The organism is Azospirillum sp. HJ39, assembly GCF_041507355.1.
Classification (GTDB): Bacteria; Pseudomonadota; Alphaproteobacteria; order Azospirillales; family Azospirillaceae; genus Azospirillum; species Azospirillum thiophilum.
The window spans coordinates 57,672-710,000 of sequence record NZ_CP167912.1 but is presented as its reverse complement, the minus strand read 5'-3'; the positions used below and the strand labels follow the sequence as shown (position 1 = coordinate 710,000).

Here is a 652,329-nt window from a genome sequence, read left to right as displayed (position 1 = left end):
TCCGGCGGCTCCTCGAACAGCCAGTGGAAATGGTCGGGTGAAAGCTGGATGGAGTCGGCACCGAAATGAGCCCGCTGGAAATTTTCCAGGGCAGCACGGTCGCCCGGCTCGTAGCGGGCGACACCTCGCTGTTTCCAGTCGATGATGCTCATGCGGCATCCCCGACGGACACCGGCTGGACCAGATGGGCATTGCGCAGGATGCGGGCGGACGTCCGGCGCTTGGCGGTGATGTCCTTGTAGACACGGAGGATCTGCGGGACCGTCAAGCCCAGGGCCTCCGCGGCTTCCTCCTCGCTGGCGCCGCGGCCATAGGCGCAGAGCGCCAAATCCAGCTTGTCGTAGGGCAGGGCGTAGTAGAACTCCTCCTGCGACTGGGGCAGGGTGTAGGTGTCGGTGCTGGGCGACTGCGCCTGGATTTCCGCCGGCAGGCCGAGATGGGCCGCCATCTGGTAGACCTGCGACTTGTAGAGATGTGCGATCGGCTTCAGGTCGGCCAGACCGTCGCCACCGCGCACGAAGAAGCCCAGCTCATATTCGAGCCGGTTCGGCGTACCGAGGACGGCGTAGTTGAGGCGGTCGGCATGGGTGTATTCGACCGTCTTGCGGATGCGCTGCTTCAGGTTGGTCGCCGCCACCACATCGAGATAGACGTCGACCGGCATGCGGCTGGTCTGACGCTCGCCGTCCGGCGATTCGACGGTCAAGGTGAAGTAGTTGACCCGGTCGGCGTCCAGCAGGTTGCCGGCCAAGCCGATCTTCTGCTTCCAGCCTGGGCCGAATTCCGGGAACAGCCGACGAATGGCGTTGTCGCGGCGCTCGTAGCAACCGAGCGCCTCCAGCGGACCGGTGATGGTCTCCATCACCGGCGTCACGCCGAGATGCTCGCAGAGCAGGGTTCCGAGGCGGGTACTTTTCGGTGAGTTTTCCTTCTCCGGCATCAGGATGCACAGCACACGTTCCGGCCCCAGGGCGCGGACGGCGAGCGTGGCGCAGACCGAGCTGTCGATGCCGCCGGACACGCCGAGCACGACGCCCTGACGGCGCAGATCATGGGCGACGATGCGCTGGATGGCGTCTTCGATCTCGCGCGCCGCGGCCGCGCAATCCAGATCGAGGGCCTTGGAGTCGAACTGGGCGAGGGGCGAGGAGAGGGCGTTCAGCATGGTCACGGTTCCCGATGGGGGTTGATGCATCGTCGGAAGAAAGTGGGGGCGGTCAGGCCGCGGTTGGCTGGGGCAGGACGATTCGGGCGTCCGGCCCGGTGCCGGACGCATGGTCCTCAAGGATGTGGATCTCGGCCCGGTCCAGCGCGGCGCGCTGGTCACGAACACGATGGGGAAGCTCGTCGTGAACGTAATGAGCCAGCATCTGCAGGGTCAGCGTGCCGACCAGGGCCATTTCCTCCCGCTCGCCGGCCATGCGGCCGTTCTGGCGGTGGGCCTTGTCGGCCAGCGCAGCCACCGCAACCGGGTCGGTCAGGCCGTAGCGGGCGAGCGCTTCCGGTGACAGCAGGTCGCGCACATAATCCGGGGCGCCATCGCCGAACAGCGCGCTGGTCATCGGCGCACGGTAGGGCCGCTTCGGACGCTGGACGATCTCCGCCGGCAGATGGCGGGCGGCCAGCCGGCGCAGGGCGAGCTTGTCGCGCAGCCCCAGCATCTTGACCCGGTCCGGCAACGCCGCGCAGAGCTCGTCCACCTCCGGGTCGAGGAAGGGGTAGCGAACCTCGATGCTGTTGGCCATGGCGACGCGGTCGCCCTGGGCGGACAGCAGATAGGGAGTCATGAAGGCGGAAATCTCCGCCCACTGGCTGCGGGCGAGGGGGGACCAGCGCGGCCAGCCGGCCGGCAGATATGCTGCGACATGCGCCTCGAAGGCGGCATCGTCGGCGGCGGCCTGCACGTCGGCAGCCAGCAACCGCTGCGACCAGGCGGTGTTCCGCCAGCGGGTGCGGTGGGCGTAGAAGGTCTCCTCCGTATCCATCATTCCGCGCTTGAAGAAGGCCTGCCACAGCGGGCTGTCCTTCTGGCCGTTGACGGCGGCGAAGGGATGGATGCGGCCCAGCAGCTTCGGCCGCCCCTTGCTGTCGGGCTGGCGAGCCCAGAAGCGGCGGACCTTGTCCTCCTTGAAGATGTCGTAGCCGGCCAGCCACTCGTCGGCGCCTTCGCCGGACAGGACGACGCGGATGCCGGTCTCGCGTACCAGGCGGGAGAGCAGGAACAGCGGGGCGGGCGCGGTGCGCAGCAGCGGCGATTCGCCATGGCGGATGACGTCGGGCAAGGCCGCCTGGATGTCTTCTGGCCCGCAGAGGATGTCGTGATGCTCGGTCCCGACATGGCCGGCGACCAGCCGCTGCTGTGCGGTCTCGTCGAAACCGGCATCGGTGAAGCGGACGCCGAAGCTGTGCATGCGGGTGGTGTCGAGCTTGCGGGCGAGGGCCGCGATGACCGAGCTGTCCAGCCCCCCGCTGATGTAGACGCCGACCGGCACGTCGGCGCGAAGCCGCAGGCGGATGGCGTCGAGGAGCTTCTCTTCGAGCCGGTCGGCCGCCTCGTCGAGCGAGAGGTTGGCGAGTGCTGGATCGGCCGCGAAATCCGGTTGCCAGTAACGGTCGACATGCAGGGCGAGCGTGGAGTCGACACGGATGGCGGTGGCCGCCGGCACGCTCTCGACGCGCTCGAAGACGCTGCCGTGCGGTGCCGTGCTCCAGTGTGTGAAGACCTGGGCGAGGCGGGCGGGGTCGAAGGCCGGTTCCACCCGGCCGCCGCCGAACAGGGCCTTGGCTTCCGACGCGAAGACCAGATGATCGCCGCGGCGCGCATAGAACAGCGGCAGGATGCCGAGCCGGTCGCGGACCAGCCACAGCTCGCGCCGTTTCGTGTCCCACAGACAGATGGCGAACTGGCCGTTCAGCCTGGCCCAAGTGGCGGGGCCGTACTCCTCGAAGGCGTGGACGATCACCTCGGTGTCGGTACGGGTGTAGAAACGGTGACCGCGTGCCTCGAGGTCACGCCGCAGCTCGACATGGTTGAAGATTTCGCCGTTGAAGCTGATCCAGAGGGTGCGATCCTCGTTGTGGATCGGCTGGAAGCCGCCGGCCAGACCGACGATGCTGAGGCGAGCATGGGCAAGCCCGATCCGGTCGTCGCGGTAGAAGCCGTAGCCGTCCGGACCGCGGTGGCCCAGCATGGCGATCATGCGCTTCAACTCGTCCAGACCTGCCGGCTCGGCATGCGATCCTGATAGAACTCCGGCGACACCACACATGAGCGTGCTCTCTGTCCTGGGGTGGGTGTTGTCGTGGTGATCGGTGCAGGAGGCGCTTTGCCCCCTCCCTAACCCTCCCCCGCTACGCGGGAGAGGGGACGGGTGTTACCGTCGGACGCGGTGGCTTCCTCCAGCAGTTCCGCCCGCCGGATCTTGCCGGAGTCGGTCTTCGGCAGGCTGTCGCGGAATTCGATGAACTTCGGCACGAGGTGGCTTTCCAGCCGGCCGCGGCAATGCTGCCGGATGGCGGCCTCGGAGAGGTCGGCGCCCTCGCGCGGAACCAGGAAGGCCTTGACAGCCAAGCCGTCGGCATCGTCCGGGACGCCGATCACGCAGGCTTCCAGCACGCCGTCCAACTCGTACAGGGCGTTCTCGACCTCCTTGGGGCTGACCTTCTCGCCGCGGCACTTGAAGACGTCGTCCTTGCGGCTCACGAAGTAGAGGTGCCCTTCGGCGTCCTGGCTGAACAGGTCGCCGGTGAACAGCAGGGTTTCGCCCTGCGGACCTCGGCGCAGGCGCCGGGCGGTGTCCTCCGGCCGGGCCCAGTAGCCGCGCATCACGTTGGCCCCACGCACAACCAGCTCGCCGACCTGACCGGGAGGCAGGCGGTTGCCGTTCTCGTCGGCGACGAAGGCCTCGGAGTTGGGAATGGCGCGGCCGACGGAAGTCGGCTTGTTATCCAGGTCGGCGGGATCGAGCGTGCTGATGCGGGTGCAGCACTCGGTCATGCCGTACATGGAATGGAAGGCGGCTTGGGGGAAGCGCTCGCGCAGCCGGCGGAGATGGGCGGCCGGCAGTGGAGCGGCGGCATTGGTGAGATAGCGCAGCGAGCCGAGATCGGCGGTCTTCGCCGCCTCCAGCCCCAGCAGGGTGGAGAAGATCGTCGGCACGCCGGGCAGGCCGGTGACACGATGCCCGACCATGCGCTTCAGGGTCTCGGCCGGGAAGGCGAAGGAGCGCTCCAGCACCAGGGTAAAACCGACACGGACGGCGGTCATCACCTGGGACAGACCATAGCCGAAAGTCAGCGGCAGCACGCACATCACCACGTCGTCGGGTGTATTGCCCAGATAGGTGGAGATCGCCCATGTGGTGTTGACATAGTTGGCGTGGGTCAGCATCACGCCCTTCGGCTGGCCGGTGGTGCCCGACGTGTACATGATCGCCGCCAGATCCTGGTCGATCAGCCGGGGATCGGCGGGAGGTCGCTGGGGAGACGACAGCGCGTCTGCATAGAGCAGGCCCGTGGCTCCGGCCGGAAGAGCGGTTCCCACCCACAGGACGGACGGAGGCCTTTCCACCGCTTCCAGCGCCGGCAGCACCTGCCGGGCCAGCGCGGCCGGGGCGATCAGCAGCCCGACATCGGCGTCGTCAAGCAGGTAGGCCAGCTTGTCGGCCTTGGTCGAGGGGTTCACGGGGACGAAAATGCCGCCGGCCTTGAGGGTGGCGAACAGGCCGGCGACATATTCGATGGAGTTTTCCAGCATCACCGCGACGCGGTGGCCGCGGCCAATTCCCGCTGACTGGAGCGCGCAGGCGATGGCATCGCTTTCGCGGTCCAGCTCGGTGAAGCTGCGGCGGGCATCGCCTGCGATCAGCGCGGTGCGCGCGGGATCGCGCAGGGCGGTTTCGGTGAGGAACTGGTGAACCAGATGGACCATGACGGTTCCCTATTTTGCCGCCGCCCGCTTCGTGACCGTGACCGTGGTGGCGGTCCGGACCGGTCAGGCGGCGTTGCGCAGTTCCTGCTTGCGGCCGACGAAGGCGGCGATCCGGTCCACCGATTCCAGGTTGTCGGCGACCATGTCATCGTCGTCGACGGCAATACCGAAGCGCTCCTCCAGGAAGGCGACGACGTGCATGATGCCGGTGCTGTCGATGACCCCGGACTCCAGCAGGGATTCGCTGTTGTCGAAGCCGGAATCCTTGCCCAGCAGGAAGTTTTCCACGATGAAGGCGCGGATTTCCGGCAGGGCGGGAGCGGTCAGGGTCGTGTCGGTCATGGTGGCGGTCCGCATGTCTCTGAAAACTCCTCGTGGGTTCGGTCGAAACGGGGTTCCGGGTGGCTTGGCTGACGGATAGGGGGCTTGTCCGGCGGCCCCCTCTCTTATGTCCCTGAGCTGTGCGGGCCTCTGTTTTCGCATCCGCGTGATAGCAATTTTATTGTGATACTTGCGCTGCTTTGCGAGGGATCAAAGGATAGAAGCAACTTGAAGTCTGTGGTTAGCCACTCTGCTTCCTGGTAATAGGGCTTGACGTCGGATTGCAGACCTTCGTCGTGGCAGGGCCTGGCGTGGTCATATGCCGGCGGACTTGGGCTTGGCCATGCTATCCGACCATTCGGGCATGGCCTGACCGGCGGCTCCGCCGCTGGTGGCGGTCTTCCGCTTGCGCAGCCATGCCGGGATGCCGGTCAACTGCACGCTGAGCCATTCCACCGTCGCGTCGTCGGAGACCGGGAAGGCTTTCAACCGCAAGGGATCGGTGCCGGCGTCGTTCCAGCCGGGATCGATGGTGCGGGCGGTGCGATAGCCGGCGCGTCGGATCTCCTCGACCTCGCGGCCGCTGAAATCGCCGTTGGGGAAGGCGAAGTGCCGGCAGGGCCGCCCGAGCGCCTCCTCCAGCTCGGTGCGGCACAGCACGATCTCGTCGGCACAGCGGCGGTCGTCGCATTGCAGGAGGATCGGGTGGGTGCGGGTGTGGGCGCCGTAGTCGGCGACGTCCGTCATCCGGGCGATCTCGTCCCAGGTCATCGCCTGCCGTTCGGCCCCGTCGCGGTCGGGATCGTTGCCGGCCTCCGCCAGCAGGCGGCGCCGTTCGGGGTCGGGAACCCGCTTCAGCCGCTCCACCCCGATGCTGTCGGCGGCGTCGGTCTTCCACCAGTAGGGGCGGGCGGTGCCGACGATCCGGCTGCAGAGATACACCGTCGGCCGCAGGTCGAATTCGCGGAACAGCGGTGCCAGCGCGGTGTTGTTCCGATGCCCGTCGTCGAAGGTGATGACCAGCGGGTAGGCCGGCAGCGCGTCCCACCGGCCGGTCTCCATCGCGGTCGCGACCGCATCCAGCGTGGTGAAGCTGTAATGCCTGGCGAACCACCGCAGATGCTCGCGCAGCACTTCCGGGGCCGGGTCGTGGTAGACGACGATGGTCACACCACGGCGCGCCTTCAGGAACCGTTGCATAGCGCCGAATCCCGACCAGCGCACCAGATTGGCGATGGCGTCCTTCATGGTGCTCCCCCTCCTTCTTGTCGATGCGTCCGGGTCGGCCTGCTTCAGCCGGCGTTACCCTTGGAGTGGCCGGCCGGTCCGGAGGCCGGCACCGGTCCGGCCGGGACCGCCGGTGTCGTGCCCAGGTTGCCGCGGGCGTTGCGGCGGTAGATCTCCAGCAGCCGCTCGCGGAACACCGCGACGTCGAACTGGCGCTCCCACCGCGCCCGTGCTCCGGCGCCCAGGTTGCGGCGCAGGTTGCGGTCGTCGATCACCCGTGCCAGCGCGTCGGCCAGGGCGGCGGTGTCGCCCGGCGGCACCAGCAACCCGGTTTCGCCGTCGGCGATGGCGTCGGGGACGCTGCCGACCGGGGTGGCGACGATGGTCAGGCCTTCCGCCATGGCTTCCAGCACCGACATCGGCAGGCCCTCGAACATCGACGGCTGCACCAGCACATGGGCGTCGCCCAACTCGCGCCGGCAGCCGGCCTGATCGAGCCAGCCGGTGAAGCGCACGCGGTCGGCGATGCCCAACTGGGCCGCGAGGCTGCGGTAGGTTTCCAGGTCGCCGTCGCCGGCGATGGTGATCCGCCAGTCGCGGTCGCGGCAGACCGGCGAGGCCAGCGCGTTCAGCAGGACGTCGATGCCCTTCAGCTTGATCAGCCGGCCGAGGAACAGCAGTCGGACGGGACCGGCGAAGCCCTCCTCGGCGTCGTCGCGCACCGGGAGGGAGGCCGGGCCGGGGACGGCGTTGTGCAGCAGGGTGGTGCGGCGGCGTGCCTCCGGCCCGAAGGCTTCCGCCACCCAGTCGCGCCAGAACTCGCCCAGCACCACGATCTCGCTGGTCATCGCCATCATGCGGCGGATCGCCCAGCGCGTGAGCGGCTTGGAGTCCTTGAAGTGTTTCGGGAAACGGCCGCCATGCAGGTGGAGGATCACCGGCACGCCGAAACTGCGGGCCATGGCGATCAGGATGCCCTTGCGCAGGACGCTGCCATATTCCGCCATGTGGATGTGAACGAGGTCGGCCTTGCCGGCGACGAAGCAGCCGGCCAGACGGGCAACCGCCCGCGCGAAATAGAGGGGCATCAGGTGGAATTTGCCGGGGCCATAGCTGTCGACAACCTCGAACCGCAAGTCCGGACAGTTCTGCCGGAAATCGGTCGTGAAGTTGTCGACCACACGGCCCATTCCACCTTTCTCCTGGGTGCCGCCGGGGGAGACGATATAAATCATGTCCGCTCCTGATCCTTTCCCGGCCCGCCGTTCCTGCTGTCCGTCCCGGCTTTTACCGTGTGACGTCCGTCCTTCGACGGCTGCGGCGGGCTTGTTTTGTCTTCGGCCTCGATCCCTTGCCGGCCTGTTGGTCAGGGTGGCAAGGGCAGTTCATGGTGATGCGGCCGGTCGGCTGCCGCCGTCTGGAAGGCGCCGCAACCGGCGGTCGGGCGGCGCACGCTTTCAAGTTTACGCCATGCCGCACCCGTACGCTGTGGAGCGACCGAACGGGTGAGCCTGCCGGGGGAATTACCCAACCTGAGCATGGTTTTCTCCATTCCGGTCATGGGGTTCATGATGGTTTTCCACCCCGATCATCGAAGGAATCATCGAACGGGTCAGCGAACGGGGCATTCGGGTGCATCAGCGGCGTTTCGAAGCTGCGGCGGCCGACTCCGCCAGCTTGTCCAACTCCCCCGACAGTTCGGTCCCGCTGCGGTCGAGCTCCTGGTAGATGGCCAGCAGCGACTTTGCATAGGCGTCGATGACGAACTGCTTGAGGAACAGGCGCCGGCCGTTCTCCGCCAGACGGCCGTACAGCACGGGGTCGCGCCCGACCTGGGCGATGGCGTCGGCGAGCGCACCGGCATCGTTGACCGGGATGATCCGCGCCGTCTCGCCGTCGGCCAGCACTTCGGGGATCGAGCCGACCGGCGTGGTGATGACCGGCAGCCGGGCCGAGAGCGCCTCGAGGATCACCATCGGCAACCCTTCATGGGTGGAGGGGAGCAGCAGCATGTCGTGCGAGCGGATGTGTGCATGCGCCTCCTCCCGGCCGATCCAGCCGAGGAAGCGGCATTCCTCCGCAACGCCCAGCCCGGCGGCCATCGCGCGGTAGCCGTCGATGTCGCCGCCGCCGCCGATGGTCACATGGAAGGGCTGGCCGCGTTCCTTCAGCAGGGCGCAGGCGCGCAGCAGGGTTCCTATTCCCTTGCGCTCCGACAGGTTGGCGAGCACCAGCAGCGACAGGACCGCACCCGGTTCCGGCGGCGTGCGGGACGCCAGATCGGCGCCGACATCGGGCACGGCATTGTACAGCACCCGGATCTTGCGGGGATCGGTACGCACCGACTGCACCAGATAGTCGCGCCAGTTGTCGCCCAGCACGACCACGCGGCCGCAGCGGTTGAACAGCCAGCGGCTGATGGCGCGTGCGAAGATCCCGCCTTCGAAATACTCGACGAAGGAGGCGCCGTGCAGATGCACCACCGTGGGGCAGCCCATCAGCCCGGCCACCGCCTGGACCGCTGCCTTGCGCAGGAAGCTGGCCCGTTCCGACACGTTGATGTGCACGACGGAGGCCCGGCGGCGGGCCAGGATCCAGGCCATCCGCGCCAGGGTTACGCCGAGGTAGAAGGGTGACAGCAGAACGCTCCCGGTGCCGCGGGTATCCAGGATTATCGATCGCGGGGCACCCGACTTTTCGAACTGGTCGACCACGTACCCTGTCATGCGGCCGATGCCGCCGCCGCCGTCCAGCGCGCCGGGCGTTGCGAAGACGATTGCGTTTTTCTGCGGCACGTTTTTTCGCGGCGAGCCCCGATTGCGAGCGGGCTTTTGGCTGTCGGTTTTGCTGTCCATAGGCGTCGGGGTCCTTTCGGCTCAGGCCGCGTCGGACGCGGAGAACAGGGCTTGCCGCAGCCGGCGGCGCAGGCCGACGGGCATCAGCGAATGCATGGTGAAGGTCGCAAGCGCCATCGGCGTGGGCTGACCGTCGCGCAGGGCGGAGTTCAGGATCCGCCAGCGGGTGCCCGCGGTGCGGGCCGCCTGCTCGCCGCCGGTCGCCTGCAGCAGAAGGCTGGCATAGGCGCGCGGCGACAGGTGGTCCCGCATCGCCTCCGCCCATTCCAGCGCGTGGTTGATGTTGTGGCAGGTCGACAGCGTGACCCGGTTGTTCTCGGTGTAATGCACGGCCATCACGTCGGGGATGTGGATCAGCGCGGTCCCGTCGACCCGGCCGCAGGTGATCAGCCATTCCCAGTCGTCGAAGCGGGATTCCGGAATGGGGTTGCGCAGCAGCAGAGCCTTGGGTGCCAGCAGCGTCGTGGTCGGGGCGAAGGTCTCGCCCTTGAACAGGCCGCGGCGGATGAACAGGTAATCGCCGATGGCATCGCCCGGGCCGGCCAGCCGGCGCGGCCAGGCGAAGGTGCCCCGGGCCGTCACCACCTGGCAGCGGCAGCTGACGATTGGAAAGCGGACGTCCGCCGGACGGGCGGCCATCTGGAGCTCGACCTTTTCCGGCATCCAATGGTCGTCGTCGTCGAGGAAGGCGATCCAGCCGCCGCGGGCGCTGCGCACGCCGATGTTGCGGGCCTCGGCGGCGCCGTGATTGGTCTCGAGTTCCATCACGGTCAGCCGGGGATCGCCGAGCGTCGCCAGATGGGCCGCGGTCGCCGGATCGGGGCCGTCGATCACCACCACGACGTCGAGGGTCCGGTAGGTCTGGTCCAGTGCGCTGCGCACCGCCCGCATCACCATGTCCGGCCGGTTGCGGGTCGGGATGACAACCGTCACCTGTTCATCGATGGCGTGTTCGCTGGCCACCTGTCCGCCGGTCGCCGGATCGTTGCTGAGTGCCGGTTCGTTTTTCGGGCTCTTTTTCGGGCTCATGGGTCTGCCTTCGGTCGAAGGAAAAATGGAAGAAGTCACGGGTGACGATCCTTCAAGGAGCCCGAATCGGGCAGGGAGGGCCTAAGAGCGGGTGGCCTGGAGCGGGCGGCTCCGGCCGGCATAGGCCGGACCGATTCCGGACGGTGCATGGCGGTGCAGGCGGGCATGTTCCGCCGCACGGTCGTTCAGCAGGCGCTGCCAGCGGCTTTGCTGGACCAGCCTGACAACGGCGACGGTGGCGATCACCCAGTTCATGGAATGCCGCTCGGCGAAGACGCTTTCCGACACCGACACCGCCAGCAGGGCGCAGCCGACGGCGAAGGACCAGGCGGCTTCGGGCCGGCCGTTGCCGTAGCGGGCGGCGAAGAAGCCCTGGAACAGCAGGCGTGCCAGCACTGCCAGCACCAGCGCCACGCCGACCAGGCCGAGGTCGAGCGTCAGTTCCAGCCAGCCGCTGTGGGCCGAGGTGATGCCCCAGTCGCGGGTGAAGCTGGCGCCGGGACCGTTGAAGCCGAACCAGTAGGCGGCGTAGCCGTAGCCCTGGAGCGGACGTTCCCACACCGAATGGACGATGTGTTCCCACAGTACGGTGCGGCCGGTCAGCGTGGGATCGCGCCCCAGCGCATAGAGCACGTCGTACCAGAAGGTGGCGCCCGCCGTGACCATGATGACCAGCAGCGCCGTCAGCAGGGCCATGGTCGGCGCGAAGTTGCGGATGCTGCCGCGCAGGAAGGTGGTGGACAGCAGCGCGACGGACACCAGGATCGAGGTGATCAGGCCGGTCCCGGACCGGCTCATCACGATCAGCAGCATCGCCAGCAGCATCAGCGGCCGGGTGACCCAGCGGCTCTGTTCCTTCTGCCAGTCGAGCCACACCAGGCACAGGATCAGCCAGACCATCATGCGGCCGGTCACGTTCTTCTGAAAGAACACGCCCTTCCATGCGCCGACATGTTGGGCGCTGTCCAGGCCGATGGCCGGCATCGCGACGATCATGAAGAAGGAGATGAACATCAGTGCAGACAGGCCGACCACGATCAGCCGCATGATCTCGGGAAACCGGAAGCGCAGGCCGAGCCAGATGCCGAACACCGTGGTGAACAGGAAGGCGATCGACCGGCGGAGCGTCACGTCGGGAAACAGCGACCACAGCGAGGTCAGGAAGGCGAAGGCGATCAGCATCGTCAGCGCCGGACTGGCGAACGGGATCTGGAAGGCGATGGCCGGCCGGAGCGCGATGGCGCCGAGCAGCAGCAGATAGACGCCGCCGTAGAACATCGTGACGCCGGAGGATTCCAGGTCGCCGGCCAGCGGGTCGCCGCCGGTCAGCATCAGCGGAAGCACCGAGCCTCCGAAGGCGACGATGCCGATGACGGCGATGCTCTTTTCCAGAAAATCCAGGATTTTCATCGGCTTTCCCTTGGGCTGCCGTAGCGCGTTCGGCTGTGCAGCACTGAAGATGCGGTTCCCTCCTCCCATCGCGTAGCCGGGCGGTGGCATTAGGCCGAAGGAGGCCGGACCCGAACGGGGTAGCCGCTTTCGCGCAGTCTGCTTCCTTTGCCGTCCGAAAAAGGGCGGAGGCGCTATGCTGCATCGAAAAAACCCCCCGCGCTGGTGGCGCGGGGGCCGGCTGGCATCGGTTCAAAAGCTGCGGCAGGCGTCCTCCGGGGTGGTTACGACCCGTCCCCCTTCAGGACCATCACCGCCGTCTTGCACAGGATGAAGAAGTCGAACAGCAGGCCGCAGTTGCGGACATAGAAGACGTCCATCGCGACGCGCTCCTGGAAGGTGGTGCGGTGACGGCCCGACACCTGCCAATAGCCGGTCAGCCCCGGGCGGACGGTGCCGATCACCGCGGCTGAGTCCCCCACCTCCGGCAGTTCCTTCGGCATGTAGGCGCGCGGACCGATCAGGCTCATGTCGCCCATCAGGATGTTCCACAGCTGCGGCAGCTCGTCGAGCGAGGTCTTGCGCAGGAAGCGGCCGAGCGGGGTGATGCGCGGGTCGACCGTCAGCTTGTGGTAGGTCATGTATTCTTCGCGGGCGACCGGGTCGTTCGCCAGCAGATGCTGCAACTGCTCCTCGGCGTCGACATGCATGGAGCGGAACTTCAGCAGGTCGAAGGTCTGCTTGCCGCCGGCCCAGCGCTTCTGGCGGAACATCACCGGGCCGGGGCTGTCCAGCCTGATGGCGACAGCGAGGCCGAGCATCAGCGGCGCCACCACGACCAGCAGGATTGCCGACAGCACGATGTCCATGGCGCGGCGGATGCGCAGATAGCCGGTCGGCGGCCGGACGCTGACACGGAGCGCAAGCGAGCCGTGCAGGTTGTGGTAGGTCGCGTCGACGGCGCTGACATTGCCCTCGCCAAGCACGCAATAGACCTGGCGGAAGGGCAGGGTGCGGACCAGGCTGGTCAGGTCGCTGCCCTGGCGCCCCATGTGGCGGCCGATGTCGGCGACAATGGCGGCGCTGGCCTGGCTGGCGACGGCGGGCGATTTGGCCAGCAGTTCCACCGGTCCCATCACCGGCAGGCCGGCGACGCGGGTCTGCCACAGGCTGTCGTCGTCGTCGACGAAGCCGACCGGACGCATGCCGAGCCAGGGCAGGCGCTGCAGCTTCTCGGCGATGGCGGCGCCCTGCGGCCCGGCGCCGACGATCATCACCGGCGTCCGCCAGTCGAGCGCGCTGGACAGCAGGCCCTGGATCAGCAGCAGGTCGGCCACATAGGTGACTGCGAAGCCCAGCAGGGCGATCGACAGCGCCTCCACGAAGAAGGAGCGGAAGCCCTCCATCACGATGAAGGGGACGGCGAGCACGGCGCAGCACAGAAATGCCGCCTGAAAAGTCCGTCTCGTCCGTTCCATGTAGTCGAAGCGTCCGAGCGTATAGATGCCGAATACCGATTTGACCAAAGGCACCAGCATCAGGCCCGTGACCAGCGACCGCTGCCAGGCGGCGGCCTCCATCGGTTCGGTCAGCGCGTCGGCGCCGAGGAAATGGTTGAGCGTCCACCCCACCAGGGCGAGAACCAGGCCGTCGGACAGCGCCAGCAGCAGCCCGGGGGCGATCGGCGGGATCGTCGCCTTTTTCACCGAGGTCAGATCGATGACCACTTCTGGGTCCAGTTTGCTCATCGCAGGTCCCGTGGTTGAAGGGAATGCCAGCCACCGCACGGCCATTCGTGCGGATGGTCGCTCGTCATCAGCGTCTCTTGTGAATCGGCCGGTCTTTACTGTGCTGCGCCGCATCCTCATGAGCGGCGCATTTGTGTAAAGATCGCTGTTTCATGATTTCGGTCAGCCGATCCGCGGTTTGTTGAGCACGAATTAGGATGAGGAGGCGCAGGCAGCAACAGTGCATACGGACGTTGATTTCGCGTCCGCGATACCACCGGAGTTTCAAAGGGTGCGGTGCCCCGAATATTAAAGGAGATACTTTCGGATGCGGACTCGGGTGAGGTAGCATTTCGGGTTAGCGGCAAGGTGGTGTCGCACCCCCGGCGGCCTGTTCCATCCCCGCGAATTGTGGGTATGGGGTGCCTGCTTCCCTGACCGACCGGTCGGGATGCGGCGACGCGAAGGGAGGCGGTCACCGATCGTACGGGGAGCATCCCGCGCCCGGTTTTACCGAAGGAGGACATGCGGCAATTCCGGACGAGGGGGTGGCGCGAAAGCCCCCTTGCGTGTTGTCGGGCGCAGGAGGCAGCGTGCGAACTCGCCGGAACGCCTAATCGGAATGTCCAGGCCCTCTGACCGGCGCCGTGATGACTAGCACCGAAGAGTGCCACGGTCGCTTCAAGGCCGAATTGACGCTTCCAGAGCCGCCGCCGAGATTTGGCCGGTTCTTCTTCCTATTGTGCACCCGCGTCCTGTGCGTCCGCGTTCCGCGGAATGCGGCGGTCGGCAAGGGGAGAAGGAGCGGGAAACGGGGGGCGAAGGAAACCGGATGGCTTTGGAAGCTGGCACCATCATCAAACATGGCTGGATGTTCATGGTGGCGAATGTGGTCAACCGCGCCGCGGGACTGCTTCTGCTGCCGCTCTATGCCAAGGTCCTGTCGCCGGCCGAGTTCGGCATCTATGCCCTGATCGGCGTGGTCGGCGACATCGTGGCGGTGATGCTGATGATCGGCATGATCAACGCCTTCACCGTCGTCTATTTCGAACATCCCGACGACCGCGGCCGCTCCCGCGTGGTCAGCACGACGATGATCGGGCTGTGGGCCGCGGCGCTGGCGCTGCTGGCGGTGGCGCTGCCGGCCGGCTGGGGCGCCAGCCATCTGCTGTTCGGCACCGCCGACCAGGGACCGATCATCGCCTTCGCCTTTGCCGGCATCGCCTTCAGCGCGGTGTTCGAACTGGCGCTCGCCTATTACCGGGTCCACAAGCGGTCGGGCACCTGCCTGCTGATCTCCGTTGGCAAGGCGGTCGGGCTGATCGGGCTCAATCTCAGTTTCCTGCTGGTGATGGATCTGGGGGTGAGCGGCATCTTCCTGGCCAACGCCATCACCTTCGTCGGGCTGGGCATCGTGCTGACCTTCGCCATCCTTGGGGCGAACGGCCTCGGCTTCTCCTTCGGCATCCTGAAGCGGGTGTCGGTGCTGGGGCTGCCCTTCATGCCGCAGACCATGCTCGACATGGGCAACCAGTTCGCCATGCGCTATCTGGTGAACCTGCTGATGGGGGTGGCCGCAGTCGGCGTGCTGTCCTTCGGCCTGCGGTTGTCGACCATGCTCTACATGTTCCTGACCGCGTCCTTCCTTCAGATCTGGTCGGTCAGCCGGATCGAGGCGCAGGACAATACGGCCGGACGCGACCAGTCGGAATTCGTCTTCTACCTGTTCGTCGTCCTGCTGTCGGCCGCGGCCCTGGGCATGGCGCTGACCGCGCCCGAGGTGCTGTGGCTGATCGCGTCCAGCGAATATGACACGGTCCTGCCCTGCATGCCGCTGCTGGTCCTGGCCTATGTGGTGCACGGGGTGCGCATGCATGCCGAGGTCGGGCTGGTCAAGACCAAGAAGGTCGGTGTACTGCCGGCGATCTCGCTGGGCGGACTGGCGGTCGGCACCCTGGTCATGGCGGTGACGCTCGGGCCGCTGGGATTGATGGGTGGCGCCATCGGCGTGCTGGCGCGCGAACTGGTGATGCTGGTGGCGACCGAACTGCTGTGCCGCCGCCTCAGCCCGGCGGAACCGCCGCTCGGCGTCGGGCGCGTGCTCGGCATCCTGGCGCCATGCGCCATCGCCTATCTGGCCGGGCTGGCCCTGTTCGGGTTCGAGGTGAACCCGACCTATGCCGCTGCCAAGGTCGGGTTGACCATGCTGTTCGCGGTGCTTGCCCTGTTCGGGCCGAGCTTCGGCAAGAGCGACCGCGCGATGCTGTTCCGCATGATCGGCCGTTTTCTGCGCCGGCCGCAAACCGCCTGACTCCATGGCCTGACGGGACTGCTCCGAACACCCCTTCCGGAAGGATCACACCGAGATGCAGGACGCTTCCCGATTCACCTTTCGCCAGACCGTCGCGGCGGATGCAATCCGCTACGGCGGTGGCTCCGGCCTGGGAGCGGTGCTGAAACTGCTGGCCGGCAACCGCATGTTCCGGACGACCTTCACCCTGCGCAGCTGCCAGGCCGCCGACCGACTGGCGGGCCCGCTGCGCCTGCCGTTGCTGGCCGCCTGCCGGCTGCTGCACCGCTGGACCCAGCATTCGGCCGCCATGGATCTTCCGTGGGAAACGCGGATCGGCCCCGGCCTGCGCATCCTGCATGGTTGGGGGCTGGTGGTGAACGCGAATGCCCGCATCGGCGCCAACGTCACCCTGTTCCACGGCGTGACGCTGGGCCAGAAGGACGATCTGCTGCCCACCGGCCGGGTGACCCATTATCCCGAGCTGGGTGACGGGGTCTGGGTCGGCCCACATGCGGTGGTGATCGGCGTCCCCATCGGCGACGAGTGCATCGTCGCCGCCTCGTCGGTCGTCACCAAGCCGATGCCCCGGCGCACGGTGGTCGCCGGCAATCCCGGCAAGGCGGTGGCCGAGGTCACCATCCCGGACATTCCCCACCCGGCTCCGGTCGGCGGCCTGGCCACCGTGCATGCTGACACGGCCTCTCCCGTCCTGGGTTGAGCCCACGACGGGAAAGGGGGCCGGCAGCATGGCCGCCGTCCCCCTTTTCTTGGATGAATCGCCCGGTCGAACGATCCGGACCGGCAGGCCGCCGAACCGTCAGGCGGCATGCGCCAGGCTGGTGTCCGTGACGTGCAGTTCGTGGTAGTTGACGCCCAGCGTGGCATAGGACAGATCCGTCGCCAAGGCGTCGTGGCTGGCAACGGTGGCCGTCGACGGATCGCCGAGGGCGGCGGTATCGTTGGCGGCGTTCACCGTGTAGGACAGCAGGTCGGCCGAGCTGAGCGAGGCCGCGGCGGCCTTGGCGGCCGAAGCGTCGACGATCGTGCCGGTGCCGGTGGCGTCGGCGATGGTCGCGGCGGTCGGGTTGGAGATCTTCAGTCCGAAGGTTTCGTTGCCTTCCGCCACGCTGTCGCTCAGCACCTTGACCGTCACGGTCTTGGCGGTCTCGCCGGCGGCGAAGGTCAGCTTGCCGCTGGTCGCGGTGTAGTCCGAACCGGCCTTGGCCGTGCCGTCAACCGTGGCATAATCCACCGTGACCGCGCTGCTGGAGGCCGCCGACAGCTTCACCGTGAAGGTGGCATTGACGGTGTTCGGGGTGGTGGAGCCGTTGTCGGTGTCGAAGACGGCGCCGCCCATGGCGGTTTTGAAGATATCGACCTTGGCCTGGTTGACGGTCTTGTAGTCGTCCATCAGCACGCCGCCGACGTCGCCCGATTCCGGCGTCCAGGCCCAGAAGGTCCAGCTCATGCCCTTGTCGCCGGCCGCGATGTCGCTCTTGCCGTCCAGGTTCCAGTCGCCGTTCAGGTACTTGGCCAGGGACTTGCCCCAGGTCTGCTCGGCCGAGCTGTTGAACAGGCCGCCCCATTCGCCCAGCAGGATCGGCGCGGTGTTGTTCTTGTACAGGTAGCCCCACATGCTGTCATACTGGGCCGGCAGATTGTTCGGGTAGTTCGGATCCTGCAGCCAGGAGAAGTTGTAGACGCTCTGGCCGTAGGCGTGCGGCGAATAGACCAGCTTGTTGGGGACGTCGAACTCGATCGGGCGGGACTGCGCGCCGGCCAGCGTGCTGCTCCATTCCGTGCCTTCGACGAACAGCAGCCAGTCTTTGTTGACCGTCTGGATGGCGTTGCCGATACGCTCGGCCGCGGACGCCCAGTCGGTGGCGGCGCTGCCGCCCCAGGTGGCGGTGACGCTCGGCTCGTTGTGCAGGTCGGCGCCGATGACGGTCTCGTTGCCGGCATAATGCTTGGCCAGCATCTTCCAGTTCTCGATCACCGTCGATTCCGGATGCTTGTCCGTGTACCACAGGCCATGCTCGTTGGTGCCGGCGCCACCGTCGTTGCGGTGGTGGTCCAGGATGACTTTCATGCCGAGCTTGCCGGCATAGTCGATGACCTTGTCATAGACCTGCAGGCGGGTGAGGCCCATCAGGTCCGGGTTCTTCGAATAGTCGATGCCGTTGGTCACCGCCGCGCTGTCGAACATCTCGTCCGACATGGTCAGGCGGATGACGTTGAAGCCAACCGACTTCATCTTTTCCAGGTGTCCCTGGTAGCTGTCGGCCCACAGGCCGGCGGGCACGTAATTGTAGCCTTCGCCGCCGAACCAGTTCACGCCGGTCAGCCGGACGGTGTTGCCGGCCTCGTCGACGATCTGGTTGCCTTCGGTGTGCAGGAAGCCCTGGATGCCGCCGGTCGACTTGGTTCCGGTCGGCTCGGTCACCGTCACGTCGCTGACCGACAGGGTCGGCTTGGTCGCAGGCGTGGTCGGGGTGGAGGTGCCGCCGGCGAACCATGACTTGTCGGCCTTTACCTCCATGGTGCCGTTCCACCAAATCCCCTGCTGGCCGGCGACAATGTCCTTGCCGTCCAGTGCACCCTTGTCGATCGTCACGATGCTGTCGGTGGGGGCGACGGCATGGCCGCCGATGGTGATCTTGTTGACGTACAGGTTGCGGTCGACGCCATTGATCACGGCGTCGTTATCGTACTGGATCTGGACCTTATGGGCGGCATCGGCGCTGACGTTGGCGTTGAAGGTGAAATCCTTCGCCGCGGTGCCCGCGGTGGCTTCGCCGATGACCTTGCCGTCGACCAGCACCTTGAAATGGGCGTTTACGCCGCCGGCCGCATTGCCATGGGCGTTCACGACGATCGGCGTGCCGCCGGTGGTCGGGGTCGTCGGGGTGGTGGGGGTGGTCGGGGTCCCGGTGGCGCCGGCGAACATGTCCTTCGACATGTTGAAGTCGAGCGAGCCGCTCCAGGACAGGATTTCGCGGCCGGACAGCGTGCCCTGGCCCTCGGCGTCGTAGGAAACCGCAGAGTTGGTGGAAGCGACGGTCTTGCCGTTCACTTCGACGGATTTGACGATGAGATCGCGGTACATGCCGGACTTGTCGGTTGCCAGCCAGTCGTTGTCGTAGACGATCTGAATTTTGTGCGCGACGTCGGGAGCCACCTTGGTGGTGAAGCTGAAACGACCCGCGCTGGTGGAATTGACCGTCGCCTGGCCGACGGCGACGCCATCGACGAGGAACTTGAAGTGCGGCCAGACTCCTCCGGCAGCCACACCCGAGGCATTGACGACGAAGGTCGTATCGACGGGGTTCGTTGCCATTGGAAGTATCCTCTTTTCCGTGTTTCGCTGGAGCCCAGACTGGCCGGAAAAGGTTAACGAGCTATTTCAAATTTTAGGGAAATGCGTCTCTAATGCCACTATCGCTTGTGAAAAGAAAGAGACACGAAAAACCCCTTTGCCGATGCTTTGCAGCAACAAAGGGGCGGGGTTCGATGCTAGTTCTTTGATTTTTCGCTATAATTTAGAAGGGGAAGGTGCGTCAGGCAGGCTTGTGAGCGACCACGAACACCTCGGGGCGGAACATGTAGAGCTGACCTACCCTTCCGAGCTTGCGATTTAGGGTTAACGGCAGCCGTCCCAAAAATGTCTCCACCGCTCGCATGTAGCCAAAATAGGCACGGCTGGCGAAATGCAGGTTCAGGCGGCGGCGCACCGCCATCGGCACGACATAGACGGCTTCGACCTTGCCGAAGCCGGCGTCCCGCAACAATGCAGCCGTCTCGCCATAGTCGTATTCGCGCAGATGCATGCAAACCGGTTCCTGCAGTCCGAACACCTCCGACAGATCCATTGGGCCGGCGTATTTGTGCGGCATGCTCAGGACATATTTGCCGCCCGGCTTCAGGATGGTCCGGACATTCTCCATATGGGTGGCGACATCGTCGGGATGCATGTGCTCGACGACGTGGGTGGAGATCACGCTGTCATAGCGCCCGGCCTGCTCGAAGCGGGCAAGGTTCACACCATCGCAGCATCGCCAGGAGATGTTGGAATCCTGTTCGATCCATCCGGCGCCGCGTTCGCGCGTCACCTCGGTGGCGACGCAGCGGTAGCCGTGGCGGGCGAGGTAGCGGAGCAACCGCGCCTTGCCCGATCCGACCTCGTAGACGTCCTGCGGTCCGCCCAGCACTGTCAGGAAATGGCGGAAGTCCAGATCGTCGTCGCGGGTATGGGCATCGTCCTCGGCCTCGTTAAGCCAGGGGCAATTGGTGTAGAGCGTGGTGTATGCCTTCTCGAAAACGTCCCAGCGTTCGTCGGGCCTGCTATCCAGCAACTCGCGGGCAAGGCGCCTTTCCAGATCCCAGTGCCTCCGCACCATATCGGCGGTCAGCGGATAGGACGGCGAAAGGTGGAATTTCCGCCGGTACCGATCGACGAGGGCGTCATCCTCCACGCGATCGACGGGCAGGCGATCCAGTGGCAACGTATCGGCTGTGTTCTGCACGATCGACCTCTCCATCAGGGGGGTGCCGGACGCATTCCGGGACTCTAGACGGGAGTCCGGGCGGAAGCGCGGGGGCGAAGGGGAAAGCGGGCGGGGCTATCGGATGGCGATGTCGCCATGAAGGGCTTACCCCGCCCGGGCCTTGCCGGTGCGGGACTTGTCGCGCAGCGTATCGACCGCTGCGGCATAGAGCGGCAGCGGCCGCGACTGAGCGTCATAGGGGGACGGGTGGGGGGACAGCGCCGGATGCTCGCGCGCGATGAAGTTCAGGTCGGAGCGCAGATGCCACCAGCACAGCTCCTCCAGCCGGGAATTGTCCAGCACGTCGGCGAGATAGCGGCGGGCCAGCAGGGCCAAGGTCCGGTCCTTCTCGGCCCGCGACCAGGAACCCGGCAGGCGCGTCTCGTCCACGTCCATCTCGGTCAGGTGGACGGTGAGGCCCAGCTTGTCGACGGCGCGCAGGAAAACGCGCATGCCGGCGCTGTCGTAGGGCTTGCCGCCGATCAGATGGCTCTGCAGCCCGATGCCATGGATCGGCACGCCGCGCTTCACCGCCCCGGTCAGCCAGTCCAGCAGATAGGCACGCTTGCGCTGCTGCCAGCCCTCGTCGATCTCGATGCCGAACTCGTTCAGCACCAGCCGGGCCTTTGGGAAGGCAGCATGGACATGGTGGAAGAAGGGGTCGAGCCATTCCGGGCCCTTCTCCGCCCCGCCGGCCGCGACCCACCACATGCCGCGGCGGAAACCGTAGCGGTCCTGCTCGCGCGGGTGGCTGTCGACGGTTTCCCAGAAGAAGACCTCGTTGGCGACGTCGATGCGGTAGAAGATGTCGCCGTAGCGCTGCCTGACCGCCTCGACCACGCCGGTGAAGCGGGGCCAGACATTCTCCGCACTCAACGTGCCCTCGGGCGAGAAATAGGCGTCCTCGTCGATGCCCAGCTCAGCCTGCCTGCCTGCCGGAAGCTTCATGTAGGGCGGCATGCCCATATGCTGCCAGATGATCGTGTGCCAGTTCGGCATGGCGCCGATGGAGCGGGCCAGCTCCACCGCCGCGTCGAAGCGGCGCCAGTCGTAATTGCCCTCGCTATGCTGGAAGACCCCCCATTTCCCGCCATTTTCCGGCGTGACGACATCGCATTCGCGCGCCATCAGCCGGTCGAGCGTCGGGTCCTCCGGCTCGATGAAATGGTCGCGCGCGGCGCCGTGGCGGATGCCCAGCGCACGGCAGGCCGCGCGCAGCGTCACCGCAGGCTCGGCCGCGTCCGGTTGGGGGGCCGCTGCTTCGGCGGGTGCCGGGCCGGTGGCGCCGCGGCAACTCGCCAGCACCGCGCCGGCGGCGACCGTCCATAGCAGCTCGCGCCGGGTCGGCCGCAAGTCGGGCAGCCAGGAGGGCAGGCGGGGCTTCGGAAGCGTGATCATAGAAAGGGGGCTCTCTTCTGGTCGCGGGTTCCGGTCGTGAAAGGTTCCGGTCGTGAGAAAGGCCCTTCCCCCCGGATGCCGGGGCGTTCCGGAGGGAAGGGGCTCGAAGTGGAAGGAGCTTGGTCCCGGCCGCTTACGGCGCAGTCCGCAGCGTGGTGTCGCCGTAGTATTTCTTGGTCGCCATGTAGCTGTTGTAGGGGCCCTGGTAGCCGCGGGAGGCCGCCTTCTTCAGGTTCACGTCGGTCATCACCGCGACGAACTTGGAGTGATCGATGGGGCCGAGGTCGGCGACCGCCTGAAGGTCGCTGGCCGTGGTGTGGCCCCAGCGGCTGACGAACAGAACCTTGGACGCGGCGCCGCAGACGATGCGCGCATCCGACACGGCGAGCGCCGGGGCGGTGTCGAACACCACGAGGTCGAAGTGCGGCGACAGGCCGGCCATCAGGTGGATCAGGCCGTCGACGTTGAAACGGTCCAGCGTCTCCGGCATCAGGCGGCCGGCGGGGATCATGGCGAAGGGCGCGTCCTCGCTGCTGTGCACGATCTCGTCCAGGGTGGCGGTGCCGGAGATCCAGTCCGACAGGCCCTTCTTGGCCGACAGGTTGAACAGGCCGTCGATGCGCGACCGGCGGAAGTCGGTGTCGACCACCACCACCCGGCGGCCGGCCTGCGCCGCGACCTGGGCGACGGCGAGGCTCATCGAGGTCTTGCCGTCCTGCGGGCGGGCCGAGGTGACGGCGATGGAGCCGACCGGACCCAGATCCGCCAGATGGTTGCGGAACAGGGCGCGCATCGATTCCGAGAACAGCGAGAAGGGATGGTTCTGGAAGATCTGGTCGAGGCGGCCGCGCGACCCGCGGGTCGAGTGGTGCGGGACGATGTGGACCGTGCCGACGCCCAGGATGCGGCGCACGGCGTCCGGGGTGCGGATGCGGCGCTGGAACAGCTCGATGCCGAAGACGATGAAGATGGCGGTGGCGAGCGAGGCGACGAAGCCGGCCAGCAGCAGCAGCAGGCGGAACGGACCCGACGGCTCATGCGGAACCTGCGGTGCCGACACCAGCTTGACCGCGGTCGGGAAGGCGCGGTTGTCCTGCTGGGCCTGCACCTCTTCCAGACGGCCGAGCAGGCTGTCCAGGAGCTGGCGCTTGGCCTGGGCCTCGGCCTCCAGCGTGCGCAGCGGCACCGCTTCCTCGGTCATGGTCTGATAGCCGGCTTCCAGCTTGGCGATCATCGACTTCAGGGCGTTTTCCTGCTCGATGGCGACGTTGGCCGCCTCGCGGACGCCGCCGATCTCGTGGCGGACCTCCTGCTGCAGCGAGGAATTCGCCTCGTTCAGGCGGGCCTGCAGTTCCTGGATGCGCGGGTGCTTCGGGCCGTACTGGCGCGACAGCTGGGCCAGCTCGGTGGAGATGGCGGCGACGGTGGCGCGCAGCTGGGCAACCACGGGCGAGGCGAGGCTGCCGCCGTTGCCGCCGCTGCGTTCCAGCGTCTGGGCCTGGGCGACGGCACGGGCGCGGGTGGCCGCGGCCTCGGCCAACCGCAGGCGGGCCTGTTCCAGCTCGGTGGTGGCCATCAGGCCGTTGGTGCCGTTCTTGACCAGGCCGGCCTTGAAGCGCACGGCGTCGACCTTGGTGTCGGCGGCGGCCACTTCCTTGCGCAGGGTGCCGATGCGGTCCTCCAGCCAGGCGACGGCGCTGGTGGACAGGTCGCGGTCCATCTGCTGGCGGGTTTCCATGTACCGGCGGACGACGGTGTCGACCACCTTCTGGGCGATCTCCGGCTCACGCGCGGTGTAGCGGACCTGGATCACCCGCGACCGGCCGACGACCCCGACCTCGAGGTTGCGGCGGACGCGGTCCAGCACGCCGTCGATGCTGTCGGCGGCGCGGGTTTCGCGCAGCTGCGTGTCCTTGGTCATGTCGTCGCCATGGGCCAGCACCGCCTGCACTACGCCTGGCAGTTCGGGGCCGAACACCGCATGGGCCTGTACCCGCGTCCAGGCGGTGGCGCGCTCGACGAAGGGCTTGGTCTCGTCGGCCTGCGGCGGCGGGTTGAATTCCAGGTTGCTGGCCAGCTTCAGGTCGGCGACGGCCTGGGACAGCACGGCGGTCGATTTCAGGATCTCGATCTCGCTGAGGATCGCACCATCCTCCGGCGTGATGGAGTTCAGCGCCTGATCCTCCGCGCGCACCACGCGGACCTGCCGGTTGTCGACCAGCAGCAGGGCTTCGGATGTGTATTTGTCCTTCATCAGCGAGACGCCGAAGGCCGACATCGCGGTCAGCGCCAGCACGATGGTGGCGATCAGCATCTTGTGCGCAGCCAGAACCCGCAGGATGAACCGAAAGTCGGGCCCCATCGCCGGAGCCGGCCCGTCGAACTCGCGCGGCGCATGGTGGCCGACCTGGGTTGGCCATGCCGGAGCCGGCAGCCCCCCATGGCTTCCAGGGCCATGGCCACCGTTGTTGATCTGGGGAAGGTTTTCCACGTCTCAAAGCTCCTTCTGGATAGGCGACCGCCGGATCGGGGACGAGGTCGGGGACGGGGCGATCCGGGTGGGACCGGGCGCTGCGGGGCCGGCCCCGCGGGTGCGGAGGGATGCGGCACGGCGTAGGCGAATGGTGCTCCAGGCGAAGCCGAAGGCACCGATGCAATAGCGGCGGAACAGGCGCCGGGGCTCCTGCGCAAGACGGAAGGCCCATTCCAGGCCGGACCGCTGGACCGCCTCCGGGGCGCGCTTGAAGCGGCCGGCCAGGAAATCGACGATGGCGCCGCCGTTGACGATCAGGACCGGATGGTCGAGCGAGCGCTTCAGCCGGGCAGCCACCTCCTCTTGCCTGGGCATGCCCATCGCGAGCAGGATCAGGTCGGGACGGGTGGCCCGGGCCTGGGCAATGTAATGCTCGACCGGGTGGAAGCCGTGCTGCAGGTCGCGGTAGCGGTGCGGCGTGGCGGCTTCCAGCACCACGCGGGCACGGTCCAGCCAGGGGGTGGCGGTGCCGTAGATCGCGACGTTGCGGGCCGGGAGCGATCGCAGCAGCAGCGGAATGAAATCGGTGCCGTTCATGTTCATGCCTGCCGGTATACCCAGCACCGGCATGACCGCCTGCAAGCCGATCCCGTCGCGCAGCAGGATGTCCGACGCACCGAAGGCGGCCAGCGCCGCGTCGGAGTCCATGCAGACGTTCAGGCCATGCGCGTTCAGGAAGGACAGCACCGTCGGACGGTCCACCGTCCCCAGCCGTTCGACCAGGGACCGGCGCTCGCCGTCGTTCGAAATGCACCGCATGCGCTCGATCAGTTCCAGGACCTCACGAGGGTTCGGCATGCGCATCTCCCGAAATGATTGATCGAATGAGGAACATCGGCAGACCCCGCGACCGATCCCGCAGCCGGTTTGGCGACCGGCCCGGCGCAGCCTTATGCGACGGACGGCGGCTAACCCGTTGGAGACGGGACGTCGAACCTGCGTGGCTCTATGTGGCCGGTCATCCCCCCTTTTCGCACGGGCGAGATCGGCGAAGCGGCGACGGATTCGAATTAGCCCGGCCTCGCTCCGGCGGGGGATTCGGCTTGCCGAATCGTACGGTTCGACCCATAAAGAAGGACCTTGGCCATAAAGAGAGATCCTGGCGCTCTATGGCTGTTGTCGGGAAAGCGTATCCGGGCCGGCCGCTCCGCACAGGCCGTCAGACCGATGTGCTTGCAATGACCAGGGCATTTCCAAGAAAAGAACAGTCATGACCGACGATACCCCCGACACCTCCCGTCCGGGCCGCACCCCCGGCACGGCCGATGAATTCGACCGCCGCGACGCCTTGCGCGCGGTGGCGGCCGTGGTTCGCGGCGACGGCATCGATGTGGATTCCGACAGCACCCCGGCGCGCTGGTCGGTGGCGGCCACCCATGTCGTCGCGATCCCCGGCACCGACCGGAAGCTGAAGCTGCGTTTCAAGGTGGCGATCGGCCCGCTGCCGGACATCGAGGCCGACCTGTGGGGCCTGCTGACCATCGAAGAGGGGTTCGGCCGGCCGCAGGCACGGGCACTCGGCAAACGGGTGAAGGGCGCCTGTCTGTCCTCCCCTGCCATCGAGAAGGCGAAGGCGCGCATCGACGCCTGGTTTGCCTCGATGGCGCAGCGGGCGGCCGGATTCGGCGAGTCCTGGCGGCCGAAGGGCTTCGCCGACGAACTGGGCCGCGTCGTCGGCTTCGGCGGACGCATTCCGCGCCTGCAGACCCTGCTGGACGCGCTGGAGGAATCCTTCTCCACCGCCGCGGCCCGCTCCGGCCTGAAGGTGCGGCGGGAGCGGCTGGAGAACGCTTCCGGCATGGGCGTCTATCTGGACAGCTTCGCCACCGCCCGCGCGATGATCCGCAAGCTGCGGCTGTTCGTCGGCCCGACCAACTCGGGCAAGACCCATGCCGCCATGGACCGGCTGGCGGAGACGGAGAGCGGCTGCTACCTGGCGCCGCTGCGCCTGCTGGCGCTGGAAGGGCAGGAGGCGCTGGAGACGCGCGGCCGGCCCTGCAGCCTCGTCACCGGCGAGGAGCGCGACGTGCGGCCGGGGGCGGCCTTCACCTCCTCCACCATCGAGATGGTGAACACCGTCAAGGTGTGGGGTGCCTGCGTCATCGACGAGATCCAGATGATCGGCGACCACGACCGCGGCTGGGCCTGGACCCAGGCGGTGGCCGGCGTGGCTGCGCCCGAGATCCTTATGACCGGCTCGGCCGACGCCATCCCCTACGTCAAGCGTCTGGCCGACGCCCTGGGCGAGGAGCTGGAGGTCGTCGAGTTCACCCGCAAGTCGCCGCTGCGCGTGCAGGAAGAGCGGGTGAAACTGTCGGAGGTGAAGTCCGGCGACGCGCTGATCGCCTTCTCGCGCAAGGACGTGATGGCGCTGCGCCACGATCTTCTGGGGCGCAACCACAATGTCGCGGTGATCTACGGCGCCCTGTCGCCGGAGGTTCGCCGGGCCGAGGCCCGCCGCTTCCGCGAGGGCACCGCCGACGTTCTGGTGGCGACCGACGCCATCGGCATGGGGTTGAACCTGCCGGTCGCCCGCGTCGTGCTGTCCACCACCCGCAAATATGACGGGCGGGAAGAGCGTGAGTTGAACCCGTCGGAGATCCGCCAGATCGGCGGCCGGGCCGGCCGCTTCGGCATGCATGAGGAAGGCCGCGTCGCCGTGCTGGAAGGCGAGAGCATCAACCCGGTGCGCCGGGCGCTGACCTCGCCGCCGGTGCCGCCGGAAGACCCGCGCTCGTGGATTTCGCCCAACCTCAGCCATGTCGAGGCGATCGCGCGGGAACTGGAGACCGACAGCCTCGCCAAGGTCCTGCGCACGGCGGGGCAGGAGTTGCTGCGCGCCAACCAGACCTTCCGCATGACCGACCTGGAGCAGCGGATCCAGGCGGCCACCGCGGTCGACCGCGCCAGGCTGCCGCTTGCCGAACGCGACATGCTGGCCCGCTGCCCGATCGACACCCGCGACCAGAACAACCTGCGCCTGCTGGGCGGCTGGGCGACCAACCAGGGCAGGGGCATTCCCAACGCCGCCCCCGACGCGGCGGAGCGGTTCCGCCATCATGTCGGGACCGACGTCGAGCTGGAGAAGGCCGAGCGCGCGGTGAAGGAGCTGACCGCTTACGCCTGGCTGGCCTACCGCTTTCCCGATGCCTATCCCGAGATGGATTTATGCCAGGAGCGCCGCGCGCACCTGAACGCGTTCATCGAGCGCACGCTTGCCGAGCGCTCGCTGGCCCGGGCCTGCCCGGTCTGCGGGGCCCGGCTCAAGGCCAACCACCGTTTCCGCGTCTGCGACAGTTGCTATGGCAGCCGTGTCGAGCACCGCCGCGACGGCCACCGCGATGGCCGCCGAGGCCCGCCGGACCGGACCGGCGGCAGCGTTCCCGCCCCTGCCCCTGCCCATGGGGGCGGCACTGCCGATGCGAACGGCAAGGCCGCCGGCCATCCCCACCAGTTCCACCATCCGGTGGGCAAGGATGGCCGGAAAGCCGGTCCCCCGAACCGGGCACGGGGGCGGAGGCCTTAGGCGGTCGCTCCGGACGGGGCACCGGCAGCGGGCGTCATGCTGCCGCGCTGCCCTCCCGGTTCGGCCAGGTGATTTCCTCGACCGTGCCGCCGTCGCCAAGGAAATAGCGGCGCAGCGGCGTCAGGTCCGCGCCCAGCTCGTAGACGAGCGGCCTGCCGGTCGGAATCTCGAACAGCGGAATGTCCCGGTCGGCAACGTCGTCCAGATGCTTGACCAGTCCCCGCAGGCTGTTGCCGTGCGCCGACACCAGCACCCTCGCGCCCAGCCGCAGGGCCGGGCTGATCGCCTCGGTCCAGAAGGGGATGACGCGGTCGGTGGTGTCCTTCAGGCTTTCGCCGCGAGGCAGGTTCGCTTTGGCGATGCCGGCGTAACGCCGGTCGGAGACGGCCGACCGCGGCTCGTCCGGTTCGATGGGTGGCGGCGGCACGTTCCAGCTGCGCCGCCATTGGAACACCTGCTCGGCGCCGTGCCGCTCCGCCGTTTCCGCCTTGTTCAGGCCCTGCAGCGCACCGTAATGGCGCTCGTTCAGCCGCCAATGCTTGTGCACCGGCAGCCACAGCCGGTCCATGTCGCGCAGGACGAGGTGCAACGTCTCGATGGCGCGGCTCAGCACCGAGGTGAACGCAACGTCGACGTCGATACCGGCATCCTTCAGCAGACCGGCCGCCTCGCGGGCTTCGGCGATGCCGCGGTCGGTCAGGCCGACATCGGTCCATCCGGTGAAGCGGTCTTCCGCATTCCAACGGCTTTGGCCGTGGCGCAGCAGGATCAGTCGATGCATGGCGTGAGCTCCAGGAGGCGGGCGCATCCGGCTTGAAACGCCGGCGCAATCCGCAGGTTCCCGCGACCGTTCGCCGCAACCGTCCGGCCGTCACAGTGGTATCGGGTAGGCAGCAGGCGGTTTCAGTCCGATTTCATGATTGCTTCCGGAGACACCAATTATGTCAGCGGCGAAATCGAGACGACATACTCGGACAATAATCGTGCGGTACGGTCACCCCATCTGAAATTGCCGGGCCAATGGGCCTACGAAATGGAGGGGAAAATGGCGGAAGTGTCCATAGGCTCGCAACATCCCTCGCAGGCGGCCGCCGGACTCCACGTGCCGCATCCGGGTCTTGCCGCCAACCCTTCCGCCAATCCTGCCGTCCTCCGGCCTCAACCCGGAGCGGGGGAGGGGGCTGCCGTGAATGGTTCGGCCCACTCCGATTATCGCACCAGCCACCTTACAACCTTGCGTACCGAGGCCACGATGCTGCATCATCATGACGTCATCTCCAGAGCCGTGTCGACCGACCGCGAGATCACTCTGGAGGCGCTTCGTGTGTTCACCTATCTGAGCCGGAGGCTCCATTTCGATCGCTCCGTTCCGGTGCTGCAGTCCGAACTGGCTGACGCGCTGGGCATGCAGCGGCCCAATGTGAACCGGGCCATCAAGCTGCTGGAAACCAAGCAGATCCTGCTGCGGGAATCCAAATTGGGGCGCGCGATCACGTTCCGGCTGAACCCGGGACTGGAGGGCAGCCGGGCCTGAGTATTTTGCCAGGGATGGAATGATCGTCGAGACCCGTGAGTTGTTCTTCACCAATTCCGCCCTGAAAAAAGCCATCGCCTGGTATCAGAAGGCCGCCAACCAGACGGACTTGCCGCTGGGTGTCGTCACCGGGGTGTTGCCCAAGCCCGATGGCGGCCTGTCCGTGCAAATCCAGCAGAGCGGCGCGTCCAGGTCTCGCGAGGTCGTTTTCACGCCCAGCAAGACGCTTGCGCTGCTGCTGCTGTTCTGCCGGCGCCAGAAGGTTCCGATTCCCCGCGATGCGGGGAAGGAATTGGAGGCCGTCGACGATGGCCTGATCCTGATCGTGCGTGGCGAGACGGCAACCTCGGCCCCGCCGCACTGACCGGTCGACCCGACCTGCGGCCGTTCTTCCCGATCGATCCCGTGCCGCCGCGCATTCCGCGCGAGCGGTCGTTTTGCCATGTCCGAAGCGTGACGTTGCGATTGCCGGTGCTTTCGCCGTTCAACGGCAGGAGCCGTTCGGGGAGGGGACGCGCCCAACCCGACGGCTATGGCGCTCATCATCATCATTCTGATTTCCCAGGACCATTTGCGCCTCCTGCCTTGAAATGTCCGCGCCGCCATTTGCTGGACTAGAAATTTCATAAAATGTGCATTGATCAATTATTTCACCAAAATGAGAATTAATATTCTCTCGCCATACTGATCAAATGGGTGGGTACTGTATGAGTATAGTCATAGTCGCCAAGGTTGATCGCGCAGTTCCTCTTGTCGTGCTATTGTCTCGATCGTAAAGCGATCTAATATTTTCTACCGGAAGCCTTCGCCAAATGGATGGGACTGCATTGCCTTCTGGCTTGGGCACTCGGATAAGGAAATGCTGCGCCAGATGCATTCGTTCGGTTTCGGCTGGACGAACTGCTGCAATCCGATCCGGTTCATCGCCAAGGATGCCATCCTGATGCCCATCAGACTTCCGTTGCCGCCTTTCTCGACGGAATCCGGCCGTCCTGGGCAGCCGGTTCGTTCAACGCCGACCTGATCAGGGCCGATGTCTTCGCTTTTTCATGCTGCCTCGCTTCACCGGCGCGCTTCCACCCTGCTTCGCACGGCCACGGCCTCCTCCCGGGTGCCGCTCACCGTTCTATGCGCGGCACTGGCTCTGCTGGGCAGCATCTCCTGGGTGGCGGTCACCATCCTCGATTATCGCGACACGCTCGAACGCTCCGAAGAGACTGTGCGGCAGGCGGTGAGCCTGCTCGACGGCCATGCCAGCGGCGTGTTGGAGCCCGGCGTCATCCTCCTGCAACAGGTCGCCGACCGCATGGATGGCCGCGGCCTGGGGGCATGGGCGGAGCGCAGCCTGGTGGAAGCGATGGCGGTGGAGCGGTTCGGCCGCATGACCGTGCTCGACGCGAACGGGATACTGCGGTTCGGTGCCTCCGTCGCGGTCGAGGGGCCGGACGGAGGCGGGCCGATGGCGCTTGCCCGCGCCCTCCCGTCAGAGGAGGAGCATGCGATCCAGGCAGCCTTCGGCCACATGGCAGGCCAACCCTCGATCCTTCTCGCTCGCCGCATCCACGATGTCGCTGGCGTTTTCGATGGTGTCGTCCTGGTCGCGGTGCCGGTGTCGTCGCTGATGCCGGCGCTGAACGCCCTTGGTGACGGGATGCAGCGGTCGGTTGGGCTGTTCCGTCCCGACGGCATGCGGCTGGTCGGGTTCGGTACCGTTGCGCTCGGCATGCTGCCGCCATTGGCGCCGGGGGCGGAGCGGCTGGAGGCGGAATGGACGGTTGACGGCCGGCCTTCCATGCTGGGGCTGAGCCGCATGATTCGCATGCCGGTCCTGTCGGCGGTGGCGATTCCGCGGGCGGTGGTCCTCGACCCCTGGCATGTCCGGCTGGAACGCGGGCTTGTGGTGATGGCGGCCGGTGTTGCTGCATTGGTCGGGCTGTCCCTGTTGGGGGTGGCCGGCCTGCGCCGGGAAACTTCGGCACGCCGCCGGCTGGCCGACGCTAACGGACAGCTTGAACAGGCGAACGCCCGGTTGGAGCAGCGGGTGGAGGAACGGACCGCCGAGCTCAGCGCCGCCAACCTGCAGCTGAGCCGTGCGCTGGCGGAGAAGGAGAGGGCCAATCAGGCGAAGGGCCGCTTCCTGTCGGCGGCAAACCATGATTTGCGCCAGCCTTTCCAGGCGTTACGACTGTTCCATCACATCCTGACGGAACGTCTGGCCGACACGCGCGACCGCGCCATCGCCGAGAAGATGGGCGAGGCGCTCGATGCCGGAGAGAAGCTTCTGCACGCCTTGCTGGAAGTGGCGACACTGGATGCGGGTGTGGTCCGCCCGCAGCTGGCCGATGTGCCGGTACCGGTCGTGTTCGACGATCTCCTGGCGGAATTCCGTGGGCCGGCAGTGGAAAAAGGCTTGCAGTTGCGTGCCATGCCCAGCCGGATTGTCGTCCGCACCGACCGGGCGTTGCTGACCCGCATGCTTGGCGATCTGGTGCGAAACGCCATCCGTTTCACCGATGCCGGCCGCGTCACCATCGGCTGCCGCCGCCGGGGGCATTCGCTGCGCATCGAGATCTGGGACACGGGGACCGGCATTCCGGCCGAACAGCTCGACAACATCTTCGAGGACTTCGTCCAGCTCGGCAACCCGGAGCGGGATCGCCGCCAAGGACTTGGCCTTGGTCTTGCCAAGGTGCGGCGCAAGGCTGCCCTGCTCGGCCATGCGGTGGAGGTGCGGTCGCATCAGGGCCGGGGGTCGGTCTTCGCCATCACCGTGCCGACGGTGGAAACCGAGCGCCCGCCTGCCCCGCCGCCGGTGCCGGCAGCCGCCTGCGTCACGACCGGCGGCCGGCTGATCCTGGTGGTGGAGGACGATCCGGTCCAGCGCGACGCCATGCGCCTGCTGCTGGAAAGTTGGGGCCACAGGGTCATTGAGGCCACCGACGGCGAAGCTGCGCTGGCGCTGGTCGGCGGTGCCGTCCGGATGGGCGATGCCGGCCCGGCGGCTCCCCGGGAGGTCCTGGTTCCCGACATGATCGTCAGCGATTTCCGCCTGCCGGGCGGACTGACCGGCGTCCAGACCGTGACGAAGGTGGGTGAACGGCTGGGCCATGCCGTGGCCGGCCTGATCCTGACCGGCGATACCGCGCCGGAGCGCATCCGCGACGCGGTGGCCACAGGCTGCCGCCTGCTGCACAAGCCGGTGACGCCGGACGATCTGCGCGATGCCATCGCCTTGACCCTGGCTGAACAGCCGGGCATACGTGCCGCAATCGATGGTGGAAAGATTTTGGAGAACCAGCAGGCCACTTGAGTTAACCGTTTTTGAAGCGTGGCGACGCCACACTGCCATCGGAAAGGGAGTTCATCGGTCCGATGGTGCAGAATCGCACGCTCAAACGTCTAGACCAGGCGCAGCTCGATCAGGCTGTCCGGCGGCACGAGATGTTCCGCAACGCCCGTGTCGGCGGTGCGCGCGCAAACCTGTCCTTCTGCGACCTTTCGGGGCTGGACCTGGCCGGCCGCGATCTGGCTCATGCCGATTTCGTCGGCTGCAGCCTGCGCGGCGCCAATCTTGCCGGCGCGCGGCTGGATTGCGCGTCATTTTTCGTCGCCGATCTTCGGCAGGCCAATTTCGACGGCGCCAGCCTGATCAAGGCCGATCTGCGCGGCGCCTGCCTGCGCGGCGCCATCCTGGTCGGTGCCAACCTGTTCGAAGCGGATCTCCGCGACGGCTCGCTGGCGGAAAAGGATCGATCCGGCCATCTGCGCATGGTGCAGATCGACGCCAATCCGGCCGAGGCCGACGGTGCCGACCTGTCGGGCGCCAACCTGACCAATGCCCGCATGTCGGGGGTCATGGCGATCCACACCGATTTCTCCGACGCGGTGATGCGCGGCTGCAAGCTGGTGCGGGCGACCATGCGCGGCGCCAATTTCACCGGTTCCAACCTCGAGGGCGCCGACCTGTCGGGTGCCGACATGCGCGGTGCCTGCCTGCGCGGCGCGGTGCTGACCGGCGCCACCATGATGCTGACCGACCTGACCGACGCCGACGTGGACGAGGCCCTGACCGACAAGCCGGTCGGCCGGGTGGTGGCGGAACTGGGACGGTCGCTCGACGATCTGCTGGCCGACCATATGGCCTGGGTCGGATCCAGCGGAGCCCAGGGCACGATGCTCGACCTGTCGGGCTTCGACCTGCGTCACGCGCCGTCGCTCGCCCATGTCTGCCTGACGATGCTGCGGGCGACGGGGGCGACGCTCTATGGCCTCGACCTGACCGGGGTGCAGCTGCAGGCCGCGGTGCTGGACAACGCCGACCTGCGCGGGGCGACGCTGAACGACGGCGATCTGCGCGGCATCGGCCTCAGGCATGCCAAGCTGAACAACGCCAACCTGCGCAACGTCAATCTGCGGCCGCTGGTGTTCGACGAGCAGCGGTCGCGTCCGGCCGACCTGTCCGGTGCGAAGCTGCGCTATGCCGATCTCAGCGGTGCCAGCCTGCGCGCCGTCAATCTCGGCAATGCCGACCTGTCCTTCGCCAACCTGCGCGGCTGCGACCTGACCAGGACCGACCTTACCGGTGCCAAGCTGTTCGGCGCCAAGGTGGAACGCCGTGCATTGACGGAAGGGGCGATCCTGGACGGTGTCGCCGGGCTGAAGCTATAAGCCCTCACATTCTAGGCCTTCGCGCGCTCGACTCTCTGGAGCAGCCGGCGCAGGTCCAGTGCGGCGCGGTCGGCGATGCGTTGCGCCTCCACAAGGACGCCGGTGAGGTCGCCGACCTCCGGCGCGATCTCTCCCGCCGCGTCGGACATCGCGTCCAGCTCAGCCGCCGCCTTGCCGATCAATCCGCTCACCACACCGGCAGGACCGGCGGCGCTGTCGAAACCAGCCATGGAAACATCCCTTCTATAAGTATGGTTTTTGCGAGTGTGTCGCATTCGGCAAGCGCGCGCAACGTCTTCAATTGCAGCGCAATGTATCTGCCGCCGAATGCCGGCTTGCATCGTCATCGCCGGTGGCGGTACACCCGGAGGGGTTGCCCGAAGCGGAAGAGGTCCAGAATGCCGGAACCGGTCCCGTCCGACCGCATGACCGAGGCGGCAGCCGCCCTGATGGTCTACCTGACCGACCGGCAGTTCGATGCGGGGAAGATCAACCGCTTCTCGACGCTGTGCGACGGGTTGCGCCGCAGCCTGGACCAGGCCACCCGGCTTGCCCTGGCCGACCTGCTGGAGCGCGAGGCGCCTGCCAACGATACAGTTCGTCTGCGTTCGGTCCTGTTCCTGCTGACGGGCGACCTCTACCATTACGAACGGATCCTGCATTATCTGATGCTGGGGGCGGACAGCGCCGATCCGGCGGTGCTGCACTACACCCACTGGTGCCTGTCACGGCAGCTGTTCCTGGGCGTCGCGACCGGCGACAAGCTGGCGAGCTTCGTGCCCTGCGACCTGTTCCGCTACTATACGGCGATGGTCCGGTCGGTGGCGCGGCGCTGGGGACTGACGCCGCCGCGTGCCACGCTGCGCGAAGGGCCTATCCGCCGCGTCGCCGTGGTGACCAACCAGTTCACCAACCAGGGTCATCAGCCGACCCGTGACTGTTTCGATTTCGCAGCCCGCATGCAGGACGAATTCGGGCTGGACGTCGCCATCATCAACTGCAACGCGTTGCCGACCCGGGTGGAGAATGTCTTCATCCCGCCGATGGTCGCGGAGGTCGCCGCCGACCTGGAGGGCGTCTTCGCGCTGAAGATGTTCGGCCGGCAGGTCAAGGTCGCCTCCTTCACCGGGCCGGCCTTCGCCCAGGACAAGCTGCGCCTGATCGTCGAGGCCATCGACGGCTACGACCCCGACATGATCGTCTCCTTCGGCGGCTCGAACATCGTCGCCGACCTGTTCGCCGATGCAGGAGCCCGGCCGGTGGTGGCGCTGCCCACGAGTTCCGGCATCACCCTGTCGCTGGCCCCCATCGTGCTGGGATTCGAGGAACGCGACCATACCCAGGCGATTTCGCCGCTCTACCGCGCACCCTTCGCCCGCCGCTTCCGTCCCTTCACCTTCGGCTACACCCTGCCGCCGTCGGACGGCGTGCGCGCCGACACCGGTTTTCCCGACGGCACCCCCCTGTTCGCGGTGGTCGGCACCCGGTTGGACGAGGAGGTGACTGGAGAGGTGCTGGGGCTGTTCGACGAGATCCTCGATCGCTGTCCTGGCGCCGGACTGGTCTTTGCCGGCGAGGTGCGGGAACTGCAGACGAGGCTGGCCCCCCTGCGCAACCATGGACGGATGCGCTGCCTTGGCCATATCCTTGACATCCGGGCGCTCTACCGCCGCTGCCACGTCTTCCTCAACCCGCCGCGCCAGGGCGGCGGTGGCGGCGTGGCCTTTGCCCTGGCGGAGGGAGTGCCCGTGGTCACCTATGGCTGGGGCGACGGTGCCAGCGTGTCCGGACCGGGCTTCCCTGTGGCAGACCGTGCCGCCTTCGTGGCGAGGGCCACCCTGCTCATGACCGATACCGAAGCGCGCGAGGCGGCCACTGCGGCGGCCCGGGCGCGCTTCGCCGAGATCGGCGATCGCCATCGCTGCGTCGAACGCCTGCTGGCCTATGGCGAAGAGGCAAGAACCCTGCACCGAGCCGGACGCAACGGGCCGTAGGCGATCGCTGAAATTAACGTTCCTTCATGTTTTGGTGGAAGACTGCAACAGTCGTCCCGTCCCTGCCGGAAATCCCATCCCTTGCCGAACAGCAATGCCCTTCGTCCGCCCCTGACCATCGCCGGCCGGCCCATCGGGCCGGGCCACCCGCCCTATCTGATCGCCGAGATGTCGGGGAACCACAATGGCGAGCTGGGTCGCGCGCTTGCGCTGGTGGAGGCGGCGAAGGCGGCAGGGGCCGACGCGGTCAAGCTGCAGACCTACACCGCCGACACCATCACCATCGCCCATGACGGTCCCGGTTTCCGGCTGGCCGGCGGGTTGTGGGACGGGCGCACCCTGCATGACCTCTACCGCGAGGCGCACACGCCGTGGGAATGGCATGCCCCGCTGTTCGGGCGGGCGCGGGAACTGGGGCTGACCATCTTTAGCTCTCCTTTCGACGAGACCGCCGTCGAACTGTTGGAAGGTCTGGACGCCCCGGCGTTCAAGATCGCCTCCTTCGAGCTGATCGATCTGCCGCTGATCCGCCGCGCCGCACGGTCCGGCAAGCCGCTGATCATGTCGACCGGCCTCGCCACCTTGGGCGAGATCGAGGAGGCTGTGGCCGCGGCCGGCGAGGTGCCGCTGGTTCTGCTGCATTGCGTCAGCGGCTATCCGACGCCGCCGGAGGACTGCAACCTTCGCACCATACCCCATCTGGCCGAGGCCTTCGGCGTCGCCGCCGGGCTGTCGGACCATAGCGAGGGCATCGCCGTGCCTGTCGCGGCGGCGGTGATGGGCGCTGCGGTGATCGAAAAGCACTTCACCCTGTCGCGCGCCGATGGCGGCGTCGACAGCGCCTTCTCCCTGGAGCCGGCTGAATTCAAGGCGATGGCCGATGCGGTGCGTACCGCCACAGCCGCCATGGGCCGGGTCGATTACGCGGTAAAGCCCAGCGAGGCCGGCGGGCGCGACTACCGCCGTTCGCTCTACGTCGTCGCCGACGTGGCGGCTGGGGAGCCGCTGACCGCCGCCAATGTCCGCTCCATCCGTCCGGGCTTCGGCATGGCGCCCAAGCATCTGCCCGACGTGCTCGGCCACCGCGCCGCCCGGCCGCTCCGCCGCGGCGAACCGCTGGGCTGGGAGATGCTCGCGCCGCGGGAGGAGCCGCATGGGTAGGCCGCGCGTCGTCGCCATCTCGCAGGCCCGCATGACCTCCACCCGCCTGCCGGGCAAGGTTCTGATGCCGGCTGCCGGCCGGCCGCTGCTGGCCCACCATCTGGAGCGTCTGGCGCGGACGCCCGGCCTGGATGCGGTGGTGCTGGCGACCACGGTGAACACCGCCGACGATCCTGTTGCCGCCTGTGCCGAAGGGCTGGGGATAGCCGTCTTCCGCGGCGACGAGGCGGATGTTCTGGGCCGCTTCGCCGGGGCCGCAGCGATGGCGGGGGCCGAACTGGTGGTCCGTGTCACCGCGGACTGTCCGCTGATCGATCCGGTGCTGGTCGGCCGGTTGATCGCCACCTTCCTCGGCGGGCAGTGCGACGATCCGCCGCTGGACCATCTGTCCATCGACAGCACACGCTATCCGCGTGGCCTGGATGCCGAGATTTTCCCGCGGCGGCTGCTGGAGGAGGCCGCGGCCAATGCCGCCGATCCAGCCGAGCGGGAGCATGTCACCCCCTATATCTACCATCGCCCGGACCGTTTCCGGCTCGGTGCGGCGCTGGCCCCCGATGCGCCGGCCGATCTGGCAGATCTGGAAGGGCTGGCGGAACAACGCTGGTGCGTGGACGAACCGGCAGACTACGAACTGGTCCGCCGGCTGCTGGAGGCGCTTCTGCCGGCCAACCCCGGATTCGGTTGGCAGGATTGTTGCAAAATTCTTCGCGACCATCCCGATTGGATGGACATCAACCGTTCGGTCCGGCAAAAGACGCTGCACTGACATACTTTTCGGTTTCCATTATGGGAGCCGAACCCGCCGATCGGGACGCCACCCCCGGATAAGGAGAAAAGCTAATGGATCGTAAGGATTTCCTGCTCGCTCTCGATGAGATGCTCGAACTGGATCCCGGCACGCTGAGCGGCGACGAGGTCCTGGAATCGCTGGATTCCTGGGATTCGCTGGCGGTCATCAGCTTCATCGCGCTGGTCGACGAGAAGACCGGGGTCGTGGTCGAGGGCGAGAAGCTGGCCAAGGCCCGGACGGTGGCCGACCTGCTGGCCCTGGCGGGTGCGCCGGTCACGGCCTGACCGGTGCCGCGTCCCGTTTCCGACGGCAGCCGCCTGCGTGCCGGTGTCGCGAGCGTGGATGGTGCGCAGGCAGCCTACCTCTCGGTCGGTGGCGGGGGCGTGCCGGTGCTGCTGCTCCATGGCTTCGCCGGCGACCGGCTGACCTGGCAATTCAACCTGTCGGCCCTGTCGGCGCGCCGCCGTTCCGTCGCCGTCGATCTGCCTGGCCACGGCGGCTCCACCCCCGATGTGGGCCGCGGTCTGGTCACCGACTTCGCCCCCTGGCTGGTCGGCTTCCTCGACGCGCTGGAATTGCCGCGGGTCCATCTGGTCGGCCATTCGATGGGCGGCTATGTCGGGCGCGAACTGGCACGGCTGGCGCCGGACCGTGTCGCCAGCCTGACATTGCTGGCCAGCGCCGGGCTGGGAACGCCCTTCGACCTGGGATTCCTGCGCCGCGCCGTGGCACCTGACGACGTGGCGGAGGCACGGGCCTGCGCCGAACGGCTGTTCGCCGGCCCGTCGCCCTTGATTCCGCGCTTTGCCGAGGTGTTGCATGCCCAGGGTGCCGACCCGGTGCGCCGGGCTGCACTGGAGCGGATCATCGAGCTGTCCTTCGCCGACCATGCCGATGGCGGGCCGCCGGTGGATTGGGGCGCCTATCCCATGCCGATCCAGGTGCTATGGGGCCGCGCCGACCGCATCATCCCCCTGCCGCCACCCGACCGGCTGCCGCCCGGTGCGCCCTTCCTGGTGTTCGACAATGCCGGGCATCTGCCGCATATCGAGGCCGCCAGCCCGGTGACCTTGGCCATCCGGTCCTTCCTGGACCGTTGCGACGACACCTTTCCAGCGAGTTGACCATCCGATGACCGACAGCATCTTCGCCCTGATCGCCGAGGAACTCGGCCGCATCGTCGCCGACAAGGGAGAGGTTTTGCCGTCCCTTGACATGGACAGCATGTTTCTGGGCGGCGACCTGCCTATCGACTCCCTCGACCTCGCCACACTGCTGGTGGTGCTCGAGCAGCGGACCGGCCAGGATCCTTTCCGTGACGGCCTCCGCCAGTTCACCACCGTCGGCGAGCTGGCGGCGCTCTACACCGTTCCGGCATGACGGGCGCACGCCCCAGCTGGATCCATCCCGCCTTCCGCCTGATCGAGGGGGAGGAGGTCTTCGGCTGGCCCGAATTGGCGGCCTTGCCGGAAGGCGACATATCGGGTGGCGGCGTGGTTCTGGCAGACCGGCCGTCGCGCGTGCTGGCCGCCCTGGCTGCCGCCGAGGCCGCCGGGCAGGGACTGCTGCTGGCGCGCGGGATGCGCGATGACCAGGATTGGCAGCCGGAGCAGGGCTTCTCGGTGACGCTCGAAAGCTCCGGCACCACCGGCAGGCCGAAGCGTCTGCGCCACGGCTTCGACCGGCTGCGCGGCCGGCTGCGCGGCCTGGAGGAGGCCGGGGCACGCTGGCTGCTGACCTATGAGCCGGGATCCTTCGCCGGGCTTCAGGTGATGCTGACCGCCGCGGCGTCCGGCGCGCTGCTGGTCGCGGTGCCCGGCGGCAGGAACGCCGGCGGCCGGCCGGAGGGGGCGGGCATCGCCGATCTGGCGCAGGCGGCGCGGCTGAATGCGGTCACCCATGTCAGCGGCACGCCCAGCTTCTGGCGCGCCTTCCTGATGGCGCTGGGCGACGCGGAATTGCCGTTGGCCGCGGTGACCCTGGGTGGGGAAGCTGCCGACCAGCCGTTGCTGGACCGGTTGGCGCGGTGTTTCCCGCGGGTGCGGCTGCGCCACATCTACGCCTCGACAGAAGCCGGAGCATTGTTCGCGGTCAATGACGGTCGTGCCGGTTTCCCGGCCGGCTGGCTGGAGACGGGGGCCGACGGCGTTGCCCTGCGCATCGCCGACGGCGTGCTGGAGGTGCGGAGCCCGCGTGCCGCTCCGGCCGCTGCCGGTTCCGACGGCTGGCTGTCCACCGGCGATCTCGTCGAATGCCGGGGCGATCGCGTGCTGTTCGCCGGCCGGCTCGACGGGCTGGCCAATGTCGGCGGGGTGAAGGTCTCGCCGGAAGCGGTGGAGCGCCGCCTGCTGGCGGTTGACGGGGTGGCCGATGCAGCGGTCATCGCCGTGCCCAGCCCGATCACCGGGCAATTGCTGACAGCCACCGTCGTGCCGGCGCCCGGCGCCGAAGAGATGGTGCTGCGCGCGGCGTTGCGTGCCGCCGTCGCCGATCTGGTCCCGGCGGCCCGACCGCGGGCGGTGACCTTCGCCGACCGCATCCCGTTGAGCGCTGCGGGCAAGAAGTGCCGGAAGGGAACCGCATGACCGACATCCCGATGCCCGATGCCCCCATGACAGGTGACGCTGCGGCCGTTGCCGGACCGAAGCGTCACGTCATCGTCACCGGTGGCAGCCGCGGGCTCGGCCTTGCCTTGGTGGAGGCGCTCCTGGCCGACGGTTATCGCGTTTCCACCTGCAGCCGCTCGTCGTCCGATGCGTTGGAGCGGTTGGCCGGTCCCGACCTGTTCTGGCATCCCTGCCGCATCGGCGAGGCGGCCGAGGTGCGCGGTTTCTTCGACGCAGCCGTGGCCTGGGGCGCCGACGCGCCGCTGTGGGGACTGGTCAACAATGCCGGCATTGCACGGGAGGGCGTGCTGGCGACCTTTCCGGAGGTCGACGCCGAAGCGGTGATCCAGACCAACCTGACGGGCGCGCTCCAGGCCGCCCGCGCCTTCCTGCGGGCCAAGCTGGTGGAGCGTGGCGGCGGTCCGAAGGGGGGCCGGATCGTCAACATCTCCTCCATCATCGGCCAGCGCGGCTATGTCGGGCTGGCCGCCTACTCGGCCTCCAAGGCCGGGCTGGACGGGTTGACCCGGGCGCTGGCACGCGAGGTCGGAAGGCGTGCGATCACCGTCAATTCGGTGGCGCCGGGCTATCTCGACACCGAGATGTCCGGCACCCTGTCGGACGGGCAGCGTGACCAGATCGTCCGCCGCACCCCGCTCGGCCGGCTCGGCACCGCAGCCGACGTGGTCCCGGTGGTCCGCTTCCTGCTGGGCGCGGGCGGTGGCTTCGTCACAGGACAGACCATCACGGTGGACGGCGGCATCACCTGCTGACGCCGTGCTTGACAGGGGAGGCGGAGCATGGTCGCCAGCCGGATCGACGGGGTGTGCGTGCGCGGCGTCGTCGGCTGCGTGCCGGAAGGGCGCGAGACGGTCGATGACCTCGCCCGCCGCTTCGGCGAGGACGCCGCCCGCAAGGTCGCCGCCGCCACCGGGATCGAGGAGCGGCGGATCGTCGCCCCCGACCAATGCACCAGCGACCTTGCGGAGGCCGCGGCACGCCGCCTGCTCGACGGGTTGGGCTGGGATCCGGCAAGCCTCGACCTGCTGGTGCTGGTGACCCAGACCCACGACCAGATTCTGCCAGGCACCGCGTCGCTGCTGCATCGGCGGCTGGGGCTGCGCAAGGGGGCGGCGGTCCTCGACATCACCCATGGCTGTTCAGGCTTCATCTACGGGCTGTGGACCGCAGCGGGGCTGCTCAAGGCAGCGGGCAGGCGGGCTCTGCTGCTGGTCGGCGACACCACGTCCAGGCTGGTCGATCCCGACGACCGGGCGGTGGCCCCGCTGTTCGGCGACGGCGCCGCCGCCATCGCACTCGAACAGGATGAGTTCGCCGCGCCAATCGCCTTCGACCTTGGCAGCGACGGCGCCGGCGCGCCCTATCTGGCGGCAGAGGGCGGGGCTATGCGCCATCCCGGCCGGCCGGCTCGGCTGTTCATGGACGGCACCCAGGTCTTCGCCTTCACCCTGCGGGAGGTGCCGGGCAGTGTGCGCGCGGCGCTGGATGCCGCAGGCTGGGCGATGGAGTCGGTCGATCATCTGGTCTTGCACCAGGCCAACGCCCAGATGATCCGCCATCTCGGCCAGAAACTGGGAGCTCCGGTCGGGCGCACGGTCGTTGCTCTGCGGGAGGTCGGCAACACCAGTTCCGCCTCCATACCTCTGGCGCTTGCCGGAGCGCTGGCTCCGTCGCTCAACACCGGCTCCCGCCGGCTGCTGCTGTCCGGCTTCGGCGTCGGCTGGTCCTGGGGCAGCGCGGCGCTCGTCGTCGGGCCGCTCGCACTGTGCGAAACGGTTGTCCTGCCCGGCAGGAAATGCCCGGCAGAAACTGCCGCCCCGGCAAGGCCTGCCTCCTGACCGGCAGTTTCTGCCGGGCAATCGGCAAAAATTGCCGGGTTCTTTTTTCCTGTGGGCATGGATTGCCAGGGAAACCCGGCAAATTTGAACTGGCCCGCTTTTTGCCTACCCCTTTGGCGGGGGAATTAGTCCCCTTCCGGGTTTCATGCGCACCGAAAATGGCGCGCGTCCGGACATCGATCCTCCAAAGGAGTGGCCATCATGGCTGGCAACGTTTCCCTGTCCTCTTCGATGCGCACGAACCTGCTGCAGCTGCAGAGCACGCAGGCGCAGATCGACAAGAAACAGAACATCCTGTCGACGGGCAACAAGATCAACACCGCCCTCGACGGCCCGACCGCCTTCTTCTCGGCCAAGGGTCTGAACCAGCGCGCCGGCGACCTGACGTCGCTGAAGGACGCGATGGGCCAGTCGATCAGCACGATCCAGGCCGCCGACAAGGGCCTGACCTCGATCGACTCCATGGTCGACCAGGCCAAGGGCCTGACCACCGCCGCCTATGCGGCGCTCGGCAACGACGCCGCCTCGATCGCCACCCGCAAGTCGCTCGCCTCTCAGTTCAACACGCTGCGCGGGCAGATCGACAAGCTCGCCGCCGACAGCGGCTACAGCGGCAAGAACCTGATCAACGGCAACGGCCTGAGCATGGACAGCACCAGCGCGTCCCGTGCCTCCGCCAATACCATTGTCGGCGTCGACAACGCCCGCGTCACCAACGTCATCTCCGCCGATACCTATTCGATCCGCATCAAGGGCGACGGCTCGGTCGAGGGCAAGACCGAGGACATCACCAAGGCGGAGCGTGCGCATGGCCTGACCGGACTGAAGCTGTCGGGCACGATGTCCTCGACGTCGGGCAGCTTCTCCAATGTCCAGATCGAGGTTCGCGGGGCGAACGGCCGTTCGCGCGACTTCATCGTCTCGGATGGCAAGGAAAGCCGTACGATCTCCTACTTCGACAACACGCAGTCGACCAGCACCAACCTGACCACGCCTGCCAAATCGGGCTCGGCGCAGGTCTCGACGGTGAACATCAGCGGGACGATCGAAGAAGGCGACATCTTCTCCATCACGGTGGAAGGCCAGACCTTCAACTACACCGCGACCAAGGGCGACGTCGCAGTCGGTCAGAACGCCGCCGTGAACATCGCGACCAACCTGCAGACGTCGATCAGCACCGCCATCAGCGGCGGCCGCCTGCAGGGCAAGGACGTCGCGACGGCCTCGATCCAGACCAACGGCACGATCACCCTGACCGGCAACACCACGGCCGGCGTCGTCCGTGACTTTACGCTGACCTCCAGCACGACCAATGCGCTGACCAAGAAGATCTCGGAGAGCTTCGCGTCGGGCACGATCGTTTCCTTCACCGTCGACCGGCAGTTGCTGGAAGCGGCGAACAACCAGGGCAACGGCATCTCGAGCATCGAGAAGAAGGTCGACCTGCAAATCCAGGTCACCAACTCCAACGGCGCCCAGGTCACCCGTGACGGTAACAACGAACAGGGCAACGCCAAGCTGGCCGGCGGCGACCAAGCCTTCGCCTTCGACAGCGGTACTGTCCATCTGAACATCGACGCGGCGACCATCAAGCAGGCGGCTTCGGCGAACTGCTCGGCGAACATCGTCACCAAGCAGATCTCCGACGCCAACTCGTCGAACGACATCACTGTCCAGTTGAACGAGACGAACACCAACGCGATCACCGTGAACGCGGTCAACCTCTCGACCAGCGGCCAGGGCCTGAAGCTCGACGAAGCGCAGAACGACTGGACGGACCGCGCCGACATCGACAAGGCGGTTGCCGGCCTCGACAACGCCAAGGCGACGATCCGTTCCGCTTCGCAGTCTCTGTCGACGAACCTGAACATCATCACGACCCGCGAGAACTTTACCAAGGAGTTCAGCGACGTGCTGACCGAAGGCGCCAGCAAGCTGACGCTGGCCGACCAGAACGAGGAAGGCGCAGGCCTGTTGATGCTGCAGACCCGTCAGCAGCTCGGCACCATCGCCCTCTCGCTGGCCAACCAGTCGCAGCAGTCGATCCTGCGCCTGTTCTAAGGCGTGGAGTTCGGATAGGGAGTTCGGGTAGGATCACATACAGCGGGCGGCGGCATCAGGCTGCCGCCCGTTTCCTTCTTGGGCCGAACCGGTCCGGCAAAGGCCGGCCGGCGATGGCGCGCAAGCCCCGGGTTCCTCACTCATGCCGCTCAAGTTCGTACTTCGTCCCAACGAGAAGGTCATCATCAACGGCGCCGTCATCGGTGCCGGCGACCGTCCGGGATCGTTCTTTCTCTACAACACCGCGAATTTCCTGCGCGGTCGCGAGGTCCTCAAGGAAGAGCAGATCGACAGCATCGAGAAGAAGCTCTATTTCGTCATCCAGCTCGTCTACATCTTCCCCGAGGATTCGACGCTGAATCTCCAGCGCTTCGCCTCGATCCTGGATGAAACGCGTGATGCGCGGCCCGACGTCGCCAAGACCCTGGACGAAATCGCCCGTCTGGTCGAAGGGCGCAACTACTATCGGGCGCTCAAGCTTTGCCGCAAGTTGTTCAAGGGCGGAACCGGTGGAGAGGCGGCCGGGGAGTCCGACGATACGGCCGATGACGTGCCGGCCAATCCATCATCCACCGACGGCGAACCTGTGACGAGCGACCGGATGCCGTGACCGCCACCGGGCTGATTGACGCAGCGCTGCCGCTCCACCGCGCCGGCCGCCTCGCCGATGCGCTGGCATTGTACCGCCGGTTGCTGGTGGATGAGCCGGCCCACGCCGATGCGTTGCACCTGTCGGCGATGGTCGCCCATCAGACGGGCCGGCCGGCGGTCGCACTCCAGGGGCTGCGCGCGGCGCTGGCGGTGCAGCCGCAATTTCCGCAGGCCTACAACAATCTCGGCAATGTGCTGGCCGATCTGGACCGTCTGGACGAGGCACTGGCAGCCTATGCGACGGCCATCGAGCAGAACGAACGCTATATCGAAGCGCACGCCAACCGCGCCACGGTGCTGCAACGGCTGGGTCTGCGGCACGAGGCGGCTGACGCCTACGCCCATGCGCTGACCATGGGCCCGGACAACCTGAACGCGCGCTTCAATTACGGCGTCCTGCAGCGGGAGATGGGCCGGATCGCTCCTGCGGCGAATGCCTTCTATGCAGTCGTGCAGGCTGACCCGTCCCATTCGACGGCATGGCGGCATCTTGCGCTTTGCCTACGCGGATTGCGCCATCCCGATGCCGAGGTCTGTCTGCGGCGTGCGCTGGCGGACGCGCCGGCCGACGATGAAGTGTCGGGCGCGCTGGGGGCCCTGCTGAACCAGGAAGCGCGCTATACAGAGGCGTGTGAGGTGCTGGCACCGGCGGTGGATGCATATCCCGACGACACGGTATTGCGTTTCAGTCTGGGCTCCGCATTGTTCGGGATGCGCCGCCTGGCCGAAGCCGTCGCGCAGTTCCGCCGCGTGCTGGACCGTGCTCCGACCCTGCAGGGCGCCTGCAACAACCTGGGAGTGGCCCTGCTCGACCTGGGCGAGGCGGATGCGGCGGCGCCGGTGCTGCGCCGTGCGGTGGCACTCAGTCCCGACGATGCCATGGTTGCCAACAACCACGGCACCGCCTTGGAAAACCGCGACGACCCAGGGCATGACCCGGCGTACGACCTGGAGCAGCCGGCGCGCTGGTACCGCCGTGCCCTGCGCTTGCGGCCAGATTATGGCAAGGCGTTGATCAATCTCGCCGGGATCCATGCGGCGAACCGGCAGGCCGACCGGGCCGTGGACCTCTATCGCCGATCGGTGGCCGCCGATCCCGGCAATGCCGAGGCCTATGCCAATATGGCCGGCCAGTGGTTGGACCGTGACGATCCGCCGGGAGCTGAACGTCTGTATCTGCGCGCTTTGGCGATCGATCCGGGCCGGCCGGTGACACTGACCGCCTATGGCCTCGCCCTGCAGCTTCAGGGCCGCATCGCCGAAGCGGAGGCGGCGCACCGCCAAGCATTGACGATCGACGGCCGCAATGCGGAGGCGGCGGGCAATCTTGGCATGCTGATCTGGCAGTACCGCCAGGACGCTGCCACGGCCGAGCCCTGGATGTCGCTCGCCCTGTCGATCAACCCGGCTCTCGGCACCGCACATCTCAACCGTGGCCTGCTGCGGCTGGCCGGTGGGGATCTGGCCGGGGGATGGGACGATTATCGCTGGAGATTCCGCGCCAAGGGCTATGTCAATCGGCGGATCGGTGCCCCGCCCTGGAACGGGGAGGAACCGGGCGGCAGGACCCTGATGGTTTGGCGGGAGCAGGGAGTGGGCGACGAGATCCTGTTCGCATCCTGTTACCGCTCTCTGATCGCACTGGCGGGACATGTGGTGGTGGAATGCGATCGGCGGCTCGTACCGCTGTTCGCGCGCTCCTTTCCCCAGGCCACGGTACGGGCACAATCCGTCGATGAGGACGGCCGCGAACTTATTCGGCCGCCCGATGTCGATGCCCATGTGCCGGCCGGCAACCTGCCGGGGCTGTTGCGCGGCCGGCTGCCGGATTTCCGCGCGGCCTCGCCCTGGCTGGTGCCGGACCCGGCGCTGGTGGAACGCTGGCGGCAGCGGCTGGCGGCGCTCGGGCCGGGGCTGCGCGTCGGCATCGGCTGGCGCAGCCAGCTGATGACGACGGAACGCCGCACCTCCTACGTGATGCTGGAGCATTGGGGGGCGGTCTTCGCCGTTCCGGGCGTCGTCTTCGTCAACCTCCAATATGGCGACTGCGCGGCCGAATTGCGGGCGGCGGAAGCGCGGTTCGGCGTGACCATCCACCGCTGGGCCGATCTCGACCTGAAGGACGATTTCGACGGAGCGGCTGCGCTGATCGTCAACCTGGATCTGGCGATCTCGCCGGCGATGTCGGCGGGCGAACTGGCGGGCGCGCTGGGCGTGCCGGTCTGGCGTTTCGGAACGCGCGACTGGACGCAGCTCGGCACCGCCGTCCGCCCCTGGTTCCCCTCCATGCGCCTGTTCCAGCCCAATCCCGGCGAGGGGCTGGAAGCGGCGCTCACTGCCATGGCGCTGGAACTGCGGCAGCTGGCGCGCCCGGCGCCGGATGTGTTGCAACGGCAATTCCCCGCGGAGCCCGTGCAGACCATGGCCGATCCCGACCGGCGGACGGCCGAAGCCGTCGCTCTCTACCGCGGTGGCGACGCGGATGCGGCTGACGCGCTGGTGCGGACAGTCATCGACGCTGCGCCGCATCATCCGGTCGCGTTGCATCTGGGTGGGGTGCTGGCCAAGCGGCGCGGCGCGTTGGAGGACGCGGTCGAACTGCTGGTCCGCGCCTCTGCCGCCGATCACCACAACGCCGCTGCCCATGCCGCTCTGTGCGAGTCCCTGCAGGGGCTGGGCCGGCTCGACGATGCCGAACGCATTTCCCGCAACTGCGTGGCGGTTCAGCCGGAAGGTGCGGGGCATTGGGTCAACCGTACCGCCCTGCTGCGCCGTCTGGGCCGGGCCAGGGCGGCACGGTCCGCGGTCCGTCATGCATTGCGCCTGCGGCCGGACCTGGCGCCGGCACACGGCCACTTGGGGGAACTGGCGGACCGGCCGGAGGATGCGGTGGCGGCCCATCGCGTCGCGACCGCCCTGGTGCCCGCCGCAGCGGACGCCCTCAGCAATCTCGGCGGCGCCCTGCACAAGATTGGGCGCTTCGGCGAGGCGGAGCGCCTGCTGGACCATGCGACCCGGTGTGATCCGAACCTTGCCACCGCATGGACCAACCGCGGCAACGCGCTGGCGGCGCTGGGCCGGGCCGCGGAGGCGGAGCTGTGCCATCGCGCGGCCATCGACCACGCGCCGTCGCTCGCTGAGGCGCACGGAAACCTCGCCCACCTGCTGCAACGGCAGAACCGCCGCACAGAGGCGTTGGCTGCGTTCGACGCGGCGCTGGAGGCCGATCCCAAATACGCGCAAGGCCATTACAACCGTTCGCTTCTGTTGCTGGAAGACGGAGCGTTGCGGGCTGGCTGGACCGGGCATGAATGGCGCTTCGGCACCCCCGAATTCCAATCCCAGCGCCGCAAATTCTCGATGCGGCCCTGGCGGGGCGAAAACATTGCCGGACGGCGCCTTCTGGTCTGGCGCGAGCAGGGGGTGGGCGACGAGATTCTGTTCGCCTCATGCTATGAAGAGGCGATGCGACGTGCCGGGCGGCTGGTGATCGAATGCGACCGCCGGCTGGTTTCGTTGTTCAGGCGCTCCTTTCCCGATGCCGACTTGCGACCGGAGAGCGCCGATCCGCGCGATGCCGATGTGCAGGTTGCGGCCGGCAGTCTGCCGCGTTTGCTGCGTGCCGATCTCAAGCGCTTTCCCGGGCGGCCGTCCTGGCTGGTTCCGGACCCGGCGCTGGTGGAGCGCTGGCGGCAGCGGCTGTCGGCGCTCGGGCCTGGGCTGCGCGTCGGCATCGGCTGGCGCAGCCAGCTGATGACTGCCGACCGCAAAGCGGCCTACGTGATGCTGGAGCATTGGGGAGCGGTCTTCGCCGTGCCGGGCGTCGTCTTCGTCAATCTCCAATATGGCGACTGCGAGGCCGAATTGCGGGCGGCGGAGGCGCGGTTCGGCGTGACCATCCACCGCTGGGCCGATCTCGACCTGAAGGACGATTTCGAGAATGCGGCGGCACTGGCCGCCAACCTGGATCTGGCGATCTCGCCGGCGATGTCGGCGGGGGAGTTGGCGGGCGCGCTGGGCGTGCCGGTCTGGCGCTTCGGGATGCGCGACTGGACGCAGCTCGGCACCGCCGTCCGCCCCTGGTTCCCCTCCATGCGCCTGTTCCAGCCCAGTCCCGGCGAGGGGCTGGAGGCCACGCTTCTCCAAATGGGAAAGGCCTTGCGAAGTGCAGCGTCGCCGAGGGATGGGCGGTCGCCCACTTCCCCCGCCGGGCCCGCCGGGGTTGGCGACACGGCCGACCCGGAACCGGATCCGGAACCGGACTTTTTGGCCGACCTCGACCGGCTGTTGGAGCGGGCGGTGCAAGCCCACCGCACCGGTAAGACAGCTGAGGCAAGCGCCTTGTACGAACGGGTGCTGCTTCGTCGTCCGCTGGATCCGGTCGCGCTCCATCTGTCCGGTCTGTTGACGCATCAGTCCGGCGAACCGGAACTGGGCGAGCCGCGCATCGCCGCCGCCGTTGCCGTGGCCCCCGATTATGCGACGGCGCATATCAGCCTGGGCAATGTCCGTCTGGCGCTCGGCCGGGAAACGCAGGCGGCGGCGAGCTTCCGGGCCGCGCTGGCGCTCCGGCCCGACGATGCGGCGGCACTGACGAATCTCGGCAACGCGCTCGATGGACTGGAGCGGAGAGAGGATGCCCTGCGAGCACACAGCCGGGCGGTCGCGGCGCTTCCGGGCCTTGCGGAGGCGCATGACAATCTGGGTACGGTCCTGGCCCGGCTCGGCCGCTGGAGCGAGGCGGAGCGGGCGCATGTCCGGGCGCTGGAACTGGCCCCGGAGCTGGTGGCCGGTTGGGTCAACCTGTCGACGGCATCGCGGCGCCTGGGGCGGCTGGATGCAGCGGAACGGGCCGGGCGGCTGGCGTTGGCGCTGGATCCGGCATTGGCCGACGGCATGGCGAACCGGGGACGGCTGCTGCGCGAGATGGGGAACGATGCGGGAGCCCGGCTGTGGTGCGTCCGGGCTCTGGCGGCGGAGCCCGGGCACCCGTCCGCAGCCTTCAACGGCGGCGTGCTGGATCTCGCCGCCGGGCGGCTGGTGTCGGGCTGGGATGGCTACGACCGCCGCTTCGACACGCGCGATCTGGCTGCGGCTGTACGCCGCCCCGGGGTGCCGGCCTGGAACGGGGAGGACCCGTCGGGCCTGCGGCTCCTGGTCTGGCCTGAGCAAGGCATCGGTGATGAACTGATGTTCGCCCAGCGCCTGCCTGAACTGATCGCCCGTGCCGGCCATGTGGTGGTGGAATGCGACCGTCGCTTCGTCCCGCTGTTCGCGCGCTCTTTTCCCCAGGCAACGGTACGACCGGCTCCGGCCTCGCCGGAGGAACCGATCCTGGCTGTGGACCGGCATGCGGCGATCGGATCGCTGTCCCGGCATCTCGGTCCGTCCTTGTCGGCCTTTGCAGCGGTCGCCCCGGCGCTGCGGGCCGATCCGGCAGCGGTGGAGCGCTGGCGGGCTCGGCTTGCCGGGCTGGGGGAGGGGCTGCGGGTCGGAATTGCCTGGCGGAGCGGCCAGCTCGACCCGGACCGCATGCCAGACTATACCCGGATCGAGGATTGGCGGCCGGTGCTGACGCTGCCCGGCCTCGTGCCGGTCAACCTGCAATATGGCGATTGTGCCGCCGAACTTGCGGCAGCCGGCCGGGCTTTCGGGCGGGCACCGCATGCGTTCGATGAACTCGACTTGCGGAACGACCTGGATGGAGCCGCGGCATTGACGGCTGCGCTGGATTTGGTGATAGCGCCCGCGACATCCACCGGCGAACTGGCGGGAGCGCTCGGCGTGCCGGTCTGGCGACTGGCGCGGACGGGGGACTGGACGGCGCTCGGTACCGCGGTGCGGCCCTGGTTTCCGTCGATGCGTCTTTTTCGGGCAGGCGCCGGACAGCGGGTGGCCGATCTGCTGCCTGCGGTAGCGGGCGAGCTTTCACGGCTGATGGAGCGGTGCTCGCCGCAGGACCGTGCACAATGAAAAAGCCGGGCGAGGCAATCCGCCTCGACCCGGCTTTCTATCCCCGTCCAGGGGGCGATGCGGTGAGTGGGGGATTAATTCATCGGGCCGTGGCGCGTCAGGCGATCGATCTCTTCCTTGACGTGCAGCTTTTCGAGCTTGAGGCGCTTCACCGCGCTCTCATCCGGCCAGGAGCGCTTTTCCTCGTCGAGGATCGCGCGGTCAAGGCGCATGTGCTTGTCTTGCAGGGACGAAAGGCGAGCTTCAGTGTGCATGAGTCGCTCTCCATAGGATCAGTCCGGGACCGCCTCAATGTGACGGGCCGGTGACAACAGTGTTCACCCATCCGAAGCGCCGAACAACCCTAATCTTGCGTTTCATGCGGTCAAACCATGCGAAAAAGTGCCTCGACCGTCCGATCGTATGACAGTGGGTCGCAGGGGTGGGGTCTTGAAATCACTTCGCGCAATACCGTGTGGAGGTCGTCAGACCCTTTGAGGCAAGGGGTTATGTCCCTTGCTTCGGTTCCGCGACAGCCTCGGCGATGACGGAAAGGGCAAGGCGCGCTTCCAAATCGGCGGGTTGGAGGACGAGGGTGCGGCGATACCAAACCGCGGCTTCGGTATGCCGGCCGAGCCGTTGGAAGATCGCGCCCAGCCGGGCGGCAACCGAGGTCCGCATCGGATCGAGCCGGGCGGAGCGGCGTAACGCGTCCAGCGCTCCCTCCGGCCGCCCTGTGGCATCGAGGGCTAGGCCCCACTGCTGCCAAACCGCGGCGCCGCCGCCGAGCCATGCCGCCCGGCCATAGGCGTCTGCCGCGTCGGCCGCGTCGCCAAGCTCCCGCGCGGCATGCCCCAGCCCTTCCAGTGCCGCGGGCAGCGCCGGGGACAGGGCCAAGGCATGGCGGAAACGGCGTGCTGCCTCGACCGGACGCCGCAGGGCGCGCAGGATTTTGGCATGGTTGACCGCCGTCTCATCATTCAGCGGCGCCATGGCGAGAGCGCGGGCCAGCAGCCCGTCGGCTTCCTCCAGCCTGCCGAGCTGGGCGACCAGCAGGCCGTAGCGGTGCAATGCCGTCGTTCCGTTGGGATCGGCGGCAAGGACGCGGCGATACAGCGCCTCCGCCTCGTCGAACCCACCGGTCTGGTGGCGTTCGAAGGCGGCGGCCAGCAGCGTGCCGGACTCGAGCGGCGCAGGCATCGGGCAGGCTCTCAGCCGGGGATCAGTCCGGTCAGGGCACGCACCGCCTGCCGGGCGGCTGCGGCCAGCCCCTCGCCGGGGGGAGGCTGGATCAGCCGCATGGTCGGGTACCAGGGACGCACGCCGGCTCCCAACTGGGTCCAGTCGCGGGTACCCAGCCGCCAGACGGGAGCGCCCAGCGCCCCAGCCAGTTCGCCGACCGCCGTCGCAGGGGCGATCACAAGGTCCAGATTGGCGATCAGTGCCGACACCCCTTCGAAATCGTCCTTCAGGTTCAGGTCGTCCCAGCGATGCAGCCGGCGCGTCGCCGTCTCCACCCGCGCCAGTTCGGCGGTGCAGTCGCCGTATTGCAGCGTGACGACGCTGACGCCGGGCAGATCGAGCAGCGGCAGCCAGTCGGCCAGCCCGGTGTAGGCCGCCGCGCGCTGGGCGGTGACGATCTGGCTGCGCCAGGCCAACCCCACCCTCAGGCCGGGCAGCGCCGCCACCCGCTCGCGCCACAGCGCGAGACGGCCGGGGTCGGGGCGCAGATAGGCTTGGCGCGGCGGGAACCGGTCCAACCGGTCGCGCATCAGGGCGGGCAGGCTGCCGGCCGCCGTCTGGAAGTCGCAGTCGGGCGGAACCACCGTTTCGCGTCCGCCGGCATCGACTGTTTCCGCCCGCACCGCCGCCCACGGGAAGGATCGCGCGAACAGACTGACCAGTCGTTTGTCGCATTCGACGGTCACCGGCCCATCCAATCCCTGCAGAGACTCAAAGCAGGACGCGAACAGAATCTCATCGCCCACCCCCTGTTCCGACCAGACCAGCAGTCGTCGACCATCCAGCGCTCCGCCGGTCCAGGCGGGCCGGTCGATGCGGCGCGCGCGTTGCAACTGCCGGGCGGAGAAGCGGCGGGCGTACCCCGTCCACCCGTCGGCGATGCGGCCGTCGGCAAGATCCATCAGCCCGATGTTCCAGGCGGCCAGCGCGAAGTCGGGATCGAGCCGCAGGGCACGGCGAAGATGGCGTCTGGTTTCCTCCTCCCGACCGGCGAGCATCGCCATGGTGGCGAGATTGTTGTGGGCGTCGGGTGTGTCCGGCTGCTGGGCCAGCGCCCGCCGGTAATGGCCGGCAGCCTCGGGGTTCCGCCCTTCCAGTTCGCAGGCATGACCGAGGTTCGTGTGGGCCGGCGGATTCTCCGGCTGGAGGGCGATGGAGCGGCGATGCAGGCGCATGGCCTCCGCCACCCGCCCGCCGGTCTGGTGCAGCAGGCCGAGATGGGTCAGCGCCTCCGGGAAGACCGGGTGCAGCGCCAATGCGCGGGCAAAGGCGCGGCTGGCCTCGGCATGATGTCCCTCCGCCTCTTCGATCAGGCCCAGATGGTTCCAGGCTTGCGGGAATTCGGGGGCCAGCCGCAGCGCTTCGCCGACCAGAACCAACGCGTCGGCGTTCCGCCCCGTCTGGTGCATGAGCAGCCCCAGCAGATGGCGCGCGTCGGCATGGCCAGGGGCGGAGCGTGCGGGATCGGCGGCGAGCACGGCGCGGTAGGAATCCTCCGCTTCGGCCAGCCTTCCGCTGCGATGCAGGGCGACGGCCAGGTTGAGCCGGGCGTCGAAATCCGGCGGCGCCTTCACCACCGGCGTGCGGGGAGCCGCCTTCGCAACGGGTGGCGTCGAGGGCAATGTCGCGGGCGACATCGCACGCAGGGCGGCGGCGATGGTCCGGATCGTCGTCTCCAGCCTCTCGCCGGGTTGGGGCTGGAACAGGCGCATGGAGGGGAACCAGGGGCGGACGGCGGTGCCGAGCTGCGTCCAGTCGCGCATCCCGAAGCGCCAGACCGGCACGCCCAGCGCGCCCGCCAACTCCCCCGCCGACATCGCCGGCGAGATCGCCAGATCCAGGTTGGCGGCCAGTGCCGCCGCATTCTCGAAATCGTCCTTCAGGTCGAGATCGGCCCAGCGGTGGATGGTCACGCCGAACCGCGCCTCCGCCGCCCGCAATTCGGCCTCGCAGTCGCCATATTGGAGATTGACGAAGACGACGCCCGGCACGGCGAAGACCGCTCCCCAATGCTCCAGCATCACGTAGGCCGCTTTGCGGTCGGCGGTCATCAGCTGGCTGCGCCAGCCGATGCCGACGCGCAGCCCCGGCCCGAGCGCCGCCAGCCGCTGCCGCCAGCGTTCCACCAGCGCCGGGTCCGGAACCAGCCAGGGCTCTTGGGATTCGAAGGCGGACAGTGTCGCGCGCAGCAGGTGGGGCAGGCTGCCGGACGGGCTCTGGAGGTCGCAGTCCGGCGGCTCGATCGTTTCCCGCGGGATTCGGCGGAAAGCGTCACCGGTGCAGCTTTCCGCCCGGACCGTGGCCTTGGGGAACGAACGACGGAACAGCGGGACCAGCCGCCGGTCGCATTCGATGGTGACCGGCCCACCGGCCCAGGCAATGACGTCGGGGTAGCAGGACGCGAACAGGATCTCGTCGCCCACCCCCTGTTCGCGCCAGACCAGCAGCCGCCGGCCGCGCAACAATTCCCCACCCCATGACGGCACTGCGATGCGGCGGTTCGGCATCACCTCTCCGGCGGCGAAGCGCCGTTCATAGCCGGTCCAGCCACGCGACAGATCGCCATGCAGCAGCGCCAGCAGGGACAGGTTGTAAGCGGCGGTGGCAAGGTCTGGCTGCTGCGCCAGCGCCTCCTCGAAGCAGCCAGCGGCCTCCTCGTAGCGTCCCTGCGCCTGCAAGGCATTGCCGAGGTTGTAGCGGGCCTCGACGAAATCAGGGTGGAGGTCCAGCGCCTGCCGGTGGCACCGCTCCGCCTGGTCGGGTCGGCCCAGCCGCTTCAGCACGCTGCCGAGATTGTTCAGCGCTGCGCTGTGGCGCGGGTTGCGCTTCACCGCCTGTCGGTAGGCGATCTCCGCGCTCTCATAGGCCCCCCTCTGCTGCAGGACGGCACCGAGATTGTAATGGGCGGTGGCGTCGTCGGGACGAAGCTCCGTCACCAGCCGGTGCTGCAGGATCGCCTCGTCCAGCCGTCCGCTCATCGCCAGCGCGTCGCCCAGATTGTTGTGCGCCTCGGCCATGCCTGGCGTCAGGCGGACGGCATGGGCGAGTGCCATGGCGGCATCGGCGTAGCTGTGGCGTGCGGTGTGGCTGTTGCCGAGATTGTACCAGGCCTTGGCATAGTCCGGCTTCAGCGCCAGCGCGCCGGCGAAGGCGCGTCCGGCCTCGTCATGGCGGCCGAGGGCCGTCAGCGCATTGCCCAGATTGTGCCGGCGTTGCGGCCCCTGCGGATCGAGGGTGGCGGCGTTGCGATGGGCCTGCACCGCATCGGCCGGACGGCCCGCTGCGGCCAGCGCACTGCCCAGATTGTCCCAATAATCGGCAACGCCCTTCGCGCGTTCCAGTGCCTTGCCGATCAACTCCACCGCCTCGCCCGCGCGGCCCGATTGCAGGGACAGCACGCCCAGCAGATGCAGCGCGTCGGCATGCCGCGGGTCGGCGGCCAGGACCCTGCGGTAGCCGCGTTCGGCCTCGGCGAGGCGTCCGGCCTGATGGTGCGCCACGGCCCGAGCCAGCGTGTTGGTATCCATCGCCACGTTTCCGCCCCGTCCTCGACTGCCCGCACCCTCAAAGGGAGTGCCATCATCGGGGGATCACGGTAAAGATGCCATCGATAATGTCGGAGATGCGGTCGCCGGGGACGTGCGGCCCGGGTTGGGGAGTGCTTGCGATGGCCGGGGCAGGCTTGTCCTTGCGAGGGGGAATGCGCGGATCGGCGCTGCCGCCGGCGGTGCGGCTCAGCCGGCAGGCCGATGCGCTTGCCGCCGCGGGCGACGCGGCGGGGGCGGAACCGCTCTATGTCCGTGCGCTGGCTGCCGACCCGACGCTCGCCGGAACCCACAACAACCACGGCAACGTCCTTCGCGCGCTCGGCCGTCTGGACGAGGCCGCCGCCGCGTATCGTGCCGCCGTCGCCCACGGACTGGACGAGGGGATGGCGCACTACAATCTCGGCTCCGTCCTGCGTCAGGCCGAACGGCGCGCGGACGCGGACGACGCTTTCCGCCAGGCCCTTGCCCTGCGCCCCGATCATGCGGAGGCATGGAACAACCGCGCCAATCTGCTGCGCGACCTCGACCGCTTCGGGGCGGCGGCCCAGGCCTACCGCCGGGCGCTCGCCCTGCGGCCGGATTGGGCCGACGCCCACGACAATCTGGGTGCCGTGCTCTATCTGCTGCACGAGCAGGGCGCGGAAGGCGAAGCGGCCGCCCTGGCCCGGCTGTGGCGGCGGGACCATCCCGGCAACCCGCTGGCCTGCCACATCGGCGCGGCCATCGCGGGCGAGCAGGCCGCCTCCCGCGCGCCCGACGAGTATGTGCGGCAGACCTTCGACCTGTTTGCGGACGAGTTCGACCGGAAGCTGGCGGAACTGGATTACCGTGCCCCGGCGCTGCTGGCCGGCCTGCTGGCGGACGAGGGGCCGGGCGCGACCCTCGACGTGCTCGATGCCGGGTGCGGCACCGGGCTTTGCGCGGCCTCGCTGCGGCCTCGCGCCCGCCGGCTGGTCGGTGTCGACCTTTCCGACGGGATGCTGGAGCATGCCCGCGCCCGCGGCCTCTATGACGAGCTGCACGCCGCGGAACTGGTCAGGTTTCTTGCCGCCCGGCCCGGTGCCTTCGATCTCGTGATGGCGGCCGACGTGTTCTGCTATTTCGGCGTTCTGGACGAAGCGTTCGCCGCGGCCCATGCTGCGTTGCGTCCCGGCGGGCGGCTGGCCTTCACGGTGGAGGAACTCTGCCTGGACGATGGCCGGCCGCATCGTGTCGCCACCCACGGTCGGTATGCCCATGCCGAAGCCTATGTGCGGGCCGCCCTGGACGCGGCGGGGCTGGAGGTGAGGCGGTGCGACCACGACCGTCTGCGCTTCGAGAGCGGCGAACCGGTGGGCGGGCTGGTGGTTCTGGCGGAACGGCCGGCCGGTTAGGGTGAGCGGCGCCGACGACGCGGACCGCTCGGTTTGGGTGAAGGCTTCCGGGCCGGCGGAGCGTCGAGCACCGCCGTTTCGTCGGTACGGCCGAGCGTGCGCAGGGCGATGGCCAGCGTATCGCGCGCGACAGGGTGGGCGGGGTCGATGCGGACGGCCTGGCGAAGGGGGGCCAGGGCGGCAATGTTGCGGTTGGTGGCCGCCAGCGCGATCCCGAGATTGAGCGCTGCCGACAGGAAGTCCGGAACCAGTGCCAGGGCATTGCGGAAGGCGATCACCGAATCCGCGCGCAGCCCCGCCGCGAACAGGATATTGCCCAGCAGGAAGGCGATGTCGGCGTCCTGAGGGGCGAGAGCCGCAGCGCGGAGCAGGTCGATCAGTGCCGGCGTCACCTGCCCGGACTCGAGCCGCAGCCTGCCGCGCCCATGCAACAGCTTCACCAGCTTTTCCCGTGCCGGTTCCAACTCCGGTTCGATCCTGAGGGCGCGTTCCAGAAGAACAGCGGCCATGTCGGCGGCGGCGGCATCGCTGCGGCCGTGTCGGGCGAACGCGTGGTCGGTCCAGGCCTCCGCAAAGTCGGGGCGCAGGGCCAGCGCATGGCGATAGCCGGCTTCCGCCTCGTCCAGCCGGCCGAGAGCGCGAAGCAGGTTGGCACGATTGGCATGGATGTCGGCTTCCACCGGTCGCAGGGCCAGCGCCTTGTCGATCAGGGTCAGGCCGAATTCGCCACGGCCGATCTGCCCGGCCAGCACCCCCAGGTAATGCAGGGCGTCGGGCTGCTCCGGTTCGGCATCGAGGATGCGGGCATACAATTCCTGCGCCTCACCGAAACGGCCGGCGAGGTGCAGGTCGAGCGCGAGCGTCAGTGCTTCGAGGATCGTGGCCATGGAGCAACGCTTTAGGACGGAGGACGCCATCGCCGCAAGCCTGTGCAGCGTCGGTTTCCGAATTTCAACATGGGTACACCGCTATGATGCAAGCCCGTTGCCGTCGGCAAGCAAGAAACGCAAACGCTAATAAGAGTAAAGAAAGCCTTTACGGGCGCGCGGGGTTGCGGTAATTTAATGTCTGATTACCACCGAATCGGGTAAGCCGGTCATGAACGTGGCAGCAGCCACATCGACGGTCTCGCGGCCGTCTTCCTTCATGACGCCCCGCGGCAGCGATGCCGTCGAGACAGGGGCCGGCGCCCGGACTCCGACCGCCGCCAGCCGTGACGGTACCGCCGATAGAGGGACCGAAGCAGCTGGATCGGAACCGCTGGTCAACCGCTTCCCGACCATCGCCTTCAGTTACGATACCGATGCCTCTCGGCTGGTAATGCTGTACCGCGACCCGGCCAACGGAAAGACCGTTTCGCAGATCCCGACCGAAGCCGCGCTGAAGCAATACAAGGACGCCCAGCAGCAGGAGAAGGAGGCTGAGCGCGCCACTCTTCTGAAGTTGACCGTGGACGGCAATGGCGGCGGCAAGAGTGGCGGCTATCCTGCGGCGGATGGCCGTGCCGGCGGCACGCTTCCCGCGACGGCCGCCGGCAAAGGCAATTGGAGTGTCGATTCCACCGGGTCGACCGGCACCCATGCCGCTTCGGTTGCATTCGCCGCTTCCGCCAGGGCGTCATCCGTGGCACCCTCTGGAGGGACCGTGAATGGTTCGGCCGGCGCATCGACCGCGCGGGTCAATATGGTGATCTGAGGACTGCGTCATGGACATCACCTCTTCGACTGCCGGTGCGGCCGTCTCCTTGAAGCAGGCGCAAGGTCAGATGGATTTCGGTGTCAAGGCGCTGAACCGGAATGCCGAGCAGCAGCAGGCGACGGTGGACGCCCTCGTCCAGTCGACTGCCGGCTCCGTCGGAGGCAACGTCACCCCGACCCGCGGGCAGAACCTGAACATCACGGTCTGAGCAGGCGGTCCGGCGTTGCTCGCACCCCTCCCTCCCAGTCCGATCGCGTAGGGTTGAAATCGATTCGACGCGAGCCTCCGATCGCCAAACATAAGGGCTAGACCTTCGAATCGAGCAGCGATGTCAGCATCTCATCCTGCGTGCGGACGACCGCGACGTTGGCGCCATAGGCACGGTTCGCAGCGATCTGGGTGACGCGTTCCGTCGCGAGATCGACGTTGGGTGCCGACACCATGCCGTCGGCATTTGCCGCGCTGTCGTCGGGGGCATATTCCTGCAGATAGGGCGGGGTGATCGGCGTGAAGGTCGCACGCGTGCCGGGGTTTGCGTCGGTCTGCGCGACCGTCAGCGGCTGGTAGGCGGTCCGTTTCCCATCCGTGGTCCTCTCCGTGGATGGAACGGCGCCGGTGGAGCGCACATTGGCGACGTTGGAGGCCGAGGCTTCGAGCCGCCGCGTCTGTGCGGTCAGGCCGCCGAGCGCAATGCCGATGCTGTCGGCCATGGAGGGCCATCCTTCGTAACGATGGGCGTGCAGAGGGCACGGTCACGCCATCCTACCACGTCGGAAGGCGTGGGTCAGCCCGGAGGCAATCGCAAGGATATCGGCTCCGGCAATTGGTCGGCCTGCCGATCCCCGCTGCATCTTTTCAGGTGTATCTTTTCAGGTGCCTGCGCCATTATCGGGCGAATGGCCGACGCTCGTTTCCCCTCTGGTGCCGGTGCCCAGAAGTTCCGGACCGATTGGGGGCCGGGGTAATGGGCTTCGGTTCCGGATGGCGCCGGCCCGGAAACAACGGACGTTGATGTTCGCGTTACGGGAGCCGCCGCCTGCATGCAAAACGCCGCCTTTGTCTTGACCGTCGCCGGCCGGACCGATGTCGGTCGCACCCGGTCCCGCAACGAGGACAACTTCCACGTCAGCGCCAGCGGTGAATTTGCGATCGTTTGCGACGGAATGGGGGGCCATGCCGGCGGCGATATCGCCAGCCGCAAGGCGGTCGAGGAGATCTCCGGCTTTCTGGAGGATTACGCGCCGACCGAACCGGTGACGGTGGTCGAGTTCGACGATGCCGAGCGTACCCAGTCCGATCCGATGGGCACGGAGCCGGCGGTACGCAGCGCCCTGTCGGTCGCGCGTTCCGCCGTTCAGAAGGCCAACCGGTCGATCCACGACCTGAACGTTGCCCGCGGCTTCGCACAGGGCCGCGGCATGGGCACGACGGTGGCCGGTGCCTGGCGTGTACCGGGTTCGGCACAACTGGTGGTCTTCCATGCCGGGGACAGCCGGGTCTACCGCCTGCGCGACGGGGAACTGCGGTCCTTGACCCGCGACCACAGCCTGTACCAGATCTGGCTGGACAATGGCGGGCGCGGAACGGCGCCGCAGCGGAACATCATCGTCCGCGCACTCGGCACCGCTGAGGAAGTGGAGCCGGAAGTCGCGGTGCATTCGCTGCTGCCCGACGATGTGCTTATGCTCTGTTCCGACGGGCTGAACGGCATGGTGCCGGACAGCGTGATCGCCCGCATCCTGCGCGAGGAGGCGGACCCCACCCGCGCGGCCGCCATGCTGGTCGATACCGCCAACGGCGCCGGGGGACAGGACAACGTCACCGTTGTGGTCGGCCGCTTCGCCGCCCGCACCTGAGGACGCAGCCAGCGCCCATCGTTGCCCAAGCCCGGCATCGCCTGGGCGCACGGGCTGGGCTCAAGATCTGGGTTCAAGGCCCCGTGGCGATGAAGCGGACGGTGGCGAGCGGTGCCGGCGCATCGTCCGGCAGGCTTGCCAGTGCCCGGGCCAGGGCTGCCAGATAGTCGGCCGCCGGCTCCTGTTCCGGCCGGGCGGTTGGGAACAGCGGCTTCGGCGTGGCGATGGTCAGCAGCATTTCGGTGCCATAGGGTGGACCGACGGTCCAGTGGCGTTCTCCCTCCGCCCTGTCGCCCAGGCGGCGCAGCGCCCCGGCTGCCAGCGCCGTGCCATGGTCGGAAGGGTTGGGCAGCAGATGGACGACACTGCCGTCGATGGTGAAATAATCGACCCGCAGGTCCACCGGCCACGCCGGGGCCCGGATTTCCAGTGCAAGCGAGTCGCCGGCGTTGAGTGCCGGCCCCTCCACCATCGTCGTCGCCAGTGGCGTCCCAAGCCTCCGGTTGGCGTCCAGCGCTGCAGCGACAGTGCCCAGCGGTGCGCAGAATTGGGCATCGGCCGTCATAAGGTCCAGGCCGTAATCCCAGCCGGCGGCATTGGCACCAACGGCGTCGCGCACCGCTCCGCCTGCCTGGTCTCCCGCCACGGTGCCGGAGACCAGCAGGCGCCCATTGACATCCTCCACGGTCAACAGCGTGCAGGCGACGGAGCGCAATGCCTGTGCCACCGCGGCGACGGGCGGGCGGCGTGGCGTCGGTACAGGGAGGGACAGTGCTGACGGGACCGCCGTCTGGTTCTCCCTGGGCATCTCCCTTTGTGGCAGCGGCGGGGAAGAGGGCGGGTACTGCTGGGCCACCACCAGGACGGCACCACCGGCCAGCGCCAAACTGCCGAGCCACATCGGCCAATGCCGGTCACGCCGGGGTTGGGCGGCTGGAGCCCCGGCGGGAGTCTTGCCCAGTTCACACACCGCGCAGCGCAGGGCAGCGGCATCCGGGAAGGCATCGGTGCCCTCGTCGCGTACTCTCGTCAGCAGCGCCGCCACGTCCGGCCGGTCGGCATGATCCGCCAGCAACCGCTCCGCCAGCCGCCTGGCCGCGTCAAGATCGTCGCAGAGGGTCGCAGAGGATGCCGTGAGGGCACCCTGCCCGAACCCGGTGACCATGGCCGCCGCGCCACAGCGGCGGATTGCTTTGATGTCCAGCGCGCCATGGACCACACCGGCGCGATGGGCGGCACCCAGGGCGTCGAGCACCCGGTCGAGCGTCGCGACGCTGTCTTCCAGGATGACCGGGCCGGCTTCCAGCCGGGTGGCAATCGTCGGTCCTTCCACGGGAGCGGTGGCGACGAAGCCGATGCCGGCATGTTCGCCGGAGGCCAGGACGGCGGGGATCGCCGGGTGCACCAGCCGGGCGGCGGCAGCAGCCATGCGTCTGAACCGCTCAAGCGCGTCGCCCTCGACCGATTGGGCGGCGCGTAGGCAGGCCAGCGGCACGGTCCACAGAATCACGGTCCGCCCGTTGGCGTCCAACGCCCGGTAAAGCCGGGCGTCGCCGTTCCGCTCGATCTCGTCGAACAGGCGGTAGCGGCCGAGCCGCCGTTCCGTGTCCGCCATCGCCGTGTTGCGCGCCATCCCCACTCCCCGGAAAGGAAGGGCTGGTATAGCCCCGGCGCGGCGGGACGGCCAAGCCCCGCTGCGCCAAGCCGCAAGATCCTGTCCGTTCGGCAGGGCCGTGCGAAAGGGCAGTGCCTGTGACCGCCTAAGGCCGCTAACCTTTCGTTAGCCATGCTGGGCGAAGCTGGGCCGTCGACCCCCGGTGCGGAGCCTGTTGCCTTGACCCAGCCCTTTCTCCTGTCTCGATCGTCCGGTCCGAACCTGTCCTGGCTGAACGGGGCGGCGCTTTACCAGATCTACCCGCTGAGCTTCCGCGACCATGGCGGCGACGGCTGGGGCGACCTGGACGGCGTGCTGGAGGGACTGGAGCACGTGGCCTCGCTTGGGGTGGACGGGGTGTGGATCAGCCCCTTCTACCCGTCGCCGCGGACCGATTTCGGCTATGACGTCGCCGACCACCGGGCGGTGGACCCGCGCATGGGCACCCTCGCCACCTTCGACCGGGTGGTTGAGCGCGCGCATGCGCTGGGGTTGAAGCTGCTTGTCGATCTCGTCTGCGGCCATACCTCCGACGCCCACCCGTGGTTCGTCGAGAGCCGGCGCTCGCGCGGCAACGACAAGGCCGACTGGTATGTCTGGGCCGACGCTAAGCCTGACGGTACCCCGCCCAACAACTGGCTGTCGGTGTTCGGCGGCGCCGCCTGGACCTGGGAGCCGCGGCGGCGCCAATATTATCTGCACCATTTCCTGTCAAGCCAGCCGGCGCTGAACCTGCACGCGCCGGCGGTGATGGATGCCTTGTGCGAGACGGCGGAGTTCTGGATGGCGCGCGGGGTCGACGGATTCCGCATCGACGCCGTCGATTTCTTCGCCCACGATCCGCAGCTGCGCTCCAACCCGGCCGCCATATGGCGCGAGCCGGAGCCGCCGCTGAAGCCCTTCGCCTTGCAGCAGCATGTCCATGACATGATGCATCCGGCCATCGGCGGCATCCTGGCCCGCCTGCGCGAGACGGTCGAGCGCTACCCCGGCCGCGTGCTGCTGGGCGAACTGTCCAGCCAGCCCGGTGCCGGACAGCGCATCGCCGCCTACTGCACGCCCCACGGGCTGCATGCCGCCTACAGCCTGTCGCTGGCCAAGCAGCCTTTCAGCGCCAAGGGATTCGCCCAGGCCCTTTCGGCGGTGCCGCGGCCGGACTCCATCTGCTGGAGCCTGTCCAACCACGATGTCGAGCGGGCGGCCAGCCGCTGGCTCCCCAAAGGGGCCGATCCGCAGGCCTTCAACGCCCTGCTGGCGATGCTGGCGGCGACGCTTCCCGGAACCGTCTGCCTCTACCAGGGGGAGGAGCTGGGCCTGCCCAATGCCGTGCTGGAGCTGCATCAACTGCGCGATCCTTTCGGCATCACCTATTGGCCGGATTTCCAGGGTCGCGACGGCAGCCGCACGCCGATGCCCTGGCGTGGCGACGATGCCAATGCCGGCTTCAGCGGCGGCGAGCCCTGGCTTCCGGTCCCCGATGCCCATGCCGGGCTTGCCGTCGACCGGCAGGAACGCACCGCCGGCAGCCCGCTGTCGGTCTGGCGCGCCGCGCTCTCCCTGCGGCGCGAATTGGCGGCGCTGCGCACCGGCACCGTAGCGGCTGTGGAGGAGCATGGCGATCTGCTGTCCTTCGAGCGTGCATCGGGCGAGGAGCGGCTGCTGGCCGTCTTCAATCTTGCCGGCCGGCCGGCCGAGTTCGCATTGCGCGGTCGCGGCCAACTCGAGGCCCTGGCGGTGCCGCGCGCGCCGGGGGCGACGGCGCCGGAAGCGACTCCCGATGGCCGGACGCTGGTGATGCCACCGCTGTCGGTCTTTCTGGGACGCTTGCGGCTGCCGGTTTGAATCATCCGGTTCCGCACCCCTTTCGAGGGTGTCTCGGCCCCCTCGAAAGGCAGGCATGCACATTTATGCGATGCGGGGCGTCTCAACGGATGCTTTGTTACGCTCTCGGCTAAGCGACTGAAATTCCCTGATTCATCGCGGGTCATGGAGATTGTCGGTTACGCACCCAATCAAGTGGAGTAGCGGGAGTGAAAAGAAGAGCGTTCCTCACCAAGGCCGGCGTCGGCGCGGTTTCGACCGTTGCCGCTTCGACCCTCGCGGCCCCGGCCATCGCCCAGTCCCAGCCGGCCATCCAATGGCGCCTGGCTTCCAGCTTCCCGAAGAGCACCGACATCCTTGTCGGCACGTCGGAGCTGATCGCCAAGCGCGTGGCCGAGGCGACCGACGGCAAGTTCCAGATCCGCGTGCATGCCGCCGGTGAGATCGTTCCCGGCCTGCAGGTTCTGGACGCGGTGCAGAACGGCACCGTCCAGTGCGGCCACACCTGCGGCTATTATTATGTCGGCAAGGATCCGACCTTCGCCTTCGACACCGCGATCCCCTTCGGCCCCAACGCCCGCCAGCAGAATGCCTGGTACCAGTATGGCGGCGGCCAGGAGGTGATGCGGGCCTTCTTCGCCAAGCACAACATCGTCCAGTTCCCGGCCGGCAACACCGGCGCCCAGATGGGTGGCTGGTATCGCAAGGAAATCAAGTCGCTGGCCGACTTCAACGGCCTGAAGATCCGCATCGCCGGCATCACCGGCCAGATCATGGCCAAGCTGGGCGCCGCCCCGACCCAGATCGCCGGCAGCGACATCTATCCGGCGCTGGAAAAGGGCACCATCGACGCGGTCGAGTTTGTCGGTCCCTATGACGACGAGAAGCTCGGCTTCGTCCAGGTTGCCAAATACTATTATTATCCGGGCTGGTGGGAAGGCGGGCCGCAGGTTTCGCTCTACATCAACGCCAAGGAGTGGGAGGCCCTGCCCAAGGCCTATCAGGCGATCCTGACCGCCGCCTGCGCCGAAGGCAACAGCGCGATGACCGCCCGCTACGACGCCGAGAACGCCAAGGCGCTGAAGCGTCTGGTCGCCAAAGGCGCTCTGCTGCGCCCCTATCCGCGCGACCTGATGGAAGCCGCCCACAAGATCGCCTTCGAGCTGTACGACGACATCGCCAAGACCAACCCGGACTTCAAGGCGGTCTATGACAGCTGGAAGCCGTTCCTGGAGGAGGTCCAGCTGTGGTTCCGCGTGGCGGAACTGCCCTACGACAACTTCACCCAGTCGGCCCGTTCGAAGTGACGGTTGCCGAAGCGGCGGTTTCGCGGTCCTGATGCGCAAAGGGGGGGGCCGGTCCGGCTGCCCCCTTTGCCGTTTCAGGCCGTCGCCGTCCTCATGCCAGATAGTTCAGCAGTGACAGCTTCTGCGTCTGGCCGGCGACGGTATAGGTGGCCTGCTGGACGTTCATCGCGCTGCTCAGCCGTGCCGCGACCTCGGTCGGATCGACCCCTTCGATCTTGGCGATGCGGTCGGTCAGGGTGGCGACGCTGTCGGTGTGGCTGGTCTTGATCGTTTCCAGCGTCGCGCTGTCGGAAGCGACCTTTGCGTGGATCGAACGCATCTGGTCGGACGCCTGTGTCAGCATCTCGCGCGCCTGGGTGCTGTATTCCGTCCATTTTCCGGGGTTGGCCGCGGCCGTCCGCACCATCTGCATCGCCTTGACCAGCGTCTGGAAGGCCTTGTCGTCGGAGCTGACGCCGTAGGTGATGTTCAGGCTGTCGTCGATGGTCACCTGCGATTTGCGGTATGCATCGGCGTTCTTGCCCTTGGTCAGATATTCGGAATCGTAGAAGGGAAGGTCGGGCGGGTCGGCATAGGGGACGTCGATCAGACTGTCCTGCTCCGGCGGCAGCGTGCCGACCGAGATGGTGTTCTGCAGCGACCCGTTCGTCACCTTCGCGGAGGTGGAGAACAACGAGCTGCGGCCAGGATGGTTGGGGTCGGCATTCGCCGTGCTGGTCAGCCCGATGCCCGGACCGTTGCCGAGCGCATCGATGGTGACCGGCGGAGCCGGATTCAGCTTGGCGAATTCCTGGCGCAGCTTGTCGGCCACCTGACCGACATCGGTGACGCCGCCGGCATAGTCGGTGTCGCTGACCGTGTAACGCACCGTATAGGTCTGGTATGGCGGCAGGTCGCGCGGCTCGGTGGGGTTTTTGATGTAGTAGTTCTGGTTGAACGGGTCGTCGGGATCGCCGACCGCGACCGTGAACTCATAGGTGTCGCCGATGTCGACGGCCGCGCCGTTCAAGGTGAAGCGGTCGATCTGCGGCAGTGCGGTCGTCGGTGCCTGGGTGGTCGACGGCGTGTCCACGCTGTTCTCAACCGTGGCCGAGTTGACGACGCGGGCCGACAGGTCGAACTTCTGGCCGGGATCGTTGCCGACCAGTGTGATGATGCCGTTGGAGGTCGACACCGTCATCGGCAGGGGCGGGGAGGCGGCGTTGATCTGGCTGGTCAGCGTCTGTGCGACGAAGGTCAGCGTCTTCGGGTCGGCCGCCTGGATCTGGTAGCCGAAGGTTTGGCCGCTGACCGACACTTCGAAGTAATCGTCGGCATTCACCACGGCGCCGTTCAGCGTGATCTTGCTGGTCTGCTTCGTCGCCATCAGGTCGGTGACCGGTTCGGTCCCATAGCGCGATCCGGCGAACAGGTAGCGGTCTCCGAAGCGCTGGTTCATCAGCGCCTGGATATCCCGCATGGCACCTTCGGCGCGGTCCTTCACCTGATCCGCCTGCGGGAAGGTGACCGAGAAGCTGCTGCTGGCGGATGCCTTAAGGCTGTCGAAGCTGAGATTCAGGATGGCGCCCTCGCCCGGACCGCCGGAGATGTTGAAATTGTAGCCCTTGCCGTCGTTCGGCGGGGTGGTTCCCAGGTTGATGGCGCGGGTGGTCTTGCCGCCCAGCCCGTCGGTCACCGTCACGTCGAAGGTGCCGTTGGAGCCTTGCTGCGACGGGACGGCAGTCACGGTGTAGTTGGCGCCGATCGTCAGTTTGGACTTCGCAGAGTCGATCGTGACCTTCATGCCGTCCGGGTTGGTGTTGGTCGGCGTGGTGACGCTGGCCGGACCGGGCTGGAACGGCATGGTGGTGCTGGAGGTCCAACTGGAGATGATCGACTCCAGCGAGGTCAGCACCTTGTCCGTGGCCGCGATCCGTGGTGCGGCGGTGTCGATGCTCTGGACGTAGTTGTCCTTCTTGGCCATCTCCGCCCGGAGGTCCAGGAGCTTCTGCACTTCCGGTCCATAGGCGTTGAGGTCGATCGACTTCTTGCCCGTGGTCAACTGTTCGGACAGTCGGTTGATGTCGTTCTGGCCCCCGGACAGGTTCCGGACAAGGCTCAGATACTTCGAGTAGCTGCTGACTCCCGTAATCGAGCTCATCGGACCACCGCCTCCAGCGCATCAAACATTGCATTGGCCACTTGCATGACCCGTGCCGAAGCCTGGTAGGAGGTCTGGAGCTGTTGCAGCTGGGCGATTTCCTCGTCGATGTTCACGCCGGTCTGCGACTGGTAGCGTTCGGTCAGGAGTTGCGCCGATGCCTGGTTGGAATCGCGGGTGGCGTTGGCCGTCTTGGCCGCCGCCATCCAGGTGCCGGTGATGGCGCTGCCCATCCCGCTGTAGGTGGTGTCGGCCATCTTCAAGCCGTCGGCGCTGAAGCTGCGACCGGGGGCATTGATCGCCGTGACCATCTCATCAATGGCGGTCTGCTTGATTTTCGCCTTGTTGTCCAACAGCTTGGGATTGATCGCAATGGTGAAGCGGTCGGTGCCGGTGAAGAACTGGGTGACCTGTTCGCCATCGGCGGCGGGGCCGGCATTGTCGTAGGCGTCGGCGAAGCTGGCCGGCTCGCCCGGCTTGGTGGCGCCGGTGAATGCCTTGGCGAGCTCGTCCAGCTGCGAGCGCAGCTTGCGGATGACCTCGGTCGTCGGGTCGCCGCTGGCGGCGGTCGGCGGCTCGGTCGTAGAGCCGTCCTTGCGCATCTGCAGCAGCGAACCCAGCTTGCCGGTGGTCAGGTGGTTGTTGATCGAAGTGACTTGATTGCCGACCTGTAGGTTGATGTTGCCGCCGTCATAGGAAAGATTTGCCGGCTGGGCATCGACCAGCGCCAGGCCCGACGGGGTGAAGATCGCCATCCGGCCGTCCGGCCGTTCCACCGTGCGGACGCCCATATAGGTGCTCAACTCGCGGATCAGTCCATCGCGCTTGTCGGCGACGGCGTTGGCGGCGGATCCCTGACCCTGCAGGGACACCATGTCGTTGTTGATCTGGTTGATCTGCTTCAGCAGGTCGTTGACGGTGCCGACCGACTTTTCCGTGTCGGTCGCGATGTCGCGGTCCAGTTGCTCGACGCCTTCTGAGACGCGGCGGATCTCGCGCGAGAAATTATCGGCCGCCTGGACCAGCTGGTATTGCGCCGTCTGGTCTTCAGGCGACGTCGACAGCGTCTTGATGGCGGCCTGGAACTTGTCGGAATAGTCGTTCAGCAGCGGCGTGCCGTTGGTCGTGCGCAGCAGATCGCCCAGCTGCTGCATGTAGGTGGCCGTCACCTGCGATCCGCCGTCCCGCGAGGTCAGATCCTGCACCTGCGCCATCAGGGCCTTGTCGACTTCCCTGCGATAGGTCGTGCTGATGACCTGACCGCTGGCGTCCACCGATTGCTGGGCGGTGTGGCGGGTGCGGTTCGGGTCGTTGGCCTGCGCGATGTTGTCCGAGACCAGCTTCACGTTGGCCTGGACGGTACGCAACCCGGCGGTGGCGCTGTTCAAGGCTGCGAAGAGGGACATGGCAGGAACCTTTCACGGATCGGGAGGAACGGGGCGGTGCCGGGATGGCGGCCGCCCCGCCAACGATCTGGAAGCAGGGAAGCGGGAAGCGGGCGGTCGGGGAACGGGTCAATGGAGCGTCAGGCGGCCGGGGCCGCGCCTAGCGCTTCAGCCCGAGCACTTCCTGGAGCATTTCGTCGGACGTGGTGACGATCTTCGCGTTGGCGGAATAGCTCCGCTGGGTGACGATCATCTTGGTGAATTCGTCGGCAATGTCGACGTTCGAGCTTTCCACGCTGTTGGCGACCACCGCACCGGCGCCGTTCGTTTCCGGATCGTTGAAGTTCGGCTTGCCGGCGTCCTCGCTCTCCAGGAAGACACCGCCCGATTCACGATGCAGGGCATTCGGGTTGTTGAAGGTGATGATCGGAACCTTCGCCACAACCTTCGAACGTCCGTTGTCGTAATTGACCAGGACGTTGCCGTTGTCGCCGAATACGACATCCTTGAACTGTCCGCGCGGCGCACCGTTCTGGACCAGCTGGGTGACGTTGATTTCCTCGCCGGCATATTGGGTAAGGCCGCCGGGCTGCTGGTACTTGCCGAGATTGAGGGTGACCTGCTGCGGTCCGAAGCCGTAATCGACCGTGAAGGTCACGGTGGCATCGGCCCCGGCCGACTGGGTGGCGGCGCTGACCGCGGTCCCGGTTCCCACCAGCGCGGTGGAGATGTTGGTCAGCGTGCCAACGGTTTCCGGTGTCTTGCCGAAGGTCAGGCCGATATGGGCAGGAGTCTGGCCGGCGACCGCGCTCTGGTCCAGGGTGAACTGTTGGGCGGTCGCATCCGTCACGTCGCCGGTCGAGCCGGCGACGCCGGTGGTCAGCACCGCCCCCGTCGCCGAGGCGCCGCCGCCGATCTGCGTCGCGAAATACTGCATGACCTTGGCGGGCGTGTTGTAGGTGTCGTAGTTGGCGTTGGTCAGCGCCAGGGAGTGGGTTACGCCGCCCACCGTCACGGAGTAGGTGTCGCCGACATCGACTGTATCGCCTCCCAGCGTGATGACGCCGGCCGCATCCTCGGTCATGGTGTTGGTGTAGGCGGGGCTGGCCGCGGTCTTGGACGTCACGGTGATGACGCCGCCCTGGGCGGTGGCCGTTACCGGCAGCGAGGTGTTGGAGTTGATCTTGTTCGCCAGGGCCGCGGTGATGTCCTCCATCGTCATTTCGTCGCCGGTGGTGCTGTAAGTCACCGCCGTGCCGTTGATGGACAGGGTGTATTGGGTGCCGATGTCGCCCGGCGTGCCGGTCAGCGTGACCGTGCGGCTCTGCCGCACGCCGGCGACACTTGCCACCGACGGCAGCGAACTCATCGAGTTCGCACCCGTCGCCGAGTTTGTGGCGGTGGCGGTGGTGGTGACGTTGGTGTTCGCGGTGTTGGACTGGATCGACAGGATGTTGCCTGCGGCCGACGCGGTGACGCTGGAGCCCAGCGTCTGGTTGATCTTGCCGGCGAGCTGGGAGACGACATCGCTCACCGTCGGATAGCTCTGATAGCTTGCCGCGGTGACCGTATAGCTGATCGGCGTGCCGTTGACGTCGATGGTGAAGCTGTCGCCGATCTCGACCTGGGTCTGCGGGAACTGGAACTTGTCGATCTCGCCGGCCGTGGCGGTCGCTGCCGTCGAGGTCTGCGAGACGATGGTATTGACGGTGTTGGTGCCCGCCGCCACTTCGGTGTTGAGCTTGAAGGCGGTGCCGGCATCGCGTGCAGTCACCCGGATCGTCTGGCCCGAGGATGTGGCGAGCACCGATGCGGCCGGCGAGGCGGAGTTGATCTGGTTGGCGAGCGCGCTGGCGAGGCCGGAATAGGTACGGATCGAACCGATGTTGGCCGCCGTGACCTTCAGGCTGTAGGAGGTGCTGTCGACCTTGACCGTATAGGTGTCGCCGATGCGCAGGTTGTCCTGGCCGTTGGTGTTGTTGCCCGAGATGGTGATGACGTTGACCTGGGCGACGGCGGTCTGGCCGGCGATGTTCTGGCCGAAGGTGACGGTCGCGGGGTTGCCGTTGAAGGTGCCGTCGACCGGCTTGGTGCTCGACCCCGGAGCGTCCAGGACCATGCGCCAGCTGCTGTCCGCCTGCTGCCGCCATTTGAAGTTGACGGTGCGCGGGTTGCCCTGGCTGTCGAAGATCTGGATGCTGCTGTCCGGAACCTTCTCGCCCGCCTTCGGGGTGGCGGGCAGGTTGGCCGACAGGTCGATCGTGCTGGTCGCCACCGGTTTGTCGATCAGGGAGTTCACCTGGATCGGCGCCACCTTGTCCTTCTGGAGGACGCCCGTCACCGGATCGACGACCCAGCCGTTCAGTGCATAGCCGGCGCTATTGACCAGATAGCGGCTCTTGTCCAGTTCGAAATCGCCCGCACGGGTGTAGTAGGCGGCCGACGCCGAGACCGTGCCCGTCTGGGTCTGCACCAGCGTGCTGGAACCCTGGGTGTTGACCTTGGAGACGCTGAAGAAGCCCTGGCCCTGGATGGCGATGTTGGTCGGGCTCTGCACCTGGGTCAGGCTGCCCTGGATGTTGTTCATGAAGACCGGTTGCGCCGTGACCCCGCCCGGCTCGTGCAGGCGCTGGCTGGACTGGAGGACCATCGTCTCGAACGCTGAATCGACGCGCTTGTAGCCGATCGTGGAGCTGTTGGCGATGTTGTCCGAGATATGTCCGAGCGCCTTCGACTGGGCATTAAGGCCGAGAACGGCGGTTGTCATCGAACCGAAGATGCTCATGGCCGGGGTCTCCGAAAGAAAGGGCAAAGGTCTTCTGCGCCCTTTCTAGCAAGCGGAGTGCCAACTTTTAGACCGCGCTCAAGCTGCTGTAATCATGGAAAAAATATAGGAAGCGCCGCGGAACGGCCCGAATTTGCCGGGGGGTGGGAAAGTTTCGCCTAGTACCGGCGGGGCGGGCGGGCAGAAAGCTCCTGCCGGAGTTGCCGATAGTTCCGCCAATCGGCTGGGCGGGCCGCCGTCAGCGTCGCGCCAGCTTGGCGGCATGGGCCTTGAGGACGGCCGCGACGGTCCCGAGCGTCGTCGTCCAGTCGCCGGGGCGTGGTTGTCGGAACAGGCGCAGCGAGGGATACCAGGGGCTGTCGGCGCGGTCGAGCAGCCAGCGCCAGTCCGGGACATGGGGCAGCAGCAGCCAGGACGGCAGCCCCATCGCCCCGGCCAGATGGACGATGGCGGTGTCGACCGTCACCAGCAGATCGATGGTGGCGAGGATGGCGGCGGTGTCGGCGAAATCACGCACCCGCTCCACCGCATCCTCCACGCCGTCGCCGGGAAGCCGGGCCAGGTCGGCACGGGCATCGCCCGTCTGCAAACCGATGAAGCGCACCCCCGGCACCGACAGGAGCGGGCGCAAGGCGGCGATGGGGATCGAGCGGTTGCGGTCGTTGCGGTGGCGCGGGTTGCCGGCCCACACCAGCCCGACCCGCAGGCCGGTGTTATCCGTCCCCTTCGATGCAACCAGCCCCTCCCGGCGGCCGGGCATGTCGCCGGGGGCGGGGGCGAGGTAGGGTACGCCGGCGGGGATGCTTGCCAGATCGGTGGCGAAGGCGCGTGGCAGGCTCATCAACGGGCAGTGGATATCGTGGGGCGGCGGTTCCGGACCGCGGACGAGCACCTGCACCGCCGGCTCCAGGCTGTGGGCGAACAGGCGGAACAGCAGCGGGTGGGTCTCTACGATCACCCGTCCGCCGTTCCTCGCGGCGACCTGGGCCACCAGCGGTGCATAGCGGACGAACTGCATGGCGTCGCCATATCCCTGGTCCATGTGCAGCAGGATGGTGGCGCCGCCCGTCGGTCGCCCGTCCCACGGCGGGGTGGCGAAGCGCTGCCAGCGATGCTCGAACCCCTCCCACCCTGCGCGCAGGTCGCCGCGCACCAGCCGTCCCACTGCACGGGCCAGATGGGCGTCGGCCAAGCCGGGGTTGCGGGCCAGTGCCGCATCGAAGCACGCCTCCGCCTCGGCGAAGCGGCGCTGGTCGCGCAGGACGGTGCCGAGATTGAGCAGGGTTTCCGCATGGCCCGGCCGCAGCCTTGCCGCCCGTTCCAGCCAGCGCCGCGCTGCCGGATAGATCGCCAGCGCGTGCAGCGTGGCGCCCATCGCATCCAGCGCATCGGCGTTCGCCGGGTCGAGCGCCAGGGCGCGCTGCAGCACCGGTTCCGCTCCCTCCGGCCGTTCCGCGGCGCGCAGGGCGGCGCCAAGATGCCCCCAGGCCGACGGTGCCGCCGGTTGGGCGTGGAGTGCGCGGCCGATCAGCGGGACTGCCCCCGCCGCATCGCCCGCCTGCGCGCGCAGCACCCCCAGCAGATGCAGGGCGTTGGGTTGAGCCGGCTCCACCGCCAGGATGCCGCGGTATGCGTCGGCCGCCGGCCCGGTGCGGCCGGCCATGTGGTGGTTGACGGCGGCGTTGAGAGCGTCCAGGAGTGTGGTCATGGCTTCCTCTCTACACCGGCGGACCGGACAGGGCGAGGCCTGAAGGGATCATCGCGGTTTCCGCAACGACAACTGGTCAGGGGCAGCAGCCGGACATGGACGACCGTCTTCCGACGCATCTCTGGGTTTCGGCCCACATCCGCGCAGCCGATGCCCAGGGGATCGCCATGACCGTGGTCCGCAAGGGCGACCCCAGCCGCGGCACGGTGATCCTGAAACTGAACCGGCTCGACCGGACCTTCACGGTGCTGGTCCAGACGCGCGAGGCCGATGGCGAGCGGCTGTTCTGGGCGCGCGGCACCGGTGCGGATCCGGTGCCGGAAACGGACGCGGACGCGTATATCGCCCGCCAGACCCGTTACGACCCCGACGTCTGGGTGGTGGAGGTGGAGGACCGCCAGGGCCGCCATTGGTTCGAGGGGCCGGTGCGCTGACATAGGCCAGGCCTCATGCGGCGGTGATCCGGGGGAAGCGCAGGGTGAAGCGGGTGCCTTCGCCGGGACGGCTCTCCGCCGCGATGGTGCCGTGCAGGCGGCCCGTCACCAGATTATAGACGATGTGCAATCCCAGCCCGCTGCCGCCGCTGCCGCGGCGGGTGGTGAAGAAGGGATCGAAGATCTTCGGCAGAACCTCCGGCGCGATGCCGTTGCCGTCGTCTGAGACCGACAGTTCCACCATGTCGCCGGCGGCGGGATGGGCCGCGATGGCGATGCGGCCCGGCTGTTCCGGATCCAGCGCATGGACGAGGGCGTTCATGATCAGGTTGGTCAGGATCTGTGACAGCGCCCCCGGATAACCGTCCAGTTCCAGTTCGGCCGGACAGTCGACGGCGATGGTCAGCGCCGGACGCGCCTTGTAGGTCGGGTGCAGGCTGCGCAGCAGTTCGTCGATATAGTCGCGCAACAGGAAGGGGCGGCGCTCGTCGCTGGACTGGTCGACGGCGACCAGTTTGAAGCTCTGCACCAGGTTGGCGGCACGGGTGCTGTTGGACAGGATCAACGCCGCCATCTCCATCCCGTCGCTGAGGAAGCGCTGGAAGTCCGATTTCTTCAGCGCATTGGCGGCGTGACGGTCCGACAGCTCCTCGATCAGCGTCTGCAATTGCGAGGCGCCGGTGATGGTGATGCCGATCGGCGTGTTCACCTCATGCGCGACCCCGGCGACGAGCTGGCCGAGCGATGCCATCTTTTCGGCCTGGATCAGGCTGGCCTGGGTCGCCTTCAGTTCGCCCAACGCGCGTTCGGCGGCGTCGCGCGACTGACGCAGGGCGTTCTCCGCCTCGACCTCGCGGGTGACGTCGACGACCACTGCCTGGATCGCATGGCCGTCCATCCAGTCGACGCGCCGGCCGGTCAGTTCTACCCACAGGCCGCCGCCGTCGGGCCGGCGGGCGCGGATGCGGCGGCGGCGCGACGCCTGCCCGACATCCAGCAGGCGGTCGTAGTTGTCGATCAACTCCTGCCGCTCTTCCACCGGTACCAGTGTGAGCAGGGAGGGCAGGGCTATCACGTCCGCCACCGTCAACCCCAGCATGGCGGCGAAGCTGTCATTCGCGTAGAGCGGGTGGAAATCGCGATGGATGACAATTCCCTGGATGGACCCTTCCACCAGATCGCGGAACCGCCGCTCGTTGTCGGCCAGCGCCCGCTGCCGCCGGTCGATCTCGTCGATGAAATAGCGGATCGAGGCGCCGATATCGGTGATCTCGTCGTCGCCATCGACCGGAACCGGAATGGGGACCGGATCTTGCCCGTTCCGGACGTCGCCGCCCGACAGGCGGGCCAGGACCGCGCGGTTCATCGCCACCAGCCGCGAGGACAGGAAGCGGCGGAAGATGAAATGGACGCCGACCGCCAGGATGACGGAGGCGGCTGCCAGCATCATCACCGTGCGCGTCCGGTCGGCGATCAGTTCGGCGAGCGCGCCGGTCCGTTCTGCCGACTGGTCGCGGATGGAATCGTAAAGCGCCCGGGTGGAGCGTTCGACCGTCTCGACCAGGACGCGCGCCTGTCCGGTCAGCGCCTGCGCACGATTGCGCGCCTGCAGCCGGTCGATCGCGCTTTCGAACAGTCCGCCCGGCGCCACCAGCAGCGAGAACAATTCCTCCTGGACGGTGGACATCATCTGGCCGGTCGGATCCGGCGCGCCGCCGGTCAAGCGGGCCAAATCCGCCAGCGTACGTTCGGCGGCGCGCGCCTCGCCCTTCAGCCTGCTGAGATGGTCGAGTTGAGTCGCACCGGCGGCGCGCGCCATCAACGCGCCGATACGCGCGGCCCACGCGCCGGTGTCGGGCAGGCTTTCCATCGATACGGCCAACCGGCTCAACCCGCGGGCGGCCTCGGCCAGACGGTCGCCATATTCGATCTGGCGGGTGATCTCGGCGTTCAGGTCGGCAACGGTGGCGGCCAGGATCAGCAGGGTGGAGCGGGTCTGTTCCAGCAGGCGGATATTGCGGTCGCGCTCGACATCGCCGGTATCGCCGTCCTTCATCAGTCCGCGCATGCGCGCGACCAGAAGCTGCATCGAATCCAGCTCCGTCACCAGACCGTCGTAGATCGAGCGGCGCTGAGGCGTCGAACCGGCGGCGGCGAGCTGCGGCAGTTGGGCCACCAGCTTCTGCAGCGAGCCGTGCAATTCCGCGCTGGTGATCACCTCGGGGAGGGTGCTGGTGGACAGGGCCGTCACCTCGGCCCTGAACAGGCGGAAGGATGACATCGACACGCCGCCGATCAGCACCACGAGCAGTGCCATCACCGACAGGCCCAGCGTGATGCGCATGGCGATGCCGAAGCGACGCGTCCGGATGGGCGGCGGCTTCTGTGCGCCAGACGGCTGCGCCGCGCATGGCAGGGCGACGGGAACGGCCGTGCGCGGCGAACTCTGCGCGATCATGGAAGCCATGCTGTCCATCACCGCTTCACGGTCATCCGGCCATCCAGCCGGGGAGCGAACTCGCCGCTGCGCGTGATCTGGTCGATCAACTGGGTGGAGATGAAATCGGTGTCGCGGTCCTCCACCAGCCGCGGGGCGCTGGCCAGCACGCCATAGCCGTCACCGCCCGACGCCAGGAAGCTGCTGGTGGCCAGCCGGTATCTGGTGGCGAGGCCGACCGGCTTTCCACCGACGGACAGGCTGCGCAGCCGCTGGCCGGGCAGGCGGGTCAGATCGATTTCGGCGCGGGCGTTGGACAGGTGGGGAAAACGCCCCTGCAACTGTTCCACCGCCGCCACGCCGCCTTCCACCGCATCCCACAGCTGTTGACCGGTAACCTCCAGCATCACTCCGACATCGTGGTATGGCAGTTCGGTGTAGATGTCGCGCCGGGTCAGCAGGGCGCCGGCCGGATACTGGCGGTCGCCGCGGATGCCGCCACCGTTGAATAGAGCCACGTCGGCATCCAGCGACGCGCGCAACGTGTCCGCCACGGCATTGGCAAAGGCGTTCTCGCCGGTGCGCAGCGATTCCTTGCGGGTGTCGAGTGCCGCGGTGAGACGTCCCACCTCCATCCGCAGCATGGTGTCGAGCCGTGCGGCATAGATCTTCGCCTGGATCTCGGTGGCGGCGTCGGGCTCCACGCTGCCGGTGTCGATCAGGCGCGGGGCCGGCGTCCAGGTCAGCCTCGCCGTGCCGTCGGGTGCCGCCGTCCGTTCCAGCTTAAGGTCCAACGCCAAAACCCAGGCCGCCTGCGGGCCGACGCCAGCGGACAGGAAACGCCCGTCATAATCGATGGCGAACGGACGGTTCCGGTCCTGGTACAGCACGATGTCGGCCGGCCGGGCGGCCAGTACGCTGCGGTGGGTGTCGCCGGCATAGCCGGTCATCGCCACCACCAGATCCACGCCGTCTGCCCGCAATTCCGCCGCCTTGGCGGTCAGAGCGGCGACGGGATCGCGGAACTCGGTCCGCTGGGCGCGGGTGGTTTCCCGTGTCAGCACCGGAGTTGCGGCCAGGACGCCGACGCGCAGCGGCCCGGCCTTCAGCACCACCGCATCCTCCAGCCCGTCCGGCGTGCGGCCGGTTGAGCGGTCGACCGCATTGGTGGTAACGATGGGAAAGCCGGCTTCGAAGGCGCGGGCGCTCAGCCGATCGTCGCCATGGTGGTATTCCCGGTTCAGCGCCGCCATCGCATCGACGCCCATGCCGTTCAGCAGGTCGATGATGTGCGCACCCTGGTCGTAGAAGGCGAGCACGGACGGCGCCAGGGTCTGGCCGCCATGCAGCACCAGGACATTCGCATGGGCTGCCCGTTCCTGCCGGATCACACCGGCCAGCCTGGCCATGCCGCCGCGCCTCCGGGTTTCCTCCAGGTCCGTGGTCCCCTGGGCGTAGAGGATGGTGAGATGGACCGGGCCATCGGCCGTAGCGGAGCCATCGGCCTGCCGGGCCCACGAAGGACCGCTCCCCGCGGCGAGGTTCAAGACAACGCCAAGCAGAAACAGGGCGATCAGGGATGACGATGTCCTGCAGGGGCGGGCGGGAGACCCGCCGGCAGCGTCGTTTCCAATACAGATGTTGTCCATAGCCCGGCGTCACCATTGCCCCCGCGCCGGATTATGCGCATTTCCGCGTCTCTATTGAAGCAAAGCCGCGTTACGGGATTGTCATATTGATGAGGCACGGCTCTGGAGAATATGCTTTAACCAGTCATATAACCCAAGAGTTCTGAGGATTCCGATCAACCGCATCCGCAACGGCGCCGGGACTGCGGCAAAACGCGGCGCCAGTCCGGCCCGCCGGGTCTTGGCCAGCGCCGTCCGGCGGGGGTAGGAGACGCGGTGCAGGGCGACCTGCCGGGCGTCGGTATCGAAGCAGGCGAAGCTCGCCCGGCTATCGGCACCGCGCGGCTCTCCCACCGTGCCGGGATTGAGCAGATAGAGGCCGTCCGGCCGCAGCACTGCGCCGCCGTCGAGCGGAATCCGATGCACTGCCCCGTCGCGCCATTCCCATAGACCGGCCCGGTGGGTATGGCCGAAGGCGCAGACTTGCGCACCCGATGGGTGGCTGCCCAGCGCCCGCAGGCTCAGTGCGCGCTTGGTATCGTCGTCCAGCCGGACCAGCTCCTGCCCCTTCTTCGGATGAAGCGCCCCATGCACGGCCACCAGTGCGCCGTCGACCGCCGCGGTCAGGGGCAGGGCGGAGAGGAAGGCGAGGCTGTCCTCGTCCAACCGGCTGCGGGTCCAGGCGACGGCGCGCGCCGCCGGACCGCTGAAGCCGGCGGTATCGATGGCACCGCTCACCGCCCGGTCGTGATTGCCGGCGATGCAAACGGCTCCGGCCTGCCGCAGCAGGGCGATGCAGGCGGCGGCATCGGTGTTGTAGCCGACGATGTCGCCCAGGCAGACGATGCGATCCACCCCCTGCGCGGCAATGGCGTCGAGCGTCGCCCGCAGCGCCTCCAGGTTGGCATGGATGTCAGAGATCAGGGCGATCCTCACGGGTGATCCCCTCAGGGCTTGGCGAGGCGTGCCGGCCGGGTGCCGCGGGGAATGCGGGACAGCAGCCGGTCCAGCTTCGGCCGGAGGAAGGGCATCGGGTCGTCCAGCGCGATCGCCTTTGCTTCGGCACGTGCGACCCAGGCGAGCCAGCGAGCCGCCGGCATGCCGGATTCCCGCGCCGCCAGCCTGTCCTTGCTGATATGGCACCAGCAGGCGCCGGGCCGCGCCCTTGCAGCGGCGGGGCGGGGACGCCCGGTCAGGTCGGCATGGACGATGGCCGGAAGATTCACCCCGGCGACGGCCCCCAGATGGTGCCACAGGTTGAAGCGCGGATTGATCTCCAGCAAATGCAGGCGGCCGCCGGGATCGCGCTTGAAGTCGAACTTGGCGACGCCGCGCAGGCCGATGCGCCCTGCGATCTCGCGCCCCGATGCGGCGACATCGGCTCCCTCGCCGTCGATGTCGGTGACGGTCAGCGCGGTGCTGTGGCCGTATTCGAGGGGATAGGTGCGGATCTTGCGGCCGGTGAACTCGCCCGCCACCGCCCCATCGACATCGATGTAGACGTGGTGGCTTTCGATCCGCGTCTCCGGACCCGGGATCAGTTCCTGCGCCAGCAGATCGATGCCGACCGGGATCAGCCGGGGCCACAGCGCCCGCAACTCTTCCGGCCCGTCCAGGCGGATCGCCTTGCCCAGCCCTTCGATCTCGTTCCAGGGCGGGCGGCGGGTCAGCGGCTTGACGATGAGGGGATAGCGCAGGTCGAGGTCCGGCGCCTCGCTGCCGGGCAGGGGGCGCAGCCGCCTCGTCCGCGGCACCGGCAGGTCGAGCCGCTCCGCAAGCTGCTGGAACCGGCCCTTGTCGACCAGGCTCTCCACCAGATCGGCATCGGCTAGTGCGAAGCGGAAGACGGCGGCCAACCGGTCCCGATGGCGCGAAACCATCAGCAACTGCGTGTCCTCCTCGACATAGAGCACCGGTTTGCCGGGCTGGGCCGCGCCGAAGCGCAGCAGGCGGTCGACCAGTGCCCCGTCATGGCCGCCCTCCCAGGGAATCCACCGATCGGTGAAACGGGAATGGGTGGTCGCGGTCCCCGCCGGTCCCACCACGGCGCAGCGAATGCCGGCAAGCCCCAACGGGCGCACCAGGTCCATGTCGCCCAGGACGCAGGCCAGAGTGCCGTGTCTCGTTCCGGTGCTCATCTCGCATGCCCTCCCCAATGTTCCCGGTCTCCGGATATCGGCCGTCAGAATCCCTTGGCGGTGGCTGTCCAGCCGCGCAGCGACCGCTTGGCCGCCTCGACCACCGGCCCGCAGGTCCGGCGCCAATGCGCCTCCATCCGGCGTCCCAGCCGGTCGGGGCCGAGCGTCAGCCAGTTCATCGGCTGTTCGGCGTTGGAGAGCAGCGGCTTGTGCCCGGCCGGCGTCGACATGAAGTCGTAACAGTCCTCGCCGCGGGCCTGTGCGTCCTCGATGGCCAGGACATGGCTCAGAAGCCCCGGCTTCAGCCGGTTGTCGTCCTCGAAGGCGAAACCGCCCTGATAGTTCAGAACCCGGTTGCGATGGACGAAATTGTAGAGATAGCCGATGGGGCGGCCGCCGGCCTCGATCCGGCACAGGCGCACCGTCCCCCGTGGGACGCCCGTTCCGATCAGCCGTTCGTGGAAGGGGCGGAAGGACGGGTTGGCGAAGGCGCCGGCTTGGCCGCGCGCCTGCCAGCCTGCCTGGTGCAGCACCTCCAGCGCGGCGAAATCCTCCAGTGCCTCTTCGACCGTGGCCGCTACCCTGTAATCCAGCCCGCCGCGGGCGCGGTAGAGCCGTTCGGCGCGGTTCACCGCGGCACGCGTGTTGCGTCCGAGCCCGCCGCGAAAGTCGCCGCCGCCGGCCCGCACCAGCGCGAAATCCACCCATTGCGCAGAATCGGCGACACGGACTTGCAACGTCTGGCCCGTTTCTGCCGCGACACGGCGCGCCGCCCGCTCGGCGGCGATGGACAGCCCGCCCAGAATCAGCTCATCGTTGGCGGACAGCCGTCCGCCCAACCAGTGCAGGGCAGCGGCGGTGACCTCGTCGGCGAAGCGACGGTCGGCGAGAATGCCGTTATATTCCATGAACAGCCTGTCAAAGCCACGGTCGCCGGTTTCATGCAGCAACCAGCGGCAGCTGCGCAGCAGGCCGAAGCGTCGGCGCAACCTTGGGCACAGGAGCGCCAGACCGACGGTTTCGCCGTCCAGCCGGGCGACCAGGAGTTGCGGTTCGACCCCCGTCGGCATCAGTGCCAGCCAAGGCCCGATCCAGGTCCAGGACAGGAAGAAGGAGGAGTCGGAACGGGATTCCAGTTCAGTCCACATCCCTGCCAGCACCGCTTCCGGCGGCAAGGGCTGCAGGGCGATCTCGATTGCCGTGCCGGCCACTGGATCGGTGGCGATGACGTCGATGGCGGCGACGTCGGAGTCGGTGCGGGGCCAGATGCTCATCGGCGCGACGCCTCCGGTGGAACTCTCTACCGGAAACAACACGCCGATATCAGGAACGGTCCCGTCTACGCCGGAGAGCCCCGAAAATCCGCGCCGCGCAAATGGATGCCGCCAAAGATCCGAGAAAAGATTTCGACGCTATACCGACACGCCGGCCCGGTGGATGGAACCGGGCCGGCACAGAGAGTGCAGTGGAGGAAAGCTCAGCGCTTGACCGTATCGGCCGACTGGCCGAACAGGATCTTCTTGCTTTCCTCGTTCACCGTGGGCGTGCGGTTGGGGTTCACCGCCTGTCCCTTCTCATAGGCGCGCACCACCGCCGGGCGGTCCTTGATCGCATCGAACCAGCGCTTCAGATTGGGGAAATCGTCCAAATTCTGCTGCTGGCGCTCATGCGGGACGACCCAGGGATAGCTCGCCATGTCGGCGATGGACAGCTCCGCCCCACCCAGGAACTCGTTGGCGGCCAGCCGCTTGTCCATCACGCCGTAGAGGCGCCCGGTTTCCTTGACGTAGCGCTCCATGGCATAGGGGATGCGCTCCGGCGCATACTGGACGAAGTGATGATTCTGTCCGGCCATCGGCCCCAGTCCGCCGACCTGCCAGAACAGCCATTCCAACACCGTCTTGCGTCCGCGCACGTCGGCGGGCAGGAATTTTCCGGTCTTTTCGGCAAGATAGACCAGGATGGCGCCGGATTCGAACACGGTGATCGGTTCGCCGCCGTCGGCGGGGGCGCGGTCGACGATCGCCGGCATGCGGTTGTTGGGCGAGAAGGCCAGGAATTCCGGCTTGAACTGGTCGCCCGCAGAGATGTTCACCGGTTCGAACCGGTAGTCCAGCCCGGCTTCCTCGAGGAAAATCGTGATCTTGTGGCCATTCGGCGTCGGCCAGAAATAAAGGTCGATCATCCCAAACCCTCCAGTGATTTTCGCGAAAGGTTAACCGCTTCGTGCCGGCTGGCAAGCCCGAACAGACGCGAGGCAGCTCTCCGGTTCCGTGGACTTGTTTTGCAAAACAGGATTGGATTTCATTTGCCTCGCTTCGTGCACGAAACGGCCGCGTGATGGGAATGGGTATGGACGATCTGTTGAAGGGAGAGCCGTCATCGGGCTTCCAAACGTTGCTCGGTTATGTCCTGAGTCGCTGGGAGGAGGGCGAGGCGGAGCTGCAACTGACCGTCGACCACCGCCACCTGAACCGTGCCGGGGTGGTCCATGGCGGGGTGCTGGCAACGCTTCTGGACACGGTTTCCGGATTTTCGGCGACATATTGTCCCGTTCCCGGCCGGGTCCGGCGGGTGGTGACGCTGTCGCTGTCCACGAGCTTCCTGGGGCAGGCGCGCACCGGTACGCTGGTCGCCACCGGCCGGCTGCGCGGCGGTGGACGCAAGATCATCGGTGTCGCGGCTGAAATCCGCCACCGGGACACCGGCGCCCTGATCGCCACGTCGGAAGGCATGTTCAAATACCGGCCGGGCAGCGAGAACCGGGAGGGAACCGAACCATGACGGGACGACTGACCGTTGCGCATCAGGGGCGCGTGATGGTGTTGACAATGGACGACGCGGCCACCAGGAACGCGCTTGGGCCGGACATGATGGCGACTGCCCGCAACGCGCTGGACCAGGCGGCGGCGGACCCGGATGTCGGTGCAGTCGTACTGACCGGGGCGGGCGGAACCTTCAGTTCCGGCGGCAATCTCGGGGCACTGCTCGGCAACGCCAAGTCCGATCCGGAGGTGATCCGGGCCAACCTGGAGCTTTTCCACGGCTGGACCCGCGCCATGCGCGCCTGCCCCAAGCCGGTGGTCGCCGCGGTCGAGGGGGCAGCCGCGGGCGCGGGTTTTTCCATTGCGCTCGGCTGCGACCTGATCGTGGCTGCCGAGGACGCAACGTTCACCTTGGCCTATGTGAAGGTCGGGCTGAATCCGGACGGCGGGGCGACGGCCTTCCTCGCCCGCGCGGCGACGCCGCAACTGGCGGCGGAGATCATGTTCGAAGGAGGCAGGATCGGTGCGGAACGGCTGGCCCAGCTTGCCATCGTCAATCGGCTGGTCGCCCCCGGTGCCGCTCTGGCCGAGGCGACGGCTTGGGCGGAGCGGCTGGCCGCCGGACCGACGCTCGCCATCGGCCGGGCCAAGCGGCTGATCGAAAGCGGGTTCGGCGCGCCCGACGCGCAGCTCGACCGCGAAGCCGCCTTTTTCGTCGAGGCGTTGCACGGCGCGGAGGCGGCGGAGGGGATCGCCGCCTTCTTCGAGAAGAGGGCGCCCGACTACCCCCGCGGTTGAGCCTGCTGTTCGACCGGCAACGACTTAGGCCGGCAACGACTTAGGCCAGCAGCGACAAGGTCGGGTCCGGCGGGGTGGGGGCCGCATCTTCCAGGAGACGGGCGATGTCCGCCGGTGTGCCCTTCATCCGTAACGGCTCGCCCCGGCCGGTCAGATACAGGTCGGTGTCACCATCGGCGGCGTCACGCAGACAGGCGACGCACAGGGGATTCACCAGAATGGAGTCTCCGGATGTATCGGTCAGTTCAACGAAAGCCATTGCTCTTTTCCTCTCTCGCGTCGGGGTAAAACAGGCTGCGATGGTGTATGTTTCCTTCCCCGACGTTCGATTGGCCGCCACAGCCGGAAGGGGGTACCCCTTCGACCTCTTGAACGGGACGGAACCGCGACAAACATGGGCGGTTCAGTCGATCGAAGCCAAGAGGCTTCGGAATCCGATCCGGGCGGGCTATAAGCCCGCACCGTGCATCAAGGGAGCATGCCGTCTTGAAGTTGCTTGTCGTCGAGGACGATCCGCTGATCGGTCCGGCTGTGAAGGCCGTTCTGGAGAATGCGGGCTACACCGTGGTCGGACCGCTGCGCGATGCCGCCAAGGCCGCGCGGGTCGGTGCCCGCGAGTGTCCCGACCTGGCGCTGGTCGACGTCAATCTCGCCGGTGGAGAGAACGGCCTCGTGCTGGCCCGGCGGCTGTGGGAGGAGAATGGCGTTCCGTCGCTGTTGATGACCGGTTTCGATCACCATGCGGCGGAAGCGCGGAGCTTCGCCATGGGCCTGCTGCGCAAACCGGTGATGCCGGACGCGCTGGTCCAGGCCATCGGCACCGCAAGCGAGATCCTGAGCGGCCTGCGCCCCTCCTTCAAGCCTGCGGCGCTGGAACTGTTCACCGGTTCGGCAGTGACCGCTGCGGTCCTGCCCAAGGCGCATACCGCCTGACCTGATGCACAGCCGCCGCAGCGTTCGGAAGCCCGCCGGTCGGCGGGCTTCGTCGTTTCCGGGCATGGACCGCGGCAGCTTTGGCAGACTGCAGTTCGGCGGTCGGGTTCACGCTTCGAATCGAGTCCGGTTTCATGCAATCCGATCCGTTCGTTTCGACGAGCGGGAAGGGGCGCAATCAATCCGCAATTCCGCTGTTGTGGTCTGGGAAAGCGGGGACGGGAGCGGATCGGCCGGTCCTCTTCCCCGTGGATCGACCAACCGAAAGCGACTCCCGGGTTCCCAGAACCACGCAGCCTTGCCGCCGCGATAGCGGCGACGGGTATGTACAGCGAAAGGAAACGCAATGAAGAGCCTGATGATCGGCGCAGCCACTGCCCTAGCCCTGCTCGCCGCGCCAGCCACTGCGGCCGACAGCAACTCCATTTCCGGCAGTCCGGCGGCCAACAGCGCCGGTTCCACCACCAATTCCAACCAGACCAATCCGCCCTGTTCGCCCACCAATGCGCTCGGCTGCGGCACCATGGGTGGCGTCGACAGCAAGAGCGGGACGGCCGGGTCCAGCGGCTCTTCCACGGGTAACGGTTCGATGACGGGCACCGGCTCCTCTGGGGCGACCAACGGCACCGGCGGCAACAGCCTGGGCAACAGCGGCTCGATGGGGAGCGGTTCCGACGGTCCGGTCGGCACGCAGCAGCCTTCGTCCCCCAGCACGGGCAGCACCGTCCGTTGATCGGTTTCGGCCGTAATGGGAAAGGGGCGTGCGAGTGATCGCGCGCCCCTTTCGATTGGCCGCGCCGCTCGTCAGCCGTCTCGAGACAGCAGGGCTATCGGGAGATCGGCGAACAGCGTGGCGAGCGATACCGCGTCTTGCCCTTCGACCTCCTTCCCGGTCAGCCGGTCGCGCCATCGGGTGCCGCGCGGCAGCGGGATGGCGGTGTTGCCCCAGTCCGGGTTTTCGCCCAGCCGGCCCACCAGCCGCGGCACCGCAACCACCACGCTGTCCTCGCCGCTGCGCCGCGCATAGGCGACGACATGGTCGGCGCGCTCACCGGTCGCCTCCAGCGGCAGATACTCGCCCGAGGCAAAGAGTTCCGGCTTTTCGGCGCGCAGGGCCAGGGCTTGCCGGGTCACGGCCAGCTTGATGGCGCCATCGGTCCAGCGTTCCAGCAGTCCGGCCACGGCGCCCCGTTCCACCACATACTCCACCTCGTCCAAGAGGGTGTGCCGCGCCTCATAATCGACCGGCGACCGGTTGTCGGGATCGACGAGGCTGAGGTTCCACAGCTCGCAGCCCTGGTAGATGTCGGGTACCCCGGGGCTGGTCAGCTTCAGCAGGGTCTGGGCCAGCCCGTTGACCATGCCGATGCGTGCCAGCGTCGCCTGGAAGGGCAGGAAGGCTTCAAGGAAGGCATTGCGGCGGGTGACGTCCAGCGCATCATGGACGAATCCAACCACGGCCGATTCGTAGGCCTCGTTGGGCGCCGCCCAGGTCGAATGCAACTTGGCCTCGCGCATCGACTTGGTCATGGCGCCGACGATGCGCTCGGCGAATGCGGTCATCGCCGACTGGTCGATCCGGTCGGGTGACGCGCCGGTCAGTTCGACCGGCCAAGCCCCGAGCAGCAGCTGGTAGAACAGATACTCGTCGTTGCGGTCCGGCGGGGCGGTGCCCTCCACGTCGCCTCGCCGTGCCCGCAGCAGGCGGCTCCAGGTCTGGACCTGCCTTTCCCAATCCTCCGGCATCTCCGACAGGGCATAGAGGCGCGCGCGGGTGTCCTCGCCGCGCTTGGTGTCGTGGGTGGTGCTGGACAGCATGTTGCCCGGCCAGTTGCGGGCGCGGTCCTGGTTGGCGCGGTGGAAGGCGGAGACGCTGACCCCGAAATGGTCGGGATGGCCGCCGACCTCGTTCAGCGCGACCAGCCGGTTGTAGCGGTAGAAGGCGGTGTCCTCCAGCCCCTTCGCCATCACCGGTCCGCTATATTGCTGGAAGCGCATGGCGAAGCGGGTGACCTGCCGGTGGCTGTAGCCGCTCTTGGGTGCAGCCACCAGATCGGTGGTCAGCAGCCGCTGCAGGAAATCATAGACCGATTCGTCCGGCCCCTGTGCGACCCGCCGTGCCTGGGAGATCGCCCAATCGATGTCGCGGCGGTCGAGATCGGTGGGCCCTGTCCCGTCGACATAGGTGCGGTAGACGGGGAAACGGGCGATCGTCTCCTTCAAGGCCTGATGCAGGATGTTGGCGGTGAAATCGGCGGTCGCTGGATTGGAGCGGGCGATGCGCGACGCCTTGCGCGACAGCACATTGAGCTCGCTCGCCATCTCGCTTTCCATGATCCGGATCTTGGATTTGCGCACCACCTCCTCGAACGGCTCGTCGCGGCCGATGAAGCCGGCATAGAGACGGGAAAAGGCCTCCTCTCCCTTGGGATCGACGAACAGGCCGCCCATGAGGTTGGCGAACTCGTAGCCGGTGGTGCCGTCGATCGGCCAGTCCTCGCGCAGGCGTTCATGACGGGCGAGGATCTTCTCCACCACCAGGTAGAAGGGGGTTCCCGCCGCCTCGGCAAGCCGCTCGCAATAGCCCTTGGGGTCGATCAGCCCGTCGATATGATCGATGCGGATGCCGTCGAGCGTGCCGTCCTTCACCATCGCCAGCACCATCCGGTGGGCGACGTCGAACAGCTCCGGCTCGTCCATGCGCAGGCCGGCCAGCTCGTTGATGTTGAAGAAGCGTCGGTAGTTGATGTCGTCGGCCGCCACCTTGAAATAAGCGACACGCCAGTTCTGGCGGCCGATCAACTCGTGCAGGTGGCCCCAGCTTTCCATTTCCCCGGAATATCCGCGAAACGCCGTCAGCCGCTGGGCAATGGCTTCGGCGACGTCGGGCCGGGCGGCGACCAGCGTCGCCAGCTCCGCCTTCTGAACGGCCGCCCGCGGGATCTGGTGGGGCCGGGCGTAGGCGAGATGGGTGAAGGCGTCGCCGATCCGTTCCAGATCCGGATGGTCGTCGCCAAGGACGATGCCGTAATCCTGGGGCCGCACCGGCAATTTGTGGCTGTCATAGGCCCAGACGGCAAAGCTGCCGGTTTCCTGATCGAAGCGCAGCTCCAGCCCGCCCGACATCAGCACCGCGCCGTACTGGTCGCCCAGGACTGGGACCAGCAGCTTGCCCTGGAGATAGCGGTAGTCGGAGTCCCATTCGATGTCGAAATACCCGGAATACGGGCTTTCCTCGCCCCACTCCAGCACATTCAACCACCATTCATTGTCCGAGCCGCCGACGCCCATGTGGTTCGGCACGAAATCCAGGATCTGGCCAAGGCTGTTGCGCTTCAACGCCCCGACCATCTCCTGGAAGGCGTTCTGGTCGCCCAGTTCCGGATTGAGGGCGTTGTGGTCGACGATGTCGTAACCGTGGGTGCTGCCCGGCCGCGCCTTCATGTAGGGCGAGGCATAGAGGTGGCTGGCGCCCAGCCGGGCTATGTAGTCGGCGATGGCGGCGGTGCGGTCGAAGCCGAACGCGCCATTCAGCTGGACCCGGTACGTCGCACGAGGGATGGGCTTGCCGGCGGCGGGGGCCATGGGTGTGTGCTCCTGCTGTGGGAAGGCGGCCAACGGGAAGATCGGGTTTGAGGGTCAGTGTCGGGAAGCCGGGCGCGCGGCGGCGAGGATCGCCGCGACCGCCGCCGGTTCCGGTGCGTCGGCCAGTTCCTCCAACGTCATCGACAGCTTGCGGCGCCAGTTGGGATACTGGTCGGTGGTGCCGGGCAGGTTGACCTGATCGCGCTCGCCGGTCAGGTCGTCCAGCTGCGCCACCGCTAACGCCGATTTCGTGCGGGCGAGGAAGGCGTGCACCCCATGGTCGAGCGTGTCGTCATAGCGGCTGTCCGGCCCGAAGCCGGCCGGCAGCGCGATGTCGGCGGCGCGCAGCGCATCGACCAGGGCGGTACGGTCGGCGGAGCGGCGGATCCGTTGCTTGTCCGCTTCGTCGGCGGCGGGATAAAGACCCCTGTCCGCCTTCAGGGCGATGTCGTCGCCTTCCCACCAGCCGCGCAGCGTTGCAAGGTCGTGGCTGCCGACGGTGGCGAGCGCCAGTTCCGGATACTCGTCCGGCCCCTTGAAGGCACCGCTCTCTGTCCATTCGAAGAAGACGACGCGGTAGCTCAGCACTCCGGCCTCGGTCATCCGCTCACGGAAACCCTCGGGCACCGTGCCCAGATCCTCCCCGACCACGAGGCAGCGCTGCCGCTGGCTTTCCAGCGCCAGGATGCCCAGCAGTTCCTCCATCGGGTAGGCGACATAGACTCCCTCTCCGGCGGGATGGCCCTCGGGGATCCAATAGACATGCTGGAGCGCCATCACATGGTCGATGCGCAATGCACCGGCATGGCGCATGTTCGCGCGGACCAGATCCATGAAGGGCTGGTAGCCGGCCTCGCGCAACGCCCGCGGGTGGAAGGGCGGCAGGCCCCAGTCCTGGCCGGCCGGGTTGAACAGGTCGGGAGGGGCGCCGACATGGGCGGCATCCACCACCGCCTGCGGCGTCATCCAGGTTTCCGCCCCGCCGGCATCGGCACCGACGGCAAGATCCCGGTAGAAGCCGATGGCCATGCCCAGTTCGGTCGCCCGTTCGGCCGCGGTGCGCAGCTGGCCGTCCGCGACCCATTGCAACCATGCGAAGTAGGCGATGCGGTCGGATTGTTCCCTGGCGAAGCGCCCGACGGCCGGTGCCTCCGCCTCGTGCAACTCGGCGGGCCATCGGTGCCAGTCAGCCTTGCCTTCCGCGGCGAAGCGTTCGCGCAGCGCCTGGAAGGTGGCGAAGCGCTCCAGCCCGATGCCGGCGGCAGTCCGGAAGGCGACGAAGGCGGCACGGCGCTCCGGACTGGCCGATTGCAGGAAGCGGGCGAACAGCAATTCCAGGATCGGCAGCTTCAACTTGGCGACCGCGGTGTAATCGACATTGGCGGCGGTGCGTGCCGCCTCCAGTGTCTGCCTGAACTCCGGTGACGCCACCCGCCGGCGCAACTCCGCATCGTCCAGGAAACCGGGTATGGCGGTAACGTCGATGTAGATCGGATTCAGGAACAGACGGCTCGCCGGGGAATAGGGGCTGGCATGTTCGGGATTGTCGAGGAACAGCGCGTGCAGCGGATTCAGCCCGATCACCGCCGCCCCGCGCGCCGTGGCGATGTCGACCAGCGTCCGCAGGTCGCCGAAATCGCCGATGCCCCAATTGCGCTCGCTGCGCAGGGTGTAGAGCTGCACCGACAGGCCCCACAGCTTGTCGCCCTTCAGCATCGCTGCCGGCAGATGGCAGCGCGCCGGCGCCAGGACGAGGCGGGTTTCGGCCACACCATGCTCGGTCTCGACCCTCAGCCTGTGATAGCCGGCCTCGGCCAGCCGGCCCAGCGGCAGCCGGCGCTCCGCATAGGTCACGTCGCCGGCGGTGATGCAACGGCAACGCGGCAGGCTGGCGAAGCCGACCACCCCGCTCTGCGTCTCCCCGGTCTCAAGCGTCAGGGTGTAGCGCAGGGTGCGGGTGCCGTGGGGGAGCGTGACCGGCACGGCCGCCGCCTCGCCGGCACGGCGCACGACCACCGGCGGCAGGACACGGGCGCTCTCGTCCCGGTCCAGCCGGTCGAGATGGCCAAGCGCCTGCGCCTCGTCCCCCGCCTCGACCCCCATGGCGGCGAGCAGAGCGCGGACGGTGTCCTCGCCAGCCGTCACCGTTTCCCCCGCGGCGTTGTCGAACGACCGCTCGATGCCCATCCGGTCGGCCAGCCGATCGAGCGCCGAGGCTTCCTCCAGCCACAGCACCACCGACCAGGGGGCGAGCGAGTCGCCGTGCAGCCCCTCGCCCTCCGTCCACAGCACGCGCCCGGACGCTTGCGGGAAGCCGGCGGCCGGCCGGCCAGCCAGATTGGCGAAGGCATGCAGCCGGCTGCCGTCGCCGAGCGTCCAGCAGACCGTCAGCCCGGTCGTGCCGACCACCGTGTGGCCTGAGGCACCGCCGGGAACGCCGTCCAGCCGCGGCACGATCTCCGCCCGGCGCAGGGACAGCGCGCGGCGATACCAGTCGAGCCAACCGGCATGCTCCGGCTGCTGCCGAGCCTCCCAGTCCAGCTTGGCGGACTCCGCCGTCGCCGTGTCCGTCGGGTCGGGGATGCGGGCGCGGGCATCGGGGTCCTGGAATTCGGGGAACTTGGCGAACTCCTCTGCCCGTCCCTTGCGCACAGCCTCCGCCAGCTCGTCGCCGAAGTCGCAGAAGAAGGGGAAGGGCTTCGCCGACGCCCATTCCTCGCCCATGAACAGCATGGGAATGCCGGGGCCGAGCAGATAGAGGATGGTGGCGGCGCGCACCGCCTCGGGCTTGGCGATCTGGGCGATGCGCTCGCCGAAGGCGCGGTTGCCGATCTGGTCGTGATTTTGGATGAAGGTCACGAAGGCGGTCGGCGGCAGATGCGCCGACGGCTCGCCGCGCAATTCGCCGTCACGGTAGGCCGACGGGTCGCCTTGGTAGGCGAAGCCCTCCGCCAGTGCGCGACCCAGCTTGGCCGGGTCATGGGCGTAATCGGCGTAATAGCCGCCATCCTCGCCGGTGGCCGCGCTGTGCAGGCAATGGTGAAGGTCGTCGTTCCACTGGGCGGTGTGCCAGCGCGGATCTCCTTCGCGCTGGCGGGCCAGGAAACGGGCCTGGTTGGCGTCGTTCTCCAGCACCAGATGGACATGGCGCCGGTTCTGGAAATGGCCGTGTACCCGCTCCGCCAATTCCTCCAGCACATGGTGGGTGCTGTCGTCGATGATGGCGTGGACGGCGTCCAGCCTCAGCCCGTCGAGGTGGTATTCCTCCAGCCAGTAGAGCGCGTTGTGGATGAAGAAGTTCCGCACCGCCGCGCTGCGCCGGTCGGCGACGTTGATCGCGGCTCCCCAGGGGGTCTTGTGGCGGTCGGTGAAGAAGGCGTCGGCGAAGGCGTGGAGATAATTCCCCTCCGGCCCGAAATGATTGTAGACGACGTCGAGGAAGACCATCAGGCCGCGCGCATGCGCCTCCTGCACCAGGGTCTTCAGATCCTCCGGCCGTCCATAGGCGCTGTCGGGGGCGAAGGGCAGGACGCCGTCATATCCCCAGTTGCGAGTTCCGGGGAAATCGGCCACCGGCATCAACTCGATCGCGGTAACACCCAATTCCACCAGATCGTCCAGCCGGTCGATGGCCGACAGGAAGGTCCCCTCCGGCGTGAAGGTGCCGACATGCAGCTCGTACAGCGCCGTCTCGTGCCAGGGCCGGCCGGTCCAGGCGGCATCGGTCCAGACATGCAGGCTGGGGTCGATCACCTCCGACGGTCCATGCACATCGTCGGGCTGGAAGCGGGAGGCCGGATCGGGGACCGTCAACCCGTCCGGCAGCACGAAGCGGTAACGGCTGCCGGCATGCGCCCTCGCGGTGGTCAGGCCGAACCAGCCGTCGCCCATCTCCTCCATCGACATCGGCTGCCCGCCATCCTCCAGCGTCAGGAGGACCGATGGCGCGGTCGGCGCCCACAGAGAGAAGCGGACCGAGCCGTCGAGCTGCACCTCGGCACCGAAGGGCATGGAATGGCTCCGTCGCCGCTCGTCCACCGGCGGAAGCCGGTCACGGTCGCGCCCGGTGATTTCCGGGCCGGCATCGGCGCGGAGAATGGCGGAGACGCCGGCCAGCGGGATCGCCACCCAGCCGGGCCGGTTGGCCAGTTCGTAACCGACCTCGTACAGCGCCTTTTCCAGGAGGAACAGCTTCAGCAATCCGGTGGCCGCCTTCGGATCCTGTGGAAAGCCGGGGCAGTCGCCGATTGCGTCGCGATAGCCGTCCAGGAAGGCGGCGGACGCCGCGCCCTCCCACCAGGCCAGCCAGGCGGTGCGGGCATCCGCCGAGGCGCCGTCGATGCCGGCCGGGACGGCGTTGCGGGCCATGGCGGCGGCATAGGCGATGGAGCGCAGCATGCCGGCGACGTCGCGCAGGATGCAGTGTTTGGCCCGCCGCTCCGCCAGCGGGCGCATCGGCTCGCCTTCGAAATCGACGATCTGGACATCGCCGCGCGACACCAGCACCTGTCCCAGGTGGTAGTCGCCATGCAGGCGCATGGCGTGGAAATCGGCATCGGCAGGGATCAGCGCATCGATCCGGGCCATCACAGTCGCTTCGCTCTCCGCCAGAGCCGAGGCCGACGAAGCGATGGCGGGATCGAGGGTCGCACCGGTGGCGCGCAGCCGTTCCAGCACCTGCTTGGCCAGGGAGCGCACACCGCCCGCCCAGTCGCGCAGCCGTTCCGACGTCACCGGTTCCGGCGTGAAGGCGTCACCGCCGCCGGGAGTGGCGAGTGCGCGGTGCAACTCCGCCGTCCGCCGGCCGAGCAGGCGCAGGAAGGCGATGCTGTCGGCATCGCCGGCCCGTTCCGCCTCGCCCTCGCCGAAACCGGCCATGCGGCCGTTCAGGTATCCGGTGACATGTCCCCAGGCGTCCTTGGCCTCCGGCACCAGTTCCTGCATCACGCACAGGGTGGTCGAGCCGGAGCTGTTGGCGCGCTCGACCCACCCCAGCAGCGCCGGGGTGTTGGTGAAGCCGGCGACTTCGGTCAGGAAGCGGCTGACCTCAAGTTCGGGATGAATGCCGGGCTCCAGCTTGCGCAGGCCCTTGAGGATGGCGACGTCGCCGATGCGGATGGAGGTGTTGGACTGCTCTGCGTTCATCCGGTGCAATGGTGCCCCGACGTCGAGCCGTCGGGCCAGCGCCCGGCACGCCCGGGTGCTGCCGGCGGTCAGGCCGGGCGACAGCGCCGTCTCACCCTCCTGGGGGTTGCCCTTGAGGATGGCGGCCAGCAGAGCCCGAACCACGCCGTCATCGGCATAGCCGTCGCGCAGGCGACCGGCGACCGGCATCGTGCCGTCGGTCCCGGCGATCACCGACGGATCCTCGCCGGTGCCGTGGTCGAGAATCAGGGGAAGCTGGTAGAGCTGCGGTTCCCGCCCGGGCGGTTCGACCCGCAGCAGGCAGAGTTGCGCCAGCGCGCCGTTCGGCAACGGCAGCGGCAGCGCGTCGACGATCCGCGCGGCGGGCCGCCCGGCGTCCTTGGCGGCGTACCAGCGGCGGGTCAGCAGATGGTCCGGCAGCAGGTCGTCCTGAAGGCGGGACAGGAACTCGCCTTCCAGTGGGGTCGGCAGGACATTGGGCTGCGGCGCATTGGTCACGGAGGCTTCTCCCCTGTTGAGCGCTGGGTGGCACGTCGCTCAAACAGCACGGAGGGAGGGAATTCCCGCACCCGCGAAGCCGCTTCCACGAACGACCGCGCCCTTCTCCCTAAGAGTTGTCAGACCGTCCGCGGGTGGTGCGGCAGATGGGCGAGGCGGCCGATCCGCTCGGCCACCTGCAGGGCCTCCACCACGTCGTCCAGCCGGCCGTCGCGCATCAGGTTGTGCGCATGGGTGTTGAGTGCGGCAACGACGGCCCGTTCATCGGACACCCCGCGCGCCGGCTGCCCGCTCGGGTCGAGCACGGTGGCGCCAAGCGCCGCCATGGCCTCGGCGGTCAGGTTCACGGCTTCCGACAGGGCCTCCTCGTCGTCGTCCGCGGCGGTCAGGATCGGTTCCAGAAGCTCCGCAAGGAGACGGGGGGTCATGGTGCTAATCCTCGGTGACATTCTCAGGCCGTCCCCATCGATGTCGATGCTGTGCGTTTGACAATACAACAGCCGGAACGAAGGAAAGGTCCGCCCGGCGCTCCGCTACCCGACCGGTCGAAAGCGGCATCCGACAGGGGAGGTCAAATAGGGACCGGGCGTAAGGCCCGCAAGCCGTCAGGGATGTCAACTCGACCGGAGAGGGAGCTATTCGATGAAATCCTCCCGGCTCAGGCCGTAGCGTTTCAGCTTGTCGTAGAAGGTCTTGCGGGGGACGTTCAGCGCCTCGACGGCGGCCTTGACGCTGCCGCGATGGCGGGCGAGTTCGGACTGGATCAGGCCTTTCTCGAACAGGTCGACCTGCTCGGACAGCGACAGCGCCGACGGGGCGGCGAGCGGTGCCGCTGCCACATCCTCCAGCCCCAGGACGAAGCGGTCGGCGGCGTTGCGCAATTCACGGACGTTGCCGGGCCAGTCCTGGCCCATCAGCCGCTGCATCTGCTCGCGGGTCGGCGTCCGGGGCTCCCGGTTGTAGCGGGTGGCCGCCTGGACGACGAAATGCTGGAACAGCAGCGGGATGTCGTCGCGCCGTTCGCGCAGCGGCGGGATGGTCAGCACCACCACGTTCAGCCGGTAATAGAGGTCGGCGCGGAAACGCCCGGCGTCGGCGGCCTGCCTCAGGTCGGCTTTCGTCGCCGCCACCACGCGCAGGTCGACCGGAACCTGATCGTTGGAGCCCAGCGGCTCCACCACCCGTTCCTGGATCACCCGCAGCAGCTTGACCTGCAGCGACAGCGGCATGCTCTCGATCTCGTCGAGGAACAAGGTACCGCCGCCGGCATGCTCGATCCGCCCGACCCGCCGCTTGCCGGCCCCGGTGAAGGCGCCGGCCTCATGACCGAACAACTCGCTCTCGAAGATCGCTTCCGGCATGGCGCCGCAGTTCAGCGCGACGAAGGGATGCTTGCGCCGGCCGCTGGCAGCGTGGAGCGCGCGGGCGACCATCTCCTTGCCGGTGCCGGTCTCGCCGAACACCAGCACGTCGGCATCGGTGTCGGCGACCGCGGCGATGGTGGCACGCAACCGCTCGATCCCGGGGGTGCGGCCGACGATGCTCTCCCCCGGACCCGCACCGCCCGCGATCTGTGCCCGCAGCCTGCGGTTCTCCATCACCAGCCGGCGCCTGTCCACCGCCCGCCGGGCGATCTCGGTCAACCGGTCGGACGGGAAGGGCTTTTCCAGGAAATCATAGGCACCATTGCGCATCGCCTCCACTGCCATCGGCACGTCGCCATGGCCGGTGATCAGGATGACCGGCAGGTCGGGATCGATCTCCCGCACCCGCGCCAACAATGCCAGCCCATCCATCTGCGGCATCCGCACGTCGGTGACGAGGCAACCCGGCCAGTCGCGGCCGAGATGGCGGAGCGCCCGTTCCGCCCCGTCGCAGGCCGTGACCTCGAAGCCAGCCAACTCCAGCGCCTGCTGCCCGGCCAGCCGCACCGCCCGCTCGTCGTCGACGAAGAGGACGTGTCCTGCATTTTCGGGAAGGGGCTGGCTCATGATGTCTGCTCCGTGGTCTTGAGCCGCAGGGTGAAGAGGGCGCCATGGCCGGGCTTCCCGTTGCGGTTGGCGGCGGTCAGGCTGCCGCCGAAGTCCTCGACGATTCCGTGGCTGATCGACAGCCCCAGCCCCAGCCCCTCGCCGGCCTCCTTGGTGGTGAAGAAGGGGACGAACAGGCGGGGCAGGGCGGCATCGGCGATGCCGGAGCCGCTGTCGGCGACGCTCAGCAGTGCCTCGCCCTCCGCCGTGACCAGCCCGATGCGCAGGCGGCGCACCGGGCTGCCGCGCATGGCATCGGCGGCGTTGCCGACCAGATTGACCAGCACCTGCTGCAGGCGCACATCCTCGCCCACCACCAGGACCGGCCGGTCGGGCAGGTCGACTTCGACCGTGATGTCCTCCCGCCGCAACTTCGATTCCAGCAGGGCCAGCGCCTGCGCCACCGCGGCATGGACCGACACCGGCCCCAGCGTGCCGGACGCCCGGCGGGCGAACCCCTTCAGCTGGCGGGTGATCGCGGCCATACGGTCGGTCAGCTCGGCGATCTCGACCAGATTGGCGCGCACCGCGTCGGTCCGCCCCCGCTCCAGCAGGACCACCGCATTGTCGGCGAAGCTGCGCATGGCGGCCAAGGGCTGGTTGATCTCATGGGCGATGCCGGCCGACATCTGGCCGAGCGCCGCCAGCTTCGCCGCCTGGGTCAATTCGTTCTCCGCCGCACGCAGGTCGGCGGTCGCCGCAGCGACGCGGCGCTCCAGCTCGGCCCGGGATTCCTCCTGCAGGGCGAGGCGTTCGACCAGTGCCACCCGGCGGAGCGCCACCGCGTAGGCCGTCAGCGCCGCCATTGCCACCAGTGCGGCGGCCAGCAGCCCGGCAACCCAGGCGCGGGCGGTCACCGGTTCCAGGCTGGTCAGGCTGTGCAGGGTCCAGTCGCCGCCGGGCATGGCGGCGGAGGTCAGCAGATAGTGCCGCTGCCCGCCCTTCTCCGCCAGCGCGATGCGGTCGGAGGCGCCGCCGAAGGCCCAGGGCAGCACGTCCAGCCCTTCGCTCGTCCCCTCCGGCACCACCGGCAGGCCGATCGGCAGGCGGCGGGGCAGGGCGTGATAGCGCCAGGCCGGCATGTTGGTGATGAACACCACCCCGTCGCGGTCGGTCACCAGCAGCTTTTCCTGCCCCGGCGCCCACGCCCGTTCCAACCGGTCGAAGCCGAGCTTCAGCACCACCGCCCCCAGTGTGCGGTTTTCCGCCACCACCCGATAGGCGGTGTAATAGCCGGGCACCAGCGAGGTGGTGCCGAGCGCGAAATGGTGCCCCTCGCCCTGGTCGATGGCCATGCGGAAATAGGGCCGGTAGGAGAAATTCTCACCCACGAAGCTGGCGGGGCTGTTCCAGTTGCTGGCCGCCACCGTCTGCCCCCGGGCATCCATGACATAGAGCGCCAGCGCCCCGAGCGCCCGGGCGATGTCCTCCAGCTTGCGGTTCAGGCTGTCCACCGCGGCCGGATTCGGGTCGGCCAGCATGGCGCGCACCTCGGCATCCTGGGCCAGAGCCAGGGGGATGGCCGCGTGCCGCTCCAACTCGGCCCGCAGGTTGGCGTCGTAGAGAGCCAGCTGCGCCGCGGCGCTCTCCCTCAGTTCATCCTGCGCCCGGGAAGTGGCCCAGCCGGCAGCGCATGCAGCCGCCACCGGCACGCCCAGCAGCAGCGCCACCAGCAGCAGCCGTCGCGGACGTTCGAGCGCCCGCGCCACCAGCAGCGCCGCAGGCGATGCCGGAGCGGCCGGAGGGATGGGGGCGGTCGAATCTGTCGCCAGGTCGTGCGGATCGCTAAGCAAAGTCGCCCTTGGTCATGCTGCATCGCAATATTGATGCCGCAGCGCTGTGAAGTGTGCGGATTTTCGCACATCGGCGGGGGCCATGTCGTGCGGATTTTCGCCCTCGCCCTTTCGGCAAATGCTTGATGTTGCTGGATTCAGCAATTGGCCCATCGCTTGCTTTCAATGGCAATCAAGTTGAGGCCGTCCGCCCAGCCGGCACGAATGCCGGCCGAAAGAACGGGCGCCTCGCCAGGAACGCCGTTCCGGGGAACGCCACCCTGGAACACCTCGAGGAGAGCACCATGAGCGCAGACGCGATCGCCGCCCGGCCGGGTACGGTGAAGAAGCCCTTCTACACCAACCTGACCTTCCAGGTTCTGACCGCCATCAGCATTGGCATCCTGCTCGGCCATTTCTATCCGGCCATCGCGGTGCAGATGAAGCCGCTGGGCGACCTGTTCATCAAGATGGTCAAGATGGTGATCGGTCCGATCGTCTTCCTGACGGTCGTCACCGGCATCTCCTCGATCGGCAACCTGAAGAAGGTCGGCAAGGTCGGCGGCAAGGCCCTGCTGTATTTCGAGGTGGTGACCACCTTTGCGCTCGGCATCGGTCTGATCGTCGTCAACCTCGTGCGCCCCGGCTCCGGCATGAACATCCAGCCCGGCCAGTTGAAAGCCGACGCGGTGCAGAAATACGCCACCTCCGCCCATGAGCACGGCTTCATCGACTTCGTCGTCGGCATCGTGCCGGACAACGTCGTCGGCGCCTTCGTCCAGGGCGACATGCTGCAGATCCTGTTCTTCGCGGTGGTGTTCGGCGTCGCGCTGTCCGCCATGGGCCAGAAGGGCAAGCTGGTCGAGGACATCTTCGACAAGATCGGCCACGCCCTGTTCGGTGTCATCGGCATCCTGATGCGCGTCGCCCCGGTCGGTGCCTTCGGCGCCATGTCCTTCACCATCGGCAAATACGGCATCTCCTCGCTGACCGCGCTGGGCCAGTTGATGGCGTCGGTCTACATCACCATGGCGATCTTCATCTTCGTCGTGCTGGGCGGCATCGCCAAGGCCTATGGTTTCAGCATCTGGAGCTTCATCCGCTACATCCGCCAGGAACTGCTGATCGTACTCGGCACCTCCTCCTCGGAGTCCGTGCTGCCGCGCATGATGGAGAAGATGCAGAAGTTCGGCTGCTCCAAGCATGTCGTCGGCCTCGTCATCCCGACCGGCTATTCCTTCAATCTGGACGGCACTTCGATCTATCTGTCGATGGCGGCGATCTTCATCGCCCAGGCCTTCAACGTCGATCTGACCATCTGGCAGCAGCTCTACATCCTGGTCATCCTGATGCTGACCTCGAAGGGGGCGGCGGCTGTCACCGGCGGCGGCTTCGTCACGCTGGCCGCCACCCTGTCGGCCACCGGCGTCCTGCCGATCGAGGGGCTTGCCCTGCTGCTGGGCGTCGACCGCTTCATGTCGGAAGCCCGAGCGCTGACCAACCTGATCGGCAACGGCGTCGCCACCGTGGTCGTCGCCAAAATGGAAGGCGAGTTCGACGAGAGCAAGGCGGTCGCCGAATACCAGCAGCACTTCAAGGAGCCGGCCCTGGCCCGGATCTGACGATCCGCCGAAAGCATGCATGGCAAGCCTGCAAGACCGGATGTGGAAATTCCAAAGATGACCCGTTCGGCCCGCCAGCCGATCCTGTAAGATACGGGGGACGGTTCGATTCGGTTCGAATCGTCCCCTTGCGATTCGGGCGGGACTGTTGGCGCAGGCACCCCGGATGGGGTATAACCCCGATCCAGGTGAAGTTGACACAAAGAATTAACCTAAATCACGTTAACCGGAGGAAGAGACCCGATGTCCGGCGATTTTGAGGCGATGGCGCTCGAGTATCACCGCAACCCGCGGCCCGGCAAGCTGGCGATCGTCGCGACCAAGCCCATGGCCAACCAGCGCGACCTCGCGCTTGCCTACTCGCCGGGCGTGGCCTACGCCTGCACCGCCATCGCCGAGGACCAGTCGAAGGCGGCGGAGCTGACCTCGCGCGCCAATCTGGTCGCCGTGGTCACCAACGGCACCGCCGTACTGGGGCTGGGCCACATCGGTCCCTACGCCGCCAAGCCGGTGATGGAGGGCAAGGCCGTCCTCTTCAAGAAATTCGCCGGCATCGACTGCTTCGACATCGAACTGAACGAGCTGGACGTCGACGCGCTGGTCGACACCATCGTCCGGCTGGAGCCGACCTTCGGCGCCATCAACCTGGAGGACATCGCCGCTCCCGCCTGCTTCGAGATCGAACGGCGCTGTCGCGAGCGGATGAAGATCCCGGTGTTCCACGACGACCAGCACGGCACCGCCATCGTGGTGGGCGCCGCGGTGCTGAACGGTCTGGCACTGGTCGGCAAGGACATCTCAAAGGTCAAGGTCGTTTCCACCGGCGGCGGGGCGGCGGGCATCGCCTGCCTCGACCTGATGCTGTCGCTCGGTGTCCGCCGCGAGAATGTCTGGCTGGTCGACCGCATCGGCGTGGTCCACAAGGGCCGCAACGAGGAGATGAACGAGTACAAGGAGGCCTATGCGCAGGAGACGGAGGCCCGGGCACTGGCCGAGGTCATCGACGGCGCCGACATCTTCCTCGGCCTGTCCGGGGCCAAGGTGCTGAAGCCGGAACTGCTGGCCCGCATGGCCGACAAGCCGCTGATCCTGGCGCTCGCCAATCCCGAGCCGGAAATCATGCCGGACCTTGCCCGCGAAGCCCGGCCGGACGCCATCATCGCCACCGGCCGTTCCGATTTCCCGAACCAGGTCAACAATGTCCTGTGCTTCCCCTTCATCTTCCGCGGCGCGCTGGACGTCGGTGCCACCACGGTGAATGAGGAGATGAAGATCGCGGCGACCCACGCCATGGCCAACCTTGCCCGCGCCGAACCGTCGGACGTGGTGGCGGCGGCCTATGTCGGCGAAACGCTGCGCTTCGGCCCCGACTACATCCTGCCCAAGCCCTTCGATCCCCGCCTGATCGTGGAGGTGTCGTCGGCCGTCGCCCGCGCCGCCATGGAATCGGGCGTCGCCACCCGGCCGATCGCCGATTTCCGTGCCTACAAGGACCAGTTGAACCAGTACGTCATCCGCTCCGGCCTGTTCATGAAGCCGGTCATCACCAAGGCCAAGACCGCGCCCAAGCGCGTCGTCTACGCCGAGGGCGAGGATCCGCGCGTCATCCGCTGCGCCCAGGTCGCGGTCGACGACGGCATCGCGCATCCGGTGCTGATCGGCCGCCGCGAGGTGATCGAGCGGGTGATTTCCGAGATGGGCCTGCGCCTCAAGATCGGCCGGGACGTCGAGGTGATCGAGATCATCCGCGATCCGCGCTATCACAATTTCACCGAGCATTACCGCAAGTTGATGGGCCGCCGCGGCGTCTCGCCCAGCCATGCCGCCAACGTGGTCCGCACCCAGCCCACCGTCTTCGGCGCCCTGATGGTCCGCCGGGGCGAGGCCGATGCGCTTGTCTGCGGCACCACCGGCCGCTTCAACGAGCATTGGGCCCATATCTGCGGCCTGATCGGCCTGCGGGAGGGGGTGAAGGTCGCCGCGACCATGAATGCGCTGATCTCGCAGAAGGGCGTCCACTTCATCACCGACACCTACGTCAACCCCGACCCGACTGCCGAGCAGGTGGCCGAGATCGCCCGGCTGGCGGCCGACGAGGTGCGGCGCTTCGGCATCGAACCGAAGGTCGCCCTGTTGTCCCACTCCAACTTCGGCAGCGCCGACACCCCGTCCGCCCGCAAGATGCGGACCGCCGTGGAACTGGCGTCGGAACAGATGCCGGATGTCGAGATCGACGGTGAAATGCATGCCGACGCGGCCCTCGCCCCGGCTATCCGCAAGGAAGTGCTGCCCGACAGCCGCCTGAAGGGAGAAGCGAACCTGCTGGTGATGCCGACGCTGGACGCCGCCAACATCGCCTTCAACATGATGAAGATCCTGGGCGAGGCGCAGAATGTCGGGCCGATCCTGCTGGGCATCCAGCGGCCGGTCCACATCGTCACCCCGTCGGTTACCACCCGCGGTCTGGTCAACATGACCGCCGTCGCCGTGGTGGATGCCCAGTTGGCCGAGCCGGTGAACGCCGCCCCGACCCCGCCGGCGGGTGTGGGGGCATAAGCCCCCACCTTCCGCTCCACCGGAATCGTGCTATCCCTACCCTGTAGCCAACAGGGACGGCACGGGCATGAAACGCAAGCAGCGCAGTTCCGGCACCGCCGCCGGCAAGTCCGCCGCCATGGCCGTGGCGCTGGTCGGGCAGGCGGTGCCGCTGCATCAGGCCGGCCGTCTGGCCGAGGCGGAGGCGCTCTACCGCCAAGCCCTCGCCGCACAAGCCGGGCAACCCGACGCTCTGCATCTGTTGGGCATGATCGCCTGCCAGACCGGCCGCTTCGCCGAGGCGGCCGGTCTGATTGGCAAGGCCGTGGCGGCAAGGCGCGACGTTCCCGATTACCATGCCAATCTCGCCTATGCCTTCCAGGCAATGGGGCGCCCGGTGGAGGCGGAGCGGGCGGCCCGCAATGCATTGCGCCTGCGAACCCCGTTCCCCGAAGCGGCCAACACGCTCGGCAACGCCCTGACTGCCCTGGGCAAGGCCGAAGAGGCCGAAACGGCCTATCGCGCCGCACTGGGTGCCCGCCCCGACTATGTGGAGGCGGAAGGGAATCTCGGCGCCGTCCTGCGCAATCTTGGCCGCGCGGCGGAGGCCGAACCGCTGCTGCGCCATGCGCTGGCCGCCAACCCCGCACTGACGGAGGCGCGTGCCGCGCTCGGTCTTGCCCTGCTGGATCTCGGGCATGCCGATGAAGGGGAGGCGACCTTGCGCGCTGCCCTGGACCGGCGCCCCGATCATGCCTCGGCCGTGCTGGCGCTGGCCGGGTCTCTGCAACGCCGCGGCGGCAACGCGATGCAGGCCTACCGCCGCTATCTGACGCTGGAGCCCTCGGATGCCGATGCATGGAATGCCTATGGCCTCTCGCTTCAGCAGTGCGACCGCATCGCCGGAGCGGTCCATGCCGTTTCCCATGCCTTGAGTCTGGCACCGGGGATGGCGGAGGCGCTGACCAATCTCGGCACGCTCCATCGCATCCAGGGCCAGCCCGTTCGGTCCGCCGCCCTGCAACGCCAGTCCCTGTCCCTGCAGCCAGGCTATGCCGCCGCCAATACCAATCTCGCGCTCGCCCTCCAGGATCTGGGTGACGAGGCTGGCGCGGAACGGGCATTCACCCGTGCGCTGGAGGCCGACCCGCTACAGGCGCTCGCCCGCTTCGACCGCGCCATCCTACGCCTGCGCCAAGGCCGGTTGGCCGAGGGGTGGGAGGATTATGCCGCCCGCTTCGACTCGAACCGGCTGTGGCCGGCGCGTCCTCTGCCGATGCCGGAATGGCAGGGCGACGATCCGGCTGGACGCCGCCTGCTGCTGTGGGCGGAACAGGGGCTGGGCGACGAACTCATGTTCGGCGGGCTGCTGACACAGGCCATTGCCCGTTTCGGCGCCGATGCCGTCATCGTCGAATGCGAACCACGGCTGGTCCCGCTATTCCGGCACTCCTTCCCCGGCGTTGCCGTGCGGGCACCGACGCGGCGGCCGACCGATGCGGACTGCCATCTGCCCTTCGGTTCGCTGCCGCGGATTTTGTGGCCGAGAGTGCCCGATCCTCCCCCGCCTGCCGGCTGGTTGAAAGCCGATCCGGAAAGGGTCGCCGTCTGGCGGGCGCGGCTGGATGGGTTGGACGGTTCTGCAGCCGGTCTGACGGTCGGCATCGCCTGGACCAGCCGGCGGGTCACCACCGAACGCCGCCGGTCCTACACCGATCTGGAACAGTGGGTGCCGTTGCTTCGCTTGACCGGCCTGCGGGTGGTCAGCCTGCAATATGACGGGCGGGAGAACGAGATCGCGGCGGTGGAGCATCGCCATGGCGTGCGCCTCCATCGCTGGGACGACCTCGACCAGACCGCCGACCTGGAGGGCACCGCCGCATTGATGGCGAACCTGGATCTGGCGGTCACCGTCGCGTCTTCCGCCGGGGAGATGGCTGCGGCGCTGGGCGTGCCGGTCTGGCGGCTCGGCCGGCGGGACTGGACCCAGCTCGGCACCGCTGTCAGGCCCTGGTTCCCGACCATGCGCTGCATCTCTCCCAACGCCGGCGATGATATTGGTGGCAGCATTCCAATGGTAATCCAGATGCTTGCAAAATTTTCCCAAGGTGCACTGTGAGCGTTGCCGACTGGTTTGCCGAAGCTCTCCGCCACCACCAGAACGGCGCGTTGGATGCTGCAGAACCGCTCTACCGGCGGATTCTGCAAGCCGAGTCCAATCACGTCGACACGCTGCATCTGCTCGGCGTTCTCACCCATCAGCGCGGCGACAATGCAGAAGCCATTGCCTTGATTGACAAAGCGGTCGAAGCGGCGCCGGGGGTGGCGGACTATCACGCCAACCGCGGCACCGTGCTGCAACGGCTCGGCCGACTGGCGGAAGCGGAAGCGGCGCTGCGGCGGGCGCTCGACCGAGACGCCGCTCATGTCGGCGCCCACTTCAATTTGGGTCTCGTGCTAGCCGGGCGGGACCGGATGGCGGAGGCCGCGGAGCATTATGCCGAAGCTGCCCGCCTATCGCCGAATCTGGCCGATGCCCACCTGAACCTCGGCGCCGCTCTGCAAGGGCTCGGCCGGGCAGAAGAAGCGCTGGCCGCCCATGGGCGGGCGGCAGACCTGTTGCCCGGCGACCCGCGCCCCTGGACCAACCGGGCGATCAGTCTGCGTCATCTCGGCCGGCTGGCGGAGGCGGCGAAGGCGCTGGGCATCGCGACGGCGCTCGGTGGCGGTGCCTCCGATCCGGCGACGTTAGCGGCTCTGGCCGCGGCACTGCATACCGCCGGCCGCCTGACCGACGCCGCGGAGCGTTATGCAGACGCCTTACGCCTTTCTCCACATGACTCCTTCTGTCTCAATGGCTTGGGACTCTGCCTTAAGAGTTTAGGACAGCTCGATGATGCCGCGACCTGCTTCGATGCGGTACTGGCGATCCAGCCCGGCCATGCCGAGGCGCTGGACAATTTCGGCAGCATCCGCAATGCCCAAGGGCGCTATGCCGAGGCGGAGTCCCTGCATCGCGAGGCGATCCGCAACCGACCGGACTTCGCCGGGGCCTGGAACAATCTCGGCAATGCGCGCCACGCCGCCGGCCGCACGACCGACGCGTGGCCGGCATGGCGGGTCGCCCTGACGCTCGATCCGGGCCTGCCGGAAACCCATACCAATTTCGGCAATGCCCTGCGCAGTGCCGAACGCTTCGCCGAGGCCGAGCGGTCGCAACGCCACGCCATCCGGCTGGCCCCGCTGGAGGCCGCTGCGCGCAACAATCTCGGCCATCTGCATCAGGGCCGCCACGATCATGCCGGGGCGGCCGAGGCCTATCGCAACGCATTGGCACTCGACCCTGCCTATGGCGAAGCCTGGAGCAATCTGGGGCTGGCGCGCCAGCGCCTGGGCGACGGTCAGGGGGCGGAGCGCTGCTACGGCCGCGCCCTGCAATTGCGCCCGGACCTGTCGCTGTCCCACTTCAACAAGGGACTGCTGCGGCTGGAGGCCGGCGACCTCGATCGGGGCTGGCCGGGATATGGCTGGCGCTTCGGATCGGGACAGGTCGGGCAGGGACGCCAGCCACGTGCCCAGGCATGGCGCGGCGAGGATCTGACCGGCCGCCGCCTGATGGTCTGGGGAGAGCAGGGGGTGGGCGACAGCATCCTGTTCTCCTCACTCTGCGCCGACATCGCCGGCCGTGCCGTCTCCACCATCCTGGAGGTCGATCCCAGGCTGGTACCGCTGTTCACCCGCTCCTTCCCGACCCTGCGGGTGCGGGCGGAGACGCTGGACGGGCAGGGCCGCGAGGCGATGGCGATCCCGGACTACGACCGCCATGTGCCGATGGGATCGCTTCCGCGCGTCCTGCGCCGCCGGCTGGCGGACTTCCCTCCGCGCCCTTCCTGGCTGGTGCCGGATCCGGCTTTGGTGGAGCGCTGGCGGGAGCGGCTGGCCAAGCTCGGACCGGGGCTGCGCGTTGGCATCGGCTGGCGGAGCCAGATGATGACGGTGGAGCGCAGCGTCGCCTACCTGCCGCTCGACACCTGGGCGCCGCTGTTCGCCCTGCCCGGCATCCAGTGGGTGGTGCTGCAATATGGTGAGGTCGAAACGGAAATCCGCGATGCCGAACAGCGCTTCGGGATCCGCCTGCATCGCTGGAACGATCTCGACCGCAAGGACGATTTCGACGGCGTCGCCGCGCTGATCGCCGGGCTGGACCTCGTGGTTTCTCCCGCCATGTCTGTGGGCGAACTGGCGGGAGCCCTGGGCACACCGGTCTGGCGCTTCGGCAGTCGCGACTGGACCCAACTCGGCTCGGCGGTGCGTCCCTGGTATCCGGCGATGCGCCTGTTCCAGCCGCGCCCCGGCGAACCGTTCGCCGCGACGCTGGCCGATATGGCCAAGGCCCTGCAAGCCCTCTCGCCACCCGTTCCCCGCACCCCGCCGGTGAAGAGGATACCTGGAACGGCACGGGGGCTGGCGGGGCAGGCGGCGGCCCTGCACCGGCAGGGACGGTTTGCGGAAGCCGCCATCAGCCATAGGGAGGTCGTCGCCGCCGATCCGGCCGATGCAACCGGCTGGACCAACGGCGGTGTCACCCTGCTTCGGCTCGGCCGGCACGCGGCGGCCATGGCGTGGCACCGGCGGGCGCTGGCTTTGCGGCCGGACCTGACCGAAGCGCTGAACAATCTCGGCGTCGTGCTGCAGGCGACGGGCGCAGCCGACGAGGCGGCGACAGCCCATCGCCATGCCGTTCGCCTGCGTCCGTCGGTCGCTGAAAGCTGGGCCAATCTGGGCGCCGCCCTGTTGGCCGCCCGGCGCTATCCGGAGGCGGAGGCCGCCTGCGCCCGTGCCATCGCCCTGGCGCCGGCACTGGCCGGGGCGCTGACCACCGCAGCCGCGGCGCTCAAGGGGCAGGGATGCTTTGCCAGGGCCGTGCTGGCGAGCCGCCGCGCACTGTGCATCGCCCCGCTGTCCGCCCGGAGCTGGTCGAACCTGGGCATGGCGCTGGCCGGGCTGGCCCGCTGGGGCGAGGCGCTGCACGCCCACCGCCGCGCGGCGGCGGTGGCTCCCGACCTGCCGGACGCCATGCTCAACCATGGCCACACGGCATTGGTGCGGGGCGAGCGCCGCTTGGCCCGCGCTTGCGCCGAACGCGCCCTGCGGCTGGCGCCGGGTCGGGCGGAGGCCCGGACGAACCGCGGGCTGCTCCGGCTGGCCGATGGGGATCTTGCAGGCGGCTGGGACGATTACGCCCATCGCTTCGCCACCGGCGACGCCGTGGGCCGACATTTTTCCATTCCGGAATGGAGGGGGGAGGATCCGGCCGGCCGCCGCATCCTTGTATGGGGAGAACAGGGATTGGGCGACGAGATCCTGTTCGGCACCGCACTGCCCGATCTGGTCCGCCGAGCCGGCAAGCTCGTGGTCGAATGCGATTCGCGACTGGTCGGCCTGTTCGCCCGTGCCCTGCCGGGCGCCGATGTGCGGGCACCGACATCTGACCCGCAGGATGCCGATGTCCATGCAGCGATGGGGAATGTCGCGGCGTGGCTGCGGTCCCGCCTGGGACAATTCGGCCTGAACCAATTAGGCCCAAGGCAATTTTCAACCGCGGCGCCGTTCCTGGCGCCCGATCCGGCCCTCGCGGCGGATTGGCGCGGGCGCCTGGCGGCGCTGGGGCCTGGTTTGAGGGTGGGGATCTGCTGGCGCAGCGGCTACGTCACCGCGGACCGGGCCGGCGCCTATACCGACATCGAACAATGGGAACCGGTCCTTGCCGTGCCGGGTGCCGTCTTCGTCACCCTGCAATATGACGGCGACGATCCGGAGCGGGCCAAGGCGTTGCGCCGTTTCGACACCGTCCTCCACCATTGGCCCGATTTGGACCGGCGGAACGATCTGGAAGGGATGGCGGCGCTGGTCGCCGGCCTCGATCTCGTCATCACCGCGCCGACGGCGGTGGGCGAACTGGCCGCCGCGCTGGGCACGCCGGTCTGGCGGCTCAGCGGAGCCGGGGATTGGTCGACGCTGGGCACGCCGGTGCGTCCCTGGTTCCCGACGATGGCGCTGCTTGGCGATCCGCGCGGCCAGGACGCCGCTCTCGCGGGGGTGGCACGACGGCTCCGCCGTCTGGCCGGGACCGGCCCGATTGCGGCATGACCGTCGATGCGGCTGCCGTCCCGCGCAATTCCGCATTGCGCTTCGCCCGCGCGCCCTTTATCGACTATGGCCGCCGGACGCCGCGCAGGGTGGATGACCCGGCGCCTGCGCCGTCGTAAGCTGACCGGCATCAGCAGGGTTTCAGGGAAAGGACGGTCGGTGCGGTCCGAGGACGCTCTTGCCAATATCGACGTCGCGGTGCTCGCCGGTGGGCTGGGCACGCGCATCCGGGGGGTTCTGGGCGACACGCCCAAGGTGCTTGCCCCGATCGCGGGCCGCGCCTTCCTGGGTCATCTGCTCGACTATCTGTCGACCTACGGCTCGCGTCGCGTGGTGTTGTGCCTCGGTCATCTGGCCGACCGGGTGACCGCCTGGCTCGCCCGCGGCGATTCCGCCGGCACCATCGACGTCGTCTGCCAGATCGAACCGCGCCCGCTCGGCACTGCCGGCGCGCTGGGCTATGTCCGCAAGGAGTTGCGCAGCAGCACGATCCTCGTGGTGAACGGCGACACCTTCCTTGATGCCGACCTGCGGGCCTTCATCGCTTCCCATCGGCTGTCCGGGGCGGAGGCATCGGTGCTGTGCGTGACGGTCGAGGATTCCTCCCGCTTCGTCCGGGTGGAGATCGGACCGGACAGCCGGATCCGCCGCTTCATCGACAAGGTCCCGGGTGCAGGCACCATCAACGCCGGGGTCTACCTGTTCTCCGCCGCCTTCCTCGACCGGTTCATCGCGGCGGGTGCGGTATCTCTGGAACGCGACGTGCTGGAAACACTGCCGCCCGGCACCCTCAACGCCCACATCGCCAAGGCCCGTTTCCTCGACATCGGCACGCCTGAAAGCCTTGCCACCGCAGCCAGCGTGATCGCCGGCCGCGAGTCCTGACGCGCAGGAACTGCACCGCAAGCCCGTTCCTGCGATTTGTCCCCCGTTCCGTACGCGGTCTGGCGCTGGACAGTCGCATGGTGCCGCGCCAAGATGCACCCCGACTCGAATCGCACGCCTCGGCCCGACCGCCGCCGCGTTTCCTTCGGACAAGCGCCATGGCCGTCATCCTCATCCGTGCCGACGCGTCGCCCACCATCGGCACCGGCCATGTCATGCGCTGCCTCGCCGTGGCTGAGGCCCTGCGCGAGCAGGGACACGAGACACTGTTCGCCGCCGTGGAATCCACCCCCGCCATCGACCGCCGGCTGTCCGCAGACGGGTTCCGCCATGTCGCCATCGCCGGTCCGGTCGGGGAGGCGGCGGATCTGGCCGCGACCCGTTCGCTGCTTCGGCGGGAACACGGCAGCGCGGTCATGATCGACGGCTACCGCTTCGGCGAGGCCTACCGTGCCGGCTTGCAGGCGGCCGGCGCCCGCGTGCTGGCCTGGGACGATCTCGGCGACGGAACGCCGCTGCACGCCGACCTCGTCGTCAATGCGGCTCCCCAGGCGTCGACCCTGCCTTATGACGCGATGGCGCCGGGCGCGCTGCTGCTGCTCGGCCCCGGCTACGCGCCGCTGCGCCGCGAGTTGCGTCTGGCGGCGCGCGAAAGGCGGCGGCCGGTTGCCGAGCGTCGGGTGCTGCTGGTGACCTTCGGCGGCTCCGACCCGCTCGGCCTCACCGGTCCGGTGCTGGAGGCACTGGCAGCCGGCCGGCCCGATAGCTGCCGGCTGGTGGCCGCCGTCGGCGGCAGCAACCCGCGCGCAGCCGAACTGGCGGAACTCGCCGTCCACCTTGACCGGCAATTCGGCGTCGACCTTTCGGTCGAAGTCGATTGCCCGCACATGGGTGCGTTGATGGCCGACAGTGGGCTGGCCGTATCGGCCGGCGGCGGCACGATGGGAGAGCTGGCGGCGCTGGCGGTGCCGACTCTGCTGGTGGTGACCGCCGACAACCAGGCGATGGCCAGCGGTGACGCTGCGGCGCTCGGCTGGTGCGCCGCTTTGGATGCACGCGGAAACAGCCCTGCGGATGCCGCAGCGATCATCGCGGCCCAAGCCCTCGCCCTCTGGGCCGATGCCCCGCGCCGCCAGCGCATGCAGGACGCCGCCGTAACGCTGCCGATGGACGGAGATGGCGCCCTGCGGATCGCCCGTGCCCTGACCGGCCCGCCCCCCAGGGTCGGCGGCACCGGCCGGCGGCGGACGGCGCTCGCCTGATCAACCTGCGGCCGTGCCCACGCTCCCCCCCCCCGCACAGGTCACGGCATCAGCTGACGACGCGCCAGCTGCCGTCTCCCTGCTGGCAGGCGGTGCCGAAGCCCTGTTGGGTGCGGCCCTGAACCACGATGGTGGTCTGGTACTCGCGGCAGTGCTGGCCCTGCGGCCCGGTGCCCTCGCGAACCGGCGTATAGCTGCCGTAATTGCCGGTGTCCGGGTTGTTCCAGCGCACGGTGCTGCCGGTGGGAGCGGCATAAGCGTTCATCGCCGCCTGATTGGCATAGGTCTGGTCGGCCCGGTCGAGCGAGGCGCCCGCCGCATTGCCAAGCGCCGCACCCAGCAGCGTGCCGACGCCGACCGCGACCAGCTTGCCGCTGCCGCCACCGAAGCGCGAACCTGCGAGGCCACCGACCACGCCGCCCAGCACCGTGCCGGCCGTCTGCTTGTTGGCGCTGACGCCACCATAGGAATCGCCATAGCCCGGCTGGGCACAGCCGGCGAGCGGGGCCGCGAGCAGGCTGGCGGACAGTGCGGCGGCGAGGATGGGGCTGGCTTTCATGGTGGCTCTCGTCCTGTTTTGGATCGTCACGAAACAATGCGTTCCTGACGCCATCAACATGGCAGACCCGCAACTTATTCCCGGCGCGTGACGCGGTGCCTCGCTTGCCCCTATGATCCGCCAAACGGTTCCAGGAAGGAATCGACGACAATCCCTTGGGAGGGAACGAACATGCTGCCCAATGCGGACAGCTATGACGGGATGGCCCGCGCCTTCGCCTGGCGCGTCCCCGACCGCTACAACATCGGCGTCGACGTTTGCGACCGTTGGGCGGAGGCCGAGCCGGACCGGCTGGCGCTGATCCATCTGCGACGCGACGGCGGGGCCGAGGAGTACCGTTTCGCCGACATCCGCGCCCTCTCCAACCGCTTCGCCAACGCGCTGAATGCCCAGGGCATGGTGCGCGGCGACCGCGTCGGCATCCTGCTGCCCCAGGCCCCGGAGACCGCGGTCAGCCATGTCGCCGTCTACAAGCTGGGCGGGGTGGCTGTGCCGCTGTTCTCGCTGTTCGGGGTGGAGGCGCTGGAATACCGACTGGCCAATTGCGGCGCCCGCGCCGTGGTGACCGACGCCGCCGGTGCTGCCAAGATCGCGCAAATCCGAGACCGTCTGCCGGAGCTGCGCGCGGTCTTCCGCATCGACGGTTCGGGTCCCGGTTGTCTCGACTGGCATGGGCTGTGCGATGCCGCTTCGGACGATTTCACCCCTGCCGACACCGGCCCGGACGACCCGGCGCTGATCATCTACACGTCAGGCACCACCGGCCAGCCGAAGGGGGCGTTGCATGCGCACCGGGTGCTGCTGGGCCATCTGCCCGGTGTCGAGATGTCGCACGACCGGTTTCCGCAGCCGGGCGACCGAATCTGGACGCCGGCCGACTGGGCGTGGATCGGCGGTCTGCTCGACGTGCTGCTGCCGGCCTGGCATCATGGGGTGACCGTCGTCTCCCACCGTTTCGAGAAGTTCGACGCCGAGGCCGCCTTTGCGCTGCTGGCCGAATTCCAGGTGCGCAATGCCTTCCTGCCGCCGACCGCGTTGAAGATGATGCGGACCGTGCCGAACCCGCGTGCGCGCCACGCCATCGCCATGCGCTCCGTCGCCAGCGGCGGCGAGACACTGGGAGCCGGACTGCTCGGCTGGGGCCGCCAGACCTTCGGGGTAACCATCAACGAGTTCTACGGCCAGACCGAATGCAACATGATCGTCTCATCGGCAGCCACGTTGATGCAGCCGAAGCCCGGCATCATGGGCCGGCCGGTTCCCGGCCATGACGTGGCGGTGATCGACGGCGACGGCAACCGGCTGCCTCCCGGCCAACTCGGCCTGATCGCCGTCCATCGGCCCGATCCGGTGATGTTCCTCGGCTATTGGAACAATCCAGATGCCACCGCGGCAAAATTCATCGGCAACTGGCTGGTCACCGGCGACCAGGGCGAATTGGACCAGGACGGCTATATCCGCTTCGTCGGGCGCGACGACGACGTCATCACCTCGGCCGGCTACCGCATCGGCCCCGGCGAGATCGAGGATTGCCTGATCGGGCATCCCGCAATCCGCATGGCGGCCGTGGTCGGCATGCCGGACCCGCTGCGCACCGAGATCGTCAAGGCCTTCGTCGTGCTGCAGGAGGATGTGGTTCCCGACGATGCCCTGGTCGCTTCGATCCAGCAGCATGTGAAGACCCGGCTGGCAGCCCATGAATATCCGCGTGCCATCGAATTCGTGGAAAGCCTGCCGATGACCACCACCGGCAAGATCATCCGCCGTGAGTTGAGGAACCGCTCGTAATATTATGATAGAAATCATTTTATTGACTGCTGCCTTCCTGGCCGGTGCAATGAATGCCGTTGCCGGCGGCGGAAGCTTCCTGACCCTGCCGGCGCTGATCTATGCCGGGGTGCCGCCGGTCGCCGCCAACGCCACCGGCACGGTCGCCCTGCTGCCGGGCTATGCCAGCGGGGTCTACGGCTATCGCCAGGATCTGACGCCGGTCGGAACCATCGGCCTGCCGCTGTTGTCGGTTGTCAGCCTTGCCGGCGGGCTGGCCGGGGCCGGGCTGCTGCTGGTCACGCCGGATTCGGTGTTCAGGGATATCGTGCCATGGCTGCTCCTTGTCGCGACCGGGCTGTTCGCCTTCGGCAACATGCTGGCGCAGCGACTGCGCCGTCTCGGCCTGCACGGCGACGGGGCGATGCTGGGCACGCTGTTCGCGGTGTCGGTCTATGGCGGCTATTTCAACGGTGGGCTCGGCATCCTGCTGCTGGCGCAGTTGAGCCTGTTCGGCATGACCGATCTGAACGCCATGAACGGGTTGAAGAACCTGTTCTCCGCCGTTCTGACTGCCATCGCGGTGGCGGCCTATGCGGCGGGCGGAGCGGTGGACTGGCCCAAGGCGCTGCTAATGACTGTCGCTGCGGTCGTCGGCGGCTATGTCGGTGCGCGACTGGGGCGGAAAATTCCCAAGCCTGTGCTCCGCATGGGCATCATCGCCGTGGGCCTGGTCATGAGCGCGGTGTTCTTCCTGAAATGATCGCGCTATAGAGGCACTTCACGCCATTGGACCCGCTGCCCCCGGACCCGTTGCCATGCTGATCGTTTCCGACCTCGACCTGTATTATGGCGATGCCCAGGCGCTCGATGGCGTCACGCTGGAGATCGCCACCGGGGCGACGACCGCCATCGTCGGCGCCAACGGGGCGGGCAAAACCTCGCTGATCCGCGCCATCGCCGGTATCCTGAAACCGGCGCGCGGCAGCATTCGCTTCAAGGACCGCGAGATCGCCGGCCTGCCCAGTCACATCGTCTGCGATCTCGGCATCGGACAGGTGGCGGAAGGGAGGCAGATCTTCCCCACCCTCAGCGTACGGGAAAATCTGGAGATGGGCGCCGTCATCCCGCGCGCGCGTGCCACGGCGAAGCAGACCTACGACCAGATGCTGGATCTGTTTCCCCGCCTGCGCGAAAGGCTGGATCAGGCGGCCGGCACGCTGTCCGGCGGCGAGCAGCAGATGCTGGCCATCGGCCGTTGCCTGATGGGCAAACCCGACCTGATCATGTTCGACGAGCCGTCGCTCGGCCTGTCGCCGGCTCTGGTGCAGGAGTTGTTCCGCATCATCCGGGCATTGGCGGCCGACGGCATGACGATCATCCTGGTCGAACAGAATGTCGCCGCCTCGCTGCGGATCGCCCGGCACGCCTATGTGCTGGAGAATGGTCGCATCGTACTGTCCGGAACAGGCGAGGCATTGCTGTCCGATCCGGCAGTGAAGCAGGCGTATCTGGGATTGTAGGAGCGGGCAGGGCATCGAAACCCTGCCCCCACGTCCCCGCCGTCAGAACAGCCCCTGCGCCTCCTGCGCATAGCCCAGCAGACGTTCCACCGATTTGGCGCGGTCGCCCGTATCGGCGAACCGCTTGCGGGCGGCTTCCGACGCCTCCGCGGACTTCGCGTCATCCATGGCCAGCATCACCGCGCGATCGAGGAAGGCCGCCTCGTCGGCCACGGTGAAGCCTGGACCGCTCACACCGGCGACGTCGCCGTGGGCGTAGGTCACCACCGGCACTCCTTCTGCGAGCGCGAAGGCGGCGCTGCCGCCGCCGCCCTGGCGCGGCGGGTTGAGGTAGGCGGTCGTCATCCGGTAAAAGCCGCGGATACCGTCCACATGACCGAGCGCATGCATCCGCGGGGCGTTTCGAGCGGCGGCAATGCGGCCCGGCAGATCCTGTACCGTCCCGGCAAAGGCGACATGAGCGTCCGGCAGCCGGTCGAGCAGCCGGTCGAGCGTCTCCAGGAAATCCGCACCGACCTCCTGGTCGAGCCGGTTTCCGACGACGGCGAAGACCGGTCCGTCGGTGGACAGGCCGAAGTCGGCGCGGCTGCGTGCCGTTCCGCCATTCGGGCCGCCATCCGGCAGGGTCCAGCCGAAGGAGAATGGGCGGAAGCGGGCCCGGTCATCCTCCGGCCAGCCGGCAGCGCCATCCTCCGGCGCATAGCCGAGCAGCAGCGTGGCAAGCGATGGCGGCAGCCCGGAGGAGGTCGGCAGGAACACCACCGGACGACTGCGCGCGAACAGGTCGGCGACGACGTTGGAGCCGCCGAATGCAACGATCACGTCTGGATCGAACCGTTCCACCGTATCGACGATGGCGGTCAGCTTCTCCTCGTCGAAGCGGGGCTGCGGGAAGGAAACCATGCGCACCTGGGCACCCTGGGCGGCCATGACCTGTTCGCCGTCATACTCTTCGGTGACGTTGTAGCTGTATTCGGGAACGAAGCCGTTCTCGCCCGCCACGGCCATGGCGTTGGGGTTGATGATCACGACCTCGCAGCCCTGCTCGTCCTGCAAACGGCGGGCATAGTCGAAGGCGTCGGCGGTCGGCTGATGTCCCTCGCCCAGCATCTGGTTGGTGATCAGCGCCACCCGTTTCACCGTGCTGCGCGGAGCCGCCCGACGCAGCCGCACGTCCAGACCGTAGCGGCGAACGGTCTCCTCCACCAACAGACGATAGAACCGACGGAATTCGCCACTGGTGAAGCCGCCGACGTCACCCGACCGCACGTCGCCATGGAACAGACGCATGGCGATGCCCCAATAGGCGTAATGCATCGACGGCACCGAGAATCGCAGCGGATCCTCCAGCGCGGCGGCGACCAGCGTGCGATAATGGGCGATGTCGCCGGTCAGCAGGAACAGCAGCGACTGGCGCCGCATCACATCGGACATGGCGTAATGCGCATCGACCTCCGCCGCTGCAGCATGCCGGATGTCGTCGTCGTAGCGGCGGATCAGGTTCGCCAGCGCACCGACATTGCCCCACCCCTCGCCTTCGTTGGTCAGCAGGGTCAGTGCGCGGGCGAAGCTCAGGGCCGCTTCGCGCTGGCGGCCGCAGGCATGCAGGGCATGCCCGAGATTGGCGTGGAACAGGGGGGAGGAATCGTCACCGGCCACGGCTTGGCCGATCCGGTCGACCGCCTCTTCCGCACGGCCGGATTGCAACGCGATGACGCCCAACAGGTGCAGGGCGTCAGGATGGCCGGGCGAGGCGTCAAGCACGTCGCGGTACAGGCGCTCCGCTTCCGCGGTGCGGCCGGCGCGATGATGTTCCGTCGCGACGGCCAACGTCTGCTCGATCTGGTCCATGATGCACGTCCTTAGCTCTCGGGGCCCTGCTCTCGGGTCGACTTGGTCTCGGGGAGGGTGGCCCTCGTTCCCCGCAGACCGTCGGCTCACGTTGTTTACCCTGTTTTAGGGGACACGCGTGCAACTTTCCGCATGCCTGGAATTACGACCATCCGGGGAGGAACCGGTTCCATCCCGACGACAGCCGCAGCGGCAGCCCTGGCGCGATGCCTTGTCGGGGGCTTCCTCGCCTTTGCCGCAGCCACGCTACCCGCGGCCGGCGCCAGCCCGGTCCTGGCGCAGCAGGCGACCGAAGGCGTGCCGGCCATCGCCATCAGTCTTGCCGACCGCCGCCTTTATCTGACAGGGCCGGACGGCGCGACGCGCAGCTTTCCGGTCGCCATCGGCCGGCCGGGCGTGCCTATCCCGATCGGCGACAGCACCATCCAGCGCAAGCGCCGCAACCCGACCTGGAGACCGACCGCGCATCAACGGCGCGTCAAGCCCTCGCTGCCACGGGCGGTGCCGCCGGGACCGAACAATCCGCTGGGTGCATACGCTCTCGATCTCGGCTGGCCGGCAATCGCCATTCACGGCACCAACGAGCCGGATTCAGTCGGCAGACAGGCCAGCGGCGGCTGCTTCCGCATGCTGCCTGCCGACATCGAGACAGTCTTCGCCGCGACCGGGGTCGGTACCCCGGTGCGGGTGGTGCGGGCCTCGCTGGCCGGCGGCACCAACGAGGCTCCGATTGTCCGACCGCCGGCACCGGTGCCGGCCACCGCCAGGACCGTTCCACCACCGCCACAGCCCATTCCCGCCGCCATCGCGCCCCCGCCTGTCCCTTTGCCGGCCATGCCACCCGTCCCCGACCCGCGCTGCGAATCGGTGACGGCGCCGCTCCGGCGGATGATCTGCGACATTCCGGCCCTCGCCCTGCTCGACGGCCGGGCCCGCGGGATGCAGGAGCGCTTCCTGGCGGGCGTTGCCGATCCTGCCGTCCGCGCGGCGGCGGCCTATGCCCTGATCCAGGACGAACGCCGCTTCCACGAGCGGATCGCCGCCCTCTGCTGGGTTCGCAGTGGGACGGAGGGCGACCCGGCGGTGGCCGCGGCGGCGCAAGCCTGCCTGAGCGCTTCCCTTGGCCACCGGCTGGACGACGTGTCGGAGCGGATCGCCGGCTTCGGAGGCGGCACACGGCTGGCAAGCCGGCCATAGACACCCGCGAAATGTCGGCCTGCGGTCATTCTGTCTTGCCTGGACCAACAGGGACTGCTAACCCGCAGAGCCTCACCGTTCGGACAATCCGCCACCCATGCCGATCGACTATTACCTGAACATCGCGGCCTCCGGGCTGCTGACCGGCCTCGTCTATGGGCTGGCGGCGCTGGGGCTATCGGTCATCTTCGGCGTGGTCCGCGTCGTCAACTTCGCCCATGGCGAGATGATGGTGGCGGGCATGTACGGCGCCGTGCTGCTGGGCGGCTGGTTCGGGCTGGATCCGCTGCTGTCGGCACCGGTCATGGCGGCTCTGCTGTTCGCCTGCGGCTGGCTGCTGCAACGCGGACTGGTGAACAAGTTCGTCGAGCGGCCGGAACACATGCAGTTCATCCTGCTGCTGGGCATCGCCACCATCCTGGTCAACGGCATGCTGATGCTGTTCGGACCGGATGCCCGCAACGTACAGGTGCCCTACAGCTTCGACACGATCGAACTCGGACCGATGCTGCTGGACGCCGTACGGCTGCGCGCCGGGGCGGCGGCCATCCTGGTGGCGGCGGCGCTGTTCGCCTTCTTCCGTTTCAGCCGGACCGGCAAGGCGATCCGAGCCTGCGCCGACAATCCGCTGGGCGCCCGGGTCGTCGGGCTCAACATCGACGGGCTCTATGCCTTGACCTTCGGCATCGGCGCCGCGGTGGTCGGCGTGGCCGGTGCCCTGATGACGCTGCTGGTCGATGCCCGTCCGCAGCTGGCGCCGGAATACACGCTGCTGAGCTTCATCATCGTCATCGTCGGCGGGTTGGGCAGCCTCCCCGGCGCGTTGCTGGGGGGCGTGCTGATCGGCATGTCCGAGGCGCTGGCCGGCTTCCTGCTGACGCCGTCCCTGAAATCCCTGTTCAGCTACGGGGTACTGATCGTGGTGCTGCTGCTGCGCCCGCAAGGGCTGTTGGGGAAACGGGCATGAACGGGCTGTCGGGAGTGACCGGGCGCGGCATGGCCCTGCTGGTGCTGGCCGCGGTGGGCCTCGCGGCGGCGCCCCTGTTCGCCGACCGCTATCTGGTTTCGGTGCTGACCACCGTTCTGTGGTTCGCCTATGTCGGGCAGGCCTGGAACGTGATGATGGGCTTTTCCGGCCTGCTGTCGCTTGGCCATGCCCTGTATGTCGGGCTGGGTGCCTATGTCAGCGCCGCACTGTTCGTGCATTACGGCATCGGCCCGTGGGCCGGCATGGTGCTGGCGATGCTGGCCGCATCGGCCGCCGGCTGTTCCATCGGTTTCCTCGGCTTCCGCTTCGGGGTGAAGGGCGTGCATTTCGCCCTGCTGACCATCGCCTTCGCCGAGGTGGCGCGCGTCGGCTTCGACCACATCACCTGGGTCGGCGGCTCCGGCGGCTTCTTCCTGCCGGTCGAAGCGGGGGTCAGCGATCCGCTGAACCTGCGCGGCTCGCCGCTGCTGTTCTATTACGTCGTGCTCGCGCTCGTGCTGGGGGCGCTCGCGTTGTCGCGGGTGCTGCTGCACAGCCGGCTGGGCTACCAGTGGTTGGCGGTGCGCGAGGAGCCGGACGCGGCGGAGGCGTCGGGCGTCGACCTGTTCCGTGCCCGCATGACCGCAGTGGCGGTGTCCTCGGCGTTGACGGCGCTGGGCGGCGTGTTCCAGGCCTTCTACTTCAATAATCTGTTCCCCGAGCAGGTCTTCTCGATGGGCCGCTCCATCGAGATCATCCTGCCGGCCATCGTCGGCGGCATCGGCACGCTGATCGGCCCGATCCTGGGCGCCTTCATCCTGACCCCGCTGGGCGAGTTGCTGACTTTCCTGATCGAGGCCGGCGGGCTTGATCTGCCTGGGCTGAAGCAACTGTTCTACGGCGTCGCGCTGGTGGTGATCGTCGTGTACCGGCCGGACGGCGTGTGGCCTTGGCTGGCCCGCCGCCTGCGTCTGGTGCGCCAGCCGGGGGAGGGCGCCTGAGATGGCCGGACTGCTCGAAGTCGACAACCTGTCCAAGCGGTTCCGCGGTCTCAAGGCGGTGTCGAGCGTCAGCTTCACCGTGCCGGAAGGACGGATCCTGGCGTTGATCGGCCCGAACGGCGCCGGCAAGACCACGACCTTCAACCTGATCGCCGGCGTTTTCCCGGCTGACGAGGGCAGCGTCACGCTGAAAGGCCGCAACCTGACCGGGCTGAAGCCCAACCAGGTCTGTGCCGCCGGCATCGGCCGCACCTTCCAGATCGTCAAGCCGTTCGGCCATCTGACGGTGGAGGAGAATGTCGTCGTCGGCGCCCTTGCCCGCGAAAGATCGGTGGAAACCGCGCGCCTCCAGGCCCGCGCCGTGCTGGAGCGGCTGGAACTGGCCGATCAGGCCAACCGTCCGGCGCGCAGCCTGACCCTGCCCGACCGCAAGCGGCTGGAGGTCGCGCGTGCGCTCGCCACCCGGCCGACCCTGCTGCTGCTGGACGAGGTTCTGGCCGGTCTCCGCCCGACCGAGGTGGACCGCATGGTCGGAGTGCTGCGCGACCTGAACCGGCGCGAGGGACTGACCATCCTGATGATCGAGCATGTCATGCGGGCAGTGATGGCGCTGTCCGACCGCGTGGTGGTGCTGGACCATGGCGAGAAGATCGCCGACGGCGCGCCGTCGGAGGTCGTCGCCGACCCCCGCGTCGTCGAATCCTACCTGGGCGCCGAAGAACAGGGCTGACGGGTTCCCGTCAGTTGCTGAGATTCGCCGGATCCTCGCGGAAGGTGACGGCGGCGACCTCGGCAGTCAGGGCGTGGCCGGGATAGCTGAAACGGCGCAGCCATTCCGTGTCGCCCGATGCGCTCCAGAAGCGCAGCATCAGGCGGCCGGGCATCCGCGGCAAATCCTCCGGCTTGGCGGAGACGCGGTGAACCGGCTTGCCGTCGACCGTCCAGACGATGCCGTCCGGCTTCCAGTCGAAACCATAGCTGTGGAAGCCCTTGGAGGCGTCGAAGCCGAGGTCGACCACCGTGTCGCGGTGTCCGACGCCGTTGGCGACATAGCTGATCTCCAGCCTGGTGGTATCCTTGCCGGCGATGCCGAGCGTGATCTCGTCCCACGGATCGCCGAAGGGCGGCCCGGTATAATGGGAAACCGAGGTCATCACCCCATCGGCCTTCACCGCCTTCAGCGACACCGCATAGTTGCCGAACCCGTAGAAGCGATGGGTGCTGTACTCGCCGCAGGAATAACGGTCCCGGCCACCGATCCCGTCGGTCACCGACAGGGCGAGGTGCCCCTTCTGGAAGGTCACGTTGGCGCGGTTCCAGGAACAATTCATATGCTCGCCGCTTTTCCAGCCGTCCGACCGCTGCCACCGCGACGAGTCGAAGCCGGACGCCGTCTCGCTGAAACTGCCGCCGACATGGCTGAACAGGCTGTCCGCAGCCGCCGGCCGGCCCGCACATGTCAATAGGGCGGCGACGCCGGCCCCGATCAGGACCGTTCCCGAAACGCCGCGTCGATCCCTTCGGCTGCGACCATGATTTTCGCTACGCATGGCCATTCCTCCCGCTGCGACCGGGCCGGCGCGCAATTTCGGTCGGCCCCCACCCCGATATCGCGTGGACAAGCCCAGGCGGCAACGGCGCGGGGGGAGTGCGCCCGCAGTCCGGCGGGCTACCCTGTCCGTGCCAACCTTTGGGATCCAGGGAGCCTCAAACGTCGGTGACGCCGCTCTTGGGAATGCGGATCTCGCGGTGGACCGACATGCTGAGCAGCAGGCCGACGCCGATCATCAGCGTCAACATCGCCGATCCGCCATAGGACACCAGCGGCAGCGGAATGCCCACGACCGGGATCACGCCCATCACCATGGCGACGTTGACGAAGACATAGAGGAAGAACTGCGCCGTCATGCCTACCGCCACCAGCCGGCCGAACTGGCTGCGGCTGCTGAGCGCTATGACCCAGCCATAGATGAACAGCAGCAGATAGAGCGCGAGCAGGGTGAGTGCGCCGACCATGCCGAATTCCTCGGCCAGTACGACGAAGATGAAGTCGGTGTGCTTTTCCGGCAGGAACATCAGCTGGCTCTGGGAGCCGGACATGAAGCCTTTGCCGAACAGCCCGCCCGAACCCAGCGCGATCTTGGATTGCAGGATGTTGTAGCCGGCACCGAGCGGGTCGGTTTCCGGATCGAGGAAGGTGTAGACGCGCTGCTTCTGGTAATCGTGCAGGAATTCCCAGGCGACGGGAATGGCGCCGAGACCGCCGCCGATCACCAGCAGGAACTTCCACACCCGCACACCGGCGGCAAAGAAGATGGCGCCGCTGCCCAGGATCAGCAGCAGCGAGGTGCCCAGGTTCGGCTGCATCAGCACGAAGGCGACGGGCGTGAAGACCAGCAGCAGCGGCGGGATCAGCAGCAGCGGCCGGCCGATCTGGTCCAGCGTCACCCCGTGGAAATAGCGGGCGAGCGCCAGAGTCAGTGCCGGCTTCATCAACTCAGACGGCTGGAGCTGGAAGAACCCCAGGTCGATCCAGCGTTGGGCGCCCATGCCGATGCGGCCCATAAGCTCCACCGCGATCAGCAGGCAGAGGACGACGAAGAAGATGACGTAGGCCGATTTCATCAGGTGCCTGATATCGACCAGAGCGATGCCCAGCATCAGGACGAAGCCGGGAATGGCGCGCACCAGCTGCGGCTGTGCCCAGGGCTTCCAATGACCGCCGGCGGCAGAGAAAAGCAGGCCGACCCCCACCGCGGTGATCGTGCAGACCAGCAAGACCAGCCCCCAGTTGATGAGCCTGAACTTGGTGCCGAGCGTCAGCTTGGAACGCTGCGGCTCCAGACCGCTGGAGCCGAGATTGGAAAGGACCACGACAATACGCCGATGTTGCCGGAAGGAACGTTGCCGGGCCGGGAGCCGGCCGGGTGGAACCGGCGCGGATAATGCGGCAAGCGGACCTACGGGTAAAGCCGGCCCTTTTATCGGTCGCTTTTTGTTACCCGGGCCAGGAGTTCGTCCGCCCCAGGTCAGGCCGTGACCGTCGCCGCCCGTGGCTCTTCCTCAGGCCGGAAGAAGCACACCTGATTTCGCCCGGCATTCTTGGCACAATAGAGCGCATCGTCGGATTGGGCGATCAAGTCGGAGAATTCGCTGTGCTCGTCGGTCATGGCGACGCCGCCGATGCTGCAGGTCACCGTCACGCCGCGCTCTGCGCCCAACGGACCCAGCTGGCGTTCGATGGCGCCGCGCAGCCGCTCGGCCAGCAGCAACCCGGCCTCCGCCCCGGTTTCCGGCAACAGCAGAGCGAACTCCTCGCCACCGATCCGGCCAATGATATCACCCTGCCGGACCTGCCCGGCGCAGCAGCCGGCGACCGCCAGGATCACCCGGTCGCCGAAGGGATGGCCGGCGCGGTCGTTGATCGACTTGAAACGGTCGATGTCCAGGATCAGAACGGTCAGGTCGTGGCTGTAACGGCGGGCGCGGCGGAACTCGATCTCGCCCAGTTCGAACAAACGGCGGCGGTTCAGGACACTGGTCAGCCCGTCGGTATGGGCCAGCTTGGTCAGCTCACGGTTGAACTCGTCGCTGGCCATCAGGACATAGTTGATGGCGCCGATGATGGTTCCCAGAAAGGACAGGACGAACACCGCCCGTTCGATACGGTCGTCGACAAGCTGTCCGACCGGCGCCTCACCCTGGACCATCCCCGCGCCCATGCGGACCAGATAGATCCCGGCGAGACCGATCGACATGATGCCGGTGACATAATGGGGAACGCCGCGATCCTCGTAGCGGGCGAGAATCTCGAAGGCGATGGCCAGCAGCACGGCGGCCGCGGCAAAGCTGGCCAACATGCGCACCCCCGACAGGTCGCTGCCGGCCAGCATGAGCAGCAGGCAGCCCAGGCCGACCGCGCTGCCGGCCGCAAGCGGCAACTGGCGCCAGACCGGCCGCTCCTGCAGAAGTCGGACACTGGTGTAGTTCAGGGTGAGGCCGGCGATGCCTACCCCGTTGGCGAGCGGAACGAACAGCTCCGGCGCATGATCGGCGCGCATCCCGACGATCAGGAAGGCAAGTCCCAACAGGAACTTGCCGTAGGCATAGGCACGCAGCGAGTCACGGATATGGCGGGGATACCGGCCCGAGGCCACGGCGATGGAGAGACCGACGGCAAAGCCGATGACGGTGATGATCTGCGCGATGAAGGTCGTGTCGATGTTCATGCGCAGAACCATCGCAATCGATTACGCCAGTATGTCTTCTGCACGCTATAGGAAGTCTTTGCCTCTGGCAAGTCGCGCCAAGCAAACTCTGAGTGTCAATTCTTTAATGTTATCAGTCGATTGTTATCACCCTTAACCGTTGGCTGTCAGTGCTTGTCCGGTGCATAGCCCTTCACGAACAGGTCCACCGCGGCGTCGACGAAGCGCTCCAATTCGGCATCACCCGGCCGCTCGCTCAGGCACAGCAGCAGCTTCATGTGCATGTTGGCCTTCAACAGGCCGAAATACTGGTGGGTGGCGAGATCGGTGTCCGTGATCGCCAATTCGCCTTTGCGCGCCGCCTCGGCCATGAACTGGCTGCCGCGGAGGAAGGTTTCCGCAGGACCGCTGTCGTAGAAGGCCTGGGCCAGTTCGGGCTGGCGCAACACCTCACCCAGCACCATGCGGTACAGGCCCAGAGCCTTCGGCGATGCGATGAAGCGGACGAATGTCCGACCGATCAACCGCAACCCGTCCGTTACCGGCAGTTGCATCGCCTCATCCCAGATATTCGTCAGGACCGAGTTCGCGCATTCGCAGGCGACCATCGCCCGGAACAGTTCTTCCTTGCTACCGAAGTGGGCGTACAGCGTCGCCTTGGAAACATTCGCCCTCTTGGCGACCGCATCCATGCTGACGGCGCTGTAGCCATGCTCCAGGAACAGGGCTCCCGCCGCCTCCATGATCTGGGCCGGCTTCGATCCTGCTTCGGGAGTGGGGGCAACAAGAGTGGTCATGCGCGCCTCGCCTGAGTCCATATCCTTGGCCCCTACCGCTTTCCGCATCGCCGGACAACCCCCCAGGCATGTGTTTTGTGAAAACTAAACCGTTCAGTTCGGTCTTGACAACAGATAGGCCGTCCGCCATTTTCCGACAAGACTAAACTGAACGGTTCAGTTCTTCCCCCTGATCACGCCGGCAAGAGCGTGTCGGCGGGACGGCAGTCTGGACCGCGCCGGATCGGGGATAGAGACGATGGCGAATGGCGTGCGGAAGATCGTTCTGTCGGGCGTTGCTCTTGCCGTACTGGCAGGCGGTGCCGTCGCCGGCGAACGGTGGTGGACGGAAGGCCGGTTCCTGGAATCGACCGACAACGCATATGTGCAGAGCGACATCACCGTCGTCAGTCCGAAGGTCTCCGCCTATGTGCGCGACGTGAAGGTCGCGGAGAACCAGCTGGTGCGGGCCGGAGACGTTCTGGCGGTGTTGGACGACCAGGACTTCCGCGCCAAGGTGGCGGAGGAGGAGGCTGCGGTCGTCGCCCAGAAGGCAGCGCTGGCGACGCTCGCCACCAAGCTGGAATTGCAGCGCACCGTGATCGACCAGGCCGCCGCCACGCTGGCGAGCGCCGAGGCCGAGCAGCGCCGCGCCCAGCAGGAATTCGATCGCAGCCGTTCGCTGGCCAACGACAGCTGGACCAGCCGGCAGAAGCTGGAGACCGCCGATGCCGACCTGCGCAAGGCAGTCGCCCAGGTCGCCAGGTCGCGCGCCGCACTGGCCGCCGAGAACGAACAGGTCAATGTCCTGAACGCCACCAGGACCGAGACGGAAGCCCATCTGGCCCAGGCCCAGGCGACGCTGCAGACGGCACGCAATGACCTGGACAACACGGTGCTGCGCGCGCCGGTCGACGGCGTGGTCGGCAACCGCGGCGTCCAGGTCGGCCAGTATGCCCGGCCCGGCGTGCAGTTGCTGTCGCTGGTGCCTCTGCCCGACGTCTATGTCGTCGCCAACTTCAAGGAAACCCAACTGGCGCGCATGCGGCCCGGCCAGCATGTCAGCATCTCCGTCGATGCCTTCCCCGACCGCAGGCTGGTCGGCACGGTAGAGAGCTTCGCGCCGGCGTCCGGCTCCAAATTCTCTCTGCTGCCGCCGGAGAACGCGACCGGCAACTTCACCAAGATCGTCCAGCGCGTCCCCGTCCGCATCGCCCTGCCGCGCGACAACGCGCTGGCCGGTCTGCTGCGCCCCGGCCTGTCGGTTGAGGCCGAGGTCGACACCCGCGGCGCCGATGCCCGGCCGCATGTGGCGGTGGGCGGCGTGTTCGGCGCGCTGAGCGACAGGCAGGCGGTGGCCGCCAAGTAACGCGGCCACGGTCCGGCGGGGGCGCCGCCCCATCTCCCCCCTTCGGGGGCGACGCTCCCGCCACAAACCAACCGACACACGCGTCATCGCCAAGAAGGCCGGCACCTCAGGGGTGAACCGGCCGCGACAGAAGGCATCGGTTCCATGGCGACACCGGCCCAGGGCATGCGCCCGCTCACCCCGCGCGACATCGCCGGCTTCTTCGCAATGGTCGTCGGCATGTTCATGGCGATCCTGGACATCCAGATCGTCTCGAGCTCGCTGTCGGAAATCCAGGCGGGCCTCGCGGCCAGCGCCGACGAAATCTCGTGGGTGCAGACCTCCTACCTGATCGCGGAGGTCGTGATGATCCCGCTGTCCGGCATCCTGTCGCGCATCATGTCGACCCGCGTGCTGTTCACCGTGGCCGCGGCCGGCTTCACCCTGACCAGCGTCGCCTGCGCCTTTGCCAGCGGCATCGAATCGATGATCATCTGGCGTGCGCTGCAGGGCTTCATCGGCGGTGCGATGATCCCGACCGTGTTCGCCACCAGTTTCATGATCTTCCCGCCGGAAAAGCGGGCGGGCGTGTCGGTGATGATGGGGCTGGTCGCCACCATGGCGCCGACCATCGGGCCGACGCTGGGCGGCTACCTGACCCAGCACATGTCCTGGCACTGGCTGTTCCTGGCCAACGTGATCCCCGGCATCCTGGTGACGTCGCTGGTCTGGTTCCTGGTCGATGTCGACCGCCCGAACCCGGAGCTGCGCAAAGGCTTCGACTTCCTCGGCCTGCTGTTGATGGCGACCTTCCTGGGCAGCCTGGAATATGTGGTGGAGGAGGGACCACGCAACGACTGGTTCGACGACGAGGCGATCCTCGCGCTGGCCGTGGTGGCGGCGATCGGCGGAATCGGCTTCTTCTGGCGGGTCCTGTCCTATCGCAATCCGATCGTGGAACTGCGGGCCTTCGCCGACCGCAATTTCGCCATCGGGTCGCTCTACAGCTTCATCCTAGGCATCGGCCTCTACGGGTCGGTCTATCTGCAGCCGCTGTTCCTGGCCCGTGTCCGCGGCTTCAACAGCCTGCAGATCGGCGAGATCATGTTCGTGACCGGCGCCTTCCAGTTCATGTCCGCCCCAATCGCCGGCGCGCTGTCGAAACGCATGGACCTGCGTGCCATGCTGGCGCTGGGACTGATCCTGTTCGGGACCGGCGTCTGGCTGAACAGCCATTTCACCGCCGAAACCGGCTTCTGGGAATTGTTCCTGCCACAGGCGATCCGCGGCCTGTCGCTGATGCTGTGCTTCATTCCCATCAACAGCGTCGCACTCGGCACCCTGCCGCCCGACAAGCTGAAGAACGCGTCGGGCCTGTACAACCTGATGCGAAACCTGGGCGGCGCCATCGGGCTGGCAGCGATCAACACGGTGCTGACCAACCGCGACGCGCTGCACATGAACCGGCTCGGCGACAACATGAACCTCGCCCGGCCCGAGGTTCAGCAGATGGTCGACTCCCTCACCCAGCGGTTCGACGGGCTGGTGGCGGACCCGACTGCCGCGGCGATGTCGCGGCTGGTCGGGCTGGTCCAGCGCGAGGCGCTGATCCTGACCTTCAACGACGCCATGCTGATGATGTCGGCGGTCTTCTTCGGCGCACTGCTATTCATGCCGCTGGTTCGGCGTCCGGGTGGCCCGGTGAAGGCCGACCACTGAGATTCACGAGCGGCATAGGTTGCCGCCCGCGGGTTGTGCTATAGCTTGCCTCATCGACCGACAGTCAGAAACCCAACGCGATCCCGATGAGCAAGCGTCAATACACCCGAGCCGAGGTCAAGGAACTGCTGGGCGCGCTGGAGCGCCAATGCCGCGAAGCTTCCAAGCTCGCGCAATTGGCGGAGCATGAGGCGAGCAAGCACAGCTTCGGTGCCTATCGCGACTTCCGCGACAAGGTGGGCGAATTCCAGGCGCTGGTCATCCTGATCGAACAGCGGCTGCGCAATCTGGTCGACGCCCGTTCCGACGACCTGCGGGACCAGTTCGAAAAGCTAGACACCGTGATGCTGGCCCTGCTGGTGCGCGCCAGCATGCGCTTTTTCTTCGTCCTGTCGGCCAACCCGATCCTGCCGATGGGCGCCCGGGAGATCTTCGTGGCGGAGTTGCGCAGCCTGCATGATGCGGCGGAAAAGCTGAAGCGCCCGACCTATGTCGGCAAGCTTGGGCCGGAGTTGGACCGCGACCTGGAAACCGCGTCGTTGATCCTGGAGGAGATCATCGACAAGGCTCCCAGCCTGCTCAATTTCCGTGGAGGCGGGGGAGGGGAGTAACGGGACTTCCGCAGCAGCGCCTGCGTCCAGTCACTCCCACCCTGCCAATCATCTCGCCCGGCCAATCACTTCGCCAGGAACTGCGCGATCGTCTCACCGGCCTTGGCGATGTTGGCGACACCGTCCAGATGCCCGAGGGTCGAGGTGATCGACTCGGTATATTCGACGGCGTTGCCCTGCTTCTCCAACCGGTCCTTCAGCGGCCGCATGTTGCGGTCGGGCGGGAAGACCAGGTCGTCGGCGGACGGGATGAGCAGAACAGGGGCCTTGATCTTCGCCAGCCCATCCTCCAGCGAGGCACCGTTGCCGGTGACGAAGGTCTGGTTGGCCTTGACCAGATAGAGGAAATGGTTGGCGTCGCTGACCGCGGCACGGCCGGCGGCGGCCTTTTCCAGCCAGGCTTCGATGGCATATTGGTTGCCCATCGCCGCACGCGGATCCTTGCCCTCCTCCGCCCATTTGCGGCCGAAGGCGGCGTCGGCCCATTTCCAGTGGCGGGCGTGCAGGGTGACCAGCTTCAGCGCCTCGGTCAGGCCGGCCTTCGGCTCCGCCTTGCCGTAATAGTCGCCGTTGTTCCAGTTGGGATCGAGCTTGATCGGAGCACCCCACAGGTTCAGCCACCCTATCAGGAAGGGGTCGGCTTCCGGCCCGCCGATGGCGGCGATGACCCGCTTGACCATGCCCGGATGGTCCGCCCCCCATTCGAAGGCCTGGAGCGAGCCCATCGAACCGCCCATCACCGCCTGCAGCGTCTTGATGCCCAGGCTGTCGACCAGCGCCTTCTGGACAGCGACGAAGTCCTGGATCGTGACGATGGGGAAGCTCATGCCATAGGGCTTGCCGGTGTCCGGATTGATGCTGGCCGGTCCGGTGGTGACGACGTTGGGATCCTTCGGCGACAGGTTCACCAGCGTATCGGAGCTGAGGATGAAGTATTTGTCGGTATCCAGCGGCTTTCCCGGACCGATGATGCTGTCCCAATAGCCGGGTGCGGCGTCCTCCGCCTTGTATTTCCCGGCGGCATGGCTGTTGCCGCTGAAGAAATGGGTGATGAGGATGGCGTTGTCCTTGGCCTCGTTCAGCTTGCCATAGCTTTCCCAGCCGATGCGGACATTCTTGATCGTCCCGCCGCCGGTGGTGGTATAGGATGGCATCTCGAAGATTTTCTTCTCGACGATGCCGTCCAGGGCCAGCGCCGGCAGGGCGCCGAACAGGCAGGCGGCCATGACGAGCCCGCCCAGGCGGCCGGACCAGGTGGAACCGCGGACAACCCCACGCATAGGCAACCCCTCCCGAATTGTTCGTTAGACACTCTATCCGGGCGCGCAGTCTACCCGCACGGCCGCATCTGTCCAGCCGCCTTCGGTGACGCTTACGGTCAGGACCCGCCGTTAACGGAGCCGCACGGCGGTGCCGTTAACCGACACCATCAGCATGCCGTTCTCCTTGCCCAGCACCTCGTAATCGACATCCACCCCGACGATGGCGTCGGCGCCGAGCGAACGCGCAGCATCCTGCATGTCGGCGAAGGCGGCCTCCCGCGCCTCGCGCAGGGCCGCCTGATAGCCGCCGGCCCGCCCGCCGACGATATCGCGCACGGACGAGAACAGGTCGCGGAAGACGTTGACGCCCATGATCGCCTCCCCGGCAACGATGCCGAGATATTGGACGACCGGGCGGCCTTCGACCGAATCGGTGCTGGTGACGATCATGGTCTTTCCTCCTGTCATGGTGCGGACGACGCACAGATGGCGCCATATGCGGCCGAGTCCAAGGCGGCACTGCAAAATCGCACGGCCGATGGGTCCATCGCACCTCCCCCCATCCCCTTGGCACCGTGTGTGACAACAGGCGGCTGCGTGGTGCTGGAACCGCTTGACGCGCTGACGACACCCCAGGCCGGCGACATGGTGGTGACGGTGGGCGAGGGGACGATCTGCGGCTACCGTTTCTTCCCCCGCGCCTGATGCCGATATCGACCGACCCGGATTGCCGCCGCCGGCCCCGTGCGGAAAGAGGCTCAGGTGCTGATGGCAGCCGAATGACATCCCCGTAACGGCCCAGCCATCGGCCCCTCCCTTCGTTCCCCCCGCGAAGGAGGGGATTTTTTGTCCTGCTCCCGGTGTCCCGGCTTTGTGCGTCGGGACACGATTGCGGTACCATCCATCCCATTCGATCGAGAGAGGAGGACGGGCCAGTGGATCCGATCCTTGCCTTCGTCAGCATCGTTGCAGCGATAGCGGTCGGTGCCGCCAGTCCGGGGCCAAGTTTCGTGCTGGTCGCCCGCACATCGATCGCCGTATCCCGCAGGGCCGGGCTGGCGACAGCGTTTGGCATGGGGATTGGCGGCGTCTGCTTCGCTTCGCTGGCGCTTCTGGGATTGCACACGCTGCTGTCGCATGTCGGATGGCTCTATGCCGCGTTGAAGCTGGCCGGCGGCGCCTATCTGCTTTATCTGGCGTTCCGCATCTGGCGCGGCGCCCCGGATGCTCTCGTGGTCGATGAGGACAGCCGAAGCGCCCCGACCGGCAGCATAGTCCAACCACTGCTGTTCGGCCTGCTGACCCAACTCAGCAATCCCAAAACGGCATTGGTCTACGGCAGCATCTTTGCTGCGCTAATGCCTGCCGATCCACCGCTCTGGCTGTTCGCCATCCTGCCGCCGGCAATCTTCCTGATCGAAGCCGGCTGGTATGCCATTGTCGCCGCAGTTTTCTCCGCCGGCCGTCCGCGTGCCGCCTACCTGCGCTCGAAGCACTGGATCGACCGCGTCGCCGCAGCCGCCATCGGGGCCTTGGGGGCACGTCTGGTCGTCGACGCGGTGCCCCCGCCCTGAGCCATCGGCATGGCCGATTCTACTTTTTCTTTCCAGCCTGCGCCCGTGCGAATGCTTCGGCAAAAGCGCTGTTGACCGGCTCGGGCGCCTTCGCCGGCTTCCCAGCCGGAGCGGCCCCGCGCCGCTCACCCTGCGGCGCGCCGCGCGGTGCCCCCTGTGGCGGTCGCGCCGGCTCCCGTTCGTCCCGGCGCTCGTCCCGCCTTGCCGGACGCGGCGCCTCCTCGCCCATCCGCATGGTGAGCGCTATGCGCTTGCGCGGGATGTCGACCTCCAGCACCTTCACCTTCACCACGTCGCCGGCCTTCACCACCGTGTGAGGGTCCTTCACGAAGCTGTTGGCAAGCTGGGAAATATGCACCAGCCCATCCTGATGGACGCCGATGTCGACGAAGGCGCCGAAGGCGGTGACGTTGGTCACCACGCCTTCAAGCATCATGTCGGGCTGGAGGTGCTTCAGTTCCTCCACGCCTTCCTTGAAGGTGGCGGTCTTGAATTCCGGACGGGGATCACGGCCCGGCTTTTCCAGCTCCTTGATGATGTCCTCGACCGTCGGTACGCCGAACCGCTCGTCGGTGAACTCCCCGGCATCCAGTCCGCGCAGGAAGCGGGCGTCGCCGATGACGCTGCCGAGGTTGCGGCCGGTGGTCTTCACGATGCGCTGCACCACCGGATAGGCCTCCGGATGCACGGCGGAGCCGTCGAGCGGGTTTTCGCCGTCGCGGATGCGCAGGAAGCCGGCGGCCTGCTCGAAGGTCTTCGGCCCCAGCCGCGCCACGTCGAGCAGCTGCCTGCGCGACCGGAAGGCGCCATTGCGGTCGCGGTGCTCGACGATGTTGCGGGCGATGGTCTCGTTCAGCCCTGACACGCGGGTCAGCAGCGGGATCGATGCGGTGTTGAGATCGACGCCGACCGCGTTCACGCAGTCCTCGACCACGGCATCCAGCGAGCGGGCCAGCTTGCCGCCGGCAAGGTCGTGCTGGTATTGGCCGACGCCGATCGATTTCGGCTCGATCTTCACCAACTCCGCCAACGGGTCCTGGAGACGGCGGGCGATGGACACCGCACCGCGCAGGCTGACGTCCAGGCCGGGGAACTCATGCGCGGCGGTTTCCGACGCCGAATACACGGACGCACCGGCCTCGCTGACCACCAGCTTGGTCAGAGACAGTTCCGGATGACGCTTCATCAGATCGGCCGCCAGCTTGTCGGTTTCGCGCGACGCGGTGCCGTTGCCGATGGAGATCAGTTCGGCCTTGTGGCGGTGGGCCAGCGCCGCCAGCACCGCGATTGAGCCGTCCCAGTCGTTGCGCGGCGGGTGCGGATAAATCGTCGTCGTCTCCACCAGCTTGCCGGTGGAATCGACCACGGCGACCTTCACGCCGGTGCGGATGCCGGGATCGAGCCCGATGGTGGTGCGCTGGCCGGCCGGGGCGGCGAGCAACAGGTCATGCAGGTTGCGGGCGAAGACCCGGATCGCCTCGTCCTCCGCCCGCTCGCGCAGGGCTCCCATCAGGTCGGTCTCGATGTGCGGGCCGATCTTCAGCTTCCAGGTCCAGCGCACCACGTCGGACAGCCATTTGTCTGCCGGCCGGCCTTGGTCGCGGATGCCGGTGTGGACGGCGATGGTGCCCTCCGCCGGATGCGGCTGCCCCTCTACCAGCGGCAGGTCGAGGCCGATGTCCAGAACGCCCTGCGCCCGGCCGCGGAACAGCGCCAGCGCGCGGTGCGACGGCAGCTTGGCCCAGCTTTCCGAGAAGTCGAAGTAATCGGAAAACTTGGCACCCTCCGCCTTCTTCTCCTCGATGACCTTGGAGGTGACGATGCCCTTGTCGGCCATGGCGGTGCGCAGGCGGCCGACCAACTCGGCATCCTCGCCGAACCGCTCGACCAGGATGTGGCGGGCGCCGTCCAGCGCCGCCTTGACGTCGGCCACCCCCTTCTCCGCATCGACGAAGGCCGCCGCCTCTGCGTCCGGCCGTTTCGTCGGATCGGCCAGCAGAGCGTCCGCCAGCGGCTCCAGCCCTGCTTCGCGGGCGATCTGGGCCTTGGTGCGGCGCTTCTGCTTGTAGGGGAGATACAGGTCCTCCAGCCGGGTCTTGGTGTCGGCCTGCTTGATCTGACGCTCCAACTCGGGCGTCAGCTTGCCCTGCTCCTGGATGGTCGACAGGATGCTGGCACGCCTGTCCTCCAACTCGCGCAGGTAGCCCAGCCGCTCCTCCAGGGTGCGAAGCTGGGTATCGTCCAGGCCTCCGGTCGCCTCCTTGCGGTAGCGCGCGATGAAGGGAACGGTCGATCCCTCGTCGAGCATGACGATGGCGGAAGCGACCTGGGACTCGCGGACCGACAGTTCGTCGGCGATGCGCTGGCTGATGGACAGCATGAGGCAGGGATCCTGCGGACTGGTGACGAGAAAGAAAGGGCATCTCTCTTAGCGCGCGGGGCAGGGCAACGCCACCCCGGCATTGGGCAGAGGCCCGGCCGATGGTCCGGGCATGGAAAGCGTGAGCGGAGCCTTTGCGGAGGAAATTCGCAAAATAGTGGTAGAAAATGTTTTCTTTCCGCCATTCATCGCGCGTTAACCATATTGGCCCTATACCTCTGCTTGCAACTTGGTTGCGTTTCCTCCCGAACCAACTTGGGGCGGCCTGCGGCAAAACCGCACGGCCGCCTTTTCTTTGGGCAGGTTGCCGCGACTGAAATCCATAAGAGAGTTACAGTTTTTCCTCTTGCCAAAGCTGGGGGCAACATCCTTACAATGCGTCGGGTTTAACCCATTCGGCCTAGACGCTTGGCAATTCCCCTCTCCTCCATATTGCTGCTTTTCTCGGCAGCGCTCCTGGCTGTTGCCGCCCGCAACCGACATTGGACAGCCAACGCCGTCTATGGCGCGACTGCGGCCGCCTGCGGACTGACCGTCCTGTGGGCGGTGACGACCCTGGCGACAGGCGCCGTCGTGCCGGCCGCACTGACCCTGCCGATCGGTCTGCCCTGGAGTGGCTCCCATCTGCGCGCCGATGCCCTGTCGGTCTTTTTCCTCCTGGTCGTGAACGGCGGTGGACTGACCGCGAGCCTGTTCGGCTGGGGCTACGAACGGGCACATCATGACAGTAGCCAGCAGGGTGACAGTCATCCACGGGGCGGTCCGGTCCTGCCGTTCTTCCCGCTGTTCCTGGCCGGCATGAGCCTGGTGCTGCTGGCAGACGACGCCTTCACCTTCCTGGTGTCTTGGGAGTTCATGTCGCTGGCGTCCTGGCTGCTGGTGCTGTCGACTCACCGCGAGGTCGCAACGCCGCCCGCCGCCCGGCTCTACCTGATCATGGCCGGCGTCGGTACCCTCTGCCTGATGCTGGCATTCGGGCTGATGGCCGGCGGACCGGGTGACATGAGCTTCGCCGCCATCCGTGCCCACGCGCCCGGCAGCGGCACGGCGGTGGCGGCGCTTCTTCTGGTCCTGCTGGGGGCCGGATCGAAGGCCGGCCTTTTCCCATTGCATGTCTGGCTGCCGCTGGCCCACCCCGCAGCGCCCAGCCACGTCTCCGCCCTGATGTCGGGGGTGATGACCAAGGTCGCGGTGTACGCCATCGTCCGCGTCGCCTTCGACCTGCTGGGACCGCCCTCCTGGTGGTGGGGTGGGGTGCTGATGGCTGCGGGTACGGTGACGGCGGTGATGGGGGTGATGATCGCCCTGATGCAGGACGACCTGAAACGGCTGCTCGCCTGCTCCACCATCGAGAATATCGGGGTGATCGTCATCGCGCTCGGGCTGGCGCTGGTGTTCAAGGCCAGCAGCACCCCGGTCATCGCGGCATTGGCGATGAGCGCCGCCCTGCTGCATGTCGTGAACCATTCCCTGTTCAAGAGCCTGCTGTTCTTCGTTGCCGGCTCGGTGCTGACCGCGACCGGCACGCGGGACCTGAACCGGCTCGGCGGGTTGATCCACCGGATGCCGGCGACGGCGGTACTGGCGCTGGTCGGCGCCGCCGCGATCTCCGCCCTGCCGCCGCTGAACGGCTTCGTCGGCGAATGGATGCTGTTCCAGGCGATCCTGAACGCCCCGGCCCTGCCGGAATGGTCTTTGAAGATCGGCATCGCCGTGGTCGGCGCCGCGGTCGCCCTGGCGGCGGCGCTGGCCGCGGCCTGCTTCGTCCGCTTCTATGGCATCGCCTTTCTCGGCCGGCCGCGTTCGGTCGAGGCCGCGGGCGCGCGGGAGGTGGGAATGGCAATGCGTCTGGCGATGCTGGTGCCGGCCATGCTGTGCATCGCCATCGGCGTGCTGCCGACCCCGCTGATCCGCCTGTTCGGCCCGGCCGTGCGCGCGATGGTGGAGGCCGGCCCCTTCGACGACCGCGCCTATCAGCCCTGGTTCTGGCTGGCCCCGACCTCGGCCGTCGGCAACTCCTACAACGGCATGGTTCTGCTGGTGGCCATCGCCGCGCTGTCAGCCCTTCTGGTGCTGGTCATCCACCGCCGGGCGTCCGACCGGGTGCGCTGGTCGGACGCCTGGGGCTGTGGCCATGAGGAACCGGACCCGGCGGCGCTGTCGCAATACAGCGCCGGCAGCTTCGGCCAGCCGATCCGCCGCGCCTTCGGCACGACGCTGCTTGCCGCCCAAGACAGCGTGTCGATGCCGGAACCCGGCGACACCCGCCCGGCCCGGCTGAGCGTGAGTTGGCGCGACCCGGCGTGGCCACTGCTGTTCACCCCGGTCGGTCGCGCGGTGGACTGGCTGGCCGACCGCTCCAATCACCTGCAGTTCCTGACCATCCGCCGCTACCTGACGCTGATGTTCGCCGCGCTGGTGGTCGTGCTGGTCCTGGTCGCGGTGGTGCGGTCATGATCGCGTCGATCCTCTACCAGATCGTCCATATGGTGCTGGTGCTGGCGCTGGCCCCGCTGCTGACAGGCTGGGTGCGGCTGGTGAAGGCACGCCTGCTCGGTCGGCGGGGGCCGTCGCCGATCCAGCCCTACCGCGACCTGCTGCGGTTGCTGCGCAAGGAGGTGGTGCTGGCACACAACGCCTCCTGGCTGTTCCGGGCGACGCCCTATGTCATGTTCACCGCAATCTGGCTGGCGGCCGGACTGGTGCCGGTCTTCACCACCCGGTTGGCACTTGCCCCGGCGGCGGACCTGATCGCGCTGATCGCGCTGCTGGGCAGCGCACGATTCTTCCTGGCGCTGGCTGGAATGGACATCGGTACCAGTTTCGGCGGCATCGGTTCCTCGCGCGAGATGATGATCGCGGCGCTCGCCGAGCCGGCGATGCTGATGATGGTCTTCTCGGTCGCGGTACTGGTCCGCAGCACTTCGCTGGCGGAGATCGCCGCCTTCATGACCTCCGGCAGCGTCGGACTGCGGGTGTCGCTGGCCATGGCGCTGATCGCGCTGGTGATGGTGGCCATCGCCGAGAACGCGCGCATCCCCATCGACAACCCCTCGACCCATCTGGAACTGACCATGGTGCACGAGGCGATGGTGCTGGAATATTCCGGCCGCCATCTGGCGCTGGTGGAGGCGGCGGCAATGCTGAAGCTGCTGCTCTACGTCGCTCTGATCGCCTGCATCTTCGTGCCCTGGGGGCTCGCGACCGGCGACCGAGGCACCGTTCTGACCGGCCTGCTGAGCTTCCTGGCCAAGCTGGCAACGGCCGGGGCCGGGCTCGCGCTGTTCGAGACGTCGGTTGCCAAGATGCGCGTCTTCCGCGTCGGCGAGTTTCTGGGCGGGGCGCTCCTGCTAAGCCTGCTGGGCGCCATCTTCCTCTATGTGTCGCGCGGCGTATGAGCGGGGATGAGCATGAACGACATCGCCTATGACGCCTCCCACCTGTTCGGCACGCTGGTGCTGATGACCAGCTTTGCGCTGCTCTACCAACGCCGGCTGTTCGCACTGCTGCATGTCTTCACCGTCCAGGCGCTGGCCCTTGCCGCCGCCGCCGCATGGCAGGCCTATGCCCATGACGAGCCGCATCTCTACCTCACCGCACTTCTGACCCTGGCCTTGAAGGCGGTCGCCATTCCGGTGGCGCTTCACCGGATCATCCAGCGCCTGAACATCCAGCGCACGGTCGAGCCGGCGCTCGGCATCGGGCTGACCATGCTGGCCGGCGTGTCGCTGGTCACCCTGTCGATCCTGCTGGTCCTGCCGGTGACGGAGGGGGCGACCGCCCTGACCCGCGAGGATCTGGCGCTGTCGCTGTCCGTGGTGCTGCTGGGCCTGCTGATGATGATTTCGCGCCGTAACGCGGTCAGTCAGGTGGTCGGCTTCATGTCGATCGAGAACGGCCTGATCCTGGCAGCGGTCGGTGTTGCCGGCATGCCGCTGGTGGTGGAGATGTCGATCGCCTTCTCGGTCATGGTCGCCTTCATCATCTTCGGCATCTTCCTGTTCCAGATCCGCGAGCGGTTCGAGACGCTCGACATGCGCCGGATCGAGAGCTTCCGGGGGGAGGCCGGCGAGTGACCCCCTTCCTTCCCGCCGTCCTGCTGATCCCACTCCTTTCCGCAGTGGCGCTCGCCTTGGTCCCGGACTGGCGGTTGGCGGCAAAGCTGAATGCCGGCGCCAGTGCCCTGACCCTGCTGGCGGCGCTGGCACTGTTCGGCGCGCCGCCGGCTGCCACCGCCCATCTGGTGCTGGACGCCTTCAACGTCGCGCTGATCGCGCTCACCGCCTTCGTCGGACTGACCACCGCGGTCTTTTCCGCCGGCTATATCGGACATGAGGTGCGGCGCGGCCTGCTGACCCCGCAGAAGCTGCGCTTCTACCACGCCATGTTCCAGGCCTTCCTGTTCACCATGCTGCTGGCGCTGTCCGCCAACAATCTGGGCGTGCTATGGGTGGCAGTGGAGGGGGCGACGCTGACCACCGTGCTGATGGTCAGCCTGTACCGCACAGCCGCCAGCATCGAGGCGGCGTGGAAGTACTTCATCCTCTGCGGCGTCGGCATCGCGCTGGCGCTGTTCGGCACCATCCTGATCTACATGGCGGCCCAGCCGGTGATGGGGCCGGGGCTGCCGGCGATGACCTGGACTGCCCTGCAGGAGACGGCGGCGCGCATCGACCCGAACCTGCTGAACCTCGCCTTCGTCTTCCTGCTGATCGGCTACGGCACCAAGGTCGGGCTGGCGCCGCTGCATGCCTGGCTGCCCGACGCCCATGCCGAGGGACCGACGCCGATCTCCGCCGTGCTGTCGGGGTTGCTGCTGAACGTGGCGCTCTATGCCGTGCTGCGCTTCAAGATGTTGCTGGCCGCCAACGGGGCGGCGATGGCGCCGGGGCCGCTGATGGTCACCATGGGGCTGGCCTCGCTGCTGCTGGCCGGGCCGATGCTCTACCGGCGGCGCGACGTGAAACGCTTTTTCGCCTACAGTTCAATCGAGCATATGGGCATCGTCACCATCGCCTTCGGGCTGGGCGGGCCGATGGCGAATTTCGCCGGCCTGCTGCACATGGCGATGCATAGCCTGACCAAATCGGCGATCTTCTTCGCCGTCGGCCATGCCGTCCAGGTGACGGGCACCCAGTCGCTGGCGGGGATCCGCGGCCTGACGGTCAGCCATCCGGCGCTTGGCTGGGGCCTGCTGGCAGGCGTGGTCGCCATCGCCGGACTGCCACCCTTCGGCGTCTTCATGAGCGAATTCCTGCTGGTCACCAGCAGCGTGGCGGCACAACCGGCGCTGGCGGCCGCATTGGTCGTCGGGATCCTGGTCGCCTTCGGCGCGCTGGTGCTGCGGGTGCAGCAGCTCTGCTTCGGCGCGCCGGTGGCAGAGCCGGCACCGCTGCACGGCACGCTGGTGCCGCTCTATGCTCATCTGGCACTGGTGTTGACGGCCGGGCTGTGGATACCGGGACCGCTGGTCGGCTGGTTCCGCTCCGTCGCCGCACTGCTGGGGTAGGGGAGGCGGGATGTACGGCGAAGATCCCCTGTTCGGCCTGCTGGGCCGCATCGGCCGTCCGGTGGAGGGACACAGGCCCTGGCCGCGCTACGTCACAGACCGCGCCGGCTGGTTGCAATTGATCGAAGCTCTGTCCGGAAACGGCTGGTCGCTGCTCGGCCTGTGGGGCGATGCCGATACTGTGCACGCCGCCCTGCGCGAGGAGCTGGCAGGCGACGTCGCGGTGGTCAGCCTGCCCTGCCCAGACCGCCGCTTCCCCAGCCTGTCGGCGGTACGGCCGGCGGCCAACCGGCTGGAGCGCGCCGCGCACGATCTGTTCGGCCTGATACCGGAGAGTGCGGCGGACGGGCGCCCCTGGCTCGACCACGGCAATTGGGGTGTGCGCCACCCGCTGGCCGCCAGTCCGGCACCGGTCCCACCAACCACAGAGGCACAGCCGCCCTACCGCTTCCTGCCGGCGGAAGGACCGGGGTTGCACCAGATCCCGGTCGGCCCGGTTCATGCCGGCATCATCGAGCCCGGCCATTTCCGTTTCACTGCCAACGGCGAAACCGTGGTACGGCTGGAGGAGCGGCTTGGCTACGTCCACAAAGGTGTCGAAGGGCTGATGCGCGGCAAGACTCCGGCGGAGGCCGCCAGGATCGTCGCCCGGCTGTCCGGCGACAGCACCGTCGCCCATGCACTGGCCTTCGCCCGCGCAGTGGAGGCGGCGCTGGGGATCGAGCCGCCACCGCGCGCGGTCTGGCTGCGCGCCCTGATGGCCGAATTGGAGCGGGTCGCCAACCATCTGGGCGATATCGGCGCCATCTGCAACGACGCCGCCTTCGCCTTCATGCTGGCGGAGATGGGGCAACTGCGCGAGATGGTGCTGCGTGCCGCCGATGCCTGCTTCGGCCACCGGCTGATGATGGACCGGGTGGTTCCCGGCGGCGTGATGCCGGACATCGCGGAGAGCGGGCGGGCCCGGTTGGGAGAGCTGACAGCGGAACTGAGACGGCGCTTCCTCCCGCTGGTGGCGATCTATGATACCAAGACCTCGCTGCTCGACCGCACGGTGACCACCGGCACCGTCTCCACCGCGCTGGCCCAGCGCTTCGGTGCCGGTGGCCATGTCGGCCGGGCATCGGGCCGCGGGCTGGACGCGCGCAAGTCGCCGGGCTATCCCCCATACACCGACCTGGAATTCGAGGTACCGGTCCTGACCGAGGGCGATGTCAATGCCCGCATCTGGATCCGCATCCGCGAGGTGGAACAGTCGCTGTCGCTGATCGATCAGATCCTGCGCCGCATGCCCGGTGTGCCGCGCGGCCCCGACGGCATCGTCCCGCCGCCGATGCTGCCGGATCTGCCGAAGCGGGCAGGGCAGGGGGCGCCGCAAGGGTCGGGGGAGGGCATGGCACTGGTCGAATCGTTCCGCGGCGAAATCATGACCTGGGTCCGTCTGGCCGACGACGGCACCATCGACCGCTGCCACCCGCGCGACCCGTCGTGGTTTCAGTGGCCGCTGCTGGAAGCGGCGATCGAGGGGAACATCGTCGCCGACTTTCCCCTGTGCAACAAATCGTTCAACGGGTCCTACTCGGGCCAGGATCTGTGACGGGGAGCTGCCGATGCTGAAGCATATCCTGCGGTCCCTGACCGGCGGTCCGGTTACGGAGGCTGCGCCCGCCTCTTCTTCCGCCCCATTCGCCGATGCGCTGGCCGATCTGGGTACCCGTGTCGGCGAACGCGCCCGCGCCCGGCTGGGCCACAGCCTGTCGATCCGGCAGGTCGATGCCGGGTCCTGCAACGGCTGCGAGCTTGAAATCCATGCGCTGAACAACCCGCTCTACGACCTGGAGCGGTTCGGCATCCGCTTCGTTGCATCGCCCCGGCATGCCGACGTGCTGCTGGTCACCGGCCCAGTGACGAAGAACATGGCCGATGCGCTCCGTCGGACCTGGGAGGCGACGCCCAACCCCAAATGGGTGGTTGCCTGCGGCGCCTGCGCCATCGACGGCGGCGTGTTCGCGGGATCCTATGCCTGCGTCGGAGCGGTCGAGACGGTGTTGCCAGTCGATCTCCGCATTCCCGGCTGCCCGCCCCGCCCGGTGGAGCTGTTGGCCGGGCTTCTGGCATTGCTGGAAACGACCGCGACCACAGCTGGAACCTGACGGAAAAAGGGCCGGGACGGACATGCCGCCCCGGCCTTACCCCGGAAGTGTCTGCCGCTGGCCGAACCGAAAGGATCAGGGAAGGCGGCTCTCAGCAAGGCGCAAGCGGCCTTCCGGGGACAAGCGGGATAGGGTTTCGACCAGCCGCGCCTCGAGTTCGGAGCGCAGCTTCGCGTCGTTGGCGTGCAGGGTGTCGAACAGGGACTTCAGCCGGACCGGATCGAAGGAATCGGCCATCAGTTCCGTTCGGAGGCGCGGGACGAACTCCTCGCGGCCGACCTGGATGCGGACGAACATCGGGCGGGCGTCGTCGATCGCCTTGCGCAGGATCTCCGCATCGGCCGGCGACAGGCGCCGGGCTGCGTCGTCGACGAACCGTTCCAGCATTCGTTCCGGCCCGGGCGGAGGCGGGGGAGGCCGGAAGGCGTGGGCGACGACGAAGCCGCCAGCCAGCATGTTGAGCGCAAGGGACCCGACCAGAAGGAACCAAGGCCAGCGGCGCCGGATCGACGGCGTCATCGCGTGTCTCCCAGATAGCTGACGATCATCACGCCCGACAGGCTGGGCGGGTTCGTCCTTTCAAAAGTGATCAGGCCCTGGCTGTAGCTGAGGAACCCGACCACCGCCATGGAAGCCAGGAAGCCGGCGAGCGGGGCCGCACGGAAGGGCGGCCGCGACAGGAACCATGGCACGAATTCGGGTACGACCCGCCGTGTCAGGCACTCGGCGATGCGGTCATAGACCCGAGCCTCGCGACGAGCGGAAACCGATGGAGACGAGGCGGCGCTCAGCACCATATCGGTGATGGCCGCGTCGGCCAGCGCGTCGCGCGCTTCCCCGCTTGTATCCAGGAGGCTCAGGGCATCGACCCGGGCGGATCGCGGCCAGTGGTCGAGGTTCGCGCCATAAGCTGCAGCGTTGCGTTTGAACTCTTTGAGCGTCATGACCGTACACCGTCCTTCTGACGGATCAGGGGTTGAAGCCGGGCACGCACCACGCGGCGTGCCCGGACCAGCAGACTTTCCATAGCCGAAACCGACACCTGCAGTATTTCCGATGCCTCAGCGCACGTCATCTCCTCATGGTAGCAGAGGCTGAGCGCCGCCCTTTGCCGTTCAGGCAGGGCGGCTATCGCGGCGTCCACCGCCGCACCGATCCGCAGGCCGTCGATCACCGTCTCGGCGCTCCAGGCCGGGTCGGCAATCTCGTCGGCCGCATCCAGAGGGGCGAAGCTGCGCCGCCGCTTGTAGTCGATGGCGCGGTTTACCACGATCCGGTACAACCAGGTTGTGAAACGGGTGCCATCGCCCCGCCAGCGGTCGGCGTTGGCCCAGATTTGAAGAAACGCGTCCTGCGCCACCTCTTCTGCATCGGCAGCGTTCCCGACCACACGTTGGGCCAAGGCGATGCTGCGGCGCAAATGACGGCGCGTTAGCGTTCCAAACGCTTTCCGATCACCAGCCGCGGCGCTCGCCATCAGTGCCTCGTCGGTCACCGCATCCTCGGTAGGCTCCACGCCGTCTTCCGCCTGCTCCCGGTTGCTGTCTTGGCATGATACGCCGTAAGTGTGGGAGTCCTGCGCGGAAGGCCGTCGTTTTTTAACCGGAGGCCTCCGCCGCGCGGACGGTGCCGGAGCCATTGTACCGATCAAACCGACACATATAATTTCCATAAGATGACTTATGTGTTTTATATATAGGCGCGGCAGATTCTACTCTGAAGTGCAACTTTCTTGTAATCCCAAGGGGGGCCGCCTGCCTCGATAGCCCCGGCACGGGAACCAAAGCCGGGTTTGAGGGTTTGATCCAAGCGCAGGCGTAGCGTACCGGGGTTCGGCGACGTGACGTCCTTAGACATAGGCCACAGAGGACCGACTACCATGCTCAAGATTCTTGGATGGGCCATTCTCATCATCTTCATTATCGGACTTCTGGTCGTCACCGGAATCCTGAAGCTGATCTTCTGACACCCGGCCTGCCCGTTTCGACCCCGCCCGGCTTGCAGGCCTCCGGCAGGGCTCAATCTGCAAGCAGGCCTCCTATAGAAGCCGGTATATGATTTTCGATCTATGATCTAAGCCTAAACAGGACAAAACTTAAGGACAGTGCAAAATTCTATCTTATGATAATGAAAGTATAGGATCTGATGAATACCCTGCGGTGCGCCACACCGCAACGCGGCGCCCGAAAGCGAGCCGGGGTTCGTCAGTGCGTATCGCAGGGAATACCATTGAAGACCATGGTGCATTCAAGAGATCCTCGTTGCATCGGGCCTTTGTGGCCCGGACCTGCCGGAACGGGGGCCGAGATGGACAAAGGACGACCGTGACGCCTACAACCGGACCGGGGCGGTGGCCCCAAATCATACCGGACACTCTTGATCTCGATGCCTGCGCGCGGGAACCCATCCATATTCCCGGCAGCATCCAGCCTCATGGCCATCTTCTGGCGGTAGAGCTGGAAAGCCTCCGCCTCGTCCATGCCAGCGCACATGCCGGCGCGGTCCTGAACCAGCCGCTTGCCGACGCCTTCGGCCAGCCGATCGACCGGTTGATCGATGCCGATTCCATGCCGTCGCTTCTCCGCAGCCTGCACGCCGCCCCGCCTGAGCCGGTGCAGATTGGCATCCTGCGTCTGCCCGGCTGCAGCGACCATCAGGCGATCGCCCACCGGTCCGGCGCCTTGGCAATCCTGGAATTGGAGCATCTCGCAAGCGCAGGCGCGGGCACACTGGAAGCCCTGTATCCACAGATGCGCGAGGCCATCCGCCATATCCAGGCATCGCATGATTTCGAGACGCTGCTAGCCCGCACGGCGGAAAAGGCGCAGGCGCTGACCGGCTTCGACCGCGCATTGGTCTATCGCTTCGACGCACAGTGGAACGGGACCGTGATCGCCGAGGCCGGCAACGGCCGCCTGCCCTCCTACCGTGGACTGCGCTTCCCGGCCTCCGATATCCCGGAGCAGGCGCGCCGGCTCTATATCCTGAACCGTCTGCGGTTGATCGCAGACGCCCGCTACCTGCCGGTGCCGATTCTGGCCGCGGATGAAGATTGCGATCCGCTCGACCTCAGTTTTTCCGTGCTGCGCAGTGTCTCGCCGGTCCATCTGGAATATATGCGCAACATGGGCACCCCGGCCTCGATGTCCATCTCCGTCATGGACGGGGAACGGTTATGGGGCCTGATCTCGTGCCACCATGCGGAGCCGCGGCAGGTTTCATTCGCAGTGCGCACCGCTTGCGACTTGCTGGCCCAGGTGATGTCCAGCCAGATGATCGCACTGGAGCGGGCGGAGGATGCCAACCACCGGATCCGGTCGAAGAGCATTCAGGCCAGGCTGCTCGCCCACATGGCGGCATCGGAACGTTTCATCGACGGGCTGGCAGATAACCGGGACGATCTGCTGGAGTTGGTGAATGCCGACGGTGCAGCCATCCTGTTCGACGGCAATTGTCGCCTGATCGGCCGCACCCCGCCTCAGCCGGTGGTTGAGGCCATCGCTGCCGAACTGGCTGGCCGAGGCATCAAGGATCTGTTCTTCAGCCATCGGCTTCCGACCGAGATGCAGGCGACTGAAGGAACCGATGCCACGGCCAGCGGCCTGTTGGCAATCTCCATCTCGCAGCTCCACCCCAGCTATCTCCTGTGGTTCCGCCCGGAATTGGTCCGGTCGATCGACTGGGCCGGCGACCCCGCCAAGGCGGCCGACGCCAGCGGCCGGCTATCGCCGCGCAGTTCCTTCGAAATTTGGAAGGAGACCGTGCGCGGCCAGTCCCTGCCCTGGCGCCATGGCGAGGTCGAAGCCGCCGGCGACTTCCGCACCGCCATCGTCAGCATTGTGCTGCGCAAGGCCGAGGAAATGGCAGCCCTGAACGAGGAGTTGCGCCGCAGTAACGGCGAGCTGGCCGCATTCTCCTATTCGGTGTCGCACGACCTGCGTGCCCCTTTCCGCCACGTCTCCAGCTATGCCGAGCTTCTGCGCTCCCGTGCTGCCGACAAGCTGGGGGAACGCGAGCGCCATTATCTGGACAGTATCATCGAAGCGGCGAGTTCGGCCGGAAGGCTGGTCGACGGCCTGCTGCATTTCTCGCAGTTGGGCCGTGCCCCGCTGGCGCAGGTCGACGTCGACATCGGCCGGTTGGTCAAGGAGGTGCGCCACTTGCTGGAACCGGAACTGCGCGACCACCGCGTGAACTGGACCCTGCATCGCCTGCCGACGGTGACCGGCGATCCGACCATGCTGCGTCTGGTTGTGCAGAATCTGCTGTCCAACGCCATCAAATACTCGCGCGACCGCAGCGTGCCGAAAATCGAGGTCGGATGCAGCACCACCTCCGATGCATACGAGATTTACGTGCGCGACAATGGCCGTGGCTTCGACATGGCCTATGCAGGCAAACTGTTCGGCGTCTTCCAGCGGTTGCACCGCGAGGAGGAGTTCGAAGGCATTGGCATCGGTCTCGCCAATGTCCGACGCATCGTCGAACGCCATGGCGGACGGGTCTGGGCCGAGAGCGAGCTCGGCCAGGGCGCAACCTTCCATTTTTCCCTGCCGCGGCCCGATGCCGCCAAATCGAGGTAGCCCAATGGCCGCGCTGAAACCGATCCTGCTGGTCGAGGACAACCCGAAGGATCTGGAGTTGACGTTGGAGGCCTTCGCCGAAGCGCAACTCGCCAACGACATCGTCGTCGCCCGCGATGGGGCGGAAGCGCTGTCCTATCTGTTCCATGAGGATGGCCAAGCGGTGTCGAAGCCGACCGATCCGAAATTTCCCGCGGTCATCATCCTCGACATCAAGCTGCCAAAGGTCGATGGGATAGAGGTACTGCACCGCATCAAGGCCAGCGACGCCACCCGTGCCATCCCCGTCGTCATGCTGACCTCCTCAAAGGAAGAACAGGATCTGATCCGCAGCTACCGGCTGGGAGTGAACGCTTTTGTGGTGAAGCCGATTGGCTTCAAGGAGTTCTTCGATGCGATCCGCGACATCGGCAGCTTCTGGGCGATCCTGAACGAGCCGCCGCCCGGCTGCCACCCCCGCAGACCGCGCGGAACCTGATGAGCAACCGGATCGATCCTTCTGCCAGCTCCGATGGCTTGGAAAGGTTGGCCATCGGGATCGGCCTGCCAATCCCCTGCCATGTTCTCCTGCTGGAGGACAATGGCATGGACGCCGATCTCGTGCGCGAGCATCTTCTGATGATCGACGGCCATGATTTCGATATCAGCCGCGTTGACACCAGACAATCCTACATCGACGCGATCACCGAAGGCGGCCCCTACGACCTGATCCTGTCGGACTTCGACCTACCGGACTTCGATGGAATGTCGGCACTGGCCATCGCACGTGACCGGCTGCCGCGGGTGCCCTTCATCTTCGTGTCCGGCATGCTGGGCGAAGAGAACGCCATCGAGGCGCTGAAGAAAGGCGCCACCGACTATGTCGTCAAGCTGCGGATGGAGCGCCTGCAAGTCGTGGTCCGCCGTGCCCTGGTGGAGGCACGCGACCGCAATGAACTTGCCGACAAGCGCAAGGCGCTGGCGGAAAGCGAGGCACGGCTGCGCTTCGCACTGGAAGCCGGGCGGCTCGGCTCGTGGGAGCTGACGTTGGCCACCGGCCGGCTGCACGTCTCGGCGATCTGCGCCGCCAACCTGGGTCTGCCCGATCCTTCGGCAATCGCGACCTACGACATGCTGCTCGACCGCGTCCATCCCGACGACCGCGAATATCAGCGTACGATGGTGCAGCAAGCGGTATCCACCGGCTCCGCTCTGGATATGGAATACCGCACGATCTGGCCGGACGGCAGCGTGCATTGGGTGCAGGTCCGCGGTCGTGGCGTGTATGACAGGGACGGCATCCCCACCGGGCTTGCCGGCGTCTCGCTCAACATCACCGCGCGCAAGAAGACGGAGGAGCGGCAGCTTCTGCTGCTCGAGGAATTGAACCATCGGGTGAAGAACACGCTCGCGATGGTACAGTCGATCGCAAAGCAAACCCTGCGCGCTACCCAGTCGGCAGAGGCATTCCCGGACGCATTCCAGTCGCGGCTGCGGGCGCTGGCCCAGGCGCACGACCTGCTGACCCGCCGCCAGTGGCAGGGTGCATCGCTGAGCGAGATCGCCGCCCTCACGCTGGAACCGCATGTCGATGCCGGCCGCGTGCGCGTCGGCGGGCCGCCGGTAACGCTGGCGACCGGCGTCGCGGTGTCGCTGCACCTCGCCTTCCATGAGTTGGCGACCAACGCCGCGAAATACGGAGCCTTGTCGGACGAGAGCGGTCGCATCGATCTGGAATGGGAAATCACGCGCGATGCAACGGCTGGCCGCAGCAATGGCGGTCACATCGGAGCGGGCATTTCCGAACCGGACCAAGGGGCGCTGATCCTGCGCTGGCGCGAAAGCGGCGGACCGCCGGTGGTGCCACCGACCCGCCGAGGATTCGGCTCCCGCCTGATCGAACGCGGCCTTGCCCATGAGTTGGAAGGCGATGTAGCTCTTGCCTTCGACCCTGCCGGCGTGCGATGCCGGCTTGTGATTCCCCTGTCGCCGCGAGTGAGCCCACAGTGACCGCCGCCAACTTGACCGACCTCACCGTCCTGATTGTCGAGGATGAGCCGCTGATCGCCATGAGTCTGGAAGACGTCCTGGTCGACCATGGGGTGATCTGCGTCGGCCCCGCCGGTTCGGTCGCCACTGCGCTGGAGATGATCGAAGACGGGGGTTTCGAGATCGCTCTACTGGACGTAAATCTGCGTGGCGAGCGGGTAGATGCGGTGGCGGACCGTCTGGCTGCCGACGGCATTCCCTTCATCTTCACCACCGGCCACGGGGCGGAGGGGCTTCCCGACGCCCACCGTGCACGTCCGGTGATCGGCAAGCCATTCCGGGACCTCGACATCACCGAAGCACTGGCCCGCCATCGCCCGTGCCGGCAATAGGCACAGACTGCAGGCTGTTGCCTGCATCGGGAAGGTTTGGGCCTTCCCGATGCAGGCAACTCCCGATTCCACAGCCCTAATCGCGGCGTCGCCTTTACTGTTTCTTTGCCTGATGGTCATGGCTCTGATGGCCAGCACCGGCCGCGGCAGCCCCCATGTGGTCTCCGTGCTCCGGCTTGCTCTCGCCGGCCGCCTGGACGGCAACCTCTACATCGACGTTGCCGGCCTTTTCAAAGCGCAGCGTCAGGGGAAAGTTGCTGCCCTTCACAAGCGGCTGCTTCAGGCCGAGCAGCATGACATGCAACCCGCCCGGCGCGAGCTTCACCGTCTCCCCCGGCGGGACGGCGATGGCGGGGACCTCCCGCATCTTCATCACACCGTTCTCGTTCAGATGGGTGTGCAGTTCCGCCTTCTCGGCAACCGGGGTGGAGGCGGCAAGAAGGCGATCCTCCGCCGTGCCGCCATTGGTCAGCGACAGATAGGCGCCGCCGTTGGGCGCCGCGGTTGCCGTGGCGCGGGCCCAGGGATGGCCGATCTCGATCGGGCCGGCACGGTATTCGTGGGCAAGGACGCCACCGGCGCCAAGCAGGGTCAGGGCGGTGGCAATACCGAGGATGCGCTTCATCGAACTCTCCTAAAGACGGGAATGGAACGCAGGCCGTCGCCGTCATGGCGGACGACACCATGGGGACCGGGACCATGCATGGGATAAGGAGGCATCGCTTGCCGTCCGGCGCGATCCGGGCTGGGATCGCGCAAAAAGTCACGCAACGCTTATGGAAGTCGGGAAATCCGGACTTTGCGGAAGCGGGGTCAGGCCGGCAACGGCGGTGCGCGGGCCTGGAGGGTGGACAGGAACCAACCAGCTGCGATCGGCCCGCCAGGCAATGGACGGGAATTCCCGCTTTCGACGATTGCAGGGCCAATGGACGTCGGCGGAGGCGGCAGCGCCAGCCCGGCGATCAGCGGACAGAGCGGACAATGGCCGGTGCCGGAGGGCATCGGCGTCGGCAAGTCGCCTGGGCCGCCGACGGCCTTATTGGCGGTCTGACCGCCCGGCCCGGCCTTATTCACATCATAGTCGGCAGGATCGACCTGGATCGTCGTCAACCCGCCAGCCGAGCAGATCAACAGCGGAATCGACTGGCCGGCACGGGCTGCGCCAGGGATCGGCGACATCCAGCCCCAGGCGATGACTTGCAGCAAAAGCGCAGCCATCCCGGCCACAAGGCCGAGCCTCCGCCCCCGCCACACTGTCCGCCGTCCGGACGCCATTGTTCTCCGTCGCCTTTGCCACACACCGGATACGCCCGGCGCGGCGCGCAAGATACCGCAGCCTGCGCAGCGGGACGAGCGGCAAATGTACCCACCGCCATCGCAAGGTCGAACCGCGGGTCAGGGGAGCAGGTCAGGCCAGCAGGCGGAAGACGGATTCCGGCCGGGACAGCAGGTTGCGACGCAACGCCTCGACTGTGGCATCGTCGCGCGCGGCGCGTGGAACCTCCACCGGCACGTCCGCCACCACCCGCCCGGGCGACGGCGCCAGCAGCAGAAGGCGGTCGGCGAGCGCAAGGGCCTCGCGCAGATTATGAGTGACCAGCAGCACGGTGGCCGGGCGCCGCTCCAGCAGTTCGGCAAGCAGGGCCCGCAGCTTCAGCGCCGTCAGCTCGTCCAGCGAGACGAAGGGTTCGTCCATCAGCAGCAAATCGGGTTGCACGACGAAGGCGCGGGCGAGCGCCACCCGCCGTGCCATCCCCAGCGACAGTTGCGTCGGAAAGCGGTCGGCGCAACCTGACAACTCCAGCGTCTCCAATATGGCATCGACGGCAGGCCCCTTGCGTTGCGGACGAGGCAGGACCAGCGTCAGATTCTGCCGCACCGTGCGCCAGGGCAGCAGCCGCGGCTCCTGGAACACATAGCCCAACCGAACCGGGGAGCCATCCAGCCGCGGCCCGACCTCAACCGACCCGTCATAGTCACGGTCCAGTCCGGCGACGATCCCAAGCGCCGTCGTCTTGCCGCAGCCGCTGGGGCCGACCAGCGCCACGACCTCTCCCGCCGCCGCGACGATGGTCAGGCCGTGCAGGACCTCGACCGCACCGAAGCGCTTGGAGCGGATTTCAAGCTTCAGCGGGCAACCGCCGCCAGCGCTGGCAGCGACGCTCGACCGGTTGGAGGATGCCGTATTCCAGAATCTGGACAACGGCCACGAACGCGACGGTGTAAGCCAGGATTCCTGCGACATCGAAGGTCTGAAAAAGGAGGTTGATCTGGAATCCAACACCGTCGCTGCGACCCAGCAGTTCGACCACCAGCACGATCTTCCAGATCAGTGCCAGTCCGGACCGCGCGGCGGCGGCGATGGTGGGGGTGAGTTGCGGCAGCAGCACATGGCGCAGCCGATCGGACGGTGACAGGCGGTAGACGCGGGCCATGTCGATCAGACCCTCGTCGATGGCGCGCGCACCGGCGCGCACCAGGACCACCGTGTTGGGAATCTTGTTGACGGCAACGGCGCCGATGGCCGCCGCCTCGGTCAGGCCGAACCAGACATAGGCCAGGACGATCACCACCAGCGCCGGAAGGTTCAGGAAGAAGACCAGCCACGGCCCGAACAGCCGGTCGATGACCATCGAGCGCCCCATCGGCAGGCCAAGTCCGATCCCGACCGACATGGCGAGCGCAAAGGCGGCGAGCACCCGCAGCAGGGTGACGCCCATATGATGGATGAGGGCGCCGCTCTCCGCCTCGCGCAGCAGCGCCTGCGCGACCAGTGCCGGTTCGGGCAGCAGGCGCCCGCCAACCGCCAACGCCGTCCCCTGCCACAGCGCCAGCAGCAGCAGGATCGACAGCAGCGGCATGAGGGCACGGCGCATCGGCTATTCCCCGCCGGTCCAGAATGTGCCGGGGGCGATGGCGGGCGCATCGCCGACCAGTTCCCGCCCGCCCAACCGGGCCAGAAGTTTGTATAGCCTCCCCGCCCCGTCCCGTTCCTCCGCCGTCCAACTGCGCGGGATACCTTCGCGGTAGCGGTCGCGCAGCGTTCGGAAGGTGGCATCGTCCTCCGCCTGCATCAGCGGCGCCAGCCTTTCCCATGCAGCGTCGGACTGGAGCAGCAGCGCCTTCGCCTTGGCGGTGGCCGTCTGAAAACCGCCGAGCGCCGCCGGGTTGGCCCGCGCCCATTCCTCGCGGAAGACATAGCCGATGGAAGGAAGCGTCACCGGCTGCCCCAGCGCCGCCAGCATGTCCGACACGGTCATCAGCACACGCATTCCTTTGGCTTCCAGTCGGGCTGCGAAAGGCCAGAAGGTCAGCACGGCATCCAGATCGCCATCGGCAATCTTGTTGTTCAGCAAAGGCGGAGCCCCGAAAAAGGCCTGCGCGTCGCGGTCCAGCGCCAGACCGTGGCGGTCGCCCGCCAGGGCCTTCAGCAGAATCCAACTCTTGTCGAGCGGGCTGCCGGCGATGCCGATCCTCCGGCCCCGCAGGTCGGCAATGCCGGCGATGCCCGATCCGGCTGGCACCACCAGGGCGCCGACCGCGGTCGAATAGGGGATGAAGGACAGAGCTTCCCCCTTCGCCCGCATCCGCGACACCCACAGCCAGTCCGAAACGATGATTTCCACCCCGCCGGCCTGCAACGCCACCTGGGTCGCGGGGGTGCCCGCCAACTCGACCAAGTGCAGATCGATCCCGCCAGCCTCGTCGAAACGGTTGGCACGAACGGTGTCGAGTTCCCAACTGACGGTGCCGAACTTCAACACCCCGGCGCGAATTACAGGCCGTTCGGCCGCCTGGATCGGGCGGGCGGCTGCGATTGAAAACAGTGCGGCGGCAGCCAGCAAGGTGCCCCGTCTCGTGCAGCCTGCAGTCCCCCTCCGCTCCGTCATGCCGCTCCCCCGGTGCCTTGTCGATCAGCCAGCTTAGGGGCTTTCAGATTGTTCGTATATTCAACGATGGGAGGAGGGGGAAGGTCATGCGGAGGTGCAGGTTCAATCGTCGTACGTTCCGGCCCCGACGATGTAGTTGCCGTCGCGCGTGACATAGGAGTGCTTGTGCTCGACCTTGTTGGACTGTCGGTTCAGCCAGACATAATCGATGACCGCGGTCGGCTTGTCCTTGGTCTCGGCGATCATCGCCTGGACGATGGGCTTGCCTTCCGCGTCCTTCAGGTCGGCGGCATCGGAACCGGCCAGCCTCGGGTTGGCACCGGAGGCGATGTAACGGCCGTTGGTATCGAAAACGAACACATAGAGTTCGCCGCGGCGGAAGCTGCCCTTGGGATCCTGGAACGCCTTGACTGCATCGTCCTGCCCCTTGGCCTTCAGATAGGCGACAGCATCGGAGACCAGCGACTTGGCCTGCTCGGGGGTGGCACGGTCGGCGGCGAACGCGGCGGAGGCCGGCAGCAGGGCCGCCAGGACGGCCACCAGGGAAGCGGTTCTGCGAATCATGGTAAGACCACCTTGTATGGAGACGATGGGAATGGGTGACCCGCTGAAGGTCGGCGGCCCGCGGGATCAGTCCTCGTGCACGGTTTCCAGCCAGGAGCGGATCGACCACAGCGCTTCCTGACCCAGTGCGTCGCCGAACTGGGGCATGTAGGTCACGCCGTTGCGGATCGAACCGTTGATGACACGCTCCTTGAACCACTCGTCGCCGGCATCGCCCTTCTCCAGATAGCGCAGGTCGGGAGCGATGCCGCCGGACACAGCGCCCAGCCCGTGGCAGCGCGCGCAATTCTGGTTGAACGCCGAGGCGCCGATCTCGATGGCCCGCGGGTTGCCACGGAACGGGTTGCTGTCGCGCCACTTGTCACCCAGCTTGTCCAGCCCGCTGGTGTCGACTGCCTGAGGAACGACGTCGCCATGGGCGAAAACGAGGCCGGGCAGTCCGACGGAGCCGATCAGACCAATGGCGGCTGCAATATGAAGAATCCGTGCATTCATGAGTAAGACGTTCCCTCTGTTTCTAACCGCCCTGCGGCGTTTGCTTCGCATGGCCGGACGTTATCAGCAGATTGGTCCACGAATAATTGGACTATGGTAGGACATATCCGGAAAACATAACAAACGACTGTTTCAATGATGGAGGTCGATGCGGAAAGGGGCAGGCCGGATCGCTCCGGCCCGCCTTGCTCCCTGCCCTCCCCGCCTGTGCGATCAGGCCTTGGGCAGCTTGAAGACCCAGAGCGAGCCGCCCTGGTTGATGTCCTTCACCAGCTTGGCGACGTCGCCGCCCCACAGCGGCACAGCGCCACCCCAGCCGGAAACAACGGCGACATACTGCTCGCCGTCCATCTTCCAAGTGACCGGGCTGCCGACCACGCCGGAACCGGTCTGGAATTTCCAGACCTCCTTGCCGGACTTGGCGTCGAAGGCCTTCAGGTAGCCCTCGGGCGTGCCGGTGAAGACCAGGTTGCCGGCTGTGGTCAGCACGCCTCCCCACAGCGGGGCCGGGTTCTTGTATTCCCAGACGATCTTGCCGGTCTTCGGATCGACAGCGCGCAAAGCGCCGATATAGTCGTCGTAAAGCGGCTTGATGGTGAAGCCAGCGCCGAGATAGGCCGCGCCCTTCTTGTAGGTGATCGCCTCGTTCCAGATGTCCATGCCCCACTCGTTGGCCGGGACATAGAACAGCTCGGTCTGTGGGTTGTAGGCCATCGGCATCCAGTTCTTGGCGCCCAGGAAGGCAGGTGCCGAGAAGACCGACTTGCCCTTGGTGTCATGCCCTTCGCCGGTGGCCGGAGCACCTGGACGGTTGTCGTCGATGTAGATCGGCCGGCCGGTCTCGATGTCGATGCCCTTGGCCCAGGTGATCTTGGTGACGAAGGGCGTGGCGTTGATCAGTTTCCCGGTGTTGCGGTCGATGACATAGAAGAAGCCGTTGCGGTCGGCCTTGCCGCCGGCCTTGATGACCTTGCCGTCCTTGTTCAGGTCGAAGGACACGAACTCGTTGACGCCGTCGAAATCCCAGCCGTCATGCGGCGTGGTCTGGTAGTGCCATTTGATCTCGCCATTGTCCGGATTGATGGCGAGCGTGGAGGAGGTGTAGAGGTTGTCGCCCGGACGCAGGTGCGAGTTCCAGGGCGCCGGGTTGCCGGTGCCGAAGAACAGCGTCTTGGTTTCCGGATCGTAGGTGCCGCCCAGCCAGGTGGCTCCGCCGCCGGTCTTGTACATGTCGCCCGGCCAGCTCGCGTTCAGCTTGCCGGTCATCGTCGAATCCTTGCCGTTCAACGTGCCGACATTGCCTTCGATGGTCGGACGCTGCCAGACCAGTTCGCCCGTCTCGGCATCGCGCGCCTCGACCATGCCGATGACGCCGAACTCGCCGCCGGAATTGCCGGTGATGATCTTGCCGTCGACGATCAGCGGCGCCGCGGTGTTGGAATAGCCTTCCTTGTAGTCCTGGAGCTTCTTGTTCCAGACGACCTTGCCGGTCTCCCGGTTCAGCGCGACCAGGCGGGCATCCAGCGTGGAGAAATAGATCTTGTCCTTGTAGATCGCCGCACCGCGGTTGACCACGTCGCAGCAGGGCATGATGCCGTCGGGCAGGCGGTGATTGTATTCCCACTTCTTGTGGCCGGTGCGAGCATCGACCGCATAAAGGCGGGAGTAGGAGCCGGTGACGTAGATGGTGCCGTCATAGACGATCGGCTGGGCCTCCTGCCCACGCTGCTTCTCGCCGCCGAAGGAGAAGGACCAGACCGGGACCAGCTTCTTGACGCTGTCGGCGTTCAGGTCGGTCAGCGGGCTGAAGCGCTGGGCTTGCGGCCCCATGCCATAGGTCAGCACCGCTTCGGTGTTGGTGGCGCTTTTCAGCAGATCCTCGCTGGACGGGCCGTCGGCGGCCAGCACGCCGGTGGCGCCGAGCGCGGTGAGCGAGGCCGCCAGGGCAAGACTTGTTACCAGACGCTTCATGATGCGGTTGCCTCCCGAGACTGATGATGACGGCGCCGCCCGGGCATGGTCCTGCCGTTGCCGCCGGACATGCGGGTCCGGCGGTTGAGGCGGGATCTGAGCGGCTTTTGAACTGTTGGCGGCCACACAAGGGCCACGGTGCTTCACGATATCGGCAGTGTAGACGGACGATCTGCCTAGTAAATTGTCGGATAGTAGCAGGCGCGGAGGACCTTCGACGGCGCTTCAGTTCACCCTGGGCAAACTGTCCTGCTCGATCCTCGGCCAGAGATGGGCGACGGAGCGACGATACTCTTCGCGCAATACGTCCAGTGCCGCAAATCGCTCGGGAATCGGCAATTCCAACGCTTCGGCCATGTCTAGACCAGACCCGGCCGCATGGCGCAGCGTACCGTCCAACCATGTCAGCCAGTCGCGGGTCTGGGCGACGCAGGACTTGTCTGGACGGATATGGCCGTGGTTGGGCACCAGCAGCCGGATGTCCAGCACGTCAACCGTATCCAGTTCCTTCAACCAATCCGACACAGTCGCATGCGGCGTGGTCGGCGTGCGGTCGCAGAAGACGACTCCGCCGGCGAACAGCACCCCCGTCGTCTCGTCGAGGATCATCAGGTCGGCGGCGGTATGTCCGCTCAGCGGGATCAGCCGCAGCCGGTGGTCGCCGAACCTCACGGTGGAGCCATAGACCGGCTCTGTCGGAATCGTCACCTCGGTCCCGCGCATCCAGTCGCCGACCAGCCGGTACATGTTGTCGGCGATGCCGTGCCCCTCCTCCTGGATGCCGGCGATGGTGCCGGGCAATGCCGCGACGGGCACGTCGGTGAACGCCTGGGACCCAAGCCAATAATCGGGATGCAGGTTGCTGACGAAAACCTTGCGGACCGGCTTGTCGGTGACCTTGCGGATCGCGGCACGCATCTCCTCGCCATAACGGCGCGAGGGGCCGGTCTGGATGACGATCACCCCGTCGGCAGTGACGATAAAGCCGGAATTCAGGATGTTGCCGCCGTTGGCGCGGGTGAAATGCTTGGTGGATCCCTCGAAGACATAGGTGTCGGGGGCGATGCGCGCCGGCTTCAGGTCGTAGGTCAGCGGTCCGGCAGCCCACGCCATACCCGAGAGCGCCCCTGCGGTGAAGACGGCGGTCAGCGCCATCCGGCGCAGCAAAGCCATGCTCATTGCCCGATACTCCGCAGCGGGTCGATCGCCTTCACGCTCATCGCCGGTCTGGCGCCGGGCGGCGGCATCGGGATGGTGGCGCGGATCTCGCCACCTTGGTTGTCGCGCCCACGCAGGACCAGCGCACTGGCGTCCGGCGGCGGACGGACGTCGAGCGAGTAGACCGGATTTTCCGACACCGGTTCCAGGCTGTCGATGCGCGCCAGTTCGGGCGAGCCTCGGGGGGTTTGCGCCTCGACCCGCAAGGTTTCGACGAAGTAGGCGGGGATGCCGTCGACGAGTCCGGTATCGTTGGGGTGGCGGATGCGCAGCCGCAGCCGCGCCACCCCATCTTCCGCCGCCGGCCACAGCCGTGCCTGCACCTCGCCGACATGGTCGGCCCAATCCTTCTGTGCATAGGACACCGGAGGCGCACTGCACCCGCCGCCCGCCGCGTCGACCAGCACGCCGGAGACATGCCAGACCCCGTCTGCGGTCCGCGCCGCGCCTCGCACGGCTGTCGCCTGCTGGATCTTGATGCGGGTCGCGATATAGGGCGCGGCGGTGCCGGGATGATAGCGCAGCACCAGCGGAAAGGGGTTGAGATCGGCGATCGCCACCATCTCCACCACCCGGCCCAGTGCCGTGGCGTCGACCGAGACCGGAACCGCCCGCGTGTCTTCCGCAGAAGCCGGGGCGACCACCTTCACCGCATCGTCGAAGACCACCGGAGCACCGGCGAAATACTGGTCGCGCAATGCATCCCACATTACCGAACCGAGCGGGTCGGACGGCGAACTTGCGGCGAAGACCGGAGAGGCGATGATAAGTGTCGCAGCCGCCAAGCCCGTCCGGCACAAGACATTTCGCATTCGTCCCCCCTCCCAAACGATGAGTTTCTCTTCACTCGACCAGCGGCGGCGGCGTGTGGGTCGCACCATAGCGGGCGAAGATCCGCGCAATGCTCCCGTCCTCGGTCAACGCCGTCACCGCGTCGCCAATGGCATAGGCGAGGTCACGGGAATTCTCCTTGGTCGCCATGCCGATGTTCCAGTTCGAGGTCATCATTCCCGGCAGCGCGACCGCGGTGACCGGGAACCGCTCCGCCCGCGCGCCCAGCGCCGCCTGCACCTGGCTCAGCGGCGCCAGCACCGCGGCAGCTTCCCCAGCGGTCAACTTCTCGATGGCGGCCTCCGGCGTCGGGCAATGGATGATGCGACCGCGCAGCCGCCCGCCCTGCATCCCCAGCAGGAAGAAATCGGGCACGCTATCGATCTCCACCGCGATCGGTTCGTCCGGCAACATCGACAGCATCGGCTGGCGCACCCGCTGTGGGTCGCGGGCCAGCGCAAAGACCTCGTGATGGTAGGGGGCGAACAGCACCGCCTCCGGATTCATCAAGCCGAACTGCTTGTCATAGGGGATGTGCATCATGACGTCGGCCAATTCCATGCCGAACAGGCTGCCGCGCCACACCGCGACGCGCAGGTCGTCGGACACCGTCTCGCCGGCGATCTGTTCGTAGATGTCGGGCCTTACCCCCAACCTCTCCGCGATGGCCGCGGCGATGTCGACGTCGATGCCCACCAGCCCGCCATCCTGACGGAAGGAAAAGGGGCGGAAATCGCGGTAGACGGCGACGCGCAGCCGCCGGCGCTCCATCACCTCGTCCAACGGGCGCGCCGCTGCCGGGCGCACGCCCGGCAGCAGCGGAACCGCAAGCCCGGCGGCAAATCCGGACAGAAGGCGGCGGCGGGTAACATGCGCCATCGGAGGTCCCGGCAATGGTGTCCTGAACGAACGGGAAGCCAGGATAGTGTTGATCAGCAAAGCAAATAATTGGACTTTCGTACAAGGCAGGAGTTGCGGGAAACCCTGAACGCCGCCCCTCCGTCCGCAAGCCTGTCCATTCTCCCATAGTCGCATTTCGGGTGCGGGGTTCGCCGGATAGGCTGATATCCGAACTGTTGGCATTCCGACGGATATGATGGCCAAGCCCCGCCTGCCCCGACCGCACCGCACCGGCCCGTTGATTGCGCTCACCATTGCCCTGCTTGCCACCGTTCCCGCGATGGCGCATGACAGCGGCGAGATTCGCATCGGCTTCCTGTCGCAGACGCCTGAACCGCCGCCCTCGGTCGCCAACCCGGACGAGCCGGCAGTGGACGATGGGCTGGCCGGCGCGGCTCTGGCCATTACCGACAACAACACGACCGGAAAATTCCTCAAGCAATCCTTCCTGCTCGATGCGGTAGAGGTCGCTCCGGACGGGGACGCCGCCGCAGCCCTACGCAAACTGGCTGGGCGCGGCGACCGCTTCGTCATCGTCGATGCACCCGGCGCGACGGTGGAGGCGCTGTCGAAGCTGCCGGAAGCCCGCAACCTACTGCTTCTGAATGCCACCGCGCCCGACGATTCGCTTCGTGGTGCCGCCTGCGCTCCCAACCTGCTGCATGTGGCACCCAGTCGGGCAATGCTGGCCGATGCGCTCGGACAATATCTGGTGAAGAAGCGCTGGTCGCGCTGGTTCCTGGTCACCGGCCACCGGCCCGAAGATGCGCTCTTTGCCGACGCCGTCCGCCGCGCCGCCAAGCGTTTCGGCGCCCAGATCGTGACGGAAAAGACCTGGACCGCCGAAAGCGACGTCAACCGCACGGCCGAGGCCGAGATTCCGGTCTTCACCCAAGCCAAAAGCTACGACGTGCTGGTCGTCGCCGACGAGGTGGGGGAGTTCGGCGACTACCTGCCCTACCGTACGGCAGACCCGCGCCCGGTGACGGGCACCCAGGGGCTCGTCCCCACCGTCTGGCACCGCACGCACGAACAATGGGGAGCGGCGCAACTCCAGTCCCGTTTCAAGGCGTCGGCAAAGCGCACGATGACTGCCCGCGATCATAATGATTGGACCGCCGTCCGCGTGGTGGGCGAGGCGGCGGCCCGCGCCCGTACCGCCGATCCCGACCGGCTGATTGCCTTCATCCAGTCGCCGGACTTCTCCATGTCCGCTTTCCGCGGCGCACCGCTCAGCCTGCGGACATGGGACGGTCAACTGCGCCAGCCGGTGCTGCTGGCCGCCGACCGTTCGCTGGTGTCGGTATCGCCGCAGGAGGGGTTCCTCCACCCGCGGACCGAATTGGACAGCCTGGGTTACGACCAACCGGAAACGCTCTGCAAGACGCGAGGAAAGACGACGCCATGATTGCTGTCCGCAAGCCCCTTCCCTTCCTGACCGCCGCAGTTCTCGCGGCCGGGCTGGCGTCGGCCGCCTCGGGCCAGACCATTTATGTGTCCAACGAGAAGGACAACACGCTGTCGGTGATCGACGGCAAGACGCTGGCGGTGACCGACACCATCAAGGTCGGCAAGCGGCCACGCGGAATCACCCTGTCCAAGGACGGTACACAGCTGTTCATCTGCGCCAGCGACGACCATGCAGTGCAGGTGCTCGACCTTGCCACCCGGAAGATCGTCCACAATCTGCCGTCGGGCGAGGATCCGGAGCAGTTCGCGTTGAGCCCGGACGGCAAGAGCCTGTTCATCGCCAATGAGGACAGCAACGTCGTCACCGTGGTCGACGTGCCCTCGCGCAAGGTTGCTTTCCAGGTCGATGTCGGGGTGGAGCCGGAGGGGATGGACGTCAGCCCCGACGGCCGCTGGGGCGTCAACACCTCCGAGACCACCAGCATGGTCCACTGGATCGACATCGAGAAGCGGCAGGTCACCGACAACACGCTGGTCGGCCCGCGCCCGCGCCACGCGGAGTTCAGCAAGGACGGCGCGCAGCTGTGGGTATCGTCGGAGATCGGCGGCACTGTCAGCGTGATCGACAGCACCACGCGCAAGGTGCAGAAAGTCATCGATTTCCACATCAAGGGTGTCGCCAAGGACCGCATCCAACCTGTGGGGGTGAAGCTGACCGACGACGGCCGCTATGCCTTCGTGGCGCTTGGCCCGGCCAACCATGTCGCCGTGGTCGATGTCAAAAATTTCGAGGTGAAAGACTATCTGCTGGTCGGCCGGCGCGTCTGGCATCTGGGGCTGACACCGGACCAGAAAACGCTCTACACCACCAACGGGATCAGCGGCGACGTGTCGGTCATCGATGTCGACAGCCTGAAGGTGACCAAGTCAATCAAGGTCGGGCGCTATCCCTGGGGCGTCGCCGTCAAGGGGTGAAGGGGGCGAAGCCATGGCGGTACCGGCACTGGAGATCGAGGGGGTGCGCCACAATTATGGCGGCGACCGCTATGCGCTGGAAGAGGTCTGCTTCCGGGTGATGCCAGGAGCCTTCACCTGCCTGCTGGGCCCCAATGGGGCTGGAAAGAGCACGCTGTTCGCACTCGCCACCGGCCTGCTGCGGCCGACCGCTGGACGCATCCGCATCCACGGCCACGACATCGCGACTGCCTCCGGCGACGCGCTGGCCTGCATGGGGGTGGTGTTCCAGCAGCCGACCCTCGACCTTGACCTGACGGTGATGCAGAATCTACACTATTTCGCTGCGCTGCACGGCATAGGCCGACGCGCGGCCGACCGCCGGATCGAGACCGAACTGACCCGCCTCTCGCTGTTCGAGCGACGGGACGTGAAGGTCCGCGCACTGAACGGCGGCCACCGCCGCCGGGCGGAGATCGCCCGCGCCCTGCTGCACCACCCCACGCTGCTGCTGCTGGACGAACCCACCGTCGGGCTCGACATCCCGGCCCGCCGCAAGTTGATCCGCCATGTCCATGACCTGTGCACCGATGACGGCATCGCAGTACTGTGGGCCACCCACCTGATCGACGAGATCGACCCGGTCACCGACCATGTCGTCGTCCTGCACCGCGGCCGGGTGCGCGCCAGCGGTCCGGTTTCCGCGGTGAATGCCGAGGCCGGCTGCGCCACGGTGGCGGAAAGCTATGACCAGCTGACTGCGGCTCGACCCACCACCGGTGTGGAGACGACGGCATGAGCGGCCGGGGGATGGGCGGTTGGTGGATCGCCTTCCAGGGGATCGTAGCGCGCGAGGTGCTGCGCTTCATCCATCAGCGCGAACGCTTCCTAGGCGCGCTGGTACGGCCACTGGTCTGGCTGCTCGTCTTTGCGGCTGGGTTCCGTGCGGCGCTGGGCATCGCCATCATCCCGCCCTATGAAACCTACATCCCCTACGAGGTCTATATCGTGCCGGGGCTGATCGGGATGATCCAGTTGTTCAACGGCATGCAGGGCTCGCTGTCGATGGTCTACGACCGCGAAATGGGCAGCATGCGCATCCTGCTGACCAGCCCGCTGCCGCGCAGCTTCCTGCTGGTGGCGCGGCTGGTGGCCGGCGTGGTGGTGTCGGTACTGCAGGTGGCGGCCTTCCTGCTGATCGTTCGACTCTACGGCATCGACCTTCCGGTCTGGGCGCCGCTGAGCGTGATGCCGGCCTTGCTGCTGAACGGGCTGATGCTGGGAGCGCTCGGCATGGTGCTGGCCTCCGCCATCCGGCAGCTGGAAAATTTCGCGGGGGTGATGAACTTCGTCGTTTTCCCACTCTTCTTCCTGTCCTCCGCCCTCTACCCGCTCTATCGCATGGAGGAGGCCGGGCCGCTGCTCTGGTGGCTGTGCAGCCTCAATCCCTTCACCCATGGAGTCGAGTTGATAAGGTTTGCCTTGTACGGCAAGGTCGAGGGACAGGCGCTTGCCGTCGTCGCCAGCGCCGCGCTGCTGTTCACAGTACTCGCAGTACACGGCTACTCCCCCACCCGCGGCATGGGATCGCGGGCTCCGTCGGCAGGGTGATGTTGGCCGACAAAGCGCTTGCGCGGCACGGATGGGACTTTTGTTTTCAAATTCCCGTAGGCTCCTCCATCCGCTTGCGCTGCTTCGCCTTGGTGACGATGGCTTCTATCGAGTCCAGCACGCGCACGGCATTGGCGAGCCGCGCGTCGGCATCGGGCGCCTCCAGCGCTACCGTCACGCGCTCATCCTGCGCGTGCAACAGACCCCTGGAACGTTTCGCCAGCGTCGCCGCACGGGCGACGGTGCGATCGCCGCGCAGGGTGGCCGCCACGCCGACAGGACCGCAGCCGAGCGACGCGATCCCGAGCGCCCGGCAGCGGCAACGTAGCGCCGCAATGGCCAGCAGTCGCTCTACCGGTTCCGGCAGCGGACCGAAGCGGTCCTCCATCTCCTCACGCAGGGCGTCCAACTCATTGGCATCACCGGTGCGGGCGATACGGCGATGGAGGCCGATGCGCAACTCCTCCTCGGGGATATAGGCGGCGGGGATGAAATGGGGCACGGCGACCGATACCTCCGGGTCCCAGCGCTCGTCGGGCCGGTGGCGGAGGATGCGGAGCGCGTCAGCCAGGATGTGCTGGTACAGTTCGGTCCCTACCGCGCGCAGATGACCGCTCTGGTCCCTGCCCAGCAGGTCGCCGGCCCCGCGCTGGTCGAGATCCAGCATGCTCAACACAAAGCCGCCCCCCAAGCTCTCGATAACCTCCAGCGAGCCAAGGCGCCGAGCCGCCCGTTCCTCCAGCGGCCGCTCGGGGTCGGTCAGCAGATAGGCGTAGCCCTGCACCGCGCCACGCCCGACCCGCCCACGCAATTGGTGCAATTGGCCCAACCCGAAAAGGTCGGGGCGGAACAGCAGCAGCGTATTGGCGCGGGGAATGTCGATGCCGGATTCGATGATCGGCGTTGCCACCAAGATGTCGCTCTTACCATCGACGAAGCCCATAACCCCATCGTCCAACGCCGCCGCCGCCATACGGCCATGCGCCACCGCGACGCGGGCGTCCGGCACCAACCCGCGAACCCACTCTTCCAATTCAGCCAGATCGGCGATGCGCGGCGTGACGCAGAAGGCCTGCCCGCCGCGCCCCAGCTCACGCACCAGCGCCGCGCGGACGGTCGCCGCATCGCGGGGCATGATAGCGGTGCGCACCGGCCGGCGCCGGGCCGGCGGCGTTTCGATAATGCTAAGGCCGCGCAAGCCCGCCAGCGCTCCCTGAAGCGTCCGCGGAATCGGCGTGGCGCTGAGCGCCAAGCTGTGGGCGCCCCTGGTCCGCCGTTTCAAGGCCTGCTTCTGCTCGGCGCCGAAACGCTGCTCCTCATCCACCACCATCAGGCCAAGCCGCTGAAACCGCAGGCGTTCGGACAGCAGTGCGTGGGTTCCGACGACGACGACGACCGACCCGTCGGCCAACCCTGCTTGCACCCGCTCCACTTCCGCCTTCGGCATGGCGCCGGTCAACGGCTCGACCCGGATGCCGAAGCCGGCGAAGCGGCGGCGAAACACCTCGAAATGCTGGCGGGCGAGAACGGTGGTCGGGGCCATGACCGCCACCTGATGCCCCGCGAAGGCCACCGCAGCTGCAGCCCGCAACGCCACCTCCGTCTTGCCGTAACCGACGTCGGCGCAGACCAGATGGTCCATCGGATGGCCGCTGCGCATGGCGTCGAGAACGGCATGGATGGCTCGGCGCTGCCCCTCCGTCGGGTCGAACCCGAAGCGGGCGCCGAAACGGCGCATGCGGTCGGCCGGCGGGTCGATCACCGGCGCGGTCTCCCGCGCACTGCGACGGGCGGCGCGCAGGATGCCCCGGGCTGTCTCGACGATCTCCGCCTCCAGCACGGCACGGCGATCCAGCCAATGGGCATTCTTCAGGCTGTCGAGCCGCGCGCCGGTATCGGCCGAACCGTGACGCCACAGTCGGTCGAAATCGGCGGTCGGTACCAGCAACCTGTCGTCATGGGCATATTCCAGCACCAGGAAATCGGCGGTCGACTCGTTCCGCTCGATGGTCTCCAGCCCGACCAGACGGCCGATGCCGTAATCGAGATGGACCACGAAGTCACCGGTCGCAAGATCCGAGAGTGCCAACAGCGTACGGGCCGGCGCCTCCCTTCCGCCTTCCTCCGCATGCCGCGGTGCCACCAGCACGGTCATCCCGTCACATACGAAGCTGTCGGCCGCATGTAGGTTCAGAACGGCACAGTCCCCTCCTTCCAACGGTGGATCGGGCCAGCGGTCGCGCATGGTCACCGGGCGCCCCAGCCCCGGCTCCAAAACAGCCGACGCCCGCTCCGCCAGCCGTTCCGCCTCACCCGAACCAGCGGCGGCGAGCAACACCGGCCTGCCTTCCCTTATCAGCGCACCGGCACGGCGCAACAGCGTGCGCTCCGTCCGCGCCGGTTCCATCGCGGGGCCGGGAGCGAAGTCCACCTGAACAATCTTGCGGGCGGCCAGCATGCCCTCCAGCGCATCCACGCCGATCAGCCGGCGCTCCAGAGCCGGAACCGGCAGGATGCAGGCATCGTCACTCCGGATGCGACGGTCGAGGGCGACATCCGCCAGATCGTCGGCCCGAGCCTCCATGCGGTCGCGGGCGCCGGCATCAAGCGCCAATATGGCCTCGGGCAGCAGATCGAGCAGAAGCGGGCAGTTGTCGAAGACATTTGGAAGCTGGAGGTCGAAACCATAAGGCCGATGCCCCTGCTCCAGCGCCTCGCGCAGACCGTCCGGCATCGCATAGCCCAGTCCGGCGAGGCTCGCCGTCAACCGATCGAGTGACTCCGGCGCGAGGAACAGATCCGTGACAGGACAAAGCGTGATGCTGTCAATGGACGCGACCGAGCGCTGGGACGCCGGATCGAACAGGCGCAACTCACGCACCACCCCATCGGCGATGTCGCAACGGACCGGGCGTTCGCCATCGCCGGGAAACACCTCGACCACTGCGCCGCGGATCGCCACCTCGCCGGGTTCGTCCACCCGCTCGTCCAGCACATAGCCGGCACGGGCGAACCAGTCGCGCCACATTGGCTCATCATAGGCCATGCCGCTGGATAGAGGAAATCGCGTGCCTCGCCAAGCTTGCGGAGGTGGCAGTCGCTGCAGGGCGAGGTCGGCCGACGCCACGATCAGCCGTCCGCGCCCAGCGTCTGCCCCCTCGGCCAGTTGCATCAGCCCTGCGGCCCGCCGGCCAAGCACGGCACGCGATGGAGCCGTGCGGTCGCCCGCCGCCGTCTCGTCGATCGGCAGCAAAACGATATGCAGATCGGGAGCAAGATCGCCGGTCAGCCGGGCCAGCCGGTGGGCATGGCCATCGCTGCGAGCCAGCAGCAGGACATCGCCCGGCCTGTTGCTGGTGCTTCCACCGACGGACCGGTGGGCGAGCGCCGCCAGCCGGACGGCCAGTTCGCCTTCGCTCCGCACGGCCAGGCTGCTCATCGCGGATCCCGGATCGGGGGACTCCGGGGACGGATCGGCGACGGGGACTCCGTCGAGCATGATGGAAAGCTCCGGTCGGTGGGACAGTGCGGCCGATGAGGCCGATGGGGTTCAACAGCGCCGGTTCCCTCCGGTTGCCTGCCCTTGAGTCTAACGGAACCTTCCTCCTCACTGCAGCATCAGCCAGCCGGCCAGAACCGCAAGGAAGGCGCCCGCTGTCGATCCCAGCACGGTCAGCAGTGGAGACATCCCGTAGCCCCCACCCTTTTCCGCCGCTCCGTCGTCCATCCCGCGCAGGGTCTGGTCCATCCGCATCAGAAACACCTCCAACCCGCCGACACGCTCGGTCAGGTCGCGCAGCGCTTCGGCCAGTGCGTCAAAGCGTTCCCCCGATGCCGTCTCGGCCCGAGTGGCGTCAGTACGCAGCGCTGCCAGGCCGTCGCCTGCATCGCGCAAAAGGCGGCCAACGGTCTGCTGGGCAGCCGCAATCTGTCGCTGGTCGCGGCGCAGCGCGTCGATCCGCTCGTCGATCCGTTGCAGATGCGGCCCTAACAGCCGGTCGAGACGCTGGTCCTCCGGATTCGGCTGGAGGAAGGTGGCGGTCTCGCCGGTGGCGGGCGCACGGACCACCGCCACCACCCGCGACGGATCGCTCCCCTCCGGAAAGATCAGTTCCGCTTCGAAGGCGTGGGCGCCATCACCGATGCCGCCACCTGCCAGATCAACCCGCATCCGGTCGGCCAGCACCCGCGCCAAGGTCTGCGGCGGCCCGCCGTCCCGCTCCAGCCGGAGTTCCACCTCCAGCCGGTCGGTCGGATGGTTGCCGTCCCAGGCCCAGCCGAAGATGCGGTCGCCCTGGACGGCATCGATATGGCCGATGATTGCGGCAGCTTGCGACGCATCGGGTGGCTCGGTTGCGGGCGAGGGCTCACGAAGCTCCACGATCGTGGCAGTGGCGGACATATACGCCGTCTCCGGTCGTTGGGGAGAGGGGGGGCGAAGTGCTCACGCCGCCTTGCGGTCCACGGTCTTGCGGATGGCGTGGCTCGGCATGCGGTGGGGTACGTAGTTCTCGTCGAGGAACTCCCGCATGTCGCGGTAACGCTGGTAGTAGGTGCGGTTGAATTTCTCGAACAGGCCCTGATCCCAATATTCCTCGAGAACGAAGGGCTTGTCGGAATAAACATTGTAGCAGGGGATCGCGAAGGTTTCCGCGAACTCCGCCGTGCGGCTGTCGTAGCTGAAATAGACCGACGGCGTGGCGTTCGACAATGCCATCAGGTTGCCGTGCAAGCGGTATCCCAGCACCAGATCCTTCGACCGCACAAGGGTCTCATAGTCCGCGACAACGTCCGAATACCACAGGCGGTTGCGGTAGAACGCATCCATCTCGTCGTCGAAGTACCACTGCTTCAGCCAGGCGCTGTCATGCAACTGACTCCATGCCTCGGCTTTCTGCTCGTCGGTGCCCCACAGCAGCTTCTTCTCCTCCACCTCGCCCTGCATCATCAGGACGGTGTCGAAGCGGCGGGAAATGTCCTTCACGAAATCGCGATGACGTTCCAGGTACTTGCGCACGTCGGGCGAGTAATGCTTGGACACCTCTCGGCGCATGGTGATGCCGACCTTGCGCACGCTGTCCAGTGCCGGCAGGTCGATGCGCAGTTTCGGGTCGCGGTTGCGGAATGCAGTCGGACAGCCGACGATGCGGGTGTTCTTGATGCCCAGGTCCCACAGCACTTCTGCGGTGTAGGTGCCGCGCACGCCCAGCGTCGTCGACTTGTCGGCAATGGTCCGCCAGATGCGTTTGCTTTCCTCGGTCAGCGTCAGCTTGCCGGTGGCCGGCGCCTGGGCGCCGACACCGAAGGCGATGACGGGGATGCGCAGCTTGGCCAGGACCTGCAAGGTTGCCGCCGGCCACTCCATCGAGTCATGGATGTAGTTGCTGCCGCGTAGGAAGACATAGTCGTATTCGGCATTGATGCGGTCGACGGCATCCTGCCGGAACTCGCGGATTTCCAGCACATCCAGCTTATCGTAGGTCAGCAGCTTCAGCGAGGAGTCGAAGACGAATGCGTCGCCGATATTGTGATAATGGCTGATGCTGCGCTGAATGTCCTGATAGCTGTACCAACGCACGCAGTCGTGATCATAGACTTCGCCCGACGGAATCATGACGAGGATGTTGGCCACGGCGATTCTCCCTAAGTGGTCTTCAGCAACAAATGGGATTGTTTCGGCACAAGACCGGTTAAAGCTCCAGACACACGATCATGGCCGCTGCGCCACCGCGCGTTCGGGGATGGACGGCGCGCTGCCGCCAGCGGCCAGCAAGGCGTCATAGAGCTCGGCGTGCTGGCGGGCGCATTCGGCACGATCGATTGGGCGGCGGATGCGCAGGCGCAGACGATCCCACAACTCCGGTGTGGTCAGCGCCTCCGTCATTCGGTCCACCAGATCTTCGACACTGCCGTTGCGGAAATGCAGACCGTCAACGCCGTGCGTCACCTTCTCCGCCATGCCGCCGATGTTGCTGGCGATGATCGGGCGGCCGTGCAGGAAGGCTTCTTGGATCACAACGGGGGAGTTCTCCCACCAGATCGACGGGATGATCATCCAGTCGACGTCCTTCATCAGCCCAGGCAGCTCGGCCGAGCGGTAGCTGCCATAGAAGCGTACCCGATTGCCGGCCTTTTCAACCGCATCGTTGAAGCGCTTCTGATAGGTCTCCGGCTGGCGTTCCAGGTTGCCGCCGAAGATCATCAGCGTGCCGTCCTCGCCCCACGCGTTTTTGGAGAGGCGGGACACAGCCTCAACCAGCAGATGGGCACCCTTGAACTCGGTGAGCTGACCGAAGAAGGCGAAGCGATTGCGCTTGCCGCCGCGGACTACCGGACGTGGCGGCGCAATACCTTCGATGGTCAGGCCGTTCTCGATCATGCGAAACTTCTCGCGCGGCAACCCCCAGTCGGCATAGCGGTCGATCAGGAAATTCGACGGACTGACATAGAAATCCGCCTGCTCCAGGAATGTCTTCAGGAACAGTTCGCGCTTGAAGAACTCGGCCTCGCCGATATGGGGGAAGCAGCCGGCACAATCGGCCGGACTGGCGCGGTAGCACAGCGCGTTGCGGCTGGTCTTCACCATCTGGCCGTGATGGTGGCAGATCGACAGATACTCGTGCAGCGTCACCACGATGGGTACGCGCGGCAACGCCTGCCGTACCGCCTGGATCGTCTCGATCCCAAGCCCGAGGAAATGGTGGAAGTTCACCACATCCGGCTGCAGGTCGCGGACATAGCGTACGAAATCCTTCTCCAACCCCGGCAGATTGCGGTTCGACAATCGGAAATGGTCGTAGTCATTGGCGTAATACAGCACTTCCCGTTCCTTCTGGCGTAGAGCCATCAAGGCGGAGCCGCGGTGTTGCGCGATGGGCGGGGCAACGCGTGCGAGATAGTGGCTTTCCCAGCCCGGGAGGTCGTGCAGACCGTTGTGCAGGTTGTAGGAAGCGACCTCACCCCCGCCCAGCGAGAAAGAGGGATGACCATGGCTGATGATCAGCGCGCGCTTGGTCTTGCTCATCGTGTGACCATTCGTTCAATCCGAAGGGGGAGTTATCGACGGAAGCTCTTGAAGCGCTTGTCCCACCTGACCTCCCCCGCTCCCAGCGGACCGACGGTCAGTTGGGGGCGGGGGAGGTCAGGTAGGGCAAGCGCTAGGCCGCAATAGACGCCTTCCAGCGCTCGGCGAAGCTCCACTGGTCGACCAGGGCGCTCATGCGCTCGAGCCGTGGGTCACTGACGGTACGCGTCTGCTCATCCACGGCCACAAGCCGCAGCTTCGGCAGCCACAGGCAAGTGCCGCCCGCCGCCCGCACCCGCAGGCACAGATCCAGCCCCTTCGGCTCCGGCCCGAGATAGCGCCCCCCGTCGGCCATCGCCCGCACCAGCAGTTCGCGCGGTAGCATGGCACAGTCGGCCGAGACGGCATCCACCGCCGACGCCTCCTGTTCCTTCAGCCAGTCACGCGGATATCCCGCAAAGCGGCGTTCATAGGTGACCACTCCGCCCGGCCTCTCCACCGCAACGATGCCGGCGAAACGGATCGAATGGTCCTCGTACAGCAAGGTCGGGCTCGCCATCACGGGCGCCAGCGCTACGGAGCCCACCGAGTTCGGCTTGCGAATAGCGCGCTCCAATGCCGACAGCCAGCCGCGCTCGGTCGGAAGCACCGACGGGGAAAGCAGCAGCACTCGATCGGCGTTGGCATGCGGCAGTGCCGCGGCGACTGCCTCGAACGGGTCGACGGCCCCCGGTGCCGCGACGAAGGCGACTGCCAGCCGGTAGAATCCAGCCGCCTGCCGCACCATGCCGGCCAGCCGCTCATGGGTGCCGGCCCCGGCCACCACCAGGATTTCCGCTTCCGCGAAGTCCGGGTCGTTGGCCATGCGGGCGAGGTTCAGATCGACATCCTCGCGCCCGTCGCAAACCGGCAGCATCACCGACACGCGCGGGCAATTCAACGCACGGCCCATCTGGTGCAGCACCGATTGCGGAGCGACTCGGTCCATCGCGGCGATTCGCAGCATCGGTCCCAGGTGCGCCTCGACGACGCGGTCGATGGCAGGACTGTCCGGATTGACTGCTCCAAGCATCCGGCGCAGCGCCTCGGCCGAAGGCTGCTGGCAGGGCAGCGGCAGGAAGGCAACACCGTCGGTCAGAGCAAGCTCCAGATGGAACTCGGCATCTCCGGCGACGCCGGCCGCCTCACGAGCAAAGGCGGTAAAGCCGTGAGCGTAGTCGCCGGGGGATAACCGGCCGACGAACAGCGGGTCGCGGGCGAAGGCGTCCGATACATCTTTGCGACCCAGCCGCGACCAGTCCTCATCCAGCCGTATCGCCATTCCGGCGCCCTTCAGCGTCACCGCCCGCACCGCCTGGGTGGGATCGAGCAGCCAGCCGCAGACGAACAGCCCGGCGCCCGGCACTCTCAATGCCATGTCCAACCCGATACGAACCGGCAGGTTAAGCTGCGAAACCGTCTCGACCCCGTTGTAGCGGGCGGCGACGGCGGCTGCCACACCGCGGCGGGCTGTATCGGGCTGCAACTGGCTCAGCATGTCGCGGGCATGGGCGGAGGCGACGCCGTCGGCCAGTACCTGCCGGTGCTCGAAGATCGCCAGATGACGCCAGCCGTCTGCAGTACGGAAATGGATGCGACGTATGCTCTCCGGCATCGCCGCCGGCCCTTCCAGAATCGCCAGCAGGCCGGCGGCATCGTCCGGCAAGTCGGGACGAAGGAATGGGGCGGCAGCGGCATCATGCAGGCTCAGGCCGGCGGCCTCGACCAACACCCGATGGCTGCCGGCCGGGAAGCCGTGCGACCAGCCCTGCACCATCAGCGCGCCGTCGCGGAAGCGGCCCAGCACCTCGGCGAAGCCATCGGGGCGCGATACGGTCTGAGCAAGTCCCAACAACAGACGCGTATGGCGGTCGGGATCCCCCTCCCCCTGCCCGGCCAGCATCGCTACGGCGATGTCCAACGCGCCGGTCAGCGCCTGCGGCTGCACCTCTCGCAATGCTGCGACCAGATGAGACGGATTGGTACGGACGTTCGACAGGCGCGGCAGCAGCATGCGCTTGCCATGGGAATCCAGAATCTCGATGCGCGATGGGCGCATGTGAGCCAATCCGGCGACCCGCATGGCGCCTAGAAACCAGCGCTCGCCCTCCTCGTCGATCCAGCAGCGGCCGTTGAAGCGGCCGTCGGCGGCACCATCAAGCAGGACCACGCCATCGGTCGGCAGCGGCAGGTCGATGGCGCCGAACAGGATCAGCGTGTCCTCATCCAGCAGGACGGCGGCGGTGATATCGGCCTTGGTACTGCGGTCCTTCATCGGGTGCGGATCCCCTGGCTGGTCGTGGTGGATGCGGATGTCAGGAGCTCGCCATAGAGGGCGAGGTGAAGCGACGCGGCTTCCTCGGTCGGGCGAACAGCGGGGATGCCGGCAGACAGCCGCTCCCACAGCCCGGGTTCGGTCATTGCTCGGGTCATGACGCGCGCAAGATCGGCCGGGTCGTTGGGGCGGACATGCAGGCCGTCGACTCCGTCACGCACCGCCTCCGCCATGCCGCCGATGCCGCTGACGATCACCGGTCGGTGATGCTGGAAGGCTTCCTGGATCACCAGAGGCGCATTCTCCCACCAGATGGACGGCATCACCACCCAGTCGGCGGCGGCCATCAGTGCCGGCATCTCCTCGCGCCGGTAGGGGCCATGGGCGGTAGCGAGGCCGCGCGCCGCCTCGAAGCCTTCCGTCACCTGCCGGCGGAATTCCGGCGCCTGATAGAGACTGCCGCCATGGACGGCCAGCGATGGCGTCAGCCCGCTGCGCGCCATGCGGGCGACGGCGTCGAGCGCGACAGTGACGCCCTTGAACGGATTCAGGTTGCCGAAATAGGCGAAGGCGTCACGTCCCATGCCCGGGCCGATGTCGCGTGCGGTGGCTGGCACAACCGTCGGGCGGCTGTTCGCCATCACCTCGATATGCTCGGGATCCAGCCCCCAGCCGACATACCGGTCGCGGAGAAAACGGCTGGGCGCCAGAAAGCGGTCGACCAGACCGAACATCGCCTTGATGTGCTTCTCGCGCAGCAGGAACTGGTCCGCCGGCCGAGCGGGGAAACAGCGGTGACAGGCATCGGGCGAGGCCTGCATGCACAGCGAATGACCTCCGCCTTCGCCCTGCGGCGGCGTCACCATCTGCCCGTCGTTGGCGCAGATCGGGTAATAATCATGAAGGGTATAGACGATCTTCGCATCCGGGCAGACGCGGCGGATCAGGAACAGCATTTCCACGCCAAGCAGCAGCGTGTGGTGGACATGCACGATGTCCGGCCGGAAGGCACACAACAGGTTCGACAAGTCGGGAACCAACCCGTGCAGATCAATCTGGCTCTGGTGGAAATGGTCGAAATGCCCCGCCCACAGCAACACTTCGTCCGCACTGCGTCCTAGCGTCTGAAAACCAGTGCCGGGACGGGGCGCGCGGTGAGTGTTATTGGTGCAGGCCAGGAACAAGCATTCCGCCCCCGCCGCCTTCAGGCCGCCGAACAGCTCGTGCGCAAAGATCTCGGTGCCGCCCGGATGCAGGCTCGGGTGGTTGTGCGCGATCAGCAGCACCCGCGGTGGACGGGCGGTCACCAGCGGACGGGCTGGAGTCCGCGCGGCGGGCCTGGACATGGTTTGGCCGGCGGGGACCAGCGGCAAGCGGCGGCGGCTCATCGTCCGATCCCCTTTTCCAGCACCAACAGATCCTGGAAATTCTCCGCCGCGCGCTGGCCGCTCCAATGACCGTACGCAATGGGGCGGGCGGGGCGTAGACCGCGGGCTGCGAAGCGGTCGATCAGGAATGCCTCGTCATAGGCGATCGCGGCGTTCGGATGCTCGAGATCGGCCAGCAACTCCACCCCCGGCCCATCGCGAAAGGCGGGTCGGGCAGTGCCCTTGGAGATGCCTGTCCGAGCCGTGGCGTCGGCCAGGAACAGGCTGAGGAAGCAACGCCCGCCCGGCTTAAGCACCCGAGCGATTTCAGCCGCATAGCGTTCGGTATCGGCGGAGCGCAGATGGGTGACGACCGAGGTCAGGATGACGAAGTCGTAGACCCCTGCCTTGAAGGGCAGCGTCGCTGTCTCTCCCTCGATCCGACCGTCGGGATTGTACAGCCCGTTGGCAATGTCGAGATGGTGGAAGCGGAATTCCGGATAGGCCGGTGTGATCGTCGCCGCACACCAGCGGATGCCATCGAGCACGATGTCGATGCCGTCGTAGGACGCTTCCAGATACTGGGTCAGCGGCATCGCCATGCGGCCGACGCCGCAGCCGATCTCAAGCACCCTGTGGTAGGGTCGCAGGCCGCCCAGCCGGACGAAATGGCGTAGGAATTCCACCCCGATAGCACGGAAATCGCCGTCGCCGATGAAATGCAGTTCGGGCGGCGGCACCGGCAGAAAGCGGTTGCGAGCGATCTGCGCACACAGCCATTCCAGCAGCGGATCGGTCTGGCGGCGCAGGACGGCAAGCTGCGGCTTCGGCAGAAGCGCGTTCATCGTGTCACCTGTACTGCTGTCTTGCCGGCCCGTTTGCGCGCCGGAGGAGGCGCCTTGTCCTGGGCGCACCAGTCGCGCGCCATCAGGTCGGCCATGCAGTCGGCCCAGCGGCGACCATGGAGCCAGCGGTTGTATTCGGAGGCGACTCCGCGGGTGTAACCCTGGTGCCGGCCGATGGAGCGGCGTTCCAGATGGTACAGTTCCACCGACGGCGCATATTGGATATCAAGCCCCTGGCCGCGGATGCGCAGGCAGAGGTCCGAATCCTCGAAATCGCCGATGACATAGTCTTCGCAGAAGCCGTCTGCCGCCGCGAAAACGGAGCGGGTGGTGAGCAAACAGGCGCCGGTGACGCCCGGTACGGACCGGGGCCGGCAAGCTGGTGCGAAATCGCGCGGCAACCCTTTGAAGTAATGATGATTATACCAAGCGCCTTGCAGATCGCGGTCGAAGTAGAGCCCAGCATGCTGGAGACTGTCGTCGTCGAACAGCAGCTTGGGCCCGACCGCGCCGACGCCCGGACGCTCCTCCAGCGCCACGACCAGTTGCGGCAGCCAACCGGCGCGGTCGGGCACCACGTCGGAATTCAGGAACAGCAGCCGGTTGCCACGCGCCACAGCGACACCGGCATTGTTGGCGGCCGAATAGCCGTAATTGGCACTCTGCACCAGCAACACCATCGGCAGGCCGTAAAGCCCGTGGAAGCCGCGCAGCAGATGCACCACCTCGTCGCGCTGTTCCGGGCTGTCGAGCACGAAGACCAGTTCAACATCGGCCATCGCCGGGTCGGTGGCAAAGCTGGATATCTGGAAGCGCAGGAACTCAAGCGTACGGTAGAGCGGAATGATCACCGAAACCGGGGGCTTTGCCTTCCGCTCGCCATAGACGACCAATTCCGGCTCGCCACGGGTGGCAAGGTGGGCCGCGTGCAGTGGGGCAACGGCCGGGAACATGACGTGCTCCAACAGGTCCGGCGTGACGAAGCGCGGCGGCAGGCTGCCCAGCACCACGGCACGGGCATCGGCATGCGCGTGCGGGCGCGGCGGCGGCACGAGGCGCAGGGCACCGCCCGACGCCAACCGCAGTTCCGCCGTCACCTGGAGCGCCTCCGCCGGCTCCGGGGAGCCCGGCAAATGCAGGATGAAGCCGCTGCGGTCGATGCCGGTGCTTCCGTACAGCGCCGCGACGTCATCACGCGGAAAGCGCTTCGCGAAACCCTCTACCCGCCGCTCGCCGCCGAAGGGAGTGCGCACCACCAGTTCGGCCGCCAGCCCATGCGGATCGTGCAGCCAGCCGGCGAGGAACAGTCCACCATCGGGCACTGGAATGGCAAGGTCGAGCGAGGCGCCGATCGGGCGCTTGGCGTCGGCCACCTGCCGGCGCGGCAGCGGTGCCAGCGCCTGCAATTCGCCGACGGCCGCCGCCGCGGAGGCGTTGCTGCGCCCCCGCTTGGCGAGACAGGCGAGCAGATAATGACGCAGTGTTGCCACCGTGCCGGGACGGCCGTTCAGTCGGTCGGTCAGGGTCGGCAGCGCGACCGGCTCGTCGGGAAAGCGTCGGCAGGCGACGCCGTTGGCGCCCAGCACCACCAGCAGGTTGCCGGGAGCGCACAGGCCTCGGTCGATCAGCAGATCGAAGGCGATTCGGCCCTTGCCTGCCGGGTCTATGCCGATGCAAGCATCGAAGGGCGCCCGCACCACTGCTCCCGGCGACAGCACCACCAGACTGCTTATGGCGCCGAACTGGCCCGACAATGCTCCGGCACACAGCAGCATGTCACCGCCTGCTATGGCTCGGATCGTCATTGCGGGCGGCTCCGCCGCGTGATCCAGCACCAGCCGGCGGCACAGTGCGGCGAAGACCGCGTCACGGCGCAGCAGCGGGGTGAAGCAGGCGAAATCGAAAAGGAAGCGCAACACCCGCAGCCGCGCCGCGCCATCCAGACTGCCCAGCAAGCCGGCGGTATCGATGTCGGCGCCGCCGGTTTCGGTCCGCAGTTCGGCAATGACCCGATTGTTGGCAATGAAATGGATTGGCGCCCGCGGGTCGCGGGGCGCCGGCAGGATCGACAGCATGCGCCGGCCGCCCCAGCCGGTGTCGATGCTCAGCGTGGTGAAGGGAGGGCGCACTGCTTCGCCATTGACGCTCGGCATGATCGGACCGATCTGTTCGGCCGCGCACCCCATCGGACTGTCCATGGACCAGGAAACCAGCAGAAAACTGCGGCCCAGCACCAGACGTTGGGCAGGAGCGATCGACACTGAATTCGGCAAAACGGCGATGACGGTCATGGATGGAATTCCCGGCAGCGTCGAAGAGTGGCGGAGTAGGACAGATCTGGGCGGAAGCGATCCGGACGGAATTCGGGCAAGGAAGGACCGGCGGCGGCTTTGAAACCACCGGTCCATCCTTATTCACGCCTTAAATCAGGACGCGTCGTTCCGTCAGTGGATGACGAAGAAGTCGTTCGGGTGGTTGTGGACTTCGTCGGCCGATACGCCCTTCAGCGTGATGCTGTCGCCATGGCCGAGGTCGATCACGGCATCACCATTGTGGTCAGTGACGCGAGCAGCCAATTCGGCGGCGTCCGCCACCTTCAAGCCGTTGATGTTGCGGGAGATCTGCAGCATGTCTTCACCCGCCTTGAAGTCCAGGACCACGTCCTGGCCGCCGCCGCCGGAGAAGATGAAGACGTCGTGGCCAGCGCCGCCGGACAGCAGGTCATCTCCCTTGCCGCCTTCAAGTCGGTCGTTGCCTTCGTCGCCGAACAGCGTGTCGTCACCGTCGCCACCGCTCAGCACGTCGTTGCCAGTACCGCCGCGCAGGATGTCATCTCCCTTGCCGCCGTCCAATACGTCGTCGTGACCACCGCCGAACAGGATGTCGTCGCCCTTCCCGCCAGTCAGGATGTCGGCACCGTCGCCCCCCGACAGCACGTCATCTCCATTGCCGCCGTCCAGCACGTCGCGGCCGGCACCGCCGATCAGAACGTCGTCACCATTCCCCCCCAGGATGATGTCGTCGCCCGAGCCGCCGTCGATGATATCGTTGCCATTACCCCCCAGCAACACATCCGCCGACGCCCCGCCATGCAGCACATCCTGTCCGTTCCCCCCGAACAGGGCATCGTGCCCATCGCCGCCGAGCAGGGTGTCGTTTCCGTTGCCCCCCAGCAACAGATCGTCGCCCTGCCCGCCGTCGAGCAGATCGGCATGATTGGTGCCGATCTTCACGTCGTCGTAGCTGCCCCCAGGAACCGTAGCCATCGTAGGTGTCTCCTTGCGATGTGATTGGATTTTTGGGCCGTCATTTGCGGCCTCGCTCGAAAGGGTGAGCTTGCCCTTTCGATGTAACCAAAACTATAGGGCGGATAGTGTGATAAAACATGGACCATGAAAAGAGAAAGTTGAGTCGAAACAAAAGATTCTCACAGAACAACGCATTGCTATTATTTTCAAAAAGACAGTTATTCTGATTTAATTCGAATTTCTGAGCAGTTTAAATTTTAAGAAATGATTGGTGTACAAACATTTCTGTCACGAATCCGCTGACATGCCTTAGACCGCAGGCCGTGGCTTTATTTGCAAAAAGAGAGTCTTGAAAGCCATCCCACCGGAAAGGACCTCGCGGCTCCTATGGCGCGGCCCCCCACTTCAAAGCCCACGCGCCGGACAATTGAAAGGGCCGGCGTGGGGGCGCCGGACCTTTCCCGGAGCCGCTGCGGAGGATGGAAGACCGCAAGGACCCCGGCCCCCACCGGCCCGAACGGGAGAGGCCGGTGGGACGGGTGATTCCGCTACTTCTCCCGGAACGCTCTCTGAAGGCCGTCAGTCAATGGCGTCAGGAAATACTCGATGGCGCGGCGGGTATGGCCGTGAATCATCACCTCCGCCGGCATGCCGGGATGCAGCTCGACTCCCGGAAGCGCCTTAAGCTCGGTGGCATCCATGCTGATCCGCGCGGCGAAATAGAAGGCGCCGGTGCGTTCATCCTCCAACTGGTCGGCGGACAACGCCACCACTTGGCCGGTGACCGGAGGAACGGCACGCTGGCGGTAACCGGTCAGCTTCACCATAGCCTTGCTACCGACCTCGACATTCTGCACATCGTGGGGCGAGACGCGGGCCTCGACTATCATGGCGTCATCCTGCGGCACGATGTCGAGAATACCTGCGCCGGCCGGAACGACGCCGCCCGGCGTGAAGAATTTCAGGCCGGTGATCCGCCCCGCCTGGGGGGCGGTGACCGCTTGACGCAGCAGCACGTCGTCAGCACTGCGCAGCCGTTCCGACAGGTCGGAAACAGTTGCCTGGGCGGTTTGGAGATCGGTCGACACCTCCGACCGCCGCGTGTTGCCAATATTGATCATCTCCAGTTCGGCGGAGGCAATGGCCTGTTCCGCCTTGGACTTGTTCGCCATCAGTTCCCCCAGCCGGCCTTGCGAATCCGCAACGTTGCGCTGGAGTTCCAGCAGACGCGGCCGGCGCTCGTATCCCTTGGCCAGCAGGCCTTGAACCACCCGCAGTTCGTCTTCGGTGTAGCGCAGCCGGTCTGCGGTGGCGACGCGCTGCGCCTCCAGCGCCACGATCTGGTCGCGCAGTTGCGAAATTTGTCGGCGCTGGATGCCCAACTGCGCCTCGTAGCTGTCGCGGCGAGACCTGAACAGGCGCTCCTCGACCGCCAGCGCCTCGGCCGCCACAGGGTTGTCATGCGCAGCCTTGACGAGATCGGCGGCGAACAGCGGGGCGGGCATGTCGGACTGCTCTGCTCGAAGGCGACCGAGCCGGGCCAGCGCCGTCCAATGCTGCCCCTGCAACTGAGCCACCACCGCCTGACTCTGCGTCGAATCCATCCGCAGCAAAACCTGTCCCGCCTGCACGAGATCGCCGTCCTTGACCAGCAAGTCGCGCAGGATGCCACCTTCGAGATGCGAGATGGTCTTGCGATGGCTTTCCACCATTACCGTCCCAGCAGCCAGAGCCGCGCTGTCCAGATCGGCGGTGCAGGCCCAGCCCAGGAAACCACCGAAACCGACCAGCACGGCCAGCGCTCCGGCCAGAGCGGTGTTGCGCAGCGATGGCTCGGCCGGCACCACATCCATCGTTGCCGTCCAGATGGCGGGGCTATCGCTCATCGCTGTTCTCCGCTGCGGACCAGTCGGGCGACACCGGCGGGCGTGCCACCAGGCTGCACCAGTTTCAGAACATCACCGCGTGTACCGAAATGCTCGACGGCGCCGTCCTTCATCACCACAAGCTTATCGGCCACCGCAACGATGGACGGGCGGTGGGCGATCATCACGACTGTCGTACCCTCAGCCTTCACCTTATGGACGGCGGCCAGCAGGGCCTGTTCGCCTTCGTGGTCTAGGTTGGAATTCGGCTCGTCCAGCACCAGCAGGCGCGGCCGGCCGAACAGGGCGCGGGCCAACGCGATGCGCTGCCGCTGCCCACCCGACAGCGAGAAGGCGCTCTCGCCCACCGACGTGTCGTAGCCGAAGGGTAGCCGGCCGATCATCTCATGCACCCCGGCCAGACGGGCGGCGCGCACGATCTCGGCCGGGTCGGCATTGGCCATGCGGGCGATGTTCTCGCCGATGGTGCCGTCCAGCAGCGCCACCGACTGCGGCACGTAGCCGACATATTTGCCGAAGCTCTCGCGCTCCCACAGGTAGGTGCTGGCGCCGTCCAGATAGATGCCGCCGGCCGTCGGCTGCCAGACGCCAACCAGAAGGCGGGCCAACGTCGACTTCCCGGCACCGGACGGACCGATGATTCCCAGCACTTCACCTGCCTCCGCCGCGAAGGACACGTTGCGCAGCACCGGGCGGTTCAGCCCCGCCGGCACATGGCTGACACGGTCGACAGCCAGTGTTCCCTGCGGTGCCGGCAGCGGCATGGTTGAGCGGGCGGACGCGCCGTTGTTCAGCAGGTCGCGGATGCGGCGATGGGCCTCCAGCGCCTTCACCCACTGTCGCCAGCCGTCCACCATCTGCTCGAACGGGTGCAGCAGCCGTCCGGTGATGAGGCCTGCCGCCATCATGCTGCCGGGCGTCACCAGATTGTCGATCACCAGGGTGGCGCCAGCCGCGATCACCCCGACCTGCAGCATCAGCCGCAGCGAACGCGAGGCCGCGGTCAGTCCGCGCGACATCGTAGCACCGCGGTCGATCATCCCGGCCGACCCGCTCTGTGCCGATTGCCAGCGCCGGGCCAATGCCGGCAGCATGCCCATCGCCTCGATGGCCTCGGCATGGCGAACGGTGCCGGCGATGTCGGCGAAGACGCGGGCCGACGCCTCGTTGGCCTGGGCCATCGGCCGTCTGGTCAACGCGTCGGTCAGCACGCCCATCACCAGCAGGATCAGGGCGGAGCCGATGGCGAGAAAGCCGTAGACAGGGTGCAGCAGAAATAGAATCGCCAGAAAGATCGGCGCCCAGGCAAGTTCCAGCGGAGCGGTCACCGCGCTGCTGGTCATGAAGCTGCGCAGGTCGTTCAGGTCACGCATGGTTTGCGCCGCATTACGCGGGCCTCCCGACAGTGCGTCGACGATGGAGGCCTCCAGGGCCGGCACGTTGAAGCGGTGCGCGATCACCGCGCTGGTCACCAGGAAGGCTCGGGCACGGATGAAGTCCAGGACGCCGTACAGCGCCAGCGCCCCGACCGCGATGATCGCGAGCATCGTCAACGTTTCCAGGCTGCGGCTGCTCATCACCCGGTCATAGACCTGCATCGTGAACAGCGGCACCACCAGCATCAGGATGTTCACGAACAGGCTGAGGATGCCGGCCAACAACAGGCCCTGTCCGATCTTCCGGTAAGCTTGGGTCAGCAGGGGCCGATCCACGGAACTCATCATCGATCCTTCCTGATGGAGGACAGGCCGCTTCGATACGGCGCGGAAAAGCGGGAAGATTGGGAAGAAACAGGAAAAGCTGCCGGCGGCGACGGGGCGCAGGACAGGAAGCCGGCCGGGGGCATGCCGGGCACGACCGTTTCACGAAGAACGGTCGCCTATGGGGACGGGTCCTGGTGCGGGGGGAGCACCGACGGACTGCGTATGCTTAAGCTTTACTCCGGAGACATTTTAGAGACGTGTGACAAGTTTCGGTCGATACCCCTTTCCAGTTTTCGAAAAAGGGGTGGCAGGGCACTGATAAGCCACTGTTTCACCGCGACAAAACTGCAATTCACCGAAGGATTTATGCCATTGGGGGCGGTTATAGAGGCCATCTGGTCAGACGCCGCGCCGATCGTGCATGCTGCGCCGCGATGAATTGCGCAGAGCACCGGGCTCCCCCCGTCCGGTCCCTGCCCCGCCCCAAAACCCCGCTCTCCTTTCCTTCCACCATGCCGGGGTCGCCCGAATTCCGGCTGCGGCCAGAAAACCGGTTCAAGGAAGCCCTTCCATGACGATTCCAAAGACCATCCTCGTCACCGGAGGCGCCGGCTATGTCGGCAGCCATTGCGTGGCAGAACTTCTCGACCGCGGCCACCGCGTCGTCGTGTTCGACAATCTGCGCCAGGGCCATGCCGCCGCCGTCCCGCCCGAGGCTGCCTTTGTCCAGGCCGACCTCGCCGACGAGGCGGCGCTTGCCCGTGTGTTCTCGCAATGGTGCTTCGACGCGGTGTTCCACTTCGCAGCCCTGTCGGTGGTCGGCGAATCGATGCGCGACCCCCATGCCTACCTGCACGGCAACAGCGTCACCTCGCTGAACCTGATCCGCGCCGCAGTGAAGGCCGGGGTGATGAAGCTGGTCTTCTCGTCGACAGCCAACCTGTTCGGATCGCCGAAGCGGATCCCCATCGACGAGGACGAGGGGGTCGATCCCGGCAGCCCCTATGGCGAATCGAAGTTCATGATCGAGCGCGCCCTGCATTGGGCGGACCGCTGCCACGGGCTGCGCTCCGCATGCCTGCGCTACTTCAACGCAGCCGGCGCACACCCCAACGGCCGGCTCGGTGAGGATCACAGCCCGGAAACTCACCTGATCCCGCTGGTGATGGACGCCGCAACCGGCAAGCGTCCACACATCGAAATCTTCGGCGACGACTACGAAACACGCGACGGCACCTGCATCCGCGATTACATCCATGTCTGCGATCTGGCCGATGCCCATCTGCGGGTGCTTGACGTGCTGGACGAGCGGTCGGTCCGCTACAATCTCGGCAATGGCACCGGCTACAGCGTTCGCGAGGTGATAGGATCGGTGGAGCGCATCACCGGCAGGACCGTGCCGGTCAAGATCGGCCCGCGCCGCGCCGGCGACCTGCCGGTGCTGATCGCCTCGTCGGAGCGCATCCGCCGCGATCTCGGCTGGCAGCCGCGCTTCCCCGATCTGGACAGCATCGTCGGCAGCGCATGGGCATGGCGCAACGCCAATCCTCAGGGCTTTCGCGGCATCGCCGCCGCCGCGGAGTGAGCATGGCCAAGAACATTTCTGCAATCGCAGCGCCGGGATCAAGGACGCGATGAGCAACCTGAACTGGGACGACGACACGCCTGAACCGGGAACTGGGGAGAAGGCTTCCGCCCAAGCGGCGGGCAAGCCCGGCGATGAGCTCGACCTCGCCGACTTCCACGGCATGGCCCGGCTGATCGAGCGCATGCACCGGCGTTACCTCGATGTCGTGCGCGTCGGCCTGTCCAAGCAGGGCGTCGAGGACATCGGCCCGGTGCAGGCGCTGATGGTCATGCTGATCGGCGGGGACGAGCTGTCGGTCCGCGACCTGATGGAGCGCGGTTATTATCTCGGTTCCAACGCGTCCTACAGCCTGAAGATCCTGGTCGATGCCGGCTACATCAACCGGGCGGCCAACCAGCGCGACCGCCGGACCGCCCGCCTGCAGCTGACCGACAAGGGCCGCGAGCTGTGGGAGGGCCTAAGGCGGATGGAGCAGGCGCAGGCCGAGGCGCTGGTGCGCAACGAGACCGAAGTGCGCGACCTGAAGGCCAGCTACCGCACGCTCCGCCGGCTCGACCGGCTGTGGGGCGACATGATCCGCTATTCGTGCCTCGATTTCGATTGACTGGATTTCGACCGATGCCGCAGCCGGATGCCGCCATGCCAAACGCTCCCACACCCGACGCCCCCCTTGCCAACTCCCTGTCGTCGAAGGACGTCGAACGGCTGCTCGCCTCGCCCACCGCGCAGACGCGGATCGAGACGATGAGCAAGCTGTTCCATGACCTGGAGGCCGGCACCCTCAGCCCGGCCGAACGGTCGCTGGCGATCGAGGTGGTCCATTGCTTCGCCGGGGATGCCCAGGTCGCGGTTCGCGAGGCGGTCGCCTGGCAGCTTCGCAACAGCCCGCTGCTGACCGGGGATCTGGCCGAACGGCTGGTCCGCGACGTCGGCCGGGTGGCCTTTCCCATCCTGCGCGACGCGGCGGGGCTGACCGACGACCTGCTGCTCGACGTGCTGTCCGATCCCGACCCCGGCAAGCATGTCGCGGTGGCCAGCCGGTCCAAGGTTTCCGCCCGCGTCTCCGGCGCGATCGCCGAGCGCGGCAACGTCGTCGCGGTGACCGCGCTCCTGCGCAACGACGGGGCCGAGGTGCCGGACAGCGCGATGAGCCGAGCGCTCGACCGTTTCGGCCGCGTCCGCATGGTCAGCGAGGCGGCGGCAACCCGCCCCGGCCTGTCGCTGGCGATGGTGGAGCGGGTGGTCGCCTTCGTCTCCGACAGCATGCGCACCACCCTGATGCAGGCGCACGGCCTGTCGCGCGAGCTGGTCGAGCGGCTGGTCGAGCGCGGGCGGGAGGCGGCGACCATGCGCCTGCTGCGCCCAGTGCTGCGCGGCGCCGAGGACATCGACGCCGTGATCCAGTGGCTGCATGCCAACCGCCGCCTGACGCCGGTGCTGCTGTTCCGCGCGCTGTGCGCCGGCGACGTGTCGCTGTTCGTCTCCGGCATGGCGCTGCGTGCCGCCATCCCGCCGGACAATGCCCGCCGGCTCGCCTGGGACGATGGCGAGCTCGGCATGGCGGCGCTGCTGAAGAAGGCCGTCGTCGCCCCCGGCCTGCTCCAGCCCTTCCAGGTCGCGGTCGGCGTCGCCAAGCGGCTGGGCTATGAGGGCGCCGAGGCGTCGCGCGAGGACTTCCAGGCCGAGGTGATCAGCGAGCTGTTCACCGCCTGCACCCCGACCAACGACTGGATGGTCGACGACCTGCTGCTGCAGCTGTTCGACCAGAAATCCGACGAGGTGATCGACCGCGCATTGGATCAGGCCGGCCTGCCCTTCTCGCCGCTGCGGACGATGCAATAGCAACTGGAGTCAGCCCTCGTCCGGCCGCTCCAGCAGGGTCATGAAGCGTTCGAGCACGAGGTTCGGCGGCACCCCCTTCTTGGTCACCGCGCTGAAACCCACCCGGTAATGGTGGGTATCGGGCAGCAGCGCCCGCATGGTGCCGCGCTCCACCCATTGGGCGGCGTAATGCACCGGCAGGAATCCGATGTAGCAGCCGGTCAGCAGCAGGAAGGCCACGCCCTCGCGGTCGGTGGCGGTCGCGGTGGCGGTCAGCGCGTGGGGCGGCTGGGCCTGGGTCGGGGCGACGGCGTCGGCCGCCTCCACCGCCTTGCGGGTGACGGTCCCGGCGGGCGCGTCGAACAGCGGATGGCCCCGGCCGCAATAGAGCCGCGACTCCTCCTCGTAGAGCGTCACCCGCTCCAGACCGGGCAGGGCGCGGCGGTCGGGCACCACGCCGACATGGAGCCGGCCGTCCAGCACGCCGCGCTCGATCTCGTTGGGCGGGATCATGCGGATGTTGACCCGCACCTCCGGCGCCTCGCGCTTCAGGCCGCGCAGGGCGTTGGTCACCCGCATGCGCGGCATGGTGACGAGGTTGTCGGTGATGCCGATGTTGAGTTCGCCGCGCAGCCGCCCATGCGCCGCGTTGATCTCGCTGCGGAAGCTCTCCAGCCCGGCCAGCAGGCGCAGCGCGGCCTCGTGGGCCAGTTGCCCTTCCTCGGTCAGCCGGAAGCCGCCCCGGCCGCGCCGGCACAGCGTCAACCCGAGCCGGCGCTCCAGGTCGGCCATATGCTGGCTGATGGCGGCGCGGCTGATGTTCAGCTCGACCTCCGCCGCGGAGAAGCCGCCGCACTCGACCACGGTCAGGAAGACACGCAGCAGGCGGATGTCGGCATCGGCGACGGCGGGCAGCGTGTGGCTTGGCTTGCTCATGTCCGGTCTCTGTCAGGTAAGCCGGCGCTTACGTGAGGTTCGCATGGTTTGGATTTAACCACAGCGACGGCCCCGGCACACTCCTGCACAGCACCCCACCCCATCAGCAGGAGACCGGCGGCATGGCCCCCCTGGACAACGAGTTCGAGCAAAGCAATCTGGGCTTCGGCACCGACCGGGCGGCCGGCGTGACCCGCGAGGAACTCGACGCCCACTGGATGCCCTTCACCGCCAACCGCGAGTTCAAGAAGAACCCGCGCATGATGATGAAGGCCGAAGGCGCCTGGTACTGGGACGCCCAAGGCCGCAAGATCTATGACAGCCTGTCCGGACTGTGGTGCAGCGGCGCCGGCCATTGCCGCAGCGAGATCGCCGAGGCGGTCGCCCGCCAGATCGCCACGCTCGACTACAGCCCGGCCTTCCAGTACGGCCACCCCGCCGCCTTCAAGCTGGCGCACAAGCTGGCCTCGATGACCCCGGCCGGGCTCGACCATGTCTTCTTCGTCAATTCCGGCTCGGAGGCCGCCGACACCTCGCTGAAGCTGGCGCGCGCCTATTGGCGGATGAAGGGGCAGCCGGCCAAGACCAAGCTGATCGGCCGGGTGAAGGGCTATCACGGCGTCAATTTCGGCGGCACCAGCCTGGGCGGCATCGTCGGCAACCGCAAGCTGTTCGGCACCGGCGTCGATGCCGACCACCTGCCCCACACCCTGCTGCCGCAGAACGCCTTTACCAAGGGCATGCCGGACGAAGGCGCCCATCTGGCCGACGCGCTGGAGGATCTCGTCGCCCTGCACGACGCCTCCAACATCGCCGCGGTGGTGGTGGAGCCGATGGCCGGATCGGCCGGCGTGCTGCCGCCGCCCAAGGGCTATCTCCAGCGCCTGCGCGAGATCTGCACCAGGCACGGCATCCTGCTGATCTTCGACGAGGTCATCACCGGCTTCGGCCGCATGGGCACCGCCTTCGGCGCCGATTACTTCGGCGTCGTGCCGGACATCATGAACGTCGCCAAGGGCCTGACCAACGGCGCCGTGCCGATGGGCGCGGTGGTGGCCAGCCACGAGATCTACCAGACCTTCATGGACAATGGCGGACCCGAATATCTGGTCGAGTTCCCGCACGGCTACACCTACTCCGCCCACCCCGTCGCCTGCGCCGCCGGCCTCGCCGCGCTGGAACTGTTCGAGCGCGAGAAGCTGGCCGACAAGGCGGCGGCGCTGATGCCGCATTTCGAGGGACTGATCCACGGGCTGAAGGGCCTGAAGAACGTCGCCGACATCCGCAACTGCGGCCTTGCCGGCGCGGTCCAGATCGCCCCCCTGCCCGGCGAGCCGGCGCGGCGCCCCTACGAAATCGCCATGAAGTGCTGGGACGCCGGCTATTACGTGCGCTACGGCGGCGACACCCTGCAGTTCGGCCCGCACTTCATCAGCGAGCGTGAGGATCTCGACCGGCTGTTCAACGTCGTCGCCGACGCCATCCAGGCGACCGCGTAAGGGCGCCATAGGCGGGGCCCCCTCCCTCCCACGGCTTCGCCGCGGGCCCCTCCCTCCCCCGCCTCTGGCGGGAGAGGGGGGATCTGCGATGCGGCAGCAGTTCCCTCTCCCGCAAAGCGGGGGAGGGTTAGGGAGGGGGCACACCCTATACACACTGCGAAATCTCCTCCCAGGAACCGTCCCATGCCCATCGTCCCGCACCTGATCGGCGGCAAGACCGACGCCCCCGCCGGCAGCCGCACCGCCGACATCGTCAACCCGGCCACCGGCGAGGTGGCCGGCCAGGTCGCGCTCGCCGGCCGCAAGACGGTCGAGGAGGCGATCACCGCCGCCGAGGCCGCCTTCCCGGGCTGGCGCACCACGCCGCCGGCCAAGCGCGCCCGCGTCATGTTCCGCTTCAAGCAGTTGCTGGAGGAGAATGCCGAGCGCATCTGCGCGCTGATCACCCAGGAGCATGGCAAGGTGCTGGACGATGCCCTCGGCGAGCTGACCCGCGGCATCGAGAATGTCGAATATGCCTGCGGCGTCCCGGAGCTGCTGAAAGGCGAGTTCTCCAAGAATGTCGGCCCGGCCATCGACAGCTGGTCGGAGTTCCAACCGCTGGGAGTCGTTGCAGGGATCACGCCCTTCAACTTCCCGGCGATGGTGCCGCTGTGGATGTATCCCATCGCCATCGCCTGCGGCAACACTTTCATTCTAAAACCGTCGGAGCGCGACCCGAGCGCCGCCCTCCTCGTCGCCCGGCTGGCCGAGCAGGCCGGGCTGCCGCCGGGCGTGCTGAACGTCGTCAACGGCGACAAGGAGGCGGTCGACACGCTGCTGACCGACCCCAGGGTGCAGGGCGTCAGCTTCGTCGGATCCACCCCGATCGCCGAATATGTCTATGCCACCGCCAGCGCCCACGGCAAACGGGTGCAGGCGCTGGGCGGGGCCAAGAACCACGCCATCGTCATGCCCGACGCCGACCTCGACAACGCGGTCAGCGCCCTGATGGGGGCGGCCTACGGCTCCTGCGGCGAGCGCTGCATGGCGATCTCCGTCGTGGTCGCTGTGGGCGACGAGGTCGCCGACCGGCTGGTGGAGAAGCTGTCCGCCGCGCTCCGCGCCCTGAAGGTCGGCGCCGGCACCTCGGCCGGCTGCGAGATGGGGCCGCTCGTCACCCGCGCCCACCATGACAAGGTCAGGGCCTATGTCGACCAGGGCGTCTCCGAAGGGGCCGAGCTGGTGGTGGACGGGCGCGGGCTGGTGGTGCCGGGCCACGAGAACGGCAACTTCCTCGGCGGCTGCCTGTTCGACCGTGTCACCCCGGACATGACCATCTACCGGGAGGAGATCTTCGGCCCGGTGCTTTGCCTCGTCCGGGTCAAGTCGATGCAGGAGGGCATGGACCTGATCGACGGCCACGAATACGGCAACGGCACCTGCCTGTTCACCCGCGACGGCGAGGCCGCCCGCTATTTCAGCGACATGATCAAGGTCGGCATGGTCGGCATCAACGTGCCGCTGCCGGTCCCGGTCGCCTATCACAGCTTCGGCGGCTGGAAGCGGTCGCTGTTCGGCGACCTGTCGGCCTACGGTCCGGACGGGGTGCGCTTCTACACCCGCCGCAAGACCATCACCCAGCGCTGGCCGACCGGGGGCCTGCGCGAAGGCGCCCAGTTCGCGTTCCCGTCGATGAAGTAGAGCCGGGTCCGGCAGCCCCTCTCCTCCGCCGGAAGAGGGGCTGCCGCGGTTCAGCCTCCCCCCGCGGTCACGCCGCGCAGGATGTCCGACATGCTGAGGATCGCCTCGGCGACCTCGATGATGCGCTTGTTCTGGTTCATCGCCGTCTTGCGGATCAGCTTGTAGGCTTCCTCCTCCGACAGGTTGCGGGTCGACATCAGCAGGCCCTTGGCGCGGTCGATCACCTTGCGCTCGTTCAGGGCCGCCTTCGCCGACTCCAGTTCCAGGCTGACGTCGCGCAGCCGCTGGGACTGCGCCTGCACCACGTCGAGGACCGAGCGCATCAGCTTCGGCGGCAGCCCGTCCGGAGCGAACAGCCCGGTTTCCTCCTGGCCCCCCGGCGGCGAGCCGGGATCGACCAGCATCATGGCGACCGGCATCGCGGCATCGGGACCATGGACGCCGGCCCGCTCCAGATCCGCCCGCTCCAGATCGGCCTGCTCAAGGTCGGCGCGGGCCTGGGCCAGCTTCGCCTCGCACAGCCGGCGCAGATCCCCGGTCATCAGGTCCTCCACCGTCTTCATCCGGTCCATACGGCGGGTGGCCTGCGCGAACCAGGCTTCCGGCGCGATGCCGGACAGCTCGCCATGGCGGGCGCCGTCGCCGAGCGCAACCGCCCGCATCCGCTCCACCTCCGTCACCGCCGGGTCGGACAGGGCGGCGCGGAAGGCGGCGGTGTGGGCCGGGTCGGCGAACTCGGAGAAGATGCGGAAGGCGCGGTTCTGCGCATCGATCAGCTGGGCGAGCCGGGCATGGTCCGCCCCGTCGAACCGCCCGCGCGAGAAGCCGGCGCCGGCCGTCGCCCGCTCCTGCCCGGCGAACTCCTTGCCCTGGACGATGTTGAACAGCGCGACCAGCGCCCGCGAGATCGCCGGATCGGCGGCGATGTCCGCCGCCTCGACCAGCACGGCCAGCAGATGGCCGATCAGGTCGGTGAAGGCCTTGACCGAATCCTGCGGCACCAGCGCCAGCGAGGCCACCTGTTCCCGCAGCGCCGGCAGCCGGTCCAGCGCCTGCAGCGCGACGGCGACCCGGCCGTAGAAGCGGGCGCCCGAACTCATCCGGTCGAGCTGCTCGTCGAGACGGTCCAGCCGGTCGCGCAGCACCGCCTCCAGCGCCAGCGCCTCGGCGGCCCGGCCGGCGCGGTCGGCGGCGAAGCGCTTGCCGCAGGATCCGAGATAGATCGAGGAGGCGCCGCGTTCGGCCTGCAGCGCGTGGATCAGGCCGCCCATGTCGCGGACCAGCGCGCCGACCGCCAGCAGCCGCTCGACGTCGCGGATGCGGCACAGCCGGGCGGCACGCAGGAAGCGCAAGGCCATGGCGCCCGTCCCGCCGTCGCCGGTCCCGCGCTCATTCTCCATATGCCCCGCCCCCGCCGTCACGCTGCCCTTCCGGCAGTCAAGCAACCGACATGCCAGCAAAGGCCCCGCCCGGCTGGGGGACACCGCGGCGGGGCAAGCCAGCGGGGACAGCGGCATCTGCTTAAAAAGCCGGCTGCCCTGCCGAAAAACCGGGCGATGCGGAGATGGACCTTTGTGCAGCGCGACATTCGCGGCCCGGCGCTGTTGTTCCGGCAGTCGCCCCAACTCCGGAGTCGTCCTGCGATGACCAAGAACCCCTTCATGAGCGCGTGGCTGTCCTGGGCCAACCGCGCCACCGGCCAGGCCACCGGCATGTGGACCGCGGCGGCCGTCGCGGCGGCCAAGCGCAACCAGTCGGCGGCGCTGAAGGCCATGATGACGCCGCCCAAGGCGGCCAGCACCGGAGGCGGTGCGAAGAGCGGCGCCAAGCCCAAGCGCAGGAGCGGTCCGGCGCGCTGACCGGCGCGGACAGTCCGCCGAACGGCGTGCAAAACGTCGCCTGCGCCGCGGGCGTGCTTGACGATGTGCGGACGGGATGGCCAAATCCTACCCCCTTCCGTTTCATGCGCAACCGTCGAGACACGTCCCATGACCTCCGTTCGCATGCCCTCCGCGCGGCCGCCGTCGCGCTGGGCGAACCTGTTCACCGACCGGCCCGTCACCTGCATCGAGGATCTGCGGCAGCTGGCGGAATGGCGCGTGCCGCGGATGTTCTACGATTACGCGGATTCCGGCTCCTACACCGAGCAGACCTACCGCGCCAACGAGTCCGACTTCGGCCGGATCAAGCTGCGCCAGCGCGTGGCGGTGGACATGACCAACCGGACCCTGGCCAGCACGATGGTCGGCCAGCCGGTCGCCATGCCGGTGGCGCTGGCGCCGACCGGGCTGACCGGGATGCAGCATGCCGACGGCGAGATCCTGGCCGCCCGCGCCGCAGCCAAGGCCGGCGTTCCCTTCACCCTGTCGACCATGAGCATCTGCTCGATCGAGGACGTGGCCGAGAATACCGACAAGCCCTTCTGGTTCCAGCTCTACGTCATGCGCGACCGCGCCTTCATCGACAAGCTGATCGACCGGGCCAAGGCGGCGGGCTGCTCGGCCCTGGTGCTGACGCTCGACCTCCAGATCCTCGGCCAGCGCCACAAGGACATCAGGAACGGCCTGTCCACCCCGCCGAAGCTGACGCCGCGCAACATCCTCGACATGGCGACCAAGCCGCGCTGGTGCCTGAACATGCTGCGCACCGAGCGCCGCACCTTCCGCAACATCGTCGGCCACGCCACCGGGGTCAGCAACCTGTCCTCGCTGTCCTCCTGGACGGCGGAGCAGTTCGACCCGGCGCTGAACTGGGACGACGTGCGCCGCATCCGCGACCGCTGGGGCGGCAAGCTGATCCTGAAGGGCATCCTCGATCCGGAAGACGCGGCGATGGCGGCGGAAACCGGCGCCGACGCGCTGATCGTCTCCAACCATGGCGGACGCCAGCTCGACGGCGCGATCTCCTCCATCGCCGCATTGCCGGCCATCGTCGAGGCGGTCGGCGACCGCATCGAGGTGCTGATGGACGGCGGCATCCGCTCCGGCCAGGACGTGGTCAAGGCGCTGGCGCTGGGGGCCAAGGGCACCTTCATCGGCCGCGCCTTCCTCTACGGGCTGGGAGCCGGCGGCGAGGCCGGCGTGTCCCAGTGCCTGGAGATCATCCGGAAGGAGATGGACGTCACCATGGCGATGTGCGGCCTGCGCGACATCAGGACCGTCACCGGCAACATCCTGGCCGGCAAGCCCGATTTCGCGGGCTGAGCGGTCCGGCGGCGGTCCGGCGGGGCGGCGGCCTGGAACGGCGTGGAACGGTTTTCCGCCGGTGTTCCATCGCCAGGGCCGGCCTTACAGGCGGCGGGAGAAGGCCGCGCCCCGGCGGCTCCCCCGCCGCGCCTCGGGCACCGGCGCGAGGTTCGGGAAGGGTTCGTCCGGGTTGAGGGTCCAGGGATAGACGCCCTTCGGCCCCGCCGCCTCCGGACAGGCGAGGATGGCGGCGATGGTCGCCGCATCGGGCGGCAGGCGTTCGCGCAGCGCCCCGGGCAGATCGTCGTCGAGTTCCGGAACCGTGACGGCGAACGGGGTGGGGCCGAACGGGTCGGCGGAGGATTCGGCTGCCGCAACCGGGGCCGGAACCGGGGCCGGGGCCGGAGAATGCGCCCGGCCGGCGCCGGCCATGGCGTCGAGGCCGGTGAACAGGCCGAGCCGCTCGGCCAGCCAGCGCACCGTCGAGGGGTCGCCGGACGCGACCAGCCGTTCGATCTGTTCGGCCACCAGGGCGCGCAGCGAGGAGAGCCGCAACTCGGCCTCCCGGCTCAGCGCCTGCCGCTCCCACCAGACACGGACGCGGAGGGGCTTGGAGCCGTAATAGGCCCGCCATAACGTGGTGCGGCTGCATCCCATGGCACGGGCGACCTGCTGGAAGGAGTTGCCGCGCGCCAGCATGCCGGCAGCCATGATCCACTGCTCTTCATGGAACTGCGAGCCGGGAACCAGCGAGCCGTCGGGCGGGACCGGCGGCTCGGCGGCCCAGCAGGGAAGGCTGTCCTGATTGAGGGTGCGGGTATCGATGGGCATGGCCGGGCTCCATGGGTTAGGATTAAAGCGGGCATAATATGGGAATATTTTCTGTTTTTGGGATTTTTTATCGATTCGTCAGGTGATCTGCGGAAGCATCCTTCCTCCATCGCCGGAACGCCCGGAAACGCCGCCGCCCCGCCCGGCGAAACCGCGATATCCCAGCTCCGCGCTCTGCCATGACAATTTTGTTAACCAGAGCTGCGCCGATTTCCGGCAGCCGCCCGTTGCCGGCGCGGCGATGGGGGACTATGTGACCGCTCCGCAGAGCTCACGCCTGTAAGGCATTGGAAATCAATACAATCCGTCATGCGGATCAATTTTTCCGGCGCCTCCGGCGATGCCGAGGGAAGAAAGGTCCGGGCCCCGGCGTCCATGGCGCAGGGGACCGGCGAATAAAGGTCTGGCCGCCCCGGTCGGGTGGCCGAATAAGGTTAGGGAAAGGGTCAGTCACCATGCTTTGCAACATCGTCACCGTGGCCTCGCTGGGCGTTCTCCTGCTGACGGGCATCGGCTTCAGCGTCACGAAGCCGCCGAAGCAGGATCGCGAACAGCGTGCGGACATGCCTCGCCGCATGCTGGACGAGAACATCATGGGGTAAGCGGTTGCGGGGGCGGGGGCCACATGCCCGCCGCCCCCATCCGCCCCCTCGCCCTCCCCGCCCCCGGCGGCGGCGCAACCGCATGCGCTTGCCGGCGGCGCTGCGGATCCCATCTGGTAGAGGAACGAGGCGCCTGTCGCGGGTGCCGAATTCGCGGAAACCAGATCCATGAAGCTCTCCGGTTCCTGTCGCTGCGGCGCGGTCCGCTTCACCCTGAATTCGCCGACGCCCGTCCCCTACATGCGCTGCTATTGCAGCATCTGCCGCAAGAGCGCCGGGGGCGGCGGCTATGCCATCAATCTGGGCGGCGACGCCGACACGCTGGAGGTCGAAGGGCGCGAGGCGGTGGCGACCTGGCGCGCGCCCATCGACGATCCCGGCCATCCCGGCCACACCCATCCCGGCCCGTCCCACCGCCATTTCTGCACGCATTGCGGCACGGCGCTGTGGGCGGAGGATCCGGCCTGGCCGGAGCTGGTCCATCCCTTCGCCTCCGCCATCGACACGCCGCTGCCGACGCCGCCGGAACGGGTGCATATCATGCTGGAATTCAAGGCGCCCTGGGTCGAGGTGCCGGACGGCCCGAACGATGTGCGGTTCACCGGCTATCCGGAGGAATCGCTGGAGGACTGGCATCGCCGCCACGGGCTGCTGGACCGCTGATGCCCGCGACGCCACCGGCCCGGCGACCGGCAGCCCGGCGGCCGGCAGCCCGAACGTCAGCCCGGCCGGCAGCCGGCGATGGCTAGGGCGTTGCGCTGGCTGGCGCTTGTCCTCCTGCTGGCGGGGGCCGGGACGGCGGCGGCGGTGTGGCGCGGGCTGGTCGAGGTGCCGGCGACATACGATCCGTGGGCGCCGCTCGACCTGCGGGCCGAGCCGGACTGGCTGACCGGCTTCAAGCTGGCGCGGCTGGAGCGCGACCCGGAGCAGTGCCGGGCCGCGCTGGGCGACACCGGCCTGCGCTTCACCGCCCTGCCGGATCGCGGGTCCGATGAAACCTGCGCGCTCCGCGGGGTGGTCCGGGTGTCGCGGTCGGAGGTCGCCTTCAGCAGCGGCTTCCTCGCCACCTGCGGGCTCGCCGCCGCCTGGACCCTGTTCGAGACGCATGCGATGCAGCCGGCGGCCGAGCGCCATTTCGCCAGCAGGGTGGCAAGGGTCGAGCATCTGGGCACCTATGCCTGCCGCAACGTCTATGGCCGCGCCGAGGGCCGGCGCAGCGAGCATGCAAGCGCCAACGCCATCGATCTGGCCGCCTTCGTGCTGGCCGACGGCACGCGGATCGGGGTTCTCGACGATTGGGCCGCGGCCGGGGCCGGCGCGAAGGCCGCCTTCCTGCGCGACCTGCGCGACGGCGCCTGCCGCTTCTTCGACGTGGTGCTGGGACCGGATTACAACGACGCCCACCGCAACCATTTCCACCTGGACATGGGAGCGTTCCGCAGCTGCCGCTGAAGGGCATGACCGAGGGAACCGCCGCGCCGCCGCCCTGTTGCCGCGCCCACGGCTTCGCCGGCACGGCCGCCGGCTCCGATCCGGCGCCCGCCGACGACGTGACGGGGCGGCAGGCCAAGGCAGCAGACCGGAGGATGAATTGACCGCTTGACGGGACAAGGCGTGCTCGTGCCATCGTCGCCCCTCGCCCGGCCGCGGTGGCCGGGTGCCGAGGAGATCCGTGCCCGATGAACGCCTTGCGGCGTCTGTCCGCCCCTTGCGCCGTCCTGGCCCTTCTCGCCGGGCTGGCGGCGGCCAAGCCCTGGCTGCATGCCCATCTGGAGCCCATCGCCGGATCGTCGCTGAGCGGCGGCTTCGACATCGCCGTCGCGGCGGCGGCCTGGCTGGCCGCGGCCTGGGGCGGGGCCCGGCTGATCGACCTGCTGGCGGCGGGCAGCGGCGAGGCGAACGGCGGAGGCGGCGGGGCGAACGGGCAGCGGCCGCCCCGCATCCCGCGGCTGCTCGCCGACCTGCTGCGCTTCTTCGTCTATGGCGTCGCGGTGCTGGCCATCCTGGCCTTCGTGCTGGAACAGCCGGTCACCGGCCTGCTGGCGACCTCCGGCGTCGCCATCGCCGTGCTTGGCTTCGCGCTGCGCAACATGATCGCCGACATCTTCGCCGGCATCGCCCTGAACATCGAGCACCCCTACCGGCTCGGCGACTGGCTGGAGCTGTCGCCCGGCGTGGCCGGCCGGGTCGACGAGATCAACTGGCGGGCCACCCGGCTGATCTCGTCGGACGGCACCGCCATCATCGTGCCGAACGGCATCGTCGCCGGCAGCCGCTTCACCAACTACAGCCGCCCGACCCCCGCCTTCCGCGCCGCGGTGCCGATCCTGCTCGACCAGGAGGTGCCGGTGGAGCGGGCCAAGCGCATCCTGCTGTCGGCCCTGCTGTGCGCCGACGGCGTGCTGCCCACCCCGCGGCCGGACGTGATCGTCGAGGGCGTGACCCCCAACGGCGTCGCCTATCTGGCGCGCTTCTGGGCCGACGACGGCGCCCGCCTGTCGCTGGTGCGCGACGCCGTGCTGACCGCGGCGCTCGCCAACCTCGCCCGCGCCGGGATCGAGCCGGCCCGCCCGAAGCAGGAGATCCACCGCCGCCGCCCCGCGCCTCCCGACGGCGACGGCCTGCGCCACGGCCTGCTGCGGCGGCTCGACCTGTTCGACGCCTTCGACGACGGCGAGGTCGAGGCGCTGGCCCGGGCGATGCGCCCGCACCACCTCCCCGCCGGGGCCGCCGCCGTCCGCCAGGGCGACGCGGGGGAATCGCTGTTCGTCATCGCCGAAGGAGTGTTCGACGTCCAGGCCGCCGCGCCCGCAAACGCCATTCCGGCCGATGCGGAGGGCGGCCAGCATCCCCGCCTTCTCCACCTCACCCGCCTGCAGCCGGGCGACCTGTTCGGCGAGATGTCGCTGCTGACCGGCCAGCCGCGCAGCGCCTCGGTGGTCGCCTGCACCGACGCCCTGGTGTTCGAGCTGGAGCGCAGCCATCTCGACCCGCTGCTGCGCCGCCGCCCGGAACTGGCCGAACGGCTGGCCGAGCTGATGGCCGAGCGCCAGAGCCGCAACAGCGCCGAACGCGACCGCCACCACGGCACCGCCCCGCCGCCGCCGGTGGAATCGCAGGCGCTGCTGGCCCGGCTGCGCGGCTTCTTCAGGCTCTGATCCGGACCGATGCTCGTCCTCATGCCCGACCCCTCGAGGGAACCCCTGCCCGCCTGAACCGTTATCCGGGCGGGGAGCATGCTGGCAGTGCCGGAATTTCACGCCGGACTTTCATGGCCGCCTGCAAAAGAGCGGCGGCGACACTCCGCGGCCGGCGCTCCCCCGGTGTTTGGCCCGTCCTGCGGGTCGAGCGCCCCTTCGTCCTAACCCAACGAGGAGGCTCGACAGCCGATGTGCGGACTGAGCGGCGAGATCAGATTCAAGGCAGGGAGCGCGGCGAGCAGCGCCGCGGTCCAGGCGATGTGCGACCGGATGGCGGCGCGCGGACCGGACGGACACGGGCTGTTCGCCCATGGGCCCGTCGCGCTCGGCCATCGCCGGCTGAAGATCATCGATCTCAGCGAAGCCTCGCAGCAGCCGATGGTGGATGCGGCGCTCGGCCTCGCCATCGTCTTCAACGGCTGCATCTACAACCACCGCGAGCTGCGCGACGAGCTTGCCGGGCTCGGCTACCGCTTCTTCTCCGACGGCGACACCGAGGTCCTGATCAAGGCCTATCACGCCTGGGGACCGGAGTTCGTCAAGCGCCTGAACGGCATGTTCGCCTTCGCCATCCATGAGCGCGACAGCGGCAGGGTCGTGCTGGGGCGCGACCGGCTCGGCATCAAGCCGCTCTACCTCGCCGACATTCCGGGCGGCCTGCGCTTCGCCTCCTCGCTGCCGGCGCTGGTGGCCTCAGGCGGGATCGACACCGACGTCGATCCGGTGGCGCTGCACCATTACATGAGCTTCCACGCCGTCGTTCCGGCGCCGCGCACCATCCTGAAGGGCGTGCGCAAGCTCCCCCCCGCCACCGTGCTGGTGGTGGAGCCGGACGGCACCCGGCGCGAAACCGCCTACTGGTCGCTGACCTTCGGCCCGCAGCCGGGCGACGAGGGGCGCGGCTTCGAGGACTGGCGCGAGCTGGTGCTGGAGACTCTGACCCGTGCCGTGCGCCGCCGGCTGGTGGCGGACGTGCCGGTCGGCGTGCTGCTGTCGGGCGGGCTGGACAGCTCGCTGATCACCGCGCTGCTGGCCGAGAATGGCCAGAGCGGGCTGAAGACCTTCTCCATCGGCTTCGAGACGGTGGGCGACGAGCGCGGCGACGAGTTCCAGTATTCCGACATCGTCGCGGAGCATTTCGGCACCGACCACCGGCGCATCTTCGTCGACAGCGCCCGCGCCCTGCCGGAGCTGCGCGACTGCGTGCGCGCCATGTCGGAACCGATGGTCAGCCACGACAACATCGGCTTCTTCCTGCTGTCGCAGGAGGTGGCGAAGCAGGTGAAGGTGGTGCAGTCCGGCCAGGGCGCCGACGAGGTGTTCGGCGGCTATCACTGGTATCCGCCGCTGCTGGAGAGCCGCGACGCGGTGGGCGACTATGCCCGCGTCTTCTTCGACCGCGACCAGGCCGGAATGGCCGAGGCGCTCGACCCGCGCTTCGTCGGCGAGGACCATTCCCGCCGCTGGCTGGAGCAGCGCTTCGCCATGCCCGGCGCCGAACGGCCCGTCGACAAGGCGCTGCGGCTCGACACCACGGTCATGCTGGTGGACGACCCGGTCAAGCGCGTCGACAACATGACGATGGCCGCCGGGCTGGAAGCGCGCGTGCCCTTCCTCGACCATGAGCTGGTCGAGCTGGCCGCCCGCATCCCGGCGGAGATGAAACTGGCCGAGGGCGGCAAATACGTGCTGAAGGAGGCGGCGCGGCGCGTCGTCCCGGAGGCGGTGATCGACCGGCCGAAGGGCTATTTCCCGGTGCCGGCGCTGAAATACCTGCGCGGCCCCTTCCTGGAACTGGTGCGCGACGTGCTGGACGCCCCGGCCGCGCGCGAACGCGGGCTGTTCCGCCGCGACTATCTCGACCGGCTGCTGGCCGATCCGGAACGCCACATCACGCCGCTGCGCGGGTCGAAGCTGTGGCAGGTGGCGCTGCTGGAACTCTGGTTCCAGGAACAGGGCTTCTGACCGCAAGCCAGTCGGCCGGACGACATTCGGCCGGACGCCGCAGGAAAACCAGAGCCCAACACCAGGGGGAATCCCATGAGCTACGCCCGCGTGAAACCGCACAGGCTGGAACGCGCCGCCAGCGCCACCCTGCGCCACACCCGGCGCTACACCGGCCGCCCTCCGACCGAGGGCGAGGGGGAAGCCGAGGCGCCGCGCGCCGACGTGACGGTCGATTGCGGCTGGGGCCGGCTGATCTTCGCCCACACCTTCGAGGACCAGGGCCGCATGATCGACACCCTGCGGCAGGAGGCGCCCGGCACCCGCGACATCGTGTTCTACCTGCAGGATCCGCATGTCGCCCTGTCCCTCGCCCCGCAGGAACTGTTCCTCGACCCCTCCCACAGCTTCCGCCTGTGGCTGAGCGACTACCGCCCGTCCCGCCGCCGGCCCAAGGGCTACAGCGTCCGCCGCCTGCGCACGCGCGAGGATGCCGAGGGCGTGCAGCGCATCTATGCCCGGCGGCGGATGGTCCCGGTCTCCTCCTCCTTCCTGGTGGCGTCGCGCAACAGCCGGGTGCTGACCCATTTCGTCGCCTGCGACGACGCCACCGGCGCGGTGATCGGCGCGGTGACGGCGGTGGACCATGCCCACGCCTTCGGCGATCCGGAGAATGGCAGCTCGCTGTGGTGCCTGGCGGTCGACCCGCAGGCCGCCTTCCCCGGCATCGGCGAGACGCTGGTCCGCACCGTCGCCGAGCATGTGCAGGCGCGCGGCCGCGCCTTCCTCGATCTGTCGGTGCTGCACGACAACGGGAACGCCATCGCGCTCTATGAGAAGCTGAATTTCCGCCGCATCCCGGTCTTCGCGCTGAAGACGAAGAACCCGATCAACGAGCGGTTGTTCACCGGCCCGCAGCCCGGCGAGGCGCTGAACCCCTACGCCACCATCATCGTCAACGAGGCGCGGCGGCGTGGCATCGGGGTGGAGGTGCTGGACGCCGAGGCCGGCTATGTCTGCCTGAGCTGGGGCGGGCGCAGCGTGGTCTGCCGGGAGTCGCTGAGCGAGCTGACCACCGCCGTCGCCATGAGCCGCTGCGACGACAAGGCGGTGACCCGCCGCGTGCTGGAGCGCGCCGGGCTGGCCGTGCCCGCCCAGATGGTTGCCGGCGATGGGGAAGGGACTGCGCGCTTCCTGGCGGAGCATGGCCGCATCGTCGTCAAGCCGGCGCGCGGCGAGCAGGGGCGCGGCATCACGGTCGACGTCCGCGACGCCGATACCATGGAGCGCGCAATCGCCGCGGCCCGCCAGCATTGCGACACGGTGCTGCTGGAGGAATTCTGCGAGGGGCAGGATCTGCGGATCGTCGTCATCGACAAGAAGGTCGTGGCCGCCGCGGTGCGCCGTCCGGCGGAAATCACCGGCGACGGCACCCACAGCGTGCGCGAGCTGATCGAGGCGCAGAGCCGCCGCCGCGCCGCCGCCACCGGCGGGGAGAGCCACATCCCGCTGGATGCCGAGACCGAGCGCTGCCTCGCCGCCGCCGGCCGGACGCTGGACGACGTGCTGCCGGCCGGCGAGCCGCTGCCGGTGCGCAAGACCGCCAACCTGCACACCGGCGGCACCATCCACGACGTGACCGACAGCCTGCATCCCGAACTGGTGGAGGTGGCGACGGTGGCCGCCCGCGCGCTCGACATCCCGGTCGTCGGGTTCGACCTGCTGGTCGAGGCGCCGGACCGGCCGGGCTACGTCTTCATCGAGGCGAACGAGCGGCCCGGCCTCGCCAACCACGAACCGCAGCCGACGGCGGAACGCTTCGTCGACCTGCTGTTCCCCCAGACGCGGGGGGTGTTCTGAGGGGGAGCTGTCGCGACGGTGCCCCCTCCCCATCCCTCCCCCGCCCTCGGCCGGCCGAAGGCCGGTCCGATCGCGGGAGAGGGGGTAGGACGCCTGGTGGCGCGACGTACCTGTCGAAGCGGCGGCAGTCCCCTCTCCCACCGCAGGTGGGGGAGGGTCAGGGAGGGGGCCGGCGCCGCCGCAGCATAGCCCCCCAGCAGGAGGAAAAACCGACCATGGCCGTGCCTTTGCCCATCGATATGGGCTATGTCACCGACGTTCTCTACCGGCTGCTGACCACGCCGAGCCCGACCGGGCACACCGGCGACGTGGTGCGGCTGTGCTGCGCCGAGCTGGAGCGGATGGGAATCCGCTACGAGCTGACCCGGCGCGGCGCCATCCGCGCCGACCTGAAGGGCGTGCGGGCCAGCCCGGACCGCGCGCTGGTCGCCCATGTCGACACGCTGGGCGCCCAGGTGAAGATGCTGAAGGACAATGGCCGGATGGAGCTGGTGCCCATCGGCCACTGGTCGTCGCGCTTCGCCGAGGGGGCGCGCTGCACCGTGCTGACCGACCGCGGCCCGTGGCGCGGCACCATCCTGCCGCTGAAGGCGTCGGGCCACACCTTCAACAAGGAGGTCGACAGCCAGCCGGTCAGCTGGCAGCAGGTGGAACTGCGCGTCGACGCCCCCTGCAGCAACCGGCGGGAGCTGGAGGAGCACGGCTTCAACATCGGCGACCTGGTCGCCATCGATCCGCAGCCGGAATTCCTGGAGAACGGCTTCATCGTCTCGCGCCACCTCGACGACAAGGCCGGCGTGGCGGTGATGCTGGGGGCGGCGAAGGCGGTGGTCGATGCCGGCGCGTCATTGCCGGTGGACTGCCACCTGCTGTTCACCATCTCCGAGGAGGTCGGGTCGGGCGCCTCGTCGATCCTGCACCAGGACGTGGCGGAGATGGTGACCATCGACAACGGCACCACCGCCCCAGGCCAGAACAGCAGCGAATACGGCGTCACCGTCGCCATGGCCGACAGCACCGGCCCGTTCGACATGGCGCTGACCCATGCGCTGCTGGCGCTGTGCAAGGCGCAGAACATCCCGCACCGGCGCGACGTCTTCCGCTATTACCGCTGCGACAGCGCGTCGGCGATCGAGGCCGGCAACGACATCCGCACCGCGCTGGTCTGCTTCGGCATCGACGCCTCGCACGGCTACGAGCGCATCCACGCCAACGCGCTGGAAAGCCTGGTGCGGCTGCTGGTGCTCTACATGCAGAGCCCGCCCAGGGATTAGCCGGCGGTCTTCCCGTTGCGCCGCACCTCCTCCAGCACCCGGCGCAGTTCGTCGGGATGGAGGGGCTTGTGCAGGAAGGCGCAGCCGCGGCGCTGGCCCTCCAGCAGGCTCTCGGGCGCGGTCTCGCCGGTCAGAACGACCGCCGGGATGTCGGCCCTGAACAGCTTGCGCACGCGGTCGATCACGTCGAAGCCCGATACCTTCCCCGGAAGGCGCAGGTCGGTCAGGATGGCGTCGGGCGGCCCCTCCAGCCCGTCGACCGCGGCGAATACCTCCCGCATGTTGGCGGCCGGGACGAAGGCGCAGCCCCAGCTCTCCAGCGTCAGCAGCAGGCCGGACAGCACCATGCTGTCGTCGTCGACCACCAGGATGCGCATGCCGTCGAGCGGAACGCCGGCAGCGCCGCCGCCGTCGGCCGGCACCGCCGGGACCGCGGCGGCGTCGGCCGCCCCCTCGCCGTCCGCCAGCCGCTCCACCGTCACCGCGAAGACCGAGCCGCGGCCGGAGCGCGACTGCACGTCGATGGGAGCGTTCAGCAGCACCGACAGCCGCCGCACGATCGCCAGCCCGAGCCCCAACCCCCGCGTCGGGTCGCGGCTGGGGTTGGTCAGCTGGTGGAACTCGTCGAAGATGACGTCCTGCTTGTCCGGCGGGATGCCGAAGCCGGTGTCCCACACCTCGATCCGCCACCGCCCGTCGCGCTTGCGCAGGCCGAGCAGGATGCCGCCGCGCTGGGTGTAGCGGATGGCGTTGGCCAGCAGGTTGCGCACGATGCGGCCAAGCAGCACCGGGTCGCTGCGGGTGAAGGCCCGGCCGGCAGCATCGGCGGGGACATGGATGCGCAGCCGCAGCCCCTTTTCCTCCGCCTGCGGCCGGAACTCCTCGGCCAGCGACTGCAGCAGCGCGTCGAGCGACACCGCCTGCAGATCCGCCTCGACCGTTCCGGCATCCAGGGTGGAGATGTCGAGCAGCGCGTTCAGCAGCCGCTCGCCGGCCGTCATCGCGTTGGCAAGCATGCCGGCGGTGCGCGTCGCCCGCGCGTTGCCGTCCACCTGGGTCGTCAGCGCGTCGAGGAACAGCCGCATCGCCTGGAAGGGCTGGCGCAGGTCGTGGCTGGCCGAGGCGAGGAAGCGCGAGCGCGCGGCGGTGGTGCGCTCCACCTCGGCCCGCATGGTCTCGGCCATCCGGGCGATGGCGTCGTCCAGCGTCGCCGTCGCCAGCACCCCGACGACCCGCCCATCGGCCAGCAGCGGCGCGGCGCGCAGCGTCACCGGCGGCTCGGTCGGCAGCCGCAGCAGCGCGACGTCCGGGCGGAGGGGTGCGGCGGCCCCCCCCTCCGTCTTCGCTTCCCCCTCGTCGACATAGAGCGGGCGCAGCGCCTCGGCCACCGCGGGCCAGCCGCCCGGCAGCAGGCCGTGCCCGCTTTCGTCGCGGGTCGCCGCACGCGGCCGGTTCAGCAGGGCGGCCAGCGCCTCGTTGCAGCGCACGGCGGCGATGTCCGGCCCGCCGATGACGAGCATGGCCGGGACCGTGCCGGCCGCGCAGACCCGGCGTGCATTGTCGAGGCACTCGCGGTGGCGCTGATCGGTCGGTGGCAGCGGGGTGGCCGAAGATCGGGGCATCGCGTCGGCGTCTCTTGGGATCGGGGTCTCGAGGATGGGCTGGAGGCTGATCGCCATGGGCACCGGATCGACCATACGGTAGGTTTCGGAATGTCCACAGACAATAAACGGACCCGCCGACTTGGGAAATCACACGATGGCTCTACTCCCTCCTATGCGGAAGGTACAGATCGCGGAAGCCGCAACAGGTGATCCTCGACGAAGTATTTACGGCGCAACAGTGCCATCAGCCGGATCTTGAGGACATCCATCGTCTGCGATTTGCCGACGAAATCATCGGCCCCGGCGTTCAGGCTGATCATCAGCTGCTCCTCGTCGTCCTGGCTGGTCAGGATGACGATCTGGAAGAACAGGCCGCGCCTGCGCCGGAAGCGGTCGAAGCGCTGGCAGAGCTGCGTGCCGCTGGTGCCGGGCATCACCAGGTCGAGGATGACGCAATCGAGCCCGCCGCCGGCCAGCGCCGCCACCGCCTCGTCGGCATTGCGGGCGGCGGTGACGCTGCACCCCTCCTGTTCCAGCTCGCCGCGCAGGAATTCGCGGTAGGTGGCGCTGTCGTCGACGATCAGGATGCGGGCGCGGCGGAAGATCTCCGGCGCCGTCGGGGGGGCGCTGCGCCGCTCGATCGTCCGCCACGCCTCGGCCACCAGCGCCTGCGGGTCGGAGGTGTCATGCTCCCCCTCGCCGCGGCCGAGCACCATGACCGACGCGTCGCTGCGCGCGCGCAACTCGGCCAGCCCGGCCGGACCGGCAAGCTCGCCCTCGACGATCAGCAGATCGTGGGGGGCGCGCGCGAGTTCGGCCAGCGCCGGCTCGACGCCCTCGACGCAGACCGCCTCCACGCCGCGCTCCTCCAGCAGCAGTTTCAGCAGAAGCCCCTGCGTCTGGGAGCCCATGAGAACGAGGGTGCGCAGTCCGTTCATGACGCCATCTTATCGTCGGAGGTCAGTTGCAGCAGCCGTGCGGCCACCCGGTCGAGAGGCAGTTCCTCCACGGCGCCGCCCAGCCGGACGGCGGTGCCCGGCATGCTGTGGATGACGGCGGTGGAGGCGTGCTCGGCGATGGTGTAGGCGCCGGTCCGGTGCATGTCCGCCAGCCCGCGCGCGCCGTCCTCCCCCATGCCGGTCAGCAGCACGCCGATGCCGGCGGCGCCGTAGCCGCGCGCCATCGATTGGAACAGCACCTCGCCCGACGGGCGCTGCCCGCACACCATCGGGGCGTCGGACAGGCGGATGGTGGCGTTCTCCACCTGCATGTGGCGGTCGCCCGGCGCCACATAGACGGTGCCGGGACGCGGGGTCGTCCCCTGCTCGCCCAGCCGGACCGGCAGCGCGGAAACGGTGCCGAGCCAGTTGGCGAAACCGGCCATGAAGGGCGCCCCCATATGCTGGACCACGAAGACCGGCAGCGGGAAACCGGCCGGCAGCTCCCTCAGGATCCGCGACAGCGCCGCCGGCCCGCCGGTGGAGGCGACGAGGCCGAGCGCGCGGAAGCGCCGGATGTTCCCCTCCGCCGTCACCGCCGCGGCCGTCGGCGGGGGCACCGGCGGCAACTCGGCAGAGGCGTTGGCCGGCCGCGCGGCGCGGGCGGTGATGCGGTGCCGGATCACCTTCACCTGGCTCATGATGACCAGCTGGGTGCAGAGATGGTGCGCCACCGTCTGGTAGTCGGCGCGCGCCATGCTGCCCGGCTTCTCCACCACCGCCAGCGCGCCGGCCTGCAGCGCCCGCATGGGGATGTCGAGGTCGCGCACGTCGGACGCCACCACCACGATCGGCAGCGGGGTCTGGCGCATGATGCGGCTGGTCACCTCGAAGCCGTCGATGCCCGGCAGGCGGATGTCGAGCGACACGACGTCCGGCGCCTCCCGCTCGATCATGCGCAGCGCCTGTTCGCCGCTCGACGCGATGCCGGCCACCTCCAGCCGCGGATCGGAGCCGATGACGTGGCTGAGAAGCTGCTGGATGACCGGGCTGTCCTCGACCACCAGCACGCGGATGCGGCGGGCCGCGCCCTGCACCCCGGCCTCGGCCCCTGCCCGCGCGGCCCCGCTCACAGCAGCCGCCGGATGCCGGCCAGAAGCTCGTTCTGGTCGAAGCGCGTCTTGACGATGTAGGCGTCGGCACCGAGCCGCAGGCCGCGCTCGCGGTCCTCGTCGCTGGCGCGCGAGGTGACCAGGATCACCGGGATCTCCTCCAGCCGCCTGTCCGCCTTGACCGCCTGCAACAGGGCGAAACCGTCCATCCGGGGCATCTCGACGTCGCTGATGATCAGGCCAACCTCCATCCCTTCGGACAGGCGCTCCAGGGCCTCGCGCCCGTCCACGCACAGCGTCACCCGATAACCATGGGCTTCGAGGATGCTCTTTTCCAGCGTGCGGGTGGTGATGCTGTCATCGACGACCAGGATATGCGCCCGGACGGGGGGCGCCTCCTCCGCGGGCCGTGCCGGCGGGGGCAGGATGCTGCCGGGCAGCGGCATCAGGCCGGAAATGTTCAGCACCAGCGCCGGACCGCCGTCGTCCATCAGCACGGTGCCGAGATAGCGGCCGGACTCGAGCCCGGTCTCGTCCGCCGCGGTCACCACCGTCTCGCGCGTGGCGACGAAGCGGTCGACCGCCAGGGCCAGCCTGCGGTCCGCCGCCCGCACCACCACCAGGGCCAGCGCCCGCTCGGCGGTCGGCACCACCGGCGCCTCCATGCCGAGCAGCGCCGCCAGCGAGGTGACGGGGATCTCCTCGTCGCCGATGCGGATCATCGGCGTGCCGACGCCGGAGAACAGCGCCTCGGCCGGGGTGGTGCGCAGCCGGACCACGTCGGCCGAGGGGATCGCCAGGATCTGGTCCTGCACGGCGACGAAGACCAGCCGCTGGCTCAGCAGGCTGAGCGGCACCTCGATGGTGACGGCGGTGCCGCCGCCCGGCCGGTCGGCGATGGTCAGGTTGCCCTGCAGCCGCTCCACCTCCCGCCGCGCGATGGCCAGCCCCATGCCGCGCCCGGCCAGCTCGGTGGTGTGGACGGCGGTCGAGAAGCCGGGGTGGAACAGGAATTCGGTCAGCCGCTCCAGCGGCACCTCCTCGGCCTCGCCGGCCCCGTCGGAGGAGCTGGGGTCGAGAAGCCCGCGTTCCTCCGCCCGGCGCCGGATCGCCGCGCGGTCGAGCCCGCGCCCGTCATCCTCGATGCGCAGCCGCAGCCGCGCCCCCTCGACCGATGCGGCGATGGTGACGCGGGCGGCCGGCCGCTTGCCCAGCGCCAGCCGCTCGGCCGGCGTCTCGATGCCGTGGCTGATGGAATTGCGGGCGATGTGCAGGATGGGATCCTTCAGCCGCTGCAGGACGGCGCGGTCGGCCTCGACCTCCAGCCCGCGGACGTCGACCTCGACCTCCTTGCCCTCGGCCCGGCTGATGTCGCGGACCATGCGGCCGAGCCCGCTCAGCTGGTTCTCGGCCGGCAGCATGCGCAGGCGGCGCATGTCCTGCTGCAAGCCGCCGCCCCAGCGCCGCATCGACCACAGGAGCCGGTCATGGCTGCGGTGCGCGCTGTCGAGCGCGCCGCCGAGCGCGCGGAAGCGCCGTTCGAACGACATCAGGGCCGGCAGCGCGCCGCGCCCGTCGGCCGCATCCGCCGGCACCCCGCGCCCGACCTGCACCCGCAGGTGCCGCCACGCCCGGTCCAGCGCCCGCCATTCCTGGCGCATCCGGCGCAGCTGCTCGCCGAGCCCGGCCTGCGCCTCCACCTCCGGCAGCAGGGCCGAGGCCGTCTCCGACAGGCGCTCCAGCCCCTGGGAGGCGATGCGGACCAGCGCCGCGCTGTCGGCGTCGACCGGCCGCTCGCGCGGCGGCACCTGGGTGCGCCCCCGCCCCCGGTTGCCCGCGGGTGCGGCGGCGGCGGACGAGGAGGCGGTCCCGCCGGACCCGCCGCCGGCCAGCCGGTCGAGATCGGCGAGCACCCCGGCCGTCTCCACCGCCTCGCCGCCCTGGAGCGACCAGGCGACCAGATCCTCGATGGCGTCGAGCGCGCGGCGCACCACGGCGGCGCTGGCGGCGTCCAGCGCCGTCCCGCCCTTCTGCACCGCGATGAAGGCGGCCTCCAGCCGGTGGGAGATCGCCTCCACCTCCGGCAGGTCGACGGCGCGCGCCGCCCCCTTCAGGCTGTGGGCGCGGCGGTGGATGTCGACGAGGTCGGGCTCCTCCCCGGTGGCCTCGGCCTCGCGGAGCGCGTTGCGGATCGCCGACAGATGGTCCTTGTGCTCGATGTCGAAGGCGGCGAGCAGGCGCTGGCGGATATCCATCAGGAGCCTCGGCTGAACATCGTCACACCCGGTAGTTCCGCACCGCCTCGACCAGGCCCTGGCCGAGATTGTTCAGGTTGGCGGCGGCGCCCTCCAGCTGGCGGGTGCCGGCGGCGGTCTGGCTGCTGGCCTCGCGGATGTTCTGCAGCGCCTGGATAACCTGCTCCAGGCCGATCTGCTGCTGGTTGGTGCCGGCGACGATCTGCTGGAAGGCCAGCACGCTCTCCTGGATGTTCTCCGCCATGGTGCGGATGGTCGACTGGGTGGCGTCGGTCTGGCGCTTGCCGGCGGCGACGCGCTTGACCGCCTCCTCCGTCAGCATGACCGAGGCGTTGATGCCGTGCTGGATCTCCGACAGGTTGGAGCGGACCTGCGCGGTCGCCTCCTTCGACTGGTCGGCGAGGCTCTTGATCTCGCCGGCGACGATGGAGAAGGTCCGGCCATGCTCGCCGGCCGCCGCCGCCTCGATGGCGGCGTTCAGCGCCAGCAGGTGGCAGCGCTCGGCGATGTCGTTCACCGTCACGATGATCTCGCCGATCGCCTGGGTGCGCTCGGACAGCATGACGATGTTCTCGGCCACCGCCTCGGCCTGCTCGCGGATGGCGTCCATCGCCTGGATGGTGTCGTCCACCGCCTTCATGCCGGAATGGCTGGAGGCCGCCACCGTCTGGGCGCCGTGGGAGACGTCCTGGGCGCGGCGGTTGATCTGCGCCCCCGATTCGGTGATCTCCGACAGGGTGGCCGTGGTCTGCTCCACCGCCGCCAGCTGCTCGGCGACGCTGGCCGACTGCTGCTGGGTGGAGGCGCGGATCTGCGCGGTGGCGGCGTGGACGCTCTCCGCGGTTTCGCGCGTCGTCCGCGCCATCGACTTCAGCCGGCCGGCCATCTCGTTCAGATGGTCGCCCAGGATGGCCAGCTCGTCCTTGCCGGATATCGCGATCTCCTGCGTCAGGTCGCCGTGGCCGACCTTGGTGACGAAGTCGATGGCGCGGCCGAGCCGCCGCGTGATCGAGCTGCCGATCATGTAGGCGACGGCGACGGCGGTCAGGAAGACGACGACCAGGGCGATGACCGACGACTGGATGGCGGAGTCGTAGATCGCCCGGATGTCGTCGCGCCCCGACGCGGTCAGATGGTCGATGGCGGTCTGGGCGGTCTCGATGCGCTGCTCCATGGCCTTGCGCAGCTCGTCGACCCTCTGGCGGCGCTGGAGCGCCTCGGCGACCTGGTTGCGCTCCAGCATCGTGTAGATGGTGCGCGCCTCGTCGCCGACCGCCATGATGGCCCGGTTCATCTCGTTGACCGCCGTGTCCAGCTCGACCCAGCCGCGGCGGCGGTTGTCGGTCACGCTGTTGAGCGAGCGTTGCGCCACCATCGCGCGCAGGCTGCCCAGATCCTGGCGCAGCTTGGCCCCGACCTCGTCATAGTGGCGGCGCAGCGGCGTCAGGATCGCCGGGATTTCCGCCGCCCGCCCCTCGGCATTGGCGATGGACACGGCGTTCAGCGCCGTCTCGCGCGTGCTGCGCAGCTCCGCCTGGAGGTTGCCGACCGTCGTCACCAAGTCGGCCGCCTCGGTGTCGTAGCTGGACACCGCCATGATCACGCCCAGCGCGTCGGAAAAGCGCGACATCTGGTACAGCGCCAGCAGCGCGGTCAGGATGCACACCACGCCGAATCCCAGGACCAGCTTGTGCGCGACTTTGATGTTCATTCTTGGACTCCAGCCCCTGACGGCTTCTGCGAGTGGATCGGACGGGTCTCAGCTCTTCACGACATCGAGCAGCGCCGCCATGTCGAGGATCGCCATGCGGTCGGCGGCGATGGCCTTGACCAGCGGCCCGGCCTCCGCCGGGGCGGCGCGCTGGGGGGCGATGCTCGCCACCCGCTCCACCGCATGCAGGCGCAGCGCCGCCGGCCGGCCGCTGCCGGTGCGCAGCACCAGGGCATAGCCGGGCTCCGCCGCGCCGCCCGCAGCGCCGCCATCCCCCGCCGGCAGGGCGCCGGGCCCGCCGCACAGCCGGTCGAGGTCGAACAGCCGCATCACCCGGCCGCCGACGGCGATCACCCCGAGCATCGCCGGCGGCGCTCCCGGCACCCGGGCCAGCCGCGGCATCGGCGCGATATGGCCGAGATGACGCAGCTCCAGCCCGTACAGCGTCGCCGCCCCGCGCGCGACCAGCATCGGGATGCCGGTGTCCTCACCGTCGAGGACGGGCGGCGGTTCGGCCAGATGTTCGGTGCGGCGGTCCAGCAGGGCGTCGGCCCAGGGGCCGCGTCCGGCGAAGGTCTCCTCCAGGATCGCCCTGCGCTGCGCCAGCCCCTCGCGCACATCCTCCCAGTCGATGGCGGACCGGCGCGGAGCCGGGCGGGGATGGGAATCGGGCCGGAAATCGGGATCGGTCTCGTCCATCAGCCCTCCTCGCCCGACAGCCAGAGCGCGAGCATGCCGCGCAGCTCCTGCACGGTCAGGCCGCCGCCTTCCGTCACCGCCTCGTCGTCGGGACGGTTCTCCAGCGCCTCCCGCGCGTTGCGGAAGTGGCGCTGCGCCGGCACCAGCCGGCCGCGGCGCCAATAGGCCAGCGCCAGATGATAGTCGGCCAGCACGAAGCGCGGGTCGAGATAGAGCGCCCGCTTGAAGGCGGCGACCGGATCGCCGACGCCCAGCTCCTCCTCCACCAGCCCGAGCTGGTAGTGGGCGCCCGGATCCAGCCGGTTGGCCTCGATGCGGGCGATGCAGCCCTCCAGCACCGTGGAGCGCTCGTTGGCGTCCGCCGCATCGGGCGGGCCGGGGACGGCGGGCGGCGCCGCGCCGGGCGCGGGGGCGGGGGCGGGGGCGGGCGGCGCCCGCCGCGCGGCGGGAGCGCGCCGCGGCTTGGCCGGGGGAGCGGGCGAGGCCGCGGCGGGCGGCAGGGTGGACAGGGCGGCCGGCGGGGCGGCGGACGGGGGCACGTACGGCGGAGGCGGGCGGTCGACCTGCTTGCGGTAGAGCGTGGCGCCGGGCACCGACACCGGGATGAACAGCTCGTTCAGCTGCGGCCCGGCCTCGGCATGGCCGACCACCAGCCAGCCGCCGTCCGCCAGCGCCCTGTGCAGGTTCCCCAGCAGCCGGTGCCGCGTCGCCTCGTCGAAATAGATCATGACGTTGCGGCACAGGACGATGTCGAAATGCCCGATGCCGTGGGGATATGAGGGGATCGCCCCGTCCACGAGGTTGAAGGGCATGAAGCTGGTCCATTGCCGGTATTTCGGCTTGACCGACCACAGCCGGTCCTGGCGGTCGAAGCAGGCCTCCAGCGTGTCCGGCGACAGGCCGCGCACCGCCCAGTCGCCGTAGGCGCCGCGGCGGGCCTGCTCCAGGAAGGCGCCGTTGATGTCGGTGCCGACGATGTGGACCTGCCAGCCCTCCAGCTGGTCGGCGAAATGCTGCTTCAGCAGGATTTCCATCGTGTAGGCCTCGGGCCCGATGGAACAGCCGGCGCTCCAGATCCGCAGCAGCCGGCTGGTCTGGTTGCGGCGGATGCATTCCGGGATGGCGACGGCGCGCAGGGCGTCGAACTGTTCGATGTAGCGGAAGAAGAAGGTTTCCCCCACCGCCAGCTCGTTGATCAGCCCCTGGTATTCGGCACCGTTCGGCCCCTCCGCCTCCAGCGCGGCGAGATATCCCGACAGAGTCGCGATGCCGCCGAACGGCAGTCGGCGGTTGATCCGCTCGGCGAAGGCGGCGTCCTTGTCGGCGTAATAGGCCAGCCCGGTGGCGTCGATCACCATCGCCTTCAGGCGCGGGAAATGCGGGTCGCGGCGGATCGCCTCGATCGCGGCGGATGCTGCGGTGACGATCACGGCGCGTGCCCTCCGCCATCTTCCCATGGGGCGAGCCGGCGTTCCGCCGCCGCGCGGAAGGCGTCGAGAATCCGCCCCTCGGCCTCGCTCAGCAGCAGGGCGGGATCCAGAAGCGTCACCGCGCCGCCGCGGCCGGTCACCCGGTCGGCGAAGGCGGCGGCGGCGCAGCCGTTGAAGGACAGGGACGGGTCGGACGGCATGCGGTCCCCCGGCTCCACCGCCACGTCGCCATGCACCCGGTCGACCAGCAGCGCGGTCGGGCGTCCCCGCCATGCGATCAGGATCAGCGGCGCATACAGCCCGCCCGGCGCCGCCCCGGCGCCGAGATCCAGCAGCGCGTCCAGGCGCAGGACCGGCACGATCTCCCCTTGATAGCGGAACACGCCTTCGACCGGCCGCGGCGCCGTCGGCAGGCGGTCCAGCCGCGGCAACGGCAGGAAGCGCCGCACGGCTTCCACCGGCAGCGCCAGCGCTTGACCGGCAACCGAGAACACGACGCAGCGGGACGGCGATGGCAGGGAAAGGGCGTGCGCGGGGTTGGGTGACATCCGTCCGTCGATGGTCTGGAATCCGAACGGGAACATGCCTGATCGAGGGCGGAATGCGAATTACGCCAAAGGTTTACGCCATACGGCCTATGCCCTGGCGTCATGCCGGCCCTTTGGCCGTCCCATGCCGGCGCAGGAACGCCTTCGCCATCCTGCCGCGGCGGGCTACCCTGCTGCTGCGATCGGGAAACCACCGGGGAGAGAAGAGACGATGCGAGGCCGCCATTTCGAGGATTTCCACATCGGCGACGTGATCCTGTCGGAAGGGGCGACCCTGACGGAGAGCCAGATCATCGATTTCGGCCTGCGGTTCGACCCGCAGCCCTTCCACATCGATGTGGCCGCCGCCGCGGACGGCCCGTTCCAGGGGCTGATCGCCAGCGGCTTCCACACGCTGTCGCTGACCTTCCGGCTGCTGCGCGACACCGGGATCGTCACCGGCACCAGCCTGGGCGGCTCCGGCATGGACGAGCTGCGCTGGCTGAAGCCGGTCCGCCCGGGCGACAGCATCCGCGTCCGGGTGGAGGTGGTGGAGACCAGGGCATCCCGCCGCGGCGACCGCGGCACGGTGCGGATGGCCTACACCACGCTGAACCAGCATGGCGAGCCGGTGATGACCTGCACCATGGCCCACATCGTGGCGACACGCACCGTTCCGGCCTGACCCGGCGAAGCTGGCCCGGGAGGGAGGCCGGCGGCGTCAGAACGGGTTGATGGTGCTGCCCAGCGTCGGCTTCTTGGCGCTGTCGAAGGCGAAGCCGGCACCGGCCAGCCACAGGAACTGATAGGTGGTCGCGGTCTGGTGCTTGGCGAGGCCGACCACCTTCGCGAGGCCCGTCGGGTACTGGATCCAGAAGACGGTCGCCGTCTTCTCGGTGCCGGGCTTGCCGGCCGAATGGTGGAACACCTCGCAGGTCTTGCCGCCGGCCTGGACCGTCAGCGCGGTGACGCCCGACCCGCCGCCCACCGAGGTTCCGTCATGGCCCTCGACGTCGTTCAGGCATTGGGCGGCATTGGCTTCGGTGCAATTGAGCACATCGACGATCCAGGAAACCATTTCCTTGCGCTTGGCCTGATATTCCTTCGAAATCACTTCGCCATGAAACAGCTTCATCATCCCCTCCGACTATAAATCGAAGGAATACTTCACAGGCAATCGGGCCGATACAAGCGCCAAGTTGCCGGCAACCGCGTCATGCCCGTACTGCGAGCGTGCGGATCGCCAGCGCCGCGGCCGAGGCGCGGTTCTCCACGCCCAGCTTGGTGAAGACCTGTTCGAGATGCTTGTTCACCGTGCGCGGGCTGATGCCCAGGATCTCGCCGATGTCGCGGTTCGGCTTGCCGTTGGCGATCCACAGCAGCACCTCCGCCTCGCGCGCGGTCAGGCCCAGCACGTCGCGCAGGATCGCCTCCTGCCGGCCGGCGGTCGGCTCGCTCAGGCGGAACAGATATTCGTCGGGACCGGCCGGGCTGAGATAGGAGAAGTCCAGCCGCCTTGCCGCGTCCCCATTCGCCCCGCCGTCCGGCACCTCCAGCGCGAAGCTCTCGGGCGCTCCGGGGGTCGCGCGGCGCAGGCGGGTCAGCCCCTCCGCCAGGGTGGCGGCGACAGCCGGGCGCGACCCGTCCGGGCCGGGCATCAGGCAGCCGAGCAGCCGTTCGGCCTGCGGCGTACACCACAGCAGCCGCCCCTCCCCGTCGGCGGCCAGCAGGAAGCGGCCGGTGGCGTCCAGCGCGGCGCGGGCGCCGTAGGCGACGCGGGCATTGGTCAGGTGGACCCGGATGCGGGCGATCAGCTGGTCGACCACGATCGGCTTGGTGACGTAATCGACGCCGCCGGCCTCCAGCCCCTTGACCACATGCTCGGTGTCGCTGAGGCCGGTCATGAAGATGACGGGAATGTGCGACAGGTGGGGGATCTGCTTCAGCCGCCGACAGGTTTCGAAGCCGTCGAGCCCCGGCATGATTGCGTCCATCAGGATCAGGTCCGGCGTGATCTGCCCGAGCAGCTCCAGCGCGCTTTCGCCGTCCACGGCGACCAGCACGGTCAGGTCGGCCTGTTCGATGGCCTCCGTCAGGAATCCCAGCGTGTCGGGGGTGTCGTCCACCACCAGGATCATGTCGCGGCGCTTCATCCCGTCACGGCCCCAACCCCATCGCGAGTCCCATCCGCATCGTCATCGCCATCCCCATCGCCGTTTCCGCCGTCCGCCGGTTCGAGCGCCGCCGCGGCCGTCTCCACCGCATGCCTGTAGCCCTTCAGGTCGAAGGCCCGCAACAGGGCGCGCAGCCGTTCGACGAAGGCCGAGGCACCGGCATCCTCCGCCTCGATCTCGCCCAGCTTGGCCTCGATCCCCCGAATGTAGCCGATCCGGCCGAGCCGGCGCAGGTCGTCGAGATGACGCAGAACCGATTCAGGCGGTTTTTCCGCAGGCTGGATGGCGGACGGCATGGCGGCGGGGACCGGGGCGGGCTCGGGGGCGGGCTCGGGGGTGGGGGCTGGGGTCGGGGCTGGGGGTGGGGGAGTGGCGGGGAGAGCGGCCGGCTCCGCCGCATGGATCCATTCCAGACCGGTCAGCGCCTGGACCCGGTCGAGCAGGGCGTGGATCTCGATCGGCTTGGCGACGAAGGCGTCGTGCGGCGCCCGGCCGTCGCCCGGTCCCTGCGCCTCGTAGGCGTTGGCCGAAACCATCAGGATGCGGATGCGGTCGCCGAACTGCCGCCGCAAGCCCTCGGCCACGTCCCAGCCGCTTTCCCCCGGCATCGAGATGTCGAGCATGGCGAGGTCGGGCTTGCATTGCGCCGCCAACTCCAGGCAGCCCGCGGCGTCCGAGGCGGTGAACAGCACGAAGCCCAGCGGCCGCAGGATGTCGGTCATCAGCGCCAGATGGTCGCGGTCGTCGTCGGCCAGCAGGATGGTGATCGGCGGCCCGGCATAGCCGGAGACCGCCCGGCGCTCCGCCAGCTCGCCCGGCCGCTGCGCCGCCTCCGACAGCAGCAGCCGCACGGTGAAGACGCTGCCCTGCCCCGGCGTGCTGCGCACCGCGATGTCGCCGCCCATGATCCGGGTCAGGACGCGGGTGATGGTCAGCCCCAGCCCGGTCCCCGCCACCGCCCGCACCGCCGCGCCGCGCCCGCGCTCGAACGGTTCGAAGACGCGGTCGAGATCCTCCGCCCGGATGCCGATGCCGGTATCGACGATCTCGAACTCGGCGACCTGGCTGCGGTAGCGGACATTCAGGGCGACATGCCCGGTCTCGGTGTATTTCACCGCGTTGGACAGCAGGTTGATCAGGATCTGGCGCAGGATCTTGCTGTCGGTGTGGACCCAGGCCGGTAGGTGCGGCACCCGGCCATAGCGGAATTCCAGCCCCTTGGCCGTGGCCTGGATGCGGAACATGTCGGCCAGCTGGTCGAGGAAGTCGATCAGCTGCACCTTGTCGCGGCTGAGCCGGCGCAGCCCCGATTCGATCTTGGAGATGTCGAGCAGCCCGTCGATCAGGTTCGACAGATGCTCGGCGCTGCGGCGGATGACGCGGACGGCGTCCTGCGGGCGCTGGGTGCTGTTGCTCTCCAGCAGCTGGGCATAGCCGGAGATCGCGTTCAGCGGCGCCCGGATCTCGTGGCTGACGCCGATGATGTAGCGGCTCTTGGCGGCGTTGGCGGCCTCCGCCACCTCCTTGGCCTTCTGCAGCGCGGCGTCGGTGCGCTCGTGCGCGGCGATCTCGTCCATCAGCATGGCGGTCTGGCGCCCGCTCTCCTCCTCCGCCTTGCGGCGGCTCTCATGGGCCAGCACCAGCAGCCAGGCGGCGACGCCGGACAGGATGAACAGGCAGACGAAGACCGCGACCAGCGCGGTGTGGATCGCCGCCCGCTCCGCCGCGTCGGCATTGGCGTACTGGAAGTCGATGACGACCAGCACCCCGCCCAGCACCAGCGAGAACAGCGTCATCACCCCGATGAAATGGCCGGTGCGGGTGTGCACCCCGGCGGCGATCCGTTTGGGGAGCACCCGTTGCAGGCTGTGGGCGATCTGGTCGGCGAAGCGGCTGTCGGTCTTGCACAGGTCGTGGCAGCGCGCCTCCAGCGTGCAGCAGAGCGAGCAGATCGGCGCGTCGTAGGCCGGGCAGAAGGCCATGTCCTGCCGCTCGAACCGGTTCTCGCAGATCGAGCAGCGCAGCTCCGCCTCGCCGGCCGGCAGCTCGGGCGAGCGGCGGGCGATGTAGTAGCGGCCCCCCGTCTTCCAGGCGATCAGCGGCGCCGCGGCGAAGGCGACCACCAGCCCGATGAAGGGCGCCAGCGCCTGTGCCACCGGCCCCAGCAGCCCGAAGAAGGCGGTGGTGGAGCACAGCACCGACAGCGCCATCGCCCCCGTCCCCACCGGGTTGATGTCGTAGAGATGGGCGCGCTTGAACTCGACCCCCGGCGGGCTGAAGCCCAGCGGCTTGTTGACGGCGAGGTCGGCGGCGACCGCCCCCAGCCACCCCACCGCGACGTTGGCGTAGAGGCCGAGGATGCTCTCGATCACGCTGAGGATGCCGATCTCCATCAGCAGCAGCGCCAGCAGCACGTTGAACACCAGCCAGACGACGCGGCCGGGGTGGCTGCGGGTCAGGCGGGAGAAGAAGTTGGACCAGGCGATCGAGCCGGCATAGGCGTTGGTGACGTTGATCTTCATCTGGCAGACCACGACGAAGATGCCGGTCAGCGCCAGCGCCGCGGCGGGCGAGCCGAACACGTCGAGGAAGGCCACGTGGTACATGATGTTGGGCTGCACCGCGTCGGCCGCCGGCAGCCCGTGGCGGATGGCGAGGAAGGCCAGCAGCGAGCCCGCCGCCAGCTTCAGGCTGCCGATCAGCACCCAGCCCGGCCCGCCGGCCAGCATCGCCGCCCACCAGCGCAGCCGGCCGATGCGGGCCTGCGAGGGCAGGAAGCGCAGATAGTCGACCTGCTCGCCGATCTGCGGCAGCAGCGACAGCAGCACCGACGCCGCCATGCCGAAGGGCAGCAGCGCCAGCCCGCCGTCCGGCGCATAGACGCCCGGCAGCGACATCCATTCCGCCAGCGTCTCGCGGTCGAGCAGGAAGAAATAGGCCAGCGGCACGCATTGCAGCAGGATCCACACCGGCTGCGTCAGCCACTGCATGCGGCTGATGACGCGGATGCCGTAGATGGCGATGGGGATCACCGCCAGCGAGCTGATGACATGGGCGACCGACGCCGGGATGCCGAGCACCATGGTCAGCCCGGCCGACATGATGCTGGCCTCGATCGAGAACAGCAGGAAGGTGAAGGAGGCGTAGACCAGCGAGGTGATGGTGGAGCCGAGATAGCCGAAGCCGGCGCCGCGGGCCAGCAGGTCGATGTCCACCCCGGCCTTGGCCGCATGGTAGGTGATCGGCAGCCCGACCAGGATGCTGAGCACGGCCACCGCCAGGATCGCCGCCATGGCGTTCTCGAAGCCGTAGGTCAGCGTCACCGCCGCCCCGATCGCCTCGCAGGCCAGGAAGGAGATGGCGCCGAGCGCGGTGTTGGCGACGCGCCACGCGCTCCAGCGCCGCGCCCGCTCCGCGGTGTAGCGGAGCGCGTAATCCTCCATCGTCTGGTCGGCGGCGAGCTGGTTGTATTGCCGGCGTTCCCGGACGATGCGTTGCCGCGCGGTCATGCCGGCCAGCCAGTCCCGATAGTGCCGCTCCCGTCCATCCCCGCTCCCTGTCTGCCGCCCGGTCTGCCGCCCAGTCGGCCACCATGCCCCGGCCGCCCGCATCGTCGGGAGTTTGCCCGCCGTTGGCAAGCCGGAAGCGGCCGGCCGGCAAAGCCGCAAGCGGCCGGTTGACAGCCCGCCGCCCCGCCTCTAGCTCTGCATGGCCCGGCTTGCCGGACATCTGCCGCGCCTCCCGGCCCGCCTCATCGTTGCGAAAGCGAAATCATGACCGTCGAGCTTGTCGTCTGTGAGACCTGCCGCCGCCCCGACGACCCGCCCGAGGCGGTGCGGCCGGGGGCCGAGCTGCTGGCGCTGATGGAACGGGCGCTGGCCGGCGCTCCCGATCTCGCGGCGCAGGTCCGGCTGCGGCCGCTGCGCTGCCTGATGAGCTGCCGCCGGCCCTGCGCCGTCGCCGTGCGCTCGGCCAGCCGGATGAGCTATGTGCTGGGCGACATGGCCGCCGACGAGGAGGCGGTGGAAACGCTGACCGACTATCTGCGCGCCTATGCCGCCACCCCGGACGGGCTCGTTCCGTTCAAGCAATGGCCGCAGGGGGTCAAGGGCCGTTTCGTCGCCCGCCTGCCGCCGCTGGAGTGACAGGGGGAAGGACAGGCGGAGGCTGGCGGTACCTAGGTCTTTCCCTCGCTTGCCAAGGATGCATTTGACAGACCAAGGTGGCGTTCCGATTATTGTTGGCAAGACCAACGAATCTCGCCCTGCGGGCGGGGAGGAGCGCCCGATGAAGGTCGACCCCGAGGTTCTGAACTGCGCAACCGGTCTGTTGCAGATGGTCCGCGAGGCGGAGCGCGCCAACGGCTGGGAGGCCGGCATGCTGATGCGCACCACCCTGCACCTGCTGGTGGTGGCCGGCGCCGACGGCCATGGCTGGAACGCGGACGACCTGACCGGAGAGGTGCGCGATCTGGTCGAGGCGGTGCGGAGGACGAACACCGGCGAGCCCGCTGCGTTCGGAGCGGCCGGCGCGGCGCGGGCAGCGCTCCATTGAGGGGAGCCGTTCGTATCCGTTCCCAGGCGCTCCCTCTACCGATGGCCCCTCAACCGATGCCCCCTCCCTAACCCTCCCCCTCTTCGAGGGAGAGGGGACTGCCGCCGCTTCGCAGAAGGCACCCTCTCCCGCTCGCGGCGGACCGAAGGTCGTCCGGGACCGGCTAACCCTCGGAAACCTCGGGGTTCAGCTGGATCAGCACCTTGTCGATGCGGCGGCCGTCCATGTCGACCACCTCGAAGCGGATGCCGTTCCAGTGGAAATGCTCGGCCGGCGACGGGATGTGGCCGAAATGGTCGAGCAGGAAGCCGGCGATGGTGTGGAAATCGCCCTCGCCCTTCAGGTTCTTGACGCCGACCAGCGCCTCGACCTCCTCCACCGGGGTCATGCCGTCGACCAGCCAGCTGCCGTCCTCGCGCTGGACGGCGCCGGCCTCGTTCTCGTGGCTGCTGTCGGGCATCTCGCCGGCGATGGCCTCCAGGATGTCGGTCATGGTGACCAACCCCTCGACGCTGCCATATTCGTCGACCACGATCGCCATGTGGACGCTGGCCTGCTTGAACAGCTCCAGCAGGCGGAAGACCGGCGTGCCGTCATGGACGACCAGCGGCTGGACCATGGCGGTCCGCAGGTCGAAGGCGATGCCCTTCAGCGACTGGTCGAGCAGCGCCTTGGCCGCGACGACGCCCTGGAGCTCGTCGACGTCGCCGCGGCAGACCGGGAAGCGGGAATAGCCGCTCTCGCGGATCTCGCGGCCGACCGTCTCCGGGCTGTCGTCGATGTCCAGCCAGATCAGGTCCGGGCGCGGGGTCATGATCGAGCGCACCGTCCGGTCGGACAGATGCATCACGCCCTCGATCATCTGGCGCTCGGCCGGCTCGAAGACGCCGCTCTGGGTGCCTTCGGCGATCAGGGTCTTGACCTCCTCCTCGGTCACCGTCTGCTCGCGCGAGGTCGGCAGCCGCAACAGCCGGAGCACCGCGTCGCTCGACACGCCGAGAACCCAGACCACCGGGGCCGACAGGCGCGACACCGTGCGCATCGGCGCGGCGACCAGCACCGCGATCCGCTCCGACGAGATCAGCGCCACGCGCTTGGGCACCAGCTCGCCGATGATCAGCGAGAAATAGGTGATGGCGGCGACCACCAGCGCGAAGGCGACGGTGTGGCCGTAGGGGGCGATCCACTCGACCTGCTCGTTCAGCACGCCGCCCAGCCGCTCCGCCAGGGTGGAGCCGCCATAGGCGCCGGCGATGATGCCGGTCAGGCTGATGCCGACCTGCACGGTCGACAGGAAGCGGCTCGGATCCTCCGTCAGCTCCAGCGCGATGCGGGCGCCGATCCCCCCCCTCTCCTCGGCCATCTGTTGCAGCCGGGCCCGGCGGGCCGACACCAGCGCCATCTCCGACATCGCGAAGAAGGCGTTGAGCAGGATCAGCAGGACGATGACCAAAAGTTCCCAGATCATGGCGGTATGCCCAAAGGGCGCTCCCTCAACCGATCAATTGTTGCGCCACCGCGACCGCAGCCTGCCCGATGCCGAGCAGGATGGCGGCGATGATGGCGATGGACAGAAGGCCGGCGACGAGGCCGGCCGACACGAAGACGCCGTCGGATTCCATCAGCCCCAGCGCGATCAGGGCGATCGCCAGGGCCGGCGGCTGGTTTCCGAACATGATGGGAAGGGCCAGGATCCCGGCCAGCAGCATCACCGCCAGCCCGAGCAGCCGCTCGGCGGCGGGGCCGCTCAGCGCCGGCAGGCGGGGGCGCAGGCGCCGCTCCAGCCGTTCGGCCCAGGGCCTGGCCCGGCGGATGACGCCGAGGAAGGCCTTGCGGTCGAGGGTGACCGCCAGCATGCGGCGCGGCAGCCAGGGCGCATGCCGCCCCAGCGCCATCTGCGCGCCGATCAGGATCATCGGCACGCCGGTCGCAGTCGACAGGCCGGGAACCGGCAGGATGTTGGGAATGGACAGGATCAGCAGCAGCGCGGCGAAGGCACGCTCGCCCAGCGTGTCCATCACCTCGCCCAGGGAGACGCGGTCCGCCGGGACGCCGCCGGCTGCGGTTCCGGCCATGGCGGCGTCGCCGCTTGCCAGGAACCCGTCCAGCAGGTCCGAAACACGGGCGTCCGAAATGCCGGAAGCAGCGGCCGATGCACCATCCGGCGATGCGCCGTCCGGGCCGCGAGCACGGAGAGGGGACGCACCGGGGGGACGGGCGTCGTACGACCTGGGGGACGACCCGGGAGGTCGGTCTTTGCTCACGGCTCTCCCCGATGCCGGAAACGGGATCGGAGCGGGCCGGGCGAAGGATGGCAGGAAACCATGGACCTTTCGCGTCGCGGCGGCATCGATCTCCCTTCTACAGCAAGGGCGGGCGAAGCGCCAGTGCGGGTTGGGGCAGGCCGGCGGGACCACCCGTCCGCCCCCTATGCCCCCCCATTCGCCGAACTCCCGTCGCCGGCGCCTATTGCTGTTTCTGCATGGCGAAGGCCAGGCGCTTCATCAGGTCGGCCTTCGACACCGGCTTCACCAGATATCCGGAGATGCCGTAGGCGATGGCACGCTTGACCACATCGGCCTCGCGGTGGCCGGTGAGCACCAGCACCGGAAGGTCGGCGAGCGGATTGCCGGTGGCGGTGCGCAGCGCGTGCAGCAGGTCGAGCCCGCCCATGCGCGGCATTTCCAGGTCGCAGATCGCCAGATCGACGTCCTCGCCGCTCTTGCGCAGGATGTCGAGCGCCTGCACGCCGTCCGCCGCCTCGAACACGACGCGGACCCTGATGTCGTGCAGCAGGCGGGAGATCAGCTTCCGGGTGAAGTCGTCATCCTCGACCAACAGCACACCCAGGTCGTGAATCGTCCGGATCCGGCGGGTGCCTCCGCCTGCCTCCACCACCATGAGTCTCTCCGTTCCGTCCGGCTTCCCCCAGCCCATCCCGGGGACACCGGAGAATACAGTTTCTTCAATGCATCATTGAGCAGTCGTTAACGGTTTTCCGTATCCGCCCCTTCGGGGTGTCGCCGATTGTGCCGGGGAGGAATGGCATTCGGCTGGACAACGCCTTATCCTGCGACTCACGCCCAACCGTCCCCCGACCAGGATCGCCAGCAACCGTGTCCCCGCCAGCCGATCCCAGCCAGCCCCCCTTCGGCACCCTGCCGGAGACGGCGATGCTCGCCGCCGTGGTCGAGGCAAGCGACGCCGGGATCGCGGTGATGGACGCGACCCGGCCGGGCCACCCCATCGTCTATTGCAACGCCGCCTTCCTGGGGATGGTGGGCTATGCGGCCGACGAGGTGATCGGCCGCAACGGCGCCTTCCTCCAGGGGCCGGAAACCGACCCCGGCACCGCGGCCGCGATCCGGGCGGCGCTGGAAGAGGCCCGGCCGCTGACGGTGGAGGTGCTGAACCACCGCAAGGACGGCAGCACCTTCTGGAATGCCCTGTCGCTGCGGCCGGTTCCGGGACCGGACGGGCAGGTCCGCTGGATCGCCGGCACCTGTGCCGACGTCACCCGCAGCCGCAAGTCGGAGCAGGAACTGCGCACCGCCGAGGACAAGCTGACCCGGCTGGCGGCGGAGACCTTCGCGCTCGCCGAGGATCTCGACCGCGCGCGGGAGGAGGCGGACGCCGCCCGCATCGCCGCGGAGAATGCCAGCAGCGCCAAGTCCCGCTTCCTGGCGATGATGAGCCACGAGCTGCGCACGCCGATGACCGCGGTGATCGGCATGGGCGACCTGCTGATGGGCACCGGGCTGAACGAGCAGCAGAGGTCCTTCGTGAAGACCCTGCGCTCGTCGGCCGGCACGCTGATGACCATCCTGAACGACGTGCTCGACTTCTCGAAGATCGAGGCGGGGCAGCTGACGCTGGAGGAGATCGACTTCTCGCTGCCCCGGCTGGTCGAGGATGTCGTGCAGCTGTTCCTGGTGCGCGCCGCGGCCAAGGGGCTGACCCTGTCCGCCTCGATCGCCGACGACACGCCGCGCCACATCCGCGGCGATCCGACACGGCTGCGGCAGGTGCTGTTCAACCTGGTGTCGAACGCCATCAAGTTCACCGACCGCGGCGCCATCGAGATCGCCGTCTGGTCGCCCGATCCGCCCGCCGCCTGGAGTCCGGAGGCTCCCGGCCCGCAGCCCATCACCCTGCGATTCGAGGTGGAGGACAGCGGCATCGGCATGACGGCGGAGCAGCGGTCCCGCCTGTTCGACGCCTTCGTCCAGGCCGACGTCTCGACCAACCGGAAATATGGCGGCACCGGGCTGGGGCTGGCGATCTGCAAACGGCTGGTCGAGGCGATGGACGGCGAGATCGCGGTGTCCAGCGCGCCCGGCCGCGGCTCGGTCTTCCGGTTCTCGATCCGGACGCGCATGGCCGAGGCGCCGCCGATCGGGGAGCTGGGCAACCGTCCCGCCTTGTCGCCGGTCCAGGACGGGGATGGGCGGAGCCCCGTCGCCCTGCGGCTGCTGCTGGCCGAGGACAACGACATCAACCGCATGCTGATCGTCGCGATGATGACCCGCCTGGGGCACCGGATCGACGCGGTGAGCGACGGGCGCGCGGCCTTGGACGCGATCCAGAGGGACGCGATCCAGAGGAAGGCGATCCAGGGGGAGGCGATCCAGGGGAACGGCTACGACGCGCTGATCCTCGACATGGAAATGCCGGTGCTGGACGGCCGTTCCACCGCCCGGGCGATCCGGCGGCTGGATGGGCCGGTCGCGCGCATCCCCATCGTCGGCCTGTCCGCCGACGCGCTGCCCGAACACCGCGACGGCCACATGGCCGCCGGGCTGGACGCCTATCTGACCAAGCCCATCGACTGGGACCAGCTGAACGCCGTTCTCGTCGAGCTGTCGACCCGTCCGAGCGAGGGGCGGACGGTGCCGGTCCCCAGCCGCCCGGAGGCGGAGGGCAACCGCTTCTCCGCCCTGCCGCTGATCGACCGGGTGAAGCAGACGGAGCTTCGGCTGGCGCTGGGCGGCGAGGCGCTGGACGGCATGCTGGAGCTGCTTCCCGAAACCGCGCTGCGCGAGCTGAACGCCATCCGCTCCGCGCTGCAGGCCGGACGCCCGCGCGAACTGAAGCAGGCCGCCCATACGCTGGCGGGACTGGCGGCCAATTTCGGCACGCCGCGCATGGCCGCCATCGCCCGCGCCATCAACGACACCCCGTCCGACACCGACAGGGTGGCCGCCCTGCTGCCCCTGCTGGAAACCACCGTCACGGTGACCAGCCGCCTGGTGCAGGACCTCGCCGGCGGGGACGGCTGACGGAAGGCCCGGCAATCAGGTGGGAAGCAGGCGGGCGCGAAGCCGGCCGGTGCAAGGCCGGCGGGCACCCCCGTCGTCCCGACGCCCCCCTGGCACGGCTTGGGCCACGGCTTGGGCCCCGGCTTTGGATTTGGACTTGGATAAGGTGACCGAAATGCAGCAGCTGGACCTGCTCAAGCGACCGAGCGGCCGGACCGCGATGCTGATGGCGTCGGGATTCACGTTCGATCTCGAACATCCCTGTGCCGACGGCATGCCGATCGCCGACGTGGCGCGGTCGCTGGCCTATCAGCCGCGATGGGCAGGCGCCACCCGCGAATTCTATTCGGTCGCCGAGCACAGCGTCATGGTTTCGCGTCTGGTCCCGCCGGCCTTCGCGCTGGACGGCCTGTGCCACGACCTCGACGAGGCGATCAGCGGGGACATCGCCTCATGCGTCAAGCTGCTGATCGGGCGGGAGCATCTGAAGAAGAAACTCGACCCGATCAAGCGGGCGCTCGCCCGGCGCTTCGGCTTCCGCCTCGACGGCGCCGAGGTCAAGCGCGCCGACCTCGTCTGCATGGCGACGGAGTTGCGCGACCTGCTGCCGCCGGCCTGGATGGATTTCGGCCACCTGCCGCCTCCCCATCCCGACAGGATCGTGCCGGTCGGTCCCGAGCGGGCATTCACCCTTTTCCTCGAACGCTACGAGGAGCTGAGGCATCTGGCCGTACCGGCCGCAGACGGCCAGCGCAAGCGCAGGGCGCCGGGCTGATCCGTCTGAATCAGTGGTCAGAAGCGGCCCTCAGGCATGGCCGCCCTGCTCGGCCCGGCGGCCGCGGCCGCGCCGGACCTCCGCCGCCCCGACTCCTTCCCCGGCCCCTGCCCCAGCGCCGGCATCCGCCGGTTCGGCGCAGCGTTCGGCCAGTTCGCGGATGGCGGCACGCACCTGCGGATCGCGGATGCTCTGGAAATAGCGCGCCAGCATCAGCGCCTCGCGCGATTGCAGGGTGTTGTCCTGCTCCTCCCTGCCCGCGGCCGGCACCTCGCCCTCCGGCACCGTCTGGCGGTTCTCCAGCCCTTCGAAGAAGACGGAGACCGGGACGCGGAAGAACTGGCCGAGCTTGAACAGCCGGCTGGAGGACACGCGGTTGAAGCCGCGCTCGTATTTCTGAAGCTGCTGGAAGGTCAGCCCCAGCGCCGAGGCGACGTCGCTCTGGCTGAGGCCGGCCAGCATGCGCAGTTCGCGCAGGCGCTGGCCGACGAACACGTCGACCTCGTTCAGGCCTTCCTTCTTCTCGCGGCCACGCCGTTTCATGGCTCTTTCCCTTCGATACTGTACTGGACCCCGATGCCCGGTCCGCCCGCCACCGCCCGGGATGCCCGGAACCCCATCGCTCCGGAAAACGCCGCCAGCGGCGCCGGTGCAGGGAAGGACGTCACCGGGACGGACGAATCGGCCGGATGCGGGTGTGGAATGCAACTCAGCTATGACCGCCATAGGTCGATGTCAACCGCCGCTCGACCGAATACCTCCTTTGGACAAGTCTTGCCTGCCCCGACTCATCCGGTGCTTCATACCGGCGTACCCGTTTCGCGCATCGCGCGCCGTCGCCCCGCCCGCGGTCGCGTTCCGCGCACCGTTGCGCTCAAGCCGGGGAAATGCTGCGTCATTGTGACCCAGGGTTGCGCGCAGACCCTGCACGGGGCTGCAATATTTGCGGGGCACTAGGCATATTTTGCCGGGCACTGGGCAAATTCTGCCGCCGATTAACCCTCTGTTCATCAAGACCACGCAGCATGCCCCAGAGTAGGCAAAGCCCGGCGCGGAACTTGCACAAACCGTCTCGCATTCGCGAAACAGGCCGTGTGGAGAGCATGCCGGACAGACTTCCGATCGGGGACCGCGCGTGAACAACCTGCTGCAGACCTTGCGCAATCTCGGACCCGCGCGCCTCGCCGCGATCGGCGGGGTCGGGCTGCTGCTGATCGGATTCTTCGTCTACCTGACCACCCGGCTGTCGACGCCGGAGATGGAGCTGCTCTACGCCGAACTCCAGCAGACGGAGGCGGCGGCCATCGCCAAGAAGCTGGAGGAGGCGAAGGTCCCCTACAGCGTCGACAAGACGGGCACCAAGATCATGGTGCCGGCCGACCAGGTCGGGCCGATGCGCATGCGCATGGCGGCGCAGGGGCTGCCGTCGGGCGGCTCGGTCGGCTACGAGCTGTTCGACAAGGGCGAGGGCTTCGGCGCCACCAGCTTCATGCAGAACATCAACCACCTGCGCGCGCTGGAAGGCGAGATGGCGCGCACGGTGCAGACGCTGAACGGCGTCCAGCAGGCCCGCGTCCATCTGGTGCTGCCCAAGCGCGAGCTGTTCGCCCGCCAGCAGAACCCGGCGACCGCCAGCGTCTTCCTGAAGCTGCGCCCCGGAGCCCAGCTGAGCCGCGAGAACATCCAGGCGATCCAGCAGCTGATCGCCGCCTCGGTGCCCAACCTCGACCCCAACCGCATCTCCATCGTCGACGACAAGGGCAAGCTGCTGGCGCGCGGCACCGGCAGCGACACGGCGGAAGCCATGATGGCTAGCGCCGAGGAGAAGAAGCAGGCCTACGAGGGCCGGCTGGCCCGCACCATCGAGGATCTGCTGGGCCGGACGCTCGGCTACGGCAAGGTGCGGGCGGAGGTGTCGGCCGACCTCGACTTCGACCGCATCACCACCCAGTCGGAAATCTTCGATCCGGAAAGCCAGGTCGTCCGCTCGACCCAGACGGTCGCCGAGTCGAACGAGAGCGCCGACCGCGACCCGCTGGCCCCGGTGACGGTGGACCAGAACCTGCCGACCTCCCAGGCCAGCAGCAGCGCCAGCCCGCTGTCCTCGAACAAGTCGAACCGCAACGAAGAGACGATCAACTACGAGATCACCAAGACCACCAAGTCGCATGTGCGCGAGAGCGGGCAGGTCCGCCGCCTGTCGGTCGCCGTGCTGGTCGACGGCACCTACCAGCTGTCCAAGGACGCCCCCCCGGCCTACCAGCCGCGCAGCGAGCAGGAGGTCGAGAGCATCAAGGCGCTGGTGCGCTCCGCCGTCGGGCTGGACGCCGTGCGCGGCGACTCGCTGGAGGTGATCAACATGCGCTTCTGGTCGCCGGAAGACGACATCCAGAAGCCGGAAGAGCTGTTCATGGGCATGACCAAGGACGACCTGTTCCGCATCGCGGAGATGGTCGTCCTGGGCATCGTCGCCGTCCTGATCATCCTGCTGGTCATCCGCCCGCTGATCTCCCGCGCCTTCGAGAAGGCCGAGATGCAGGAGGAGGACGAGATGGACCGGCTGCTGACCGACCAAGCCGGCATGCCGGCGGCGCTGGCCGCCCCCACCGGCGCGCTGGCCCAGGATCTGGCGCTGGAAGCGGCGCAGGCCGACGAGGAGCTGGAGCAGATGATCGACATCAACCGGGTCGAAGGCCGCGTCCGCGCATCCTCCCTGCGCAAGGTCGGCGAGATCGTCGACAAGCATCCGGAAGAGGCGGTCTCGATCCTGCGCAACTGGCTGTATCAGGAGAGCTGAGCGATGCCGGCCTCCGCCCCCGCCTTCACCTTTGGCCCCCATGAGGGAGCGCACCGGCCATGAGCGTGCGCAAATTCCTTTTCGACGAGTCCTTCGACGTGGACGCCGTGCCCCGCATGACCCATGTCGAGGAGGACGACCTGCTGCCGGAGGACGAGCCGCCGCAGCCGGAGGAGCCGCCGCCCCCGCCGGCGCCGACCTTCGGCGAGGAGGAGCTGGCCGCCGCCCGTGCCCGCGGCTATGACGAGGGCCTCGCCGCCGGCAAGTCGGAGGGGACGGCCGCCGGCTACGGCAAGGGCTTCACCGACGGCATGGGCGCCGGCCAGAACACCGGCTACGAACGCGGCAAGGCGGAGATCGAGGCGACGGTGAACAACCGCATCGCCGGCGCGCTGTCGCAGATCGCCGACGGGGTCGCCCGCCTGCTGGCCGAACGCGAGGCGGGCAGCGCGGCGCGCTCCGAGCAGCCGGTCCATCTGGCGCTGGCCATCGTCCGCAAGCTGATGCCCGAATGGGCGCGGCGCGGCGGCATGGTCGAGGTGGAGGGGATGGTCCGCGCCTGCCTGACCGACCTGATCGACGAGCCGCGGCTGGTCATCCGGGTGGCCGACGACACGATGGATCTGGTGCGCGAGCATCTGGACCGCACGGTCGGGTCGCGCGGCTTCGGCGCCAGGCTGATGGTGATCGGCGATCCGGCGATCGCGCCCGGCGGCTGCCGCATCGAATGGGCCGAGGGCGGCATGGAGCGCGACACCGCCCAGCTGCTGGCCGAGATCGAGCGCCGCGCCGCGCACATGCTGGAGGCTCCGGCCCCCGTCTGAGGGGACCGGAATGAAGGAGGTTCGAGACCGTCATGCCGAGCGACAATTTCTCGCTGAACGACCTGAACAGCAGCGGCGACGACTACGCCAGCCCCGGGATCGCCAAGGATCTGGAGGCGGTGTACGACATCCCGGTCCAGATCTCGGCCGTGCTGGGCAAATCGACCATGCAGGTGGCGCAGCTGCTGAAGCTGGGCCGCGGCGCCGTGGTCGAACTCGACCGCAAGGTCGGCGAGGCCATCGACATCTACGTGAACAACCGTCTGGTCGCCCGCGGCGAGGTGGTGGTGGTGGAGGACCGGCTGGGCGTGACCATGACGGAAATCATCAAGTCGGACCGGGGCTGATGGCGATCTCCTCCGACCCGGTCCCTCCCCGCGCCAAGGCGGCCGCCTCCGGCGGCGCTGCCGGCATCGCTGCCGGCAACGCCCGTCCGGCAACGGCGGGCGAGCCCGCGGCCTCGCCGGGGCGCGGCGTGCGGCTGCGCGGCGGGCTGGACGTGGCGACGCTGGTCGGGCTGGCCGCGGCGGCGGGGGTGATCCTGCTGGCGATCACCACCGGCGGCTCGGCCCGCGCCTTCCTCGACCCGCCGTCGCTGCTGATCGTGCTGGGCGGCACGCTGGCGGTCACCACCGCGTCCTTCTCGCTGGGCGACGTGGCGGTCGCCTGGAGGAGTGCGGCGGCGGTGCTGGTCCACCAGACGCTCGACCCCAAGGGCGTGGCGCGGCAGGTGCTGCTGCTGGCCGAGGCGGCGCGGCGGGCCGGGCCGGAGACCCTGCGCAACGTCCTGCCGGAACTGCGCGCCGAGCCCTTCCTGCACCGCAGCGTCACCCTGATCACCGAAGGGCTGCCGCCCGACGCCATCGAGCGGATGCTGGTCGGCGAGGTCGAGGCCACCGCCGGCGGCCACGGCAAGAGCGCCGGCGTGCTGCGCCGCGCGTCGGAGGTGGCGCCGGCCATGGGGCTGATCGGCACGCTGGTCGGGCTGGTGCAGATGCTGGGCAGCCTGAGCGACCCGTCGGCCATCGGCCCGGCGATGGCGCTCGCGCTGCTGACGACCTTCTACGGGGCCGTGCTCGGCAACGTCGTCCTCGCCCCGCTCGCCGCCAAGGTGGAGCGGGCGGCGGAGGAGGACGCGCTGGTCAAGACCCTCTACACCATCGGCGCCGTTTCCATCGCGCGCCAGGAGAATCCGCGGCGTCTGGAGATGCTCCTGAACGCCGTCCTGCCGCCTGGAAAGCGGATCCAGTATTTCGACCGGGAAGCCCCGAGAGTGGGAGCGTAAGGCTATGCGTCTGCTGATCGTTGGAACGTTGGAAGGCTACATCACCGCCGCCGGCAAGATCGCCATGAAGCGCGGGGCCAAGGTGTCGCACACCGACAGCATCGAAGGGGCGCTGAACGCGTTGCGTGCCGCCGCCGGCGCCGATCTGGTGATGATCGACGTCAAGCTGGACATCGCGACCTTCATCGACAGCCTGAAGGCGGAGCGGATCACCATCCCGGTGGTGGCCTGCGGCATCGGCACCGACGCCGCCGCCGCGGTGCGCGCCATCCGCGCCGGGGCCAAGGAGTATCTGCCGCTGCCCCCCAACGCCGAGCTGATCGCCGCGGTGCTGGAGGCGGTGGCCGAGGAGAGCCATTCCATCGTCTGCAGCGACCCGGCGATGCTGGCGACGCTGCGGCTGGCCGAGCAGGTGGCGCCGAGCGACGCCTCGGTGATGATCACCGGCGAGAGCGGGACCGGCAAGGAGCTGATGGCCCGCTTCATCCACCGCAAGAGCCGGCGGTCGGGCGAGTCCTTCGTCGCGGTGAACTGCGCCGCCATCCCGGAGAATTTGCTGGAATCGGAGCTGTTCGGCCACGAGAAGGGCGCCTTCACCGGCGCCGTCGCCCGCCGGCTCGGCAAGTTCGAGGAGGCCAACAACGGCACCCTGCTGCTGGACGAGCTGTCGGAGATGCACCCGAGGCTCCAGGCCAAGCTGCTGCGCGCCATCCAGGAGAAGGAGATCGACCGCATCGGCTCCAGCCAGCCGGTCAAGGTCAATGTCCGCCTGATCGCCACCTCCAACCGCAACCTGGAGGCGGAGGTCAGCGCCGGCAATTTCCGCGAGGATCTGTATTTCCGCCTGAACGTGTTCAGCGTGGCGATCCCGGCCTTGCGCGAGCGCCCGGCCGACATCCCGATGATCGCCGAGCATTTCCTGAAGAAATACGCGGAGGCCAACGGGCTGGGCGACAAGCGCCTGAGCGAGGACGCCATGCAGATGCTGCAGGCCCACCATTGGCGCGGCAACGTGCGCGAGCTGGAAAACACCATGCACCGCGCCGTCCTGCTGTCGCGCGGCGAGGAGGTCGGGCCGGAGGCAATCATGCTGACCAGCAAGATGCTGGCGCCGGAAGGGGGCGTCCAGGCCTCGATCCCCGCCAACTCGCCGGTCGCCAACCCGTTCGCCGGCACCGGCGGCACCGTCCCGGCGGCTCAGCCCCACCCTTCGGGCCAGCAGCCCGCCGCTCCGATGTCCATGCAGCCGCCGGGCCCGCTGCCGACCAGCTACGGCCCGCCCAAGGGCGGCAAGGCCGGGCCCTACGGCATGGCGGCCAACAGTGGCGCCGCGGCGGCGGCCAATGCCGGCACGTCCGGCGCCGGGCTGGCGGCGCTGATCGGCCGCACGGTGGCCGACGTCGAGCGCGACCTGATCCTGGAGACGCTGACCCATTGCCTGGGCAACCGCACCCACGCCGCCAACATCCTGGGCATCTCGATCCGCACGCTGCGCAACAAGCTGAAGCAGTATGGCGACGAGGGCCGCAGCGTGACCGCCCCGGGCAACGAAGAACGGGCGACCGCCTGACGGCTTCGTCCGGGACCGGGCCCCTGAGCGGCGGGAGCAGACATGGCGCTGACCGAACATAATGCAGGCGGAGGCGGGGGCGGCGGCCCCGGCAACATGGCCGCCTTCGGCGAGATGTGGGCGGTCGTCAAGGCGTCGCTGAAGCGCGGCGACGTGGCGATGGCCATCGGCATCCTGATCGTCGTGGTCGGGCTGATCATGCCGCTGCCCAGCGTCATGCTCGACATGATGCTGGGGCTGAACATCACCGTCTCCATCCTGATCCTGATGGTGGTGCTGTTCATCGAGAAGCCGCTGCAGCTGTCCTCCTACCCGACGATCCTGCTGATCACCACGCTGCTGCGCCTGTCGCTGAACATGGCCTCGACCCGCCTGATCCTGACCCAGGGGCACGAGGGCACGGCGGCGGCCGGCCATGTCATCGAGGCCTTCGCCAATCTGGTGATGGGCGGCGACTTCGTCATCGGCGTGATCATCTACGCCATCCTGACCATCGTGAATTTCAAGGTCATCACCGCCGGCTCGGGCCGCATCGCCGAAGTGGCGGCGCGCTTCACCCTCGACGCCATGCCCGGCAAGCAGATGGCGATCGACGCCGACCTGTCGGCCGGCATGATCGAGGAGAGCACCGCGCGGGCCCGGCGCAAGGAGCTGGAGGACGAAAGCGCCTTCTTCGGCTCGATGGACGGTGCGTCGAAGTTCGTGAAGGGCGACGCGGTCGCCGGCCTGATGATCATGTTCATCAACATCATCGGCGGCGTCACCATCGCGGTGCTGCGCCACGACATGCCGGTGATGCAGGCGCTCGACACCTTCACCAAGCTGACCATCGGCGACGGCCTGGTGTCGCAGATCCCGGCGCTGGTGATCTCGATCTCCGCCGGCTTCCTGGTGTCGAAGGCCGGCATGGGCGGCTCGACCGACAAGGCGGTCGTCGGCCAGCTGACCGGCCACAGCCAGGCGCTGGCCCTGTCGGCCGGCGCCATCGGCGTGCTGGCCCTGCTGCCGGGCATGCCGATCCTGACGCTGGCCCCGGTCATCGGCATCGTGGGCTTCGCCGCCTGGTACATGCCGCGCCTGCGCGCGAAGAAAGATGCCGAGGAGGCCGCCGCCGCCGAGGAGGCCGCCGCGACCGGCGGTGCCGGCGGCATGCCCGGCGGCGGCCCGGCCCCGGACGAGCCGATCTCCACCGCGCTCTCCATCGACCTGATCCGGCTGGAGCTGGGCTACGGCCTGTTGTCGCTGATCAACCAGCCGCAGGCCGGCAGCCACCGGCTGACCGACCAGATCAAGGGGCTGCGCCGCCAGATCGCCGGCGAGGTCGGCTTCGTCATGCCGGCGGTGCGCATCCAGGACAACCTGCAGCTGCCGCCCAACACCTACATCATCCGGGTGAAGGAGATCGAGGCAGGGCGCGGCGACATCCGGCCCAACATGCTGCTGGTGATGGACCCGCGCGGCGACGCCATGAGCCTGCCCGGCGAGCAGACGGTGGAGCCGACCTTCGGCCTGCCCGCCATCTGGATCGAGCCCGGCTATCGCGAGGAGGCGCTGTTCAAGGGCTACACCGTGGTCGACCCGTCGACCGTGGTGACCACCCACCTGACCGAGCTGATCAAGGACAACATGCCCGAGCTGCTGTCCTTCACCGAGACGCAGAAGCTGCTGGACGAAACCGACAAGGAACACCAGAAGCTGATCGCCGACGTGGTGCCCGGGCAGATCACTGTGGGCGGTTTGCAACGGGTGTTGCAGAATCTCCTTGCCGAACGCGTCTCGATCCGGGATCTTCCCACGATCTTGGAAGGGGTATCCGAAGCGACCAGCCAGACCCGCAGCATCACCCAGATCACCGAACATGTGCGCTCGCGCCTTGCCCGGCAGATTTGCGACGCGAACACCAACGAGATGGGTTTCATCCCGCTCGTCACCCTGTCGCCCGAATGGGAACAGGGGTTCGCCGAATCGCTGGTGGGCGACGGGGACGACCGGCAGCTGACGATGGCACCCTCCCGCCTGCAGCAGTTCATCACCTCCGTCCGCCAAACCTTCGAGCGTCATGCCATGATGGGCGAGAGCCCCGTTCTGTTGACCAGCCCGCTGATCCGGCCCTTCGTCCGCTCCATCGTCGAGCGGTTCCGGCCTGCGACCGTGGTCATGTCGCAGAACGAGATCCACCCGAAGGCGCGCATCAAGACCCTGGGGCAGATCTGATGACGCGCGCCGTCCCCCCTCCTCCGGCTGACGGAAGGCTCCGCCGATGCGGCTGAAGTCCTTCCACGCCCGGACCATGTCCGACGCCATGCGGATGGTGCGCCAGTCGCTGGGCGACGACGCCATCATCGTCGCCACGCGCGAGGAGGAAGGCGGCGGCGTGCGCGTCACGGCGGCGGTGGAAGAGGATGATCTGCCGGCGGCCCCCGCCTCCGGCGACCGGGGCGGCGGTCGCGGCGGCCGGGCCAAGGCGCCGCCGCAGCCGGTCGAGCCGGAGATCGACGTCGGCGAGGTGGTGGCCGACGCGCTGCAGCGCCATGGCGTCCCCGCCGCGCTGGCCGAACAGCTGATCGACGCGGCATCCGGCCTCGACACCGAGGATCCGCGGCTGGCGCTGGGCTCGGCGCTCGATTCCATCTTCGGCTTCAAGCCGCTGCCCGACGGCCGCAGCCAGGTGAGGCCGCTGGTGCTGGTCGGCCCGCCGGGCTCCGGCAAGACGCTGATCGCCGCCAAGCTGGCGGCCCGCGCCGTGTTCCGGAAATGCTCGGTTGGCGTCATCACCACCGACACCGTGCGGGCCGGCGGCATCGACCAGCTCGCCGCCTTCACCCGGCTGATGAAGCTGAAGCTGGCGACGGTGGAGGATCCGGACGCGCTGGCCGGTGCCTACGAGGTCCATCGCCGGACCGACCTGGTGCTGGTCGACACCGCCGGCCGCAACCCCTACGACAACCGGGACATGCAGGATCTCCGCGGCCTGCTGAGCGTCGGCGAGGTGGAGCCGGTGCTGGTGCTGCCCGCCGGGCTCGACGCGCTGGAGGCCGCCGACATGGCGCTGGCCTTCAAGGCGGTCGGCGTGCGGCGGATGCTGGTCACCCGGCTGGACATGGCCCGCCGGCTGGGCAGCCTGCTGGCGGTCGCCGCCCGCGCCCGGCTGTCCTTCAGCGACGCCAGCGTCTCGTCCAAGGTGGCCGAGGGGCTGACGGCGCTGAACCCGCTTGCGCTCGCCCGCATGATGATCCCGCCCGAGGAGAAGGCGCCCGCCGTGAAGCAGCCCGCCACGCGCAGCGCGCCCAGGCGCGCGGCCTGGGACGAGGAGCATGGCGGGGCTCATGACGAGAATCATCAGCAGGATCATGACGGCGGGCATGACGGCGGGCATGACGATCGTCATGACGACGATTACGGTCATGGCCGCCGTCAGGGCCGCCATCATGGTCACGATCAGGAGATGGAGCCCGAGGAACTGGCGCCACCATCTCCGCCACCACCGCCACCACGCCGGGCCGCCGCGGCGGCCAAACCCGCAAAACCCGCAACCAAGGCCAAAAAAGCCGCCAGTTCCCCCTCGTCGAGGACCCTGCCATGACCGATCCGGTGTTCCCGGCCGCCCTCAAGAACGTTCGCCCGCTACGCGGCGCCAACGTCATCGCCGTGGCCAGCGGAAAGGGCGGCGTCGGCAAGACGTGGTTCTCGATCACGCTCAGCCACGCCCTGACCAAGGCGGGGCTCAACACCCTGCTGTTCGACGGAGACCTCGGCCTCGCCAACGTCGACATCCAACTCGGATTCTCGCCCAGGAACGATTTGGGTGCCGTCATCAACGGCGAGGTGACGCTGGCCAAGGCGGCGCAGCGCTTCCCCGACACCGGATTCGACATCATCGCCGGCCGGTCGGGATCGGGCACGCTGGCCCAGCTGCCGAGCCAGCGGCTGTCCGGCTTGCGCAACGACCTGCTGGAGCTGGCCCGGAGCTATGACCGGGTGGTGATGGACATGGGGGCCGGCGTCGACCGCACGGTGCGCACTTTGTCGGGACCGGCCGGGACGACGCTGGTGGTGACGACGGACGAGCCGACCTCGCTGACCGACGCCTACGCCTTCATCAAGCTGACCCACGCGACCAACCCGTCCGCCGACCTGCGGATCGTGGTCAACATGGCGCAGAGCGTGAAGGACGGCGAGCGGACCTACGGCACCATCCTGAAGGCCTGCCAGAATTTCCTGAAATACAAGCCGGCGCTGGCCGGCATCATCCGCCGCGACCTGAAGGTGCGCGACGCCATCCGCAACCAGACCCCGCTGCTGACCCGCTCGCCCTCCAGCGACGCGGCCCGCGACGTCGAGGCGATCGTGCAGCGGCTGCTGGCCAACGCCAAGTAACGGGGCACCGATGGGCGGGTCGATCCCACCGTCGGTCAGCCCCGCCGCCGCCACCGCCGCGGCGGCCCCGGCCGCGCCTGCCCCGGTGACGGCCGAGGCGACGGTCGTGCAACTGCCCGACCGGCTGCCGGAGGTCACCCGCCCGGTGGTGCTGACCGGCACCGTCGCCGGCCAGACGCCCGAGGGGCTGACCCGCATCCGGACATCGGCCGGGGAACTACTGCTCGACAGCGCGGCGGAGCTGCCGGCCGACAAGCCGGTGACGGTGCAGCTCACCCCAGCCAGCGCGACCTCCACCTCCCCTTCCCCCGCCGCCGGTCAGGCCAAGCCGCTGGCGCTGATCCTGCTCCAGGCGCTGGCGACCCCGGCCGGCGGCACGGCGGCACCCGCCACCGGCAGTGGAACGGCAGCCGGAGCGGCACCCGGGGCAACGCCTCCTGCCGTCCTGCTGCCGGCCGTCCCCCCCTCGCCCACGCCGTCCAGCCTGCCGCCGCTGCTGCCGGGGACGGTGGTGCCGGCGCTGGTGCTGGCCAGCGGATCGGGCGCCAAGCCGCTGACGCCGACACCCGCCGGAACGCCCGCCGCCGGCAGCCCGGCCCAGCCGCCGACCGCGCCCTCTCCTGCCGGCACGGCTCCCGCCGGGGGCGCCAAGCCCGAGGCGCCGGCCGGGACGGCGGCTGGGGCGATGCCGGGACCGGGCAGCGCGACCTTCGGCACGCCGGTCGAGCTGGGCGGCGATGCGGCCCACCCCGGCGCCGAGACGCCGACCCGGCCCTCCGGCGAGCCGGCGGAACCGCCCGACCTGCCGCGCGGCGCCACGGTGGCGCTGAAGATCCTGACCGTGACCCCGCCGCCGCAACAGCCCCGTCCGCCCGGCGATCCGCAGGAAGCCGGCCGCGGCGGCCAGGGCGCGAACCAGGGCGCCAACCAGGGCGGCGGCCAGCCGCCGGCCGCGGACGGGTCCGCCGCCCAGCCCGATGCGTCGCCCGATGCGCCCCCCGACGCGCGGGTGCTGCGCGGCACGGTGGCCGGCAGCACGCCGCAGGGCCAGCCCATCCTCGCGACCAAACAGGGCATGCTGGCGCTGAACGTGGCGGCCAGCCTGCCGCAGGGCGCCACCGTCACCGCGGCGCTGACCGACCGGGCGCAAGCCGCGACACTTGCGGCGACCCAGGCGGCGGCAACCGGTCCGCCGGGACCGCTGGGCGAGCGCGACTGGCCGGCGATGCGGCAGCTGATGGCGACGCTGGCGGCGGCCGACCCGGCGCTTGCCCGGTCGATGCAGGCGACCATGCCGCAGCCCAACCGCAAGCTGACGGCGGCGCTGGGATTCTTCCTGGCGGCGATGCGCGGCGGCGACGCCCAGGGCTGGCTGGGCGACGAGGCGTCCTCGGCGCTGGACAAGGCGGGGCGGCGCGACCTGCTGGAGCGGCTGGAGAAGGATTTCGGCGAGCTGCGCCGCGAGGCGGCCGAGCCGCTGCCGGGCGACTGGCGCTCCTACACCATCCCGCTGATGGACGCCAACGGGCCGAAGCCGATCAAGCTGCACGTCCACCCGCTGAAGGAGGACGAGGAGAGCGGCGGCGGTGAGCGGTCGAAGCCGGGCAGCCGCTTCGTCATCGACCTGGATCTCAGCCGGTTCGGCCCGATGCAGCTGGACGGGCTGGTCCGCCCCAACCATTTCGACCTGATCCTGCGCAGCCACGCCGCCCTGCCGCCGGAGCTGCGGGTTGAGCTGATCCAGGTCTTCGCCGACAGCGTGCGCGCCGTCGGCTACACCGGCGGCCTGTCCTTCCAGTCCGGCGCCCGCAGCTGGGTGAAGCTGACCCGCGCCGGCAAGGCTGGGCTCGGGGTGTCGGCATGAGGCGCGAGCTGCTGGGCACCCTGCCGTCGCCCGACGCCCGCCATGACTATCTGGTGGAGCTGCGCGGCGAGCCGATGCCGGGCACCCGGCTGACCCTGCGGCTGGTGCCCGACCGGCTGGTGCTGGAGCCTGCGTCCTTCGCCGCCTATCTGGCGTCCTTCGCCGGCTTCGACGGCGGGCCGGAGGCGCTGGCGCTGGCCCTGCTGGACGACCTCAACAACGAGCTGGTGCCGCGCTGGGTCGAGCTGTCGGTGGAGCGGGACAGCCCGCTGCCGCACCGCGTGGTGATCGAGGACCGTCAACCGACCTGGGACAACCCGCAACTGCTGGGCCGGCTGCGGCGGGTTTGAGGGGGAATGGTCGGGTTGTGAGTGCCCTCGGTGCGGGTCGGCCATCGAGGCCGGTCCTGGCGCTCCGCGTTGCGGCGGGTGCGCTGACGCAGGGGATCAGGCGGCGACGGCGACCGCCCGCGTCCGCACGCCTCCCAGCACGACCAGCGCCGCCAGCAGCAGCACGACGCCGCTGACGCCGAAGACCCCGCTGGCGCCGGTGAACCCGAAGATGGCGCCCCCCGCTGCCGCGCCGGTGGCGATGGCAAGCTGCACCGCCGCGACGAAGAGGCCGCCGGCGCTTTCCGCCTCGTCCGGTACGGTGCGGGTGATCCAGGTCGACCAGGCCACGGGCACGGCGCCGAAGGCGACGCCCCACAGCGCGATCAGCGCCGACGCAACGACCGGCGAACCGCCGAGCGCAGCCAGCCCGAGCCCGAGGAGCCCCATGGTCAGCGGCATGACGGCCAGGGTCAGCCGCATGCTGCGCTCCAGCAGCGCGCCGCCGAGATAGGTGCCGGCGAAGTTCGCCACGCCGAAACCCAACAGGATGCCCGACACGCCGCTGATGCCGACGCCGGTCACCGTCTCCAGGAAAGGCCGGACATAGGTGAAGAGCGCGAAATGCCCGGTGAAGACGAGGATGATCGACAGCATGCCGAACCCGACGCCCGGCCGCGCCAGCACCTCGCCCAGCGTCCGAAGGCTGGTATGGCCGTTCGGCGCCATGCGGGGCAGCGTCAGGAACTGCGCCACCAGCGCCACGAACCCCAACCCGCCGGCCATCAGGAACACCGCGCGCCAGCCGAGCAGGTCGCCCAGATAGCTTCCGACCGGCGCCGCGAAGACCGTGGCCGCCGACACGCCGCTGAAGATCATCGACAACGCCCGCGGGATCATCGCCTCCGGCACCAACCGCATGGCGATCGCGGCCGACATGGCCCAGAAGCCACCGAGCGCCACCCCCAACAGCACCCGTCCGACCAGCAGGGACAGCAGGTCGGGGGCAAAGGCAACCATCAGGTTGGAGACCAGGAGCAACACAGAAAAGGCGAGCAGCACATGGCGCCGGTCGATCCGGCGGGTCGCGGCGGAAATGAGCAGGCTGGCGACCAGCGCCACCATGGCGGTCGCGGTGACGGCCTGGCCTGCCATCGCCTCGGTCATGTGCAGGTCGGCCGCCATCGGCGTCAGCAGGCTGGCCGGCAGAAACTCCGCCGTCACCAGCCCGAACACGCCGAGCGTCAGGGAGAAGACGGCGCCCCAGGCGGGCTCCATCGGCGCGGCACCGGCCGGCCTCGCAGATCCCATCATGTCAGTCCTCATTGGAAGGTTATGCTGCGATGCAGAATAGGATGGAGCTGCCGGACGATCCATGTCACAACGTCCGTATCTTTTGATCTGGCGTCCGGATATGTCTGACCCGACCCGACCCCACTCCAGCACCGACCTCGTCAGCGAGCTTCTGCTCGGCATGCGGCTGACCGGCGTGCAATACCGCCGCATGCAGGTCGCCCCCCCCTTCGGCATCGGCTTCGGCACGGTGGAGGGGCGGGCGCAATTCCATTTCATCGCCCGCGGACCGGTCATTTTGCGGATTCCGGCCAGCGGCACCTTTATGCTGAGCACCGGCGATGCGGTGCTTTTGCCACGCGGCGGCGCGCACGAACTGCTGTCGGCGCCGGAGCTGCCGGCCCGCGATGTCTCCAGCTTCGCGACGGCGCCTCTGTGCGGCAACGTCAGCGCCCTCGAATCCTGCCCGGCCGAAAGCTGCCGCACGAAGGACGCGGTCATCTTCACCGGCTGCATGGAATTCGACCTCGGCGCCATGCAGCCGCTGGTCGGCCTGATGCCCGAGGTGATGCAGGTCGGCACCCTGATCGACCGCTACCCCGAGATGCTGCCGATGCTGGAGGCGATGGAGCGCGAGGCGCGGGCCGAACGCGCCGGCTACGCCGGTATCCTGGCCCGGCTGGCCGACGTGGTGTCCGCCTCCATCGTGCGCGGCTGGGTGGAATGCGGCTGCGGCGATGCGCATGGCTGGGTCGACGCGCTGCGCGACCCGCGGCTCGGCCGCGTCATCTCCGCGCTGCATCGGAACCCTGGCCGCAACTGGACCGTGGCGGAACTGGCCGCGGAGATGGGCGCCTCGCGTTCCGTTTTCGCAGAGCGCTTCCTGGCGGTGACCGGCGTGACCCCGGTCCGCTATGTGACGGAACTCCGCATGCGGCTGGCCGCCCAGTGGATCGGGCAGGAGCGGTTGACGATCGAAGCCGCCGCGCATCGGCTCGGCTACGGCTCTCAAGCCGCCTTCAGCCGCGCCTTCAAGCGGATCATGGGCCACTCGCCGGGTGCATCGCGCGACGCGGCATCATAACACCGGCATGAGCGGGACCGGGTGGCGGACCGCCACGTCGTCGCGGGCAATCGAGGGCAATCGAGGGCAACCTGACCGACCGTCACCGCGCGGACTCCGGCAACGCTCTCGCCGACCAACGCAGGATCGCCTTGCAAGGCGCCGGACGCCCGGCTTCGGGTCGAAAGCGGTCGCGTGGAAGCGTGGTAGAAAGCAAGGGCCGGCTCCCCGGCCTTCGCCGCGAAAGGGACATCCGATGCCCAGCCACCCCCTCATCCCCGACCTCTCCACCGACAGGCTGCTCCTTCGTGGCGTCACGGAAGCGGATGTCGAGGCCTACGAGCGGCACTTCATCGACTATGAGGTCGTCCGGCATCTGGCGGCCGCCGTCCCCTGGCCCTATCCGGCGGGCGGCGTCCGCGCGTTCATCCGCGATCAGGTGCTTCCCACCCAGGGGCGGGGGCGCTGGGTGTGGGGGCTGCATCGCAAGGACGCGGACGGGCTGATCGGCGCCATCGACCTCTGGCGGGAGGGGCGGCCGGAGAATCGGGGGTTCTGGCTCGGGCGGGCCTTCTGGGGGCGCGGCTACATGACCGAAGCCGTCGTCCGCGTCACCGATTTCGCGTTCCAGGACCTGGGCTTCGACCGGCTCCTCTTCACCAACGCCGTCGGCAACCGGCGGTCACATGACATCAAGGCGCGCACCGGCGCGACCCTGGTCGGCGTGGCCCCGGCCTCCTTCGTCGATCCCGCCTACGGCGAGCACGAGATCTGGCGCCTCACCAGGGAGGACTGGGCGCACTGGCGCAACCCGTCCGGACAGCCCCCGGCGGGGGCGTGACGGAAAGCGGGGCGAGGCGGGGCGCACCGTCGCCGGCACGCCCCGCCGCCCCGATCTCAGTCCACGGTCTCAGCCCGCCAGGAAGCCCGTCAGCGCATCGACCACCGCGCGCATCTCGGCCTCGGTGCCGATGGTCACGCGCAGGCAGCTCGGCAGGCCGTAGGAGGGCATCTGCCGCACCAGGATGCCGCGCGCCTTCAGGAACAGGCGGGCGGCCTCGGCGTCGTCCTTGCCGGCCGGCTGGCCCTTGAAGTCGATCAGCACGAAGTTGGTCACGCTGGGATGCACGGTCAGGCCCAGACCCTGGACCGCCTCGCAGAACCAGCCGCGCCACTGCTCGTTGTGGCGGCGCGAGCGGTCGAGGAACTCGGCATCCTCCACCGCGGCGATCCCGGCGACATGGGCGGCGGTCGAGACGTTGAACGGGCCGCGCACCCGGTTCAGCACGTCGACGATCCCGGCCGGGCCGTAGCACCAGCCGATGCGCAGCGAGCCCAGCGCGAAGATCTTCGAGAAGGTGCGGGTCATCACCACGTTGGGGAACCGCTCCACCAGCTCCTCGCCGGCGGTGTAGTCGTCCTTGTTCATGTACTCGGCATAGGCCGCATCGATGACCAGCACGACGTCCGGCGGCAGGCCGGCATGCAGCCGCGCCACCTCCGACGCCGGCAGATAGGTGCCGGTCGGGTTGTTCGGGTTGGCGAGGAAAACCAGGCGGGTGCGCGGGGTGACGCGGGCCAGCAGCTGGTCGACGCTGGCGGTCAAGCCGTCCTCCGGCGCCGTCACCGGGGTGGCGCCGACCGACTTGGCGCCGATCGGATACATCAGGAAGCCGTGCTGCGAATACAGCACCTCGTCGCCCGGACCGGCATAGGAGCGGATCAGCAGGCTGATGATCTCGTCCGACCCGGCGCCGCAGACGATGCGGTCGGCGTCCAGGTTGAAGCGCTTGGCGATCGCCCCGCGCAGGGCGGCCGAGCCGCCGTCCGGGTAGCGGTGCAGAGTCGAGGCCGCCGCCGCATAGGCCTCCATCGCCTTCGGGCTCGGACCCAGCGCGCCCTCGTTCGACGCGAGGCGGATATGACCCTGATGCTCGCCGCCGACATAGGCGGCGATGTCGAGAATCCCCGGACGCGGCTGCGGGCCGTTCGGTTGGGTCATGGCTTGCGGACCTTCTGGAAGGTTGGGCTTGGAAAGGTTGGGCTTGGATAAGGTGGGGCGGAACGAGGCGGGGCGGAACCGCCCGGCGCGTCAGCCCAGATGCAGCGGCACGGCATAGCCGCCGACGACGTTGACCCGCACCGGGATGTCGCCCGACCGCTCGGCCAGCGCGGCCAGACGGGGGTCGCCATGGTCGACGAAATCGGCGATCTCGACCAGATGGACCGACGGCCCGCCGCCGCTCATCCCGGTGGCGTGGCCGGCGGGATGCCAAGTGCAGAAATTGACCGGCGGCAGGCGGCAGGCCTCCAGCATGTCCTTCAACCGGCCGCGGCTGAGGTCGCCGCCGATCTCGATGCTGAGCAGCGAGCGGTCGTCGCCCGTCGGCTCGTGCGGGACGGCGGCGATGGCCAGCGCGTCGCGATTCTCGCCGCGGGCGTTGCCGCGGCCGCAGAAGGGAAGCCGCGCCACCACCTGCGGCCGGCCGGGGTCGGCCGACACCAGGAAGCGCCACCAGGGATCCGAATCGTCGTCGGCCGGATAGGGCACCACGGCGACGGTCGCCGTCCCCTCCGACACGGCGCGGAGCGCGGCGGCCGGGGTGTTGACGGCGCTCATCGGCACGAAGCCGCCGAAATGGTCGCGGGCGATGTCCCAGAAGCCGCGGCGGTCCTCCGGCGCATAGACGGCGACGGCGAAGGGCCCCTGCATGCGGGTGAAGGCGGTGATCATCTCGCGCCAGATGCGGACGACGACCTGGGCGGGGAAGGAGCCGGCATGGCGGGCCATCAGGCGGCGCAGGATCGTCGCCTCCCGCGCCGGGCGCAGGTAGACCGCCTGCCCGCCGTTGCCGTTTCCGGCGGCGCCATTGCCCTTCGCCGCCCCGATGCGTTCCACCACGGCGGCGCGGCGCATCAGCAGGTCATGGATCGCGTCGTCGATCTGGTCGATCTCGCGGCGCAAATCGTCGAGCGGGGTCCGGGCGGGAGACATCGATCACGAAACCATCGGAAGCAGAGCCGGTAAGTAGTAGTCCGCATGCGCCGGGAAATCAAAGAAAACATTGACACTCCGAAGGCCGGCTTCGTAGCTATACGCTCCCGTTCCGCCCCAGCTCGCCCAGGGTGCCCAGCCAAGGGTTCCGGCGGCTGGAGTCCGTAAGGCCAGCAACGCCCGAAGGCAAGAATCGAGATGTCCGCGCACCCGACCGCGCAACAGCCCCAGCTTCATGCGGAGGGGCAGGTTCCGGATGACGCCGCCGGCCGGGCCCAGCCCGGCAGGCGCGTGCGGCTGGCCGTCGACCGGCCGATGCGGCTGGACAGCGGGATCGAGATCGGCGGCTTCCAGATCGCCTACCAGACCTACGGCACGCTGAACGCCGACCGCTCGAATGCGATCATGGTCTGCCACGCCCTGACCGGCGACCATTTCGTGGCCGAGACCCATCCCGTCACCGGCAAGCCCGGCTGGTGGGAGATGCTGGTCGGTCCCGGCAAGCCGGTCGACACCGACCGCTATTTCGTCATCTGCTCCAACGTGCTGGGCGGCTGCCTGGGCAGCAGCGGGCCGAAGGACACCGATCCGGCGACCGGCCTGCCCTATGGCCTGTCCTTCCCGGTCGTCACCATCGGCGACATGGTGCGGGCGCAGAAGCTGCTGGTCGAGCATCTCGGCATCGACAAGCTGTTCTGCGTCATCGGCGGCTCGATGGGCGGCATGCAGGTGCTGCAATGGGCGGTGGCCTACCCCGAATCGGTGTTCGCCGCGGTGCCGATCGCCACCGCCGCCCGCCATTCGGCGCAGAACATCGCCTTCCACGAGGTCGGGCGCCAGGCGATCATGGCCGACCCGCAATGGCGCGGCGGCAGCTATCTGCTGGACGGCACCCGGCCGGAAGCCGGGCTGGCGGTGGCGCGCATGGCCGCGCACATCACCTACCTGTCAGAGGCGGCGCTGCACCGCAAGTTCGGCCGCAACCTGCAGGACCGCAAGGCGATCACCTACGGCTTCGACGCCGACTTCCAGGTCGAGAGCTACCTGCGCTACCAGGGCGCCGCCTTCGTCGAGCGGTTCGACGCCAACTCCTACCTCTACATCACCCGGGCGATGGATTACTTCGACCTCGCCGCCGATGCGGGCGGGTCGCTGGCCAACGCCTTCCGGCCGGGGGGGAAGACGACACCGGTGCGCTTCTGCCTCGCCAGCTTCTCCAGCGACTGGCTGTTCCCGACCTCCGAATCGCGGGCCATCGTCCATGCGCTGAACGCGGTCGCCGCCAATGTCAGCTTCGTGGAGATCGAAACCGACAAGGGCCACGACGCCTTCCTGCTGGACGAGCCGGAGTTCCATCAGGTGATCCATGGCTTCCTGGAGGGCTGTGCCGAGCATCGCGGCCTGTCCGTCCGCCGCCGCGCACGCTGACCGGGACCAAGGCCGACCATGCTGGACATTCGCGACGACCTGAAGCTGATCGCCGAGATGGTGGAGCCGAACAGCCGCGTGCTGGACGTCGGCTGCGGCGACGGCGCCCTGCTGGACCATCTGGCCCACACCAAGAACGTCGACGCGCGCGGCATCGAGCTCAGCATGGACGGCGTGCGGCAATGCGTGGCGCACGGCCTGTCGGTGATCCAGGGCGACGCCGAGACCGACCTGAAGGACTATCCGGCCGACGCCTTCGACTATGTCATCCTCGGCCAGACGCTGCAGGCGATGCGGCAGCCGCGCGACGTGCTGGAGATGATGTGCCGCATCGGCCGCCGCGCCATCGTCTCGGTGCCCAATTTCGGCTATTGGCGGGTCCGCATGCAGCTGATGCTGACCGGCCGCATGCCGGTGACCGAGAAGCTGGGCTACCAGTGGTGGGAGACGCCCAACATCCATTTCTGCACGCTGCGCGACTTCGTCGTGCTGACCGGGGAGATGGGCATCACCATCGAGCAGACCCGGATCATCGACCGCGCAGGCCGGGTGACCAGCCGCGCCCATTCCGGCTTCGCCAACCTGCTGGGCGAACAGGGCGTCTTCCTGCTGCGGCGCAACGGGGCCTGAGGGAATAGGCGCGGCGCCGGCAACCCGCGGGCGGTTGGGCTGTTAACAGGGCGATACCGAATCCGAACGGAAGGGTCGCCCGCCATGCTCCGCCCCACTCTCCACCGAACGCTCCGCCCCCTGTTGAGCGCCCTGCCGGCCGCAGCGCTGCTGCTGTCCGGTGCCGCCATGGCTCAAACCCCGGCGCCGGCGCCCGAGGCGGCGGCACCGGGGGCCACCCCGCCGCTGATGACGGCGCCCCGCCCGGACGACCAGTCGACCACCGATCCGGTCGCGTCGCCGCCGAGCATCAGCGGGGAGGCGCCGTCGCGCGAGGGGCAACAGGGCACCGCTCCCACTGGCGCCGCCGCCGCCGGCTCCCCGCCGGCCGGGTCGCCGCCGGTCGCCGCCCTGCCGCCGGCCGCCCTCAACCCGGATCAGGCGCGGGCGATGGTGGGAACGGAGCTGCGCACCCGCGACGGCCGGCCGGGCGGCCGCATCCTCGACTTCACGCTGGCCGAACCGGCAAATCCGGCCGATCCTGCCAATCCGGCGGGCGACCGGCTGAACCGGATCGTGGTGGCGCCGAACGACGTGCTCGGGCTGGGCGAGAAGCTGGTGGCGGTGCCGCTCGGCGCATTGACCAACGGGCCGGACGGGCCGGCGCTCGACCTCGACCAGGCCGACCTCGCCCAGGCGCCGACCTTCGCCTATGGCAGCGAGCGGACCCTGACCCGGCCGGACCGGCAATAGGGACAGGAACGGCTCAGGCCGCCGCGGCGCGGCGGCGGAAGAGGCCGGTCAGGCAGGCGAGCACGCACAGCCCGGTCCCCAGCCACATCACCGCCACCGTGCCATCCGCCTTGCCCATGGCGGTGAAGACCAGCCCGACCGCCGCGGCGCCCAGCGTCTGGCCCAGCAGCCGGCCGGTCGCCTGGATGCCGCTGGCGCCGCCGCTGCGCTCCTTCGGCGCGCTGCTGACCAGCACCTTGTTGTTCGGTGTCTGGAACAGGCCGAAGCCGAAGCCGGCCAGCGCCATCCGCCACGCCACGTCCAGCGTCGACGGATCGGCCGGCAGCAGCGCCATCAGGGCAAGGCCGGCGGCGAACAGCGCCAGCCCGGCCGCCGCCATCCGGGTCGGCTCGTAGCGGTCGGCCAGCCGGCCGGAGATCGGGGCGATCAGCGCCACCATCAGCGGCCAGGGGGTCATCAGCAGCCCCGATTCGGCGAGCGAGCGGTGCAACACATCCTCGAAATAGAAGGGCAGCGCCACGAAGGCGGCGTTCTGCGCCGCGAAGGAGCAGACCGAGGTCACCACCGTCAGGGCGAAGACCGGCCGGCGCAGCAGGTCGACCGGCAGCAGCGGCGCCGCCTGCGCCAGCTCGCGCCGCACCAGCGTCACGCCCAGCAGCAGCGCGCCGCCCAGCCCGGCGGCGACCAGCCAGGCCGGCTGGCTGCCGTCCACCCCCTTGAAGCCGACGATCAGCAGGCCGAGCATGCCGGCGTTCAGCGCGGCGCTCAGCCAGTCGAAGCGGTGCCCGGCGGGGGTGGAGGCCGGCATCGCCCGCGCCGCCACGACCAGCGCCGCCAGCCCGAGCGGGACATTGACCGCGAACAGCCAGGGCCAGGAGGCGACGGACAGGATCAGCGCCGCCAGGGTCGGCCCGGCCGCCGAGGACACCGCGACGATCATCGCGTTGTAGCCGACGCCGCGCCCCAGATGGGTGGAGGGGTAGATGTGGCGGACCAGCGCCAGATTGACGCTCATGATGCCGGCGCCGCCGATGCCCTGGAGCACGCGGGCGACGGTCAGCGTCGCCAGGTTGGGCGACAGGGCGCAGGCGAGCGAGGCCGCGGTGAAGACCGCCAGCCCGAACCAGTAGACCTTGCGGTAGCCGACGATGTCGCCCAGCGAGGCCAGCGGGAACAGCGAGACGGTGACCGCCAGCTGATAGGCGTTGACCACCCAGATCGCGCCGGCGGCATCGACCGCGAATTCACGCTGGATGGTCGGCAGGGCGATGTTGGCGACGACGCCGTCCAGCACCGCCATGATCAGCGCGACGGTCATCGCCGCCATCGCCCAGTAGCGTTGCGGGACGGGCAACCCGTCGGTGGCGGGAACGTCCCTGGCGGGGCCGGTGGCGGGATTGGCGGCGGGACTGGCGGCAGGCTGGGAGCCGAGAGTCGGAGCGGGAAGGTCGGGCATGGCCCCGAGCATAGAGGCAGCCAAGCGTTGCGCGGACGCAGCAATTTCGCATGAAAGCGTTGCGGCGGGAGGACATGCCCTCCTTTAGGACGCCAGATCCTTCAGGATCGGGCATTCCGGACGCTCGTCGCCGTGGCAGGCGTCGGCCAGCTCGTGCAGCGTGTCGCGCATCGCCTGCAACTCGGCGATCTTCGCGTCCAGCTCGTCGATGTGCTGCCGGGCGATCCGCTTGACCTCCTTGCTGCAACGGGAGCGGTCCTGCCACAGCCCGACCAGCTTCTGGATGCGCTCGATCCCGAACCCCAGAGTCCGCGCCCGCTTGACGAAGCGCAGCACATTCACATCCGCCGCGCCGTAAAGTCGATAGCCGGACGCCGTCCGCCCGGCCTCCGGGATCAGGCCGATCGATTCATAGTAGCGGATCAGCTTGGCGTTCACGCCCGACGCCTTCGCGGCGTCGCCGATGGTCATCGCGTCCTTCATCGCCCGTCCTCCCGCCTGCCCTCCGGCTTGACCTGCGGCGGCGACCAGCCGCGCAGGGTCAGGGCGTTCACCACGACGCTGACCGAGCTGAGCGCCATCGCCGCCCCGGCCAGCACCGGGCTGAGGTTGCCGGACGCCGCCAGCGGAATGCCGACCACATTGTAGGCGAAGGCCCAGAACAGCCCCTGCCGGATCTTGGAGTATGTGCGCCGCGACACGTCGATGGCCCCGGCCACAAGGCGCGGGTCGCCGCGCATCAGGGTGACGCCGGCACTGTGCATCGCCACGTCGGTTCCGGTCGCCATGGCGATGCCGACATCGGCGGCGGCCAGCGCCGGGGCGTCGTTGACGCCGTCGCCGACCATGCCGACGATCTTCCCCTCCGCCTTCAGCGTCGCGATCACCCCGGCCTTGTCGCCCGGCAGCACCTCGGCGAACACCCGCGCGATGCCGAGCGCCGCGGCGACCGAGCGGGCGGCGCCCCAGCCGTCGCCGGTCACCATCACCGGCTCGACCCCCTGCGCCTTCAGCGAGGCGACCGCCGCGACCGCGCTGTCCTTCACCGTGTCGCCGAAGGCGACGAGGCCCAACAGGCGTGGCGCGACACCAAGCTCCATCAGCCAGGACAGGGTCCGGCCGCTCGCCGCCAGCTCCTCCGCGCGGGCGGCCAGCGCTCCTTGCGACAGGCCGGCCTCCTCCACCGCGCGGGCGTTGCCGAGTTGCAGGCGGCGGCCCGCCACCGTCCCGGCCACGCCGCGCCCGGCCAGTGCGCGGAACTCCGTCACCGCCTCGGGCCCCGGCCCCACCGCAATTCCGGCCTGCCCGGCCCGGTCGCGCAGCGCCTGGGCCAGCGGATGCTCGCTGCCGGACTGGAGCGCGGCGGCAAGGCGCAGCAGCGACGCGTCGTCGACACCCTCGGCGGGAATCAGGTCGGTGACTCGCGGCTTGCCCTCGGTCAGGGTGCCGGTCTTGTCGAAGGCGACGGCGGTCAGGGCGTGGGCGCGCTCCAGCGCTTCGGCGTCCTTGATCAGGATGCCGTGTCGGGCGGCGGCGCCGGTGCCGACCATGATCGCGGTCGGCGTCGCCAGACCGAGCGCGCAAGGGCAGGCGATCACCAGCACCGAGACCGCGGTGACGATGGCCGTCTCCAGATCGCCGCCGACGATCCACCAGCCGGCCAGCGTCAGCGCCGCGACCGCCAGCACCGCCGGCACGAACACCGCGCTGACCCGGTCGACCAGCCGCTGGATCGGCGCCTTCGACGCCTGGGCGCCCTCCACCATGCGGACGATCTGCGCCAGCATCGTCTCGGTGCCGACCGCCGTGGTCTCCACCACCAGCAGGCCGTCGCCGTTGATCGAACCGCCGGTGACGCGGGCGCCCGGCTCCTTGTCGACCGGCAGGCTCTCGCCGGTCAGCATCGATTCGTCGACGCCGCCGGCCCCCTCTTGCACCCGGCCGTCGACCGGCATCCGCTCGCCGGGGCGGACGACCACGAGGTCGCCGACGCGCACGCGCTCCACCGGCACTTCGGTCTCGACGCCGCCGCGGCGCAGCCGGGCGGTGGCCGGGCGCAGATCCATCAGCGCGCGGATCGCCGCCGCGGTCTGGCCCTTCGCCCGCGCCTCCAGCCATTTGCCGAACAGCACGAAGGCGATCAGCACCGCGGAGGCTTCGAAATAGAGATGGGGCTCATGTCCGGCCCCATGACCGGCGGGCGCGGTCAGCATCAGGTACAGGCTGAGCCCCCAGGCGGCGGAGGTGCCGAGCGCGACCAGCAGATCCATGTTGCCGGCCCCGGCCCGCAGCGCGTTCCAGCCGGCCCGGTAGAAGCGGGCGCCGAGCCAGAACTGCACCACGCTGGCCAGCACCAGCTGCACCCAGCCCGGCAGCATCCAGTCGGCCCCGAACGGGGCGCCGGCCATGCCCGCCAGCAGCGGCAGCGACAGGGCGGCGGCGATCAGCACATGCTGCAGGTCGCGGCGGCCGCGGTCGGCCCGCGCCTGCTCCTCGGCATTGCCACCGTCCTCCCGGAGGGGCGAGGCGCCGTAGCCGGCCTTCTCCACCACCGCGATCAGACCGGCGCCGTCGACGCTGCCGGCGAAGGCGACGATGTGGGCGCGTTCGGTCGCCAGATTGACCGCCACCGTTTCCACGCCGGGCAGCCGGCCCAGCGCCTTCTCCACCCGGCCGGCGCAGGAGGCGCAGGTCATGCCGGTGACCGACAGGTCGAACTCCTGCCGGTCGGCGTGGAAGCCGGCGGCCTCCACCGCGTCGGCCGCCGCCCTGACCGCCGCCTTGATGTCGGGTTGGCCAGCGAAGGTCAGCCGTGCCCGCTCGGTCGCCAGATTGACCGACACGGCGGTGACTCCGGGCACCCGGCCCAGCGCCTTCTCCACCCGGCGGACGCAGGAGGCGCAGGTCATACCCGAGACCCCGAGATCGAGGTCGGCCGGCGGAGCTGCCGCCGCGGGCGCGCTGTCGTGCTGGGTCGTGGTCATGCCGGTTCTCCTTCGACTGGTCTCGGCATGGAGTGATATGGGGCTTCCAACGATTGGAAGGTCAAGGGGCGGATCGCCGCAACCATGCCGTCCCGCCGCGCGAATGAACAAATGGCCGGCTGAACAAAGGGCCGGGCCGGGCGTTCCCTGCCCTGACCACCGAGCAACTGCGCGAAGGGAGCGCCCGCCCGTGACCCGCCTGACCATCGCCGAGGCTCAGAGCCGCGTCTCGCACCTGCTGACCCATGACGTCGTCGAGGATCTGCGCGCCGTGGAGTACGAGACGCCGCCGCTGGCCGACGCCCCCTCCGCCACGCCGCTGGCCGAGCTGCGGCGCGCTGGCGTCAGCTTCAGCCACGCCTCCGGCTCGCCCGACTGCCTGTACCGCATAGGCGCCTTCGGCGATTCCCTGCTGATGCGGTTGCAGCTGAATGTCCGGCGCTTCGTCGCGATCTATCAGGTGCCGGTGAAGGATCCGATCGACAGCAACACCATCGCCCCGCATTTCGAGCGCTGGGCCATCGGCGCCGGTCATGCCGGCTGGACCATCGGCTGGCGCGACGGCGTCGATCCCTGGACGCAGGATCTGCGGGTGGTGGAGACCTATTGCTACGCCATGCTGCCGGAAGACTTCCTGGACGAGCCGCTGACCCAGCTCTACTGGCGCACCGACCTGTTGCAGATGACCCGCGCCTTCATGCTGGAGGCGCGGCGGATGGGAATCCGGCTGTCGGCGCTCGACAGCGTGTAGCGGAACGGGGGGTAGCGGAGGTTTCGCTTGGCCGGAGGGGGTGGGGCATGCTCAATCTGTGGGCAGACCTCCCTGCGCCGAGCCAGCCATGCCACCTTTTCCGCTTCCGATGCCGACCGACCTCTCCACCCTCTTGATGGCGATGGATCTGGTCGGCGTGTTCGTCTTCGGCCTCAGCGGCGGCACGCTGGCGGTGCGCAAGAAGCTGGATCTGGTCGGGGTGATGGTGCTGTCGCTGGCCGCGGCGCTGGCCGGCGGCGTGGTCCGCGACCTGCTGATCGGCGCGCTGCCGCCGGCCAGCCTCGGCGACGACCGCTATCTGCTGGCCGCGCTGGCCGCCGGGCTCGCCGCGTTCCTGTTCCACCGGCCGATCAACCGGCTGGGCAAGCCGGTGATGGTGCTGGACGCCGCCGGGCTGGGGCTGTTCACCGTGGCCGGTTGCAGCAAGGCGCTGGCCTACGGCCTCTCGCCGCTGCCGGCCGCCCTGCTCGGCGTCATGACCGCCTGCGGCGGGGGCGCGGTGCGCGACCTGCTGGTCGCCGAGGTGCCGCGGGTGCTGCGCGAGGAGATCTACGCGATGGCGGCGCTGCTGGGCGCCGCGGTGGTGATCGCCGGCCAGCGGCTGGAGCTGCCGCCGGTGCCGGTCGCGGTGGTCGGCGTGCTGGCCGTCTTCACGCTCCGCGTGGTGAGCGTGCTGCGCGGCTGGAGCGCGCCCAGGGCTCCGGGGAGTTGAGAAGCGCCCTCTCCCGCCTCGGGAGGGGGCGCTCCGGTGACTATCCTTACGCCCGCTTGCCCCAGCCCGGCATCGGGAAGACCGGGTCGGCTTCCGCCGAGCCCTTGGGCAGCACCACGGTCGGGCGCAGCTTGTGGTTCTGGATGCAGGCGGACACCAGGCTGGTGTTCTGGCCCTTGTCGTCGAAGGTGATCGCCGGGCCGACCATCAGCTTGTCCGACAGGTTGGTCTGGCGCAGCGCCGCCAGCATGGCGGAGGATTCGGCGGTGCCGGCCCGCTTGAAGGCGTCGGCGGCGATCAGGATCGCCTCGAAGGTGAAGGCGACGTTGAAGGCGTAGCCCTCGAAACGGTCGTTCGGATACTGCTTCCTGAACGCCGCCTCGACCCGCTTGGTCATCGCCGCCTTGGGATCGTACCAGGGCAGGTTGGTGATGGCGTAGTCGGCGTATTTGCCGAGAACCTTGTAGAACTGCTCGTCATACAGGCCGGGCGAGCCGGGGGAGACGATGCCCTTGGGCTCCCAGCGCTGCTTGACCATCTCGCGCACCATCATGATGGCGTCGTTGGCGCGGGTGGTGACGATGGCAAGCTCGGCGCCGGTGGCCTTGGCCTTCGCCACCTCCACCGCCAGATCCTGCGCCTTGGGATCGTAGGAGATCGATTCCAGGATCTGGAACGGCATGTCGAGCTTGGGGAACAGCGCGTCGATCGCCGCCTTGTTCGCCATGCCGAAGGTGTCGTTGGCGTGCAGGAACACCGCCGTCTTCGGCGTGGTGCCGGTCGCGGCGAACAGATCCTTCATCAAGGACATCCCGTTCGACACCAGCATGGTGGAGGTCGGGAAGTTGCGGAAGACGGTCTTGAAGCCCTGTTCGGTCAGCTTGTCGGCGGCGGCGATGTTCATCACCAGCGGCACGCCGCGCTGCTCGCAGACCTGGGCGGCGGCGGCGGTCTGGCCGCTGTCGAAGGCGCCGACGATGACATGGGCGCCGTCGTTGATCAGCTTCTCGGTGCGCGAGCGGGCGACGTCGGCGTTCGATTCGGTGTCGGCCGACATCACCTCGACCTTGTAGCCGAGGTCGGACAGCACGGCCGGCGCGATCTCCGCACCGCGCTGGCAGGCCTGGCCGGCCTGGGCCAGCAGGCCGGAGCGCGGCAGCAGCACGCCGACCTTCAGCGTCGTGTCCTGGGCGAACACCGGGGCGCGGCCGAAGCCGGCCAGCACGCCGCCGGCGACCGCCGCCTGGCCGAGCGCGCGGCGGGAAAGGGCGAATCCTCCGGTGGAACGGTTCTTATGATCGTTGGTCATGATGGAACTGGAGCCTTTTGCTGGACGCAAAACCAATCGGGTCGGCGGAAGATTCCACCGGAGGCCCCCTCTGTGTCAAAGTGGAATCGTCGCAAGCCTTCAGAACGCAACGGATTTCCCAGTCATGCCAAGCAGCGTCCAGACCGTCACGCTCGACGAGGCGCTCGCCATCGCACTCGACCATCTCAAGGCCGGCCGGCTGGAGGAGGGCGAGGCGCTGTACCGCCGCATCCTGGACGCCGATCCCGGCAACGCCGAGGCGCTGCACCGGCTGGGCTTCATCGCCGCCCGCAACGGCGATGCCGGCCGCGCGCTCGACCTCCTGACCCGCTCGGTCGAGAGGGTGCCCGACGCCGATGCCCTGTTCAACCTGGGCACCCTGCACCACCGCGCCCTGCGCACCGAGGAGGCGGTCGCCATCTACCGCCGCGCCGTCGCGGAGCGTCCCGACTTTCCCGACGCCGAATACCATCTGAGCGAGGCGCTGCAGGGGGCCGGCCGGCTGGACGAGGCGCTGGAGGTGCTGGGCGTGCTGCTGGGCCGCCACCCCCATTTCCCGGCCGGCTGGCGCCAGCGCGGCGACATCGAGGCGGAACTGGGCCGGCCCGGCGCCGCGGTCCATCACTATGAGATGGCGCTGGCGCTCAATCCCGGCGACGCCCTGTCCCAGGCCCGGCTGGCGGAACAGGATGCCGCCTACCGGGCGCGGCGCGCGGCGATGGACGCGCGGCTGGCGGACGGCCGCCACGACCTGCGCGACACCACCGTCATGATCCCCTTCCGCGCCGACAGCGAGGACCGCAAGCGCAACCTGCGCTGGATCGTCGCCTTCCTGCTGAAGCATGCCGACACCACGATCCTGATCGGCGAGGACAAGGACGGGCCGAGCGACGTTCCCGACGCGCTCGGCCCCGAGCTGGCGTCCCGCTGCCGCCACCTGCATCTGCGCGGCAACGACACCCCCTTCACCCACAAGGCCCACCTGATCAACCGGATGGCCGAGGCGGCGGAGACGCCGATCGTCGCCCTGCACGACACCGACATCGTGGTCGACCCGGTGCAGTATGTGCTGGCGCGCGACGCGGCGCGGCGCGGCGACGGCATGGTCTTCCCCTACAACGGGCTGTTCTTCTGGATCATGGGGCGCGAGGTCCTGCGCTTCGGCCACACCCTGTCGGCGGCGCCGCTGGCCGGCGCCGCCCTGCGCTTCCCGCTGATGCACCGCAACTCGCCCGGCGGCGGCGCCTTCTTCGACCGTGGGCTGCTGCTGGCCAGCGGCGGCTACAACGAGGCCTTCCTGTCCTGGGGCTATGAGGACGACGAGATCGTCGAGCGCTTCCGCGGGCTTGGGCTGCGGGTGGAGCGGGTGCCGGGGCCGCTCTATCACCTGGAGCATGCGAGGCCGGAGAATTCGTCCGACCAGAACCCCTTCTTCGTGGCCAACCGGCTGGAGTTGGAGCGCATCCGCGCCGCCGGTGCGGACCGGCTGCGCGCCGACATCGCCGCCGGGCGGCTGAAACGCCCGCTGCTGTCGTCGCGCGACCTGCCGCACGACCTGCCATGACCGGCAACGGCGGGCCTTTTGCGGTGCAACAGAGGGGGGCCCTTGAAGCGGCGCCGGCCCGCACACAGGTGAGACTGGGCGTGACGGATTTGAGAACGGACTCGTGTTGAAGCTGGCGCGCAGATTGTGGTCTGAGGCCACCTCCGGCAAGACGGCGGGCAAGCTGGCCGGCAAACCGGCGGCAGGCCCGGCGGCGGTGCCGCGCGGCATCCGCGTCTATGCGGTCGGCGACATCCACGGCCGGCTCGACCTGCTCGACCAGCTGCTCGGCCAGATCGCCCGCGACGCCGGACAGGGCTCCGAACTTCTGCATTATCTCGTGTTCCTCGGCGACTATGTCGACCGCGGCCCGGATTCTCGGCTGGTGATCGAACGGCTGTCCTGCGGCCTGCCCCCGGCCTTCGGCGCCGTCTGCCTGCGCGGCAACCACGAGGACACGATGCAGGGCTTCCTGTCGGACCTGCGGATGGCGCCCGGCTGGCTGACCTACGGCGGCGACGCGACGCTGGAAAGCTACGGCATCACCGCCCCGGCGGCCGACGCGCCGATGGAGCATCTGCACCAGGCGCAATGCATGCTGAACAACGTCCTGCCGCCCCACCACCGCGCCTTCCTGGCCGGGCTGCGCAACCACCTGACCATCGGCGACTATCATTTCGTCCATGCCGGCGTGCGCCCCGGCGTGCCGCTGGACCGGCAGGAGGACAAGGACCGCCTGTGGATCCGCGACGCCTTCCTGGGCTCGCGGGCCGACCATGGCAAGGTGGTCGTCCACGGCCATACCATCGCTCCCGAGCCGGACCTGCTGCCCAACCGCATCGGCATCGACACCGGCGCCTACGCCACCAACCGCCTGACCGCCCTGGTGCTGGAGGGGACGGAGCGGCGGTTCCTCTGCACGGTGTGACGGATGCCCGCGGCGCCGGGCATGACGGCACGGGCGGCCATACCAGTTGCATCGAATTGCGGCATGCGACGCCTCGGTGAAGAATGCTTCGCATTTTGTTAATGTTTCTCGTGTTTGAAGCTTAAACATAGCTTTTCGTGCTATGCCTCCAGCGTCAGGACATGGCCATGCCACGCGCCGATCAGGTCAGGGTCATCTGCGTCGACGACCAGGAAAGCATGCTGCGGCTGCACCGCTTCGCCTTCGCGCAGCTCGGCATCCGCGACGTCACCGAATGCACGTCGGCGGTCGCCGCCATCGACGCGGTGCTGACCGGCAAGTTCGACCTGATGACGCTCGACTGGAACATGCCGGGCACCGACGGCCTGACGCTGTTCAAGATGCTGCGCAAGGACGAGCGCACGGCCAAGCTGCCCATCATCATGGTCACCGGCAACGCCGAGGAAAGCTCGGTCAAGACCGCCATCGCCGCCGGGGTCCGGCTGTTCCTGCGCAAGCCGGTGGCGGTGAAGGATCTGAAGGTGCGGGTCGAGGCGGCCATCGGCAAGCTGGGCTGAGCCTGGTCGATCTGAGCTGGGCCGAGCTGACGACGCGCCGGCCAGTGGGGCCTGCCGCCGGGCCGGCAACCGAAGCGCAAAGGGGATGCGGCAATGAAGAAGACCTTTTCCGTACCGATCGTCGGCAAGGTCGTGCTGATCCTCGCCATCCTGGCGGCCACCGTCTTCGCCGGCATCGCCCGCATCACCGCCATCCAGGCCGACAGCGAGACGGTGCTGACCGGGCTGGTGGAGCACGAGGCCGCCGGGCTGATCTGGCTGGCGCGCGCGCGGGCCACCGCGATGAACGTCACCCGCCTGACCTTCGAGATGACGAGCGAGCCGAGCGGTTTCCGTGCCCGCCAGATCGGCGGACGGCTGAAGGAGGAGACGGTGACCTTCGCCGTCCGCATGACCGACGCGGAACGCAGCCTGCCCGCCGGCACGCTGGACCTGAAGATCGCCCGCGACGCCTTCGACCGGCTGGGCCAGCGCATCGACGTGGTGGCCGCCGCGAAGTTCGCCGCTCCGGACGGTCCCCCGGGCGAGGCGCTGCGCGACCTGACCCGCGCCGTCACCACCTCGGCCGAGGAGTTCGACGGCCTGATGACCAAGCTGATCGACCAGGGGCAGGAGCTGGCGGCGCGGCGCGCGCACGACGCGTCGGCCCGGGCCCATGCCGACAGCACGATGGTGATCCGGCTGGTGGCGCTGGCGCTGGTCGCGGTGCTGGTCTTCGCCTTCCTGCTGATGCGGATGACCGTGGTCCGGCCGCTGCACCGCCTGATCGCGCTGGCCAAGGAGCTGCTGGGCGGACGGCTCGACCTGACGGTGCCGGGGGTGGCGCGCGGCGACGAGGTGGGCGACATCGCCCGCATGGTCCAGCTGCTGAAGGACACCATGGCCTCGTCGGACGAGCTGGCGCGGCGCACCCACATCGCCGCCCAGCAGATGGCCGCCGCCACCGCCCAGGCCGCCGTCGCGGTGGAGCAGGTGTCCGACGGCTCGCAGCGCCAGATGCAGGCGGTGGAGGCGATCACCGGGTCCGTCTCGCGCACCACGGCGATCATCGGCACCATCGCGTCGGTCAGCTTGTCGGCCAAGGACCGCTCGCGCGACGCCGCCACGCAGCTGGCCAGCGGGCTGACCCAGATCGCGGCGATGACCGCCGCCGTGCAGGAAATCTCCGTCACCAGCGCCCGCATCAACGCCATCACCCAGAGCATCGGCGAGCTGGCGACCCGCTCCAACATCCTGTCGCTGAACGCCGCCATCGAGGCGGCGCGGGCGGGCGAGCATGGCCGCGGATTCTCGGTGGTGGCGGAGGAGGTCGGCAACCTCGCCCAGCAGACCGCCGACCTGGCCCAGGAGATCGCCCTGCTCGCCGCCGACAGCACCGACCGCATCCAGAAGGGCGTCAGCATGGCGACCCAGGTCGGCGGGGTGATGAATGCCGTGACCGCCGCCATCGACGAAACCGACAGCCTGTCGGAGGACATCGCCCAGTCGATGGAGGAACAGGGCGGCATGCTGCGGCAGATCGAGCAGAGCCTGCAGCGGCTGACCGACATCTCCAACGCCAACGCCACCGCCGGCGAGGAGATCTCCACCACCATGATGGAACTGACCCGGCTGGCCGACGGCACCCGCCGGCAGGCGGAATCGGTGCGCCGAGGCGGCGGGGACGGCCCGGCGGCAACCGTGGCAGGGGCGGCATCGGCGACCGGGGCGGCCCGGGCGGAGGCGATGCCCGCATGACCGGCGCGGACGCCCCGTCTCCTTCCATGCTGCCCCCGTCCGTGTTGATCGTCGACGATTCGTCGATGATGCGGGTGCTGCTGTCCAAGCTGGTGAATGGCGACCGCGAAAAGGATGGGGACGGCCCGGAGGAGTGCGGGGGGGCGGCGCGCTGGCGGCTGGCCGGAACCGCGGCCAACGGGCGGGAGGCCATCGAACGGGCGCGGGCGCTGCAACCCGACCTCTGCCTGCTCGACCTGGAAATGCCGGTGCTGGGCGGGCTGGACGCGCTGCCGGCGATCCGCGCGGTCAGCCGGGCGGCGGTCGTCGTCGTCTCCTCCATCGCCGGGCCGGGATCGGCCGAACGCCGCGCCTGCCTGGCCGCCGGGGCCTCGGCCGTGGTGCCGAAGCCGTCCGGTGCGGTCAGCGCCGATCTGGTCGAGACGAGCGGCGGCGCCATCCTGGCCGCGATGCGCGCGGCACTGCGCGCGGCACCCCGAGGCGGCCTGCCATGACCCGCAAGCCGCCTCATCCGCAGGCGCCGCCCGCCCTGGCGCTCCCCGCCCTGGCGCCCTCGGCCCTGGCGCCCTCGGCCCTGGCGCTGGAGATCTGCCGCCGGATCGGCGCGAACCCGGCGGGACCGGTCGGCCTCCGGCTGATCGGGGCCTGCGCCGCCCCGATGCCGGGCGATGCGCCGGAAGGCGGCCCGGACGGTTCAGGGGATGGCTCTGGAGATGCCCCAGGGGATGCGGCACGCACCCGCGAGGCGCGGATCGCCCACCTGATCGACGGCGCCACCAACCGCGAAACCTATTTCTTCCGCGACCGCCGCCAGCTGGCCGCGCTGTGCGCGCTGCTGGCCGGCGGCACCGCTGCCGCCCAGGGAGGACCGTCGGTCTGGTCGGCTGGCTGCGCCACCGGGGAGGAGGCCTATTCCATCGCCATCCTGCTGCGCGAGTCCGGGCTGGGCGGCAGCGTCACCGCCACCGACGTCTCGCGCGCCGCCCTGGCCGCGGCGGAGGCCGCGCTGTACCGCACCGGGCCGATGTCGCCCTGCCGCGAGGTCAAGCCGGCCGACCATGCCCATCTGCCGGCGCTGCCCGACGGGCGCCGCACCGTCGCCGCCGCGATCCGCGGCATGGTCCGCCTGCGCGAACACAACATCCTGTCCGGCCCGCCGTCCCCCTGCCCCTTCGACGCGGTGCTGTGCCGCAACGTCCTGATCTATATGGATGACGCCGCCCGGAGGACCGCCTTTTCCGTGGTGGCGGCGGCGGTGCGGCCGGGCGGGCTGCTGCTGCTCGGCCCGGGCGACCTGACGCCGACGCTCGACCCCGCGGCCCATGGCCTGCGGCCGTGCTTCCATGACGGTGCCGCCCTGTTCGTGAAGGACGGTCCCGCATGAGCCCGGACCGTCCCGCCCTGCAGCCCCCCGTGCCGCCCCCCGTGCCGGTGTTCGACCCGGTGCTGGTGTTCGAGCGCAACGGCCAGCCCTATTGCTGCCCGGCCGCCGACGTGGTGGAGATCGTCGAGGAGCCGGCGCTGGACGATCCCGGCTATGCCGCGCCGCTGGTGGCGGCGGTGCTGTCGCATGGCGGGCGCTTCATTCCGGCGATCGACCCGGCCGGCGTGTTCGACCGGCCGGCGGCACGCCGGGGGGATGCCATCCTGATCCAGGGACCTTTGGGCGTCGTCGCGCTGCTGGCCGACCGCGTGGTCGGGTTCCGCAAGCCTGACTCCGTGGCCCCGGCGCCCTGGATCCCGCCGGGGCGGCTGTGCCGGTCGGCGGCGACGATCGACGGCATCGGCCGCGCCTTCCTGTTCGGCGCGGACGGCATCGGCGACGTGCCCGCCGCAGCGCCGGTCGCGGCGCCGGCCCCGGCGACCGCCGCAGCGCCGGCCGGAAGCGTCGCCACGCCTGCCGACGCAGGCGCCATGCATCTGGTCTTCACCATCGGCGGCCGGCTGCATGCCGCCGCCTATGGCGAGGTGCGGCGCATCCTGCACCGGCAGCGCAGCTTCCGCATCCCCGGCGGCACCGCGCCGGTGCGCCATGCGGTGGAGGTGACCGGCGCCGTCGTGCCGGTGCTGGACCTGACCGGCGCGCTGGACCGGGTGGATGCGGCAGGGAGTACAGGGGACCGGCGTTGCGACTTCGTGGTGCTGAGCTGCGCCGCCGGGCCGCTGGCCCTGCGGGTCGACCGCATCGAGCGGCCACTGGCCCTGGTGCGCGACGCGACGGAGCCGGGATGGTTCCCCTCGCCCGGCATCGCCGGCATCGCCCGGCGCGACGACCGCGACTATGCGCTGGTGACGGGCGCGTCGCTGTGGCGCGACCTGCTGGACGGGACGGCGGCGGAGGCACCAGCGCGATGACCTTCTCCCCGCCGGCACATGCCCTGACGGTCCTGATCGTCGACGATTCCGCCTTCATGCGGGCCTCGCTGAAGCACATCGTCGGGGCGACGCCAGGATATGCCGTGATCGGCGAGGCCGGCGACGGCCGGGCCGCGGTGGAGGCGATCCGCCGCCTGCGGCCCGACATCGTGACGCTGGACATCGACATGCCGGTCCTGGACGGCATCGGGGTCCTGAAGGCGATCCGCCCGGCCGCCGGGGTCGCGCCGCTGGTCGTCATGGTCAGCGCCTTCACCACCCAGGGCGCCGACCTGACGCTGACCGCGCTCGGGCTGGGCGCCATCGATTTCGTGCCCAAGGCGTCGGAGCATTTCAAGACCGACCTCGCCCAGGTCGGCGACCTGCTGCGCAGCAAGCTGGCGACCGCCGCCGCCGTGCTGACCGGGCGCGACCGCCTGCCCCATCCGCCGGCATCCTGCACGGCGCCCGCCCGTTCCGCCGCCGCCCACCCTGCTGCCGCCCACCCTGCCGCCACCCCTCCAGCGCCGCGCCCTGCGCCGGCCCGCGGACCGGCAGACATCGTGGTGATCGCGTCCTCGACCGGCGGCCCGCAGACCCTGCCGGAGGTGCTGCGCCCGCTCTGCCCCTGCCCGGCCCCGGTGGTGGTGGCCCAGCACATCCCGGCGATGTTCAGCCGCAGCCTCGCCGCGTCGCTGGCCGCCGCGCTGGGCGTCGCCGTGGTGGAGGCGGAAGACGGCATGGCGCTGGCCGCCGGGACCGTCCACATCCTGCCCGGCGGCTGCAACGGCGAGATCCAGCGGCTCCGCCCCGGTGTCTTCGCCATCCGGCTGAGCGAGGGCGGCAACGCCGTGCACCGGCCCAACGCCGACATCCTGTTCCGCTCGGCCGCGCTGTCGGCCCGCCGGCCGGTGGCGGCGATCCTCAGCGGCATGGGCAGCGACGGGACCGAGGGCGCGCGCGCGCTGGCGCAGCGCGGCTGCACGGTGCTGGCCCAGACCCCCGAAAGCGCGGTGATCTGGGGCATGCCGCGCGCCGCCATCGACGCCGGCATCGTCGCCGAGGTGCTGGACCCCGCCGATCTCGGCCGGCGGCTGGCGATGCTGACGGGGAAGGCGCCATGAGCGACGGCGATCCGATCGAGGAGTTCTGGTCGCTGTTCGGCGCCGAGCTGGACGAGTATCTGGGCGCCATCGAAGCCATCCTGGCCGCCGGCCGGGTCGATCCCGGCCGGGTCGACGAGCTGTTCCGCGCCTTCCATTCGGTCAAGGGCGGGTCGGCGGCGCTGGCCCTGCGCTGCATCGAAACGGTCGCCCATGCCGCGGAGGACGTGCTGCATCTGGTGCGCGCCGGCAAGCGCGACCTGTCGACCGATCTGGTCAGCGCCCTGCTGGAGGCGGTGGACGAGATGCGCCGGCTCCAGGGCACGGCGATGGAGACCCGCACCGACCAGCCGGTGAACGCCGCCATCGTCGCCCGGCTGAAGTCCCATATGGACGCAGGCGCACCCTCTGCGCCACCAGCCGTGGCGCCATCCGTGGCGCAATCCGCGTTGCCGCCCGTGTTGCCCGGCGCCGCCGGTGCGGAACCGCCCGGAAAGCCGCCGGCCGGCGAACCGGTGCTGACGGTCGGGGATGCGGCGCTGGAGGCGATCCAGGACGCCGTTCTCGGCCTGCTCGGCGCCATCGACGCGGAGGATCCGTCGGACACCGCCGCGATCCTGGCCGAGGCCGCGGACGCCGCCGGGCTGTGCGGGATCGCGGATTCCGCCCGCCGCCTGACCGCCGGCGACCGCTGGGGCTGGCTCGACCTGACGCTGCGGCTGCGCGGGGTGGAGGCTGCGGGCGGCGGCACCGTCGGCGCCTTCGCCCTGTCGGCGGCGCTGGAGGTGCCGTTCGCCGACCTGCTGCTCGAGCATACCGGCACGCTGAGGGACGAGGCCGGCGATCCCGCGGCCTGGATGCGCGCCGCCCGGCTGCTGTCCGCGCTGGAGTTGGACACCGGGGCCGAACTGGCCGATCTGGTCGTCACCCGGCTGCTGTCCGGCGGCCGGTCGTTGGAGGAGGACGGCGCCGAACGCGACGAGCTGACCGACCTGTGCGCCCTGATCGGGATTTCCGCCAGCTCCGGCATGGAGATGCCGCATGACGAGCTGGCGGCGTTGCGCACCCGCTGGTTCGGCGGCGCCCCGGCCGCGGCGGGGGAGGACGGCGACGTCATCGCCGACGCGGCCGGACGCGCCCATCCCTGGCCGCCCGACACGCTGGCCGCCATGGCGGAGGCGGCGGAGGCCGGCTGCGGCCTCGTCCTCGTGCTGCTCGACCTGGAGAGCGATCCGGACGCCGCCGACGCGGTGAGCGACCGGATGCGGGCGGAACGCTGCCTCTACAACCGCTCGCGCCTGGATCTGGGCGCCGGGCTGTTCGAGCATGTGGTGGCGCTGGCGCGGACGGACGCGGCCGACGCCGACGCCTTCGCGCTGGCTCTGTACGACGCCGATCCGGCCGGGCGCTGCGTGCGCGCCATCCACGCCGCCAGCCCGGCCGCGGAGGAGGGCCGCGCCCTGGGCCGCCCCGCAGCAGGGGGGCCGGTGGCGACGGCGACGCCCACGGCCGGGGCAGCGGACATGATGGCGGCGCCGGCACCTGCCGACCGGGCGGCCCCCGGAGTGGCGCCCGCGGTGGCGCCCGCGACGGAGGCCGCGCCGCCCGCCGCCCGGCCGGCGGATGCGACGGTGCGGGTGCCGAGCGCCGCCATCGACGGATTCATGGACGTGATCGGCGAATTGCGGCTGGGGCTGACCTCGCTGGCGACGATGCTGGAGGGCAAGGCGGGGCAGCCTGCCCGCGGGATGGCGGATGGCCCCGCATCCGGACAGGCTCCCGGCAGCGCCAGCGATGCGGCGCGCGCGCTGCGCGACGAGCTGCGGCGGATGGACCGCGCCGTCCGCCAGCTCTATGACGGCGCCATCGCACTGCGGGTGGTGCCGATCGGCGGCCTGTTCACCCGGCTGATGCGCCCGATCCGCGACACCGCCGTGCTGGTCGGCAAGGAGGTCGGGCTGACCACCTCCGGCGAGGACGTCCAGGTCGACAAGGCGATGATCGAGATGCTGGTCGATCCGCTGACCCACATCGTCCGCAACAGCGTCGATCACGGCATCGAGACGCCCGAGCGCCGGCTGGCATCCGGAAAGCCCGCCGCCGGCAGCATCCGCATCCGGGCACGCCAGACCGCCAGCCTCGCCATCGTCGAGGTGGCGGACGACGGCGGCGGCATCGACACCGCGAGGGTCCGCGCGAAGGCGGTGGCCAAGGGCCTGATCGGCGCGCGCGAGGCCGACGCCCTGCCCGAGGCCGAGGCGCTGAACCTGATCCTGCTGCCCGGCTTCTCGACCCGCGACGAGGTGACGGCCACCTCGGGCCGCGGCGTCGGCATGGACATCGTGCTGACCGCCATCCGCAAGCTGGGCGGGCGCCTGTCCATCGACAGCCGCATCGGCGAAGGCACCCGGATGACCATCGAGTTCCCGGTGTCGGCGGCGATGCAGCGGGTGCTGGCGGTCGAGGCCGCCGGCCAGACCCTGGCGCTGCACGAACGGACGGTGCGCGAGGTGGTCGACGTGCCGGCCGGCGGGCTGCGGCGGATCGGCCGCCGCCTGACCCTGTCGCTGCACGGACGCTTCCTGCCGGTGGTCGATCTGGCCGCCCTGCTGGACCTGCGCCCGCCGGCCTCCCCCGCCTTCTCCCCTGCCTTCTCCCCTGCCGCCCCCGATATCGCTGCCGGCCGCTGCGTCCTGGTCGTGGTCGACGACGGGCAGGCCCAGGTCGGCCTGCGGGTGGACCGGGTGGCGGCGCGGCGCGAGGTGTTCTTCAAGCGCCTGCACCCGCTGATCGCTCGCAACCCGCTGGTGGCGGGAGCCGCGGCGATCGGGGCCGGCGGCATCATGTTCGCCCTCGACACCCAGACCCTGTTCGAGCGCGCCGCCGCCTGGGCGGAACCGGACCCGGACACCGGTCCGGACGCCGGTCCGGACGCCGGTCCGGACGCCGCCGCCCTGACCGTGCCCGCCATTGCCGGGACCAAGGAGACTCCATGCTCCGCCGATTGAGCATCGCGACCCGCCTGGGCCTGACCGCCCTGCTGTTCCTGGTTCCGACCGGCTATGGCAGCTGGCTGCAGTACCGCACCACCCAGGACGCCATCGACCGCGCGCGGATGGAGGCCGAGGGGGCCGCCTATCTGCACGGGATCGACGGCGTCTATGCCGCCCTGACGCGGTCGCTGGTCCTGCGCCGGCCGGTCCACACCGGCGACCTCGCCCAGGCCCTGGGCGACCTGCGCCAGCGCCACGGCGGCGCTTTTCCGGGCGATCCCGACATCGCCGCGCTGTCGCTGGAGGCCGAGGCGCTGGTCCGCTCCAAGGACCGCTCCGCCGCCAAGGTGGAGACGCGGAGAACCCTGCGCCGGATGGTCCAGCAGATCGCAAGCCGGTCGGGCATCATCCTCGATTCCGAACTGGCCACCTACGCGCTGGGCGACATCTTCGCCTTGCGGCTGACCGACCTGCGCGAACAATTCATCGAACTGCGCCGGATGGAGGCCGCCGGGGACGCCGCGGCGGGCGGCCGGCCGGGTGGGCAATCGGGTGGGCAGCCGGGCGGCCGGTCCGGAGAGCGCCGGCTCGACGCCGCGCTGATCACCGGGCGCATCGAGACCCTGCTGGTGTCGATCGAGGATTCGCTGGCCGCCGCCACCGGGCCGCAGGGGATGCCGGCGATCAGGGCCGCGCTGGACGAGAGCTTCCAGCCCTTCGGCATGCTGGTCGGCCGCGCCCTGGCGGTGATGGACGAGCCGGAGGGCGTGGGCGCGGGCGAGGCGGCCGAGGGCGAGGCCGCCCTGATGGGCGCGGCGCTGGACGCCATCGACCGCTTCGGCCAGTCCGCCAACGGCCATTTCGTGGCGCTGGTGAACGAGCGCGCCGACCGGCTGCGCCAGGAGTATCTCCGCACCGTCGCCATCGGCGGCGGGCTGTCGCTGCTGGCGCTGCTGGGGGTGGTGCTGCTGGTCCGCGTCGGCGTGATCGCGCCGCTGCGCCGCATGACGGAGGCGCTGGGGCGGCTGGCCGACGGCGACATGACGGTGCAGGTGCCGGCCACCCGCTTCGCCGACGAGATCGCGGCGCTGGCCGCGGCGATGCGCCGGTTCAAGCGGGCGCTGGAGGATTCGCGCACCCTGTCGCGCGCGGTGGTCGAGTCCACCATGCAGGTGTCGGTCGCCACCGGGCAGGCCGCCACCGCCATCGCCCAGGTGTCCGACGGCGCGCACGGCCACATGGCCTCGGTCGAGCGGCTGCGCCACGCCTTCCTGGAGATGCAGGACGCGATGAAGGCGGTCGCCGTCGTCGCCCACACCGGGCAGGAGCATTCCCGCATCTCCGCCGAGCGGTTGGGCGAGAGCATGACCGACATGGAGGCGATGACCGCCGCCGTGCGCGAGATCGCCGGGATGAGCAGCGAGATCAACCGTGTCACCGCCACCATCGGCAAGCTGGCCGCCCATTCCAACATCCTGTCGCTGAACGCCAGCATCGAGGCGTCGCGCGCGGGCGAGCATGGGCGCGGATTCTCGGTGGTGGCGGCCTCGGTCGGCACGCTGGCCCAGCAGACGCTGGCGCTGGCGCAGGAGATCGCCGGGCTGGCCCAGCGCAGCCACGACCGCATCGCCCGCGGGCTGGAGGTCGCCGCCGCCGTCGGCCGGCGCATGCAGGAGGTGTCGACCGCCATCGCGGAGAACGACCTGCTGTCGCAGACCATCGTCGATCAGGTGGCGCAGCAGCGCCAGGGCGTCGACCGGATCGAGGCGGCGCTGCTGGAACTGGTCGACATCTCGCAATCCAACGCCTCGGCGGCCGAGCAGATCGCCGCGACCATGCATGGCCTGGCCGCCCTGACCGACGACACCCGGCAGCGCGCCGAAACGGTGATGGGCGATCCGCAGGGATAGACCGGGGAAGCAGATCGGGGAAACGGGCCCCGAAACGGCGAAGGGCACCCGCGAGGGGTGCCCTTCGTCATCGGTCTTGCGACCGGTTCTGGTCGGAGAGAGAGGATTCGAACCTCCGGCCCCTGCCTCCCGAAAGCAGTGCTCTACCAGGCTGAGCTACTCTCCGGTCCTGTCACCGCCGGGCGTTGCCGTCCGCCGGTGGAGCGGGTGTATAAACGGTTCCGGTCCGCCGCGCAATGCAAAGTCACAGCTGCGGCGCCGCATTCTTGCCATGTCCGCCGCACATGAAGTGTTTGGCGCACAAAGAAAAAGGGCTCCCGGATTTCTCCGGAAGCCCTTTTCCATATGGTCGGAGAGAGAGGATTCGAACCTCCGGCCCCTGCCTCCCGAAAGCAGTGCTCTACCAGGCTGAGCTACTCTCCGGTCCTGTCACCGCCGGGCGTTTCCGTCCGCCGGTGGAGGGGGTGTATAAACGGTCCCGCCTGGGTGCGCAACGCAAAAAATGCGTCATCGGCAAAAAGATCCGGCCCCCCGGCCCGGGCCGCCGCACCCCCTGCCGCGGCCCCGCCCGCAACCCGGTCAGAAGTCGCGATCGATCACGAAATCAATGACTTCCAGCAGGGCCTGCTTGACCGGCCCGTCGGCGAACAGGCCGAGGCTGTCGCGCGCGATGGAGCCGTAATGGCGCGCACGCTCCACCGTGTCCTTCAGCGCGTTGTGGCGGGCCATCAGCGCCTGGGCGTGTTCGAGGTCGCCATCCTTCTGGTCGAGCTCCTCCATCACCCGGCGCCAGAAGGCGCGTTCCTCGTCATTGCCGCGGCGGAAGGCCAGCACCACCGGCAGGGTGATCTTGCCCTCGCGGAAATCGTCGCCGACCGTCTTGCCCAGCTTCGCCTGCAGGGCCGAATAGTCGAGCACGTCGTCGACCAGCTGGAAGGCGATGCCGAGATTCATGCCGTAGTCGTAGAGCGCCAGCTCCTCCGCCTGGGGGCGGGCGGCGACGACGGCGCCGACGCGGCAGGCGGCGGCGAACAGCTCGGCCGTCTTGCCCTTGATGACCTCCAGATAGGCCTGCTCGCTGGTCTCGGTGTCGTTGGTGGTGCGCAGCTGCAGCACCTCGCCCTCGGCGATGATGGCCGACGCGCCGGACAGGATGCGCAGCACGTCGAGCGACTGCACCTCCACCATCATCTCGAAGGCGCGGGAGAACAGGAAATCGCCGACCAGCACGCTGGCCTTGTTGCCGAACACCGCGTTGGCCGAGGCCATGCCGCGCCGCAGGTCGCTTTCGTCGACGACGTCGTCATGCAGCAGGGTGGCGCTGTGGATGAACTCCACCACCGCGGCCAGCAGCCGGTGATGCTCGCCCTGATAGCCGCACATGTTGGCCGCAGCCAGCGTCAGCACCGGGCGCAGGCGCTTGCCGCCGGCAGCGATCAGGTAGCCGGCCAACTGGGGGATCATCTCCACCGACGACTGCATCCGGTCGAGGATGATCTGGTTGACGGCGCTGAGATCCTCGGCCACCAAAGCGGTCAGGTCGTCGAGCGGGGTAGACTTGCGCCGTTTCGGCTCGAAGTTGGTCACGACCGCCAAGGTCGACTCCACGGGTGATTGACGCCAGAATTTGCGCTAGGGAGCATAACGGCCTAGCCTCTTCGGTCAAGTCCGCAGGGGACCGTTCTTTCGAGACGCCCGTCCTTACGAGACACCATGACCGAACTGCTGCGCACCACCGACCCCGTCCGCCTGTCCTGGCTGGTCGCCCTGCTGGCCGACGCCGGGATCGAGACCGTGGTCCTCGACACCCACACCAGCATGCTGGAAGGGTCGATCGGCGCGATCCCGCGCCGGCTGATGGTCGATGCCGGCGATGCCGTCCGCGCCGCCCGCATCCTGCGCGAGGCCGGCGAAGCATGAGCGGCCAGCCCATGCCGGCGGCGGAGGCGCCCCCTGTACCGCCCCCGCAGGGGCATGCGGATTTCCTGCTGAACGGCCGGGTGACGCTGCTCCAGCCCGACGGCGGCTATCGCGCCGCCATCGACCCGGTCTTCCTCGCCGCCATCACCGCCGCCGTTTCCGGGGAGCGGGTGCTGGATGCCGGCACCGGCACCGGGGCTGCGGCATTGTGCCTCGCAGCCCGGGTGGCGGGCGCGGCCGTGGTCGGGCTGGAACAGCGGGCCGACGCCTGCGCCTTCGCCCGCCGCAATGCGGAGCTCAGCGGGCTGGCCGGCCGGGTGACGGTGGTGGAGGGCGACCTGCTCGACCCGCCCGCCACGCTCGGCCGCGGCGGCTTCGACCGGGTGATGATGAACCCTCCCTATCTGAAGGCCGATGCAGCCAGCCGCCCGCCCGACGACTGGAAGGCGGCGGCGAACGTGGAGGGGACGGCGCGGCTGCCCGACTGGGTGCGCTTCGCCGACCGCATGCTGAAGCCGCGCGGCACCCTGACCATGGTCCACCGCGCCGACCGCATCGACGACATCCTCGGCGCCCTGCGCGGCCGCTTCGGCAGCCTCGTGCTGGTGCCGCTGTGGCCCAAGCCGGGGGTGGAGGCCAAGCGCCTGCTGCTGGTCGCGCGCAAGGGCGGCAAGGCGCCCGCCCGCCTGACCGCCGGCCTGACCGTGCATGACGCGGATGGCGGCTACAGCGCGGCGGCGGCACGGGTGCTGCGCGACGCGGGGGAGCTTGCATTTTAACAGGGGCATTTTGATGGGGGCGTTTCAGCGCGGACCATTTTAGCTGGGACGGCGCCTTTCAAACGGAAGACTTCAATCCCATCTCTGCCGGCATGAGCCTGAAATCCCTCCTCGCCAAACTCCCCTTCGGCCCCTGGCGCAAGGCCGGGCCGCTGGTGTCCGTCGTCCGCCTGACCGGCGTCATCGGCCAGGGCGGCCCGTTCCGCTCCGGCCTGTCGCTGGCCGGCGTCGCCCCGCTGCTGGACCGGGCCTTCGCGCCCAAGGACCAGAAGGCGGTGGCGCTGATCGTCAACTCCCCCGGCGGATCGCCGGTGCAGTCGGCGCTGATCGCCAAGCGCATCCGCGATCTGGCGGAAGAGAAGAAGATGCCGGTCTTCGCCTTCTGCGAGGATGCGGCGGCATCGGGCGGCTATTGGCTGGCCTGCGCGGCCGACGAGATCTGGGCCGACGAAAGCTCCATCGTCGGGTCGATCGGCGTGGTGTCCTCCGGCTTCGGCCTGCATGGGCTGATCGAGCGCCACGGCATCGAGCGCCGCCTCTACACCGCCGGCGACAAGAAGGTGCTGCTCGACCCCTTCTCGCCCGAGCGGGAGGACGGCGTCGCCCATCTGAAGGCCCTGCAGGCCGACATCCACGAGGCGTTCAAGGCGATGGTGCGCGCACGGCGCGGCGCCCGCCTGACCGGGCCGGAAGAGGAACTGTTCTCCGGCTCCTTCTGGGCCGGGCGCAGGGCGCTTGCACTGGGGCTGATCGACGGGCTGGGCGACCTGCGTTCGGTCATGCGCGGCCGGTTCGGCGAGAAGGTCCGCCTGCGGGTGGTCGACCAGGACCGCGGCCTGATGCGGCGGCTTGGGCTGCGGGCCGGGGCCGGCGGCGCCCCGGCGCTGGAGGCCGGGGCGCAGGAGGCCTTCGCCGAAGCGCTGGTGGCCGCCGCCCGCACCTCCCTGGACGATTGGGCGGCGCGGGCGCGGCTGGGACTCTGAAAGCCGCGGCGCCGTCAGCGGTGGCCGGCGCCAGCCCGTGATCGTCCGCCTGGATGAAGCTCGCCCGCAGCGGCTTCAGGACGAACAGCGCCGGCACCGCGGCAACCAGATTGAAGCTGGCGGCGATGTCGAACACGGCACGCCAGCCGGAATGGCCGGCGATGAGGCTGCTGAGCTGGAACCAACTGTTGTGCAGAAGACCGCGGTCTTCGGTCGTCCCTGTGGTCATGCCCCAAAGTCCCGTTGAACGTGGGGACGCATGGGCTGCGGAACCGACTGTCAGTCCAGACCGGTCTTGCCGGGCGCCCAATAGGCCTTGGCGACGATACGGGATGCCGGAACCGCGTGGCGCTTCAGGCTTTGTCGAAGCCGCTGGATGGTCCCGGCCTTCCCGGTCAGCACGAAGCTGGCGTCAGTGCCGACCAGCGCCGAAAGACCATCTTCCATTTCCGCGAGGTGCCCGTCCCCCGGGCGCCGTCCGTACAGGGTGGTGACGGCATCGATGCCGAGCGTCGTCATGATCGGCCCGGCGTCGCCGACATCGTCCACCTCGAAATGGCATGAGACGGACCTGGAGCGGTCCTGGCGCATCAAGGCGCAGGCCAGCCCGATCGAGGTTTCGTCCCCGACGACGGCAAGCGGCCCGGACGGGTGGCGCAGGGCCAGGGACCGGCGCGGGCCGAAGATGTCGCATCCATCGCCCGGCCGGACGGTGCGGACCCACGCGCTGCCGGGACCGTCGCCATGCGCACAGCCGAGGATGCCGGTTCTTCCGACGGCTGCACTCCACTCGATCGGCGTATAGGTCCGCGCGGCGAAGGCGGAGCCCATCGCGATCTGGATCTTCTGTCCGGGACTCCACTCGATGCCCCTGAAGGCGGGGCTTTCGAGCGAGACGAGCCGAAGGCGGGCACCCAGAGGTTCGCTTGCCACGACGGTCGCATGCGTCGTCAGGAGGCGCATCAATGCGCGGCCCAACCGGCCGGGACCGCCGGCGGCGGGCCGGTCGGCCGACTCCACCGGGGGCATCATGCGATCCTCACGGCGAACGCATTGCCGCGCCCTTCATCCAGCGGCAGGGATTGGGCGAGGTAGCCGTTGGCCGGATCGCCGACATAGTCCTGATAGGCCGGCTCGAACGCATTCTCCGCCAGGATGGCGGCACCGGAGGCGAGCTGCGGCTCGACCAGCTTCAGCACGGACAGATAGAGCGAGAAGGCGCCGTCGAGCAGCAGCAGGTCGATGGGACCGCCGACATCGCGGAGGGTTTCAAGCGCATCGCCCTCGCGGATCTCGACCAGGTCGGCAAGGCCGGCCGCCTGGAGGTTGGCACGCGCCCGCGCCACCTTGGAGGCTTCAAGTTCGCTGCCGACAAGCCGTCCGCCGCCGTTGTCGCGCAGGGCGGCGGCAAGATAGATGGTCGAAATCCCCATCGAGGTGCCGAACTCGACGATGCGACGCGCCTTGCAGGCGCGCGCCACCATGTAGAGGAACCGGCCGTAGGTCGGCGAAACGGCCAGGAAATTGCCCGCATAGCCGCGATAGACCGCCCGGTAGTCCGCCCGCTCCTGGGCAAGCATGCCCGCGATCGCCTGCTCGGGCGAGGCGTCGGGGGCGTTCATGATGGCCATCATCTCCGCCATGATCTTGCTGTCGGACGCATCGGCGTCCCGGTGCAGCATCTCCAGTGTGGCGGCGGCAGGGCCGGTCGTCAGTGCGTGCACGGCGTTTCCTTTCGCATCGGCGGGGGCCGCATCGGCCCCGATCACCCGTCTGCGAAGGATTAGCCTGCGGATGATGCGGCGTCATTCCGAAGCCAGGACAAATCATTATCCGATCATGCCATAGTGGGATCGCCCACGAGGATGCAGCCATGCCGATCTTGACCGAGCTTTCCAAACCGGAGGACTGGATCGAACCGGACGACGTCCATCGGCCGGTCGTGACCTATGGCTTCGTGGCCGAAAAGTTCGACGGGATCGAGTTGGAGCCTCACAGCCACGCAAAAAGCCAGATCATGCTGGTGCTGCGGGGAGCCCTCAGTTGCGAGGCGGACGGCGGACTGTGGATCGTCCCGCCCCGCAGCGCGGTCTGGATCCCCGGAGGCGCCGTCCACGCGATCAAGGCAAGCGGGATTCTCGAAGGCTACAATGCCTTCATCGATCCATCGGTCTGCGACCGGCTGCCCAGGACCTGCTGCGCGGTCTCCGTGACGCCGCTGCTGCGCGAACTGCTCACCCGGGCCGCGCGGCTTCCGCTGCTGTACGAGGAGGACGGGCCGAACACACGGATGTTGTCGGTTCTGCTCGACGAACTCGCGGCCGCCAAGGCCGAGGATCTTCATCTCCCCATGCCAGGCGATGCGCGTCTGCGCAGGATCGTCGACATGATGATGGCCTCCCCGGCGGATCGATCAACCCTGGAGGCCTGGGCGAAGCGGGCCGGCCTCAGCAAGCGGACGCTGCTGAGAATGCTCCATCGGGAAACGGGCATGAGCTTCGGCCGCTGGCGCCAGCAGTTCCGCGTCATGCTTGCGATCAAATGGCTGGCAGACGGAGCCTCGATTCAGAAGGTCACGATCGATCTCGGCTATGAAAGCGTGCCGAGTTTCGTGACCATGTTCCGCAAGACGCTGGGCGCCTCGCCGGGGCGCTACATGGCGGAGCGCCATTCGGGAGCATCGGGTCTCATGACGTAGCGCGGGATCGACCACCCGGCGACGCCGAACCGGGACGAAGCCGCCGCCTGCGATCCATCGGACGATGACCGGTGCCGGCCCCCGCAGGAAGCCCGCGCCGCAGCCGGCTCAGGCGGCGGAGTTCTGGGTCAGCAGCGTCGTCAGCCAGCGGAAATTGCTGCCGTCGCCGGCCTGGATCGCGCTTTCCACCACCTGGGCCGCGGTGGCGGGATCCTGGGGATCGGGAATCGCCGTTGCGGGCGCCGCGGCGGACCCGTCCTGCCCCTCCTCCTGGGCGAACAGGGTGACGGCGCCGACGCCGAGGCGCAGCGCCGGCTGGGCATTCGCCACCACACCGGCGCCGTCGGCGGCGGACGCGCCGCCTTCCACCCCGTTCAGGGTTTCCAGCATCGCCGCGAACTGGCCGGCCAGCGCACCCGCCTGCCGGGACGCAGGTGTCCCCTTGCGCTCCAGGACGTCTTCCGCCCGGATGCGCATGGCTTGCGTGGCATCGCTGTTGGCCATCATCGACATGGGGAAAGTCCCTGCGGTTTGTGGCGAACCGCAGGGACACAGGCAAAAATCACGCCATCACCGCAGTCCAGGGGGCATAAGCCTCACGGCGGCCCCTGCGACCTTTTGCCCGGCAAAAAATTCCCAGTCACCCGGCAGAAGATTCCCGGCGGCCGGCAAGCCTTGCCCAGCCGGCGGCGCTCCGCCGGCCGAGCGGGGTGGCCCGGGGCGGTGCTCAGTCGCGGAAATTCTCGTACTGCAGCGGCTGCTCGATGCCCATCCGCTTGACCAGGGCGATGGCGTCCTGCAGATCGTCGCGCTTCTTGCCCGTGATCCGCAATTCGTCGCCCTGGATCGAGACCTGGACCTTCATCTTGCTGTCCTTGATCCCTTTGACGATGGTCTTCGCCAGATCCTGCGCAATTCCCTGCTTGACGGTGACGGGATGGCGCAGCGCATCGCCCGCCGCCCGCTCCGGCTTGGCCGAGAAGTCGAGCGCCGCGGCGTCGAGCTTGCGGCGGGTCACATGGACGCGCAGCAGCTCCTGCATCTGCTCCAGCTTGGTGGCATCGTCGGCCAGCAGCACGATCTCGTTCTCGGTCCGCTCGACGGTGCATTTCGAGCCCTTGAAATCGAACCGGGTCTCGATCTCGCGACGGACGCCGGCGATGGCGTTGTCGATCTCGTGGACGTCCGTCTTGGACACGATGTCGAACGACGGCATGGCGGCACTCTCCCTATAGGACTTCTGAGGAACGGATCGGCCGCACCGTAAAGAAGACGGCCGCCGCACTCAACAGCCGCCTTCCCCGATGGTGTCCACTCACTCCATCTGTTCGGCGTAGTGGCAGGCCACCAGCCGTTCGTCGACCGGGCGCAGCGCCGGAACCTCCGCCGCGCAGCGCTCGGTGGCGTAGGGGCAGCGCTTGTGGAAGGCGCAGCCCGGCGGCGGATTCAGCGGCGACGGCAGCTCGCCCTTGGGCACCACCCGCTCGAGCCGCAGGTCGGGATTCACCCGCGGCGTCGCCGCCAGCAGGATGCGGGTGTAGGGATGGCGCGGCCGGGTGAAGACCACGTCCTTGTCGCCATGCTCCACCGGCTTGCCGAGATACATCACCATCAGCGAATCGGCGATGTGCCGCACGACGCTGAGATCATGGGAGATGAACAGGTAGGCGAGATTCAGCTCCTCCTGCAGATCCATCATCAGGTTCAGGACCTGGGCCTGGATCGACACGTCGAGCGCCGACACCGGCTCATCCGCCACGACGACGCGCGGGTTCAGCATCAGGGCGCGGGCGATGGCGATGCGCTGGCGCTGGCCGCCGGAGAACATGTGCGGATAGCGGTCGACCTGATCGGGCCGCAGGCCCACCTTGCCCATCATGGCGACCGCGCGGTCGCGCCGCTCATGCTTGTCCATGGCGGTGTTGATGACCAGCGGCTCGGTCAGGATCGATCCGACCGTCTTGCGCGGGTTCAGCGAGCCGTAGGGATTCTGGAAGACCATCTGCACCGTGCGGCGCAGCTCCTTCATCTCGGCCGCGCTGCGCCCGACGACGTCGCGCCCGTCATAATGCAGCTCGCCCGAGGTCGGCGGCTCGATCATGGTGACGGAACGGGCGAGCGTCGACTTGCCGCAGCCCGATTCGCCGACCACCGCCAGCGTCCTGCCGGCCTGGAGACGGAACGACACGCCGTCCAGCGCCTTCACCGTCGCCAGCGGCTTGAAGGCGCCGCGCTTGACGGCATAGTGCTTGCGCAGGTCGCGCGCCTCCAGCACGACCGAATTGCCGGCCTCCGCCTCGAAGATGTGGGATTCGGTGCGGATGCTCATGACAACGCCTCCCCGGCGGCACTCTGGCCGTCCGGCAGCGGGTAGAAACAGCGCGCCCGCCCGTCGTCGACGTCGAACAGGGCCGGGCGCTCGGCGCGGCAGCGGAGGTCGGCGAAGCGGCAGCGCGGGCTGAACAGGCAGCCCGCCGGCCGGTCGGCGATGCCCGGCACCATGCCGGGAATGGTCGGCAGCCGGCGCTTGCCCAGCGCCCGCTCCGGCAGCGCGTCGAGCAGGGCGCCGGTGTAGGGATGGCGCGGCCGCTCGAACAGGGACTGGACCGGCCGCGTCTCCGCCACCTGGCCGGCATACATGACGACGACGCGCTGCGCCGTCTCCGCCACCACGCCCATGTCGTGGGTGATCAGGATCAGCGCCATGCCGCGCTCGCGCTGGAGCTGGACCAGCAGGTCGAGGATCTGCTTCTGGATGGTGACGTCGAGCGCCGTCGTCGGCTCGTCCGCCACCAGCAGGCGCGGGTTGCAGGCGATGGCGATGGCGATCATCACCCGCTGGTTCATGCCGCCCGACAGCTGGTGCGGGAAGGCGGACAGCCGGGTTTCCGGCGCCGGGATGCCGACCTGCTCCAAGAGCGCGATGGCGCGGTTGCGCAGAGCCTTGCCGGACAGCCCCTCATGCACCCGCAGCGTCTCCATGATCTGGAAGCCGACGGTGAAGCAGGGGTTGAGGCTGGTCATCGGCTCCTGGAAGACCATGGCCACGTCCTTGCCGGTGATCTTCCGGCGCTGGGCGGGCGGCATGGTCAGCAGATCCCGGCCGGCGAACATCATCCGGTCGGCGACGACCCGGCCGTTGGAGCCGAGCAGCCCCATCACGGCCAGCGAGGTCACGGACTTGCCGGAGCCGGATTCGCCGACGATGCCGACGACCTCGCCCTCGTCAACGGTCAGGTCGATGCCATCCACCGCGCGGAAGGTGCCGGCGCGGGTGGTGAACTCGACCGACAGGTTCTTGATGTCGAGAAGAGGCATGGGGTCAACGTTTCAGCTTGGGGTCGAGCGCGTCGCGAAGACCGTCGCCCAACAGGTTGAAGGCCAGCACGGTCACCAGGATGGCGACGCCGGGCCAGGTGACGACCCACGGCGCCCGCTGGAGGAACTGCAGCGACGAGGCCAGCATGGTGCCCCATTCGGGCGTCGGCGGCTGGGCGCCGAGCCCGAGGAAGCCCAGCGCGGCGGCGTCCAGGATGGCGGTGGAGAAGCCCAAGGTCGCCTGCACGATCAGCGGCGCCATGCAGTTCGGCAGCACCACGATCAGCATCAGGCGCAGCGGCCCGGCCCCGGCGACGCGCGAGGCGACGACATAGTCCTTGTTCACCTCCGCCAGCACGGCGGCGCGGGTCAGGCGGGCATAATGCGGGATCACCACCACCGACACCGCGAGCATGGCGTTCACCAGCCCCGGCCCGAGGATGGCGGCCACCACCACCGCCAGCAGCAGCGAGGGCAGCGCCAGCAGGATGTCCATGCCGCGCATGATCAGCACGTCGGCCATGCCGCCGAAGAAGCCGGCGACCAGCCCCAGGCCCAGCCCGACGGCCAGCGACAGGGTGACGACGATCAGGCCGATCATCATCGACAGCCGCGCGCCGTACATCAGGCGCGACAGCATGTCGCGGCCGATGTCGTCGGTGCCGAGGAGGTAGGTCCAGGTCCCGCCCTCCTGCCAGACCGGCGGGGTCAGGATGGCATCGCGGTACTGGATGTCGGGATCGTGGGGGGCGATGACGCCGGCGAAGACGGCGATGGCGGCGATCAGCAGGATCACCACCAGGCCGGCCAGCGCGCCCTTGTTCTGCCGGAAATGATACCAGAACTCGGCCAGCGGGTGCGGCGGACGCGATGCGGCGACCGTTTCGGGGGTGGCCGGCTCTGTCTTGGCGGAAAGTTCAGTGGACATGGTTCAGCCTCACCGCGCGTGACGGATGCGGGGATTGAGGACGCCGTAAAGCACGTCCACCAGAAGATTGACCAGGATGACCGAGGTGGCGATCAGCAGGACGCCGCCCTGCAGGGCCGGATAGTCGCGGCGGTTGATCGATTCGATCAGCCATTTGCCGACGCCCGGCCAGGAGAAGATGGTCTCGGTCAGGATGGCGCCGCCCAGCAGCGTGCCGACCTGCAGGCCGATGACGGTCACCACCGGGATCAGCGCGTTGCGCAGCGCATGCATGCCGATGACCCGGCCGCTGTCCAGCCCCTTGGCACGGGCTGTGCGGATGTAATCCTCGCCCAGCACCTCCAGCATCGCCGAGCGCGTCATGCGCGCCACCACCGCCAGCGGCACGGTGCCGAGCACGACGGTCGGCAGCACCAGATGGCCGAGCGCCGAGCGGAAGGCCTCGTATTCGCCGGCCATCAGCGTGTCGATCAGCATGAAGCCGGTCACCGGCTCGATATAATGGACCAGATCCAGGCGCCCCGACACCGGGGTCCAGCCCAGCCCGACCGAGAAGAACAGGATCAGCAGCAGGCCCCACCAGAAGATCGGCATCGAATAGCCGGTCAGGCTGGCGCCCATCACCCCATGGTCGAACAGCGATCCGCGCTTCACCGCCGCCAGGATGCCGGCCGGCAGCCCGATCAGCGTGGCGAACAGCATGGCGCACAGCGCCAGTTCCAGCGTCGCCGGGAACAGCGTCAGGAACTCGCTCAGCACCGAATTGTGGGTGATCAGCGACAGGCCGAAATCGCCGGACAGCACGTTGCCGACATAATCGAGGAACTGCTGCCACAGCGGGCGGTCGAGGCCCAGCTCGTGGCGGAGCACGGCCAGCCGTTCGGGCGCGATGCCCCGTTCGCCGACGCGCACCTCGATGGGGTCGCCGGGAACCAGCCGGATCAGGATGAAGGTCAGAAAGGTGATTCCGAGAAAGGTCGGAATCACCAAGCTCACCCGCGTCAGGATGAAGCGAAGCATCGAAGGGGACTCATTATTTTAAAACTGCGATAAAAACTGGAACGGAGCGCTGTCTGGACAACGCCCCGTTCCGCCGGGGGAACTCCCCCGTCCCGAACCCGCCCCAGCTCACGCCGGGACGGGACACTCATGCACCGGGAACGCACCGACGCCCGGCAGCGCGCCCCGGATCACGTCCGGATCACGCCAGGCTCACTTCAGGTCGACGCCTTCGAAGCGATGGATGCCGAACGGATCCATCTTGTAGCCGACGACATTCTTGGCGAGCCCCATGTAGACCACCGAATGGGCGATGGTGTACCAGGGCGCCTCTTCCTTGAAGATGACCTGGGACTGTTCGTACAGCTTGGTGCGCGCGGCGATGTCGGTGGTGCGCTTGGCCTGGACGACGAGATCGTCGAACTCCTTGTTGCACCATTTGGACAGGTTGTTGCCGCCCGGACGCGCCGCCTCGCAGCCCAGCAGGGTGTAGAGGAAGTTGTCGGGATCGCCGTTGTCGCCGGTCCAGCCGAGCATGCCCATCTGGTGCTCGCCCTGCTGCATCCGCTTTCGGTATTCACCCCACTCGTACTGCACGATCTTCGCCTTGATGCCGACCTTTGCCAGATCGGCCTGCATCATCTCGGCGATGCGCTTGGCGTTGGGGTTGTAGGGACGCTGCACCGGCATCGCCCACAGATCGGTTTCGAAGCCGTTGGGATACCCGGCATCGGCCAGCAGCTTCTTCGCCCGCTCGATGTCGTAGGGATAATCCTCGATCGCGGTGTTGTACGACCACATGGTCGGCGGGATCGGGTTCTTGGCCGGGACGCCGGCGGCCTGGTAGACCGCGGAGACCATCGCCTTCTTGTCCATCGCCATGCTGACGGCACGGCGGACGCGCACGTCGTCGAACGGCTTCTTGGTGACGTTGAAGGAGACGTAGCCGACGTTCAGGCCTTCCTGCTCCTGCACGACGATCGAGCCGTCCTTCTTCATCGAGTCGATGTCGGCCGGATTCGGATAGGGCATGACCTGGCATTCGCCGGCCTTCAGCTTGGCCAGCCGGACCGCCGCGTCGGGCGTGATCGCGAAGACGAGGTTGTCGAGCGGCTGCTTGCCGCCCCAATACTGCTCGAACGCCTTGTAGCGGACGACGGCGTCCTTCTGATAGGCGACGAACTGGAAGGGACCGGTGCCGACCGGCACCTGGTCGATCTTCTCGGGCGTGCCCTTCTTCAGCAGCATCGCGCCGTATTCGGCCGACATGATCGGCGCGAACGGCATGGCGAGGTTGGCCAGGAACGGCGCCTCGACCGCGTTCAGCGTGAACCTGACCGTCAGGTCGTCCACCTTCTCGATCGACTTCAACAGCTTGGGCATCGCCATGTCGTTGAAGTAGTCGTAGGCGCCGCCGGAGATCTTGTGGAAGGGGCTGTCCTGCTTCCACTGGCGCTCGAACGAGAAGAGCACGTCGTCGGCATTGGCGTCGCGCGTCGGCTTGAAGTCGCCGACGCTGTGCCACTTGGCGCCGGCACGCAGCTTGAAGGTGTAGACCAGCCCGTCGTCGGAGATGGTCCAGGATTCCGCCAGGCCGGGAATGACCTTGGTTCCGCCATGCTCGAACTGGACGAGGTTGTTGTAGACCGGGAGAGCCACGTCGAAGCTGGTGCCGGTCGTATTCAACATCGGGTTGAAGTTTTCGGGGCTTCCCTCGGAGCAATAAACAAGGGTCTTCGCCGCCTGGGCCGGCGCCGACAGCGCCAGCGCCGCGGCCATACCAAGCCCGGCACCCAGCAGGATGCGCTTCATTCGTCTTGCCTCCCGATTTCGGTTGAGCGTAGAGAAAATTTGCCAGAACGCATTTGGAAATAGCGCCGTCATTTGGCGCGTGCCGATGGCCCCTGTCAACGCCTACATGCATACGTGGCTATACCGTAGCGCAGAGCATCTTTTGGCGCGCCGATCCGTTTGCAGGACGGCTTTTCGGTGCCGGAAAACGAAACAGTTGCAAAGCCAACCATCCGGTTGACCGAATCGGCAGCTTCCTGACCTTGCGAATCAGGACGCCGGACGGCTGCCATGCGCACCCGCCATGAAGGCCGCTGCCGGGCCGCATGCTAGGCTGGGTTGCAGCCTTTGCGGAACCACCCTTTCGGACACCGATCCAGCGATGCCGCTTCCCACATTGCCGCTTTCCCTGCGCTCCGGTCCGCTGGCCGCCTATGGCCTCTATCTGATCGGATCGGCGCTGATGGCCGCGAATCCGGTGATCGGCCGGGCAGTCGCGCATGTGGTGCCGCCGATCGGCATGGCCTTCTGGCGCTGGCTGGTCGCCTTCCTGATCGTCCTGCCCTTCGCCCTGCCCGGCCTGCTGGCCCATCGCCACCGGTTGAGGCGGCAGTGGCGGCATTACCTGCTGCTCGGCGTGCTGGGCCAGGGGATTTCCGGCGCCATCGTCTATTACGGGCTGGAGCGCACCAGCGCCACCAATGCCAGCCTGATCTACGCCACCAGCCCGGCGATGATCCTGGCGCTCGCCGCCGTCTGGCTGGGCGACGCCATCCGGCCCCGGCAGGTGATCGGGATTCTGCTGGCGATGGCCGGCGTGCTGGCGATCCTGACCCGCGGCGACGCCGAGGCGCTGCTGCACCTGTCCTTCAACGTCGGCGACCTGCTGGTGCTGGCCGGGGCGGTGTCCTGGTCGGTCTACACCATCCTGCTGCGGCAGTCGGGCACGCCCCTGCCGGTGGTCACCGCCTTCGCCGCCAACGCGTTCGCCGGAGTCCTGGTGCTGGCGCCCTTCTATGCCTGGGAGACGGTGGCGGTGCGGCCGGTCCCCGTCTCGGCCTCCACCATCCTGTCGATCGTCGCGGTCGCGCTGTTCGCCTCGGTCCTGGCGCTGCTCACCTACCAGAAGACCATCGCCATGATGGGCGCCGCGCGCGCCTCCACCGCGCTGTACGTGTCGCCGCTGTGGGCCGCACTCGCCTCCTGGCTGCTGCTGGCCGAGCCGTTGCAGGGCTTCCACCTGATCGGCGTGCTGCTGGTCCTGCCGGGGGTGACGCTGGCCACGCTGCCCGCCCGCAGGCCGGCGGCGGAGGCCGCGGCAGAAACCGCCTGACCGGGCGCCCGGCACGCGGTTCCCGCATGGCGCCGTCTTGATCGGAACCGCCGGCCGGGCCATGTTGGCCGACTCCATCGTGCCGGTGCGAATTCGCGAATGACCGAGACGTCCCCCACCCGACTTGTTCTCTGTGCCGACGATTACGGGCTGGCCCCCGGAGTCGATGCCGCCATCCGCGACCTGATCGCCGCCGGCCGGCTGACCGCGACGTCGGTCATGAGCCTCTGCCCGCACTGGCGCCCCGACGCGGCGGCGCTGCGCGAGCTGAAGGACAGGGCCGATGTCGGGCTGCACTTCACCCTGACCGACCAGCCGCCGCTGGGGCCGATGCCGCTCCTCGCCCCCGACGGGCGGTTGCCGCCGCTGGGGCGGCTGATGGGCTGGGCCTATCGCGGGAAACTGAACGGCGCCGCCGCCCGCGCCGAAATCCGCTCCGAACTGTCGCGCCAGCTCGACGCCTTCATCCAGTCCTGGGGCGGGCCGCCGGACCATATCGACGGCCACCAGCATGTGCACCAGCTGCCCGGAATCCGCGTGGCGGTGGTGGACGCGCTTGCCGCCCTGCCCGGCGTCTATGTCCGGCTGTGCGGCGAGCCGGTGGCCGCGGTCCTGCGGCGTGGCGTCGCGGTGCCGAAGACGCTGCTGATCGGCGGGCTCGGCGGTGGGCTGGCCCGCATGGCGCGGGCGCGCGGCATCCCGGCCAACGGCCGCTTCGCCGGAGTCTACGACTTCGCCGGCAAGCGTCCCTTCGCCGCGCTGATGCCGCGCTTCCTCGACGGGCTGGATGACGGAGCGGGCGGCCGTCCCCTGGTCATGGTCCACCCCGGCCTTCCCGACGCCGAGCTGCGCCGCGTCGACAGCCTGGTCGAGCCGCGGCGGGCGGAATACGACTATCTGCGCGGACCTGATTTCGCCGCCCTGCTGGAGCGGCGCAACATCCGGCTGAGCCGCTTCGCCCGGTAGAAGCCTTGGCCGGCCTTATCCGGCCTCGTCCGGCTGCCACGCCCGCCGGCGCAGCTTGAAGCGCTGGACCTTGCCGGTTTCCGTCCGCGGCAGGGAATCGAGGAACTCGATCGCCCGCGGGTACTTGTAGGGGGCGATGTGCTCCTTGACGTAGCTCTGGAGTTCCTCCGCCAGGCGCTCGTCGGGGTACAGCCCGTCGCGCAGCACGACGAACGCCTTGGGAATCGTCCCGCGCACGGGGTCGGGAGCGGCGATCACCGCGCATTCCTGCACCGCCTCGTGCGCCAGCAGGATGTTCTCGACCTCCAGCCCGGAGATCTTGTAGCCGGCCGAGACGATCAGGTCGTCGGTGCGGGCGTGATACCAGAAGAAGCCGTCCTCATCGACGTGGAAGGCGTCGCCGGTCAGGTTCCAGCCCTGCTGGACATAGCTTTCCTGCCGCGGGTCGTCGAGATAGAGGCAGCCCGTCGCGCCGCGCACCGCCAGCCGGCCGACCTGCCCCGGCGGCAGCTTGCGGAACTGGTCGTCGACCACCATCGCCTCGTAGCCCGGCACCGGCTTGCCGGTGGAGCCGGGACGGACGTCGCCGGGCACCGCATGCAGCACGGCGTTCAGCAGTTCGGTGGTGCCCAGGCTGTCGAGGATCTCCAGCCCGGTGGCGTCGCGCCAGCCCTCGAAGGTCTGCTGCGGCAGCGGCTCGCCGGCCGACACGCACAGCCGCAGGGAGCGCAGCCCGCCGGCCAGCGCCGGATCCGCGGCCATCCGGCCGATCATGCCGCGATAGACGGTGGGCACGGTGAACATCACCGTCGCCTTGTGCCGGGCCGCCGCCTCCAGCAGCCGGTCGGCGGTCCCGCGCTCCAGCAGGATGACCGAGGCGCCGATGCGCAGCGGGAACAGCAGCAGCCCGCCCAGCCCGTAGGCGAAGGCCAGGGTCGGCGAGCCGCAGAACACGTCGTCCGCCCGTGTCCCCAGCGCCGAGCGCGGCGACAGGTCGGCGATCGCCAGCAGGTGGCGGTGCAGATGGGCCGCCGCCTTGGGCGTGCCGGTGGTGCCGGAGGTGAAGGCGATCAGCGCCACGTCGTCGGCCGCGGTGTCGGCCGCCTCGAAGCCGGCTGGCTTGGTGGCGATGCGATGCTCCAGCTCGCCGTCGCGGAAGCCGACGATCCGCAGCGAGGGCAGCGCCGCCTCCTCCAGGTCGTCGAGGAAATGGGTGTCGCACAGCGCCATGTCGATCCGGGCGCGCGTCAGCACGTCGGCCAGCTCCGGCGCGCGCAGCAGCGGCATGGTCGGCACCAGCACGCCGCCGGCCTTGATCACCGCCAGCCAGCAGGCGGCCAGCATCGGGGTGTTCGGCCCGCGCAGCAGCACGCGGTTGCCGGTGACCAGCCCGTAATCCTCGGTCAGGACGCGGGCGATGCGGTCGACGGTGTCGCGCATCCGGCCATAGCTCCACACCGTCCCGTCGCCGCCGATCAGGCAGGGGCTGTCGTCCCGGCCGCGGCCGCGCCAGCCGTCGATCAGGGCGGAGACGGCGTTGAGGCGTTCGGGATACTGGAGTTCGGGACGGTCGAGAATCAGGTCGGGACGCTGCGGCGGGGCCGGCAGCCGGTCGCGGGTGAAACTGTCCAGATGTCCGGATCGTGCCCCGGCTGTCGTCATGCGCTGCGATGCCTCCCCCCGTTGCAGGACGGGAAGAGCGGGGCCGGCGTGATCGGTGGGCGGATTTGGCCGCCACACGCGCGGTTCAGACACGGCCATGCCATCGGCCGGCGCGAATGCGCAACCCTTCATCGGCAATGCTCCATTTCCCCCCGCAGAGGACGCATGACCACGCCTCCGTCTTATTTTTATGATCCGACTATAGTGCCGGGGAGCGCCTGCGAGCCATGCAACGAACGAATGGTTGGTGCACCATCAATCACCATTTCTGCCGGGGCAAGTGACTGAAAACGCCTGTCTTTCGTTGGTAAGACGCACGATTTGGAACGAAAGTATGGGGACCCCTGCCCCGTTACTGCCCGTTTTGCAGATACAGGTCGATCTCGCCCTGCTCCATCACATGGGCGGTGCCGTGGATGATGCCGTTGGCCACCTGGATGATGCGGTGGATCATGGCGACGGAGGTCTGGCAATCCAGTCGCAGCTTGTCCGGGTCGCCGCTGTCGATGTCGGTTCCGATCCGCTCCAGCGTGTGGGCGATCACCTGATGGGCCTGGACGATGGTGTCCTCGAAAGGCCGGCGGAATTTCGACGGCACATGCCCATAGGCCTCGATCGCCAGCTCCTTGTCGGAGAAGCCGCTGTCGCGGAAATGCTCGGCATAGCTCTTGGGCTGCCAGATGCGGCATTCCTCCAGCATGTCCGGCATGTCCGGGATCATCTCGATCAGCATCACGATTTCGTTGAAGTGATTGAGATAATCGGTGGCGAGCAGAGTCTTTTCGGAGATGTTCGTGCCGCGCACGCGCTCCCGCCACCGGCCATAGTCGGCCAGTTCATCCGGCGGGACGCCATCCATCAGGAACCGATCCAACTCTTGATCTTCCATGCGCAAACCCGGACCCGATGCGGCAATCGGCGCCAGCCCCGGACGGTTGGACCGGCAAGGGCCTGCCAGAGCCTTCCATGACCGACGACACGCTCCAACCGTGAGCCGATGTCCTTAACGTCGGATTAAGCGCGATGCAAGGGTCGGGCGCAGCCACCGAGGCAGATTTGCCCGAACATGGCCGGCCGGGCAGGCCGGCACCGCCGTTTTGGCCGGCCGGGCCGGAACTGCCGCTTCGCCGGCCGGGCCGGCACTGCCGCTTCGCCGGCCGGGCCGGCACTGCCGCTTCGCCGGCCTCCCGTCCGACCGCCCTCCGTCCGCACGCCGCCGCCGACCGGGTGGAAGAGGGTCATGCGGAAAGCCGGACAAGAAAATGCGCGCCGGCATGGGGGATAGCCGGCGCGCATGAGGATCGGGAACACTCGCCTCGCCCTCGCACAGTCATCGGCACAACCAATGGCCGGAGGGCAATGTCAGAGTAGGTTTGCAAGTATTTCCCAAGAGTTAAGAATGCCCTTCCGGCATCCCCTATGCCGGGATTGTCATAGGCCGGTCCTCGGCGGTCCGGAGGATGGTCCGGTCGACCCGCATACCACGCATAGAGAGTAATCCTTTATCGGTATCTCGAATAAATCTTTCGGGCTCACTCCCGTTGGGCCGTGACCTGCGCCATATGATTTGGACTGTTGCAGGTCCGAATGCGTCACTCTGCTGATCGAAGCAGCGTCGGCAACGTCGCGACCTTCGGCGGGACCGCCCGGCGCAGCGACCGCATCCGGAACCCCGGAGCGGCTTCGCCGGATGGAATGCCAGGAACACGCGCCGCAGAAAGGCACGGGGAGAGAGATGGAGCAGTACACCGGTCATTTCATGCAGCATTTGCCCTACCTGCGCCGTTACGCCCGGGCATTGACCGGGACGAACGGGCGTGGCGACGCCTTGGTGACCCGCACCCTGGAGTGGTATCTCGAGGCCGAAGAAGCGGAAACCGGACGGAACGGCGACCTGTCGCGCGGCGCGCTCTACCGCCATCTGAACGAGCTTCAGGACAAGGAAGGCGCCACTCCCGCGGTCGCCCCCTATCATCCGGTGGAATCCGCGCTGATGACGCTGGACGAGACCGACCGGCGGCTCTACCTGCTGGTCAACCTGGAGGACCTGCCGGTCGGCGATGCCGCCGCCGTCCTGGGCATCGCACCTGAAAATGCGATGGAGCGGCTGACCCATGCCCGCGAGCGTGTCCGCGCCCGCCTGACCGCCACCATCCTGATCGTCGAGGACGATGCGATCATCGCCTATGATCTGGCTGAGACGGTGCGCGGCATGGGCCACATCGTCTGCGGCAACGCGGCGACGATGGACGAGGCGCTGGCCCTGGCGGCCGAGCACCGGCCGACGCTGGCCCTGATGGACATCCGCCTGGCCGACGGCGACAACGGGCTGGAGGTGGCGCGCGAATTGCGGGCCCGCCGTTTCCTGCCGGTGATCTTCGTCACCGCCTTCCCCGACGACCTGGCCAAGCATGGGCTGGAGCATCTGGGGCCGGTGATTCCGAAGCCCTTCACCCGCGACCAGATCGAACAGGCGATCACGCGCGCGGTGTTCATGCCGCAGCCGGAAGACGCCCGCGAGACGGCGCAGCCCCATTGAGGGACGGCGCCGCGTCTCCGGCCGGCTGAAAACCCGGCCGGAGACGCTTGGGGGTTCGTGCGTTCAATATGAAACGCACGAAACTCCAGCCTTGTGTCCGGCGATCGGAGTCACGCTTCAAATCGATGCCGATCTTGCGCGATCCGTTCCTGCGCGGCAGGTTCGCCGGAAGACCCTCGGCGCAAGACCCTCAGCGGAAGACAACCGTCTTGCTGCCGTTCAGCAGCACGCGGTGCTCGACGTGGTAGCGCACGGCGCGGGCCAGCACGATGTTCTCGATGTCGCGCCCGATGGCCACCAGATCGTCGGGCGTCATCGTATGGTCGACGCGCTCGGCCTCCTGCTCGATGATCGGCCCCTCGTCGAGGTTGGAGGTGACATAGTGCGCGGTGGCGCCGATCAGCTTGACGCCACGGGCATGCGCCTGGTGATAGGGCTTGGCCCCCTTGAAGCTGGGCAGGAAGCTGTGATGGATGTTGATGACCCGCCCGGCCATCCGCTCGCACAGCGCACCCGACAGCACCTGCATGTAGCGGGCGAGCACCACGAGGTCGACCCGCTCCTCGTCGACGATCTCCAGCAGGCGGGCCTCCTGCTGCGCCTTGTTGTCGGACCCGACCGGCAGATGGTGGAACGGAATGTTGTGCCAGGCCGCGAGCTGGTAGAAATCGCGGTGGTTGGAGACGATGGCCGGGATTTCGATCGGCAGGTAACCGGTGCGGTAGCGGTACAGCAGGTCGTTCAGGCAATGGCCGAACTTCGACACCATGATCAGCACGCGCGGCCGGCGGCGGGCGTCGTGGATCTTCCAGGTCATGGCGAAGCGTTCCGCCACCTGGGCGGCGAACTCGGCCTCCAGCTGCGCCTTGGACGGCCCGCCGTCGCTGCCGTTGAAGCTGACGCGCATGAAGAACAGGCCGGAGATGCGGTCGCCGAACTGGGCACTGTCGATGATGTTGCAGCTCCGCTCCGCCAGGAAGCCGGACACCGCGAAGACGATGCCGACGGTGTCGGGGCAGGAAACGGTGAGGATATAGTCGGAGCCGGTCTCGGACATCGCGCATCCACCATGACGTACAGCATGAAAAGGGGGCTGCTTCCCTAGCACGAACGCCGCCATGTTGCACTTGCTTCATGAGCAGGTCCGGACATCAGGCGGCGCACGGTGCCCCGGCGGCCATACGCCGCGCTGGCGTCCGCCGTCCGGCGGTGCGACAATCGCCGGCAGCGGCAACGGTCGGCAAAAGCAGGGCAGGCTCCCATGGCATCCGGCGGCAAGGTCATCGGCGAATACACCAAGGGCAAGGTCGACAAGCTGCTGACGGCCGATGCGGCAGACAGCAGCCGCAGCCAGCGCATCCGCCATTTCCTGGAAAACATGGATGCCGCGATCCTGGAGGCCAATTGCGAGGTCATCGGGCGCGAGTTGCCCAACCTCAACCGGGACAGCTTCCTGCACATGGCCGTGCGGGTGGCGGAATTGCGCGCCGACTATATCCGCGCCGGCCTGAAACTGTCGGAATCGCGCCATCCCGACCAGACGGCGGTCGCCAACCTGGCCCGCCTGCGGGCCGCCTACGAGGAAATGCTGGCCGTCTACGAAGCGGCCGAGCGCGTGATCGAGCGGGGCTACGCCAAGCTCGGGTGACGGGCGTCCGGCCGGAAAACGGGAGCCTGAAACAAAAACCCCTCCTCCGCACGGTCGCAGAGAAGGGGGCATGACCATCCGGTCATATCCAATCCAGTGGCGAAATCAGTGGCGATGCCCGGCCGTCACGGGTCGGACCCCGCCGTCAGACGTCGCCGTCAGACGTCGCCGTCAGACTTCGTTGAAATGCTCCAACTCCCGGCGCAGGCTGGTCGCCTCCTGCTTCAGGCCGACGATCCGGCCGACGTCGGGCCTCGGCTGCTGCTCCTCGCGTTCGAGCTCGTCCTCGACCTCGCGCTGCTCTTGCCGGATGATGTTGAACAAGGCTTTTCTCAACATCGACACCTCCCGAGCTGATCGCTAAAATTTTAGCGCTTTTCCAATCGGTCATCAAGCAACCAATGACATTTGTCGAATCCTCGGCCGGTCAAGGCTGCCTGCATGGCAAAGCGCTCACAAATATTCAGGATTGGTAACCTGCCCGACCTTGACAATACTTTTTCGTAGCCGCATTGGTTAATGAATGAGGTAGGAAGATGGACGCCGCGATCTGACGTCGCGGCATGTCCACACTTTGCGGTACGGTGATTTCCGCCATGGATCGACGACAGCTGCTTGGGCTCGGGCTGAGCAAGCTTTGGTTAACGGCGCTCGGCACGGCCGGCCTCGCGCTGGCGCAGCCGTTCGGGTCCGGCACGGCCCTCGCCGGCCAGCGGCGGCCTGACCGCAAGCCGGTCGCCGCCCCGCCGGCGCGGGCACGGCTGGTGATGCTCGACCCCGGCCATGGCGGCAACGATCCCGGCGCCATCGGCACGCGCGGCACCTTCGAGAAGGACGTGACGCTGGACATCGCCCGCGGCGTCGCCCGGACGCTGGCGGAGCGGAATGGCGTGGCGGTGAAGCTGACGCGGCGCGACGACCGTTTCCTGGCGCTGGACGACCGGGTTGCCATGGCGCGCGAGGCCGGCGCCGACCTGTTCGTGTCGATCCACGCCGACAGCGCGCCCAATGCCGATGCCCGCGGCCTGTCTGCCTACATCCTGTCGGACAAGGCATCCGACGCCTTCGCCTCGCGCCTCGCCCAGCAGGAGAACCGGGCCGACCGATTCGGCAAGCCGGGGACGATGGGCGGCGGGCGGATCGTCAAGGACATCCTGCTCGACCTGACCGCCCGCCACACCCGCCATGCCTCGCTGGCCGCACGCCAGCTGCTGGTGGAGGGGGCGGGAAAGGAGCTGCGCCTGCTCGACAACCCGATGCGCGCGGCCAATTTCGCGGTCCTGAAGGCGCCGGACGTGCCGTCGGTGCTGGTCGAGACCGGCTTCCTCACCAACCCGAAGGACGAGGAGATCCTGCGCGACCCAACCGCGCGGCGGGTGGTCGCCCGCGTGCTGGCGCGCGAGATCGCCGCCGTGCTGTCCAGCCCAGCTTTCGCCTGATTCTGTCCCGAGACTGCGGGAGGCGCTGCGCCCGGAATCACTTCGCGACCGCAGCGACTGCAACATCCGTGCATCACATCGGGACAAAGTGACGATGACTGGCGAAGGCTCCGAATTTCCCCATTGCAAACTCCGTTCCGCCGTGACTTTTTCCGGCCGCGCGCCGCATCCGCAAGGCGCTGGCCGTGCAGGCGAAGGGAGGCACGCTGTGACCGGTTCGAGCCGCCTTGGGACACTGTTCGCGCTTGCCTGCGCCGGGGCCTCGCTCGCCGGCTGCGGCCCGCTGCTGCTCGGCACGGCCGGCGGCGCCGCGGTGGTCGCCACGCAGGAACGCGGCTTCGGCGGCTTCGTCAGCGATACCGAAATCCGCGCCCGCATCAATTCGCTGTGGCTCCAGCACTCGGTCGACATGACCAACCGGATCGGCCTGACCGTCGACCAGGGCCGCGTCCTGCTGACCGGCCGCGCCGCCGACCCGCAGATGCGGCTGGACGCGGTGCGGCTCGCCTGGCAGGCGCAGGGCGTCAAGGAAGTCATCAACGAAATCCAGATCGACAACGGGTCGAGCATCGTCGACAGCGCGCGCGACACCTGGATCTCGACCCAGATCCGCAGCCGCATCACCTTCGATGCGGCCATTCATAGCCAGAACTACAGCATCGATACCGTCGATGGCGTTGTTTATCTGATGGGCGTCGCCAGTTCACAGGAAGAGCTGGATCGCACGCTCCAGCACGCCCGCTCGGTCGCCAACGTCCAACGCGTCGTCAGCTACGTCCGCCTGCTCTCAAACCTCCAGGGTTGAAACCCGACCGCCATGGCCTCCGCCCTTCCCCGCGTCCTCGCCTTCATCCGCCGTGCCGCTGTGGCCGCCGCCCTGCTCGGGCCGGCGGCGCTCGCGGCCGGTCCCGTTCTGGCGCAGGATGGGGCCGTGCAGGGCGCGGCCATGCAGGATGCCGCGGTCCAGCGTGTGGTGGCCCAGGATGTTGCGGCCCCGGATGCTGCGGTGCAGGATGGTGGCGGGGGCGCGGATTCCCCGGCCGCCGGCACGCCGGGTCCGGCCAACCGCCTGTTCGTCCAGGCGCTCCAGCTGATCCGGCAGGCCGACAACACCTATGACGCCGCCGAGGAGTCCCGCCTGCTGAAGGAGGCGGACAAGCTGTTCAACGAGATCGTGACGAAATTCCCCGACAGCCCGCTGGCGGTGCAGCTCGTCACCAACCAGTTCGTCGGCGACTTCGACTTCTACGAATTCCGCTCGCGCATCCGCGCGCTGGTCTGCAACGACGCGCTGAGCAGCCTGTGCTTCCTCCACCGCGTCGGCGAGATGCTGCCGCCGGTGGAAACGCCGATCAACGCGGCGCGCTGGGACTGGCTGTCGCTGGCCGTCGCCTACCAGCAGCTGGGCGACAGCGGCCGCGCCAGGGAGATCATGGCGCCCTTCGTCAGCGTGGTGCGCCGCGGCGGCGCCGCCGACAGCTCGGGCCAGGATCTGTTCGTCGCCCGCGCCCTGTCGCTGATGGGACAGACCCAGCTGGCGCTCGACATCACGCGGCAGATCAACGACTGCTCGACCCGCATCTACAACCTCGCCGACATCGCCAAGGCGGCGGCCTGGCGCGGCGACGGCGCGCTGACCGGCGCGCTCGCCGACGAGGCCAAATCCTATGCCTCCAGCCACAATTGCGCCTGGGAGCTGGGGCTGGTCGCCCAGACGCTGCTGCGCGCCGGCAAGGAGGCCCAGGCCCGCACCCTGTTCCTGAACACGGTCGAGACGCAGTTCTCGAAGTTCAAGGAAACCCGCGGCGACTGCTGTCCGCCGGAGCTGGCGGTGGCGGCGGCCGACATCGGCGACGCGAAGCTGGCGCTCGGCCTGCTCAGCACCGTGCAGGACGAGAATCCCTGGACGATCCCGGCGGTGCTGGGCCGGCTGGCCAAGCGCGGCGAGATGGTCATGGCGGTCGCCTATGCCGAGCAGGTGGCCGACATCGACACCCGCGGCGAAGCCTATGCCGAGCTGGTCGAGGCGGCGATGAAACGCGGCGAGCCGGCCACCGCCAACGACCTGATGAACCGCCTGAACAAGCTGGTGGACGACGCCGCCGGCCGCCGCCCCGGCCTGCTGGCGCAGAAGGCCAAGGCGGAGAAGACCTTCTACAACGACGACCGCTGGCGCCGCAGCTTCCAGTCGGCGATCAACGCGGCGGAGAAGGCCAGCAACTTCGTCCGCCGCGACATCGGCGCCCCGCTGCTGGCCGCCTTGGTCCGCATCGAAACCGGCCTGCCGATGCTGGATTGAGGGGAAGGAAGCCCTCTCCCGCCCCGGGAGAGGGAGGGGACCCGCGCCGAAGGCGTGGGGAGGGTGAGGGGTGACCGGAGAATCCCGAACCGCATGGCTCCTTGGATTGCCCCTCACCCTTCCCACTTCGTGGGCCCCTTCCCTCTCCCGGGGCGGGAGAGGGAGCTATTCACCCCACCGCCAGCACGATCTTGCCGACATGCCGGTTGCTCTCCATCAGCCGGTGGGCGTCGGCGGCCCGTTCCAGCGGGAAGACCTCGTGGACGACCGGCCTGACCCGCCCTTCGGCGATCAGCGGCCAGACGCGGGCCTTGAGCTGCTCGGCCACCGCCTGCTTGTAGGCGACCGGCCTCGCCCGCAGGGTGGAGCCGGTCAGGACCAGCCGCTTGGTCATCACGGGGAAGAAATTCACCGTTGCCGTCGCGCCGCGGACGAAGCCGATGCAGACATAGCGGCCCTCGACCGCCAGCGCGTCGATGCTGCGGGCCACATAATCGCCGCCGACGATGTCGAGCACCACATTCACGCCCAGACCGCCGGTCGCCTCCTTGACCACCGCGACGAAATCCTCCTCGCCGTAATCGATGGCGCGCTCGGCCCCCAGCTCGACGCAGGCGCGGCATTTGTCGGCGCCGCGGGCGGTGGCGAAGACACGCGCGCCGAAGGCGACGCCAAGCTGGATCGCCGTGGTGCCGATGCCCGACGTGCCGCCATGGACCAGCAGCGTCTCGCCGGGCTGGAGGGCGCCGCGCTCGAACACGTTCGACCAGACGGTGAAGGCGGTCTCGGGCAGGGCCGCCGCCTCGGCCATCGACAGGCCGGCGGGAACCGGCAGGCATTGGGCGGCCGGGACCACGCAGAACCCGGCATAGCCGCCGCCGGCCAGCAGGGCGCAGACCGGATCGCCGACCGCCCAGCCCACCACACCCTCGCCCAGCGCGTCGATCGTGCCGGCGACCTCCAGCCCGGGAATGTCGGTGACGCCCGGCGGCGGGTTGTACTTGCCGAGCCGCTGGAGCACGTCGGGGCGGTTGACCCCGGCCGCCTGGACGGCGATGCGGACCTCGCCCGGCGCCGGGTCCGGAACCGGGCGGCGCACCGGGACCAGCACCTCCGGCTTGCCCGGCTGGCTCACCTCGACCGCCGTCATGGTTCTGGATTCGGCCCTATGTTCGGCCATGTCTGAACACTCCCCTGCCCTGTTGCGTCGATGGGTATGGGGGGCACTGTGTCGCCGCCGGAGCGCGGGCGGCAACGCGCGGCCGGATCCGATTTCACCCTGCGGAAAACAAAAAAATGGCCGTGCTGCACACAGCACGGCCAGTCTCCGAGAGAAGCGCGAACATGCAAAACAACACATCCGCCCGATGAGAAAGGAACGCCTTTCCCGAGACAGACAATCGCACCGATCCGGCCGGCACGCCCGAGAAAATCGCAGGTTTTCCACCCCGCGGAAACAGTATCGCGGCCGAGAAAAAGGCCGCGTTCCATGCGGAACGCGGCCCAGTTGCGCCAGGGAGGAAATGCCGACGGGCACCACCTGCCGTCAGCTCTTGGCGTTCATTGTCCGTATGGAGCGGGTCAGTTGGGAACGGGCACGCGCCCGCCCAGTTCCTGCGTCACCGCCGCGGCGGCACGCTTGACCATCTCGCCCAGGGCGCGCAGCCGCTCGTCCTCGATGCGCCGGCTGGAGCCGGACAGCGACAGGGCGCCCATCACACGGGAATTCTCGTCGAAGATCGGGGCGGCGACGCAGCGCATGCCCGACACCCGCTCCTCCTGGTCCAGCGCATAGCCGCGCGTCCGCACCAGCGACAGGTCGCGATACAGCGCCGGCAGCGACGACAGGGTGCTGCGGGTGAACTGGCGCATGCCGCGCTGGGTCACGATGGTCTGCACCTTGGTCTCGGTCATGCCGGCCAGCAGGGCCTTGCCGACGGCGGAGCAGTGCAGCAGCGTGCGGTCGGCCTGCGGCACCGCGACCTGCGCGGCGCGCGGGCCGCCGACGCGGGCCAGATACAGCGCCTCGCCATTCTCCTCGACCGCCAGATTGACGATCTCGCTGCTCTCCTCCATCAGGCGGCGCATGCGGGGACGGGCGACGTCGACCAGATTGCGGGTCTTCAGGAAATTGGCGCCGGTCATGTAGGCCTGGACGCCGATCACCCAGCCGCGCGCGCTCTGGTCGAAGCGGACGTAGCGCTCGTACTGCAGGGTCGTCAGCAGGCGGTGGGTGGTGGAAGGCGACAGGGTCGCGGCCTCCGCCAGTTCGGTCAGGGTCATCGGCCCGTCGCTGGCGCCGAGGATCGTCAGGATGTTCAGCGCGCGGCACAGCGACTGCACGACCTGGCCGCGCTCGGCCTTGGCCTCGCTCTTGCCGTTGTCGTTCTTGACCCGCGGCGTCTCGATGATCGCGGTCTTGATGATCGCCGCGGCGCCCTCGCTAGGGTCGTCGTGGATGATGCGGCGGGCCATCGTGCCGGCCTTCATGCCGCTGGCGGTCATGCTGTTGGGCTTCATGCTGCTGGTTTGGGCTTGCGCTTTCATGTCCCATCTCCCTCGGGGTCCGGCGCGTTGCCTGCGCCTGTCTGTTGCGGCTGATGGCGTGAGTGACAGAAGCTTGCTGGCACCGCGGGACCGTCGCGGACGGCGGCCCCGCGGCTTCTCCTCAACCCTTGAAGATCGACTGCATGGTGGAACCAAGGCTGGCCGGGCTGTCGGCGACGGCGATGCCGACCGACTTCATGAAGTCGATCTTGAAGTCGGCGGTGTCGTTGCCGCCGGAGATCACCGCGCCGGCATGGCCCATGCGGCGGCCCGGAGGAGCCGTGCGGCCGGCGATGAAGCCGACGACCGGCTTCTTCGTGCCCGACGCCTTGATGAACTCGGCGCCGCGGACTTCGGCGTCGCCGCCGATCTCGCCGATCATGATGATGCCCTCGGTCTCCGGGTCCTTCACGAACAGCTCCAGGCTGTCGACGAAGTTGGTGCCGTTGACCGGGTCGCCGCCGATGCCGATGCAGGTGGTCTGTCCCAGGCCGGCCGCCGTGGTCTGCGCGACGGCCTCGTAGGTCAGCGTGCCCGAGCGGGACACGATGCCGATCTTGCCGCGCTTGTGGATGTGGCCCGGCATGATGCCGATCTTGCACTCGTCCGGCGTGATGATGCCGGGGCAGTTCGGCCCGATCAGGCGGGTGCCAACTCCATTTTTATTGGAGCCGTCGAGCGCGCGCTTGACGCGGACCATGTCCAGCACCGGGATGCCCTCGGTGATGCAGACCACCAGCGGGATCCCGGCGTCGATGGCCTCCAGGATCGCGTCGGCCGCGAAGGGCGGCGGCACGTAGATCACGGACGCGTTAGCGCCGGTCTTCTCGACGGCTTCCGACACGGTGTCGAAGATCGGCAGGTCGAGGTGCTTGGCGCCGCCCTTGCCCGGCGTCACGCCGCCGACCATCCTGGTGCCGTAGGCGATGGCCTGCTCGGAGTGGAAGGTGCCCTGGGCTCCGGTGAAGCCCTGGCAGATCACCTTCGTGTTCTTGTCGACGAGAACAGCCATGTCACGCGGCCTCCTTCTTCACGGCGGCGACGATCTTCCTGGCTGCGTCGTCCAGATTGTCGGCGGACAGGATCGGCAGGCCGGACTCGGCCAGGATCTGCTTGCCGAGCGCCACGTTGGTGCCCTCCAGCCGCACCACCAGCGGCACATGCAGCTTCACGTCGCGGGCCGCGGCGACCACGCCCTCGGCGATCACGTCGCAGCGCATGATGCCGCCGAAGATGTTGACCAGGATGCCTTCGACCGCGCTGTCGGACAGGATCAGCTTGAAGGCCGCGGTGACGCGCTCCTTGGTGGCGCCGCCGCCGACGTCGAGGAAGTTGGCCGGCTCGGCACCGTACAGCTTGATGATGTCCATCGTCGCCATGGCGAGGCCGGCGCCGTTGACCATGCAGCCGATGTTGCCGTCGAGCTTGACGTAGTTCAGCTCATGCTTCGCCGCCTCGATCTCCGCCGGGTCCTCCTCGGCCTCGTCGCGCAATGCCGCGACGTCCTTGTGGCGGAACAGAGCGTTGTCGTCGAAGCTCATCTTGGCGTCGAGCGCCAGGATGTCGCCCGCACCGGTGACGATCAGCGGGTTGATCTCGACGATGGCGCAGTCGAGATCCACGAAGGCCTTGTAGGCGGCCTGGATGAACTTGGCGGCGGCAGCGACCTGCTTGCCTTCCAGGCCGAGCGCGAAGGCGACCTTGCGGGTGTGGTGGCCCTGGATGCCGGTGGCCGGGTCGACCGCGACCTTGACGATCTTCTCCGGCGTGTTGTGGGCGACCTCCTCGATCTCCATGCCGCCTTCGGTCGAGGCGATGATGGTGACGCGGCCGGTGCCGCGGTCGGTCAGCAGGCCGAGATACAGCTCGCGCCTGATGTCGGCGCCTTCCTCGACATAGAGGCGCTTGACCTCGCGGCCCGCCGGGCCGGTCTGCTTGGTCACGAGAACGTGGTTCAGCATCTCGGCGGCGTTGGAGGCGACCTCCTCGACCGACTTGACGACGCGGACGCCGCCCTTGCCGTTCGGATTGTCCTTGAAGCGGCCGGCGCCGCGGCCGCCGGCATGGATCTGCGACTTCACCACCCAGACCGGACCGCCCAGCTCGCGGGCGACCGAGTCAGCCTCTTCCGGGGTGAAGGCCACGCCGCCGCGCGGAACGGCGACGCCGTACCCCCGCAGCAGATCCTTGGCCTGATATTCGTGAATGTTCATGGTTTGCGTCTCTGAATTTGTCTTTTGGAGGCCGCGGGGAGCCGGGAATGCTTCGGCTGACGGGCGGCGGATTTTTAAAAGTCCGGGCTTCGGCTCTCGCGCGACCGGGAAGGGGACGGCCGGGGAGAGGGGAAGCGGGGGTGTTTCAAAAAGCCGTAGGCGTATGAATTGTCAGGTGCTGGCCCCCTCCCCGACCCTCCCCCGCTTCGCGGGAGAGGGAGTAGGCATCGGAGTGGCGGCAGTCCCCTCTCCCACGATCGGACCGGCCTTCGGCCGGCCGAGGGTGGGGGAGGGTTAGGGAGGGGGCATCGGAGCGGAACCTACTCCGCGGCCAGCCGCTCGACGGCGCCGACGGCGCCGCTGTCGCGGATGTCCAGGATCTCGCGCTCGCCGAAGCCCAGAACCTCGCGCAGGATCTCGTCGGTGTGCTCGCCCAGCAGGGGGGAGCGGGTGACCTCCGTCGGGCTGTCGGACAGCTTGATCGGGTTGCCCACCGTCAGGTAGCTGCCGCGGGTCGGGTGCTCCACCTCCACCAGCGTGCCGGTGGCGTAGAGCGACTTGTCCTCGGCGATCTCCTTCATCGACAGGATGGGGCCGCAGGGGATGTCGTACTTGTTGAGGATGTCCATGACCTCGAACTTGGTCAGGGTCTTGGTCCACTCCTCGACGGTCGCGAAGATGCTCATCAGCCGCGGCAGGCGGGCCGCCGGGGTGGCGTAGTCGGGATCGGCGATCCACTCCTCCTTGCCGATGACCTTGCAGATCGACTTCCAGACCGGCGCCTGGGCGATGAAGTAGATGTAGGCGTTGGAGTCATGCTCCCAGCCCTTGCACTTCAGGATCCAACCCGGCTGGCCGCCGCCCGACGCGTTGCCGGCGCGCGGCACCGTGTCGCCGAACTCGCCGTTGGGGTATTGCGGGTATTCCTTCATCGGCCCGTGGGCCAGGCGCTGCTGGTCGCGCAGCTTGACGCGGCACAGGTTCAGCACGGCGTCCTGCATGGCGGCCAGCACCTTCTGGCCCCGGCCGGTCGTCTTGCGCTGGTAGAGCGCGGTGACGATGCCGAGCGCCAGATGCAGGCCGGTGCCGCTGTCGCCGATCTGGGCACCGGTGACCATCGGCGGGCCGTCGTCGAAGCCGGTGGTCGAGGCGGCGCCGCCCGCGCATTGGGCGACGTTCTCGTACACCTTGCAGTTCTCGAACGGCCCGGGCCCGAAGCCCTTGACCGACGCGACGATCATCGCGGGGTTCAGCTCCTGGATGCGTTCCCAGGTGAACCCCATGCGATCGAGCACGCCGGGGGCGAAGTTTTCGACCATCACGTCACAGGACCTGATCAGCGCCTCCAGCACCTCCTTGCCCTTGGGCGTCTTGGTGTCGAGGGTGATCGACCGCTTGTTGTGGTTCAGCATGGTGAAATACAGGCTGTCGGCGTCCGGCAGGTCGCGCAGCTGGCTGCGGGTGATGTCACCCTCGCCCGGCCGCTCCACCTTGATGACGTCGGCGCCGAACCAGGCGAGCAACTGGGTGCAGGTCGGTCCCGACTGCACATGCGTGAAGTCGAGAATCCGCACGCCCTGAAGTGCCTTGCCCATGTATCTCTCCCCCTGCTTTTCAAAGTCGTGATGGTCGGCCTGGATTTATGGGGCCGTCTTTTCTTAGGACGGCATCTTCCGGACCGAGCTGGTCGGGTTCAGGCTGCCGATGTTGCCGCTTTCGGTGCCGGCCGCCGGATCGATGACGGCGTTGACCAGGGTCGGACGGCCGCTGTCCATCGCCTCGCTGACGGCGCGGTACAGCTCGTCCGGGTTGGTGACGTGGACGCCGACGCCGCCGAAGGCCTCCATCATCTTGTCGTAGCGCGAGCCGGGGACGAAGACCATCGGCGACGGGTCGGCCCCGCCGGTCGGGTTGACGTCGGTCCCGCGATAGATGCCGTTGTTGTTGAAGATGACGATGCAGACCGGCAGGTTGTAGCGGCAGATCGTCTCCACCTCCATGCCGGAGAAGCCGAAGGCGCTGTCGCCCTCCACCGCCAGAACCGGCTTGCCGCTCTCCACCGCGGCGGCGACGGCGTAGCCCATGCCGACGCCCATGACGCCCCAGGTGCCGACGTCCAGCCGCTTGCGCGGCTCGTACATGTCGATGATGCCGCGGGCGAGGTCGAGGGTGTTGGCGCCCTCATTGACCAGCATGGCGTCCGGCCGCTCCTTGACGATCCGGCGAAGAGCGCCGAGCGCACCGTGGAAGTTCATCGGCGACGCGTTGCTCATCAGCTTCGGCGCCATCTTGGCGACGTTCTGCTCACGCTTGGCGGCGACGGTGGCCATCCAGTCGGTCGGCGGGGTCAGCCCGCCCTCGATGCCCTTCAGCAGCACTTCCATCACCGAGGCGATGTCGCCGACCAGCGGGGCATGGATTTCGACGTTGCTGTCCATCTCCCGCGGCTCGATGTCGACCTGGATGAATTTCTTGGAGCCGGGCTTGCCCCAGGTCTTGCCCTTGCCGTGCGACAGCAGCCAGTTCAGCCGCGCGCCGACCAGCATGACCACGTCGGCCTCCTGCAGCACCAGCGAGCGCGCCGCGCCGGCCGACTGCGGATGGGTGTCGGGCAGCAGGCCCTTGGCCATGCTCATCTGCAGGAAGGGGATGCCGCTCTTCTCGACGAAGGAGCGGATCGTCTCGTCGGCCTGGGCGTAGGCAGCCCCCTTGCCGAAGATGACCAGCGGGCGCTTGGCGCCCTTCAGCAGGTCGAGGGCGCGGCTCACCGCCTCGGTGGACGGGTATTGCGCCGGGGTCGGATCGACCACCTTGACCAGCGACTTGGCGCCTTCGGCGGCGTCCATCACCTGCGAGAACAGCTTGGCCGGCAGGTCGAGATAGACGCCGCCCGGACGGCCCGACACCGCGGCGCGGATGGCACGCGCCACGCCGATGCCGATGTCCTGGGCGTGCAGGATGCGGAAGGCGGCCTTGCACAGCGGCTTGGCGATGGCCAGCTGGTCCATCTCCTCATAGTCGCCCTGCTGGAGATCGACGACCTCGCGCTCCGACGAGCCGCTGATCAGGATCATCGGGAAGCAGTTGGTGGTGGCGTTCGCAAGCGCGGTCAGGCCGTTCAGGAAGCCCGGCGCCGAGACGGTCATGCAGACGCCCGGCTTCTTGGTCATGAAGCCGGCGATGGCGGCGGCATTGCCGGCATTCTGTTCGTGGCGGAACGAGACGACCCGCATGCCCTCGGCCTGCGCCATGCGCAGCAGGTCGGAGATCGGAATACCGGGGACGACATACAGGTTCTCGATGTCGTTGAGCTTGAGCGCGTCGATGACGAGCTGGAAGCCGTCGGTCAGCGCCGGCGCGTCTTCGACAACAGATGCTTCCGTGGCCTGGTTCTTAGTGATCGTTGCAGCCGCAGTAGACATATGGGTGACTCCTCCCCGAGGCTCCAAAAAGGTTCAAGATCGGTTAGTCGAGGAAGGCGCAATGCCGTTCCACGTACTGTGCGAGACCGAGCGTGTGTTCGCGCACGCGGCGTTCCGCGAGATCGGCATCGCGGGCGGCCAGCGCCTCGATGATGTCCCGATGCTCGTGGATGGACTGGTCGGCACGGTCGCCGATGCCCATCGTCGCGCGGCGGATCGCACGCATATGGATGAAGAAGCGGTCGGTCAGGTCCGAGATCAGGGTGGACCCCGAAGCCTGGACGATGCTCTGATGGAAGACGATGTTGGCGTCCGAATATTCGGCGACATGCTCCGCCAGTTCGGCCTTGGTGTATTTGTCGAACGCGGCGTGCAGGAGTTCCAGCTTGTCGGTGGTGGCGTTCTCGACGAACAGGCGGGCCGCCATGCCTTCCAGGGCGGCACACACCGTGATCATCTCCACCAGTTCGGCCTTCGTCTTGCGCACCACGAAGATCCCGCGCCGCGGTTGGGAGCGGATGAACCCCTCCTGTTCCAGCAGCGCCATCGCCTCACGCACCGGGGTGCGGCTGACACCCAACGCTTCGCACAGACGGCGTTCGTCCAACCTGATTTCGCTGCTCTGGCCGTAGATGTTCATCTGCGTGATCGCCTGTCGCAACGCCTGGTAGGCCTTCGCCTTGAAGCTCATCCCCTGCTCGAGGGGTTCCACACTGAATCTTTCTCGGTTCATCACGGTTCCGACCCTTTGCGCGCCGACGCCGGCGGCGCCGCTTGTTGTCGTGAGCGTTGCTTGTGCGAGCGTTCCGATGATCGCCCGTGCCCTTCGTTGTGAGTGGCGCGTCGTTTTTGAATTATCGATACGGTATACCAGATGCCAGACGCCCGCAAGACCAATTGCGGGAACTCCAAACTATTTCTGTCGCAGACGGAGTTGAGCGGGCTCTCGTTCGATTCATCTGGTCAATGAGCGATAATCGCCCTATTTTGACGGTCAAACGACCGTTCACCGGGAAGGAGCCCGCGCATGGCCGAAGCCGGCACCAGGACGACGCCCGCCGCCGCAGCAGCAACCGTCGCAGCAACCGCCGTGACGGCAGGCGGGGCGGCGGAAGAGGCGTCCGATCCGAATTTCATGACCTCGCTGGCCCGCGGCCTGTCGGTGATTCGCGCCTTCACCGAGCGCGAGCCGAACCTGACCATCGCCGACATCGCCAAGACCACCGGCCTGCCGCGGGCGGCGGCGCGGCGCTGCCTGCTGACGCTGATGCAGCTGGGCTATGCCGGGTCGGACGGCCGCAGCTTCTATCTGAAGCCGAAGATCCTGGCGCTGGGCTATTCCTTCCTGTCGTCGGCGCCGCTGGCGACGATCCTCGACCCGCTGATCGAGCAGGTCAGCGGCGCCGTGCAGGAATCCTGTTCCGCCGCGGTGCTGGACGAGGACGAACTGGTCTATATCGCCCGTGCGGCGACCAAGCGGATCATGTCGGTCGGGCTGAATGTCGGCAGCCGGCTGCCCGCCTACTGCACGTCGATGGGCCGGGTCCTGCTGGCGGCGCTGCCCGAGGCCGAACTGGACGCCTATCTGGCGCGGGTGCCGCTGAGACCCTATACCGAGCGCACCATCACCGCCGCCGACGCCCTGAAACGCGAGCTGGAGCGGGTGCGCGAGCGCGGTTTCTCGCTGGTCGACCAGGAGCTGGAGCTTGGCCTGCGGTCCATCGCGGTGCCGATCCGCACCGCCGCCGGCGGCGTGGTCGCGTCGATGAACGTCAGCGCCCAGGCCGCCCGCGTCACCTGCCCGGAGATGGAGCTGCAGTTCCTGCCCCGCCTGACCAAGGCGGCGGAGGAGGCGCGGGTGCTGCTGGTCCGGGCGCGCGGAATTTGATGGGATGCCGGCGGGCCGGCCGCCGGCCGCCCGCGGATCGCCCTGTCTTCATCGCCAGGCCTTCATCGCCGGGCCTCGATCAGCGCGCCTCGATCAGCGCGCCTTGATCAGCATGTCTTCCAGATTGTGGTTGATCGCCTCGACGTTGCTCCGGGCCTGACGCATGCCGGACACCACGCCGCCGGTGAGCGCCTTCTGCTCCTCCGCGCTGTGGGTCACGCCATGGACCGTTTCCTTGACGCTTTCGACCGACTGCGCGATCCCGCCCAGGCTCCCGACAACCTGACGCACCACCTCCTGCATCGACTGGATCTCGACGGCGATCCGCTCGGTGGCCGAGCTCGTCTGCTCGGCGAGCGACTTCACCTCCGTCGCCACCACGGCGAAGCCGCGCCCCGCCTCGCCGGCACGGGCCGCCTCGATGGTGGCGTTCAACGCCAGCAGCTTGATCTGCGAGGCGATCGAGTCGATGAATTTCGCCACGCCGTCCATGGCGGCGGCGGCATCGTTCAGCCGGGCGGTGGCGGCGTCGGCTTCGCCGGTGCGGCGGTCGATGTCGTCGACCACGTCACGGGATTTGAGGATGTCCGCCGAAATCTGGCCGGCCGAGCCGCACATCTGTTCGATGGCCTCCGCAACCGCCGTGACCTGCTGCACCGTCTCCTTGGAAAAGCGGATGGCTTCCAGCCGGGCCTTGATCATCGGGGTGACGTTGGTCGCGAACTTGACGACCTTCAGGACCTGGCCGTCGTCGGCAAGCACCGGATTGTAGCTGGCATTGATCCAGACGTCGGACCCGTCCTTGGCCCGGCGCCGGTAGAGCGAGGTGTGGAAGCGCCCGCTGCGCAGGATGTCCCAGAAGTCGCGGTATTCCTGCGTTTCGCGGTATTCCGGGAAAACGAACATGCTGTGGTTCCGGCCGACGACCTCGTCCAGGTCGTACTGCATCGCCTTCAGGAAATTGACGTTGGCGTCCAGGATTGTGCCGTCTGTCTTGAACTGGATGACCGCCTGGGACCGGCCGATCGCTTCGATCTGGCTGCGGAAATCGGCGTCGCGGTCGTGCTGTCCGGTGATGTCGCTGGCGAACTTCACGATCTTCCAGGGCCGGCCGGCGGGATCGAGGATCGGGGCGTAGGTCGCCTGGATCCACACCTCGCGCCCGTCCTTGGTCTGGCGCCTGAACTGGGCGCTGCGGAACTCGCCGCGGCGCAGCCCGTCCCAGAAGGCGGCATAGTCTGGCTTCGCCGCCTCCGCCTGATCGACGAAGATCCGGTGATGGCGGTTCCGGATTTCCTCCAGCCGGTAGCCCATCAGGCTCAGGAAGTTATCGTTGGCGCTCAGGACCGTGCCGTCCAGCGCGAACTCGATCATCGCCTGCGACCGGCCGATCGCGGCGAGCTTGCCTTCCGCATCGGCGGATTTCAGCTTTTCCTCGGTGATGACGCTGGCGAACTTCACGACCCCCTGCGGACGGCCGTCGAATCCCAGGATCGGATTGTAGGTGGCCCGGATCCACACCTCCTTCCCGTCCTTGGCGATCCGCCGGAATTCCCCCGTCTGGAAGCGGCCGGCCCGCAGCTCGTTCCAGAACTGCCGGTATCCGGTGCTGATCGCCTGTTCGGGATCGACGAACAGGCTGTGCGGCCGGCCCTTGATCTCCGCCAGGCTGTAGCCCATCGCGTCGAGGAAATTCCGGTTCGCGTCGACCACCAGCCCGTCCAGCGTGAACTCGATCACCGCCTGCGACCGGTCCAAAGCGTCCAGCCTTGCCTTCTCATGGCGGCTGTTGGTCGTGAATAGAAACATGTGGCGTCTCCCCGTCCCTTGGCGACCGTCCGCGTCGCGCATTTCCCGGCAGGCCTTGCCTGCCTGTCCGTTTCTTTCGCAAACCGGGAAAGAAACGACGAGAAATCGGAAAGATTGGATCGCCATGGTCAGCATGGAGCTTCCCAACCTTTCCGGCGGATTATGGTACGGACAATCGACGCCGCTGTAGTCGGGGCTTTCCCTTAGGATGTCTGCTTGTTCAAAGCATCGCTTCCGGCGAAATCTCGTTCAGCGCCGCGCGAATCCTGGGCACCATATGGTCGGCGAAGGCCTTTACCTTGGCCGGCACCAGCGCCCGGTGCGGGTAGAGCACCGCCAGCGTCACCGGCTCCGGCGGGAAATCCGGCAGCACCGGCACCAGCGCACCGCTCGCCAGATGCTCCGCCACCTCCCACAGCGGCTTCATGACGATGCCGCGCCCGTCCAGCGCCCAGCCGGTCAGCACGTCGCCGTCATCGGCGTCGAAGCGCCCGGACACCGGCAGCTTCACCGGCTCGCCGCCGTCCAGCACGCTCCATTGATATTGCTGGGTGCCGGGAAAGCGCAGCAGCAGGCAATTGTGCCCGGACAGGTCGGCCGGCTTGTCCGGCCGGCCGCGCTCCGAGAGATAGGACGGAGCCGCCACCAGCACCCGGCGCATGTCGGCGATCTTGCGGACGACGAAGCTGGAATCCTTCAGCGCCGCCATCCGCACCGCGACATCCACCGCCTCGCGCAGCAGGTCGAGCAGATGGTCGGACAGGCGCAGCCGCACCTCCACCAGCGGATGGGCGGTGCAGAAATCCGGCACCAGCGGCGCCAGGATGCGCCGGCCGAAGCCCAGCGGCGCCGTCACCCGCACGCTGCCCGACGGCACGCCGGAGCCGGCGGCGATGCTGCTGTGCGCCCGCTCCACCGCCTCCAGCACCTCAAGGCAGCTGTGGTAGAACTCCATGCCGGTCTCGGTCGCCTGCAGCTGCCGCGTCGTGCGGTTCAGCAACCGCACGCCGAGATGGGCTTCCAGCTGCTGGATGCGGTGGCTGACCATGGCCGGCGACATGCGCAGGTTCCGTCCGGCGGCCGACAGGCTGCCCAGCTCGACGACGCGGACGAAGATGCGCATGTTCTCGAGCAACGCCATGCTTTTCGGAGACTCCCTGCCGGACCGGTGGGTTACGGGTCGGGCCCGACGCTAGCACGCCTTGCCCGATGCTGGGAATTTGCCACTCCCGTTCGCAGCGTTGCAGCGCAAAAACTCCCCCATCCGGCGATCCGGCCGGAGATATGTACGGATGCCCGCCCGGCCGCCGGCCCGTTCCGGCGCTATGATCAACGAAAGGTCGCGCAGCCCGTGGCCTTGGACAATGAAGACGTTCAAATGGGAGGGCAGCATGTTCGGACAGGATCGATTCGGCCCGCGCTGGAATGGCCATGGGCATGAAGACCGCCATGGCCATGAAGACCGTCATGGCCGGGGGCACGGTCACCACGGCAACGGAGGCGGGGGTGGACATGGAGGCGGAGAAGGAGGCGGTGGCGGAGGCGATGCCTATGAGGGGCTGTACGTCGTCGACGTCCAGGGCGTCGTCGACTTCCCGGCCCCCTTCCTCGATGAGGAGGTGCAGGTCGGCGACCCGTTCCGCATCACGCTCGCCATGACGTTCGACGAGCCGGTGGTCTCCACCGACGGTACCACCTACCGCCGCTATTTCGACGACCAGCCCAACCAGTTCCTGCTGTCGGCCCAGGTCGGCGACACCGAGATCGAGCATGTCGTCCAGGCCACCGTCCTGCCCACCGACGGGACGACGCTGGTGGTCGGCGACGGCACCCTCTATCGCGAGTTCGTGGACGATCCGCCACCGCCGCTCACCCCGGAGGACTTCCTCGCCGTCATCGCCCCCGGCACCACGACCGACCCGGCGAACGGTCAGGAGCTCTGGGTCAGGGCCCAAATCTATCTGGACGACCCGGCCGGCCAGTTGATCGGCGACCTGAACCTGGATGACGAGGCGACCTTCATTCCGGTGGAGGGCGGACAGGCAAGCGCCAGGTTTGGTCGCTTCCGCGAAGGCCCGGTGAATTTCGACGCCGATATCTACGGCATCCCGGCCTCTGTGACGCTGAACGCCATCGACCCGGCCGAGGTCTTTTCGGCGGAGAGCCTGGCCGCCATCGGCTATCCGCTGAACAGCAGCGGTGGCGGCGGCGGTGGCGGCGGCGGTGGCGGCTGCTTCGCGTTCGCCTGAAAACAGGAAAGGCGCGCCGCCGGGCGCGCCTTTTCCATCCGAAGACCGGATCGTCAGACCAGGACGGTCTCGCTCTCCTCGACCGGCAGGTCCAGCGTCTCCTCGAACTCGGTGACGTTGTCGATGTCGGCGCCCATGGAAATGTTGGTCACCCGCTCCAGCACCAGCTCGACGACGACCGGAACCTGATACTCGTCCATCCAGGCCTGGGCCTGGACGAAGGCCTCCTGGATGCGGTCGGGCTCGGTGACGCGGATCGCCTTGCAACCCAGCCCCTGCGCCACCGCGACATGGTCGACGCCATAGACGCCGATCTCCGGCGCGTTGATGTTCTCGAAGGACAGCTGGACCTGGAAATCCATCTGGAAGGCGCGCTGCGCCTGCCGGATCAGGCCGAGATAGGCATTGTTCACCAGCACATGGATGTAGGGCAGCTTGTGCTGGGCGCCGACCGCCAGCTCCTCGATCATGAACTGGAAGTCGTAGTCGCCGGACAGCGCAACGATGCGCCGCTTGGGATCGGCGACCCGGACGCCGAGCGCCGCCGGCAGGGTCCAGCCGAGCGGGCCGGCCTGGCCGCAGTTGATCCAGTGGCGCGGCTTGTAGACGTGCAGGAACTGCGCCCCGGCGATCTGCGACAGGCCGATGGTGGTGACGTAGGTGGTGTCCTGGCCGAAGGCGCTGTTCATCTCCTGATAGACGCGCTGCGGCTTCATCGGCACCTGGTCGAAGTCGCTGCGGCGGTGCATCGACCGCTTGCGGCCCTGGCAGTCCTTGACCCAGCCGCCCAGATCCTTGAAGCGGCCCTCCGCCTTCCACTCGCGCGCGACCTCGATGAACAGGTCGAGCGCGGCACCGGCATCCGACACGATGCCGAGATCCGGCATGAACACCCGGCCGATCTGGGTCGGCTCGATGTCGACATGCACGAACTTGCGGCCCTTGGTGTAGACCTCGACCGAGCCGGTGTGGCGGTTGGCCCAGCGGTTGCCGATGCCGAGCACGAAGTCGGACTTCAGCATCGTCGCGTTGCCGTAGCGGTGGGCGGTCTGCAGCCCCACCATGCCTGCCATCAGCGGATGGTCGTCGGGGATGGTGCCCCAGCCCATCAGGGTCGGGATCACCGGCACGCCCAGCAGCTCGGCGAATTCGACCAGCTTGTCCGACGCGTCGGCGTTGACGATGCCGCCGCCGGCCACCACCAGCGGCCGTTCCGCCGCCGCGAACATCGCCAGCGCCTTCTCGACCTGCTGGCGGGTGGCGGCCGGCTTGTAGGCGGGCAGCGGCTCATACGCCTCGTCGTCGAACTCGATCTCGGCCATCTGGACGTCGATCGGCAGGTCGATCAGCACCGGGCCGGGCCGGCCGCTGCGCATCAGGTGGAAGGCCTGCTGGAAGACGTAGGGCACCTGGGCCGGCTCCAGCACGGTCACTGCCCATTTGGCGACCGGCTTGGCTATGTCGGCGATGTTGATCGCCTGGAAATCCTCCTTGTGCAGGCGGGCGCGCGGCGCCTGGCCGGTGATGCACAGGATCGGGATGGAATCGGCGATCGCCGAATAGAGGCCGGTGATCATGTCGGTGCCGGCCGGGCCGGAGGTGCCGATGCACACGCCGATGTTGCCGGCCTTCGCCCTGGTGTAGCCCTCGGCCATGTGCGAGGCGCCCTCGACATGGCGGGCCAGCACATGGCGCATGGTGCCGCGCCGCTGCATCGCCGCGTAGAAGGGGTTGATCGCGGCGCCGGGGACGCCGAAGCAGACGTCGATGCCCTCCCGCTCCAGCACCCGCACCGCCGCTTCCGCCGCCGTCATTCTCGCCATCGCTCGACTCCTCACCAAACGCGATTGTTCGTGAGGACAGCTAAGCGCCTGGACGGCGGCTTCGGCAAATCAACGGGTTGCCTTTTCCACAGACTGGAAAGCGGCGCGAAGGGGGAAGAGGTCAGCTGCCGCGGTAGGTCGAATAGGCCCAGGGCGAGACCAGCAGCGGCACATGGTAATGCTGGGACGCGTCCTTGACGCCGAAGCGCAGCGGCACCTCGTCGATGAAGTCGGGGCCGTCGCCGGAAATGGTCCCGGTGCGGCGGAAATACTCGCCGGCCATGAACAGCAGCTCGTAGCGGCCGGGCTGGAAGGCGTTGCCCTGGAGCGCCGGGGCGTCGAGCCGGCCGTCGGCGTTGGTGGTGAACTCGCCCAGCACGGCGCCGCTGTCGAGGCTGGTCAGGCGGATGCGCAGGCCCGGCGCCGGGCGCCCGGCGGCGATGTCGAGGACGTGGGTGGTCAGGCGGCCCATGGGTGTGCGGTCTCCTTGATTTCGGGTGGTCGCGGCGGGTGCCCCCTCCCTAACCCTCCCCCGCTCCGCGGGAGAGGGAACTGCCGCCGTCTGTCGCTACGGCCACGCCGACAAGCGTCCAACCCCCTCTCCCTCGAAGAGGGGGAGGGATGGGGAGGGGGCACGCGCAGCAACTCATCTTCGAACCGCAACCTTAAGCCCAACCACCCGCCCCTGCCCACCCACCGAAATCCGGAAACTGTCTTCAGCCCTGCGCCCAATCGGCCGATTGAACCCCCTGCCGCCAATGGCTTAGCGTAGTCTCCGCTTCGACCGCAGCGCAAAAGGGCGAGACGACGATGACCGACACCGCATATCCCCGCGACATGATCGGCTATGGCGCGACGCCGCCGCAGGCCAACTGGCCGGGCGGCGCCCGTGTGGCGGTGCAGTTCGTCATCAATTACGAGGAGGGCGGCGAGAATTGCGTCCTCCATGGCGATGCCGCGTCGGAGGCCTTCCTGTCGGAGATCGTCGGCGCCCAGCCGATCCCCGGCGCCCGCCACATGAACATGGAGTCGATCTACGAATACGGCTCGCGCGCCGGATTCTGGCGGCTGCACCGCCTGTTCACCGAACGCAATCTGCCGGTCACCGTCTATGGCGTCGCCATGGCGCTGGAGCGCAACCCGGACATCGTCGCCGCGATGAAGGCCGCCGGGTGGGAGATCGCGACCCATGGCTGGCGCTGGATCGACTACCAGCACCTGCCGGCGGAGGTCGAGCGCGAGCACATGCTGCGCGCCATCGAGGTCCACACCCGCGTGACCGGCGAGCGGCCGCTTGGCTGGTATCTCGGGCGCTGCAGCCCGAATACCTGGCGGCTGGTCGCGGAGGAGGGCGGCTTCGTCTACAACGCCGATTCCTATGCGGACGATTTGCCCTATTGGGACGACAGCCATGGCCGGCCGCAGCTGATCGTGCCCTACACGCTCGACGCCAACGACATGCGCTTCGCCACCAACCAGGGCTTCAACAGCGGCGACCAGTTCTTCGCCTATCTGAAGGACAGCTTCGACACGCTCCATGCCGAGGGGGAGACGGTGCCGAAGATGATGTCCGTCGGGCTGCATTGCCGTCTGGTCGGCCGTCCCGGCCGCGCCGCGGCGCTCGCCCGCTTCCTCGATTACGTGCAGGGCCATGACAAGGCATGGGTGGCGACCCGGCTCGACATCGCCCGCCACTGGATCGCCGAACACCCCTACGCCGCGAAGTGAGAGCGCAGATGCCCTACAGTCTGGACGATTTGAACCGCATGGACCGCGCCGCCTTCGTCGCCGCGCTGGGCGCGGTGTTCGAGGAAAGCCCCTGGGTGGCGGAAGCCGCCTGGGAGCGGCGCCCCTTCGCCGATGCCACAGCATTGCGCGCGGCGATGACCGGCATCGTGCGCGATGCCGGGACGGAGCGGCAGCGCGCCCTGATCCTCTCGCACCCCGACCTCGCCGACCGCGCCAGCCGCCCGGCCACCCTGACCGCCTTCTCCCAGACCGAACAGGCGAAGGCCGGGCTCGACGGGCTGACCGACGCGGAGGCGCAGGAGCAGCGCGACCTGAACCGCGCCTATCGCGAGCGTTTCGGCTTCCCCTTCATCATGGCGGTCCGCTTCAGCAGCAAGCAGGAGATCCTGGCGGCAATGCGCGAGCGCGTGGCCAACGGGCCGGAGGTGGAGTTCGGCCGGGCGCTGGAGGAGATCTACAGGATCGCGGGGTTCCGGCTTGACGATCTGGTGAGGGGATAGCGCCGGCTTCGATGCCCCCTCCTAACCTCCCCCGCTTCGCAGGGGAGGGTTAGGGAGGGGGCATCGAAGCCGACACTGTCCCAAAAACAAAAGCGCACCGCCCCATCGGAGCGGCGCGCTTGTCCATTGAGCAGCCTCTACGCTTCCATCGCCTTCACCACCTCTTCGGTGACCTTCTTGGCGTCGCCGAACAGCATCATGGTGTTGGGCCGGAAGAACAGCTCGTTCTCCACGCCGGCATAGCCCGCCGCCATGCCGCGCTTGATGAAGAACACCGTCTTGGCCCGCTCCACGTCGAGGATCGGCATGCCGTAGATGGCGCTCGACGGGTCGGTCTTGGCCGCCGGGTTGGTCACGTCGTTGGCGCCGATGACGAAGGCGACGTCCGCCGTGCCGAAGTCGCGGTTGATGTCCTCCAGTTCGAACACCTCGTCATAGGGAACGTTGGCCTCGGCCAGCAGCACGTTCATGTGGCCGGGCATGCGGCCAGCCACCGGATGGATGGCGTATTTCACGTCGACGCCCTCATGCTTCAGCGCGTCGGCCATCTCGCGCAACGCATGCTGGGCCTGGGCCACCGCCATGCCGTAGCCGGGCACCACGATCACCGACTGCGCGTTCTTCATGATGTAGGCGGCATCCTCGGCCGAGCCGGCCTTGACCGAGCCTTGCGGACCGGCCCCGGCCCCGGCGGCAGCCCCTGCCGCCTCGCCGCCGAAGCCGCCGAGGATGACGTTGAAGATCGAGCGGTTCATGCCCTTGCACATGATGTAGGACAGGATCGCGCCCGAAGAACCGACCAGCGCGCCGGTGATGATCAGCAGGTTGTTCTGAAGCGTGAAGCCGATGCCGCAGGCCGCCCAGCCCGAATAGCTGTTCAGCATCGAGATGACCACCGGCATGTCCGCCCCGCCGATGGGGAGGATCAGCAGGAAGCCCAGCGCCAGGGAAACCGCCACGATCAGCCACATGGCCGCATCGGCGTTCGACTGCACCAGCCAGCCGATCAGGATGACGGTCAGCACGCCGAGCGCCGCGTTCAGCGGATGCTGCATCGGGAAGACCAGCGGCTTGCCGGTGACGAGCCCCTGGAGCTTGGCGAAGGCGACGATGGAGCCGGTGAAGGTGATGGCGCCGACCGCGGTGCCGAGCGCCATCTCGATCAGCGAGCCCTTGGCGATGGCGCCGCGCAGGCCGATGCCGTAGGCCTCCGGCGAATAGAAGGCGGCCAGCGCGACGAAGACGGCGGCGAGGCCGACCAGCGAATGGAAGGCGGCGACCAGCTGGGGCAGCGCCGTCATCTCGATCTTCTTGGCGACGACATAGCCGATGGCGCCGCCGATGGCGATGCCGAGCACGATCATCCAATAGGACTGGACGATGGGAGAGGCCAGCGTGGTCAGGATGGCGACGGTCATGCCGACCATGCCGTAGATGTTGCCCTGGCGCGAGGTTTCCGGGCTGGAAAGCCCGCGCAGCGCCATGATGAAGCAGATCGAGGCGACCAGATAGAGAAGGGCCGACAAGGTTTCCATGGTCTTACTTGCCCTTCTTCTTGAACATGGAGAGCATGCGCTGGGTCACCAGGAAGCCGCCGAAGATGTTGACGGACGCCAGGATGACGGCGAGGAAGCCCAGGACCTTGGAAAAGCCGAAACCGGCCGGGCCGGCGGCGACCAGGGCGCCGACGATGATGACCGACGACACCGCATTGGTGACGGCCATCAGCGGCGAATGCAGGGCCGGGGTGACGCGCCAGACGACGTAATAGCCGACGAAGCAGGCCAGCACGAGCACGGTCAGGCCGGTGACGAAGAAGCTGCCATGGCCGGCGGCTCCGGCGACGTCGGCGACGGGAACCGGCGACAGCTGCGCGACCTGCACGGCCAGCGCGTCGACCTGATCGGTCAGCGATGCCAAGGTTTGACGAAAGGCGGCGATGTTGCTTGCGGGATCCGGGTGTTCCATGGGATCCGCCTCCTCACGCGGGTTGCACTTCGCGGGCGTCCGCGAAGGCAGGATGCACGACGGCGCCGTCGCGGGTCAGCGCGATGGCCTTGACGATCTCGTCGTCCCAGTTGACGGCCACGCCCGTCTCCTTGCCGTGCAGCGACGTCAGCAGCGCCAGCAGGTTCTTGGCGTACAGCAGCGACGCGCTCTCGGCGATGCGGCTGGCATAGTTGGCATGGCCGACGATCTTCACGCCGTTGGCCGTGGTCACCACCTCGCCCAGCGTCGACCCCTCGACGTTGCCGCCCTGCTCGACCGCGAGATCGATCAGGACCGAGCCGGGCTTCATCGACGCCACATGCTCCGCCGTCACCAGGATCGGCGCCTTGCGGCCGGGGATCAGCGCCGTGGCGATGACGATGTCCTGCTTCTTGATGTGCTCGGCGACCAAGGCCGCCTGCTGGCGCTTGTAGTCGTCGGACATCTCCTTGGCGTAGCCGCCGGCGGTCTCGGCCTGTTTGAACTCGTCGTTCTCGACCGCGACGAAGCTGCCGCCCAGCGACTGCACCTGCTCCTTCACCGCCGGGCGCACGTCGGTGGCCGAGACGATGGCGCCGAGGCGCTTGGCGGTGGCGATGGCCTGCAGCCCGGCGACGCCGACGCCCATGATGAAGGCGCGGGCCGGCGGCACGGTGCCGGCCGCGGTCATCATCATCGGGAAGGCGCGGCCATACTCGCTGGCCGCATCGACGACGGCCTTGTAGCCGGCGAGGTTGGCCTGGGAGGACAGCACATCCATCACCTGGGCGCGGGTGATGCGCGGCATGAACTCCATGGCGAAGGCGTTCACGCCGGCATCGGCATAGGCCTTCACATGGTCGCGGCTGTTGTAGGGATTGAGGATGGCGAACAGCAGCGCGCCTTTGCGGACCAGCGCCAGCTCGTCCTCGCCGCCCTCGGCAGCGATGAGCGGCCGCTGCACCTTCAGCACGATGTCGGCATCGGCGAGCGCCGAGGCGGCATCGGCGGCGATGGCGGCGCCCGCCGCCTCGAACGCGGCGTCGGTGATGCTGGAGCCGAGCCCGGCCCCGCTCTCAACCACCACGTCCAGTCCGAGGCCCTTGAGTTTCTTGACGGTTTCGGGAGACGCGGCGACGCGGCGCTCGCCCGCGCGGCGCTCCCTGGGGATCGCGATCTTCATGTCGATTGCTTTCAAAGGCCAGCCACGAGACAGCCCACGGCGGCCGGCAAGGGCCGCCCGCTTGCCATGGGCAACTGGGCGGGCGGCCGCTCACTGGTTGGCGACGACCGGATAGTCCCAGCTGTCGGCGGCGGCGCTGTCGGCGGCGGCGACCGCCGCCGGCACCGGCGCGGCGGCGGTCATCTCCTCCAGCTGGCGGCGGATCAGGTCGCGGACGCTGACGACGCCGACCAGGGTCGCGCCTTCCAGGACCGGGACATGGCGGATGCCATGCTCATCCATCAGGCTCAGCACATGGCGCACCGGGTCCGACGGGCTGCAGCAATAGGGGTCGCGCGTCATCAGCGCCGACACCGGCTGTTCGAGGATGGCCGCCCCGCGGTCGACCAGCGCACGCACCACGTCGCGTTCGGAAACGACGCCGACCACCGTATTGCCTTCGGTACGGCAGACGTCCTTGACGACCAGCGCCCCGGTGTTCTCCGCCTTCATCAGGCGCAGCGCGGTGGCGACGGTTTCATTGACGCGCACCATGCCGATGCGCGTCCCCTTCTTCCGGAGAATGTCTTCGACCTTCATGACGCTCCTCCCCCCAATTCGATGCGGCGTCACGGCGGCCGGCAGCGTCCTTCGCAATGCCGGCCGCCTGTCGCCTAGTGCGCGGCGGCCACTTCCGGGGCCCGCTGCGGGGCCGGCTGCGGCCGGCTGTAGCAGCCGGCGGTTTCGCCGCGCTGCTTGACCAGGGCCAGCACCACGTCGATGGTCGGCGTCGGCGCCCCCACCATGCGGCCCATCTCCTGGACGACCGACAGCAGCGGGTCGATCTCCATCGGCCGGCCGCGCTCCAGATCCTGCAGCATGGAGGTCTTGTGCGCGCCCACCGCGGCGGCGCCGTTGATGCGGCGTTCCACGTCGACGCGGAAATGCACGCCCAGCCGGTCGCCGATCTCCTTGGCCTCCAGCATCATCGCCTTGGCGACGGCGCGGGTTTCGGCATCGCCGCAGATGACCTCGAGCGTGCCGTGGGTCAACGCGCTGATCGGGTTGAAGCACAGGTTGCCCCACAGCTTCAGCCAGATCTCGTCGCGGATGCGGTCCAGCACCGGCGCGCGCAGGCCGCCGGCCTCCATCGCCTTGGACAGCGCGACCACGCGCTCCGACGTCGAGCCGTCGGGCTCGCCGAGCGAGAACTTGTCGCCGTAGACATGCTGGATGACGCCGGGCTCGACCACCTCGGTCGCGGGATAGACGACGCAGCCGATGGCGCGCTGGGGACCGAGCCCGTTCCACTGCACCGCGCCCGGATCGACCGTCTCCAGCGTGCGCCCGTCGAAGGCGCCGCCGGTGCCGTGGAAGTACCAATAGGGAATGCCGTTCACGGCGGTGACGACGGCGGTATCGTCACCCAGCAGCGGCTGCATCGCGGGGACGACGCCGGGGACGGAGTGGGCCTTCAGGGCGACGATCACGTAATCCTGCGGGCCGAGTTCGGCCGGGTTGTCGGTACAGCGGGGGTGGACGACGGTCCTCTCATCCCCCATCAGCAAGGTGACACCGTTTTCGCGCATCGCCGCCAGATGCGCGCCGCGTGCCAACAGGCTCACCTCGGCCCCCGCCTGGTGCAGGCGAACGCCGAGATACCCGCCGATGGCCCCGGATCCGTAGATGCAGATCTTCATGCCGGATTCCCCTCTCCCCCGATTTCGCTTTTCGGATGCCCTGGGGCTGGACGGTGCCAGCCTGTCCAAACCGGCCGCATCCATCGGCGGCCCGGTCGCTTTGCAGCGGCATCCAACAGTCTGTCGCGCAAACTGTGCGTGGAGTTTGGTATACCACATACCGTATGTCAATGCGGAATGTGGGGGAAACCGCTGAGAATGCGCGCCGTCCGGGTGCCCGTCCGGATCATGCGCCCTTCGCAAGGACGCACAGGGTCAGCCCTTTCGCTTCGGCCCTTTCGATGCGTGTTGACGGACCGGTTCGTATTCTGTATACAGAATATCAGCCTTTGAAGCGGGCTCTGCGGAGACGGCGCCACCGATGCGGTTCCGGTGGTTTCGCTCCCAAAACGCAACAAACCGACAGCGGGGCCTTGCAGCGGTCCCGATGCCGGTTTGTTTCGTCTCTCGGCGATCGGACGATCGCCACTTTCAAGGCGGCCTTCCGCAAGGCCGCAAGGTCAAGGCCGCAAGGCCGCAAGGTCATGGAGCGTCCCGGTTCGCCCCCCGGTTCACCGGGACGCTCCAGTCCCGTCAGTCGGCGCCCTCGGTCACCAGCTTGCCGACCGGCTGCTGCCTGTCCTCGGCGATCTGCCGGGCCCGCATCGGCTTCAGGACGAAGATGGCCATGAAGGCGGCGATGGCGTTGACCGCGGCGGCGAAGAAGAACACCGTCTGCCAGCTGCCGGTCGACGCCACGATCACGTTGGCGAAGGGAACCACCAGCGAGGCCGTGCCCTTGGCGGTATAGAGCAGGCCGGCGTTGGTCGTGGCGAACTTCGACCCGAAGCTGTCGGCGCAGCAGGACGGGAACAGGCTGTAGATCTCGCCCCAGGCGAAGAACACCAGACCGGTCAGGACGACGAAGGCGACCGGGTGATGGCCCCACTGGTTCAGCGCCAGGATGCCGACGGCTTCGATGGCGAAGGCGATGAACATGGTGTTCTCGCGGCCGATATGGTCGGACACCCAGCCGAAGAAGGGACGGGTCACGCCGTTCAGCACGCGGTCGATGGTGAGCGCGAAGGTCAGCGCCGGCAGGGTCAGGCCCATGATGCTGACCGGCATGCCGTCGAGATGGAAGTCCTTGGCGATCGGGCCGAGCTGGGCGGTGGCCATCAGGCCGCCGGCGGCGACCATGACGAACATCAGGTACATCACCCAGAAGACCGGCGACTTCAGCGTCTCCTGCGGGGTGTAGCTGCGGCGGCTCTGCGCGATGTTGGACTTGGTCTTCGGCAGCAGGTCGGGATGCGGCTCCTTCAGGAACCAGGCCAGCGCGAAGACGATCAGGCCCTGGCCCAGGCCGAACACCAGGAAGGTCTGCTCGAAGCCGGAGGTCTGGATCATGTTGGCGATCGGCACGACGGTCAGCGCGGAGCCGGCGCCGAAGCCGGCGGCGGTCAGGCCGGCGGCGAGGCCGCGGCGGTCGGGGAACCATTTCAGCGCGTTGCCGACGCAGGTGCCATAGACGCCGCCGGCGCCGATGCCGCCGACAGCCGCACCGAGATAGAGCAGCGCCAGGGAGTCGGCGAACGAATTGATGACCCAGGCCAGGGCGCACAGGATGCCGCCGATCAGGACGACGATACGGGGACCGAACTTGTCGACGAACCAGCCTTCGACGGGGACCAGCCAGGTTTCGGTCACGACGAAGATGGTGAAGGCGACCTGAATGGCGGCACGCCCCCAGTGATACTTCTCTTCGATGGGGTTGACGAACAGTGTCCAACCATACTGCAGGTTGGCGATCATCGACATGCAGATGACGCCGATGACCAACTGCATCCAGCGGCCGCCGAGCGGTGCGCTCGGCGTCCCCGAATTCATATGCTGCATCTTCTATCTCCTCCTAGGAAGCGGTTCTCTGCCGATTCGGGCGTCGCTTCTGTTTTGATGCTTGAGCGTTTTCTTTGATGCTTCGGTGATGTGATGCGGTTCTTTTGTGCTGTCGGTGGTCATGCGGCGGGGATGCGGCCCCGGGGCATTCCACGGATTTCGGGGGCGGGTTTTTCACCCCCCGCCAGACCGATGCGGTCCTGGGTTCGGTCTGGAATTATCAATATGGTATACCAGATGCCGAACGCCTGACAAGCGATTAGTGGATGAGGCGAACTGTTTCCGCAGGCTGCATTCGGGCAGCGGACCGGGCCAATCCTGCGTTTTGGATTTCCGGCACGCGGAAAGCGCCGATGGGCCGCTTCTGGCCGGGCGCATCATTGGCATATGGTATGCCAGTGCAGGAGACAGGGGGAGGCAGGCGGGGCTACGGCCCGCCGATGCCCAGGCCCTTCCCGGCAGAACCCATATTGATTAAGGAGTCGACCGCCATGGACCAGCAGCAGACCATCGAGATCGCCGTGGCGCGTGACGATGCCGATATCGCCGCCAGTTACCCGGTCATGAAGGAGCTGCGGACCCACATGACCGACGCGGACGCCTACCGCGCGCAGATCCGGCGGCAGATGGACGACGGCTACAACCTCGCCCTGCTGCGGCTGGACGGCGAGATCGCCGGCTGCGGCGGCTTCCGCGTGCACGAGACGCTGTCGCGCGGCCGCTATATGTATGTCGAGGATCTGGTGACCAGCGCCGCCAAGCGCTCGTACGGGCTGGGCGACAAGCTGTTCGACTGGCTGGCCAGCGAGGCGCGCGAGCGTGGCTGCGCCCAGATGGAGATCATCTCCGGCATCCAGCGCGGCGAGGCGCACCGCTTCTATCACCGCAAGCGGATGACCATCAAAAGCTTCCAGCTGGTGCTGCCGCTCGCCTGACCGGCGGCGCCCGCCCCGGCGGCAAAGGCACAAACGAAAAAGACGGCCTCAAGGGGCCGTCTCTTCGCAAAGCAACGATCGCGAAACCGGACCGGCGCGATCAGAAGGCGCGCGGGAAGCTGGCCCAGGCCGGGCCGGGCGGAAGCTCGTCCTCCTGGTCCTTCAGGTCGGTTTCCGACGGGTTGGCGAGGCGCAGCGGCGCGGAGGAGAAATCGCGCTGCGACGTCTTGCCCGCATTGGCGACCTGCATCGACAGGATGTGGTGGACGGTGCCGCCGAAGACGGACAGCACAAGCGCCAGGATCAGCATTTCCAACATGGTCGTCGCTCCGGTGACTCGGGGTGGGGTGCTTTATTGGTTGGTCGGTTTCAGCCCGACGGATCTGTTATGACGCGGCGCAGCATGGAGATCAAGGTTTTTGGTATACAAGGTACAAGATGCCCGATATGCGCCTACTGCATGCCCGGCATGAAAATATATGCGTAACGAACATACCGCTACTCCAATCATTTCCTCCACCCTGGATTGCCTGGGAGGTGGAGCGTCAGTCCCTGCGGAAAGCAACAGCGCCCGGCCCGATGCGGTCCATGACGATCTGAAGCAGGGAACAGGGCCGCAGAAATTGTTTGATTGGCGTACTGTATTTGGTATACCATATTTATAGCGTGGCTCCCCGCCGGGCGCTCCGCCATCCCAGCCATCCAGCTGCCAGCCGATCAGGAGACACGCCATGAAGGTCGAACATATCCTGCGCACCAAGGACTCCCGCGTCGTCGCGGTGCGGACGAGCGCGACGGTGGCGGACGCCATCCGGTTGATGAAGGCGGAGAACATCAGCGCCCTGATCGTCAAGGACGTCTGCCGCACCGAAGGCAACACGCTGGCCGGCGTGCTGTCCGAGCGCGACATCGTCCATGCCCTGCTGGAGCGCGGCGCCCCGCTGCTGTCGATGCCGGTGTCGCAGCTGATGACCCGCCAGCCGGTGACCTGCGCCCCGTCCGACAGCCTGCAGCACGCCCTGCACCTGATGGACCAGCACCATATCCGCCATCTGCCGGTGCTGGAGGACGGCCATCTGGTCGGCGTCGTCAGCGCCCGCGACTTCACCCGCCTGCAATTGCGCGAGCTGGAAGGAGCGGTCGCCGCCACCGCCGAGCCGCCGGCCGCCTACGCCCACTGAACGACGCCCCGAAGCAACCGCCCCGAAGCAACGCCGCCATGGCCCGGGCTCCCGCCCGCGGCCCGGCGGTGCCTTTCCATGGGAAATGCGAACCGTGACCACCCTGATCTTCACCCATCACGATTGCTTCGCCCACGACACCGGCCCCGGCCATCCGGAAGCGCCGGAACGGCTGGCGGTGGTGTGGCAGGTGCTCGACCGGCCGGAGTTCCGCGACCTGGAGCGCCGCTCCGCCCCCGAGGCCGATGTCGAGCAGCTGTCCCGCGTCCATGACCGCCAGTATGTCGAGGCGGTGCTGGCGGCGGTGCCGGACGACGGCTATCGCCGGCTGGATGGCGACACGCTGCTATCACCGGGATCGCGGGGCGCGATCCTGCGCGCCGCCGGCTCGGTCTGCGCCGCGGTCGACGCCGTGCTGGCCGGCGAGGCGACCAACGCCTTCTGCGCCGTGCGCCCCTGCGGCCACCATGCCGAACCGGCCCGCGCCATGGGATTCTGCATCTTCAACAACATCGCCGTCGGGGCGGAGCATGCCCGCAGGATCCACGGGCTGACGCGGGTGGCGGTGGTCGATTTCGACGTCCATCACGGCAACGGCACCCAGGCGATGTTCGCCGACGATCCCAACCTGTTCTTCGCCTCGACCCACCAGTCTCCACTCTATCCCGGCACCGGCAATTCGTGGGAGCGCGGGGTGGACAACAACATCCTGAACCTGCCGCTGGAGCCCTATAGCGGCACCGTCGAATTCCGCCAGGCGATGGAGCGCGCGATCCTTCCGGCGCTGGAGGCCTTCCAGCCGGAGTTGCTGCTGATCTCGGCCGGCTTCGACGCCCACAAGCGCGACCCGTTGGCCCAGCTCGGCCTGACCACCGAGGATTTCGAGTGGGTGACCCGCAAGCTGGTCGATCTCGCCGACCGCGTCTGCGGTGGACGGGTGGTTTCGGCGCTCGAAGGCGGTTATGACGCGACCGGTCTGGCCGAGGGCTGCGCCGCCCATCTGCGGGCGCTGACGGCGGCCTGATCCTACCCTGCCCTCGATCCGCCGGCCCTCGATCCGCCGGCCTTCGAACCGCCCCCCTCAATCCGCAGCCAGCCCAACCCCCAACTCCCGCATCCACTCCAGCAGCAGGGCGACCGCGCCGTCCGGCTCCGGCCGCTGCAGGGCGGCGGCGCCCAGCACGACGACACCGTTGCCGCCGTCGATGGTCAGCAGGTCGCCGGTGCGGACCGTGACGGCGCCGGCGGTCATCAGCCCCTGCTCCGGATCGATGCGCAGGGTGCGGGCGCCGCAGACGCAGGGCAGGCCCATGCCGCGCGCCACCGTGGCGGCATGGCTGGTGAAACCGCCGCGCGCGGTGACGATGCCGACCGCCGCATGCATGCCGTGGATGTCCTCCGGCGAGGTTTCCGGCCGGCACAGCACCACCGGAACGCCGCCGCGGGACAGCCGTATGGCATCCTCCGACGTGAAGGCGGCCCGGCCGGTCGCCGCACCCGGCGAGGCCGGCAGGCCGCGGGCGAGGATGCTGGCGGGATCGCCGGCCAGCGCGTCCGGCGCCAGCATCGGGCGCAGCAGCCCGTCCAGCGCCTGCGGATCGACGCGGCGCACCGCCTCGGCCCGCGTGACGATCCCCTCCTCCGCCATGTCGACGGCGATCCGGACGGAGGCCTCGGGCGTGCGCTTGCCGCTGCGCGATTGCAGGATGAACAGGCGGCCGGACTCCACGGTGAACTCGATGTCCTGCATGTCGGCGAAGGCCCGCTCCAGCCGCGCCGCCACCGCCGACAGCTCGGCGAAGGCTCCGGGCAGGCGGCGCTCCATCGACTGTTCAGGCCGGTCCTGTCCGGCGGCCAGCGGGTCGGGGTCGCGGGTGCCCGACACCACGTCCTCGCCCTGGGCGTCGGCCAGGAACTCGCCGCACAGGCCGGGCGCACCGGTGGACGGGTCGCGGGTGAACAGCACGCCGGTGCCGGAGTCCGGCCCGCGGTTGCCGAACACCATCGCCTGCACCGTCACCGCCGTCCCCAGATCCTCGGGGATGCCGTGCAGGCCGCGGAACGCCACCGCCCGCGGGTTCATCCAGGACCGGAAGACCGCGGCCACCGCGGCGCGCAGCTGCTCCGCCGGATCCTGCGGGAAGGGCCGGCCGCAGCGCGTCTCGACCAGATGCAGGTAGCGCGGCAGCAGCGCCTGCCAATCCTCCGCCGTCATCTCGGCATCGCGCCGGTATCCCCGCTCCTCCTTGAGGTCGTCGAGCAGGGTCTCGAAACGGTGCCCCGGCACCCCCATCACCACGCTGCCGAAGGATTGGACCAGCCGGCGGTAGCAGTCGTGGGCGAAGCGGGCGTCGCCCGACCCCGCCGCCAGCCCGATCACCGTCCGGTCGTTCAGGCCGAGATTCAGGATGCTGTCCATCATGCCGGGCATCGACACCGCCGCGCCCGAGCGGACCGACAGAAGAAGCGGCCGGTCGGCGACACCGAAGCCCGCGCCGGCCCGGCGCTCCAGGTCCGCCACGGCGCCGTCGATGCGGTCGGCCAGCCAAGCGGGAAGTTGGTCGGGCAGCCGGTCGGGCAGCCGGTCGGGACGTTGGGAGTCCGCATCCAGCCCGCGCCCGGCCTCGGCGGCGATGACGAAGCCCGGCGGCACCGGAATGCCGAGCCCGGCCATCTCGACCAGCCGCGCCCCCTTGTTGCCCAGCCGCTCCACGTCGACGGAGCCATGGACGAGGCCGGGGCCGAAGGCGACAATCGCGCCGGGCGGAATTTCGACGGCCCGGACCGATGTGCGGCAAGGCGGGACGATATGAGGTGTCATCGGCATCGTCATCCTGCGCTCGCCCTGCTTCTGGCCGGCTCGTCGAAAGCCATCAGGCGCAACAGCCGGTGCAGCCCGTCCGGATCGTCGGCGTCGCGCTCCGCCCCGCGGGTCAGGCGCGCACGCTGCCCCTCGCCCGGCCCGCCGGCCCGCTCGACCCTGGCAGCGAACAGGCGCAGCAGCGGTTCCGCCCGGGCACAGGCGGCGGCATCGCCGCCCAGATCCACGGAAAGATCCACGGAAGAATTCCCGGCAGGACCCGGGACCGGTTTCCCGGCGCCGGAAACCGGCGCATCGACCAGCAGCCCGCCCCGCCCGGCGACGCGCGCAGCGTTGAGCGCAGCGTCGGCGGGGGACAGGTGCGACAGGTCGATCAGCAGCCGTCCCGGCGGCAGGGTCGCGGCGAGGCCCCCGTCGGAAAACAGCGCCGCTTCGACGGCATGGGCATCGGGCAGCATCAGCATGATGACGTCGCACTCCCCGACCGATGCCCGGACGGAATGGCCGTGATGGACATCGATGCGACGGACATCGCCATGGCGCTGGAGCCGGTGCCCCGCTTCCCGCAGCCTGTCCATGATCGCTTCGGCCACATCTCCGCCCCCGCTACCCCCGATGAACCCGATATCCATGTCCGCGATCCCCCGAGCCTCCGCCCGTCCGTGAGCGTCGGACGGAAGCTTGGTTGCGCGCACCGCATCGCACAATAGCACCATTGCGCAATTTTCACATCGCGGAAACCGGTTCCAACTTACCTATTCTTACCCGAGCCTAACATTTTCGGCCGGCGTCTCCAGTGGCGAAAAGCCGCAGCCGGCGGGAATCCGGAACACCGGCCCGGCCGGCGTGTCCACCGGCACCGGCAGAATCGGGGGCGGCGGCTGCGGCCCGGCGGCGGCGCAGGCCATCGCGTCGGCAACGTCGGCACAGCCCGCCAGCCGCAGCAGCGTCATCCGCGTGGCGAAGACCAGCCGGCGCCGCCCGGCCGCCGCCTCCGCCAGCAGGCGGCGCGGCGAGGCCCACTGCGCGGCGACCGCCTCGCCGCCGTCGCAGAGCGGCTCCTGCCCCGGCGGTGCGGGAGCGAGGAAGAACAGCGTGTCGAAGCGGCGCGGCAGCGTCTCCGGCGTCATCCAGCGCGCCAGCGCCGCCATGCGGTCGAGCGCCGGGACGAACCCGGCCGCCGCCAGGGCCGTCCCGAACCCCTCCCCCGCCGCCAAGGCCGCGCGCAAGGCCGCCACCGCGGACGGGCCGGGAGGGCCGGCAGGGCCGGTTCTCTCCTGCGCCAGCAGGATCCCGCATTCCTCCAGGCATTCCCGGATGGCGGCGACACGGTGGGGCAGGTCGGCGGGCGGCCCCACAGCAGGCTCCGCAGTCGGCCAGGAGGCCCGCCAGGCCGGATCATGGTCGGCCGCCTCCAGCCGGCCGCCGGGGAACACGGTGGCGCCGGGGGCGAAGCGCAGGCCGGCATGGCGCTCGATCGTGAGCAGTTCCAGCCCGTCCACCCCGTCGCGCAGCAGGATCAGCGTGGCGGCCGGATGGGGCGGAGCGGGGGCATCGGGGGGTGTTTCAGCCATGCCCCAGTGTCGCCGACCGGCGTTGCGGCTGTCCATGCGCGGCACGGGGAACCGCTCTCACGATGCGGAATAGGAGGCGGCCGGCGTTTGACCGTCCGGCGCATCCCTTCCAGCATCCGGCCATCACCAGCACAAAACCCCGATCCGCACCTCATCGTTCGCCAGTCCCGCCCCTTGCGCCCTTTTTTCGCGCTAGGGCCGGGCGGAGGAAGGCTGTCGCCATGCCGTTTCACCGCAGCACCAAGATCGTCGCCACCCTGGGTCCAGCCAGCTCGTCGGAAAGCCAGATCACGGCGCTGGCCGAGGCCGGCGTCAACGTGTTCCGCCTGAACGCCAGCCACGGCACCCAGGCCGAACATGCCGAGCGCTATGCCCGCATCCGCGCCGCGGAGGACCGGCTGGGACGGCCGATCGGCGTCCTGCTCGACCTCCAGGGTCCGAAGCTGCGGGTCGGGACCTTCGGGTCCGGGCCGGTCGATCTGGCGATGGGCGACCGGTTCCGGCTGGATCTCGACCGCAGCCCCGGCGACGGCCGCCGCGTCTGCCTGCCCCATGAGGAGGTGTTCGCCAGCCTGGAACCGGGACTCGACCTGCTGCTGAACGACGGCCGCATCCGCCTGCGCGTGCTCGATTGCGGCCCCGGCTTCGCCGAGACCGAGGTGGTGGCCGGCGGCACCCTGTCCGACCGCAAGGGCGTCAACGTCCCCGGCGCCGCCCTGGCCTTGAGCGCCCTGTCGGAGAAGGACCGCAGCGACCTCGCCTTCGGGCTGGATCTCGGGGTCGACTGGATCGGCCTCAGCTTCGTCCAGCGGCCGGAGGACATCCTGGAGGCGCGCGCGCTGATTGGCGGCCGTGCCCATGTGATGACCAAGATCGAGAAGCCGGCGGCGCTGCCGACGCTGGAGCGGATCATCGAGCTGTCGGACGCGGTGATGGTCGCCCGCGGCGATCTCGGCGTGGAGCTGCCGCCGGAGGATGTGCCGGGGCTGCAGAAGAAGATGATCCGGCTCAGCCGCGCCATGGGCAAGCCGGTGATCGTCGCCACCCAGATGCTGGAATCGATGGTGTCGGAGCCGACCCCGACCCGCGCCGAGGCCTCCGACGTCGCCAACGCCGTCTATGACGGGGCGGATGCGGTCATGCTGTCGGCCGAATCCGCGTCGGGCCGCTACCCGGTGGAAGCGGTGGCGATGATGGACCGCATCGTCCGCCGGGTGGAGCGCGACCCGCTCTATCGCCGGATCATGGATGCCGACCATCCCAGCCCCGAGGCGACCGCCCCCGACGCCCTGACCGCGGCGGCCCGCCAGGTGGCGGAGACGATCAGCGCCGCCGGCATCGTCACCTACACCACCACCGGCTCGACCACGCTGCGCGCCTCGCGCGAGCGGCCATGCGTGCCGATCCTCGGCCTCAGCGCGACGCGGGAGACCGCGCGGCGGCTGTCGCTGGCCTGGGGCGTCCATTCGGTGTGGACCGACGACGTGGCGGATTTCGCCGAGATGGTCGGCCGCGCCCTGGCCGCCGCCGCGGATGCCGGCATCGGCCGGTCCGGCCAGCCGCTGGTCGTCACCGCCGGCGTTCCCTTCGGCACGCCCGGCAACACCAATGCGCTGCGCGTGGTGACCATCGACGGCGACGACGTGCCGAAGGCGAAGGCTCCGGCGGTGCGGGAGACGGTGCCGGCCTGAGGACGGCGCGGTTGGAATGGCGGGTGCGGGAGTGGCAGCCCCCGCCCCCTCATTCCGGGTCCCTTATTCCAAAAAGTCGCAATGCTTCTCGACATGGGCGGCCAGCCCCATCGTGTGCTCGCGCACCAGCCGTTCGGCGAGGTCGGCGTCGCGGGCCTCCAGCGCCTTGATGATGGCGCGGTGGTCGTGGATGGAGCGTTCGGCCCGGTCCTCCTGGCCGATGGTCAGCTTGCGGATCGCCCGCATGTGGATGAACAGGTTGTCGGTGACGTCCTGGATCAGCTTCGACCCGCTCAGCTGGATGATGCTCTTGTGGAAGGCGATGTTGGCGTCGGAATATTCGCTGACATGGTCCTTCGGGCTGCGCTGCTCGAAGCTGCCGAACAGGTCCCACAGCTTGTGGATCTCCGCCGCCGGGGCGTGTTCGGCCGCCATGCGTGCCGCCATGCTCTCCAGCGCCGCCCAGACCTGGATCATCTCGATGACCTCGGTCTTGGTCTTGCGGACGACGAAGATGCCGCGGCGCGGCTGCAGGCGGATGAAACCCTCCTGCTCCAGCAGGGTCAGCGCCTCGCGGATCGGGGTGCGGCTGACGCCGAGCTTGTCGCTGAGCTGGCGTTCGTCCAGCCTGATCTCGCGGTCGTGGTCATAGATGTCCATCTCCGTGATCGCCTGCTTCAGCGCATGATAGACCTGACTGCGGAAGGTCGTTCCGGTGTCGAGGGGCTGGACGTTGAGAGCGGGAACGGTCATGGAGTCGATGTCCTTGTGTCTACTCGCCGGATGTCTTGCCGGACAGATGTGCTGCCAGCCGGATGTCTGTCCAGCCTGGGCGGCGCACCCGGTCAGGCGCCGGATGGAGGCGCACGGCCTTTTACGTATCCTACATACCAGATGCATGCAAGGCGCTGAAATGTCCAGGGGGGCGGCCCCCGATCACGCCTGCGGCCCGGCATCGCACGGAGCCGCCGCGCTCTCCCCCACCAGCACGGCGAGCAGCGGCGCCAGCGCCTGCGGGCCGCGCATCGCCAGCCCCATCACCGCCACGCCCGCCGCTCCGGCCGCAAGGCAGGCGGCGACCGCGTCCGGCCTGTCGATTCCGCCGAGCCCGAGCACCGGAACGCCGCGATCCGTCCAGCGCCGCAAGCCAGCCGCACCCAGGCACGGCCCGTAGCCGGGCTTGCTGGTCGACGGGAAGACCGGCGAGAGGGTGACGTAATCCACCTGCCCGCGCGCCCGCTCCAGCGCCTCCCCGCGTCCCGAGTCGTGGAGTGACTGCCCGACCAGCGCCCGCGGCCCCAGCAAAGCGCGGGCGGCGGCCGGATCGCCATCGGCCCCCAGATGCACCCCGTCCACCCCCGCCTCCCGCGCCAGCGCCGGGTCGCCATGCAGGGTGACGCGGGCCCCCCAGGGCCGGGCGCGCAGCGCCAGCGCACGGGCGAGCGCCAGACGGTCGGCATCGGGCAAGTCCTTGTCGCGCAACGACAGCCAGCGCAGCCCCGACGCGAACAACCGCTCCGCCAGCTCCGGCAACGGCAGGGCGGCCGCATGGCGGTCGGTGACGGCCAGCAGCGGCGGCGTGGCAAGAATCATGGATCGGGGCCTCCCATTCCGGCAGGCCATCATCGCAAGCCCCGCCACGTTCGGCCAGTGGCCAGGGCCCATCTTTTCCATCCTGCGGAAATCGGCGGGATTCGAATGGACAGGACGGGCACGATTCGTCGCGGCTGAAAATGCTTCGTATTGACATAGTCAGCGAAACTGATGATCGTGGCTGCGGGTGTGGGCATTTGGCATGCCAACCACCATCTGCCGGCCATACCGAAGCCCCGCCCATGGCCTTTTTCCGGATCCGAAGAACAGCACCGTCAAGCAAGGCAAAGGGTCCGGACGTCCGAACAGAAGATGTCGGGTGAAATCGGGAGGAAGGACATGGTGCGTGAGACGCACGGCAACACGGCCCGGGTCGCACCCTGGGGCGGGCGCTGGATGCAGTTGGCCATCGGCATCGTTTGCATGTCGATGATCGCAAACCTGCAATATGGCTGGACCCTGTTCGTCGAACCGATCGACGACAAGCATGGTTGGGGTCGCACCGCGATCCAGGTCGCCTTCACCATCTTCATCGTCACCGAAACCTGGCTGGTGCCGGTCGAGGGCTGGTTCGTCGACCGCTTCGGCCCGCGCATCGTCGTGCTGGTCGGCGGCGCGCTGTGCGCCCTGTCCTGGGCGCTGAACGCGGTGGCGGATTCGCTGGCGCTGCTGTATCTCGCCGCGGTGATCGGCGGCATCGGCGCCGGCGGCGTCTATGGCACCTGCGTCGGCAACGCGCTGAAATGGTTCCCCGACCGCCGCGGCCTCGCCGCCGGCCTGACCGCCGCCGGATTCGGCGCCGGCTCCGCGCTGACCGTCGTGCCGATCGCCACCATGATCGAGATCTCCGGCTTCGAACGGACCTTCCTGGTCTTCGGCCTGGGCCAGGGCCTGGTCATCCTGGTGCTGGCCTGGTTCCTGGCCGACCCGCCCAAGCCCGGCCATGGCCGGACCACGGCCGCGGTCGCCGAGCGCCGCCACTTCGCCCCGCAGGAGATGCTGCGCACCCCGGTCTTCTGGGTCATGTACGCCATGTTCACCATGGTCGCAGCCGGCGGCCTGATGGTCACGGCGCAGCTCGGCCCCATCGCCGCCGACATGGGCCTCGTCGACGCGCCGGTCAGCCTGCTGGGCCTGACCCTGCCGGCGCTGACCTTCGCCCTGTCGATCGACCGGGTGATGAACGGCATCACCCGCCCCTTCTTCGGCTGGGTGTCGGACCATATCGGCCGCGAGAACACCATGTTCATCGCCTTCACCATCGAGGCGGTCGGGGTGATGGCGCTCAGCGCCTATGGCGCCGATCCGGTCGCCTTCGTCATCCTGACCGGCCTGGTGTTCTTCGCCTGGGGCGAGATCTTCAGCCTGTTCCCGGCCTGCTGCGCCGACACCTTCGGCTCGCGCTTCGCCGCGACCAACGCCGGGATGCTCTACACCGCCAAGGGAACGGCGGCGCTGCTGGTGCCGCTGGGCAACCTGATGGTGGCGGCGACCGGCAGCTGGCAGACCGTCTTCTACAGCGTCGCCATCGTCAACGCGCTGGCCGCCTTCCTGGCCCTGTTCATCCTGAAGCCGATGCGGGCGCGCTACATCGCCGCCAGCACCGCAACCCCGCGCCTGACCACCCGCCTGGCGGACTGACGCCCGGCCGGATTTACCTGCACCGCTCCGGCCCCGTCATCGGCCCCGCCATCGGCCCCCGCCATCCGCCGCGAAAAACGGCACAGCGCCTTTGCGAGCATCCGCGGATGGACGGGGTTGGTCGGCCCGGCATGCTCCACCAGCCCTCCTCGCATGGATGGAGGCCGCACAGCCTGCCGACAGGAGCCCCGGGCCGCCTTTGCAATCTAAAGTTTGATAAACGTCGCAAGTCATCACAACTAGAAGGAATTTTGAACAAACCGGTCATTTCAATTCCAAAACAGTGGCTTATCATTCCCGAAATACTTCGCGTCAATGGCAAATAAAAAAGAAGAACGCCGCCGTGGCGAAGTAAACACAGGTCACTGAACAAGGATTATTGAGATGGCTCCCGCACCTATCCCGACCTGCGTCCTGCGCGGCACCTATGTTCGCTCCGTTTTTGGAGACGTCGCCGTGGAAAGCCTGAAGATCGGCGATCTCGTCAAGTCTTCGACCACGGGTGAATTCCGTCCCATTCGCTGGATCGGTCGCCGTGTCCTCGCCGGCTCGTCCCTGGATACCGAACAGCTCCGTCAGGTCCATCTGCCGGTCCGGATCATGCGGGACGCCATCGCGCCGGGCCTGCCGGCCCGCGACCTGTACCTGTCGCCTGCCCACGCGCTGCTGATCGGCGCCTATGGCGTGTCGGCCCGGCTGCTGATCAACGGGTCGTCGATCCGTCAGGTCGATGAGATGGAGGAGATCGAGTATTTCCACATCGAACTCGACAGCCATGACGGCATGTTCGCCGAGGGGCTTCCGGTGGAAACCTATTTCGAGGCGGACAACCGGCAGGCCTACGACAATGCCGCCGAATACGAGGCGCTGTATCCGGGCGACGATCCGCGCGTCCAGGAGCCCTGCGCGAAGATCGACATTCCGCTGGCCGCGCTGGACCGGATCCGCGCCAACCTGACCGAGCGCGCCGAACGGATGGGCCTCGTCGAAGCGGTTTGAGCCTTCGCAGGAACCGGGGCAAGGCAACGGCTCCCGATGGGACACCATCGGGAGCCGTTCTGTTTTTGCCCGATTGCGGAAGACCTTGAGCATACCGGCAGCGGTGTGCGGCATGATGGACATCGGGCCATCGCCGCCGCCGGCTTATCATGGCTGCGATCATGCAAAACCGCCCGTCATGGAAAATGCGATGAACAGGATCTGGCACGAGGCCCACCCCATGCCGCCGAAGGCGACCCGCCGGCAGCGGGTCGAATGGCATCTGGCGCACTCCCAAGCCTGCGGATGCCGGCCGCCTCCGCCCTCCCTGCTCCCCGAGATCCGTGACCTGGAACGGAAGAGCCTGCCTGCGGCCGAAGGCGATGCCGCCCGATAGCCCCCCTCGCCGCGGCGTTTCAAACGCGAATCCGGCGGGCCGCCGGGGACGAAATCGGAGCGAGGCTGTTGAAGTGGGATCGCATTCGACCGGAGCAACCATCATGAGCGACAAGCCAACCGAAGATCAGCCGGTGCCCGACGCCGTCAACCGGCAGGTTCCGAAGAAGCGCCCCGATGGCGATGCGGCGCATCGGCCGGGCCCCGGGCAAGCCGATGACCGCGAAGGCCAGACGCGGGAGCCGGGGTACGACGAGGCGTAGGAGCGGTTCGGGCGAATATCGCGCGTTTCGGGAATTCGGACGGGAGAATCCCGCGCCTCCATGCGCTTGAGCGGAAGCAGACGGAACTTCAGTGGTTGAAGAACCAGAGCATGAGGCGCAGTGCGAGCACAAGGAAACCGCTGGCCACGATCCCCATCAGGGCGTCTGCGGCCTCGATATCGGAACCGGACCAGATCATGCAGCCGATCAGGATCAAGCCGATCAGAAGGCCGATGAAGAACCACCTGAGCAGCCGGTTCCCAAGCAGAATGTCCCAGAGGGCTTCCATCAGATCGACCATGGATTTCCCCCGTCGAACGCGTGACGAAGCTTAGCCGACGGTGCCGTTCCGGTCAAACCGGCGTCCCACCTCCAGACCCTCATGGCCGCGGCCGAGCGGTTGTGCCGGACCGCGGCGCGGACGGCCATAGGGTTTGTCCCATCGGGCTGGCGATGAAACAGAAAGGTGGGTGCGGGATCATGGGCATGTCTGACGGCGCGTCAGGCAATCTCCCTCGACTAAGGGTGCCTGTTCGGCACCCTTTTTCTTTGAGGGGGAAGACGGCAGCGAACCGCCGGCCTTCGTCTTCGCCGGCAGCGCTTCCCCAGCATCCGGGCCGTTCGGGACGACGCGCAGAGCGGCAACTTCAGCAGAGACCGGTCCCCCGGCCGGATTGACGGCGCCGTCGGTACAGGCAGGCCGTAAGGCGCATCTCCGTAACCGTCCGTAGAAAGCCGCCCCGTTGCTGCCTGAGGCTTTGGGATATTCTGTGCGGGAAAGTTAAAAGCTAGAGCGGATTTTACTGCAAAATCAACGCTCTAGCGAAATCTGATGGCGGAGGGGATGGGATTCGAACCCACGATAGGGCTTTAAACCCTATGACGGTTTAGCAAACCGTTGCCTTCAGCCACTCGGCCACCCCTCCAGCCAGTGCGGCAACCCCGTGGGGCGTCGCTGGCGTGGGGAGGGTTCTAGCGGGGCGGCCATGCCCTTGTCAACGCTTACGGAGATGGAAATTCGCTTTTCTCGAAAATAGAAAGAGTGGGACAAATCTGTATCAAATTTTAGGTACTTTTTAATGGCCGTCCGTTATGATCCCGCCATGAGACGCAAAAAGTCCAGGTGACGTACAGCTCGATCGCGCAGGTCCGATCCCATCGGCCAGCTCCACCGGAGACCGTCACCGCAGCCCGTCGCCGCGCCCCATCGCTGTGGAGGATGCCATGACCCTGTCACGCCGTTGCACCGAGACGCTGATCGACCTCGTGGAGATCAAGCTGAGCTGTCTGGAGATCACCGATCGCGAGGACCAGCGCGAGAAGGAACTGCTGCAACGCTGCGTGCAGGAACTGCACGCCGAACTGCGCGGGGAAAACGGTGCGCTGGCCGATTTCGCCGCGCCCAAGCGCCGCGGCCGCCGGCCCAAGCATCTCCAGCTCCACGAGCTCCACCACGCCTGACCGGCGCCCGTCAGGTCAACGCCGCTTCCACCGCGGCTGCCGGCTGCATGGCCGGCGCCTCGCGCGGCAGCAGCATGGTGAAGCGGGTGCCCTGCCCCGGCCAGGACTGGACCGAAACGGTGCCGCCGAGCGGGCCGGTCACCGTGTTGAACACGATGTGCAGGCCCAGCCCCGACCCGCCCTGCCCCCGCTTCGTGGTGAAGAACGGGTCGAAGACCTTCGACAGATGCTCCGGCGCGATGCCGGCGCCGTCGTCGATGAAGTCGATGCGCACCCGCTCGGCCCCATCCGGCTGCGCGGTGATCCGGATCGTGCCGGCTGCGGCCTCGCCCCCGCGGTCGCCCCCGCGGTCGCCGTCGCCATAGGCGTGGACGATGGCGTTGATCACCAGATTGGTCAGCACCTGGCCCAGCGCGCCGGGGAAGCTGTCCATCGCCAGTTCGTCGTCGCACTCCACCGCCACCCTCAGCCCGGTGCGCTTCAGCCGCGGCCGCAGCGAGAACAGCAGTTCGCGGATGTAGCCGCCCAGCTCGAAGACCCGCCGGTCGCCCGAGGACTGGTCGACCGCCACCTGCTTGAAGCTCTGCACCAGCGATGCGGCACGGTCGATGTTGGCCATCAGCAGGCGGCTGCTCTCGCCCAGGCCGTCCAGGAATTCCAGGAATTCCGACTTGCGCAGCGTGTTGCCGGCGAAACGCTGGCGCAGGATCTGCGCCTGCTCGCCGATGTGGCTGGCGGCGGTCAGGCCGATGCCGATCGGTGTGTTGATCTCGTGCGCCACCCCCGCCACCAGCTGGCCGAGCGAGGCCATGGTCTCGGCCTGGATCAGGCTCTCCTGCGCCTCGCGCAGTTCGGCCAGCGCCTGCTCCGCCTCCTCCCGCGCCTGGACCATCGCCGATTCGGCGGCCTTGCGGTCGGTGATGTCGTAGAGCCAGGTCAGCAGCGCCGATTCGCCGTCCAGCTCGATGCTGTTCCATGAGGACAGCACCCAGACGACGACGCCGTCGGGCCGGCGGAACCGGATCTCGGCGTTGCGGAACGGTCCCTCGCGGTCGAAACGGGAGATCAGAGCCGCGCGGTCGTCGGGTTCGGCATACAGGTCTGCCACCGGCGTGCGCATCAGCGCGGTGCGCTCGCGCCCCAGCAGGCGCGCGGACTGGGCGTTGCAGAACAGCCAGCGGCCGTCGCGGGTGGTGACGTTCACCGCGATGGGCGCCGCCTCCATGATCTTCAGAAGCCGCTCCTCGCTGGCGCGCAGCCGCTCCTCCTGCCGGCGGGCCTCGGTGATGTCGGTCATGATGCCGGCATAGCGCACGGCGCGGCCAGTGTCGTCGCGGAAGGCGCGGCCCTTGGCGGCGATCCAGACCCAGCCGCCGCCCTCGTGCCTCAGCCGGTAGGAATAGGCGTAGCTGGAGGTCTCCCCCGCCAGATGCGAGGCGATATGGGCCAGCACCCGGTCGCGGTCGTCGGGGTGCAGCCGCCTTTCCCAGAAGTCGGGCGGCATCGGCGGCCGGTTGCGGTAGCCCAGCATGCGCGGGAAGGTGTCGGTCCACCAGCAGGTGCCGGCCAGCAGGTCGGCGTCCCACACCGCGGCCCCGGTCGCCTCCAGCGCCATCTCCAGCCGCTCGCCGGTCTTGGGTTCGGGCAGGGACGGCTTGGCCCCGGCTGCGGCCTGGGGCGGCAACCCGGCCCTGCGGGCGGCCCGGCGCCCGGCATACAGGCCCAGCAACACCCCCAGCAGCCCGCCGACGGACACCCCCGCCAGCGCCACCATCACCGGCTCCGCCGCCATGGTCCCTCCACCGTTTCCAGCACTGTGGCGACGGTAACCGGGAAAATTCAACTGCGGCTTTGCCGTACCCGACGGCGGCACCCAAGAAAAAAGCCTCTCCCGCAGGGGAGAGGCTTTCTTTCGGACAGGGTGGCGATTTAAGGCCGCCAAGCGGTGGCAGCCGCTTACCCCTTCAGTTTCTTGGTCAGGATTTCGTTGACCATGGCCGGGTTGGCCTTGCCCTGGGTCGCCTTCATCACCTGGCCGACGAAGAAGCCGAACAGCTTGTCCTTGCCGCTGCGGAACTCCGCCACCTTGTCGGGGTTGGCGGCCAGAACGGCGTCGATCGACCCTTCGATGGCGCCGGTGTCGGTGACTTGGCGCAGGCCCTTCTGCTCGACGATGTCGGCGGCCTTCCCGCCGGTTTCGAACATCGCCTCGAACACCTCCTTGGCGATGCGGCCGGAGATGGTGTTGTCGGCGATCAGGTCGATCAGGCCGCCGAGATTGTCGGCGGACACCGGGCTCTCCTCGATCTCCTTGCCGGCCTTGTTCAGGTAGCCGAACAGCTCGCCGGTGACCCAGTTGGACGCCAGCTTCGGATCGCGGCCCTTGGCCACCGCCTCGAAATAATCGGCCTTGGCCTTTTCCGACACCAGCACGCCGGCGTCATAGACCGACAGCTTGTAGTCGTCGATGAAGCGGGCCTTCTTGTCGTCCGGCAGTTCCGGCAGCGTCTTCTCGATCTCCGCCACCCACGCCGCGTCGAGTTCGAGCGGCAGCAGGTCGGGGTCGGGGAAGTAGCGGTAGTCGTGCGCCTCCTCCTTCGACCGCATCGAGCGGGTCACGAACTTGGTCGTGTCCCACAGGCGGGTTTCCTGGTGGATCTTGCCGCCCTCCTCGATGATCTCGATCTGGCGGCGCGCCTCGTACTCGATGGCCTGCATGACGAAGCGGATCGAGTTGACGTTCTTGATCTCGCAGCGGGTGCCGAATTCGTCGCCCGGCTTGCGCACCGACACGTTGACGTCGCAGCGCATGGAGCCTTCCTCCATGTTGCCGTCGCAGGTGCCGAGATAGCGCAGGATCGAGCGCAGCTTGCGCACGTAGGCGCCGGCCTCTTCCGCGCTGCGCATGTCGGGTTCCGACACGATCTCCATCAGCGCCACGCCCGACCGGTTCAGGTCGATGTAGGTCTTGGACGGATGCTGGTCGTGCAGCGACTTGCCCGCATCCTGCTCCAGATGCAGGCGCGTGACGCCGACGGTGCGGCTGGTGCCGTCCGGCAGGTCGAGCACGATCTCGCCCTTGCCGACGATCGGCTGCAGGAACTGGCTGATCTGGTAGCCCTGCGGCAGATCGGCGTAGAAGTAGTTCTTGCGGTCGAAGACCGAGGCCAGGTTGATCTGCGCCTTCAGGCCCAGGCCGGTGCGCACCGCCTGCTCGACGCAAAATTCGTTGATGACGGGCAGCATGCCGGGGAACGCAGCGTCGACGAAGCTGACCTGGCTGTTCGGCGCCGCCCCGAATTCGGTGGCGGAGCCGGAGAACAGCTTCGCATTCGAAATCACCTGGGCATGGACCTCAAGCCCGATCACGATTTCCCAATCGCCCGTTTCACCCTGGATGTACGACATCGTTCCGCTCTTCGACGTTCACGGCACGGGACCGGCCGGGCGGCATCCCCCGAAAGGACGCTCCGGCCATACCCTTGGAATCCTGTTTCTTCTAGCGCCCTTTGCGCCCGCGCGCACGCTTTATCGCGCCGCCGGCCCGCCAGCCCGCCTTACCTCCGCACTTACCTACTTTGTGCGGCGGGTCACAGACGTGCCATTAACCATCGGGCAAGCTTTGCCCCGCAGGCTGGTGGAGTCGAGCGGGGAGGGTCTGATGTCGGTGCTGGCGCTGGTTCGGAAGGTCGGGTTCGCGGTTGGCCTGCTCGGGGTTGGCCTGGGTGCGCTGCCGACAGCCGCCACCGCCACCCGGCAGACGGGCATCGCCGTCAACCCGGTCACCATAAATCCGGTCACCGTCAACCCGGCTCCCGCCGCCGCACCCGCGACCGCGTACCCCGACGCCGCCCTGTCCCGCAGCGACCAGGGCGACCTCACCGTGCTGCGGCTGGACGGCATCATCACGCCGGGGGCCGAGCGCCGCTTCGTCGACGCGCTGCATGCCCTGCCCGCCCGCCGCCCGGTGATGGTGGAGTTGGCGAGCCCCGGCGGCTTCACCGCGGCCGGCTACCGCATGATCGACGCCGTGCTGGCCGAGCGGCAGGGCGGGCGTCCGGTCGCCACCCGGGTGCGCGACGGCGATTCCTGCGAGAGCATGTGCGTCGGCCTCTATCTGGCCGGCTACCCGCGCTATGCCGAGCCGGGGGCCGAGTTCATGGTGCATGCGCCGCGCATGGCGGAAAGCGGCCACATGACCATGCGGTCGACCCAGGCCATGGTGCAGCGGCTGGTCTCGCTCGGCGCGTCCCCCGCCTGGATCCAGCGCGTCACCGCGGCCGGCGGCTTTTCCGGCGCCCGCGACTACCGCGAGACCGCCGACCGGCTGAGCGCCGACGGCGCCAACATCGTCACCGACCTGCTGCGCTGACGGTCCGCAGCGGACCGCCCGCCACCGCCCTCACCCCTCCATGACCAGCCCGGGCGGCCGGCCGACGATCCGCTCATAGACCTCCGGGTCGGTCGCCCCCTCGGTCCCGAACACCAGCACGCGCGCATCCGGAACCAGCCCCAGGGCCAGCCGGACCTCCTCATGCGCCGCGGCGCAGAGCAGGCCGGCCAGGCCGGCCACCCCCGATTCTCCGGCGACGATCGGCCGGCCGCCATGCGCGCCCTCGGCCAGCTTGCGCATGGCGGCGACCGCGCCCTCGTCCGGAATGGTCAGGAAATCGTCGGCGCCGCGCTCCAGGATCGCCCAGGCCAGCAGCGAAACCTCGCCGCAGGCGAGCCCCGACATCACGGTGTCCAGGTCGCCGTCCGACCGCACCGGCCGGCCGGCGACGGCGCTCCGGTACAGGCAATCGGCATTGTGCGGCTCCACCACCACGAAGCGCGGGCGCTGGCGGCCCCAGCTTTCCCACAGATGGCCGCAGACCGCGGCGGGCAGCCCGCCGACGCCGCCCTGCACGAAGACATGGGTCGGCCGCTCGCTGGCGGGAAGCTGCGAGATCGCCTCCTCCACCATCACGGTATAGCCCTGCATCACGTCGCGCGGCACATCCATGTAGCCGGTGTAGGAGGTGTCGGAGACGACGAACCAGCCATTGTCGGCAGCGTCGGCGGCGGCCCGGCGCACCGCGTCGTCGTACAGCCCGTCGACCGCCACCAGCCGCGCCCCGTACGCCTCGATGGCGGCGCGGCGGCCGGCGGAACAGGCTGCCGGCACGTACACCACGCAGCCGCAGCCGAACACCTGCGCGCCCCAGGCGACGGAGCGGCCATGGTTGCCGTCGGTCGCTGTGGCGACGGTCAGGCCGCGCGTCACCTTGGCATAGCGGCCGACGACGAGGTCCAGCGCCGTCACCGGCACGCCCGGCACCCGCGCCGTCACCTCCCGCGCCAGCAGCCGCAGCACGGCGTACGCGCCGCCCAGCGCCTTGAAGCTGCCCTGGGCGAAGCGGGTGCTTTCGTCCTTGTACCACAGGCGGTCGATGCCGGCCTCCCGCGCCAGTCCGGGCAGGGAGCGCAGCGGCGTCGGGGCATAGCCGGGCCAGGCGCCGATCTCGGCCATCGCCTGCTCGAAGGCGGCGCGGCTGAGGATCGCGCGCTCCGGCTCGCCATAGACCCGTTCATGGTCGGCGCGCGGGTTCGCGTACAGGCGCGGCAGGCAGGAGGATGGGGAGACCGCGTGGGACATGGCTTCGCTCTCCGGACCGGCTGACGGAGCGGCGCCGTCGGTGACGGCACATCCCACGACCGCACCCAACGAGATCAGAAGCCACCCGCTCCCGTCAAGCCGCCAACTTGGGCGAGGCTGCTACCGAATGAAGCATGGCGGACAAAGGGGCGGGCAAAGGGGCATGAAGGACCCGGCCGGAAGTCTCAGCGCTTCCACTCGCGGCTGGACTTGATGAAGTCCGTCAGAGTGACGCCGATCTTGTCGTCGATGATCGCCACCTCGCCGCGGGCGACCAGCACGCCTTCGACATAGACGTCGGTCGGATCCTTCAGGTGGCGGTCGAGTTCCACCACGGCGCCGCGGCCGAGCTTCAGCAGGTCGCGGACGCGGAGCATCGCGGTGCCGATGACGACCTTGATCTCCACCGGCGCATCGCCGATGGCGAAGGACGAGGCGTCGCCGTCGTTGGGATCGGCCGCGCCGAGCAGGTCGTCGATGTTGGCCATGATGTCGAAGCTCCCACGCCCGGTTCGCGCCCGTATCGGCGCCCGGGACGGCGCGATCTGCACGAACGGGCGATCCTACACCCCTTCCGGGCGGGCGGGCAACGGCACCGCTGCCCGCCCTTTGCGACAAGATTGGGCTTTTCCCCCACCGGCGCTTCGCCCACACTGTCCGTCCGCCCGCCGCCGCGGGCTCCCGCCGACCGGCCTCCCATTCGTTGCGACACGGCAACGACCGCTGTCCGGCAACGGCGCCGATCAACCGGAACCGGGTTTACGCAGATGACCGACACCAGTTTCCCCCCGCTCGTGGATGCCGCCTGGCTGAAAAACCGCCTGGGCAACTCCGCAATCGTCGTCCTGGATGTGCGAACCCCGCCCACCGGCGGCTTCGTTCCGGGAGCGGTTCATTCCGACTATGCAACGGCAGGCTGGCGGACGACGGTCGGCGGCGGGGCCGGGATGCTGCCGGAACCGGCGGTGCTGGAGGGGCTGATCGGCGGGCTCGGCATCCGCAACGGCGACCATGTCGTGCTGGTGGCGGCCGGTGCCAATGCATCGGACATGGGCAACGCCACCCGCGTCTATTGGACCTTCAAGACGCTGGGCCACGACGCGGTGTCTATTCTGGACGGCGGCTTCGCCGGCTGGATCGCGGCGGGCGGCCCGGTGAAGCCGCTGCCGGCGGACCGCAAGCCGGTGGCCTACACCGCCCATCCGCGGCCCGGCCTGCGCGCCACGCTGGAGGAGGTCGAGGCAGCCGTGGCGGCCGGGACCACCCCGCTGCACGACGCCCGCTCGGCCGAGCAGTTCGCCGGCAAGGCCAAGAGCCCGCAGGCACGCGCCGCCGGCACCATCCCGGGTGCGGTCAACCTCGACATCGCCGCGCTGTTCTCGGCGGATGAGCACCGCTTCGCCCCGGCCGACACGGTCAAGGCGCTGGCGGCGCAGGCCGGCCTGCCGCTGGCGGACCAGCCCATCACCTTCTGCAACACCGGCCATCTGGCCTCGGTGTCCTGGTTCGCCCTGAGCGAGGTCGCCGGGGTGCCGGGGGTGCGGCTCTATGACGGGTCGATGTCGGAATGGAGCGCCGATCCGGCCCGGCCGCTGCAATCCGCCGAATAACGTCCGCCGAACACCTCACGCCTTGGCCCGGCGGCGGCGCAGACGGCCGAGGTCGCTGCGCCGCACCAGCCCCAGCAGAACCGCGGCGATCCCATAGACCGCCAGCCCGGCCAGGGCCAGCAGCAACAGGCCGCCCAGCCGCTCGACCGCATGGAGGGAGTCCAGCCAGGGCGCCAGCCGGGCGGCGACGAACCACAGGGCGCCCGCCATCGCCGCGGCGGCCAGCGCCATGCGCGGCAGGTTGCGGATCAGCCGGACGTCGGCCCGGAACAGGCCGCGCCGGTACAGCAGCCACGCCAGCAGCCCGGCATTCACCCAGGCTCCGACCGAGGTGGCGACCGCCAGCCCGACCTGCGCCAGCGGCCCCATCAGCGCCAGCTTCAGCGCCACGTTGATGCCGACCGCGACGAGCGCCACCCGCACCGGCGTCGCGGTGTCGTGGCGGGCGTAGAAACCATTCACCAAGCTGCGGATCACCACGAAGGCCGGCAGCCCAAGCGCATAGGCCTGCAGGGTGAGGGCCGACGCCGCCGCGTCCGCCGGGCCGAAGGCGCCGCGCTGGAACAGGACCGACAGGATCGGCGTGCCGGCCACCAGGAAGGCCACCGCCGCCGGCAGGGTCAGCAGCAGCGAGAATTCGACGGCGCGGTTCTGGCTGTCGACCGCCCCGGCCTCGTCGCCACCCTTGATCCGCTTGGTCATTTCCGGCAGCAGAACGGTTCCGACGGCGATGCCGATCACCCCCAGCGGCAGCTGGTTCAGCCGGTCGGCGTAATAGAGGTAGGACACCGCTCCGGTCGGCAGGGCCGATGCGATCAGCGTGTCGGCGAACAGGCTGATCTGGGTCAGCCCGGACCCCAGCGCCGCTGGCCCCAGCACCGTCAGGAAGCGCTTCACGTCGGCCGACAGCCGCGGCACCACCGGCCGCAGGGTCATCCCCGCCCGCCGCGCGTCCCAGGCCAGATAGAGATACTGCGCCACGCCCGACGCCAGCACGCCCCAGGACAGCGCATGGCCGGCCGTCGGCATCAGCGGCGTGCCGACCACCAGCGCCGCGATCAGGCAGATGTTCATCAGGATCGGTGCCGCCGCCGCCGCGCCGAAGCGGCCCATGCTGTTCAGCACCCCGCCATAGAGCGACACCAGCGAGATCAGCAGCAGGTACGGGAAGGTGATGCTGGTGAACAGCACCGCCAGCCGGAACTTCTCCGGCTCGTCGGCGAAACCGGGGGCGAAGACGGTCATGAATTGCGGCATGAAGGCCAGCACCGCAAGCAGCAGCAGCAACTGCACGATCGCCAGCAGCGTCATCACCTCGTCGGCGAAGCGGCGGGCGGCGGCGCCGCCGTCCTGCACCAGCTTGGCCGAGAACAGCGGCACGAAGGCCGAGTTGAAGGCGCCTTCCGCGAACAGGGCGCGGAAATGGTTGGGCAGGCGGAAGGCGACGAAGAAGGCGTCGGCGACCGGCCCGGCGCCGAGCAGCGCCGCGGTCAGCACGTCGCGCAGGAAGCCGAGCACACGGCTGGCCAGCGTCAGGCCGCCGACGGACAGGATATGACGGAACACGATGGCAGGGTCGCTTCTGTGATGCGGATGATGCCCGGCGGCATCCTAGAGTCCATCGGATGCTTATTGAAGCATCCGATGGACTCCAGCCATTTGATTCTTCGTGCGATTCACGCTTCGGACGATTCCGTCCGAAACGATCGCACTCTGGCGATGCGGCCGCGTTCGTCATAGGATCGCGGCCCGCATTCGTCCAGAACGCATCTCCGACCTCACCGGACAAAGGCCCCCCAGCGATGCCGCAGCAAGCCCTCCCCCTGACATATCTGGAAGCCGGCGAAGCCAATGGCGGGACGCCGCTGCTGGTGCTGCACGGCCTGTTCGGATCGGCCCGCAACTGGCAGACGCTGGCCCGCCGGTTCGGCGAGACGCGCCGCGTCTATGCGCTCGACCTGCGCAACCATGGCGGCGCCCCCTGGGCCGAGGGCATGAGCTATCCGGAGATGGCGGCCGACGTGCTGCGCTTCCTCGACGACCGCGGCTTCGCCCGCGCCAGCGTGGTCGGCCATTCGATGGGCGGCAAGGCCGCCATGGCGCTGGCGCTGGCCCATCCCGACCGGGTGGAGCGGCTGGTTGTGGCCGACATCGCGCCGGTCGCCTACACCCATACCCATGCCCCCTTCGTCGCCGCGATGAAGGCCGCGAAGCTCGACGGCGTCACCCGCCGGCCGGAGGTCGAGGCCCAGCTGGCCGACGCGGTGCCCGAGGCGCCGCTGCGCTCCTTCCTGATGCAGAATCTGGTGCTGGAGAACGGCGCCTTCTCCTGGCGGATCAACCTGGACTCCATCGCCGCCAACATGGCGGGGCTGATCGGCTTCCCCGATTTCGGCGACGCCCATTATGACGGGCCGACCCTGTTCATCGGCGGCAGCGCATCGGACTACATCCGGCCGGAGTCCCACGACATCATCCGCCGCCGCTTCCCCAAGGCCGCGATCCATATGATCGAAGGCGCCGGCCACTGGCTGCACGCCGAGCGGCCGGCGGACTTCGCCGGGCTGGTGGAGGGCTTCCTCTGAGCGGCGGAGGCCGCCGCCACTAGGCCGGCAAGCGGTTGTAAGCCGAAGCAGATATTGCATCGACCGGACGCCGGGGCTATCAAGCCTGCGCGCGCCAAAACGCGGCCCGACCCAAAACTCAGCCTGCGGCCACAACGCGGCTGCCTTTCCTCGAAGGATCGACCGATCATGAGCGTCATCACCGAGATTCACGCCCGCGAAATCCTCGACAGCCGCGGCAACCCGACCGTGGAAGTCGACGTCGCCCTGGACAGCGGCGCCTTCGGCCGCGCCGCGGTGCCGTCGGGCGCCTCCACCGGCGCCCATGAGGCGGTCGAGCTGCGCGACGGCGACAAGAGCCGCTTCGGCGGCAAGGGCGTGCTGAAGGCGGTCGAGGCCGTCAACGGTGAGATCTACGACGCGCTCGCCGGCCTGGAGGCCGCCGACCAGCGCGCCATCGACCTTGCCATGATCGATCTGGACGGCACCGAGAACAAGAGCCGCCTGGGCGCCAACGCCATCCTGGGCGTGTCGCTGGCGGTTGCGCGCGCCGCCGCCGAGGATGCCGGCCTGCCGCTCTATCGTTACGTCGGCGGCGCCTTCTCGTCGCTGCTGCCGGTGCCGATGATGAACATCATCAACGGCGGCGCCCATGCCGACAACCCGATCGACATCCAGGAATTCATGATCATGCCGGTGGGGGCCGAGAGCGGCGCCGACGCCATCCGCATGGGTTCCGAGATCTTCCAGTCGCTGAAGAAGAAGCTGAAGGATGCCGGCCACAACACCAATGTCGGCGATGAGGGCGGCTTCGCCCCCAACCTCGCCTCGACCGAGGATGCGCTCGGCTTCGTCATGAAGGCGATCGAGGCCGCCGGCTACCGGCCGGGCGACGACGTCATGCTCGCCATCGACGCCGCCTCGACCGAATTCTTCAAGAACGGCAAGTATGAGCTGGCCGGCGAGGGCAAGTCGCTGTCGCCCGAGCAGATGGTGTCCTACTGGGCCGATCTGGTCGGGCGCTACCCGATCATCTCGGTCGAGGACGGCATGGCCGAGGACGACTGGGAGGGCTGGAAGGCGCTGACCGACGCCATCGGCTCCAAGGTGCAGCTGGTCGGCGACGACCTGTTCGTCACCAACCCCAAGCGTCTGGCCGACGGCATCAAGCGCGGCGTGGCGAACTCGATCCTGGTGAAGGTCAACCAGATCGGCACCCTGTCGGAGACGCTGGAAGCCGTCGACATGGCGCACAAGGCCGGCTACACCGCCGTCCTGTCGCACCGCTCGGGCGAGACCGAGGACAGCACCATCGCCGACCTCGCCGTCGCCACCAACTGCGGCCAGATCAAGACCGGCTCGCTCAGCCGTTCCGACCGGCTCGCCAAGTACAACCAGCTGATCCGCATCGAGGAGCAGCTCGGCGTCGCAGCCCGCTTCGCCGGCCGCGGCATCCTCAAGGCCTGATCCGTCAGGCCAAGAAAAAAAAGCCCCTCTCCGGGTTGCCGGAGAGGGGCTTTTTGTTGGGCGGGGGCGCCGCGGAGGCCGAACCTCACTCCCCGGCCAGCGCGCCGATCATCCTGCGCACCGCTTTCATCTGGAAGCCGCTCTTGCGCGCGAAATCGTAGCCGGTATAGCCGAACCAGTCCCAGCAGGCCTTCTCGTTCGAGGACTTCTTGGCCTCGCCGTCGATCTGCGGATAGAGCACGACGATGTTGTTGACGTCGGCCCAGCGGTTGTAGCCGGCATGCACGGCGAACCGGTCGCCGATCAGGTTCGAGGCCATCTTGCAGCCGTGGAAGGCGACATGGATGCGGCAAATCTGCCGCCCGCCCTCGCAAGCCTCCGGGACATAGACATACCCTGTCTTCGCCATGCCGGTCCGGCTGGGATCGCCGATGAACGGACGCTGGTCGAACAGTTGCGGCCGGCGGGCGGCTTCGGGCGCATTCGGCGTCCTGGCGTCGGCGTAGACGAAGCGGACGATGGCACCGGCCTGATCGTACCGGCAGTCGTTGAGATAGTCGCTCGCCTCGTTCTTCTTCGGGATGAAGTCGCACGCAGCGCCATAGCCGTCGGTGATGAAGGCGTGCGCCGCCTTCGGCAGCGTCACATAGGCGAAATTCGCCTCCGTCACGCCCAACGCCTTGTAGAACTGCTCGGTGGCGTCGGCGACCGGACGCTTCACCGTGACGTCATTGTCGCCGTTGAACAGGTAGATCCTCGACTGCGCCAGGTTGGACAGCGGGTCGATCTCCCTTGCCCTCTCGCGCGCCCTGGCATTGGCGACCAGGGCACCGACGTCGGGCGGCCCCATGGCGACGTCCATGCAGCGGTTCAGCGCCACCACCACCGGGGCGATGCCGCCCGGCGACACCTCCGCACAGTCGTAAGGACCGCCGGCGACGAGGCCGGCCGCCTTGACGAGGCCGGAATAGGCCACCTGGAACTGCCCGGCCATGTAGGCGCCGGACGAGATGCCGGACACCGTCGTCTGCGCCGGGTCGATCCTCAGCGCCATCCTGGACAGCGTCAGCTCCGCCGCGACGGCGGGGGCCGCCAGCAGCGCCAACGCGGCCGCCGCGAGAGACATGAACGGAAAGGACCGTGTCTTCCGAGGCATCCCTTGTGTCATCGCCATATCCAGCATCCGGTTCACGATTCCCCACAAAAGATAGGGGTATCGTGGCGCTGAATCTACCGGAAAGTGCAATTTAACAGCCGATACACTCCGGCCTTCGACCATCCACAACCGCTTGGGCGGCAATGGTCGTCCGGCCGGCAGGGCGAGGGCAGCGGCAAGGGCCGGCGGAGCTCCCGCCCCGCCGGTCCTTCGTCGCCGCAGCGCCCGTTCGACGCCGAATCGGACGCCTCAGCTCCGCAGATAGGCCAGCACCGTTTCCGGCGAGGATTCGCCGTACGGGTCGCCGTTCTCGCCCTCGTCGTTGATGCCCGGCTCCTCGAAGAGCTTCTCGACCACCCCGTCCTTCACCACCATGGCATAGCGCCAGGACCGGAAGCCGAAGCCCAGGCTGTCCTTGTCGACCAGCATGCCCATCCGGCGGGTGAAATGGCCCGACCCGTCGGGGATCAGCTTGACCTTGTTCAGGTTCAGGCTCTTGCCCCACTGGTACATGACGAAGGCGTCGTTGACGCTGAGGCAATAGACCTCGTCGATGCCGAGTTCCTTGAAGTCGTCGTGCAGGCGCTCGAACGCCGGGCACTGCTCGTTGGAGCAGGTCGGCGTGAAGGCGCCGGGCAGCGAGAACACCACGACCCGCTTGCCCGCGAACAGCTCGTCGCTCCGCACATCCTGCCAACGGAACGGGTTGGGGCCGCCGACGCTTTCATCGCGCACGCGGGTCTTGAACACCACCGAGGGGACCTTGCGCCCTTCCATCATCATCTCCGGCTGTCGTTGAGTGAAGCGAATTTGGGATTGAAGCGAATTTGGCTCCGCATCGGAACCGGCGGGTCCGCTGCCGGGCACGATAGCGGTTCGGGCCGTGCCCTCCAACAGACCATAGGTCATGCGCAAGGCGGCGGCAAATGTCGCAAAACGCCGCGAAGAGCCGCCGCAATGCCGGGAAGACAGGACCCAAGCTGCGCAAAAGTGGTGGCATCCCGTGGCATTCCTGTGACGCCTGTGAATGTTAAGGTCCCATTTACCAAGATGGCGTTCCCTGAGCCGGCCTGCATCCAGTGGGCACTGCGCCGACCGGTGACAATTGGAGGGCTCCTTATGCCTGCTTCTACCAAGTCAAACTTTATGAAGGCCGACGGCCATAAGCCGGAAACCTCTTTCAATCGCGGTTATTTTTCCAGAATACTTGTTAGTACATTTATCTTCAGCGCCACCATCAACGCGCTGATGCTGGCGATGCCGCTTTATTCCCTTCAAGTGTTCAGCCGCGCGATTCCGTCCGGCAATTACGACACCCTGGTCATGCTGACCGTCATCGTGGTGATGGCGCTGACGCTGAGCGCGGTGCTGGAGATGGTGCGCTCCCGCCTGCTGGCCCGTGCCGGCAACGCGCTGGAGGTGCGGTGGCGCCGCCGGCTGACCGCCGACGCGCTCGACGCCGCCGGCCGCGGCCGGCCGGACAACGGCCCGCTCGCCGACCTGATGGAGCTGAAGGCCGCCTTCGCCCGTCCCTCGCTGCCGGCGCTGATGGACCTGCCCTGGGCCCCGCTCTATGTCATCGGCATCTATGTGATCCATCCGGTGCTGGCGCTGGTGCTGGTGGTGTCGATGGCGATCATGGCGGCGATGGGCTGGATCGGCCATGTCGCCGTCCGCGACGTCAACGACGAGAGCAAGCTGCCCGCCGGCCGCGCCCAGAAGCTGTTCGAGGCGCTGGCCGCCCGGTCCGACACCGTGCGCGGCCTGCGCATGGGCGGCACCGCGCTGGACAGCGTCAACCGCGACTTCCTGACCGCCAGCGCCCTCCAGGGGCAGGGGTTCGAACGCAGCGCCGCCATCGGCGCCGCCACCAAGTGGGTCCGCATGGTCCTGCAGATCGCGGTCACGGCGGTCGGCGCCTGGCTGGTGATCGAGCAGCACCTGTCCTTCGGCGGCATGATCGCCACCTCGATGCTGGTCGGCCGCGGCCTCGCCCCGATCGAGCAGACCGCCGGCGCCTGGGGCGGGCTGGTCCGCTCCGCCCAGGCCGTCCGCCGCCTGCTGCCGCTGCTGAAGCGCCTGTCGCGCGAGCCGGAGCGTCCCTCCGTGCCGGTGGAGAGCGAGCGGCTGGCCGTCGAGAACCTGCTGTTCGTCTCGCCCCGCGACCAGAAGCCGATCCTGCGCAGCGTCACCTTCACCGTCGAGCCGGGCGAGACGGTCTGCGTCGCCGGCCCCAACCGCTCGGGCAAGTCGGTGCTGGCCCGCCTGCTGGCCGGCGTGGCCATCCCGTCGGCCGGGACCGTGCGGCTGGGCGGCCTGTCCGTCGCCACCCTGACCCCCGACAGCGCCGAGCAGGGCATCGGCTATCTGCCGCAGCAGGTCGACCTGCTGCCGGGCAGCATCGCCGACAACATCGCCCGCTTCACCACCGCCACCCGCGAGGAGGTGGAGACCGCCGCCAAGGCCGCCGGCATCCATGAGTGGATCGAAAGCCTGCCGGCCGGCTACGAGACCGACGTCAACGACCCGCTGTGCCCGATCACCGGCGCCAGCGCCCGCCAGATCGGCCTCGCCCGCGCCGCCTTCGGCCAGCCGCCGCTGCTGGTCCTGGACGAGCCGACCGCCAACCTGGACGAGATGGGCATCAAGGCCGTCCGCGCCTTCGTCGCGGCGACCAAGGAACGCGGGGCGACCACCATCGTCATGACCCACGCCCCGGTCTTCGTCGACATGGCCGACCACACCTATGTGCTGAAGAACGGCATGGCCATGGAGCTGCCGCGTCCGGACCAGCAGCAGTCGCAGCCGGGCGCCGTCAACCTTGCCCGCCTGCGCAATCTCGGCCCTCAGGGTCATTCCGCCACCGGACCGATGGGCGCCACGACGGCGGGGGCCGCCGGCTGACCGCCGGCATCCCCTCCGCCTGAGGCCGCTTCCCTCCGGCCCGCGACGCCAGACCCGCCAGAGCGCCAGACAGAGCCAGCGCCAGACAGAGCTAAGGAATTCCCATGACCGGCATGACCACCGCCCTCCCCTCGCCGCTGCTGCCCGGCGCCGACAGCGAGCCCCCCGCCGACAGGTTCCCCGGCGGCAAATCCTCCTCCGGCAAGCCGTCCCGCAAGGAGTCGACCATCACCTCGATCCATGCGCTGCGGGCGGCAATGCCGGATACCGGCGTGCGCGGCCTGCTGCTGGGCGGCTTCCTGGTCCTGGCGGTCGGCTTCGGCGGCATGGCCGGCTGGGCGGCGGTCGCCCCCCTGCACAGCGCGATCAGCGCGGTGGGCTCGCTGGCACCGGAAACCGGCCGCAAGGTGATCAAGAACACCGAGGGCGGCGTCATCAGTGCCATCCTGGTCAATGAGGGCGACCGCGTCTCGGCCGGCCAGGTCCTGATGCGGCTGGACAGCACCGAGGCGCAGACCCGGCTGGAGATGCTGAACGCCGCCCTGTTCGACACGCTGGCGACCGAGGCCCGCCTGTCGGCCGAGCTGTTCGAGAAGCCGGGCATCGAGTGGCCGGCCGAGCTCGTCGCCCGGCGTGCCAGGGAACCGGCGGTCGACAACGCCATGCTGAACCAGGAGAAGCTGTTCCTGGTGCGCCGCACCCAGCTGGAGACCGAGGCCAAGCTGACCCAGGACCGCATCGCCACGCTGGGCGACGAGGTGAGGAGCCTGGAACGGCAGCGCTCCTTCCTGAACCGCGAGATCGCGCTGTCGGACGAGGACATCCAGATCACCCAGGGCCTGCTCGACCGCGGCAACTCAACCCGCACCAAGCTGGTCGCGGCGCAAAAGGAGAACGCCCAGCTCCACGCCCAGGACCACGAGCTGGAAGCCCGCATGTCGCAGTCGCGCCAGCAGGCGGTCGATGCCCAGGGCGACCTCGTCCGCCGCCGCAGCGACTTCCGCGAAAAAGTGCTGGTGGATCTGGAGAAGGCGCGCGGCGACGCCCAGAAGCTGGCCGAGCAGATCCGCGACGCGAAGAACCGGCTGGACAACCGCACCATCAAGGCGCCGGACGCAGGCAACGTCGTGATCTACGGCCATCCGGCCGTCGGCGGCACCATCACCGCCAACGAGCCGGTGCTGGACATCGTTCCCGACGACAAGGCCCTGCTGGCCGAGGTCCGCATCCAGCCCAAGGACATCAAGTCGATGGCCGTCGACCTGCCGGTGAAGGTGCAGCTGACCGCCTATGACAGCCGCGTCGTCGGCACCATCGACGGCACCGTGTCCTACGTCTCGGCCGACCGCCTGACCGACAATGCCACCCGCCAGGACTATTACCTGGCCCGCATCCGGCTGAAGGACGCCGATAGCCACGAGGTCCGCCACATGAAGATCAAGGCCGGCATGCCGGTGGAGGCCCGCATCGTGCTGTCCGCCCGCACCCCGCTGGACTATCTGATCCAGCCGCTGAGCCAGTCCTACGTCAAGGCGTTCATCCAGGAGTGATCCCGCCGTCCTCCATGACGAGGAAAGCCCCCGGCCATGGCGGCCGGGGGCTTTCCCATGTCCCTTACCCAAGCCCTTTACCCATGTCCGCTTGCGCCGGACCGGGCTCAGCTCCGCCCCGGCTGCAGGTTCGGCCTGGGCGGGACCGCCATCGGCGTCGGCAGCGGTTCCGGCATCGGGATCGCCTCGGTCTGCTCCTTGGTGCGACGCGATGCCGCACGGTCCCGGGCCAGCCCGTCCATCGCCTGCTGGCGCTGCGCCTCGGTCGTCAGGTCGGTCGGACGCGGCGGGACCGTACCCAGGTTGGGGTAGCCGGTACGCTCCCCGGTCATGTTCCTGATGGGCGACTTATTGTCGCTGACCGGCTGCTCCGCGCCGGTGACCGCCCCGAACAGGCCGGTATCCAGCATCCGTTCGCTGCAGGCCGACAGGCCGAAAACCAATGGTACGGCGACGATTGCGGCAATGAACGCCCGCCTGCCCGCCGCGATGCCCTGATCGTCCGTCGCCATCACCCTTCCCCGTCTCTGGCCGCCACGCCGCACTTGTGCGACGATCCATGAAATGAAATGTTCACACCTGCGGTGTATGAGAGAACCCGGATTTCTACTGCACCGCACCAGAACGCCGGACCGCCACACGCCACCCACAGCGACATGGTGCAGAACGCCCCCGAGACCGCCTCCAGGAACGTCCCCAAGAACGCCTGCGAAACCACCGACCGCAAGCCTGTATAGCCGCCCGTCCGCACCGCCCAAAGCCCAATCTGGCCCGAAGCCAGATCCAGCCGGAGGCGGAGGCGGCGATGGCGGCGACCGAAGATGCGATATCCGCCCAAAGAAGAAGGACCGTGCTCATGGCCGAGACCAAGGCCCCCCCCCAGGCTTCCACCCCGGCTTCCCCCCAGGTTCCTGACGTCAAGCTGCCCGACCCGGTGGAGATGTCGCGTGCGATGACCCGCATCGCCGAGCAGAGCCAGCGTCTGGTCTCCGAGTTCCTCTCGCGTCAGGCGGCGGACGGTGCCGGGCCGAAGAGCCCGGATCCGATGGGCGTCGGCCATGCCTTCCTGGAGATGACCACCCGCATGATGGCCGACCCGGCCAAGCTGATGCAGGCGCAGATGTCGCTGTGGCAGGATTACCTGACCCTGTGGCAGCGCACCACGCAGCGCTTCTTCGGGCAGGACACCCAGCCGGTGATCGCCCCGGCCAAGGACGACCGCCGCTTCAAGGATTCGGCCTGGGACGAGAACACGCTGTTCGACTTCATCAAGCAGTCCTACCTGCTGAGCGCGCGGTGGATGCAGTCGACGGTCAACCAGGTCGACGGGCTGGACGACCACACGGCCAAGAAGGTCGATTTCTACACCCGCCAGTTCGTCGACGCGATGGCGCCCTCCAACTTCGTCATGACGAACCCGGAGGTGCTGCGCGCGACCATCGAGAGCGGCGGCGAGAACCTGGTCAAGGGGCTCGAGCATCTGCTGAAGGATCTGGAGCGCGGCAAGGGCGAGCTGCGCATCTCCATGACCGACTACGATGCCTTCCAGCTCGGCAAGAACATCGCGGTGACGCCGGGCAAGGTGGTGTTCCAGACCAGCCTGATGCAGCTGATCCAGTACACGCCGACCACGCCGGACGTGAACAAGCGTCCGCTGATGATCGTGCCGCCCTGGATCAACAAGTTCTACATCCTCGACCTGCGCGAGAAGAACAGCTTCATCAAGTGGGCGGTCGACCAGGGCCACACCGTCTTCGTCCTGTCCTGGGTCAACCCGGACGAGACGCTGGCGGCCAAGGGCTTCGAGGACTACATGGTCGAAGGCCCGCTGGCGGCGCTCGACGCCATCGAGAAGGCGACCGGGGAGAAGGACGTCAACGCCATCGGCTATTGCCTGGGCGGCACGCTGCTGGCCTCGACGCTGGCCTACATGACGGCCAAGAAGGACGACCGCATCAAGTCGGCGACCTTCTTCACCACCATGCTGGACTTCACGGAAGCCGGCGAGCTGTCCGTCTTCATCGACGAGGAGCAGCTGACCTTCATCGAAGGGCAGATGGCCGAGCAGGGCTTCCTCGACGGCTCCAAGATGGCGACCACCTTCAACATGCTGCGCGCCAACGACCTGATCTGGTCGTTCGTGGTCAACAACTACCTGCTGGGCAAGGATCCCTTCCCCTTCGACCTGCTGTACTGGAACGGCGACAGCACCCGCATGCCGGCGGCGATGCACAGCTTCTACCTGCGCAACATGTACCAGAAGAACATGCTGGCGCAGCCGGGGGCGGTGACGCTGAAGGGCGTGCCGATCGACCTGGGCAAGGTCAAGGTGCCGACGCTGTTCCTGTCGGCCCGCGAGGACCACATCGCCCCGTGGAAGAGCACCTATTCCGGCGCCCAGCTGTTCAGCGGCCCGGTCAAGTTCGTGCTGGGCGCGTCGGGCCACATCGCCGGCGTCGTCAACCCGCCGGCGGCCAACAAATACTGCTACTGGACCAGCGACAAGCTGGCCAAGACCTCCGACGAGTGGCTGGAGAAGGCGACCCAGTCGCCCGGCTCCTGGTGGCCGGAATGGAACAAGTGGGTCGGCCAGTACGCCAACGGCAAGGTTCCCGCCCGCCAGCCCGGCGAAGGATCCCTGCCCGCCCTGGAGGACGCGCCGGGTTCCTACGTCAAGGTCAAGAACGCCTGATCCGGCCTGCGGTCCGCCGCTGCCGCCGCCGGTTCCCTCTCCCCGACGGGGAGGGGGGCCGGGAGGCTCGGCGGACAGCCGCCACCGGCGGACAGCCGCGATGGAACGGTGGAACGGCACCGGGAACCTGTTTCACCCGGTTTCAAACGTTCCATCCACCGCCTGCCTGCCCCCCCGGCGCGGTGCGACCGGGCCCGGCTGCCGCCGGGGGTTTTCCTTTCCGATCCAATCCGATAGTGTTACGTACGCGCGCTTTAAGGATTTGTTTGCCCTTTTGACGCCACCTAAGGCACGCGCACATTCGCACGCCCCGGGGATCCGCCGTCCATGCCATCCGACGCCCAAACCTCTTCGATGAGGGCAGCCACGGCACCGATGGCGAACGCCGAACCGGTCAAGCTCGCCGAACGCTACGAGATCCACCCAGCCGCGCCGATCCCGCCGCTGAACGCCGTCGGCGGCAACGCCTTCACCGCCAAGGCCCTGCGCGAGAAGCGGATCGAGCCCTTCGCGATCATCGCCCATTCCGCGGTGCTGCCGCGCATCGACATCTGCGCGACCGTCGGCAGCCTCGACAATGCCGCGCACATGCGGCTGCTCGACTGGGGGCTGGTGGACTGGCCGCAGGACCGCGGCCGGCGCTATTGCCTGGTGTTCGAGAAGCCGGGCGGCAAGCGGCTGATGGGCTCGCTGACCGACACGCTGGATCCGATGCCGGAAGACCAGCTGACCCGGCAGATCATCCACCCGCTGGTGTCGGCGCTGAAGGAGCTGTCGACCCGCGGCGTGGTCCATGGCGCCATCCGCCCGACCAACCTGTTCTACCGCGACCTCGCCTCGGGCGGGCTGATGCTGGGCGAATGCGTGTCGGCCCAGCCCGGCTATGCCCAGCCGGTGCTGCTGGAGACGATCGAGCGCGGCATGGCCAGCCCCGCCGGCCGCGGCACCGGCACGGCCGCCGACGACCTCTATTCGCTGGGCGTCACCCTGCTGGTCCTGGCCCTTGGCCGCAACCCGGTGGCCGGGCTGGACGACGAGGCGGTGCTGCAGGCCAAGATCGAGCGCGGCTCCTACCCCGCCCTGGTGCAGCAGCACCGGCTGCCGCTGGCGATCAACGAGATGGTGCGCGGCCTGCTGGTCGACGACCCGAAGCAGCGCTGGACCCTGAACGACCTCGACCTGTGGGTCGCCGGACGCCGGCTCAGCCCCAAGCAGCCGCAGATCTCCCGCCGCGCCGCCCGGCCGCTGGAATTCCAGGGTTCCGAATACTGGCATTGCCGCACCCTGGCCCGCGCCTTCGCCCGCCATGCCCCTGCCGCCGCCTCCGTCATCGAAAGCGGCGAGCTGGACAAGTGGCTGCGCCGCTCGATGGGCGACGATGTCCGGGCGGAAGCGGTGGGCAGCGCCATCCAGACCGCGTCCAGCGGCAAGGGCGGCAGCCAGGGCGACCGGCTGGTGGCCCGCGTCTGCATCGCCCTCGACCCCAACGCGCCGATCCGCTACCGCGGCCGGGCGATGATGCCCGACGGCATCGCCACCATGCTGGCCGACGCCTTCATGCGCAACGAATCGCCCCAGCCGGTGGCAGAGGTGATCGCCAACCAGCTGCCGATGTTCTGGGTCAGTGTCCAGACCGACTTCAAGCCGGAATTCGTGCCGCTGGTGCAGAGCTTCGACCAGCTGCGCGGCTTCCTCGACCGCTCCTCCCACGGCCTGGGGGTTGAGCGCGTGCTGTACGAGATGAACCCGACCATGCCCTGCATGAGCAGCCTGGTGGTCAAGCAGCTGCCGACCAACCCGGCGGAGCTGCTGCGGGCGCTGGACTGGCTCGCCGCCGGGGGCGAGCGGCACAAGGATCCGATCGACCGGCACATCGCCTCCTTCCTGGGCGCCCGCCACAAGCGCAGCGACGAGCTGCTGTACACCCAGCTCGGCAGCGGGGTGGAGCCGATGCGGCGCATCATCGCCATGCTGACCATCCTGTCCGACATCCAGGCCCGCACCGGGGTGGACGGGCTGACCCATCTCGCCTCCTGGGTGGTGGCGATGCTCGACCCCGCCTTCCGCCGCTTCCACAACCGGCCGCAGCAGCAGGAGGTGCGCAAGATGGCGGACGCCGCCGCGCACAACGGCCGGCTGACCGAGCTGCTAAAGGTGGTCGACGACCCCGAGGCGCTGCGCCGCGACCGGCTGGAGTTCGAGGCGGCCCAGATCGCCTACCGCGAGGCCGATGCCGAGATGGACAAGATCCGCCACACCATCGCCGACCGCAACACCATCATCGAGACCTCCGGCCGGCAGGTCGCCGCCATCGTCTCCAGCCTGCTGTCGACCGTGCTGGTCGCCGGCATCATCCTGTTCTTCGCCTTCTGACCGGACAACGGGGGACCGCCATGGCGCGCAAACGCAAGAAGAAGGGCGGCGCCCTCACCCTGATCCTGCTGATCATCCCGGCGGCGCTGATCGTGCTGCCGACCAGCATCCTGTTCGGGGTGGGGATGATCCCGACCATCGTCGCCTATGTCGTCGACCGCGACCCCGACAAATCGGCGCCGATCACCGTCGGCGGCCTGAATTTCTGCGGCTGCATGCCCTTCGCCATCGATCTGTGGAAGCACCAGCACACCATCGGCGCCGCCGCGAAGATCTTCGCCGACCCGCTGGCCTGGATGGTGATGTACAGCGCCGCCGCGGTCGGCTGGGGCCTTTATTACGGCATCCCGCCGCTGGTCGCCGGCATGGAGGTGACCCGCGCCGAGAAGCGGGTCGACGTGCTGAAGCAGAAGAAGGTCGCCCTGGTCCAGGAATGGGGGCCGGACGTCGCCGGCGACTATTTCGACGAGTCGGGCGGGTTCGAGCCGGGCGCCGAACCGGAAGGCGCCTGACGCTTTCCCTGCGACGGGTTTGGAAGGGACGCGAGATGAGCGGGCCGCGCGGAGATCCCGAAGCCGGCCCGCGGATAAGATGGCGACGGCCTTGCCTTTGACCCCGCCGAACAGGCATCATCGGCCGAAGGACCGCGAGGTCGGCCACGAGGTCGAAATGTTCAGCGTCAGCCAGGATGAAGCCGCCGCCATTCAGAAGGCGTTTCACGAAAGCGGCGAATGGGCGGCGGTCGCGGAACTGCGGCGGCATTTCCCGATCCAGGACAATGCGAACGCCCTGAACGCCGTGCGGGCCATCGTGCGATGGTCGCAGCCGCCGCGACCGGTTCCGGCCGGACCGCCGGGAACCCCCTGATACCGATAGCTGCCGGCCACCGTCAGCCGAGGCTGTCGACGACCGCCCGCGCCACGTCGGCATGGATGGCGTCGTGCTGCTTGAAGCCCTCCGCGGTCCCGGTCAGGTAGCTGGCGACCAGCACCGGCGGCCGGTTGCCGGGCCAGAGGATCGCGATGTCGTTCGCGGTGCCGTTCCGGCCGGTGCCGGTCTTGTCGCCGACACGCCAGCCGGCCGGCAGCCCGGCGCGGATGCGCTTGTCGCCGGTCTTGTTGGCGATCATCCAATCGGTCAGCTGCCGGCGCGAGTCCGGCCGCAGCGCGTCGCCGACCAGCAGGCGCTCCATGCTGTGCGTCATCGCGACGGGGGTGGTGGTGTCGCGCGGATCGCCGGGAATGGCGGTGTTCAGCGACGGCTCGTTGCGGTCGAGGCGGGTCTTCCGGTCGCCGAGATCGCGCAGGAAGGCGGTGAGGCCGGCCGGGTTGCCGACGCCGGGCAGCAGCAGGTTCGCCGCCACATTGTCGCTCAGCGTCAGCGCCGCCTCGCACAGTTCGGCCACCGTCGGCGGCGTGCCGTCGAGCCGGGTCTCGGCGAAGGGCGCATAGGGCACCAGATCGGCCTTGGTCACCGGGATGCGGCGGTCCAGCCGCTCCGTGCCGCGGTCGACCGTCCTCAGCACCGCCGCAGCCAAAAGAAATTTGAAGGTGCTGCACATCGGGAACCGCTCGTCCCCGCGCCATGCCAGACGGTGCCCGCTCCCGGTGTCGAGCACCGCCACCCCAAGCCGCCCGCCGCTGCGCTTTTCCAGCGCAGCCATGCGACCGGCGAAGGGGGCGCCGTCCGACTCCTTGATTTTTGCGGCTTTTGCTCCGGTTGCCGACAGCAGCAGGACCCCGCCCGTCGCCACCAGGAAATCCCGTCTTCCGATCATCCCGACCTCCGTCTTCGTCGTTGCGATGGCCGGACGATAGAAACCCGGCGTTGCACGGGCAAACGACGTTTCCTTTCAGAAGCCATTAATTAAACTATCGGCTCGGCGGGATCCCGGCACGCTCAGCCCGACCGCTCCCGATAGGCCTTGTTCCAGCCCCAGGCCCCGGCGCCATAGCCGCGGACCGCCACCCGGTCACGGTAGATGGCGGCGACCTCGGCGGCCTCGCCGGCCAGCAGCGCCTTGGTGGCGCAGAATTCGGCGCACAGCGGCAGCTTGCCCTCGGCCAGCCGGTTGCGGCCATAGGCGCGGCGGTCGGCCCCGGCATCGCCGGTTTCCGGGCCGCCGGCGCAGAAGGTGCATTTGTCCATCTTGCCGCGCACGCCGAAGGCGCCGGCCTGCCCGAAGCGCGGGGCGCCGAAGGGACAGGCCTGGAAGCAATAGCCGCAGCCGATGCAGCGCTCCTTGTCGTGCAGGACGAGGCCGTCGGCGGCCCGGTAGATGCTGCCCGCCGGGCAGATGTCCAGGCAGGGCGGGTCGTCGCAATGCATGCAGGCGACCGAGATCGAACGCTCGCCCGGCCTGCCGTCCTTCAGCGTGACCACGCGGCGGCGGGCGATACCCCAGGGAACCGCGTGCTCGGCCTTGCAGGCGACGGTGCAGGCGTTGCACTCGATGCAGCGGTCGGTGTCGCAAAGGAAGACCATCCGGGGCATGACAGGATCCTCGGCCGCCCGGGGAGCGGTCAGTGCGTGGCGATGTCGCCGTTGCGGTCGAGGGAGACCGGGAAGAGGTTGCCCTGGCGTTCGGCCTGGCCGCGCCAGATGCCGTCCTCGCCCAGCGTCAGGTCGGTGACGTTGGACATCCCGGCCCGCATCAGCCAGCGGCGCGCCTGCGCCTCGGTGAAGGCGGTGGCGCCCGGCACCAGCGGGCCGGCGTCGATCCGGGGCGGATTCGCCGGGTCGAAGACCGGCAAGACGGGAGTGGACTGGGCCGGGGCCACCTGGGCAGGAGTGGACTGGGTGGCGGGCGATTGCGCGGCGGCGGTGCCGGTGAGCGCAGTTCCGAGCAGGAGGGGGCAGAGCAGAAGGGCCGCAAGACGGTTGCGCAGCATGGCGATGCTCCTTGCGCTGGGAAGCGCGGCGCGGCGGGGACGGCCCGCCGCACCGCCTCCGGTCAGGCGTTGGCCGGGGTGTCGAACACCGTCACCGCCGGCAGCGGCCCGGTGTATTTCTCGACCTCGACCAGGCAGGTGTGGGCCGAGGTCGCCTGGGCGAGGCGCGAGGTGCCGATGTCAGGGGTCAGGACGTTGGCGTCGCCATGCTTGCACAGGGTGTTGGCGTCCGCGATGTCCGCCGGGTCGTACCAGGCGCCCTCCTGGAGCTGGACGACGCCGGGCCGGATGTCGTCGCTGACCACCGCCCCGGCAAGGCACTGGCCGCGGCCGTTGAACACACGGACGACGTCGCCGCTCTTGATGCCGCGGGCTTCGGCGTCCTTGCTGTTGATCATGCAGGGCTCGCGACCGGCGACCTCGTAGATCTCGCGCACCTTGGTGCCGTTGAGCTGCGAATGCATGCGGTGGGTCGGGTGGTTGGAGTTGAGATGGAGCGGATGCGCCTTGTCCTTCCCGCCGAGCCACTCCGCCGGTTCCAGCCAGGAGGCGTGCGGCGGGCAGTCGTCATAGCCCATCTTCTCGATCGGCTTGGAGTAGATCTCGATCTTGCCGGTGCCGGTCGGCAGCATGTTCATCACCGGATCCTCGCGGAAATCCGCGTACTTGACCCAGCGGCGGTTCTTCTCGGGGATCTCGAACTCGATGATGCCCTTCTCCCAGAACTCCTCGAAGCTCGGCAGGGCGACCGACTTCTTGGCGTCCGCGGTCTTCTTCGCCGTGGCGTAGACGTCGCGGACCATGTCCAGCTCGCTCTTGCCCTCGGTGAATTCCTGGGCGACGCCGAGCCTTGCGGCCAGCAGGCTGAAGATCTCGTAGTCGGACTTGGCCTCGAACACCGGCTCGATGACCTTCTTCATCGCGACATAGGCGCGCTTGGAGATGGTGCCGATCATCTCGATGTCGTCGCGCTCGGCGGTGGTCGCCGCCGGCAGCACGATGTCGGCGAAGCGGGCCGACGCCGTCCACTGGAAGTCCTGGACGATGACCGTCTCGAACTTCCTCCAGGCCTTGCGCATGCGGTTGCGGTCCTGGTGGTGGTGGAAGGGGTTGCCGCCGACCCAGTAGGTCAGCTTCACGTCGGGATAGAGATGCTTGGAGCCATTGTGCTCATAGGGCTTGCCGGGGCCTTCCAGCATGTCGACGATGCGGGCGACCGGGATGACCTTGGCGCCCTTCTCGGCCGGCCAGGGCTTCTTCTCCTTGCGGGTGCCGCCGGACATGCCGGGCGCCAGCGCCGGCGCCGCCGAGGACGGCGAGCCCTGGCTGTAGAGATGGTAGTTCTGGCAGAAGCCGCCGCCCGGCAGCCCGACCTGCCCGACCATCGAGGCCAGCGTGACGAAGGCCCACGGCCATTGCTCGCCATGGTGCTGGCGCTGGCAGCTCCAGCCGCTGACCAGCATGGTGCGGTTCTCGACGAACTGGTGGGCGAGCCGGCGGATGATGTCGGCCGGGATCTCGCTGAGTCCGGCCGCCCATTCCGGCGTCTTCTCGACCTTGTCCCAGCCCTTGCCCAGCAGATAGTCGGCGAACTTGTCGAAGCCGTAGGTGCAGTTCTCGATGAACTCGGCGTCGTAGAGCTTCTCGGTCAGCAGCACATGACAGATGCCGAGCGCCAGCGCCACGTCGGAGCCCGGCCGCACCGCCAGCCATTCCGCGCCGAGATATTTGCAGGCCTCGAGGTTGATCGGGTCGATGAAGATGGCCTTGATGCCGGCCTTCTTCATGTCCTCGAACCACTTGTATTCCTCGTGGTCCGGCAGGGCGAAGGCGATCTGGTTGGTCTTGAACGGGTCGGAGCCCCAGAAGACGATCAGCTTGGTGTTCTCGACCACCGACTGGTAGGTGGTCTGCGGCCCGGCTGCGTCGATCGAGCCGACGACATAGGGCATGATGCCTTCCAGCGCCGCCTTGGAATAGTTGCTGGAGCTGTAGACCGCGCCGCCGTTCAGGTTCATCAGCCGGGTCAGCATGATCTGCGGATTGCCGATCTCGCCGGAGCTGCGCCAGCCATAGCTGCCGGCATAGACCGACCACGGGCCTTCCTGTTCCTGCAGGCGCTTCAGCTCGGCAGCGACGAGGTCCAGCGCCTTGTCCCAGCTGACCCGCACGAAGTCGCCGCCGCCCCGGCTGTCGCGCTCCGCCCCCGGCCCCTTCTCCAGATAGGCGCGGCGCACCATCGGGTAGCGGATGCGGCTGGAGGAGTAGACGACGTCCTGCACGCCATCCAGCGCCTTGTTCGGGTGATAGTCCTTCTCCCACGGGCGCAGGCTGGCGAAGCGTCCGTTCTCGACCTTGGCATAGAAGGCGCCCCAGTGCGATCCGGTCAGGATCTCCTTGGTGCCGTCCGCAGCCAGGGCCCGGCCGATGCCGCCGGGCAGGACCGCGCCGGCCGCGGCCAGCACCGACAGGGACGAGGTGGCGGTCAGGAAGCGCCGCCGCGACAGTGAGTAGGAGGCATCCATGGGAGTGTTCCTTCGGTGAAGTCCGGTCGATCCGCCCCAACCCTTGCGGGCGTGGCGGAGGGACGGTCAGTGGGTGGCGATCGGCGAGGCGATCGGAGACGGGAGCGGGGCACGGTCGACGGCGAAGCCGGGGCGCAGCAGCCGGTCGAGCAGGACCGCCGCCGCCGCGTAGAAGCCGGTGGGATCGTTGGCGCGGCAGGCCGCCGCGAAGGCGGGAACCCAGCGCCGCAGCCGGGCCAGCAGCGCGCCGGCGGTTGCCGCCGCCTGCGGATCCCCGTCGGCGGCGCCGCGCAGGGTCTCCTCCAGCAGCGCCAGCTCGATGACCAGATGGTCGGGCGCCTCGGGGAAGTCCGGGGCCGGCCGGCGGCCCAGCCGGTCGAGCAGCGCCGCCATCTCGGCCGCCGGCTCCTGGAACAGCCGGCCGTTCCCGCGATAGGCGGATTCGTAGGGTGCCGCCGATCTCGGGCCGCCCGCCCCGAGGAAGAGCAGGCAGAAGGCGCGGTTCAGGGCGGGCACCGCAGCCCCGGCATCGCCCAGGGCATGAAGGGCGGCGATGGCCGCCGCGGTCTCGGCCTCCAGCCCGCCGGCCGCGGCGATGGGGGCGAGGGCGCCTTGCGGAAGCGGCCGGTCCAGGGCTTCGATGTCCCGGGCGTCGAGCGGTGCGCCGAACAGGGCGGCAGCGGTCGCGACGGCCTCGGCCAGGCGGGCCGGGCTGGGCGGAAGCGGGGACGGAGCCGGGGAGGCTCCCCGCGGCTGGGAGAGGGTGGCGGTCATGGTCGGCTCGCAATGAATGGGGTGTCGGGGAGAGGCTGCGTTGGGCGGATCAGCCGCCATGCGCCACCATGTCCTTGGCCCGGAGCTGGTAGTAAGACTGGAGGAAGCGGAGATCCTCGGCGGTCAGGGCGGTGCCGTCCTTCATGTCCTTGATGATCCCCATCCACTGGTTGGCCGGGTAATGGCCGGGCTGGGGCTGGCTGTGGCAGGCGCCGCAGGCGGCGCTGGCCATCTCCGCCCCGTAGGCGGACAGGCCGGCCTCGTCGGCGGTGAAGGCGGAGGCCTTGACCCAGCCGGCGACCGTGCCGGTCTGCCAGGACAGGCCGGTATCCGGATCGGATTCCGCCTCGCCGAGCGTCACCGTGCCGGCCAGCTTCTCCGTCATGCTGAGTTCGAAGATGCGGCGGCCCTTGGCGGCGACCAGCAGGCGCTTGACCCCTTCCTGGACCCAGCCGGACAGCTCGACCTTCAGCAGGTCGCCGTCGCGCTCCAGCACCTTGACGTGGGTCAGCGGGAAGACGCTGCCGTCACCCTTGCCGGCCTCGCCCGCCGGCCGCTCGGCATGGAAGGGGGTGGTCTCGATGGCGAAGAGGGTCTTGGCGCCGCCGCTTGCCGAGGGGGCCGCCGTCTTGATGTCGGTGAGCAGGGTGCGGTAGCCGCTCGACATGTCGGGGAGCTTATGGGCGATGCCCTTGTGGCAGGAGATGCAGGTCTCGCCGCGCTCCAGACCCTTGGCCATCACGGTGGCGGCCTTCGGGGTCTGCTTGTGGATGTCCATGGCGTCCTGCTTGTGGCAGGAGCGGCATTCGCGGGAGTCGGTCGCCTCCATCTTGGCCCAGACCGTCTTGGCCATGTGGAGCCGGTTCTGTTCGAACTTCTCGGGCGTGTCGATGGTGCCGAGCGCGGTGTGCCAGAGGTCTTTGACCGCCATGACCTTCGCCACCATCTTCGGCCCGAACTCCTTGGGCACATGGCAGTCGGAACAGATCGCGCGGACGCCCGACGCGTTCGAGAAATGCGGCGATTTCTTGTATTCCTGGAAGACGGTCGCCTGCATCGAATGGCAGGAGACGCAGAATTCCAGAGAATTCGTCTTTTCGATCACGACGGAGAAGGTTCCCCAGGCGGCCAGCGCACCGCCCGCGGAAAGGACGGCAACGGCAGCCATCGTGCCGATGCCGACGGGCTTCTTCAGCCACTCGCGAAATCGTGCCATACGCCCAGACATACCCGCTCTCCCACAAACAAAACCGGCGAAGGTTTACTTGGGATCGACAGTATGTGATGGATGTAAACGGCGTTCCGGTGTATTGTAAACGAGATGTAAACCGGACGTTATGTCGCAGTTCGCGTGCCAGAGGGTCTTATGCTTCACGAATATCATCTTGTGGCTGTAGATGACGAGCCGGTCGCACGCGAGTCCATCGCCTCCTATTTCCAACGCGAAGGCTACCGGGTGAGTGCCGTGGGCGACGCCGCAAGCCTGCGGTTGCTGCTGGCGCGCGAAAAGGTCGATCTGGTGCTGCTCGACATCCGCCTGCCCGGAGAGGACGGGCTGTCCGTCATCCGCGACCTGCGTGCCGAAAGCGACCTGCCGGTGATCTTCGTCACCGGCCGCGGCGACGAGATCGACCGGGTGCTCGGGCTGGAGCTGGGAGCCGACGACTATGTCACCAAGCCCTTTTCCCCCCGCGAGCTGCTGGCCCGCGTGCGCACCGTGCTGCGCCGGACGGCGGACAGCGGGCGCGGCGAGCGCGGCGCCCAGCTGCGCCAGTTCGCCGGCTGGACCGTCGACCTGACCCAGCGCAGCCTGACCTCGCCGCAGGGCGAGGAGGTCCGGCTGACCCGCGGGGAGTTCGACCTGCTGGCGGCGCTGCTCCGCCATCCCGGTCAGGTGCTGTCGCGCGACGCGCTGCTCGACGAGGTCAGCCATCGCGACGCCGGCCCCAACGACCGGACGGTCGACGTGCTGATCGCCCGGCTGCGGCGCAAGATCGAGGCCGACCCGGCAGACCCTCAGCTGATCGTCACCGAGCACGGGATGGGTTATCGCTTCCTGCCGCCCGCGCGCTGAGCATCGCGCTCCAGGCCAGCCGCAAGCCGGCGACCGCCCGCGGCGTCGCCGCGGCAAGCCGCCGGGCGTGACGGTGGAGGGCGTCGAGAACGCCGCCGGCCTCAGGCGGTTCCGATTCAGCCAGCTCAGCCGCATCCCGTTCCGCCTGGGCGGCGAGGCGGGCGAAGCGGTGCAGCCCGACCAGCCCGGCCGCGCCCTTCAGCCGGTGCGCCGCATCGCCGAACGACCGGCAGTCCCGCATGGCGGCGGCGGCCATGGCCTCGGCCAGCAGCGCCGGTGCGGTGTCGACGAACAGCGCGACGATCCGGCCGGCCTTCTCGATGCCGAGATCGGCGGCCCGCTCCTCCAGCAGGCTGCCGCGGCGGGACGGCGGCGGCGCGGCGGCCTCCTCCTCCCCTTCGGCGCCGATGGCGGCGGCCAGCGCGTCGCGCAGCTCGTCGCGGTGGAACGGCTTGCCGACGAAGCCGGTCATCCCGGCGGCGTAGCACTCCTCGATCCGCTCGGCCGAGACGGTCGCGGTGACGGCGATGATCGGCACCTCGCAGCGGGTCGCGTGCGGCAGGCCGCGGATGCGCCGGGCCAACCCGAAACCGTCCAGCCCGGGCATGGCGAGGTCGGTCAGCACCGCGTCGTAATCGTGCCGGGCCGCCAGTTCGGCGGCGGCAAGGCCGTCCCCGGCATGGGTGACGCGGTGCCCCATCCGCTCCAGCATGGCGACCGCCGCCGCCGCGTTGACCGGGTTGTCCTCGGCCAGCAAGACCGCCAGCGCCGGCATCGGTGCGGCGAAGCCGGTCCCGCCGGCAGGCAGCGCGGCGGGAGCCGGCGGTCCCAGGGCGAATTCGACCGTCACGGTGAAGCGGCTGCCCTGCCCCGGCGCGCTGGCCGCCGCGATGGTCCCGCCCATCGCCTCGACGATCCGCCGGCTGATGGCGAGGCCGAGCCCGGTGCCGCCGAAGCGCCGGGTGATCGAGCTGTCGCTCTGGGTGAAGGCGTCGAACACATGCTCCAGCGCCTGCGGCGCGATGCCGATGCCGGTGTCGGACACGACGAACTCGAGCAACGCCCGGCCGGCCGCCGCACCGTCCAGCCGCCGCACCGACACGACCACTTCGCCCCTGTCGGTGAACTTCACCGCGTTGCCGACCAGATTGAGCAGCACCTGCCCCAGCTTGGCCGGGTCGCCCTGCAGGCGTGGCGGCAGGCCGGACATGGCGCTGCGGTAGCCGAGCCCCCTGGCCACCGCCTGCGGCGCCATCGACGCCTCGATGCTCCGCAGCAGGGCTTCCGGGCTGAAGGGGGTGCATTCCAGCTCCATCCGCCCGGCTTCGATCTTGGCGTAATCCAGCACGTCGTTCAGGACCGCCAGCAGGAGCGAGCCGGACTGGAAGATGCCGTCGAGCCATTGCCGCTGTTGCGGCGACAGCGGGCTGTCGCCAAGGAGCTGGCCCATGCCCAGGATCCCGTTCAAGGGCGTGCGGATCTCGTGGCTCATGGTGGCGAGGAAGACGGTCTTGGCCCGGTTCGCCTCGTTGGCGCGCGCGATCTCCTGGCTCCGCGCCTCGTCGAGCTGGCGTTGCAGGCCGCGCGCGGCGAGCGCCCCGGCCCGCAGATCCTCCAGCGCGCCGGCGATCGCCCCCATCTCGTCGGGATGGCCGGCGGCGGGAACCGGCTCGTCGAACTCCTGCCGGGACAGCCGGCCGATGGTGGCCTGCATCCGGCGCATCGGCACCGTCAGCCGGCGGCGGACCGCGAGGATCGACAGGCCGCCGAGCAGCAGGCAGGCCAGCGACAGCGCCGCCATCGCCGTCACCATCCGCCACGCCTCCGCCCGCCGCGTCTCGGCATGCCCGACCGCCAGGGCAAGCGCGTGGTCGCCGAGCGCCAGCACCGGGCCATAGGCGTCGGTGCAGAGATGCGACCAGTCGGCCGGCGCCATCGCCGGCACGCCCGACCCGTCGAGCCCGTAGACGATGGCGTCCATCCGCTCCTGTGCAGCCTCGGTGGCCGCCCTGCCGTTGCGGATGTCCTCGACCAGTTGGGGCGGGGCGCCGGGCCGGCCGAGCTGTTCGGCCAGCGCCTCCCACCGCGCGCGATAGGCGCCGATGCCCTCGCGCCACGCGGCCATCCGGTCGCGGTCCAGCGGCTGGTTGCGCTGGACGTCGGGACGCAGCGCCGAGCAGGGCCGCCCGAAGCGCTCGCGGATCAGGTAGGAGGATTGCCGCACATAGGCGAGCTCTGCCACCGTGGGATCGAGCATGCGCACGGCGTTGGTCGCGGCGACGGAGATGTCGGCGAGACGCCCGGCCAGCTCGTACATCGCCATCAGCCAGGGATCGGCCGCCGCCATGTCGCGCTCCGCCAGCGGCTGCGCCAGCAGCGCATCGAGCATGGGACGCCGGTCGGCCAGCATGTCATGGGCGGCGCGCGCCGCGGCGAGCAGCGCGTCCCGTCCCTCGAAGTCGGCCTCGGCGACGGAGAGCATGGCGTCGGCGTAATAGGCGTCGACCTTCCGGTAGGAGTCCTCGACCGCCGCCGCGGGATCGTCGAGCGTCAGCACCGCGACGCCGGTCACGCCGTTCTCGAACCGTATGCCCGCGGTGGCGGCGAACAGCACGCGGTCGGCACGCGTCAGCCCGACGATGCGGCCGGCATCGGCATAGGCCAGCCATTCCCGGCCGGCCAGCAGGAAGGTGATGGCCACCACCGCCAGGATGGCGGTCCATTGCAGCATCAGGACGAGGCGGGCCAAAGAGTGACGGAACATGAAGGGCCTTCGCGGACGGCCGGCGGGACGGCGATCCCCACCGCCGCCGGGACGAAACGAAGGCCGATTTCAGCACAGGGAACGCCCGGTGGCGATGGGTGCCGGGGTCGCAGCCGGGCCGCGTCCGCGCCCGCCCACCGTCACCAGGTGGCGCGCAGCGACAGCAGGACGTTGCGCGGCTCGCCGTAATAGCCGTAGCCCTGGATGCTGGTCATGTATTTCTTGTCGAACAGGTTGTTGACGTTCAGCGTCGCCGCGACCTTCTCGGTCACCTGATAGCGGGTCATCAGGTCGACCACCGCGTAGCTGCCCTGCTCCGACCGGCGGCTGCCGCTGCCGTTGTAGATCTCGCCCTGCCATTTCACATTGCCGCCGACGGTCAGCCGGTCCCAGGCCCCCGGCAGCCGGTAGGTGGTGAACATCTTCAGCGTGTCGCGCGGCACGTAGGTCAGCAGCCGCTGGCCGCTGGCATCCTTGACGGAGGTATGGGCGAAGCCGCCGCCGACCTGCCAGCCGGGCATCGCCTCGCCGGTCAACTCCAACTCGAACCCCTTGCTCTTCGCGCCCTTGGCCGCCTTGTAGGCCTGCCCGCCGTCGGGGGTGAAACGGCCGCTGTCGGCCACCGCGAGATTGTCCTGCTGGATCAGGAACACGGCGGCGCTGGCGGTCAGGCGGCCGCCGAGAAACTCGGCCTTGACCCCGGCCTCGTAGGCGTCGCCGTCGATGGGATCGAGGGTCTGGCCGGCGACGTCCTTGTAATCCTGCGGCTTGAAGATGCTGGTGTAGCTGCCATAGACCGACCAGATGTCGGTCAGGTCGTAGACGATGCCGGCATAGGGGGTGAACACGCCGTTCTCCGACCGCTTCGTCGCGGTTCCCGCGGCGCCGTCCGGGTGGCTTTCCTCGCTCTGCTCCCAGCGGCTGATGCGGCTGCCGAGAATGACCGACAGGGCATCGGTCGGCCGCAGCCGCGTGGCGAGATAGGCCGCCATCTGGCGTTCGTTGGTCTGCGACCAGCCGGTCGGGTTCAGCGTCGGCTCGGCGATCCGGCCGTTCCAGGTGAAGTAGTTGGAGATCGAGGTGTCGTAGCCGTCGATGAACCAGAGCGGATAGTCGAGCCCGCTGCGCTTGGCGTAATAGCCGCCGACGCCGGCCATCAGGTCGTGCTTGCGCCCGAACAGCTCGAACGGGCCGGTCACGTCGGCGTTGACGGAGGTCTGCTGCAGCGTCGAATTCCAGCGGCCGGGCCAAATCCCCATGCCGGTGCCGTCGCGGTTGAGGCTGCCGCGCACGCCGTAGCCGATCAGGCCGTCATATTCGCGCGTGCTGTGCTCGACGTTCAGGGTCGCCGTCCAGCCGTTGGCGAACCGGTGCTTCACGTCGGAGAAGACGGTCAGGTTGTCGTGGGTGAAATAGGCCCAGTCAGCCCCGCTGTTGTAGGAGCGGCCGAAATCGGTCTTCGTGCCGTCGGCGTAGAACAGCGGAAAGCCGGAACGCGAGGCGTTGTCCGACTTGTGCTTCTGGTATTCCACCCCGACGGTCCACAGCGTGTCGTCGGTGACGTCGGCCTCCAGAACCCCGTAGAGCACCTTCTTGCGTTCGTGCAGGCGGTCGACGAAGCTGTCTCCGTCCTGGTAGGCGCCGACGACGCGGCCACGCAGCCGGCCGTTCTCGACCAGCGGGCCGGACAGGTCGGCTTCGCCGCGGTAGCGGTTCCAGGAGCCGCCCTGCCCCTGGACATAGCCCTGGACGGTCGGGGTCGGGCGCTTGCGGACGAGATTGACGGCCGCGGACGGATCGCCGACGCCGTTCAGCAGGCCGGCCGCCCCGCGCACCACCTCGACGCGGTCGAACAGCGCCATGTCGGAGATGCTGTCGCCGAAGCCGTACACCGTCGAGCGCGGGATGCCGTCGACCTGGTAATTGTTGACGGCGAAGCCGCGGGCGTAGATTTCCTCGCTGTCGGTACCGAGCGCGCCGGACTGCATCCGCGACACCCCGACGGTCTGGTCGAGGACGTCCCGGATCTCGTTCAGCCCCTGGTCGTCCATCCGCTGGCGGGTCATGACGCTGACCGACTGCGGCGTCTCGCGCAGCGTCAGGTCGAGCTTGGTCGCGCTGGTCGACGGTCCGGCGGCGGCGTAGGAGCCGCTTCCCTCGCTGCGCCCCCGGTCGCCGGACGCGGCGCCCTGGACCGTCATCGGGTCGAGCATCACCGCACCGGCGGCACCGGCCACCGGCTTCTCGAGCGTCACCGTGTCGGCATCGGCGAAGCGCGCGGTCAGGCCGGTCCCCGCCAGCAACCGCACCAGCGCCTCGCGCGGGGCCATGGTCCCCGTCACGCCGGGGGAGGAGATGCCCTGCGCGATCTCCGTCGGATAGAGAATCTGAAGCCCGGCGGCCTGGCCATAGGCGGCGAGCACGCCCGGCAAGGGACCGGCGGGGATGGCGAAGGCCACCGCCCCGCCCTGCTGCGCGACTTGCGCGACGGGCGCGCCCGCCGTTGCCGTTGCCGTTGCCGTTGCCGTTGCCGTTGCCGCCGCGGCGCCTTGCAGCGCGGTCGACGCCAGAAGAATCCCCATCAGAACCGGCCTGCAGCCGGTCCGGCCGATTGCCCGTCCCGCCAAGCGCGCCCCTGTACCGACGATCACCGAACCAACCATCACCGAACCCCCAATTAAATGCGAATGAGTTGCATTTGCCTTTCGGTAAGTCAGGACGTCGGCCGAAGGTTGGCTCCTCACCTCCTTTTCGAAAAAAACTCCATCGAACCGGCTAGACGGAACGGATGATGACCAGTCCGGGAAAAGGGCGCAGCGTGCGCACGGGCAACGTGCGGACGATCGCATTGAGCGCGGCATCCGGGCGCCCGACGTCGACGCTGCCGTCGACCCGCAGGGCGGCGAGCGGACGGTCCCACAGCAGGATGCGGGCGGGGTGGTAGCGGTTGAGGTCGGCGACCACCGCATCGAGCGGCTGCCCCTGGAAGACCAGCCGTCCCTGCCGCCATGCCGTCTCCGCCGCCACGCCGTCGCGCAGCAGGGGACCGGGTCCGTCGGGGCCGTAGGCGCGGCAGTCCCCGGCGGCGAGGCGGACCGGCGGACGGCCTCCCGCCGCCAGCGTCGCCGTCCCCTTCTCGACGGCCACCACCACGCTGTCCGGCTGGCGGTGGACGACGACGGTGGCCTCCGCCATGGAGACGATGCCGTCGGCGCAGGCGACGGCGAAAGGGCGCCCCGGATCGGGCACCGCGGCGACGCGCATACGCCCCTCGATCAGGCGCACCCGGCGCTCGGCGGCGGAGAAATCCACGGAAAGCGCGCTGCCGGCGTCGAGGTCGACGGCCGAGCCGTCGGCCAGCGCCAGCGACCGGCGCTCGCCGGTGCCGGTGCGGAATTCGCCCGGCCAGCCGGTCAGGACCACCGCCGCGCCCAGCCCGGCGGCGCAGGCCGCTGCACCGCCCACGCCCAAGGCCCCGAGCGACAGGAAACGGCGCCGGTTGGGAGCAGCGCGGGGGAACCGGCGCGGGTCCGGCACGCGCCCGAGATCGCTCCACACCCCGGACAGCCGGTCATACTCCTGCCGATTGGCCGGATCCCGCGCCAGCCAGTCGGCGAAGGCCGCCCGGTCGGCCGCATCCGCGTCGCCCGATTGCAGGCGGACGAACCATGCCAGCGCCTCATCGCGCGCGTCGCGGTCCATCACAGCGCCAGCCGGTCGCGGCAGTGGGCCAGGGCCTTCATCACATGCTTCTCCACCATGCTGCGCGAGATGCCCAGGCGCACGGCGATGTCGGCATGGCTCAATCCGTCGAATTTGTGAAGCAGAAACACCTCGCGGCAGCGCGGCGGCAGTTCGGCCAGCGCCCGGCTCAGCCGTTCCAGCCGCTGCTTGTGCTCAAGCGTGGCTTCCGCATCCGGCTCCTCCAGCGGACGGTCGACCCCCAGTTCGGCCGGGGCGAAGCGGCGGCCCCGGCGCGTCTCCGCCCGCATGCGGTCGAGCGCGATGTTGTCCGCCATGCGGAACAGGTAGGAGCGCGGGTTGTCGATCTCCGGCACGGCGGCCAGGCTGCGCAGGCGCAGATAGGTGTCCTGCACGACATCCTCGGCAAGGCAGAGCGACCCGAGACGCCGCGCCAGATGGCCGGTCATCTCCTCATAATGGACGAGCAGCAGCCCCAACAGGGAAGACCGGTCTCTTTCAGCCATGACCTCGGCGAACCCGTTCCATCGATCCATCGGAGATCCACTCCTAACCACGAATGAGAATGGTTCGCAATCTATACATCGGCCTTGGAAAAATACTTTTCGGAAGCGGGGTGAGGGAGCAGCCGGTGGCGGACGTCCTGTTGTCCGGGGGGTTTCGGCGGAAACGGGCATGTCTTTCCGCGCCCTATCGCGACGCCCCGCGCAGGCCGGCTTCGAGCTGGCCGGCGATCCGGGCCAGCGCGGCGTCGACGGCGGCGGGCGGGCCGCTCTCCAGGCTGTCGATCACGATCAGGCGGGCGCCGCCGTCGGTAACGGCCTTGACGATCTCCGCCGCCGGCTGGCGGTGGTGCAGCACCGCCGGGATGCGCCCGGCCTTCAGGAAGGCGGTCAGCTCGGCCAGACAGTCGGGCGTCCAGTCGCGGTCGTCTCGGGTCCAGACCTTGCGCAGGTCGAGCCCGAGATCGGCGGCGAGCATGGCGAAACGGTCGGACAATGCCGCCACCGACGGGTCGGGCAGCGCGGCGAACGCCTGCGCGGAGGTCGAGGACAGCGCCAGCAGCCCGCGCTTCACCCCGGCAAGGTTGGCGTCGATGGCGGTCGCGCTGTCCGGATAGAGACGCCGCAGGTCGGCGGCCAGGATGTCGGCCATGCGGCCGGCATTGGCGATGCCGAGCCAGGGGAAGGCGGCGCCGTCGCGCAGCGCGATGCCCGGCAGCGCACCGTCCACCGGCCGGGCGGCATCGACCTCGACGAGGCGGATGTTGGCGCGCCGCGCCAGCGGGTAGAGCGGATCCTCCGCCCAGACCGAGCGCAGGGTCAGCACCGCGTCGGCCTTGCGCGCCGCCTCGACGAATTTGGCCTCGCCACGCCCGGCGAGGAAGGCATGCTGGCGCCCCATCGGGATTGCGGGCGGCACCACCGCCTCGACCGTCACCCCGGTGCCCCGGGTCAGCGCCTGGGCCAGCCCGGCGGTGACCGGGTGGCCGGCAAGCACCGTTTCGGCCGACGCCTCCGGCGCGGCCTGCGATATCGCCAGCAGCAGGAGCGCTGCGGCCGTCATGCGCCTCATCATTCTTCCCCCCTCATGACCAGACGCACCAGCAGCGCGCCCAGGAACAGCAGGCCGGCCGCCAGGATGATGGCGCCGCCCGACGGCACCGGCAGCGCCAGCTGCACCGGCAGCAGGATGCCGGCGACGGCCGCCACGCTGGCGAAGGCGACCGACAGCAGGAAGAAGCCGCGCAGCGACGTCGCGACGACCCGCGCGGCGGCGGCCGGAATCACCAGCAGGGCGCCGACCAGGATGGCGCCGATGATCTTGACCGATGCGACGGTGACCACCGTCACCAGCACGATGAACAGATAGTCGAGCCCCTTCACCGGAACGCCGCGCACCCGCGCCAGCGCCGGGTTGAAACTGGCCAGCAGCAGCCGGTTGAACAGCGGCAGCATCAGTGCGGTGACGCCGAGGGCGACCGCCAGCAGGACGGTGAGGTCGCGGTCGTCCACCGTCAGCACCGAGCCGAACAGCACATTCTCCAGGATGTGGATGTTGACCCGGCTGGCCAGGATCAGCAGCAGGCTGGCGCCGAGCGCCAGCGACACCGACAGGAAGACGCCGATCAGCGTGTCGGAGGTCAGGTTGCTGCGGTTGCGCGTGTAGTTCACCAGCAGCGCGAACAGCAGGCAATAGCCGAACAGGCTGGCATAGGGGCCGGTGTAGGGCTCCCCCACCAGGATGCCGATGGCGACGCCGGTCAGCGCCGCGTGGCCGACCGCCTCGGAGAAGAAGGCCAGCCGCTTGGTCACCACCAGCGTGCCGAGCCCGCCCAGCACCGGGCCGATGACCAGGCCGGACAGCAGCGCGTTGACCAGGAAGCCATGGGTCAGGCCGGCGGGCAGCAGCCCGGCCCCGGCCCAGCCCTGGACCAGGGTCCGCAGGGCCTCGAAGCTCATGACGCGATCCTCCGGGCGGCGGGTTCGCCGGCGTCCGCTTCCGCCCGCTGGCGGGGAACGGCGGAGAACAGGTCGAGCACCCGCTCGGGCGACAGCATCTCCATTGGCGGGCCGTCGAACAGCACGCGCCGGTTCAGCCCCGACACCCGCGTCGCCAGCCGGCGGACCTGGGCAAGATCGTGCTCGACCCACAGGATGGTGGTGCCGGCGGCGGCCAGCTCGGCCAGCAGGGCTTCGAAGATGGCGACGCCGGCCTCGTCGAGCGCGGTCATCGGCTCGTCGAGGACGATCAGGTCGGGCGCCGGGATCAGCGCCTGGGCGAGCAGGACGCGCTGGCGCTCGCCGCCCGACAGGGCGCCGAAGCGGCGGCGCCCCTTGCCGGCCATGCCGACGCGGGCCAGCGCCTCGCCATAGCCCATCCGCCGGTCCGGCCCCAGGAAGGCGGGACGGCGCTGGCACAGCACCGCCAGGAAATCCTCGACCGTCAGCGGCAGGCCGCGGTCGAACTCGACCGCCTGCGGTACATAGGCGACGGTGCCGGGCGCCTCGCCCGGCCAGTCGAGCCGGATCGTGCCGCGGTGCGGCGCCTGGCCGAGCAGGGCGCGGATCAGCGACGACTTGCCGCCGCCGTTGGGGCCGACCACCGCATGCACCGCGCCGGGGGCGACGGTGAGCGAAACCTGTTCCAGGATGGCGGTGCGGCCGAGCGTCAGGTCGACCCGGTCGAACAGGATGCCGGGGCCGCAGCCGGTCATGGGGCGGCCGGTGATGGAGCGGCCCGTCACGGCTTGGCCTCCACCATCGCCTGGACCAGCGTGTCCATGTTGCTGGCCATCTCGCGCTCGAACCGGTCGGCGGCGTAGTCGCCGTGCGAGATGTGGGAGAAGGCGTAGAGCCGGATGCCGGTCTCGCGGCGGATCGTCTCGACATAGGCGCTGGGGAAGTTCAGCTCCGAGAAGATCACCTGCACGTCGAGCCGGCGCATCGTCGCTATGGTCTCGGCGAGCTGCGCCGGGCTGGGCTCGATGCCATGGGCCGGTTCGACCACGGCGGAAACCTCCAGCCCGAACTCGCGCAGCAGATAGTCGTAGGCGCCGTGGATGGTGGCGACGCGCAGGCTGGTGCCGTCGGCCGAAGCCAGCTTGGCCGCCAGCCTGGCCAGGGCGTCGGCCCGCAGCTGGCGCAGCCGGCGGGAATAGGCGCGGGCGTTGGCGGCGTAGGCGTCGGCGTTGGCGGGATCGAGCCGCCCAAGCTCGCGGGCGATGGTGGCGACCTGGAGCACCGAAGCGGTGATCGACAGGAAGCTGTGCGGGTTGACCACCTTGCCCGACGCGCGCGCCGCCGAGCCGGCGGCGGGCAGCAGCGGCACGTCGGCGTTGGCCTCGACCACCGGCAGGGCGGGCTTGGACGAGGCGGCGATCATCCGGCCGGCGAAATCGTCGTGGCCGATGCCGTTCAGCACGATGGCGTCGAGGCTGCCGATGCGCTGGATGTCCTCCGGGCGCGGTTCGTAGGCGTGCGGGTTGAAGCCGGCGGGAATGATCGGCACCACCTCGGCCAGATCGCCGACGATGTTGGCGACGTAGGAATAGTAGGGATGCAGGGTGACGCCGAAGCGGCGGCGCCCGGCCGGCACGTCCGCACGGGCGTTCGCGGGCAGGATGCCGGTGGCGAAGGCGCCGGCCGCCAGCGCGGCGGCGAGGAAGCGGCGGCGGTTCGTCGAGACGGTCATCGGGTCACACCGGCGGTGAAGGTGGAGGTGATGCGCTTCCAGCCGGCGGCGGCCAGCGACGCCTCGTCGAGGCGGGCGGGCGGCGCTTCGGCGGCGCGCTTCAGCCAGATCCCGGGGGCATGGCTGTCGCTATGCCCGTCCAGCAGCAGGACCAGGGATCCCGCCAGCCCGGGCTGGGCGGAGATGCCGGCATAGGCGACGGTCCCGCCGGCTTCGGCCAGGGTCCAGGCATGGCCGCCGCGCGCCGCGGCGCTGGGGTCGGCGGCGAAGGGCGGCAGCGCCTGGGCGGCCAGTTCGGCCGGGGCCGGCGCCTGTCCGCCGGTGCGCCGCAGGTCGGCGATCTCCGCCGCCGCCGCCTTGAGGTCGGCGTGAAGCCCCTGCTCGGCGGCGGTCAGGCCGGTGCGGGAGTCGATCTGGCCGGCGACCGGCGGCGCTTCCGCCTCCGGTGCGGACCGCAGCCCGGCGACGGTGGCGGCGGACGCGAGGATCAGGCCGGCGGCGAGCAGGACCCACAGGGTCTCGCGCTCGGCCCCCGCGCGGCGGACGATCTGGTGATGCATCGGACGGAGGCCCTATTTGATGGCGCTGTGCTCGATCTCGACCGTATGGCCGGGACCGGCGTCGAACAGGACGTAGAAATCCTGGGCCGGGCGCGGGAAGGACAGCGTCGAATCCGCACCCAGCCTGCCCTTGACCAGCACCTGCTCGTCATAGGCGATGACGTCGAGCACCACGCCGGGCGCCTTCGATCCGTCGGAGAATCCGCCGGTGCAGACCACCGTCTGGCCGTCCGCCATCCGGCATTCGCAGACCGGGTAATGGGCATGGGCGGTGGCGGCGGGGAACAGAGCGGACAGGGCGAGCCCGGCCGCCAGAGTGAAAAGACGCGGATTCATCACTTGCCTCCCAGGAAACCGGCCAACGGGGTCGATGCCTGATGCACCTGCCCGCTCCAGTCCTCGACCGTCACCCACAGCTCCTCCGTTCCGGCGGGCTCGGCCGGCACCGCCACCTCGGCTTCGCGTTCATACGGGTTGCCGAAGCCGAGCGCGCCCGCGGCGCGCAGGTTGCGCGGCTTGCCGACGCGCAGGAAGACGCCGCGCACCTTGTCGATGTCGGCGGGGCGGAGATGGATGCGGTACTCCTTCATCCGCTCGCCGTTCCCACCCCGATGGGGCGACTCGTCGTAGGTGACGAGCCGGAGGGGGAAGGCACCGGCGGTCAGATCCCGCCGGATCTCGGGCGGGGCGAAGATCGGCTTCGGGCTGAAATAGTTGGGCAGGAAGGGAAGCGGCACCAGCAGCATCAGCGCGCTGAGATGGAACTTGCCGCGCTGCCACAGCTTACGCATTGGACGAGCCCCTCGCCAGCTTGAGCCCGCGCACCGCCTCGACGGTGGCCCGCGCCGTCCGCTTCATCCAGATCAGCATGCCGCTGAACACCAGCAGGGTCATCAGCGACCCGAAGGCGAACCAGACCAGCTTGATCGGCAGGCCACCGAAATCGCCGGTGTGGAGCGCCCGCATGATGGTGCGGGTCAGCTCGACGCCCGACGCGCCGTCCAGCCCGCCTTCCACCGCCATCACCTCGGCGGTGTAGGGGTCGATGCGCAGGATGTCGGGCAAGAGCGGCACCTGCCCGCTGGAGCCGATGACCGACGCCGTGTCGTAGGCGGTGTCCGGCAGCCGCATGTAGCGCAGCCGCATGTCGGGCAACGCCGCCATGGCGGACGCCACGATGGCGTCGGCATCGACCTTCGGCGCGGTCGCCGTCACCGGGATGCTGTCGCGCGCGACCATCACCGGCGCCTTGCTGCCGCCCAGCCCGATGCCGAGATGGAACAGCGCGATGTAGATCAGGAACCACAGGCTGGTGACGGCGATGACGGCGATGAACCAGATCGACCAGGTGCCGGCGACGCGGTGCAGGTCGCCCCACATCACGCGCGGCGCCTGGTTCCAGCGGATGCGCGGCTGGTAGAAGGATTTCCAGAAGCGCTTGTAGACCACCAGCCCGGTGACCAGCGACCCGACCAGCGGGATCGCCAGCAGCGTCACCAGATACCAGCCGGTCGGATAGGTCATCAGCCAGCCATGCAGCGCGCGGATGAACTGGCGGAACGAAGCGCCGGAGGAGATGCCCTGCACCACGCCGCTGACCGGGTTGACCCAAGCGGTGGTGAAGGTGCCGTCGGGCATCGCCATCTCGGCGCCCACCGCCATGTGGGATCCGCCCCAGCTGAGCGAACTCACCCGCCCGCCCGGCGCCGCCTCCTCCGCCGCGGCGATCAGCGCGCTCGGCGGCAGCGGCTCGCCGTCGCCCGACGCCCGCATCGACGGATCGACCAGCCATGTGATCTCGGTGCTGACCACGGCGATGGTGCCGGTCAGGCAGATGAAGAACAGGAAGGCCCAGATCGGCATCGCCAGCCAGGAATGCCACAGGAACCACAGCCGCGTGCGCGACTTGCCAGCGCTCATCTCAATCCTCTCCGCAGGAACCCGCGCCCTTTCCCCTCAGACGAACGGGCGCGCCTCCAGCCTCAGGATGAAATGCGAAAGATTCTCATTTTTTGGGTCCGCCCCCTTCGAACCGGACGGTGCCGCCTGGCGGAAGGCCCGGCGATACCCCATCGGCCGCGCGATTAAAGCGGGTTAATGAACCCCGCCTTGTCATTGAGAATGACTATCATGATCATCAGGGGAAGCGCACCGCCGCATCGAGGCCGCACGGCATCGACCGGCCCATCCAAGGATCTTCCCCATGCCCGACACCCCGCTGCCCTCCACCGAACAGCCCCCCGCGACCGGCCATGTCCGCCTGGACGTGGACTGGCCGGCCGTGCTGCCGCGGCTCGACGCGCTCGGCCCGGTCCGGGTCGTCACCGGCAACACCGCGCTGATCCATGAGAAGGTCGGTGCCTACGGCAACGTGTCCGGCAGCGGCCATGCGCTGATCGTGCTGAACCGCGACGTGGATCTGCGGATCTTCCCGCGGCACTGGAGCCACACCGTCCACGATCCGGCCGCCGACGCCATCCTGGTCCGTGACGGTCACGGCCGTCCGATCCACGCCATCCACCGCACCGCCGGATCGGACCCCATCGCCTGGGAAAGCTTCCTGGCCGACCATCGCACCGGCGAGGCCGGGGTTTCCGTCGCATCCGCCGCCACAGCCACCGCCGCGCCGGCCGTTGCCGAGGACGCGGACATCGACGTCGCCGCCCTGCGCGCCGCCTGGGCGGCGATGACTGATGTCCATGAGTTCCACGGCATGCTGAAGCGGTTCGGTGTGGAGCGCCTTCGGGCCATGCGGCTGGCCGGCCGCGATTTCGCCCGAGAAATTCCGCTGTCCGCCCTGGCCGGGCTGCTGGAGACGGCGCGCGACCATCGGCAGGAGATCATGGTCTTCGTCGGCAATCCCGGCTGCATCCAGATCCACACCGGCCGGATCGACGCCCTGTCGATGGCCGACGACCGGCTGACCATCGACGACCCCGGCTTCCGGCTGCGCTGCGACATGGCGCGGCTGGCAAGCGCCTGGGTCGTGTTCAAGCCGACCGGCAAGGGCGGCATCACCACCGTCGAACTCTATGACCGGGCGGGCGAGACCTGCGCGATCCTGTGCGGCCAGCGCGACGAGGACAAGCCGGAACGGGCCGAGTGGCGTGCGCTGGCCCGGTCGCTGCCGGACATGCCGGAAGGCGCATGAGGTGCCGGGACCGATGACGAAGACCGCCAACCGCCACGCCCCGCCACGCCATGTGCCCCGCCATGTGCCCCGCCTTGCGCTCCACCATGTGCCCCGCCTGTGGCGACGCGTTTCGATTGCCGCGGCAGCAGCCATTGCCGCAGCCGGCCTGACGGCACCGGCCGCCCTGGCGGCGGACATGCGGCTGGTCACCATCGGCGCCCCGGTGACCGAACTGGCCTTCGCGCTGGGGGCCGGCGACAGCGTGGTCGGACGCGACACGGTCAGCCGCCAGCCGGCGGCGGCGGCGAAGCCCGATGTCGGCTATATGCGCACCCTGTCGGCGGAGGGACTGATGTCGCTCGCCCCGACCCATGTGCTGGCCATCGCCGGGGCCGGCCCGCAAACCGCCTTCGACCAGCTCCGCGCCATGGGCGTGACGGTGGAGACGGTGCCGGAAGTGTCCGACCGCGCCGGGCTGGAAGCCAAGATCGCGACGGTCGCCCGCATCCTGGGCCGGGAGGAGGCGGGCCGGCAGCTGGTCCGGGACGTGAACGCCCGGCTGTCCGCCCTGGCCGCCGAGGTGGAGCGGGCGACCCGCTCGGGCGGCGCCGGGGCGCGGGTGCTCTGCCTGGTCGGCGGCGGGCCGGGCGGCATGATGGCGGCCGGACGCGGCACCGTTCCCGACGCGCTGATCGCCATGGCCGGCGGGCGCAACGCCATCGACAGCGACCGCGACTATCCCCCGCTGTCGGCCGAAGCCGCGCTGGCGGCGGAACCGCAGATCCTGCTGGTCAGCCGGACGCTGGTGGAACGGTCGGGCGGGCTGGACGGCCTGCTCGCCCTGCCGCAACTGTCGATGACCCCGGCGGCGCGCGACCGCCGCGTCGTCCAGATCGACGGGGCGCTGCTGGTCGGGCTCGGCTTGCGCACGCCCGACGCGGTGGAAGCGCTGGTGCGCGCGCAGGGCATGAAGGCCGGGCCATGAGCGCCGGACTTTCCGTCGCCGCCGCGGCGAAGGCGGCCCCGTCGACACGCCGGCCGCCCCTGGGCCCCGCCCTGGCGTTGCTGGCGGCAGCGATGGCGGTGGCAATGCTGGTCGCCCTGTCGACCGGCAGCATCGCCGTGCCGGTCGGGCGGATGCTCTCGCATCTGGCGCAGGCGGCCGGGCTGTCCGGCGAGCCGCTGGGCGCCCGCGACGCCGCGGTGCTGGTCACGCTGCGCCTGCCGCGCATCCTGCTGGCGGCCGCGGTCGGCGTGACGCTGGGCGTGGCCGGGGCGTCGCTCCAGGCGATCTTCCGCAATCCGCTGGCCGATCCCGGGCTGGTCGGCGTGTCGAGCGGGGCCGCCTTCGCCGGATCGGCCACGATGATGCTGGGGGTTGCCGGGCTGGGTTTGTCGGCCAGCGGCCTGTCGCTGTCCGCCCTGCTGCCGGTAACCGCCTTCCTCGGTGCATTGACGGCGACGGCGCTGATCCTGGGATTGGCGCGGCGCGACGGGCGCTGTTCGGCCACCGACATGCTGCTGGCCGGCATCGCCGTCAATGCGCTCGGAGCCGCCGGCATCGGCCTGTGCAGCTATCTGGGCGACGACCAGGCCTTGCGGCAGATGACCTTCTGGATGATGGGGGGCTTCGGCGGTGCGGCCTGGGCGCAGATCGGCCCGGCGATGGCGCTGATGGCGCTGGCGACCGCCGGGCTGCTGGCCGATGCGAGGCGGCTCGACCTCTATGCGCTGGGCGAGCGCGACGCCTTCCTGCTCGGGCTCGATCCGCACCGGTTCGCGGTCCGCACCGTCCTGCTGGTGGCGTTGGGCGTCGGGGCGGCGGTCGCCGTCTCCGGCCTGATCGGCTTCGTCGGGCTGGTCGTGCCCCACATGATCCGGCTGTGGCTGGGGCCGGCGCATCGCCGGCTGCTGCCGGCGACCGCCCTGGCGGCGGCCACCCTGCTGATCCTGGCCGACACCGCCGCCCGCAGCATCGCCGCCCCGGCGGACGTCCCGGTCGGCCTGCTGCTGGGAGCCGTCGGCGCGCCGGTCTTCCTGTGGCTGCTGCGCGCCCGCGGCGGACGCCCGTTTGGTTGAGGAGGCCATCTTGCTGCATGCCGAGCATGTTTCCTTCGCCGCCGGCGGGCGCCGGCTGGTCGATGACGTGACCCTGGCTTTGACGCCGGGGCGGATGCTGGCGATCCTCGGTCCCAACGGGGCCGGCAAATCGACCCTGCTGACACTGCTGTCGGGCGAAAGGCGGCCGACAGGCGGCACCGTCCGGCTCGACGGCCGGGAGTTGCGCGATCTGCCGCCCCGCCTGCTCGCCCGGCGCCGTGCGCTGGTGATCCAGCATCCCGCCGCCGGCTTCGCCTTCTCGGTGGAGGAGGCGATGACGCTCGCCGTCGAGGCGGCGCCCTGCAGCCTGGCGGAGCGGCGGCGGCTGGTCGCCGACAGCCTGCGGTCCGCCGATGCCGAAGGATTGCGCGACCGCCTGCTTCCCCAGCTGTCGGGCGGCGAGAGCCAGCGGGTCGCCTTCGCCCGCGCGCTGGCCCAGCTTGCGGGCGGAGCGCTGGCCGCGCCGCGGGGTCCGGTCGCGGAGGATGGAACGGCGGCCGGCTATCTGCTGCTCGACGAGCCGACGGCCAGCCTGGACCCGGCGCACCAGCATCACCTGCTGCGGGCGGCCCGCGCCTGGATGGCCCGGACCGGCGGGGCCTGCGCCGTGGTGCTGCACGACATGACGCTGGCCTCCCGCTATTGCGACGACGGGCTGCTGCTGGCCGATGGACGGACGGCGTGGAGCGGGTCCATGGCAGCCCTGCCGGTGCCCGTGCTGGAACGGGTGTTCGCCACCCGCTTCGTCCGGATGCCGGCGCCCGACGGGCTGGGCGCGGTCTTCGCCACCACCGGCCAGCCGCCGGCCGGGCTGGACGGCTAAATCGCGACTGATTATTAATATCAACTGTGTGTTGGCCCGGGGGCCGGGCCACGGGTCGGGGAGGAGGAGGCGTTGCGCGTTCTGGTCGTCGAGGACGATGCGGCCGTCAGCTACTGGATCGGGGCCAAGCTGAACGGCTCGGGCCATTCCTGCCGCCTGTCCGGCGACGGCGAGGACGCGCTGCGCCTGCTGGCACAAGAGGCGTTCGACGTCGTGGTGCTCGACCGCATGCTGCCGAAGCTCGACGGGATGGAGGTGCTGAAGCGGCTGGACGGCACGCGCCATCCGCCGGTGCTGGTGCTGTCGGCGCTGGACGAGACGTCCGACCGCGTTGCCGGGCTGCGTGCCGGGGCCGACGATTATCTCGGCAAGCCCTTCGATTTCGCCGAGTTGCTGGTGCGCCTGGAGCATCTGGCGCGCCGCCATCACCAGACGATGGCCGCCCCGGGCGATCTGCTGACCGTGGGCGACCTGGTGATGGACGTGGCCCAACGGCGGGTGACGCGGCAGGACGTGGCGATCGAGCTGACGGACAAGGAGTTCCGGCTGCTGCACATCCTGATGAGCAATCCGGGCCAGACGGTGACGCGGACCATGCTGCTGGAAAAGGCCTGGGGCTACGGCTTCAATCCGCCGACCAATCTGGTCGAGGTGCATGTCTTCAAGCTGCGCAGCAAGATCGACAGGGATTTCGATCCGCCGCTGCTGCGCACGGTGCGGGCGATCGGCTATGCGCTGGGTTGACCCCTTCCGGCGCTCGTCAGGCAATCGTCCGCGGAACCGCCGGCCCGGCAGGCGGAAGGGCGGCCTGCGCGCCCGCATCCGCCCGCTGCTCGACACCCGCAGCTTCCGGCAGACGATGACCATCGGCGCCGTCTTCGTGGTCGTCACCGCCGGCGCCGTCCTGTGGAGCCGCAGCCTGCTGACCGATCTGGTCAAGGACCATGTGACCGTCCTGCTGGAACGCGACACCGCGACCCAACGCCAGCTGGGCGGTTTCGGCGCGGCCCCGGAGCTGGCCGCCGAACTGCGCGCCCGCGAGCGTTTCGAACCGGAGACGGCGCGCAGGCGCCTGGTGCTCGACCCGGCCGGCCGGGTGCTCTACGGCGACGACGGGACCGCGGCGCGGCTGCTGGACGCCTTGTCCTGCGATCCGGCCCGGCTCCGGTCCTGCCCGACCGGGCTGGTCGAGCGCCGGGGAAAGGACGAGACGGACGGCTGGAAGATGCAGGCGATGGTGATCGCGCTGCCCGACGGCGGGCGCTTCATCAATGCCTACGACATCCAGCCGATGCTGACCCAGATGCGCGCGGTGCCGCTGGCGGCCGGCGTCGGGGTACTGCTGTTCCTGCTGACCAGCCTGACCTTCGGTGTCCATTTCAGCTCCGGCACGCTGCGCCGGGTCGCCGCCATGAGCGAGGCGCTGGCCTCCTACGCCGGGGGCGACCGCAACCGCCGGATCGACATCGGCGAAACCGACGACGAGTTCGCCAGCCTGGGCCGCGAGATCAACCGCACGCTGGACCGGGTGAACCGGCTGGTGGAGGAGGTGTCGAGCGTGTCGAGCAGCATCGCGCACGAACTGCGGACGCCGCTGACCCACCTGCACAACCGGCTGACCGGCATCGCCGAGGAGTGCGCCGATCCCGGAATCCGCCGCGCGCTCGAGGACGGCATCGAGGAGACCCGCCGCATCCAGCAGCTGTTCCGCGCCATCATGCGGCTGGGCGAAATCGAGACCGCCCGTTGCAGCCTGAGCATGGAGCCGCTGGCGGCCGATCCGCTGCTGGAGGAGATCCGCGAATCCTACCTGCCGCTGGCGGAGGAGGCGGGCGTCCTGCTCGCCGTCGCGGCGGAACCGGGGATGCGCATCCGCGGCGACCGCACGCTGCTGTTCCAGGCGGTTGCCAACCTGGTGGACAACGCGCTGAAATATGCGGCCGACGGCAACGAGATCCTGCTCTCCGCCCACATCCGCGACGGGTGGGAGGAGCTGTGCGTCGCCGACCGCGGCCGCGGGCTGACCCCCGGGCAGCGGGCGCTGGCGGTCCAGCGCTTCTTCCGGCTCGACCCGTCGCAGACGGTGCCGGGACACGGGCTCGGCCTGTCCATCGTCGGCGCCATCGCCACGCTGCATGGCGGCGGCCTGCTGATGGACGACAACGGGCCGGGGCTGCGCGCGACGATCCGGCTGGGCCGGCACGGGCCGCCGGATTAAGCGGCGTTAAGGGAAGCGCGGTTGAGCCGAAACGCAACTGCGACTTATTCTCATATTGTCACCGGACCGGCGCTCCGCCGGTTCCGGCCGCCCGTCCCCACCCCCTTCCCATCGGACCCCGCCATGACCGCACACCACGCAGACGCCAGCGACGCCGCCACTGCTACTGCCGCCGGTGCCGATACCGACGGCGTCGATGCACGCCTCGACGCCCTGCGCGGACGGCTCCTCGCCGACCCCGGCGGCGTGCTCGAGGCCGTGGCGGCACAGACGGGGTTCAGCCTGCACCGCGTCGTGGACTGCCTGCCGGCGGAGATGCGGGACTTCGCGCCCGGCACGGCGGCCGAAGCCGCGATGACCGACATCGCCGGCTGGGGAACCGTCACCGTCCTGGTGCACAGTGCCGATCTGGTGCTGGAATGCAAAGGGCCGCTGCCGCTCGGCCAGTTCGGTCGCGGCTTCTACAATCTGGCCGGCGGCAGCCCGATCGGCGGCCATATCCGACTGGACCGCTGCACGGCCGTCGGCTTCGTCCGCCGTCCCTTCATGGGCAGCGGCGACAGCTGCGCCGTGATCTTCTTCAACGGCGACGGCGAGGCGATGTTCAAGATTTTCGTCGGCCGTGACGAGAAGCGCCAGCTGCTGACCGATCAGGTCGAGCGCTTCACCGAACTGCGCGCCCGCCTCCGCACGCCGGGGGCCTGACCGGAGCGCCCCCCGCAAGGCCGGCATGGGCAATCCCGGCGCGTCCCGCCGGCTTGGCCATGCCGCAAGCCTGAATTGCGAATAATAATCAATAGCGAATGCTGCGACGTTGCGCGGCCCGTGTCCGGCGCGACCCAAAAAAAGCGAGGAGAGACAGACATGACGGCATCCCCCAACACATCGTGCCACAGCCCGGGGCGCATACCGGGACGGCGCGGCGCCGGACCCGGACGGTTGCGCCGGGCGCTGTGGCTGTCGGCATCGGCGCTGACGCTGGCCGTGCCGGCCGCGCTGGCGCAGACGGCGGGACAGCCGGCGGAGCAGGGGGCGGCACAGGGGGCGGCACAGGTCGCGGCAAAGCCGCAGGCCGGCCAGCCGGCGACCGTGCTCGACGCCGTCACCGTCTATGGCGAGCGCGGACAGCGGCGGGTGGACGAGGCGACCTCGACCATCTCGGTGATCGGGGAGGAGCAGATCGAAACCCGCGGCCTCCACCGGCTGCAGGACCTGACGCGCTACGAGCCGGGCGTGACGGTCAGCAACGCCCCCGCCCGCGCCGGGGCCGGCGGCTTCGCCATCCGCGGCATCACCGACAACCGCGTGCTGATGCTGATCGACGGCACCCGCCTGCCTGAGACGCCGAAATCGGCCGGTCCCTCGGCGGGCTACAGCCGCGACGCGGTGGATCTCGAGTCGCTGAAGCAGGTCGAGATCGTGCGCGGCCCCTCCTCCGCCCTCTACGGTTCCGACGCGCTGGGCGGCGTGGTCGGCTACGTCACCAAGGATCCGGCGGACTATCTCTATCCCGGCAAGGATTTCCATGCCTCGCTGAAGGGCGCCTTCGACAGCGTCGACCGCTCCTTCTCCGAAACCGGCACCGCGGCCATGCGGTCGGGCGAGTTCTCGATCCTCGGCATCTTCACCCGGCGCGACGGCGACGAGTACAAGGCGAAGGACAAGAGCCTCCGCAACCCGCAGGACTATCGGGTCAACAACGCCCTGGCGAAGCTGGCCTGGGAGCGCGGCCCCGACAAGGTGACGGTGACCGGCGAGTATTTCCAGCGCGATACCGACACCAGCCTGCGCAACGACGTGGGCGCCGCCGCAAGCTACATCTTCTCGATGTCGCCGATGCGGACAACCCGCGGCACCGTCGCCGATTCGGTCAGCGACGACCGGGCGCGGCGCTGGCGCATCGGGGTCGACCATTCCCACGACGCCCCCATCGGCTTCATCGACCATATCGATTGGCGGCTCTACGCCACCGGCTACGACCATCGGGAAAACCGCACCCGCACCGGCGCCGTCACCAGCTCGACCAACACGCTGTTTCCGGCGCGCTCGACCCTGCGCGAGGAAACGCGGAACGACTCCGAGCAGCGCATCGTCGGCGCGGCGGTCAATCTGCGCTCCGACACCAGCTGGTTCGGCCTGCCCAACCGCATCTCCTACGGCATCAGCGCCGACCACATCCGCACCGAACGGATGCGCGACGTGACGCTGACCAACACGGCGACCGGCGCCACCGCCAAGAGCTACAACGGCGACACCTATCCCAGCCGCACCTTCCCCAACACCACGACCCTGATGCTGGGCGGCTATATCCAGGACGAGGTCACCATCGACCGGCTGCGGCTGGTGCCGGCGCTGCGGCTCGACTATTACCGGATGAACCCGGAACTGGATGCGGCCTATCTCGCCTCCAACCCCTCCTCCACACCGTCCAGGCTCGACAAGCTGGCGCTGTCGCCGAAATTCGGCGTCACCTACGAGCTGACCCGCGACTATTCGCTGTTCGGCCAATATGCCCACGGCTTCCGCGCGCCGCCCTATGACGACGCCAACCTGGGCTTCTCGAACCCGACCTACGGCTATGAGGTGCTGCCCAACGCCAACCTGGAGCCGGAAACCAGCAACGGCGTCGAAGCCGGCCTGCGCGGCAAATTCACCGAAGGGTCGAGCTTCCAGCTTTCCGGCTACTACAACCGGTACAAGAACTTCATCGCCCAGCGCGCGGTCGGCCGCAGCAGCGCCGGCCTGCTGCGCTACCAGTCGCAGAACATCTCCAACGTCGAGATCTTCGGCATCGAAGGCAAGGGCGAGTGGCGGTTCCGGCCGGGCTGGGCGCTGTTCGGCGCGGCGGCCTTCGCGCGCGGCTTCGATCTCGACGCCAAGACCGCCATCGACGAGGTGGCGCCGCTGACCCTGAACGCCGGCCTGTCCTACAACGCGCCGGACGATTTCTGGGGCGCCGAGGTCGTCGCCACCCACGCCTTCGCCAAGAAGGCCGACGACGTCAGCAGTTCGACCTACCTGAAGGCGCCGTCCTTCACCACGGTCGATCTCTCGGCGCATGTGAACCCGACGGAGCATCTGTCGGTCGGGGCATCGGTCAAGAACCTGTTCAATCAGGAATATTACAATTACATCAATGTGGTCGGCGTATCCGAAACCGCCGCCGACCGCCGCCGCTACCTGGAGGCGGGACGCTCCTTCCTGGTCCATGCCACCGTCAAATGGTGATGTGACGGACGCCCCCGCCGTCGGCCGAGACGGGCCATGGCGGCGGCGGGATGAACAGCTCGAGGATGTCGGCCGCCGGGTTCCGGCCCAGCACCCGCGACAGCCCGCAATAGCCGACGGACAGCCGCGGATTGACCTCCACCACCACCGGGCCATTCGACTCCGAACCGGCCGGCCGGTCGATCAGGTCGACGCCGACATAGCCGCGCAGCCCCGGAATGGCGGCGGCGACCGCCCGCGCCAGCGGCTCCCAGGCGGCCCGGCGATCCTCCCGCGCGCCCACCTCGACGCCATGGAAGGTGAAGCGGCCGGCTTCGGCCGTGACATTCTGCCGGTTGCAGGCCAGCAGCCGCACCCCGCCGCCCGCCGGTCCGCCGCCGACCAGCATGGAGAAGCTGCATGCCTCCCCCTCGACCAGGGGCTGGACGATCCAGCGGCCGGGAGCCGGGGGGCGCCAGCCGGCGATGTCGTCGACCATGAAGGTGTCGAGGCAGCCGGCGCCGTCGTCCGGCTTCACCACATGGCGGGCAGCGGCGGGCGGCTGGTCGCCGAGGAGAACGGTCGGAACGGTGGCGATGCCATGGGCGGCCAGCCGCGCCGCCGTCGCGATCTTGGAGGAGGCGACCGCCAGCGCGTCGGGCGCGCAGGCCACCACCGGGCGGCCGGTGGCGCGGAACAGCGCCGTCACCCGGCCGAGCAGCCCGTCGCATTCCGGTGCGATTGGCCAGACCGCATCGCAGCCGCCGGCCGCGTCGCGCCAGCGCGCATCGGCATCCTCGCCCGGCTCCACCGGGAACAGGGCGACCCGGCCGGGAGGGGCGGAGGACAGGACGGCGGGCGGCGGCAGACGGCTGTCCCGGCACAGCACGACCTGCATGCCGTCCAGCATGGCGAGGTCACCGGCCAGGGCACCGACCATCGCCTCGGCCTCCGCCATCAGGCCGGTCGGCAGCGGCGCGTTGGACAGGCCGCCGCCGGTGACGTATTCACAGACCAGAACCCGATGAAAGCCTCGCCTCATGGACGTCATTCCCGTCATCGACCTGCTGGGCGCACAGGTGGTTCATGCCCGGCGGGGAGAGCGCGACCGCTACCGCCCGATCGACAGCAGCCTGATCGCGGGCGCCGTTCCCGAGGATATCGTGGGCGCGCTTCTGGCGCTGCATCCCTTCCGGGCATGCTACGTCGCCGACCTCGACGCCATCCGGGGTAGCGGCGACCACCGGACGGCGGTGGCGGCGCTCCAGGCGCGCTGGCCGGAGGTCGCCTTCTGGGTGGATGCCGGGCTGGCGACGCCCGGCGACTGCCGCCGCTGGCTCGATGCCGGGATCGGCCATCTGGTGATCGGCAGCGAAAGCCAGACCGGGACCGCGACGCTGGAGGCGGCGATGGCGATGGCGGGGGCCGACCGGGTGGCGCTGTCGCTCGACATCCGCCAGGGCCGGGCGCTGGGGCCGGCGGTCCTGCACGAACGGGCGGACCTGTGGCCGGCGCGGGTGATCGCCATGACGCTCGACCGCGTCGGGTCGGGAGAGGGGCCCGATCTGGAGCGGATCGCCGCGCTGGCGGCGCTCCGCCCGGGGCTGCGGGTGTGGGCGGCCGGCGGCGTGCGCGATGCGGCCGATCTGGCCGCGCTCGCCGCGCACGGCGCCGACGCCGTGCTGGTGGCCAGCGCGCTGCACGACCGCCGCCTCGACGCCGCGGCGCTCGGTGGCGTTCCGCTCGGCCGCATTCCGACCGGCCCGGCGGCGGCGGGCGGGTGACGCGCGGGGCCTAGCGGCCCGCTTGCGCCTCCGTCACCGGATCCCTGGCGCGGCCAGGGGCAGGGGCGGCGGCACCGGTGGAGTGTCCATGGTTCCTGGCCGCATGGGCGCCGGCCAGCCGTCCGGAGGTGAAGGCCCAGGCCAGGTGATGGCCGTGCCCTTCCAGCAGCAGGCCGCCCTGCCCGACCGATCCGACGGCGTAGAGTCCGGGGATCGCCTGTCCGTCGCCGCGCGTCACCTGATGGTTGCGGTTCACCGTGAGGCCGCCGTCGGTCAGGATGATCCAGCTCTTGACCGGTCCCAGCGCGTGGTACGGCCCCTTGCCGATGGCCGGCCGGCCGCCGGGCGCGGCGTTGTGGGCGGCGACCGCCCCGCCCAGCGCCGCGGCGGGCACCCCCATGGAGGCCGCCAGCTCCTCGATCGTCCGGCCGCGGTGGTAGAGATCCGGCCGCGTCCGCCGGTAATCCTGGAGATAGGCATAGGCGACGCCGGGAGCGGTCGAGATGAAATGCGGCCATTTGCCGAACCTGCGCGCCACCGCGTCGTCGAAGACGATGTAGCCGACCTTGCCGGGCTGTTCGGCCAGGGCATAGTTCGGGCGGTCCAGCTCGTCGGCGAAGCGTTCGCCCCGCTTGTTGACCAGGATCGCCCCCTCGCGGAACAGCGACGGCTCGGGGCTGAGATAGGTGGTGACGAAGGACAGGATGAAGGGGCGCAGAAGCCAGGTCGGCAGCTTCTCCAGGGCCATGCGCATGGCGCCGGTCAGCAGCCGGTGCGGCGGCAGCCGCAGCAGGATGCTGGGCTTGTCCGGCGGCATGAAGCGCAGGTTCGGGCCGTAGACGATCTCCCCGAACCTCACCTCGGCGCCGAGTTCCTCGCCGAACCGGTGTCCGTCGCCGACATTGGTCGTGTTCACGCCATCCACCTCGGCCACCGCCGGGTTGAAGCGCCGCTTCCAGTCCGGGCTGGACGAATAGTCGCCGGTCGCCAGGATGACCGCGCGGCGGGCGCGCAGCTCGTGGGAGCGGCCGGCGATGCGTGCTGCCACGCCGACGACGCGGCCGTCCTCCACCAGCAGCCGCCCGACCGTCGCCTCGACCCGGGCGTCGACGCCGGCGCGCCGTGCCTCGCGCGCCACGAAATAGATGTAGGCGCGCGAGTTGGGCAGCACATTGTGCATGCGTGGCTGCCGGTGCGGCGGCTCCGGCATCGGGCCGTAGAAGGTCACCCCCAGCGACATCAGCCAGTCGACGCTGGCCGGGACATTCTCCACCAGGATGCGCCGCAGTTCCTCGTTGTCGGCGGCGGCGGCGCGGTCGCCGGCGAGCTTGGCGGCGAACTTCCCCATATCCTCGAAATGGGCCTGGGGATCGTCGGCGATGCCGGCCCGGCGCTGGTGGGGGGTGCCGGTGGCGGTGATCGAGCCGATCGACAGGCCGGTGCTGCCGCGCAGCTCGGTGTGCTTCTCCAGCAGGACCACCCGCGCGCCTTCCCGGCGGGCGAAGATGGCGGCGGTCAGGCCGGAGCCGCCGCCGCCCACCACCACGATGTCCGTCTCTTCGCGGACGACGATGTCGCTCATGTCGGTGCCTTCCCAATTGGGCGGCCACCGGCGCCGCGCCGTGAGGAGCGCGCCGGTCCGCCGCCTGTCCCGTTGTTTCGGTTGCCGCGCCTCCTCCGGGAGGCGGAAGCCGTCAGTCCGGCTTGCGGTCGAGCTTGCGGTCGAGCGCCCGCGCCCGCCGGGCCAGCCACCAGCCGGCCTGCTCCGGCCAGCCGTCGAATCCGCCGCCGCACAGCTGCTGCCGGGCATGCAGCGGCCAGTTGGGATCGGCCAGCGCCTCCCGGCCGATGGCGACGAGGTCGGCCTGCCCGTCGCGCAGGATCGCCTCCGCCTGCCGGCCGTCGAGGATCAGCCCGACCGCCATGGTGGCGATCCCGGCCTCCTGCCGGATCCGTTCGGCGAAGGGAACCTGGAAGCCGGGATGGCGCGGAATCGCCGCCGCGGTGGCCGAAACCCCGGTCATGCCGCCGGAGGAGCAGTCGATCACGTCGACCCCGAGGTCGCGCAGGTCGCGGCTGAAGGCGACGCTGTCCTCGACGGTCCAGCCGCCGTCGATCCAGTCGGTCGCCGAGATGCGGACGAACATCGGCCGGTCGGACGGCCAGACCGCCCGCACCGCCGCCGCCACCTCCAGCGGGAAGCGGCAGCGCCCGGCCAGATCGCCGCCATAGCCGTCGGTGCGCCGGTTGGCGAGCGGCGACAGGAACTGGTGCAGCAGGTAGCCGTGGGCGCAATGCAGCTCCACCACCTCGAACCCCGCCTCCAGCGCCCGCGCCGCCGCGCCGCGCCACGCCTCGACCAGCGTGGCGAGGCCGGCGCGGTCCAGCTCCGCCGGCAGCTGCCAGCCGTCGGCGACCGGCAGCGGGCTGGGGCCGACGACCGGCCAGGGCGGCTCCCCGCGCGCCGCGTCGGCGGCGCCGAGCGGGCCGTGCCCCTGCCAGGGCCGTTGGCTGGCCGCCTTGCGGCCGGCATGGCCGAGCTGGATGCCGGGAACCGCCCCGAACGCCTTGAGCATCGCGGCGATGCCGCGCAGGCCGGGGATCTGGCGGTCGTCCCACAGGCCGAGATCGCCGGGCGTGATCCGGCCCTGTTCGGTCACCGCCGTCGCCTCGACCATCACCATGCCGGCCCCGCCCATGGCGAAGCGGCCGAGATGGACCCGGTGCCAGTCGCCGGCCTCGCCGTCCACCGCCGAATACTGGCACATCGGCGAGATGACGATTGGATTGCGCAGCGTCGTCCCGCGCAGGGCGACCGGCCGGCACAGAAGCGGCGTCCCGGCGGAAGGGTCGGCGGCGGGAGCGCTTTCCATATCCGGCCTCACCGCCCCACCCCGCCCCCGCCCCCGCCCCCGCCCTCGCCAAGCTCGGCGGCGGCGGTCTCGGCAGCCCGCAGGCCGGTGACCGACGATTTGGTCAGGCCGCCGACATAGCCGATGGCGTCGCCGCCCTCCAGCCCGCCGGTGGTCGCCCCGGCGGCGAACAGGCCGCCGATCGCCGTGCCGTCCTCGCGCCGGACCCGGCTGCGGTCGTCGATGGCGATGCCGCCCATGGTGTAGGTCATACCGGCGACCAGACGGATCGCCTGGAACGGCGCCTTGCGGACCGGGAAGGGGCGCGCGCGGCCGGTGCTGCGCGGCGGCGTGAGGCCGGCGGTGGCGCCGCCATCCACCGCGGCGTTGTAGGCGGCCACCGTCGCCGCCAGCCGGTCCGCCGGGATGCCGAGCTTTTCCGCCAGCCCCTCCAGCGTGTCGGCCTCGATGAGGGTGCCGCCGACGCGGGGCAGGTGCGGATTCGCCGGAATGATCGATTCGGTTCCCGGCCCGTCCCAGATCGGCCGGTCGAAGATCACAGTCGCCCCCAGCGGGTCGTCCAGTTTGGCGATCATGTTGGTGACATGGACGCCGCCGCGGCCCTCGTCGACGACGCGCGCGCCGCTCCGGTCCACCACCAGCCCGGCCATCACGATCTCGTCGAGCCAGGGGTAGGGCCAAAGCCTGTCATTGGTGAGCGCATCCTGGCACAGGATGTGGCCGTAGACATAAGGCGTCCCCCGCAGGGCCGCGCCGGCCTGGACGGCCATCCGCAGACCGTCGCCGCCGCCGGTGCCGGCGCCGCGCTGGCGCACGGCTTCGGGAACCGGCGAGACGAGGGTGCGCACCAGGTCCGGGTCGCCCTGGAAACCGCCGTCGGCGATGACCACCGCCCGGGCCTCCACCGTCAGCGTCCCGCCGTCCCGGTCGGCCCGCAGCCCGACGCAGCGGCCGTCCTCCATCGTCAGGTCGCGGGCACGCACGCCGCGGTGGATGCTGCCGCCGCGCTTTTCCAGGGCGGCGCCCAGCGTGCGCAGCAGCGTGTCGCCGCCCCTGCCCTCCCAGTTCAATCCCGGTTGCGGCAGGGCCGGCGGCGCCAGCACGGTGTCCTGCCAGTCGCGCGGCCCCGCCTTCATGAAGCGGATCCCCTGGCGGCGCAGCCAGTCGACGGCGCGCGGCGCCTCGGTCGCCAGCATCTCCACCAGGGATTCGTCGACGAAGCCGTCCGTTTCGCTGCGGATGGTGTCCTTCACCTCCTCCACCGGACGGTTCAGGCTGCGCATGCCGATGTGGAAGGCGCCGCCGGTGTAGCGGGAATTGCAGAGGTAGCGGTCCTCGGCCCCCTTCTCCAGCACGGCGACGGACAAGCCGAGTTCGGCGGCACGGTTCGCGGCCACCAGCCCGGCGATGCCGGCGCCGATGACGACCAGATCGGTTTTCATGCGGTCTCTTCCCTCCCGGATTTTGCGTCGCGGGCGTTCCGCCCGGCGGTTACTTCGGCAGCAGCATGTCGGAGATGATGGCGACCAGTTCCGCGAACGCCTTCATCACCAGGAACAGCAGCGGGGCGCTCAGCGCCAGGACCAGCGCGGCGCCGCCGCCCCAGCCGGACAGCAGCGCCACCGCCGCCACGAAGAGCGGCGCCAGCCCGGCGGCGACGGCCAGCCAAAGGCCGTACCGGACGACGAAGCGGACCGCCGGATAGTTCTGTTCTGGCGACATGGTCCCTGATCCCGAATTTGCGGTGGTTATGGCGGAGATGCCGGGCCGGCCGGGACATGCCGGGCGGCCGGCGGTTCGGCGACAAATGCCGCGCGCCTGATTGTTGACAGGCCATAATCGTGATGTACACTGATTATACGCATACTGTCAATATGCGGCGAGCGATCCCGGCCGGACGAATTCGGCCGGCGGCTCCGCCGGCCGGGCCCGTTGCCCCGCGCCGGCCACCATCCAAAAAAACACGAGCTTTGGGAGGACCATCATGAACACGCGCATCCCGGCACTTGCCCCGGCCCTGGGCTTCGGGCTGGCCCTGCTGGCCTGCGGCACCGCCCCTGCCGCCTCTGGCGCCTACACCGGCAATGTCGTCCGCATCGGCGTCCTCAACGACCAGTCGGGCCTCTATGCCGACATCATGGGACAGGGGTCGGCGACCGCAGCCCGCATGGCGGTGGAGGATTTCGGCGGCCGGATCGGCGACACGCCGGTCGAGGTGGTCGCCGCCGACAACCAGAACAAGCCGGACATCGGCGCCGCCATCGCGCGGCAATGGTACGACGTCCAGGGCGTCGACATGATCGCGGAGATCGCCAACTCCTCGGTCGCGCTGGCGGTGGTCGAGATCGCGCGCGACAAGAACAAGGTCGCCATCGTGTCCGGCTCCAACACCAACCGGCTGACCGGCGATTCCTGCACGCCCAACCATGTGCACTGGGCGTTCGACAACTACGCGCTGGCCAACGCAACCGCACGCGCGGTCGTCAAGCAGGGCGGAACCTCCTGGTTCTTCATCACCGCCGACTATGCCTTCGGCCACGACATGGAAAAGCAGGCCGGCGACATCGTGAAGCAGTCCGGCGGCACGGTGGTCGGTTCGGTCCGGGCGCCGCTGAACTCGGCCGATTTCGCCTCCTACCTGCTGCAGGCGCAGGGATCGGGCGCCAAGGTGATCGGGCTGGCGAACGCCACCGCCGACTTCACCAGCACGGTCAAGCAGGGCAAGGAGTTCGGCATCCTCGACGGCGGCCAGAGCTTCGCCGGCCTGACCGTGTATTTGACCGACATCGACGCGCTCGGGCTGGAGGCGGCGCAGGGGACCCTGCTCAGCGTGCCGTTCTATTGGGACCTGAACGACAGGACGCGCGCCTTCTCCAAGCGCTTCTTCGAGCGCCACGGCAAGATGCCGACCGCCTACCAGGCGTCGGTCTACTCGCAGGTGACGCATTACCTGAAGGCGGTCAAGTCGCTGGGCAGCGATGCCGACGGCCGGGCCGTCGTCGCCCGCATGAAGGAGTTGCCGACCGACGACGACGCCTATGGCCAGGGGTCGATCCGCGTCGACGGGCGCAAGCTGCACCCGATGTATCTCTTCCAGGTCAAGACGCCGCGGGAATCCAAGGGGCGCTGGGACTATTACAAGCTGGCCTCGACCATCCCGGCGGACGAGGCCTGGAAGCCGCTCGATCCGGCCTGCGCCCTCGTCGCGAAGCAATGACGGCGCCCCCCAGCATCCACACGGCATCGGACAGGGAGTTTCCAGTGGTTGTCGAAGAACGCACCTATGTCCTGCACACCGGCGTCAGCCTCGCCGACTATCTGCACATCTACGAGACGGAGGGGCTACCGGCACAAAAGCCGATCCTCGGCGGCTTCCTCGGCTATTTCGTGACCGAGTTCGGCACCCAGAACCAGCTCGTCCATCTCTGGGCCTACGCCGACCTGGAGGACCGGCGGGCACGGCGGGCGCAGCTGGCCGGGAACCCGCAATGGCAAGGCTGTCTGGCGAAGATCCGGCCGATGATCATGACCATGGAGAACCGGATCATGTATCCGACCTCCTTCTCGCCCATCCGCACGCTGCCGGTCACGACCGGGCAGCCGGACACCGCGCTGGCCTGAGCCGGCAGAAACGCCGGGGGGCTGCACGGCGATGCGCAGCCCCCACCCCGCCGGGTCATGCGTCCGTCAGTCGGACCGGGCGGCCGGTGGCCGCAGCCTCCTTCACCGCCAGGGTCGCGCGCAGGGTATCGGTGGCATCGGCGCCGCCGGCGACCGGCGCCTCTTCGCCGCGGATCACGCGGGCGAAATGGGCCAGCTGCAGGGCGTATGGGTTGCCGGGCTTCAGCGGCAATGCCGTCCGGGTGAAGGGGTCGAGCCAGCCGCGCCCGCCCTCGTAGCGCCAGAGTTCCAGCGTCGGCACCGTCAGCGATCCATGGGTGCCCGAAAAGAAATGGGTGGGGACATGCTGGCGGGCGAATTGCGGGCTTTCGCCGGTGGTCATGTCCCAGCTCCAGGGCGTGGCGGCGGCGTCAGACAGGCTGACGGTCGCCAGCGCCCCGCCGCGCAGCCGCAGCAGCACCGCGGCGGTGTCCTCCACCGCGAAGCCGCGCGTCCGGTTGGAGCTGGCCGCCTGCAGGCTCTCGATGTCGCCGCACAGGAAGCGCAGGGTGTCGATCTCGTGGATCAGGTTGATCAGGATCGGGCCGCCGCCCTCCTCCCGCCGCCATGCCGCGTCGAAATAGCCGTCGGGCTTGAGGAAGGTGTAGAGGATCGTCGCCGTCACCAGCGCGCCCAGATCGCCGCGCCCGATCACCTCGCGCGCCATCCGCAGGATCGGGTTGTGGCGGCGGTGGTGGCCGACCAGCAGCGGCACGCCGGCACGCTCCGCCGCAGCGGTCAGGCGCCGGGCCGCCTCCACCGTGTCGGCGATCGGCTTCTCCACCAGCACCGGGATGCCGCGCCCAATGCAGGCGATGGCAATCGGCGCATGGGTGGCGTTGGGGGTGGCGACGATGACGCCGTCCGGCAACTCGCCGGAGCTCAGCAGCGCTTCGATGTCGGCATGGTGCGTCACCCCGTGCCGGCCGGCGAGCGCGCGGGCCCCGTCGCCCGGATCGACGATGGCGCAGAGCCGGCAGGGGTGCCCATCCTGCCGGAGACTGGAGGACATGGCCTCGATGTGCGTCCTGCCGATGACGCCGGCACCGGCGACGGCGATGCGAAGGGGGGACATGCGGGGAACCTCGATGGGGGCCCGATGGCGGGCGGAATGGCGGCCAGACGATGGGCGGACCGGACCGGCATCGGACGTCCGGCGCATGCATCGCGAATATTGACAGCATACGTAATGTCAGCTTACATACTGATTGTGTCCTGTCAATATCGTTGGCGGAGCGGACGATGGCCCGGGCCTGCGCTCCGGATTGCGAAAGGATGCGGACGCGGGTCATGCGGGTTGTGCTACCGGCGGCTTCCGTATGGGAGTATCACCGCAACATGAACAGGATCGACAGGTGCGCGCATGGCCATGGATGAACTCTACGCAAAACCCGGACATCTTCTCCGGCGGGCCCAGCAGATTTCGACGGCGCTCTTCACCGAGGAATGCGCGGTCCATGATCTGACGTCGGTGCAATATGCGGCGCTGGTCGCCATCGACGAGACTCCGGGGGTCGACGCCACCCGGCTGTCGGGGCTGATCGCCTTCGACCGCTCGACGCTGGGCGGCGTCATCGAGCGGCTTGAGGCCAAGGACCTCATCTATCGCCGCCCGAGCGACGGGGACAAGCGGATCAAGCTGCTCTACCTGTCGCCGGCAGGCCGGGAGATGCTGGTCACCGTCACCGCGGCGGTCGAACGGGTGCAGGACCGCATCCTGGAACCCCTGCGGCCGGCCGACCGCAAGACCTTCATCCAGCTCCTGACCCAACTGGTCAACCTGCACAACGACACGCTGCCGTCGTCGCTGCGGCTGGTGGTCGACCGCGAGGCGGCTGCCGAGGATACGGGCGCACCGCCCGCCGCCGCCGACGGAACCACGAAACGCGGCAAGGCCGCAGCCGGTCGAAAGGTCAAGCGACGATAAGAACCTTCGACCGCGCGGGAGGAAACGGAGAGCATAGGGAATGGCACAAGCTACCGCGTGGGATGCCGAAGTCGATCTCCTGGTGGCCGGCGCCGGGCCGGGCGGCATGGCCGCCGCCCTCGTCGGCGCGCTGGAAGGCCTGGAGGTGATGGTCTGCGAGAAATCCACGCAGATCGGCGGCACCGCCGCCACCTCCGCCGGAACGCTCTGGATCCCCGGCAACACGCAGAACCGCCGCGCCGGCCACGACGACAGCCCGGCGCAGGCGGAGATCTACATGGACCGGCTGGTCGGCGGCACCAAGGGCCGCGACCTGCGCAGCGCCTATCTGGAGACCGGGCCGGCGGCAATCGATTATTACGACACCCGCACCGACGTCCAGTTCCTGCCCTGCGGCCGGCATCCGGACTATCGCCAGAACATGGAGGGGGCCGCGGTGACCGGACGGGCGATCGTCCCGAAACCGTTCGACGGCCGCCTGCTGGGCGAGGATTTCCGGCTGGTCCGCCCGCCCATCGGCGAGTTCATGATCTTCGGCGGCATGATGGTCGGCAAGGACGACATCCCCCGCCTTATCGGACGCTTCGGATCGGTGGCGAACTTCACCCATGCGGCGAAGCTGCTGCTGCGCTATCTGGCCGACCGGCGGAAATATCCGCGCGGCACGCGCATCGTCATGGGCAACGCGCTGGTGGCCCGTCTGTTCTACAGCCTGCGCAAGCGCAAGGTGCCGATCCGGCTCGACACCGCCATCCGCGAGATCCTGAGGGAGGACGGGCGGCAGGACGGCCGCGTCATCGGCGCCGTGGTGGAAAGCGGTGGCCGGACGCTGCGGGTGCGCACCCGCAAGGGGGTGGTGCTGGCGACCGGCGGCTTCGCCCACAACAGCGGGTTCCGCAAGGCCTTCATGCCGCAGCCGGTCCCCGTCCATTCGCTGGCCTGCGAGACCGACACCGGCGACGGGCTGACCCTGGCGCAGGCCGTCGGCGCGAAGATCGACGGCGACCAGCATCGCGGCGGCGCCTTCTGGACGCCGGTGTCGGTGACGCGCAGGACGGGGACATGGAGGGGGCTGTTCCCCCATCTGGCGCTCGACCGCGCCAAGCCCGGCCTGATCGCGGTGAATGCAGCCGGCCGACGGTTCGTGAACGAGGGCGCCTCCTACCACGACTTCGTGGAGGCGATGTTCGACTCGCACAAGCTGGTGCCGACCATGCCGGCCTGGCTGGTCTGCGATTCCGCCTTCGTCGCCCGGTACGGCCTCGGCGTGGTGCATCCCGGCACCCGCAATTTGGCGCCGCACGAGAAGAGCGGCTACCTGACCACCGCCCCGACGCTGGAGGCGCTCGCCCGCAAGATCGGCGTCGATCCGGCCGGGCTGGCCGACAGCGTGCGCCGCCACAACGGCTTCGCGCAGACCGGAAGCGACCTCGATTTCGGCAAGGGCGACAGCGAACTGAACCGCTTCAACGGCGATCCGGAGAACCGCCCCAACCCGTGCCTGAAGCCGATCGAGGCCGCCCCCTTCGTCGCCGTCGCGGTCTGGCCGGCGGAGATCGCCTGCAGCGCCGGGCTGGCGACGGACGCCGACGGACAGGTGCTCGGCGAGGGCGGCGACCCGATCCCGGGGCTCTACGCCTGCGGCAACGACATGGCCTCGATCATGGCCGGCACCTACCCCGGCCCGGGAACGACCCTCGGCCCGGCGCTGGTCTTCGCCTACCGGCTGGCCATGCATGCCGCCGGCAAGAGCGATGCCGCCGCCACGGCGGCGGTTGGCCGGGAGGAACGGGCGGCGGCGCGCTGACGCTGCCGGTCCGTATCCCTGGCCCTCGGGCCACTTTGCCGTTCGGCCGGCGTCAGTCCGGCGTCCGCTCCCCGTCCACAGGCCGGGCGGAGAGCGGACCCGGCGCGCGCAGCACCGCCAGCAATGCCTCGTTGCGCATGCGGACCAGCGCGTCGCGCCCGCCGACCGACGCCTCCAGCGCCTCGGCCCCGGCGACCAGCGCCCGCTTGCTCTCCGCATCGAAGACCGGGGTGCCGAGATCGTCCCACCAGGAGCGGATCGGGGCGTCGAACACCTCCAGGAAGCGGGCCAGCCCGCCCGCCCCGCCGCCCAGGTGATAGGACAATCCCTGCCCGAGAACCGCCCAGCGCGGTCCCGGCCCGGCGGCGATGGCGCGGTCGATGTCGCCGAGATCGCAGACGCCCTGCTCCACCAGATAGACCGCTTCGCGCCACAGCGCCGCCACCAGCCGGGTCGCCAGATGGCCGGCGATCTCGCGTCGCAGGACCACCGGCACCTTGCCGACGGCAAGATAGACCGCTTCGGCCGCCGCCACCGCCTCGGGCGCCGTCTGCCGGCCCGGCACGATCTCGACCAGCGGCAGCAGGTGCGGCGGGTTGAAGGGATGGCCGATCAGGATCCGTTCGGGATGACGGGCGCCCTCCTGCAGATCGCTCGGCATCAGGCCGGAGGTGCTCGACGCGATCAGGGTTCCGGGCGGCACCACCGCCTCGACGGCGGCGTAGATCCCGCGTTTGGCGGCCAGGGATTCCGGCCCGTTCTCCTGGACCAGATCGACGCCGGCCAGCGCCTCCCAGTCGCCGCCGGCAGCGGTCAGCCGGTCCCAATGGGCGCGTGGGTCGCCGACGCCGAGCGCCACCAGGTCGCCGGCCACCGCCTCGATGGCGGGACCCAGGCGGGCCATCGCCTGCGGGTCGGCGTCGACGACCGTCACGCGCCGTCCGGTCGCAAGGAAAAGGGCGGCCCAGCCCGATCCGATGGTGCCGGCCCCGACGATGCCGATCGACGCGGCGTCATGGCTGAACGCGCGGTGCATGGCGGACTCCTCTGATTTCATGGGGTGAACGGGGAGAGCCTAAGCCGCGCGGTGTCGATCCGTCGCATTGACAATTCGTGATGCCGATCTTCCAAAAAGCCAATTGACAGTACACTTACTGACAGATAGCTTTCTGACAGCATACTCACAAAACGGCTGCGCCATGGCGCGGCGGCCGGCGCATCGCCGAACACGGCGGGCGGTCTTCCAGAGACGTCTTTCACGGACAAGCGGACAGCCGGGGACGCGGCGGGGGCAAAGAACGCCCTTCACCGGGCAGGGCCGGCCGGCGCGGCGAAATGGCCGACGCCGGCGGCGTGCCCTGCCCCTTGCGCGAAGCTCCGCGAGAAAAAGGAGGGAAAGGGACGCCATGACGGTTCCACAGCATTCTATTCCACCCGCTTCGACCCCGTTCGACCTGACGGGCAAGCGCGTGCTCATCACCGGGGCGGCCGGCGGCATCGGCTCGGCCACGGCCAGGGCCTGCGCCACGCTGGGCGCCGAGCTGGTGCTGACCGACATCCGCGACTGCTCGGCCCTGGCGGCTGAGCTGGCGCCAGCCGGCGCCGGGGCGACCGCCCCCAGGGCAACCGCCCATGTCTGCGACGTCCGCGACCGCGGTGCCATCGACGCGCTGGCCGAAACCGTCGGCGGCGTCGACGCGTTGGTGCTGAACGCCGGGGCAATCGCCTTCGACGACTGGGATGCGCTGGAGTGGGAGGAGTCCTTCCACGAGATCATCCACGTCAACCTGCTGGCGCCGATGCAGTTCGCCCGCGCCTTCCTGCCCGGCATGCGGACGCGCGGCGGCGCGCGGATCGTGCTGGTCGGCTCGGTCGCCGGCTGGACCGGCGGCACTATGTCGACCACCGGCGCGCATTACGTCGTCTCCAAGGGCGGGGTCCACGCCTTCACCCGCTGGCTGGCCCGCCGGGCCGCGCCCGATGTCGGCGTCAATGCGGTCGCCCCCAGCGCCACCGCGACGGCGATGATCGCCGGACAGCCGTCCCCGGCGGTGGCGGCGCAGCTGGTGCCGCGCGTGGCCGCGCCGGACGAGATCGCCTGGCCGATCGCCTTCCTCTGTTCGCCCGCCGCCTCCTTCCTCAGCGGGGTGGTCCTGGACATCAACGGCGGCGCCTACCTGCGCTGACCGGCATCGAAGGGAGCCCCCAAGATGGCGAACGCATTGCTGATCCAGATTCTCAACGGCCTCGTCTATGGGGGCCTGCTCTTCATCGTGTCGGTCGGGCTGGTGCTGATCTTCGGGCTGCGGCGGGTGGTGAATTTCGCCCATGGCAGCCTGTTCATGATCGGCGCCTATGTCGGCTTCAGCATCGCCACCGTCGCCGGCTTCTGGGCCGGGGTCGCCGGGGCCGCGGTGGTGCTGGCGGCGGCCGGCGTGCTGCTCGACGTGTCGGTGTTCCGGCCGCTGCGCCGCCAGGACCCGATCGCCACCGTGCTGGTCACCTTCGGGCTGCTGCTGATCCTGGAGGATCTCGCCCACACCGTGTGGGGCAAGGAGACCCGGTCCCTGCCCCTGCCGGAGATGCTGGCCGGCAGCGTCGAGATCCTGGGCGAGCCCTTCCCGGCCTATCGCCTGCTGGTGATCGCCGTCGCGGCGGCGGTCGGCATCGCGCTGGCCCTCTGGCTGCGCTTCAGCCGGATCGGGCTGTTCGTCCGCGCCTCCAGCGTCGATCCGGTGACGACGGCGGTGCAGGGGGTCGACACCGACCGGGTGAGCGCGCTGGTGGTCGCCATCGGCACCGGGCTGGCCGGCCTGTCGGGCACCATCGCCGCCCCGCTGCTGGCGCTGTCGCCGTCGATGGGCGGGTCGATCCTGATCGAATCCTTCATCGTCGTGGTGGTGGGCGGCCTCGGCAGCTTTTCCGGCGCGCTGATCGCGGCGCTCGCCATCGGCCAGATCCACAATCTCGGCATCATCTACGTCCCCTGGGCGGCGACGATGGTGCCCTTCCTCCTGATGGTCGCGGTCCTGGTGTGGCGGCCGACCGGATTCGCAGGGAGCCACGTATGAGCCGCGCAACCATGAACATGACCGCCGGCCGCATCGACGCGCCCCGCCTGTCGCATCTCTCCTGGATCCTGCTGGCCGTCGCGCTGGCCGCCGGCTTCGGCCTTCCGGGCGTGGTCGGCTCTGTGCTGGTGCTGACGCTGCTGACGCAGGCGGTGATCGGCGGGATGCTGGCGGTCGGCGTCGGCTTCCTGATCCGCCAGAACGGCGTCGTCAGCTTCGGCCATGCCGCCTGGTACGGGGTGTCGGCCTACTGCCTCGGCCTGCTGCTGCGCCACGGGGTGCTGCCGGTGGAGCTGGCGCTGGTGCTGGCGCTCGCCGTGCCGACGCTGACCGCCTTCCTGCTCGGGCTGGCGATCGTGCGGGTTCCGGGCGTCGCCTTCTCGATGCTGACGCTGGCGGTGGGACAGGCCTTCCACGAGTTCGCGATGAAGGCGCAGGGGCTGACCAACGGCGACGACGGCTTCGCCATCCCGCTGCCCGACAGCCTGTTCGGCCTGCCGATCTCCACCGTGCAGCAGCCCGACACGATGTTCGTCCTGTGCTGGACGCTGCTGGCGCTGGTGATCTTCGGCCTCTACGTCACCGTGCGCAGCCCCTTCGGCCGGCTGACCGAGGCGATCCGCGAGAACGAGGAGCGCGCCCGCTTCATCGGCTACAAGACGGTGCTGCCGCGTGCCGCGACCTATGCCATCTCGGCCTTCGTGGCGGCGCTGGCCGGGCTTCTCTTCGCGCTCTACAACGGCTTCGTCTCGCCCGAGGTGCTGCACTGGAGCCTGTCCGGCTCGGCGCTGATCATGGCGGTCATCGGCGGCTCGCGGCTGCTGTGGGGACCGGCGTTGGGGGCGGTGATCTTCTTCTTCCTCAAGGATCTGGCCGGGAACCTGACCGAGCATTGGCCGGCGATGATCGGCGTCACCGTGATCGTCGTCACCGTGCTGATGCCGGCCGGCATCGCCGGAACCATCGCCGCAACCCTGGCCGAACTGACCGGGCGCCTGCGCCGGGCGGGAGGCCGGGCATGAGCAGGAGCATGAACACCTCCGCGAACGGCGCCTACGCCATCGAGGGGACCGCGCTGACCAGGCCCTATGGCGGCTTCTTCGCGGTGAACAAGGTCGACATCGCGGTGCCGCACGGCGAGATCCGCGGCCTGATCGGTCCGAACGGCGCCGGCAAATCGACGCTGATCGACGTTTTGTCGGGACGGGCCGCGGTGTGGTCGGGACAGGTCAGGATGGACGGCCGCGACATCGGCGCGATGAGCGTGCAGGAGCGCCGCCGCCACGGCATGGCCCGCTCCTTCCAGAAGACCAACATCTTCCCCGAGCTGTCGGTGCGCGAGCAGCTCGACCTCGCCGCCCGGCAGGCCGAGAAGCCCAACGTCGGGGAGGTGATGGACGAGCTGGGCCTGGCCGGGCTGGGGGATGCCAAGGCGTGCGACATCGCCTATGGCGAGCAGCGCCGGCTCGACCTGGCGCTGGCGCTGATCGGCAGGCCGCGCGTGCTGCTGCTGGACGAGCCGGCGGCCGGGCTGTCGATGCGGGAATCGCTGAACCTCGCCACCCTGCTGCGCGATCTGGCGCAGCGCTGGAAGGTCACCGTCCTGATCGTCGAGCACGACATGGAGGTCGTCTTCTCCATCTGCGACCGCATCACCGTCCTCCAGCTGGGCCGAATCCTGGCGGAGGGCACGCCGGACGAGATCCGCCACTCGGCGGACGTCGTCACCGCCTATCTCGGGAGCGCCGCATGAGCGAACTTCTGGCCTTCCGCGACGTCGTCGCCGGCTATGGCGGCGCCCGCATCCTGCACGACCTGGATTTCCGCATCGATGCCGGCGAGCGGGTCGCCGTGCTGGGGCGCAACGGGGTCGGCAAGACGACCATCGTCAACGCCTTCCTCGGCATCGCCCGGCGCATGCAGGGGGAAATCCGGCTGGCGGGCAAGGCGGTGGGCGACATCCGCCATTTCACCGCGGCGCGGGCCGGCATCTCGGTGGTGCCGCAGGGGCGCTGCATCATCCCCAACCTGACGGTGCGGGAGAACCTGATCCTGGGCGCCGCCGTCCGCCGCAAGGGGGCGTGGACCATCGAGCGGATCTTCGACATGTTCCCGATCCTGCGCGAGCGGGCCGACACGCCGGGGACGGCGCTGTCCGGCGGCCAGCAGCAGATGCTGGCGATCGGCCGCGCCCTGATGGCGAACCCGCACCTGCTGGTGCTGGACGAGCCCAGCGAGGGGCTGGCCCCGGTGATCGTCGACGAGCTGGCCGACACCCTGCGCCACGTCGCCGACGGCGGCACCGGCCTGCTGATCATCGAGCAGAACCACAGCCTCGTCCACCGGGTGGCCGAACGCTACTACGTGCTGTCCAAGGGCGAGGTGGCGGAACAGGGCGCGATGGCCGCCCTGACCAAGGAAAGCCTGAAGAAGCACATCGCGGTGTGATGCTTTCTCCCCCTCTCCCCAGGGGGGAGAGGGGGAGAAAGGCGGGAGAGGGGAAAAAACAAAATCATGGAGGAAACGATGACCAGGACCGACAGCCTTAGGCTCCGCACGCTCGGCGCCGCCAGCGCGCTCGCCCTCGCCTTTTCCGGTGCCGCCCATGCCCAGGAGGCGCTTAAGATCGGCGTGCCGACCGCCATGTCCGGCACCTATGCCGACCTCGGCAACCAGGCCAAGCGCGCGGTCGAGTTCGCCGTTGCAGAGGCCAACGCCAAGGGCGGCATCGCCGGCCACAAGGTCGAGATCAAGATCCTCGACACCGAGGCCAAGCCCGATCTCGCCCGCAAGCAGTCCGAACGGCTGGCGCTGGAGGGCTACAAGGTGCTGACCGGCGTCATCGCGTCGGGCGAGGCGCTGGCCATTGCGCCGATGCTCGACCGCTGGGACGCGCTTTATGTCGCCACCGTGACCAAGAGCGACAAGATCACCGGCGACAGCTGCGTCCGCCGCGCCTTCCGCGTCAACCACCAGGACGCGCAGGACGCGGCGGTCGTCAAGCCCTGGCTGGCCGGGCGCAAGGAACAGAAATGGGCGGTCATCGGCATGGACGGCGCCTGGGGCCGCGGGTCGGGCGCCGGCTTCAAGGAGGCCGCCGCCGCCCACGGCAAGACGGTCGTCGCCGAGCTCTACCCGCCGCTCGGCGCCACCGACTACGCCGCCTACATCCAGCAGATCAAGGCGTCGGGCGCCGAAGGGCTGTGGGTGGCGCTGGCCGGGCGCGATGCCGTCAGCTTCGCCACCCAGGCCCAGCAGTTCGGCCTGCTCGACAGCGTCTTCACCGCCGGGGTCAGCTTCGTCACCGACAACACGGTGCAGGCGATGGGCGAGACCGCCAAGGGCATCCACGGCATCATCAACTACAGCTCGACCCTCGACACGCCGGAAAACAGGAGCTTCGCCGCCGCCTGGGCCAAGCACTTCAACGGCGACCAGCCGTCGAACTTCGAGGGCGAGACCTATCTCGGCATGCAGGTCATCTTCCAGGCGGTCGAGAAGGCCAGGAGCGTCAAGCCGCTCGACATCGCCCGCGCGATGAGCGGCGGCAGCTTCGACACCATCCTCGGCAGGCTGGCCTTCCGGCCCGAGGACAACCAGCTGGTCCTGCCCAACTACTTCGGCCATGTCGCCGAGGCCGGCGGCAAGCTGCGCCCGGTGGTGACGATGTCCTTCCCGGCCGATCAGGCGACCCCGCCCCCGTCGGGCGCCTGCAAGCTGGCGAAGCTCTGATCGCCACCCCCTTGCCACCATCAGCGGAAGGAGCCGGCGCATGTCCGCTCAGGCATTTCTGGAAAGCCGCTTCGGGCTGGGCGGCTCCGTCTTCCTCGTCACCGGCGGGGCCGGCGGCATCGGCTTCGCCGCCGCCCGCGCCGCGGCCCAGGCCGGTGCCGTCGCCGTCATCAACGACCTCGACACCGAGCGCACCGAACGGGCCGCCGCGACCTTGCGCGACGAGGGGCTGGAGGCGACCGCCGCCCCCTTCAGCGTCACCGATCCGGACGCGGTGCGGGCCGGCATCGCCCGGATCCTCGACCGCCATGGCCGCATCGACAGCCTGTTCAGCAACGCCGGCAACCAGAACCGCAAAGCCTTCCTGGACTACCGGCCCGACGAATGGGCGTCTCTGTGGAAGACCCATGTCGACGGCGCCTTCAACCTCTGCCAGGCGGTGCTGCCGTCGATGGTGGAGCGGCGCGGCGGGCGCATCGTGCTGATGTCGTCGATCTCGGCCTTCGGGTCGCGTGGCACCATCAGCGCCTATGCCACCGCCAAGGGCGGGCTGGCCGCGATGACACGGGCGCTGGCGGTGGAATACGGGCCGCTCGGCATCGCCTGCAACGCCATCGCCCCCGGCTACGTCGCCACCGGCTTCACCACGGCGATGCAGGGGAACGAGGCCTTCCAGCGCTACATCGAAAGCGACGTGCCGGCGCGGCGCTGGGGGACGCCGGACGACATCGCCGGGGTGGCGGTCTTCCTGGCGGGACCGGCCAGCGGCTTCATCAACGGACAGGTCATCCCGGTGGACGGCGGGCTGCTCGCCACGCTGTGAGAGACCAGACGAGACTACGCAGAGGAACAACCACATGCCTGACCGTCCCATCCTGATCGCCGGAGGCGGCATCGGCGGTTTGGCCGCCGCGCTGGGGCTGGCCCGCAAGGGCTTCCGCTCGGTCGTGCTCGAACAGGCCCCCCAGCTGGGGGAGATCGGCGCCGGCATCCAGATCGGCCCGAACGCCTTCCATGCCTTCGACTGGCTCGGCGTCGGCGACGCCGCGCGGGCCAAGGCCGTCTACATCGACCATCTGGTGCTGATGGACGCGATGCGCGACGAACGGATCGCCGCCATCCCGCTCGACGAGCCGTTCCGCCGCCGCTTCAAGAATCCCTACGCCGTCGTCCACCGCGCCGACCTGCACATGGTGCTGCTCGACGCCTGCCGGGCCAGCGACCTGATCGAGCTGCGCACCAGCGCGTCGGTCGAGCGCTACGAGCAGGACGGCGCGTCGGTCACCGTCACGCTCGGCACCGGCGAGCGGCTGGCCGGCTCGGCGCTGGTCGGCGCCGACGGGCTGCACTCCAAGGTGCGGGCACAGGTGGTGGGCGACGCGCAGCCGCGCGTGTCCGGCCACACCACCTTCCGCTCGGTCATCCCAACCGAACAGATGCCGGAGGATCTGCGCTGGAACGCGGCGACGCTGTGGGCCGGGCCGAAATGCCACATCGTCCATTACCCGCTGAAGGGCGGCAAGGTCTTCAACCTCGTCGTCACCTGCCACAACGACGCCGCGGAGGCGGTGGCCGGCGTGCCGGTGACCCGGGAGGAGGTCCACAAGGGCTTCGAGCACATCGCCGACCGGCCGAAGCGGATCATCGAGCGCGGCGAGAACTGGAAGCTGTGGGTGCTGTGCGACCGCGACCCGACGCCCAACTGGGTGGACGGCCGCGTCGTGCTGCTGGGCGACGCCGCGCACCCGATGCTGCAATATCTGGCGCAGGGCGCCTGCATGGCGCTGGAGGACGCGGTCAACCTCTCCCACCACATGGCCGAGACGGGCGGCGATCTCGATGCCGCCTTCCCCGCCTACAACCGCGACCGCTTCGCCCGCACCGGCCGGGTCCAGCTGAATTCCCGGCTGATGGGCGACTATGTCTACCACCCGGCGGGCGGTCCGGCGGCGCTGCGCAACGCGGTCCTCGGCAACTCGACCCGGGAGCAGCATTACGACCGCGTGGCGTGGCTCTACGGCGTGACCGGTCTCGGCGCCGCAATCTGACAGAAAGGATCGTCCCATGTCCATTTCCGGACCGCCCGCCGAGACGGCCGAACGGCAGGCCTATTACGACAAGATCAGCAAACGCAACCTGAACCCGCTGTGGTCGGTGATGAGCGCCATCATCACCCGCGAGCCGCGCAGCGCCTGCGTGCCGCATCTGTGGGCCTTCGCCGAGATGAAGGAGCTGCTGCTGGAGGCGGGCTCCCTCATCACCGCCAAGGAGGCCGAGCGCCGGGTGCTGATGCTGGAGAATCCCGGCATGCCGGGCCAGAACCGCATCACCACCTCGCTCTATGCCGGGCTTCAATTGGTGTTGCCCGGCGAGGTCGCGCCGGCCCACCGCCACAGCCAGTCGGCGGTCCGCTTCGTGCTGGACGGGGCCGGCGCCCACACCTCGGTGGATGGCGAGCGCACCATCATGGAGGTCGGCGACTTCGTCATCACCCCGCCGCGCGCCTGGCACGACCACGGCAACCACAGCGACCGGCCGATGATCTGGCTCGACGGGCTCGACATCCCGACCGTCTCCTTCTACGACGCCTCCTTCGCCGAATCCCATCCGGACGACGAGCAGCCGGTGACCCGGCCGGTCGGCCATTCGCTGGCGCGGTTCGGCGCCAACATGCTGCCGGTCGATTACGAGGCGGCGCAGCCCTCCTCCCCCATCTTCAACTATCCCTATGCCCGCACCCGCGCGGCGCTGGAGGCGATGCGCCGCCAGCAGGAGTGGGACCCGTGCCACGGGCTGAAGATGCGCTTCGTCAACCCGGTGGACGGCGGCTCGCCGATGCCGACCATGTCGGCCTTCATGCAGCTGCTGCCGAAAAATTTCGCCACCAGCGCCTACCGCAGCACCGACGCCACCATCTTCGCGGTGGTCGAGGGGCACGGCACCACGACGATCGACGGCCAGCCCTTCGCCTGGGGGCCGAAGGACGTGTTCGTAGCGCCGAGCTGGAAATGGGTGACGCACCATGCCGGCGAGGATGCGGTGATCTTCAGCTACTCCGACCGCATCGCCCAGCAGAAGCTCGGCCTGTGGCGCGAAGACCGCGGCAACCGCGTGAAGGAGTGAGGCGGATGCCGATGGAGGTCTACGGCTATTTCCGCTCGTCCGCGGCCTACCGGCTGCGGATCGCGCTGGCCATGAAGGGGCTGACGGCGGACCGGCATTTCATCCACCTGCGCCGGAAGGAACAGATCTCGCCCGGCTATCTCGCGGTCAATCCGATGGGGCTGGTGCCGGCGCTGGTGGAGGACGGGCGGACGCTGACCCAGTCGCTCGCCATCATCGAGTATCTGGACGAGACGCACCCCACGCCGCCGCTGCTGCCGCGCGACCCGTTCGAGCGTGCCTGGGTGCGGTCGGTGGCGCTGGCGGTGGCCTGCGACATCCACCCGGTCAACAACCTGCGCATCCTGAACCACCTGCGCGACGGTCTCGGCCAGGACGAGGATGCCCGCAACGGCTGGTACGCCCATTGGGTGGCGGAAGGCTTCCGCGGGCTGGAGGCGATGCTGGCGGCAGCCCCGTGGCCCGGCGCCTTCTGCTTCGGCGACGAGCCGACGCTGGCCGACATCTGCCTCGTCCCGCAGGTCTTCAACGCCGAGCGGATGAACTGCCCGCTCGACGGCTATCCGACGATCCGCCGCATCGCGGAGGCGGCGCGCGCCCTGCCGGCCTTCCAGGCCGCCGAGCCGGGCCGCCAGCCCGATGCCGAGTGATCCCACCTCATCGAAGGAAGAACCGACGTGACCAGCTACGTCTTCGATCCGGCCCCCCGTCCCGCCGCCCCGGTCCGCGGCACCGACGCCCGGTTTCCGATCAACCGCATCTTCTGCGTCGGCCGCAACTACGAGGCCCATGCCCGCGAGATGGGCGTGCAGGTCGACCGCGAGGCGCCCTTCTACTTCACCAAGTCGCCCGGCACCTATGTGCCGTCGGGCGCCACCGTCGCCTATCCGCCAGCGACCGGGAACTATCATTACGAGATGGAGCTGGTGGTCGCCATCGGGAAGCCGGCCTTCCGCATCGCCCGGGAGGATGCCCTTGATGCCGTGTACGGCTATGCCTGCGGCCTCGACATGACCCGGCGCGACCTGCAGCTCGCCGCCCGCGCCAAGCAGCGGCCCTGGGACATCGGCAAGGATTTCGAGGAGTCGGCCGTGCTGTCGGAGATCGTCCCGGTCGCCGATTGCGGCCACCCGGCCGCCGGACCGCTGGAATTGCGGGTGAATGGCGAAACCCGGCAGTCGAGCGACCTCAGCCTGCTAATCTGGTCGGTGCCGGAACTGATCGCCCATCTCTCCACCCTCTACCATTTGCAGCCGGGCGACCTGATCTATACCGGGACGCCGGAAGGCGTCGGCCCGGTCGGGCCGGGCGACCGGATCGAAGGCTCGATCGCCGGTCTCGGCGGCATCGCCCTGACCGTCGGGTGAGGCCGGTGCATGGCCCCGGTCAGCGGCCGATCAGCGGCTTCAGCCAGGGCGAATTGGCGAAAACGTCGGTGAAGTAGCCCTGCTGGATCACCGCCCGCCCGGCCTTGTGGATGCCGGCGGGCAGCGATCCCAGCTCGCCCTTGCGGGTCACCACATGGATGGAGCGGCGGAATCCGGAGGTCGGCAGCGGCATCACCCGCATGTGGCTCAGATGCTGCCGGCTCTTCACCAGGGCGGTCGGCGGCAGCAGGCTCCATCCCATCTCCTCCGCCACCATTGCCATCACGGTGTCGGTGGCGTCGAAGGCGAAGCTGCGCGGCACCTCCATGCCCAGCCGGCGCAGATGCTGGTCGACCAGCCGGCCGAGCGCGCTGTCGGTCGTGCTGCGGATCAGCGGCAACGTGCGCGACAGGGCGCGCAGCGCCGCCTCGTCGGCGATCTCGGGACAGCTGCGCGGCAGCAGCAGCACGAAGGGCTCGATCAGCAGGCGCACGCTGTCGACCTGATCCATGTCGTCGAAGCTGTCGTTGGTGAACAGCACGTCGAGGCGGCGGGCGAGGAACTGCTCGCGCAGTTGCCCGCACAGGCCGGACGCGATGCTGAAGGACGGCACATTGTCGCGCAGCCGCTGCAGCAGCCGCGGGATGAAGGGCGCCGCCAGCGTGTCGATGCAGCCGATCCGCAGTTCCGGCATGAAGGGCGCGTCGGCCCCGCCGATGGCCGCCGGCAATTGCCGCGCGTCGGTCAGGATGCGGTTGCTCCAATGCCAGAGCCGCTGGCCGGCGGCGGTCAGCGCCATCGGCCGGATGCTGCGGTCGAGCAGCTGGGTGGAGAAGGCGGTTTCCAGTTGACGGACGACATGCGATACCGCCGACTGGGTCAACCCGAGCCGGCCGGCGGCGCGGGTCATGCTGCCCAGCTCGGCCACGGCGACGAACACTTCCAGGGATCCCAGGTCGAAGTCTCGGTGATGCATGGCGCTCCGATAGGTGGGCTGGCGGCGGCTGGCCGGTCGGAATGGCGGACTGCATACTATCTTATGCGCGCCGCCTTTATGAATGATGGTCATGCCGACCATGAAATAATTTTGTTCCTCTGAGCGTGCGGCATTTTCCACGGCAGCCTCGCAGGCAGTCTGCAAATCCTGCCGGAGCGCCCGCGATGACCCTGATTCCCGACGATGCCCCCCTCCCCGCCGCCGCCCGGCGGATCGGCGATTGGCTGGCGGGCTTGCGGCGAAGCGACATTCCGGAGCCGGTCGCCGCGGTCGCGCTGGACTGCATCGTCGATACGCTGGGCGTGGCGCTGGCTGGAGCCGGTACGGAGCCTGCCCGGCTGGCCGCGGACGAGGCGTGTGAAATTTACGCTGCCGGCCCCTCGCGGCTGCTGGCCGGCGGGCGGCTGTGCGCCGAGGGCGCCGCCTTCGCCAATGTCGCCGCCGCCCATGCGCTGGACTTCGACGACAACAGCTATGCCGGCTTCGTCCACGGCTCCGCCATCGTGGTTCCGGTGGCGCTGGCAACGGTCGAGATGGCAGGCGGCACCGGAAGCGACCTGCTCACCGCCGTGGTGGCCGGGGCGGAGGCGCAATATGCGCTGGCGGAGGCGGTCGGCAACGGGGTCTATCATGCCGGCTGGTGGACCACGGCACTGTTCGGAACCGTCGGCGCGGCGGCGGCCGGCGCCAGGGCGTTCGGGCTGGACGGGCGGACGGCGGCCGACGCCGTCGCCTTCGCGCTGTGCGGGACCGGCGGGATGCGCGCCTGCTTCGGCACCGGGGCCAAGCCGCTGCTCGCGGCACAGGCGGCGGCGAACGGGGTGCGCGCCGCCCGGCTGGCCGCAAGGGGACTGGCGGTGCCGCATGGGGTGGTGGAGGATCCGCGCGGCTTCGCCCGGCTGGTGGCAGCCGGCCGCTTCGATCCGGCGGCGCTGGACGGGCTCGGCCGGCGCTGGCGCCTGCTCGATCCCGGCATCGACACCAAGCTCTATCCGGTCTGCCTGTCGGCCCATGCCGCCATCGACGCGGTGCGCGACCTGATGGTGGAGCGGGGCCTTGCTGCCGGCGACATCCGCGCCGTCCACTGCCGCGTTCCCCCGGTGGTGGCCGCCAACCTGACCTACGACCGCCCGGCGACGCCGGGGGAGGCCCGCTTCAGCCTGCCCTTCGCCGTCGCCTGCGCGATGCTGTACGGCACCCTGGGGCTGGAGCATCTCGACGACGTGACGCTCGCCGACCCGGCCTTGCGCGAGGCGATGGAGCGGGTTTCCATGACCGCCGATCCCGGCTGGACCGCCGATGCCGACCGTGCCCGCCTCGCGCCGGAAGGGGCGGAGATCCACGTCGAGACGGTAAGGGGGGAGCGCATCGACCGCTTCTGCGCCTCGGCCCGCGGCACGGTGGCCCGCCCGCTGTCGGCGGCGGAACATGCGGCAAAGTTCCTGACCTGCGCCGGCCGCGCGGTCGGTCCGGAGGGGGCGGAGCGTCTCCACCGGAGCTTGCGGCGGCTGGAGACGGTGTCCGGCCTCCCGGGCCTGCTCGACCCGAGCCTAACCATGGCCGTGGCTCATGATGTCGATGAATATCGGTCATGATGGGCAGCCGGCGGGCCGGCAGCGGCCCGCTTTTTCAGCAAGCGGGGCTGTCGAACCATTCGGGAAAAACATAGGAAAACCAGCGATTTCAGCGGCGGTGCACTGCACAAAATATGTTCGCATCCGCGATATGCATGAAATTTAGGCGAAGCGCCGTCCCGTTGGCCGTCCTGCCGCCACTCTTTCCACAGGCCGCGGCCATGTGCGACCGTTTCGGACAAGCGGAAACCAAGGTCCGCCGCAAGGACCGGCAAACAGAGAGGCTTTCATGATGATGCGACGTTTGGTGGCGCGGGCCGTGCTCTCGGCGATCCTCCTGTCCGGGACGGCGATGTCGGTCCAGGCCGCGGGCACGCTCAAGGTGTCGGTGGATTCCAACCTGAACACGCTGGATCCCGCCAAGATGAAGGGCGGCCAGGAGTATGTCGCCGCCTACCTGATCTTCAACGGGCTGACGATCATCAGCCATGACATGACGGTGAAGCCCGACCTGGCCGAACGCTGGGAGCGCAGCGACGACCTGAAGACCTGGACCTTCCACCTGCGCAAGGGCGTGAAGTTCCACAACGGCCGCGAACTGGAGGCCGAGGACGTCGTCGCCACCATCGCCCGCATCCAGGACAAGGCGACCGGCTCCACCGCACGCGTCAATTTCGAGATCGTGGAGTCGATGAAGGCGCTGGACCCGCTGACCGTCCAGTTCCAGCTGAAGAGCCCCTATGCCGGCTTCGCCGAGCTGTTCGGCGAGCGTCAGGCGCGCATCGTGCCGCGCGACGCCGTCGACACGCTGGCCTCCAAGCCGGTCGGCACCGGCCCGTTCGAGTTCGTGTCCTTCGCCCCCGGCGACCGCATCGTCCTGAAGCGCAACCCGGCTTATTTCGAGCCGGGCCTGCCGAAGCTGGACGAGGTGATCGTGCGCATCCTGCCGGAATCGGCGGCCCAGGTGGCGGCGCTGACCACCGGCGAGCTTGATCTGGTGTGGAATCTGCCGCTGGAGGCCATCGACAAGGTCAAGGCCGACCCCAAGCTGAAGGTCGATTCCGTCCCGACATCGACCTGGGACGGCGTCATCATGAACAACGCGGTGAAGCCGTTCGACGACCCGCGCGTGCGCAAGGCCGTGGCGATGGCGCTCGACAAGCAGGCGATCACCCAGATCGCGCTGTTCGGCAACGGCACCCCGACCCACTCGCCGATCCCGCCGAGCCACCCCTACTACAACAAGGATCTGAAGATCGCCAAGGGCGACCCGGCCGGCGCGAAGAAGCTGCTGGCCGAGGCGGGCTATCCCAACGGCTTCGAGGTCACGCTGCACACCCCGGCCGGCCGCGCCACCCGCGAACGGCTCGGCCTTGCAGTGCGCGAGCTGCTGAAGCCGGCCGGCATCACCGTCAACGTCCAGCGCGTGCCCTTCGACGTCTTCCTGAAGGACATCGAGGGCAAGGCCGGCTTCTACATCGACGGCTTCTTCAGCCGCCCGACCATCGATACCTCGGTCTATCCCTGGTACCACTCGCGCGGGTCGTGGAACACCGCGCTGTGGAGCTATTCCAACCCGAAGATGGACACGCTGCTGGACGGCGCCCGCCAGGCAAAGAGCGAGGACGAGGCGAAGTCGCTCTACACCCAGGTCCAGGCGCTGGCGGTGGAGGATTCGCCGGGCGTCATCCCCTACGTCATCAACCACATCAACGGCATGAGCGCCAAGGTCCACGGGTTCCATTCGCACCCGATGATGTTCCTCGACCTGCGCAACGTGTCGGTCGACTGAGGCCAACCGGGGACCGGCCGCGGCGTGCGCGGCCGGTCCCCCCTCTACCCGCCGGGGATGCTGCCATGCTTGCCTACACGCTGACCCGTCTCGTCTATCTGGCGCTGGTCCTGGCCGTCATGTCGGTCCTGGTCTTCCTGGTGACGCAGGCGATGCCGGGCGACGTCGCCTCGATGATCGCCGGGCAGTTCGCCTCCAAGGAGGTGGTCGACGCCATCTCGGTCAAGCTGGGGCTCGACCAGCCGCTGATCGTCCAGTACGGGCGCTGGGCCGCCGGCATCCTGCAGGGCGACCTCGGCCGCTCGCTGGTGCTGGAGCAGCCCATCGCCCCGATCCTGATGGAGGCGCTGGCCCGCTCGCTGGTGCTGGCCGTGGTCGCTCTGGCGGTGGTGGCGGTGGTCGGCATCGCGCTCGGCGTGCTGGCGGCGGTGCAGCGCGGCAAGCTGGCCGACCAGCTGGTTTCCGGCGTCTCCTATCTCGGCATCGCGCTGCCGGACTTCTTCTGGGCCATCCTGCTGGTGCTGGTGTTCGGCAGCTGGCTGAAGCTGCTGCCGACCGGCGGTTACACCCCGATCGCCGAAGGTTTCCTGCCCTGGGCGTCGCATCTGGTGCTGCCGGTGGTCACGCTGGTGCTGATGCTGCTGGCCCGCATCGCCCGGCTGACCCGCTCCAGCATGATCGACGTGCTGCAGACCAACTACGTGAAGTTCGCCCGTGCCAAGGGCATGCCGGAATCGGTGGTGATCCTGCGCCATGCGCTGAAGAACGCGCTTTTGCCGACCATCACCGTGCTGGCCATCGATTTCGGCCTGATCCTGGGCGGCGTGGTGGTGATCGAGACGATCTTCTCCTATCCCGGCATGGGCCGGCTGCTGCTGTTCGCCATCCAGCGCCACGACCTGCCGCTGATCCAGGCGACCATCCTGATCGTGTCCGCCGCCTACTGCCTCGCCAACCTGACCGCCGACCTGCTCTACGCCTTCGTGAACCCGAAGATCCGCCACGGCATGAGGGCCTCCTGAGATGACCGACGCGACTCCCGTCCAATCGGCGCCGCCCCGCGGCCTCCTGGCACGCCTGCCGGACCTGCCGGTCTCGCTCGTCGTCGGCATCCTGCTGCTGGCCCCGCTGGTGGTGGCCGCCGTCGCCGGATCCTGGCTCGCCCCCTACCCCTACGACGAAATGAACATCATGAGCCGGCTGCAGCCGCCGGGGGCCGATTTCTGGTTCGGCACCGACGAGTTCGGCCGCGACGTGTTCAGCCGCACCCTGGTCGGCACCGGCAGCTCGCTGGTGATGGGCGTCGCCGCCACGGCGCTGAGCCTGCTGGCCGGCGTGCCGCTGGGGCTGGTCGCCGGCTACAAGGGCGGGCGCGTCGGCGAGGCGATCATGCGCGCCATGGATGTGCTGATGTCCTTCCCGCCGATCCTGCTGGGCATCCTGGTGCTGGCCGTCACCCCGCCGGCGCAGTGGAAGGCCATCGCCGCCATCGGCATCGTCTATGTGCCGCAGGTGGTCCGCCTGACCCGCGCCATCACGCTGGAGCTGATGCAGGAGGAATTCATCACCGCCGCCCGACTGCGGGGCGAGAGCGCCGCCTACATCCTGTTCCATGAGATCCTGCCGAACATCTGGCCGCCGCTGGCGGTCGAGGCCAGCCTGCGCGTGGTCTTCGCCATCCTGCTCGGCGCGGCGCTCAGCTTCATCGGCATGGGGGCACAGCCGCCCTCGTCCGACTGGGGCCTGATGATCAGCGAGGCGCGGCCCTTCGTGGAACAGGCGCCGTGGATCGCGCTGTGCCCCGGCTTCGCGCTCGCCACCGCGGTGATCGGCATCAACCTGCTGGGCGACGGGCTGCGCGCCCTGCTCGACCCCCGCAACACGGGAGCGCACTGAGATGATGACCGCTCCGCAAGCGCGCCCGGCGCTTTCCCCGGCGATCCCCCCGGTCACCCTGCCCGAACCGGCGCCGCTGCTGGACGTGCGCGGCCTGACCATCAGCTACGGCAATGCCCGCGGCACGCTGCGCGCCGCCAGCGACGTCAGCTTCGCCATCCGCCCCGGCGAGGTGATGGGGCTGGTCGGCGAATCCGGATCGGGCAAGAGCACCATCGCCATGGCGATCCTCGACCTGCTGGGCGGCGGCGGCCGGGTGGAGTCCGGGGAGATCCTGTTCGACGGCACCGACCTGCGCAAGCTGCCGCCGTCCGGGCGGCGGGCGCTGCGCGGCGACCGCATCGCCGCCGTGTTCCAGGATCCCTTCACCTCGCTGAACCCGGCGCTGACCGTTGGCCGCCAGATCGCCGAACCGCTGATCCAGCACAAGGGGTTCTCCCCCCGGCAGGCCGCCGTCCGGGTCGAGGAGCTGCTGGCCGAGGTCGGCATCCGCGATCCCCGCCGCGTCGCCGCCGCCTACCCGCACGAGCTGTCGGGCGGCATGCAGCAGCGGGCGCTGATCGCCACCGCGCTGGGCTGCGAGCCGAAGCTGCTGATCCTCGACGAGCCGACCACCGCGCTGGACGTGACGGTCGAGGCCCGCATCATCGAGCTGCTGGCCAAGCTGTGCGACAGCCACAAGCTGAGCGCGCTGTTCGTCTCGCACAATCTCGGCATCGTCAACCGCATCTGCGAAACCGTCACCGTCCTCTATGGCGGGGTGGTGGTGGAGACGGGGCGGACCGGCCGCGTGCTGTCCCGCCCGGCCCATCCCTATGCCAAGGGGCTGGTCGCCGCCCTGCCGCGCATCACCGCCGACCGCCGCCACCGGCTGCCCTCCATCCCCGGCACCGTCGCCAAGCTGACCGGGGCGCCCGCCGCCTGCGTCTTCGCCCCGCGCTGCCCCTTCGCCGAGGAGACCTGCCGCAGCCAGCCGCAGGCGATGCTGGCGAATGGCGACGGCAGCGAGGATGGGGTGCGCTGCTGGAAGGCCGGCGCCCTGGCCGGCACGCCCTGGCCGGACGAGGAGGCCGGGGCATCCCGCCGGCCCAGGGCAAAGCCGGCGGCGACGCACTCCGCCCCGCTGGTCGAGGTCGACCATCTGCGCAAGATCTACGGCGCCAGCCGCTCCATCCTGCCCTGGCTGCGCCGGGCCGGCACGGTGGCGGTGGACGACGTGTCCTTCACCATCGGCCGCGGCGAGGTCGTCGGCGTGGTCGGCGAGAGCGGCAGCGGCAAGAGCACCATCGGCCGCGCCCTGCTGGCGCTGACCGAACCCACGGCCGGAGCCGTGCTGTTCGACGGCGCCGACCTCACGGAGCAGGTGAAAAGCGGCAACCAGGATCTGCGCCGCCGTGCCCAGCTGGTCTTCCAGAACTCCGCCGCCTCGCTGAACCCGCGCAAGACCGTGGGGGCGGCGATGGACCGGCCGCTGGTGCTGGCCGGCCGCGACGACGCGGAGGAGCGGCGGAAGACCGTCGCCGGACTGCTGACCCGCGTCGGGCTGCCGGCGGCCTATGCCGACCGCTACCCGCACGAGCTGAGCGGCGGCGAGCGCCAGCGCGTCAACATCGCCCGCGCGCTCGCCACCGATCCCGACTTCGTCGTCTGCGACGAGGCGGTGTCGGCGCTCGACGTGTCGGTGCAGGCCAACATCCTGAACCTGCTGGCCGAGCTGCGCGACGAGATGGGGCTGTCCTATCTCTTCATCACCCACGACATCGCCGTGGTGTCGCACATCGCCGACCGCGTGCTGGTCGTCTATGGCGGCACCATCTGCGAGGAGGGCCCGATCGGCCGCGTGCTCCGCCCGCCCTACCACCCCTATACCGAGGCACTGCTGTCCGCCGTGCCGCGGCTGGCCGGGGACGGGCCGGAGGCGCCGCGCATCCTGCTGGAGGACGCCGTCGCCGCCCCCGGCGGGCGGGGATGCGCCTTCGCCGCCCGCTGCCCGCGCAAGCTGGGGGCGGTCTGCGACGAGCAGGCCCCGCCGGTCCATGAGACGGCCGACGGCCACCGCATCGCCTGCCACATCCCGCTGGCGACGCTGGCCGAACGCGCCGCGGTCTTTCCGGAGCTTGCCGGCGCGGACGCCACGCCCGGCTGACCGGTCCTTTCCGAACGCCTTGCCTGACGGCGCTCCCGAATGGAGGCGCCGGACGCCTTTCCCTTGCCTTTCGATCCAACCGCCAACCAAGCCAGGGCATCCGCCATGACCGTCCACACCCGCATCCGCCAGTTCAACACCAAGAAGACCTATCCCGAGCAGACGCTGGACAACGACCTGTGCCAGACCGTCGTCGCCCGCGGCACCATGGTCTTCGTGCGCGGCCAGATCGGCCAGAATCTCGACACCAGCGAAAGCGTCGCCATTGGCGATGCCGCCGGCCAGACCGAGCAGGCGATGGCCAACATCAAGATGCTGCTGGAAGAAGCCGGCTCGCAGCTGGAGCACATCTGCAAGATCACCGTCTACATCACCGACCCGCGCTATCGCGAGCCGGTCTACCGCACCATCGGCAAGTGGCTGAAGGGCGTCCATCCGGTGTCGACCGGCCTCGTGATCAGCGCGCTCGCCCGCCCGGAATGGGTGGTCGAGGTCGATGCGATCGCGGTCATCCCGGACGCCACCTGAAGCGGCCTTCGCCACCCGCCCCGCCAACCGACAAGAAGAACCGGCCACCATGAGCAACAGCCTGACCAACGCGCCGCGCCGCGAGCTGCAGAGCTTCCTCGACTTCCCCATCTGCACCGACCTCGACCAGCTCGACGGCCATATCGGCATCCTGGGCATTCCCTACGGCGATCCCTATTCGATCGACGAGGTGACCAACGACCAGACCAACGCCCCGACCTGGGTGCGCCGCTACACCGAGCGGGCGCTGCGCAAGCTGGAGCGCTGGGACTTCGACATCGGCGGCCCGCTGCTGGGCGGCAAGGACATCAAGGTGGTGGATTGCGGCGACGTGAAGGCCGATCCCCGCGACCTCGACCTGCATTACCGCAACGCCGAGGCGGTGGTGCGCCGGATGCTGGCCAAGGGCATGCTGCCCATCGTCATCGGCGGCGACCACGGCATCCCGATCCCGGTGCTGCGCGCCTATGACGACCAGGGGCCGATCACGCTGGTCCACATCGACGCCCATCTGGATTGGCGCGACGACGTGAACGGCGCCCGCAACGGCTATTCCAGCCCGATCCGCCGGGCGGCGGAGATGGACCATATCGGCCAGATCTTCCAGATCGGCCTGCGGTCGGCCGGCAGCGCCCGGCCGGAAGAGGTGGAAGCGGCGCTGGCCTACGGCGCGGTGCTGGTTCCCGACGTGGAGCTGCAGGACATCGGCATGAAGGCGGTGCTCGACCGCATTCCCGACGGCGGCCGCTATTACCTGACCATCGACGCCGACGGGATGGACCCGACCATCATGCCGGCGGTCAACGGTCCGGCGCCGGGCGGCGTCACCTACCCGCAGATCCGCACGCTGATCCACGGGCTGGTGGCCAAGGGCCGGGTCGTCGGCATGGACATCGTCGAGATCACGCCGAAGAAGGATCTCAACGGCATCACCGCCATCACCGCCGGCCGCATCATCTGCAACCTGATCGGCAAGACCATCCAGGCCGGCTATTTCGACGCCAAGTGACGAAACGCATCGGGCGATAGGGAGGACGGAGCCATGACCGCCGCGCGCCGGCTCGACCGGCTGTTCTGCGACCGGGCGCTGCTGGCCGGCGGCTGGGCGTCGGGGGTGCTGCTGCGCTTCGACGCCGAGGGGCTGATCGCCTGGATGGAGGTCGGGCTGGACGCGCCGCCCGCCGGCGTCGAGCGCGCCGCCGGGCCGGTCGTCCCCGGCATGCCCAACCTGCACAGCCACGCCTTCCAGCGGGCGATGGCCGGGCTGACCGAGCGGGCCGGGCCGGCGGAGGACAGCTTCTGGACCTGGCGGGAGGTGATGTACGGCTTCGTCCGCCGCATCGATCCCGACGGGCTCCAGGCGGTTGCGGCGATGGCCTATGCCGAGATGCTGGAGCGCGGCTACACCTCGGTGGCGGAGTTCCATTACCTCCACCACGATGCCGGCGGCCGGCCTTATGCCGACCCGGCCGAGATGTCGATGCGCATCCTGGCGGCGGCCGGTGCCACCGGGATCGGGCTGACCCACCTGCCGGTGCTCTATGCCCAGGGCGGCTTCGGCGGGCAGCCGGCCGGCGAGGGGCAGCGGCGCTTCCTCAACGATCCCGACCGGCTGCTGCGGATCGTCGAGGCCTGCCGCGCCATCCCCGGCGGGCATCGCACCGGCCTCGCCCTCCATTCGCTGCGCGCCGTGTCGCCCGACGCGATGGCGGCGGCGCTGGACGGGCTGGCGGCACTCGACCCGGCGGCGCCGGTCCACATCCATGTCGCCGAGCAGACGGCGGAGGTGGATGCCTGCCTCGCCTGGTCGGGGCGGCGGCCGGTGGAGTGGCTGCTCGACCGCGGCTGGCCGGGGCCGTCCTGGTGCCTCGTCCATGCCACCCATGTCACGCCGGACGAGGTGGCGGGACTGGCCGCGTCGGGGGCGGTGGCCGGCCTCTGTCCGACGACGGAGGCCGATCTGGGCGACGGGCTGTTCCCGGCGCGCGACTTCCTGGCGCAAGGCGGGCGGTTCGGCGTCGGGTCGGACAGCCAGGTCGTCATCGACGCCGCGGAGGAGCTGCGGCTGCTTGAGTTCGGGCAACGGCTGGCGGAAAGGCGGCGGAACCTCCTGGCTCGGGAGCCGGGAGCATCGACCGGGGCGGCGCTCTACCGCGCGGCGGTGGCAGGGGGCGGGCAGGCGCTCGGCCTGCCGGAGCCGGCGGGCGGCCTCGCCATGGGCCAGCGCGCCGATCTGGTCGTGCTGGACCCGGACGATCCGCGGCTGTACGGCCGCGCCGACGACACGCTTCTCGACGCCTACGTCTTCACCGGCGCCCGCAATGCCGTGCGCGACGTGGTGGCGGGGGGACGGCTGGTGGTGCGGGACGGCCGGCATGTCGATGCCGACGCGATCCGCGGCGGCTGGCGCCGCGCCGTCGACCGGTTGGGCATTGCCTGAGCGACGCAGCGAACGAGCGAGGAAAAGACGCCATGACGGCGACCATCGATATCCTGGAGCGGCTGATTGCCTTCCGCACCGTCAGCCGCGACAGCAACCTGGAGCTGATCCGCTGGGTGCAGGAGCGGCTGGAGGCGGTCGGCGCCACTACCTGGCTGGTGCCGAGCGAGGACGGGCGCAAGGCCAACCTGTTCGCGACGCTGGGACCGGCGGACCGCCCCGGCGTGCTGCTGTCGGGACACAGCGACGTGGTGCCGGTCGAGGGGCAGGCCTGGACCGGCGATCCCTTCCGGCTGATCCGGCGGGACGGCAAGCTGTTCGGCCGGGGCACCGCCGACATGAAGGGCTTCATCGCCGCGGCGCTCGCCCTGTTCGACCGCGCCGCCGGGCTGACGCTGGCGCAGCCGCTGCATCTGGCCCTGTCCTACGACGAGGAGGTCGGCTGCCTCGGCGTGCGGCGGCTGATCGAGATGATGGCCGCCCTGCCCGTCCGTCCGCGCTTCTGCATCGTCGGCGAGCCGACCGGCATGCAGGTGGTGACCGCCCACAAGGGCAAGACCGCGCTGCGGGCCGACTGCCGCGGCGTCGAATGCCATTCCAGCCTGGCGCCGCAGGGGCTGAACGCGATCCACATGGCGAGCGACCTGCTGACCGGGCTGCGCCGCATCCAGGACCGGCTGCGCGACGAGGGCGCCCAGGACGGCGGCTACGACGTGCCGTGGACCACGGTCCATGCCGGGGTCATCCAGGGCGGCGAGGCGCTGAACATCGTGCCGAACCGCTGCCGGCTCGACTTCGAGATCCGCCACCTGCCGCAGGACCCGGTGGAGCCGCTGCTGGACAGCATCCACGCGGAGGCCGATGCCATCGTCCGGCGCCTGCGCCCCGATTTCCCCGGCGCAGCGCTGACGATCGGCGAATTGTCCAGCTACCCGGCGCTCGACACCGACGGCAACGCCGAGGTGGTGGCCTTCGTCAAGGCGCTGACCGGCGGCAACAGCACCGGCAAGATCTCCTTCGGGACGGAGGGCGGGCTGTTCCAGCGGCGGCTGTCGATGCCGACCGTGGTGTGCGGCCCCGGCAGCATCGGCGAGGCCCACAAGCCCGACGAGTTCATCGCCGAGGAGCAGCTCGCCGCCTGCGACCGCATGCTGGACGCCCTGCTCGCCCGCCTGCTGCACCACGCCTGACGGCAGCGGCGGCGCTCAGGCCCCGGCGGACAGGCGCTCGCGCAGCTCGCGCTTCAGCACCTTGCCGTAATTGTTCTTGGGCAGCGCCTCGACGAACAGGTAGCGCTTGGGCCGCTTGAAGCGGGCGATGCTGGCGTTGCAATGCTCGTCGAGGCTGGCGGCGGCGACGGCGCGTCCCTGGGCGGCGACGATGAAGGCGACGACGATCTCGCCCCATTCCGGGTCGGGCTGGCCGGTGACGCAGACCTCCTCGACATCGGGATGGCGCAGCAGGACCTCCTCCACCTCGCGCGGGTAGATGTTGGTGCCGCCGCTGATGATCACGTCCTTGGAGCGGTCGCGCAGGGTCAGGTAGCCGCGCGCGTCGAAGGACCCCATGTCCCCGGTGAAGAGCCAGCCGTCGCGCAGGGCCTCGGCCGACGCCCTCGCATTGTGCCAATAGCCGGCCATCACGACATCGCCGCGGCAGACGATCTCGCCGACCTCGCCCGGGGGCAGCGGACGGCCGTCGGCATCCACCACCGCCACCTCGACCCCGCTGCGGGCGAAGCCGACCGATCCCAGCACCGCGTCGTCGCCGCCGACATGATCGCGGCGGCGCAGGCAGGTGATGGTCATCGGCGCCTCGCCCTGGCCGTAGATCTGGACGAAGACCGGGCCGAAGACGGCGAGCGAGCGGCGCAGCTCCTCGACATACATCGGCCCGCCGCCATAGACGACGCTGCGCAGGTTGGCCGGGCGGCGGCCGCTGCGCTCCGCCTCCAGCCGCAGCCGCTGCACCATGGTCGGGGCGAGGAAGGCGCCGCAGCCGGGATGACGGTCGCAGAGGTCGAGGAACTCCGCCGGCTCGAAGGCGGAGGAGGCCGGGACCACCTGCCGGGCGCCGCGGGCGACGTAGGCGGCCATGTAGAGGCCGGAACCGTGCGACATCGGCGCGGCATGCAGCAGGCTGCACTCCTCGTCCACCGTCTCGACATCGGCGAGATGGGCGATGGTCATGGCAAGAAGGTTGCGGTGCGACAGCATCGCCCCCTTGGAGCGCCCGGTGGTGCCGCTGGTGTAGAACAGCCAGCCCAGCGCCTCCGGGTCGGGGTCAACCGGCCCGGCCCACTCCTCCCCCGCCGCCAGCGCGGCATGGTCGGCCCCGCCGATGACGATGCGGCGGCAGGAGGCCGCCGGCGATCCGGCCGGCCCCGTCTCCAGCGCCGCGTCCAACCCCGCCGCCAGCTTGGGCGAGACGAAGACGGTCGTCGCCCCGGAATCCTCCAGGATCTGCACCAGTTCGCGGGCGTGCAGCTTGGCGTTCACCGGGGTTGCCGCCATGCCGGCCGCCCAGATGCCGAAGAACAGCTCGACATACTCCGGTACATTCTCGCTGGCGATGGCGATGCGGTCGCCCGGCTTTCCGGCCGCGCGCAGCCCGGCGGCGATGCTCAGGGCCCGTGAGCGCAGCGCGGCGAAGCTGTGGACCTGTTCGGTCCCGCGATACACCGCCCCGCGGCCGGGATAGCGGGCCGCCGCCTGATCGAGGAGGGAGAAGAGGTTCACCGGCACTGTTCCCTTGTTGGACTGCTCCCTGAGGCCGGACGGCTTGCCATCCGTTTTGCCTACAAACATTCTGGCCGCTTCGGGGTGAGGATGTCCAGGTTCAGCACCGGCTCGTCGCTCGCACCTCGCCCCAATGCTCCGCGTCCGGCGGGATGGCCCGCAGGCCGTCCGGGCCGACCAGATGATCCTCGCCATTGACGTGGAAGCGGATGGTGCCGGCCAGGATCAGGACGATCCGCTCGTGCACATGGATCTGCTCATGCACATGGCTGTGCGGGCGCGGCTCGTGGCCGGGCATAAGGCGGTGAAGCGCCAGCGTGGCGCCCTCGCCGGTGAAGATCCTGCGCTCGACTCCCGGCCGCATCGGGGCCAGGGCAGCTGGGAGGGCATCTTCCGTGCCTCGGCCGTTGCGGGTGGCCCACCGGCCCGGGTGACGATCGACTTCCCCGGCGGTCGGTGCCCATCGTTCGGCAGGCGGCGGCAAAGGCTACGACAGTGCCGCTGTCCGCAGAAAGATCGGGGAGGCCGGGGGGGCACCCGACACCCGCCACGGGCCAACAAGCGCTGGGAAAACGGCTTCCCTCCCTCTATCGGAACCGGAACCTCATCGAACGCCTGTTCGGACGCCTCGAGGACTTCCGCCGAATCGCAACCCGGTACGACCGGTCCGCCACAAACTCCATGGCAGCCGTCCACATCGCGGCAACCGTCGCATGCCGGTCAAGGGCCCGGATCCCAGCGTCCGCCGACACAATTTGTTCCCAGGTCCTTTGCGTCTACTCCACCGTAACGCTCTTCGCCAAATTCCGCGGCTGGTCGACATCGGTGCCCTTCAGCACAGCCGTGTGATAGGCCAGCAGCTGCACCGGAATGGCATAGAGCAGTGGGGCGACCAGCGGGTCGCAGGCCGGAAGTTCGACCGACCAGCGCACCTTGTCCTTCAACCTGTCGATCCCCTTCCTGTCGGCCAGCAGCAGCACCTTGCCGGACCGGGCGCAGACCTCCTGCACGTTCGACACCACCTTCTCGAACAGGGCATCGGACGGCACCAGCACGATCACCGGGACATTGTCGTCGATCAGCGCGATGGGGCCGTGCTTCAACTCGCCGGCGGCGTAGCCCTCGGCGTGGATGTAGCTGATCTCCTTCAGCTTCAAGGCCCCTTCCAGCGCCAGCGGGTACATGGCGCCGCGGCCGAGATAGAGCACGTCGCGGGCTTCCGACACCTCCTGCGCCAGCTCCTTCAGCCGCTCGTCATGGGCCAGCACGTCGGCGGCACGGGCCGGAACCTCGCGCAGGGCATGGGCGATCTGCTGCATCCGCTCCTGGTCGATGGCGCCGCGGGCGCGGCCGACGGTGACGGCAAGGCAGGCGAGCGTGGTCAGCTGGGTCGTGAAGGCCTTGGTCGAGGCGACGCCGATCTCCGGACCGGCCATGGTGTAGAGCACCGCATCGGATTCGCGCGCGATGGTGCTTTCCGGGGCATTCACGATCGACAGGATCTTCTGGCCCTGGCGCTTGCAGTAGCGCAGCGCCTCCAGCGTATCCAGCGTCTCGCCCGACTGCGAGATGAACAGCGCGATGCCGCCCGGCGGCAGCGGCGCCTCGCGATAGCGGAACTCCGACGCGATGTCGACCTCGACCGGGATGCGGGCCAGCGTCTCGAACCAGTATTTGGCGACGAAGCCGGCATAATAGGCGGTGCCGCAGGCGACGATGGTCAGCTTGGCGGCGCCGGCCAGATCGAAGGGGAAGTCCGGCAGGGTGAAGGTGCCGGTCTCCGGGTTGATGTAGGCGTTCAGCGTGTCGCCGATGACCTGCGGCTGCTCGTAGATTTCCTTGAGCATGTAGTGGCGGTAGCCGTCCTTGCCGATCAGGGCGCCGGAGACCGCCGTGGTCTTCACCGGCCGCTCGACCACCGCGTCGGTGGCGTCATGGACGATGGCGGCGGTACGGCTGACCTCGACCCAGTCGCCATCCTCCAGATAGCAGATGCGGTTGGTCAGCGGCGCCAGCGCGAAGGCGTCGGAGGCCAGATACATCTCGCCGTCGCCATAGCCGACGGCCAGCGGCGTGCCGTGGCGGGCGCCGATCATCAGCTCATGCTCGCCGGCGAAGATCAGCACCAGGGCGAAGGCGCCGGTGAACCGCTTGAAGGCGGCGGCGGACGCCTGCACCGGCGTCATGCCCTCCCGGTCCAGGTAATAGGTGACGAGATGGACGATCACCTCGGTGTCGGTGGCGCTTTCGAAGACGTAGCCGTGGCCGGTCAGCTCGTCCTTCAGCTCCTGGTAATTCTCGATGATGCCGTTGTGGACGACGGCGACGCGCCTGGTGGCGTGGGGATGGGCGTTGTTCTCGGTCGGGCCGCCATGGGTGGCCCAGCGGGTATGGCCGATGCCGACGGTGCCGGACAGCGGCTGGTCGCGCAGCTTCATGTCGAGGTTCGACAGCTTGCCTTCAGCGCGGCGGCGTTCGATGTGGCCATTCACCAGCGTGGCGATGCCGGCACTGTCATAGCCGCGGTATTCGAGGCGGCGCAGGCCTTCCACCAGCCGGGGGGACGCGTCGTGGATGCCGTTGATGCCGATGATGCCGCACATGGACCTGATGCTCCTGAATAGATGCCGACCGGAGGGAGACCCGAACCGAGCTTAAGCCTTTTTCGCCTTCTCGTTTTGCTTCCGTTCGCGGAAGCGCCTTGCCCAGCCGGCGTACGCCTTCTGGCTGCCGCGGGCGACGACGAGGGCGTCCGCCTCCACCGCCATGGTCACCACGCTGCCGGCCCCGACGATGGCGCCCTCGCCGATGACGACCGGCGCGACCAGCGCGCTGTTCGACCCGATGAAGGCACCGGCCCCGATCTCCGTCCGGCTCTTGGTGAATCCGTCATAGTTGCAGGTGATGGTGCCGGCGCCGATGTTCGCCCTGGCGCCGACACGGGCGTCGCCGATGTAGCTCAGGTGGTTGGCCTTGGCCCCGGCCTCGATCACCGCGTTCTTCACCTCGACGAAATTGCCGATATGGGCGTCGGCGCCGATCTCCGCCCCCGGACGCAGACGGGCGAAGGGGCCGATGACGGCGCCGCTGTCGATCCGCACGCCTTCCAGGTGGCAGTAGGGCTTGATCTCGACCCGGTCGGCCACGGTGACGCCGGCACCGAAGAAGCAGCCGGGACCGACCACCACGTCGCGGCCCAGCCGGGTGTCGGCGCTGAGGAAAATGCTGTCGGGATCGATCAGCGTGGCGCCGTTGTCCATGGCGGCCTTGCGCAGCCGGCGCTGCAGCAGCCGTTCCACCTCGGCCAGCTCGGCACGGGAATTGACGCCCACCACCTCGGCCGGGGCGGCCTCGACCACGGCGCAGGCCATGCCGGCGCGGCGCGCGATCTGCACCACGTCGGTCAGGTAATATTCGGACTTGGCATTGACGTTGCCGACGCTGCCGATCAGCTCGACCATGCGCGCGCCGTCGAACGCCATCAGGCCGGCGTTGCACAGGCCGACCGCGCGCTCCTGCTCGCTGGCGTCGAGATATTCGACGATCTTCTCCAGCCCGCCGCGGGCGTTCAGGATCAGCCGGCCATAGGCGCCGGGATCGTCGGGGCGCATGCCGAGCACGACGACCGCCGGGTCGGCCGCCTGGCGCCGCGCCTGCACCAGCGCGCGCAGCGTGTCGGGCGTGACCAGCGGCGTGTCGCCATACAGCACGATGACGTCGCCGGTGAAGCCCTCCAGCAGGCCGAAGGCGGCGCGGACGGCGTCGGCGGTGCCGCGCTGCTCATGCTGGACCGCGGTGGGATACGGGGCGACGGCCGCCGCCACGCTGTCCATGCCGGGACCGACCACGACGACCACATGATCGGGGTCGAGCGCCTTCACCGCCGCCAGCACATGCCCGACCATCGGCCGGCCGGCCACCCGGTGCAGCACCTTGGGCAGATCGGATTTCATGCGCGTGCCCTTGCCGGCGGCGAGGATCACGCAGGCGAGCGGACGATGAGCCATGTCGATGTTCCTGATCGGACCTGTGTGGAAAGGATGGCGGGCGCCGTTCTTGAACCGGTAAAGGTTAAGACATCACTGCCTCGTCTCTGCGGCGCCTCTTCCCGAATGTGCGCCGCTCCGCCGGCAATTTCGAGAGTGGTTTGCCACAGTACGCAGCGGAAGCCCAACTCAACTTTTGTTTCAGTCTGCAATAAAGAAACGCCTCCGAAGCTTGTCCGCCGACCGGCTTCATGCTTGCCGGCTTTGCGTCGGCCGTCAGCTCCCGAGGTAGCGTTTCCCTTCCCGACCGTCAACTCGGCCAATCGGACCGCGGGACATGCTACCCAACAATCGGCCGCGGGGCATTTCTGGGTAACCTGGATCGCGGAGCCGGGCCCGGGCCCGGCGCCCCCTGCGGTCCTATCGCCGGAACAGGAACTCGCGTCCCACCTTCACGCGGCGCTCGCCGTCATAGGCGATGATGTCGGCCGTCGCATAGGTCTCGGTCCAGCGTTCGGGCAGGTAGCTGCCGGTGCCGATGACGTCCACCGGGGCGTTGGCCTCCGCCATCAGGCGGCACTTCGCCGGGCCGAAGCCGCTGCTGGCGACGATCTTCACCGCCGGGAAGCCGGCCTCGTCCAGCCTTTCGCGTACATAGTGGATCGCCGCCGCCGACACGCCGGTGCCGATCAGGTAGCGCAGCTGCGTCTCGTCGCGATAACCGCGGATCGCGTGCGGGGCGTGGCGCTCCAGCACGGCATAAGAGCCCGGCGGATCCAGCCCCTCGACGAAGCGTCCGCCGGGGGTGTCGAGCCGCAGCGACAGCCTGCCCTGGGCGGCCAGCTGCGGGAAGCGGCGGCAGACCTCCAGCCCGTCGGTGATCTCGCGGCCGAAATAATCGACGAGCACGGTCAATGCCAGGTCGGGGAATGTCTCGTGGAACATCTCCGCCGCGCGCACGGTCGATCCGGCATAGCCGATCAGGGCGTGCGGCATCGTGCCCATGCCCTTCTCCTGCCCGAAATAGGAGGCGGTGGCATCGGTGGCATTGCCGATGAAGCCCTTGGCGCCGACCTTGCGCCCGGCCCGGTCGGACCCGACGGAGGCGGCGTAGGCCATCATCTCCGCCATCTCGGTGCCGGCGCAATGGCGGGCGTCCATGGCGAGGAAGGCGACCTTCGGCAGGTCGGCGCACATGGTGAAGGCGTTGTAGGCGGCGACGCTGGCCGGCCCCAGCTTCTGCAGGATGATCGTCTCGCAGTCGACCAGATGATAGAAGGAGCCGGTGATGTACATGATCGGCTCGCCGGCGCCGACCCATTTGCCTTCGGGGTAGTTCAGCTCGATCTGGACCGGGAAGTTGCGCTCGCGCGCCACCGCCTCCAGCCAGTCCACGGCCAGCCGCGGCGCGCAGACCACCGGCCGGCGCATGAAGATGGCATAGGTCACCGTCTTGTCGCCGAACTTGCCGACCGCCTCCTTGGTGCGGCGGAAGTAGGTGTCCGTCCAGTCGGGGATCTCGGCGGAGGATGGGTGGTGGGCCGCCGGCCCGGCTCCGGACGTCCGGTCGCCAGCTGTGCGGTTGCCGACTGTGCGGTTGCCGACTTCACGGTTGTCGGTGTCGTTCATCCCGGTCTCGCCTTCCATCCCCGTCTTGCGTCCCAGTGTCTTGCGCCCAAATCCGGGCATCGTCCGCCCCAGTCCACCCCATGACGTCGCCATGGCCCGTCATTGACGGCCGGTTGTGCCGGTATCCCAGCATTATACGGCCCGGGCGGACGGGGGAAGAGGCTTCCCATCCCGTCAACCCGTGACGGATGGCAGCGTTGCGTTTTCGGCGGGAGTGCGATCCTTCGACCCCAACGGGCGAAGATGCCCGGATGCAAGGCCCGCCTTGGCGAACCGCCATTCAAGGTCGATCTCTCATCAATCCAGGAAAAAATCCACTAAAATGCCTTAATTTGACCCACCACTTTCGCACGAGTAAAGTCATCGCACGGCGTTCTTCGAAAACAAGGCGGCTGCAGGCATAATGGCGAAGACGGCGGCGGCAGCCGAAGCAGGATCCGACGACAGTCTTTCCAGTCTCGACCGGACAGGAAACCGGCTGGTGTTCGCGCTGATGCTGCTGATGGTGGCATTCGCCGGCGCCGGAGCGGGCGGTGCTCTGCTGCTGCGGCCGGCTCCCGCCCAGGGCGCCTATGTCCCCGCCCGGGTCGCCGTCGCCCCCGCTCCGGCGGTCTATGCCTCCCTGCCGACGCTGATCGTCACGCTGAACGACGGCCGCCGCCTGCACGAATTGCGGTTGCGCGCGGTGCTGGAGTTCGATCCGGCGACCCCGCTGGAGACGGTGACCCCGCACCTGCCCCGCATCGTCGACGCCATGAACCAGCGCCTGCTGGACGTCGATCCGGCGGAGCTGCGCGGTGCGGACGGCCCCGCCTATGTCAAGGACGCTCTGCGCTTCGTCGCCAACCGGACGATGCGGCCGCTCAAGCTTCGGCAAGTGCTGATCCAGGATATGCTGCTGCGCTGACGGCGCGCTTCCCAACGCCCGCCGCAGCCCCATATCCTGCCGGCTCCCTGCTCTTTCCCCGGTCGATCGGGAAGAACGGTCCAGGGAGACGGGACAATCGAGCATGTCGAGCGGAAGGAGACGGCTGTGGCCGAGTTCGATTTCGACCTTTTCACCATCGGAGCGGGATCCGGGGGCGTGGCGTCCAGCCGGCGCGCGGCATCCTTCGGCGCCAAGGTCGCGATCTGCGAAGGCAGCCGCGTCGGCGGAACCTGCGTGATCCGCGGCTGCGTGCCGAAGAAGTTCCTGGTCTATGCCGCCCAGTTCCGCGACGGGTTCGAGGATTCCCGCGGCTACGGCTGGGACGCGCACCTGCCGGCCTTCGATTGGGAAACGCTGATCGCCAACAAGGATCGCGAGATCGACCGGCTGAACGGCATCTACATCGACATGCTGAAGAATTCCGGCGTGACCCTGTTCGAGGGCCATGGCCGGATCGTCGACCGCCACACGGTCGAGGTGGCCGGCAAGCGCTACACCGCGCGCAACATCCTGGTCGCGACCGGCGGCTGGCCGTCGCTGCCGCCGATCGAGGGCATCGAACTCGCCGCGACCTCCAACGAGGCGCTGCAGCTGGAGACGATGCCCCATTCGGTGCTGATCATCGGCGGCGGCTACATCGCCGTCGAGTTCGCCAGCATCTTCCGCGGGCTGGGCGCCGAAGTGACCCTGATGATCCGCGGCGACGACCTGCTGAACGGCTTCGACGACGACATCCGCATCGCCCTGTCGCAGGAAATGCGCAAGCGCGGCATCACCATCATCTCGCGCTGCAAGCCGGTTAAGCTGGAGAAGGGGGCCGGCGGCTATACCCTGACCGACCATATGGGGCGCGAGCATTCCGCCGGGCTGGTGATGTCCGCGACCGGCCGCAGCCCCAACACCCGCAACCTCGGCCTGGAGGAGGTCGGCATCGCCCTGGACGCCAAGGGCGCGATCCCGGTGGATGAATGGTCGCGCACGTCGGTCGACAACATCTACGCCATCGGCGACGTCACCGACCGGATGGCGCTGACTCCGATCGCCATCGCCGAGGGCCGGGCGCTGGCCGAGACGCTGTTCAACGACAACCCGATGCACATCGGCTACGGCAATGTCCCGACCGCCGTGTTCTCGCTGCCGCCGCTCGGCACCGTCGGCCTGACCGAGGCGCAGGCCCGCGCCGAATATCCGCAGGTCGACATCTACAAGGCCGGCTTCCGGCCGATGAAGCACACCCTGTCCGGCCGGGACGAGCGGGTGCTGATGAAGCTGGTGGTCGACGGCGAAAGCCAGCGCGTGCTGGGTTGCCACATGATGGGCATGGACGCGCCGGAGATGATGCAGCCGCTGGCCATCGCACTGAATTGCGGCGCCACCAAGCGCGACTTCGACCGCACCATCGCCCTGCACCCCTCGACCGCCGAGGAGTTCGTGCTGATGCGCGAGAAGGCGAAGCCCGAAGCGAAGATCTGAACGGCGGCGCACCCGCTCCCCTGCAAGCGGGACCCGGCCGGAGAAGGACCGCCTCCGGCCGGGTCCCGGTCGCCCAATCTTTTTGCTCCGCTTGGCAGAGGCAACTGGACTTATCTCGAATGCCATACGCAGAATGGGCAGGTGGATAATAATCGGGGAGCGGTTCCAAAGATGCGCGTAATTTTCGCAGCGGTTGCCGGTATGGCAACGCTTACTTCGGTCTCCATCGCCCAGGCGGACACCAAGATCGGCGTGTGGAGCGTAAAGATCGACAAGGACTGCGCCATCACCCAGGAATGGAAAACGGATTCCAAGGACACCGCCGGGATCGGCCTTGCCTACACCGCCAAAGGCCAGGCCATGGTGATGGTGTTCAGCGACTCGAGCTGGAAGCTCAAGGAAAAGGAATCCCTGTCCATTTCCCTGGCCGTCGACAAGAAATGGAGCGAAACCGTTTCCGGCACCGCCGTTGACAAGACCATGGCCGCCGTCGGCATTCCCGCCACCTCCAATGCCATCAACGCTCTCATGAGTGGAAAAGAGCTTTACATGGAAATGGATGGCAAGAGCGACGATTACGCCTACACCTATTATCTCGACGACACGCGCAAGGCGATCTCGGCCCTGGAAGCCTGCCGCGCGCAGGCTGAGTAAACCACGCTCAGGTTGCAGGCGGGAGCATCGGAGCGGGCCATGCCGGCGCTCCCGCCTTTTCTTCGGATCCGAACCGATGTCTCCATCGGCCACCGCACCGCCGGACTGCCCGAAGGTGCATGGGAGGCGTCCGATGATGTCGCCGGCATGAGCCAAGCGTAATATCACTCCGGTCCGGGACATTTCCCTGGAACGCTTCTAAACAAACCGGGTTAAGGGCATGGACGAACCGGATCGCCCTGCCCAGCTTGCTCCCCAGCCCGGCTCACGGCTTGGCCCCACGACCGTGCCCATTCGTGCGTCGCCGACGATGCAGTCCCGCGACGGGACGGGACGATCCGGATTTCTCCAGTCTTTGGCAATCCAAGCGGGAGGAGTCCCCCATATGTTCATGCATAACAAAAACCTGATGTACACGGTGCGCGTGTCGGAGCCGAATCCGGAACTCGCCAGCCTGCTGCTGGAACAGTTCGGCGGCCCGCAGGGCGAACTCGCGGCGGCCATGCGCTATTTCTCGCAAGGCCTGTCCGACGAGGATCCGGGCCGCAAGGATCTGCTGATCGACATCGCGACCGAGGAGCTGAGCCATCTGGAGGTCATCGGCTCGCTGGTGGCGATGCTGACCAAGGGCGTGAAGGGCAAGCTGGCCGAAGGCGCCGAGGAAACGGCCGAGCTCTACGGCAACATCACGCAGGGCAGCGGCAGCCACACCCTGTCGATCCTCTATGGCGGCGGCCCGGCCCTGACCAACTCGGCGGGCCAGCTGTGGACCGCCGGCTACATCGACAGCATCGGCGAGCCGACCGCCGACCTGCGGTCGAACATCGCGGCGGAATCGCGTGCCAAGATCATCTACGAGCGCCTGATCAACGTCACCGGCGATCCCGGCGTCAAGGACGCGCTGGGCTTCCTGATGACCCGCGAGGTCGCGCACCAGAAGAGCTTCGAGAAGGCGCTCTATTCGATAGAGAACAACTTCCCGCCGGGCAAGCTGCCGGCGATGCCGGAATATGCCGACAAATACTACAACATGAGCCATGGCGACGGCGACATGCGCGGCCCCTGGAACCAGGGCGCCCAGTGGGAGTTCGTCGACGTCAAGCCGACCGACGGCCCGGTCAACGGCGGCGACGGCAATCCGTCGGTGAAGCTGGCGGCGAAGGAACTGGCGGCGGTCAACGCCGTTGCCGCCCGCACCATGTCGAAGCCGGATGCCGATCCGACCACCGGTGCCGACCTCGGCGCCGGTCCCGGCGCCGGCAAGACCAAGGCGAAGGCCAAGGGCTGACCGGTCCGCGTTAAGGCCCCTTCTTAGCAGTATCGCCGTCCCCGTCACTGTGCGGGGACGGCGGCCTCCTCCCGGCGGCGGAGCCCCATCAGCCAGACCAGCAGGCACAGCGCCGGCAGCGCGCCGGCCATCGACAGCAGGAAGAAGCTGACCCAGTCCATCCGGTCGGCCAGCCAGCCCGACGACGCGCCGAACAGGTCGCCGCCCAGCTTGTACAGGCTGGACAGCAGCGCGTACTGGGTCGCGGTGTAGGCGACGTTGCACAGGCCGGACAGGTAGGCGACGAAAGCCGCGGTGGCGATGCCGCCGCAGACATTGTCGATCGCCACCGTCGCCGCCAGCATCGAGACGTCGTTGCCGGTCCAGGCCAGCGCGACATAGCCGAGATTCGACACCATCTGCAGGATGCCGCCGACCATCAGGCCGCGCAGCACCCCGACCCTCCCGACCAGCAGCCCGCCCAGCAGGCCGCCGGCGATCGTCGCCCACAGCCCGAACAGCTTGCCGACCGTGGCGATCTCCGCCTTGGTGAAGCCCAGCCCGATGTAGAAGGTGGAGGACATCTGGCCGGCCAGCACCTCGCCCAGCTTGTAGCTGGCGATGAAGGCCAGGATCACCACCCAGCCGCGCCGCTCCGTGAATTGGACGAAGGGCGCCACCACCGCACCATAGAGCCAAGCCAGCGCCACGGCGCTGCGGCCCGACAGGTGGGGCCGCGCCCGCAGCCATTCGGCGATCAGCCGCTCGCGCGCGTTGGCGGCCGGCGCCTCGGGCTCGCGGCACAGCAGGATGGTCGCCATGCCGACCAGCACCAGCACCGCCATCGCCTCGTAGGCGGTGCGCCAGCCGTGGAACTCCGCGATGTAGAGCGCCCCCGCCCCGGCGGCCATCAGACCGAAGCGATAGCCCAGCACCAGCACCGCGGCGCCGGCCGCCTGCTTGTGCTCCTCCAGCACCTCGACCCGGTAGGCATCGACGACGATGTCCTGGCTGGCGGAGCAGAAGGCGACCAGCACGGCGCACAGCGCGGTCCACCACAGATCCTCGCCCGGGCTGGTGGATCCCAGCCCCAGCAGCGCCGCCACCAGCGCCGCCTGCGCGGTCAGCGCCCAGCCGCGCCGCCGCCCGAACAGCCGCGTCATCACCGGCAGCCGCATCCGGTCGATCAGCGGCGCCCACAGGAACTTCAGCGCATAGGGCATGGTGACCAGGGCGAACAGCCCGATGTTGGTCCGGCTGACCCCCTGTTCGGTCAGCCAGACATTCAGCGTGGCGCCGGTCAGCGCCAGCGGCAGCCCTTCGGAAAATCCCAGGAACAGGATCGCCAGCACGCGCGGGTCGCGGTAGACCGCCAGGGCCTGCCCCCAGGAGGTCAGGCGCCGGGCCGGCCAGGATGTCGCTTTCACCGGGATGGCTCCTCTCCGGTCGGGATCGTCATCCCCGATGTATAGAGGGCGCGGCGGAGCGCCGCCAGCGGCGCCGGCACGAAGTTTCCTCCGGCCGGAATCACCTGCGGTGGCATGCCGCCCATGTCCGCGGCACAGCATTGCCGGAAGGCGGGCCGAAACTGTGGAAAAGTTTCCCCGACTCGCGGTATAGAGTGTACCCCTCACGGGCACAGCCGCCGGTCGTTCGCCGCCCGCCCGGCCCCCGTTCCGCAATCGTCAAGGAAGAGCAGGCGCGTCATGGTCGAGCGTTGGACACCCGCCAGTTGGAAGACGAAACCGGCGAAGCAGTTGCCGACCTATCCCGACCAGGCCAAGGTCGAGGCGGTCGAGCAGCGTCTGGCCTCCTATCCGCCGCTGGTCTTCGCCGGCGAGGCCCGCCGGCTGAAGGCCAAGCTGGCCGATGCCGCCGCCGGCCGCGCCTTCCTGCTGCAGGGCGGCGACTGCGCCGAGAGCTTCGCCGAGTTCCACCCCAACAACATCCGCGACACCTTCCGCGTCCTGCTGCAGATGGCCGTGGTGCTGACCTTCGGCGCCTCGATCCCGGTCATCAAGGTCGGGCGCATGGCCGGCCAGTTCGCCAAGCCGCGCTCGGCCGACATGGAGACCATCGAAGGGGTTGAGCTGCCCTCATACCGCGGCGACATCATCAACGGCTTCGATTTCAACAGCGAGGCCCGCGTTCCCGATCCGGAGCGCATGATGCAGGCCTACACCCAGGCCGCGGCGACGCTGAACCTGCTGCGCGCCTTCGCCCAGGGCGGCTACGCCGACCTGCACAAGGTCCATCAGTGGACGCTGAGCTTCGTCGAGAAGTCGCCGGCCGGCGAGCATTTCCAGGAGCTGGCCGACCGCCTGGACGAGACGCTGGCCTTCATGGCCGCCTGCGGCATCACCGCGGAAACCACGCCGCAGCTGCGCGAGACCGACTTCTTCACCAGCCACGAGGCGCTGCTGCTGCCGTTCGAGCAGGCGCTGACCCGCGTCGACAGCACCACCGGCGACTGGTACGACGTCTCGGCCCACATGCTGTGGATCGGCGACCGCACCCGCCAGCCCGACGGCGCCCATGTCGAGTTCCTGCGCGGCGTGAAGAACCCGATCGGCCTGAAATGCGGCCCGACGACCGATCCGGACGAGCTGATCCGCCTGATCGACATCCTGAACCCGACCAACGAGGCCGGGCGCCTGACGCTGATCGTGCGCATGGGCTCCGACAAGGTGGCGGAGAAGTTCCCGCCGCTGCTGCGCAAGGTCCAGCGCGAAGGCCGCACGGTGGTGTGGTCCTGCGACCCGATGCATGGCAACACCATCAAGTCGACCACCGGCTACAAGACCCGGCCCGTCGAGCGCGTGCTGGCGGAAGCCCGCGGCTTCTTCGAAGTGCATCAGGCCGAAGGCACCCATGCCGGCGGCGTCCATTTCGAGCTGACCGGCCAGGACGTGACCGAATGCACCGGCGGCGCCCAGGCGATCACCGACCACAATCTGGCGCTCCGCTACCACACCGCCTGCGATCCGCGCCTCAATGCCAGCCAGGCGCTGGAACTGGCCTTCCTGCTGTCGGAAAAGCTGAAGGACGGCCGCCAGTCCCGCGAGGCCCAGCGCCGCGCCACCATCGCGGCCGAGTAACGGGGGGCTTCGTCACCGCGCCATCCTCCCCCGGCCCCGCAAGGGCTGGAGGAGGATGGACGCCTTTCAGCCCAGCCGCTTCGCGATCAGCGGCCCGCGGGCCGGTGCGCTGTCCGCCACGGTGACGGCGGCGCGCAGGCGGCGTTCGGCCTCGTCGGCCTGGGCCTCGGTGCGTGCGTGCAGGATGGCCAGCGGATGCCCGCCCGGCCCGACAGCCTGCCCCAGCCCGGCAACCGCGTCGAACCCGACGGCGAAGTCGATGGCGTCGGTCGTCCGGGTCCGGCCACCGCCGAGCGCAACCACCGCCATCCCGACGCCGCGCGTGTCGATGGCCGACACAAAGCCGGTTCCGGCGGGGAACAGCGGCCGGACGATCGGCGCCCGGTCGAGATAGCGGTCGGGCCGCTCCAGCAGGTCGGCCGGCCCGCCGAGGGCGGCGACCATGCGGGCGAAACGTTCCGCCGCGGCACCACTGGTGACGGCGCGGTCGGCCATCGCCCGGCCGGCCCCGGCGTCCGGCGCCAGACCGCCCAGCACCAGCAATTCCGCCGCCAGCGCCACGGTGACTTCGTAGAGGCGCGGGTCGGCCGCCTCGCCGCGCAGGATGGCGAGGCATTCGCGCATCTCCAGCGCGTTGCCGGCGCTCGTCCCCAGCACCTCGTTCATGTCGGTCAGCAGCGCCACCGCCGGCAGGCCGGCGCCCTTCGACACGGTGACGATGCTCTCTGCCAGCGCCTCGGCGTCCGGGAGGCGCTGCATGAAGGCGCCGCTGCCGAACTTCACGTCCATCACCAGCGCATCCAGCCCGGCGGCCAGCTTCTTCGACAGGATGGACGCGGTGATGAGGTCGAGCGATTCGACGGTCGCCGTCACGTCGCGGATGGCGTAGAGCCGCCGGTCGGCCGGGGCGATGTCGTCGGTGGCGCCGATCACGGCGCAGCCGGCCTCCTTCACCACCCGGCGCAGCAGGTCGCTGTCGGGCTTGGCCTTGTAGCCGGGGATGCTCTCGAACTTGTCGAGCGTGCCGCCGGTATGGCCGAGCCCGCGGCCCGAAACCATCGGCACGTAGCCGCCGCAGGCCGCCAGCATCGGCGCCAGGATCAGGCTGACCTTGTCGCCGACCCCGCCGGTCGAATGCTTGTCGATCACCGGGCCGGGCAGGCCCAGCGACCGCCACTCCATCACCGTGCCCGAATCGCGCATGGAGCGGGTGAGGGCCACCCGTTCCTCCAGATCCATGCCACGGAAAAAGACGGCCATGGCGAAGGCGGCGGCCTGCGCCTCCGACACCCGGCCGTCGGCGATGCCCCGGACGAACTCCTGGATCGCGGCGGCGTCGAGCGGCTGGCCGTCGCGCTTGGCGCGGACGAACTCCTGCGGCAGCATCCCTCAATACCCCCCGGCCGGGGCCGGCTCGCGCTCGCCACCATGGCCGGCACCGTGACCGGCGGCGGCCAGCAGCGCATCGAGCAGGCTGGAAGCGCCGAAGCGGAAGGTCTGCGGCGTCGCCCAGCCATCGCCCAGGATATGGTCGGCCAGCGCCAGATAGCGCGCGGCCTCGGCGGCATCGCGGATGCCGCCCGACGCCTTGAAACCGACCGGCTTGCCCGATTCATAGATGCTGTCGAGCATCACCGCCGCGGCCGGCAGGGTCGCCGCCGGCTGGGTCTTGCCGGTCGAGGTCTTGAGGAAATCGGCCCCCGCGGCGATGGAGTCGCGCGCCGCCCAGGCCAGCAGGTCGGCGTCGGGGAAGGCGCCCGATTCCAGGATCACCTTCATCAGCACCGTGTCGCCGCAGGCCTCCCGGCAGGCCTTGACCACATTCATCGGCTGGGTGCGGGCGCCGTCGATGAAGGCCTTGTAGGGCAGCACCACGTCGATCTCGTCGGCACCGTCGGCGATGGCCCGCCGGGTCTCCGCCGCGACCGCCGCGGCATCGGCCTCGCCGCCGGGGAAGTTGACGACGGTGGCGACCTTGACGCCGCTTCCCTCCAGCGCCCTGCGCGCGGTCGGCACGAAGCGCGCCCAGACGCAGACGGCGGCGACCGGCCCGGCCGGCGTGGCGGCGCGGGCGCACAGCGCCTCCACCACCCGGTCGTTGTCGTCGCCGTTCAGGCTGGTGAGGTCGAGCATCCCGATGGCCCGGCGCGCCAGATCGGCGTCGGACGGGGCGTTGGCGCTGGCGTCCAGCGCGCTTTGCAGGTCGGCAGACAGTTTCATGACCGGGACCCGTCCTTCTGATGCAGGCGTTCGAGAAAACCGACCAGCAGGCGTTCGAGGTCGGCGGCTGCCGCCGATGCGGCGGACAGCGTCTGGTGATGGTCGACCGGCCCGTCGCCGAGCCCGACCCCGAGGTTGGTGACGACGGCACAGCCGACGACCCGCAGGCCGCAATGGCGCGCAACGATGCATTCCGGGACGGTGGACATGCCGACCGCATCGGCGCCCAGCAGCCTCATCATCCGCACCTCGGCCGGCGTCTCGAAGGACGGGCCGGGATAGGCGGCATAAATCCCCTCCGCCAGATCGATGCCGCGGTCGGCCGCGACCTCCTTCAGCAGGGCGCGAAGCTCCGGATCCCAGGCGTCGGTCATGCTGGGGAACCGCTCGCCGAAGGCCTCGTCGTTCGGGCCGGTCAGCGGGTTCGAGCCCAGCAGGTTCAAATGGTCGCTGATCGCCATCAGCCGGCCCGGCCCGACCTCCAGCCGCAGCGAGCCGACGGCGGCGGTCAGCACCAGCGTGTCGCAGCCGGCCAGCTTCAGCGCCCGCACCGCGGTCTTCAGCGCGTCGAAGCCGTTGCCCTCATAGGCATGGACCCGCCCCTGCATGCAGGCGACCTCGACCCCGCCGAGCGTGCCGACCACCAGCCGCCCGGCATGGCCAGACACGCTGGGCACGGGAAAGCCCGGCAGCTCGCCATAGGGGATGGCGACGGCCCCGGCGATGCGGTCGGCGATCCCGCCCAGGCCGGAGCCCAGCACGATGCCCACCCGCGGCCGGTGGCCGGCGGCGCGGTGGAGGATGTCCGCGGCGGCGCGGGCTGCGGTCATGTCGGGAAACTCCGCTCAGAAGACCAGGTTGGTGGGGCCGAACGATTCGGGCAACAGCCGCTCCAGCGGAAAGGTCCGCCGCAGGCCGGCCGGGTCGCAGATGTGGATCGGCGTCTCCGGCGTCGCGAACTCGCGGATGCGCTGGCGGCAGCCGCCGCAGGGGGTGCAGATCTCCTCAGCCCCGGCCTCCCCGCCCATCACCAGGATGGTGCGGATGTGGCGGTCGCCCGCGGTGACCATGGCGCCGATGGCGGTCGCCTCGGCGCACTGGCCCTGCGGATAGGCGGCGTTCTCGACGTTGCAGCCGGCGAAGATGCGGCCCGATCCGCCGAGGATGGCGGCACCCACCTTGAACTTGGAATAGCGGGCGTAAGCGTTCTCCCGGGCGGCCCGGGCAGCCGCGATCAGGGCGTCCAGTTCGGCGGGATCGGCCATGGCGTCAACGCTCCTTGACGTGTGGTATGCCGGTGGAACGGTGAGCGGCTCGATCGCCGGCCGGAAAGCGGACGGGCATGCGTCGCTAAAGATGTGACGGAGGCAAAGCGCCGGGTCAAGGAGCTTGGAACATTCTTGCCAGCCGAGCGGATACGCACCCCCGACGCCGCTTGCGCCGGGGGGGCGGTGCTGGAGAAAGCGATGCAAGCGGACCGAGCTCAATGACGGGAGGAGCCACCGGCTATCGGGGCGACGATCCGGAGGAGATCGCCGTCGGCGCCGAGATCCTCCAGCTTGCGCGGCAGGCGGCGGCGCCAGTTGGGATGCTGGTCGACGGTGCCGGGAAGGTTGGGCTGCTCGTCGTCGCACAGCGCATCCTCGATCTGCACCATGACGATGCGGGACGGGGTGCGCGCCAGATAGGCATGGACGGCGGCCGACAGCTCGACTCGGAAAGGCTGGTCGCCCTCCTCGGTGGGGTAGCTGTCCGGGCGCAGCCCCTCGCGCGACAGCGCCTGCAGCAGGCGCCAGCGGTCGACGCCGCGGTCCCAATGGTCCTTCTCCCGGCTGGCCTCGTCGGGATAGAGGCCGAGACGCCGGCGCCAGTCGAGGTCGCGGCCGGTCCAGAAGCCCTTGAACGGCGCCAGGTCGTGGGTGCTGACCGTCGCCATCGACCCGGCCGGATAGTCGCCGGGCGGCTTGAAGGCGCCGTCCGCGCCGCGTTCGAAATAGAGCACGCGGTAGCTGAGGATGCCGGCCCGCTCCAGCGCCGGGCGGAAGCCCTCCGGCACGGTGCCCAGATCCTCGCCGATCACGACGCAGCGGTTGCGCCGGCTCTCCAGCGCGACGATGCGCAGCAGGTCGTGGAAGGGATAGGCGACATAGGCGCCGTCGCTGCCGTCCTCCGGGATCCAGAACAGATGCTGGAGCGCCATCACATGGTCGATGCGGAGCGCGGCGGCATGGCGCATATTGGCGCGCAGCAGTTCGACGAAGGGGCGGTAGGCGGCCTCGCGCAGGCCGAGCGGCGACAGGGGCGACAAGCCCCAGTTCTGGCCCTTCAGGTTGAACTGGTCGGGCGGCGCGCCGACATTGGCGCCCTGCACCAGCATCGACGGATCGGCCCAGGCGGCCCCGCCGCCGGGATGGACGGCAACGGCGAGGTCACGGTAGAAGCCCATGCCCAGCCCGGCCGACCGGCCGCGCGCCGCCGCCTCGCCCAGCTGGCGGTCGGCCTCGAACTGCGCCCAGGCGAAGAAATCGACCCGGCCGGCATGGTCGGCGGCGAAGGCGGCGACCTCGGCGCTCTGCGGGTCCTGGAAGGCGGCCGGCCAGCTCCGCCACATCCAGCGCGCCGGATCCTGGCGGAAGAAATGCTCGTGCAGGGCGTCGAACAGGGCATGGCGCTCCAGCGCCGCCCCCATCTCCCGCCGGAAGCCGGCATAGGCGGCCTTGCGCGGGTGGTCGTCGGGCAGGGCGCGGAAGCGGGCATGGAGCGCCTCCAGCACCGGCAGCTTCAGCGCGGCGACGGCGGGATAGTCGATCAGCTCCGCCTGCCTCGCCTCGGCCAGCGCCGCCTGGAAGGCCGGGTCGGCGATGCGGGCGCGGATGTCGCCGGCATCGTCCAGCTCGGGGACCAGCGCCGGGTCGATGTAGAGGATGTTGAGGAACTGGCGGCTGGACGGCGAATAGGGGCCGATATGGTGCGGATCGGCCGGGAACAGGGCATGCAGCGGATTGAGCCCGACCAGCCCGGCGCCCAGACTGCCGGCGGTTTCGGCGAAGCCGGCGAGGTCGCCGAAATCGCCCATGCCCCAATCATGGTCGGAGCGCAGGGAATAGACCTGCAGGCCGATGCCCCAGCTGCGCCCGGCGGGGACAATCTCCTCGACCGTCACGCAGCGCTCGGGCGCCACGATCAGGGTGGTGGAGCCGGAGAGTGCGACTCCACCCGCAGCGGACTCCACGCGCAGATCCAGCCGGTGGTAGCCGATGGGCAGCGACACCGGCAGCAGGGCGCCCAGCGCGCGGCGCTCGAAGTCGCCGCCGTCCAGGCTGGCGCGGTCGACCACCGGCAGGTCGCGCACCATGGTCCGGCCGCCCTGGGCGATGCCGTCCTCCGGCGTCAGCTCCCACACCAGCGCCGCGTCGTCGAGGCCGGCCGGCAGGGCGGCACCCAAATCGATCGCCTGCCCCTCCCCGCTGACCAGAACCGGCGGCAGCGGACGCTCCCAGGCCCGCCGCTCCATGGTGCGCAGGCTGGCGGCGACCGCGTCCCCGGTGGCCGCATCCAGCCCCATGGCCCCCACCAGCGCCTGCTTGGTGGCGGCGGACGTCTCGCGCCGGTTGCCCCAGATGTCGTGGTAGAGGGGTTCGAGGCCTAGCAGATCGGCCAGCCGGTCGAGATCACTCATGCAGGGTCCCCGCGGGTTGTTCTGACATCGTGGTGGGGCTTTAGGGATCGGTGCTGCGGCGGGCGGCGTCAATGCCTTGCCGGCGGCCTATGCCGTCGGCAAGACCGCTCACCCGGCCGGAAGGCCGGAGGCCGCCGCCGATTCCGCCGAAGGAGGCGGGGCCGCGGCGGTGGAGGAGACAGCGGAAGGATCGGCCTGCGTCGCCAGCGCCGACGCGGCGGCGGCGGCCTTGGCCTGGGCGATCTGTTCCAGCCGGCTGCGATAGCCGGCGACGGCCGCCGACACCTCGCGGGTCATCGCCTCCAGCGGGCGGTCGGGGTCGACCGCCTGCATCAGGGCGCGCGACAGGGCCGACAGCTGCTCCCGGTCGCCGGCGGACACCGGGCTGCCGTCGGCGGCGTTGCGGATCCGGTCGGCCAGCGTCTTGATGGCGCGGGCCACCGCCTCGACGGGCGCATGGTCGCCGTCCTCGCCCAGCCGGCGCAGCAGGTCGTCCAGGAAGCCGCCGATACGGCCGACATGATCGACCGCCATCCGGTCCGGCACCGGCCGCGCCAGGCCCGGCAGGGCGAATTCGACGAGGAAGGCGACCTGGATGCTGGCGCGCAGCCGCTTCTGGGTGACGACGGCGGCGATCGCCTCGTTCAGCAGCATGCGGGCACCGGACTGGGTCCATTGGCCGGTCGCCTTCAGCCGCAGGGTGTTGGGGGCGTCCAGCACCGGCACCTGCGCGCCCTCGCGCGGCGACTTGCGGCGGTCGGGACCGGCATAGTCGGCGGTGACGACGAAGCCCTTGCGCGCCTCGATCAGGCTGACGATGCGGTCGCGCACCTGCTTGGGCGACACCGGCTTCATCAGCAGGTCGTCGCCGCCGGCATTGGTGACGCGGGTCAGCAGGGCCGGGGTCGGCGCCCAGGTGGTGACGATGACGCAGGCGAAGGGGTTGGGCACGCCGGGATCGTTGCGCAGGGCGCGGATGAAGCGGAAGGTTTCCGAATCCTCGCCGTCGGCGTCCACCAGCACGAGGTCGGGAATGCCGGCCTGCAGCAGCCCGGCGGCGTTCTTCACCGAATCGAACAGCTCCACCCGCCGGAAGCCCATGCGGATCAGCACGTCGCGGAACACGCGCCCGGTGTTGAGCTGGCCGTCGATGATCGCGGCGTCGACCTGCGAGAAATCGTAGTCCGGCATCGTCCTTCCCGAAGCTCCGCTGCGGCCATGGGGAACACGCTCCACAGCGTAGCACGCCTTGTCCCAACCCGTCGCTGGTAGCATCTCCGGCAGGGGAAAGGACAGTGGGCAAAGGACCGCAGGGACGATATGCCTCCTCCCCCCTCCACCCGGGAGTGCCGCGCTCACATCCCCGCCTGCTCCACCAGCGTGAAGACCAGGACGGTCCGCCCGTCGACCAGAACCGAGCGGCCAGCCAGATGCATGCGCTCGTCCCCCGCCCCGTCGGCGACGCGGGTGTCGAGCACGCAGCGCCAGCCCCGCCCGCCCGGCACGTCGGGCAGGGTCACGGTCAGGGTGTCGCCATGGGCGTTCAGCACGATCAGCATCACGCCGTCCGCCAGGGGCTGCCCGTCCGGCCCGAGATGGGTGCCGGCGCGGCCGTTCAGCAGCAGGACGATGCAGCGGGCCTGGGTGTTGCGCCAATGCTCCGCCGTCTTCTCGACCCCTTGCGCATTGTACCAGACGATGTCCTTCAGCCCGTTGGACGCCACCTCGCGCCCATGCAGGAAGATCGGCCGGCGCAGCACCGGATGGACGCGCCTGAGCGCGATCAGCCGGCGGACGAAGCCGACCGTCGCCCCGTCGCGCCGCGACCAGTCGAGCCAGGTGATGTCGTTGTCCTGGCAATAGGCGTTGTTGTTGCCCTTCTGGCTGTGGTCCAGCTCGTCGCCGGCCAGCATCATCGGCGTGCCCTGCGACAGCATCAGCGTCGCCAGCAGGTTGCGCTTCTGCCGCCCGCGCAGCTCGTTTATCCCCGAATCGTCGGTCTCGCCCTCGGTCCCGTGGTTCCACGAGCAGTTGGCGGAATGGCCGTCGCGGTTCTCCTCGCCATTCGCCCAGTTGTGCTTGTCATTGTAGGTGACGAGGTCGTGCAGGGTGAAGCCGTCATGGGCGGTGATGAAGTTCACGCTGGACCAGGGGCGGCGGCCACGCTTCTCGAACAGGTCGGCGGAACCGGCGATGCGGCCGGCCAGCTCCGGCAGCATGCCGTCGTCGCCGCGCCAGTAGCGGCGCACGGTGTCGCGGTAGCGGTCGTTCCACTCGGCCCAGCCCGGCGGGAAATTGCCGACCTGATAGCCGCCGGGACCGACGTCCCACGGCTCGGCGATCAGCTTGACGTCGGCCAGCACCGGATCCTGCCGCACCGCGTCGAGGAAGCCGGAGCCGGGGTCGTAGCCGTAGGGCTCCCGCGCCAGCACGGTGGCGAGGTCGAAGCGGAAGCCGTCGACATGCATCTCCGTCACCCAGTAGCGCAGGCTGTCCATCACCATCTGGACCACGCGCGGGTGGCTGAGGTTCAGGGTGTTGCCGGTGCCGGTGTCGTTGATGTAGTGGCGCGGCGCGTCCGGCATCAGCCGGTAATAGCTGAGATTGTCGATGCCCTTGAAGGACAGGGTCGGCCCCAGGTGGTTGCCTTCGGCGGTGTGGTTGTAGACGACGTCGAGGATGACCTCGATCCCGGCCTCGTGCAGGCGGGCGACCATCGTCTTGAACTCCGACAGCACGCCGGTGTTCATGTAGCGCGGCTCGGGCGCGAAGAAGCCGATGGTGTTGTAGCCCCAGTAGTTGGTCAGGCCGCGGGTGACCAGATGCTGTTCGTCCGCCACCGCCTGGACCGGCAGGAACTCGACCGAGGTGATGCCGAGCGCGCGCAGATACTCGATGACGCTCTGGGTCGACATGCCGGCGAAGGTGCCGCGCAGATGGGCCGGCACGTCGGGATGGCGCATGGTGAAGCCGCGGACATGGGTCTCGTACAGCACCGTGTCGGTCCAGGGAATCGTGCGGCGGCGGTCGTGCCCCCAGGTGAAGGCGCCGTCGACCACCCGGCATTTCGGCATGCCGCGGGCATTGTCGCGCCGGTCGAAGGACAGATCCTCGCGCGTCGAGCCGACCCGGTAGCCGTAATGGGCGTCCGACCATTTGAAGCCGCCGAACAGCGCCCGGGCATAGGGGTCGAGCAGCAGCTTGTTGGGGTTGAAGCGGTGCCCCTCCTCCGGCTCGTAGGGGCCATGGACTCGGTAGCCGTAGAGCATGCCGGGCCGGGCATCGGGCAGGTAGCCGTGCCAGACCTCGTCGGTGTGCTCGGGCAGCGTGACCCGCTCGACCTCGCGCTGGCCGGTCTTGTCGAACAGGCAGAGCTCCACCCGTTCGGCATGGGCGGAGAACAGCGCGAAATTGACGCCGAAGCCGTCCCAGGTGGCGCCGAGCGGATGGGGCTTGCCGGGCCAGACCGGGGTGCGGGCGGGAATAGGGGGCATCGGCGGGGTCCGGCGCGTGGCGGGTGACGAAAGAACGACAGCCATTAGAAAGCGTTAGTCGGCAAGGTCAAGAGGGATCGGCCCGGACCGGCCCAACGACGCCGCGCCGTCGACGCGAGTGGAGCGCGCCCGATGCAGGCTGCGCTTGTGGCCGGCCAGGGCGTAGGCTATTTCTGGGTGGAGACATCTGGACGGACCGCATGCGCTTCTCCCCCGCCTCCCCCCTGAACGGCATCGTCGATTCCCTGCTGTCGGCGACGGAGCCGGTGGATCGGGCGAAGGCCGAGAACATCCGCTGGGAAAGCCGGCTCGACGCCGTCCGGATCGCCCATTACGAAGGCGAGATCGGATCGCCCGACCCCGAGGATTTCGCGACCGGACACGGGGATTACGTCGCCAACCACATCAACCTCCGCCGTGACACCGGGGAGCCGGCCTGCTTCGCCGCGGCCAACGCCCCGGCCCTGCTGCCGACCCTCGCGCCGGCCGAGCGGCTGGTGCGGGTGGAGGACATGACCGGTTGGGCCGAGCGGATCTTCGGCCGCGACAATCCGGCGGACCTGAAGGATCCGGAGCGGCTGAAGGCCGCCTTCGAATCCGGGTCGGCGGAATTCACCGCCTTCCTGACGACCTGGAACGAAGCCGCCGACCTGCGGCCGATGTTCGCCGCGGTCGTCGGGGATCTCGACGATCTGCGGCCCGGCTGGCGCGGCTCCTGGTGGACCGCCCTGCCGGAGTTGCTGGGACTGGGGCATCTGGGCGCCGCCACGAGCCATCCGCGGGCGCTGGCGCTGATGGAATATCCGGCGTCCCGCGTCCTGGACGAAGCGGGATCGGTCGATCCCGCCCACCGTTTCGCCGCCCCGACGGTGATCGACCATCATCTGAACGCCTATTTCTGCCCGTCCCCGGTGCCGGCCAAAGGGGCGGCGATCTGTTACGGCCGGGCGGTGAACCTGACCGCCCGCGGTACCCTGGTCTGCGAGATGATCCACCGCCATATTTCCTACCGGCCGGGAGACGTGAAGGCGATTGTGGTGTTGACGGAAACGGGGCCGTGGGCAACCGTACCGGACATGCGGGCCGCGCACCTCACCGCCCTCAGATCGCAACCCGGATGGGCCGGGTTCGGTGTGGATGCCACGGGATCATGACCAGCTACCCAACCTTGGACGCCTGGCTGGACGATTTCCGCAAGGAACCGCTCCGCCGCCTGGACCGGCTGTTCCGCCGGGGCGACAGCATCAGCCCGTTCGAGCGCGGCGACCCGCATGACGCCGCGCTGATGGCCCTGCGCAGCCTTGGGACGGCGGACGACCGCGACGCCGCCGACGCCGCCCTGGCGCAGTGGCTGGAGGAACGTTTGGCCGAACCGCTGGCGGTGGCGGCCAAACGCGGCTGGGGCGCCTATGTCGGCTCTGCGATGGAAGGCTTCGACATGGCCGCCCGCATGCCGGGGGTGCGGGTCGGGGCGGTGCTGCGCGACCAATTCGACCGCTTCGACAGTTGGACCGGCGACCTGTCCGCCGACGGGCCGGGCGACCTGCGGCTGCGCTTCCTGCTGGCGCTGGCGCACAACCAGGGGAACAAGCGGCGCTTCCTCGGCCTATGGTACGCGCTGTGCGACAAGGCGGAGCGCAGCGCCACGCCCAACCTGACCCTGTCCGTCGGACTGGCCGGCCTGCGCGGCCTGCCGCCCGACGAGGACGGCCGTCCCCGCGTCGCCGAGGGGGTGGAAGGGCTGTGCCGCTGGGCACGCCACCTGCCCGACAGCGAGGAGGCGCGCGAGCGCTTCGTGATGCAGTGGCGCGCCTTCACCGGCCGCCATCACCGTAAGCCGGAGGTCTGGCACCGGCTGACCGCCGAGGCGGTTGAGACCCACGCGGGCCGGCCGTTCGTGGGGTGGTGGCACGATCAGGTGGGGGGGGCCGTGCGAACTACGGTCGATGTCAGCTGGACGCCCTCGCCAAGCAAGACGAAAGATATCGTCACAAAGCTGAAGAATCTTCCGACAACGGAATGGGAGACGCTGGTAATAGGCTTCATCAATCAGCACGAGGTCTATGCCAGCCGCACCCATGATCTCGAATCACTTCCACGCGCGCTCAACATTGTCGGGAACACCCTCCGCCGGCAAAAGACGCGACTGGGCTTCGTCCTGGCCGCGCGGTTGGCGACCACGGCGCTGGCCCATGTTCCCAACATGGATAGCAATTGGATTCTGTGGGCACAGGCGACGGACGGCCTCGGCCAACACGATGTGGCGGAAAGCATCCTGTGGCAGGCGATGGAGCGCTTGCCGCAGCGCGCCGCCATCCGAACCGCCCTGGCCGGCATGCTGGCGAAACGCGGCCGGGTCGAGGAAGCGGAAGCCCTCTACCGGCAGACCATGCAGCGGATTCCGAACGATCCCTATGCCTTCACCGCGCTGGCCGGTTTGCTGGCCGATCAGGGACGAATGAGCGAAGCGCTAACACTCCTGCGCAGCGCCTTGCCGCGCTTCCCCAACGACAAGGCCGTCCCCAATGCCCTCGCCAATCTACTGGTCCGTAACAGGCAATATGCCGAAGCCGAGGCACTCTACCGCAAGGTGATGGGGCAGTTTCCCCAGGATCCGGTGTGCCGCCTGGATCTTGGCCTGCTGCTGCTCCGGCTGAACCGCCGCGACGACGTGCTTCCCATTCTCGATGAACTGAAAGCCTTGAAAGCCAGCGAAGCGCAAACGCTTCAGGCCCACCTGGACGGGCGCGTCCGCGCCGACGGCAGCAAGCCGGCGTCCCCGGTCCCCGAACGGCCGGCTTCCCCCGAATGGTCGCCCCTGCTTACCAACGGCAAGGCGCTCCGGGCGTCCTTCATCCTGTCGCCCGCCCTGTCCCGCACGGATCTGCTTCTGATGACGCGGCAGCGGGCGGAGGAATTGCGGACACAGGCACGGGAACTGCTGAACGAGGCGCTGGCACATGATCCGAACAACCCGCTGGTCCGCTTGATCGCCCGCCGGCATGGGATCAAGGACGCCGCCGGCATCGACGCCGCACGGCTCCGCACTGTCGCCGGACGGAACTTCCCGCTGCGGCTGGAACTGGCCCTCGATGCCGGGAGCGACAAGGCCCTGCGCTGGCTGTACCAGGACTTCGGCGATGCCAACCACCGCGCCCTGACGGCGGTTGGCTGGCTGTGGGTGTCGCCCTACGCCGATTACACCGACGACGATGACACCTCCCAACCGGTCGCCGAACAGGCGGCCCGGCATCTCCAAAGCTGGCTGAACCGGCGGGACAATCCGGAGGCGGACACCGGCCTCGGCCTGCTGTGGAGCGACCTGCGAAGCCGGCTCGGCCAGTCCGTGGGCGGCGACCTGGACGGCTTCCTCGACGCTTGGCAGAACGTCGATCCCGCCACGATCCGCAACCTGCTGGACATCGCGCTGCTCGGCATGGTGCTGGCGGCGCTTCCCTTCGCCGCCTATGAGTACGCGCTGGCCGAGTGACCGGTGGCGATTGGTGAGTGCGGCGGCCTGCAACCCGACCGGGATTTTGACGCCGCGCTTATCGGCGGGGGGCGCCCATGGTAGGATTTAGCACCTAATCCCTATCCATGGTCGGTCCCGAATGCCTTCCAATGCCGCCGCATTGCCAACCCCATCCGGCCCGTGGAACAGTGGAACAGGCCTGGGAAAATGTTCCATACGGTTTCATATGTTCCATTCAACGCCGAACCGGGGCGGAAAACCGCGCTTTCCGCCCCGGTCCCCGGCCTGCCGTGAAACACGACGTTCCGCCGGTTCACTCCGCCCTGCGCTCCAGGATCAGGGTCGAGAGCGGCGGGATGGTCATGTCCAGCGAGTGGGTGCGGCCGTGCCAGGGGATTTCCTCGGCATGGACACCGCCGCCGTTGCCGACGCCGCTGCCGCCATACTTCGCGTCGTCGGTGTTCATCCGCTCGACATAGCGGCCGGGCAGCGGCACGCCGACACGGTAGCCCTGGCGCGGGATGGGGGTGAAATTGCAGACGGCGATGACGATGTGCCCGGGGTCGCCAGCCTTGCGCAGGAAGGTGAAGACCGAATTCTCGTTGTCGTTCGACTCGATCCACTCGAAACCGGCCGGGTCGCAGTCGGTCTTGTGCAGCGGCTCCAGCTCGCGGTAGAGCCCGTTCAGGTCGCGGACCAGATCGCGCATGCCGCGGTGCAGCGGCTGGTCCAGCAGGTGCCAGTCCAGGCTCCGCGCCTCGCTCCACTCGCGCCACTGGGCGAATTCGCCGCCCATGAACAGCAGCTTCTTGCCGGGATGGGCGAACATGAAGCCGTAATAGGCGCGCAGGTTGGCGAATTTCTGCCAGTCGTCGCCCGGCATCTTGTTGATCAGCGAGCCCTTGCCATGCACCACCTCGTCATGGCTGAGCGGCAGCACGAAGTTTTCGGAGAACTGGTAGATCAACCCGAAGGTCATCTGGTGGTGATGGTAGCGGCGGTGGATCGGGTCGTTCTGCATGTATTCCAGGGTGTCGTGCATCCAGCCCATGTTCCATTTGTAGCCGAACCCCAGACCGCCGAGATAAGTCGGCTTCGACACCATCGGCCAGGAAGTCGATTCCTCCGCCACCGTCATGGCACCCGGCTGCTGGCCGTAGACAAGCTCGTTCATCCGCTTGAGGAAGGCGATGGATTCCAGGTTCTCGCGCCCGCCGAACTTGTTGGGGACCCACTCCCCTTCCTTGCGGCTGTAGTCGAGATAGAGCATCGAGGCCACGGCATCGACGCGCAGGCCGTCCAGCTTGTACTGGTCGAGCCAGAACAGCGCGTTGCCCAGCAGGAAGTTCTGCACCTCCGTCCGGCCGAAATTGTAGATCAGGGTGTTCCAATCCTGGTGGAAGCCCTGGCGCGGGTCGGCATGCTCGTAGAGATGCGTGCCGTCGAACTCGCCCAGCCCGTGCGGGTCGGTCGGGAAATGGCCCGGCACCCAGTCCAGCAGCACGCCCAGCCCGGCGCGGTGGCAGGCGTTGACGAAGTCCTTGAAATCCTCCGGCGAGCCGTGCCGCGCCGTCGGGGCGTAGAGCCCGATCGGCTGGTAGCCCCAGGACCCGTCGAAGGGATGCTCGGTGACCGGCAGCAGCTCGATATGGGTGAAGCCCATGTCCTTGGCGTAGGGGATCAGCCGCTCGGCCAGCTCCTGGTAGGTCAGGAAGCGGTCTTCCTCCTCCGGCACCCGCGCCCAGGAGCCCAGATGCACCTCGTAGATCGAAACCGGCGCGGTACGGTCGGAAGTGGCGACCTTGCGACCCTGCCATTCCTGGTCGCGCCATTCGTAGGACGGCAACCCGTGGACGACCGACGCGGTGGCCGGGCGCATCTCCGCCTGGAAGGCGTAGGGATCGGCCTTGGTCGGCAGCAGGGTGCCGCCGGGGCCGCGGATCTCGAACTTGTAGCGCTGGCCGGCGGTGGCGTGGGGGACGAAGATTTCCCACACCCCGACCTCGACGCGTCGCCGCATCGGCAGGCGCCGGCCGTCCCAATTGTTGAAGTCGCCGACGACGCTGACGCTGCGCGCGCTCGGCGCCCAGACGGCGAAGGACACGCCGGCAACGCCGTCGACCTCGCGCGGGTGGGCGCCCAGCTTCTCATAGGCGCGCAGGTGGGTGCCTTCGCCCAGCAGGTGGACGTCCAGTTCGCCCAGCATGTTGCCGAAGCGGTAGGCGTCCTCGAATTCCTGCGTCGCCAGCGGATAGCGGGCGCGCAGGCGGTAGCGGAAACGCTCCGTCCGGCCGGCGATCACGGCGCGGTAGAAGCCGTCCTGGTGGATGCGCTCCGCCTCGCCCGCCGGCTCTCCGGTGGCGGCGTCGACCACCCACAGCTGCTCGGCCCCGGGCACGAAGGCGCGGACCTCCACCGGACGGCCCGGCGCCTCCTGCTGCATGCCCAGCACGGCGAAGGGATCGCCATGGTCCGCCCGCGCGATGGCCTCGGCCGCCGCGCGCAACGCCTCCGCCCGATGGTCGGCAGCGCCCCCCTCGGAAACGCCGGCCTGTGCCTGGTCCTTGCGGGTGTCCGTCGTCATGTCGCTCGCCATCGGCCAACTGCCCTTGTTGTGGAGGCATCGTATTCCCTGGGGTGTGAACATACCCGCGGCGGTTTCGTCACACCATGCCCGCCGCGGATCCTCCGCCTCCTTCCCTGGCATCGTCCAGCAGACCGAGCACGCCCTTGACCGGGATGCCGATCCAGGCCGGCCGGTTGGCCGCCTCGTAGCCGATCTCGTAGAAGGCCTTCTCCAGCAGGAACAGGGTCAGCAGGCCGCGCGCCGCCTCGCCCTGCGACGGCCAGACCGGGCAGCCCTCGATGGCGGTGCGATAGCCGTCGAGGAAGGAGTCGACGCTGCGCCGCTCCCAGTCGCGGGCGGCGGCCAGCGCCGGGTTGTCGCCGCCGTTGGCCGGCTCCCCGGCATTGTCCAGCCGGAACAGCGCCGCCCAGGCGGCATAGTTGAAGGAGCGCAGCATCCCGGCGACGTCGCGCAGAGGGCTGACCTTGGCCCGGCGCTCCTCCAGCGTCTTGGCCGGTTCGCCTTCGAAGTCGAGGATGTACCAGTCGTTCTGCGCCCGCACCACCTGCCCCAGGTGATAGTCGCCGTGGATGCGGGTCTTGACGCTGTCGACCGCCATCCCGGCCAGCGCGTCGAGCCGCTCCATCGCCTCGGCCCGGCGGGCGAGCAGCTGTTCGGCATCCGCCCGCACGTCGGCGGTCAGCCGGTCCAGCGTACCGGGCAGCGCCGCGAAGGCGGCTTCCGCCTGGGCGCGGGCGGCGGCGGTCCAGCCTGCCAGGTCGCCTGCATCGACCGGCTCGGGATCGAAGGCCAGGTTTCCGGTGGTCTGCGCCAGCGCCCGGTGCAGTTCGGCGGTGCGCTGACCCAGCGTGGTCATCATCACCAGATGCATGCCGAAGGGCTCGCCGGCCTCGGCCGCATCCTCGGTGCTGCCGGCGACGCCCAGCCGGATATCCTCCAACTGGCGCTCCAGCTCCTCCACGGTGCTGGCCCAGCCGTCGCCCTGGTTGCGGACGAAGGCCTGCGCCACCGCCAGCGCGGTCGGCGTGCCGTCGGCGGCCACCTGCTCCACCGCGCCCAGCAGGGCGGGGGTGTTGGCGAAACCGACCCCGGTCAGGAAGCGGCCCATCTCCACCTCGGGATGCTCGCCCTCCACCAGCCGGCGCAGCACCTTCAGCACGATCTGGCTGTCGACCAGGACCGAGTTGTTGCTCTGCTCGACGCCCAGGCGCCGCACCTCGGCCTCGGGCGACAGCTCGATGGCGGCCAGCGCCTCGGTGGGGGTGAAGCGGATGCGGTCGCCGCCCGTGGCGGCGGCAAGGGTCTCGCCGCGCCGCAGCGCCCCGATCAGCGACAGGGCGAAGCCGTCGGTCTGCACCGCGTCATAGAGCGCGCCGGTGCGCGGGCCGCGCCGCACCTTGGCCAGCGTGTAGGGCAGCAGCGGCCAGCCGGTGCCGCCGGCCCCGCTCTCCCAGCTCATCGCCAGCGGCAGGAAATAGCTCTGGTCGGCGGCATTGCCGTCCATTCCTCCGCCGCTCAACCCAACCTGGGTGCGCACCAGCATGAAGCCGTCGCCCGGCCCCGGCAGATGGGCGGCGAGCGTGACGTGCGACCGGGTGATGCGGCGGTCCTTGGCCGAGAACCAGCGTTGCTGCGGCATGTAGGCCTGCAGGATGTCGCGGCCCAGCTCGTCCGCCGACTTGCCGGTGGTCAGGCTGTGCCAGCCGTCGCGCATGACGATGGTCAGCAGGTCGGGCAGCGGTTCCGGCGGCGCCTCGTGCCAGGTCGGCAGCTCCGCCTCGGCGGTCAGCGCGAACCAGTAGAAGCCGTAGGCCGGCAGCGTCAGCAGATAGGGAAGGTCGCCGATGGGCGGGAAGACGGTGCGGCCCAGCAGCTCGACCGGGATGCGGCCCTTCCACGCCTTCAGGTCCAGCTCGACCGCCTGGGCCGAACGCGACAGGTTGGCGACGCACAGCGCGATCTCCGGGCCGTTTTCCGTCTCCAGGCTGCGGATATAGGCCAGGACCTTGCGGTTGCCGGGATAGAGCAGCGAGAAGCCGCCGCGGCCGAAGCCCTGGCGCTGCTTGCGCACCGCGACCAGCCGCTTCATCCAGTTCAGCAGCGAGGAGGGGTTGCGGGCCTGCGCCTCGACATTGACCGCCATGAAGCCGTAGATCGGGTCGAGCACCGCCGGCAGGTAGAGCCGGGCCGGATCGGCGCGCGAGAAGCCGCCGTTGCGGTCGATCGACCATTGCATCGGCGTGCGCACGCCGTCGCGGTCGCCGAGATAGATGTTGTCGCCCATGCCGATCTCGTCGCCGTAATAGAGCACCGGCGTGCCGGGCATCGACATCAGCAGGCTGTTCAGCAGCTCGATCTTGCGGCGGTCGTTCTCCAGCAGCGGGGCCAGCCGGCGGCGGATGCCGAGGTTGATCCGCATGCGCCGGTCGGACGCATAGAAGTTCCAGAGATAGTCGCGCTCGCTGTCGGTGACCATCTCCAGCGTCAGTTCATCGTGATTGCGCAGGAAGATCGCCCACTGGCAGTCGGCCGGGATGTCGGGCGTCTGGCGCATGATGTCGGCGATGGGGTGCCGGTCCTCCATCGCCACCGCCATGTAGATGCGCGGCATCAGCGGGAAGTGGAAGGACATGTGGCATTCGTCGCCGCCCTTCTCCGGGTCGCCGAAATAGGGCAGCACGTCCTCCGGCCACTGGTTGGCCTCGGCCAGCAGCATGCGGTCGGGATATTCCTCGTCCAGCGCGGCGCGGATCGCCTTCAGGACGTCGTGCGTCTCCGGCAGATTCTCGTTGTTGGTGCCCTCGCGCTCCTTCAGGTAGGGGATGGCGTCGAGCCGCAGCCCGTCGACCCCCATGTCCAGCCAGAAGCGCATCACCTTCAGCACCTCCTGCAGGACCTCGGGATTGTCGAAGTTCAGGTCGGGCTGGTGCGAGTAGAAGCGGTGCCAGTAATAGGCGTTGGCGACCGGATCCCAGGTCCAGTTGGATTTCTCCGTGTCGCAGAAGATGATCCGCGTGCCCTGGTATTTCTGGTCGCTGTCGGACCACACATAATAGTCTCGGTGGTTGGATCCTGCCGGGGCTTCCCGCGCACGCTGGAACCAGGGGTGCTGATCGGAGGTGTGGTTGATGACCAGCTCGGTGATCACCCGCAGGCCGCGGTTGTGGCACTCCTCCATGAAGCGCTGGAAATCCTCCAGGTTCCCGTAGGTCGGGTTGACCGAGGTGTAGTCGGCGATGTCGTACCCGTCGTCGCGCAGCGGCGAGGGGTAGAAGGGCAGCAGCCACACCGCCGTCACGCCCAGATCCTGGATGTAGTCCAGCTTCTGGGTCAGCCCGGCGAGATCGCCGATGCCGTCGTTGTCGGCGTCGAAGAACGCCTTCACATGCAGCTGATAGATGACTGCATCCTTGTACCAGAGCCGGTCCTGCCGATCGATCATGGGTCCAGCACTTTCGCATACGATTGATGGAACACGTGTCGCGGGAACACGGAATGGAAACAAGCCAACGGGTCGAAGGTTTCACCCCCGGCCTTACGAGGCAACCCTCGACTTCCGGATAGGCTGGACGTCAAAAGCCCCGCGCCGCAACGGCTTGGCCACAGTCTGCACCAGCCGTCCGAAAGCACGGCAATCCCGACTGGACATGGATTGACGCCGAAGAATTATCCAGGCAGGTTGGCCCGCTTACCACTTTGCGCATAGGATGCGGCGGACAAGCCATGCTGGGCTCCTTCATCGTCGTCACGGGCGGCGACGCCCGCTATCACCCGCTGATCCTCGAACTGGTCGCGTCGCTGCGGGCCCTGAAGCCGGCGGCCGACTGCCCCATCGGCATCATCGACGCCGGGCTGACCCCCGGACAGATCGAGGATCTGAAGGCGCAGGGCGCCGCGGTGGTGACGCCGCCCTGGCCGGTCGACATCCCGGCCCATAAGCTGCGCAACCGCATCCACCTGAAGGCCAACCTCGCCAAGCTGCATCTGCCGACATATTTCCCCGGCTACGACACGCTGATCTGGATCGATGCCGACGCCTGGGTCCAGGATTGGGAGGCGGTGGAGATGCTGCGGCGGGGGGCGGCGCTGAACCGCTTCGCCATCGTCGCCCAGTTCGGCCGCTTCTCCGAAACAGAGCTGCGGCTCGACTGGCTGTTCGGCCGCTTCGCGCGGGTGCGCTCGATCCTGTACAAGAACTCCAGCCGCGCCGGCCTGAGCACCGCGGAATGCCGCGCGCTGGCGACCCGGCCGACGCTGAATGCCGGCGCCTATGCGCTGAAGGCCGACGCGCCGCATTGGGAGGCGTTCCAGCGCTGGCAGAAGCGGGTGCTGCGCAAGGGGCGGCTGTTCACCTCCGACCAGCTGGCGATGGCCGGCGCGATCTATCTCGACGGGCTGCCGGTGGAGCTGCTGCCGGAATGGTGCAACTACATCGGTCCCTGGCGCTTCGATCCGGAACGGGCGGAGCTGGTCGAGTATTTCCTGCCGAACCGCCGGCTCGGCATCGTTCACATGGCCGGCGAGGACGCCATGCGCGCCGACCCGACGGTGCTGCGCCCGGTGCTGGACATGCAGGACCGGACGCACCAGCTGAGCCTGCGCTATCCCGCCTGGGCCGCGCCGACGACGCACCGCGTGGCGGAACCGGCTCCCTGACGCGTCAGGCCGTCAGCCGCGCCAGATCCCGCACCGCCCGGTCGAGCGCCGCCGGCTCATGCGCGGCGAAGCCCAGCAGCAGGCCGTTGCCGGCCCCGCCGCCGCGGTAATAGTCGGACAGCGGCGGCGTGGTCAGGCCGATGCGGGCCGCCCGCTCCGCCAAGGCGCGGTCGGGGCACTCCGGCGGCAGGCGCAGCAGGACATGCATGCCGGCCTCGCCGGCCTCCGCCTCGGCGAAACCGGTGAAGGCGGAGGCGATCGATTCCAGGAAGGCGGCGCGCTTGGCGGCGTAGAGCGCGCGCATGGTGCGCAGGTGCGAGGCGAAATGGCCATCGGCCAGGAAGCGATGCAGCGCCGCCTGCGGCACGATGCTGGTTCCGCCGTCGAAATGGCGCCGCGCCGCCCGCACCGGCTCCACCAGATCCGGCGGGACGACGACATAGCCCAGGCGCAGCGCCGGGAACATCACCTTGCTGAAGCTGCCGACATAGATGACCCGGCCGGCGCCGTCCAACCCCTGCAAGGCGGCCAGCGGCGGCCCGGCATAGCGGAACTCGCTGTCGTAATCGTCCTCGACGATCCAGGCATCCCGCGCGGCGGCCCAATCGAGCAGGCGCAGCCGGCGTGTCAGGCTCATGGTGACGCCCAGCGGGAACTGATGCGACGGGGTGACCAGCACCAGCCGGGCATCCGGCCCGCGCGCCATGCCGGCGGCGACGTCGATCCCCTCCGCGTCCACCGGCACCGGGACCAGCCGCGCCCCGGCCCCCAGCAGGGCAGCGCGGTTGCCCGGCCAGCCCGGCTCCTCCACCCAGGCCGAATCGCCGGGATCGAGCAGCAGTTGGGCCATCAACGCCAACCCCTGCTGGGCGCCGGAGACGATGACGACCTGTTCCGATTCGCAGCGCACCGCACGCACGGCACGCAGATAGGCGGCGATCTCCGCCCGCAGCGGAGGGTGGCCCAGCGGGTCGGGTTCCGTCGCCAGCAGGCGCCCGCCCCCGCGCCAGCAGCGTCCGAGCAACTGCGCCCACAGCGCGAAGGGAAAGGCGTCCAGGGCTGGCGTGCCGAGCGCGAAGGGCCGCCCGGCCCGGTCGCGCGCCAGGGCCGGCGCTTCGGCCAGCATCCGGCCGCGGGCCGACAGGCCGACGCCGCGCCGTGATTCGGTCCGGCTTCCGGTGCGTTCGGCACCGCCGCCCGGCACCGCATCGGGCAGGGTGGACGCGACGAAGGTTCCGGCGCCGACCCGGCCGGTGACGTAGCCCTCCGCCAGCAGCGTGTCGTAGGCGGTGACCACCGTGTTGCGCGACAGCCCCCGGTCGGCGGCCAGCGCCCGGCTGGGCGGCAGACGCTCCCCCGGCCGCAGCCGGCCGTCGAGCACCGCCTGACGCAGCGCACGGTAGAGCTGGCGGTGCAACGGCTCGGCCCCGTCGCGGTCGAGCGCGAGCGGTCCCAGGCTGGACAGCACCGGACGCGACGGCCGGGCCATGGCGATCCCTTCGCGGAAGACTGAATTGGTCCCTGCCGAATCGGCATTCCGGACCTTTCGAAGGGACCATTCTGCTGCCCATTCTGGGGCATCGCAACATCTTCCGCACATGGACGACCATGACCAGCCTTCCCGCCGATCCCGCCGCCGGCACCGCCACCGGCACCTTGCCGCAGACCCCGCGCACCCGCCCGGTGCGGCTGGGCGAGCGCGGCAGCCATGATGCGGCCCTCATCCATGCCATCATCGACGAGGCGCCGATCTGCCATGTCGGCTTCGTCGACGACGCCATCAAAGGGCATGCCGCGCCTTCCCCCATGGTGATCCCGACGATTCCCTGGCGGGTCGGAAACGAGTTGCTGATCCACGGCGCCTCGTCCAGCCGGATGATCCGCCGGCTGCAGGAGGGCGGCGAGGCGTGCGTGACGATCTCGCTGATCGACGGCTGGGTGCTGGCGCGCTCGGCCTTCCATCACTCCGTCAACTACCGGTCGGTGATGCTGTTCGGCCGGCCGCGGCTGGTGGCGGAGGAGGCGGAGAAGCGCGCGGCGCTCGATGCGCTGATGGAAAAGATCGAGCCCGGCCGCAGCGCCAAGGTGCGCGCGCCGACTGTCCAGGAGTTGAAGGCGACCGCCGTGCTGGCCTTCCCCATCGCCGAGGCCTCCGCCAAGCGGCGGTCCGGCCCGCCCGGCGACGATCCGGAGGATATGGCCCATCCGGTGTGGGCGGGGGTGGTGCCGCTCCGGCTGGTGTCCGGCGAGCCGATCCGGGATCCGGCCCAGGATCCATCGGTGGCGCCATCGGTGGCTCCATCGGTGGCTCCGGCCCAGGCCACCGGCTGACGCGGCCAGGTCGCCTGGAAAGAGACGCCGGAAAACGATGAAGGCCGCGCCGGGTTTCCCCGACGCGGCCTTCGTCTTGCGGAAGAACCGCAGGCGTCGGGCCGTTCCGAAACCCCCGGAACCGCCCGTGCCAATCCGTCCTTAGGACGACGGAGCGTTCATCATACGCGGCAGGATCTGCGCACGACGGTTGGACGGCTCGCGGACGTTCGGACCGGTCTGGACCAGCAGCTGGCTCTCGCCCTTGCCTTCGGTCGTGATGTTGGCGGTCTGGATGCCCTTGGCGACCAGAGCCTTCTTGACCGCGTCGGCACGACGCAGCGACAGCTTCTGGTTGTAGGCCGGCGAGCCCGACGTGTCGGTGTGGCCGACGACGTGGATCTTGGCTCCACCGTTCTTCAGGATCGCCGCAACGGCGTCGCCGATCACGCGATCAGCAGCCGGGGTGATGGCCGACTTGTCCCAGTCGAAGAACACCAGATATTCGCTCTGGACCGCGGCAACGGCGGCCGGAGCCGGAGCGGCAGCGGCCGGCGGGCACGGATAGCTGCCCTGGTGGATCACATAACCGCCGCCGGCGGTGCGGGCGGCGACGCCTTCCTTCACCTGACCGGTCCAGCCGATGACCGGGCTGCACCACTCGGTGCCCTTGCCGACCAGGCTCGCGTCCTGGGCGTTGGCGGCCGCAGACAGACCGAAAGCGACGATGGCGGCCGGGATGGCAGCCAGACCCGCGCGAACAATAGTCTTCATTGTCTTCACTCCCTTCCAGAACCCTTCCCCTCAGAGTGCCTGCGGGGGATGAACCTATCAATCGAAGCATCCGTCCACGTGCAAGCGCGGCAGCGACCTTCCCAACATGTGGTGTGCGGTGTTGTTCCGACACCTCAGCCGTTCGGCCGAACCGGACCTGTTCTTGGACCTATGCTCCACTTCCATAGCAGCTTTTCCGGTAGGTTTCCGCCAAATCCGTATAACGGTGGCTGAGCACCGGAAAAACCGCGAGATCCTTTTCCGTCAGCTCGCGAACCGGTCTAGCCGGGCTCCCGGCCCACAAGAATCCGGACGTCACCCGCTTCCCGGGCGTCACCAGAGCACCGGCGGCGACCATCGCCCGCGACTCGACATAGGCCCCATCCAGGATGCAGGCCTTCATGCCGATGAAGCAGCCGTCTTCCAGCGTGCAGGCGTGCAGCAACGCCATGTGGCCGACGGTGATGTCGTTACCGATGTAGGTACCCTGCCCTTCGGAGGCCACGTGGATCACGGTGCCGTCCTGGATGTTGGTGCGAGCCCCGATTCGGATCTCGTTGACGTCTCCACGCACGGTGCAGCCGTACCAGATGCTGCTGTTCGCCCCGACCACGACATCGCCGATCACCGCCGCCGTTTCCGCGATGAACGCGGTCGGGTCGACGGTGGGCAGGATGCCGTTGAAGGCGCGGACAAGGCCGGACATCAGATCGTACCGAAGTCGTGCATGACGGGCGGGATTGAAACACCGTAAGGCTTAAGGCACCACCTGATTTCGCATTGACAGGCCAAAGCAAATCCCGATTGGTGCCCTTGTGCAACAGTGCGGACCGGGGGCCACAACGCTGTCACAGCCCCCTTCGCCCTTTGCTTATGGGAACAGCGGCGCCTGATCGATGCCGGTCGTCTCGCCCAGCCCCATCATGACGTTCATGTTCTGGATGGCCTGGCCCGAGGCGCCCTTCACCAGATTGTCGATCACCGACACGATGATGGCGCCGCGCGGGGTGCGGTCGGCGACCACGCCCATCAGGCAGTGGTTGGAGGCGCGGACATGGCGCGTCGCCGGCACCACGCCGGCCGGGGTCACGCCGACGAAGAACTCGTCGGCATAGCGGGCGGCCAGCGTCGCCCGCAGATCGTCGGCGGTGACGCCGTCGGCCATGCGGACATAGATGGTCGCCAGCATGCCGCGGTTCATCGGCACCAGATGCGGGGTGAAGGAGACGGTGACCGGCCGGCCGGCGGCCAGGCGCAGTTCCTGCTCGATCTCCGGCATGTGGCGGTGATGGCCGACGCCATAGGCGTTGAAGCCTTCCGAAACCTCGGTGAAGAGGTTGGCCTGCTTGGCGTCGCGGCCGGCCCCCGACACGCCGGACTTGGCGTCGATGATGATCCCGCCCGGCTCGATCTGGTTCTCCATCAGCAGCGGCAGCAGCGGCAGCAGCGAGCTGGTCGGGTAGCAGCCCGGGTTGGCCACCACCCGCGCCTTGCGGACGCCCTGGCGGTTGAACTCGGTCAGGCCATAGGCGACCTCCTTCTGGAGGCCGACGGCGCGGTGCTCGTGCCCGTACCAGGTGGCGTATTCGGCCGGATCGCTCAGGCGGAAATCGGCGGACAGGTCGACCACCTTCAAGCCGCTGGGCAGGCCCGCGACCACCTCCTGCGTCGTGCCGTGCGGCAGGGCGCAGAAGACGAAGTCCAGCCCATCCCATTTCAGCGCCTCGATCTTCACCAGATCGGGCAGGCCGTAGCCGCCCAGATGCGGGAACACCTCGGCCATCGGCTTGCCGGCCTGTCGTTCGGCGGTCAGGGCGCTGATCTCGACGTTCGGGTGACGCAGAAGCATGCGCACCAGTTCGGCGCCGGTGTAACCGGAGGCGCCAAGGATGCCGACGCGGATCTTCGAACCGCTGGAGGTGCTGCCGAGAATGCTGGTCGAGGCCATGGAACCGATGTCCTTCGCTTGACGGGAGGAGCGTGCAGATGGGTGTCGGGACAAAAAGAAAGGGGCGCCCCTTTCGGGACGCCCCTCGCTTGTACCGTAAAGGCGCGGGCCCGTGTAGGGATTAGCGCTTCGAGAACTGGAAGCTGCGGCGGGCCTTGGCGCGGCCGTACTTCTTGCGCTCGACCGTACGGGCGTCGCGGGTCAGGAAGCCGGCGGCCTTCAGCGGCGGACGCAGGCCCGGCTCGAAGTAGGTCAGCGCCTTGGAGATGCCGTGACGGACGGCACCGGCCTGGCCCGACAGACCGCCGCCGGCGACGGTGGCGACCACGTCGAACTGCTCCGAACGCTCGGTGACGCCGAACGGCTGGGCAATCATCATGCGCAGCACCGGACGGGCGAAGTAGACGCTCTGGTCGCGGCCGTTCACGGTGACCTTGCCGCTGCCCGGCTTGATCCACACGCGGGCGACGGCGTCCTTGCGCTTGCCGGTGGCATAGGCGCGGCCCTGGGCGTCCAGCTTCGGAGCGGCCAGCTCTTCGTTGACGGTCGCGGTGGCGGCGCCCGTCAGATCCTTCAAGCCGGAGAGGGTGGTGGTGACCTGAGCCATTGTTACGCGCTCCGCTTATTCTTCGGGTTCAGGGCGCCGACGTCGAGGGCGACCGGCTGCTGCGCATCGTGCGGATGCGTGGCGCCCTTGTAGACCTTGAGATGGGTCATCTGCTGGCGGCCGAGCGGACCGCGCGGAACCATGCGCTCCACGGCCTTCTCGATCACACGCTCCGGATACTTGCCGTCCAGGATCTGGCCCTTGGAGCGGCCCTTGATCCCACCCGGATAGCCGGTGTGCCAGTAGAAGATGTCGGCATCGCGCTTGTTGCCGGTCAGCTTCACCTTCTCCGCATTGATCACGACGATGTGGTCGCCGCAATCCATGTGGGGGGTGTAGGTCGGCTTGTTCTTGCCACGCAGGATGTTCGCCAGGATGCTGGCAAGCCGCCCGAGAACGAGGCCGTCGGCGTCAACGACGTACCACTTCTTCTCGATGTCGGTCGGCTTCAGATTGAAGGTCTTCATCGCCACACTCGTTTCTTCGAATACGGATCGGCAGGCCGCCGAATCCGGGGCGCCGAAGCGGACGGCTTTCTACGGTCCGGGGAACGCTCTGTCAACCGAAAAATTTCCATTTTAAATCAATCGGTTACGAGGACGGTAATTAGATACCGTATCGTCAAACCCATTGATCTGAAAGGATTTTTCAGGAGGCACCATCGACACGGTAATGGGATACCGCAACAGTCACGGGGTCGTGCGGGGGGATCGAGTAGGTGCCGGTGACATGGGCGACCGGCTCCGGATCGCCCTCGGAGAAGAGCAGGATCTCGCCATAGGCCAGCCGCTTGCCAAGCTTCAGGACGCGCGCCTCGGCAACGATGGCGACGGGAGGCGGGCGGCGCAGGAAGTTGATGGTCATGCTGGTGGTGACCGCCAGTTCCACCCGGCCAATCAGGCTCAGCACCGCCCCATAGAGCGCCACGTCGGCCAGGCCGAACATCGCCGGACCGGTGACGGTGCCGCCGGGACGGACGAAATCGTCCTTGTAGGGCAGGCGGAGGCGGATCGTGCCGGCGCCGAGACTGTCGACGACGATCCCGAAATTCCCGACCAGCGGAACCCCTTCGCGGATCAGGTCGGCCAGCTCCTCCTTCGTCATGGCGGGAGCGGGAGCGTCGGCGGACATGGAAGCGGGCGTGGTGACGGACATGGAGCCTCGACCGGTGAGCTTATGGTTTCACCCCCGGACTGTGCGCCATCCCGTCCATTCGGACAAGTATGGTGCTGCCATGCAGGCGTTACTCCGCCGGCTTGGCCTCGGTCGGGGCGGCTGCTTCGGGGGCCGGAGCCGGGGAGGAGGCGGGAGCGGTGCCGGTGGCAGCGGTATCGGTGGGAGCGGTCAGGCGAATCGGCCCGCCGCTGCCGGATGGCACGGTGCCGGCGGCCGATTCGGACGCGGACGCGAGAGGCGGGTCGAGCGGGACCGCCCTGATGTCCGATTTGGGCGCATCGGGTTTGGGGGCATCGGGTTTGGGCGCTTCCGCCGCGGCGGCGTCCGGCTTGGCAACCGCCGCTTTCGAAAGGTCCGGCTTGCCGCTGTCGGCCTGCGCAGGGGCCGGCTCCAGCGGCGTCGAATAATCCGGCACGATGCGGGCCTGGCTGCCGGTGATCACCAGCACCTTCTGGCCGATGGGCAGCGGCTGCGGCTCCTTCTGGGTCAACGACAGCAGGTCGCCGTTCGACTTGCGGACGATGTATTCCCAGCCGGTGGTATCGCCGGCGATATGCTCGATCGCCGTGCCGAGCAGGCCGCCGATCGCGGTGCCGCCGACGGTGCCGAGCGCGGCATTCATGCCCCCCGAGCCCACCTGCGCACCCAGGATGCCGCCGGCCGCCCCGCCGCTGACGGCGCCCACCGTGCCGTTGGCACTGATCGCCACCTGCCGGAAGCCGACGACGACCGCCGGCTCGACCTTGTTGGCCTGCTGGACCGCGCTGGAGGCGTAGGTGTTGGGGGAATAGTCGGAGCTGCAGCCTGCGAGACCGCCGGCCACGGCGACGAACAGGCAGAATGAAACCGATCGGAGCACGGGGGATCCATCCGTATTGAGACCCGCCCAGTCTCATACGGCAAAGCCCCCCTTGCCGTCACCGGGCAAAATCCGGACGGGCCGGCAAGTCTGTGTTGCAGTGCAGCGATGGAACCGGCGCCAACCGGGTCATCCGTCGCGCCCCAATGGCAGGAACCTTGCCGCATTCGGCCTAGCCCGCCGGGCGAAGATCCCGCTTCCACCCCGGAGTGCTCCCAACAGGACACGGACGCGCGATTGCCGGGTGTCGAATGCCAACCGGAAATGGCGGGATGACCCACGGTGACATCCCGGCGAAAGAACTCCCCGTCATGAAGCGTATCCTGCCCGGCTCGGTGGGAGCCGTTCTGGCACTCGTCCTGCTGCTGGCCGGGCTGGCGGCCTGGCGGCGGGCCGAGCCGGTCGATCTGACCGGCTGGCGGAGCGAACGGCTGGCCGCCTTCCAGGCCTGGCAGACCCAGCCCGGCGCCGCCGATCCGGCCGGCCGGTCCCAGGCCGTCCTCGCCGCCACCGGCAATCCGATCCGCGAGGTCTGGGACCATCCCGACGCGCCGGTGATGGTGGTGGTTCCGCCAGGCAGCTATCTCCAGGGGTCGCCGGAGACGGAGGCCGGGCGCTTCCCGGAGGAATCGCCGCAGCGGACGGTTTCGCTCCGGCAGCCTTTCGCCATCGGCAAATACCCGGTGACCCGCGGCGAATATGCCCGCTTCGTCGAGGACAGCGGCTACCAGTCGAACACCGTCTGCCGCGGCTACTCCGGCGAGACCGAGCTGCTGGCGCGCTGGCATTTCTCCTGGCGCCGGCCGGGCTTCGAGCAGACGAACCGGGAGCCGGCCGTCTGCATCGGCTGGTACGACGCGCAGGCCTATGCCGGGTGGCTCAGCCGCCGCACCGGCCAGCGCTACCGCCTGCCGACGGAGGCGGAATGGGAGTATGCCGCCCGCGCCGGCACCCGGACCGCCCGCTGGTGGGGCGAGGATCCGGCCGCCGGCTGCGATGCGGCGAACGGCGCCGACCGGAGCGCCAGGGACCGCTTCACCGACTGGGAGGTGGCGGCCTGCCGCGACGGCGCCCTGTTCACCGCCCCGGTCGGATCCTACCGGCCCAACGGCTTCGGCCTGTACGACATGCTCGGCAATGTCTGGCAGTGGGTGGAGGACTGCGCCGCCGGCAGCTATGACGGCGCCCCGACCGACGGGTCGGCCCGCCGGGACGGGGATTGCGGCCGGCGGATGATGCGCGGCGGGTCGTGGCACAGCAACCCGCGCTATGTCCGCTCGGCCATCCGCCGGGCCGACGAGCCGGGGACCGGCTATGCCGCCTACGGCCTCCGCGTCGTCCGCGACCTGTCGACCACGGTCGGCGCCTCCCCCGCCCGGTCGGCCGGGCTCGACGGCAGACCGGCGGCCGACGCACCGCACCGCTGAGCGGGAATCGGGCAGCGGCCGGTCACGCCCCGCCCTTCAGCACCGCCAGCGCCGTCAGCCCTTTCACCGCATGGTCGAGGAAGGCGCGCACCCGGCCGGGCATCAGCCGGGCCGAGGGCACCACCACATGCACCGGCAGCGGTGCCGGCTCGGCGTGCGGCATCAGCCGCACCAGCGTCCCGGCGGCGATGTCGTCGGCAACCTGATAGGACAGCGGACGCGCGATGCCGTGCCCGTCGCGCGCGGCGAGCAGGGCCGAGTCGATGTGGCTGACGGCAAGGCGCGGCGCGACCCTGACCAGCCGCTCCCGCCCATCGATCAGAAAGCGCCATTCCGGCGATCCGGAGCGGCCCGTCGAGACGATGACGTCGTGGGCGGCCAGATCCTCCGGCGTTTCGGGAGTGCCGCGCCGCGCCAGATAGGCGGGGCTGGCAACGAGATGACGCCCGACCTGCCCGACCCGCCGGGCGACCAGACCGGAATCGGGAAGCGGGCCGATGCGGATCGCCACGTCCAGCTCCTCCTCGATCAGGTCGAGGTTGCCGTCGGACAGCACCAGCTCGATCCGGATGTCGGGCAGGGCACGCATGAAGTCGAGGACCAGCGGCGTCACATGCTCGCGCCCGAACATCACCGGCGCGGTGATGCGCAGCCGCCCGCGCAGCGGCCGGTCGGTGCCGGTGGCGGCCAGCGCCTCGTCATAGTCGGCCAGCAGCCGGCGCGCCTGCTCCGCCAGCCGCCGCCCGGCATCGGTCGGGGCGAGATTGCGGGTGGTCCGCTCGATCAGCCGCAGGCCCAGCCGCTCCTCCAGCCCCGACAGGGCGCGGGTGACGACAGGTGCGGAGCGGCGCAGCCGCTTGGCGGCGGCGGCAAGGCTGCCGGTCTCCAGGATCGCAACGAAGATCGCCAGTTCGTCCAGCCGGTCCACGATTCTTCCAGTTTCCGAAAGAGTTCCTTGCGATCAAAGCGCATTCCTGCCGAACCGCGCAAGTGGTTGTCTTGCACGCATCGACCGCCCAAGACAACGGAGAACCAGCCGGTGACCACCCCAGCCATCACGCTCTACGGAACGCCGCTGTCCGGCCATGTCCACCGGGTCGAAGCCTTCCTGAACATCCTCGGCCTGCCATTCCGCTATGTCGACGCGAATGCCGAGCTGCAGAAATCCGATGGATTCCTCGCCCTCAATCCGCTTGGACAGATCCCGGTTCTTGTCGATGGCGAGCTGGCCCTGGCGGATTCGACCGCGATCCTGGTCTACCTCGCCAGCCGGTACGACGGCAGCGGCCTGTGGAGCCCGAAGGCACCGGAGGAGGCCGCACAGGTCCAGCGCTGGCTGTCGATCGCATCGGCCGAACTGCGCTTCGGACCGGCGCGGGCACGCTTCCTGACCCTGTGGGGCGGAACCACCTCCTACGCCGACGCGCATGCGCTCGCCGAACGGATCCTGCGCTTCATGGACGGGCATCTGGCAAACCGGGACTGGCTGGCGGCGGAGCGGCCGACCATCGCCGACCTCGCCTGCTACGCCTATGTCGCCCGTGCACCGGAAGGCGGGGTGCCGCTCGATCCATACCCCGCCGTGCGGCGCTGGCTCGAACGGGTGGAGGCGATCCCGCGGTGCACGCCGATGCCGCGCAGCCCCGCCCCCGAACCGGCCTGAGCCGAACCGGTGCCCGGACAGCTTGACGCAAGCGACGTTTTGTTACTGACGCAAGCGTCACGGCACCATCGCCAAGCGCCCTGAACTGTGGTTCGATGACGGTTCCATGACACTTGATCGATGGGTGTGTCGATGCGCAAATCCGCCTGTTCCGGGCGCTGGTCGCTGCTGTCCGGTGCGGTTGTCCTCTCCCTTCTGGCCGGTCCCGCTCTGGCGGCGGATCCGGCTCCCCAAGGCCCGGTGCCGCAGAACGACCTGCTGAACGCCGAGCTGTGGATGCAGCGCTCGGTCGAATACAAGGCGAATGCGCTGGCGGTCTATGCGCTGGGCAGGATCCAGCTGGACAAGGCGCTGGCCGACAAGACCTGGACCGCGGCGACCGAGCAGACCGGCGCTTACCAGGACCTGCCGCCGGCGGTGGTGCTGGACCTGGACGAGACGGCGATGGACAACTCGGCCTATCAGGCCGGCCTCGTGACCACCGGCACCGACTTCTCGCCCAAGAGCTGGGATGGCTGGGTGAAGGCGGAGAAGGCGACCGCGGTGCCGGGCGCCGTGGAGTTCACGCACTATGCCGAATCGAAGGGCGTCAAGGTCTTCTACGTGACCAACCGCAGCGCCGACCAGGAGGAGCCGACCCGCCGCAACGCGCAGGCGCTGGGCTTCCCGATGGGCGGCAACGTCGATACCTTCCTGATGTCCAAGGAAAAGCCGGACTGGGGATCGGCGAAAAGCACGCGGCGCGCGGCCATCGCCAAGGATTACCGGATCGTCCTGCTGTTCGGCGACAATTTCGGCGACTTCACCGACGCCTACAACGGCAGCGAGGCGGACCGGCTGAAGGCCTACGAGGCGGCGAAGGAGCATTTCGGGCGCGACTGGCTGATGCTGGCCAATCCCGGCTACGGCTCGTTCGAGAGCGCGCCCTACAGCCATAATTTCAAGCTGTCGGCGGACGAGAAGCGGGCAAAGAAGATCGGCGCGCTGGAACCCTGGGCGCCGGCCCAGTAAGGCGGCCCAGCAAGGTGGATGATCGGTGCGCCGGGCTCAGAAAAGCAGGCGCACCGCCTGCACGATGACAACCCACGGCGCACCGATCATCACCGCCCAGACGGCCACCCGCGGAAGCCCGCGCATCTTGCGGATCTTCGGCTCGGCGGAGGGGGCGGCTTCGAAAGAGGCGGCGTTGTAGATCGACATGGCCTGTGGCTCCGGGAGCGGGATGGCGTTGACGTCATCATGAGGTTACGATCCTTAACGACTGTTAAAGAGCCCGGGACTTGAGGCAGGCACTTGCGATGTACCGCCGTGGATAAGGCATACCTCGAATGTACAGGTCGCTGCATTCAAACCGGTCCGGCACCAAACCTCTACCACTTTCGCGCAAGACTGCCTGAACTCGGAAGGCCGATGTTTTTTACTTCGGTATCGGCAAGCCGCGGCGGCGCGTGACAAAGCCGTAATATTGCCACGAAATCAAACGCACGCGATTGTAGGCGTATCGAGAAATAGATACGAATCAGGGATTTAACCGCTTTCCCCGCCGGAATCCGGACAAGATGCCGCAAGTTTCCTCAACCCATGCGGATTGACTCGACGCCATCTTTGACTGATTCTGTCCTCGTCAGGTTGACGGCCGGCAAGCCGTTGACCGGCATCGAGAAAATCCCCTTCGGCGAGGTCACCGCCGGCAATTGCACGGTCGCTCCGCTCCGACCGCTCGCGTACATAGTGTGGACCTGCATAAGCACCCAGCCATTTCATGCGAAAAAAGGCCGGCGGTTCCCCCGCCGGCCTTTCTTTATCGGGCGCGTCCTCCCCCGAACCGCCGTCACACCGTCAGGTACTTGCGTACCTCCTGCTCATCCAGGCCGCTGCGCGGGCCGGACAGCATCACCTCGCCGCGTTCCATCACCACCCAATCGTCGGCGAGGTCGCGGGCGAAGTCGAAATACTGCTCGACCAGCAGGATCGCCATGGTGCCCTTGTCGCGCAGATAGCTGATCGCCCGGCCGATGTCCTTGATGATCGACGGCTGGATTCCCTCGGTCGGCTCGTCCAGCACCAGGAGGCGCGGGCGCGTCACCAGGGCGCGGCCGATGGCGAGTTGCTGCTGCTGCCCGCCCGACAGGTCGCCGCCGCGGCGCTCCAGCATGGATTTCAGCACCGGGAACAGCTCGAACACCTCGTCGGGGATCGAGCGTTGCGAGCGCGGCAGCGGGGCGTAGCCGGTCAGCAGGTTTTCCCGCACCGTCAGCAGCGGAAAGATCTCGCGCCCCTGCGGCACATAGGCGATGCCGCGGCGCGCCCGGTCGGCCGGCGCCATCTTGGTGACGTCGGCGCCGTCCCAGCCGATGGCGCCGCCGGACACCGGCTTCAGCCCGACGATGGCGCGCAGCAGACTGGATTTGCCGACGCCGTTGCGGCCGACCAGACAGGTGACCTTGCCGACCTCCGCCTTCATGGACACGCCGCGCAGGGCCTGTGCCGCGCCGTAATGCAGATCGATGGAACGAACGTCCAGCATGTTGCGGCTCCTCCTCAGCGGCCGAGATAGGTGTCGATGACCTGGGCGTTGGCGCTGACCGCATCCAGCGAGCCTTCGGCCAGCACCGAGCCCTCGGCCAGCACCGTCACCTTGACGCCGAGCGCCCGGACGAAGCTCATGTCATGCTCGACCACGATCACCGAATGGCGGCCGGCGATGCTGCACAGCAGCTCGGCGGTCTGTTCGGTCTCGGCGTCGGTCATGCCGGCGACCGGCTCGTCGACCAGCAGCAGCTTCGGATCCTGAGCCAGCAGCATGCCGATCTCCAGCCACTGCTTCTGCCCGTGCGACAGGCTGCCGGCCTGGCGGGCACGCAGGGCCGACAGGCGGGTGATGTCCAGGATCTCCTCGATCCGGGCGCGGTCGTCGCGGCTGATCGCATAGGTCAGCGTCTTCAGCGGCCGGCGCGGCGCCTTCAGCGCCAGCTCCAGATTGTCCCACACCGTGTGCGGCTCGAACACGGTGGGGCGCTGGAACTTGCGGCCGATGCCGAGATTGGCGATCGCCGCCTCGCGCAGCTTCGTCAGGTCGGTGCCGCCCTCGAACAGGATGGTGCCGGTGTCGGGCCGGGTCTTGCCGGTGATGACGTCCATCATCGTCGTCTTGCCGGCGCCGTTCGGGCCGATGATCGCCCGCATCTCACCCGGCATCATCACCAGCGACAGGCTGTTCAGCGCCCGGAAGCCATCGAAGCTGACCGACACGCCGTCGAGATAGAGAAGGGTCGATTCCGCGCTCATGGGTCAGGCTCCCTTCTGGTCGGCGGCATGGCCGTTGGAAAGAGTGGGGCCGTTGGAAAGAGTGGGGCCGTTGGGAAGGGTGGGAGGAAGACCAGCGGTCTTGCGGCCGGGCATCCTCGCGGCCAGCTGGCCCCACAGGCCCAGCAGGCCCTTGGGCAGGAACAGGGTCACCGCCACGAACAGGCCGCCCAACGCGAACAGCCACAGCTCCGGCAGGGCGCCGGTGAAATAGCTCTTGCCCATGTTGACCAGCACCGCGCCCAGGATGGCGCCGGCCAGCGTGCCGCGCCCGCCGACCGCCACCCAGATCACCGCCTCGATCGAGCTGGCCGGGGCGAATTCCGAGGGGTTGATGATGCCGACCTGCGGGACGTACAGCGCTCCCGCCACGCCGGCCATGCAGGCCGACAGGGTCCAGGCGAACAGCTTGTAGCTTTCGGTGTCGTAGCCCATGAAGCGCACGCGGCTCTCGGCGTCGCGCAGCGCCACCAGCACCTTGCCCAGCTTGGAGGCGATGACGCCCGACGCGATCATGTAGGACAGCGCCAGCGCCGCGACGGTCGCCACGAACAGCGCGACGCGGGTGGTGTTGGCCTGGATGTCGTAGCCGAGGATGTCCTTGAAGTCGGTCAGGCCGTTGTTGCCGCCGAAGCCCATGTCGTTGCGGAAGAAGGCCAGCAGCAGGGCGAAGGTCAGCGCCTGGGTGATGATCGACAGGTAGACGCCGGTGACGCGGCTGCGGAAGGCGAACCAGCCGAAGGCGAAGGCCAGCAGCCCCGGCACCAGCAGCACCATCAGCGCCGCGAACCAGAACTGGTCGAAGCCGAGCCAGTACCAGGGCAGCTCCGTCCAGTTCAGGAAGACCATGAAATCGGGCAGCTCCGGATTGCCGTAGACGCCGCGCGGCCCGATCTGCCGCATCAGGTACATGCCCATGGCATAGCCGCCGAGCGCGAAGAAGGCGGCATGGCCGAGCGACAGGATGCCGCAATAGCCCCAGACCAGATCGAGCGCCAGCGCCAGCAGCGCGAAGCACAGGTATTTGCCGAGCAGCGAGACGGTGAAGATCGACAGGTGGAAGGGCGAGTCCGCCGGCACCCACAGCGTCATCACCGGGACCGCCACCGCCAGGACCGCCAGGATCGTCAGCACGATCCCGGCCTTGCGGTCCAGCCCCAACAGGAAAAAGCGCAGCAGCATCGGTCAGGCCTCCACCGAGCGGCCCTTCAGCGCGAACAGGCCGCGCGGACGCCGTTGGATGAACAGGATGATGAAGATCAGCACCAGGATTTTGCCCAGCACCGCCCCGGCATAGGGTTCGAGGAACTTGTTCATGGTCCCCAGCGTCAGGGCGCCGACCAGCGTGCCCCACAGGTTGCCCACCCCGCCGAACACCACCACCATGAAGCTGTCGAGGATGTAGCCCTGGCCCAGGTTCGGGCTGACATTGTCGATCTGGCTCAGCGCCACCCCGGCTAGCCCGGCGATGCCGGAGCCGAGCCCGAAAGTCAGCGCGTCGACCCTGGCGGTGCGGATGCCCATGGCGTTGGCCATCGGCCGGTTCTGCGTCACCGCCCGGATCGACAGGCCGAACCAGGTACGCTTCAGCGCCACCAGCAGGGCCGCGAAGACGGCGAAGGCGAAGATGACGATCCACAGCCGGCCGTAGGTGATGGTCAGGCCGCCCAGCTCGAAGGCGCCGGACATCCAGCTCGGCGCACCGACCTCGCGGTTGGTCGGGCCGAAGATGGAGCGCACCGCCTGTTGCAGCGCCAGCGACAGGCCCCAGGTCGCCAGCAGCGTCTCCAGCGGCCGGCCGTAGAGCCAGCGGATCACGCTGCGCTCGATGACGATGCCGACGCCGCCGGACACGATGAAGGCGGCGGGCAGCGCCACCAGGATCGACAGGTCGAACAGGCCGGGAGCGTGGGCACGGAAGGCCTCCTGCACCAGGAAGGTGGTGTAGGCGCCGATCATCACCATCTCGCCATGGGCCATGTTGATGACGCCCATCACGCCGAAGGTGACGGCCAGCCCGATGGCGGCCAGCAGCAGCACCGAGCCGAGCGACAACCCGTACCAGAGATTTTGCAGCGCGGCCCAGAAGGCCAGCTTCTGTTCCAGGGTGGAGATGGCGGAGGCCGCCGACTTCTTGGTGATTTCGGAGGCGCCCGACCCGGCGACCATGTTCAGCAGGACCAGCGCGTCGCGGTCGCCGCGGGCGGCCAGCGTGTCGGCGGCGGCCTGGATTTCGGCGTCGGTCATCTTCGCCGCGGCCTCGCCGGTCAGCAGGATGGCGGCGCGCGCCTGCTCCATGGCGGCGCGGACACCCTTGTCCTGCTCCTTGGCAAGGGCCGCGGTCAACGTCTCCAGCGCCGAGGGGTCGCGGCTCTTGAACACCGCGTCGGCGGCGGAGCGGCGGACACCGGCATCGGGGCTCATCAGGGTAAGCGCGCCCAACGACGCATTGATGGCGCGGCGCAGCGAATTGTTGATGCGGATCTTTTCGACCGCGGCGGACGGCGCATCGCCCAGCGCGGCGCGGGTCAGCGGGTCGGTCAGGGTGTAGGCGTCGCCGGACTTGCGGGCGACGACGACGGCGCCGTCGGCCTTGCGTACGAAGAGGTCGCCGGCCTGGAGCGCTTCGATCACCGGCACGGCGGCCGGATCGCCGGCCTCCGACAATTGCGCCAGGGCCTTTTCGGTTCCGGAATAGCCGCCGCTGCCCAGGGCCTGGACGAGGGGGCGCAAATCGATTGCTTGGGGATCGGCGGCGAATGCGGCGGTCGATGTGGCGACCACCACGCAGACGGCCATCAGCCAGCGGAGAGCGCGTCGCATCGCGGGTCCTTCGGTGCGGGGGGCGGATGTCAGGCCAGTTCAAAAAAGCGCTGACGCTTGCCCCCTCCCCGGCCCTCCCCCGCTCTCGGCGGACCGACGGTCCGTCCGACGCGGGAGAGGGAGGGTTAGGGAGGGGGCAAGCGTCGCGACCACTCAGATCAGAGGACGGACACCAGCCCTCAGGTCCCCTTGCCGCCGCACTTGCCGGTCTTCACGTTGAAGTTGCCGCAGGACATCGGCTTGCGCCAGTCGGCGATCAGGTCCTTGCTGTCCGGCAGGAAGTCCGACCACTCGTCGCCGGGGACCAGGCCCGGGGTCTTGGAGACGACGTCGAACTGGCCGTTCTCCTGCACTTCGCCGATCAGGACCGGCTTGGTGATGTGGTGGTTCGGCAGCATCGCCGAATAGCCGCCGGTCAGGTTGGGGACCGACACGCCGACCATGGCGTCGATGACCTTGTCCTGGTCGGTGGTGCCGGCCGCCTCGACCGCCTTCACCCACATGTTGAAGCCGATATAGTGGGCTTCCATCGGGTCGTTGGTGACGCGCTTGTCGTTCTTGGTGTAGGCCTTCCAGGCCTTGATGAAGTCGCTGTTCGCCGGCGTCTCGACCGACTGGAAGTAGTTCCAGGCGGCCAGATGGCCCAGCAGCGGCTTGGTGTCGATGCCGGCCAGCTCTTCCTCGCCGACCGAGAAGGCGACGACCGGGATGTCTTCGGCCTTCACGCCCTGGTTGCCCAGTTCCTTGTAGAAGGGAACGTTGGCGTCGCCGTTGATGGTGGAGACCACCGCGGTCTTCTTGCCGCCCGAGCCGAACTTCTTGATGTCCGCCACGATCGACTGCCAGTCGGAATGACCGAACGGCGTGTAGTTGATCATGATGTCCTCGGGCTTGACGCCCTTGCCCTTCAGGTAGGCCTCGAGGATCTTGTTGGTCGTGCGCGGATAGACGTAGTCGGTGCCGGCCAGGACCCAGCGCTGCACCTTCTCCTTCTGCATCAGGTAGTCGACCGCCGGGATCGCCTGCTGGTTCGGGGCGGCACCGGTGTAGAAGACGTTGCGCGAGGATTCCTCGCCCTCATACTGGACCGGGTAGAAGAGGATGTTGTTCAGCTCCTCGAACACCGGCAGCACCGACTTGCGGCTGACCGAGGTCCAGCAGCCGAACACGGCCGACACCTTGTCCTTGCTGATCAGCTCGCGCGCCTTCTCGGCGAACAGCGGCCAGTTGGAGGCGGGATCGACCACCACCGGCTCCAGCTTCTTGCCCAGCAGGCCGCCCTTCTTGTTCTGCTCGTCGATCAGCATCAGCATGACGTCCTTCAAGGTCGTCTCGCTGATCGCCATCGTGCCGGACAGGGAGTGCAGGATGCCCACCTTGATCGTGTCCTGCGCCATCGCCGGCGCGGACATCGCCGCCATCGCGCCCATGGCCAGACCGGCCAGACCGGCGATCCCGAACGTCGACGTCAACTGCTTGGTCCGCATGAAGTTGCCCCCTTCCTTGTCGGCGCCCCGGTTGGTCCGGGGCTTCACCACATCGTCGGAGAGGAGGCTACCGCGCCTGCGAAAGGGCGTATCTACGTCAAATGACACATACGGTCCGCTCCCTGGCCGCTCCCTGGCCACGTCCTGGAATTCCGGCGGCACGGCGCACGAAGTGCCGGAATAAAGCCGGCCCGGCGGCGTCAACCGATCGTGACCAGCGCTTGTAACGGCCGGCGGGGTGGGCGAACGATGCCGCGATGCACGGGAGCAACAGTATGACGAGCAGACCTTCCGTCACCAAATGTCACTTGCGGATTCAGGAAGGCTTGTCGAAGGATACCGCGTTAGATCCTTCCTGTTCACGTTCCGGTCCAGTCGCCATGCATGATACCCGCCGTCCGATCTCCCGCCGCTCCGCCGCCCTGCTGATGGTCGGCGGACTGGTCGGCGTCGTCCTGAGCGGTCCGGCGCTGGCCGCATCGCCGAAGCAGGCGGCGCAGGCCGCCAAGCCGTCGCTGGTCGGCGGGTGGGCCGCGGCGCTGGAACAGCGCGCGCTGGAGCTCCAGAACGCTCCCAAGGCACCGGTCACCCGCATCGGCTACGGCGCGGTGGTCAAGAAGGGCGACGGCGGCATGGTCGAGAGCGTCGCCCCGGCGGTGGACGTGCCGGCGGCCGACATCCAGGCGCAGGCCCCCACCCTGCCCGGCCTCGCTCCGGTCGAGCCGGCGCCGCCGGTGGTGTTCAGCGTGCGCTCGCCGCTGGCCGACCGCGTCGGCAAGGTCGCCCGCCGCCTGACCGAGCTTGGCTACCTGCCCGCCGACAAATGGGCCGACAGCTTCAACGACGATGTCGAGACCGCCGTGCGCGCCTTCCAGCTGTCCGAAGGGCTGCAACCCGACGGCAAGGTCGGCGAGGTGACGCGCCAGGCGCTCGACCGCACCCCGGCGCAGACGGTGGCGCTGCTGCGCCGCGCCGCCGCGGCGATGCGGGCGCAGCAGGCGTCGATCCCCGAAACCACGGTGCTGGTCAACCTGCCGGGCCAGTCGGTCACCCTGATCGAGCATGGCCGCCCCACCTTCACCATGCGGGCGGTGGTCGGCCGGCCGTCGCGCAAGACGCCGCTGCTGCAGGACAAGATCACCAGCGTCACCATCAACCCGACCTGGACCGTCCCGCCGACGGTGCTGAGCGAGGACAAGCTGCCGGCCCTGCGCAAGAAGGGCACCACCGGTATCAAGAACGCCGCCGTCTATCTCGACGGGTCGGAGGTCGCCAACACCCAGTCGGTCAACTGGTGGGCGGTCGATCCCGGCCGCATCCGCATCGTGCAGAAGCCGGGCGACGACAACGCGCTTGGCCGCTTCCGCTTCAACCTGACCAACGGCGACGGCATCTTCCTGCACGGCACCAACGATCCCAGGCTGTTCAGCCGCGACCTGCGCGCCGCCAGCTCCGGCTGCGTCCGGCTGGAGGATGCCCGCTTGATGGCGGAAACGCTGCTGGGCGCCGCCCGGCTGACGCCGGCTTCGATCGGCCAGCAGCTCGACACCGGCGAAACCAAGACGATCCGGCTGCCGGCCGCGATCCCGGTGCGCTTCGTCTACTGGAACGCCTCGGTCGACACCTCCGGCGTGGTGCGCGTCCATCCCGACATCTACGAGGATCCGCCCACGCTGGCCACCCCGTCCGCCCCGTCGGCCGGGAACAACGGCACGGGCAATGGCACGGGCAATCCGGCATCGGCCGTGACCCCGGTGTCGACGCCGCGGCCGCTGAGCAAGCCGGCGCCGCTGCCGATCCCGGCAGCCCATGCGCCGGTCCACGCGCCGACATCGTTGTCGTCGGCCTCGATTCCCGCCCCGGTCAAGCCGCTCCCGACCCCGACGGGGATGTGAGCCGGGGAGGAAACCGGGGGTGAGAATCGACCGGATCGACCATTTCGTGCTGACCGTCGCCTCCATCGAGGCGACCTGCGCCTTCTACCGCGACGTGCTGGGGATGGAGGTCGTCACCTTCGCCGGGGGCCGTCGCGCCCTCGCCTTCGGGGCGCAGAAGATCAACCTGCACGAGGTCGGCCGGGAGTTCGAGCCGAAGGCCGCGCGTCCGGCCGCCGGTTCCGGCGATTTCTGCCTGATCGCCGAAACGCCGCTGGAGGAGGTGATCGCCCATCTCCAGGACCGCGGCGTCGCGATCGAGGAAGGGCCGGTCCCGCGCACCGGCGCCACCGGACCGATCCGCTCGGTCTATTTCCGCGACCCGGACGGCAATCTGGTCGAGGTCGCGACCTACGTCTGATATCCCCCGCGGTCGTCGAACTCGCCGGTCGCCGCCATGATGGCGGTGCGCAGCCGGTCGGCCTTGGCCGGGCCGGCGACCAGTTCCAGCAGCCGCAGGGCATAGAACAGGTTGATCTCAGCCGTCTCGGCAGCATCGGGGTCGGCCGCCACCGCGGGATAGCCGGCCAACAGGGCCTGGGCGCGGCTTTGCAGGCCCTTTTCCATCGACGACACCGCGTCCTTCAGCGGCTGGTGCAGGCCGAGCGCATCGGCGAGCCCCTCGCACCGGCGCAGGGCGCGGGCATGGTCCTCCGCCGCGGCCTGGCGGGTTTCGTCGACCGGGACCGGGCGGGCATGGTCCGCCGGGGCGGCGACCGCGGTCAGGATGCCCTGGGGCGCGGTGGCGAGCACATTGCCGGCGACCATGGTCCGCACCGCCGCCTTCACCGCATCCAGCCGCCCGCGGTAAGCCGGTTCGGCCAGGACCTCCACCGCGGCCGAGGTGGTGTCGACGCTGGCGACCAGCCGCTCGGCGATCGCCACAGCCTCTTCCGGCGAAACGGCGGCAGGGCCGCTTCCGGCTTGCCCTGCGCCCCCCTCCCCCTTGCCGCCGCTACCGCCGAAACGGGCGGTCCGTTCCTCCAGATCGGTGACGATCAGCCCGCCGAGCCGGGCGAAGATCGCCGGCTGTTCCCACCGCGCCTTGCCGAGGTCGAGCCCGTTCAGCGCCACCAGGAGATCGGCCGGCGTGCCGAGCCGCGAGGCGGCGACCAGCAGCAGGTGATGGACCAGCGCCGTCGACTGGCGCGCCACCGCCTGGGCCGCCTGCTCGATGGCGACGAGATGGCCGTCCTCCAGAACCGGCAGCGGCTTGGGCGACAGCGTGTCCTTCAGCGCCTCGATCGTCAGCCCGATCTCCAGGAAGGCGGCGACGTCCTGCGCCTGGCGATGCATCCCCTCGTCGCCGTGAAGCAGGCGCCACATTCCCTGGCGCGCGGCATCCTGGTCCGCCGCGCCGCGGATCGCCTCGCGGATCACCTGGGCGGCCATCGGCCACAGCCGGCGCCCGATATTGCGCAGGGCGTTGAGGTTGCCGGGCGCCGCCTCCTGCACCTGACGGTCGAGCTGGTCGAGCTGGTGGCGGTCGCCATACTCCGTCACCAGACGCCAGACCGGTTCGATCACCCGCCGTTCGATGCGGCCCAGCGGCATGTCGGCCGCGCCAAAGCCTTCCAGCACATCCTCGAACGGCATGCACAGCACGCGTTTCAACGTCGGGCGGCGGTCGGGGCGGACCTGGGCCAGGCGCGGGCGGATGGCGGCGAAGGTCTGGCGCACGTCGGGATGGTCGCGCACCCGCTCCAGCAGGCGGACGACCTCGACGAACTTGTCCTCGGGAATGTCGAACAGCCGGCTCTCCAGCCCCGGCAGAGGGTCGGCGGGCAGGCGGTCGGCGGCTTGGGGGCCAGCCGACCCGGGCCTTTCCCTTGCGGTCATGGCACGCGGGCCTTCACCGCCTCGATCCGCCGGATGGCGTCGATGTCCATCCGGCCGGTGCGCCAATCCTCCAGCATGCGGACGGACCGGCGGTGCGCCGGCTTGACCTCCTTGGACTCCGCCATCAGGTCGCGGCTGCACTCCTTGCGCGGCAACAGCGGCAGGATGCGGAACAGGTCGTTGACCGTCGCCGCCTGCTGCTGCCGGCTCTCGCCCTGCACCACCTCCCACGCGCCGGTGATGTGGCTCCAGCCGTCGAGCAGCCACGCCATGCGGGCGGCCTGGGCGCGCAGCTGGACGATCTCGCGGTCCCAAGCCTGGAGCAGCGGGCCGATCGCCCCGATCCGCCGGTGGAATTCGGCCAGCACCGTCTCGCCGATGCCGATGGTGTGCTGCGCCACCTCCGCGCAGAAGGCGGCGACCGGGGCCGCGTCGCCCGGCACCGCTTGCGCCCAATCGGTCATGCTGTCGCGGAAGCCCTTCAGGTCGGTCAGGCTGCGCGCCAGCCGGCCGGGCCTGGGCGAGTGCGCCAGCCCGACCGGGGCGGTCACCGCCGCGACGTCGGCCAGCCGGGCATAGAGCAGCGCGGCGTCCATCGCCAGGCTTTCCGCCGCCCTGGTCATCAGCTCTCGGGTCAGCCGTTGCCCCTCGTCGGTATCGAGGCCGGCCCTCAGCATCTCCGGCGATTCCAGGCCGACCGCCTTCAGGATCGCCAGGATCAGCAGGTAATGGGTGAGGGTTCCCTGTTCCTCGTCCTCGTCCAGGGCGCGGCGGGCCGCCTGCGCCGCCTGCGGCCCGGCCAAGCCGCGACGCGCCGCCCTCAGCGTCGCCCGGCGGATCTCATGGGGGGAGCAGGCCTCCTCCTTCACGATCAGGTCGTGGAGGTAGCGGTCGTGCATGGTCATCGACACCATCTCCGGCACCGCCTTCCAGGCGACGACATAGATGCCAATGCCCTGCGACAGGCTGGGGATCAGCACCTCCAGCCTGGACCGCTCGCCACGCCGCACCCGGGTCTGGGACAGCAGCGGCGTCGTGAAGGCCACCGCGGCCCCCCGCTCCTCGAAGGTCGACGGCGCGTATTCGATCGCACCTCTCAACATGATCGCAGTTCCGGATTCGCCTGACCGTTCTCTTCAAGCGGTGCCGATCCCAAGGCGGGGGACCGGGCCACAGCCATGCTTCCATTATTACAACGTCGTAAGAAAGGCCGGTGAAATCAATTTGTCGAAAATTGTAGCGTCATACGACGCCTTGTCACGCTCCGCGACATACGGGGGTAGGCAGGACCAGGGGGCCGGCTGTTCGTCCGGGAGTTTCATCGAGCAGGCCGGAAAGCGCCGAACCGGCGACGACCCTTGCGCTTTGCGCGGGGACCGGACAATTTGGGCGCGACGGTTCGGGCGGACGTCATGCCGCCAGACAAAGGGAGAGACAGAGGGTGAAGAACATCGGCATCGTGCTCGGGCGGTTCCACCGCAAAGAGGTGGAAGAGATGCTGGACGAGGCACGCAGCGTGGCCGCCCGCCGTGGGCTCGGCATCGTGGCGGAGGTCTGGGTTCCCGGCTCGATGGAAAAGCCGCTGGCGGTCAAGCGCCTGCTGCTGCGCGACGACGTCGCCGGGGCGGTGGCGCTCGGCATCATCGAACGCGGCGAGACCGAACATGGCAACGTCATGGGCCACGCCGTCATCGGCAGCCTGATCGACCTGCAGCTCCAGTTCATGAAGCCGGTCGGCGTCGGCATCCTCGGCCCGGGCATCAACCCGTCGCAGATCCCGCCACGCATCCGCCCCTATGCCGCCGCCGCGGTCGAGGCCTGCGCCGACCTGATCGAGCAGGGCTGACCCACCTCACGCCCCGGCGGGGCGCCTGCGCTGCAGGAGATGCATCGCCCCGCCGAACAGCAGGCCCCAGAAGGCCGAGCCGATCCCGAAGAAGGAAAGGCCCGACGCCGTCACCAGCAGCGTGACCAGGGCGGGGATGCGGTCATCCTCGGCCTGGACTGCAGCCAGGAGGGATCCGCCGAAGGCGCCGATCAGCGCCAGCCCGGCCACCGCCTCGATCAGGATCGGCGGGGAGCGGGTGACCAGCGTGGCGGTGACGACCGCCAGCGCCGTCAGCGCGATGTGGCCGGCACCGCAGGTGAAGGCGGCCTGCCAGCGCCGTTCCGGCCGCGGGTCGGCATCGGGTCCGGCGCACATGGCCGCGGTGATGGCCGCCAGATTGACCGTCGGCGCCCCGAAAGGCGCGGTGAGGGCCGAGGCGAAGCCGGTGGTCAGGAACACCGGCGGCACCCGCGGCGTGTAGCCGAAGGTCGCCAGCACCGCCAGGCCGGGAATGTTCTGCGACCCCATGGTGACGACGAACAAAGGCAGGGCCAGCCCGACCAGCGCCTCCCAGGTGAAGACCGGCATGACGGCCGACAGGGTGGGCCAGGGATCGGGCGGCAACGCACCCGATACCGGCGGGTTCAATGCCATCGCCGCCAACGCCACGGCGACCGCCGCCGGCACGGCATAGAGCCGGGCGACGCGGCCGACCACGGCCCAGGTCGCCAAAACCAGCAGCCCCAGCCCCGGCGCCTGCCCCATCGCCAGGAAGGGCGCAAGGCACAGCTTCAGCAGCAGGCCGGCAAGCATGCCGTTGGCCAGCGGCTTGGGGATCGCCGCGATCCAGCGGCCGAGCGGACGCCACAGCCCCGCCACCATGATCAGCACACCCACGGTCAGGAACGCACCGACCGCCGCGGCAAAGCCGCCGGCCACCGGCCCGGTCGCCGCCAGCAGCGCCATGCCCGGCGTGGTCCAGGCGATGCTGACCGGCTGGCGTTGCCGCCACGCCAGCCAGATCGCCGACAGCCCCATCGAGAAGCCGACGGCCACCAGCCCGGAGGCGATCTGCGCCGTGTCCGCCCCGACCGCCGACAGGCCCTGGATCACCACCGCGACCGCACCGGCATAGCCGACCAATGCCGCCAGCAGCCCGGTGGCGACGGCCGACGGCGACAGGCGCGACGGCGGCGTGGCGGAAACCGGCTGACGGAGAGGGGAGAAATGGGGGGACGAGCCGGACATGCCCGGTCCTTTCCGATGCGTGACAGGAGACGCAGAAACGGTTAGATTGGATCCAATATCCGCGCAAGCGGTTTTTGCATCCACCGATTCCGGTTCCGCCCATGCCCCACTCTTCCCACTCTCCCGACACGTCCTTCCCCGACCTGACGGCGGTGATCGCCCGCAACCGGCCACGCTTCCGGACGGCGACCGAGTTCGTCGAGGCGGCGATGCGCGAGGCGATCCTGGGCGGCGTGCTGCCCGGCGGCGCACCGCTGCGGCAGGAGGAGCTGGCCGCCGCCTTCGGCGTCAGCCGCATGCCGGTGCGCGAGGCCCTGCGCCAGCTGGAAGCGCGCGCGCTGGTGGAGTTCCACCCCCACCGGGGTGCGGTCGTGGCGGCGATCTCGGCGGAGGATTCGGCCGACATCGGCACGATCCGCACCGCGCTGGAACCGGCGGCGCTGCGCCTGTCGATGCCGCGGCTGACGGCGGAAGACCTTGCGCTTGCCGCCGAGCTGGTGGCGGAAATGGACGGCGAGGCCGATCCGGGGCGGATGGGGGAGTTGAACCGCCGCTTCCACATGACGCTCTACGCCCGCGCCGACCGGCCACGCCTGCTGGCGCTGGTGGAACAGCATCTGGCCGCCGCCGACCGCTACCTGCGCTTCCAGTTCGTCGCGCTCGGCTACCAGTCGCGCTCACAGGACGACCATTACGCGCTGCTCGCCGCCTGCCGGGCCGGCGATGCCGACGCGGCCTGCGCCCTCGTGGTCGAGCACGTGACGGCGGCCGAAAAGGAGCTGACCGCCTACCTCAAGAAGCCGGCCTGAAGACGCCGGCCCGGGAGCGCCAGCCGAGGGACGAGGCCTCCGCGATCACCGCGCCCCCAGCAGGTCGCCGAGCGCAAGGCCGAGCTGGCGCGGGGTGACCGGCTTGTGGATGATGCCCAGCCCATGGGCGGCGGCGTCGCGTTCGCAGTCGGGGCCGGTCTCGCCGGTCAGGATCACGCCCGGCACGGGGGGGCCGCCGCCCTCGAACAGGCCGCGGATGCGGGAAATCGCCTCGGTTCCATAGCGGCCCTCGCGCAGGCGGTAGTCGGCGACGATCACGTCGGGGCGGCGGCCGGAGCGCTCCAGCGCCTCCACCGCCTTGTCGGCGGACCCCGCGACCAGCACCTCGTAACCCCATTCGCGGAAGATCGTCTCCAGCCCCAGCAGCACGATGGCGTCGTCGTCGACCACCACGGCGAAACGGCCGCGGCCGGCGGTCGCCACCTCCGCCGGGGTCAGCGAATGCTGGAGGGGCCGGCCGACCGGCAGGGCAATGACGAAGGCGGTGCCCTCGTCCGGCGTGGACTGGACGTCGACGGGATGGTTCAGCAACTGCGACAGCCGCCGCACGATGGCCAGCCCCAACCCCAGCCCGCGGTTGCGGTCGCGCTCCGGATTGTCGACCTGGTGGAACTCCTCCCAGATGCGTTCCAGATGGTCCGGCGGAATGCCGATGCCGGTGTCGCGCACCTCGATCAGCAGACGCCCGCCGGCCCGCCGGCACTCGATGTCGATCCGCCCGCTCTCGGTGTAGCGCAACGCGTTCTCCACCAGGTTGCGCACCATGCGGGTCAGCAGGGTGCGGTCGGTGCGGGCGGCGGCATTGCAGGCGGACACCCGCAGTTCCAGACCCTTGGCCGCCGCCACCGGGCGGTAGGAGGCCGCGATGTGGTCGAACAGCGGGACGATGGGGACATCCTCGATGTTCGGCTGCACCACGCCGGCATCCAGCCGGGACATGTCGAGCAAGCTGTCCAGCAACTCCTTCAGCGCGTCGAGCCCGCGGCCGAGATGCAAAAGCGCGTTCGCCCCCTGGGGGCCCTGCACATGCGGCTTCAGCACGTCGACGAACAGGAGCAGCGCCTGCAGCGGCTGGCGCAGATCGTGGCTGGCGGCGGCGAGGAACTTGCCCTTGGCCCGGTCTGCCGCCTCCGCCCTCTCCTTCGCCAGCATCAGCGCCTGCTGCGCCTGCCGGCGGGCGGTGATGTCGCGGAAATAGACCGACAGCCCGTCGGAACTGGGATAGACGCTGAGTTCGATCCAGCGGCCCAGGACCGGAGAGCTCACCTCCACCGTCATCTCGCGCCCTTCGCGCGCCGCCTGCTTCTGCGCTTCCAGCGACTCGCTGCCCAGCGCCTTGGGGAAGGCCTCCCACAGGCGGCGGCCCAGCAGGGTGTCGCGCGACCGGCCCCAGAGCTGTTCGGCCTTGCGGTTGATGTAGGTGAAGCGCCAGTCGCGATCCACGGCGTAGAAGGCGTCGCTGATGCTCTCCAGGATCATGACCGCCCGCTCATGGGAGGCGCGCGCCTCGTCCTCCGCCCGCTTGCGGGTGGTGATGTCGCGGAAAAAGCAACCGACGCCCTCCGGTGTCGGCAGGCAACGGATTTCCAGCCACAGGGTGGTGTCTTCGCCGTCGAACCGTTTTTCGATGGAGGTCGGCACCCGCTCCGTCATCGTCTTGCGGCACATCGCCTCCAGATCCGATCCGGAGAACTGGGGCCAGACTTCCCAGAGGTGGCGGCCGAGCATGGCCGACAGCGGCTGATGGTCGAGCTGTTCGGCCCGCAGGTTCTGGTAGATCACGCGATAGTCGCGGTCGAGCGCCACCAGCGCCTCGTCGATGCTGTCCAGGATGTCGGTCGCGCATTTGCGGGCATCGGCAAGCGCCTCCTCCATCCGCCGTTCGCTCGAACGGTCGTGCAGGATCCACAGGAACCCCTCCTCGTCGCTCTGCAGCGGCAGGATGGTGAGCGCTCCCCAGACCTCGCGGCCGTCGCGGTGGCGGAAGCTGCGTTCCTCCTGGAGCCGCCCTTCGGCCAGCGCCCGCATCCGCAACGCAGCGGGGACGCCGCCGGCGACATCTTCCGGCGGAAAGAGGATGTCGACCGGCCCGCCGCACACCTCCTCCTCCGTCCAGCCCAGGATGCGGACCGCGCCGGGATTCCAGCTCGTCACCCGGCCGTCGGGCGTCGAGGTGAGGATGGCATGGCCGACCGCGCTGTCCAGGATGGCGCGCAGCCGCCTCTCGCTGTCGGCATGGGCGGCGCGGCTGCGTTCCAGCGCCTCCAGGGCGGTGCGGAGATCCTCGTTGAGGGCGGTGACCGTCAGCAGGTCGTCGCATCCGGTGCAGGCCGCAGAGAGCATCGCCTGCAACCGGACGTTCTCCCGCTCAAGGGCTTCGAGCCGCGAACCCGGTTGCTCTTCCGGCCGGGCCTCTCGATCGCCCGCGCCGCCCTTTCGGATATCGGCGGGCTCGTTTGCAACGAACTGCGGATCGGTCATCGGCGCCTAAGATAAACGAAAGACTCATCAAGCATAGAGTGCGCAAGTCCGAAAGCCTCTGTAAACCGTCCAAAGGCAATATCCCGGATGATTGGAAACAGAGCGATTTTATCTTTATTATTACCGCATATCGGTAATCGCCCTTACCATCGCACGCACACCCGGATCGGGTATTTTGTCACGACGCAACACCAACCCAAGGGTGCGATTCAACCGCGGCGTCAGAGGCTGGACCGCAAAACGGTTGCAGTCGCCCGGCCCTTGGACGGTGACCGCAGGCAGCACCGAACGGCCGAGCCCGGCGGCGACCAGGTTCTTGATCGCCTCCACATTGCCCAACTCCATCGATGGACGCGGCTGGATACCGCCGGCCATGAACCAGCCGTCGATCACCGCCCGCATGGTGCCGCCACGCTCGTACAGGATCAGCCCCCCGTCCGCCAGCGCCGCCGGAGCGATGCCGTCGCCCCCGGAGGCGTTACCGGGAGTGCGGGGACCGACACAGACCAGATCCTCGCTGCACACCGGTTCGATGGACAGGCCGGCACGGGCGGCCGGCAGCGTGACCAGCGCCAGATCCAGCGAGCCGGCCTCCACCCCATCCAGGATGTCGGGCGTGTTGCCGGTGACGACGATGATCTCCAGACCGGGATGGGCGGCGCGCAGCACGGTCAGGAGCGGAGGCAGCCGGTAGATGCAGGCGGTGGCGCCGGTGCCGATGCGCACGCGCCCAACCTGTCCGGCACGATGGCGGCCCATGGCGGCGGTCGCCGCCTCCGCCTCGTCGCGCAGGCGGCGGATGAAGGGCAGCAGGTCGCGGCCGGCGGCGGTCGGCAAGGCGCGCTTGCCCACCCGTTCGACCAGCCGCACGCCGAACCGCTCCTCCAGGTTGCGGATCTGCATGCTGACCGCCGGTTGGGTCAGGCCGAGCCGGGACGCCGCCTCGGTGAAGCCGGCATGCTCCACGACGGTGGCGAAGGTGATGAGCTGGTCGAGGTTCAGGCCGCGCATACCCCTAGTTTTCCTTATGATTCCGATCAGATCAATAAATTTGCCTTTTGGCCGTCCGTCCGCGACGGTTGGGGCATGACGACCGCAGCCCTTCCCGCCGCCAACCCCGCCCCTGCCCCGACATCGACCTGGCTCGTGCTGCTGTGCGCCAGCCGCTTCGCCACCTCGCTGTCCTTCATGGTCTATGCCGGCGCGCTCGGGCCGGCGATGCAGGCCTGGGGCATGTCGGCGGGAGAGGCCGGGTCGATCCAGGCCGCCTTCAACATCGGCTATGCCCTGTCGCTGGTGGCATCCTCCTGGTTCGCCGACAGCCTGGGCGCCCGGCGCGTCTTCCTGTGGGCCGGCTGGGCGACGGCGCTGACCGGGATCGCCTTCGCCTTCTTCGCCCGGTCGGCGGAAAGCGGGTTGCTGCTGTTCGCGCTGGTGGGGCTGACCCAGGGCGGCACCTACGCCCCCTCCATCATGCTGGTGGCGCAGGGCGTGCCGGCGGACCGGCGCGGGGCGGCGGTCGGCTGGCTGCTGGGGGCCGGATCGCTGGGATATTTCGCCTCCATCGCGCTGGCCGCCGGGCTGGCGGAGCGCTTCGGCTACGAGGCCGCCTTCATCGCCTGCGGGCTGGGGCCGCTGCTGGCGATCCTGCTCGCGACGCCGGGCCTGCGCGGGCGGCCGAATCTGGTCGCCGGCGGGACTGCGCGCCGGCTGCGCGGCGCCTTCCGCTTCCTGGCCGACCGCCGCTCCTTCCTGCTGACCGCCGGCTACACCACCCATTGCTGGGAACTGCTGGGAATGTGGGCGTGGCTGCCGGCCTTCCTGACCGCCAGCCTCGCCGGGTCCGGCGGCACCGGCACCGGGGATGCGGGCATGCGCGGGCTGTGGATCGCCGGGGCCATCCATCTGTCGGGCTTCCTGTCGTCGCTGACGATGGGCCGGGCCTCCGACCGGCTGGGCCGGCGGACGGTGCTGATGGCGATGGGGCTGATGGGCGCCGCCTGCTCCTTCACCATCGGCTGGATGGACGGGCTGCCGCTCCTGCCGGTGTTGGCCGTGGCCGCCCTCTACGGCTTTTCCGCCCTGGGCGATTCGCCCGTGCTGTCCACCGCGATGACCGAAGCGGTCGAGCCGGGCAGCCTGGGCGCCGCGCTCGCGGTGCGCTCCATCCTGGGCTTCGGGGCCGGCGGCCTGGCGCCGCTGGCGGTCGGGCTGGTGCTCGACCATGCCACCGGCGGGTCGGGGTGGGGCTGGGGTTTCGCGCTTCTCGGCGTCGGCGGCGGGTTGGCGACCGTCTGCGCCCTTCTCCTTCCCGCCGACCGTCCTGTCCGGAGTTGAGTCCCATGCCTGCCGCAATACCTGCCGACATGTCTGTCCAGACGTCCGCCATCGCCGTCCGCGCCTCCACCGACGCCGACATTCCCGCCATCGCCGCGCTCTATGCCGGGCATGTCCTGCACGGCACCGCCTCCTTCGAAGAGGTTCCGCCGGACGAGGCCGAGATGGCCCGCCGCCGCGCCGACATCCTGGCCCGCGGCCTGCCCTATCTGGTGGCGGAATGCGAGGGGCGGCTGGCCGGCTACGCCTATGCCGGGCTGTACCGCACGCGCAGCGCCTACCGCTTCACGCTGGAGAACTCCGTCTATGTCGCCGAAGGCATGGGCCGGCGCGGCATCGGCCGGGCGCTGCTGCTGCCGCTGATCGAGGCTTGCGAGGCGGCGGGCTACCGCCGGATGGTCGCGGTGATCGGCGACAGCGCCAACCAAGGCTCCATCGGCCTGCACGGCGCCTGCGGCTTCCGTCCGGTCGGCGTGCTGCCGGCGGTCGGCTTCAAGTTCGGCCGCTGGCTGGACAGCGTCCTGATGGAACGCCCGCTGGGCGACGGGAGCAGCAGGCTGCCGACGGGGCTGCCCGCCGGGCTGTAGGCCGCCCTCCCCCAGGCCGCCCTCCCCCAGGCCGGTGTCGACCGGCATGCCGGCAGTCGGTATTCACCGCTACCGCGATGGTGACGGCCACCGAGACGATGCGCCCGTGCACTGGCCTGATGTTCCACCCCGATGCGAAGGATCGACGCGCTGCCCGGCGAAGGGGGATGGACGGCTGGATCAGATCGCCCGGCTCCCACGCAAGGTATCGGACGGCTTTTCCCCGAACATCTCGCCGTAATAGGCGGAGAAACGGCCGAGGTGCCAAAAGCCGTGGTCCATGGCGATCTCGGCCACCGTCGTCATCCGGGGGTCGGCGACGCGCAGGGCCCGCCGCGCCGCGTTCAACCGGACCATCTTCAGGTAATCCTTGGGCGAAACGCCCATGACGTCGGCAAAGCTGTATTCGAGCATCCGCGTCGTCACGCCGATGGCCTGGGCCACCTGCGCCACGGACAGCCGGTCCTCGGGATGGGCCTCCACATAGTCACGGAACTGGCGGACGAATTTCTGACGGTGCGCGTGGCCCACCGTAACGGGACGGACAGCCTGCAGGATGCCGGCCTCGACCACCGACACGCATTGGTCCAGCAGCGGGAGAATGACGGCGCTCTGCTCCAGCAGTGTCGGCGTCGCGGCGAGCAGGCATTGCAGAACGGCGCGCAACTCGCCGCTGCGCGCGCAGGTGAAGGCACTGGTCGGTGCCTCCGCGGCATCCGGCAGCATCACGCGGAGCTGATCGGCCCGCCAGCGGTCGATGGCGAGCGCCAGCACCGACATCGGTCCATCGCACAGAAACTCGGACAGGGTGCCGCCGCGCAGGACCAGAACGTCGTTCTCGCCCACCGGCCGCCCATCCAGCCGTGCCGGCGCCGACCCCGGCAGCGGGACGGCGACCACCAGCGTACCGGGCGGCGGCGCGGTGTGCTGATGAAGGCGAAGGTTGGTGTCCTCCTGGAAGATGCCGATGCCGGGTGCCGACACCCCCCTCAGCCGGCCGAGGAAGCGACCGGGCTGCAGCTGGCGGTAATGCTGGGTCCAGCCGACAAGGGCCTTCTCCTGCTCCCACACATCCTCGGTCAGGTCGGTCTCCAGCCGGAGGGTCCTCGGCTCCACCATCCGCTGTTGCTCCAGGCACGGCACATTCGGGCCGGTTCATGTGGCTATGGCGGCAAGTTCCAGGCTGCGGGTCATGCCTGGACGACCATGTTCCGCGCTTTCAAGAAGATGTCAAACACAGACAAGAATGATCCCTGCCATTTCGCAAAACGGATAGGGCTGTTTTTTAGACATATCGCTGCCTTGTTATAATATAATCTGCCGAAATCACGGGCAACGCTGCGAATACACGCATTTTCTCCGAATATCGACATGAGATCAGGAGAAAATTGCCGAGTTAAAAATTTTTAATGCATTCATTTTCTTTGGCACTGCAACGGGTACATTTGCAGTTTTCAAACACTCAAGGCCGGCTCCAGGGAACAAGCATTGCAATGAATTTAAAACAATAAGCGAGTAGAACAAATTTGCAATCTCCACACCAGTCATTATAAGTATATCGGAAAAATTCGCAGCGCTTGAAATGAAATCTCCAACATTTCTGCTTCAAGGAACGACAAGCAAAGACAGCGCGTAATTCTTTCCATATTTCAGCGAAGATTATCTGGAAAAATCCGCTGGATATGAGCCGCATTCATTCCGGCATCTCCAAAAAATTCCGCAGTATTATCTGCGTTTTCGCAAAACGGATAGATCGAGGCCCTGCCGCCATTGCAGGATCCCTGTCAGCCACAGCACTGCCGAAAAGGCCGGCAGGTCAGGGCGACACCCATGGGACATGAAGAGCGGCGGGGAGGGCACGGCATGACGGATGTGCTGATCCTGGGCGGTGGTCCGGCGGGTACGGTGCTCGCCCGGCGGCTGACGGCGCTGGGACATGGCGTGACGCTGGTGACCTGCGCCCGCCGTCCGGCGGTGGAGGGGCTTTCCCTGCGGGCCGTCGAGGGACTGCGCCGCGCCGGCTGTGCGGAGGCGGTCGCGGCGGCCGGCAGGCCGGCATCGCGCCGGGTCGATTGGAACGGACAGCGCACCGCCCTGAATGGCGAACATCTGGCCGACCGCAGCAGCGTCGATGCCGCCCTGCTGCGCGACGCCGAGGCCGGTGGTGCCGTCCTGTCCCGCGGCACGGTGGCGGCGGTCGAACAGGGGAAGGACGGGTGGCTGGCGGTCGATGCGGCCGGTGCGGTGCTGGGCTCCGGGCGTTTTCTGGTGGAGGCCCGCGGCCGCCGGGCACCCAACGCCCCGGCGCGGGAGGCGGGGCCGCGCACGCTGGCGGCCGGCCGCGCCTACCACGGCCCTGCCGGAGAGGTGGGCAGCGCCGCATTGTCCTTTGCCGACGGCTGGGTGTGGCTGGCGGCGCTGCCCGATGGCCGGCGGCTCGTACAGCTGGTCATCGACGGCGCCGACAGTCCGGCCCGCGCCGACCTGACCGCGTGGCATGAGGCGGCGGTCGCGTCGCTGCCGGAAGCGGCAGGCTGGGTCGCCTGCTGCACCCCCACGGGCGAGGCCGAGGTGCGCGACGCCACGGCGATCAGGCGCCCGCCGGGAGTGGCGGCCGACCGGCTGCGGATCGGCGATGCCGCCTTCTCCGTCGACCCCCTGTCCGGCCACGGCGTCTATGCCGCGGTGGCCTGGGCGTTCGCCGCCGCTGCCGCCGTCAACACGCTGGCGGCCGATCCCACCGCCCTGCCGGCAGTGGAGCGCTTCGTCGAGGACCGCTGTACCGAGCTGTTCGCCCACGCCGCCGACGCCGGCAACCGGTTCTACCGTGCCGAGGAACGCTGGCGCGGCCGTCCCTTCTGGCGCCGCCGGGCAGCATGGCCCCCCGCCCCGCTGCCGCCGGCCGAACGCGGCATCCGGCGCCGCGCCGTGGTGGTGAACGACCGGATCGAGGAACGCCCGGTCCTGGTCACCCCCGCTTTGCCGCGCGGCGTGCTGGCGATCGACGGGGTCGAGCTGTGGCCGCTGCTGGAGAGCGTGGAAGCCGGTCCGGGCCGCGGCGGCGAATTGGCCGAACGCTGCAGCCGCCAACTGGGACAGCCGCCGGAACGGGTGGCGGTCGCCCTCGCCTGGCTGGCGAACAACGGATTCCTGCCGGGCGGGGCAACCCGTTCCGGGCAATGACGACAACGACCAAGAACAGGGGAGCACCGATGGGACAGACGCGAAGAGATGGCAGGCACTGGCCCAACAGGCCATTGAGTTTTCTGTTGGGTGCGGCTGCGGGTGGCGTGGTGTTCGGCGGAGCGCTGGCGACCGCGCAGACTGCGCTGGCGGCCGACGGCCGCGCGTTGGTCGAGGAGCGCTGTTCCGCATGCCACCAGAAGGAGGCGGACGGGACGCTGCACCGCATCGACCATGTGCGCAAGACGCCCGAAGGCTGGACGATGACGCTGTTCCGCATGCGCCAGTTCCACGGCGTCATGCTGTCGGACGAGGAGCAGCGCAGGCTGGTCGGCTATTTCGCCGGCCGCCAGGGTCTGGCGCCGGAGGAAGCCGCCCCCTACCGCTACGTCCTCGAACGCCGCCCGGCGGTGGTGGAGGAGCCGGTGACCGACGGCGACCTGTCGGTGATGTGCGCCCGCTGCCATAGCGTCGCCCGCGTCGGGCTTCAGCGCCGCGATGCCGACGAATGGCGGCGTCTGGTCAATTTCCACCTCGGCCAATGGCCGACCATCGAATATTCCGCCCAGGGCCGCGACCGCAAATGGTGGGAGATCGCCTCCACCGAGGTCCCGCAGACGCTGGGCGCCAAATTCCCCTTCAGGACGGACGCCTGGACCAGCTGGCAGGCAGCGCCCAAGCCCGATTTGTCCGGCCGCTGGGCGGTCGCCGGGCACAGGGCCGGGATCGGCTCCTACGGCGGCACGGCGACCGTCACCAAAGCGGGCGACGGCTATCGCATCGCCTACGACCTGACCGACGCCACCGGCAGACCGTTGAAGGGCGAAGGCAAATCGGTGGTCTACACTGGCTATGAATGGCGCGGCAGCGGCACGCTCGACGGCAAGCCCGTGCGCGAGGTGTTCGCCGCGTCGCGCGACGGCAAACGCCTGGACGGCCGCTGGTTCCTGACCCAACAGGACGAGGTCGGCGGCAGCCTGCACGCCCTGCGGATCGGCGGCACCGACGCCGCGATCCTCGGCACCAGCCGGAGCTTCCTGAAGGCGGGGACCAGTGCCCGCATCACCCTGTGGGGCAGCGGGCTCGACAGCGGCGAGGTCGGCTTCGGTCCAGGCGTTTCGACGAAGATCCTGTCGCGCAGCCCGACCTCCGTCACGGTGGAGGCGACAGCCGCGGCGGACGCCGCACCGGGCCCCCGCGGCCTGACCGTCGGCAGCGCGAAATCCGACGGATTCGCGGTCTATGCCAGGCTCGACAGCGTCCGGGTGGAGCCGGAATTCACCATCGCCCGCGTCGGCGGCAATGGCGGTCCGGTACCGCCGATGACCGCCCAGTTCGAAGCGGTCGGCTACCTGAACGGCCCGGACGGCCAGCCCGGCACCGCAGACGACGTGCGCGTCGGCCCGATGCCGGCGAGCTGGACCCTGGAGCCCTTCAACGAAGCGGCGGCGCTGATGGAGGACGTGAAATTCGCCGGGGCCATGGCGCCCACCGGCCTGTTCACCCCCGCCGGTGCCGGCCCCAACCCGCAGCGCCAGTTCGGCACCAACAACATCGGCGACATGAAGGTGATCGGCACGGTAGCCGACGGCGACGCGACGCTGGCCGGCACCGGCCGGCTGATCAGCACGGTCCAGCGCTGGAACGACCCGCCCATCAATTGAGGAGCAGAGCCATGGCAACCCTTCATCTGGTTCGCGACGACATGCGCGACGTGACGGTCGGCGACCGGCGTGTCCTGTTCCATGTTCCCACCAGCGGCCTGTTCGAGCTGGACAGCGTCGGCGGCGCCCTGATCGACCTGTTCGCCGAACTGGGCGAGGTCAGCGAGGAGGATGTCCGCCGCCGTTTCGACGGCGTCGCCGACCCGGCCGAGGTGATCGACAGCCTGCGCGAGCTGATCACGCTGCGCGTCGTCGAAAACGGCCCGGCCGTTCCCGCCGCGAAGCGGTCCAAGCCGCCGGTGACCATCGGCGAATTCCCGCTCAGCACCGTCGTGCTGAACGTCAACACCGGCTGCAACCTCAGCTGCACCTATTGCTACAAGGAGGATCTGACCACCCCCGCCAAGGGCGAGCGGATGGAGTTCGACACCGCCGCCCGCAGCGTCGACCTGCTGCTGCAGGAGGCCAAGGGCCGTGACAGCGTCAACGTCGTCTTCTTCGGCGGGGAACCGCTGACCAACCTGCCGCTGATCCGTCAGGTGGTGGCCTATGCCGAGGACCGCGGGCGCGAAGCCGGTGTCCGCATGGATTTCTCGCTGACCACCAACGGCGTGCTGCTGACGGAGGAAACCGTCGACTGGCTCGACGCCCACCGCTTCGGCATCACCATCAGCATGGACGGGCCGAAACCGCTGCACGACCGCAACCGCCGCACCGTCGGCGGCAAGGGATCCTACGACGTCGTGGCGGCCAAGGCGCGGATGCTGCTGTCGCGCTACCGTTCGCGCCCGGTGGGGGCGCGGGTGACGCTGACCGCCGGAGTCACCGACGTGGTGGCGATCCACGAGCATCTGAAGAACGACCTGGGCTTCTTCGAGGTGGGATTCTCCCCCGTCACCTCCGGTGCGATGTCCGCCTTCAACCTGACCGGCGACGAACTGGCGACCGTCTTCCACAACATGAAGGACCTGGGCCGCACCTATGTCGAAGCGGCGAAGCGCGGCGTCAACACCGGCTTTTCCAACATGCACCAGCTGATGACCGACCTGTCGGAGGGCACGACCAAGTCGCTGCCCTGCGGCGCGGGACTGGGCATGCTGGCGGTGGACAAGGAAGGCGATCTGCACCTTTGCCACCGCTTCACCGGATCGTCGCAGCCGACCTACGGCAATGTCGGCGACGGCATCGCCAAGGACAGCCTGGGCAGCTTCCTGGAGGGCATGGCGAACCGCAGCGGCACCGATTGCGAGACCTGCTGGATCCGCAAGCTGTGCGCCGGCGGCTGCTATCACGAATCCTACGCCCGCTACGCCGATCCGGCGCACCCGACCTATCACTACTGCGACCTGATGCGCGACTGGATCGACTTCGGCATCCGCGCCTATGCCGAGATCATGGTCGCCAACCCGCAGTTCATCGAGCGCCACGTCGCGCCGCGCAGGGGGATGAAATGAAGCATCTGACGCCCATCAACAAGAAGGCCCGCCTGGTCGACCGGGCCGTCGAGGACGGCCATTTGGACGAGGTGGTGGCGATGCAGGTGGTGGTCGGCTGCGCCGCCACCATGGATCCCGGCTGGGAGGTCGATCCCTTCGGCAGCGTCGCGGCCCTCTGCGCGCCGATGGAGGCGGATCTCTACGGCTGCTCCGACCCCTGCTGGTGGCCGGCGCAGGTACCCGACACCATCAACAGCTACCCGGACTGGAACGCCAAGGCGGCCTCGGCCCAGAACGACTGGCGCGCGCTCCAGTCGGTGTTCCCGAAGGACTGACCGCCATGAAGACCCATGCAAACGGAGGCCGTCCGATGAGAACCCGCCGGTCCATCTCCCGTCTGGCCGGCCTGCTTGGCGGCCTGTTGCTCGCCGCCTCGCCCGCCGCCGCGAAGGACTATCTGCTGACCGGTGCCAAGCCCGACAAGCTGGTGCTGGTCGACGCCGCCGCCCGCAAGGTGGAGCGGGTGCTGACCATCCCCGGCGGCGGGGTGGCGCCCGGCACCATCGTGCCCTCGCCCGACGGCCGCGTCGCCTATGTCATCAACAACCACATGGGCAGCGTTTCCGGCATCGAGCTGGACAGCGGCAGGCAGGTCTTCCGCGCCGACTTCTCGACTGGGGATTTGCGCGTCCGCGCCCTGTTCGGCATGGATGTCAGCCCCGACGGCAAGGAGCTGTACGTCTTCCAGGCGCCGGTGCGCATGCTGCCCGGCGAATACCGGGTGGAGGACACGCGCATCGCCGTCTACAGCACCGCCGACGGGGTCGGCGCCAAGCCGGTGCGCCTGCTGCCGGCGCCGCGCCGCATCGCCGTGCTCGCCTTCTCCAGGGATGGCGGGACGCTGTGGGCGCTCGGCTGGGACATCTACGGGCTGGATCCGAAGACCGGGACGGTGAAGGAAACGCACAAGGTGCTGAACCGGACGCTCGCCAACCACAGCCCGCCCGACGTGCTCGACATCTGGCCGCAGTTCGAGCAGGCGGCGACCCTGTCCGCCCCTTATTTCACCACCCGCACCGATCTGGCGGCCACCGATCCGGGCGCCTTCCGCACCGGACTGATGACGCTCGACCTCGCCACCGGCCGGATGGACATGCGGGATTTCGAGGACACCAGCGCCGTCATCTTCTCGTCCGTCGTCAGCCCGGTGAAGCGGACGGAGGCCTATTCCGTCTACACCCAGCTGTCGAAGATCGACGCCGACGGCGGCAAGCTGGTCAAGCGGGTGGACCTTCCGCACACCTACTATTCGATCAACGTCTCCAGCGACGGGACGGAGGTCTATGTCGGCGGCACGGGCTGCGACATCGGCGTCTACAGCACCGACACGCTCGACCGCGTCGGTCAGGTGGAGATCGCCGGCTGCCCGGACCAGGGCATCGCATCCCTGCGGGTGATCCAGCGCTGAATAAGTGCCCTCTCCCGTCCCGGGAGAGGGAGCCCTGTGCCCGCTTTCCCCCCTGCACCCAGGATCCCCCATGCCCCACTCCCTGCGCTGGGCCGGCGGTTTCGTCCGGCCGCACCGGGGCCGTCTGGCGGTCTGCGTCGCCCTGTCCCTGGCCGGCACCGGCATCGGGCTGGCGCAGCCCTGGCTGACCAAGCGGATCGTCGATGACGGCCTGACCGGCGGAGACGCCCGGCTGCTGGTCCTGCTGACTTTGGGCATGCTGGCGGCTGGGCTGGTCTCGACGCTGCTGTCCGGGGCGAACCGGCTGGTCTACACCCGCGCGTCGGCCGGCGTGCTGTTCGCGATGCGGGAGCATGTCTACGGCCATCTGCAGACGCTGCCGCCGCGCTTCTATGCCCGCTGGTCGGCCGGCGACGTGCTGGGCCGGCTCGACGGCGACCTGGCGGAGGTGCAGCGCTTCGCCGTGGATGCCCCGCTGTCGGCGCTGAACGCGCTGCTGACCCTGGCCGGGGCGGTGGCGCTGATGCTGCTGATCGATCCGGCGCTGACCCTGATCGCCTTCCTGCTGCTGCCGGCGCAGGCGCTGTTCCTGCGCGGCTCCCGGACCTGGGTGGAGCGCAACGCCCGCGCGCTGCGCGAAGCCATGGCGGCGCTGACCGGCTTTCTCGTGCAGCGCCTGTCCGCCATGAAGCTGATCCAGTCGCTGGGCGCCGAGCGCCAGGAGGCCGGCCGCCTCGCCGCCCTCGACCGCGACTGCCTGGGCCAGCTTCTGCGCCAGCAGATGGTCGGGATCGTCACCGGCGGGGTGCCGGGCCTGCTTGGGTCGGCCGGGACGGCCGCGGTGTTCCTGTGGGGCGGCCTGCGGGTGATCGACGGCGAACTGTCGCTTGGCGCGCTGATCGCCTTCTCCGCCTATCTCGGCCGCGCCACCGGCCCGGTGCAGGGGCTGCTCGGCCTGATCGTCGGGGCGCAGCGCGCCCGTGTCTCGCTGGACCGCTTGAGGGAGCTTCTGTCCGAATCCCCAGCCGTCCGTCCGCCGGCCCAGCCGGTATCCCCGGCCAGCCGAGGCGGAGCGTTGGCGGTGGAAAGGGTGGTGTTCGGCCATGGACCGGGCCGGCCGGTGCTCGACGGACTTTCCATCACCATCCCGGCGGGGGCCAAGGTCGGGCTGCTCGGCCCCTCCGGCGTGGGGAAATCGACGCTGACCGATCTGCTGCACCGCCATTACGACCCCGAACGGGGCCGCATCACGTTGGACGGCGTCGACCTGCGCGACCTCGACCCTGCCCTGCTGCGCCGGCGGGTGGCGGTGCTGGGCCAGGACGCGCCTCTGCTGCCGGGCACCATCGCGGACAATCTGCGCTTCGGCCTGGTCCCGACGGAAAAAGGGGCGGCGGAAAAAGGGGCGGCGGCGTCGGAGGCGTTCGACAAGGACACGCTTGCCGAGGCGGTGGCCGCAGCCCAGCTCACCGGCTGGATCGCCGGCCTGCCGCACGGGCTGGACACGCCGGTCGGGGCCTGGGCCTCGGCCCTGTCCGGCGGACAGCGGCAGCGGATCGCGCTGGCCCGCTGCCTGCTGCGCAAACCGGACCTGCTGATCCTGGACGAACCGGTCTCCGCCCTCGACCCGGCCGCCGCGGAGCGGCTGGTCGCCGATGTGGACCGCCTGTTCGCCGGCCGCACCCGGCTGGTCATCAGCCACCGCAGCGAGGCGCTGGCCGGCTGCGACGCAGTGTACCGTCTGGAGCAAGGCCGTCTCGAGCCGGTCGCCGACGCAATGGTCGAGGCCGCATGCGCATCGCGGTGATCGACAGCGGCATCACCCTGCCCGGCGTTCCGGTCGCCGACCGCGCCGCCTTCCGCCTGAGCGACGACGGTGTCGGCGTCGAACAGAGGACTGCCCGACCCGACCGTATCGGCCATGGCAGCGCCGTCGCCGCCGCCATCCTGGCGCAGGCTCCGGCGGCGGACCTGATCGACGCCCAGATCTTCCACGACCGCATCACCGCCTCCCCCGCAGCGGTGGCGGCGGCCCTGCGCTGGGCCGTCGGGTGCGGCGCCCGTCTGGCGACCCTCAGCCTCGGCCTGTCCGCCGACCGCCCGGTGCTGCGCGCCGCGGTGGAGGAGGCGCTGTCGCACGGCCTGCTGCTGATCGCCGCCAGCCCGGCCCGCGGCGGTCCGGTGTGGCCCGCCGCCTATCCCGGCGTCATCGCCGCCACCGGCGATGCCCGCTGCGGTCCCGGCGAGGTCTCCATCCTGCCATCCGCCTTCGGCACCTGTCCGCGCCGGCCGGACGGCAATCCCCGCGCCGGCGGCGCCAGCCTCGCCGTCGGCCATCTTGCCGGCCTGCTGGCCGCCGCGGCCCCGCGATCGCGCGAGGCCGCGCTCGCCCATCTGCACGGCACCGCCCGCTGGCAGGGGCCTGAACGGCGGCTGGTCTGACGCCCCGGCCTCCTGGGACGCGTTCTCGGACGTCGATGCCTTCGTCGAAATCGCCTTCGGTTCCAGCCTCGCACGCCGCCTCATGAGGCTCGCCATCCAGGCCGTTCCCGCGTGACATCCACGAACAGCTTCTTGTGGGGCATGGTGATTGACCAGGGCAGGCACGGAGCCTTCGCCTACGACACCGGCCGCGTCCGTGCAACACGCTGACCCTCGTCCTCAATAGGATTGCCGGATCCTGGAGGCCCGAACTCCGTCCGCATAGCCTGGTCAACGCTGCGGGTGGGGCGACCTCTCGCCGTCCCCGCCTGGTTGCAACACGCCGGCCAGGGTCGCCGTTCCCTCGATCACCGCGATGCCGTCGGCGTTCCTCACCCACACGGCGAACACCGGCCCCTCCGGATTTCGTCTCACGCCGCCGGAGGTCAGGACGTCCAGTTCCCGCACCGGCGCCGTGAAGCGGACGTCCAACGTTGCCCTGGCGGCCCGGTCGGACCCGAAGGTCGCCGTCAGCGACTGCCAGATCAGGTTCAACGACATCGTTCCGTGCGCGATGATCCCCTTCATCCCGGTCGTCTCGGCAAAGGAGCGGTCGAGATGGATCGGATTGAAATCCTGCGTCGCCTCGGCGTAGGCGCGGATCCGGGCGCTGTCGACGCGCAGGGTCCGTTCGATAAGCCGGTCATCCATGCTCATTCCCCTCATCCACCCCAGATGACGCGCTTGCGCCCCCGGAACACCGGCATTCCCGTCTGGTTGCGGGTGTCCGTGGCGAATTCCAGCCAGCGTCGCCCGTTGCGCTCCGCCTTGCCGGCGCAGACCAGGGTGGTCGTCAGCCGGTCGCCGAGAACCACGGCCCCCAGCATCTCGACGCTCTGGCTGGCGTGGATGTTGCCGGGAGGCCGGTCCTTCAGCAAATCCATGTAGACCCGCATCGTGACCATCGCCGTCATGCCGGGCGGCATCGCGGGCGCCAGGGCACGGTCGTCCGGAAAGATGGCGCACCATGTCTCCAGCGCCGCCTCGTCGAACAGCAGGCTGCCGGTTCCCACCACGTCGCCGGGCTGGAATGTCGCGAAGCCCCGCGTCATGACCGCAGCTCCGCCTGCGGCAGGACCGGACCGCCGTCGGACGGCCCGAAGACGATGCGGACGGGCGACCCGATGGCGAGGCCGGCGGCGTCGCCGTGCCGGAGGTTGGTCATGATGCGGAATCCTTCCTCCAGATCGACAAGCAGGATGGCATAGGGGGCGGCGAAGGCGGGGGTCGGGGCGCGATGGACGACCGTGAAGGAATGGACCGTCCCGCGCCCGCCTGAGATGCGCCACTCCAGCCTCCAGCCCCGGCATCGCCGGCAGACGCGGCCGGGCGGGAATTGGGCCATTCCGCACTCCCGGCATTGCCGGTAGGCGAGTTCGCCGCGCTCGGCCGCCTCCCAATAGGGGCGGGTGTCTGCATTCGGAACCGGCGATGGACGGATCATCTCAGTGCCTCCCCAGCACGATGGAGCAGTGGGCGGACAGGATGCCGCCGTCACCGTGGACGAAAGCCAGCTCGGCATCGGGAACCTGACGATCCCCGGCCTCGCCACGCAGTTGCTCCACCGCCTCCACGAGGTGGAACATGCCCCCGGCAGCCCCCGAATGCCCGTAGGACAGCAAGCCGCCGTGGGTGTTGCAGGGCAGTCGGCCGCCATGGGTCAGCGCCCCGGCCAACGCCGCCGGGCCGGCGGCCCCGCGCTCGAAGAAGCCCATCGATTCCAGCTCCACCAGCAGGGTGATGGTGAAGCTGTCGTAGATTTCGGCCACGTCGATGTCGGCCGGGGTGACGCCGGCCTCGCCGAAGGCGCGGGCGGCGGCCTGCTTGCAGCCGAAGCTGGTCAGGGACGGCGCGGCGACGATATGCTCGTGCGTGTGGCCCTGGCCGAGACCCAGCACCGCGACCGGCGGCCGGCGGAGGTCGGCCGCGGCCTCCCCCGCGCTGACGACCAGCGCGGCGCCGCCGTCCGACACCAGACAGCAATCGTGGAGGCGCAACGGGGCTGCGATCGGGCGAGAGGACGCCACCATCTCCGGCGTCAGCGGGTCCCGCCGGTGCGCCTTGGGATGGCGCATCGCGTGGGCGCGCGCGGTGACGGCGACCGCCGCCAGCGCCTCGGCCGTCACGCCGTATTCATGCATGTAACGTTGGGCCACCAGCCCGTAGGCCGCCGGCACGCTGATGCCGTAGGGGCGCTCGAACTGCGGGTGCCCGACCTCGGCCAGCGCCGCGACGGCGCCGCCCCTGGGCATGCCGGTCAACCGGTTGTCGCCGGTGACCAGCAGCACATGGCGGCATTGCCCGGACCGGACCAGGGCGGCCGCATGGGCCAGCATGACGCAGGCGGTGGCGCCGCCGGCCTGGATGGCGCTGCTGAAGGCCGGTTGCAGGCCCATGTATTCGCAGAACACCGAACTCAGCATCAGGTGCGGCTCGGTGAAGGAATAGGCGCAGAGCACGCCGTCGACATCCTCCAGGCGAAGCCCCGCGTCCGCCACCGCCCCGCTTGCGGATTGCGCGTGGAGCGACAGGCAGCTCTCCTCCGGCAGGGCGCCGGCACGGGTGGCATGGACCCCGCTGATGACGGCCCCGGCCATCTCAGCCCTCCTTGTCCGCAGGGCACGGCTTTGCCGCGTCGGCGGCGAACAGGCCGTGCTTGAGCAGCTTCCGATAGGCGCTGAAGACGGGGGCCGGCACCGGGGCCGCCGCGTCCTCCGACCGGCCGTAGCGGAAAGTCAGGTAGGCGCGGGCGGCGAGCAGGATGTAGGCGACCGGCTCCAGTTCCTCGTCGGTGAAGTCGTTCAGTTCGCCGCGCTCCTTGGCCCGGCGCAGCGTCCGCAGATAGCCGGCGCCGAAGCGCCCGACATGCTGGCGGAACACCTCGGGCACGAAGACCTCGCCCTCGTTGAGGATGCGGTAGAATTCCGGATGCTCCTGCAGGAAGCTGAACCAGGCCTTGAGCCGCGCGTCCTCGCGCTCGGGAGCGCTGGATTCGGACGCGACGGCGCCGGTCACATGGTTCAGCAGCATCTCGCCCAGCGCCGGCAGCAGCTGTTCGAAAAGATCCTGGCGCGATTCGAAATGGTTGTAGAAGGTTCCGTGCGCCACCTCGGCCGCCTGCGTGATCCGGCTGATCGAGGCGTCGGCGTAGCCGTGCCTGCCGACCACCACGGCAGCGGCCAGGAACAGGGATTGGCGGATGGCCTCGGACGTCTCCGCCCGCGTCTTGCGCGTGCGCCGTGCCCGGGACGGAGTGCTGATCGTCATGCTCGCAACACCTTTTCTGCTGTCTGGAAACGCGGCCCGCCGGGAGGCCGGCGGGCCACGCCACAAGTCGGGCCGCAAACGCGCCGCCGCTAGGGCTTCCTCACCAACGGGCACTCGCTTTCGGACAGGGGGCGCACCGCGTCCTCGGCCGGAATGGTGGCGACCGGCGTGTAGTAATCCCACGGTTCCCTGGACTCCGCCGGGCTCTTGACACGGTAGAGGTGGAACTCGCGGACGACGCGGCCGTCCTCGCGGATGCGCCCGTTCTTCGTCATGATGTCGTTGATCGGCATCGCCTTCATCGCCGCCATCACCGCCGCCGTGTCGGTGGTGCCGGCCGCCTGGACCGCCTTCAGGTAATGCAGGACGCTGCCATAGACGCCGGCCGGCACCATGTGCGGCATCGACTTGTTGCGCGCGAAGAAGCGCTTGGCGAAGGCGCGGCTCTGGTCGTCGGCGTTCCAGTAGAAGGATTCGGTGACGAGAAGCCCCTGTGCCGCCTCCAGCCCCAGCCCGTGCACGTCGGGCAGCAGCGTGAGCAGGCCCAGCATCTGCTGCTTCTTGTCGAGCCCGAACTCACGGCCGGTCTTGACCGCGTTCATGGTGTCCTCGCCGGCGTTGGCGAGCGCGACGATCCTGGCCGGCGAAGCCTGGGCCTGCAGGACGTAGCTGGAGAAGTCCGCCATCCCGGCCGGATGCAGGGCGGTGCCGAGCACGCTGCCGCCTGCCGCCTTCAGGGCCTTGGTCGCATCGTTCTGGAGGGCGGCGCCGAAGGCGTTGTCGGAGGTCACGAAGAACCAGGACTTGTCGCCGCGCTGGGCCAGCGCCCGGCTGGTTCCGGCGGTCAGCGCGTAGGTGTCGTAGGTCCAGTGGACGCTGGTCGGAGAGCAGGCCTTGCCGGTCAGGACCGAGGTGCCGGCGCCCGAATAGATGACGATCTTGTTGCGCTCGCGGGCGATCTCCTGGACCGCCAGGGCCACCGAGGAAACCGCCACGTCCATGATCGCGGTCATGCCGTCGACGTCGAACCATTTGCGGGCGATGGTCGAGCCGAGGTCCGCCTTGTTCTGGTGGTCGGCGCCGACGATCTCGACCTTGCGGCCGAGCACGCTGCCGCCGAAATCCTCGACCGCCATGCGCGCCGCGTCCACGGAACCCGGCCCGTCGATGGCGGCGTAGGGACCGGACTGGTCGTTCAGGATGCCGAGTGCGATCGGACCCGTCCCGGCACTCCAGGCGGGATGGGCCAGGGTCAGGGCGGAGGCCAGCAGGGTCAGGGGAAGCCCCGGGAAAAGCCTCAACGCAAGCCATCGTCTCATCGCGTTTCCTCCTTGTCGGTCTTGTCGTTACGCAAGGTGTTCTTGTCCGGGATGCGAGGTCAGCCGGGGGACCGCAGGCGGATCAGCGCGTCGGAGCGCCCCTCCTGCACCACCTCGCCGTTCTGGTTCAGGATGGCGAACCCGCGTTCCAGCACCCCCTGCCGGCCGCTGGCGGTCGGCGCCTTGCCGAGGATGGCCATCCGCACGGTCAGCGTGTCGCCGACGAAGATCGGCCCGCGGAAGCGCCAGCCATCGACCGACAGCATCGCCGTCACGGACCGGTCGAAGATGCCCCAGCGGCACATGGCGCCGGTGACCAGCGCAATGCCGAACACGCCCCCCACCACGCGGCGGCCGAAGCGGGTCGCCTTGGCGTACTCCTCATCGGAATGGAGCGGGTGCCAGTCGCCCGACAGCATGCAGAACATCGACAGGTCGGTGTCGGTGACCGTCCGGCCTGGACTGATGAAGATCTGGCCCGCCTCGAAATCCTCGTAGAACATCGCGGCCGGCAGAGAAGCGGGAGTTGGGGTGAAGTCGGTCATCCGCGCGCCGCTCCCTGTTCGCTGCCCTGCGCCCGGGAATCCCACGCACCGACGTTCGACCGGTTGCGCAGCGTGTGGCGTTCGATCTCCCGCTTCGTCGCGGAGCGGGGCAGGATGGACACGAACTCGACGTAGCGCGGCACCTTGAAGCGGGCGAGCCGTGCGGCGCACCAGTCCACGATCGCCTGCGGCCCAGGTGTCTCCCCTTCAACAGGAACCACGAAGAGTTTCACGTCCTCCTCGCCCAGCGGGGCCGGAACACCGACCACGGCGGCCTCGGCCACGCCCGGACAGGCGCTCGCCACAGCCTCGACCTCGTAGGCCGAGACGTTTTCGCCCCGGCAGCGCAGCCAATGGGCCTGACGGCCGACGAAATGCAGGAAGCCGGCCTCGTCGACCCGGCCGAGATCGCCGGTGTGCAGCCAGAAATTCGACCAGCACTCCAACGTGCGTTCGGGCGCATTGTGGTAGCGCAGCATGAAGCTGTAGGGGACGCGCGGCCGCAGCAGGATCTGCCCGACCTCCCCCACCGGCTTCTCCTGGTCCCAGTCGTCGACGACGCGGAAGTCCGCCCAGACGCCGGGCGCGCCGTTCGCCTCCGGACGCGCGGAGTCCGGCTTGGCATAGGTGATCAGCACCCCGCCGCCCTCGGTCAGCGAATAGAGGTTCACCATCGTCAGGCCGAAGCGGCGCCGGAAGGTCTCTGGCACCCAGGGCGGCACCTGCCCGGTACAGCCGACGCTGGCCCGCACCCGGTGGTCGCGGTCGCCCGGCCCCTCCGGCTGCTGGCACAGCACGGTCACCATGGTCCCGACCGGGTCGATCAGGGTGGCTCCGGTCGCCCGCGCCCGTTCCCAGAAGCGGGTGGCGCTGAACCGGCGCTCCAGCGCCGTCGGGATGTCGGCGACCAGCGGCCCCATCACCCCCAGCATCGTCCCGCCGACGTGGAACAGCGGCAGCACCGAATATTGCCGGTCGTCCGGGCGCACGTCGAAGGCGTCGCGGTAGCGGTATCCCGCCATGATGAAGGCGAAGTGCGGCAGGACCACGCCCTTCGGCCGGCCGGTGGTACCCCCGGTGTAGATGATGACGCCGGGATCGGACGGCCGCACCGCGCGATCCGGCGGAGCTTCGCCGTCGACGAGCAGATCGGCGAAGGGCGCGAAGCCTCTCTCGTCGCCCTCCTCCACCGGATCGGTGGTGAAGCGCGCGGCCGGCAGCGCCACCTCCGCCGGCCAGCCGTCGAAGCGCCGGGCTGTCGCCTCCTCCACGACCAGCGCCGCCGGGGCGGCGTCGCCGATGGTGTGGACGAGATCGTCGCCGAGCAGCCCGGCGTTGAGCGGCACCCACACCGCTCCCAGCTTGCTGGCGCCGAACCAGACGAGAAGCTGCTCGATCCGGCCGTCCATCACGCTGCACACCCGGTCGCCGGTGCCGACGCCACGTCGGGCCAGCGCCGCCACCACCCGGTCCGAGAGACGGTCGATCTCCGCCCAGGAGGTGACGGTGCCGGCCACGTCCACCCGCGGGGCATCGCCATGCTGACGCGCCCGTGCGCGCAACAGTGCGTGCACCGACTCCCACGGAACCTCTTCACCCGCCAAATGCATGTCCTTCCTCCGTCAGAGCTTCCGGACGACCGGGGTGCCGAACAGACCGGTCGGCTTGACCAGCAGCACCAGGATGATGAGCAGATAGCTGAGGCTCGGCGCCCAGACCGCCGGCAGAACCGCCACCCACAGGCTTTCGCACAGCCCCAGCACGATGCCGCCGGCCACCGTTCCGGGAAGGCTGGCCAGCCCGCCCACCGCCGCCGCCGCGAAGCCCTTGACCAGCAGGCCGCCGAAGCTGGGATCGACCAGCGTCAGCGGCGCGTAAAGCACCCCGGCGATGCCGCCGAGCGCGGCACTCGCCGCCATGGCGAGCGCGAAGACGCGGTCGGTCCGGACGCCGCACAGCCCGGCACCGAGCGAATTCTGGGTCATCGCCCGCATCGCCTTGCCCCACCGTGTCCAGCGGAAGAAGGCGGTCAGGACGGCCATCACCGTCGCGGCTCCGGCCACGATCAGGATCTGCTGGCCAGTGACGACCGCCGGCTCCGACAGCACCGGGCGCAGACGCGGGCTGGGCGGGAAGGCGTAGGCGTCCGCCCCCCAGATCAGCGTCGCCAGCCCGTTCAGGATGTTGGCGACCGCCAGCGTGGCCAGCACCTGGATCATGTGGGGCGCCGCCAGCAGACGGCGGTAGACCGCATGGTGCAGGAACAGCCCGACCGCCACCGCCACGGCGACGGCGGCCAGCACCGCCGCCGGATAGCCGAGCCCGAAGCCCGTGACCGCCGTGACCCCGACATAGGCGCCGATCAGGATCACGCTGCCATGGGCGAAGTTGATCGCCCCCGTTGCCTTGAAGACGAAGACCAGCCCCAGCGCCACCAGCGCATAGATGCAGCCGCTCACCACCCCGGCGGCCAGGAGTTGGGGCAGCATGTCAGTTGCCCCCCGCCGGTCCGCCGGCGGGACGGTCGGCCTTCTCCGTGCCGGACCAGTAGCCGGGCATGGTCGAGGTCTCCACCCCGGCCCTGACCTCGTAGATGTGCACCCCGCGCCCGCCCATGTGGTTCTCGGGCGAGAAGGTCACCGGGTAGGACAGCGCGCTGGTGGCGACGTCGCGCGTCCGGTCGAGTTCGGCCACCAGCGTTTCCGGCGTCACCTCCCGCCCGGCCTTGCGCAGCGCCTCCACCAGCACCTCGGCGGCGCCGACTCCCGACGCGACCAGCGGGTTGTAGGTGACCTTCGGGTAGGCGGCCTGCAACTCCGTCAGCAGCGGCTTCAGCAGCGGGCCGTTCAGGACGTCCGACGCCAGGGTGCTGCCGTAGTAATGGTCGAGCGCGCTCTGGGGCAGCGACCGGTAGATGCTGGAATCGGTGACCGAGGCCGAGGTGACGATCGTGGCGCGGAAGCCCAGCTCGTCCGCCTGACGCAGGAATGTCTGGGCAGGCACCTGATAGAGGAAGGCGATGACCACGTCCGGCTTGGCGTCGCGCAGCTTGAGAATCTGGGCACTGGCGTCGGTGGCGCGCGGTTCCATCGTCTCGTCGGCGACCAGCTTCTGGCCGTGGCGGGCGAGCATGTCCTCCACCCCCTGGCGCCCTTCCTTGCCGTAGACGTCGGTCTGGCCGATGAAGGCGACGCGGGCCGGCCTGAGCCGGTTCATCGCGAAGTTGACGAGCCCGCCGCCCTGGGCGTGGACGGATGTCGCCACGAAGAAGACGTTCGGCTTCAACCCGCCCAACGCCGGAGCGGAGGAGGTGTGCCCGCCGCTGGAGAAGGAGATGAAGGGGATCGCCGTCGTTCCGGCGACGCTGTCGCGCACCGCGACGGCGGCCGAGGAGCAGGTCAGCCCCAGCACCGCCAGCACCGACTTTTCTGCGACCAGCTTGGTGGCCAGCCCGACCGACTGCTTGGGCGAGCAGCCATCGTCCTCGGGCACGACCTCCAGCTTGCGGCCGAACAGCCCGCCGGCCGCGTTGACCTTGTCGAAGACGAGGCGGACGCCGTGCAGGCTGGGCGCCCCGTATTGGGAGTAGGCACCGCTCAGCGAATCCTGGACGGCGATGCGGATGGTGGTGTCGGTGACGCCGGGCACGCCCTGCGCCGATGCCCCACCGGACGCGGCGGCCAACAGCGCCGCCAGACCCAGGCCGGCGGCAATCCGCCGCCCCTTCGTTCCTTGCCGATTCATGGATTTCCTCCCGTCGGAAATGTCAGGCCATGGCTTGTTCCGCCATCTTCTTCAGTTCGAACTTCCGGACCTTGCCGAGCGGCGTCATCGGAAACCCGTCGACCACGATGAAGGACGCCGGCACCTTGTATTTCGCGATGTTGTCGCCGCAGAAGCCGGCCAGTTCGTCCGCCGTGACGCTCCGCCCCGCCCGGAGCTGCACGAAGGCGACCGGTCGCTCGCCCAGCCTTGCGTCTGGGACGCCGACGACATGGGCCTGCATCACCGCCGGATGGCCGGCCAGCAGCCCCTCGATCTCGACCGGATAGACGTTGAAGCCGCCGACCAGGATCATGTCGGACACCCGGCCGGTGATGCGCAGGTTGCCGTCCCCGTCGACGGTCCCGAGATCGCCGGTGCGGAACCAGCCTTCCTGGAAGGGCCGGATCGGCCCGTCCCCGCCGTTGAAGTAGCCCAGCATGACGTTCGGCCCGCGCACGCAGATCTCGCCGGCCTCCGCCGGAATCAGCGCGTCCCGTATGTTCGGATCGACGATGCGCAGCTCGACGCCGGGCAGCGGCCGGCCGACCGTCTCCACCACCACCGGCACCGGGTCGCCGACACGGGTGAGGGAGATCACCGCGCAGGTCTCCGACATGCCGTAGCCGTTCACGAGGTCGCGGACACCGAGCGTCTCGCGGATCGCGGCGGCGAGATCCGGCGTGCAGGGGGCGCCGCCGACGATGCCGGCGCGCAGGCTCCGCGTCCGCTCCGGCTTGAAATCGGGATGGCCGAGCAGCATCAGGAACATGGTCGGCACGCCGTAGATGACGGTGCAGCCCTCCCGCTCGATGGTCGCCAGCGCCTCGCCCGCGTCGAAGGTCGGCAGCAGGACCAGGCAGGCGTCGTGCGTCCAGCTCGCCACCAGCGCGTTGCAGCAGCCGAACACCGAAGGCAACGGCGCGCCGTAGAGCACCCGGTCGCCGGGCCGGAACCCCATCGCGTCGCCGACCGCGCGCTCGGTGGTCAGGATGGCGCGGTGGCTGAGCATCGCCCCCTTGGGCGTCCCCGTGGTGCCGCTGGTGAAGATGCAGATGGCGGGGTCCTCGGGTTCGACAGCCGCGAGGACGGCGTCGAGCCGCTCCTCCGTCACCGTCTCCGCTTCGGCCAGGAGGTCGTCCCAGCCGGTCACCCCGGCGTGCCGGCTGCCGTCGAGCGAGACCAGCCGCCGCCGCGCGCCGGAGCCCGACGAGTCCGGGCAGACCCGCCCGACGATGCCGTCGAGGTCGGCCTGGAGGAAGGCGCGCCGGTAGATCAGCATCGCCGGTTGGGCACGCTCGAGGATGGCGGCCAGCTCCCGCGCGCCGTAGCGGGTCTGGATCGGCACCAGCACGGCGCCGACCAGCGTGACGGCCAGTTCGACCGCCACGAACTCCGGCCCGTTGGGCAGCCACAGGCAGACCCGGTCGCCGCGCGCGATCCCGGCGGCGAGCAGCGCGCGGGCGATGCGCCGCGCCTGCAGCACCAGCTCGCAGCCGCCGACGGTCCGCCCCTGGAAGGACAGGACGGGGTCGTCGCCCCGTTCCTCCAGCCGCCCGGCAAGCTCACGGAAGGTCCGCACGGCTCAGCCCCCCACCGGGCCGGCGCCCACCGGCCGGAAGCGGGGCAGCGTCACCTCGCCGGCCTCCTGGAACACCACCTCGACCGGGTCGCCGATACGGGCCTCCATCGCGCCGGGGCCAACGAGGTTGCTCATCATCATCGGCCCCTCCGCCAGTTGGATCAGGGCGACGACATAGGGAACCGCGCCGGCGAAGACCGGGGCGGAGGGGCGGTGGACATGGGTCAGCGAATGCACGTGGCCGCGCCCGCCGACCGGCGTCCATTCCAGCCTTACCCCGCCGCAGGTCGGGCACAGATAGACCGGGTAGAAGGTGAAATCGCCGCAGTCCGCGCAGCGCTGCATCGTCAGCCGGCGGTCCCGGCAGGCGTCCCAGAACGGCTGGGAGACATCGGTCGGGCGCGGCGGGATGGTGGGCATTGCTCCGGTCATGATGATCAGTCCCTTCCGAGGATGCAGACGGAATGGTTGGAGGCGACGGCGCTGACCGAGGTGGCGAGCGCGACCCGCGCGTCCGGCACCTGCCGCGCGCCGCACTCGTGGCGGAGCTGCCGGACCGCCTCGATGAGATGGAAGATGCCGCCCGGCATGCCGGGGTGGGCGAAGGACAGCAGCCCGCCATGGGTGTTGACCGGGAGCTCGCCGCCCAGCTCGATGCGGCCGCCCTCGACGAAGGCCCCGCCCTCCCCCTTCTTGCAGAAGCCGAGATCCTCGAACTGCATCAGCGCGGTGATGGTGAAGCTGTCGTAGATCTCGGCAACGTCGATGTCGGCCGGGGCCAGGCCGGCCTCGCCGAAGGCATCGCGTCCGGCGACCTTCTGTACCGTCGAGGTCAGGGTGAACTCGCCCTTGCGCGACGGCGGCAGCCCGACCCCCCCGGCCAGATGGCCCATGTGGTAGTAGGACTGCGCCTGGCCCGTGCCGAGCACCCGGACCGGCCGCTGCCGGAGGTCGCGCGCCCGTTCCAGCGTGGTGACGACGAAGGCGCCGCCGCCGTCGGAGATCAGGCTGCAATCGAGCAGCTTCAGCGGCGTCGCGATCCGCCGTGAATTCATCACGTCCTCCACCGTGATCGGCTGCCGCTTCTGTGCCGCCGGGTTGAGGGCGGCGTGCTTGCGGCAGGCGACGGCGATGGCGGCGAGCTGCTCCTCCGTCGTGCCGTACTCGTGCATGTGGCGCGCGGCGGTCAGGGCGTAGAAGGCCGGGATGTGGGCGCCGTAGGGCACCTCGAACTCCAGCGAATGGGCCCCCAGTTCGGTATAGGCGGTCACCCCCTTGCCGGCGCCGGGGCCGCTCAGCAGATTGTCGGCCGACACCACCAGCACCGCCCGGCAGCGGCCCGACTGCACCGCCCACTGCGCAAGCTGCAAGGCGTAGCCGAAGGCGGCGCCACCGGTGCGCAACGTGTCGCACAGGGTCTTGCAGTAGAGGCCGAGATGCTCGGCGATCAGCATGTGGTGGCGGACGTTGTCGTCGACGACCGACGCGGTGGTCAGCAGCCCGTCGATCTCTTCCTTCGGGATGCCGCAATCCTCGATCGCCCGGCGCGCCGCCTCGACATAGAGACCGTTGGAGTGGGTGCCGGGCAGGTTGCCGACCGGTGTCTCTCCCACGCCGGCGATCGCGACCGCCACGGATGAACGCAAACTCATCGGGTGCAACTCCAAGACAGTGATGTCGGGATAGAGGCTGAGAGGGAGGCCGCGACGGGGGCGGCGGCTATCCGAGATAGGCCTTGCGCACGAAGTCGGTGGCGCCGAGTTCGGCGCTGCTGCCGGCGGCGATGACCCGGCCGTTCTCCAGGACGAAGCCGCGGCTCGCCACCGACAGCGCCTTGGCGACATTCTGCTCGGCGAGCAGGATGGCCAGCCCATCCTCCGCCAGCCGCCGGATGATCGCGTAGACCGCATCCACCGCCACCGGGGCCAGCCCGAGCGACGGCTCGTCGAGCAACAGAAGCTTCGGGCGGGCCATCAGGGCGCGACCGATGGCGAGCATCTGCTGTTCGCCCCCCGACAGCGTTCCCGCCGCCTGACCGGCCCGCTCCGCCAACCGGGGAAAATGCCCGAAGACGCGGTCGAGATCGGCCGCGACACCGCCGTCCCGCCGCAGGAAGGCGCCGAGCTCCAGATTCTCGCGCACCGTCATCTGCGGGAAAACCTGCCGGCCCTGCGGCACCTGGGCGATGCCCAGCCGAACCAGCCGGTCGTTGCCGATGTTGGCGGCCGGCCGGCCCTCGAAACGGATCTCCCCGGCGCGGACCGGCAGCAGGCCGGAGATCGCCAGCATCGTCGTGGTCTTGCCGGCCCCGTTGGCGCCCAGCAGGGCGGTGACGGCGCATGCGCCGGCGTCGAAGGACAGATCGTGCACCGCCAGCGCCGCGCCGTAGCCGGCCTTCAATCCCCGGACGCTCAGCATGGTTTCGCCCCCTCCGCTTCGGACGCGCCGAGATAGGCGGCGACGACGGCCGGATCGCCCAGCACCCGGTCGGGCGCGCCGGTCGCGATCGCCAGCCCGTGGTGCATCACCGTGATCCGGTCGGACAACCGCCGGATCAAGGCGACGTTGTGCTCCACGAAGAGCACGCCGACCTCGAAACGCGAGGCGATGCGCCGCATCAGGTCGGCCAGCCGCTCGTTGTCCTCGCCGGCCAGCCCGGCCGCCGGCTCGTCGAGCAGCAACAGGCGTGGGTTGCAGGCCAGCGCGCGGGCCACCTCCAGCAGGCGCTGCTGGCCGTAGGCGAGCGTTTCCGCCGCCCGCTCCTCCAGCCCGGCCAGCCCGACCAGTTGGATCAGTTCACGGTCGTCCAGCGCCCCCCTGCGCGTCCGCGGCAGCCGCTGGGAGGCGACCCGCAGGTTGTCGGCGACGCTGAGGCGGCCGAAGAGCTGCGGCGTCTGGAAGGTCCGGGCGATGCCGCGCCGGGTGACCGCCACAGGGTTGCAGCTGGGCAAGGCGGCGCCGTCGAGGCGGATGGTCCCGCCGCTCGGCTGCTGGAAACCGGAGACGCAGTTGATGACCGTGCTCTTGCCCGCTCCGTTGGGGCCGATCAGGGCGTGGATCTCGCCGCGCCCGATGGCGAAGCCGACGTCGGCCACCGCCGTCAGCCCGCCGAAGCGGACGCCCAGCCCGCTCACCTCCAGAAGCGGTTCGTCGGAAGGCCGCGCGGTCATGCCGACACCCTCCCTTTGCGAAACATCAGGCCGGCCAGCCCCCCGGGGAAGATCAGGAAGACGGCGAGCAGGGCGAGGCCGTAGGCGACCTCCTTCAGCCCGGCGAAATCCATGACGACCCGTTCGATCAGGGTCAGGGCGGCGGCGCCGACCGCCGCGCCGGCAAGGCTGCCGAAGCCGCCGATGGCGATCGCCGTCAATTGCTGGAGCGTCACCCCCAGATTGAAGGAATAGGGATCGATGAAGCCGATCATCGCGGCGTAGAGCGCCCCGGCGAGGCCGGCATAGGCGCCCTGGATGGCGAAGGCGAGCGTCTTCGCGCCCTGCACGTTGTAACCGACGCTGGCGAGCGCCACCTCCGAATCGCCCAGCGCGGTGAGGACCCTCCCGATCCGTCCCGTCTCCATCAGCCGGTAGAGCAGGATCGCGACCGCAGTCAGCGGCAGGAACAGCAGCGCCATGTCCGCCTGCCCCGTCAGCGCCACCCCGGCGACGACCGGACGCGGGACGGCCAGCCCGTCCGGCCCGTTGGTCAGCGCGTCGGCATGGACCAGGACGAACTGGAAGATCTCACCGAAGCCGAAGGTGATCATCGCCAGATAGAGGCCGCCGGACCGCCACGCAACGAGGCTGACCGCCGCCGACACCGCCATGGCGGCCAGCACCGCCAGGGGCAGCGCCGTCAGGAAGGGCAGCCCGAGGCGCATCTGCGCCAGCGCCGCCACATAGGCCCCCACCCCGAACAGCGCGCCGGTCGACAGGGCGAATTGCCGCGCCACCCCGACGACCAGATTCGTGCCGATCGCCAGAAGGACATTCACCAGCACGAGGTTGAGCGTGTGGAGTTCATACTCCGGCAGCAGGAAGGGAGTGGCGCCGAGCAGCCCGCACAGAAGCAGCCCGCGGGCCAACCGGGTGCCGGTGCGTCGGCGCAACGGCGCGTCCGCGATCGTCGGCCCTATCCTCCGCTCCGGTCGAAGCGCGCGCCATGCCATTGCAATCCTCCCCAGGACGTATTCGATGATTGATGACTCGTCAGTCATAAAATGAGGCGTCTTCAATATTGGGCAAACCCACGCCGCCCGGCATTTCAAAGTCAGTACGGAATTTGTTAAGTCAAAGCCTCAGGACCGGGATACAGTCCAGAATATTGATCGTTGGCTTTAATAATAAAATTAGTCGAATTGCAATAAACTATATACAATATGTACATGGGTCAATATGACTCTTGAAGTATTTCCATCACATCCTCCAGGGTCGTCACCGGACGAAGGTTCGCCCGGACGAAGGCATTGCCGAGCGCGCTTTCCGCCACGCGTGGCAGGCAGTCCTTCGGCACCCCCAATTCGGACAGGCGGGTCGGCAGCCCCAGCGACGCGATGAGGTCGCGCACCACGGCATCCGCGGATCGCCCTGCCCCGCCACAGGCCGCGGCGATCCAGCGCTGCCGCTCCTCCGACACCGGCCGGTCATAGGCCAGCACCGCCGGCAGCAGCACGCAGGAGGTCAGGCCATGCGGCACCCCGGCGACCGCACCCAGCTGGTGCCCCAGCCCATGGCTGGCCCCGAAGCGAATGCGCCCGATGCCCGCCCCCGCCAGCCAGGCGCCCTGCTGTCCGAGATGCCGCGCGCCCACACCGCCGTCCGGTCCGGCCGAACGCCGAAGCCCATCGGACAGCAGGCCCAGACCGCGCAAGGCGAGCGCGTCGGTGAAGGGATTGGCGTCGCGCGACAGGACGGTCTCGATGCCGTGATCGAGCGCCCGAACCCCCGTGGACAGCCACAGGTCGCGCGGCGTGTCGCCGGCCAGCCAGGGGTCGAACAGCACGATGTCCGGCGCGAGGCTGTCCGATTTGAACAGGTGCTTGATCCCGGTGACGCCGTCCGTCGCCCCGGCGATCATGCCGAACTCGGCCGCCGAGAGGGTGGTGGGCACGGCCAGGATGGGCATCGGCCGCGTCACCGGCGACGGCCGGATCGTCCCGCCGGCATCGGGCACGGCGCGCAGCGCCAGCAACGACTCCCGGTCCGTCGCTCCGCCAGCCGCCGCCAGCGTTCCGACCTTGGCGGCGTCGAGCGCGCTGCCGCCGCCGATCACCAGGATCAGGTCCGGCTTCGTACGACCGATCGCGGCGGCGAGCGCCAGCACCACCTCGAACGGCGTGTGCGGCTTCAGCCCGTCGAACACCGGCAGGGCTGCCGGCCCCAGGGAGGCCAAGGCCTCCAGCACCAGCGGATGGCGGCGCAGCGAGCCGGTCACCACCGGCAGGACCCGCGTGCAGGCCCGCTCCGCCACGATGGCGCCCAGCCTCCCGCCCAGCCGCACGCCGTAGTGGACGTCCGGCTGGCGCAACAGGGCCAGGGCGCCACCCGTCACAAGCTCGGCGCTCTCGATCATATCCACCCTCGCTTTCCCGGTGCTCTGCGTGGTTGGGGGCGAGACGCGGCGTCTCGCTCCCGGCGGACGGCCTGGCCCGAACCGGCCGTCAGGGTCCGACCAGCGGGCAACCGCCCTCGGCCATCGGTCGATAGGCCTCCTCGCCCGGCACACGGGCCAGCACCTTGTAATAGTCCCAGGGAGTCCTGGAGTCCGCGGGGCTCTTGACCTCGAACAGGTACATGTCGCGAACGACGCGGCCATCGGCGCGGATCTTGAAGTCGTTGCTGAACATGTCGTTGACCGGAAGCTCCTTCATGGTCTTCGACACGGTCGGGGAGTCGTCGGTGCCCGCCTTCTCGACCGCCTTCAGATAGTGGCGCACGGCGCTGTAGACTCCGGCCTGCGCCGCGGTCGGCGCGCGACCCCCGAACTTCTCCATGAATTTCCGCGACCAGGCGCGCGTCTTCTCGTCCATGTCCCAGTAGAAGGATTCGGTGAACATCAGGCCCTGGGCGTCCTTCAGGCCGATGGAGTGGACGTCGGTGATGAAGATCAGCAGCCCGGCCAGCCGTTGGCCGCCCTGCACGATGCCGAACTCGGCGGCCTGCTTGATCGCGTTCACCGTGTCGCCGCCGGCGTTGGCGAGCCCGATGACCTTGGCCTTGGACGCCTGCGCCTGCAGAAGGAAGGAAGAGAAATCCAGCGTGTTCAGCGGATGGCGGACCGTGCCCACGACCTTGCCGCCGGCCTTCTCGACGAAGGCGATGCCGTCGCGCTCCTGCGAATGGCTGCCGGCGTTGTCGCCGGTCAGGAAGAACCAGGTGTCGCCACCGCGCTTGACCGAGGCCCGCGCGGTGACGTTGGCCATCGAATAGCTGTCGTAGGTCCAGTGGATGGTGGTCGGCGCGCACTGCTTGCCGGTGAATTCGGTCAGCGCCGGCCCCGACAGCATCAGCATCCGGTTCTTCTCGCGGGTGACGCTGAGCACGCCGAGCGCGGTGGCGGAATGCGGAACGTCGACGATGGCGTCCACCCCGTCCCGGTCGATCCATTCACGGGCGATGGCCGAACCGATGTCCGGCTTGTTCTGATGGTCGGCGCTGACGATGACGACCGGCTTGCCGGCGACCTTGCCGCCGAACTCCTCCACCGCCATTCGCGCGGCGACGACCGACCCTTCGCCGCCGAGGTCGGCGTACAGGCCCGACCGGTCGTTCAGCACGCCGATCTTGACGGTTTCATCCGAAATCTGCGCCGCCGCCGGGCCGCCCAAGGCGATGCCCGACGCCACGGCGGCGATGAACGCCGCTTTCATGCCGTTTCCTCCAGAATTCTCGTTTATCGGTTTTTTGTTCGGATGCGGCCGCAGGGACTCAGCGCACGCGTTCCAGCACGCTGACGTAATTGGCGACCGCGGCGCCGCCCATGTTGAAGATGCCGCCCTTCGTCGCCCCCGGAACCTGGATGCCGCTGGCCGTCCCCATCAACTGCATGGCGGTCATCACATGCATCGACACGCCGGTCGCGCCGATCGGATGCCCCTTGGCCTTGAGCCCGCCCGATGGATTGACGGGCAGCCGCCCGCCGACCTCGGTCCAGCCCTCCAGCAGGGCGCGGTGCCCCTCGCCCGGCGGCGTCAGTCCCATCGCCTCATACTCGATCAGTTCGGCGATGGTGAAGCAATCGTGCGTCTCGACGAAATCGAGATCGCCGAGCCCGAGCGCGGCCTGCGCCAGCGCCTTGTTCCAGGCGACCGCACAGCCCTCGAAACGGGTCATGTCGCGCCCGCCCATCGGCAGGACGTCGTTGGCCTGCGCCTGCGCCCGCAGCCCGACCGATTTGGCTGCGCCCACCGCGACGTCGCCATGGACCAGCACCAGCGCGGCCGCCCCGTCGGACACCATCGAACAATCCGTCCGGCGCAGCGGACCGGCGACCAGCGGGTTGCGGTCGGACACCGTCCGGCAGAACTCGAATCCCAGATCCTTCTGCATATGGGCCAGCGGGTTCGCCGCGCCGTTCCGGTGGTTTTTGGCGGCGATGCGCGCCAGCGCGTCCGACCGGTCGCCGTAGCGCTGGAAATAGAGCTGTGCGATGCGCCCGAAGATCCCGGCGAAGGACAGGTCGCCGCCGTCCCCTTCCGCCAGATAGCTGGCCGACGCCAGCGACGCCTGCACCTGCGCGGCCGGGGCCGCCGTCATCTTCTCGACGCCCACCACCAGCACCGACCGTGCCCGCCCGGAGCCGATGGCCATGGCAGCCTGACGGATCGCGGCGGAGCCGGTGGCGCAGGCGTTCTCGACGCGGGTCGCCGGCTTGAAGCGCAGCGCGCCGTCGGCCTGAAGGGCGAGCGAAGCCGGGAACCCCTGCGGATCGAGCCCCTGGTTGAAATGGCCGACGACGATCTCGTCGATGTCGGCGGGGTCCAGCCCGGCGTCGGCGATCGCATCGGCGGCGACGCGGACCACCAGCGATTCCAGGTTTTCGCCATCCAACTTGCCGAAGCGGGTGTGCGCCCAGCCGATGATGTGTCCCAGCATGTCTTGCCCTTCGCTTCGAGAGAGGGTGATCGGGAAGCGGCCTTATGGAGCGGTCCGGAGCATTTTTCAGGGCGCAAGGCCCGGCCGCTCACCCTTGAGGAGCGGCCTGTGCTGCATTTATCGTCGGACAATCGAACTATTGCTGCCGTGATCATTCGCTGTCAAGCGGCTTTCGGCGAGGCTTGATTTTTTGTGTCGCACAATATTCCGCACTGCAACGCGGTATTAGGCGTAATTTTCGCTATTTTTTGCCCTCCCAAGCCTCTTGACGTTCAGCAAATTTTGAATCTACGATCCGATAGTCCGACTATAAATGCGCCGAGGCTGGCCGGCAACCCCGCCGCCCGCTCCATGCCCCTGCTCCGGATCGACCATGCCGCTTGAAGATTCGATGTTCCGCGCGCCCGATGAGACCGCCCGACTGGATTGGGCGGCGGTCACCGCCCACCTGGCGGCGCACGGGCTGCGGCTCGACCGCGAAACCCAGCCCCGCCAGTTCAGCGGCGGACTGGCCAACCTGAATTTCCTGGTCTCGGTCGACGGGAACCCGGCCGTCCTGCGCTCGCCGCCGCCCGGACCGCTGCCGCCGGGCGCCAACGACATGGCCCGCGAGCACCGCATCCTCAGCCGGCTGTGGCGTGCCCTGCCGCTGGCGCCGAAGAGCCTGCATCTGTGCGAGGATGCCGGCGTCGCCGGCCATCCCTTCATTCTGCTGGAATACCGGCCGGGCGTGACGCTGGCCGGCGCCGCGCCGCCGCCGCTGGAGCGGCGGCCTGCGGCGGGCGCCCGGCTGGGACCGTTGCTGGTCGACGCCCTGGCCGACATCCACGCCGTCGATCCGGCCGCCGTCGGGCTCGACGGGTTCGGGAGGCCGGACGGCTTCCTCGACCGCGCGGTCGCCGGCTGGATCAGGCGTGCCCATCTCTCCGCCGGACCGGACGGCCCGCCGCCGCCGGCCGTCGAGCTGGCTGGCTGGCTGGCGGACCGGCTGAACCGGGTCCGGCCCGGCCCGCCGACCCTGCTGCACAACGATTTCAAGCTGGACAACCTGATCCTCGACCCCGACAGGCTGGAACCGGTCGCGATCCTCGATTGGGACCAGGGCACGCGCGGCGACCCGCTCTTCGATCTCGCCACCCTGCTCAGCTACTGGACGGAAGCCGGCGATCCGCCGGCGATGCACGATCTGGCGCAGATGCCGACGGCGCGCTTCGGCTTCCCGAGCCGGCGGGACGCGGCGGAACGCTACGCCGCCCGCACCGGCCGCGACCTGGCGGACTTCCGGTTCCATCGCGTGCTCGCCCTTTTCAAGCTGGCGGTGGTCTTCCAGCAGCTCCACGGCCGCTACCGCAGCGGCACCACCAGCGACCCGCGCTACGCCGGCTTCGGCGCCCTCGCGCTCGGCCTGTTCGATTTCACCCACGACATCGCCCAAGGGCGCGGCTTCTGAAACGCCCCCGTTCCACGACGATCATTGCCAGGGACAGGAACCCCCGATGGACTTCTCGCTGCCGCCCGACCTGATCGCGTTGAGGGACCGCACCCGGTCCTTCGTACGCGACGCCCTCATCCCTCTCGAAAACGACCCGCGCCAGGGCCCGCACGGGCCGTCCGACGAATTCCGCCGTGAGCTGAACGCGCTGGCCCGCGACGCCGGGCTGCTCGCCCCGCACATGCCCGGGGAGTGGGGCGGGCTGGGGCTCGACCACCGCGGCAAGGCGGTTGTGTTCGAAGCGGCCGGTTACGGGCTGCTGGGACCGCTGGCGCTCAACATCGCCGCGCCCGACGAAGGCAACATGCATCTGCTGGAGCAGGTGGCGGACGAGCGGCAGAAGCGCCGCTGGCTCGCCCCCCTGGCGCTCGGCGAGATCCGCTCCTGCTTCGCGATGACCGAGCCGCATCCGGGCGCCGGCTCCGACCCGTCGCTGCTGCTCACCAGCTACCGCCGAACCCCCGGCGGATACGTGATCAACGGCACCAAATGGCTGATCAGCGGCGCCGAGGGTGCGGGCGCCTGCATCGTCATGGCGCGCGACGAGGACTCTCCCGACGGCGAACCGCGCGCCACCATGTTCCTCGCCGACATGGACCGGCCGGGCATCGTGATCGAGCGCACGCTCGACACGCTGGACCAGAGCTTCCCAGGCGGCCATTGCGTGGTGTCCTTCCAGGATCTTGTCGTTCCGGAGGAGGATGTGCTGGGTCGCGAAGGCGAGGGCTTCCGCTACGCCCAGGTCCGGCTGGCGCCGGCCCGGCTGACCCACTGCATGCGCTGGCTGGGGGCCGCGCACCGCGCCCACGACGTCGCCACCGCCTACGCCCGCGAACGCCGCGCCTTCGGCAAGGCGCTGATCGACCATGAGGGGATCGGCTTCCAGCTTGCGGACAACGAGCTGGATCTTCACACCTGCGGGCTGGTCGTCGCGCACGCCGCCTGGGTGCTCGACCAGGGCGGCAAGGGGCGCCATGAATCGAGCGTGGCCAAGGTGATCTGCTCGGAGGCCATCTGGCGCGTGGTCGACCGCAGCCTGCAGGTGCTGGGCGGGCTCGGCACCACCCGCGACACGGTGGTCGAGCGCATCTTCCGCGAGGTTCGTCCCTTCCGCATCTACGACGGCCCGTCCGAAGTCCACCGCTGGAGCATCGCGCGCAAGCTGGCGCGGGAGGGCGTGCAATGAGCGCCGTTTCGACGCCCACCCTGCAGCGGCGCATGGCCGGCCTGTTCGACCTGACCGGAAAGGTGGCGGTGGTCACCGGCGGCGGGCGCGGCATCGGCCGCTCGATCGCCGGGGGACTGGCCGGCTTCGGGGCGGAGATCGTCCTGAGCGGCCGCAACACCGCCACGCTGGCCGCCACCGCCGGGGAGATGGACGCCCAGGGCGCCAAGGTCTGGTGGCACGCCGCCGACGTCGCGCGCGAGGAGGAGGTGGCGGCACTGCTCGCCGCCGTCCTGGAACGGCACGGGCGGATCGACGTGCTGGTGAACAACGCCGGCATCAATCCGACCTACAAGGCGGCCGAAACGCTGACCCGCGAGGACTGGCAGCCGATCGTCGACATCAATCTGGGCGGCGTCTTCCATTGCTGCCGCCATTTCGGCGCCGCGATGGTGGAGCGCGGAACGGGCAGCATCATCAACATCAGCTCGGTCGGCGGCCATGTCGGCCTGCGCAAGACGCTGCCCTACTGCGCGGCCAAGGGCGGGCTGGAGATGATGACCAAGTCGCTTGCCATCGACTGGGCGGCCTCCGGCGTCCGGGTCAACAGCATCGCCCCCGGCTTCGTCGAAACCGACCTGACCGCCGGCGTCCGCGAACACGAGCAGATTTCCCGCCGCCTGCTCGGCCAGACGCCGATGGGCCGCTTCTGCGGTCCCGACGAGCTGATCGGCGCCGCCGTGTTCCTGGCGTCGTCCGCCTCGGCCTATGTCACCGGACACAGCATCCTGGTGGATGGCGGGTGGACCGCGCAATGACGGCCGCCCCCTCCCCCACCGCTCCCCCCGCTGCCGAGGCGCTGGCCGGGCTGGTCGTGCTCGACCTGACCCGCCTGCTGCCCGGCGCCTTCTGCACCCAGCTCCTCGCCGATCTGGGAGCCACGGTCGTCAAGATCGAGGAGCCCGGACGCGGCGACTACAACCGCGCCTTCGAACCGCTGAACGTCGCGGAATCAGGCTCCTTCCTGCTGCTGAACCGCAACAAGAAGAGCGTCACGCTGAACCTGAAGACCGCGGAGGGCAAGGCGATCCTGAAGCGGCTCGCCCTCCGGGCCGACGTGCTGGTCGAGGGCTTCCGGCCCGGCGTGATGGACCGGCTGGGCGTCGGCTACGAGACGCTGGCCCGCGACAACCCCCGTCTGGTCTATTGCGCGATCTCCGGCTTCGGGCAGGACGGTCCCTTCGCCAGGGCTCCCGGCCACGACCTCAACTACATGGCGATCGCCGGCGCCCTGCCGCTGTTCTGCAGGGCCGGGGAGGATCCCATCGTGCCGGGCCTGTCGATCGCCGACCAGGGCGGCGGCTCGCTGATGGCGGCCTTCGGCATCCTGGCGGCGGTGCTCGCCCGGCAGGCCACCGGGCGCGGCCAGTTCGTCGACGTCTCGATGACCGACGGGGTGGTTGCCTGGCTTGCCTACCACGCCGCCGACCGCTTCTTCGCCGGCATCGAGCCCAAGGGCGGCGAGCGCCGCTTCCTCGGCCAGGCGCCCTGCTACAACGTCTTCCGTTGCGCCGACGGCCGCTGCATCACGCTCGGTTGCATCGAGGAGAATTTCTGGCACCGCTTCTGCGATCTGGCCGGACTTGGGGATCTGAAGGACCGGCAGTGGCCGGAGGGGGCGGAGGCCGCCGCCCAGATGGCGCGGGTCGGCGACCTGATGGCGAGCCGGACCTGCGCCGAGTGGATGGATCTGCTCGGCCCCGCCGACCTGCCGGTCGCCCCTGTCAACAGCATGAGCGAGGCGTTCGAGCACCCCCAGCTCAAGCACCGGGACATGCTTCTGCATATGGACCATCCGGTGGAGGGCCGGATCCCGCAGCTGGGATTCCCGATCAAGTTCTCCGGCACGCCCGGGCGGCTGCGCACGCCGCCGCCGCTGCTGGGCGAGCACACCGACGAAATTCTGGCCACGCTCGGCTATGGCGGCGACGATGTCGCGCGGCTGCGCGCGGATAAGGTCCTATAGGCGCCAGCGGCAATCAAGACCGCCCACAAGCGCGCATCAACCCGCCCAAAGGGGGAGGAAACGCCATGCCCACCACCACCGCGCCCGGCCAGCCCTTCGCGTGGAACGTTCCGGAAACCTTCAACTTCGGGGCCGATGTCGTCGACCGCCACGCCGCCGACCCGGCGCTGACCGCGCTGCTCTGGTCGAATGCGGCGGGAAAGGAGGAGCGCTACAGCTACGCCGACATGGCGCGGCTGACCAACCGCTTCGCCAACGCGCTGGCCGCGCGCGGCATCGCCAAGGGCGACCGGGTGCTGGTCATGCTGCCGCGCATTCCCCAATGGCAGATCGCCCTGGTCGGCTGCCTGAAGCTGGGGGCCATCCCGATTCCCTGCATCGAGATGCTGACCGAGCGGGACATCGCCTACCGCCTCGCCCATTCCGAAGCGCGGGCGGTGGTGACGACGGCGGCTTCGACCGCGAAGTTTGCCGCCATCGCCGGGATGCCGGCGCTGCGCATCGCCGTGGGCGATCCGCCGACGGGCTGGACCAGCTGGGCGGCAGCGCTGGAGGAGGCGCCGGACGCCTTCGTCCCGGCGGCGGTCCAGGCGGAAGACCCCGCGATCCTCTTCTACACCTCCGGCTCGACCGGCCATCCCAAGGGCGTCACCCACGCGGCCCGCGCGCTCTACGCCTGGCGCGTCTCGGCCGAGCATTGGCATGGGCTCCAGCGCGGCGACGTCATGTGGTGCACCGCCGACACCGGTTGGAGCAAGGCCGGCACCAGCATCCTGTTCGGCCCCTGGAGCCGGGGAGCGGCGGTGGTCTTCCACGACGGTCCCTTCGACCCGCGCGCGCGCTTCGAGCGGATGGTGCGCCACCGCGTGAATGTCTTCTGCGCCGCCGCCACCGAATTCCGCCGCCTGGTGCAGGAGGACGTCGCCGGCCTCGACCTGTCGGCGCTGCGCCAGGCGATCTCCGCCGGGGAGTCGGTGAACCCGGCGGTGGTCAATCGCTGGACCGCGCTGACCGGCGTGCCGCTGCGCGAGGCCTACGGCCAGACCGAGACGCTGATGACCGTGCTGACCATGGCGGCGGACCAGCCTCGTCCGGGCTCGATGGGCCGCGCCGCGCCCGGGTCCGACATCGCGGTGATCGACGAGGAGGGCCGCCGGCTGCCGCCCGACACCCCCGGCCTGCTGGCGGTCGGGCTGCCCAACCCGCAGGTCATGCTGGGCTACTGGAAGGATCCGGAACGCACCGCCGACAGCCGCCTGGAGGGGCCGGACGGCAGCTGGTTCCTGACCGGGGACAGGGCGACGCTGGATGCCGACGGCTATTTCCACTATCTCGGCCGCAATGACGATCTGATCAACTCTGCCGGCTACCGGATCGGCCCGCTGGAGGTCGAGAACGCCCTGATCGAGCATCCGGCCGTCCAGGAGGTCGCCGCCGTGCCCAGCCCGGACGAGGAGCGCGGCGAGGTGGTCAAGGCCTTCGTCGTGCTGCGCGCCGGCCTGTCCGGCTCGCCCGAGCTGGTGAAGGAGCTGCAGGACTTCGTCAAGACCCTCACCGCCCCGTACAAGTACCCGCGCCGCATCGAGTTCGTCGACGAATTGCCGAAGAACCCGAGCGGCAAGATCCTGCGCCGGGAACTGAAAGCGCGCGAATTCGCAGCCCATGGCGCCACCCCATGACCGCTCCGACGGTTTCCAGCGAGCCGGCGGACGGCGTCGCGCGCTTCGTCGGCTTCCGACCTCCCCCTCCGCTCCCCATCGTCGAGGACAGCCGGACATGAATCCGTCGACCCATCCCGTCATCGTCACCGGCGCGGCCTCCGGCCTTGGCGCCGCCACCGCACGGGCCTTCGCCGCCGCCGGGTCGAAGGTCGCGCTGCTCGATCTGTCCGCCGAACGTCTGGCGCCGGTTGCCGCGGAAACCGGCGGCATCGCCATTCCGTGCGACGTCACCGACGCCTCCTCGGCCGAATGCGCGGTGGCCATGGCCACCGCCGCCCACGGACCGGCACGCATCCTGGTCAACTGCGCCGGCATCGCTCCGGCCGGCCGCATCGTCGGCCGCGACGGGCCCCAGCCGCTCGACGAGTTCGCCCGCGTCGTGTCGGTCAATCTGATCGGCACCTTCAACCTGATGCGGCTCGCCGCCGCGGCCATGACGACGCTGGAGCCGTTGGAGGACGGGGAGCGCGGCGTGATCGTCAACACCGCGTCGGTCGCCGCCTACGAGGGGCAGATCGGACAGGCCGCCTATGCGGCGTCGAAAGGGGGCGTCGCCTCCCTGACCCTTCCGGCCGCCCGCGAACTGGCCCGCCACGGCGTGCGGGTGGCGGCGATCGCGCCCGGCCTGTTCGGAACGCCAATGGTCACCGCCATGCCGCAGGAGGTCCAGGACGCCATCGTCGCCAACATCCCGTTCCCCCACCGCTTCGGCAAGCCGGAGGAGTATGCCCGCATGGTCCTGTCCATCGTCGGGAATCCGATGGTGAACGGGTCGGTCATCCGGCTCGACGCCGCGCTGCGCATGCAGCCGAAGTGAGGCGGGCAGGATGACGGGGCAGGAGACGGTCCGCCGCCGGGTCCATCTGGTACGGCACGGGGAGGTGGCGTATTTCGACCGGTCGGGACAGCCGCACAACCCGCGCGACGTCGCGCTGACGCCGGCCGGGCGGAAGCAGGTGGAGGCGCTCGCCCTTCATCTGGCCGCTGTCCCCATCGATCGGGCGGTGTGCTCCGGCCTGCCACGCACGCGGGAAACCGCCGGGATCCTCATCGCCGGGCGTGGGCTGCCGCTGGAGGAGGATGACGGCTTCCGTGAAATCCGCGGCGGCCGGCTGCGGGATCTGCCGGTGGACGGCATCGAGGAGCGGCTGGCCAGCGCCTACTCGCCTTGCGGCGAGGAGGGGGGACGGTTCCTTGGCGGCGACGCCTTCGCCGCCTTCGCCGAACGGGTGGGCGCGGCCTTCCACCGGCTGGTCGCCGCACCGGACTGGCGGTCCCTGCTGCTGGTCGCGCACGACGGCGTGAACCGCGCCATCCTGTGCCACGCCCTCGGCTGCGGGTTGGCCGCCTTGGCGGCTCTGGAGCAGGATTACGCCGGCCTCAACATCATCGACCTGGAACCGGACGATTCCGGTGGCTGGCGGCCGCTGGTCCGCACCGTGAACATGACCGCCTATGACGCCGTGAAGGCGGGCCTTCACGCGACGTCGATGGAGCAGGTGGTCCGCAGCCGCCGCCGCGCCTGACGGCGGCCCCCGGTCATTCGAAATAGCTGCTGTTGTCGACCGGCTGGTTCATGTCGAGATCAGCCAGCTCGTAACCTCGCCGGAAATCCTTGATGTGCTTTTCCATCCACTGCGCAGCATGCTTGGGATCGCGGTTGCGGATTCCGTTTACGACTTCCCGGTGGGCGGAGAGCAGGCGATCCTTGGCATTCAGCCGCGACATCACCTGATAGAAGGCGGGGTAGAACAGCAGGCCGATCGGCTCCCGCGCCAGCAGCAGAGCGCGGTTGCGCGACGCCTTGGCGACCAGGAGGTGGAATTCGATGTCCAGGGCGACGAGCTTCTGTTCATGCTCCAGGCAATCGGCGGTTTCCCGAAGATTGACCTCGAGCCGTTCGATCTCCTCGTCTGTCGCGCGGATCGCCGCCAGTTCCGCCGCGCGCACCTCCAGCGGCAGCATGGTTTCCCACAATTCGAGGAATGTGATCTCGTGCAGGATCATGGCCTGGCTGACACGGGAGGCCAGCACCTGTTCCCGTGGCAGGCTGATGACCAGACGGCGGGCGCTCTTGCGGAACACGAGCCCGCTCTGCTCCAGCACGCGAATCGCTTCGCGCACGGTGGAACGGTTGACCCCGAGTTGCTTGGCGAGATCCAATTCGGAGGGCAACTGCTGCCCAACCTTGTAGATCCCTTGCATGATGCATTTTTCAATGTTCGAAGCCACCAGATGATAGGCCGGCTGAACATCGACTTTCTCGAAGACCATGGGACTGTTTTCAATCAAGGATGCGTCCTCTTGGCTCCAAAGCTCTGCATCGACCCGGTCGACGGATCGAACAACGTCGGGCAGTCGGACCATCGTACCTTTTTCCCGACCTGCCGACCAGTGCTAACGGCTTCCGCTTCGTCGATCTGTCAGAACTTGTTCGTAGCAGGGACGTCCCGGCTCGCGGCGGTCTGGCCGCCCGCAGAATCCGGTCCGGGCAGGTCCATATCAACCATCCCGCCCGGGATCCCCATGCGCGTTCCGGAGGCTACAAGCAGTCCGGCAATGGACGAGAATATGGGCTCGGGAAACTGCCAATCGAGGAGGGCTGGGGGTAAGGCCGCAGCCCTCCAGCGGCACAGGCCAATGACCAGTGCCGCCGGCATGACACCCACGCCCACCGTCTTGTCGATACATTGTCGGGAAATGCCCCGTCTTGATCGGCAAAGCCATTCGGTCAGCAATGCTGCCATTTTTTGTCGCGCGCATCCCGTCTCCGCCAACGATTTGCCGGCAAAGCCGCTGCCGCACCGGATCGATTCGGCTTCCACCCGTTTCCGGCAAGGGAGTGACCACCGGGAGGTGCGGCAGATGGGCACTGTGCGCCTTTGCCGCGGAGCCAGCGATGGACGGGATGTCAATGCGCTTTGGATAAATTCGGCGGATATGTGACTGGATTGTCCGAATCTTTGGAGAAATACCCCCAAAGGAGTAAAAATCGCCGCTTGGTCAGAAATCCTGCCGTTTATTTGCCGTCGAATTGTCGGTTTGGGGGTGGTAGTACCATTCCTAAGAATACCGAGAGGAGACATCCACCATCATGCGGACGGCGACGAAGGATCTGGCGGGCGACTTGCGGCAGCAACTGGCCGAACTGGTGCGCAGCCGGGTTCCGAACGCGCGGGCGGAGCGCTTCGTCAAGCGCTTCTACGCCAACGTGCCCCCGGACGACCTGCTGCGCGCCACGCCGGAACAGCTCTACGGCGCGGCGCTGGCGATGTGGCAATGGGGGCAGCAGCGAGAGGCCGGCGCGCCCAAGCTGCGGGTCTATACCCCGCGCCTGGACGAGCATGGCTGGCAATCCGAACGCTCGGTGGTGGAGATCGTCAACGACGACATGCCCTTCCTGGTCGATTCCGTCACGGCGGAGCTGAACCGGCAGGGCGTCACCGTCCATCTCGTCATCCATCCCGTCACCCGCGTCGTCCGCGATGCCGAAGGCCGCATCGCCGAGTTGCTGGAACCGGGCGAGGCACGGGACGGCGCGCGCGACGAATCCTTCATGCACTGCTCGATCGATCCGCTGTCGGATCCCGACGCCCAGGCCCGGCTGCGCGAGGGGATCGAGCGGGTGCTGGCCGACGTCCGCGCCGCGGTGGAGGATTGGACGCCGATGCGCGAGCGTGTCCGCACCGCCCGCGACGGCATCGCCAACGCCCCGGATGCGGAGGAGTCGAAGGAGGCCGCCGATTTCCTGGGTTGGGTCGACGACGGCAACATGACGCTGCTGGGCAGCCGCCAGTACATCGCCACCCTCGGCGACGGCGACGGCGATCCCTGGCTGGAACTGGTCGAAGGCAGCGGGCTCGGCGTGCTGCGCGATCCGGAGATCACCGTGTTCGACGAGCATGGCCACGCCGCCGTGCTGCCCGCCGAAATCCGTGCCTTCCTGCACCAGCCGCGCGCCCTGCTGGTGACCAAGGGCACCCGGCAGGCCACCGTCCACCGCGCGGTGCCGCTCGACGCCATCCTGGTCAAGCGCTTCGACGACCGGGGCAAGGTGGTGGGGGGCACGCTGGCGGTCGGGCTGTTCACCTCGGTCGCCTACAACCGCAGCCCGCGCGAGATCCCGTTCCTGCGCCGCAAGGTCGCCCGCGTCATGGCGCGCGCCGGCTTCGACCCGCAGGGTCATGACGGCAAGGCGCTGCTGAACATCCTGGAAACCTTCCCGCGCGACGAGCTGTTCCAGACCCCGTCGGACGAGCTCTACGAGACCGCGCTCGGCATCCTGCACCTGCAGGAACGCCAGCGCCTCGCCCTGTTCATCCGCCGCGATCCGTTCGAGCGCTTCGTCTCCGCCCTGGTCTTCGTGCCGCGCGACCGCTACGACACCGTGCTCCGCCGCAAGATCCAGGCGCTGCTCGAGTCCGCCTACCAGGGAGCCTGCGCCTCCAGTCATACCCAGCTGTCGGACAGCGCGCTCGCCCGCCTGCACCTGATGGTGAAGACCGAGCCGGGCAAGGTTCCCGCCGTCGACGTCGGCGAGATCGAGGCACGGCTGGTCCAGGTCTCCCGCAGCTGGGCCGATCGGCTGCGCGATGCGCTGGTCGAAGCACACGGCGAGGAGATCGGCAACGCCCGCCTGCGCCGCTACGCCGACGCCTTCCCCGCCGGCTACCGCGAGATCTTCTCCGCGGAATCCGCGGTGCACGACATCGGCCAGATCGAACGCGCGCTCACCGAACAGCGGCTCGGCATCGTGCTGTTCCACCCGCTGGAGGCCGACAGCGACGAGCTGCACGTCAAGATCTACCACCAGGGCCGGCCGGTGCCGCTGTCCGACGTGCTGCCGATGCTGGAGCACATGGACCTGAAGGTCATCACCGAGCAGCCCTACGAGGTGCGCCCGGCCGGCGGTGCGTCGGCGGTCCCCTCGGTCTGGATCCACGACTTCGCCGCCCGTACCCAGACCGGGATGCCGGTCGACTGCGTCAAGGTCAAGCAGACCTTCCAGGAGGCCTTCGCCGACATCTGGGACGGCCGGATGGAGGATGACGGCTTCAACCGGCTGGTCCTGCGCGCCGGGTTGACGGGCCGCGAGGTCACGGTGCTGCGCGCCTATGCGAAGTACCTGAAGCAGGCCCGCTTCGCCTACGCCCAGGACACGCTCGAGGCGACGCTGTCCGCCCATCCGCAGACCGCGCGCCTGCTGGCCCGGCTGTTCGCCGCCCGCTTCGACCCGCAGGCCCGGTCCGCCCCAACGGACACGAAAAAGGGCGAGGCGCATATCCTGGAGCAGATCGAGGATGCGCTGGACGCCGTCACCAACCTGGACGACGACCGCATCCTGCGCCGCTTCGCCAACCTGGTCCGCGCCACCCTGCGCACCAACGCCTATCAGGCCGGTGCGGGCGGTGCGCCGAAGCCGCATCTATCCTTCAAGCTCGACAGCGGCTCGATCGATGAGCTGCCGCTGCCGCGCCCGTGGGTCGAGGTCTTCGTCTACAGCCCGCGCATGGAAGGCGTCCATCTCCGCGGCGGCAAGGTCGCCCGTGGCGGCATCCGCTGGTCCGACCGGCGCGAGGATTTCCGCACCGAGATCCTCGGGCTGATGAAGGCGCAGATGGTGAAGAACACCGTCATCGTGCCGGTGGGCTCCAAGGGCGGCTTCGTCGTCAAGCGTCCGCCGGCCCCAAGCGCCGGACGCGAGGCGGCGCTGGCCGAAGGCATCGAGTGCTACAAGACCCTGATGCGCGGCCTGCTGGACGTCACCGACAATTTCGCCGCCGACGGCTCGATCGTGCCGCCGAAGGACGTGGTGCGCCACGACGCCGACGACCCCTATCTGGTGGTCGCCGCCGACAAGGGCACGGCCACCTTCTCCGACATCGCCAACGGGGTATCGGTCGACCATGGCTTCTGGCTGGGCGACGCCTTCGCGTCGGGCGGATCGGCCGGCTACGACCACAAGGCGATGGGCATCACCGCCAGAGGCGCCTGGGAGTCGGTGAAGCGCCATTTCCGCGAGATGGGCACCGACATCCAGACCACCGACTTCACCGTGGTCGGCGTCGGCGACATGTCGGGCGACGTGTTCGGCAACGGCATGCTGCTGTCCCGCCACATCCGCCTGCTGGCCGCCTTCGACCACCGCCACATCTTCCTCGATCCCGATCCGGACGCCGAGGCCAGCTGGGAGGAGCGCAACCGGCTGTTCGCCCTGCCCCGCTCCTCCTGGGCGGACTATGACCGCAGCCGGATGTCGAGCGGCGCCATGATCATCGACCGCAGCGCCAAGACGGTGGAGCTGTCGGCCGAGGTCCGCGCCCGCTTCGGCATCGAGCAGGCCCACCTGTCACCGGCCGAGCTGATGCGCCGCCTGCTGACGGCGGAGGTCGACCTGCTGTGGTTCGGCGGCATCGGCACCTACATCAAGGCGTCCACCGAGACCAATGCCGAGGCTGGCGACAAGGCCAACGACACGCTGCGCGTCGACGGCGGGCAGATCCGCGCCAGGGTGGTCGGCGAGGGGGCCAACCTGGGCGTCACCCAGCGCGGCCGCATCGAAGCCGCCCAAAAAGGACGCGACGGCAAGGGCGTGCGGCTGAACACCGACGCCATCGACAATTCGGCCGGCGTCGACACCTCCGACCATGAGGTCAACATCAAGATCCTGCTGGGCGACGTCATGGCGCGCGGCGACATGACGCTGAAACAGCGCGACATGCTGCTGTCGGCGATGACCGACGAGGTTGCCGGGCTGGTGCTGGCCGACAATTACCGCCAGACCCAGGCGCTGACCATCGCAGAGGCGCAAGGGGCGTCGCTGCTGGAGGCGCAGGCCCGATTCATCCGCAACCTGGAAAAGACCGGCCGCCTGAACCGGGCCATCGAGTATCTGCCGACCGACGAGGAGCTGGCCCAGCGCATGGCGGAACGCCGCGGCCTGACCCGGCCGGAGCTGGCGGTGCTGCTGGCCTACGCCAAGATCACGCTGTACGACGAACTGCTGGCGTCGGAGCTGCCCGACGACCCGGCGACGGTCGAGGATCTGCTGCGATACTTCCCGCAGCCGCTGCGCGAGGGCCAGCGCGATGCGATCTTCCGCCACAGGCTGCGCCGCGAGATCGTGGCGACCGCCGTCACCAACAGCCTGGTCAACCGCGTCGGCCCGACCTTCGTCCGCGACATGGTGGAGAAGACCGGCCTGGGTCCGGCGGATGTCGCCCGCGCCTATGCCATCGCCCGCGACGTGTTCCAGCTGCGCCCGCTGTGGGACGCCATCGACGCGCTCGACACCGTCGTTCCGGCGGCGCTGCAGACCGCGCTGATGCTGGAGACGGTCCATCTGATGGACCGGGCTGTCGCCTGGTTCCTGGCCCACAGCCCGCACCCGCTGGACATGGGCGGCGAATCCGCCGCCTTCCGTCCGGGGGTGGAGGCTCTGGCTGCCGGGCTGGACCGTTTCCTCGATGCCGAGGAATCCTCCCGCCTTGCCGCCCGCGTCGCCGATGCCATCGCCCAGGGCGTGCCCGAGGATCTGGCCCGCCGGATCGCGGCATTGCCGGTGCTGGCCGCCGCCCCCGATCTGGTGCGGATCGCCGAGCGCACCGGCCGTGCGGTCGAGGGGGTCGCCTCGGTCTATTTCGGGCTGGGCCGCCGCTTCGGCCTGGAATGGCTGCGCGACCGCGCCAGCGGCGCCAAGGTCGACAACCACTGGCAGCGCCAGGCGGTCGCCGCGATCGTCGACGACCTGTTCGCCCACCAGAGCGCGCTGACCGTGCGCGTGCTGGAGAGCGAAGGCGACGAGGCCGCCGCGGTCGATGGCTGGATCGCCAGCCGCAGCCTGGTGGTGGACCGGGTGGAACAGCTTCTGGCCGAGCTGCGCGCCCAGCCGGTGGTCGACCTCGCCATGCTGGCGGTCGCCAACCGGCAGCTGCGCGGTCTGATCGCCGGGTAACGGGATAGGAGACGGCTCGGTTCGGCGGATCGGCCGCGCAGTCCGCGCGGGCGGTCCTCCGAAGCGTCGGCACCTTCACAAGGCACGTTCGGGCGCCGGCCTTCAGTCTCCTCGCCTCGGGCGGATCCGCTTGACCGCGGGTCCGCCCACTTTCCTTTTCGAAAGCAACCTTTGCGATAGGCTGCCTTCGGCAGCGTCAACCGACTCCGCCGGGGCGGGGATCGGTCATCGCCGCTCCTCCGCTTCGGCTGCGGCCAGGGCGAGGATGCGGCCTGCGGCATGGCTCGGGTCGATGGCGGCGATGCAGTGCGCCTCCGCCGCGATGCAGGCGGTCGTGCAGGGCGGCACTGCGGCCGGACGCAGGACCAGCGCCCGCCCGTCCCGTCCCCCGGTCCAGGGCCGGAAACGCTCCGGCGCATGGATGTGGTTGGGGTCGCCACCCTCGGGATGGCAGGAAAAGACCGCCACCGGCACGCCAGCCGCTGCTGCCAGATGGGCAGGAGCGGAATCCATGGCGATCGCCAGCACCGCTTCGCCCATCGCCGCCGCCGCGACCCTCAGGCCGGTGGCGCCGGTCAGGTCGGCGATCCGGCCGGGCAGAGCGGCAGCCATGGCCAAAGCCGCCGGCCGCTCCGCCACAGTGCCCAGCACGGCCACCCGTGCATCCAGCCCGGCCGCGACGACGGCAACGACGGCGGTCAGCCGGTCGAGCGGATAGTCCCGCCGCGGGCTGGCGGCGCCGGGCGCGACGGCGATCAGCGGACGGCCGCCGGATGGGCCGAGCAGCCGACGTGCCTGTTCGCGGTCCTCCGCGGTCAAGCTCACTTCCAGCGGGCCAAGATCCGGACGGGCGCCGAGCGCTTCCAGCAGGGCGGCATTCTGCTCCACCTCGTGCCGGCCGGGCGGCGGGGCCAGCGCCAGGGTGAAGGCCCGGTCGAAACCGCGGTTGCCCTCGGCCTTCCATGGCGTGACCGTCTCCGAGAAGCCGGCGACCACCCGTGCCCGGCTGTTGGCGGCAAGCGTCGTCGCCCCGTGCCGGTCGAAGTCGTAGCGCGGCACCAGCGCCAGATCGAAGCCGGCACGGTAGCACTCCACGAACAGAGCCAGCCCACCGGGCGTGACGCCGCGGAAATCGAAGCCGCCGCCCTCCTTCGGCCGCGGCGCCACCACGCCGTCGACATGGCGGCAGGTCGCCGCCAGATCCGCCACCGCTTCGCGGACCGCCAGCAGGATGCGCGCCTGCGGGGCGGCTGCGCGCAGGCCGCGCAGAAAGGGGGTCGCCATCACGAAATCGCCGGCCTCGTCCAGCTTGACGACCAGGATGCTGCGGACGGCGGACAGGTCGCAGACGGTCATGCCCTCCCCTCCCCGTTCGGCGCCGTGACGTCGATGGCGGCGGGCGGCAGGCCGGCGCACCAGCGGCGCCAGGCGGTGCGGTAGCCCGCCTCCACCGCGCGGGCGTAGCCGGCCTCGTCCATCAGGGCGGAGCGGCGCGTCCGCTCGCGCAGGCCTTCGCGCTGTATCTCGAGAAAACCGCGGTCGGTCGCCAGCCGGACGCCCAGCGCCAGATAGGCGTCATCGTCCGGCGTCACCAGATCCCCCAGCCCGACAGCAGCGAGCAAGCTCGCCCCCCAACGGCCGATCTTGGTCGGTCCGGTCTGGTTCAGCACCGGCACGCCCATCCACAGCGCGTCGCAGATGGTGGTCCCGCCATTGGCGAAGACGGGATCCAGCGCCACGTCGATGGCGGTGTACCCCTGGTAGGGATCGGGGGTGATGCCGCACAGTTCCAGCCGCTCCGCCCCGATGCCATGCGCGGCGAAGGCGGCCAGCAGGCGCCGGTCGGCACCGCCGCCATTGCCAAGCCCCCGCCATTTCAGCACCAGCCTTGCGGTCGGAACGGCAGCCAGCAGCCGCGCCCACAGCGCGATGGTGGCGGCGTTGACCTTGGTGATGTTGTTGAAGGATCCGAAGGTGACATGGCCGTTGCGCATCCATGGCGGCCGGTCGGGCGGTGCGCAGGCGGACTCCGCCGGACGGTAGCACAGCACGCAGCCCGGCAGCCGGATCAGCGATTCCACATGCAGCGCCTCCACCCCCGGCGGGGCGAGGCGGGCGTCGGCCAGCTGGTAATCGATGGCGCTCAATCCCGTGGTGTTGGGATAGAGCGGCAGGCTGACCTGCAGCGGCGCTGGCCGCCGTGCCATCAGCGGCATGCGGTTGCGCGACATGTGGCCGCCGGCATCGACCAGGATGTCGATGCGGTCGTCCCGGATCCGGCGGTCGAGTTCCTCGTCCGTCATCGCCGCAACGTCGCGCCAGCGGTCGGCCGCCGCCCGGAAACGGCCAGTGGTGGCATCGCGGCTGCGGTCGTTGTGGTAGCAGGTGACCTCCACCGCCGTGCGATCGTGCCCCTCGACCAGCGGCAGCAGGAAATGATAGCCCGGCCCCGGATAGCGCTGGAAATCGGGCGACAGATAGCCGACGCGCAGGCGCCGTTCCGGATCGCGGCTCTCCACCGCATGGGGGACGGCCGGCACGGCCGGCAGATGCCGCTCGAAACCGCGATGGTCGCGGAAGACATCCGCCGGATCGGCACCGTCGTCGAAACACAGGCAGAACAGCAGGTTGGACCGGATCGCCGCATCCCCGGGCGCCCGCTCCAGCGCGGCCCGGAAGGCCCCCACCGCCTCGGCATGCAGGCCGAGCGCCATCCAGGCGACGCCGAGATTCGAATTGGCCAGGGCCTCCTGTCCCGGATCGGCAAGCCGCCGCGCCCGGTCGAGCGGCGGGATCGCCTCCTCCGTCGCGTCGGCGTCGAGCCGATGGGTGCCGATATTGACCCAGGCGGCGGCATCGGCCGGCCGCAGCGCCAGCGCCCGCCGGTGCCAGGACAGCGCCGTTTCCGGTTGCGCCGCCAGATGGAAGGCGGATCCGGCATTGGCGGCGAGCGCCGCATCCTCGGGCGCCACCCGAACCGCCCGCAGAACCGCCGGCATCGCCCCCTCCAGCCCAAGCGATGCCCGGGCCAGCCCCAACCCCGACAGCGCCAGTCCCGCGGACGGCGCCAGGGCAAGCATGTGCCGGTAGCGCCGCTCCGCCGCCGCCGCCCGCCCCTGGGCATAGAGCCGGCCGGCGAGCGTCAGCAGTGCATCCTCCGCCATCGGGTCCAGCGCCACCGCCCGAACCAGCCAGAGCGGACTGTCCGGCATCTGGGCCCCCAGGATCCGGGCCGCCACCGCATGGCCGGGGGCCAGCGCCAGCAGGCGGCGCGCCGCCACCGTGGCGCCCGCCGGGTCGCCGATCCGGTGGCAGAGCTGCATGCGCTGCTCCACCGGCTCCACCATCTGCGGCGCCAGCGCGCACAGCGCCCGATAGGCCATCGCCGCATCCTGCGTCAGGCCGGCGTCGCGCAACGCCGCTCCCCGGTTGAAGGCCGCCAGGATCCGGTGCGGCTCCAGCGTCGCGGCGCGTCCGTACCAGCCGGCTGCCGGCAGGAACCGGTTGCAGTCGTACAAGGCGTCGCCCAGCGAGCCTGCGCTCTCGGCATCCGCCGGCTCCAGCGCCATCGCCCGCAGCAGCGCCTGCGCCGCCGGGCCATGTTGCCCCAGCCGCGTCCACGCCGCCGCCTCCAGCCGCGGCAGCGTCGGGTCGAGCGGCGCCAGACGGGCGGCGGCGCGGAAGGCCGTCGCCGCCTCCTCCCACCGCTCCGCCGCGTCCAGAAGCCGGCCCAGATTGACATGGAACAGCGGCTGTCGCGTGTCGGCCTTCACCGCCTGCCGGATCCGTTCGATCCCCTCCGCCAGCGCCCCGGTCTGAGCCTTGATCAGGCCCGACAGATGCAGGGCATCCGCCTGCCTCGGCAGCCGTTTCAGCAGCTGATCGTAGAGCGTCGCGGCCTCGGCCAGCTGCCCGCCCTGGTGAAGGGCGACCGCACGGGTCAGCAGGGCCTGCGCATCGGCCGTCCCGGCCGGGCGATGCGTCTGGCGATGGTTCGGTTTCATCCGCTGTCCGCATTCTTTGAGGGTCGGGCGGATAATGCTGGGCGGCTGCCGTCGATTGCAACAGCGGCGATTGCGCGCACGCGGCCAACGCGCGCTGCCGGCCGGCCAATGCCGCTTCCCGGTCGCGGGTGCGACGGCGCTGCTCCTCCGTGCGGGCACGCAGCTGCTGCTCCTGGCGCAGCCGGGCGGCCAGCCGCCGGAGATCGTCGGCAGCGCGTCCGTCCGCCGTCGGCGGCCGGCCGGCCAGAGCCTCGCGGAAATCGCCGAGCGTCGGAAAGCGGCTCCAACCGCTGCGGAAGCCGGCCCACACCTCGTCGAACGCCGCCATCCAGCGGTCGGCCGGCCAGTCCGCCATCGCCCGCACATCCGCTTCCAGCAGCTCGGCGTCCGGCAGATCCAGGGCGAAGCGGTCGGCCAGCTTTTCCAATCCGGTCAGGACATTGTCCACCCCGATTGCGGGGGTCAGGACGCCAATGGCCTGCTCCACCCGGTCGGCCAGCGCGCCGATCTCGGCCGGCGACAGATCCTGCGTCTCGAACCTGAGGTCGGCGGCCTCAAGCCTGGCCAGAAAGACGAAGGCGCAGGGCGGCGAGGGTCTCGCGGTTCCGGCCTGCGCCTTCGCCGGCGGACTGGGAATGTCCGGCACGCAAGGGGGCTGAACGGCGGTCATGGCGGGGCTCCCGGCGGTACTGGGGGACGGAGGAAGGCGCAGTGGCCGAAATCGTGGGCGAAATCGCCGGCGGTTCGGCCGGCGCCACCAGCTCCCGCGAGATCCAGCGGCGCCATGCCGCTCCCGGATCCGGAGGCCGGTAGCCGTTGCGGCGGTGCGCCTTGCGACACCAGGCGACGAATTTCGCCGTCACCCGCCCTGCATCGACCTCCGGCCGTTCCCGAGCCGCCCAGGCGAGGTCCGATGGTTCCGGCTGCCAGTCGGCCGCCAGGGCATCGTCGCTTCGGCTCGATCCCCCATCCGATTGGGAGGAGGAGGATTCAGGATTCCAGGATTCCAAGGAAATGCCGGCCGGGTGACGGCTGCTGTCAGCCGGCTGACAGGAAATGCCGGCGGTTGCGCCGTCCATCCCAGCCAACTGATAGGCGAAACCGCGCAGGCCGCGACGCGATCTGGCGCAGACCAGTGCCGCTTCCGGTTCCTGCAGACCTTTCAGCACAGCGTTGAACCACGCGCGGCTCTGCCCAAGCTCTTCGGCCAGCTCGCCTTGCGTGGCGGTGCAGACACCGTCGCGGTCGGCATGGGCGTAGAGCGCGGACAACACCGCGATATCGGCCGCCTGAATGCCGGGCATGGCAATCCAGTGCCGGTACATGTCGATGTATGGCTTCATTGGGATACCCGTCTGTCGGTCGATCCGTGGACGGGCGAAGACAAGGGAAGAGCGTCGACGGACTCCATGGAATCCGCTTGGCTTTGTGGGCCTGCCCTGCCATCATGGAGTCGCCAAACAGCCAGATGTGGGGTGCCCGGGTTTCCCTCGGTCTCCTCCGTCCGACACGAAGGGCCCGGAGCAATCCGGGCCTTTTGTGTTTGCGGAGGCGGTTCCTCCGTTATGTCATGGTGCGCTCCTTCAAGGCTGCACGAACCCGTGGCACCGGCCAGCAACTGGCATGGGCGCACGACGATGGCATGAGGGCGGTTTTCGCCCGTTTTTTGAAATGTGTACGTCGCGTTGCGCGTCTGTCCATGGTCTTGGGAAAACGGCGTTTCAGCGTCACTTCAAGGCGGAGCGGAGCGATTCTTATGTAGGAATCAACAGCTTGGCTCTCCGAATGCCCGGCTCGCCGGTGCCGAGTGTCGCTGTTGTGCCGAAAGATTCGGATAGGAACGTCGCCGTTGTGCCGAAAGATTCTTTTGACCGGCGGCCGCATGTCCAAGGATTGGCCTCGGCGAGTGTCGCCGTTATGCCGAATAATCCTCCCCTCCCCTCCCCCCACCAGCCGCGGAGCTGCCAGAATCGGCGGAGAATCGGGAAGGAATCGGTCCGACCGCCCATCTGCCGAATGTCGCCGTTCTGCCAGTCACAGGCCCTATATGAAGGGTAATGGGGCCGAAGCGGTGTGGAGTTGCGGAGTATATCACAGCAAAATCAATGGCTTGATTCGAGATTCTTCGTCCTCTTGCGTCTCTGCCGCGGCAGAACGGAGACGCTGCCCGCCCCTCCGGTCCGGATGTCTCCCGGGCGGGAGCCGATCGCCCCGCAAACTGCGACCGCAAACAGAAAGCTGGCAGAATGGCGACATTCAGTCCGTGTTTTCCCGCCGGTTCCGGGAATCTTTCGGCAGAACGGCGACGTTTGAGCCGGAGCTATGGAACAGGGTGGCAGGCTTGTGGATTATGGCTTCGATAGACCGCTTCACCATCCCATCGATCCCATTCCAGTTCGGACAGGAGCCGCGGAGAGACGGCATGACCCAGACCAACACCGCCGAGCTGCTCGACCGGCCGCTGCAATTGGCTCTGCGGCTGGATTCCCCGTTGACCGGCGACGTCCAGAACGACCGTCACATGATGGTCTACAGCCTGTTCGGCCTGTCGAAGGACAAGGCGGAATCGCTGCCGACCTATGATGACGGCAAGGTGCGGATCGAGGTGCGGGCGCCGAAGAATGTCGGCGTTGCGACGATCTGGGACAAGGCGGTGCTGCTCTATGCCATCTCGCTGCTGCGCGAGAAGATGGAACAGGGCAAGATTCCGGCCAAGCTGGGCGAACTGCATTTCACCACCAGCGACCTGCAGCGGATCGTCGGCAAAACTGCCGGCGGCAGCGCCTACGACAAGATCGAAGGGGCGCTGGAGCGCCTGCAGGGTACGCAGATCAAGACCAACCTGGAGACCGGCGGCGAGGGCGAGAGCGGCGCCTTCTCGTGGATTTCCGACTATAAGCTGCTCTACCAGCGCAAGAAGGACGGCGAGCGGGCGGTGCGCGGGCTGAAGCTCACGCTGTCCGGCTGGGTCACCCGCGCGGCATTGGGCCACAATCTGCTGATCTACCACGACCAGTATTTCGCGCTGAAGCCGGTGGAAAAGCGGCTCTACGAGATCGCGCGAGCCCATCTGGCCCGCGGACATGCCTTCTGGATGGCGCTGGAACCGTTGCGCAAGCGCGTCGGCTCCGACAACGACCTGCGCAAGTTCAAGAACGCGCTGGGTCCCGTGCTGGCCGCCGACCGCATCCCCGGCTACGGTGTGCGGATCGTCGAGACGGCGGAATACAAGGAGACGATGAAGTCCCGCGGCGCCGTGCTGGGACGTGTGCTGAACGCCGAGCTGCCGGTGCTGTTCTGGAAGAAGGACCAGGGCCAGCCCGAAAATTGGATCGACGCCCCGAAGGTGGAGTACGACGAAACCGTGTAGCACCCCTGCCCTTTTGGCGGACACCCGTCCGGTAGACACCCGTTGCCGGAGTCGCGACAACTTGATAGGGTCGGCGCAACCGGTGACGGGGCAGGAGGACGGGGCGTGACAGGGGACCAGTTGAAGGCGTTGCGGGAACGGCGGGGCCTGACCCAGACGCAGATGGCGGCGTTCGTCAACGAACTGACCGGCCGCAAATACGACAAGCAGCGCCTGAGCAAATGGGAAACCGGCAAGGAGGCCCTGCCCCGCGATCTGCTGGGCCGGCTGCTGCTGCTGGATCTGGAACGGCCGGAAAGCCCCCTGCCCCGCCGCGGCACCACCGTCGCCGTCGGCCTCCAGAAGGGCGGCACTGCCAAGACCGCGACGTCGATCAACCTCGCCTTCATCCTGGCGCGTGCCGGGAACCGGGTGCTGCTGGTCGACGCCGACCCGCAGGGCAACGCCACCATCCATGTCGGCGTGCCACAGACCGACATCGTGGCACTGACCGAGGCCGGCAAGGTTCTCTATCATGCGCTGATGGGCAAGACGACGCTGGACGCCGTGATCCGCCCGACCAGCGTCGAGGGGCTGGACGTGGTGCCCTCCAGCATCGCGCTGGCGAGCGCCGATACCGAGCTGCCCGGCAACCTGACCAACGCGCAGACGGCGCTGGCCGAGATCCTGGACGGGGTTAAGGCGCGCTACGACGTGATCGTCATCGACTGCGCCCCCAACCTGGGTGCGGTGACGATCAACGCGCTGACCGCGGCCGATTACGTGCTGGTGCCCTGCCAGGCCGAGCCGCATGCCATCCTGGGAGTCAGCGCCTTCCTCGACACCGTTGCCAAGATCCAGCGGCGGCTGAATCCGCGGCTGGAGGTGCTGGGCATTCTGCCGACCATGGTCAACCCGCGCCAGACCCAGGACCGGTCTTCACTGGACGACATCCAGCGGCTGTGGGGCGGCGACCGCCGCGTGTTCCCGCCGGTGCCGCGCGCGACGATCTACGCCCAGGCGGCCGGTGCCAATGTCATCACGCTGGATGCCGACATCGGCGCGCCGGGGGTGGAGAGCTATGCCGCCATCGCATCCGCGCTGCTGACCGCCACGGGCCGACTGCAGGAGACCGTCGATGCCGCCTAAGAAGCTGACCCGCCAGACCGCCGCCACCGTGCTCCAGGCCAAGGAAGCCGGCTTCGCGGCCGAAACCGACCGCATGTTCGGGCTGAGCGGCGTGCTTCCCCGGCTGGTCGAGGTCGATCTCGACGTCATCGAGACCAATCCGGGACAGCCGCGCACGGTGTTCGACGACGAGTCCCTGCGGTCGCTGGCGGAGTCCATCGCCCGTCACGGGTTGCAGCAGCCGGTGCTGGTGCAGGAGGGAACGGACAAGGGCCGCTACCGGCTGGTCGCCGGCGAGCGGCGGCTGCGCGCCCACCGGCTGCTCGGCCGCAACACCATCGCCGCGATCATCACCAAGGGCCGCCCGGAAGAGATTGCGCTGATCGAGAATGTCCAGCGTGTCGACCTGGATGCCATCGACCTCGCCCGTGGCCTGTCCCAGCTGATCGAGGCGCATGGCTACACCCAGGCGGAGGTGGCGGCGGCGGTCGGTTGTTCGGAGGCGGAGGTGTCCAAGCGCCTGAAGGTGCTGCGCCTGCCCGGCGACATCCTGGCCGATTACCGTGCCAACCCGGATGCGGTGTCGCGCTCCGCCCTGGTCGAGCTGGCTTTCGTCGAGGAAGAGGCGGAACTGCGCCGGCTGTGGCAGACCGCCCGCACCGGCGGGCTGACCGTCGGCGCGGTGCGGGCCGCCCGTCCGGCGGCATCGACCTCGGCGGAGCCGCTGCGGGTGCTTGGCAAGGCGATCAACCGGATGGACAAGGATCTGGCAGCGATAGACGGCATCGCCGGCGCCTTGCAGCGTGAGCATCGCGAGCGGTTGCAGGCGTTGCGCGACCGCATCGACGCTCTGCTGAACGCCTGAGGCTTTCGAACGCGAAAGCACGCCTCGGTTGTTTCTGCAAATCGCCACTCCCAATGGTTGCTTTCGAACGCGAAACCCTCTCCCCGTCGGCCAGGGTGACCGCCTGCCCTGCCCCATGGTAAGGGTTGCGGCAACAACATCGATGCTATGGGACGGCGATGCCGGCTGTGCGGAGACGACATTTCCTTGGCCTTCTCGGCGCCGCCGCATTGGCAGGCGCGGCGCCGCGGCCGGCCGGTGCCGCGGCCGGATCCCTGCGCATCGGGCTCAAGTCCCTGCCCGCGGCCCTCAATCCTCTCACCGTCAGCGATCTGGTCGCGCGGCAGGTTCTGGGCTCGATGTATGAGAGCCTGACCAGTGTCGATCCCCAGGGGCGCATCCTGCCGGGCCTCGCCACCGCCTGGGAGGCGTCGGAGGATGCCCGGCGCTGGCGCTTGACCCTGCGCGAGGGCGCGACCTTCCACAACGGCCGGCCCTTTGCCGCCCGTGACGTGAAGCGCAGCTTCGAAGCCGCGCTGGCGACCGAGGGCGCCAACTTCGCGGTGCTGGCATTGGCCAAGGTCCGGGGGTTTCGCGAAGTGCGGGCCAAGACCGCCCGCGAACTGTCCGGCGTCTCCGTGATCGACGACCGCACCCTGGACGTCGTCTGCGACGAGCCCTGCGCCGTCTTCCCCTTTGCCCGCTTCAACATCGTCGACGTGGACGCGGCGGAGGAAGCCGGGCCCGACTGGTTCCGCACCATGTCGGCGGGCACCGGTCCTTATCGCCTCGTCCGCTCCAACGAGGGGATCCGCATCGATGTGGAGGCGAACCCCGCCTGGCGTGGCGGTGCGGTGCCGTTCGAGCGGGTGTCCTTCCTTGCCACCGGCATCGGCAATGACGGCATCACCCTGTTCAACGACAGCCAGGTCGATTTCACCTTCGTCGACACCGACGCGCTGCGCGGGGTGATGGACGATCCCGGCTTCAAGCGGTCGCTGTCCAACGTGCCGCGGATGCAGATGCGTGTGCTGGCTCTCGACCCGCGCCGGGTGAAGGCCTTCGCCGACCTGCGGGTGCGCCGGGCGATGTCGCTGCTGATCGACCGCCAGGCGATGGCCGAACGGTTCTTCCGCGGCGTGGCGACGGTCCATAATGGCGTGGTGCCGCCGGCGCTGCTGTCGAACGAACGGCTGGAGCCGTTGGCCTACGATCCGATGCTGGCGAAGCAGTTGCTTGAGGAAGCCGGCTATCCGGACGGCCGCGGCATCGATCCCTTCACGGTGGCTGTCGTGCCGGAGTACCGGCGCGAGTTCGTCTATTACGTCTCGCAATGGAACAATGCCGGTATCCCGGCGAAGCTGGCGACGTCTCCGCGCCAGGAATTCATCGCCCGTTCCCGGCGTCGCGACTATGACGCCTTCCTGTTCGGCTGGACCGCGACCTACCCCGACCCGATGAATTTCCTGGACGAGCTGTTCACCAGCCGCAGCCGCTTCAACCCGGTGGGCTGGGCGAACGCGGAATTCGATGGCCTGATCGAACGGGCGATGGCCATCCCGGATCCGAACCTCCGGGCCGAGGTCTACAAGGATGCCGAGCGCCTCGTGATGACCGACATGCCGGTGATCCCGCTGGTGGTTCCGGACTATGTGGCCTTGCGCGGCAATGTGCTGAGCGACAACTTCATCACGCCGTTCGGTGGCCTGAACTTCGGCTGACCGCAAGGGCAGGGCTATTCGCAACTCACGGGAATGAGCATATGAGCGATACGTCCGGCCTGACCTTCATAGCCGTAGCGCTGTCGCTCACCGCATTCGGCGGGCTGGCCATGTTCCTTTACCTCAGGATCAAGCTGTCGGCAGCCAGGGAAGGCGCGGTCGAACCGAAAGGCGAGGGGACAGGCGTCCCCCTGGTCGCCGCATTTTCAGGATGGAAGGGGATTCCATGGCTCAGTTGGTCGTCGAGCACCCTGAAACCGACCTTGACCCTGCATCCGGATCACATCGAATGCCGGGTTATCAGGATCCGCAGGAAGCCGTACAAAGCCGTATCGAGGGTCGATTACCGGGAAACCATCGGAACGAACAACATCGTTCTGGAGTTCTCCGATTCCGTGTCGAGTTTCATCGGCAACACCGCCAGCAGGACACTGGCTCGGGATGCAATCCTCCGCCTCGCTCAACGGGATTGCCCTTTGTCGTTCCGAGCCAAAGCTCTGATCGACGGTGGCCCCGGCTGAACCTGAGCCGGAAGCCACTGAAACCGACCCTTCCGACACTGTGACGCCCGCGGCTGACGTCCCGGGTCAGTCTGCCATGGCCACGCGGCGGCCGCCGGCAGGGGGCCGGTTGCGGCATTGGCCTTCACCCCGTCCAATGCCGCCGGCTGTCCTCATCCGTATCTTTAGAGAGCGCTCAATCCAGACCGCTCCCGGCCTGCGGTTACCATCCGAAGCCGTGGCCGTCCAAAGCGGTTGCCGTGTGCCGGGCCTCGCGGAGACAATCGGCGGGCTTGGCTTCACGCAGGCAGTCGGCACCCTTTGCTTTGCGCAGGCAATCCGCGGCGGCGAACAGGCTGGCGCTGCCGGCACGGGCTGCCGCCATCCGCTCGGCGGGCGTGGAGACACCATTGTGGTGGAGGTACTCGCCATACACCGCGTCGCAGAAGCGGAAATAGGCGCGGGTATCGGCAACGATGAATTCATGCCACAGCTCGTCGCAGGCGGCGGACTGCGGAACGATGTCGCGGTCGGGATGTTCGGCGCATGCCAGCAGGAAAGCCTTCAACTGGGGCAGGGCGGCTTCGGAAGCGGCGCGGGTCATCCCCGCGGCGATGGCCCGCTCGACGACGTAGCCGAAGTCGAAACCGGCGATGATGTCGCGGATTCGCGTGATATCGGTCGTGGTGGCGCAGCGCATGGAATCCTCCAGGGTTGCATCTTCCGTGCTCAAGCTTTGGCTGCTTGTGCTGTTCTTGGGCGATGTCCCGATGTTGTGTCACAGGGCGGGCAGCCGTGTGAGATCGTTTTTGGTCCTAAGTCCTGGGACAGAGGTGGGCCCGGGTTACTTGGCCGGAGTATTAAGCGGAATGGCCTGCTCCACTGCCGTCTGTCCAGGCGGCACCTGTCCGGACGCCGCTTGCCGTGCGCCGGTCATCGCCGCCACCAGGGCCGTCAGCCTGTCGGGCAGGATCGGCTTGGCGGCGACCGCTACCCCCATCTCCGCCGCCCGGCGCGTCACCGCGTCTTCCAGGCGGCCTGAAATCAGCACTGCCGGAATGCGCACGCCCAGCCGCCGCCAAATCTCGGCAATGAAATCGAGGCCGTTCTCGGTGGCGGACAGATGATAGTCGGCGATGATGGCGTCGGGCCGGACGGTGTCGTCCTCCACCGCGCGCAGCCCCTGGGCGACGGTGGCGGCGCTGACGACGCGATGGCCGGCCGTGGTCAGGAACATCGCAATGGCGGACAGCACGAAGCTGTCGTCGTCGATCACCAGGATGGCGATCCCGCTGCCGTTGGCGGCTGCGTCCGCCAACGTCGTCAGCGATGCGGTGCCGGTGTCCGCCGCGACCATGGTCCCGGCAACGGGTTCCGCATCGGGCGCGACATCGGGCGCCAGCGGCACCATCACCGAGAAGACCGACCCCTTGCCCAGCGTCGAGCGCAGCTTTACCGGATGGTCCAGCACCGTGGCCAGCCGCTTGACGATCGACAGGCCGAGACCGATGCCGTTGTCACGGTTGCGCTCCGGGTTGCCGATCTGGTGGAACTCCTCCCAGATGGCGTCGAGCCGGTCTTCCGGGATGCCGATGCCGCTGTCGCGCACCTCGACGATCAGGGTGCCGCCCGATTCCAGGCAGGCGATCTGGATCTGGCCCGACGGCGTATAGCGGATGGCGTTGTCGATCAGATTGCCCAGCAGGCGCAGCAGCAGCACGCGGTCGGTCACCACCGATGCGCGGGAAGGCGGCACGCCGAAAGCCAGGCCCTTGGCGCGCGCCACCGGGCCGAACTGCGCCTCCAGCGCTTCGAGCAGATCTGCGATCTCATGGACGCCCATGTTGGCGGTGACGCCGCCGGCATCCAGCCGCGACACCTCCAGCAGGTCGTCCAGCAGCTGCTTCAGGGTCATCACGACCTGTTCGATCTTGCGCGCCGAGTCCGCCACCGCCGGGGTCGGCGCGGTCGCGCGCAGCATGGCGGTCAGCATCAGCAGCGACTGGGCGGGCTGGCGCAGGTCGTGGCTGGCGGCGGCCATGAACTTGGCCTTCGATGCCACCGCCTGCTCGGCCCGCTCCTTGGCAACGCGCAGGTCGATGGCGTTCTGCCGGAAGGTGCCGAGCGCCTTGGCCATGCGGCCGATCTCGTCGTCGCGGTGGCGCACCGGCACGTCGACCGTCACGTCGCCGGCGGCCAGGTCGGCCATGGCGCGGGTCATGCCGGCGATGGGCAGCGTCATGCCGCGCGTCGCCCACACCACGCCCAGCACCACCAGCAGCAGGGTGAACGCACCGACCCCGGTGAGAGCCAGGACATGATGGCGGATGGCCGCGTCGGTCGCGGCGGTGTCCAGCCTGACCAGCAGAGTGCCGATGTTGCGGACGGCACCGCCGCGGTCCTGATGGATCAGCGGCACGGCGGCGGCGGTCGTGGCCGCTTCGCCGATCGTCCCCGTTCCCGGCTTCCTATAGATGGCGAAACGCTCGCCATGGGTGCCGAGGATCACCGCTTCGGCGAAGCTGTCGATCGACCGCAGCGGGGTCAGCGCGGCCATCGCCTCCTCCGGGTCGAGGTCCCACAGGGCGCTGGAGACGCCGTCCAGGACGATCCTGGTCGCCATCTCCGCCCGGATGGCCAGCTCGGCCCGCGTGTTGCTGACATCGGCCTGGATCAGGACCGCCATTGGCACGGCGATCAGCACCGACACCAGCAGCACCGCCGATGCCGTCGTTCGGGCGACCAGGCTCCGCGAGAAAACCTTCAACAGCATACCGACGCCTACGAGAGCATGATGGCCGGGAATAATCGCCGGAACATCCTAGCCGACCCGGCGCGAAAACTCGACCGCCCCGTAGTTCCCGGGAGCGGGCGTCCGGCGGAGCGGAAGCAGCCGGGATGGCAGGAGACGAAAAGGCGCCATGACTGTTTCGAATCGCGTCTTCATCTCGATTGGTTGCCTGTGTAAGAGTCCGGTCGGGGATCAGGTTCCGGTGAACCGCCGAGGGGGGCGGAGCAATGGGAATGGCCATCATCATCGCTCTTGCGCACGGCGTCGGGCTGTTGGCGCTGGTTCTGCTCGCCTATCGATTCATATTGCGGCGGTTCGGTGCCCGGCCCCACGCCTTCCCCTTTCTCTCCGGCCTGCTGTTCGGCCTCGCGGCGGTCATCTCGATGCTGGATGCCTATCCCGTCGATGCCGGGGTTCTGATCGATCTGCGCAACACGATGGTCGGGTTGGCCGGGCTGTTCGGCGGCTGGCCGGCTGCGCTGGTTTCGGCCGGGTTGGCCGGCGCGGTGCGGCTGTGGCTCGGCGGCGTGGGCGCGCCGAGCGGTGCCGCCGGCATCCTGCTGACCGCACTTGCGGCGCCGTTGCTGGCGCGGCTGCTGGCACGCCTGACCGACCGGCGTGCCGCGCGGAAGGGCGGGCAGTGGCAGGGGCTGGGAAAAGGCGCGCTCGGCTTCGGGCAGCTGACGCTGTTCGGGCTTGCCGTCGCGCCGCTGACGCTGGCGGCCCTGCTGCTGCTGCCCGAGATGGATCTTGCCCTGCGGGTGCTGGAGGCGGCGGCGTTGCCGCTGACCGCCTTCACCAGCCTGGGCATCGGTCTGCTGGGGACCATGCTGGCACGCGAGCACCGCCGCTTTGCCGACGAACATGCGCTCGGCGAGAGCGGGGCACTGTTCCGTGCGGTGTTCGACACGTCGGCCGACAGCCTCGTCATCGTCCGTGTCCGCGAGGACGGCGGTTTCGTCCTGCAATGCGCCAACGCCGCCGCCTGCCGCACGCTGGGCGTTTCCGTGGAGGGGTCGGAAGGGCGGTCGCTCGACACGCTGCTGTCGCCGGACCTTGCCGCCAAGGTGGTGGCCGACCTGCAATCCTGCATCGATGCCGGCGCTCCCACCCGGTTCGAGGAGCAGCATACCCGGGATGGCGTCACCCGCTGGTGGGAGGTGTCGCAGGTGCCGATCCGCGATGCCGGCGGCACCATCGTCATGGTGTCGGTCGGCGCCCGCGACATCACCCGGCGGCATGAGGCGGAGCGGGCGATCCGCGCCAGCGAGGCACGCTACCGCCAGCTGGCGCGCAGCGTCACCGACATCATCGGCCGCATCGGGCTGGACGGCGTGCGGCGCTTCTGTTCTGAGGCGGCGCGCGACAGCCTGGGCTGCGCACCGGCCGATCTGGTCGGCCGCCCGCTGGTGGAGCGCATGCACCCCGACGACCGCCCCGCGGTCGCCGCCGGGCTGGCGCAGCTGACGCCGGATCATCCGACCCTTAAGACGACCTATCGGCTGCGCCACGCCGACGGCCGCTGGGTCTGGGTGGAGGGCGCGGTGCGGCTGGTCACCGACGATTGGGGCGCGCCGCAGGATTATGTCATCGTCGAGCGCGACGTCACCGCCCGCAAGATAATGGAGGCCGAGCTTCAGGACGCCCGCCATGCGGCGGAGGCCGCCAGCCGGACCAAGACGGAATTCCTGGCGAGCCTGAGCCATGAGCTGCGCACGCCGATGAACGCCGTCATCGGTTTCGCCGACCTGATCGCGCGGGAATCGGAGGGACCGGTCGGCAACGCCCATTACCGCGATTTCGCCGTCAACATCCGCGACAGCGGCCAGCATCTGCTGGAGCTGATCAACGAGATCCTGGACCATGTCCGGGCGGAGGCCGGGCAGTTGGTGCTGGACGACGAGGTGGTCGACCTGGATGCCGCCGCCGTCTTCGCCATCCGGCTGCTGACGCCGCGCGCGGCGCGCGCCGGCATCGTCCTCTCGGCGCGGGTGGACCCCGCCGCACGCCATCTGCGCGGCGACGAGCGCCGCATCCGTCAGATCCTGCTGAACCTCCTGTCCAACGCGGTGAAATACACCCCGGCGGGCGGTGCCGTGTCGCTGACCGCCGGACCGGCGCCGGAGGGCGGTTTGCTGCTGGAGGTGCGCGACAATGGGGTCGGCATCCCCGAACAGGATCTCGGCCGTGTCCTGCAGGCCTACACCCGTGTCGACAGCCCGGCGAACCGCCAGACCGAGGGTGCCGGGCTCGGACTGCCGCTGACCCGCCGGCTGGTCGAGCTGCATGGCGGCACGTTGACCCTGTCCAGCCGGGTCGGGCAGGGCACCGCCGTGACCGCCCATTTCCCGCCGGACCGGCTGGCCGACGCGAGCGGCCGGCCTGCTGGCGCTGCGCAAGGTCCGACCGGCCTGTCGATCCTGATGGTCGAGGACGACCACAACATCCTGGAGAATGGCTGCGCCCTGCTGCGCAGCTGGGGGCATCGGGTGACCGGCGCGTCCGGTGCGGGGGAGGCCCTGGTGGTGCTGCGCGGCGGCGAGCCGCTCGACCTGCTGTTCAGCGACATCGTGATGCCGCCGGGCATGACCGGGGCGGAGCTGGCGCGCGAGGCGCGGCGGCTGCGGCCCGGCCTGCCGGTGCTGCTCGCGTCGGGCTTCGCCGCCCATGCGGTGGTCGCCGACGACGTGGCGCTGGGCGGCTACGACATGATCGCCAAGCCCTACGACCCGGCGGAACTGCGCGACCGGCTGAACCGGCTGCGTCCGCCGGCGGCTGCGCAGGCGCAAACACAGCCACCACCGGTTCCGGTGCCGGCTCCGGCCCGATCCCTCCCTGCCATGCCGGCTGCCGACCGTCCCGCTCCGGCTTCCCCGACCGCGGACTCCCTGCGCATTCTGGTTGCCGAGGATGTGGAGATGAACCGCCTGCTGGCGGTCACGCTGCTGAAGCAGGCCGGTCACGCCGTCGTGGCGGTGGAGGACGGCGCGCAGGCGGTGGAGGCGGTCGGGCGCGAAGCCTTCGACGTGATCCTGATGGACCTCAACATGCCGGTGATGGACGGGCTGGAGGCGACGCGGGCGATCCGCGGGTTGCCGGGTCCGGCCGGCCGGACCGCCATCGTGGCGCTGACCGCCAATACCTTTCCGGACGACATCGCCGGCTGCTATGGGGCGGGAATGGACGGTCATGTGCCCAAGCCCATCGACCGCGCCCTGTTGCAGCGGGAGATCCTGCGTTGCGTCGCCTCCCGTCGCGCAGCGGAAGCGATGACCGGACCTTTGCAGGATCGCGGCGCCTGACGGGGGCCGGGCGTGTTCCCAACCGGATGCTTGACCTGAATCAGCGTCGATCGTCCCGGTCTGGGCTATCGCTCGGCCGATGGGACGGCGTGGTCGATCGCAGGCGGGAACCGGGTGGGTGGCTGTGTTCGGTATCGGCATAGGCGGCGGGAAGCGGGGTGGCCTCCGCCCGCCCGGGTTGGCTCCCGGCTTGGCTTCCGGGCCGGTTCTCGGGGTGCTGGGACTGCTGTGCGCGGCACTCGGCCCGGCGATGGCCGCCGATCCGCCGATCCGGGTCGCGGTGCTGGCCTACCGGGGCGACGACCACGCCAACGCCGTCTGGGAGCCGACCGTCCGTTATCTGGCCGACCGTTTTCCCGAGCGTGGGGCGGAGATGGTGCCGCTCGACCTTGCCGGCATGGATGCGGCGGTGCGGACGGGGGCGGTCGATTTCGTTCTGACCAACACCGGCAATTATGTGGAGCTCGAGGCACGCCATGGCGTCACCCGCATCGCGACGTTGCATTCGGCGCGCAGCGGGCCGACGGGCGCGGCCATCGGTTCGACCCTGATCGTGCGCGCCGACCGAGACGACATCGGCGGGGTTGCCGATCTCGCCGGCCATACGGTGATGGCGAGCGCCCCCGAAGCGTTCGGCGGCTTTCAGATCGCCTGGGGCCTCATGCAGCAGGCGGGGCTGGATCCCTTCGGCGACCTGCGCGACCTGCGCTTCTCGGGATTTCCGGTGGACCGCATCGCCTTCGCCGTGCGCGACGGCGAGGCGGATGCCGGTATCCTGCGCGCCTGCGTGCTGGAGGAACTGGCGGCCGAGGGGCGCATCGATCCCAGCCGATTCCGCATCCTCGCTCCCCGGACGGCGCCGGGCTTCGGCTGCGCGCTGTCCAGCGACCTGTATCCGGACTGGCCGCTGGCGCGGTTGGCCGCGACGCCGGAGGCGCTGGCCAAGGATGTCGTCGTCGCCCTGTTCCAGATGCCGGAGAAGCATCCGGCGGCGCTGGCCGGCGGCTATCTCGGCTGGACGGTGCCGCTGGACTACCAGCCGGTCCACGGCCTGTTCCAGGCCCTGCGCATCGGGCCGTACCGGCATCTGCGGGAGGTGTCGCTGGCCGACCTGCTGTGGCGCTACTGGAAATGGCTGGCCTTCGCCGCCGCCGCCTTGCTGTGGTGGGCGATCCATTCGCTCCGGGTCGAGCATCTGGTCAAGGTGCGCACGGCGGAATTGCGGGCCGCCAACGGCAGCCTCGTCCACGAGATGGCCGAACGCCGACGGGCGGAGGAAAGCGCCCGGGCCCGGCGGCGCGAAATGGACCATGTCGCCCGCCTGTCCATCCTGGGCGAGATGGCGAGCAACCTCGCCCATGAGCTGAACCAGCCGCTGGGCGCCATCGCCAATTATGCCCGCGGCTGTACCCGCCGGCTGGAGATGGGGGCCGGGGATCCGGCGGAGCTGGCCGGCATCACCCGCGCCATCGCCGAACAGGCCGAGCGCGCCGGGCGGATCATCGCGCGCATCCGCGGCTTCGCCCGCGGCCGGACCGGCCAGGGCGGCGGTCACATCGAGCGGGTGGACGTGAACGAGGCGGTGCGTGCAGCCATCGTCCTGTGCGAAGCCAGCGCGCGGAGCGACGGCATCGCCATCGCCGCGGAGCTGGCCGACGGGCTGCCGCCGGTGCTGGCCGATGCGGTGCAGGTCGAGCAGGTCGTGCTCAATCTGGTCAAGAACGCGCTGGATGCCATGGAGGGGGTGGAACCCGGCGCGGCGCGGGTGACCGTCCGCACGCATATGGAATTGCCGGGGGAAGGTCCGGGGCGGATCGGAATAGCCGTCGCCGACCGGGGCCAGGGCCTGTCCGATGTGGCACGGGCGCGACTGTTCGAACCCTTCTTCACCACCAAGCCGGACGGGATGGGGCTGGGCCTGTCGATCTGCCGGACCATCGTCGAAGCCCATGGCGGCCACCTGGAGGCGTCGGACAATCCCGGCGGCGGCACCGTCATGCGCGTGGTCCTGCCCATCGCCGACAACTGCGGACCGGCCGCCGGCCCGGATCATCGGGGAGAGACGTCATCATGACCGCAACCGCCGCCGGGACTGCCGATCACGCCGCCCGCACCGTCTATGTCGTCGACGACGATCCGGCGATGCGCCATTCCCTGGTCTGGCTGATCGGCGCGCTGGGGGTGCCGGTGCTGCCCTTCGCCTCGGGGGAGGAGTTCCTGCGCGCGGTCGGCACCGGCCGGCCGGGCTGTCTCGTTACCGACGTGCGGATGCCGGGGATGAGCGGGCTGGAGTTGCAGGACACGCTTGCCCGTGCGGACTCGCCGCTGGCGGTCGTGGTCGTCACCGGCCATGGCGACGTGCCGATGGCGGCGCGCAGCTTCCGTGCCGGCGCGGTGGATTTCATCGAGAAGCCGTTCAACGACCAGATGCTGCTCGACCGCGTGCATGAGGCGCTGGAGAAGTCGGCCGCCCTCTGGCGGGACCGGGCGCGCAAGGCCGAGCTGCATGCCCTGCTGGCCCGCCTGACCGCGCGCGAACGGCAGGTGGCGGAGCTGGTGGTGGCCGGCAAGCCGAACAAGGTCATCGCCGCCGAGATCAATCTCAGCCTGAAGACGGTGGAGGTCCACCGCCACAACGCGATGGAAAAGCTGGAGGTCGCCTCCATCACCGACCTGACCCGCCTGCTGATGGAATCCCGGTAGGGGCGGGGAGCCAGCGCCGGAGAAAGCGCCGGAAAATCGTTCCGGCACCCCAACGGACTGCGACAGATCGTCCTTGCGGTAAACCCTAAAAACTCTAGGGGGTACCGCAATGGGCCGGCAGGCCGGTCCCCGGTAGCATCGCGGACAGAACGCCCGATGGGGACACCCATGGGCGGGATTTCCGTGCGAAGGGGCCTGCCATGGACCGATCACGACGCAACTTCTGCCTGGGAGCGGGGGCGGCCGCCATCGGCGCGGCGACGCTGGCCCCGGCGCCGGCCGCCGCCTCCGACACCGGCCAGGCGCGCAAGGGGGGCGATCCGGCGCATCGCTGGGGCATGGTGGTGGATGTGCGCAAATGCGTCGGCTGCCAGGCCTGCACGGTGTCCTGCATCATGGAGAACGCGGTTCCCGACAACAGCTTCCGCACCATCGTCTCGACCTACGAGGTGACGGAACAGGGGGCGTCCGGCACCTACATGCTGCCGCGCCTGTGCAACCATTGCGAGGATCCGCCCTGCATCCCGGTCTGCCCGACCGGTGCCACCTTCCAGCGGCGGGACGGCATCGTGGTGGTGGACAACACGGTTTGCGTCGGCTGCGCCTATTGCGTCCAGGCCTGCCCCTACGATGCGCGCTTCATCAACCACGACACCCAGACCGCGGACAAATGCACCTTCTGCGTCCACCGGGTGGATGCCGGGCTGCTGCCCGCCTGCGTCGAGACCTGTGTCGGCGGCGCCCGCATCTTCGGCGACCTGAACGACCCGCACAGCACGGTGTCGGTGCTGGTGCGCGGCCCTGCGTCCGACCCTGCGTTCGACAGGGCGCCCGACCGGGTGCCCAAGGTGCTGAAGCCCGAACAGGGCACCCAGCCGCGCGTCTTCTACATCGGCCTCCAGCCGGCCTTTGCCGGCAAGGTCGACGGAACGCCGACGCTGTGGCGCCCCAGCGACGTGCCGCATGCGCGATCCCACGCAGACAAGGAGTCCGCATGATGGACACCAACATCGTCGAGGTCATCAACGTGACCCGCGAGGTCGCGTGGCTTCCCTGGGCCGTGCAGTATTTCTTCCTGATCGGCCTGTCGGTCGGCGGCCTGCTGCTGAGCCTGCCCGGCTATGCCTTCGCGCGCGACGCGTGGCGCAGGCTGGGCCGCGTGGCGCTGCTGGTGGCGCTGACCTGCGGGCTGACTGCGCCGGTGGCCTTGCTGGCCGACCTGCACCAGCCCGGCCGCTTCTGGCATTTCTACGTGGTGCTGCGCCCGTCCTCCTGGATGTGGTGGGGATCGGTCTTCATCCCGGTCTATCTCGGCGGCCTGCTGGCCTATGGCTGGGCCTGCCTGCGCGAGGAGTTGCAGGCGCATGGCCGGGTGGACAGCCGGCTGGCTCCGCTCTACCGGCTGGCCGCGCTGGGCGGCGGGCGGGACGACCGGCTGATCCGCATCACCGGCCTCGCCGCCCTGGCCGGGGCCGCGCTCGTGGCGCTCTACACCGGGTCGGAGGTGATGGTGGTGAAGGCACGGCCACTGTGGCACACGCCCTTGCTGCCGGTGCAGTTCCTGCTGACGGCGCTGGCCGGGGCTGCCGGGCTGGTGCTGGTGCTGAACCGCTTCGCCGGCGGCAACGACCGGGAGGTGGAGGTGCGGGCGAACCGCCTGCTGGCGCTCGTCCTGGGCGGCGTGACGGCCGCCGGCGCGTTGTGGCTGGCGCTCGGCCTCTTCGCGCTCGACCCCTGGCATGCGCGGGCGCTGGCCAGCGTTGCCGGGTCGGAGGCATGGCGGGTTACGGCGGCATGGGCGGTGGCGGCGACGCTGGTGCCCCTCGTCATCGCGATCGTCCGTCCGGCGGGCAGCGGGCTGCTGACCGGGCTGATCGCGCTGCACAGCGCCTGGATGTTCCGCTGGACGGTGTTCATCGGCGGCCAGACGGTGCCGAAGACCGGGGCCGGTTTCTACGACTACACGCTGCCGGCGGGGCCGGACGGGGTGATGGGCATCCTCGGGTCGGCCGGGTTGTGGCTGTTCCTGCTGATCCTCATCACCGCGGTCCTGCCGACGCCGTCGCCGACGCCATCGCCGTCACGGCCGACGGACTCCGCTCCCGCCTTCCCCACGCCCGCCGCGGCCGAATGAACAGCCGAGTGACCGGAGACGCATCATGTCGATCAACCGTCGCCTTCTCCTGAAGACCACCGCCGCAGGTGGCGCGCTGGCCGCCTTCGCCGCCGGCTTTTCCGAAACCGGGCGCAAGCTCGCCCGCGGGGCCTGGGCCGGGGACCATCCGGCAAGCGCCCTGTCCGGCGACGCCCTGCCTCCGGAATTCAACGTCGATCCGACCAGAGGCGACGTCGTTCCCACGCCCGGCCAGATCGTGGCCTATACCGGCTGCATCGGCTGCACCACGCTCTGCGGCGTGCGGGTGCGGGTGGACACCGCGACCAACCGCGTGCTGCGGGTGGCCGGCAACCCCTACAGCCCGATGTCGACCGATCCCTTCCTGTCCTACGGCACGCCGGTCAAGGAGAGCTTCCGGGCGCTGTCCCGCTTCCACGAGCAGGGGCTGGCCGGGCGGTCCACCGCCTGCGGGCGCGGCAACGCGGTGCTGGAGAATGTGACCTCTCCCTTCCGCGTCACCACGCCGCTGAAGCGGGTGGGACCGCGCGGGTCGGGCGAATGGCTGCCGATTTCCTTCGAGCAGCTGGTGCAGGAGGTGTGCGAAGGCGGCGACCTGTTCGGCGAGGGGGCGGTGGAGGGGCTGCGCGCCCTGCGCGACCTCAAGACCCCGATCGATCCGGCGGCGCCGGAGCTGGGGCCGAAGGCCAATCAGGTCGCCCTGATCTCCGGCGTGCCGGACGGCCGGGAAGCGCTGGTGCAGCGGTTCCACCAGCAGTCCTACGGCAGCATCAACTATGTCGGCCACGGCTCCTATTGCGGCGGCGCCTATCGGGCCGGATCCGGCGCCGTGTTCGGCGACACCAAGGCCCAGCCGCACGCCAAGCCCGACATCGCGAACGCCGAGTTCGTCGTCTTCATCGGCACCGCCCCATCCAATGCCGGCAACCCGTTCAAGCGGCAGGCGACCCTGCTGTCCAAGGCGCGCACCGATGGCGTGCTGGACTATGTCGTCGTCGATCCGGTCCTCACCAACGCCAAGGCGGCGGCGGCCGGCGACCGCGCCGACTGGATCCCGATCCGGCCGGGCACCGACGGCGCCTTCGCCATGGGCATCGTCCGCTGGATGTTCGAGAACGGGCGGATCGACACCAACTATCTTGTCCAGCCCAACGGCAAGGCGGCCGAGGCGGCGGGGGAGGCCGGATGGTGCAACGCCACCCATCTGGTGGTGGTCCAGAAGGGCCACCCGCGCGAGGGGCGGATGCTGCGCGCCTCCGACATGGGATGGGGCGTGCTGGCGGAGGCGGACCGCTATGGCGAGCGCGACGCCTTCATCGTGCTCGACCCGGCCGGCGGCCAGCCGGCCGCCCATGATGCGCTGGCCGGACCGGCCACCCTGTTCCATGCGGGGTCCATCGCCACCCCCGGCGGCGAGGTGGCGGTGAAGACCGCCCTGACCCTGCTGCGCGAGGAGGCGATGACGCGGGATCTCGCCGCCTGCGCCGGGATCTGCGGGGTGCCGGCCGAAATCATCGCCGGGCTGGCGCGCGAGCTGACCAGCCATGGCAAGAAGGCCGCGGTCAACGCGCATGGCGGCATGATGTCGGGCAGCGGCTTCTACAACGCCTTCGCGGTCGTCACCATCAACACGCTGCTGGGCAACCTGAACTGGAAGGGCGGCACCATCGTCGGCGGCGGGCGCTTCCCGCCGGACGGCGACGGCCCGCGCTACAAGCTCGCCAGCTTCCCCGGCAAGGTCAAGCCGGCGGGCGTGCCGCTCGGCCGCAACGTGCCGTACGAGAAGACGGCGGAGTTCAAGGCCGGCAAGGCGGCCGGCCGGCCCTATCCGGCGGCGGCCCCCTGGTATCCGACCGCCCCCGGCCTGACCACCGAATGGATGTCGGGAGGCATCGCGGAGGGCTATCCCTATCCGGTGAAGGCGCTGCTGCTGTGGAACGCCAATCCGGTCTACGGCATTCCCGGCGGCCATCGCTTCCTGACCCGGCTGGCCGATCCGAAGGTGCTGCCGCTGGTCGTCGCCATCGACCCTTTCATCAACGAGACCTCGGCCTATGCCGACTACATCGTGCCCGACACGGTGCTGTACGAGACCTGGGGCTGGACCTCGGCCTGGGGGGGCGTGCCGACCAGGATGACGACGGCGCGCTGGCCGGTGCTGACCCCGCGCACCGATACCCTGCCGGACGGGCAGCACATCCAGCTCGAACCCTTCCTGATCGCCGTCGCCAAGCGGCTTGGCCTGCCCGGCTTCGGGCGCGACGCCATCGAGGACATGGAGGGCAACCGCCATCCGCTGGAAACCGCCGCGGACTGGCATCTGCGGGCGGGCGCCAACATCGCCTGGGCGGGCAAGCAGCCGGTGTCCGATGCCACCGACGAGGACATCGCCTTTTCCGGCGTCGGGCGGCTGCTGCCGGAGTTGCGGGCGATGCTGAAGCCGGAGGAATGGCGCAAGGTCGCCTTCATCCTGGCGCGCGGCGGACGCTACCAGAACCAGGCGGAGGGGTTCGAGGGCGACCGTGCGACCCACCGCTTCGCCAAGCCGCTCCAGATCTACAACGAGACGGTCGGCACCTCGCGCAGCAGCATCACCGGGCGGCGCTGGCCGGGAACCGCGGCGTGGATGCCGGCGCTGTTCGCCGACGGCACGCCGGTCGCAGAGGTCTACAAGCCGGCGGATTGGCCGTTCCAGCTGGTCAGCTCCAAGTCGGTGCTGATCAGCGCCTACACCATCGCCGCCAGCCGCCTGCGCCACCTGCATCCGGACAACCCGGTCGGCATCAACGCGGAGGATGCCCGCCGCCTGGGCATCGAGACCGGCGACCGCATCCGCCTCGCCACCCCCGGCGGCGAGGCGACGGCCACCGCCATCGTCCGCCATGGCGTCATGCCGGGGGTGCTGGCGGTGGAGCACGGCTTCGGCCACCGCGAATACGGCGCGCGGGCGCACCGCATCGGCGACCGGCACCAGCCACGGATGGAGGAGATCGGGGCGGGCCTGAACCTGAACGATCTCGGCATCGCCGATCCGACCCGCCCGGGTGGTGCGGTGTGGGTGGACCCGGTCGCCGGAACCGCGGTGCGCCAGGGCATTCCGGCCCGGCTGGAGCGCGCCGCCGCATCGGCCTGATCCTGTCGGCGCCCGGACCGGCCGGCTCTTATGGAATTGCCGTGGCTGCCCTGCGCAGCTTGGGCCTCCCGCAGTGCCGGCAAATCTGCTATCGCCGCGCAAGCGGGCGGGCAAATCACGCCCTTCCGGGAGGAGTGGGCGTCATGCGGCCCCTGGACTGGTTTCGGAACTGGCTTCGCTGCTGTCTGCCGAACAGCCTGCGCGGCAAGCTGCTCCTGGTTTCCCTGGCGGTGGTCGTCCTGCCGATCTCGTTGACCGGCTACCTGCTGGAGCGGGAAGGGCGCCAGGCGCTGGTCCGGGAAAAGACCGAGAAGCTGTTCGGGCTGACCCGGCTGCTGGATGCGCATCTCGGTCCCGGCTTCGATGGGGGTTTCGACGGGCTGCCGGCCGGAACGGGGATCGCGGCCGCCGGCCGGGACACCGCGATCCGGGCGCTGTCGGAGCGATTGACGCCCTTCACCGACCTCGTCGCCGGGGCCAATCCGGGGGTGGGGGTCGGCTATTACAGCAAGGCGCTCGACGCCATCATCACCTATGGGCCGAGCCGGGACTACAGCGCCACCGTCGGCACCAGCATCCCGCCCGACCATCCCGGCTGGCGCGTGCTGGAAAGCGGCCGGCAGGCGGTGGAGAGCGGCCGGCAGGTGCGCGGCTTCATCCTCAACGCGATGCTGCCGATCATCCGCGACGGCGGCGTGATCGGCTATATCTGGGCCAACGAGCTGTCGGACGACGTCGAGCGCCAGGCCGCGGCGATGGACCGGGCGGTGCTGACGGTCAGCATTGCCGGCATCCTGCTCGGCCTCCTGTTGACGCATCTGCTGTCGCGCGGGGTCGGCCGTGACATCCGGCGGATCATTGACGGGCTGCTCCGCATGCGGAGCGACCTCGGCCATGCCATCCTGCCGCCGCCGGGCGAGGTCGGCGAGATCGCTGTCGAGGTCAACGGCATGGCGCGCGCCCTGCTGGACGCCCGGTCGCTGACCGAGAACATCCTGCACAGCATCGCCGACGGGGTGATCGCCGTGGACCGGGCGGGGCAGGTCACCGCCGTCAATCCGGCGGCGGAGGCGATGGTCGGGGTGACGGCCGCCGAGGTTATCGGCAGGCCGTACGATAAGCTGTTCAAGCCGGACGGACAGTTCGCCAGCCCGCTGCTGGACACGCTGAAGACCGGGCAGCCGCATGTCGGGGTGACGCTGGACTTTCCCGGCACCCGCCAGACCCTGCATCTCAACGTGTCCAGCAGCCTGCTGCGCAACAGCCGGAGCGAGGCCATCGGCGCCGTGGTGGTGCTGAAGGATCTGACCGAACAGCGGCGGCTGCGGACGCAGATCATGCGGGCCGACCGGCTGGCGGCGCTGGGCGAGCTGGTCGCCGGCCTCGCCCACGAGGTGCGCAACCCGTTGACCTCGATCCGCGGCTTCATGCAGTTCCTGGAGACGTCCGACGACGTCAAGGAATGGCAGCGTTATGCGCCGCTGATCGTGCGGCAGGTCGACAGCCTGAACCGGCTCGTCACCGAACTGCTGGAGTTCGGCCGCCCCCGGCCGCCGACGATCCGGCCGGTGCAGCTGAACGACCTGATCCGCGAGGTGTCGCTGCTGGCCGGGCGCAAGTCGAACGCCAGGATCGCGCTCGACCTCGCCGCCGACCTGCCGCAGGTGGAGGCCGATGGCGAGGCGCTGAAGCAGGTCGTGCTCAACCTGATCATCAACGCAATCCAGGCGACGCCGGATACCGGCATCATCGCCATTTCCACCGCGGTGCCGGACGGGCGGGAGGCGGTGATCGCCGTCAGCGACGACGGCGAAGGCATCGCGCCGGAGAATGTCGACAAGGTGTTCGATCCCTTCTTCTCGACCAAGCCCAACGGGACCGGGCTGGGGCTGGCGATGGCGCACCGGATCGTCGATGCCCATCACGGCACCATCGCCATCGCCAGCACGCCCGGGACCGGCACCACGGTGACCCTGCGCATCCCCTTCCTTCACAGCCCGGTGGCCGAAACATGACGACCCGACTTCCCGCCGCGACGGCCCTGGTGGTGGATGACGACGAGGGCATCCGCCAGATGCTCGCCGCCGTGCTGTCGCGCGAGGGGCTGGCGGTCGCCACCGCCGCCGACGGGGTCGAGGCGGTCGCCGCCTTCGCCGCGCAGCGGCCGGCCGTGGTGCTGATGGACATCCGCATGCCGCGGATGACCGGCCTGCAGGCGCTGGCGGAGATCCGCAAGCTCGACCGCTCGACCGCGGTGATCCTGATGACCGCCTTCGCCGAGGTGGGAACCGCGGTGCAGGCGATCAGGGACGGCGCCTTCGACTATGTCATCAAGCCCTTCGACATCGCGGAAATCCTGCTGCTGGTCGGGCGGGCGCTGCAGATGCGGACGATGCGCGACGACATCGCCACCCTGCATCGGGAGCTGTCCAGCAGCTACCGTACCGACCGCATCCTCACCGCCAGCCCGCGCATGACCGAGCTGCTGCAGACCATCGCCAAGGTCGCCAAGAGCAACGCGACCGTGCTGGTGACCGGCGAGAGCGGCACCGGCAAGGAGCTGGTGGCGGCGGCCATCCACTACAACAGCCCGCGCAACGCCGGCCCCTTCGTCAAGGTCAACTGCGCCGCGGTCCCGGAAGGGCTGCTGGAGAGTGAGTTCTTCGGCCATGAGAAGGGCGCCTTCACCGGCGCGCAGGCCCGCCGCCGCGGTCGCTTCGAACAGGCCGAGCATGGCACCCTGTTCCTCGACGAGATCGGCGACATCTCCCCCGGCCTCCAGGTCAAGCTGTTGCGGGTGCTTCAGGAGCGCGAGTTCGAGCGGGTCGGCGGCACGGATCTGGTGCGCACCGACGTGCGCGTCATCGTCGCCACCAACCGCAACCTGGAAGAGATGGTGCGCCAGGGTCTGTTCCGGCAGGATCTCTATTTCCGCCTCAACGTCGTGACGCTGCGGACGGTGCCGCTGCGCGACCGCCCGGAGGATGTCCGGCTGCTGGCGAGCCATTTCCTGCAACGCTTCGCGGCGGAGAACGCGATCGAGGTCGGCGGCATCGACGAACAGGCGATGGAGCGGCTGCTGGCCTATCGCTGGCCGGGCAACATCCGAGAGCTGTCCAACGCCATGGAGCGGGCGGTGGTGATGAGCACCGGCGCGATGATCGTCGCCGAGGATCTGCCGGAACAGATCGCCGGCCGGCCGGGGGAGGACGGGGAGGCCGCCGGGGCGGCCGATGCCCAGCCCGTCGCCGGCAGCGGCAGTTTGCGCGAACAGGTCAGCCGGTTCGAGGCCCGCGTGGTGGCCGAGGCGCTGGCCCGCAACGACGGCAACCGGATGCGGACGGCCCAGGAACTCGGCATCAGCCGCCGCTCGCTGCTCTACAAGCTGCAGGAATACGGCATCTCCTGAGCGAGGCGCTGGCGCCGGCCGCTGCGCAAAATCTTGCGCAGCACGCACAAAGTTGCGCACCCGCCAGGGCGAAACAGGCCGACCTGCTGTCTGTTCGCCCGGCTTCCACGGCGGAAACCAAGGCTCCGGGCCACCCGGTCCCGGTGCCCCCCTCTGGCATACCCCTTGCGTATGTGTGGGTAGGCCGGCCGGCCCCGACGATCCACCGCGATGGCGTGGATGTCGCGGCCCCTCCGGTCGCAGCGCTACGAAACCAAGGCCACGAAACCAAGAATGAGCGCGAGTGTCCGCCCCACCGGTCCACCGCCGGTTCCGGGCGGGTCCGCGCCCGCGGGGTTGCCGGCGGGCTCAGGCCCTCGGCTCCCCGACGTCCAAGGGAGACGTCGAATGAGTAAAGTGCGAAAGCTTGAAGAGACCGTCGCCATGATTCCCGACGGCGCGGTCCTGATGATCGGGGGATTCATGGGGGTCGGCACGCCGCCCCGCCTGATCGACGAGTTGCTCCGCCAGGGCAAGCGCGGCCTGACGGTCATCGCCAACGACACCGCCCGCCCCGCGGTCGGCATCGGCCGGCTGATCGCGGCCAAGGCGGTGCGCAAGGTGATCGCCAGCCACATCGGCACCAATCCCGAAACCCAGCGCCAGATGATCGCCGGCGAGACCGAGGTGGAGCTGGTGCCGCAGGGCACGCTGGCCGAGCGGGTGCGCGCCGGCGGCTTCGGCCTCGGCGGGGTGCTGACCCCCACCGGCGTCGGCACCGTGGTCGAGGAGGGCAAGCAGCGCATCGAGCTGGACGGCACGGTCTATCTGCTGGAAAAGGCGCTGAAGGCCGATTTCGCCCTGATCGCCGCCAAGCGGGCCGACTATCTGGGCAACCTCGAATACGCGCTGACGGCGCGCAACTTCAATCCGCTGATGGCGATGGCCGCCGGATTGGTGATCGTCGAGGCCGAGGACATCGTGCCGGTCGGCGTCATCCCGCCCGACAGCGTCGTCACCCCGAATGTGCTGGTCGACTGCCTGGTCGCCAAGGAGCATCGCCATGGATGAGAAAACCCTGATCGCCAAGCGCGTCGCGCTGGAGCTGCGGGCGGGCAACCTGGTGAATCTCGGCATCGGCCTGCCCACCATGGTCGCCGCCCATCTGCCGGCCGGCGTCAACGTGTTCTTCCAGTCGGAGAACGGTATCGTCGGCATGGCGCCGGTGCCCGAACCGGGAGCGGAGAACGAGGATTTGAGCGATGCCGGCGGCAGCCCGATCGGCGCCGTCCCCGGGGCCGCGTCCTTCGACAGCGCCATGTCCTTCGGGTTGATCCGCGGCGGGCATCTGGATGTCACCGTGCTCGGCGGCCTCCAGGTCGACGAGGAGGGCCGGCTCGCCAACTGGATGGTGCCCGGCAAGATGGTGCCCGGCATGGGCGGGGCGATGGATCTGGTTTCCGGCGCCAAGCGGGTGATCGTCGCCATGCAGCACAGCGCCAAGGGCACGCCCAAGATCGTCAAGCGCTGCGAGTTGCCGCTGACCTCGGTGCGGCGGGTCGACCTGATCGTCACCGACCTCGCGGTGATCGAGCCGACCGACAAGGGGCTGGTGCTGCTGGAAACCGCTCCCGGTGTCACGGTCGCCGACGTTCTGGCCCAGACCGGCGCCGAGCTGATCGTCCCCTCCGACGTGCCGGTCATGCCCGTCGGCTGAGCCGGCCATACTCGCCGTCCGACGTTCCTTTTTGAGCATCGGGGAGGCCGGCCGCCGCGCCGTACGACGGCGCGGACGGCCTCCCTCCTTGCCGGAGACCTGCCATGAGCGTCACCACTGCTCCCCCGCCGGCGCCGGAGGCCGGCGCCCGCTTCAACCCGATCACCCCGATTTCCCGCGCCCTGACCTGGCTGGTCAGCCGCTATCTGCCCGACCCGCTGGTCTTCGCCATCCTGCTGACCGTTCTCACCTTCGCCCTGGCATGGTGGCTGACGCCGAGCGGCCCCGTCGCCCTCGTGCAGATGTGGGGCGGCGGATTCTGGAACCTGCTGGCCTTCTCGATGCAGATGGCGCTGGTCCTGGTCACCGGCCATGCGCTGGCCAGCTCCGAACCGATCCGCAAGGTGCTGGGGCGGGTGGCCTCCATCGCCAAGACGCCGGCCCAGGGCGTCATGCTGGTCTGCTTCGCCGCCGCCGTCACCAACATCGTCAACTGGGGCTTCGGCCTCGTCGTCGGCGCGATGTTCGCCCGCGAGGTGGCCCGCCGCGTGCCGAAATCGGACTACCGGCTGCTGATCGCCTCGGCCTATATCGGCTTCATGACGTGGCATGGCGGCTTCTCCGGCTCGGTGCCGCTGGTCGCCGCGACCAAGGGCAACCCGATGGAGAAGACGGTCGGGCTGATCCCGATCGGCGACACCCTGTTCACCGGCTACAACATCGGCATCACGCTGGCCCTCATCGTCGTCCTGCCGCTGATCTGCTGGATGATGCATCCGAAGGCGAGCGAGGTGGTGGCGGTCGACCCGGCGCTGCTGAAGCCGGAGGCGTCGACCCGCCGCGTCCTCGGCCCCGACGCCAGCCCGGCCGAGCGCCTGGAGGAAAGCCGCATCCTGGGCTTCGTCGTCGGCGCCTTCGGTCTGGTCTACCTGTTCCTGTATTTCCGGGCCAAGGGCTTCGACCTCAACATCAACACCGTCAACCTGATCATGCTGATCGCCGGCGTCATCCTGCACGGCACGCCGATGGCCTACGCCCGCGCCGTCGCCAACGCGGCACGCGGCACGGCCGGGATCATGATCCAGTTTCCCTTCTATGCCGGCATCCAAATCATGATGGAGCATTCCGGCCTGGGCGGTCTGATCACCAACTGGTTCGTGGACGTCGCCACCAAGGAAACCTTCCCGGTCCTCGCCTTCCTGTCGTCGGGCCTGATCAACTTCGCGGTTCCGTCGGGCGGCGGCCATTGGGTGGTGCAGGGTCCCTTCATCATGCCGGCGGCCCAGCAGCTCGGCGTCGATCTCGGCAAGGCGGCGATGGCCATCGCCTATGGCGAGGAGTGGATGAACATGGCGCAACCCTTCTGGGCGCTGCCGGCACTGGCCATCGCCGGGCTGGGGGTGCGCGACATCATGGGCTACTGCGCCACGGCGCTGATCCTGACGCTGCCCATCTTCCTCATCGGCCTCTACCTGTGACCTTCGATGTCTGACCGGCCGGCCGCCGCGATCCACCGGACGGACGCGGCGGCCCAGCCATCCAATTGCCATCCTTCAAGAAACACCGTTCCGGAGGAGTCCTCCATGACCGAGATCGTCATCGCCAGCGCGGCGCGCACCGCCATCGGCAGCTTCAACGGCGCGTTGGCCGCCGTTCCCGCCCACGAGCTGGGTGCCACGGTGATCCGCGAGGCGCTGTCGCGCGCCCACACCGATGCCGCCGAGGTGACGGAAGTCATCCTGGGCCAGGTGCTGACCGCCGGCCAGGGCCAGAACCCGGCCCGCCAGGCCGCCGTCGCCGCCGGCATCCCGGTCGAGAAGACCGCCTTCGGCATCAACCAGGTCTGCGGCTCGGGCCTGCGCTCGGTGGCGCTCGGCTATCAGGCGATCCGCACCGGCGACGCCGAGGTGATGGTGGTCGGCGGCCAGGAGAACATGAGCCTGTCGCCCCACCTCATGCATCTGCGCAACGGCACCAAGATGGGCACCGCCGAGATGCTGGACAGCATGATCCGCGACGGGCTGTGGGAGGCCTTCCACGGCTACCACATGGGCGTCACCGCCGAGAATGTCGCCCGTGTCTGGACCCTCTCCCGCGAACAGCAGGATCTGTTCGCGCTCGCCTCGCAGCAGAAGGCCGAGGCGGCGCAGACGGCCGGCCGCTTCGAGGACGAGATCGTTCCCGTCACCATCAAGGGCCGCAAGGGCGATATCGTCGTCAAGGTCGACGAATATCCCAAGCACGGCACCACCATCGAGGCGCTGGCCAAGCTGCGCCCGGCATTCGCCAAGGACGGTACGGTGACCGCCGGCAATGCGTCGGGCCTGAACGACGGCGCCGCCGCGCTGGTGCTGATGACCGCGGAGAACGCCGCCCGCCGCGGCATCGCGCCGCTGGCCCGCATCGCCTCCTGGGCCACCGCCGGGGTCGATCCGGCGCTGATGGGCAGCGGCCCGATCCCTGCCTCGCAACTGGCGCTCAAGAAGGCCGGCTGGGGTGTGGACGAACTGGATCTGATCGAGGCGAACGAAGCGTTCGCGGCCCAGGCGCTGGCGGTCAATGCCGGCATGGGCTGGGACGCCGCCAAGGTCAACGTCAATGGCGGCGCCATCGCGCTCGGCCATCCCATCGGGGCGTCGGGCGCCCGCATCCTGGTCAGCCTGTTGCATGAGATGGGCCGGCGCGACGCGAAGAAGGGCCTTGCCACCCTGTGCATCGGCGGCGGCATGGGTGTCGCCCTCTGCGTCGAGCGCGGCTGAGCGGCAGGCTTGCGGCGCACGCCCCCGACGACACGTCGGAGGCGTGCGCCGCGACCATTTGTACCCTTTCGGAGGATGGTAGTATGGTAGAGGTTATCGAGGTGTCCGTCACGCTGCGCATTGCAGTCGCCGATGCAGCGGACGGGCAGGCCGCAGCCCTGCGGGCGGCGGAACATTTCAGCCATGTCAGCCATGCCCGGATCGCCGCATTCAATGAAGTGAGCCGCGTCCATTCCGTGGACGGCGGAGTCGTCGAAGCGGTCACCAGCATCGTGGCCGGTGCGGGCCGCGTCCCGTGACGTCCAGCCGGTCCCCACGAGTGGGCCGGGAACAGGGAAGATAGAATCATGCGCCTCTCGGAACTGCCATTACGGTGGCGGATCGGATTTCTCGCGTCGCTGTCGATCATCGCCGCCGGCCTGGTGGCGGCGGTCGGCGGGCATTTCGTCAACCGTGCGCTGGTCGAGCAGCGGATGAACAGCGTCCGCTTCATCGCCGAAAGCGGCGGTGCCATCGCCGCGCGCTTCCACAAGCTGGCGCAGGACGGCGTGATGAGCGAGGAGGACGCGAAGGAGCGCGCGAAGACCGCGATCGGCGCCATGCGCTACGCCGATGGTGAGTATCTCTGGATCTGGACCTCGCAGATCATCAGCGTCATGCATGCGAACCCCGCCCTGATCGGCAAGAGCGGCGCCGAGATCCGTGACCGCAACGGGGTCTACGTCATCCGCGAGGCGGTACGGGGCGCCCTGACCCCCGTGCCGGAGTTCGTGACCTACGAATGGCCGCGGCCCAACGATCCGAAGGGGCCGACCTACGAGAAGCTGGCCTATTCCATCCATTACAAGCCATGGGACTGGGTCATCGGCACCGGCGTCTACACCGACGACCTGCGCTCGGCCTTCCTTGGCATGATGACGGTGTTCGGGCTGGTGGTCGCCGGGTTGTCGGCGCTGGCCCTGCTGCTGGGCTGGGCGGTCGCCCGCAGCGTCACGCGGCCGCTGTCGCGCGTCCATGGCGTGATGCTGCGGCTGGCGGAGCAGGACATGGCGGCCGAGGTGCCTGAACGCGGCCGGCGCGACGAGATCGGCGGCATGGCGCGGACCCTGGAGGTCTTCAAGGCGAGCATCCTGCGCACCCACCAGATGGAGCGGGAGAACCGCGACGCGGCGGAGCGGGCTGCAGCCGACAAGCGCGCCGCGATGCTGGATCTGGCCTCCCGCTTCGAGGCCAGCGTCGGGCGCATCGTCGATCAGGTCAGCGAGTCCGCCACCGGCTTCCAGGCGACGGCGGCCCAGGTGTCCGGCGCGGTCGAGAAGGTGGAGCGCGAATGCGTCGTCGTCGCCTCCGCCTCCGAACAGGCCTCGATGAATGTCCAGACCGTCGCGTCCGCGGCGGAGGAGATGTCGACGGCGATCCATGATCTTTCGGTACGCGTCGCGCAGGCGGCCCAGCGGTCGAAATCGACCGCCGAACGGGCCGAGCAGGCGCGCACCCACCTCGATGCGCTGTCGACCGCCATCGAACAGGTGGACCAGATCGTGGCGTCGATCAACGCGGTGGCGTCGCAGACCAACCTGCTGGCGCTGAACGCCACAATCGAGGCGGCGCGGGCCGGCGAAGCGGGGAAAGGCTTCGCCGTGGTGGCGAGCGAGGTCAAGAACCTGGCGAGCCAGACCCATGCGATGACCGAGCAGATCGGCCAGCAGATCGGCACGGTGAAGGCGGCGTCCGGCCGCACCGTCGAGGCGATGCGCGGCATCATCGGGCAGGTCGACCACATCGACCGTTCGACCGCCGAGATGGCCTCCTCGGTCGAGCAGCAGAGCGCTGCCACCGCCGAGATCAGCCGCAACGCCCAGCAGGCGGCGGCCGGCACCACCGAGGTTTCGCGCAACGTGCTGGACATCCAGCGCGCCGAACGCGAAACCGGCGATGCGACCCAGGAGGCCAAGCGGTCGGCCGACACGCTCGCGGACCGGGCGACATTGCTGAAGCGCGAGGTCAGGGCGTTCCTGGAGGAGATCCGCGCTGCCTGACCGGCCTCATCCCACCGCCTGCCGGTCCCAGCTGTCATGCACGGCCGGTGGCAGGCGGTGCTTCATGATGCGTTGGCTCGGCGTGCGCTCGAACTCCTCCACAAGCGCGATGTAGCGGGGGTTCTGATAGGGGGCGAGCCGGTGGCCGAGCCAGTCGGACAATGCCGGGACATCCACCGTCGCCCCCGCCTTGGGCTTGACGAACAGCTTGATGTCCTGTTCGCCGATCTCTGCCTTCACGCCGATGACGGCACAATCCTCGATGGCGGGATGGGTGGCGGCGATGTGCTCGATCTCCCAGGCGGAGACGTTCTCGCCCTTGCAGCGCATGCTGTCGGTCATCCGGCCGTGGAACAGCAGCGTGCCGTCCGGGAGGAGCGAGCCCAGGTCGCCGGTGTGCATGGCGCCGTCGCGCAGCGCCCGCGCCGTCGCCTCCGGATTGCGGAAATAGCCGGCGAACAGGGCGCCGGGCAGGCCGGTGCGAACCACGATCTCGCCGCGCTCGCCCTGGGGAACCGGGGATCCCGCCTCGTCCAGCAGATCCACGGTGAACCAGGGCATCGGCCGGCCGACCGCGCCCACCGTGCCCTCGTCGTTGCAGGTGGTGATGCTCGACGCCTCGGTCATGCCGTAGCATTCGCGGATCTGCACGCCGAACCGTTCCTCGAACGGCGTCCAGGTCTCCTTCGGGCAGCCGCCGCCCCAGGCGATCCGCACCGGATGGTCGCGGTCGCGCGGGCATGGCGGCTGCTTCAGCAGGATTTGCAGGATGCCGCCCAGGTAATGGATGTGGGTGGCGCCATATTCGCGCACCTGATCCCAGAAGCGGCTGGCGCTGAAGCGGTCGACCATCGCCAGCGACACTTTGCGGATCAGCGGCAGCACGATCATCTGGGCGCCGCCGATGTGGTAGAGCGGCTCCCACACGAACAGCACGTCGCCGTCGCGGGCGGCGGACACGCGGGCCACCGCCTCGCCCGCCAGCCGCATCATGCGGTGGGTGACCTGCGCGCCTTTCGGCCGGCCGGTGGTGCCCGACGTGTACATGATGGCGAACAGGTCGTCGGGGCCGGGACGCGCACCCTCGAAGCGGGCGTCGGTCTCCAGCATCGGTTCCAGCCGCAGGGAGGCCGCGGAGGCGTCGGCGCCGGCCACGACCAGCGGCTTGCCCGACAGGTCGGCGCCGCAGTCGGCGATGACCGGGACGAGGTCGGCGTCGGCCAGCACGGCGGCGGGGTCGGAATGCTCCAGGATGTAGCGCAGCCCGTCGCCGCGCTGCTGGGCGTTGATCGGAACCCACACCAGCCCGGCCTTGGCGAGGCCGAACAGGGTGGACAGCACCGCCGGGCTGTTGCGCAGCATCAGCGCCACGCGGTCGCCGGGGAGCAGCCCCATCCGCCGAAGCTCCGCCGCCATGCTGTCGGACTGGCGGTCGAGCGTGCCGACGGTCAGCGGGATGCCGTTGTAGCGGGCGAACGGACGCTCGCCGTCGGTCCGCGCGGCCTGGGTCAGCAGGCCGGCGAACCCGGTGTCGAAATCGGACATGGTCGGACAGTCTCGGGCAAAGGGAAGCGGGGGGGAATCGGGAAGGGGCTCAGCGGCCGGACCGGCGCAGCCGTTCGGCGATCAGCAGGAGCGCCATGACGATGACGAAGACGACGACCGACACCGCGGCCAGGGTCGGGTTCAGCTGCAGGATCATGTCGTCCCACATCTGCTTGGGCAGCGTGGTCTTGACCCCGCCGCTGACGAAGATGGCGACCGTCAGCTCGTCGAAGGAGGTGATGAAGGCGAACAGGAAGGCGGCCACCAGACCGCCGCGGATCAACGGCACCGTCACCCGCAACAGCGTCTGCACCCGGTTGGCGCCCAGCGTCGCCGCCGCCTGGTCCAGGCGCCAGTCATGGCCCTTGACCACGGCGGCGATGGCGACGAAGGCGAAGGGCAGGGCCAGCACCGTATGGCCGATGACGAGGCCGAGGTCGGTGGCGACCAGCCCGATCTGGGCGAAAAGGTAGAACAGCCCGACGGCGATGACGATGCGCGGGACGATCATCGGCGCCAGGAACAGGGCGAAGATGGTGCCGCGCCAGCGCGAGGTGGACCGGGCCAGCGCCAGGGCGGCCAGCCCCGCCACCAGCGTCGCCACGATGGCGGTGGCGAAGGCGACGCCGAAGGAGCGCAACGTCGCGCCCAGCCACAGGTCCGAGCCGAAATAGACATCGAACCATTTCAGGCTGTAGCCCGGTGGCGGGAAATCGAGGAAGGGCGAGCTGGTGAAGGCGATCGGCACCACCACGATGGCCGGCGCCACCAGGAAGACCAGCACCAGCGTCGAATAGAGCGCCGGCAGCCGGTCGTGGCCCCGCTCGCCCAGCACCGGCGAGGTCACCCGCGCCGCGGCGGCGGTCAGTGCCGCCATCGCCGACAGGATGCGCTGGCCGGCCTTGCGCATGGCGCCGCCGCCCTTGCCGCGCCGTGCCCCCTCGCCCGACAGGGTCGACAGGCCGAAGACCCGGTCATAGACCCAGCAGGTGACCAGCGCCGCCGCCAGCATGAAGGTGGCGAGCGCCCCGGCGAAGGCCCAGTTCAGCATCTCCTGGATCTGGGTGATGATGAGCTGCGCCAGCATGGTCTGCTGCGGTCCGCCCAGCAGGGCCGGTACGATGAAGAATCCCAGCGACGAGATGAAGGTCAGCAGCCCGGCCGCGGCGACGCCCGGCAGCGACAGCTGGAAATAGACCAGCCAGAAGGCATGCCCGGGGGCGGCCCCCAGCGTTTCCGCCGCCTGCACCAGCCGGCGGTCGATGCCGGTCATCACCGGCAGCATGGTCAGCACCGCCAGCGGCAGCATGGCGTGGACCATGCCGACCATCACGCCGAACTCGTTGTGCAGCATCTCCGGCGCCGGCAGCCCGCCGGCCGACAGGATGCCGCCGATGACGCCGGTTCGCCCCAGGATCACCATCCAGGCGAAGGTCTTCACCAGATAGCTGGTCCAGAACGGCACCATCACCGCCAGGATCATGGTGCCGCGCCGGCGCTCCGGCAGCTGCGCCAGCCAGTAGGCGAGCGGATAGCCGAGCAGCAGCGAGAACAGCGCCGTCAGCCCGGCGATGCGGAAGGTGCCCATCAGCACGCGGAAATAGACGCCGGTGTCGACGATGCGGGCGTAATGCTCCCCCGTCCAGGCGCCGGTTTCGGCATCCTGGATGCTGAGCCCCAGCAGCCGCAGGACCGGATAGAGGAAGAAGACGGCGAGGAAGGCGATGCCGGGCGCCGCCAGCCACAGCGGGCCGAAGCGCAGCCGCTGCCTCAGGCCGCCCTCGGCGGAGCCATGCAGGATTGCGGCGCTCATGACACCAGCACCCCGGCCTCGCTGCGCCAGCGCACGGCGACCCGGTCGCCCAGCGGCGGCGGGGACATGCCACGCCGCAGCCGCACGGTGATGGTGGACCGGTCGCTCAACGTCACCAGCACGCGGGTTTCCGACCCGGCATAGACGGTGTCGACCACCTCGCCAGACACCTCGTTGTCGCCTTCGCCCTCCAGGTCGAGCTGTTCGGGACGGACGATCAGCGATACCTCGCCGTTGCCGGTCATCACGGCATTGCCGGCGGCATCGGTGGTGCCGGTCGTGGCGGCGGACAGGCGGAAGCGGCCGCCGCCGGTCACCAGGATCGGCGCCCCGCCCTCGTCCTGCTGGACGCGGCCGCGGAAGATGTTCGACACGCCGATGAAGTCGGCGGCGAAGGCGGTCTTCGGCCGGGCGTAGATGTCGTGCGGGGTGCCGATCTGCTCGATGCGCGCATGGTTCATCAGGCAGATGCGGTCGGACATCGCCAGCGCCTCTTCCTGGTCATGGGTGACGTAGATGATGGTGGCGCCGGTTTCGCGGTGCAGGCGCTTGATCTCGTACTGCATGTGCTCGCGCAGCTTCTTGTCCAGCGCACCCAGCGGTTCGTCCATCAGGATGACCGAGGGTTGGTAGACGAAGCAGCGCGCCAGCGCCACGCGCTGCTGCTGGCCGCCCGACAGCTCCTTGGGGAAGCGGTCGCCGAGATGGCCGAGATGGACCATGTCGAGCGCGTCGCGCACCCGGCGGTCGAGGTCGGAGGCGGCGACCCCCCGCATGCGCAGGGGGAAGCCGATGTTCTCCGCCACCGTCAGATGGGGGAACAGGGCGTAATGCTGGAACACCAGCCCGATGTCGCGCTTGTGGACCGGCGTCCGCGTCTCGTCGCGGCCGTCGATCAGGATGCGCCCGCCGCTCGGCTCCACCAGCCCGCAGATCATCTGCAGCAGCGTGGTCTTGCCCGAGCCGGAAGGGCCGAGCAGCGTCAGGAACTCGCCCGCCGGAACCTCCAGGCGGGTGGGTTGCAGGGCGACGACCGATCCGTAGCTCTTGGTGAGGCCATCGACCAGCAGCTTGCAGGCGGGAGGGGCCGTTCCGTGGGAGGGGGACATGGCGGCGGGTCTCCTGTGATGGACGTCAGCCGAGGATCCAGGCGTTGAACCGCTCGCTCATCTTGGAGCGGTTGGCACCCCACCAATCCTCGCGCGCGATGGTCATGCCCTTCAGGTTGCCCGGGAAGGTCGGCAGCGCCGGGGCGCGTTCCTTCGGGATGCTGTCATAGGCCTTGAGGTTGGTCGGGCCGTAGGCCAGCACCTCGGTGAAGATCGCCTGGCGCTGCGGGTCGGCGCAGAACTTGATGAACTTGCGGGCGGCGTCGGCGCGCGGGTTGCCGCGCGGGATGCCCCAGCCCTCGATCGAATAGAGGCCCTGGTTCCACGAGATCTTCACCGGCGCGCCGCCGTCGATGGCGGCCTGGGCGCGGGCGTTCCACAGGGCGATCATGTCGACCTCGCCGCTCTGGATCAGCTGGGTCGACTGGGCGCCGCCGGTCCACCAGGCGGCGATGTGCGGGCGGATGCGCTCCAGGCTCTTGTAGGCGCGCTCGACATCGAGCGGATAGAGCGCCTCCAGCGGCACGCCGTCGGCCAGCAGCGCCTGTTCCAGCGTGTCGATCGGGTTCTTGCGCAGCGACCGGCGGCCGGGGAATTTCTCGACGTTCCAGAAATCGGCCCAGCTCTGCGGCGGGTTGGACGGGAACTTGTCGGTGCGGTAGGCGAGGATGGTCGAATAGACGTCGGTGCCCATCCACTGGCCGGTCAGCGCCTCCGGCATCAGGCCGGGCGCGTCGGCGGCGGCGAAGTCCAACGGCTCCAGCAGGTTCTGGCGGGCCAGGATGTCGCGGGCCGACAGGGTCAGCGTGCAGACGTCCCAACTGTAGGATCTGGTTTCCACGATGGCCTTGAACTGGGCGGTCGGCTCGGCCTCGCGGGCGACGTTGACGACCTTGATGCCGGTCGCCTTCTCGAACGGATCGTAGAACGCCTTGCGGAAGGCCGGGCTGTAGGGACCGCCCGGATCGGCGACGGTGATCTGCGTCGTCTGCGCCATCGCCGGCCGGCTCATCCCGGCTGTCATGGCCGCCGGCAGCGCCGCGGCCAGCGCGGTGCCGGCGGCGCCCGTCAGCGTGGTGGCGAGCAGGCTGCGGCGGTCGATGGCGAAATCGTCGGTCTTTCCCATGGTCTTAATCCCTGTTCGCTGGCCGGGTCTTGCGGTCGCCCGGCTTTGAAGGTTTCGTCGGTGGGGGAGGGGGCGGCGGCGAGCCGTCCCCTTTTTGGACTTCCGTGGATGGGCCGGTCAGGCCGCCGTCTTGCGCGCGGCGCGCTTGGCCAGGAACTCTTCCATCATCCGCGCCGGTTCGCCCGACGCGTAGGCCTCGCGCTGGATGCGCACGCCGGCGGCCAGACAGTCGCGGAACCCGGCCTCGGTCATCTCGCGGAAGCGCTGCTTGTCGAGGCGCATGGCGACCGGCGGCTTGGCGGCCAGCTCGCCGGCCAGCTCGAGCGCCTCTTCCATCACGCGGTCCTGCGGGACGAGGCGGTTGATCAGGCCGACGGCGCGGCATTCCTCGGCCTCCATCAGCCGGCCGGTCAGGGTCAGGTCGATGGTGCGGGCCAGCCCCAGCATCTCCTTCATGATCCACGGGCCGGTGGTGCTGGCGATGCCGGAATTGATCTCGGGCTGGCCCATGCGGACGCCCGGATGGCCGACGCGCAGGTCGCCCAGCAACGCCACCTGGAAGGCCGATCCGGCCGCGATGCCGTTCAGTGCCACCACCAGCGGCTTCGACAGGGTGCGCATGCGGTGATAGAGCCGCTCCCACTCGGCCACCCATTCCTCGGCGCGGTCGGCATCGAAGCTCTTGGTTTCGTTGAGATCCTGCCCGGCGCCGAAAGCACGGTCGCCGGCACCCGTCAGAATGAGGGCGCGGATGGAGGGATCGGCCTCCAGCCGGTCGAAGGCGACGACCAGATCGTCGCGCATCGCCTTGTTCCAGGCGTTCAGCACCTCCGGACGGTTCAGCGTGATGACGCCGACCGGTCCGCGGGTTTCGATGAGGATGAAGTCGGTCACGGGATGCGCTCCTGTCGAACGGCAGGGGAAACCGGCCCGGCGGGACACTGCCCATTGCCGGAATGCCCCGCCGCAAAGAGGGGGTCGAAGGGGGTGTCGGAAGGCAATGTATTGAATAGCAATATCTTGTATTGAATAGCTTGGCTTGCTTTGGATACTCTGTCAACGGTATCTCTCACCGCGCACTTTCAGGACCGACCGACATGGCACCGCGCCGCTCCACCGCCTCCGCGTCCAAGGCCGGGCTTCCGGCCGACACCGCCGCATCCGCCGAGAACGCATCCGCCGAGAACGCAGGCGCCGAAGGGCGGGCGACCGATCCGTTGATGGTGATGTCGGTGGACAAGGCGTTCCGCGTGCTGCACGCCTTCGATTCCTCCCGCCCGTCCATGAGCCTGACCCAGGTCGCCGCCGCCGTCGGCATGGACAAGAGCGCGGCGCAGCGCTTCACCTACACGTTGGAGAAGCTGGGCTACCTGCGGAAGGATCCGGTGACCAAGCGGTTCGAGCTGACCGTCCGCACGCTGGATCTCGCGCACCACTATCTTCGCAGCAACGCGATGCTGGAGCGCGCGATGCCGTACCTGATGCATCTCAGCAAGACGACCGAGGAGACGATCAACCTGACCGTGATGGACGGGACGGAGATCGTCTTCGTGTCGCGCTTCATGAGCCGTCATGTGCTGAACACCGACGTCATCGTCGGCACGCGGATGCCGGCCTTCTGCACCGCCCCCGGCGTCGCCATCCTGTCGCGCCTGCCGGCGGCGGAGGCGGCGGCGCTGGTCGACCGGATGGATTTGCAGGCCTTCACCCCGCACACCACCTGGCGGCGCGAGGATTTGCTGGCGAAGATCGCCAAGTCGGCGGTGCGCGGCTATGCCACCGCGTTCGAGGAGTTCTATCACGGCGACCTGTCGGTCGCCGCCGCCATCACCGGGCCGGGCGGCGTGCCGGTGGGCGCGCTGAACATCGCCGTCTCCCGCGCGCGCTTCACCCCGGAGGAGATGGAGGAGCGCTTCGCCCCGCTGGTGGTGGCCGCCGCCGGATCGGTCTCGCAGCGCTGAACGGTCCCGCCGCGATCCGGCCCCCTCAGCGGCTCCCGGCGCCGGCAGGCGGATCGATGCCCAGCTGCCGCATGCGCCGCCACAGCGTCGCCCGGCTGATGCCCAGCAGCCGCGCCGCCTCGGCACGGTTGCCGCTGCTGTGCGACAGCGCGCTTTCGATGGCGGCGTGCGGGTCGTCGCCGTGATGCGCCTCCGCCCCGGCCCCGTCCAAGCCGGGCGGTTCGGGGAACAGTTCCGGGCAGTCGTGGCGCAGGATGTCCGGCGGAATGGCGGCGACGCCGCCGAACTGCAGCACCAGCATGGTCAGCCGCTCGCAGATGTTCTCCAACTCGCGGACATTGCCGGGCCAGCCATAGGCGGTGAACCAGGGCTCCAGCGTGCCGACCACCGCCGACGGCGCCATGGCGGCCTGCGCCCGCTCCAGGCAGGCGGCGACGAAGCCCTCGGCCAGCGTCGTGACATCCTCCACCCGGTCGCGCAGCGGCGGCAGGCGAAGGCGCAGCGTGTTCAGCCGGTAGAGCAGGTCGGCGCGGAAGCTGCGTTGCGCCACCAGCTCCTCCAACGGCTGGTGGGTGGCGGCGATCACGCGCAGGTCGACCGGGATCGGCACCACGCTGCCGAGCCGCACGATCTCGCGCTCCTGGAGGACGCGCAGCAGCCGGGTCTGCAGCGGCAGCGGCATGTCGCCGATCTCGTCCAGGAACAGCGTGCCGGTGTGTGCCGCCTCGAACAGTCCGACCTTGCCGCCCTTGCGCGACCCGGTGAAGGCGCCTTCCTCATGCCCGAACAGCTCGCTTTCCAGCAGGCTGTCGGGAAAGGCCGAGCAGTTGATCGCGACGAAGGGCCGCCCGGCGCGCGAGCCGAGATTGTGGATGGCCTGGGCGAACAGCTCCTTGCCGGTGCCGCTCTCGCCGGAGATCAGCACGGTCAGGTCGCTTGCCGCGAAGCGCCGCGCGGTGGCGCGCGCCCGCTCGATGGCCGGGCTGCCACCCCCGATGTCGGCCAGCGCGTAGCGGGTCGTCCGGTTGGAGCGCCGCCGCGTCTGCGAGCGCAGGCTGACGTCGGCCTCGCTGATGGTGCGGGCGTCGTAGACGGTGATCATGGCGCCGGTGATCTGGCCATGCTCGCGGATCGGGATGCGGTTGGCGATCCAGTCGCGGCTGCGGAAGCGCAGGACGCTGCCCTTGACCGCCTCGCCGCTGGCCAGCACGCCGCGCAGCGACAAATCCGGCTCCACCTCCGCCGCGATGCGACCCAGAACGGCGTTGGGCGGGATTCCCAGCAGCGCCTCCATCGCCGGGTTGACCGCCGTCACCCGGTCGTCGGGATCGACCGCCAGGACCGCTTCCTGCACATTCTGCAGCACCCCGTTCAACTGGCCGTAGCGGGCGTTCTCCAGCCGGGCGATGCGGGCCAGTTCCAAGGCATCGTCGAGCCCCTGGCGCACGCCCGCCACCGAATAGGCCAGGATGCCCTCCATCCCCAGCCGTTCGGTCGCCTCCACCACCACGCTCGACCCGATGATGACGGGAAAGCCGCGCTCTGCCATGCCCTTGACGCAGGCTACCGCCTCGTCCGGCGTCTCATAGGCGCCCTGTTCCACTTCGGTGCGCAGCAAGCCCTTGATCGCATCCAGTTCCGGGATGGTGCGGCGGTGCATGACGATGCCGACGCGGTTGGAGCGCTCCCGCGCCCGCAGCAGCGCCAGCAGGATGTCGTAGCCGCCGACATTGATGGTGGCGACCGGCGATTTCAGCGTGCTGCGTAGATAGCTGGCATTGGCGCCGGCGCTGACGAAGGCATCCACCGTGCCCGACGCCTCGCGTTCGCGCGCCACGGCGAGCGCCGCCTCGTAGGCCTGGTCGATAACCTCGATCTCGGCCTTCTTGGCATATTCGTCCAGCACGCTGCGGGCCAGATTGGTCAGATGGCGGTAGCTGAGAAAGCAGAGGCGCAGGCGGCCGTTGTGCCGATGGCCCAGCAATGCGGGCATGGTTTCCTCCCGTGATCCGGCCCGGCTTCATGGGCGGACGTTTCACCAGATTGTTTCAATCGGCGTTTCATGCCGCCGTTCATTCCGTTTCATGAAACATGGCTCTTTTGCCGCAAACGGCCAAGAAGATTGATTTTCCTTGGGGTGTGCGATGCCCGGCGTGTTGGCACGCCCTTTGCTGTTTGCTGAACAAACAAACCATTCGACAGATGAAGCATTGGGGCATGAAGGGCATGGCACCACTGAAGGGCATCCGGTTGATCGACCTGACGCACATGCTGTCCGGTCCATACGGCACCATGCTGTTGACCGACCTCGGCGCCGAGACGATCAAGGTCGAGCCTCCCGGCCGGGGCGAGGGCACGCGGCAATTGCTGGCTGGCGATCCCGATTATTCGCGCCACGGCATGGGCGCCTATTTCCTCACCCTCAACCGCGGCAAGCGCAGCGTCTGCATCGATCTGAAGAGCGAGGAGGGACGCGCGGTCTTCCTCGATCTCGTCGGCAAGAGCGACGTGGTCTTCGACAATTTCAGCGCCGGGGTGACGGAGCGGCTCGGCATCGACTTCGCCGCGCTGTCGGCGGTCAATCCCCGGATCATCACCTGTTCGGTCACCGGATTCGGCAGCGACGGCCCCGATCCGCACCGTCCCGCCTTCGATCAGGTCGTGCAGGCGATGGGCGGCGGGATGAGCATCACCGGACTGCCCGACGGGCCGCCGCTGCGCTCCGGCATTCCGATCGGCGATCTGGCCGGCGGCCTCTTCGGCGCCATGGGCGTGCTCGCCGCGTTGAACGAGCGGGCACAGACGGGGGTGGGGCGTCATGTCGACGTGTCGATGCTGGACGCCCAGATTTCGCTGCTGAACTACATGGGCACCATGCACCTGATGTCGGGCCATGTGCCGGAGCGGCTGGGCAACGGGCATTTCGTCCATGTCCCCTACAACGCGTTCAGGACAGCCGACGGCTACATCATCATCGCCTGCATCGGCGACGCCTTCTTCGAGCGGTTGCTGCCGGTGATCCGGCGGCCCGAGCTGGAGGCGCCCGAATACCGCCTCCAGCCCGGCCGCTACGCTGACAAGGAGCGGATCGAGCGGATCGTGGAAGAGGAGCTGGTCAAGGACACCGCCGCCAACTGGCTGATTCGGCTGCGCGAGGCGCGGGTTCCCTGCGGCCCGGTCCATGACTTCGCCCAGGCGCTGTCGGATCCGCAGGTGGTCGCCCGCGACATGGTGGTCGATCTGCCGCTGTCTCAGGGCGGGTCGGTGCGGGTGCCGGGCAACCCGATCAAGTTTTCCGGCGCCGGCCCCGACAGCTTCGCGCCGCCGCCCGAGCTCGGCCGCGACACCGACGCGGTGCTGGGCGCGCTCCTGGGCTATGGGCCGGACCGCATCGGCGACCTGCGCCGCGCCGGACGGGTGGGGTGAGCCATGGACCAGCTGCTGCTGACCGAAGTCGCCCCGCGCGACGGGCTCCAGAACCAGCCGGTGCGGATCGCGACGGCGGACAAGCTCGATCTGCTGTCGCGGCTGGCCGCCGCCGGCCTGACGCGGATCGAGGCCGCCAGCTTCGCCTCGCCCAAGGCGGTGCCGCAGATGGCCGACGCGGAGGAGGTCGTCGCCGGAGCCCGCCGTCTCGACGGCGTCGCGCTGTCGGCCCTGACCATGAACCTGCGCGGGCTGGAACGGGCGCTGGCTTGCGGGACGCCGCAGGTCGCCACCGTGGTTGCGGCGACCGAGCAGATGAACCTGCGCAACATCAACATGACGCTGGACCAGGCCACCGCCGTCGCAATGGACGTGATCGGGCGGGCCATGCAGGCGGGCTGCGGGGTACGGGCTTATGTCGCCGTCGCCTTCGAATGCCCGTTCGAGGGGCCCGTCGATCCCGGCACCGTCGTCCGGCTGGCCGAGCGCTTCGCCGCGATGGGGGTGGACGAGGTGGTGATCGCCGACACCATCGGCGCCGCCGGCCCCGCGCAGGTGGCAGGCCTGCTGCGGGCGTTGCTGCCCAGCCTCCCCCCGGGGCGCGTCGGCATGCATTTCCACGACACGCGTGGCTTCGGCGTCGCCAATGCCCATGCCGCCATCGAGGCCGGCATCCGGCGGCTGGACGCCAGCGCAGGCGGAATCGGCGGCTGCCCCTTCGCTCCCGGCGCCGCCGGCAATGTGGCGACCGAGGATTTGGTCCTGCTGGCCGAGACGTCCGGCCTGGCGACCGGCGTCGATCTGCACGCGCTGGTCGGTGCGGTGGAGTTCGCCGGCGGGCTCCTGGGCCGTGAGCTGGGCGGCCGGGCCATGCCCTGGCTGAGACGCAGGTTCGCGTCTGCTGCCCGAGATGGTCGTTGAAGGCACCGTAACCCGTCCTGCACCATTCGGAGCCTAAGCAATCATGAGTACAAAAGGAATAAATACTTAATAAAACGAACGGGGAGGAGCAAGACGATGAGCCTGACACAAAGTTCGGCCGACAGCGCCGCGGCCCTGGTGGCGCGGGCGGCGGCATCGACGGTGGGAAGCCTGTTCGCTTCCATCGCACGCCTTCATCCGCATCGCATCGCCGTCGAGGACGGCGACCGCGTCGTGACCTTCGCCCAGCTCGCCGAACGGGTGAACCGCAGTGCGTCGGCGCTGGCGGCACTGGGGGTCGGGCGTGGCGCCCGTGTCGCGGTGCTGTCGGAAAACCGTCTGGAATACATCGAGATCCAGCTGGCCTGCGCCCGGCTTGGCGCCATCACCGCCTGCCAGAACTGGCGCCTCAGTGCGAAGGAGCTGGACCACTGCATCGGGCTGGTCGGTCCGGTGGTCGTCCTGGTGTCGCCCCGCCATGCCGGCAAGCTGTCGGACACCGCCGCCGGCCGGATCCCGGCGATCGAATTCGGCATGGAGTGGGACCGCCGTCTCGCCGCGGCCGCGCCCGAGGCGCCGCCCGACGTGGCGGAGCCGGAGGATCCCCTGCTGATCCTCTACACCAGCGGTACCACCGGCATGCCCAAGGGGGCCGTGCTGACCCACCGCTGCGAGCTGGCCCGCATGGGCGCCATGCCGTTCGACCTGGGGGTGCGGCCGGGCAATACCAACCTGTGCTGGCCGCCGCTCTACCACATGGGCGGCACCGAGCCGGCGCTCTACGCCCTGCTGACCGGCGGACGGGTGATCGTGCTGGATGCCTTCGATCCCGAACGCATCGCCGACAAGATCGAGACGGAGGCGTTCGAATGGGTGTCGATCATGCCGGGCACGCTGGGCCGGATGATCGAGGTGCTGGAACGCCGGTCGACGAGGCCGCGCGGCATCCGCACCTGCGGTGTGATGGCCGACCTGTCGCCGCCCGGCGAGGTGGCGCGGCTGAGCGACCTGCTCGGCGCCGATTTCCTCAACTGTTTCGGCTCGACCGAAACCGGAACCCCGCCGCTGTCGGGCCGCCAGCTGCCCTGCGGCGACACCGCCGACCTCGGCAAGGCGCCCAGCGTCGGCGCCGAGATCCGGCTGGTCGACGCGGATGACAAGGATGTGGCCGAGGGCGGCATCGGCGAGCTCGCCATGCGCGGCCCGACGCTGTTCAGCGGCTATTGGAACAACGACGAGGCGACCCGCAAGGATTTCCGCAACGGCTGGTTCCACATGGGCGACCTGTTCCGCCGCCGTCCCAACGGCCTCTACGACTTCGTGGACCGGGCGAAGTACCTGATCAAGTCGGGCGGCGAGAACATCTATCCCGCCGAGATCGAGCGCGTGCTGGTCGGCCATCCCGACGTGCGCGACGCCGTGGTCGTCCGCAAGAAGGACGACCGCTGGGGCGAGATTCCGGTGGCGGTCGTGGTGTCGAGCAACCCGCGGCTGGAGGCCGCCGAACTCTCAGCCCTCTGCCGCCGGGAGCTGGCCGGCTACAAGCAGCCCAAGGCGATCCATTTCGTGCCGCCCGAGCGCATCGCCCGCTCCACCACCGGCAAGGTGCAGCGCACGGTCATCGAAAGCTGGGTGGAAAGCCAATGACGGACGCTCTTTCGACCTATGCCGCCGCCGACGTCGCCGGCAATGCCGACGACATCGACGCGCTGGTCCGCACCGTGCGCGGGTTCGTCGAGACCGCCCTGCGCCCGCATGAGGAGGCCGTCGACCGCGCCGACGACGTCGATCCCGCCCTGTTGCGCGACCTGCGGCGGTCGGCCGCCGAGCTCGGCATCTACGGCTACAATATGCCGGAGGAGATCGGCGGACCCGGGCTGAGCCGCGTCGCCATCTCGGCCATCGACGAGGCGATCGGCCACACCAGCATGCCGCTGGCCGAGGCCTGCGGGCACCTGCCCGGCTCGCTGCTGTTCGCCGACGAAAGCCAGCGCGAGTGGTTCGTCGGGCCGCTGATGCGCGCCGAGCGCACCGTCGCCTACGCCCTGACCGAACCGGACGCCGGTTCCGACCTGAACGCGCTGAAGACGCGGGCGCGGCGCACCGACGGCGGCTGGCTGCTGTCGGGGGCGAAGACCTTCATCTCGCATGCGGAGACCGCGGACCACACCATCGTGCTGGCGGTGACCGACCGCGAGGCGCCGCTGAAAGGCCGGCTGACCACCTTCATCGTGCCGCGCGGGGCGAAGGGCTATGCGATCGACCGCCGCTTCCGCAAGCTGGGCTGGCACGGCTACCACATCTCGGCGCTGAGCTTCGACGAGTGCTTCGTTCCGGATGGCCATGTGCTGGGCGCCCCCGGCGCCGGCTTCGGCGTGATGATGGCGACCATCAACAACGACCGGCTCTTCGTATCCTGCCGCTGCGTCGGCATGGCCCAGCGGCTGATCGATCTGGCGGTGCCCCATGCCCGCGACCGCACCACCTTCGGACGGCGTCTGGCCGACCATCAGGCCATCGCCTTCATGCTGGCCGACTGCGACGTCGAGATCGACGCGGCCCGGCTGCTCTGCGCCAAGGCGGCCCGCCTGTCCGACCTGAAGCATCCGGATGCCCGAATCGCGGCATCGCGGGCCAAGCTCTACGCGACCGAGATGGTCGGGCGGGTGGCCGACCGCGTGCTCCAGATCTTCGGCGGCGCCGGCTTCATGGCCGACCTGCCGGTCGAGCGCATCTACCGCGATGCGCGCGGCTTCCGCATCGGCGAGGGCACCTCGGAAATGCAGCGCCTGCAGATCGCGCGCAGCCTGATCGACCGGACCTGAGGGAGGCATTCGCATGGAAAGCGCACTCCTTGCCCAGTCGCTGCTTCTCGCCCTGACCACGGCCGGACTCTACGCGACCATCGCGTCGGGCCTGACGCTGGAATTCGGCGTGACCGGCATCGTCAACTTCGCGCATGGCGAATTCGTCATGCTGGGCGCGTTCCTGACCTATTTCCTCTACGAGTCGGCCGGCGTGCCGCCGCTGGTCGGCATGCTGCTGTCCGGACTGGCGATGACGGCGCTGTCCTGGCTGGTCTTCGACAGCTTCCTGTCGCGCGTCCTGAAGCAGGACGAGCACAACCAGATCCTCGCCACCATCGGGCTGTCGATCCTGCTGATCAATCTGGCGATGATCGCCTGGACGCCCGACGCCCGCGTCATGCATGCCCCGGCGCTGCTGCCGCCGCTGGAAATCGGCAGCGTCATCGTGCCGGGCAACAATCTGGTCGTGCTCCTGGTCGGCATCGCGCTCTATGCCGGGATGATCTGGTTCATGCGGGGCACCCGCCAGGGGCTGCTGCTGCGTCTGGCCGCCGACGACCCGCAGTTGGCCGTGCTGACCGGGGTGGACGTGACGCGGATGTTCCGCCTGTCCTTCCTGATCGGCGGGCTGACGGCGGGCATCGGCGGCGGCCTCGTCGCCCTGATCCTCTATGTGCAGCCGCTGGTGGGCGTCGATCTGGTGATGCGCGCCTTCGCCATCGTGGCGCTGGGCGGGCTCGGCAGCATCGGCGGCGCGCTGATCGGCGCCGTCCTGCTGTCTGCCGCGGAGAACCTGACCGCCACCTTCGTTCCGGGAGGCGGCAGCTGGGGCTACGGCGTCGCCTTCGTCATCATCGTCCTCGTCCTGGTGGTTCGTCCCACCGGGCTGTTCGGATCGGAGCGGCGGGCATGAAGACCGATCTCACCCGCATGCTTCCCTATGCCGCCATCCTGCTGGTCACGCTGGCGCTGATCTGGATCGACAGGCCCTTCTGGATCCAGCTCGCCATCGGCGTCGCCATCACCGCCGTCACGGCGCTGGCCTGGGACATCCTGTCCCGCACCGGCCAGGTGTCGCTGGGATCGGCCGCCTTCTTCGGCATCGGCTCCTATGCGCTGGCGCTGTTCGAGCCGCTGTTCGGGCTGGCGCTGGCCTGGGTCGCGGTGGTGGTGGTCTGCGCGCTGGCCGCCACCCTGCTCGGACTGCTGACCCTGCGGCTGAGGCGGATGTATTTCGCCATCGCCACGCTGGGCTTCGCCCTGTCGATGCAGGTTCTGGTCGTTGTGTTCCCCGATTGGACCGGTGGGGCCGGCGGCATCGCGCCGCCGGTGCTGGCCGGCGGCGATCCGCGCTGGCAGCTCGCGTTGATCGGGTTGCTGCTGCTGGCCGCGGCGGGGATTTCCGACCTGCTGCTCGGCCTGCGCTTCCGCCCCGCCTTCTTCATGATCCGCACCAAGCCCGAACTGGCGGCTGCCAGCGGCGTGCCGGTGGTACGGATGAAGATCTTCGCCTTCATCGTGTCGGGCGTGCTGATCGGGCTGGCCGGGGCCTGCTATGGCGGACTGTACGGCTATGTCGTGCCGACCGACGTGTTCACCACCAACTGGAGCGTGCTGCCGCTGGCCATCGCCACGCTGGGCGGGATGGACACCACGATCGGCCCCCTGCTGGGCGCCGTCGTCCTGAAGGCGCTGGAGGAGGTGGCGCGCTCGACCATCGGCGGCACCGGCTATCAGGTCGTCTACGGCGCGGTGATCATCCTGTTCGTCATCGGCATGCCCCAGGGGATCGTCGGGCTGCTGCGCCGCGGCAGGGGCCTGCTGGCCCGCTCCGGCACCGCGAAGAAGAAGGAGAGGGAGCGCCATGCCTGATACCGGACCTCCCGATGCCGGTGCCGCTGGCGCCCGCGCGGACATCCTCTCGATCCGTGACCTGACCGTGGCGTTCGGCGGGCTGAAGGCGCTGGACGGGGTGTCGCTGTCCATCGCGGCGGGCGAGATCACCGGGCTGATCGGCCCCAACGGCTCGGGCAAGAGCACGCTGGTCAACACCGTGTCCGGCCAGCTTTCCGTCCGCGGCGGCCGGGTCCGGCTCGACAGCGAGGACGTGACCGGCCGGCGGCCCGACCTGATCGTCCGGGCCGGTCTGGCGCGGACCTACCAGATCCCGCGCGTGCCGCCGGCCCTGACGGTGGAGGAGGTGCTGTCGGTTCCCCTGCTCTATGCCGGGCGCGAGCGCCACCGGCTGGAGGGGTTGGACAGCGCCGCTGCCATCGCCGCCTTCTGCGGGCTGGGGCCGCTGTTCCGCCGCCGCTGCGGCGACCTGTCGGTCACCGACCTTCGCCGGCTGGAGATCGCCCGCGCGCTGGCCTGCGCCCCCAGACTGCTGCTGCTGGACGAGGCGATGGCCGGCCTGTCGCACGAGGATTCGGTGGACGTCATGGCCCTCATCCGCGACGTCCATGCCCGGGGGATCAGCATCGTGATCATCGAGCACCTGATGCGCGTCATCACGACGCTGTGCCATCGCGTCGTCGTCCTCAACAACGGCCGCCTGCTGGCTGAGGGCGCGCCGGCAGCCGTGCTGGCCGACGGGGCGGTCCGCGAAGCCTATCTCGGCAAGGGGTTCGCTCAATGAGCCGCTTCGTCGGACGGATCGGCGGCGCCTCCTACGAGCGGCTGCGCGTGCTCCACCCGCTGGATTTCGCGGTGGAGAGCGGACACATGCTGGTCGTTCTCGGCTCCAACGGCGCCGGCAAGACCACTGCGCTGCGGGCCCTGGTCGGCACCGTCGCCACCAGCGGGCGCCAACTCTCGCTCGACGGGCGCGATCTCAGCGGCTACGCGCCCTGGCAACTGCCGGCCCATGGCGTCGTGCTGGTGCCGGACGGGGCGCGCTGCTTCCCCAACCTCACCGTCGAGGACAATCTGCGCGGCGCCCATTGCGCGGCGGCCGGCGTGCGCAGGCTGGCGCCCTACGAGCGGCTGAGGGAGACGGTCTGCGGCTATTTCCCCATCCTGCGCGAACGCAGCCGCCAGATCGCCGGCACGATGAGCGGCGGCCAGCGCCAGATGCTGGCGATCGGGCGGGCGCTGATGACGGAGCCGGCGGCCCTGATCCTGGACGAGCCGTCGGCCGGGCTGGCGCCGATCATCGTCGAGGACATGTTCGCCACGCTGGCCAAGATCAAGCGCGAGAGCGGCTGTGCCATCGTCATGGCCGAACAGAATGTCGGCTATGCCACCCACATCGCCGACCACTGCATCGTGCTGGAGGAGGGGCGCACCGCGCTCGCCGGCCCGATGGCCGAGGTGGTCACCCACCAGAAACTGCGCAGCGCCTATCTCGGCATCTGACGCATCACGTTCGGAGGACACCCAATGCCGACCGTCGGTTCCGACGTCGTCATCGCGGGCATCGGCGAGACCCCGGTCGGCCGCCTGCCCGGACTGTCATCGGTCGAAATCCAGGCGATGGCGGTCCTCGCCGCCCTTCGCGATGCCGGATTCGCCCTGTCCGACCTGGACGGGCTGATCAACCTCGATCCCTATGCGACGCCGAACAGCATGTTCTCCACCACGCTGGCGGAATATCTGGGGGTGGCGCCGCGCTTCGCCTGCACGGTCGACGTCGGCGGCACCGTCACCGGCATGACCATGCTGCAACAGGCGGTCTGGGCCATCGAAAGCGGCTATTGCGAGGTCGTCGCCTGCGTCTATGGCGAGAACGCGCTGACCGGCCGGCCGGCCGGCGCCCAGGGGCTGCACATGCGCAACCTGCTGGGCGGCGAGGAGTGGGAGGAACCGTTCGGCGTCCACGGCATGGTCATCCCCTATGCCCTGCTCGCCCAGCGCTATCTCGACCTCCATGGCGCGAGCGACGAGGATCTCGCCGCCGTCGCCCTGGTGACGCGCCGCCACGCGCTGCTGAACGACAACGCGCAGATGAGGAAGCCGATCACGCTGGAGGACTACCGGGCCAGCCGGACGATCAGCAGCCCCCTGCGCCTGCTCGATTGTTCGCTGGTGTCGGACGGCGGCGGGGCGCTGGTGCTGACGCGGGCCGGACGGGCGCCGCAGGGCCGGACGCGGTCGGTCAACATCCGCTCCATCGGCATGAAGACCACGCACAATTCGGTCGCCCTGATGCCCGACATCCCGCAGCTGGGCATGGCGGCGGCCGGAGCCGACGCCTACGAGGCCGCCGGCATCGGCCCGGAGGACATTCAGGTCGCCAACCTGCACGACGCCTTCACCATCTCGGTGCTGGTGTCGCTGGAGGCGCTGGGCTTCGCCCGCCCGGGAGAGGCCGGGGCGCTGGTCCGGTCCGGCGCCATGGATCTCGGCGGGCGCTGGCCGCTGAATCCCCATGGCGGGCTGCTGTCGCAGGCGCACGTCGGCGGCATGCTCCACATCACCGAGGCGGTGCGCCAGCTGCGCGGCGAGGCCGGGCGCCGGCAGGTCGAGGGCGCCCGCCGCGCCCTGGTCAGCGGGAACGGCGGCATCTTCTCCGTCTGCGGCGCCATGATCCTGGAGCGAAGCTGATGTTCGACCTGTTCGCCACCCCGCCCGAGCCGACCGAGGCCAGCGCCCCCTTCTGGGCCGGCTGCGACCGGCAGGAACTGCTGTTTCCCAGATGCGGAAGCTGCGGGCATCTCTTCTACTACCCGCGCCGCCACTGCCCGCGCTGCAGCGGCAGCGCGCTCGGCTGGCAGCGGCTGTCGGGCCGGGGAACCGTCTTCTCCTTCACCCATGTCGCCGTCGCCTTCCAGGGGGCGGAGTGGGAGGGGCAGCTTCCCTACACCGTGGTGCTGGTCGATCTGGCCGAGGGGCCCCGCATGCTGAGCCGGCTGGTCGGCCGGTCGGACAGCCGGACGGAAGGCCCGGCACCCGTCGAGGTGCGCTCGGGCGACGCGGTCACCGTCGTCTTCCCGCAGATCGTCGGCCGGCGCTTTCCCTTCTTCGAGCATGCCGCAACCGGCTGAACAGGCCGGCTGAACAGGCCGAACAACCATAAGAACCAGGAGGAAACCATGCCCATTCTGAAGACGCTCGCGGCGGGTGCCGCAGCGCTTGCCATGGCCGCCCTGTGGGTGCCGCAGGCGGTTGCCCAGACACCGGGACACACGGCCGAACCGATCAGGATCGGCGTCCCGCTGCCGCTGACCGGCGTGCTGGCGGTCGGCGGCCAGACCATCCTGTCCGGCGTGAAGTTCGCCGCCGAGGAGATCAACGCCGGCGGCGGCCTGCTGGGCCGGCCGGTCGAGCTGCTGATCGAGGACACCAAGAGCGAGCCGAACACCGCCGCCACCATCGCCGCCAAGATGGTGACCGAGGACAAGGTCTACGCCTTCGTCGGCGGCTACGGCAGCACGGCCGACTTCGCCCTGCTGTCCAGCGTGAAGCGCTACAAGCCGCTGTTCATCCACACCGGCTCCTCCTCGGTCCGGCTGGAGACCAGTTTCGGCAAGGAGGACTGGTACTATCACATCTACATCTGGGACTATCACCGCCAGAAGGCCGCCTCGCGCTTCCTCGCCTCCGTCGAGCCGAAGGTGAACACGGTGGCGCTGGCCTATGAGGACGGACTCTACGGTGCCGACGCGGCGAAATACGCCGAGGAGTATTTCTCCAAGGCCGGGATGAAGCTGGTGATGAAGGAGCCGTTCAAGTCCGGCTCGCCCGATTTCTCGCCGGTCCTCTCCCGCGTCAAGTCGCTGAACCCGGACGCCTTCTTCTCGGTCGGCTATTCGGGCGACAATCTCCAGCTCGTCCGCCAGATGAAGGGCCTCGGCATCAAGCCGAAGCTGACCATGGTGGTGTCGGCCGGCGACCGCCGTGCCGATTACGGCGACATGAGCGAGGGGCTGACCATGATCACCGAATGGTCCACCGCCGACCGCACCCCGGCCGCCGCCGAGCTGATCCGCAAGGTCGAGGCGAAGGGCCAGGCCATCGCCCCGGTCTTCCCCCAGGGCTATGCCGGCATGATGACGCTGGCGGATGCGATCAGGACGGCCGGCGTCCTCGACCAGGACAAGGTGCGCAAGGTGCTGTCGACCGCGACCTTCGACACTCCATACGGCAAGATCGGCTACCGCGCGTCGGAGGGCGGCGGCCTGCACCAGCTGCTGTCCGACGAGACGATGGTCATCGTCCAGCACCGCAAGGAGGGCGAGGAGGTGGTCTATCCCGCCGCCAAGGCCGGCGGCAAGCTCGCCTATCCGGCGCCGTGAGATGGCCGTCCGTTTCGAACGGCGCGGGACGGTCGGGCTGGTCACCCTGTCGAAGCCCGACCGCCACAACGCGCTGGCCGGCGATCTGGTGGCGGCGCTGCTCGACACCCTCGACCGGCCGGACGCCCGGCAGGCCAGCGCCCTGGTCATTGCCGGGGACGGGCCGTCCTTCTGCGCCGGCGCCGACATCGGCGACCTGCTGCAGGCCGGCTGGATGGGGCCGGCACCGTCCGGCCCGACGCCGATGGACCTGTTCGAACGGCTGGACGGCCATCCGCGCCCGACCGTCGCGGCGGTCCATGGCCGGGCGCTGGGCGGCGGATTCGAGCTGATGCTGTGCTGCGACCTCGCCGTCGCGGCGGAGGATGCGGCCTTCGCCCTGCCGGAACTGGGGCTTGGGGTGGTGCCCAACACCGGGCTCGCCCGGCTTGTGCAGATCGCCGGTCCCCGCCATGCGCTGGACCTGATCCTGACCCGCCGCCGGATCGGCGCGGCGGAGGCCGCGGCGCTGGGCCTTGTGTCGCGCGTCGTGCCGGCGGCCGAACTGGTGGACCGTGCCGTCGAGTTTGCCCGCGCCATCATCGACGGGGCGCCGCCCGGCGCCATCGCCGCGGTCAAGCGGGCGGTGCGCCGCGCCGCGCCGCTCGACTGGGCCGAGGTGCGCGGCATGCTGGCCGAGGTGCCGGCCGGGGAATGGGCGGAGGGGCTTGGCGCCTTCCGCGACAGAAGGCCTCCCGACTACAGCGAATTCTGGAGAAAATCCGATGCGTAACGCCCAATCCTTCGACGTCTTCGATCTGCACCACCATGTCGGCTCGCTCGACATCGTCGGCAAGGGGCCACAGGGTGCCGGCGACATGGCGGCCGACGCCGGCAAGCGGATCGCCTTCATGGACCGCCATGGCATCGACCAGGCGTTGCTGATGCCGTCCAACGGCTACCAGGCGCCCGACGGCATCGCCGACACCCGCCGGGTGAACGACAGGGTGGCCGAGTACCGCGACCGCTGGAGCGCCCGGTTTCCCGCGGCGCTCGGCACCGTCTCGCCGCTGGAGGGCGACGCGGCGCTGGACGAGATCGACCGCTGCGTCGAGGTGCTGCAGATGAAGGGCATCGTCTGGCACCACCGTTTCCAGGGCTGCGCCATCGACCATCCGCGGATGGACGCCCTGCTGGAGCGGGTGCGGCACCATGGCGTACCGGCCTTCATCCACATCATCGGCGATTCCAAGCTGGAATCGCCCTGGAAGCTGGAGGTGCTGGCGGAGCGCTTTCCGGATGTCCGCTTCGTGGCGCTGGACGCCTTCTCCTCGCCCGACTTCGCCCACTGGATGCCGCACATCGCGCGCAGGCACGCCAACATCGTCTTCGATACCGGGGTGATGGTTCCGGTGTCGCACATGATCGAGACCTTCGTCCGGACCGCCGGGGCGCACCGCCTGCTGCTCGGCACCGATTTCTATTCGTCGCCCAAGCTGTTCAGCTCGCCTTTCCCATTGACCGAAATCCTGGCATCCGACCTGCCGGACGAGGAGTGTGCGCTGATCCTCGGCGGCAATGCCAGACGCCTGCTGGGGCTCGCCTGAGCGCCTTACAGCGCCTGCCGCAGTTCCGGCACGGCCTTGAACAGGTCGGCGACGAGGCCGTAATCGGCGACCTGGAAGATCGGTGCCTCCTCGTCCTTGTTGATGGCGACGATGACCTTGCTGTCCTTCATGCCGGCCAGATGCTGGATCGCGCCCGAGATGCCGACGGCGATGTAGAGGTCCGGCGCCACGATCTTGCCGGTCTGGCCGACCTGATAGTCGTTCGGCACGAAGCCGGCGTCGACGGCGGCACGGCTCGCACCGACCGCGGCCCCCAGCCTGTCGGCCAGAGCCTCCAGCAGCGGGAAATTCTCGCCCGACTGCATGCCGCGCCCGCCCGACACGACGATGCGCGCGCTGGTCAGTTCCGGCCGCTCCGACTTCGACAGCTCGGCCGAGACGAAGCCCGACAGGCCGGGGTCGGCCAGGGCGGCGACCGGCTCGACCGGGGCGCTTCCGCCGGTGGAGCCGGCGGCCTCGAAGGCGGTGGTGCGGACGGTGAGGATCTTCACCGGATCGGCGGATCGCACGGTGGCGATGGCGTTGCCGGCATAGATCGGCCGCTCGAAGCTGTCGGCCGACACAACCGCGGTGATGTCGGAGATCATCGCCACGTCGAGCAGCGCCGCGACCCGCGGCAGCACGTTCTTGCCGGTCGAGGTGGCGGCGGCGAGGATATGGCCGTAGCCGGGGGCGAGCGACACCAGCAGCGCCGCCAGCGGTTCGGCCAGGGCATGCCCATAGGCGGCATCGTCGGCCAGCAGCACCTTGGCGACGCCGTCCAGCCTGGAGGCGGCGTCGGCGGCGGGGGCGGCGTTGCGGCCGGCGACCAGGACATGGATGTCGGAACCGAGCCCCTTGGCGATCTCGGCGGCGGCGGTCACCGCATGGGCGGTGGCGGGCTTGAGGGTCGCGTTGTCGTGGTCGGCGAGGATCAGGATGGGCATGGGGCGGGTCCTTTGGTGGCGGGGCTTGGCGGATGGTGTGGAGGAGTGTCGGCTGCGGATGCCCCCTCCCTAACCCTCCCCCGTTTCACGGGAGAGGGGACTGCCGCCGCTGCGCGAACAATTCACGCCGGCAAGCGTCCTACCCCCTCTCCCGCGTGAGCGGGGGAGGGATGGGGAGGGGGCAATGGAGCGACCACTCCCCTCAGATCACGCGCGCTTCGGTCTTCAGCTTGTCGACCAGCGCGGCGACGTCGGCGACCTTGATGCCGGCCTTGCGCTTGGGCGGCTCGACCACCTTCAGCGTCGTCAGCCGCGGCGCGACGTCGACGCCGAGCGCGTCGGGCGTGACGATCTCCAGCGGCTTCTTCTTCGCCTTCATGATGTTGGGCAGCGAGGCATAGCGCGGCTCGTTGAGGCGCAGGTCGGCCGTCACCACCGCCGGCAGCGCGAGCGACACGACCTCCAGCCCGCCGTCGATCTCGCGGGTCACCGCGACCTTGCCGTCACCGGCGACGACCTTCGAGGCGAAGGTGCCCTGGCCCCAGCCGAGCAGGGCCGCCAGCATCTGGCCGGTCTGGTTGCAGTCGTCGTCGATGGCCTGCTTGCCGAGGATCACCATCCCCGGCGCTTCCTTCTCCACCAGTGCCTTCAGAACCTTGGCGACCGCCAGCGGTTCGGTCGTCCCGTCGGTCTGCACCAGGATGGCACGGTCGGCGCCCATGGCGAGCGCGGTTCGCAGGGTTTCCTGGGCCTGGGCCGGGCCGACCGACACCACGACGATCTCGCTCGCCGTGCCGGCCTCCTTCAGGCGAACCGACTCTTCGACGGCGATCTCGTCGAAGGGGTTCATGCTCATCTTCACGTTGGCGGTCTCGACGCCGCTGCCATCCGCCTTCACGCGGATCTTCACGTTGTAGTCGACCACCCGCTTGACGGGGACGAGGATTTTCATGGAGGTCAGTCCTCTTGCGGCTGGGCCGCGCTCGCGGCGCGGGACAGGATGCGGCGGGCCTTGCGCGCCATCGCTTCGTCGATCATCCGGCCATCGACCACCGCGACGCCCTTGGCGCTTTCCGCCAGGATGCGGCGAGCCTGGGCGGCTTCCGCCTCGGTCGGGGTCAGGGTTGCATTGATGGTGGCGATCTGGCCGGGGTGGATCGCCGCCTTCGCACCGAAACCAAGCGCCAGGGCGGCGGCGGTCTCCCGTTCCAGCCCGGCGGCATCGTTGAGGGCGAAGAAGGGCGAATCGACCGCTTCGATGCCGGCCAGCGCCGCGGCGTTGACCAGCCGGGAGCGCGCCGACAGCAACGGCTCCCAGGCGGTGGCGCAGCCGAGATCGGCGGACAGGTCGGCGGCGCCGAAGAACAGCGCGGCCAGCCGGGGCGATGCGCCGGCGATGTCCTCCGCCGCGGCGACGCCACGGGCCGATTCGATCAGCGCCACCAGCGGCAGCGGGGTTCCGGCTCCGGCCAGCAGCGTGTCGATCCAGCGGATCGTCTCGGCGCTGTCGACCTTCGGCACGATGAGGCAATCAGGCCGGGCGGACTGCGGCCCGCGGATCAGCGCCAAAAGATCCTCCAGCCCATCGGGCGTGACCGGCGCATTGATGCGCAGCGCCCGCAGGATCGGAACGGCCGGCGGCGTGGCCAAAGCGTCCAACGCTTTGCCGCGTGCCGCCGCCTTGTCGGCCGGCGGAACGGCGTCCTCCAGGTCGATGATCAGCACATCGGCACCGGACCCGGCGGCACGGTCGAAACGGTCGGGCCGGGTCGCCGGGGTGAACAGCCAGCTGCGGCAGGGCCGCCCGGCAGTCAGCAGCCCGCTCATGGCGCGACCGCGAATTCAGCGGTCATGGCCGCCGCGCCGTCCGGCCCGGCGGCCCAGCCGTCGATCCGGCCGTCTCCCCTGTCCGCTGCGTTCAGGGTGAAGGGCGCGGTGTCGAACAGCGGACGGCGGGCGCGGAAGCGGAAACCGCAAACCCGGCGGCTATCCTGTCGGTCACCGAGGTTGCACAGCACCAGATCCATCAGCAGGGTGGCCGTCAGCGGTCCATGCACCACCAGCCCCGGATAGCCTTCGACATCGCGGCAATAGGGACGGTCGTAATGGATGCGGTGACCGTTGAAGGTCAGCGCCGAATAGCGGAACAGCAGCACCGGATCGGGAGTAACGCCACGGCTCCAGTCGGCGGCGGGCAGGGGCTCGGTGGCGGCAGCCGGCTGTTGTGCCGCTTCGCCCGGCTTCGCGGCTTCGCGATAGACGATGTCCTGCCGCTCCCGGATGGCGACGCCGGCATCGGTCGCGATCTCGTGCATCACGCTGACGAACACCATGTCGCCCGACCGGCCGGCCTTGTGCTCCACCGCTTCGATGGTGGAGGTGCGGCGCATCTCCGCCCCGACCGGAATCGGTGCCAGGAAGCGCATGTCGCTGCCGGCCCACATCCGCCGGGGCAGCGGCACCGGCGGCAGGAAGCCGCCCGTGTGCGGGTGCCCGTCCTCGCCGATTTCGCGCTGCGGCGCGCGGGGCAGGAAATGCAGCCAGTGGCCGAGCGGCGGCAGCTCCCCCGCCGGCCAGGGCGGGGTGTCGTGGTCCAGCGTCGCGGCCAGCCCGGCCAGCGGGGCGGCGGCGGCGGCGGCGATGTCGGTCCGCAGCTCCACCCCGCCGACCCAGTCCTTCAGATGGTCGAACGTCACGGCGCCACCCCGGAGGAATGCAGGATCTTGCCCGGATTCATGATGTTGTGCGGATCGAAGGCGCGCTTCAGCGTCGCCATCATCTCCAGCTCGACCGCCGATTTGTAGCGCGGCATCTCGTCGATGCGCAGCCGGCCGATGCCGTGCTCGGCCGAGATCGAGCCGCCGAGTTCGACGACGATGTCGTGGACGATGGCGTTGACCGTCGCCAGCTTCGCCCGCCATTCCGCCGGGTCGCCGTCCTCGGCCTGGATCGGGTTGTAATGGATGTTGCCGTCGCCGAGATGGCCGAAGGAGAAGGGGCGGATGCCCGGGCAGGCCCGCTCCAGCGCCGCGTCGGTGCGGTCGAGGAAGCGCGCGACCCGCGAGATCGGCACCGAGACGTCGTGCTTGAACGACACGCCCTCGCGCTTCTGCCCCTCCGGGATGCCCTCGCGGATGCGCCACAGCGAATCGGCCTGGGCCTTCGACGCGGCGACCACCCCGTCCAGCACCTCGCCGGCCTCCATTCCCGCTTCCAGGATGGCTTCCAGCATCTCGGCCAGGCGGTTGCCCGAATCCTGGTCGGCCAGCTCCACCAGCACGTACCAGGGATAGCGGTCGCGCAGGGGATCGGGCACGTCCGGCACATGGCGGCGGGCGACGTCGATGCAGGCGCGCTGGATCAGCTCGAAGGTGACGATGCGGTCGCCGGCCACGCCCTTGGCGCGGGTCAGCAGATCGACGGCATCGCTGGGGGCCGATACCGCGACGAGCGCCGTCGCCGTGGCGCGCGGCAGCGGCGACAGCTTCAGCACCGCTGCGGTGACGATGCCCAGCGTGCCTTCCGAGCCGATGAAGATCTGCTTCAGGTCATAGCCGGCATTGTCCTTGCGCAGGCCGCGCAGCCCATCCCAGATCCGCCCGTCGGGCAGCACCACCTCCAGCCCGGCCACGAGGTTGCGCATGTTGCCGTAGCGCACCACCTGCACGCCGCCGGCGTTGGTGGCGATGTTGCCACCGATCTGGCAGGAGCCTTCGGCGGCGAGGCTCATCGGGAACAGCCGGCCGACGTCGCGCGCCGCGTTCTGGATGTTGGCGAGGATGCAGCCGGCCTCCACCGTCATCGTGTCGTTGTCGATGTCGATCTCGCGGATGCGGTTCAGCCGGTTGGTGGAGATGACGATCTCCGTCCCGTCGGCATGCGGCTGGCTGGCGCCGGTCAGGCCGGTGTTGCCGCCCTGGGGCACGATCGGCGTGCCGGTTTCGGCACAGATGCGCACGACGGCGGCGAGATCCTCGGTGCTGTCGGGCAGCACCACGGCCGGCGACCGGCCGACCCAGCCGTCCCGCCAGGATTCCATGAAGGGCTTCATGGTGTCGGGGTCGGTGATCAGGCCGCGGTCGCCGACGATGGCGCGGATGGGGGCGAGCACGGCCGTCGCGAAGTCCGGCCGCAAGGCGGTTTGTCCGCTGCTCTGCCCGCTGGTTTGGATGTCGTTCGGCAAGGGAGCTCTCCCTGGGCTTCGGGCCTGCGTCACAGCGCGCGGTAGGCCGTCTTGATGATGGTGTAGAACTCGATGGCCGAGCGTCCCTGCTCGCGCGGGCCATAGCTCGACATCTTCCGGCCGCCGAACGGGACATGATAGTCGACGCCCGCCGTCGGCAGGTTCAGCATGGTCATGCCGGCCTGGATGTTGGCCTGGAAATGGCGGGCATGCTTCATCGAGTTGGTGACGATGCCCGACGACAGGCCATAGTCGGTGTCGTTGGCGACGGCCAGCGCCTCCTCGTAATCCCTGACGCGGATGACGCTGGCGACCGGGCCGAACACCTCCTCCCGGTTGATGGTCATGGCGTTGCTGGTGTCGGTGAACAGGGCCGGGGCCAGGAACCAGCCGCGCGTCGGCCGCTCCAGCCGGGTGCCGCCGGATGCCAGACGGGCGCCCTCGCCGAGGCCGGTGTCGATGTACTGCAGGTTCTTGGCCAGCTGGAATTCGTCGATCACCGGGCCGATCTGCGTTTCCGGCTTCAGGGCGTGTCCGACGCGCAGCGCCGCCATCCGCTCCACCATCGCGGCGACGAAGGCGTCGTGGATGCTGTCCTCGACGATGAAGCGGCCGGTGGCGGTGCAGCGCTGGCCGGCATGGAAATAGGCGCTGTTGACGCCGATGTCGGCGGCGCGTTCCGGATCGGCATCGCCAAGCACCACCAGCGGGTTCTGGCCGCCCAGCTCAAGCTGCACGCGGATCATGCGTTCGGCGCAGCGCACGGCGATGCGCCGTCCGGTGTTGACCGACCCGGTGAAGGACACCGCGTCCACCGCGTCGACCACCGCCGCGCCGACCTCCGGACCGGCGCCGACCACCAGATTGAACAGGCCGGCCGGCATGCCATGCGCCTCCAGCGCCGCCGCGACGATGCGGGTGACGGCGATGGAGATGCCGGGGGTCTTTTCCGACGGCTTCCAGATCACCGCGTTGCCGAAGGCCAGCGCCGGGGCGATCTTCCACATCGGCGTGGCGACCGGGAAGTTCCAGGGCGTCACCAGCCCGATGACGCCGACCGGCTCGCGCGTCACGTCGACCTCGACCCCCGGCCGCACCGAGCCCAGCGTCTCGCCCGGCGCCCGCAGCGCCTCGGCCGAGAAGAAGCGGGCGAGATGGGCGGCGCGGACGATCTCGCCCAGCGCGTCGGGGATGGTCTTGCCGCCTTCGGCGGCGGCGATCCGCGCCAGTTCGTCCTTGCCGTCGAACAGCGCGCGGGAGATGGCGTCGAGCACCAGGGAGCGCTGTTCCACCGTGGCGGCGCGCCAGTGCGGTTGGGCGGTGCGGGCGGCGGCCACCGCCTCCGCCACGTCGTCGGCGCCGGCCAGGGAGTAGGAGCCGGCCAGCTCGTCCAGGTCCGACGGATTGAAGATGTCGAGCCGGTCGCGGCCCGGCCGCCAGCTGCCGGCGATGAAGTTGGTGAGCGGACGGGTATCGGGGGACATGTCGGGTCTTCTCCGGAAATCGGTTCGTTCGGGGCTGCGGCCGGGATCAGCCGGCGTGCGCCGCCCGCTCCTTCAGGGCGGTCAGCGCCCACAGCGTCTCGATGGTCGGCACCGGCACGTGGCGGCGGCGGGCCAACTCCAGGACGGCGGTCACGATGGGGTCGATCTCCATGCTGCGTCCCGCCTCGAAATCCTGCAGCATCGACGGCTTGTGGCCGGGGACGCCGCTGCCGCGCGCCAGCCTTTCGTCGATGTCGTCGGGCAGCTCGACGCCCCAGGCGCGGGCGACGGCGAGGCATTCGCGCATCAGCCGGCCCTGGACGGCGGCCATGCCGGGGGCCTGCTCCATGGCGCCCATGGTGGCGCCGGTCAGCACGCTGGTCGGGCCGACAGCCATGTTCAGCATCAGCTTGCTCCACAGCGGCACGCGGATGTCGGCGGGCAGCCGGGCGGTGGCGCCCGCCGCGGTGAAGCTGTCGGCCAGCGCCGCCAGCTTTTCGGCATGGTCGCCCGGCCTCGGTGCGCCGAAGGCCAGCACCGGCATGGCGGTGTGGGCGACGAGTCCCGGTTCGACCATGCGGGCCGGCAGCACCTCGATCACGCAGGCGGCGATCCGCTCCGGGCCGATGGCCGACCACAGGGCGCCGCCGGGATCGACCACCTCCAGCGGCTCCGCCGTCACGCCGTCCCCGGCGCCGTGCAGATACCACCAGGGAATGCCGTTCTGCGCCGCCACCACCAGCGTCTCCGGCCCGCAGAGCGCCGGGAAGGCCGGGGCCAGGGCCGGCAGCCCGTGCCCCTTGACCGTCACGATCACCACGTCCTGCGGACCCAGATCGGCGGCGTCGTCGCTGGCCCGCGGCCGGCAGGTCAGCGTGTCCTTCGGCGTCCGGACGGTCAGGCCGCGTTCGCGGATCGCCGCCAGATGGGCGCCGCGCGCCAGCAGCGACAGGTCGTGCCGGCCGGTCGCGGCGAGATATCCGGCCAGCGCCCCGCCCACGGCGCCGGCCCCTACGACGGCGATGCGCATATCGCTTTCCCTTCCTGTCTCACTTGAATTCCAGCGGCGGCAGCGTGTCGTCCAGATTGTCGCCCAGTCCCTGGAATTGCTCCTCGATCTGCTTGTCGTCGAGTTTCACGGCAGTCGACTTGTAATGCATGACCATCTGCGGGAAGGCGATCACCAGCGCCACCATCACCAGCTGGATGACGACGAAGGGCACCGCTCCCCAATAGATCTGGCTGGTCAGGACGGGCGCCGTCTGCTTCTTCGTCACGCGGTCGATGTAGGGCAGCTTCGGCGCCACCGAGCGCAGGAAGAACAGCGAGAAGCCGAAGGGCGGGTGCATGAAGCTGGTCTGCATGTTCACCGCCAGGATGATGCCGAACCACACCAGATCGATGCCGAGCCGGTCGGCGGCCGGGGCGAGCAGCGGGATGACGATGAAGGCCAGCTCGAAGAAGTCGAGGAAGAAGGCCAGCAGGAACACCATGACGCTGACCGCGATCAGGAAGCCCATCTGCCCGCCCGGCAGCGAGACCATCAGCTCCTCGACCCAGACATGGCCGTTGACGCCATAGAAGGTCAGCGAGAACACCCGCGCGCCGATCAGGATGAACAGCACGAAGGCCGCCAGCTTCGCCGTCGAGTAGGTGGCCTGACGGACCATGTCGAGGGTCAGCCGCTTCTTCATCGCCGCCAGCGCCAGCGCGCCGACGGCACCCATGGCGCCGCCCTCCGTCGGGGTGGCGAGGCCGATGAAGATGGTGCCGAGCACCAGGAAGATCAGTGCCAGCGGCGGCACCATGACGAAGGTCGCCTGCTCGGCCATGCGGGAGATCAGGCGCCGGCCGCTCGCCCGTTCCACCAGTGCGACGGCCAGGGCATAGAGCGCACCCGCCGCGACGGAATCGCCGAGCAGCGCCCAATTGGTCCAGCCGTTCAGCGTCAGCCACGCCGCCCCCGCGGTCAATGCCGCCGTCACCGCGGCCTGAAGGACCAGGCGCTGTGCGCCGAAGGTCCGGTTGAAGGTGGCGGCCAGGAAGGCCACCAGCACCGCCACCGACAGCAGCAGCACGACATAGTCGGCACCGGACTTCACCCCGGTGCGGCCCATCACCCAATAGGCCACCGCACCCGAGAACAGGGCGAGCAGGCCGAGCTGCCAGACGCCGCGCGTCCCGTTCGGCTCGCGGTAGGCGATGGCCTCCGGCGGCAGGCCGGGGGCGGCCTTGGGGAAGATCATCGAGACGACGAAGACATAGAGCGCATACAGGCCCGACAGCAGCAGGCCCGGCACGAAGGCGGCCTCGTACATGTCGCCGACCGAGCGGCCGAGCTGGTCGGCCATGACGATGAGGACCAGCGACGGCGGGATGATCTGGGCCAGCGTGCCCGAGGCGGCGATGATGCCCGACGCCAGCCGTCGGTCGTAGCCGTAGCGCAGCATGATCGGCAGCGAGATCAGCCCCATCGAGATGACCGAGGCGGCGACCACGCCGGTCGTGGCCGCCAGCAGCGCGCCGACGAAGATGACGGCGTAGGCGAGGCCGCCGCGGATGGAACCGAACAGCTGGCCGATGGTGTCGAGCAGATCCTCCGCCATGCCGGAGCGTTCCAGCACCAGCCCCATGAAGGTGAAGAAGGGCACCGCCAGCAGCACGTCGTTGTTCATCGTGCCGTAGACCCGCTCCGGCAGCGCCTGGAACAGGTCGGGGCGGAACAGGCCGATTTCGATGCCGATCAACCCGAACAGCAGGCCGTTGGCGGCCAGCGCGAAGGCGACCGGGTAGCCCAGCAGCAGCATCACCACCAGAACGGCGAACATGATCGGCGCCATGTTGTGGCCGAACCAGCCGCGCCAGCCGTCCTGTTCGGCGAGCGCGCCGGCACCCGGCACCGGCAGCACATAGAGGGCCACGGCGACGGCGGCCAGCAGCAGCAGCAGGGAGATGACGGACAGCCGGACGGCGCGCGGCGAAAGGGAGGGGGACGTCATGTTCATCGCGCGCCTACCGGCTGGGAATGGTGTCGGGATGGGTGGACCGTTCGCGCTCGGCGGCAAGCAGCCGTTCGGCCTCCGCCTCGGCAGCCGCCTGATGGCCTCCGGCCCGCTGGGCCTCACCCTCCAGATGGCCGGTCATGACCGCGGCACGCTTGACCAGTTCGGACAGGCCCTGGATGAACAGGATGGTGAAACCCAGCGGAATCAGCAGCTTCGCCGGCCATTGCGGCAGGCCGCCGGCATTCATCGACTGTTCCTCGATCGCGATGGAGGAAAGGGCGAACGGCCAGGAGGTGATCATCATCACCAGGCTGAAGGGCAGCAGGAAGGCCAGATGGCCGAACAGGTCCACGCCGTCGCGCACGCGCTTGGTCAGCATCGCGTTCACGATGTCGATGCGGATGTGCTCGTCCTCCTTCAGCGTCCAGGGGGAGCAGAGCAGGAACACGGCGGCGAACAGCACCCATTGCAGTTCCAGCCATGAGTTCGAGCTGACGTCGAACAGCTTGCGGATGACGGCGTTGACCGCCGATACCAGGATCGCCAGCAGGATCAGCCAGGATATCGCCTTGCCCAGCCGCGCGGTGACCGCATCGACCAGCCGGCAGGCCCCGACCAGGGCTGTCATCAGGGGGGAGGGGGTGGGGCTCGTCATGGGGGCAGCTTCTCCCGGAATGGCCGGTCGCGAACGCCGCGACGACGCCATGGCCGGGGCCGGCTGTGCCGAACCCGGCCATGGCTGGGAAATCGCAGGATCGGGGCGGATCAGCGCCGGGTCAGGCGAAGGACCGCACTGTCATAGGCGTATTCCGACGCCTGCACCCACAGGTTCGAATCGTTCTGGAAGCGGCGGTAGCTCTCGTAGAACTTCTTGAAGGCCGGATTCTTCTCCGACAGCTCGTCATAGAGCTCCATCGCCGCCTTGTGGCTGGCCTGCAGCACGTCCTGCGGGAAGGCGCGCAGCTTGGCGCCGTTGGCGACGACCCGCTTCAGCGCCGCCGGGTTCAGCACGTCGTAGCGCGCCACGCTGTCGACGTTGGCCAGCGCCGCGGATGCGGTCAGGGCCGCCTGGTAATGCTTGGGCAGGCTGTTCCAGCGGTTGGTGTTGATGAAGAAATGCTGGAGCGAGGTGCCGTCCCACCAGCCCGGATAATAATAGTTCGGCGCGATCTTGTAGAGGCCGAGCTTCTCGTCGTCATAGGGGCCGTTGAATTCGGCGGCGTCGATGGTGCCGCGTTCCAGCGCCGGGTAGATGTCGCCGCCGCCGACCTGCTGCGCCACCACGCCGAGCTTTGCCAGGATCTGGCCGCCCAGGCCGGAGATGCGGAACTTCAGCCCCTTGAGGTCGTCGACACTCTTGATCTCGTTGCGGAACCAGCCGCCCATCTGGGAGCCGGTGTTGCCGCCGGCGAGCGCCTTCAGATTGTAGCCGGCATAGAACTCCTCCAGGAGCTTGCCGCCTTCGCCGTGATAGAACCAGGCGTTCTGCTGGCGGGTGTTCAGGCCGAAGGGCAGGCAGCAGCCGAAGGCGAAGGTCGGATCCTTGCCGACATAATAATAGGACGCGGTGTGGCACATCTCCACCGTGTCGTTGCTGGCGGCGTCCAGCGCCTGCAGCGCCGGGACCACCTCGCCGGCGGCGAAGACCTGGATCTGGAACTTGCCGTCGGTGGCCTCGGCGAGATTCTTCGCCATCACCTCGGCGCTGCCATAGAGCACGTCGATGTTTTTCGGGAAGCTGGACACGCAACGCCAGCGGATCGTCGGCTCCGACTGTGCGATGGCCGGTGCGGCGAGCGTGGAGGCACCGGCGGCGACGGCGGCACCCTTGAAGAATTGACGACGCTTCATGCTGTTTTTCCTCCCGAAATTCTTGTTGTGTGACGGCACGATGCCGGCCCGGCGCGTTCTGTCTCTGTTGTCGGAAAGAGATCGTTCTTCCCGCTGACGCTGGGAAACCACCCAATTTTCCGACCTTCGACGATGCTCCCGCTTTCTCCTTTGCACATCTTCCGTGGAGTGGATGGCGTGTGTTCCAGGATCGACAAGGATTGTCCGGGAACGGCCGGGGACGAGGTGTGACCCTGACAGTGGAGCAACCCGCCGCACAGAGGAATGTGTTTCGTGGGCATACCAGCCATAAGCTGGGCAAGCCGTCAGTCATACGGATCATTGGGCCGAATCCGGCGGCAGGCTTCGGAACCGGGGCCGACACGGACGGTTTGCTATGCCCGCAATGAATATCTGGTACAGGCACGCCATGCGCTCCGCACGGCGCGGCCGGCCGATAGTCTGTGGAGGATTTTTCCCAACCGCCTCTCCAACCGCCATCAACCGACGGATGTCCAATCGCATGAACGGTGTGCGCCATGTCTAGGCTGTCCTCTCCGCTCAACGCAGCCGGGGCCGCCTATCTCGAAGCGTTGCAGGAGCGCTTCCGCGACGATCCCGCCTCGGTGGACGTGAGCTGGCGCGCCGTCTTCCAGATCCTGGACGAGCTGGGTGCCGTCGCGCCAGGGGCTCCGGCACCCGGTCCTGCGGTGGCCGACCCGTCGCCGCTGCTGCTGCGTGACGAGATCCGCCAGCGCGGTCATGCCGTCGCGGCCCTCGATCCGCTTGGCCGCGCGGCGTCTCCCGCAGCGCCGGCGTCCGAGGATGCCGAGACCGCAAGGCTGCGCCGGCTCTACCAGGGGACGCTGACGCTGGAGACTGCCCATATCGACGATCCGGCGCTGCGCTCCTGGCTGCGGGAGGCCTATGAGGGTGCGGGCGCCGTTCCTCCGGCCGAGGCCCGCCGCAGGGCGCTGGCGCTGCTGAGCGCGGCGGAGGAGTTCGAAAGGCTGCTGGGCACCCGCTATCCGACGAAGAAGCGGTTCGGGGCGGAAGGGATCGAGACGCTGATCCCGCTGCTCGACCGCATCCTTGCGGCGGCGGCGGCGGCGGGCGTCACCGAGGTCCAGGTCGGCACCATGCACCGCGGCCGGCTCAGCCTGATGGCCAATGTGCTGGGCAAGCCGCTGGTCGAGCTGTTCGCCGGCATCAAGGGCATGCATCCATTCCTGGCCGACCCGCCGGTTCCGGCCGACGTGCCCTATCACATGGGGGTGGAAAGCAGCCTGTCCTTCGGCGACCGGACGCTGGCGCTGACCCTGTCGCCCAACCCGTCGCATCTGGAGGCGATCAATCCGGTCATCATGGGCCGGGCGCGGGCACGCCAGGATCTGGCCCGCGATCAGGGTGGCGATTCCAAGCGGGTGCTGTGCGTGCTGCTGCACACCGACGCCAGCGTGATCGGCCAGGGCAGCGTGACCGAGGCGCTGCAACTGTCCGGCGTCGCCGGCTTCACCGTCGCCGGCACCATCCACATCGTCGTCAACAACCAGATCGGCTTCACCACCGAGCGTGACGAGGCGCGGACTTCGCTCCATTGCACCGGCCTGTGGAAGGCGGTGGACAGCCCCATCCTGCACGTCAATGCCGATGACCCGGACGCGGCGCTGCGGGCCGCCGACCTCGCCGTGTCCTTCCGTCAGGCGCACGGGCGCGACGCGGTGATCGACCTCGTCGGCTACCGCCGCAACGGGCACAACGAGATCGATGAGCCACGCTTCACCCAGCCGCTGGACTACACGGCGATCGAGGGGCACCCGCCGGTCCGTGCCCTCTATGCCGGGCGGCTGGCCGCCGATGGGGTGGTCGGGGCCGATGCCGCCGAGACTCTGGCTGCCGACCACAAGGCCCGCTTCCAGCAGGCGCTGGCCGCGGCATCCGACCACCGGCCGAACCATGACGGCTTCCCTGGCGGCCGCTGGGCGCCCTTCGCTTCCGGCGGCACGGCTCCCGCCGAACCGGACACCGGCATTGCTCCCGACCGGCTGCAGGGGCTGCTGGCGGCGCTGGCCGCCATCCCGGACGGGTTTGCGGCCGACCGCAAGGTCGAACGCGTCATCCGCCGCCGGGCCGAGGAGCCGCTGGACTGGGCGACCGGCGAGGCGCTGGCCTTCGCCACGCTGCTGGCCGATGGAACGCCGGTGCGGCTGACTGGCCAGGACGTGGTGCGCGGCGCCTTCTCCCACCGGCATTTCGCGCTGACCGATGCCGTCACCGGCCGCCGCCATGTCAGCCTGAATCATCTGGGCGTGGAACAGGCCCGGTTCGAGGTGGTCAACAGTCCGCTGTCCGAATATGCCGTGCTCGGCTTCGAATATGGCTATAGCCTGGAGCGGCCCGACGCGCTGGTGATCTGGGAGGCGCAGTTCGGCGACTTCGCCAACGGCGCGCAGATCATGATCGACCAGTTCATCGTCAGCGCCGAAGACAAATGGCGCCAGCCCTCCGGCCTCGTCATCCTGCTGCCGCACGGGCTGGAGGGGCAGGGGCCGGAGCATTCCTCCGCCCGGCCGGAACGCTTCCTCCAGATGGCGGCGCGCGACAACATCCGGGTGGCGCACCCGTCCACCCCGGCGAACTACTTCCACCTGCTGCGCCGGCAGATGTTGCGCGGCGACCGCAAGCCGCTGGTGGTGCTGAGCCCGAAGACGCTGCTGCGCCTGCCCGCCGCGGTGTCGGCACTGGCCGACCTTGCGCCCGGCACCGGGTTCCGGCCGGTCGTCGCCACCGCCGGGGAGCGGGCGGAGCGCATCCTGCTGTGCAGCGGCAAGCTGGCCTACGAGCTGGAGCGCGAGCGCGCCGCCCGGGGGGCGGAGGATGTGGCGGTGGTGCGGCTGGAGATGCTGTATCCCCTGCCGGAGGCCGAGCTGTCGGCACTGTTCCGCCGCTGGCCGGGCGCGTCCTGCGTCTGGGTGCAGGAGGAACCGCGCAATCTGGGCGCCTGGAGCTATCTCGACCGCCGGCTGGAGGCGGTGCGGGTATCGGCCGGCTGTGCCGAACCGCGCGTCGCCTGCGTGGCCCGCGCCGAGGCGGCCTCGCCGGCCGGCAGCTTCCACGGCGACCATGATGCCGACCAACGCCGGCTGGTGGAGCAGGCCTTCGCCGGGCTCGCCGTCTCCCTGCCGTCGCGCGAGAAGGCTGCTGCGGCGGAGTGACGACCCGGCCGTCCCCCGCGGCGGCCGGACTGGACAACAAGAACCGAGGAAACGCGCCATGTCTTCCACCTCCACGGCTTCCACCACCACCGGCTTGCCGCTTCTGCTTTCCGACCTGTTGCCGGCCACGGCGGCGGCGCTCGACGCGGTGGCGCGGCTGGCCCAGGCCGCCGAACGCGGCGTCGCGGCGCTGGTGGCGCCGGACGGCCGCGTTGATGCAGCGGCGCTCGACCGCCATCAGGTGGCGGCGCATGGCTTCGCCTGGGGCGCCACCTATGCCGAGGCGCTGCGCCAGATGCGCGGCTGGGCGGAGCGGCTGGACCGCGCCGGCCGGCTGGGCGAGCTGGAATCCTGCATGCTCCAGGCGGCGTTCGGCGAGTATCTGGCCCAGCTCGACGGCGGTCTGGCGATGAGCCAGGGCGAGATCGTCCGCCCTGCCGATTTCGGGCTGGACGAGGAGGAGCGGGCCGCCTTCCGCACCGACGCGGTGCGCCGGCTGATCGCCGCCGGCAACGCATCCGGCCTGCGGCTGCGCATCGCCGAACTGCTGGCCGATGCGCTGCATGGCGGCGGCTTCGGCGCCGCGGCGCTGGAGGACGAGGCGCTGGACATGGTGCGCGACCAGTTCCGCCGCTTCGTCGCCGACGCGGTGGAGCCGCATGCCCATGACTGGCACCTGAAGGACGAGCTGATCCCGCTCGCCGTCGTCGAGCAAATGGCGGAGATGGGCGTGTTCGGCCTGACCGTGCCGGAGGAGGATGGCGGGCTCGGCATGGGCAAGCTCGCCATGTGCGTGGTGACGGAGGAGCTGTCGCGCGGCTACATCGGCGTCGGCTCGCTCGGCACCCGGGCCGAGATCGCCGCCGAACTGATCCGTATGGGCGGCACCGCCGAGCAGCGGGCGCGCTGGCTGCCGCGCATCGCGTCGGGCGAGATCCTGCCGACCGCCGTCTTCACCGAGCCCAACACCGGCTCCGACCTGGGCAGCCTGCGCACCCGCGCGGTGCTGGAGGGTGATACCTATCGCGTCACCGGGGCGAAGACCTGGATCACCCATGGCAGCCGGTCGGACCTGATGACGCTGCTGGTGCGCACCGATCCGGACGCTCCCGGCTATCGCGGCCTGTCGATGCTGCTGGCCGAGAAGCCGCGCGGCACCGAAACGGACCCGTTCCCGGCCGAGGGCATGAGCGGCGGCGAGATCCCGGTGCTGGGCTATCGCGGCATGAAGGAGTACGAGATCGGTTTCGACGGCTTCGCCGTTCCGCGCGGGAACCTGCTGGGCGGGGTCGAGGGCCAGGGCTTCAAGCAGCTGATGGCGACCTTCGAATCCGCCCGCGTGCAGACCGCCGCCCGCGCCGTCGGCGTGGCGCAGAACGCGATGGAGCTCGGCCTGCGCTATGCCCAGGAGCGCGTCCAGTTCGGCCGTCCGCTCACCGCCTTCCCGCGGGTCGCCGGCAAGCTGGCCTGGATGGCGGTGGAGACGATGATCGCCCGCCAGCTGACCTATTTCGCCGCGCGCGAGAAGGACGGCGACCGCCGTTGCGACATCGAGGCGGGCATGGCGAAGTTGCTGGCGGCGCGGGTGGCCTGGTCGAACGCAGACAACGCGGTGCAAATCCACGGTGGAAACGGCTATGCCGTCGAATATCCGATCAGCCGCGTGATGTGCGATGCCCGCATCCTGAATATTTTCGAGGGCGCGGCGGAAATCCAGGCCCAGGTCGTCGCCCGCGGTCTGCTGTTGCGCCGCAACTGAGGACTGCAACTGAGGACTGCCGGCCGGGTGCAACCGACCTGCCGCGACCACGCTTGTGCCATACCGGCGTATTCGCTATTCGACGGGGAGACCGAAAGACGAGACCCGCCCGCCATGGAACTTCTGGAACTGCGCTATTTCGTTCAGGTGGCCGACCTTGGCAGCTTTTCCAAGGCGTCGGTCAAGCTGGGCATCACCCAGCCGGCGCTGAGCCGGCAGGTCCAGAAGCTGGAGCACGAGCTGCGCACCAGCCTGTTCTACCGCCATGGCCGCGGCGTCTCGCTGACCCAGCAGGGGCGCAAGCTCTACGACGTGGTGCGCCATCTGCTGGGGGCGCTGGCCGAGATCAAGGAGGAGATCCAGGATCAGTCGGAACGCCTGACCGGCTCGGTCACGCTGGGGCTTCCGCCGTCGATCTGCGCCACGCTGGGCGCCCCGCTGGCCCGCCGCTTCCACGAGAATTATCCCGACGCCACCTTGCGTATCCATGAGGTGTTCAGCGGCACGCTGCTGGAATGGGTGGAGGGCGGCCGGCTCGATCTCGCCGTTCTCTACGATGCCCGGCGCGGGCGCAGCATGCTGTCGTCGCCGCTGCTGGTCGAAAACCTGCTGCTGGTCCAGTCCGCCAAGGAGGCCGGGGCCGTCGACGACGGGCCGGTCGGGGTGGAGATGCTGGGCGACCTGCATTTCGTGCTGCCCGGACTGGAGAACGGCCTGCGCCGGGTGGTGGATGCGGCGGTGCGGCGGGCCGACATCGATCTGCAGGTCGATATGGAGATCGATTCCGTCACCGCCATCAAGCAGCTGGTGGAGGAGGGGATGGGATCGACCATCCTCCCCTTCGGCGCCGTCCACCGCGAGGTGCGCCAGGGCCGGCTGGTCGCGCGCGAGATCGCGTCGAAGGACATGCATGCCATGCTGGTCACTGCGACCCCGCTGCACCAGCCGGTGTCGAAGGCGACGCGCGCCCTGCTGCGGCTGATCCATGCCGAGGTCGTCAAATGCGTCGCCAACGGCGTGCTGAAGGGCAAGGTCGTCGCCCCCGGCAGCGCGGGGGAGACCGGTGCGGCCTGATTCGGCCGGCATCCGGTATGCTTTTGAGGCTGATAGCAGTTATGACGGATGGTCCATAGCACCGCCGGTCTGGCGCGGATAGCCTCCCCCCGATCACATAATTCCTTGGGGAGGAACCGAGAATGACGAAGCGCCTGGACGGCAAGGTCGCCCTGATCACCGGAGCGGCGCAGGGCCTGGGCCTTGCGATGGCCGAGACCTTCGTGCGCGAGGGCGCCCGCGTTGCGGTCGTGGACATCAACGGCGACGCCGCCCGCGCGGTGGCGGACCGTCTGGGCGGGAACGCCGTCGGCATCGCCGCCAACGTGACGAAGACCGCCGACGTGGAGATGACCATCGCCACGACGGTCGAGACGTTCGGGCGGCTCGACATCCTGGTCAACAACGCCGGCTCCACCCACGCCAACGGCCCGTTCGAAGCGGTGACCGAGGACGAGTTCGACCGTGTCTTCGCCCTGAACGTCAAGTCGATCTACCTCTATTCCAAGGCGGTGGTGGCGACGATGCGGGCGCAGAAGTCCGGCGTGATCCTGAATCTCGGCTCCACCGCCGGGCTGCGGCCGCGTCCGGGGCTGGTCTGGTACAACGCCACCAAGGGGGCGGTGCACAACATCACCCAGTCGCTGGCGCTGGAACTGGCGCCCGACAACATCCGCGTCTGCGCGCTCGCCCCCGTCGCCACCGAGACGCCGCTGCTCGCCACCTTCATGGGCGGCGATACGCCGGAGAAGCGGGCGCGCATGCTGGGCATCGTCCCGCTCGGCCGGCTGGGCCAACCGTCCGACGTCGCCAACGCCGCGCTGTATCTGGCGTCCGACGAGGCGGCTTTCATCACCGGCGTGGTGCTGGAAGTCGACGGCGGGCGGTGCGTGTGAGGCCTCTTTGCCTGTGAGGCCGGGGCGCCGCGGCGCCCCCTCCTGATCCATCCTTTGTTCACACCGACCGGAATCCCCTCACATGTCCTCGCTGCTATCCGACCTGCGCGTCGTCGAGGTCTCGGCCTTCGTCGCCGCTCCGCTGGGCGGCATGACGCTGGCCCAGCTGGGCGCGGAGGTGATCCGCATCGACCCGATCGGCGGCAACATCGATTACCGGCGCTGGCCGCTGGCACCCAACGGCACCAGCCTCTATTGGACGGCGCTGAACAAGGCGAAGCGGTCGGTCGCCCTGGCGCTCGACAAGCCGGAGGGGCGGGAGATCGCCCAGGCGATCATCGCCGCATCGGGGGAGGACGCCGGCTTCCTGCTGACCAACCTGCCGGCCAGCGGCTGGATGGGGTACGAGGCGCTGTCCGCCAGGCGCGACGACCTGATCATGTTGCGGCTGACCGGCAACCCGGACGGATCGGCCGCGGTGGATTACACCGTCAATTGTGCCGGCGGCTTCCCGATGGCGACCGGGCGGGGAGGGGAACCGGTCAACCATGTGCTGCCGGCCTGGGACGTCGCCGCCGGCCTTTACCTCGCCACCGGGCTTTTGGCGGCCGAGCGCCACCGCCGCCGCACCGGCCGGGGGCAGGAGGTGACGGTGGCGCTGGCCGACGTGATGCTGGCGACCGTCGGCAATCTCGGTTACCTCGCCGACGTGCGGGTGAATGGCGCCGTGCGTCCACCGATGGGCAACGATCTGTATGGCGCCTATGGCCGCGACTTCGCCACCGCCGACGGACGGCGGGCGATGGTCGTCGCCATCTCCAACCGCCAGTGGAAGGCGCTGGGCAAGGCGACCGGGCTGGCCGACCGGCTGGCGATGATCGGCCCGCTGATGGGCGTGGACATGGATGACGAGGGCGGGCGCTTCGAGGCGCGCGATGCCATCTCCGCCGTGCTCGCGCCCTGGTTCGCCGCGCGCAGTTTGGCGGAGGTAGAGAGCGCCTTCGCGGGAGCGGGCGTGCTGTGGGGACCCTATCGCGACTTCGGCCAGCTCGTGGCGGAGGATGCGCGCTGCTCCACCGCCAACCCGCTGTTCCGCGAGATCGACCAGCCCGGGGTCGGGCCGCTGCTGGTTCCCGGATCGCCGCTCGGCTTTCCCGGTCTGGGCGAGCGAACCGACCATCGGCCGGCACCCCGGCTGGGGCAGGACACCGACGCGGTGCTGGCCGGCCTGCTCGGCCTGCCGTCGGCCGAGATCGGCCGCCTGCACGACGCCGGGATCGTCGCCTAGGGGTGGTGGACCGCAGAAGGCAGGCGGACCGTCAGCGCTCCTTGATATAGGGGACGCCGCTGGCCTTGGGAGCGACGGCCTTGCCGACGAAGCCGGCCAGCAGCAGGACGGTCAGCACATAGGGCAGCATCTGGATGAACTGCACCGGGATGACGCCGATCACCGGCAGCGCCACGCCCTGGAGGCGGACCTGCACCGCGTCGGTGAAGGCGAACAGCAGGCAGGCGAACAGCGTGGGGCCGGGGCGCCATTTGCCGAAGATCAGCGCCGCGAGCGCCAGGTAGCCCTTGCCGGCGGTCATGTCGCGGACGAAGCCGGCCCCGTGCCCGGTGGAGAGATAGGCTCCGGCCATGCCGGTCAGCGCGCCGGTCACCAGCAGCGCCTGATAGCGCAGCTTTGCCACCGACAGGCCGGCGGTGTCGACCGCCGCCGGATTCTCGCCGACCGCCCGCAGCCGCAGCCCGAAGCGGGAGCGGTAGAGCACCCATTGCGTCGTCACCACCAGCGCCAGCGTCACCCAGATCAGGATGTTGTTGCCGTCGATCAGCTCCCGCCAGACCATTTGCAGGGCGGGCCCCAGCACCGGCACGCCGGCCAGCGCGTCCATTCCCGGCAAATCCACCGTCGGGAGGCGGGCGGCGGACGGCAGCAGCGGGGTCTGTCCGCCCTGCTGGAACCACGCATAGGCCAGCGTCGGTGCCAGCCCGGCGACCAGGATGTTGATCGCCATGCCCGACACCACCTGGTTGCCGTTGTGGGTGACGCAGGCGAAGCCGTGGACCAGCGCCAGCGCCACCCCGGCGGCGGTGCCGGCCAGCAGCCCGAGCCACGGGTTGACGGTGGCCGAGGCGACGGCGGCGGCGAAGAAGGCGCCGGCCAGCATCTTGCCTTCCAGCCCGATGTCGACCACGCCCGCCCGCTCGCAATAGAGGCCTGCGAAGGCGGCCAGGACCAGCGGCGTCGCCACGCGGATCGTGGCGCCGAGCAGCTGCAACGCCAGCAGAAGCGCCTCCTCCATCGCTCAGCTCCTCCCCGTTCCGCCGGGGCCGGCTTCGGTCGGGCCGGCTGGAATCGTTGCCGCCCCGCGGCGGCGGAACAGCGCCTCGATTTGCGGCTTGAACAGGTTTTCCATGGCGCCGGCGAACAGGATGACCAGACCCTGGATGACCATCACCAGTTCGCGGTTGATCGTCGGATAGTCGAAGGACAGCTGGCCGCCGCCCTGTGCCAGGATGCCGAACAGCAGGGCCGCCAGGATGATTCCGACAGGATGGTTGCGCCCCATCAGCGCCACCGCGATGCCGACGAAGCCGACCCCGCCGGTGAAGTTCAGGATGACGCGGTGCTGGACGCCCAGGATCTCGTTGACGCCGACGAAGCCGGCCAGGGCGCCGGAGATCAGCATGGCGACGATGATGTTCCGGGCGGGTGAGATGCCGGCATAGACCGCCGCGCGCTCGTTCCTCCCCACGGTCCGCAACTCGTAGCCCCAGCGGGTCCGGCGCAGGAAGAGATGGAACAGGGCGCAGCAGGCCAGCGCCCACAGGAAGGACAGGTTCAGGGGCGAAGCCGGGATGGCGACGCCGAACCAGCCGAGCGCCCGGTCCATCGACGGCAGCCAGACGCCGGGATCGAACTCTCGGGTTTCCGGCGACTGGCTGCCGGGGCGGATCAGCACGTCCACCAGCAGCCAGGTCATCAGCGAGGCGGCGATGAAATTGAACATGATTGTCGTGATGACGATATGGCTGCCGCGCTTGGCCTGCAGCCAGGCCGGAACGAAGGCCCAGGCGGCCCCGAACAGCGCCGAGGCCAGCACCGCCAGCAAGGCCACCACCGGCCAGGGCCAGCCGGTCAGCGCCAGCGCCACCAGCCCGGCGCCGAGCCCGCCCAGATAGGCCTGTCCCTCGCCGCCGATGTTGAAAAGCCCGCAATGGAAGGCGATGGCGACCGCCAGCCCGGTGAAGATGTAGTCGGTGGCGTAATAGAGGGTGTAGCCGATGGCCTCCGGGTAGCCCACCGCCTCCGTCAGCATCAGCGACAGCACGTCGACCGGATTCTCGCCGATGACCAGGATCACCAGCCCCGACAGCACGAAGGCCGCGACGAGGTTGAGGACCGGCAACAGCGCATACCCGACCCAGCCCGGCACGGCGCCCGGCTGTCCCTTGACCGACCCGCTCAGAACCACCGGCGTCTCCTGATCAACCCATGCCTGGAGTCTTAACCGGCAACCCCTGCGCTGACCAAGCATTTCGTCGGAAGGCGGATCGAGGCGGATCCCGAACTTAGAAGCGTTACAAAAATCTTGCCGCGGCGCAGCAATCTGGCATGATCCTTATCCATACAAACTGTATGGCTATGGAGCACGCCCGATGCCGCTCGACATTCCGCAGACCTTCCGCCACCACGTCTTCTGCTGCGCCCAGCAGCGCCCGCCCGGCCATCCCCGCGGCAGCTGCGCCGCCAAGGGCGCGCATCCGCTGTGGCAGCGGCTGGACCAGAAAATCCAGGGCAAGGGGCTGGCCGACATCGGCATGGCGATGACCGGATGCCTCGGCTTCTGTTCCGCCGGGCCGCTGATGGTGGTCTATCCGGAGGGCATCTGGTATCGCCCTGAGACGCCCGAAGACATCGACGAGATCGTGGACTCGCATCTGGTCAACGACGCGCCGGTGGAACGGCTGGTGATGGTGCTGACCCGGTGATCGGCTGAGCGGCCGGCCGGGCGGCGGAAGCGCTGCGCCGGTCTGACCTGCGGTTGTGGCATTGGGACGCGGCAAGGATTGCCCATAATGTGGGCAACCTCCGCCATTGCCGTCCCGATTCCCTGCCATGACCGACGCCGAGACCGCCGATCTGCTGCCAGCCGAGACCGATTCGGTTCCCTACGCCGTCGGCTGCTTCCTGATCGCCATCCTGCTGTTCGCGGCGATGGATACGCTTATCAAGGTCCTGACGGCCGATTACCCGGTGCCGCAATTGATGTTCGTGCGCTCGCTGGTCGCCTTCCTGCTGGTGGGTGGCTATACGCTGGTGCGCGGCGGCGGGATCGCGGCGATGCGGACGCGGCGGCCCTGGGGCCATGTCTGGCGCTCCTTCGCCGGCCTGATCTCGATGGGCTGTTTCTTCTATGCCTTCAGGGAACTGCCGCTCGCCGACGTCTATGTGCTGAGCTTCGCCGGTCCGCTGTTCATCACCGCGCTGTCGGCCCCGCTGCTGGGCGAGCCGGTGGGCTGGCGCCGCTGGGCCGCCGTGGTCGTGGGATTCGGCGGTGTGGTGGTGATGGCGCAGCCGTCGGCCGGGGCGCCGCTGGTGCCGGTGCTGGTCGGTCTGGCCGCCGCGCTGTTCTATGCCCTGGCGGCGCTGGCGGTGCGTGGCCTGTCGCGGACCGAGACCAGCGCATCGATCGTGCTTTATCTCCTGTTGACGACGACGGTGGTGAGCGGCGCGCTCGCGGTCCCGGTCTGGACGGCGCCGACCGCCCTCGGATTGGGGCTGATGTCGCTGGTGGGGATGCTCGGCGCCGGGGCGCAGGTGCTGCTGACCCAGGCCTTCCGCCGGGCGCCGCCGGCGGTGGTGGCGCCGTTCGAATATACCGGCATGGTGTGGGCCAGCCTGTTCGGCTGGCTGGTGTTCGGCGACCTGCCGACGGTGCCGGTGCTGGCCGGTGCCATGGTCATCATCGGCAGCGGTCTCTATATCCTGCATCGTGAAACGATGATGGCACGCCGCCGGCTGGGTTCTTGACAATAGGCGCTTGGCGGCGACACTCTCGCCGTTCGTTCACGGCTGGGGTGCCTGTGCCGACGCATGCTGTGCGGACGCATGGGCTGAGACACACCCATCGAACCTGATCCGGGTCATGCCGGCGAAGGGAGCCGACCGGATCCGCAAGGCGGCTCCGTTCCTCCGCGTCGCCACGCTGCCGGCGCGCGTAGGGAGTTACAGGTCATGCGGCGCACGCTTTCCCTTCTGATCGGCCTGCTGGCGGCCACGTCGGCGCTGCCATACACCGGCGCCCGGGCCGACGATGCCCTGTCCTTTCCGGTGCTGGTGCCGCTGACCGGCTTCCTGTCGCTGGAGGGCACCAGCCAGCGCAACGGCGCGGTGCTGGCGCTGAAGCAGACCCCGGCCGGCATCGCCATCGCATCCGAAGTGGTCGACACCGGCACCTCGCCGGAAGCGGCGGTGACTGCGCTGGAGCGCGCTGCCGGCGGCGGCACGGTGGGCGCGGTCGCCGCCAGCATGCTCGGCACCCAGATGCTGGCGATGCTGCCGCTGGCGCAGGAGCTGAAGCTGCCCCTTGTCACCGTCTCCGGCACCGCGTCGATCACCGAGCAGGGCAACCCCTGGGTCTTCCGCTTCTTCCCCGGCGACGCGGTGACCAAATCCGCCCATGCCCGCTATGTGGTGGAGGAGCTGGGCAAGCGGCGGCCCGCCGTCATCTACCAGACCACCGCCTACGGCCAGAGCGGCAAGACGCATCTCGACGCCGCCTTCAAGGCGCTGGGCGTCGCGCCGGTGTTCGAGGAGGGGGTGGACCCCGCCGCCAAGGATCTGCTGCCGGTTCTGACCAAGGCGCTGGCCGCCAAGCCCGACGTGCTGGTGCTGCACCTGCATTCCGGCCCGACCGCGCTGCTGCTGAAGCAGGCCGCGTCCAGCGGCGTGACGGTGCCGATCGTCGCCGGCTCCGCCATGCACCAGCCGAGCACCGCGGCCCTGCTGGAGCCGGCGGAGTTGAAGGGCGTCTGCGCCGAGACGGCGGCCTCGCCGGTTTCCGGCGGCTCGCCGGAGGTCGAGGCCTTCACCGACGCCTACCGCGCCGCCTTCGGCAAGGAGCCGGACGCCTTCGCGCTCGGCCAGTATGATGGCATGACCATGGTGCTGGAGGCGGTGAAGGCCGGCGCCCGCAGCCCGGACGCCATCCGCAAGGCGCTGGCGGCCGGAAGCTTCAAGGGCCTCGCCATGACCTACCGGTCGGACGGCAAGGGCAACATGGCCCATTCCGCCGTCATCGTCTGTTATGACGGGACCAGCCGTGTGCCGGCGCTGGTCAAGCGTTACGACGACCCGACGCTTGCGGCGAAGTGACGGATGGCGGCGCTTCAACTGCTGGTCAACGGCGTGGCGCTGGGGGCGGCCTACGCCCTGGTGGCGCTCGGATTCGTGCTGGTGCTGAACGCCACCTCGGCGGTGAATTTCGCCCAGGGCGACCTCGTGATGGCCGGCGGGCTGCTGGCGGTGGCGCTGGCGCCGCTCATTCCTCTTCCGGGCATCGTGCTGCTGCCGGCGGTGCTGGTCCTGATGGCCGGGCTCGGGCTGCTGCTGGCGCTGGCGGCCTATCTGCCGCTGCGGCGCCGGCCGCCGGTGTCGGTCTTCATCAGCACCATCGCCGTCGGCATCGTCCTGCAGAACGGCGCCGCCATCCTGTTCGGGCCGGAGCCGCGCGCCGCCCCACCGCTGATCGTCGACGACACTCTCCATGTCGGCGGGCTGGCGCTGCCGGTGCAATCGCTCGCCATCATCGCGGTGGCGGCGCTGCTGATCGGTGCGCAGCAATGGGTGTTCGCCCGCACCCAGCTCGGCCGCCGGCTGCGGGCGACGGCGCAGGACCCGGAGATGGCGCGCGCCTGCGGCGTGCCGGTCACCGCGATGATCCTGCTCACCTTCGCCATCGGCGCCGCCTGCGCCGGTGCGGCCGGGCTGCTGCTCGCCAACCGCTATTTCGTCACCCCGACCTCGGGCGGCGACCTGATCCTCAAGGCCTACATCGCGGTGACGATCGGCGGCTGGGGATCGGTGCCCGGCGCGGTGGTGGGGGCACTGCTGATCGCGCTGTTCGAGGTGGGCGTGTCGTCGGTGCTGTCCTACCCGGTGGCGCTGGGGGTGCTGTACCTGACGCTGCTGGCGATCCTGGTTCTGCGGCCTCAAGGGCTGTTCGGCGAAGCGGTGCGGCGCCGTGGGTGATCGACGCTCCCCTTGCTGGAGAGGGGCGGATGCCGTGTTGTCCGCGGCTGCTCTTGCCCTGCTGATCTATGCGTTCGCTTTCGCATCTCCCTACGGCCTGCGCGTCCTCACCGTCGCCGGGGTCTATGCGCTGGCCGGCTTCGGTTTCCAGATCGTCTTCGGGCTGGGCGGGGCGCTGTCGCTGGCGCAGGGCGCCTTCTTCGGCGTCGGTGCCTATGTCACGGGCATCCTCGGCAGCCGGTACGGGCTGGGCTTCGAGGCGACCTTTCCGCTGTCGCTGCTGGTGCCGCTGGCACTGGCTCTGCCGGTCGGGCTGGCGGTGCTGCGGTTGGAGTCGCACTATTTCGCGCTGGCGACGCTGGGGATCGCGCAGGTGCTGCATCTGCTGGCGGTCAATCTGCCGGAGCTGACCGGCGGCGCCAACGGGCTGGCCGGGGTGCCGGGCGTGGTGCTGTTCGGCTGGACGGTGCCGCGTGGGCTGCCGATGGCGGCACTGGTCTGGGGGTTGGTGGCGCTGGGCGGGCTGGCCGGCTGGCGGCTGACGCGCGGCCGGCTCGGCCGCTCGCTGGAAACCCTGCGCGACGACCCGATGGCGGCGGCGACGCTCGGGCTCGACGTCGGCCGGCTGCGGCTGGCCGCCTTCGGCATCAGCGCAGCGTTCGCCGGGGCCGCCGGAGCCCTGGCGGTGCACACCCAGCGCGTCGTCTCGCCGGAGGTGCTGGAATTCCCGGTGATGGTCTCGATCCTCACCATCGCCATCGTCGGCGGGCGCGGACGGATGGCCGGGGCTGTGCTGGGGGCCGTGCTGCTGCTGCATCTGCCGGAGTGGTTCCGCTTCCTGGAGCGCGGCTATCTGGTGGTCTACGGCATGGCGCTGCTGCTGACCGTGCTGCTGGCGCCGGATGGACTGACCGGCCTGATCGACCGCGCAGTCAATTTCCGCTTGTCCGGTCGTCGTCCGCGCCCGCTGCCCGCCGCGCAGGAACCGCCGCGGCCCGCGATCCCGGCAGGTGGCCCGGCAGGGGGGCTCGCCGTGGACCTGTTGGAGAAATCCTTCGGCGGCGTGCGTGCGGTGGACGGCGTCTCGTTCGACCTGCCGCCGGGCGGCATCACCGGCCTGATCGGCCCCAACGGGTCGGGCAAAACCACCGTCATCAACCTGCTGTCCGGGCTGGAGCGGCCCGACGGCGGGCGGGTTCTGCTCGCCGGCCGCGACATGACCGGCGCCCGCGCCGACCGGCTGGCCCGCGCCGGGCTGGCCCGCAGCTTCCAGGCGGCGACGTTGCCGCAGGGTGTCGGCGTGCTGGAGGCGGTGGCAGCTGCCCGCCTCGCCATCGACCCAGACATCGAAACGGCGGAGGCGCATGCACGGTGGGCGCTCGACCGGCTCGGCGTCGGCGATCTTGCCGGCCGTTTCTGCGATGGGTTGCCGGCGGGATTGCGGCGGCGGGTGGAACTGGCCCGGGCAGTGGTCCGCCGCCCGGCGGTGCTGATGCTGGACGAGCCGGCAGCCGGCCTGACCGACGGCGAAAAGGCGGAGCTGGCCGCCCTGCTGCGCGAGTTGGCGGGCGAAGGGATGGCGATCCTGCTGGTGGAGCATGACATGGGCTTCCTGTTGCCGCTCGCGGGCCGTGTGCTGTGCCTCGACCGTGGGTGGGTGATCTATGACGGCCCGGCCGACGGCGTGCGCCGGGACGCCGCGGTGATCGCCGCCTATCTCGGCCCGGCGAGGCCGGCATGAACGCGCTGCTGTCCATCCGCGGCCTGAGCGCCGGCTATGCCGGGTCGCTTGCGCTCGACGACGTGTCGCTGACCCTCGCCTCGGGGGAGACGGTGGCCCTGCTCGGCGCCAACGGGGCCGGCAAGTCCACGTTGTTGAAGGCTTTGCTCGGCCTCGTCCCGGCGCGGGGGGAGCTGCGCTTCGACGGCGGCGACCTTGCCGGGCTGGCGACGGAGGCGCGGGTGCGCCGTGGCATCGGCTATGTTCCGGAGGGGCGGCGGGTCTTTCCCGGCATGAGCGTGCGCGACAATCTGGAGGTCGCCGGACTGGCCGCCGCCCGCGACCGCGCGCAGGATGTCGAGCGCGTCTTCGCCCTGTTCCCCGACCTTGCCCGCAAGAGCGGGGAAGGCGCCTGGCGCCTGTCCGGCGGCCAGCAGCAGATGCTGAGCCTGGGCCGCGCGCTGATGGGGCGGCCGCGCCTGCTTCTGCTCGACGAGCCGTCGCTCGGCCTGTCGCCCAAGCTGGCCGACGAGGTCTTCGCCGCCGTCCGCCGCATCGCCTCCGGCGGAACCGCCGTTCTGCTCGCCGAACAAAGCGCCGCCCGTGCCCTCTCCATCGCTCCGCGCGCCATCCTGCTGCGGCTGGGTCGTGTGGTGGCGGACGGTCCGGTGGCGGGCCTATCGGAAGAGACGGTGCGGGACGCGTTCTTCGGAGGATAGGGCCCCCCTGCGTGCTCTGCGCAACAGGTGAAGGCATCCGGCAACGGTGCGGGCGGTTGCGCTTGCGGATGGCGGCTGGCGCGGATAGCTTCGCCGCCACAACCATACTATGGACTACCTCGTCATGACCGCCCGCTTCGCCGCTTCGCTGTCCGCGCTTCTCCTGCTGGGGGTGGCGCCGGTTCCGGCGATGGCCGAGCTGGTGCCGGTCGAGCCGAACATCCCTCCCGCCGCCTATTACGGCCTGCCCCCGCCGGAAGCCGAGGTGGTGATCCCCGGCGCCCCGGCGCAGGGTGCGGGCAATCCCGCCGCCAAACCTGCGGATGCGCCCGCCAATGCCCCCGCCGCCAAGCCCGCCGACAAGCCCGATGGGCCGGGGGAGCTGATCGAGAGCTGGGACGGCGGGGCCGCCAAGAAGAAGGACGGCAGCTTCGCCTACTGCGTGGTGGAGGGCGAGTTCACATCGGGCCATGTGCTGATGATTGCCCGCAGCCCGAAGGGGGAGACCAACATCGGCATCGGCATTCCGGGCGCCGACCTGCCCAAGGGCGGCGAATGGCCGGTGACCGTCGAGGTCGACAAAAAGCTGAAGCGCGAGCGGGTCGCCATCGCCTCGCAGCCGGACATGCTGGTTGTCTCCAACGGCAAGGACGAGGAACTGGTCGGCGCCCTGATGAGCGGGAACGAACTGGTGGTTTCCTCCGCCTCCGACCGCATCGCCTTCAAGCTCAGCGGCACGAAGAAGGTGTTGGGCGACCTGAAGACCTGCGTCGACAAGAGCGGCAACGTCCCGCCGATCAAGGTCGCCGCCGGCCGTCCGGCGGAAAAGCCGGCGGAGAAGAAGGATCGCCTGCCGGAGGGGCTGGACAGCCTGTTGACCGCCGCCGGAGTCCACGATGCCGAACTGGTGCCGATGGACAAGCTGCCGCCCGAACGGCGCCCGGCCGACGTCGCCTGGCGCTTCGGCCCCATCGTCGGCGGCATCCGTGAACGCGCGGTGGGCGAGGGCTCGAAGCTCGACGAGTTGTCGGACAGCTTCGCCGACGCCATGAAGCAGCGCTGCGAGGGCACGGCCACCGTCGCGCTCGATCCGCCGGAGCAAGCCGGTTCGGTCTGGATCCGCACCGGCTCGGTCGACTGCGCCATGCCGCAGGGCAAGCTGCACGTCACGCTCAATTTCCTGCTATCGCAGCGCCGGCTGTTCACCGTCCTGTTCCACGAGGCGGCGGAGCCGGACGTACAGCTGGCCGACAAGGTGCGCGAGAACCTGGCGCAGGTGCTGCGCCGCGCCGGCACCGCTGCGCCGGCCCTCGCCCCGGCGGACGGCGCTGCCTCTCAGACCACTCCCCCTTCCGTTCCCCCCTCCGCCGATGCGGCGCCGGCTGCGCCCTCCAACCCGGTCCCGGCCCCGGTCCCGGCAGCTCCGGCGGCGGTGAAGCCGCAGACAAAGCCGCAACCGGCCAAGCCCTGACGGAACTCGGGCCCTTCCGATCCATTGTCCTTGGACGGAAGGGCCATCAACGCGCGTGATCATGCCGGACAGCACCACCTCCATCGACGGCGTGGGCGAGAATGCCCGCGCCGGCTCGGATCCCTATGCTGCGCTCGACGCATCCGCCGCCACCAGCCTGTCGGATCGCTGGACCGTGCGCGACAGCGTGCTGGCCGTGGTATTGCTTGCCGCCCTGGTCGGCGGAGTGGTCGGGCTGGCCGTCGGCCTGCTGCATGAAGGGGTGCTGCTGATGCAGGCGCTCGCCTTCGACCTGCCGGATGGCGAACGGCTGGGGCAGGGCGCGCCCGGCCTGCTGCGGACGCTGGGCGTTCCGGTGGCGGGCGGTCTGCTGCTGGGCGTACTGTCGATGCTGGTGCGGCGCTGGCGTCCCAACGACATCGTCGACGCGGTGGAGGCGAACGCGCTCTATGGCGGCAAGATGTCGCTGCTCGACAGCCTGCGGCTGACGGTGACGACGGCGCTGTCCAACGGCTCCGGCGCGTCGGTCGGGATGGAGGCCGCCTATACCCAGGCAGGGGCCGGGCTGGCCTCCGCGCTGGGCCAGCGGCTGCGGCTGCGGCGGGCGGATTTGCGGACCATGGTGGGGTGCGGGGCGGCGGCGGCCATCGCCGCGGCCTATCACGCGCCGCTGGCCGGTGCCTTCTATGCCTTCGAACTGGTGCTGGGCGGCTACACGCTGGCGGTGCTGGCCCCGGTCGGGGCGGCGGCGGTGCTGGGGGTGGCGGTGTCCTCCCTGCTGACCGGCGGCGAGATCCCGCTGGCACTGGGCCGGCCCGTGGAGATCGCCGGCTGGGATTACGCCGCCTGCGGCGTCGTCGGCTTCCTGGCCGGCTGGCTCAGCATCCTTGCCATGCAGGCGGTGACGGTGGCGGAACGCGGGTTCAAACGGCTGCCGGTCCCCCGCTGGCTGCGGCCGGCGATCGGCGGGCTTGCCCTCGGCTGCGTGGCGCTGGCGGTGCCGGCGGTGATGGGCAGCGGTCCCGGAGCCGTGCCGCCGGAACTGGCGGGCGGCGCGCTGGCGCTGGCGCTGACGCTGGTGGCCAAGATCCTGGCCTCGGCCCTGTCGCTGGGGTCGGGGTTCCGCGGCGGCCTGTTCAGCGCCTCGCTGTTCATCGGCGGGCTGTTCGGCGGGCTCCTGAGCGTTGCCACGGCCAGTCTCCTGCCGGGGCTTGGCATCGACGGCGGCCTGCTGCTGCTGGTCGGCATGGGCTCGGTCGCTGCCGGGATCGTCGGCGCCCCGGTCACCATGGTGCTGCTGGTGCTGGAGACGACCCAGGATCTGTGGGCGGCGTCCGGCGTGCTGATCGGGGTGGTTCTGTCGACCACCGTGGTGCGGCAGGCCTTCGGCTACTCCTTCTCGACCTGGCGTTTCCACCTGCGCGGCGTGCCGATCCGCGGTGCCTACGACATCGGCTGGCTGTCGGAGCTGACGGCCTTCCGCCTGATGCGCCGCGATGCCAAGACGGCTCCGGCCGCACTGACGGTGGAGGCGCTGCGCCGCCTCTACCCGCTGGGCTCGGCCAAGATGGTCTTCGCGGTGGACGAGGCGGGCCGCTATGCCGGCCTCGTCGACATGGCGGCCGTCCACGATCCGGACCTCGACGCGGCCGCTGCCGAAACCCGCATCGCCGCGCTCGCCCGCAAGGCCGAAGCGGTGCTGATGCCCGGCGACGACGCCCGCACGGTGCTGAGCCGCTTCGGCAAGGCGGAGGTGGAGGTGCTGCCGGTCCTGTCCTCTCCCACCGACCGGCGGATCATCGGCTATGTGACGGAGTCCTTCGCGCTCCGCCGTTACTCCCAGGCGCTGGAGCGGCAGCGTGGCGAGGATCTTGGCGAGCGGGGCCTGTGGGGACGCGATTGAGGAAGAAGCCTCAAACCACGCAGAGGCAGGCGCCTTCGGGATCCATCGCCACCGAATCGACGGCGACCGGCAGTTTCTCCGGCTTGGCCGGCCGCACCGCTTCGCCACGGCAGGCGTCGAGCGGCAGATCCTCGCCCTGCATCAGCGGGCAGCGTTCGAAGATCTCCGCGATCCAGTCGACGAAGACGCGGACCTTCGGCGACAAATGGCGGTTCTGCGGGTAGAGGGCGGAGATCGGCATCAAGGCCGGGCGGTATTCGGTCAGGATCTCCACCAGGGCGCCGCTGCGCAGATGGGGCAGGGCCATGAAGCGGGCGGCCTGGACGATGCCCAGCCCCTCCACGCCGCAGGTCACATAGGCATCGGCATCGTTGACCGAGACGGTGCCGGCCATCTTCACCTCATGTTCCTTGCCGTCGCGTTCGAAGCTCGGTTCATGGAGCTTGCCGGTCCGGCTGAAATATTTGACGGAGACATGGCGCTCCAACTCCTCCAGCGTCGTCGGGGTGCCGTGGGCGGCCAGATAGGACGGGCTGGCGCAGGTCACCGGGCGAAAGGCGCCGACCCGACGGGCGATCAGGCTCGAATCCTGAAGCTCGCCCACACGCAGCACGCAATCGACCCCTTCCTGGATGAGGTCGATGGGCCGGTCGCTGAGGCCCAGCATCAGCTCGATCTCGGGATAGGCGCTGTGGAACTCGTGGATGGCCGGGATGATCACCAGCCGGCCGATTGACCCGGGCATGTCGACGCGCAGCCGACCGCGCGGGGTCTTGCGGGCGCTGGTGAACGAGGATTCCACCTCTTCCAGGTCCTGCAGGATGCGGGTGGCGCCCTCCAGATAGGCAGCGCCGTCCAGCGTCAGGTTCAGCTTGCGCGTCGTCCGCTGCAGCAGCCGCACGCCCAGCGCCGCCTCCAGGTTCTGGATGGTGGTGGTGACGGAGGCCCGCGGCAGGCCCAGCGTATCGGCGGCCTTGGTGAAGCTGTTGACCTCCACCACACGAACGAAGACGCGCATCGCGTGAAGCTTGTCCATGGCCGACCTGTCCCGCTCTGGTTCACCGCCGCCTATTTAACCATGCCGGGCGATGCTGTCGACCGTCCGGACGGACATGACAGGGGCGAGCGCCATGGCCAGCCGTGGCAGAGGGGGAGGGTGTGCGGCTCGTGGCGGCCGGGGCAAAGGCCGGAAAGAACTTCACCGGTTCCGCGGCACGCGACGGCTTGGAGAAAGCCGTCGCGTGCCGCGGAACCGGTGGCGGTGACGTCCGCCTTATTGCGGGGTGCCGGTCTGGCCCCCGGTCTGGTTCATGGAGCCTTGCGGCGAGGTCTGGTTCTGCGGGTTGCCACTGCCGGACATATCGCCCGCCGTGCCGCCGGCCGTGCCGCCCGTCGTCCGGTCGGCAGGGGTGGACGTGCTGCCGGCGGTCCCCTGGGGGGCGTTCAGGTTCAGCGCGGCCATGGTCTGCTCGTCGGCGCGGCCGGTGGCGCGCAGGCCGTTGTCGCGCTGGAACTGCATCAGGGCGCGGCGGGTGTCGGCGCCCCAGAGGCCATCCACGGAGATATCGCGGCCGTCGGTGCGATCGTTCAGCGCCTGCTGGATTTCACGGACCTGGTCGTGGCTCATGCCCTGCATGGAGGCGGTGCCATGACGGGCGGACCTACGGCTGGAGGTGCCCGAGGTTTCCTCGCGAACCTCCTCGGTGGCCCGGTCGGTCACGCGGTCGGTCTTCTTGCTCAGGCTCTCGTCCATGCTGTTGCCGGCGACCGCACCGCCGACGCCGCCGACCACCGCGCCGACCGGGCCGCCGACCACGGCGCCGGCCACGGCACCGCTGCCGGCACCGGTCGCGGTCCGCGAGGTGTCCGTGCTGCCGCAGGCGCTCAGGGCGAACAGCGCGCCGGCGGCGGTGGCCGTCATGACGATCTTCGAAATCCCACGCATGGTTGCCATCCTTCTCGATAACGCTTCGATGTTGGCGACCCGCCGCCCGGTGCGGCCTGCACTGTCCCGCCGCACGGCAAGCGACAGCTGGGTCATATCATCAACAATCAGCAGCGGGCCTTCTTGTTCCCCGGTGTCGTGCCAGGATTTTCCTTCGGCACCGTTTCCCATGGCGTGGATGGGGGCCGGCGGTCGCAATGCTCCGCCACCGCATCGGCCTTGCGCGACCGTCAGGCCGTGGCTGCGATAGGGAACCTGTTGGCCGCCGGGGCGGATCGGGCCGATTTCGGGGGGAGGCGTACAGCGTGCGCGAGAAGGGCGTACCACCTTTCTGCCCTCCGGCCGCGATGGAAGGGGCTCCCATCGCGTTCGCCACCCGGCCGGCAAAATTGGCCATGGTGGGTTACGCCTCCGGAGGCGTGCCGGATCGATGGCCGTTCGCGATGGCGATCGATGGCGACCCAGCCTCATGGTTCCGGGCCGGCGGCGTCCGGGAGCCGCGACAGCAGGAGAGGCACGGCTGCATGCAGCAACGTCAGACACGCGACGTCCGACTCGATCTGTTCAAGGGCGTGGCCCTGCTGATCATCTTCGTCAACCATGTCGGCGGCAACCCGCTGGCGAAGGTGACGCCCGGCCGGTTCGGCCCGTCGGATTCGGCGGAGATCTTCGTTTTCATTTCCGGCTATGCCATCGCGCTCGCCTATGGGCCGGTGCTGGCGGAGCGCGGCTTCGCCGCCTGCCAGCGCAAGGCGCTGGGCCGTTGCCGCCAGCTGTGGGCGGCCAACATCGCCACCATGCTGGCCAGCGCGCTCGTCGTCGCGCTGGCGGTCCATGTCGCCGGCCTGCCGATGGAGGCCTCCAACCGGCTGGCCAGCTTCGCGCCGCTGTTCGAGAGCCCGGCGGCGGCGATGGCCTGGCATCTGGTGCTGATGTATCTGCCCTTCGCGCTCGACATCCTGGCACTCTACATCCTGCTGGTCGCGGCGGCGCCGCTGTTCCTGTGGTCCTATGCCCGCTTCGGCATGGCGGCGGTGGCGCTGTCGGTGGCCCTCTACCTGATCGCCCAGGCGGTGCCCGGTCTGACGCCGCCCAACCTGTGGGAAGGCGGCTGGAATTTCAGCCCGCTGGCCTGGCAATGCGTCTTCTTCCTCGGTGCCAGCCTGGCGCTGGCGGTGCGCAGTGGCCGGGTGCAACTGCCGCGCTCGCCCTGGCTGCTGGCTGCGGCGCTGGCGGTGGTGGTCGGCATGGCGCTGTGGAAGGGGGCTGCCTCCGACCTCGGCCGCGCGCTGACGCCCGACGATCTGGAGGTGTGGCTGCCGACGCAGACGATCCCCTGGGCGGACAAGGACACGCTGGGGCCGATGCGGCTGCTGCATTTCCTCGCCCTGGTCTGCGTGGCGGCGCTGCTGGTGCCGCGCGACGCGGCATGGCTGCGTTCCGGCCCGGCGCGGATGCTGACCGCCTGCGGGCGGCACTCGCTGCCGGTCTTCTGCGTCGGCGTGGTGCTGGCCATCGCCGGCACGGCGGTGCTGCTGGCCGGGAAGAGCCTGCCGGTGGTGCTGGCGGTCAATCTCGGCGGGGTCGCCTTCCTGCTGGTGCTGGCGACGGTGCTGGAGCGGCGGCGGACCCGGCGGCAGCCGGCGGCGCAGATGGCGTCGCCCGCCCCATCGCCCGCCCCATCGCCCTCTGGGACCGCGGTGGCGGAAACACCCTGAGCCGTTGTCCTGAACCATGCCGCGCCGCGGCGAGACTCCGCTTGCCCTTTCGTTCGTTGTCGCTACAAACGGCCGCCAGGGACGGAACCGCTATCCAGGGGGCTGGACGATGATCAAGGTGGTGCGGGCGAAGCTGCATGGAATCCGCGTGACGGACGCCAACCTGAACTATCAGGGCTCCATCACGCTGGACCCGGAGCATTGCGAGGCGGTGGGCATCGTCCCGCTGGAGTTCGTGGAGATCTGGAACAAGAATTCCGGAACCCGCATCAGCACCTATGTGATCTATGGCGAGCGCGGGTCGCGCGCCTGCGTCCTCAACGGCTCGGCGGCGCGCAGCTGCCAGCCCGGCGACGAGGTGATCATCGCCGCGTCCTGGTACTGCCAGCCGACGGAGATCGCGGCGCTGAAGCCGCGCGTGCTGACCTTCAACGCCGACAATAGCATCGCCAAGGCGCTGCATTACGACGTGACGGCGCTGGAGGAGGGACGCTACGGCTTTGCCATCCGCGACGGCCTGACCCCGGCCGACGCGCTTGAGCCGGCCGAATGACCGGCTACGGCCGGGTGCCTTGAATCCTGCGCCGGATAGGCGCATATTTCTCTTATGCAATTAAATCCGGCCATACCGTCCTACCAGACGACGAAGCCGACCCCGCTGCTGACGCCCGCGGCGCAGATCGCCATGTCCCCGGCGGTCCAGGCGGCGCAGCAGACGGCGCCTGCGGTGCGAACCCAGACCGTCAGCGCTCCCCAGGCGGCGGGCAAGGCCGATCAGACCCGCGAAACCCGCAGCGCCACCCAGGGAAACCAGGCCGTCGACACCAACGCCGCGGCGCTGTCGGCCCAGGTGAATGGCCAGGGATATCGTCCGCGCGGATCGCTGCTCGACGTTTCCGTTTGAGTGATTGAAAAAGAAAAGGGCCTTTCCCCGCTTGGGGAAAGGCCCTTTTCTTTGCAGATAGGGACTGCGCCGTTACTTCAGCTCGTCCATCGTGTTGATGACGTGGGTGACGATGCCGTAGTCCTTGGCCTCGTCCGCCATCATCCAGTAATTGCGGTCCGTGTCCTTGGAAACCTTTTCCAGCGACTGCCCGGTCTCACGCGCGATGATCTTGTTCAGACGCTCGCGCATGCGGATGATTTCCTTCGCCTCGATGGCGATGTCCGTCGCCCGGCCGCCCGTTCCGCCCAGCGGTTGGTGGATCAGGAAGCGGGTGTTGGGCAGGCAGAAGCGGTCTTCCTTCTTCGCCGCCAGGAAGATGTGGCAACCGGCGCTGGCGACCCAGCCCGTGCCCAGCATCTTCACCCGCGGCTTGATGAAGCGGATCATGTCGTGAATGGTGTCGCCCGCCTCGACATGGCCGCCCGGCGAGTTGACCACGACGGTGATGTCGTCGTCGTTCTCATGCGCGAGCGCCAGCAGCTGGGCCGACACGACCTGCGCCAGCTTCATGTCGATCTGACCGAAGATCAGGACCGTGCGCGCCTTGAACAGGCTCTGCTGCACGGCGGCGAACTGCGGCTGGGCGCTTTCCTTCGACTTCTCGTCCGGTTCCTTTTCGGGTTCGTCGTCGAACCGGGTGTATCCGACCTGCGCCATTGATGTTCTTCTCCCTCATATCGGAAGCGGGGGTATCGGGACCGGGATGCGATGTGGGGAATGCCCCGACCGCCGTCCCGCTGCCGCATGCGCCTTGCCTGTTCACCACATAGCCCGTCCGGGCTTCATGTTCAACGTCCGGAAGGGCAAAATCGAAGGGTCGGGCCGCGGCCGAATGGAACGTTTGAAACGCCGTGCAACAGTTTTCCGGCCCTGTTCCACTGTTCAACGCGCCGAACACCGGGTGTTCTCCAAGGTCGAGGGGCAAGGTCGCCGGGCACGATGGTCCTTCCTATCACGCGGCGGCGGCGCGGGTAAGGGCCGGCTCCGAAATCCCTCCCGGGACAAGGAGCGGCGCGCTTCCGGGCGGTTGACGCCGTCCGCCTCCCACGGCCAAACTTTGCCGGCAGGCGGGCAGGGAGCGCGGCGGAATGGCGGGGAACGGAACGGGGGTGGCCCGGGCGGACATATCGGCCCACAGCTCGGGCAGCCAATCGGCCGGCGTGTCGGTGATCCTCGCGGCCCATCGCGCCCACGGCACCATTGCGCGGGCGGTGCGGAGCCTGCTGGACCAGGACTGGACGGCGTGGGAGGCGGTGATCGTCAGCGACGACGGCACCGACTACCGCCCGACGCTGCGGGACGCCGGCATCGATGATCCGCGGCTGGTCTTCACCGGCACCGGCCGGGTCGGCGCCGGGGCTCCCGCCGCGCGCAATGCCGGGCTGGCGGCGGCGCGGCTGGACCTGCTGGCGCCGCTGGATGCCGACGACCGGTTCCGGCCCGGCCGGCTGTCCGCCCTGGCACCGCTGGCGCTGGCCCATGGCGCCGCCTTCGACAATGTCGCGGTGGTGCGGGACGAGGACGACCAGCCGCTGCTGCGGCTGTTCGGGGACGGTCGGGCGCCCGACCTGCTGGACGCCGACGGCTTCCTGGCGACTTCGGTCCCGATGTTCCCGCTGGTGCGGCGCGACCGGATGCCCGGCTGGGATAAGGACGTGGATTTCTGCGACGACGTGGTGTTCAACATCCGGGTCCTGGACGCCGCCGGGCCGGTGCCGCTGGTCGCCACGCCCTTCTACGAATACCGCCAGCGCGCCGGCTCCATAACCTTCTCGTCCGACAGCGGCCGGCGGGCGGAGCGCGGCTACCGCCATCTGCTGGACCGGCTGGCCGGCGACGGGCTCGGCATCGGCGATGCCGGGATCCGCAGCCGATTCGCTGCCGCCATCGCCGCCAAGCGCGCCCGCAACGCCGCCTTCGAGGCCGCCTTCGGGGCAGGGCGCTGCGCCAATTTCCAGGAATTCCTGGCCCTGGGCGAAGGATAGGCCCGTTCCGGGGCACGGGAACCGGCAATGGCCGGACCGGTGACGCTCCCGCTGGCTTTTCTTTACCATTCCGTGTCAGATTTGTTGCATTGCACGCCGTCGCACCGGACATGGTGGAGCCCATGAATGCCCCGACCTGCTGCCTCGCCCGCATCCCCGCGAACGGGAAATTCTGGCTGAGGAATGCGCGGGTTGCCGATGGATTGCGGGACATCCGCATCGAGGATGGCCGGGTCCGCGCCCTGCTGGCGGCCGGCGAGTCGCCCTGCTGCGCCCCTGGCCTCGACCTCGATGGCGGGGCTGTGCGGCCGATGGCCGGCGGCGGCCCGGTGGCGGCAGGCGATCCGGCCGATCTGTGGGTGACCCTGTGCGGTGGCCGGACGGTGCCGATGCGGGCCGGCCGGCTCGATGAGAACAGGTCGCAAAAGGCGGGGCATCTTGACGGTTCGGATCGCTGAACCTTCTCGACATCGGATGTGAACTGAACGATATAGTTCAGTTTACCCGGCGCGCTTTCCGGTTGCGCCGCGGCAAGACGACCCCCGTCCGGATCCCGGTCTCCCATGCGCCACACGCTTCGCATCGCAGCTCTTCTCGTCCTGGCGGCCCTGGCCGGCGGGGCCTATTGGTATTTCGTGAAGCAGGGCGGGACCGTCGCCGGGCTGACCGCGATGGTGAACGGCGCCGTTTCCGGTGCCGCTCCGGCACCGGGCGGTGCATCCCCTGGGGCCAAGCCGCCGGGCGGCATGCCGCCGACGCCGGTGGAGGCGGCCCAGGTCCGCATCGGCACGGTCGAGCGCACGGTGACGGCGGTCGGATCGCTGCTGTCCAACGAATCGGTGGTGATCCGGCCGGAGATCGTCGGCCGCATCGCCGAGATCGCCTTCAAGGAAGGACAGCGCGTCGCCAAGGGCACCGTCCTGGTCCGGCTGGACGATTCCATAGCCCGCGCCACGCTGGCCCAGGCCCAGGCGAGCATCGCCTTTTCCCGCGCCGAGCTGTCGCGCGCCGACCAGCTGGTCCGCCAGAACACCGGCCCGCTGCGCAACCGCGAACAGGCCTCGGCCAAGCTGCTGGCCGACGAGGCGACGGTGCAGCTGGCGAAGGCGCAGCTCGACAAGCTGGTCATCGCCGCGCCCTTCGACGGGGTGCTGGGCCTGCGCAAGGTGTCGGTCGGCGACTTCGTCCAGGCCGGCAAGGACATCGTGAATCTCGAGGACATCGACACGCTGAAGCTGGATTTCCGGGTGCCGGAGATGTTCCTGCCGGCGGTGAGGATCGGCCAGACGGTGAAGGTGGCGGTCGATGCGTTCGGCGGCCGCAGCTTCGACGGCGCGGTCTATGCCATCGACCCGCTGCTGGACGTCAACGGCCGCGCCCTGGTGATCCGCGCCCGCGTCGCAAATCCCGACGGGGCGCTGCGCCCCGGCCTGTTCGCCCGCGTGTCGCTGACCCTGACGACGGTGCCGAACGCGGTGCTGGTGCCCGAACAGGCCATCGTCGCCTTCGGCAAGGACCAGTATGTGTTCAAGGTGGTGGACGGCAAGGTGGCGCAGACCCGCGTCGTGTTGGGCGAGCGCCGCAACGCCGAGGTGGAGATCGCCCAGGGGCTGGCCCCTGGCGACATGGTGGTCACCGCCGGCCAGCTGAAGATCCGCGACGGCGTCCCGGTCGCGGTGGTGCCCGGCAAAGCGACGGGGAGCTGACGCGCCATGGTGCTGTCCGAGATCTCGATCCGCCGTCCCGTCCTGGCGACGGTGATGAGCCTCGCCCTGATGCTGATCGGCATCGTGTCGTACCAGCGGCTGTCGGTGCGCGAATATCCCAAGATCGACGAGCCGGTCGTCACCGTGGAGACGACCTACAAGGGCGCGTCGGCCCAGATCATCGAAAGCCAGGTCACCCAGACGCTGGAGGACAGCCTTGCCGGCATCGAGGGCATCGACGTGATGTCCTCGATCAGCCGGGCGGAGAAGTCGCAGATCACCCTGCGCTTCCGGCTGGACCGCAACGTCGACGTCGCCGCCAGCGACGTGCGCGACCGGGTCGGCCGGGTCCGCGCCCTGCTGCCGGGCGAGATCGACGAGCCGGTGATCGCCAAGGTCGAGGCCGACGCCCAGCCGATCATGTATCTGGCCTTCTCCTCCGACCGGCATTCGCCGCTGGAGGTGACGGACTTCGCCGACCGCTACGTCAAGGACCGCTTGCAGAACCTGCCCGGCGTGGCCCAGGTCCGCATCTTCGGCGAGCGGCGATTCGCCATGCGCCTGTGGCTCGACCCGCAGCGGATGGCCGCCTACCGGGTGACGCCGCAGGATGTCGAGGCGGCGCTGCGCCGCCAGAATGTCGAGATCCCGGCCGGCCGCGTCGAAAGCGTGGCGCGCGAGTTCACCGTGGTGTCGGAGACCGACCTGCGCAGCCCGGCCGAGTTCGAGGCCATCATCCTCCGCGACGATTCGGGCTATCTGGTCCGCCTGCGCGACGTCGGCCGGGCGGAGCTGGGGGCGCTCGACGAGCGGGTCAGCGCCCGCTTCAACGGCCGGGGCGCCGTCGCCATCGGCGTGGTGAAGCAGTCGACCGCCAACCCGCTGGACGTGTCGAAGGCGGTGAACGACGCGCTGCCGAAGATCCGCGCCGCGGTGCCCGACGGCATGGGGGTGGATGTCGGCTATGACAGCTCGGTCTTCATCGCCAAGTCGATCGACGCGGTGTTCCACACCATCTTCGAGGCGATCATCCTGGTCGTGCTGGTCATCTTCTTCTTCCTGCGCTCGCTGCGGGCGACGCTGGTGCCGCTGGTGACCATCCCGGTGTCGCTGATCGGCGGCTTTGCCCTGATGTACGCCTTCGGCTTCTCGATCAACACGCTGACCCTGCTGTCGATGGTGCTGGCCATCGGGCTCGTGGTCGACGACGCCATCGTCATGCTGGAGAACATCTTCCGCTACGTGGAGGAGGGGATGGACCCCTTCCAGGCGGCGCTGAAGGGATCGCGCGAGATCGGCTTCGCCGTCATCGCCATGACCATCACGCTGGCGGCGGTCTATGCGCCCATCGGCTTCATGACCGGCCGCACTGGGCGGCTGTTCACCGAATTCGCCCTGACGCTGGCCGGCGCGGTCATCGTGTCGGGCTTCGTCGCGCTGACCCTGTCGCCGATGATGTGCTCCAAGCTGCTGAAGCACGAGGCGAAGCACGGGGTCGTCTACCGCGCCATCGAACGGCTGCTGGAGGGGATGACCAACGGCTACCGCGCGCTGCTGCGCCTGTCGCTGCGGGCCCGGCCGCTGGTGCTGCTGGTCGGGCTGGGCGTCGCCGCCGCCAGCTATGGGCTGTTCACCGGGCTGAAGTCGGAGCTGGCGCCGGTCGAGGACCGCGGCACCATCGTCGGCATCGCCATCGCGCCGGAAGGCTCGACGCTCGACTACACCATGGGCTATGCCCAGCGGATGGAGGCGCTGTTCCGCCAGATCCCGGTGCTGGAGAAGTTCTTCGTCGTCGTCGGATTCCCGGTGGTGAACCAGGGCATCGCCTTCGTCCGCCTGATCGACTGGGACGAGCGCGAGGTGAAGCAGCAGGCGATCACCGCCCAGCTGTTCCCCAAGATGTTCGGCATCCCCGGCATCCTGGGATTCGTCACCAACCCGCCGTCGCTGGGCCAGAGCCCGACCGAGAAGCCGGTGAACTTCGTCATCCAGACCTCGCTGCCCTTCGAGGAGTTGCAGGCGATGGTCAACGCGATGATGGCGGAAGCCCGCAACTTCCCCGGCCTGACCAACCTCGACACCGACCTGAAGCTGAACAAGCCGGAGCTGCGGGTGTCGCTCGACCGCGACAAGGCGGCCGACCTGGGGGTGGACGTCGATGCCGTCGGCCGCACGCTGGAAACCCTGCTGGGCGGCCGGCAGGTCACCCGCTTCAAGAAGGACGGCAAGCAGTATGACGTGATCGTCCAGGTCGCCAACATCGACCGCCGCAACCCGGACGACATCGCCTCCATCTATGTCCGCGGCGGCACCTCCGCCACCGGGGGAGCGGGGCAGATGATCTCGCTCGCCAACCTGGTGAAGATCGAGGAGCGGGTGTCGCCCAAGGAGCTGAACCACTTCAACAAGCTGCGCTCCGCCACCATCACCGCGACCCTGGCGCCGGGCACCTCGCTGGGCGAGGCGCTGGCGGTGATGCAGGCGGCGGCGAACAAGGTGCTGCCGGCCACCGCCCAGACCGACTATGCCGGGCAGAGCCGCGAGTTCCGCGAATCGGCGACCGGCCTCTATTTCGTCTTCGTGCTGGCGCTGGCCTTCATCTATCTGGTGCTGGCGGCCCAGTTCGAGAGCTTCGTCGACCCCTTCGTCATCATGCTGACGGTGCCGCTGTCGATGACCGGCGCGCTGGCCGCCCTGCATATCGGCGGCGGGACCATGAACGTCTACAGCCAGATCGGCCTCGTCACCCTGGTCGGGCTGATCACCAAGCACGGCATCCTGATCGTGGAGTTCGCCAACCAGCTCCAGCGGGCGGGCACCGACGTCCGCAAGGCGGTGGAGGAGGCGGCCGTGCTGCGGCTGCGGCCGATCCTGATGACCACCGGCGCCATGGTGCTGGGCGCCGTGCCGCTGGCCTATGCCAAGGGGGCGGGGGCGGAAAGCCGGCAGGCGATCGGCGCCGTCATCGTCGGCGGCATGACGCTGGGGACGCTGCTGACACTGTTTGTCGTGCCGACGGTCTACAGCTATCTTGCCCGCAAGAAGCCGCTGCCGGACGAGGCTGCCGGGCCGGGCCCGGCACATGGCGTCGCCCATCCGGCGGAGTGAGAGCAGGGCGGCGGGCGGCGGAGCGAGGGGGAGGCCGGATGGCCAGCGTACTGATCATCGACGACGACGACGTGGCGCGGGCGGTGCTGCTGCGCACGCTGGCGATGGCCGGCCATGAGGCGGTCGGCGCCCGCGACGGCGTGGAGGGGATGGGGCGCTTCCATGCCCATCCCGCCGATCTCGTCATCACCGACATCTTCATGCCGAACCAGGAAGGGCTGGCGACGATCATGCAGCTCCGGCGCAGTGCGCCGGCCCTGAAGATCATCGCGATCTCGGGCGGCGGAGCCCGCGCCTCGCTCGACGTGCTGCCGGTGGCCGAGGCGCTGGGCGCGCACCGAACCTTGCGCAAGCCCTTCACCCCGGCGGAGGTGATGGAGGCCGTACGCACCGTTCTGGAGGGTTGACCGACCGGTCCGGCGGAACCGGGGGCCCGTCACGGCTCTTCACACCTTGCCGTTGCGGCGGACCGCCGCGGCGGCCGGACGCCGCAGGGGCGAGCGCCGGTCGAGCAGGGCGATGCGGCGGGTGTCCCGGGGTTTCAGTTCCCACATCACCTCATACCTGATGGATCTGCAGAGGAAGGCGCGGCGCTCCGGCGAGAGCTGGGACGGGTAGAGCGCCAGCATGGCGGCGGTCGCAGCCGGCCGGATGCGCTGGCGCACCGCCCGCCGCCCCGCCATGAGGCACCGCAGGCGATGGTCGTGGGCGCTGAGGAGCAGGTAGGGGTGTTCGGCATAGAGCATCACCCGCCGCCGGCTCCGGCCGAGCGCGTCGAGCGCCGCGAGGAGCGCCAGCCGGTGGTCCGGATGCATGCCGACGGCCGCCGGCAGGTACAGGCACGCGGCACCGCCGGACCCCGCCAGCCGCAGCGACAGCCAGCGCGCAGCCCGCGCCAGGAGGGCACGGTCGAGCGGTGCCCGGGCATCGTCCCAGCCGACACCGCGCACGCTCGAATCCGGCAGCCCGGCATAGTCGAACCGGTGGCCGAACGCCGCGGCTACCCGCGCGTCCTCCGCATGACGGAGCGCCGTCACCTGCCCGGGCGGCGTGCCGTCGACGGTCGCCCAGGACCGGTCGAACAGTGTCAGCACGCGGACGGGGCGCCGGGCGCGCGCCAGCACCGTTCCCAGCGACAGAACGGCATCGTCGCAATGCGGCGACACGACCAGGATCTCGCCGCGCCGCCCGATCATGGAAGCGGCCCCCGCGCCAGCGCATCGATCCGGCCGAAAAATCGGTGCGGGTGATAATGGTCGAGGGCCGCCGCCCCCGGACCGCTCTCTCCCGCGGCGTCGAGGGCGAGCAGCCGCTCGACGGCGGACTGGACGGTCAAGGCCGTGTAGCGGTACCGCGCCGGGCACCAGTCGCGGAATCCGCTGTGATCGGGCACCACAGGAACGCAGCCGAGCGCCACCGCCTCCAGCGCCGAAAGGCACAGCGATTCCGAAAAGCTGGTCGCCACGTAGAAGCCGCAGTGCGCCACCGCCTCCAGATAGGCCTCCCATCGGGATTCCGTCACGATCTGCGCCCCGGCCCTCTCCAGCCGGTCGCGCCAATCGCGGTCGATCCAGCCGATGTGGACGCAGTCGTAGCCATGGGAACGCAAGGTCCGCACCACCTCCACCTCAAGCGCCGGATTCTTGATCGGACGGAGTTGGCCGATGAAACAGACCCGGCGCCGAACCCGCCGGACCGCTGCCGGCCCTGGGTCCGTCAGCACCTGCAACGGGGCGCCGACGACGTGCAGCTTGCCGGGCGGGCTGCCGGCCGCGACCAGCTTGTCGCGCTCGCTCGCGCTGACAAGCAGGACGGCGCCGACGCGCGCGATGTTGGCGGCCTCCTCGGCCCAGTCGCCCTCGTCATCGTTGGGCGGCAGCGAGCAGGCCGCGAGGAAGTACAGCTCGCGCCGGACCGCGCCACGCGGCGGCAGCCGGTCGCCCAGGTAGACGACGGTTCCCGTGCGGTCGTCTTCGGGCGTAGCCAGCCGGGGAATGCCGGACCGGGCGGCGCAACGGTCCAGCGACGCCGCCCAGGTGACGCCGGGGTCGAGGTTGAAGACGAGGCTGAAGGAGGGGGGCGTCATGGCATCCCGTCAGTCGGCCGAAACATGGTCGTGCCGCGCGTAGCGGTAATGCCGCGTTTCCTTCTGCTGCAATTCGCGCCACGCCGTGTCCGACAGGGTGGGGGACCACACGTCGATCAGTTCGTCGACCGCGATGCCGTGCCGGCGCACCCCGTTCACCTTTTCCAGGTTCCCCGTGACGAGCCGGACGGACCCCACGCCAAGCGCCGACAGCAACCCGGCGGCGGCCTGGTAATCCCGGTGATCCACGTCATAGCCGGCGGCAAGGTTGGCCATGTCGGGCGACAGGGGCTCCGCGACGCGGCGCCCGCCGACGACGCCGAACTGGCGGGCCAGGCAGTCCAGCTTGGCCCGCATGCCGATGCCGCGCCCCTCCTGGCGCAGATAGACGAGGATCCCGCTGCCCTCCCGCCGCATCAGGCCGAGGCTGCCTTGAAGCTGGTCGCCGCAGTCGCACAGCGACGATCCCATGGCGTCGCCCAGCAGGCATTCGGAGTGAAGCCGGGTGCAGACGCCGCGGCGGCCGGCGAAGTGATGGCGCACCAGCGCATACAGATCCTCCGCCTCGTCCAGCGCGGCGCCCGGCATGCGCAGCAGGGCGAGGTGCATGAAATCGCCCCTGTCGTGGCCGGCTTCCTCGAAGCCCAGGCACACCCAGCGCTCCTCCCGGATTTCGACGGGGGTGATCGAGACCGCTTGCAGACCGTTGGCGGCAAGAGCTCCACGCAAGTCCGACGCATCCATCATTTTGCCGCTCCTGGATTGTTGAACAGATCGATCAGGTCCCGGGCGTCCAGCCGCATCCGGCGCAATGTGAACGCCTCGGCGAGGCCGCCGCCGAGCAGCGTCGTGCCCCGATAGGTGGACAGCCCCATTCCCCCGGCCCCCCAGCCCGACGCGCCGTCCTGGCTTGCGTAGCACGACAGCGCGTCGCGCTTGCGCCCGGCCTGGGCGGTGATGTCGACGGTGAGGGCGGCATCGGCGATCGGCGTCCACACCTCGTAGCCGAGCAGCGCCGAGAGGGGAGCGCAGGGTGCGCCCAGTTCCGGAAACATCGGAGACGAGGCCATCCAGAACGCCTCCTCCATCGCCGCGGCGACCAGCCGGTGCTCATGATCGCGGTCCCCGGCATGCGGACCGAGCAGCAGCGCCGGGCGCGTCTGCCGCAGCAGCGCGATCAGCGGCCTTATCAACGCTCCGGGCTCATGAGGCATGCGGTCGGGCAGGTCCAGTCCCGGAAGCAGCCGGCAGCCGAGAATCCTCGCCGCCGCTTCGGCCTCCGCGCGGCGCGCCTCGCGGCAGGCGGCGGCCGTCAGGTCGGCGATGCCGGTCGAGCCGTCGAACACATGGCACACCAGCACCTCGGCACCGGCGGCGACGAAGCCCGCCAGCGTGCCGCCGCAGCCGATGGTTTCGTCGTCGTGATGGGGGGCAAGCACAAGGACGCGCATGGGTTCCCCTAAAACTGATCGGTGAATACGAGCAACGGGGGGACGCGCAGCGCCCCGTCCGCCTCCAGGCGCTTCGCCAGGCTCCACAGGCGCTTGTCCCACAGGGCGGGGAAGCCGCCTTCCAGGAACCCGCCGCACAGCACGACCGCCGCCCGCAGCGCCAGCGTCTCCGGCGCGTCCGCCGCCAGGGGGCGGCGTTCCAGGATGCGGCGGTTCAGCGCCGCGCTCTCGACGACGATCACGCCGGCGTGGAGAAAGAGCTGGATGAGCCGGTAGTCCGCGAGGAGCGTCAGCTCCTCGATCCCGTCGATGTGCCGGCCGGTGCGGGCCTCGGCCAATTGCGACACGTCGAAGACGGTCGATTGCGCGCGCTTCAGGAACGGATCCGCGAAGAAGCCGGAGTCGACCAGCCCCAGCAGCAGGGCCTCGGCCGTCGGCATGGCGGCCAGCGCGTCGGTGGTCCGGTGCAGGCCGCGCGCCAGCAGGTGCCGTGCGAATCCCGTCAGCCGCGCGTGCCGCCCGTCGGTGTCGTAAAGCGGCCCGCCGACCAGCGTCCGCCATCGGCCGATGGGCAAGTCCGCCACGGCGTGCAGGTCGGTCCAGTCGACGGTCGCCTCTGCCATGGCGCGGCGCAGGGCCGCCGATCCGCCCGGCGCCGCACCATGCGGGCGGTAGGGTTCACCTTGCGCCGTGAAGAAGCAGCAATTCACCGGCCCGAACAGGAGGGCCAGGGCCGTTCCCCGGTCGCAGGTGCTCTGGGGGGTGCTCTGGGGGGTGGCCCCGGCTTCGGGAGCCTGCGCGCACAGCGCCGGCAGGGCGCCGGGCTCCAGGCGGACCGCCCGCTGGCCGGAAAAGACCGCCCGGGCGGTCTCAACTACGTGGCGGGACACGGCGGGGATCCTCGTCGATGATCGGGTCGGCGTTGGTCAGCAGCCGCAGCTTCGTCCAGAGATAACCGGCCGTGTACACGCGGTTGCGGAACAGCATGTAGAGCGCCGGCAGGACGCCCTGGCTGCGGAGGGTGCTCAGCACCGAGCGGGGCACATCGGTCAGCGTCTTGCCCAGTGCGTCGGCCAGCGCCTCTCCCACCCCGTAACGGAAGGTGCTCCGCAGGTCGGAGGCGATTTCAAGCGGCTCGTGGTGGATGAGGCAGCCTTCCACCGGCCGGATGGCGATGCCCGCCTGCCGGATCCGGTGGTCGAGGTCGGCATCCTCGCGCCACACGAGGCGGCGGTCGAACAGATAGCCGCCGATGCGCGCCGCGATGCGCCGATCGAGCGCGAGCGGCGGCTTGTAGGCGGTCAGCACCTCCGCCGTGTGATGCTGGCGGGACCGGGCCACCAGACGGCTTCTCAGCCCCCCGTCGTCGCGGAACAGCACGCGGCCCTTGAAGACCTCGTCCAGGGTCTTGCCGCCGTCCATGGCCGCCGCCGCCGCCTCCACCGCTCCCGGCGCGAACACGCAATCGGCGTCCATCAGCAGGACGCGATCGCCCGGCGCCATCCAGATGCCCGTCTCCAGCGCCAGCGACAGGTTGGCCTCGCCGAGCACCCGGTGACCGACGCCGTCGCGCCGGATCCGTGCCAGCACCGCTTCGGGAAAGCCGTCGGCGCAGCCGTTGAAAACGATCGCGACGGGAAAGCCGTCCGGGATCGACGCGACGCAATCGACGACGGCCCAGTCGTCCTTGCAGGGGATCACGATGGACAGGGGGATATGGGGATCGGTCATGGCTCAGGTTCGAAGAGGGCGACCCTATGGCCGAAGTCGCGCTTGAAGCGGTTGATGGATTGGGCCCGCGCATCGGCCAGCGCGGGCGGGGTGAAGCCGCTGAGATCCAGGAGCAGGCCGGGGTGGCCGTTCCGGATGGCGGCGATGAGGAGGCGCATCGGCTGGAGCCGCCCGTATCGGCGGTCCACCGCCGAGAAGCGGAGGTTGACGATGTCCGGCGACCGCAGCACCAGGGCGGCCGCGCAGGGCGCGCCGTCGGGCGCGCGGGCGGCGAACAGCTCTCCCGCGCCCGCCGTCCTCACCGCGTCCGCGAGCGCGGCGAAGCGGTCGCCGTCCAGGTCGCCGCGCAGCTGCGGGTGGGGGGAGAACAGGGCCATGGCGTCCGCCGCCGCGTCGCCCGACACCACCGTCACGCCCGCCCGCCGCGCCGCCTCGATCTTGCGGCGGCAAGCCGGTGAGAACCCCGCCTCATCGTCCGCCAACAGGGTGTGATAGCCCCCGGGCCGCCACTGCACCGCGTCGAGCGGACGGATGTCGCGGAACACGAAGGCGGGCCATGGCAGCCGCCGCCCGGCGGCGGGGGCCAGCTCCCAGGCGATCAGGCCACCGCCACCCAGAGCGTTGGCGAGAACCTCCTCCTCGGCCGCCGTGGCGATCCCGGCGGCGGCCAGGGCGCCGGCTACGGCGGCGCTCTGATACGGGCTGCGCCACATCACTCGACCAGGCTTTCGAAAAAGGCGAGGGTTTCCGGCGCGGCGTCCGGCGCGAGCCAGAGATGCTTGTCCATGACCATCGTGGTGGTCGCCATGTGCCGCTTGTACGGCTCGTCCCCGCGCAGGAAGTCGACGTAGCGCAGCCCGCGGCGGAACGCGTCCTCGATGACGAAGACGAACAGCCCGGTTCCCGGGGAGAGGTGGTGCCAGTGCGGGGCGAAGGCCTGCGCGTAGATTCCGGTGGCTTTCCCGTCCACGAGCAACAGCAGGGCTCCCGCGCACTCCCCATTCAGCCGCAGCGTCGCGACCTGCGCGATGCCGGTTCCGGCCAGCGAGCGGATCAAGGCCGCGAAATCGGGCATGGCGGCGAAACTGTCTAGGCCGGCCTGCCCCGATCGCCGGTTCTGGAGGTCCAGCAGGGTTTCGAGGGTTTCCTCCGTCGCGGGTTCGATGGCGAAGATTCCGCCGGCCTCCAGCGCCTTCCGCCGGTAGCGGTCCAGGCGGCGGCGGCTTTCCTTGCCGCGCGATGCCCACCATGCGCTGCTCCCCATGGCCGCATCGACGCCGAGGGTCGGTTGGCAGGCGAGCGTGCGGAACCCCTCGTCCCGCCGTGCCGCGTCGCGGAGAAGCCGGCCCAGGCTCCCGGAGCGCGGGACGTGCGAGAACAGGACGAACGCGCAGCCGGCGTCCCGCGCCGCGTCGAGCAGGCCGCGCAGCCCCCGCTCGTCGAACGCCTCCAGGTCCGGAAAATCGAGGTAATCGGTATAATGGACGGCGCCGACCCGCCATCCCATCGCCGACCTCCCGCCGGGCAACCGGAATGTGTCCTGGACGACGGGGACGCCGATCCGGCGATTGTCGGAACCGGGAACCGTGACGCAATGGCGCGGCGCGGCGCGGCACGCTGCAGCGACACGGTCCAGCCAAGCCGGTTCCGCGAACACTCGAAGGGGGTTTGGCAACGCTGCGCTCCTGTCGTCTCCCCGGGATGTGCCCGTCCACGGCGGCTGCCAGGAAGGCAATCCGGCTCGGCCTGAACCGGCACTTGTTCTTATCCCCATTTTGGCGGGCAGATCGCCGCCGTGGCTTTGTGCGTCGACTTCGGGAATCGGTGTCGAATTCGCGGAAACGGTGAGTAATGATTCAACAAAGCCTCTGGGTATCTGGATTGAATTCGCCAAACAAGCCCCCATAATTCCATGAGAACCCGAAGAAAATTATGATTTACCATCAATTGAATGAATCTTATGAGAGATAGCCATAAGGATACAACAAGATTTTCTCGATGATGAATGTTTATTTTTTGAAATAGAAAAATTCATGCACTTGTATTTGAAAATCTGTAAAAAAGAACTTGGAATACATGCTTGTGAGTGCGATTTTCGGCAATAAATATTCGATGTGCGTGCGCGAGACGGTCGTCCACCTGGATGATCTTGCGCCGGTTCGGTGGCCACAACCGAAAAGCTCCAAGTGGAGCGGGAAGATCGCGTCCCGATCGGGCCGAGCGGCCGGATGCTGCGTTCTTCAAATTTCACGAGGGTGGCAGCGCTGTCGGCATCTCGGCTCTCCTGTGCAGCCGGCAGGAGCGGCGAAGACGGCCCGGATAAGAAAGAGCCTAAATTTCCGCGTGGTGCGTTCGTCGTCTTTCAGGAATCCGGCGAAGTAAGGCGGCGGTCGGCCGATGCCGGTCGGCATCCGGCTGGAGACCCGCCACGCCATCGACCGGCACAGGCAACAGGACCGGTCCATGCGTCCGGCAACCGTGGCGGCGTTTTTTGGGATTCTCAACAGGGGACGACGATTCCATGACTCAGTTCAGCCTCTCCGAAAAGCCCCTGGATCTTGCCGGGATCGGATTCGGGCCTTCCAACATCGGGCTGGCGATTGCCCTCGAAGAACAGGCGGAGCGCTCCGGACGGGCGCTGGACACGGCCTATTTCGACCGTCAGGCCTCCTACAGCTGGCATGGCGGCACCCTCGTGCAGCAGAGCGACCTGCAGATCTCCTTCCTCAAGGATTTGGTGACGCTGCGCAATCCGCGAAGCCCCTACAGCTTCGTGAACTATCTGCACCGGAAGGAACGGCTGATCGACTTCATCAACATCGGCACCTTCTATCCCTGCCGGATGGAGTTCAACGACTATCTCCGCTGGGTGGCGTCCCATTTCGCCGAGCTCTGCCGCTACGGCACGGAGGTGCTGCGGGTCGAGCCGGTCGCCGACCGGTCCGGCGCCATCGGCATGCTGGATGTCGTGACCCGCGGCCCCGACGGGATCGAACGGGTGCGACGGACCCGCTCGCTGGTGGTGGGCACCGGCGGAACGCCGCGCATCCCGGCCCTGTTCGCCGGGCTGAAGGACGATCCCCGCGTGTTCCACCATGCCGACTATGTGCAGCGGATCGCCACCCAGCCCTGTACCGCCGGAACGCCGATGCGCATCGCCCTGGTCGGCGGCGGGCAGAGTGCCGCAGAGGCTTTCATCGACCTCAACGACAGCTTCCCGTCGGTGCGGGCCGACATGATCCTGCGGTCGGCGGTCCTGCGTCCGGCCGACGACACGCCCTTCGTCAACGAGATCTTCGCGCCCGCCTACACCGACGTGATGTTCAACCTGTCGGAGGACGAACGGGCGCAACTGATCCGCGACTATCACAACACCAACTATTCGGTGGTCGACGGCGAACTGATCGACCGCATCTACGGCATCCTCTACCGCCAGAAGGTGTCCGGGGTGCAACGCCACGGCTTCCTGTGCCGGCGGCAGATCGAGGCTGTCGCCTCCGACGGGGCCGGCATCACGCTTGCCCTGCGCGACCTGTCCAGCGGTACCCTGGAGGAGATCCGCTATGACGCGGTGGTGCTGGCGACCGGGTATGAGCGCAATTCCCATCGCCGGCTGCTGGAGCCGTTGGGCGACCTGATCGGCGGCCTGCGGGTCGACCGGGAGTATCGCGTCCGCACCGATCCCAAGCTGACGGCACCGGTCTTCATCCAGGGCTTCTGTGAGGAAACCCATGGGCTGAGCGACACGTTGCTGTCGGTCCTGCCGGTCCGCGCGGCGGAGATCGCCACTGCCCTCTACCGCGACCTGGCGCCGGCCGACGGCCGGTCCCGCCATCAGTCCGGACCGACCGGGCTGGTTGCCGGTGCGCTGAACCGGTGATGGACGCGATGATCCGGCACGGACGCGCCACGCTGTGGCTGATGTGCTTGCTGTCCGTCGTCTGCGCGGTCGGGACGGCAGCGGCGAACGGGGCCTCCCGTCAGGCGGGCGATGCCCCCGCGCGGGGCGCGGTGCTCGAGGTGGCGACGCTGGCGACCTACCGGCGGGACGCGATCGAAGCGGGGCTTGGACCGCGCGCCGACTATATCGGCCGCCCGCGCTGCGACGTCACGCTGTCGCGGGTGACCTATGCCACCATCGGCGTGCATGGCGAACCGGCGACCGCCTCGGCCATGCTGCTGTTGCCCGGCGGCCCGGATTGCGGGGAGCCGCATGAGCTGCTGGGCTGGGCGCAGGGCACCCAGACGCGGCGGGACGCCAGTCAGGCCGACGACGTGCTGGCCGCGGGCGACAGTCCGTTGCTGACCTTCTATGCCGCACGCGGGGTCGCGGTCGCCGCCACCGATTATCTCGGGCTCGGCCGGTCGGACTATCCGTTCCATCCCTACCTGCATGCGGAGAGCGAGGCGTCCGCCATCGTCGATGCGCTTCGCGCCGCCCGCAGCGTGGCGGGGGAGGCGCGGATCCCGCTGTCGGGGAAGGTGATGCTGGCCGGCTACTCCCAGGGCGGCCACGCGTCCATGGCCGCCCAGCGGACCATCGAGCGTGACCACGCCGACGAGTTCCGCCTTGCGGGGACGGCGCCGATGTCCGGCCCCTATGCGCTGGAGCGGACCTTCGTCGATGGCTGGTCGGCGACCGGGCCGGCGGGGCCGAACGGTCTGGCGACGGCGCTGTTCGCCTATGCCGCGGTGGCGATGCAGCGCGTCTACGGCAACGTCTATGCCTCGCCCGCCGAGCTGTTCCGGCCGCCCTACGACGCCACGGTCGAGGCGTTCATGCCGGGCCGCCTCGACATCTTCGAAATGCTCCGGCAGGGAGCGCTGCCGCCGGGACCGGAAATGGCGCGGCTTCGCCAGGACGGCTTCACGCGGGCCTTCGACGATCCGCAAATCCCGTTCCGCCGCGCTCTTGCCCGCAACGACCTGCTGGACTGGACGCCACGCGCGCCGATGGTCCTGTGCGGCGCCGGCCGGGATGCCGTGGTGCCCTTCGCCAACGCCCTCACCGCCCGGCAGCTCTTCACCGGCCGCGGGGCGGCGGTGGAGGTTCTCGACATGGACGGACGCATTCCGGCCGAGGTGGACGGGGTGTCGGTCCATACAAGCGCCGCCGTCTATCTGTGCTTCGGGGCGACCCGCGACCGGCTGCTCGCCCTCGCCCGGTGAGCGGGCGGCGGAAGCGGGCGCAAACACTGGAAACCGCCACCATGACATCATCCCATACCCTGCCGTTGCCGGATGGCCGCCGGCTGACCGCCGAGGCGGAGCCCGGCCGTCTGCGGCTGTCCGTCGACGGCCGTCCGCTGCTGTCGGCCGCCTGCGAACCGATGGAGGGCGGTGTCGCCCTCATTCCCGACGGGTCCCCCGACCGGCCTCCGGGGCAGCCCGGCCCGGTTCCGGCGGATGCCGCCTGGGCGGCGGCCTGCTGGCTGTTCACCCGCGATCCGGCCTGCCGATTCCTTCTCTGGCGCGGCATCGAGCCCGACCCGGAGGCGCTGCGATCCGGCCTGCTGCTCGCCGATGGCGGGGGCGACGCCATCTGCCGGCGCGACGCCTTCTGGCAACTGCCCGGCCCCTGGCTGCGCGGTCCAGGCACCACCGGCTATCCGGCCATTGCGTGCGGGGATGGAGGCGGCCTCCATCGGCCGCCGAAGCCGGCCGGGGAGCTTTACCGCCGGTTCGACCCGGCGCTCGGCCTCTGGATTTCGCTGCGCAGCCTCGACATCGACTCCGATCTGGAGCGCTTCAACCGCTGGCAGAACAATCCGCGGGTGCTGGCCTTCTGGCAGGAGGGCGGCGACGTCCTGAGGCACCGCGCCTACCTGGAGGGGCTGGCCGGGGATCCGCATGTCCAGACGCTGATCGGCTGCTTCGACGACGAACCCTTCGCCTATTTCGAGGCCTATTGGGCGAAGGAGGACCGCATCGCGCCCTTCTGCGCGCCGGGGGATCATGACCGCGGCATCCACATGCTGGTGGGGGAGGAGCATCACCGTGGACCGCACAAGGTCCGGTCCTGGCTGCCGGCGCTGGTGCATTGGCTGTTCCTGTCCGATGCCCGCACCGGCCGCGTGGTGTCGGAGCCGCGGGCCGACAACGCCCGCATGATCGGGCACATGCAGTCCCTGGGGTTCCTGCGCGAACGGGAATTCGATTTCCCGCACAAGCGCGCCGCGCTGATGGTGCTCGACCGCCGCGACTTCTTCGACCGCTGCCCCGGCCTGTCGGAGCCGACGACGACGACGGCCGCGCACGAAAACTTCGTACATATGAAAGATTCCCCTTAATATTCGCCTACCCCCTTCGTCTTAGAGCCGGGAGACGGATTTCGCGAGGGAGCGGAGCCCGTCGGATAAAGCTTCAGCTGGGGGTATTGAGATGGAGATCGAGGTTGGGACGGCCGCACCGGCCGGTCGTCTGCCGACGGGCAAGCGCGGGCGTTTGAAAGCCTTCCTGCTGGCGACGACGATGGCCGGTCTGGCGCTGCTGGCGAACCAGCCGGCCGGTCTGGCGCAGCAGGCGACGGACGGCGGCAAAGCCGGCCAGGGCGACGGGCAGGCCGCCAACGGCATGGTTCTCGACCCGATTTCCGTTCAGGGCGTCGTCGGCGGCACCGAGGGGTATGTCGCGACCCGCAGCGCCGTCGGCACCAAGGTCGAGACGCCGTTGATCGAAATCCCCCAGACGATCTCCGTCGTGACCCGCAAGGAGCTGGACCAGCGCGCGGTGCAGGATTTCGCCGGTGCGGTCGCCTACTCGCCCGGCATCGCCGTGGTCGATTATCCGGGCGGCCCCGGCGCCCCGGACTTCTCGATGCGCGGCTTCCGCGACTTCAATCTGTTCGGCATCTACCGCGACGGCCTGCGTGCAGGCTTCAACAACTACGACACCAATTTTGAGCCCTACGGGCTGGAGCGCGTCGACGTCGTGAAGGGGCCCTCGTCGGTCCTGTTCGGCCAGACCTCGCCCGGCGGCGTGGTGAATCTCACCACCAAGCGGCCGACCGCCAAGCCGCTGCATGAAATCCAGCTGCAGACCGGCAGCTTCGACCGCCGCCAGGCCGCCTTCGACTTCGGCGGGCCGGTCGACGGCGACGGCAAGGTGCTGTACCGCCTGACCGGTCTCGGCCGCCTGTCCGACACCCAGGTCGACCACGCGCCGGACGACCGCCTCTACATCGCGCCGGCCGTGACCTTCAAGCCGACCGACAAGACCAAGATGACCCTGCTCGCCAGCTATCAGAAGCTGAAGATGAGCGGGGCGGAGCAGAGCATTCCCCGCAATGCGCTGGACCAGATCGGTACCGATCTCTTTTTCGGCGTTCCCGGCTATTCCGACTGGAAGGTGCAGAACACCTCGGTCGGCTATGAGATCGAGCACGAGATCAGCCCTAACTGGACCGTCCACCAGAATGCCCGCTACATGCATTCGCGGGTCAACTTCGTCAGCGCCTTCAGCACCGCCTGGCCGGTGGAGGTGGTGGACGGGCGCTATTACCCGGTCGGGGTGCAGGACCGTCCGAAGAGCACCAACACCTATCTGCTCGACACCAACGTCCAGGGGAAGATGAGCACCGGCCCGGTGTCGCACACCATCCTGGCCGGCGTCGACTACGGCTATTATTCCGGCAAGGAGCAGCGTCGGAATTCGCTGAACGCGCTGGTGGTCGACATCTTCAACCCGACCTATCCGGCCACCGACTTCACCTATGCCGACCCCTGGGTGAACGGGAAGAGCAACCTGACCCAGATCGGCGCCTATCTTCAGGACCAGCTGCGCTACGAGAACTGGATCCTGACCCTCAGCGGCCGGCAGGACTGGGTGGTGGACAAGGAGATCGACAACCTGTCCAGCAGCTTCCAGACCGCGCGCGACAAGCATTTCACCGGCCGTGCCGGCATCGGCTATGTCTTCGACAACGGGATCGCGCCCTATGCCAGCTACGCGACCTCGTTCCAGCCGACCACCGGCACCTATGCGCCGGAACGTGGCGGCGGCACCTTCAAGCCGACCACCGGCACACAGTACGAGGTGGGCGTGAAGTACCAGCCGAACGGCTGGAACAGCTTCATCTCCGCGTCGTTCTACCACATCACCCAGCAGAACGTGACGACCAACGACCCGGTCTTCAGCGGCTATGCCGTGCAGGAAGGCGAGATCCGCAGCCGCGGCATCGAGCTGGAAGGCAAGATGGAGCTGACGGAGGAGGTCAGCCTGATCGCCTCCTACGCCTTCGTCGATGCCGAAATCACCAAGGACAATCCGGCAGTCGGCTCCACCGCCAGCTCGGTCGGGCTGCGTCCGAAGGGGATTCCGCGCCACATGGCGTCGGCCTGGGGCGACTATACCTTCAAGTCAGGTCCGCTCACCGGCCTCGGCCTCGGGGTTGGCGCACGCTATGTCGGCACGTCCAAGAACGCCGGCAACACCGAGACCATCCCCGACTACACGCTGGTCGACGCCGCCGTCCGCTACGACCTGGGCGCCCTGCGGTCCGAACTGGAGGGGGCCAGCGTGGCTCTCAACGTCAGTAACCTGACCGACAAGAAGTATTATTCGGCGGGTTTCTACGACAACACCGTGCTGTACGGCAACCGCCGCCAGATCCTGGCGACGCTGAAGTACAGCTGGTAAGGCGCGACCGTTGCTGCCGATGTCCGGGACGACCGGCGCCCTCGACCGGCGCCGGTTCCTCCGTACCGCCGCGGCGCTGCCGTTCGGCCTCCTGGCCGGCGGTGCGCGGTCGGCGGAGCATGACGCGGCCGGCGGGGTTTGCGCGCTCGACTGGACGAGCGCGCAGGCCCTGCTGTCGCTGGGCATCGTTCCGCGCGGCCTGCCCGAGATCGACCGGTATCGTCGCTCGGTGATCGAGCCGGCGGTGCCGGACGGCGTTCCGGACATCGGTGCCAGGGCGGAGCCGAACCTGGAACTGCTCGACCGGCTGCAACCGGCGCGTTTCGTCACCGACGGCATGCTGTCCGCCGTGCGCGGCCGGCTGGAACGGATCGCCCCGCTGACCCTTTACCAGTCCTTCGATACGGGAACCGTCGAGGGAGAGCGGCGCAGCGGTCAGCTCGCCTTCGCCATCGCCTCCCTGCGCGGGCTGGCGGACGGCCTCGGCATGGCGGAGGCGGCGGACCGCGCGGTCGCCCGGCTCGACAGCGCACTGGAGGAGGCGCGCGCGCGCCTGATCGGGCGGGAGCGGCGTCCGCTCTATGTTCTCAGCGTCCTCGACGGGCGCCGCGTCCTCATCCACGGGCGCAACAGCCTTTACCAGGATGTCCTCGACCGGCTGGGGTTCGAGAATGCCTGGACCGGTCCAAGCGGCCCCTACGGCCACGCCACCGTGACCATGGACCGGCTGACCGGACGTCCCGATGCCGAACTGGTCAACATCGGCAGCGAGGGCAAGCGGGCGCTCGAGGCGCTGGCCGGCCTGCCGCTGTTCGCCGGGTTGCCCTTCCTGCGCGACGGCCGGGTCACCATCCTGCCGCCCATCCTGTTCTATGGCGGCGTCCCGACGGCGGAACGCTTCGTCCGCCTGCTCGGCGAAAGGCTTCCGCAGCGCCATGGCTGACACCGCGATCCCCATCCCGTCCCGCCGGTTCGGTCCCGCCTGGCCGGTGACCGGCCTGTTCCTGCTGGCCGGGCTGGCTTCCCTGCTGGTCCTCGACCGGCAACTGCCGCCGGAGCTGTGGTGGAGGGCGCTCGTCGATCCCGACCCGGCACGGCTCGACCAGCTTGCCGCGCACTACGTCCTGTTCCCGCGCTTCGCGGTCGCCTTGCTGGTGGGGGCGGCGCTTGGGCTTGCCGGCACCATCCTGCAACAGGTTCTGCGCAACCCGCTGGCCGAGCCCGCCACCCTCGGCATTTCCGCCGGCGCGCACCTGTCGCTGGCCGTCGCCACGCTGTGGCTGCCGGACGTTCTGGCGCTGGGGCGGGAATGGGTCGCCCTGGCCGGGGCCGGGCTGTCGGCGGCGGCGCTGCTGGCGCTGTCCTGGCGCAAGGGGTTGTCGCCGGTCACCGTCGTGCTGGCCGGCCTCGTCCTCAGCCTCTATGCCGGGTCGGTCAGCGGCGTGATGGTGCTGTTCAACCACGATTTGCTGATCGGCCTGTTCCTGTGGGGCGCCGGTTTCCTCGACCAGCAGGATTGGGGCATGGCCGCCTTCCTGGCGCCCCGGCTGGCGGTGCTGGCGGTCGCCGCCCTGCTGGTGCTGCGCCCCCTGGTCCTGCTCGGCCTGGGAGAGGGCGGGGCGCGCAGCCTGGGGCTGTCGGTGGTGGGTGCCCGCCTGGCAGGGCTGGTGATCGCGGTGATGCTGGCCGCCCTGACCGTCGCCGCCGTCGGCGTGGTCAGCTTCGTCGGGCTGGCGGCGCCGACCATCGTCGGCATGGCCGGCGCCCGCCGACTGGGGCAGCGGATGCTGTGGGCGCCCCTGTGCGGCGCCGCCCTGCTGTGGGCGACCGACGCCCTGGTGCTGATGGCGCCGATCACCTACCGGGAACTGCCGACCGGTGCCGTTACGGCGGTGCTCGGCGTGCCGATGCTGCTGTGGCTGCTGCCGCGGCTGCGCAGCGCGGCACCCCCGGTCCTGTCCACCGCGCCACCGCCGCCGCGGGCATCCCGGCCGGCCCTGGTGCTCGCCGGCGCCGGCCTGTTGTTGCTGCCGGCCTTGTGGATGGCCGTCGCCTTCGGTCCCGGGCCGGGCGGCTGGGACTGGAGTTCCGGCGGCGACCTCGCCGCGCTGGCATCCTGGCGCCTGCCGCGGGCGCTGGCGGCCCTGTTCGGCGGGGCCATGCTTGCGGTCGCGGGCGCGATGCTGCAGCGGATGACCGGCAACCCGCTGGCGGCGCCCGAAATCCTCGGCGTCTCATCCGGTGCCATCCTCGGCGTGATCGTGCTGATGTTCTCGGCGGACGCCCCGGACCGCGGTTCGCAGATCGCGGCCGGCGGGGCCGGGGCGGTCGCGGTGCTGGCGGCGATGCTGGCGCTCGGCCGCAAGGACGGCTTCTCTCCCGACAGGCTGCTGCTGGCCGGCATCGCCACCAGTTCGATTTCCGGCGTCGTCGTCGCCGTCCTGATGGCCGGGCAGGATCCGCGCCTGCAAACGCTCGTCACCTGGCTGTCCGGTTCGACCTACATGGCGGGGTGGACCGACGGGCTGGCGGCGCTTCTGCTGGCGCTGCTCGCCATCGGCGCCATTCCCTTCGTCGCCCGCTGGCTCGACCTGCTGCCGCTCGGCGGCGGGGTGGCCGCCGCGCTGGGGGTCAGCCCGTCGCTCAGCCGTCTCGCGCTGTTCAGCCTGTCGGCACTGCTGACCGCGGCGGCGACGCTGATCGTCGGACCGCTGAGCTTCGTCGGGCTGATGGGGCCGCATCTGGCCCGCATGCTCGGCCTGCAGCGGGCGGCCGCCCATCTCGCCGGCTCCGCCATGCTCGGCGGCCTGATCATGCTGATGGCCGACTGGCTCGGCCGCAGCGTGATCTTTCCCTACCAGGTGCCGGCCGGGCTGCTCGCCTCGGTGATCGGCGGGCCCTTTCTTCTCTGGCTGCTGGGACGGCGCTGATGCCCCGATTCTCCTGCGATACCGCGATCCCTCACGACCGGCCCTCCGATGCCGCCGGCCGGCTGGTCGCCGCCGCCGAGCCCTACGGCCTGTCCTTCGTCCGGGAGGGCGGCACGCTGGCGGCGAGCGGCGCGTTCGGGCGGCTGGCGCTGACCGTCGGGGCCGATGGCCTGCATCTTCGGGCGGAGGCGGACGACCGCGGGCTCCTGGAGCGGCTGCGCGCTTCCGTCAGCGAGCAGCTGGCCGGCCTGCTGGGGGAGGATGCCGCCATCGTCTGGACCGGCGACGTGGAGACCGGACCGCTTTTCGCCGACTTCCGCGAGATCCGGGTCGCCGCCGTCCGTGACCTGACGCCGCGCCTGCGCCGCGTCACCTTCCAGGGCCGCGATCTCGGCCGCTTCGCCACGCCGGACAACCTGCATGTCCGCCTCTATCTGCCGCCGGATGGGGCGACGGTTCCGTCCTGGCCGCGCCCCGGGCCCGACGGGCGGCCGCTCTGGCCCGAGCCGGACCGGCGGCCGGCCGTCCGCTACTACACCCTTCGGCGCATCGACGCCGAGGCGGGCGAACTGGACATCGACTTCGTCCTTCATGCCGATGACGGGCATTCCGCTGGCGCTCCCGATGGCGCCCCCGGTGCCGGCTTCGCCCGGCGGGCGCGGCCCGGCGACCTCTGCGGCATGTCCGGTCCCTGCGGGCTCGGCATCCGCCCGGCATCCTGGCACCTGCTGGCCGGCGACGAGACCGCGCTGCCCGCCATCGCCCGCATCCTGGAGGAGCTGCCCGCCGACGCCCGCGGCATCGCCCTGATCGAGGTAGAGGACGCGGCGGACGAAGTGCCGCTTCGGGCGCCCGCCGGCATCGCCGTCCGCTGGCTGCACCGCCGGGATGCCGGGGCCGACGAGGGGGCGCTGGTGGAGGCGGTGCGCAACTTGGCATTGCCGTCCGACCTCTTCGCCTGGGTCGCCTGCGAGTTCGACGACCTTGGCCGCCTGCGCGACCATCTGCGCGGACGCGGCATCGACCGCGACCGCATGCTGACCGTCGCCTACTGGCGGCGCACCCCGCCGGCCGCCCCATCAGACCGCAGGACTTCCGCATGACGTCTCCAGCTGCGCCCCTGGCCACGCCTCCGGCCGCGTCCCAGGTCGCGCCGATGTTCCGGATCGAGGGGGTGAGCTTCTCCTTGCCCGGCCGCCTGCTGCTCGACCTGCCGTCCTGCGACCTGTTTCCCCGCCGGGTGACCGCGCTGATCGGCCATAACGGTTCCGGCAAATCGACCCTGCTGAAGATCCTCGCCCGTCAACAGTTGCCCAGCGGCGGGCGGGTGCTGTTCGACGGCCAGCCGCTGGACCGCTGGAAGCAGCGGGCGCTCGCCCGCCGGATCGGCTACCTGCCGCAACACATGCCGCCGGCTTCCGGGCTGCTGGTGCGGGAACTGGTGGCGCTCGGCCGCTATCCCTGGCACGGGGCGCTCGGAGCCTTCCGGGCGGAGGATGCCCGCAAGGTGGAGGAGGCGCTGGCGCTGACCGACACCGCGCGGTTCGCCGACCGCCTGGTGGACAGCCTGTCGGGCGGCGAGCGGCAGCGGGTGTGGCTGGCCATGCTGATCGCGCAGGACGCCGGCTGCCTGCTGCTCGACGAGCCGATCTCGGCGCTCGACGTCGCCCATCAGGTGGAGGTGCTGGCCCTGGTCCGCCGCCTGTCGCGCGAGCGTGGCATCGGGGTGATCGCGGTGCTGCACGACGTGAACATGGCGGCCCGCTTCTGCGACGACATCGTCGCCCTGCATGGCGGACGGCTGATCGACCGCGGCACGCCGGCCGAGATCATGACCTCCGCCCGGCTGGGCGCCATCTACGGCCTGCCGATGGCGGTGATCCCCCATCCGGAAACCGGAGAGCCGGTCGGGCTGGTCCGCTGACCGTCATGGTGACCGCCGCACCCGTTGTTGCGAGGGAATCGCAAAATCCTCCTAACGATTCGCCGCGCTGCTTCGTCCAATAGGGCAGGAAGGCGCCGGGTGCGGACCGCATGAGCGGCCGGACCGGGATGCCGCCCCACTCCCGACAGTGAACGAGGACAGCGATGGCGTTCGACCGCGAGGACATCACCTTCAAGGTGCTGGTCAACCACGAGGAACAATATTCCATCTGGCCGGACTACAAGGCGGTTCCGGCCGGCTGGCGCGAGGCGGGCAAGAGCGGCCCCAAGGCCGACTGCCTCGCCTTCGTCGAGCAGGTGTGGACCGACATGCGGCCGCTCAGCCTGCGCCGCCAGATGGACGAAGCCGCAGCGCGATGACGTCCGCGACCACGCCCGTTTCCGGCCGCGCGGCAGCTCCGGCGATGCGGCTGCTCTGCCTCCCCTATTCCGGCGCCAGCGCGATGATCTATGCGCGCTGGAAACGCCTCGTCCCGTCCTGGCTGGAGGTGGTGCCGGTGGAGTTGCCGGGCCGCGGCCGGCGGATGGACGAGCGTCCCAGGACCGGGCTGACGGCGCTGGCGGACGAACTGGCGGACGAGCTGGCTCCGGAAACCCGCGGCCCTTACGCCCTGTTCGGGCACAGCCTGGGCGGTCTCCTCGCCTTCGAGCTGGCGCATGCCCTGCGCGGCCGTGGCCTGGGGGAGCCGCGGGTCCTCTTCGCGTCGGCCGCCGCCGCTCCCAGCCGGCGCGAGGACGGGCGCTGGGCCGAGCCGCTGGACGATGACGGGCTGATCGCCGAGATGCGCCGTCTCAGCGGCACGGCGGAGGAGGTGTTCGGCAACCGCGACCTGCTGGAGATGGCCCTGCCGGTCCTGCGCGCCGACTTCCTGCTGTGCGGCCGCTACGCCTACCGCCGCCATCCGCCGCTGGGCTGCCCGATCCGGGTGTTCGGCGGCACGCAGGACGACATCGCCGCCGACCGGCTGCGGGCCTGGGAGGTGGAGACGCGGGGCGAGTTCACCCTGGAGATGTTCGACGGCGACCATTTCTTCCTGCGCGCCCACGAGCGTCCGCTTCTCGACCGGCTGGCGGAATGGCTGGGCCGGCCGGCGGGCCGCTCCGGCGGCATCGCCGCGACCGCCTGATTTCATGAGGGTCCCATGGCCGAGCGTAGTTTCACGATCGAAGACTTTCCCCATGCGCGCGGCGGCCTGCCGCTGCTGGTGCGGGCGCGCGATCCGCAGGTGGACCTGCTCGACGCCTTCGCGGCCGTGGAGCCGCTGGTGCGCGACTGGCTGCCGCGCTGCGCCGGCATCCTCTTCCGCGGCTTCGCGCTTGGCCCGGCAGGAGACTCCGCAGCGAATTCCGCAGCGAATTCCGTCGAGCGGTTCCGCGCCTTCGCCGCAGCCTTCGGCCATCCGCTGCTGAGCTACGAGTTCGGATCGACCCCGCGGACCAACGTGGCGTCGGGCGTCTACACCTCCACCGAATATCCGGCCGACCAGCACATCCCGCTGCACAACGAGCAGGCCTATACCCGCGACTGGCCGATGCGCATCTGGTTCTACTGCGTCCAGGCGGCTCCGGTCGGCGGCGAGACCCCGATCGCCGACAGCCGGGCGATCCACCGCCGGATTCCCGCCGACATCCGCGAACGGTTCGAGCGGCGCGGCCTGATGTATGTCCGCAATTACGGCAACGGCCTGGACGTGCCCTGGCAGCGGGTGTTCAACACCGACGACCGCGCGGCGGTGGAGGCCTATTGCCGCGACCATCGCATCCTCTGCGACTGGAAGGAGGATGGCGAACTGCGCACGCGCCAGATCTGCCAGGCGACGGCCCGTCATCCGGTGACCGGGGAGGCGGTGTGGTTCAACCAGGCCCACCTCTTCCACGTCTCCAACCTGCCGGAGGAGGCGCGGTCGGCGCTGCTCGACATCCTCGACGAGGAGGATCTGCCGCGCAACGTCTACCATGCCGACGGCGGCCCCATCGATCCTGCCGACCTCGCCGCCATCCGGGCGGTCCTGGCCGAGGAGACGGTGCTGTTCCCGTGGCGGACCGGCGACGTGATGATGCTCGACAACATGCTGGCCGCCCACGCCCGCACGCCCTTCAGCGGGCCGCGCAAGGTGGTGGTCGCCATGGCCGAACCCCACTCCGCCGACTGACGGCTCCGCGGCCGGCGCACCGGCCGGCCTTTTTTACCCGTGACCGTTCCGCCCCATGGCCCGCCGGGGGCGCGCCCTTCTGCCTGCACAGGTGACTCCCATGGACAACCGTTCAGACGCCGCCTCCCTTTCGTCGGCCCGGCCTGCGCACACCCCTGCCGAGACGCTGGTCGGCACGCTGCTCGGGCGGGCCGCGGAGACGCCCGACGGCATCGCCCTGCGCTTCATAGCCGAGGGGACGGACGACCCGCTCAGCTATGCGGAGCTCGACCGGCGGGCACGCGCCATCGCCGTCCGCCTGCGTGGGCGGGCCGGGCTGGGCGACCGCGCCGTCCTGCTGCTGCCGAGCGGTCCCGACTATGTCGCCGCCTTCTTCGGTTGCCTCTATGCCGGCATCATCGCCGTGCCGGCCTATCCGCCGGAATCGGTCCGACCGCAGCATCTGGCCCGGCTCCAGGGCATCCTTGCCGATGCGCAGCCGCGCTTCATCCTGACGGATTCGGTCCTGCACGACATGCTGCTGGAGGCATGCCGGGCCATGGCGGGCGACCGGACGCCGGAACTGCTGGCGGTGGACGGGGTGGACGGCGGGCTTGCCGGCGACTGGTCGATGCCGCCGCTGTCGGGCGACGACATCGCCTTCCTGCAATACACCTCCGGCTCCACCTCGGCGCCCAAGGGGGTGCGGGTCAGCCACGGCAACCTGATCGCCAACGAGCGGCTGATCCGTCACGGCTTCGGCATCGGCCCCGACGACTGCATCGTCAGCTGGCTGCCGCTGTTCCACGACATGGGCCTGATCGGCGGCCTGCTGCAGCCGATCCACACCGGCATTCCCTGCGTGCTGATGTCGCCGCGCTATTTCCTGGAGCGGCCGCGGCGCTGGCTGGAGGCGATCGGCCGCTACGGCGGCACCATCAGCGGCGGGCCGGACTTCGCCTTCCGCCTGTGCTGCGAGCGCATCGCCGACGGCGCGCTGGAAGGGCTGGATCTGCGGTCCTGGCGCCTTGCCTTCTCCGGATCCGAGCCGATCCGTCCCGACACGCTGGCCCGCTTCGCCGAGCGCTTCGCCCCGGCGGGCTTCGACCGCCGGTCCTATTTCGCCTGCTACGGGCTGGCCGAGGCGACGCTGTTCGTCACCGGCGGCCGGCGCGGGCAGGGCATCACCCTGGCGCCGTTCGACGGGCCGGCGCTGGCGGCGAACCGGGCGGTGCCGGCGGCGGCCGGCGCGGCGGCGGCGACGGTGCTGGCCGGCTGCGGCCATGTGCAGCCCGATCATCCCGTGCGGCTGGTCGATCCGGCAAGCGGTGCCGAGGTCGGCGAGGGGGCGGTCGGCGAGATCTGGGCCGGCGGACCCAGCATCGCCGACGGCTATTGGGGCAATGCGGAGGCGACGGCCCGCAGCTTCGTCGAGCGCGACGGCATCGTCTGGCTGCGCACCGGCGACCTGGGATTCCTGAAGGGCGGCGAGCTGTTCGTCACCGGCCGGCTCAAGGACATGCTGATCGTGCGAGGCCAGAACATCTATCCGCAGGATCTGGAGCGCAGCGTCGAGGAGGAGGTCGAGGTCGTCCGCAAGGGGCGGGTCGCCGCCTTCGCCGTCGAGCAGGATGGCCGCGAGGGGATCGGCATCGCCGCCGAGATCGGCCGGACGGTGCTGAAGCTGGTGACGCCGGAGGCGCTGTGCGGCGCCATCGCCGCCGCGGTGGCCGACGCCTGCCAGGAGGCGCCGGTGCTGGTCGCCCTGCTGGAGCCGGGCGCCCTGCCCAAGACCTCCAGCGGCAAGCTGCAGCGCTCCGCCTGCCGGTCCCTGCTCGACGCGGGCGAATTGCCGGCCTTCCACGTCCAGCGCCGGGGAGCCGCGGTTCCGGCCGCCGCCGCCGCTCCCCGTGCCCTGACGGAGCGCGAATGCGAGGTCGCCGCGGTCTGGGCGGAGGTGCTGGGAACCGCCGTCACCGATGGCGGCGCCCATTTCTTCGCGCTGGGCGGCAATTCGGTGTCGGTGGTGCAGGTGGTCGCCCGGCTGCGCGAGCGCTGCGGGCTGGCGGCCGACGTCGCCGACCTGTTCCGCCATCCGACGCTGGCGGAGTTTGCCGGCCGGCTGTCCAACGCCGTCCCCGCCATGCTCCGGGCGGCGTCGCCGCAGACAGGCGGAACGGAGCGCATCGCCGAACCGTCGGCGGCCCAGGCCCGCATGTGGTTCAACTGGAAGCTCGACCCGCAGGACTGCGGCTACACCATTTCCGGGCGTGTCCAACTGCGCGGGGCCTTGCGACGCGACGCCGTCCAGGCGGCGGTCGACCTGCTGGTCGGGCGCCACGAGAGCCTGCGCACCGTCTTCCGCGAGGAGGCCGGCCGGCCGGTTCAGCTGGTTCGGCCCGCCGGAACGCTGCCGGTCGCCGTCCGCCTCGCCGATCTGTCCGGCGACGGGGACCGGGAAGCCGCGCTGCGCCGCCTGCTGGAGGAGGAGGTTCGCGCGCCCTTCGACCTGGTGGAAGGCCCGCTGATGCGGGTACGGCTGATCGCCTGCGCCGCCGACGACCATCATCTGCAGGTCAGCCTGCATCACGCCATCGCCGACGGCTGGTCGATGAACGTCCTGCTCGACGAGTTCGGCGAGGCCTATGCAGCCAGTTGCGAGGGCAGGGCGCCCGAGCTGCCGGCACTGGCCGTCCAGTATGCCGACGTCGCCCGCTGGCAGCGCGACCTGCTGGAGGCGGGGGAGGGAGCACGCCAGCTCGCCTATTGGGCCGGCCGGCTGGGCGACCGACACCCGGTGCTCGACCTGCCGGCCGACCGTCCGCGCTCCGCCGGCGGCAGCCAGCGCGGGGCGGCTGTCCATTGCGCCATCGAC

The 652,329-nt window shown here is 69.1% G+C and carries 541 protein-coding genes, 3 tRNA genes, 1 pseudogene and 1 riboswitch (2 of these 546 running past the window's edge); of the genes and pseudogenes, 280 read left to right on the top strand and 265 right to left on the bottom strand.

What is annotated here, in order from left to right:
- The 12 genes from ABMY26_RS30660 to ABMY26_RS30605 all read right to left on the bottom strand — a co-directional run.
- Nucleotides 1-152 carry the 5' portion of a GNAT family N-acetyltransferase gene (locus ABMY26_RS30660; RefSeq protein WP_372399291.1) on the bottom strand. The gene continues 955 nt to the left of window position 1, outside the view, so 152 of the gene's 1,107 nt are visible here — the first part of the coding sequence; the start codon lies at nucleotides 150-152; its stop codon lies beyond the left edge, outside the window.
- On the bottom strand, nucleotides 149-1,165 hold the full coding sequence (nadE, locus tag ABMY26_RS30655; protein ID WP_372399290.1) for an NAD(+) synthase: 1,017 nt from the start codon (nucleotides 1,163-1,165) through the stop codon (nucleotides 149-151). The genes ABMY26_RS30660 and nadE overlap by 4 nt, the downstream gene beginning before the upstream one ends.
- Nucleotides 1,166-1,217: 52 nt before the next feature.
- Nucleotides 1,218-3,269 carry an asparagine synthase (glutamine-hydrolyzing) gene (gene asnB / locus ABMY26_RS30650; RefSeq protein ID WP_372399289.1) on the bottom strand — a complete coding sequence of 684 codons (2,052 nt, stop codon included), beginning with the start codon at nucleotides 3,267-3,269 and terminating at the stop codon, nucleotides 1,218-1,220.
- A 68-nt stretch (nucleotides 3,270-3,337) separates the two neighbouring features.
- The gene (locus ABMY26_RS30645) at nucleotides 3,338-4,930 is read right to left on the bottom strand and encodes a class I adenylate-forming enzyme family protein (RefSeq protein WP_372399288.1); all 1,593 of its coding nucleotides are present in this window, start codon (nucleotides 4,928-4,930) and stop codon (nucleotides 3,338-3,340) included.
- 63 nt (nucleotides 4,931-4,993) lie between these two features.
- Complete coding sequence (locus ABMY26_RS30640; RefSeq protein WP_045584709.1) at nucleotides 4,994-5,272, bottom strand: phosphopantetheine-binding protein; 279 nt, start codon at nucleotides 5,270-5,272, stop codon at nucleotides 4,994-4,996.
- Nucleotides 5,273-5,566: 294 nt separating this feature from the next.
- Entirely contained in the window at nucleotides 5,567-6,499 is a 933-nt protein-coding gene (locus ABMY26_RS30635; protein WP_372399287.1) for a polysaccharide deacetylase family protein, read from the bottom strand.
- Between the two features lie 44 nt (nucleotides 6,500-6,543).
- Complete coding sequence (locus tag ABMY26_RS30630; protein ID WP_372399286.1) at nucleotides 6,544-7,713, bottom strand: glycosyltransferase family 4 protein; 1,170 nt, start codon at nucleotides 7,711-7,713, stop codon at nucleotides 6,544-6,546.
- A gap of 131 nt (nucleotides 7,714-7,844) precedes the next feature.
- Nucleotides 7,845-8,048, bottom strand: a complete 204-nt coding sequence (locus tag ABMY26_RS30625; RefSeq protein ID WP_372399285.1) for a hypothetical protein — start codon at nucleotides 8,046-8,048, stop codon at nucleotides 7,845-7,847.
- Nucleotides 8,049-8,115: 67 nt separating this feature from the next.
- A complete protein-coding gene (locus ABMY26_RS30620) occupies nucleotides 8,116-9,273 on the bottom strand; it encodes a glycosyltransferase family 4 protein (protein WP_372399284.1) in 1,158 nt (385 codons plus the stop codon).
- An 81-nt stretch (nucleotides 9,274-9,354) separates the two neighbouring features.
- Entirely contained in the window at nucleotides 9,355-10,362 is a 1,008-nt protein-coding gene (locus ABMY26_RS30615) for a glycosyltransferase family 2 protein (RefSeq protein WP_372399283.1), read from the bottom strand.
- Nucleotides 10,363-10,443: 81 nt separating this feature from the next.
- A complete protein-coding gene (locus tag ABMY26_RS30610) occupies nucleotides 10,444-11,772 on the bottom strand; it encodes an O-antigen ligase family protein (protein WP_372399282.1) in 1,329 nt (442 codons plus the stop codon).
- A 263-nt stretch (nucleotides 11,773-12,035) separates the two neighbouring features.
- On the bottom strand, nucleotides 12,036-13,499 hold the full coding sequence (locus ABMY26_RS30605; RefSeq protein ID WP_372399281.1) for an exopolysaccharide biosynthesis polyprenyl glycosylphosphotransferase: 1,464 nt from the start codon (nucleotides 13,497-13,499) through the stop codon (nucleotides 12,036-12,038).
- Between the two features lie 811 nt (nucleotides 13,500-14,310).
- Between ABMY26_RS30605 and ABMY26_RS30600 the strand changes: the two genes are divergently transcribed.
- Entirely contained in the window at nucleotides 14,311-15,789 is a 1,479-nt protein-coding gene (locus tag ABMY26_RS30600) for a lipopolysaccharide biosynthesis protein (protein ID WP_372399280.1), read from the top strand.
- Nucleotides 15,790-15,844: 55 nt separating this feature from the next.
- The gene (locus ABMY26_RS30595; RefSeq protein ID WP_372399279.1) at nucleotides 15,845-16,489 is read left to right on the top strand and encodes a serine acetyltransferase; all 645 of its coding nucleotides are present in this window, start codon (nucleotides 15,845-15,847) and stop codon (nucleotides 16,487-16,489) included.
- 99 nt (nucleotides 16,490-16,588) lie between these two features.
- Here ABMY26_RS30595 and ABMY26_RS30590 read toward each other — a convergent pair whose 3' ends face one another.
- From ABMY26_RS30590 to ABMY26_RS30570, 5 genes are all read right to left on the bottom strand, one after another.
- Nucleotides 16,589-19,108, bottom strand: a complete 2,520-nt coding sequence (locus ABMY26_RS30590) for a cellulase family glycosylhydrolase (protein WP_372399278.1) — start codon at nucleotides 19,106-19,108, stop codon at nucleotides 16,589-16,591.
- Nucleotides 19,109-19,328: 220 nt separating this feature from the next.
- Nucleotides 19,329-20,294 (bottom strand): class I SAM-dependent methyltransferase, encoded by a 966-nt coding sequence (locus ABMY26_RS30585; RefSeq protein ID WP_372399277.1) that lies wholly within the window; start codon nucleotides 20,292-20,294, stop codon nucleotides 19,329-19,331.
- 126 nt (nucleotides 20,295-20,420) lie between these two features.
- The gene (locus ABMY26_RS30580; RefSeq protein ID WP_372399276.1) at nucleotides 20,421-21,713 is read right to left on the bottom strand and encodes an endo-1,4-beta-xylanase; all 1,293 of its coding nucleotides are present in this window, start codon (nucleotides 21,711-21,713) and stop codon (nucleotides 20,421-20,423) included.
- 133 nt (nucleotides 21,714-21,846) lie between these two features.
- Complete coding sequence (locus ABMY26_RS30575; protein WP_372399275.1) at nucleotides 21,847-24,204, bottom strand: GumC family protein; 2,358 nt, start codon at nucleotides 24,202-24,204, stop codon at nucleotides 21,847-21,849.
- Nucleotides 24,205-24,207: 3 nt separating this feature from the next.
- Nucleotides 24,208-25,044, bottom strand: coding sequence for a WecB/TagA/CpsF family glycosyltransferase (locus ABMY26_RS30570; RefSeq protein ID WP_372399274.1), 837 nt, complete (start codon nucleotides 25,042-25,044; stop codon nucleotides 24,208-24,210).
- Nucleotides 25,045-25,456: 412 nt separating this feature from the next.
- On the opposite strand from ABMY26_RS30570, the gene ABMY26_RS30565 reads away from it, so the two are divergent.
- The gene (locus ABMY26_RS30565; RefSeq protein ID WP_372399272.1) at nucleotides 25,457-27,772 is read left to right on the top strand and encodes a helicase-related protein; all 2,316 of its coding nucleotides are present in this window, start codon (nucleotides 25,457-25,459) and stop codon (nucleotides 27,770-27,772) included.
- Nucleotides 27,773-27,806: 34 nt separating this feature from the next.
- Here the strand turns inward: ABMY26_RS30565 and gpmA are convergent, their stop codons facing one another.
- Entirely contained in the window at nucleotides 27,807-28,553 is a 747-nt protein-coding gene (gene gpmA / locus ABMY26_RS30560; RefSeq protein WP_372399271.1) for a 2,3-diphosphoglycerate-dependent phosphoglycerate mutase, read from the bottom strand.
- Between the two features lie 264 nt (nucleotides 28,554-28,817).
- Between gpmA and ABMY26_RS30555 the strand changes: the two genes are divergently transcribed.
- The 5 genes from ABMY26_RS30555 to ABMY26_RS30535 all read left to right on the top strand — a co-directional run bounded on the left by ABMY26_RS30555 (nucleotide 28,818) and on the right by ABMY26_RS30535 (nucleotide 33,974).
- A complete protein-coding gene (locus ABMY26_RS30555) occupies nucleotides 28,818-29,306 on the top strand; it encodes a MarR family transcriptional regulator (RefSeq protein WP_372399270.1) in 489 nt (162 codons plus the stop codon).
- Between the two features lie 19 nt (nucleotides 29,307-29,325).
- Nucleotides 29,326-29,670 (top strand): hypothetical protein, encoded by a 345-nt coding sequence (locus ABMY26_RS30550; RefSeq protein WP_372399269.1) that lies wholly within the window; start codon nucleotides 29,326-29,328, stop codon nucleotides 29,668-29,670.
- A 495-nt stretch (nucleotides 29,671-30,165) separates the two neighbouring features.
- Nucleotides 30,166-30,330, top strand: a complete 165-nt coding sequence (locus ABMY26_RS30545) for a hypothetical protein (protein ID WP_372399268.1) — start codon at nucleotides 30,166-30,168, stop codon at nucleotides 30,328-30,330.
- Between the two features lie 87 nt (nucleotides 30,331-30,417).
- Nucleotides 30,418-32,616 (top strand): ATP-binding protein, encoded by a 2,199-nt coding sequence (locus ABMY26_RS30540; protein ID WP_372399267.1) that lies wholly within the window; start codon nucleotides 30,418-30,420, stop codon nucleotides 32,614-32,616.
- A gap of 62 nt (nucleotides 32,617-32,678) precedes the next feature.
- Nucleotides 32,679-33,974, top strand: coding sequence for a pentapeptide repeat-containing protein (locus ABMY26_RS30535; protein ID WP_372399266.1), 1,296 nt, complete (start codon nucleotides 32,679-32,681; stop codon nucleotides 33,972-33,974).
- A gap of 11 nt (nucleotides 33,975-33,985) precedes the next feature.
- Here ABMY26_RS30535 and ABMY26_RS30530 read toward each other — a convergent pair whose 3' ends face one another.
- Nucleotides 33,986-34,204 carry a hypothetical protein gene (locus ABMY26_RS30530; RefSeq protein ID WP_372399265.1) on the bottom strand — a complete coding sequence of 73 codons (219 nt, stop codon included), beginning with the start codon at nucleotides 34,202-34,204 and terminating at the stop codon, nucleotides 33,986-33,988.
- A gap of 168 nt (nucleotides 34,205-34,372) precedes the next feature.
- On the opposite strand from ABMY26_RS30530, the gene ABMY26_RS30525 reads away from it, so the two are divergent.
- The 12 genes from ABMY26_RS30525 to ABMY26_RS30470 all read left to right on the top strand — a co-directional run bounded on the left by ABMY26_RS30525 (nucleotide 34,373) and on the right by ABMY26_RS30470 (nucleotide 51,072).
- Nucleotides 34,373-35,968, top strand: a complete 1,596-nt coding sequence (locus ABMY26_RS30525) for a glycosyltransferase (protein WP_372399264.1) — start codon at nucleotides 34,373-34,375, stop codon at nucleotides 35,966-35,968.
- A gap of 111 nt (nucleotides 35,969-36,079) precedes the next feature.
- Nucleotides 36,080-37,129, top strand: a complete 1,050-nt coding sequence (gene pseI, locus ABMY26_RS30520; protein WP_372399743.1) for a pseudaminic acid synthase — start codon at nucleotides 36,080-36,082, stop codon at nucleotides 37,127-37,129.
- The gene (locus ABMY26_RS30515; RefSeq protein ID WP_372399263.1) at nucleotides 37,122-37,898 is read left to right on the top strand and encodes a cytidylyltransferase domain-containing protein; all 777 of its coding nucleotides are present in this window, start codon (nucleotides 37,122-37,124) and stop codon (nucleotides 37,896-37,898) included. The genes pseI and ABMY26_RS30515 overlap by 8 nt, the downstream gene beginning before the upstream one ends.
- Nucleotides 37,899-37,972: 74 nt before the next feature.
- Complete coding sequence (locus ABMY26_RS30510; protein WP_372399262.1) at nucleotides 37,973-38,206, top strand: phosphopantetheine-binding protein; 234 nt, start codon at nucleotides 37,973-37,975, stop codon at nucleotides 38,204-38,206.
- 3 nt (nucleotides 38,207-38,209) lie between these two features.
- On the top strand, nucleotides 38,210-39,046 hold the full coding sequence (locus tag ABMY26_RS30505; protein ID WP_372399261.1) for an alpha/beta fold hydrolase: 837 nt from the start codon (nucleotides 38,210-38,212) through the stop codon (nucleotides 39,044-39,046).
- A 7-nt stretch (nucleotides 39,047-39,053) separates the two neighbouring features.
- Nucleotides 39,054-39,302: an acyl carrier protein gene (locus ABMY26_RS30500; protein ID WP_372399260.1), complete on the top strand. Its 249-nt coding sequence runs from the start codon at nucleotides 39,054-39,056 to the stop codon at nucleotides 39,300-39,302.
- The gene (locus tag ABMY26_RS30495) at nucleotides 39,299-40,507 is read left to right on the top strand and encodes an AMP-binding protein (protein ID WP_372399259.1); all 1,209 of its coding nucleotides are present in this window, start codon (nucleotides 39,299-39,301) and stop codon (nucleotides 40,505-40,507) included. Before ABMY26_RS30500 ends, ABMY26_RS30495 begins: the two co-directional genes overlap by 4 nt.
- Entirely contained in the window at nucleotides 40,504-41,301 is a 798-nt protein-coding gene (locus ABMY26_RS30490; RefSeq protein WP_372399258.1) for an SDR family NAD(P)-dependent oxidoreductase, read from the top strand. The genes ABMY26_RS30495 and ABMY26_RS30490 overlap by 4 nt, the downstream gene beginning before the upstream one ends.
- Before the next feature lie 27 nt (nucleotides 41,302-41,328).
- Nucleotides 41,329-42,387 carry a 3-oxoacyl-ACP synthase III family protein gene (locus tag ABMY26_RS30485; protein ID WP_372399257.1) on the top strand — a complete coding sequence of 353 codons (1,059 nt, stop codon included), beginning with the start codon at nucleotides 41,329-41,331 and terminating at the stop codon, nucleotides 42,385-42,387.
- A gap of 201 nt (nucleotides 42,388-42,588) precedes the next feature.
- A complete protein-coding gene (locus ABMY26_RS30480) occupies nucleotides 42,589-44,448 on the top strand; it encodes a flagellin (RefSeq protein ID WP_372399256.1) in 1,860 nt (619 codons plus the stop codon).
- 142 nt (nucleotides 44,449-44,590) lie between these two features.
- Nucleotides 44,591-45,058, top strand: coding sequence for a flagellar biosynthesis repressor FlbT (locus ABMY26_RS30475; RefSeq protein ID WP_372399255.1), 468 nt, complete (start codon nucleotides 44,591-44,593; stop codon nucleotides 45,056-45,058).
- Nucleotides 45,055-51,072 (top strand): tetratricopeptide repeat protein, encoded by a 6,018-nt coding sequence (locus tag ABMY26_RS30470; RefSeq protein WP_372399254.1) that lies wholly within the window; start codon nucleotides 45,055-45,057, stop codon nucleotides 51,070-51,072. Before ABMY26_RS30475 ends, ABMY26_RS30470 begins: the two co-directional genes overlap by 4 nt.
- Before the next feature lie 74 nt (nucleotides 51,073-51,146).
- On the opposite strand, the gene ABMY26_RS30465 is transcribed toward ABMY26_RS30470, so the two are convergent.
- The 3 genes from ABMY26_RS30465 to ABMY26_RS30455 form a co-directional block, all read right to left on the bottom strand.
- The gene (locus ABMY26_RS30465; protein WP_045584502.1) at nucleotides 51,147-51,326 is read right to left on the bottom strand and encodes a YdcH family protein; all 180 of its coding nucleotides are present in this window, start codon (nucleotides 51,324-51,326) and stop codon (nucleotides 51,147-51,149) included.
- 232 nt (nucleotides 51,327-51,558) lie between these two features.
- Nucleotides 51,559-52,251: a tetratricopeptide repeat protein gene (locus tag ABMY26_RS30460; protein ID WP_372399253.1), complete on the bottom strand. Its 693-nt coding sequence runs from the start codon at nucleotides 52,249-52,251 to the stop codon at nucleotides 51,559-51,561.
- A gap of 11 nt (nucleotides 52,252-52,262) precedes the next feature.
- Nucleotides 52,263-55,820 carry a tetratricopeptide repeat protein gene (locus ABMY26_RS30455; protein WP_372399252.1) on the bottom strand — a complete coding sequence of 1,186 codons (3,558 nt, stop codon included), beginning with the start codon at nucleotides 55,818-55,820 and terminating at the stop codon, nucleotides 52,263-52,265.
- Nucleotides 55,821-55,993: 173 nt separating this feature from the next.
- On the opposite strand from ABMY26_RS30455, the gene ABMY26_RS30450 reads away from it, so the two are divergent.
- On the top strand, nucleotides 55,994-57,214 hold the full coding sequence (locus tag ABMY26_RS30450; protein WP_372399251.1) for a tetratricopeptide repeat protein: 1,221 nt from the start codon (nucleotides 55,994-55,996) through the stop codon (nucleotides 57,212-57,214).
- Here the strand turns inward: ABMY26_RS30450 and ABMY26_RS30445 are convergent.
- The gene (locus tag ABMY26_RS30445) at nucleotides 57,211-58,101 is read right to left on the bottom strand and encodes a tetratricopeptide repeat protein (RefSeq protein WP_372399250.1); all 891 of its coding nucleotides are present in this window, start codon (nucleotides 58,099-58,101) and stop codon (nucleotides 57,211-57,213) included. The genes ABMY26_RS30450 and ABMY26_RS30445 overlap by 4 nt on opposite strands.
- A gap of 211 nt (nucleotides 58,102-58,312) precedes the next feature.
- On the opposite strand from ABMY26_RS30445, the gene ABMY26_RS30440 reads away from it, so the two are divergent.
- Nucleotides 58,313-58,909 carry a hypothetical protein gene (locus tag ABMY26_RS30440; RefSeq protein WP_372399248.1) on the top strand — a complete coding sequence of 199 codons (597 nt, stop codon included), beginning with the start codon at nucleotides 58,313-58,315 and terminating at the stop codon, nucleotides 58,907-58,909.
- 10 nt (nucleotides 58,910-58,919) lie between these two features.
- Nucleotides 58,920-59,120 carry a putative motility protein gene (locus tag ABMY26_RS30435; protein WP_372399247.1) on the top strand — a complete coding sequence of 67 codons (201 nt, stop codon included), beginning with the start codon at nucleotides 58,920-58,922 and terminating at the stop codon, nucleotides 59,118-59,120.
- Nucleotides 59,121-59,217: 97 nt separating this feature from the next.
- On the opposite strand, the gene ABMY26_RS30430 is transcribed toward ABMY26_RS30435, so the two are convergent.
- Nucleotides 59,218-59,622 (bottom strand): flagellar basal body rod protein FlgC, encoded by a 405-nt coding sequence (locus ABMY26_RS30430; RefSeq protein ID WP_372399246.1) that lies wholly within the window; start codon nucleotides 59,620-59,622, stop codon nucleotides 59,218-59,220.
- 330 nt (nucleotides 59,623-59,952) lie between these two features.
- On the opposite strand from ABMY26_RS30430, the gene ABMY26_RS30425 reads away from it, so the two are divergent.
- Nucleotides 59,953-60,768: a PP2C family serine/threonine-protein phosphatase gene (locus tag ABMY26_RS30425; protein WP_372399245.1), complete on the top strand. Its 816-nt coding sequence runs from the start codon at nucleotides 59,953-59,955 to the stop codon at nucleotides 60,766-60,768.
- 73 nt (nucleotides 60,769-60,841) lie between these two features.
- Here ABMY26_RS30425 and ABMY26_RS30420 read toward each other — a convergent pair whose 3' ends face one another.
- The gene (locus ABMY26_RS30420) at nucleotides 60,842-62,401 is read right to left on the bottom strand and encodes a DUF4384 domain-containing protein (protein WP_372399244.1); all 1,560 of its coding nucleotides are present in this window, start codon (nucleotides 62,399-62,401) and stop codon (nucleotides 60,842-60,844) included.
- A 201-nt stretch (nucleotides 62,402-62,602) separates the two neighbouring features.
- Between ABMY26_RS30420 and ABMY26_RS30415 the strand changes: the two genes are divergently transcribed.
- Nucleotides 62,603-64,264, top strand: a complete 1,662-nt coding sequence (locus ABMY26_RS30415) for an alpha-amylase family glycosyl hydrolase (RefSeq protein WP_372399243.1) — start codon at nucleotides 62,603-62,605, stop codon at nucleotides 64,262-64,264.
- 188 nt (nucleotides 64,265-64,452) lie between these two features.
- A complete protein-coding gene (locus tag ABMY26_RS30410) occupies nucleotides 64,453-65,550 on the top strand; it encodes a TRAP transporter substrate-binding protein (protein WP_372399242.1) in 1,098 nt (365 codons plus the stop codon).
- Nucleotides 65,551-65,641: 91 nt separating this feature from the next.
- On the opposite strand, the gene ABMY26_RS30405 is transcribed toward ABMY26_RS30410, so the two are convergent.
- The 4 genes from ABMY26_RS30405 to ABMY26_RS30390 all read right to left on the bottom strand — a co-directional run bounded on the left by ABMY26_RS30405 (nucleotide 65,642) and on the right by ABMY26_RS30390 (nucleotide 73,568).
- On the bottom strand, nucleotides 65,642-67,690 hold the full coding sequence (locus tag ABMY26_RS30405) for a hypothetical protein (protein WP_372399241.1): 2,049 nt from the start codon (nucleotides 67,688-67,690) through the stop codon (nucleotides 65,642-65,644).
- Entirely contained in the window at nucleotides 67,687-69,096 is a 1,410-nt protein-coding gene (flgK, locus tag ABMY26_RS30400) for a flagellar hook-associated protein FlgK (protein ID WP_372399240.1), read from the bottom strand. Before flgK ends, ABMY26_RS30405 begins: the two co-directional genes overlap by 4 nt.
- 139 nt (nucleotides 69,097-69,235) lie before the next feature.
- On the bottom strand, nucleotides 69,236-71,860 hold the full coding sequence (locus ABMY26_RS30395) for a flagellar hook-basal body complex protein (protein ID WP_372399239.1): 2,625 nt from the start codon (nucleotides 71,858-71,860) through the stop codon (nucleotides 69,236-69,238).
- A 238-nt stretch (nucleotides 71,861-72,098) separates the two neighbouring features.
- Nucleotides 72,099-73,568, bottom strand: a complete 1,470-nt coding sequence (locus tag ABMY26_RS30390) for a tetratricopeptide repeat protein (protein WP_372399238.1) — start codon at nucleotides 73,566-73,568, stop codon at nucleotides 72,099-72,101.
- Between the two features lie 95 nt (nucleotides 73,569-73,663).
- On the opposite strand from ABMY26_RS30390, the gene ABMY26_RS30385 reads away from it, so the two are divergent.
- A complete protein-coding gene (locus ABMY26_RS30385) occupies nucleotides 73,664-74,002 on the top strand; it encodes a DUF1491 family protein (protein ID WP_372399237.1) in 339 nt (112 codons plus the stop codon).
- Between the two features lie 13 nt (nucleotides 74,003-74,015).
- On the opposite strand, the gene ABMY26_RS30380 is transcribed toward ABMY26_RS30385, so the two are convergent.
- The 6 genes from ABMY26_RS30380 to ABMY26_RS30355 all read right to left on the bottom strand — a co-directional run bounded on the left by ABMY26_RS30380 (nucleotide 74,016) and on the right by ABMY26_RS30355 (nucleotide 82,390).
- Nucleotides 74,016-76,469, bottom strand: a complete 2,454-nt coding sequence (locus tag ABMY26_RS30380) for an ATP-binding protein (RefSeq protein ID WP_372399236.1) — start codon at nucleotides 76,467-76,469, stop codon at nucleotides 74,016-74,018.
- An 8-nt stretch (nucleotides 76,470-76,477) separates the two neighbouring features.
- The gene (locus ABMY26_RS30375) at nucleotides 76,478-77,848 is read right to left on the bottom strand and encodes a bifunctional UDP-sugar hydrolase/5'-nucleotidase (protein ID WP_372399235.1); all 1,371 of its coding nucleotides are present in this window, start codon (nucleotides 77,846-77,848) and stop codon (nucleotides 76,478-76,480) included.
- 321 nt (nucleotides 77,849-78,169) lie between these two features.
- A complete protein-coding gene (locus tag ABMY26_RS30370; RefSeq protein WP_372399234.1) occupies nucleotides 78,170-79,003 on the bottom strand; it encodes a metallophosphoesterase in 834 nt (277 codons plus the stop codon).
- An 11-nt stretch (nucleotides 79,004-79,014) separates the two neighbouring features.
- Entirely contained in the window at nucleotides 79,015-80,205 is a 1,191-nt protein-coding gene (locus ABMY26_RS30365; RefSeq protein ID WP_372399233.1) for an ATP-grasp domain-containing protein, read from the bottom strand.
- Between the two features lie 44 nt (nucleotides 80,206-80,249).
- Nucleotides 80,250-81,479, bottom strand: coding sequence for a GNAT family N-acetyltransferase (locus ABMY26_RS30360; protein WP_372399232.1), 1,230 nt, complete (start codon nucleotides 81,477-81,479; stop codon nucleotides 80,250-80,252).
- Nucleotides 81,480-81,682: 203 nt separating this feature from the next.
- Complete coding sequence (locus tag ABMY26_RS30355) at nucleotides 81,683-82,390, bottom strand: glutathione binding-like protein (RefSeq protein ID WP_045584521.1); 708 nt, start codon at nucleotides 82,388-82,390, stop codon at nucleotides 81,683-81,685.
- A 167-nt stretch (nucleotides 82,391-82,557) separates the two neighbouring features.
- On the opposite strand from ABMY26_RS30355, the gene ABMY26_RS30350 reads away from it, so the two are divergent.
- Together ABMY26_RS30350 and ABMY26_RS30345 are read left to right on the top strand one after the other, a co-directional pair.
- Nucleotides 82,558-82,989: a PaaI family thioesterase gene (locus ABMY26_RS30350; protein ID WP_372399231.1), complete on the top strand. Its 432-nt coding sequence runs from the start codon at nucleotides 82,558-82,560 to the stop codon at nucleotides 82,987-82,989.
- Nucleotides 82,986-83,768, top strand: a complete 783-nt coding sequence (locus ABMY26_RS30345) for an oxepin-CoA hydrolase, alternative type (protein ID WP_372399230.1) — start codon at nucleotides 82,986-82,988, stop codon at nucleotides 83,766-83,768. The genes ABMY26_RS30350 and ABMY26_RS30345 overlap by 4 nt, the downstream gene beginning before the upstream one ends.
- 40 nt (nucleotides 83,769-83,808) lie before the next feature.
- Here the strand turns inward: ABMY26_RS30345 and ABMY26_RS30340 are convergent, their stop codons facing one another.
- A complete protein-coding gene (locus ABMY26_RS30340) occupies nucleotides 83,809-84,027 on the bottom strand; it encodes a hypothetical protein (RefSeq protein WP_372399229.1) in 219 nt (72 codons plus the stop codon).
- Nucleotides 84,028-84,254: 227 nt separating this feature from the next.
- Here ABMY26_RS30340 and ABMY26_RS30335 point away from each other — a divergent pair, with 227 nt between their 5' ends.
- Nucleotides 84,255-84,701: a response regulator gene (locus ABMY26_RS30335; RefSeq protein WP_372399228.1), complete on the top strand. Its 447-nt coding sequence runs from the start codon at nucleotides 84,255-84,257 to the stop codon at nucleotides 84,699-84,701.
- A gap of 346 nt (nucleotides 84,702-85,047) precedes the next feature.
- Nucleotides 85,048-85,434 (top strand): hypothetical protein, encoded by a 387-nt coding sequence (locus ABMY26_RS30330; protein ID WP_372399227.1) that lies wholly within the window; start codon nucleotides 85,048-85,050, stop codon nucleotides 85,432-85,434.
- A gap of 71 nt (nucleotides 85,435-85,505) precedes the next feature.
- Here ABMY26_RS30330 and treY read toward each other — a convergent pair whose 3' ends face one another.
- The 5 genes from treY to ABMY26_RS30305 form a co-directional block, all read right to left on the bottom strand.
- The gene (gene treY, locus ABMY26_RS30325) at nucleotides 85,506-88,286 is read right to left on the bottom strand and encodes a malto-oligosyltrehalose synthase (RefSeq protein WP_372399226.1); all 2,781 of its coding nucleotides are present in this window, start codon (nucleotides 88,284-88,286) and stop codon (nucleotides 85,506-85,508) included.
- Nucleotides 88,287-88,340: 54 nt separating this feature from the next.
- Nucleotides 88,341-93,929 carry a malto-oligosyltrehalose trehalohydrolase gene (gene treZ / locus ABMY26_RS30320; RefSeq protein ID WP_372399225.1) on the bottom strand — a complete coding sequence of 1,863 codons (5,589 nt, stop codon included), beginning with the start codon at nucleotides 93,927-93,929 and terminating at the stop codon, nucleotides 88,341-88,343.
- 119 nt (nucleotides 93,930-94,048) lie between these two features.
- A complete protein-coding gene (locus tag ABMY26_RS30315) occupies nucleotides 94,049-94,357 on the bottom strand; it encodes a hypothetical protein (RefSeq protein WP_372399224.1) in 309 nt (102 codons plus the stop codon).
- A gap of 207 nt (nucleotides 94,358-94,564) precedes the next feature.
- Nucleotides 94,565-95,920, bottom strand: coding sequence for a sigma-54-dependent transcriptional regulator (locus ABMY26_RS30310; RefSeq protein ID WP_372399223.1), 1,356 nt, complete (start codon nucleotides 95,918-95,920; stop codon nucleotides 94,565-94,567).
- Entirely contained in the window at nucleotides 95,917-97,752 is a 1,836-nt protein-coding gene (locus ABMY26_RS30305) for an ATP-binding protein (RefSeq protein WP_372399222.1), read from the bottom strand. Before ABMY26_RS30305 ends, ABMY26_RS30310 begins: the two co-directional genes overlap by 4 nt.
- Nucleotides 97,753-98,036: 284 nt before the next feature.
- Here ABMY26_RS30305 and ABMY26_RS30300 point away from each other — a divergent pair, with 284 nt between their 5' ends.
- The 7 genes from ABMY26_RS30300 (at nucleotide 98,037) to pseG (ending at nucleotide 110,185) form a co-directional block, all read left to right on the top strand.
- Nucleotides 98,037-99,353, top strand: coding sequence for a dicarboxylate/amino acid:cation symporter (locus ABMY26_RS30300; RefSeq protein ID WP_372399221.1), 1,317 nt, complete (start codon nucleotides 98,037-98,039; stop codon nucleotides 99,351-99,353).
- Between the two features lie 243 nt (nucleotides 99,354-99,596).
- Nucleotides 99,597-101,909 (top strand): NADP-dependent malic enzyme, encoded by a 2,313-nt coding sequence (locus tag ABMY26_RS30295; protein WP_372399220.1) that lies wholly within the window; start codon nucleotides 99,597-99,599, stop codon nucleotides 101,907-101,909.
- A 67-nt stretch (nucleotides 101,910-101,976) separates the two neighbouring features.
- Nucleotides 101,977-104,007, top strand: a complete 2,031-nt coding sequence (locus tag ABMY26_RS30290) for a tetratricopeptide repeat protein (protein ID WP_372399219.1) — start codon at nucleotides 101,977-101,979, stop codon at nucleotides 104,005-104,007.
- 50 nt (nucleotides 104,008-104,057) lie between these two features.
- Entirely contained in the window at nucleotides 104,058-108,038 is a 3,981-nt protein-coding gene (locus tag ABMY26_RS30285) for a tetratricopeptide repeat protein (protein ID WP_372399218.1), read from the top strand.
- Complete coding sequence (locus ABMY26_RS30280) at nucleotides 108,035-108,157, top strand: hypothetical protein (RefSeq protein ID WP_372399217.1); 123 nt, start codon at nucleotides 108,035-108,037, stop codon at nucleotides 108,155-108,157. Before ABMY26_RS30285 ends, ABMY26_RS30280 begins: the two co-directional genes overlap by 4 nt.
- Before the next feature lie 40 nt (nucleotides 108,158-108,197).
- Nucleotides 108,198-108,923, top strand: a complete 726-nt coding sequence (locus ABMY26_RS30275; protein WP_045584534.1) for a nucleotidyltransferase family protein — start codon at nucleotides 108,198-108,200, stop codon at nucleotides 108,921-108,923.
- A gap of 158 nt (nucleotides 108,924-109,081) precedes the next feature.
- Nucleotides 109,082-110,185 (top strand): UDP-2,4-diacetamido-2,4,6-trideoxy-beta-L-altropyranose hydrolase, encoded by a 1,104-nt coding sequence (gene pseG, locus ABMY26_RS30270; protein ID WP_372399216.1) that lies wholly within the window; start codon nucleotides 109,082-109,084, stop codon nucleotides 110,183-110,185.
- A gap of 49 nt (nucleotides 110,186-110,234) precedes the next feature.
- Here the strand turns inward: pseG and ABMY26_RS30265 are convergent, their stop codons facing one another.
- On the bottom strand, nucleotides 110,235-110,744 hold the full coding sequence (locus ABMY26_RS30265; RefSeq protein ID WP_372399215.1) for an RT0821/Lpp0805 family surface protein: 510 nt from the start codon (nucleotides 110,742-110,744) through the stop codon (nucleotides 110,235-110,237).
- 171 nt (nucleotides 110,745-110,915) lie between these two features.
- Here ABMY26_RS30265 and ABMY26_RS30260 point away from each other — a divergent pair, with 171 nt between their 5' ends.
- Genes ABMY26_RS30260 through ABMY26_RS30250 form a run of 3 tightly spaced genes read left to right on the top strand, consistent with a single transcriptional unit; the run spans nucleotide 110,916 to nucleotide 114,034 of the window.
- Nucleotides 110,916-112,532 (top strand): acyl-CoA synthetase, encoded by a 1,617-nt coding sequence (locus ABMY26_RS30260; protein ID WP_372399214.1) that lies wholly within the window; start codon nucleotides 110,916-110,918, stop codon nucleotides 112,530-112,532.
- A gap of 4 nt (nucleotides 112,533-112,536) precedes the next feature.
- Nucleotides 112,537-113,274, top strand: coding sequence for a sulfite exporter TauE/SafE family protein (locus ABMY26_RS30255; protein WP_372399213.1), 738 nt, complete (start codon nucleotides 112,537-112,539; stop codon nucleotides 113,272-113,274).
- Nucleotides 113,275-113,329: 55 nt separating this feature from the next.
- A complete protein-coding gene (locus tag ABMY26_RS30250) occupies nucleotides 113,330-114,034 on the top strand; it encodes an ABC transporter ATP-binding protein (protein WP_372399212.1) in 705 nt (234 codons plus the stop codon).
- 42 nt (nucleotides 114,035-114,076) lie between these two features.
- Here the strand turns inward: ABMY26_RS30250 and ABMY26_RS30245 are convergent, their stop codons facing one another.
- A complete protein-coding gene (locus ABMY26_RS30245) occupies nucleotides 114,077-115,885 on the bottom strand; it encodes a tetratricopeptide repeat protein (protein ID WP_372399211.1) in 1,809 nt (602 codons plus the stop codon).
- A gap of 132 nt (nucleotides 115,886-116,017) precedes the next feature.
- Here ABMY26_RS30245 and ABMY26_RS30240 point away from each other — a divergent pair, with 132 nt between their 5' ends.
- The 4 genes from ABMY26_RS30240 to ABMY26_RS30225 all read left to right on the top strand — a co-directional run bounded on the left by ABMY26_RS30240 (nucleotide 116,018) and on the right by ABMY26_RS30225 (nucleotide 119,780).
- A complete protein-coding gene (locus ABMY26_RS30240) occupies nucleotides 116,018-117,082 on the top strand; it encodes a L,D-transpeptidase (protein ID WP_372399210.1) in 1,065 nt (354 codons plus the stop codon).
- 97 nt (nucleotides 117,083-117,179) lie between these two features.
- Entirely contained in the window at nucleotides 117,180-118,049 is an 870-nt protein-coding gene (locus tag ABMY26_RS30235; protein ID WP_372399209.1) for a branched-chain amino acid ABC transporter permease, read from the top strand.
- Nucleotides 118,046-119,050, top strand: coding sequence for a branched-chain amino acid ABC transporter permease (locus ABMY26_RS30230; RefSeq protein ID WP_372399208.1), 1,005 nt, complete (start codon nucleotides 118,046-118,048; stop codon nucleotides 119,048-119,050). The genes ABMY26_RS30235 and ABMY26_RS30230 overlap by 4 nt, the downstream gene beginning before the upstream one ends.
- A gap of 1 nt (nucleotide 119,051) precedes the next feature.
- Entirely contained in the window at nucleotides 119,052-119,780 is a 729-nt protein-coding gene (locus ABMY26_RS30225; RefSeq protein ID WP_372399207.1) for an ABC transporter ATP-binding protein, read from the top strand.
- Nucleotides 119,781-119,790: 10 nt separating this feature from the next.
- On the opposite strand, the gene ABMY26_RS30220 is transcribed toward ABMY26_RS30225, so the two are convergent.
- The 4 genes from ABMY26_RS30220 to ABMY26_RS30205 all read right to left on the bottom strand — a co-directional run bounded on the left by ABMY26_RS30220 (nucleotide 119,791) and on the right by ABMY26_RS30205 (nucleotide 124,055).
- Nucleotides 119,791-120,600 (bottom strand): family 16 glycosylhydrolase, encoded by an 810-nt coding sequence (locus tag ABMY26_RS30220; protein ID WP_372399206.1) that lies wholly within the window; start codon nucleotides 120,598-120,600, stop codon nucleotides 119,791-119,793.
- A gap of 157 nt (nucleotides 120,601-120,757) precedes the next feature.
- Nucleotides 120,758-121,924: a rod shape-determining protein RodA gene (gene rodA, locus ABMY26_RS30215; protein WP_372399205.1), complete on the bottom strand. Its 1,167-nt coding sequence runs from the start codon at nucleotides 121,922-121,924 to the stop codon at nucleotides 120,758-120,760.
- A 155-nt stretch (nucleotides 121,925-122,079) separates the two neighbouring features.
- The gene (locus tag ABMY26_RS30210) at nucleotides 122,080-123,279 is read right to left on the bottom strand and encodes a diguanylate cyclase (RefSeq protein ID WP_372399204.1); all 1,200 of its coding nucleotides are present in this window, start codon (nucleotides 123,277-123,279) and stop codon (nucleotides 122,080-122,082) included.
- A 146-nt stretch (nucleotides 123,280-123,425) separates the two neighbouring features.
- Entirely contained in the window at nucleotides 123,426-124,055 is a 630-nt protein-coding gene (locus ABMY26_RS30205) for a TetR/AcrR family transcriptional regulator (RefSeq protein ID WP_372399203.1), read from the bottom strand.
- A gap of 238 nt (nucleotides 124,056-124,293) precedes the next feature.
- On the opposite strand from ABMY26_RS30205, the gene ABMY26_RS30200 reads away from it, so the two are divergent.
- The 3 genes from ABMY26_RS30200 (at nucleotide 124,294) to ABMY26_RS30190 (ending at nucleotide 127,712) form a co-directional block, all read left to right on the top strand.
- Nucleotides 124,294-125,403, top strand: a complete 1,110-nt coding sequence (locus ABMY26_RS30200) for an HlyD family secretion protein (RefSeq protein ID WP_372399202.1) — start codon at nucleotides 124,294-124,296, stop codon at nucleotides 125,401-125,403.
- A gap of 144 nt (nucleotides 125,404-125,547) precedes the next feature.
- Nucleotides 125,548-127,101, top strand: coding sequence for a DHA2 family efflux MFS transporter permease subunit (locus ABMY26_RS30195; RefSeq protein WP_372399201.1), 1,554 nt, complete (start codon nucleotides 125,548-125,550; stop codon nucleotides 127,099-127,101).
- Between the two features lie 86 nt (nucleotides 127,102-127,187).
- Nucleotides 127,188-127,712 (top strand): hypothetical protein, encoded by a 525-nt coding sequence (locus ABMY26_RS30190; protein WP_372399200.1) that lies wholly within the window; start codon nucleotides 127,188-127,190, stop codon nucleotides 127,710-127,712.
- Between the two features lie 65 nt (nucleotides 127,713-127,777).
- Here ABMY26_RS30190 and ABMY26_RS30185 read toward each other — a convergent pair whose 3' ends face one another.
- Together ABMY26_RS30185 and ABMY26_RS30180 are read right to left on the bottom strand one after the other, a co-directional pair.
- Entirely contained in the window at nucleotides 127,778-128,992 is a 1,215-nt protein-coding gene (locus tag ABMY26_RS30185) for a homoserine O-acetyltransferase (protein ID WP_372399199.1), read from the bottom strand.
- A 111-nt stretch (nucleotides 128,993-129,103) separates the two neighbouring features.
- Nucleotides 129,104-129,424: a heavy metal-binding domain-containing protein gene (locus ABMY26_RS30180; RefSeq protein WP_372399198.1), complete on the bottom strand. Its 321-nt coding sequence runs from the start codon at nucleotides 129,422-129,424 to the stop codon at nucleotides 129,104-129,106.
- Between the two features lie 485 nt (nucleotides 129,425-129,909).
- Between ABMY26_RS30180 and ABMY26_RS30175 the strand changes: the two genes are divergently transcribed.
- Entirely contained in the window at nucleotides 129,910-130,548 is a 639-nt protein-coding gene (locus ABMY26_RS30175) for a LysE family translocator (RefSeq protein ID WP_372399197.1), read from the top strand.
- Between the two features lie 19 nt (nucleotides 130,549-130,567).
- Here ABMY26_RS30175 and ABMY26_RS30170 read toward each other — a convergent pair whose 3' ends face one another.
- The gene (locus ABMY26_RS30170; RefSeq protein ID WP_372399196.1) at nucleotides 130,568-132,928 is read right to left on the bottom strand and encodes a Tex family protein; all 2,361 of its coding nucleotides are present in this window, start codon (nucleotides 132,926-132,928) and stop codon (nucleotides 130,568-130,570) included.
- Nucleotides 132,929-133,336: 408 nt separating this feature from the next.
- On the opposite strand from ABMY26_RS30170, the gene hyfB reads away from it, so the two are divergent.
- Genes hyfB through ABMY26_RS30140 form a run of 6 tightly spaced genes read left to right on the top strand, consistent with a single transcriptional unit; the run spans nucleotide 133,337 to nucleotide 140,590 of the window.
- Nucleotides 133,337-135,385 carry a hydrogenase 4 subunit B gene (gene hyfB / locus ABMY26_RS30165; protein WP_372399194.1) on the top strand — a complete coding sequence of 683 codons (2,049 nt, stop codon included), beginning with the start codon at nucleotides 133,337-133,339 and terminating at the stop codon, nucleotides 135,383-135,385.
- Entirely contained in the window at nucleotides 135,382-136,326 is a 945-nt protein-coding gene (locus ABMY26_RS30160; protein ID WP_372399193.1) for a respiratory chain complex I subunit 1 family protein, read from the top strand. Before hyfB ends, ABMY26_RS30160 begins: the two co-directional genes overlap by 4 nt.
- Before the next feature lie 12 nt (nucleotides 136,327-136,338).
- Complete coding sequence (locus ABMY26_RS30155; RefSeq protein WP_372399742.1) at nucleotides 136,339-137,004, top strand: hydrogenase-4 component E; 666 nt, start codon at nucleotides 136,339-136,341, stop codon at nucleotides 137,002-137,004.
- Nucleotides 137,001-138,437, top strand: coding sequence for a hydrogenase 4 subunit F (locus tag ABMY26_RS30150; RefSeq protein WP_372399192.1), 1,437 nt, complete (start codon nucleotides 137,001-137,003; stop codon nucleotides 138,435-138,437). Before ABMY26_RS30155 ends, ABMY26_RS30150 begins: the two co-directional genes overlap by 4 nt.
- Before the next feature lie 10 nt (nucleotides 138,438-138,447).
- The gene (locus ABMY26_RS30145) at nucleotides 138,448-140,034 is read left to right on the top strand and encodes a nickel-dependent hydrogenase large subunit (RefSeq protein WP_372399191.1); all 1,587 of its coding nucleotides are present in this window, start codon (nucleotides 138,448-138,450) and stop codon (nucleotides 140,032-140,034) included.
- A 13-nt stretch (nucleotides 140,035-140,047) separates the two neighbouring features.
- A complete protein-coding gene (locus tag ABMY26_RS30140; protein ID WP_372399190.1) occupies nucleotides 140,048-140,590 on the top strand; it encodes an NADH-quinone oxidoreductase subunit B family protein in 543 nt (180 codons plus the stop codon).
- 75 nt (nucleotides 140,591-140,665) lie between these two features.
- On the opposite strand, the gene ABMY26_RS30135 is transcribed toward ABMY26_RS30140, so the two are convergent.
- Genes ABMY26_RS30135 through ABMY26_RS30125 form a run of 3 tightly spaced genes read right to left on the bottom strand, consistent with a single transcriptional unit; the run spans nucleotide 140,666 to nucleotide 142,085 of the window.
- Nucleotides 140,666-141,109, bottom strand: a complete 444-nt coding sequence (locus ABMY26_RS30135; protein WP_372399189.1) for a periplasmic heavy metal sensor — start codon at nucleotides 141,107-141,109, stop codon at nucleotides 140,666-140,668.
- Nucleotides 141,106-141,534, bottom strand: coding sequence for a hypothetical protein (locus ABMY26_RS30130; protein ID WP_372399188.1), 429 nt, complete (start codon nucleotides 141,532-141,534; stop codon nucleotides 141,106-141,108). Before ABMY26_RS30130 ends, ABMY26_RS30135 begins: the two co-directional genes overlap by 4 nt.
- Entirely contained in the window at nucleotides 141,531-142,085 is a 555-nt protein-coding gene (locus ABMY26_RS30125; RefSeq protein WP_372399187.1) for a sigma-70 family RNA polymerase sigma factor, read from the bottom strand. The genes ABMY26_RS30130 and ABMY26_RS30125 overlap by 4 nt, the downstream gene beginning before the upstream one ends.
- Nucleotides 142,086-142,749: 664 nt before the next feature.
- On the opposite strand from ABMY26_RS30125, the gene ABMY26_RS30120 reads away from it, so the two are divergent.
- From ABMY26_RS30120 to ABMY26_RS30105, 4 genes are read left to right on the top strand one after another with little or no spacing between them, the layout of a single operon-like run.
- On the top strand, nucleotides 142,750-145,173 hold the full coding sequence (locus ABMY26_RS30120) for an ATP-binding protein (RefSeq protein ID WP_372399186.1): 2,424 nt from the start codon (nucleotides 142,750-142,752) through the stop codon (nucleotides 145,171-145,173).
- Between the two features lie 4 nt (nucleotides 145,174-145,177).
- Nucleotides 145,178-145,651: a response regulator gene (locus ABMY26_RS30115; RefSeq protein ID WP_372399185.1), complete on the top strand. Its 474-nt coding sequence runs from the start codon at nucleotides 145,178-145,180 to the stop codon at nucleotides 145,649-145,651.
- The gene (locus tag ABMY26_RS30110; RefSeq protein WP_372399184.1) at nucleotides 145,651-147,162 is read left to right on the top strand and encodes a sensor histidine kinase; all 1,512 of its coding nucleotides are present in this window, start codon (nucleotides 145,651-145,653) and stop codon (nucleotides 147,160-147,162) included. Before ABMY26_RS30115 ends, ABMY26_RS30110 begins: the two co-directional genes overlap by 1 nt.
- A complete protein-coding gene (locus ABMY26_RS30105; protein ID WP_372399183.1) occupies nucleotides 147,159-147,533 on the top strand; it encodes a response regulator in 375 nt (124 codons plus the stop codon). The genes ABMY26_RS30110 and ABMY26_RS30105 overlap by 4 nt, the downstream gene beginning before the upstream one ends.
- Nucleotides 147,534-147,627: 94 nt before the next feature.
- On the opposite strand, the gene ABMY26_RS30100 is transcribed toward ABMY26_RS30105, so the two are convergent.
- From ABMY26_RS30100 to ABMY26_RS30050, 11 genes are all read right to left on the bottom strand, one after another.
- Nucleotides 147,628-148,158: a copper chaperone PCu(A)C gene (locus ABMY26_RS30100; protein WP_372399182.1), complete on the bottom strand. Its 531-nt coding sequence runs from the start codon at nucleotides 148,156-148,158 to the stop codon at nucleotides 147,628-147,630.
- 188 nt (nucleotides 148,159-148,346) lie between these two features.
- A complete protein-coding gene (locus ABMY26_RS30095) occupies nucleotides 148,347-148,739 on the bottom strand; it encodes a DUF2946 family protein (protein WP_372399181.1) in 393 nt (130 codons plus the stop codon).
- Nucleotides 148,740-148,941: 202 nt separating this feature from the next.
- The gene (locus tag ABMY26_RS30090; protein ID WP_372399180.1) at nucleotides 148,942-149,736 is read right to left on the bottom strand and encodes an ABC transporter ATP-binding protein; all 795 of its coding nucleotides are present in this window, start codon (nucleotides 149,734-149,736) and stop codon (nucleotides 148,942-148,944) included.
- A complete protein-coding gene (locus tag ABMY26_RS30085; RefSeq protein ID WP_372399179.1) occupies nucleotides 149,654-150,409 on the bottom strand; it encodes an ABC transporter permease in 756 nt (251 codons plus the stop codon). The genes ABMY26_RS30090 and ABMY26_RS30085 overlap by 83 nt, the downstream gene beginning before the upstream one ends.
- 3 nt (nucleotides 150,410-150,412) lie before the next feature.
- Nucleotides 150,413-151,378, bottom strand: coding sequence for an ABC transporter substrate-binding protein (locus ABMY26_RS30080; RefSeq protein ID WP_372399178.1), 966 nt, complete (start codon nucleotides 151,376-151,378; stop codon nucleotides 150,413-150,415).
- Between the two features lie 147 nt (nucleotides 151,379-151,525).
- Nucleotides 151,526-151,987, bottom strand: coding sequence for a cache domain-containing protein (locus ABMY26_RS30075; protein WP_372399177.1), 462 nt, complete (start codon nucleotides 151,985-151,987; stop codon nucleotides 151,526-151,528).
- Nucleotides 151,988-152,053: 66 nt separating this feature from the next.
- Entirely contained in the window at nucleotides 152,054-152,482 is a 429-nt protein-coding gene (gene pedF, locus ABMY26_RS30070) for a cytochrome c-550 PedF (protein ID WP_372399176.1), read from the bottom strand.
- A 213-nt stretch (nucleotides 152,483-152,695) separates the two neighbouring features.
- Nucleotides 152,696-154,453, bottom strand: a complete 1,758-nt coding sequence (locus ABMY26_RS30065; protein ID WP_372399175.1) for a methanol/ethanol family PQQ-dependent dehydrogenase — start codon at nucleotides 154,451-154,453, stop codon at nucleotides 152,696-152,698.
- A gap of 225 nt (nucleotides 154,454-154,678) precedes the next feature.
- The gene (locus tag ABMY26_RS30060) at nucleotides 154,679-155,632 is read right to left on the bottom strand and encodes a quinoprotein relay system zinc metallohydrolase 1 (RefSeq protein WP_372399174.1); all 954 of its coding nucleotides are present in this window, start codon (nucleotides 155,630-155,632) and stop codon (nucleotides 154,679-154,681) included.
- Nucleotides 155,629-156,483 (bottom strand): quinoprotein dehydrogenase-associated SoxYZ-like carrier, encoded by an 855-nt coding sequence (locus ABMY26_RS30055; protein WP_372399173.1) that lies wholly within the window; start codon nucleotides 156,481-156,483, stop codon nucleotides 155,629-155,631. Before ABMY26_RS30055 ends, ABMY26_RS30060 begins: the two co-directional genes overlap by 4 nt.
- A 31-nt stretch (nucleotides 156,484-156,514) precedes the next feature.
- The gene (locus ABMY26_RS30050) at nucleotides 156,515-157,381 is read right to left on the bottom strand and encodes a substrate-binding periplasmic protein (protein WP_372399172.1); all 867 of its coding nucleotides are present in this window, start codon (nucleotides 157,379-157,381) and stop codon (nucleotides 156,515-156,517) included.
- A gap of 217 nt (nucleotides 157,382-157,598) precedes the next feature.
- On the opposite strand from ABMY26_RS30050, the gene ABMY26_RS30045 reads away from it, so the two are divergent.
- The 4 genes from ABMY26_RS30045 to ABMY26_RS30030 are packed head-to-tail and all read left to right on the top strand — an operon-like array spanning nucleotide 157,599 to nucleotide 161,377.
- Entirely contained in the window at nucleotides 157,599-158,810 is a 1,212-nt protein-coding gene (locus ABMY26_RS30045) for an ABC transporter substrate-binding protein (RefSeq protein ID WP_372399171.1), read from the top strand.
- Nucleotides 158,807-159,787, top strand: a complete 981-nt coding sequence (locus ABMY26_RS30040) for a YVTN family beta-propeller repeat protein (protein ID WP_372399170.1) — start codon at nucleotides 158,807-158,809, stop codon at nucleotides 159,785-159,787. The genes ABMY26_RS30045 and ABMY26_RS30040 overlap by 4 nt, the downstream gene beginning before the upstream one ends.
- A gap of 13 nt (nucleotides 159,788-159,800) precedes the next feature.
- Nucleotides 159,801-160,565, top strand: coding sequence for an ABC transporter ATP-binding protein (locus ABMY26_RS30035; RefSeq protein WP_372399169.1), 765 nt, complete (start codon nucleotides 159,801-159,803; stop codon nucleotides 160,563-160,565).
- Nucleotides 160,562-161,377 carry an ABC transporter permease gene (locus ABMY26_RS30030; RefSeq protein ID WP_372399168.1) on the top strand — a complete coding sequence of 272 codons (816 nt, stop codon included), beginning with the start codon at nucleotides 160,562-160,564 and terminating at the stop codon, nucleotides 161,375-161,377. Before ABMY26_RS30035 ends, ABMY26_RS30030 begins: the two co-directional genes overlap by 4 nt.
- Nucleotides 161,378-161,423: 46 nt before the next feature.
- Here ABMY26_RS30030 and ABMY26_RS30025 read toward each other — a convergent pair whose 3' ends face one another.
- The 11 genes from ABMY26_RS30025 to ABMY26_RS29975 form a co-directional block, all read right to left on the bottom strand.
- Nucleotides 161,424-164,816 carry a DEAD/DEAH box helicase gene (locus tag ABMY26_RS30025; protein ID WP_372399167.1) on the bottom strand — a complete coding sequence of 1,131 codons (3,393 nt, stop codon included), beginning with the start codon at nucleotides 164,814-164,816 and terminating at the stop codon, nucleotides 161,424-161,426.
- A 168-nt stretch (nucleotides 164,817-164,984) separates the two neighbouring features.
- The gene (locus ABMY26_RS30020; RefSeq protein WP_372399166.1) at nucleotides 164,985-165,779 is read right to left on the bottom strand and encodes a hypothetical protein; all 795 of its coding nucleotides are present in this window, start codon (nucleotides 165,777-165,779) and stop codon (nucleotides 164,985-164,987) included.
- 42 nt (nucleotides 165,780-165,821) lie between these two features.
- A complete protein-coding gene (locus tag ABMY26_RS30015) occupies nucleotides 165,822-167,009 on the bottom strand; it encodes a polysaccharide pyruvyl transferase family protein (RefSeq protein ID WP_372399165.1) in 1,188 nt (395 codons plus the stop codon).
- A 78-nt stretch (nucleotides 167,010-167,087) separates the two neighbouring features.
- Nucleotides 167,088-168,401: a glycosyltransferase family 4 protein gene (locus tag ABMY26_RS30010; protein ID WP_372399164.1), complete on the bottom strand. Its 1,314-nt coding sequence runs from the start codon at nucleotides 168,399-168,401 to the stop codon at nucleotides 167,088-167,090.
- A gap of 133 nt (nucleotides 168,402-168,534) precedes the next feature.
- Nucleotides 168,535-170,715: a hypothetical protein gene (locus tag ABMY26_RS30005; RefSeq protein WP_372399163.1), complete on the bottom strand. Its 2,181-nt coding sequence runs from the start codon at nucleotides 170,713-170,715 to the stop codon at nucleotides 168,535-168,537.
- Nucleotides 170,712-172,103, bottom strand: a complete 1,392-nt coding sequence (locus ABMY26_RS30000) for a glycosyltransferase family 4 protein (RefSeq protein WP_372399162.1) — start codon at nucleotides 172,101-172,103, stop codon at nucleotides 170,712-170,714. Before ABMY26_RS30000 ends, ABMY26_RS30005 begins: the two co-directional genes overlap by 4 nt.
- Entirely contained in the window at nucleotides 172,100-172,927 is an 828-nt protein-coding gene (locus ABMY26_RS29995; protein ID WP_372399161.1) for a class I SAM-dependent methyltransferase, read from the bottom strand. The genes ABMY26_RS30000 and ABMY26_RS29995 overlap by 4 nt, the downstream gene beginning before the upstream one ends.
- A complete protein-coding gene (locus tag ABMY26_RS29990; protein ID WP_372399160.1) occupies nucleotides 172,924-175,218 on the bottom strand; it encodes a glycosyltransferase in 2,295 nt (764 codons plus the stop codon). Before ABMY26_RS29990 ends, ABMY26_RS29995 begins: the two co-directional genes overlap by 4 nt.
- A 153-nt stretch (nucleotides 175,219-175,371) precedes the next feature.
- Nucleotides 175,372-176,193: a calcium-binding protein gene (locus ABMY26_RS29985; RefSeq protein ID WP_372399159.1), complete on the bottom strand. Its 822-nt coding sequence runs from the start codon at nucleotides 176,191-176,193 to the stop codon at nucleotides 175,372-175,374.
- A 530-nt stretch (nucleotides 176,194-176,723) separates the two neighbouring features.
- A complete protein-coding gene (locus ABMY26_RS29980) occupies nucleotides 176,724-178,061 on the bottom strand; it encodes an HlyD family type I secretion periplasmic adaptor subunit (RefSeq protein ID WP_372399158.1) in 1,338 nt (445 codons plus the stop codon).
- Entirely contained in the window at nucleotides 178,058-179,785 is a 1,728-nt protein-coding gene (locus ABMY26_RS29975) for a type I secretion system permease/ATPase (protein ID WP_372399157.1), read from the bottom strand. Before ABMY26_RS29975 ends, ABMY26_RS29980 begins: the two co-directional genes overlap by 4 nt.
- A gap of 550 nt (nucleotides 179,786-180,335) precedes the next feature.
- Between ABMY26_RS29975 and galE the strand changes: the two genes are divergently transcribed.
- From galE to ABMY26_RS29960, 3 genes are read left to right on the top strand one after another with little or no spacing between them, the layout of a single operon-like run.
- The gene (galE, locus tag ABMY26_RS29970; protein WP_372399156.1) at nucleotides 180,336-181,349 is read left to right on the top strand and encodes a UDP-glucose 4-epimerase GalE; all 1,014 of its coding nucleotides are present in this window, start codon (nucleotides 180,336-180,338) and stop codon (nucleotides 181,347-181,349) included.
- 49 nt (nucleotides 181,350-181,398) lie between these two features.
- Nucleotides 181,399-181,956: a winged helix DNA-binding protein gene (locus ABMY26_RS29965; RefSeq protein ID WP_372399155.1), complete on the top strand. Its 558-nt coding sequence runs from the start codon at nucleotides 181,399-181,401 to the stop codon at nucleotides 181,954-181,956.
- A 35-nt stretch (nucleotides 181,957-181,991) separates the two neighbouring features.
- The gene (locus tag ABMY26_RS29960) at nucleotides 181,992-183,194 is read left to right on the top strand and encodes a DUF2336 domain-containing protein (RefSeq protein WP_372399154.1); all 1,203 of its coding nucleotides are present in this window, start codon (nucleotides 181,992-181,994) and stop codon (nucleotides 183,192-183,194) included.
- 9 nt (nucleotides 183,195-183,203) lie between these two features.
- Here the strand turns inward: ABMY26_RS29960 and ABMY26_RS29955 are convergent, their stop codons facing one another.
- On the bottom strand, nucleotides 183,204-184,109 hold the full coding sequence (locus ABMY26_RS29955; protein WP_372399153.1) for a LysR family transcriptional regulator: 906 nt from the start codon (nucleotides 184,107-184,109) through the stop codon (nucleotides 183,204-183,206).
- 122 nt (nucleotides 184,110-184,231) lie between these two features.
- Here ABMY26_RS29955 and ABMY26_RS29950 point away from each other — a divergent pair, with 122 nt between their 5' ends.
- Both ABMY26_RS29950 and ABMY26_RS29945 read left to right on the top strand, forming a co-directional pair.
- Nucleotides 184,232-185,608, top strand: coding sequence for an aspartate aminotransferase family protein (locus ABMY26_RS29950; protein WP_372399152.1), 1,377 nt, complete (start codon nucleotides 184,232-184,234; stop codon nucleotides 185,606-185,608).
- 183 nt (nucleotides 185,609-185,791) lie between these two features.
- Nucleotides 185,792-187,291 (top strand): CoA-acylating methylmalonate-semialdehyde dehydrogenase, encoded by a 1,500-nt coding sequence (locus ABMY26_RS29945; RefSeq protein ID WP_372399151.1) that lies wholly within the window; start codon nucleotides 185,792-185,794, stop codon nucleotides 187,289-187,291.
- Nucleotides 187,292-187,341: 50 nt separating this feature from the next.
- Here ABMY26_RS29945 and ABMY26_RS29940 read toward each other — a convergent pair whose 3' ends face one another.
- A complete protein-coding gene (locus ABMY26_RS29940) occupies nucleotides 187,342-188,691 on the bottom strand; it encodes a nitrate- and nitrite sensing domain-containing protein (RefSeq protein ID WP_372399150.1) in 1,350 nt (449 codons plus the stop codon).
- Between the two features lie 243 nt (nucleotides 188,692-188,934).
- On the opposite strand from ABMY26_RS29940, the gene ABMY26_RS29935 reads away from it, so the two are divergent.
- Nucleotides 188,935-189,150: a hypothetical protein gene (locus ABMY26_RS29935; protein WP_372399149.1), complete on the top strand. Its 216-nt coding sequence runs from the start codon at nucleotides 188,935-188,937 to the stop codon at nucleotides 189,148-189,150.
- Nucleotides 189,151-189,279: 129 nt separating this feature from the next.
- Complete coding sequence (locus ABMY26_RS29930; protein ID WP_372399148.1) at nucleotides 189,280-190,494, top strand: L-lactate dehydrogenase; 1,215 nt, start codon at nucleotides 189,280-189,282, stop codon at nucleotides 190,492-190,494.
- Nucleotides 190,495-190,578: 84 nt separating this feature from the next.
- On the opposite strand, the gene ABMY26_RS29925 is transcribed toward ABMY26_RS29930, so the two are convergent.
- Nucleotides 190,579-191,307 (bottom strand): hypothetical protein, encoded by a 729-nt coding sequence (locus ABMY26_RS29925; protein ID WP_372399147.1) that lies wholly within the window; start codon nucleotides 191,305-191,307, stop codon nucleotides 190,579-190,581.
- 455 nt (nucleotides 191,308-191,762) lie between these two features.
- Here ABMY26_RS29925 and ABMY26_RS29920 point away from each other — a divergent pair, with 455 nt between their 5' ends.
- From ABMY26_RS29920 to ABMY26_RS29885, 8 genes are all read left to right on the top strand, one after another.
- Entirely contained in the window at nucleotides 191,763-191,909 is a 147-nt protein-coding gene (locus ABMY26_RS29920; RefSeq protein ID WP_372399146.1) for a hypothetical protein, read from the top strand.
- Nucleotides 191,910-192,077: 168 nt separating this feature from the next.
- On the top strand, nucleotides 192,078-192,572 hold the full coding sequence (locus tag ABMY26_RS29915) for a GFA family protein (RefSeq protein ID WP_372399145.1): 495 nt from the start codon (nucleotides 192,078-192,080) through the stop codon (nucleotides 192,570-192,572).
- Between the two features lie 78 nt (nucleotides 192,573-192,650).
- On the top strand, nucleotides 192,651-193,361 hold the full coding sequence (locus ABMY26_RS29910; protein ID WP_372399144.1) for an extensin family protein: 711 nt from the start codon (nucleotides 192,651-192,653) through the stop codon (nucleotides 193,359-193,361).
- A 5-nt stretch (nucleotides 193,362-193,366) separates the two neighbouring features.
- Nucleotides 193,367-193,504 (top strand): hypothetical protein, encoded by a 138-nt coding sequence (locus tag ABMY26_RS29905; RefSeq protein ID WP_372399143.1) that lies wholly within the window; start codon nucleotides 193,367-193,369, stop codon nucleotides 193,502-193,504.
- Nucleotides 193,505-193,588: 84 nt separating this feature from the next.
- Nucleotides 193,589-195,067, top strand: a complete 1,479-nt coding sequence (locus tag ABMY26_RS29900; RefSeq protein WP_372399142.1) for a mechanosensitive ion channel domain-containing protein — start codon at nucleotides 193,589-193,591, stop codon at nucleotides 195,065-195,067.
- A gap of 231 nt (nucleotides 195,068-195,298) precedes the next feature.
- Entirely contained in the window at nucleotides 195,299-197,074 is a 1,776-nt protein-coding gene (locus ABMY26_RS29895) for an N-acetylglutaminylglutamine amidotransferase (protein ID WP_372399141.1), read from the top strand.
- A 75-nt stretch (nucleotides 197,075-197,149) separates the two neighbouring features.
- Nucleotides 197,150-198,913 (top strand): N-acetylglutaminylglutamine synthetase, encoded by a 1,764-nt coding sequence (gene ngg / locus ABMY26_RS29890; RefSeq protein ID WP_372399140.1) that lies wholly within the window; start codon nucleotides 197,150-197,152, stop codon nucleotides 198,911-198,913.
- Between the two features lie 215 nt (nucleotides 198,914-199,128).
- A complete protein-coding gene (locus tag ABMY26_RS29885; RefSeq protein WP_372399138.1) occupies nucleotides 199,129-200,187 on the top strand; it encodes an osmoprotectant NAGGN system M42 family peptidase in 1,059 nt (352 codons plus the stop codon).
- Here the strand turns inward: ABMY26_RS29885 and ABMY26_RS29880 are convergent.
- The 8 genes from ABMY26_RS29880 to ABMY26_RS29845 form a co-directional block, all read right to left on the bottom strand.
- Entirely contained in the window at nucleotides 200,184-201,809 is a 1,626-nt protein-coding gene (locus ABMY26_RS29880) for a hybrid sensor histidine kinase/response regulator (protein ID WP_372399137.1), read from the bottom strand. The genes ABMY26_RS29885 and ABMY26_RS29880 overlap by 4 nt on opposite strands.
- Before the next feature lie 152 nt (nucleotides 201,810-201,961).
- The gene (locus tag ABMY26_RS29875; RefSeq protein WP_372399136.1) at nucleotides 201,962-202,729 is read right to left on the bottom strand and encodes a response regulator transcription factor; all 768 of its coding nucleotides are present in this window, start codon (nucleotides 202,727-202,729) and stop codon (nucleotides 201,962-201,964) included.
- Nucleotides 202,726-203,862 carry a chemotaxis-specific protein-glutamate methyltransferase CheB gene (gene cheB, locus ABMY26_RS29870; protein ID WP_372399135.1) on the bottom strand — a complete coding sequence of 379 codons (1,137 nt, stop codon included), beginning with the start codon at nucleotides 203,860-203,862 and terminating at the stop codon, nucleotides 202,726-202,728. The genes ABMY26_RS29875 and cheB (ABMY26_RS29870) overlap by 4 nt, the downstream gene beginning before the upstream one ends.
- Complete coding sequence (locus ABMY26_RS29865) at nucleotides 203,859-206,096, bottom strand: response regulator (RefSeq protein ID WP_372399134.1); 2,238 nt, start codon at nucleotides 206,094-206,096, stop codon at nucleotides 203,859-203,861. Before ABMY26_RS29865 ends, cheB (ABMY26_RS29870) begins: the two co-directional genes overlap by 4 nt.
- Before the next feature lie 22 nt (nucleotides 206,097-206,118).
- Entirely contained in the window at nucleotides 206,119-207,807 is a 1,689-nt protein-coding gene (locus tag ABMY26_RS29860) for a methyl-accepting chemotaxis protein (protein ID WP_372399133.1), read from the bottom strand.
- Nucleotides 207,808-207,855: 48 nt separating this feature from the next.
- On the bottom strand, nucleotides 207,856-208,506 hold the full coding sequence (locus tag ABMY26_RS29855; protein WP_372399132.1) for a chemotaxis protein CheW: 651 nt from the start codon (nucleotides 208,504-208,506) through the stop codon (nucleotides 207,856-207,858).
- Complete coding sequence (locus ABMY26_RS29850) at nucleotides 208,506-209,936, bottom strand: CheR family methyltransferase (RefSeq protein ID WP_372399131.1); 1,431 nt, start codon at nucleotides 209,934-209,936, stop codon at nucleotides 208,506-208,508. Before ABMY26_RS29850 ends, ABMY26_RS29855 begins: the two co-directional genes overlap by 1 nt.
- Nucleotides 209,933-210,520, bottom strand: coding sequence for a chemotaxis protein CheW (locus ABMY26_RS29845; RefSeq protein WP_372399130.1), 588 nt, complete (start codon nucleotides 210,518-210,520; stop codon nucleotides 209,933-209,935). Before ABMY26_RS29845 ends, ABMY26_RS29850 begins: the two co-directional genes overlap by 4 nt.
- A 175-nt stretch (nucleotides 210,521-210,695) precedes the next feature.
- Between ABMY26_RS29845 and ABMY26_RS29840 the strand changes: the two genes are divergently transcribed.
- Nucleotides 210,696-211,148: a MaoC family dehydratase gene (locus ABMY26_RS29840; protein WP_372399129.1), complete on the top strand. Its 453-nt coding sequence runs from the start codon at nucleotides 210,696-210,698 to the stop codon at nucleotides 211,146-211,148.
- A gap of 36 nt (nucleotides 211,149-211,184) precedes the next feature.
- Here ABMY26_RS29840 and ABMY26_RS29835 read toward each other — a convergent pair whose 3' ends face one another.
- From ABMY26_RS29835 to ABMY26_RS29825, 3 genes are all read right to left on the bottom strand, one after another.
- Nucleotides 211,185-211,601: a hypothetical protein gene (locus ABMY26_RS29835; protein ID WP_372399128.1), complete on the bottom strand. Its 417-nt coding sequence runs from the start codon at nucleotides 211,599-211,601 to the stop codon at nucleotides 211,185-211,187.
- 76 nt (nucleotides 211,602-211,677) lie between these two features.
- On the bottom strand, nucleotides 211,678-212,616 hold the full coding sequence (locus ABMY26_RS29830; protein ID WP_372399127.1) for a response regulator: 939 nt from the start codon (nucleotides 212,614-212,616) through the stop codon (nucleotides 211,678-211,680).
- A complete protein-coding gene (locus ABMY26_RS29825; protein WP_372399126.1) occupies nucleotides 212,613-216,146 on the bottom strand; it encodes an ATP-binding protein in 3,534 nt (1,177 codons plus the stop codon). Before ABMY26_RS29825 ends, ABMY26_RS29830 begins: the two co-directional genes overlap by 4 nt.
- 264 nt (nucleotides 216,147-216,410) lie before the next feature.
- Between ABMY26_RS29825 and ABMY26_RS29820 the strand changes: the two genes are divergently transcribed.
- Both ABMY26_RS29820 and ABMY26_RS29815 read left to right on the top strand, forming a co-directional pair.
- The gene (locus tag ABMY26_RS29820) at nucleotides 216,411-216,782 is read left to right on the top strand and encodes a DUF1636 domain-containing protein (RefSeq protein WP_372399125.1); all 372 of its coding nucleotides are present in this window, start codon (nucleotides 216,411-216,413) and stop codon (nucleotides 216,780-216,782) included.
- Nucleotides 216,783-216,924: 142 nt separating this feature from the next.
- Nucleotides 216,925-217,191 (top strand): hypothetical protein, encoded by a 267-nt coding sequence (locus ABMY26_RS29815; protein ID WP_372399124.1) that lies wholly within the window; start codon nucleotides 216,925-216,927, stop codon nucleotides 217,189-217,191.
- A gap of 163 nt (nucleotides 217,192-217,354) precedes the next feature.
- Here ABMY26_RS29815 and ABMY26_RS29810 read toward each other — a convergent pair whose 3' ends face one another.
- The 3 genes from ABMY26_RS29810 to ABMY26_RS29800 all read right to left on the bottom strand — a co-directional run bounded on the left by ABMY26_RS29810 (nucleotide 217,355) and on the right by ABMY26_RS29800 (nucleotide 220,092).
- Complete coding sequence (locus ABMY26_RS29810; protein WP_372399123.1) at nucleotides 217,355-218,659, bottom strand: hemolysin family protein; 1,305 nt, start codon at nucleotides 218,657-218,659, stop codon at nucleotides 217,355-217,357.
- Between the two features lie 25 nt (nucleotides 218,660-218,684).
- Complete coding sequence (locus ABMY26_RS29805; RefSeq protein WP_372399122.1) at nucleotides 218,685-219,266, bottom strand: exopolysaccharide biosynthesis protein; 582 nt, start codon at nucleotides 219,264-219,266, stop codon at nucleotides 218,685-218,687.
- Between the two features lie 391 nt (nucleotides 219,267-219,657).
- Nucleotides 219,658-220,092, bottom strand: a complete 435-nt coding sequence (locus tag ABMY26_RS29800) for a response regulator (protein WP_372399121.1) — start codon at nucleotides 220,090-220,092, stop codon at nucleotides 219,658-219,660.
- Nucleotides 220,093-220,307: 215 nt separating this feature from the next.
- Between ABMY26_RS29800 and ABMY26_RS29795 the strand changes: the two genes are divergently transcribed.
- Nucleotides 220,308-222,470: an ATP-binding protein gene (locus ABMY26_RS29795; RefSeq protein ID WP_372399120.1), complete on the top strand. Its 2,163-nt coding sequence runs from the start codon at nucleotides 220,308-220,310 to the stop codon at nucleotides 222,468-222,470.
- A gap of 154 nt (nucleotides 222,471-222,624) precedes the next feature.
- Complete coding sequence (locus tag ABMY26_RS29790; protein ID WP_372399119.1) at nucleotides 222,625-223,224, top strand: hydrolase; 600 nt, start codon at nucleotides 222,625-222,627, stop codon at nucleotides 223,222-223,224.
- A 30-nt stretch (nucleotides 223,225-223,254) separates the two neighbouring features.
- Here the strand turns inward: ABMY26_RS29790 and ABMY26_RS29785 are convergent, their stop codons facing one another.
- A complete protein-coding gene (locus tag ABMY26_RS29785) occupies nucleotides 223,255-223,767 on the bottom strand; it encodes a helix-turn-helix domain-containing protein (protein WP_372399118.1) in 513 nt (170 codons plus the stop codon).
- Nucleotides 223,768-224,359: 592 nt separating this feature from the next.
- Between ABMY26_RS29785 and fliF the strand changes: the two genes are divergently transcribed.
- Genes fliF through ABMY26_RS29735 form a run of 10 tightly spaced genes read left to right on the top strand, consistent with a single transcriptional unit; the run spans nucleotide 224,360 to nucleotide 236,291 of the window.
- A complete protein-coding gene (fliF, locus tag ABMY26_RS29780; protein ID WP_372399117.1) occupies nucleotides 224,360-226,021 on the top strand; it encodes a flagellar basal-body MS-ring/collar protein FliF in 1,662 nt (553 codons plus the stop codon).
- Nucleotides 226,022-226,080: 59 nt separating this feature from the next.
- Entirely contained in the window at nucleotides 226,081-226,845 is a 765-nt protein-coding gene (locus tag ABMY26_RS29775; RefSeq protein ID WP_372399116.1) for a flagellar assembly protein FliH, read from the top strand.
- Between the two features lie 32 nt (nucleotides 226,846-226,877).
- A complete protein-coding gene (gene fliN / locus ABMY26_RS29770; protein WP_045584088.1) occupies nucleotides 226,878-227,192 on the top strand; it encodes a flagellar motor switch protein FliN in 315 nt (104 codons plus the stop codon).
- Nucleotides 227,192-228,130, top strand: a complete 939-nt coding sequence (locus ABMY26_RS29765; RefSeq protein ID WP_372399115.1) for a motility protein A — start codon at nucleotides 227,192-227,194, stop codon at nucleotides 228,128-228,130. The genes fliN (ABMY26_RS29770) and ABMY26_RS29765 overlap by 1 nt, the downstream gene beginning before the upstream one ends.
- A gap of 4 nt (nucleotides 228,131-228,134) precedes the next feature.
- Nucleotides 228,135-229,700, top strand: a complete 1,566-nt coding sequence (locus ABMY26_RS29760) for a sigma-54-dependent transcriptional regulator (protein WP_372399114.1) — start codon at nucleotides 228,135-228,137, stop codon at nucleotides 229,698-229,700.
- 42 nt (nucleotides 229,701-229,742) lie between these two features.
- Complete coding sequence (flhA, locus tag ABMY26_RS29755; RefSeq protein ID WP_372399113.1) at nucleotides 229,743-231,914, top strand: flagellar biosynthesis protein FlhA; 2,172 nt, start codon at nucleotides 229,743-229,745, stop codon at nucleotides 231,912-231,914.
- 46 nt (nucleotides 231,915-231,960) lie between these two features.
- Complete coding sequence (locus ABMY26_RS29750) at nucleotides 231,961-233,283, top strand: GTPase (RefSeq protein ID WP_372399112.1); 1,323 nt, start codon at nucleotides 231,961-231,963, stop codon at nucleotides 233,281-233,283.
- A complete protein-coding gene (locus ABMY26_RS29745; RefSeq protein ID WP_372399111.1) occupies nucleotides 233,280-234,077 on the top strand; it encodes a MinD/ParA family protein in 798 nt (265 codons plus the stop codon). The genes ABMY26_RS29750 and ABMY26_RS29745 overlap by 4 nt, the downstream gene beginning before the upstream one ends.
- 10 nt (nucleotides 234,078-234,087) lie before the next feature.
- Complete coding sequence (locus ABMY26_RS29740) at nucleotides 234,088-235,941, top strand: hypothetical protein (protein WP_372399110.1); 1,854 nt, start codon at nucleotides 234,088-234,090, stop codon at nucleotides 235,939-235,941.
- Nucleotides 235,938-236,291 carry a hypothetical protein gene (locus tag ABMY26_RS29735; RefSeq protein WP_372399109.1) on the top strand — a complete coding sequence of 118 codons (354 nt, stop codon included), beginning with the start codon at nucleotides 235,938-235,940 and terminating at the stop codon, nucleotides 236,289-236,291. The genes ABMY26_RS29740 and ABMY26_RS29735 overlap by 4 nt, the downstream gene beginning before the upstream one ends.
- 96 nt (nucleotides 236,292-236,387) lie before the next feature.
- Here ABMY26_RS29735 and ABMY26_RS29730 read toward each other — a convergent pair whose 3' ends face one another.
- Complete coding sequence (locus ABMY26_RS29730) at nucleotides 236,388-237,584, bottom strand: MFS transporter (protein WP_372399108.1); 1,197 nt, start codon at nucleotides 237,582-237,584, stop codon at nucleotides 236,388-236,390.
- Between the two features lie 100 nt (nucleotides 237,585-237,684).
- Between ABMY26_RS29730 and ABMY26_RS29725 the strand changes: the two genes are divergently transcribed.
- Together ABMY26_RS29725 and ABMY26_RS29720 are read left to right on the top strand one after the other, a co-directional pair.
- Entirely contained in the window at nucleotides 237,685-238,647 is a 963-nt protein-coding gene (locus ABMY26_RS29725) for an AraC family transcriptional regulator (protein WP_372399107.1), read from the top strand.
- A 235-nt stretch (nucleotides 238,648-238,882) separates the two neighbouring features.
- Nucleotides 238,883-239,467, top strand: coding sequence for a GNAT family N-acetyltransferase (locus ABMY26_RS29720; protein ID WP_372399106.1), 585 nt, complete (start codon nucleotides 238,883-238,885; stop codon nucleotides 239,465-239,467).
- 69 nt (nucleotides 239,468-239,536) lie between these two features.
- Here the strand turns inward: ABMY26_RS29720 and hisC are convergent, their stop codons facing one another.
- Both hisC and ABMY26_RS29710 read right to left on the bottom strand, forming a co-directional pair.
- Nucleotides 239,537-240,628 carry a histidinol-phosphate transaminase gene (gene hisC / locus ABMY26_RS29715; RefSeq protein WP_372399105.1) on the bottom strand — a complete coding sequence of 364 codons (1,092 nt, stop codon included), beginning with the start codon at nucleotides 240,626-240,628 and terminating at the stop codon, nucleotides 239,537-239,539.
- Between the two features lie 90 nt (nucleotides 240,629-240,718).
- Nucleotides 240,719-241,621, bottom strand: coding sequence for a chorismate mutase (locus ABMY26_RS29710; RefSeq protein WP_372399104.1), 903 nt, complete (start codon nucleotides 241,619-241,621; stop codon nucleotides 240,719-240,721).
- A 198-nt stretch (nucleotides 241,622-241,819) separates the two neighbouring features.
- Between ABMY26_RS29710 and ABMY26_RS29705 the strand changes: the two genes are divergently transcribed.
- The 3 genes from ABMY26_RS29705 (at nucleotide 241,820) to ABMY26_RS29695 (ending at nucleotide 244,411) form a co-directional block, all read left to right on the top strand.
- The gene (locus tag ABMY26_RS29705; RefSeq protein ID WP_372399103.1) at nucleotides 241,820-243,049 is read left to right on the top strand and encodes a homoserine O-acetyltransferase; all 1,230 of its coding nucleotides are present in this window, start codon (nucleotides 241,820-241,822) and stop codon (nucleotides 243,047-243,049) included.
- 18 nt (nucleotides 243,050-243,067) lie between these two features.
- Nucleotides 243,068-243,679: a methionine biosynthesis protein MetW gene (gene metW, locus ABMY26_RS29700; RefSeq protein WP_372399102.1), complete on the top strand. Its 612-nt coding sequence runs from the start codon at nucleotides 243,068-243,070 to the stop codon at nucleotides 243,677-243,679.
- A gap of 84 nt (nucleotides 243,680-243,763) precedes the next feature.
- Nucleotides 243,764-244,411, top strand: coding sequence for a PRC-barrel domain containing protein (locus tag ABMY26_RS29695; RefSeq protein ID WP_372399101.1), 648 nt, complete (start codon nucleotides 243,764-243,766; stop codon nucleotides 244,409-244,411).
- A gap of 13 nt (nucleotides 244,412-244,424) precedes the next feature.
- On the opposite strand, the gene ABMY26_RS29690 is transcribed toward ABMY26_RS29695, so the two are convergent.
- From ABMY26_RS29690 to ABMY26_RS29680, 3 genes are all read right to left on the bottom strand, one after another.
- Nucleotides 244,425-245,867, bottom strand: coding sequence for an MFS transporter (locus ABMY26_RS29690; RefSeq protein WP_372399100.1), 1,443 nt, complete (start codon nucleotides 245,865-245,867; stop codon nucleotides 244,425-244,427).
- 84 nt (nucleotides 245,868-245,951) lie between these two features.
- Nucleotides 245,952-246,338 carry a Cu(I)-responsive transcriptional regulator gene (gene cueR, locus ABMY26_RS29685; RefSeq protein WP_372399741.1) on the bottom strand — a complete coding sequence of 129 codons (387 nt, stop codon included), beginning with the start codon at nucleotides 246,336-246,338 and terminating at the stop codon, nucleotides 245,952-245,954.
- Between the two features lie 8 nt (nucleotides 246,339-246,346).
- The gene (locus ABMY26_RS29680) at nucleotides 246,347-248,851 is read right to left on the bottom strand and encodes a heavy metal translocating P-type ATPase (protein ID WP_372399099.1); all 2,505 of its coding nucleotides are present in this window, start codon (nucleotides 248,849-248,851) and stop codon (nucleotides 246,347-246,349) included.
- A gap of 190 nt (nucleotides 248,852-249,041) precedes the next feature.
- On the opposite strand from ABMY26_RS29680, the gene ABMY26_RS29675 reads away from it, so the two are divergent.
- Nucleotides 249,042-249,602 (top strand): hypothetical protein, encoded by a 561-nt coding sequence (locus tag ABMY26_RS29675; protein WP_372399098.1) that lies wholly within the window; start codon nucleotides 249,042-249,044, stop codon nucleotides 249,600-249,602.
- An 88-nt stretch (nucleotides 249,603-249,690) separates the two neighbouring features.
- Nucleotides 249,691-250,335 carry a trimeric intracellular cation channel family protein gene (locus ABMY26_RS29670; protein WP_372399097.1) on the top strand — a complete coding sequence of 215 codons (645 nt, stop codon included), beginning with the start codon at nucleotides 249,691-249,693 and terminating at the stop codon, nucleotides 250,333-250,335.
- A 46-nt stretch (nucleotides 250,336-250,381) separates the two neighbouring features.
- On the opposite strand, the gene ABMY26_RS29665 is transcribed toward ABMY26_RS29670, so the two are convergent.
- Nucleotides 250,382-251,644, bottom strand: coding sequence for an ABC transporter substrate-binding protein (locus ABMY26_RS29665; protein WP_372399096.1), 1,263 nt, complete (start codon nucleotides 251,642-251,644; stop codon nucleotides 250,382-250,384).
- A gap of 124 nt (nucleotides 251,645-251,768) precedes the next feature.
- Here ABMY26_RS29665 and ABMY26_RS29660 point away from each other — a divergent pair, with 124 nt between their 5' ends.
- From ABMY26_RS29660 to ABMY26_RS29615, 10 genes are all read left to right on the top strand, one after another.
- The gene (locus ABMY26_RS29660; protein ID WP_372399095.1) at nucleotides 251,769-253,208 is read left to right on the top strand and encodes a tetratricopeptide repeat protein; all 1,440 of its coding nucleotides are present in this window, start codon (nucleotides 251,769-251,771) and stop codon (nucleotides 253,206-253,208) included.
- Between the two features lie 124 nt (nucleotides 253,209-253,332).
- Nucleotides 253,333-254,115, top strand: a complete 783-nt coding sequence (locus tag ABMY26_RS29655; RefSeq protein ID WP_372399094.1) for a metallophosphoesterase — start codon at nucleotides 253,333-253,335, stop codon at nucleotides 254,113-254,115.
- A gap of 167 nt (nucleotides 254,116-254,282) precedes the next feature.
- Entirely contained in the window at nucleotides 254,283-254,672 is a 390-nt protein-coding gene (locus tag ABMY26_RS29650; RefSeq protein ID WP_045584602.1) for a response regulator, read from the top strand.
- Between the two features lie 93 nt (nucleotides 254,673-254,765).
- Nucleotides 254,766-256,409: a methyl-accepting chemotaxis protein gene (locus ABMY26_RS29645; RefSeq protein WP_372399093.1), complete on the top strand. Its 1,644-nt coding sequence runs from the start codon at nucleotides 254,766-254,768 to the stop codon at nucleotides 256,407-256,409.
- Nucleotides 256,406-256,903 carry a response regulator gene (locus tag ABMY26_RS29640; protein ID WP_372399092.1) on the top strand — a complete coding sequence of 166 codons (498 nt, stop codon included), beginning with the start codon at nucleotides 256,406-256,408 and terminating at the stop codon, nucleotides 256,901-256,903. The genes ABMY26_RS29645 and ABMY26_RS29640 overlap by 4 nt, the downstream gene beginning before the upstream one ends.
- Nucleotides 256,900-257,793 (top strand): CheR family methyltransferase, encoded by an 894-nt coding sequence (locus ABMY26_RS29635; RefSeq protein ID WP_372399091.1) that lies wholly within the window; start codon nucleotides 256,900-256,902, stop codon nucleotides 257,791-257,793. The genes ABMY26_RS29640 and ABMY26_RS29635 overlap by 4 nt, the downstream gene beginning before the upstream one ends.
- Nucleotides 257,790-258,764 carry a chemotaxis protein CheW gene (locus ABMY26_RS29630; RefSeq protein WP_372399090.1) on the top strand — a complete coding sequence of 325 codons (975 nt, stop codon included), beginning with the start codon at nucleotides 257,790-257,792 and terminating at the stop codon, nucleotides 258,762-258,764. The genes ABMY26_RS29635 and ABMY26_RS29630 overlap by 4 nt, the downstream gene beginning before the upstream one ends.
- Nucleotides 258,761-259,888 (top strand): chemotaxis-specific protein-glutamate methyltransferase CheB, encoded by a 1,128-nt coding sequence (gene cheB, locus ABMY26_RS29625; RefSeq protein WP_372399089.1) that lies wholly within the window; start codon nucleotides 258,761-258,763, stop codon nucleotides 259,886-259,888. The genes ABMY26_RS29630 and cheB (ABMY26_RS29625) overlap by 4 nt, the downstream gene beginning before the upstream one ends.
- On the top strand, nucleotides 259,885-262,875 hold the full coding sequence (locus ABMY26_RS29620; RefSeq protein WP_372399088.1) for an ATP-binding protein: 2,991 nt from the start codon (nucleotides 259,885-259,887) through the stop codon (nucleotides 262,873-262,875). The genes cheB (ABMY26_RS29625) and ABMY26_RS29620 overlap by 4 nt, the downstream gene beginning before the upstream one ends.
- Entirely contained in the window at nucleotides 262,860-264,770 is a 1,911-nt protein-coding gene (locus tag ABMY26_RS29615) for a methyl-accepting chemotaxis protein (protein ID WP_372399087.1), read from the top strand. The genes ABMY26_RS29620 and ABMY26_RS29615 overlap by 16 nt, the downstream gene beginning before the upstream one ends.
- 89 nt (nucleotides 264,771-264,859) lie before the next feature.
- Here ABMY26_RS29615 and ABMY26_RS29610 read toward each other — a convergent pair.
- The 3 genes from ABMY26_RS29610 to ABMY26_RS29600 all read right to left on the bottom strand — a co-directional run bounded on the left by ABMY26_RS29610 (nucleotide 264,860) and on the right by ABMY26_RS29600 (nucleotide 266,366).
- Nucleotides 264,860-264,936 (bottom strand) — tRNA-Pro (locus ABMY26_RS29610).
- Between the two features lie 180 nt (nucleotides 264,937-265,116).
- A tRNA-Pro gene (locus ABMY26_RS29605) sits at nucleotides 265,117-265,193 on the bottom strand.
- Nucleotides 265,194-265,349: 156 nt separating this feature from the next.
- The gene (locus ABMY26_RS29600; protein WP_045584606.1) at nucleotides 265,350-266,366 is read right to left on the bottom strand and encodes a polyprenyl synthetase family protein; all 1,017 of its coding nucleotides are present in this window, start codon (nucleotides 266,364-266,366) and stop codon (nucleotides 265,350-265,352) included.
- Between the two features lie 117 nt (nucleotides 266,367-266,483).
- Between ABMY26_RS29600 and ABMY26_RS29595 the strand changes: the two genes are divergently transcribed.
- The 4 genes from ABMY26_RS29595 to ABMY26_RS29580 all read left to right on the top strand — a co-directional run bounded on the left by ABMY26_RS29595 (nucleotide 266,484) and on the right by ABMY26_RS29580 (nucleotide 268,699).
- The gene (locus ABMY26_RS29595) at nucleotides 266,484-266,690 is read left to right on the top strand and encodes a DUF2007 domain-containing protein (RefSeq protein WP_372399086.1); all 207 of its coding nucleotides are present in this window, start codon (nucleotides 266,484-266,486) and stop codon (nucleotides 266,688-266,690) included.
- Nucleotides 266,687-267,469, top strand: coding sequence for a tRNA1(Val) (adenine(37)-N6)-methyltransferase (locus ABMY26_RS29590; protein ID WP_372399085.1), 783 nt, complete (start codon nucleotides 266,687-266,689; stop codon nucleotides 267,467-267,469). The genes ABMY26_RS29595 and ABMY26_RS29590 overlap by 4 nt, the downstream gene beginning before the upstream one ends.
- 92 nt (nucleotides 267,470-267,561) lie before the next feature.
- Nucleotides 267,562-268,452, top strand: a complete 891-nt coding sequence (locus tag ABMY26_RS29585) for a S49 family peptidase (RefSeq protein ID WP_372399084.1) — start codon at nucleotides 267,562-267,564, stop codon at nucleotides 268,450-268,452.
- Nucleotides 268,453-268,489: 37 nt separating this feature from the next.
- Entirely contained in the window at nucleotides 268,490-268,699 is a 210-nt protein-coding gene (locus ABMY26_RS29580; protein ID WP_372399083.1) for a hypothetical protein, read from the top strand.
- 32 nt (nucleotides 268,700-268,731) lie between these two features.
- Here ABMY26_RS29580 and ABMY26_RS29575 read toward each other — a convergent pair whose 3' ends face one another.
- Nucleotides 268,732-269,484 carry a siderophore-interacting protein gene (locus ABMY26_RS29575; RefSeq protein WP_372399082.1) on the bottom strand — a complete coding sequence of 251 codons (753 nt, stop codon included), beginning with the start codon at nucleotides 269,482-269,484 and terminating at the stop codon, nucleotides 268,732-268,734.
- Nucleotides 269,481-270,176, bottom strand: coding sequence for an O-methyltransferase (locus ABMY26_RS29570; RefSeq protein WP_372399081.1), 696 nt, complete (start codon nucleotides 270,174-270,176; stop codon nucleotides 269,481-269,483). Before ABMY26_RS29570 ends, ABMY26_RS29575 begins: the two co-directional genes overlap by 4 nt.
- Before the next feature lie 149 nt (nucleotides 270,177-270,325).
- Here ABMY26_RS29570 and ABMY26_RS29565 point away from each other — a divergent pair, with 149 nt between their 5' ends.
- Nucleotides 270,326-271,150: a helix-turn-helix transcriptional regulator gene (locus ABMY26_RS29565; RefSeq protein ID WP_372399080.1), complete on the top strand. Its 825-nt coding sequence runs from the start codon at nucleotides 270,326-270,328 to the stop codon at nucleotides 271,148-271,150.
- A 108-nt stretch (nucleotides 271,151-271,258) separates the two neighbouring features.
- On the opposite strand, the gene ABMY26_RS29560 is transcribed toward ABMY26_RS29565, so the two are convergent.
- The 7 genes from ABMY26_RS29560 to ABMY26_RS29530 form a co-directional block, all read right to left on the bottom strand.
- The gene (locus ABMY26_RS29560; protein ID WP_372399079.1) at nucleotides 271,259-271,663 is read right to left on the bottom strand and encodes a hypothetical protein; all 405 of its coding nucleotides are present in this window, start codon (nucleotides 271,661-271,663) and stop codon (nucleotides 271,259-271,261) included.
- A gap of 214 nt (nucleotides 271,664-271,877) precedes the next feature.
- Nucleotides 271,878-272,366, bottom strand: coding sequence for a YajQ family cyclic di-GMP-binding protein (locus ABMY26_RS29555; protein ID WP_045584113.1), 489 nt, complete (start codon nucleotides 272,364-272,366; stop codon nucleotides 271,878-271,880).
- A 99-nt stretch (nucleotides 272,367-272,465) separates the two neighbouring features.
- Nucleotides 272,466-273,479, bottom strand: coding sequence for a peptide ABC transporter ATP-binding protein (locus ABMY26_RS29550; protein ID WP_372399078.1), 1,014 nt, complete (start codon nucleotides 273,477-273,479; stop codon nucleotides 272,466-272,468).
- Nucleotides 273,476-274,468 carry an ABC transporter ATP-binding protein gene (locus tag ABMY26_RS29545; protein WP_372399077.1) on the bottom strand — a complete coding sequence of 331 codons (993 nt, stop codon included), beginning with the start codon at nucleotides 274,466-274,468 and terminating at the stop codon, nucleotides 273,476-273,478. The genes ABMY26_RS29550 and ABMY26_RS29545 overlap by 4 nt, the downstream gene beginning before the upstream one ends.
- 4 nt (nucleotides 274,469-274,472) lie before the next feature.
- Nucleotides 274,473-275,396 (bottom strand): ABC transporter permease subunit, encoded by a 924-nt coding sequence (locus ABMY26_RS29540; protein ID WP_372399076.1) that lies wholly within the window; start codon nucleotides 275,394-275,396, stop codon nucleotides 274,473-274,475.
- A gap of 9 nt (nucleotides 275,397-275,405) precedes the next feature.
- Nucleotides 275,406-276,416 (bottom strand): ABC transporter permease subunit, encoded by a 1,011-nt coding sequence (locus ABMY26_RS29535; RefSeq protein ID WP_372399074.1) that lies wholly within the window; start codon nucleotides 276,414-276,416, stop codon nucleotides 275,406-275,408.
- Nucleotides 276,417-276,608: 192 nt separating this feature from the next.
- Nucleotides 276,609-278,207: an ABC transporter substrate-binding protein gene (locus tag ABMY26_RS29530; RefSeq protein WP_372399736.1), complete on the bottom strand. Its 1,599-nt coding sequence runs from the start codon at nucleotides 278,205-278,207 to the stop codon at nucleotides 276,609-276,611.
- Nucleotides 278,208-278,568: 361 nt separating this feature from the next.
- On the opposite strand from ABMY26_RS29530, the gene ABMY26_RS29525 reads away from it, so the two are divergent.
- Together ABMY26_RS29525 and ABMY26_RS29520 are read left to right on the top strand one after the other, a co-directional pair.
- The gene (locus ABMY26_RS29525; RefSeq protein WP_372399735.1) at nucleotides 278,569-279,519 is read left to right on the top strand and encodes a DMT family transporter; all 951 of its coding nucleotides are present in this window, start codon (nucleotides 278,569-278,571) and stop codon (nucleotides 279,517-279,519) included.
- Nucleotides 279,520-279,618: 99 nt separating this feature from the next.
- Nucleotides 279,619-280,485 (top strand): ChbG/HpnK family deacetylase, encoded by an 867-nt coding sequence (locus tag ABMY26_RS29520; RefSeq protein WP_372399734.1) that lies wholly within the window; start codon nucleotides 279,619-279,621, stop codon nucleotides 280,483-280,485.
- A 15-nt stretch (nucleotides 280,486-280,500) separates the two neighbouring features.
- On the opposite strand, the gene ABMY26_RS29515 is transcribed toward ABMY26_RS29520, so the two are convergent.
- Both ABMY26_RS29515 and ABMY26_RS29510 read right to left on the bottom strand, forming a co-directional pair.
- Complete coding sequence (locus ABMY26_RS29515; protein WP_372399733.1) at nucleotides 280,501-282,147, bottom strand: AMP-binding protein; 1,647 nt, start codon at nucleotides 282,145-282,147, stop codon at nucleotides 280,501-280,503.
- A 352-nt stretch (nucleotides 282,148-282,499) separates the two neighbouring features.
- Entirely contained in the window at nucleotides 282,500-283,006 is a 507-nt protein-coding gene (locus tag ABMY26_RS29510) for a hypothetical protein (protein WP_045584122.1), read from the bottom strand.
- A gap of 876 nt (nucleotides 283,007-283,882) precedes the next feature.
- On the opposite strand from ABMY26_RS29510, the gene ABMY26_RS29505 reads away from it, so the two are divergent.
- A complete protein-coding gene (locus ABMY26_RS29505) occupies nucleotides 283,883-284,686 on the top strand; it encodes a response regulator (RefSeq protein WP_372399732.1) in 804 nt (267 codons plus the stop codon).
- Nucleotides 284,687-284,876: 190 nt separating this feature from the next.
- Here ABMY26_RS29505 and purU read toward each other — a convergent pair whose 3' ends face one another.
- Nucleotides 284,877-285,743: a formyltetrahydrofolate deformylase gene (gene purU, locus ABMY26_RS29500; RefSeq protein WP_045584124.1), complete on the bottom strand. Its 867-nt coding sequence runs from the start codon at nucleotides 285,741-285,743 to the stop codon at nucleotides 284,877-284,879.
- A gap of 204 nt (nucleotides 285,744-285,947) precedes the next feature.
- On the opposite strand from purU, the gene ABMY26_RS29495 reads away from it, so the two are divergent.
- A complete protein-coding gene (locus ABMY26_RS29495) occupies nucleotides 285,948-286,334 on the top strand; it encodes a hypothetical protein (protein ID WP_060721737.1) in 387 nt (128 codons plus the stop codon).
- A gap of 171 nt (nucleotides 286,335-286,505) precedes the next feature.
- On the opposite strand, the gene ABMY26_RS29490 is transcribed toward ABMY26_RS29495, so the two are convergent.
- Nucleotides 286,506-286,673, bottom strand: a complete 168-nt coding sequence (locus ABMY26_RS29490; RefSeq protein WP_372399731.1) for a hypothetical protein — start codon at nucleotides 286,671-286,673, stop codon at nucleotides 286,506-286,508.
- Between the two features lie 257 nt (nucleotides 286,674-286,930).
- Between ABMY26_RS29490 and ABMY26_RS29485 the strand changes: the two genes are divergently transcribed.
- The 3 genes from ABMY26_RS29485 to ABMY26_RS29475 all read left to right on the top strand — a co-directional run bounded on the left by ABMY26_RS29485 (nucleotide 286,931) and on the right by ABMY26_RS29475 (nucleotide 290,072).
- On the top strand, nucleotides 286,931-287,773 hold the full coding sequence (locus ABMY26_RS29485) for an N-acetylmuramoyl-L-alanine amidase (RefSeq protein ID WP_372399730.1): 843 nt from the start codon (nucleotides 286,931-286,933) through the stop codon (nucleotides 287,771-287,773).
- Nucleotides 287,774-287,981: 208 nt separating this feature from the next.
- On the top strand, nucleotides 287,982-288,578 hold the full coding sequence (locus tag ABMY26_RS29480; protein ID WP_372399729.1) for a BON domain-containing protein: 597 nt from the start codon (nucleotides 287,982-287,984) through the stop codon (nucleotides 288,576-288,578).
- A gap of 12 nt (nucleotides 288,579-288,590) precedes the next feature.
- Nucleotides 288,591-290,072: a hypothetical protein gene (locus ABMY26_RS29475; RefSeq protein ID WP_372399728.1), complete on the top strand. Its 1,482-nt coding sequence runs from the start codon at nucleotides 288,591-288,593 to the stop codon at nucleotides 290,070-290,072.
- A gap of 169 nt (nucleotides 290,073-290,241) precedes the next feature.
- Here the strand turns inward: ABMY26_RS29475 and ABMY26_RS29470 are convergent, their stop codons facing one another.
- The 7 genes from ABMY26_RS29470 to ABMY26_RS29440 form a co-directional block, all read right to left on the bottom strand.
- Nucleotides 290,242-291,252 (bottom strand): NAD(P)H-quinone oxidoreductase, encoded by a 1,011-nt coding sequence (locus ABMY26_RS29470; RefSeq protein ID WP_372399727.1) that lies wholly within the window; start codon nucleotides 291,250-291,252, stop codon nucleotides 290,242-290,244.
- A gap of 401 nt (nucleotides 291,253-291,653) precedes the next feature.
- A complete protein-coding gene (locus ABMY26_RS29465) occupies nucleotides 291,654-292,619 on the bottom strand; it encodes an IclR family transcriptional regulator (RefSeq protein WP_372399726.1) in 966 nt (321 codons plus the stop codon).
- Nucleotides 292,620-292,740: 121 nt separating this feature from the next.
- A complete protein-coding gene (sucD, locus tag ABMY26_RS29460; protein ID WP_372399725.1) occupies nucleotides 292,741-293,631 on the bottom strand; it encodes a succinate--CoA ligase subunit alpha in 891 nt (296 codons plus the stop codon).
- Between the two features lies 1 nt (nucleotide 293,632).
- Complete coding sequence (gene sucC, locus ABMY26_RS29455; protein WP_372399724.1) at nucleotides 293,633-294,832, bottom strand: ADP-forming succinate--CoA ligase subunit beta; 1,200 nt, start codon at nucleotides 294,830-294,832, stop codon at nucleotides 293,633-293,635.
- A gap of 320 nt (nucleotides 294,833-295,152) precedes the next feature.
- Nucleotides 295,153-296,427 (bottom strand): formyl-CoA transferase, encoded by a 1,275-nt coding sequence (gene frc / locus ABMY26_RS29450; RefSeq protein ID WP_372399723.1) that lies wholly within the window; start codon nucleotides 296,425-296,427, stop codon nucleotides 295,153-295,155.
- A gap of 63 nt (nucleotides 296,428-296,490) precedes the next feature.
- Entirely contained in the window at nucleotides 296,491-298,254 is a 1,764-nt protein-coding gene (oxc, locus tag ABMY26_RS29445) for an oxalyl-CoA decarboxylase (protein WP_372399722.1), read from the bottom strand.
- Between the two features lie 43 nt (nucleotides 298,255-298,297).
- The gene (locus ABMY26_RS29440; RefSeq protein WP_372399721.1) at nucleotides 298,298-298,966 is read right to left on the bottom strand and encodes a GntR family transcriptional regulator; all 669 of its coding nucleotides are present in this window, start codon (nucleotides 298,964-298,966) and stop codon (nucleotides 298,298-298,300) included.
- A 315-nt stretch (nucleotides 298,967-299,281) separates the two neighbouring features.
- On the opposite strand from ABMY26_RS29440, the gene ABMY26_RS29435 reads away from it, so the two are divergent.
- On the top strand, nucleotides 299,282-300,142 hold the full coding sequence (locus ABMY26_RS29435) for an IclR family transcriptional regulator (protein ID WP_372399720.1): 861 nt from the start codon (nucleotides 299,282-299,284) through the stop codon (nucleotides 300,140-300,142).
- 93 nt (nucleotides 300,143-300,235) lie between these two features.
- Here ABMY26_RS29435 and ABMY26_RS29430 read toward each other — a convergent pair whose 3' ends face one another.
- Together ABMY26_RS29430 and ABMY26_RS29425 are read right to left on the bottom strand one after the other, a co-directional pair.
- Nucleotides 300,236-301,951, bottom strand: coding sequence for a PAS domain-containing protein (locus ABMY26_RS29430; RefSeq protein WP_372399719.1), 1,716 nt, complete (start codon nucleotides 301,949-301,951; stop codon nucleotides 300,236-300,238).
- A 220-nt stretch (nucleotides 301,952-302,171) separates the two neighbouring features.
- Nucleotides 302,172-303,092: a LysR family transcriptional regulator gene (locus tag ABMY26_RS29425; protein WP_372399718.1), complete on the bottom strand. Its 921-nt coding sequence runs from the start codon at nucleotides 303,090-303,092 to the stop codon at nucleotides 302,172-302,174.
- 250 nt (nucleotides 303,093-303,342) lie between these two features.
- Here ABMY26_RS29425 and ABMY26_RS29420 point away from each other — a divergent pair, with 250 nt between their 5' ends.
- Nucleotides 303,343-304,200: a hypothetical protein gene (locus ABMY26_RS29420; RefSeq protein WP_372399717.1), complete on the top strand. Its 858-nt coding sequence runs from the start codon at nucleotides 303,343-303,345 to the stop codon at nucleotides 304,198-304,200.
- Nucleotides 304,201-304,253: 53 nt separating this feature from the next.
- On the opposite strand, the gene gcl is transcribed toward ABMY26_RS29420, so the two are convergent.
- Together gcl and uraH are read right to left on the bottom strand one after the other, a co-directional pair.
- Nucleotides 304,254-306,023, bottom strand: coding sequence for a glyoxylate carboligase (gcl, locus tag ABMY26_RS29415; RefSeq protein ID WP_372399716.1), 1,770 nt, complete (start codon nucleotides 306,021-306,023; stop codon nucleotides 304,254-304,256).
- A 121-nt stretch (nucleotides 306,024-306,144) separates the two neighbouring features.
- The gene (gene uraH / locus ABMY26_RS29410; protein WP_372399715.1) at nucleotides 306,145-306,495 is read right to left on the bottom strand and encodes a hydroxyisourate hydrolase; all 351 of its coding nucleotides are present in this window, start codon (nucleotides 306,493-306,495) and stop codon (nucleotides 306,145-306,147) included.
- Nucleotides 306,496-306,833: 338 nt separating this feature from the next.
- Here uraH and puuE point away from each other — a divergent pair, with 338 nt between their 5' ends.
- Nucleotides 306,834-307,751 (top strand): allantoinase PuuE, encoded by a 918-nt coding sequence (gene puuE / locus ABMY26_RS29405; protein WP_372399714.1) that lies wholly within the window; start codon nucleotides 306,834-306,836, stop codon nucleotides 307,749-307,751.
- A gap of 8 nt (nucleotides 307,752-307,759) precedes the next feature.
- Complete coding sequence (gene uraD / locus ABMY26_RS29400; protein ID WP_372399713.1) at nucleotides 307,760-308,272, top strand: 2-oxo-4-hydroxy-4-carboxy-5-ureidoimidazoline decarboxylase; 513 nt, start codon at nucleotides 307,760-307,762, stop codon at nucleotides 308,270-308,272.
- A gap of 137 nt (nucleotides 308,273-308,409) precedes the next feature.
- Here uraD and ABMY26_RS29395 read toward each other — a convergent pair whose 3' ends face one another.
- From ABMY26_RS29395 to oxlT (ABMY26_RS29370), 6 genes are all read right to left on the bottom strand, one after another.
- The gene (locus ABMY26_RS29395; protein ID WP_372399712.1) at nucleotides 308,410-309,807 is read right to left on the bottom strand and encodes an NAD(P)(+) transhydrogenase (Re/Si-specific) subunit beta; all 1,398 of its coding nucleotides are present in this window, start codon (nucleotides 309,805-309,807) and stop codon (nucleotides 308,410-308,412) included.
- Nucleotides 309,808-309,811: 4 nt separating this feature from the next.
- The gene (locus tag ABMY26_RS29390) at nucleotides 309,812-310,240 is read right to left on the bottom strand and encodes an NAD(P) transhydrogenase subunit alpha (protein WP_372399711.1); all 429 of its coding nucleotides are present in this window, start codon (nucleotides 310,238-310,240) and stop codon (nucleotides 309,812-309,814) included.
- Nucleotides 310,241-310,253: 13 nt separating this feature from the next.
- Nucleotides 310,254-311,423 (bottom strand): Re/Si-specific NAD(P)(+) transhydrogenase subunit alpha, encoded by a 1,170-nt coding sequence (locus tag ABMY26_RS29385; RefSeq protein ID WP_372399710.1) that lies wholly within the window; start codon nucleotides 311,421-311,423, stop codon nucleotides 310,254-310,256.
- A 90-nt stretch (nucleotides 311,424-311,513) separates the two neighbouring features.
- Nucleotides 311,514-312,002 (bottom strand): CBS domain-containing protein, encoded by a 489-nt coding sequence (locus ABMY26_RS29380; protein ID WP_045584145.1) that lies wholly within the window; start codon nucleotides 312,000-312,002, stop codon nucleotides 311,514-311,516.
- 74 nt (nucleotides 312,003-312,076) lie between these two features.
- Nucleotides 312,077-313,102, bottom strand: a complete 1,026-nt coding sequence (locus tag ABMY26_RS29375; RefSeq protein ID WP_372399709.1) for a 2-dehydropantoate 2-reductase — start codon at nucleotides 313,100-313,102, stop codon at nucleotides 312,077-312,079.
- Between the two features lie 573 nt (nucleotides 313,103-313,675).
- On the bottom strand, nucleotides 313,676-314,980 hold the full coding sequence (gene oxlT / locus ABMY26_RS29370) for an oxalate/formate MFS antiporter (protein ID WP_372399708.1): 1,305 nt from the start codon (nucleotides 314,978-314,980) through the stop codon (nucleotides 313,676-313,678).
- Between the two features lie 491 nt (nucleotides 314,981-315,471).
- Between oxlT (ABMY26_RS29370) and ABMY26_RS29365 the strand changes: the two genes are divergently transcribed.
- On the top strand, nucleotides 315,472-315,915 hold the full coding sequence (locus ABMY26_RS29365; RefSeq protein WP_052710227.1) for a GNAT family N-acetyltransferase: 444 nt from the start codon (nucleotides 315,472-315,474) through the stop codon (nucleotides 315,913-315,915).
- A 100-nt stretch (nucleotides 315,916-316,015) separates the two neighbouring features.
- Here ABMY26_RS29365 and ABMY26_RS29360 read toward each other — a convergent pair whose 3' ends face one another.
- The gene (locus ABMY26_RS29360; protein ID WP_372399707.1) at nucleotides 316,016-316,234 is read right to left on the bottom strand and encodes a hypothetical protein; all 219 of its coding nucleotides are present in this window, start codon (nucleotides 316,232-316,234) and stop codon (nucleotides 316,016-316,018) included.
- A gap of 412 nt (nucleotides 316,235-316,646) precedes the next feature.
- Between ABMY26_RS29360 and ABMY26_RS29355 the strand changes: the two genes are divergently transcribed.
- Both ABMY26_RS29355 and ABMY26_RS29350 read left to right on the top strand, forming a co-directional pair.
- Entirely contained in the window at nucleotides 316,647-317,096 is a 450-nt protein-coding gene (locus tag ABMY26_RS29355) for a CBS domain-containing protein (RefSeq protein ID WP_045584149.1), read from the top strand.
- Between the two features lie 94 nt (nucleotides 317,097-317,190).
- Nucleotides 317,191-318,120 (top strand): histone deacetylase family protein, encoded by a 930-nt coding sequence (locus tag ABMY26_RS29350; RefSeq protein ID WP_372399705.1) that lies wholly within the window; start codon nucleotides 317,191-317,193, stop codon nucleotides 318,118-318,120.
- 57 nt (nucleotides 318,121-318,177) lie between these two features.
- On the opposite strand, the gene ABMY26_RS29345 is transcribed toward ABMY26_RS29350, so the two are convergent.
- The 3 genes from ABMY26_RS29345 to ABMY26_RS29335 form a co-directional block, all read right to left on the bottom strand.
- Nucleotides 318,178-319,917 (bottom strand): pyruvate, phosphate dikinase, encoded by a 1,740-nt coding sequence (locus ABMY26_RS29345; RefSeq protein ID WP_372399704.1) that lies wholly within the window; start codon nucleotides 319,915-319,917, stop codon nucleotides 318,178-318,180.
- An 8-nt stretch (nucleotides 319,918-319,925) separates the two neighbouring features.
- Entirely contained in the window at nucleotides 319,926-320,495 is a 570-nt protein-coding gene (locus ABMY26_RS29340; RefSeq protein WP_372399703.1) for an NAD(P)-binding domain-containing protein, read from the bottom strand.
- Nucleotides 320,496-320,678: 183 nt separating this feature from the next.
- Nucleotides 320,679-321,491: an NUDIX hydrolase gene (locus ABMY26_RS29335; protein WP_372399702.1), complete on the bottom strand. Its 813-nt coding sequence runs from the start codon at nucleotides 321,489-321,491 to the stop codon at nucleotides 320,679-320,681.
- 221 nt (nucleotides 321,492-321,712) lie between these two features.
- Here ABMY26_RS29335 and pyk point away from each other — a divergent pair, with 221 nt between their 5' ends.
- Nucleotides 321,713-323,182, top strand: coding sequence for a pyruvate kinase (pyk, locus tag ABMY26_RS29330; protein WP_372399701.1), 1,470 nt, complete (start codon nucleotides 321,713-321,715; stop codon nucleotides 323,180-323,182).
- A gap of 63 nt (nucleotides 323,183-323,245) precedes the next feature.
- On the opposite strand, the gene ABMY26_RS29325 is transcribed toward pyk, so the two are convergent.
- Both ABMY26_RS29325 and ABMY26_RS29320 read right to left on the bottom strand, forming a co-directional pair.
- Complete coding sequence (locus ABMY26_RS29325; RefSeq protein ID WP_372399700.1) at nucleotides 323,246-323,935, bottom strand: GntR family transcriptional regulator; 690 nt, start codon at nucleotides 323,933-323,935, stop codon at nucleotides 323,246-323,248.
- 183 nt (nucleotides 323,936-324,118) lie between these two features.
- Nucleotides 324,119-324,775 carry a thiamine phosphate synthase gene (locus ABMY26_RS29320; RefSeq protein WP_372399699.1) on the bottom strand — a complete coding sequence of 219 codons (657 nt, stop codon included), beginning with the start codon at nucleotides 324,773-324,775 and terminating at the stop codon, nucleotides 324,119-324,121.
- A gap of 339 nt (nucleotides 324,776-325,114) precedes the next feature.
- On the opposite strand from ABMY26_RS29320, the gene oxlT (ABMY26_RS29315) reads away from it, so the two are divergent.
- From oxlT (ABMY26_RS29315) to ABMY26_RS29305, 3 genes are all read left to right on the top strand, one after another.
- Nucleotides 325,115-326,416, top strand: coding sequence for an oxalate/formate MFS antiporter (gene oxlT / locus ABMY26_RS29315; RefSeq protein WP_372399698.1), 1,302 nt, complete (start codon nucleotides 325,115-325,117; stop codon nucleotides 326,414-326,416).
- Between the two features lie 384 nt (nucleotides 326,417-326,800).
- On the top strand, nucleotides 326,801-327,415 hold the full coding sequence (locus ABMY26_RS29310) for a Hint domain-containing protein (protein WP_372399697.1): 615 nt from the start codon (nucleotides 326,801-326,803) through the stop codon (nucleotides 327,413-327,415).
- Nucleotides 327,416-327,894: 479 nt separating this feature from the next.
- Nucleotides 327,895-328,053, top strand: a complete 159-nt coding sequence (locus ABMY26_RS29305) for a hypothetical protein (RefSeq protein ID WP_372399696.1) — start codon at nucleotides 327,895-327,897, stop codon at nucleotides 328,051-328,053.
- Nucleotides 328,054-328,141: 88 nt separating this feature from the next.
- On the opposite strand, the gene ABMY26_RS29300 is transcribed toward ABMY26_RS29305, so the two are convergent.
- Together ABMY26_RS29300 and ABMY26_RS29295 are read right to left on the bottom strand one after the other, a co-directional pair.
- The gene (locus ABMY26_RS29300) at nucleotides 328,142-328,354 is read right to left on the bottom strand and encodes a hypothetical protein (RefSeq protein WP_372399695.1); all 213 of its coding nucleotides are present in this window, start codon (nucleotides 328,352-328,354) and stop codon (nucleotides 328,142-328,144) included.
- 532 nt (nucleotides 328,355-328,886) lie between these two features.
- Nucleotides 328,887-328,979, bottom strand: a tRNA-Ser gene (locus tag ABMY26_RS29295).
- Between the two features lie 298 nt (nucleotides 328,980-329,277).
- Here ABMY26_RS29295 and ABMY26_RS29290 point away from each other — a divergent pair.
- The gene (locus tag ABMY26_RS29290) at nucleotides 329,278-329,514 is read left to right on the top strand and encodes a hypothetical protein (RefSeq protein ID WP_045584157.1); all 237 of its coding nucleotides are present in this window, start codon (nucleotides 329,278-329,280) and stop codon (nucleotides 329,512-329,514) included.
- A gap of 10 nt (nucleotides 329,515-329,524) precedes the next feature.
- Here ABMY26_RS29290 and ABMY26_RS29285 read toward each other — a convergent pair whose 3' ends face one another.
- Both ABMY26_RS29285 and gatB read right to left on the bottom strand, forming a co-directional pair.
- Nucleotides 329,525-331,306 carry a PAS domain-containing protein gene (locus ABMY26_RS29285; RefSeq protein ID WP_372399694.1) on the bottom strand — a complete coding sequence of 594 codons (1,782 nt, stop codon included), beginning with the start codon at nucleotides 331,304-331,306 and terminating at the stop codon, nucleotides 329,525-329,527.
- Nucleotides 331,307-331,470: 164 nt separating this feature from the next.
- Nucleotides 331,471-332,922 (bottom strand): Asp-tRNA(Asn)/Glu-tRNA(Gln) amidotransferase subunit GatB, encoded by a 1,452-nt coding sequence (gene gatB / locus ABMY26_RS29280; protein WP_372399693.1) that lies wholly within the window; start codon nucleotides 332,920-332,922, stop codon nucleotides 331,471-331,473.
- Between the two features lie 253 nt (nucleotides 332,923-333,175).
- On the opposite strand from gatB, the gene ABMY26_RS29275 reads away from it, so the two are divergent.
- A complete protein-coding gene (locus ABMY26_RS29275) occupies nucleotides 333,176-333,886 on the top strand; it encodes a hypothetical protein (RefSeq protein WP_372399692.1) in 711 nt (236 codons plus the stop codon).
- Nucleotides 333,887-333,916: 30 nt separating this feature from the next.
- Here the strand turns inward: ABMY26_RS29275 and ABMY26_RS29270 are convergent, their stop codons facing one another.
- Both ABMY26_RS29270 and fliN (ABMY26_RS29265) read right to left on the bottom strand, forming a co-directional pair.
- Nucleotides 333,917-335,152, bottom strand: a complete 1,236-nt coding sequence (locus ABMY26_RS29270; protein WP_372399690.1) for a diaminopropionate ammonia-lyase — start codon at nucleotides 335,150-335,152, stop codon at nucleotides 333,917-333,919.
- A 185-nt stretch (nucleotides 335,153-335,337) separates the two neighbouring features.
- The gene (fliN, locus tag ABMY26_RS29265) at nucleotides 335,338-335,640 is read right to left on the bottom strand and encodes a flagellar motor switch protein FliN (protein WP_085084056.1); all 303 of its coding nucleotides are present in this window, start codon (nucleotides 335,638-335,640) and stop codon (nucleotides 335,338-335,340) included.
- 279 nt (nucleotides 335,641-335,919) lie between these two features.
- Here fliN (ABMY26_RS29265) and ABMY26_RS29260 point away from each other — a divergent pair, with 279 nt between their 5' ends.
- Nucleotides 335,920-336,762 carry a sulfurtransferase gene (locus ABMY26_RS29260; RefSeq protein WP_372399689.1) on the top strand — a complete coding sequence of 281 codons (843 nt, stop codon included), beginning with the start codon at nucleotides 335,920-335,922 and terminating at the stop codon, nucleotides 336,760-336,762.
- 15 nt (nucleotides 336,763-336,777) lie between these two features.
- Here ABMY26_RS29260 and murJ read toward each other — a convergent pair whose 3' ends face one another.
- The gene (gene murJ, locus ABMY26_RS29255) at nucleotides 336,778-338,328 is read right to left on the bottom strand and encodes a murein biosynthesis integral membrane protein MurJ (protein ID WP_372399688.1); all 1,551 of its coding nucleotides are present in this window, start codon (nucleotides 338,326-338,328) and stop codon (nucleotides 336,778-336,780) included.
- Nucleotides 338,329-338,564: 236 nt separating this feature from the next.
- On the opposite strand from murJ, the gene ABMY26_RS29250 reads away from it, so the two are divergent.
- Both ABMY26_RS29250 and eno read left to right on the top strand, forming a co-directional pair.
- Nucleotides 338,565-339,347 (top strand): alpha/beta fold hydrolase, encoded by a 783-nt coding sequence (locus ABMY26_RS29250; RefSeq protein WP_372399687.1) that lies wholly within the window; start codon nucleotides 338,565-338,567, stop codon nucleotides 339,345-339,347.
- 168 nt (nucleotides 339,348-339,515) lie between these two features.
- The gene (gene eno, locus ABMY26_RS29245; protein ID WP_372399686.1) at nucleotides 339,516-340,793 is read left to right on the top strand and encodes a phosphopyruvate hydratase; all 1,278 of its coding nucleotides are present in this window, start codon (nucleotides 339,516-339,518) and stop codon (nucleotides 340,791-340,793) included.
- An 85-nt stretch (nucleotides 340,794-340,878) separates the two neighbouring features.
- Here eno and ABMY26_RS29240 read toward each other — a convergent pair whose 3' ends face one another.
- Together ABMY26_RS29240 and ABMY26_RS29235 are read right to left on the bottom strand one after the other, a co-directional pair.
- Nucleotides 340,879-341,919 carry a plasmid partitioning protein gene (locus ABMY26_RS29240; RefSeq protein WP_372399684.1) on the bottom strand — a complete coding sequence of 347 codons (1,041 nt, stop codon included), beginning with the start codon at nucleotides 341,917-341,919 and terminating at the stop codon, nucleotides 340,879-340,881.
- A 279-nt stretch (nucleotides 341,920-342,198) separates the two neighbouring features.
- Entirely contained in the window at nucleotides 342,199-342,726 is a 528-nt protein-coding gene (locus ABMY26_RS29235) for a peroxiredoxin (protein WP_372399740.1), read from the bottom strand.
- 480 nt (nucleotides 342,727-343,206) lie between these two features.
- On the opposite strand from ABMY26_RS29235, the gene ABMY26_RS29230 reads away from it, so the two are divergent.
- Together ABMY26_RS29230 and ABMY26_RS29225 are read left to right on the top strand one after the other, a co-directional pair.
- Entirely contained in the window at nucleotides 343,207-344,853 is a 1,647-nt protein-coding gene (locus ABMY26_RS29230; protein ID WP_372399683.1) for a type I secretion system permease/ATPase, read from the top strand.
- Nucleotides 344,854-344,957: 104 nt separating this feature from the next.
- A complete protein-coding gene (locus ABMY26_RS29225; RefSeq protein ID WP_372399682.1) occupies nucleotides 344,958-346,403 on the top strand; it encodes an HlyD family type I secretion periplasmic adaptor subunit in 1,446 nt (481 codons plus the stop codon).
- A 107-nt stretch (nucleotides 346,404-346,510) separates the two neighbouring features.
- Here ABMY26_RS29225 and ABMY26_RS29220 read toward each other — a convergent pair whose 3' ends face one another.
- A complete protein-coding gene (locus ABMY26_RS29220; protein ID WP_372399681.1) occupies nucleotides 346,511-346,915 on the bottom strand; it encodes a hypothetical protein in 405 nt (134 codons plus the stop codon).
- Between the two features lie 344 nt (nucleotides 346,916-347,259).
- Between ABMY26_RS29220 and ABMY26_RS29215 the strand changes: the two genes are divergently transcribed.
- The 4 genes from ABMY26_RS29215 to ABMY26_RS29200 all read left to right on the top strand — a co-directional run bounded on the left by ABMY26_RS29215 (nucleotide 347,260) and on the right by ABMY26_RS29200 (nucleotide 352,335).
- Nucleotides 347,260-349,095, top strand: coding sequence for a PHA/PHB synthase family protein (locus ABMY26_RS29215; RefSeq protein ID WP_372399680.1), 1,836 nt, complete (start codon nucleotides 347,260-347,262; stop codon nucleotides 349,093-349,095).
- A 327-nt stretch (nucleotides 349,096-349,422) separates the two neighbouring features.
- Complete coding sequence (locus tag ABMY26_RS29210; RefSeq protein ID WP_372399679.1) at nucleotides 349,423-351,468, top strand: serine/threonine protein kinase; 2,046 nt, start codon at nucleotides 349,423-349,425, stop codon at nucleotides 351,466-351,468.
- Between the two features lie 20 nt (nucleotides 351,469-351,488).
- Nucleotides 351,489-351,980 (top strand): hypothetical protein, encoded by a 492-nt coding sequence (locus ABMY26_RS29205; protein ID WP_045584172.1) that lies wholly within the window; start codon nucleotides 351,489-351,491, stop codon nucleotides 351,978-351,980.
- Nucleotides 351,981-352,059: 79 nt separating this feature from the next.
- Nucleotides 352,060-352,335 (top strand): hypothetical protein, encoded by a 276-nt coding sequence (locus tag ABMY26_RS29200; protein WP_372399678.1) that lies wholly within the window; start codon nucleotides 352,060-352,062, stop codon nucleotides 352,333-352,335.
- A gap of 22 nt (nucleotides 352,336-352,357) precedes the next feature.
- Here ABMY26_RS29200 and bla read toward each other — a convergent pair whose 3' ends face one another.
- The 6 genes from bla to ABMY26_RS29170 all read right to left on the bottom strand — a co-directional run bounded on the left by bla (nucleotide 352,358) and on the right by ABMY26_RS29170 (nucleotide 358,874).
- Complete coding sequence (bla, locus tag ABMY26_RS29195; RefSeq protein ID WP_372399677.1) at nucleotides 352,358-353,245, bottom strand: class A beta-lactamase; 888 nt, start codon at nucleotides 353,243-353,245, stop codon at nucleotides 352,358-352,360.
- Nucleotides 353,246-353,367: 122 nt separating this feature from the next.
- Complete coding sequence (gene fdh3B, locus ABMY26_RS29190) at nucleotides 353,368-353,961, bottom strand: formate dehydrogenase FDH3 subunit beta (protein WP_372399676.1); 594 nt, start codon at nucleotides 353,959-353,961, stop codon at nucleotides 353,368-353,370.
- A 29-nt stretch (nucleotides 353,962-353,990) separates the two neighbouring features.
- Nucleotides 353,991-354,359 (bottom strand): hypothetical protein, encoded by a 369-nt coding sequence (locus ABMY26_RS29185; protein ID WP_372399675.1) that lies wholly within the window; start codon nucleotides 354,357-354,359, stop codon nucleotides 353,991-353,993.
- Nucleotides 354,360-354,421: 62 nt separating this feature from the next.
- The gene (gene torA / locus ABMY26_RS29180; protein WP_372399673.1) at nucleotides 354,422-356,884 is read right to left on the bottom strand and encodes a trimethylamine-N-oxide reductase TorA; all 2,463 of its coding nucleotides are present in this window, start codon (nucleotides 356,882-356,884) and stop codon (nucleotides 354,422-354,424) included.
- Nucleotides 356,885-356,950: 66 nt separating this feature from the next.
- Entirely contained in the window at nucleotides 356,951-357,658 is a 708-nt protein-coding gene (locus ABMY26_RS29175; RefSeq protein ID WP_372399672.1) for a molecular chaperone, read from the bottom strand.
- 49 nt (nucleotides 357,659-357,707) lie between these two features.
- A complete protein-coding gene (locus ABMY26_RS29170; protein ID WP_372399671.1) occupies nucleotides 357,708-358,874 on the bottom strand; it encodes a NapC/NirT family cytochrome c in 1,167 nt (388 codons plus the stop codon).
- Between the two features lie 171 nt (nucleotides 358,875-359,045).
- Between ABMY26_RS29170 and ABMY26_RS29165 the strand changes: the two genes are divergently transcribed.
- The gene (locus ABMY26_RS29165; RefSeq protein WP_372399670.1) at nucleotides 359,046-359,732 is read left to right on the top strand and encodes a response regulator; all 687 of its coding nucleotides are present in this window, start codon (nucleotides 359,046-359,048) and stop codon (nucleotides 359,730-359,732) included.
- On the opposite strand, the gene ABMY26_RS29160 is transcribed toward ABMY26_RS29165, so the two are convergent.
- The 12 genes from ABMY26_RS29160 to ABMY26_RS29105 form a co-directional block, all read right to left on the bottom strand.
- Nucleotides 359,686-362,496: an ATP-binding protein gene (locus ABMY26_RS29160; RefSeq protein WP_372399669.1), complete on the bottom strand. Its 2,811-nt coding sequence runs from the start codon at nucleotides 362,494-362,496 to the stop codon at nucleotides 359,686-359,688. The two genes, ABMY26_RS29165 and ABMY26_RS29160, sit on opposite strands and share 47 nt — an antisense overlap.
- Nucleotides 362,497-362,636: 140 nt before the next feature.
- Nucleotides 362,637-365,078, bottom strand: coding sequence for a TonB-dependent siderophore receptor (locus ABMY26_RS29155; RefSeq protein WP_372399668.1), 2,442 nt, complete (start codon nucleotides 365,076-365,078; stop codon nucleotides 362,637-362,639).
- Between the two features lie 193 nt (nucleotides 365,079-365,271).
- Nucleotides 365,272-366,198, bottom strand: coding sequence for a DUF4880 domain-containing protein (locus ABMY26_RS29150; protein ID WP_372399667.1), 927 nt, complete (start codon nucleotides 366,196-366,198; stop codon nucleotides 365,272-365,274).
- Nucleotides 366,198-366,704, bottom strand: a complete 507-nt coding sequence (locus tag ABMY26_RS29145) for a sigma-70 family RNA polymerase sigma factor (protein WP_045584623.1) — start codon at nucleotides 366,702-366,704, stop codon at nucleotides 366,198-366,200. Before ABMY26_RS29145 ends, ABMY26_RS29150 begins: the two co-directional genes overlap by 1 nt.
- Nucleotides 366,705-366,888: 184 nt before the next feature.
- Complete coding sequence (locus ABMY26_RS29140) at nucleotides 366,889-367,764, bottom strand: metal ABC transporter solute-binding protein, Zn/Mn family (RefSeq protein ID WP_372399666.1); 876 nt, start codon at nucleotides 367,762-367,764, stop codon at nucleotides 366,889-366,891.
- An 8-nt stretch (nucleotides 367,765-367,772) separates the two neighbouring features.
- A complete protein-coding gene (locus tag ABMY26_RS29135; protein WP_372399665.1) occupies nucleotides 367,773-368,660 on the bottom strand; it encodes a metal ABC transporter permease in 888 nt (295 codons plus the stop codon).
- Complete coding sequence (locus tag ABMY26_RS29130; protein ID WP_372399664.1) at nucleotides 368,657-369,445, bottom strand: metal ABC transporter ATP-binding protein; 789 nt, start codon at nucleotides 369,443-369,445, stop codon at nucleotides 368,657-368,659. Before ABMY26_RS29130 ends, ABMY26_RS29135 begins: the two co-directional genes overlap by 4 nt.
- Nucleotides 369,442-370,392, bottom strand: a complete 951-nt coding sequence (locus tag ABMY26_RS29125) for a metal ABC transporter solute-binding protein, Zn/Mn family (protein ID WP_372399663.1) — start codon at nucleotides 370,390-370,392, stop codon at nucleotides 369,442-369,444. The genes ABMY26_RS29130 and ABMY26_RS29125 overlap by 4 nt, the downstream gene beginning before the upstream one ends.
- Complete coding sequence (locus ABMY26_RS29120) at nucleotides 370,389-370,952, bottom strand: DUF6162 family protein (protein ID WP_372399662.1); 564 nt, start codon at nucleotides 370,950-370,952, stop codon at nucleotides 370,389-370,391. The genes ABMY26_RS29125 and ABMY26_RS29120 overlap by 4 nt, the downstream gene beginning before the upstream one ends.
- Before the next feature lie 12 nt (nucleotides 370,953-370,964).
- Entirely contained in the window at nucleotides 370,965-371,288 is a 324-nt protein-coding gene (locus ABMY26_RS29115) for a hypothetical protein (RefSeq protein WP_372399661.1), read from the bottom strand.
- Entirely contained in the window at nucleotides 371,288-371,743 is a 456-nt protein-coding gene (locus ABMY26_RS29110) for a hypothetical protein (RefSeq protein ID WP_372399660.1), read from the bottom strand. The genes ABMY26_RS29115 and ABMY26_RS29110 overlap by 1 nt, the downstream gene beginning before the upstream one ends.
- On the bottom strand, nucleotides 371,736-372,872 hold the full coding sequence (locus ABMY26_RS29105) for a PepSY-associated TM helix domain-containing protein (RefSeq protein ID WP_372399659.1): 1,137 nt from the start codon (nucleotides 372,870-372,872) through the stop codon (nucleotides 371,736-371,738). The genes ABMY26_RS29110 and ABMY26_RS29105 overlap by 8 nt, the downstream gene beginning before the upstream one ends.
- A gap of 283 nt (nucleotides 372,873-373,155) precedes the next feature.
- Here ABMY26_RS29105 and ABMY26_RS29100 point away from each other — a divergent pair, with 283 nt between their 5' ends.
- From ABMY26_RS29100 to ABMY26_RS29065, 8 genes are all read left to right on the top strand, one after another.
- The gene (locus ABMY26_RS29100; RefSeq protein ID WP_372399658.1) at nucleotides 373,156-374,103 is read left to right on the top strand and encodes a ChuX/HutX family heme-like substrate-binding protein; all 948 of its coding nucleotides are present in this window, start codon (nucleotides 373,156-373,158) and stop codon (nucleotides 374,101-374,103) included.
- 13 nt (nucleotides 374,104-374,116) lie between these two features.
- Entirely contained in the window at nucleotides 374,117-375,070 is a 954-nt protein-coding gene (locus ABMY26_RS29095) for a hemin ABC transporter substrate-binding protein (protein ID WP_372399657.1), read from the top strand.
- Nucleotides 375,067-376,164 carry a FecCD family ABC transporter permease gene (locus ABMY26_RS29090; protein WP_372399656.1) on the top strand — a complete coding sequence of 366 codons (1,098 nt, stop codon included), beginning with the start codon at nucleotides 375,067-375,069 and terminating at the stop codon, nucleotides 376,162-376,164. Before ABMY26_RS29095 ends, ABMY26_RS29090 begins: the two co-directional genes overlap by 4 nt.
- A 10-nt stretch (nucleotides 376,165-376,174) precedes the next feature.
- Nucleotides 376,175-377,008 carry an ATP-binding cassette domain-containing protein gene (locus ABMY26_RS29085; protein ID WP_372399655.1) on the top strand — a complete coding sequence of 278 codons (834 nt, stop codon included), beginning with the start codon at nucleotides 376,175-376,177 and terminating at the stop codon, nucleotides 377,006-377,008.
- Nucleotides 377,009-377,080: 72 nt separating this feature from the next.
- A complete protein-coding gene (locus ABMY26_RS29080; RefSeq protein ID WP_372399654.1) occupies nucleotides 377,081-377,752 on the top strand; it encodes a response regulator transcription factor in 672 nt (223 codons plus the stop codon).
- The gene (locus ABMY26_RS29075; RefSeq protein WP_372399653.1) at nucleotides 377,739-379,226 is read left to right on the top strand and encodes a sensor histidine kinase; all 1,488 of its coding nucleotides are present in this window, start codon (nucleotides 377,739-377,741) and stop codon (nucleotides 379,224-379,226) included. The genes ABMY26_RS29080 and ABMY26_RS29075 overlap by 14 nt, the downstream gene beginning before the upstream one ends.
- A 123-nt stretch (nucleotides 379,227-379,349) precedes the next feature.
- Nucleotides 379,350-379,931 (top strand): heme utilization cystosolic carrier protein HutX, encoded by a 582-nt coding sequence (gene hutX / locus ABMY26_RS29070; RefSeq protein ID WP_372399652.1) that lies wholly within the window; start codon nucleotides 379,350-379,352, stop codon nucleotides 379,929-379,931.
- A gap of 159 nt (nucleotides 379,932-380,090) precedes the next feature.
- Nucleotides 380,091-382,454, top strand: coding sequence for a TonB-dependent hemoglobin/transferrin/lactoferrin family receptor (locus tag ABMY26_RS29065; RefSeq protein WP_372399651.1), 2,364 nt, complete (start codon nucleotides 380,091-380,093; stop codon nucleotides 382,452-382,454).
- On the opposite strand, the gene ABMY26_RS29060 is transcribed toward ABMY26_RS29065, so the two are convergent.
- A complete protein-coding gene (locus ABMY26_RS29060; protein ID WP_372399650.1) occupies nucleotides 382,444-383,475 on the bottom strand; it encodes an ATP-grasp domain-containing protein in 1,032 nt (343 codons plus the stop codon). The two genes, ABMY26_RS29065 and ABMY26_RS29060, sit on opposite strands and share 11 nt — an antisense overlap.
- On the opposite strand from ABMY26_RS29060, the gene ABMY26_RS29055 reads away from it, so the two are divergent.
- Entirely contained in the window at nucleotides 383,474-384,217 is a 744-nt protein-coding gene (locus tag ABMY26_RS29055) for a HisA/HisF-related TIM barrel protein (protein WP_372399649.1), read from the top strand. The two genes, ABMY26_RS29060 and ABMY26_RS29055, sit on opposite strands and share 2 nt — an antisense overlap.
- Nucleotides 384,218-384,227: 10 nt before the next feature.
- On the opposite strand, the gene ABMY26_RS29050 is transcribed toward ABMY26_RS29055, so the two are convergent.
- The 4 genes from ABMY26_RS29050 to ABMY26_RS29035 form a co-directional block, all read right to left on the bottom strand.
- Nucleotides 384,228-385,799 carry an FAD-dependent oxidoreductase gene (locus ABMY26_RS29050; RefSeq protein ID WP_372399648.1) on the bottom strand — a complete coding sequence of 524 codons (1,572 nt, stop codon included), beginning with the start codon at nucleotides 385,797-385,799 and terminating at the stop codon, nucleotides 384,228-384,230.
- Between the two features lie 112 nt (nucleotides 385,800-385,911).
- Nucleotides 385,912-387,090, bottom strand: a complete 1,179-nt coding sequence (locus ABMY26_RS29045; RefSeq protein ID WP_372399647.1) for an NADH:flavin oxidoreductase/NADH oxidase — start codon at nucleotides 387,088-387,090, stop codon at nucleotides 385,912-385,914.
- Between the two features lie 8 nt (nucleotides 387,091-387,098).
- Nucleotides 387,099-388,532: an FAD-dependent oxidoreductase gene (locus ABMY26_RS29040; RefSeq protein ID WP_372399646.1), complete on the bottom strand. Its 1,434-nt coding sequence runs from the start codon at nucleotides 388,530-388,532 to the stop codon at nucleotides 387,099-387,101.
- Between the two features lie 49 nt (nucleotides 388,533-388,581).
- A complete protein-coding gene (locus tag ABMY26_RS29035; protein WP_045584192.1) occupies nucleotides 388,582-388,812 on the bottom strand; it encodes a hypothetical protein in 231 nt (76 codons plus the stop codon).
- Between the two features lie 262 nt (nucleotides 388,813-389,074).
- Between ABMY26_RS29035 and ABMY26_RS29030 the strand changes: the two genes are divergently transcribed.
- Both ABMY26_RS29030 and ABMY26_RS29025 read left to right on the top strand, forming a co-directional pair.
- Nucleotides 389,075-390,307 (top strand): ABC transporter substrate-binding protein, encoded by a 1,233-nt coding sequence (locus tag ABMY26_RS29030; protein ID WP_372399645.1) that lies wholly within the window; start codon nucleotides 389,075-389,077, stop codon nucleotides 390,305-390,307.
- Between the two features lie 44 nt (nucleotides 390,308-390,351).
- Complete coding sequence (locus ABMY26_RS29025) at nucleotides 390,352-390,711, top strand: NIPSNAP family protein (RefSeq protein WP_045584194.1); 360 nt, start codon at nucleotides 390,352-390,354, stop codon at nucleotides 390,709-390,711.
- A gap of 55 nt (nucleotides 390,712-390,766) precedes the next feature.
- Here the strand turns inward: ABMY26_RS29025 and ABMY26_RS29020 are convergent, their stop codons facing one another.
- Nucleotides 390,767-391,825, bottom strand: a complete 1,059-nt coding sequence (locus ABMY26_RS29020; RefSeq protein WP_372399644.1) for a Gfo/Idh/MocA family protein — start codon at nucleotides 391,823-391,825, stop codon at nucleotides 390,767-390,769.
- 288 nt (nucleotides 391,826-392,113) lie between these two features.
- Between ABMY26_RS29020 and ABMY26_RS29015 the strand changes: the two genes are divergently transcribed.
- Nucleotides 392,114-392,677: a MarR family winged helix-turn-helix transcriptional regulator gene (locus tag ABMY26_RS29015; protein WP_372399643.1), complete on the top strand. Its 564-nt coding sequence runs from the start codon at nucleotides 392,114-392,116 to the stop codon at nucleotides 392,675-392,677.
- Nucleotides 392,678-392,717: 40 nt separating this feature from the next.
- Complete coding sequence (locus ABMY26_RS29010) at nucleotides 392,718-394,484, top strand: FAD-binding protein (protein WP_372399642.1); 1,767 nt, start codon at nucleotides 392,718-392,720, stop codon at nucleotides 394,482-394,484.
- A gap of 52 nt (nucleotides 394,485-394,536) precedes the next feature.
- On the opposite strand, the gene ABMY26_RS29005 is transcribed toward ABMY26_RS29010, so the two are convergent.
- A complete protein-coding gene (locus ABMY26_RS29005; protein ID WP_372399641.1) occupies nucleotides 394,537-395,520 on the bottom strand; it encodes a 3-hydroxyacyl-CoA dehydrogenase family protein in 984 nt (327 codons plus the stop codon).
- Between the two features lie 370 nt (nucleotides 395,521-395,890).
- On the opposite strand from ABMY26_RS29005, the gene ABMY26_RS29000 reads away from it, so the two are divergent.
- The 11 genes from ABMY26_RS29000 to ABMY26_RS28950 all read left to right on the top strand — a co-directional run bounded on the left by ABMY26_RS29000 (nucleotide 395,891) and on the right by ABMY26_RS28950 (nucleotide 405,777).
- Complete coding sequence (locus ABMY26_RS29000) at nucleotides 395,891-396,670, top strand: SDR family NAD(P)-dependent oxidoreductase (RefSeq protein ID WP_372399640.1); 780 nt, start codon at nucleotides 395,891-395,893, stop codon at nucleotides 396,668-396,670.
- A gap of 24 nt (nucleotides 396,671-396,694) precedes the next feature.
- Nucleotides 396,695-397,555: a branched-chain amino acid ABC transporter permease gene (locus tag ABMY26_RS28995; protein WP_372399639.1), complete on the top strand. Its 861-nt coding sequence runs from the start codon at nucleotides 396,695-396,697 to the stop codon at nucleotides 397,553-397,555.
- Nucleotides 397,552-398,577 carry a branched-chain amino acid ABC transporter permease gene (locus ABMY26_RS28990; protein WP_372399638.1) on the top strand — a complete coding sequence of 342 codons (1,026 nt, stop codon included), beginning with the start codon at nucleotides 397,552-397,554 and terminating at the stop codon, nucleotides 398,575-398,577. Before ABMY26_RS28995 ends, ABMY26_RS28990 begins: the two co-directional genes overlap by 4 nt.
- A complete protein-coding gene (locus tag ABMY26_RS28985) occupies nucleotides 398,574-399,308 on the top strand; it encodes an ABC transporter ATP-binding protein (RefSeq protein ID WP_372399637.1) in 735 nt (244 codons plus the stop codon). Before ABMY26_RS28990 ends, ABMY26_RS28985 begins: the two co-directional genes overlap by 4 nt.
- A complete protein-coding gene (locus tag ABMY26_RS28980) occupies nucleotides 399,305-400,003 on the top strand; it encodes an ABC transporter ATP-binding protein (RefSeq protein WP_372399636.1) in 699 nt (232 codons plus the stop codon). Before ABMY26_RS28985 ends, ABMY26_RS28980 begins: the two co-directional genes overlap by 4 nt.
- A gap of 78 nt (nucleotides 400,004-400,081) precedes the next feature.
- Entirely contained in the window at nucleotides 400,082-401,287 is a 1,206-nt protein-coding gene (locus ABMY26_RS28975; RefSeq protein WP_372399635.1) for an ABC transporter substrate-binding protein, read from the top strand.
- A 40-nt stretch (nucleotides 401,288-401,327) separates the two neighbouring features.
- Complete coding sequence (locus tag ABMY26_RS28970) at nucleotides 401,328-402,110, top strand: SDR family NAD(P)-dependent oxidoreductase (RefSeq protein ID WP_372399634.1); 783 nt, start codon at nucleotides 401,328-401,330, stop codon at nucleotides 402,108-402,110.
- 34 nt (nucleotides 402,111-402,144) lie between these two features.
- Entirely contained in the window at nucleotides 402,145-403,335 is a 1,191-nt protein-coding gene (locus ABMY26_RS28965; protein WP_372399633.1) for a 3-hydroxybenzoate 6-monooxygenase, read from the top strand.
- A gap of 16 nt (nucleotides 403,336-403,351) precedes the next feature.
- Nucleotides 403,352-404,410 (top strand): gentisate 1,2-dioxygenase, encoded by a 1,059-nt coding sequence (gene gtdA / locus ABMY26_RS28960; RefSeq protein WP_372399632.1) that lies wholly within the window; start codon nucleotides 403,352-403,354, stop codon nucleotides 404,408-404,410.
- An 11-nt stretch (nucleotides 404,411-404,421) separates the two neighbouring features.
- On the top strand, nucleotides 404,422-405,060 hold the full coding sequence (gene maiA / locus ABMY26_RS28955; RefSeq protein WP_372399739.1) for a maleylacetoacetate isomerase: 639 nt from the start codon (nucleotides 404,422-404,424) through the stop codon (nucleotides 405,058-405,060).
- A gap of 27 nt (nucleotides 405,061-405,087) precedes the next feature.
- Nucleotides 405,088-405,777 (top strand): fumarylacetoacetate hydrolase family protein, encoded by a 690-nt coding sequence (locus ABMY26_RS28950; RefSeq protein ID WP_372399631.1) that lies wholly within the window; start codon nucleotides 405,088-405,090, stop codon nucleotides 405,775-405,777.
- Between the two features lie 19 nt (nucleotides 405,778-405,796).
- Here ABMY26_RS28950 and ABMY26_RS28945 read toward each other — a convergent pair whose 3' ends face one another.
- Nucleotides 405,797-406,753 carry a LysR family transcriptional regulator gene (locus ABMY26_RS28945; RefSeq protein ID WP_372399630.1) on the bottom strand — a complete coding sequence of 319 codons (957 nt, stop codon included), beginning with the start codon at nucleotides 406,751-406,753 and terminating at the stop codon, nucleotides 405,797-405,799.
- 185 nt (nucleotides 406,754-406,938) lie between these two features.
- On the opposite strand from ABMY26_RS28945, the gene ABMY26_RS28940 reads away from it, so the two are divergent.
- From ABMY26_RS28940 to argE, 9 genes are all read left to right on the top strand, one after another.
- Nucleotides 406,939-408,369, top strand: coding sequence for an MmgE/PrpD family protein (locus tag ABMY26_RS28940; RefSeq protein ID WP_372399629.1), 1,431 nt, complete (start codon nucleotides 406,939-406,941; stop codon nucleotides 408,367-408,369).
- Nucleotides 408,370-408,637: 268 nt separating this feature from the next.
- The gene (locus tag ABMY26_RS28935; RefSeq protein WP_372399628.1) at nucleotides 408,638-410,140 is read left to right on the top strand and encodes an ABC transporter substrate-binding protein; all 1,503 of its coding nucleotides are present in this window, start codon (nucleotides 408,638-408,640) and stop codon (nucleotides 410,138-410,140) included.
- Between the two features lie 65 nt (nucleotides 410,141-410,205).
- Nucleotides 410,206-411,162 (top strand): ABC transporter permease, encoded by a 957-nt coding sequence (locus ABMY26_RS28930; RefSeq protein ID WP_372399627.1) that lies wholly within the window; start codon nucleotides 410,206-410,208, stop codon nucleotides 411,160-411,162.
- 1 nt (nucleotide 411,163) lies between these two features.
- Complete coding sequence (locus ABMY26_RS28925; RefSeq protein ID WP_082109180.1) at nucleotides 411,164-412,036, top strand: ABC transporter permease; 873 nt, start codon at nucleotides 411,164-411,166, stop codon at nucleotides 412,034-412,036.
- Between the two features lies 1 nt (nucleotide 412,037).
- Nucleotides 412,038-414,182 (top strand): dipeptide ABC transporter ATP-binding protein, encoded by a 2,145-nt coding sequence (locus ABMY26_RS28920; protein WP_372399625.1) that lies wholly within the window; start codon nucleotides 412,038-412,040, stop codon nucleotides 414,180-414,182.
- A gap of 105 nt (nucleotides 414,183-414,287) precedes the next feature.
- Nucleotides 414,288-414,710, top strand: coding sequence for a RidA family protein (locus ABMY26_RS28915; protein ID WP_372399624.1), 423 nt, complete (start codon nucleotides 414,288-414,290; stop codon nucleotides 414,708-414,710).
- Between the two features lie 49 nt (nucleotides 414,711-414,759).
- Entirely contained in the window at nucleotides 414,760-415,719 is a 960-nt protein-coding gene (locus ABMY26_RS28910) for an agmatinase (protein ID WP_045584209.1), read from the top strand.
- A gap of 33 nt (nucleotides 415,720-415,752) precedes the next feature.
- Entirely contained in the window at nucleotides 415,753-417,150 is a 1,398-nt protein-coding gene (locus tag ABMY26_RS28905; RefSeq protein ID WP_372399623.1) for a formimidoylglutamate deiminase, read from the top strand.
- Nucleotides 417,151-417,182: 32 nt separating this feature from the next.
- The gene (gene argE, locus ABMY26_RS28900; protein ID WP_372399622.1) at nucleotides 417,183-418,340 is read left to right on the top strand and encodes an acetylornithine deacetylase; all 1,158 of its coding nucleotides are present in this window, start codon (nucleotides 417,183-417,185) and stop codon (nucleotides 418,338-418,340) included.
- A gap of 15 nt (nucleotides 418,341-418,355) precedes the next feature.
- Here argE and ABMY26_RS28895 read toward each other — a convergent pair whose 3' ends face one another.
- Together ABMY26_RS28895 and ABMY26_RS28890 are read right to left on the bottom strand one after the other, a co-directional pair.
- Nucleotides 418,356-419,888, bottom strand: coding sequence for an AMP-binding protein (locus tag ABMY26_RS28895; RefSeq protein WP_372399621.1), 1,533 nt, complete (start codon nucleotides 419,886-419,888; stop codon nucleotides 418,356-418,358).
- Nucleotides 419,889-419,988: 100 nt separating this feature from the next.
- The gene (locus ABMY26_RS28890) at nucleotides 419,989-420,252 is read right to left on the bottom strand and encodes an AraC family ligand binding domain-containing protein (protein ID WP_372399747.1); all 264 of its coding nucleotides are present in this window, start codon (nucleotides 420,250-420,252) and stop codon (nucleotides 419,989-419,991) included.
- Between the two features lie 6 nt (nucleotides 420,253-420,258).
- On the opposite strand from ABMY26_RS28890, the pseudogene ABMY26_RS28885 reads away from it, so the two are divergent.
- Nucleotides 420,259-420,602, top strand: a pseudogene (locus ABMY26_RS28885) (transposase); the annotation flags it as partial.
- 62 nt (nucleotides 420,603-420,664) lie between these two features.
- On the opposite strand, the gene glmS reads toward ABMY26_RS28885, so the two are convergent.
- From glmS to ABMY26_RS28870, 3 genes are all read right to left on the bottom strand, one after another.
- Complete coding sequence (gene glmS, locus ABMY26_RS28880; protein WP_372399620.1) at nucleotides 420,665-422,491, bottom strand: glutamine--fructose-6-phosphate transaminase (isomerizing); 1,827 nt, start codon at nucleotides 422,489-422,491, stop codon at nucleotides 420,665-420,667.
- A 51-nt stretch (nucleotides 422,492-422,542) separates the two neighbouring features.
- Nucleotides 422,543-423,895 (bottom strand): bifunctional UDP-N-acetylglucosamine diphosphorylase/glucosamine-1-phosphate N-acetyltransferase GlmU, encoded by a 1,353-nt coding sequence (gene glmU / locus ABMY26_RS28875; RefSeq protein ID WP_372399619.1) that lies wholly within the window; start codon nucleotides 423,893-423,895, stop codon nucleotides 422,543-422,545.
- A 399-nt stretch (nucleotides 423,896-424,294) separates the two neighbouring features.
- Nucleotides 424,295-425,503, bottom strand: coding sequence for a nicotinate phosphoribosyltransferase (locus ABMY26_RS28870; RefSeq protein WP_372399618.1), 1,209 nt, complete (start codon nucleotides 425,501-425,503; stop codon nucleotides 424,295-424,297).
- A gap of 403 nt (nucleotides 425,504-425,906) precedes the next feature.
- Between ABMY26_RS28870 and ABMY26_RS28865 the strand changes: the two genes are divergently transcribed.
- The 4 genes from ABMY26_RS28865 (at nucleotide 425,907) to ABMY26_RS28850 (ending at nucleotide 429,846) form a co-directional block, all read left to right on the top strand.
- Nucleotides 425,907-426,410 carry a flagellar basal body-associated FliL family protein gene (locus ABMY26_RS28865; protein WP_372399617.1) on the top strand — a complete coding sequence of 168 codons (504 nt, stop codon included), beginning with the start codon at nucleotides 425,907-425,909 and terminating at the stop codon, nucleotides 426,408-426,410.
- A gap of 126 nt (nucleotides 426,411-426,536) precedes the next feature.
- On the top strand, nucleotides 426,537-427,904 hold the full coding sequence (gor, locus tag ABMY26_RS28860) for a glutathione-disulfide reductase (protein WP_372399616.1): 1,368 nt from the start codon (nucleotides 426,537-426,539) through the stop codon (nucleotides 427,902-427,904).
- Between the two features lie 171 nt (nucleotides 427,905-428,075).
- Nucleotides 428,076-428,558 carry a hypothetical protein gene (locus ABMY26_RS28855; protein ID WP_372399615.1) on the top strand — a complete coding sequence of 161 codons (483 nt, stop codon included), beginning with the start codon at nucleotides 428,076-428,078 and terminating at the stop codon, nucleotides 428,556-428,558.
- Nucleotides 428,559-428,943: 385 nt separating this feature from the next.
- Nucleotides 428,944-429,846: a manganese catalase family protein gene (locus ABMY26_RS28850; RefSeq protein WP_045584221.1), complete on the top strand. Its 903-nt coding sequence runs from the start codon at nucleotides 428,944-428,946 to the stop codon at nucleotides 429,844-429,846.
- Nucleotides 429,847-429,890: 44 nt separating this feature from the next.
- Here the strand turns inward: ABMY26_RS28850 and ABMY26_RS28845 are convergent, their stop codons facing one another.
- Complete coding sequence (locus ABMY26_RS28845) at nucleotides 429,891-431,252, bottom strand: MFS transporter (protein WP_372399614.1); 1,362 nt, start codon at nucleotides 431,250-431,252, stop codon at nucleotides 429,891-429,893.
- Between the two features lie 279 nt (nucleotides 431,253-431,531).
- Here ABMY26_RS28845 and ABMY26_RS28840 point away from each other — a divergent pair, with 279 nt between their 5' ends.
- Nucleotides 431,532-432,923, top strand: a complete 1,392-nt coding sequence (locus ABMY26_RS28840) for a class II 3-deoxy-7-phosphoheptulonate synthase (protein ID WP_372399613.1) — start codon at nucleotides 431,532-431,534, stop codon at nucleotides 432,921-432,923.
- Nucleotides 432,924-432,989: 66 nt separating this feature from the next.
- Here the strand turns inward: ABMY26_RS28840 and deoA are convergent, their stop codons facing one another.
- The 7 genes from deoA to glgX form a co-directional block, all read right to left on the bottom strand.
- A complete protein-coding gene (deoA, locus tag ABMY26_RS28835) occupies nucleotides 432,990-434,309 on the bottom strand; it encodes a thymidine phosphorylase (protein ID WP_372399612.1) in 1,320 nt (439 codons plus the stop codon).
- A gap of 3 nt (nucleotides 434,310-434,312) precedes the next feature.
- A complete protein-coding gene (gene deoC, locus ABMY26_RS28830; RefSeq protein WP_372399611.1) occupies nucleotides 434,313-435,143 on the bottom strand; it encodes a deoxyribose-phosphate aldolase in 831 nt (276 codons plus the stop codon).
- Entirely contained in the window at nucleotides 435,140-435,973 is an 834-nt protein-coding gene (locus ABMY26_RS28825) for a purine-nucleoside phosphorylase (protein ID WP_372399610.1), read from the bottom strand. The genes deoC and ABMY26_RS28825 overlap by 4 nt, the downstream gene beginning before the upstream one ends.
- A gap of 15 nt (nucleotides 435,974-435,988) precedes the next feature.
- Nucleotides 435,989-436,408, bottom strand: coding sequence for a cytidine deaminase (cdd, locus tag ABMY26_RS28820; RefSeq protein WP_372399609.1), 420 nt, complete (start codon nucleotides 436,406-436,408; stop codon nucleotides 435,989-435,991).
- A gap of 218 nt (nucleotides 436,409-436,626) precedes the next feature.
- Nucleotides 436,627-438,822: a 4-alpha-glucanotransferase gene (gene malQ, locus ABMY26_RS28815; RefSeq protein ID WP_372399608.1), complete on the bottom strand. Its 2,196-nt coding sequence runs from the start codon at nucleotides 438,820-438,822 to the stop codon at nucleotides 436,627-436,629.
- A 108-nt stretch (nucleotides 438,823-438,930) separates the two neighbouring features.
- Nucleotides 438,931-440,013 carry a two-component system response regulator gene (locus tag ABMY26_RS28810; RefSeq protein WP_372399607.1) on the bottom strand — a complete coding sequence of 361 codons (1,083 nt, stop codon included), beginning with the start codon at nucleotides 440,011-440,013 and terminating at the stop codon, nucleotides 438,931-438,933.
- Between the two features lie 164 nt (nucleotides 440,014-440,177).
- Entirely contained in the window at nucleotides 440,178-442,316 is a 2,139-nt protein-coding gene (gene glgX / locus ABMY26_RS28805) for a glycogen debranching protein GlgX (RefSeq protein ID WP_372399606.1), read from the bottom strand.
- A gap of 200 nt (nucleotides 442,317-442,516) precedes the next feature.
- Here glgX and ABMY26_RS28800 point away from each other — a divergent pair, with 200 nt between their 5' ends.
- Together ABMY26_RS28800 and ABMY26_RS28795 are read left to right on the top strand one after the other, a co-directional pair.
- Nucleotides 442,517-443,470 (top strand): hypothetical protein, encoded by a 954-nt coding sequence (locus ABMY26_RS28800; protein ID WP_372399605.1) that lies wholly within the window; start codon nucleotides 442,517-442,519, stop codon nucleotides 443,468-443,470.
- Nucleotides 443,467-445,806, top strand: coding sequence for a tetratricopeptide repeat protein (locus tag ABMY26_RS28795; protein ID WP_372399604.1), 2,340 nt, complete (start codon nucleotides 443,467-443,469; stop codon nucleotides 445,804-445,806). The genes ABMY26_RS28800 and ABMY26_RS28795 overlap by 4 nt, the downstream gene beginning before the upstream one ends.
- Before the next feature lie 295 nt (nucleotides 445,807-446,101).
- Here ABMY26_RS28795 and glgB read toward each other — a convergent pair whose 3' ends face one another.
- Nucleotides 446,102-448,372, bottom strand: coding sequence for a 1,4-alpha-glucan branching protein GlgB (glgB, locus tag ABMY26_RS28790; protein ID WP_372399603.1), 2,271 nt, complete (start codon nucleotides 448,370-448,372; stop codon nucleotides 446,102-446,104).
- A 79-nt stretch (nucleotides 448,373-448,451) separates the two neighbouring features.
- Entirely contained in the window at nucleotides 448,452-451,817 is a 3,366-nt protein-coding gene (gene treS, locus ABMY26_RS28785; RefSeq protein WP_372399602.1) for a maltose alpha-D-glucosyltransferase, read from the bottom strand.
- Between the two features lie 281 nt (nucleotides 451,818-452,098).
- Between treS and ABMY26_RS28780 the strand changes: the two genes are divergently transcribed.
- Nucleotides 452,099-453,031 (top strand): glycosyltransferase, encoded by a 933-nt coding sequence (locus ABMY26_RS28780; protein ID WP_372399601.1) that lies wholly within the window; start codon nucleotides 452,099-452,101, stop codon nucleotides 453,029-453,031.
- A 4-nt stretch (nucleotides 453,032-453,035) separates the two neighbouring features.
- Here the strand turns inward: ABMY26_RS28780 and ABMY26_RS28775 are convergent, their stop codons facing one another.
- Nucleotides 453,036-454,520, bottom strand: a complete 1,485-nt coding sequence (locus ABMY26_RS28775; protein WP_372399600.1) for a PLP-dependent aminotransferase family protein — start codon at nucleotides 454,518-454,520, stop codon at nucleotides 453,036-453,038.
- 119 nt (nucleotides 454,521-454,639) lie between these two features.
- On the opposite strand from ABMY26_RS28775, the gene ABMY26_RS28770 reads away from it, so the two are divergent.
- Nucleotides 454,640-455,362 (top strand): pyridoxamine 5'-phosphate oxidase family protein, encoded by a 723-nt coding sequence (locus tag ABMY26_RS28770; RefSeq protein ID WP_372399599.1) that lies wholly within the window; start codon nucleotides 454,640-454,642, stop codon nucleotides 455,360-455,362.
- Between the two features lie 141 nt (nucleotides 455,363-455,503).
- Here the strand turns inward: ABMY26_RS28770 and ABMY26_RS28765 are convergent, their stop codons facing one another.
- The 7 genes from ABMY26_RS28765 to ABMY26_RS28735 all read right to left on the bottom strand — a co-directional run bounded on the left by ABMY26_RS28765 (nucleotide 455,504) and on the right by ABMY26_RS28735 (nucleotide 460,705).
- Entirely contained in the window at nucleotides 455,504-456,115 is a 612-nt protein-coding gene (locus tag ABMY26_RS28765) for an OmpA family protein (RefSeq protein WP_372399598.1), read from the bottom strand.
- A 169-nt stretch (nucleotides 456,116-456,284) separates the two neighbouring features.
- Complete coding sequence (locus ABMY26_RS28760) at nucleotides 456,285-456,821, bottom strand: gamma carbonic anhydrase family protein (RefSeq protein ID WP_045584238.1); 537 nt, start codon at nucleotides 456,819-456,821, stop codon at nucleotides 456,285-456,287.
- A 165-nt stretch (nucleotides 456,822-456,986) separates the two neighbouring features.
- Nucleotides 456,987-458,063, bottom strand: coding sequence for an N-acetyl-gamma-glutamyl-phosphate reductase (argC, locus tag ABMY26_RS28755; RefSeq protein ID WP_372399597.1), 1,077 nt, complete (start codon nucleotides 458,061-458,063; stop codon nucleotides 456,987-456,989).
- 121 nt (nucleotides 458,064-458,184) lie between these two features.
- Complete coding sequence (gene rpsI, locus ABMY26_RS28750) at nucleotides 458,185-458,670, bottom strand: 30S ribosomal protein S9 (protein WP_372399596.1); 486 nt, start codon at nucleotides 458,668-458,670, stop codon at nucleotides 458,185-458,187.
- 2 nt (nucleotides 458,671-458,672) lie between these two features.
- On the bottom strand, nucleotides 458,673-459,137 hold the full coding sequence (gene rplM / locus ABMY26_RS28745; protein WP_372399595.1) for a 50S ribosomal protein L13: 465 nt from the start codon (nucleotides 459,135-459,137) through the stop codon (nucleotides 458,673-458,675).
- Nucleotides 459,138-459,318: 181 nt separating this feature from the next.
- On the bottom strand, nucleotides 459,319-459,825 hold the full coding sequence (locus ABMY26_RS28740) for a PaaI family thioesterase (protein ID WP_372399594.1): 507 nt from the start codon (nucleotides 459,823-459,825) through the stop codon (nucleotides 459,319-459,321).
- A gap of 88 nt (nucleotides 459,826-459,913) precedes the next feature.
- Nucleotides 459,914-460,705, bottom strand: a complete 792-nt coding sequence (locus ABMY26_RS28735; protein ID WP_372399593.1) for a hypothetical protein — start codon at nucleotides 460,703-460,705, stop codon at nucleotides 459,914-459,916.
- Nucleotides 460,706-461,016: 311 nt separating this feature from the next.
- Here ABMY26_RS28735 and ABMY26_RS28730 point away from each other — a divergent pair, with 311 nt between their 5' ends.
- Entirely contained in the window at nucleotides 461,017-462,132 is a 1,116-nt protein-coding gene (locus tag ABMY26_RS28730) for a formylglycine-generating enzyme family protein (protein ID WP_372399592.1), read from the top strand.
- A 22-nt stretch (nucleotides 462,133-462,154) separates the two neighbouring features.
- On the opposite strand, the gene ABMY26_RS28725 is transcribed toward ABMY26_RS28730, so the two are convergent.
- Complete coding sequence (locus ABMY26_RS28725) at nucleotides 462,155-463,060, bottom strand: LysR family transcriptional regulator (protein WP_372399591.1); 906 nt, start codon at nucleotides 463,058-463,060, stop codon at nucleotides 462,155-462,157.
- A gap of 111 nt (nucleotides 463,061-463,171) precedes the next feature.
- Between ABMY26_RS28725 and ABMY26_RS28720 the strand changes: the two genes are divergently transcribed.
- Together ABMY26_RS28720 and ABMY26_RS28715 are read left to right on the top strand one after the other, a co-directional pair.
- Nucleotides 463,172-463,795 (top strand): glutathione S-transferase family protein, encoded by a 624-nt coding sequence (locus tag ABMY26_RS28720; RefSeq protein WP_372399590.1) that lies wholly within the window; start codon nucleotides 463,172-463,174, stop codon nucleotides 463,793-463,795.
- A 132-nt stretch (nucleotides 463,796-463,927) separates the two neighbouring features.
- Entirely contained in the window at nucleotides 463,928-464,806 is an 879-nt protein-coding gene (locus tag ABMY26_RS28715; protein ID WP_372399589.1) for a 5'-nucleotidase, lipoprotein e(P4) family, read from the top strand.
- A 36-nt stretch (nucleotides 464,807-464,842) separates the two neighbouring features.
- Here the strand turns inward: ABMY26_RS28715 and ABMY26_RS28710 are convergent, their stop codons facing one another.
- From ABMY26_RS28710 to urtA, 6 genes are all read right to left on the bottom strand, one after another.
- The gene (locus ABMY26_RS28710; RefSeq protein ID WP_372399588.1) at nucleotides 464,843-464,995 is read right to left on the bottom strand and encodes a hypothetical protein; all 153 of its coding nucleotides are present in this window, start codon (nucleotides 464,993-464,995) and stop codon (nucleotides 464,843-464,845) included.
- Between the two features lie 631 nt (nucleotides 464,996-465,626).
- Nucleotides 465,627-466,322 carry an urea ABC transporter ATP-binding subunit UrtE gene (gene urtE, locus ABMY26_RS28705; RefSeq protein WP_372399587.1) on the bottom strand — a complete coding sequence of 232 codons (696 nt, stop codon included), beginning with the start codon at nucleotides 466,320-466,322 and terminating at the stop codon, nucleotides 465,627-465,629.
- Nucleotides 466,323-466,336: 14 nt separating this feature from the next.
- Nucleotides 466,337-467,083 carry an urea ABC transporter ATP-binding protein UrtD gene (urtD, locus tag ABMY26_RS28700; RefSeq protein ID WP_045584246.1) on the bottom strand — a complete coding sequence of 249 codons (747 nt, stop codon included), beginning with the start codon at nucleotides 467,081-467,083 and terminating at the stop codon, nucleotides 466,337-466,339.
- A 3-nt stretch (nucleotides 467,084-467,086) separates the two neighbouring features.
- Nucleotides 467,087-468,283 (bottom strand): urea ABC transporter permease subunit UrtC, encoded by a 1,197-nt coding sequence (gene urtC / locus ABMY26_RS28695; protein WP_372399586.1) that lies wholly within the window; start codon nucleotides 468,281-468,283, stop codon nucleotides 467,087-467,089.
- A 3-nt stretch (nucleotides 468,284-468,286) separates the two neighbouring features.
- Nucleotides 468,287-469,924, bottom strand: a complete 1,638-nt coding sequence (urtB, locus tag ABMY26_RS28690; protein WP_372399585.1) for an urea ABC transporter permease subunit UrtB — start codon at nucleotides 469,922-469,924, stop codon at nucleotides 468,287-468,289.
- A 179-nt stretch (nucleotides 469,925-470,103) separates the two neighbouring features.
- Nucleotides 470,104-471,411 (bottom strand): urea ABC transporter substrate-binding protein, encoded by a 1,308-nt coding sequence (gene urtA / locus ABMY26_RS28685; RefSeq protein ID WP_144428328.1) that lies wholly within the window; start codon nucleotides 471,409-471,411, stop codon nucleotides 470,104-470,106.
- 380 nt (nucleotides 471,412-471,791) lie between these two features.
- Between urtA and ABMY26_RS28680 the strand changes: the two genes are divergently transcribed.
- Both ABMY26_RS28680 and ABMY26_RS28675 read left to right on the top strand, forming a co-directional pair.
- Nucleotides 471,792-473,306 (top strand): L,D-transpeptidase family protein, encoded by a 1,515-nt coding sequence (locus tag ABMY26_RS28680; RefSeq protein WP_372399584.1) that lies wholly within the window; start codon nucleotides 471,792-471,794, stop codon nucleotides 473,304-473,306.
- Between the two features lie 19 nt (nucleotides 473,307-473,325).
- Nucleotides 473,326-473,706: a VOC family protein gene (locus ABMY26_RS28675; protein WP_372399583.1), complete on the top strand. Its 381-nt coding sequence runs from the start codon at nucleotides 473,326-473,328 to the stop codon at nucleotides 473,704-473,706.
- Here ABMY26_RS28675 and ABMY26_RS28670 read toward each other — a convergent pair.
- Together ABMY26_RS28670 and ABMY26_RS28665 are read right to left on the bottom strand one after the other, a co-directional pair.
- Nucleotides 473,697-475,184, bottom strand: coding sequence for a hypothetical protein (locus tag ABMY26_RS28670; protein WP_372399582.1), 1,488 nt, complete (start codon nucleotides 475,182-475,184; stop codon nucleotides 473,697-473,699). The genes ABMY26_RS28675 and ABMY26_RS28670 overlap by 10 nt on opposite strands.
- Nucleotides 475,181-476,287, bottom strand: a complete 1,107-nt coding sequence (locus ABMY26_RS28665; RefSeq protein WP_372399581.1) for a hypothetical protein — start codon at nucleotides 476,285-476,287, stop codon at nucleotides 475,181-475,183. The genes ABMY26_RS28670 and ABMY26_RS28665 overlap by 4 nt, the downstream gene beginning before the upstream one ends.
- A 338-nt stretch (nucleotides 476,288-476,625) precedes the next feature.
- Here ABMY26_RS28665 and ABMY26_RS28660 point away from each other — a divergent pair, with 338 nt between their 5' ends.
- The gene (locus tag ABMY26_RS28660) at nucleotides 476,626-477,030 is read left to right on the top strand and encodes a 6,7-dimethyl-8-ribityllumazine synthase (RefSeq protein WP_082109183.1); all 405 of its coding nucleotides are present in this window, start codon (nucleotides 476,626-476,628) and stop codon (nucleotides 477,028-477,030) included.
- Between the two features lie 6 nt (nucleotides 477,031-477,036).
- Here the strand turns inward: ABMY26_RS28660 and ABMY26_RS28655 are convergent, their stop codons facing one another.
- Nucleotides 477,037-478,260, bottom strand: a complete 1,224-nt coding sequence (locus ABMY26_RS28655; RefSeq protein WP_372399580.1) for a benzoate/H(+) symporter BenE family transporter — start codon at nucleotides 478,258-478,260, stop codon at nucleotides 477,037-477,039.
- Nucleotides 478,261-478,361: 101 nt separating this feature from the next.
- On the opposite strand from ABMY26_RS28655, the gene ABMY26_RS28650 reads away from it, so the two are divergent.
- On the top strand, nucleotides 478,362-479,069 hold the full coding sequence (locus ABMY26_RS28650) for a GntR family transcriptional regulator (RefSeq protein WP_372399579.1): 708 nt from the start codon (nucleotides 478,362-478,364) through the stop codon (nucleotides 479,067-479,069).
- 45 nt (nucleotides 479,070-479,114) lie between these two features.
- Here ABMY26_RS28650 and ABMY26_RS28645 read toward each other — a convergent pair whose 3' ends face one another.
- Together ABMY26_RS28645 and ABMY26_RS28640 are read right to left on the bottom strand one after the other, a co-directional pair.
- On the bottom strand, nucleotides 479,115-481,433 hold the full coding sequence (locus ABMY26_RS28645) for a PAS domain-containing protein (protein ID WP_372399738.1): 2,319 nt from the start codon (nucleotides 481,431-481,433) through the stop codon (nucleotides 479,115-479,117).
- Between the two features lie 258 nt (nucleotides 481,434-481,691).
- Complete coding sequence (locus tag ABMY26_RS28640) at nucleotides 481,692-482,582, bottom strand: LysR family transcriptional regulator (protein ID WP_372399578.1); 891 nt, start codon at nucleotides 482,580-482,582, stop codon at nucleotides 481,692-481,694.
- 75 nt (nucleotides 482,583-482,657) lie between these two features.
- Here ABMY26_RS28640 and ABMY26_RS28635 point away from each other — a divergent pair, with 75 nt between their 5' ends.
- The gene (locus tag ABMY26_RS28635) at nucleotides 482,658-483,908 is read left to right on the top strand and encodes an MFS transporter (RefSeq protein WP_372399577.1); all 1,251 of its coding nucleotides are present in this window, start codon (nucleotides 482,658-482,660) and stop codon (nucleotides 483,906-483,908) included.
- A 5-nt stretch (nucleotides 483,909-483,913) separates the two neighbouring features.
- Nucleotides 483,914-484,495 carry an N-acetyltransferase family protein gene (locus ABMY26_RS28630; protein WP_372399576.1) on the top strand — a complete coding sequence of 194 codons (582 nt, stop codon included), beginning with the start codon at nucleotides 483,914-483,916 and terminating at the stop codon, nucleotides 484,493-484,495.
- A gap of 180 nt (nucleotides 484,496-484,675) precedes the next feature.
- On the opposite strand, the gene ABMY26_RS28625 is transcribed toward ABMY26_RS28630, so the two are convergent.
- On the bottom strand, nucleotides 484,676-485,614 hold the full coding sequence (locus ABMY26_RS28625; RefSeq protein ID WP_372399575.1) for a helix-turn-helix domain-containing protein: 939 nt from the start codon (nucleotides 485,612-485,614) through the stop codon (nucleotides 484,676-484,678).
- A gap of 744 nt (nucleotides 485,615-486,358) precedes the next feature.
- Here ABMY26_RS28625 and ABMY26_RS28620 point away from each other — a divergent pair.
- From ABMY26_RS28620 to ABMY26_RS28590, 7 genes are all read left to right on the top strand, one after another.
- The gene (locus tag ABMY26_RS28620) at nucleotides 486,359-487,678 is read left to right on the top strand and encodes an NAD(P)/FAD-dependent oxidoreductase (protein ID WP_372399574.1); all 1,320 of its coding nucleotides are present in this window, start codon (nucleotides 486,359-486,361) and stop codon (nucleotides 487,676-487,678) included.
- Between the two features lie 86 nt (nucleotides 487,679-487,764).
- Nucleotides 487,765-489,342: a quinohemoprotein amine dehydrogenase subunit alpha gene (peaA, locus tag ABMY26_RS28615; RefSeq protein ID WP_372399573.1), complete on the top strand. Its 1,578-nt coding sequence runs from the start codon at nucleotides 487,765-487,767 to the stop codon at nucleotides 489,340-489,342.
- A gap of 11 nt (nucleotides 489,343-489,353) precedes the next feature.
- A complete protein-coding gene (gene peaB, locus ABMY26_RS28610; RefSeq protein ID WP_372399572.1) occupies nucleotides 489,354-490,796 on the top strand; it encodes a quinohemoprotein amine dehydrogenase maturation protein in 1,443 nt (480 codons plus the stop codon).
- Entirely contained in the window at nucleotides 490,793-491,113 is a 321-nt protein-coding gene (gene qhpC, locus ABMY26_RS28605; RefSeq protein ID WP_372399571.1) for a quinohemoprotein amine dehydrogenase subunit gamma, read from the top strand. Before peaB ends, qhpC begins: the two co-directional genes overlap by 4 nt.
- A 35-nt stretch (nucleotides 491,114-491,148) precedes the next feature.
- The gene (gene peaD / locus ABMY26_RS28600) at nucleotides 491,149-492,246 is read left to right on the top strand and encodes a quinohemoprotein amine dehydrogenase subunit beta (RefSeq protein ID WP_372399570.1); all 1,098 of its coding nucleotides are present in this window, start codon (nucleotides 491,149-491,151) and stop codon (nucleotides 492,244-492,246) included.
- 70 nt (nucleotides 492,247-492,316) lie between these two features.
- Nucleotides 492,317-494,053 (top strand): ABC transporter ATP-binding protein, encoded by a 1,737-nt coding sequence (locus ABMY26_RS28595; protein ID WP_372399569.1) that lies wholly within the window; start codon nucleotides 492,317-492,319, stop codon nucleotides 494,051-494,053.
- Entirely contained in the window at nucleotides 494,038-494,688 is a 651-nt protein-coding gene (locus ABMY26_RS28590; protein WP_372399568.1) for a hypothetical protein, read from the top strand. Before ABMY26_RS28595 ends, ABMY26_RS28590 begins: the two co-directional genes overlap by 16 nt.
- Before the next feature lie 270 nt (nucleotides 494,689-494,958).
- Here the strand turns inward: ABMY26_RS28590 and ABMY26_RS28585 are convergent, their stop codons facing one another.
- The 19 genes from ABMY26_RS28585 to ABMY26_RS28495 all read right to left on the bottom strand — a co-directional run bounded on the left by ABMY26_RS28585 (nucleotide 494,959) and on the right by ABMY26_RS28495 (nucleotide 513,292).
- On the bottom strand, nucleotides 494,959-495,378 hold the full coding sequence (locus ABMY26_RS28585) for a MaoC family dehydratase (RefSeq protein ID WP_372399567.1): 420 nt from the start codon (nucleotides 495,376-495,378) through the stop codon (nucleotides 494,959-494,961).
- An 11-nt stretch (nucleotides 495,379-495,389) separates the two neighbouring features.
- Nucleotides 495,390-495,779, bottom strand: a complete 390-nt coding sequence (locus tag ABMY26_RS28580) for a MaoC family dehydratase (RefSeq protein ID WP_372399566.1) — start codon at nucleotides 495,777-495,779, stop codon at nucleotides 495,390-495,392.
- Nucleotides 495,776-496,171 (bottom strand): Zn-ribbon domain-containing OB-fold protein, encoded by a 396-nt coding sequence (locus ABMY26_RS28575; protein WP_372399565.1) that lies wholly within the window; start codon nucleotides 496,169-496,171, stop codon nucleotides 495,776-495,778. The genes ABMY26_RS28580 and ABMY26_RS28575 overlap by 4 nt, the downstream gene beginning before the upstream one ends.
- 1 nt (nucleotide 496,172) lies before the next feature.
- Nucleotides 496,173-497,324: a thiolase family protein gene (locus ABMY26_RS28570; RefSeq protein WP_372399564.1), complete on the bottom strand. Its 1,152-nt coding sequence runs from the start codon at nucleotides 497,322-497,324 to the stop codon at nucleotides 496,173-496,175.
- 1 nt (nucleotide 497,325) lies between these two features.
- Nucleotides 497,326-497,994 carry a TetR/AcrR family transcriptional regulator gene (locus tag ABMY26_RS28565; RefSeq protein ID WP_372399563.1) on the bottom strand — a complete coding sequence of 223 codons (669 nt, stop codon included), beginning with the start codon at nucleotides 497,992-497,994 and terminating at the stop codon, nucleotides 497,326-497,328.
- A gap of 89 nt (nucleotides 497,995-498,083) precedes the next feature.
- Nucleotides 498,084-499,313, bottom strand: coding sequence for an ABC transporter substrate-binding protein (locus ABMY26_RS28560; RefSeq protein ID WP_372399562.1), 1,230 nt, complete (start codon nucleotides 499,311-499,313; stop codon nucleotides 498,084-498,086).
- A 59-nt stretch (nucleotides 499,314-499,372) separates the two neighbouring features.
- Entirely contained in the window at nucleotides 499,373-499,858 is a 486-nt protein-coding gene (locus ABMY26_RS28555; RefSeq protein WP_372399561.1) for a MaoC/PaaZ C-terminal domain-containing protein, read from the bottom strand.
- A complete protein-coding gene (locus tag ABMY26_RS28550) occupies nucleotides 499,855-501,468 on the bottom strand; it encodes an AMP-binding protein (protein WP_372399560.1) in 1,614 nt (537 codons plus the stop codon). The genes ABMY26_RS28555 and ABMY26_RS28550 overlap by 4 nt, the downstream gene beginning before the upstream one ends.
- A gap of 12 nt (nucleotides 501,469-501,480) precedes the next feature.
- Entirely contained in the window at nucleotides 501,481-502,347 is an 867-nt protein-coding gene (locus ABMY26_RS28545) for a branched-chain amino acid ABC transporter permease (protein ID WP_372399559.1), read from the bottom strand.
- A 1-nt stretch (nucleotide 502,348) separates the two neighbouring features.
- Nucleotides 502,349-503,602, bottom strand: a complete 1,254-nt coding sequence (locus ABMY26_RS28540) for an ABC transporter substrate-binding protein (RefSeq protein WP_372399558.1) — start codon at nucleotides 503,600-503,602, stop codon at nucleotides 502,349-502,351.
- A 22-nt stretch (nucleotides 503,603-503,624) separates the two neighbouring features.
- Nucleotides 503,625-505,202, bottom strand: coding sequence for a class I adenylate-forming enzyme family protein (locus tag ABMY26_RS28535; RefSeq protein WP_372399557.1), 1,578 nt, complete (start codon nucleotides 505,200-505,202; stop codon nucleotides 503,625-503,627).
- A gap of 3 nt (nucleotides 505,203-505,205) precedes the next feature.
- Nucleotides 505,206-505,634 (bottom strand): Zn-ribbon domain-containing OB-fold protein, encoded by a 429-nt coding sequence (locus ABMY26_RS28530; RefSeq protein WP_372399556.1) that lies wholly within the window; start codon nucleotides 505,632-505,634, stop codon nucleotides 505,206-505,208.
- 5 nt (nucleotides 505,635-505,639) lie between these two features.
- Nucleotides 505,640-506,854: a thiolase family protein gene (locus tag ABMY26_RS28525; RefSeq protein WP_372399555.1), complete on the bottom strand. Its 1,215-nt coding sequence runs from the start codon at nucleotides 506,852-506,854 to the stop codon at nucleotides 505,640-505,642.
- A gap of 67 nt (nucleotides 506,855-506,921) precedes the next feature.
- Nucleotides 506,922-507,620, bottom strand: coding sequence for an ABC transporter ATP-binding protein (locus ABMY26_RS28520; RefSeq protein ID WP_372399554.1), 699 nt, complete (start codon nucleotides 507,618-507,620; stop codon nucleotides 506,922-506,924).
- Complete coding sequence (locus ABMY26_RS28515) at nucleotides 507,614-508,372, bottom strand: ABC transporter ATP-binding protein (protein WP_372399553.1); 759 nt, start codon at nucleotides 508,370-508,372, stop codon at nucleotides 507,614-507,616. Before ABMY26_RS28515 ends, ABMY26_RS28520 begins: the two co-directional genes overlap by 7 nt.
- Nucleotides 508,369-509,307, bottom strand: coding sequence for a branched-chain amino acid ABC transporter permease (locus tag ABMY26_RS28510; RefSeq protein WP_372399552.1), 939 nt, complete (start codon nucleotides 509,305-509,307; stop codon nucleotides 508,369-508,371). The genes ABMY26_RS28515 and ABMY26_RS28510 overlap by 4 nt, the downstream gene beginning before the upstream one ends.
- Nucleotides 509,308-509,588: 281 nt before the next feature.
- Nucleotides 509,589-510,770 carry an iron-containing alcohol dehydrogenase gene (locus tag ABMY26_RS28505; RefSeq protein WP_372399551.1) on the bottom strand — a complete coding sequence of 394 codons (1,182 nt, stop codon included), beginning with the start codon at nucleotides 510,768-510,770 and terminating at the stop codon, nucleotides 509,589-509,591.
- An 88-nt stretch (nucleotides 510,771-510,858) separates the two neighbouring features.
- Nucleotides 510,859-512,067 (bottom strand): ABC transporter substrate-binding protein, encoded by a 1,209-nt coding sequence (locus ABMY26_RS28500; protein ID WP_372399550.1) that lies wholly within the window; start codon nucleotides 512,065-512,067, stop codon nucleotides 510,859-510,861.
- 58 nt (nucleotides 512,068-512,125) lie between these two features.
- On the bottom strand, nucleotides 512,126-513,292 hold the full coding sequence (locus ABMY26_RS28495) for an acetyl-CoA acetyltransferase (protein ID WP_372399549.1): 1,167 nt from the start codon (nucleotides 513,290-513,292) through the stop codon (nucleotides 512,126-512,128).
- A gap of 373 nt (nucleotides 513,293-513,665) precedes the next feature.
- On the opposite strand from ABMY26_RS28495, the gene ABMY26_RS28490 reads away from it, so the two are divergent.
- From ABMY26_RS28490 to ABMY26_RS28460, 7 genes are all read left to right on the top strand, one after another.
- Nucleotides 513,666-514,742, top strand: a complete 1,077-nt coding sequence (locus ABMY26_RS28490) for a phosphotransferase family protein (protein WP_372399548.1) — start codon at nucleotides 513,666-513,668, stop codon at nucleotides 514,740-514,742.
- Nucleotides 514,743-514,788: 46 nt separating this feature from the next.
- A complete protein-coding gene (locus ABMY26_RS28485; protein ID WP_372399547.1) occupies nucleotides 514,789-515,970 on the top strand; it encodes an acyl-CoA dehydrogenase family protein in 1,182 nt (393 codons plus the stop codon).
- Nucleotides 515,967-516,767 carry an SDR family NAD(P)-dependent oxidoreductase gene (locus ABMY26_RS28480; RefSeq protein WP_372399546.1) on the top strand — a complete coding sequence of 267 codons (801 nt, stop codon included), beginning with the start codon at nucleotides 515,967-515,969 and terminating at the stop codon, nucleotides 516,765-516,767. Before ABMY26_RS28485 ends, ABMY26_RS28480 begins: the two co-directional genes overlap by 4 nt.
- Nucleotides 516,764-517,975 carry a CaiB/BaiF CoA transferase family protein gene (locus tag ABMY26_RS28475; RefSeq protein WP_372399545.1) on the top strand — a complete coding sequence of 404 codons (1,212 nt, stop codon included), beginning with the start codon at nucleotides 516,764-516,766 and terminating at the stop codon, nucleotides 517,973-517,975. The genes ABMY26_RS28480 and ABMY26_RS28475 overlap by 4 nt, the downstream gene beginning before the upstream one ends.
- A 65-nt stretch (nucleotides 517,976-518,040) precedes the next feature.
- Nucleotides 518,041-519,654 (top strand): acyl-CoA synthetase, encoded by a 1,614-nt coding sequence (locus ABMY26_RS28470; protein ID WP_372399544.1) that lies wholly within the window; start codon nucleotides 518,041-518,043, stop codon nucleotides 519,652-519,654.
- Between the two features lie 97 nt (nucleotides 519,655-519,751).
- A complete protein-coding gene (locus tag ABMY26_RS28465) occupies nucleotides 519,752-520,513 on the top strand; it encodes an SDR family NAD(P)-dependent oxidoreductase (RefSeq protein WP_372399543.1) in 762 nt (253 codons plus the stop codon).
- A 10-nt stretch (nucleotides 520,514-520,523) separates the two neighbouring features.
- A complete protein-coding gene (locus tag ABMY26_RS28460) occupies nucleotides 520,524-521,222 on the top strand; it encodes a histidine phosphatase family protein (RefSeq protein WP_372399542.1) in 699 nt (232 codons plus the stop codon).
- A 13-nt stretch (nucleotides 521,223-521,235) separates the two neighbouring features.
- Here ABMY26_RS28460 and ABMY26_RS28455 read toward each other — a convergent pair whose 3' ends face one another.
- A complete protein-coding gene (locus ABMY26_RS28455; protein ID WP_372399541.1) occupies nucleotides 521,236-522,063 on the bottom strand; it encodes a FadR/GntR family transcriptional regulator in 828 nt (275 codons plus the stop codon).
- Between ABMY26_RS28455 and ABMY26_RS28450 the strand changes: the two genes are divergently transcribed.
- From ABMY26_RS28450 to ABMY26_RS28440, 3 genes are all read left to right on the top strand, one after another.
- Nucleotides 521,991-522,308 carry an aldehyde dehydrogenase family protein gene (locus ABMY26_RS28450; RefSeq protein WP_372399540.1) on the top strand — a complete coding sequence of 106 codons (318 nt, stop codon included), beginning with the start codon at nucleotides 521,991-521,993 and terminating at the stop codon, nucleotides 522,306-522,308. The genes ABMY26_RS28455 and ABMY26_RS28450 overlap by 73 nt on opposite strands.
- 28 nt (nucleotides 522,309-522,336) lie before the next feature.
- On the top strand, nucleotides 522,337-522,642 hold the full coding sequence (locus ABMY26_RS28445; RefSeq protein WP_372399539.1) for a hypothetical protein: 306 nt from the start codon (nucleotides 522,337-522,339) through the stop codon (nucleotides 522,640-522,642).
- Between the two features lie 148 nt (nucleotides 522,643-522,790).
- Nucleotides 522,791-527,650, top strand: a complete 4,860-nt coding sequence (locus ABMY26_RS28440) for an NAD-glutamate dehydrogenase (protein ID WP_372399538.1) — start codon at nucleotides 522,791-522,793, stop codon at nucleotides 527,648-527,650.
- Nucleotides 527,651-527,875: 225 nt separating this feature from the next.
- Here the strand turns inward: ABMY26_RS28440 and ABMY26_RS28435 are convergent, their stop codons facing one another.
- The 3 genes from ABMY26_RS28435 to ABMY26_RS28425 all read right to left on the bottom strand — a co-directional run bounded on the left by ABMY26_RS28435 (nucleotide 527,876) and on the right by ABMY26_RS28425 (nucleotide 532,997).
- Entirely contained in the window at nucleotides 527,876-529,006 is a 1,131-nt protein-coding gene (locus ABMY26_RS28435; protein WP_372399537.1) for a glycosyltransferase family 9 protein, read from the bottom strand.
- Nucleotides 529,003-531,654, bottom strand: a complete 2,652-nt coding sequence (locus ABMY26_RS28430; RefSeq protein WP_372399536.1) for a tetratricopeptide repeat protein — start codon at nucleotides 531,652-531,654, stop codon at nucleotides 529,003-529,005. The genes ABMY26_RS28435 and ABMY26_RS28430 overlap by 4 nt, the downstream gene beginning before the upstream one ends.
- 554 nt (nucleotides 531,655-532,208) lie before the next feature.
- Nucleotides 532,209-532,997: a MarR family transcriptional regulator gene (locus tag ABMY26_RS28425; RefSeq protein ID WP_372399535.1), complete on the bottom strand. Its 789-nt coding sequence runs from the start codon at nucleotides 532,995-532,997 to the stop codon at nucleotides 532,209-532,211.
- A 1,079-nt stretch (nucleotides 532,998-534,076) separates the two neighbouring features.
- On the opposite strand from ABMY26_RS28425, the gene ABMY26_RS28420 reads away from it, so the two are divergent.
- The 5 genes from ABMY26_RS28420 to ABMY26_RS28400 all read left to right on the top strand — a co-directional run bounded on the left by ABMY26_RS28420 (nucleotide 534,077) and on the right by ABMY26_RS28400 (nucleotide 539,217).
- Nucleotides 534,077-535,024, top strand: a complete 948-nt coding sequence (locus tag ABMY26_RS28420; RefSeq protein WP_045584655.1) for a replication initiator protein A — start codon at nucleotides 534,077-534,079, stop codon at nucleotides 535,022-535,024.
- Between the two features lie 105 nt (nucleotides 535,025-535,129).
- Nucleotides 535,130-536,152, top strand: coding sequence for an AAA family ATPase (locus tag ABMY26_RS28415; RefSeq protein ID WP_372399534.1), 1,023 nt, complete (start codon nucleotides 535,130-535,132; stop codon nucleotides 536,150-536,152).
- On the top strand, nucleotides 536,142-536,996 hold the full coding sequence (locus tag ABMY26_RS28410) for a ParB/RepB/Spo0J family partition protein (RefSeq protein WP_372399533.1): 855 nt from the start codon (nucleotides 536,142-536,144) through the stop codon (nucleotides 536,994-536,996). The genes ABMY26_RS28415 and ABMY26_RS28410 overlap by 11 nt, the downstream gene beginning before the upstream one ends.
- A gap of 158 nt (nucleotides 536,997-537,154) precedes the next feature.
- Nucleotides 537,155-538,696 carry an ABC transporter substrate-binding protein gene (locus ABMY26_RS28405; protein WP_372399532.1) on the top strand — a complete coding sequence of 514 codons (1,542 nt, stop codon included), beginning with the start codon at nucleotides 537,155-537,157 and terminating at the stop codon, nucleotides 538,694-538,696.
- Between the two features lie 41 nt (nucleotides 538,697-538,737).
- Nucleotides 538,738-539,217, top strand: a complete 480-nt coding sequence (locus ABMY26_RS28400; RefSeq protein WP_372399531.1) for a hypothetical protein — start codon at nucleotides 538,738-538,740, stop codon at nucleotides 539,215-539,217.
- A gap of 202 nt (nucleotides 539,218-539,419) precedes the next feature.
- On the opposite strand, the gene ABMY26_RS28395 is transcribed toward ABMY26_RS28400, so the two are convergent.
- Entirely contained in the window at nucleotides 539,420-539,929 is a 510-nt protein-coding gene (locus ABMY26_RS28395; protein ID WP_372399530.1) for a hypothetical protein, read from the bottom strand.
- Nucleotides 539,930-540,040: 111 nt separating this feature from the next.
- On the bottom strand, nucleotides 540,041-541,969 hold the full coding sequence (locus ABMY26_RS28390) for a hybrid sensor histidine kinase/response regulator (RefSeq protein ID WP_372399529.1): 1,929 nt from the start codon (nucleotides 541,967-541,969) through the stop codon (nucleotides 540,041-540,043).
- Between the two features lie 251 nt (nucleotides 541,970-542,220).
- Here ABMY26_RS28390 and ABMY26_RS28385 point away from each other — a divergent pair, with 251 nt between their 5' ends.
- From ABMY26_RS28385 to ABMY26_RS28320, 14 genes are all read left to right on the top strand, one after another.
- Nucleotides 542,221-545,289 (top strand): response regulator, encoded by a 3,069-nt coding sequence (locus ABMY26_RS28385; RefSeq protein ID WP_372399528.1) that lies wholly within the window; start codon nucleotides 542,221-542,223, stop codon nucleotides 545,287-545,289.
- A 214-nt stretch (nucleotides 545,290-545,503) separates the two neighbouring features.
- Nucleotides 545,504-547,363 (top strand): PhnD/SsuA/transferrin family substrate-binding protein, encoded by a 1,860-nt coding sequence (locus ABMY26_RS28380; protein ID WP_372399527.1) that lies wholly within the window; start codon nucleotides 545,504-545,506, stop codon nucleotides 547,361-547,363.
- Nucleotides 547,360-547,992 (top strand): response regulator transcription factor, encoded by a 633-nt coding sequence (locus tag ABMY26_RS28375; RefSeq protein WP_372399526.1) that lies wholly within the window; start codon nucleotides 547,360-547,362, stop codon nucleotides 547,990-547,992. The genes ABMY26_RS28380 and ABMY26_RS28375 overlap by 4 nt, the downstream gene beginning before the upstream one ends.
- A 200-nt stretch (nucleotides 547,993-548,192) precedes the next feature.
- Entirely contained in the window at nucleotides 548,193-548,990 is a 798-nt protein-coding gene (dsrO, locus tag ABMY26_RS28370; RefSeq protein ID WP_372399525.1) for a sulfate reduction electron transfer complex DsrMKJOP subunit DsrO, read from the top strand.
- Nucleotides 548,987-550,126, top strand: a complete 1,140-nt coding sequence (gene nrfD / locus ABMY26_RS28365) for an NrfD/PsrC family molybdoenzyme membrane anchor subunit (RefSeq protein WP_372399524.1) — start codon at nucleotides 548,987-548,989, stop codon at nucleotides 550,124-550,126. The genes dsrO and nrfD overlap by 4 nt, the downstream gene beginning before the upstream one ends.
- Before the next feature lie 25 nt (nucleotides 550,127-550,151).
- Nucleotides 550,152-553,259 carry a molybdopterin dinucleotide binding domain-containing protein gene (locus ABMY26_RS28360; RefSeq protein WP_372399523.1) on the top strand — a complete coding sequence of 1,036 codons (3,108 nt, stop codon included), beginning with the start codon at nucleotides 550,152-550,154 and terminating at the stop codon, nucleotides 553,257-553,259.
- A 143-nt stretch (nucleotides 553,260-553,402) separates the two neighbouring features.
- Nucleotides 553,403-555,274, top strand: a complete 1,872-nt coding sequence (gene atoS, locus ABMY26_RS28355; RefSeq protein WP_372399522.1) for a two-component system sensor histidine kinase AtoS — start codon at nucleotides 553,403-553,405, stop codon at nucleotides 555,272-555,274.
- A complete protein-coding gene (gene atoC, locus ABMY26_RS28350; RefSeq protein WP_372399521.1) occupies nucleotides 555,271-556,668 on the top strand; it encodes an acetoacetate metabolism transcriptional regulator AtoC in 1,398 nt (465 codons plus the stop codon). The genes atoS and atoC overlap by 4 nt, the downstream gene beginning before the upstream one ends.
- A gap of 387 nt (nucleotides 556,669-557,055) precedes the next feature.
- Nucleotides 557,056-557,718 (top strand): CoA transferase subunit A, encoded by a 663-nt coding sequence (locus ABMY26_RS28345; RefSeq protein ID WP_045584300.1) that lies wholly within the window; start codon nucleotides 557,056-557,058, stop codon nucleotides 557,716-557,718.
- Nucleotides 557,711-558,364 (top strand): 3-oxoacid CoA-transferase subunit B, encoded by a 654-nt coding sequence (locus ABMY26_RS28340; protein WP_372399520.1) that lies wholly within the window; start codon nucleotides 557,711-557,713, stop codon nucleotides 558,362-558,364. The genes ABMY26_RS28345 and ABMY26_RS28340 overlap by 8 nt, the downstream gene beginning before the upstream one ends.
- A 104-nt stretch (nucleotides 558,365-558,468) precedes the next feature.
- Nucleotides 558,469-559,842: a TIGR00366 family protein gene (locus tag ABMY26_RS28335; protein ID WP_372399519.1), complete on the top strand. Its 1,374-nt coding sequence runs from the start codon at nucleotides 558,469-558,471 to the stop codon at nucleotides 559,840-559,842.
- 105 nt (nucleotides 559,843-559,947) lie between these two features.
- Entirely contained in the window at nucleotides 559,948-561,123 is a 1,176-nt protein-coding gene (locus ABMY26_RS28330; protein WP_372399517.1) for an acetyl-CoA C-acetyltransferase, read from the top strand.
- 83 nt (nucleotides 561,124-561,206) lie between these two features.
- Nucleotides 561,207-561,422 carry a hypothetical protein gene (locus ABMY26_RS28325; protein ID WP_372399516.1) on the top strand — a complete coding sequence of 72 codons (216 nt, stop codon included), beginning with the start codon at nucleotides 561,207-561,209 and terminating at the stop codon, nucleotides 561,420-561,422.
- Nucleotides 561,423-561,470: 48 nt separating this feature from the next.
- Nucleotides 561,471-563,162, top strand: coding sequence for a methyl-accepting chemotaxis protein (locus ABMY26_RS28320; protein WP_372399515.1), 1,692 nt, complete (start codon nucleotides 561,471-561,473; stop codon nucleotides 563,160-563,162).
- A gap of 6 nt (nucleotides 563,163-563,168) precedes the next feature.
- Here ABMY26_RS28320 and ABMY26_RS28315 read toward each other — a convergent pair whose 3' ends face one another.
- From ABMY26_RS28315 to ABMY26_RS28295, 5 genes are all read right to left on the bottom strand, one after another.
- Nucleotides 563,169-564,707, bottom strand: a complete 1,539-nt coding sequence (locus tag ABMY26_RS28315; RefSeq protein ID WP_372399514.1) for an AMP-binding protein — start codon at nucleotides 564,705-564,707, stop codon at nucleotides 563,169-563,171.
- Between the two features lie 49 nt (nucleotides 564,708-564,756).
- Nucleotides 564,757-566,520 (bottom strand): ABC transporter permease subunit, encoded by a 1,764-nt coding sequence (locus ABMY26_RS28310; protein WP_372399513.1) that lies wholly within the window; start codon nucleotides 566,518-566,520, stop codon nucleotides 564,757-564,759.
- A complete protein-coding gene (locus ABMY26_RS28305) occupies nucleotides 566,517-567,629 on the bottom strand; it encodes an ABC transporter ATP-binding protein (RefSeq protein WP_372399512.1) in 1,113 nt (370 codons plus the stop codon). Before ABMY26_RS28305 ends, ABMY26_RS28310 begins: the two co-directional genes overlap by 4 nt.
- 25 nt (nucleotides 567,630-567,654) lie before the next feature.
- Nucleotides 567,655-568,755 (bottom strand): ABC transporter substrate-binding protein, encoded by a 1,101-nt coding sequence (locus ABMY26_RS28300; protein ID WP_372399511.1) that lies wholly within the window; start codon nucleotides 568,753-568,755, stop codon nucleotides 567,655-567,657.
- Between the two features lie 117 nt (nucleotides 568,756-568,872).
- Nucleotides 568,873-569,649 (bottom strand): enoyl-CoA hydratase/isomerase family protein, encoded by a 777-nt coding sequence (locus ABMY26_RS28295; RefSeq protein ID WP_372399510.1) that lies wholly within the window; start codon nucleotides 569,647-569,649, stop codon nucleotides 568,873-568,875.
- Between the two features lie 203 nt (nucleotides 569,650-569,852).
- On the opposite strand from ABMY26_RS28295, the gene ABMY26_RS28290 reads away from it, so the two are divergent.
- Nucleotides 569,853-570,716, top strand: a complete 864-nt coding sequence (locus tag ABMY26_RS28290; protein ID WP_372399509.1) for an IclR family transcriptional regulator — start codon at nucleotides 569,853-569,855, stop codon at nucleotides 570,714-570,716.
- Between the two features lie 25 nt (nucleotides 570,717-570,741).
- On the opposite strand, the gene prpR is transcribed toward ABMY26_RS28290, so the two are convergent.
- The gene (gene prpR, locus ABMY26_RS28285) at nucleotides 570,742-572,709 is read right to left on the bottom strand and encodes a propionate catabolism operon regulatory protein PrpR (RefSeq protein ID WP_372399508.1); all 1,968 of its coding nucleotides are present in this window, start codon (nucleotides 572,707-572,709) and stop codon (nucleotides 570,742-570,744) included.
- Between the two features lie 224 nt (nucleotides 572,710-572,933).
- On the opposite strand from prpR, the gene ABMY26_RS28280 reads away from it, so the two are divergent.
- The 13 genes from ABMY26_RS28280 to ABMY26_RS28220 all read left to right on the top strand — a co-directional run bounded on the left by ABMY26_RS28280 (nucleotide 572,934) and on the right by ABMY26_RS28220 (nucleotide 585,692).
- Nucleotides 572,934-574,142, top strand: a complete 1,209-nt coding sequence (locus ABMY26_RS28280) for a CaiB/BaiF CoA transferase family protein (RefSeq protein ID WP_372399507.1) — start codon at nucleotides 572,934-572,936, stop codon at nucleotides 574,140-574,142.
- A 3-nt stretch (nucleotides 574,143-574,145) separates the two neighbouring features.
- Nucleotides 574,146-575,063, top strand: coding sequence for a hydroxymethylglutaryl-CoA lyase (locus tag ABMY26_RS28275; RefSeq protein WP_372399506.1), 918 nt, complete (start codon nucleotides 574,146-574,148; stop codon nucleotides 575,061-575,063).
- A 96-nt stretch (nucleotides 575,064-575,159) separates the two neighbouring features.
- Nucleotides 575,160-576,710, top strand: coding sequence for a class I adenylate-forming enzyme family protein (locus ABMY26_RS28270; protein ID WP_372399505.1), 1,551 nt, complete (start codon nucleotides 575,160-575,162; stop codon nucleotides 576,708-576,710).
- On the top strand, nucleotides 576,707-577,888 hold the full coding sequence (locus tag ABMY26_RS28265; protein WP_372399504.1) for an acyl-CoA dehydrogenase family protein: 1,182 nt from the start codon (nucleotides 576,707-576,709) through the stop codon (nucleotides 577,886-577,888). The genes ABMY26_RS28270 and ABMY26_RS28265 overlap by 4 nt, the downstream gene beginning before the upstream one ends.
- Before the next feature lie 13 nt (nucleotides 577,889-577,901).
- The gene (locus ABMY26_RS28260) at nucleotides 577,902-578,783 is read left to right on the top strand and encodes a branched-chain amino acid ABC transporter permease (protein ID WP_372399503.1); all 882 of its coding nucleotides are present in this window, start codon (nucleotides 577,902-577,904) and stop codon (nucleotides 578,781-578,783) included.
- Nucleotides 578,780-579,742, top strand: a complete 963-nt coding sequence (locus tag ABMY26_RS28255; RefSeq protein WP_372399502.1) for a branched-chain amino acid ABC transporter permease — start codon at nucleotides 578,780-578,782, stop codon at nucleotides 579,740-579,742. The genes ABMY26_RS28260 and ABMY26_RS28255 overlap by 4 nt, the downstream gene beginning before the upstream one ends.
- Nucleotides 579,735-580,508 (top strand): ABC transporter ATP-binding protein, encoded by a 774-nt coding sequence (locus ABMY26_RS28250; RefSeq protein WP_372399501.1) that lies wholly within the window; start codon nucleotides 579,735-579,737, stop codon nucleotides 580,506-580,508. Before ABMY26_RS28255 ends, ABMY26_RS28250 begins: the two co-directional genes overlap by 8 nt.
- Nucleotides 580,505-581,227, top strand: a complete 723-nt coding sequence (locus tag ABMY26_RS28245) for an ABC transporter ATP-binding protein (RefSeq protein ID WP_372399500.1) — start codon at nucleotides 580,505-580,507, stop codon at nucleotides 581,225-581,227. Before ABMY26_RS28250 ends, ABMY26_RS28245 begins: the two co-directional genes overlap by 4 nt.
- A gap of 24 nt (nucleotides 581,228-581,251) precedes the next feature.
- The gene (locus tag ABMY26_RS28240; protein WP_372399499.1) at nucleotides 581,252-582,415 is read left to right on the top strand and encodes a thiolase family protein; all 1,164 of its coding nucleotides are present in this window, start codon (nucleotides 581,252-581,254) and stop codon (nucleotides 582,413-582,415) included.
- A complete protein-coding gene (locus ABMY26_RS28235) occupies nucleotides 582,415-582,855 on the top strand; it encodes a Zn-ribbon domain-containing OB-fold protein (protein ID WP_372399498.1) in 441 nt (146 codons plus the stop codon). The genes ABMY26_RS28240 and ABMY26_RS28235 overlap by 1 nt, the downstream gene beginning before the upstream one ends.
- A 48-nt stretch (nucleotides 582,856-582,903) precedes the next feature.
- Nucleotides 582,904-584,106, top strand: coding sequence for an amino acid ABC transporter substrate-binding protein (locus ABMY26_RS28230; protein ID WP_372399496.1), 1,203 nt, complete (start codon nucleotides 582,904-582,906; stop codon nucleotides 584,104-584,106).
- Nucleotide 584,107: 1 nt separating this feature from the next.
- On the top strand, nucleotides 584,108-584,878 hold the full coding sequence (locus ABMY26_RS28225) for an enoyl-CoA hydratase/isomerase family protein (protein WP_372399495.1): 771 nt from the start codon (nucleotides 584,108-584,110) through the stop codon (nucleotides 584,876-584,878).
- Nucleotides 584,871-585,692 (top strand): amidohydrolase family protein, encoded by an 822-nt coding sequence (locus ABMY26_RS28220; protein ID WP_372399494.1) that lies wholly within the window; start codon nucleotides 584,871-584,873, stop codon nucleotides 585,690-585,692. The genes ABMY26_RS28225 and ABMY26_RS28220 overlap by 8 nt, the downstream gene beginning before the upstream one ends.
- A gap of 5 nt (nucleotides 585,693-585,697) precedes the next feature.
- Here ABMY26_RS28220 and ABMY26_RS28215 read toward each other — a convergent pair whose 3' ends face one another.
- From ABMY26_RS28215 to ABMY26_RS28170, 10 genes are all read right to left on the bottom strand, one after another.
- On the bottom strand, nucleotides 585,698-586,639 hold the full coding sequence (locus tag ABMY26_RS28215) for an electron transfer flavoprotein subunit alpha/FixB family protein (protein WP_372399493.1): 942 nt from the start codon (nucleotides 586,637-586,639) through the stop codon (nucleotides 585,698-585,700).
- Nucleotides 586,640-586,841: 202 nt separating this feature from the next.
- Nucleotides 586,842-587,591, bottom strand: a complete 750-nt coding sequence (locus tag ABMY26_RS28210; RefSeq protein ID WP_372399492.1) for an electron transfer flavoprotein subunit beta/FixA family protein — start codon at nucleotides 587,589-587,591, stop codon at nucleotides 586,842-586,844.
- Nucleotides 587,592-587,596: 5 nt separating this feature from the next.
- Nucleotides 587,597-588,466, bottom strand: coding sequence for an aldolase/citrate lyase family protein (locus ABMY26_RS28205; RefSeq protein WP_372399491.1), 870 nt, complete (start codon nucleotides 588,464-588,466; stop codon nucleotides 587,597-587,599).
- A complete protein-coding gene (locus tag ABMY26_RS28200; RefSeq protein ID WP_372399490.1) occupies nucleotides 588,463-589,335 on the bottom strand; it encodes a MaoC family dehydratase N-terminal domain-containing protein in 873 nt (290 codons plus the stop codon). The genes ABMY26_RS28205 and ABMY26_RS28200 overlap by 4 nt, the downstream gene beginning before the upstream one ends.
- Nucleotides 589,332-590,822, bottom strand: coding sequence for an FAD-binding oxidoreductase (locus ABMY26_RS28195; RefSeq protein WP_372399489.1), 1,491 nt, complete (start codon nucleotides 590,820-590,822; stop codon nucleotides 589,332-589,334). Before ABMY26_RS28195 ends, ABMY26_RS28200 begins: the two co-directional genes overlap by 4 nt.
- Before the next feature lie 29 nt (nucleotides 590,823-590,851).
- Nucleotides 590,852-592,306 carry an aldehyde dehydrogenase family protein gene (locus tag ABMY26_RS28190; protein WP_372399488.1) on the bottom strand — a complete coding sequence of 485 codons (1,455 nt, stop codon included), beginning with the start codon at nucleotides 592,304-592,306 and terminating at the stop codon, nucleotides 590,852-590,854.
- Between the two features lie 46 nt (nucleotides 592,307-592,352).
- Nucleotides 592,353-593,336 carry a ketopantoate reductase family protein gene (locus ABMY26_RS28185; protein WP_372399487.1) on the bottom strand — a complete coding sequence of 328 codons (984 nt, stop codon included), beginning with the start codon at nucleotides 593,334-593,336 and terminating at the stop codon, nucleotides 592,353-592,355.
- 19 nt (nucleotides 593,337-593,355) lie between these two features.
- Entirely contained in the window at nucleotides 593,356-595,146 is a 1,791-nt protein-coding gene (locus ABMY26_RS28180) for a TRAP transporter large permease subunit (RefSeq protein WP_372399737.1), read from the bottom strand.
- Between the two features lie 172 nt (nucleotides 595,147-595,318).
- The gene (locus ABMY26_RS28175; protein ID WP_372399486.1) at nucleotides 595,319-595,966 is read right to left on the bottom strand and encodes a TRAP transporter small permease subunit; all 648 of its coding nucleotides are present in this window, start codon (nucleotides 595,964-595,966) and stop codon (nucleotides 595,319-595,321) included.
- 110 nt (nucleotides 595,967-596,076) lie between these two features.
- On the bottom strand, nucleotides 596,077-597,162 hold the full coding sequence (locus ABMY26_RS28170) for a TRAP transporter substrate-binding protein (protein ID WP_372399485.1): 1,086 nt from the start codon (nucleotides 597,160-597,162) through the stop codon (nucleotides 596,077-596,079).
- A 518-nt stretch (nucleotides 597,163-597,680) separates the two neighbouring features.
- On the opposite strand from ABMY26_RS28170, the gene ABMY26_RS28165 reads away from it, so the two are divergent.
- From ABMY26_RS28165 to ABMY26_RS28145, 5 genes are all read left to right on the top strand, one after another.
- The gene (locus ABMY26_RS28165) at nucleotides 597,681-600,356 is read left to right on the top strand and encodes a 2-oxoglutarate dehydrogenase E1 component (RefSeq protein WP_372399484.1); all 2,676 of its coding nucleotides are present in this window, start codon (nucleotides 597,681-597,683) and stop codon (nucleotides 600,354-600,356) included.
- 58 nt (nucleotides 600,357-600,414) lie between these two features.
- Nucleotides 600,415-602,115: an acyl-CoA dehydrogenase family protein gene (locus ABMY26_RS28160; RefSeq protein WP_372399483.1), complete on the top strand. Its 1,701-nt coding sequence runs from the start codon at nucleotides 600,415-600,417 to the stop codon at nucleotides 602,113-602,115.
- A gap of 114 nt (nucleotides 602,116-602,229) precedes the next feature.
- Nucleotides 602,230-603,189, top strand: a complete 960-nt coding sequence (locus ABMY26_RS28155) for a LysR substrate-binding domain-containing protein (RefSeq protein WP_372399481.1) — start codon at nucleotides 602,230-602,232, stop codon at nucleotides 603,187-603,189.
- A gap of 122 nt (nucleotides 603,190-603,311) precedes the next feature.
- Nucleotides 603,312-604,064: a glucose 1-dehydrogenase gene (locus ABMY26_RS28150; protein WP_372399480.1), complete on the top strand. Its 753-nt coding sequence runs from the start codon at nucleotides 603,312-603,314 to the stop codon at nucleotides 604,062-604,064.
- 82 nt (nucleotides 604,065-604,146) lie between these two features.
- Entirely contained in the window at nucleotides 604,147-605,352 is a 1,206-nt protein-coding gene (locus tag ABMY26_RS28145) for a CoA transferase (RefSeq protein ID WP_372399479.1), read from the top strand.
- Nucleotides 605,353-605,383: 31 nt separating this feature from the next.
- On the opposite strand, the gene ABMY26_RS28140 is transcribed toward ABMY26_RS28145, so the two are convergent.
- Nucleotides 605,384-606,370: an ABC transporter permease gene (locus tag ABMY26_RS28140; protein ID WP_372399478.1), complete on the bottom strand. Its 987-nt coding sequence runs from the start codon at nucleotides 606,368-606,370 to the stop codon at nucleotides 605,384-605,386.
- Between the two features lie 3 nt (nucleotides 606,371-606,373).
- Nucleotides 606,374-607,543: an ABC transporter permease gene (locus tag ABMY26_RS28135; protein ID WP_372399477.1), complete on the bottom strand. Its 1,170-nt coding sequence runs from the start codon at nucleotides 607,541-607,543 to the stop codon at nucleotides 606,374-606,376.
- Between the two features lie 184 nt (nucleotides 607,544-607,727).
- Between ABMY26_RS28135 and ABMY26_RS28130 the strand changes: the two genes are divergently transcribed.
- The 8 genes from ABMY26_RS28130 to ABMY26_RS28095 all read left to right on the top strand — a co-directional run bounded on the left by ABMY26_RS28130 (nucleotide 607,728) and on the right by ABMY26_RS28095 (nucleotide 617,135).
- Nucleotides 607,728-608,060 (top strand): ferredoxin, encoded by a 333-nt coding sequence (locus tag ABMY26_RS28130; protein WP_372399476.1) that lies wholly within the window; start codon nucleotides 607,728-607,730, stop codon nucleotides 608,058-608,060.
- A 127-nt stretch (nucleotides 608,061-608,187) separates the two neighbouring features.
- A complete protein-coding gene (locus ABMY26_RS28125; RefSeq protein ID WP_372399475.1) occupies nucleotides 608,188-609,102 on the top strand; it encodes a DMT family transporter in 915 nt (304 codons plus the stop codon).
- 33 nt (nucleotides 609,103-609,135) lie between these two features.
- Nucleotides 609,136-609,249: riboswitch (TPP riboswitch) on the top strand.
- Between the two features lie 57 nt (nucleotides 609,250-609,306).
- Nucleotides 609,307-610,446, top strand: coding sequence for an ABC transporter substrate-binding protein (locus ABMY26_RS28120; protein WP_372399474.1), 1,140 nt, complete (start codon nucleotides 609,307-609,309; stop codon nucleotides 610,444-610,446).
- A gap of 3 nt (nucleotides 610,447-610,449) precedes the next feature.
- Nucleotides 610,450-611,322 carry a branched-chain amino acid ABC transporter permease gene (locus ABMY26_RS28115; protein WP_372399473.1) on the top strand — a complete coding sequence of 291 codons (873 nt, stop codon included), beginning with the start codon at nucleotides 610,450-610,452 and terminating at the stop codon, nucleotides 611,320-611,322.
- A gap of 34 nt (nucleotides 611,323-611,356) precedes the next feature.
- Nucleotides 611,357-613,063: an ATP-binding cassette domain-containing protein gene (locus ABMY26_RS28110; RefSeq protein WP_372399472.1), complete on the top strand. Its 1,707-nt coding sequence runs from the start codon at nucleotides 611,357-611,359 to the stop codon at nucleotides 613,061-613,063.
- Nucleotides 613,060-613,761, top strand: coding sequence for an ABC transporter ATP-binding protein (locus ABMY26_RS28105; RefSeq protein WP_372399471.1), 702 nt, complete (start codon nucleotides 613,060-613,062; stop codon nucleotides 613,759-613,761). The genes ABMY26_RS28110 and ABMY26_RS28105 overlap by 4 nt, the downstream gene beginning before the upstream one ends.
- A 124-nt stretch (nucleotides 613,762-613,885) precedes the next feature.
- Nucleotides 613,886-615,232: a hypothetical protein gene (locus ABMY26_RS28100; RefSeq protein WP_372399470.1), complete on the top strand. Its 1,347-nt coding sequence runs from the start codon at nucleotides 613,886-613,888 to the stop codon at nucleotides 615,230-615,232.
- Nucleotides 615,233-615,293: 61 nt separating this feature from the next.
- Nucleotides 615,294-617,135: a chloride channel protein gene (locus tag ABMY26_RS28095; RefSeq protein WP_372399469.1), complete on the top strand. Its 1,842-nt coding sequence runs from the start codon at nucleotides 615,294-615,296 to the stop codon at nucleotides 617,133-617,135.
- Nucleotides 617,136-617,145: 10 nt separating this feature from the next.
- On the opposite strand, the gene ABMY26_RS28090 is transcribed toward ABMY26_RS28095, so the two are convergent.
- The gene (locus ABMY26_RS28090; protein ID WP_372399468.1) at nucleotides 617,146-618,171 is read right to left on the bottom strand and encodes a LysR family transcriptional regulator; all 1,026 of its coding nucleotides are present in this window, start codon (nucleotides 618,169-618,171) and stop codon (nucleotides 617,146-617,148) included.
- 237 nt (nucleotides 618,172-618,408) lie between these two features.
- On the bottom strand, nucleotides 618,409-619,080 hold the full coding sequence (locus ABMY26_RS28085) for a peptidoglycan-binding protein (RefSeq protein WP_372399467.1): 672 nt from the start codon (nucleotides 619,078-619,080) through the stop codon (nucleotides 618,409-618,411).
- Between the two features lie 524 nt (nucleotides 619,081-619,604).
- Between ABMY26_RS28085 and ABMY26_RS28080 the strand changes: the two genes are divergently transcribed.
- The 3 genes from ABMY26_RS28080 to ABMY26_RS28070 all read left to right on the top strand — a co-directional run bounded on the left by ABMY26_RS28080 (nucleotide 619,605) and on the right by ABMY26_RS28070 (nucleotide 621,702).
- Nucleotides 619,605-620,798, top strand: coding sequence for an OpgC family protein (locus ABMY26_RS28080; protein ID WP_372399466.1), 1,194 nt, complete (start codon nucleotides 619,605-619,607; stop codon nucleotides 620,796-620,798).
- 109 nt (nucleotides 620,799-620,907) lie between these two features.
- Nucleotides 620,908-621,351 carry an aspartate 1-decarboxylase gene (gene panD, locus ABMY26_RS28075; protein ID WP_372399465.1) on the top strand — a complete coding sequence of 148 codons (444 nt, stop codon included), beginning with the start codon at nucleotides 620,908-620,910 and terminating at the stop codon, nucleotides 621,349-621,351.
- Between the two features lie 54 nt (nucleotides 621,352-621,405).
- On the top strand, nucleotides 621,406-621,702 hold the full coding sequence (locus ABMY26_RS28070) for a hypothetical protein (protein WP_372399464.1): 297 nt from the start codon (nucleotides 621,406-621,408) through the stop codon (nucleotides 621,700-621,702).
- Nucleotides 621,703-621,774: 72 nt separating this feature from the next.
- Here the strand turns inward: ABMY26_RS28070 and ABMY26_RS28065 are convergent, their stop codons facing one another.
- Nucleotides 621,775-622,401 carry an ATP-dependent Clp protease proteolytic subunit gene (locus tag ABMY26_RS28065; protein ID WP_045584353.1) on the bottom strand — a complete coding sequence of 209 codons (627 nt, stop codon included), beginning with the start codon at nucleotides 622,399-622,401 and terminating at the stop codon, nucleotides 621,775-621,777.
- A 431-nt stretch (nucleotides 622,402-622,832) separates the two neighbouring features.
- Here ABMY26_RS28065 and ABMY26_RS28060 point away from each other — a divergent pair, with 431 nt between their 5' ends.
- The 5 genes from ABMY26_RS28060 to ABMY26_RS28040 all read left to right on the top strand — a co-directional run bounded on the left by ABMY26_RS28060 (nucleotide 622,833) and on the right by ABMY26_RS28040 (nucleotide 628,950).
- Nucleotides 622,833-623,729, top strand: coding sequence for a glycosyltransferase (locus tag ABMY26_RS28060; protein WP_372399463.1), 897 nt, complete (start codon nucleotides 622,833-622,835; stop codon nucleotides 623,727-623,729).
- Between the two features lie 122 nt (nucleotides 623,730-623,851).
- Nucleotides 623,852-624,187, top strand: a complete 336-nt coding sequence (locus tag ABMY26_RS28055; protein ID WP_372399462.1) for a hypothetical protein — start codon at nucleotides 623,852-623,854, stop codon at nucleotides 624,185-624,187.
- Between the two features lie 105 nt (nucleotides 624,188-624,292).
- Nucleotides 624,293-625,435 carry an efflux RND transporter periplasmic adaptor subunit gene (locus ABMY26_RS28050; RefSeq protein WP_372399461.1) on the top strand — a complete coding sequence of 381 codons (1,143 nt, stop codon included), beginning with the start codon at nucleotides 624,293-624,295 and terminating at the stop codon, nucleotides 625,433-625,435.
- Nucleotides 625,436-625,441: 6 nt separating this feature from the next.
- Nucleotides 625,442-628,543 (top strand): efflux RND transporter permease subunit, encoded by a 3,102-nt coding sequence (locus ABMY26_RS28045; protein ID WP_372399460.1) that lies wholly within the window; start codon nucleotides 625,442-625,444, stop codon nucleotides 628,541-628,543.
- Nucleotides 628,544-628,581: 38 nt separating this feature from the next.
- Nucleotides 628,582-628,950, top strand: coding sequence for a response regulator (locus ABMY26_RS28040; protein WP_372399459.1), 369 nt, complete (start codon nucleotides 628,582-628,584; stop codon nucleotides 628,948-628,950).
- A gap of 39 nt (nucleotides 628,951-628,989) precedes the next feature.
- On the opposite strand, the gene ABMY26_RS28035 is transcribed toward ABMY26_RS28040, so the two are convergent.
- The 8 genes from ABMY26_RS28035 to ABMY26_RS28000 are packed head-to-tail and all read right to left on the bottom strand — an operon-like array spanning nucleotide 628,990 to nucleotide 635,318.
- The gene (locus tag ABMY26_RS28035; protein WP_372399458.1) at nucleotides 628,990-629,739 is read right to left on the bottom strand and encodes a PIG-L deacetylase family protein; all 750 of its coding nucleotides are present in this window, start codon (nucleotides 629,737-629,739) and stop codon (nucleotides 628,990-628,992) included.
- The gene (locus ABMY26_RS28030; RefSeq protein ID WP_372399457.1) at nucleotides 629,736-630,629 is read right to left on the bottom strand and encodes a glycosyltransferase; all 894 of its coding nucleotides are present in this window, start codon (nucleotides 630,627-630,629) and stop codon (nucleotides 629,736-629,738) included. Before ABMY26_RS28030 ends, ABMY26_RS28035 begins: the two co-directional genes overlap by 4 nt.
- Before the next feature lie 9 nt (nucleotides 630,630-630,638).
- Nucleotides 630,639-631,376, bottom strand: coding sequence for a hypothetical protein (locus tag ABMY26_RS28025; RefSeq protein ID WP_372399456.1), 738 nt, complete (start codon nucleotides 631,374-631,376; stop codon nucleotides 630,639-630,641).
- On the bottom strand, nucleotides 631,373-632,080 hold the full coding sequence (locus ABMY26_RS28020) for a PIG-L deacetylase family protein (RefSeq protein ID WP_372399455.1): 708 nt from the start codon (nucleotides 632,078-632,080) through the stop codon (nucleotides 631,373-631,375). Before ABMY26_RS28020 ends, ABMY26_RS28025 begins: the two co-directional genes overlap by 4 nt.
- Before the next feature lie 8 nt (nucleotides 632,081-632,088).
- Nucleotides 632,089-632,970 carry a queuosine salvage family protein gene (locus ABMY26_RS28015; RefSeq protein WP_372399454.1) on the bottom strand — a complete coding sequence of 294 codons (882 nt, stop codon included), beginning with the start codon at nucleotides 632,968-632,970 and terminating at the stop codon, nucleotides 632,089-632,091.
- On the bottom strand, nucleotides 632,951-633,811 hold the full coding sequence (locus tag ABMY26_RS28010; RefSeq protein WP_372399453.1) for a glycosyltransferase family 2 protein: 861 nt from the start codon (nucleotides 633,809-633,811) through the stop codon (nucleotides 632,951-632,953). The genes ABMY26_RS28015 and ABMY26_RS28010 overlap by 20 nt, the downstream gene beginning before the upstream one ends.
- Nucleotides 633,808-634,524: a GNAT family N-acetyltransferase gene (locus ABMY26_RS28005; RefSeq protein WP_372399451.1), complete on the bottom strand. Its 717-nt coding sequence runs from the start codon at nucleotides 634,522-634,524 to the stop codon at nucleotides 633,808-633,810. The genes ABMY26_RS28010 and ABMY26_RS28005 overlap by 4 nt, the downstream gene beginning before the upstream one ends.
- Entirely contained in the window at nucleotides 634,524-635,318 is a 795-nt protein-coding gene (locus ABMY26_RS28000; RefSeq protein ID WP_372399450.1) for a GNAT family N-acetyltransferase, read from the bottom strand. Before ABMY26_RS28000 ends, ABMY26_RS28005 begins: the two co-directional genes overlap by 1 nt.
- A gap of 1,014 nt (nucleotides 635,319-636,332) precedes the next feature.
- Here ABMY26_RS28000 and ABMY26_RS27995 point away from each other — a divergent pair.
- From ABMY26_RS27995 to ABMY26_RS27940, 12 genes are all read left to right on the top strand, one after another.
- Entirely contained in the window at nucleotides 636,333-637,691 is a 1,359-nt protein-coding gene (locus tag ABMY26_RS27995; protein WP_045584365.1) for a lysine N(6)-hydroxylase/L-ornithine N(5)-oxygenase family protein, read from the top strand.
- Entirely contained in the window at nucleotides 637,691-638,980 is a 1,290-nt protein-coding gene (locus ABMY26_RS27990) for a lipase family protein (protein ID WP_372399449.1), read from the top strand. The genes ABMY26_RS27995 and ABMY26_RS27990 overlap by 1 nt, the downstream gene beginning before the upstream one ends.
- A 41-nt stretch (nucleotides 638,981-639,021) precedes the next feature.
- Nucleotides 639,022-640,101, top strand: a complete 1,080-nt coding sequence (locus tag ABMY26_RS27985) for a GNAT family N-acetyltransferase (protein WP_372399448.1) — start codon at nucleotides 639,022-639,024, stop codon at nucleotides 640,099-640,101.
- Between the two features lie 91 nt (nucleotides 640,102-640,192).
- Nucleotides 640,193-642,448 carry a TonB-dependent siderophore receptor gene (locus ABMY26_RS27980; RefSeq protein WP_372399447.1) on the top strand — a complete coding sequence of 752 codons (2,256 nt, stop codon included), beginning with the start codon at nucleotides 640,193-640,195 and terminating at the stop codon, nucleotides 642,446-642,448.
- Nucleotides 642,449-642,467: 19 nt separating this feature from the next.
- Nucleotides 642,468-643,391 (top strand): ABC transporter substrate-binding protein, encoded by a 924-nt coding sequence (locus ABMY26_RS27975; RefSeq protein WP_372399446.1) that lies wholly within the window; start codon nucleotides 642,468-642,470, stop codon nucleotides 643,389-643,391.
- Complete coding sequence (fhuB, locus tag ABMY26_RS27970; RefSeq protein WP_372399445.1) at nucleotides 643,384-645,378, top strand: Fe(3+)-hydroxamate ABC transporter permease FhuB; 1,995 nt, start codon at nucleotides 643,384-643,386, stop codon at nucleotides 645,376-645,378. The genes ABMY26_RS27975 and fhuB overlap by 8 nt, the downstream gene beginning before the upstream one ends.
- Nucleotides 645,378-646,481 (top strand): SIP domain-containing protein, encoded by a 1,104-nt coding sequence (locus ABMY26_RS27965; protein WP_372399444.1) that lies wholly within the window; start codon nucleotides 645,378-645,380, stop codon nucleotides 646,479-646,481. Before fhuB ends, ABMY26_RS27965 begins: the two co-directional genes overlap by 1 nt.
- Nucleotides 646,478-647,302: an ATP-binding cassette domain-containing protein gene (locus ABMY26_RS27960; protein WP_372399443.1), complete on the top strand. Its 825-nt coding sequence runs from the start codon at nucleotides 646,478-646,480 to the stop codon at nucleotides 647,300-647,302. The genes ABMY26_RS27965 and ABMY26_RS27960 overlap by 4 nt, the downstream gene beginning before the upstream one ends.
- 164 nt (nucleotides 647,303-647,466) lie before the next feature.
- Nucleotides 647,467-647,682: an MbtH family protein gene (locus tag ABMY26_RS27955; RefSeq protein WP_045584370.1), complete on the top strand. Its 216-nt coding sequence runs from the start codon at nucleotides 647,467-647,469 to the stop codon at nucleotides 647,680-647,682.
- The gene (locus ABMY26_RS27950; protein ID WP_372399442.1) at nucleotides 647,679-648,449 is read left to right on the top strand and encodes a thioesterase II family protein; all 771 of its coding nucleotides are present in this window, start codon (nucleotides 647,679-647,681) and stop codon (nucleotides 648,447-648,449) included. Before ABMY26_RS27955 ends, ABMY26_RS27950 begins: the two co-directional genes overlap by 4 nt.
- A gap of 15 nt (nucleotides 648,450-648,464) precedes the next feature.
- Nucleotides 648,465-649,475, top strand: coding sequence for a TauD/TfdA family dioxygenase (locus ABMY26_RS27945; protein ID WP_372399441.1), 1,011 nt, complete (start codon nucleotides 648,465-648,467; stop codon nucleotides 649,473-649,475).
- A gap of 100 nt (nucleotides 649,476-649,575) precedes the next feature.
- On the top strand, nucleotides 649,576-652,329 hold the beginning of the coding sequence (locus tag ABMY26_RS27940) for an amino acid adenylation domain-containing protein (protein WP_372399440.1). 3,933 nt of this gene lie beyond the right edge of the window; 2,754 of the gene's 6,687 nt are visible here — the first part of the coding sequence; its start codon is at nucleotides 649,576-649,578; the stop codon falls past the right edge of the window.

Coding starts and splice junctions, on each gene's coding strand:
- nadE (WP_372399290.1), bottom strand. CDS start 1,165: ATGCTGAACGCCCTCTCCTCGCCCCTCGCCCAGTTCGACTCCAAGGCC.
- asnB (WP_372399289.1), bottom strand. CDS start 3,269: ATGTGTGGTGTCGCCGGAGTTCTATCAGGATCGCATGCCGAGCCGGCA.
- ABMY26_RS30645 (WP_372399288.1), bottom strand. CDS start 4,930: ATGGTCCATCTGGTTCACCAGTTCCTCACCGAAACCGCCCTGCGCGAT.
- ABMY26_RS30640 (WP_045584709.1), bottom strand. CDS start 5,272: ATGACCGACACGACCCTGACCGCTCCCGCCCTGCCGGAAATCCGCGCC.
- ABMY26_RS30635 (WP_372399287.1), bottom strand. CDS start 6,499: ATGAAGGACGCCATCGCCAATCTGGTGCGCTGGTCGGGATTCGGCGCT.
- ABMY26_RS30630 (WP_372399286.1), bottom strand. CDS start 7,713: ATGATTTATATCGTCTCCCCCGGCGGCACCCAGGAGAAAGGTGGAATG.
- ABMY26_RS30625 (WP_372399285.1), bottom strand. CDS start 8,048: ATGAACCCCATGACCGGAATGGAGAAAACCATGCTCAGGTTGGGTAAT.
- ABMY26_RS30615 (WP_372399283.1), bottom strand. CDS start 10,362: ATGAGCCCGAAAAAGAGCCCGAAAAACGAACCGGCACTCAGCAACGAT.
- ABMY26_RS30610 (WP_372399282.1), bottom strand. CDS start 11,772: ATGAAAATCCTGGATTTTCTGGAAAAGAGCATCGCCGTCATCGGCATC.
- ABMY26_RS30605 (WP_372399281.1), bottom strand. CDS start 13,499: ATGAGCAAACTGGACCCAGAAGTGGTCATCGATCTGACCTCGGTGAAA.
- ABMY26_RS30600 (WP_372399280.1), top strand. CDS start 14,311: ATGGCTTTGGAAGCTGGCACCATCATCAAACATGGCTGGATGTTCATG.
- ABMY26_RS30595 (WP_372399279.1), top strand. CDS start 15,845: ATGCAGGACGCTTCCCGATTCACCTTTCGCCAGACCGTCGCGGCGGAT.
- ABMY26_RS30590 (WP_372399278.1), bottom strand. CDS start 19,108: ATGGCAACGAACCCCGTCGATACGACCTTCGTCGTCAATGCCTCGGGT.
- ABMY26_RS30580 (WP_372399276.1), bottom strand. CDS start 21,713: ATGATCACGCTTCCGAAGCCCCGCCTGCCCTCCTGGCTGCCCGACTTG.
- ABMY26_RS30570 (WP_372399274.1), bottom strand. CDS start 25,044: ATGCCGAACCCTCGTGAGGTCCTGGAACTGATCGAGCGCATGCGGTGC.
- ABMY26_RS30565 (WP_372399272.1), top strand. CDS start 25,457: ATGACCGACGATACCCCCGACACCTCCCGTCCGGGCCGCACCCCCGGC.
- gpmA (WP_372399271.1), bottom strand. CDS start 28,553: ATGCATCGACTGATCCTGCTGCGCCACGGCCAAAGCCGTTGGAATGCG.
- ABMY26_RS30555 (WP_372399270.1), top strand. CDS start 28,818: ATGGCGGAAGTGTCCATAGGCTCGCAACATCCCTCGCAGGCGGCCGCC.
- ABMY26_RS30550 (WP_372399269.1), top strand. CDS start 29,326: ATGATCGTCGAGACCCGTGAGTTGTTCTTCACCAATTCCGCCCTGAAA.
- ABMY26_RS30545 (WP_372399268.1), top strand. CDS start 30,166: ATGCTGCGCCAGATGCATTCGTTCGGTTTCGGCTGGACGAACTGCTGC.
- ABMY26_RS30535 (WP_372399266.1), top strand. CDS start 32,679: ATGGTGCAGAATCGCACGCTCAAACGTCTAGACCAGGCGCAGCTCGAT.
- ABMY26_RS30530 (WP_372399265.1), bottom strand. CDS start 34,204: ATGGCTGGTTTCGACAGCGCCGCCGGTCCTGCCGGTGTGGTGAGCGGA.
- ABMY26_RS30525 (WP_372399264.1), top strand. CDS start 34,373: ATGCCGGAACCGGTCCCGTCCGACCGCATGACCGAGGCGGCAGCCGCC.
- ABMY26_RS30515 (WP_372399263.1), top strand. CDS start 37,122: ATGGGTAGGCCGCGCGTCGTCGCCATCTCGCAGGCCCGCATGACCTCC.
- ABMY26_RS30510 (WP_372399262.1), top strand. CDS start 37,973: ATGGATCGTAAGGATTTCCTGCTCGCTCTCGATGAGATGCTCGAACTG.
- ABMY26_RS30500 (WP_372399260.1), top strand. CDS start 39,054: ATGACCGACAGCATCTTCGCCCTGATCGCCGAGGAACTCGGCCGCATC.
- ABMY26_RS30495 (WP_372399259.1), top strand. CDS start 39,299: ATGACGGGCGCACGCCCCAGCTGGATCCATCCCGCCTTCCGCCTGATC.
- ABMY26_RS30490 (WP_372399258.1), top strand. CDS start 40,504: ATGACCGACATCCCGATGCCCGATGCCCCCATGACAGGTGACGCTGCG.
- ABMY26_RS30485 (WP_372399257.1), top strand. CDS start 41,329: ATGGTCGCCAGCCGGATCGACGGGGTGTGCGTGCGCGGCGTCGTCGGC.
- ABMY26_RS30480 (WP_372399256.1), top strand. CDS start 42,589: ATGGCTGGCAACGTTTCCCTGTCCTCTTCGATGCGCACGAACCTGCTG.
- ABMY26_RS30475 (WP_372399255.1), top strand. CDS start 44,591: ATGCCGCTCAAGTTCGTACTTCGTCCCAACGAGAAGGTCATCATCAAC.
- ABMY26_RS30465 (WP_045584502.1), bottom strand. CDS start 51,326: ATGCACACTGAAGCTCGCCTTTCGTCCCTGCAAGACAAGCACATGCGC.
- ABMY26_RS30460 (WP_372399253.1), bottom strand. CDS start 52,251: ATGCCTGCGCCGCTCGAGTCCGGCACGCTGCTGGCCGCCGCCTTCGAA.
- ABMY26_RS30455 (WP_372399252.1), bottom strand. CDS start 55,820: ATGGATACCAACACGCTGGCTCGGGCCGTGGCGCACCATCAGGCCGGA.
- ABMY26_RS30450 (WP_372399251.1), top strand. CDS start 55,994: ATGCGCGGATCGGCGCTGCCGCCGGCGGTGCGGCTCAGCCGGCAGGCC.
- ABMY26_RS30445 (WP_372399250.1), bottom strand. CDS start 58,101: ATGGCCACGATCCTCGAAGCACTGACGCTCGCGCTCGACCTGCACCTC.
- ABMY26_RS30440 (WP_372399248.1), top strand. CDS start 58,313: ATGAACGTGGCAGCAGCCACATCGACGGTCTCGCGGCCGTCTTCCTTC.
- ABMY26_RS30435 (WP_372399247.1), top strand. CDS start 58,920: ATGGACATCACCTCTTCGACTGCCGGTGCGGCCGTCTCCTTGAAGCAG.
- ABMY26_RS30430 (WP_372399246.1), bottom strand. CDS start 59,622: ATGGCCGACAGCATCGGCATTGCGCTCGGCGGCCTGACCGCACAGACG.
- ABMY26_RS30425 (WP_372399245.1), top strand. CDS start 59,953: ATGCAAAACGCCGCCTTTGTCTTGACCGTCGCCGGCCGGACCGATGTC.
- ABMY26_RS30420 (WP_372399244.1), bottom strand. CDS start 62,401: ATGGCGCGCAACACGGCGATGGCGGACACGGAACGGCGGCTCGGCCGC.
- ABMY26_RS30405 (WP_372399241.1), bottom strand. CDS start 67,690: ATGAGCTCGATTACGGGAGTCAGCAGCTACTCGAAGTATCTGAGCCTT.
- flgK (WP_372399240.1), bottom strand. CDS start 69,096: ATGTCCCTCTTCGCAGCCTTGAACAGCGCCACCGCCGGGTTGCGTACC.
- ABMY26_RS30395 (WP_372399239.1), bottom strand. CDS start 71,860: ATGAGCATCTTCGGTTCGATGACAACCGCCGTTCTCGGCCTTAATGCC.
- ABMY26_RS30390 (WP_372399238.1), bottom strand. CDS start 73,568: ATGACCACACTCCTGGACGCTCTCAACGCCGCCGTCAACCACCACATG.
- ABMY26_RS30385 (WP_372399237.1), top strand. CDS start 73,664: ATGGACGACCGTCTTCCGACGCATCTCTGGGTTTCGGCCCACATCCGC.
- ABMY26_RS30380 (WP_372399236.1), bottom strand. CDS start 76,469: ATGGCTTCCATGATCGCGCAGAGTTCGCCGCGCACGGCCGTTCCCGTC.
- ABMY26_RS30375 (WP_372399235.1), bottom strand. CDS start 77,848: ATGGCCAGGCTGGCCGGTGTGATCCGGCAGGAACGGGCAGCCCATGCG.
- ABMY26_RS30365 (WP_372399233.1), bottom strand. CDS start 80,205: ATGAGCACCGGAACGAGACACGGCACTCTGGCCTGCGTCCTGGGCGAC.
- ABMY26_RS30360 (WP_372399232.1), bottom strand. CDS start 81,479: ATGAGCATCTGGCCCCGCACCGACTCCGACGTCGCCGCCATCGACGTC.
- ABMY26_RS30355 (WP_045584521.1), bottom strand. CDS start 82,390: ATGATCGACCTTTATTTCTGGCCGACGCCGAATGGCCACAAGATCACG.
- ABMY26_RS30350 (WP_372399231.1), top strand. CDS start 82,558: ATGGACGATCTGTTGAAGGGAGAGCCGTCATCGGGCTTCCAAACGTTG.
- ABMY26_RS30345 (WP_372399230.1), top strand. CDS start 82,986: ATGACGGGACGACTGACCGTTGCGCATCAGGGGCGCGTGATGGTGTTG.
- ABMY26_RS30340 (WP_372399229.1), bottom strand. CDS start 84,027: ATGGCTTTCGTTGAACTGACCGATACATCCGGAGACTCCATTCTGGTG.
- ABMY26_RS30330 (WP_372399227.1), top strand. CDS start 85,048: ATGAAGAGCCTGATGATCGGCGCAGCCACTGCCCTAGCCCTGCTCGCC.
- treY (WP_372399226.1), bottom strand. CDS start 88,286: ATGGCCCCCGCCGCCGGCAAGCCCATCCCTCGTGCGACGTACCGGGTC.
- ABMY26_RS30315 (WP_372399224.1), bottom strand. CDS start 94,357: ATGACCCCCCGTCTCCTTGCGGAGCTTCTGGAACCGATCCTGACCGCC.
- ABMY26_RS30310 (WP_372399223.1), bottom strand. CDS start 95,920: ATGAGCCAGCCCCTTCCCGAAAATGCAGGACACGTCCTCTTCGTCGAC.
- ABMY26_RS30300 (WP_372399221.1), top strand. CDS start 98,037: ATGAGCGCAGACGCGATCGCCGCCCGGCCGGGTACGGTGAAGAAGCCC.
- ABMY26_RS30295 (WP_372399220.1), top strand. CDS start 99,597: ATGTCCGGCGATTTTGAGGCGATGGCGCTCGAGTATCACCGCAACCCG.
- ABMY26_RS30290 (WP_372399219.1), top strand. CDS start 101,977: ATGAAACGCAAGCAGCGCAGTTCCGGCACCGCCGCCGGCAAGTCCGCC.
- ABMY26_RS30280 (WP_372399217.1), top strand. CDS start 108,035: ATGACCGTCGATGCGGCTGCCGTCCCGCGCAATTCCGCATTGCGCTTC.
- pseG (WP_372399216.1), top strand. CDS start 109,082: ATGGCCGTCATCCTCATCCGTGCCGACGCGTCGCCCACCATCGGCACC.
- ABMY26_RS30265 (WP_372399215.1), bottom strand. CDS start 110,744: ATGAAAGCCAGCCCCATCCTCGCCGCCGCACTGTCCGCCAGCCTGCTC.
- ABMY26_RS30260 (WP_372399214.1), top strand. CDS start 110,916: ATGCTGCCCAATGCGGACAGCTATGACGGGATGGCCCGCGCCTTCGCC.
- ABMY26_RS30255 (WP_372399213.1), top strand. CDS start 112,537: ATGATAGAAATCATTTTATTGACTGCTGCCTTCCTGGCCGGTGCAATG.
- ABMY26_RS30250 (WP_372399212.1), top strand. CDS start 113,330: ATGCTGATCGTTTCCGACCTCGACCTGTATTATGGCGATGCCCAGGCG.
- ABMY26_RS30245 (WP_372399211.1), bottom strand. CDS start 115,885: ATGGACCAGATCGAGCAGACGTTGGCCGTCGCGACGGAACATCATCGC.
- ABMY26_RS30240 (WP_372399210.1), top strand. CDS start 116,018: ATGCCTGGAATTACGACCATCCGGGGAGGAACCGGTTCCATCCCGACG.
- ABMY26_RS30235 (WP_372399209.1), top strand. CDS start 117,180: ATGCCGATCGACTATTACCTGAACATCGCGGCCTCCGGGCTGCTGACC.
- ABMY26_RS30230 (WP_372399208.1), top strand. CDS start 118,046: ATGAACGGGCTGTCGGGAGTGACCGGGCGCGGCATGGCCCTGCTGGTG.
- ABMY26_RS30225 (WP_372399207.1), top strand. CDS start 119,052: ATGGCCGGACTGCTCGAAGTCGACAACCTGTCCAAGCGGTTCCGCGGT.
- ABMY26_RS30220 (WP_372399206.1), bottom strand. CDS start 120,600: ATGCGTAGCGAAAATCATGGTCGCAGCCGAAGGGATCGACGCGGCGTT.
- ABMY26_RS30210 (WP_372399204.1), bottom strand. CDS start 123,279: ATGAACATCGACACGACCTTCATCGCGCAGATCATCACCGTCATCGGC.
- ABMY26_RS30205 (WP_372399203.1), bottom strand. CDS start 124,055: ATGACCACTCTTGTTGCCCCCACTCCCGAAGCAGGATCGAAGCCGGCC.
- ABMY26_RS30200 (WP_372399202.1), top strand. CDS start 124,294: ATGGCGAATGGCGTGCGGAAGATCGTTCTGTCGGGCGTTGCTCTTGCC.
- ABMY26_RS30195 (WP_372399201.1), top strand. CDS start 125,548: ATGGCGACACCGGCCCAGGGCATGCGCCCGCTCACCCCGCGCGACATC.
- ABMY26_RS30190 (WP_372399200.1), top strand. CDS start 127,188: ATGAGCAAGCGTCAATACACCCGAGCCGAGGTCAAGGAACTGCTGGGC.
- ABMY26_RS30185 (WP_372399199.1), bottom strand. CDS start 128,992: ATGCGTGGGGTTGTCCGCGGTTCCACCTGGTCCGGCCGCCTGGGCGGG.
- ABMY26_RS30180 (WP_372399198.1), bottom strand. CDS start 129,424: ATGATCGTCACCAGCACCGATTCGGTCGAAGGCCGCCCGGTCGTCCAA.
- ABMY26_RS30170 (WP_372399196.1), bottom strand. CDS start 132,928: ATGCTGTCCATCAGCCAGCGCATCGCCGACGAACTGTCGGTCCGCGAG.
- ABMY26_RS30160 (WP_372399193.1), top strand. CDS start 135,382: ATGATCGCGTCGATCCTCTACCAGATCGTCCATATGGTGCTGGTGCTG.
- ABMY26_RS30155 (WP_372399742.1), top strand. CDS start 136,339: ATGAACGACATCGCCTATGACGCCTCCCACCTGTTCGGCACGCTGGTG.
- ABMY26_RS30145 (WP_372399191.1), top strand. CDS start 138,448: ATGTACGGCGAAGATCCCCTGTTCGGCCTGCTGGGCCGCATCGGCCGT.
- ABMY26_RS30140 (WP_372399190.1), top strand. CDS start 140,048: ATGCTGAAGCATATCCTGCGGTCCCTGACCGGCGGTCCGGTTACGGAG.
- ABMY26_RS30135 (WP_372399189.1), bottom strand. CDS start 141,109: ATGACGCCGTCGATCCGGCGCCGCTGGCCTTGGTTCCTTCTGGTCGGG.
- ABMY26_RS30130 (WP_372399188.1), bottom strand. CDS start 141,534: ATGACGCTCAAAGAGTTCAAACGCAACGCTGCAGCTTATGGCGCGAAC.
- ABMY26_RS30115 (WP_372399185.1), top strand. CDS start 145,178: ATGGCCGCGCTGAAACCGATCCTGCTGGTCGAGGACAACCCGAAGGAT.
- ABMY26_RS30110 (WP_372399184.1), top strand. CDS start 145,651: ATGAGCAACCGGATCGATCCTTCTGCCAGCTCCGATGGCTTGGAAAGG.
- ABMY26_RS30100 (WP_372399182.1), bottom strand. CDS start 148,158: ATGAAGCGCATCCTCGGTATTGCCACCGCCCTGACCCTGCTTGGCGCC.
- ABMY26_RS30085 (WP_372399179.1), bottom strand. CDS start 150,409: ATGCGCCGTGCCCTCATGCCGCTGCTGTCGATCCTGCTGCTGCTGGCG.
- ABMY26_RS30075 (WP_372399177.1), bottom strand. CDS start 151,987: ATGATTCGCAGAACCGCTTCCCTGGTGGCCGTCCTGGCGGCCCTGCTG.
- pedF (WP_372399176.1), bottom strand. CDS start 152,482: ATGAATGCACGGATTCTTCATATTGCAGCCGCCATTGGTCTGATCGGC.
- ABMY26_RS30065 (WP_372399175.1), bottom strand. CDS start 154,453: ATGAAGCGTCTGGTAACAAGTCTTGCCCTGGCGGCCTCGCTCACCGCG.
- ABMY26_RS30060 (WP_372399174.1), bottom strand. CDS start 155,632: ATGAGCATGGCTTTGCTGCGCCGGATGGCGCTGACCGCCGTCTTCACC.
- ABMY26_RS30055 (WP_372399173.1), bottom strand. CDS start 156,483: ATGCGAAATGTCTTGTGCCGGACGGGCTTGGCGGCTGCGACACTTATC.
- ABMY26_RS30050 (WP_372399172.1), bottom strand. CDS start 157,381: ATGGCGCATGTTACCCGCCGCCGCCTTCTGTCCGGATTTGCCGCCGGG.
- ABMY26_RS30045 (WP_372399171.1), top strand. CDS start 157,599: ATGGCCAAGCCCCGCCTGCCCCGACCGCACCGCACCGGCCCGTTGATT.
- ABMY26_RS30040 (WP_372399170.1), top strand. CDS start 158,807: ATGATTGCTGTCCGCAAGCCCCTTCCCTTCCTGACCGCCGCAGTTCTC.
- ABMY26_RS30035 (WP_372399169.1), top strand. CDS start 159,801: ATGGCGGTACCGGCACTGGAGATCGAGGGGGTGCGCCACAATTATGGC.
- ABMY26_RS30030 (WP_372399168.1), top strand. CDS start 160,562: ATGAGCGGCCGGGGGATGGGCGGTTGGTGGATCGCCTTCCAGGGGATC.
- ABMY26_RS30025 (WP_372399167.1), bottom strand. CDS start 164,816: ATGAGCAGCCTGGCCGTGCGGAGCGAAGGCGAACTGGCCGTCCGGCTG.
- ABMY26_RS30020 (WP_372399166.1), bottom strand. CDS start 165,779: ATGTCCGCCACTGCCACGATCGTGGAGCTTCGTGAGCCCTCGCCCGCA.
- ABMY26_RS30010 (WP_372399164.1), bottom strand. CDS start 168,401: ATGAGCAAGACCAAGCGCGCGCTGATCATCAGCCATGGTCATCCCTCT.
- ABMY26_RS30005 (WP_372399163.1), bottom strand. CDS start 170,715: ATGAAGGACCGCAGTACCAAGGCCGATATCACCGCCGCCGTCCTGCTG.
- ABMY26_RS30000 (WP_372399162.1), bottom strand. CDS start 172,103: ATGAGCCGCCGCCGCTTGCCGCTGGTCCCCGCCGGCCAAACCATGTCC.
- ABMY26_RS29995 (WP_372399161.1), bottom strand. CDS start 172,927: ATGAACGCGCTTCTGCCGAAGCCGCAGCTTGCCGTCCTGCGCCGCCAG.
- ABMY26_RS29990 (WP_372399160.1), bottom strand. CDS start 175,218: ATGACCGTCATCGCCGTTTTGCCGAATTCAGTGTCGATCGCTCCTGCC.
- ABMY26_RS29985 (WP_372399159.1), bottom strand. CDS start 176,193: ATGGCTACGGTTCCTGGGGGCAGCTACGACGACGTGAAGATCGGCACC.
- ABMY26_RS29980 (WP_372399158.1), bottom strand. CDS start 178,061: ATGAGCGATAGCCCCGCCATCTGGACGGCAACGATGGATGTGGTGCCG.
- ABMY26_RS29975 (WP_372399157.1), bottom strand. CDS start 179,785: ATGATGAGTTCCGTGGATCGGCCCCTGCTGACCCAAGCTTACCGGAAG.
- galE (WP_372399156.1), top strand. CDS start 180,336: ATGACGATTCCAAAGACCATCCTCGTCACCGGAGGCGCCGGCTATGTC.
- ABMY26_RS29965 (WP_372399155.1), top strand. CDS start 181,399: ATGAGCAACCTGAACTGGGACGACGACACGCCTGAACCGGGAACTGGG.
- ABMY26_RS29960 (WP_372399154.1), top strand. CDS start 181,992: ATGCCAAACGCTCCCACACCCGACGCCCCCCTTGCCAACTCCCTGTCG.
- ABMY26_RS29955 (WP_372399153.1), bottom strand. CDS start 184,109: ATGAGCAAGCCAAGCCACACGCTGCCCGCCGTCGCCGATGCCGACATC.
- ABMY26_RS29950 (WP_372399152.1), top strand. CDS start 184,232: ATGGCCCCCCTGGACAACGAGTTCGAGCAAAGCAATCTGGGCTTCGGC.
- ABMY26_RS29945 (WP_372399151.1), top strand. CDS start 185,792: ATGCCCATCGTCCCGCACCTGATCGGCGGCAAGACCGACGCCCCCGCC.
- ABMY26_RS29940 (WP_372399150.1), bottom strand. CDS start 188,691: ATGGAGAATGAGCGCGGGACCGGCGACGGCGGGACGGGCGCCATGGCC.
- ABMY26_RS29935 (WP_372399149.1), top strand. CDS start 188,935: ATGACCAAGAACCCCTTCATGAGCGCGTGGCTGTCCTGGGCCAACCGC.
- ABMY26_RS29930 (WP_372399148.1), top strand. CDS start 189,280: ATGACCTCCGTTCGCATGCCCTCCGCGCGGCCGCCGTCGCGCTGGGCG.
- ABMY26_RS29925 (WP_372399147.1), bottom strand. CDS start 191,307: ATGCCCATCGATACCCGCACCCTCAATCAGGACAGCCTTCCCTGCTGG.
- ABMY26_RS29920 (WP_372399146.1), top strand. CDS start 191,763: ATGCTTTGCAACATCGTCACCGTGGCCTCGCTGGGCGTTCTCCTGCTG.
- ABMY26_RS29915 (WP_372399145.1), top strand. CDS start 192,078: ATGAAGCTCTCCGGTTCCTGTCGCTGCGGCGCGGTCCGCTTCACCCTG.
- ABMY26_RS29910 (WP_372399144.1), top strand. CDS start 192,651: ATGGCTAGGGCGTTGCGCTGGCTGGCGCTTGTCCTCCTGCTGGCGGGG.
- ABMY26_RS29905 (WP_372399143.1), top strand. CDS start 193,367: ATGACCGAGGGAACCGCCGCGCCGCCGCCCTGTTGCCGCGCCCACGGC.
- ABMY26_RS29900 (WP_372399142.1), top strand. CDS start 193,589: ATGAACGCCTTGCGGCGTCTGTCCGCCCCTTGCGCCGTCCTGGCCCTT.
- ABMY26_RS29895 (WP_372399141.1), top strand. CDS start 195,299: ATGTGCGGACTGAGCGGCGAGATCAGATTCAAGGCAGGGAGCGCGGCG.
- ngg (WP_372399140.1), top strand. CDS start 197,150: ATGAGCTACGCCCGCGTGAAACCGCACAGGCTGGAACGCGCCGCCAGC.
- ABMY26_RS29885 (WP_372399138.1), top strand. CDS start 199,129: ATGGCCGTGCCTTTGCCCATCGATATGGGCTATGTCACCGACGTTCTC.
- ABMY26_RS29880 (WP_372399137.1), bottom strand. CDS start 201,809: ATGCCCCGATCTTCGGCCACCCCGCTGCCACCGACCGATCAGCGCCAC.
- ABMY26_RS29875 (WP_372399136.1), bottom strand. CDS start 202,729: ATGAACGGACTGCGCACCCTCGTTCTCATGGGCTCCCAGACGCAGGGG.
- ABMY26_RS29865 (WP_372399134.1), bottom strand. CDS start 206,096: ATGGATATCCGCCAGCGCCTGCTCGCCGCCTTCGACATCGAGCACAAG.
- ABMY26_RS29860 (WP_372399133.1), bottom strand. CDS start 207,807: ATGAACATCAAAGTCGCGCACAAGCTGGTCCTGGGATTCGGCGTGGTG.
- ABMY26_RS29855 (WP_372399132.1), bottom strand. CDS start 208,506: ATGGACGAGACCGATCCCGATTTCCGGCCCGATTCCCATCCCCGCCCG.
- ABMY26_RS29845 (WP_372399130.1), bottom strand. CDS start 210,520: ATGTTCCCGTTCGGATTCCAGACCATCGACGGACGGATGTCACCCAAC.
- ABMY26_RS29840 (WP_372399129.1), top strand. CDS start 210,696: ATGCGAGGCCGCCATTTCGAGGATTTCCACATCGGCGACGTGATCCTG.
- ABMY26_RS29835 (WP_372399128.1), bottom strand. CDS start 211,601: ATGATGAAGCTGTTTCATGGCGAAGTGATTTCGAAGGAATATCAGGCC.
- ABMY26_RS29830 (WP_372399127.1), bottom strand. CDS start 212,616: ATGAAGCGCCGCGACATGATCCTGGTGGTGGACGACACCCCCGACACG.
- ABMY26_RS29825 (WP_372399126.1), bottom strand. CDS start 216,146: ATGACCGCGCGGCAACGCATCGTCCGGGAACGCCGGCAATACAACCAG.
- ABMY26_RS29820 (WP_372399125.1), top strand. CDS start 216,411: ATGACCGTCGAGCTTGTCGTCTGTGAGACCTGCCGCCGCCCCGACGAC.
- ABMY26_RS29815 (WP_372399124.1), top strand. CDS start 216,925: ATGAAGGTCGACCCCGAGGTTCTGAACTGCGCAACCGGTCTGTTGCAG.
- ABMY26_RS29810 (WP_372399123.1), bottom strand. CDS start 218,659: ATGATCTGGGAACTTTTGGTCATCGTCCTGCTGATCCTGCTCAACGCC.
- ABMY26_RS29805 (WP_372399122.1), bottom strand. CDS start 219,266: ATGGCCGGAACCGCAGCCGGCGGCGTCCCGGCGGACCGCGTCTCCCTG.
- ABMY26_RS29800 (WP_372399121.1), bottom strand. CDS start 220,092: ATGGTGGTGGAGGCAGGCGGAGGCACCCGCCGGATCCGGACGATTCAC.
- ABMY26_RS29790 (WP_372399119.1), top strand. CDS start 222,625: ATGCAGCAGCTGGACCTGCTCAAGCGACCGAGCGGCCGGACCGCGATG.
- ABMY26_RS29785 (WP_372399118.1), bottom strand. CDS start 223,767: ATGAAACGGCGTGGCCGCGAGAAGAAGGAAGGCCTGAACGAGGTCGAC.
- ABMY26_RS29775 (WP_372399116.1), top strand. CDS start 226,081: ATGAGCGTGCGCAAATTCCTTTTCGACGAGTCCTTCGACGTGGACGCC.
- fliN (WP_045584088.1), top strand. CDS start 226,878: ATGCCGAGCGACAATTTCTCGCTGAACGACCTGAACAGCAGCGGCGAC.
- ABMY26_RS29765 (WP_372399115.1), top strand. CDS start 227,192: ATGGCGATCTCCTCCGACCCGGTCCCTCCCCGCGCCAAGGCGGCCGCC.
- ABMY26_RS29760 (WP_372399114.1), top strand. CDS start 228,135: ATGCGTCTGCTGATCGTTGGAACGTTGGAAGGCTACATCACCGCCGCC.
- flhA (WP_372399113.1), top strand. CDS start 229,743: ATGGCGCTGACCGAACATAATGCAGGCGGAGGCGGGGGCGGCGGCCCC.
- ABMY26_RS29750 (WP_372399112.1), top strand. CDS start 231,961: ATGCGGCTGAAGTCCTTCCACGCCCGGACCATGTCCGACGCCATGCGG.
- ABMY26_RS29745 (WP_372399111.1), top strand. CDS start 233,280: ATGACCGATCCGGTGTTCCCGGCCGCCCTCAAGAACGTTCGCCCGCTA.
- ABMY26_RS29740 (WP_372399110.1), top strand. CDS start 234,088: ATGGGCGGGTCGATCCCACCGTCGGTCAGCCCCGCCGCCGCCACCGCC.
- ABMY26_RS29735 (WP_372399109.1), top strand. CDS start 235,938: ATGAGGCGCGAGCTGCTGGGCACCCTGCCGTCGCCCGACGCCCGCCAT.
- ABMY26_RS29730 (WP_372399108.1), bottom strand. CDS start 237,584: ATGATGGGATCTGCGAGGCCGGCCGGTGCCGCGCCGATGGAGCCCGCC.
- ABMY26_RS29725 (WP_372399107.1), top strand. CDS start 237,685: ATGTCTGACCCGACCCGACCCCACTCCAGCACCGACCTCGTCAGCGAG.
- ABMY26_RS29720 (WP_372399106.1), top strand. CDS start 238,883: ATGCCCAGCCACCCCCTCATCCCCGACCTCTCCACCGACAGGCTGCTC.
- hisC (WP_372399105.1), bottom strand. CDS start 240,628: ATGACCCAACCGAACGGCCCGCAGCCGCGTCCGGGGATTCTCGACATC.
- ABMY26_RS29710 (WP_372399104.1), bottom strand. CDS start 241,621: ATGTCTCCCGCCCGGACCCCGCTCGACGATTTGCGCCGCGAGATCGAC.
- ABMY26_RS29705 (WP_372399103.1), top strand. CDS start 241,820: ATGTCCGCGCACCCGACCGCGCAACAGCCCCAGCTTCATGCGGAGGGG.
- metW (WP_372399102.1), top strand. CDS start 243,068: ATGCTGGACATTCGCGACGACCTGAAGCTGATCGCCGAGATGGTGGAG.
- ABMY26_RS29695 (WP_372399101.1), top strand. CDS start 243,764: ATGCTCCGCCCCACTCTCCACCGAACGCTCCGCCCCCTGTTGAGCGCC.
- ABMY26_RS29690 (WP_372399100.1), bottom strand. CDS start 245,867: ATGCCCGACCTTCCCGCTCCGACTCTCGGCTCCCAGCCTGCCGCCAGT.
- cueR (WP_372399741.1), bottom strand. CDS start 246,338: ATGACCATCGGCGACGCCGCGAAGGCGTCGGGCGTGAACGCCAAGCTG.
- ABMY26_RS29680 (WP_372399099.1), bottom strand. CDS start 248,851: ATGACCACGACCCAGCACGACAGCGCGCCCGCGGCGGCAGCTCCGCCG.
- ABMY26_RS29670 (WP_372399097.1), top strand. CDS start 249,691: ATGCCACCTTTTCCGCTTCCGATGCCGACCGACCTCTCCACCCTCTTG.
- ABMY26_RS29665 (WP_372399096.1), bottom strand. CDS start 251,644: ATGACCAACGATCATAAGAACCGTTCCACCGGAGGATTCGCCCTTTCC.
- ABMY26_RS29660 (WP_372399095.1), top strand. CDS start 251,769: ATGCCAAGCAGCGTCCAGACCGTCACGCTCGACGAGGCGCTCGCCATC.
- ABMY26_RS29650 (WP_045584602.1), top strand. CDS start 254,283: ATGCCACGCGCCGATCAGGTCAGGGTCATCTGCGTCGACGACCAGGAA.
- ABMY26_RS29645 (WP_372399093.1), top strand. CDS start 254,766: ATGAAGAAGACCTTTTCCGTACCGATCGTCGGCAAGGTCGTGCTGATC.
- ABMY26_RS29640 (WP_372399092.1), top strand. CDS start 256,406: ATGACCGGCGCGGACGCCCCGTCTCCTTCCATGCTGCCCCCGTCCGTG.
- ABMY26_RS29635 (WP_372399091.1), top strand. CDS start 256,900: ATGACCCGCAAGCCGCCTCATCCGCAGGCGCCGCCCGCCCTGGCGCTC.
- ABMY26_RS29630 (WP_372399090.1), top strand. CDS start 257,790: ATGAGCCCGGACCGTCCCGCCCTGCAGCCCCCCGTGCCGCCCCCCGTG.
- cheB (WP_372399089.1), top strand. CDS start 258,761: ATGACCTTCTCCCCGCCGGCACATGCCCTGACGGTCCTGATCGTCGAC.
- ABMY26_RS29620 (WP_372399088.1), top strand. CDS start 259,885: ATGAGCGACGGCGATCCGATCGAGGAGTTCTGGTCGCTGTTCGGCGCC.
- ABMY26_RS29615 (WP_372399087.1), top strand. CDS start 262,860: ATGCTCCGCCGATTGAGCATCGCGACCCGCCTGGGCCTGACCGCCCTG.
- ABMY26_RS29595 (WP_372399086.1), top strand. CDS start 266,484: ATGACCGAACTGCTGCGCACCACCGACCCCGTCCGCCTGTCCTGGCTG.
- ABMY26_RS29590 (WP_372399085.1), top strand. CDS start 266,687: ATGAGCGGCCAGCCCATGCCGGCGGCGGAGGCGCCCCCTGTACCGCCC.
- ABMY26_RS29585 (WP_372399084.1), top strand. CDS start 267,562: ATGAGCCTGAAATCCCTCCTCGCCAAACTCCCCTTCGGCCCCTGGCGC.
- ABMY26_RS29575 (WP_372399082.1), bottom strand. CDS start 269,484: ATGATGCCCCCGGTGGAGTCGGCCGACCGGCCCGCCGCCGGCGGTCCC.
- ABMY26_RS29565 (WP_372399080.1), top strand. CDS start 270,326: ATGCCGATCTTGACCGAGCTTTCCAAACCGGAGGACTGGATCGAACCG.
- ABMY26_RS29560 (WP_372399079.1), bottom strand. CDS start 271,663: ATGTCGATGATGGCCAACAGCGATGCCACGCAAGCCATGCGCATCCGG.
- ABMY26_RS29555 (WP_045584113.1), bottom strand. CDS start 272,366: ATGCCGTCGTTCGACATCGTGTCCAAGACGGACGTCCACGAGATCGAC.
- ABMY26_RS29550 (WP_372399078.1), bottom strand. CDS start 273,479: ATGAGCATCCGCACCGAATCCCACATCTTCGAGGCGGAGGCCGGCAAT.
- ABMY26_RS29545 (WP_372399077.1), bottom strand. CDS start 274,468: ATGCCTCTTCTCGACATCAAGAACCTGTCGGTCGAGTTCACCACCCGC.
- ABMY26_RS29540 (WP_372399076.1), bottom strand. CDS start 275,396: ATGTCCACTGAACTTTCCGCCAAGACAGAGCCGGCCACCCCCGAAACG.
- ABMY26_RS29535 (WP_372399074.1), bottom strand. CDS start 276,416: ATGCTTCGCTTCATCCTGACGCGGGTGAGCTTGGTGATTCCGACCTTT.
- ABMY26_RS29530 (WP_372399736.1), bottom strand. CDS start 278,207: ATGAAGCGCATCCTGCTGGGTGCCGGGCTTGGTATGGCCGCGGCGCTG.
- ABMY26_RS29525 (WP_372399735.1), top strand. CDS start 278,569: ATGCCGCTTCCCACATTGCCGCTTTCCCTGCGCTCCGGTCCGCTGGCC.
- ABMY26_RS29520 (WP_372399734.1), top strand. CDS start 279,619: ATGACCGAGACGTCCCCCACCCGACTTGTTCTCTGTGCCGACGATTAC.
- ABMY26_RS29515 (WP_372399733.1), bottom strand. CDS start 282,147: ATGACGACAGCCGGGGCACGATCCGGACATCTGGACAGTTTCACCCGC.
- ABMY26_RS29510 (WP_045584122.1), bottom strand. CDS start 283,006: ATGGATGGCGTCCCGCCGGATGAACTGGCCGACTATGGCCGGTGGCGG.
- ABMY26_RS29505 (WP_372399732.1), top strand. CDS start 283,883: ATGGAGCAGTACACCGGTCATTTCATGCAGCATTTGCCCTACCTGCGC.
- purU (WP_045584124.1), bottom strand. CDS start 285,743: ATGTCCGAGACCGGCTCCGACTATATCCTCACCGTTTCCTGCCCCGAC.
- ABMY26_RS29495 (WP_060721737.1), top strand. CDS start 285,948: ATGGCATCCGGCGGCAAGGTCATCGGCGAATACACCAAGGGCAAGGTC.
- ABMY26_RS29490 (WP_372399731.1), bottom strand. CDS start 286,673: ATGTTGAGAAAAGCCTTGTTCAACATCATCCGGCAAGAGCAGCGCGAG.
- ABMY26_RS29485 (WP_372399730.1), top strand. CDS start 286,931: ATGGATCGACGACAGCTGCTTGGGCTCGGGCTGAGCAAGCTTTGGTTA.
- ABMY26_RS29475 (WP_372399728.1), top strand. CDS start 288,591: ATGGCCTCCGCCCTTCCCCGCGTCCTCGCCTTCATCCGCCGTGCCGCT.
- ABMY26_RS29470 (WP_372399727.1), bottom strand. CDS start 291,252: ATGGCCGAACATAGGGCCGAATCCAGAACCATGACGGCGGTCGAGGTG.
- ABMY26_RS29465 (WP_372399726.1), bottom strand. CDS start 292,619: ATGAAAGCGCAAGCCCAAACCAGCAGCATGAAGCCCAACAGCATGACC.
- sucD (WP_372399725.1), bottom strand. CDS start 293,631: ATGGCTGTTCTCGTCGACAAGAACACGAAGGTGATCTGCCAGGGCTTC.
- sucC (WP_372399724.1), bottom strand. CDS start 294,832: ATGAACATTCACGAATATCAGGCCAAGGATCTGCTGCGGGGGTACGGC.
- frc (WP_372399723.1), bottom strand. CDS start 296,427: ATGGGCAAGGCACTTCAGGGCGTGCGGATTCTCGACTTCACGCATGTG.
- oxc (WP_372399722.1), bottom strand. CDS start 298,254: ATGTCTACTGCGGCTGCAACGATCACTAAGAACCAGGCCACGGAAGCA.
- ABMY26_RS29435 (WP_372399720.1), top strand. CDS start 299,282: ATGGCCGAAGCCGGCACCAGGACGACGCCCGCCGCCGCAGCAGCAACC.
- ABMY26_RS29430 (WP_372399719.1), bottom strand. CDS start 301,951: ATGTTTCTATTCACGACCAACAGCCGCCATGAGAAGGCAAGGCTGGAC.
- ABMY26_RS29425 (WP_372399718.1), bottom strand. CDS start 303,092: ATGGCGTTGCTCGAGAACATGCGCATCTTCGTCCGCGTCGTCGAGCTG.
- ABMY26_RS29420 (WP_372399717.1), top strand. CDS start 303,343: ATGTTCGGACAGGATCGATTCGGCCCGCGCTGGAATGGCCATGGGCAT.
- gcl (WP_372399716.1), bottom strand. CDS start 306,023: ATGGCGAGAATGACGGCGGCGGAAGCGGCGGTGCGGGTGCTGGAGCGG.
- uraH (WP_372399715.1), bottom strand. CDS start 306,495: ATGGGCCGCCTGACCACCCACGTCCTCGACATCGCCGCCGGGCGCCCG.
- puuE (WP_372399714.1), top strand. CDS start 306,834: ATGACCGACACCGCATATCCCCGCGACATGATCGGCTATGGCGCGACG.
- uraD (WP_372399713.1), top strand. CDS start 307,760: ATGCCCTACAGTCTGGACGATTTGAACCGCATGGACCGCGCCGCCTTC.
- ABMY26_RS29395 (WP_372399712.1), bottom strand. CDS start 309,807: ATGGAAACCTTGTCGGCCCTTCTCTATCTGGTCGCCTCGATCTGCTTC.
- ABMY26_RS29390 (WP_372399711.1), bottom strand. CDS start 310,240: ATGGAACACCCGGATCCCGCAAGCAACATCGCCGCCTTTCGTCAAACC.
- ABMY26_RS29385 (WP_372399710.1), bottom strand. CDS start 311,423: ATGAAGATCGCGATCCCCAGGGAGCGCCGCGCGGGCGAGCGCCGCGTC.
- ABMY26_RS29380 (WP_045584145.1), bottom strand. CDS start 312,002: ATGAAGGTCGAAGACATTCTCCGGAAGAAGGGGACGCGCATCGGCATG.
- ABMY26_RS29375 (WP_372399709.1), bottom strand. CDS start 313,102: ATGAAGATCTGCATCTACGGATCCGGGGCCATCGGCGGGTATCTCGGC.
- oxlT (WP_372399708.1), bottom strand. CDS start 314,980: ATGCAGCATATGAATTCGGGGACGCCGAGCGCACCGCTCGGCGGCCGC.
- ABMY26_RS29365 (WP_052710227.1), top strand. CDS start 315,472: ATGGACCAGCAGCAGACCATCGAGATCGCCGTGGCGCGTGACGATGCC.
- ABMY26_RS29360 (WP_372399707.1), bottom strand. CDS start 316,234: ATGTTGGAAATGCTGATCCTGGCGCTTGTGCTGTCCGTCTTCGGCGGC.
- ABMY26_RS29355 (WP_045584149.1), top strand. CDS start 316,647: ATGAAGGTCGAACATATCCTGCGCACCAAGGACTCCCGCGTCGTCGCG.
- ABMY26_RS29345 (WP_372399704.1), bottom strand. CDS start 319,917: ATGACACCTCATATCGTCCCGCCTTGCCGCACATCGGTCCGGGCCGTC.
- ABMY26_RS29340 (WP_372399703.1), bottom strand. CDS start 320,495: ATGGACAGGCTGCGGGAAGCGGGGCACCGGCTCCAGCGCCATGGCGAT.
- ABMY26_RS29335 (WP_372399702.1), bottom strand. CDS start 321,491: ATGGCTGAAACACCCCCCGATGCCCCCGCTCCGCCCCATCCGGCCGCC.
- pyk (WP_372399701.1), top strand. CDS start 321,713: ATGCCGTTTCACCGCAGCACCAAGATCGTCGCCACCCTGGGTCCAGCC.
- ABMY26_RS29325 (WP_372399700.1), bottom strand. CDS start 323,935: ATGACCGTTCCCGCTCTCAACGTCCAGCCCCTCGACACCGGAACGACC.
- ABMY26_RS29320 (WP_372399699.1), bottom strand. CDS start 324,775: ATGATTCTTGCCACGCCGCCGCTGCTGGCCGTCACCGACCGCCATGCG.
- oxlT (WP_372399698.1), top strand. CDS start 325,115: ATGGTGCGTGAGACGCACGGCAACACGGCCCGGGTCGCACCCTGGGGC.
- ABMY26_RS29310 (WP_372399697.1), top strand. CDS start 326,801: ATGGCTCCCGCACCTATCCCGACCTGCGTCCTGCGCGGCACCTATGTT.
- ABMY26_RS29305 (WP_372399696.1), top strand. CDS start 327,895: ATGAGCGACAAGCCAACCGAAGATCAGCCGGTGCCCGACGCCGTCAAC.
- ABMY26_RS29300 (WP_372399695.1), bottom strand. CDS start 328,354: ATGGTCGATCTGATGGAAGCCCTCTGGGACATTCTGCTTGGGAACCGG.
- ABMY26_RS29290 (WP_045584157.1), top strand. CDS start 329,278: ATGACCCTGTCACGCCGTTGCACCGAGACGCTGATCGACCTCGTGGAG.
- ABMY26_RS29285 (WP_372399694.1), bottom strand. CDS start 331,306: ATGGCGGCGGAGCCGGTGATGGTGGCGCTGGCGGGGGTGTCCGTCGGC.
- gatB (WP_372399693.1), bottom strand. CDS start 332,922: ATGTCGTACATCCAGGGTGAAACGGGCGATTGGGAAATCGTGATCGGG.
- ABMY26_RS29275 (WP_372399692.1), top strand. CDS start 333,176: ATGTCGGTGCTGGCGCTGGTTCGGAAGGTCGGGTTCGCGGTTGGCCTG.
- ABMY26_RS29270 (WP_372399690.1), bottom strand. CDS start 335,152: ATGTCCCACGCGGTCTCCCCATCCTCCTGCCTGCCGCGCCTGTACGCG.
- fliN (WP_085084056.1), bottom strand. CDS start 335,640: ATGGCCAACATCGACGACCTGCTCGGCGCGGCCGATCCCAACGACGGC.
- ABMY26_RS29260 (WP_372399689.1), top strand. CDS start 335,920: ATGACCGACACCAGTTTCCCCCCGCTCGTGGATGCCGCCTGGCTGAAA.
- ABMY26_RS29250 (WP_372399687.1), top strand. CDS start 338,565: ATGCCGCAGCAAGCCCTCCCCCTGACATATCTGGAAGCCGGCGAAGCC.
- eno (WP_372399686.1), top strand. CDS start 339,516: ATGAGCGTCATCACCGAGATTCACGCCCGCGAAATCCTCGACAGCCGC.
- ABMY26_RS29240 (WP_372399684.1), bottom strand. CDS start 341,919: ATGTCTCTCGCGGCGGCCGCGTTGGCGCTGCTGGCGGCCCCCGCCGTC.
- ABMY26_RS29235 (WP_372399740.1), bottom strand. CDS start 342,726: ATGGAAGGGCGCAAGGTCCCCTCGGTGGTGTTCAAGACCCGCGTGCGC.
- ABMY26_RS29230 (WP_372399683.1), top strand. CDS start 343,207: ATGCCGCTTTATTCCCTTCAAGTGTTCAGCCGCGCGATTCCGTCCGGC.
- ABMY26_RS29225 (WP_372399682.1), top strand. CDS start 344,958: ATGACCGGCATGACCACCGCCCTCCCCTCGCCGCTGCTGCCCGGCGCC.
- ABMY26_RS29220 (WP_372399681.1), bottom strand. CDS start 346,915: ATGGCGACGGACGATCAGGGCATCGCGGCGGGCAGGCGGGCGTTCATT.
- ABMY26_RS29215 (WP_372399680.1), top strand. CDS start 347,260: ATGGCCGAGACCAAGGCCCCCCCCCAGGCTTCCACCCCGGCTTCCCCC.
- ABMY26_RS29210 (WP_372399679.1), top strand. CDS start 349,423: ATGCCATCCGACGCCCAAACCTCTTCGATGAGGGCAGCCACGGCACCG.
- ABMY26_RS29205 (WP_045584172.1), top strand. CDS start 351,489: ATGGCGCGCAAACGCAAGAAGAAGGGCGGCGCCCTCACCCTGATCCTG.
- ABMY26_RS29200 (WP_372399678.1), top strand. CDS start 352,060: ATGGCGACGGCCTTGCCTTTGACCCCGCCGAACAGGCATCATCGGCCG.
- bla (WP_372399677.1), bottom strand. CDS start 353,245: ATGATCGGAAGACGGGATTTCCTGGTGGCGACGGGCGGGGTCCTGCTG.
- fdh3B (WP_372399676.1), bottom strand. CDS start 353,961: ATGCCCCGGATGGTCTTCCTTTGCGACACCGACCGCTGCATCGAGTGC.
- ABMY26_RS29185 (WP_372399675.1), bottom strand. CDS start 354,359: ATGCTGCGCAACCGTCTTGCGGCCCTTCTGCTCTGCCCCCTCCTGCTC.
- torA (WP_372399673.1), bottom strand. CDS start 356,884: ATGGATGCCTCCTACTCACTGTCGCGGCGGCGCTTCCTGACCGCCACC.
- ABMY26_RS29175 (WP_372399672.1), bottom strand. CDS start 357,658: ATGACCGCCACCCTCTCCCAGCCGCGGGGAGCCTCCCCGGCTCCGTCC.
- ABMY26_RS29170 (WP_372399671.1), bottom strand. CDS start 358,874: ATGGCACGATTTCGCGAGTGGCTGAAGAAGCCCGTCGGCATCGGCACG.
- ABMY26_RS29160 (WP_372399669.1), bottom strand. CDS start 362,496: ATGTTCCGTCACTCTTTGGCCCGCCTCGTCCTGATGCTGCAATGGACC.
- ABMY26_RS29155 (WP_372399668.1), bottom strand. CDS start 365,078: ATGGGGATTCTTCTGGCGTCGACCGCGCTGCAAGGCGCCGCGGCGGCA.
- ABMY26_RS29150 (WP_372399667.1), bottom strand. CDS start 366,198: ATGGACCGCGACGCGCGCGATGAGGCGCTGGCATGGTTCGTCCGCCTG.
- ABMY26_RS29145 (WP_045584623.1), bottom strand. CDS start 366,704: ATGGCTGAAAGAGACCGGTCTTCCCTGTTGGGGCTGCTGCTCGTCCAT.
- ABMY26_RS29140 (WP_372399666.1), bottom strand. CDS start 367,764: ATGACGGCCGCAGCGCTCCTGCTGCTGGCGATATCGCAGGCCGCGCCG.
- ABMY26_RS29135 (WP_372399665.1), bottom strand. CDS start 368,660: ATGAGCTTCGAGGCCCTGCGGACCCTGGTCCAGGGCTGGGCCGGGGCC.
- ABMY26_RS29125 (WP_372399663.1), bottom strand. CDS start 370,392: ATGACCGTCTCGACGAACCGCCGCCGCTTCCTCGCCGCCGCGCTGGCG.
- ABMY26_RS29120 (WP_372399662.1), bottom strand. CDS start 370,952: ATGCATCACCAGATCGTCCGCCGCGCGGGGGCCGAGCGCGAGACCCTG.
- ABMY26_RS29115 (WP_372399661.1), bottom strand. CDS start 371,288: ATGAATCCGCGTCTTTTCACTCTGGCGGCCGGGCTCGCCCTGTCCGCT.
- ABMY26_RS29110 (WP_372399660.1), bottom strand. CDS start 371,743: ATGCGTAAGCTGTGGCAGCGCGGCAAGTTCCATCTCAGCGCGCTGATG.
- ABMY26_RS29105 (WP_372399659.1), bottom strand. CDS start 372,872: ATGAGCGCTGGCAAGTCGCGCACGCGGCTGTGGTTCCTGTGGCATTCC.
- ABMY26_RS29100 (WP_372399658.1), top strand. CDS start 373,156: ATGCCCGACACCCCGCTGCCCTCCACCGAACAGCCCCCCGCGACCGGC.
- ABMY26_RS29095 (WP_372399657.1), top strand. CDS start 374,117: ATGACGAAGACCGCCAACCGCCACGCCCCGCCACGCCATGTGCCCCGC.
- ABMY26_RS29090 (WP_372399656.1), top strand. CDS start 375,067: ATGAGCGCCGGACTTTCCGTCGCCGCCGCGGCGAAGGCGGCCCCGTCG.
- ABMY26_RS29075 (WP_372399653.1), top strand. CDS start 377,739: ATGCGCTGGGTTGACCCCTTCCGGCGCTCGTCAGGCAATCGTCCGCGG.
- hutX (WP_372399652.1), top strand. CDS start 379,350: ATGACCGCACACCACGCAGACGCCAGCGACGCCGCCACTGCTACTGCC.
- ABMY26_RS29065 (WP_372399651.1), top strand. CDS start 380,091: ATGACGGCATCCCCCAACACATCGTGCCACAGCCCGGGGCGCATACCG.
- ABMY26_RS29055 (WP_372399649.1), top strand. CDS start 383,474: ATGGACGTCATTCCCGTCATCGACCTGCTGGGCGCACAGGTGGTTCAT.
- ABMY26_RS29060 (WP_372399650.1), bottom strand. CDS start 383,475: ATGAGGCGAGGCTTTCATCGGGTTCTGGTCTGTGAATACGTCACCGGC.
- ABMY26_RS29050 (WP_372399648.1), bottom strand. CDS start 385,799: ATGAGCGACATCGTCGTCCGCGAAGAGACGGACATCGTGGTGGTGGGC.
- ABMY26_RS29045 (WP_372399647.1), bottom strand. CDS start 387,090: ATGGAAAGCGCTCCCGCCGCCGACCCTTCCGCCGGGACGCCGCTTCTG.
- ABMY26_RS29040 (WP_372399646.1), bottom strand. CDS start 388,532: ATGAAAACCGATCTGGTCGTCATCGGCGCCGGCATCGCCGGGCTGGTG.
- ABMY26_RS29035 (WP_045584192.1), bottom strand. CDS start 388,812: ATGTCGCCAGAACAGAACTATCCGGCGGTCCGCTTCGTCGTCCGGTAC.
- ABMY26_RS29030 (WP_372399645.1), top strand. CDS start 389,075: ATGAACACGCGCATCCCGGCACTTGCCCCGGCCCTGGGCTTCGGGCTG.
- ABMY26_RS29020 (WP_372399644.1), bottom strand. CDS start 391,825: ATGTCCCCCCTTCGCATCGCCGTCGCCGGTGCCGGCGTCATCGGCAGG.
- ABMY26_RS29015 (WP_372399643.1), top strand. CDS start 392,114: ATGGCCATGGATGAACTCTACGCAAAACCCGGACATCTTCTCCGGCGG.
- ABMY26_RS29010 (WP_372399642.1), top strand. CDS start 392,718: ATGGCACAAGCTACCGCGTGGGATGCCGAAGTCGATCTCCTGGTGGCC.
- ABMY26_RS29005 (WP_372399641.1), bottom strand. CDS start 395,520: ATGCACCGCGCGTTCAGCCATGACGCCGCGTCGATCGGCATCGTCGGG.
- ABMY26_RS29000 (WP_372399640.1), top strand. CDS start 395,891: ATGACGGTTCCACAGCATTCTATTCCACCCGCTTCGACCCCGTTCGAC.
- ABMY26_RS28995 (WP_372399639.1), top strand. CDS start 396,695: ATGGCGAACGCATTGCTGATCCAGATTCTCAACGGCCTCGTCTATGGG.
- ABMY26_RS28990 (WP_372399638.1), top strand. CDS start 397,552: ATGAGCCGCGCAACCATGAACATGACCGCCGGCCGCATCGACGCGCCC.
- ABMY26_RS28985 (WP_372399637.1), top strand. CDS start 398,574: ATGAGCAGGAGCATGAACACCTCCGCGAACGGCGCCTACGCCATCGAG.
- ABMY26_RS28980 (WP_372399636.1), top strand. CDS start 399,305: ATGAGCGAACTTCTGGCCTTCCGCGACGTCGTCGCCGGCTATGGCGGC.
- ABMY26_RS28975 (WP_372399635.1), top strand. CDS start 400,082: ATGACCAGGACCGACAGCCTTAGGCTCCGCACGCTCGGCGCCGCCAGC.
- ABMY26_RS28970 (WP_372399634.1), top strand. CDS start 401,328: ATGTCCGCTCAGGCATTTCTGGAAAGCCGCTTCGGGCTGGGCGGCTCC.
- ABMY26_RS28965 (WP_372399633.1), top strand. CDS start 402,145: ATGCCTGACCGTCCCATCCTGATCGCCGGAGGCGGCATCGGCGGTTTG.
- gtdA (WP_372399632.1), top strand. CDS start 403,352: ATGTCCATTTCCGGACCGCCCGCCGAGACGGCCGAACGGCAGGCCTAT.
- maiA (WP_372399739.1), top strand. CDS start 404,422: ATGGAGGTCTACGGCTATTTCCGCTCGTCCGCGGCCTACCGGCTGCGG.
- ABMY26_RS28945 (WP_372399630.1), bottom strand. CDS start 406,753: ATGCATCACCGAGACTTCGACCTGGGATCCCTGGAAGTGTTCGTCGCC.
- ABMY26_RS28940 (WP_372399629.1), top strand. CDS start 406,939: ATGACCCTGATTCCCGACGATGCCCCCCTCCCCGCCGCCGCCCGGCGG.
- ABMY26_RS28935 (WP_372399628.1), top strand. CDS start 408,638: ATGATGATGCGACGTTTGGTGGCGCGGGCCGTGCTCTCGGCGATCCTC.
- ABMY26_RS28930 (WP_372399627.1), top strand. CDS start 410,206: ATGCTTGCCTACACGCTGACCCGTCTCGTCTATCTGGCGCTGGTCCTG.
- ABMY26_RS28925 (WP_082109180.1), top strand. CDS start 411,164: ATGACCGACGCGACTCCCGTCCAATCGGCGCCGCCCCGCGGCCTCCTG.
- ABMY26_RS28920 (WP_372399625.1), top strand. CDS start 412,038: ATGATGACCGCTCCGCAAGCGCGCCCGGCGCTTTCCCCGGCGATCCCC.
- ABMY26_RS28915 (WP_372399624.1), top strand. CDS start 414,288: ATGACCGTCCACACCCGCATCCGCCAGTTCAACACCAAGAAGACCTAT.
- ABMY26_RS28910 (WP_045584209.1), top strand. CDS start 414,760: ATGAGCAACAGCCTGACCAACGCGCCGCGCCGCGAGCTGCAGAGCTTC.
- ABMY26_RS28905 (WP_372399623.1), top strand. CDS start 415,753: ATGACCGCCGCGCGCCGGCTCGACCGGCTGTTCTGCGACCGGGCGCTG.
- argE (WP_372399622.1), top strand. CDS start 417,183: ATGACGGCGACCATCGATATCCTGGAGCGGCTGATTGCCTTCCGCACC.
- ABMY26_RS28890 (WP_372399747.1), bottom strand. CDS start 420,252: ATGCGGCCGGGAGTCGAGCGCAGGATCTTCACCGGCGAGGGCGCCACG.
- glmS (WP_372399620.1), bottom strand. CDS start 422,491: ATGTGCGGCATCATCGGCATCAACGGCATCCACGACGCGTCCCCCCGG.
- glmU (WP_372399619.1), bottom strand. CDS start 423,895: ATGGCTCATCGTCCGCTCGCCTGCGTGATCCTCGCCGCCGGCAAGGGC.
- ABMY26_RS28870 (WP_372399618.1), bottom strand. CDS start 425,503: ATGAACGACACCGACAACCGTGAAGTCGGCAACCGCACAGTCGGCAAC.
- ABMY26_RS28865 (WP_372399617.1), top strand. CDS start 425,907: ATGGCGAAGACGGCGGCGGCAGCCGAAGCAGGATCCGACGACAGTCTT.
- ABMY26_RS28855 (WP_372399615.1), top strand. CDS start 428,076: ATGCGCGTAATTTTCGCAGCGGTTGCCGGTATGGCAACGCTTACTTCG.
- ABMY26_RS28850 (WP_045584221.1), top strand. CDS start 428,944: ATGTTCATGCATAACAAAAACCTGATGTACACGGTGCGCGTGTCGGAG.
- ABMY26_RS28840 (WP_372399613.1), top strand. CDS start 431,532: ATGGTCGAGCGTTGGACACCCGCCAGTTGGAAGACGAAACCGGCGAAG.
- deoA (WP_372399612.1), bottom strand. CDS start 434,309: ATGCTGCCGCAGGAGTTCGTCCGCGCCAAGCGCGACGGCCAGCCGCTC.
- deoC (WP_372399611.1), bottom strand. CDS start 435,143: ATGAAACTGTCTGCCGACCTGCAAAGCGCGCTGGACGCCAGCGCCAAC.
- ABMY26_RS28825 (WP_372399610.1), bottom strand. CDS start 435,973: ATGACCGCAGCCCGCGCCGCCGCGGACATCCTCCACCGCGCCGCCGGC.
- cdd (WP_372399609.1), bottom strand. CDS start 436,408: ATGGCCGATCCCGCCGAACTGGACGCCCTGATCGCGGCTGCCCGGGCC.
- malQ (WP_372399608.1), bottom strand. CDS start 438,822: ATGAGTGATCTCGACCGGCTGGCCGATCTGCTAGGCCTCGAACCCCTC.
- ABMY26_RS28810 (WP_372399607.1), bottom strand. CDS start 440,013: ATGCCGGACTACGATTTCTCGCAGGTCGACGCCGCGATCATCGACGGC.
- glgX (WP_372399606.1), bottom strand. CDS start 442,316: ATGCCCCCTATTCCCGCCCGCACCCCGGTCTGGCCCGGCAAGCCCCAT.
- ABMY26_RS28800 (WP_372399605.1), top strand. CDS start 442,517: ATGCGCTTCTCCCCCGCCTCCCCCCTGAACGGCATCGTCGATTCCCTG.
- ABMY26_RS28795 (WP_372399604.1), top strand. CDS start 443,467: ATGACCAGCTACCCAACCTTGGACGCCTGGCTGGACGATTTCCGCAAG.
- glgB (WP_372399603.1), bottom strand. CDS start 448,372: ATGACGACGGACACCCGCAAGGACCAGGCACAGGCCGGCGTTTCCGAG.
- treS (WP_372399602.1), bottom strand. CDS start 451,817: ATGATCGATCGGCAGGACCGGCTCTGGTACAAGGATGCAGTCATCTAT.
- ABMY26_RS28780 (WP_372399601.1), top strand. CDS start 452,099: ATGCTGGGCTCCTTCATCGTCGTCACGGGCGGCGACGCCCGCTATCAC.
- ABMY26_RS28775 (WP_372399600.1), bottom strand. CDS start 454,520: ATGGCCCGGCCGTCGCGTCCGGTGCTGTCCAGCCTGGGACCGCTCGCG.
- ABMY26_RS28770 (WP_372399599.1), top strand. CDS start 454,640: ATGACCAGCCTTCCCGCCGATCCCGCCGCCGGCACCGCCACCGGCACC.
- ABMY26_RS28765 (WP_372399598.1), bottom strand. CDS start 456,115: ATGAAGACTATTGTTCGCGCGGGTCTGGCTGCCATCCCGGCCGCCATC.
- ABMY26_RS28760 (WP_045584238.1), bottom strand. CDS start 456,821: ATGTCCGGCCTTGTCCGCGCCTTCAACGGCATCCTGCCCACCGTCGAC.
- argC (WP_372399597.1), bottom strand. CDS start 458,063: ATGGCCTCGACCAGCATTCTCGGCAGCACCTCCAGCGGTTCGAAGATC.
- rpsI (WP_372399596.1), bottom strand. CDS start 458,670: ATGGCTCAGGTCACCACCACCCTCTCCGGCTTGAAGGATCTGACGGGC.
- rplM (WP_372399595.1), bottom strand. CDS start 459,137: ATGAAGACCTTCAATCTGAAGCCGACCGACATCGAGAAGAAGTGGTAC.
- ABMY26_RS28740 (WP_372399594.1), bottom strand. CDS start 459,825: ATGTCCGTCACCACGCCCGCTTCCATGTCCGCCGACGCTCCCGCTCCC.
- ABMY26_RS28730 (WP_372399592.1), top strand. CDS start 461,017: ATGAAGCGTATCCTGCCCGGCTCGGTGGGAGCCGTTCTGGCACTCGTC.
- ABMY26_RS28715 (WP_372399589.1), top strand. CDS start 463,928: ATGCGCAAATCCGCCTGTTCCGGGCGCTGGTCGCTGCTGTCCGGTGCG.
- ABMY26_RS28710 (WP_372399588.1), bottom strand. CDS start 464,995: ATGTCGATCTACAACGCCGCCTCTTTCGAAGCCGCCCCCTCCGCCGAG.
- urtE (WP_372399587.1), bottom strand. CDS start 466,322: ATGCTGGACGTTCGTTCCATCGATCTGCATTACGGCGCGGCACAGGCC.
- urtD (WP_045584246.1), bottom strand. CDS start 467,083: ATGAGCGCGGAATCGACCCTTCTCTATCTCGACGGCGTGTCGGTCAGC.
- urtC (WP_372399586.1), bottom strand. CDS start 468,283: ATGCTGCTGCGCTTTTTCCTGTTGGGGCTGGACCGCAAGGCCGGGATC.
- urtB (WP_372399585.1), bottom strand. CDS start 469,924: ATGCGACGCGCTCTCCGCTGGCTGATGGCCGTCTGCGTGGTGGTCGCC.
- urtA (WP_144428328.1), bottom strand. CDS start 471,411: ATGCGGACCAAGCAGTTGACGTCGACGTTCGGGATCGCCGGTCTGGCC.
- ABMY26_RS28680 (WP_372399584.1), top strand. CDS start 471,792: ATGCATGATACCCGCCGTCCGATCTCCCGCCGCTCCGCCGCCCTGCTG.
- ABMY26_RS28670 (WP_372399582.1), bottom strand. CDS start 475,184: ATGACCGCAAGGGAAAGGCCCGGGTCGGCTGGCCCCCAAGCCGCCGAC.
- ABMY26_RS28665 (WP_372399581.1), bottom strand. CDS start 476,287: ATGTTGAGAGGTGCGATCGAATACGCGCCGTCGACCTTCGAGGAGCGG.
- ABMY26_RS28655 (WP_372399580.1), bottom strand. CDS start 478,260: ATGTCCGGCTCGTCCCCCCATTTCTCCCCTCTCCGTCAGCCGGTTTCC.
- ABMY26_RS28650 (WP_372399579.1), top strand. CDS start 478,362: ATGCCCCACTCTTCCCACTCTCCCGACACGTCCTTCCCCGACCTGACG.
- ABMY26_RS28645 (WP_372399738.1), bottom strand. CDS start 481,433: ATGCTCTCTGCGGCCTGCACCGGATGCGACGACCTGCTGACGGTCACC.
- ABMY26_RS28640 (WP_372399578.1), bottom strand. CDS start 482,582: ATGCGCGGCCTGAACCTCGACCAGCTCATCACCTTCGCCACCGTCGTG.
- ABMY26_RS28635 (WP_372399577.1), top strand. CDS start 482,658: ATGACGACCGCAGCCCTTCCCGCCGCCAACCCCGCCCCTGCCCCGACA.
- ABMY26_RS28630 (WP_372399576.1), top strand. CDS start 483,914: ATGCCTGCCGCAATACCTGCCGACATGTCTGTCCAGACGTCCGCCATC.
- ABMY26_RS28625 (WP_372399575.1), bottom strand. CDS start 485,614: ATGGTGGAGCCGAGGACCCTCCGGCTGGAGACCGACCTGACCGAGGAT.
- ABMY26_RS28620 (WP_372399574.1), top strand. CDS start 486,359: ATGACGGATGTGCTGATCCTGGGCGGTGGTCCGGCGGGTACGGTGCTC.
- peaB (WP_372399572.1), top strand. CDS start 489,354: ATGGCAACCCTTCATCTGGTTCGCGACGACATGCGCGACGTGACGGTC.
- qhpC (WP_372399571.1), top strand. CDS start 490,793: ATGAAGCATCTGACGCCCATCAACAAGAAGGCCCGCCTGGTCGACCGG.
- peaD (WP_372399570.1), top strand. CDS start 491,149: ATGAGAACCCGCCGGTCCATCTCCCGTCTGGCCGGCCTGCTTGGCGGC.
- ABMY26_RS28595 (WP_372399569.1), top strand. CDS start 492,317: ATGCCCCACTCCCTGCGCTGGGCCGGCGGTTTCGTCCGGCCGCACCGG.
- ABMY26_RS28590 (WP_372399568.1), top strand. CDS start 494,038: ATGCGCATCGCGGTGATCGACAGCGGCATCACCCTGCCCGGCGTTCCG.
- ABMY26_RS28585 (WP_372399567.1), bottom strand. CDS start 495,378: ATGGATGACCGGCTTATCGAACGGACCCTGCGCGTCGACAGCGCCCGG.
- ABMY26_RS28580 (WP_372399566.1), bottom strand. CDS start 495,779: ATGACGCGGGGCTTCGCGACATTCCAGCCCGGCGACGTGGTGGGAACC.
- ABMY26_RS28575 (WP_372399565.1), bottom strand. CDS start 496,171: ATGATCCGTCCATCGCCGGTTCCGAATGCAGACACCCGCCCCTATTGG.
- ABMY26_RS28570 (WP_372399564.1), bottom strand. CDS start 497,324: ATGGCCGGGGCCGTCATCAGCGGGGTCCATGCCACCCGTGCCGGCGCC.
- ABMY26_RS28565 (WP_372399563.1), bottom strand. CDS start 497,994: ATGACGATCAGCACTCCGTCCCGGGCACGGCGCACGCGCAAGACGCGG.
- ABMY26_RS28560 (WP_372399562.1), bottom strand. CDS start 499,313: ATGAGACGATGGCTTGCGTTGAGGCTTTTCCCGGGGCTTCCCCTGACC.
- ABMY26_RS28555 (WP_372399561.1), bottom strand. CDS start 499,858: ATGACCGACTTCACCCCAACTCCCGCTTCTCTGCCGGCCGCGATGTTC.
- ABMY26_RS28550 (WP_372399560.1), bottom strand. CDS start 501,468: ATGCATTTGGCGGGTGAAGAGGTTCCGTGGGAGTCGGTGCACGCACTG.
- ABMY26_RS28545 (WP_372399559.1), bottom strand. CDS start 502,347: ATGCTGCCCCAACTCCTGGCCGCCGGGGTGGTGAGCGGCTGCATCTAT.
- ABMY26_RS28540 (WP_372399558.1), bottom strand. CDS start 503,602: ATGAATCGGCAAGGAACGAAGGGGCGGCGGATTGCCGCCGGCCTGGGT.
- ABMY26_RS28530 (WP_372399556.1), bottom strand. CDS start 505,634: ATGACCGGAGCAATGCCCACCATCCCGCCGCGCCCGACCGATGTCTCC.
- ABMY26_RS28525 (WP_372399555.1), bottom strand. CDS start 506,854: ATGAGTTTGCGTTCATCCGTGGCGGTCGCGATCGCCGGCGTGGGAGAG.
- ABMY26_RS28520 (WP_372399554.1), bottom strand. CDS start 507,620: ATGCTGAGCGTCCGGGGATTGAAGGCCGGCTACGGCGCGGCGCTGGCG.
- ABMY26_RS28515 (WP_372399553.1), bottom strand. CDS start 508,372: ATGACCGCGCGGCCTTCCGACGAACCGCTTCTGGAGGTGAGCGGGCTG.
- ABMY26_RS28505 (WP_372399551.1), bottom strand. CDS start 510,770: ATGATCGAGAGCGCCGAGCTTGTGACGGGTGGCGCCCTGGCCCTGTTG.
- ABMY26_RS28500 (WP_372399550.1), bottom strand. CDS start 512,067: ATGAAAGCGGCGTTCATCGCCGCCGTGGCGTCGGGCATCGCCTTGGGC.
- ABMY26_RS28495 (WP_372399549.1), bottom strand. CDS start 513,292: ATGCTGGGACACATCATCGGCTGGGCGCACACCCGCTTCGGCAAGTTG.
- ABMY26_RS28490 (WP_372399548.1), top strand. CDS start 513,666: ATGCCGCTTGAAGATTCGATGTTCCGCGCGCCCGATGAGACCGCCCGA.
- ABMY26_RS28485 (WP_372399547.1), top strand. CDS start 514,789: ATGGACTTCTCGCTGCCGCCCGACCTGATCGCGTTGAGGGACCGCACC.
- ABMY26_RS28480 (WP_372399546.1), top strand. CDS start 515,967: ATGAGCGCCGTTTCGACGCCCACCCTGCAGCGGCGCATGGCCGGCCTG.
- ABMY26_RS28475 (WP_372399545.1), top strand. CDS start 516,764: ATGACGGCCGCCCCCTCCCCCACCGCTCCCCCCGCTGCCGAGGCGCTG.
- ABMY26_RS28470 (WP_372399544.1), top strand. CDS start 518,041: ATGCCCACCACCACCGCGCCCGGCCAGCCCTTCGCGTGGAACGTTCCG.
- ABMY26_RS28465 (WP_372399543.1), top strand. CDS start 519,752: ATGAATCCGTCGACCCATCCCGTCATCGTCACCGGCGCGGCCTCCGGC.
- ABMY26_RS28460 (WP_372399542.1), top strand. CDS start 520,524: ATGACGGGGCAGGAGACGGTCCGCCGCCGGGTCCATCTGGTACGGCAC.
- ABMY26_RS28450 (WP_372399540.1), top strand. CDS start 521,991: ATGCGTCCTCTTGGCTCCAAAGCTCTGCATCGACCCGGTCGACGGATC.
- ABMY26_RS28455 (WP_372399541.1), bottom strand. CDS start 522,063: ATGGTCCGACTGCCCGACGTTGTTCGATCCGTCGACCGGGTCGATGCA.
- ABMY26_RS28445 (WP_372399539.1), top strand. CDS start 522,337: ATGACCAGTGCCGCCGGCATGACACCCACGCCCACCGTCTTGTCGATA.
- ABMY26_RS28440 (WP_372399538.1), top strand. CDS start 522,791: ATGCGGACGGCGACGAAGGATCTGGCGGGCGACTTGCGGCAGCAACTG.
- ABMY26_RS28435 (WP_372399537.1), bottom strand. CDS start 529,006: ATGACCGTCTGCGACCTGTCCGCCGTCCGCAGCATCCTGGTCGTCAAG.
- ABMY26_RS28430 (WP_372399536.1), bottom strand. CDS start 531,654: ATGAAACCGAACCATCGCCAGACGCATCGCCCGGCCGGGACGGCCGAT.
- ABMY26_RS28425 (WP_372399535.1), bottom strand. CDS start 532,997: ATGAAGCCATACATCGACATGTACCGGCACTGGATTGCCATGCCCGGC.
- ABMY26_RS28420 (WP_045584655.1), top strand. CDS start 534,077: ATGACCCAGACCAACACCGCCGAGCTGCTCGACCGGCCGCTGCAATTG.
- ABMY26_RS28410 (WP_372399533.1), top strand. CDS start 536,142: ATGCCGCCTAAGAAGCTGACCCGCCAGACCGCCGCCACCGTGCTCCAG.
- ABMY26_RS28405 (WP_372399532.1), top strand. CDS start 537,155: ATGCCGGCTGTGCGGAGACGACATTTCCTTGGCCTTCTCGGCGCCGCC.
- ABMY26_RS28400 (WP_372399531.1), top strand. CDS start 538,738: ATGAGCGATACGTCCGGCCTGACCTTCATAGCCGTAGCGCTGTCGCTC.
- ABMY26_RS28390 (WP_372399529.1), bottom strand. CDS start 541,969: ATGCTGTTGAAGGTTTTCTCGCGGAGCCTGGTCGCCCGAACGACGGCA.
- ABMY26_RS28385 (WP_372399528.1), top strand. CDS start 542,221: ATGGCCATCATCATCGCTCTTGCGCACGGCGTCGGGCTGTTGGCGCTG.
- ABMY26_RS28375 (WP_372399526.1), top strand. CDS start 547,360: ATGACCGCAACCGCCGCCGGGACTGCCGATCACGCCGCCCGCACCGTC.
- dsrO (WP_372399525.1), top strand. CDS start 548,193: ATGGACCGATCACGACGCAACTTCTGCCTGGGAGCGGGGGCGGCCGCC.
- nrfD (WP_372399524.1), top strand. CDS start 548,987: ATGATGGACACCAACATCGTCGAGGTCATCAACGTGACCCGCGAGGTC.
- ABMY26_RS28360 (WP_372399523.1), top strand. CDS start 550,152: ATGTCGATCAACCGTCGCCTTCTCCTGAAGACCACCGCCGCAGGTGGC.
- atoS (WP_372399522.1), top strand. CDS start 553,403: ATGCGGCCCCTGGACTGGTTTCGGAACTGGCTTCGCTGCTGTCTGCCG.
- atoC (WP_372399521.1), top strand. CDS start 555,271: ATGACGACCCGACTTCCCGCCGCGACGGCCCTGGTGGTGGATGACGAC.
- ABMY26_RS28345 (WP_045584300.1), top strand. CDS start 557,056: ATGAGTAAAGTGCGAAAGCTTGAAGAGACCGTCGCCATGATTCCCGAC.
- ABMY26_RS28340 (WP_372399520.1), top strand. CDS start 557,711: ATGGATGAGAAAACCCTGATCGCCAAGCGCGTCGCGCTGGAGCTGCGG.
- ABMY26_RS28335 (WP_372399519.1), top strand. CDS start 558,469: ATGAGCGTCACCACTGCTCCCCCGCCGGCGCCGGAGGCCGGCGCCCGC.
- ABMY26_RS28330 (WP_372399517.1), top strand. CDS start 559,948: ATGACCGAGATCGTCATCGCCAGCGCGGCGCGCACCGCCATCGGCAGC.
- ABMY26_RS28325 (WP_372399516.1), top strand. CDS start 561,207: ATGGTAGAGGTTATCGAGGTGTCCGTCACGCTGCGCATTGCAGTCGCC.
- ABMY26_RS28320 (WP_372399515.1), top strand. CDS start 561,471: ATGCGCCTCTCGGAACTGCCATTACGGTGGCGGATCGGATTTCTCGCG.
- ABMY26_RS28315 (WP_372399514.1), bottom strand. CDS start 564,707: ATGTCCGATTTCGACACCGGGTTCGCCGGCCTGCTGACCCAGGCCGCG.
- ABMY26_RS28310 (WP_372399513.1), bottom strand. CDS start 566,520: ATGAGCGCCGCAATCCTGCATGGCTCCGCCGAGGGCGGCCTGAGGCAG.
- ABMY26_RS28305 (WP_372399512.1), bottom strand. CDS start 567,629: ATGTCCCCCTCCCACGGAACGGCCCCTCCCGCCTGCAAGCTGCTGGTC.
- ABMY26_RS28300 (WP_372399511.1), bottom strand. CDS start 568,755: ATGGGAAAGACCGACGATTTCGCCATCGACCGCCGCAGCCTGCTCGCC.
- ABMY26_RS28290 (WP_372399509.1), top strand. CDS start 569,853: ATGGCACCGCGCCGCTCCACCGCCTCCGCGTCCAAGGCCGGGCTTCCG.
- prpR (WP_372399508.1), bottom strand. CDS start 572,709: ATGCCCGCATTGCTGGGCCATCGGCACAACGGCCGCCTGCGCCTCTGC.
- ABMY26_RS28280 (WP_372399507.1), top strand. CDS start 572,934: ATGAAGGGCATGGCACCACTGAAGGGCATCCGGTTGATCGACCTGACG.
- ABMY26_RS28275 (WP_372399506.1), top strand. CDS start 574,146: ATGGACCAGCTGCTGCTGACCGAAGTCGCCCCGCGCGACGGGCTCCAG.
- ABMY26_RS28270 (WP_372399505.1), top strand. CDS start 575,160: ATGAGCCTGACACAAAGTTCGGCCGACAGCGCCGCGGCCCTGGTGGCG.
- ABMY26_RS28265 (WP_372399504.1), top strand. CDS start 576,707: ATGACGGACGCTCTTTCGACCTATGCCGCCGCCGACGTCGCCGGCAAT.
- ABMY26_RS28260 (WP_372399503.1), top strand. CDS start 577,902: ATGGAAAGCGCACTCCTTGCCCAGTCGCTGCTTCTCGCCCTGACCACG.
- ABMY26_RS28255 (WP_372399502.1), top strand. CDS start 578,780: ATGAAGACCGATCTCACCCGCATGCTTCCCTATGCCGCCATCCTGCTG.
- ABMY26_RS28250 (WP_372399501.1), top strand. CDS start 579,735: ATGCCTGATACCGGACCTCCCGATGCCGGTGCCGCTGGCGCCCGCGCG.
- ABMY26_RS28245 (WP_372399500.1), top strand. CDS start 580,505: ATGAGCCGCTTCGTCGGACGGATCGGCGGCGCCTCCTACGAGCGGCTG.
- ABMY26_RS28240 (WP_372399499.1), top strand. CDS start 581,252: ATGCCGACCGTCGGTTCCGACGTCGTCATCGCGGGCATCGGCGAGACC.
- ABMY26_RS28235 (WP_372399498.1), top strand. CDS start 582,415: ATGTTCGACCTGTTCGCCACCCCGCCCGAGCCGACCGAGGCCAGCGCC.
- ABMY26_RS28230 (WP_372399496.1), top strand. CDS start 582,904: ATGCCCATTCTGAAGACGCTCGCGGCGGGTGCCGCAGCGCTTGCCATG.
- ABMY26_RS28225 (WP_372399495.1), top strand. CDS start 584,108: ATGGCCGTCCGTTTCGAACGGCGCGGGACGGTCGGGCTGGTCACCCTG.
- ABMY26_RS28220 (WP_372399494.1), top strand. CDS start 584,871: ATGCGTAACGCCCAATCCTTCGACGTCTTCGATCTGCACCACCATGTC.
- ABMY26_RS28215 (WP_372399493.1), bottom strand. CDS start 586,639: ATGCCCATCCTGATCCTCGCCGACCACGACAACGCGACCCTCAAGCCC.
- ABMY26_RS28210 (WP_372399492.1), bottom strand. CDS start 587,591: ATGAAAATCCTCGTCCCCGTCAAGCGGGTGGTCGACTACAACGTGAAG.
- ABMY26_RS28205 (WP_372399491.1), bottom strand. CDS start 588,466: ATGAGCGGGCTGCTGACTGCCGGGCGGCCCTGCCGCAGCTGGCTGTTC.
- ABMY26_RS28190 (WP_372399488.1), bottom strand. CDS start 592,306: ATGTCCCCCGATACCCGTCCGCTCACCAACTTCATCGCCGGCAGCTGG.
- ABMY26_RS28185 (WP_372399487.1), bottom strand. CDS start 593,336: ATGCGCATCGCCGTCGTAGGGGCCGGCGCCGTGGGCGGGGCGCTGGCC.
- ABMY26_RS28180 (WP_372399737.1), bottom strand. CDS start 595,146: ATGGCGCCGATCATGTTCGCCGTTCTGGTGGTGATGCTGCTGCTGGGC.
- ABMY26_RS28175 (WP_372399486.1), bottom strand. CDS start 595,966: ATGACGAGCCCCACCCCCTCCCCCCTGATGACAGCCCTGGTCGGGGCC.
- ABMY26_RS28170 (WP_372399485.1), bottom strand. CDS start 597,162: ATGAAGCGTCGTCAATTCTTCAAGGGTGCCGCCGTCGCCGCCGGTGCC.
- ABMY26_RS28165 (WP_372399484.1), top strand. CDS start 597,681: ATGTCTAGGCTGTCCTCTCCGCTCAACGCAGCCGGGGCCGCCTATCTC.
- ABMY26_RS28160 (WP_372399483.1), top strand. CDS start 600,415: ATGTCTTCCACCTCCACGGCTTCCACCACCACCGGCTTGCCGCTTCTG.
- ABMY26_RS28155 (WP_372399481.1), top strand. CDS start 602,230: ATGGAACTTCTGGAACTGCGCTATTTCGTTCAGGTGGCCGACCTTGGC.
- ABMY26_RS28150 (WP_372399480.1), top strand. CDS start 603,312: ATGACGAAGCGCCTGGACGGCAAGGTCGCCCTGATCACCGGAGCGGCG.
- ABMY26_RS28145 (WP_372399479.1), top strand. CDS start 604,147: ATGTCCTCGCTGCTATCCGACCTGCGCGTCGTCGAGGTCTCGGCCTTC.
- ABMY26_RS28140 (WP_372399478.1), bottom strand. CDS start 606,370: ATGGAGGAGGCGCTTCTGCTGGCGTTGCAGCTGCTCGGCGCCACGATC.
- ABMY26_RS28130 (WP_372399476.1), top strand. CDS start 607,728: ATGCCGCTCGACATTCCGCAGACCTTCCGCCACCACGTCTTCTGCTGC.
- ABMY26_RS28125 (WP_372399475.1), top strand. CDS start 608,188: ATGACCGACGCCGAGACCGCCGATCTGCTGCCAGCCGAGACCGATTCG.
- ABMY26_RS28120 (WP_372399474.1), top strand. CDS start 609,307: ATGCGGCGCACGCTTTCCCTTCTGATCGGCCTGCTGGCGGCCACGTCG.
- ABMY26_RS28115 (WP_372399473.1), top strand. CDS start 610,450: ATGGCGGCGCTTCAACTGCTGGTCAACGGCGTGGCGCTGGGGGCGGCC.
- ABMY26_RS28105 (WP_372399471.1), top strand. CDS start 613,060: ATGAACGCGCTGCTGTCCATCCGCGGCCTGAGCGCCGGCTATGCCGGG.
- ABMY26_RS28100 (WP_372399470.1), top strand. CDS start 613,886: ATGACCGCCCGCTTCGCCGCTTCGCTGTCCGCGCTTCTCCTGCTGGGG.
- ABMY26_RS28095 (WP_372399469.1), top strand. CDS start 615,294: ATGCCGGACAGCACCACCTCCATCGACGGCGTGGGCGAGAATGCCCGC.
- ABMY26_RS28090 (WP_372399468.1), bottom strand. CDS start 618,171: ATGGACAAGCTTCACGCGATGCGCGTCTTCGTTCGTGTGGTGGAGGTC.
- ABMY26_RS28085 (WP_372399467.1), bottom strand. CDS start 619,080: ATGCGTGGGATTTCGAAGATCGTCATGACGGCCACCGCCGCCGGCGCG.
- ABMY26_RS28080 (WP_372399466.1), top strand. CDS start 619,605: ATGCAGCAACGTCAGACACGCGACGTCCGACTCGATCTGTTCAAGGGC.
- panD (WP_372399465.1), top strand. CDS start 620,908: ATGATCAAGGTGGTGCGGGCGAAGCTGCATGGAATCCGCGTGACGGAC.
- ABMY26_RS28070 (WP_372399464.1), top strand. CDS start 621,406: ATGCAATTAAATCCGGCCATACCGTCCTACCAGACGACGAAGCCGACC.
- ABMY26_RS28065 (WP_045584353.1), bottom strand. CDS start 622,401: ATGGCGCAGGTCGGATACACCCGGTTCGACGACGAACCCGAAAAGGAA.
- ABMY26_RS28060 (WP_372399463.1), top strand. CDS start 622,833: ATGGCGGGGAACGGAACGGGGGTGGCCCGGGCGGACATATCGGCCCAC.
- ABMY26_RS28055 (WP_372399462.1), top strand. CDS start 623,852: ATGAATGCCCCGACCTGCTGCCTCGCCCGCATCCCCGCGAACGGGAAA.
- ABMY26_RS28050 (WP_372399461.1), top strand. CDS start 624,293: ATGCGCCACACGCTTCGCATCGCAGCTCTTCTCGTCCTGGCGGCCCTG.
- ABMY26_RS28045 (WP_372399460.1), top strand. CDS start 625,442: ATGGTGCTGTCCGAGATCTCGATCCGCCGTCCCGTCCTGGCGACGGTG.
- ABMY26_RS28040 (WP_372399459.1), top strand. CDS start 628,582: ATGGCCAGCGTACTGATCATCGACGACGACGACGTGGCGCGGGCGGTG.
- ABMY26_RS28035 (WP_372399458.1), bottom strand. CDS start 629,739: ATGATCGGGCGGCGCGGCGAGATCCTGGTCGTGTCGCCGCATTGCGAC.
- ABMY26_RS28030 (WP_372399457.1), bottom strand. CDS start 630,629: ATGACGCCCCCCTCCTTCAGCCTCGTCTTCAACCTCGACCCCGGCGTC.
- ABMY26_RS28025 (WP_372399456.1), bottom strand. CDS start 631,376: ATGATGGATGCGTCGGACTTGCGTGGAGCTCTTGCCGCCAACGGTCTG.
- ABMY26_RS28020 (WP_372399455.1), bottom strand. CDS start 632,080: ATGCGCGTCCTTGTGCTTGCCCCCCATCACGACGACGAAACCATCGGC.
- ABMY26_RS28010 (WP_372399453.1), bottom strand. CDS start 633,811: ATGACCGATCCCCATATCCCCCTGTCCATCGTGATCCCCTGCAAGGAC.
- ABMY26_RS28005 (WP_372399451.1), bottom strand. CDS start 634,524: ATGTGGCGCAGCCCGTATCAGAGCGCCGCCGTAGCCGGCGCCCTGGCC.
- ABMY26_RS28000 (WP_372399450.1), bottom strand. CDS start 635,318: ATGGGATGGCGGGTCGGCGCCGTCCATTATACCGATTACCTCGATTTT.
- ABMY26_RS27995 (WP_045584365.1), top strand. CDS start 636,333: ATGACTCAGTTCAGCCTCTCCGAAAAGCCCCTGGATCTTGCCGGGATC.
- ABMY26_RS27990 (WP_372399449.1), top strand. CDS start 637,691: ATGGACGCGATGATCCGGCACGGACGCGCCACGCTGTGGCTGATGTGC.
- ABMY26_RS27985 (WP_372399448.1), top strand. CDS start 639,022: ATGACATCATCCCATACCCTGCCGTTGCCGGATGGCCGCCGGCTGACC.
- ABMY26_RS27980 (WP_372399447.1), top strand. CDS start 640,193: ATGGAGATCGAGGTTGGGACGGCCGCACCGGCCGGTCGTCTGCCGACG.
- ABMY26_RS27975 (WP_372399446.1), top strand. CDS start 642,468: ATGTCCGGGACGACCGGCGCCCTCGACCGGCGCCGGTTCCTCCGTACC.
- fhuB (WP_372399445.1), top strand. CDS start 643,384: ATGGCTGACACCGCGATCCCCATCCCGTCCCGCCGGTTCGGTCCCGCC.
- ABMY26_RS27965 (WP_372399444.1), top strand. CDS start 645,378: ATGCCCCGATTCTCCTGCGATACCGCGATCCCTCACGACCGGCCCTCC.
- ABMY26_RS27960 (WP_372399443.1), top strand. CDS start 646,478: ATGACGTCTCCAGCTGCGCCCCTGGCCACGCCTCCGGCCGCGTCCCAG.
- ABMY26_RS27955 (WP_045584370.1), top strand. CDS start 647,467: ATGGCGTTCGACCGCGAGGACATCACCTTCAAGGTGCTGGTCAACCAC.
- ABMY26_RS27950 (WP_372399442.1), top strand. CDS start 647,679: ATGACGTCCGCGACCACGCCCGTTTCCGGCCGCGCGGCAGCTCCGGCG.
- ABMY26_RS27945 (WP_372399441.1), top strand. CDS start 648,465: ATGGCCGAGCGTAGTTTCACGATCGAAGACTTTCCCCATGCGCGCGGC.